The organism is Bacillus cereus group sp. RP43 (assembly GCF_040459645.1).
Lineage (GTDB): Bacteria > Bacillota > Bacilli > Bacillales > Bacillaceae_G > Bacillus_A > Bacillus_A mycoides_C.
On record NZ_JARVHQ010000001.1, the window covers coordinates 2,997,571 to 3,920,316 of the forward strand.

A 922,746-nucleotide genomic window follows, 5' to 3' on the forward strand; every position below is an offset into this window, starting at 1 on the left:
ATCATTTATTTGAAAATGTACTCTTTAAACAAATAACAGATTTTTTACAAGTTAGCCCTGGTACAGCAGATATTGAAGTTTCACTTGCTGATACAAAAAAAGTACTATTAACCATTCCGAAATTCAACGTTGAACCAAATACAATTTACACGATTTCAATAGTAGGTTATTCAACTAAGGATCCAAAATTAGAGGCCGTTATACTTACAAATTAAAACAGTCTACACCATTTGTATGGTGTAGACTGTTTATTTTTGAAACGCAATTTGAAATTCTGTCCAATCGTTATTCGAACGACACAATATGGATCCGTTATGTTTTTCTACAATTTGTTTACATACAAATAATCCAATACCAGTTCCTAGCTTTTTAGTAGTTACAAATGGCTCAAAAATGGTCTCTACATTGTCTGCTGGAATCATGGGGCCATTATTTTTTATAACAATGCGAACAGTCTGATCCTCTTCAAATACATCAATGATAATTTTCCGCTCTTCTTTCACCGATTCAAGAGCATCAATCGAATTCATTAAAATATTTAAAACTACTTGCCTCACTTCACTCCGGTAACCAACGAGTGGAATAGGATACGGCAAATTCTTTTCAATCAAAACATTTGCATTAACTAAACTTGGATACAAGAATTGTATAATATCTTGAAATAAGTCATTTAACCAAAAACGTTCAGATTCATTCCACATTTCTTTTTTCGATACAAGTAAAAATTGCGAAATCCTAAAATTTAATTGATCTAATTCATGTGAAATAATATCTAAATACGATAGATTAGGATGGTCTGTCTTCAATAACTTTACAAATCCCATAATCGAAGTTAGCGGATTACGAAATTCATGCACAAAACTAGCCGACATTTGCCCTAGAATCGTAAGCCTTTCTTTATGTGTTTCATTTATATATTGCTGTTTTTCTTCTAAATTTCTCGATATAATTTCTGAGTATTTTAAAACGGTATAATAAATTAATTTGTCAAAACAAGTATGTATTTGGGCCATAATCGGTTTCAGTTCACGAGCACTTACATCCAATTCGCACATTGCTTCAAAAAGTTCATTTCTTCCCACATTTGTATTGTAGACAAAATCTCCAATATTCGCATCTGCCCCTGCACGCTCAATGGCAATTTTCTCACATAATGGCTGAAGATAATCAATGTCTTTATCTTCCATAATAAGTTCGATAATTAACTCTAATAAATTTTCTCCATTTTGAACTACCTCTTGTTTAAATGGATCTTTTTCGGAAATTATCATTTTGTTTTTCCAGTTCTCTACGAATTGGTGCCTGTTGTTTTTCAAGTGCGAACAAAATACTTCTTTAATATCCTTATCGATTGGAAAAACCTCCATTCCTCCATTTCCATACGACGAATACCCTTTATATTTTGAATATTAACACAAAAAATACATTTCGTTAATAGATTATTGTCACATTTTGTTAATTTCTGTTGATAAAATTTATTTTTCCTTTCTTATTTAAATAAGTTGTACTCATATATCCCTTTTCCCTTCTCATTTTTTAAATTATTTTCCTGTTCAAAACTACTTTTTTTGCATCCTTTTTAATTCTTGCGTACAATAAGAAGTGAAAGGTGTGAAAAATATGGTAAATAAAAATGTGGAAGACTATCTCCAAGAAGGCATATATGGCCAAAAGCAAAACAAACCAGAAGAACGTAATATGTACTTAACTACATTACGTGAGCGTGTAGAAATCGCTTTAACAATCGGTCAAGTAATGCAAAGTAATGTGTATACAGAAGTAACAGGTAACATACGTTCTTCTCAATCATTACAACTATTCCTAAATGGAAGCATTGCTTACCCACATTTATCAAAATACATTAAATTAGCAACTGAAAAAAATATTCCTTTTACAATTGTTCAAAATAAAGGTACTGAAACACCAATCGGTTTAGTACTCTCTCATAGCACTGCTGTAGATAAAGAACACATTTATGTCGAAGATGATATTTTCAAACAAGAAATGAAGTAAAATAAAAGGTACACTTGATTAAAAAAGTGTACCTTTTATTTTTTAATACATATTAATTTCATTTCTGTCATTTCTTCTATTGCATATTTAATCCCTTCACGGCCTGTGCCACTCTCTTTCACACCACCATAAGGCATATGATCTACCCTAAACGTTGGAATATCATTAATCATGACACCACCGACTTCTAATTCATCAATTGCACGCATGGCTTTACATAGATTGTTTGTAAATACACCTGCTTGTAATCCATAACGTGAATTATTTACTTGTTCTAAAGCCTCATCAAATTCTTTAAATGTATTTACAGTCATAAGTGGACCGAATACTTCTTGGCACTGAACAGATACATACTCTGGAACATTTGTTAATACAGTCGGTTCAAAAATCCTTGCATCACGTTTGTTACCACCGTATACAACATTTGCTCCTTCCTTAACTGCCTCTTCCACCCATGCATTTATACGTTCTACATCGTTTTTTGAAATAAGTGCCGATACATCTGTTTCTTCATGAAGCGGGTCTCCTACTACAACGTTTTCCATTGCTTTCGTTAATTTTGTAATAAACTCATCCATTTTGTGTTCATGCACAAAAACACGTTGTACTGAAATACAAACTTGTCCATTATTCACAAACGCGCCCCATTTTACACGTTCAATTATTTCGTCTGTCAATTCAACATCTTCATCAATAATTACAGCAGCGTTCGACCCTAATTCTAATGTCACTCGTTTCAATCCAGCTTTTTCCTTAATTCCAATCCCTACTTTCAGACTTCCTGTAAAAGTAATACAAGCAACGTTCTCATCTTTTACTAATGCCTCACCTACAACAGATCCAGGTCCAGAAATTATATTGAAAGCTCCCTTTGGTAAACCAGCTTCTTCAAATAATTCTACCAATGCATACGACGAAAGTGGCGTTTGGTCGGCTGGCTTTAGCACAATAGTATTTCCAGCCGCAATTGCTGGGCCTACTTTATGTGCTACTAAATTAAGTGGAAAATTAAACGGTGTAATAGCACCAATAACCCCGATTGGTTGTCGAATTGTATACGCTATACGGCCCTCTGCTCCTGGCGCAGCATCTAATGGTAACGTCTCACCATATATTCGCTTCGCTTCTTCAGCTGCAAACTTATACGTTTGAACAGTGCGATCTACTTCTCCCCTTGCAGCACGAATTGGTTTTGCAGCTTCTTTTGCGATAATCTCTGCAAACTCTTCTCTTCTCTCATCCATTTTTTGTGCAACCTTTTCTAAAATAGTTGCGCGATCGTATGCAGATAATTTTTTCATTTCTTTCATTGCATTTTTAGCCGAAACTACTGCTTCCTTAACGTCATCTTCTGTACCTTGCGCAATTTCCGCTAATGTTTCTTCAGAATATGGTGCATACAATGGTTTATATGTCCATACTGATTTCCATACTCCATTTATATATAAATGCTTTTTCATAGTGGTTCTCCTTCCAAATATATGTATACAATAATACATTACACTTATTTCACCTGGTGAAAGGTCTGACTTATGTAATTGTATCATAGCCCTAATACACCAAAAAACATTTTGCTCAAAAAAAACTCTGCTACAAAGCAGAGTTTACGAACTAATTTGTTCTTGGAGCGAAATCTTTTTTTCATCTCCTACAATAACAATCGATTCTGAAGGTTTCGTTACTTCTAACCTCTTAATATAGTGTCCATCTAATTCTTTCACACAAAACTTATAATTTTCAATTTCAATGGTATCACCTTCGGAAATCTCAATATTTTTTGTTAGGATCCAACCGCCGATCGTATCGACATCATCGTCGTCAATAGTCAAACCCAATAATGCGTTTACTTCACTAACAAGTACTTTTCCTTCTAAAATTGTTTTCGTCTCACTAACTTGTTGGATTTCCGGTTGTTCATCAGTATCAAACTCATCTTGAATATCCCCTACAATTTCTTCTAAAATATCTTCAACAGTTACAAGACCTGATGTACCACCATATTCATCAATTAATATAGCGATATGTGTCCTTTCTCTTTGCATTTTTAAAAATAGATCATGAATTGGGATAGATTCAATAACTAAAATAATTGGCCTCATATATTGCTCCACTGTCTTTTCACTAACAACTCGATGCTTCACAAAATCTGTAAATATATCTTTAAAATTAACAAAGCCTATTACATGGTCCTTATCACCATCAACAACCGGATACCTTGTATATTTTTCATGAGACATTTTTTGTAAAGCCTCTTCAGCAGGCATTTCTTTATTTAAAATATTCATCTCTGTTCGTGGTACCATTATTTCTTTCGCAATACGATCATCAAATTCAAATATTTTATTCACATACTTATATTCAGATTGATTAATCTCACCCTTTTTATAACTTTCTGAAACTAACAACCGCAATTCTTCTTCTGAATGCACTTCATCATGCCCTTTTGGTGGTTTCAATCCAAAAAACTTTGTAATTAACCGAGCTGATCCATTTAAAATCCAAATGAATGGGAATGCAATACGATAAAACAAAATGAGTGGCTTAGCAACAAAGAAACTCACTTGTTCTGCTTTTTGAATCGCGAATGTTTTTGGAGCTAATTCTCCTACTACCACATGGAAAAATGTGATAAACAAAAACACTAAAATTATAGCGAAAATGTCTGCGAGTTGAGTAGGGACGTTCCAATTTGCAAACAACACATCAAACATGTGCTTTAGCGCAGGTTTACCAGACCACCCAATCCCAAGAGCTGTAACAGTTATTCCTAATTGACAAGCTGATAAATATTCGTCTAAGTTTGTAATGACTGTTTTGACAGATATTGCACGATTATTTCCTTCTGCAATTAAATAGTCAATTCGTGAACTCCTCACTTTAACAATTGCAAATTCTGCTGCAACGAAAAATGCCGTTAAGGCAATTAAAACAATCACTATACTTATACTATATATGTCCAAATACTTTTCCTTACTTACAGTGTAAGCAAGGAAGCCACCTCCTACTTAAATTTATTCAAGTGAAGTAAGCATTCTTATACTCTAATAAAATTCTACATTAGTAACCACCTTTTTATATATTATATGCATACATAAAAAAGATATTTATAATTATGATAATCTAATTAGCTTATTATCGTCAAACTATAATAAGTTTAATTTTCTGACAACTAAAAATGATTTATATAATTCATATGTGCTAAACAGCTAAACTTCGTGAAAAAACACTTTCTTTGCCGATTCCACACTTCTTTTGTCACACCTGAAGGGAACTTGCTACATAACTAGAAATCATTCAACAGGATATATATAGGAGGGATTATTTTGGAATATAAAACACCATTTATCGCAAAGAAGTTAGGTGTTAGCCCAAAGGCTGTTGTCCGGATTGCACAACAATTAAATCTTACGATAAAAAAAAATAAATATGGCCATTTTATTTTCACACAAGGTGATTTAGATCAAATGTTAGAATACCATCGTTCCCAAATGGACCAGCCTCAAAACTCTCAAACTACTCAAAAAACATCTTCAAATGATGTAGAAAAATTAAAAACTCAAGTAAACGCAATTGTTCAAAATACATCATCGAATGATTTTGAGCAATTAACAGCTCAACTAACCACAATTACGAGAAGACTAGATCGAATGGAAGAACAAATGCTAGATAAAGCAAATGATGTCGTTACATACCAACTTTTACAACATCGCCGTGAAATGGAGGAAATGTTAGAGCGAATTCAAAAACTAGAAGCTGCCTTAAAAAAAGAAGAACCAATATATATTACTCCTGATTCAAAACCAACATATGAAAGAGAAAAGAAACCTAAGCGCCGCAAAATGATTTTTAGTATATTTGGACTATAAACTTGTAGACCCTTATTACAAAAATAAGGGTCTACTTTTTGTATGAAGAAAGAAGGCTGTAACATGACACCCTTCTTCATATTATACATATTCATATATTTTTATTTTGTTAACATAATATTTTTACTGTATTCTGCAATAAGTGCCTGTGCATGAGCATTCCCTTGAATAATATCACGGAATTCTTTCAAAGAATACAAATGTGTAGCGCCTTTTCGAGCATGAATCCGTACTGGTACACCTTGTAAAGTATCATGAAACTGGAATGGACTATCTATCGGCTCAATTGGAAAACCGAGTGTAAGTAAATACATATACATTCTTTTTGTAACTGCTGCAATATACCATTCAGCTTTCGTCTCTAACGCATGCATAAATAAAATCGCTGCCAGCCTTTTGAAATGTCCTCTCCCCCGAGACGTTTTCGCAATGCTTAACTTTCCTATTTCATATACATTTTTCAAATCTTTCACTAAATCATTTTTAGAAAACGGATAGAAAAACTCCGAATTTGATTGTTCAGGTACTGTATACTTAATACATTCTACTGTACCGATATGATGTTCATCTTCTATTAATAAAAATCGTGATGGATTTAAATTACGTTCTACAAACATTAAGTTTCTTTCTTCACAAAAATCTCCCCACAGTTGCTCGAACCAAAAATGTTCTTCCTTTGTTTGAACACGCTGGAACATATTTACCCGCCTTTCCCATCGCCGCTCTGTTTTTGATAACGCTTTCACTTACTATCATATAAGAACAAACCTTCGTATGCAACTAAAAATATTTACGTTTTATTATATTCTGCAATTTGAATTAAATTCCTATTTCACACTCTGTTCCCCCGCATGTACCATTTCTTACTTTCTTATACAATCGTACATACAAAGAAAGTTAATTTCTCTAATGAAATCAAATCCGACCCATGTTATGCTTCTTTCCTTATGGCATATAATTCTTCTTAACCGAAAGAAATCCTTTATAAAAAAGGATTTCTTTTACATTTTATTGCTTTTTAACCATTTTTCAAAAATTTGAATCATCCCGTGCTTTCCCGCCAACTTCTCTTCTCCTTGTTTCGTCTTATACGGATATAATTGTAAAAACACACCACAACCAGATTCTATTTTTTTACTATGCATATGACTCCCTGGATATACACAAATCACTTCATAAATTGCCCTACGATGAAAAACTCGTTTTCCACTTTGTTCTTCTACATATTTAATAGACCAGTATTTATACATTTGCTCCGTCGCTTTCGTATTACCAATAGGTTGAAAAATATTGTACATAGGGCTGTATTTCACTTCGATAATAATAGAAGATTTATATACATACTTCTCTTCTTCCTTTACATAACAATCTAAACGAATATCCGGCTTCTTTGTGTCCTCTCCGTTATAAAAATTACTTCCTTTGCTTAGTGCAATAAGAGGGTGTGTTTCAATTAAATCATTAAACGCGACGTGCACTTTTATATCATCTCGATGTAAAATCACTGTCGTTCCATCTTGTAATCCGTCTAAATAAAAATGTTCTTGTATTTGTTCACGAATCGGATTCTTATCTTCAAATCCGATTTGTTCTAATATAGAAATAACGATAAAAAAAGCGTAATACTCATAGACTAAAAACGTTGGTTTATATACGAATAATAAAGATGGGGGTTGCTCCGTATGTTGCGGTAACAATTCTAAATGGTGGATTAATTGTTGATGCGGTATAGATAAAGTGTTCGAATTAATGGTAGCTGTTTCAGAAACTTCCCTCCAAAATGGAGAATACAATAAATTTCGAAAGTATTGCACACTTTCATATACGATATGAGCTAATATTTTATATTCTTGTATTTTCACAGAACTTTTCCGTAAATCTGCTTCTTTCAGCAAATGTAGATTTCTATATTTTTGTTTTTCCCTATCCGTCACGGATCCATTTCGTTCAATCGTTTTCATAATTGTTTTAACAGCCTGAAATTCATCTGACTTTTTCTTCTTTTCTCCTTCTAGTATTTCAATCGTTTTACGTACAAAACTTTCTGCTTCAAGTAAATAATAATAGAATTGCATCGTTTTAAATTTAAGAAATGCATTTTCAATACTATTTTTTTGCTCCTTAAATTTACGGTTGTAATATTTCGCATAAAGCTTTCTTTCTGTCATAATGGCAGTTTTTCTCGTTGCCTTCCGCGCTTTCGTTTCCCATTCATATTCGTGTACAAATTCCGCATTCGATTCTACTTTCTTAAAAATTTGTTTTATTCTTTTCATTTTTTGTGGCAACTTTCTTAACAATACCAAATAAGAAGAATCTTCAATATCGCTAAGTGCTGAGAAAGTTTTCTTGTAATAACCTCTATCTAAAATTAGCTCGTTTAAAATTGACTTCACATAATCTTGAATCATTTCAAATTGGTCATCAAAAAAGTTTTTAGGAACAACTTGAAACGCACCATAATAAGTTTTATCTTCTATACGCACTTCAAAATGATATAAGCCACAGCGCCACGGATAAAAAAATTCAGTTTTTCCATGTTCATAAACTAATACTCTTTGTTTTTTTTCATTTAATTCATATTGTGACTCTTTTATATTCTTTTGTCCCTCATATACTTTATTCCATATGAATGTAATATCCATTGGATTTTGATAATGGAAATGCAATTTCAGTGGTTTTAACTCCTGTACTTTATAAATACATTGAACTAATGCTGTAGTAGACGTACAAAGCCGGTTTAAAAGGATAAAATCGCCTTTCCCCTCAGTACCAATAATTAGCTTCAATACAAACGGGAGCGTTTCTTTCGTATCGACGATTGCTGTTTCATAACGCTCCTCATTTTGCATAGCCATACAGCTCCAGTTCTCTACGCTTTTGTCTTATATAAGCTAAAGAATGTTCAAATGTAGATACACGATTTGCAAGCTGAGACTGTAAAAGTGGTATCAATGTCGCTCCCCTTTTTGCTTCTTCAGAAAGTAGAGAGCCCACTGTCATTTCTGTCCCCCTTAATTTCGTTAATACGCGTTGCTTTATTTGCAAGTCAAAACCTTCTTCCCTGCTAATCATATAGGACTGATTATTTTGGAACGGTATATTTTGCAAATACGTAGCGATTGCGCTTGCACATCGGAAAGAAATTCCTTTTGATATATCGTGTGATGATAATACATCATGTAACTTATCCAATAACTCTAATTCCTCTTCAGTAAACACTTCGATCATCTCTTTATTCCTCAACCAATTGAGTCGAAATTCTCCCGTTGTTACTTTCAGCGGGGGTTGCTGAACAACTTTCTCTTGTTCTATACTCATCTCGCAAAACGGAATTTTTTGTAATGTAATCAAATTTGTTCGATCTAATAATCGATCGGAAAGCTCTTTCGTCGTTTCATCAAAATTTACAGTGCCTACGAAAATAACATTCTCACCAATTTCCACTGAAGGTGGAATTGAATTTTCTATTTCTTGTACTTTCTCATACAAATTTAAAATACGATTTTTCTTTTCAAGTTGAAGAACGGATAGAAACGGAGTAAACCAATGCTCAATATGTGACATGTTCATTTCATCGAACACAATTATATACAATTGATTTGGGTTTTCTTTAGCCTTCAATAATGTCCGAACTAACTTCGTTTCACTTTCAATAAAATTACCATTCGGATGAAGGTAACCGAGAATATCATGTGGTTCTTGATACGATGGTGAAATCGGAATCCAAATCAATTCTTCACCATAACGTAATCCAAGTGATTCTGCATAAGCTTGCACAAAGCGTGATTTCCCAATACCTGGTATACCACCAACAATTGTTAACGTATTGGTTTTGACGCTAATGTGAAAATTATATATATCTGTATCATCCAAATATAGTCCTTTATTACGAACCATACTTTGTACATACTGCAAAAAAGAGGATTCACGCTCATCCCATTCCCAGTCCTCCTTTTGTATTTTAATATCTTCTACTTCAACTAACTTACCTTCTTCAACAATTCGTTTATTTAGTTGGTCATACACATTTTCACTTACAAAATATAAATGATCATCTACTGCTATTTCTACATGTTTCATCCAATCGTTTATTTCAATATATTTGCATTCTTTTCTTTGCTCAAAATATGAAATTGAACTTATTGATGATTTTAACGATAAATTTCCATATAGCCTTCCTTCATGCCACAATAATTTTGGAGGCTCAAAGTCTTTTGGTAATTTAGGCATAAGAAATGATAAGTAACCGTTGCTTAACTTCCGTTCCAACGACGCTCTCTTTTTATAATTTGAGACCTTTGGTGAAGGAATCAATTTATATGAAGATGCCATTTCCTGAGGCTCTTCTGTGCATATTAATTCCAGAAATATATTTCCACGATCATAATAAAGACGAAACATAACCAGTTGCTTTTCTAATTTACGCTTCTTTAAATCGGTAAAAATTTTTTCATTCTTTTTATTACTGCATAATCCTTCAAACAAATATTTTCCAGTCGGAAATAACTCTTGTAAAGTTAAAGGTATTGGAGAAAGACATTGTACAAAGAAATTTTCTCCGTTCTTCTCTCCCTCAGCTTTTGCAAACGTTCCAATAAACCTCATATAATACATTCGTTTTATAAAACTTGGATGAAGAGCTTTATGTAATTTCAACGTCGTCACCTTCTTTTTTCATACTATTCTTAGTGTATGAACTACAATCTAAAACTAGAAATAAAAAACCTGACGTCATCCGTCAGGTTCAAAAATAAAACGTATATTAATGAGAAGGAAATGCTTTTTTCTCTTGTAAAATGGCATTATGAGCAATTTTCATTTTAGCAAGCACGTACCGCAATCTATCTTCGGCATTTTCATCTTTATTTTGCTGCAACTCCGCCAAATTCTCTACAGAACTCGCTAAATTTTCAATCACTCCTCGTAGTTCAGGATGATGATTAAAAAAAGATTCTTGCACCAGTACTTTCCTTAAATCACTAGCTAAATCCATAATTCTAGACAACTGTTCTTTTTCTCCCATTTTCATCCCTCCTGAATATCTTATGTATTAAATATTCTCTAACCAAAGAAAAAAGCCCTTTAAAAGAAAAGGACTTTTACATTTTTATATTTCCTGTCACAAGCATATAAAGTGATGTAATAGCGGCAATAACAATCGCCCACATCACATATCGCTCTTTGCCTGCAAAACAACGATTCCCTTTTTCTTTTCTTGCAAACATGTACACGATAATCCCGATTCCATATACAATTGAAACAAGTAATAAATTCTTTAAACCAGCTGCATAAATAAGCCATACAGAATATACAGAAGCAATTAAAGCGAGCAAGCCATTTTTTACTCTTGCAGCTTTCAGCTCTTTCGTAATGACTAATTTCAATTGAAATAGCGCTGATAATAAATACGGTAATAAAATTGATGTTGACGCAATGAAATACATAATTTGATATGTCGATTGTGAAAACAGAACGATTATAAATATAGTTTGGGCAACAATATTTGAAATCCATAATGCCATATGCGGCGTTTGTTTCTTATTTGTTTTCGTAAAGACTTTCGGAAACACTCCGTCTTTTCCTGCTACGTGAGAAATTTCAGAAACAAGTAAAAACCAGCCAATTAATGTACCTACAAGTGACGCAACTAATCCAATATTAATTGCCATTGCACCCCATGGCCCAACAACATGTTCTAATACATGTCCCATTGAAGGAGTCTCTAATACTGAAAGTTCTTTTCTTGTCATGGCTCCCATTGACAGAACAGAAATTAAAATATAAATAGACATTACTAAAATAAGTCCAAGTACTGTCGCTTTTCCAACGTCTCTGCTATTTTTAGCTCTTCCTGATAATACAACTGCTCCTTCAACCCCAATGAACACCCAAAGGGTTACAAGCATTGTATTTTTCACTTGACCTAGTACAGAGGAAACTGAGATAGTTCCTTCGCCCCAAAAGTCATGTGTAAATGTATCCCAGCGAAACGCAGTTACCATCACGACAATAAATAATAAGATCGGAACTAATTTCCCAATCGTTGCGATAACATTCATAATGGATGCTTCACGAATTCCAAATAAGATAAGAAAATGAAGTGTCCATAATAAAAGAGAGGCACCAATGATAGACGCAACATTATTTCCTCCTTTAAAAATTGGGAAGAAATAACCTAATGTGCTAAACAGCAACATAATTGTTGCGACATTTCCTAAAATTCCTGCCAGCCAGTACCCCCATGCACTGTTAAAGCCAATATATTCACCGAATCCAGCTCGTGCATAACTATAAATTCCGCCCTCAAGCTCCGGTTTTTGTCTTGCTAACGTTTGATATACGAGCGCAAGTGGAATCATTCCCATCGCTGTAATACACCAACCAATTATCGTTGCACCACTATTTGCTCCTACTGCTAAATCATGCGGTAAACTAAAAACGCCGCCTCCAACCATCGTTCCAACTACTAATGCGATTAACGGAAAAAATCCTAACTTCTTTTCTATTTGTACCACCCCATCTGTCATTCTAGGTGTTATGTTCGTTCAACTATTAAAGTCACCTTTTTCTCTAATAGACGTTTCTCTTATATTTTTTCAGGAAAACATTACTTATTCTAAAAGAAAATGAAGAAAAATGGAATACTTTTTTGAAAAAATGTATAAGTATGCACAAAAAAACCGTTCATTTTGTAATGAACGGTCATTTCATACATATAAAATTGTATATTTATTGTAAAATTAACGAAGTAACTTCTCTTTTTGTAAAAATTGTTTTGCGACTTCTTCGCTACTTTTACCATTTACGTTTACTTCATAATTCATTTTTCTCATTTCTTCATCTGTAATCTTTCCAGATAATTTATTTAATACTTTTTCGAGTTCAGGATATTTCTGTAACGTCTCTTTTCTTAATAATGGTGCTCCTTGATAAGGCGGGAATAGTCCTTTATCATCTTTTAGCACTTTAAGCCCATATTGCTCAAGTTCACTATCTGTTGAATATGCATCGATTACGTTAACATCCCCCGATTGTATTGCACTATAGCGCAGTTTCGGTTCCATCGTTTTAACATTTGAAAACTTATAGTTATATAATTTTTGCATTCCTTTATAACCATCTTCACGATCAGCAAATTCTAATGTAAATCCTACTTTAGCTTCCTGTGCAATTTTTCCTAAATCAGAAATTGTATTTATGTTATTTTGATCTGCTATTTTTTTCGGCATGGCTAGTGCGTATGTATTGTTATACTCCATTGGCTTTAACATAACCATATTATATTTCTTTTCCATTCCCGTGCGGGCTTGTTCATATACTTCATCACGATTTGTACTTTTCGGTTCTTCTTTCACGAAAGTAGATAAAGCTGTACCTGAAAATTCTGGGTATATATCTACTTCACCTGATTTTAACGCTTCAAATACAAATGCTGTTTTTCCAAGGCCCGGCTTTAATTCCACTTGTAAATCTGTATCCTGCTCAATAAGTTGCTTGTACATTTGAATTAAAATTTCTGGTTCAGATCCAAGTTTGCCGGCAATAACTATGTCGTTCTTCTGTGTATTCCAAAGAAATGGCGAAGCAATCATTACGACAACAATACATATTGTCAATATAACGCGCTTAGAAGAGCGTCTTGGGCTCTCGAGTGTGCGAAGTACTATATCAAAGAATAAAGCGAGTAACGCGGCTGGTACGGCCCCTAAAATGATAAGCGCATGGTCATTTCGATCGATACCAAGTAATATAAGTTTACCAAGCCCACCTGCGCCTATTAAAGCAGCTAATGTAGCCGTTCCAACAATTAATACCATCGCTGTACGAATACCCGCCATAATAATTGGCAATGCGAGAGGAAGCTCCACCTTCCATAACCTTCTCCAGCTATTCATTCCCATAGCTTTCGCCGCTTCTATAAGTGATTCATCTAATTCCCGTATTCCTGTATATGTATTTCGTAAAATAGGTAATAGTGCATACACAACTAATGCGATAATGGCTGGAAGTTTTCCGATTCCTACTAATGGAATTAAAAGTCCAAGTAATGCAAGTGATGGCACAGTCTGCATAACAGCAGAAGTCCCTATTATAAATTCAGCCATCCGTTCTTTTCTTGTTAATAAAATGCCAAGAGGCACCGCAATAATTACTGCAAAAAATAGTGAAATAAGCGATATTTGTAAATGCTCACTTAATGCACTTAGCAATTCTACTTTTCGTTCTTGGAACGTTTGAATAAAATCAGTCACTGTTTAGCCTCTTTCCTTCATTTGTTCAACAATGTAATTGACAATATGACGACTTGTTAACGCTCCAACATATTGACCATGCTCTTCAACCGGCACTGACTCTTCAGTTTGTAAGCGGACTATTGCTTCTTGTAATGACGAATGTAAAGATAAAGCATTCCCTTCAACTCGTATACCATCGTCTAGCGGCAATACCTCTTCTATACTCTTCCCCTCATACCAAGGTCGTCCACGATTTCCAATGAACTCCTCTACAAACTCATTTTTCGGGTTATGTATAATTCCTTCTGGTGTATCTAATTGAACAACCTTTCCTTCTTTCATTACACAAATACGATCACCAAGTGATAAAGCCTCTTGCATATCGTGCGTTACGAACACGATTGTTTTTTGAATCTTTTTTTGCAGTTGTACGATATCCTTCTGGAGCTGCTCCCTACTTAACGGATCTAACGCACTAAATGGTTCGTCCATAAGTACAATTTTCGGGTTTGCGGCTAATGCCCGTACGACACCAACACGTTGTTTCTGCCCTCCCGACAATTCATCTGGCATGCGATCACGATATACATCTGGATCGAGCCCAACCATCTGTAGCAAGTCATCGACACGTGCTTTTATTTCCTTTTTGGTCCATTTTCTCATTTCAGGAACAACTGCAATATTTTCAGCAATTGTCATATGTGGAAACAGCGCAATCTGCTGCAACACGTACCCTATATTCCAACGTAGTTCGTTTATGTTATATTGTTGAATATCTTTTCCATCGATTAAAATTGATCCTTCTGTCGTTTCAATTAAACGGTTAATCATCTTCATTGTCGTTGTTTTCCCGCAACCACTCGGACCAATGAGAACAAAAAATTCTCCTTTTTTAATTTCTAAATGCAATGAATCCACTGCTTTTGTGCCATCTTCATACGCTTTTGACACATGATTAAATTGAATCACAGACACAACTCCTTTCATGTTGTTTCCTTTATTTTGATGGAATATAGCATTCATTTCAAATGATACGCTTTATTATACAAAAAAAGAGCTCTCATTTGAGCTCTAACGGTCGAACAATAATGTTTTCATAATTGCAGCATATTCACGCACATACGCTTTTTTCTTAGAGCGCCTCGGTGTTTCAGCAGCCAAAGCTTCCATCTTTATACCTAAACGCTTTGCAATTATTTTCGTTCGATATAAATGATACGTATTACTTACAACTACCGCATGCTTTACATCATATAAATCCATACTAAACTTTAAATTTTCATACGTATTTGTAGAGCGGTCTTCAATTAAAATACGATTCTCATCTATACCATTTACCATTAAATAGTTTCTCATACTGTGAGCTTCCGGTATATCTTCATCTTCCCCTTGACCACCTGAAACAATTACTTTCACCTCAGGGTGAGAATATAAATATTCCAACGCTGCATCCAAGCGGTTTTGAAGAGATAAAGACGGTCTATCTCCAAATAACTTTGCACCTAATATAAGAACGTACGGAGAGTGGTTACTCAATTTTTCACGAGCAACTTTATTCATTCGAAACGTCATATAAATGATGTATAGCGGAGGTAGTAATAAGATTATAAGAAAGATCCATTTGTTCATAAATAAGTTAGCACTCCCTTTCTTTTTATTATATAGAAAACGAAAGGGAGTAAGAAGTGTTTTTTAAACGATGGATTTATTAGACACATTCGCTTCCATTTTACGTTTTGAAATTACATAATAAAAAGCAATCCCTAATGATAGGATCAATATAAAGCTTAGTACGTAAAACGGGATCATCACCCCTGCTTTAGATACGCCTGCCGTAAACAACATTAATAATACAATTCGAATTCCTGTACCAATTAATCGAAATAAGCTGTCCACACGTCCCATTACTTCATTTGGGATTTCTTCCATCATCAATACATTTCTCGCCACTCTCGTTCCAGCATTTCCAATCGCATGAAAAATCGCAAGTCCATATAATAACATAATGGAAGGCTCAATAATCATTACGGTAATTGAAATTACATAAATGAACATCGTCATAACGATTGAAATTTCTGTTTTGACATATTTCATCATGATTGGAATACTTATTCCTGCAAGAACCGCTCCAACACCGTACATCATACCTTCAATTGCGTATACAGAGGCACTAGCTTTGAGTATATCTGAAATATATACTGGGATTAAATAATTTGCCATCATGACACCGATAAACGGCATATAAGTCGCTAGTAAAAACAAAAATAACTTAGGGCGCTTTTTCATAAAGTGAATTCCTTCGAACAATTGCTTCTTAAATGTTACTTTCCCTTTTACTTCTTTTTTCTTTACATATGGTATACATAAGAACAGGAAAAATGCTCCTGCAAAAGTTAACATATCCACTAACAAGATCCATTTCAAAGAAATAATCTCAATTAAAAAGCTAGCAGCTGCACCTGAAATAACTTGCGTTAATTGTCCTTGTATTTCCATTGTGCCACTTAAACTTTTATAATGCTCTGATTGAAATATTTCTTGGTTAAATGCAAATATCGTGGGATAGAATAATAGATAATAGAAAGAACCTGCTATATAAATAATAATGTAATGAATAGAATTGTATGATTGCCCAGCAAATCCCCAAATAGCCATCATTCCTATAATAGCTATCCCGATACCTTCGTTACATAACAATAAAGATTTTCTTGAAAAACGATCTATGCTTTGCCCAATGAATGGTGTTAGTAAAAACATGATGAGAGTTGCAACGATAGAAATATACCCAAACGTTGTCTCTCCCCCACTTTCCTTAATCAATAGCCACGGAATCGTTATCATAACAATCCCAGAGCCAATAGCAGATAAACTATTGGCTCCTAGAATGTAATACAAGCGAGAATCATGATAAAGAGAGGACATTTCACTCAACTCCTAATTGTTTTTTCACCTCTTTATATACGCTCATATATGCTTTTAATTCTTTAACTAAATCATGAATTAATGGTTTTGCATCTTCTCCAAGTTCACCATCTTGCACATGTAATCCATCAAGCACGACTTGTTTTGGAATTGCGTTTGCGTAAACGCCTCTAGCAACAATACGCATACTATTTAATGCGTTAATTCCCCCTTTACCTCCTCCAGCAACCGCTAATAATGCGACAGGCTTATGGATGAATTCACTGCTACTTAAGTAATCTAACGAATTTTTCAGCGCTCCGCTCATCGCATTATGATATTCTGGTGTACATAGTACTACTCCATCCGCAGCTTTCACTAAAGCTTTTAATTTTTTCACTGCCTCTAATTCACGTTGTGATTCTTCTCCATTATATAAAGGCAATTCCGCTACTGCTAAATCGTATAACTCCCCTTCAAATTGCTCTGCAATATATTTTGCCACAACGCGAGTTCTTCCAAACTTTCTTGGTGTACCATTAATTACGACTAGTTTCATAATCATTTCTCCCCTTTGTTTTCAAATTCTACCTTTATATTATCAGAAATTTCTATACAAAATACAGTAAAAAGAGGTAAAAGCTTTCATAAAATAGTATGAGAAATAAAAAAGAACTCATACTTTCGTATGAGTTTCACAAAACTAATTTTTCACAACCTCATGTCCACCGAATTGATTACGAAGAGCTGAAACAACTTTCCCATGGAATGTATCATCTTCTTGTGAACGGTAGCGCATAAATAATGACATAGCGATAACTGGTGCCGCTGCTTGTAATTCAAGCGCAGTTTCAACAGTCCATTTCCCTTCTCCTGAAGAATTCATTACACCTTTAATGCCATCAAGTTTTGGATCATCTGCAAATGCTTTTTCAGTTAAGTCCATTAACCAACCACGGATAACCGATCCGTTCGCCCATACTTTTGCAACATCTTCATAATTGAAATCAAAATCACTTTTATCTAGTACTTCAAATCCTTCAGCGATTGCTTGCATCATTCCGTATTCAATACCGTTATGAACCATTTTTAAGAAATGTCCACTACCAACGCGGCCTGCATAAGAATAACCGTTTTCTACTGCTAAGTCTTTAAATAAAGGTTCTAATTGATCATAGATTTCTTTTTCTCCACCAACCATTAAGCACGCACCGTATCTAGCTCCTTCTACACCGCCTGATGTACCGATATCTACGTAATGTAAGCCAAAGCTTTTCGCTTCTTCAGCACGGCGCAACGTATCTTTATAGAATGAATTTCCACCTTCAATAACGATATCGCCTTCCTCTAATAATGGATATACATCTTTTAGTACTGACTCAACAACTTCTCCTGCAGGTACCATTACCCAAATTGTACGAGGTGCTTCTAGTTCAACGATCATTTCTTTTAATGTATGACGTGCAGTAATCCCTAGTTTTCCTGCCTTTTCAACAAGCTCATTATTTACATCGTATACAACTACTTCATGCTTGTCTTCATATAAGTGTTCAGCTAATGGGAATCCCATTTTTCCTAATCCAATTAAACCTAGTTTCATATTAATCAATCTCCCATTCTATACAAATATATTTAATAACGAAATTAGTCCAAGTGCTACAACAGATAGTATTGTCTCCATTGCAGTCCATGTTAATAATGTTTCTTTTACAGTCATTCCGAAATACTCTTTAATCATCCAAAATCCAGAATCGTTCACATGTGATAATATTAATGACCCTGCACCTGTTGAAAGTGCCAATAACTCTACATTCACTCCCGGTGTACTTGCCGCAATCGGTGCTACTATTCCTGCTGCTGTCATCATGGAAACAGTAGCAGAGCCAGTCGCGATTCGAATAAGTGCAGCAATTCCCCACCCTAATAATATTGGTGAAATATGTGATTCTTTCGCCATCTCCGCAATTGTAGTTCCAATCCCAGAATCTAATAACACTTTATTAAAGGCACCACCTGCACCGATAACTAACAGTATGTTTGCAATTGGACCTAAACAATCATTTGTAAATTGTAATACTTTGTCTTTAGAAAATCCTTTTGCATAGCCAAGACTAAAGAAAGAATATATCGTTGCAATTAATAATGCGACTATTGGATCTCCAATAAAGTGCAATACTTGTGCAAATTGGCTTGTTTTATTTAATGCTACTTCCGCTATCGATGCACCTAGCATAAGAAATACTGGAAGTAAAATAGTAAACAATGTATTTCCGAAGCTAGGAAGTTCCTTCTTCTTATCTCTTTCAATAAATTGCTCCGCTATATCTAATGGTACTTCTTTATGTATACGAGCACCGATCCATTTCCCGTAAAGCGGACCTGAAATTATTGCAGTTGGAAGTCCGACAATTAATGCATATAAAATTGTCTTCCCTACATCTGCTTTAAATATACCTACCGCTGCCATAGCTGCTGGATGCGGTGGAACGAGTCCGTGTACAACAGATAGTCCTGCTACTAGCGGAATACCGATTGTAATAAGTGATACCCCTGTTTCTAACGCAATTGTAAATACTAACGGAATTAATAGTACAAATCCAACTTGGAAAAATACCGGAATCCCTACGATAAATGCAACGAACATCATTGCCCAGTGAACACGCTTTTTCCCAAAACGTCCAATTAATGTGTTAGCAATTCGTTCAGCACCGCCAGATTCAGCCATCATTTTTCCAAGCATTGTTCCTAAAGCTAAAACAATCGCTAAAAACCCTAACGTATTACCAAGACCTAATTTAATAGAATCGATAATCCCCGGATGTTGTGGTGAGGTTCCAATTAAGGGCATCCCCATTGCTAGCCCAACTCCGATTGCTGTTAAAATTAACGCGACAAATGGATGCCATTTTACTACCGTAATTAGTAAAAGTAATATGACAACAGCCGCTAGTACAATCCCAACTACCATTTCTCCCAATCCCCCTATTGTTTACGCTGGAAAGCAGCTATACAATCAAATTCTTCTTTCAATCGATTGTAAAGTCGTTCATACATATAAAACATTTCTAAATAAATAGCCGTATTTTCTTTATTTGGTACATGGTGATGGACAATATCAATCCAATCCTTCACCTCGTCAAGAGAATCAATTTTCCCTACCGCATATAAAGCAAGTGCCGCTGCCCCAAGCGCAGATGCTTCATGACTTTCAGGAACAAGCAATTCTTTTCCCATCATATCGGAGAGCATTTGTCTCCAAAATGCAGACTTCGCAAATCCTCCTGAAACACGTATTTCAGTAAGTGGCCCTGTACAATCACGAATTGCAAGTGCAACTGAATATACACTCATACAGACACCTTCCATAACTGCTCGTATAAAATGTTCTCGTTTATGCTGAAGGTTTATCCCGAAGAATGTACCTCGAGCATTTGCATTCCAGTAGGGTGCACGTTCTCCAGATAGAAACGGTAAAAATAGTAATCCATCTGATCCAGCTGGTACACTTTCCGCATACTTAATTAATAAATCATAAGGATCAATCCCAAGCTTCCTCGCTACCTCTTGTTCCGGGCTACCAAATTCATCACGTAACCACCTAAGTAATATTCCACCGTTATTCGTTGGTCCACCGATAACCCAGTGCTCATCTGTTAATGCGTAACAAAAAGTTCTTCCTTTTTCATCTGTATTAACACTTGATGAAATTGTTCGAACTGCACCACTTGTTCCAATCGTAATTGCAGCTGAGCCAGGTGATATTGCACCGACACCTACATTCGCTAAAACACCATCGCTCGCACCAATAACAACTGGGATATCTTCACGAATTCCCATCTTTTGTGCTAATTCCGGCTTCATTCCCGATAAAATATATGTAGTTGGTACAGGTGCTGATAATTGTTCTGGTGACATATTTAACATAGTTAAAACATCTTCATCCCAGTTTAATGTTTCTAAATTAAATAACCCTGTAGCAGATGCGATAGAATAATCAACTACATAGCGTGAGAACAATTGATAAATGACATACTCTTTAATGGAAATAAATTTATGAGCAGTTCTGAATAAATCCGATTCTTCTTCTTTCATCCACAGCAACTTAGAAAGTGGTGACATCGGATGAATTGGTGTACCAGTTCTTCTATAAATGTCATGACCATTCATTTGTTGTAAGAGTTTTTCTGATTGTTTTGTGCTTCGATTATCTGCCCAAATGATAGAGCGCGTTAACGGCGCACCGTTTTCATCTACTGCAATTAAGGCATGCATTGCTGTACTAATCCCGATAGAAGAAATATCTTCCGGTAACACATTACCCTTCATGATGGCAACGCTTACAGTTTTGTATACAGCAGCACATATTACATCAGGATCTTGCTCCGCCCATCCGACGTTCGGTTGAATGATTGGATAATCAATTGCATGTGAAGCAACGACTTTTCCCTTTTCAGTGAATACAACCGTCTTCGTACTAGTGGTACCGATGTCAATCCCGATTACTCTCCCCCTTGTTTCCATGCGAATCTTCCCTTCGTTTCTAGCAAAATGCGATCTAGTAAACCGTTTACATGAATTAGTATATAAAATATTTTTTCATAAATCAACAATAAAAAAGAAAATTTTTTTCATAATTAAATGTAAATCTCTCATTTCACTTATCCATACACATAAAGCGACTAAATCTCTTGTTTAGACTGGTTCATTGCACGAAACCAACATCTCTCATAAGATATTTGGAAATAAAAAGCTTTGAATCTCTCAAGCAAATAATTGTAATTCATTGGATACAGAAATATACATACAAAAACGCCATCCTTTCCTATGATTCTCCAGAAAGAATAGCGTATTTTTGTAACCCCTCCACCTAAAGATACTAATTTTCGTTTTCTTAGCTTGATGAACATAGGGCGTGAATCCCTACTATCACTTTTTTACCTTGTAAATATAAATACTATAAAATCTAATAGTATTTATATTTTTCCGAAAAATCAAAATAAAATACGAACTTTATTGTATAATGTTGTAAAAAGATGTCGGAGGGATTTAATGTTAAATAAAATATCTCAATTCACAATAAAACTTTCATCAATTCTTTTATCACTCTTACTATTACTAAATTTACCTTATTTATTTATCACTCAACAGGGATTCACTTTTCAACCAATTCATTTTTTTAATCAGATCGTTACTATGTTAAAACAGGTTTTCTCACCTGAATCATTAGTGGTTATAGGATCAGACCCGAAATTTGGTCATTTCAAAAAGACACCATTATTTCCAACTGTTTTAGAACCTTACCTATATTCATTTACTGTATTATTTATAGCCTTTTTTCTTGCGCTCTTTCTATCATCTAGTATGGCATTTTTTTATTTTTTAGCAAAAGATTATATAAAAAAATGGATAAACCGAATTGTATTCATATTAGAAGCTATCCCTGATATGATGATGATGATTTGTTTGCAAATATTTTTCATATGGGTACTTCAGAAATTCGGAGAATCTCCTGTCACCATTATTTCTTTTAATGAAAATCGAGCTTATTTACTCCCTATTTTATCTTTAGCAGTCTTACCTACATTACAAATGTTTCGGATGATGGTGTTATACATAAAAGAAGAACATGGAAAACATTACGTAGAAGTTGCGTATGGAAAAGGACTTTCATCAAGTTATATACTGTGCATTCATTTATTCAAAAATATATCTATCCACTTCTTTCACCATTTAAAAACGATTTTTGTTTTCTTACTTTCTAACTTATTCATTTTAGAATTTGTTTTTAATATGGAAGGCATTATTCAATTTTTATTTAAGAAGGCGTTTATTTCACCTCCAGCTGCATTTATCATACTTGTTATGATTATTTTACCGTTTTATGCCATTTTTCAAATAATCTCATTCATGATGAATAGATGGCAAAAGCAATTGAAAGGAGCAGCATTATGAAATCTATTTGGAAATCAAAACGCTTTTTAATCGGCTTTACTTATTTATTCATACTTGTTTCAGCTAGTTTTATTTATAGTTGGTTCTTTAAAGATACCATTCCAAAACCTCCTCAGTTACTTTACAATGACAATAACGAATTACTTGGAAAGGCCCCCTTTCCACCATCTTTAATACCGCCTTTTGGATCTGATCGTTTTGGAGAGTCTGTTTTCTTACAAATTATAGAAGGAGCAAAATTCACCATTTTATTAGCCGTGGCAATTAGCTTCTTTCGAATTTTATGCGGAACATGTATAGGAATCCTCTTAAGTTTATACGCTCCAAAATTCAAGAGATTTTTCCAGACATGCTCAGAAGTTTTTTATTATATCCCAACTCTATTTATCGCATTCATACTCATCACGCCCGTTAATATTGTAATTACATCAAATGCTGATAGATTAGATCCAAATATTTCATTTACGTTTTATCAAGTTCTCGTACTTATTTTCGTCGCTCTGCCTACACTTTCTTTATATATATCCTCAGAGGTTGATGAATTTATGAAACGAGATTACATTTTAAGTTCACAATTACTGGGTGCTAGCCGTTTTCATATTATCAAAAAACACTTACGAGTCTTATTACTTGATCGCGTATTTGTGTTATTTATGGAACATATCGTCCAAACACTCATACTCGTTATCCATTTAGCGTTGCTTAACATTGTAATTGGCGGGATACAAATGCGAGAACTGAATGATGGAGAGTTCAAACCTGTTTCTCTTTCTAATGATTGGGCAGGCCTTATTGGATTAAATCGTTATGAAATGAATCTGTCATGGTGGATTATTTTTTATACTCTCGTTTCATTCTTTATTACGATTCTATTTATTAAGCTTATGACAATCGGGATTCAAGATGCACTGAAAGCAAGAGATTCGCAAGCTGTAGCAATTCAAACCGTTCCAGATCATAAAAAATTTGTTAAAAATAAAGATTCTTTTTCGTTTGCAAATAAAGTGAACTTTTAATCATGTCTCATCAATCAAGTATTAATTGGCATTGATATTAGTAGAATATAAAGAAGATGATCCCTATTGAATACAGGGATCATCTTTTTTATGCCGTCTAACTTTTTTAAATGTCCTTTGCTAGACTCATGCTTTTTATACTTAAAATGAATTATTTACAATCACAATTATTCTGTTTAAAATCGATTACCATACGGCCCTGAATCCTACCTTGTTCCATTTCTTCGAATACATCTTGTACTTCATCTAGTGGACAAGTTTGAACAACCGGCACTACTTTACCTTCTGCACCGAACATAAATGCCTCCTCTAGATCCTTACGAGTACCTACTAGAGAACCAACTACTTCAATTCCGTCTAATACAAGTCGTGGAATGTTTAAATCCATCGTTTCGACTGGTAAACCTACCGCAACTACTTTACCACAAGCACGTACTGCATCAACCGCTGAGTTGAATGCTACTTTAGAAACGGCTGTTACTACAGCAGCATAAGCGCCACCAAATGTTTCTTGAACAACTTTATCAGCAGGACCTTGAGAAATTGGATTGATAGTCATATCAGCACCAACCTCTTTTGCCAATGCTAATTTGTCGTCATTAATATCTACTGCAATTACCTTTGCACCAAATACATTTTTAGCATATTGGATAGCTAAGTTACCCAATCCACCACAACCATAGATTACGATAGGTTGACCAGGTTTAATGTCTGATACTTTAATAGCTTTATATGTAGTTACGCCTGCACATGTGATTGATGATGCTTGAGCAGGATCTAATCCTTCTGGTACTTTCACTGCATAATCAGCTGTAACGATACATTGTTCAGCCATACCACCATCTACTGAATAACCAGCATTTTTAACTTCACGACAGAATGTTTCTCTACCAGTTACGCAATATTCACAACGTCCACAAGATTGGAACATCCATGCAATACTTACACGGTCACCAACCTTAAGTGAAGTTACATCATCAGCAATTTTAGTAACAATACCTACACCTTCATGACCAAGGATGCGGCCATCCGTGTTACCAAAATCATGATTCGCAACGTGTAAATCAGTGTGGCAAACTCCACAATACTCTACATCTACTAATGCTTCGCCTGAATGTAACGGACGTAATTCTTTTTCGATAACTTCGATGTTCGCTTTGCTGTTTTTATTAACCACTACTGCTTTCATATGTGATCTCCCCTTTAGTGTTTTAGAGTTTTAATGAGTTCATCTCACAAATTCTGTCCTCACTGTTTTGGCTAATTATTGTACCAAATTTAAGTGTTCAATCATCATTACAAGTTCATCATAACATGACATTTCATAAGTGAATTGTGAAATTATGAACAATGTTTGAATTATTGCATAAATCGATTTTTTTAACTGAATGTTTTTAAAGATGAGTGTTTATGAATATAAATAAATCGCATATTTCTACAGGAAAATAAATCAACTACGTTTAGAGATTATACAATCAAACTATCCACCAATATAAAAAAGCTCTTCATTTGAAGAGCTTTTTTATATTCGCTTCATCGAAATTGTTTCACGTATGCTTTGTAAATTTTGCAGTGTTTCCTCCTGTCGTTGCAACGACAAACCCACATACAAAGTATCTAATAAACTAAGCTGCGCTAATCGTGATGAACTTGCTTCTGTACGAAATTCAGTCTCACGCGTCGAAGTATATAACGTTATATGAGCAAGTTGGCTTAATGCCGATTTTTGATAGCTCGTAATCGCAATGATTTTGGCTCCTCTTGCTTTCGCTACTTCTAACGCTTCAAGTAAACCTTTATTACTGCCCGAATGAGAAATTGCAATGACCACCGCTTCTTTTGTCAACAAGCCAGCTCCCATAATTTGAAAATGAGAATCCGTATGAGCAATACAAGAAATACCCGTTCTCATAAACTTATGATAAGCATCCATCGCAATAATACCCGAACCACCATTTCCATAAAACTCAATTCGTTTCGCTTCATTCAGCGCACTTACTGCCTGTTCCAACGCGTTATCGTTTAACAAATGTAATGTATCTTGCAGTCCTGTAATATGTGAATGAAAAACTTTTTTAGCAACAGTGACCATATTATCTTCTACCGATACTTCCTCATGAATATTTTGCATCGGGGTATGTACAATCTCACGAGCTAATGTAATTTTCAAGTCTTGAAACCCTTGAAAACCTAGGTGTTTGCATAAGCGGAATATCGTTGCTTCGGAACTATTCGTAACTTCCGCTAATTCCGTAATCGATTTATGTACAACATCTTGTGGATGTTTCAAAATATGTTCGGCAATACTTCGTAATTTCGGTGATAAACCATTTAACGAAGCCTGAATCTTTCCAATCCCACTTTTTGTACCAGGCATAGCGTATCTTCCCCTTCCATAGTAGCTTTATTGTACCTAATTATTGAAAGAAGAAAAACCTCTATTTGGCGCATCACTATACATTTTATTTGCTCCTATGTATTCTACCGTAACATATGACACAATTATTCATACTTATTTCTAGTTTTCCCCATGCTTTACTGCGTATAATGCAGCTTGTGTACGATCATCTACTTCCAATTTAGCCAATACGTTAGAAACGTGTGTTTTCACAGTTTGTTCTGTAATATGAAGCTCTGCTGCAATCTCCTTATTACTTCTTCCTTTCGCAATTTCACGAAGTACTTCTTGCTCCCTTTTCGTTAACATGGAAAAAGGATCCTCTTTTTCTTTCTTGACTGCTGACCGCCCTAATAGCGCAGGTGTTACCTTTGGATGAAAATTTGCATTCCCTTGATATACCGCAACAATTGACGCAACGAGTTGATCTGGCTGTACCTCTTTTAATTGATAACCATCTGCTCCAGATTCTATTGCCGGTAAAACATAATCTTGTTCTGAAAAACTGCTTAACATAAGTATCTTTATCGTCTCATCGTATTGTTTTATACGTTTTGTCGCTTCAATACCATCCATTTTCGGCATTGATACATCCATTAATACTACATCTGGCCTTTCTGTTTTGACGAATGTTAATGCTTCTTCACCATTTTCTGCTTCCCCAATAATTTCAAATTCTTCTCTCGTCTTCAAAAAGAATACGAGTCCCCTTCGAACGATATGATGATCTTCTACAAGTAATAATTTAATTTTCATTGACGTTCTCCCTCTCAAACTGGTAATTGAATTTCTATCTTCGTTCCCTTTTCCGGTTCTGCTTTTATTCGAAAAATCCCCCTCATTAATTCAATTCGTTCTTTCATACTTTTCAAACCAAGTGCTGACTCTCTTACTTGATCCTGTATAAATCCTATTCCGTTATCTTCTATGTAAAAGTGCAGCTTATTATCTTCAATCCTTAAATGAACACATACTTTTTCACACGAAGCATGCTTTTTACAATTATGTAATGCCTCTTGACTTATACGCCATAAAACTTCTTCTATTTCATCTTCAATTAAAATCATTCCATCAATTCGAACTTCCACTTGAATTCCTAACAGTTTTCCGTAATTTTGAATCGCTTCTGCTAAACCTTTCTCTAATCCTTCAGGCCTTAATTGCCAAATCAAAAGTGTCATCTCTTGTAATGCTTCCTGTGATAATTCTCCAATATAACTTAACATCTCTTGCAGGTCTCTATCCTTCGTCATATTTAGAGTCCCTTTCGCTGTTAGCATAATTGAAAATAACAATTGTTTAACGGAATCATGTAGATCACGTGCCAATCGATTTCTTTCAGCTACAACTACATATTTTCGTTCTCTCTCAACTAATTGAATACGTTGTATTGTCGTTCCAATTTGAAATGCAATCGCTTCTAATAACGCTAATTCCTCCTCTGAAAAATGTGTTTTATGAGGCGAGGCTACATTTAATAAACCGAATTTCTCTGATCCAGATCTTAGCGGGATTGTCGCATGATGTGTAACATCTTCTGTCTCGCCCCAATTATATTCAATCGCATCCTCTATTCGTTTACATTCAATAATATTTGTCGCTTTTTCCAATCTTCCATTCACAAAACGTTCTACGCACCAACAATCTCCTTCACACATCGGCTTCTTTTCCTGCCACGTAAGAGCTGGGGGTAAGTTTTGGTCTACAAGCATACGATGCTTTCCACTTTCATCAATAAAGAATATCCACCCTGTTTGTAAATTCATAACTTGTAATAATGTATGTAACACTTTTCCTAACATTTCCTGTAAGTTTGTTGCTTCATTTAGTAACTCAGCAATTTCTTTTAATGCTTCTAAACGATGCATCTCTTTTTCATCTATGTTCATTCTCATCACCAACTATCATTATAACATTAAGAAATTTCTAAATTCTACAAACAAAAAAAGAACCGAATTCCTTCAGCTCTTTTTTAGGAGATATCCCATACAGTTCATTCAAATCTAAATTCTAAACCAAAACAGAAATTAGCTAATTTTCATTAACTGTCTGATAAAGATTGTCCCACATGGATATTCTGTAAACTTTCAGTGTTAACGAACATATTCGCTGCTGGCATTTGCACTTGATTTTTATGGAACATAGACATTAATTCAAATCTTACTTGTCTAGAAGTTTCAAAATAATCTTCTGGCTTAATCAAACCTGTAATACAAAATTCATATCCAACATATTTAAGGTTAGGATTTAAGTCTGTAACTCCAACATATTTAAATGGTTCAACAGCTTCATCATCTACTCTATAAAGACTTTGATCCAATTTTTCATTACAAATAACACATACTTCTTCTAACAATTCCTTAACTCTTGTAGGATCTTCCTGATAACTTACCGTGATGCGTTCAATAACTCGCATCCATCCTTTATTAAAATTTTGTATCGTTCTAATCTCTCCGTGTGGTATGGTAAGGAGTTTCCCTGACCATTCACGAATTTGCATAAAACGAATACTAATTTCCTCAATAGTTCCTGAATTTGTTCCGTTAAAAGTAACAAAATCGCCAACACGAAACTCTTTGTCCGCTAATCTTGCAAAGCCCAATATGACATCTTTTAACATTTGTTGTGCAGCAAAACCGATGACAACTCCCGCTATCCCTGCACCTGCAATAATGCTTTTTATATCTACAAATTGACTAATTAAATATATAATCAGACTGATGATAATGATATATCTAAAAATAGATCGAATTACACTTTGAATCGTCTGCTCTACCTCTTCATCAAAAAAACTAGACTTTCTAAAAAACCAATCAATAATGCGATTGATAACAAAAGAAATAATGATAAGAACTAAAGCAAATAGTAAAAACCTTAACAGTAAAAACTCTCTTACATAATTAAAAAATTCTTCAGTATACGTTAATAAACTCATCTATCCACTTCCTTACTAATGAAAATTTCATGCAAAGCTGATCTATTGTAAATACTTATTGATTATCTCAAAAATTGCTTTCGGAACCTCTTTTACCCTGACCTTTCATTTTACTTTCTTAACTATGTATTTGTATTCCTAGTTCATCTTCAACAATATAACCCTTTCATTAATCTTTCAACTTCTGATACCCTTTTCTATTTACTATAAATATACCCTTTTTAATAATCTAAAAGGAGATTACAATAGAAATTTTTATAAACAACTTTGTAATACTCACCTCGTTCAAAGGAATACATTCACATAACACCGAATAGTTCATTTGATACTTTTTTCACGGAGGTTACAATTAATGGGATATATCGAAGAACTAAGAGAAATTGTTGGATCAAGACCACTCAATTTAGCAGGAGTTGCTGTAGCTGTTTTAAATGACCAAGGACAAATATTACTACAACAAAGACGAAATGGCATTTGGGGTGTTCCTGGAGGTTTTGTGGAGCTTGGTGAATCCACAGAAGCAGCTGGAAGACGGGAAGTTCTTGAAGAAACAGGCATTGAAATTGGTACACTTCAGTTAGTAAGTGTATTTTCAGGTAAAGAGTTTTTTGTGAAATTAGCGAACGGAGATGAATTTTATCCTATAACAATCGCTTACCTTTGCAAAGACATTAAAGGTGGCTTGCTAAAAGCTGATGGAGTTGAATCATTACATGTACAATTTTTTGATTTAAATGGGCTACCAGAAAACATTAGCCCGTTCATAAAAAAACTAATTGAACAAAATGTCGTCTCAATTTAAACGTAAAAAGAGGCCTTTTTGAAGGCCTCTTTTTCACTTCACTTCTGCATGTAAACAAGATTTAAAATGTCCAAGTGCATATTCATGTCCTTGCGCATTAAAAGATGCAACTGCCTTTTCATATACAACAATTTTAAATCCTTTATTATAAGCATCTACTGCTGTATGAAGAACACAAATATCAGTGCAAACCCCTACAAGATGAACTTCTTCTATTCCTCTTTCTCTTAACTTCATCTCTAGATCTGTTCCAGCAAATGCACTGTATCGTGTTTTGTCCATATAATATACATTCGCAGCATTTCTATATTTTTCGTATACATCTTGTAATTCACCGAATAAGTCTCTTCCATTTGTACCTGCTATATTATGAGGAGGGAATAACTTTGCTTCTGGATGATATTCATCATTTTCTTCATGTTTATCGATTGCAAACACTACGTAATCTCCATTTTCAATATATTGCTTCGTTATATGTACAAGTTCCTTCTCAATTTCTTGACCTGGTTTCCCGCAAGTTAAAGCACCTTTTTCAGCTACAAAATCATATGTATAATCGATATTAATAAGAGCTCGTTTCATAACTACTATCTCTCCTTCTCCTGTTTCACAATAAACAATAGAAAATTTGTTATTACGACATCGTATGTACTATTCGACATTTCAAATGAAATACCTACATTTCCAACTCAATACTTACCTTAATCCGAGTTTATCATAAAATCGGTACACAATGACAAAACATACAGTTCCAATTAATAAATCATGAATTTGATAATTGAGCGTTACTTCAATTGCCTCTTGTAAGGTAAACCAAATTATCGACATCATTATCACAAGTAAGAAAATACGAATACATCGCTTCAAATTTTCAATCCCTTTCTCTTACATAGCAAAGAATAACTTCTTCCTATTCATTCGTATTAGAAAGCGAAACAGATTATTCTCTATTACATCATTCAATCCATACAAAAAAGCACACTACTTTTTTGAGTAATGTACTTTTTATTCCGCTTAAGACGCAGGCTTCGTTTCAAACGTCGCTTGATTCAAGCTAATGACTTTTCCTTTTGGATCATTGTTTTCAAACTGAGCTGCGGTAATCGTATGGCTACCTGTCTCGAGCGTCTTTTCTTTTAATTGTACTGTTGTCTGTGTTGTACTAGTTACTTGATGTTTATCTGCAAATATTTGATCTACAAATACAAATGTTTCTTTATCATTTTGAAAATTGGAAAGTTCTAATTCGACTTGCTGAATTAAAGTATCCTTTTTTATGAATACAGTTGGTATATTGCCATTTTCAGAAGTACCATCTGGAGTAGTTACTTTTACTTTCCCTTCTCCGATTGGCACTGCTCCTTCAGGAAATACGACCATATTCTCATCACTTGCATTTACAACTTGTTCTTCCTGGTTTGACTGTGCATCTTCTTTTCCCTTTGGAGCACCACAGCCTACTAATAACAATACAGACAATCCAGTGATTATGAATTTCTTCAAAATTCATCCCCCCTGTTATTTCATTATAATTTATTATACAAAAATAACTTCTTAATTTTAAAACTATTTTTTAACACTTTCATGAACAAATATTAGCTTGCTCACGATTACTGTACCATACTTTCATTTTAAGAACATTAATTTTTTTAAAGAAATAAATAGTAATTCCACTCTATTCATCATTTTAGCCCAATTTACTAAAAAAATATCCATTCAAAATAAAAAGACATTGTCATTTCAATGTCTTTTCTACATAACATTTAGAAAATAAATGTTGTAATCTCATCAACTTCTTTTCGCGAAAGTTTCTTCGGCTTATCTTTCGGAAACCCGAGTGAAATTACCATATTAATTTGTTTTTGAGGCTCAATTTGTAAATATTGTCGCAGTTCATCTTGAGCTAATAATACAGGTCCTGTCATTGGACAAGTACCCAGTCCTCTCGCATGTGCAGCCAACATTAAGTTTTGTGCTGCTAAACAGCTACTCTTAATTCCTTCCTCTTCCCATACTGAATCAGGAACGAAGGCAATTGGATCAAATATCTTTTCACGAAACTTTGATTCATATGGTGTTGCCAAACATACGATTAATACTGGCGCCTCAGAGAAAGCTGTCGCATATGGACCGAAAGAACGTGTAAGTAATTTCCCTGCTTTCTCTTCTCCATTTTCTGCTGCTTTTGCCGCAAGTTTATGTAATGCATCCCATGTCATTTGTTCAATTTCTTTAATTTTCTCTCTGTTCATAATGACCAAGAACTCCCACGTTTGTGAGTTCGTATCACTCGGTGCATAACGAGCACAATCAATAATTTCTTTTATATCACTAGTGGATACTTCTTGTTCTGTAAACTTTCTAACACTTCGTCTACCGTGAATTACTTCTTTAAAATCTTCATAATTCATATATTAAATCCCCTTTTTACAGCGTTTTCAAAACTTGTCCTATGGTTGAATTATATCATGAAAAAAAGCTGGGGGAATACCAGCTTTTTCCCTCATTATTAATTTGTCACTTTAAACAAACTAATACTTTCTTCATATGCAGCTTGTAGTTTTTTCGTAATTGGTCCTCTTTCGCCGCTTCCAAACTTCTCATCACCAATTTGAACAACAGGGAATATTTCAAGTGGTGTCGCTGTAAAGAAACATTCGTCAGCCTCGTATACTTCTTGCAATGAGAATTCACGCTCTTCTACTTCAATATGTAAAGCTTTCGCTAATGTAATAACGTAGTGACGAGTAATACCGTGTAGAATGAAATTATCGGCTGGATGTGTAATTAATTTATTATTTTTCACCATAAAGAAATTCGAATGACACCCTTCTGTTACAACTCCATCTCGTACTAATATCGCTTCTTGATACCCTTGGTCGTTTATTTTATTTTTAATCATGATATTAGGTAGAAGGTTCAAAGATTTTATATGGCAAAACTTCCAGCGTATATCCTCTTCTACAGTAACCTTTATTCCTTGTTCCATAGTAGCGATAGGTCTTAGAAACGAAACAATATTCGCAAAATATGTTGGCTGTAAATCTTTTTCATACACATGATTTCGAGCTTGAGCTCCACGTGATATTTGAAGATACACATTCCCATCTTCTTGAAATTGATTTCTTTCAATCATTTGATAAAGTTCTTCAACTAACTCTTCCTTTGTAAACGGAGGAACAATATTTATTTCCCTCATAGATTTAAAAAAGCGTTCCAAATGTAAGTCTAATAAATGAGGCTTCCCATCGTATAGCCTAAATACTTCATATATGCCTTCACCAAATTGGAGTCCTCGCTCTTCTAACGCAACCATCGGCTGTTCTTCTTTCGTATTTACAATTCTTCCGTTAAACAAAATCCAATCTTTATGAGTAGCTTTCATTCCTTCCCACTCCTTTATTCCATGATTGGTTTTATTGTACAACTTATCCACACTTAAAAGAAGGAATTTTCTGTATTTAACTAAACAAAAAAAGTACATCACCTACTTAAAGTGATGCACTCAACCATTCATTTATTTCAAAAAATATTTTTCAATATCATCTAGCATTAAGTTTGCAGCTTTAATACCGCCTGCTGTGTTCCAAATTACTTCATCCACTTGGAATACTTTATTGTCTTTAGAAGCTTGTAGCTGCTTAAAGAGTGGGTCTTCTGTCCATTCTTTTGCTAACGTGGTTCCTTCGTTATTCTTATCTGCATCTTTATCAGATGTGAAGTAGAATATGTAGTCCCCATCCATATTCGGAATTTGCTCTTTTGTAATTCCTTTTATCGCAAACTCATCTTTATCCTGTAGTGGTGGTCGCTTAAATCCAATATCATTTAAAACAGCACCTGAGAATGAGTTTTTCTGATAAATACGAACGTCACCTGGTACGAAGCGAATAATAGAAACTTTAGAATTCAATTTATCTCCTAACTTCTCTTTCATTCCTTCAATACGTTTTTTATAATCTTCAAGAGCCTTTTGCCCTTCTTTTTCTTTATTTACAGCTTTTGTATAGAGTGTAAAGTTTTCTTTCCAATCCCCGCGCAATGTTTCAGCGTATACAGTTGGCGCTATTTCGTTCAATTGCTCATATATTTTTTCATGACGCATTTTATTCCCGATAATTAAATCTGGCTTAAGCTTCATAACTGCCTCTAAATTAATATCACGCTCAGTACCTACAACTTTCGTATCTTTTAAATCTTTCGCTAAATGAGGATACCATTCATCACCAGCACGTGGTTTTGTAGTTCCAACTGGCGTTACTCCAACAGCTAAAAGTGCCTCCGCACCCTCATTTGTTAAAACAACTACTTTTTTAGGTGTACCATTTACTGTTGTTTCACCCATTGCATGCTTTACGGTATACGAATCTTTTGCTTTAGCTGATGTATCATTTTCTTTTTTCTCTTCTTTGCTACACCCTGCGATTATTACCATAAGTATCATAATGCAGAACATAAATATTTTTTTACTATGTACCATATGTCCTCCCTAGATGAAATCGATTATCATTAACAATTAAAGGTTAATGTATATTACATACATTGTCAATGTATATCAGAAAACTTTTTTAATATATACAATTTAAATTCTATCCGCTATTCAAATGTTTATTTTTAAAATAAACTGTATAAGTATGAAAATAATAAACGTTCTTAAAATGCGTATCTACGTTATACATAAATACGCATTCATATTACATTATAAATTCATTTTCTAATATTGATTATATTTAATATATGATGGATCATTGTACACCCACTGATTTCCACCAAGGTTCAACCAACCGTTTTGATTAATATATACTAAATAAGATTCCGGGTTATTTAATTTACGAATAACTGAAGAAGATGTTGATGGACCACTTCTTAAATTTACATTTGTTCCTTGTATATATGCGACACCAATTGCGCTTCCATCGCTATTGCTCTTCTTTACAAAATTAATGTACGAAGGATCATTATACACCCATTGTCCATTTCCTAAGTCTAACCATCCGTTACTTTCCTGATATACGACATACGATTCTGGGGAGTTTAGTTGACGAATAACCGAAGAAGATGTTGATGGACCACTTCTTAAATTCACATTTTTCCCAAGGATATAAGCAATCCCCTTCGTTTGTGGTATTGGCTGAGGATTTGGAGGTTGTGGATTTGGAGGATTTGGATTTGGAGCTACTCCAAAAATAGCTGCTATTCCGTTTGCATATGCTTGACTTAAATCTTCAATAAATTGTGGGTTTTTCAATAAATTAGCATCAAATGTTGTATCAATAAAAGCAGTCTCAGTTAAAATTGCATCCATTGCAGTCTCCCTTAGTACCGCATAATTTGCTTTTTTTGCCCCTCGATCACGAAGACCATATTTTGTTAATACAGGATTGACTGCTGCATGCATTTTTTGTTGCTTTTCATATGCGGAACTACTATTAGATAGCGCATTGTAAATATAACTTTCAAATCCAGTTCCACCGCCACTATTAATGTGAAATGAGATAAAATAATCTGCACCAAATGAATTAGCAATATTAGCACGTTCTGATAAAGAGATAAATACATCACTATCACGTGTCATTTTAATATTGATTGGGTAATTTGCAGATAAAATATCTCGCACACGTCTAGCAATTTGAAGTGTTAACTCTTTTTCCACTAACCCATTACCCACAGCACCAGAATCATATCCACCATGCCCTGCGTCTATAACAAGTTTCATATATCTTTTTCATTCCTTTCTTTATTGTAATAAGCTTTCATTTCTACTCGTCCTATTTTATGTTAATTGTACAAGTTCCGTTACAAGTACAAATAAAAAAAACCCCTTATGTAAGGGGGGGTCTATCACTTTTTTTTAACCAATTTAAAATGAATATGTATGATTGATAGTGGATGTAGCGTACGCAAAATAAAAGAAATAAAAGAAACATTCCAACTCCGCTATATAGCAAACCAAACTTCAAAAAGATGTTCAAAAGAGGCGGGAAATGAGATGCGTTTTGTAATACAAATAACATGCAAAACAAAATTACAAACACAGGTATATATTGTAATTCATATGGTCTTCTCTTCTTATACATTCTTTTTCGAATGAAAATTTGGCATAATTCTGCTACAATAAAGCAACTTCCAACTAAAGCAAGACCAGCAGTCATTGTCATACGTTCACCTACCCCATATTCATTTCATCAAGCAATCAATATTCACTATATTTTCTTTACATATATTCCATTTTCCTCAATAAAACCAGATCCCTTTATGAAAGATTTAGCTTGTTCCGTAAATACCTCATGCAATACTTTTATTTCTTTCACATTTCTCTGTTTCATCATTTCTTCAAATGTAAAATACGTATTTGTCCCGTATCCATAACCTTGATAATCAAAATGAATAATTAACTGTGACAAAATAGCACTCTCTTCTTGAACGCTATAATCTATTACACCAATATATGTATCATCAACTTTTACACAATACTGAACCTTTTTCACATCTAAGCTGTGTGAATGGAACATTTCTTTTACAGCGCTTTCATTTTCTATATTTACTTTCTCAAACGTAATCATATGTTGTCCATCCTTTTACTATTATTGTATCAATAATAAATGCAATTTATGAAAAAAACCTTAAGATCGAATGCGACCTTAAGGTTTTTTATTAAACTAAGCTATACGCACGCTTTGTTTCTTCGTGGAACTTATTCGTATCGTATTTATGCTCAACATAAATTTGATGCCATACCATAAACGCAAGTACAGTCCAAATTTTACGGCTATAATCGCCTTTATCTGCACAATGTGCTTCCAGTAAGTTTAATACATACTGTTTTTCGATTAAATGCTCAGTTTTGCTTTCTTTAATAATATTTACAGCCCAATCGTGCATTTCATCTTTTAGCCAATGACGAATTGGTACTGGGAATCCAAGCTTTTTACGATCTAACACGTGATCCGGAACAATTCCACGAGCAGCTTCACGTAATATAGCTTTTGTTGTTCCGTTTGCAATTTTAAATTCTGTCGGAATTTTAGATGCAACGTCAAATACTTCTTTATCTAAGAACGGTACACGAAGTTCTAATGAATTTGCCATCGTCATTTTATCAGCTTTTAATAAAATATCGCCGCGTAACCATGTGAACATATCAATGTACTGCATTTTACTTACATCATCATAATCTTTAATTTCGTTATACAATGGTTTCGTGATATCCATATAGTTAACACTTTCATCGTAATACTTCATTAATTCAGCTTTCTCTTCTTCACGGAAGATTTTCGCATTTCCATAGTAACGCTCTTCGATTGGCGTACATCCACGCTCTAAGAAGCTTTTCCCTTTAAACCCTTCTTTAAGAGCACCACTTAATGCCTTTAGAACACTCTTTCCTGGGCTAGGAATGTAAGAGAACATTTTTAAAGAGTTTGGCTCACGATAAATGTTATATCCACCAAATAGCTCGTCTGCACCTTCACCAGAAAGAACAACCGTTACATGTTTACGCGCTTCTTTCGCAACGAAATACAATGGTACAGCTGCCGGATCCGCTAAAGGATCATCCATATGCCAAATAATTTTTGGGAACTCATCCATAAATTCTTGCGCTGTAATGAATACGTTATGGTTTTTAACTCCTAATTTCTCAGCAGTTTCTTTCGCAACATCAACTTCACTGAAACCACGTTGTTCGAAACCAATAGAGAATGTTAATAGATTTGGATTCATTTCTCTTGCGATAGAAGCAATAATAGATGAATCGATACCACCAGAAAGGAATGAACCTACTGGTACATCACTACGCATATGTACTTTTACAGAATCGTATAATACATCACGAATTGCTTGGATATGCTCCTCTTTCGTTGCGCTTGAAGCGTTGAAATAAGGATTCCAGTAGCGATGGATTTCCATCTCTTTACCGATTTCTTTTACGAAGTAATGACCAGGCTCAATTTTGTTAACATCAATTGTTAATGTTTCTGGCTCTGGACCATATTGGTACGTAAAGTAGTGTTGTAGTGACTTTGGATTTACCCCTTTGTCTTCCATTACATGCATAATACTTTTCTTCTCAGATGCGAAGAATGTAGTATCACCTTGTTGTGCGATGTATAAAGGCTTAATACCGAAGTGGTCACGTGCACCGAAAAGTTTCTTTTCTTCACGATCCCAAATCATAAATGCAAACATACCACGAAGGTAGTCTACACATTTTTCTTTCATATGTGCATACAATGCAATAATAACTTCTGTATCAGATTGCGTTGCAAAAGTTGCACCTTTTTCAAGTAACATTTCACGTAATTCTACATAGTTGTAAATCTCACCATTAAAAATAATTACATATCGATCATTTTCATAAGTTAGCGGCTGATGTCCTGCCTCTAAGTCAATGATACTTAAACGGCGGAAGCCAAATTGTACATGTTCATCACGAAAATATCCTTCGTCATCTGGACCGCGGTGGAAAATCATCGTGTTCATATTTTCAAATTGATGTTTTTCTGTTTCTGAAAACTCTCTAGGGTTTTCACATAAACATCCTACAAAACCACACATACTTCTTACCCTCTTTCAGTTTTCATTCTGTCTCTATACTACTATATCAACCCTATTTATACTAGCATAATCAACTGAATATGGCGACCAAAAACTATAAAAAACTCACTCCATTTCACATTTTTAACAATTTTTTATGAAAACATGAAAACTAGGCACTCACCTTTCTCCGCTTTTGTCATATGATATTGCAAATTGATTTCTAGGAGGTAATACCATGAGTGAAGAAAAAAAAGATTCTTCTCGCCCACCGGTTCGTAATTATTTAAAGCAAATTGATGATTTTTTCGAACAAACTCCTCTTCGTGGCGTAATTGCTGATTTAAATCATTTTTTCCAAAAAGGAAACCGTTTATTAACATTCCCAGTAGATTTATACGAAGTTGGTGACGAACTCGTCGTTACAGCCGAACTACCAGGTATACAAAAAGAACAAATTCAAATTGAAATACAAAGCGAATACTTAAAAGTCTCTGTAAAAGAAGATATACTTGAAGAGACAGAAGAAGAATCTTCTCACAATTATTATCGCCGAGAACGTTCCATTTCAGAAGCGTCAAGAATTATTAAGTTACCATATTTAATTAATAAAAAAACAGCGAAAGCTTCTTATCAAAACGGTGTGTTAGAAATTCGCGCACCGAAACTGCCACAACAGCATGACATATTATCCATAGACTAAAAGACAAAAAAGAAGGGTGCTAAGCACCCTTCTTTTTAATCCACTAATCGCTTCATATCACGTATAATATCTTCGTATGGCGTATTACTAATACCACTATATTTTTTCATTACTTTTCCATTTTGATCGACTAAGAAAAATGATGTTCCGTGAATAACTTGCCCATTCTCTGGTTTATCCACAAGCGATTGGAAATTATCTTTTGAAAACTTTGTAATATCCTCTAGTGAATAACCTGTTAACAAGTTCCAGTTACTTGTATCTTCTGTAAACTTTTGAATGAAAGCTTTCAAATTTTCTGGTTTATCAAGGTCAGGATCTACACTAAACGAAACAAACTGAACATCCAACTTCTCTTCCTTAGCCATTTTTTGTAATTTAGCCATATTAGCAGTCATTGGCGGACAAACCGTTTGACAGCTTGTAAACATGAAATCAGCTACCCAGACTTTCCCTTTTAAATCTTTTGTACCAAACGGCTTTCCTTCTTGATTTGTAAATTGGAAAGTTTCTAAATCCCAGTTTAACGGTTTACGTAATTTTGACCCTGAACTGCTACAACCTGCAAGTACAAAGAGACAAAATACAACCATAAGACCAATTAGCTTTTGATAACGCTTCATTATTAAACCTCTTTTCTCTATCCTTAATTTATGTAAGTTATGTATATCATAACAAAAGTAAACACTATGAGAAAATTGTTTACATCATTTGTTCACGAAATCGTACGAATTTACGTATGTTACTTCTTTATTTCAAGCGAATTACTAGACAAAATATATTTTGCTACTATTATTTCTCTAACCACTATTGGCGAAACAAAGTTCATTGTTAAATTTGTAAATCAATCCCCCCTATTTTTTTACAATTACTTAAACGTTAATCCATGTTAAACACTGTATTCCTTAACAACATTTCGGTACAATACAACTACAACGATTTTAAATGAGGTGATGTTCATGGCTAAGCGCTATGAAAATATGGATAATGTAAGTACAAAAAAATCAATTCGCTCCTTCTTACGCTGGCGTAAAGAGAGAAAGCAAAACAAAAAAGACTTTTCTTTTCTAGTAGAACAATCACCTGTTAAACAAAGTAAATTTCTACTAAATAACTTTGAAAAAACGACTGTCACATGGATTGGTCATTCAACTTTTCTCATTCAAACGAACGGCTTAAATATTTTAACAGATCCAGTATGGGCTAATAAATTAAAGTTAGTTCCACGACTTACTGAGCCAGGGCTTACTATAAAAGAACTACCTAAAATCGATATCGTTCTTATTTCACACGGTCATTACGATCATTTAGACTTTTCATCTCTTCGCCAACTAAACAATGATATTTTATACCTTGTTCCTAGTGGGCTAAAAAAATTATTTACTCGTAAAAAATTCACCAATGTAGAAGAATACAACTGGTGGGAAAGTACAACAATTGATGAAGTCTCTTTTCACTTCGTACCTGCCCAGCACTGGACGAGAAGATCACTATTTGATATGAATACCTCTCACTGGGGAGGATGGATTATTGATAATAAAACTACTACAGAAACCATTTATTATTGTGGTGACAGTGGTTATTTCCAAGGTTTTAAAGAAATCGGCAAACGGTTTTCAATCGATATTGCCCTCATGCCAATTGGTGCCTACGAACCAGAATGGTTTATGAAAGTATCCCATGTTTCACCGGAAGAAGCTGTGCAAGCCTATCTAGATATAAACGCTACACACTTTATTCCAATGCACTACGGTACTTTTGCGCTAGCAGATGAAACGCCGAGGGAAGCTGTAACACGGCTTCGTAATAACTGGAATTTACGAATGCTACCGTGGGAACAACTTCATGTTCTCTTTTTGGGCCAAACTTTCACTTATAGTCCTACTGTTCCAGATAAAGAACTAGAAAAAATCACAGAAATCTCTCATGTATAACAGAACTACTTTTTTGAATAATTTATCATATACTATAGAAAATCGAAAAGGGTGTTTTCCATGAACGATTATTTACAGACTCGCTATATCATTAGCGGAAGCGCCTGTATTGCCCTTCTCATTTCTTACTTCATATACACATAAAAAAGCTACTTGAAAATTCATTTCAAGTAGCTTTTTTATTACTCTGCTAAATACATAAAACCAATTGCTCCTGGTCCTGTATGAGTACTGATAACTGGTGTTGTATAGAAAATCTCTGATTCAGTGAATCCATTCACTTTTTCAACAGCAACTTTTACACTTTCTGCTAAAGGAATTGCTTTAGCATGTGGAATCGCAACAGCTTTCACCACTTTTCCAGCAGTATCTTCCTCGAATATTTTAGCCAATGTTTTTACAATCTGCCCTTGGCTACGTACTTTCGTTACCGGATTATATACGCCGCCTTCTAAACTTGCGATTGGTTTAATATTAAGTAAAGAACCAATAAGTGCTTTACCTTTACCAATGCGTCCACCTTTTACTAAGTTTTCTAATGTATCTACGACAACATATAAACGAGTATTCTTTCTTACTTCATCAATACGTTTTAAAATATCTTCTAGTGAGCATTCTTCTTTTGCCATTTTTGCAGCTTCAATTACTTGATATGCTAAAGCATGTGTAATAAATTGAGAATCAACAACTGTTACTTTTGTATCTGTCATTGATGCAGCGCTATTCGCTGTTGCGACAGTACCGCTCATTCCACCTGTCATATGAATGGAAAGTACTTCACTTCCATCTTCGCCTAGCTTGTCATACATTTCTACAAATGTACCCATAGCCGGTTGTGATGTTTTTGGTAATTCTTCTGATTTAATCATTTCTTCAATAAATTCATCCGGTTGCAAATCTACACGATCTAAGTATGTTTGCCCATTTACAGAAATAGATAATGGTAGAACATGAACATCATACTTCTCAATCACTTCTTGAGATAAATCTGCCGTTGAATCTGTTACAATTTTAATTTTTTGCATATTATATTCTTCCCTTTCCAATACGCTCTCCCTGTTATTATACTAGTATTCCCGATGCTTTCAACAATTTCGAATAAATTTCACCAAATTAATTATATTTTTATACCTAAAATGAAAAAGACAGAGCCTACCTAACTCTGTCCCTGCTGTGTATTATGCATTTTTTTCAAGAGTATTTGTTTTATATACATTTGAATAATCATTCCACTTCAAACAACTTTGTAAATATTCACGGAAAGAGTACGAGACTCTTGGGTTTTTATGTTTTTGAATCTTTGCAATAAACAATTGAAGACGAGACTGAATTAGAAACGCTAATGGATGCTGTGTTTGTAGGACAGGGATTTCAAATATTTTAATACAATTCCCTGTTGCATGAGTGAAATAAAAACTTTTCGTAATCACAATATCAATCCTCTTTTTCGTTGGATTTTTGAACTTCCTCCACTTTATTCTTTAACACGTTTTTTAGTGTAGGTTTCCTATGAATACTAAAATATCCTTAAGCTGCCCCGTTTAGAAGTTAATACTTCATTTATATCCACCTAATTCGAACCCTGTCCTATATATCCTTTGAGACGGGAGTCTTATTACCCATATATAGCTTGATAACTTCAGTATAAACTTATAAAAATGAAAAGTTTGTCTAAATTTTGGAGATTCTATAATTTTTTTCTTCTATATATTGTATACAATTATAGCTAGAGTATAACAAATAAATTAAAAAGTGCCTTTATAACGAGGCACTTTTCGACTGTGTATCTTCTTCTCTTTTCTGTTTTCGTTTACTAACTATCTTTGATAAAGCAATACTAATTTCATAAATACAAATAAGCGGTACCGCTACTAAACTATGTGATAAAAAATCTGGCGGCGATATACATGATGCAATTATAATCAACACGACATAAGCATATCTTCTTATTTTCTGAAGAAATTCTGCCGTCAGAAGACCTATACTCGTTAAAAACATAACAACTACAGGTAATTCAAATATAACAGCAAACGGAACTGTTAAATTTAATACGAAATGAAAATATTTTTCCGTTGTAAACATTGTATTAAACATCTCATTACCAATTGTAGTTAGGAAATGAAATAAAAATGGCATGACGATAAAATAACCGAAAGATAAGCCTGCTATAAATAATATAGACAATACCGGTATATACATTAATGTCATTTTTTGTTCATTGGGATGTAAACCTGGTTTTACAAATAACCAAATTTGTATCGCAGCAAAAGGAATTGTACAAACGATAGCAAATACTGTAGCAATCGAGAAAAAAATCCACAACACATCACTTGGACCGAGAACAGTTAATTTCATTGGTAAATCTTTTACAAGCCAAAAATAAATATCCTTCGTAAAAGTAAATCCAATAATTAAAAATAATACAAAGGATAATACTGTATATATTACTCGTTTGCGAAGCTCAACAATATGTTCCACTACGCTCATTTCCCGATCTTCCATCTCGTTCACCACACTTTATTTATCCATTCCGAGAAAAAATTCACCAGATTCTTTTATTTATTTTTTTCCTTCTCTTGAAATGCCTCATCAGTCAATTCTTTTGTTGATTTTTTAAATTCTTTTAACGTTTCCCCTAAAGCTTTCCCAATTTCCGGTAACTTTTTTGGGCCGAATAAAATTAACACTGCTACTAAAATTAAAATTAACCCTGGAAAGCCAATATTTGAAAACATTTCCCCATCCCCTTCATAAGTAGATTCCTTGTCCTACTATTCCATAAGTTCATTTTGTCAAAAAATTTTGTAAACGTCAATGTATCCGTTGTCTTTTGTCAAAAAAATTCAAAAATAAAATCAATTATACAAATATCATTTTCTATTCCTTTTGTATATGATATGGTTAAGGAAAATATAACTTATCTCAATACAGTGAAAGGGATTAACATTATGACGCAAAAAATTACAAGAATGACCCAATTTGTAAAAGAAGAAATTGCGAATGCAATTACCCATGGTATCGGTGCCATTTTAAGCATCCCTGCCTTAATCATATTAATTATTCATGCTTCCAAACATGGTACAGCATCTGCTGTTGTTGGCTTTACTGTTTATGGCGTAAGCATGTTCTTGCTATACTTATTTTCTACACTGTTACATAGTATCCATCATCCAAAAGTAGAAAAGTTATTTACCATTTTAGATCACTCCGCCATATATTTATTAATTGCCGGCACGTATACACCATTTCTACTCATTACACTGCGTGGCCCGCTCGGTTGGACTTTACTCGCAATTATTTGGACCCTTGCGATTGGTGGAATTATTTTCAAAATCTTTTTTGTTCGTCGCTTTATTAAAACATCAACATTATGTTATATCATTATGGGTTGGCTCATCATCGTTGCCATTAAACCCCTTTATGAAAATTTAACCGGTCACGGCTTCTCACTACTATTAATAGGCGGCATTTTGTATTCTGTCGGAGCTATATTCTTCCTTTGGGAAAAACTTCCGTTCAATCATGCCATTTGGCATCTCTTCGTACTAGGCGGTAGTACAATGATGTTTTTCTGCGTACTGTTTTATGTCTTACCCGCAGCATAAAAAAAGTTTCAGCTTGTTTAAGCTGAAACTTTTTTTATTACTTATGTAATTGAGATGCAATAATATCTTTTGTATGCTGTGTTAACTCTTTAGCATCCATACTTGCATACTCTTCAGGTGTAATCGGCTTAGAAATCGTTACTGTTGCATGAGCTGGTTTCATACGATTTCCATTCGCTTCAAACATTTTATATGTACCATCTAACGTTACAGGTAAGATTGCTACACCAGATTTTACTGCTAGGTGAAAACTACCCGCTTTAAACTCTCCAATTTCGCCACCCTTACTTCTCGTTCCTTCAGGGAAAATTACGATAGAATGTCCATTCTTTAATAGTTCAATTCCATCTTTAATTGCCTTAAGAGATTGACGGCGATCGCTGCGGTCCATGAACACACAATTCATTAGTTCCATCCATGTTGGTACAACCGGAAACTTTTTAATTTCCGCTTTTGAAACGAATCCAATTGGCTTATTTAAGTAACCTAGTAAAACAGGAATATCCATATTACTTTGATGATTACTTACAACTAGCACCGGCTTGTCTTTCGGAACATTTTCAAGTCCCTTTACTTCTACAGTCGATCCAGTTACACGCACCATTTTCTTACCAAACCAGTTTGTTGTTTTATACACAACACTATCTTTTTCTTGCGGTGACATCGCATTTGCTTTTCTTTTTATACGCCACAACCTTGGTGTAATCGCAATTACGATTAAAATTAAATAAAAGATTTTAAAAAACGTTTGAATCATACAGAACCCCCACCTATTATCATTCCGACCTTCATTATACTAGACAAACGAAGGAAAAAGAAGAAAAAATGTCCAAACAACAAGTGTTTGGACATTTTGAAGTTTTCTATATTAGAAACGTTTTGCTAATTCGCGTGCATTTACAATTGCTGCTTCTTTAATGTCTTGTGCTTTTTCAGGATTTGCATTCATTCCTTCAACTGCAATATATTCAGTGTCTGATACACCCATGAATCCTAATACTGCATTTAAGTGATTGCGACCGAAGTCCATAGATGCGTATGCTCCTTCAGAGTAAACGCCGCCTGTAGCTTGAATATGAAGTGCTTTTTTGCCTTCTAGTAAGCCAACTGGACCATTTTCAGTATATTTGAATGTTTTACCTGCGATTGATAAGTTATCTAAGTATGCTTTCACTACTGCTGGGTAGCTGAAGTTCCACATTGGAGTCACGAACACATAACGATCTGCATGCATAAATGTTTCTAAGTTATTGTTCATTGCTGCAACTTTTTGTTGCTGATTTTCACTTAAAGTTTCGAATCCTTCGCCTGTTGCAAATTTACCCCAAGCAGCGAATACATCTGCATCGATTGCTGGTACAGTTGTATTGAATAAATCAATTGTTACAACTTCGTCTTGTGGATGTTCGTTTTTATATGCTTCGATGAAAGCTTCTCCTACTGCCATACCGAAAGAACCTTCTGCTGAATTTGGATTTGCTGTAATAAATAGTACTTTTGTCATTGTATTCTCTCCCTTTTTGCATTTTATCTTTAATTTGTGATTTATGTTTTTTAAGTAAATAACTTACCTTATGTAAGTATAATACAAAAAGTTATACTTGCTGTCAATAAAAAATAGCTACTTTTTTTTCGTAAGTTAATAAGTTATGTAGTTTCATTTTACTTTTGTATATAAACATTAAGATTTTAACCAAATAAAAAACTACCTCCCTATTTCATGGAGGTAGTTTCTATCAATTTCTATTTTTGAAAAATATGTTTCACTTTTTCAGCTGGAATGTTACTTCCGCCTCTACCTTTTACATCTTCAATCATCATTGTAATGACCATATCAGGTGAATTTAAATCAAACGCAGCGAACCAACCTAGTTCTTTTCCTTCTGCCTCTTTGGATACTTTTAATTCCGCTGTACCTGTTTTGCCAGCAAGAGTCATACCATCAATTTTAGCAATTTTTCCCGTACCATCTGGATCGTTAATTACTTTCGTTAAAGCCGTTTTTAATATATCTTGATTTTCTTTAGAAATCACGTTCTCTTTCCAAACTTTTGGTTGTTTATCTGTTTTAATAAGATACGGTGATGGAATCTTTCCATCATTTACAATCGGTGCATACGTTAAAGCTAAATGAAGAGGAGTCATTAAGACTTGGCCTTGTCCATATCCTGTATCTGCCATTTGAATATCATTTTTAATGCCATCATTTGCAATTTTAGAAGCAGGGAATCCGTATTCAATTGGTAATTTCTCATCAAATCCGAATTTTTTCGCCTCAGCCATAAATTTATCTTTTCCAATTTTCAAAGCTTCTTGTGCGAAATAAATATTATCCGAGTATTTCATCGCCTTATCAAAATCAATCGGATTTGCATCTTTTACACGTGTTACGTAATAATTGCCCCAAGAAGAATCTTTCGTCCATTTCATTCCTTCAATTTTCAATTCTTCTTTTGGATCGATTGTTTTCGTTTCAAGACCAATTGCACCTGTAATTGGCTTAAATACAGAACCTGGTACCGATAATTGTGTAAATCGATTCGTCATCGGTTTTTTCGGATCATTATTCCAAGCCTCGCGTTGTGCTTTTGATGTTCCTCGTGCAATTAAATTAGGATTATAAGCTGGGCTACTTACAAGAGCAATTGTTTCTCCACTTTTCGGATTAATTGCCGCACTTGAACCAGCTTCTCCCTTCATTTCATTATACGTTTTTTCTTGAACAACACTATCGATAGTTAAAGTTACATTTTCTCCATCAACAGCATCTGTTTTCGCTAAATTTTTAATTTCTTTTCCTTGTGCATCTTCCATGAAGACACGGCCACCTTTTTTCCCGCGTAGCTGTTCTTCCAATACTTGCTCTAATCCAGCCTTACCAACTGGTTCATCGGCTTGATAGCCTTTCTTTTGAAGCGTTTTTAAATCTTCTGCATTTACTTTTCCGATATAACCAGTAAGATGCGCTGCTGCTTCCCCTAACGGATATGTACGAACATTTACAGGTTTTGCTGCAACACCAGGTAAATCAATATACGTATTTTGCGTTGTCCCTTCAGGTAAAATTCCAATTGGTACAAGATACCCTGGTTTTACCCATTTAGCAGCTAGTTTTTGATCAATTTCTTCTACAGACATATTTAACAACTTCGCTACTGCTTCTTTCGTTTGCGGAGCAGTTTCATCTAATTTTTCTGGAACAATTCCAATCTCAGAAGCTTTCCCATTCGTCGCAAGACCTTTTCCATTACGATCGTATATTTCACCACGTTTTGGTTGTGTTGTTTGCATACGCACTTTACTATCTTTTGTCATGCCAGGGAAAATGAAATCAGGTGTCCAATCTATTTTCCAAGATTCTTTATCTCCATCTTTTTCTTTCACCATTTTTGCTTCATGACCAAAAGTGATTTTACCACCAACTGTATCCATGCTTACTTTAAAAGGAACAGGGCCTTCATCTTTTTTATCTTCTTTTACTTCCCCTGTTTCTACCTTTAAGTCTTTCACTTCAATACCAGAATAAATTTTTTCATATTTCTCAGTAAACTCTTTCTTTGAAATATCTTTTTTTGCATTTTCTGATAATTGATCGTACATATCTGCAAATTTTTGTTTATTCCATGCTTTTACATATGTATCAAACGCTTCTTGTGGTTTTTCTTCTTTACCGCATCCAACTAACATGAACGTTAAGCAAAGAAAAAGAATCCCCCATATCTTTCTCAATCGATTCTCCTCCTCTTTCTATATGAATACTTTTGAAAATTTTAGCATTTTTACATGCTAACTTTCATTATAGCACTATTGAATATCATCTATAAACTTATATTGATGAATACAAATAAAAAGATTGATGCGAATGTTCACATCAATCTTTAATATTATTGTTGCTTCTCATATACATGGTAATAGTACGTATACGGATTTTTTTCGTCCGTTAAACCTTTTTCTACAAAAATCTCTTTCCAATTTGTCATATCTATTTTTGGGAAGAATGTATCACCTTCAAATGCATAGTGGATTTTTGTTATATATAACTTGTCTACATAAGGTAAAAAGAGATCATAAATTTGTGCTCCGCCGAAAATAAAGATTTCTTCTTCATTTTTGCATAGTTCAAACACTTCTTCTACAGAATTTGCCACTTCACAGCCTTCAACATGATACCCTTCATTACGAGTTACAATAATATTACGTCTTCCAGGCAGTGGTCTACCAATCGCTTCGTAGTTCTTTCTTCCCATAATAAGTGGGTGACCCATCGTTGTTTTCTTTACATACTGTAATTCACTTGGTAAACGCCAAGGTAAATTATTATCTTTACCAATTACTCTATTCTCGTCCATTGCGACCATAAATGAAACAATCATCTTTTCATCTCCTCTACAATTACACTGCAACCGGTGCTTTAATCGCTGGGTGTGGATCATATCCTTCAATCGTTAAATCTTCCATCTCAAAATCAAACACAGATTTCACATCTAGATTTAATGTAAGTTTCGGGAACGGACGTGGTTCACGTGCCAATTGTTTTTCTACTTGTTCAAAATGATTCGTATAAATATGTGCATCTCCAATTGTATGAACAAACTCTCCTACTTCAAGACCACATTCATGTGCTATTAAATGTGTTAGAAGTGAATAGCTTGCAATGTTAAATGGAATTCCAAGGAATATATCTCCACTTCTTTGATATAGCTGACAAGAAAGTTTGCCATCCGCTACATAAAATTGGAATAACGTATGACAAGGCGGTAATGCCATACTTGGTACATCTTCAGGATTCCAAGCAGAAACAATTAGGCGACGTGAGTCTGGCGTTTTTTTAATCATTTCAATTACATCTTTTAATTGATCAAGTGTCTCACCAGCTGTCGTTTTCCAAGCACGCCATTGCTTGCCATATACGTCTCCTAAGTAGCCATATTTATTCGAAAAATCATCATCTTCTAAAACATTCTTTTTAAATAGGTCCATTTGCTCATCATATTGCACTTTAAATTCCTCATCTTGTTGTGAGCGAAGACCAAAATCTGTCATATCAGGCCCAGTATACTCGTCACTTTCTACCCAGCTCTTAAATGCCCATTCATTCCAAATATTATTATTATGCTGCAATAAATAGCGGATATTTGTATCGCCTTTCATAAACCAAAGTAGTTCACTTGCTACAAGGCGGAATGGGACTCTCTTTGTCGTTAATAAAGGAAATCCTTTACTAAGATCAAAACGCATTTGATATCCAAATACAGATACAGTACCAGTTCCCGTACGATCTTCTTTCTTCGTACCGTGCTCCATTACATGACGGCATAAATTTAAGTATTCATATTCAGCATGTTTCATATGTAGTAAAACCTTCTTTCAATCTTATATGAAATTTATCATACCATGAAAAACAGTAAATTTAATAATCTTGATTAACAAAATTTATTTCAGTAATTCTTACAAAATTATTAACTTTCTATAATTAAAAAGGTTTTCATTTTCTATTACCGAAAGTATAGTGCGGTAGAACAAAATTTATATTTGGAGGTTAGAAGTATGTCTAAAATTGAAACTCCTGTTATGACTTCTTTACAAACAACGGTTGAAAAAATGATGAAGGATTTAAACGTTCCGGGAGCTGCTGTGGCTGTTATAAAAGACGGTGAAGTTATTATTTCAGAAGGATTTGGCTATAGAAATATAGAGACAAAAGACGCTGTTACACCGAGTACTCGATTCGCAATCGGTTCCTCAACGAAAGCTTTTGGCACACTTTCATTAAGCTTATTAGCACAGCAAAAAAAGTTTAATTGGGATACTCCTGTCCAGTCTTATATACCTAACTTTTCTTTATCTGAACTACTTGCTAGCTCACAAGTTACAGGGCGAGATTTAGCTTCTCATCGAACTGGTGTAAGCCGTCATGAGGCTCTTTGGTATAGCTCTTCCTTATCCCGAAAAGATCTCGTTGAAAAAATAAAACATTTACCACTTGATGCACCGTTCCGGACTTCATTTCTATATAACAACTTAATGTATGCAACAATTAGCTACATTGTTGAAAACATTACAAATCAAAAATGGGAGCAATACGCTACAGAATATATTTTAGAACCTTTAAATATGAGACATACAAACTTCTCTGTTACAGATTCACAAACTACAAATGATTATGCTTTACCTTACATTGAAAATGAAGGTGAAATAAAAGAAGTTCCATTCCGTAACATCGATACAGTCGGCGCTGCTGGATGTATTAATTCTACAATTGAAGATATGGCAAATTGGGTACTTCTTCACTTAAACGAAGGAAAGTTTGGAGATCATGAATTAATCTCCTCTGAATTATTACAACAACTGTATACACCACATAATTCCATTCCAGATCAACCAGTTTTATCACTTCCTGAATCTCCATTAAATAGTTACGGCCTTGGTTGGTTTATTAGCGCTTATCGTGGTAATAAAATGGTTCATCATGGCGGTAATATCGATGGATTTTCAGCGTTTGTTTCATTTATGCCAAATGAAAATATAGGCCTTGTTATATTAACGAATGCTGGAGGTACATTACTTCCTATTTATTTAGCAAACCAAATTTTCGACGAGCTACTCGGATTAGAATCCATCGACTGGCATAAACGTGCTGTAGAAGATACTGAAAAAATGAAGGAAATGATGAAAGAAGCAACTGAATCCATTCCTGAACAAATTAAAGAGACTACACCTTCTCACAATTTAGAGGATTATACTGGTAATTTTGAACACCCTGCATATGGAACATTACAAGTATATAAACGAGATGATTCATTATATGTACAATTTATGGAGATGGATATTCAATTGCACCATCATCATTACGACATCTTCTCTGCAAAAGTTGATTTATTCCAAATGAAAATGAGTTTATTATTCGCTTATGAAATGAATGTGAGTGGTGAATTCCCATCCCTTCAGTTACATGTGCCCGCTATGTTAAGTACTCAGCCACTTGCATTTAAGAAAATTAAATAAATTTTTAATAGAGGGATGATAACACTTCCCTCTATTTTTCATTACAATCTCCATCCAAGTAAAGGATAATACGTAAAAGATACAAAATTCTATTATTTAACTAATTAAATTATCAGGAGGAAAAGCCGTGTACGCAGAAATTTTTAAAGAAGTTGTTTCGATTACTCATCACGATTATTCAGGCTGTATAGATAAAGAAGGATGGGACGATCCTACTACTTATTTACAGACAATTGAGAAACTAGAGAAGCAAGGAGAATTAACACCAGTACAATTTACAGAAATTGTACGTGATTACTTACTAGACTTTAAAGATAATCATATGTTTTTCAAAATGTGCTCTAACAATCAACCTCTTAACACTGTTGGCTTCCAAGTGAAAAGATACGAAGACCGCCTATATATTACATCCACTTCACAAGAAATAAGAGTGAAAAAAGGACAGTCTATTCTAGCATTAGATAATATGAAAGTTCCTGAGCTATTAATAAAATATAAGAAGTATCTAAATGAAGCTACATATGAACGTGAAAAATGGGATTATGTTTTATTAAAATCATCAAATTGTACCCTTATAGATGAAGATGGAGTAACCGAAACTATTACATTACAAAAGTATAAACAAAGCGAATACACGCCTATTTATTCATTTAAACAGTATGATAAAGATACACTCTTAATTACTTTGACGGATTTCGCAAATACTGAAGCTATTAATAAATTATTAGACTCACACAAAAATGAGCTTAATTCTTTTCCCAACTTAATTATAGATTTGCGATTGAATCGTGGCGGAAGTGATGATGCATTTTTCAACCTACTTCCTTACTTATTTGAAGACAAAGAGATTTCTCTTTTCGATTCTTCAGATACAATGCAATTAAACCATACAGAACGAAACTTTCATTTACGTATGAAAGACATCGAAATGGAAGATTATGATTCTTTAGACGAACTTTCCAAATTATTCACTGATATGTTTATTCAAGATTTAAAAAGGAATTATAAAAAAGGATTCATTACATTTGATACTTCTGGGTTACCAAAAGAACTACAATCATTAAAAATACACGGCCGAAAATCACCTAATAGAGTAGTCATATTAACAGATGTTACATGCGGAAGTTCTGGTGATTCTTTTGTAGAAGTTGCAAAAAAATCATTGAAAGTAAAAGTAATAGGTCGTCCTACTGCTGGTTTAAATGATTATTCAAATTTAGCAGTAATGGAATGGGCTGATACATTCGCTCTTTACTACCCTACTTCACGACTTTCTATTATAGATAAAGGCGAAGGAATGTCCGGAATTGGTATACAACCGCATATACATATCCCGTGGACTCCGGAACATATACAAGAAGATGTTGATTTAAAGTTAGCATTACAACTGCTTCAAAACGAAGAATGGTAAAAAATAAAGGTAGATGTGAATCACACCTACCTTTTCTATTTCATATCAATCTTTTCTGGTTGAAACCAAATCGGCTTCGATAATTCAAAGTTTTTATGATCCTCTAAAACAATAGTAAGGCGTTCTAACGTATCATCTAACATATGCGGTGCTGCTCGTAATGACCAAACAACTGAAGAGAAAACCGTCATCCCAACGTATACCGCATATAATCTCCAAAACTCATCCGGTATTTTCCCGTTATAATATCCCGTAATTTGTCCTATGGAATACGGAATACTAATGTCCCTTGCAAATAGTGCAATTTTTACGAAATCATGAAGTGGATCGCCCCAATCATAACCATTAAAATCAATAACACCTACATATTTCCCATCCCGCACAATTATATTTTCTAAATGAAAATCATCGTGTTGAAATCGATTTGGACGATCCTTTACATACATTTCATTTTCATCTATAAACTTAATAATTTTATCATCATTTTTAATTTTAATTCCGCATGTTTTATACGCTTCTAAATATTTGCTATGTTTTTTCATTACTCTTTCATACCATGGAAGTATACCCTTAGGAGCTTCATATGTATGCATTTTTGCTAAATCTTTTCCTGCCTCTATACCTATATCATATTGTTCTTTTGGCGTATATGTCGGCAACAACTTCTTCGCATCTTCTCCTTCTATATACGAAAAAACACCGTAGCATAAACCTTCTTCTTCCAACAAACCCATTTCAATTGGCTTTTGTGCTTGCACACTACGTTTTTGCATTTCATTTAAAATTTGAAACTCTATTTTCTTTCTTTCAAACTCTTTTATATCGCCTGTCCGTAACAAATACTTTTCATCTTCAATAGTCGTAATAATATATTTTTTATCAGGAGAGAAACCTTTAGAGATTTCTTCAATATTTGCTGCATCTTTTACTATTTGTATATTGTTTTGCCGTGCTGTAATTGTCTTCATGTTTATTCCCCTTACATTTCTACATTTGGTGTATACGCTACTTCTATAATAAATCCATTCGGATCATAAAAATCAATAGTATAGTATCCGTCCGAATAATGACTCATTTCTATCGGACCACGTATTACCTTCACTTTTGTACTAGCAAGAAAATCTGCTACTTCATCAACTACTTCTCTACGAATAGCTTGGTAACAAATATGTCTAGGCCCTAAAGTCCTTACAATTTCCCCGTCCACCTCTTTAAAATATATTTCACTTTCTCCCGTACTATATGCTACTTCATTTAACTTTCTCCATCCAATTATCAAAAACAATTTATCATAAAAAGAAATAGACTCCTCTAAATTCGCGACCCAAAATTCAATATGATGAATACCTGCTCGAAGTGTATTCATATTAAGAATGTGCCCCCTGTACGACTTGTACAATTTCCATAGGCGTATGAACCATATAATCTGGTGCATCTTTTTCTACTGTTTCAATGACATCATATCCCCAAGATACCCAAATTACGTTCACACCAGCCTTTTTACACGCTGCTACGTCTCGCTGTTCATCACCGACATATAACATATCTTGCTCTGTTATTTTTTTTGATTTTAAAAATCTTTTTATCATTTTGTCTTTACCAAATAAATTTTTAGAACAATACACTTCTTGAATATTTTCGATACCATTATTGTGTAAAAACGCCCGAATATGCTCTTCTGAGTTCGATGATATGACGGCAATCCCGTAGCCTTTTTTATGTAATTCATCTAATACATCCTTCATCCCATGGAACAAAACGAGATCTTTTATAGCTGGTTGATATAATTTATAAAACTCTAGCGCCAATATCGGTAGTTTATACAGTGGTACATCGAGTTGTTTACATCTCTCTGGCATCGTTAATTTACGTAAATGCTCAATTTCTTCTTCCCTTACTGTTTTATAACCATGCTTTTCAGCTATTTGATTATAGATCGGTACAAATATATTTTGTGAATCTACTAATGTTCCATCAAAGTCAAAAACAATATATTTTTCCATTCTCATACTCCCTTTTCTTCTTTTTCTTAAACATATGTTATTCAACAACATAGTTGTCTTACCCTTTTGTCAACATAAAAAAGAACAAGATTTTCTCTTGTTCTTTTTAAGAAAGCCATTTTGGCGGTACATTCGTATTCCAATAAATATTTCCTAATTCATGATGTCCTGAGTATCCATCATCAAAACGATGATAGTGGAAATTGAAATAATAACCATCTTGCGGTGGATGATCTCTTCTTACATGAAATCGTAGCAAGTCATTTCCAGATTTCGTATCGTAAACGTGAAAAATCTTTTCATTATTTCCACCAGCTGGTTTCTGAGAAATCGATAATGATTGTAACGACTCCTCTGGAACATCATTGGCAAGCTCAGCAATTGCCTCTTCAATTTTCGGTAATATTACATCTTTAAACTCATCTTCAATTACTGGACCAATTTTAGTTCCAAACTTTTGCATCGACTGCTTCTCTGCTTCTTGCATTGCATAAGTAATAAAAGTATCGGTGGTTAACCTGTCATTCACTTCTTCATATGTATAGGACGTACTCTCCAAATTTTGTTGCCCAGCTGTGCTCGTAGGCTTGTCCGCAGCTTTGGCATTATCAAGCAATATGGAAGGAGGCGTCACTAAACCAAATGTAAATACGGTAATTAATGCGACTAAGGTTTTTCTAAACCAATTTGGCATTTATGTTCCCTCCCCTTTCACTCATTATATTTTATATAACGGTTGTTTCTTCTATTATACAAAATGATTGTAATTTTTGCACTTTACAATTTTGTTAACGTTCACATATTTTTCACTTGAATATGAAATTGTAAGATTTCATACAATAATAATACAACAACAATGAGGAGGCAATCAGATGACTTTAGATGTCATGTATTCCGCCGTAAGCATACTCGTTTTAATATATTTTATTTATCAATGTGTGACAGATTAGAAAAAGAGCCATTTTCCGGCTCTTTTTCTATGGTAAAAATACAATCCAACCAATCCATACTATAAAAATAATCCCGGCAATTACAGCTGGTAATAAATAAAAATGAGAAAGTATAACTATTCCATACAAAAGTATTACTGGAAGTAATAAATAGCGATCTGCCTTCCATCTTAACAATAGTAATTTGCCTTCATCACAATATAAATGAAGAAACATTTTTTTCGTAAATTCATTCCAATAATCGCGTGCATAACGAGAAATTGCAACTAAAGCAAATACAAGAATAATAGCTGCAATCCACCTCGGACTCATCATAATACTTACCGTGCTTATACATACAATTTGAATATAAAATATTCGTGCACTACTTGTACGGAAAAATTCTTTCAAAAAAGATTCAACGATACGCGAATCAGCTTTTTTCCCTAAAAGTCTTTTAGAATGTGGAAACATCCACGGTTTTTTACTCGAACTACTCGGTTTAGCCGCATGACCACCAACTTGCATAATCCCACTCGTCCAGCGCATACTTTCTTCTTTCTCTTTCTCAACTTCTTTAAAAAAGCAATTTTTATAATTTAGTTTTTCTTTTATCAATACGATAATTAGAAAAACTGCTAGACCGATACATAGTATAGAATAAAATGGATTTTTATAAATAAGAAACAGACTCAATCCAAAAAAGGATAGACTTATAGAAAATATTACATTTTTTATAATCCATAGTAGCCATCGTTTCCCCACACGTATATGAATAAATCTCGTCAACAACGACAACATAAATCGAAATACAGTAAAGAATGTCCAAAATAATACGATTTGTATCTTTGTCGCTCCGATACTTTTCATTAACACTGGTAACATAACAACTACTACCATTACATTCGTTATCGCTATTCGAATAAATGTATATATCATGCCATACTGAATTAATTTTCGCATATGAGTTGGATACGAAATTAAAAATAAGCTATCTGCTTGTTCAAAAAACGAGCGTACACCTCTCGAATATGTTACAAGATAAAATGCGAGTAAACCTAATCCGAAATACACAGTCTCTTCCATCGATAATGTTTCCGTCCATAGTGATCGATAATAGATTCCCATAAATATAAGTGCTGGAATAATTATATATAACGCAACTGTCCAATCTGTTACCGAACGTATGGACTTCCATTTCCGCTCAAGTTCATGGCGTAATCTTTTATAAAATTGTTTTTTAATCATGCTGTTCACGCCTTACGATTACATCAAAACAGTCTAATAATGAACTCCCTGGCATTTCTGCTAACGTTTGAATAGACTCTAAATGTCCATCTGCAACTAATGTACCTTGTGAAATGAGCAAAAATCTTTCGCAAATTCTTTCAGCAGTATCCAATACGTGCGTACAAAGTAAAATTCCTGCCCCGCGCTCTTTTTCTTTATATAAATAACTTAAAAACTCTTTCGTAGCTACTGGATCTAATCCGATAAAAGGTTCGTCAATTATATAAAAATCTGGCTTAGTTAAAAACGCCAATATAAGCATCGATTTTTGTTTCATCCCTTTTGAAAACTTTGATAAATACTCATGCTTATGCTTATCCATTCGAAACATATGTAATAATTCTTCAGCTTCCCTTTCCCAGCTTCCTACTTCATTCTCACGAGCAGCCATTAATAATTCAATATGTTCCCAGAGCGTCAAATACTCATAATATGTTGGATGTTCTGGCACATATGCATACGGATTTTTCTTTTCACCAAATGATATTTCACCATTCATATTTACAAGTAAGCCTAGCATCGTTTTAATCGTCGTACTTTTCCCGGCACCATTTGCGCCAATAAGAGCAACTAATTCACCTTTTTCAATTGAAAAAGCAATATCATGAATTGTTTTTTCACCTATTTCATATCCAGCTGAGCGGATATTCACCTTCAACATACATTCCCCTTCTTTCCATTCCCAATACAATCAAGGAAAATAATAACACTATCTATATATCATTATAAAATATTTATTTTCATAGCAGGAAAAAACATTTTTTAACAGAATATTAAATGTTTGATTACATTTTATTGGAGTGAATAATATGTCTTTTCAAATTCGTGAAGCGACGATAGATGATATAGATGCACTTTGTTCTTTAACGAAAGAATTAAAAGGTTCCTCTATTTCCTATGAAGATATGAACAACCGATTGCAATTCGTACAAATGAGTCCTTTTGATTTTTTATATGTTTATGAGGAAGAAGAAACTATATTTGGATTACTTGGGTTTCGTATACGCGAAAATTTAGAAGATGTAACTCGTTATGGAGAAATTTCAATTATTAGCGTCGATTCTACAATACGGCGGAAAGGCATTGGACAAGTGTTAATGGATTATGCAGAACAATTAGCAAAGAAGCATCATTGCATTGGAACATGGCTAGTTAGCGGAACAAAAAGAGTGGAAGCACATCCTTTTTACAAAAAATTAGGTTATGAAGTAAATGGATATCGATTTGTAAAACATTTTTAAACTACTTTTTAATTGAAGGGACTATAACTATGACAAGCATTAAAGCAATTTTCATTGATCGTGACGGTACAATTGGCGGCGACACTACAATACATTACCCTGGATCTTTTACATTATTCCCCTTTACAAAAGCAGCTCTGCAAAAACTAAAAGCTCAAAATATAAAAATTTTCTCTTTCACAAATCAACCAGGTATCGCGGATGGAATAGCGACTGTAGCTGATTTTGTACAAGAATTAAAAGATTTCGGTTTTGATGATATTTACGTTTGTCCACATAAACATGGTGATGGTTGTGAATGCCGTAAACCAAGTACAGGCATGCTTCTTAAAGCAGCGGAAAAACATGGGCTTGATTTAACAGAATGTGCTGTAGTTGGTGATCGCTGGACTGATATTGTGGCAGGAGCAAAAGTGAATGCGACAACAATATTAGTTCGAACAGGCGCTGGATACGATGCTTTACATACGTACCGAGACAACTGGGCACATATTGAGCCAAACTACATTGCAGAAAACTTTGAAGATGCAACAAACTGGGTTTTAAATCAACTATAATACAATTTAAAAGAGACGTTTTCATTTTGAAAACGTCTCTTTTAATCTTACATTTTTTAAAATGTTAATTCATAATGGAAATAACGATTATCTCTCAAATAACCATTTTCAGCATATAATCGCTGTGCTGATAAATTATCAATCTCTGTTTGTAATTTTACACCTTTTGCGCCATTTTCTAATGCGAATTTTTTAGTAGCTTCTAATAACTTTTTACCTGTTCCAGATCCGCGCTTCGCCGCTTGTACAAACAGATCATTTAAAATCCATAATTCTTTCATTGAAACGGAAGAAAATGATGGATATAGTTGCGTGAATCCAATATATTCACCGTCTTCCACTGCTACGAAAATAACGGATTCTTTTCTCTCGATACGATTTCGTAAAAATACTTTTGCACCTTCTAAATCGGAATCTTGTCGGTAAAACATACGATAGTTATTAAAAACTGATGCTAGTCCATCTAAATCTGCAATTGTTGCCTCATATATTCTCATTTTACTCCATTCCCCTTCCAATACTTTCTCATTATATCCGTTGCCCATTTAGGCTGTAGAATTTCTTCTTTCGGCATAAACTCTTTCATTATCGGCTTTATATCCAATATAGGGGTGCCATCAATAGCATCTAACCCCTCAACAATAATTGATTTACCTTCTCTTTTAATTACCTTTACAATTGTGGCTCCTATGCGATTTGGACGATTTTTCCCACGCTGTGCAAAAATGCCTACTTTAGGATAATCATTATTATTTCTAGGATGTCTAGCAACATATTGAATTTGTTCATCAGTTACTTTATGAAAATAAAAAACAACTTCAATATGAGAAAAATCTTCAATCCCTTGTATACTTTCCTCTGTATACATTTCCGTTAAAGTAATATAGGATCTTACATCTCCCCACTCATCATCTTTTATTTCCTTTCTTTCATTATGTACAAATGCGATTGGTTGAACTGAAAACATACGCATTCCCCCTTAAATGTAACCACTTACATTATAAAATATTTTCTGAATGTTTTCCAGACACACGAACTAAGTTTACATAATATAATTATAATCTATTTTCTAAAGCCACATTTACTGCTTCAATTGCATGTATAAAAGTTGTATCGAATATCGGAACTGATACGTCTTCCTGCTTTATTAATAATCCTATTTCTGTACACCCTAAAATTATTCCCTGTGCTCCTTTTTGCACTAGCTCTTCTATGACTGTTTTATAATACTCTCTAGATTGCGATGTTATTTTTCCTAAACATAATTCTGTATAAATTATTTCATTTATTTTTTCTCTATTATTTTCTAATGGCACTATTACTTTTATATTATTCTTTTCTATACGTGACTTATAGAAATCTTGCTCCATTGTATATTTTGTTCCAAGTAGACCAATCGTTTGAATACCTTTTCTTTTAATTTCTTTTGCAGTAGTATCAGCAATATGTAATACAGGGATGTTAATATTCTCTTTTATTTTCTCCACTACTTTATGCATTGTATTTGTGCAAATGATTATAAAATCAGCTCCTCCATTCTGCAATGAATACGCCGCATTCCCTAATACTTCTCCTGCTCCATCCCAATCACCGTTAGACTGAAATCGTTCAATCTCTTCAAAATCCACACTATTAATCAAACATTTTGCTGAGTGTAATCCTCCTAATCTACTTTTTATCTCTTCATTTAAAATTCGATAATATTCCGAAGTCGATTCCCAACTCATACCACCTATAAGCCCTATCGTTTTCATATAACACACCTACCTAAACTTTTTTCTAAACTAATAACAATGTTTTATTATGTATATTATACACAATAAAACAAGACTTTAAGTTTATAATATAAAGTCTTGTTTTAACTATTTCCAAGGAAATTTTATAAGAATATTCTGAAATTAATTATCTAATGTTTTTATAGAATCTTCATATTGATAATTAAAACAGTCTCGATACAACTGTTTAATTTCATAATAAGAAGGAACTCGTGGATTATTTCCTGGGCTACCACTTTCAATTGCATCCGAGGCCATTTTAGAAATAGCATTTTCAAACTCAATTTCATCAATTCCATATTCTTTTAAATTTGGAATGCAAAGATCAAAACAAAGTTTCTTTATTTCAGCAAGCGTGTAATTCGCTACTTCTTCCTCAGAATATGAGTAAAGATCTTTGTTTAAATTGCGTCCAATCTCGGCTAACCTTTTCACTGCACTTGTTTTTGTGAACTCTAAAACTGTAGGTAATAGTATGGCGTTCGATATACCATGTGGTACATGAAATAGTGCACCTACTGGTCTTGACATACCATGGACTAACGTAACTGATGCATTTGAGAATGCAATTCCAGCTTGTAATGAAGCGATCATCATTGCTTCCCTTGCTTCCATATTATCTCCATCTTCATATGCAATACGTAAATATTTCATAATACTTTCAATAGCCGAAAGAGCAAGTACATCTGTAAGTGGTTGTGAAAATTTAGAAATATATGCTTCAATTGCATGGCATAATGCATCTATACCTGTCGCTGCAGTAATATGAGGTGGTACCGAACTTGTTAATATCGGGTCAATAATCGCTACTTGCGGGGTAAAACTCGGATGCTTCATCATCATTTTTACATCTGTTTTTTTATTCGTAATTACTGCTACACTTGTTACTTCTGATCCAGTACCTGAAGTTGTTGGAATTGCAATGAGTGGTAGTGGATCATTTTCTATTTCAACATCTTTTTGGACGTAATATTCAATTGCTCCACCATTAGTATGTAACACCGCTACTGCTTTTGCAGCATCAATACAACTTCCACCACCAATACCGATAATAAAATCACACTTTCCTTCTTTACAAATCGTTAACGCTTCTAATACGTGTAAATTTGTAGGCTCAGCATTCACTTTATTATATGTAATAACAGTAATACCTTTCTTATTTAGCTGTTTTATGCACCTTTCAACATACCCTAATTTCTCCATAATTGTATCAGTAACGATAAAAGCTCTTTTCCCAAATTTCTTTGATTGTTCCCCCAGTTTTTCAAGCGAATTTCTTCCATATAATACAGACTTCGGCATACGAAACTCAGCAACTTCTTGCAAGTACTCCACCCCTTCTTACCCTTATTAATGCTTTATTTTATAAAATATTAACTAAATAAACCTTTACAATTCATATCGTATCTATTTTTAATAAATTCCTGTAATAGTATAGAATGCGATAACTAAAAACACAGCAACCGTTTTCAAAACTGTAATAGCAAATATATCTTTATATGACTGTTTATGTGTTAAACCTGTTACTGTAAGAATAGTAATAATAGCCCCGTTATGTGGTAATGTATCCATTCCTCCTGATGCCATTGATACGATACGGTGCATAACTTCTAATGGAATATCAAATTGATTGGCTGCTGCAATAAATTTATCCCCCATTGCACTTAAAACAATCCCCATTCCTCCTGATGCAGAACCTGTAATACCGGCTAAAATATTCGTTGTTACCGCTCCATTTACTAAAGGGTTCGTGAATGTTGCAGAGATACCATCTCTCATTATCGCAAAGCCAGGAAGTGCTGCAATAACACCACCGAATCCAAACTCTGCTCCAGTGTTCATTGTTGCAAGTAGCGCACCACCAATACTTGTATTCAATCCAGCTTGAAATCCTGTTACTACCCGTTTCCAATATAATAAAAGAGTTGTTAAAATTCCTATTATAAGTGCCAATTCTACAGACCATATTCCAACTACCGCACTCAATTCTACTTTTCCAAATGCTTTCATACCAATTGCTGAAAAGTCAAAACCGTTCGGATACCACTTCGGTATCATAATAGTAAACACTTTATTCATTACACCTACTAAAATAAGTGGTATAAAAGCAATAAGTTGTTGTGCCCTCGTAATTTCTAAACGATTTAACAGTGGTATTTCTTTCTGCTCTAATTCCAAAGATGCTGCCATTTCAGTATTCCCATCGTTAAAACCAAAATACCCTTCACCTGCTGCTTTTGCCTTCTTACGCCTACTCTCTAAATATAATAAACCTAACGTGAGAACAAAAATTGCTCCTACAATACCAAGTATCGGTGCAGCATAAATGTCCGTTTTAAAAAATGTTGTAGGTATTACATTTTGAATTTGTGGTGATCCAGGAAGCGCATCCATTGTAAATGTTACTGCTCCAAGGACAATCGTTCCAGGTATTAAGCGCTTTGGAATATTAGCTTGTCGAAAAAGCTTAGCTGCAAACGGAAATATAGCAAACACCACTACATATACACTCACACCACTATACGTTAAAATAGCACCCATTAAAACAATCGCTAAAATCGTACGTTTTTCTCCAACCAACTCTACAATCGTCTTTGCAATAGAATCAGCAATTCCTGACATTTCTACTACTTTCCCAAAAATTGCTCCAAGTAAAAACACCGGGAAATATAGTTTAATAAACCCTACCATTTTCTCCATAAAAATATTAGAAAAGAAAGGTAATACAAAACTAGGCTCTGTCAAAAACACCGCAAATAATGCAAAAATCGGTGCAAATAAAATAACAGAAAACCCTCTATAGGCTACAAACATAAGTAAGCTAAGTGCTAATAATATAATAACTAGCTCCAATTATACCCCTCCTTTTAACTGAAAATTCAATCTTTTGTTGATAAATTTCTACTAATCTTTCATTTCTGACATCCCTCCTCTAATTCATACAAATTTTTCATACTAAAATGTCTAATTATACATATTCGATTACATATGAAAAATCCCTTTAAACAAAAACGATTTCATCGTCATACGTTATAAAGGGATTTTTAGTCTCTATTTTTATTTTTTTATTAAACTATTTTCTATACAAAAATGGTGTAGTTCTTCTATATCCTTCGCTATATGAGTCGCATTAACTTCAATCAACTCATTTTCACTACCATAGCCATATAAAACACCAATTGAAGCAATTCCATTATGATTTGCACCTATTATATCGTGCTTTCTATCTCCAATCATAACAACTTCCTCTTTATAAAGTCCTTCATTCTGTTGTAAAATATGAGCAATTATTTCTTCTTTTTTTATTCTTGTTCCATTTAAATTACTTCCAATGATATCTTCAAAATAATTCGTTAGTTGAAAATGCTCTATTACTTGTCTAGCAAAAATAGTAGGCTTTGAAGTAGCTATAAATAAACGATTTCCGGTATCTTTTAATTGTTTTAGGAGATTTGGAATACCCTCGTATACACTATTCTCCAACAACCCACGTTGCTTTAAATACTCCCTGAAATAAAAAACAGCTCTTTCAACTTCTCCTTCATTCATATTATATCTCTCTACGAATGATTGCTGAATAGGAGGACCAATAAATGAATCTAACTCACTTACATGCAATTCTTCAATTCCAACCTTTTCTAAGGCGTACAAAACTGAATTTACAATCCCCTTTTTAGGATCCGTTACTGTTCCATCTAAATCAAATAAAAATGTTGTATACATATTTAATCCCCCACTCATCCTACTTTACATGTAATACTGAAGGTTTTTTACTATACTATCATTATTTATTTTTTCGAAAAATTAACTTTTCTATGTTGCATAGTTTCAGTTACAAAATACGGATAGATATGATAAAGTAAAAAAGTTACAATTAATTCAATAGAAACTGGTGAAACAAATGTCAATTACATTAATTTTTATAATGGCTTTCACAATTGTCATCCACGCAGTCGAAACTAGTTCTTATAGTATTCGATTAGCTGGTGTTCGTTTAAAAAAGATTGTCGTTGCCTTATCTGTCGTAGGAATGGTATTACTTATTTCAAGAACGTCAAATTTACTACAAGCCTTTTTAATTGGCGGGATTGTCGATGACGCAAAACGAGATGCTTCTATTAATTTAGAGCTTACTATACGACTTGTACTATTATCCGCTTCCATCGGTACATTACTTGCGATTATTCTTTATCCAACTTTGACAAAACTATTTGGATATGTCATTCAAAACTTTGAAACAGATGGTTCTTTCATTCGAATGATGAAAACAAATAACATTCAAAAATTAAAGTACACAAAAAAATATGTGCGCTTTCCAAGATTTGAAATGATTCATAGATTGCGTATCGGTGGTATCCCAAAGCGTATTATGCTTATTAACATGTTTGCTACTGCAATTTATACAGCAGGTGTTCTTTCTGCCCTTTATGCTTCTTTTCTAAATCCAGATTACGCAACAAATGCAAGTACAGCTTCTGGCCTTGTGAATGGTTTTGCTACAATTTTATTAACAGTGTTACTCGATCCACGTATAGCACTTTTGACAGAACGTGCTTTACAATCAGAAAATGGCGCTGAATCTATGAGTAAAATGTATGGTTGGCTAATGATATCTAGACTTCTCGGTACTTTACTCGCACAACTGTTGTTCGTACCAGGTGCTTACTGGATTTTATGGATTATTGAACTGATGCATTAATTTACTAGAAAGGTGAATTTATCAATGAAGATACAAACAGAGCAAGATATCATTCGCTTAATAGAAAAAGACAAATGGATGATGAACGTATTACACATAGCAAAATCACTAGAGCTACCTGATTGGTGGATTTGCGCCGGGTTTGTTCGTTCAAAACTTTGGGATACTTTGCATAACTATGAAGTAAGAACTGCTACACCGGACGTTGATGTCATCTATTTTGATCCATTACATAAAGACGAGACATATGAACAATCTGTAGAGAAAACATTGACAAATATGGATACTTCTATACCTTGGTCGGTTAAAAATCAAGCTCGTATGCATGTGGTGAACAGCATGCCACCATATTCTTCTTCTGCTGATGCTATTTCTAAATTCCCTGAAACAGCAACTGCTTTAGGCGTTACGCTTGACGAACAAAACAAAGTTATATTAACGTCTCCATGCGGAATAGAAGATGCACTTTCATTACAAGTGAAACCGACAGCTCATTTCCTTGAAACAGAAGAACGAATACATATGTACAAAAATAGAGTTAATAAAAAGAATTGGCAAGATAAATGGCCTAATATTACAATCACTTATCCAGAAATTTGAAATAGGGCGCTTCGCATTATACGAAGCACCCTTTCTTTTTTAGTTTAAAAAATGAATGACTGTTTCAGCAAATCGATCAGCTTCCTCATAATGTGGTGTATGGCCACTCTCTTCGAATATGATACACTTCCCATTTTGAGCATCTTTATTAAATGTTTCAATTTGTTTTTCACACGTTACTACATCATGTTTTCCTACAATTAATAACATTGGATTTTGTATATCTTTTATTTCACATAATAATGACGTATGACATGCTCCCTCTGATTTTAATCTATCAAAATGAATTTTGGAGCGATTTGAAAATACCTCCCACTCTTCATCACTATATAAACTATCGTCTGTCTCATCTTCTTTATAATTGTAAATCTCCATTCTTTTTTCTTCTAATTCAGCGCTTAAGCTTATATAAGCTTCTAACAACTCTTCTGAACTAGCATTATTAGATGAATAAGCAAAGCAGTCTTCTGCCGCTAATTCTTTTCCATACTTTTTTAATAAAGTTCCCGTCTTTTGTAGTAAGGCCCTACTTGTTAATGCAAAATCGAAAGTCGGACCTTCAAATATTAATTTCTCTATTGAATTTGGATACGTCGTTGCATATAGCAATGCTACATATCCACCGAAAGAGTGCCCGATTACAGACCATTTCTCAATTTGTAGTAGTTTTCTTATTTCCTCACAGTCTTCAACTAAATCATTTAATCCAAAAGGTTCTTCCTCAGTAATTCCTTCTGATCGACAAACGCCTCTTTGATCTATCATAATTACATATAAGGAATCTTTTAATCGTACTGCTTGATGAAATGAAAAATCATAACAGCTCTCTCCTGGACCGCCGTGCAAATATAATACAGGCTTGCTTTTAGGGTTTCCATATGCTTCAACATATAACTTCTTCCCTCTAATGTCCATGTATTTCCCTGCTTCTATCAAATTCGCCTTTATAATCATCACCTTCTCTTTTTACTGAATATTATAACATTTAATATTAAATAATCCCTATTACATTTAAAAAGACAATAATTATTGCAAGTGGTGCTACAAACCGAAGTAAAAATGCCCAGCAAGTAAATACTTTCTTTCCGTAATTTCCACCTACAAAAAATTCTGCTTCTAGTACTTTCTTTTCCATTTTGAATGACACGAAAATACTAATAAATAGCGCTCCAAGTGGCATTAATATATTACTAGATAAGAAATCTACTGCATCAAAAATATTCTTTCCAAAAATCGTAATATCACTCCATACTCCAAATGATAACGCAGATGGTATACCTACTAAGAAAATGCAAAAACCAATGATCCATGATAGTTTCGTTCTTCTTTCTTGTTCACCATTTGCTAATGCTGAAACAACCGTCTCTAGTAGAGAAAATGCCGATGTTAATGTGGCAAATGTAAATAGCGCAAGAAATACTGTTAAGAACAATCCGCCAAATGGAATTTGACTAAATACAGATGGTAATACGATAAATAGTAATCCAGGCCCTTCCGTCGGCTCCATTCCTAATGAAAATACTGCTGGGAAAATGGCAAGACCTGCAAATAAAGAGACGAATAAATTTAATCCAACAATTGTTATTGCTGATTTTGGTAAACCTTCTTTTTTATTTAAATAGGAACTATACGTAACCATAATTGATATTCCGATACTAATCGCAAAGAATGATTGGCCCATTGCGAACAAAATACTTTCTGAAGTAATCTTTGAGAAATCTGGTTGTAAGAAAAACTTCACACCTTGCATTGCATTATCCAATGTTAATGAACGAATAATAAGGGCGACAAATAAAACGAACAATGCTGGTAACATATATTTACTTGCTTTTTCAATTCCGTTTTGTACACCTTTTGATACAACCCATATCGTAATGAACATAAAAGCGAAATGTCCAGTAATAGCCCAAACCGGATTTCCAATTGTTTCAGTAAATAACAAACCGTAATTTTGTCCCGGAGTAATAAGTTGTCCAGTTACTCCTCTGAATAAATAAATTAGTACCCATCCACCTACAACACTATAAAATGAAAGTAGTATAAAACAAGTTCCAACACCAAGGCGTCCTATCCAGTGCCAGCCTGTATTTGGTGCGATACTTTTAAATGCTCCAACTGCTTGTTTCTGCGTACTGCGTCCAATCATAAATTCAGCTATTAATAGCGGGAGACCAATTAATACAGTAAATAATATAAAAATTAAAAAGAAAGCTCCTCCCCCGCTCTTTCCAGCAATATAAGGAAACTTCCATATTGCGCCTAGTCCAATTGCTGATCCTGCTGCTGCCATTATAAAACCTAATTTCGAAGTCCATTGCTCCGTCTGTTTCATTTTATTTTCCTCCTAATTAAATCTTTTTATATAAATAAATAAATTTTATAAACCTATCCAAATAAACCCTCCATTTCTTTTTCTATAAAATAAAAAATGGCCCAGCATCTCTTTATATAAAGAGACGCTAAGCCATTTACTTAACGCGGTACCACCCTTATTGATTCCATTATGAATCCACCTTAGTAGTAATCGTTTGATTACAAACCTAATATCGAAGGTTAACCGTTAAGATTTACTAAGAATGTAATTCCGTTCTACCTTACTGCTCCTAGGCGAGTTCAGGATGTCATTTGACTATGTCGCACCAACCCATAGCTCTCTGCACAAATACATGACCTTACTACTCCTATTCAACACATTTTAATATTTAGAATATATTTTCTTTTGAAATTAATATGAAGTATATCGGTTATATTTGTTACTGTCAAGGTATATATGAATTTTTTGTTGAAAAAGGATTTTTATAAAACCACATAGAAAATATTTACAAATAAAAACATAAGGAGAAAATACGTTATGTCACTTTTAAAGAATGGATGTTTTTTTATTATCCGCTCACTGTTCATTATCCTTGGTATTATTGGGATTTGTTCTTTACCACAATTGTTTTTTGGTACACCTCCAAGTTCATCCGCATCGCTAGCTATACAACCAACACCTACTTTACAATTTAATTTTAGTAACTATTTCGATTCGATATCAAATGTTATTTCTTCTTTATTTCACCCTACAAGTATTACTTATAAAATTAGCAATGCTGGCACTCAGTCGCCAGACCGTGATCTTTTTCCATATTTACTAGAATCATATACGCATACATTAACTATTATGATTTGTGCCTTCCTTATCGCCGTACTTCTTTCTACTACTTTTACTATACTTACATTTTACTTTCCTAAACGTATTCAATCTCTTATTCTTAAAACTTTACATATACTAGAATCATTGCCAGACTTATTTTTTGTCGTCTGTGTACAGTTATTTGTCATTTGGATTTATAAAAATACAAATATACTCGTTACGGTTCCTTTTTCTACTATGCAAGAAAAAACATATTTGTTACCGATATTAACACTGAGTATTTTACCGATTATTTACTTATACAAAATTTGTTTGTTAAATTATAACGATGAGCTGCAAAAGGATTATATAAACGTTGCGGTCGCAAAAGGATTAAAACCGTTTTACATTTTATATAAACACGTGCTTATCAATGCCTTACTCTCCATCTTTTATAATGCAAAATCTATTTTTTTATTTATGATTTCCAATATGATCGTACTGGAGTATTTATTTAATTCCTACGGCTTATTTAAATTTTTAATTATGCATCAAACACCTGAAATTATTACGGTAAGTATATTAATTTTAACAATTCCATTCTATCTCTCCTTTGAACTATTAAAACGCATTTTACCAGGAAGAAGGGATTTACATGCTTAAAAAGGTAGTTTTTAATATACGATTTTTAATCGGTCTTTTTATTTTAGTAACTATTATTATTTCAAGTTTTATTACGAAAGAGAAAGTAGACGCAGGAAAAATCAAACCTGTTCCTGCTTATCGATATATCAACGATAAAATAACTAGTACTGCCCCAGCACCGCCCTCTTTTTCTCACCCTCTCGGTGTTGATAAAGAAGGAAATGATGTTTTAATTTGGACTCTATATGATGCAAAAACACCAATTTTTTATGCTGTACTTATTAGCTTTTTCCGTATCGTCTTTTCACTTATACTCGGTATTCTTCATGCATACTTTTATCGATACGTACGCTTTTTAGATGTTCTATTTGAAACATTCCAATACGTCCCTACTACCTTATTAGCAATTTTTTTATTATCACCAGTATTGTTTGTATCTCCAGAGGATGAACACCTTTGGCTTACTTACACGCTTTCGGTTTTAATTTTTATTAGTGTACCTAATTTAGTACAACTTTTCAGCAATGAAATTCGTTTATTACTACAAAATGAATTTGTGACAAGTTCTAAAACATTAGGTGGTGGTTTTTTTCACATTTGCAAATTACATTTAAAACCCTTTCTTACGCCAAAAATTTTCATTTGGATAAATCAACAAATGCTGCAAGCTTTAGTTTTATTACTGCATTTAGCACTATTTCAAACCATTTCATTTAACATTGCTGGTACACTTGTTTTACTTGGTCACCATCATCAGTTTTTAAATGTTTTACCTTGGATAGCATTCGGCCCCGTTTTATTTTTCACTATCGTTATATTAGCTGTGTATATGATGTTATCTGGAATGCAAAATGCACTAAAAAATGAATTGGTCCATATCGATAACTCTCTTTTATTAAGTGTATTAGCAAAAGAAAAGAGAGAAAAAAGAAATCTTCTTTTTTCGTTCAAACAGAGATTTATGACAAAACATTAACAGCAATGCCCAATTGTATATTAATCATCTAAATCGTCTTTATCTTCTTTTTGTTACGCCGCTTCTTTTTGCTGAATAGCTTTTATCTATCGATGTAGTAGACATGATTACAATCCCTATAACATCTACCCATTAAAACATAATTTAAGATGACTTCAAAAAATAATACAACCCTTTATTTCCCCCTCAACTATCGTCGTATACTGTACATAGCCATTACAATCTATAAAACAACAATAAAAATTTAACACTTAATGCACTTATAAAATTATATTGCTCTGTTAAATTTCTACGCTTAAACGCAAAAAAGCACTTGTTGCCTTTAATTGACGATCAAGCGCTTTAAGTTCATATGTTTTTAAGTAGCGTAAATTTGTAAGTTTTGTAGTAACAGTATGACACCTTTTGTACATCATGACACATACTATATTAAAACTTACGAGTTTGTACGAGTTCGTTAGTTTAATATACATTCCATGTGTTTATATTTATCGCCCGGTAAAATGTCATCTCGCCTAAGCTCGTACTTTGTTTTCTATTCTATCATTGCACATTGTACTCCATGATGGTACTACCTTCATGGGCTCTGAATTTCAGCATATCATCATTCATGTTGTCCAAAGCATAAATATCTCATAAAAAGCACCTGATGCCCTAAAAGGAAATCAAGTGCTTTTTAGTTAATTACATCATCAATTCATAATTTAAAAATATTCTTGTTCAATTTCGCAAATAACTACTCGGAATAAGGGTTATAATCTATCTCAACCTTACTAAGACCATCTAATACTTTCTCTATCCTATTAGTCAAGTCTGCTATTTCTTCATGTGTCAGTTCGTTTGTAACATCTAAATCTTTAAACATACTTAATCTCTTTGTTATCCCTTCAACATACCCAATAAAGACCTTATTTTTGGATAACAATATTTCACCTACAGCAGTATCAACAATAAAGTCTTCTACCTTTCCAAGATTTATATATTCATTAACAGTTCTTGCTATTGCATATTCATGTCCCCTATTTAATTTTAAATAATCATTATAGTCTTCGTTAATCGCCTCAAATATTTCATTATATTCCCAGTCTTCCATGATATAACTCCTCTTTTATGGTTTAAGTCTTTCACCGTTATTGTGAATAACTTCCAATTCAATATTCTTATATTTATTAGCAAATTCAGCTATTACTTTGCTACAACTATCACACGTATCTAGTTCTGTGAATAACTTAATTTTACCAGTAGCATTTACATCATCACCCAGTTTTAAAGCAATTTCATTCGAAATCTTATACTCAGTGTCAGAATCTCGCATATAAGGTTTTCCATCTTTACCAGGTGCTAGAGATGCCTCAAAAATTGGCTCATTTGGTTTTAATGAAATTTCAGGAACTTTTTCTTCTAAATTCCCTTTAAATTCATCTATTTTACTTGAAGCATAAAACTCCTTTTTGTTTAAACTATTAACATCCACTTCTGCAAGGGCAAAATTACCAGCTTTTTTATATTTACTTGATAAATTCCCTCTTAGCTCTTTCACTCTATCAATTATATGTGCTTCCGCTACTAAATCTATTTGTCTCGTTGGATACACTTTTCCCGTACCCTTATAGTTGTTATCTCACGCTAATTTTTAATTAGCGATTTTTTCAATACACTCAACAAAAGAGACCTCAAATATGAGGTCTCTTTTGTTGAGTCTTCTTCATCTATAACTTCCTCTTTACTTATTCAATATCAGACAATCTTCCTTATTGAAATATAATAAAATCCTAATAAAAACGCGTTCTTCAAAAAGTTCTTTTTCTGCCCTTCGAATCTAGTAAAACGGCTATAAGATATTACAAATTTAAGCTACGCTTAACTTGTACTAATAAATCCATTAATCCATTTCTTTCTGGATTTTTTTTCACTTCTTTTTTTACATGTTCTTCCAAATAATTATAAAAAGTTTCAAAGTCCAAATACACTTGTTGTTCAGACTCCACAGCTGGAGAATCTAATTCAACTAACACATGCTTATCATCTAAAGGTGTAGGTAGCTGTGACATATCAAATTCATCTAAATCAGACTGAAAATGAACAAATACTATTTCTTGTCCAAACCCCTCTTTTTTTACAAAAAAACTCAAAGCTCTTTCCAAGTACTTACCGTTTATAAAGTTAAAATATATTGACATCAATTCATCGTTTTTCTCTTTATCTTCAATAAATTCAAAATTACTATTCATTTTATCCTCCTATAAATATTGTATCTTATAATATCAGTCTAGAATTGGGAAAAAGTTAGTTATCTCCCCAGTATCATTTAAATAACCTCTGAACTTCATGTGATTTGAATCATAAGCCCGCCACAAATTGAACCATAACATTGCCAGAAAGCATTATTTTTAGAGAACATTCTTGTAATTTTTGAAGCATAACATTGCCATAAATCTTTTTTTAACTCATAAACTTGCCTCAAAAAATAGTAGTAGTCCATCTCCAACATTTAAAATCAAATATTTTTTCATTGGAAATCCCTTATACAATTGAAAGTTATTTATCTTTTTCTTAGACAGAGAATCATTCTATTTGTTATTTCATTTATCATTTGTTTATCATAGTGTGCTAAATCAAAATATTCTATTTCACCATATCGAGCTTTATAAAATGCTACTTTTTTTATCTCCAAATCTTTATTAGTATCTGGCCAATCACTACTATTTAAAGTTACTGAAATTTCATTTAAAAAATAATACCCAATCAATTGTGCTACTTCTTTCCAAGAGTATCCTAATGCTTTTCCGCTTTTGAAGTCATACAAAACTCCATCAATAATTATATCGCCATCTGCTCCCCCCACCATTAAAGAAGCAATACCAAAGGTTGGGTTATATATTACTTTGCTTTTTTGCGAGATAATTTTAGTAATAAGAAACTTTTCTTGAAACACTCTGCACATATATTCTAATTCTTTTTTAATTTCTTCTGCTGGATCTGAAAAGTGACTTTTTTTAGCATCTATTGGTGGCAATCCACTCCGAAAAATTTGTTCCAATTTAGCTAAATAGCATGCTGCAGTAACTAATGAGCCAATCTCGTTCTTTCCTTTAACAAATGATTTAAATTGCTTAATGGATTTCTTATATTTATAATTCAACCTAAATGAGTTATAAACAGACTTTTTAAAGAAACCTTTCATTATGTTTAAACCATTTTCTGCATTTATTTTTTTAAAGAAATCTTCTGAATTACTAATAACTATTTGGGCAATCATTGCTCTAGCTAAGTAATCAAATGCAGTTCCTACCAATGAAGCTTGATATGGATTGGTCAAAGTATATGGAACTACCATCTCATATTCTTTAGTAAAAGCAGATTTACCAGACAACGTGTAAAACTCGTTCTTCTTAGGAATTATTTCTCTCAATATAGATTGAAATTCTTTATCACGTTCTTTAGAACTTTTAAGAATGCTTGTTAACGACATTAAATCACCTTTTTCATTATTATTACGATATATAATTATAGATAAATTTATTTTTGTTATTTAACCTCTTTCCCCTTATTTATCAAGTTATTAATCGTCCATATTAGTACAACACAATAGATTTAGCTTTAGTTCGAAATTAAGTTTGATTGCAACTCACTTAAAATTCTTTATTTAAAAGAGGATAAATATGAGAATTCTCTTACAAATATTGTGACTTTATTCTAAATTAATATATACAACAAATTACATTTTTTCAATTAATATCTCTATACATTGAGTAATAATAAAGTCGTTTTGTAAAAGTATTTTTTAAATAGAAAACATAAGTTTATCTGAAGTACAAATATATTAGTACTCCAACAAATCTTTAAAACAAAAAAATCAAATTCTGATAAAGAATTTGATTTTTTCATCTAATTAACCAAGATTACCAAATTTTATTTAGGTCGTATATATCCTAGTTCTTTTAAAATTTTTTTATGAAATAACTTTGGCCCCTCCTTTAAAAAAAGGTATTCATCGTTCATAGCTTTAGCAATTTTAGTAGTAGATGGGTACTGATTTTCATTATGTAATTGAACAGCTAATTCTTTTATTTTAAAAAAAGTCTGTTGCACCCTTTTTCTCCTTTGTTCCTTTCGAAATTCTGTATGACGCTTAGCTATTTTTTTACACAATTCTGAGCACCTTTTATATAGACGTGTATAAGTATATCCATACTTATCTGCTATTTCCTTTAAACTTAGTTCTACATGTAATTTTTCATCTATTATTTTAGTCAGCGTTGTTCTTATTTCCTCTTGTCTATTTACTATTTTTTGTTCTCGGCTATGAATTTTCATTTTAACTAAATCAGGGAAATTATTATGTAAATATTTAGATTGACTACTCTTTCCCTCACAGATTTGATAAAAAGTTTTTCCTTCCTCCATTAGTTGTTTCGCATATATTTCTTTTCTTTTACCTATAACATATTGAGTTAATTTTATATGTTCTTGAAAAATTTCAGGAAAATATTTTTTTATTGTTTTTCTATTAATTCTATATTTCTTTTGTATCTGCATTAAATTCAAAGGAGTTTCTTGATTAAGGTTATATACTAGCATTTCCTTTAATACCTCTAAATTTACCGCTTTTTTCGAACCTGTAATTCTTATATTAAATACTTTTTCTTCAGTACTCTTTATTTCGTCTACTTTATCCAATGAACTCTTAAAATCATATATAGAAGAGTAATCTTGTTTAATAAAGATTTTGTAAATTGAGGAATTTGTTTTACAAGCAAATTCAAGGTATTTATCAATCTTAGGATGTCCTTTTCCATTAAGCCAGCCCCCAAAAATTTTAGGGTTAACATTAAACAATTTAGCCATTTCAATATTATTAAAATTTAATGTATCTTTAATCTGATTAAGAATAAAAATTCCCTTTTCTCGATTAAAAATAGTTTCATCCTCATGCATCTTTTCTAATAACTCAAAATAATTATCTACGACAACTCTAGAACTATCATCAATACTAACAATCTCCCTATTTTCATTCCCTAACCAACTCCAACAATGTGAACAAAAACCATTTTGCATTCTACTATTAAAAACCTGTAATTTCTTTTTGCACTTAAAACATTCATCTTGTAATATACACTGATGAGACGGACAATATGTTATAGAGTCTATTTTCCATAATAATGGCTCATAGATTATTTCATCTCGACTTTTCCACTCATTCAAGCAGCATGGACACCATTTCCTCCTCCCTCCAATAACATTCCGGCCATTAAATAGATTTTTTAAAGGGTTTAATGTTAAAAAAATCATATCACTTCTCATCGTTATTTTTTCTAAGGCTTGTACAATATCCATGCTTATGCTATTAATCCCACAAAACTTCGCTGTATGACAAGAAATAAAACCTTGTTGATATTTTTCTTTCAGATAGTCTTTTTGCAACATTTCGGCAAGTATATGTTTAATAATCATCCCAGGTAATATTGAATGTTCGTAGGCAAGTCTAGCTATGTAACTTATTATGCTTTCTACATATGGCGTACCTATACCTATAGGTTCTATTGAATAGAGAGAGCTAATATTTACTTGGTATTCATTTTGCATCTCTTGAACTATACCTTGAATCCCCATTAATTCACTTCCCTATCGCATCACGTTTCGCATTTCTAACACCTACATTTTTCTTTAATTTACCTCGCGAATTATTTACTGAGTCCACTTTAAATTTATCTAGTCCCATTTTCACTCGCAATTCACTGATTTTATCTTTATCTTCATTAAATTTATCTTCACCTATTTTAATTTCTTCCATCATTACTTCTATTTTACTGATAGATAAAGCGCATTTTTTCAAAGACTGTAAGCTGATTGTAACCTCACCATTATTTAAAGTGCTAATTAAGCACCTACTGAGCCAATCCTTCAAAATGCCTACACACCCCAGTGTACGCTCATATATGAAATCATAATGATTTATTAGATCTGGTTCCTTTTCTAAAGGAAGTTGTTTTTGTAAATTTGCTATAACATTTACAAAATGTTTCAATTCATCAATATTAGTAGCATTATATCTTGCAAAGTGAATGTCCGTAACCCTTCTACTTAATTGTCCACTTAAATTAATAAAGTCTGCTAACTCATAATGACCAACAAGAATGTGTAATACACCTGATATATTCGCTAAAGATTTTATTACATCTAACTGTAAGTGCAATGTCTTCCCATTTGCAATATTAGAAAAATGTTGTGCTTCATCGATTAGAAAAGCTAGTGGCCTTCTATAATAAAATGCTTTTTCTAAAGAGCGCCTTAATTCTGGAGATGTTCTTTTATCATAAGGGCTGATTCTTGTCCTATTATCATCCTTTTTCAAGCTATCATAATCTACTTTAAAATCAATTAAGGGTTCATTCAAAGCTTCTAATGCCCTTTTATAATAAGCTTTCCAATTAAATCTTCCTAATTCTGGAGATGGCAACTCCAATCCTGTAATAGGTATCCTATTATTCATGTCTTTTTGTTCAAGAGCCCATTGATAAATTTTACGTACAACTAGCTCCTGTACTGTAGTTTTTCCCACCCTCGTTGGACCAACTACCATAATCAAATTACTTCCTGCTGGATTTTTAATACGCTCCACTAAATCTTCCACTATGTTTTCCATAATAGGATGTTCCACTTTTGCATATTGTTCAAACCATGCTGCCCTTTTTTCAACTGACTCTAATAAAATCTCTTTTGGAAAATTTATCTCTAAAGACATTATCTTCCTCCTTCATCAAAGCGTTTTAATGGTTTAAATTCAAAGTTCAATACATTAATCTTCTCTCGATTAAGAAACGATTCTTGGTTTTCTTGTTGCTCCATACTAAATAAACTTTTATCAGTTTTGTCTCTAGCAATTAATTTCATTTCTCGATCTTTAATTGCTTGTTCAAACACTCTTTCACTTTTTTCGTTTTTATCAATAAAATCGGCTATCATTTTTGCAGAAATATTAAACGATTTATTATGATCCCTAAACTTTTTTTTGAGCTCAGCCGTAATATGCTTTAATTCTCTCTCTGTACGATTCCTAAAAATTGAATAATACTCGGATATACATCTAACCCATTTATTATTTACATATGCATAAGCAATGCCGATATCATAAGGGTCATATCTAATAGCCACATTCGTATTTTCAATCTTCGGGTTACTAAATTCACTACACCAGTAATATTTATATTCAATCTTTACACCACGGCCTATATGTACCTTTCCCACTCCCTTGGATGTTGAAGGAAGTGTGAGAATTTTAAACTCATCGTCATAGCGAATTAATTTAGATTTCCTCAGTCCACTAATCATAAGGCTCTGTTCGAAACACTCTAAAGGAGTTTGCCCTAACGCTGGATGAGGAAGTTTATGATATACTTCTTCAAACCAATCATTTAAACCATCATTTAAATCTTTAATAGTCCAAATCGCGTGTTGCTTTGGATTTACACTTTTCGTAACAAGTCGAACCTCTTTCATAATTAACGTATTCCCCTTTAAATTATGAACAAACATTGTATTGGTTGTCCCAAACATTCTTTCAATTACAGAACCGAATCTAGATTTAGCAGGTGGTCTAGATTTCTTAGTTATTCCAAAATACGCCAATAAGGTTTCAAAATATACACTACCAAATTCTTTCCCATTATCCACAACAACTGTTTGAGGTAATCTAGAATGTTTTCTAACACATTCTCTCATCACCATCATTACAGAACGATAGCTAGGCGGATCAAACGTTAAGAAAAAAGATAAGATTTTTCTTGAATAAGCATCTGTCATAAGAGTAAGCCATGGTCTTCCTAACGATTTTTTTGTTTTCGAATCAATAAGTTCAATATCTAATTCAGTATGATCAATATGACATATATGAAAAGCTCTCTCTCCATGTCTAGGCGATTTCATATCCAATTCCCAATGAAATTGGGTATGATTGTATGTCGCTCGATTGCCTTTCCTTTTCTCTACTTTGATAGCTTGTGGTCGGAATTTAATATATTTCGTGAATGTTTTATAGCTTGGAGCAATAATCCCTTTTTCTTCACAAGCATTTATTAATGATCCAAAAACAACTCTCATTGATTTTTGTTTGTTGGTTTCATAATCTCTTTCAATGTATTCATTCATAAGGTCAATAGATTCCTGTGGCAATCTATTTCCTCGATTGCCCTTCTTTCTATTTTTGGGAATTAACCCCAAAAAACCATTTCCATATAAAATTTGTGCTTCTTTAAATTTTTTAGTCCATTCTCTAATCGTTCTTGCAGGTACATTGTTACTTTCATTTAATTCTCCATTTAGTTTTCTCTTTACTATCTCATATCTTCTATTTGCAATTTCATAATCAGCCTGTTGCGCCTGTATAAGTATTTCATTTTGTGTTTTTTCCTGTTCACAATTCACCTTACTATTTCCTTTAACGCTTCCCTCTTTAAATAAATTTACAAACACATTTTGTGGAATTTTAACAACTTGTTCTTCTGGGGACAGTAAAGTTATCTGATCGTTACCATTATTAATAATTAAATACAGATTACCATCCCACATTATATTAGTGCCTATATCAGCTGTAACAATTTTAGAATGATACTCTTCCTCTCGTCGATCATTAACAAAACTATTTACGAAAGAGCGATACTGTTCAATGCTTATATACACAGGATTTCTATCCGGTTCACTGAGTAAATAATTATCTAAATCAACATAAATTTCATTACATATTATTAAGTTGTATATATGATCAGCTGAATATAAATTTGAATATTCGATTAGTTTTTGAAGGGATATTCCTGGAGAATTTTTAATTACACTGAAAATAACATTTTTAATATCATTTGATACCTTTTGTCGCTCAGCTCTCAAATAATCATCTAAAAACTGAAAGTTGCGAGACAATACCCAATTAATTTCACTATCCGATCTAACTCTAAAATTCAAGCCACAATCTGTTGCCCACTTTTCAGCCGGTGGTGAACACCATTGACCCGCTTCATTTCTCTTATATCTAACTGGTTCTCTTTCAAATAATTTTATAATTTCTTTTTCAGTTTTCCATTCTTCAAAATATATTGCATCTTTTGTAATAACTAAGAAGTCTGGGGTATAAATAGGAGCCACCTTTTTGCCATTTGACTTTTGATACTGGAGTTTAATTTTAGTTGGTTGATCATAATACTCTATTACATTCGGATTATTTTCCATCATAAAAATAGCCGGCAACTCAACCTTAGAAGATTCATATTGAATTGTACAACCCATTTTTTTGCTAGGATATGTTCCACAAACATTATGCCGACCACCTCCAACGCGACGTATAGGGTTAGAAACACGTATATTATTTATGAGTTCTTGGGTTTTCTTAGGTATACGTAACTTTAAACATAGCTGTTCAAATTCAAAATTACTTAACATAACTACACTCCTCTCATTTTTTTAACTATGCTTCACATATTTTTCATGTAGACGATCTAGCTTAACTAAACTGTTTAACTTCTTCTACGACTAGAATGCACTTCAGTTTTATAGAACTAATTGAATCCTTCCTCCATGATTCTAATTATTTCAAAACATCTATTACCTTATTGCTGAATTCAATATTTTCAATGTTACTTTACAATAAATCTACATATGTCTCGGACGTTAAATATTAAGACTTTACTATCATCCCCTAGTATTTTTATGACGTTTGATAGGGACAGGTCTAACCTTTTTAAAAGAAAACCTTTCAATTCCATATGTGTTCTATAGACAAACTCATAATATAAGTTGTTTAACTCTCACACATATTTGTTTCGATACCTTTGAAAGAAACAGGATAAAATGGACTAAGATTACTTTGAAAAAACTTCATATTCTTTCACAGCCTTTTTTCGTTAAAAGAAATTAGCCCTACTATTCTAGACTGTTTTTTATAAAATAAAACTATTCTTTTGTTATTTTTCAGAATTTTATAACCTCCTGAGCTATCACCTCAATATACTCTGTCCGTTCTTCTTTGATATTCTTCACTGAAATTTCTTCTAGTAGCTTCCCGCTTTGAATGATACCAATAGTATCTGAGATTTGTTCCAATTCCGCTAAAATATGGCTGGAAATTAATAAAGTAATGCCATATTCTTTACAAAGCATTTTAAATAAATTTTTTAACACTTTAACGCCAGTAGAATCTAACCCATTGAAAGGTTCATCTAAAAACAACAGTTCTGGCTTTGTCGTAATTGCTCTGGCAATTCCTAACCTCTTTTTCATTCCAAGGGAAAAATCTTTAACTTTTTTATTCTCGATATTATTTAATTTCACAAGGTCTAACGCATGATTAATGCTATTTTTATCGTAATAGCCCATGTACTCGTAATGTAAGTAGAGATTCTCTTGAGCTGTTAGTTCTTCATAGAAAATAGGATATTCATTAATCATTCTCATACGTTTTAGCAATTTAAATGATCTATTCGTTAATTTCTCACCAAAAATTTCAATCTCACCACTTTTCGGTTTGATTAAATTCATGATCATTCTCATAATCGTTGTTTTACCAGCACCGTTTGGTCCTAATAATCCGTAGATTCCCCCTTTTTTCACATGTATATTAACCCTAGAAACAACCTCACTGTCTTCAAACGATTTTGTAAGTTGATATGTTTTTAATATATATGACATTTCACCCTCCTTATTAACTTAATATCCGGATTTTAAGAATCGGAATTCATCTTTATCTTACTTAATAAAAAAATTATAAAATGGTGGATTTTTTTATTAAGTAAGATAAAGATAAAAAAACAAGCGCTACATTATTAAATGAGCACTTGTAAAATACCTATGACTACTACCTTTACTTGTTATTAGAGATGTAATTGTTTTACGGGATAAAAATAGACAATTGTTTTAAAAGTTAAAAATGAAATTTCCTTTTCAATATTTCTTTCCATTTGTTTGGAAAACCATAGGAAAGAATTAGACATACGGCACCAATAGATAAAAAGACTTTCATATCCTCAAGAAACCTTGAAAAGGTATAGGGACGGTTAGTATATTGTCCTAATATAAAACTGATCCATGCTGTCAAAACAAATACAGATATTGTAATTACTCCCGCAAAAGCAAGCCATCTTTTTTTGTTCTTTTTATAAAACATTCTGTTCAGCCAGATTAAAGTAACACACATTAAAAATATAGGAATTGCTATAGTAACAGACCAATTTATTTGTTTATCAGCTATATCTAATGCAAGTAATAAACATATAGTTGTAATATTTAATATAAGAGCTTTCCTTTTAACTTTCTTAGAAAAAACATAAATTACAATCCAAAAAGAAATGACTGAACTGCTACTATATAGAGACCATGTTAAAGTTTTAGCTAATATAAAATTAATTAATGTAGGAATGAAAAGAGCTAAAAGAGCCACTACGCTAAAGATACGAAAGATTAGTTTTAGTACATTATCTCTTACATTTTCATACATACTGTAATAGTGTGGAAAACCATTTTCTTTAAGAAGCTGTTCATCGCTTGAGACCTTAGGAATATAGGTAAAGCATAATGGGCAAGGTATTTGGTCCCTCTCTACCTGAATACCGCACTTTGGACAATATGCCACTAATATCCTCTCCTATTAGATTCTATTTTCACATTAATACCATCTTTTTTTAGTTTTCTAAAGAACTCCCGTTCTACAATTTGAATATCAGATATATTTCCGAAAGTAATATACATGTAAGAACCATAACTAATAACTCCCACTTTAATTTTATTACCTACACTTGGCGGTGGATAGAATTCAAATCGTTCAATAAAAGGTTCTATTTCCTCATTCAGAGATACTACCCCTAAATTAGAAATAGAGCTTGTATACAAACTTTCCCCAAATTTCGAGTGTATAATAGGTGCCAATTGGTCCTTAATAGTAAGTGGCAGAAGTCGTAGCAAGACATTTCTTTCTCCACGAATATTTCGAGCAATAAGTGGTTTCAGCTGTTTGTTGTTCAAATATCGTTTAAATTCTATTTGAACCCTCTGTACAATCTCATGAAATGTGTATTCTCCTAGACGAGGATCAATTGTTATGGGTATACTAACAAAGAAATTACGAAGTGTTTGACTTTCAAAAAAGTTCCGCAAGTTAACAGGTACATTTATGGTGATAGGTTTAGGATTAGCTGCTAGCTCAGCTTGAATTTCGATTAATACCTCTATGTATTTAGATATTAAATACGTAGTAATGCTTATACCTTGAGATTTAGATAACTGTTTAATTTCTCTTATATTGATTTCTCCTGTAGTAATATGATATATTCCCTTTTTATCAAACTTAAATGGGAGTTTGTATGCATAATCAAGACCTTCTTGCCAGCTTGGTACATTTTCTTCATAATATGTAGCAAAAGAATCTTCAAACTCTAAGTTAATTCTACTTTTCGTTTCCATTTGCAAATTAAGAAATTCTTTCTTTGTAACATAATAAGTCACCAAGAGTTTCAAAAATTCTAGAGCTCCCGTACCGTCTGTCAGCATATGCGAAACTTCAAAAGATATCCTTCTGTTATAATACAGAATGCGATAAGGGAATGTATTATGACTGGTAAAAAACAGATTAGAACAAGGATAGTAATGCTCTATTGAAGCAATAGGAATTTCATTCGTTTTTTTAAAATAATTCCAGAAAATCCCCTTCTTTACGATTACTTTAAATAGAGGGAGTTGTTCTAATGTTTGTTCAATAGCCCATTGTAAAACTTCAGGATTAACCATGCTTTTAAGGTTAACTGAGAGTCTAAAAACCGTAGAAACTCTCGATGTAACAGTTGAAGCATATAGCTTTCCGGCATTATCTAGTTTGTACCACTCTACGTTCATCGTTAACTCCTTTGCATAAAGAAAGAATCTAACAGTTTTTATTCAATGAATATACACTATAAGTAATGATGGTACAAAAATACATACAGTAAGTACATTCATCTAGATTCTTCCTAGTTTTATATTTTCACAAACAAGGTCTCTTTATTCTTCTCCACTAAGATGAATGTAGAAATCTTGTAGACCCAACGGTCAAATAATTACCGTGTCTGTACCCTATATCCTCAATTTGCTTGTCAAAAACGTACTGCGATACAAATCCACCCATTTTAAAAAGGATGATCAAAATGGGTGAAGGGTTTTGGGGTTTTGAAAATTTAAATTAAACAACATTATTTTCTTTGTGCATATTTATCCTAAGATACTTAGAAATTTATTTATTAATTTTAAGATTAACGAACAAATTTAAGGTTTATGTCTCCATTATTAACATTGACATCTAATTTTTTATCACCACCACTTTTATTTTCTGGCAGATTGTTTTTACCTTTAGAAGCTTGGCTCGAAATACTAAATACATCATACGATCCTACTATAGTTCCATTTATACCACCATTTTTCGATTTTAATTTTAATGTATCTTCAATTGCAACTTTTTCTATATCTAGGTTACCATTTGAAGCTGTTGCATCAACGGAACCTTTCACCTTAACATTGGATAGATTTATATCGTCATTTTTGGTTTCCAATTTGAATCTTTTCTCAATTTCTACATTAGAAGCTTTTATTTTTCCATTTGAAGTTATTGCATCGATAGTACCAGATATATTTACTTCTGAAAGATTAATATCCCCATTAGATGTTTTTATTTCAATACCACTTTCAATTCCGCGCGGAACTGATATCTTTATATTTCTATGTGTTTTATCGAAATTAAAGCCCACATAGTCTTTCAATTCTTTTTCGGTTTTGGCTTGCATAATTAAACTCTTTTCATCTGAAACATTTATCGCATAGAATTCTTTAGCATTTTCAAAATACGTAATATGAATCTCGTTATCGTTTGATTTTACCACATCTACACTTCGATCCATTGCAGCTAGAGATATTTGGGAAATCTTATCTGCTTCTATTGAATAGCTCTTTTCCTCATATTTTGTTGAACTATTTTTCTTATCAGAACTAGCATCATTTGTACATGCAGAAGTAAAAATTAGTACTGAGCTAACAACTACAGTGACAGGTAAGACATTTTTAAAAACTTTTTTCATGATTTGTAACACCACTTTCTAAATAAATACATAATTTAATCTTCATTTTTACGATTTCAAGATTTAATGAATAAATCTTTACCTTAGAAATTCGGCCAAAATATTTATATTTTGACCGAATCCATACTTTTCTTTGCAAGAGAATAATATTTCGCTCTCATTTTAACTTAATTAATGTTGAGCGTTAATCCACCCTGAGACATCCTTTATTACTTGAGAATCTACATGAGCTGGTTTGTTGTAAATACTACCATCAAATTTATCTGCGGAACCACCTGGCATAAACAAATGACTCAGTCCTGGATACACCTTGAAACTAACATTGTCTTTACCCTCAAGTGTTTCCTGCCACAGTTTATAATCTACTTTTTCTAAGACATGAAAATCAGTTGTACCTTGTATAATGAACATTGGAATATTAAGGTTTTTAGCGATACTCGCTCCATTAACTTTATTCAAACTACTCCAGTAACTAGCTGGATAACCAAGTATAACTTCTGTTTTGTCAGAGGTATTGAGTTTTTTTATTTTTTGTACTGCCTCTTTCGTATTTTCCATTTCCTCTTTTTTACGCTCGCCCGATAGTTTTGTATCTTGTTCTACTCGCATTGTAGTCTGTGTCAACACTACATCCTCTAAACGACGTAGGGTACCAGCCATTGAGACAAACCCTTTTATTTCTGGATTATCCTGTGCAATCTTTGGCCCCATTAAACCACCCTGGCTATGCCCAATTAGATAGATCTTATTACTATCTACTCTTTTATCTTCTTTAACAAGTCCAACTGCCTCTTTAGCATCTTTCAAATATTCTGTTTCCACATCGAAAACATCATTTGGATAGGCATAAGAACGTTTGTCATAACGGATAGAAGCAATTCCCTTTTCTGCAAGACCGTGTGCAATATCTGCGAAAGGACGATTAAGACCCGTACCAATGATAGAGTCCATATTATTGGGACCAGACCCCTGAAGCAAAATTGCAACCGGTGGTTTTTCTATTCCTTTCGGGAGAGTTAACAACCCATTCAATTTTTTTTCATTGTACCCAACTTTAATCGAAGATTCTTCCCATTTTTCACCTTTCTCTGGTTTCACTATAAGTGGCTGCATTTCAGTTTGAACGTCTGCTACCTTGCCATCCTTTGTATAAACAAAAGTGGTTTGCAAATTATTTTTACGATGTACTGTGGTAATAGACACTTTTCCATTTTTATCTTTCGAATTAAATACTTCCGATTCTGTATCTAGAGCAGGCCCTAATTGAGATATTAAAGCTTTCCATTTAGAAGCAAACTCTTCCTTAGGTAATTTACTTGTCATTTCCTGAGTTACATTTTTATAAAGTTGATCGAAATCATTTTTCTGAAATTGCTCCAAGTAGGCTGCACTTTTCATTTTTAAATCTTTCTCATCAAAACTTTTTGTACCTTGCGTAACATTTTGTTTTTGTGAACTCTTATCCGGATTTTCAGGCGTTGTACCACAAGCTGCAAGTGAAATCACTATCGCACTTGCTATAATAGGTTTAGTAAATTTAAACATAATAATCCCTCCACTAATCTTTAGTTAATACTTTCAACGTGTATGAATTGACCTATAATGGTGAAGATGGGCATTTTTATATTCTATACGAGTCTCAGTATGCAATCCTGCCCTATTTACTTACACTCAGCAAAACAATGAATGCTCATTTCACCTTTATGATCCCAATCTTTTAGTAACTGATAACGTATTAATTGTGATTTAAATCTTCTTACGACTTACGACCAAGGCACATAAAACATAGACAATAGCAGATACCCCAAGACAACTTATAATTTGAATAACTGCGTTTGGAGTAAAAATTAGGGTGTCAAATATCAAACCTAATACTTTTCGAAGAGAAGCAATAGGTGTAAATATACAAATAACAGCTACAATGATAATATCCGTAAGCCAACCGTACCAAGATCCCTGGATTGTAGTTAATGTATGAACAATCAAAGCAACCATCAGCATAAATACAAATTGACGAATGAAGGCAATACTAACTCCATTTTTATCCCAACCAAAAACACCAAATGGATTGGCTACAAATCCATTATTACCTACAGGTAATAGTTTATCTAAACAAAGATAGCAAAGCGCTGTAAATAGCGAAATAACAAGGGCAAAACCAATATAATTTATAAGGATCCCTCTCATATAATCCAGCTTTTTTACATTAAGATTCATAATTTTCCGGAAATTCTTAGCAGGAATGAGCACCGCACTCATTAAAATTATGATATAAGCGTAAAAACTAAAACTTAAATAAAATTGTCCTTTATTTGTTGTTCCTAATAAATCATTGATTACGTAACTAATTATTTGTAAGACAATCGCTGCGATAAAAATAACGTACGATAATTTTACTTTCTTAAAATTTAGCTTTGCTACAGCAAGTGCATTCATCTTAAGTCCTCCTAATTTTATATTTTCACAATCAAATTCTTTTATTCTTCTTCAACAAGACTGATGAAGAAATCTTGTAAGCCCAAAGGTGATATCATTACTGTATCTGTATCCTCAATTGGTTTGTCAAAAATGTATTGTGATACAAATCCACCCACGTTCTTTTTACCAATAATATTTAGACCTTTCGTTACCTGTTCGACGATATCAACTGGACCTGTTACAGAATAAGCCATCTCATCAATATCAGTGGTATCTGCATATAATTTCAGTTCTCCTTTATCAATGATAAGAAGCTTTTCTGCAACTTTAGAAATTTCATCAATTAAGTGTGTGGACACAATAATAATTTTGGGTTTCTGTTCGTTGCATACTTGTAATAAATCGTAAAAACTATTACGTGTAATAGCATCAAACCCTAAAACTGGTTCATCTAGAATAATTACAGCCTTGTTACTAGCCATTCCAAGGATTGTGTTGACCATAACCTTCATTCCAAATGATGTTTGTTCATACTTTTTGTTTAAATCCAGTTTGAATTTTTCCGCAATTTCAATTGCGAAATTGAGATCAAATTGACTGTGCAATTCTTTTGCAGTCTTGAATAAGTCCCTGATACGCATATTGAAATGTTCTGCATCACTAGGAATAAAATATACTTGCTCTGGCATACGCATCATATTTACGAGGTTCCCCTCAACTCTGACTTCACCAGCACTAGCATTATGGTGACCCGCAATTAATTTGAGAAAGGTAGTTTTTCCTGCCCCATTTTTACCTAGCAAACAGTAAATACCAGGTGAATCCAAGGTTACGGAGAAATTCCGCAACCCTTCATTTTTTCCATAATCTTTAGTTACATTGAATAAATTAATCATCGTTTTCCTCCATTACTAATTTAATTATTTCCTCTCGTGATATACCAATTTTCATCGATTGTCGTATCGTATCTAACAGCTCTTTTTTTCGCTCGTCCAATATGATTTTCTTTGCCTCATTGGTTACTGCCATTCCAATTCCTCGTTTTTTATAGAGCACCCCTTTATCTGCGAGAATCTTAACAGCCTTTACCGATGTAGTTGGGTTTACTGAGAGAAGCTTAGAAATCTGAGTGGTTGAAATAATTAAGTCATCCGGGTTATATGTACCAGATAAAATATCATTTTCAATCATCTCTGCAACCTGAGCAAATACGGGTTTCTCAGTTCTCATGAGCACTTCCTTCCCCCATTGTTATATGGTTAATGATTTGAGTCACTAACCAAATCTACAATAACCCCATCAACTTGTCAAGATGCTCATTGGATTTAGGTGCTCTACAAGTAGTTTGAAGTTTTAATTGCTTATATTGTTTAGATCAATAAGAGTTTATATTCTAAATGAAATGATATTTGATTTAACTCTATTACCTGTACAAATACAGAGAATATATACCTTTATTACCACTTCCTACCTTTGTTATATGGTTAATGATTTAAGTCACTAACCAAATCTACTATACCCCCATTAACTTGTCAAGATACGAATTTAAAATAGGTGCTCTGCAAATAGTTTAAAGTCTCGATTACTTGTACTGTACAGGTCAATAAAAGTATATGTTCCATCTGAAATGACATTTTAGATAACTCTATAACATGTACAAATGCAGAACTCCAGATCTACTGTAACTATTTCCCTCTAACGTTATATAGTTAATGGTTTAAGTCATTAACTTAATCTACAATACACTTACTGACATGTCAAGGTTCATATTTATGTTGAGCATGCTTTAGATGTCCCTCTTCCTTACCTATAGTTATACATTGCTTACCAATTTATTATTAAAAGAATAAGACGATACGACTTTATTTCAAAGCTATATTAAGTCTACATTTAAAGGATCCTGCATTAGTAGTTGTATTAATTTCTTTTACAGGCATTGGCATATCCTTTTTCTATTGCACATTTGATTTTTCAGCTGTGCTGGCTAAATCATTAGATTTGCATGCTGTCATCCCCATAAATAAAGTGTACATGTTAGATCTGCTAATAGTTTCTTATTCAAATGTAATATTTATCAATTATAGAAAGTTTAGTTTCCTATTTTGGCATTTTAAAAATTCTAAAACTTCTTTCTATATTTCCTAAAAATATTTCAGAAAACAAATTAATGTTGTTCATAGAATTATTAAAAAAAGGAGCAACTTGTTATTGTTGCCCCCTTTCACATACCAACCTCATGATTTTATTGAAATAATAACCCCAAAAATCACCATGTTTATTAATTTTCTATTAGTCTAATTAATTTTTACCTCCACACATCTTATCTCTCCTTTAATAAGTGAATAATGCCATCTTCTTCGTTCACGTTAAACTTTTAAGGTAGGGAATTTCACTAAAAAAACACAAAAAACCCCCGTCCCTATAAAAGGGACGAGAGTTAACCCGCGTTGCCACCCTAGTTGAAAGCATAGAAAATATAAGCTTTCCACTTAAAAAATTAACGGTTTTTAACCGGAAACGATTACTAACTTCACATTGAAGTGTTCCACATTTCGCTCAAGGACAGATTCACAAGTTCTTTCTATCGGTTTGCACCACCCACCGACTCTCTAAAAGAAAAAATACCTGTTACTACTTCCTTTCATCACTTTCAAATAATATATAATTTAATTATCATTACTTTACAATAATTCTATTTATCAAGGAATTATTGTAGCTTTAAAATAAAGTATAGTCAGAACTCTTTAATTAAAAGGCAAAAACATTGTAACTTTTTTATAAAAATCGTGACTTTTTAAAAGCGACATTAAGAATATTCTTCAGATCCTGGAAGCATAAGTTTGCCGCAAACAAAAAGAACCATAACCTTGCCGGAACGGCAAAGTTATGGTTCAAATCACACTTCAATCCATTTGAAGCAGTACCTTCAACAAGCCTACCATTTATTGTTCCCTTTTGCATTGCTTCTTTTCCCCACTGATATATCTTATCATCACTAATCATTGCTGGATCGTATATTGTTTTAGGCTCCTTAATATTTTTATACGAAACAGGTTCTGCAATATTTCCAGCCATATCTTTTCTAGGTATTTTGTATTCTATCTCATAAATCCCTTCAATTGAAGAATGTGATTTTTTAGATATAATTAAGTCTTCTACATCAACACCCTGATTTTTCAAAGCATTGTAAAATTCATCCATGTTATGTCCACCACTAACCCCTTTCTTAGTGCTTATATTCTCAACATTTTTTAAATGATTTTTAGCATTATCTCCAAATTTAAAGTTATTAGCTCCAACCGTACCCTTAACAACTTTACTCTCCATATACTGATAAGCCTCTTTCAGAGAATACTGTCCTCCTCCTGAGACCCTTCCTACTCCAGCCATGGCGAAGCCTTTTCCCTCACCTGGGATCCATTTGTACTCCAGCAATGTTTTTACTGCGTGCTGGATCTTTTCATTCCCCTGTAAGAAAGTTGTTTTTACGGTTGTGGCACCTTTGTTCCATAGGCTTCCGATTTTGTCGGCAAACCCTTTTGCTGTCGAGGCTACAAAGTTTACACCTTCTGTTACTTTGTGGCTGGCTGTTTTTATGCCATCGACAGCTGCTTTTCCAGCTTTTCCGGCTACCATTGTTACGCCTTTTCCTGCTTTTACAATCGTCTTCCCAAAGCTAGAAGCGACATACTTTATTCCTTTTCCAGCAAGACTTGCCACTTTTCCAACAGGAACAAAGTTTAGGAGTGTCCATCCTGCGGCGATGAGTCTTTCTTTTGATGATAATTCTTTTCCTGTAATAGGGTCTTTACCGGTAACTGCACGAATTGCATCATTTACTCCAATGAATTCAGCTGCTCCTTCTACTCCCTTTTCCCACCATGATTTTTCATGGTTCTTTTCTTTTTTATGGGTTTCTTTCAATTTTTCATTTTGTTTCTTTTGATATTCTTCATCTGCTTGACGAAACTTTTGAGCGATACGCCGTAATTCTTTTTCTGTAACTTGTAAGTTACGTATGTAAGATTCCATGAGTCTCATTGATCTCATATATTCCCCGTAAAAATGCTGACTCGTCGCTCCTTGCCATTGCATTTGAATACTAAACATAGATTGATTGAGATTTTGTTGTATGTTCTGGCTGTGTGTTTGCATCTCTGATATGTTTTTGGCAATTTGTTCGAGTTGTTCAGGTTTGACCTTAATCTCCAAACCTTCTCCCACCTTCCTCTATTTTATACCAAAAAGAAATAGAACTACATCAATTTTTACTTATTCTCTTTAGAGAAAACATCAAAAATACTGTTATCACAAATCGCTTCAATTTCTTCCTTTACAAATAATTTTTGAAATTTTGTTCCTGGGTTCAATATGACATTTGCCTCTAAATCTATCGTTTTCAATAATTCAACTGCATTCATAGAGACATATGGACATTCTTCTGGAATAACCATTTCTAAATGCTTTAAATCAGAATACAGTGGTAACATTAATCCTTCTTCCATTTCAAAATAATGAATTTGCAATTGTGTATTATCAGTTGAAATTAAATCCCCTTCTTCATCTACAGTTGTATCTCCCTCTACGGAAGCAACAACGTATAAATTTGATTTCTGTAACATCTCATAAAAATGAACTCTTTTTTCTTCATTCTGTAAAGCTTCCACTAACGCCTCATCTAATGGGCAAATTTCTAGTAAACTCATTAAACTTCACTCCTTATTTGGAATAATTCCGCCATCTTACTCAAAGTAAGATGGCGAATTTTAAATCCGATTATTTTTGAATATTGATAACTGGTACTTCTTTTGTATTATTAGTTCTATCCACTAGATTTAAGTAGAAATGCGATACTGTAGTAGTATAATATGGAGAAATCCAAAGGTATGGAAGATTTAGTGTAAATATTCCCACCAATGAACCTAAAATAAACCAACCAATGAAACTTAACCAAGTGATAAATAAATCTAACTTATGTCCTTTCATCATCACTTTACTTTTTTTAATTGCTTCGCTTGCTGTACATTCTGGATCTTCTAACATAATGTAGTAAGCCATAGAATAAGAGAAAAATTTAATAATACCTGGAACAATGAACAAAAGACTCCATAAGCTAATAAATATTGTTTGTAAGATACCTAGTTTCATAGCTCTAAATATATTATTTGACTTAAATCCAGCAAATAAATCACCAATTGTAGTAGATTCATTTTTCGCTAAACCTAATGTGATTGTATAATAGCCGTAACTCATAACACTTTGTACAACAATATAAAGAATAAAAATAAAAGCCCATATAATAATTTGAGATAAAATAACTCCAAAATTAATTTGAGGTTCGCCATATGAATAATATATAAAGTTCTCAGGTCCTATAACGTCTATAAACAAACCAAAAATTAGAAATACTACTATACCAATGAAATACATACTTGCTGCGGGAATGAGATAATTAAGAAACGTTGAACCTACCCCTAATCCCCACCGGCCTTTCAATGAGGATAATGCTTCCCTTTTTAAATTGCTAATCATCTTTTTTCCACCCTTCAAATTAATTATTCATTAAAGAGTGACTTTAATGAATAATTAATGAGTTTAGTAGAATTCAAATTTCTACTAAGCTCATTAATATTTACTCCTTATGCGGAATAATTTCGCCATCTTACTCAAAGTAAGATGGCAAATTTTAATCTAATTATTTTTGAACGTTCATTGCTTTAATTTTTTCTACATTCTCTTTTGCTTGTTTAGTTATTTCTCCATTAATAGCATTTGCATATTTATCACGAGTTAAAAATTCAAAACATTTATATGCATTATTCGTATCATTTGACGACATGTATCCAGCACCTTTATTAAACATTTTTACAGCTACCATATTCATCCATTCTTTTGCATCTGCTTCTGGATATCCTAGTTCCATAGAATGATAAGTTAATTCAATTGCTGAAGCTAAATCTTCAATCGTATCTTTATTCCCGCTTACCTTTGCAGCTTCAAATGTACTCAAATACTCAATTGCCGCTTTTATCCCATCTTTAATTCCCAATTCTTCAATTCCTGGTGTTTTATATAAAATTTGATAGTTGTTTAAAGCTGATTTATATTGCGTTTTTTCTAACTGTTTTGCTTCTGTAATTACAAGACCAGCAACCTTAGAAAATCCTGTTTTTTCAACAACACCACGTGAAGATGCTTGACCATAATAATGTAAAGCATTATAAAGGCTCGTTTGTCCTTCTTTATTTGCTTCATCACCTGCTAATTGTACAAGTTGAATTCCCTCCATTTTTCTTGATGCATTATCAATCATATTCATACCACTAATTTGGCCAATCGTTTTATCAATATCTTTTAACTGTGCAAGTAATGTATATGATGGTAATAAGGTTTTACCTACTTCACTTTGCCATCCTGTCGTTCCATTCATTTTATTCCATTCATTTTCTGTATCTGTCCATAATTTATTCGCATAATTAACCATTTCTTCTCTTGAACGTTCCAATGGGTGCTTTGTACGAATTGCATTTGCAATATTTAATACCGCTGTATAATATTCTCCATTATTTGCAGCATCGTTTGCTTTTCTTTCAAACATTAGCGGCATTAATAACTTATGAGATTCCTCTTGAACAGATTTTTCTACTCTTGCCGTATTTGCTAATAAATTCGCTTTATTTATAGCATCTTCCACTGTAAACTTAGGATCTTTTATTTGTCCACGAAGTCCCTCTACAGCCGCACTAAATTGCTTTTCTAATTTTTCTTTTTGTTCTCCTGTTGCACCGTCAATATACTGATTTGCTAATAGTAAAGCATTTTCATATTGTGGATTCGCTGGATTTAAATATGTTTCTATTTGATCGATCTCTTGACTAAATGGTTCAGATTTTACTTGTGATTTTTGAGTACTTGAATCTATATTATTTGTTTTATCGTTATTTTTGGCACCTTCAGTCTTTGAATCTTTTAGGCTTTTCTCAGTTGCTGTACTTGTTGCCTCATTTTCTTCTGTAACTGCTTTTCCTTCATTACTACTAGTATTTTCTTTTACTGGGCTTGCTTTTTCTTTTGTCTCAGTTGTAGACATCACTACTGATGTTTGGATATTAAGGTTCTTTAATTCTTCTTGTAATAGCTCGTTGAAAATATCTTCTACATGTTGATTTGCTTTTTCTACTAATGTAGGATCTACACTTTCAAATACCGATGTAACTAAATAAAATTTACTTAATGCTTGTTCTAAAGATACTACATCCCCTGTATTTGACCACTCTCTTTTTTCTTCTGTTGCTGTTTGATAAACTTTTTCTGCCACAGATTTAATGTAATCTTTTTTATTTTCACTTAAATACTTTTGTAACTCTTCTTGTGTGGTAACCGATTCATTTAGCACATTGATTTGATTACGTAAATAGAATAATGCTCTCTCATTTGAATATTCACCACTTGAGAGTATTTGTTCTAAATTATCTAATGCTAACTTATGTTCAGCTATCGATTTCGATTTTGATGGTGTGTTCAATTGGCTAACAAGCGACCAATCTTCCTTTTTGCTATAGTAATTTGTTAAATTATTTAATGCATTTTGATCCAGTTCTTTTTGACTCGTATAAAAATCATTAAAGAAAACAGATGAGTAGTATTTTCCATTTCCAGCGTACCACTCAACTAAAATATCACCCGTTTTTGGTGATACTGTAATTGTTGGTTGTGTTGGATCTGGTTTTGGTTTTGGCTCTGGTTTTGGCTCTGGTTTCGGCTCTGGTTTTGGCTCTGGTTTCGGCTCCGGATTTGGCTCTGGCTTCGGCTCCGGATTTGGCTCTGGTTTCGGCTCCGGATTTGGCTCTGGTTTCGGCTCCGGATTTGGATTTGGGTTTGGATCTGGCTTTAAATCTGCATTCGGATTTGGTTTTTGCCCATCTCCTTCTTGCCCATTAGGTTGCTGTTTATTATCATTCACCTTTCCCGGCTCTGGTAAATTCCCCACTGGTTCTACTACGGGCCCTCCCATATTAGTTGGCAGCTCTGGCTTTTGCGGAGTTGGTGCATCTGATAATTTGATTTGTGGATCTTTCTTTTCCACCGACACTTCATCTGGTTTATACGTTACTGGCGTAATTGGTGATTTATTATTTCCAATTAAGTCTGCTAAATTAATAGTTGGTTTTTCGCCAGGTTTTTCATCTTTTTTTGCAGCATCAGCAACTAAATTTGGGAACATAGACTGTAAATTGCCCCCTGTAATACGGTCATCTTTTTTCTCTTCTGTATTACTTGCTAATTTTACTGGTTCTTTTCCTACTGTATTAAAGCCTTTATCGTAGACAAGATATCCTGACGTTCCAAATAAAGCCACTGACATTACAGATATAGCAACTTTTTTTCCTAGATTATTATTGTTTTCTTCCATGTTCTTTTCCCCTTTTCCCATCTTTATTGAATCCAGCCGTTTGTTTTCATTTCTGTTAGCTTTTCTTGTGCCGCTCTTACTTCAGATTCATTTTCATTTGCTTGTACCGTTTTTCTTAAGAAGCGGCTCGCCTCTTCATATTTTTTCTGTTTGATTTTAAACATTCCAAATGCAAAATTCACATGCGCATTTTCATCATTTTGTGAATATGCCTCTGTGAAGAATTTCTCTGCTTCATTTCCTTGTCCCACTTTATCGTATAAAATCCCTATATTCACAAGCGTATTTATGTCGCGAGTCCCACTGTTGACAACTCTATTGTAAGCGTCCAATGCTTGTTGATACGCAGCATTACTCTTTGCACCATCTCGCGTTTCGTAAAATTGACCCGCTTCATAATACACAATTCCTAGCTGATTTAATAACTCTATATTTTTCATATCTTTTTGAATCGCTGCTTGTAATATTTGAGATGCTTGTTGATAATTCATTTCTTTTTTCGCACTATCAATTAGGTTTGTTTTATTCCAAAGCACGTATAAATTTGAAAGTTCAATTGTATATATAGCATTCTTTGAATCCTGTTTAATAGATTCTTTAAAGAAAGACTCTGCTTTGTCTAACTGCACAGTTGCAGTTGATAGTTGACCTTTTAAATACGAAACAATTGCCTTATCCTCATTTGTTTTCGTACTCATTTTGACAATAACATCTTCTGCCTTTTCAAATTCTTTCATTTTCATATGACTTACAGCTAAATCTCGCATCGCATCTTTTTTGTACGCTTCAATTCCTTTTGCATTATTCGCTAATGCTTGTTCAAAATTCTGCACTGCTTCTTGATATTTCCCTATACGGAAATTCGCTGAAGCTAATAGATATGCAGCTTCATTATTTTCTTTATCTATTTCTCTATCTTTTATTAATTTTGTAATATAGTCGATTGCAATTTTATTTTTCCCTTCAGCAACGTAAATCGTTGCTAATTGGAGATGTGCCTCGTCTTTGCCTTTCACTGCAATTGCATGCCCAACAGCTTCTTCTGCTTTTGTATATTTTTTATCATCATAAGCTTGTCGTGCTTGTTCCATATATTTTTGATATTTAGCGTTTGTTGTATAGAAATAAAATAACGTTGAACCACCTATAACAACTACTACAGTTGAACCAATAATCAAAATTCGCTTTTTATTCTTTTTCCACCATTTAGAAAGAGCAGACGGTTCACTTTGTTCATGCGTTACTGTAAGTGGTTGATTCGATGCTTTTGCATTTAAAATCTCATCATCTATATCATATTCCACTTGTTTTTTCGTTTGTTTCCGGCTCTGTAGAATGCTATTAGGAACTGTAATTGTGGCTGCTATTTCTTGCTGCGGCTGTGTTCCTTGTTCTTCTTTTATCTCTTCAATAATGCTTTCAATTTCCTTTTTTAACGCATGATCAATGTTTGGAAATTGTACGATTCGTGAATAGACGAAACAAGCAAATTCTGCATTGTTTTCTCGTTCCAATTCAGTAGCTAGTTCCAAATAACTTTGTAGTACCTTTTTTTGATTTATTTCAGGCTCTTGACTCTCCATAGTTTGAATGATAAATGCGAGTTCTTGTTTTAGAGCTGTTGATGGATTAAGTGAATTGAAAATTATTTTATATTCATATAATGCCGCTTGTTTAAGTCCTCTCTCTTCTAATAATCTTGCAATTTCCAAACATTTCGATACAAAAAGAGAATGTTCTTGTGCTGACTGCCTTTCCGCATCAATTTTTATTATTTCTCTTGCACCCTTAAATACATCGTACCACTCTGCAAAGCTTGGACATTCTGCGAAAGAGTTACTACTCCATGCCCGCTGAAATAGTTTTGCAATTTCCCCGTTCCATTGATTATGTAATACTTGTTGAAGTAAAGCATATCTTTCACATTCTGTCTGCATTTCTTCCGTTTTAAAGTAACTTGCATCCGTCCATTTTTCATTTCGAACTTCTTCACTACACCAACTTAATATTTCTCCTAATAATATAGCACCAGCAAATCGATCGGCTTCTTTTTGCCATACCCCGCTTTTTAAATACATTGGTGCATAGCCCGCTGAACCTGCTGGCAATAGCATAGGCCTTTTACTTTTTGGCCCATACATTTGCTCAACATCAACAAGTTCAATATAGTGTTGGCCTTCAATTGGATTTTCACTTAAGAAAGGTATGAGTACATTGCTAGACGATAAATCATTATGGGCAACTTCATTTTCCTCCATCATTTTAAGTGTTGTAAGAAATGCTTCTGCAATAAAGAAACATTGTTCTTTTGATAACACTCGTTGTTCTTGCAAAATGTCAGCCCAAGTTGGACCTTCAATCCAAGGCATTACAATACTATTAGCAAGATCTTCTGATTTTTCGATAACAGATGTATGTTCTTCTTTAGTAACGACATAGCGTGAACATACTTTAAGACCCGCTAAGGAAGAAAGTGGTTTCAAAAATGCTAGTTGATGTTTTTCCTCACGATAGCGTTCCTTAAAAACTTTTAATGCAATTCGGTCCACACCATTTTCCTGTTGTAATTGATAAACTGTTCCTTGTCTTCCCTCTTGACCATAGGGCATTTCAATACCAATTACAGCTGGGTGTTTCTCAAAACGATAAACATCTTTATTAAGACTAATTTTTTCTCCTACTTCTGGTCGGAATCCCATTTTATCCCCTTACTCTCGTATAACAATTTTTCAAAAAAAGACCAGGAACAATAGCTCCTGGTCTTTTGCAATTGTTCTATTCTTAGTATGCGTTATCTGTGTTACGGAATTTATCAGCAATACGTTTTAAATCTGTTGAAATACCCTCTAAAATTGGAATATATTGTTGCATTGCTTGTTTAGATTGGATAAATTCTCCACGGAACTTCGCTTGTGTTGCCCCAGCCCATTGACCTTCTAAACTATTAATGTCGCCTTCAAGTCTATTAATTTGGCTTTGAGCTTCTCCTGCTGCATTTTTAAAGTTTCCTGAGATTCTTTCAAGTTCTTCTGGTGTGATTTTAATTTCTGCCATCGTAATAATTTCCCCTTTCAAATCATAAATGATACAACAATTAGATTATAAACTATATTCATACAATTTTTAAAGGGTTAAATTACAAAAAAATTCTATTTTCTTGTAATTTAACCCTATTTTAATATTATTTCACTTTTAATTGAGACCATTTCACACTAATTTTGTCTGTCATCGTGCGAAGTAAATGTAATGGTGTATATGCACATTTTATTTTTATTGGTTTTCTACGTATGCAATATCCATCCCCACTTAATAATTCTTGATCCATTTCAGTATGTGGCAGTTTCATATTAAAGAAATACACATCGTTATTTTGTGTCGTTCCCAATAAATAACCAATACTTCTCTTTCTAATTTCTGCAAACCATTTTTCATGAGAATAGCTATTTAGACTAGACGTTGTAGCCGCTGTCATAAAATGAATCCCTTTATTTTTACAGTTTTGGACTATTAGTTCCATTTTATTTTTCGCCTCATAATCAGTAGCTAATATAGTTAACATTTGATCAATATCATCAATCGCAATGATTATTCTCTTATATGGAAATTCCACTGTTGCGTTTGGATCTATAGAAGGCATTACTGGTTCTCTATTATTTATTAGCTCTAACAATTCATCTAATATTTCTTTTAATTGCATACCATCTGTAACCTTCTTCTTCACATGAGGTAAATCTCCAAGAGCTAATATGCCTGTTGGTCTTTCACCAAGGTCTACTAAGTATAACTCAACCTTTTCTGGAGAGTATTGGTATGTAGTAGTGAACAGAAGCGTTTGTAATAGCGATGTTTTTCCACCTTCTATTCTTCCCCCAACAAATATATGACTCATTTCATCTAAAGAAAAACTTTGTAAACGAATATCCTCTGTTTCTATACCTGCTGAAATTTGGGCCGTTTCTAATTTTTCAACCATATGCTCTACAAATATTTCTTTAGGTACCATTGGAATATTTTTTGCTTTTTCACCATTCCATTCCCTATTCATTTTTTGAATAATTGTTTTTAATTGTTGGGAGTACTCAAGTTCACTTTCACCAATAAACGGCAATGCTGCTTGGAATAATTCCGGCGGTTGCCCTTTCATTAATCCACGGCCAACAGGAACTTCAATTAATGGGAATTTAGGTCTGCCAACTAAGTTATGATATTCTGTTCCATCTTGCAATTCGAATGTAAGTGCCATCGGTATATTATTACGAACACGATCGAACATATCAATTGTTTGATTCAGAGAGAAATAGAAATATACTCCGTATGTACTTGATTCACGCAATAATAATTCTAATACTTCATTTTCTTTCTCGAATTCATTTTTGAATCTTATATAACCATCTACCATTACTACTATAGCTGGTATTTTCTTCTCTACCATTCGGTTATACATAGAGAATGACTTTGCACCGATATTAGAAAAACTCTCTTTTCTATCCGTGATTTCCTTCTTCAAAAATCCGAATAGACGTTTCATTTTTTCATTTTCGCCTTCTTGTACAATCCCGCCTATATGAGGTAAATCTCTAAAATCTAAGAACATACGACCAAAATCAATAACATAAAAATTCACTTCTTCTGGTGTATGAGATACAGCTAAGGACATAATAATGGTTTGCAGCATCGTCGTTTTTCCTGTACCTGGCATACCATATATATTTAAATGCCCTTCTTGTAAATCTAACTTCAGAGGGAATTGTGCTTGATTTGCAACATCATCAATTAATCCTACCGTTACTTGTAAATATTCTTTCGGTTTATTCCACTCACCAATTGTCCAATCTTCCATAGCATAAAATTCTTTTAACAATAATTTTTCCGGTAATGGATCCAGCCAAGGTCCTGGTAATGCTTTAATATTTTCTTTTTCTGATACGCTCTGTACATATTGAATAAAAGCTTGGAGTTGTTTCGGACTATTTGTCATTGGTTTTGGACGCTTTTTCACTTTTATTCTTTCACCCGAAAGCTTAACTTCTGTAAAGTCAACAATATCAAGAACTTTCTCTTCATCTGGATTATAAGGTGCTCCGCTCCATGCAGATTGAAACAATTCTAACACTTCATTACTGCCGACTTGTAGGTATCCCCGTCCTGGTACATTGATTTTAGATGCGTCTGGAATCTTTAACATTTCACGACTATCCGCGTCATCTTGTACACGTAAACAAATTCGAAAACGCGAGTTACTCCAAATCTTGTCATTTACAACCCCCGAAGGTTTTTGAGTTGCTAATAATAAGTGAACTCCTAATGTCCTTCCTATTGCAGCGACACTAATTAGCTCGTCCATAAATTCCGGTTGTTCCTTTTTCATTTGAGCAAACTCATCAATAACAATAAATAAATGTGGTAAAGGTTCTTTTTCACGCCAGCTTGTTTCATAATATTCATCTAGATGCTGGACATTTCCAGCCTGAATGAATAACTTTTGTCTACGCTCTAATTCTGCCTTTAATGAAATTCTGGCACGCTCAATTAAGTTTGGATCTTCTAAGTTCGTAATAGATGCAATAATATGCGGTAATCCCGCAAATGTGTTTGACATTCCACCACCTTTATAATCGATAAGCATAAATGCCATCTCATGAGGATGATAGGTTGCTGCTAACGCTGCTATTATAGACTGAATAACTTCACTTTTTCCTGATCCAGTTGTACCAGCCATTAGACCGTGCGGACCATGCCCTTTTTTCTCTATTTTATCGTGAATATTTAGAAAAACAGGTTTACTTCCCTCTCTTACACCAATTGGAACCGGTAATGAAGTCGGATATCGATTTTCTTTCCATCTCTCGAGCACTTGTAACTCTTCCATGTTTTTAGCTTGAAACAAGTCTAAAAATGTTAATACTTTCGGAATGTTGGCTGCTGTAGAACTTTTCATTCGAATTGGAGCAATGCTTCGCGCTCCTAGTTCACATCGTTCGAATGAAAGTCGATCTACTTTAAAACTGGCACGCGTTGTCCCACTGTTTTCAGCTGAACTTGAAAAAGTTTCTACTAACTCACCATTTTCTCCATTTAAACTTATAATAAGATCACATTCCATCGGTAACCGTTCCCTTTGTTCCGCAAAAATAAATGTAGAAGCTCCTACACTTTCACCTTCTCTAAGTAACATTGGAGTTAAAGGATCATCCTCTAAAAATTCTCTCGCCGATAAGAAAAAGACATACATTGGAATTAAAGGAACTTTTGCATCCGCTTGCGCAGAAGAATTATAAATTCTGCGCATGTTAAGTGGGGTAAAGAGTACTTCAGCTAGCTTCTGCGCATCTTGTTGATTTTCAGATAAAAAACGCATACTCCTCTGTTCATCCCATACGTGAGGAAGCCACCTCATCCAATCCCACTGTTTTTTCTCCTTCTCATGATAAAAGGCTGCTATTTTCACTTCATTTGGTGCATGATGTGTCATAATTTGCGTCGTTACAATTCGAATAAAGTTTAGTCTATCTTCTTTATTTCCAACTACACCAATTACATCGTTTTTTTTCAAAGAAATTGAAATGTGTCCATTAGGTATCGTATTGAAATCCCTTTTCACATTTTGTGCTTCTGTAACTAATGGATTTTCTTCATAACCTTGCTGCTCAGGTACCTTCAATTCTACAAGAAATGGGCTTTCTCCTGTTCCAATACGAATATCTAAAAAGTCCGGACTTTCAGGTGTACGCTCCCATAAATTACTTTCTCGGTTTTCAATTCTTTGTACACTTTTTAATGGGCTTGGATTTTGTGTAATTAAATATTTTGCTTGTTCAACCTTTAACGTATCTAATTCCACTCGATGCTTTTGAATTTGCTCTAAGTATCTTGTTTGTAATTGTTCAACCATTTGACGATGTTCTTTCTTTTTACGGAAATGCCCCATCGTTGTAATTACATATGATCCCAACATCGGAATACTTGAAACCATCATTAATGGCATATAACTTGAATTCATCTTCATAAATTTCATCATTACAAAATATAATATCAATGTTAAAATCGTCATCATTGCTGGCAGTAACATTGTTTCAATTGAAAACTTCGGCTCCTCCGGTATATTCGGCGGATCATGAATAATAACATCCCCTGTTGGTATATCTACTTTCACACGCGGAGAGCGTTGAAAATACGGTGATTTTTGCACAAAACATTTCTCCTTCCCCATTCAAAAACTATTACTCAATGATTTTCCATACATAATCTTCTCTACTTGAAGATATATCTGGTTTAACAGGTTCATTATAAACTTCTTCTGCCGGTTGCATTTCAAAAGAAGGGATAATTGCCCCTTTTTTATATAGCATTACATATTGTCCATCCCAAACATCATTATCGCGCAACGTTTCATCATTTCGTATAGAATGCCATTCTTCTTTATCTTTTGCCACTCTAATTTCATAGATACCGCCCAATGCTTCGTCTATTTTTTCATGATGTAAAATTGCTTCAATAATTTGTACTGCTTTTACATCATTAGGAATTGCAATATCAATTTCTTCATTTGATTGCTTTATGTATGTCACAATAATCTCTTCCACATTTATTCACCTTTTTCCATCGTGTTGTTACCAAGAAATATCTATAAATGAAATATCATCACTTGTCGGTGAGCACTGCGCCCTCTCGATTTCTGTTAAGACTTCCTCAAAGTTATACTGCTTAAGCGATACAAGTCCGTCTGAATGAATAACTATCCGGTTTACTTCTTCTCTGGATAATGTCTTTGAAAACACCTCCAATGCACCTCCAATAATGCCACGCTGTGTAGACCATCTTTTCTCTATATTTCTCTCAAACTTCATTACATTCGAACAATTCTTCTTATCTTGAAACAATTGTACAAATGAATCACCATGTGTAACTATCGTTACTTGTACTTTGTCTTGATTTGGAATGAGTTCTATTTTTCCACCAATAAACATAGCTTCACTACCTTGTTTTCTCTTTTCTTCCAATACATCGCGAAGTAACCACGGTGTTTCTTCTGGCAATTGAAATGCCCTTATTTCCTCTGACGCTTCTTCTTTCCACTTTTCCAACTCTTCATTTAATAGAATAGAAATATCCTGTTCCGTTTCTGGAAATGTTTCAAATAAGTTTAATAATTTCATACCAAGAAATTTCGCAGCGATTTCACCATGAAAAGACATCCCTACACCATCACATAACACAAATGTGAATTTAGTTCCATTATCTTGAAATACTAAAAAATCTTGTCCACTCTCATTTAAATCCTGTGTTTCTTTAGCTCTTACATAGCTATATTGATAAGTAAAATGTTTGCTTTTCTTTTCTTGCAATACCGTTTCTTTCTCTTGCGACAGGATATATTTCACTATACTTCTCCCTCCTATCGAACCGGCGTCGCAGCGGACATTTGAAATCCAAGTGACACTAAATCGGCATTTGTACCAGGAAACATCATCACCGCACCATCTGCAATATGAAAACCATGTTCCGTCATCATCTCACGATAGCTTTGAGGGATAGGCGATGAAAGTCTTTGCAACTTTGCACCATACTCATCCGTAATTTCTGTATTTGGCATAATCCCTTGCCACTTCTTTATATTAGTAATTTCGTCTTGCATAATTTCATCTGAAATAAAAATATTTTCAATTAGCACATTTCCATCAGGTACAGACATATCCATAATTCTTCGCACAATTAATTCTGGATCTTCACCAGTTGAAGCACCGTCTGTCATATGACAGACCACAGGAGCTGGTCCATCTTGTAAATTTGGTAATTCCTTTTGCAATAACTTCTCCACTACAGAGAAAGCTTTTGCTGTATCAGTTAAGCGATGCGTTTGGATTTTTTCTAGTGGGCGCAGTCTTGCTACTTCGTCTATTGTTTTCACCCCACCCAATAGATCAAAAACATGATCGCTATAGGCTAAAATAGATAACTTATACCTTGGAAGCAAGCGACTACCTTTTGTTGAACGAAATACCATTTGGCGAATCGCTAAAGATAGAGCATCCGTTACAATATCAATTCTTCTTTTTTCTTCTCCGCCTGCATCCATCATTTGATTCATTGATGCGCTTACATCCAGAAGATAAATTATATAAGCTGGTGTTTGTTGTGTTGCTTGAGTTTGATATAACATGTTTCATACCCTTCCATACATTATTATATGAACTATTTTTATATTCATATTTTATTATAACTTATGAATTTTCTATTTCTCAATTCATTATAAAATTTTCTTGATATAATTTACATATTTTCACACGAAAAAACCATTATTATCTCCTTTAACTTATGTTGAAATGCATAAAACCCTTCTATATTATAGAAGGGTTTTAATGTTATGGTATAAGACGTGTACAATCCCTCGGAAAAGCACTCGCTTCTCTTACATTCGATAATTCTAATAGCTTATACACAACTCGTTCTAATCCAATTCCAAAACCACCATGTGGCGGACAACCGTATCGGAATGTATTTACATAAGATTGAAATTTCTCTGGATGTAATCCTTTTTCTTTAAAAGAGGCAAGTAACATGTCATAGTTATGAATTCGCTGTGCACCTGACGTAATCTCTAGCCCTTTATACAATAAGTCAAAAGAATCAGTAATAGCTGAGTTCTCTTTATTTTGCATCGTATACATCGGTCGCGCTTCTTTCGGATAATGTGTAATAAAGACAAATTCACTATTATATGTTTCTTTCACATATTTCCCTAGTAACTTTTCACTTTCTGTATCTAAATCCCCTACAGGAGATTCTTTTCGATACTTACTTTTCAAAACTACTTGTGCTTCTGATAATGTGATTTTAGGAATTTCTCCAATGACAGGTACTGTTATTTGTAATAATTGCAATTCCTTTTCACATTTTTCTCCTACTTGTTGAAACATATATCGTAAAACATCTGTTTCTAATTGCATCACTTCATAAAAATCATTTATAAACCCAAGTTCTACGTCTAACGATATATATTCATTTAAATGTCGTGAAGAGTTATGATGTTCAGCCCGGTACACAGGAGCAATTTCAAAAACACGTTCGAGTCCTCCCGCTACCATCATTTGTTTATAAAACTGTGGTGATTGAGCTAAATAAGCTTCTTTTTGGAAATATGGAAGCTTAAAAACATTCGCTCCTCCTTCTGCCCCTTGCGAGACAATTTTCGGAGTAAATACACGTGTGAAATCGTTCTCTATTAGGAACTCACTAAAGCTTTGAACGAGTGTCGATTTCACTTTAAAAATCGCCGCGGTTCGCTCATGTCTTAAAGATAACACCCGCTCATTCAATAATTGATCTAAGCCAACTTGTAACTTCTTTTTATTTATTTCAAACGGGAGTGGTTCTGCACCATTTAATACTTTCACTTCATGAGCGAGTAGTTCAACACCTAATTCTGTTTTCGTTGTCTCTACTATTTCACCAATTACTTGGACGACACTTTCAACATCAACTTTGTATCCAGCTAATTCATTTTCTAATACGCATTGAATAACTCCTGTTCGGTCCCTTAATAATAAAAAACTAACATTTCCAAGATGACGAATCTTTTTTATCCACCCTTGTAGTAATACAACCCTCCCGCTATGCTCCGTACATTCTCGTGTGAGTGAACGCTTCATTATTTGATCCATTATATTTCCCTCCATTAATTTTATTTTTATTTACGTTATTGTTATTGTTGTCGTCATCATCATCCACGGTCACTCACCTCCTTTCAAAGAATACAAAAATCCGCCCCTATAATAGGGACGGATTTTTCCGCGGTACCACCCAAATTGTCATAATGACCATCTTAGCCCTGATAACGGTAGGTACCGTTTGCTTTTACTAATTATCACGTTCAAAGCAACACTCACAGGTGTCTTTCCATCATGCGGTATCGCAATCTTCCCAGCAACCGATTGCTCTCTGTAGACCCTTGCATCATGTACTTTTCCTAATCATCACTTTTTATATTTACAGAGTATTCTATCTCTTTGTTTTATAAAACGCAAGCCTTTTTAAATATTTTTTGATTTTTCACATCCAATTTCGTACAATCTCCTCTAAAGCCATTCCACGTGAGGCTTTCAATAATACGATATCCTTTTTCGTTATAACTTTTAATACTTCCTCTGCTATCTTGGCTTTATTATTAAATGACTGTACTTTTCCTGTATCATATTTCTTTCTTACTTCTTCCGCTACAATTTCAGCTAACTCTCCGTAAGTAAACACATATTGAATACTCTCTTGATTTAACATTTTACCAATTTCTCTATGATATGTTTCAGCTTTTTTCCCTAACTCCAACATATCCCCAATTACTATAATTTTTTTCTTATAGGCATTTAATTTCTGTAACGTTTCAATTGCAGCCTTCATTGAAGAGGGACTGGCATTCCATGCATCGTTAATAATCGTAAAACCTGTTTTAGCAGTTAAAAATTGAAAGCGCATATGAGTAATATTAACTTGCCGCAATGCTTCCTGTATTTTTTCTGTAGGGATATTATAAAATTGACCTACAGCGATTCCGACAATCGTATTAAAAATATTATGTTTTCCATGTAAGGGAACATCGTACTGTATTTTTGAATCATTTAATTTAAAATGAACACCATATTCATCTAATTGCACGTTTGTTGGAAACAAATCATTTGTATACTTTTCACCAAATGCCTTACAATTTATACTCGATAGATTCTTATTTTGCAAAAGCAACGCTTCATCACCATTATATAAAAACAAACCATTTCCTTTTAACCCGTCAATAATTTCTAATTTAGCCTTCGCAATCTCTTCTCTTGATCCAAGCGTTTCTAAGTGAGACTGGCCAATCATTGTAATTACCGCTAAATCTGGCTGTGCTATTTTTGATAAGTTTCGAATTTGTCCTTTTTCACTCATCCCCATTTCAAGTATTAAAAACTCTGTATCTCGTTTCATTTCTAAAATTGTTAACGGCAAACCGATTTGACTATTAAAATTGCCCTTTGTTTTATGCACACGATGAGTTGTACTTAAAATCGTGCTTATTATATCTTTTACCGTTGTCTTGCCATTACTACCAGTAATTCCGATTACTTTTACATTTAGCTCTTTTCGATAAAATTGTGCCAATTGTTGCAAAGCAAACAAAGTGTCATCTACAAATATAATTGGTATCCCTTTTGGCGGAGTACCGTAAGACTTTTTCCATAAGGAAGCGACAGCTCCATTATCCATTGCTTCTTTCACATAATCATGTCCATCCTTCACCCTAATGATTGGAACGAATAAATTTCCTTCTTTAATGTTTTTGGAATCTATGCAGACACCATGTATTTCTATATGATGAAACGATTCTTGTAATCCTTCTCCATCTACTACCTCTTCAAGTTTTTTCAAATTCATTTGAATCAAAGTATCACCTTTTTCCATTTTATTACATAAACTCTATTTCATTTACGCATATTAATAAAGTGAAACTTTAATCAGTGGGGATTTTATTCATCCCCACTGATTATTAGTTGAACCAATCGGGCTTTTATGGGCAGTTGATCCCCCACCTAACTTCTTTGCTTTCCCTGAATTTTGAGGTGGGGGTCTTACTGCCCGTTAATGCGGGATAAAAATTTTGTAGCGAGGTGTTTATATGAAAAAAGCGATTAGTTTCTTTCTCCTTTTGTTATGCCTAATTGTAGTAAACGAAACATACGCCTATTCACCAAAATCTTTACCAATCTCTCAAAACTCTGATCAATGGCAAGTGAATATTGATGAACCGAAAAAAACAAGTAAAAATATGCTTCAAGCTAAAAAAGATAAATTTCAAACATATCAATTTTCAGTAAAGAATGTTGGAGAAAACGAAGTATATAACGTACAAGTTGAAGTCTTCCGCAATGAACCAAATATGAAAACAAAATACGAACTCTTTTCCCTAAAAGAAGGTCGTCTAGCAAGTGGAAAAACTGGATTTAGACATGCTAACTTCCCTGTTTCTACAAAATCAGATGAGGTTGACGTTATAATCACTTGGCAAGAACACCCTTTCCGCTCGATGCGAAACGGTCAAAAAGTTGAGTCTAGAAAATTTAAAGAGCATTTTGTTTTTAAAGACGCAAAAAAATAAATGGAATGCGTATAAATTCACACTATCATTGATATAGCTTAATTTACTAGTACCAGTTCTTAAGCAAATTAAAAAGTCGTGGCTTATAAATGCCACGACTTTTTATATTAATTCGTACTAATTCCTCTCGCTACCCAAATACGATCGATATCAGCAGCATGTTGTCCGCCATATAAAAGAGCATCCGCTTGCTTAATCGCTTTTGCTCCATCACTGAATTTAGAGTTTGGTGTTAATGACCAGTGCGATTGTAAAATGATTTTTGTCGCTACATCACGGCCAAAAGCTTGCGCCATCTCGTATTGACCTTGAGCCCAAATTTCACCATCATCATGTACTTCATTCGTTATATCTCTTGGATAAACTTTATTCGTATCTAATCTGCGTAAGCATGTTGGATCTGAACTAGAATAAGCTGTTGCATCCCATTCTCCAACACATGCTTTTCCGTACCCTGTAGTCGACACTGCGTCTTCATAAGTAGAGCCTAAGAAATCTCCAAACCCTTCTCCCATCGCTCCGCCTTCTGCTGAACTTCCGAATCCAGGTACTTGATTATCTTGAATAGAATGTCCATATTCATGTGCAATAATGCCAGCATCTTCTGCATCATCCACTCCACCAGTACCGAAAGTTAAAGCTTTTGTTGACGGAGAATAGAATGAGTTATCATCAGTTGTACCATTAACATTCACTTTTATCGAGCGGTTATTAATATTTTTAAAACCTAACCCTTGAATGTAACGCTGTAATGTATCGATATGATAATACGACATAACATCTTCAAAGCTATCATTTGCGCGTGTATAGTTAAATTGTAGGTTTGTAGATTTCGTTTTCGCTTTTGAAGAAATCGTTACATACTCCCCAATTAAAAACCCTGTTCCATCTAAACCTTTTAACGTAACAGTTTTCAATTGATTCGTTAGTGCTGTTGAATCTGCATCATTATTATCTTTTAATCCTGTTTTACTACCACTAGATACGACAGGGTTAGGTAAAAACACTTTTCCTGTTCCTTCTACTTTTCGGTTTATATCAACTTTTTTAATTAACTTTCCATTTTCTGCATCAATAAATGTTTCCCATGCACCAAATGGATTATTAGAATGGACTACCACTTTATATACTGGACGAGCAATTCCCTCTTCAACAATATATCCGAATTCTTTCTCTGTAGGAGCCCATAAGTTTTGCTCACTTGCTTCTCCAACATACGCCATTGATTTTTGTATTGCATCTTTTTCACTAATTTTTGTCGTTACTTCCTTCACACCTTTGACAGATTGATAATCAGAAACTGCAAGTACTCCCTTTCCCTCTCCGTTAAGAGTAACTGTAATTTGTTTTGAAAATACAGGTGCACCATTAACAACTTGTTGGAACCTAACATATGAAGCTACTGACGTTTCTGTTGTAGAAATATATTGCAAGTCTGAGAGGTCTGTTTTCAATCCATACTGCGCAGCATTTTCTTTTAAATATTCAGTTGCTTTTTTCTGTGGCGAATAAGCTTCTAGCTTTACTTGTTGTTGTTTTTCCAACGCCGAAACCGTAGAAATCGTCCCCATTACTAACGGCACAGTCATTGCCATTGCCACCATTTTTTTATTAAACATAGAACCACTCCCCCTAATAAATTGAAACCTTTATCCTGTCCCATCAGACTATTACTGTCCACAAGTAGCGGGATAAAAATTGAATCTACGAGTAATTCTATACAAACAATTCCATTACCTTTACATTTTAGGTAAGTGAAATTTTCTCAATATTTATGTGTAAAACGAAAACAATACTTTAGAAATATATTTCTTTTGTAAATTCCTTTACCTTATACTTTTTAAATAAATGTGAAAAAAAATAGGTTATTTTTTACCTAACGGTAGGTTGAAAATATTGTTAATGAATGATACGATTTATGTAACCTTTTTTAGGAGGATTTATTATGAGAAAAAGTGAAGAAACACTCTCTTCCATAGTGGAAGCAAGCTATCGACTGTTTGCTATGCACGGTATTGCCAAAACGACCTATTCAATGATTGCTGAGGAAGTTGGTATCGCCAAGCCATCTATTTATTATTACTTTAAATCTAAAGATGCATTAATCGAAAGTATTTTTAATGAATTATGCGAAGCGATGCAGTTCTCCTCTTTCTTCCATACAGAAGAGTTTACGAAAGAGAATTTCATTGAGAAATGTATTGAAATTGGCTTTAAAATGATAGACGAACAACAGAAAGATCCTTATTTTAATCGTGTATTACAAGAATATGTATTACTATCTTCAAGAAACGATATGTACAAAGATCGATTACTAACTGTACAAACAGAATATTTAAACGGATTTGAATCACTCCTAACAAAAGCAAATGAACTTCAACTCCTTCAAAATAAAAATCTAGTTTCAAAAGCTCATATGTTGGCATTAGTACTTGATAATATCGGAAACTTCATGATGTTTGATGTAAATATGAATTATAAACAAATATGGATTGAAGCTGTCCACAGCATATTCGAAAGAAGTGATTCATATGAAAACTAAAAAACGAATTATCGGCTTAGATTTTGCTAGAGCTTTGGCGATGTTTGGAATGTTACTAGTTAATTTCATGGTGATAACAGGGGCGGAAGGAAATGGGCCTCCTCTGTTAAAAACCTTTATGTCACTTTTTGAAGGTAGAGCTTCTGCCTTGTTTGTTATACTTGCTGGGATTGGCATAACTTTAATGACTAAATCGTCTGTTGCTAGCCAAGAGAAAATAAAAATCAATACCAGCCGAATATTGATTTGGAAACGATCACTATTCTTATTTATTTTAGGATTATTATTGTATGTAATGGAATGGACGGGAGATATTTTACACTACTACGGCGTTTACCTTTTCATCGCTGCATTACTAATTACTGTACGAAGAACTATACTAATATGGCTTTCTATCATTATTTTACTTGCTGCACAATATCTCCAACTTACTTTCAACGCCTTCGAAGGATGGGGAGGCACAATCCCATTTATAAACTATATAGACTTTTGGACCTTAAAAGGTTTTCTTCGCAACTTATTTTTTAATGGCTATCACCCTATTTTCCCATGGTTTTCTTTCTTCTTAATCGGTATGATAATTGGCAGATTAGATCTTCATAATAGAAAAATTAGACATAGATTGCTCTTACTCGGTATCACAGTAACGATAATTATAGAGCTGTTGTCCAAAGCATTAACTCACCTTTTTATCCCATACATTGGTGAGGAAGCATCTACATTTTTGTTTAATACAGGCCCTATTTTACCAAATATATTGTACGTCGCATCTGCTGCAGGATCCGCTATTGCTATATTAATAATTTGCCTCTACATTGCTGAAAAACATGAAAAGAATTGGTTTATTACATCCATTGTACAAACAGGCCAATTAACATTAACTCATTATGTAAGTCATGTATTTATCGGTATTGGGATATTGATTCTATTAAATAGGATGGAACATCAAACACTATTATTCGTTTTACTATTTGCTACTGGATTTTTCATTTTCAGTGTTTTATTTAGCGTGTTATGGAGAAAGAAATTTTCTAGAGGCCCCATCGAATGGATTATGAGAAAATTAGCCGGATAATCTCCTAGCATGCAAAAAGGAAGTTGGAATGATTCCAACTTCCTTTTTGCTTTAATTAGCCGCGTTTAATTTAATTCGGACTTTTGTCTCACCTAAAGAAAGTTCATCATCCTCATTCGTTAAGTGACCAAATTTAAATTGCTTGACGAGTAAGTTTTCTTCCAATAAATCTTTATGATTCATTAACGTTTGCTGTAGTTCTTCTTCTGTATCAAGAATTACATCCACTCGTAAATTAACCGGTAAATTCAACTGCTTACGATATTCTTGAACGGCGCGAATAAATTCACGTGCTACTCCTTCTTGTAACAATTCCTCAGTTACATTCGTATCTAACATAACCGTATATTGTCCGTTAGTCGTATTTGAGAATCCTGATTTCGCAACTTTCTCTACTAATACATCTTCAGCCGTGACAATTACTTCTTCCCCTGCTTTTGCTTCATATACTGCTTTTTCTGTTGATACAAAATTTTGTACTTCTTCTTGTGATAATTGTTTTAGCCACCCGTTTACTGCATTCACATTTTTACCAAACTTCGGTCCTGCTGTTTTAAAATTCAGCTTTAATTGATATGATGTGTATTTCGATTCATCCAGTTCAACATGGAATGCTTTCACATTTAGCTCATCCATTACGATATCACGATAAGATTCCCAATCGATATCATTTTCATTATGCTCAAGTAATACAAGCTCTGCTAACGGCTGTTTTACTTTTAATGAATGTTGATTACGATTACTTCTTCCAAGTTCAACAACTTGTAAAACAGCATCCATTTTCGCTTCTAACTTTGGCTGGATAAGTGATTCGTTTACAACCGGATAATCTGCTAAATGAACGCTGCTTCCTTCTAAATTCAGATGAATATCCTCAGCTACAAACGGTGTAAATGGTGCGATTAATTTACTAATTGTTACAAGCACTTCATGAAGTGTTTTATACGCAGCTGCTTTTTCAGGATTCATACCTGATTCCCAAAAACGATTGCGTGAACGTCTTACATACCAGTTACTTACTTCATCTACAAGAGCAGCAATTTCACGAGCTGCATTTGTGAATTGATAATCATCAAGTGCAGTTCTTACCTTTCTCGTTGTGCTATGCAATCTTGATAACACCCATTCATCTAATTTTGTCCGCTTAACTTCATACTTTTCTTTCGGATTATATTCATCTAAACTTGCATATAAAACATAGAAGCTATACACATTGACTAACGTATCTATAAATTTAGATTTCGCTTCTTGTACTGTTCTTTCAGAAAATCGTTTCGCATTCCACGGCGCACTATCAACGAGTAGAGCCCACCTTAGAGCGTCGGCACCAAACTTCTCTACTAAATCAACAGGATCTAGTGCATTCCCTTTACTTTTAGACATTTTCTGTCCTTCTTCATCTAGAACATGCCCTAGTGATAACACTCGTTTATACGGTACTTTCCCTGTATATAGTGCTGATACGGCTAATAAACTATAGAACCAGCCGCGTGTTTGATCAATTCCCTCCGCAATTACATCTGCTGGAAACTGTTCTTCAAATAACTCTTTATTTTCAAACGGGTAATGATATTGCGCAAAAGGCATGGAGCCACTATCAAACCAAACATCAATTACTTCTGGTGTACGGTTCATTGTACTCCCGCATTTTTCACAGGACACTTGTACTTCATCTACATATGGCTTATGCAATTCTAAATCTTCAGGCGTTTCTTTTGTACTGTGCTTTCTTAATTCGGCAATGCTTTTCGGTGCGAATTGATGATCGCAGCTTTCACATTCCCACACGTTTAACGGTGTTCCCCAATATCTATTCCGGCTAATATTCCAATCCACCATGTTTTCTAAAAACTTACCAAAGCGCCCGTGCTTCATATGGTCTGGATACCACGTAACAGAATCATTATTCTGTAAAAATGTTTCTTTAATCTCAGTTGTTCGGATTAACCAGCTTTCTCCTGCATAATAAAGTAATGGTGAATCACAGCGCCAACAATGTGGATAGCTATGCTCATATTTTTCTTTATGATATAGCAAACCTTCCTTCGCTAAATAACGAACAATATCAACGTCACAATCTTTTACGAACTTACCTTCAAGAAATGGTACCGCTTCTGTATACTCACCTTTCTCATCTACAACATGTAAGAACGATAACCCTTCACTTTGAACGACTTTATAATCGTCCTCCCCATATGCTGGAGCGATATGAACGAGTCCTGTACCACTATCTGCAGTTACAAAATCTGCCTCAATAACACGGTATCCATTTGTAACTTCCTTCATCGGAAACGGTGCTGTGTACGATGTATTTAATAATTCTTCACCTTTATGAACAGATAGTACTTCATAGTTTTCTTTTAATACTTCTTGTACACGTTCTTTCGCAACAATGTATACATATCCTTCTTGTTTCGCTTTAACGTATTCCATATTCGGATGTACGGCAAGTGCAACATTCGCTGGAAGTGTCCACGGTGTTGTCGTCCATCCAAGGAAATATTCATTTTCACTATCTTTCACTTTAAACTTAACTGTGGCGCTTAAATCTTTCACTGTTTTATATCCTTGTGCAACTTCATGTGAACTAAGAGATGTTTGACAGCTTGGGCAGTACGGTGAAACTCTATGCCCTTTATATAACAAGCCTTTTTCATGAATCGTCCCTAAAATATTCCATACACTTTCAATGTATGGATTCTCTAGAGTAACGTACGGATCATCCATATCCACCCAATATCCAATACTTTCCGTAAATTCACGCCACTGCTTCTCATATGTGAATACACTTTCTTTACACTTTTGAATAAATGGTTCAATTCCGTACTCTTCGATTTCATGTTTACCTGAAATACCAAGTTGTTTTTCAACACCTAATTCTACAGGTAATCCATGTGTATCCCATCCGGCTTTTCTTAACACTTTATATCCAGCCATCGTTTTATATCTCGCTACTAAATCTTTAATCGCCCGCCCAAGTGCATGGCCGACGTGTGGTAATCCGTTCGCTGTCGGTGGTCCTTCATAAAACACAAAAGATTGTGCGCCTTCTCGATTCTGAATTGATTGCTCGAAAATACTTTGTTCGTTCCACTGCTTACGAATACGTGTTTCTCTCCCTACAGCTGACTCTTTTACATCTACTTTTTTCATGTACAATCACTCCTTTGAATTTTTTAAAAAGCACACAAAAAACCCGTCCCTATGAAGTAGGGACGGGTTTACCCGCGTTACCACCCTAATTCTATTAGCTTTTCACTAATAGCACTTAGCAACGTACTAACATACGCGTTCTTTGTAACGGTAGACATCCGTCCGAGCTTACTTTGTTCAGCCACGGCTCCTCGGAGATGATTTTCAAATAACGTCTGCACACCGGATTTCAGCAATACACCGGCTCTCTGGGGAACAGCTCACTATTTTACTCTTTCTCGTCTTCAGATTTGTATACTTTATTAAAAGTTATTTTATGCCATTGGGCAATTAATTGTCAACCAATTCAAAACATATTTTTATTTATACCCTTTTTCTCTATTCTTATACAATTACTTTTCAAACTCTCGCAATCCTGCTAAATCTTCATCTTCCTCTGCAAGTTCAGCGAAAAATCCTGTTTCATCTTCACGAAGCACAATTTCAAGTTCATCTCTTGCCTCTTCATTTCTGTTTAATAATGTTAAATAACAAGCATGATCGTATCTTGCTAACAAGTCAGTAGCCTCAATTGCTAATATTTCACTTGTTATTTCTTCTGCCTTGGCCGTTTGCCCAGCTCTATGATACGAAGATGCTAAAGCAAGAAGAATTGCCGTTTCATTTGGATGATGTACAGAAGCACCTTCTAATAAATGAATCGCATCCTCATACCTCTCTTGACTTTGATATAATTCTGCTAAAGCAAGGAATCCTCTACTTACAAATGGTGTTTTCTCAATTAATTGTAAGCAAATTTTCTCCGCTTTTCTTTCTTCTCCGGTTTTACATAATACACTCGCTTGTAAAAGAAGAGTATCATAATCATCCGGTAGCTCTCGAACCATTTGTTTCGTTAATTCCAAAGCATCTCGTAACATAGCTTCTTCCTCACACTCAATGAAAAGATTTACAAGTTGCTTCGCTACATCATAATCCCACTTATGTTCTAACGATGTTTGTAATACCTCTATCGCTTCTTTATTCATCGCTGCATTCTCGTAAAATTGTGCAAAACGCTGCGCTGCCGTACTATTTTTCGGATTTAACTTTAAGGAAATCTCAAATAAATCAATAATAACTGTAATCATTGAAATTTCCTTCGCACGATTTTTCATGCGATAAAATGCTCTTGTAAATAAAGATTTTTTCGGTTGCTCATTTTGCTGCCTTTCTACTAACCTTTCAGCAACCGCAGTAGCTGCATACATAAACGCTGTACTTCTTTCTGCTTTTTTCACCTTTAGCGTATGAAGTACATCTCGTATTTGGGATAATTTTTTATGTTGTTCCATTGCTTTTACGTACACACCAAATATACGTTCGTTTCCCGAATCTTTATGCATTACTTTCAGCGCAACTTCGATTGCTTCTGCACTCTGTTTTTTAACAAGTACTTTCGCATAATGATATAGTACTTCCACATGCTCTTCATCTATTTTCATTGCGCATTCAATATATTCTTTTTCTTTATCTATGTCATTCATCGCGCCAAACACGTATGCAATCGCATCTAAACGCCATGTTTCAGGAACTTCTTCCGCCAATTTTTCTAATTCAACTAGCAATTCTTCATGAAGATTCAAATCTACTGAAAGCTGTGCCAAATATTCCATATTAATATGCAAAGGCTCTTCTTTCATTGCCTGGATCATATGACTTTGTTCTTTAGAACGATTTTCTTCTTTTTCGTATATTTCAGCAAGCTGTAAATGTACACCTGCGAAGTTTTCATCAAGATCTAAACATGTTTCATACGCTTTTTTTGCTTCTGTCAATTGTCCTAATGCCATGTATGTTTCGCCAATTCGATAATATGGCAATGCAGTTCTCTTTTGTTCTATTGCCTTGTTGTATCTCTTCATTGCCTGATCATACTGTCCAATAGATTCATATAAAACACCAGCGTAACAACCGTATTCAATTACATCCTCTTTTTCTTTTTCTAACGTTCTTAAAAACGCTATACCTCGTTGCACAAAAGCTGTGTCTTTTATTCGATTTACATACTCATCCAACACGCTCGCTATATTAGCGTATACGCTTCGTATACCGTTCTCTAATTTAGAAAGTGCAAGTTTTAACTCTTTTTCATCCCCACCTAATGCCATTTCAGCATCCCATAGCACCATGCCAGCATTCATAAGAAAATCTTGATTGTCTTCAAATTGCTTATTAATACTAACAATATAGCTTTTTGCATCCTCATATTGTTCCTCTGCCATATAAACTTGAGTTAAACCGAAATGGGCATATACATCTTCATTATTTTCTTCTAAAGAACGCTTATATATAGTTTCCGCTTCTTCAAGTTCATCATTTTGAAAATGCACATCTCCTAAACGAACATATAAAGATGCCTGATCTTCACAATTTTGAATTCCTTGTAATAAAATTTCCTTCGCATTATTCCTATCATCCAAATCTGATTCATAGATTTCTGAAAGCTTCGTATATAAATACGCTGCCGTTTTATCTAATTGAATTGCTACTTTAAGTCCTTTTATCGCCAAATACACTTTTCCTAAATGCTGCGCACATCTTGCACGTTCATACCATATGTGCGCTTCATACTTATATTCTTTTAATAAATCATTAAAGAATCCATATGCTTCTTCATATCGTTCTAAATCTATTAAAATTAAACCGTGATTTACAAGTGTAAACCTTTCAGGGCTACGTTCTATAGCTGTTAGAGAATACTCTAGCCCCTTTTCGGATTGATCCATATACATGTATGATAATGCTAAGAAACTCCATGCAACTGGTTGATCTGCATCCAATTGTAATGATGAACGAAAACTAGCAATCGCTTCTGCATAATTATCTTGCTCAAAAGAATAACGTCCATTTATAAGATGATACAACGCTTGACTATTTTTCTTCTCCACACTTTGAAGCATATGTCCTGCTTTTTCCATATCTTGCAGACGAATAAAGCACTGTGCACTATGCAGTTTCACAAAGTCAGAGCTCGGAAACTTTTCCATTAATTTTTCTATACAAAACTGAATAAAATCTTTATCTACTTCAGCATCTAAATGTTTAATCGTATATAGCCAAGTATTTGGATTTTCACTTGTTTCTTTTAAAAATAGTACTAACTTTTCAATTCCCTCTTTATCTTGCTCAGCTAAATGATCTGTAAGAGAAAAGATTGTTTTATAATAAGTGTGTTCTTCCTCATTTAAAAATGAAAGTTGTTCCATTCTATCTTTTGGTGTAAACGTAATAGCTAAACAATCTGTATAACGATATCTTTCTTGCAACTTATCATATTCCACAAGAATCGGTTCTAAGAAATTCGGATCTTGAATATAAAAAGCTTGCAGCACGTCGTCATAACCAGAAAGTACTTGTACATGGGAAGCGTGCTCAATATCTATACTTAATAAAACGGGAATACCTTGATCAAGTAATCTCTTATAATTTTCCACATTCCCTTGAAAATAACGATATTCGTAACCTTGCTCCTCTATATATGTAACTGTATCTGAAAACTTAGAACCTGTTACATCAAAAATATGTTGTGCTATTTCATCTTGCGTACGTTTTTCTCCCCATACCCCTAACATCATTTCTAAACTTGTCGGAACGCAATAGTTATCCTTTTGTACAACCGGAATTATTGGTAAACGAACTTTTTTTCCATCAGGATTTTTTTCTATATGATGATATAGAGAATTTTTCAAACTCTTTTCGCTTTTCAATAGTGCTTGCAAATCGTGAATATTATTTATTTTATAAAATGCTTCTGCACGTAAATGTATAAAATAAGTTGTATATGCATGATGCGGGAGCATGTGATTAATTTTATCTACTACCGCTAACATTTCTTCATAACGCTCTAAATCTAATAAATATTTTACTTTTTCAAAATAGAAATATGGTACTTGAGGGAACTTTGCAATCGCATCATTAATGAGTTGTAATGCTCGCTGCTGTTCACCTTTATATGCATATAATTGCGCCAATAAGTACGTAGCTAACTCTTCACAATCTTTATGCTGCTGACCGGATAAAAGTTGTTCCTCTGCCTTCTCCCACTCACCAGTCTGTATATATAAGTAACCCCATTTATCAAAAACTGCACGTGTACTATACTTTTCCGCCTTTTGCATATAGGCATAGGCCTCTTCATTTCGCTTCATATCTAACAAACATCTAACTAACGTAAAATATGCTTTCGTTAAAACATCCGCATCAGTTTCTTCTTCATTTACCTCTTCCAAAGAATCTTTTAATAATTGTTCAGCATCAAGGATTTTACGCTCATCAATTAACTCATCACAATATAAAGAGAGCGTTCTCATATTTGGGAATTTTTTATAAGTATAACGAATTAAAAAGGAGCTATATTGATGCATCAAACCTTCATCAGCAAGGCGAATTAATGTATCAAACTCCTTAGGTGACGAGACGTTAGAAAGCCAGTTCTTCACGTATGATAACTTATTCATTTCTTTTATATGTGCAATTTCATTATTTATCTCATGTAATCCATCTACAAATCTCTTTTCTTTCAAACAAATTTCTAATTGTTTAAAATCTAGCATGTATTCACCTCAAATAATTATTTATACTGCCATTTGCAAGCAGTATTCTAACCTACTTGCTTAGATTTTACACATCATATAGTATGCATTCAACTAAAACCTCATATAATGAACGATATTATTTAATATTATTCAAGTTTTTAACTAAATATCTTAAAAACGATACTTTTTCTCGTTATTTTGTTTAATTTGATGAAATAACATGTATTATTCGAAGATGAGTTTTATCTTCTTTTTTGAGGCTTCATTCAGTGAATGAAATTATATTAACGATTTCCTGAATATATATATCGTAACTTACAATAGATCAACGATTTGATAAGATATATCGATTTACCGACAAATCTTGATAATAATGGTAACCTATCCATATTAAAAATATAGCAATTCTCCTTCTCCCTTACTTTTCTAATATGATATTTACTTCTTTATTTCACCAAATGTAATTTTCATATTCGGAGCATACACTAAAGATGCATGTATATGAAACACTTCAAAAAATCGTAGTTCTGCTTCATATTGAGCGAGCGCTTCAGCAAATGTTAAGCCCCGACTCATTAAACGGTCTATAAATTGTTGTTTTTCACCTGGATTACTAGCAATCCCCTCTTCTTTTAGAGAATTATATAATCCTTGCTTATCATTTTGATTTAAATTAGAATCTAAAAAATTCACTTTATCACTTACTCTACATTCAATATTTTTAACACCTAATTCACTTAAATACATTGGTATTTTCATACCAATATTGCCATCTCTACCGTTTCTCTGTGTATCCCTTTCAAATAATTTCTGTAAAACACCTAGCTGGATGATTTCCGATTGATTCTCTCCCTCTAATACGTATGAAGACATATTTGACATCCAATGTGGCTCAAAACAGATTATTCTACCTCCTTCTTTAATCGAATGTATCATTTTTTCTAGCATCGTTTTTGGAGTACTCATATGTAATAAGAAGGCATGACAGATTGCTATATCGTATTTATTTTCCAAGTCAATTTCTGTAGCATCCCCCTCAATAAATTCTGCTTCATATGGGAGTGCACGAAACAACTCTCTCGCTTCAGCTATTAATGCTTTCCCGCTATCAATGCCTGTATATTTTGATCCATTTGGAAGCAAAGGCAACAAAACTAAGCCTAAATAACCATATCCACAGCCGTAATCAACAATATGTACCGGTTCAGAAATCTTCCAAACTGTATTTACTAAAAAACTTAAATAATCATCATTGTAATATAAATCTCTCGTATTTTTTAAATATGTTAGTTTACTGTTCCAATCATACTCTTCCAAAAACCACGCCTCCTTTTATATACAAAACTAAAGTTCTCTATAGATTAGCCATATCCCTACACTATTGTTGAAATTTCAGGCTAGTTAAGTATAAATAGCAAAATTCCAAAGTAAAAAAACTAGTGCATTGTTAACGATACACTAGCCTTTTTTATTTTACATCTCCTCAGGCGCCTCCACCCCAAGTAAACGTAATCCCTCTTTTAATACAACCGTCACAGCATAAGCTAATGCGATTCTACTCTCTTTTTCTTCGTTCTCTTCTAAAATACGAACATTTCCATAATATTTATTGAACGCTTGTGCTACATCTAATACGTATTTTGAAATAATAGATGGCTCATTTTTATTGAAGGCTGCTTCAGTTACTTCTGGGAATCTGTTGAGTAATTTTACTACACTCCAGCTGTAATCGTCTTTTAATTCAAAAGTACACGTTTCAAATTCTACACTTTCTTTTCTTAAAATTGAACAAGCACGCGCATGTGTGTATTGTACATACGGTCCTGTTTCCCCTTCAAATTTCAACATATTTTCTAATGAGAATTCAATATTATGCATACGCTCATTTTTTAAATCGTGGAAGATAACTGCTCCAACACCTACTTGCTTTGCCACTTCTTCTTTTTGTTTTAAATTCGGATTTTTCTCTTCAATATTTTGTTCCGCAAGTGCAACAGCTTCTTCTAGCACTTCTTCTAATAAAATAATTCTACCCTTACGTGTCGACATTTTCTTACCATCTTTTAATATGAACCCGAACGGTACATGTTCCATCCCATCAACCCAAGTGTAGCCAAGCTTTTTTAATACAGTGAAAAATTGATTAAAATGCAAGCTTTGTTCGGGTCCTACTACATATAAAGCCTTATCAAATTCGTATGTGTTTTGACGATACAATGCGGCTGTTAAATCACGTGTTGCGTAAATGGTAGCACCATCTGATTTTCTAATTAAACATGGCGGCATACCTTCTTCTTCTAAATTAACGACTAATGCCCCTTCTGATTCTTCCAGTAAGTCGTGCTCTTCTAAAATCCCAATAAAGTCTTCCATTTTATCATTATAGAAAGCTTCTCCTTGAAAGTTTGTAAATTCCACACCGAGAAGTTCATAAATACGAGAAAATTCTTTTAAAGACTCATGACGGAACCAATTCCAAAGTTCGACTGCTTCTTCATTTCCTTCTTCTAGTTTTTTAAACCATGAGCGTCCTTCTTCTTCTAGTTCTTTGTTCTCTTTTGCTTCTTCATGAAACTGAACATATAACTTAAATAACTCACGAATTGGATCCTCTTTAACAACTTCTTCATTTCCCCATTTTTTATATGCGGTAATTAACTTTCCGAACTGTGTTCCCCAATCCCCAATATAATTAATTCCGACAACTTCATATCCACATTTTTCGGCGATATGTTTCAGCGAATTGCCGATCATTGTAGAACGTAAATGCCCCATTGAAAAAGGTTTCGCGATATTAGGAGAGGAATAATCGATAACTACCGTTTTTTCACATCCAAAGTGATTTTGACCGTACTCTTCTTTCTCCGCTAAAATTGTTTTTAATACTTCATCACTTACTGTTTGACGATTAAAAAAGACGTTTACATACGGGCCAACAGCCTCTATTTTCGTAAAAAATGGGTCATTTAATTTCTCCGCAACTTCCTTTGCGATAGTAGCTGGTGATTTTTTATATTGCTTCGCTAGTGAAAAACATGGGAACGCTGCATCACCGAATTCATCTTGTTTTGGGGTTTCGATTAAATCTAAAATTTGATTTTGCGTTAATTCGTCCGTAATAATATTTGATAAGCTCTTCGCAAACTGCGTTTTATACTCCATACTGTAACCTCCTTATTTTTTAAAACACAAAAAACTCGTCTCTAAAAAAGAGACGAGTTTTAACCCGTGGTACCACCCTTGTTGTTCATTACGAACCACTTTCCCGTTTATAACGAGGACAGGGGGCCTCGGCTTACTCTACTATTCGTTCAAGAAGCATCTCCGAAGTGCGCTTCATCTTTTCTTCCGCACTAGGCTCACACCATCCCTAGCTCGCTTTCCTTCTGAAAAAGACTACTCTCTTCATCACAGACAGTATATTTAATTAATTATTGCTTATTATACATCTTTTCAAACAATTAGCAAAGGTCAATTACCCCAAAATGAAACTTTGCACTTTTTCTTTTGTATACGTGAAAATTGTGTTTTTCAAATCTAGTACTACGGAAATGGTCTTTCAGAACGACACGTTTTCTCGCCACACGCTTCGCTTCCGCAATTGTTTCATCAGTAATATCATGATACAAAGCGAAGTGTTTTAACCCTTTAATTCCATCTGATTCTATGACAGTTTCTTCAAACATCGGATCAAGGTAAACAACGTCATAACTATTATCTTCACATTGCGTTAAAAAAGCGAAATGCTCTGTTTGCTTTACATGGATTCTTTGCATTGCCTTATCGATTTCAGAAACTGATGAAGACCATGCTTGCAAACCTTTTTCCATTATGTAAGCCATATATTCGTTACCTTCAAGTCCTGTTACTGTTCCGTTCTCACCAACGATATAACTAGCTACAATACTATCTGATGCCATACCGAGCGTACAATCTAACACTGTCATTCCGCTCTCTAACTTTGCAGCTTGTACAAATGGATCGTGCTCTCCGCGCATTAACCTTTTCACACGAAACATCGCCGAATTTGGATGAAAGAAAAACGACTCTTCCGTACCCTTTGGATAAATAGCTAATCGGTTTTTCCCTACGACAAGTACATCCTGTTTATACTGCTCATGCAGTTTGTGTACAGGTATATCATTACGTAAAACGAAAGAACAATTTAATTCTTCCGCTACCTTATTTGCATAAGCTATCATTTCTTTATTTGTTCTTCCTGCTGTTGTTACTATCATTTTTTCACCTCTATATAAAGAAAAGAGGGAGATTCACTCTCCCCCTACTTTAGCAATTCTTTTCGAAAGCTTGTTCTAAGTTTGTAATAATTTCGTCCATTGTTGCGCCTTCAATTTCATGACGGTGAATGAAGTGAACAACTTCTTTTCCTTTTAGTAATGCCATAGATGGTGAAGATGGAGGGATTTCTCCGAAGTATTCACGCATTTTCGCAGTAGCGTCTTTATCTTGACCTGCAAATACAGTTACAAGATGATCAGGTTGTTTTTCAGCACGTACAACCGCTTGACCAGCTGATGGGCGTGCTAAGCCAGCTGCACAACCACAAACAGAGTTTACAACTACTAAAGTTGTACCTGTTGCATTCTCAATAAATTCTGTTACAGCTTCTTCTGTAGTTAACTCTTCAAATCCAGAACGCACTAACTCTTGGCGCATTGGAATTACCATTTGACGCATGTATTCTTCATATGCATTTGACATCTTGTAATCTCTCCTTCAACTTTCATTCCAACTTCATCATATCACGCGCTATTAATAGGTGCAAAAGAAAGATAACGATGATTTCATTTTTTTGTAGGGATTTCACAAACCCCTTCACGGCAGTGTCCAACTGGGACAAGTTTTCTATTGTTAGCGATATAATCATATACTTTGCTTCCAAATCCAAGTACGATAGATAGCTTTATAAAAGGAACTGCAAACCAATAAGATGGAACGGCCTTTGCTAATACGTTAATGCTATGAATTCCGTCATACCACTTATTATTTTTTAAAATATACAGTCTTTGTTCCATCTTACTTTGTAATTCTTGAGAAAGTTCATATTTCTCAACTACATCTTCATCTCGAAATGAAACAAATTTCATCTTACCCTTTTTATCTAATTTTTTCGTACGTTCTGCAACTGCTGTACACATCGGACACCAACTATCATAGAAAACAATCATATATTATTCCCCTTTACGAGACTCCGTCATTTGCTTCCATACAGAACCTTTTGCTTCTTCGCCGCCTTCAATACGTTCTAAAGCTAAACGTGCTTGCATTGCTACTTCAAACTCTGGATCATCTTCTGCTGCTTTTAATGCCGGAATTGCACTTTCATCACCAAGTTCAAATAAGAACATTGCTGCACGCCAGCGTACTAATTTACTTGAATCTTTCAGAGATTTAATCATAACGAACATCGCTGCTGGGTCACCTACATCCGATAAGCAATCTCCCGCTGTACGGCGAACACTTACAGAACGATCTAATAACGCCTTATATAATAACGGCAATACGCCTTCACCTTTTACCATACCTAAATAAGCTGTTGCTAAGCGGCGAATAGATACTTTCTCATCATCTAGCGCCATTTTCAATACCGTCATATCCTCTTCCGTTGGATCCATTTGTTCTAGAGCTGCAAAACGGTTTTTCCAGTCAGAATCTTTCATCATCTCTTCTGTTACTTTATATGGCTCACGCTTTTGAATCGTTACTTCAACAGCACCTGCTTGATCTAATAATTCTTTAACCGTTTGATTTACACGTTCTTCTGAATAAGCAGCAACAATTTCTTCTACTACTTCTTTCCCGATTTCTTCAAAATTACCGTAACGTGTACTTTGCTCTACCCATTTGCGCTCTTTCACAACGTTAGGTGCAGACATTTGCACTTTCATAATGGATTCTTTAAAACGATCAGGTAAGCCTACACGCTCTTCTGTCGTTCCATCTGTTAACTTCACTTGCATCGGAATAGTAAAGAACATTTGAACAAACACTTTCACTTCTCCAAAATGAGAAAGTTGTTGTTCTTCGCTTTCTTCCACTATTTCTTCACCAAAAACGGCACGAACTTGTTGTAATAAAACTTTCCAGTCATACTTCGCATTTCGCTCCACTGCTAAAAAGTCTGCTACATGATACACACCTTTAATGCCTTCAATCTTCAAAATTTCTTGCACTTGTACTGGTGCTTGTTCTTTATTTTCATTTGTATAATTATTACGCGCTCCTGATGGTAATACTTCATTCAAAATAACTTTCATTGTATTCGGACTTGGCGTCGGTTCAATTGCTTTAATTTTCACTTAAAAATACTCTCCTTTATTGCGTGTTCTTAGCTGTATTGTAACATGTTACCCCTTTATACTCCTACTCGGATGCTTAATTTTGCTGATTTCTTCCCATCATCATACTTTTTCATGCTTTCTCTTTCCACCTAATTATTCCGAAACTATAGTTAAGAGTCTAATATTATTGCGATGCCCCCTCCCGCCTTCTCTCTAAAAATGTAATACTTTCAATCACCACTTCAGTTCTATATATTCTCTTTCCTTGTTCATCATCGTAATTACTCGTATGAATACGCCCGGTAATTCCAACAAGTGAACCCTTCGTACAATATTCTGTTACATTTTCAGCCGATTTTCGCCAAACAACACAATTTATAAAATCTACTTGTTGTTCACCTAAACTATTTCGAAAACCTCTATTCACCGCAACACATATCCGTGCATATGCGACTCCTTGTTTTGTGTAGTATAATTCTGGCTCCTTTGTCAATCTACCGATTAATACAACTCGATTCATCATAATTTATACCACCTCACATATTTTTCTTCATTGTAAAGAAAAATGTTGGAAGGGTAAAAAGTACAAAACGGCATGTTTGTAAATAAAAAGTATTACTTTATATCTTACAAAACTAAAAAAGAAACCCTACATAGTTTAAACATGTAAGGTTTCCAAAAATATTATACTTCACTGCAAGATATGTAATATCCTCCGCGAGCCATCTTTATTTCAACGCGGTACAACACACTTTCTAAATAAAAAGTAATCGGTTTAACTTTACTCTCAAATTTTATATGTTCATGACATTCAACCGCATACCCTTCGATAGCTGAAGTAATAACTTGTGATGAAGGATACGTTAAAGCGTCATCTAGTTCTATGAAAAAACTTTTAGAAAATAGTTTTTTCATAATCCCTTTTTTCTCTTTCATCATATTCCATCCCCCTCAATTCAAGTCGCCAACATCCACATTTTCAATTTATCTTTGAAAATAAAAAAATCCTGCACATTTCATGCAGGATTTTTTTATTAGTCATTTTTCGTAAAGTAAGAAACAAAACGAAGAATTTCTAAGTATAACCATACTAGAGTCATCATTAGACCCATTGCACCGTACCACTCCATATATTTTGGAGCTTGGCTACGTGCGCCGCTTTCGATTAAATCGAAGTCTAGTAATAAATTTAATGCAGCAACTACAATAACAACCGCACTAATGATAATACCGATAGTTCCACCTTGGTGAATATATGGAACAGTAACACCGAACATGTTTAATAAGAATACGATTAAATACATAACCATAATTCCCATTGTCGCTGCTATTACACCCGTACGGAATTTATCAGTTACTTTTACTACGCGCGTTGCATATAAAACTAACATCGCAAATAGAATTGAGATTGTTAGTAATACAGCGTTTAAAACAATAGTATCGCCAAATTTCATTGTATAAACCGCTGAAATACTTCCTAACACTACCCCTTCTACCGCTGCATAGATTGGTGCACCAATAGGTGATATGCGCGGGAAGAATATAGACGCAAACGCAACGATTGCCGCAATAACTAAAGCACCAATTAATACTGGCATCTTCATCGTACCTTGCGTCATCTGTATGTATGAATAGACAGACGTTGCAAGCAGCAAGATAAGCATGATAAACGTTTTGCCTACTGTTCCGCCAATAGTCATCGCAGAAGCATTTGCTCCCTCTTTACGGAATGCCTCTTTTTTCAACATTGGATTAGATGTTCTCATTTTTTCCCTCCTAAAATAGGTTCTACCAATAGTGTAAAGTTTTTCTCTTTACTTTTCAATATATGCAGCTTGTTTTTATTTTAAACCTTCAACGATGTCTGATAGTTCACTCCATCTTTCCATCGTTTGTTCTAGCTCTTCTTCTGTTTTCTGCTGTGCTTCAGATAATTCTTGTGCCTTTGTGAAGTCAGATCCAACTTTCGCAAGTTCTTCTCCAATTGACTCAATTTTCTCTTCTAGTTCGGCAATTGTATCTTCAATTGTTTCCCATTCACGCTGCTCATTGTATGAAAGTTTACGTTTACGTTGTTGTTTTGGAGCTTCTTCTACTACTTTTTTCTCTTTTTGAACTTCCGCTTTCTCAATAAGTTCTTTCGTTTTTTCCATTTCTAAATAATCTGTATAACTACCTAGGAATTCACGCACTTCGCCCTCGCCACTAAAGATGAACAATTCATCTACTACTTTATCTAAGAAGTAACGGTCATGCGATACAGTTAAAACGACACCTGGGAAATCTTCTAAATAATCTTCCAGTACTGTTAATGTTTGTGTATCTAGATCATTCGTAGGTTCATCAAGTAGTAGTACGTTTGGTTCTCCCATTAAAATACGTAATAAATATAAACGTCTTCTTTCGCCACCAGATAGTTTACCAAGCGGTGTACCATGTGAATGCGTCGGGAATAAGAAACGTTCTAACATTTGAGATGCACCAATTACTTTTCCATCTGTTGTATGAATAACTTCTGCAATCTCTTTAATGTATTCAATCATACGCTGATTTAAATTCATCTCTTCATTTTCTTGCGTATAATAAGCAACTTTTACAGTTTGTCCTACTTCAACTTCACCACTATCAGGAGATAGTTTTCCTGCAAGCATATTTAATAGAGAAGATTTCCCGCTTCCATTCGCCCCAATAATTCCGATACGATCGCCTGGTTTCACAATATGATTAAAATTATGTAATACCGTCTTATCGCCAAATTTTTTCGTTACATCTTTTAACTCAAGTACTTTCTTTCCTAGACGACTTCCACTTAGTGCAATATCAACTGACTGTTTTGCAGCTGGTCCTTCTTGTCCCTTTAGCTCATCAAAACGCTGAATACGCGCCTTTTGTTTCGTCGAACGGGCTTTTGCACCACGGCGAATCCAAGCAAGTTCACGACGATATAAATTTTGGCGTTTGGATTCTTGTGCCGATTCTTGCTCTTCACGAAGTGCTTTCGCTTCCAAAAATGTACTATAGTTTCCTTCGTAGCTATATAGTTTACCATTATCTAATTCAAAAATACGGTTTGTCACACGATCTAAGAAATAACGATCATGGGTTACAAGTAATACCGCCCCTGTATATCTTGCTAAATATTCTTCTAACCATTCAACTGTCTCATGGTCAAGATGGTTCGTAGGCTCGTCTAAAATTAATAGATCCGGTGTTTCAATAAAACATTGTGCCATCGCAATACGTTTTTTCTGTCCACCAGATAAATTCCCAACAGTTGCAGTAAAATCTGTAATTCCTAATTTCGTTAAAAGAGATTTCGCATTTGCATTTGCTTCCCATGCACTCATTGCATCCATACGTTGCTGCACTGCAAATAATTGTTCCTGTACTTTTTCATTACTCGGATCTTTTTCGATATTTAATAACGATTGTTCATAATCACGAAGAAGACGGATTAAAGGTGTATCACCATGGAACACTTGCTCTAATACTGTTAGTTTTTCATCAAACTCTGGTTGCTGTGATAAATAACTAATGGTGTAACCACGTGAATGCGTCATATCACCTGTATCAGGAGTTTCTAATCCTGCAATAATTTTTAATAATGTCGATTTACCAGTACCGTTTACACCAATAATTCCGACACGTTGTCCTTCTGTAATACTACATGATAATCCATCAAATAACGGTTTTTCTCCATATGATTTCGATAAGTTCTCCACAGTTAACATTTTCATATTTGTGCATTCCACTCTTTCATAAATTGTTCAATAAACTGTTCCATATATCGATGACGAATTTCAGCCTCTTGTTTTGCTGCATTCGTGTTCATCAACTCTTTTAGCTTCAAAAGTTTTTCATAAAAATGATTTAAAGATGGATCATTATTTTTTCTATATTCATCTTTCGTCATCACTTCTCGAGGCGGAATAGTTGGATCATACATTAATCTCCCTTTCGCCCCTCCGTATGCAAATGTACGAGCTATTCCAATTGCACCAAGAGCATCTAAACGATCCGCATCTTGAACAATTCTCCCTTCAAGTGACTCAACTGTGCCACCATGACCGCCCTTGTAAGACATATTGGCGATGATATGAAGAATATGTTTACTTTCCACTTCTTCAACATGTAACTCCTCTAACCAATCAGAAACTTTTTTCATTCCTGCTTCTTCACTCTCATTTAGCTTCTCATCTGCTACATCGTGAAGTAATGCTGCCATTTCAATTATAAAACGATTTCCCCCTTCTTGCTCGGATAAAGAAATCGCCAATTTATGTACGCGTTCAATATGATACCAATCATGCCCACTCGCATCTTTTTCTAAAATATGCTTTACGAAAGTTATTGTTTTTTGTATTTTTTCTTGTTTTATCATTTTATCTTCACCCAGTTACTTATTGTAACACGCCCGCATTTTTTCATCACATATTTTCTTGTCCGCCCATACACTAGGTGGTAGGCATCATTATTAAGGAGGAATCAACATGTTCTATAATAATCAACCGCCTTACCCACAACAACCTTTTCACCCTCAACATCAGGAACAAAGATATGCTGAACAATATGGGGAGCAAGAAACAAAGCATCAAGAGCCTCAATACGAACAAAATCCATACGCAACACCGCAAACTCAAGAAACTGAATATCAACAAAATCCATACGCAACACCGCAAACTCAAGAAACTGAATATCAACAAAATCCATACGCAACACCGCAAACTCAAGAAACTGAATATCAACAAAATCCATATGACACACGTCCAAATTATGAATATCCTCAAAATCCATATGCAGCACCACCAACTCAAGAACAACAATATCAGCAAAATCCATACCCAACTCAGTACATTCAAGAACAACAAAATCCATATGTACCGCAGCGAACCCAAGAACAACAATATCAGCAAAATCCATATACAACTCAGCCACAACAGCCGATGTATCAACCAAACTCCGACCAACGTGTCTCACCACCTGCACCACCAACTATCGATCCGACACAACCACAAATTTTACCGCCTGGTCCAACATTCGATATTACACAGCCACAAATTTTACCACCAGGACCTATTACAGAACCAACACAACAACAAATCCAACAAGTTGTCGGTACACAGTTTTTACCTTTAAAGAAACCTGTACTTGATTTCGTAAAACCTTGGGTAGATTACGGTTTAAATGAAGCGAAACATACATCACACCAACATGCTTTAACAGAAGTTGCTGCGATTATGTTCTTAGTTGGTAAAGGATTCAACCCAACGATTGCTCATTATATTGTGGAATCTTGGGAGAAGAATGAACAGTTTTAGGGTTGTTTATTTTATGTTCAGAAAAACTATAAAAGCGTCGCAAATGCCTGTTATACAAGCATTTGCGACGCTTTTTATTTGTTATATTATATTCTACTTCAAAAGGGTATTTCATATTTTTTCACATGTTTTTATATTATTTGTGAGCAAAATGTGAGCAAATAATAACCTTTTAATTAAACTGTATTAGATCCCCTTGATAAATAGACATTCCCCTTCCCTTTGTTGAACTTGTGTGCGGAATATATCCTCTGGATTCATCAAGTTTTAAATCGCGTCAAAAACGTTGATTTATCAAGGTTTTATAAAAGTGATGTTTCATAGTGATTCATCACTTTTTCTATTTTTGTGGGTGAATTGTGGGTGGTTTCGTGGGTGCCCCCACAAACTGAAACAAACCTAAATAGCTAAGGCTTGTTTCAGTTTTTCATCTGTTCTTTCCTATTTAAAATATCCTCTAAAAAATTCGTTACAGTTCAATGATTTTTCACAATTGAACAAAGCAAGATGTTGTCATCATCTTGCTTTGTTTATATTATCTATTTTACTGCTTAGTAATTATTTATTTCTTTAATAACTGATGGGGGTAATTTTCTTATTTATTAGATTCCTGTACCATGTTCTGAATATGAAATAATATTTTCTTGTTTCAGTGTAGGTGCTGCACTTTTTTCAATACTAGGACTATTTAAACCAAACGATAATACTGCAATACCGATTAGACCCATTAATGTAATTTTAATCTTTTTCATTTTAAACGCCCCTTTTCTTTTAATAAAGTTCTCGCTTCATGACCTAAATGATAATACTCACACGCCTTTTCCTTTGCACCCACATTATACCATTTACCTGCTAGTAGTTCGGTATAAATTTGAACGTCTTTCCACAATTCTTGTTCTTTAAAGTACGAAAGCGCTTTATTTATAATTCCTTCCAATTCCGCTATAGATTCATTATTATTTATACACTCCATAATATTTAGGTGATAAATATATTCTTGATTACAATCCTTCAAGCCCTCTTTAATATAAAAAGCTGCATCATTATGCTGTTTTAATTTAATATGTTCTCGAGCTAATAGGAATATTACCCTTCTTTGATAATGCAATTTTGTATGTTGACACGCTTTATATACTTCTTCTAAATGACGTATAGCTGAATCTGATAAATTTTGTTCGGCATACAGTACTCCTAAATTACTACGAACTTTTAAAACTAGCGATTGTTCATCAAGTGTTTGAAACATATTTAGAGCAGAAATTAGATATTCCTCTGCTAATTCAAATTGTTCTAAAGTAATACAAGCCATACCTAATGTATTTTCACACGCTCCCTTTTTAGTCTCATAGCCTTCATGGCTTGAAAAATAATCGAGAGCTTTTGTGGCATAATTAATAGCTAAAGTAGGTTGTGAAATATAATATTTATATAGCGCAACACGATAATTGTACTCTGCTTTTTCTTTTTCATCGGACATCATATCTAATAAATCACTTGCAGATTCAAGATGTTTTTCTGCACTATTGTAGTTTCCAACTTCTGTTGCATAAATAAATTTAAAGAAATGATAGTAATATTTTAGTAAACCATCTGGCATACCTTTTATGTATTCTAACCCTTCTAGCCCTTTTTCAAAATTCCCCTTTAACATTTGATACCTAAATCTTAACAGGGAGTAATAAATAAAAGAATCTGTATCTTCTTTAACCTTATTAAATATATTATCTGCTTCAATTTTTAAAATACTTGCCTTCTCTATATGCTGAGCAAGCATTTCATGATACCATTCTTCTAATAGCTCATACCCCTTGCTAGTAGTAGAAATTTTTGTCTCCATGTAAATCCCCCTTTTCTAAGATTATTATCTAAATATTATAACAAATCTCCCTATCAAAGCGCATATCATAACAATTACTATTTATTGATAAAAAATTATCAGATTATTCAGTCTTAATCTAGTTATAACACCACCATTCACTTTGAAAATACAATGTTTACATCCTTGGTATGAAGTTGATATGGTTTATTTAGTTTAGGTGGACGATAATATGAAGGTTATAAAATCTATATTTAACGAATTTCGTTTATTAAGTAAAATCATAAATCCTATATTAAAAGCATTGTCTAAAAGTAAATTCTAAACATCTTAACAATAAAAAAAGCCGGCTTAAATAAAGAGCCGGTTTCTTTTGTTATTTCACATATACATAGGCTACATTTATCTCTACATTAGAATTAGATATTTACATTGTTTTCTTTTTATCTCATAATTTTAATTGGGAAAAGTGAGGAAAGAAATGGTTCAAATCAAAGTGACACCTGAAATGCTAGAAGAAGTTGCTAATCGTGCAAGTAATACCAGAATCGCATTAGAATCTATACATAATAATTTATGTAATGAAATTGATCATTTGTGTTTTCAATGGATTGGTGCCTCTAATCAACAATTCATTCAAATGTTCAATGATGCGAGACCAAAAGCTTTTACATCTATCAATTCACTTATACAAGTGGAAGAAGATTTGAAACGAATTGCCGAAAAATTCCGCAATACAGATAATCAAGATGTTACAATGGAAAAAGGTGCAATGTGTGGACCACTATCATCAGAAAAAGAGGGTTTTGATGGTAAAAAACTAGCTAGGGATATAGCGGGTGAAATAAGTGGTGAGTATGATGTTCGTCGTGTTTGGGATGGTATTGATCCATCTACTGGCGAAAAACTTTCGGGATGGGAACGTGCTGGGGCAGGTGTCATGGCTGTAGCCGGCCTTACACCCTTTGGAAAGATAGCTAAAGTAGGAAAAGGAGTTAAAATGACTGCTAAAGCTACTGAGGCTGCAAATACAGCTAAAAAAGTACCTGTTGGGAAAGCCAGCGGGACTAAGTCAATTATTTCATCCGAAATGGAAGAGAAAATTCTTTTGGGACAGAGAAAAAATCCTAATAAAAATGAAATTATTGGAGGACATTCATCAAATATTAAAAATAGTCATCCTAATTATGCTACAGAGACGCTTAAGGTCAATCCAAATGGTACGAAAGATATCAAATATACGACTCAATTCCCTGATGGGAAATTGGCTAAAATAAAAAATAGTACAATATTTCCAGATAGTTGGAGTGATACAAAGATTTTAGATAGTATAACTGATATAGGTAACTCTTCCCCGTTAGGTATTAGAGGGAGAGATGGAGCAACTTTTCATAGGGAAATTATTGACGGCGTAGAAATTGATGTAATAAAAATAGGTGACAATGTGGTTAGTGGATATCCAACAGGTCAAATTAATGCACCATTACCAGGTGGATTTACCAAATAGAGGAGGAACATAAATGTATGAAAAAGTAGATGCAGTATTATCTGAAAATAGCTCAGATAACTACTTCTATGATGATGAATTTATGTATGTACAAGAGTTGATAAGTGAATTTACTGAAAATGATTGGGATAAATTGCTTCAAAATCTAAAGGACAGAGATGATAAATATAAAATTAGATTAGTATATTGTATAGATGAAGATACTGGGATGAATGGATTCAATTTATTACTAGATTTACTCAATGCGAATGATGAATTAGCTGAATATGTAATAGACTCTTTGCGTTCTTTTAACAATGAAGAATATAAAAAAATAATCGCTTCCAACAAGCAAATAATGGATAAAGCAGAGAGTCTACTGAAAAAATCGAGTCTGCCAGTTAAAAGAATTTTAGAAGCATTTTTACAACAAAATACACAGTCTTAGTATTTATATCTTTAGAAACAGAATTGTTTAAACTAAATAAAAACGAACTCTATTATTCGATTGGCGTCAAATAATAGAGGATTGACTAGTAAGTGTATCACCTGAGATTCCCAGAAACGTATGGCGTGAAGCTGAAGCGTCTGAAATAGAGCCTTCACATGAATTGGTTTACTTCTTATGTAATAATGCTTTAGAAGTATTTAATTCTCGTTCTATAGAAAGTGCGAAGTGTGAATGTGGTGAATGTATGGATGTATATAAAATGGTTGATACAATGCCGTTTGATAAGTTTGAAGAGTTAGTTGAGGACAGTATTGTTGTTATTGAATTATATTTATGTCCTTCTTGTAAAAAGTGGAAGCTTAATTTTATTGGTAGAAAAATTCTATATGGGTGAAATCATGTTAAAAAAGCTGAATTAGGAAATTACCTAGTTCAGTTTTTTATTTTAAAGAAAAGTATTATCTATATCTTTCAGCAAACTGTTCTGAATACAAATCAACTAATTTTGTTCTTCCAGAGTCTGAATACATCTTTATATCATATTTCACATACACATAGTCTTCATTTTTGTATTTTATATTTACAATCTCTTCCCTTTCCTACATAATTTCAAAACAGGAATACTTTGAATCTCGATTTGAAAGAATTTTTAAAACAGATTATGTAACAGCACATCGTAAGACAGTTGATTCAGGACGCCCATGGGATTCACCTGAAACTGAGCCAATGATACCTTTTGATGAGCATTTAAAAGTTCCTCTTGATAAAGTTTTTGATTAAGGAGTGTTGAGAACAATGGGAAGATATCCACTAATAGCAATAATAAAAGAAAATGAGGATAAAGAAAATGTGATTTACAGTTTCGGTCCAGATACTGAATCTTGTATGTTAAATCCAGAGCTTTATAGTAGATGGAATTTTAAAGTTGCAAAGAATGCAACTAACCGTGTAGAAGCATTTATTTTACTAGATAATATGCCTGAGAAACATATTTCCTTATTATATAAATGCATTCACAAAATATATGCTCACATAGAAGAAAATGGCGGCATAGAGAATATGAATAACATTGATTTCCCGGAGTATTTCGAGTTTATCGTATAATATGTATCAGTATTAAACGTTTGACATAATAATTGTAAGAAACCCTGTATTAATTCCCATCACAAATAAAATATAATTACGCTCATTGTTTTCCCTTAGGTATTCTTTAATATGTTGTATTTGCTCTGGATCACGAATAGGTTGAACAAAGTTCATAGATCCTCCCTCCCATTCTGCTCTTTTATCTCATATACTTCTAATCTAAGAGCGAAAGCTAGTTTATAAAAAGCATTAGATTTATTTCTTCTATATGTACGTTCACTCATACCAATATCGTTATAAACCATATAATCAAAGACTTCCTCATCTTCCAAATATCGTTTTACAATGATGTCTCGTTGATTTTTGCTAAACCGACTTAATGCTTTATCAATTTGAAAAGATAAACGTTGTAATTTCAATTCTCTTTCACTCATTGCAACATTTGCTAAAGCAACATCTTCAGCTGGATTTCCTAAAATGTTTATTGGACCGTGATATCTTACCTCACAAGAAGTTGTGACCTTCATCTCGTTTCTAATCATCCCAAATTGTCTATAAATACGAACATTTTCTAAAATCTCTTCTAAACGAACCTGTGTTGCTTTGCGGTCAATTTTAGGTAAGAAAGTTAATTGCGTCATATATAAAAACACCCCTTGTCTATTTTATTAATAAAAAACAAAAAAGCGGACACCCAACCACAGAGCAATATTATTACTACTCTTTATGGTTTGATGTCCGCTGCTTCTTCCAGTAGGACTAAATATTTAATTTCATTTATTATACCATTTTCTTTAACGCAATTAACCTATCATTCTATTCAAAGGATTTTTTTATTCAATTCTCTTGTAAATTGTTTTCTTCTATCTCCTGGCTTTCTTCTCTTATTTGACCGATTAATGAAACTACAGAACCAACTGCTTGGATCCAACTCCCCATAATCACTATAAGCTACCCATCATCATCATCATTGTCATTGTCCGTATTTTCCCCCACCTTATCTCGACTAGCTTTCGATTCTTCTATTCCACCTATTGCCTGTAATGAATTACCAGTCGCTTGTAACACATTCCCGACAATGTTATACGATTCATCTATATTGGAACTATCCTCTATTTCCCCACCTATTGATGTAACACCACCTAATGCTTGTATCCAATTTCCTGCAATCACTAATTTTTTTTGTGTTTCATCTTCAAATTCTATAATGAGTCCTGTTGGAACCGTTACATTACCAATTGATTGGATTTCGTTCCCAATCAATTCAAGGGATATTTCTCCTTGTCCATCAGCTTCCAGACCATTCCCGGTTGCCTGTAATACATTCCCCCATACGTTCAAGTCTTTTCTTAATTCGCTGTTCAATCTTTTTAAAGGTGTACTCCCAATCGCAGCAATAATTGTCCCTACTGCAACAAACCAAGCGCCAACTATCTCCTTAATCGGATCATCCATTCTCAATCTACCCCGTCATTAATTTAGTACTTACAGGATATGAATTGACACATCTTCATGTTAATGGCCTACTTCTCTCCCTCCTCGAATAAAATAAATAATTCGGCATAAATATCTATACATCTAGATTATTACCTCTGTATCGAGCAGTTAGACTGGGCTAACTGCTCTTTTATTTGCGACAAAATTAAATTTTTGCATGTAAGATACTTTTTTAATCACTTAGAACAAACCAACCTATATTTTATAAATACATAAGAATTATACTTTTTTACTAGTGTACAAGCCGTATCTTTTAAAGGAAGCACAACATAGAATACAATACAGGACAAGACTTTCAAAAACTTGTCTGAGTTAATTCTCAAAAAGGGGTGAACATAAATGCCTATCGTTAAGCCTTTTATAGCTGGAAGAAGATTTGTAAGTACAGCAGCAACAGGAACTGCCGCTGGAGCGGATTTAACTTTTGCTAACACAGACTTCACTGATGACACTGGTGCTGTAACAACATTCCCTGCTTCTTATGCTTTTTTTACGCTTTATATTAATGGCATTATTCAAACAGGTGACACTATTACTGGTGTGACTACTACAGCTGCTACTATTGTAGGAGGAGCCGTCCTAGATGGAGGTACTCCTATTGCAATTGAATTTACTATAACGTAACTTTAGTTTTCTTTTTAGAGGTTTCATTAAAAGAAACCTCTAATTTAAAAAACTGACATTAACTTTAGTAGCAACTACATAATACAGTGCATATACTAGTATAGAATGATAGGAATTTATACTCCCTCTCCAAAAGGGCACTTATATATAGTGCTCTTTTTTAGCTTCCTCTTTTCTACAAAATGAAATTTTTGTCACCCTCCAATAACCCACAATATATTAACAATTATTTTTTTAGACATTTAAGAAATGATGATAAAATGGCTATTTTCCAATGGATAGAATCCTGGTTATCTAGTGATATTCTTCATTTTAATTTATTTGTAGGTATGACACCCCTTCTCTCTCTAGCATCTGTTATCTTATTCTCTATAATATTTAAGAAAATAGGTACCAACGATATAGAAAGACTTAGAATCAAGCTCCAAATATCTTATACAATGTACACTTCACTACTTGTCTTATTAGCCATATTTATTCTATGGATGCCTACAAATACTATCTATTTAAGACAGTATCTCATCATGATAATTTCCATTTCACTTCTTTTCGGATCGATATCAGGTCTGTACCATATGCTCTGGTCTAGTTACCTTGAATTTCCTGCACACCTTGTGGGAATAACCCGTTTTAAATAGCGGGTTATTTTATTTTCAATCATAAAATAACTATTTTTTTAAATATCTATCACTTTTATTGGTAATATTAGGTAATCTCTATATTCCTTTTAATTACTCATTGAATATATTAATAATGAATCAAATAATAGGAGGTGAAATTTATGAGCCAATTTAATAATAACCCACATTTACCATTTACATGCGCTTTCCCTTTACCTGAAGTACCAAATGGATTACGACAGTTTAAAGTGGGTGTTAATACTGCTTTACTTCCTGATTTAACAAGTTCAACATTTGTTCCTCTTTCAACAGTAAGTATCACTATTAATAATCCTAACGATATCATCAGATTCATGGCAACAATATATTCGCAGACTGTTTTCTCAACCGTAAGTTCCAATCCTCCAAATGCAACTGTTGTTGGATTTCGAATTAGACGCATAGCACCAGCTGCAACTATCCAATCTGTTCAAAATACAGATTTTGATGAATTAACTACTACTTTTACAGCTTTTGATAAGCCTGGAGTAGGAACTTTTATATATATATTAGAAGGTAACTTGGTACGAAGAACCACTCCTCCTAATACGAATATTGAGGATATATTATCTGTTATCCTCACTGCCGAAGAAATAGCATCATAATTAGCAACCGATAACTCTGATTTTCCAAACATAAAGTCCCTTTTGATTTTTCAAAGGGACTTTATTAAAAATGTCTACATACACTTGATCCCAATCAGTAGGGTTATGTTAATCTTTTTAATGGTTCATATATAAAGATGCTACATTTGTTCTTGAAATTAATGCTCTCATAGGTGCAACAGTTATTTTATTTGATGAGTTATTTCAATTAAATCGAACTCCATCCACAACGCTAGTAAGTACCAGTCAGAGTGGAAACTATATGAGAGCAACGGCTACTAATGCGATTTATAATTGGGATAAAAACTTTACATTTGTTGATATACCTGGTCCAGCAGGCACTTATACCTATCAAGTGACAGTTACTGAAAATTTCCGTGCAAATATTGTTTCAATATTCGTTCACATTATTGGACTTACGGCAACTGTTTATCCTCCTGCATAACGTTTGGACCAATTGAACAGTTAACTTATTGCGTTAACTGTTCAATTGTGTAAGATAACTCATTTGGCGCTGTTGTTGGTTTTAATTCATCAGTAGCTCTTACATGCTTTGGTACTTGAACAACTACATCCGTAAAGCGAACTTTAGAATTTAATCGATGAATGTGTGCTTTCTCAGTATCGAATGCTACTACAGGCTCAACATCAAATATTGTTAACTGCTTTGGCATTACAATCCTCCTAAGCCTCTTTTTTATATTTAGATAATACTTGCTCTAAACGTTTCCGTTCAGCTTCTAATTCGATTTCACTATGCTCTACTGACTGAGGATGTGTTTCCGTACCTTGAGTATGTAACCAATCAGGAACAATTTCTTTTCGAGCATTACTTCCCCCACCACGAGACTGGTATTTCTTACGGAATTGAGTTTGTGCAGCTTCAACATCAGTAATACTCTTATACCCCTTGGCATGCCAATCTCTTAAAATACCTTGTACATAAGACATATTGGGTACATTCTTTTCTAAAGCTATTTTCATTGCTTTGATAACAAGCTGTGCATTCAAATCTTCAATCCACGCATTAATCCCTTCAGCCACAAATGGTTTAAGAACTCCAAAGTTTTGCTCATAAAATGCTATTGGATTTTCTTCTGTAACTTTTTTATCTCTTGAGCAGCTTGCTACTTCTTCTTTTGTTTTTGTTTCTTCTTTTTCTTTTGTTTCTGTTCTTGTTTCTTCTTTTTCCTTCATAGGGTCTTCGAAGCCCCTTATAAGCCACTCAAAACGAGCTTGGAAGTATTCACTGGGGTATACACTTGAATGCGAAGGCATTTATTTTCACCGGCAATACGATACATTCGCCCTTACATATAGATGCTCCTCATCGCTTCTTGAATGATCACTATAAAAAAGCTGGTGTTCCTCGGATTCGTATACACGACTTACGACATACTCACGCTACACTCATGCTTCAGGCCGGGGAACAACCTAAAATCGTACAAAATCGTTTAGGGCATTCATCTATTCAAATGACTTTAGACAAGTATAGTCACCTCACACAGAATATGCTGCAACAAGCAGCATAAAACTTCGAGAGATAATAAAATCTAATGAAAACACCTGATAAAAAATGAACAGATTTAATGTGAGCAAAATGTAAGCATCGAGGTAAATCACAACTTACAAACCTTGATATAATAAGGTTTCTCATACTATATCGTTGAATCTTGGGAGAAGAATGCGCAGTTTTAGGGTTGTTTATTTTAAAAAACATAAAAACTTCAAAAATGCCAAATCCCTTATGTCACAAAGGATTTGGCATTTTTAAGTTTCTAGAAAAATCCGCTAAACATAAGGGAGAATTAATAGTCATGAATCCGGTACAATACTGTATCCACGCCCAAGGAACTGTCAAATGAAATAGCGTGACTAACTTTTTGGAGTCTATTGACCTTTTTAAATCCCCTTATATTAATGTTCGCTACTAAGATCTTTTCCTTCTAGGACCTACAATTAATTTGATTGCTGTTCTTTCTTGATTATCGATAGTAACCTCTTGAAACGCTGGAACGAGAACCAAATCAATTCCACTTGGAGCGACAAAACCTCTTGCAATCGCAATCGCTTTAATCGCTTGATTTAAAGAACCAGCTCCAATTACTTGGATTTCTACATTGCCACTTGCTCTTAGTACGCCCGCTATTGCACCTGCCACTGAATTCGGACTTGATTTTGAGGATACCTTTAATATATTTTCCATGTAAGTTGCTCCCTCTATTATTTAATCTCTCTTTTCTTACTGTTTGAACTATAACTAACGTATCTTTAACTACTATTCATACCAAATGCAAACAATTCTGTATAATTACATTCATTCGATATTTTTTGTCTTCTTCCTGCTCAATTGTATAAATAAAAAGCGATGACTAAGTTTCCAACTTAGTCATCGCTTTTTCCATTTCTCTGTTTAACTAAAATGCTGTCCTTTAAATACTTCCCTTCTTTACTTTGGCGATATACTATCTTAAAGTTTACATATTTCAACATTTTAAAACCTGGGATAGAGTTATCTGCTAAATTTTCAGCCTTTTTCGTCTTCAAAAGTCATAACATATGATATTCTAATTCTATTCTTTTGAAAACTATATCTCCTCATTAGAGCACTTTATATGATGCTATCTTTTTATCCCAAATCTATCACCTTATATATGGACAAGTATACACGCCAATTACTTTTCAATTGCATAGACTACTATGTGTTATACATTTATTAATAATAGGACGTAATATATTGGGTTCATACTATCATTCTTCAAGCTCATATAAAAGGTGTTCATGCCACTCTTCTTCTAGTTTATATAAAAAATGTTCGTGCCATCAATCTTCCAGTTCGTATAAAAAATGTTCATGCGACCATTCACATAAATCATCTAAGCCAGCTTACGGCACTTTTTTTATTAAAACAGATTCATTCTTTCCTACTTCTCCACATAAACCGATTTAACTATCGTACGATTATAAGGTTGTCCTTCCTTATTCATCCCTTTCATATCAATTGTAACGTTATATACACCTGGCTGTTCTATATTTTTCAAAGCACCTGTAAATGTAGTTGTATTAATATTTTGCGATTCATTTGATTCAGAAACTAATTTTCCATCTTTATTAATTACTCTTACTGTTACTGAAAGATCGCCTTTCATTTCTGGAGCTGCAGGTGATTTTTTGAGTTTATACTCTGCTTTATTTACTTTAACCTTTGCCGGCATTTGAAGGACGAACGGAGCATCTTTTTTGTAATCGGTCACGATTAAATATGCATCTTTCGGCTGCTTCGCCATCATTTTAACTTGCCACTCTCCTGCTTCCATTTTATCAAATTTAAATGTTCTTATAGTCGCTCCTTTAAAGAGAGATTCACCTTCACCAGTAGATACAGCACTATCTTTATTTGTATAAACCTTTCCTTTTGGAGATATTAGTTGTATTTCTACATCCGAAGAAGCTGTTAAAATAGAAACTACCCCTTCTGCTTTTTTATCAACTGCGACAGTTTGTCCTACCCACTCATTTTGTGACAACTCTCCTCCTAAAATAGCTTGATTAGAAGTTGTGTTTAATTGTTCTACCTTTTCCTCTGAACTATTACTCGGGGCTAATAAAGCTGGTGCTGGTACTGGTACATTTGCTGTCCGTAAATATGGTTCAATTCGTGCAAAAACGGCTGAACCTTTTCGTATATTATCATGATCAAATCGTGAATCTGTAAATAAATGTGTTCCATATGGTAACTTAGCACTCCATTCGTTCACTAATCCATCATTAGAACCGTATGATGACAAATACAACCCGCCCGTAGATAATGCTGAAAAAACAGGTCCCCAGCTTGTCCCAGTAGCCGTATAGTAACGGTTTAATTTAGCTGCAGGATCATTATCTATTGTAGAACGAAACTTTGCCATTTCACCTATTTGCAATGAGTATGTCCCATCATCTTTTTGACCTAATATAGAGGCAAGCCATCCTGCCCACCAACTATATGATAAATCTGCTAAATTTGATCCGTAATGCGGAGTGGCAAGCGTAATAACATTTCCAACAAATCGATTCGCTCCATATCCAACTAAAGCAGCTTGTGTATCAATACCACCTTTACTATGAGCTACAACATTCACTTTTTTACCAAAATGATTATAAATTTCTTCAAGCTTTTGCGCTAACAATTTTCCATTGTCCCATTGGCTAGCTGATCCTTTCCCAGCAGCATCGTATAATTGAATAAATACAGTTTGATAGCCTGCTTTCAAAGCGTAGTCGTACATATCATTCATATCATGATATACTGTCTTTCCATACCAACTATCCGCATTACCATTTCTTCCTTGCACAAAGAGAATTGGTGGTTTATTCTCATCATAATTAGCAGGTTTCTGACCTAAAAACCATTCTCCAGGAGTAAATACTTCTTGATCTGGAAAGCCAGTCTTAAGCTCTGTTACAACCTCTGCGTGTATATTTGTACTAACAACCATTGGACTCATAAAACAAAGTACAATAAATAATGCGATACTCCTTTTCATAATTCCCATTAACATCCCCCTTTTTTCTCCCGAAAGAAAACGCTACCATTTTGTTGAACACCAATTGTTTTAAATTCCATTCAATCAATTACTTTTACGATACAATATAATAAGAAATTAATAGCCGCATTCCTTTCTTATCAAACGTTATTCTCTCAACATTCCTTCATTCCTTTTTACAATAAGCGTTTTGAATATTTCTCAATAAAGCATTCTCTTTACAAAAAAGCTGCGTATAAAAGGTCTCTTTAATAACCTTTTATACGCAGCTTCTTTGTTTAAAACTCGATGATGTACTCATCATCATATTTATCGTATTGCAACCCAGCTCCTATTCTCAATTCTGTAACTTGATCTCTTAGAAATGGTGCATCTTCTATTTTACTAGTTGCAATTTCAATCCCATATTTTTTTGTTAAATGCGCTAACTCTATTAAAAACCATTCTCTTCGCAACACGACTGGAATATCATACGTTCGTCTTTTCATATATACTAGCACCTCTTCTATTTTCATTATTGAAAAGAGTATCACTTCTACTCTCGATACACTTTTTAAAACTATCGTTCATCATCAAAGGCCAATGAAACATTATAGTATATGCATGTCCGTTTTAAACGTGCTATGGCAAAAATAATATTAAAAAACTGAAAAAACCTCATTTAGTTTACATAAAAAATTATGTAATAGTAAAAGGATAAGGCTTGTCCCTCATCCTTTTACTATCAAAATCTAAATTAAGAACATCTCGGTACACCTAAAGCTAAAAATAAGCCTGCTACTCCTGCTGTAATTGGCACTTTCAACGTAATAACATCATCTACTTTCGTTACTAAAAAGTAAGCATTGCCTTCATGTAACACGCAAGTTACTAACAATTGGAATTCCATTCAAATCCCCTCCTTTCAAACGGGATACTATAATCTATGAAAATTTTTTCAAAAGGTAATAGGAATTAAATCTATTTTTCCTTATATACAGAATAAATGTTTATTTATCTATTAAAAATATTAATTTTCTAAATTTATATAAAACGTGTAATATCCAATAAATTCCTATATAATCAATAGAGAAAATCTTACAAATGGAGGTATAAAAATGGCTATTTTGAGTAATATTGGTGTAGCTTTATTTTTGATTGCTATCATTCTTTTAATCTTATGTATCATTTCATTCTTTAAGAAAAATGGGAAAGCAAAACAATATGGGCGTTCTACCGTTATTCTGTTTATGATTTCAATTATCTTAATAGTGACTGGCACAACAAAATCGGAACACCCCGTCGTCGAGTTTTTTGCTATTTTAAGTTTCATTCTATTTATATTCTTCCTTGTTCTTGCAATATTATCTGTTATTAAGAGAACAGGTGTAGCAAAAAAACAATTTATTATTACAGCTATTTTATTTGTCATTTTTGTTGCGCTATTAGGTATTTCAGGTCCTTCTTCTGAAAAAACGACAGCAACTAATAAACAAGTCGCTTCTAATAGTGAAGAGAAAAAAGATGACGAAAAGAAAAAGGAATTAGAAAAGAAAGAAGCGGACGAAAAAACTCGTAAACAAGAAGAGGAAAAGCACCAAGCTGAGGAACTAACTCGTAAGCAAGAAGATGAGAAACGTCAAACTGAGGAACTAGCTCGCAAGCAAGAAGATGAGAAACGCCAAGCTGAAGAACTAGCTCGTAAACAACAAGAAGAACAACAGCGTCAAGCTGAAGAACAGGCTCGTAAACAACAAGAAGAACAACAGCGTCAAGCTGAAGAACAGGCCCGTAAACAACAAGAAGAGCAACAACGCCAAGCTGCTGAGCAAACTCGTAAACAACAAGAAGAACAGCAACGTCAAGCCGCTGAACTAGCTCGCAAACAACAAGAAGAGCAGCAAAAAGCACAGCAAGCTCAAACAAAACCAGCTACAAGTAACAATAGTAATGTAATTTACAAAAATTGTACTGAAGTTAAGAATGCTGGAAAAGCTCCCTTATATAGAGATCAACCAGGTTATAGCTCTAAACTTGATCGTGATGGCGATGGAGTTGCATGTGAAAAATAGTAATAAAAAAAGAAGCTTCTAGTAAGCTTCTTTTTTTATTATCAGAAACTATTGCGACCAATTACCCTCCCTCTCCCTTTTATAAAACTCATTTTAGAATTCTCAAAACTGACACATTATAAGTGATTTCAATCACCACATTATTTTTCATTTATCGCTATTCTTGATTTAGATATTACATTTAAACTTTATGGAGGCATTCATATGAAACATACATTTACTGAAACTTCAATTATCAGTGAGATTGTAACACAATTTCCGAAAGCTAGTGATCTTTTTAAATCATATAGAATAGATTTTTGTTGTGGTGGTAATAGATCACTTATTGATGCAATTAATGAAAGAAATTTATCAGCAACAGAAGTAATTACAGAGTTAAATACGCTTTATCATAAAACGAAACTATTAAACGAATCTGAAATTGATTGGAAAAATGCTTCTTATCGCGAGTTAATAGATTATGTTATAAATAAGCATCATCGTTATTTAAATGAAGAGTTGCCACAGTTAAGTCCATATGTGACGAAAGTATTACGCGTTCATGGGGCAAATCAGCCTCATTTAGCTCAAATTCATAAACTATTTCATGAACTTAAAATGGAATTAGAACAACATTTAATTAAAGAAGAAACGGAAGATTTCCCGTTAATTTTAGAATTCGAACAAAATCCAACTGATGAAAACTATGCAAAGTTACGTGAAGTAGTAGATGAGTTGGAGAATGAACATAACCACGCTGGCAATATTATTAAAGAACTTCGTAAGGTGACAAATGACTTTACTCCACCAGAAGGGGCTTGCGGCACTTATTGCCTTGTTTACCAGCGCCTTGAAGCCATTGAATCTGATTTATTTGAGCATATTCATTTAGAAAATAATATTTTATTTCCGCGTGCAATTACAAAAGCATAAATAAAGTGCAGGACATGAGTATAAATGCTCATGTCCTGCTTTTTCATTGTGTGAAAAATATTTATACTTCCCCTCGCCCTCTACCCATATCACCAAATTCTCTTTCGCTTCTCCCTTCACATAAATCCGAATTTTAACAATTTGTGAATCATTATAAAAATGTGATAAATATCACATCTTCCCCTTTTTTGATTTTCTATAATAGAAATATAATTCTTTGTTCAACATTTCACATAAAAGGGGAAATGAATATGAAAAAACGTTTAGTTATGATTGGAAATGGTATGGCTGGAATACGCTGTATGGAAGAAATATTAAAACATGATAGTGATTTATATAATATTACTATTTTTGGAGATGAACCGCATCCAAACTACAACCGCATTATGCTATCTCATGTTCTACAAGGCAAAACAAATATACAAGATATCATTATGAATGAATATAGTTGGTACGAAGAAAATGAAATAACTTTATATACAAACGAAAAAGTTCAAAGTATTGACCGAGAAAAAAAAGTCATTGTCACAGAAAAAAACCGTACTCTTACATACGACAAACTCATTATCGCAACAGGTTCTAGTGCTTTTATATTGCCTGTTGAAGGTTCCACCCTTCCTGGTGTGACAGGATTTCGAACAATTGAAGATACACAATTTATGATTAATACTGCTAAAGATAAGAAAAAGGCCGTTGTCATTGGTGGTGGATTACTTGGTTTAGAAGCCGCAAGAGGTCTTATTGACTTAGGAATGGACGTACATGTTGTTCATTTAATGCCGAGCTTAATGGAGCAACAATTAGATGCCAAAGCAGCTTCCCTTCTGCGTGAAGATTTAGAAGCGCAAGGCATGAAATTTCTCATGGAAAAGAAAACTGTAAAGATTCTTGGTACAGATCATGTTGAGGGTATTCAATTTGAAGATGGTGAAATTGTAGATTGTGATTTAATCGTAATGGCTGTCGGAATACGTCCGAATACTCAAATAGCAAAAGATGCTGGTTTAATTGTAAATCGCGGCATTGTAGTCAACGACCATATGCAAACAAATGATGAGTCCATTTATGCGGTTGGAGAATGTTCGGAACATGATGGTATCGCATATGGCCTTGTTGCACCTCTTTATGAACAAGGTGCAATATTAGCAAAACATATAACGAATTTACAAACGGATGGATATGCAGGCAGTATTGTCGGTACACAATTGAAAGTTGCAGGTTGTGACTTATTCTCTGCTGGCCAAATTTATGAAGATGATCAAACGAAAGCAATATCAATCTTTAATGAATGTAAACGTTCCTATAAAAAAGTATTAATTCGTGACAATAAAGTCGTCGGTATCGTTTTATATGGTGACACAGCTGATGGTACACGCCTCTTTAGCATGTTAAAGAAAGAAGAAGATATACAAGAATATACAGCTGCTTCTCTTCTTCACAAAGCTGGTGTAGAAAGTGAACTTGACGTTGCTACAATGAGTGCAGATGACACGATTTGTGGATGTAATGGTGTTACGAAAGGCACAATCGTACATGCCATTTTAGAACAAGAGTTAACTACTTTTGAAGAAGTAAAAGGATGCACAAAAGCCGCAGGGTCTTGTGGTAAATGTCGCCCGCTTGTGGAACAAGTTTTATCTCATACACTTGGAGATGCTTTTGATGCCTCAGTGCAATCTGCCGGTATATGTGGATGTACACCTTTATCCCGTGATGAAGTCGTAGCGGCCATTCACGAGAAAGGTTTAAAATCTCCAAAAGAAGTACGAAATGTTCTTGGTTTTATACATGAAGACGGCTGTCCGAAATGTCGTCCTGCTTTAAATTACTATTTACGTATGGCGATTCCAGTAGAATATGCAGACGATAAATCATCTCGTTTCGTTAATGAAAGAATGAACGGGAACATTCAGCATGATGGTACATTTTCTGTTATTCCACGTATGTACGGAGGCGTTACAACAGCAGATGATTTAATGAAAATTGCTGAAGTTGCGAAAAAGTACGATGTTCCTCTTGTGAAAATTACAGGTGCGAGCCGAATCGGCTTATATGGTGTTAAGAAACAAGATTTACCTAACGTATGGGCTGACTTAAATATGACTTCGGGATATGCGTATTCAAAATCGCTTCGTAATGTAAAATCATGTGTTGGTTCTCGCTTCTGCCGTTTCGGTACGAAAGATTCATTAGGACTTGGTATGTTACTTGAACAATCATTAGAAATGGTAGATACACCTCATAAAATGAAGATGGGTGTAACGGGCTGTCCACGTAACTGTGCGGAAGTACTGACGAAAGATTTTGGCGTTGTTTGTGTCGAAAATGGATACCAACTTTATATTGGCGGAAATGGTGGTACAGAGGTACGCGAAGCTGATTTTGTAATGATTGTCCCTACTGAAGATGATGTCCTTCGCATCGCTACAGCTTACATGCAATATTATCGTGAAACTGCTATTTACGGAGAGCGTACTGCCTACTGGACAGAACGTTTAGGCTTCGATCACATAAAAGAAATACTACAAGATGCAAGTATGGTTACTACGCTAAATGAACGCTTCCAAACAGCTCGTAGCACTTATACGGAAGCATGGGGACAAGCATTAGAAACGAAGTCATTAAAAGCGATGTATGAAGTAGAAACTGTGAAATAAGGAGCTGTGATCTAAATGATACAAACGAAAGAAAAAATAAAAGTTATGCGTGCAGAAGACCTTCCTATACAAATCGGTAAAGAGGTGCAAATGAAAGGTATGTCTATCGCTCTATTCCGTCTTTCAAATGGCGATATTCGAGCTGTAGAAAATCGTTGTCCTCATAAAAATGGACCGTTAGCAGAAGGAATTGTATCTGGAGAATTCGTCTTTTGTCCGCTGCATGATTGGAAAATCTCATTACTAACAGGTGAAGTTCAAAAGCCTGATGACGGCTGTATTCAAACATACGAAGTAGAAGTTATTGATGGTTACATTTATATATACATGTAATTTACAAAAGGAAGCCTCCTCTGGCTTCCTTTTAAATAAAAATAGATGAGGTGCGATTATGAACGGATATGTATATTTAGTTGGTGCAGGACCAGGTGATGAAGGGCTTATTACAAAGAAAGCGATAGATTGTTTAAAGCGTGCAGATATCGTTTTATATGACCGTTTATTAAACCCTTTCTTTCTTAGTTATACAAAAGAAACATGTGAACTTATTTATTGCGGAAAAATGCCAAAGAATCATATTATGCGACAAGAAATGATTAACGCCCACCTTCTTCAATTTGCGAAAGAAGGAAAAATCGTTGTTCGATTAAAGGGCGGAGATCCATCTATTTTTGGCCGTGTTGGTGAAGAAGCAGAAACTTTAGCAACAGCGAACATTCCATATGAAATTGTACCAGGCATTACATCTAGCATCGCCGCTAGTAGCTATGCAGGTATCCCCCTCACCCACCGTAACTACAGTAATAGCGTCACTTTATTAACTGGGCATGCAAAAGGTCCTTTAGCCGATCATGGAAAATATAATTCATCCCACAATAGCGACACAATCGCCTACTACATGGGTATAAAAAACTTACCTACAATTTGCGAAAACTTACTACAAGCAGGAAAGAAAGAAGATACGCCAGTAGCAGTCATTGAATGGGGTACAACTGGTAAACAGCGCGTTGTCACAGGAACACTTTCAACCATTGTTCCTATCGTCAAAAAAGAAAATATTTCTAATCCATCAATGACAATTGTTGGTGATGTTGTTTCCTTACGTAATCAAATCGCTTGGAAAGAATATAAACCATTACATGGCAAGAAGGTTTTAGTTGCATCTGCAACAAATAAAAAAAGCGCAATAAAGCAAATGTTACAAGAGTCCGGTGCAGAAATTTATCAAATTCCAACTTTCAAAAAGAAAGAATACACATTAACCCCTGAACAAATCCATGAAATTTTTAACGTTGATCGCCTTGTTTTTTGTTCATCTGAAAGTGTAGAAATCTTGATGCAATCATGTAGTAAACACCAGAAAGATATTCGTACCTTACAGGCGAAACTGCAGTATATGAACGTTACCACTCAAGAAAAACTTATGCAATATGGGCTACTAAGTAAACAAGCAGAGTTCTCTTCCGATACAACTGTTTACTTAGGCAGAAATATTAATCGAATTGCTTTTATTCAAGAGAAAATTGGTGCCGGATCTTATATGATGACTCATGAGTATACAATTGACCGTCGTTTCGATGAAGTCCATTCTCGTATGCTTTCTGAATTCTCATGGGATAGCATTGTATTTGATGGCCGTGCTTCAATTGATACGTTTCTATCAGAAGTAAAACGCCTTGGCTTTATCGATATCCTTGCTCTTCCCTTCTCGTATACCGACGCTCCAACTTTACACTATGCGAATAAAGTCGGATTTCATAATGTAGATGAGCAATTACAAGACATTATTATGAAGAAAGATTTGGTGGTACGATGAAAGGAATTGTATATGTTGGACACGGGAGCCGGCTTCAAGAAGGGAACAAACAATTCATTCACTTTATTCAATCTGTTATGAAAGAACGTAAAGAAGGAATTCAAAAAATAGCTTTTCTAGAGCTAACAACACCTACCATTGAAGATGCAGTTACAGAAGCGATACTGGAGGGAACAACTGAAATAATGATTGTACCTGTTTTATTATTTGAAGCAGCTCATTATAAACGTGATATTCCTTTTGAAATAGAGCAACTACAAAAGAAATATCCACAAATAACATTTTCAGTTGTACCACCTTTTAGTACGCATCCACATATGGTGGCACTTGTAGTGAAAAGAATACGTGAAGCCATTCCAATGCAAGGTAGTAGTATTTTACTCGTAGGGCGAGGTAGTAGTGATCCACAGCCAATACATGAGTTACAACAAATCGGAGCAGCTGTCGAACAAAAACTCGGTATGCCTGTATCGTGCTCCTTTTTAACGAAAGGAACGCCCTCTTTTACTGCTGAGCTCAAGACTATAACATCGGCCGCGTCCCACGTATATGTCATGCCGTACCTTCTCTTTACCGGATTGTTGCTCCAGAAAATTAAATTGCATACAAAAAAATATGATCACGTTACAACTTGTAATTGTCTTCAGTTTGATGCATATATGAAGTTGGCATTATTAGAGCGAATGGAGGAATGTGTGTATGTATAGCATGTATCCTCTTATGTTTAATCTAGATAAAAAAGTGGTTGTTATAGTTGGTGGTGGTAAAATTGCATATCGAAAAGCGTCTGGATTAAAGGATACAGGCGCTTTTGTCACGGTTGTCAGCCCGGAAATTTGCGAGAAAATGAAAGAGCTTCCTTATATTACATGGAGGCAAAAAACTTTTACTAATGATGATATTAAAGATGCCCATCTTATTTATGCGGCAACAAATCAACATACTGTAAATATGATGGTCAAACAGGCCGCCTATGATTTTCAATGGGTTAACGTTGTAAGTGACGGTACAGCATCATCATTTCACACACCTGGTGTCATACGAAATGATGAATATGTTGTCACTATTTCAACTTCAGGTAAAGATCCATCGTTTACGAAGCGTTTGAAGCAGGAACTAACATCTATATTTCCTAAACTTATAAAAAAGCTTTCTCGTACTCACAAATAATAATCTATTTCTTAGCTAAAATAGTAATTACCTTTGGACAAACGTTTTTTAGAAGCGTTTGTTCTTTTTGTTTTGGTTCCTTTTTTTGAAATTCCACAGGCAATCTGCGAAGAAAATGAATGGTGTTGGCAACTTGTAAACAAGTAAATTTTATGACAAGTACAACATTACGAGCAACTCGTTCAATTCAGTTTTTATATTGGGTATTCATTCAACCAAATTAGCGCTTGTTCATAATCATCAAAAAATTTCACGGATTCTTTTGTATTGGATTGTTGCAAATAATTCAGTATCTCCCCTTCTTCAAGAAGAAATGCAATTGCCTTACTATGATTCAAAATGGTTTCATTGAAGAACTTCTCTTTCCATACTTTTTGAACAGAAAAATGATTTGGCGTGTATCCTTTTCTATCCACCAACAATTTGTATTTCCGCCCTTCGGAAATGAATTGCTGACAAACCTGCTCGAAACCATTAAACCATTCATACACATCATCTGTTTTTATATTGCCAACTAGATGGGTAACAATTATATCTCCTGAAACTGTTGTGCTGATATTCTGTTTACTCAACTTGGAATCATCCCCCTTAGTTACAATTATGCGGAAAAATCTCATTAAATCAATAAGTATAAAATTCTTACGTAACAAAACAATTCATTCTCTTTTATTCAAAAAAGGATGTCTCTACTAGACATCCTTTTTCCTTATTAATGATTCTTTAACATCACTAACAATTTCTCTTGGCTATACATCCACACTGTAATGATTAAACAAGCAAGCGCTACTTCTGATAACGCCATAAATCCAATTGCATAATGACCTGTCAGTTGGAATAGTAATGTTAAAATTAATGGCGGGAAAAACCCTCCTAGTCCACCTAAAGCTGACACAACTCCATTTACAATCCCTGCTTGCTCAGAGAAGTACATTGGCACAAGCTTGAAAATTGTACCATTTCCAATACCTGCACAAAATGCGACTAGTAAGCAACCAAATGTGTATACGTTCATGCTTGGCATAAATGATAAAATAATACCTGAAAGTGTTAAACCGATAAATACGAAGATTAATATTTTAAATGGATTAAATTTATCGCCGAGCCAACCACCAATCGGGCGCATAATTGTTGCTAATACGATGAATCCAGCTGTCCGCATACCTGCATCTACTTTCTCTAATCCGAAGTGAGATACTAAAAAGTTTGGTAAGTATACTGTAAATGCAACAAATGATCCGAATGTTAAAAAGTAAAAGATACATAAAAACCACAGTTTTTCATTTTTATATACACCTTTTATTTGTTCCATTAATGGTGTATTCACCTTTTTTTCTTTACGATCGCCTAATAAAAAGTTCATAAGTGCAAATGCTGCAAGTAAAATTAAATAACACTGTACTGTCGTTCTCCAGCCAACTGAAGTTGCAATAACAGGTGCTAAAAATGAAGTAATTGCTGTTCCAGCGTTACCCACACCGTAAATACCATTTACAAAACCGTGACTCTCTTTCGGGAAGTATTTTGGTAGAGACGTTACGCCTACAGAGAATACAGCACCACCGATCCCTACAAATAAGCCACCAATAATTAAATCCATCATAGAATTGGCAACACTAATGTAAAAGACGGGGAATAATAAAAGAATAAAACTAATAAAGAATAATTTTCTTGCTCCGTAACGATTCGTCCAATAACCAATTGGAATGCGAAGAATAGAACCTAAAATAACCGGTACTGCTGTTACCATAGAAATTTGTCCTGCAGTTAATGGAATATCCGCTTTAATATAAGGCATTAATGATGATAAAATGACCCATACCATAAAACCGATAACTAGATTAGCAGTTTGTAAACTTAATTGAAAATTAGGACTTTTCATCCTGTTCCCTCCTATGTATGCATAGTTATATTCATTCTCTCCAGCCTAATCACGTCCTAACATGATTAGGCTGAAAAGAATCAACCACCACTTACTGGCGGAATCATTGCTACGACATCGCCAGTTTGAATGATGTCATCCTCATTTGCATATTCTTCATTTACGGCGACCATTATCTCACTTGAAATCGCTACATTGTATTTCTTAATGAGAACTTCCTTTAGTTCAGCAACCGTAATATTTTCACAATCTATTTGCATGGACGGCTTACTTGCTTCTTCTTGCAAATGTGCAAATAATAGTACTTCAATCATATTCTCATCTCCTTTCCAGGCTCGCCATTACCATATGCTGTTTTCTCTAACTGATCGCCTATCCACGACTCACCATCTTCCCAAAACTCTTTTTTCCAAATCGGAACAATTTGTTTTATACGTTCCATAATATATTCATTCGCCTCATAGGCCGCTTTCCGATGTGGAGTAGCAACAGCGACGACAACAGCCAAATCAGAAATTTGTAATGTACCAATGCGATGTGTAATTGCCACATATGTCCCAGGCCACTTTGCTTCTACTTCAGCACCAATTTTCTCAAGCTGTTTTTCTGCCATTGTCTTATAAGCTACATACTCTAAATAAAGCGTACGACGCCCTTTCGTCAATTCTCTGACAGTGCCAATAAAAGTAGTAACCGCACCGCACTCACGGCGAATTACTTTACTTGTAACATCTTCAATTGAAATAGGTGTATCAATTACTTCATAATACGTATGTGTCATCTTGCACCTCTTATCTTTGTATAAATTAGCAATCTATTTTTCTGTTACTTATATGATCGAAGTGGCTCTTCCCACGGCCACTCACTTCCGACGTTTAATTCTAATAACAGTACCGAAACGGTTATTCCTGCTTCAAAACCTCTCGTTCCTCCCGGCAGGACGATACATGCATTCGCTTCTGCAAGTGAAGAAATTGCACTAGATTTATCTAAACCAACTGGTGTAACTTGCAATTGGCCATCTACAATTTCCACGCTCCCTCTTACAAAACGAGTAAATGGGTTTGCTTTCGGAAAGTCTTTCTGTAAAATTGCTTCTGCTCGATATAAGTGCGGATCTTTCCTGTGCAAGTATGTTCCAATGACTGGTCGAACATATAATTCACATCCGACATAACAAGCAGAAGGATTACCAGATAGACCAAATAATAATTTTCCTTCTAGCTCAGCGACAGTAGTCACGCTTCCTGGTCGCATCGCTATTTTATTGAAAAGTACATTTGCTTGTAATTTCTCATAAATAGCAGGTAAATAGTCATAGTCTCCTACTGAAACGCCACCAGTTGTAATTAATATATCAACTTCTTTTATCGCTTTTTTTACAGTGTTATAACACGTCTCAAAATCGTCAGCGAATTGTCCATAATACTGTACAACTCCGCCCGCTCGTTCAATTTGAGCAGCAATCATATAAGAATTACTATTTCGAATCTTCCCTGGCTTTAATTGTTCATGTACCTCAAGCAGTTCACTTCCTGTCGTCACAATTCCAATAACCGGCTGTTTTATAACATCTACTGAACTATAACCAAACGTAGCAAGAAGCGCCGCTACTCCAGGGTTAATAGAAGTCCCTTTTTTCACAAGTATGGCATTTTGTTTTACATCTTCTCCTTGAAAAGAAATGTTATCACCAGCAGCGAAAGAGCGTTTTAATGTCATATAAGTCTTTTCGTTTTCTTCAAACCCTTCCGTTAGCTCTAACATAACAACAGCATTACCCCCCGCTGGAATTGCGGCTCCTGTCATAATACGTACAGCTTGAAATGCTTTTACTTCCTCTTTAAAAACAAAACCTGCTCCAATTTCACCTACCACTTCAAACTGAATTGGGTTACTGCTACTTGCTTCTTTTGTATCTTCTGCTCGAATCGCAAACCCGTCGTACGGAGAGCGATCGAAATGCGGGACATCATGATCTGCAATAACATCTTCTCCAAGCGTTCTACCGTAGCTGTCTATAAGAGAAACCTTTTCTATTTCACCTTGATGAGCATACTCCATTACGCGTGCAACTGCTTCTGCTACTGGAATTGGTCTACGTTTTTCTAACATTCTTTTTCACCTCGTTTTGATAAGAAGAAACTCTCTTTCTGGTCATCCTATATATTTTGCGTATAACCGTTTTGCCATTTTCATATCATTAGTCCCATGAATAAACGCTCTGCCGTCTGTAAATAAAACAAAACGATATTCCTCTACTAGAAACGATAGTACATATGGAGTTTTTTTGACATTCACACTTTTTTGTAAGCGCTTTTGAATTTCTTCTAAATTAAGAATTCTCTTTATTCCTGGACGGATTTGAACTGTATTCCGTCCGCATAGCACTTCCGTTTTCATCTGTGCTTCAAATGTTAAACTTGGGTACGTGCGTACATTCCCACAAGATGGACATGTACTTTTTTTCTGCCTATTTACTTTTAATGAGAGATATTGATTGTTCCAAATATCAAATGATAACATTGCTCCTCTTAACGCCTCAAAATCATTCACCAATATTTTCATCGCTTCTGTTACTTGGTGAGCAACAACCATTTGTACCGCTGGCTGAATGATTCCGGCTGTATCGCATGTTGCACCGCCCATAGGATGATCCATCAAGCAGCGAAAACATGGTGTTTCTCCAGGAAGAATCGTATACGTTACACCGTAACTTCCAATGCATCCACCGTATATCCAAGGTATATTTTCTTTTTGTGAAATGTCATTTATAAGTAGGCGCGTATCGAAATTATCAGTCGCATCTAATATGAGATCTACTTCTTTTGTTAACTCTTCCATTTCTTGCATTGTAACATCCGTTACAACAGGTACAATTTCTACTTCAGAATTAATTTTTCTTAAATGCTCTGCCGCTGCAATTGCTTTTGGATTACACTGCTGTGCATCTTCTTCTGTATATAACTGTTGTCTTTGTAAATTACTCCATTCAACGTAGTCACGGTCAGCAATTGTCAATTTCCCAATTCCCATCCTAACGAGCGCTTCTGCATTCGCAGCTCCTAGTGCACCCGCACCGATTAGGAGCACATGCTTTTCTCTGATTTTTCTTTGTCCCATTTCACCAATTCTAGAAAACAATACTTGCCTTGAATAACGCTCTTGCATAGGGAACCCTCCTTTCGTTATCCACCAATGTAAGACATTTCTACTTTTGGACGTTTATTTGCACTTTCAGCTTTTCTTTCATCTGAATACCGATCTTTTCTAAACTCCCATGTATGTTGTAAAATTTTTAATAGTGATGCATCAGAAATATTTTCTCGAAGAAGCGTTCGCAAATCCGTTCCTTTCGTTCCAAATAGGCATGTAAAAAACTTTCCGTCTGCCGAAATACGAGCTCTCGTACAAGAAGAACAAAATGACTCAGAAACAGAAGTAATAAAGCCAACTTCTGCATTGCTCCCTACATATCGATACACTTTAGCTACTTCTCCAAAGTAACGAGGCTGGGCGGGCTCAATCGGATATACACGATTAATTTTCTCTATTAATTGTTCCTTCTTAATGACTTGTTCAAAGTTCCAACCGTTCGTACTGCCCACATCCATAAACTCGATAAAACGGAGCTGAATTTCTTGTTCTTTAAAATAACGGGCCATAAGTAGAATTTGACTATCATTCATCCCTTTTTTTACGACCATATTTACTTTTACTTCTAATCCAGCTGCCTTTGCTGCTTCAATTCCTTTCAATACAGGTTTTGTACTTACATTTCGTCCATTAATTTTTTGGAAGACGTGATCCTCTATCGCATCTAAACTAATATTTACACGTTTTAATCCCGCTTCTTTTAACGCCTTTGCTTGTTTTGCTAAATGAATACCATTTGTTGTGAGTCCAATATCCGTTAAACCTTCTAGCTTTGCAAGCCTTGCAATTAACTTCGATAAATCTTTACGCAATAAAGGTTCACCGCCAGTAAGTCTAATTTTATTGACTCCCATACTTATAAATAATCTAGCTAATCGTTCTATTTCATCGAATGTTAATAAAAACTCTTCCTGTAAAAAAGCATAATCAGGTCCGAACACTTCAGCTGGCATACAGTATGTGCACCTAAAATTACAACGATCAATAACTGAAATACGTAAATCTTGAAGTGGCCGCTCTAACGAATCCCTCATCTTCTCGTGCATCTATATCCCTTCTTTTCTACTGCAATCCTTAGTATGTTTCATATTTTTTATTTGCCTTTATTATAAAAAAGAAGCTACATATTCAATGTGACTTTTCTCACATTACTTTCCCCATTCAAAAATTCTTCACAAATCCGTTCGAATTTTGTTCACATCTTTAGTCTCTTCTACTTTACGTATTAAATCTTTCAAACTAAAAACTTAAAATCGCCTCCCCTTACGGTCATTGAAATTTCATTTTTTTTTAAAATAGCTCTTGCATTTTCATCATACTTACACTCAAAATAGGAAATGTATTGCTTATAAGAAGAAAGGTGATTGCTGTGGCAAACAGTATGACATTATCTCAAGATTTAAAGGAATTACTTGCATCTGTTGAATATAAAATGCAGATAAAAAAAGGAAGTTTTATTTTTCAAGAAGGTATGGAAGCAACAGAACTCTATATCATCCACTCAGGAAAAGTACAAATTAGTAAACTAAGTGCTGACGGGCAAGAATTAACACTCCGTATTTGTTCGGCATACGACATTATTGGAGAATTAACATTATTCACGGACAATGCGAAGTATTTATTAAATTCAAAATGCCTTGAAGATGTTGAAGTAGGAGTAATAAAGCGTGAAACCTTAGAAAAAGCATTACTCCAAAAACCCGCACTTGTATTTGAATTTATGAAATGGATTAGTGAACATTTAAGAAGAATGCAAACGAAGTTCCGAGATTTAGTATTACACGGCAAAAAAGGTGCCCTGTATTCTACTCTCATACGAATGACAAATAGTTATGGTGTGTTAAAGGAAAATGGTATTCTCATCGATTTACCATTAACGAATCAAGAACTTGCGAACTTCTGTGCAACTTCCCGTGAAAGCGTAAATCGAATGTTAAATGATTTGAAAAAAAAGGGTACGATTTCTATAACTAAAGGAAAGATTACAATTCATGATTTACAATTTTTAAAATGTGAAATTGCTTGTGAAGATTGTTCTACCTCTGTTTGTAGCATTGATTAGCATCTTATTTAGATGCTAATCTTTTTTCATATTACGTTACTTTTTCATTATAAAGTACACGGTTATTCCCCTATATTAATAAAAACGAGGCCTTCCATATTAGACCCCGTTTCGTTTTAGCTGCTATTTGTTCAAAGCGTTATTATTTTTTTAATTCATTAGGAATACGTCTTCTGTAAATTACATAACTACGGCTTAAGTATTTAATTGGAGCACTAAATACATGTACAAGTCTAGTGAACGGCCATACTGCGAATAGACCCATCGCTGCAATAATATGAATTTTAAACCATACAGGCACTTCCATCATATATTCAACTTTCGGTTGGAAAATAAAGAGACTTCGGAACCAAGGACCGATCGTTGTACGATAATCAAATCCTTTTGAGTCGATATTTAAAAATGTTGAGGAAAGTCCTGCCAGCATTACGATAAGTAATAAAATAAGCGCAATATAATCTCCCGTTGTACTCGTTGCAATGATGCGTTTTACGGTTATACGGCGATACGTTAATATAATTAAACCGATGATAGAAGCAACACCTGCCGGAAGTCCGAAACTAATTGCTACTACATGATACATATGTTCAGAAATACCTATTGAACGGTATACGGACTCTGGAATTAAAATCCCCATAACATGACCGCCAATTACGAACATGATCCCAAAGTGGAATAATAGACTTCCGACCCGGAGCATTTTCTTCTCTAATAGTTCACTAGATTTTGATGTCCATCCAAATTGATCATAGTTGTATCTGAAAATATGTCCACCGATAAAGATTGCAAAAATGATATAGGGAAACAACACCCATAGAAATTGATCCATCATTTTGACAACTCTCCTTTCTAATTTGTCTGTACACCCCATGTATCGATGGCGAGGAGTATAGCTGCAAGAATTGGTTCATACATACTATCAGCTTCTTTTAATTGAACGTGCAATGCTTGTATATTTTCCTTGTATTTACTCATAATTGGCTCACTATCTTGCTCATTTGCATTTGCAAAAAACTCAAGCAAAAGCGGTAAATAATCCGGTAGTTCTTTATCTGTTACTTCAAAACCAGATTTTTTATAATGCTGTTTTAACTCTAATAATTCAATACCTCTTTCTCTTTGTTCACCTGTGTTCATATAAGTTAAATACATATTTGTCTTTTTACCAAAATCGAATGTATATACGTAAGTATCAATTAATTGAGCATTCGTTTTACCCTGTGCTTGTTTTATAAATGCTGTAAGTGCTGCTTTAACGTCTTCCTGTTCAATCGCTTCAATCTCTTCTTGTAATTCAATTAAAGCTTCTCCCCACCCAGGTTCTGGGTAGGAGAGAAGAAAAGAAGAACAAGAAAAAGCAGTTTGTAAACTTTGTTTCATCATTTTCTGCCCCCTTTATTTAAGAAATTGTCATACAAGAGCCTGGACCACCTGTGAAGGAAAGACCACAGCTTCCTTGTTCGCTATATAAATCTGCAACTTGTTCACGGTGAGTGCCCGGAATGACGAAGCGATCTTTATATTTTGCGATAGCAAGAAGACGATACATATCTTCTACATCCTGTTTCGTTAATCCAAGTTCTTTTAATACAGCTTCATTTGGTTCTTTATTAATTTGCAATGCTCTCATATGCATTCGCATGACAGCCATTTTTTTCAATGTAAGACGAATGTGTGATTCATCTCCTGCAGTGAGTAAATTCGCTAAATATTGAATTGGAATACGCATATTATCGATAGCAGGGAAAATCTCTTCTGCTTGCCAGTTACTACCTTTCCCTTCCACCATATTCATAATTGGGCTAAGGGGCGGGATATACCAAACCATTGGCATTGTACGGTACTCTGGGTGAAGAGGCAGAGCAATTTTCCAATCGATAATCATTTTATAGATTGGTGACTCTTGTGCTGCTTTAATCCACTCTTCAGGAATACCTTGTTTTTTCGCTTCAGCTGCTACTTCTGGATCATTTGGATCTAGGAAAACAGTAAGCTGAGATTCATATAAATCTTTTTCATCTTCAACAGAAGCCGATTCTTTTACTTTGTCAGCGTCATATAGCATTACCCCAATGTACCTGATACGTCCTACACATGTTTCTGAACAAATTGTTGGCATACCAGCTTCAATACGCGGGAAACACATTGTACATTTTTCAGCTTTATTCGTTTGCCAGTTAAAGTACACTTTTTTATATGGACAAGATGATACGCAGAATCTCCAAGCACGACATGCATTTTGATCCACAAGAACAATCCCATCTTCTTCACGTTTATACATCGCACCAGATGGACAAGAAGATACGCAAGATGGATTCATACAATGTTCGCATATGCGTGGTAAATACATCATAAAGACATTCTCAAAATCCGTTTTAATTTCTTCTTCCATTTTCTTTACGTTCGGATCTTGTAATCCTGTTATATGTCCGCCTGCTAAATCATCTTCCCAGTTTGGACCCCATTCAATTTTGTCGATAAATTCGCCTGTAATTGCTGATTTCGGACGAGCAACTGGTTGATGCTTACGCTGCGGGCTATTTGTTAATGTTTCATAATCATAGTTCCAAGGTTCAAAGTAATCATCAATTGTTGGTTGATCTGGATTGTGGAAAATATTCATAAGACGTTTCATTTTCGAACCGGATTTCAGCTGAATTTCACCATTTTTCAATTCCCAGCCGCCTTTGTATTTCTCCTGATCTTCCCATTGTTTCGGATAACCAATTCCAGGTTTCGTTTCTACGTTATTGAAGTACATATATTCAGCACCTGGACGATTTGTCCAGGTGTTTTTGCACGTTACGCTACAAGTATGGCAGCCGATGCATTTATCTAGGTTCATTACCATTCCGACTTGCGCTTTAATCTTCAAGCCAATCTACCTCCTTCAGTTTGCGAATTACAACGTTTAAGTCACGCTGGTTCCCAGTTGGACCATAATAGTTAAATCCATAGCTTAATTGACCATATCCACCAATCATATGCGTTGGTTTAACGTGAATTCGAGTTGGACTATTATGCGTTCCCCCGCGGTTACTTGTTAATTTCGTACCAGGCACGTTAATGTGGCGATCTTGCGCATGGTGCATAAATGCCATTCCTCTCGGTATACGGTGCGTTACGACAGCACGTGCTACAACAACACCGTTACGGTTAAAGCACTCGATCCAATCATTATCAGCAACACCAGCTTCATTCGCGTCATCTTTGTTCATCCAAACAGTTGGACCGCCTCTAAACAGCGTTAACATCGGTAATGAATCGAAGTACATACTATGAATCGACCACTTATTATGCGGTGTTAAATAGTTTAGTGTAATTTCTTTCCCTTCTACTTCAGGTCGTGATTTACGAAACGGTTTATGTTGCAGAATTGGTTTAAATGTTGCCATCGTTTCACCAAACTCTTTCATCATGTCGTGATCTAAGTAGAAAGATTGTCGACCCGTTATCGTTCTCCAAGGAATAAGACGTTCCACATTTGTTGTAAATGGAGAGTAACGGCGTCCACCTTTTTCAGAACCTGTAAAGGCTGGAGAAGTAATTACTGTTTTCGGTTGTGCTGTAATTTGTTCGAATGTGAAGCATTCTTCTTCACGTTCTTCTGCTAAATCACGTAGTTTTAAATCCGTTTGTTTTTCAAGTGCTTCCCATGCTTTTACAGCCATATGACCGTTTGTTGTAGAAGAAAGTGTTAATACCGCCTCAGCAGCATGAATTGCTTCTTTTATATCAGGGCACCCTTTCGCAATAGAATCCGTTCGAACCACTCCTAATCGGCTCTTTAATTGCTCATACTCTTTTTCTGCTGACCAAGAAATGCCTTTCGTACCAATCGGTTGTTTTCCGGTATTTGGCCCAAGCGCTGTCATTTTGTCATAAATCTTTTTATAATCTCGTTCGACAACATGAATTTGCGGCATTGTTTTACCTGGGATCGGTTCACACTCACCTTTACTCCAATCTTTAACCTTACCTAGTGGTTGTGCTAATTCTTGCGGTGTATCGTGAAGAAGTGGTGTTGCAACGACTTCTTTCATTGGTTCAAGATCGATTTTCTTCGCTAAATCTGACACAGCTTTAGAAAGAGCGGTGAAAATATCCCAATCAGAGCGTGCTTCCCACGGCGAACCGATTGCTGGATTAAATGGATGTACAAATGGATGCATATCCGTACTGCTTAAATCATGCTTTTCATACCAAGTTGAAGCAGGTAAGACGATGTCAGAATAGAGCGCTGTTCCAGCCATACGGAAATCTAAATTAATGAGTAGATCAAGCTTCCCTTCTGGCGCTTCTTCATGCCACTTAATTTCTTCTGGTCGTATTGAATCACTATCGTCATTCATTAATCCATTTGTTGTGCCTAATAAATGTTTTAAGAAATATTCGTGGCCTTTACCAGAACTTGAAATTAAGTTGGCACGCCATACGAATAAGTTGCGCGGGAAATTGTTTTTATTATCTGGATCTTCAATCGCAAATTTCAGTTCTTTTTCTTTTAGTTTTTGTGCAACGTATTTTCCGATTTCTTCTTGCGTTGTTACACCAGCAGCAACAGCTTCTTTATATAATTCAATTCCATTTTTCTCGAATGTTGGATAGGAAGGTAACCAGCCAAGTCGTGCCGCTAATACATTGTAATCACCGTGATGTTGATAACGAGAGTTACCCTCAATTGGTGATGCTAAATGTCCAACCGGTGTATCTTCATAACGCCATTGATCTGTTACGAAATAAAAGAAAGATGTACCATTTTGTAATTTCGGTGGCCCTTGCCAATCTTTTGCCATCGCGATCGTTTGCCATCCTTCTGCTGGTCGTAATTTTTCTTGACCAACATAATGCGCCCAACCACCGCCGTTTACACCTTGTGCCCCAACGAGAAGAACAAGATTTAAAACAGCGCGGTAAATCGTATCAGAATTAAACCAATGGTTAATACCAGCTCCCATAATAATCATCGAGCGGCCATTCGTATCAACAGCATTTTGTGCAAACTCACGAGCGATTTGAATAATAAGCTCTCGTTTCACTCCTGTCATTTTCTCTTGCCATGCAGGTGTAAATGGTACATCGTCATTGAAATCTTTCGGCTCTTGTCCGCCGAGCCCTCGGTTCACGCCGTAATTTGCTAACGTTAAGTCGTATACAGTTGTAACGAACACTTCGCCTTCTTCTGTCATAATTTTTTTCACTGGAATTGTACGTTCCAATACTTTATTTCCATCATCTGAGAAGTACGGAATTTGTACCGTTCCTACAGCGTCTTCCATTCCAAGTAAAGAAAGACGTGGATCAATCTTTTCACCTGTTTGTTCATCTTCTAAACGCAAGTTCCATTTCTTTTCATTATCCCAACGTGACCCCATTGTGCCGTGAGGTGTTGCAAAATCTTTCGTGTTCTCGTTCCAAAGAACAGGCTTCCATTCTCCCAACTTTGTTTCTCGTCTAATATCAGTAGCATTTAAGAAACGATCAGCGACGAATTGATCTCCTTTTTGTTTCAATGTGACAAAGAAAGGAAAATCAGTATATTGCTTCGCATACTTTGTGAAGTATTCCACTTGATTATCTACGTAAAATTCTTGTAAGATCACATGCCCCATTGCCATCGCAAGTGCACCGTCTGTACCTTGTTTCACACTAATCCAATCATCCGCAAACTTTGTAGACTCGGCGAAGTCAGGACTTACAGAAACGACTTTCGTTCCTTTATATCGAACTTCGGCTAAAAAGTGTGCATCTGGCGTTCTCGTCATCGGTACATTTGAACCCCATGTCATAATGTAACCAGAGTTATACCAGTCACTACTTTCTGGTACATCTGTTTGATCCCCCCAAATTTGCGGAGAAGCTGGTGGTAAATCCGCGTACCAATCATAGAAACTAAGCATCGGCCCACCCATAAGTTGCATAAAGCGGCTACCCGCAGCGTGACTTAACATCGACATAGCTGGAATTGGTGAAAAACCAACATTTCGGTCTGGACCGTATTTAATTACTGTATAAAGTAAAGAAGCTGAAACAAGTTGTAATACTTCATCCCAATTCGCTCGGATGAATCCGCCTTTACCACGCGCCTGCTTATACTTGCGTGCCTTTTCAGGGTTTTCCACAATGCTTTTCCAAGCATCTAATGGTGACTCGTTATTTTGTAGTTCTTCTTGCCACATTTCCCAAAGCACACCACGTACATATGGATATTTCACACGAAGTGGGCTATAAATGTACCAAGAAAAACTTGCCCCACGCGGACATCCTCGTGGTTCAAAATCAGGCATATCAGGACCTGTTGTTGGATAGTTAAGCTCTTGTCCTTCCCATGTTACAATTCCATCTTTCACATAAATGTTCCAGCTACAAGAACCAGTACAGTTCACACCGTGTGTAGAGCGAATAACTTTATCGTGCTGCCAGCGTTTTCTGTACACATTTTCCCATTCACGATCTTCATATGTTTCTTGTGTATGATTATCGTTATAACGATCTATTGGTAAAAAATATTTTAAACGTCTCATTAGTGCTGAAGGTTTCTTCTTCATCATGTTCACTCCTTTAATACGTCTCTCTTACATACCCTTACTATAAGAGAGGTTGTAAAATACAGATGTGACATTTCGCACAGTTCAAGAGATTGTCAAAAATTCAGTGGAAAATATGAAAAAATGAAAATCTAATCATTGTGAGGTTCACATCCTTCACTGACTGTTAAATTACTTCCTCCCTTCTAGCAAAGTTTAAGATGAAGTACAGATAATAATGAGCATGCAAAATATTTCTTATATAATAGAGGTATTAATTTAGGAGTAGTTGAATTTGCTATACCTAAATCGTTAGATAATTTTATAAATAAAAATGCAATGCTTTAAATCAAATTCGCTAAACCAAGGGCAAATGTCCTGAAAATAGTTGACCCAACAACGTCAGGAAATTCTTATGAATTGCCAGCACCTTGGATTGAATGTAGAGAAGAATACGCCAAGAATGGCGGGATTATAAGGTATAAATAAAAGGAGGATGTTATGATATTAGAACCACTTTATGCAGAAAACATTGTAGTAGCCGTCATATATAATAATGAATTTAGATGGTATGTAACAGATAAAGAACTATGGTTTTTAGATTATAGTAAATTAGATAATGCATATAAAAATTTAGGTGTAAGCATTGAAAATAATTACGAAATGGAAGAAAGAAATGGAATAAAAGTATTAGATAATGAAAATGTAGAGGTATTTTTACTAAGGATTAATAAATATAACGTAACTAAAGAGGAATTAAATTATTTATTACTTGAAAATATTAAAAGTAAAAATGAAGGAGAAGATCTATTAGATTTCAGTCCCGTGTTATTCATTAACTTTGATGATAAAATACTATATTCGATGTTTCCAGAACCAGCATCATATGAAGAATATGTACCAAAAGATTGGATAGGTAAATATGAAAGTTTCACTGAATTCATACCTGAATCAGAGAAATATTGGATAGATAAGTTTCATAATAATCTACTTTTACAATAATTTAACTAGGAGAAGAGTGATGCTAGTATAAAGGAGTTGAATAGTAATAAAATACCCATATAGTTTTGAAGTACTTAACAATAGAGATTTAGTTATGAGACTTCCTCAAGAAATTAAACTTGTTGAAACTTTTTTAGGAGTTGAAGTTTCTACTTTTGGAGATTGGATTTTAGAAGAAATACATAGTGTTTTAAACGCAGAAAAAAATTACAGAGTAGTAAATGGCAACATTTGCGGTTTAGAAATTCGGAACGACACAACTACTGTGCTAGACAATTTAGCCGAAGATGGTAAAGATGAATATTGTGAGATAGAAACAATATAATTGGTAGAAGTAATTCATATTTGGTTAGATAAACAAAAAGAATTAAAAAAAGAGAAAAATAAAGAATTGTAATAATTTAAGCGGCTAGCCTCTACATGAAGTCGGCTTTATTTATTATTTTTTATCATAAAACGTATGATATATGTTTCCAACCTTTACGCGTAGGAATTCCTACGCTATTTATTTTGGTCACCGAGATCACTCTTTCCTTCCCCTCCCCTATTTTTACTGACAATACTATTTTATATAAAACTACAAATCATTATTTACTGTATTGCTCTTATTTACGGAAACAATTATACTAAATGTAATGTGTATATAATCTGAATATTCATAAAATTACAAGTGGGATTCCCTTTAAAAACATAGACATTATAAATGTATATGTCCGCTAATTTTCAACTTATAAGTTTCTTCCTACTAATATGAGTTCTCAATATGAACTTATATAACCATTACTAATTACCTCTTAGATTACTATCATACTGCAATAAAATGAAGGAACCCATTCTCTTTAACATGAATTTTTTTCCAATAAATGAATTAGAAAACGATAATAAAATTAGGAGGATTACGATGCCCCAGCTTGATTCATTACATCCCATTGTAGAAAAAATAATCAACAATATTGAAAAATTAATGGTCGGAAAACGAAAAGAAACGATTTTAGCCTTGACAGCTCTCTTAGCTGAAGGTCATGTACTATTAGAAGATGTTCCCGGTGTCGGGAAAACAATGCTAGTACGTGCTCTTTCTAAATCAATTGATGCTGATTACAAGCGAATTCAATTCACACCTGATTTACTGCCGTCAGATGTAACAGGTGTTTCTATTTACAATCCAAAAGAGCTCCAATTTGAATTCAAGCCTGGACCAATTATGGGGAATTTTGTACTTGCTGATGAAATTAATCGTACATCTCCAAAGACACAATCTTCCTTACTTGAAAGTATGGAAGAAGGCACTATCACAATAGATGGCATTACAAGACCGTTACCAAAACCTTTCTTTGTAATGGCTACACAAAATCCGGTCGAATATGAGGGAACATACCCTTTACCAGAAGCTCAGCTCGATCGTTTTTTGTTGAAGTTAAGAATGGGATATCCTACACCAGAAGAAGAATTTGAAATTTTAAACCGGATGGAAAAAACAAATCCACTCTCCCATTTACAAGCTATTACTACAATAGAAGAATTACTTTATTTACAACAAAGCGTACGGGAAGTAAGTATGGACAAAGCAATCAAGCATTACATTGTAAAGCTTGTTAATCAGACTCGTTCTTATAGTTCTATACAGCTAGGTGCAAGTCCACGTGGCTCAATTGCTTTAATGAAAGCTTCACAAGCTTATGCATTCATCCATGGCAGAAATTATGTTATTCCAGACGATGTTAAATTTTTAGCTCCTTACGTTTTAGCTCACAGACTCATTCTAAAAATGGAAGCAAGATTTGAAGGAATAACAGGAGAACAAGTTATCGCCAAAATCGTTGCACGAACTACAGTGCCGACTCAAAGGACGAAGAACCTTTGATGAAGCAACTACTACGAGCACTATATCACGTTACGAAGTTATCGCTAATCCCTTTATGCGTAGTCTTAACATTTGTGTATGCTATGCTTCAAGGAGGATTTGTAAGTTGGTTTTTGTTTTACAGTACGATTCCTATTGGCCTTTATTCACTACTACTCCCCTTCTACGCTTTACGGGACGCTGAAGTAAAACGAATAACAAACCAAAACAAATATGCAGCAGGAGAACAATTTGTAAGCACGATTACAATAAAAAGAAAATTTCCTTTTCCCTTACTTTATTTAGTTATAGAAGATGAACTACCACCACCATTTACAAGTTGTAGACAAGCAAAGATGAATAAGGTCATACTCTTTCCAGGATTGAAACGAAATATTTCGTTTCAATATGTTATTGATACAATCCCTAGAGGAGAGCACACTTTTTCAAGCGTACGTGTCAAAACTGGCGATCTATTCGGTATGATAGAGAAAGAAGTAACTTTTTCAGTTTCAGATACATTTTTAGTCTATCCCCAGTATGTAGATATAGCGTATCGACAATTGGAAAATCATTTCGAACAAGGGGCGCTTTCAGCAAATATAAATTCAGCAAAAGACTCTACAGTCTCTGTCGGCGTCAGAGACTATAAACCTGGTGACCGCTTTTCATGGATTGATTGGAAAGCAACTGCACGAACAAACAATATTATGACGAAAGAGTTTGAACAACAGCGTAGCCATAATATCATGATATTCATGGACAGAACTGAGTCCCCTCTATTCGAATCAGTCGTAACATTTACTGCCTCTATTGTAAGGGCTGTCTTGAAGCAAAATTCACCAGCGTCATTCGTTTCTGTCGGAAAAGAACGAACTATTTTCCCATTAGACAATGGAGATACTCAGTTGCAACAAATCTTTTGTCATTTAGCGAAAGTACAAGCAGACAGTGTATTCCCGCTCTCCCAGAGTGTAGAAATAGAATTAAGAAAAATGTATCAGCCCGTAACGATTATACTCGTGACAAGCGATATTTCTCCTGATATTCAAAAGGCGGCTGACTGTGCTGCTATAAAAAATAGAAAATTAATGGTGTTTGTCGTGAAAGAAAAAGCGAATCAACTCTCACATCGAGAACTAAGTATACTAGAAACTCTACAAAAACGAAAAATATTTGTAAACGCGGTTTATGAAAACCGGTATGCAAACGTGTTTTTTGAGGTGAGCAAATGATAACATTACAAAAAAAAAAACAATTGGATATGAACAGTTTTTTCATACATGCATGCGCATTTCTACTTTTACTAGAATGGCTAAGACCCCTTATAGGTATTACAAACGTAGGTAGATTAGATATTTTTGTAATATTTATAGGAATTTGCTTCACTTTCTCTTTTTTTCAAACAAGATGGCAGATTCCTATAAAAATCGTCACAATCTTATTCATCATTCATTTCCTGTATTATAAAAATGCTTTTATAAATCCATCTTGGCTAACGCAATTTTTTTCTGATATTTCTCGAAATTCCTCCCTGTTTTTCCAAGGGAATTTGCTAGATATTTCTCCAGTTTTTCCAACACTTTTATTTTTTTTATCATTTTGGTTTTTGAGTTCTTTCATCTCTTTTTGGATGATTCATAAAAAACGTGGGTTGTTATTTCTTGTATTGACTATTATTTATATCACAACTTTTCATAACTTACATTTATACAATGCAAACTACGCTATTATTCGTACTGTTGTCATCGGCTTTTTTATACTTAGTCTTCTTCGAATAGAACGAATAAAAGAGATGGAACACTTACAAAATTATGCTAGAGAAATCTCAAAATTACTTAGACCTCTTACAATATTTATTGTATTGTCAACAACCATCGCATACTTTGCTCCAAAATTTGGCCCTCAATGGCCAAACCCAATGGATTTTTTAAAATTCAACACATCTGAAGCAAGTAAAGAACAAGAAGTTTCTAAAATTGGATATGGTCTAGATGACTCGCAATTAGGCGGTCCTTTTAAGCCGGATAATACAATTGTTTTTACAGCACAAACGCAAAACAAACAATATTGGAGAGTAGAAACAAAAGATTTTTATACAGGAAAAGGTTGGGATGTTTCTGAAGATCGAAAAAAAGTTTCTTTTAAAAATAAAAACGACGTCGTGAGCTGGTACGAACAAAATACAAAAACGGAGATAACTGAGGCAACAATCACCATGCAAAAAAGTTATCCTCACCTTACCTATCCAGCAGGATTAGTATCAGTTGAGGCTTCTTCTGATGTATCATACAGCGTTGACCCATTTTCAGAAAAAATCTATACGATGCGCGGAGACTCTTCTACTACTTTAAATTCGTATAAAGTAACCTATGAGATTCCGGAGTTTTCCATAGAAAATTTGAAATCTGTAAAAACGAGTGAAGGTCATGAAACAAGTCCTTATTTCATGACAAAGTACACACAACTTCCCGAATCATTACCGCAGCGAGTAAAAGACTTGGCTGTTAATCTTACAAATGATAAAGGCAACCGATATGATAAAGTATTAGCTATTGAAAATTACTTCACAGACAACTCTTTTGTATACGAAACAATGAATGTCTTATTTCCTGCCAAAAACCAAGATTATGTAGATCAATTCCTTTTCGATACAAAAAGCGGATACTGTAATAATTTTTCGACTTCTATGATCGTGTTACTTCGTTCTGCCGGGATTCCTGCTCGCTGGGTAAAAGGCTTTACAGAAGGAACTCTGGAGAATACACTTGCTAGTACAGAAGGTGAGAATGTTTATAAAATCGCGAACAATAACGCACACTCTTGGGTCGAAGTATATTTCCCAGGATACGGATGGATTCCATTCGAACCAACAAAAGGATTTACCAATCCCTATAATTTTACAAATAATACTCCTGCTTCTACTTCACAAAATAGTGAAGAAAATAATTCTAATATCGGGCAAATACACCAACGGAACAATGAAGCAAAGCTCAAAAGTTTAATAGAAAATACAGAAGAAGCCTCTACTAAAAAGATTACAAATTCTAAAAATGGGGTTTCTTGGTGGTACGTATTCCTCTCTACGATACCGATTAGTATCATAGGATACATTCTCTTCACCACTAGAATGAAATGGATTACATTTTTTATTATTCTTTTCTATAAATACCGAAAAGATGATGCTGTTTATCAAAAGGCTTACGGTGCACTTTTAAAACAATTTGCGAGGATCGGCATACCACGGGGGGAAAGTCAAACATTCCGAGAATACGCTCTCCATATCGATACACTTTATAACTCGGCCGATATGCAACAACTTACTTTCAGTTATGAGAACGCTATGTATCAAAAGGGACAGACCGCAGCCGAATGGAAGAAATCCGTACACTTATGGGAAGTGCTTATGAAAAAAGCAGCTTCTCTGCCTAAATCAAATGACTTCGATGGAGTGATTTAATCTTGATAATGTGAGTTTAAAGAAAACACCTCAAAGAACTGCATTGTTCTTTGAGGCGTTTTTAATAAAGTGAAACTCCTAGTTATTCTCCAAGTACCTTCTCAATCTCAACCTCTAAATCCACTGGCTTCGTTTGCGGTGCAAAACGCCCTACTACTTTCCCATCTCTTCCAATTAGAAATTTAGTAAAGTTCCATTTCACTGCTTTCACACCGAGTAAACCTGGAGCTTGTTCTGTCATGTATGTATACAGAGGATGAGCCTTGTCACCTTTCACATCAATCTTTGCAAACATCTGGAAGTTTACACCGTAATTCAATTCACAAAAACTTGTAATGTCCGCTTCTATTCCTGGTTCTTGTCCCCCGAATTGATTACAAGGGAAACCGAGTATTTCTAGTCCTTGATCTTTATATTTATCATATACTTCTTGTAATCCTTTATATTGCGGTGTAAACCCGCATTTACTAGCTACATTTACAATAAGAATTGCTTTTCCTTCGTAATCTTTTAACGATTTTTCTTCACCTGTAATTGTTTTAGCTGAAAAATCATAAATTGTCATTGTTCCTTCCCCTCTCTACACTATCATTCTATGTTTATACTATACTACATTCGTGAATATACGGCTCTTATTACGTATTTACACGCTGAAATAATAGCGCTTTATTTATGTTTAAAAATTCGACACAATCTACTAGACTTTTATGATGGAAAGTTTTACAATTAAATTGTGAACAAAATGTGACAGTTTATATTCCATTATAAAAGAAAAGGATGGTGTTCATTATGAAAACTGCACAACGTGAAACGATTTCAAATCGCGAGTTTTATTTCGTACTATATATGATGTTATTGTATGTTACTGGTTGGATAATCGATGTGAATGGTTTGTTTTTAAGCTCCTACTTTAATTTAGCAGGAGAGATTATGCTTCCAATCGTTGGTGGTATTGTCGGATTGTTCGTTATGTCTATCAATAAAGAACAAACGAAATAACAACATTACAAAAAGGCAGAAGACGAGCTTTCGTTTTCTGCCTTTTTTCTTTTTTAGCGTATAATAGAAACATGCAGTATATAAGGAGTGGTAAATATGAAAAAAGTAGAGCAATTATCTTCTCACCTATATCTTATTGATGATTTCGATTTACAACATAATGAACGAACAGGTACATATGTTTTATTAGGTGATGATATTACTTTAATTGAAACTTGTGCAGCCCCTTCTCTTCCGTATATTTTAGACGGCTTACAACAATTACATATTGACTTAAACGATGTAAAAAACATTATCGTTACACATGTCCATTTAGATCATGCTGGGGCAGCTGGTTTAATGATGGCAAAGTGCCCAAATGCTACTTTATATGTGCATTCTCGTGGTGCTCGTCATATGATTGATCCAACAAAACTCATTGTAGGCGCAAAAGCTGTGTACAAAGAAGATTTCGATAAACTTTTTGATCCAATTCTTCCTATAGAAGCAGAACGTGTTCATATTGTCCAAAACGGTGATACGTTAAAAATTGCAGAAGATCGCACCCTTACATTTTATGATACACCGGGGCATGCGAAGCACCATATTAGCATTCACGATTCATTAACAAACGGCATTTTTACTGGCGATACAATTGGAATTTATTATAGAGAACTTGCAGATCTTGTTGTAGAGTTATATCTACCGTCAACGTCTCCTTCACAATTTCAGCCAGATGCAATGATTGCTTCTAAAAATCACATTCAAAGTATGAATGTAGACACTATTTATTTCGGCCATTACGGCGCTTCATCCAATGTTACAGAAGTATATAACCAGCTGGAACATTGGTTACCTATTTTCGTTCATACTGGTAAAGAGGTCTTTGAACAGTATAATGACTTCGATGAAGCGACTAAGGCTTTACAAACTGTATTAATGGATAACATCTCTTCTCACCTTACAAAATTAAACGTCCCATCCGATCATTCCGTTTATAACATTTTACATCTAGATATAGAAATTAGCGCAATGGGCATTATTGATTATTTCACGAAGCAAGAGAAATCCAGATCCACTATCAACTAACAGTAAAAGAAGAGATATATAACAGTAGTTATTGTATATCTCTTTTTTTTTTGAATATATTTTTAGTAAAGGATGGTGGAATGGAATGCAAAAAGTGATGCTATACCTCTGCTTTACATTATTTATCGTCTTATTATTATTTGTCGGAGTGAAAATTCAATTTTATTTAGATACAGACGCGCAGGTGAACTTTAACATTTATCCAAGGCTATTCTACTATACATTCTTTCCTCTTGTAGTCGGCATTTTATTACGATTCCTTCAATCTATTAATCGCGAAACGAGTAAACAAAATTGGGGCTTTCAGCCGGATAAATTTATTGCTATTACAGTTCCTACAATATTAATTTCCTTTTCCCCGGCACTACTCTTCTCACCTCTTGGCGAATACCTACCTTATTTAGCTAATATTATTCTCGTGAACACAACTTTCGTTACTATAATTAGCCTAGTTGCGGGTTATTCACTATTAGATTGTTTTATTCAAAAGGACAATGCGAAAATGAAAAAATATAATTGATGACCTAATTTTAAGCGTCGTTGGTTACGGCGGTTTATTTATATGTGCGCTATTACTTGTAAAGGGCGCTATACATGCCGTAAGGAAATTTAAATATTAGCAAAACGAGTATAAAATCATGTAGATTTTATACTCGTTTTTCATTGTTCATATATTCAATATAAAATAAGGAATTTATGTTAAACTAAAGAGAATCGTGCACTAGACCAAAATATATTTCAACCAAGGGAGAATTATTATGTATAAACTTTTGGGGTTCTCGTTTCTAATGTTTATCGCAAGTGTATGTTCTTTCTTTATTTTAAGAGGACCTAATGCGAATTTAACGTTAATTATTGTGATTCTAAGTATCTTTTCATTACTTGGCATTATTTTTGCGATAGCATCAAAGAATTGGTTATTCGGAATAGTTGGTACTGCACTAAATGGAGTAATATTGGTAGTTGTATATTTCCTTTTGATAGCAAAAGGAATAGGTGGTTAATACATTTACGTTTCAATAAAGAAAGCTCAAAGCTATAGCTATGAGCTTTTCTACTTATCGTACCTTTTCATCTACATACTCCATAAACTGCTCCGCTTTAATAAATCTTTCTTTGTATGCCTCAGGTACTTCTTCTACTTTCATTCCACCAGTTGATTTTGTTTTTACTTGTACTATTTCATATGTCATTAAAGCTTCCACATAGCGATCAAACTCTTCTTGTGTTAATACTTCTTTACTAGATTTATGACCATTTAACTTATCAAAGTATGGTTGAAGGCCCATACTTACCTTTTTCATTTCTTCTCTTTTTGCTGGTGTTAATTGATCATAATCAATATTACCGTTTGAATCTCCATACTCAAGCTTTGCATTTGTTAATTTCTTTAGTTCTTTTGTAAACTCTTCATATTCCTTTGCACCCATTTCATCTTTCGCTTCTGATAACTTTGCACTAAAACGCATGTACGCCTCTAATGTCATCGTTCCAGCATGTTTTTTTAAATTCTCAAAAGATCCGTATATACCATCTGCCATAATAGATTGATAAGCAAAACCGGTCGTAGGGATTAAAAATGCTGCTGCAAGCACTCCTGCGATAAGGCGTCTCTTCCTTTTACTTCCCCCGCGCTTCATTTTTATTTGAACGATTACTTTTTCTTTTAACTCCGGCGGGGCTACAATCCCCTTCGCTTCCTCTTGTATAGATTCTCTAACTCTACAATCTAAACTCATTTCACATTCCCTACCTCTCCTAAAAAGATTTCCTCTACTTGCTCTTTTTGACGTAGTTTCTTTAATGCCGAATGAATTCTAGATTTCACAGTACCGATTGGAATATGTAATATTTGTGCTACTTCTTCTTGTGAGTAATCGTGTAAGTATCTTAAAATAATAACTTGTTTCAATTTATACGGTAATTTATGAATAAGTTCGATTAGTTTTTGATTTGATATTTTACTTACAACATCGTTAGAAAAATCAATTTGCACTAGTTTTCTTTGCTCTTCTGCTTTTTTTACAATTCGTAGTCGCATCCACCTCTTTCTTCTATAAGAATGAATTTGTTTAATCGCAAGTCCGATTAGCCAAGGACGAAATGGCTTCTCGCTATCGTATTTACGAAGTGATTCATATAGCTGTATATATATTTCCTGAACGACATCATCTACGTCTGTTTTATCCTCTATTAAAAAATGTGCTGTCTTATATACTTCTTGAATCGTTTTATCATACAATTCGCTATACGCTTCTTTATTGCCCGATAAATTTGATTGAATTAAATCTATATACACTGTTTCATCCTTCATGTATCATCCCTCCTTTGTTCTACACTATATATTGGCAAGTAAATGATATTTCGTTCGATTTTTTCAAAAAAATTTTTATATAAATTAATATAATGATGCAATAAGTTCATAAGCTTCACTTATAACCTTGCATAACAATTATATAATTTTCCAATTCCTAATGAAGATTTAAAATGATATATATAGTCAAATTTAGGAGGGTGTATATGAAAGCTATCGTTGTAACTTCATTTGGTGGTCCTGAAGTGTTGAAATATACGGACATGGATATTCCTACAATTTCAGATCACCAAGTTTTAATTCGTGTTGTTGCTACTAGTGTTAATTTCGCCGATATTAAATCACGTTATGGCAAAAAAGGAAACAAAGCCTTACCTTTTATTCCAGGGATAGATGCAGCTGGTATTGTAGAACACGTAGGTTCTCATGTAAAAAACATTTATCCTGGCCAGCGTGTTATTGCTTTTCCTCTAAATGGCTCTTACGCAGAACACGTTGTCGCAAACGAAAACCTTACTTTCATATTACCTAATGAAGTTGATTTCCAAACTGCAGCCGCTTGCCCTATCGTATCTTTTACAAGCTATAATTTACTTGCAAATGTTGCAAGGCTTCAACAAGGTGAATCTGTTCTAATTCATGCAGCTGCTGGAGGAATTGGTACTACAGCGATTCAACTTGCTAAACTATTAAGAGCTGGAAAAATTATCGGTACTGTTGGAAGTGAAGCGAAAAGAAAAATCGCTTTTGATGCAGGAGCTGATTATGTTATTTGTCATGAAGATGAAGATTTCGTAGAGAAAATCAATGAGCTAACAAACGGAGAAGGAGTTGATGTAATTTTAGACTCTATTTCTGGAACTGTCTCTGAAAGAAGTTTAAAATGCCTTGCTTATTACGGTCGCCTCGTTCATTTCGGTAATGCAAGCGGTGAAACTGGTAACTTTCAAACAAAAGAATTACACGCAAGTTGCCGTTCTATACTCGGATTCAGCTTCGCCACTACACGAAAAAAACGTCCTGAATCACTCCAAGAAACTGCAAATGAAGTTTTCCGTTATTTGCGTGATGGAAGTTTACAAATTAAAGCTACGAAATCTTTTCCTCTGCAAGATGCAGGGAAAGCACATGAATGGGTCGAAAGTAGACAAAGTACAGGGAAAGTCATACTAAACGTTCAGTCAGCTCCCTAAAATGAATACTTAAAAAAGGGGGCTATATATGGGATCGCGAATTATGCATGTTATTATCGCTAACGGGATTGCTGAGAAATTATCCATTCAAGATAAAACTTCTTTCTTACTTGGAGGTGTAGCTCCTGATGCTGTTCATTCAAAAGAAGAAAAAGGAACTTCACATTTTTACGCTGGTACAACGAAGAACTATACGAGAAGAATAGATTATGATTCATTTATTCATAAATATGAAGATCATATGGATTCCTCTTATATTTTAGGTTATTATACCCACCTCATTGCCGATGATAACTGGTTAAGTGGATTTTTTCTACCTTGGCTAAAAAACAGAATTGAGAACGACGAAACTATCGCACCTATGTACTATAACGATTTTAAATTATTGAACGCACAATTGTTGCATCATTACGATAAAGAACAACAGCTCTTCGCCCTACTTAATCAAGAGGCTAACATTGTGAATATCGAGGAAATTTCTAGAGAGAATGTTTTAGCTTTTCGGCAATATATTTTTGAAGATATGCTATATCCTGAGCAACACTTGCACGAAAACTTACAAGTGTTTTCATTTGATCAAATCGTTGGTTATATTGAGACTGCTATTGAAAAAGGAACATTTTATATAGAACAACTCTCTAATAAAAAATTCACTTCAAATATTTAATCCCCCTCATTATATACAAGGGGGATTTTTACATAACTATATAATTATTTTTTCTTTTCCATAACCGCAAAGTAATTCCCTTCACTATCAGCAAAGTTAAACACTTTACCAGTAGGCATAGTTACCATTTCACCAACTGTAACATTTTTATTTGTTAAATCTGTATATAATTGATCAAGATTTTCTGAGAAGAACATTAAAGATGGTGTAGCAAGATTCAATTCTGGGCTCATTTTGGAGATAACCTCTTTATTATGTAATATGATCCTCGTCTCAGCATCATTAGTTGGAGCAATTTCAATCCATCTCATTCCTTGATTGTTATCTTCCTCTGCGATTACATGAAACCCTACTTTTTCGGTCCAAAAATTTACTGCCTCATCTTGATTATTTACATACAACATAATTTGTCCAACTTTATGAATCATTTATTTTCCCCCTAATGGTTTTTATATTCTAAGTAGCTTTCTACAGGTGCTATTATTATTCCTTTTTAATTTATATGTATTTCTTTACGAAATTGATTGACTGGCTCATTCCGTCAAGTTGGTCAAAATAATCATTTCTTTCAATCATGTTATACCCGTCGAATCCAATTTCGTCTAATGCCTTGAAGAATGTATCAAAATCCACTTCACCATTTCCTGCTGCGACTTCTATATACTTACTTGAACCATTTCTTTTTACTTCTTTACAATCTTTAATGTGTGTTTGTACTATATACTCTTTTAAGAGAAATAGACTCTCTATCAGATTTTCATTTACATCACTTATTATATTTGCTGGGTCAAAGTTAACAGCTAATCCTTTTGCGTTTATATTTTCTAAAAATCTTTTTAACACTATCGCTTTTTCAGATCCCGTCTCAATTGCGAAGACTCCCCCAAATTTAAATGCTAAATTTCCTATCTCATCACAAACCCGTTCCATTTTATTATAGTACTCACTTTTTTCATCATCTGGAATTTTCCCAATATGAGCTGTTATTATCCTTGCTCCGAGTTCTAACCCCTTGTCAGTAGTATATTTAAACTGATCTATTGCACTGTCAATTTCCGTTCCTACAATTCCATTTTCTCCAAAATTAATTGCTAATGATGGAACTTTCATTCCATTAAGAGATAAACTTTCCTTTAAAGTAATCCATTCTACCTTTGAAATATTAGCTAAGTTGAAGTTCTTATTCATAGCATATAATTGAATATATTTTAAATCCCATTCCCTCGCCTTTTGTATCCCTTCGTTTACTTCAATATGTTTCGTATTTAAAAACATTCCTAATTTCCTATCCATACATGTACCTTCTTTTTATTATTTCATATCAGTTTTATATTCGGCTTTTTTATATTATTTCCTTGTACAGACTAAATGAGAAATACTTCACCTTTATCGATATTTCTTATAGTAGCGTTAATAAAACTCCCTTTATTATTCAATTACAAACAAAAAAGACGTAACTACGTATAGTTACGTCTTTCCATTTATTTATCTAGGCTTTTTCTTCCCAGTAAATGCTGGTTTCTTTTTCTTTGGTGCTTTCGGTTTCGTTTCTACAAATGATCCGTTGAACATTTCTTGTTTCGTAAACACAATACCTAATTTTTTTGCAAATTGAAGTAATTTACGCTCTTCTTGTTCTGTTACAAGAGAAACAACTGTTCCTTCTTTACCCATACGTCCAGTACGGCCTGAGCGGTGAATATATTGGTCTACTGTATCTGGTAACTCTAAGTGGATTACGTGTGTTAAATCATCGATATCTAATCCACGTGCTGCAATATCAGTAGCAAGTAAAATTTCTAATTTCCCGCTGCGGAATGCACGCATCGTTGCTTCACGTTCTTGTTTGTTCGCTTCTGCGTGAAGAGCTGCTGCTTTCATTTTACGGAATTGCAATTTCCGAGTAATTTCATCTAAACGGAATGGGTCATTTAAGAAGGCAACTGCTTTTACATTTCCCATATGCATAATTCTTCTTATATAATCATTTTTTTCACGACGCTCACAAACGATATACGTGTGTTCAACTAGGCTCTGTGTCTCTGAACGTGTTACACGTACTAATTGTGGTTCAACTGTCAAATCACGTGCCGCGTCTTCTGCCGCTTTCGTTATTGTCGCCGAGAAAAATACTAATTGACGATCGCGCATCGTTGATTTAATTACATCAAGTACAGCACCCATCATCTTTTGTTTTACAATTTGATCAAACTCATCAAATACAATCGTTTTCACTTCATGCATCTTTAACTTTTTCATACGAATCAATTCTAAAATACGTCCTGGTGAACCAACAATTACTCTCGGGTGTTTCTTTAATTTTTCTACTTGGCGCTTAATGTCTGCACCACCAATTAAAGACGCACCAGAAATATCAGTTCCCGCTGTAAACTTTTGAACTTCTTCATGAATTTGCATTACAAGTTCACGAGTTGGAGCTAAAATTACAACTTGAGGCTGTTTAACTTCAGGATTAATTTTATGTAAAAGGGGTAATAAGTACGCTAATGTTTTTCCTGTTCCAGTTGGAGATTCAGCTATAACGTCTTGTCCTTCTAAAATAGTTGGAATCGCTTGTTTTTGAATTTCAGTAAACTCTTTAAAACCAGCCTTTTCCCAAGCTTGTTGTAAAAATGGTTGCATATCTTTTATCATTTGTTTTTCTCCTTTATCTCTATTTTTGAAGAAAATGTTGTATTGTTCGCACCGTTTCTATCATGTGTGAAATAACAGCTATTAAATCATCAACATGGTCTTCTGTAATCGCTTTTTGAAATAGAACCTCTACCTTATTATGATATGAAATCGCTTGCTTATTATATTCGTATGAAATTTTCTGTGTAATCATTCGCTCTTTTCCCCAAATAGATTGCAATAAAGCTTCAATTTCTTGGCATCCTATCTCTGGCTGTTCCATTTCGAACGAGAACGCTAACTTCATTTCACAACCTGGTATAAACTGAGGTACTTCCAATATTTCACCTGATAAATTCTTCGCATCAACAGATAGTGAAAATATCGCTTCTACCATTGTTTTAAATGTTTCTGTTAGTTGAAATGAGATACTATACATACGGCTTAATGAAGCAAGATCCATCACATCTTTTCGATCTGTCACAAGAATATCACCGTGTAAATCGAAATCATAGACAGCTCCTTCTACGATTACTTTTAAATTTTCAAAAGCAGTTGGATCAAACATAATTTCCTCCAAAAAACAGGCGCCTTTCTATGGAAAGGCGCCACTTGATGTATATATAGTTTACAGATAAACGAGATGAATTACAACCTTTTAGAATAAACCTACTGCTTTTCCATCTTCATTTACATCCATTTGAAGCGCAGCTGGCTGTTTAGGAAGACCAGGCATTGTTAACATTGTTCCTGTTAATGCAACGATAAACCCTGCGCCGATAGATGGTTTCAATTCACGAATTGTAACAATAAAGTCAGATGGGCGACCTAATTTTGTTGCATCGTCAGAAAGAGAATACTGTGTTTTCGCCATACATATTGGTAGGTTACTCCATCCTTCTCCTTCAAATTGAGCTAATTGTTTACGTGCTTTCGGTGCAAACTCAATATCTTTTGCGCCATACACTTTTTGAGCAATTGTACGAATTTTTTCTTCTAATGGTAATTCTAATTCATAAAGTGGTGCGTAGTTGTTTTCACCTTTTTCAATTTCTTTTAACACTTTCTCAGCAAGGTCTACACCACCTTGGCCACCTTTCTCCCAAACCTCTGTTAAGGATACTGCATAGCCACGCTCATTGCACCATTCTTGTAAGTATGTAACTTCTGCATCTGTATCTGTAATGAATTTATTAATTGCAATTACGAAAGGCACACCGAAGCTTTGAATTGTTTCCACATGTTTCTGTAAGTTTTCCATACCTTTTGCTAATGCATCTACATTTTCTTCTTTTAATTGATCTTTTGCTACGCCGCCATGCATTTTAAGCGCACGAATAGTCGCAACAATAACAACTGCTTCTGGTTTAATGCCAGCTGCACGAGCTTTAATATCTAAAAACTTCTCTGCGCCTAAATCTGCACCAAATCCAGCTTCTGTAATAACATAATCACCTAATTTTGCTGCCATTGTTGTAGCGATAACACTGTTACAGCCGTGAGCGATGTTCGCAAATGGTCCGCCATGAATGATAGCTGGTGTATTTTCTAACGTTTGTACTAAGTTCGGTTTTAATGCGTCTTTTAATAATAATGTTAACGCACCTTCTACACCTAAATCTTTAACCGTTACAGGTTGATTTGCAAAGTTATAAGCAACTACGATGCGAGATAAACGTGCTTTTAAATCTTGAATATCTGTTGCAAGGCAGAATACGGCCATAATTTCAGATGCTACAGTAATATCAAAACCATCTTCACGTGGTACACCTTGAACTGGTCCACCAAGGCCAATTACTACGTTACGAAGGGCACGATCATTTAAGTCAACACAGCGTTTCCAAACGATTTTACGCGTATCAATTCCAAGTACGTTTCCTTGTTGGATATGATTATCAATAAACGCCGCTAATGCGTTGTTGGCAGTTGTAATCGCATGAATATCTCCAGTAAAGTGAAGGTTAATGTCTTCCATTGGTACGACTTGTGAAAAACCGCCACCTGCTGCTCCGCCTTTTAGTCCCATCGTTGGTCCAAGAGATGGTTCGCGAAGTGCAATTACTGTTTTCTTACCAATTTTATTAAAAGCTTGACCTAAACCAACTGTTACTGTTGATTTACCTTCTCCAGCTGGAGTTGGGTTAATTGCTGTTACTAAAACAACTTTACCGTCTTTCTCATCTTGTAAACGCTTAAAAATATCAAGAGATAACTTACCTTTATAATGCCCGTATGGCTCTAATTCATCTTCTAAAATATTTAAATCAGCTGCAATTTCTTGAATTTTTTTCATACTTGCTTCTTGTGCGATTTCAATATCAGATTTAACTGTTGTAGTAGTTGTCATATACCCTAGTCCCCCTTTAATTGGTTCTGATGATATTGTATCAGTTTTTTGTATTTTCTGCACTTATTTACCTCCTAAAAATTCTTTGATTTCGTTATACGTTTTTTAACATAAATACCCATAAAAATGTTAATGCTTGTTGTAACTCTGTAGGTAGTTGACCTAACATCTTCTCATTTACTCCGCGCTTATATACACCGGTTCCATCTACAACTTCAAAACCTTGTTCTTTCGCTAACTGTTCAAATTCCCAAGGCATCATCGTATTGCAAACAACATCTTTGCCGTATAGGCGAGGATAACTGTTCTCTCTCGGTTTTGCTGTCGGTCCTAAAATTGCAATACACGCGTATCCATCTTTCTTTAAAACACGCTTTATTTCATTTAATGCTCGCAATGGCTCCTCGGTCCATTCTAAAGAATTAATTGCCATAATTGCTTCAAATTGCTCATTTTCAAATGGCAATGAAGAAAGATCACCTTTTATAAAAGATAAGTTTAGGCCTTCTCCGCGTTCCTTACCCTTTTGAATCATAACTTCCGATAAGTCCACCCCAACCGCTTTGTACCCAGTAAGACTTAATTTATATGTACCATACCCATCACCACAGCCAACATCTAACACTTGTACTTCCTTTTCCACGTACTGTTCAAAAAATGGAATGATTGTACTCCTGCTCCCGCTATCCCACATTTCTTGACTATTTTGATTCCAAAACTCTGCATTGTTATCCCATTTTTTCTCTGCCGATTCATGCCAATTAAACTTCGCCATACATTCCCCTACCTTCAGTTATTATCATTCATTTCATTCTACATCATTTTCCAAAATTCCTGTTTATCCCGCATTAACGGGCAGTAGAATTCGGCGAATGCGAGGAAGTTAGGTGGGAGATAACTGCCCGTTAAAGCCCGATTGGTGAGGGCTAATAATCAGTGGGGGATGGACAAAACCCCCACTGATTAAAGTTTCACTTTATCTTCATAAGGAGATGCACAGGGTAACAACGGCATCTATTTTCTCCAATTTTTGCTTTACTTGGGTTTAACTCATACTCATGTTCTTTTTCTTATGAAAGATACTATAGATACACCCAATTGAAAGAGAGGGATGTACATGCGAAGAAAGAGAAATCATCATTTTAAAAGTGGTGAAAAAAATGAAGAGTATGCAGCTGAAATATCTCCAGCTGGCATTCCAATTAGACATGAGCGCAAAGAAATTGCAAATGAAATAGAAGGTACAAATACCGGGGCAATGATAGGCTATGTCGCATTATTTCTTTCGTTATTCTCAATTGCTTTTTATCCAGTTACACTTGGTTCTCTTGCGATTTTAGTTGGTTTATTAGCTGTTAATTTCGGAGCAAGAACACTTGGATATACAGCAATTGGTTTTGGTAGTTTTTCTGTTTTATTTACTTTACTTTATCCGCTTGCTTTGTCAGCGTTTTAAAAAAACACACCAAGTTATACTTGGTGTGTTCATTCATGATACAACATAATATGACCGCATCCACAACAATGCTTTGCTATAATTTCTTGAAAGACCGGATAATTCTCTTCATCCCTATGTTCAATAAACACTTTTTCAAATCGATACATGTTTGGCGCATATGCCCAATCTTGTTTCGTACGAGCGTACAACGTTGAGGAAAAAAACTCCTCACCACCGCAAACGATGCATGTATTCTTCATCACTATCCCTCCTATGCTTGTCTTACTTCATCTATATGAACATAAGCATAAAAAAAAGACCTTCTATTACTAGAAAGTCTTTTCTGAAACAAAAAGAAATGTACCAAACATCCCTACTCCGCTATATTCTTTCGTAACACCAGCTTCTGTTTTAAACGTTTGCTTTACAGTCATAAAGAATACACCATTTCGTGCATCTGTACTTTCAAACTGTAATTTCTCTTTTTTTTCATCTACATTTTGTGTGCATTCAAAGCTACTCTCGTCACATTTCAATGCATACTTATCCTCTAAATACAATTTAAAATCTGATTCTTTCGGACAAGTTATAAGTAATATCGCCACGAGAATAATACTTACAATACCCACAATTGTATAATATTTCTTCATTTGTTCTCCTTTCAAAAGACAAGAAAACTTGACTTTATGCGCCAAGTTTTCTTAGTCTACAACCCATTGCCACTCTTGTTCTTTCTTATCAAAAATGAGCCAACCCGTTTCTGTTGCTTCCGCTTTCAATTCATCGATATTATCTAGTACCTCATCCGTACTTTCGAATGACCCTACTACATATACCGGAATTTCAAGACCTCTTCTTGACTCAATTTTCCCCGCTAAATCAATGTATAACCCATCTTCCATTAAAGGAATAAGCCCAAGGATAACTTCCTTTGAAATTGCTGGGAAAATTTTTGATTTTTGGAAGAAAGTAAAACGTTTCTTTCCAAACGAACCGAGTTTATATGGAATTACTTTACTTAGCATTCCTACAAAATCACCGATTCTACGGTAATACACTTTGTTGTACCAACCGTCATCATGTGAAAAATAAACGAATCTATTCTTCAACAACGGGAAGAACGTTCTTCCAAGTGGTTCTTTTTTGTGAGCCAAATATAATAATTCTGCAATTTCTTTTGGCTCTAACTCATCTAAATCGCTTGCATCATCGAAATCTACCCAACAAAATTCATCAAATTCATCAATCTCTGCTTGAATGAGTTTATGTATGTTTTCTTCCTCAACATATTCAAATAAAGTATGATAATGAAAATCTGTCCACTCAAAATTATGCTTTAAAAGCAATACTTGATGAAGCGGTGAAGGGATGTTACTTGCAAACTCTTTAAACGTAATTCCAGATGTAATAAAACAATGACCCCGACGATTACCATTAATATATATCATATTGTTTACTTGGTCAGATCCTCCAGACAAAGCACCTAGCCACCTTCGTTTTGTATGTTTCAATTCTATAGCATATTTTAACATGAAAAATTTTAGAAACATAGAAAAAACTTCAAAAACTATTTACAATTTCATGTGTTTTATTACATACTGATTACAAGAAAAAACGCCTGCTTATGAGCAGGCATTTTTAAAGGATTTCATCTGGGTTTTGAGGGTGATGATTTCCCTCTTTCTTTTCATCTGTTTGGAACATCGATTGAATTTTATCAATTGTTTGTGGAGCTAATTCAATTATTTTTTCTGCTAAATGTGTCGCATTTTGTAAATGAAGAATATTTACCCCGTCTTTATTCACGACTAGAAATGCTACTGGTGTAATTGACACACCACCCGCACTACCGCCACCAAATGCAGGGTTACCGTTCGTTCTTTGTCCATCATTCGTCTGGAAATCAGAACCTCCTGCTCCAAAACCGAACGCTACTTTAGAAACTGTTAACACTACACCACCGTCAGCCGTTTGAACAGGCTCCCCAACAATCGTATTTACATCGACCATTTCCTTCAAATTTTCCATTGCTGCTTTCATTAATCCTTGAATTGGATGATCCACCGTTCATAACCTCCTTTGTCATATCTTTCCTAGTTTTTCCGAAACTTTGTGAACTAAACATAAAATTTCATATTGATTTCAAAAATAAAAAGTTATAATATTTAGAAAAAATAAAAAGAGGTCGGTTTACTATGCTCAAAAAATTAACTCAAAATAATCATGAACAAGTACTTTCTTTTCTAAAAGAAGAAGCAGCAATGAATTTATTTATTATTGGAGATATTGAAGCTTTCGGTTATGATACAGCTTTTCAAGAATTATGGGGAACATTCAATGAGAACGGAACATTAAAATCAATTTTACTCCGCTTCCATGATGCATTTATACCGTACAGTAAAGAAGATTTTGTTACCTCTGACTATGAGGCACTTCTTTCCGTATATAAGCCGCTTAAACTCTCTGGCAAGTCAACTATTGTAGAAAGATTCGAAACTGCTCCAAGTATACAACTAGGTACCAGAAATGAAATGTATTTTTGCGAATGTCTTGATGACAATAACTTACCTAGCACACCAATTCATGAAACAATTAAACTTGCCTCGCTAGATGATATAGAGCGAATTATGCATTTACGAAGTAACATCGCTGAATTCCCAACCGCTAATGAATCAGAAAAAATTTTAAGGCAAGCTATCGAAACAAATACAGGACGTACATACTATATTGAAAAAGACGGTGCAATCATTGCTTCCGCTTCTACCTCTGCTGAAAATTCATTATCAGCTATGGTTGTTGGAGTCTGTACACACCCGAATCATCGCGGGAATGGCTATGCTTCGCTCATATTACAGAAAATGATTCAAGACTTCACAAATGAAGGCAGAACGCTTTGCTTATTTTATAACAACCCAGCTGCTGGACGAATTTATAAACGATTAGGTTTTAAAGATATTGGCATGTGGACGATGTATCGATAATAATGCATAACACAAGCAGAAGAGGCTGCCTATTATAAGTAGCCTCTTCTGCGTATACTAATATCTATTCACATGTACTCCGCTTGCCCTTACTATATGATATACTACGAATTTACTTGTTAACGCCTGTTAGTTTCTATAACATAATAGATCAATTTAAATCTTTTATCTTTTACAATTGAACCAATTAGGAACGCTTTATCACTATTCTCTGTTCTTATTTAGATATATTTTTTGACTTGCTACTGAAATTTTCTAATAAATGGGAAATTCCAATACCTACTCCACCAATAATTAGAGCAACAATAGCTGTTAAAACCCTTTTTCTCATTGGCTGCGGAAAGAAGAAGGAAGAAAAAAATAACACTGCGGTAAAAATACACATTAAAATACGCCCTTGTTTAAACATGCGTGATTGCTCATTTTTTCTTTGTCAAATAAAAAATGAATCCTCTATAACCATGGGGATAACGTTAAAAGAGGCACCCAATAGGCCACCTCCCAAGTAAAACTATTAGTAATACATGTTACATACTTTCAACAGATTTTCCATACAATTTATTTCTATTTTGCCCTATTCTTTTTTCGATTTCTAAATATAATCTCTAACGCTACCACTGCTATGAATCCAACAGTTAGTTGTAAGCCTGTGAACAGCAACTTATCATTTAGTAGAATATCAGATGCACTCCAGAGCAGCACTGAAGGAACAAGTATGCCAATGATTACAATGGTTCTCATTATCTTTCCCATTTTGTTTCCCCTATCGTGTTTTTAAAATCTATATGTATTTTTAAACTAATCTACAATTCGACTAATTTCTCACGTAGAACTAATTCACTCTCAGTCATATACCCTCTATGCATTTCCTCTACAATCTTATCATGATTAAAACACAGTACTTTTTCATCACCTAGATAGCCCACTGGGTAAGGAACGCCCACATAATCAAAATCACGTTTATCTGCTGATACAACCATTCTTCCAATGATCATAATAATCGGTTCTACCTCTTCTAGTTTTACTACTGTTCCGATTGGTAAAAGTTTCATATATGTTCTCCTTTTTATTGTTATAAAAACCACTCAAATATTATTAAAATCTACAAGTTAAAGTACCCTCAAAATCACAAATAATTCCTCTGTATTTGTGACCATAGGTATCCCCTATCATAATACACAGAGCATACTTACAATAATTGAATTCTTCCTTGTTTAAGTAAACTACTTATCTCTATTTTTTTTAAATTTATTAGTTATGTATTCTAATAAGTTCGTTGTACCAAAAGACAAAAGAGCTAGCAATATTATAAAAGCAATTAACGCTAATTTTTTTCCCCACCCATAAGGAGCAAATAAACTAAATATAAGTAAAGCTGAAAACCCAAAAATTTTTATAACTCTTGCTTGTTTAAACATAATTACTCTTGTCCTTCCTTAACAAATTTACCAAACAAACCACCACCAACTTTTCCTCCACCAACATACGCACCAGTTTCTTGGCCAACATGAAGCTTATAACCAAATGTTCCTAATCCTAATTCTCCACGTACTTCAAAATCATATTCACCTATTATTGGGATAAAGTCTGGGATATCAATTTTTGTTGATAATTCATATTTTTGAACCGTTAACTCTGCATCATCTTTTAAGGTGTAATCCTCAATTCCAAAAGCTACAGAACCATCTAGGAATTTTTGCGTTGCCTTCATCTCCTGATCGAATATAGCACTAGTTGTAATGGTATTCTCTAGACCTGTAACACCTGCTTTTCCTCCAATAATGTTGCCTGTAAACAAGTCTTCCTTTATGGTATCAAAGGAATAAGGAGCATTTACATCAATCTCACCATGTCCTGCCTTAAACATGAATTTAGTGTTTTCCGAAATATCAAACTTCCCTGTTACTAAATCCCCCTCTGCTTTCCCACCAAGGCGGCCATCTTCTTTCCATTCAGCTGAACCTATAAAAAACTCAGTTTGACCGTTTACGCGGTCTTGTAGATACAATGAACCCACAAAACTAGCAACCTCCATATTATCAGTTTCTTCAAATTTTTTTGCGGTTGCAAGTAGAAACTTCTCAAGCGGCTCTAATATGGTTATAAATTGTGCCATTTTAAATGATGAATCACGGAAATCCGTATTAAATTTCATATAGGTTGAGCCCAACCAATTACTAGAAATCATATCAATATCTCGCTTTAGTCGCTCCTGTGTTGCAGTTGCATTCGTGATAGTTGATCTAATAGTCCCTGCCACTTTTCTCAACTGTTCAGGAGTAACTTTTATATCCCCCATAGCCATTCCCCTTTAAATATTTATATAGAATATTTTACCACAGAAAATTAATTTTACAGAATAATATTTTTTATACTCTTAAAAATCCGAAAACTCCCCCTCCTCAAGAGAATCAATTTTAATCAATACTATTAAATGCACAGATAGCTGATAACGAGACGGAAGCAATTCCTAGTACTCTTTTCCTAGATTATTTGTACACAAAAAAGAGCAACCTGTGCAGGCTACTCTTCCTGAAATCGCTCTTCATGGGAAAAATTATTGTGATAATCCCCACCTATTTTATTAGTCTTATTTATTATTAATTTTACTATACATCCGTTCGTAAAGTTTATTAGTACCAAGTGCACATGCTCCTAAAATAAGAACACCTATAATAAATCCAATCTTTTTAGGTAATTCATAAGGAGACATAATAGCGACTACAAGAAATATAGCAATTGCGACATATGTAATATATTTTCCAGCCTTAAATGGTTGCACATTAATATGCCCCTCTCTTAATCCTCAAATTTAATGGTACCACCTATTCCATAACCATCTCTAACGTATAATCCCGTTTCTTATCCTAATTATTATTGGATTATCCCCACCCTTTTTCAAACTTTATTTTTGTTTAAATTTGTTATATATTCGTCCTACCACTTTATTCACTCCCAAGGAAATGGCTCCTAAAATTAAAACAAAAATAATAAGAGCAATCTTTTTAGATAGGCTATATGGCAATAACATAGAAAATATAAGAAGTATCGCGACTGCAACATATGTAATATATTTCCCCATTTTAATTGGATCCATCTCAACTCCTTTGTTTTTTCAACTTTAATAAATCCTTCAAGTCCAAATGCTTCTCCAAAGTAACCGTCTGTCTCAGCATCTAATTGCATCCTAGAGCCAGATGAACCTAGTTCAACTTCTCCTATTGCTATCAGATCATGATCTCCTATAACTAGAGTGAAATCTAATATAAGAAAAGATTTCATTCAACTTCATACTTATTAACCGGAACTTCTATTGCTAGCTTGGCTGTCTACATAATCAAAATTACATTTTTCTGCCGATTCAAGCATTCTACCAATAATTATAAAGATTGTTTTATTTCGTTTAGTTTCAATACTGCTCCAATCGGAAAAAGTTTCATTTATTCCACTTTTTATGTATCTTTTGATAAACTCTTTCAAATAGAACTGAAGACCCCACAGCTATTACACCAAATAAAAATACTACAAGTACATTTATTAATCTTGTTTTATTGTCTGCAGGCACCATAAAACTCGCGATGAGTGTTACTAATGTGCCAATAATAATTATAATTCTTCCTTTCTTTAACATTCAGTTACTCCTTTTTCTTTATCCAATCTACCTTTATAGCCATATTAACTGAATTTGTATTCATCTATATTTAGAATAATGTCAGAAATATCTATTTTTCTTCATTTCAATTTATAGAAAAGAAATACTCATCAATCCAAGTTTCATTTATTTATCCTCCTGCTAATATAATCCATTAAAGTAATAGCTCCGATCCCCATAGCTCCCCAGAAAACCATACTAAATATATATATTACCTTTTCCTTAATTGAATATGGACCCATTAGTCCAACAATGATTGAAATTACAACTCCTATAATCATTACAATTTTCGCGATTTTTTTCATCCTACTGTCCCTTATCTATCTGTTTATTAAATTTTTGATTCACCATAATTAATTTATTAGCAGGATATACCTATAATAAATTAGATCCTTCCTTTCTTAAACAAACTAATTATTTCTATTTCTCTCTCTCTAAATTTATTAGTTATATATTCTACTAAGCTTGTAATCCCAAGAGACATTACACCCAATACAAGTATAAAAGTGAAAGTAATAATTTTCCCTTTTAAATCGAAAGGAAAAAACAAGCTAGCAATAGCCATTGCTATAAACCCAATAATTTTAATGATTTTAACATTTTCTTATTCCCCTTGTTTTTTAACTTTACAAATAGACCACCAATTACTTTTCCAATTGGTTAAATTTTCTTTTATTCCTCTTTTCTTTGTTTTTTAATAATGTTATCTAATAAAGTAATTCCACCTAGCCCAATTGCACCATAAACAAACATACCTAATGTATGTACGATCTTTTCTTTTAACGAAAATGGAGCTATTAGTCCTGCAATGATTACTATTACAATTGCTATTATCATTACGATTCTTGCAATTTTTATCATCCTATTACTCCTTATCCGTCTTCTCAAATTTTACAAATCTACAATTTTGGACTTTACTACTGTTCCCACTTGTAAAAGCTTCATTTTCATTCCTTTTTATCTTTTGTTTTTCCAAAAAATTTCATTATGTACGTAAATCCAATTGCTAATCCGCCAAAAACAAGTACAAAAAAGAAAGTAAGAATACGATCCCCTAATGGCTGCGGAAAAAATAATGAAAGTAATGCAATAATAGGTACTGTTATTAAATATATAGTTCTCATTCGTTTGAAAGGTAGCATTTATTTACTCCTTTTTCCATTGAATTTCTCCATAAGATTTATAACAAATGAGTTCCATACTAGAGAAAAACCAGTAAATATAAGAATAGCTAGTGAAATAACAATTTTATCTTTCCACGTTTCTCCATTTATCATAGCGAGTGTAATGAATAATACTGCAGCAATACATATTACTATTCGTGTTACTCTACGCATTTTAATCCCATCCTCACTCTTCTTTCTTTAATTTAAATAAGAATTCTCCACCGTATTCATTAGGTGCTGTTGCGGAAAAGCCTGATGCTTCACCTGCACGGATTTTATAACCATACCCACCCAGTATGATTTCACCTGTAACATTTATATCATGAAATACTGATATAAGGATAAAATCAGGGATCTTAATCTTCGTATACTTGCAAAGCTATCATGTTTTTTTCTTCATATTTATTTATAGTAATTTTTGCTACTTCCCCTCAATTTTCACCCCTATTATATCTTTTTCAAAAAATCTTATTTAACTGCATTCCAACTATTAGATAAATTAAATGCAACAAGAGCACTTCCCACCGGAAATATTTCTCTCACTTCAAAGTCATAATTACCTGTCTTTCAACAAACCCAAAATCTTCGTACATCTCTTTTGCAAAATTCCCAGCAAATACATTCAAACGAATTTCGGAATACTTCTCCTTCAATTCCTTAATGCCAGCCTCCATCAATTCTCGCGATAATCCTCTCCCACGATATTCCGGGAAAACGTATAACTCATATATAAACCCAAGTTTTTCATGAGAAAAATAGTCAGTATTTTCTCCTATTAATATCCAACCCATTACTTTATTTGCTTCTTTAACGACTAAATAATATGCTCCCTTTTCTATAATTGGCTCTGTAATTTCAATCGCTTTCTCCGTACTTAACTGACAATTCCCTCTCGTCCCTTCAAAAAGCGCTTGAGCTGCATATTTTAATATTTCATTTGTATCTTCTTGATTTGCCTTTATTATCATTTTTCACAACTCCCCTTGAATAATAGGCATTATTATCGCTTGTTCAAGATTCTCCGCTTCCATAACAATTGCCATTAATCCCTTTTCTGTACTTGTTTCATGAAACTCACCCTTCCCCCAAAACACAGCTTGTCCAGCTTCTACTGTCACTTTTTCTTTATCTGCCCCGCACACATATCCTTCGCCGTCCACAATAAGAAGCAGTTGAGATACAACTGCTTCATGATATCCGATGATTCCATTCTCTTGTAAATGCATAGCACCGATATGTATATTCCCTTGATGGTTTAATATTTTCGACATTATGAAATTAGATTGAAATACTGCTATTTGCTTTCCCACTTTTTCACTAAAATCAAAAATTTTCACTTCTAGTCCTCCTTATATGTATAAAACCATCCTTACTGTCTGCATCAAATGTCCTTCAAAATCCTCTTCAAATTGCTCTAATTCCGCAAAACCTTTCGCTTCATAAAAGCGCTTTCCTTTTTCATTTGCTGCTTCTACATGTATGTACAGTTTTCGGATCCCTTTTAATGCCTTAACCCCTCTTTGTAATAAAGCACTTCCTATCCCTTTTCCTTGCTGATCTGGTAACAAATAAATCGCACCTAATTCTGCTTCGTTTTGCAGTCTAACAGGTGAAAAATTCGCAAATCCAATTACTTCTCCCTCTTCTTCTTCTGCAACGAATAAATGTGTATTTTTAAGACGATATTTCATTTTTTCATCAGAATATGCTTCCTCTAAAAAACTATCTTGAACCTCTCTCGGAATAATTCCTTCGTAAGTATCATGCCAAGCTATTTTTGCTACGTTTTGTACAGCAGGAATATCTTCTTGCTTCATTTCTCTAATTACATATGTCATCTCGCTGTCTCCATTCTCTTTAAATTATATTCTGCTAATATACTAGAAGAAATGGCAGAACCATTTTCATAATTTACCTTAATTAATTTTAACTTCTCAATCGAAGCTATTGTAACATCAAATTTTTCATATATATATTCCATTACACTTAAAAACTGATTTGAATTTAATCCATTAGCAATCGTGCAATGCGGAACCCATTTTCCTGGCACGTAATAGGACTGTGGATTATCATGAAAAGTTTTGAAATAATCATGATAAGAATGATGAAATCTTAATAATTCATCGGTAATGGTCGGTGCTAGAAAGATCGTTCCGTTAGTAGGAAAAGTTCCCACAGAAGGAAAAGTTACAGCGGCGATGTTCTCTTGAAAAGCTACAAACTCCTCTAATTTCTCCGTATATAAATTAACATCTAACTCATTATAATCAGCCAATGTTATATGGGGTTCTACTCCAGCTAGTTGATTTATCCCTATTATATTTGTTAATTCATTTTGCAATTCTCTAATTTTATTAGTGAACACACAATCAAATGTAGCAATAATAGCGTACATGCTTCCTCACCCCTTCGTTACACATAGCGCTTCCCATTCTTCACGAATCATTCCCATTCGAATAGAATCATAGTATGTCCCGTTATAATATCGGCATTTTCGCATTCTACCTTCTAAGCTCATTCCTATTTTCTCCGCTACTTTCATCATTCGTTCATTACCAGACCAAGTCGTGAGCCCTACTCTACCAATTTCCATATTTTCAAATAGTAAATCTCGATATAACGTTAATGCTTCTGTACCGTAGCCACCATTCCAGTATGTTGGATCATAAATAACAATTCCCATCTCCAACCAACGCGTCGGTTTATGCTCCCAATAAAATCCGACTGTCCCTATAATTTGACCGCTATTTTCTATTATTAAATTTGATAGTGGTTCTTCTTGTAAACGAGTTTGCATCTTCTCTTTATAGGACGAGTATTCTTGCATTGCAAACGGAAAATACGGTGCATCCCATTTCTTCCATTCTGGATTTTCTTCTTTATATATGAAGCTCCATAATGTTTTTATATCTGATTCTTCAATTGTGCGAATTGTAACTTTGTTCCCCTTTAATATAACGTTTTGCATAATTTCCTCCTACATTCCTCTTTATTTCATATATAATTATAATATTTTTTCTGAAAAATCAAAACAAATATCATTTTTTATATTGTATAATTTTATTATAAGATACGAATTATTTATGTAAGTTCGCTAATTTTTTCGAGTTTAATTTAGAAACGGAACTTCGGAAAAAATTAGATGAAGTACGAACTCGTAACATAGTTAATAAAAAATAGGAGGTTATATCCCTCCCATTTTAGCTAAATATTTTATTTTCCTTCTTTTCTATCTTAAGTAGAATCCCTTTCTCTATCCAGCCCTCTACTCCATCTTTTTTAATTAAATCATATCCCATGCATCTACCATCAATTAAAGAAACTGTATCCCCTTTTCTAATATTGATTTGCGCGCAAGAAATTTCGGTTTTTACCGTGTGTTCACCTGATTCAAGTTGCTTTATATACTCGTTTTTCACATGAAGTAGTTCATTTGTTCCTTTTTGTTTACATACGGTAAAATCTTTCATTCTCTCCACAGGCTCTATGTAATAATGCGGATATGTAACCCCGCCCTGCATTTCTGAGTTCGCATTAAAATCGGCCAATACTTCATACTGCGGAAAATGATCTACATATGTATAGGAAAATGGATCATTTAAAACATCTTGATGAATAATAAATGCATTTAATTGCCCTGCTTCTTTAATTGCATTACCACCATCAATCGCAATAATTTTTTTCTCCTTATCAATAACTGGATTGTTAGACGGCGCCTCCTCAGAATAGTTCACAACAGGCCAATGTCCAACAATTACGTACTTATCCGCCCTGTGTGACTTATTGAAAAACTCTGGCATTGCAATTGCATTTTTCCTATCTGTTTGTTTCCAATCCTCTCTATCTTCAAGGCCAGCATGTACAAAGATATAATCCTCAGTTTCAATAGCAGTTGGCAATTCTGTTAGCCACTTTATTTCTTCTGAAAAATGGTTCATTAATATGTTTTTCAGTTCACGAATATCACTTTCTTCATGAACGATAACGTTTAATCGCTTTAGCCATTCATTAAAAATTGTATTTTTTCGCGTACATAAATAATTAATTAGCGCAGGATTTTCATTTACAAGCGCTTCAACTACAACTTCACAATTCCCTTCAGTTACATAAACATTTGGCTTGCTAACTACTAAATCCATCACATAGTTTACGACGCCAATGCTATCGTTCCCCTTCTCACAAAGGTCTCCATTTATAATTAAATAATCATCATCTTTAAAATTAACTTTATGTAATAATTCCTTTAAAAGATTTAATTCGCCATGAATATCAGATATTACGATAACTCTTACACCTTTTGGGATTAATAGTTTCTGAATTTTTTCCAAGTATAAACTCCCCTAACCTTCTTCTAATTCAATATTATCGTCTCAATTATAAAGAGACTATTCGACAAAATAAGTAATTAACCCTCCTCATTCTTCAATTCTAAATTAAAAGGGGGTCCATATGTTCTCACACATAGAACCCCCTTAATATTATAATTCTTTATAAAAAGAATAGCTTACCTTATCATAGCCTTCTCTTTCATAAAAACGATGTGCATCAATCCTTGGAAACGCTGATGTAAGAACGATAGAACTGCACCCTTTTTCTTCCCCCCATTTTTCTACATATGACAGCAGAACCTTACCATATCCTTTTGATCTGTGAGCTTCTGCAGTTACAAGATCATATACAAAAACATGTTTCTCATTATAGAAATTCGTACAAATTGCTACACCAGCTAGACTAACAACTTCGTCATCTTCATTCTGTAACGAGAGTAGTTTATAATTTTCGTCTTTCATTTTTTGAAATAAAGAACTTGCGTCTTCTCTTGAAAGTTTCGTTCGTAATTGCTGTAATACAGGGAATACATCATGTAAATCAGCTTCTGTTACTACTTCTCTAATATTCATTATGATTCTCTCCTTACTATTTCAAAAGTTTTCTAAATGTTATATCATCATTATAAAAAGTAACTGCCCCTAACTTAAGTGACAGTTCGATTATTTTTTATATGGCCAGTTTTTAAAGGAGAATTCATAAAATGGATCTTACTATCCCATTGCAATTAGAAAGTAAAACACCAATTTACTTACAAATTTACGAATATATGAAACGAGAAATCTCTCAGGGATCACTGCCTGCCGGTACACGCCTTCCTTCTCACAGAAATTTAGCGGTACAACTTAATGTTAGCCGTATTACTGTTGAATCTGCTTATCAACAATTACTAGCTGAGGGTTATGTAGAAAGTAAACCGAAACGTGGGATTTTTGTTGCAGAAGTTGATATCGATGTCATTCAAAATAAACAAAAAATTGTGTCAAACAGCGCTAACAATATAAAAAAAGAACAATATGACTATGATTGTAGCCAAGGGCTTATTGATCAAAAAGCTTTTCCAATTACAAACTGGAAAAGAGCATTACACGAAACTTTATTCCAATATGAAAATGAATTATTTGCTAAAGAAGATCCTCAAGGTGAATTCGTTCTACGAGAACATATTTCAAAGTATTTATATCATGCTCGCGGGGTACATTCTACACCTGATCAAATTATTATCGGAGCAGGTACGCAGCCTCTTCTTTGGCTACTACTTCAACTGCTTGGTCCAAAAAAAGAATACGGAATCGAAAATCCTGGATTTCACCGTATAACTGCTATGATTCAAAGTGCTGACCTTCCTATTCACCCTATTCCTTTAGATGATAAAGGCATTCATATTTCAGCTTTACGTGAATCAAGTGCTAATGTAGCATACGTCACTCCATCTCACCAATTTCCACTTGGAATAATTATGCCTTTATCTAGAAGACTCGAACTATTAAAATGGGCGAATGATCGCGGGGGATATATCATTGAAGATGATTACGACGGGGAATTCCGCTATGTAGGAAAACCTATTCCTTCTTTACAAGGACTAGATTCAAATGAACACGTTATTTATATGGGAACTTTCTCGAAATCCTTTTTACCTTCTTTACGAATGGGATATATCGTCTTACCATCTCATCTTTTAAAAATCTATAAAGAGCTTGGAGGCATGTTTAAACAAACTGTTTCTACAATGCAGCAACTCGCTTTTGCCACCTTTATTCAAAATGGTGATTGGGAGCGTCATTTAAACCGTAGTCGTACGTTATATAAAAGAAAGCATACATTACTAGTTAAATCTATCAAAAATGAAATGGAATCTCGTGTTCAAATACTTGGCGAACAGTCCGGACTGCATATCGTACTTCATGTTCATAATGGTATGAACGAACAAGGACTTATTCATGCTGCTACAAAACAACGAATCAAATTGTACCCACTCTCTACATATGATTCTGTACATAATTTAAGAGAGGCGTCATATGTATTACTCGGTTTCGGCAGTATTCCAGAAGATTGTATCGAAACTGTTGTCAAATTACTGAAAAAAGTCTGGTTCCCTAACTAAAAATAACTCCACGTAAGTTATACTTACGTGGAGTTATTTTCATTCACTATTTTTCTGATACTTGCCCTGATCTCGCTGTCCTTCCCGGACGCTTAACACCAGTTGTTTCAGTTGAATAGGAAGCTTCAATTATAGCAGTTGGATCTACAGAGAGAACGAGATCTTTCATTTTCGGATAAATGAATCGGTTTGTAATGCAATAAATGATTCTCTTGTGCTCTCCTAAAAAACCACCTTCTCCATGTAGATACGTAACGGATAATTGCAATTCTTTCATAAGTAGATCGCCTATTTCTTTATTTTTCCCAGAAATAATCATGACGCTCTTTCCTTGATTAATACCATCTAATATGAAATCAATCATCTTCGTAACAATATAGAAAATTGCTAATGAAAACATCGCCTGTTCGATTGAAAATAAAATGGCAACAAAGATGAAAATCACCGCATTTACGGCAAGTAAAAATGTACTAATGGGTACTTTAAAATGCTTGTTCATCCAAACCGCTAACATTTCAGATCCATCTATTGCTCCGCCCATTTTTACAACAATCCCAACACCAACACCAAATAGAACTCCTCCATAAAGTACAATTAATAATTCCGAAGTCGTAATTGCTGGAAATGGTTTTAAATAAATCAATCCGAGTGTTGTAACAACATTTGCATAGGATGTACGGATGAAAAACTTCTTCCCCATTACTTTTGCAGTAAATAGTAAAATTGGGATATTAAGTCCTAAAAACACTCCATAAAGCGGTAATCCAGCAACTTTATTTGCCATAATAGCAATCGCGGTTACCCCACCGTCTACTAAGCCATTAGGCGCTAAAATAAGCTCTAGTGAACCCGCTACAATAATGGAGCCAATTGTTAATAATACGTATTCAAATACTTTTTTCATTCATTACCCCCAAAACATATATATTTTCTTAGTATTATTTTAACGTAATTTTACTACTAATTCAAAGATATCAGTTTATATACACAAAAGTTTCACCTTTACGGTGATTCTCATGTAATTTATTTAAAGCCTAATACAAGAAACACACTTACAGATTAAAAGTAAGTGTGCTTTTAACATCTACTTAAGCTTTAAATACGGCTTCATTTTTAATTTAAATATTTCCTCAACCGCTCTTTGATACCCACCAGCATTTCGAAGTGACTCTCCAACTTTACGACTATTTTCCTTAAACGTTACATCATACATTACTTTCTTTACAGTCTCACGTAACAATTCAGAAGTTAATTCTTTACGATTAAGCCTTATTCCAGCTCCTACTTCGGTCACTCGTTTCGCAACTAAAGGCTGATCTCCTGTTACCGGAATTACAACTAACGGGACACCGTAATATAGTGCTTCACTCGAACTATTCATACCACCGTGTGTCACGAATACATCAGCGTACTGTAATACTTCTAATTGCGGCACATAATTATACAACTTAAAGTTATTCGGAATGTTTTCAAATTGACTTATATTTATCTTCTTACCAACAACTAATACGACTGTCGCTTCTACATCTTTAAACGCTTCAAAACATTTTTCATATAGCTCCGGTTGTTCATTAAAAACTGTTCCCATAGAAATGAAAATCACTTTTTCATCTTTTAAATCTTCAATAGGAAAGCTGCCTACTTCTTTTCGAGTAGCAATTGATGGACCGACAAACTTATACGATTCATCGAATACATCCGAATGCGGCTGATATTCTTTGGAAGTATATACAATAGTAATATCGCCAGGATGATTCATAATATCATACAGACTATTACATTTCATTCCATACTGCCCTTTCCATCTTTCCATTCCCGCTAAACAAGATTGGTATAGTGGATTAGTTTCATCTATTTGTCTCGATTCTTGCTCATCATTAAAAGTAACGTACTGATTAAAAGCAAAAGTCGTACAAGAAGAAACACTTGGTAATTGTAAGATATTCGCTATAATACGTCCTACTGGAAAATGATTATCATATATCAAATAATCGTACTTTTCTCCTTTTGTTTCTTCTACAATTTGAGTAACAATACGCTCTGATGCTTCAATCATATGAGATAGCATCGTCAAAGGACTCCCACCTTCATTTACTCGTTCCATAATATTAATTTGCGAAAGAAAATTTTCAAATGCTCGAAATTCAGCACCTGTTGCTTGAACCTTTTTTCTGTAATCTTCAATACAATATGACACGACTGTTTCCCCACGTCGAATTAGCTCACTAACAACTGCTAGCGTCGGATTAATATGACCTTCTCCAGGAAAATTTATTACGAGTACATTCGCCATAACACTCTCTCCTTTCCAGTTAATATAACAAAATTAATAATTAATTTCATTAATTAATTTAAATCTATTATATAGGAATCTATTCTACTTCTTCATATTTTTCTCTCCATTTTATTATTGAGAAATATTTTTATAACCCACACTATTATGATTACACAATCTTATAAATGAATGCTTAATTCCCTTTTACTCTTCATATCCTGTAAGTTACGAGATTTGCATTCGAGCATTTTTACACGTTTATCATTCAAAAATATTATTTTGATAATTCATACAAAACTAGAAAAATATAATTTCCACGCTGATTTCTCACTATAAATTTATTTATGTTCTGTATTGTCCCCTATCATTATCCACTGGGTACATATTCTGTTATATAATAAATTTATAGAATTTACAGAAAAAGGAGCCCTTTCATGTTACAACAACTATTCACCTCACCTATTCTATCCGTTCAAGCCTTACACCCAGGCTATGAAGATCATGCAAGCGACGTTTTTCTCGTCCAAACAGAAGATAAAGAAGTTATCGTTCGTTCTTCTAAAATGAATGAAGAGCCAAATAATGATTTTTGGTGGGGATGCAAAAATCTATTTGGCATCGACCCAAGGAACGTGCATCATTTGGAAACGATACATACATTGCTGCAAAATCATACAAATATTCCCATCCCAACTATTTTAGAAAAACATATTTTAAATGGTCGAGAGTTCGTTGTTGTCGAAAAGTTAGTAGGCAAAACAGTTCAATCCTTTATCGGGCAACCAGATTCTATATTGTTCAATCTCGGACAAGGACTAGCAAAAATTCATATGTTTAAAGCAAATTTCATAGGAAATCCGTCAAGTACGTTCCAAGTTCCACTAGATGAATTCCAGCCACACATTTTAAAAGTGAGTAACGAGCTTGTGAATATGTTTTATTCCGATAACGAGAGCATACAAAATGCATTTCATAATTTTGAATTACAACTCTCTTCCTTATCTGTACCAATGGAATCTACACTCGTCTTACTTGATATGGACCCTACTCAATTTTTATCAGATGGTACATCTATAACTGGTTTAGTAGATACAGAAGCTTACGCAGTTGCTCCACGAGAATTCGATTTTATCGGATTAGAATATGTACTTACAGAAAAAGAGGCGTGTGCTTTTAAAACAGGTTATGAGACCATTATGCCCATTCCTAGTCTTAAAGAATGTAGACAACCCTATCGATATTTATATCGCTTATTATCTGTTCAGGGTAATGTGGAGTTAGAAAAGTGGTTACGTCATCCATCATATTTTTAATAACGATTGCGAGGGATTATGAAATGAATATTGAAAAAAAGAAATCTTTAACAACAAACGAAATTCAGCAAATGAAAGATTTAGCTCATATTTGCGGGCAACAAGATAAAATTGATTACTCGTCAGAGTTACATGTCAACTTTTTAACTGCTCGTAATAAAGATGTGATAAATGATTTTCTATTTTATGATAATACACAATTAATTGGTGCATTAAGTATGTATGACTTCGAAAGACCAACTAAACTAGAGTTAATAGGGTTTGTTCATCCGGACTATAGGAAACAACATATAGGCACTACTCTTTTACAAGCCGCAATGAAAGAAATACAAAAAAGAGAAGCAGATGAAGCCCTTCTTATAAATAATGGTGACTCTATTTCAGGGAAATCATTTGCAAATCAAATGAACCTGCCTTATTTATACAGTGAGTACGGTATGGAGTTCAAAACAAACGAAGCACAAAAAACAATGAAAAATAATATTAACCTTACCGTTGCATCTTCTGAATTACTTCCTGAACTTATAGAAATCGCTAGTAAAGCTTTTGGAGATTCAGCAGCAAATACGTCCACATGGCTACAAAAAATGATGAAGTCACCTTCTCATCAAGTTTACATTGCTCTTATTAATGAAAAAGCAATTGGAACGATTACCGTTACTGAGCAAGAGCAATCTACTACACTATCAGGATTCGCAGTTCATCCTTCTTATCAAGGTAAAGGGTATGGTAAAGATATTCTTAGTTATATGGTACATACACTTATTACAGAAGGAGTTTCAACAATTGAATTAGACGTCGAAACGAAAAATAACAATGCTTTAAAACTATATACACAATGTGGTTTTGAAATTAAAAAGAAGCATGACTATTATAATTTAATGAATCTTGAGCAGAATACATATGTCTAAAAAACTAATTTATTCTGATTATGATATTTTTGCAGACATCTATAATAAGCATTGGGGACATTTTGCAGAACACTCCTATCCAGCCTATCATAAATTCGTTTTACAAGATGCCGCTTCTCACTCCCGTATATTAGACCTTTGCTGCGGAGCTGGTCATCTTACTAGGAAACTAATTGATAATAATTTTATAGTAACTGGTATAGATGGTTCTGCTCAAATGATCGAACACGCACGTCAAAATGCGCCAGATGCAACCTTCATCGTCGATGATGCTCGCTATTTCAATATAAATGAGCAATTCCACTACGTCATCTCAGCCGGTGATAGCTTAAATCACATTATGAAGTTACACGAGCTAAAAGACGCTTTTCATCATGTTTATTCGGCATTATATGATGGAGGTACATTCGCATTTGATATGAATACAGAAAAAGGATTTCTTGAAAACTGGAGTGCTTCGTTTCATATTTCAGAATGAGAATATGTTTGTACCATTGATTCCACGTATGATAGTGAAAGTAACAGAGCGGAAATGAACTTCATACTATTTAAACATGACATAGATGATAGTTGGAAAAGAAGTGACTTTTCTTTTGAGGAAGCTTGTTATTCCAATGAAGAAATAATTTCTTCATTGGAATCTGTAGGATTTAAAAACATTCAACTACATGGTGCAAATAGAATATTTTTCATTTGCCAAAAATAAAAAAACTGAATCATATCGATTCAGTTTTTTCTTATTTTTTTCTTAATATATTTACAATCGCAGTCGTTTCATCATTTTCTTTATAGACACGTGGAATTCTTCTGTCCAACATACATGTAACTTCATAGTTAATTGTACCTAGCATATCTGCTATTTCTTCTACCGCAATTTCTTCTTCACCTTGTTTGCCGTAGAATACAACTTCGTCTCCTACTTGTACTGGCATTGCATTTGTAACATCTAGCATAAGCTGATCCATACAAACACGACCAATAACAGGTACTCGTACTCCGTTTATTAGTGCATGCCCTTTATTAGATAACTGACGATTATAACCATCAGCATAACCAATTGGTACAGTTGCAATCCATTCTTCACCCGTTGTTACATACGTATTTCCATAGCTAACACCACGATTTTTCTTCGCATGTTTAACATGAGCTACTTTTGATTTTAAAGACAACGCTGGCTGTAAGGAAACAACTGTATGATCCACTTCTCTTGAAGGATACATACCGTAAATTCCAATACCGACACGAACCATATTTTGAAATGTGTTACTAAGTTCCATTGATCCTGCACTGTTTGAACTATGAATATATGGAAAATGAATTCCTAATTCTTCCGCTGTATTTACAGCTTTCTCAAACAAACTTGTTTGCATATTTGTATAAGTTTTATCTATTTCATCAGCGGTAGAGTAATGTGTGAACATCCCTACTACTTCTACATACCGCATATGTTTTAACTCTTCAAAAAACGGTTTAACTTCTTCTTCCTGTAAACCAATACGGCTCATTCCTGTATCAATTTTCACATGAATTCGCACTTTCTTTTGAAGATGGTTTGCAACTTCATCTATACCATGTAAATCTTCTACTCTATAAACAGTCATCATAACGTCATATTGAATTACGTCTTCTACAGCTGCTACTGGTGTATATCCTAAAATTAAAATAGGTACAGTGATTCCAGCTTCTCTTAATTCAATTGCTTCGTCTACAAATGCAACTGCAAGTTGGTTTATTCCTGCTTCAATAGCCGATTTCGCAACTTCAACTGCCCCATGACCATACCCATTCGCTTTTACAGCAGCCATCATTGCAATATTTTCATCATTCACACGTTTTTTAAATTCTTTTACATTATGTTTTACAGCATTTAAGTCAACTTCAACAATTGTATCTCTTCCATATTTCAAGCTCATTGGTCTAACTCCTAACTCAATAATTACATTCCATTCTATTTCACGTTTCATATGACCTTTTACAATATAATACTTTTCACTATGCTAGTCAAACTACTAGAATTTTCGGAATTTTGAGTATGATATAATACCCTTAAGAAACTATTATATATGGAGGCGAGAATAATTACAATCTTTGTTCCATCTGCATTGAATCAAGTTAAAATTGCTATCGATACTTCCATTCAAATACTGAACCAATATACTGAAAGTGATTTGAAAATAAAGCCGATTGAATCAAAACGGTCATTATTTGAAATGTGTACACATCTTTCCCTTATTTGCCACGCTGATTTACTCATATTAAATGGTATTACTGAAAAAGAGTTACATACCTTTTATATAGAACGTACGCCTGAATCGATTGCTCACATGCAACAAACGATGATACAAGGGTACGATTTACTTTCTAAAACTTTTTTATCCTATTCCAATGAAGAATTAGCGGAAATTATGACTGCTTATTGGGATATTGCTTATTCTCGATTCGAATGGTTACTTGAAATCGTCGCTCACTTTTATCATCATCGCGGTCAAATTCACATTTTACTAGTCGAGCATGTTAAAGATCCTTGCATTCCTTTATTTGAATAAAAAGAGTGGAAACAAAGCCAATAAAGAGTATGACTCCTAATAAAATAAACGTCTGAGCATAGTCCCCTATTTTCATAAGATAAATAGAAATAATAGGTCCTATACTAGTTCCTAAAAATAAAACGAAAGTATAAATAGAAACTGCTATTCCCCTTGCTCTCCCTCCTAATTGGCCGACAAGAGAAACTAAAGATGGAACCGATATAGCAATACCTATTACGAAGCAGACGCTCATCATTACAAGTAACGGCAGTGTCGAAATAAATCCCATTGAACTTAGACTAAAAATAGCAACTAACAATCCTCCCTGAAGAACTTTCTTTACTTCGAACCTCTTTGTTAAACGACCTGCAAGTGGTGATAGTAACATACCAAATAACCCTGCTAAGCGAAAATAAAGAATTTGTTCTGCTGTTAAATTGTAAGTAGAAGAGCTCAAATAATTCCCTAAAACAGTATACATATTAACAAAAGCCATTAATAAAACAAACGCAACCATATAGCTCCATACTAAGCTTTTATGTGTAAAAACTTTCCCCATCTGTTTCATTGGCCCCAAAATATCTGTATAAGCTTGAGACGTTTCCCCTTTCGGAAGAGAATAATGAACCCATACAGCAGTAATGATATAGACAAAGCTAAGAAGAAAGAACACCATATGCCATCCAAAATGCTGACTAACAGCAGTACTTATTACTTGCCCTGCAATTCCAGCCACTAAAAAACCGGTACTAACAAACCCTATCGTTGTAACTTTTTTCTCTACTGGAAACATTTCTACAACGTAAGCTAACGCCACTGGAGAAAATGTAGCTGCTGCTATTCCCTGTAACCCTCGAAGAATAATAAGCCAAAATAAGCTATCCACAAACCCTAAGAAAAAAGAAACAATCGACAGTGCAAGCAATCCAATAAAAATCACTTTTTTTCGCCCATATTTATCAGAGATTGCCCCAAATAACAAACAACCTATAGCAAAACCTACCGAAAATATACTGCCTGTAGCCGCAGATTGAGCTAATGAAACCTTAAAAATGTCTGAAAATAGAGCGATTAAAGGAATCGTCACATATAGGCTGGACATAACTACCATACCTGCCCAACATAACACCGCTGTCATTACTGTATAATTCCTCCCACTATTTACTTCTTTTGATATTTCCATCATAAAATCTCCCCCTTACATTGATTTTCCTCATCGATTGAAAACTTCTAAAGTAAATGACTCAAAATAAAATCCCTTCAACACTCACTTAATTCGTTTACATTAAAAAATACATTATCGCCCCTTTAAATTAGCCAAACATACAATAAGGTAACCTAATTATATGTTTAAATAAAAAAGTTGACTTTCACAATCAACTTATTTACCTACCTTCCCCTAATTTCATCTGCATAGTTACTTGCATTTTATTTAATAGCTTCTCTAACACTTGACGCTCTTCTTGATTAAAGTCATCAACTAACGAAGCGCAAGATAACCAAAAAGTTGGTAAAGAATGCGTAACTAGTTCTTTTCCTTTCGGAGTAATTTTCACCTTTAATCTTCTTCGATCTTCAGAATGATGGAACCTTACGATTAACTCTCGTTTCTCCATCCAATCTAATAAGCCAGTGACAGAAGCACGTGTAATCCCTAATCGACTCGCTATATCCGAAGGACTCATGTTCACTTCTTCTCCATTCGATTCCATTTCACGCAAAATAAATAACAGTAAAAAATCTAATTTGCTTTCCGTTATACCAAGCGGGGCTAAATCTACGTCAACAGCATCAAGAACATTATCAGACGTCCATAACATTAACAAACCAAGTTTTGCTGCGATTGGATCCGTATCCGCTGATGCTGTCTTTTTTATTAACTCTACATAAGGCTCAATCCCTAAAGGAAGAGAATCTTTTCTTGAATCCATTCATCTTCACTCTCCTTTCCCCTCAATTAATTAGCTTACCTAACTACTTTTCATTATACTCACATTCTTCCTTTTATTGCAAGAATATTATTAGATAAAAAAATCCTGTTATTAAACAGGATCTCTCTACACTGACTAACTATTATTTTTAAATAATACGAAACTCTTTTAAAGCAAAAGCAATACCACCTTCACTTGATTTCTTTGTAACAAAATCAGCTTTTGTTTTTAACTCTTCTCCACCATTCCCCATCGCAATTCCTAAACCTACATACTGTAACATCTCAATATCATTTCTACCGTCACCAAAAGCAATTGCTTCTGATTTACAAATGTTTAGATGTTCCAATACCTTTTGAATTGCAATTAGCTTCGATACTTTACTATCTTCCAACACATTCATAACGTAACCATGAAAACGTTCAAACGTAAGGGCTGGATATCTTTCAAAGAATTTTTGAGCTTCTGTTTCATCAGCATACAGACATAAACAATAGATTTCTTCTGACAAATCCCTGCTTTTTTCAGGATACCTTCCTAAATTTAATGTCTCGTTAAGCGCTTGAATTACACGTTCATTATCCGAGGCTATTCCGTTCATTGCAAATTCCTCTGTAAAATAAGAAACACTATGACCATGTAATTCAGCGAAATTTGAAATATCATGAACAATTTCACTTGAAAGTACCGATTTATGTATAACTTCTTCCCTACATTTTATATGTGCACCATTTGCAGAAATAAACGTGTTTATGCCCAGCTCTTTAAATTGTGAACATAAGCTATATGGTCTCCCAGTTGTAACAACTACGTGAATCCCTTTATCTATTAACCTTTGTATCGCTTCTCTTGTACTTTCGTGCATACTTCTATCAATCTCACTTAAAAGGGTACCGTCAACATCAAAAAATACAACTTTGTACACAGATCCTTACATCCCGTCCAAATGATTCGTATCATTTATGAAATGTACCGTTTTTTGTGTACCCTCAATTTCAATCAAACTAATTCCCGTATCTCCCATTTTAAAATAATAGTCCATGCTAATTGGCATTTGGAAAAACGCTCGTAAAACACTATTTATTACACCACCGTGTGCAACAATTGCAATCCGGTCATATGTATTCTCTGTCACGATTTTAGAAAAGATTCCTTCTATTCTCATTCGAAATTCAATAAATGATTCTCCATTTTCAAAACGGTCATGAAGAAACTTTGGCTCTGGATATTTTTTCGCTTCTTCAAATGATAAACCTGCTTGCACTCCATTATTGAACTCCATTAATTCCTCTTCTAATTGAATTGGACAACCAATTGCTTCAGCTAATGTTTCACCAGTTTCACGCGCACGTTTTAATGTACTTGCCCATATGAAATCTGGTGGAAAATCTTTTTTCACTTTCTCTACGAGCCTTTGTACTTGCTGTCTTCCCTTTTCAGTCAATTCAAAGTCAGCTCGCCCTTCATGTACATGTAAAATATCAGCTTCTGATTCTCCGTGACGTATTAGTAGTATTTGCATTTGTTTCCCACTCCCTTGTTAAATATCCACAAAATCCCATTATATCATACTCTTAACTTTCTATAACAAAAAAGGAACGGCTTCCCGTCCCTCAACCATTCACTTTCTCCGCATCATTCCAGTAATACTTACTAAACGCTTCCGTTAACACATCAATCGTGTTATATAATTCATCTAACGTATTATCAACACCACCAACTTCAATTAACATCGCATTTTTAGATAAATCTTGGTTATAAACCCCATTTCCATCTTTTTTATACTTCGGAAAAATCCCTCTACTTAATCCATAATAGTTTTCATCTAGATAACTATTGATTGATCTTGCAATTTTTTCATTTTCAGCACGTCCTTCATTTTCCATCCCAATTATAAAATATAATCTTGCATACGATTTCCCGTTGATTACTTTTGTTGTTACCTTTTTTCGCTGATCATCACGGTGTATATCAATCGGAAACGCAATTTTATTATTTTGTGCTAATGTTTCTTTTACATATTCATGAGACGCTTTATATGATTGCGGCCATTTCCATTTTTTACTCGCTAATAAATCTCCCATATTCGTTTTATCATGAATTACCGGAATTCCTTGTCCTTCAAGTTGTTCTTTCATACGTTTCCCTAGTAAGGACACATTTACATCTGGACTGGATGGATCGGTAGCCCCTGGTAATAACGGAAAGAAGGATTCCCAGCTATGTGTATGATAAATATATACTGCACTTTCACCTTTTTTCGCTCCGTTCTTTTTCTGAACCGGATTATTCTTTTCAGCTTCTGTAACTTTATCTTTTGCTACTTCTCGCTCTTTCGTTACTTCTTCAATCGGTACACTAGATTCATTTGGGATATTCGTAAAGTTTGTCCCTTCCCCAGCTACGATAATATTAGAGTAATACTTTGACATACCAGGCACTTCTTTACCGACAAACGTTCTTAAATCTTTAATTTTCAAATCCGTCGCGATAGAGAATAGTAAATTTCCAACTGACTCCCTTTTATTCTGCTTAAAATAATCAAATCCGTAATAACGATTCTCACTTTCTATCATTTGAACAAAACCTTGCATAGACACTTTTCCAAACCATTGATTCGCATAATTCGATTTCATTGTATGTAAAAGCGACGTCAAAATCGACGCAATAATAATTATGACTAGTGCATATAGAAAGAGTAACGAGATTAGTTTCTTCCCATGTATACGGGTTGCATACTTTTTCAATGTATCACCTTCTTTATACATGGATATGTACAAGCTTTTCGTAATATACGCAAAAAAAGAGAAATGGCATCCCATTTCTCTTTCTCACTCTTATTGTTCTTTTTCTGTATCATTTGGAGGTAATTTCTTCGCTTGTTTTTCTTTAAAGATTTCCCCAATTGCACCAAGAGTACCAAGTGTTTCAATTGCATTAGACGGAATAAAGACTTTATTTGCTGGTCCTTTTGCAACCTCAATTAATGATTCAAACGATTTATAAGCAAGTACGCGTTCATCTAAATCTGCTGCGCGAAGTAATTCAATTCGATTTTGTTCTGCTTTTGCGATTTCCTCAATCGCTCTTGCTTCCCCTTGCGCTTCTAATTCTTTTGCTTCTTTTAAACCTTCAGCTTCTCGAATACGCGCTTCTTTATCCCCTTCAGCCATTAAAATTTTACTTTGTTTTTCCCCTTCAGCACGAAGGACTTTATCTTGTTTTGCTGCTTCAGCTTCTAAAATGATCGCACGTTTGTTACGTTCTGCTTTCATTTGTTTTTCCATTGATGCTTGCACATCTTTTGGTGGGTTAATATCGACTATTTCGACACGCTCAATACGAACGCCCCATTTTTCTGTCGCTTCATCAAGTGCTAAACGAATTTCTGTTGAAATTTTTTCACGGCCTGATAATGTTTCATCAAGCTCCATTTTACCAATAATTTGGCGCATTGTTGCAGATGTAATATTACGAACACCATATTCATAGTTTGAAATACCGTATGTCGCAAGTTCTGGTTCAACAATTTGATAGAAAATAATTGTATCAATTTCTACTTGTACATTATCTTTCGTTATTACCTTTTGTGGTGGTACATTCGTTTGTTGAATGCGTAAATCGTGATATACACGAACGCGGTCTACAATTGGGATTAAAATATTTAATCCTGGGTGCATAATCCGTTGAAATTTACCAAACCTTTCAACGACCCCAACTTTTTGCTGAGAAATAATTTTAATTGTCAATGCAACAAATACAACGATAATCAATGCGAAAATAATCGTTAACGTTAATGCTACCATATTTATTCACTCTCCTTTTTCACTTGTAAAATAGTACTATGCCTCTGTATAACAACGACTTTTTCTCCAGCATCAATAGGAGTATCCGAAATAGCTGTCCAAGTATCTCCATCCACTTTCACAATACCGTTCACTTCACTTGTAATCGCTTGCATAACGATTCCCTTTTTACCAACAAGTTTATCTACAGTATCAGTAAAACCTTTTGCTTCTCGAAAGTTTTTTGAAATTCTTTTCGTAAAGAAAGTCAATGTTAAACTTACAATCGCACCAACGACAACTTGTAAAAATAGTGCATCAGGAGCAAATAAGGCAATAAGACCTCCGACAACAGCTCCAATTCCAAGCCAAAGCATGTAAAACGTAATCGATAACATTTCTGCAATAAATAAAATACCCGCTATTATAAACCAAATCACCCATCCAGCCATATGCAACCCTCACTTTCTTTCTCATTTTCTATATGTATATGAAGAAAAGAATGGTTTATCCGCCCTATTCACACAGAGGGCGTTTGCTACAAGCTATTATATGTATTCGCTGTTACAACAAGCATTAATAAAATACTATATTAATATATTCTTCATTATACATGAAAATTCCTTTCAAAAAACGACAAAAAATTAAATTCTTTCGAAAATTTGATTTTCAAACTATAATAATTCTAACTTCAAAAGTATTATTTTTTAAGAAAGTGGTGTTCTTATTGCGAAATCGCTCAATAGCTTACTATTTAAATTCCAAAATATGCATTACTCTCGCTGACATCGTTTACATTATGATTATTACAACTCATATCTATATATCAACTAAATCAGCTACTATTACTGCCCTTTTCCCATTATTGCAAGTTATCACAAATCTAATTGCTAACATATCTGCACCACTTATAATGAATCGTTTTCCATCTTATAAGTTGCTATATACTTTGCAATGGCTGAAAGCAGCTCTTTTCCTATTATTAATGATTTTATTCCCGGTCTTATCCACAAACATTTTAGCCCTATTAACTTTTATTTTTTTCATTTCATTATGTAATGGGTGGAGTGCTCCATTACTATACGGCATTCTTCCGCGCCTTACACCAAAAGAAAACTTAGTAAAAGTAAATAGTATCTTTTCCTTTTTAACACAAATTGTACAAGCGGCAGCTTATTCATTTACAAGTATTATCGTTCTTCTCATTGGCGCTAGCTCTACACTCATGATTAATAACATTTTGATGATTCTTGGATGTGTTGCATTACACTTTTCATTACGTTCCATACATACTGAACGCGTAACAGAGCCTTCCTCTTCAAACAGTGCTGCTTTATTAGAAGGATGGAGACTCTTATTTCAAAATCCTTCTCTCCGTACCGTTACAATTATGGACTTAATTGAAACTTTCGCAGGGACGATATGGATCGGTGCTATTACGATGGCATATGTAACGACTGCTTTACATAAAGGCGAAGATTGGTGGGGATATATTAATACAAGTTATTACGTCGGCACATTAATTGGCGGGATATTAGCGTGGAAAATGAGTACATATATTCAAAAAAATTTAATACGCTCCATGGCGATAGGCTCTCTTATGTTTAGTATTCTTACCTTTTTATATGGTATGACAAGTAGCGGATTTATTGCTCTATTTCTTTGTGTTCTAATGGGGCCATGTTATCAAATTAGAGATATTTCTCAAACGACGGTTTTACAATCAAGCGTCACTCCTTCTTTATTATCGAAGATGTATACAGCTCATGGTGCACTTCTCTCGACAGCTTCTGGTCTTTCTATGCTTAGCGTTGGAATTATTACTGATATGTTCGGCGTTCGTACTATTTATATTATCGCCGCTTTTCTTATTTTATGTTCTGCTTGTTTATCCTTTAACTTATTAAAATATCATAAGACGGAGCAGAAAGATATTTCACTTTAATCAATAAAACAAAAAGGACAGGAATTCCTGTCCTCTTTGTTTATTCTATTCATGACAAGTTGGGAATCTTCCTATGTTTTGTCGCTTGTTCAAAAGCGTATGCTAGTTTAATTAATATTCCTTCACTAAAAGCAGTACTTGCAATCGTAATTCCAAAAGGTCTCCCGCTTTCCATATATCCCGCAGGTATTGCTATAGACGGATAACCTGCTTTCGCACATATAGTAGAGCCTATATAGGAAGGGAACAGTATCGCATCAAGATTATATGTTTCCAATGCAAAATCAATACCTTGTTTTTGCGAAAAATATATATCTTCTAATCTTGCGTTTAAATATTCTGGATTTCTTAACGTATTAGGAAAATCTTTTCTTCTTTCTAACTTAGTTTGTCCATATTTCAAAGCTCTTTCTGCTATGTTTTTATTAAACTCCATTAACTCCGAAATAGAATGTACTGGAATAGTAGAAGGTAATTTAGAAAGATAGTTATCCAAGCTGTGCTTCAGCTCATAAAGTGGAACTCCCCAACTCCATTCCCTATGAAAAGACGGAATATCAATATCTTCTACTACTGTCGCTCCCTCACTACGTAATACTTGGATCGTTTCCTCAAACAATTTTTCATCGTACTCACCATTTTCGTAATAATCTTTTGGAGCATTGCTATAAACACCGATCTTCGCTCCCTTTAAACCATTTACATCAAGATAAGTTGTATAATCTTGCTCTGTCCTTCCTTCACCTTTATAAGTAGCTGCATCCATCTCATCTATTCCTGTTAAGTTCCCTAATAGAATAGCAGCGTCTGTTACCGTTCTAGCAAACGGACCGGCTGTATCTTGAGAATATGTGAACGGAATAATTCCTCTACGGCTAATTAAACCAACTGTCGGTTTAATACCTACTACAGAGTTTTGAACAGCTGGACTTAAAATAGAAGCATCTGTCTCTGTTCCAACGGATAATACAGTAAAGTTAGCAGCAACTGCAACGGCAGATCCTGTACTCGATCCACCAACAAACATATCATCCTTTCCTGTACCGTAAGGATTAATCGTTTGACCGCCTCTAGCACTATATCCAGCCCACATTTCAAAAGACATTCCGTTTGCTAACTCTGTCATATTTACTTTCCCTAGTATAATCGCACCTGCTTCTCGGAGCTTTTTAACAAGAAATGCATCTTCACTACTTATATTTTGTTCCAGGGCAATCGTACCTGCACTTGTATGCATTGAGTCATTCGTTTCAATATTGTCTTTAAGTAAAACAGGGATACCGTGCAATGGACCCCTTAGACCTTTTGTCTTTCTTTCATGATCTAACCCTTCTGCAATAAAGATAGCGTCCGGATTGATTTCTAAAATAGCATTGAGTTTCGGACCATCTTGGTCATATTTTGTGATTCTATGAAGATAATACATGACTAATTCTTTTGAAGTTAGTTTCCCATCCTCCATCGCAGTTTGTATATCATGAATTGTTAATTCTTTTTGCAATAGTGTATTGAACTGAATTTCCATTTTCATTCTCCTTTTATTGGCCCTTATATATATGACGTGTATCTATTACTTTTTCATTTTCTCCGCTCCTGGCATAAACAACTACAATCCCTTTAAAGGACTTCAACTTACTAGTTCAAAAACCTTTAATTTCCAGAGAAATAAAAAGAGTCTGAAACGAATTCAATATCGCCTCAGACTCTTTTTATCATTTTACATATACCTCTTCTAGCAAATGTAAAAACTCGCCTTGTTTACCTGCTAATTCAGGGCATTTGTTAATATCAACCCACTCATAACAAAATACTAAACCTTTGTCTTCCTCACCAGCACTTACTATATGTTCCCACGTATCTTTCACATGTGTTAATAATGAAATGTGGAAAAAATGACGTTTTTGATATTCCTTTTTTTCTTTCATATAAATAATGTAATCAGAAAGGAAGCGCTCGATACAAAAATGGCGTAGTCCTGACTCTTCTTGCACTTCACGTAAAATTGCTGCCTCTAACGTTTCGCCTTCATCTACTGTCCCACCTGGCACTTGGATACCAGCCTCTCGTATATCACGATGTTTAAAAACGAGTAGTTGCATAACCCCTTCTTTTTCTCTCGTAATATATGCATGTACCTTTTTCTTATATAACATCGTCATCTTAGCCCTCTCCCCTCAATTCATTACTGCGTTACTTCTTCAATCGTCAGTTGGTTTTCATATAAATATGTAGCTTGCGGATTCCCAACATACCGTACATGCCACGGTTCATAACGATAACCGGTAATCCCTTCTTTCTCTTTCGTATATCGAATAACAAAACCAAACTTATGGGCATTTTCAGAAAGCCACTTTCCTTCTTTCGTCTGCCCAAAAACAGTTTCTAGCTGAAATTTAGCAGATTGAGATGTAATATCCATAGCTAGTCCTGTTTGATGTTCACTCGTACCGGGGACTGCACTAGACATCGCTGTCTTTGCTTCTCCATCTTGTCTTTTATACATTGTATTTAATGCTTTTTGTCGATCAAAAGATCTAAATCCAGAGACTGCAAAAAGGAAAATCCGCTCATTATTGGCTTGCTGAAACATTTCCTCAAGTGCCACCGCTGCCTCTTTCCTCATCTTTTTCTTCTCTTGATCACCTTCACTAGAGTAACGTACTTTCGGAATAACTAAATCTGGCGGTCTATACCCATCTGGTAAACGCCTATTTTTATTCACAAGTACAAGCATCGAATTTGGATTACTAATGACTGCGATATCCCCATCCATATTAGCAATCGTTTCTTTTGCTTTTGGAAATATATTGTTTACATTTACTTCCCGTGCCTCTTTCTCCTTGTACATCTTATAATTTATTCCTGCTACTCCAACAATCAGTATCATTGCTACGGTACCAAGTAGTGCCCATCTTTTTTTCATATAACGACCTCTTATTTTAATAATTTGGCCATTTCATACTCATCGATATCTTTTCCATCGATGATAAGAGCAGATTTTTTGACACCTTCTTGTGCAAATCCAATTTTACTATATAGTGCCTGAGCTCTTGTATTGTGGGCCATTACCGTTAATTCTAAACGCCATACATCATGTAATCTTGCCCACTTCTCTACTTCTTTAAACAAACTCGTTCCAATACCTCGGCCACTATACTCTTGCAAAATACCAATTACAATTGCCGCAACATGTCTCTTTCTTTGAATATTATTTCCATTAACTAAAATAAACCCTACTATTCTCTCTTCTTCAACTGCTACAAATATTGTCGCATATTCATTTTCTATAAAACGGTGGACCATATTTTCTTGTTGCTCTACTGTAGTTTTTCTTTCTCCTGGTTCGTATAACATAAATTTCGTTTCTTCGTCTAATTGCTTACTTAATTGTAAAAATGATGCTGCATCTTCTACTCTAATCTCTCGTATCACCTTGATCCCCTACCCATTCTGTTAGTTAAAAATTTTCCTTGTAAAAAGATTTTCTCCACTATTCCGAAAATTCCTTTCTGAATTTCTTACTATAAATAGACAAATTTCGATATCCATATAATAATAGGGAATTTTGTCTATAATGTGTCATGTCTTTCTACCTATAGATTATGAATAGAAACACGTAAGCTTCTCGCTTACGTGTTTCTAGTATTAACGGGTATCCTGATTGATGAGGGCTAATTAAATTCCCAATTTATCCATTCACTTTTTCCGCTTGCCAAAAATACCCTCCAAATGCTTTAGCAAGAACATCAATCGATCTATTTAATTCTTCCTCTGTATTATCTACCCCGCCAACTTCAATTAAAATCGCCTGTCCTGATAAGTCTTGATTATAGACTCCATTTCCTGTTTGGAACCCTTTTTGAATTACACCACGGCTCACTCCTGGATATTTCTTATTAATTTCCTCATGAAGAGCTGTTGCTAATTGTAAGTTCTTTTCATAATTTTTATTTCCTTTCCCAATTACAAAAGCAAGCTTTGCATATGATTTATCTCCAATTGTTTTTGTCGTGACATTTTTCCGTGCACTATCACGGTGCAAATCGAAAAAATATTGGAGTTCTTTATTACCAGCCATCGCTTCTTGTACAATTTCTCGTGATAATTTATAAGAACTATTACTGTTTAATCCTTTACTTATTAATTTTTGACCAACATCAGTTTTATCGTTAGTAGCACCGATTCCTTCACTTTCTAACTGTTCACGCAATCGATCGCCAACTATTGAAATATTCGTTACAGAACTCGTTGCTTTATTTGGATTTGGATCATTCGTTAAGTTGAGTAACGGCAAATAAGATTCCCAGCTATGTGAATGATAAATCAATGCAACTTGTCTTTTTCCCGTCGTTTGAGATGGTTGTTTCTTCTCTTTATTCGGATCAGGCTTAGGAACTTGTCCAGCTTCTCCAGTCCGTTCCTTCACTACTTCTTCAAGAGGAACACTCGATTCTATCGGTAAGTTGGAGTAATTTGTTCCTTCACCTGCTATAACGATTTCTGTATCATACTTTCCAAATCCCGGAAGCTCCTTTCCGACAAAACTACGTACATCATCAAAACGAATATTCGTAGCCATCGAAAAGAGGAATGAAGAAATAGAAAAGTCTTGATTCAAATTCCGGTACTCCTGTGTAAAATAATGATTCTCTTTCCCAATAACGTACATGTAACCATTCATTGATAACTCATTTAACCAATTATATAAATACGTTGACTTCGTCTCTTTCATGGAAGTTACCATTACACTAATAAGAAAAAAAGTCGCTAATACCGTAGTAATAACAAATAAAATTAACTTACGTACACTTGTTAATTTCACATAAAAAAAGCCTCGATTCATACTATCACCCTCTCTATTTCAAGTTATGTACAAGCTCTAGAGAATAGACCGCTTAAATTTCGGCTATATTGTTAATGAGGTGAAATGAATTGAAGCTACTAATAGGAGCATTACCAATCGCTTTATCAATTACTTTTTATTTACTTGCTTTACATCCTAAAATTCGTATTGTGCTACATATTTCCGCATACTTAGCACTATATGTACTTGGGACAATTATTTCTATTAATATATATGATGTTTTAATACAAAATTTAGTTTTCATGACAAGCATTCATGGAATTTTACTAAATCCACTTTTTCTACTTGCAGGAGCGTATATTGGGATATACACTTTGTATTTAATTTTGTCTCAAATTATTATGAAACTAATGAATTCCAAAAATGGAGTGTAACGAAATGCAGCCACCATTCATCTGTCATAAATGTAAAAAAAGAATAGCGAGAAAGAAAGATCTTATTACCTCTACATGGCATTTCCGCTTTTATTTATTTCACAACACTTGTTTCAAAAATCAGCAATTATTTGTCTCACGTTTTATTCCTATAAATACACTCTTTGGTTTCTTTCTTATTATATATGGGCTTATTGCGGGTAGCATTCTAATGTTCACGGAGCCATCTATCGTTTGGCTTATTTTTTTACTTCCTATTTTATATCGGTTTCTTTCATATTATTACGTTGAACGTTTTTTCTGTAAATAACTAGTAGACTGACCTCTAGGAATGCTTAAACACTCCCATTCATTTTCTTTTAACATTTTACCAATGTAAATGATTTGTCCAATATGTAAAGCATAATGAGAAATCTGCCTTTCGATCGCTTGCATTACAGTGTGTTCTTCTCCGCGAATGTATACTTTCTGCGAAACCTTCTCTGGCGTTAAATTATCCAAAGTTTCAAAAACATAATCCCACCCTTCTCGCCACGCAGTAAGAGCTTCTTGTTTTGAATTGTAGCCGCCTTCAAATTCACCATCTCGATTACGATTTGCTTTTTCACCATCAGACGTTAAAAAATCCGTCCATCTTGAACGCATATTACCATGTAAATGCTTAATAATAATCGCAATACTATTCGTCTCCTCATGAGAAGACCACATTATCTGTTCATAAGATAATTGAGAAAGTACTCGTTCTCCTTGGTTTTGTGTTGCTTTGAAATTCGAAATCGCACATTTTAAATATTCTCGTCTGATATCCAAATTAACACCTACCTTCACACTAACTAATTTTCGTTCCATTCGGTAGTTCCATATTTGGCTGGAGTAAAACAACATCGTCAGCTTCAGGAACTCCACCAAGTACAAGCACTTCCGATTTAAATCCTGCCACACGCTTTGGTGGGAAATTCACAACAGCAACCACTTGTTGACCGATTAAATCTTCTGGGTTGTATCTTTTCGTAATCTGAGCGCTTGATTGCTTAACCCCTAATTCTCCAAAATCAATTTCTAACTTAATTGCAGGAACCCTCGCTTCTTTAAATTCCTCCGCCTTTCTTATCGTCCCAATACGCAAATCCAAAGTTAAAAAATCTTCAAAACTAGCCATTTTATCAATCCTCCCAATTACTACTTAGACAAAACATAAAAATCCCCTTCAAAAAAAGAAAGGCGCCTAGGCACCTTTCTTTTGTAACTCACTTGATTCATTTGATTTATAGAAGAAGAAACCGAGAACCCCGCCAATACATGCTGGGATTAACCATCCTATTCCTTCTTTATATAATGGTAACATTTGTAGTACATTTGAAATTGCGTCAATTTTTATGTTCGCACTTTCTAAGCCATTAAATAAACTAATCGACAACGCACCTAATATTGCACCAATATAAATTGTATTACGCTTTCCAATCCATTTATGGAAATACGAAAGTACAATTAATACAATTGCAACTGGATAAATAATCATTAACACTGGTAAAGTTACTGCGATTAATTGTGTCAATCCTAAGTTAGATACAATTAAACTAAATACACATACTATTGTTACAATCGTTTTATGTGAAAATTTCGGGAATAAGTTTGAAAAGAACCCTGCACAGGCAGATGCTAATCCAACCGAAGTCGTTAAACAAGCAAGTGTAATAACAAGTCCTAATAAAATTTTCCCACTCGTTCCATACAACTCATTTACAACATTCGTTAAAATAAGACCACCGTTCTCTGAAACACCAAGTGATGTACTTGTTGAACCTAGATAAGCAAGTGATAAATATATTAACGTTAAACCTATTACAGCAATTACTCCTGATACGACTGTTATTTTTGCGATTTGTCCGCTCTCTTTTATTCCTTTTGAGCGAATAACTTGTACAACAACAATTCCAAACACAAGAGCACTAATTGCATCCATCGTTAAATACCCTTGAATAAACCCACCAAAGAAAGCATTTTCTTTATAAGCAGCGAGTGGTGCAGCCGGTGTGCCAATCGGATCAATAATTGCCTTTCCGACAATAACAGCAACAATTAATACTAACAATGGTGTGAGAAACTTTCCAAACCAATCAACTAATTTAGATGGATTTAATGATAAATACCACGTTATTCCGAAGAAAACTACAGTGTAAAGGAATAGCATGTACCATTCTGAAACCATTGCTTCTGATAAAAATGGCTTCATTCCCATTTCAAACGAAACAGCTCCAGTACGCGGAATCGCAAAGAATGGTCCAATTGCTAAATAACTAACCAGTGGAAAAACAAACGCAAATATAGGGTGAACTCTAGAAGATAGCGCTTTCAAGTCCCCCTCTACAAACGCGACAGCTGTGACAGCTAATAGGGGTAATCCGACTCCCGTTACTAGGAATCCAATTGTAGCAATCCAAACATTTTCTCCTGCTTGTTGACCTAAAACTGGCGGGAAAATTAAATTTCCTGCTCCTAAAAATAATGCAAATAACATTAAACCGATTGCTAGCGTATCACCTGGCCTTAATCGTCCCTTCATCTCTTTCATTTGCATAGCACTTTTTCATTGTTTTTCTCTATTCTCACAATATGCTATGCATCCTCCTCTCTGTTCATAATCATAAAATATGCCCCTTACAAAGCGATGTCTTTCTCCATAATTTCTCCATTCCCCTTTTAATTACTCTAAATGATGAATTTTGATTTTTTTGAATATTTAAGTCATTAGAGTGTTATAACGTGGAGTTTAGTTGTCAGACCTCTTTGTTTTTATCACACATATAGTACCATATTTGGTTGAAAAATAAAAACATATTTTTAAATAGAATTTTTTGAAAATCAAAATTATCCACACATACCTCCTTTATTTATTCTATTACACAAATATTTTTAGAAATATATATTTTTTATGCTTTATTATATTTGAATATCTTTATGCAAAAGCAAGTAAAAGCCATCCCAAAAATAAGATGGCTTTTACTTGTTAATCTATCGTTTCAACTTCACGTGGATTCTTCATCTCTTCAACATACACAACTCTAAATCCATGATCTTCTAAATCTTTTAGCAATGTTTCTAATTCACTATCTTCAAACTCTTCTCCCAATGTAAACATAATTCTACGTACTAATAAAGCATCATTATCAAAAGTCATTAAGCTTTGAATACCAGTGTATTTCTTTAGCACTGTCGATAATTTTTGAATGGCCCCATTATAATCTTGTGTTCCAATCATGACAGAATATTTACTAGAATGGACTCCCCATGCATCTTCTAATAGTTCAAAAACTTTTTTATGAGTTAAAATACCAAGGAAGACCCCTTTTTCATCAACTACTGATAAATACGGTAATTTTTTAATTGTAAAAAATACTTTAAAGAAGGAAGAGTCTTCTCTCACGTACCCATTTTTATCGTTCAATAATTGTAATACATTATCTTCAAGTGAACCTTTATATTCTAAAATATCTACTTTGTATACATTCCCTAAAAAATTCTCTTTTTTTTCATCTAAAACTGGTACACAACGATACCCCGTTTTATTTAAATGCTCCAGCGCTTCCCCTATCGTAATTGAACTTGAGCAGAACAAAACTTCCCTCTTTGGCACATAATTCCCTTTAATCCTCATAAAAAGCCTCCTTATGCTAAAATACTTTCTGTGCCATAACTATATTATATTTTCAGAAAAAAATAAATATATTATTTTATTTTTCTGAAAATTATTCATTTTTTCGTCATAATTTATTCATTAATCATACACTTATTTAAAGTGAAACTTTAATAAGTGGGGATTTTTTCACCCCACTTATTATTAGCCTTCATCAATCGGGCTTTTACGGGCAGTTGATCTCCCCACCTAACTTCTACGTATTCGCCGCATTTTGAGGTGGAGTCTTACTGCCCGTTAAAGCGGGATAATCTCAGTATAGTATATTCTCCCTAACTTACTTCGAGAAAAATATATTGTAACTTTCCCTGAAAAAAGCTAAAATAAGAATAAGAATTTTCTGAATATTCTAAGAGTAGGTGATTGTATGTCCTTATTGCGCTCACATATATGTAAATTTATAGTTGGTGTTTTTATTATTTTTGTCATAAGTCCTCTTCCAGCATTATTCATTACACATAATTACTCTTACACAACTGGATTTATTAGCATTTTTCATAACTTTGCACAACTTTTTTCTATTTCAATTCCAAGAATCGATTGGATGCATGAACCTATCCTTTTCTCAGCAAATCAGATTATAAATACACAAAATATGATACATACTTCTAGCCATTCGTCACCACTATTCCCCTACATATGGGAAATATATTTTTTATCAATCGTTCGTTTCACATTCACTCTTGTAATCGGTTTCTTTATTAGTTTAGGGATCGGTCATCTATTTTTAAAAGCACCGAGATCAGTAAGAAAGTGCACTTCCTTATTACGCTGGATACCATATTCTTTTGGTACTGTGATATTACAATGTTCAGTACTATTACTACTACTCTACATCGCGAAATTCATAAAGGTTCCTTTCTTCTCCTCTTTTATCATCGTATGTAGTACTTCCATGATAATCGTTCTGCAAGCAATAAAAAAATGGCTTCCTTTCTTAAATAATACAAATGAATACGAAATAAAAAATTCAGCCTTCCTTGTTGATACGTTATTTATTGCGCTTACTTCCAATCATAAATCTATTTTGAGTTCCATTATTCTTTCATTCGTTTTTATGGAATGTATTTTTCATACAAACGGACTATTACAATTTATCGTCCAATTTGGCGGAAATGCACCTATAGTTGTCACAATTGGTTTGTTACTACTTTATATTCCATATAGCATCTTATCGTTTCTCCAAGCTTTATGGACAACAAACCACTCTAAACAGAACATGTATACTTTAGCTAGAAGTATTTCGAAATCATAACATAGAATAACCGTCTACTTAAATTAAAAGTAGACGGTTATTCCTTTTATATAGCGGACAAAATAACAGCAAATTAAAAAACTATTATTAAAACCCACCATTATTTACCCATTTTCTTTGACTAATCTTTTCATTTGGATTTATTATAAAAGTATAACATAATTGCAGGAGGTGACATCTTTATTCCAACTTAGGAGTAAAGAACACACTTGGACATATTAAATATTTTTCTCATCTTTATACTTATCCTTATTTCTGGTTTTTTCGTTGCTTCAGAATTCGCTGTTGTAAAAGTACGAAAAAGTCGAATTGACCAGCTTGCTAATGAAGGTAATAAACAAGCATTAGCTGCAAGAAGCGTCTTATCTAATTTAGATGTTTATTTATCTGCTTGTCAGCTGGGTATTACTATCACTTCTTTAGGGCTTGGTTGGCTTGGTGAACCAACTGTAGAGCATTTATTACGACCACTATTTGAAAAAATCAATATTACTGGAACAATGGCTAACACCCTATCCTTTATTATTGCTTTTAGTGTAATTACTTTTTTCCATGTTGTATTAGGAGAGTTAGTTCCGAAATCTTTCGCAATCCAAAAAGCAGAGGCAATCACATTAAAATTTGCAAAACCACTTATTTTATTTGATAAAATTATGTATCCGTTCATTTGGCTTCTCAATAGTGCAGCTATATTTTTCACAAAATTATTCGGTTTAGAGCCTGCGAAAGAAAATGAACTTGCTCATTCTGAAGAAGAATTACGACTCATTTTAGGTGAAAGCTATAAAAGCGGCGAAATTAATCAAACCGAATATAAATATGTAAATAATATTTTTGAATTTGATGATCGTGTTGCTAAAGAAATTATGGTACCTAGAACTGAAATGGTTTGTTTATCTACTGAAAATACGTTAGAAGAAAATATGAAAATCGTTGCAACTGAAAAGTATACACGTTATCCTATTATTGAAAAGGATAAAGATGATATTATCGGAATGATAAATACGAAAGAGATTTTTCATAATCAAACAAAAGGCATTTACAAACCACTTGATGCCTACATACATCCTGTTTTAACTGTATTTGAAACAGTTCCCATTCGTAAAACGTTAATACACCTCCAAAAGAACCGCGTACAAATGGCGATTGTTATGGATGAATACGGTGGAACTGCTGGCCTTTTAACGATGGAGGATATTCTTGAAGAAATTATCGGCGAAATTCAAGATGAATTTGACGCAGACGAATCACCGATGATTGAAAAGCGTACTCCTAAGCTTACTGTTTTAGATGGGAAAGTACTCATTTCTGAAGTAAATGATATGTTTGGCCTACATATCGATGAAAGTGACTTAGATACAATTGGTGGTTGGCTTCTCTCTCAAGCAATTGATTTAAATATTGAAGCTGGCTATTCAGTTGAATATGATGGTTTTCAATTTAAAGCATTAGAACTTGATGGGCATCAAATTAAAAAGATTGCTGTACATAAATTAGATACTACAAAGGAGTTATAAAGTGACTGTTTTACTAACAATTTGTATCATTGCTTGTTTCATTGTTTCATTTCTTGCCTTTATATACCCCATTATCCCTGGCATCCTTGCCGTATGGGCTGGCTATTTCATTTATCATTTTGGAATAAATGGCGGAGAGTTAACGACATCGTTTTGGATTATTCAAGTCATTTTTACACTCTTCATTTTCGTTGCTGACTTTATTGCAAATGGATACTTCCTAAAAAAATACGGTAGTACAAAATCGGGCGAACGTGTTGGTATGGTTTCTATCATTGTCGGATCGTTCTTCTTCCCACCATTCGGGCTTATTATCATACCGTTCTTATCTGTATTTATTACGGAACTAATGCATAAAAAGGCGCCAAAAGACGCCCTTTTAGTCGGAATTGCAACTGTAGTCGGTTTTTTAAGTAGTACAGTAGCCAAAGCCATTCTCCAAATCATTATGATTATCATCTTTGTATGCTATATCATTTTTTAGCCATCCCTATTTTGGGATGGTTTTTTAATATGAAATACCTACTCGACTTTTCCCGTATAAGCTTTTATTACGTAAACTCCATGTAAAATGAGCTGTATCACCAACTGTGATTTTCGATCCATCTGTTGGCAACATATCTTTTTCAGTTCGATATACACCAGTTACATCACCGTCTATTAAATGCGTCGGACAAACAACAGTCCAACATAGTTTACTATTTTTCAGCGCTTCATAAGCAGCTAAGTGATCTTCCGCAGCTGTTGTCATTTTTCTTTTCGATTCTTTTGATTGGAAACGATATATACTGGGATTTGTTCGCGCTTGTAAAATACCAGCAGTTCCTATTGTAACAATTTTCTTTATGCCCTCTTCTTCCATTTTCTTTATAATAATCGGTAAACTCTTCTCTAACGTCCCATTCCGATCAGTTCCAAGAGCACTAATTACAATATCACATCCTTTAATTGCTTCCTTTATATCATCTCCGCTTAATACATTTCCCTTAATAACATGCAACCTTTCATGCTCTGTTTCCACTCTACTCAAATCACGAACTAATACCGTTACTTCATATGAATCTTGTAATGCCAATTTCATAATGTGTGATCCTACTCTACCTGTCGCTCCTAATATGCATACTTTCATATATTATCCCCTCTTCAGTTCTTTCTCTCTATTTTTCCCTAATACATACAAATATACAACAAAAAAGCTTCCTCGTTTATGTGAGGAAGCTCTATTATCCATTTATTTCTTTTCTTTCGAATCAGAAGACTTATCTGTTCCGCTTGTTTCTTTATCTTTCTTTTCATCTTGCTGCGAAGTTGTGTCATCCTCTTTCTTTTTATCCTCATCTTTACTACAACCTACCATTAATAAAGAACTTGCAAGTGCCATAGCAGTTAATGACTTAACCCATTTGTTCATTTGCGTTTCCTCCCTTTGATAGAATATGTACAATCCCATATTACTCTTTATTTTTAAAGGAAAGATTTAAAAATAGTAAAGATACAGTAAACTTTTGTAAATTTTAGGATAACATAGCCAATCTTTAATCCTCCCACTCTAATTAGACATAAAAAAAACTAAGGCGCCTTTCATTCCACCTTAGCTTTTCACGCGAATTTTTCATTTTCATATACATGTTTAATCTTATATTCCTTCTTCACAACATATTGCCAAACATTATATGCGTAACGATTCATTTTCACAAAACAATTTTCCAGAAAAGAACGAAACTCCGGGTTCGCAACTTCTACTGCCACTTGAGCAAACTTTAATGCTAATCGCTTCAAATGTGTAATATAACAAATAGCAATCCCAATATCCCCTGTATATTCATTATCTGTTTCCCTATCCATTTCTGTAAATTCCGGCCACATTTGTTTACAAGTTATATGCTGTACATTTTCTCCTTCTTGAAAATTTACTTGTTCATTATATGCTTGCAACATATACGGTAAATGATGCTGTAAAATATCCTTTAATTCTTCATCTCGAACCTTGCCCGTGTACTCTCCAACTTTATATATAAGTGTGTAACTATATGTCATCAATTCTTTCATACAATCCATTAAAGCGCCTCCCTTCCTATTTTTCATCTATATACTATAAATATGATGCGATAACATTCGCTATTCTTGCTAGAAACCAATCCCAGCCACTAATTTTCTCAAAATCTTCTTCTGAAAATCGTTTTGACTTATGAAAGTCTTCTTTTAGCCGATTCCAGACGTCAGCAACGACTGTCTTATCATATATGACACAGTTTGATTCGTTATTTAAATAAAAGCTTCTATTATCAAAATTCGCTGTACCAATATCGACGATTTCCTCATCAATGATTGTCACTTTCCCATGAAAAAATCCGTTTCGATATTGATAAATCTCCGCCCCAGCATCTAACATATCTTTCAAATGAGGATAGGCAGCTTGTTTTAACAATACGGCATCACTTTTAAAGGGAACGAGAATTTTCACACGGACACCACGATTTAATGCATCTTTCAGTCCTTTTACCATCTCTTTACTCGGTACAAAATATGGTGTAGCAATAATTAAGGAGTGATTTGCCTTCTTTAATAGTGCCCCGTACTTCTGCCATAAGCCTTTTCCATTCGAAAATATATATTGATATTTTACATTTCCTTGTACCGGTAACTCTTGATGTATAAGGAATTTCTCTCCCGTATCTTCTTGCCAGTCTTCCGCAAACTTCCGTTCCGTATCAGTAGCTCCATTCCCTTCGATGCGTACATGATAATCACGCCACGGACCAAATTTAGGATCCTGTCCAAGATATTCCTTTCCGATATTGAAGCCACCAATGTACGAAACTTTCCCATCTATAGTAACAATGCGTCTATGATTACGTTGATGCAAAGAATAAAATAAGTTTTTTAATTTAAGTTTTTTACTAAATGTAAACTTCACGCCTTTTTCTTTTAATTGATTAATTATCTTTTTCTTAAGCTTATATCCGCCAATGCGGTCTACTGACAATTTCACATCTACTCCGCTAGATGCTTTTTTCTCTAATAAGTGTAAGAATTCTTTGCTTACTTCATCTTTACCTACAATATAAAAATGAATATATACATTCTTTTCTGCACGATTTATATCCTCAAATAAACTTCTATATAACTCATCACCGTTCGTATATAATTGAAAATCCCCTAATCGAATTTTTTCTAATTCATATCCACTAGCCATTTTCTTCCCCATTTCCACATCAACGTTCATCCATATGAATACACCTATAAAACAAATTATTACAATTAAAAAGTGCTTCATGGATAAGTCCCTTTCTCTAACTACTGTTATTCCTATATCTTTCCTTTTTTTAAACATTATCATACAAAAAATATGTCATTCCATGATATACGTCCATATCAAACAGGAGCTCATCTGCATATTGTATTTTGTATCTTAAAATAAAAGGAGGAAATAGCAATGGGCTTCGCACATGGTAATGGATTTGCGCTACTAGTCGTATTATTTATCCTCTTAATTATCGTCGGTGCTGCTTGCTTCTGCTAAGCAGTTATTGTAGTACGATATGCGGATGAAAAAACTATAAAAGCGGACACCTAATTTTCAGGTGTCCGCTTTTCATTTCAAAAGTCCCCTAGCCTATTACAAAAATAGTACCACTGGTAAAGTATTTTACATCAAAAGGTTAGCAGTGTAGCTACCTTCTTACTCTCCGCCTTACGAATATGACGCTGTTCTGCACGTAACACAGCAATTCGATGCAATTCTTTCTCCTCTTCTGTCTCAGGGATAACACGCGGTACAGGGACTGGATTATTCTCCTTGCTAAGCGCAACAAAAGTAACGAATGAAGTTGCTGCTACACGTTTTTTACCTGAAATTAAATCTTCTGCTACTACTTTCACAAATATCTCCATAGAAGTTCTTCCCGTCCAAATTACGAAAGATTCATAACTAACACAATCTGAAGAACGTACTGGATGTAAGAAATCTACCCAATCCATAGACGCTGTGACACATTCCATTCTCGAGTGTCTCGTTGCTGAAATTGAAGCAACCATATCCATCTCCGCCAATATCTTTCCACCAAATAGCGTGTTATGATCATTTAAATCCGTTGGAAATACTCGACTCGTTTTAAACACTCTTGATTCATTAGCTGTTTTACCTTTTACTTCAGTCATTGTTATCACCCCTTTAATTATTTATCCCTAATATCCCAATATACACTACACCTCATGAACTACACGTTTAATATTAACAATTTTTAGAACTTTTAGTCCATAAAAAAGAACCGATTTTATCAATCGGCTCCTCTAAATACATATTGTTCTTTCGGCTGTTCAACTTTATTCCATTTCGTTACTTCTAACACTGGAATATTCGCATGAAACGGCTGATAAAATTCAGTTGAAATTTCTCCCTCTACCTGAATCCAATCATCATTTTTCCACTCTACACCTTCTGGTTTTTTAACTAACATACCATATACACCCGAATCTGCAACACAATGTATAATGCCGAAACGGAATAAGAAATATTGTTCCTTTTTAGAAGAATCATCTCGGAAAACAAATCCTTTATAAGACAGAGTTTTACCAGTAAATTCACCAGGATAATTATAAATTGTCTCCATACCCTTTAAGAAATCTTCATCTTTTAAAGTGATGTTGTCTTTCGTAACAAACTCTTTCTTCCCTTTTTCCATTACACCACGATATCCTTCTTTCCCGTAATAAATACTCGTATCCGGTCTTAAGAATTGTCTTGTCATAAATGGATCTTTACTTTCCGCTTGTGCAACAGGAAAGTGAAACCCCTTCGCCTTAACAATGTCCGAATCTAATGTTGCAATTGGGAAAAATAATCCTGAAATAATCGGAAAACAGAACAGAGTATAAGAAAACGTTCGTTTCCACCATGTATTTTCATCTTTCGAATGATCATGCCCGCAATGACTATGATCACAACTACAATCATGCTTCTCTTTTTCTTTTTGATGTTCTTTTTGGAAAACGATAATAATTTGTACAATCGTTAAGAAACCTAAAATAATAGCTGCAGTTTTTGATAAATAGGCGTACTTCATATTTATATACTTCGTAATGTTACCGGATATATGAAGCTGTCCAATTAAAATTGTAAAACCTAATAATATATATGCTCGAAACATAACCTACCACCCCATCGCATAAATGAGTAGTGAGCTTGCATAAACAACAAGTGTAACTGTAACCGTCACAACAATTACAAATTTTGTTTTAAATGTCGCAAGCATCATAAACATATTTTTAATATCCACCATCGGTCCATATACGAGGAACGCGACAAGTGATGCTGTTGAAAATGTACTTTGGAATGACGAAGCAATAAATGCATCGGCTTCTGAACAAAGTGATAAAATGTAAGCAAGTCCCATCATAACAGCTGGTGAAGAAAATGGCCCTTGTCCTATAGCAAGAAGTGTTGAAGTTTGTACGAACGTTTGAACTGCAGCTGCAATTAATGCACCTAATACTAAATATTTTCCCATCGAGAAAAATTCCTCAACAGCATGCGTACATACATCCCACATTTTTTTACGTAATGGACGCTTATGATTCACTTCTGGGAAGTGATCATCTCTTAATTGATGTTCTTTAAACATAAATGATAATATAATTCCAACGATAATTGCTACGATAATCGCTACAATAGAACGATACCATACCATGTGCATACTACTTCCAAAGGCAACGTATGTTGCAAATAATACGACCGGATTAATAATTGGCCCCGTTAACATAAATGCAATCCCGGCATATGGCGGAACCCCTTTTCCGATTAATCGCCTTACAATCGGAACAATTCCACATTCACAACCTGGAAACATCATACCTAAAAAAGTAGCCATTAAAACAGACAGAAAACGGTTTTTCGGCATCCATTTTGCTACCATATCCTCTGTCACAAACATTTGAATGAATCCTGAAATAAATACACCTATTAGCACAAAAGGAAGTGCTTCGATCAATATGGAGATAAAGATTGTATTCATTTGCAGGAATGCTTTCGGTAATTGAAACAATTCCATGATGTATTTCCTCCAACTTTTCATTAACAATATGTAATTTTAACCCCATTTTATTAATTGGACAAGACTTATACGGAATTCACTCCCTTCATATACATTACATTTTATAAGTTATATTCTATTCAAAACTTTGGATTTCATAGCAAAAAAGCTGCTCTAGCGCAGTTATACAACTATGCTAGAGCAGCTTTTTTATCGTTAAAAGTAACGTTTCTTCCAAAATACAAATGCTAAAGCGCAAGATAATGTTAAACATATTATAAGTACAATTACAAAACCTTGAGCCTCACCTTCAAACGGAACCTTTACATTCATTCCAAAGAAACTAGAGACCATTGTTGGTAATGATAAAATGATTGTAATAGACGTTAACAGTTTCATAACACTGTTTAAATTATTCGATATAACAGAGCTAAAAGTATTCATCATTCCACTTAAAATGTGACTATATATTTCCGCCATTTCAATAGCCTGTTTATTTTCGATTAATACATCTTCTAATAAATCTTGATCGTCTTCATACATTTTTAAAAATGTACTGTTACGCATTAATTTTTGAATTACAATTTTATTCGCCTTTAATGATGTTGTAAAGTAAACTAAACTTTTTTCAAGGCCTAGCAATGTGAAAATTTCTTTATTTTTCATCGACTTATTTAATTGGTGCTCTAAATCGATTGTTTTTCGATTAATTTGCTTTAAATATCTTAAATAATAAGTAGAAATTGTATATAAGAGCTGAAGTGCGAAGCGTGTCTTTTTAAACGTATAAAATTCTTTAATACGTTGATTAATAAAACGTTCAAAAATTGGGTTTTCTTCTAAACAAATTGTCACAAAGCAATCTGGCATGACAATCATACCTATTGGAATCGTGTCATAAATCGAATTTCCTTCTTCATCATGTCTAACTGTTGGAATATCCACGATTATTAAAGTATTATTGTCTTCCTTTTCAATACGAGAGCGTTCTTCATCATCTAAAGGGTCTTTAATGAAATCTAAGTCTACATTTAAAGTTTGTACTAGATATTGAATTTCTTCTTCCGTTGGATGAAGTACATTAATCCAGCAACCCTTTTGCATTTCCTCAACCTCTTGTAGTTTTCCGTTTCGGTCTGTTAAATAAATATTTAACATACTATCACCCCGATTCTTTTTACATGTAGGAATCTACCTCTCTTAAACAACAGTTTTTGAACCGCCATTCTCAGCATATGAAACATACGTTTAAATTTCAATAGAAAAATTATTTTGAAAACGTTTTTATAAGAAAAATATTATAAACAAAGAAAAAGACAGAGTGCTCTCTGCCTTAAAAAGCTTATGTTGCCTTTATAACATATTTAGAAAGCATCCACAAGTTAAAGCCAACTGAAATCGTATAACCAGCGTATGTTGAAATGATAAAACTTACATAATCGAAATACGGGAGCAATACAATATTTAAAACTATCTTCACAATAATGCCAATTACTAATCCTAACACTGTTTTCTGTTGTTGATTAATCCCTTGTAACATCGCAGCCGTTACTGTAAAAAGCGAAAATAGTATACAGGCAGGAGCATAATACTGTAAAATGACTCTCCCCATCTCTGGATCATTTCCGGCACCAAATAAAAGAGTATATACTGGTTTTGCTAACAACATCATTCCAATTGCCGCTGGTACCGTAATTGCTACTACTAATACATTCGTCCTCGTAAAATGTTTGTACAGTAACTTCACATTTCCTGCTGTATAGGCTTTTGTCATCTCTGGTACGAGAGACATACTAAAAGCAGTCGCAACGGAAACTGGGATAAGTACAACCATTTGAACAAGACCAATTATTGCATTAATCTTCTCCGCTTCTCCTTGCACATACCCTATTTGTATAAGTAGTTTATTTATTGTAAATGTATCAATTGTCTGATACAACGGAATTGCTAAACCAACTACAACAAACGGGATTGAATATGTAAAAAGCTCCTTATATAACGAGAAAAAAGATTTCGTAGTTTGCGGTATACTTGCCATTTCTTTTTTCTTTAAGTGCTTTCTCCTTTTTATGTAATACGCACTTAAAACAGTTAATCCACCTATCGCTCCCATAAAGGCACCAAACGTTGAAATACCAACAGCCAGCGAGACAGAAGCTTTTAAAATATATAAAACGACAAAGCTTCCTATTAAAATGGTTAAGACCCGAAAAAATTGCTCCACAACTACACTTAGTGCAGAAGGTCCCATCGATTGGAATCCTTGAAAGAAGCCCCTTAATAAACTCATTACTGGTACAAGTATTAACGCAAAACTTACAATTTGAATATTATTAGTGACCGCCGTTACACTATTTCCGGTTTGATCATTGCCATCGGTTACTAGTTTAGCTAAATGTGGCGCTAGTATATATAACATAAAACACGAAATAACTCCCATTATTAACATAAAAACGATACCACTCTTTAGTACTCTCTTAACCGTATGGTAATCATTTAGTTGATCATATTTTGATACCATCTTTGAAACGGCGAGTGGTAATCCCATCGTAGCTATGCTGAGCATGATGGTATAAGGACGATATGCATACGTGTATAGGACGTACCCACTCGTACCAACCATTGCTGTAAATGGTATAACATATATAAACCCTAACATTTTAGATATCATTGTTGCCATCGTTAAAAATATCGTTCCACGTAAAAACGGTGATCCTTTCATCACATTCCCCCGCTACGCTTTATTATTACACATTATGGACAACTTCTTTTTTTTAGAACCGGAACAAATAAAAAAGCCAATGAAAAATCATTGACTTTAACGAGCTGTTTTTTTCTTTTTCAAATACTTTAATCCGAAGTAAAGAGCAATAAATAGGACTGCGCCTATAATTATGTAATGTGTGTAATCAGATGCATACTCTTTAATATGTCGCCAATTTCCACCAAGCTTTTCACCTAAGTATATAAATAGTATTGACCATGGAATAATCGCTACTACTGTATACAGTGTGAAAAGTTTTAATGGCATCTTAGCTAGTCCTGCTGGAATAGAGATGGCATGACGTACAATTGGGATAAAACGTGCCGAAAATATTACTCCCGCTCCGTAACGCTTAAACCAATTTTCTGCTATGTCTAAATGATGTTTATTAATAAGCAGATATTTCCCGTATTTTTCTACAACCGGACGCCCTCCGTAGTATCCAAGCCAATATAAAAAGATTTGGGCTAAAGTACCACCGATTGTTCCCGCAATAACTGCACCGGCAAAGCTAATTTTACCATCTGCTACTAAAAAACCAGCATAAGAAAGTACAATTTCACTTGGGATAACTTCAATCATTAAAGCTAGAGCTACTCCGAAGTATCCTAGACTTGCAAAAAATTGCAATAACTGATCTATTATATTCGCTAACATATTCTTTTCTATCTCCTTTTTTCTTCACATACCATCCCATTATTACATAAAGGTTGCAATCTGCCAATATCTTCATTTCTTGCATATGTACAATTCTTTATACATATGCAAGAACAAACAGCGTGCCCCATTACTAATCTATTATTTTTTCCTTCTGTGGGTCTTTCATGTAGGCAAACATCTCTTTAATCTGCTCTTCTGTATTTCTAGCAATTGATAAATTAGGTAATTCATTTTCACCAAAAAACTCCACATCTTCTGTTTCAATGCTAGTTTCCTTTTCTCCACCAACAATCTCACATCCAATAAAAATCTTATATACATGCGTTGCCGATGGAGATGGATAATGCTTTTCTTTATCAAAAATTGCAAGTAACTTAAAATGGTCGACTTCATAACCAGTCTCTTCCATAACCTCTTTCGCTGCGACTTCTGTTGGCGTATAACCAATATCAGCCCATCCACCTGGCAATGCCCATTTCCCATCACTTTTTTCTTTCACAAATAATAATTTTTCATTCTGAAAAATAACTGCCCGTATATCAACTTTAGGTGTTTGATAGCCTGTCTCACTTGCAAATAAATTCTCTACTACTTCCCAATCTGTTTTTGTGTAATGTGACATCATCGCAATTGAAATGTCTCGTAATTGTTGGAAACGCTCTAGATCATACACATCTTTGGAGTACGTTAAACCTGCTTGTGCTATTGATTGTATTTGTTTTACCCAATCAATCCACTTAACCGTCATATTTACACAACTCCATTCTACTAAATTTTATTTCTCCATCTTTAGTATACAAAAAAAGAGATTGATAATGTTTCAATCTCCTTCAAAATCATCCCAATTCATGAAGATGTTCTTGTATATAGTTTCTTCTTTTATTTATATATTGAAAAATCATCTCAGCCTCTTGATTAAAAACTTCTATTTTCTCTTTCATATATGGATCCTGAAGTAAATATGGACGAATGGATTCGCACATATCTTCTACTTTTGGTTTTATAAAGGATTCTGTAAATTGTAATTCTAAAATTTCTTCTAATATATTTCGATATTGCTTTCTAAAAGCAGGTATATCTAACAATCTTGCACTTAACGTATTATATCCTTTAATGCGAATATACTCATGATTAAGCGGTCTCCCTTGTACATCCCGCCCCCAAGTTGCATCGTAATCCCACGGTATCACTTCAAATAAATTTGTTTCATCGTTATGATACAGTGCATAGTTATGAACAAAACCATCAAAGTTTTGAGTCAAAATAACTCCAGCTAACCAACGTAAATATTTATCAACATGAAGGTATTTTCCAATCTCTTTTTCATAATCATCCCTCGATAGTGTATTTGCTTGAAAAACGAATTCACTCAGTTGCTCTTCACTATTTTTATTCGAACATTTAAATTCATATCCTGCAAAAAGCTCAGTTTTAACATCTTTATCTCTCTCACTCATTAAAGAAAAATTCGCGTCATCATCTATCGCATAATAAATAGAACCACTCGGCAACCCTCTACTTTTTAAAAAGTTTTCATCAACCGATTCTAACTGTAAATATACGCCTTGGATTTGACCATTTATTTTTATAAATACGTGCTGTGACTTCGGTGAAAGTACCCCAATATCATTAAAAAAGTCTAGTGATAATTTGTTACGAATAAGAGATGGATCCATAAATTCAGAGTTTAAATGAAATTCCTTCACCCCTAAAAATTTTTTCGGTTTATAAAACTGAACATGATAAGACTTTTTCTCAAACTCACGAATATGAGCACCCCGATAAACGATATCAATATCATACTTCTTTTTTCCATATGTTAACTTTGCTGGCACTGGACTATCTGACCAAATATCTTTTTTCAATTCCACTAAGTACATTGGATGAATAAAAAATTCATATGAAGGTAGCATATATTCTCATCCCTTCTCTGTTCTCTTCATTCAATGTATGCGCCTTGTCTTGTCCATACATCCGCTATCATCTATTTATATAAAATTACACTCTTGTCCTGTTCAGAAAGAAACCGAATCTCATATCATGTTAAGGAAAAAGAATACCTGTTTACTTTAATGTATGATAAGGAGGATTTCTATGAAACGTGATATTAGAAAAGCTGTTGAAGAAATCAAAAGTGCTGGGATGGAGGATTTCTTACACCAAGATCCAAGTACTTTTGAGTGTGATGACGATTGCACATCCAAAATAGAGTGTAGCGATGATTGCAAATGTCCAAGAACAAGATGTACTCGCGTGAAACATTGTACTTTCGTTACAAAATGTACTCATGTAAAAAAATGGACATTCGTTACAAAATGTACTCGTGTCCGCGTTCAAAAATGGACATTCGTTACAAAATTTACTCGTAGAAAAGAATGCGTTTTAGTTACAAAACGTACTCGCGTGAAACATTGTACTTTTGTTACAAAATGTGTACGCTTTGAAAAGAAATTTTACTGGACAAAACGATGTTACTGTAAAAAATGTGTATTTTTCCCTCATAGCCATCATGGTTCTTGTGATGATTCGCGGGATCATGGTAAGGACTGTCATGATGATGGGCACAAATGGGATCATGGTAAAGACTGTCACGATGACGGGCACAAATGGGATCATGGTAAAGACTGTCACGATGACGGGCACAAATGGAATGATTGCAAAGATAGCAGACACAAGTCTTCTTCTTGCAAGAATAAAAAATTCGATCACTTCTGGTATAAAAAACGTAATTGCTAGTTTTTTATACCCACCAAAAAAGGCCGCATTGCGGCCTTTTTTACGTTTACTGAAAATGGCTTATATCTGCAAATTGTTTTACTTTACCAAGATCTTCATCAAATTCAATCACACTAAGACTCGCGCTATGCATAAATGGCTCTCCCCATACATGTTCAATTTCAACACCTGCAAAATGCCCTACAAGTAATTTCGCTGCTGCAGCATGAGAGACAATTAAAATATTTTCCCCTTTATGCTTTTCTAAAAGAAATTGTATCCCTTCAATTACTCTTTTATGAACAGCCGTAAAGTTTTCCCCTGATGTTGATTGAAAAAGATGTGGTTCATTCCAAAATAAATGTACTTCTTCTGGATATTGCATTTCTATCTCATCGATTGTTTGTCCTTCCCATATACCCATGTTAATTTCATAAAAATGCTCATCCGCTATTATCGGTATATCACGTTCGCCCTTTATTAACTTTGCAGTATGAAGTGTTCTTTCACTCGGACTACTATAGATCGCATCGATAGCTAAATCTTTCATTCGGTCACCTAATTGTTTCGCTTGTAACATACCATTTTCAGTTAAAGCTGAATTTTTCCGTCCTTGCATTCGCTTCGCTACATTCCATTCTGTTTCACCGTGCCTTGTTACATATACAGTTGTTTTCATTTCTCATTCCCCCGTATCAATTTGGTCGTAATTCCCATGGTTCTATTTGCCCTACAATCCATTCATTGCAATTACTTTCAATCCCCTTAATTACTCCATCTGATATTTCTTTATGAGTAAGCCATCTTCCGTATGTATCTTCTAAAATAAAACCTAATATAATTCTATGATATCGACAAAGCGTACCACCTATTTTCTTTGCAGTCATACGCGATGCTTTACTGCCTAAAACATGAAATAAACTGTATGTTTCAGACGAAAATTCTATCTCCTTACAAATGAGTGATAACGCATACTTTGCACTTGAATGTATCCATGCAACAACTAATGTTATGGGACCATTTCTCTCAATTGTACCTTTAATAGCTAACTTTACATCGTCACTATTATGATAATCTAACGGAAGGCATGTGATTTTTTCTGGTGCAGAACTTGCTCGCTTCACATTTTCTAATTTCACTTCATCTCGTCCAATAATAGAAACATGGACCCCTTGCTCACAAAGCCATATAGAAACTTTCTTTAACATCCCTGTTCCACCGATTACAAGTGCATGCAAATACTCTTCCTCCCTAGTAAAATGTCATATGTGGTTTTTCTTCCCTATAATAATTTAGACGGTCTTGCAGTGTCCCTGAATGAAACTCGAACTTGTGACCGTCAGGATCAACAAAATATATAGACTCACAATCTCTCACATTACGTTCTCTTCCTAGTAAAATATGAACATTATTTTCTTCTAACCGATGTAACAGGCGTTCAAAATCTTTTTGTTCAACAGAAAATGCGAGGTGCGTGTAAGATTGATGAATCTCCTTTCTCGGAATATGTGCCTCTTCATTCAGTGCTACCCATACTCCACATATATTGAAATATGCAAGTTTTCTCCCTTTAACTAATAGTTCTCCTTCTAGCACTCTTTCATAAAACAGAATAGCGTTTTCTAAATTTGATACTGAAAAACAAAGATGATTGATTCCTTTCAACACTCCACGTTCCTCCTTAAACAAATAAAAGATGAGTGAAAATTCACTCATCTTTTATTATACTATTTCTTTGTAATATATGCCCATTTATAACTGAAGTCGCCACCGAACGTATGGTTAGCAATACCATTTACATACGTCTTCTCTAAGTAAGCTGTACTTTGTTGGTACGTAGGAGAGATTGCAGCGTCTTGACCAATTAAGATTTTTTCAGCTTCCGCAAGTGCTTTCCAGCGTGCTGCGTCATCTTTTAGTAGTTCTCCTTTTGATTTTGCTACTAAATCATCATACTTCGGATTTGAATAATCCATTTCATTAAATGAGCTTCCAGTAACGAACATATCGATATATGTCATTGGGTCTGGATAATCTGGACTCCATGCAGATAATGAGAATTCATATTCAAATTTCTTTTCTAAATCTAACTTCTGCTTATATGGTTGTTGCTTCAAATTCACTTTAATACCAGGTAAGTTTTTCTCTAATTCTTCTTTAATAAAGTCGCCCACTTTTTTACGACTACCGTTATCATCATTTAGTAATTCTACTGTAATTGTATCTTGACCAAGTTCTTTCTTCGCTTCTTCCCACAGTTTTTTTGCTTTCGCAGCATTATCTTTACTGTCACGGAAATTTTTATTTACAGTGCGGAAGTCTTTTCCATCTGGTCCTGTCGTAAACTTTTCAGGTACTAAGAAATACGCTGGCAATGATCCATCATTCAAAATAACATCCGCAATTCCTTTTTTATCGTACGCTAAATCAATCGCCTCACGAACCTTTTGATTTTTAAACGTTGCATTTTTCTGATTAAAACGTAGGAAATACATGCGTGGGTCTAGCTTCGTTTTAAATTCATCTGGTTTATTCTTTTTATATTTGTCTACAAACTCAGAACTTAAAATGACACGGTCTGCTTGATCACTATCATATAAATTTACCCCAGTACTTGTCTCTTTTACTATACCCACATTAATTTCTTGTAATTTCACAGCATCTTTATCCCAATAATTTGGGTTTTTCTTTAACTGGTAACTTTGTTCATGTTTCCATTCACTCATTGTAAATGGTCCATTGTACAATAATTTATCTGCTTCTAATCCGTATTTATCCCCTTGTCCTTTTACATACTTTTCATTTAATGGGAAGAATGTAGGGAACGAAGTAAGCTCAAGGAAATAAGGTGCTGGTTGCTCTAATTCTACTACCAACGTTTTATCATCCTTCGCTTTAACACCTAATTGATCCGACGGTACTTCTCCTTTATTTACTTTCTGTGCATTTTTCACATCAAATAAAATAAATGCATATTCTGCTGCTATTGCTTTATCTAATGTACGTTGCCACGCATATACAAAATCTTGTGCTCGAACTGGATCACCATTTGACCATTTTGCATCACGTAATTCAAATGTATATGTCTTTTTATCTTCACTAATCTTCACGTCTTTGGCCATACCTGGCGTTGGTTTATTATCTTTATCTAGACGATATAATCCTTCCATTGCATTTACAAATACACGGAAAGATACAGAATCTGTTGATTTAGATGTATCCATTGAAGGAATTTCAGCTGTTTCTAGCAAATTTAAAACTTGTTTATCTGCCATTCCCTTACTTGATTCCTTCTTCGTTGTCGAAGCCTTCTCACCATTCCCACATCCCGCAACCAGTACACTAGTCGTTAACGCAAGTGCAGCAATTGTTGTTGTCTTTCTCTTCATTCTTCCTTCCCCCAATCTATATGTATAAGTTAAAACTTGTATAATATATTTTATTATACAAAAGATTCTGATTATTTTAAATATTTATTTTCATAAAAGAAAAAAAGCGGTCAGAAATTGCTTTCCCTCCGCTTTGTTGAATAGCATTTACTTGCAATCCATCCTCTATTTCAAACGGATTTTGAACCTTGAATATTTCTTCCATCATCTTCAAAAACTCTTCTTCATTTTTAGATTCACCATTAATCGTAAGGGAGTATGGCTCAATTTCACTCAATTTATAATCAACAATAAATTGAATTGTAACTTTTTGTCTTGGCATCCCTGGGCTGTATCCTTGAAATTCTACTAATTCCATACCTTCCGAACCACGATAATATATCCACCCTGAATTTTGAAAATAGCTTTCAAACGATTCACCAATCGAAAAGAACGGATATTCATAAAGCGAACTTGTACGTACTTTTTGTATAATATCTCGATCAGTCGGAAAAAAGAAATGACTGAAAAAAATACTAGCAACTGCTAAAATAGTAACGATTGTTGCTCCCATTTTACTCGTTCCACCACTATCACGGATCAGATAATTTTCAACCGATTCATCTTTAATTCCCCGTGCTTTTATTCGATATATACGCCTTTCTGCAAATTGATAATATAATCCATTTGCAAAAATCCCCATTCCAAATAGAATGAAAATGAGTAATAAAAACGTAAGAGGCACCATATTAATGATTGGCAACGCTACGTTGAACCCCATATAATAAGAAAATGCATCACATGCTACTAATAACAGTATAAATAAAGCAGCAGGTAAATAATACTTACGATATCCAAGCCAACCTACATTGAAAATAGCAGCCAAACCATTCCAGCTCCACCTAGCAATTCGCTTATTCTCAAGCTCCCATTTTCTTTTGTAATATGGATATTGTCTCCCTACATATACTTCTAATTCTTTGTCTATTAGCGAGCGTTCTTCACCTTGTTCATTATGCAAGTTTCGTTGACAATTTGCACAATTCAACTGATCATTAATACAAGGTCGCCCACAATTTATACATTTCAAAACAATCCCTCTTTCCATCCATACTTCATTTTAATATGCCTTCATGCTTCAATAACCACTCTTTCCTCCATAAACCACCCGCATACCCAACAAGTTTTCCACTCTTTCCTATTACACGATGACATGGAACGATAATTGAAATTGGATTCCGGCTATTTGCCCCTCCTATCGCTCGTACAGCTTTCGTATTCCCAACCTTATCTGCAATATCTAAATATGAAGCACTTACGCCATATGGTACGGTGTAAAGTGCATCCCATACATTCTTTTGGAATGGCGTTCCTTCAGCAGACAGTGGTACAGTAAACTCTTTTCTTTTTCCTTTAAAGTATTCATCTAATTCATTTATACATTGTTCAACAAGTTCATTTTTATGTTCTTCTTTTCTTTCTTCAACAAATATAACAGACGTAATCCCTTTCGTATTCGCTGTAATTTCCAGCAAACCTAATTCACTTTCATAATAAGCCTGATACATATGTCATCCTCCAATTCAATTCATATTAGCCATTGTAACACGAATAGACAAAATTTTTCGTATAAGCGTTTTATTAGGGAAACAAAAAAGAGGATGATACAATGTAAGAAAATTCAATCAAGGGGGATATTTGATGGAGCTTCAACTTTTTTCACCTTATACAATTAGGGACGTTACGCTAAAAAACCGTATCGTTATGTCGCCTATGTGCATGTATTCATCAGAGAATGAGGATGGCCGAGTAACCAATTTTCATCTCATTCATTATGGAACCAGGGCTGCTGGCCAAGTAGGCTTAGTTATGATTGAAGCAACAGCTGTGTTACCTGAAGGACGTATTTCTAACAAAGACTTAGGCATTTGGGATGATAATCTAATTGAAGGCTTACATAAGACGACAGCATTTATACATGATAACGGTGCAAAAGCTGCCATTCAACTCGCTCATGCTGGAAGAAAGGCTGAATTAGAAACGGACGCTTTAGCTCCTTCAGCAATTCCGTTTAACGATGGAATGAAAATACCCGTGGAAATGAGTAAGCAACAAATTAAAGACACCGTATTAGCTTTTCAAAAAGCTGCGTTACGTTCAAAACAAGCGGGATTTGACGTTATTGAATTACATGGTGCGCACGGTTATCTTATTAATGAATTTCTTTCTCCGCTTTCAAATAAGCGGACTGATGAATACGGGGGTTCACCTGAAAATCGCTATCGTTTCTTACGCGAAATCATTGACTCTGTAAATGAAGTTTGGCACGGACCATTATTTGTTCGTATTTCAGCAAATGATTATCATCCTGACGGGTTAACGGTTCAAGATTATGTGCAGTATACAGGATGGATGAAAGAACAAGGGGTAGATTTAATCGATTGTAGTTCTGGTGCTGTTGTACCAGCACATATTGATGTGTATCCTGGTTACCAAGTACAATATGCTAAACATATTAAGGGGCATGTTAACATCGCAACTGGTGCGGTAGGATTAATTACAACCGGATCACAAGCAGAGCAAATTTTAAATAATAACGAAGCAGATTTAATTTTTATTGGACGCGAGTTACTTCGTAATCCATACTTCCCAAGAATAGCCGCCAATGAACTTGGCTTTGAATTAAAAGAACCCTATCAGTACCGACGAGCACCTGGAAAAATTAAAACTAATAAATAAAACCGAGAAGTTATTCCTCTCGGTTTTACTTATTTTATCTCTATAATATCGTTTGAACTGTAAATATGAATACCAGATTCTTCACGCAGCGCGGTTATATACATTCCTTTCGCCACATCTTTAGCTGAAATTGGTTTATACTTTTTAAAAGCCCCTTTAAATATAAACGGAAGAATACGAGATAATTTCTCAGCCATTCTTTCCCCAAAACGATATTCTTGTCGATTTCCAACTAATAATGACGGCCTGAAAATATGTATGCCACCAATAACTAGCTTTTTCAGCTCCTCTTCCATTTTCCCCTTCACTTGCGAGTAAAAGAAAAATGATTTAGGTTTTGCTCCCATTGATGAAATAACAAGAAAATTTTGCACGCCTTGTTTTTCAGCTAAGCAGGCAGCTCTCAATGTATATTCATAATCTACTTTTTTAAAATTCGCCTTCGACTTCGCTTTTTTTATCGTTGTTCCTAAACAACTAAAAACATCATCTACTGCAAAAAATTCTTTATATTCCTCTAATACTGAAAAATCTACCTGTTTCTGCTGCAATTTCTCATGCTGTAATTGTAATGGTTCTCTTACAAAAATAGTAACCGAATCGTAGTAATCTGAGTCAAGTAATAGTCGCGTTATTTCTTGTCCAACTAGCCCACTTGCGCCAAGTACTAACGCTGTTCGCTTATTCATATATGTGTATACCTCTTTATTTACTATTCTCTCCTATAGCTAATCGTCGCTGACAGGAGTTTCCGTTCTCCCATTTTACCATAAGTAAAGCACTATGCGTACGCATAGTGCTTTACTTACTCTTTTTTCTTTTCTTTTTCCTCCATTGGTAATTTCGTTATTGTTGTAGCATCTCCTAAATTACTTATTAATCTCCTTAAAAAAATTAAAACAAAAGATAATGGCAATACTACCGCAAGTATTAATAAGATAGCCTCCATGAAGTAACCCAAGCACTCATCCCCTTTTTTTCTGCTCCCTCCCAATATATGAAAGTAACATTGTCACATATGCACCAATCATAAAAATTAATACCTTTCTTTTTGACAAATTTATAACAAAAACAAATCGTAATGATTATTATTTATTGCAACTTTCATAAAGATGTATTATACTAGGTTCGCAACGTAAAACGTAATTATTCCGTTTTGTATTAAAATGATATTTTCTTCTTATATTTGGAGAAAATATAATTGTAAAAAAGAAAAGAGGAGAATTATATGCCTAAAAAATTAGCTCTATTTTCATTTATACTTATTTTCACACTCATCTTTGCTGGATGTTCTAACAACAAAGAAGGTGCAGCGAAAAAAGATGGGAAACTTTCTGTTTATACAACCATTTTCCCACTCGCTGACTTTGCAAAAAAAATCGGTGGTGATTATGTAAATGTAGAAACAATTTACCCACCTGGTGCGGATTCTCATACATTTGAACCAAGTCAAAAGCAGACTGTACAAGTGGCGAAAGCCGATTTATTTGTTTATAACGGAGCAGAATTAGAACCATTTGCCGAAAAAATGGAAAAATCATTGAAAAAAGAAAACGTAAAAATTGTAAATGCATCTAAAGATATCGAACTTCGTGCTTCATCTGAAGAAGAGCAGCACGATCATGGAGACGGTCATAAAAAAGATGAACATCATCACGATAAAGACCCACACGTTTGGATAGATCCTACTCTTGCGATGAAACAAGCAGAAAAAATTAAAAATGCACTTGTAGAATTACAGCCTGAACATAAAAAAGAGTTCGAAAAAAACTTCGCGGCACTACAAACAAAATTTACTGATTTAGATGATCAATTTAAAGCAGTTGTTGCAAATGCAAAAACGAAAGAAATATTAGTTTCACATGCAGCTTATGGCTACTGGGAACAACGATACGGCTTGAAACAAATCCCAATCGCTGGAATTTCAGCATCTGATGAACCATCTCAAAAACAGCTTGCTGACATTACAAAAACAGTAAAAGAGCACGGTCTAAAATATATTTTATTTGAAACATTCTCTACTCCAAAAGTAGCATCAGTTATCCAAAAAGAAACAGGCACAAAAGTTTTACGCTTAAATCACCTTGCTACTATTTCTGAAGATGATGCAAAGAACAATAAAGATTACTTCACTTTAATGGAAGAAAACGTAAATACATTGAAAGAAGCTACTAACTAATCAACTTTTTTGTCTGTTTCCGCTTGACTTGACTAAAATAACAAGTAAAATTATCCACATTAGCTTTTAAGCTATATTAATTTAGAAGGTGAGTTGGAATTATGGCTCTTCACATTTGTGAAGTAACAGCAAAAAATTGGCGTTCAGTAGCTGCTTTAAACGTCGCAAAAGACCAGCAGCAATTTATTGAAAGTAATGCGTTTTCCTTAGCGGAATCATTATTTGAAGGAAACGGGACGTCAGTAGGTTTATATGATGGAGAAACACTTGTTGGCTATGCAATGTATGGATGGTATTGGAAAGAGCGTAAAAGCGTATGGCTAGATCGCTTTATGATTGACGAGCAATATCAAGGAAAAGGATACGCAAAACGTTTCCTTCGCTTACTCATTCAATTCTTACAAGAAAAATTTGAATGTAAAATAATTTATTTAAGTTTACATCCTGACAACAAACACGCAATGGGACTATATGAGTCATTTGGCTTCCGTTTAAATGGGGATATTGATGACGAGGGCCCAGTTGTAGGTGTTGTAATGGAATTACTTATTGATGAAAATACAAGCCTGTGAAAACAGGCTTTTTATTATACATTTATCAATGTTATGTTTTCTATTTTTAGTTTCTTTCCCTTATATACTTCATTTTTGTAATCTAGTATTATCTCATTAAAATGCTCATAAAAAAATAAGCCTGCGATTTACGCAGACTTATTTCACACATTCTTCAAAATGTGCTTGGAACCATTCTTTATTAATATCTTTTCCGATGAACACTACTTCGCTTACTCGCTCTTCGCCCTCTTGCCACTCTCTATCGTACGAAGCAGCAAACAGTGTATGTACACCTTGGAAAACGATACGTTTGTCTACTCCATCAATAGATAAAATTCCTTTGTAGCGATATAAATATTCCCCTAATTCTTGAACGACAGCTGACATCCACTCATTCAGTTTTTGTAAATCTAACGGACGTTCTTCACGTAGTACAAACGATTTAACACCTTCTAGATGATTATGTTCTGTATGAGGATAAATTTGTAACGTATCTTTCGTTTTAAACGTTTGAATTTGCAGTAACGATGGTATATCTACTTCACAGTTAGTCGCCTCGATTAACTTTGCAGTAGGGTTAATTCCTTGAAGTTCATGCAAGAGATTTTCTTTCTCACTTTCTTCAATTAAATCTAATTTATTAACTAACACAACATCAGCAAAGGCAATTTGTTCTTTTGCTTCTAGTCCTTTTTCAAAATGTTTATGTATATGATAGCTATCTACAACTGTTACAACACCGTTTATTTGGTACGCTGATTGAATAATTGGATCTAAAAAGAAAGTTTGAATAATCGGACCTGGATTTGCAAGACCCGTTGTTTCAATTACTAAACCATCAAAGTCCATTTTCCCTTCTGCCTTTACGTCCAGTAATTGTTTTAAAGCAACGAGTAAATCTTCACGCACAGTACAGCATAAACAACCGTTTGTCATTTCCATAATTTCTTCTTCAACGTTCATAATTAATTGATTATCGATACCAATTTGCCCTATTTCATTTACAATCACTGCTAATTTCTGCCCGTGATCCTCTGATAAAATTCGATTTAATAATGTTGTTTTCCCTGATCCAAGAAAACCCGTTAATATTGTTACTGGAATCATTTCTTACCTCTCCTTATAGCTCTATGTTTCTACATTATAGCATATAGAAAAAATCGTTTTTGTAGCAAAACATATTTATTGTTTGTACAACCGGGTAACTATATAATAATATGTAGCAAGAAAGCCTTTTCAAAAATATTATCATTTATCAAGGGGGTACTTATAATGGAACGAGTTCAAATGGCCGAAACACTAGAATTTTCTCGTATTATTCAAGGTTTTTGGCGTTTAGCAGACTGGAATATGACGAAACAAGAATTACTTTCTTTTATTGAATCTTGTATGGATATGGGGATTACTACTTTTGATCACGCTGACATTTATGGCGGATATACGTGTGAAAGATTGTTTGGAGAAGCGTTACAACTGAAGCCTTCCTTACGCGAAAACATGCAAATTGTCACAAAATGTGGAATCGCTCCCCCATCACCGAAATTTCCAGAACGATATGTCGCCCACTACAATACGAGTGCTGAACATATAATAAAAAGCGCGGAGGCTTCATTACAAAACTTACATACAGATTATATTGATGTATTGCTCATTCATCGTCCTGATCCATTCACGGACCCAAATGAAGTGGCAGAAGCGTTCTCACGCTTAAAGCAAGAAGGAAAAGTTCGTCACTTCGGTGTATCTAACTTTTTACCTTCACAGTTTAATATGTTAAGTTCATATTTAGATTTCCCGCTCATTACAAATCAAATTGAAGTATCTGCGATGCAAATGGAGCATTTTGAAAAAGGTACGATTGATTTATGCCAAGAAAAACGAATCAATCCAATGATTTGGTCACCTCTTGCTGGTGGAGAAATCTTTACTGGCCAATCAGAACGTGCCGTACGTGTACGTGAAACTTTACAAAAAATAGCTACTGAGCTAAGCGTTGATAGCATCGATACTATTATGTATGCATGGTTACTTGCTCATCCAGCTAAAATGATGCCAATTGTTGGCTCTGGCAAATTAGATCGCGTAAAAACGGCTGCAATGGCAACAAAAATTAATTTAGACCGCCAACAATGGTTTACAATTTTCGAAAGCTCTAACGGTCATCCTGTACCATAATATAAAAAAGAAGAGCTATTTTCTTACAGCTCTTCTTTTTCATATGTATTTCTCGTCATTGCAAATACACACATATCCCTTAATCCATTTCCATCCACCGCAACACTCGCGCTTTCTAAAGTACCCTCTAATTTAAAACCTAATTTCTCAGGTATCGCTCTACTCTTCTTATTTAGAGAATCACAACGAATTTCTACACGGTTTGCTTTCAGTTCAGTGAAAGCGTAATCCGTTATACCTTTTGCAGCCTCTACCATATAGCCCTTTCCACTAAACCTTGAATCAATCCAATACCCGATTTCAAATTGAGGTATATCCCAATTAATACGATGTAATCCGGCAGATGCAATAAATTCACCTGTTTCGTTCGAAAAAACTAGTAATCTCAAATCCTCACGCTGCAAAAATTGAATATGCGATTTTCTAATACTCTCTTCTATTTCTTCCTCTGTTTGCTCTTTCTGTGCAAAGACCATCCAAGGTTTTAATTCTTGTATTGAAGCTTGAATTGCGTCATATACAACTTTACCATCACCTGGTTTTGGCATTCGAATAAAAAGCCTATCAGTATAAAATTCAGAAGGAAAATCGAATAATAACGGATTCACTGTAAACACTCCCTATAATTCTTTTATATATAATAATATCCATCTCAAGTTATATAGTAAAGAAATTTCTGAATTTTACACATTTTGATTATTTACCTCTACCGCCACACGAACTCCGGATTCAATCGCACCTTGAATCCATCCGTGATACAGCGTTGTATGATCTCCGGCAAAGTATATTCTCCCCTCAGGTTTCACAATGACTGGCTGTAATTCAGATTCTTGACCAGCTTGAAAAAGAGCAAATCCTCCAAGTGCATATGGATCTAATGTCCAACTTTTTGATATTCCAGACATGAACTCATCATATACTTGACCACCTAATATTGTTGCTAAATTTTGTAGTGTGTAATAGATACGATCCCCCTTTGATAACCCATCCCATAACAACGCATCATAAGACCATGTATAGCTTCCTAACATCATAGCAGGTCCCTTCTCTCCGATTCCATGGCTTGGATAATACGCATAACGTATAGGAAGATCTGTTATAATTCTCCCACCTAATTGCCCTTGTTCCTCCCAAAAACGACTTTTAAATTGAATTCCTATTTTTGTAGCTGGCATATAATGCAATTCGCGAATTGTTTTCCACTTCGCATGAGATATCGAATCAAATGGATCTACTTCTACAAATCGCATTGTTGAAAAAGGAATTGTAACAATAACTAAATCCCCTGTAATACTACTATATTCAAAAGTTTCCTCGTTCCGGTAATAGGCTGTTACACTATTGGCTTGTTGATGAAGCTTCATTAATTTTTGATTATATATAATATTTTCTTCTAGTTGTGGTAAAAAAGACTTTGGTAATCTATCATTCCCACCTATTATTTCGCAAAATCCGCTCTCCTCTTGCATAATATATAAAAAACGTAACGTCTCAACGAATGACCTTTCTAAAAAACCTTCTAAATCTAATAAAACACCTATCATCTCAATCGTTACTGGCGAAAAGTACGTATTATATTGATAAGGATGGTACTTTAAAAATTGTCCTGTAGAGTATCTCCCAAAATCCTTTACTACTACATCCCAATTTTTCTCGGGGTTCTTTTTTATAAAATTTATAATGGGCTGTACCGCTAACATTAATAGTTCCTCAGACGTTTTCCCGACTTCATTCATTTCCACAGGATATCTTAAAATACTTGGATCTTTTTCGTATTGTTTTAATGTCGTTTTCCGACCATTTACGTAGATGATATCTGTTTCATTCCTATTAATAAAAGGGCTCACTTGTAGCCCAAACTTCCTTATATATGCCATCGTTAATGTATGCGAATACGGAATTCTCATCGCTCCAACATCTAAATATAATTCGGGATCTTCCATTCTAACTGTCTCTATACGGCCACCTACCCGGTTGTTTGCTTCAAAAATCTTCACTTCATGTCCTGCAGCCTTTAATAAAGATGCCGAAACTAATCCAGCCATGCCAGCCCCTACTACAATAATTTGTTTCGGACTTGTCGTCTTCTCTAATCCCTTATTTATAACTTGTAACGTTGCATCCATCTCAGTGTTATACATAATATCTTTCTGCACAATTCCACCCCTTACTTCATAAAATGTGCATTAGTGGTTTAGTGCATTTTATTCATAAATCCCCTCAAACATAACACCATAGCAAGTCGAATATTCACTAAAAGTACATAAGAGATAGCTCTCACATCTCTTCACACTCCGTATAATATAGCAACTGTAAAGAAGGAGTGGTTAAAAATGAAACATACTTATGATTACCACGCTACAAAAAAGTATTTAGAATTAAAGAAACAACAACTATGTAAAAAACTTAGTAGTATGAAATTATCAGAAAACGAACGTGATCAAATAAAACTTGAGATTGATAACTACGACTATATTTTAACCTTAGTCGAAATGAATCATTATGAACGAGGATTTTCTCGTTAAAAGCGGATATAAGATTATCCGCTTTTCATTTTGAGCATTTTATTACGCATTTTTTGTAAGTAAATATATAATAGGATGTACATTAAGATTGAGAGGTATTTTCTATGATCAAATTAAGTGTATTAGACCAATCACCTATTTCAGATGGTAGCACAGCAGCCCAAGCTTTTTCACATACAGTTACGCTTGCGCAAGAAGTTGAAAAACTCGGATTCACACGTTTTTGGGTATCCGAGCACCATAATTCAGTAAGCCTTGCTGGTTCAAGTCCTGAAATACTTATTTCTCATATTGCAGCAAAAACAAATCGTATGAGAGTGGGTTCAGGTGGTGTTATGTTGCCGCACTATAGTCCATATAAAGTTGCCGAGAATTTCCGCGTTTTAGAAGCACTTTATCCAAACCGCATCGACCTTGGTGTCGGGAGAGCACCTGGTGGTATGCCAATTGCAACTCGCGCACTTCAAGAAGGTAAAATGGTCTCACTTGATCAATATCCAGAACAAATTGCAGATGTTGCTATGTACTTACATGATCAAGTACCAGAAAACCATCATTATGCAAATTTAAAAGCTACTCCAGTTATCCCAACATCTCCTGAAATGTGGATGCTCGGTTCTAGCGGAGAAAGTGCAATGATTGCTGCAAAGCAAGGCGCTTCTTTTTCATTTGCACAATTCATTAACGGATACGGTGGTCCTGAAGTAATGAGGGCTTATCAAGAACAATTCCAACCTTCCTATTTAGGTGATAAACCAAAATCAATCGTATCTATTTTTGTTATTTGCGGAGAAACAAACGAAGAGGCAGAGAAGATAGCATCAAGCCTTGATTTATCGATTTTACTATTAGAACAAGGAAAACGGACTACTGGTACTCCTTCTATCGAAACTGCTCAAAATTATTCGTATAGTGCTTATGATCTATTCCGCATAAAAGAAAATCGTCAACGTATGATCGTCGGTGATCCGTCTTCTGTGAAAGAAAAAATATTAAACTTAAGCAAAGCGTATAATACTGACGAATTTATGATTGTCACGATTACTCATCAATTTGAAGATAAATTAAACTCTTATCGCCTATTGGCAGACGCTTTTAATTTATAATAACGAAAGGGAGATGCATCACATATGATGCATCTCCCTTTCTTACTACCAATCAATTGTTTTTGCTTCCTATATATTCAATAGCTTCTTTTAATAATTCATCAAAATTATGAGGATAATCATGATTTAAGTTAGGCACAACTTTATACTTATGTTCTATATTTTTATCCTTTAATAACTTTACAAATTGCTGTGTACATTCGAAACAATCTTCATCTTGATCCCCACATATTATATATCCTTTTATGCTTTTATCATGTAATATTCCAATCATTTCTTCCCATTCTTCCATTTCCGGGAGCCACGGTGCCACAAAAATAAAACCGTTCACTTCTATTTCACCTTGTAACATGGAATGTAACGCTACTCTTGCCCCAGCAGAAAAGCCACCAATAATAATATTTCCAAATGTTTTATTCACTTTAATCTTATTGTAATGTTCTTTTAACTCTTCTCTTCCTCTTTCGATACTATCCCAAACATATCCATCTGAAAATTGAATTTGGGAAGATTGAGGCAATGCCAGCATAAAACCTTGTTCCATTACAGAGTTCCAATATGGTTCTATTATTTGTATATTTTCTTGATCCCCATGCAGTGTTATTAGTAGATTTTCATTTTGTTTGCTGTATTTATATTTCAGGTCTGCTTGTTCCGATTTCTTTGCTAATTCTTCTCTTTCTTTACATAATTGAACCATTCTATGAAACTCTTCAAATTTATGTAGTGGTTTTAAATCATCATCGGAAATTAAATACTCACTTCCGTACCAGAATCCATTTTCTATAATTGCTTTCTTCATTAAATGCAACGCTTCTTCTTCAAGTCCTGCTGCACTTGCTAATGCATATTTAAAATTATATATTTGTGCTTCATTACCCATTACATCTTTAGCGTTATTCGTTATATAAGAATACGCTTCAAAACTTCCTTTATTTGCATAACAATGTAACGTTTCATTTAATAACTTAATATAAGTCATATTATTTTCCATATAGGAATTCCCCCGTAACCTTTTATAATAATTGCTTCTCCAATCTTCCTATCATTCTAGGGTCACGGTATAAGTAGTTAAATTCTACAACTCAACTTAACAATACCTGATCCTCAGAATGATATTTAATAATTAATGTATGTATACGCATAATACACCACTCCTTCCTATCCACTGGTTGTATTATAAAGTTAAATAGACTGAAAAATCAATATTTTAACAAAAAAAAGACAACAATAATATTATTGTTGTTCTCATAACATCTGCCCACTATTCTTTTTTTTCTTATCTGGTTTACTTGAAACTAAATAATGCTTTTCTGAAATATATAAGTTTCTTTTTAATATACGATTTAAATATGGTCCTAGCTTCACTCCGCATATGAGGCGATCTTCGCTATCTTCAACAATTGGGAACATTTCTTTTTCTGTTACATACTGATCTACGGCCTTTTGTACGATATCAATTTCTTTAACTAGGTTTAAATTTTCTTCTGTATGTTCAAATACCTCAAGCGTTTCCTTCGTTATCAGAAAAAAATTTGTTGGAAATGCAGGTAAATATGGCTTTAACAAATCATAATTTACTGTGTAATCATCGTTTACTAAAACTGTATAAACGATATTAGCGTTCGTTTCTAGAAACTTAGCCATCGCTTGCTCTAATTCGTCTTTCGTAATTTCCCTATCTTCTTTTCCAGTTCTGAAAAAGCGAAACATCGTATCGCCTCCTTTTTACTATATTATAGCATAAAAGAAAACTGAAAAATTGTAAAAAACTCTATTGAAAGAATTTTTCGATAGAGTTTTTCTTTAATCAATTTATGTTTATTTTAGGAATGCACTTAACATCCATACATGTTGTTCTAATGTCGTATGAATCGCTAATAACATATCAGCTGACGTTTCATCACCAGCTTCATCAGCTACTTCCATACCTTCTTTTAGTTCTTGAATAAGTGCAGAAAAATCGTTTACTAAAGTTTGTACCATTTCTTCTGCAGACTCTTTGCTTGTCCCTTCGATTACAGTTGCAGTTGCTAAATACTCTTTCATTGTCGCTAACGGTTTTCCTTCTAACGCTAAAATACGTTCTGCTAACTCATCAATGTACGTTCCTGCTTCATTATAAAACTCTTCAAATTTCTCGTGTAATGTAAAGAAGTGCGGTCCTGTCACATACCAATGATAATTATGCAGTTTGACATATAATACATTCCAGTTTGCTACCTGCTTGTTTAATACTTCAACAACATTTGTTTTCGTACTCATACAATCCACTCCTCTTATCATGTTACTATCTTTTAATAACCTCACTTCATTTTACCATACATTACCTATTCTTCCGAATGAACAGCTTATATGTAACAAGGTTTTAACAACCTTAATATTTCCCTAATATCATATAATTCATGTATTCTTTCAACTACTTCATATGTCTAATTGTCCAAGCTCACACATATGCATAATAGTAAGTCAAGCTCATCATAGAAGAAAGAGGGATAACATGGACAATCAACAATGGCAAGTAGCAAAGAAAGTCGCTGCTACTTATATCGGAACTGTCGTTGGAGCTGGATTTGCTACTGGGCGAGAAATTGTTGAATTTTTTACAGTTAACGGATTGTACGGGACCATTGGCATATGTATAAGTGGATTTTTTTTTATTTGGCTCGGTACAAAGATGATGTTACTATCATCACAAATCGGGGCATTTTCAGCTCAAGAATTTAACAAATATTTATTTGGGGATGTATTTGGAAATGTCGTAAATACTTTATTATTACTCGTATTATTTGGCGTAACTAGCGTTATGTTATCAGGAGCCGGGGCGGTATTTGAAGAACAGCTCCGTCTCCCGAGACAACTTGGTATTTTCATCACAGTCATCGCCTGCCTCATTATTGGGAGCCGGGGGTTACAAGGTGTTTTTGAAGTGAATACACTTGTCGTACCTATTATGATGATTTTTATTATCGGACTTGCTATTACAACCTTTATTCATGGTACAACTCCTATTATTGAAACTGTGCCTACAGAAAGTTGGAATATGAAATGGATTACTAGCCCTATTACATATGTCGCATTAAATCTTTCTCTCGCCCAAAGTGTTCTCGTCCCATTGGCCAGTGAAGTAAAAGATCGAAAAGCTATTTTATGGGGTGGCATTTTAGGAGGCGCGGGACTTTGCTTTATTTTATTATGTAGCCATTTAGCAATATTATCAGTTGATCAATTTTATCAATATAACATCCCAATGGCTGAAGTTGTAAGAAGGTTTAATGCAACTTTCCATTTTTTCTTTGTTCTTATCATTTTTGGTGAAGTATTCACAACATTAGTTGGGAATATATTCGGAATGACAAAACAAATGCAATCCATTACTGGATGGAAAAGTAATAACATTATTTACTTCATATTACTAATTAGTTATTGCTTTAGTTTCATCGGATATAGTGAATTACTTCATATTCTATACCCTATTATCGGTTGGGTGAGTATCATTTTACTACCGATTATTGCCTTTAAGCAACTTCAAAAAACATGAAAAAACATCCGTGTATACGGATGTTTTTTCATCTTCATTCACAGTCTTCACATACTTCCCAGTACGGTCCCATTTCTACTGCAAGGTATGGCTTTAATTGCAAACGAATCATTCGACTTGGCATGCGTTCTAATACGAATTGAATGCCTTCTTCCTCTTCATCTAACTCAACTTTTGAAATAGCAATTCTTTGCATAGTAGTAATAGGGCTTCCATCTTTATATAAAGTGATTTTCACCTCATCATACTCATTAAAATACAATTCAACATTCATTTTCTTTTTTAACATTTCATCAACAATTTCATAATTACCATTTTGTTCCTGGATTATATATTTCCAGCCGCCTCTATCCAATTCTATCGGCGCAGCTTGGAATAATGTCATCAAATCCTCGTATAGCATAAGATAACCCCTCTCTTACTAAAAAACGATGAGTATTTTATATACCCTTTATCTCTATCACTATCCATGTTTATTGTACCATATATCACGAATCTTACCGCATTCATTTGCTTTATAAACACATACAAAACATACAGTATTTTCAGTTCATTCTCTATTCACTAGTACGTCCCCCTTACTGATAACTTATCACTTCCCTTATTTCTTTTACACTACTTAAAAAATCCCACAAAAAAGAAGAGTAATTTATATCACTCTCCTCATAAGCCTTTTCCTGTAGCTGCTAATGCTAATACTATAATTAAACTTGCAAATAATAGTGATACAATTAAACTAAAAATCGGTAATATTTTCTTTTCATTCTTCTTAGATAATAACCTTAAACTAAGAATGATATTTAATGGGACAAATATCAAATAAAAATATTTAACGATTTGTAATGAACTATTTGAAAGTGTTTTAAATACAAACACTTCAATTACAAAAACAGCAAAGAATAAAACACTTAACCAAAACGAGACATAACTAAGCCAAGAATGCCTTTTCGTTCCCCAATACACTCCCATATTGATCTCCTTTAAACGTAGTCTATAATGTATTAATTATACACCCACTTAACAAATTCCTCTATTTTTCGACAAACATTAAATACATTGAACCTCTAATCCGTTTATCAGCTAAAAAGGCTGTCTCTAATAGCACTAATGCTATTTTGAGACAGCCTCCTCTTTTTAAACTTTAAATCTTTCAATTAATCCTTGCAATTCTTCAGCCATTTGAGATAATGTACCAGCTGCGGAACCAATTTCCTCCATCGAAGCTAATTGTTCTTCAGCAGACGCTGCGACACTTTGTGTACTCGTCGCATTATTCTGTGCTGTCATTGCAATTTGCCCTACTGAAATAGATACTTCATTGGCACCTTTTGACATCCCATTAGCCGTTTCAACCATCGTTTTAATTTGATTAGCAATTTCATTTGTAGATTGTAAAATCTCAGCAAAGTTTTGCTTCGTTTCATTTGCAATAACAAGTCCAGATTGAACTTCTTCATTTACATGACCCATAGATTTTACTGTCTTACTCATATCATCTTGTATTTCACAAATTAATTTACTAATTTCACTGGAAGATACGCTAGATTGCTCTGCCAATTTACGTACTTCATCTGCAACGATCGCAAATCCTCTTCCGTGCTCACCAGCTCTTGCAGCTTCAATTGCAGCATTTAAAGCAAGAAGATTTGTTTGATCTGCAATATTTTGGATTACTTCTAATATGTCACCAATTTGCTTTGATTTATTATTTAATAACTGTATAACTGCATCAGATTGTGAAACAGATTCTGCAATAGACTGCATTTGATTTACTGTTTTCCCTACTAGCTTCCCACCATCTTCTGCTTTTTCACGAGTATGAGTAGAAGCTGTATTAATAGATGATGAACTATTTGCTACATGCTGAATTCCTTCTGTTACATCAAACAGTAACATCGCACCATTTTCTACACTTGTTGTTTGCGTCGTTGCCCCACTTGATATTTCATCCATTGCCATTGTAATTTGTTCCGTTGCTTCACTCGCTTGTCTTACACTCGCAGTTAGCTCTTCCGATGCCGCTGCTACATGCCCGGCCGAATCATTAATTCTTCCAATTAACGTTCTTAGTGAATCTGTCATTTCATTAAAACCTTTTGCAAGTTGACCGATTTCATCGTTTGAATGAATTTCAATTGTTTGCGTTAAATCTCCTTCACTTATTTCTTTAGAAGTGGCAACTAATCTCTTTAAAGGTTTTGTAATAGAAAGAGTTACGAAATAAATAAGTGCCCCTCCTACAACTAATGAAATAAGCATAACAATTAACATATTATAAAATACAGGCTGAGCTGCTTCAATTACTTCATTTGAGTACATCGTTCCACCGATTTTCCAACCTGTTTTTAAGTTTGTAGCAAATACCATTTTCTTTTCACTACCATCATACGTGTATGAAAAAGCGCCTTGATTATCTTCGTAAATTCTCTTTGCCCAAGAATCAGCTGCTTTATCTCCTGGTTTTTCTTGAGGATGCGCAATTATTTTTTGTTTTCCATCTAAAATGAAAGTATATCCTTTTTTACCAATATTGATTAACTTTGTTGTTTTCAATAAATTCTCTAAACTTAAATCTACCGCAACAACACCATTTTTATCTTCTGTTTGTTTCGCAATCGTTACGACAATATGTCCATTTCCTTTCGCCTTATACGGTTCAGTGACCACGATTCCACCTTGTTTACTCACTGCATCTTTATACCAAGAACGAGTTGTTGGATCATAATCTGCTGCCATTTGTATATTGGGTTCTTGCACAAACTTCTTATCATTGCCGGCAACATATACTTGTTCAATATCTTTATTTAAATTAATATATTGAGATAATATCTTTCTTAATTCATCTTGATTATCTCCTTGATACATATCACTATGAATCACTCGTGCAAAGTTATTTACTTCGTTAAATTTCGCCTCAATCATTTGATTGATTAAATTATCTAATATTTTTATATTATCGTGAGCACTACTCGTAATTTGTGATTCAAAATTCTTTTTAGCCGTTTGATAAGACATTCCTCCAATAATAGAGACAGCTGCAATTAAAATTATCAAAAATGAAATTAATAGCTTTTTTGCTACTTTTATATCTCGAAACCACCTTAACAGTTTACTCATTATAAACCTCCTGTATTTAAATATTAAGTTTTAAAGATAAAAAAGTTAATTATGAATATATCCCATTCCTTAATTTCTATTTTTATAACTTGTTTTGATGAACACTTTGTAAAGTTTAAACAAATAAATCCCTTTTGTCTATATATTTGAATAATATTATTATAAAATTTACAAATACAAAAACCCAAAGGAACAAGCCCTTTGGGTTTTTACATTTTTTTATGTTGTTTAGAAATCTTTTTCCATCTATCTCGTTCTGCTCTTGCCAGAGTAATGTTTTGTTTTCTCATAACATATGCCAATTCTCTTTGCAGCTTTTTATAGCTTAGCAAGCGCTCTACGGGTATAATTCCGTTATCTATAGCACTTCGCACTGCACATCCTGGTTCACCGTTATGTTTACAATCTCGAAAGCGGCAAGTATTTGCAAGATCTTCAATATCAGAAAATGTAGTTTGAATTGCCGAGCTTCCTTCCCAAAGCTGAAGTTCCCTCATACCAGGAGTATCAATTACTAAACCGCCACTCGGTAATTGGAACAATTCACGGTGAGTTGTCGTATGTCTTCCTTTACTATCTTCTTCACGTATATCTCCGGTTTTTGCTACATCTGTTCCTATTAATGCATTTAACAAAGTAGATTTCCCTGCACCTGAAGATCCAACTAAAGCAACTGTTTTTCCTGGTGAAACAAATTGTTGCAATGATTCTATTCCGACGTACACTAAGCTATCAACAACAAATATCGGGACACCGATTGCTACTGCTTCAGTTTCTGCAATTTTCTGTTCCACATCTTCACATAAACTACTCTTCGTTAAAACAATAACAGGCATTGCACCACTCTCATAAGCCAATAGCAAATAACGTTCCATCCTTCTTACGTTGAAATCATGGTTAAGAGCATTCACTAAAAATAGATAATCTACATTTGCCGCAATAATTTGTTCTTCAGTTCTGTTACCAGCTTCTTGTCTTGAAAAAGAACTTCTTCTCGGGAAAATACGGTGAATAATTGCCTTTTTCTCATTTTCTATTTTCTTTATATACACCCAATCACCAACTGCCGGATAATCCCCCTTCGTTAACGCTTCATGACGAAACTTTCCAGACAGTTCCGCTACATATTCACCATCATTACAAATAATCCGATATATATGCTTATGCTCAAGTAAAATACGTCCTACTTCATAGTTCTCTACAGCTTGTTCCTCAAAAAAAGAATCCCATCCGAACGATTCTAAAATATTTTGATTCAAATTGATATCCTCCCTAGTTTGAACTTAGTGGAAGGATTGTGCGCTCACTTATAGAGTATCGCCCTTTCCGTCCACCTTTGTATTTGGTTTATTATTCATATAAGTCAATTTCGCCATAACACATCACCCCGTTCTAATTTTAATTACTCTCATTATATGGAATATCCTTTTAAAAAGCTACCTAATTTAACGTAATTTTCAAATAATTTATTTTTTAGCATTCTAATTTGTCCACGATGACTAATTTCATCTTCTAGCACATGAAACCAAAGGTAGTGCTGATTATACACTACGCCATTTGGCCACTTTCTTTCTGACATTAGCCATTCATCACCCTGTTCTCTCAAGCACTCTAATGTATTTTTTCGAACTTTATGTAAAAGTTGTACATAATACTGTATTTCATTGCCACGAATACATCTCCCTGCTTCCCCTAAATACAGTGCATCTCTCCATATTTCTAATTCTTCTTTTGTGAAATCACGGTTTTGAAAAGAAATAATTTGATGGACTTTCTCTATAGCCGCTATATGCTTTAGTAAAGCACCAATTGAATTCTCACCACTCGGCATTATTAAATCCAATTGCTCCACTTCTAAATCATCTATTTCCTGTAATGTTACTGCCCGCGTATGCTCCATCATACTTACTAGTTCCCCTATATTTTTTGTATAACCATCTACATTTCTTATTCGATAATCTATATACATTTCACGCACCCCTTTCTGAATTCATATTAGTGAAAAAATGCTTCATATAATAGACCATAATATATCAGATTTTTCTGTTATAATTAAATTGAACAAGCAAATAGCCAGAACAAATTTTCTCAATATGCTGATATAAAATTTAAAAAGGAATATATATTTAATAAACGAATCTTATTCACTAAAAGGAGTGGATTCGATGGAAATGTATCAATGGCTAACTGCTGTTCTAGTTGGTGGCGTTACTGGCTTCGTTTCCCATCTGATCAATAACCAAGGTAAGTTATTGCTTCCACGCCGTTTAAAAACGTTTTTCCACTTTGGTTTTTTAACCGATATATTTACCGGTAGCCTAGCTGCACTACTTGGACTCGTTTTATTCGATGTCACCTTAATTAAAGAAATAATAAAAGTATCTATTGTAACCGCTATTTCAGGCCAAACATTTTTACTTCATCAAGCTTTAGGTGGTGAACAGGCTAAAAATACGCAAATTGGGAAAGCTGATGAGAAAATTCAAGAAATTGACAAATTATTACGACGTTAATCTATACTTTCTTTAAAAATTATTGTTATAATGAAAAATAAATATTTTCTATTGCGTCGTTTGTCAGAAGAAAGGGTGTTTCGTATGACAAAAAAGAAAATAGAAGATTTCTTAACAAACTCCGAAAAAGAGGAACTGCTAGAAAACTATAAATGTTTACGAGAAGCCCGCACAAAAAGCGAAGCTAATTATTTTGGTGAAGCAGTAGACCATCTATTAAATAAAGTAAAAAAGCGAATTATTGAAGAAGCAGGAATACACGATGAAAATGCGGCAACCGTTCAATCTAAGCGAAAAGCACTGTTTTAGTACATAACTAAAACAGTGCTTTTTCTTTATAACGCTTCTACGATGCAAGTCCTTTTTTATTTTCTTCAGCAAGCTTTTCACTTTTTCTAAAGAAGAATAACGCAATAATATACAGTAACGCTGTAAAACATCCTACTAAAACAAAACTATGAGACGTAGCAAATAACACTCCAGCTACTGCCGCTCCAATCATTTGGCCAATATACATAGAAGCATTAGCAAGAGCAGCCCCTGTTCCTCTTGCTATGCTAGATATGTTTTGTAAGTGTCCTATCATCAATACAAACAAAATTCCTGTTACAAAAAATAAAATAAAGAAAAATAACTCGACAAATATAATGTTCTTTATATGGGGAAGTATTACATATAACACTGCTATTAATATAATTCCACCATAAAAAGAAATATTATAACCGATTTTGTTTACGATCTTAGAACCAAAGATATTACCGGTTAGATTTCCTAATCCCAATATAAGCATAGCTGTGCCTACTTCACTAACCTGTAAACCAAATTGAACTGAAAGCCATACGCCAAAGAATGAGAATGCTGCGAAATTACCAGTCTGAAAAATAAAATATGCAAAATAAGAGAGTGAAACCTTTGAATCTCTAAGTAATTGTTTATAGCGCTGTAAGATTGATTGTTTATTATCCTCTGTTTGAACAGGCTTTATTTCTGGTATAAAAACACCAATAGAAATAACAAGTAATGCTGACAATATGCCAATGACAAAAAATGGTGTTGTATAATGTATTGTTGCTAAATAAGCTCCGATTGGTAGCCCAAGAATTTGAGCGACTGATAAACCCGCTGTTGCAATCCCAATTGCTTTCACAATTTGCTTCTTCTCTATAAGGAGCGGAATAGATGCCCACACTTGCGGGGATACAAACGCTGCACTTACCCCTGCTAAAAACCGAAAAATCAGCATCCATAAAAAACTGGGTGCAATTCCGCACAAAAACGTACTAATTGCGAAAAAGATCATGCCTAGTACCATTACTTTTTTTCTGTTTAATCCATCTGATATAGGACCAGCGATAAGCGCAAATCCAGCATAACCTAAAGCATATGAACTTACCATCCATCCTGACAATTCAGTTGAAACATGATACACCTGTTGTAATGTCGGCAAAAGTGGTGAAATTAAGAAAGTATCTGTACCAATCATAAACATTATCGTAAAGAATACAGCTAGTACTCTTTTCATTTAAACCTTCTCCTTTTATATAAAAAGAGGGCACTATCCCTCTTTTTAACTAATCTTCTAATATAGATTGGATTTCTTTCATATCCTTCTCATTCAATGAAACGTCGACCGCTCTTACACTTTCTCTTATTTGCGCTGCTCGCTTCCCGCCAGGAATCACAGTATCAATTCCCTTTTTATTTAATAACCACGCTAACGCTAAATGAGACACTGCAATATTATTTTCTTCAGCTAAACCCTTTAACTTTTCAACTTTCTTAAAGTTACTCTTATATGTATTTTCTTCAAATAGATTTACACTTTGGCGCCAATCGTCTTCGCTCAATTTGAAATCTTCTGTATATTTACCACCTAATATTCCAAAGGCAAGAGGTCCATACGGTATAAATGAAATCCCAGCTTCTATACAATACGGTAATAGTTCTTCCTCGGCAGTACGATCTAACATATTGTAAGGCGATTGTACAACATCTATATGACCATGTTGATTTGCTTCTTTTAATTGCTCTATGTTTACGTTGGATATTCCGATTGAACGGATTTTCCCTTCTTCTTTTAGGCGCGTAAGCTCTCCAATTGAATCTATGTAACTTGTTTCAGGATTTGTAAAGTGTAAATAATATAAATCAATATAATCAGTCTGTAATCTTCTTAAACTATTTTCCACAGCATTTCTTAAATAGCTTGGTTCATTATTAATATAAACCTCTCCATTTAATAACGGCTGTATTCCACCTTTTGTAGCAAGTACAAATTCGTGGCGTTTCTCCTTTAATACTTCTCCTACCAATTCCTCTGATCTACCGAAACCGTATGAATCCGCTGTATCAAAAAATGTAATTCCTTGCTGAATAGCTTCTTCTATTAATCGTTTCCCTTCTTCCTCATTCACATCAGCGTATAAATTATGTCCCCCTACAGCATTTGTTCCTAACCCCAACTTTGAAATATTTAGTCCTGCCTTTTGCAATTTTGTATACTTCATTTTTTATCCCCCTTATATTTCTATTGTTCGAACATAATAGAACAATAGAAATATACCACTTTGTATGTTATAGTGCAAATATCTTAACTTATACGAGCAGGTGGAAAAATGCGTACACTCTATCATCCGAACCGAGAGGAAATTCAATTCTCTTCAGTCTTATATGCACTTAGCGATCAAATCCGTTTACAAATTGTAAATATGTTACTTGAGAAAAATGAGCAATCTTGTGGATCATTAAACATCCCTATCGCGAAATCAACTTTATCTCATCATTTCAAAGTTTTACGTGAATCAGGTGTTATGTATACACGCCTTGAAGGAACACAACGTTTCATTTCAATTCGTGCAGAAGATTTAAATGCTCGATTCCCTGGTTTATTAGATGTTGTAATACATGCGACAGAACCATACTAAAAAACATCTCATATGAATATGAGATGTTTTTTAGTAATTACTATTCTTTTAATAAATCTATTAATCCATTTCCTTCAGATGTACGCTCATATCCTAAAGGTACGGTTCTTTTAATTAGTTGCGCATATATTTCCGGTTCTGATAGCTTTCTACCATACTCTCTCTCACACTGCTTAATAAGAAGTGCTAATGCTCCAGCTACATGCGGCGTCGCCATTGAAGTACCACTTAATACCGCATATTTCCCTCCTGGATACGTAGATAGTATTTCATCACCTGGCGCTACTAAATCAATTTCTTGATTTGAATTACTAAAACATGCAATTTTCCGCTCTAAATTGACAGCACCAACTTCAATTACTTCAGCATAAGCACCTGGGAAATCTAGTTCCTCCGTATTATCATTACAATCTCCATCATTTCCTGCAGCACATACAACGAGAACATCTTGATTTACTGCATTTTGAATAGCTTCATGTAATTCCGGAATGTCTTGCGGACCACCAAGTGACATCGAAATAACTCTGACTTCTTCTTTATTAGGTCCTCTCCAATTTACAGCGTAATGAATCGCCTCAATAATTTGCTCATAGCTTCCAGAACCATCTCCCGCTAATACTTTTAAAACTAGCATTTTAGCAAGTGGTGCTACACCTAATACACCCACTCCATTTTCAGTGGCCGCGATTGTCCCCGCTACATGAGTACCATGCCCATTATTATCAAGATAAATTTTCGGATCCCCTTCATAATCTTTCGTAAAATTTCTCCCACCAATAATACGATCTTTTAAATCTACATGACTTACATCACAACCTGTATCTAAAACGGCAACGACAATATCTTTCCCTTTCGCACTCTTTTCCCATACTTCTGGAGCATGAATCAATTGTACACCTGGTGGAATTTCGTTTACTTGTTCGACCACTTTATTTACAGTGAACGGAATTAATTTAATGCCTTTTTGTTTATTCGCTGTACTACTATTCATCGTAATCCCTCCTGAAAATGTATTATTTTCATTTCAGACCACTATTGAATACGTTTAGTTTTAACATTCGTTTTATTCGTTCCATTTCCCTTCCTCTCAAATGTTTCTCAACAAACAAAATAAAAGGACCCATTAAATGGTCCTTTTATTTTTCAGTTTTTCAAAAGAATAATATAAAGTGAAACTATAATCAGTGGGGGTGTTCATCCCCCACTGATTATTAGCCCTCACCAATCAGGCGTTTACGGGCAGCAGGGCTTCCACCTAACTTCTTTGCTTCAGCCGAGTTTTGAGGTGGAAGTTTTACTGCCCACAAGTAGCGGGATAAATTAAGACTAAATCTCACTCTTTTTCAAAAACTGCTCAATTTCTTTTATTACATGTTTTGCGCCTTCTATACTAACAGTAATGTTTCCATTTGCTAATGAAATATTTTGGTCTGAAACATCACCTGTTATTTGACAAGCATTGTAAGGTTGATATTTTTGTAAAATGACTTTGTCTTCTTCTACAAAAATTTCAAGTGGTGATTTGATCTGTATTCCTAATACATCTCGTAATTCTTTAGGAATAACTATCCGTCCCAATTCATCTACTTTTCGAATAATTCCTGTCGCTTTCATGTTACTCCCCCCTTACTCTCTATTATTTTTTTCACCTCGCTATGTTCATTTTATCACTATATATTTGGTAATGGCTTACTCTTTTTAGAAAATATAGTACAAAAGTTAAAAAAACACATTTAACGAATATTCAATCTTTCTTTCAATTGTTTTAAATAACGAGCTCGTATAGTGACGAAATACAAAACTTGAATACTTACAAAAATACTTAATACAATCGTATTCTCTTTAAACAGTGAGTACTCAAACATCTGTCCTAACGCAGTTAACGCTACTGCCCCATGTAATGTTGCAACACCTATCGGAACGAAGAATAAAAGTGCCAATCGGATTGTAACTGCTTTCGATAATTCCCCACTCGTTAAGCCAACTTTTCGAATCATTTCAAATAAACGAGTATCATCCTCCAAATCTGAAAATAAACGGAAGTAAAGGAAGCTTCCTGCACATACGAAAAATACAATACCAATAAAGAAACCTACAAATAAAATTGGTCCTGCGATTTGTAAACTTTGGTGTTGTTCGTACTCTTCTGCACTAAACGTTGCATGTTCTTGATAAGGCTTCATCTGATGAGTTAGTTCTTTACCCACCTCAATTTCATCTTTCGTTCCGTCTGTTTTGTACACATAATCTTTTTCCTCTTTAAATCCATCTTGTAATGCATCATATTGATTATTAGAGATTACATAAACGTTACCTCTTAGTATTTTACTTAATGAAGAGGTATTTACTTTTTTCACATGTAAAGGTTCATTCATGTTTGGTAAAGTAATTTCTTTTCTTTCTTTCATCGGTGGTCCTGGTATTTCGACTGACAAAAATAAAGCCTTTTTATTTGATACGGCGTTAAATGCTTCTCCTGTTAACGTTGCATATTCCTTATAATCTGATTCTTTTATAAAAATGGCGTTTCTTAATGACTGCTCCTCCGTTTTCTTAGATGAAATATTAGTTTTTGAAGCTACTATATTATGTTTTTTTAGTCCCTCATCAATTATCTTCAGATGCTGTGATTCATTACTATTCCCTTGGTTAGAGTGGTAATGAAACGCAATTGGTCTCTCCATAATCCCTTTCGTCATTGATGTAAAGCCAACTAATGTACCTATTGCCGAAAATGCTACAGTTGAAATTATCGTTACAATAAAGAACATTCTTGCGTTATCTCTCATACGGTACGCTAAATCTGACAACGTAATAATATTTGTCTGTGTCCAATAGAAACGTTTACTTTTTTTACATAGCCGAATAATAAAGACACTCAACTGCTTGTACAGCAAATACGTACCGATAATGACTACCGTTGTAACTGGAATCATCATCACAAATACCATAGCACCATGTGACATAAGAGCGCCTGTATAACCAGCACTAAGCAATACTACTGCTAATATAGAAGAAATAATTGATGCTTTCGGTTCTGGCTTCGCCTCTGCTGATCCTCTAAACAATTTCATAATATTATTTTTACGAACCATTCCAGCACTAAATAATGAAATGATCATAAATAATATAAAAAACATAATACTCGTTACAACAACTGCTTTCATTGGTATGTAATAGGATAAGGAAATATCTAGTTTTAATATCATTGGAGCTACAAAAATTAATACTCCTGAAAACAACATACCTGAAAGAATCCCGAAAATAATTGCCCCTATTCCAATCATAATATTTTCAAAGAAGATAAGACGCTTTAATTGATATTTCGTCATACCAAGCATCATTAAAATTCCTAGTTCACGCTTTCTCGTTTTTAAAAACATTCCCATTGAATATAAAATAAAAAAGAATGTAAATACGTAAATAATAGACTGTGCAAACGACATACTTACAAATACATACTTTCCTAATTCTCCTGCACTTAATGCCGGATGAAACGCAAAAAATGAATATACAAAAAAAGCCATAATAGCAAATGCACTACTCAAAAAATATGCTGAATATGTCCGTCTATTTCGCGTTACATTCCGATATGCGAGTTCTCTAATGTTCATATTACTTCTCCGCCCTTCTACTAACTATGCTTTTATAGTAATAAAGTAGGGAAATACCTTCCATCGATTCAAATGACAAAAACCTTACATTTTTGAAAGGTAAAAAAATTGCTTAAACGAAGCGGTTTCATTATAATGACTACATTCATATTCATACACACATCCTATTGTATATTCGTTAGTTTTGCGAAATAATAAAGGATAGAAGTATGTACCAATATATATATACATAAAATTTTTTTATTTACCGCTTTAATATGAATAGGAGGAAAACATAATGACATTACAAGAACAGATTATGAAAGCATTACATGTTCAGCCTGTAATTGATCCGAAAGTAGAAATTCGTAAACGAGTTGATTTCTTAAAAGATTATGTGAAAAAAACAGGTGCGAAAGGATTTGTACTTGGAATTAGCGGCGGCCAAGACTCTACATTAGCAGGACGCTTAGCACAGCTTGCAGTTGAAGAAATTCGTAACGAAGGTGGTAACGCAACGTTTATCGCTGTACGTCTTCCTTACAAAGTGCAAAAGGATGAAGATGACGCACAATTAGCATTACAATTTATTCAAGCTGATCAATCAACTGCATTTGATATCGCTTCAACCGTTGATGCTTTTTCAAATCAATACGAGAACTTATTAGGTGAATCATTAACTGATTTCAATAAAGGTAACGTGAAAGCTCGTATCCGTATGGTTACACAATATGCAATTGGTGGACAAAAAGGTCTACTTGTTATCGGAACAGATCATGCCGCAGAAGCTGTAACAGGATTCTTTACAAAATTCGGAGATGGTGGTGCAGATTTATTACCATTAACAGGATTAACGAAGCGCCAAGGACGTGCTTTATTACAAGAGTTAGGTGCAGATGAGCGACTTTACTTAAAAATGCCAACAGCTGATTTATTAGATGAAAAGCCAGGTCAAGCTGATGAAACAGAATTAGGCATTACTTACGATCAATTAGATGATTATTTAGAAGGTAAATCAGTTCCAGCTGACGTTGCAGAAAAAATCGAAAAGCGTTACACAGTGAGTGAACATAAAAGACAAGTACCAGCGTCAATGTTTGATGATTGGTGGAAATAGAACATAAAAAAGAAGCTAATTTTTTAGCTTCTTTTTTATATGTTAGCGATATACCCCTACTCTTTTCTCCAATAAATCTTGCAAGCAATCTTCATGTTGTTTACAAAATAACGGAGGCATTTTGTCTAATGGGAAAAATTTCAAATCTAACGTTTCATCACCGTCTATTTTTTTATTCCCTCCAATTATTGAGCATGAAAAGCACATCACAATTGTCTGTGCTTTATCTCCATTTGGATATGTTTGAAAATATTTTGTATACACTCCAATAAGCTCATGTATTTCTACATCATACCCAGTTTCTTCTTTAATTTCTCGAATCGCAGTTTCTGCCGCAGATTCCCCGATTTCCATTGCACCGCCCGGAAATCCCCAAGTATTAAAGTCTCCTCTTTTTTGCAGAAGCACTTCACCAAGTTCATTAAATAAACAACCACCTGCAAAATTTAAAATAACATAATCATGCCCTATTTTTTCACGTAATTCCTTTATATAATTCGCCATTTCCTTCTCCTTTTTATACATCTTCCATCATTCTTTTTTATCTTTTTCAAGCAATTCAATAATCCGATCTAACTTCTGATTCATATTGATCACATGTTGTTTTTTCATAGTGTTGTTTTGCAATAATCTTTTAATGAACAGAGTAAATGATACAAAAAACAAAACGATAAGTCCGATTACTAAACAAGTATATATCAATGTAAATATATTATTTTCGAACAAATTCATTCAGCTTTCACATCCTCTATTTTCAATTATTTTATCACACAATTCAAAACAGTCAATACAATGATTATAAAACGCAAAAAGAGCACCTTTTAAAGATGCTCTTTTTCATTAATACGTAAATGTAATTGTCGCTAACGAATAACCTGTCATTGCACTATATGGCGCAACTTGATAAGATACACGCTTTGCACCTTTTGGCCAAGTTATTTCATTTAATACTTTCTTTATATCTTGCATTGTTCCATCCATTGACTGCTTATATCGTACTTCTACTTTTTCTGGCTTGGAAGCAAATTGTTGCTGTAATTTTTTCTTAAACTCATTGTAATTTTCCGCTCCGTATTGTGCAGACAAGTACTTTAAATTTGTTTCTTTTAACATTTGTTCATATGCAGCAGTTTTTGAACTACCAGCTTTTATTTTGTTTGTTAATTCACCAAAGTAACTTGTAGTTGCTGCTGGATATTTGCTACGATCCCATTCGTGATCTTTACTTAACTGCTCGTCTGACATATTAAAATATGAATATGTCACACGCCCAGCTTTATCCGGAACTGGATCATCGAATGTAGTATCGAGATGGTACCACTTGTTATCAATGTTCACTAAATTCCATGCGTGAGCTTGTCCATTCCCTGTACCTGTTACAATATGATTTTGAATACCTGCTTCTTTTAGTAACTCATATGTTAATAATGTATATCCTTGGCAAACTGCAGAACGATTCGCTAATGCTTCATATGCTGTATACGCTTGATAAGACGTATCATAAGATACATGTTTTACAACGTAATCATGAATAGCTTTTACTTTCTCATGTTCATCCATTCCTGGTTGTACAATTGAACCGATAATTGCTTTCGCCTGAGACTTTACATACTGTGTTTGCTCTTTTGATTCACGGTATTTCACTTGCAGTGTAAACGTATAGTTCCCCGGCAGCCCTTTAATAGAGTATTTAGTAGAAGCTACATTATATTTTACATACTCATCTGCATCTACAATTTTATTAAACTCGCCATACAATTGATCCATAATATTTCTAGCATTTCTATCTTTTGTTTTATATGTGATTGTAATATTTTCTTCTCGATTATCAATCTGTTTTTTTAATTCTTTGCTGAAATCATTTAACAACTTTGCATCTGATTGTGTTGTCACTGTAGTCGGATTCGTAGCTGCATAAGTTACAGATGACGCGTGTAAACCTCCCATTACTATAGTTGAACAAAGTGCGGCAGCTGTCACATACTTACTTGTCTTTCCCATCTCGTCACTCCTTACATTCTATAACTATACGAAAAAGTATCGTATAGTTTCAGAGTATACAATACTTTTCAAAATAGGTCATATGAGATTATGCATATTTAACATTTTTAAAAGGGTTGTTCTTTTAGAAAAAGAACAACCCTTTTTTTTAGCAAGTTTGTAACACACAGCATGTATTTTCAAAATGGCGATTTTTCAAGTCTTCATTTCCAATACAGAAATAAAGCATCCCTAAATCTCCCCACATCATATTACAATTTTTAGTATCTGAATCAATTTGGAATAAGAGCATCATTTGCTGCGGATCTATTCCTATATATTCTCCTGTCTCGTATAATACTTCCTCTTGTACAGAGAATGGCTCACCAAACATTTGATGATTATCATAGTTGTCTGGAATTAGTTCTTCAAGTAATTGCAAGAAACGATCTGAATCAGCCTCATCTTCAATAAAAAGCTCTGGTAATTTATACGTTAGTTCAAAAGTAATTGCACACTGGTTATATTTCGCTTGTATTTCATCTGCTCTTCGCAAATGCTCTGCAGGGATATCATAATAAAGTACACGCCCAACCTCGTTTGGATTTACATCTTCTCCAAAGTAATTTTCAACGCTAAAGAAATATAACATCCCTGTCTTAGGAAGATTGTGATCCATACCAACGTTTTGTAAATCACTTAAATTAAATTGTGCGATAAAATGTAACGGATTTCCTTTATACATTGGATATTCAAATGTATCCGGTAAATCAGGAACTCCCCCCATTTTCGAACTACCTATCGCAACCGTTTCTTGCTGCTCGGGCACAACTTTTACACAAGGAAATACAGTATTAATAAGTTCCTCTTTTAAATGTGTCAGTCCATATTTATCAATTAACATTTCAATTTGCTGTCTCATAAATTCTCCTTACATTTACATACTTATTTGTATCATAGCACAAAGATTATACTCCATTCATTGTAAAATCAACAAGCCTTCCAAAAAACGGGCTTATCCCTCGTACGCGAACAAGTTTAAAAAAGCATAGTATACATTGTTCCTACAAACACGATAGTTCTTTATTTCTTCCAGTACATTTTCCCCTCGTTCATTTTTATTTTTAATTTAAGGAGGAATTCCACATGGGTTACGGATATAGTTGCGGCGGTTACGGCGGTGGTTACGGTTACGGCGGTAGTTGTGGTGGATGTGGTTATGGAGGTTTCGCTTTATTAATCGTTTTATTTATCCTTCTAATCATCATCGGCGCTAGCTGTTGGGGCGGCTTTGTAGGCTGCTAGTAAACTTAAAAACTATTGTAAAAAAGCACGTACAATACGTGCTTTTTTTCCATTTTCATTTTTTAGAAAGGAAGTATGTTCAATGAAAATTGATGGTGTTTTTGAAGGAGGCGGTGTACGCGGAATTGCGCATGTGGGGGCAATTTGCGCGTTAGCCGAAAAAGGATATGAATGGGAGCGCGTAGCTGGAACATCAGCTGGTTCAATTATCGCAGCGCTTTTAGCAGCTGGATATTCTTGTTCCGAATTAAAAACAATAATAACCGACATTGATTATAATAAATTTATGAAGAAAACTTTTCTTGATAGAATCCCGTTTATCGGTAAAGGAATAAGTGCATGGTCTACTCTAGGTATTTATTCCAATGTATTTATAGAAGAATGGCTTGAAGAATTACTGCGAAAAAAGGGCGTTCACTTATTTACAGATTTACCTGATTTAAACAAACTCAAAATTATCGCTTCTGATATAAGCAACGGTAAAATGGTTGTCTTCCCCGATGACTTACCAAGCTACGGATTTTTAAATTATCGCTTCTCAATCGCTAAAGCAGTAAGAATGAGTAGTACAATCCCTTTCTTCTTTGAGCCAGTAAAATGGAGAACACCAAAATGGAAGCAGCCTTGTTATATGGTTGATGGCGGGATTTTAAGCAATTATCCCATTTGGATTTTCGACTCCCCTACCTCTCCTCGCTGGCCGACTTTTGGATTTCATTTTGTAAAAGATGAAATCCAAGCTGATCCTGCCCATTATAAAGAACCTATTTCCATGTTCAAAGGACTATTTAAAACAATGATGCAAGCTCATGATTTACGGCATTTAGATAAAGAATCAAAAGCAAGAACAATTACTATTCCTACAGGGACGATTACAAGTACAAATTTTGAGTTAACGAAAGAAGAAAAAGAATGGCTGTACAATTCTGGTTATAACTCCGCAAATAAGTTTTTACAATCTTGGAACTTCAGACAATATGTTGATGAATATAGAAATGGAAATCAAGATCGCAAAACCAATCGATTTTTCCGTCAACTTGACTCATAATACTTTTATTTTCATACGAGAAGACTTGACGCTTTAATAGTAAATAAGCCTAGTAATTTCATATATTACTAGGCTTATTTATCTCCTACGTACCACACACATTGCTTAAGGATAAGTTAACCCTTCAGCTTCTTCCGCGGTAATTACTATGTAACGGTTTCCCGTTCTTAATCCTAACAGTTCTGCTTTTTCAATTGCATCCTGTTTTGTTTCCGCATAAGCAGCTAAATATTTATCTCCATCAATCATTTGGCAAATCACATATTGTTTCATGTTTTTCTCCTTTTACCCTTTAATTAATTGCGCGATTTTTTTTATTCCAACTTCAATTTCTTCTACAGTTGCATAGGAATAAGAAAGACGTAAAAATTGGTTAGCACTTCTATCATACAAAGTGCCTGGGTTTAACAACACCTTTTCTTGTAAAGCTTTGTCAAATAAACTACGATTCGAAATTGGTAGATTTATATGTAGCCAAATATAAAAGCTTCCTACTGGCTCATGCCAAGTTGCAATGCCACTACAATACTTTTCTAACATACTTATCATAAAATCTCTACGTTTTTTCAATTCACTTCTTACAAACTGTAAATGTTCATCATACAATCCATTTTCAAACCACTCCGCTGCAATCTGCTGGGATATAGAACTTGAACCATAATCAGTTTGCATTTTTATATCTGCTAATCTTTGAATAACTGATTCTGATCCAACAACCCATCCAATTCTTAAACCAGGACTAATGACTTTGGACATACTTCCAATATGTAGCACGATCCCATTTTTATCATATGCCTTTAAAGGCTTTGAAACTGGTGCATCGAACCATAAATCTTGATATACCGCGTCCTCAATAATAGGTAATCCAATTTCATTACATATCTCCATCACTTCTTCCCTCTTCTTAGCGTTCATACTAAAATTGGTCGGATTATGAAAAGATGGGATTGTATATAAGATAGATGCGTTAAATTGTTTCTTATATTTTGTGATATAGGAAGTATTTATACCATTCTCATTCATTGGTATTCCAATCAAGCGCATTCCTGCTGATTGAAATACATTGAGCGAATATAAATATGATGGTTTTTCTAATAAAATTGACGCTCCTTTCGGAAGAAGCCCCATAGAAATAAGTTGCAGTGCTTGGATTGCTCCCGAAACAATTAAAATAGAGTCAGGAGATACATATACCCCGTGCCCTTTTAAATATTCCGCAATTTTTTCTCTTAAATGGAGATTTCCTTTCGGTTCCTCATACCCAAGTGTAACACTTGATTGTAAAATTTTACTAATAACAACCTTCATCTTTTTCTCAGGCAAGAGACTCGGTGAAAGTTCACCTGTTCCTAATCGAATTACATTGGGAGCAAATTCTGCTTGATTAATCTCTTGTACAGCAGGAAGATTCGGATAATGAAGTCCCGTTTCTACATAAGACTGCCAGTTTGGAGGCGGGGCATATGTAGAAGTACTCTCACTATTATTTATAACAATTGTTCCCTTCCGGCCATTCCCCTCAATATACCCTTTTGCTACTAATTCATCGAAAGCCATTACAATTGTACTTCGATTCACTTCAAACGTATGCGCCAAATCTCTTTGTGAAGGTAATTTAGTTCCAACTGTCCATTCCCCATTAATAATTCTTTCTTTTATATAAGATTCTATTTGTTTATATAAAGGAATAGACGAAGACATATTAGGTTTCCAAACGAGCCTTTCCATTATCTCACCTCACATATTTTATGGTTGGTAACCTATCCAACCATATGGATGGATACAAATTTTCATTTCTTCTATACAATATAGACTATCATAATTAATCAAATTAAGTAGGAGGTAATCTGATGAGTGAAGCAATTATTCACGGTATCATCCTTGCATTTGGTCTTATCATTCCATTAGGTGTCCAAAATGTTTTCGTCTTTAACCAAGGCGCTAGTCAACCAAATATTTGGCGAGCTACTCCTGTAGTCTTGACTGCATCTATATGTGATACATTATTAATATTAATTGCTGTACAAGGTGTCTCCCTTGTCCTTTTGACTTTCTCTTGGTTAACAACCACCTTGTATATGATTGGATTTTTCTTTCTTATGTATATGGGTTGGGTTATTTGGAGAAGCGATCCTTCAAATGATGTAAAACAAGAAAAAAGCATGCCTTTAAAAAATCAAATTATTTTCGCCGCATCAGTTTCATTACTAAATCCACACGCAATTTTAGACACAATTGGTGTAATCGGAACAAACTCTATACAGTACATAGGAAGTGAGAAATGGGCTTTCACTTTTGCAACAATTATAGTTTCTTGGATTTGGTTTATTAGTTTAGCTTTTGCTGGAAAATTTCTAAAAGGATTTGACTCGACAGGAAAAACGATTATAGTATTAAATAAATTTTCAGGGCTAATCATATGGGGAGTCGCACTTTATATGTTAAAACAAGTTATTTTTCCTAACTAATTAAAGAGAATTGCATGTTATGTAATTAGCATGCAATTCTCTTTCGCATTATGAAGTTGGTTCCGGTTTCTGTTTTAACATCATTTTATCTTTTGCTGGTTTAATCCAAATAATTGCTATGACAGCACCAATAGCAGCGAAGATGCTTGTTAAATAAAACACTTCATGGTCTGCCCCTTTCATAAAAAAAGAATACAGGGGTGGTCCAGCTGCTACACCGATAAATCGCATTGAACTATAAAATGACGTAACTGTCCCCCTCTGCTCTTTTTCAACCCCTTGTGTAATAAGAGCATCTAAACACGGTAACGCAATACCAATTCCTATCCCCATAATAACGAGGCAAAGAAGTAGCAAATAGATTCCTTTTAGGAATAAAGGTAAGAAGACAGATGCAGCAGCCAGTAAAAATCCAATATAAATACACTTTTTCATAATATCTTGTTTATCTCCAATTTTTTTACCAGCCATATATGAGCTAAGTGATAGTACAAGCAAAGGAATAGCAAGTACACACCCTTTCCATATACCATGAATGTCGTACTTCGACTCCAGTATAGTTGACAGATAAAAAAGTATTCCGAATAAAATAAGCATAATAATTGCACCTAGTATAAAAATGGCAATTAACCATCTTCCCTTTTCTCGAAACGTAGAGATAATAGATTGAATAAATTCTTTAAGTGGTGGGACTTCTTCTTCTTGTTTCTTCGCCTTTACTAGTACCAGTAGTAAAACAATCGATATTGCACATAAAACTGGAATCGCCCAAAAAGGTAAGAACCATACAATAGCTGCAAGAGCTGATCCTAATATGGGACTCAATACTTTTCCAAATGTATTTGACGTCTCAATAATTCCTAAACCTGCACTAACCTGTTTTTCATCTTTGTATAAATCACCGACACATGGTATGACAACTGGCATAGCACCAGCAGCACCTATCCCTTGAATTGCTCTTCCGATAAGAATCCAAACATAAGGGTTATCAACTTTCCATGATACCCAGCCCGTTATCGCTCCTCCAATAGCTGCAATTAATAAACTTGGAACCATTACCATCTTTCGTCCCCATCTATCTGATAAATAACCAGCAATCGGTATAAGTATAATTGCAATGATAGAATAAATTGTAATTATCATGGATACTTGGAAAGATGAAATATGTAATTTCTTTTCAATCGTTGGCAGGATTGGAATAAGCATTGAATTACCTAGCGTCATAACAAGTGGAACTGATGCAAGTGCAATTAAACAACAGTTTTCTTTTTTTAACATGTTGATTTCGGAACCTTTCATCATATATTTCTTACCATATAATAGCCCTGCTGGAAATTATGTTTACATTCCACCAGGGCTATTGCATCTTTACTACATTCCATTTACAACAAAAGAAATTGGATAAAATATAGCATTACTTCTATTCTTTGAATCCTGTTCACAATATATCCATACCAATTAATTGAAAATAAAAAAGAAAGGAAGAATCCTTCCTTTCTCCTATAACCTTCTACATTTAGCGAGTATATCCGCCACCAAGCTGTTGTTCTGCCATCGCTACAAGGCGTTTTGTAATTTCACCGCCTACAGAACCGTTTGCACGTGAAGAAGTATCAGCTCCAAGCTGTACACCAAACTCTTGTGCAATTTCATATTTCATTTGATCTAGAGCTGCTTGTGCTCCATGTGATGCTAATTGATTAGCGTTACGATTTCTAGCCATTACCGATCACCTCCTTATATATATTAAATTGTATCAAATCCGAAATTAAATACATGGTAATTTTTGGTTATTACTAAAATAAAAAAAAGAGTCTTCTAAATGAGACTCTTTCATCATTTCACCTTATAAAGTTACTACTTCTAATTTTCTATTTGTTAATGCTCTCATTTCTTCTTTCAATATATCTTTCGCATTATGCCCAAACCATTCAAGCGAAGCAAAATGATCAGTATTGCTCACTTCCCGGATGATTTCATCATAGTTTACAATACCTTCAAATAATGGAACCATTCCTATACGACTTCCAGCAGCCGCATATACATTATTTGGTTCAAACACGTGTAAATACTCCGCTGATGATATATTTTTAAAATGGTAATGTTGTATCCACGGCTTTAGTCGCTGAAAACTATCTACAGGGTCTGCACCAGACTCCCATATATGAAGAAAATCAAGATTTATTTTTAAATATGGATGATTTACTTCTTCTAACAATTTCAAAGTAGACGGCAAAGTATCCGTTAACGTATTTGGATGCGTTTCTAATAGTATATACATATTGTACTGAGCAAATAGATCACAAATCATGCGAATTCGCTTCACATACTCTTTTCTCTCTTGTTCCGAGAAATCCTCACTACCTTTTTGCCCGGCAAATGTACGAATTTTATTTGTATTAAACCAATTAGCTAGTGTTACCAGCTGTTCACATTTTTCCATCGTTTTTTGAAAATCTGCTGATAATGATATGTCCAAGTAATCACTTATCATCGTGACCTCTAAATTTTTATCCTTTAAATAATCTATTTCTCGTTCTGTCGTTTCACGCTCTTGCATATATAAATTTTGTGCATGAGTCCCCCACAACTCAATTCCTTCAAAACCGTTTTCATATGCAAATTGAACAATATCAGTAAATGAAATTAGTTGATGGCGAAATGAAATTGTACATAGCGAATATTTCATAGGTTTGAACTCCCTTATCTTAAATTCAATGAACTTGTATTAGTTAAGACAGACTGATTTATCTCCATATCTTTCCATAACAGAAACTGTTTCTCTAGTTCATCCTTAATCTGCAGTTCAATTGTATTCATTTCATCAAGTTTTTCAACAATTGGTAATAACATATCTTTATTATTTGTCATTGCCATCTTAATAGCACGGTACTGTACATTTGTAAATCCTTGTACAATGTCTTCCACTCGATCACACCAATAATCAAATTCTTGCTCCGAATATTGTAAAGTTTCACGGAAGTATGCAAAGGCATGTTCATAGCTATATTTACGTATTGCCAATACGGGTATTTGCTTTACTGCCGTTACGAGCCTGGAAAGTGAATACCCATTCTCTTCATTTACCATTTTTATTATTAATTCTTTTAATTCCATTGTTAGTTCATTATCATCTTTTTTGAATGTTTCCATGAAATAACTTTCTACCATCTCTTTTGTTGGCTCCTGAATTCCTTCTATATCAATGAAATAACCTCCACCAAATGGGTTGTCTTTAACAGAATGGAGCACTTTTTCTCTTTCCATATTCCCTTCCCAGCGAAAATCAGGATCAAGCATGAACCATTCCTCTTCTTTCTCTGTCTTCGATATCATTAAGTAATGCGGAAACGGTTTTTGATGAAACTTATTTTCTCTCTCAGGCAATAAAGACATGTCAACCATTACAATTACGTAACGATTTTCAGGCTTATTTTCTACTAATTCTAAAAATGTTTCTACATTGCTACTTTTATCTTTTGAATGATCGTACCATTCGTTCACTTTAATACCATACAATTTTTCATACCAGAGTAAGTAGTTATCATGGTTAATGTTTTCGGAATGATAAGAAATAATCCCGCCTTCTGTTATATCAAAATCTCCATCCCATAATCCGAAATAAAATGGACGGAAATCTATATCGCTACGCCTTTTTATAATTTCACAAAAACAACTCACTAAACAGTGAACTTTAATTGAAGTCATACTCTCATCCACTTTCCTAAAAGGTTAGTTATTCACATTTACTTCGTGTAACGGCTGCAACTCTTCCATAAAGTCAAGCAAAGATCCTACAGTAAGAAACGCCTTTGGATCTATCTCATCCTCTGGAACGCATAGCTTTAAATCCATTTCTATGTATACTATGAGCTGTAACATCATTACCGAATCTATATATAAATCTTGATTTAAACGCATCGTTTCTTCTAAATGCGTTACATTTTTCAGTTCCATTTTTTCTCTCATAATGCTTAATACTGCTTCTTTTAACATTTCACGACTCATGTTGTTGTCTCTCCCATCTCTAATAACTTCCGACTTACTTTCCCTGTTTTATTTTTCGGAATCTCTGCTACATTTTCAATTTCATGTGGCACTTTATAAGACGGTAAATGCTGTATGCACCATTCTCTTATTTGTACTGGTTCAATACGAGAGACTACTTTCGCTTTTACTATCTCTCCCATCACAGGATGCTTGCCCCGGTATACAATCGCCTCCTGAATACCTTCGAGTCGAAGCATCGTTTCTTCCACTTCTATAGGAAAGACCTTTAGACCGGACACATTAATAACATCATCTATTCGCCCCATAAAATGAAGACCTTGCTCAGATTTATACCCTAAATCTTTTGTATAAATCTCCTTTTCAGCAATTTTCACTACGATTTCTTCAGGGTCATCTTCATTTGAACCTATATTAATACTTACATGAGGAAGTGGTTTTCCTAAATCCAAATGTGTTTCCATAGCATGACATATACTAATGCAACCAGCTTCAGAACAGCCGTACTGCTGCATCATGTATTTCGTCATACCCTTTAACTTATAGAATAGCGTTTCTGGCAAAGGTGATCCTGATGTCATAATTTTATGAAACTGAAACGTCCCTTGTGGGAAACTCCCCATAATATGTAACATAAGTGGTACTGCGTATATGATATGTTTTTCGGTATTACGAATTATATTTAATGCGAATTTAGGGTTTTTATTTGTGATGATTATAGGCTTGCTACCTCTCGTAATTGCTGATAACGTGCCACAAATTAATCCGTATGAATGTGAAACTGGAGCCATTACAATTGGCACTTCATCTTCTTCACATTTTAAAGCTTCATTGTAAGCAGCAATTTCCGTTTCAATTTCCGTCCATGCTCTACGAATTAGTTTTGGCTCTCCTGTTGTACCTGAACTATATTGTAATAAAGACGGTTCTTCTTGTAATAGATTTGAAACTTCTAATTTTGTAAAGTCGTTACTTTCTCCGTATAAAAGTGCAGTACACTTTGCGCGCTTTGCCATTTCAATAGCTGTATCCTTTGGCGTATCTTCATGAATAAGTAATACAGATGCTCTTTTTTCTTTTAGGAAAAACACAAGCGTAATAATGTCGAATGGGTCTTTCAGACAAAGTGCAAATCTATTTCCTTCTGCTTCTTGAAATTGTTCCACTCCCTCGTAACCTTGTAATCTCAATTCAAAATCATATTTGCTAAATTCTTGTTTATTAACGATTAGCATGATTTCCCCCTGTAACAACTGATTTTTGTATTGTAAGTTGCCTTGCTCTATACAATGGATTTGGAACTTCATGAACAAGCGATTCCACATCCATATATAAACGACGCTTCGTTAATTGCTCTGCATGAAATGTAGGTGCATATAATTGTAATGCTTCAAAACGTTCTTTCAAATGTGAGAATCTTTCAAAATGATCTTCTACTTCTTCAACAAGAATGATCCAAAATTGTTCCTCTTTCAACTGATACTCATCTGCCAGCACGAAAGCCAATTCACCTAGATTGAACAGGAACAGCGCATCTAAAACCATTTCTTGCAAACATTCAATACGGTCCATTTCAAAGAAATCATTTATTTGACCATTCGCATATGTTTTATGCATTTTAGTAAAGTCAGGACATTTTCCGAGTTCTTTCAAAAATGGACGATAAAACTCCAGTCCTTCATGAAAATCTTTTAGTGCAATACGGACTGGTATTCCTTCTTCATGAACTAAAATCATGTTTTGTCCATGTGATTCTAATGCGATTCCATGCTCTACAACGAGGTGTACAACTGGGATAATTGCTTTTTGAATAAGCAATCTTAACCAGCTTTCTACTCCATATCTCTTTAACCACAAATCAATAATTGGTGTCCCATCTTTTCCCCTGGCATATAAACCGTTAAATGGGATTGCCTCTTCTTTCTTATCTAAATATTTGTGAACGCTTTCACGCCAAATACATCCTAATGAGCCATATGTAGCTTTTTTATTCACATCGTACGTAGCACTCGAAAATTCATGTAACAAAATTAAACGCGATTCATCCCTTAAATACGGATCATGATCTACTATATCTTTTAACCAATTCGATATAGCAGGTGCACTCACAACCGAATGTGGTTTTAATGTACGGATGGTTGAAGTATTAAGTAAATTCATTGATAACTTTACATATGGTTTCGCTCGGTTCGTAACATTTCTTAATGTCCGCATCGACTGCTGCGCGCAATAATCATCTTCTGATTTCCCTAAATAAATAATATATTTATCCTGTATATGGTCAGTATAATTCGGAATAATAAAGTTCTCCCACTGCCAAGGATGAACAGGTATAAACATATACTTCTTCGAATCGCAGTCCATTTTTCGAATACGATCCATATACTCTTCGATTTTCTTTTCACCAATTTCTTCTTTAAAGGTACAGTTATAACTCTCTTCACTTTCATAGCCTACAGTCGTATATTTCTCATGAACTGCAATCCATATAATTTTCATTGGCTGCATAAATTCAAATCCATATTGAAAATTATCACGATATTGAAATCCGATGCGTGCTTTATAGCTAGGATGATACGGGTGTCCATCTATTAAATGACTTTCAAGCTCATCATAAGACTTCACAATATAGTCTTCTTCACAACTTCTCTCATATTGTGCAATCGTATCTTTAAAGATTGTTTGTTCTAATTCTTGAATAAAAGAATTCAATTTCATTCGATCCACTTGAACAATTTGAAAAATCTCCTGTAAAAATTGTGAAACTGATTGTATTTCTTCTTCCTCATCTTGAACTCTCATTATTAATGAGTCATGTAAACAAATACGCCCAAATGTCATACGTTCTTCTCCATAGCACTGGTATGTTACATTTTGATTCTTTTCATCAAGGCCTTGTATAATAAAACGTATTTGCTCTCCCTTTTGTATACGAATCGGCGTAATGATTTCTTCATAAATTAACGATTCTACTAACTGTCGGAATACTCTTCTTCTTACTGAGAGGTACTCTTTTGATTGGAGTGCCTTCAATATTTTTGTGTGATAAACTTCTTCTTTCATAAATCCCTCCGCTATAGTACGGAATATCAAATTCCATTATCTGTATTACGTGAAATTTTAACACTACTTATGAACGAACAGCCACTTCTCTAACGAGTGGATTATCTACTTTTACATAAATTGCTTGCTCTAAAGGATTTGTCAGTTCATCAACATCGAAAAATCTCGTTAGCAAATTTGCTTTACATGCCAATTTATTTTCTTCCAACAATTCACTTAAAAATGTAGAAGGTTCGCGGTTATATGGAAGGAACGATTCAAGTACAGACCTTAATTCCGAAAGAAGAATTTCCTCCTTTATTAATCCTGCTGTACCAAAACCATTAATTAGTCCGAACATATGATTGAAAATTAAATAGTAACGAAATCTTTCATCTACAATGTAATCATCATATAAATTCCCAGTACGTTCGCCAATACCGGCTAGTTCATTATCTAGCACTGATTTCATTGAATTGCAGAAATAAAAACCTTGATTATCACGGAAATAAAACTTAACTGGATAACCATCTTTCAATTGAACAACACTATTTTGTTGATGCGCTTCTAATGCAACGCCATAACGTAAATACATCCATACCATTGGCTTTAAAGAGATATTCATATATCGTCTAAACCACTCTAAACTTACTTCTTCACAGCTTCTACCTTCTAAATCCGCTAAACGATGGATTATATTTGCTAAACGAGTTCTTTCACCCGGAATTGCATCTTGTACTAATCCAGCGATAAGCGTTGCATCATTTTCATTTTCACTATAAAATGTGTTTTCTCGAATAATCACTTCAAATCCAGACTCTTGTGCCCCGTATTTTAAAGTAATAAAGGCCGGATCACATATAAAGTCAAATCCTGGAAACTTTTCTAACACCTCTCCAATTTTAGTATTCAATATTGCCTTACCTTCAAGTCCACTCTCAAGTTCCTTCAATTTATTAATACGCATTGAATTCGTCACCTTTACAGGGAATGAAAATTTAAGCATGTACTTGGAATTAGGATGATATAACGTCCTAAGCGATGATGTCGCCATATAACACTTACCTACTGGACCGATATATTCAAGTACACCTTGATTCATCCAATTTTGCACATAAGATTGATGTAATAGCCATTCTGCTTGTAGCGGATGGATTGGAATTAATGAATATTCATCTTCTTGACAGTACTTTTCAATAAATTCTTGATTAACCTTTTCATCGTACTTTAATTCCTTTTTTATCATCGCCGTTGTGGAATCTTGTAACAATGACTTTTCACTTACTATACTTTTATGTGCCCTAAAATAGTGAAGTTGGCACTCCCCTTTTAATTCAGGAGAATACATTGAACTTTTCCAATCCAATATACCTTGTCTACTCTTTGGTGTAGGATGAGTTAAATGTCCAAATAATAAAGATTGCTCCGCCTCTATAAAAGTTGTATGGAAACCATATAATTCAGCCGTATCCTGCTCCCTTCCTTGAATAAACTTCTCAATATTTTGACAACTACGAATAACTCGAAGCATAAGTTCATCAGGATTCGTACCTTCTCCATAGTTAATAGACATTTCCTTTATTAAAAACATAATAACCGTAATATAATCTGCTTTAATAACATTTTTATTTTCGCCAATTTGGTAATAAAATTGTTCTCCAAATAGATGACGATCCGTTGACGATTTATATATCACTTCCCCATACAAAGTAACGTTTTGTGTCGATAACCGACAGCATAAATAAGTGGGGATAGCGTCTCTTTGAAATGAATGGCAGAAAATATTTTCTATCCTTTTATCCTCCGTAATCCATTCTCCACTTCCTGTTTCTCTTAAATAACAATTTAAAAAGCTTTGTATTGTTGCATGTTCCGCGATTTGTTTCGCATGCTGCATACTGCTCCTCCTCTTTTAGACGAACACTATCATTTTTTTGTAAAACTTCTGACAGTTGAATTTTATTATCATCTATGATTCTAGTTGATAATGATAATCATTTCAAGATATATTTCAGAATTTTTTTATCTAGCTAAACTTTTCACCTTTTCAAAACATTTAATCCACCAAAAAAAATACATCAATATAATAATTGATGTATTTTTTCATTCTTATAGATTAAGTTTACATAATAATATTATCGAATTCTATATTGATAGTGATTTGTATAAACAATCCATATCTCGCCAAGCATATGCTATTTCTTCTACATTTAGTCTTTCTAAAAGTTTCGTGTCAATTTTTTCCGGACTATATTTTTCATAAAACTTTTTAGAAGGATTATTAGCAACCACCCAAACTAACAGAGATTGCATATTATCTTTTTTACAATCAGATAGTAAAGCATGAAATAATCTTTGTCCTATCTTCATTCCTTGATATTCTTGTAAAATGTATATTGCATATAATTCCCCATCACAATTATATGTACCTGTTCTTTCAACTCCCCCATCGATAAATCCAATTATTTTACCATTTAACGTTTCTGCTACAAACCTATATTGATGCCCGTCTTCTTTTTGAAATATACTTTCCCATAGCTTTTCTCGTTGTTCATACGTTATATTGTCTAAAATTTCATTAGAGAATATCCCTTTATACGTTGTTTTCCAACTATCCACATGCACTTTTGCAATTGCCGAAATATCATCTTTTATTGCCCTTCTAATATGTATCTCCACCATACTCATCCCCTTAGACAATAATTATAGCAAAATGTTTTGTATGCATTAAAAAAAGAGTGAATTTTCATCACTCTTTTTTATCTACTTTCAACTTCAACTGAAACAACACGATCAATCTCTTTTAGTGAACTATATAACTCAGTTGTATATAAATCTTCTGGGGCTAAAATGACCATCTCCAATTGCTGAAATGTCCCATTATCAATATCTTTAATTTTCACTCGCTTCACTTGCATATTTAAATTTTTAATTTGCTTAAATATACCATCTAACTCTTGATGCTCTTTTACAGTAATTTTTATAGATAAATCCTTTTGTCGTAATGAATACGGACCTGCAATTTTCACAATTTGAGGAAGTACGTTAATCGCTAAAATAATTAAAATCATAGCAACCGTCGCTTGTATATAAAATCCAGCTCCAATTGCAATACCTAATGCTGAAGCCGCCCATACCATAGAGGCTGTCGTTAATCCCGAAATAACATCATTACTTCTTCGTAAAATTACCCCTGCTCCAAGAAAACCGATACCACTTACAATCTGGGCAGCAAGACGCATTGGATCCATATTTGTATGACCCGGTACAGAATAAACATTCACTGATTCAATTGAAACCATTGTAATTAAACAACTCGCTACGGAAATAACCATACTTGTTTTCACACCAAGCGGTTTATTCTTTAGCTGCCTATCTATTCCGATGAATAATCCTAAAAAGAGTGCTAAACCTAATTTGAATAAAAATTCATATGACATAATTCATTCTCCTTACTTTACAATGTTTCCCTTCGAATAATACACTATAACTCTTTTATGATATCAATTCCAGTCTTTTCTATTCATTTAACGACAAAAGCCGAAAAAACATTTTTTATTATAATGTTTTTTCGGCTTTTCTATAGATTTTTTATCGTAATTAAGATACTTCTTTATTTTTGTTCTTTAATCTTAATTTGTGCATCTTTATAAAATGCTAATTTATTATCATTATACTCTTTTGTATGTTTATTAAATTGTTCTTTCGCCTTTTGCGCTTCCACATTTAACTCATTAACAGTTTTAACTTTTTCACCAATTTCTTTTAATTTCGTTTCTTTTACTTTTAATTTTTCATACAGTTCTTTTTCAGTCGCTAACGCCTTCGTGTAATTCTCATTCATCTTTTGGAAGGCATCATAACGATTTTTATACGATTCTTCTACTGTTTTTGCTTGTTTTTGTAATTTCTTATCTTCGAGTTTTTCAATATTACTTTGAACAGATGTCGTTTCTTTCTGCGCTTTTTCTAACTGTTCCTTCTCGTTTTTCAATACTTTTTCACGCTCGTCTACATTTGCAGTAGCTTGCTCTATTTTCTTTGAAACTGCTTCATTATGCTCTTTACCTTCTTGCAAAATTTGAGAATAGAGTTCTTGTCCTTGCTGTTCTAACTTCTCTAATTTTTTTGTGTCATCTGCCAAAGATTTTTCTTGTGTAGCTGCTGCTTCAAAAGCCGTAAATAAATTTTCTTCTGGCTTTTCACCAAAACAACCTGATAATAATCCTACTGATAATGCTCCAACTACTGCTACTTTTCCATATTTCAACTTCAATTCCTCCATTACATACGGTTATCATGCCAGAAGTTCACTGGGAAGTGATTCTCTTCATGATATGCTTCAAACTCATAACCCTTTTCTTTTAGACCCTTTAATATTGCTGGCACAGCTGCAACTGATTGCGGATGAATATCATGCATTAAAATGACTTCTTGAGGATTTGTTGCACCAGCTAATACATTTTGAGCGATTTGTGCTGCCGCTGCATCGACTGGTACTTTATTGTATTTCCAGTCTAAAGAATCAATTGTCCAGTCCCATACTTTAAGACCACCCTCTACTACTTTGTTTCGAAGGCCTTCATTTAAACCAGGCATCGACCCGTATGGTGGACGTGTTAATTGAGGTGATTTTCCAATAATATTTGCGATTAAGCTTTGATCTTCTTTCATTTCATTAACATATTCGCCATTTTTATATAACTTCGCAAAATTGTGTGTCATACTATGCATTCCAACATAATGACCCTCTGCATTTTCACGTTTTACTAAATCAGGAAACGCTTTTACATTCGCTCCGATTAAAAAGAATGTCGCCTTCGCATCATGCTGTTTTAACATATTTAATAATTCAGCCGTATATTTTCCTGGCCCATCATCAAATGTAAGATAAGCAACTTTTCTTTCCTTTCCGTTAAAACGACTTGGTGCCGTTTTATTCATTTCAACTTTCGATTGTTCACTTGCAAGCTGCACTACATTTTCTTGTTTCGCAACAGCTTTTGCTGGTGAAGTAATAGACTGAAACATGAAATACCCAATAGCTACTATTGCAATCGCTATTAAAACAACTGCAACTCGTTTAATTTTAAAAGCCTTTTCCATTCTATCGAATTCCTCTCCCTATTAATCTTATATATAAATCACCCAATATAATTATACATCTATTTATTTTTATTACACTATATAAACTTTATATAAATTATAGTGGGAGTTTTATCAAAATTGTTGTTCCTACACTTTCTCTACTTGTAATACTAAGCGTACCACCATGAAGCTCCACCATTTTTTTTACAATAGCCAATCCAATGCCTGCGCCTTCAATATGGTTATTAATCTGATAAAATGACTGCTCTATAAATGGTAGATGCTCTTTAGCAATTCCAATACCTTGATCTGTCACCTTAATCACGGCTTGTCCCTCACTTTTGGTCGCTTCAATGTAAACTGTACTTTTTTCATTTGAATATTTAATAGCATTATGAATAATATTTAGGAAAACTTGTTTTAGTCTATTTCGATCTCCTACTAGTTCTACTCGTTCTAAATTAGCAACTAGATGAATCTGTTTCTCTTCTGATTTAGGAGTTAATTGCCAAATCGTCTCTTCTAGTATATCGTACAATTGCACTTTTTGTTTATATAAATTAAAATGATTTGACTGCAATCTTGAAAAATCTAGTAACTCTTCTACTAAATGAATCAATCGGTCTGTTTCACCTGAAATAATTCCCATACCTTGCTTTATTTCTTCATCGGTTAAATGATCTACTGTTTTTAATGTCTCACTCCACCCTTTAATTCCTGTTAAAGGTGTTCGTATTTCATGAGAAATAGAGGCAATAAATTCATTTTTCATTTGCTCAGCCTTTTCTATTTTATCGGCCATATAATTTAAACTATGTGCTAACTTACCTAATTCACCAGGATAATCCTCTTTAATTTGCTCCTTTAATGTACCTTCCGCAATTTGCGAAGAAGCATGAATAATAGATTCGATAGGTTTCACAAACGAATTCGCCAATCGTCTACTGATTAAGAATACGATACCTGAAATGACAATTCCAACTGAAATAGTAAACATAATAATTTCAATAATCTTTGCATTTACATGTGTTAAAACAGTCGTATATTTTAAAACACCGATAGTTTGCCCTTGATGTACGAGTGGACTTAATACTTCTAATTGTTTTTCATTATCTTTCGTAGTAATAACTTGGTGATACATTTCCCCCTCTAGTAAAGAATAAGGAATACTCACTTTACCTTCAACCTTTTGCCCACTTGACGATTGTATAATTGTACCGTGCCGATCAATCAATTGTAATTCAGTTCCTTCTAATTGGAAACTCTCAATTATTTCTCCACTATATTCTTGCAAACGAATAAAATATAGTGAATTGTATTCCGAGAAAAAACGTGTACTTGTCTTTGCATGAGATTCAACATACTGCACAATGCCGTTATAATAATATCGATAAATAGAAACTGAAAATGCTACTTCAAATAATACAAGCATTAGTGTAATGACCGTCATAAAATATAAAGTCACTTTCCGTCTCATCTTATAGTTTCCTTCCACACATATCCTTTTCCCCACACAGTATGGATAAACTCTGGTTCTGACGGATTACATTCTATCTTTTGACGTAACCGTCTCATATTTACATCGACGACTTTCGTCTCGCCTACGTAATTGGTTCCCCAAATCATATTTAAAATTTCATCACGCGAAACCGGCTTCGAAGCCTGATTCATTAAATACTGTAATATCATGTACTCTGTGGGGGTTAAATCAACTAATTGTCCACCTTTATATAATCTTTCTTCTATGATATTTAACGCAAACGGACCAGACGTGATTGTATTCGTTTTTTCTTCATGTACTTCTATTCTTCTTAGTAAAGATTGTATTCGTGCAGTTAATTCTACTGGACTAAACGGCTTTGCGATATAATCATCTGCACCAATTCCTAGCCCTTGTACTTTATCTTCATCTTGTACACGTGCGGTTAACATAATAATACCCATTTTTTTATTTTCTTCCCGGATAGCTTTACAAACTTGAAAACCATCGATCCCCGGTAACATAACATCAAGTAACGCTACATCAACAGTATGTTCACTTAAAATCTGTAACGCTTCTTCTCCAGTACTAGCTTCTAATACATAAAATCCAGCACGTTTCAAATTTAAGACAATAAAGCTACGGATTGGTATTTCATCTTCTAAAACTAAAATTGTTGACATAATTCCCACCTCCCTACTCTTGTTGATAATCCGCTAGCGGTTTTATATATGCTTTCATTTTTTCAAATTTTGATTGCTTCGGTACTGCATATACATGAGAAGCCGTTTTAATTGCTGCCTCGTATCCTTTTATTTTGAACCATTCTTTACGCTTAAAAATATGGACTTCAAGCCATATTTCATTTGTAGTTGCATCTATAAATTTTTGAACATCCGGTGCTTCGTGCTGAACTGGGACAGTTATTTTTCCAATTAGCGCTTGAGGGATTTTGACAAAATAACCTTTCTCTATATTGATATATCTTTCTTCTATCGGCTTAATTCCCTCTTCACTCCACTGTATATAACGTTCAAACATCGTGCTCTCTCCATACGATACCTCTTCCCAACCTTTCGGACGCACAGTACGAACAAATTCAATAATGCCGTCTTCATTAACGTCTTTACTTTCCACAACATAATCATTGAATAAATCTTCTTTCCCATCTATAGGTAGTCCCTCATAATGATCCTTATCAAATTTTGCTACATATGTTATACCTGAATGAGCTCCAACTCCTGCATCAATTACAACTGCCTTTGACATGTTAGAAATACGCCCCATTTGTATTCGTTGAATACTATTTATATATGGATCAAATGTAACTTCAGACATAGTCTTAAACTGTTCAATGAACTCAACTTTCAATTGCTCATCTTTTTTATAAGTAACAAGGCTTATATCATTAAGACCATTTTCATTTAAATCCTCTATAAATAACTTCGTATATTGCCGATTATAAATCTCCTTCATATCATCATTTTCTTCCGAAAATACATACATTACATGTTCTAAAGATTCACGACTTACCGAGATTCCAATTAATAACTCTCGCTTCCCGTTCCCTGTAAAATCACCGACTTTAACGATATCTATATTCTCACCATCAAATGTATGAGTGGACTTTAGTTTCCAGCCATTGCTGCTTTCTGCATAAATAGCTAAATATATACTCCGATCTTCATTCGGTACTTTATAAAATACAATCGCTTCCTTCTTATTATCTTGTTTAAAATCCATTGACCAAATCATCTGTTTATCTTTATTAGACATTGGAGTAAGCAACCGATAATTAACAGGCAAATCTTTATCTATTTGCTCTTTTAATTCATTAATCCATTTTTCATTTGCAGGAGCTCCCATTAAACTTGTTGGAGCTTCAGACATTTTACATCCAGTCAATATAAAAATGATTCCCAAAATGCTTATCCATTTCTGCATATGATATCTTTCCTTACTACAAATTTTAAGTATTTTTCTATACTTTTTGCTTCTCCACTATTCTCATACATATGAGTATAATTTTTCTAATATAAAAAATCGTTACAGAAAAGTTACAAATATATTCCCATAAAAAAAGATTGGCGAAGGCCAATCTTTTTTACTATTCGTTTCGAGCTGATTTTGGTGTTATACCCAAATGATCATTTAATTTTTTTGAAATATCTTTTACATTTTTTTCGTTTGGAATGTAATAATAAATACCACCAATACGTTTATCAGTACCTTCAATTTGCATTTTTTCCATTTGCAGGTCAGATCCAGCCATATTTTTCGTAATAGCAAGCATATCATCAAACGTTAAGTTTGTTTTCATGTTGTTATCCACTGCATCAAGTAAAGAGCCCATTTTGCTAATTGATTGAACAGACATAGCTTTTTTCGCAATTGCTTCAATTACAAGTTGTTGTCTTTGACCACGCATTGCGTCACTGTCAATTTTACGCGTTCTCGCAAGTGCAAGGGCTTGTTCACCATTTAAATGTTGGTAACCTTTTTCTAAATGGATCATACCTGCTTGGTCTTTACTATCTTGTTCAGTGAAAGCAACCGGTACATCAATATCAATACCACCAATTGAATCTACAATTTGTACAAATGACTCAAAGTTAAACTTCACATAATAATCAACTGGAACATTTAAAAATCTTTCCACTGTATCTCTTGTACTTTCAACACCACCAAATACGTGTGCGTGTGTAATTTTATCTAATTTCTTTCTAGATGGAATATAAACGCGTGAATCACGAGGAATACTTACTAATTTAACGGATTTATCATCTTTATTAATTGTCGCTAATAAAAGTGCATCTGTTCGAACCGCTTCGCCATATTGGCTTTTTCTCATTTCACTTCCATCTACACCCATAATTAATATTGAAATGTTATCCTTTAACGGTTCAACTTCTTTATCACGCTTTGATGACTTATCAATTTTTGCATACGCATCACTTACAACAGCTTTTGCTTTGTTATATATAAACGATCCATATCCTACTCCTCCAAAAATAAGTAGGAAAAATGGAATTAAAATGAACCATTTTAATGACTTTCTTTTAGAACGTTTTTGATTACTTCTCGTGTTTTGTTCTAATTCAGAGCTCATACCCATTCGCCTCTCTTTCTCTTTCCCTAGTATAATGTAAGTCTATTAATCTTCATATTGAATTTCCTTTCAATTACCTTACAATTTTGTAAGGTTACTTCATGAATCCAACATGTATTCCATTTCACATTATACTCTTGTGCTTATTTTTGGCAAGTCACTATTTATCAACTTCAATAATTTAACACTTCGAAACATTTAAAATTACAGATTTATCATTCTTTTATTGCAGGTAGTAAGATTTTCACCTCACAATTTAGCAGGAATAAAGAGTCAAGTTTGTGCCGTAAAATCTTGATTGGTAAGGACTAATAATCAGTGAGGGATAAATCCCCCCACTGATTAAAGTTTCACTTTATTATTTTTCATTTGGTGTGTATATCATTTGCTTCCCATTATTATTAATTAAAGCTGATTTTGCTTTTATTTTCGTCTTTTCTATTACCACATCTTCATTTGAAAAATTCACAATGATTTTAATATCTTTTCCATATGAAGTAGATTGTACTAGCTTATCTTCTGACAGATATGCAAAGTTCGTCATTTCTTCTTTTACTGCCTTTTCATGAACTTCATTCCAAACTTTCAGATGCTCTGTAATTTCTTTTTTATGCTTATTCCACTCTACTTCATCTAAATGGTACAAAGGAGGAACATTATACAATAACTCATACAACATACGATTTCCTACCTCATCTTTTACTTTCAAACTTCCCCATTCCCAGTGATGCGTTGTAATAACGGAATCATTGTATACTAATTTATATAATGGAACCGAATATACTGGATTTAAATATACTTGTTTATATTCTTCTTTCAACGGTACTTGTTTTGCATACTTTTCTGGAACATTTTGATTTGGTGAATAATATCCACCGACATAATACGGACTTGTTTTGTTTTTCCTCATATCTTCATCATCCCATTTAATAACTGGAGTTTCAATTCCATGAGCAAATGCAATCGTACTACTTGCAAAATCATTTCCACCTTCAGAACCTACTACCATCCCTTTTTCTTGCGCGATATAATCCATTCGTTGTAATCGTGCTTTTAAATCTTGTTCTTGTGTCGTTACATGTTTTGATGAATAGTCATCGTAAATTTCACCCGTTGCATCACAATCAATAAACCAGGAATTATATTTAGGGCCATTTTGCAATATATCGTTCATTCGTTCTTTTACACTAGGAAGTGATAATGTTGGATTTAGTTTTCGCCCTCTACCTAAAAACCCTTGCACCTTTTCACCATTTTTCTTCGTTACAGTTGCCTCTTCATATAACGATGGATCATTAAAGGAAGCTGTGTTCCAATTTTTATCACCTTTCTCATGAATGGAATGATAAGAATCATACGGACCAACTAAATATCCCATTTTCTTAGCTTCTGTAACAAAATTAGGCTGCATATATCCTTGTTCCCAGTTCGGGAGACCAATCCACGCTTTGTCTATTCCTGCTTCTTTCATTTCCTTTATAATATCCGTTCCATCAGCGTTACCCCATTTACTTACTTCTTCAACCGCATCACCAAGTATCGACTTTAATAAATGCTTATTTAAGTTATATAATTCCATCTTCGATAAGTGATCTACACCTTTTTTTAATAACTCACTAGACTCCTGATCAACTTTCGGGAAAATATCCTCTTTATACAATTCCTTCATTGATAATACTTCGTTTACATAACGCAAAATAACATTTTTTTGATACTTATCAATGAAATCTTGTTTACTTACTTGCTCAAATACATTCAATTCCCCAGGTTCTGAACTATTTTTTTGAACAAGCTCTTTTATATGGCTAAACACTGGGCTATTTATTTGCTCCCTTAGCTTTGGCCAATTTACGTTACTTTCTGATAAACCATTTTGATTCCAAAAATAAAAATGACCTGCACCGTAAAGTTTTTCAATTTCTTTGTTTTTTCTAGCCTTTTCTTGTAATGTTTTAAATTCACCCTTTTCAATAATATTGTCCTTGTATAGTTTTGCGATACTTACTGCATCATTATTTGTCACATATAACTGAAATCCATATGTTTTATTTTTATTTATACTCGGGAATTCATGTGTAAAATCAAACCCTATTTTCGGATCCGAATGAAATTTTAATTCATTATTAAACATATTGTTCGCAATATATACAATCGAATATTTCGACCCATTTAATGCGAAAAACTTCATGGCAAATGATTCAGCAAATGAATATGCATCATCCTTCAAAAACTTCTTCCAATGCTCATCATTACTTGGAATTTGCTTACCTTCCCATAACGGAAGTGTATAATTTTCAGCTTGTACTTTCGGCCATGTAAAACTTTCTGCACCAGTCGATTCCACTTCAATATTTAAGTGATCTTTTTCCTTTTCTAAGTTTACTTTTACTTTTTGATCTGGATATTCCCACGATGTGCGATCCTTGTCTTTTTTTAAATTCGACACCTTCATTTTCGGTAACGGTTGCGATGCCTGTTCCTTTACACCACCATGTTCTACAGTTAACGTAAAAGTCTCTGGATTTACATCGTAAGTAAAATCTTTATACGTCGCTTTCTTTATTTTAGACTCTTGTAAAGCATTATTACCTTTTACATCACACCCGACTAAAGTCGAAAATGACAATGTTGTAAGAAGACATACCGCTATCATTTTTTTCATCTTCTGCACCTCCACCACTGAATATACAGCGGCTTTGTTACAGGAATGTGGCAAAAAATAATAGGACCTGTCCCAAAAGCCGAACTTTGAAATGGAGTCATGTTCTTATTGAGTAAATTTGCAACAGTACATGAAATTATATCGAACACAACTCTACTTATATCGACTTAGCTACAAAATATGACAATAATATCCTACCTATTAACAAGAGAGGGCCGTCCAATTTTTTTGGACGACCCTTCTTCAAAATATAAAAATAAGTTCATTTTTACTAATTGTGAGTTCAAACAAATCAAAATTTCAACAATATCCCCTCAACTGAAAAAGTAACTGTATATAATATATCCTAAAACTAACACTAAAATTAATATCCCTGTACCTTTCCAATTCATACCACCTGTCATATCAACGGGGCTACCTGATTCTGCTCTATTGAGTCCATCATTCAAAGAACCGGTAGGTTTATTTTTCAATTCACTTTGTCTCATACGTTCTCTTTTTTCTTCGGGTGACTCTTTTGAACTCATATAATCACCTCCAAAATTAATATTCATTTAATATTCTCTTTCTAAAATATTATTACTCCCGAAAAATCCCCGTTAAAAATAGATTATCTATAACTTAAAGAAAGCTAGCGATGCTAGCTTTCTTTATAATCCAATATGTTCTTCCTTATTTACAGTAATCCCTTTATGATCAATTTCAAGCTCACATACTTTCATAGCTGCAAATACTCTCGCTAATTGATCAGCAATTTCTTGACGCTTCTCATACGGAGTTAAAATAAAAATGGATGGTCCCGCACCACTAAGCGCTGTGCCATATGCTCCGAATTCTTTTGCGCATTTACGAATCGATGGTAATAACGGTACAAGTTCTAAACGATATGGCTCGTGGAAATGATCTCGTTCCATCATTTCACCTACAACTTCCCACTTCTTTTGACATAACGCAGCTACTAATACGTTACTTATCGCACTAGCCTTAACCGCTTCATGAAACGGAAACGTCTCTGGTAATACAGAGCGACTCTCATCCGTATTTAGCTCTTCATTCGGAATAAGAGAAATTACGCCTAATTCCTTACTTTCAATCCTTACAACCGAAACATTCTTTCCATCAAGTGCTCCGATTACAGTTCCACCTAAAATAGAAGCAGCAACATTATCTGGATGTCCTTCAAAATTTGTAGCAATTTGAACCTTTTGATCAGTTGTTAAATGTAAATTTCCAAGTTGATTCGCAAGCTCTATTCCTGCTACAATCGCTGATGCGCTACTTCCTAACCCTCTCGTCAGCGGAATATTACTAGTAACTTCTATTATATGGGGTGATAAAGAAGGACATACTTTACATGCCGTGCTAACAATTAAATTTTTATCGTCTGTTGGAATTGAATCTTCAAAGGAATGGATTACTTGCCATTTATCCGCTTCCGCCTTTACCACCACATCTAAATATAATGACAATGCTATTCCTACTGAATCAAATCCAGGTCCAACATTTGCTGTACTAGCAGGGACACGAACTCTTACTGGTATCACGACATAATCACCCCTTTAATATGATCTTTAATTTGTTCTATATTATTTGAAACACTTGCAATGTCTAATTTATTAGAAGAGATAGCGATATCAGGATCTTTCAAACCATTTCCAGTTAATACCGCAACAACTGTTTCGCCTTTTTTGATTTTTCCAGATTGAACATGTTTAATTACGCCGGCTAATGAAGCATTTGATCCTGGTTCAGCAAAAACACCTTCCGATTTTGCTAATAATCTATAAGCATGTAAAATTTCTTCATCTGATACCATATCTATTTCACCGTGAGACTGTTCAGCAGCCTCTACGGCATATGACCAACTTGCTGGGTTACCGATGCGAATCGCTGTTGCAATTGTTTCAGGTTCTTCAATGACATGTCCTTTTACAATAGCAGCTGCTCCTTCCGCTTCAAATCCGTGAATTCTTGGCTTCTTATAGCCTTTTTCTTTCTCATATTCACAGAAACCTTTCCAGTACGCTGTAATATTTCCGGCATTCCCAACAGGAATCGCTAAAACATCTGGTGCACTTTGCAACTGGTCACAAATTTCAAACGCTGCTGTTTTTTGCCCTTCAATTCGATAAGGATTCACTGAGTTTACTAATGTAATCGGCTCTTCCGCAGCAATGTTTCTTACAGCCTTAAGTGCATCATCAAAATTTCCTTCTATTGAAATGATTTCAGCTCCATAAGCGACTGCTTGCGCTAATTTTCCATGCGCAATCTTTCCTTCCGGGATTACGATAATACATTTCATTCCGAGGCGTGCCGCATATGCTGCAGCCGCTGCCGATGTATTACCTGTTGATGCACAAATGATTGCCTCAGAACCTTCTTCTTTCGCTTTAGCAACTGCCATTACCATACCACGATCTTTAAAAGAACCTGTTGGATTCGCTCCTTCATACTTCCCATATAAGTGAATCCCTAATTGTTTTGATATATTTAATAATGGAATTAGAGGTGTATTCCCTTCCATTAAACTGACATCAGGTGTGTTTTCATTCACTGGTAAATAAGCAGCATACTGTTTTAATAGTCCTTTATACATATTGTTTTTCCTCCTCAATAATGTAATAACTGTTTATTTCACTTGCGACAGCTTCTATCGCTCCTAAAACTTTTTCGAATTGATACTTTGAAGTTTGATGTGTCACCACAACGACTTCTGCAAATTCCCTATTTAAAGGTAATTGGATAACCTCTTTTAAACTTACAGAATAATTAACGAAACATTCTGTTACTTTTCGCAACATCCCTGGCTCATCTCGTAATGAAATACGTAAGAAATATTTCGAAACGACTTCTTCATCCCCTTGTAATTCGTAAGGAACTGGTTCTTTTAACACACTTTTATTTTTCGGAACTTGATTCATATTTTTAACGATTGAAATAATATCACTTACTACAGCAGAGCCAGTCGGTAACTTCCCAGCTCCAGGTCCGTAAAACATCACTTCCCCTACTGCTTGACCGTGAACATACACTGCATTAAATTCATTATTTACATTCGATAACGGATGCTGCCTTGGTAATAAAGTCGGCTCTACACTTAAATGAATAGCTGATCCTTGTTTCTCCGCTTTACCAATTAGTTTCATAGTAAATCCTAACTTTTCAGCCATTTGTAAATCTTCTTTTTCAACCTTTCGAATCCCTCTCACTTGCACATCATCTAATGAAACATTCATCGAAAATCCTAAATTCGCAAGGATTGCTACCTTTCTCGCCGCATCTAGCCCATCTACATCTGCTGTCGGATCTGATTCTGCGAATCCTAATTTTTGTGCTTCCTGTAAAGCCTCTTCATACGACCATCCATTTTGACTCATCTTTGTTAACATGTAATTTGTTGTTCCATTTACAATTCCCATTATTTTTTCAATTTGATCTGAAGCTAATCCGTCTGTTAATCCTCTTAACACCGGAATACCACCTGCTACACTTGCCTCATAACATAGATCACAATCATTTTCGTTCGCTATTTGGAGAAGTTCCGCACCGTATACAGCCATTAAATCTTTATTTGCTGTTACGACATGCTTCTTATTTCGTAAAGCCTTAACAATATGCTGTTTTGCTTCTTCAATTCCGCCCATTACCTCTACTACAATATCAATATTTGAATCATTTAGAACTTCATCAACATGACTTGTTACTACGATTCCATCAATGCAAACATCACGTTCTTTTCCTAAATCACGTACAACGACTGTCTTTACCTTTACTTCATATCCTGTATCAAGAGCAATTTTTTTATAATGTTCTTTCAAAATATGAACAACACCACTTCCGACAGTACCTAACCCTAATACCCCAACATTAATAACTTTATTCATTTTCTAATCTCCTCCTAAATAGTTTAATTGTTACACCTATGAATCACCTTACTCTGCTTTTTAATCATGCAGGTGGTGGTTATTTCCGTACGTACTAATCGTTTCATGTTACAGCACCTCCTTTCAAAGTAATAAAAAAACACACTCATCCCTAGGAAAGGGACGAATGTGTTTTCGTGGTTCCACCCTTGTTCCAATCCAGACTTATTCCCTTCTAGATTGCTCAAGTTCAGATAACGGCTGATACCGTCAATAATTACTAGATTACTCGTTCACTATTGAAGTTCAAAGGTGGTAAGATCATTTCTCGTGTTAGGAAGCTCACACCCTTGGCTTCCCTCTCTGTAAACCGTAAAAATCATCTCTTGTCCTTATCGTTACTTTTTCGTTCATATATATTTGTTAACTCATTATACTCACATAAAAAACAAAATCAATACATTTTTTAATTATTTTAAATTTTCAATCTCTAAATCTATAAAAAAACACATTCATCCCTAGGAAAGGGACGAATGTGCTTTCGTGGTTCCACCCTTGTTCCAACCTAGACTTATTTTCTTCTAGATTGCTCAAGTTCAGATAACGGCTGATACCGTCAATAATTACTAGATTACTCGTTCACTATTGAAGTTCAAAGGTGGTAAAACCATTTCTCGTGTTAGGAAGCTCACACCCTTGGCTTCCCTCTCTGTAAACCGTAAAAATGATTTCATGTCCTTGTCATTACTTTTTCGTTCATGTCTATTTGTTAACTTATTATAGTTATCAAATTTTTAAAAAGCAAGCCTATTTTTACTAACTATTTTCAAAATAATTTTTTATTATATTTCACAATAACATTTCATAAAGACTTCTCTTATTACGTATCTTACAACTTTGCAACTTATAAACCAGCAGTTCACATATGAAAATCTCATTCTAAAACGAGAAGATCTCGCTCTCACTGAAATTATATTAATAAAGAAATTTTCAATACAATCTTTTCGTGTAACTTTCTTCTAAAGAACGCGCAACATCCTCTTCTGAAGCATTCACTTTCGCATGCTCCATTAACATTTTCGCTGCTGAAGGTAGATCTGTTTTATTTAACCATGACTCTGGATCCCACATTTTTGAACGAATAAAAGCTTTTGCACAATGAATATAGCATTCTTCTATTTCAACAACAATTCCAAGTAACGGATTACGTCCATTCGCATGCATTTCTTTCAAAATTTCTTCATCGTTTGTAATATATGCTTTACCGTTTATTCGGAGTGTTTCCCCAAGACCAGGAATAAAAAAGATTAACCCTACGTGCGGATTTGAAATAATATTTAAAATTGAATCTATACGACGATTGCCCGGCCTTTCTGGAATGATAATTTTATTTTTATTTAATACATATACAAATCCAGGTGCATCTCCTCTCGGCGAAGCATCACACTCTCCGAATTTATTTGCAGTAGATAATACTAGAAAAGGAGATTTAGACAGAAAATCTACGCAATGGTGGTCTAGTGATGAAATAACTTTTTTCAAGGCCCGCTCACTTGGTTGCCCCAATATTTGTCGTAATTCTTCCTCAGTTGAAATTATTGATTTTATTTCCTTACTCTCTATCTTCACTAATAACCACTCCTTTTTCTTTATTTTCCCAAAATTCAATACAAATATTGTATAATAAAATTTGCAGAAAGGGGAATTAAAATGACAGAGTGGTTAACAATATTTGATCCTGAAAGAAATACACTTGGGAAAAAATTACGCGATGAAGTGCATCGTGACGGTGATTGGCACGAAACATTTCATTGCTGGTTTGTAGAAAAAGATGATAAAGATATGTTCTTATATTTCCAATTACGCTCTAAAAATAAAAAAGAAGCTCCGGGTATATGGGATATTACATCCGCTGGACATATTATGCATGATGAAGATGTACAAATTGGTGGCCTACGTGAAATTGAGGAAGAATTGGGGCTTTCCTTTCAAACTAATGATTTAGCATACAAAGGAATCTATAAAATAGATTATGAAATTTCAAACCTTACTGATCGTGAGTTTTGTCATATGTATTTTTACAATGTAATAAAACCCCTTCCATTTGCACCGGGTGAAGAAGTAGACGACGTGATGAAAGTACATGCAACTTCTTTTCTACAACTATTAAAAAGAGATATTTCATCTTTAACGACTATTTCTGTTTTAACTAGTAAACCGATAACGATAACATTTGAAGATATTTATCCGTATGATCTTGAATACTATGAATTTGTTGTGGAACAAGGAAAAGAATTGCTAAAAAATAATAGTTTATAAATAAATATGACTCCCAGCTAATATTACTTGGGAGTCATATTTTTTCATTATTGCTCAAGTATCTTTAACCTTTTCTCTACTCGCATAAATAAGCGAATGATTAACAACAGCATAACCACCATAATCGCTATTATTGTATGTGGATATCTAAACAGTATACTAATAACACTTCCAATTAACATCATGATGAATCCGTTTTTCTTCATCACTTCTGCACTATACTTGTTACCTGCATCCCATAACTCTTTATTTTTCATAGACCGTTTCGTCCGATAACCATATGCTGCGTTAATATCTGTCGGTGGATTCTTTTGAAGGATACGTGCGGCAAGTATAAATATAATACCAATCAATATGCTTATTCCTATGTTTACTAGTGCATACAACAATTATATCCCCCCCTAATTTACACCTTCATTATACTATACAACCATCTAAATTCTAATTATTAACATTTTTTATTTTCTCTCTTTAGATGTCTGGAACATACTTGGAAGTGTTACAAAACGCGCTCCTTTCGTTTTTAACTGTGGAATAATTTTGTCTAACGCATCGACAGATCCTTGCAAATGTCCACCTGGAGTCGAATGTTGAAGTATGACACTACCTGGAAATGAATTCCCTAGCACATTATTTGTAATCGTATCAGCACTTCCCCCTTTCCAATCAACTGTATCAACACTCCACTGTACAATCATAAAATTTTGCTCTGTTGCCCACTTCAATTGATTTTCAAGTATTTCACCGTACGGCGGACGTATAAACTTCGGTGCATAACCAGCTAAACGATTTAATATTTCTTCCGTTTTTATAATTTGATTATGGTACTCAGCCTCATTTACTTTCGCTAAATTTGGATGACTATACGTATGATTACCAATTACATGCCCTTCATTTGCAATACGCTTTACTACATTCGGAAACTTTTCTGCATTTTCACCGAGTAAGAAAAAAGTAGCTTTCACATTATGTTGTTTTAACTTATCTAAAATTTTTGGCGTAAATACTAAATCTGGTCCATCATCAAATGTAAGAGCTACTTCCGCTTTATTGTATGGTCCTGAAAATGCATACGCATATTTTTCGACCCATGAAAATGGTGTCCATGACCCACGATCCTCTTCTTTCATTTGGGCTTCAGAATTTTGAGGAACATGTAATGCGTATGGTATCGCATTTACATAGTCTCCATAATAAAATGAATGATATGGCATATAAGCGTACGAAATATTGCGTTCTAGCCCCATGCCCATCAACTTAAGAACAGAAACAAAATGAACTTTCGTTCATATGAATGAAAAAACTCTTAAAACACTTTGTACCCTTAAAAATGAACATGCCAAATAAACCTCAATCGGCCAAATTTCAAAAATTATGCAGATTTCTTTTGTCTTCTTAATCCATTATACTCATAGACAACACCCAAAATATCAAAGACTGTTTTCTTCTCATATCGGTGAGACTTTCGTCCATTCTTCTGTAGAAGGTGGAACAGACGGATAAGAGTCTTTGTTACTTCTTGGGTGTTTTGTTGTATGGCTTGATACAAAATGTATAAATGATCTTGAATCATTCCAATTGCTTTATATTCGCTTAATTCCTTTTGTTTCTTTTCCAAAATCAATTGTCGCATCTTAAACATAGTAGAAGAACATAGAAAAATGGCAATGAGCTTTCCATAAACATGGCATTCTAATCGCTCTTGTTTGATATTTTGCCAATGATGAATTTGAAATAAGGATTTCCAAGTTTTAAAAATGATTTCAATTTGCCAGCGGAGAGAGTAAAAATCATGTATTTGTTCCATCGGAACCCATTCCAAAGGTGTATTAGTAACATAAATGTTCATACCAGTTAATCGTTTGCTTTTCTCTGAATACGTAATACCCTTTTTACTTTCCGTATACACTTGTTTTTTCTTACGTTCTCGAAGTTGCTTTTCAGTTAATCGATATATAATAACTCGTGTAAATAGTTTTTTATCCTTTCCAATATAAGCTTCTGTTATTTCATGGACCTGTCCTGGTTTTAACGTATTCATAATGTGTTCTAAATCAACTTTGATGTACTGAGATTGTTTTTTTACTGTCCCATTTCGAAAGTATTCAGGAAACTCATTTTTGATATACACCATATTATTTAGTTTAAGCCGCGATATATAATACACGCCACGTTGGTCCATTTGATCTAAATCATCCAGTGAATAATAGCCTAAATCCCGAATACATAGATCGCCAGGTCGTAATGTCGCTAAACATTCTGTTCCAAAGGTCTTATCATTGTTCTTCCCCGGTTCAACTTGAAAATTTAAAAACTGTCCGCTATGTAAATCATATTCTAATTGAATCTTTATACCCGCTGTTTGTGCACAACCACCTGACCCAGGATACACATTAGCTAAATGTTTTGGTACTTGAAAAATCGTTGCATCTAAAATACGAATCTGTTGAAAATAGGTGGTTGAAGAGCTTGGAATCAATGATGTTTCACAAATTTTATTTTTTAATAATGTGGAAAAAATATGCTTTAAAAAGCAAACTGCCTTCTTATTGAAACGTTTATTGAGTCCTTCTGGACTCATAAGAGTTCCTGTAACAGCATGCAGTTGACTACACAGTCGAACTAATGAATCACTCGCAACACGTTGACTAACCCAGACACAGATAATAGCTAAATCATGACCTGAAAATTTACGCTTTCGTTTTACAAAATTTAGTTCCCTAGCAAGATTCTCTAAAAATGAAGGAGTAAGATGTTGATGCAACTCTTCAGCAAATAATTGTAATTCATCAGAAATTGATAGATACATACAAAGACGCCATCCTCTCTTTTTGAATTTATACTGAAAGAATAGCGTTTTTTTTCACTTTTAAATAGTCTATTAAGAGATACAGCCGAGATATAATAAGGATTATGAAGCATTGTACTTAAAGTAACCTTAGTTCGGGTATTCGCTGAGCTAAGGTTTTTTTATTTAAAGTTTCTTGCAACCATTTTAAGGCATATACAGTCTAATAGTTATATAAAACATAAATGGTAGATTTCTAAGGGGGAATTTAAAATGGAGCTGCTCATAAAGCGAGCTCAAAAAGGTGATGAGGAAGCCTTTATTGAAGCAATTGATATATTAATGCCACAAATGTATAAGGTGGCAAAAGCACGCTTGAAAAATGAAGAAGATATAGGTGATGCAATACAGGAAACGATTTTGTCTGCTTTTACAAATTTAAAAAAGGTAAAAGAACCAGGGTATTTTAAAACATGGATTACAAAAATATTAATGAATAAATGTAATGATATAGTACGAAAAAATAAGGTTTTATATGTGGACGATTATGGGAAAGTGCAGGGAGAACAAATCGTAAAAGAAAATATCGAACAAAAGCTTGAATTTGATAATATGCTTAGTTATTTAAGTGTGGAGTATCGTTTAGTAATCGTACTCTATTATGTAAATAAATTTAAAACAAAAGAAATTGCAGAGATTTTAAATGAAAAAGAAGGAACGATTAAATCAAGACTACATAGAGCAAGGCAACAGTTAAAAGAACAATATTTAAAAGAAGACTGGGAGAATGTAAATAATGGGGGGAATTTAAAATGAATGAACAATTCGAGCATAAATTAGAAGAAGCATTAAATGATACTGTAACAATTCCTACTAGTGTTTTGAAGAAAAAAGAACTTGCTTTTGAAGAAATTAGAAAAAGTAAGAAACAAAAACAAACATCTTCTCATAAAAAAATAATTGCAGCGATGATAGCAGGGTTAACGATTGTTGGAGCAAGTGTTGGAGTTGGCGTGTATGGTGATTCAGCATTAGCTGTAGTAAAGAAATTCTTCTTTGCGAAAGATCAGGGAGTTCAAAAGGCGGCAGATAATGGATATATGCAAAAAGTAGATGAAAATAATGTGATGAAAGATAATGGTGTTACAATCCAAATTAAAAATATACTCTATGATAAATCTAAAATAGCAGTTTCTTTAAAATTAAAATTTGAAGATAAAAGTCTAATAAGTAAAGTGACAGATATAAGAATGAAGTATGATTTAACGGATGATAAAGGACGATATATAGAGAAGGCGGAATACACAGAAGGATTAACAAGTGAAAATAATAAGATTTTAGCAGGTAGCGAATGGAGTATTCAAGCAGGTGAAGAAGAGGGAGAAATAACTTATAATTTAATATTCCATCCTATGAATTCAATTGATAACATTGATAGTCTAAACTTTAATATTAGTTCTATATCTTTGTTTGCGCCATTAGAAAATAAAGATATTTCTTACAGGACAGAAGCAGAATCTCAATCAAATACTGTAAAAGAAGATATAGAAGTTTTGCATAAGAATGGTATGCAACTTAATAAGGAAATTCAAGGGAAGTGGCAAGGGGGAATAAAATTAGACTCGAAGTTTAAAGGAAATCAAGAGATTCATTTTGTGCCTAAACAACAACCTGAGTCTGTAAAAATAGTGTCTGCTGAAGTACTACCAACAGGGACGAATATCACATTTGAACGTGATTCTTCTGGTGATGATGAAGAAATAAAACGTCAGATAAAAACAATTGATAGTGTAATTCTTATGGATGAAAAAGGGAAAACATATAAGTCAACGTTGAAGGGGTACTCAAGTGCTGGGGATAATGGGAAAACAATTAAAGTAAAAACGTTTGATGTTACTACTTTTGATAATGTGAATCATTTTAAAATATTATTAAAAGATGTTGATGGAAAAGATATTGTAATCGATTTAGCTCGTGAAGAGAAAAAATAAAGTATATGTTAAAAAACGCAAACTTCTAATCAAAAGAGGCTTGCGTTTTTTTAACTAACATTTTTCCACTTTTCCTCATTAACCAATAGAAAGAAAACCGTTTTTTCGTTTTGGGGTGTTATAAAATGCTTAAGTTGATGGGCATGCGTTCTAGCCCCAAAGGAAATGGAACGAACATTTCTGGTGAATAAAAATAATACATGATAAAAACCTCCCTAAAATTTCATATGTGATTCATCTGTACTTTGTTAGAGAAATTCTTATTCCTGAACAAAAATAAGACTGTCCGTAATTAGGACAGTCTTACTGATTTATATACTTAATAAATTACTTTACTATCTTTCGGTAATTTTCTTACATGCTTTAAATAACTCGTCACTTTGTTATCATCATCTTGCGGATATTGATATTCATAAGTGTTAGCAATTTCGTTCGCAACTTCTCTAAATAGATCTCCCATTACAAAAAATGACTCCCAAATATTTTCATATTCTGCATTAGAAAATGTCCTTTTAAATTGCTCCCACGTATCTTTTTCAAGATATTGTTCGAAATACTTCCCAAACTTCCCAGCATTAACTGTAAACTCTGTTTTCATACCAATATACCACTCTAGCATTACAACCAACATATCTCGCATTGGGCCTTCAAGCATTCCTTTCGCATAAGAAAGTTCCTCTCTCCATAAGCCTTTCCCTACATTTGTACTGCACCACCAAAATTCATTACAGCAATCCAAAAACTCTTTTTCTGTAGGCTTTTTTATTAAGTAATCTTTATCGCTTGCTGGCGGAAATTCTCCAATACAATTGTCTTTATCCAGTAGTAATTTACTTAAACTATCCTGTCCAATAAATTTATTTATTAAATCCACTGGAACTAGCATTAAATCAATCCGGTTTCCATCCATAAACTGCATTAAATACGGAAATTTCCCGTCTTCATCTGCTGGAACTAACGACATTTCTTCCGGCATTTGCACAATCATTATTTCTCCAAATCTATGAATCCAACTATGATTACACGTAAAAGATTGTATATCTTTTACAACATAAATAATATCATAGTCTTGGAAACAATCTTTTTTCACATTTGGATTCACACGTGACCCATTCATAATGACAGCTCGAATTCTTTCATCTTCTTTTGCTGTATTTATAATTAAGTCTAGCATTTCTTTTTCAGTTCTCATCTATTCCTAACCTCCAATTTTTTATATAAACTTATATTGTTATGTATGTTGGAGGTCCTCGGGCTAACTTTGTTACACACGATACATGTTATAATTTTTGAAACATCTTTTTCATTTTCTCTCCTCCTATTTTTTTATATCTATTCTTCTGAATCGTTCACATACAAGCAATATATCATCAGAAAATTCATGCCCCACTTCATTCAATTTGCTTCTGAAATATCTTTCATGAATCTCCTTCCAATTTTTATAGCTTTCGTCCCCTTCAGCAATTGCAAACTCTTCTGTAATTTCATTCATAGGTACTATTGTTACTTCAATCGTTTTTACAATTGCTACTGGATTTTCATCGTGATCCAAAATAACAGAGTAGTCCTCTGTAGTGGGTAACGGTATATTCTTTAATTCATAGAAGAGATATGCAGAACAAGTTGCCGTTTTCGTTCCGTCAACTACTTGCTTAGCAAGACGATCTGGGGTATCGCCAAATTTCCATGCACTCACCGATTTTGGTATCTCAGCATCTTTCCAATACTCCGCCCAATATTGTTGCGCTGCTTCATTCATTATCTCTCACTCCCCTAAACTCTACTATAAGTGTACTAGACTTTCGAACCGTATCACTCTTTTACGACTGCCATTACAAACCCATCGTACCCTTTACTTCCTACAGTTTGAAGCGCAGTAGCACTTACACGTGGCTCTGCAGCTATTAATTCATAGAATCGGCGTATCCCTTGTACACGAGGATCTTTACTCGTATTGTCAATAACTTCTCCTTCACGTACTACGTTATCCCCAATAATTACAGTACCAGGGCGTGATAGTTTCAGTGCCCATTCAAAATAAGCCGGGTTATTTTGTTTATCAGCGTCTATGAAAATAAAATCAAATGGTTCATAATTCTCATTTTCGATTTGCCGTAAAGAATCTAAAGCTAATCCTACTCGTACTTCAATTTTATCATTCAAATTGGCACGCTCAATATTGTTACGTGCAATTTCTGCATGTTTTTCATTTGCTTCCAATGTAACAACTCGGCCCCAAGATGGCAACCCCCTCGCAAGCCATATCGTGCTATATCCGCCTAGAGTACCAATTTCTAAAATGTTATGCGCTCCTTGAATTTGTACTAATAGTTTTAAAAACTTACCTTGCGTTGGCGATACATCATGTGCCGGCAAATTAGCTGCAGCATTTGCTTGAAGAACTTCTTCTAATGTAGAATCTCTCGGTATTAATACATCACTCACATACTGATCAACAGCCGTCCATTTCTCAATCGTACTCATGTAAATACCATCCCCTTCAATTTCTCAATGCTTTTCTACCATTCACTTTCGATTATATCGAAAATTCCGTTTTATATACAAAAAAGAAAGAAGGGACATCCACTCCATTACAGAATAGATATCCCTTCTTTGTTTATAAATTTATCCCTTACGGATTAGTAGACCAAAGTCCAGCAGATTTAATAAATGTACGTTTATTTAATTTTAGCTGCGCTACGATAAACTCTGCAATATCTTCCGCTTGCATTACTTTATCAGGGTTTCCATCAGTTAATCCTAAGTCTACAGCCATGTCAGTTGCTACTGTACTTGGAGTTAAAGCTGTTACACGAATGTTATGTTTACGAACTTCCATCGCTAACGATTCTGTTAAGCCAAGAACACCAAATTTAGAAGCACTATATGCACTTGTTACAGGCGCGCCTTTTTGTCCTGCTGTAGATGAAATATTAATAATATCACCAGATTGTTGTTCAATCATGCTTGGTAAAGCGGCACGAGTTGCATAGTATACACCCATTAAGTTTACTTGAATGATTTTTTCCCAATCAGCAACTTCTAGTTCTAAAAACTTACCGAACTTAGAAATGCCAGCGTTATTAATTAAAATATCGATAGATCCTAAACCATTTTTTAACGTTTCAATTGCAGTAGTCACCTCTTCATATGAAGATACATCAGCAGTCGCAATAACAGCTTTTACGCCTTCTGCTTCTACTTCTTTCGCAACTGCTTTTAAGTTTTCTTCTGAACGTGCTAAAAGACCTACATTTACGCCTTCTTTCGCTAATGCGATCGCTACAGCACGACCAATACCTCTACCTGCTCCTGTAATTAAAGCATTTTTACCTTGTAATAATTCTGCCAAGTATAACACTCCTTAATCTTCTCAGTTGTTTATTATATTAAAAGTGTATCTATGTTTATGTAAAAAGGCAATGATGCACTTTCATGTGCGTAGGTTACTTATAAGTAACTATAGTAATGGTAAATGCAGTTTTAAAGAAAAATAGTGTTAGAAGGTTCTCCTCCTAACACTATTTTTCTTCATAATTAGGAATACGCACAATAAATTTTGTACCATTTCCTTCCTCACTTTCGGCCTTTATTTCTCCTTGATGAAGATCGAGTACTTTTTTTACAATCGCTAAACCTAAGCCACTTCCTCCATAAGCACGGTTCCGTGAAGAATCCGCTTTATAAAAACGCTCAAAAATATGTTGTTTCTGTTCTTCTGACATACCAATTCCCGTATCATGAATACATACTTCTACGAATCCCTCGTGTTCTTTCAACTGAATTGTAATCGTACCACTACTTGGAGTAAATTTAATACTATTATGAATTAAATTTATCCATACTTGACTCATACTTTCTTGGTCGGCAATAATGTGCACTTTTTCTAAATCAAGGTCTAACTCAATTTCTTTTTCATCCCAAAGTGGTTCACTATTTAATACAACTTGCTTTAACTGCTGATCTAATCGATAAGTCACTCTTTCTGGTACATACTCTTCCGACTCTAAAAGAGTTAGCTTCAGTAAATTTTGACTCAGTTTAGATAATCTCGTTGTTTCAGTTTCAATAATGGTAAGGTAATGCTTTCTTTTTTCTTCAGAAAGGTTATTATCTTGTAGCGCTCTAGCAAATCCTTTTATAGACGTTAATGGTGACTGTATTTCATGAGAGACATTCGATACAAACTCCTGGCGCAGTTTCTCCATCGCATTCAGTTCATCTGTCATATCATTTATACTCTTTACGAGCACCCCAATTTCTCCATCATACTTTTCTTCATTTCGTATTTTTACGGAGAAATCTCCTTTTGTAATTTTTTGTATCGGTTCAATAATACTCCAAATCATCGCCTCTCGCTTCGGTCTCATTAAAATTCCGATTAATGTCCAAATAAGAACAATAAAAACAAAGCCCACCATATCACTAATTAGAAACGTAACAAAAGGAGATACGTTTATTTCAAAAGCTTTCATTATACTGGACGATACAAAAAATGCTATAGACCAAATTATTGTTAGAAAAGAAAAGAGCGCTATTATCGCCCCTATTACTTTTAACATCTTCACCTTACTCATTCTTTTTCTTTGTCTCATTTACTTACCTCTAAGCGATACCCTAAGCCCCTTATCGTCCTTATACTAAACTTCGATAGCTCTTCTTGAAACTTTTCACGCAACCGATTAATATGAACGTCTAGCGTGCGTTCATTCCCTTCAAAATCATATCCCCATACGTCTTCAATTAATTGCTCTCTTGAACAAGTTCTTCCCGCTTTAGATCCTAATGTAAAGAGCAACTCAAATTCTTTTAGCGGCAGCGTCACCGTTTGTTCTCCCGCGTTAACTTCAAATGTTTTACGATTTAACAGTACATTCCCAACTTGAATAGATTGCGATACTGTAATTTGGTAACGTTTCAATAAAGCCTTTACTCTCACAACTAATTCTAAAGGATCAAATGGTTTCACAAGATAATCATCTGTTCCAAGGTGAAATCCTTTTATCTTTTGAGATGTTTCACCTTTAGCAGTCAGCATAAGAATTGGGATATCATAATATTTTCTTAATTCATAACACAAATCAAATCCATCCATATTCGGCATCATAATATCAAGAATCGCCATATCGACTTTCACTTCTTCTATTTTTCGAAGAGCATCTAATCCATCAACGGCCTCATATGTTTGAAAACCTTCTCGTTCCAAAAATACAGAAACAAGTTCTCTAATGTGCGGATCATCATCTACAATTAAAATTTTAGGTATCAAGGAATCATATCCTTTCTGCTTAACATACTTTTTAGCACTCTAAAATCAACAATCAGTGAAGTTTCCCCTCACTGATTGTTTTCATTCTATAATGCTCCTTCTTTAATTTTCAATTGTTGCATTGCAAATTCACGGTACATGTCATGTGTCCGTAATAACTCATCATGTGAGCCACTTCCTGTAAGATTCCCTTTTTCAATAAAGATAATTTTATCTGCATCTACAACAGTAGAAAGTCTATGTGCGATAACTAAAGTCGTTCTACCTTTCATTAAGTTATTTAATGCTTTCTGAACAACCGATTCCGATTTACTATCAAGACTTGAAGTCGCTTCATCTAACATAAGGATTTGCGGATTTCGTAGTAATGCTCGAGCAATCGCAATTCGTTGTCTTTGCCCTCCAGAAAGCTTCACACCACGCTCTCCAACTTCTGTTTCGTACCCACTTGGTAAATCATGAATAAACGCATCAACATACGCCATCGCCGCTACTTTTTCAATTTCTTCATCCGTCACTTCACCCTCAACACCGTAGCAAATATTATCGCGAATCGTTCCATCAATTAACGGACTATCTTGTGAAACGTAACCAATTTGACGTCGCCATGACTGTAATGAATATGCTGTAATTGGTTCTTTCCCTAATTTTATGAAACCACTAGTTGGCTCATAAAAACGTTCTAACAGCGAGAATAAAGTTGTTTTCCCGCTACCACTTGGTCCTACAATCGCTGTTACTTTTCCAGATTCAATCGTGAAGTCGATATTTTTCAACACTTTCTCTTTTTCGTTATACTCAAAATTCACATTTTCAATAACGATCGGCTGCTTCGCATTTGTAACATTCATACCTGTTTCATGATCTTCTACTTCATATTCTAAAATCGTATTAATTCTTTCGGTTGCACCAATTGCTTTTTGGAACTGAGTAAAGAACATAGATAACTGACTCATTGGCATAATAATTTGAACCAAATACAAAATAAATGCTACAAGTTCACCTGTTGTTAATGCACCGCTAGAAACTCGCATTCCACCATACCCTACGATAATAACAAGTAATGCCATTAAAACAAACGACATAACTGGTGAAATTAATGCTTGCACTTTTCCTTCTTTCAAACCAAATCGCAATAATTTTTGGATACCTGTATTCCCTGTTTCATATTCTCTTTTTTCCGTATTTGAAGATTTCACTAAACGAATTTCTGACAATACTTGTGTTAACACACTTGTAAACGAAGCTGTTTCATCTTGAAGTGCTTTTGAAATCTTATACATTTTCCGTCCAAGTGGAACTAAAATTAGTACCGATAATGGAATAACCGTTAAAAGTAAAATTGTCATTTTCCAGTCTAAAACAAATAATACAATTAATGACCCAATAATTGAGATACCGCCTGTTAATAAGTTTGACAAATGCTCAGAAATTAATGTTTTAACAACACCTGTATCATTCGTCATACGACTAATTGTATCTCCCGTTCTGTTTTGATCATAATAAGACACTGGTAAAATAAGTACCTTTTTCCACAATCGTTCCCTAAGTCCAGCCACAATTTTTTGTCCAATATAATTCAGTAAATAAATAGACAATCCCGCAGCAATTGTTTGAATAATAAAGAATGCAATTAATCCAACAATTTGTCCCGTACTAATTGAAGAAAGTGAAAAATTATCAACTAAACCTTTTGTCAGCATTGGAATAAACAAACTCGCTCCAGTAGAAAGTAAGCTCATTAATAATGCAAAAATAAGAATGCCTTTCGGTGGATTTGTATCTTGAATAAGACGTAAAAACTGCCTCCAATTCCCTTTTTTCTTTTCTGTATTCCTAACTTCCATTGTCGTTCATCTCCTCGTTATAAACAAAACTATTATCTCTAAAACTAGAATACGCTATAAATGTAAACTGAATGTAAACACACTTTTTCTATTTTTACAAAATATACATATAAACTCATCTTTACAACAAGTGTAAATATCTGATATTATTACCTGGTACTTATTATTCTATGTGAATTATAGACTACACATAGAATAATAATAACTGATTTTATCAATTAGCTAATTTAAAATACTATATTAATCTCCAGTTATTGAAAGGAGTATCCTTTTTGCAAACAAATAAACATTCCGAAAAGGAAACAATCATTTTTATTCATGGATTAGTTGGAAATCGTCGCGCCTTCAAAAAAGAGCATAAACGATTTTCTGCATCCTACAACATTATAACTTATGACTTATTAGGTCACGGCGACGATAAAGGAGAAGCTATCGACTTTTCAATACAGCGCCTCGTAGATCAATTATTGAACTTGTATGAAAAAGAGGGAATTAAAAAGGCTCATATTTGTGCTCTAAGCTATGGCTGTTATATCTCTACGACATTTGCACAAATGCACCCAGAAAAAGTATTGAGCATTTGTCATATTGGTGGACATTATAATAACCCTTCTCGTTTATATAATGTTTTTCAGAATTTTTGGGAAAAACGCGGTGATGAATATTCATCTTGGCTTTCTCAGTATGCTAGTACTATTTTTCCAAGTGGAATACTAAGGGCAAATCCGTTCGCTGTTATTTCACGAAATATTTATTACCGTTTCGGATTACAATTACACTCGTCCATTATTGCTGAGTCATTACGACACCGCTTAGAATTCGACTTGAAATCTAAATTAAAAGCACTTCCCCATCCTATATTATGGGTGATGGGAGAACATGATCATCTCTATAAATCTTGTCTCTTTGATTTGAAGTCCATTCTTCCGAACGTTTTATATAAAGAAATTCCATTAGCAGGTCATGCAGCAAACTTATTCCGTCCAAACTATTTTCATGATTTATATGCTAAGTTTTTGCATGGACAATTGACATAAAGTGAAACTTTAATCAGCGGGGGTTTATCCATCCCCCGCTGATCATTACCCCGCAAATAGCGGGATACATACTACTATACTGACATTTTATCCAACTATGAAAAAGGCTTCCCAAGTTTCCCTGGAAAGCCTTTTCTCTATACGAATAGTATATAAAATACTTCTTCTTAGTATGCTTTTGTGTAACCTAAAATGTGCTTACTCCAGTAAGAGTTGCTTACAGAGCTAATGCGTACACCAGTTGCGTCAGTTTCTGCACTGATGAACTGTCCATTACCTAAATAAACGCCCATGTGAGAAGGACCTGATTTATAAGTATTTTGGAAGTATACTAAATCACCTGGTTGTGGATTGCTAGTTTTTGTTTTAGAGCTCCAGTATCCAGCAACTGTTTGACGAGCGCCTGAATGACCAGTTTGATTTAATACGTAGTGAATGAATCCACTGCAGTCAAAACCAGCAGGTGTTGTACCAGCAGTTCTGTATGGTGAACCATTTAATGATCTAGCGAATCCAGCGATTGAAGATGTATCTCCACCTGTTGGTGCTGTTGGTTTTTGTACTTGATTAGTACCTTCGTTACCACCAGTAACTACATTGTTCACTCCGCCTTTTACAAACTTCACAAAGTCTGCACTTACGTAACCTGTACGGCCGTTATGGTTAATTTTATACCAACCATTTTCAGCGCCAGTAACGTTTAATACTGTACCGTTTGTTACCCCACCAATTACAGGGTTATATGTAGCTGGACCTGTACGTACTTTTAAAGCTCCTGTATTAACAACATATGAACCACCAGTTTGAACTGTAGTAGTATTGTTGTTGTTTGTAGTTGGTTGCTGTGTTTCGTTAGATACAGCTGAACCACCTTTTGTTACGAAGTCTTTACTTACGTATCCAGTTCCACCATTGAAGTTAATTTTAAACCAATCTTGAACTTCACCTACAACTTGAACTGTTTTCCCTTTATTTACAGAACCTAAAACAGTATGAGATGCACTTGGGCCTGTACGTACGTTTAGTGAAGAAACGTTTACTGTGTAAGTACCTGTTCCTTGTTGAACAGTAGTTCCTTTATTGCCACCAGTTGTTACGAAGTCCCCACTTACATAACCTGTTTGACCATTTACACTAACTTTGAACCAACCGTTTTCTTGTCCAATTACTTGAAGTACTTGACCTGCTTTTACTTTAGAAATAACGTCATGTCCTGTACCAGCACCTGAACGTACATTTAATACATCAGCTGTCACCGTGTATTTTAATTCAGAAGTTGTTTCTACCTTTTTTGTTTCAGTTACAGTCGTTTGAGTTTGAGTTTGTGTTTGTCCATTAATTTCTTTTAGCGCATCATTTGAAACTTGTGCATGGGCAGAATCCATTCCTGGAACTGCTACGCCTACTACAGATGCTGCTGCTAAACCTGCGATTACTTTTTTCATAAGTTGTCTTTACTTCCTTTCCCTACTATCCTCTTGAGAAAAACTATAAACTTAGTACTTTACAATATTATCAAAGTAAAATATTCATCCAGTTCCATTTTTTAGCAAGAGTTTTATTTTTCACACGTCGTTTATTTTAAACGATTGAAGTGACTTTCGTGTGAACTTCATGTGAACTTTACCATTAAACTGTGTGTTTTTGCAACGATTTTCTCAAATTTCTTATGTATTACATCAAAATTTAAAATTCCCTAAGTTATTTCAATATAGATTTTACATTTTTTATCTAATATAGAAATTCCATTAATCTAATACATAAACACAATATATTTTTCTAGAAAGTTCTTTTTCATGAGACACACTCTTATCATGACAAAAAACACTTTATTTATCAATAGTATAATATTTTAAGCAAATGAATTCTCTATACTATGTATGATTTTAAACAAGGTGATGATTTGTAAGATTTCACGCACAAAAATCCCATCCCACTCGTGAGCACTCCCATTCCAAAAACACAATTGACTATTTTGTTTCCCTACTAAACATGGAATTATTAGGGTTTTATTGATAGAATATGTATAATCACATAAAAAGAGGAGTTGCATTTGTGGAAAAAATAATAGACGATCACATAAATAATAATATCGAACTTTACTATGCTCTTACTCACTTATTATCGTTTACAACACTTAAAAAGGTAACAATCATTGAAACAAAGAAAAACGAACTAAAAGAGCAAATGAAAACAATTCAGCATACAAACTCATACCATGTATAAAAAGGTGAACAGATTATATCTCTGTTCACCTTGTATTTTTTATTTTATTTGTAAATTTTCACACGAGCTTCTAATGGCTGATATTCTTTATCTCCTGCAGAAACTACTGGTTTACCAAATGGCATTTGCGCAGTTAACTTCCAGTTTCCAGGTACATCCCATTCTTTCCTTACTTCTTCATCAATCAACGGATTATAATGCTGTAGTGTAGCACCAAAACCTTCAATCTCTAATGCTGTCCAAATCGCAAATTGCAACATTCCAGAAGATTGCTGAGACCATGTAGGAAAATTATCTTTGTATAGTGCAAAGTTCTCTTGCAAACTTTCTACTACTTTACTATCTTCGAAATACAAAACTGTTCCATAGCCACTTTTAAATGCATTCATTTTTTCTTCAGTAGGTGCAAAATTATTTTCAGGTACAATTTTTCGTAACGTTTCTTTCGTAACATTCCATAATTTGTCGTGTTGTTCACCTAGTAATACAACAACTCTTGCACTTTGAGAATTAAAAGCCGAAGGTGTATGTTTCACAGCATGATAAATCACTTCTTGAATTCTTTCATCAGAAACTACTTGCTCTTTACTAATCGCGTAAATAGATCTTCTGTCTTCAATTGCTGAGTAAAAATCTTTTGCCATTACAATTCCCTCCAATTTTCATTTGAGGCAGTATCATATGTACGAAGCATATAACGCCTCTCAAACTTATTATTAATAAGTTCTTAACTTAATAATATCAACAAACAAAAACAAACTCAAATGATATCACTTGAGTTTTCACTTCCTATACATCAAAAAATAAAAAAACAGTTTATTGTCACCAAAATCAAGGTTCAATAAACTGTCTGTCTTATTTTTATAACAATCTCATTTACTTTTTTCTTCACCTAATTAAGCAATTGAAATGCATAGAACATTAATTTATTTGTTTCTGTAAAACGTTTTGTTTTACTTTTTGTCCCCATAACAACTGTAATAATGCGATTATCGCCTTGTTTTGCAGTACCTGTAAAACAATACCCTGCGCTATCTGTAAATCCTGTTTTTAATCCGTCTATTCCTTCTATATATAAAGCTTTATTATTTTTGTTTAACATCTCATTTGTGCTTGTAACATTAACATTATTAAATGCTAACTGACTTTGACGTAAGTGAGTCACTTCTAATATCTCTGGGTAGTCTTTTATAAGATGATACGCTAATTTTGCTACGTCAGCTGCTGTCATTTTTGTTTCACTTCCGTCGGGCTCCTGTAATCCGGAAGCATTCGCGAATTTAGCTTTATCTGACATTTCTAACCGCTGGGCTTTTTCATTCATAAGTTGAACAAAGTTTTTTTCCGTCTTAGCTATATGTTCTGCTAAAGCGACAGCCGAATTATTAGCCGATTCAATCATTAACGCTTGATATAAGTCCTTAACAGTTAATGTATCATCTACTTGCATTGGGATTTTTGCACCCTCTGTTTGTGCCGATTTCGCACTTATTTTCACTGGATCTTCCCAGCGGACTTTCCCATTATGTATACTCTCTAAAACGAGATATGCTGTCATCATTTTTGACATACTAGCAGGGGCAACAGCTTCATTTTCATTATTTTGATAAATAACTTCTCCATTACTCGCATCGATAATAATAGCTGCTTTTGCATCAATTTCTGGTGGTATATATTTTGGTGGAACTACTTTTTCAGATAGCCCTGTTTTAGGTAGCTCTGCCACTTGTAAAGGCTGAGTATCTACATTTGTTTCACTCTTTTGAACTCCTTGGAAAAAGAACCAACATATACCCAGAATTACTACTAATAGGATTGTTAATCTTCCCCATTTTAACCGCTTCATTCTAAAACTCCTTTAGCAAACCTTTTATACACTCATGTTTAACCATAACAACAATTACTTTATATCGTCAAGGTAAAAAGCATATTTATTCATCTACAGCAATTATAATTTCAACCTCTTTCTCTTTTCATATGTGTTACACTAAAAATAACGAAATATAAGAATATTCAATAACATCTAAGCGCAAAAACACTATATAATAGAAAGGGTTTATACAAATGATACTTCCAAAAGCATTAAAATATGGCGATACAATTGGTATCTACTCTCCTTCTTCACCAGTAACCTTTACTTCTCCAAAGCGATTTGAGCGAGCAAAATTATACTTACAAAAGAAAGGATTTCATATATTAGAAGGTTCACTAACAGGTCAATATGATTATTATCGTTCAGGGAGCATTAAAGATCGCGCTGAGGAACTAAATGAATTGATTAGAAACCCTAACGTTTCTTGTATCATGTCGACAATTGGGGGAATGAATTCAAATTCATTATTACCTTATATTGATTATGCTTCTTTTCAAAAAAACTCTAAAATAATGATTGGCTATTCAGATGCAACAGCGTTATTATTAGGAATTTATGCAAAAACAGGAATCCCTACATTTTATGGTCCAGCACTCGTTCCTTCTTTTGGTGAATTTGAGCCTTTCGTAGATTGCACATACAAATATTTTGCGGATACTTTATTAACTGATCAACACCTTCCTTACAACATAAACCAGCCGTTATTTTGGTCAGATGAATTTATTAATTGGGAAGAAAAAACGAAAGAAAAAGATCTTCGACCGAACAATTGGATTTCAGTAATTGGCGGAAAAGCTACTGGACGTATTATTGGTGGAAATTTAAACACTTTACAAGGTATTTGGGGCAGCCCCTATATGCCACGTATTCAAGAAGGTGACATTCTCTTTATTGAAGATAGCTCAAAAGATGCAGCTACTATCGAAAGAAGTTTTTCATTACTTAAAATTAACGGCGTTTTTGATAAAGTTTCAGGTATCATCCTTGGAAAACATGAGCAATTTGATGATTGTGGTACAAATAGAAAACCTTACGAAATATTATTAGAAGTATTACAAAATCAAAAACTTCCTTTTCTAGCCGATTTTGATTGTTGTCATACTCATCCAATGATTACTTTGCCAATAGGTATTCAAGTAGAGATGGATGCAACAAATAAAACGATACAAATTATAGAACAGTGGAAAATCTAACTCTACTACCTCTATTATTTTCATCTCTAAAGCTACGTATTGCATTCTATTGTTTTACATTAGAAGACATGATACTATATATTTTGGAATGTGAAGGAATAAACAAAAATCATTTCAATATGCCTTATATATAATAAGAAGCTATTGATTATATACATCGAGTTTACATACGTGTATATAAAGTAAAAGAGAGTGAATATATGAAACCAACTATTAAAAACTATGTATTTTTACATGTGGCCTTCTTGATATATTCTATCATTATGGTTTACATGAAATGGGCAGCTCAATTCCCTATTGCATCAATTTCATTTTTTATTGCTTACTTTGGACTTGTTGTACTTTTATTCGGATATGCAATTCTATGGCAACAAGTCATTAAGAATTTTGAAATTTCTAGAGCATATTCACACCGTGGGATTATAATACTATGGTCAATGCTTTGGTCAGTATTCCTTTTTGGAGATACGATACAGTGGAATCACATACTTGGCGCAGCTATTATTATCGTCGGAATTGTGGTGGTGACAAAAGATGAATAGTTATATGCTATTGTTGATTTTTGGAATCGTTTTAGCCAATTACTCACAAATTTTATTAAAAAAAGCTACTTTACAGCAATATGATTCTAGATTAAAAGAATATGTAAATCCGTATGTTATTATCGGTTACTCTTTATTTGTACTTAACGCAGGGCTCAATATTATTGCCTTAAAGGGCCTATCAATAAATCAAGTCTCTGCATTAGAGTCATTAAGTTATATCATCATATTAATTTTCGGTTGGTATTTCTTAGGAGAGAGAATAACAAAAAGAAAAGTCCTTGGGAATATTATCATCTTAATAGGCGTTGTTGTATATTTTATAAAATAATCGTTTATATAAAAAAGACCCGTTTATGATAAACAGGTCTTTTTTATTTTATTATTGCCCTAAATTTTGAACCTTATCTTTTAAATCCTGAACTTGTTCTATCGTCTGCATAAGCTCAGAGTTTTTAAACTGCTCTACATTCATTTTTCCTTCCTCTATCTTTTGCATAGATGTATCAATTAATGTATTTAACTTTTCATTATACCCGACGATTTGCTGGTGAAGATCCTTCGCTACATCCGGTGGTGTTAATTCATTAAAAGCTGGTATATCTTGTTTAATTTCAGTAAGTTTCGTTTCTAATTCTTTTCGAGCTTCTCCATCATTAACAGCTTTTTCAGCCAATGCTGGTGCTTCGTTTGCAAATGCACTTATTTCATTTACATAGTCTGTCGCTTTTTGAGCGTAATCTATGGAGTTCTTCCCTTCCTCTACTAGCGAACATCCCATCAAACCAATTGAAACTACAATTGAAAGTAACATTGTTTTTGTAAACTTCATTTTTACCTCCTAAATAATTGTCATACTTTTATTCATTTATAAACACTTTGTTTTCTTCTTATACACCTTATCACATCATATCTTATTTTTTAATCTCCCTCTTATACATTCTAGAAAAATCATTATTATCCTGTTCAACATGTACCTCGAAACTATCTTCATTTAAATATAAAAACAGACATACTTATTTTAAGTACGTCTGTTTTCAAGGTCAGTATGATTCCCACTAATTAAAGTTTCACTTTATCCTCTTACGTGCCCTATTACCGTTACAATATCTATGTCTATATGTACACTAATAATATCTTCTATAATGTCCGTATATCCTTGCCCTAAAGCTGTTCCGTAATGTAATACAATCTCTTTTTTTTCATAAACTGACTTCGGTATTGTAAAAATAAATTTCCTCATATCCCGTTCATCAGCAGGCTCCAGAATTAAAACAATGCCATCCTCTTCAAACATATAATCACGCCTTCCAACAATCCTTTCACTATGGCTCAGTATTGCCTTGAAAGACTATTTTTTAAACACCCTTTCTAACAATATATAACCATTTCATGATCAACTAGCTTATACGACCTATATGATTTCACCACAAATACAAAAAACACAAACCTTGAACTATCAAAAATTTGTGTTTTTTGTATTCATTCTTATATACCTTTATCAAGCTCGTATAACCTACGATATTTCTCATTTTCTTTCAGTAACTGTTCGTGACTACCTTGCATCGTAATTTTACCACCATCAAGGAAAATAACTTCATCTACATGTTCAATTCCTACAAGATGATGTGTAATCCAAATAACAGTCTTTTCTTCTGTTGCAGAAAACATTGTTTCTATTAAGGCTAATTCCGTTTTAGGATCTAAACCGATAGTCGGTTCATCAAGGACAATGATCGATGCTTCTTGCATAAGAGTTCTTGCAAATGCTACCCTTTGTCTTTCTCCGCCAGAAAACCTCTTTCCCATTTCATGCATTTTTGTTTGTAACCCATCCGGAAGAGAAGCAATATGCGGTGCTAGCTGTGCTTTCTCTAAAGCTTTCCATATCTCTTCATCATTAGCCTCTGGTTTACCAATCCGCACATTATTTCCAATTGTCGTATCGAATAAATGTGGTTTTTGGTTTAATACAGAAATATATTTTGACAAAAAATCCGTATGAGCTTGTTCACCATTCAATATGACTTGGCCATTCACCGGACGTAGTGCCCCAGTTAACAATTTTAGTAAAGTAGATTTCCCTGTTCCACTTCTACCTAAAATAGCAATTTTCTTTCCAGCCTTTATTTGCAATGATACATCTTTTAATACGGATTCATTACTATTCGGGTAATTATACGACACATTACTCAGTTCAATATCTACATGTTTTGGTACAACGTATTCTTTATCTCCAGGTAACTCCTTATCATCATCCAAAACACTATCACTTTCTACGCCATTAAGCCGATTAACAGATTCTACATAAGATGGAATTCGATCGATAGCATCTGATATAGGGATAAGCGCATTTGTCACTGATAACGTCATTAATACGAAGGCTGCGATAACAGTAGGTGCAATTTGTTCACTTGCTGATTGATTTCCAGTCCACATAATCATTGAAATAACTACAAGGCCGACTATTAAATGAATGATACTGTCTCGAATGTGGTACCAGCGTTTCACTCTCTTTTCTGTCTTTAACAACTGGACATTTTGCTCTACATACGCATTAATAAATTCATCTTTTCTACCACTTGCCTGCCAATCAGATAACCCAAATACAGCATCTGTCAATTGTTGATACAAACGATTTCTTCCTCGCTTCAGAGCAACATGATGTCGTTTCATCAAAAGTAGTGATACGAATGGAAGAAGAAAAACAATAACAGCTAACATACAAGCTGCGATAAGTGCAAATACTAAGTCAAATGCACCGATAACAAGTACGAAAATGCTATATACAACTAATGCTAATATACTAGGGAATATTGTACGTAAATATAGATTCTGTAAATGTTCTATATCATCAGACAATACACCTAATACATCACCAGTTTGAAATCGAGAGCGTAAAAATAACGCCTGTGGTTCTACAATTCTATATAGTTTCGTCCTCATTTTTTCTAAAATTCGTAGAACGACGTCATGCCCTACTAAACGCTCTAAATAATGAAAGACAGCTTGCCCTATACTAAACGCACGCGTTGCAACAATAGGAACATATACAGCCATTACATTTTCTGGTCTGAGAGCAGATTTAGAAATTAAATAACCTGAAATGAAAAGTAACATCGCACCTGAACTAACTCCAAGAAGCCCAAGGAAAATAGTCAACGTCATTCTACCTTTATTTTGCTGTATATGAGGTTTAATCCAGTTACTCATCGCTCTCCCCTCTCTTCCCTATGAAAATGTAATGTCTCATTCTTTAAAAGTTCTTCATATGTTCCACTTTCTTTAATTTCCCCTTTATTTAAAATAAGAATATGATCCATTTGCTCCATCCAATGCAGACGATGCGTTGCAAGAAATACTAACTTACCTTCAAACAGACGTAACATCGATTGCTTTATTTCAAATTCAGTTTCAATATCAAGATGTGCTGTAGGTTCATCTAATAAAATGATTGGCTTTTTACTTAAAAGTGCACGTGCCATAGCGACACGTTGTTCTTGTCCGCCACTAAGCATACGTCCACCTTCTCCAATCCTTTCGTACATCCCTTGTGGTAATGATGCAACGAGCGAACGAAGGCCCACTTCATTTATAACTCTCTCAACTTCTTCATCAAGTGTATTCGTTTCATAGAAACAAATATTATCTTTTAACGAAAGTGGAAAAATATAAGGTTGTTGCGGAATATAAGCAATATTTTTTTGCCAATCTTCTCGAGTAGATTCATCAACTTCCACACCATTTACTAACATCTTCCCACCCGAAGGAGGGAGAAATCCTGCTAACACATCGATTAACGTTGATTTCCCTGCCCCACTTTCACCAATAATGCCTATAGCACCGTTACCTTGCCAAGTAAAATCAATTCCCTCTAATATAGCCTTTTCAGATTCATCATTATTTACTTTTACATCTTGTAATTTCAAGCTACTAGAAGAATTCCATACTATATCTACATTTGAATCTTTCTTTTCTATTTCTTTTTGTTTCTGTAAAATTTCTTCTATTTGCTCCATTGCAAGTTGTCCATCTAATGTAGCATGATAATTCGCTCCAACTTGTTTTATTGGCAGAAAATATTCCGGAGCTAAAATTAAAATCGTAAGAGCTGGTAACAGTATTATCGTTCCATCTATTAACCGTATCCCTAATCCGACTGCTACAAATGCAATTGATAAACTCGTAAAGAAATCTAATGCAAAAGAAGAAAGAAAAGCAACTCGCAAAGTACGCATCGTTGCTTTTCTATATCGTTTACTTACTTTTTCAATCTTTCCTTCGTGCTTTTTACTTTTCCCTAAATACTTTAATGTTTCTAATCCTTTTAACGTATCTACAAAATGATTAGAAAGTACACGATATGTCTCGTATTGGCTATCCGCCATTTTCTGCGCTGCTAACCCTAGAAGAATCATAAATATGATCACAATCGGAATCGTTACAACTAAAATGATTCCAGACTTAATGTCTAGTGTAAAAACATATAGAACAATTAGTCCTGGTACGATACTACTTCTAATCATTTTAGGAATTGTCAATTCAATGTATGTTTTAAATTTCTCAATACCTTCTATCGATAAAGTAACCAGATGGCCAGTCCCATTCGTTTGGACAAATCTCGGCCCTAATGTAAAATATGCTTCTATTAACTGTTTACGTAATGCCAATCCTGTTTTTTCAGCAAAACGCTCAACCAATATTTGCGATGCTCGCACCAACATTTGACGTGTTGCAAACATGATTCCAAAATAAACAGTTTCATTTAGCACAGCTTGCACTGTTTCTCCTTGAAATAAAAATGTGATTGCTCGTGCTAAAAACACTGTCTGCGCAATGATACTACACGCCTCTAAAATGCTAATAAGACTTAAAGTTACATATAAAACTCGGCTACCAGGATACGACGGAAGTCCTCTTTTTCTTTTCATTAGTACTCCAAATCTTTGTCTGACTTAACAGGTTGTCTAAATACATAGAAACTCCATATTTGACTACCGATAACAAACGGTAAAATAGCAAGAGAGAAATAGCTCATCAGTTTTAATGCATAAGGTCCTGATGCTGCATTATAAATTGTCAAATCATTTACCGCTCCTAATGAGCTAATCATGACACGTGGGAACATACCGATGAACACACTTGCACTTAGCAAAATGATTGTTAAACTTGTCATAAAGAAGGCCCAACCATCTCTTCTTCTTTTATTTAATAAAGTAGAAACAAATAGCGCTACAAAAGCTCCGATCGGAACCATTAGCCACTCTGAACCATGTGCGGTGAAAATATCTGTTTTCCATAACCCTACACCTGCAAAAACAAGCAGTGTTATTAATGCAAAAGGTGCAATCTTTGTTGCGGCAATACGTGCGCGTTCTCGTAATTTTCCTGTTGTACGTATAGTAAGAAATTGCAAACCATGAACAATACATAGAAGAAGAAACATAACTCCTCCAAGTAACGCAAATGGGTGAAGTAATTTCATAAATCCGCCTACCATATTTTTACTTTCATCAATTGGTACACCTGTCATAAAGTTTGCGATTGCAACTCCCCAAAGTATAGGAGGTAACATACTTCCAATAAACATGCCCCAATCCCAGAAACTTTTCCACTTATGGTTTTCTATTTTCGCACGGAATTTAAAGGAAACGCCTCTTATAATTAAAGCAAGAAGCATAAACACAAATGGAATGTAGAACCCACTAAATAAAGTTGCATACCAGTGCGGAAATGCCGCAAACATAGCGCCACCAGCGCAAACAAGCCATACTTCATTTGCGTGCCAAAACGGTCCAATTGTATTTAAATATATACGCTTTTCCAAATCATTCTTTCCTAAAAACCTTGAAACGATTCCTACACCAAAATCGAAACCTTCAAGTACAAAGAATCCAACGAATAAGGTTGAAATAATTAGAAACCATAACTCATTAAGAGATAACATACTCTTCCTCCTTATCAAATGGATCATGGCTTTGATAATCCTTTTTCACTTTCTTATTCGAATGCCCTTTAATGATACGAACGAATAAGTAAACAGTAATGCCTCCAATAATTACATATAGTGATGTGAATGAAACAAGAGAGAATAATACTTCTCCAAATGTTACATTTGGAGATACTGCATCTTCTGTTTTCATAACACCGAAGACAACCCAAGGCTGACGTCCCATTTCAGTCATAATCCAACCTACTGTATTTCCGATAAACGGAAGTGCAATTGCATATACCATTAATTTTAAATACCAAGTTTTTTCAGCTAAACGATCTTTTCTTGATAAGAACCAGCCGTATACTCCTAGAAGAAGCATGAATGTTCCACTCATTACCATCGCTCTAAAACTCCAGAACATAGTATGTACTGGCGGAATATAATCTCCAGGTCCATATTTTTCTTCATATTGTTTTTGAATTTGATTCATCCCTTCAACTTGACCACTAAATTTATCGTATGACAATAGACTTAGCATATAAGGGATTTGAATTTCAAACGAATTTTCTTTCTTCTCTGTATCAATTTTCGCAAATACTGTAAATGGCGCTGGATCCTCACTCGTATTCCATAATGCTTCAGCTGCTGCCATTTTCATCGGATGTGTCTTAATTAAATTTTGCGCTTGTGCATGACCGAAAAATAATACCAATGCTGTTGAAATTGTTCCAACAACGATAGAAACTCTGAAAGACTTCTTAAACACCTCAGTCTCCTGTTGTTTTGCAATTTTCCATGCACTAACACCAGCAATAAAGAATGCGCCTGTTGCAAGTGCCGCTGTAATTGTATGCGGGAATTGCACCCATAGTTGTGGATTTTGAATAATCGCCAAGAAATCATTCATCTGCGCACGTCCATCTGCAGCCATTTCATATCCTACCGGGGACTGCATAAATGCACTTGCAGTTAAAATCCAAAATGCTGATAACATTGTTCCTATTGAAAGGAGCCAAATACATAAAAGGTGAACTCGCTTCGGAAGTTTATCCTCACCGAATACCCATAAACCTAGGAATGTAGACTCAATGAAAAATGCTAATAAACCTTCAATTGCCAGTGATGGTCCGAAAACATCACCTACAAAACGTGAATATGTTGACCAGTTCATACCAAACTGGAATTCTTGTAAAATACCTGTTACAACACCTACTGCAAAGTTAACAAGGAATATTTGTGTCCAAAACTTTGTCATTTTCTTATAAACTTCTTGCCCCTTTACCACATACAACGTTTGCATTAACGCAATGATAAAAGCTAAACCAATAGATAGCGGAACGAAAAAGTAATGAAAAATCGTTGTAGATGCAAATTGTATTCGTGCCAATTCGAGCGTTTCCATGCTAAAGTCACTTCCTTCATAATTTTTTATATCGTAATATCGATTGAATTGTATGAATTCACTTCATAACGAACAATTCAATCCTTTGGAAATACAAAAAGATAAATTCGTTTATGTACTTTCTGAAAATATAGATTGTCAGTTTTTTAGATAATTACAAAAGAACTTTCTTCATACGATTTACCTTTTCACTATTTCAGTAGTGTTTTATTCGTTAATCGAATTGTATAATATACTTACATAATAAATTCAGGTGATTTTTGACGTATTATTGACAGGATTTTGTCGGAAATATGTCTTTTGTAATTTTTTTGAATTAGATTTCTCACATTTTAAAAACGTATTTTTCAAACATACAACATACTCTTATATCAATTATTATTACGTTTTTCTCTTCATACGCTTGACTTTCCTCTCAGAAAATGTCCTCGAATTAAATCCGGAAATACGCTAAATTTTTGTCAAGAGAAAAATTTATTCCCAAAATTCAAATCAATAATATTGTTATTCACAAATAGAAAAATCCTTTCCTTTTTTTAGACTAAAAATTCATTTTTTCGTCATTTTTTCAAACTGACTAAATAAAAAAGTACCGAGAATAGATTATATTCCCGGTACTTTTATCATTATTTCGTTGTATATTTTCTAACAACTGGCATAATTTCAGTAGCAATTAATTCAATGTTTTTCTCAATCTTATCAAATGGTACACCGCCAAAATCAATCTGTGCCATAAAACGTTGCTGTCCAAATAATTCATATTGATAAAGCATTTTTTCAATAATTTGTTGCGGGCTACCAATCATTAACGCGTCACGTTGATCTACTGCATTAGTAAATTGTTGTTTTGGATACCCACCACCGCGTAGTGCAAGCATACCAGCATTAATATGAGGATAATATTCACTAAGTGCATCTTGTGAATTTTCTGCTGTATAAAATAAACTTGTTGTCGCAATTGGTAATGTTGCTGGATCAATACCACTTTGCTGAGCAGCTTCACGATATGCATCAACCGAAACTTTAAAATTAACAGCTGGGCCACCAAGTGTCGTAAGCATCATTGGTACACCTGCGCGTCCTGCCTTAATCGCACTAGCAGGCGGTCCTCCGACAGCACGCCAAATTGGCATATTGTTATTTTTAGCTCTCGGTATAATTGCCGCATGTTCAAGTGGTGTTCTAAACTGCCCTTTCCATGTTACACTTTCTTCTTTATTTATTTTTAATAAAAGATCCATCTTCTCTTCAAATAGTTCTTCATAATAATTTACATCGTAACCAAGTAAACTATATCCTCCAATACGAGATCCACGACCAGCAACGATTTCAGCACGACCATTAGAAATCAAATCGATTGTGGCAAAGTCCTCATATACACGAACCGGATCTGACGTACTTAATACTGTTGCAGAACTCGCGATTTTAATATTTTTCGTAGCTTGTGCAATGGCTCCTAAAATAACTGTATGAGCTTGCGTTGTAAAATGCGCTTGATGACTTTCACCGACAGCAAACACATCAATTCCGGCTTTATCTGCTAACTTAGCTGTTTCAATTAGTTCATGAATTCTTTTTTCTGCACTTATTTTCGAACCATTATGTGGATTTAAAATATGATCTCCAATTGAATATAATCCAAATTCAATTCCTTTACTTGTATCAATACGGTATTTTTCCATAGTTGCTCTCTCCCTTTTAATCAAGTGGTATTAATTTCTCTTCAATCTCTTTTCTTCTCTCTTCTAAAAATGGTGGTAAATCCAGCTCTTTTCCTAATTTTTCAATTGCTGAATCCACTGTAAATCCTGGTCCATCCGTCGCAATCTCAAATAAAATGCCATTTGATTCACGGAAATATAAACTTTTAAAATAAAAGCGATCGATAATGCCTGTTGATTGGAACCCTTTATCTTTCACCGCTTCATTCCAATAACTCAGTTCTTCATCATTTTTCACACGAATAGCTAAATGATGAATACTTCCTTTTCCAGGTCGTTCACTCTCTCCTTCTTGCTGTTTTACCAAAATTTCTCCAAATGATTGACCAGCAATAGATTGATAAATCCCCTCATCATCTGAACGAGATACTTCTTTATAACTAAACAGGCCTGTTAATGTTTTTGATAATTTATTTAAACTGCGCACTGTCATTTCAACTGTTCCCATGCCTAAAATCCGATGATTCTGCTCTATAGAAGATTCATCCCATGCAGTCCAATATTCAGGCACCTCTTCACCGTTATTATTTAGTAGCACTAACCGCAGGCCATCTGGATCTTCAAAGTGCAGTGCTTCTCTTCCGGCGTAAGTTGTAATTTCCCCATGCGCCACCTGGAGCGACTCAAAATGTCTCTTCCAAAATGTAAGACTTTCTATTGAAGGTACGAGTAAGCCTATTTGTGTTAATGCATTTGTACCACGGATTGTTCTTCCTACATTCGGCATTTCAAAAAATGATAATTCAGTTCCGGCACTCCCTGTTAAATCGCCATAAAACAAATGATACATAAATGGATTATCTTGATTGACTGTCTTTTTCACTCGGCGTAATCCCAATACCTTTTGATAAAAATCATTATTTGTTTTTGCATTCTTTGTCACCATAGAAATGTGGTGATGTCCTGGAATTGTATACATAATATTTCCCCCTCTAACCGTCACTTGATTAGTCAATTGATAGTGTAAAAAAAATTACTCAGCTGGTAATTCTTTTTTTTCACTATGCTTATGAACTTTTGTCATTAACGCGTATAGTATTTTCTGTTCTTCCTCATTTAATACATCATCAAAAAAAGATGATTGAAATGCAAGTTGCTCTGGTAATGCTCTTTCTAATACTGTTTCACCCTTCTCAGTAAGGCTAATCATTTTCGTTTTCCAATCTTGTTTTCGTATAATATATCCTTCTTTTTCAAGGCGTGTTAGCATTCTAGAAATACCACCTTGCGTCACAGTAACTTTTTCTGCTAACTCCATTTGTGTAAGTGGCTGATAAATCCGTATTTGCATAAGTACATCAAATTGAGCTGTCGTCAAATCAAAACGCTTCAAAAACTCATTCGACATCTGATTACTTTGATTCGTAAATCGTATTAAACGTAACCAGATTAACGATCCTATCGTGTTTTCACGCATATATTGTCACTTCCTATCGTGAATCTTACTATCACTTTACCACTCAAGTGATAGTAATGCAAGAAAAAAAGTTAAAAAAATTGCCTCATCAGAGTATAGCCTAAACTTAACTTTCAATCTCATTCATTGTTATATTTAAAGCTGCCACAGCTTTTGGCCAGCCAACGTAAAAAGCCATATGTGTTATTAATGCAACCAGTTCATTTTCCATAATCCCATTTTGTTTAGCTAACTTCAAATGAAATGGTAATTGTTCTGTATTGCCGAGACTAATTAGTGCCGCCACTGTACATAAACTTCTTTCTCTTAATGTTAAAGTGGCATCCCGCCACACTTCCTCAAACAATATCTCTTCACTATAATGAGCAAATGCAGGTGCTATTTCTCTCATTTTCTTTTGAATATAAAATTCAATTGGTTCATTCATCATTTTGCTCCCCCTCCACTTTTACCAATTGTGCCACCCCTTGACCAAATGACCAATTTTCAGCAGCTGTCTCATGTAGTGTAATAAAAATGTCAGTAACTTTCACGTTGGAACATGCTGAAATTTCAAAGGATATAGATTGATACAAACCTTTTTTCTGTTGCACTGTTCTTCCAGGTCCACATGTAATAGAAACATGAATCATATTCTCAGTTCTCATTTCTCCTCTTTCCAACAAATAATATGGATTATACAAAAATTGATTTCGTTGATAAGGTAAAAACATTTGAAAATAATCATTTTCAGGGATGTTAAAATGTTCAATTAATGAAAAGTGGATACATTCACCTATCTGTTTCAACTCTTCTTTATTTAATATATCTTCATGATAATAAACGTTCACAAAAGGCATACATTTCATTCCTTTTTCTTATTTTAACATTTAACAAAACTTCATTATGAAATGTGTAAAATCTCATATATAGTAGCATTATCCATTATATCTATTTCAGGCTTTTCATTATAAAAACTGAATTGACTATATCCCCATTTATCCGGATTATACACTATTACATTCCCTATACAATTTTCCGTATTGTGGACATTCTGATTCGAAATATTAAATTGGGCCCCAATCAAAGATTTACTTTGAGAAATACTTCCTGCATATTCAACAGCATATCTACTTTTTTTAAAATCATCGCTTAGATTAACAACTAAAGGAACGCCTATATTTATTTGTTGCCATCCAAACGATTGTAAAATATTATCGTAATAGCCTTCAAAGATAAATTTGTTCATCCCTTCATGACCATTCCAAATATATAAAGGTGCATAACAATTATAGAAATTCCCATCCTTACTTGCCTCAGAAATTAAATAGGCTTTAAATTTCAACTCTTGAAGACCATCTGTTTTATACCCATTATCCTTTACCCTATTCCTAATAATCTCCATATCATAATCCTTTGGCAAAATGACCTTATATTGCATTCCAATCATGTTTATCACTCACTTTCGATCTTATATACATAATGATAAACTGATGACTGACTAACGTAAAATAGGTATAAATTATGCTTGGTATCATTTATAATGATATCGTATAAGGGGCTGAGATAAATGGAATTTAATGATCTTATTATATTCAAAACTGTAGCTAGTGTTGGTTCTATTAGTAAAGCTGCTAAAGAGCTAGGTTATGTGCAACCAAATGTAACTGAGCGAATCAAAAAATTAGAAGAAGAGTTAGAAACTCCTTTACTACATAGAGATAACAAAGGTGTTTCCCTGTTACCTTCTGGTGACATTTTATTAAACTACACGAATAAAATATTAACTCTATTAGAAGAAGCGAAAAATGAAATTAAAATGAGTGGTACTTCTTATGTAATAGCGACTTCACAATCTATTTTGACAAATTATTTAAGTATGCGTATTAAAGAAAATTTCAGGAATTATCAAATATATATAGAAAGTAGTAGCCATTTACAAAAACTACTACAACAACAAAAAGTTGATATGGTCATCACTTATGATGATTATCCCGACGCAGCGTTTAAAAAAGTATTTACTACTTCAATTTCTATAGGCTTATTAAAAGCAAAAGAAAAGTGTACCATTGACTATTCAAAGGAATTTTTTTTCGTTAGCAATGACAAGAAGTGCCCTTTTAGAAATAAGACAATACAATTTCTAAAAGAAAACAACCTATCTCAGCGTCAACTTCAACAGTTAGATTCATATTCGCTTATTGAAGAGTTTATTAATGATGGAAATGGAATAGCTTTTTTACCAATTAGAAATAATAAACTAGTTCCAATTGAAGATGTTCCAATAGAGAAATTAGCTGTTCATTTTTTTACAAATCGAGAGTTAGATAAAAAGATTCCAATTGAACTATTCAACTAGAACAATATTTTTTTACAAAATAACACTTTCACGAATTGTATATGTTATAACTTTTCTAGAAAATAAAAATCCCTCCTTTTACTTAAAGGAGGGATTTTTATTTTCTTACTCCACTTACATTCTCTTCTATCAATTTTTCACACGTTTTGCTCCACTCCTGTACTTTTCTCCTTCTTACTCTTTTTTAAATTCTTCAAATTCTTAACCGTTCCAACTAACCCTTTCGGGAAAACTAGTAACACGATAATATACAATAGACCAAGAATAATCGTCCATCTTTCAAAAATCGGATATTCTGTCGCTAGTTCTGATAAATAATATTTAAGTGATTCAATTATGCCAGCTCCAGCAATGGCTCCAATTAATGTTCCAACGCCACCAATCATTGTCATCAGTAATGCATTTAATGTCATTTCAATTGAAAATACAGTCGTATTTACAAAGCGTAATGTGATGACAAATAAACCACCGCTAATCGCTGCAACTACTCCTGCAACAACACTAGCAATAATTTTATAATGAAGCACTTTATAGCCAAGTGCTTCAACTCGTTGTTCATTTTGTGAAATTGCCTTTAATACTTTCCCAATTGAAGATTTTGTGAAAAGACGTAACAAAATGAAAATACTGATTAAACATATAAGTGTTACATAATAAAATGTAAAACGATCACGGAATATATCTGGTACACCAAAGGTAAATCCATCCCCTCCGTGAGTCAGTGAACGCCATTTTTCAGCAAGTACAAAAAACAACTGTGAAATAGCGAGCGTTAACATTGCATAAAAATGACTTTTCAAACGTAATGAAAGCATACCAATTATATAACTAACGATGGCTGATACAATAATTGCGGCTACTACTCCTATGAAGAAGTTCATTATAGATACTCCTTGCCGATCAAACAAGAGTGCCACCCCATACGCCCCTATACCAAAGAACATACAATGACCGAATGAAACAATACCCGTATATCCAAGGAGAACATCAAAACTCATAGCGAAAATAGCAAAGATGAAGATTTGAGTGAACAAAATTAACAAGCTCCGTGAATCATTTACGAATGGAAATACACCTAAACAAATGAGCATAAAAACTCCGAAGTATACTTTAATTCGACCCGATATGCTGTTCACCATGTCACCCCTTTTCACCAACAAGTCCCGTTGGCTTCACTATTAAGAAAAATAGTAACATTAACATATTGATTGCAAGTGATAAATCTGGTATAAAATAAGCTGTAAATGCACCGGCTAATCCGACAATTAAAGATGCTAGTGCTGAACCTTGTACGCTACCTAATCCGCCAATAATAACTACTATAAAAGCTAAAATTGCGTACTGCATACCCATCTCAGCGAAAATAACTCCAGAATATGGTGCAAGTAGGAAACCACCTAACGCTGCCATCCCTGCTCCTAATAAAAAGACAAACGAGAATATCGCTTTTACGTTAATTCCGAGAGCTTGAACCATCTCTTTATCCATTACACCAGCGCGAATCATTAGTCCGATCTTTGTTTTTTTCAGCAGTAATAGTAAAGCGATATAAATTAGTATCCCAACTAAAATAACGAATAGGCGATATTTTATTAAGATAACTCCTCCAAATGTAAAACTACCTTGTAGCCATAACGGTAACTTTGCAACAATTGGGTTAGGTCCCCAAAATATTTTGATGCACTCACTAAGAACGAGCATTCCTCCAAGCGTAACGAGAAGCTGCCGAACATGGTTTCCATACACTGGCCGAATAAGAAATCTTTCTAGAATGAAACCGAGAAACATGCCCATAGCGACTGCTCCAATTAGCGCTAATAAATAACTACCTGTCATATTGAATAACCAAACGCCTGTAAATGCTCCCCATGCAAATAAACCGCCATGCGCAAAATTTAGTACGCTCATTAAACCGAAAATAAGTGATAGACCAGACGCTAATAAAAAAATAAGCATCCCTGTCGAAACGCCATTTACAAATAAGTTAATTAGCACATCCACGTTCTATCCCCCCGTATCAATGTTAAGAAATACCTAAATATTTATGACATGTTTCCTTATCCTCTCGCAGTTCCTCCATGAAACCGTTATGCACAATGCGCCCATTATCCATAATGTAAAAATAATCACCGATTTGACTAGCCATCATAAAATTTTGTTCAACAAGTAAAACGGTCGTTTTTTCCTTCATTTTCAAAATAGCTACCATTAATTTTTCTATCATAATTGGAGACAGCCCTTTACTCGGCTCATCAATAAGCAATAGTCCATCACTATTAATAAATGCTCTTGAAATAGCCAACATTTGCTTTTGTCCCCCGCTTAAGAGCCCACTTTTCTTATTCCAAAATTGCTTTAAATCTGGAAATAGTTCGAGCATCCAATCTATTTTCTCTTCAGATTCTTCCCCATTTTTTCCCCTAGCAAGTGCGAATGTCTCTTCTACTGTTAAATCATGAAAAATACCTTGATTTTCTGGTACATAACCTATACCTTTTCTTGAAATTAAATGTGTAGATAATCCATTTACTTTTGTGTTATCATAATACACTTCTCCATTTGCTATCCGGTGAAATCCCATAACTGAGCGCAATGTTGTTGTTTTTCCAGCACCATTTCTTCCAAACAATACTGTAATCGTTCCCTTCTCAACAGAAAGGGACACTCCTTGTAAAATATGAAACTGATCTAAATACGTCTCTATATTATTCACTTGTAGTAGTGCCACTATATAATCCCCCTAAATAAGCACTTTGTACTCGCTCGTCTTTCATCATTTCTTCCGGCAATCCTTCAGCCAATAACTCGCCATGAAATAAAACGATAAGATGATCTGATAAATCTAGCACCATATCCATTTTGTGTTCAATAAGTACAATCGTGCTCTCTGGATTTTTTTTAATATTTTCGATTACTTGTAATATAGCCGGAACTTCCTCAACTGAAATACCTGCTGTTGGTTCATCAAGTAGTAATACATCTGTCTTTAATGCTAACAACATAGCAAGCTCTAACTTTCTTTTTTCTCCGTGAGCTAAGTCTTTAGCTAATACGTCCCCTTTCTCGTGAAGGAGTACTGTCTTCAAAAGACGTCTCGCTTCTCCAGTTTGCTGCTTTAACTTGGCTGCATTCGGAAAGAAACTATAATAATCTTGAACGAATGATTGAACACTTAGACGCACATTTTCAAGTACTGTTAACTCTGGAAAAATATTTGTCAACTGAAAAGAACGACCAATTCCTAAGCGCGTTCGATCTGAAATTGATAATTTTGTAATATCCTGTCCTTTAAAATAAACTTCACCTTTCGTCGGAGAAATTTGCCCACTTAGTAAATTGAATAGTGTTGTCTTTCCAGCACCATTCGGTCCAATAATTGAAATGAGCTTTCCTTTTTGTACCGTTAAATTAACATCCTTAATAACGTGATGATCCCCAAAAGATACACAAAGATTTTTCGTCTCTAACAAATGTGTCATGAAATCCCTCCCACTGAAAGCCATGTTATGAAAGAAATAAGTATAAAGAGGGTATCCCCTCTTATACAAAAACAACAGAAGATTCAGTCTATTTATTTTGAACAGACGGTTCTGTTTCTTTCATTGTTAATTCTCGTTCTAACACTGGTACTGGATAATCAACACCCTCTTGCTTTTTCAGCGTTATAGAATAAAGAGTTTGTAATGCTTGATGATCCTTCTCTCTGAATTTCATCTTTCCTTTCGGTGTCTCAAATTCCATTCCTTCCATTTTCTTAATAAGTGTATCTACATCTGTATCGCCCTTCGTTTTCTTTAAAGCTTCGACGATAGAAATTGCTGCTGACATTCCTCCTGCTGTAAACAGATCTGGAACAGCACCATTAAAACGTTTTTTATGTTCTTCTACTAACCAATCATTCACTTTATTTTTAGGAAGTGAGTGATAATAAACAGAAAACCCTTGCATCCCTATTAGCGCATCCATCGTTTTTAATGCTGGTATATCCGGTGCACCAGTAGAAATTTTAATACCTTGCGCTTCCACATTCATATCTTTCAACTGTTTCCACGGTGAATTCGCACCTGCCCAAACGATAAATAAATAATCTGGTTTTGAGCTGATAATATTTTGAATATTCGCAGTGAAATCAGTTGAATTCGTATCCGCGTATTGCTCGTTTACAATATTCGCACCTAATTTCTTCGCTCCCGCTTTAAATGCTGCAATTCCTTCACGACCGAAAGCATTATCTGGAGCAAACGTCGCAATCTTTACATCTTTTTTAGCAATTGAAGCAGCTCCAGCAATCGCATCTTGCGAAGAGTTTCTTCCTGTTCTAAAAATATATTTATTCCAGTTCTTCCCTGTAATACTATCAGCAACTGCCGGTTCTACAACCATAATTTTTTCATATTCTTCAGCTAGTGGTAATACTGCTAATGTATCACTTGAACTTGACGATCCGACTAAAAAATCAACTTTCTCTTCTTCTAATAACTTCGTAGCTTTTTTAACTGCTACATCTGCTTTCGTCTCCGTATCTTCTACAACAAACTTAATCTTCTTCCCTTCCACTTTCCCAGTTCCACCAGTTGCATAATCTAACCCTAATTCAAACCCGTTCACTGTTTGTTTTCCATACGATTCTAATGGACCTGTTAATGAAGCAAGAACCCCTACCTTAATCGTTTTTTCATCTTCTGTACTTGTCTTCTTTCCCGAACAAGCTGCTGTTACTAATAATGACCCTAAAACACAACCTGTAACCACCGTTCTTAGCCATTTACGTTTTTTCATCGACATTGTGATCCTCCCCATACTTTACTTTCTGATAGAATCAAACACGCCAAATTCCCCTGTCCGTAATCATGACTTTAAAATTGGTAATGGCAAACTCTTGTAGTAACCTCTACATTCGGCACAAATCTATAATCACCTTCCTATTAAATGGAAACGGACATACAATCAATATATATTCCGTTGTTCAAATGAAATTACTGTTTCATTACAGTATTCGTCACGCAAAAAGCTGCAAATAATTGACTTAATTCATTAAGTCAATTATTTGCAGCTTACCTAAAAAAACGATTAGAAAAACTGATTAATTATTTTCGACTTTCTCTAACTCTTCAACCAATTGCTTCTTATCTAACCCTTCCCCTATTACTACCAAGTTTGTCGGGAAACCGAAGTCTTGTTCCAATAAAGTCGGTACCCCAAACGAATATTGGAATAGATGAGGGTATTTATCTCCATGAAATTTCACAAAACCTTTCACACGATAAATACTATCTGGTAAATTCGAAAGCCATTCATATAATTTGTCTTGATCAATCGATTTCGTAAATTGATACGTCATTGTTTGTATATGTAAATGCTGTTTAACATGAAGTGTCTCGTGTTCTCCATCACTCGCAAATTCAGCTTCTTCTATATCATCTAAAGATATATTACAATACTTTGTTTCAAACAATTTCGCATGATTATTTATTACTTTTACTTCTTCAAGTACTTTGTTCTTATCCGAATCTGTTAGTAAATCTGATTTATTAATAAGAATGTGACTACCAAATTTCATTTGCTCATGCAGTAACTGCTGCACATTTGCACTTAATATACTTCGATTCAACCATCTTACTGCATCTAATACGACTACTATGGATTTCACTTCAAGGAAAGGAGCTAAAATTGGTGATACACATGCATCTAACACTTCAATTGGATGTGCGACGCCTGTTGTTTCTATATAAATTACATCTGGTCTTTCCTGTTGATATAAAGAGTGTAATTGTATTTCAAGCTCTTCTTTCAACGTACAACAAATACATCCCTTCAGAAGTTCCCTTAACACATTCTCTTTTCCAATAATATCTGTATCTACCGAGTATTCACCGATTTCATTCATTAACACGGCAACTTTTCGATTTTTCTTCTTTTCTGCTAATAATAAATTTTGCAGCAATGTTGATTTTCCGCTACCTAAAAAACCACCTAATATATGAATTTCTACTTTACTCATTCGACCGACCATCCATTTCTCTACTTCAAATTTCTTCAAAGCGTAATTATTACGATTTATACTTATCATTTTATTAAAAGAATACCTATTTGTAAACAAAACTGCTAGATTATCGTTTCATTTTCATTCACTTCATGAGCAACTCTAATTCCAGACTCAATCGCTCCTTGCATCCATCCATGTGTTAATGTCGTATGTTCTCCTGCAAAGTGCACCCTTCCAGCTGGCGGCGTAATATATGGAAACAATTCAAGCTCTTGCCCTGGTTCAAAAGCTGTAAATGCTCCGCAAGAATACGGATTTTGACTCCAACTAAAAGATTCTCCCGCAACATACTCACTATAAACCACATTCCCATAAATTTGCGCTAAATTTTTCAATGCATAACGAATACGATCTCTATGCGAGAGACTATCCCACGTTAACGCTTCATCTGCCCACGTATAGCTTGCTATAACGATAGCTGCCCCTGGTGACTGAATGCCATAGCTCGGATAATATGTAAAGCGGATAGGTAAATCTGTAATTGACTTACCACCATATTGTCCTGCTCTTTCCCAAAATCTACTTTTAAACTCTATCGCAATTTTAGTTGAAGCAATATAATTTAATTCACGAATTGCCCGCCTTTTATAATAAGAAAATAAATGATATGGCTCAACTTCTACAAATCGCAAAGCTGAAAATGGAATTGTGACAATAGCGATGTCACCAGTTACTATAAATGAATTTAACGTTTGTTCATGTGTTACTTGCATCATTACTTTATTATCTTCCTGTATAATTTTTTCTACTTTATACGACATAAAAATATTATCCTTTAGCTCTGGTAAAAATGAATTTGGTAATTTATCCATCCCGCCCGTTATCTCATAATATTTCGTCGTTGAAGTGAAAAAGATCATTTCGCGTAATACTTCAATTAAAGACATTCCCATGTATGCTTCCATATCAAGAAGTACTCCGATCATATCTATTGCCCCATCTGAATAATACTCGGTTAAAAATGAACCGAGCGAATATGTTTTATACTTTTTTTCAACAATAATCCAGTTTTTATTAGGATCTTTCTTAATATAATTAAGTATCGGTTCCAATACCTCTAACATTAATCCTTCTGCCGTTTTCCCCTTTCCTTTATCTAAAACTGGATATCCAAGTACACTTGGGTCCGTTTCAAACACATCCAATCTCGTTTTTTTGTTATTCGTATAAATTATATCTGAAGAAGTTTTATTAATAAAAAGGTTTAACGGTAGTTTAAATTTACGAATGTAGGCTAAAGTTAAATCATGAGTATCCGGAATACGCATAGGGCCTGCGTTAAAATATAACCCTGCGCTAAATGGTTCACGAATCGTATACACCCTGCCACCTATTCTGTTATTCGCTTCTATAATCGTTACCTCGTGTCCAGCCTCTTTTAATAAAGATGCTGCAACTAAACCAGATATCCCCGCACCGGCAACTGTAATCCGCTTGGGGGTATTCGTTTTGGCAAGCCCTTCATGAATAATTTGAAGCATTTTTTCCATCGATAATGGATTCCTCATGCCAATTCCCCTTTTACGAAGGATTTTACTGAATTATATTCGTTTAACAGAATTCCTATGTTTCATTCAAGTAATTGAGTGGATACATTTTCAATCACTTGAATATCTTTTATAAAATGTAATAAAATAGATATGAAACTATAGAAGTAAGACGTATTATCTTACATAATAAAATTTATGAAATAGCGAGGAATTTTGAAATGAAAAAAGGTATTAACCGTGTTGTATTAGTAGGAACAGGAGCAGTTGGATGTAGTTATGCTTACTGTATGATTAACCAAGCTGTAGCTGAAGAATTTGTTTTAGTTGATGTAAATGAAGCAAAAGCTGAAGGAGAAGCAATGGACTTAAGCCATGCCGTTCCTTTCGCACCAGCTCCAACAAAGGTTTGGAAAGGTAGTTATGAAGATTGTAAAGACGCAGATCTTGTTGTAATTACAGCTGGATTACCACAAAAGCCAGGTGAAACACGCTTAGATTTAGTTGAGAAAAACGCTAAAATTTTCAAGCAAATTGTTCGTAGCATTATGGATAGCGGCTTTGACGGTATCTTCTTAATCGCAACAAACCCTGTAGATATTTTAACTTACGTAACTTGGAAAGAATCTGGATTACCGAAAGAACGCGTAATCGGTTCTGGTACAACTCTTGATTCTGCTCGTTTCCGCTATATGTTAGGTGAGTACTTCGATATTGGACCTCATAACATTCACGCTTACATTATCGGAGAGCACGGTGATACAGAACTTCCTGTTTGGAGTCACGTATCAATTGGCATTCAAAAACTAGAAACACTTCTTGAAAAAGACAACACATATAACCAAAAAGATTTAGATGATATTTTCATAAACGTGCGTGATGCAGCTTACCATATTATTGAACGAAAAGGTGCTACATACTACGGTATCGGCATGTCACTTTTACGTGTCACGAAAGCAATCTTAAACAACGAAAACAGCGTATTAACTGTATCAGCATACCTTGAAGGTCAATACGGCCAACAAGATGTTTATATTGGCGTACCTGCTGTCTTAAACCGCGGAGGCGTTCGTGAAATTTTAGAAGTGGAATTAAGTGAAGAAGAAGAATTAAAATTCGATCACTCTGTTCAAGTATTGAAAGAAACAATGGCTCCTGTTCTTTAATCGTATATTTAAACAAAAAAGCAATCCGATTTATATTGGATTGCTTTTTTATATTTTTATAGTTCCCCCTCAATTTAAATGGTAATATTATCTATACAAAGGAGTGATTTCATGAACGATTCTTGGACGATTGTCATCCTCTTACTAGCTGTAGCAGCTTTAATACTTTTCCTCTTTTTAATCATCAGAACGCTATTTCCAACTAAAAAATATGATAAGAATCTCGGATTGATTCTTATTATTTTAAGCTTATTAACAATACCGATAAGTATCTTCCTTATAGGAGGATGGGCAGGTATGGGGGTTGGCGTAATCGCAGTGTTTCTTTTCGCCGCCGTTATTATAGCTTTAATTGCAAATAAATTTATAAAACTACCTCCTCCAAAGAAAAAATAAGAAATAACCGATGTTTCCCCAAAAGACAACATCGGTTATTTCTATCACTTATTACTTTTAATCGATTTATCATTATTTACGTCAAGTACATCTAATAAAAAGATAAAGATCGGTATCCCAATAATAAGCCCCCATATTCCGAGGAAATGCTCTGAAAAGATGAGAATCATAAATGTATAAAAGACAGGCAAATTCGTTTTTGCAGACATAAATTTTGGATTTAAAAAATAACTTTCAAGAGCATGGATTATTGTAATGAATACTAGTATGTATACAACATACATAACCCCGCCGACGTTATAGGCAATGATACAAAGTGGAAACAAGGAAATAATAACACCAGCAACTGGAATCAAACCGAGTAGAAAGACCATGACAGCCAATACAAGAAGCTGTGGAAATCCTAAAATGACAAGTGCAATTACAGTGAGCACACAATTTACAACCGCAATTAAAAACTGTGCTTCAATCACTTTTCCGAACGATCTTGCAAATCTTTCACCGAAATATGCAATCTCCTCATAAAATATTTTCAGCTTACTATCTTTAAATTTCGAAGTAAATGCTATAATACGTTCTTTTTCTAATAAGAAAAATAAGCTTAAAATAAGAGAAAGTAGTATTTGTAAACTGACTTTTCCTATGTTTGCTATCGATTGATAAATGACATCTACACCTTGTTCGATATATTTCGATACTTCCATTCCATTAATTGTCGAAAGTGCATATTTAATTATCTCGTTATCAGGTGGGTTTTGAAAAAACAATTTAAATTGATAAATTAATTGTGAAATTTGTATCGTTAGTACAGGCAAATATTTATATAGTGTAGTTACAATAAACGTCACTAATACAATATATAAACAAGCAATAACCACTTTCCTATTTACTTTCAATTTTTTTGAAATAAACTTTTGAAATCGATCCATCAAAAACGTGAGAATAAACGTAATTAATATTAAATTAATCATACTTTTTAATCCATATAATACAAGCACTAATATTATTAAAACGAGAAACCGTTGAAACCCTCTACTTCGAAAGAAATTTTTCACTTCATTCATTAAAAATTAACCTCCCCCTTCAATGGATGGAAATTGAATATATTACATTTTATGAACTTCTATAGACAATCTTTCTTACTAATTGGGAAGAATCCTTTTTTTCTTTTTAAATGTCGGATTTTTCATCTAATACTTTTCTAAAAACTATTTTTCAACTCTATATTTTAGGAGAACGCCTATTTTCAGATTGTTGCTCCTTAGTAGATTTTTCATATTGAAAAAAGAGAGTTATCTATTACTTAACTCTCTCTAGAAAATTGCTAAATGAAAAGCTTAATTATTTCTTTTTTGCATTTGCTTCGCTAACAATTCCTTCACTTGGTTATACGTTAAACCTGAATTTTTGTTTAAACGCTTTACTTCCTCGACATCAGTACCTACCACTGTATATTTTTTCTCATCACTCATGTTTCCACTTCCTTTTTCACCAGATCATTTCTTATATTTCTTCCCTAAACTCTTACAAATTAACACAAATAAGCTGTACTAAATTAAATAGACTATGTTCAATAGCTAACGGAAGTTTAGTTGCATAAGAGGAATAGATAAAAAAATGTCGAATTTATTTATTTGTTGAAATTGAGGACTTGGAGGATACATTTTGAAGAAATATGAGTTTAAAAATAACATTCCAACATTGGAAGAGTACAAATATTTGTGCGAGTCTGTTGGATGGACTAATTATATGAATTTTGAAGTAGTGGAAACATCACTGAAGAATTCTATCCACTGCATCACAGTCAAGGATAATGAACAAATTGTGGGCATGGGGAGAATTGTTGGTGATGGGGCTATCTATTTCTATATTCAAGATATAGTGGTTCATCCAGATTATCAGAAAAATGGTATTGGGAAAAAAATAATGCATATCTTGGTTGAATACTTAAATCAGAATGCACCTGATAAGGCGTTTGTCGGTTTGTTTGCATCACAAGGTAAAGAATCTTTCTATGAAAAATATGATTTTAAAGATTACTCACCGAACATGACGGGGATGTTTACTGTCCTTTCAAAAAAATAAACATAATAGATTTTTAATTATACGTCATCAATATTAAAGAAATTGTTCTCACAGTAACCCTTTTATTATTAAGCTAAAAGGATGCTTATCTTAAATAAGATCTTCCACGATTGGGTGTGAATATTAAATAAGAAAGGACAGTACATAGTATATATACTGTCCTTTCATTTATCTAACTTTTTTTAATTTTGATTTTGAATTGTATTTTTTAATAAAATTTCACTACATCTTCAGTAGGTAAGAATGTTCTTTCCCCTGGTTGTTCATTTGGCTCACCAAATGGCATTTGTCCTACTAAGCTCCACTCTGCTGGAATGTTCCAAGTTGCTTTCACTTCAGCATCTACGATTGGATTGTAATGTTGTAATGACGCTCCAATTCCTTCAGCCGATAATAGCATCCATACAGTATGTTGTAGCATTGCATTTCCTTGATGAGACCAGAATGGGAACTGATCTTTATACAATGGTGCATTTTCTTGCATTTTTTCTACTGTTGCTTGATCTTCAAAGAATAGAACTGTTCCTACACCTGCATGGAAGCCTTTTAGTCTTTCTACAGTTGCTTCAAAGCTTTCTGCTGGCACGCGTGATCTAAGCGTTTCTTTTACGATGTCCCAAAACTTTTCATGCTCTCCATCCATTAATACAACCATACGGCCACTTTGCATATTGAAAGAAGTCGGTGCATGTAAAGCTGTTTTTAAAACTTCTTCAATTCTTTCTTTCGTAATTGCATCGCTCTTTGTTACTTTACGAATTGAACGACGGTTCACAATTGCTTCTTTTAAGTTTGTTGTAGTTGCTGACATTTTAATTCCTCCAAATATATGTTTTATTATTTTTATTTAAACAAATCAATATGATTCTTTAGTGTAAGACGAATTAACAATATCCATCCGTATTACATTTCATTCCCTCAAATGAATTTGTTTTATCTTTTTCAATTTCTTTATCAATTACTCTTTGTAACGTTTCTTTACTAGCAAGCCCTTGAATGACTTCATCACCAATCATGACAGTTGGTACCGCCATAATATTCGCTTCATCATATGCATGCTGAATTGCTTCTTGATGCTTTTCTTTATATTTACGAGTTACTAAAGCATCTTTAAATTCAGCTTCAGGAAGCCCTACTTCTACCGCCAATTTTGTTAAAACATCAATATCCTCAATGTTTTGTTCTTCTTGGAAAAACGCTGTAAATACTCTATGATGATACTCATTTCCAAGTCCCAGTTCTTTCGCAAATTGACATCCTTCGAAAGCTAAATGTGTGTATGGATGCGGCGAAACACGTGGTAAGCGCATTTCAATTCCTAATTTCTTTGCAGTAGGAAGAATGAAAGCATCCCATGAACCTAACTTATCCGGTTCGTTCCAAGGATCTATTTTAGAATATGGACTTGGACGTAATTCAAATGGCATCCATTCAATCTCTACATCTTTCTCTTTCGCTACTTCATCTAACGGACCTTTTGCTAAAAAACAAAACGGACATATAAAATCTGAGTATACTTTCATTTTTACAGTCATACTTTTACACCTTACCTTTATAGTTGTAATCGAAATAGTTACATTATTAACAAAAAAATATAGATATTATTTTACACATTCATTTTCTCTTGCAAAGATTCAAATAACTGCCCCATCGAAATATTTCTCAAAACTTCTTCCATCGCAGATTGAGCTTGAATTAAAATAACTTCTAACACAGCTTGAATATTTGCTCCAATTGGACAATCTGGATTTGGTTGTTCATGAATGTGAAATAGTTTGTCTTCTTCTACTACATTCACTGCATGATACACATCTAACAATGTGATTTCATGTAAATCCTTTAATAATCCCGCACCACCTGGTCCACGATTTACGTAAACAAATCCAGCTTGTTTCAAGTAAGACATTATTTTACGAATTACTACCGGATTTGTATTTACACTTTCGGCCATATAGTCTGAAGTGCAAAGTGAAGATGGATTGTTTTTCAAAATCGATAACATATGAACAGCTATAGAAAAGCGGCTACTAATTTTCATCGTGATCACCACCTTGATGTAATCATTATAGTTACAACAAAAAAATAAGTCAATCCTTTTCATTGATTTTTTATAAGCAAATTAAAAAAGTGTCCCATTATGATATATGAGACACCTCTTTTTATTCTGCAAATAACTCTTGGAATTCCTCAATAAATAGCTGTACGGCGAGTGAAGAATCCTTTAATGAAGGAACAGCTAAAGCGATTTCTCTCCATACTTGTGGTTCCAATTCTCTCGTTTGTATATTCTTCGGTAAACTCGTCAAAGATAACTCAGCCAAAATTGCGAGCCCTAATCCTTCTTGAATCATATTTAAAGCTGTAGTAACTGTCGAAATTATATACTCAGCCCGAAGTGGTACATTCGCTTGTTTAAACATATCGAAAATGGGTGGTTCGTATCCGCCCTTACATAATATGATCGGTTCATTCTCTAAATCACTAATTGTAATAGAGTCCTTCTTACAAAGAGGATGATCCTCTCTTAAAATAACAACCATTTTCCCCTTCGTTAGTGGGACAATCTCCATATCTTTATTAGGCAAAATAACAATTCCTATATCAACAACCCTCGATACTAACCAATCTTCAACTTCTTTAATCGTTCCTTCACAAAGAACGACTTCTAAGTTCGGATACTTTTCCTTAAAAAGATTTATCATTTTGGGTAAGAAATGTGCAGAAGCACTCGGAAAACTCCCAATTCGAATCGTCCCAACTTCGTGCCCTTTCTCCATTGCTACTTCTTGCTCAATTTTCTCAATTCCATTCAATATTTCTCTAATATGAACAAGAATTCTCTCTCCTACGTCAGTAACAATTAAGCCTTCTCTCTTATCACGTATAAGAATCGTAATATCTAATTCTGACTCAATACTTGAAATGGCATGACTGACAGCAGGCTGTGTCATATTAAGTGCTTTTGCTGCTTTCGTAAAACTACCTAATTCAACCGTTTTAATCAAAACTTGTAGTTGTGTAATGGTCATAACTAATCACTTATACCCCTTATAAAAAAGATTCATTTTATTTATCATAGTCGATATCATATCATAGTGAAATGATATACAACAAGGAGGTCTTACAGTGACACAGCTTTCTCGAACAAAAACAGCCATAATCCTTACCTTTCTTGTTATTATGTGGGGGATTAATTGGCCTTTATCTAAGTTTGCCTTGCATTATACACCACCTGTTTTATTTGCAGGCGTTAGAACTTTAATTGGAGGATTCATCCTACTTATTTTCGCATTACCGAAATACAAACAGTTAAATTTAAAGGAAACTTGGCATCTATACTTTATTTCATCTTTACTTAATATTATTTTATTTTACGGATTACAAACTGTTGGACTTCAATACATGCCCGCCGGACTATTCTCCGCAATCGTATTTCTCCAACCTGTCTTACTCGGCATTTTCTCATGGATTTGGCTTGAAGAGGCAATGTATGGCTTGAAAATTTTCGGACTTATTCTTGGATTTATTGGTGTAGGGGTTATTAGTTCTAGTAGTTTAACTGGACATATTTCTATTATCGGTGTTCTACTTGCTTTAGGATGTGCTATCGGCTGGGCACTCGGCACAGTATTTATTAAGAAAACTGGACACCGCGTTAATGCCATTTGGATGGTAACACTTCAGCTTATTATTGGCGGATTTTGCTTAATCGGATTTGGTTCAGAATTTGAAAGCTGGTCTAACATCGCTTGGAGTATACCATTTGTAAGTGTACTACTATTCATCTCAGTCTTTGTTATTGCAATGGGATGGCTCGCTTACTTTACACTTGTAGGAGCTGGTGAGGCAAGTAAAGTTGGGGCTTATACGTTCCTTATCCCTCTTATCGCTATTATTGTAAGCTCTATTTTCTTACATGAGGCCATTACAATTAGCTTATTCATCGGACTTTTATTTATTATCGTAAGCATTTGTTTTGTAAATATAAAGCCGAAAACACTTGCTGTAGGGCAGCAAGTTGAAGTGAAATAAATAGACATAAGAAAGAGCCTACTTTTTGTAGGCTCTTTCTTATGTCTATTTTGTGCACCATCACTTTAAGTACCAACAAAAAGGGAAATCTCTCTTTTTGTTATAACTATCCATATCAATAATCTTTCAGCTCTATCCCGTTAGCAGCTTTCGCTATCATTTTCGAAATCATCTTAAATTGTACAACCATAATGGTTGGTATACGCAACATTAAGTTGCGAAGAAAGATTTTGAAGTTTGATTTTTCAACCATACTCCCGGCAGCTATTAATCCTATCTTTTGATTTTTCTCAACAAACTTTCTCATTTTTTGTTCATAGGCAATAAATGCACGGGCGAAGTCGCCATCTGCAGCTTTGAGTTCACCAGCTAATACAAAAGCCCCGACAATCGCCAGGCTAGAACCTTGACCCGATAAAGGTGATGGGCCATACGCTGCATCGCCTACCAATGTTACCCGCCCCTTTGACCATGTCGGCATGTGAATCTGGCATATCTCGTCAAAATAAAAGTCTGTCGCATCTCTCATGGTCTTGAGTAGCTGCGAGGTTTCCCAACCTGTCTGGCCTAAGAAGGCATTTTCTACAAGTTTCTTTTGAGATTCTATATCATAGCGGTCATACTTCAATGCCTCTGATTGGAACAAGAACATCCCCCTTGCTTCGGTATTGTCACGAGCACTATACATACCTACTGTTTTGCCTGGTATCGTATAAAGCAGCTGGTGGTGGTCGAGGTTGAGGTAATTCTCGAGGTTAAAAATTGAGATATAACAGCCAAGCGTACGTTTAAACTGTGCTTCGTCGCCAAAAGTTAAGGTGCGCACATTAGAATGGAGCCCGTCCGCACCGATGACCAGGTCAAATTTCTGTGGCTTGCCATGAATAAATTGAACTTCTACACCAGCTTCAGTCTCATGTATAGCGGTAATCGAATCGCCCCAAATGTATTCAACCGTATCCTTGGTTAAATCGTACAAAATGTTACTAAGATCGTCACGCATGATTTCTATGTCCAGACCCTGCTGGTTCCCCATACTCGCTTCGCTTATTTGACCTTCGAACTTGCCCTTGCTGTTCACGAAATAAACACCAGTCATGTTCGTGTCAGCTGCACGAACTTGATCAAGTATGTTCATCCCCTTAAGCACCGTAATAGCTGCACCACGGATATCCACCCCGTAACCACCCGTGCGCAATGCTGGTGCACGTTCTATTACAGTCACGTCGAATCCGTGGCGTTGAAGCCAGTAAGCGAGTGCCGGGCCGGCAATGCTCGCACCAGAAATAAGGACGCTCATCGTTTGTATCATAATTGCTTATTCACTCCTATCCTAATTAAAGCCTTAACATCTCCACAGTATATTCACGACCTATTCTACTTATTTACCACAACAAAATAATAGGAATTTAATTTTCCAACAAAATGGTCCATTTCAAAAAGATACGTCTTTTTATATGCACCCCTCGATTTTGATTAAAGATTAATTTCAGTGGCTTTCAAAAATATTTAATATAAAAATTGTGTCTCAACTTTCCGCTCAGCTGAGCAAATATTCTCGTGGTTTCATTCTTCTCATGACCAAGTAAGCTTTTTATTACTTCAAGTGGCGCACCGTTGTTAATCATATATGTAGCATAGCTGTGACGTTTTACAAAGTTAAGGAAATTTATTAAAGAGCCCAATTCCTCGGCAATAAAATTGAGAATTGGGCTTTCTTCGTTATAAAGTGCTAATACATAGATTATGAATAATACGAATGTCAATTTTTTATTTCCCAATATTTCTCCTCCAATTTCTTGTCATGCCACCCTGAAACAATGCTGGTTCGCTTATGGGCATCTCTAAAAAGTAAAGAACAGAAGATACAAGAAATTATTTAATTTTAACACTTCAAACACGCATCCCCCCTCGAGGCTGCTTAATCTCTAATATTAATTAACAAAGGTCTCATTACTTTCAATGAGACCTTTCAATGTTGCCTATTTTTTACGACGTACTACAAAAATACAAGTACCCACTGACGATACAATCGCCAAAGTAGATAAGACAATTGCTATTGTTTGCATATTAATTGTACCTGCATTCTCTTTCACATTAGATACTTCACCATGTTCTCCTGTTAATGATGTACCTTTTGCAATCGTAGTAAGTGAATGCGGCTTCTCAGCTTTCTCATCGCCTGTCCATTCAACAATTTCTCCATCTTTATATTGTTGATATGCATTCCAAGCTATTTGTTGCTCTTTATCTGGATTTTTAGCAACGAAAGTAAATCGTTGGAACTGACCAGGTAAAATCCCTTCTCCTGTTGCTTCCCATATTACAGTTTTAACTTTTCCAGCTGCATCTTTTTGTTCTTCCACTTTCCACCCTGGCACTGGCTCGTACTGTTGAAACTCGACTCCAGACGGTATTTTCAGTGTGACTTTTGTTGTAGCCATATTCTTTTCAACAGGTACCTTTATTGTGTAAGTCTCCCAAGAGCTAACGTCAGAAGTTGCTGGTTTTACAGTTACGTGAGCACTAACAGGTAACGAAAAAATTCCCATTGCAATTATTGTTGCTATCATTGTTGTTCCTAATTTTTTTATACGTTTCATTCTCTTATAACTCCTTTTCCTCTGTAACTTCTCTTTATCCCGCTATTTGTGGGCAGTAATACTCCCATCTTAAAATTCGGCTGGAACAACGAAGTTAGGTGGAAGCCCTGCTGCCCGTAAAAGCCCGATTGGTGAAGGCTAATAATCAGTGGGGGATGAACAATCCCCCACTGATTAAAGTTTCACTTTATCTGCCCCCTACAATAAATTTATAATCTATATCGAAACTATCAAGGGATTTTGTTAACCCATGAACATGTATATTCCAGTTTCCTGTCATGTTAATATACATTCCTTCAGCTTCATATTCTCCCGGTGACACTGCCGAAACTTTAAATGAACCTTTGCCCATATTCATATCTAAAGATTGAGTCGTCAATACAATTTGTTCCATATCAGTAACAGGCTGTCCATTCTCATCCTTCAATGTAATATGGAATGTATTCTGTCCTACCTTATTAGGGCTTACATGTAAAGTAAGTTCATATCCATTATCTAATTGTTTACTCTCTGTAAAAGGGCCAGTAGGAGGCATTGGCGGTGTTTGTATGTTTGTCATAAAAGCTACGATTATGAAAACGATAATTCCAATGATAAACTCTATTTTCACCGTAGCTCCTAATCCTTGCTGGGCTCGCATTTTCCCTTTCACATAATGAATAATTCCCAATATTCCCATGAAAACGAATAAAAGTATCTTTGCTAATAAGGCTAATCCATACTTCGTATCAAATAAGGAATGAATCGTGGGAATAAAAAATGTACTGTTAAAAAGACCCGTTAATAAAATTACTATGACAGCACCTGTTGCCCATGGTGAAAAACGCTTAATTGCATCCCAATACTTAGTCCACTTGTCATCCTCTTTACGTAAAAGAAGAATAATCGATGATAGACCGCCAACCCATAACGAAGCTGCGAATAAATGTAGAAAGTCCATAACGACAGCAATGTCTTTAAACTTCAAGCCAAATGCGTGACTATTAAAGGCTTTCATAACGAGTAACCCAATAAACAGTAATATTGGAATGCTCCATACTTTAAACGACGAAAGTTTCTCACGCTTCACCGCAAAGTAAGTAACAATCATAAGCAGACTAATAAGAGCCATTTGAGTGATCCATACGTAACCAAAAACAGATAGTTGCAATGTTTCTTTTAATAATAGTGGATCAAATGCTTCTAACCACGAAACATCAGCATTTATTTTCGCTTGCAATGGTAGATTGAATAGTAAGCTAATGAATATACCAATTAATGATATCCATATTATTCTCTTACTCCTTGAGTGAACTTCTATTGCATTCCCTTTATATATAATAAGATTAAAGAATAGGACTCCTAAAAATAGTGAGAAACTTGTATATAGAACCCCGCGTTCCATAATCATATCGATTTGCGGGACATACCCCATCTCTTCTACTTGTACATCGTCTGCTCCCGCTTCGACTAACCCAACACGAAACGGAATAACTCCTTGAATTGGATGTCCATCAGCTGAAATAGCTTTCCATTGAATAGAATAGAGACCGTCTTTAAGATTCTCTTTTAACCCTGCCTCTAATAATTTTTTATTTCTTTTATCAATATGAGCATCTTTTAAATCTACTCTTTTACCTGAAGTATCTCTTACTAACAATGTATTAAAATGTGAAACTTGTATATCCTCATCAAATTCAATTTTCACGACAGTTGGTGCTTTCTTCAACGTTTCATTTTCAGCAGGATTTGATTTCACAACATACGCATGAGCAGACGCGCTTTTTGGTATCAATATAATAAGCACACATGCTATTAATAGCCATGCCCCTAACCTTCTCATTACTTTCACACTCATTTCACTTCTTTCTTCTTCATCGCTACACTTTCATTACTTAATACTTCCTAGTTTGATTTCCTAGCGAAATATTAACCTGATTAAGTATAAATCCCCATACAATATGATGCTTTATTTCTCCCCACCTTTAAACTTTCAATATAATAGTAACTACTCTAATTGAAATAACTTATATTTTTAAAGTCGATTGTAATTATATCATAAAATATATTTATGTAAGTGCCCTAAGAAGAAAAGTTCTCGTGAATCATTTGTGAAGAAAATGTGAAATACATAAAGTGAAACTTTAATCAGCCCTCACCAATGGAGCTTTTACGGGCAGTAAGACTCCCAAAAATAGCGGGATAAATTAAAAGGTGTTACGTAAAAACGTAACACCTTTTAAAAAATATCCTTCTTCTATTTCTCTTCCGGATAATCACAATACTCAATAATTGTCCCTTCTGTATCCGCTGGGTTAAGGTAAATTAATCGTCTACCATGCTTATTGATGCGAAGCGTATGTTCTAACGTTCGAATACCTTGTTCCTTTAATTCTTCTAAAGCTACATCTAAATCATCTACACGATACGCAACATGATGAACACCTTTACCTTTTTGCTTTATAAATCGTGCTATTGGCGAAGTTGTATTATTCGTTGGCGCAAGTAATTCGATTCTATCACCATCAACTTCAAGAATAGCTACTTCACTTTCAACACCAGGTGCTTCACTTACGTATCGATCTATTAAAGTTCCTGATAAAACCTTTTCATAAAACTGTATCGTACTATCTATATCACGAACTGCGATGCCGATATGATCAATTGTTTTTTTCATTTTATTTCCCCTACTACTTTATTTTTTCTCATTATTAATAGTAACAAAAAAAGTTATAGAATCAAATTCTATAACTTTTTAAATTCAACCTATTTTCTTATTTGCTCTAGCTGCTGGTTGAACTTGATTTTTCATTTTTAAAACGCTAATGCCATATCCGATAAATCCACCGATAATCGCTGGGAAGATCCAGCCTAATCCTACTTCCTGCATCGGAAGGAATTTAGTGAACACTTGGCTTACTACTTCAATGTTAACTCCAGCTGCACTCAATCCATCGAATAAGCTGATGATAAATGTTACGATTAAACTCACTTGATAAACTTCAGCTCTTCCTTTAAATAGTGAATGGAAGAATGTTAAGAAAATCAATACAATTGCTAGTGGATAAATTGCTGTTAATACTGGAACAGAAACTGCGATTAATTGTGTTAATCCTACGTTTGCAACAATTGCACTAAATACACATAGCGTGATTGCAATGGCTTTGTAAGGAATATTTGGGAATAACTTATGGAAGAATGAAGAACATGCTGATACAAGTCCCACACTAGTTGTTAAACAAGCAACTGTAATCATTAACCCTAATAATACTCCGCCATATGATCCGAAATAGTAATTAGAAACTTTCGCTAATACTTCTCCGCCGTTCTCTAAATGTCCAAGCTTCGCAACACTTGAAGCTCCCATATAAGAAAGTGCTGTATAAATAATTGCTAAAATAGATGCCGCAATGATTGTCGCTTTTGCACAAACGACCATAATCTGTGTTTTCGTTTTCGCACCTTTTTCTTTAATTGCATTAATGATGATGATTCCGAATACGAATGATGCAAGCGTGTCCATCGTTAAGTATCCTTCTTGGAATCCTTTAAAGAATGCATGTGATGTATATCCTTCCACTGGTGCTTGCATATCTCCAATCGGATGAATAAAAGCAACGATTACTAAAATACCGATGAATGTCAATTTAATTGGCGTTAATATTTTCCCAACAATATCGACAATTTTCGCAGGATTTAGCGAAAAAAAACAAGTGATGCTAAAGAATATAATTGTAAAAAGAATTAACGGTGTAGAACCTAATCCCTCTGGCATAAACGGCTTAAGACCAATTTCATAAGAAACATTTCCCGTTCTTGGTATTGCAAATAACGGACCAATCGCTAAGTATAAAACTGTTGTAAACACAATCCCGAATACTGGGTGAGCACGACTTGCTAATGACTGTAAATCATCTTTACCCGAAAAACCAAATGCTAGTACACCTAGTAATGGTAATCCAACACCTGTTACTAAAAATCCAGCGTTAGCAATCCAAACATTTTCACCTGCTGATTGACCAAGCATTGCTGGGAAAATTAAATTCCCTGCTCCAAAAAATAGTGCAAATAACATTAATCCGATAACTACTATGAACGAAAACGGTACTTTATTCGCCATAATATAACCCCCATTCAAAATTCCTTATCTCATTTCCAAATTTAACTAATTGAATTTTCTGAATATTTAATTTAAGTATCAACTATTCTTGAACTCATTATAGTTTGATATATAATATTTTGCAATACTATTTTCAAACTTTTCATTTATTTTATTAATATACATTTTTTTACATAGGTAATAGACTAAAAAACCAACATGGTCATCCATGTTGGTTTTTACATTTACTATCATTAATTAAAATTTCGACGCTACTTTCTTAACGTTATCTAGACCGTCTTCAACAATTTGCTGTGAGCGATCTGGATATTGATTGTGTCCTTCAATTACAACTGTCTCTGGATTTGTAATTCCCCAGAACCCAAGTACGTTTGTAACGTAATTAACAGCCATTTCCATAGGAGCCATTTGTTCAGAAGAGTAATCTGAACCACGAGCACCTAAAACAACTACTTTCTTATCACCAGCTAAACCTTCTGGACCATTCGCTGTATATTTAAACGTTTTTCCAGCTTGAGAAAGATATGAAATATACGTAATTAATGGTGCTGGTACTGTAAAGTTCCATAATGGGAACGCAAATACAACCTTTTCAGCCTCTAAAAATTGATTTAAATATTTATCTACTGTAGCAACTGCCTTCTCTTCTTCAGCTGTTATCTCCATTCCTTGACTACGTTTATATCCACCTGAAATAGCGATATTTCCGTAATACGGAAGATCTAATGCGAATAAATCTAACTCCGTAATTTCTGTATTCGGATTTGCTTCCTTATAAGCACTTACAAATGTTTCATACATTTTCGAACTAATTGCTTGCTCCGCTGGACGATCGTTCGCTTTTACAAATAATACTTTTGACATAGTTTTATTCTCCTCTACTTTTGTATTTTCTTCTTTTTTACCAAATAATGAGCTAAATAATCCCATTCTCTTCACCTAAACTTTCTTATCATATTCATTATTCATCAGCATTAAAAATCTTATTCCAAGAAAAGGTTTCATCATATACTGTTGAAACTATCTCATTTAAATACATTTAAATACATTTAAATACATTATCTAAACCGAAGATTTAACTTTTTTTTATTTATTTAATTACCTTATGTAAGTGAGTATAGTATACCTACTTACTTTAGTCAAGTAACTTTTCGAAAAGAAAAAAATCTCGAATTAAAAATATTAAGTAAAGATATTTCCTCAGTCAAAATGATAAATTTGAAAACACATAAGGGAAATACCTTGTATAATACAACTAGAGAGGGAAATTCATCTATAGAGAGGATTTATTAATGAGTACTTTAGAAAAGATTCAAACCTTTATCATTCTTGCAGCTGTTATATTCGGGGTTATATTAGGACAATTTAATATGATACATATGTATTCAGAAAAATTTATTGTCCCCTTCTTATTTTTAATGCTTTATGGATTATTCCTCAGCATCCCATTAAATGATATAAAAAATGGTTTCCGTAACTTAAAATTCGCTGGAACAAGCCTAGGTATTAACTTTATATGGACACCTTTTCTCGCTTGGGGATTAGGCGCATTATTTCTTTCAGATCACCCAGCACTTTGGGTTGGCTTTATTATGTTAATGGTTACTCCGTGTACAGATTGGTATTTAATTTTCACAGAGATCGCAAAAGGTAACGTCGCATTATCTACATCAATTCTACCGGTAAATTTAATTTTACAAGTATTATTGCTCCCAGTTTATTTATTTTTATTTGCAGGTGTAATGAAAACGGTAGAAATTTCTGTTTTAGTAGAAAGTATCGTTATCGTACTTGTTTTACCATTTTTACTTGCGCACGCTACAAAATTCATTATGCATAAAATGAAAAAAGCTGAAACACTTGAGAATAAACTCATTCCGTTTTTCAGCTCTGCTCAAATTGTATTTTTAAGTTTAGCAATATTAGCGATGTTTGCCTCACAAGGTAAGTACTTATTACAAAATATGAATATTGTTTTATTATTACTTATACCAGTATTACTGTTCTTCATGATTAACTTTATACTAGGACAGTTTGTAGGACGTATGATGCATTTATCCTATGAAGACACTGTAAGCCTAAGCTTAACAACATTAGCGAGAAACTCGCCTGTTGCACTCGCAATTGCTGTGACTGCTTTTCCAGACGAACCTCTTATTGCACTTGCCTTGGTCATTGGGCCGTTAATTGAATTGCCTGTGCTTGCTAGCATTTCACAAGTGTTGCTGCTTATTAAGAAAAAACAGCAATACACATAATAAAAAACGTCCCACTGCGGGACGTTTTTTATTTTCGAGAAATTATAGAATTAACGATACTTATCGTCTCTTACTCATTAATAAAAATGATATAATAAAAGATTAACTTTCGTTACATTAAAAGAGCTTTTCTAATTAAACATTATAGGAAAAGTAAATATAACGAAAGCTGCCCAAAGTCCGTATACCGGCAAATACTTAGTAACTGCATCTTGGATAGTTGAAGGTCCGGATTTGTTTTGTAGAAAACGCATATAGGAGAGCATAATCCAAATTAGATTTGCCCAGATAAGTATGTTTACTCCTAAAGCAGCAAGTCTATTAGGCGTAATCCCATAAGAAGAAAGTCTGAACACGATTGCTGACAAAGCCACACTGTCAATGATAAGTGCAAGAACAATTAAGGCAAAATTTATATAATCTGAAATGTTCTTTTTCTCGTCTGAGTCGCTCTCGATAATGGAAAATATGGTAACGGCCAATACACCAAGGAGTATTCCGTTGAAGACTATCAGGAAATTGCGGTCCAAGAATGGATTTTTTCCGACCCATATAACCGTTATTAGATAGAGCAACAACGTGATCAGGACAAGAGGACTAAAAATTTTAGCTATATATGGTGTAATATTCTTAGCAAGTTTCAGATTCATTGATACCAGGTATGCAGCCACAATAGCAAGAGCGGCAGCACCAAATAAAACAACATTACTAAAATAGAAGTCTTCTATATTCAAGTCAACAAACCTAAATAACTGCATGGTTAATGCTGCTAGTACCATTCCGCTAACTGCCATGCTGGCGTAGAGAATACAATACTCCAAATTAAATTTAATATAGGCTAATCTTGTACTGCCTTTTGAATATTCATTCCCTGTAAATGCAAGCCCTACCAATACCCATAAGAATATGGGAAAGTGTAAATAAGCAAGGATAATACTGTCTTTATAATTTAATGGCAGCATATTAAGATAAAACCCGGAAATTAGGAACAACGCTGCAAGAGAATAAATAACACTTTTTTTCGGAGTATTATTGTAAACAAAATAGGCAGCAATAAAGGGAATTATACCAAAAGCCAGGTTAATTGGAGCAATTGCTTCCTGTTCGACAAAATGGAAAATGATTCTAGTGCTTATCCCGGCCAGAATAGCTAAAATGCCCATGAATAAGAAACCTTTTTGAAATACGGAAGTTTTTTCTGTATTTACTGTCTCCTTGAAATGCAATCTTTCATGCCAAACACCAAGAACCTTAGAATCTGGATTTTGTTCCCATGCGTGTGAGAATGACTTTTTAAAAGCTTTCGGGTCTTTTCTATACATTCTCTCCAGCTCATGAGGGTTATCAATATTTTCAATAATCAAATTGTTAATGTCCATAGTTATACCTCCTCTAATTTTAAAAACAACGTTGTTGCCTTTTCCATAAAAAGCACCTCACTTATTTATTATGATTTTGATTTTAATATATTTTTTATCGTTTTACAATAAATTTTTATTATTTAAGGTAATGTTTTTGTTGTATATTTTTTCAGACGTCGGTGTAAGCTACTTTCAGTTGTCCTCTTAGTTGCTTGTTTTTCTTTTGTATAAAAGAACTGATGAAGATGATATAAACGTCCTATTTAATACTATCTTTTCAAATATTTTTTATTGTTAGTACACAAAATCATGTAATTCAAAAATAAAAAAGCATGACATAAAATTGTCATGCTTTTTCTTTTCTATCAATATTTTTTCAAACCTAACCTGTTATAGCACCTTTCACTTGAACATGAGCTGTTTTATTTATTGAAACCACTTAATTCTCAAACACAAAATTAATCTTATTATCTTTCCACTCTAACTTCGCATCAAATGTTTTCTCGCCTTTTTTAAAGCCTTTAATTAAATCGGTCTTCTCGCCTTTTAATAGTTTCGTCATGTTTTTTTGCGAAATAGCTTTGCTTAATATCTTCTTCGAAATGGTAAAGTCACACTGTGTTGTGTTGTAGTTGGAACACCCGTAAAATGTGGACTTATCAATAACATCGCCATCGCATTTTTTACAGTTACCCACCTTTTTACCTGTTGTAAATTTCGATCCTTTTCGCTCAATCGATTCAACATGTAATCCAGTGAAATCCCATTTCTCAGACATTTCAACCGCGTCTTCAATAATTTTAGCTGATAGTTTTTTCGTTTGTTCCATAAATGTAGCTGGTGAAGCTGTCCCTTCACCAATTTCTGCAAGACGCTGTTCCCATTTTGCAGTCATTTCCGGTGAAGCTAATATTTTGTCGCCGATTGCTGTAATTAATACTTTTCCCTTATCGGTCGCATACACTTGGTTTTTCTGCACATCAATATATTTACGGTCTTTCAGCATCGTAATAATTCCAGCGCGAGTCGCTTCCGTACCTAAACCTTCTGTTTTCTTCAATACTTTCTCGAGCTCTTCATTATCTAAATACTTACCGGCTGTTTTCATTAACGTAATAAGTTGTCCTTCTGTATAACGCTTCGGTGGCTGTGTTTTTCCTTCTTTCACTTTCACCTTTACAACTTTCCCTTGTTCACCTTCAGCTACAATTGGGAGAATTGTTTCATCATCTTTGTCATCTTGGAAAATTACTTTACGCCATCCTTCTTGAATTTGCTGTTTTCCTTTCGAAATGAATTCAGCACGTTCGTCTACAAGCGTTGTAATCGTTGTGTAGTCAAAGATTGCTACTTCATAATGCGCCGCAATAAGTCTTCTTACGATCATATCGTAAATTTTCTTTTCATCACCTGATAGTTTGCTTGGATTTGTAACTTGCTCTGTCGGTATAATTGCATAGTGATCTGTAACTTTTTTTTCATTCACATAGCGCTTGTTGTTCATAATCGATTCAATTGGTGCTGGCAATAAACCTTTATATTCATCAAACTGACTTAACTTCTGTAAAATATCAGGGAATGTTGCTGCCTCTCCTTGTGTAACATAGTTAGAATCCGAACGCGGATAAGAGACAATCCCTTTTTGATATAGTGCTTGTGTTATATCAAGCGTCTTTTTCGGTGAAAATTTAAAAGCTTTATTCGCAGTTGCTTGCAGTGCTGATAAATTAAATAAAAACGGCGGCTGAAACTCTTTACGCTCCGTTTTCATTTCTTTCACTACAGCCGGCTTATTCTGACAAAACGCTGCAATTTTATTTGCCAAATCAGGATCATTTAAGCGGGACTCATTATCTTTCTCCCATTTCCCCTCATACTTCTTTCCCTCTATATTAAAGGTTGCGAACACTTCCCAAAACGGCTCTGACTTAAAGTTCTCTATTTCTTTCTCCCGCTTTACGATTAACGCGAGTGTTGGTGTTTGTACACGACCAGCGGAAAACACATCGTTCATTCCCTTTTTCTTTAGCAAAATACTAAAGACACGCGATGCATTCATACCAACGACCCAATCAGCGCAAGATCTTGTATATGCTTCATAATACGTATTAATCGTATCTGCTTCATCTAGTAAGTTTTTAAATCCTTGATAAATAGCTTGCTTCGTTAAAGAGGAAATCCAAAGACGCTTCATCGGTTTTTGCACGCTGCAAAGATTAATAATATTTCGTACAATCAGTTCCCCTTCACGCCCAGCATCGCCCGCGTGAATAATTTCTGTTACCTGAGGATTATGTAACAGCTGTTTCACAACGTTAAATTGCTTATACTTCGACTTTGTTACTTCAAATTGAAAACGCTCTGGAATCATAGGTAACGTATTAAGTGACCATTTTTTCCACTCTGCGTGATAATGTTCTGGATTACATAACTGCGTCAAATGACCAATTGCCCATGTACAGTACGCTCCATTTGGAAATAACTCATTTGCTTCTACTTCTAAATATCCATCTTTCCGGCGATATTTAAACTGTGAAACAAGAGCCAAACCTTGATCTGGTTTCTCGGCAATAATTAATTTCATTTTATAACTCCCTATCTGTATTCCAGTGTTACTTTCATTGTCTATATGTTTAGAAGCGATGATAATACAACAATCTTATTTATCATTCGCGGGTTACTCCAATAATGGGATAACTATAATATTATACGCTTATTCTTTATGGCTTCACAATAGAAACTCATTATATAACAATTTCTTTCACATACTCATAGACAAAAAAGACGCTCAAAAATCGAGCGTCTTTTCCATTCACTACTATTTGCTTTCCTATATTCTATAAAATTTAAAATACAACAATCCCTATGAAGCATCGTCTACTAAGATAACCTTCATTATTTGAAAATTATATTGAACTTACCTTTTTTAAATTGTGCAGATAATTTGCAGATATATATTAGCATAAGTACTCTCCATTTGAACATATGATGAAGTGAATGATAGGACAGGGAGGTATCATAATGTTAGCTTATACGTTAACTACCTTAACACTTTGTTGTATCTCGATTATTATCGCATCATATATTTCTAAACGTAAGGGTACCCTAATGGAGTATATGGTATTTATTATGTCTTTTAGTATGAGTATCGGTTTAAGTATAGGTTTTTATTTAGGTATTCTCTTTAAAGGAGAATTACTATATTCTACTTTGCTTGCTATTTTGATTAGTGGTTTTATCGGTTTTTTAGTCGGTCTACGTTTTCACCTGTATACTGCCTTAGAAGGAATGTTCTCTGGATTAATGGCAAGTATGATGGGAGCTATGATTACAGAGATGTTAAACGCTCAACAAGCCCATAGTATACTGTTTATTAGTCTCTTACTTACTATAACGATAACTATGTCATGTATGATTCAGCTTTTATCAGAAACCTTTCCTACTTATATCCATCGTCGGTTTCTATTATTACTCTCAATTGGCGTAGTAATTGTTCTCACTGTATTCGTAACATTCCCAGATCATACGCCTCCACCTGCATCCGAGCATGATCAACATATGTATAACGCTAAAGACTAAAATATATAAAGCAGTTATCCTATGGATAACTGCTTTATATTATTCTGGCTTATTAGGAATGCTAGGGTTTGGAACATAATCAGATTTATAATCTGTATATTTCACTTCTGTTACCATCCCCGCTGAAGCATGGTGTAAATCATGACAGTGGAACATCCATTCACCCGGATTGTCTGCTACAAAGGCTACTTCATATTCTTCTCCCGGTTTTAAGTTTAATGTATCTTTAACAATTGGCGAACCTTCTATCGGTTTTCCATCTTTACTCAATACCTGGAAGAAATGACCATGCAAATGCATCGGGTGATCGTCCGCTTTAGAGCGATTTACTAACTTTACTTTTACTAAGTCACCCTTTTTCACTGGAATTGGGTCAATATCTGGGAATACCTTTCCGTTAATTGTATATACCATTTCATTTCCATTCATTTGCGTATTCAAGTTCATATTATATGTGGTAGTATACTGCTGGTCTAACGTGAAACTACCTAATTTTTTAGTACCATATTTCGCCATGTCTAATTTTGATAACTTCTCTTTTTCGTTTGCTTTGTCTTTCATCTCTTTACTACCTTCATATTCAATAACAGCTTTCATTCCTTTTGTACCTTTATTTTCTGAATGGTCTTCAACGTACCATTTCCCAGGATTGTTAGCAGTAAATTCAATATCATAACGTTCACCCGGTGCTATTGAAATTACTTTATCCTTAATAACTTTTGGATCATTTATTGGTTGGCCATCTGTCGCAATTACTTTTATATCATGACCATGAACGTGTATATCATGTGATAAGTAACCAGCATTAACAAGTCGAAGACGAACTTTATCTCCCTTATTCACTTTTAATGACTCTACTAACTTCCCGCTTTTACCATTGATTGTGAATAAGTCATACATACTCATATCATGACCTTCCATCTTCATATTTCCATGGTTCATTCCTGCCATATTGCCAGAGTCTTTTTTATCACTGCCCATGTCCATACCAGAATGATCCATACCTTTCATATCATCATTCTTTTTCGTATTTTCATTATCCTTACTAGATTTATTACCGTCTGCTTTTTCTGTTTGTCCTTTTGTCATTTCTTTTAACTGCTTATTAATTCCTTCTTTATCTGTTACCCATTCATCTAACATTAATGTGTAATCTTTATCATACTTTTCATTTGTATCCTCTACAATAAGAGCACCATACAAGCCTCTATCTAGTTGATTTACAGAATCTTGATGTGAATGATACCAATAAGTTCCTGGTACGCTCGCTTCAAATTCATAGGTGAAACTTTTTCCTGATTCAACCGCATCTTGTGTCACGCCTGGAATTCCATCCATGTTATTTGGGACAGGATACCCATGCCAATGAATAGATACTGGTGCAGGTAATTCATTTTTTAATGTCACTTTAACCTTTTTACCTTTTTTCACCCTGATTTCTGGACCCGGGGATGAACCATTAAATGTCCAGACTGGAACAATAACACCGTTACTTAGCTTTTGTTTTTCTTCTTTCGCTACTAAAGTAACTTCTGGCCCTTTTACAACTTTCAATGGCTTTGTAGCCGTCTCAGTCTGTGTTGTTTTTTTATCGTTCATATTTTTATGATCATTTGTTGTATTTGTAGTCGCAGAACATGCAGCAATTAAAGTTATTACGGAGACTGTAACTGCTGTTAATACAAATCTCTTCATGGAAAATCCCTCCTTTTTCTTTTTCAAGATTATTATAGAAGACAATTTTCAAGAAAATATGGAGATATAAAATGAACAAAATAAAAAGACGCCCAAAATTGAGCGCCTCTTCTAATTATTATTTCGTAACAACTTCATCTTCTTTTACATTTACATTATTTTCTCTCATAAACTCTTCAACCTCTTCAACTTCTCTAATGATATCTTTTGACAAGTTTTCATACCCGTCCTTTGTGATAAGAATATCATCTTCAATACGAATCCCAATTGATTCTTCTTCAATATATAGACCTGGTTCAATCGTAATGACCATACCTTCTTCTAATACTCTATCTTTGTATGTTCCTACATCATGAGTATCTAAACCTAAGAAATGACTCACGCCGTGATAATAATATTTAGATAGTTCCTCATCTTCTTGAATTAAACCAATAGCTTTACACTCTTCTGCTAGTACTTTTTTTGTATGCTCATTTAATGCAGCAAATTTTAATCCTGGCTTAATAAGCTCAGTTGTTTCTTTCAATGCTTTTAACACGATATTATATATTTGTTTTTGGCGACTAGAGAATGTTCCACTAGCTGGGAATGTGTAACTAATATCAGCGTTGTAGTAATCTTTCTGAGCACCTAAATCGAGCAGTACTAAATCACCATTTTGAATTTGTGCATCATTATCTTCATAATGAAGGACTGTAGCATTTTTACCACTCGCCAAAATTGTATTAAACGCATGATGTTTAATTCCAGATGATTTAAGCGTAAAATCAAAATGAGCTTCTAATTCATATTCCATCACATCTGCTTTTGCATGCTTCAGCACGTTATAAATACCCTCCTTAGTTACAGCAATCGCTTCTTTAATGATTTCAATTTCTTCTTCTGTTTTAAACACTCGTAATTCACAAATGTTTGGGTATACATTTCCAATTGTTATGTGCGGATACTGTTCTCTTACATGTTTAGCAAACGCTAATGTTTTCGTCTCAGTACCGTTCCACTCACGAAGTTCCAAGTCTAAATTCACATGTTTCACATTTTCCACGAAAAGTGTATTCGTCATTGTCTTTTCAAAGCTATCTAAATACACAACTTTCTTTATACCTGATAATTTCTCTGCTTCTTCTTTAGAAACTGTTTTTCCAACCCACTTTTCAAGCACTGGATCTGATTTTTCAATGAAAAGAGTCTCTTCTACACTATTCCCAAACTTTTTTAACATGAAAATAACATTCGGCTCATCGATTCCCGTTAAGTAGTAAAAATTACGATTCGGTACAAATTTATAATGTGCATCAGCTGACATATGAGGTGCTTGTCCAGCAAATAAAATAGTAATTGATTCATCTGGTAACGTGTTTACTAATCGTTCTCTATTTCGAGCAAAAAATGTTGACTTCATAATAATCCCCCTAGCGTTCTCTGTATGCTTGTAAAACTAATTATCCAATACAATTCATTCTATTATTGTTACAATTTTTCGTCAATTAATAGGGTTCATATAGAAAGTAAACCTTTCATTACTAGGCCTATATGCGGTATAACGTCTCCACAACTATTCCTTTCACTCGCAATTATGCATATCACTCCATAATTTCTTGACATTTATTCCATATACTTAAAATCTCATATGCAGGAAAGGGGTCTACAAATTTGAAACATTATGTAGCAACAGGGTTAGCAATTACTTCTTTATTAATAATTACAGGATGTTCTAACAATGCTGAAACAGCACCAGCGAAAAAAGAAACGGTGCAATCTCAGCCAAAAAATAAAGAAACAACAAATACAATTCCGCAAAACTTCTATAAAGAAATTACATCTGGAAAAATCGAACACATTCATGGGATTGGTTATGCAGGAAATATGCCTGGGGCTTCTATCGCAACTCACAGTGGTATAAAAGTTTATCAAAATGGAAAATGGTTTGAAACTACTACACAGTTACACGATTATATGGGATTTCAATCAACAAAAAACGGCTTCTTTGCCAGTGGACATCCTGAACAAGGTGCAAATTTTAAAAATCCTTTAGGGTTAATGAAAAGTTCTGATGGCGGAAATACCCTTGAAAAGCTAGCCTTTTATGGAGAATCTGATTTTCATAACCTTGCTGTCGGATATAATACGGAAGCAATTTATTTATATAACGAGCGTCCAAATTCTAAATTACAACAAGGTTTTTATTTCAGTACGAACAGCGGACAAGAATGGAAAAATAGTAAGTTACAAGGGCTTTCAAGTACAATCCACTCCTTTTCAGTACATCCGGATCAATCTAGTGTTGTCGCAGTAAGTGCTAAAGACGGCGTGTATTTATCTACAGATTACGGGAATACTTTTAAATTATTCTCTAAATCTCTTGAATCGACCGCAGTTACATTTAGCGATGAAGATGTCATTTATGCCTCTATTAATAAGGAAAACAAACAAATGATAACGAAGCAATCTATCGCTACAAATGAAGAGACAAACATACAAGCTCCATCTTTAGATCCTAAAGATACAATTATGTATATTTCACAAAACCCTCAAAATTCATCTGAAATGGTATTTGCTACAATGAAAGCAAATGTGTTTCTTTCTACGGATGACGGTAAAACGTGGAAGCAGATTACTAAAAATGGAACATTACAATATAACTAGTTAGAAAGGTGCATATAACGTGTTTTCAACAATTAGTGAATGGAGTTATCAGCTCATGTCTCCTTTAATGGATGTCGCGAATGCTACGAAATCAATTCCTCTTTTATTTGCGTTTTTATTAGGCATAGTAGGTACCCTTGCTCCTTGCCAATTAACAGGAAACATTAGCGCTATTACACTTTATCCCGCATTAACGGGCAGTAAAACTCCCACCTCAAAATTCGGATAGGACAAAGAAGTTAGGCGGGAGATCAACTGCCCGTAAATGCCCGATTGGTTCAACTAATAATCAGTGGGGGATGAACAAAACCCCCACTGATTAAAGTTTCACTTTATAGCAATCAATCTTTACAAAAGGGACATGCCTGGAAACATATACTGTTATTCATTTTAGGAAAAGTAATAGCTTTTACGATGCTGGGACTATTAGTATGGGCGTTAGGAAAAGAAATTCAACAAATATTAACTCTGTATTTCCCATGGTTACGTAAACTGATCGGACCTTTATTAATAATAATGGGGTTAATATTATCAGGTATTATAAAAGGAAGAAGTTTCTTCTCTATCAAATTTATACGAAAACAAAATGAAGTCAGCTCATTTTTACTTGGGTTCTTCTTTTCTTTAGCTTTCTGTCCGACTATGTTTGTGCTATTTTTCGGAACGTTAATCCCTTTATCTTTATCATATAATTATGGGTACTTATTTCCGACATTCTTTTCAATAGGAACCGCTCTACCTATCGTTGTACTTATGTTCATCATCTCCTACCTTGGATTAAATGAAGCACTACTTAAAAAGAGCCGAAAAACAGGAAAAAACATTCAGTGTATAGCAGGTGTACTACTCATTTTAATCGGACTTTATGACATATCCTTATATTGGGTATAAATAAAAAAGGTAAGTTCAAGTGAATCGAACTTACCTTTTTTTAAATCATTTTATTATTTTTTCTTTTTTTGTAACTGTGCTAATAAATTCGTAACAAACGCCAGAAACAATCGGTCATTTTCTTTTTTAGGTGACCATTGCATTATTAGTTGCCGTGGAATTTTAATTTCTATCGGTTGCACGATGAAGTCATGAATAATTTGTTTATGAAGTCCTGATAACGGAACGATTGTTATACCGTTAACTTGTAAAGCCAGTGCTAACGCCGAACTAATTGTCTCTGATTCCATCACTTTATTAACTACTATTTCATTTTTTATCAAATATGGTTCAAGTACTTCTTTACAACCAGAGAGCGGCATTATAAAAGGATAATTTTTCAACTCTTTCATTGTAAGATCAGATGGAACTGACTTAGAAGAAACCATAACATACGGATCTTCACCAATTACATCATAATGAAATCCTGGTATTAAATTTTCTTTTATAGAAATAGAAAAATCTGCACTTCCAGAAGACAGCCAATCTAACACTTCTTGATAGCTTCCTTCTCGAACTGCAAGCACATACTGACTTTGATCAAAATTACCTAGTTCGATACACTCCGCCAAACAATATACAGTAACTGAAGGATATGTAGCTAATACAATCTTATACAAGTTATTATTTTTTAATTGTAAAGCTGTTTCTTCAAGGTTTTCATACTCCAGTAGAAGTCGATCTACACAAACTAAAAATTCCTTTCCATTTTCAGTTAACATCGTTCCTTGTCTAGAACGATCAAATAAAGTTAAAGCATATCGTTTCTCTAATTTGTTTATGATATGAGTTATAGCCGGCTGTGTCATATGTAATTCTTTCGCTGCTAAACTAATGCTGTTCAAGCGAGCCACATTTTTAAAAACTTTAAAATCAAAAACGTTCATTCTGTTCTCCTTATATAAAAGATATTTATATCATCTATAAATAACCTTCATTATATTTATCAAACCACTTCCTATACACTAAGTATACATCATCAATATCACGAAAGAATAAATCTTATAATCATTAGAGGAGTGTTGGTTAAATGAGTACTTACGTTTTAGTACATGGAGCATGGCAAGGCGAATGGGCATGGGAATTTGTAAGACCTCAACTAGAGGCTTTCGGACATACAGTTGTTACACTAGACTTACCTGGAAGTGGAAAAGATATGACTCCATCACAAAATATAACGTTAGATTCTTATGTTAATGCAGTAACAGCTACTATAGATCAACAAAATGAAAAAGTTATTCTTATTGGACATAGTATGGGTGGAATTGTGATCACTCAAACAGCTGAACTTATACCAAATAAAATCGATAAATTAGTATATCTTTGTGCATTCTTACCACAAAACGGAGAAAGTCTTGGTAGTAAATTAGATGGTGAAGCTGGTCCACAATTCTCAATTAATGAGAATGACATGACTGCAGAACTTATACCAGAGTTGACTGAACAAACATTTTTAAACGCTACAGAAGATGCAGCTATTAAAGAATCTTCTTTCAAACAAATGCGTCCTCAACCACTAGGACCATTCCAGCAAGAGATAAAAATATCTGAAGAAAACTTTGGAACTATAGATCGTATTTATATCGAAACGACTCTAGATAGAGCAATTCCGATTGATTTTCAGCGCCGAATGAATACAGAAACTCCTTGTATGAAAATCATTACTTTGGAAGCTGATCATTCTCCATTCTTTTCTAAAACAACAGAACTTGTTAGTCACTTACATGAATTAAGCTAAGCTTTATATTTTCCTTGTAGACACCCACTTACTGTAATACGGGTGTCTACTTTTCTTTTACCCTTCTTGACATATTCATATAAAAAAGTTAAAATAACTATAAATTAGTAAGTAACTAATTTATTTTAAAATAAGAGGTGAACAAAATGCAAAACATTTTATTCCGTATTAACGAATTATCAAAAAAAGAAAGAACATCTGGATTAACAGTTGATGAAAAACAAGAACAACAAATGTTGCGTCAAAACTATACAAAAACATTTCGTGGAAGCTTAGATTCCATTTTATTAAACACAAAAATCGTTGATCAAAATGGTCTTAACGTTACACCAGTTGCATTACAAGATGCTCAAATACGTTTAAAATTAAGCAAATGAAATCAAAGCTAAAAAAACAATCGTATAAAACATAAAAAGAGCTGGATTTCCTATATAGAAATTCCAGCTCTTTTTATTGTCTTTTCTAATTTAGTATACGAGCGATACATCGCAATTCTCCACGATACGATCATCGCAAAAGCAAGTAAGAAAAACATCCCGCTCAATTGCGCCAAATCAATTGATTGACTTAAATATGATTTCAATGCTACCCGAACAGCTAATAAACCAACTAAAATAAATATGAACGCTTTTGACGGTTTCATATATATATCTTCGCCTCTTATTTCAAACTTAGTTGTTTTAATAAGAAATATAGAGAAAATAAGCCCTATGCTAATTGCCTCTACTATTTCTAACGATGTTAACCGAAACTCTGGTAAGAAGTACATCGATGCGCCAGTACTCATAAAGATTGGCGGTAATATAATTTTCTTTTTCACTATCGGTTTTTTCGCTGACTTAAAGCGAAGAAACATTACACCAACAGCCATACATACCGCTACGATACTTGATAAAAGTGCTAAACTCATACTCTCCACCCCTATCTATTTAAATGACTTTTTGAGCAAAATCATAAACCAAACGAGCCCGACACTTATAATAACATGAGCTAATCCAGTCATATGGCTTAAACCGTTAAAGTCTGTTCCATTTACTTGTAAAATACCTCTAAATACCATTGTAGCGATTGTAAAAATTAATCCTGCATTATAAACAATAAACCACGCGCGAAAGCTTTTTGTTTCTTGTACTTGAAACACTTTAAATAAAGCTAATGCAACCAAAAAGAATATGAATCCTAATACTAATACATGTGTATGCACTAGCTGTAGCATAGTGGATCCTTTAATTCCTTGCGCTTTCGTATACTCTCTTGCAAATACTCCTGATAATAAACCAATTATTAAGTAAATGAATGCTGCATTATATAATTTCTTCATCATATTCCTCCTGCTGTAAACTTTCCATATTCGATGCAATCATTTTACGCAAAGTTTATGAACGGAATATGAACGGAATATTACATTCTATTTTTGAAAATAAAAAAGCCATTCCACAACTATTCATTGCGGAATGGCCTTTTAACTTATTTTAAATCTTCAATTGAGAAAGCACCTGGCAGTAACTGTTCCACAGTCACTTCTTTTTCATCACCTTTTACATTCGTTAATAATACAGGCATTTTCGGATCACAAAATTCAGCAATAACTTGTCTACAAGCACCACATGGTGAAATCGGTCCCTCAGTTTCTCCTGTAATGACTAAGTAACTAAAGTCGCGCTCACCTTCTGATACTGCTTTAAAGATTGCTGTTCTTTCTGCACAGTTACATAAACCGTAAGAAGCATTTTCTATATTACAACCAGTATAGATTTTACCTTCTTTCGTAACTAATGCTGCGCCAACAGGAAATTTAGAATACGGAATATACGCTTTCGATAACATCTTATTTGCTTCTTCAATATATTTTTTCTTATCCATATTATTTCCCCCTCAAAGTAAATGTAATGATGATTAGTCAGTAATAACTGTATGAACTAATTTAGGAGCCACTGCTGTTTCAGCGATAGAAATGTTCTCATAAATTTTAGCTTTTACATCTTCTACATTTTCGCGATTTGCATAAATCGTTACGAACGGCTCGCCTTCTTTTACTGCATCGCCAACTTTTTTACGTAACATTAATCCTACCGCTAAATCAATTTCATCTTCTTTTGTCGCACGACCTGCACCTAATAACATAGCTGCAATACCGATTTCATCTGCAACAATGTTTGAAATCACACCTGAAGTTTTAGCAGGTACATCAATTACATACTTCGCCTGTGGCATTTTTTCTGGATTATCTACAATTGAGCTGTCTCCGCCTTGGTTGCTTAAGAACTCTTTAAACTTCTCAGTTGCTTTTCCATTTTTCATAACTTCAATTAACATTTCACGAGCTTCTTCTAACGTATTTGCTTTTTTCGCAAGTACGACCATTTGGCTTCCTAATACAAGTACTAATTCTGTTAAATCTTCTGGCCCTTCACCTTTTAACGTATCAATTGCTTCTTTCACTTCTAGGGCGTTACCAATTGCAAAACCAAGTGGTTGTGACATATCTGAAATAACAGCCATCGTTTGACGTCCTACATTATTTCCGATACGTACCATTGCATGTGCTAATTCTTTTGCATCTTCTTCTGTTTTCATAAATGCGCCAGCACCTGTTTTTACATCAAGTACGATTGCGTCAGCACCAGCTGCAATTTTCTTACTCATAATTGAACTTGCGATTAAAGGAATTGAATTTACTGTTCCTGTTACATCACGTAATGCATAGATTTTTTTATCAGCAGGTGTTAAGTTTCCTGTTTGTCCGATTACAGCTACTTTGTCACGATTTACAATATCAATGAACTGCTCTTTCGTAATTTCAACGTGGAATCCTTCTACCGCTTCTAATTTGTCAATTGTTCCGCCCGTATGTCCTAAACCACGACCTGACATTTTTGCTACTGGTACATCTAAAGCAGCAACTAATGGTCCTAATACTAATGTTGTTGTATCACCAACACCGCCAGTTGAATGCTTATCTACTTTAATGCCCTCAATTGCTGATAAGTCTATTGTTTCTCCAGACTCAACCATTGCCATTGTTAAATCTGCACGTTCACGATCTGTCATATCTTTAAAGAAAATTGCCATTGCAAGTGCACTCACTTGATAATCAGGAATACTTCCGTCTGTATATCCGTTAATAAAGAAATTAATTTCTTCAGTCGTTAATTCTTTTCCATCACGTTTTTTCGCAATAATATCTACCATTCTCATTACAATCACCATTCCTTTTTATATTATATGAATCTGTTAAAATAACAAGCCAACGATTGTTGCTGATAAGAAACTTACTAACGTTGCACCGAAAAGTAATTTCAAACCAAATCTTGCGACTACATTCCCTTGTTTTTCATTTAAGCTCTTAACTGCCCCAGCAATAATTCCAATTGAAGAGAAGTTTGCAAATGATACTAAGAATACAGATATAATCGCTGTCGTTCTATCTGAGAAATTAAAGTTTCCTTGTGCTAAATCTGTCATAGCGACAAATTCATTCGATACTAATTTTGTTGCCATAATATTTCCGGCGTTAACTGCTTCATGCCAAGGAACACCCATAATAAATGCAAATGGTGCAAATACATAGCCAAGAATTTCTTGGAATGAGATACCGATTACACCTTTAAATACTGCATTAATGAATGCGATAAGAGCAACGAAACCAATTAACATAGCTGCTACCGTAATCGCAACTTTAAATCCATCTATAATGTATTCTCCTAATACTTCAAAGAAGGTCTTTTTCTCTTCTTCTTGTACTTCTAACATGTCCTCTTCTTCAGTAACTTCGTACGGGTTAATGATAGAAGCAATAATGAAACCACCGAATAAGTTAAGCACTAAAGCGGTTACAACATATTGCGGTTTTAATAACACCATATATGATCCAACGATAGACATAGAAACTGTAGACATTGCAGATGCACATAATGTATACATTCTTTTTTCTGGCAATAATCCTAATTGTTTCTTAACTGAAATAAACACTTCAGATTGTCCTAAAATCGCAGAAGCTACCGCGTTATATGATTCTAGTTTCCCCATTCCATTTACTTTACTTAATGCTATACCGATAGATTTCACAATAATGGGTAACACTTTAATATGTTGCAAAATACCTATTAAAGCTGATATAAATACGATTGGCATTAATACACTTAAAAAGAATGAAAACTCTTTTTGATTTACTAATCCACCAAATACGAAATTCACACCATCAGCGGCATATTTTAATAATTCTCCAAAACCATCTGCTATTCCGCTAATTAATACATTCCCTACACTTGTATTTAATAATAAAAATCCCAAAATGAATTGTAATATAACCATCGTTATGATTGGGCGATATTTGACTTTCTTTCTATCATTACTAGCAAGCCAAGCGATACCTAAAATCAATACGAGGCCAAAAACACCGATTAAGTATTTCATAAGCCGTCTCCTCCCATTCGTATCCGCTTACATTTTTTTCAATTGTTAAAGCAATAGATACACTATACGTTGTGTATCTATTGCTCTTTACTTCATTAGTGATTAGTAGTTATCTGTAGCACCTTTTGCATCGTTTAAAACGATTGCAACACTAGCACTTGCTCCAACGCGAGAGGCTCCAGCCTCTACCATTTTGTCTGCATCTTCACGTGTACGAACGCCACCAGATGCTTTTACACCAACGTTTGGCCCAACTGTTTTGCGCATTAATGCGATATCTTCAGCAGTTGCTCCGCCAGTTGAGAATCCAGTTGAAGTTTTTACGAAATCAGCACCAGCTTTTACTGATAATTCACAAGCACGAACTTTTTCTTCGTCTGTTAGAAGGCAAGTTTCAATGATTACTTTTACAAGAGCTTTTCCTTTTGCTGCTTGTACTACTTCATAAATATCTTTTTCAACGAACTCATTGTCGCCATCTTTTAAAGCACCTACGTTGATTACCATATCAACTTCAGTTGCACCTTTTGCGATAGCATCTTTTGTTTCGAATGCTTTTGTTTCAGTAGTGCTTGCTCCTAATGGGAAACCGATTACAGTACAAACGTCTACATCATGTCCAGCTAATTCTTCAGCAGCTAGCTTTACCCATGTAGGATTAATACAAACTGAAGCAAATTTGTATTGCTTTGCCTCTTCGATTACTTTCATAACATCTTCTTTAGTAGAATTTGGTTTTAAAATTGTATGGTCAATTAACTTTGCAATGTTCATTATCTTCACTCCTCATATCTTTTAACAACTTCATTCTAACTCTTAGTTGAACAAATGTAAATACACTTTTGAAATTTTGTTCACTCTTTTCCGAAAGGAATTTTCTTATAATAACTGAAACGCATTCTACTGAGAAACAATTCATATACATCACAAGTTGAAATCAAAATTTTTATGTTAACACTGGTAGTATGTATCTCAATATCCATAATTATTTTTAAAAAGGAAATTTGTGTTCCAAGAAGGACTCTTATAATTTATACATAACAAAATAAAAGGCTTTCTCAAAATATTAATTTTGAGAAAGCCTTTTATTTCTAATCTTTTTGATAATGTAACAATTCTTTCGCCGTATGCTGATCTATAATTAATACATTTGCATACCCGCCACGTAACGCACCATCAATTGCTTTTATTTTTCTCTTACCACCTGCAACTAAAATAGAACGTTTCTTTAACTTCAATTCTTCTAGCTCAATTCCAATTGTGCGCTTATTAATTTCTTCGCTACTAATATTACCGTCTCCATCAAAGAAACGTGAACAAATATCACCGACCGATTGTTTTTTCAGTAAGCTCGTTTCATCTTTATCTAAATATCCTAATCGGAATAATAACGCTTCATCACGCACTGTTCCGACAGTGAAAATTGCAATATTTGCTTGTTTTCCCATTTCGATAATGTGATGAATATGTCTATCTTGCTCCACTAATTCTTTTGTCACCGCATTATCAAATATAACTGGAAGGGGTAGATTTCTTGGCGTCGTTTGAAAAGCATCTGCAAATAAAGCAATCGTCTCATTCGCATATGTATTTACACTTGAGTGACTAATGCCACCTTTTAATTGGACAACCTCTACGCCTTTTACATGTTGCGGTACGATTTTCCTAGCGATTTCATACATCGTCATTCCCCAGCTTACACCAACGATATCACCAGTTTTCACTGTCTTTTCCATATACTCAGCAGCATACTTACTAATATACTCCGTAATCGTTGCATATTCTGGAACTGGAGAAAACACAACATGTGCCTCTAACAAGTTGTACTTTTCTTTAAGTAAATTCCCAACGTTATCTAAATCAGCAAACGGATCGGCTATGCTAATTTGAACAAATCCTTTTTCTTTTGCGTACTTTAATAATCTAGAGATCGTCGGTCTTGAAATATTTAATTTGTTAGCAATTTCTTGCTGACTATAATCTGATTGATAATATAATCTTGCAACTTCAACGCTTAACTGTTGTTTATCTTTTTCCATAGTAACTTATTACAAACCCTTTCCTGTATTTCCCTTTCGTTACAAGCATTATACAGCTTTATGCAAGAAATTTCGACTACCGAATTTTATCCACCTAAACTTCTATTCCACTTAGTATATACAATGAAACTTTATTGTGTAACTTCATAAACTCAATACAGATGATCTTGAAGCAGATAAAGTGAAACTTTAATCAGTGGGGTTTTGTCCATCCCCCACTGATTATTAGCCCTCACCAATCGGGCTTTTACGGGCAGCCCGACTCCCACCTAAATCCCCCGCATTCGCCAAATTTTGAGGGGGAGTCTTACTGCCCGCAAATAGCGGGATAAATCGATTCATATTCAATTCATTCTTTTTGTTCTTTCTGTAGTAACGATAACAAAACCCTTCAATAACAAACATTAAATATTGTTTATGGAACTTCCTTAACGTACGGTAAAACCAAGTTTTTTAACATAGAAATTCCTTAGCGTACGAAATTCACGTTTTGATGGCGAGACCCCATAGCCATCAAGCTAAAGTTTTAATGTACCCCCAAAATAAAAATTTTCTTTCACTACAGTTAATTACTTTGAGAAGTCAGCGGATTTTTTCATTTTAGGGGGATTTTGTTTTATTAGCTTGATAGTGATGGGATACAGCCAACATTTTGGAAGTTTTATATGCTAAGCGAATTTTAACCTAAAAAAGTCGAATTCCTGTACGTTAAGTGAAGTGGCATTTCATTCACATAATCCCTATTATCTGAAGTTAATAAAGTCTGTTACACTCTCTTCTTTAAAAACGTTTCCATAATATCCTTCTTGAATCTTTTATAATCAAGCTGAAAAGCTACATTATGCGTTTTATAGCCTGGATTAGTAGCAAAACGAAAGTCTGCAATACTTTGACCAAATCCTTCTCCTTGATCAGGAATTACTTTAATGGGTACTCTTGAAAGGCCAACAGCCTCTTGATTCAGCAAATACCACACTGTTACAAAATCATGCATAGGGCTTCCACTTATACCAGGATTAGACTTAGAGTAGAATTTATAATAATAGTCTAACATAGGTTTGATGATGAGTCCTGCAAGATCCTGTGTATTCCGATGAAATGCATCGATTTGCTGGACCATTTCGGGTGTAACAATCGCATGTTGAGTCACATTTAAAGGAATAATTGTCAAGTTCTTTGCATGCTGCAGAATTAAGTTTGCTGCATAAGGGTCTGAGTAAAAGTTAGCTTCAGCCACAGCAGTTACGTTACCTGGATAGAAAAAAGCTCCCCCCATGCAAATGCATTCTCTTACGTTTCGCATTGTTTCTAAATTCAACACAAAAGTCGTAGCTAGCGAAGAAAGTCTTCCTAAATTGATAATTGTAAGATCTTCTAAATTTGATTCTATAATTTGATAAATATCATTTAAAGGATACACTGGATATGAAATTTCAGGGGGAATGATAGGTCCTAATCCTACTTTTCCATGTACCTCAGGGAAATACTGAATCAATATACCTGTCAGCGGTACAGAAGCCCCAAGGAATACAGGTATCTCTTCTCTTCCCGCAATGTACTTCAAATAGTTAATATTTCTTATTACATTTTCTCTGGATACATTTCCATAATCGGCTACAATTCCTACAAGTTGAATGTCTTTACGAAAAAAGGTGTACAGTATAGCAAACGCATCATCAATCCCCAAATCTGTAAACAGGAGAACCTTTTTTTTCATATCTCTTCCTCCAAAATCTATAGAATCCTACTTTCACTAATGATGTAGTGATCAGACTAAGCTTGTATGTATATATTTTATGTATTCTTAAAGAGTGGATTCTATTCACTTGAAATAGCTTTGCTCATCTAAATTTGATATTATGTTCAAGCGTAAGTTTCTGTTCTTAAGTTCATAGGCATGTTGTGCTATCCCATGCCCATCAACTTAAGAATTTTTTAACATCCCAAAACGAAAAAACAAGTTAAATTCTCATAGATAACTATCTTATAATTAATTATATAATTCATTTTGCAATATAATAATATAAAGATGTTACACTTAAAAGGTGGGATTCAAATTGGTTAAAAATTTACCTTTACTAATAGTTATTTTAATACTAGATGTAAGTTCTTCTACATTAAGTACGAACGGATATTTTTCTCCAGTTATAGTAACATAAATACCCAACAAAAAATCATCTCACCTCTAGAAATCTATAATGGTAGTTTTAGAATAAGTGAATAAGAGAAATAACCACCCTTGATTATTTCTCTTTTCATATACATATTTATTTTTGGAAAAATAACCTAACTCCAAATACTAATAATACTGTGCCAGTAATACCCTCTATTGTACGGTTCACTTTTTCTTTTCTTAAAAAAGTTCTTAATTGACGTATTAGTGAGATATAAAGTAAATACCATATTGCTGTCAAAGTCGTAAATGTGAGTCCTAACAAAAGAAATTGGAAGAGATGACTTTGATTGCTCACAATAAATTGGGGTAGAAAACTTAGGAAAAATACAGCAGTTTTTGGGTTTAAGATTGCCGTGGTAAATCCTTGTCTAAAACTTTTAATCGTTCCAATATCCTTAGAGTTCATTTCCACTGAACCTGACATATCTTCTTTTTTAGACAAGGCACTTTTAATTGACTTTACAGCTAAGTAAATTAAGTAAAAAGCCCCAGCATATTTTATTAATGTAAATAGCATAGCAAATTTCATTAGGATAGCAGAGAGTCCTAGTGTAGCCATTATTGTATGAATCATCATTCCAGATACCGTTCCTAAGATGGTCTTTATCCCACCATTTCTACCATGCGAGATAGTGTTTTTTGTAACTAAGGCAAAACCGGGACCAGGCATTATTATGATTAGGATTGCTGTAAGGATAAATAATAAATAATTTTCCATGTTCTAGTATTTCCTTTCCAATTTTTAGTTTTGCTTATAGTATAGCTTTTTCCCTTAAAAGATTAAATATAAAAAGCGTGATCAGGAGTTTATCGAGGTTATTAGTATCAATTTGACCAAACATTATCCCAAAGTTACATTTATAAAACACACGGCAAATTTATGGGCAAAATTACAAGCTCGGCTCTCACAAAAAACGGGATAAAAAAATAAACAGTGGAACTATTCCACTGTTTATTTCGCCACGCCTTCATGTAATTTTTCTGTATAATCCTTTACATCTTTCCAGCTATCTTTCGCTGTATTTAAATCTTCTTTTATAAACGTAAATTCTTCTGGACTGATTCCTTTTACGTTTTGTAGTAAATTATTATATTTTGCACCTACTGTATACCATTGATTTGATATATTTTGCAAGGCTGTAATTGCTGCATCAATTGTTTCTGTCATGTTTGTTGTTTTATTTTTCACATCCGTCAAAATTGCGACCTCTGCTTGCGCTCCTGAAATTCTATCTTTTAAATTGGCTATTTCTCTTTCTGCATTTGCGATATCTTTTTTCGCAATCGCAATCATCGGTCCGCCAGCAAGACATGTTATTAGCGCTACGCAAAGTACACCACCAGCGATAACCATATCATTACTCTTTTTAATCGAATCGTTATATGTATTTATTTGTTGCTCTAATGCTGGAATACCAGCATTCGTACTCGCCAAAATCGAGGTTAATTGATTCGTATCCTCTTTAAAACTATTTGTGTCTTTCGCCATTCTATCGCGAAAAGCTTTCAAATTCCCTAATAGTACATCTACCTCATTTTGATTCTTTAAAATATCCGCATACAACTTTTCTAAATCCGCTTTTAATTTACCGCTATCCTTTTGATCAATCGCTGCTAACATGTCATTATAATACGCTTGAAAAGTATTATTGTAATTAATAATGTTTTGATCCGTTTTCATAATTTGAGGCTTCATATTATTTAACCAATACGCCGCATTAATTTTTGCATCTCTTTGGTGCTGAATCATATTTCCTTTAAACTCACTATTAATTGAACTTATTTTACTCAAATCAGTCTCTTGCTGATTTTGAATTAATTTTGCATATGAATCCATTGCGAATATGCTCGATGTCGTTTGCGCCATTACATCTTGGAATCCTGCTGGACCGAGAGAATAATTTTTTGCATTTTCTTGTAATGTTTTTACGTTTTGTTCCGCTGCAAAAGGATGTAAAGGAAGTGCATTACTCGTTGCCACCCCAGCAATCATGATCGTTAAAAGACATTTTTTATAAAATCTTTTCTGCATACTTTTCACCCATTCTCTTTATAAGGATATAAAAAAGCTCCTGCTCACAACTGAACAGGAGCTTCAACTCATTCATCAATACTTAACGCTCTAACGATTCGTATTCGATTATGCTTTTTTCGTATCTACTACTTTAATATCTTCAGCATAGATTTTTTCTGCATAGTCTTTAATGTTCTTCCAGCTATCTTTCGCAATGTTTAAATCTTCTTTAATGAAAACAAGGTCATTTGGACTAATTGAATCTACATTTTGAAGTAAAGAATTGTATTTTGATCCCATTGTGTACCATTGATTTGAAATGTTTTGCAGTGCTGTAATTGCAGTATCGATCGTATTTGTTAAATACTCAGTTTGTGTTTTAATGTTTGTTAATCCTGCTACTTCTAGTTGAGCAGTTGTAACTTGTCCAGTTATTTTTTGAATTTCAGATTGTGCATTATCAAGCTCTTTCTTCGCTAATACGATTCCAGCTGTACCACCACCTACAGCTGCTGCACCACCTGCAATTAATGCGATTCCTAGCGGAGTTCCTGCACCAGTTGCAATAACTACTGCACCACCGATAATTGCAATTGGACCTAACGCTGTAGCAACTGATGAACCGATAATAATTGCATTATATTTACTAATTGCTTCATTGTACGTTGTAATTTGATTTTGCAATAGCGGAATTCCAGCATCTTGACTAGCTAAGATAGATGTAATTTGATTTGCATCTCCCTTGAAGTTTTGCGTATCCGACGTCATTTTATTTCGGAATTTCTTCAAGTCTTCTACTAACTGATCTACTTGTGCTTTATTTTCATTAATACTACTTGATAATCTAGTTAAGCCTTTCGTAAGAGTCGCTTTATCTTTTGCATCTACCGCAGCAACTAAAGTATCATAATAGTTTTGGAACTTCGTATTATAATTAATGATATTTTGATTCGTTGAAATAAGCTGTGGCTTTAATACATCTAACCATTGCTTCGCATTTCCTCTAGCTGTATCTTGGTGCTGAATCACTTTTCCTTTTAAAGCTGCATCAACTGACGATACATTACCAAAGTTAACATTACCTTGTTTAATAATTGTTAAAGCGTACAGATCCATTACTAAAGCATTTGAACCTGTTCTTTCCATTGCATCTTTTAGGCCTTCTGGTCCTAATGAATATTCTTCATAGTCATTATAAGCTTTTGCTACCGCATGAACTGGAGCTTGTTTCACTGTACTTTCAGCTGCATAAGTATGAGCCGGCATAATGTTCCCTGCTGCAAATACTGCCATAAGTGCTGATAGAGCCATTACTTTATAAGGTTTTTTCGTCATTTCTCTTCTCTCCCTATATCGTTAATTATTTTTCTGTTTAATGTACTTCAACGTTTGTAACGTAATCTTCAAATTGATTCGTTTGCTTATTCATTTCATCACTTACTTTTTTGAGTTGATTGAAATGTTTTTGAAGTAAACTACTGTCTGTATACGTGCCTTCTTCAATATTTGTTTGAATTTGGATCATATTATTATTTAAAACTTTCCAATCCGTTAATAACGTTTCTAAAGTTGTAATTTGGCGATCAATTAGTTCTGTAAAGCTACTTACTTGATCTTCAACGAATGTAATTTGAGTCGCCTCTGATTCAGTTTGTGATAACTTTTGAATAAGTGGTAATAGCTCTTTTTGCTTTTGTTGAATACGAAGAGCTGCTTCCCTCGTTTGACTATCTGCAGCATTTACAATTTCATTACTTAAAGTACCGATAGAAACAAAGTCGATCGTTTTCGTTTGTGCAGTTTGATTTGTAATTGTAAATACTTGTTTACCGATATTAATAGAACCTTTAATGATTTCTTGCGGTCTATTCAAAATAGTAGTTAGTTCAGCTTGAATTTCCCCTTGAATTCTTTTAATATCTTCTCTTAATTTCACAATATCCCCATTTGATCCTTGCAATGTTTTTATTGCTTCATCAGCTTTAATGGATAAGTTGTTACTATCTTTATCTAGTACTGTTTTAAATCGATTTAACTCTAATAAATCTTGCTCCATACTCTCTTGGATGCTTTGTACTTGCAATTGTAATTTTCCGTATGCGCTTGTAAAATCTGCTTTTGCCTGTTCATCTTCATTTACTTTTCCTGCTAGTTCATAGAGCTTACTATAATAGCTATTAAATCTAGTACCATATCTCATCATCTCTTGATTTAAGTCGATTAGCTTCGGATTATATTCATCAATCCACTCTCTTACATTCGCTTTTGCAAATTTTTGATGATTCGTCAAACTACTCATAGCGTTTACCTTAATGTCTGGCTGTTGTAAAATAACTAATCCGTATGCTTGTATAAGCGGTGACTGTGATCCTAACATTCTAATTGAATTAGATAATGTATTTGGAGCAATTACATTTTGCGCATATACTGTTTTCACTTCTGTTTGCCCCTCCTTAGCGTAAGCGCTTACAGGAACGAAGCAACTCGTAGATACTGCTGTAACCAATAACCCTGTAATTAAAGTCTTTTTCACTTTAACTCCTCCTATGTATTAGCAACTATTACTATCGCATTTTATTATTCTATTTTCTTGCAATTGATTTGAGATGGTTAAAATAGAGAACATTCTCACCGTGATTCATGTACGAACCATCTCTCCTAACTTTTTTCTACAGTACTTACTTATTGTTATAAAACATTTCACACCTTTTCATATGTGCTTAGTATGAATAAAGTTGTATAAATTTTCTATTTCATTGCAATTTCCACATTCATACAGTGAATATATTACATAAAAATATTATTCATTTTAAACTAATTCACGTATAAAAGTATGAAATTTCGTTTTGTTTTCAAGTAAGTTTTGTACTGTAAGGTCATTTAAACACAGCTATTTATATAACGTAAAGAAGTATTTTCATTCCCTTTATTTTCAAGCTCTCATGTCCTTATTCCAAAATAAAATTCGTTTCACTTCCCCGATTAAAATATCCATACATCCCAACAGAAAACACTACTTACTCACAACAAACAAAATTATATTAATATAATTTTCAGTTGAATATGCAATAATGCATAGCGTATACACAAAAAGGATAGCTTCACTTTCGTGAAACTATCCTTAAAAAATCTTCTTACTTTTTCAAATGATATGGAACTGTCGTAATAACAACATTTCTCTTATAGAGTAAATACGCACGTATTAATAAACTTGATTGATTATGAAGAATGTTATGCCAGCCTTTTTTCGGAATAAACTGTGGTATAACGACCGTAACTCGATAATTTGATTCACTCGCTTTATATTGCACTGTATCAATGAACTTAGTGAGCGGCTGAATAATACTTCTATAATGAGAATGCAATGTAACAAGCCTTACTTCAGGTTGCCACTTCTTCCATTTCTCTTCAAATTTCTTTTCCTCTTCTCTGTCAAAAGCAACGTATACAGCGATAACTTGATCTGCAGAAAGAGCCTTCGCATAGTTCAATGAATTTTCTACTACATGAGTCATACCAGCTACAGGAACGACAATTACATTCCCCTCAATCGGAATAAGAGGCTCACAAGTTTTTAAACTTAATTGATCACCCACTGCATCATAATGCTTCTTAATTCGATGGAACAAGAAGATAATAGCAGGTAAGAAAATAAGGATCGACCAAACTTGTGCGAATTTAGTTAAAAAGAACATGCTCATAACGATAAAACTAATGACTGCACCAATTAAATTAACCGTTAATCTTAAAGCCCATCCTTCAGGTTTTTCACGAAGCCATTTTAATACCATACCCGTTTGAGAAAGTGTAAATGGAATAAACACACCTACTGCATATAGCGGAATTAAATGTTCTGTTTGACCTTGGAAAGCTACAATTAAAATAATCGAAGCGATTCCAAGTATAATAATACCGTTTGAGTAACCAAGACGGTCTCCTCTAATCGTAAACATTCTCGGTATGAATTTATCTTTTGCAAGGTTAACTGCTAATAATGGAAATGCAGAATACCCTGTGTTAGCAGCAAGAATTAATATTAAAGCTGTTGTGCCTTGTATGAAATAGTACATGAAATTACGTCCAAATGTTTGTTCAGCAATTTGCGAAACAACAGTTACTTCTTTACTCGGTGTAATTCCGTAATAATAAGCTAAAAATACAATTCCTGAAAATAACACAGCAAGTAATGCGCCCATTGCAAGCAAAGTTTTCGCTGCATTGTTTGGTGCAGGATCTTTAAAGTTTGGAATTGCGTTTGAAATCGCTTCAACACCTGTTAAAGCCGAACTACCTGATGCAAATGCTCTTAACAGTAAAAACAAACTAATTCCCGCAACCGGCGTTCCAATCGGCGTGTGTAAAGTCGGTGAAACGTGACCAGTTAAAATATTGTATATCCCTACACCAATTAATATAAATAGTGCTAAAACAAATAAATAAACAGGATATGCTAAAACGGAAGCTGATTCTGTTACACCTCGTAAATTTAATATGGTTATAAATATAACAAATATAATCGCAATGATTACATTATGTGCATGTAAGCTAGGAAAAGCAGATGTTAACGCATCTGTACCTGCTGATACACTTACTGCAACAGTTAAAATATAGTCAACTAATAAAGACCCTCCAGCTATTAAGCCTGGATTCATCCCTAAGTTTTCTTTTGATACAACATATGCGCCCCCACCATGAGGGTAAGCAAAAATAATTTGACGGTAAGATAAAATAAGAGCTGTCAATAATACTAATACCCCAACAGCTATCGGAATTGAATACCAATACGCAATTGCTCCAAGACCTGCTAAAGCAATTAAAATTTGCTCTGGACCGTAAGCAACCGATGATAAAGCGTCAGAAGACAAAATTGCTAACGCCTTTGTTTTATTAAGCTTTTGTTCGCCTAACTCAGTTGATTTTAACGGTCTTCCAATTAAAAATCTTTTAATAGATGAAACCACTGCTGTCCACTCTCCAATAATTTTGTACGAACTTTTCTGCTTGTTACAGCCAATAAACTATTTCTTCAGAAAACAAAAAACGTCTACAAGCCATCAAGAAATAGACTTGTAGACATTAATTTTTTTGTCGCACAAGCTCCACCTTCCTTCTCAATATAACGCTTACGAGGTTAGCTGTCGGATTCGGGCCTATGAGTAGCCCTACCTTCTTCAAGGATTCACCCCATTGGATTATGTACCAATCCATAAGAACGGGTCCCCCGTACCGTGCGGTTTCAGCGATTTAGAAAATTGAAACTGTGGATTATAATACTCCTTTATTTTCAAAATGTAAACAAAAATTTTTAAAAAGAAAAAATTTAAAATCATTGCGCATAATCCGCCGATAAATATACATAATGAATACTAAAAAACCCTTAAAGGAGACCCGTATGTCTAAAAAGAAGAAACCGCTTTTTTCCGACTCATATTTAGATGCAGTAGCAAATGAAATTAATCAGTTATATGGTAAACGTGAACAGGAAATAAATTTGACAGAAAGAATTAAAAGAAATAAATAATTTGTCATACGCAAATAAAAAAGATAGCAATACACTTATATATTGCTATCTTTTTTATTATTTCATACATCTAATTCTATTACGGATTTGTTAAATGTCATTTCTTCATACACCTTCAAATTTTGATATACCGCTCCTAGTAATGGTGCTTCTAAAGAAAATTGCTCTGCTAAATCCAGTAAGTAACCTTGCAAATGCTCCCCCTCAATAAACGAACCTTTTTCCATATCACGCTGCATCGAGGACTTCATATCATAAGAAATTTTATCAATTGTTTTCATATGTTCCTGGGCAATATCTTCTTTAACTGGAGCTCCTAATGCCCTCATAATTTGTACAGATTCCTCAAATAAATTTCGGATAAATTCACGTCCACCTTCACTTTCACGAATTGGTCCTATCGGTGCACGCATTAATGTTGTAACGCCTGACATGACAGTAATAAATAAATATTTATGCCACATATCTTGCGTAATATTTTCACTTAAAACAAAGCTAGCTTTCGTACCTATAAATGCTTGAATAATACGCTTTATTCTCTCTGAATCTCGAGGCTTAATTTCTCCAAATACAAGTCTGTTGGCAGCACTAGTTTGTACAATTTCTCCTTGGTCGTTTAACGTCGTCTCAATAAAGCATAAACCGCCCATTACTTTTTCCCCGCCGAATTCCTTTTGTAATAGTGTTAAATGAGCGATACCATTTAACAGCGGGATTATTACAGTATTTTCTCCTACGAAAGGCTTCAAATCTACGATCGCCTCATTTAAATGATACGCCTTTGTTGAAAATAAAATCACATCAAATGGAGAATTTCTATCTTCTTTCGTTATCAATTTCGGTTGAAATGAAAAATCTCCATTAACACTACGAATAACAAGTCCTTTTTCCTCTAATTGCTGTTTTCTTTTGCTACGAACGAGAAATGTAACATCTTCTCCCTTTTCTACTAATCGGCCACCAAAAAATCCACCGACGCCACCAGCTCCTAATACTAAAATGCGCATACAACATCCCCTTTTCCTAACACAATTATACTAGTTTTAGTATACATAACATTATACATGTCCCTTGTTAAATTAGCTGAATTTTCATTCTTAATCTATTGCAAAAACAAGGTTATTTTCAAAAAAAATTGGGCATGTTGTTTCTATAGCTTATACGGAAAGGAAACAATGTAAATGGAGGCAATACAAACAATCGAAGAAAAAGATGTAACAACAGCTATATTTCAATTTATATTCCCGTTTTCGTTTAAAACTGGATATGAACAAAATATGTTCCCTTTCTTACAAAGAAATAATTTCCGTCCTTTTCGACTTGATCATCTTGAAGATGAAAATACATATTACGGGAAGTTTCAAGTTTCACATCAAAATATGGAAGCATACTATCTTTCATTTACGAATAAAATTCTTTTTCCTCATTCAGAACATCAAAAGGGACTACAGCGCTATTCTAAAGACCTTAATTTAAATGGATATTTAACAACAAATCTTATTTCCGTTCCATTCAAGATACATTCTATTGATGTAACACTTTGCCCTTATGAGCTTGGCTTCTTAACAATTCGAACAGAAGTCAAAACCGCTCCAAACATGACATTATCAGAAGCCATCGAATTCGCTTCTCGCTTCCGTGTACTTGAAACCAGAAATAATACAACTGAGACCATTTGTATTGAATGTGATGGGAAAAAATATTCACAAGTAGAAAAACTTATATTCGGCGATTTATTTCATGGCTTAACAGACTTCTTTGAGAATAAGAGGTTGCGGAGTTCATACTTTCAAACATTCCCCTTCTTTGAAGACCAACGAATGTATGTACAAACTTTATTATCTATAAACAAAGAGTCAGACCTTCATGTAGTTGATGTATATCGAGCTTCCAGTCTTTCCGGATTAACAGACGATGGTAAGCCGTATATTAGCGCAAATAATGTTCCTTATATTCACGATTATTTAACAAAGCATTCTTATCAAAGATGGGCTCCTAACCGTTATTTTATTATGGAAGAACATATTTTCACATGTATAACAAATGAAGGTGAACGAGAAGTCACTAAACTTGCTAGTCAAATGTACGGGGAATTTTATTACGCTTTATTATTAAATCTATTTCATAAAGTTGTTTTATTAAAGATGGCGAACGCTTATGCTGAGCTAAATATTGAACAAGATACAAATGAAATAGAAAAATTAATTTATTCAATTAATTCGTTTACAGCGAATTATTTTTCTTTAGAATTAGTATCTCAATCACAAAGTGAAGATATTTTCTTCCGCTTAAGAAAACTTTTTAACATTGAAATTTTATACTCGAACGCGAAACAAAATCTTGATAGTTTGTTTAAATATCAAGAAAATGTCGCCTCTAAAAAAGATAGCCTTTTATTATTAATTTTAACTCTCTACTCTGTAGTAGGCCAAATGTTAGGGTTTACTATGATTGACCTTTTAAAAAACACCGATTCAAATCATGTATCTTCACCTCTTGAATATTTTGCTCTTTTAATAGCTAGTAGTGGCATAGTCATTTCACTTATTTTAGGTGTACAAGGTTTATACCAATGGGCTATACAACATAAAAATCGAAAAGCATGGGTAAAACAAACTGTATTATCTGCTGTGAAAGAGAAGGATGGTACAAAGTAAATAAAAAAACAGATGGCAGCACGATGCTACCATCTGTTTTCTATTATGCTTACTTCCCTGCTTCGATTTTTTCTAATGTAGCAGCTACTTGCTCTTCTGTTAATTCGTGTTGCACGATATAACGATTACGTGGGTGTACACGACATTCATGAGAACATGCACGTAAATGTTTTGCTTCACTTTCTTCAGAACATAAAATTTTCTTGTTACATTCAGGGTTTGCACAGTTTACATAGCGCTCACAAGGTTCACCTGTAAAGTGATCTTTACCAACGATAACATGTTCTTTTTGGTTTACTGGTACAGCGATACGCTCATCAAATACGTAACATTGACCATCCCAAAGTTCACCTTGTACTTCTGGATCTTTTCCGTACGTTACAATTCCGCCATGAAGCTGGCTTACATCTTCATAACCTTCACGAACTAACCAACCTGAGAATTTCTCACAACGAATTCCGCCTGTACAGTACGTTAAAATCTTTTTGCCTTCAAGTGTTTCTTTATTTTCTCTAATCCAATCTGGTAATTCACGGAATGATTCAATATCTGGTTTAATCGCACCTTTGAAGTGTCCTAAATCAAATTCATAATCATTTCGTGCATCAATGATAACTGTATCTTCTTGTTTCATTGCCTCATAAAAATCTTTTGGTTCTAAATACTTCCCAGTAATTTCTTTCGGGTTAATGTCGTCTTCTAGACGAAGTGTAACTAACTCTGAACGAGGACGTACGTGCATTTTCTTAAATGCATGTTCATCTGCCTCATCAATTTTAAATACGATTCCAGCAAAACGTGGGTCATTGTTCATCGCTTCCACGTACTTTTCTGTTTGTTCAACAGTTCCAGAACAAGTTCCGTTAATTCCTTCTGTTGCTACAAGAATTCTACCTTTTAATTCAAGTGAATTACAAAACTCTAAATGCTCTGCAGCAAATTCTTCTGGGTTTTCAATTGTTGTGTACATGTAATATAGTAATACTCTATATGGTTTTGTAGTTGCCAATGTATTTCTACCACCTATCTAAATTTTAAAATCATGTATAAGTTAACGTTCATATCAAAACATATATAATAAGAAAATATATACAAAATTGTACTTAGCCTATTTTCTTCTATTTACAATTTTTTCTATAAGTTAACAGAAATAAAAACAAGATTACAGAACAAAACACTACGGTTAGGTTGTAATCCCAATATATTATATATCATACAATTTCATTTCCATCAATTAATATGCTGTAATATAGGCTGTATGTTCACATAAATTTCAAAAACAACCCTATAATTTATTATCTTCTCCCTTATTCAACAACCATAAACTCCCAAAATATTTTTGCATCGTCACACCATTCATTGCACACAGTCATATAATTTGCATTAAGGAAACTTTTATGTTCAAATGAAATTACCACATAATATATCTAAATGTATTGAAATAATGAATAAGAATAAATACAATAATTTCATCAAGTTAAGATTTCAAAGGGGAATACTACTATGAATAAAGATATAACAAAAGATGAACAAGTCCCTTCTCAAAGTACAACAGTTCAATCAGCCCATTTAGCGTTAAGCGGACAAACAAAAGGCTTTAAAAGACTGTTACCATTCTTAGGACCTGCTTTTATCGCATCAGTTGCTTATATTGATCCCGGGAACTTCGCTACAAATATCGCGGCCGGGTCACAATATGGGTATTTATTACTTTGGGTAATACTCGCTTCTAATTTAATGGCTGTATTAATTCAAACTTTATCAGCTAAATTAGGAATCGCTACTGGGAGAAACCTTCCTGAAGTAGCTCGCGAAAACTTCCCAAAACCAGTTTCCATCGGTTTATGGATACAAGGTGAGCTTGTTATTATGGCTACCGATTTAGCTGAATTTATCGGAGCAGCACTCGGATTGTACTTATTATTTGGAATTCCAATGTTACCAGCTGCTTTAATTACAGCGGTTGGATCATTTATTATTCTTGAATTTCAACGCAGAGGCTTCCGTCCATTAGAAGCTATTATTACAGGAATGATTTTTATCGTTGTTATCGCTTTTGGTGTCCAAGTCTTTTATGCAAAACCGGAATTAGGCCCTCTTCTTTCAGGACTATTTACTCCAAAATTCCAAGGTGTGGATAGCATTCTTTTAGCAGCTGGAATTTTAGGTGCGACAGTAATGCCGCACGCGATATATTTACATTCGGCCTTAACGCAGCGCCGCGTAGTCGGAACAAATGATGAACAAAAGAAAAAGATTTTCCGCTTCGAATTCATCGATATTATTATTGCAATGGTTATCGCTGGAGCTATTAACGCAAGTATGCTAATTGTTGCTGCTGCACTATTCTTTAAAAACGGCTTGCACGTTGAAGATCTTGATGTTGCTTTTAACCAATTTAGCAACTTAGTCGGTCCTGCATCCGCTGCTTTATTCGGAATCGGACTCTTATCAGCCGGATTATCTAGCTCTTCTGTCGGTACAATGTCGGGTGATATTATTATGCAAGGATTCATTCGAATGCATATTCCGTTATATTTACGCCGATTTATTACAATGATTCCACCACTGGTTATTATTGCTTTAGGTGTAAATCCAACTTATGCTCTCGTAATGAGCCAAGTCGTCTTATCATTCGGTATTGCTTTTGCATTAGTACCACTCATCATGTTCACAAGTAATAAAAAGATTATGGGCGCACTCGTTAACCATCGTATTACAACATTCATCGCATGGTTAATCGCTGCTCTCGTTATTGTTTTAAATATTTTCTTACTGTATCAAACATTTGTAGGTTAATGAAAAGGGTATTCCGATAAAAATGGAATACCCTTTTTTCATTATGCAATCCATATTAATTCTACAAAGTAGTTTCAACAAACTTCTTGAACGGTTCCTCTTCCTCGATATACGGATAATGGTTACTATACTCAAACGTTGTCAATATTGCATTTGGCATAAGTTCCGCCACTTCAATTGCACATTCATGTGGACACTGTGCATCATAAATTCCAGCGTAAATATGAGCTCCCATATTTACACTCTCTAATTGTGGACGTAAATCAAATGTAGGTAACTCCTTGTAAGAAAAGTAATCAAGACGTTTTGATACTGTTTTACCGCTATTTGGTCTAGTTATCATTTCATCATATGCTGATTCATTATACAAAGACATAATTGGTAAACTATGTTTCTCTCTAATCCTTCTACACAGTTCTATACCATCCATTTGAGGCATCATAATATCAAGAATAGCAAGTTGAATACTGTTATTATTTATTATCTCTAATGCCTCTTTTCCGTTGTCAGCAGTGAAAACAGTAAAACCTTCTCGTATTAAATTCACATTAATAAATTGAATAATATCTTGATCATCATCTACAATTAAAATTGAGTTTTTCTCCATATCTAAACCTCTTTTTGAAATATATTCCACAATCAATTTTAACATAAATTAAAATCATCACTACACCTTGAATAATCTTTATTTTCAGATTAAATTATATAATAACAAATACATTCTAGTTTCATATAAAAAAGGAGCGAAGGCATGTTTCCTATATTAAAAACCGATCGACTCATTTTGCGAGAACTTATTGAAGAAGATGCGCCGGTTATACTACAATGCTTTTCTAACACTGATGTACTGCGCTATTATGGTCAAAAACCATTACAGAATGTTGATCAAGTAAAGCAAATTATTAATAATTTCAAGTTGAGTTACAATGCAAGAAACGGCATAAAATGGGGAATCGAATTAAAAAACAAGAAAGGGCTCATTGGAACAATTGGTTTTCACGATTGGTCTTCTGAACATAAACGAGCCAATATAAGTTATGCCTTTCTCCCTGAACACTGGGGAAAAGGATATGCTACTGAGGCGGTATCTGAAGTTATATCATACGGCTTCCATACAATTCATTTAAAACGAATTGGGGCAATTGTCTTTCTTGAAAATGAAGCTTCAAATAAAGTGCTATCAAAATTAGGATTTGAAAAAGAAGGGTTACTAAAAAATTATATGTATCAAGATGATATTCCATATGACACGAATATTTATTCTTTATTAAAATCGGTTTAATAGAATTTATGTGTAAAAAACCCTTACTTTTAAAAGTAAGGGTTTTTTACAGACTGTGGAGAAAATCTTCTCCACAGCCTATTTTTGTGTCTGAACCTCTTTTCATGTGTCAACAGTGATAAAAAAGAGGAAAAGATCGCGCTCGTTTGTTGAAGATCTTAATTAGTAAATGATAATCTAAAATTTAAATGGGAACTTCGATTAAAGCCCCTCTATGTCCGGCTGTTTAGACATTTCCTAGATAGCTTCGCGTAATGTTTTGGAGAACAATTTTTCCATTCTTACTGTGTTTTTCGAATAACTCTGACAGGAGAAAAACAAAACTTTTATACTCTTCGTCATTTTTTTCCGGAGCATAGGATGCTGATAAATTCCTCCCAAAAAATCCGTCATAATCAAAAAGTAAATCATTTTGATATTTTTTAAACTCATACTTTCCATCCTTAAAAAAGCTGTTAAATACTTCTGGAGTTTCCTCCATTCCCCCGCTAATATACCGTAATTTTTTTGATAACTGACCAGTTTCTCAGTATTTAAATTAAGAAATTGGGCTTTGTTCGTTACTCTAAAAACACGTCCTTTAGCTGAAGATTATTAAATTAAGGATTTTCTTTACAGCGCCAAACTCAAAGTAGTTGTTCGTATAACTTGTTCCCATACCGATCACACACTTTTGTAGAGTAGTAGTAGCAATATGTCCAAGGTTGATAGATTTTTTGCACCAGAACCATTTTTCTTATATTGTTTTAATAATCCTATTAAGCTTTTTGTAAAATTCCCCTTTTGTTTTTACATGATTAAACTGATTCGGATTAATATTAGCTTTTTGTGAGAGTGCTACAATCTCTTCTTTTGTAATTGAATCTTTAGTATTTATAGATGCTATATTTGTATATTTTCCATCTTCTGTTTTTGGAATTTCTAAAATCCCTTTATTTACAAGATCAACTACAGCCTTATGCTCTGAAGAATGTGTATCTACACCAGTAATTTTCCAATTATGCATAACTTTTGGCGTGTATACACCGTTCTTTACCTCTTTTAAATATGTAATAGCAAGGTTACGAATGGTTCCACCTGTTTCTCCGAATGCATTCTCTTGTTTAGATGACCAAGTTTGTTCAAATTTACGTCCCTCTAAAGCTCCCCCTTTTGCCTGAAGAGCCTCCATTCTATACGCATTCATTCCCAGCGTCATAACATCGCTCATTTTGATTGGTTTATTTGTACGAATAGAGCGTAAATTTGTAATTCTACTACCATACGGTTTTGTTAAGTCAATTTCATATTTTACGCCTCCAAAGAAATCGTTCGTACTGTATTTAGACGCACGACGGTTTTTATCAAAGCTAACTGTTACATCTCCGGCACGAGATGAGTTAAAATATCCTGCTGCCCATTCCATATAGTCTTTTAAATCTTTTCCAGTTATCTTATATACTGTAATTTCTCCCAAGGCATATTGGTAATTGTACGCAATATCTTTTTTCTTAATAGGACCTATATCCAAACGGGCATAATCATTATCAATTTGATGGGCTACTACATCTGCTTTGCTGTAGTAAAGCATGACTTCATGAAAGAAATCTGATAAAGGTGTCTCTTGAATCTGCACACTTGGAATACCCTTTATTTCATTTTCAGGAACAAGGTTCCTACCCTTTAATTGAGCGACTACAACATTTGCATCTCCTCTCGCATACTCGTGAAAAGGTGTTAGTGTTTCTTCAAGTGTAGGGTCAGATAATACTGTTGTTCCATCAGCATTTTTTACAGGTATAGCGGTAGCAGTTTTATCTTTTAAAACCAGCTTTCCATCTTGCTTTGTAAAAGTAAGGTCAATACGTGAGATATGTGTTCCATATTTATCTGGTTCTGTAATAATTACGCCATTTACAACTTCTTTTTTTACAAGTTTATGCATATGAGCTGCAAAAATAGCGCTAAGTTCTGGGCAAGCATTCGCAATATCTTGAACCCCAGTACCAGGGATGCCATTCTCATTTTCGAGGCCCATATGCATAACTCCTACCATTACATCTACTTTACCTTCTAATTCTTTAATTGCCTTTTTTGTCTCTTCTACTGGATTTTTCACCACTAAACCATCCAAATGATCTGTCCCTTTTTCAAAATCACTAATCATTGGTGTATTCATGCCAATAATCCCGACTTTAATTCCATCTTTTTCAACAATCGTATATGCAGGAAGAAAACGCTCTCCATTTTCCTTGTAAATATTTCCTGCTAACGTCTTTCCCTTATATTGCTCACTAACTTTTTTCAATGTATCTAATCCAAAGTTGAATTCATGATTTCCAAATGCCCAAGCATCATATCCCATTGCATTCATCGCTACCATCATTGGCGATTGTGGCTTATCATTGAATAATTCTACTGAGTTTCCTTGAATTGTGTCCCCAGCATCTACTAATATGGTATTTGGATTTTCTTGACGTACCTTCTTTATAACCGTATAAAGCTGCGTTAAACTTCCACTCATATTTGCACCATCAAGCGCATAATCCCAAGGCATAAATCTACCATGAATATCTGCAGTACCCAACAATGTAATATTAACATCAGATTCCTCAGCTTTAGAGATAGCTGGTTTGACTGTTACTGCTGTTACAAGAAGCATAAGAATTACAAAATAACATACATAGTTCTTCCATTTCATTTTTTGCATAATAACAATATTTCTCCCCTTTTTGTAATGTCATAAAGTTGCTTGAACTTTTAAAATGTAACTTATTATTTGGAAAACTTCAACTACAAAAAATTATCACTATCCGACTGGAATTATGCCTTCCAACTCAGTAATTTCCTCACTAATTAACTGCTCTATTTTTTTTATAAAATCATCAATTTGATTAAGTTCCGTAAGAATAAACAGATTTGAACGCATCCAATAAGGTTTTGATTGCTTATTGTCAGCTACTACCTCAATACCTACAATTCCTCTTTTGTCATGTAAGAAGAATCTCATAGATAAGAAATGAGTTACATTGTCTATATCCTCACCTGAAACCCATTTAAACTCATGTAGTTTAAAAGTGGAAAGCTTGATTATTCCCTCTTTTAAAACTTCAAGTTCTTCATTGGTGGTATATATATTAATGTTCGCAGTGCCATAAAATCCAGTAAAATCAAAATTCAATTCAAAAAAATCGGTATCTTCCCATATTCTTTTTATTTTCATATTCGGTTCAGGCATTGTGGTCTATCCTCCCATAAATTGCACCTTCCAATTGAGAATATTATAACAAGTTCCCCTTAACAAAACGGTTCCGTTAGATAAGTAAAAAATAATGTATATTCTATATATACGAGGTTTACATAACTCCACTTATCGGTAGCAAGGAAAAAGCAGATTCCTACTCTCATAAAGAATCTACCTCCTTCTCTTTCTATCAATCCATGCAATTTTTTATACATTCCTATCATAGTGTGGGTTCTCGTTTGTTACTGGATTAGCCGAAAAACTCTATAAAATCCTGCATGCTTTTAGCATGGGTTTTTCCAAAATACTGGTGATGGCACACCGCAATATTGCACGTCAGCAATACCAAAAATGGACTTCGCCTTCGGTAGTAAGAATCCCACTGACGTTAGTCAGCTTGCCTTTTTTGGGGTGGGAATGTCAATATATATTCCACCATAATACAAATTCAAAACAATTTAATTAAAAATGAAAAAACTATTTTTCTTTTTTCCATGATATTTGAAATTACCCACCATGTTCTTCCGTTTTAATTTTAACCTTATATGTATCATCCTTAGGTACTTTAATATTATTTTCGCCTTTTCCACTATTAAACTCTAATATTGTATTATCATTTGAATCTACAACATAAGCAGTTATAGTTCCTTGTTTCGTTTTATCGTCAAAAGAAAATATCCAATTCTCACCTTTTTTAACTTTCATATCTTGAGTCGCAGAGCCGGTAATTTTTTTATACTTCCCAGATATACTATCTGAAGCACCATGGACTTTACCACCAACGATAGTTCCCTCTCTTGTAAAACAACCACTAAGAACTACTAAACATAAAACAAATAAAACTGTATTTTTAAAAACTTTCAACATCATTACCTCTTTTCTAAAACCATAAAGAACGTACTATCCGGTAGCGCAACTGCATTCCCAGACTCATCTTTAAACTCAATTTTCTCGTTTAGATGATTTGTATATCCATCCTGCAAATAGTTCATAACTTGAATGATGTTTAATTTATCTCCAAAGATCCCCTTTACAAAATCCTTATAGTCGTTTGGTGTAAAGATTCCAAACTGCTCCTGCACCTCATGAACGAAGGAATCCTCACCCCAGGTATACGTATATAAGAACTCCATCGCATCGTTAACAGGCATTTTGATTGTATTGTCTGCAAGTACCTCATACTGGATTATACGCCCCTTAAATTCATGGACATACTGCTCTAAGAACTTCATTCCGCCCGCATCTTTAAAACGAATCACACGCATTAACCTTTTATCTTCTGTCATGATGCCATCACGAATGATAATACGGCCTCCTGGTTTTAACACCTCGTAGGCACTCTGCAGACCCTTTTTAATTACTTCATGATTGAATTTCTTACCTTCATACTCGATATAAGAGAACAGCTCATGAAGGATAGAAGAATATACAATCGTATCAACCGATTCTTTATCAAAAGAGCTGCTTAAGTTGATTGCATCCCCTTTAATGACGTCCCAAGAACGACCCTCGTTCTGCTTCTTCTTTTTCAACGTATCAATCACGTTTTCGGAAATATCGATACCGTAGATTCGTTTATCCTCGGTCTCTTCTTCAATCATGTCTAGCATGACACCACCACCAGCTCCGACATCTACAACCGTATCTCCCTTTATATAATCAAGAATAATTCGTTTATCATCAGCCGAACTATTCATATGCTCCAGATACACTTCTTCGTTATGGAATCTATCATACGCATCCTTACGTAACCCGAAGAAATCAAACAGCAGCACATTTGCCCGAGCATGCATCATATCTATCTTTTCTGCCTCTACACAGAAGGTAATTAACGCCTCACCTACAGCAGAAAACTGAAACGACACATACGCAGTCTTCATATCTTCATCGACTTTAGCCTCAAAAGAAACATGCGTTGTATCCGGCTTCTCGTTCTCACGGTACTCCCGTAGATACTTCTCAATAACCCGCTTACGATACACGTTGTCCTTCTTCTCGCCTTTGAAATCATAGTGCAACTGCTGCATCAATTTCTCGAAATGGATATGCTGAACCTTTCTAGTGCCTATCTCGTTCTTTAACATAACAAAAACTGTCCAGATATCCTCGAAGCTAAGGGCATGCATAGACGGTTCTACATACCACAAATCCTTATCAGATAAGAAGGTTTGAACACCACTCTTCTCGCTCCCCATAATTATATCTTTTTCAAATGCTGACTCCTTATGTTTTGGCGTGAGTCTATGTATGCGAGAGGTAAATGGCTCCACATAGCCATCAAACAGACCATCAATTGTAATCTTCACATCGTTCTTTACTTCACTCCACAAGGATTTTGATACGCCCTCAATAATACATTGGTTAAGATAGTATAGAATCTCCTTTAACCTAACATCTCCGTACTCTTCTTTATACTTGTTAATCAAATTAACATGAGAGTCCAAACGAGCCTCCCCGCGGATATACTGCCCGATTAATCCATGTGTTCTAATTAAATCTCGAACAAACAAATACTTAGTAGAGTTTAAGTGTGTCTCTATACGTTCGATAAACTGAATATCACTAAAGATATCAGCAGAACCCTCGTTATGTACCAATAGGTTAATCCCGTTTTTCTTCCATTGCTCCCGCTGTTTTAAAGAGCCTACCTTTGCAAGCTCACTATACGTTAGTACCTTTTCAATAATGTGATACGCTTCTTCATCTAAAGACAACCCATCTAACACTTGCAGCGTACGGTGTACATAGTACAACACCGCATCTGTCTTTAATGCACCAAGTACCTGTACATTCTCATAGTTTTGATGTATCTCCTCTGCCTCGATTAGATGCTTTAACCACGTAGGGAGAACATTAGAAAACCCTTCAATGTATCTATTTAGAACTTCAATGTTTTTCAACTTATTTACCCCCATATATAATCAATATCTGTAGTAAGGTCTGGGACACCTTCTTCAAAAAGATCATCACCTTATGTCCCCCTAAGTGCTACTACTTGCTTTTTACCATCTACATCTCTTTCAAATACAAATGCATCAAGCCCAGTCTTTTTATCATGTAAAAGAGCGTTATCAATTTCGTTACTAACATGCCAAGTTTGTAACACATGCTTTTGTTCATCTCTTATTTTAACTTCATCAGGAATTTCGGCGGAATAAACATCAGGACTCAGCGGATCACTTCTTAAATTGATAAACATATGTTGTGACAGAATCAACTGAAAATGGAAACGGCAAGCGGGTGCACTCCACTTGCCGTTTTTTCATAGCTTAGTATGTATTTGAATTTCTTTTGCTTTCTCTTTTTCACCCTTCACGCGTACAATTAAATCATATGATCCAGATTTTGGCGCTTCAAAGGAAAGCAAACCTTCTTTTTGAGAAGTGACTTCTTCTTCATAAATAACCTTATCATCTTTTGTAACTTGCAATAAAATCGTACCTTCTTCAACGGCTGCTTCATAAGGAATTTCCACATTTCCTTTTTCAGCTTTAAGTGTTTGCACATCGTAATACCCTTGCAGGGAAGCAATTTTTAAAGTCGTTTCGCCATTTTTTTGAACCTTTGTGACTTGTGTTGCTGTATTGCATGCGCTTAACAATACAACAAGAGTGAGAATCATAAATAAACGTAGTAATTTCATAGAAATTCCCCTTTTTTTATGTATATGAATTAAGATTCATTCTTTAACTATTTCAAAAACACCAACAGCTTAAAAGAATCACTGCTTTTCTTCAATTTCTTTTTTAAATAATTTTTGAAACTCTAATTCTGTTTCATTAATTTTTAATTCTAATCATTAAAAACCCTACTTTTTCTTACTTTAATTGTTTCTAAAATGTAGAAAAGAACCCCTAAACCAAATATCTTTTCAGCATTAGAAATATTATTACCTAATTTAATAATAGGTACATTTAATCCGAATCTTTCGCTCCATTCCAAAGGCATATATCCTCTTTTACAGTTTATTAATATCCGGTTATCCATTGTACGAAAAGAAGTTTCGAAAAAATCAAATTCAACTTCTACTTCAGAAATTTTCATCTCTTTTTCATTCATTAAAGAACCACGTACCATTCCAAATCCTTGTATCATATTTTCTTTAAACATCCCTACACAATTATAATTTGAGTCATAAATAGCCCAATCATAGTTTTCAACTTCACTATGAAAATATGCAAGAATTTCCCCATCCTTTGCTTCCAATCCAACAACTTGCTTGTTTTTTAAAAAAGGTAATTTTGAAGAAATTATATCAGTTGAAACCATAGTTGTTCCTACTATATAGGCCCCATCGGGAGTATATAAACCGTAATGTTTATTATTTTGAGGTAATTCTAGTAAAACATAAGTATCAATATCCCAAAACTTCAAATCATTCTTAGCTATATTCTCTTTTAATAAATTCCCTTTTCTTAATTGCCAAAATCCCATTCCCCCAAAAACAAACGAAGCTATAACCATAAATATTATTTCTCCCCAATTAACATCACCCCAACTATTATACAGACAATATAATCCAAAGAGAAAAATCCCTGTCCCAATTAAACACTTAAACCGTCCCCTTTTTTTATAATACTCAAATAATTCCACACAAACACCTCTATCAATGCATCTTAATACCCCAAATTATCTTTTAAGTATACCAAGGACAAAATATATAATCTAATATTTTTTTCATATAATTAAAAATAAACGTAGTTACAGAAAGAGAATGCTTGTATGCTGATCTGTACTGCATTCCTTTATTCCATGTATGCTATATTTCTATTCTTCTTTTTCCGATATTACACCCCTACAAAGAATAGAAACTACATTCAATTTTTAAACAAATCGAAAAAACTTTCCGTTTTTATTTTTGATTTTTTGCAACTTCTTATGAATACGTAACTACAATTTTGCATTTATCTTCTTTATATGCTGGGAATACCACCAAAGGATTTCCCTGCCCTCTGTAAAAAAACCTTACTTTTAAAAAGTAAGGTTTTTTGTACTTATTCATTAGCGATATAAGCATTCTTATAAGTATAAACACCACCAAATTGATGCTTTTCAATTCCCTTTACGTAATCCTTTTGTACATATGCTGAACCAATATGATACAGCGGCGCTACAGCTGCATCTTCTAATAATACCTGCTCAGCTTCTAGCAATGCTCCCCATCGTTTCTCTGGTTCTAGTACAAAATCAGTTTCCGCTTTCTTTATTAATTCATCGTAACGAGAATTAGAGTAATTCATTTTATTATTTGGATTACCCGTCGTAAATAGCTCTAAATAACTAATTGGGTCTTTATAGTCAGGTCCCCAATTTGCCATAGTTATATCGTAATCACCTGTTTGTTCTAACTGTAATTTTTGCTTAAATGGCTGTTGTTTAATTTGTATCGTGAGTCCTTGCAAATTCTTTTCTAAGTCACCTTTTATATATTCTGCCATACGTTTTGCGTTATCTTGTTCAAACGTTAAAAACTCGAGGCTTACTTGCTCTACTCCAAGCTCTTTTTTCGCATCTTCCCAAATCTTTTTCGCATTTTGCAAATCATATGAAGAAAGATCTCCGTTTTCTTTTCTAAAATCTTTACCAGTCTCTTCGTTTACATGACCAACTGGTACAAGTCCGCTTGCAGATTTTGCCCCGTTATTAATAAAGTGAGTAACAAAGTCCTCTTTATTTAACGCTAATGAAATAGATTGACGTACCTTTTTATTTGCTAATGCATTATTTTTTTCATTAAAACGTAGCATAGCAATTCCAGGATCACTCGACATATGTAATTCCTTATTCCCTTTATACTTGTCTACAAATTGAGAATTAATAGGCGCCCGGTCCAAATCACCAACTTCATATAAATTAATAGCCGTCATTGTATCCTTTACAATTTGAAAGTTTATTTCATCTAATTTCACTTTCTTTTGATCCCAATATGTAGCATTCTTCTTTAATTGAAACACTTGTTCATGCTTCCATTTCTCTAATACAAATGGACCGTTATATATGAGATTACTAGGTTCCAATGCATAATTCTTCCCTTGCTCTTTCAAAAATGATTCATGCTGTGGTAAGTATATAGGTAGTGCTAACAACTGTAAAAAATAAGGAATTGGCTGTTCTAGTTCAACCTCTAACTTATAATCATTTATAACCGTAACCCCAAGTTCATCAAGAGGCATCGTTCCCTTATTAATCTCTTTCGCATTTTTCACATAAAAGAGCATGGACGCATATTGAGACGCTGTTTCAGGGGTAATTGCACGTTTCCACGCAAACATAAAATCATTTGCTGTTACATTGTCCCCATTTGACCATTTTGCATCTTTACGCAAATCAAATGTATATTTTTTACCATCTTCACTTCTTTTAAACGATTTTGCTACTGCTGGAATAGGCTGATCTTGATCATCTAATACATACAACCCTTCAAATATGTTTTGCATAACGTGCGCTGATGTACCATCCATCGTTTTCGCAGTATCAAGAGAAGGAATTTCTTCTGATACTGTTACATTTAATACTTGTTTTTTTGCCTCTGTTTCACTTTTATCCGCTTTATTATTACAAGCTGTTAATAATAAAGTTGTAACAAGTGCCATTACCATTAAATGGCTCTTCTTTCGCTTCATGAGTTGTTCTCCTTAAAAATATAATATTGTAAAACGTTATATATTATAGCAGAAATACTAACAGAAAGATGCGACATTCTTTTGAATATTTATTCGTTCAAGAAAAAAAAGCTATCCTTTTAAAAAAGGATAGCTTTTTCAATTATCTATCTTTGTAAACCTCGTTTATAACGACCTGCTTCAAATATAATACGCTCTTCATCTAATGTTTTACATTCACCATTCCAAACAACACGTTTTCCGTTAATAATTACATCGCTTATATCTTTTCCACTAGCAGCATATACAAGATGTGATAACACTTCATCCGCTGGTTGTAAATGCGGCTTATTAGATGGATCAATCGTAATAAAATCAGCGCACTTTCCAACCTCAAGTGATCCCGTTTGTTTCATGCCAATTACTTCCGCAGCTCCTTTTGTCGCAAGTGAAAGAGCTGTTTCAACTGGTAATGCTGTTGCATCTAGGTGAATACCTTTTTGTAATAAAGCTGCAATGCGCATTTCTTCAAACATATCTAAATTGTTGTTAGATGCAACACTATCTGTTGCAATCCCTACTTTCATTCCTGCTTCTAGCATCGCTTTTACATTTGCTATACCAGAACCTAGTTTTAAATTACTATTCGGATTATGAGCTACCCGAACATCATGCTCTGCCAAGAAAGTACGCTCATTTTCATTTAATACTACACCGTGCGCAATAACTGTTGGGCGTTTAAACAATCCGCAACTTGCCGCATATTCTACTGGACGTTTTCCGTACTGCGCTTCAATATCACGTACTTCACGATCTGTTTCAGAAAGATGAATATGAACCATAGTTTGATTTTCTACTGCAATACGTGCGCACTCTTCTAATAATTCTGTGGAACATGTATATGGACTATGCGGTGCAACCATCGTAGTTAACATACCACTTTCGTTATAATAACGCTTCACATATTTCTCGGCTTCTTCAATCGCTTTCTTTTCATCTTCTTTTGTTCCGAAGCTAAATAAAGTTCTTGAAACAGCAGCTCGCATTCCACTCCTTGATACCGTTTCCATAATCGCATCTTGATCTACTCCAATTGGATTAAACATATCAGAGAATGATGTTGTACCACTTTTCACCATTTCAAGCAACCCTAATTCAGTACTAGCAACTGCTAGATCTGGAGTAAATTGACTTTCAAGTGGCCAAATTCTCGTCTCAAGCCATGGCTGTAATAACATATCATCGCCAATACCTCTCAAAAGACTCATAACAACATGTGTATGTGTATTTACAAGCCCAGGTAAAAGCCACTTGCCTTTCATGTCAATTACTTCATCCACTTCAAAATCGTTAGCGAATTCTCCGCTATTTACATCTATAATTTGATCATTTTCTACAATGATATATCCATTTTCTATCACTTCATTTTGTTCATTCATCGTTACAATTGTAGCGTTTACATAAGTTGTTTTCAAAAGTATTTCCCCTTTCAACTCTATGAAGTTCCCTTTAATAAGTTACCACCATTATAGTAACTTATTAAAGATTAAGAGTCAAAAGATAATTTTAATTCTTTCATTATCTTTTCCTTCAAAATGTCATATTGTTTGTCATTTGTATCTGCAAATGCTTCTTCACGGCTCGACTTCACGTCCATATAGTTTAATTTTTCATGAAATTGAGTCCAAGTACAATCATGCCTTTTCCCATCTACTGTATTGTAAAAATGCCACACTTCTCCTACTTTCGTCTTTTTTATCTCTCCCCCGCATAATTCTTGAACAATAAGGGCCGTTACACCACATTGTCCCTTTGCTGGGCTTTCGCTCGTCCACTTAGAACTTGTTTCTATTGACCAAGATTTTATTAACGCTTCATATATTGGTTTTATCTTTTTATTATCCATTCTCAGCTTCCCCTGCCATTGGTAGTTTTACACATCATATTGTAAAAGAGGTAAAAGGCGATTTTTAAAAACCGTTGATGGTGTCTCACCGATTAGTTTTGCCCCCATTTTCACGTAAAATCCTTTCGCATTTGGATCACTATCAAACGTAAAACTTTTCAATCCTAGTTCATTTACTTGCTCTACTACAAACCTCCAAAGTATTTTCCCGTATCCTTTTCCTTTATAACCAGGATAAATGTATAGGAAATCGAGAGCATTTTCATTATGTAAAAATGAGAAAAATCCAATCTTCGCATCATCATTTTCTAAAACATATACAAAATTATTTTTTATGTAATCCTCTGAGATCGTTAATTCTTCCTTACAGGCTAAAATAAATTCTTCACTATAACCCCAAGTAGCTTTTGAATGTAGTGCCAGTTGACTTAGTTCATTCGCTTCACTTACTACTGCTTCTCTTACCTTCATGATTCTTTCTCCTTACCTTCGATATGTAAACTACTAAAGTGATTCGGAAAGTAATTCAAAAAACCTTTAATTTTCATAGATTAGAAATCCACTTGCTTCTTTTATAACTTGCATTATAATATAGAAAAGTATTCCAAAAAACATTTCATTTAGGGGGAATTGCTTATGCCGTTGGATTACATTTCAGGTAACTAATATTCCAAAATTTGAAGGAGTGCCTGAAATTTGCTAAACTCATATATCAATTCATTATTATATAAAAATACCGAAAAATTCAATGGTATAATTTTAGTAGCCCATAAAGAACAAACTCTTTATAAACAGTCATTTGGAAAAGCTAATTACGATTGGGACATACCTAATACAGCTACAACAAAGTTTCGTATCGGATCAATAACTAAAATCTTCACTGCAGTTGCTATTTTAATGCTTGTGGAAGAGAAAAAATTACAGCTACATGATACATTGGATCAATTCATTCCAACTTTCCCAAAAGGAAATCAAATTATGATTGAGCATCTATTAAGTCATACTGCTGGTGTTGGGAATATTACTGCTCAACACAACTTTTTAATACAATCTTACCAGCCTCGAACACCGGATGAATTAATACAATGGATTATTACATGTCCCTTTGAATCTAGCCCTGGTGAAAAATTCAATTATTCGAATTCAAGTTATATTATATTAGGACACATCATTGAAGTTATAAGTGGGATTTCTTATGAAGAATTTCTTAAAAAGAAGATTTTATATCCACTCTCTATGATGAACACAGACGTTGATCTGAATCACACCATTCAAAAACATAAAGCAACTGGGTATGAGTTACATCCAATTCATGATTTACAGAACACATCATTTATTCATATGTCAAACTCGTATTCAGCTGGTGGATTATTTTCTACAGCCGAAGATTTATATATATTTGATCAAGCGATAAAAGAAAATCGTTTGCTTTCAAATAGTATGACGTCTCGCATGTTTACTGCAGGATCTTATGGATATGGTTACGGCTGGAACATCGCTATGGCAGGCGAAAATAGTAAACTTGTATTCCATCACGGCGGCATTAACGGCTTTACATCCTCTTATTTACGGTTAATTGACAAAGAGGCTACAATCATCATTTTAAGTAATGTATCTACACTATTAACATCGACTCTTGCTAATGACATAGCTTCTTATATAGAGAATAACTATTAAAATTATTAATAGTTGTAACACGGTTCAATATATTGAACCGTGTCACAACTGATTTAATTCACCTTCGCACCATAACACCTCGCAACTGCAACCGCCTGCGCTATATCTAATTTTACGTTTTTTAAATCAAAAGCTTTAAAATCAACTCTATCAACTACAGCTCCTCTTAAATCTGCGCCGCTAAGTTTTACCTTGCCTAATTGTGCACCTGTTAAATCCGCTTCACGTAAATCTGCTTTTTCTAAATTACATTCACATAGGTCAGCTTCAATTAAACGAATACCCTTTAACATTTGTTTACTTAAGTTCGCAAACCTTAAATTCGTATATGACCAATCGCCTGATATAATTGTTATTCCGTCTAAATTCGCCTCTTCGAAATCAGAACCAGTCATTTTACATTCTTCAAACTTAGATACAAATAAATTCGCACCAAAAAACCTACAATTAGCAAACGTAGTTCCTTGATGGATAGAAGCATTAAAAAGAGTACCCGTAAAATCACATTCTATGAAATTACAATTTTGAGTAAAAACTTCTGATGCATCTATTCCTCTAAAACGGCATTTTATGAAGGTGCAATTTTTCAATTCCTCTTCTTTTATCCAAACATCCTGAAAATCTATTTCTACATATTCTTCATTTACAAATTCACTCATAATCAATCCTCCAATTTTTCAAAAAACCTCACTTCAGCATGAAGTGAGGTTTTTTCTTATACAATATGCTCATCTAACCATGACATCACATCTTGAAATACATCTTCTCTATTCACTTCATGGAACATTTCATGTCTACCATTTTTATATAAACGCAGTGTTACATCTTTTACACCACATTTTTTATAGTTTTCATATACTTCATTTACACCTTTCCCCATATCCCCAACAGGATCACGATCGCCAGAGAATATATGTATTGGAAGATTTTTTGGTGTCTTCTTATATTCTTCTATTTTATTTACTTCTAGAACTCCATGAAACAATTCTCGGTAAAAACTAGTCGTACAAATAAATCCACATAACGGGTCCGCAATATACTTATCAACTTGATGAATATCTGAAGATAACCAATCAAATTTCGTACGATTTGGCTTAAAGTGTGAGTTGAAGTTTCCGAAAGATAAAAAGTTCAGCATCGGACTTTTCGTTTTGGGCCCGCGTAGTTTCATCTCAATTGTCGCTACTTTATGACCAATACTTCCTAAAAGCCCTGGATTTCCACCAGTTCCTGAAATAAGAAATCCATCATATAATTCGCCTCTAAGTTGTACAGCTCGTCTAGATAAAAAAGAGCCCATACTATGTCCAAGTAAAAACAATGGACCTGTCTGCTCTTCTTTTATCATTTCCGAAACAAAGATAACATCAGACACAGCCTGATTCCAACCTACATTTGGTTCAAAATGACCATAGTCTTCTTCTCTTTTCACTGTTTTCCCATGCCCTTTATGATCATGAGCATAAACACCATATCCTGCTTCTAATAAAGCATCAATAAATTCTGTATAAACACCTGCATGTTCTGTCATACCATGTGCAATTTGAACAATTCCCCGCGGATTTCCTTCTGGTAACCATTTACGCAAATAAATTTCCGATTTATCTAATGCCGTAACGAAATTTTCCTGTATGCTCATTCCGACAGCCCCCAAATCTATTATGTATCTCTAAAATAATGAATATGCATTCATTATTCTTATTATGTATTATATGCAATAGCTTTCATTATGACAAATACCGCACTTTTTCGATTAGCTCTCAAACTATTATGTTGACGAATAATAAATAAAATTATATAGTTACTTACATAAAGTAATCATTATGTTTTTAGGAGGTTTCTATTATGATGCCATCATTATTTTTAGCACATGGTTCACCCATGCTTGCTATTCAAGATACAGATTATACACGTTTTTTAAAAACACTTGGAGAAACATATAAACCGAAAGCAATTGTTATTTTTACCGCTCACTGGGAAAGTGAAGTATTAACGATTTCCTCATCAGATGAAGAATATGAAACAATTTATGACTTTGGAGGTTTTCCTCCTGATTTATACGAGATCAAATATCGTGCGAAAGGCTCTTCTAGCATTGCGTCTATGCTAGAAACAAAATTTAAAAACAAAGGCATTCCAGTCCATACAAATACAACGAGAGGCTTAGATCATGGTTCATGGACACTCCTGCACCGTATGTACCCAGAAGCAAATATTCCTGTCGTACAAATATCAGTAAATCCATTCCTTCCTGCAAAAGAACAATTTGAAATTGGAGAGGCACTAAAAGGACTTGGACAAGAAGATATTTTAGTAATCGGTAGCGGAGTTACTGTTCATAACTTACGAGCTTTGAAATGGAATCAAACTACACCTGAAAAATGGGCAATTGAATTTGATGATTGGATTATTAAACATATGCAGACCAATGATAAAGATGCATTGTTTAATTGGGAGAAAAATGCGCCTCATGCACAATTAGCAGTACCACGAGCAGAGCATTTTGTTCCTTTATTTATCGCAATGGGTAGTGGTGAACAGACAGGGAAAGTCATTCACCGTAGCTACGAGCTTGGTACGCTAAGTTATCTTTGCCTTCAATTTTAATAAAAAAGGATGAAGCAAATATTGCTTCATCCTTTTTACTATTCATTCACCTAATTAACTAACTTCCAAATGTTGTTTCTCTGATACCTCTGCGTTCTTACTATGAAAATAGACCCAAATACATGCAATAAATAATAATGATGATGTAGAGAAGAAAACATATTGGAATCCCGCATGAGCTGCAATTTGTCCACCAAGTACTGGCCCAATCATATTTCCTAAAAACTGAAACGATTGATTATATCCAAATATTCGTCCCGTTACATGGGTTGGCGTATGTTGTTTTAGTAGAGTTTGTACGGAAGGTAATAGTCCTGCTTGTGCAATACCTAATAAAAAGCGAAGAATTAATAGTTGCCAAGCTGAGGTTACAAATGCTTGCGGGATAAAAATAATTCCTGCAGCAAACAACGCTACAACTAACGTTTTTTGAGGTCCAATATGATCTGATAATCTTCCTAGCTTAGGAGCTGCTAAAATAACTGCTAATCCTGTCGCAGACATGACTGCACCTGCAATCATTTCAATATGATCTGTTCCTGGTCCTGCCAAATGTTTTACGTACAACGTAATAATAGGTTGAATTGACATATTTGCAAGCTGAATGATAAACGTTGCTACAAATAAACTTATTATTAAATGTTTTGCCGGGACCATCGTCCATACTTTTTTCGGCTGTGCCTTTTTTGCTTTAGCAGAATGATTCTCCTCATGTAAGAAGAAAAAGACGATAAGAAAAGAAAGGAATAAGAAAGCTCCTGTAACTAGAAAAACATGGCGCATTCCGATTAACTCTGACAAATAACCTCCGAGTATTGGCCCAAGTAACGAACCGCTCACGCCTCCAGTTGAGATTGTAGAAATTGCCCAACCTGAATGTTCTTGCGGAGTTTCTGCAGCAATAAATGTCATCGCTGTAGAAAGGAAACCAGATACCGCTCCCATTAAAAACCGAAGTGCGACTAGTTGATACACGTCTGTCACAAACCCCATAAGCGTCATAATTATCGCCATACCAAGGCTAGCACGTATAAGCATCAATTTCCGTCCATGTATATCACCAAGCTTGCCCCATATTGGTGATACGATCGCACCCATTAAAAATGTTACACCAAATGCAAGTCCCGACCACTGTGCAATACTAGAAGTGCCGGTCACCCCTAATTCCTCAATATAAAAAGATAAAAAAGGAATTACTAAACTCATACCGGCTGCAGTGGTAAAACAACCTAGCCAACAAATCATTAAATTTCGTTTCCAGCTGGCCATTTTCACACCTTCTTTCATTCGATACCCATTCTACACCGTTTTCTAGAAAAAGTTTAGTAATTTGCTTTATACATAATAAAACCCTATCCCTTTGCATTCTTAGCAAAGGGATAGGGTTAATTATCTCCTATAGGTATTAATCGTGCATTACAACAACTCTCATAAAACTCAATCGGACCTGCTTGTCCTATAATTGCATACTCATATTCGCTTTTCTTCATGTTATATAAACAATAATTCAATAACGTCTTCCCAACACCGTTCACACGATTATGTTTCGCTGTACCCATCGGGCCAAACAACCCTTTCTTTCCTCTCACAACATCGTAACAAGCGAAACCAATAATTTCTCCTCCTTCCTCAGCAATAAAAATAGGTAACTTTTCTTTATATGTCCGAAATCCATAATCTAAAGATTTTAACCAACGCTCACCAAATTCATCCTTAACAAAACGTGCTAACTTTTCAAAATCAGAAAAGATCGCTCTTCTAATATTACAGCTTAAATTATTATAAATAGGATTAAATCTTTTTAAAGCAACGGTTAAGTCTCTTGGCTCAGATGTAATTTGCAATACATCTTTTTGCACACTTTTACTTAAAACCTTTTCAATAACTGTATCCCCTTGAAAAATCGCATATAAAACATGTCCTTCATTTATTAATACTTGCTGAAAACGTTCCATCCGTTTTTTCGCTACTTTTAAAACTTCTATCGTCTTATTTGAAACTTTAAACTCCCCAACATTTATGTATTCTATTTCATTTGCATAATATTGTTGGAGTAACGATATTTTTGCTAAAAAATCCATACCCACCGTGTGAAATAAATACATATGTAACTCCGCGCAAACTCCAGTACCTTCCTTACAAGCTCCTATAAATAGATGACCTGGATGAATAATTCCTTTATTACACTCAGCCTCTCGCGTTGCAATCTCCAATATTTTATATGCACGTTTTGTAAATTGGAACTCCTCCATCTATATCCCTTCCCCCTAAAAACTAAATATCAAACCGTAACCATATATAATAGAAACAATTATTCCAACTACCAATATTCCTGGAAGTAAATTTGCTACTTTAATTTTAATGAATCCAAGTAAGTTTAATCCAATTGCAAAAATCATAATACCACCAGTTGCTGTCATTTCAACTATAAATTCATTCATTAATTTCTCTGGTACAAAACTATTGATTTGTGTTGCAAAAATTGCAATGGCACCTTCATATAAAATAACTGGAATCGCTGAAAATACCACTCCAATTCCAAGAGTTGTCGTTAATATAATAGAAATGAATCCATCAATAATCGCTTTTGTGAATAAAACATCGTGATTCCCTCTAATACCACTGTCTAATGCGCCAAGTATCCCCATCGCTCCAATTGCAAAAATTAGAGTAGCCGTTACAAAACCTTCTGATATACTTCCTTTACCTTTCGATCCAACTTTATTTTCTAGCCATTCTCCTAAATGTTTTAATCTTTCTTCTAATTGTAGCCATTCTCCAATTACCGCACCAATAACTAAACTTAAAATCACAACGAGAAAATTTTCACTCTTCAATGCCATTTGAAGTCCAAGTACAGCAACCGTTAAACCAATTGCATGCATAATCGTCCCTTTCATACTTTCTGGAATATTACTAAATAATTTACCAAGTAGAGTACCAACTATAATACAAACCCCATTTACAACTGCTCCTAATATAACCATTTACATTCTCCACCCTCTGAGTTCTTTATTACTACATTCTGGATTACACATTGATTTAAAGGTTATCTATATGTTAACTTAATATTATGAATATTAACAAATGATTTTCACTATTAATAACCCGCTTTTTTTGTATCAATGAATCTAGCTATAACTTATTTTTACTATATTCATTGTTAGCATCATTGTGGAAGTTCACGATTGCGGGATAAAACCAAAAGGGACGGTAGCTATGAAAACTTTATTAAAACGACTTATTTTAATAGCCTTTTTCATTACACCAATTGTGTTATTAATCAATTACACTTACATTTCAAAAGCAAAAAATAAACCAGATGTACAAAACACATCAAACAAAGCAAATTCAACGACCGAAAAGAAAATCGAAGACCCTGAAATTACACTCACCTTCTCTGGTGATACGATGTTTGATTGGCAATTACGTCCCGTAATCGAAAAGAATGGGGCTGATTATCCATTCCAACATGTAAAAGAAGAAATAACAAAAGCTGATATTTCTTTTGTTAATTTAGAATCAGCATTTACAACGAGAGAAAAAAAAGTACCTGGGCAACAATTTTGGATTAAAAGTGATCCATCCACACTACAAGCAATAAAAAATACTGGATACGATATTGTCAATATTGGCAATAACCATACGCTTGATTATGGACAAGATGGACTACTAGACACCATTTCTCACGTCGAAAAATTAAAACTACCTTACACTGGAGCCGGAAAAAATGCTGAAGATGCCTATACCGCTCGTGAACTAACTGTAAAAGGAAAAAAGTTTAAATTTCTTTCCTTTGTACGCTTTATGCCTAACTTTAATTGGGTAGCTGGTGACAATAAACCTGGCGTTGCAAACGGATATGATCTAGATCTTGTAACAAAAACAATTCAAGAGCAAAAGAAAGATGCTGATTATGTAATCGTCTATATGCATTGGGGCGTCGAAAAATCAAATCGCCCAATAGAATACCAGAAACAATATGTTCCGAAAATGGTAGAAGCGGGTGCTGATGCAATCGTTGGAAGTCACCCCCATTGGTTACAAGGATTTGAGTATTACAATAAAGTTCCTATCGCATACTCGTTAGGAAACTTTTTATTCCCGAATTATGTAAATGGAAAGAGTGCCGAAACAGGCGTATTGACCTTAACCTTTAAAGGAAAGGATGTCCAAATGTCATTCAATCCTTACATCATTCGCAACAACCAAGTTTCTCCTGTAAATGAAGAAGAAAAGAAAAAAGCACTACAATATTTACAAACGGTTTCAACTGATGTAGAAATTGATGATACTGGGAAAATAATTAACAAACGCAACTAAACAGTGCAAGATTTATTTCTCTGTAACATACATTACGGAATAGGTGATGTATATGCTGAAAAGCTTATTAGAAAATATAAGTCTGTTAGAAAACGTGTATGAAATATCTATAGCAGTTCTGCTTTTATGTTCCGTTTTTTCTGTTAGGCTTCTAAGAAAAATAAAGCGAGAGAGAAAACTTACTCCCTTTGAATTTACAATGTACATAATCATTCGTATTGCAATACTTTTTTGGTTAACTAGCTTTATCCTTCTTAAATATGGAATGTATTTCGTTTAACTTTCAAAGAATAAAAAAGATAGAACAAGCAGGATTCCCCTCCACTTGTATCTATCTTTTTTTATTTCAAGTAGAATTGTATGTTCACTCTTTTCTTTTATTAAATAAGTAAATCAAACAACACAGGGTTTTTATTAAGCTCCACAAATTGAATGTTATTTTCTTGAAAACGAGTAATCAAAGCTTCATAGTCTTCCCTATGTTTTAATTCTACCCCTACTAAAGCTGGACCATTTTCTTTATTATGTTTCTTAATATACTCAAAGCGAGTAATATCATCTTCCGGTCCTAATCCTTTATCAAGAAACTCTCGCAGTGCCCCTGAACGTTGCGGAAATTCAATGATGAAGTAATGCTTTAACCCTTCATAAATAAGAGATCGTTCTTTCATTTCTTGCATTCTATCAATATCATTATTCCCACCACTTAACGTACATACAACTGTTTTTCCCCTTATTTCATCTCTGTATAGATCAAGTGCCGCAATCGAAAGCGCTCCAGCTGGTTCAGCTACAATCGCATTTTTCTTATACAATTCTAAAATGGTTGTACAAACCTTTCCCTCCGGTACTAAAACAATGTCATCAATTACATCTTTACATGTTTCAAATGTTAACTTTCCTACCTTCTTAACTGCTGCACCATCAACAAAACTATCAATTTTATCTAATGCAACATTTTCATTTTGAAGAAAGGCTTCTTTCATAGATGCAGCTCCCATCGGTTCTACACCGATTACCTTTGTAGTAGGACTAACCCCCTTTACATATGTACCAATACCAGATGCTAATCCACCACCGCCAATTGCTGTAAATATATAATCAACTGGTTTCTCCATATCATGCATAATTTCAACAGCGACTGTTCCTTGACCAGCAACGACATACGGATCATCAAATGGATGTACAAATGTCATCCTATTTTCCACACAATAGCGCTGCGCCTCTTGGAAAGAACTATCAAATGTATCACCAACTAATACAATGTCTGCGAAATCACCACCGAAAAATTCAACTTGTGATACTTTTTGCTTAGGTGTCGTTGTCGGCATGAAAATTTTTGACGGAATCTTCAATAAATTACACGTATAAGCAACTCCTTGCGCATGATTACCAGCACTTGCACAAACAACACCATTTTGTAACTTTTCTTTCGGTAAACTTTGAATTAAATTATACGCACCACGAATTTTGAAAGAACGAATAACTTGTAAATCTTCTCGCTTAACATATACGTCACATTCATATTTCTCAGATAAAACTGAATCTCGTTGTAACGGTGTTTTAATAACGATATCTTTCATGCAATTATGGGCCATTAAGATATCTTCAATTTTCACTCTCTCCTTTACATTTTGCACCATTTTATATCATCCTTATCTCTTTTTATATTGGCTCAATCAAAATTCGGGATTTTCAGAACTGCACCTGTATTCGCCGATGTTACCATTTGTGCATAACGTCCAAGCCACCCCGTTTTTACTTTTGGTTCTGGTCGTTTCCATCCTTTTTTACGTTTATCTAATTCCTCATCGCTAACTCTCACTTCTAACAAGCGTTCCTCAACATCAATACATACAATATCTCCTTGTTCAAGAAGTGCAATCGTTCCGCCAGCAGCTGCTTCTGGTGAAATGTGCCCTACTGAAATACCACGTGAAGCACCAGAGAAGCGACCATCAGTTAAAAGCGCAACATCTGCTCCTAATCCCATACCAGCAATTGCTGATGTTGGTGCTAACATTTCCGGCATACCAGGTCCGCCTCTTGGCCCCTCATAGCGAATGACAACTACGTCTCCTTTCTTAACTTTCCCAAGCATAATGCCGGCAAGCGCCTCATCTTGTGAATTAAAAATAACGCAAGGTCCTTCAAATCGTTTTACTTCGGTTGCTCCGCTTTTAATAACCGCTCCGTCTTTCGCAAGGTTTCCTTTTAATATACGTAATCCCCCTTCTTCACTATGAGGATTTTCGAGAGAATGAATCACTTCCTTATCTTGAATCTCTGCATGAGCGATATTTTCTCGTAACGTTTGCCCAGTAGCAGTTATACGATCAAGGTGAAGTACCCCTTCTTTTCGGCTCATCTCTTTCAAAATTGCACTAATCCCGCCTGCTCGATCGATATCTTCCATATGCCAATTAGAAGCGGGACTTACTTTACATAAATGCGGTACACGCCTTGAAACTGCATCAATGCGGTTCATATCGTAATCTAATCCCGCCTCTTGTGCGAGTGCTAACGTGTGTAGTACTGTATTCGTTGATCCACCCATCGCCATATCAAGTGCAAACGCATCATCAATTGCTTCTTCTGTTACAATGTCGCGTGGTTTAATATCTCTTTCAATTAAAATTTTTAATTTTTCTGCTGCTTGTTTAATTAACTCCTCACGTCTCGGATCAATCGCTAAAATACTCCCGTTACCAGGAAGAGCCAAACCTAACACTTCACATAAACAGTTCATAGAGTTCGCTGTAAACATACCGGAACAAGAACCACAAGATGGACAGCCATGATCTTCAATATCCTTTAATTCTTCTTCTGAAATTTTCCCAGATTGGTAGGCTCCTACCCCTTCAAAAACAGAACTTAAATCGACAACTTCCCCTTTAGATGTTTTCCCAGCTGCCATCGGTCCACCTGAAACAAAAACAGTTGGGATGTTTATGCGAAGTGCAGCCATCATCATACCTGGTGTAATTTTGTCACAGTTTGGAATACAAATCATTCCGTCAAACCAGTGTGCATTTACAACCGTTTCTACTGAATCTGCAATAATTTCACGACTCGGAAGCGAATAACGCATACCGATATGGCCCATCGCAATACCATCATCTACTCCAATTGTATTGAATTCGAATGGCACCATACCTGCTGCACGAACGGCTTCTTTTACAAGTTTCCCAAACTCGTTCAAGTGCTTATGCCCTGGAATAATTTCAATAAAAGAATTACAAATCGCAATAAACGGTTTATCAAAATCCTCATCTTTCAAACCAGTTGCTTTTAATAAACTACGGTGCGGAGCTTTATCAAAACCTTTTTTAATCATGTCACTTCTCATCTTGTCAAATCCCTTCTTACACATTTTTTCTCTTACTTAATCTATTTTTTAAAATAAAAACTCTCACCTCAGCAATCAACTACTACTTAATAGTAGCTTTGATTGCTGAGGCGAGAGTTTCGCGTTACCACTCAGCTTCCTTACACTTCTCACGAAGTATAAGCTCTGTAGGTCCAACCAGACCCCCGTCCTTTTACCGGAGACGATGCCGCCGCCCTCTACTCAGTTTCCCTTTCGCAAGCGATGCTCCGAGGTGATATTCAATGATTCGATGGTTACTACTCTCGCAGCCTTGGAGTAGCTCTCTGAAACGATCATAATCATCTACTTTCCTCTTCTTTGCATATACAAAATATAAAGTCAGAAAATTCTCAATTAACTTTTATTTATTAAACGTATTATAGGACTTTCTTCTTTTCATTGTCAATATATTTTTTGAAAAGTTATTTATTTTTTCTCAAAACAAAATTGGAATGAACTTCTTACACGTACTCATATATTACTTAAGTATGTGTGCTTTTCTACATAAAGAAAAACAACTTAAAACATATAAAAATTTCATGAGGAGATGAGGGAACTATGTTAAAAGGTAAAATAGCATTAGTTACTGGAGCAAGCCGAGGAATTGGACGTGCTATCGCAAAACGTTTAGCAAACGACGGTGCATTAGTTGCTGTTCATTATGGTAACCGAAAAGAAGATGCTGAAGAAACTGTTCATGAAATTCAATCAAATGGCGGATCAGCTTTTTCTATCGGTGCAAATCTTGAATCTTTACACGGTGTAGAAAACCTATATAATTCTTTAGATACTGAATTGCAAAAGCGAACTGGTGGAACGGAATTTGATATTTTAATAAACAACGCTGGAATTGGACCTGGTGCTTTTATTGAAGAAACGACTGAACAATTTTTTGATAGAATCGTTTCAGTAAATGCAAAAGCACCATTCTTTATCATCCAACAAGCTCTACCACGTTTACGTGACAATAGCCGAATTATTAATATTTCATCAGCTGCCACCCGCATTTCTTTACCTGATTTCGTTGCCTATAGTATGACGAAAGGAGCTATTAATACAATGACTTTCACGCTTGCAAAACAACTCGGAGCACGAGGAATAACAGTAAATGCAATACTTCCAGGCTTTATTAAAACAGATATGAACGCAGAACTCTTGAGCGACCCAATGATGAAACAGTACGCTACTACTATTTCCGCCTTCAATCGCTTAGGTGAAGTAGAAGATATTGCCGATACTGCTGCTTTTCTTGCTTCTCCAGACAGCCGCTGGGTTACTGGACAATTAATTGATGTTAGCGGAGGATCTTGTTTATAAAAAACATATATTTTCAAATCTTTTTTATTGCGCAATAAAACAATTTATATAATACTATATAAAATATATACATTTAGGAGGATTACAGCAATGTCCGAAAAAACATACGAACTCGCAACCTTCGCAGGTGGTTGCTTTTGGTGCATGGTAAAACCATTTGATGAACTTCCTGGTGTTCATAAAGTACTTTCTGGCTATGCAGGTGGTCATATAGAAAATCCAATATATGAACAAGTAAAAGCTGGAACATCTGGCCATTTAGAAGTCGTTCAAATTACATTCGATCCTTCTATTTTCCCGTATCAAAAATTACTAGATTTATATTGGCCACAAATCGATCCGACTGATGATGGCGGACAATTTTTTGACCGTGGTCCCTCTTACCGCACGGCAATTTTTTATCATAATGAAACACAAAAAGAGCTTGCAGAAAAATCGAAGCAAACTCTAGCAGAAAGCGGTATATTTAAAGATCCTATTGTGACTGAAATTCGCTCAGCTGCACCTTTTTATGAAGCAGAGGAATATCACCAACATTTCTATAAAAAGAATCCAGAAAAATATGCTACCGAGCAAAAAGAATCTGGCCGTGAAGATTTCATAAAAGAAAATTGGCAAAAAAAATAATAAAAACGCATCGTGCTTTTTTTTCAAAGCGCGATGCGTTTTTATCTTTGAGAAAAGTACCATACAATTAAAAGAACAATCGCTGTTAATGTCCAAAGTAGTATCTCGTTTTTCACGCTATTCTTTTTCTTCGTCATTTCATTCCCTCCTTATAACTATTAAACATATTCAAGATTTCCTTTGTTTGATTGTCCACTTGATAAATGTGAATAAATCCGTACATATTCTTATAGCAAGACCACCAATTATTCCGATTGCAATCGCGATTAATAACATCTGTTCAAAAATGCCATGTACATTCTCATTTTATGGAAAAGAATAAGAACCCCTTTTGTAAAAGGTTTCTTATTCAGTAGATTTAAGTTTAATTATTTTCTACATACCTTATTCCATAATTACTCCTGAAATAAAATAATATTACCAGCGATTTATTAGAAATTAAACATTCTTATTCCCCATCAACAAATATTTAGATTGACAAAATGTTTGGATCGGGCAGTCGGATACCATGCCAGCTGTCTACATCGCATTGGCCATATTCGTTATCCCCCACTGCTACCACCGTGCCGTCTGATTTAAGACCGACTGTATGGGCACAACCCGCCGCTATCCCTACAATATCGCGCCAATCACTTACATCACATTGACCATGTTTATTATTACCCACAGCCGTCACCATGCCGTCTGATTTAAGACCGATTGTATGATTACTACCCACCGCTATCGCTACAATACCACGCCAGCCACTGACATCACATTGGCCATGTTTATTATTACCCACAGCCATCACCATGCCGTTTGATTTAAGACCAACTGTATAAAGATAGCCTGCCGCTATCGCCACAATATCCCTCCAACCACTGACATTGCATTGGTCATACCGATTATTACCCACAGTCGTCACCGTTCCGTCCAATTTAAGACCGACTGTATGCCAGTCACCTGCTGCGACCGCCACAATATCACGCCAGCTACTTATATTGCATTCTCCTTCTTTATTTCGTCCCACTGCTATCACCGTGCCATCCGGTTTCAGGCCAATGGTACGACGCCAGCCCGCCGCAACCGATACAATATTATGCCAGTCGTTTACATCACATTGATCATGCTTATTCCACCCCACTGCAACCGCAGTATTATCACATTTAAGAGCGATTGTATGAGCATTACCCGTATTCGTCGCCATATGAACATTGCCCGCTGCGACTGCTTCAATATTACACCAGCCGCTTACATTGCATTCACCTTCTTTATTTCGTCCCACTGCTACCACCGTGCCATCTGATTTAAGAGCAACGGTATGACCACGCCCCGCCGCTATCGTATCTTTAGGCCACCGTTTCACTTTTAACACCTCTTCTTTCGGTGAAATGTAATTCATGTTTTACCTCCTTGCATATAAGCAACTGTATCCAAATAGATGTTTTTATCAAATTTCATTATAAATGACCTGACTTTTTTTATAAATCTACAGCTACAAAAGAAGCCTATTATTACTTCTTCAAAAAATAAAAACCTCCAGTTTAAATACTAGAGGTTTCTTCTTTATTTCTTCAATCGTTCAATAAAATCGTTCAATTTATCAAGCGATTTCATATTATGATTACAAGCTACACCATCTTTGCAAATATAGTTTCCCTTTCTAACGAAAGTTCCTGGTACATCACCTTTAATTTCAACTAAAAACATTCCTACTTCTTCATGCCCATGACATAATGAACAAATGCTTTTTTTATTTAAACTTTGAAATGTTCCTTGCAGACCAACAAACTTATTTTTATCATTTTTCGCTATAATAAATTTCCTGCTTGATCCCTTGTCAATCCAGCTTAAATAAGATAATTCTTTCATATCCAGTTCTTCCATATCAGGAAGTTTTAATTTTTTCGCCTTAGGAAATAATTTTTTTAACGTTTGTGCTGTAACTTCCTGAAACGGTATTACATACGGATTTATTTTCAGTAAAAACGATTCTGCATCTTCTCTATTTTCAACTGTTAATACCGTATCAATTAACTCTTTCTGTTCATCCGTTAAATTCTCAAATACATGTATTATCTTTTCAATTGCAAGTGATTTTAACGCTTGAATTACTCCTCTATCATTTGCCGTCGCATGTCCATTTGCTAAAATATAAGCTTGTGATTTTATAAAATTATATTGATCGCTTCTAATAAAAACTTCCATCTTTATCACTCCATACAAATTGTTGATCTAGTTTTATTGTATACAATGATTCAGTTTTTTGATATGTAAAAGATAATTTAGAAATGAAAATTACATAACTACATCGGTTATTTTCTACCGATTCATCTCCTGACAAAAGAATCCATCATCTGTTTTCCATTCCGCATATAGTACGTCCTCAAATTTAGTAATCCCTTTTTGCTTTATTTGTTTATAAAGCCATCCTTCATCAAAACCTGCTTCCCTCAAATTATCCTTAACTACTTTTCCATCACTAATTAACGAAATGGGTAAGTATACGGGCTTATGTTTTAAACTTAAATCGTTTATAGTGGGAGATTCATATTTACTTTTCTTCAATACACTTATGTTTCCATTAGGTTCTAATATCATATACTCAACTTCTCGGATTGAAAATATATCTTTTTGTTGCCTTAACATTTGTTGTAATTGGTTAATATCCAAATGGTTTATACTTAATTGCTCTCGATCAATATACCCATTGCGAATAATAATAGAAGGGTATCCTTCAAAAAACCTTCTTGTTCCTCTTATTTTTTGGGTTATCACTTCTATTGTGTAAATTAAAACCACCCAAACAAATACTGAATATAAAATAGACCACACTTTAATTTTAGGATCGTATATTGAATTTCCAACAAGCTCACCAAGGACGATAGCAGAAATAAAATCAAAGGGCGTTAGCTGAGATATTTGTGTTTTCCCTAATATTTTTGTAGCAATTAATAGAACAAAAAAACCAACTAAAAGCTCTATCGTTATTTGTCCAATATGATTCATATATGTTCACCTTTCTGCTTTTCACTCAAATACGCTGTATCCTACTCAGTAAAAAAACGGCACATTTTTGCTATTATCATGCCCCTTCACACCCAATATATCCAATATGTACAAAGCAAAAAGAGCCCGATTCAAAATAATATTTGAACCGGACTCTTTTATTCTCATTTAGAATACACAATCTTTTTAATCGTTTCTCCAGAAAGAAAATATTCTTCTGCAAGTTGATGAATAGCAATTCCGCTTTTAAACGCTTCTTTAATTGCTCTATTTCTTTCATCCAGTTGCTTTCTTCCTCCAGATCGTGTACCCCACTTATAATGTTTCGTTTCTTGTTTTGGAATGTAAATTGTTTCACCTTGTATATACTTTTGAATTTCAGTAATTAAACTCTCTGGTAAAACGGCCTTAGCCTTTACGTATTTCATTTCTGCTCGCCCCTTATTTTTTATGGTTCATTTCAATAAGGTGCAAAGCCAAATATAAAAAATGATACGAGCTCATTTAGGCGATTGTATATTACTTGTCTACCTCACGCAAAGTATCGCCATTTCCATACTTGGCTTTGCATGAGACGCTGCAGTGTCTGGCAATTGAATTGTAATCGCCATATAAACACCTCCTAATATACCTTTTGCATTTTATTATATGATAAATTTCCTCTCCTTGCATCTTCATCCTTTTTCAAAGCACCAAGTTACTTAGTTTGATATAATACTTTTTAATCGAATCAAAAATAAATGTGAGGTTGTATTATGAAGAAAAAAATAATCATTACATTAGTTACACTACTTATTATTGTTATATCATTATTCGGCACGTACAAATTAATGAACGCAAGAAGCTTTCAATTATTTGGAGATTTAACAAATCGCGTAGAAACAAATGAAAAATTGATTGCTTTAACTTTTGATGATGGTCCTACTAACAATGTAAAACAAATACTACCACTACTAGATAAGTACAATGCTAAAGCTACTTTCTTTGTTATCGGAAACGAATTAGAAAATAATTTACCATTAGGAAAATCAATTATTCAATCTGGACACCAACTTGGAAACCATACATATTCTCATAATAGAATGGTTTTCAAAACACCTTCTTTTATTAAAGAAGAAATAGAAAAAACGAATTCATTAATTCGCCAAACAGGATATACAGGTGAAATTGATTTTAGACCCCCTAACGGCAAGAAATTAATTGGACTACCATATTATTTAAATAACAACAATATCAAAACGATTACATGGGATCTTGAACCTGATACTTTTTATAAATCTGCAACTGACAAAATTGACTACGTCAATAAGAATATAAAACCTGGTTCTATCATTTTATTGCACTCTATGTACGATGAATCTAATGAAAATCTACAAACTATTGAAGGTATTTTAGACTCTTTATCTAAAAAGGGCTATCAATTCGTGACAGTAACTGAACTGCAAAAAAGAGCAAAATAAAAAGGTAGCGTATCATACCACGATACGCTACCTTTCTTTTATATAATTCCAAGCACATTTAGGAATACGATAATAATCGCAATTGGTGCAATATAGCGAAGTAAGAATAACCATAATACGAATAGTTTATAGCCTTTATTTTTACTTACACCAAGCTCTTTCATTAATACATCTTTCTTCATTTTCAACGGAACAAAGATGGAAACTAATAAAACACCAAGCGGCATTAGTATGTTACTAACCGCATAATCTGCTAAATCAAAAATTGTTTTCCCAAATGGTTTCACATCGCTTAACAAACCGAATGATAATGCTGATGGTACCCCAACAACGAAGATTAATAATCCTACGATTAAGGCCATTTTTTCACGTTTCCCTTTACCTTTTGCAGTTAAAGATGCAACGCTAATTTCTAACATCGAAATTGCTGATGTAATAGTAGCAAAGAAGAATAGTAATAAGAAAACGATGAAGAATAATTTTCCGAACGCCATTTTGCTGAAAATAGCTGGCAATACGATAAATAATAGTCCTGGTCCTTGAGATGGTTCCATTCCAAATGCGAACACAACTGGGAAAATTGCCAGTCCTGCAAGTAATGTAATGACAAGTGTTAAAGCTACGATAGAAAATGCTGAACGCGGTAAACTTTCTTCTTTCGGTAAGTATGAGCTATACGTTACCATAACGGCTACACCGACAGATAGCGAGAAGAATGATTGCCCCATTGCATATAAAATGATTTCTGATGTTACGTTTGAGAAATCAGGTTGTAAGAAGAAACGAACCCCTTCTCCAGCACCGTCTAACGTAAGTGCACGAACGATTAATACAAAGAATAAAACGAATAGTGCTGGCATGAAATATTTATTTACTTTTTCAACACCATTTTGTACACCTTTACTTACGATAAAAATAGTAATAAGGATGAATAATAGCTGTGATCCAACTGCTAAATACGGATTGGAAATGATTTCACCAAACGTAGCTTCGTATGCTCCATTTCCTTCCCATAGTCTACCTGTAATTGCATTCCATAAGTATAATAAAATCCATCCTCCTACAACACTGTAGAAAGAAAGTAGTATGAAACAAGTTACAATCCCCAATTTCCCTAACCATGGCCATAGTGTTTTTGGTGCGATTTCTCTATACGCATCAACGGCCTCTTTTTGTGTACTTCTTCCGATAACAAATTCAGCTAATAATAGCGGTAAACCAATTAATAATGTGAAACCGATGAAAATAAGGAAGAACGCGCCGCCTCCTCCGATTCCGGCCATATACGGGAATTTCCAAATTGCCCCAAGACCAATTGCTGAACCTGCTGCAGCTAATACGAAACCTAATTTCGATGTCCATTGCTGTGAATTCATCTGTTAATCTCCTCTCTTTATCTTTTTCAGTTTACAATTTAGTATTTATATAATTCTATCTACACCCTTTTCTAATACGCTCACTTCCTCCCTAATAAAAAACGCCCCTACGCAAATACGTAGGGACGACAAAAAATATCGCGGTACCACCCTAGTTATGAAGATACAACAAAAGTAAGACCTAAATAAAAAACGTCCCTACGTAAATACGTAGGGACGATAAAATATCGCGGTACCACCCTAGTTATGAAGCCACACCAAAGTTAGGACCTAAATAAAAAACGTCCCTACGTAAAATACGTAGGGACGATATATATCGCGGTACCACCCTAGTTGTGAAAAAATCTTCACCACTTTATTTGATAACGGTATGAACTACCGTCTTTCATTTCCTCACAATGTGAAATTTATGAAAGATGCTCCAGGACGAACTTCATGAATAATCTATATACTGATTCACACCAACCATCAGCTCTCTGAAATAGGGAGATTTTCACTACTATACCCTTTCATTGCTCAAATATTATTTTCCGAATTGATTACTATCATTTTTATCATACATTAAAAATAGTGTCAACTTATATTTTGAAATTTTATGCATTACATTCTATTTAAAAATTCAAAATATGACTTTTAAATGAATAGTATTAGAACATTTATGGTTTATACTGTATTAACTTCTCTAACAGGTTTATAGTAGTATACGATAAAGTGAAACTTTAATCAGTGAGGGTTTTGTTCCTCCCCCACTGATTATTAGCCCACACCAATCGGGCGTTTACGGGCAGCACGAGCAGGAGGAAAGAATTTTGTCTACTTCAAAAGTTTTAAAAGGTACCGCTTTATTAAGTGGTGCAACAATGATTTCACGAATTTTAGGTTTTATATACTTTTTCCCCTTTCAATTATTAGTTGGAACGCAAGGGGTCGCTTTATATGGATACGCATACTCTTGGTACGGTATTTTATTAAGCTTTTCAACAGCTGGTATTCCTATTGCCGTCTCAAAATTTGTTGCAAAACATAATGCGCTTGGTGATTATAGTACAAGTAAAAAATTGTATAACTCGAGCGTAAAATTAATGCTGTTTATGGGCTTTTTAGGATTTTTAACTTTATTTATTGGAGCACCGTACATATCACAATTTATTATTCGCTCGAAAACGCCAGATCCACAATTTATCGCCGACGTAACACTTACAATGCGAGCATTAAGTTTCGCGCTTATTATCGTACCAGCTATGAGTGTTACACGTGGTTATTTCCAAGGTTTTCAGCACATGAAACCAAGTGCTGTTTCTCAAGTTGTGGAACAAATCGCACGCGTCGTTTTCATTTTAGTTGGTAGTTTTATCGTCTCAAAACTATTAGGAGGTTCAGTAGCTTCTTCTGTTGCAGTTGCTACGTTTGGCGCTGTTATCGGGGCACTTGCCAGCGTCTCTATTTTAATGCTGTACTGGAAAAAGTATAACGGATTAAAGCCTCCTGAAGGTGAATTAAAGTCAAGGGCATCCGATATTCCATTAAGAAATATTTATATGGAATTACTTCGATATGCAATCCCAATTGTATTTGTTGGTATTGCAATTCCACTCTATACGTTAGTAGATCAATATACCGTAGCTGATGTCCTTAGAGCGATGGGAGAGCCTTTAGAAACCGCGAATGCAGTTTTCGCTTATATAACGAACTATGCACAAAAGTTAATTATGATTCCGGCTTCACTTGCAACTGGATTCTCATTAACAATTATTCCGGCTATAACGAAATCATTTACAAGCGGAAAACTAGAAGAATTACAAGAACAAATTTCAAAGATATTCCAAGTATTGTTATTCTTCACTATCCCAGCCGCATTCGGTCTAGCAAGTATCGCTTACGATGCCTTCCGCATGGTTTATGTAAATCCTGAAATTGCACTTGGTGGATCACAATATTTAATTTCATTTGCACCGTCTGCTATATTAAGTGCGATTTTCACAGTTTCAGCAGCCATATTACAAGGCATTGATTATCAAAGAAAAACAATGATTGCATTCTCAGTCGGTATTCTCGTTAAAATTGTGGTGAACACACCACTTTTACACTTATTCGGTGGACATGGCGCTGTACTTGGAACAATTCTTGGATATCTCGTTTCAAATATTATTATGTTGTACTGCATCGTTAAGTTTGCGAAATTTAAAATTGGCGAAACAGCAAAAACAGTATTTCTTATTACGATTTACTCCGCGGCAATGTCTGCTGTTGTAATTGCATTAAGAGCATTTATAAGCTGGATTATTCCTGGTCAATCTTATATAGAATCACTGGTTATTGTGTTTATATGCGCATCAGCAGGAGGACTTGTTTATCTTTTATTCGTATTAACGAGCGGACTTGCTTCGCATATTCTCGGTAATCGTATTCAACGTTTGCCTATATTAGGAAAGCTAGTAAAATAAAAAAACAAGAGATGTAACTCGTTGTTACATCTCTTGTTTTTTACTTCGCATATTGAATACGCTTTTGTTGTTCAGCGATATTTAACCCCGGAGCATATTGTTCTACTAAATGTAATACCTCTTCAATTAGCACTTCTAACTCCTGTACACTATACTCTGGTTTCCCTATCAACGTATTCGCCATACGCTCATATAAATTTTCAGGTTTAATACTCATTCGTTCCACATTATATGGCATCCATTTAAACGCAGGATGATGCACGTACATTCGGTTCAGACCAAATAAGACCCCAAATATATTTCTTTGCACTTCACAAATGACATCATATAGCATAAGCCAATCTTTCCGTTTTAAAAGCGCCTCTCGATTATGCCAACGATTACTAAACCAAAGATTTTCTGAGATCATTCTTTTCTCCAGTTCTTCTGGATATGCTTCAACCCTATCTTTTAGACCCTGTACTTTCACCTCTCCATACAAACTCACACCATCATGAACTGATGACACAATACATTGTTTCTCATAATTTATATCATACTGCTCTACAACTTCTAAAATAACCTTTTCCACTGTCACTGTTAAAAAATTACTAATCTCTAGTTTAATTCCTTCTTTCGTCAAATACGTTTCCGACCATTCTTCTTCCTCGTATGGATGATATGACAAAATAGTGCCACCTATAGTTTCGATTGGCTTTTGACGGTCTTTATCCTCAGGTGATGCTGACCATAAAATATGTAATTCGATATCCGAATGTTCATCTTCTAATTTTCTCGCTACAGAGCCTGCTAAAATAATAGCCTCGACTTTCGGATTTTCCCTATAAATCTCCGATATTTCTATCGCTTTCTCTTTTAATCCCATTTCATTCCCCCCCTAAAACTGCAGTACTTCCCTTACTTTTCATTTATCTATTTCGATATTTCATATTATATTACCTTTTCAAATTCACACTTAATCAAATTTCTACCCAATAACGCTGAACAATTTCACCAGTATGAGAAGAAACTACTTCATTTTCTAACACACCGCCAACCTTTTGGATCGTTTTAGCAGAGCTGATATTTGATTTATCGCAAGTTATTAATACTTTCTGCAACCCTAATTTTTGAGCCCAAGCTAAAGAAAGTTGAAGTTGTTTCGTAGCGTAACCTTGGCGACGTTTATTTGGATGGATACTATAACCAATATGACCACTTTCCAGCAATAATTCTGGATTTAATCGGTGTCTAATATTCACAAAACCGATAAGTTCTCCTTTTTCAAAACTTAAAAATTGACTAGATGGTACTCGATTCGCTTGTAAGTTTTCTCCTACTTCTTGTATACTCACTTTTTCAAACCATTCATCTAGAGAATCAAAATTTTGTAAAGAACTACTGCCGTGTGGTTGTTCTCCTGCATGTAAAAATGCCTTCCGATACTCTATAATTTGTTCGCTATATTCGTATGTTGGTTTCAATAGCTTCATTGTCATTCTCCCCACTCACCCATTCTCTATTTTTCTAAAAGAAACACCTTAATAGCGGATTTTCATCCTTACTATTAAGGTGCTTCTATCACTTTTATTCAAATAGCCCCATACTTAAATAACGTTCCCCTGTATCAGGCGCAATACATAAAACTTTTTTACCAGCACCTAGACGCTTCGCTATCATAATTGCGGCGTAAACAGAAGCTCCTGAAGATGGCCCTACTAGTAATCCTTCTTGTCTTGCTAAGTTCCTCATTGTAGTTAATGCCTCTTCATCTGCAATTTGAATAATTTCGTTATACACTTCTGTATTTAAGTTTTTTGGAATAAAACCAGGACTTGTTCCGACTAGTTTATGAGGGCCTGGAACACCACCAGATAACACTGGTGACCCTTTCGGTTCGACTACTGCAATATATAAGTTTGGTAGTTTCTCTTTTAACGTTTCACCGGTCCCTGTAATTGTTCCACCTGTTCCTGCGGTTGCTACAAATGCATCAAGCTCTCCATCCATTTGTTCATAAATTTCAAGTGCAGTTGTATAACGGTGAATATTCGGATTTGCTGGGTTTTCAAATTGCTGCGGAATAAAACTATTTGGAATTTCTTTTTGTAACTCTATCGCCTTCGCAATTGCTCCTGGCATTCTTTGTTCCGCTGGTGTTAAAACTACTTCTGCTCCGTATGCTTTCAATAAATTAATACGCTCTTTGGACATATTGTCTGGCATAATTAAAATAGCTTTATATCCTTTAGCTGCTGCATTCATCGCTAAACCAATTCCTGTATTGCCACTCGTCGGTTCAATAATTGTATCCCCCGGCTTAATGAGGCCGTGTTCCTCGGCAATATGAATTAAATTATAAGCAGCACGATCTTTCACACTGCGTGACGGATTAAACATTTCCAGTTTTACATACACATCCGCTGCGCCTTCTGGAATAAATTTAGATAATCGAACGACAGGTGTATCTCCTATTAATTCTGTAACATTTTCACATAATTTCATAGCACATCTCCTATTCTATCGTTTTCTTATCATTTGGCAGTAACAATGAAGTCAGTCCAATTAATGGTAAACAACTACATAATAGCATAATAAACTGAAGACTATACATATCAGCTAATTTCCCAAGGACTACAGCACCTAATGCTCCAAGGCCAAACGCAAGGCCGACAATTAATCCTGACACCATTCCAACTTTCCCTGGAACAAGTTCTTGTGCATATACAACGATTACACTAAAACTACTAGAGCTAATAAATCCAATGCATAAAAATAACGGTACAACCCACACGAGCGAAACGTGAGGTAGTAAAAGTGCAAGCGGCGCTGAACCGAGCATTGAAAATACAATTATCTTTTTCTTACCGAATTTATCTGCTAACGGACCACCAAAGAAAGTACCTAATACACCAGCAATCATAAAAGCAAAGACGAAATACTGTGCATTTTTTATAGATAAACCGTAATGCTCTATTAAATAGAATTGATAGAAATTTCCGATACCAGCACCGTACCAAGAACGTACAAATGTTAGAAAAACAAGAAGTATAATAACAAATTTAATGTGCGTACTTACAATCGCATTTTCAGCCTCAAGTGCAGCCCTCTTTTTCCTTCTTACAGCACCAGTGGCTAATTCATTTTTATACCAATTTGATACGAAAATTAGTAATACAATTCCTACTGCTGCAAAGGCTGTAAAGCCTAAAGAACCAATTTGACCAAGCGGGACGAAAATTAATGCTGTAAATATAGGAGCTAGAGAATTCCCTGTGTTTCCTCCTACTTGATATATCGCTTGTGCTAAACCACGTTTTGCACCGGCTGCCATGTAAGCAACACGAGCGCCTTCTGGATGAAAGACCGCGGAACCTAATCCAATAAATAAAACAGAAATAATAACAACTATAAAGTTCGGTGCAAACGCAAGTCCGATCATCCCAAGCATACTCGAAAACATACCGAGTGGTAATAAAAATGGTGACGGCTTCTTATCTGAATACATCCCAAAAACTGGTTGCATAATCGATGACGTCATATTTAACGCAAATGCAATCCACCCTACTTGCATATAAGATAAATTCATCGTTTTTTCCAAAATAGGAAACAACGCTGGCACAACTGCTTGCATCGAATCATTCAAAAAATGTCCGAAACTAATCGCAAATAATATTCGATATATCGTCGGTGTTTCTACTGCACTTTTTTGTGAAACTGCCTGCATATACGAATCGCTCCTTCCTGTACAAAATATATTTTTATTACATTAAGTGTAATAAATTCTGAGTTTTGAAACATTTCTATTCTATACTGGTTTCGTTTCTTTTTCCAGAAATTCAACTTCTAAAAAAATATATTTTTTCTATATGCTTTGTCGGATTTATTTATATGAACTCTCTGTGTTTTCTTTTATACTGGAACAGGACGAAAGGAATGCTTGCAACTATGAAGAAAAAGACGACCCTAAAACATATTAGGATCGCCTTTTCTATTAAATCGCAAAACGCTTATACTTCTCATAATCACTCGTCTTACATTCTAGCGCCATTTTCGTACCTTCATTTTCATAACTCGTAGATAAAACGTGTGCATGATTGTTGAAATACGAAACTACCTGTCCTTGATCATATGGAATTAACATTTCACACTTCGTATACTCTTTATAAATGTGTGAGCGAACCATTTCTACAAGCTCTTCAATTCCAACATGTTTCTTCGCAGATAGATAAACACGATCTTCTTGCACTTTCGGAATTTCAACATCTACCATATCTGATTTGTTGTATGCATAAATCGTCGGGATATTTTCCACGCCAATTTTCTTTAACGTTTCATTTGTAATATCAATTAATTGCTCATAATTAGGATTTGAGTAATCTACGACGTGAATGAGTAAATCTGCTTCCGCCACTTCCTCTAGCGTTGAACGGAATGCTTTCACAAGATGATGCGGTAATTTACTTACAAATCCAACAGTATCCGTTAATAAAAATGATTTATTATCTGGCAAATCAATATTTCGTACAGATGTCTCTAACGTCGCAAATAACATATCTTTTTCAAATACTTGTTTCTCTGCAGTACCATTAAAAATTTCAAGCATCGTATTCATTATCGTTGATTTACCTGCATTCGTATATCCTACTAATGACACAACTGGAATTTCATTTTTCTTACGTTGTTTACGCTGCGTTTGGCGCTGTGCAACAAGTGCTTCTAATTCTTTATTTAGAGCTGCAATTTGTTCTTCAATTTTACGACGGTCTAATTCCAACTTCTTCTCACCGACACCTTTATTTTTCGTGCCAACTCCCCCGCTTTGTCTTCCTAAAGATTCACGAAGACCGATTAAACGAGGCATCATGTACTGAAGATGTGCCACTTCTACTTGCAACTGCGCTTCTTTCGTTTTCGCACGCTGCGCAAAAATATCTAAAATTAAAATCGTACGATCAATTACTTTACAATCTAAATCCTCTTCTAAATTTCGAATTTGTGAAGGAGATAATTCATCATTAAAGATGACCATATTCGCATCTGCTTCTTTCACATACGCTGCTACTTCTTCAATCTTCCCTTTTCCAATATAATGCGACGGATTTACTCGCTGTAAATTTTGCGTCACTTGACCGATTACTTCCACATCACAAGCTTCCGTAAGATTTGCTAACTCTTCCATCGAATATGCAAAATCAGCTTCATTACCTAAATTTACTCCAACTAATATTGCTCTTTGTAATAATTCTTCCATATATTTATTCCTCCATTTCGATTACGTAAATAAAAAGCACAGGTCACTGCCTGTGCTTTCGTAAACGGATAAGGGTTCACCAAAGAAATAGAAGAAAGCGGTGCTTTCATCCTATCTCATAGTCAATAAGTCTCAAGATCATATACGTATCCACAACAAGTGTTCACCTATACGATCTCATTCTATTTTTAAAGGCAAAACAAAAAGAGGGCGTATTCGTCCCTCCCTCTTTTTCACATATAAGCTTAATAAAGGGTTCCTTTAAAATAGGCAGACCAATCCCGTTCACTCTGTACACAGACAGAGCCTTTGAGCGCTATTCAATTATCGGCACAAAGTATTGAGACGTAATCTGATTAAGATCAAAGGAAGCCCCTCCGTTCATTTTAAGTTACATAAAGTGTAGCATAAGTAATTCGCTTTCACAAGATTAAACCACCTATAGAAACAGAAAGAAATTCTTTATAATTTTACTTTAATCGTCATTTTTTCCGAGTTCTTCTCACAATAAAAATAACAAAAGTAATTATCAATAACAGACCGATGGAAATGATAGCAACTTGCCACCAACTTAAGCCACTCACCGTCTCCCCTTTTAAATCTACTTTCTTCGTTGGAACAGACTCTTTTGCAAATTGACTTAAAGCCACTTTGTCCGACCCTGCCTCATCCAATCTCTTCGTTCTACTACAACTATGTGTGTGTAATTGTTTTTCTGATCCTCTTTGAGAAGAAAAAACTAAATACTCTCCTCCATCTATAAAGTGAAAGGCACAATCACCGCCATTTGTATATACGATAATTTGTGAAGAGCTTGTCCCTTTCCAAATGTTCTTCACTTCAAATAACACTTCAGTTCCAACTCCCTCTTTCCTTCCAATTTCAATTACTTTCCCCTCAAACACCACATCATTTTTTTGAAATGCATCCTCTGGAGATTTTTTAATACAGTCACAAGCATAAGATTTATCTGGAAAAACAATAAGAATAAAGCTACAAATAATGACAACAGGCAACATGTGCAAAATTCTTTTCAAGGAGCCCCACTCCCTTCATTATCAATTTCAAAAGCTTCCCGTATATTATTTTTACGCTACTCGCCAAATTCCTCCAGAGTAAATTAAACATTATCGTTTCCATACCATAAAAGTCTTTATTGACATTTTTATTACTTGATATTAGTATCAGGTTATAAAAATGAGTTAGGAGATGTCCCTATGAATTCTAAATCTCGTATTACCGCAATTGGTACTTATGTTCCAGATCAAGTATTGTCTAATAACGATTTAGAAAAGATGGTCCATACGAATGATGAATGGATTGTACAAAGAACAGGCATGAAAGAAAGAAGAATTGCTAACGAAGACGAATACTCCTCACACTTAGCCATTAAAGCAATCGAAAATTTGTGTACAACATATAAGAAAAACTTAGAAGATATTGATTGTATCATCGTTGCTACAACTACTGCTGACTATGTTTTCCCTAGTGTTGCTTGCCAAATACAGCAATACTTCAACATACCTCATACGCTAGCTTTTGATTTAAATGCGACTTGCGCTGGTTTCACATACGGACTGCATGTCGGTAATAGCTTAATCACTTCTGGATCACATCAAAAAGTACTCGTCATAGCGACAGAGACATTATCTAAAGTTACTGATTACACCGATAGAACGACCTGTATTTTGTTCGGTGATGGCGCTGGAGCTATTTTATTAGAAAGAGATGAAAACAAACCAAGCTTTATCGCTGCTCACATGGGAACAAACGGTGACGGCGGCATTCATCTATACAGAACAAATTTATCTACTACTATGAATGGCACACCACTGCAAACAAATGAAAAAATCGTTCAAAACGGAAGAGAAGTATATAAATGGGCTGTACGAACAGTACCATACGGCATAAAAGAACTATTACATACTACAAATTTACAAATAGATGATATAGACTGGTTCATACCACATAGTGCTAACTTACGAATGATTGAATCTATTTGCGAAAAATCAAAAATATCTATTCAAAAAACATTAACGAGTGTGGAAGATATGGGGAATACATCTTCCGTCTCTATTCCACTCGCTTTAGATTTAGCTAGAAAAAAAGGAAGATTAAATAACGGAGACACACTTTTGCTATACGGATTTGGCGGTGGACTTACGCATTTAGGGCTTATTGTGGAGTGGGATTTAAGTTAAACGAATTAAAAAGAGGTTCTAGGAAATAACTAGAACCTCTTTTTAATTTCATGAATTTTTTTTACCTAACCGAGACCACATCACAACAGGAATTAGCAATAATGCTAACAAGCCTCCCGCTAATGATAATGCCGCATAACTGGAATTAGCTACTACCATTCCTGACATCGCTCCACCTGAAGCTCCGGCTAACGCAATAAAAACATCTATTTTCCCTTGTGTTTTAGCACGTGTAGAAGGAGTTGTGGAGTCAACGATTTGCGCTGTACCACTAATCAATCCGAGATTCCATCCTAATCCAAGTAAAGAAAGAGCAACAATTAATAATATTAAAGAATCACTCGGTGCTATCGCAGCTATGACACCCGCTGCAAGTAAAATCACCCCACCAGCTATACTCATCTTAGTACGGCCAATTTTATCAATTAACATTCCTGTAACAAGTGATGGAAGGTACATTGCACCTACATGAAAACCAATCACGAGACCTACTGCACTTAATCCATGACCGTGGTGTCCCATGTGAACTGGAGTCATCGTCATAATCGCAACCATCACTATTTGAGTAAGTATCATTACGATTGCTCCAACAGTAACACCACGTTTATTTTCTATCATTTCTTCTGTTACTGGTTGCCCTTTATATGTATGTTCTTGTTTATATGTTTCTATTATGTTAGCGATAATTAATGGATCTGGACGAAGCATAACAAAAAGGACAAGACCCGCAAGTATAAATGCCGCTGCTGATAATATGAACGGACCCGCAAGGTTAGGAATTCCAATTGAATCAGCAAAATTCCCCATTACACCTACTAAATTCGGTCCTGCAACCGCACCAAAAGTCGTCATTACCATAGTAATACTAATAGCAGTTGCTCGCTGCTTCTTATCCGCTAAATCGGTACCAGCATAACGAGCTTGTAAATTTGTAGCTGTACCTGAACCATATATGAGTAAAGAGACTAGTAATAGAATAATATTATTTGTTAAAGCAGCCAATACAACTCCAATAGCCCCTAGTCCCCCTACTATAAACCCTGTTGCAAGTCCTATTCGGCGACCATACTTTTGCGATAATTTCCCAACAAAGAAAGCCGCTACCGCAGATCCCATTGTAAACATAGCAGCCGGTAATCCTGCATATGCATCTGTCCCAAGCATTTGCTGTGCAAGTAGTGCACCTACTGTAATTCCAGCGGCTAACCCTGCTCCGCCGAACATTTGTGAAATACTAACTATTATTAACGTTCGTTTATATAATTTTTGTTGCTCTTCTTCTGTATACATATGATTACTTATTGAAGCATCTGCTGTATCTATCATTTCCTCACCCTCTCTATAAAACTAATACCTCTTGTTAATGTACTATAGAACAACAAAATCCCCAAATTTAAAATATTGCAATTTATTTATCCATATAAAGAACCCCACGGTTTATGTTTCACCCATTACCGAGGAGTTCCCAAAATAACTATACTAATTTTTTTGACAGCCAACGTTCCATCTTTAGAACACAATTCATAATTAGCCTATTTCCCTTACAATTCCCCTACTACTCTACTCTTTTCTCCTCTCTTTTGACTGAAAGCCTTCCCTTCCAAAAACAACAAACTCACTAAAGCACAAATTAAAATAAATGGAACACTCGCTTTATATAAATCTGTAAAACTCGTAGCCATTTGATTTTGAGCATAATGATTCACGTCATTTGAAAATACGTGTATTTCTTTCTTTATTTTCTCTTCTTGTTTTTCAACCTCTTTTGTTACTTGACTCGTAACTTCTTCTCTTTTTATTTCTCTATATTCTACTGGAACTCCACTTAATGCTTCATCTACCTTTTGGTGAATTAATTCATCTTTTTTCTCTTTATTTAGCCCTACAAATGTTCCATTTTGTTTCTTTTCTGCATTTGTTTCTATACTTTGCTTCTCTATCTTTTCTTTTGTTACTTGTAATATTTCAGTTTGCTGAGCACTATCCACATGAATATTACGCACTTTTTCTTCTGCATAACGATATACATTCTCTTTATTTACAGATAAGTTGTGTGTTAAGTTAGATACAAATATCGCTACTGCTAATACAATACCTACTTGACGTAACATCGATACGACAGTTTGAGAAGCAGTTAATAATTCTCCTTCAAACGAAGATGCACTTAAAACTGTAATTGGCCCCACTACTAAACCATATCCAACACCTAATATCATACATGGAATAATAATTTCTATATTTGTTGAATTAACGTCAATCATTTGCAACCAATAGTAGGATAGGCCCATAACAAGAAACCCTGACAAAATAATAGTTACTTTTCCAAGCTTTTTAATTAAAGTTGCTGCAACAGGTGAGATAAAAAATATCATCGCTGAAATTGGTGTCACTAGAAAAGCAGCTTCAATTTCCGTTCGGTGCTGTATTTTTGTCAAAAAAGTTGGAAGCAATACAGTAACGCCAATTAAGAATAAATTACTTAATATAACAACGATAGACGCTCCGACAAACATTCGATCTTTAAATAAATTTAAATTCACCATTGGATTATGAATCTTTCGTTCCACTAAAACAAATAGAATAAGAGAAATAGTGCTAATTACATAACAAGACAAAGCAATATTACTTTGCCATCCCCATGTATTACCTTTTACTAGTATGAGAGTAAACGAGAAAATCGCTGAACTACTTAATATGAGCCCAATCCAATCAATTTTTGAGATAATACGTTCTTCATTTTTTATTTGTAGCATGATACTGCATAAAATGATCCCAATAATACAAATTGGAACATTGACGAAGAACACCCATTTCCATCCTAAATTTTGCGTAATAATCCCGCCTATTACTGGACCAAGTGCAGCTGACAACCCCTGTGTTACTCCTAAAATGCCAAGTGCAACATGCCTCTTTGCTAAAGGCATAGCTGATACACCTATTACCATACTCGTTGGAAATAAAATTGCAGCACCAATACTTTGTATAAAACGAGAAAAAATAAGGAAATCGCCTGTATTAGCAAAAGCACAAAGCACTGATCCACCACCAAAAATAATTAAACCGAGAATATACACCTTTGCTTTCCCAAAAATATCAGCTATCCGTCCTAGCGGGATTGCGAGTACTGCAATCGTCATTGTATAAACATTTAATACCCAAGACATCTTCTCTAATGAAGTATTTACACTCGATTGTATTGCTGGTAAAGCTATATTCATAATCGTTGTATCAATCATACAAAGAAAAATACCTAAGCACATTAAAAAGACAATCTTAATACCCTTTGACTGCTCCATGTTAATCTACCCCTTTATTTATTGTGAACGTGTTTTTCATTCTTCCGTTTTATTGTTTTCTTTTGCTTCTAATTGCTGTAACTTCCTCTTCAACATCTCTACTTGTGCACTATATGATGCAATACCTACATCGAGTGAAATTTCTTCAACGAAAGTAATACCTTCTCTCCATTTTTCATATTTCAAACGAAGATCCGCAATGTACGCTTCTTTCCTTTCAATTTCGTCTTCAATCCATTTTTTTATCGCCCTATCATCACTATAATTACCAAAATACATCCTCATTAAAAAATCTGAACGTAAAACGTCTTTCTCTACATCCGTTTGCATGTATTTATAAAACTCTTCACGCCCTTCATCTGTAATAAAGTACATTTTCTTATTCGGTTTCCCTTCTTGCATGACAATTTCTTTTTTAATTTTCCCCTCCTTTTCCAATTGTCGTAACGTTGGATAAATCATTCCAAAGCTTCCATCAAAAAAGTAAGTAAATACATCCTCAAACACAATTTTAATGTCATAACCAGACAATTCTTTTTCCATTAATAAACCTAAAACAACATCTCTTCCCTTCAAAATAAGACCCCCACACAGCATATAATCAATAATCATATTAACAATGTTAATATGATTATTGATTATATACCTTATTCTGTAAATTGTAAAATGTTTCTAAATAAAAAAACCATCCTGTAATTCGGTTTCCCAAAGTTACAGGATGGTTCTTCTTTATATTTCATATGTAAACTTTGTACTATTTTCTAACTACATCTTGATTAGTTTCAACGTCCTCTGTCTTACCTTCTTTTATTTCATAATAATAAGAAGGTAATTCTATACCATGCTCTAAGAAGTAATCCTCAATTAATGAAATAATCACTTTCAATGTTTTCAAACGAGCGTATAATTTATCATTACTCGCAATAATATTCCATTTAGCATTCGGCTTATTTGTTTCTTCAAACATATCTTCCATTGCTTCGACATACTCATCCCATTTTTCACGATTACGCCAGTCTTCATCTGTAATTTTCCATCTTTTAAGAGGATTATTCTCTCTTTCTTTAAATCGTTTCAACTGTTCTTCTTTACTAATGTGATAGAAAAACTTTCCTATTATGTAATGATCATCTGTTAATAGCTTCTCGAAATCATTAATTTCACCATACGCCCTCGTCCACTCTTCTTTTGTGGCGAACCCTTCAACACGTTCAACTAATACACGCCCATACCATGAACGGTCGAATATAGTAATTTGCCCGTACTGAGGAAGTTTCCGCCAAAAACGTTGCAAATAATGATACCGTTTTTCATGAGGAGCAGGTGCGCCAATTGGATTTACTTGGAATCCACGCGGATCAAGATGTTCAGTCACCCGCTTAATCGCTCCGCCTTTACCTGCTGCATCCCAACCTTCCATAACAAGCATAACAGCTATTTTTTCTTCTTTTAAAATTTGCTGTAGTGCCAATAAGCGCATTTGATATTTTTCGAGTTTCTTATTGTACTTAGATTTTGATTCAATTCTTTTCGTTAAATCTACTTTAGCAAGATGCTCTTTTTCCATCAAACGAATCCCACTTGTTATATGACAATGTTATTTTAACATATTTATTGGGAATTTTTTCATATTAATACACCTTTTGATTCATACTTCAAATGAAGAACAGAAGTGATAAATCACATCTGCAAATATTTTATAGCAACATCATCAAAGAACATATATTCCTATTAACTATTCAAATAAAAACAACCAATCATCTTCTACATGAACAAAATGATGGTTGTTTCAATTGAATAAAACGCCTTACATGTTAATTCTTTTCGATAATTACCTTCTAAATTATATATTCATTGACTTTACCTCACATCGATTCAACGCTACATAACACGCTCCATATACACCGGCATCATTATGTAATGATGCTAAAGTGATGTTCGTCTTATTTTGATAAATGTTCATTACTTTGTCGTGGAACCTTTCCTGAATTTCTCTCAAAAATAGTTCACCTTGTTCTGTAATACCTCCCCCTATAATAATTAATTCGGGGTTGAACATGTGGGTAATATTCACTAAACCAGTAACAACATACTGCAAAAACTGCTCATATACATTTTTCGCCAACTGCTCTCCTATATATATACGTTCTATAATTTCTTCACCTGTAATTGTACCTATCTCTATTCCTTGTATTTTGGATGCTTCTTTATATTGACGAATCAGCGCAGAAGTCGATGCATACCTCTCGTAACACCCTGCTCCACCACAACCACATTTTTCTCCATTATGAACAATTATCATATGGCCAAGCTCTCCGGCTAGCCCTTTTGCTCCCTGAAGCATTTGGCCATTTGTAATAATCCCACTACCAATCCCGGTTCCAAGTGTTATTAAAACAATATGTTCTTTACCTCTCCCCGCTCCTTTCCACATTTCACCGAGACAAGCTGAACGAACATCATTTTCAACAGTTGCCACGTACCCTGTCTCACTATAAATGTAATCTGATATTTTTGTACCAGTATATCCCGGAATATTAGCAGAAAACATAACTTCTCCTTTTATATTATCGATAATCCCACATGATGATATACCAACAGAATGAATTGTATAACTCTTTTCAAACTCATGTATTACTTCACAAATGCGATGCAAAATTTCTTTCTTTTGATTTTGTACTGGTGTGTTTATTTTTCCTTGTTCATATACTATTCCTTGTTCATCAATCATTGCATATTTTATAAAAGTTCCTCCAATATCAAAACAAGCAATGCGCTTCCCCATATTTCTCCCCTCCCTACTTTTACACAATTGTAATTTCATTATAGAATTTCTCTACAGTTTTAGGCTGTATATAACCTGTTGCTTGCTCAGCTGCATTCGCCATTCCACACGCCACTGATAATCGAAGTGCATCCTTTACCTCATACCCCTTTGCGAGTGCAAATGTTATTCCTGCTACCATTGCATCTCCTGAGCCAACAGCATTGATAGAGTTTATTTCTGAAATAATTGCCCTAATGCTTTCAACTTTCGTGATAAGTATCGCTCCTTCTCTTCCAAGTGACAGAAGAACATACTGCACGCCTCCCTCGCACATTTTAGTTGCTTCCGCAATCATTTCTTCCTGTGATACATGCTTCTTTTGAAGCAACTGGCAAATTTCTTGCCTGTTTGGCTTAATTAAGAATGGCTTTCCTTGTATGCCATGAAATAATGGCTCTCCACTTGTATCTAATATAAATTTCTTACCATTTTCAGCAGCTTTTTGTGCCAACTGTTTATAAAATGATTTTGGGATACCCTTAGGTAAACTTCCCGATGCAACAATAAACTCAAAATCTTTTACTATTCTTTCATATTTTTTTATAAAAAGAGCTATTTCATCCTCCGAAATAGCTGGGCCCACTTCTAATATTTCAGTAGCCGAAGCAGAATTTTTTGTTACTAACGCTAAACAATTGCGAGTTTCTTCTTTAATGGAAACAAACTCATCTATAATTGATAGCTCTTTCAATTCTCCTCTTATGAACTCACCATTTCTACCACCAAGTAAACCAATACCTGTTACCTCTTCTCCTAGCAAACGAAGTACTCTCGATACATTAATTCCTTTTCCACCCGCAGTTTTTTCATAGTCCTTCGTGCGATGCACTTTGTGTGGTTTTAATTCTCCTAATTCATATCGCATATCAACAGATGGATTCAATGTAATTGTCGCAATCATAAAAATATCCCCTTACACACGATTCAAACTTTTGCACATCTTTATTTTATCCGCAACAACCTGTTTCATCGCCAGAATTGCATCTGAAAAATATTTACGCGGGTCATTTTCTTCTGGATGAGTATGTAAATAATGACGTAATGCTGTTACAAATGCAATTTTTAATTCTGTTGCGATATTCACTTTACAAATTCCTAAGCGAATTGTTTCTTGGACTAGTCTGTCCGATAATCCAGATGCTCCATGTAGTACAAGCGGAATATCAACTTGCTTCCGAATATTTGTTAATCTTTGTAAATCTAATTTTGGTTCCCCTTTATATAGCCCATGTGCCGTCCCAATTGCAACTGCCAGTGAATCAATGTTGGTACGTTCTACAAATTCTTTCGCTTGATAAGGATCTGTATAAATTGAGTTTTCTACTATTATATCTTCTTCTATTCCTGATAATTGTCCTAACTCAGCTTCTACTGTTGCTCCATATTGTTTTGCATACACTACAACTTCCTGAACAATCTGAATATTCACCTCAAACGGATGATGTGATGCATCGATCATAATAGAACGAACTCCTAAATCGATACAATTTTTAATATCTTTTATATCTTCATGATGATCCAAATGTAGGCTGATTGGTATATCATATCGCTTCCTTGCTGCTTCAATCATATACAAAAGATATTCTTTTCCCATATATTTTATCGTACCTGGTGTAGCAGCAATAATAACAGGTGACCTAAGTTCTACTGCGGTTTCAATTACCGCTTTTAAAGTTTCTAAATTATGAATATTAAAAGCAGGAACCGCATAGCCATGTTCTTGTGCATTTCTCAGTATAAATTGAGTTGAAACAAGCATATTCTCAAATCCTTTCTTTTTTCTTTTTATATTTCATTTCTCCCCCGACAACTGTCCCTATAAGGTTTAAATCCTCTGTTAATACAAGAAAATCAGCTCTTTTCCCTGGTGCAATACTTCCAATTTCATTGTCAACTCCAATACTTTTAGCCGGAATTAGCGAACCCATATGGACACTTTCCCATAACGATGCATTTGTCCATTTCTCCATATTCTTCACACCATCAATAAATCGAAGCGTGCTTCCAGCTAAAGATCCCGCCTCTGTTCGGGCAATTCCTTCTTTTACATGGACAACAAATTCCCCTAAATTATATGTGCCATCCCCTAATAAGCCTGCTCGCATACAGTCACTAACTAAACAAGTTTTATCATACCCTTTACATTTATATAAAATATTCACTACACTTGGATGGACATGATGTCCATCTGGAATGATTTCACCATACACGCCCTCAGTAGAAAGTACTGCTCCAACAACGCCAGGTTCACGATGATGTAACCCCTTCATTCCATTAAACGTGTGCACAAAGATTGTCGCTCCTGCTCGAATTGCTTCCTGGCATACTTCATAGTTCGCATCTGTATGACCAATTGCCACGCGAATATTATTTTTTACCGCTTGCTGTATAAAGGCGATGGCACCTTCTCTTTCTGGTGCCATTGCAATTTTTCTAACTGTTCCTTCTGATTCAGCAATCCACTCTTCTAGCAACTCAATCGTTGGGTTAATAAAATATTTTGGATTTTGCGCACCTTTATAGGCTTCAGTAAAACAAGGCCCTTCCAGAAAAGCTCCAATAATAGTTGCTCCTGCAACTCCCTTTCTTTTTGCATGAGCTATATTTTGTAAAGCCTTTGTCGTATTTTCTAAAGAATCAGTTATTGTTGTAGGCAAAAAACTCGTAATACCATTTTCCAATAACTGAATAGAAATATTGTTTAACGATTCATATGTACAATCCATTACATCGTGTCCCGCTAAACCATGAATATGTGTATCAACAAATCCCGGAGCAATAATACTCCCTTCAAAATCCATTACCATTGCTCCGTCTACTATTTCTTCAACATGTTTTAGAAAGTAGCCATTTACAATATGTAAATATCCACTTTCACGTACCCCCTCTTCGAGTAAATACATTGATGCTTTGACGTAATAATTCATACATTTCTATTCCTTTCCTTTATAAGGATGTACGGTTACACCTTGAACGACACGATTTACACTTCCGCTCGGGCAAGGATTATCTGGAGTAATGCCTAATGCAATAGATTTATATAATGCTAAAATTTGACCATATAATATATAAATAAACGTTATATATACATCATCCTTCAAATCGTTTCCGTCATTGCATAAAAATGTATTGCAATACTGCCTTGCTTCCTGGCTATCTTGATGCGCAATGACAATAATATCGTTTCTATCTTTCTCCTGATAAATTTCTCGTAATAAATCAATATCATACTTTTTTGTATACTCATCATTAGATAAAAACAATACAACAGCTGTATCTTCATCTAAAATTGATTTTGGGCCATGTCTAAACCCAAGCGGCGTGTCAAACATAACGGGAATGCGGCCAGCCGTTAACTCTAAAAATTTTAGTGCAGCCTCCCTAGAAAGGCCTTCGAATACGCCTGATCCTAAAAATACAATTTTATGAAATTCTTTTTCTGCAATTTGCTTCATTTCCCGTTCTTGCTTTTCGATTACCTTCTTTCCTAGCTGAACAATATCCGTAATGCTAGATTGTAAAAGAGGGATTTCATTATAGTTACATAATAAAAGTGCTGTTAACATCATAGAGGTAAAACTGCCTGTCATCGCAAACCCTCGATCATTTGCCTCCTTTGGCATATACATTACGAAAGCATTCTCTTTATGTTGAAATTGTTTCGCTAAATTCCCTTCTTCATTACAAGTTAAAATAATATGGTAAACGGAATGAATCATTTGTTCTGCTAGCTCCACTGCCGCTACACTTTCTGGACTATTACCAGAGCGAGCAAACGATACTAAAATTGTTGGGATATTTGGTTGTAAATAATAATAAGGACTTGAAACGATATTTGTTGTTGGAATGCTTTCAATCTGCATTTTCTTTACATCTACTATTCTTTTTATATATGGAACGAGTGTATCTCCAACAAAAGCTGATGTTCCAGCCCCAGTAAAAATAATTCGTACTTGCTCATGCCTTCTTGAAATATGGGAAAAAAACGCTGTAATTTCATGATGATTACTTTGAACATTCGAATATACTTGTTCCCAAAGATCTGGCTGCTGTGCAATCTCTTTCGCTGTAAAACATGCTCCATATGTTTCTCTTACTTCATCATTTGCATGTAATAACATTTGAGACCCCCCTTAATATTAGTTCACATCTTATCACGTCATCATTACCAGTTGAATTACAATAAGTATAATTATACTTATTGTAATTCAACTGTGTAAGTAAATTTATCTCCTCTTGCAATTGTCTGTGTGTATTCGATTATATTTTCTTTCGCATATGCAATCCGTTCTAGTGATAAAGATGGTTCATTCTTTTCAACTTGTAGCCATGTTGCATGCTCTTTTTCTGCTGCAATCGCTTTGAAACTTTCCACCGCGCGCGTGATATGGACTTGATATTTTGTACGGAAAATCTCGTACATTGGTGTTTCTTCTAACTCTTTCTTCGTTAAATATGGAAAGAACTTTACAGGAATATAAGATGTCTCAAATAGCATTGGTTCTTTATCAGCTAACCTTAGTCTAGTAATTTGATACACCTCTTCTTCAAAATCAAGATTCATAATTTTCGCTATTTTTTTATCGCAATGAATAATGGAAAATGATACAACGGTTGATGACGGAACTTTTCCAAACTTTTTCATTTCTTCTGTGAAACTATAAAAGCGAACAAGACTTTGATTAAATACACGAGGTGAGACAAAACTACCTTTACCATGTTTTTTATAAATATATCCTTCTTTTTCTAATTCCTGCATCGTCTGTCTCACTGTTGTTCTACTTACATCATGAATCTCACATAACTCCCGTTCTGATGGAAGCTTATCATGTTCTTGTAAATTCCCAGTTTCAATTTGCTCTACAATAATATCCATTAATTGATAATATAATGGTGTTCGATTATCTTTTACAATCATGTTTTACTCCCTCATCTATAAAGTTGTTATAACCAGTTTATGGCTATTATATCGAATGAAAATAGGAATTACCATCACTTTCTCACATAGGAAGATAAGCTTATTCCATCGGTTAAAATTCATTTCAATTGTATGTTTAATTTGTCCCTTTATATGCACTCTTCTCACTTCGCTGGATTCATCACTTCTTTTAACCCTGTCACATATTGCTTAAGAGATACCGTTTCACCCGTTATTCTTGATCTTTCAGCGGCAAAAGCAATCAAATGACTATTTGCCGAAGTCATTGCTGACGTTAAACTTTCAGTTTTATTGCTTTTTACTTTTTCGATAAAATCAGTCATAATTGCATTATCTGCTCCCATATGTCCACCTTCAATTGTATCTGGATAAACCGTTTCAACCTCACCAGAAAAATATTTGACCTTCAATTCATTTAGTACATCATGACCATGAATTTCACCATGTGTGCCCATAATTTTAAACGTACGGCAACACTCTTTCGTAAATGCAGACATTGTAAAAGCAACTGTTACATCATTATCAAACAGCAAATTTACAACTTGATGATCCACAACATCATTGTCACAATGGTACACGCAACGCCCATAAGGTCCTTTTTTTAGTGCCTCCAGTCTATTTTCAATGCTTGTATCAATAGAAACTACATTCGCTGGCCATTCATCTCTCTCATGTAAATACCACTTTAAAGCAGAATATTGGCAACTTCCCTCAACTTCACAACCATCTGTACAACGTAACGTCGAACCCTTAGGTGCATGTTCGGATTTAAAATGAGTCAAACTTCCAAAAGATGAAACCTTTTCACATTCTGCACCAATAAGCCATTGTAGCACATCCATATCATGACAACATTTTTGTAAAATCATCGAACTAGATTCAGACTTATTACGCCAATTCCCTCTTACAAAGCTATGTGCTTGATGCCAATGACCGACATTTTCATTCCATTGAATCGAAACAATCTCCCCTATCTTCTTTTGATCAACAATTTCTTTTAAAGTCCGATAGAATGGTGCATACCTTAATACGTGACATACTGTTAATAACACATTATATCTCGTTGCAGCCTCCGCAATTTCCAAAGCCTCTACAGGACTTGGTGACATTGGTTTTTCTAATAAAATTTTGTATCCCTTCTCAATTGCTTGCATAACAGGTTTATAATGAAACCGATCGGGCGAACAAATAAGCAATACATCACAAAGCTTTTCTTTCGCTAATAACTCTTCCCATGTTTCAAATTGCATATTTTCCGAAACGCTATGCATTTCAGAGAATTTTCGTCTTTTTGCATTATCTAATTCTGCAACTGCAACAAAAGTTATCTCTGTTGGATGTTCTAACGCGTAAGAAGCATAAGCGTACATCCCACGACTTCCTGCCCCAATTAAGGCCGCTGTAATCATAAATATCCTCTCCTATTCTAATATTCTTATTTTCCACCTGTAATTGTGATTCCTTCAATAAATTGTTTTTGTAAAAATATAAACAATAACAACATTGGTAAAATCGCTAAAAATGATCCTGCCATTAGCACCGGATAGTTTGTTGCATATTGTCCTTGTAGTGAAGATAAACCAACTGACAATGTCATCATATCTGGTGAATTATTTACAATCATCGGCCACATTAATTCATTCCAAGACCAAAGTGTTGTAAATATACCAAGCGCAATTAAACCTGGTTTTGCAAGAGGCAGCATAACATGCCAATATATTTGGAAATGATTGCAGCCATCTAGTCTTGCTGCTTCTTCTAGTTCCTTTGGAATCCCCATAAAAAACTGACGTAATAAAAAGGTGCCGAATGCACTAAATAACCCAGGTACAATTACTGCTTGTAATGTATTCAACCAATCCAGTTTTACCATAATTAAATATTGCGGGAGTAAAAATACTTGAGCTGGAACCATTAGGACAGAAAGAGTTAGTAAAAACAATATATTTCTACCTGGAAATTGTATTCTAGCAAAAGCATAAGCTGCTAATGAGCATAAAAATAACTGACCGACCGTTCTAGCTATTGTAACGATTAAAGTGTTCATCATAAATTTTAAAAATGGTAATAAGTTGAATATTTCCGTATAGTTACTCCACATAAATTGAGACGGGATAATTACTGGTGGAACTTGAACGGATTCTGCATATGTCTTTAGAGACGTTAATATCATCCAAATAAAAGGACCAATGGTTAATAAAGCACCTATGATAAGCATTGCATGAATCATAATCGTATTTTTATTGACTCCACCTACTCTTTTATTCATCATAATGCACCCACTTTTTCTGTAATATCATTTGAATCGCTGTAATGATTAATATAATAATTAATAATACAACTGCTATGGCTGCAGAATATCCTTTTTCATTTAAAATAAAGGCATTTTGATAAAATAAATAAACAATAGATTGTGTATTTTCAATTACATTACTTGTTCTACCAATCATCATAAAGATGAGATCGAATACTTGAAATGCTCCAATTAAAGACATAATCGTTACAAAGAAAATAACTGGTGTTAAAAGTGGCAATGTAATCTTAAAGAAAATTGTAAGCGGCCGGGCGCCATCCATAATTGCTGCTTCGTAGTATGTTTTAGGGATGTTTTGGAGACCTGATAGAAAAATAACCATGTTATATCCTATTCCACCCCAAATCGCAACTATAATAATTGAATATAAGGCAATGCTAGGATTGGTAAGCCAATTGGGACCATCAATTCCAAACCATGATAATATGTAATTGAGTAACCCATAGTCAGAATTATAGAGCCATTTCCACACCATCGCGATCGCAGCTGGCATTGTAATAACAGGTAAAAAATATAATGTTCTATAAAGGGATTTCCCTTTAATGTTTTGGTTTAATAGTACCGCTAATATGATGGATAAAAATATACTAATTGGAACAGTAAGTACGATATAAATAAATGTATTTTGAAATGCCTTTCCTAAATCTTCATCAGTAAACATCTTTTTATAGTTTTCTAATCCAATCCATTCATAGCTACCAAACGCATCCCACGCTGTAAAACTAAAATAAATATTTTGCAAAATTGGCCACATATAAAAAATGAATAACCCTAACATAGTTGGGGCAATCATGATATATGCCCATATATAATCTAATTTCTTTTTCTTTTTATATTTTTTTTGTATATGTGTGTGTTTTTGATCCACTACCTTTATTGATAGATCCTCCATCTCTTCACTCCTCCCATAATTTTTGATTTAAAGCAAGGAGAGGATCCCTCTCCTTATTTTTTAGAAAGAATTTCATTTGCTTTCTCTGTTAATTCTTTTGTTGCTTCTTCAACATTCACCTCTCCTCCCCATACTCTTTTTAATATTTTGGTTTCCTGCTCCCATAAAGCCCCTGTATTTTTCACACTTGGTAATGGGTAAGAATAGTCGACTCCAGTGATATATGCTTGTAAATTCAAGTTTGGAACGGATTTAACCCATGCTTCTTGTGTTCCATTAAAAGCTGGAATGACTGTTCCAGTTTCTGCAAACACATCTGCGGCCTCTTTAGAACCTAAATATTTCACAAATTCCCAAGCTGCATCTGGATATTTTGTTTTAGCTGAGATAACATTTGCTAGACCATGAATCATAACAGCTCTTTCTTTCCCTTTTGGCATAACAGCAATATTTAAATCAGGATTTTTCTTATATTCTGGTACCATCCATGGCCCATCAAAAATCATCGCTACTTTACCTGATAAAAACAAATCAGATGCTGTTGTCTCTGTCATTTGAGCAAATGTTGGTGATAATCCTTCTTTAATAAAACTAATATTATAATTAAGTGCGTCAATTGCTTCTGATTTATTAAATCCAGCTGTTTTTTTATCTTTAGTAAGAACATACCCTTTGTTTTGGTAAATAAGATCATAATAGCCACCTTGATTCCCCATTGCTGCTGCAAATCCCCAAACACCTTTCTCCTTTTTCGTCAATTTCTTTGCTGCTTCTTTCATTTTCTCCCAATCCCATGAATCATCTGGATAAGCTATTCCAGCTTCATCAAATAATTTTTTGTTGTACCAAAGTGCCGTTGTATCAAAATCTTTTGGAATACCATATGTTTTATCCTCCACTGTATATAAATCAACTAAAGATTTCGGATAATTATCTAGTTTATACTTATCCTTTTTCGCTTTATCATCCAAAGGCATCAATACTTTTCCTGAAGCATATTTCACGACATTTGGTCCATTCATCCAAAATACATCTGGCAATGCATTTCCTGTTGCTGCTGTTTCAAGCTTCTGAAAATACTGCCCATACGCTGTTAATTCTATTTTCACTTTAATATTCGGATGTTTTTCATTAAACTGTTGAACCACTTTCTCCACTGCTGGTAGTTGTTTCTTATCCCAAAGTGCATACCGTAATTCTACTTTTTCCTCTTTAGATGACGTGTTAACTTTTTCGCCACTATTAGAACATCCTACTACTGCCAATAGCAATGCTGACAAAAAGAAAACAAACCACTTTTTCATCCCATTCCCTCCTCTATAAACACTCATCTATATAACAAAAAACAAAATCTTTACTTACGTTTCTTGTAACTCACTGATGATAAATTAAACTAATAAAAGCAACTTTACAAAAAATCTGGAGAACCTTGTTAATAAAACGTTTACAAACGTAATTTTATTCATCTATAAAGACAATGCTCTTCTCTCCCTTCTCTATCAATTTAAGTAGACTTATGTCATTACCAGTTGAAGGAATAAACTATCATTGATATATTATTTATACATATACCAATTCGATCACGACATGATGTTGTCATTACCAGTTGTTATGAAGTATAACACCATCACTTTTTCCTCTGCAATATATTTTCTGAATTTTTTAAATTTATTATTAATTATATTCTATTTAATTTTATATGCCGCTAACATAAGTAGAAATATTTTTCTAATCCATTACCTCTATAAAATTTGTTATTAATAAATAATATAAAAATAAGGAGTGTTTATATGATTCAACAATTAAAAAGATATTACGATAAAGATATAAAAATTAATGAAGCAATACTTTCTGAAGATTATAGTTGGTTTTTAATTGACGGGAATAGAGTGGGAATTCGTAAATCTCGCTTACACCAAAGGGAGTGTCAACTACTTTCCTCCCTCTTAACTCCCCTCTATACTGACACATGTTTTGAAACAGAAAAAGAAAAGTATTGGCACGAAGCGTTATATCAAAGTAAAGATATTCAAGTAACATCCGTGCGCTTTTTACACTTCTTCACAACGCATCCTATAGTGGAACGCGAAGAATTTCATAATGCTTTACAGTCGATACTTGATTTTGATACTCCTACAATATGGGAAACTTCACAAACTGGGGTCCTCATCTTAGCAGAGAATATATCTGAATATAGATTGCAAACAGCCCTTGATACGCTAGAAACAGATTTTTTTATATCCTTATCCTTTTTTGTCGGCAGACACTACACCCAAACAAATCAAATTTCTCACCTGTATCAATGGGAGCGAAATTTATTTTCTTTTCTTTCTCCCTATTTATCAAAGAAAATTACATACATTGAACAACTCCTTCCTTACCAATTAATGATCTCATTACCAAAAGAAAAAAGGGAAAAATATACACACCATTTATTAGCACAGGTTTCCAGTGATAAAGAACTAATAGAGAGTGTTAAAGTATTCTTCCAATGTAATTTAAATGTATCACTTGCTGCCAAACAATTATATTTGCATCGAAATACCTTACAGTATCGAATTGATAAATTTATTGAAAAAACAGGATTGAATATAAAAACATTTGAAGGTGCTGTGGCTGTTTATATGGCCTTTCTTTCTTTGAACATCTCGTAATTTTGCATAAAAAAAATAGTATTTTTTGTGCAACTTGCCAATTCATCTTGCAAATAAAAAGACTTATAATTCAATCAATTATAAAAATAGGGGTGATTCATAATGGCCGAACTCGTATTAGATCATATTTTCAAATTGTATGACAATAAAACAACTGCTGTTTCTGATTTCAATTTACATATTCAAGATAAAGAGTTTATTGTATTTGTTGGTCCTTCTGGTTGTGGAAAATCAACTACCTTACGTATGATTGCAGGTTTAGAAGACATTTCTGATGGCTCATTTTATATTGATGGAAAACTTATGAATGATATCGCTCCAAAAGATCGTGACATTGCTATGGTATTTCAAAATTACGCACTATATCCACATATGTCTGTTTATGATAATATGGCGTTTGGTTTAAAACTGCGAAAACTACCAAAAGATGAAATCAATCGTCGTGTAACAGAGGCGGCAAAGATATTAGGACTGGAAGATTATTTAAAACGAAAACCAAAGGCATTGTCAGGTGGGCAGCGGCAGCGTGTTGCATTAGGAAGAGCTATCGTTCGTGACGCAAAAGTGTTTTTAATGGACGAGCCTCTATCCAATTTAGATGCTAAATTACGTGTAAGTATGCGTTCAGAAATTTCTAAACTTCACCGCCGTTTAAACACAACTACTATATATGTAACACATGACCAAACAGAAGCAATGACAATGGCATCACGCCTTGTTGTTATGAAAGATGGTATCATTCAACAAGTTGGTACCCCAAAAGAAGTATATGATACTCCTGAAAATGTTTTTGTTGGCGGATTCATTGGTTCTCCAGCCATGAATTTTTTTATCGGAACATTGAAAGATAACTATTTTCATATAGAAAACATTCGTTTTAAGGTACCTGAAGGACAATTAAAAAAATTACAGAACAAGGGATATAGTGAGAAAACACTTATACTTGGTATTCGCCCAGAAGACATTCACGATGAACCAATTGTCCTTCAATCTTTTCCTGACTCGACTTTCGAAATTACAGTTGAAGTAGCTGAGTTATTAGGTGCTGAGACTATGCTACATGGAAAACTTGCAAATCAAAGTTTTGTTGCACGAATCAACGCTCGATCAGAACTGAAAGCTGGCGATAAGCTTTCAGTAGCCTTTAGTCTAACAAAAGCACATTTTTTTGATATTGATACAGAACAACGTATACGTAACAACTAAATATGTCTAATTGGCCGTTCCCAGCTTAGTTGGGCATGCGAAAAAGCTGTGCAGAAAAATCTCTACACAGCTTCTTTCTCTAATTCCCCTTTATATAAATACTATTTATCATCACTTTAATAGTATTTATCCATTGACACATCCTCTTTACTTTTTAACATTCTGTTGTTGAGTTGAAACGTTTCTAATAATTTTTTCCCCTTCCTCTGTTGAATGCAAAATAAAAATACATAGTATTGCAACAAAATAGCACATACATGGAGAGGCAAGTATGATACAGCTTCAAACATTCATCATTGCCTCGTTCTTGGCGTGTGGGTCATGCTTGTAGAGGCTCCATGTCAAACTAATATTGCTCTGTACTTTTATTTTGCAAAAAAACACACTCTCTACTTATCATCTATTTATTGCCTTCTACTTTTAAAAAAAGTTCATTTTCCTTTTGAAATATTGTTTTTCAACAAAAAAGCTAATCTTTCAAATAAATTAAGAAAGATTAGCTTTATCCCCCCCACTTTTCATGTACAATCCGTAAGCTGACATACATGACTCCAATCATTAAAATATAAGGTATATTATCTTAAAAAGTCCAAATAATAACAAATAAATCCATTAAAGAATGGGAGCTCTCAAAAAATGAAACGCAAAATAATAACTCTCTTTACGCTTATATGCTTAGCACTACCAATGCAAGCTAGTGCATACACATTTCAATCACTACCAATTGCGTCAAAGTCTAAACAGTGGTATATCGAAATTGACAAATCTCATAACTCAAACAAGCAAGCAGTGCAGCCAAAACAAGGTGTATATGATACGTATAGTTTACTCTTAAAAAATATTGGTAATGATGTATCAAATGTATCCGTAGAAATACTTGATAACACACCTACATCTAAAACAACTTTTAGTCCTACTACATTAAATAACAACGTTTCAAAAAGTCATACAAGCTTTGATTACATGGTGTTCCCATTAGACTTTAATAGCCATAATTTTAAAGTCGTCATTACTTGGGAAGAAAAGAATTTCTCTTACAACGGCCATCCAGTAAATGAGGGTAAAAAAATGAAGCAAACATTTGTGTTTAATGAAGAGTAAGCCCTAATTTGATTAGGGCTTACTCTTCATTTACAAAACCAGATTGAATTGCTTCTGTCACTTCTTTTGCAATATCTATTTTTGTAGCGGCTACACAGATTTTTTTGTCCCAAATATGTACGGAAGGCTCTTCATTAGACAAATGCTTAATTAAGATGAATCGATTATATGTCATTTTATTTTCTATAGGAGTAGCAATATACACCGTGAAATTCCTTGCTTCAAATACCTTTTCTCCCAAAACGTATTTACATCCCAACTCATGTACTAGTAAATCATGTAGGTTTTCTATATTCATATACCACATCCCCCTTTTAGCCTACATAATCAATCGAACCGCCGAATACTTGGTACAGACAATGCCATTCCAATTGTTATGATTACTAAAATAGCTAGCATTATAATTGTTATCTTTCCACCTATTACAGTAGCTAACCAGCCTACAACCACATACCCTAATGGCAATAAAGCAAATGAACCTAACATATCAAGACTTGCCACTCTCCCAAATGCTTCTTCTGGTACAAGCTCTTGTAAACTTGTTTCCCAAATGAGCCCAAATATCATAATACCGAATCCTTCAATTGCCATTAATCCAATTAAGGCAGGTGCCCAAGAAACGAAAGGCATAATTAATAGCGCCATTCCACTTATTAAAACACCACCATACGCAAGTAATCCTCTCTTTTGCCACTGCTGCCTCCCACCAAAAATTAGTGCTGCGATTACAGCTCCAGCACCAGAAGAAGCCATCCCCAATCCATATACGTAAGCTTCAAAATGATGATGAACATTAAACAACCATGGAATCAATACAACGATTACGCCAGCATAACAAATATTAACGAAAGAAAAGACTAGAATGGTAATCCACAGCCATGGATGACTTTTTAGAACAAGAATCCCTTCCATAAAATCTTTTTTGTAATCGACTTTATTTCTTTCAAACTTCTGTACTTTATTAAACTTTATTTCTCTTAAAAATAATAAACATAAAAATGATAGCAAATACGTTACTGCATCCAGTCCAAACCCTATTCCAGCAGATGCAACTGAAACGATCAATCCTCCAAGAGCCGGTCCAATTAGTCGTATACCTTGATTACTCATTTGCGTTAATGCATTAGCTGCATTTCGAATTTCCGGTACAAATACTTTTGCTCTTACAGCTGAATACGCCGGCTGAAATATCCCTTCCATAAGTCCATATAATGCCACGAGTACATATAATAGCGTAATCGTTAACAAATCCATAAATATAAGTGTTGCAAGTAATAGCATTAATATGCAGCGGATTATATCTGTAAATAACATCAATTTCACCCGGTCAATTCGATCCACGACTAATCCAGCAAACGGTAACGCTAGAATATTAGGAAGCATGTACATTGCCATAGTCATTCCCATTACAACTGTTGAACCAGTTAATGAATACACAACGACTGGCAGAATAACCATCGTTATCGAACTACCTAAAGTCGAAAGTAATTGCCCAATCCATAAAAACTTAAAGTGTGGTGACACTTTAACTGGCAATAATAATTTACCGACATAACCTAAATTTTTCTCTGTTGGTATTTCTCCTTGCATATCTCTCTCCTCTTTTCAAATTAAGTTAATACCTAAGGTTAAACACAGAAAATTCAATCTTTATTACCTTTAATTATATATGAAACTGTTAAATTATTGGTAAAAATATAAGAAAGAACATCATAATGAATCTACAAATATTACATGTTGAATATAAATAAAAAAGGTGTTTTCATATATGAAAACACCTTTCCACTTTATAATTTTAAGTTCTTCTTCAATGTCCAATATTTTTCTTGAGCATTTTCAAGTGAGAATTCTACCCAGCCATTTGGATCTTCACGATATACATTTACTTTTGTACCATTTTCTAATTTTCCAACTTCATTTTGTGTAACGTTTGGTACACTCTTAATTGGATTGTTAAACGGGAATGGAACTTGATAGTAAGATCCTACAGTTTGAACAGTAGCTTTCGCATCTTTTGCATAATCTTTATATGGAATTGTTTCGCCTAATGCCTCTACATTTAATGTATTAGGGTTTTTCGGTAATCGTTTTACATTTTGATAATCTTTGTTATTGAAAGGCTTAATACGCTCCATAATATTAGCAATTTTGCCAGCCCATTCTTTATCAGTTGAATACATTACATTCATCGCAGGTAATGTGTAACCTTTGAAATACTTAGCACCTTGTTCTAAGTAATTCTTTCTCACATAATCAGCATTGTATGAAATACTTAATCCATAAGATGGTAAATATTTTGCATGTGCGAATGGGTCCCAATCATACGCTCGTAGTCCAAATAAATTATGTTTGCGATATGCAATTTCTGATTTCCCGTATCCAGACTCTAAGATTGCATGTGCTGCTAAATATAAAGAGTTCACGCCATACTCGTTTTGCGCTTTAATAAAGTCTTGTCCAACTCCAACAAGCGGACTATCGGGATGATATCTTTTAATATAATTATCAATCTCTTGAGCTGTTACATTAGAAGGTAATGTTACATCTAAATCGATATATGATGCCATGGCATTAAATAAAAATTGTGCATATTCTTCACGTGTTAAAACACTATTTGGATTAAATGCACCTGCTCCATTACCTGCAGCAACGCCGTTAGACTCTAATGCACTAATCGCATCATTTGCCCAATGCTTTTTCGGAACATCATTAAATGTATGATCAGCTATTACTTTTAGTTTAAAGGCTTTCTGTAAAATTACAGCCATTTCAGCACGAGTTAAAGATTCTTTCGGTCTAAATGTTCCTTTACCATCACCTACGAAAATCCCCATATCTGTTAAAGCTAAAATTTCTTTTTGGAACATTGTTGTCCCTTCGCTAAGATCAGAGTATGGATTTTTATATTCGCTTTTTGCTTCTGGTTTTAATGCACGATATATTAATGCGGCTACTTGCTCACGATTTACAACATCCCCGAATCCAAACTTACCATTATCATATCCTGCAATAATTTCTTTTGACGTTAAATTAGTAATTGCTTTATACGACCAATGATCTTTCGGAACGTCTGGGAATTCCTTTTCAGCTGCAAATGAAGTTGCCGGAGCCATCACTACTTGAAGTGCGACTGTCACTGCTAACACATTAGAAATAACTTTTTTCATATTTTTTTAACACGTTATGTATATGCTTGTCCCGTGTTAACTTGCCTCCCTTTTCAATAAAATTTTCCCTATTAAACTAACAAACTCTTAATTCAATTAATTAGTCAACAGTAAAAGTATACGTGATAAAAATAAACTAATCTACCATTATTTTATTTATAATCAGCATAATACGATATATCTTTTTATTTCGATACAAAATTATATAAGCTCATATAAAAAGCCCATCTCTATATAAACGATGGGCTTAGCAAACGATGTTTTTTTATTTAGCTAAACGATACTTTGAAACATTGAAACCCTTCCACTCATAATAATCTAAAATACCAGCATAAACTGCCTCTGCAGCAATTTGTCTTCCTGATTCCGAAGCCAGCTTCTCATAATCTGCACTATTATCTAAAAATGCTAGTTCAGTTAATACCGCAGGCATTTCATTTTCTCTTATTACATAAAAGTCTTCTGGTTTCACACCACGATCTCTTGTATCTAGAGCTTTAACTAGTCGTTTTTGTATTTTCTCTGCTAACATACGACTATCTTTTTCACGTTCAGTTAATTCTTTCGTTTCAGATCCTTTATAATAAAAAGTCTCCGTTCCATATCCATCATGATTTTTAGAAGCATTCGCATGAATACTTACAAAAACATCGGCATTATGTTCTTTCGCGAACTCTACACGTTTTTTAAGGTCCTCAGTTTGCTTGTCACTAAAACTACTATCTGTTTCACGTGTTAACAACACATGGAATGGAGTATTTTTCTCTAGTAAACTTTGTAATCTTTTAGATGTATCTAATACAATATCACTTTCATGTAATCCTTGTGTTGCCTTCCCAGGATCTGTTCCTCCGTGACCAGGATCAATAATAATCACTTTTCCTTCTAACGCATCTGGAATTTTAAGAGAATCTGATTTTGCAATAAATTGCGCTGCTTCTGCTTTCGTTACAGTTTTATTAGGCAGCCAAGCTGTACTAGTTACACCTTGTGAAATATCCAATTCTACTAAAATGTTCGCTTTATCTTTTCCCCAACTAGGATTTAAATCTGCAAATTTTGTTGGTAATGGCTGTTTTACTTTCGCATCTAATTTATATGCTTCAACAAGCATCGATGCCATTGAAACTCGGTCAATTTTCCCATTTGGATCAAATACGCCTGGGCCTTTCCCTTTAACAACACCAGCTTTTTCTACAGCTGCGATGTATGGGGTATACCATCCGTTTTGAGAGTCACCGAAAGATGGTTTAGCATCTTTATCGAATGGTAAGTTTAAGATTTTAGCCATCATTGTAGCCGCTTCTGCACGAGTGATCTCTTTTCCAGGCTCGAACATTCCTTTCTCGTTACCTGTAACTGCGCCTTTTTCTGCTAAGTAGTTAATAGAATCTTCTGCCCAGTTCCCTGCTGGGACATCTGGAAACGTTTTTGTTTGTGCGAAACTACTAGATGAATAAGATAATATACTAGCTGCTATTACTCCTGCTGCGATTATTCTATTTTTCATAGAATATATTCCCCTCTCAAATACAAATAATTTTATATAACAGAATAATTATAGTTCTGAAAATTAGTAATAGTCAATCGTAATTTGTATATTTTTGTATTATTATTGTATTTTTTGGAACAAAAAACTATAGTTAAATTATTAAATACTTATTTTATAAGAGGGAGATTCGTATGTGTACGAATTGGAAAAGTATCGAACACCGCATTTATACAATGTGTATGATTCAGCGTAATAACGAAGTATTACTAATACAACGGCCCGATCATCTAGGTTTCCCTGGTTACATCGCTCCTGGCGGCAAAGTAGATTTTCCAGAAAGTATCGTTCAAGCTGCTATACGAGAAGTAAAAGAAGAAACTGGATTACTTGTTTCAAATTTAACTTTTAAGGGATTAGATGAATACGTAAATCCGAAAGAAAATGTTCGATATATGGTATTTAACTATTGGACAGATTCATTTGAAGGTGAACTCCTTTTGAATCCTCCTGAAGGCGAATTATTATGGGTGCCAATTGATACAGCACTCAATCTTCCTATGCAAGATTGGTTTAAAGAGAGATTCCCATTATTTTTTGAAAAAGGTACGTTTGAAATTCAACGTGTTTGGGACCGAGACTTGGATAAACAAGTTGCTATGACAATTACCCATACGTAAAAAAGCTTGGAATCTCTCCAAGCTTTTCTTACTTTCCCTCTATTTTCTTAATCTCATAATCAATTTCTAAAAACTTGACTCCAAATATCCACATTCTATGATTAGCTTCTAATATTTGATCCTTGCTCTCTTTAATAATAAAAGTCTCTGCTAATGGTAAACGTATTGTAAAGAAACGAGTATGTAAATAAATCCCCTCATCTCCCTTACTATTTCTTCTCAGCTTACTAGTAATGATTAAATCATTACTCTTATTACATAATTTCAAAATTCCCGTCATATTCGAATATGGTAAAGGTAATCCGATATTCATATATGTCTCATTCTTATGTGTATGTTTTGCGTAAAGAGCTACAAAAATAGATTCTCCTGCTTCATTTTTTCTTAGCCAAGCCCTTACATTCTCTCTTCCATCCTTCTCATCTATTATCCCAATGATAGAGCTATGCATCGTTTCCCACTTGCCGCCCATTCCTAAATGTATTTGTTCTACACGCTTACTCATTTTCTCATAACAAAATGCAACCGGGCGGAACCAACGAGTCCATTTAATATTTGATTGTAACTGATACTCTTTTGTATTTTCATAAAAACGAATAATACTTAAAGGAATCTTCGCCATGTCAAATGCCTCACTATGAAAATCATTCATTTTATCAACTAAACCTTTGTATTCCTTGCTATCTATTAAATTTCTGTTATGTAAAAATGCTTCACCAACTGTCGCAGTTCCTCTTAACCTGCTCATTGGTTTCCCGTAATATTTATAATTCGGAGTACTCTTTTCAATCATCCAGCCAACAAATGCTGGTAACGCTACTCCAATTCCATTTACAACACCGTGAATCCAAACCATTTGTGCAATTGTAATCGTCATTACTTGTTTGAAATTTCCGTATGAATATATGAGTGAAAACATTATTGTTACCATAAGTGTGCTAGAAGAAAGAACTAAAAGTACCTTCGCACTTATAGTATTGAATTTCGTTCTCCACACGTAAACTCCATATCCATAAATCGCACATAAATATATGAACACTGCAAAAAATTCAAATATCCTTGAGTATGTAATTCCTATCGCAACTGTCATAGGTGAAATGACTATGATAAACATAATAGCATCATATACTTTACTTCTCTTTTCTCTTTTCCTCCCTATTAAACCCGCTGACAATGGTAATAAAAACGCCGAATAATGAAAGTGTGCCGCTGTAAGTAAAACAATGTCAGAACTAAAGTGCATAATCGAAACCTTTGCTACTGAAGCAAAAAACCAAAAACCACCTAAAAACAAATAAATAAACGCACTATCGATAGCCGTCTCTTCTATCGGTTTCCATCCTCTTTCTAACAATCTACTTACACCAAATAACGCAACGATTCCTGTATATGCAAACCAAAGTAGCGCAAAGAAATAGTGATTTGTTACGAAAGCTAGCATTGCACTGATTGCTGCGATTGGATATAAAAACGATACAAATTTATAAAATAATACATACGATCCATTTCTTTTTTTCTTGTCAATAATACAAAAAGACATCGGTATAAATAACAAAATAGATAATAAAATAATTGCTTCAACTGGGTTTACATTCGACCACTCACATATTAGAAAAATAATATAGCAAGCAAGTCCAAATATTATATTTTTCATCTCGTTTATTCCCTTTCCACAAATGTTCCCTTATATGAAAATAATGAACCAATTAACGGATTTCGTACTTGTACATGAATTCGAAAACATTGTAGTGCTTCATCATAACTCTCTACAATTTTTGCCTCTCCGTATAAAAATCTAGGTAACGGTATTTTTCTTCCAAACATAAAAAACCATTGTTTCTTTGAAGAAATATGCATCCCGCCTTTTTCATCAATATAAAAACTCAATGTAGAAACGAGTAAATGTGGCTCACCAAAATAATCTACAATTTCATTATTCTCTTCATCCAACTGCATAACAGCGTTAAAATATCTTTTCTTATTATGAAAATAAAAAGTACGATTCCACCGTACAAATTCTTTCCCCTGTTCATCTCGCTCAGCGGTATTATGTATCGTAAATGGCACTTTCTTTCCTCGCTCAGAGAAAAACATTCGAAACTTCGATGCAATTTTCAAAATCAATTTAACTAAAAAAGAGCCACCGTAAATTTCATCCATTTCCCCTTCTCCTGTAAAACTATTCTCTTCTGTAATCGCATATCGCTTCTGCAATTTTGGATGAAGCCTTTTATAAGAATCCCCTAATAATCTTTCATAAATATTAACCATATACTTATCCCTTTCTCGTCCTCTTGCAATTTTTTGCGCTTGGCAAATTAGTGCTATTTATATAACCGACAATCGATAACCCTATTAGAAGAAAATTTAATGTAATCGGATTAAACGGTTGCGTAAAACTAGCGATATTCGTCGATCCTGCCGCTAATGTTAAAACTATCAACAATATAATATGCAATATAAATAGTTTTCGCTTTTGAAGTGGCAATAGCCACATAACACCCCATATTATTTCTAAAAATCCAACTATTTTAAGTATAAAAATACTACTTTCATTCGATCCGATTAGTGCAGAAAGCATCTTTACTTCTTCTGAATGAGTAAACATCAATTTCGGTACAATCCCTTGATATAACCATACGAAGGCAAATAAAAAGCAAACAAGCCAATAAGTCATCGTTCTTCTAATTAGCAACTTAGGATGAAGCCCCTTTTCTAACCATAATTTTAAAGCATCAAAACTCCATGCAGTCGCAGAGCCTAATAAAGGCCGAAAAACATATGAATCTATCACATTCCCTATGCGACCAAACCTTGTATCATAATCATATTGCGTTTCAAAATGAATATGTTCTCCATTCAGTGTATATTTCCAATAACCTCGTCCTATTTGTATAAGTGATAACTTATTGTCTGTCCAAAATTTCAATGAGGAAATGCGTTCCCCAGTTTCTTTTCTTATTTCACCTATCGATTCCCCTTCTCCGGCTATTTCAAGCCCAAATCCGATCTTTGTTTTATATAAAAACTTCTGCGGTTCTCCCTCTTTCTTCTCTAAATAAGAAATTTCAGTAAAACGAGCATCCCACTCTGTATGTAGGTCTGGTTCTTGCGTATATTCCCATAATTTCTCCATTGTTGTTTTCATTTCTGTCGCAACATAAATAGGCCTCTTCATGCTTCCACCTCCTATACTCTATATTTTCAATGTACATGCAATACATTTATTTTGCTACATTTTTCACAAACTTTTTTTCGAAAAAGAAAGAATTTTGAAAATATATATAAAACACTTGATTCCCTGAAAAATTTAAATTATTATAAAACAAATGTTACCAACAACTTCATAAATCATACACTCTCGCCTAAAACGTGAGATAGAGGTTGCAACGCTTATAAGTATTCTAAAGGAGACACAGAGATGTCTATGAATTTAGAGGAAAGGAAGTGTTGCCGAAATTGATAAATTTCTCTGCATTTATCAATTGGGGCTGTTTTCGAATAGAAACAGAACTGTCATATGTACAGACGTGTACGTATGAAGAGCTATCTACAAAAAAGAGATATCATTTTCATGATATTCCTTTTTTGGCGGTTTTTTTATTAGCTCCGTTTTCTGTTTCCCTTTTCCTGTAACAGCACCATCCTCACTTATTTGAGATGGTGTTTTTTGTTTTTCTCTCTGGTAACTACAGGAATATTGGGATTTGTATATGTCCTAACCTATTCTTAAAAATGGACGAAAGAAGGAATTCGTAATGGAAACGATTGTACAAAAATTTGGCGGTACTTCTGTCGGAAGCGTCGAACGCATTCAACATGTAGCAAATTTAATTATTGAAGAATATGAACGAGGACATAGTATTGTCTCTGTCGTTTCAGCAATGGGAAAAAGTACGGATAAACTTGTAGCACTTGCTAACGCTATTACTGAAAATCCAAGTAAACGTGAAATGGATATGCTCCTATCTACAGGAGAACAAGTAACTATTTCATTATTAACAATGGCACTACAAACAAAAGGTTATAACGCAATTTCATTAACAGGATGGCAAGCTGGTATTACGACAGAATCTGTACATAGTAGTGCACGGATTACTGACATTAACACCACTCGTATTCAGTCTCACCTTACTGAAGGCACGATTGTTATAGTAGCTGGTTTCCAAGGAGTAAGTGAAGAAAATGAAATTACCACACTTGGCCGCGGTGGTTCTGATACGACTGCTGTTGCATTAGCTGCGGCACTAAAAGCGAAAAAATGTGATATTTATACGGATGTGACCGGCGTATATACGACTGATCCACGAGTTGTACAAGATGCTTATAAATTAGATGAAATTTCTTATGACGAAATGTTAGAGCTTGCCAACCTCGGTGCTGGCGTATTACACCCACGCGCTGTTGAGTTTGCTAAAAATCATAATGTAGTTTTAGAAGTACGATCAAGCATGGAACAAGAAAACGGAACAATTGTAAGGGGAGAATGTAACATGGAACAACAAGCAATCGTTAAAGGTATTGCATTTGAGGATAATATTACACGCGTCACAATTAAAGGATTAGAACAAGGTGCACTTTCAACAGTTTTCTCTACATTAGCAGCAGCACATATTAATGTAGATATTATTATTCAAAGTATTACAAATGAAGAAACTGTTCACCTCTCCTTCTCGATCCATTCTAATGATTTAAGAGAAGCATTAGAAGTATTGGAACAAAATCAAGAAGCACTTCACTATGAATCTGTAGAACATGAAAATCATTTAGCAAAAGTATCAATTGTAGGATCAGGTATGGTATCTAACCCTGGTGTCGCTGCGAATATGTTCACTACTTTAAAAGAAGGTGGTATTCATATTAAAATGGTAAGTACATCTGAAATTAAAGTATCAGTTGTAATTGACCGTATTCATTTAGTAGATGGTGTTGAAGCACTCCATCAATCATTTATGGCAAAAATTGAGCCTTTAGTGCAGATGAGTTAATTTCCACCAGTAAAACTTAAAACAAATTATATGAATCTATTTCCTTCCTATATAAATAGAAAGCTGTTTGTATTGTATAGATTGACAAGAAAGTTATTTTATCGAATAGCAACTACATTATCAAATTCTTGAAATGATAGCATTCACGAAATAAAGTTCGCGCATATTTCAATAGTAGAGGGTTTACGAAGTGTTGTTCGTTAACAAGATGTTATATACTATACCCGAAAACACCTTGTCACATTTCCCTACACTGTGACAAGGTGTTTTTTGTTTAGAAGAGATTTTAGTATAATTATGAGGATAATTAGATAATAAATTTATACATATAAGGAGATAAAGACTATGACAAAAAACAGATTACTACGAATGGACAATGTCAGCATCGTTGTAGAATCCCTTGATAACGCAATCTCTTTCTTCGAGGAGATTGGCTTGAATCTCGAAGGACGAGCTACTGTTGAAGGTGAATGGGCTGGTCGCGTAACTGGACTCGGTTCTCAGTGCGTAGAGATTGCTATGATGGTTACGCCAGATGGTCACAGCCGAATTGAACTTTCGCGATTTCTCACCCCACCTACTATAGCAGATCACCGGACAGCTCCTGTAAACGCCCTCGGTTATCTGCGCGTCATGTTCACCGTCGAAGACATTGACGAAATGGTATCCAGACTTACTAAGCATGGTGCTCAGCTCGTTGGCGAAGTAGTTCAGTATGAGAACTCATATCGACTCTGCTACATTCGTGGAACCGAAGGAATTTTAATCGGTTTGGCGGAAGAACTCGGTAACAAATAAGTAAGTGATGTTTTATAAAAAGCCTTTACTGAAATATACATTACTGAATTAAAAATATTTGAAGCACATTCTTACTCCATAAAACTTAAATTTTCAACCCCGTCCTAACTTTAGAACGGGGTTATGCTTATTGAACTTTTAAAATCAAATAACTTTATTATCATTTTACAAATACATTCCGAGACTTTATACAAACAACTTTTCAATACATTATCAACATCTAAAAATTTCTATAAAATAATTCAATTATTCTTAATACTCTTTCCTAGGAAATATAACGGACTCTTCTCACTTCTTATCATATATATCTTTCCCTTTAAAAAACGAGCGAAATTCATTCAAAATAACTTTCTTCACGTCAGAATAAAAAACCATCATGAATAGTGCAATTCCTAATAAGATTTCTTGCATTCCTTCATAATCAATGAAAGCATTCAAAATTAGCAAACCACATCCAATATAAAAACCAAACTCATTCTCTTTCTCAAAATCCGATTCTTCTTCATCAATATGTATCTTCTCTTTACAACTTTGATTCCCTTTTATTAACTCGTCTAGCGTAACATTATACATTTCGCTAAGCAAAATTAAATTATCAATATCCGGACAGCTTTTATCATGTTCCCATTTATCCCAATCTTTTTAGCAACATCTTCCTGTGAAAAAACCTTTGCTTCTCGAAGCTTTTTTAGTTGTATTCCTAAATTCATAACGCCCCCCTTTTAACAAATTATTATATAAAAGGATATAGAAATGAAAGAAACTATTAGTAAAAATCACTGTAAACCATTCGTTTACATAATAAAAACAGGGAGAGCTGCTCTATTTTTAAGCAACTCTCCCTCATATTTCTATTAAAACAGATGAATGTTTTCTTTCTTGCAAGCTTCACGTAAATCGTCAGGCCATACAGAAGATTGAACTTCACCGATATGCGCTTTACGTAAGAAGTACATACACATTCTTGATTGGCCGATACCACCACCAATTGTTAATGGTAGTACGTCTTCTAAAATACCTTTATGGAAATCATACTCACGTTTGAAGTCTTCACCAGTTTTCGTTAATTGCTCATCAAGTGCTTTACTATCAACACGAATTCCCATTGATGATAATTCGAATGAAGCTTGTAGTACTGGGTGCCAGAATAAAATGTCACCGTTTAATTTCCAATCATCATAATCGGATGCGCGTCCATCGTGCTTTTCACCTGAACGGAGTGCATCACCAATTCCAATAATAAAGACTGCACCGTGTTCTTTCGCAATTGCATGTTCACGATCTTTCGGTGTTAATTCTGGATATTTATCTTCCAGTTCTTGAGAAGTAATGAAAACAATTTCTTCTGGTAAATACTTTCCAAGGAACGGATACTTTTCAAATAAGTGATCTTCCAATTCTTTGAATATTCCATAAATTGTTTGTACTGTTTTTTGTAAGTAATCGACAGTACGCCATTCTTTTTGAACGATTTTTTCCCAATCCCATTGGTCAACATAAATGGAATGCGTTGCATCAAGTTCTTCATCACGACGAATCGCGTTCATGTTTGTATATAAACCTTCACCAGCTTCATATCCGTATTCATGTAATGCGAATCTTTTCCACTTCGCTAGTGAATGTACAATTTCTAATTCTTCTCCTGAATGTAACATATCAAACTCAATTGGACGTTCTACACCGTTTAAGTGATCGTTTAATCCTGATTTTTTCGTTACGAATAATGGTGCAGATACGCGGAATAGTTCAAGACGTTTTGCTAATTGATCCTCGAAAAATGTTTTAACTTCCTTAATTGCGATTTGAGTCTCTCTTACTGTCATTAATGATTGATACATGGTGGTTTCCTCCTAAAATGTTTGGATGTTGTGAAAAGAAGCCAACAAAAAAAGCCCTTCTTTCCCAAAAAACTGGGACGAAAGACTTTGGTTCCGCGGTACCACCCAAATTAGCAACAGAGGTTGCTCACTTATACAGTACGGAGATTAAAAAATCTCGATACTGTTCTTCTTGTAACGGCGAAGTTCCCGGCTAAGTCTACTTTCCTATAAAGGATTTCGGTTAGCGACTCCAGGAGGTTCTTCATAATAGGCTTCGTATCAGGCTCACACCGCCCCTGACTCGCTTAAACTACATCCTACTACTACTCGTCCTTTCATAGTCGTTTTATTGTCACATCTCTGAAACATTTTATTAATGATTATTCTATACAAAAAATAAAGAAAGTCAACAAAAAGTTTTAAAATATTTTTCAATTCTATATTTTACGGCTTTATTGATTGTTGTTAATTTAACATCTTTACTTCTTCTGCCTCGTCAATCCAAAAAATGTTTCACTAACCGAAACTAACGTATACACAACAATTAGTGTAAACGTTCGAAATATAGAATCCGCAGTATTTCTTATTATTTTCATTTTCTTTGTAATTCCTTTCAGTTTACTTGCAATTTCATGATATACTATAGCATTCAAGCAGTTTGTTTTTACTTAAAGCAAGCATAGTCATTTATCGATAGTATTTTTCTAAAACATTGGCTATTATCAAACAAGATTTTTATATAACGGAGTGATCATATGAGTAAAACGAAAGCAAAACCGAAAAAAGGTGTAGGACAAGGTACAGGAAGTAAGGGATGGAACCGTTGGCAATCAAGTGCGAAAAAGAAAGCTGCAAAACCATACAAGAGTAAAGGTACAAAGAAATAAAATAAATAGTGGGAGATGAACAACTCTCACTGATTAAAGTTTCACTTTATCTCTTTACTTTGTACAAAACAAAATATAATTATTACAACAAAAAAGCTATGCTTTCATCTCTGTGAAAGCATAGCTTTTTCCATATTAAATCATAAGAATATCACGGATTTCTTCCTCCGTAATAGAAGATAACTTCTCTTCTCCTGGCTTGATAATTTCAGCGATTAAATTTTTCTTACTCTCTTGTAACTCGTGCATTTTTTCTTCAATTGTTCCATGTGCTACTAACTTAATCACTTGCACTGTATTTTTTTGTCCCATTCGATACGCTCTATCCGCTGCTTGTTGTTCAACAGCTGGATTCCACCATAAATCATACAATATTACCGTATCTGCACCTGTTAAATTCAAACCGGTACCACCAGCTTTTAACGAGATAAGAAATAAATCCCCTTCTCCTTCGTTAAAACGATTGCATAGTTCTACGCGTTCTTGCGCTGGTGTACTCCCGTCTAAATAAAAGTACGGAATGGCTTGACGGTTTAATTCTCGTCCGATTATTGAAAGCATCTTCGTAAATTGAGAAAAGATAAGTATTCTCTTTCCTGTACTTCTACATTCCTCCAAAATTTCTAGAAGTTGTTCAAATTTAGCTGAACTACCTTTATAGTCATCAACAAATAAAGCAGGATGACAACAAATTTGCCGAAGCCTCGTTAAACCAGCTAAAACCCGAATTTTATTTTTACGTAACGTATCTTTATCCAAATGTTTTAACGTTTCTTCTCTTAACTTTGCTAAATAAGCGGCATAGAGCCTTTTTTGGTCCGGTAATAGTTCTGATGATTGTAAGTGCTCAATTTTTTCTGGTAGCTCCTGTAATACATCTTCCTTTAACCTTCTTAACACGAAAGGTTTTACCCGCTTCGCAATATCTTCACGTCTTAAATCGCCGAACTCTTTTCTTCCTGGTAATAATTCTGGGAAGATGACGTGGAAGATAGACCATAGCTCTTCTAATGAATTTTCTACCGGTGTTCCTGTTAATCCAAAACGGTACTCCGCCTGAACTGTTTTTACCGCTCTTGCAGTTTGCGTCGTATGATTTTTAAATGCTTGTGCTTCATCAAGAAATAGCGTATGAAATGGCTGCGCATATAACCTTACATCTCTTCTCAGTAAAGGATATGACGTAATTACTACATCAAATTTCGTTACATCTTTTAAAATTTTTCGGCGCTCTTCTTGATTTCCATCTGCAATAACAGCTCTAATATGCGGAGTGAATTTTTTCAACTCGCTAAGCCAGTTGTAAACAAGGGAAGACGGAGAAACAACTAATATAGGCAGTTTCTTCTCTCGAATTTCCGGCAAAACAGAATCTATAAAAGCAATACTTTGCAACGTTTTCCCAAGTCCCATATCATCAGCTAAAATGCCACCAAAACGATAATAGGCAAGTGTTTTCAGCCACTGGAATCCGTATGTTTGATACTCTCTCATTATTGCATCTAAGCCACTTGGCACCGCAAACTTAAGCTTTTTAGGGTTTTGAATGTTCTCTACCAATTCTTGAACGGATTCATCTAAACTTAAAACATTGCCTTCTTGCAGTGAATTCATCCATTTCACACTACGAATAAGAGGGACATCTATTTCTTCACCCTGTAAAAATTCTTTTCGAATGCTAGATTCTTTTATAAACTGATTAATGTCATTAAACTCTTTACTCTCAAGTGATAGTAGAGTACCACTTGCTAAACGATAATATTTCCGCTTCTCCTCAAGAGCAACTAATACCCCTTTAATTTCTGCCTCTGGAATACCTTTTATATCAAAGCGAAATGATAACCAATCAATTCTCTCTTTCCTTCTAACTCTTATAAGAGGAGCTGTGTCTCCTTTATGAATTCGTAATTTGATTGCTGTCGTCGCATAAATATCAACTAAACCTTTTAACGTTGGAACAACATGATATAAAAAGTTATACTCAGCTTCTTCATTATGCATAAAATAACCGCCTTCCGTTTTCGCAAAGGCACTTTCACGCATAATGTCTAAAATCTCTTTTTCCTTTTTCTCATCACGATTAAAAACAGACGGCTGTCCATCCTCTTCTAACGGATTAATTATGACGTTTCCATAGTGAAATTCAAGACCTGCTAATAAGCGATTTTTCACTCGATCTAAATATAATTTCGCTTTTAATGCGGGTGTTTCAACGCGATCTGATACTACCTCATCTATTCGCACAGTTCCTAGCCTCATTAACCCTGGTACAACTTTTGCTACAAAGTGCTCCATCTTATCTGCTGGAATATACAATTGGTTACTACTAGAACGATTCATCATTTTTTGTAATTCGATAAGCCGATTGCAATCCTCAGCGTTCAACTGATACAGTTTCCCTCCAAATAGAGCATAACTATACGTATCCATTACTTCTACTTGTTGTAAGCCGTCAATATAAAGTGTAAACCCACCGTTACTCCCCTTATTAAACTCAAAATGCAAAGGAAGTAATCCTTTTGAAATATGTACACCATGGAAAGATTGTCCATCTTGATTAAGTCTCACACACTCAACTTTAGAAAGTAAAGAAAGCATATCCATCCACGAAGCTGGCGGTATTAAAATCATACTATCATCTTGTTTTGCCTGTAATTCCAGTGTATCCTCATACATTTTTTCGTTATGATACATTTTAATAAGTTGCTGAATAATCGCATCCGTTTCTTGCCTGAAGCTATGTACATCTGGTGTGTATGTAAATTCATTGGAACAATTAAAAGACTCTCTTTTCTCCACTTTAGAAAGAAATTCTCTAATATGATTTACGAAATACGTTTTGGCAAGCTTCAACCGAACCCCAAGAAGTGCCCCACCATTTTTCGTAACTACTGGTGTACAATTAAACTCAATATCAAGTATTTCACGTGTATCAAAACGGTGTTGTTTACTTTTTGGCCTCAGTGGTTGTTCTGCAAACAACTGAAACATCCCGCTTGTTAATTGTTCATTTCCGCTCATGTTTCCGCTACTAATAGGCACCATTCCACCGGTTTGCTGATTATAATTTATTTGTATCAATACTGCCGCAACATGTTGACAGTATGTTTGAAAAGACGCTAACGAAGGACAACTACATTTTGCAACAACATCACCTTTTTTAGCTTTTTCTACTGTAACATGAAAATCTTCATTCCCTTTTACCGTTGCCTCGCAAATTTCTTTATTTTCATCATAATGATTTATTATTACTTTATTTGATTTATAATAAGCTTCACCTCTTTTATATGAGGTCTCTCCGCATACTTCTTTAATAATCGATTTATTTAATGTAAAACTCATTTTTTGACACTTCCTTAATTTAAAACCAGTTTCTCTTACTTAACATTTTACATGCTTCACGAGAAAATATAAAATGTTGGTTTAACAAAAAAGATACTTATTTATAAACACCTCAAACTGTAAGCAAATAGAGTTTCAGTACTTGTTAAAACTGCCTATTATGCAGGCGATTCTGAAAGCTTCCAGCGTAGTATTTAAATATCTTCTACATTATTCATGTAAAAGTTTTACCGGCCATCGCATCAATAATTTAAAAGATATGATTTTATGAAGAAGAGTAATAAAAGTTTTTCACACACACCATTGAGATGGATGTGCAAATTTTGATACAAGGGGCTTACTGTCTATAAAAGGAGGATAAAGTAGGTAATTTACATATTTTCATGCGTGCCCTTATATAAGACTGTTATTGCGGCTACTATAAGGATAATCCCCATACAAGCAGGTGCGGCATGCCCAAGTGAAACATAAATTTGCCCTCCAATGATCGGCCCAATCATTCTTGCTAAAGCTTGAATAGATTGACTACTTCCTTGAATCCTTCCTTGTTCACTAGAATCGACAGACTTCGAGAGCATCCCATTGAATGAAGGTCCAAAGATGGAATCACCAAAACCAAATATAAACATTCCAGCGATAAGAAACGGATAAAATGAGAACAAAGCTGATGCTGCAATAAGACTATAACCTATAATCTCCGAAACCATTCCGAGAATTGCTATCTGTTTATCAGTAAGTTTTGTCAAAAGTTTTGGCATTATGAAACTTTGTGAAATGATATCTTGGAATCCCATAATTGAAAACATAAGTCCGATTAACGCAGGCTTCCAACTAAAAGTATCCATTGTAAATTGTGAAAAAATTGCCTGTAAAGATCCATTTGGTATCCAAAGTAAAAATGCTGAGACAAGTAGCCATTTTAAATTTTTCATGGAAAGTATATTTGCAAGCTGTGTAAATGGATTCAATCTTACAAAGGTAATCTCTTTCAATCTATTATTTTTGTCAAGGCTCTCAGGCATATATAAGATTCCATAAACAACATTTAATAAAGTTATTATTGCTCCAAAATACATAGGTACAGAATAACCAAACTTGGCAAGATATCCACCTATAGTTGGTCCAATGACAGTGCCTACTCCTACAACCGCACTTACCCATCCGAAGTATTTCGTTCTTTGTTCTGGAGGAATAATATCTGCAAAATATGCGAAGATAGTGCTTATGCTCCCTCCTGTTATACCTTCTATTATGCGCCCAGCAAATAGTATCCATAGAGCTCCTCCTATGCCAAAAACTAAGTACCCGATTGCGGAACCGAAAAGGCATACTAAAAGTAATGGACGACGACCATATTTATCACTCAAAGCTCCAAGTGCGGGAGCCGCAAAAAATACGCAGACTGCATAAACAGAAGTTAATAGCGTAACGACGACCGCTTGTTCTGCCGAATTACTTGTATATGGCTGCACTAAAAATGGAACGACCGGTATTATAATGCAGAATCCTATTCCGCAAAGAAACACAGAGATGAGACCGAATAGTAAGGCGTGTTTATCTATGACTCGTTCCGTATTATGTTCATTATGTGATCTGAATTTGGACATTTACATTCTCTCCCCAACAGTTATTTTTGTTTCCTTATCAACAAAACAATAACTCCATTTTGTTTCCCTGTCAACAAAATTACAACAATAAAAAAGGCGGTCCATTCTTGGACTGCCTTTCGTTTCATTTTTATTTTTTGAATAGATTACGACTTAATATGTACACCTTGTTTCTTTATTTCTGTATCCAAATGTCTACTATACTTTTCCACGAAGCTAAGTATACTATCAAATTCTTCCTCGGTTACTTGATCAAACACAACTTTATCCCGTTCTTCAAACTCTTTGTGCAGATCCTCATGTATTTTATAAATTACTTTCCCTTGTTCAGTAAGCCTAAAATAGATTTCTTTCTTATTATCCGACTTCTGATAACTTTCGATAAGGCCTTTTTTTATAAGTTTTTTAGTTATTCTACTTATGGCACCGCGAGTCATATAAAAGGACTCCGCAAGTTTTGTCACGTTAGAATCTACATTTTTTTCAATGTATTCGATACAATGTACTTCAGAAGAATTATAACCCTTAAGACTGTCTTCCATCTTATCCTTATTAAGCCAAACAATCTTATTATATAAGTCCCTGAAACCCACTATGACCTTTTCTTCTTTATTCATGTCCTGTCCTCCTCCCCGTTGGTGCATTAACAATATTATATTTATTTTTTGTTTCTATTCCAACTCTAATTAAAAAAGAGAGTCAAAAGCATGTTAAGCACCAAGAAACTCAATGTCACTTGAACAAGACTTTGTCTACAATCTGAAACACTTATCTCTTTTCATTCTATCTCCATCAACCGTTTTGCCTCAAAATACAACACTTGAATAAACTTCTTCGTATTAATACGTATATGACCAGAAGTCGCTACTTCATCTTTTGTCATTTCTGTCATCCGTTTTCTAACTATAGTAAAATCAAAAAATTTCGGAGCATAGCTTTCAAATTTCGGATTTGAAAAGTCTGTTAACCCAAGGGAAGCTAAGTGATTTAACGATTGATAAATCGCCCTTCTTACCCTTTGCTCAGATGCTTTTTTCTCTTTATCAATATCCGTATCTAAAGCTATATCCCCTAATTTCTTTATTGTAATATGATGGAAAATATCTTTTAATGCAGGAAATCCAAATTCAAATGTTTGTGCTTTTTCTTGTCCATATAAATATTCCAGCATACTAAGTAAATCTTTACTTCCATTCTCTCCTGCAATACCGAGTTCTGATAATAAATAGCGCCCTGAATCCGCTATTCTTTTTCCTTCTTGCATTGGCTCATTTCGAACTTGCGGCTGTTCCCACTTAAAAACGTTATTCAATGATTTTTGAATATCATGTATAGAGCGCTCTAAACGAATACGTTCCATTACTTTACGTACAACAGACACAACTTCAATTTTATTTAATGGTTTTGTAATATAATATTCAACGCCAAGTGTATACGCCTCACCAATAAGCTGTTTCGATTCAACTTGAGAAATCATAATGATTTTCCCTGTAAAAGAGGATGCAATATGGCGAACTGTTTCAATCCCATCTCGCATTGGCATTAATAAATCAATAAATAAAATATCTACTTTTTTAAAATTTAGTTGATCTGCTTCAATAAAAGCTCCATCTTCCGACTCTCCAATTACTTCTCCAAGATCGCCATCTTCAATAATTTGTGAAAGCATGGAGCGGAAAACTTCATCATCATCTACGATATAATAAAACAACTTTATTCTCCTTCCCGCTTTAAACTGCACTCCGGTAAACAAACGATAAACTTACACCCTCCGCCAGTTTCTCGGTCTTCTAATCTCACTTCTCCACCTAGCTCTGTTACCATTTCGTTTATGTAAGAAAGTCCAATACCTGTTGAAGGTGTTCCCGTTTGATCATACTTTGAAGTAAACCCTGGCTTAAATACTAATTTCTTATACTTCTGTGCAATACCAGGACCATCGTCAATTACTTCAAAGAATATATGTTTATCTCGTTTATATAGCTTAATAATAATAAGACCTCTACCCTCAATTGCTTCAACTGCATTTGCAACTAAGTTATTAAAAATCGATAAGACCGTGTACACATGATATTCTGCATGCTCACCTTCTATATGTTCCGAAAAACGTATATCTTTTTCTAACATTTCAGCGTACTTCTCATTAATTCTTACAATCATTTCCGCTAATTCATGTCCTTCTACATACTCAGCCACATTCTTATCTAATAACAGTTTAGATAGTCCTGCAAAAATTCTTTGATTATCCTTTTTGATTTCGTGCACTTCTCCTGCTATTTTTAATGCTGTTTTGCTATTTAAATCATCGTTCGCTTGTAAGTTTCGATATAGTTGATATGCTTCTTGTGTAATTAACTCAGCATTTTGTAACGTTTTTTTCAAATGGACAGATTCCACATATAAATTAGAGAGATACATTAAAATATTTTCATTTTCTTTTCGAACTTGTGATTCTTTTAACTTCGTTTCATATAAATTCATCATATTTAAAAAACCAAGCGCAAAGAAACTACGGAAAATAGCAATAATAATTAGTTTATTCACTTCAGAAACTGTTATCGTTGTACCAAGTACTAACATATGATAAAACGCAAGTTCAGACATACTTGCGATAATTTCAATTGTAATTCCAAGACATCCTATCACAATTGGCTTCTGATGAAACTTATTCACCCTACAAAGCGAAAAAAGACTTCCATAAATAAAATAATAAAAGAACACAGGATAACGCAAATAAAATGATTCTGTCATATGGAATGAACCTTGCAATACCCAGTCAAGACATACACGAAATAAGACTACAGATATACCTACAAGAATACCTGCAGCTGCTGCTGGCACTCTTCTTAAAAATAGTAATAAAAAGAAGAAAAGCGGTGTCCCGAAACTAACACGAAACATATCATTAAAAGGATGAAAATTCAGCTCTCCAGCAATCGGAACAACAACCATTAATATAATTAAAAGATACATATCTTTCTTCCATAATTGATTCCAATTCAAAGGTGCCACTTCCTATGCTTTTTTTCAATTGTAAAAGTGAAAGCCCGCTTATAATTATAAACGGGCTTTATTTCTATATTCTAACCTTTTCTACCGCTTTTATTTGGCGATACTCCGGTTCCCATATTGCTTCTTTTACTGCAATCTTAATATCGTCATCACTTAAGTTCTCTCTAGCAACACCTTCTGCAACTGCAACTTTCGCTACTTCAATCGCAACCAGTTCAGAGATATTACGTAACTCTTCAACTTCTGGCAAAATAGGCGCTCCTGGCTGACTTGTATCTACCATACTTGCAACTGCTTCTGCTGCTGCTGCGAACATTCCATCCGTCATGACGCTTGCACGAACAACAATTGTACCAAGACCTAGTCCTGGGAAAATAAGTGCGTTATTTGACTGTCCAATCACATACGTTACACCGTTATATGTAACCGGTTCAAACGGACTTCCTGTTGCAACTAATGCTTTTCCTTCTGTCCACTCGATTAAATCCGCTGGTTTCGCTTCAGCAAGTGGCGTTGGATTCGACATTGGTAAAATGATTGGTCTTTCTACGTGAGAAGCCATTTCTTTAATAATTTCCTCTTTAAATGCGCCCGCAACAGTAGATGTACCAATTAAAATTGTCGGTTTTACATGTTTCACAACCTCAGCAAGTCCGATCACATCATTTTGTTTCCAATCACTTACTTCAGCTTCTTTTCTTGCATATGGAATTTGGAAATCAAGAAGATTTTCCATATTATCTGTAACCAACCCATTACGGTCAATACACCAGAAACGATTATGTGATTCTTCGTCTGATAAGCCGACGCGAACCATTGCATCTCTTACTTGATCTGCGATACCGATTCCAGCCGTACCAGCACCAAACACAACTACACGGTGTTCACTTAACGGTACACCAGAAGCTTTTACTGCCGATAATACAGCAGCAAGTGAAACTGCCCCTGTACCTTGAATATCATCATTAAATGTACAAACGTCATGACGATATTTATCTAAAATTTTTCGTGCATTTCGAGAACTGAAGTCTTCCCAATGTAGAAGCGCTTTCGGGAATTGTTTATTTACCGCTTGAACAAACGTATCAATAAATTCATCGTAAGCTTCACCTGTTATACGAGGGTGACGATTTCCAATATAAAATGGATTGTTTAATAATTCCTCACGATTTGTACCTACATCTAAAATTACCGGTAATACACGGCTAGGATCGATTCCAACTGCGGCCGTATATACAGCTAATTTCCCGATTGCGATGTTAATTCCACCAACACCCCAATCACCAATTCCTAATATACCTTCTCCATCCGTTACAACGACTAAATCAATATTTTCAGCTGTTGCACCGATATTTGCAAATGCATCTTCAATACCTGATGGATCGTTAATTGATAAATAAATGCCACGTGGTTTACGGTATTCATGACTATATCTTTGAATTGCTACACCTACAGTTGGTGTATATACAATCGGTAACATTTCACGTAAATGCTCTGTTAAAATACGATAAAATAACACTTCATTTCGATCATGTAACGCTGTTAAGTATACATTCTTTAATAAATCATCCGGCTGAGAACTAAATTGTTCATATGCTCGGCGTGCTTGTTCTTCTAACGTTAAAACCGCTGGCGGTAATAACCCTTTTAAACCTAACTCTTCTCTTTCCTCTTGTGTGAAAGCTACCCCTTTATTTAAAAGTGGTGTTGATAATACTTCTGCTCCTCTTAATGTTGTTTCTAATGCGCCATTAGAAGCCACTGTAAACTTACTCATAACATCCCTACCTCTATTCATATATAGCATTTCTATATTGTAAACAAAAAAGAGGGGATTGTCCCCCTCTTCTTTTAATTTTTCTTTAAAAGAGTTGCTCCTGCAATCCCTGGGTGTGTCATTTCGAATGGATCTAGAATTAACTCTAATTCTTCTTGTGACAATACACCATTTTTCACACATAGTTCTCGAACGGATTGCCCTGTCGCAATTGCTTCTTTCGCAACGCGAGCTGCTGCTTCATAGCCGATATGAGGGTTCACGGCTGTAATAATTCCTACACTCTTCTCAACGTACTCTTTTAAGCGATCTTCATTCGCTTCAATTCCTTTTAAGCAATTATCTGTAAAGGCACGGAAACCGTTATTCATAATGCTAATAGATTGAAGTAAGTTGAAAACAAGTACTGGTTCCATAACATTTAATTCTAATTGTCCTGCTTCTGAAGCAAGGCAAATTGTATGGTCGTTACCAATTACTTGGAACGCAATTTGATTAATTACTTCTGGCATAACAGGGTTTACTTTCCCTGGCATAATAGATGAACCTGGTTGACGAGCTGGTAGCATAATTTCCGCTAATCCAACGCGTGGACCTGATGCCATTAGACGAAGGTCGTTCGCAATTTTAGACATGTTCATCATACATACTTTAAGTGCTGCAGATACTTCAGTGTACGCATCCGTATTTTGAGTTGCATCTACTAAATCTTCTGCACCAACAAGTGGTAGTTCACTAATTGTAGCTAAATGTTTTACAACTGCTTCAATATATTCTGGATCCGCATTTAAGCCTGTACCAACTGCAGTTGCTCCCATATTTACTTCATATAGATGTTGACGTGATTGCTTGATACGTTTCATATCACGTTCAAGTACGCGAGAATACGCTTTAAATTCTTGTCCAAGACGAATTGGCACAGCATCTTGTAAATGTGTACGACCCATTTTAATAACATGATCGAACTGTTCTGCTTTTAATTCAAATACATCATGCATATAACCCATCGTTTGTAATAAGCCTTCTAATGCATTTAATGTTGCAATATGAATTGCTGTTGGGAATGCATCGTTTGTTGATTGCGCCATATTTACATGACTGTTCGGACTAATATAATCATAGTCTCCCTTTTTCATTCCTAATAATTCAAGGGCACGATTGGCAATGACTTCATTTGCGTTCATATTCATTGAAGTACCTGCACCGCCCTGAATTGGATCAACGATGAAATGATCATGCCATTTCCCCTCAAGGATTTCTTGTGATGCTTCTGCGATAGCACCACCCTTTTTCAATTCCAATCTTCCTACATCTGCATTAGCAAGTGCTGCCGCTTTTTTAACAATTGCTAACGCTTTAATTAAACCTTCATGGACTTTGTATCCTGTAATTGGGAAATTCTCTACTGCACGCATTGTTTGTACACCGTAGTACGCATAATTTGGCACTTCTTTTTCACCTAAAAAATCTTTTTCAATTCGCACTCCATTTTTAACTTCAGTTAATGTTGCCATGACTTTTCACTCCTTAACGATTTCTTATGCTGCTTCTGTTTGTTTGACTGTTTCTACATATTGTTTTGCTTTCTCATCATCGAATTCGCCTTCCCACTTCGACATAACAATGGCAGCTAATGCATTTCCTAATACATTGACAGCTGAGCGAATCATATCTAAAATACGGTCAATTCCCGCAATTAATGCGATACCTTCTAGCGGTAAGCCCATTGATCCTAACGTTGCTAATACAACAACGAATGATGCCCCCGGAACTCCCGCCATACCTTTGGATGTTAACATGAGAACGAATAATAGCGTTATTTGCTCCGTCAGTGACATGTGTATACCGTACATTTGTGCAACAAACAATGCCGCTAACGCTTGATAAATAGCTGATCCAGTCAAGTTAAATGTATAACCTGTCGGAATTACGAAAGAGGCAACTGCCTTTGGACAACCGAACTCTTCCATCTTTCTCATTATATTAGGTAAAACAGCTTCTGAACTTGCTGTCGTAAATGAAAGAATAAGTTCTTCTTTTAAAATTTTCATTAATGTAAAAATGTTTACGCCAACCATTCGTGCATTAATACCTAATACAATCACAACGAATAGTATAACAGTTACGTATACAGCTAGCACTAGTTTTCCTAACGGAAGTAGTGTTGCTACACCAAATTTTGCAACCGTAACAGCAATTAATGCGAATACACCGAATGGTGCAAACTTCATAACTTGATTTGTAACCCAAAACATCGCTTCGAGTACACCTTCAAAAAAGTTAAATACAGGCTTTCCTTTATCACCAATTGCCGCAACTCCTAAACCAAATAACACGGAGAAGAATATAATCGGTAATAAGTCACCTTGTGAAATAGATTCAAATACGTTTTTCGGTACGATATGAACAATCGTTTCAGCAAACCCTTTCTTCTCTGTTGCATCTGCAGTTTGTTTATAAGAAGAAATATCACTTTGCTGTAAATTACTCATATCAACGCCAGTACCTGGTTGGAATATATTCGCTGCAAGTAATCCCATTAAAATAGCAATTGTCGTAATAATTTCGAAATAAAGAATTGTCTTACCGCCTAGTTTCCCAAGCTTTTTCATATCACCTACACCAGCTACCGCAACAATTAATGCTGAAATAACAATTGGTACTACAATCATCTTAATTAAATGAATAAATATATCCCCAACTGGTGTGATATAAGAAATCGCCGTTTTATTGCCATAAAAGATTGCCCCTACTACAATCCCTAAAACAAGTGCGACAAAAATTTGTGTTGCCAATCCGAATTTTTTCATTTATGTTCATCCCCTTTATGCGAACGCTTTCAATTTGAATTTATAAAAGCTACTCACACATCATATAAGCGAACCTACAAAATCATACAAAAACCTACAAGTTTGTCACAAAAAATTCAAATATTTTTCTTCTATTTTTCATTGACACCATTTTGTTAAAAAACGATAAAATAAACTTGATAAGTAATCAGATTGTTTCGTATAATCAAAAAGATATATACTTAAAACAAATCGAAATGAAAAGGAGTGGATAGTATGAAAAACTACACAAAGCAATTCGTCCTATCTTCTTCTTTTCTTTTTCATTTTCTTAAAAAGGAACAAAGGCATTCGCCTTTGTTCCTTTTTTATTGCGATCTATATAGGGGGAATTGTTATGAGGCCATATAAAAGAGTCTTAATAAAACTAAGCGGCGGCGCTCTTGCCGATCAAACTGGAAATAGCTTTAACTCCAAACGATTAGAACATATCGCAAACGAAATTTTATCCATTGTTGATTTAGGTATCGAAGTATCCATCGTTATCGGTGGCGGTAACATTTTCAGAGGTCATCTAGCTGAAGAATGGGGAATTGATCGTGTAGAAGCTGATAATATCGGTACGTTAGGTACGATCATTAATAGCTTAATGCTCCGCGGTGTTTTAACTAGTAAAACAAATAAAGAAGTACGCGTTATGACTTCCATCCCTTTTAACGCAGTAGCTGAACCATATATTCGCTTGCGTGCAGTCCATCATTTAGATAACGGTTATGTCGTTATTTTTGGAGGCGGTAACGGGCAACCTTTCGTTACGACAGATTATCCAAGTGTACAGAGAGCAATCGAAATGAATAGTGACGCCATATTAGTCGCAAAACAAGGAGTAGACGGTGTCTTTACAAGTGATCCAAAACATAACAAGTCCGCGAAAATGTATCGAAAGCTGAACTATAACGATGTTGTTAGGCAAAACATACAAGTCATGGACCAAGCCGCTTTATTGCTTGCTCGGGACTACAATTTACCAGCACACGTCTTTAACTTTGATGAGCCCGGGGTGATGAAGAAAATATGTTTAGGGGAACATGTGGGGACGTTGATTAATGATGATGTTTCGATGTTGGTGCATGAATAATAGTTATTTTTCATTAACAAAAGGGTGTCTTTTATAGACACCCTTTCTCCGTTAATCATCACAAATAAAAATCAATTAATCCAACTACTTTCTCCTTACAACGCTCCCAGAAAGATAAGTTGTCAAAAAATGCTTCTGTCATCTCTTTCGAATCATCAATGTCTTGCGTTAACGCCTCATTCACTTGCGCTATAATAGGCCCACCGTGAATATACAAATTCATCTCATCATTTATATAAAAGCTACGTGCAGTGATGTTCGTTGTACCGATAACAGTTAGTTCATTATCAATCAGCATTAACTTTCCATGAAACATCCCTTTTTTATAACCATACACAGTAATCCCGTTTTTAACAGCTTGACGGATGTAAGGATATGCCGCCTCTTTAATAAGAGGTATATCCGGTTTATATGACCAAAGTATTTTTACTGTAACACCACGCTTTTGCGCTCCAATCAAAGCATTCATTAATTCTTTATTTTTCGCTATAAAATAAGGTGTTGTAATTACAATCGAATGCTTCGCTTGTTTTATTAACTTTATATATTTTTCAGCGACATGATGTCCATTGTAACTAACCATAGTATGTAACGTATTTCCTTTCACAGCCTTATTCGTACTTCTTTTTATCTCTTCTTTTGTATCTCGTTTCCAATCTAAAGCAAACTGCTCTTCTAAATCTTTCGCTCCTTCTCCTCTCAGTCGTACATGATAATCACGCCAGTATCCAAATCTCTTATCTTTCCCTAAATATTCATCTCCTATATTAAAGCCACCCGTATAGCCAATTTCCCCATCAATCGTCGTAATGCGGCGATGATTACGATGGTGAATTGAATAAAATCCGAATGGCAATTCTTGTTTTCTACTGTATGTAAAATGAACACCACTTTCCCGTAATTCTTTTTTCATCTTTCTTTCAAATGATAAATCATTAATTAAATCAACCGATAAATATACGTTTACTCCTTCTTTCGCTTTCTCTTTTAATAAGTTTAAAAAAGTATGGCTACTTTTATCATCCGACAAAATGAAAAAATAAGTGTAAATGGAACTTTTCGCTTCCCTTATATCAGTAAACAACTGTTTATAAAACGACTTCCCTTCTACATATAATTGAAAGTCACTATAATGAGGTGCATACTCTGTCGGCATATTTTTCCCAGCTTCCATTTTCCTACCGAGAGTAACATCGATATGCATCCAAATTAAAATAAAAACGAAAATAGCAATAATAATAGAAGTAACTCGCAATATTTTTTTAATCATTTTGATTTCCTTCCGCTCATATTACTTACTATTTCGTAGTGTTTCATTAAATTATTTTTTCATACGAAATGTCTTTCTTACTTTTATTTGCGAATACAAAAAGGCGTGGCATTACGCCACACCTTTTTCATTAAACAAAATTCCTTGCATCATTATTTCTTCCAAATTTATAAATAGCAATTAAGAAGAATGCTATCGCAAAAGCAAATAAGATTAAAATGTTTAAATACAACTCAGAAAATGGAATGCCTTGCTGTAGTTTTGATATCGTGTCTAGTAACCAGCGCTGCGGAAGGAAATCCGCTACTTTTTGTACTGCTTTCGGCATAATGTCGTACGGAAAATAACATCCAGCAAGCAAACATGTTGGTACTATCACTATATTTTGCATTGCATTTGAAGCAGTTGAACTTTTTGAAAAAGACACAATGACTAATGATAAACCAATTGCGATTAAAGCAAATATCATAAGTACACCAATCATCACTAGGAAAGGCATATTGATATTTGTGTGAAAAACATTCGTCATAAATAAGACTGCAATGACAATTTGTATTGTTAATATCATCATATTTACTGCAACATTAGATAATATAAATTTCTTCCCATCTATCGGCGTTGATAATAATCTAAAGTACGTTCTATTCTCTTTTTCTTTTAAGATAAATCCTGATAAGTTCGCTGCTGAAAATAGCATAAACATGATAAGATAACCCATCGTTTGATTTGTCATATCTTTATTTTTTGAAGTATCTTCAAGTGTCTCTACTTTTACTTTAAATGCACTTTTTTGATAACCAGCGTACATACTATTAAACGTACTTTGATCAGTCCCTGCCACTTTACTTATCGCAGCGATATTATCAATATAGTTATATAAATATGATTTTATAAATCCTGTTACTTGATCGCCTTTAATCGATGAAATTTCAATGTGACTCGGTTTTCCTGCTCGAACACTTTCAGAAAAACCAGACTCTAATGTAATAACACCATCAAGTTTTTTGGAAGTAAGTTTATCTTCTACTTCAGATTCCTTCACTTTACTTACATTGACATGATTTAACTCTTCTAAAAATTTCACTGTATCATTTGCTATTGGCTGATTTTCTTTATTTATAACCCCTATATTTAACGTTCCTTGCCCTACATTTCCGTATATTGAAAAGGAGATGAGCGTTCCTATTATCGGCAAGCTAATAATAATTAATAAACCTTTTTTATTTTTCAGAAGTACAGATAAAGTTTTTTGTATGAGCCATAAAATATCTTTCATACTATAGCCCCTCCCGTCTACGTAATGCAATAATCGCAATTAATAAAAAGAGTGCTGAAATTCCAAGGTTTAAAGAGATTACTGGCAGTGCTGCTCCAATATCATTTGCATAAATAATTTTCATAATGGCTGTATTCACCCACGTTAATGGCGATAAATTCGTAATGACATTTTCTTCCACCACGAAATATGCACCACCAAAAATAGAAGCTAATTGCACAACAACCATAATAATTGCTCTAGATGATTCACCTGTTTTTGTAATATATCCAATCCCTAAACCGAAGCTAATTGCTAGAAAGACTTCTGTTAGTAAAATAATAAATATGATTCCAAGATGGTCACCCCAATTTGCTTGAAAAACAAATTTACTAAATAAAACGACTAGTAATAGACAAAGTGCATTTGCTACAAGACTTCCGAGCACTTTCCCAATGAAAATTTCAGCTTTACTTATAGGTGCCGCAATGAGACGATCTCCTGTTTTACGTAATCGTTCTCCTCGAATTAAAAAACTCGCCCCCATCGCAGCATACAGTGCTATCATCGTTGTCATTACAACCGCATAGTAATCCATAGAACCTGGCTTTTTCGCTGCTTGTAAAGATGTTTCTTTAATATAATCATTATGATTTCCGTTTGAAATAACTGCGCTAACCTTACTAGGATCTACTTTTGCAACTTCGGCCGCTACATTGTACTTATCAACAAATGTCGTAAGCATTCCTTCCACAATACTTCCTTCAATACTACTTCTGTCGCTTCCGTAAAATTTCGCACCATCTTTATTTACTTCTACATAGGCAGCATATTTATTTTGCTTCACTTCCTCTTTCCCATCTATACCTTCGGAAGCTTTCTTAAAATGAATACCGGCTTTATCGACTTCTTTCGTAAATGCTTCAAACGATTGAGAAAACGCGCTACTCGCTTCATCTTTGTATAGCACTTGAATATCTTTAATTGACTGACTATCGCTACTAAATGCGTTACTTAACGCTGTTCCTAATACAAGCATAAGCACAATCGGAAATGCTAACATAAAAACTAAAGTTCTTACGTCCCTGAAATCTCTTTTAATATGCATAACTGCAATATTGAAGATGTTCAATTGATGAACCTCCCTTTACCTTTTCTTCATTTACCTTTTATTTATCTCGTAAGTTTCTTCCAGTCAACGTAAGGAATACAGTTTCTAAGTTCGGAGCCTGCTCCTCTAACGAGCGAATTTCAACGTCATGATTAATAAAGTGTTGAATAATTTTATTTAAATTATTCAATCCTGCATCAGAGTTCACTTTAATTACGTTCTCTTCGATTTGAACAGCTTTCACACCGTTTATCTCTTTTAATTTTTCTACATCTAAATTTTCTATTGACTTCACTTCAACCCAAATGTCTTTCGTATCTGTAATAATCGCTTTTAACTGTTCTTTCGTTCCTTCTGCAATCACTTTACCGTGATCTACAATTGCTATTTTCGTACAAATCTCTTCTACTTCTTCCATGTAGTGACTCGTATAAATAATGGTGCTTCCCATTTCATTTAGTTTTCGGACAGACTGGAGAATATAGTTTCTTGACTGCGGATCAATTCCAACTGTCGGCTCATCCATAATAATTAACTTCGGTCTATGTGCGATTGCACAAGCGATATTCAGTCTTCGTTTCATCCCGCCAGAAAAATTTTTCGGATAACTTTTATGCTTATCACTAAGACCTACAAATTGAAGTGCTTCCTCTACTCTCGCTTTTAGTTCAGTGCCTCTTAATCCGTACAATCCCGCAAAGAATTTCACATTTTCATAGGCAGTTAGCTCTTCATAAATCGCAATATCTTGCGGAACAATACCGATATTCATCTTCGCAAATCGATTATGTTTCTTTATATTTTTTCCTAGTATGCTGATTTCACCTTCATTACTTCTTAACAACCCAGCAATCATATTTATCGTCGTGCTCTTACCAGCACCATTCGACCCTAAAAAGCCAAATATTTCTCCTTCTTTAATAGATAAAGACATATTATCTACCGCGATAAAATCACCAAATTTTTTCGTTAAATTTTTAATTTCCAATGTATTCATCATTTCACCCCTATTTCGGTTTCTCTGCTTTTACCCCGCTATTTGCGGTCAGTAAGACTCCCACCTCAAAATTCAGCTAAAGCGAAGAAGTTAGGTGGGAGATCAAACTGCCCGTAAATGCCCGATTGGTTCAACTAATAATCAGCGGGGATAACCCCTCCCACTGATTAAAGTTTCACTTTATTATAAACAAAAAGAATGAACCTGCTCAGTGCAGAAGTTCATTCTTTTCACATGAGAATATTCACTTTTTTCATATGAGATGATTCATCCTCATCATGCCTTACTATATTGGCAACAACATTGTTACTGAAAAACCACTTGTACTATCTACAATAATTTTCCCGTTTACAGACGCTGTTCGCTCCTCCATCCCCATAATGCCCAGGCCTTTTTTAACAAGAGCTGCACCTTTTCCGTTGTCCTTCACTTGTACTTTAACCATCTTGTTAAGCACATGAATATCTATAGAAATAACTGTCGCATCAGCGTATTTCATTGCATTTGTTAGTGCTTCTGTAACATTCTCACCGATAATTTTCCACTGAATGGGAGAAATCATATCTAAGTTCCCTTTGTACACGAAAGGAATATTCACATCATGCTTACCGGCAAATTCCTCTATGAATAATTTCATACGATGAATGCCAATTTGCTCGGTTGGTGGCTTCATATTTTTTAATGTAATCCGAATGCTTTCAATTCCATCTTTTGAAATATGAATTGCATTTTGTAATAACTCTGCAGACTTTTCTTTATCTATTTCCATTAATCTCTTCGCTGCTTCCATTTGAATTAGTGCACCCGTCATCGAGTGGCCAATTTTATCATGAATTTCTTGTGATAACCGATTTCTCTCTTCTAACTTAAATGTGTATTCAGATTGCCTTATGTACTCTTTATTTTCATTTAGACTTTTCGTCAGTCGTTGCATATCTTTTCGCATCTTATCATTTTGCGATTCAAGCTTTAATACACGCGATATATATATATCTGCCATAGTTAAAGCAAGAAAAGAAAATGCAACAATTAATCCATACGTCATTCGAATGCTTTCATCTGTAATAGTAATGGGGAGCATCATAATGACAAAGAGTGGCCACTTCTTCTCTATATAATGAGATGTAATTTCGTATAAGTTCAAAGGTAAAAATAAAATAAAAAACGGATGAACCCTCCATGTAAATAACATAACTACGCCAATTGACATACAGATTAATATTTTTTTATACGTATCTTTTTTAAATATAGAAATCATTACGTTTACAGAGAGGTAAATAAGTAAAGTAAATATAACCCATGGTAAATTTGCTACATTTGCGTAAATATAACTAAACACAATATATAAAAAGACAATTAATTTACTTACAGTTAACCAAAATTCCATAACATTAATCTACTTTCCCTGTTAAGTAATAAATCGCAATTTGCGTGCGATGTTCTAGTCCAGTTTTCCCTAAAACTGATGTAATATAATTTGCAATCGTTCCTTCAGATATGAAAAGCTGCTTCGAAATTTCTTTATTCGAGAAACCTTTCGCAATTAATGCGATAATACTAAGCTCTCTTTCTGTAAAAAGACTCTTATCAATTTTAGATTCTTCCTCTTTACTTTCCATTAAATTAGACTTAATTTTATCAAGCACTACATCTTGCATAACAGTTTGGCCGTTATATACGCCTTTTATTGCATCACGAATACGCTCTGGATCATTATTTTTTAATAAATAACCTTTCGCTCCGTTTTTTACTGCGTCCAAAATATATTCATCATCATCAAATGTCGTTAAAATGAGAGGCTTCGTTTTTGTCTCTTCACAAATTAACTTCGTCGCCTCTACCCCGTTCATGTTTGGCATACGAACATCTAAAAGGGCAATATCAACTTCATACTTTTTACAATAGTCTACAGCTTCTTTTCCATCATTTACAGTTTCTAATACTTCGAACTCTTCGTATGTATTTAAAATAATTTTCATGCCTTCTCTAATAAAAGAATTATCGTCCGCTATTAATATTTTAATTTTCATGTTTGTTAGTATGGCCCTTCCCCTACTAACATTCACATCCTTTCTCTGTGTAACATTTCCTTCTTGCTCATTATATACTTCTCTTTACCATTTTTTCACACCTTTTTCATATAGCCCTCCTGCTAAAAATATATTATTCTTTTTTTACAACATGTGTAGGGTGACTTATCGTTTCTTACGTCTATATAATAGAATGCGTCAAAAAGGAGGGAGAAAGCGATTGAGGAAAAACAATTAATTGAAAAAGCACAGCAAGGAAGCGAGCATGCTTTTCGTATCCTTGTACAAACATATCGTCATTATATTTTTCAAGTTATCTTTTCTATTTTAAGACATGAAGAAGATGCTAAAGATGTTACACAAGAAGTATTCGTAAAAATTCACAGCTCTCTCCCTAATTATCAATTTCGCGGATTAAAAACGTGGATGGCACGCATTGCCACTAATCACGCTATTGATTATAAAAGGAAGAAAGCTAGAGAACACGAAGAACTCTCCTTATGTAAAGAAACTGAGGAAAATATAAAATCCTCTCATAACATTGAAGCTTTACTATTGACGAAAGAACAAAAATTATTGATTGCTCAAAAACTAAGAGAACTTCCGGAAAATTACCGTGATGTCGTTCTCGCGCATTATTTAGAGGAAAAAAGTTATCAAGAAATTGCTTTTCAGGAAAATATCGAAGTGAAAACAGTCGAAATGAAACTGTATCGGGCAAGAAAATGGATTAAAAAACATTGGAAGGAGGAAGAGTTTCTATGATGCATTATTCAAAAGAAGATTGGCGCAATTATACATTAGATTTTATAGAAAGCAATGAACGTGAATCTATGGAAGAACATCTTTATGAATGTGATCATTGTTTAGCACTTTATATGGAAAGTATTGATGAACAACATGAAAACCTTCCAATGATAAATGATGATTCATTTACGAACGAAGTTATGACGCAAATTAATTTTGAAACACTACAGTCTAATGAAAATATAAAAACAAACTCACTAAAACGCACAATTATTCACTACATAATTGCGACTGCGGCTACAATTATTTTTATGGTAAGTGGTTTATTCCAATATATTTTTACAGCGACATCAAATTTCGAGAAATCTTCAAAACATAACGAGTCTTCTATCTCACAACAAATTGTAAACAAATCGGTAGACACATCAAAAAAGGACGGAGGTTCAAAGCATGAATAAAAACCCTTTTTTAGCACTTGTATTAGGACTAATTCCTGGGCTTGGACATTTATATTTAAAGAAGTTTGGACGGTTTATTTTATATAGCGGAGGGGCTGTATTTCTATTTATCTTTGCAGCATTTTGCACAATAGCATTAGGAGAGCGTGATATTGCTTTTCTTTCTCTATTTTTACTAGTCGTGTTATGGGCGATCAATTTATTAGATTTAGTTATCACTATTATTAATCAATCGAAAAAACAAGCTGCCGGAGAATTTACAGAGTCCTCTAAAGAGAGCGAACGATTTTATATCATTCTTCTATCAATTATCCCTGGACTTGGTCATTTTCAAATAGGACTTATGCAACGTGGCCTTACATTTTTAGTAGCTTGTACAGGAATCGGAAGTATGATCATTTTCGTTGCCCTTTTAACATCTCAAGAAAGTTTCCTTATCTTTCTCGTGACGTTACCTGTTTTATGGATTTATAATTTCTTCGATGTTGTTCAACAACTACAGAAAAAAGAACGCGGAGAGCAACTAGATGACCGTACTATTTTCGAAGAGTTTGAAGAGCACCGAGAACAAGGAAAGAAAAATAAAACATTCGCTTCCATTTTAGCAATGTTTCCTGGAGCAGGACATATGTATTTAGGCTTACAGCGCCGTGGTCTTCAGCTTATGGCAGCCTTTTTACTATCCATTTATTTGCTCGACTTATTAAGACTTTCTGCGTTTTTATTTTTAGTACCAATCATTTGGTTCTATAGCTTTTTTGATGCGTTACAGCAAACAGCAAAATACGGAAAAGAACGAGTACAAGACGAACCCATTATCGATTATTTTATAAATCATCAAAGATGGATCGGTATTGGATTAATTGCATTAGGTGTTTATTATTTATTAAATCAAACAGTCCTTCCTATTTTGAATGATTATTTTGTAACTATATTTAATATTCATCTTAGTGAACTATACTATCGCTATTTCCAGACATCTATCGTTGCGCTCCTTTTAATTGGCGGCGGCTTTAAATTGTTACTTGGAAATAAAGAAAACAAAGGTGGGACAAGCGAATGAGGACTTGGCGTGTTGGAACATTCTCAATGGGGCTTTCTATTATATCATTAGGATGCTTTTTACTATTTTCAGTCGTAAAAGGAATTCAAGTATTAGATACACTAACTGCATGGTGGCCAGTTTTACTTATCATACTTGGAGCTGAAGTTTTACTATATCTTCTATTTTCTAAGAAGGAACAATCATTTATTAAATATGATATTTTTAGTATTTTCTTTATCGGCGTTTTAGGAAGCGTCGGAATTGCTTTTTACTGTTTATTATCAACTGGATTACTAGAAGAAGTTCGTCACTCTATTAACACAACGAGGCAAACGAGTAATATTCCAGACGGACAATTTGATATACCTGAATCTATCAAAAAAATCGTAGTAGATGCAGGGCATCAGCCTCTAACGATAGAGGGAAATAATACAAATCAAATTCACCTTTTGGGAACGTATGAAATGACGACGAAAGCAAATGAAAAACTCAATTTAAAACAAGATGATTTCCTTTCAGTTCAAATGGCTGGAGAAACGCTGTATATCACTTTAAAATCATTACCTGTTCAGCATACGTTATTTAATTCAGCACCACAGGTGAAACCAACGCTTGTTCTTCCGCAAAATAAAAATGTGGAAATCCGTGCTTCAAATAACGAACTATCTCTTTATCCAGGTCAATTACAAAATAATTGGTTTGTACAGGAAAGCTCAAGAGTGTCTGTCCATCTTGCAAAAGAGAGTGATGTATCTTTAACAGCAGTAACAAATCAAAAAGAAACACATGGAAGCACACCTTGGGAACAAGTCGAAGATTTAACGAAAAAAGAAAATACTTCTTCAGAAGAACATCCAGAATTAAACAACCAAGAACATTGGTATAAAAATTCGATTAAAACTGGAAATGGCACGTACAAGTTAAATATTGAGAAAGCTTATAATTTGAATATGAGTGTTATTGAAAAATAAAAAACCGTCCGCAATTGCGGACGGTTTTTCTCATATAATCGCTTTAATTCCTTCTAACACTAATCCAATCATAAATCCGCAAACCGCCCCGTTCACTCGGATCCACTGCAAATCTTTACCGACATTATTTTCAATCATTTCGATTAATGTTTTATCATCTAACTTATCAAGGTTTTCTTGCACAAGCTTTCCAATTTTCGAATGATTTTTTTCAACAATAGTAACAACTTGTTTTTGTAACCAATCTTCTATTTTTTGAACAGTCAGTTCGTCTTCTTTTATTTTATTCATTTGTGTTTGTAAGAATGGAACAACATATTTATCGGCAAATTCTTCATTTTTCACAAAGGTAACTGCCCTACTCTGTACTTGCTCTAGCATCTCTTTTATTTTGTCAGTAGCATCCCAATTGGCAATCCATTTTTCTTTCCAATTCTCTAATTCCTGTAATAAAGATTCATTTTCTTTTACATTTATAATTTCTTGACGAATCTTCGCTAATATAAGTTGTCTTGTGCTATTATCAGCATCTTGCAAGCTGTTAATATTGCTAATGATAAACTTCTGCAAAATGCCGCCAATTTTATCTTCATCAACAATATTCATAAACGATTTCAAAGTAAACTGCAGGAATCCATCTACTTTTATGTTTTCCATCGCCTTCATACCTAAGCTTCCTAGCTGATAACGTGCTTCATCTTGCGCTGTCCAATCTTTCACTTTTACTAATATGTAATCAAGTGTCTTTTCATCATATTCTTGCACAACTAATTGATCAACAAGCACTTGTAATATGTTACTTGTGTTAATTGTATGCAAATACGTTTTTAATTCTTTTTCAATAATAACAGCTAATTTTTCTGTATCTATTTGAAGAATCGCTTTCTCAGCAATTGTTACAATCCCTTTTTTCACAGCATCAGACTGTAACTCTTTCTCAGCAATTTGCAGTACCATTTGCGCTAACTGCATTTCTTTTACTTTACTTGTAATACTTTCTTTCGTCAGCCATTCATTTTCTAACGTAGAAACGAGTCCCTTTGTTACCCGCTTCCGATTTTTAGGTAATAATGCTGTATGCGGAATTGGGATTCCTAACGGATGACGGAATAAAGCTGTAACCGCAAACCAATCCGCAAGTCCACCAACTAACCCTGCTTCAAATCCCCCTTGAATAATCTCCCCAGCTACCGTTCCTTGAAAAGGGATTGAAGCCGCAAAACCTACGCCCATAACCCCAAGCGAAATACCCGCTATATATTTTGTCTGTAATGACATCGTATACACACATCCTCTTAATTATGTAAAATAAAGCTTTTTTGTTATATTTATTCGATATTAGCAATCCTTTATATCTATACTATAAAGAACTAGTGCGAAAATAACAAAGAATTTTATGTACATGAAAAAAATGAGGCTGTAAATAGCCTCATTTTTATTTTAACGTTAATTCCATACCTGTTTTATAATACCCATTCATCACGTCTTCTGGAACCATACTCCCACCAGTTCCCCACACAATATGAGTACCTTTCTTTACCTTCTCTGTTAACCTATATTTTTGTAAATACTCATTTTCAGCTTTACATACATTCAACGGCCCTACCATACCCGCTAACGCAGAAGGCTCTAAATAAATATTTTCAGTATCAGCCAGTTCTTTTAATAATCTATATAACTCTTCATCACTCACTGTGTAATTTCCACTTAAAAATGGTTCCATCGTTTTACCGACAAATCCAGAGGGTCTTCCTACCGCAAGTCCATCCGCATCAGTTACATTATCAATCCCGATATCTTGAACGGCAATTTTATCGTGAAGCCCCGTCATTAAACCGAGTAACATACATGGAGAGTGCGTAGGCTCAGCAAAGAAACAATGCACATTGTCTTTATACAATAACTTTAAGCCGAATGCTACTCCGCCAGGTCCCCCGCCGACTCCGCACGGAAGATAAACGAATAAAGGATGTTCTTCATCTACCGCAATCTCTAACTCTTCTAATTGTTTTTGTAAACGCGACGCTGCTACTGCGTATCCTAAAAATAAATCATGTGAGTTTTCATCATCAACAAAATAGCAGCTAGGATCTGCATCTGCTTGCAGTCTTCCTTCTTCTACTGCTTTACTATAATCCGCTTCATATTCAATAACATTTACACCTTTACTTCTTAATAAATCTTTTTTCCATTGTTTCGCATCTGCTGACATATGAACAGTTACATTAAATCCTAGTTTCGCACTCATAATCCCAATGCTCAGTCCTAAGTTTCCTGTCGAACCTACTGCAATTGAATACTTCGCAAAAAAAGCTCTAAATCTATCACTATCTAAAATTGAATAATCATCTTTCTCTGTTAACATTCCATGCTGAAGTGCCAGTTTCTCTGCATGTTTCAACACTTCATAAATGCCGCCTCTTGCCTTTATTGATCCTGATATTGGAAGATGACTATCACACTTTAATAATAATTCTCCCCATATAGGTTGCTCGTAATTTTTCTCTAAAGATTGTTTCATAGAAGGTATTTTCACTAAAGGAGATTCTATAATTCCGCTCGTTTCTTTCGTTTCAGGAAATACTTTCGCAATATATGGTGCAAAACGCTTTAATCTCTCTTCCGCGTCTTTTACATGTTCTTCATTAAGTGGCGAATTTTTTATTGCTGTTTCATACTTTTCCATATTCGGGTTTATCCAAAATACTTCTTCTGTTGCGATTAAGTTATTTACTAGTGGGTATTGCTCTTTCAATGCCTCTATCTCCTTCATTTCTCTTCCTCCTCATATCCTTGTAGCTAGCCATATAATAAATTATAATTAAATTAATTTTAATATAGTTTAACATAAATAATTCATTTTAGTTAATTTTAATTTAATTTATTTAAATATAATTTAATAATCATTAAGGAGCATTTATTATGGAGAATATAGATATCGGTAAAAAAATCGAAAAACAAAGAAAAGAAAAAGGATTAACTAGTAAAGAATTAGCAAAGATGGCTGAAATCACACCATCAATGCTTAGTCAAATTGAACGTGGTTCTGCTAACCCTTCCATTCAAACATTAAAGGTACTCGCAAAAGCTCTTGATGTTCCAACATTTAGTTTTTTACTTGAAGAAAATAATACAGACGATCTAATAGTGCGTTCTAATAAAAGAAAAAAAATGATTATCGATAATTTATCATATGAATTGTTATCACCTGATTTCACAGGAAATTTAGCAACAGCAATTATGACTATCCCACCGAATACTGCTTCATCAGAAAATGTGCTAGAACATAAAGGAGAAGAATTAGCATTTGTATTAGACGGAAAAATCACATTGCACTTAAATGAAGAAGAATACACATTAGAAACTGGTGATAGCGTAAAAATACCAGCTTATTTAAAACATAAATGGGTAAATCAATTCGAGAAAAATGCGATTGTTTTATTCTCTGTTACTCCGCCGATTTTTTAATTCATGTGATGATAAAAAAATAACCATGCATGGATGCTCTCCGTACATGGTTATTTTTATTTTTTTGGTACTAACAAAATCCCTAAACTAATAACACAAAAACTGAGTATTTGCTGTATTGAAAGACCAAATAGAACTGAATTTTGTTCACTAATAAGCGAAATAATGATATGAGCAATTCCTTCGCAAATTAGAAAAACACTTATATTCTTTCCATTTCCTAATCTTTCATTTTTAATCCATAACGAGCCAATTATACAGAGTGCGAGTATAATCTCATACACGAAAATAGGATGATATGAAAATTTAGATTCATATATTTTCATCCCCCATGGCAATGCCGTTTGTATACCTACTTCTTGATGGAATAGAAAATAAAAGATAATACTCATACATAGTCCAAAAGGCCATGCATCAAGTAAAATACGAAGCGAAAATTGCTCCTTTTTACTTTTCCAAACAATGTATATACTAGCCATAATAAAACCTACTATAATATGCTGAATACTTCCTACAGCTAATAATGCTTGCATTGGCGCCCCAATGGCCCATACCGGATTTAAAATTGCCGGTGCGAATTTCCATACTAATACAATGATGAGAAAACCATTCGTTACTGCATCCATCATTTTTTCATATTGAATATTTTGTTGTTTCATCCTTAGTTTCATCAGAGTAAATCCAAATAGACTTCCTATTATCAGAGAAACTGGTTGTAACCTAACCATCCACTCCATCACTATGAAATCCCCTCTTAATTCTCAATTATTTTCTTAAACTTCTCTTCTAATTGATCTGGAGGTAATACCCCTCGTGCATGATCTACAATAATTCCATCTTTATTAACAAAAAATGTCGTTGGTAAAGAAAATACTTTATAATCTATTCCAGCTACTCCGTCCATATCTAATAAAACAGGAAATTTAAATCCATGGCGATCTGCAAATGCGCTCGCTTCTTGTACTGGATCCCCGATTGTTGCATTTACCGCAAAGATTTCAACATCCTTTTTATATTTATCATACAAACGAACTAAATCAGGAGCCTCCATTTCACATGGACCACACCACGATGCCCAAAAATTAATAACATATGGTTTTCCCTTTGCATCATTTAACGAATACAGCTTACCGTCCAATCCTTTTAATGTTATGTTTGGTGCTTTAAATCCCACTTGTGGCAATACTTCTTTCTCTTGTAACTCCGCTTGTTTCGCTTTTCTTTCTTTTTCTTCTTTCTTTGTATTATAAAAGTTAACCCCGGCCCAAATTAGTGCCCCGGCCAGTATAATAGCAATTAGTTTCTTCACTTTTCTTCCTCCTAAACACACTACAAAACGTAGTGTTAACTATTAAAAAAAGAGGCTATATGCATTCTCCAACAATAAGTACAATCGACATACAAAATAGCCCTAACGTTACATATACTGAATTCGTATGTAATGGTATATTCAGCTTAACAACTTTCTCATTCAAGACTTGCTCAATCCGTAAATTAATTGCAGTTTTCGCAAAGGAAGCTGTAATACATTGATTTTCCATCGTCTTTATTTTAATTAACTTTAATAATGCACTACCTAGCTCAAATGAAGATTTCATTTTTTGCATCGCATATTTATCAGCTGATAGCTCCTGATACACATGATAACGCTGCAGCATTCCTTTTAATATAGGAATGTACATCATTCCTTCAGCTAACAATGTAAAGAAAAATAACTTTAATGGATCTCGATTTTTTTGATGATATTCCTCATGTAATACAATCGCATCAATTTCTTCCTCTGAAAACGCCTGAAACATCCCTTCTGAAATAACAATTTTCGGTCGAAATAATCCAATTGTAAATGCCGTAATCTGTAACGTTGATAATACGTACACTTGCTTTCCTTTTCTAGTAATAGACACGATATTTCTTTTCAATTTTTTACTATAAAAAAACTGCTTCCAAATTCTTTTACTTATAATGATTACAGTAAATAACAGTAATCCGGCTATCATAATGCGGAGTATTGACAGTTCTCTCATATGTTGTTGCAATTCAAATAAACAAAATTGTGAAAGAAAAAATGCTTTATTTTGAAAAAGAAATGGGTATGTGACGTAGTATACTAACATACTTAAAAAAAGAACACTAATAGTCACTGCTAACAAAATGATTTTACGCATTTGCCACTTCATTTTATCGGTCCTCTTTTTTTAGCTGACTTAATTTCTCTTCTAATTTTTTTATTAAAGATGGATCAGCTTGTTCTAACTCATCTATCATATGGTTCACAACAAGATCTCCAAATTCCCCCATTAATTCCTGTGTCATTTTCTTCGTTTGATTAGATAAAAATTCTTCTTTCGTTTGTGTAGTACGATACATACCACTTCTTTTCACGATATGCTTTTCTAAATGTGCTTTCTCTACTAATCTGTTCATAACTGTCATTACAGTATTAAAATTCACCGGGGATTCTTCACTTAATTTCTGTTGCACATCTTTAATGGTAATACCCTCAGTAGCCCAAACAATTTCCATTATTTTCGCTTCAAGCGGTCCGAAAAAGTGATTTAACCCTTGCTCATTTAACTTGTAGTTTTGAGTAAACATCGTATGGCCCCTTTCACACTACAGATTGTAGTATAAAATATATAGAAGGTCAAACATGAATGATATTAACTGATACTTAAATGGATCCTAATCTCCACTAATTAGTTATCTGTACCGCGTTCGATTCATTGTAAGCCTAACTTCTCTCCAAATGTATCATAAAGATAATATTCTAATATTTGCACACTAAATTTCTCATTACGCCCGAGTGCAAATAATTCCCGATTTTTTGCTACGATAGTATCTAATGGAATTACCACATTATCCACTATTTTTGTAATTTCAATTATATTACTTTCTACGTTTACTTCTGTTTTAAATTCGATATTTTCTAATACTATATGTGAACGTCTTCCTGATGCAAAAAAAGTAAAGTTAGGATTTTTAAAAATGCCAATTTCACTCTCTAACGGATATAAATATTTAAAAATTATATCTCTGTGTCCATCTTTTATTATTTTTTCATCTTTTTCATCATCTAAATATTCTTTCACCTTCGCTGCAAACTCAAATCGAAAATCCACTCTTTCACGCTCCCTCTTTTCATTCTACACTAATAAATATATTGATATAATTTTACCATATTATAAAATAACTTCCAATAAAAAGTAAAAACCACTTTTGTAAAACCTCTGGTATTCCCCGCACTTTTTAAATATAAATACTCTTTCAATCTTAATTAGTACGTCGTTATATTCATTTAAACATATTGTTTCCATACTTTGAAACAATATCATCCAGTATTATATATGAATAAACTGCTTCTAATTCCTTTCTATCTACAGCTATCAATACCTCATGCTATTTCAATATATTGTTTACTTTATTTCCCCTTATTCATTAAATCACAGAAGGAATGTAACTCCCCGCTATCGAATTTTTACATAACAAATATTATTAGGTGGTGCTTTACTATGAAATTAGCTGTCATTGGTGGCGGTGATTTACAAGATCCAAATCACTTGCATATTAATGAACGACTTATAGAATTAACAAATAAACAATACCCAAAAGTATTATTCATTCCAACAGCTAGTCGTGATGATGAAGGATATATAAAGTTATTTTTAGAAACATTTGAAAAGCAATTACATTGTGAGGTTCAAATTTTACGCATTTCAACCGAAACACCTACTAAATATGAAATAGATGAGATGATTCATTCTGCCGATTTAATTTATCTTGGCGGTGGAAATTACGTTCACATGCTTGAACAATGGAAAGAACATAAACTAGATGAGAAGTTACTATTTGCTTTAAAACGCGGAACACTTATTGCAGGATATAGTGCCGGTGCGATGTGTTGGTTCACATCTAGCATTCGTTCAGATTATGAAGGTTCTGGTTATATAGAAAGTAGTGGCTGGAGTATTGTTAACAAAAGATTTTGCCCTCATTACAATCAATTAAATAGAATGAATGCCTTCCATACGTTTTTACAAACTCACCAAGGTAATATAGAGGGCATTGCATTAGAAGATAATTGCGCTTTATATATTACAGAAGGTTCATTTGAAATTATCGGTGAGCCAGATACAGCTTGGGAGTTTTATATGAATAATGGAAAACTCATTAGACAACATTTTGACATAACTTTAAAAAGTTATTTATAAGCATTCATCAAAAAAATGTCCCTAAGTCTATAGACTTAGGGACATTTTCATCTTTTAACTCACTAATCTTGTAATTCGTTTCTTCTGCCATGAAAGCTTATAATATGCATACTGTAATATTAAGCTGACGATAAATGCCGCTGGATATCCAATCCAAATTCCTTCTATACCAAGATTCGTATGGTAAGAAAGATAATACGCTACAGGTACTTCAACAAGCCAAATTGATACCACACCAATCACAGTTGGCCAAAGTACTGTACCACTCGCTCGCATTGTCGCACTAATAATTTGTGCATGACCGAAAATTAAGTAACTCCATAATGTAATCATAACTAAACTATGAGCAATTTCAATTGTAGTTTGACTTGTCAAAAATAGTGCTAAAATATCTCTTGAGAATAAGTAAATAAGCGATATTAATACACCACCAATGATATAATTCATGATAATTCCAGCCTTAACAACTTTCTGTAATCGATCAAATTGGTTTGCACCAATTGATTGCGCTGCAAAAATTGATACGGTAATGCCGAGGCTAACTGCTGGCATTTGTACATAACTTGCAACTTGGTTCACAACACCATACGCGGCTGTTGCATCTGATCCATAGCGATTCACAAATGCGATTACTGCAATTTCTGATAATGAAACTAATATCATATTAATACTCGCTGGAATACCAAGTCGTAATAATAACTTTAATAACTCCCAGTCCATACGAAGATATTTTCTTACTGTAGCGTCTAATTGCAGTGGATGATTTTTCTTCTTTAAATACACTAGCATGACAATAAACGTAATAACTGTAGATATAACTGAAGCATATGCTGCTCCGTAAACATCTAATTTCGGAGCTCCTAACCAACCAAAAATAAGAATTGGTAATAAGATCATATTTAGCGCTGTACTTACGATTAAAAAGTAAAATGGCGTTTTAGAATCTCCTGTACCTCTCATAAATGTTGTGTATGCAAAATATAAAAATAATACTGGCATAGATATAAATAAAATTCTTGCGTAATGCACACTTATTTCAATAATGTTTTCTGGCGTTCCCATAAGGCGCATAATATCCATCGCAAAAATACTACCTATTATCGCCAACACGACTCCGATAATAAAAGTAAACGTAAGCGTCGTACCAACGATAGCTTTTAAGCGCTCTTCATTTTTAGCACCAAATGCCTGACCAATTAAAATCGAACTACCAGAACCAATTCCAATTACAAATGAAACGAGTAGGAAAAATAACGGGAAGAAAGCCGATATAGCTGCTAGATCATTTACGCCAAGCCATCTTCCTACTACTACCATTCCAAATAACTGTCCCACCGATTGTAAGACATTACTTAAAAGTAACGGCACTAAAAACATGGACATTGATTTCCATATCGGCTTATGTTCCGTTTCTGACTTCTGTGACTCTACACCTTCTTTATTATTATCTGTAGGTGGTTTCAAATTTCATTTCTCCTTTTATTAAAAATCTGCACGGTTAAATCCGCGCTCAAATAGTTGTAATTGCGCCAACCATTTCTATACTGTTTGCTCGTTAAAGTAAATGCTTATTCCACTCACTATTTTCAAATTCATCATAGAACTTTGACATATTTTTCGTATCCGTAATTCTTTATCTCTTTGTATAGTTGTTTTTATTATGTGCATCTATTCATTTTCTTTGCTTCATTCTTATAACTTCACCCAATATTGACTTCCATCAGCTGTTCTATCTAAAAAACCATATTCGATTAAATATCTTCTCAAAGTTACAAAATCCGGATATACATTTTCTAAAACTGTATTTACTTCTTTTTCAGTATACTTTTTATTGCTATCGAATTTCTTCACTAAATGACGTAATATAATTAATTTACGCTTTTGCTTTTTCGGAAATTTAGAAAGCTGTCCATCCAAACCTTCTGTAAAATGTACTTTTAAGACTTCATCATTTTCTTCCTCTGTAATATTGTATCGATCATCCACCATCGTAGCTGTTCTATGAATCGGTACAAATTTAGTTTGAACTTTTGATTTTTCTTCTGACAATTCCATTAACGCTAAAAATACTTTCGCTTGCTTCATTTTCTCGCGCAATGTAAATCGATGATTGCGAATTGTCGACGTACTCCCGCCATCCATTTCTTTTACAATCTCTTTATCGTTAAGTCCCATATGGAAAAACTGCACCATTTTCTTTTGCAACTCAGTTAAACCCGTAAACTTCTTATCAAGATTTAATAAATATTCAAACATAGATGTATGCTCATTTTGAATATGCAACTGTACAAACTTCTCTGCTTCATACAAAACTTGATTTTCTTGATAAATAACCCCTTTAATAAACGTTTCTCCACAAGCTAAACAAATATACTCCTCTGCTGCCTCGTCAAATACATACCCTTTCTTCAATTCCTCTACCGACGCATCCCAAAACTTCTCTGAAATATCACTCATACTAAACACTCCTTCAAAATGTTTATTTAAAAACAAACAAATTACAATAACGTTTATTATCACTTCATCATCTTAACACATCAAAATTAAACATTTCAATGTTTTGTTTACCTATTTTATAAACCTTTATAAAAATGTTTATCTAACTATAATAAATAAGACTTATCACACCGAAAAGCGAATGTATTTTAACAAACTAATTATTATGGGATGTGAAACAAAACATGACTACTATTCAAGATCCTTCCAGCATTCAATTTTAACTACAAAAAAGGTGTTTCCATATACGGAAACACCTTTTTACCTTTTATATATTTTATAAACAACTTCCACTAAAACTTTACTCGCTTGTACAAATACATGTTTTCGCTTTCCATCCTCAACGAATCTATTTGAGCAGCCACTCATAATCATCATACAACTAATTATAACTAGCACTACACTTCTATTCTTGTTAGTCACTTTATGCCACTCCACTACTAAAAACTTCATTTAAATTTATCCTATCAAAAAATTTTACACGAATAATAAACCGAAAGAATATGCAATTCTGCATATTCTTTCGGTTTATTAAGATGTTGTGATTTAATTTAGTTAAAGAACACGTATAACGAGGTGACTAACTTGAAGTTTAAAGCGAAAAAAAATCCATTTCACGTCATTTTTATTACATTATTTATAATTATTTTTTTCATTTCGCTATTCTTCCAAAATGAAAATTCTATTTTTTTCACTCTTATGATGCTCTTAAATATCGTGAATCTCTCTTCTTTCTATTTTTCTCATTACAAAATAACGGAATCTGCCCTTGTTGTTAAACATGGTTTCATACTCCGTACTGAAATTCCATTTGAAGATATACGTCATATTAAATACTCTGGTAAAAAGCTTCGTTCAGAAAATTGGACAAGACAGCAAATAGAAATTCATTATAATTTATTCGACTCAGTAACATCTTTCGTACCACAAGAAGAGGAGAAATTCATTTCACTCTTAAAAGAAAACTGGCCAAATGTGAAAATAATCAATAGCACCTCAAATGAATAATTTTCTTTGAGGTGCTATTAGGATAACTATATAAGAATTGAATATCCTCCCAAAGCAAAACCGCCGTTTACCTATTTATTCTCCTCTCAGACTAATTACCCAATAGTTAGTCTATTTTTTTATTACATAAAGATACTCCCCCTCCATCACAAACGATACGAACATACACTATTTCTAAAAAACAAACTACTACACAAAATGAACGAAAGGTGCTTATTATGTATGAGTTAAGTTATGAAGGATTAACAGGTGGATTTATTACAAGATATGATCGTGAGTACGAAGAAGCTAGACAAGAATGGCATCGGGCTATTCAAAAGTTTCCCTTAGCTATCATTTATTGTTTTACGAAATGGGATGTTAGTAATGCGATTATTTGGACGATAAAAAAGCCAAGATTCTAAATTAAGAATCTTGGCCTCTTCTATTATTCTTTCGGAGCGATCATTTTTTTCGGGTCTACAATTTCATCAAATTGCTCTTCTGTTAGTAATCCCGATTGCATTGCTGCTTCTTTTAAAGTTAACCCATCTTTATGAGCATGCTTTGCAATTTTCGCGGCATTTTCATACCCGATATGTGGGTTTAGTGCGGTTACAAGCATTAATGAACGATTTACATTTTCATTAATTACTTCTACATCTGCTTCAATACCGACTGCACATTTATCATTAAATGAAACAGTTGCATCAGCTAATAGGTGAGCTGATTGCAGGAAGTTGTATGCAATAACTGGTTTGAATACATTTAGCTCAAAATTACCTTGGCTTGCAGCAAATCCGATTGTTGTGTCATTCCCCATGACTTGTGCTACAACCATTGTTAGCGCTTCGCTTTGCGTTGGATTTACTTTCCCTGGCATAATAGAGCTTCCTGGTTCATTTGCAGGAATAATAATTTCCCCAAGACCACTTCGTGGACCACTTGCAAGCCAGCGCACATCATTAGCTATCTTCATTAAATCAGCAGCTAATGCTTTTAATGCTCCGTGTGCAAATACAACTTCATCATGACTCGTTAACGCATGGAATTTATTTGGTGCAGAAACAAATTGTTTACCTGTGAACAGACTAATTTCTTCTGCTACCATCTCACCAAATTTAGGGTGTGCATTAATTCCAGTTCCAACTGCAGTACCACCAATTGCTAATTCTTTCATATATGTATTGCTATCTGCAATCATACGCTCTGTTTTTTCAAGCATACGGTGCCATCCACTAATTTCTTGTCCTAACGTTAAAGGTGTTGCATCTTGTAAATGCGTACGACCGATTTTAATAATATGTTCAAATGCAGTTACTTTTTCTGCTAATGTTTCTTTTAATTTCGTAATAGCTGGCAATACATGATTTTCTACCGCAATTACACACGCTACATGAAGTGCTGTTGGGAACGTATCATTTGAACTTTGAGACATGTTCACGTCATCATTCGGATGAATATGTACGTCAGATCCCTTTTCTTTCAAAATTTGATTACCGCGGTTTGCAATTACTTCATTTACATTCATATTCGATTGTGTACCACTACCGGTTTGCCATACGACAAGTGGAAAATGTTCATTCCATTTTTCTGCGATAACTTCATCAGCAGCTTCCACAATTGCTTGTGTTTTTTCTTCTGATAACTTCCCTAATTTTTGATTGCTAATCGCTGCACTCTTCTTTAAAATCGCAAATGCTTTTACAATTTCAAGTGGCATATGCTCTGTTCCAATCGGAAAATTTTCCTTACTACGCTGCGTTTGTGCTGCCCATAATTTATCAGCTGGAACTTTCATTTCTCCTAATGTATCTCTTTCAATTCTATACTCCATTTTTTCATCCCCTTGAAAATAAAATACCTACATTTCTCATTTTAACAGACTTTCTTTCAAATGATAAGAATTCTCACTCGTATGTATAAAAAAATACCTTCCGCCATTGCAGAAGGTATTTTTTTATGATGCTTGCTTTCCTTTTTCAGCGTCATCTACATACCAAATGAATTTTCCTGTATATCCGTAAATAACTGCCAAAATTAATGAAACAAAGCTTAACCACATAAACGGAACGTATGAGAACGTTGCTACACCTAAAATACCAGCCATAAAAATACCATTATCCGACCACGGAACCATACCAGAAGTTAACGTTCCACCTACTTCTGAGTTACGCGCTAATACACGGCGGTCTATTTTTAATTTATCATAGCTATCTTCCATAATTTTCGGTGTTAAAATAAGTGATACGTACATCGCACAACCAAATATATTAGCTAAGAATGCCACGATTAACGTAGACAACGTTACATTACCTGCAGAATTTAATTTCTTCTCAAATTTTGATACGATTACTTTTAAAACACCTAGCTTTTCAAGTAGTCCACCAAAACCTAAGCCGAAAATAATAACGGCTACTGAACCAAGCATACCGTTAATTCCACCACGGTTTAATAACTTATCGACAAACTCGACACCAGATTGAATTGAGAATCCGTTATATGCTGTTCCAATTGCCTCTCCAAAGTGCATCCCTTGGAAAATAGTTGCCCAAATTGCACCAATTAAAGCTCCCATAGCAATTGTTGGCATAGAAGGTTTCTTCAGCGCCAATAGCGCAATAACAATTACAGCTGGAACAAGCATCCATATTTTAATATCAAAGTGCTTTAATAAAGCTTCTTTTAAAAACTCTACTCTATTTAAATCTACATTATCCCCGCCATACATCCATCCAGCAACAGTAAACATAATGCTGGTAATAATAAAAGCTGGAACGTCTAATACTAGCATAGCTCGAACGTGAGCAATAACATCTACTTTCGCCATGGAAGCTGCAAGAACTGTGCTATCAGAAAGTGGTGATAATTTGTCTCCGAAATAAGCTCCTGAAAGAACTGCACCCGCAACAAGCGGCAGTGGTAATCCAAGCCCTTCACCAATTGCCATCATAGCAATACCAGCTGTTCCAACTGTTCCCCATGATGTTCCTGTCGCAATAGAAGTTATTGAACAAATAATTAAAGTTGCCAATAAGAAGATGCTAGGGTGAATGAATTCTAATCCATAATAAATTAATGTAGGTACAACCCCACCAGCAATCCATGTTCCAATTAAAGCTCCAACTGCAACTAAAATAAGAATTGCTTCTAATCCATTAGAAATTCCTTTCGTAATTGCATCTTGCAATTCTTGATAACGAAATCCTAATCTTAATCCAAGCGCAATAACTAAAAACCATGAAATAAATAGCGCTAATTGAATTGGGAGATCAAAAATCGTTTGGAAGGAAAAGACGACAGCAAGAAATAGGCATAAAAGAATAATAATTTCTAGCATCGATGGTAATCTTACACTTTTCATTTTTTTCTCTCCTTACAAGTCGATAACATGATGTATGTCGTCTTACGTGTATGTAGTATACAATTAGCGAAGACAAAACAAAATTTTCATATTATTTCGATTTATTTTTTCAGTATAATATATTCACAACCCTTTCTATTGTAAAAGTAGATTGCGCTTTTCGCAATGAAAAATATAAAAAATGTTGTATTTTTATTTATTTAGATAAAAACACCTAATGAAATAAAACGTTAATCAATGAGGGTTTTATCCATCCCCACTAATTATTAACCCATAATAACCTTTTTAATATTTGCCTCAACAAAACTTTTTAATAACGCTTTCACCTCATATGTAATAATATATTTCCACATAAAAAAAGAGCACACATCATTTAATCGATGCATGCCCCTCTTTTATTTATACATATTTTGTATCTCTTCTTTATTTTTAAGTATTTCCGAAAACTTATCGCTACAACCTTTCGGAAATAAAACTCCGAGTCCATATGAATGCCCAAACTGAAAATGAGGGTGTTTCACCTTGACCTCATCCCAAAACTTATACACACCGAAATCACCGTTTTTAACTTCAATATCATGAAATAATACAATACCGTTTTTCGCAACTTTAGGTAACCATGTTTTATAATCATGAGAAACAGCTTCATACGTATGATAGCCATCAATATGCAAAAGATTTATCGTTTCATCTTGAAACTGATCCAGAGCCTCATCAAAAGTGGATCGAATTAGATTTCCTATATTCAGGTAGTTATCGCTCACCACTTTTTCTACCATTTGAAAAACCCCTTCTCCATATGGACCTGTATGCCCATCTCCAGCCCAAGTATCTACAGCAAAACATTTTGTGGCTAACCCACCATCTTTTACCCCCTGGCAAAAACTAAAAAAGGAAGCACCTAAATGCGTACCTAACTCAACTAAAGTTTCTGGTTCTTCAAATCTTACTAAATCATATGCGAAATCTAAATGCCCACTCCACGCAGATTGTGACCGAATAATAGGACTAAAATTTTCAAATTCAAACGATGGTTTATGAGTAACCCAGTTCATCGCGTATCTCCTTATACACATATTTTTAACAAACCAAATTACTCTTATCTTTATTTTTTTGGCGTCGCGATTATGATTATATTTCATAAAAAGATGAAGAATTACCCCATTCTTATTGGGGTAAAGCATCATATACATATGGATCTGCTGGCTTATTGATCTTCTCCACTTTACTTATTTTCACAAGCGGAAATAGCGTTCTTTTATATGTCGTTTCATCTAATAATCCTGTTATTTTCACCCATGTTTCTTCTGGGAATTTTTCAACGGTTTGTCCCGTAACAATCATCCCCCAGACTGATGCATCCGCAATACAACAGGTTATGCCATAGCGAGCCACTACTACTTTATTCCCCGTCACATCTTTATCATTATATATAAACCCTGAGAATGTAATTTCTTTCCCTTTAAACCCGTTAATATCCTGGCCAATTATATTCATTGTTTGAACATAATTCTTATCCTCTACTTGTATTTTGCGCTGCCCTAACATACTTTTTGCTACTTGCTCTTCCGTTTGATAAGTCGCTTTTAAATTCGAGGGTTCATCTTGATCAACTAATACTTCTCGCCAATCAGAACTTACCTGCCTTCCCTCTTTTTCGTTCTTTTCCATACTTATCGCCTGTGCACTTTGATTCATGCCCCTTTTTACTGCTAAACTTCCGTCAATTGTTACACTTCCATATAGAAAAGCACTAATAATTGGAACAACAAATAAAACGTATACAAAGAAACTTTTTGTCCTTGATTTCCTATGATGCGTACAACAATTACAATCATCTTCTTCCTCTTTCCCATTTCCCCAAACTTGTATGGAACCAAGAAGTAAAATTACTACAAAAGCTATATACGAAAATTTAATCATTTTTGGAGCGATAAAATTATAAATATTTCCTGTTACAAGTAGTTTAAATAAGAGCATTGCTAAACCAATTAAAATAATGCCACGAATATAGCCATGATATGCCTGTTGCTCCTCTTTCTCCAATTTTCTCCCCTCCTATAACATTGTGATTTGCAAGATGGTATACACGGATAAAATAACAATTCCAATCAAAAAGAATACAAATCTCTTTTGAAAATATGCAAATAGCATTAACGTATTTTTCATATCAAGCATAGGCCCAAACACAAGAAATGCGAGAAGCGCCTTTACTGAGAAAACATGTCCAAAAGATGCCGCTATAAACGCATCCGCTGCTGAACAAATTGATAAAACATAACCAAACCCCATCATAACAATTGGGGCAATCACTTCGTTTTGTGCTACTGTATCAAGTACATTCCGGTCAAAAAATGTTTGAACTACGCTCGCTAAAAAAGCTCCAATTAATAAATACTTACCAGTATCAAAAAACTCATCTACAGTGTGATTCATAACATCTTTCCAACTCTTTTTTTGTTTTTTCTGAACCGGAACCTCTACGTCTTTTAAAACATTTCTCCCGCGATAGCAATAATACACAATTAGACCTATGAATAGAGCAACAAGAATTGTTATCCCAAAGCGTGCATATACAACGGCATCATTTTTTTGAAACGCATATACAGTAGATACAAGAACAACTGGATTCATAATAGGTGCACTCAGTAAAATGACAATTCCCACATGAAGAGGGAGCCCTTTTTGAATAAGTCTTCTTACAATTGGTATAATGACACATTCACACATTGGAAAAAGGATTCCGACAAATATAGCTGGAATCATTGCAACAATCGGAGACCTTGGCATTACTTTTTGAATCATATCTTCTGTCACAAACACTTGGATGAGAGAAGACACAATTACCCCTAATAAAATAAAGGGTATTGCTTCAAAAATAATACTTAAAAACACCGTATTCACATTCAGCCATTCTTGCGGCATACTTTTATGCAAATTTGCTAGACTTGTAAAATCCACAAAAAATAATAAAAAGAGAAAAATAGCAATAAGAGCTATTCCTATTAATTCTTTTGAAACTCTATTAAAGACCAACACTATCGCCCCACTTTATTCATATTAAATCATATGCTTGCCCAAATATTCCATACAACTACAACACAAATTTTATAGTCTATTCCTATTCTCAAATCGTAATCATTATGATTTATTATTGATTTTTTCTTTTTTGTCATTTAATATAAAACGTAACGATTACGATTTAAAGAGGAGAGATTATTTTATGAAAAAAGTACCTATCACTGTATTAAGCGGCTTTCTAGGAGCTGGAAAAACCACCTTACTACATCACATTTTGACTAATAAGAACGACTTAAAAGTAGCTGTTATCGTTAATGATATGAGCGAATTAAACATTGATGCGTCCCTTATAAAAAAGGGGGGTTTTTCACGTACGGAAGAGAGATTAGTAGAAATTCAAAACGGTTGTATTTGTTGTACACTACGAGAAGATTTAATAATAGAGGTGAATCGTCTTGTTGAGAACGGTGATATTGACTATATTGTTATTGAATCTTCTGGTATAAGCGAGCCTATTCCAGTTGCTCAAACATTTACTTACACTGACGAAGTCCTTAACATTGATTTAACGAAAAATTGTCGTCTCGATACGATGGTTACAGTTGTAGATGCAAATAGATTTTGGGATGATTTTGCAGATGGAGATAGTTTATTAGACCGGAAGCAGGCAATCAATGAAAATGATACTCGGGAAGTTATTGATTTATTAATAGATCAAATTGAGTTTGCCAATGTCATTATTCTTAATAAGGTAGATTTACTAGAAAAAGAAGATATGATAGAACTCCATCATTTGCTCCAGAAATTAAATCCAGATGCAAAAATTATTGAGTCTTCATTTAGCCAAGTACCATTACAAAAAGTTTTAAATACGAATTTATTTAATTATGAAGAAGCTAGTCAGTCAGCTGGATGGATGCAAGAATTAAATAGCGAACATCATACACCGGAAACGGAAGAATACGGTATCAACTCCTTTGTGTACCGTCGTAAACACCCATTTCACCCTGAGCGACTTATGCATTGGTTAGAAAAATGGCCTCTAGATGTTGTAAGAGCAAAGGGGTTTTTCTGGCTCGCCTCTCGCAATAATATGATAGGGCTTCTATCTCAAGCAGGTTCCTCTATTACAATTCAAGGTGCTGGTGAATGGATAGCGGCATTACCTAAGGCTGAAAAAAATCAAATCATTACAGAAGAACCAGAAGTATTGAAAAACTGGGATGAACGATATGGAGATCGAATAACTGAACTTGTATTTATCGGCATCGATATGAATCGTTCTATTATCGAACACTCATTAGATGATTGTCTATTAACAGAAAAAGAAATGAAACAAGATTGGAATACATTTTTTGATTCTATTCCCGCTTTTACTTTCACTTCATAACAAAAAATAAAAAGGCTTCCGTAGAATGAAGCCTTTTTTCACTTTATAGTACTCTTATTTAACAGACTTGCTTTAATAAGAAACACAATTGTACCTAAAACAACCAATATAGCATATACGATCCCAACTAAATCACCTATTTTTTCTAAGCCAAACGGTAATATTATTGTGGCAACTCCGACTATATAGGAAAACACCCCTGAAAGCTTCGCTAATTTATTTTTATCTCCAACAAACGTTTCTTCTTGGTATCCTGCCAACAAAAACAATCTCTTTTTCACATATATTTGATACCCTAAAAAAATGATAAGTAATCCAACAAATAAACAAACCAAAAATCCTGCTAGCATTTTAATACCACCCTCTCTACAATATTTTACCACGTACAAAAAAATTTTCGTCTTCATCATAAATAATTTTTCATCTAATTAGAAGTTTCAGTTTATTGCTGTTCCTTTTTGTGATATATTGCATATTGTATCCGATATATATTTTGGAAAGGAGGACTATATGTCTTATGGATCCAAATCGATTAAAAGGAATTATAATGGTCATAATCGGTGCTTGTTTATGGGGCTTATCCGGAACAGCTGCGCAACAACTATTTCAATATGAAAATGTTTCTACTGAATGGCTAGTTACAATCCGTTTACTTATATCCGGTGCTATTTTGCTCATTATGTCATCATTTGGAACGAACAAAAAAGAAATATTCGGCATCTGGAAACAAAAGTCTTATGCAAATAAGATGATTTTATTCGGTCTTTTAGGCATGCTTGCTGTACAGTACACGTACTTCGCTTCTATTAAAGAAGGCAACGCTGCTGTTGCAACTTTGTTACAATATTTAGCCCCTATATTTATCACTATATACTTACTGTTCAAATGGAACGTCCGTCCATCAAAAATTGATTTTATTTCAATTGCACTCTCATTATTAGGGACTTTCCTCTTACTAACAAACGGGTCTGTTCAAAACTTAGCTGTTTCCACACCAGCTATCGTTTGGGGCATTTTATCTGGATTATCACTCGCATTTTATAGTTTGTATTCAAAAGAATTGTTAGAAAGATGGTCTTCATCTGTTATCGTTGGATGGGGAATGATTATTGGGGGTATTGGTGTAACGATTTTACACTTTATTTCCACAAACGAATTCATTTTATTATCAACTATGAAATATGTAAAACCAAGTAGCCTCCCGCTCATTGCATTTGTCGTCATTTTCGGGACACTCATCGCATTTTATTTATACTTAGATAGCATAAGATACCTTACACCGAAAGAAACAACGTTATTTGGTTGTACAGAGCCGCTCGCAGCTATTATTTCTTCGGTACTTATTTTGCACGTACCGTTTCAATCTTTTCAGTTATTAGGTGCTTTTTGTGTCATTGTAATGGTGCTCATATTAAGCCAAAAGCCGGATGAAGGAAAACCGAAGCTAAAACTTATGAGTAGAAAAAAACAAAATATACAATGAAAGGATTGAATTATTTATGCCTGTCCCTCAAAATTATAAAAAACCTGGCAGAGTTTCCGCAAAGTCACTCGTTTTAACCCAACTACAAGATTGGATTATAGAAGGTGTATTACAACCAGATGAAAAAATTAATGATGGGGAATTGGCGGAAGCACTAGGTGTAAGCAGAACACCAGTTAGAGAAGCTTTACAAATTTTAGAGCTTTCTGGGCTAGTAGAAATGATTCCCGGTCAAAAAACGAAAATTGCTCCTATTAAATTAGAAGACGTATCTATCATTTATGAGACGCTGGCCGGTCTTCACTCAATTATAGGAAAACAAGCACTTCAAAAAGTTACAGATGCTGATATTAAACTACTTTCCGAGATAAATGATACTTTTCAACAATCTATACATGAAAAAGATTCAAAAAAAGCTTTAAAACTAGATATACAATTTCACAATACAATTACTTCTATTGCTAAAAACCGATATATTGAACCTTTTCTAGAAAATATGCAGCTTCACGTTTTACGACTTGAATATTTGTTTTTCCAAAACTTTGTGCCTGCAAGTCAATCTATTAAAGAACATCACTCTATCATTCAAGCACTTCAAAAGCAGGACGAAAAACGAATGGAACAAATGATGGCTCAAAATTGGCTCCGTCCCATGAAAGAAATACAAAAAATGATTTCTATGAAAGAATAATAAAGCTGGTTACACAAAAGTGTAACCAGCTCCTTCTTTTAATAATCTATATGCTATGCCTGAATATTTGCGTAATCTTCAATATCTTCGTACTCTTTTTCCAATTCCTCTAAAGATAGCTCGTATAATTGTCGGTCGCGAATCTTAAACACCCCTGCTCCAATTAACTCATCAATTAAATGCCTCTTACGATTTTCAACAGCAAAACGGAGTTGACTACTCATCTTTTAAAAAACTCCTTCCTACGATCATCAAAAATGATAATCTTTATCAATTACCACTTTTGATTATAAAAGATGATTCTTAATAAGTAATCTTATGAAATATTTACCTTACAAAGTATTTGTGGCCACATTATATATATGTATGCCCTGCGAAAAATGTTATGACACTTTTTCTGATCCTTTTTCTTTCATACTTTGCAAGTTGTCTCGCTATGATAAAACTCACCTTCCATTTCTACTTGGATGGTGACATGTTCTACATGAAACTTCTCCTTTAATACATCCGTAGCCTCTTTTAATACACTTTGCGTTTCATTACCTTTTATAATCAGGTGGCAAGTTAATACTTGAAAATCCGATGTGACAGACCATATGTGCAAATCATGAACTTCTTTTACAATCGCAATCGTTAATAATGTATTTTTCACCTCATCCATATCTATGTGCTGCGGTGCACCTTCCATTAATATATGGACTGTATCACGTGTTACACGCCACCCACTAATAATGACTAAAATAGACACAAGAATACTAGCAATTGCGTCTGCAGCAGTCCATCCGAAAAATTTAATAAATAGCGCTGCAATAATCGCTCCGACTGATCCTAATAGATCGCCTAATACGTGTAAGAAAGCACTTCTTAAATTCAAATTACCTTTCACATCTCCGCCTCTCATTAATATCCAAGCTGATAAAATATTAATAAGCAAACCAAGTACAGCAATAATGAGCATCCCATTACTAGCAATCTCAACTGGTTCTTTAAAACGACGAATTGCTTCAATAAAAATGTATATAGAAATGACGATAAGAACGACACCGTTACATAATGCCGCTAACATTTCGACGCGCTTATACCCGTATGTTTTTGCAGCCGTCGCTGCTTTTTCTCCAAGCTTAAACGCAAGTAAACTTAAAGCCAAGGATACTGCATCACTTAACATATGCCCCGCGTCAGATAATAGTGCTAAACTATTTGTTACAAATCCGCCAATAACTTCAGCAACCATAAAGCTTGTTGTTAATAGGAAGGCAATTAATAACGCCTTTTTATTTTTTGAATGACCGTGATCATGTGAATGTCCCATACTTATACTCCTTTAAGTGCAATATCTGTATGTTAGTATGAAACAAACTCCCCATCTTTATCCCGAATTGACTGCCCGTAAACCCCGCTTCCTCTGTATACACACTTCGCTACTTTTGAAACAATTCCTGTTTCTCAAATAAAAACAAGACTACTTCTTTTTTATTTTCATATTGTTTACTATTGAAAGAAATTTTAAGGAGGTTACGAAAATGAAACGTTTATTTCTCTGTATGGAGCGTGAACTTGTTGTAGTAAAAGAACAATATGGTAACTACGAAACGACTTATCACTTACAAAATATGCAACCTACCTGTATTGCCGTTGATCCGTTCCAACAAAAACGTGTATATTGCGGAACATTTGGACGAGGTTTATGGTTAAGCGACGATGGCGGAGATTCGTGGAGACCAATTGGGGATTCCTATCGCTACTTTGATTTCCCTAAAGAAGATGGTATTTTACACTCCTCTATCACTTCTATAACGATAAGCTCAAATGAACAAGTTAACGGATATGGCGTCGTTTATGTCGGCACAGAACCGAGCGCTTTATTCCGTTCTGAAAATGGTGGTGAAACGTGGACGGAACTTAAAAATATGAAATCATTATTATCTTCTTATACGTGGGCTTTTCCTCCTAGACCTTTTACCCATCACGTACGCTGGATTACAGTTGATCCAAACAATTCAAATACACTCCACGTTTCAATCGAAGCTGGTGCTGTTATTCAAAGTAACGATAAAGGGCATACATGGCTTGATAAAAAATTCGGTGCTCCTATCGACGCTCATCAATTACTCATGCACCCTGAAGCCCCAAATCGCCTTTATGCATCATGTGGTGACGGATTTATGGGCGGACCCGATCGTGCCTATCTTGAAAGTTATAACAGTGGAAACAGCTGGATCTCATGTAGTGAAGGACTTGAGCATCATTATTTATACAGCATGGCTATCGATCCAGCTGACTGCGATACTGTTCTCGTTTCTGCTGCACCGAGTGCCGATCTTGCTCATCATCGTATTCCTTATGAATCTTATATATATCGAAAAACGAAAGATACTCCTTTCGAGCAAGTACAGCAAGGACTGCCGTCTGCAATCGGTACAGTCATTTCGATGTTTGCTACAAATCCAGCCGAACCACATACATTTTACACTTTAAATAACAATGGCATCTTTCAATCCACTGATAGCGGTGAAACGTGGGAACAACTAAACATTACATGGAAAGATGAGTATAAAACACAGCATCCACATGCTTTATTTGTTACTAGTTTTTAACGAAAAGAGACTGCCTAATCATTGGCAGTCTCTTTTCGTTATTTCTTTAAATCAATCACGATATCATCTAACACAATATCTTTACTCTTCGCTTCTTTTTTCGGCACTTCTATTTTCTTCTCTTTTCCATTCACATACTCTACTCCACCATGATTTTCAGGTGTATGAACTCGCAAGTGCACGTGAGGTGTAACGATAAGCTTTGTTGCATTTTCGTTTAGTTTTTGGAATGTGGCACTCCATCGAATATTGTAAGGATCGTTGCCACTTCCCCCATTTCCTTCACCCGAATAATCATTCCCTAAATCATCCTTAACCGTCAATTCAACATCTACACTATCCCATTCTTTCCTCGCACCCTTAGAAACTTCTTGATTGTAATAAAGAATAAATGAAACCGGCGACATTGCGACCTTTTCCATATTTGCCTTTATACCTTCTTTTTCCGAACTTCCACCAATTGTTCTCTCTTTACTATCCACTGATTTTACAGTTAACGCGAAATTCCAATTACCTTGTATTGATTTTTTCTTATCTGGCATCTCTATTCTCTCTATATTCCATCTAAAGTTTACTTTGTCCTTTTTATTACTATCATGGTGCGTCGTTGTTACCATACCTACATACTTTTTTTCAGTAACTTTAGTCATTTTTCCACTTCCTGAACTACCATGAGCGTCCATTATATCCAATCCGCCTAATATGATAGGATCATCCCCTAAGTCTTGCTCACTTTCCAGTGAATACGTTATAGATACTGTTCTGCCATCAGAAATTACATCATTAATTGTAACCTTAACCCCATTACTCTCTTTCGTCATATTCAATTCAGTTGAAAACTCTTTATAATTTTCATATACCCCTGTTCTACCATTATCTAAAAATCGGAATATGTCACCTACGATTGGCAATCCTCCAGCGTAAGTTGGAAATCCGATACCCAGTGTTGCAACTGATAACCCTACTAAAATAGATGCAGCAGCGACACCTTTTTTCCAAGTTTTCATCTTTTTCTTCGTACGTATCGATTGTTTTAAATTACGTTTCACTTTTTCTTTTTCAATTTCAGAAGTCTCAATTTCCTCAAGTTCTTTTTCATCTATATCAATATCATTTAATAGTTCATAAATGTCTTTCATATTACACTACCTCCAAAACTAATATTCGTAGCATTTTGTTGTAGTTTCTTTTTCCCGCGATACACACGATTATCTATCGCTGCTCGAGTTAATCCTAACTTGTCACCTATTTCTTCTGTCTTCATACCGAGGAGATATTTCATAATGAATACTTTTTGATCTAACGGTTCCAATTGATTAATGAGCTTCAATAATTCTTCCCGATCTTCCATAACGATTAATTCGTCTTCTGCCGATTTTTCTGTACTGATATGAAACTCATCTGAAATGATTTCTACTTTTTTATTCGCTTTTCGGTAATAATCAATTGCTTTAAACTTTGCAATCGCCGCAATCCAGTTTTTAAAATCACTCGGCTCTCCATGAAATTTATTTGCGTTATTCCAAATAGATAGGAAAATATCATTTATACATTCCTCTATCAATCCATCATTTTGAACTGGAAGAAGAACTTTATGCGTTATCCCCTTTATGAGTGGTAAGTATGTATCGACAACAAATTCTAGCGCATCTTCTTTTTGCCGCTGTAATCTTTTGATAAAATTTTTCTCATTTGATTTCATGTAGCGATTCCCCTTATTTTTTTTGTAAAAGCTTTTACACCCTATATAACGTTTTGGAAATTTTTTTCTCTCATTTTTTATTTTTTGTATGTAATGGGATACTTTTCCTTGTCTATTGTCTCATATAACTTTGAATTTGAAGAAAATTTTCTCAAGTCTACAGTTTAATTAATGTAGTACACTATTTATGTGGTTATCTTTAAACTTGATGTACATTTTATTTAATTAATTTATTTCTATTTTACAATTTTAATGTAGGAGATGAGATGTATATGTGTGGAATCACAGGTTGGGTAGATTGGAAGGAAGACCTTTCAAATGAACATGTTATTTTAGAAAAGATGGCGAATAGTATTCGGCATCGTGGACCGGATGCTGAAGGATTTTGGTTTTCACCTCGTGCGGCCTTTGCACACCGGCGTTTAATTGTAATTGATCCAGAAGGCGGGACACAACCAAAAACATTTCGTGCTGGTGATTATACGTATGCTCTTACTTATAATGGAGAAATTTATAATTTCCGTGAGCTGAGAGAGCAACTTCAAAAATGTGGGCATGCATTTGAAACTCATTCGGATACAGAAGTGTTACTACATGCTTATTTAGAATGGAAAGAAGACTGCGTACAACATTTAAATGGAATTTTCGCTTTTGCTATATGGGATGATCAGAAGCAACAATTGTTTTTAGCACGCGATCATCTAGGTGTAAAACCACTCTTTTATACGGAAAGAAATGACAGTATTATTTTCGGATCTGAAATAAAGGCACTACTAGCTCATCCATCTGTTCCTGCTGAAATTGATGCGGATGGCATAAATGAAATATTTGGATTAGGCTTATTTCGAACTCCTGGATGTGGTGTCTTTAAACATATTCAGGAAGTGCGTGCTGGACATTCTATAACATTTACACGTGATAAAAAAGTCGTTAAGAAGTATTGGAATTTAGAAAGTAAGATCCATACAGACTCTATAGAAGACACATCTTCTCATATTTTATCTATCTTACAAGATACAGTAAAAAGACAATTAATTGCCGATGTTCCCCTCGTATGTATGTTATCAGGCGGATTAGATTCTAGTGGTATCACTGCTCTGGCAGGTAAAGAATTTGCAGAGGAACACAAAACACTTCACACGTATTCAATCGACTTTTTAAATAGCGCAAAAGATTTCGAACTGACATTTGCTCGAACTGGTCTAGATGCTCCTTGGGTAAAACGCGTTTCTGAACATGTAGGGACATCGCATCATGACATTATTGTGAATGCTGAAGAATTAGCAAATCACTTATTCGTTCCCCTTCATGCGAAAGATTTACCAAGTGCAGGCGAAATGGAAACTTCACTATATTTACTATTTTGCGAAATGAAAAAAGATGCAACCGTAGCTTTATCTGGCGAATCTGCTGATGAAGTATTCGGGGGATATCCTTGGTTTCATCAAAAAGAACTATTATATGTAGATAAGTTTCCATGGTTAACAAACTGGAAAAACACATCTTCTCTATTATTAAATGACGTAACGACTCAATGTAATCCTGAGCATTATATTAATAAACGATTCCATGAGGCTGCTCTTGAAGTACCTACTCTTGAAGGTGAAAGTAAAAAATCCGCGAAACAACGTCAAATGTTTTATTTATTTTTAACACGATTCCTTCCGTTCTTACTCGACCGTAAAGACCGTATGAGTATGGCTGTAGGATTTGAAGTTCGTGTACCGTTTTGCGATTATAGATTAGTTGAATATTTATGGAACGTTCCTTTCAACATAAAAAGTATTGATAATATTGAAAAAGGAATTTTACGTAGGGCACTGAAACCTGCTTTACCTGATGATGTGCGAAATAGAAGAAAAAGCGCTTATCCTACTTCACAAGATCCACACTATTTACAAACAATCCGTAATTTAACACTTGATATGTGCAGCAATAAAAACAATCCTGTTTTCTCACTCATTAACCATTCCATATTACTTGCAATTGCTGATCAAAGTAACAAAGAGATTACCAATTTTGAAGCAAGAAGCGCTATGGAGTATATGCTACAAGTAAATGAATGGTTAAAAACGTATCATATTCATATTGCTTAACAAAAAAGAGTTCAAGGACAAAAACCCTTGAACTCTCTTTCATTTATTAATTGGCACATTGTCTATTTTCAGTATCGATGGACCATCCAATAATAGTGGCACAATCTCTACCTTTCCACTGAAGTACATTTGTTAATACAGGCTCAATCTGTAAAGAAGTTCCGTCGTGTAATATTTCTACTAAAGATTGATCATCATCAAACTTTCGTTTATCACATTCTAAAATACCATCTGTTGCCATTACAATGTGATTTTGACCTTTTTCTAATCCCCTTATCCCTGATGTAAAGCAAGGGGTATTCGCTGCAAAAACATTTTTTCTTCCTATATATTCATAGTTCTTACGCTTATTTAGCCTACCTTTTCCATTTTTCGCTTGCTCTGAATGGAATAAATACGCGAAGCAATCACCAACTGATAGCCAATATAAGAACTCACCTTTTCGTAAACAAATTAAACATGCAAGTTCCTCATCATCTTGGTCACATTTCTCGATAAATAGCTCATCTGTAAATAACGCTAATAAGTACATATGTGTATGATGAAAAGCTAAATGGATTGGGTATGAAAATAACTCTTTTAGTTTTTCTTCTCTTTCTGAAATCGCTTCTATTATATAATGTATATTTTTCGTTTTATGATGTGTATCAAAAATCATAACAAATTCAAATTCTAATTTCAGATCCCACCAAGCTAGCACTGCATCTCCTCTTTCATATGCATCACTCTCTTGATTTCCTCCATATACGCCGACTGAAAGAGGACCACATTTTTCAACATGTATTTGATCTACATACATCTTTTCATGACTAATCCATTTAAATGTATTCACAGCTATCATCCTCTCTCTTGCTAAATGTATACCTTTACACATAGATTACCTTATATTTCAATAAAAATAAACTTTTTCAACATTTATTATGAAAATAACAGGATTTTAATTCTTATGAAGCGAATATATCTTATAACACGATATAAAAATTAGGGGGAATTATCATATGAAAGACATTAATCCACATTGGGAGACAATATACTATCACTTACGCTATGAATATGAAGACAATCTTTCTCATCAAGCAATTCGTATTTTACAAATCACTTCTCGAGAGAAAGATATAACAATTGGAAAAATTGCTTCTGAACTTGGTTTATCTCATAACACAGCGTCCGAACATGTAAAACGCCTTATTCAAAAAGGATTTATCATTAAAGAAAGAAATAAACAAGATGAAAGAGTTGTGAATCTTACATTAATGACAGAAGGAATTGAAGCATTAGAAAAGCATACTTTGCTAGATAAAAAAAAGTTACAAATATTAGAATCACAATTATCAAAAGAAGAGCAACAACTAATAGAAAAAGCCTTTTCGTTATTAGCTAAGGAGGCAAAATATGCATTTCCTCGTTAAGGTCATCGTCTCCGCCCTCATTATTGGGGGTGTAACCGAATTTGCCAAATATTTTAGTACGCTTGGTGGCTTTATCGCAGCCCTTCCTCTTATTAGTTTACTTAGTTTATTTTGGATTTCTTTCGAAGGTGGGAGTAAACAAGAATTAAGTCAATTCGCTTTAGGCGTATTATATGGATTTCCTGCATCTGCACTACTATTATTTATTGTTTATATCGGTTTAAAGAACTCCTTTTCACTTAGTACATCTATACTCTTCGGCATATGTGCCTGGTGTATCGTCTTTACTTGCCAAAAAGTATTTCAAGCTTAGGGGGAATTACTATTAATAGATCAGTAGAGATATTTGGACAAACTGTAGAAGTATATATGAGAGGTAGCAGTAAACAAACTGTAGTCATTCAAACAGGAATGGGATGCTCATTTTATGATTGGCTTCCTATTATAGAAAAGCTTTCACAAAAATTTACAGTCATTTCATATCATCGCCCAGGTTACGGAGAAAGTGAGCTAGGAACTAATCGACGTACAACAATGCAAGTTGTAAAAGAACTACATATGTTACTACATGAACTAGATATTTACGAGCCAATCATTTTAATCGGTCATTCCTATGGAGGTTTATGCGCACAACATTTTGCAATGTTACATGAAGATAGGCTGCAAGCACTTCTTTTAGTTGATTCTACTTCCATGAACTTACACCGATTAGATGAACTGCATTTACCGGTTTCTGATCAAACTGATTCTGATGATATGTGGCTACAAAAATATCATACTTACTCCAACATGGATGCAGAAGCACTTTATAATGAACTAAAATCTATGCTCGTAAATCAACCAAAACATCACACAGAATTTTCCACATCCCCTTCATTATATAAAGCGACAGCTGCTGAACTGTCCGAGTGGAAAAATTGTGCTCTCTCAATAAAAAAACAACATAAAACATTAGAAATACCATTAATCGTTATCGGTAGAGATCCTCAATATTCTATTGCCCAATTGATTGAGGGCGGTATGCCAAAAGAAGAAGCTACACAACTTGAAGATATGTGGCAAGAACTTATTTGTGAACAATTAAATCTCTCAATAAACAGCCAGTACATTTTGGCTGAACATGCTGGTCACGGTATAGAAAATGATCGACCAGATATTATCATTCAAGTCATTCAATCTTTACACACAAAAAAAGGAAGCAACTAAAGCTGCTTCCTTACTTATCTATTCATAATCTTCTTCGTCATCATCAACTTCTTCATAATACGAACTCCCATTGCTTACATATATAGGACCATTCGCAACATCAATACGTAGTACCCATGCCCATGGCACAGCTAAACGTTTATGTATTGCTCTCCAAAAATTCATTGATTTTCTTTCGTACTCCTGGAACTCCTGAAGTAACTCTTTATAGGAGGAACCGTCTAACTGAATATTTGCTTCTAATAAACGAGAATGGGCATAGTACTGTAACTCTAGTTCAGCAGCAATCTCCATTTCTTCTTCCGTTGCCATACCTATAATTGCTCCATCTGCTGGTGCGATTTCATATACGTTGTGAACTTCAATAAGCCCTTCTTTCTCTTTCTCAAACATGTAAACAGCCTCCTTTAACCAATATTTTTTATGTTACAAAGTCATACTTCTACAATACCTTCTCTCTTTCCTCTTTTTTTGATAAACTTTTACAAAATGTTTATCTGATGACCGGTTTTCTCTATTCTTTCAGCAGAAGTGAAACGATTATTATCAAAAGTTAATTTATACACATCAGGCATATGAAGTGTTTTCCAAAACTGAAAATCATATTTCGAATCAAAATAATTCATTAGTAATACCATAATATTCCCATGAGTGCCTATTACAATATTCTTCCCTTTATATTTCCCCAATATATTTTGCATACATAATACAGCACGCCTTTGCGCTACATCATTTGATTCCCCGCCTTCGTATGCAAAAGTCCAGTCTTCCCACACTCTATGAATAGCTTCATTAAAATCTGCTACTGGCTCTGAACTTAATAACCTTTCTCGTAACTCTTCTTCTATTTGTATTGATAAATTATATGTATTCGCAATTCCTTGTACAGTTTGAATCGCTCTTTTGTACGGGCTTGAAATTACAACATCAATATGTTCATCGTTTAATAAATGTGTTACATTCTCTGCATCAAAGTGCCCCCTATCAGATAAAGGACGTTCCCGTTCTTCTTTTGTATATGTAGAGTGGGCATGGCGAACGAAATACATTGTAGTCATTATTCAACTTCCTTTCTTAATTTTAAATCTATATTCAATAATAAAATTAGAAAATCCTGTATTAGAAAAAGGCACTTTTTCATAAGCACCTTTTTGTTTACATAATAAAATTATTCTATTATAATTTTTTTCTAAATTCTTCGCTTATGACGATATCTCGAATAAAGTAATCCATATTATTTAAAAGTTTTTCAAACGCTTTCTCACTTAAATTATTCATCATAAAGACAATCTCAATCTTATTCCCTTTTTTATCAGTACCATAAAAACTATTTGCTAATACAAATGCCGTAGAACCACCTTTCTGTCCGGCATATTCGAACATTCCATCCCCTACTGTTCTTTTAAATATGTTTTCAATCTCACTTTGCATTTGTTGTGTAAAATAGTTTCTATTATTTATCTTTCCCATTAAACTCATGTAATCTTTCGCATTTGCACCTACTAACCGATCTGACCAAATACGTTGGGCGTCCATATCGGCTTTTAACGATATCTCCCGTTTTGCCCATTCTTTCTCGTCTTTCATCCATTCATGTATTTGCCATACATGCTTAACATATTCATCATTAGACATATTACGTAGCTTGTCCAATGCTTTATTTTTGGGAATATGCATTTCTTTTTCAACATATCCCCTCATATATAATGCTGCTGTATACGCCGGATAAAATTCATCGTGACTATTTAAGCCTAACTCTTTCAAACTTTCATTCACCCGTGCTGTTCCAAGCTTGTCCAATAAATATGATGCGTTCGCATTCGAACTATAATGAATCATTCCTTTAACTACTTCTTCTAAAGAGATTTGCCCATCCTTCACTAACGCTCTAGCTTTCACATCATCTAGCCATGCAGGGTGTGCACCACCATCAGTGTTTTTCACATAGTATTTTTCTAATTCTTTCAATGAAATTTGCTCGTCTTTTCTTATCTTTCCTTCATCTATTTGCTTAGCATATTCAATTGCTATAACGATTTTCGACATACTTGCTAGTGGTAATTTTTCATTTTCATTTAGTGATGTTAATGTCTCACCATTTCTTTTAACGATTAAAGAAGCTGTTTTATCATCCGTATGTTCTTTTATATAATTTAGCACATAATTAGGATCTTCTTTTGAATTGACATATTCCTTCACTGAAAAGAAAGCTATATAGCCTACTATAGTAATTCCAGCTATAATTCCAACAACTTTTAACCCTCTCATAATACTCCCCCTAAAATAAACATATTATATATTATACTAAATAAATTTCCCTTTTTAAGTAAGAATTAGAGTATTTATACACAAACGTTTCTTTTCTTAAACAACAAAAAAACATGCTTTCATAAAGAGAGCATGTTTTGTGATATTCTTCACATTGTTTGGTTAAAAAATAAACTTTTTACTTACCATGATGTAACATTAAATCACTAAGTTCTTCTTCAATGTGATTTAATTTCGCAACGCCTTCTTTCCATTTATGAATATAACGTGAAACCCCGACAATAAATAAAACAATAATTGTAGAAAGAATAATACCATATACGATTGTTACAGTACTCATAGTTACACTTCCTTGTAATTAGTTATATTTTTATTATAAACCTTTTTTTTATAAAATGCTTTGATTTCAATTTTTTGTAACAAAATTAATTTTTCTAACAATACTTAATAACATAATAACGCTAGAAGAAACCTCTTTCAGATTCCTTCTAGCGTTATTATTTATTAAAAAAGTTATACAACTAAAGCTCTCATTAATAATCTTTTTACTTTACACCGACTGAAACAGTTTCTGGTAATGTGCTACCGCCATCAATGACAATATGTGTACCTGTTATGTAGCTTGATTCGTCAGACGCTAAAAATCCTGCTAATTGACCTACTTCCTCGATTTTCCCTAAACGTCCTAAAGGAACACCTGAAGCAATTCCATCGATGACATTACTCGGCTTATTTGGAGCGGACTCATTCGCTATTTGCTCTGCCATTGGCGTCATAATATAGCCTGGACAAATTGCATTTACAGTAATTCGATGCTTCGCAACTTCACGAGCTAATGCCTTCGTAAATCCCCAAATTGCTGCCTTTGTCGTTGCATATGCCGTTTCACCTTCGTCAGCAACTATTGTTCCTGTTACAGAAGACATATTAACAATCTTCCCGTAATTTTTCTCAATCATATATGGCAATACTGCTTTAGAGAAATTCCATACTCCATTAATATTTACTTGAAATTGAAAATCACGCATTTCATCTGACATATCTAGAAAATTCGCAAGACGGATCACTCCTGCGTTATTAACTAATATATCAATCTTCCCATACTTCTCATATGCTACTTTCGTTACTTCTTTTACAGCATTAAAATCAGCCACATCGACTACGTAACTCGCAGCATCTAATCCTTTACTAACAATATTTTTTGCAGTATCATGAACTGTCTCTGAAATATCAACAAGTAACACTTTCGCCCCTAACTCTGCAAACACATGAGCAATTCCAGCTCCGTTCCCCATCGCAGCTCCTGTAATAAAAGCGACCTTACCATCTAATTTTCCCATTTCATAACCCCCTTATGATAAATCGAAAGCCTTTACACTTTTATCATACCAAATATTCCCTTGTATTCTTTACACATCTCTATTTGTTGAAAAACGTTCAAAAAAAGGAAAAAATTTCACAAATTATACAAAACTTCACCATATGTACTATTGTCATATGAGTTATATTATTTAATAGAATAAAGGGGATGATATACTATGACGACTTGGTTTATTGTACTGTTAGTTGTATTTGGGGCATTTAAAATTATCGTTTCTAGCCTTCCTAACTCTGTTATTGAATCCATTATTAGCAGGTACGAAACACATCCACAACTTGAAGAAGAGAATGTAACTGTTACAATCAATGGAAATAATTTAGAAGGCGAAAAGAAATCTCAAATTATTCATGATTTTAATGACGGTTTATTTTTAGATCGCTATTATGCACCGCCATATAATGAGGGAACTCCTTTAATTATCAATGCAAAGCGTGGCAAAAAGGATTTTACATTTTATATTTATAATCATGAAGAGCATGTTGATGTTGTAAAACAACATAAAAAGAAAGTAGTTGCTTATAGTTTACGCTCAAAAAACCTTCAAAATAGTGATATGTTCGTGTCAGCTGATTTAGCTTAATGCTCATACATTAGAAAAAGGAATCCACGGCATATGGATTCCTTTTTCCTACTTACTGAAAAATCAGCTCTGTCTTCAAACTATCTTTCGGTAACAACCATCCTTTTTTCTCTACACTCGCCATCAATAATTCTCTTTGTTTTGTTGCAATACTTTCCTCATTTGTTTTAAACGACACTTCTATTACGAAATCATCTTCTATTTTCCCAGTATTACTTAATGGCCAAACTTCAATATTCGTTTTTATATTTTCAAACTCCCCTGTATACCGTTTCATTAATACAGGACCGTAAATATGAGAATCCCTTAACATCTCTTCTCCCCAATTCGTATACAACCATTTGTTCATTTTCCCTGGTAACTTTTCTATTAACATATTTTGAGCAGCTCGTTCATTTGGTAGATCAAGTACCCCATATCCTTTAGCACTGTAACTTTTCTTATTTGAAATACTTAACGTTTTCTTCCCAAATCCCCAATCTATTTCCGCCTCATAATTATCCGTATTACTATCAAATCCATCTTTTTTAGCTACTTCTAGTACATCTTGAATTGCACCATTTTGAATAGGATATCTCTTTTTATATGTTAGCTCAAAATCTTTACTAAATTCTTTCTTTCGAATTCTCGCAAACCAACCTTCGTCACTTAAATTTTTATTCACCGTATCTAAAAATTGCACCTGTATTCTTTCATAATTTGTACCAGCCTTGAAATGTTCTAATACCTCTTGCTTCACCTCTTTGTTATAACCTAATACTTGTTCTGGCTTTAATAATAACTTCACTTCAAAACTAGGTTTCATTGGACTAGCAGCAAACCCTTCCTTAACGTTATAAAGGAAACAACAAAAGAAAATGCTTACGAATACAAATACCTTTTTCATATACCTATCCCCTTTACATTTTAAATGACTTCTATAAGTTCCGTAGCAAGTGAATATATATTTTCATATCCCGATGAGCTTAGCTTTTGTTGTAATCGATCCGTATCCTCTTTAAAAGCATGCACTAACACCGTATGTTCTGGTAATAATATATTTAACATCGCCTTAACGTCACTTATACTTTGATGAACCTTATACTGAACTCTCTCCACTCTACATTCTCTACTAACACGTTCTTTTATCACCTTTTCAGCAAAACTCCCTTTAGCAATATGTCCAGTAAAGATAATGGAATTTCGTTCTTCATGCCGAAGTTGTTCATAATACAACTGTGCTCGTTTCGTTTGCATATTCGCATCACTCATTACAACTATTCCGTAACTATTTTGCATACATATATCATTATCCATAACTATTATGTTTCTTTTTAAACTATCCAGAACCCGCTCAAGTTCTTCATTATTTTTTATCCACTCTTTATATACAAACATCTCTTCAAATCCAGCCAAAATTTCTTTGTCTACTATAATTGGGAGCTCTTTATATTTTTCATATAAATAAAATACTATATCTTGCGCCCTACCAAGTGGAGGCAGCGGTAGTAATGCTATTCCTTTATTTTGAGCAACTCGTTCAATTTCCGCATATAGTTCGTTTATTCGTTCGTTTTGCGAAATATCATCAGTGTGATATGCGGCATCTACAATTGCAATTTTTATATCGCCACGCAATTTCTCAGGTAAATTAGCTCGGAGTATATTAGACTCTGCTGAATAATCACCTGAATAAAATACGTATGTATTACACATATCCACTAAAAACCAAACTGCTCCTAATACATGCCCACTATATCCCCATTGAAACCGCAATGTAGGAGTAATTTGTATCCATTCATTCGGATTACTAATCTCATCAATACACACATAATTTAAATCTTTAATATTTTGGTCGTTATAAGGTAAATTCCACCCTTTTGAAAGATTGTAGTTTCTCCATTTTTCAAAATAAGTTGGCAGTTGCTCCTTCGTATAACGAGTCGTCCAAATTTTTTTCTTATATCCATACTTCGTCAATAAAGGTAAACCCATCGTATGATCTTCATGAATATGTGATAAAAATACTGCATCCAAAAACGGAACAACTTCTCTTTCTATTTTGGGATAACTATCCTCATATGATCGATTAATACCACAATCAAATAGTATTTTCGTCTCTTTATTTTTTACAAAATAGCAGGAACGACCGTATTCTCCTGCTCCTCCCCATACTTCTACCCTCATCATGCTACCCCTTTTCGTTTTTGCTCCATATGTTGCAGAAGTAATAAGCACATTGTTGTAAGTCCAACAGAAACAACGGCCATCGCCATTCCTATAGATACTTCCCCCTGTTCAAATTGAGCAAAAATAAACGTTGCTGACGTTTCTACTGATGGAGGTAGTACGAGAAGCGACGCTACTAACTCTCTTATCGAAATCGTAAATGTCATCGCCCATCCAGCAAGAATTCCTGGAATAATAAGAGGCAATATTATTTTTCTAAAAATATAAATATAATTCCCAGAAAAAACGCTTCCCGCCTGTATAAGAGAATCATCAATTTGTCCGAGCGAAGCTTTTACATACTGTACCGTATACGGTAGAAAAAGAACAACATACGTTACGATAACCATGACAGGTGTATTGTAAATTGACATAGGCATATATGGTGAATTCCAAAATAAAATAAGCCCTACAACCATCACTATTCCTGGTACCATATTCGGTAACATGCCGCACATATCAAGCCATTTTTCAGATGACTTTTTCCCCTTTCGAATCATAAGTGCCAAAAATACGCCAATAATTACAGCAACAATCGCTGTTACGAGTGAAAAAAGAAAACTGTTCCATAAAGCTTCTAATCCCGGAGAACCAATTGTAAATAATGCTTCATAATGGCTTATTGTAAAGTTATTTAAATGTAAGCCACCGCCTCTTAATTTCGACAAAGAAGCTATCAGTATAGAAAAGTATGGAATGCCAATTGCGACTATTAGTAAACCAATTACATAAATCCATGCTATAAAACGTGTAACTATAGACAAAGTATACCTTTTAGATTTCACACCTTTTCCACTAACCATGGCATATGAATACTTTCGATTCAATACATTTTGCATATACCAAATAAGCATACACGCACTTAGTAATAAAGAAGATAATGCTGTTGCACTACTAAAATCAATTGGCCAACTCGAAATAAATTTATGGATTTCTGATGTTAGCACATGAAATCCTATTCTACGTCCGAATGTAGCTGGTGTTCCAAATTCTGCAATCGTCTTTACGAAAATGAGTAAAGCTCCCATTACATAACTTGATACCAATAACGGCAATATTATTTTTCTTAAACGGTAGAGGAAGCTTCCGCCATGAACTGCTGCAGCTTCTTCTTTACTACTTCCAATTTGAAGTAACGTGTTTTTCAACATGAAATAAAGAAATGGAAATAAATGCAGACTCATAATTAAAACCATACCGCCTAAACTAAAAAACGATGATGAAATCGACTTTAAAGCCGGAAAGAATTGTTCAAAATAGCCGTTAGGTTGCATGAACAAAATCCATCCCATCGATCCGATATAGGGCGGGGTCATAAATGGTATCATAAAAACAATATCTAACTTACTATACTTTCCTACATCTGTTTTGCTCATAATGAACGCCAATGGAAATGCAAATATTGTAGCTCCTATTACAACGAGTACACCTAGAAGCATCGAATTTAGAAAAATCCCTGCAAATCCACCACTCTGCATGACTTCAAAAGGCTTTAAAAAATTCCAACTGCTATTTTCATATACACTAGAAAATAAAATGAGAAAAAGCGGAATGACGATTAACATCGCCACAAGTAACAACGCTACTGTCATTCCAACTTGTCTTACTGATACGAATCGATTTACCATGTAATCACCATCTTATTGAAATACTTTCTTAAATTGTTTTGCTATTTCATCTTGTTCTTTCTCAACTGTTTTCCAATCAATATTTAATACTGGAATCTCTTCTACATTCGGTCTATTTTCAGCTTTTATATCTTTTCTACCTGGCAACAAATACGCTTTAGAAACTTGTTTTTGCACATCATCTGATAATAAATAATCAATAAACTCTTTTGCACCTTCTACATTTTTACTATCCTTCATAATGCCTGCTGCACGTGGACTAATGACTGTTCCGCTTTTTGGATATACGATATCAACCGGTTCACCCTTTGCTTTTGCACTGTACGTCATATAGTCAACACCCGCAATTACCATATCTTTCGCACCTGTTACAACTGGGTCTAATGCTTCTTGGTTTGCCCCAGCTACTGTAACTTCATTTTTCTTAAGCTGTTCAAATAAATTCCATCCATCTTGTCCATTTTTTTTCACATATCCTGTTACAAAGTCTAAAGCTGAACCTGAAAGTGCTGGATCGGGAAGATTCACTTTCCCTTTCCATTCTTCTTTCGTTATATCGCTCCAATCTTCAGGTGCTGTCTTCACATTTTTTGTGTTATACACAATTCCTAATGCTGAAGCACTATATCCAAAATAATGTCCTTTATCATCCGACCATTCAGAACGAAGCTTATCAGCTTGTTTTGCTTCTTTATAAGCTAACGTTTTCCCATCTTTTTTTAATCCTTCCATCGCTGGTAAAGAAGCGAGTACGACAACGTCAACGACTGGATTTTTCTTTTCAGCCTCCATTCTTGCTAAAATCTTACCTGTTGTTCCTTGAAACATTTCTACTTTTATCCCTGTTTTCTTTTCAAAGTCCTTTTGAATTTTTTCTGCTAATCCTTTTGGTCCTGCACTATATACAACAATTTTCTTTTCATTAGCGTTTTTATTTTTTGCATCTGCACTGCCTGTCTTTGAGCTACAACCTGTTACTACAGCAGAAAATAGTAAAGTACATACAAATAAAGACTTAAGCGAACTGAATTTCTTCATACGATTCTCCCCCTATATGATGAATACATTTTTTTGGTACATATAACGATACTGGTTTCCCGATGCTTAGCTTACTATTGTGATAAGCTGTCCATACACCGAGTGTCCCCATGTTTACTTTCACTTCATAACGTTCTCCTACATATGTAACGTGCTGAACTTCACCGGTATACATTTCGCACAAGTCATTTTTTGTCCAGCTCACATGCTCTGGACGAATCATTTTTTTCCCCTCTACAAGCCAATTTGCCTTACCAACAAATTTGGCAACAAATTCATGAGACGGTTTCACATAAATATCTTCTGGTGTTCCTTTTTGTAATACTTCTCCTTGTTTCATGACAATAATTTGGTCTGACATTGACATGGCTTCTGTTTGATCGTGCGTTACATACAATGCCGTTAAACCAATGGAATGAACGATGTCCATAAGCTCTATTCGCATTTCTTCTCTCAAAATTGCATCGAGTGCACTTAGCGGTTCATCGAACAAAATAAAATGAGGTTTCGTTACAATTGCTCTAGCAAATGCGACACGTTGCTGCTGTCCACCTGAGAGTTCATGCGGATATCTTTTCTCCATACCTTGCAAACGAACTCGCTTTATCGCATCTTCTACCTTTTCTCTTAATTGATTTGTTTGCTTTGTAGCCCTTAACCCAAATGCAACATTTTCAAAAACAGTCATATGCGGCCATAAAGCAAAATCTTGAAATACCATACCGATATTCCGTTCATGAGGAGATGTTTTTATCTTTTTAGCAGAAGAATACATGCACTTATCTCCAAAATATATTTCACCTTTATCCGGTTCTTCAAGCCCTGCAATCATTCTAAGTAAAGTCGTTTTCCCGCATCCTGAAGGTCCTAAAAGTGTGGTGAATTCCCCTTTTTTCATTACAATCTGTAACGGCTTTAACGCCTGCGTTTTTCCAAATGCCTTTTCTAATCCATGAATTTTAATATCCATCGTTTCACCTCTCTCCCCTCATTATTAACCTGCTTTCATTCTATCTGGAAGATTTATACTGAATGTTAATGTACTGTAAAGATTAAATTAAAAAATCTCTAATAAACTATTTATTTCTATAGATTTTTTCTATAGTTAGAAGAAAAAGGGGCCAACTTATAATGAATCTCTTAAAATTAGAAATTGTAGTGCTTATTAAGAAATACAAAAAGCTTACTATCGTTGCAGAAAAACTTGGCGTTAAACAACCTACTATTACGTTTCATATAAAAAGCTTAGAAGAGGAACTTGGTGTGCCTTTATTTGAATTACGTTCTGGAAGGTATTTCTTAACAGAAGCTGGTGAGGCGTTGCATCATTATGCTTGTAAAATAGATGCACTTATGAAAGAAGCTAGGCGGGTCACACAAGAGTTTAAAGATTTTAATAAAGGCGCTATAACAATTGGTGCTAGTTATGTACCAGCGACTTATCTTTTACCAGAAGTTGTTCACCAATTTCAATGCGAATTTCCAAATATAAAAATAACACTCATAGTAAAAACAGCTCCTGAAATTCGAACGATGCTACAAAATCATGAAATTGATCTCGGGGTAATTTCTGCGGCACCGTTTGACGAACCACTTCTAAAACAAATGAATGTAATGCCTGATACACTTGTTCTTGCCTTTTCCAAAGAACATCATCTTTCTAAAAGAACAAATGTATCATTACAAGATATCGAAAAAGAACGTATATTATTGCATCGTAACCCATCTACAACGAGAGATTTACTTACACAATGGACGTTAGCACATAACATCTTCTTTCAATCAGAAATTGAACTAGATTCATTAGAAACGATGAAACAAATTTTAAAATATGGTAATGGCGTCGCTTTTATTTCTAAACTTGCTATTGAACAAGAAATACAGCGAAATGAGCTATGCTATATACCGATCCCCGATTTTGAATTTCAGCGTAATATTTACACCATTCATCATGAGGACAGATGGAATTCTAAAATCATTTCTTTTTTACTACATAGCATTACTTCTTTTGCAGCAAAAAATTAAAAGGCTGTCGTTATACACGACAGCCTTTTACACTATAACTCTATTTATTTTTCTTTTCCTCAATTTTTGCTTGTGCCTCTTCAGCCTTATCTAATGCTTCTGAAACTTTTTTCTCTTTTTCTTTCACTTCATCTATACTATCGACAGCTTTAATAAGTTTATCGATTCCTTCTTCTTCTACCTTTCTACGCTTTGCCACTCTTTCATTTACTTTCTCTTCCACATCTTTTGCTTTTTGAAGCATATTCTCTGCATTTGATGTCACAGCTTTTTCAAGTGCATCGTCTTTTTTCTTTTGTAACACTTCATTTGCAATATCTTTCGTTTCTGCATACTTGCCGTCTTTTAATGCTGTCGCACCTTGATCTAGTAACTGAGCGACTTCTTTATATGCCTTCGCTTCATTTCCTGATTTTTCTTTTTCCGCTTTTTCAAACCACATAATCGCATCACTATATTTTTCATTTTTCAATGATTGCATACCTGTTTCAATATATGTGTCGTAATTACTACATCCAGTCATTACGACTAACAGAAAAAGCATAACAAAACTTAATTTTTTCATGATGTTTTCTCCTTTTCTTTGCCTGCTCACTTTACTGTAACATACATGAAAAAGAGTTTCAAAAACTAAAATACTAATTCGGTCATTTTTATTCCGTTAAAATTTTCCTTTAAGCTGAAACATTCACTTTTCTTTTCGCCATATGCTGCTTTACTCCAACTAATACAACTAACAATAATCCTCCGCCTATTGTCATCATAACAATGCTAGTAGGTAACATATCTAATAATAATCCATATACAATCATACCGAGCGGTGCGATTGCAGTAGCAATTGTTTCAAGTAGGCCGAACACACGCCCTAAATAGCTCGGATCTGTCGTCTTTTGCATATGTACTTGCATCGGAATATTTACAATCATAATTGATATACCAGTTAACATCATAAAAGCAATATAGTAAATAAAACTTGCTACTTTCGGAATGGTAACTAACAACGGGAAGACTGTACATAAACTCAAACCCGCAAATAAAAACAGTCCACTATAAATAGAACGAAACAGATTATTCACTTCTTTACGCACTGATAAAGCAATCGCACCCATTAACATCCCGACTGCTAACATTCCCTCTACAGTACCGAGTTGCTTTGAAGATAAATGCAATGTTTGGACGATAATGTATGGAAGTGCAACGGTTAGCCCACACGCAAAAAAGTTTACCCACAGTGCTATTTTCATTAAACCATATATTTCATGCTGTCGTTTTACATATGAAAAACCTTCTTTTATACTCGTCAAGAAATGCTCTTTACTCTCAGCCACTTCTTTTTTATATAAATCAAATACGATAAATAATTGCAAAATAACTGCTAAAAAGAACGTAATGCTATTTAACAGAAAGAACGACTGAATTGAAAAGAAACCAAATACAACTCCGCCAATAATCGGTCCTAAAATATTTGATAAAGAAGATGCCGTTTGATTTAAAGCACTCGCTTTTTGAATACGCCCTTCATCTACTAAATTAGGAATAGACGAAGTTAATGCTACAGAATAAAAACTTGCACAAATTGATAATAATGCCGCTGAAACATAAATAAACAGAAGTGATGGCCCAAATATAGTAGCAAGAATAAACATAATAAGCATCGTTAAGCTACTTAATAAATCCGTGCCAATGACAAGCCATTTTCGATTAACACGGTCTGCTACAGCACCTGCAATTGGGCCACAAATCATCCTTGGAAGTGATCCACAAACGAGCGTAGTTGCAAACCCCATCCCTGACCCTGTTGTCTTTAATACGTATAACCCCATTGCGAACGTATAAATACCCGCTCCTAGCAAAGACGTCATCTTTCCAATCATCATTAAAATAATATTTCTCGTTGCAATCTTCATTTTTGAATCATTTGGAACTATACTTACATCCCCCATTATGACACTCTCCCCTTAAAAGTTAAATTGTGTTAAACTTATTATATAATCAACTTTCCAATTTTTACAACAAAAAAAGTTTAATTGTATTTAACTTTTTATTATAAAGGAGCAATTATATGGCTACTCTCGGCGAAAAAATTAAAACATTACGAAAAGAAAAAAAGCTTACGCAAACCGAACTAGCAGGTTCGGAACTGACAAAAAGTATGCTTAGTCAAATTGAAAATGGAAAAGCTACACCTTCTATGAAAACATTACAATATATCGCTAATAAACTTGGATGTGAAACGAGTTTTTTACTAGAAGAAGATGATGCAGAAATCGTAGAACTTATTCAAAAAATGGAGCAACTTATAAAAGCTAATAAATGTGATAAGGTGTATGAAACTTTACTTCCTATCGTTCAAAAGGAACTCCCTCTCACTTTAAATACTGCCCGATTATATAAACAATTTATTACTGGAGCAGCTATAATGAAAGATTGCAACATTGAATCTTTCGTTGAAAAAGCAACTTCTATTTTTGAAAAATATACTTTATACAGAGACAGTACTGAAACAAAATTAACATTCTCTTATACGTTATTCTCACGTAAAAAGTATGAGGAATGTTTGCAACTTATTGCTCGTATTCGAGATGATTATGAAGCGAACCATTTAGAAATGGATCTTATTATACATATCAGATTGTGCTTAAAAGAAGCCATTATTTTACTCGCATGTGGCAACTATGAGGAATGTGAAAAAATCATATTAGAAGCATTAGCATTTTCAAAAAAACATCAAGTGTATTATAAAACAGATGAATTTTATCGCATATTATCTTATCAAAAAGTCATGACGGCTGATAAAGAACAGTATTTACATTACATTAAGAAATCTGAGCAATTCGCCATTTTTACTGAAGACACTTTATCCGTTGCGATCGTAGATATATTAAAAGCGTATTACTACAACACGATTACTAAAGAATATACAATTGCATTAGAACATGTAGAACAATTTCGAGAAAAACTAAAAGACGAACCGATTTTCCAAGAGGATGGATTGTATTACCTCGAAACCGGAAAAGCTTTGTACGGATTAAAAAAATACGAGGAAGCTCTGAAAGCTTTTCAACATGCTAAAATACCAGATTATATGATGCATCCACTTGATCAAGCATGGCTTACAACGGCAGGTGCATATCGTGCCCTTTGTTATGTAAAACTTAACGATAAGCAAAGAGCTCTTGAAGAAGCAACAAAAGCAGCTCAAAAGATACAACCTTATCCTGATTCCATCTTCTCTTCATTTATTAAAGAAACATTACAAATAATACAAAAACTTTAAGAATGTCTCGAAATGGTATATTATTCCTCTTTTTTAGCAAAGATAATAATGATGGGAGGAATATAAATGAATATACAACGTGCAAAAGAGCTTTCTGTGTCATCAGAACTTGCTAATGTCAGTTTTCAGGGCATGCCTGTTACGATTCAACACGTCGACGAAAGCAACGAAACCGCCCGCATATATGAAGTGAAAAATCCAGGACGCGAATTAACAGTTCCAGTTAATAGCTTAGAGGAAATATAAAAAATGCCACTTCTTTTTTTGGGAAGTGGCATTTTCTTTTATTATATATTTCATCACTAGTTTTTCCTTTTTAGTAAACCGTACAGCCCAATACAAATTACAATTAGACCTACTATGCCAAAAGCCAGTTTCTCAAATAAATCTCTTGTTTCATGACTCCTAACTTCTACTATACTTTTGTTTTGTCGTTCAATTTCATTTTGGTCTGTTTCTACTCGCTCTCCATATACTAACAATCGATATTTACTAGATGTATATGGTTCACATGTAAGTAATGTAACTCTATCTTCTCCTTTTATTACACTCAATTTATCAACTTGATTTGGATCAATTATCTCACGCCCAATTACTTTATAAACAAGTTGCTTCCCTAGTACACTGACATAGAATGTGTCGCCATCAGCTAATCGATCCAGGTGGCGAAACATCGTTGCGCCGTGATATCCACGATGTCCTGCTAATACAGCGTGCGTATCTTGTCCACCGATTGGTAAAGAAGTCCCTGCAATTTGTCCGATCCCTTTACTCAAGTTATCTTGACTTTCTCCTACGTATAATGGTAATTCTTCATCTATTTTCGGAATTGTAATTGTACCAAATACTTCATCTTTATTTATAAAATCTAACTGTTCGTTATTTACTTTTATATCATGAACAAATGGATCATTCATTTTAAAAGTAGTTCTACCTAATAAGCTATTATATGCTTCCATCCTACGAAATTTCTCATTAACATCTTCTACTTTTAAATTATCAACCATTTTTTCATAACGTATTACTCTTGTTTTATATACATAATTGTTTATATAATTAGCAACCGTTGGGTATATAAATAATGAAAACCCTACGAGGAACAATAATAAACTTATAAATCCCCTTCTCACACACTCACCACTCAATACATACTATTTTCGTTTTTTTAAATAAATCATTAGAAGGACGATACAAATAATAACAATAGGAAAAACGATCATCCAATCTTCTAAAATGAAAGGTTTTGAAATCATTTCTTTTTCTCCAGCATCATATGGAACCCGGTGTCCTCTCACTAATAACCTATGTGTATTCACTCCATAAGGGGTGCATGTAATTAACGTTGCATAATCTTGACCTTGTACGACTAATAAATCTTCTGTTTCATTTGGTAATACAACTTTTATTTGATCCACCTTATAGGTAAGTATTTTATCTAATGAATGAATATAAAATATATCGTTCTTTTCGACTTTATCTAAATGAGTAAACATTATTGATGAAGGTAAACCACGATGTCCCGTTAAAACTGTATGTGTATTTTCTCCGCCTACTGGTAATGAGGATTCATTTAATTGTCCAATTCCACGGCTTAGCACTTCTTCCGTCGTCCCTTGATAGATTGGAAGGTTCACATCTATTTTTGGAATCTCTATATATCCCATAACATTTCCGATATTTAACATATCTACAGTAGAACCTTTATGTTGATCCTCCTTTTCACGAAAAGGATCTGAAAATGTTTGCGTCGTATTTTGAACCTTCTTATTATACTCTCGCGCTTCTGTTTCTTTACGATCAATCTCTTCCTGCTCCAACTTCTTTACCGCTTCATCGTACGTGCTTACTTCTGAATAGTGTGTTCTCGTTGCAAACCAATTACTTACAGTAGGATATAGAAATATACTTAATCCTAGTAAAAAAATACTTCCAAAAATAATATTTCGTTTCATGACATCCTCTTTCACTACGGATAAAATGTGGAAAAGAGGAAAGCGTATGCCTTTCCTCTTCTCAAAACTCAATTATTATAAACATATAAATTAAGAATTCTTTACAGGTTTTTTTCTAAAGAAAATAAATGTTGCTACCGCCATTAGTATAAGGCCCACTACCGTGAAGAGAATTGTACCCATACCACCTGTTGCTGGAATAATCCAACCGCTCTTATTATTCTCAACTTGTAGCTCTATTTTTTGATGTTTTTCATCAATTGTAATATCAATCGGATCTCTTAATTTTTGATATTGTTCTACTGCACCGTCTTTATCTTTATACTTTGGTGCTTCCGTTTCAACAACTTGATATTCACCGTACGGGATTTCATTCCATGTAATAATACCATTTGCATCCGTTACATCGTTCATTTCTTTCCCATTAATTTTTATAACATTACCTTTTTTATCTTGTAATTGGAACTTCGCACCTTCTAATTTAAGCGTCTTATCCTTACCATCAACTTTTTCAATTTTAATATTTCCCGTTGTCGGTGTGACCACCACTTCATTAGATGGATTTCCATCTTTTTCTGATGAAACATCATCTTTGTTTACAAAATCAAGTACTGCTTTGTTCGGAATTTTCATTCCAGATTGAACATCGCTTTTAATTTTCGCAGTAATTTGTAAATGAAGCTCTTTTCCATTTATTTTTGAAAAATCTTCAATCGTAGCGGTTACTTTTTGGCCTTCTACAACTACTTTTACACTATCATCTTCAACTTTCTTTCCGTCAACCATAACAATTGGTAGGCCTTTTATTTCCAAACGATCATCTAAAATATCTTTTACAACATATTTTTTATATGATTTAATATCTTCCGGAAGTAGTGTTTTAATATCATACGTATAATCTGTCTCTTTATTAATTCCAGCTACTTTTGAACCGTTATTTATACTTTTAGTAATGGTAGGTTCTTTATAGTTCTTTATATCATCCAGCTTAACTACTTCACCAGATTCCTTAATAGAGAAAGGACGCTCCTCTTTACTAGTTAAATAACCTGTTGGAGCCTTATGCTCAATAAAATAATAATAATCCCCATATTCTAGCGAATCAACACGAACTTTACCATCTTCTCCTGTTACTAATGAACTCGGTGTCTTAACTTGTGTACTTGTTCCATCCTTATTCTTTTTAAATAAATGGAACTCTGCATCTTTTAATACTTTACCGGCTTCACCTTTTTTTACGAATTCTACTGAACCACGTTTTGTTTCATTTTTAGGGTAAATATGAACATCGTAATTTAAATCTTTACAGTCTGCACTTGTCATTGGAATATCGACAATAAAAGTAGTCTTATCCAACGCAATATGTTTTGGACCTTCAATTGCTTTTACTTCATAACGTCCTAGCGGAAGATTTGTAAAAACAGCTTCCCCTTTTGCATTTGTTACCTTTGTTATTGCAGCGTCTTTTACTGGTTTTGCATCTTCTTTTATAACAGTTCCATCATTTGAAATTTTTTCAAATGACTCAATTCGTTTAATTTCAAAAGTTACACCTTCTAAAGGTTTTGCATCTTCTGGAACAGTTTGTCCTTCTTTCCCATTACCTTCTGTAGTTGTTTTAGAACCTTTACTTTGTTCAAACTTGTGAATCGTTAAAGTACCTGTACTTTTTGATTCAGCACTAACCGTCATATTCATTAATGCCGAAAAAGCTAATACACATATTAATAATAAGCTAAAAATCCTTTTCATTATTCGTCACTCCCCTATTGTGTCTACCTTTGTTGCAAACTACTAATCTATTTCATAATCTTTCTTTTTCTGAAGAAGAAGAAAGATGTAATGAACATCAATATTCCACCAATTACATAAAAGACAATTGCTCCTATGCCACCTGTTTCAGGGATAATCCACTCATTTTTATGATTTACTATTTTTATTTTTTGGGTAGATACATCGCTAGTCACATGAATTTCAATTGGCTCTTTCATAAGCATATATCCTACTGGTGCTTGTACTTCTTTTAACATATATTTTCCAACTAGCAATGGATTAGAAATAGCTACACCATTTTTATCCGTTGTTAATTCAGATACTACTTTTCCATCTTTATCAATCACTTGAAATACTGCGCCTTCTAATTTGAGATTTTCATCGTTCGCATCTACTTTTTCAATCTCAAATTCCCCTAATGTTGGTGGTACTATAAATACTTCATTTGATACGGATTTCTTCTGATCAAACAGTAACTCCGCTTTATTTGGAATACCATCATTCGCATTGTATTTCGTTAGTATATCTGCATTTACATTAGCGTTTAGTCCTGACTTAATATGCATTGTATACGATTGATTCGCAAGATAAGTATAATTTCCGTCCTGCTTCGGTAACTCAATACTTACTTTCTTTAATTGTTCATCAATTTGCGGTATAACTTCTATTTCTTCTCCATCGCTGTTTACAAGTTTTACTTGTAAGATAGTTAAAATATCCTCTAAGTCATCCTGCAATACTACTTTTTCAAGGTTGATAACATCATTACCAAAATTATAGTTTACATGCCATGTAAACTCTTCATCTATACTTTGTAATGTCGCTTTTTCCACTTCTTTTTCATCTGCATCCGAAACCATCTTTCTTACTTTAGGTTCCTTTGCTTCCACATTCGTTTTTACATTCGGTTTTTGTGGTGGTAAATCTTCATTATCTGGTGTTTTCCCCTCAACAACCGCTATGTTCTCAATTTCTTTCGTTTTTAATGCGTCTTGCGTAACTTTCACTTTAAAAGTTACCATTCTTTCTTCCGTATCAAGCACGTCACCAAAATTTACTTTAATCGTATTATCCTCATACGACCCTGCATCTTCGTCAACTGCGTCTGTCAGTAAATTCCCATCCACTTTCATACTACCAGCTACATACTCTACACCTTCAGGAAGTTTATCCATTAGACGCATATCTTTAATAAGTCCATTTTCTACCTTATTTCGAACTTTAATTTGATACTCAAATTCATCATTGACATGAACTTTTTCTTGCCTCATATCAATAATCTCTTTCTTCGATTCTAGTTGTCCAGACAACGGGTCGACTGGTGTTTCAACTTCTGGCTTCTCCTTATCTGCCGAACTATCCGTCTCAACTATTGCTATATTCTTTACTTTCTTATTTGCCATTTCCGGTTTTACAACAATTTCAAACGTGATTGCTTTCTCTTCCTCGCCTTTAAGGTCGCCGAAATGAGCATAAATTGTTCCATCTTTTATATGTGCATGATCTTCATCTTCAACATCCGTTTGTTCCTTCCCGTTTATCTTTAACGTGTTTGGAACATATTCTACTCCTTCAGGAAGTTTATCCGTAATTTTAACTGATTTTAAGAGAGAATCTGGCACACTATTTTTAGTATGAATTGTATATTCTAGTTTGTCGCCAACTTTCAGCGTACCACCGTTTATATCTTTAGCTAGTTTAGTAGCTACTAACTTACCGTGTTTCTCTTCTCGTTCAGGTAATACTTTAACTACTACTTTATTAGAATCGTTAGCTTCAACCAGACTTCCTGTTAACTCATCAATCCCTTGAACAACAGCGATATTAGGAATTTCTGTTTCTACCTTTTCTCCCCTTAATTTCGCTTTAAATTCAACGGTTGTCTCAGGTGTTTTATCCGTATAGATTCCACCTTTCGTAGCATTTGCTCCTTCACCAATTCTTATCGTTAACTTTCTTGTCTTTGCATTATAATCAACCTGTTCTGTTTGATCTCCCGCATTCGGACCAGAAATAATTTTCACCGAATCTGGTACAAATTCTAGACGCGAATCTAAAACATCTTCAATTTTTGTATCAACAGAACTCGAATTCGGTTCAATGTTTTTCACCCGTAAACGATATGTAACTTCATCACCGGGATCGTACTTTTCTTTTGTATCTATTACTTCCTTATCGATTACAAGCTCTGGCGCTGTTGCATTTACTGCAAAGGCTAATGTATTTAATACGTAATCATCACCAGATGTCGCAGCTTTTAAACGTATTTCCTTTTGATTTTGTTTAATATATCCTGCCGGTAGCTTTATTAAATCTGCATCAATCCCTAAATTATTTTTATAATCTGGGTTAAATGTACCTGGATACTTATCTCGCATATGTTCCTCATATTCAGAAATAGTGGAATTAAATATATTACCTGTCGGATTCAGCTTATCAGTAACTTCCTTCCAGGTGTTATCTGTATGAACAAAGAGTTTATCACCTTGCCAATATCTATCTCCTTGAACAGCGAAAACAGAAACTTTCGGATCTAAATCTCCAGTTTTTGAAGCAATAAAGTTTTTCATCGTGAATTCTTTTTCACCAGATCCAGTAGCTCTTTTCAATCCACCATCATACACAGTAAATGCTTTTCTTGTTTTTGACTTATCTTTCGTGATTACTAACATGTACCAACCAGCAAAAGAATAATACCCAGAATTATATGCAAGTTTTGTATTTGGATAAGGAATATTTGCTACAGTATAGCTTCCTCCCTTTGCATTAGAAGAGTTTAAAAGCCCTGTAACATCTGCATAGTTAGAATAATAAGTACCATCAATACCGAAACCATAAAGCAAGCCACTTCCGTAATACGTATTACTTGGTGATACTTGAAAGCTCTTCCCGGCCGGTGTAGTAAACTTAACTGGTGCCACATATTGCTGTTGCGTTAATTCGTAACGTGTTGAACTCCAATATAACCCAGCCCATTCGATTTCAGCATCCTCTGGAACAGGAATATATGCTTTAGATGAATTTGTAGTTGTTGGGTCGTCATCCACATCAATTAATTCACGTGTATAACCATTCGGTGTTGTCCCGTAAGTATACGTTATATCCGAATACAATGCCGTTTGTTTCTGAGCTTCAGTAGCTTTAATACCTAAATTCACATTCCCAGTAGAATACATATCACCTTTATGAATAGATTGATAGGTTGGTGTATCAAAACCTTCTTCATCTGTAGCTTCTGCCCTTACTCTATCCATTGGTTTAAAAAACTGTAACTGCGATAATAGTAAAAATAAACTCATAACAACTACAAATACATTTAATATTTTTTTATTTTCTTTTATCTTATTGTGCAAAGAGGTCACCTCCTTAATTAAAATTCGTTAATATATTATACGAATATACTTTATACGTATTATTCTAATATAAAATATAAGATTTGTTAACAAAATATGTGATAAATTACTAATTTATACATTTTTATATAAAGATTTTTAGATTCATTATAAGTATTTAATAATAATTAAATTTCGAATGTAAAATAAAAACTTCATACTTTTTCTCCTATTTATGATATTCTACACAACACGAATTACTTAATAATTATAAGGTAATATAAAAAGATTTTATCGCTGGTTACTTACAATTAATACAAATAACATTGGAAGAGAAAAATATTCAAAAGAAACCAGCACAAGTATGCTGGATTAAAATTTGCGGCCTAAAAAAAGAAAAGAAGCCTCGTTCTTCTTTTCTTTTTATTACATGCTAAAATACAAACTATGAACTACTATTCAAGGGGGAAATTGTATGGAAAAGAATCCACAAAAAATTAATCCTTATTATGCAGTTATATTCACTTCTAATCTATCGAATGATACAACAGACTATAATGCCGTTGCTGAAAAAATGGAGGACCTTGCGAAACAGCAGCCTGGATTTTTAAGTGTAGAAAGTGCACGAGGTAATTCAGGACTCGGAATTACAATTTCTTATTGGGAATCACTCGAAGCAATTGAAAATTGGAAAAAGAACGCCTTACATAAAGAAGCGAAAAAAAGAGGCCGTGAGCAATGGTATGAAAACTTCCACCTGCGTATCTGCCTTGTTGAGAAAGAATATAAGTTTCATAGAGATACATTGTAACTATGAAGAAAAAATTAGCTCTCGTTTCTGTTCATGAAATATACGGTGTGAACGATCATATGCATCATGTTATTGACCACTTCACTACATCTCATATAGATGTATTCTGTCCTAATCTTCTACAATTACAACAAGCATTTCATTATAGTGATGAAGAAAAAGCATATCAGCATTTTATGAATCACATTGGATTTGATGATGGAAAAGAGCAAATTGAAGAACTCATTACTAGCCTTTCCAATAGTTACACACATATAGGACTTCTCGGTTTTAGCGTTGGGGCAACAATCGCTTGGCTCTGTAGTAACAATTCAAAAATAGATTTTATCATTGGGTGTTACGGTTCTCGTATACGCGACTATGCTCACGTGAAACCTTCGTGTGCTACATTACTTATTTTCCCTGAAAAAGAAACTAATTTTTCAGTATGCTCCTTAATGCAAACATTACAGCAACAAGATAATCCTTTATTAGAAATAAAACAACTACAAGGTGAACATGGATTTTTAAATCCATACACTGAAAAATATAACAAGGAATCTACAAAGCAAGCATACAAAATAATAGATTCGTTTCTTATGAAGACAATCTTATAAAGGAGCTTCATATGTCACTAACATTACTATTACTCATTTTCATAATAATTCCCTTTCTTTCAGCTTAGCTCTCATTTTTATAAACGTTAAAAAAGGGACATTCTTAAAACGTCCCTACTTACAATCATTCATCGTATGCACTTTGTTTTTTGCTAATTGGATATTATATTTAACAAATTTTTATTCATTACTACCTGAGAAAGTGAGTCAATTCATATTCCTGCCCATTTGGTTTTTCCTCTGTATTTTAGGATGTATCGTTTTCTGGCGCGAATGGAGAAATAATCGTGTGTTCTCGATATGTATCGGTTTTCTCTCATTTATTAGTTTTATTTTTGGCTTATTATTGTTAGTTCTTTCGGGAATGTAAAAACAGAAGAAAGAAAAGCCCAACATCAACTTTTCTTCCTTCTATTTTTACATTTAGATTTCACTGTCACTGATTCACAAGGTGTGTAATAAATTTGAGGTGTCGCCCTATCCACAAACATCATAAACGTAATGAAGCCGATAATAAAGAAAATAAATAACGTTAATAAAATTGCTCCTATCGTTAAAAGTATCATAACACCACCCCTATATATTTCATGTTATTACACCTTTCGCTATTACGTGAGCGTAATCCTTTTTAGAAAAAGAAACGTAACAAAATAATCACAATGACGCCTGTTAATACTGTTCCTACTAAACTACGAGTATATATTGCAACAAGAAATGTTGGAATTGCTGCGATAAGGTAATCCCACTGCACTGTCTCGTGCATAAATAATACTTGCGCTAAAAGTGCTGCTAATATCGCAATTGGTATGTAATTTAACCATTTTAAGCCCCAATCTGGAATTTGCAATTTGCTAAATACGAGAAGAGGTAATATACGTGGCACGAGTGTAACTGCTCCTGCTGCTAGTAAAAGTAATAATACGTCTAATCTCATTTCCATTTTTCAATCACCACTCCAATCGTCGCAGCTAATAAGGTTGCAATGATAACTGCTATACTCTCTGGCATAAATAAGTGTGAAACATATGCAATAATAATAGCTACAATTGCAACAGTAAGATGAATTGCTAGTTTCGGTTTGCTACTTATAAGCTGAAGAACAAATAGTCCGATAAACATTGCTGGTAACGCATAATCCATCCCGTACGTATGCGGATCTGGTATCCATTCACCAAAAAGTCCACCGATAATCGTAGCGATAATCCAATTTAAATATGCTGTTACATTAAGCCCCATCATCCACTTTTCACCTAAATAACCTTTTTGCGCTGCGTGCTGCACTGCAACACCGAAAGTTTCATCTGTAATTTGCGAACCGATGATTAAGTTTTTAAATAGAGGAATTTTCGTGAAATAGGGTGCAAGCGCAGCGCTCATTAAAAGGTGCCGTAGATTAACAAAAAATACGGTAAAAATGATTGCCGAAGCAGGAGCACCAGCAGCATACATACCTGCTAATATAAATTGAGCAGAACCCGCGTAAATTAAAGTGGACATAAAAGCAATTTCAATGATGGAGAAACCAGCTGTTTTCGCAATTACACCAGCCGCTATACCAATGCTCAAATATCCAAATACAGTTGGTAAACAATCCTTTACACCTTGTTGAAATGTATCATCACTCTGCAATGTCATATGTGCCTGAGCCTTATTCACCTTTCTCTCCCTCCATTTCTTCCATACTCCGTTTTCCTGTTACGACATGAACTAAATCTATATTTTCTCGCCATAACGTATCTAACTTATCAGCTCCAAATTCCTTTGTAATCTCTTCCACCATAATGTCGTGCCGCACATACTCCGTAGCAACGAGAACTAAAGCTGGATCGTAGGTTGTAACGGCCCATGAAGTGCTATCATTTGAGAAGTTAGCAATTAACACTTCTTCCCCATCACGTGCGATAACAGTTAAATGACCACCCATTCTCTTTTCAACAACGTGAGGCGTCATATAATTATGATGAAATGTCGCTCCTATTTTTGTTTCTGCGGCACCAAATAAGATTGAAAATATATGTACTCCTTCCGCTTCCTTTGTATGAATAAGCGGTTCAATCTCATGCACTTGATCTTCCCATACAGAAATCCATAACTCTTCCTTTGCTCTACTAATTATATTGCATATTTCTTTCAAAACACGATCATTTGAGCGAATATGCGAAATTACATCAATTTGTCGCTCCTGCTCTAAACAATTTAATTTTTGGTCTAAAAATTCAAAGGATTTTTCAAAGTCTTTTCGCATTCGATCCATTAATTCAGTAGCTGGTACTGGTACATATTTCACTGGTTCAGAAGGGACTAAATGTACTGCACCTTTATCCATCAACTTGCCAAGTACTTCATAAATCATTGAACGGGGTACTCCTGTTTGCTTACTAACTTCATAACCTGTTACTGGGGAATGTTTTAATAAACCAATATACGCTTTACATTCATATTGAGAAAAACCTAACTTTTGTAATTCTTTTATAATTTCATCCATCGGTAATCCCTCACAATCTAAATAACTCTCATTTCAAAACGATGCATTTTATATTAGTAGTTATTACTATACCTACCAATATAAAAAAGAAGACCTATAAAGTCAATTGATAATTCTGAAATTTTAAAACGAAATAAAAAGCCTTCTTGTGAAAGGCTTTTTGTACATACTATTCCACTTATTTTAACTGCAAAGTATTTGATATGTTCCCCTCCAAATGCTCACGCAAGGTTGAACCTGTATACTCTTCCCTAAACACACCTGCTCTTACGAATAAAGGAATGACTTCACTAAAGAATAAATCCAATGATTTTGGAGGTCCGCCTGGAATTGCAATAAATCCATCTAATGCTCCGGCTTCAAACCTATCCATAATTTGCTTACAAACGTCTTGTGGTGTGCCTATAGCGACCCAATGAGCAGAACCAACAACTTCTGGTCGTTCTAGTATTTTCTCAACAGTTGGTTCATTTTTAATGATAAAATTCCGTAATAATTCGGCATGTGTCTTACTGCGTACAGTTTGATTCCTACTCGGTAGCATATGTTCAGTAACCTTACTTTCTAATGGTATCCCTCTAACGTCTAACCCGAGAACCATTTCAAGTAAAGCGTACCTCTTCTCTTTTGTAAGGTGTTGATGAGCTTGCCTGTGCATTTCTAGTGCTTCTTCATATGAATCACCAATAAAGAAATATAAACCAGGCAATACACGTATATCATCTTGCTTTCGGCCATGCTTTTCTGCTCTTCTTCTTAAATCTTGACGAAGTTCGATTCCTGACTCTACATCTGGCATCGCGGCGAAAATTGCATCCGCAACAGAAGCAGCGAAATTCCGACCAGACTCTGAAGCACCAGCTTGAAATAAAGGCATTTCCCCAGAAATATGTTGCGGAACATTAAGTGGACCTTTCACCTCAAAATGTTCACCACGATGCTCAATTGGCTGTACCATTTCTCTAATTACATCTGCGTTGTCTTCTTTTAAAACTTCATAAGGATGGCTCCTCCAAAGTTTTCTTACTAAATCTGTACATTCTGCCGCTTTCGCGTATCGCTCTTCAGATGGTGGCATCCCTGTCTCACCAAAGTTTTCAGCACCGTCAATGGATGTGACAATGTTCCATCCTACTCGTCCGTTACTAATCCAATTTAAAGATTGTAGTTGCCTCGCTAGTATATATGGTGGATAAAATGATGTTGAAGCGGTCGTAACGACTCCAATTTTTTCTGTCGCATAAGCAATAGCGGTAAAAAGTAATGTCGGATCTAAAATTACATTCCCCTTATTACGTGCAATTAAATCTGGATGTGCCACTAAATAATCCGCTTTAAAAACAAAATCTAACTTAGCCTTCTCCGCCAGTCTTGCTAACTCTACTTGTTCATCGATTCCTGAATCAAACTTATTCTCTTGCTCTTTATTTCTAGAAATCAAACATAACCCAATGCAAAGCTGTTTTTTTGTAGACATATGTACACACCTTCCCCTTAGTTTTTAATTCACCTAGTTAAGCAAAGACTGATACAATCACAACGTCCATTCTTTTTAAAGAATAATGATATTGATAATGATATTGATAATCATTATCATTTTATGATGTTACTGAAATAAAAGCAACAAAAAAAGACTCCCACTAATGGGAAGTCCTTTACCTCAATATTTCATTTGCTTCTTTTTCATAAATTTTATCAAACGAAGTCATGATGCGCTGCGATGCTTGAATCATTTTTTGACTCGACATAAGATCTGCCATCTCTTTCGTCATATCTACATTTGAATTTTCTAGCATATGATTTTTCACAATCCCTGTTCCATTCGGTAAATCAGCGAGGTTACCTTCTGCTAGTGTAAAACTTTTATTTTCTCGTTGCACAAGGCGAGCATTCGTTTCTGCATCTACTGTTTTCGTTTGCAAGCGGCCAATATTATTTTGTGTTACTTCATCGTATAATGTACCGTCTGCTTGTACAGCTACCTTTGCTCCTTCTGGAATACGAATACGTTCATTATTCTCACCCATTACGAAAGCACCAGATGCTGTTTGTAAATAACGATCACTATTTAATGTAAAACTACCATCTCTCGTTAAAAATGTTTCATCATTTTTAGAAGTAACGAAAAATGATGATGTACCAGCCGCACCGTCATCTAAAAAGAAATCTGTAGGGCTATTTGTAATTTGTAAATTTCCTTGCGCTAAATTCACATGTGTCGCAGCTGGTACGACAGCGTAATCGGTCGAACCGATATTTGTCGCCGATCCGTCTCCGCGGCGATATGTGTCTTGCACATCAAATACTTTAGAAGTCATATTTTCTGCTTTAAATCCTGTCGTTTGGGCATTTGCAACGTTATTTGAATGAACATTAATATGCTGCATGTAATTCATCATACCCATAGAACCTATATAAAGACCGTTCATACTCGTTTGAATAAGGCAAGCGCCTTATTCTTCACCTCTTTTCTTACGATGTTTGTAACATTTGTTTTGCTAAATGTTCAGCTGTAGCGATATGTATATGTTGCTTCACGTCTTGTCCGTCTGTCATTAATACAATTGGTGCTGATGATACTGCTGGAATTTTTAACAATTCACCACTACTCGCTGTTTCATCAAATTTCGTAAATACGATTCCATCAATGTGAATATCTTTAAAATTCGTAATGATTTCAATCATATCTTTACTTTTCATAGAAGCAGATAACGTTAAACAAATATAATCTGGCTCTACTTGCCCCATCGTCTCAATCATTTCTTCAACCGTATCTGACGTACGATAATTCTTTCCAGCCGTGTCTATTAAAATATAATCAACGCGAGCTTCTTCTTTAAAATAAGTAAGTGCCCTTGCCATTGCGGGTTCATCACGCACAGCGATTACTTCTGATCCAATTGTTTTCACGTAATCTTGTAATTGCTGTACTGTCCCGATGCGAGAATGGTCTGTTGTAATAAAACCAACTGTTTTTTTCTTCCCATGAAACTGCCATGCCATTTTCGCAAGTGTCGTCGTTTTTCCAACGCCAGTTGGACCGATTAATGCAATTGTTTGTACCTCTTTCTCAAATACGTTTTCAGTATTGAAATGAGATCTCATATCTTCCAATATGTATCCGATGACTTCTTCTTCTGTAATCATCGTTGCATTCTCAAACTTCACTTTTAATTTTTCAGCATATGCATGAATGAAATATTGTTCCACATCGTTTTGTTCTAACATCCGAATTACTTTTTGAATAATAAATGGTACAGATTCCTGTTTTTCTTGTTTTATAACTACTTCTTCTTTCTTTACAGGAATAGCTTGTTTCACAACAGGCTGTTTTTTCGTTACTTTCGTCTCCTCCGTACGTTTCACAACGACGATTCCTTTTTCAAACAGTTGTAATAGTTTCTCTTTTTTTCTTGCCCATTCTTCACTATTCCCTGTTTGCATCGCTGCGTACGACATAGAAGTCGTTACGTTTTCTAAATTGTGCAAGACCGATTGAATTCCATTCGCCTTCACGATTTCTTCTGAAGGTTCACCTACAACATCCATTAATTGCTCATGAAATTGAGTTGTTCCTTCGCTATTTTCATCCTGTTTATCTTCAGGAAAAGCGACTAACATTTCATAATTCTTCTTCCAAAAAAACGGGATGTTTCGTTTTACACTTTCATCGACAACGTAGTAATAATCTGTACCATATTGGTCAAATAACTTTCGATACAATTCATTTTTCGAAGCTGCTTTTATTCGCATTAACGCTTCTTTTTTTTCTGTACTTTCCATTACTTCACCCCCTACTATTCAATATAAGCAATTTGATCTACAACAATTTCTGGTGCTAATTCACTAATACATAATACTTTAGCTTCTATTTGATAACGTTCAAGAAGTCTCACAATCGCAAACCTGAAATCTTTTCTGCGTGTTAATAATACTGGCTCTCTTCCCATTAAACGAGCTTGTTTGAAAACGCGCTGTACTTGTTCTACTACACGCGTTTCTAAATCTAAATCCCAGTTTAATAAATAACCTTGGTATGAATTATTAACAACATCTGCATCTAACTCAAGCGAATCAGCGAAAAGCGCTGCATAAATTTTCCCGTCAGGATTTTTCGCACTCTCACAAATAACTTTTGAAATACATTCACGAACAAATGCAGTGACACCATCAACATGGTTTTGATAAATTTCTTTCCCGTCAATAATACCTTCAATAATTGTCGGTAAATCACGGATTGAAATTCCTTCTTTCAGCAGTTGTTTAATAACATTTTGAACGAGTGATAAATCAATTTCTTTCTTCTTAATCTCTTCTAATAAAACGCCATTATCAGTTTCAAGCGAGTTAATCAAGTCTTTCACATGTTGACGCTGAATTAACTCGTGAAGGTTACGTCTAACGACAACATCTAAATGCGTAATTAATATGCTGAGTGGCTCTAACACTTGATAGCCTTTCATTTGTGCATCTTGTACCATATGCTCCAAAATCCAATATCCATCTTCGCCGAAAATTGGATCTTTCGCTGGCTCTGCATCTAAATCAGCCATTACGTTCGGTGTTTTCAGTGCTAATAAATAACCTGATTTTAAAACACCTTCAGCCGCCTTCGCACCTTTAATACGAATAATGTAACGTCCGCGCGGTCTAAAACTCGTATTATCTTTAAAGTTAATTCCAGGAACGTTAATACCAAGGTCGGTAATAATCGACTTCCTCATTAGAACAACTTTATCACGAGCTGTTTCCCCGTTAATCTTCTGCTTTACAAGTGCCGCTAAATCTAAACCGAGTTCTACAATAATTGGATATTTATCTGTAAAGACTCCGAATGAATCTTCCACTTGCTGTAATTGCTCATCCTCGCCTTGAATCATTTCTAATTCTTTTTGAAGCTCGTCTTCTTTTTCTTTCTTTATTCGCTTTTTATTGCGAATTCCTAAGAAGATAATTGTTCCACCAACGAGAGCAAATGGTAGAAATGGTAACGGTGTAAAAACACCCATTGCGATAAATAAACCACCAAGCGCATATACAACAACTTCATGCGCTAATAACTCTTTAAAGATTCCTTCAGTTACTGTATCAGGTGAACCGTCAAATACTCGCGTTACGATAATACCTGTTGAAATCGCAAGCATTAACGAACCGATTTGGTTTACAATTCCGTCACCAACAGTTAACTGTGTATAGTGAATAGCCGCATCTGCAAAGCTCATTCCTTGCTGCATCATACCAACAATTAAACCGAAAATAATATTTACGAATAAAATGACAATCCCGAAAATAACATCCCCTTTAATGAACTTTCCGGCACCATCCATCGCTCCGTAAAACTCTGTTTCCATATTTAATTTTTTTCGTTTCGCCTGTGCATCTTTTTCTGTAATAAGACGCTGATTCAAGTCAGCATCGATAGACATTTGTTTCCCTGGTAAAGAATCAAGTGTAAAACGAGCTGCTACTTCAGCTGTACGAGACGCACCGTTTGCAACGATAAACTGGAATATGATTAATACTATAAAAATAACGATACCAATTAATAAGTTCCCGCCAATTACGAACTGGCCGAACTCTTCAATAACATGACCCGCATTTCCGTCTGTTAAAATCGCTCGCGTCGTCGAAACGTTAATCGATACGCGGAAAATCCCGATTAATAACAACATCGTCGGAAATGACTTTAATTCATCCCACTCGTTAATACTTGTAGCTCGCATATAAATAAGCACTGACATACTTAGTAGAAAAACGATAACGATATCAAGTATAAATGGTGGAAGTGGAATTAAGAGCGCCACAACGAATGACGCTGCTAAAAAGATAGAAAAATAGGTTCTTGCAGAATCCATCTTAAACAAAGAGATCCCCTCCAAACGCGCTATTATACTTCAAGTTCTTTCGTTTGAATTAAATAGCGCATAACTTCAATTACAGCTACATATAAATCTTCTGGAATCGTCTCATCTTCCTCGACTTGATAATATAAAGAACGAGCGAGCGGACGGTTTTCCACCATTGGTATTTCTTGTTCACGGGCAAGTGTTCGTATATATAATGCGAGCTCATCTTCCCCTTTTGCAACGACAATAGGCGCCGCATCAACTTGTTTATTGTAACGAAGCACCACTGAAATATGCGTCGGGTTGTTCACAATAAACGTTGCACCATCCATCTTCTTCGCGATTGTCCCTTGCAAGATGGCATGCATAAAGTTTTTTCGTTTCCCCTTTACTTGCGGGTCCCCTTCATTATCTTTATGCTCTTGTTTCACTTCTTCTTTTTTCATCTTAATATCTTGTTCGTACTCCCATTTTTGATAAATGAAATCAATAATAGAAAGAATGATTAAAATAATTAAAATGGCTAAAAAGATAAATTTAATTTGGCTAATAATTTCAGTAAGTGACGCTGTCCAGTTAAATCCAATCATACTAACAATCTTCTCTAAATTCTTTTTAAAGAGAACGTACGAAACGTAACCGATTAATCCCATATAAAACAGTGATTTCAAAATATCTACTAAACTTTTACGACTAAACAATCTCGTAAAATAGTTTTTCGGATTAATACGTGATGCTTTCGGCTTAAGTACTTTAGAAGAAAATAAGAAACCGACTTGAATCATATAATTGAATAAATGAAAAGCGTATACGAGTATTAATATAGGAGCTGATACTTTCAGAAGTAATATGCCCATTAAATAAAAATACTCGGTCGAATCTGTATTTTTTCCAATTTGATCAAACAGCACCGCTACGGAATTCGCAATCTCAAAACCGAGCCAATCTCCGAAAAAGTAAACGACAACTGCTAATACAAGAATGGAAAATAAATTATTTAAATCTTTACTCCGGGCGATATTCCCTTCTTCACGCGATTTTTTACGCTTCTGCGGGGTGGCCTTTTCTGTTTTATTATCCTTTGCCATGCGCGTCCCCCTACTTCGTTAAGAAAAAGTTAAATAGTTTCGTATACTCTTCCAGTAATACGTCTGTCATATTTTTAAACACATAACCGAGCATCGGTACACTCATCGCAATAAACAAAATACCACACGTTATTTTAATTACGTACGCATTCATAAAAACGTTTAATTGCGGTGCATTTTTTGCGATTAAAATAAGGACGAAATTAATAATGAATAGACTGCCCATAAGTGGCAAAGCAATTTCAACCGCTGATGTAATTGCAAATAATAACGTTGCGAGTAGACTATCTAAAAAACTAGTCGTCAACAATTTTGAAATCGCCTCTGTATATTGAAACGACTTTAAAATCGTGGCAACGAAATAGTTAATGCCGCCCAGTGAAATAAAAATAATAAGAAAAAATATATCAAAAATTGTTGATAGTAAAGTAGACTGTGATCCTGCATTCACATCAAATAAACTCGCCTGCGATAAACCGATATCAAAGTCTAAAATATGCCCTGCCATTTTTGGAATGTTCCACAGCATCTCTACAATTTTTGAAAGTGATAACCCAATTACAATTTGCGTTCCTGCATAAGCTGCTACATCCCAAACTGTCTTTATGTGAGAGACATCCACTTGATCGGCCACTGTAATCGAAAGAGCGAGTCCAAATGTAACCTTTGCCATCGCCGGAATTGATCGACCTGAGAAAAACGGTAGAAAATATAAAAATGAAGTAATGCGACAAAACGCAAAAAACGTCGCCGCCCATAATTCCATATTCATTTCAGTTCACCTATCTTAGTACGAACGCAATAGCGATGGGATTTTATCAAATAAATCTAAAATAAGCATCGTTAACTCTTGAAACATCCACGGACCTAAAATGATAATAACGAGCACAATACTCGCCATTTTCGGTAAAAACGTCAACGTTTGCTCTTGAATTTGCATCATCGCCATAATAACCGCGATAATAATAACGACAATCATACTTACAACGGCAATCGGCATTAAAATCATAACCCCTTTATAAAAAAAGGTTTGGAAAATATCTATAATTGGTGACGTATTCATTTATATGACTCCTATCACATAGCATCAAACGCTTCAGGCGACCGTCTTAAACATAATATCGACGATTTTTGTATATCCACCTAAATATACGAAAACGAGTATTTTAAACGGTAAACTTAAAATCATCGGCGGTACCATCATCATCCCGAGGTACATTAAAAGTGTACTAATAATCAAATCTATAAATACAAACGCTAAATAAATGAACATCCCCGTTAATAATCCTTTTTGAATTTGCGTTAACGTGAAGGATGGTACAAGCGTAAACAATGAAAGATCCTTTAAATCTTTCGGCAACTCTTCTCCACGCACTTTAAGCATCATTTTCAAATCATGCTTATACGTATGCTTCGACATATAATCTTTCATAATCGGAGCTGTCGTCTCCGCAGCTTGACTTACTGTTATTTTTTCTTTCGTCATCGGGTCCCACACATCACTCTTTAATTGACCAAGCACTGGCTGCATTGTAAACAGCGATAAAAATAATGCGAGTCCAACAAGCACTTGGTTCGGTGGTAAATTCATAACCCCAAGCCCTTGACGAGTAATCCCAAGAACAATCATAAAATAAGTAAAATGCGTAAATAAAAGAACGATAGAAGAAGATAATGATAGAAGGGTAACGAGCGCGAATAGTTGTACACTTGAATTACTCGTAAACTCTTTTCCATTTTCGAAATTAATAAAGCCGTTCGGGGCTGCATACGCTGGATTTACAAAAACAAATGAAAAAATAATAGAAAATGCGAAAATAACGGCAAATAACGATAACTGTTTCTTTATTCTCATGATGGATCCTCTACTTTTTTCGTTTCACTCTTCACCGCGTCTTCTAACGCTTGTTGAAACTGATTTCCTGTTCCTGTTAATTGTACTGATTGCACACCGTTATTACTAATAACAGTAAACACTTGCTTCCCGTCCACTTCAAATAAAAAGGCGCTCGTTTGATGATTTAAATAAACACCGTCTTTCACTTGAATGTGTCCATTTTCACCTTGCTTAAAAAACTGCTGTTTGCGCGTCTTTTTCGTCATATAATACGCACCATAGCCGAGCGCACCAAACAGTAAAACGACTTGAAATAAGGTCGTCATATACGACATATGACTCCTCCTCTACTCTTTATCCTGCATTTGATTTTGCTTTTGTGCCTTCATAAGCGCCGCGTGTTTCTTGTCAGCTTCAATTTCAGAAATAATAATGCCAAACTTCTCGTCCATTACTATTGCCTCACCAATACCGACTTTCATATCACTTAAATATACATCTACTTTATGTCCTAAATTTTTCTCTACTTCAAGAACATCGCCAACCTTTAACTGCTTCACATCACCAAGCGTAATAGATGACTTCCCAAGCTTTACTCCAAGTTCAATCGAAATATCTGAAACGGTATCAATATGTGCCTTCCCCGCTTCATTTCGTTTCCCTGCAAATTCTTCTAATCCCATTAATGACACAGGAGATACTTCATGCTTCATATGGATCCTCCTACTCTATAAAACTTTTAAATAGGAGCGCCTTACGCGTTCCATCTTTCCCGATAAAACAATTAAATTTATGCTTTCCATCTACATAACCACGTAGTTGGTCTGAAACCTTTGTATGAAGCGGAATAATATCGCCTTCTTCAATTTGCTCAATCTCGCCCATTGTCATCTTCTGCTCACCAATCGCAACGTGGACAGGTTTATACACTTGATTTACTTTCACTTCTACTTCAGACGTATACTTTTTACGCTTATCCGAAGAATGTTCTACAATATTTTCAGACGTTAACTTATCCATAATTTCTTCAACAGATAAGAACGGAATACCGATACGAACTGTCGTATTCCAAAACTCTGTTTTCATATTTACATTCAGTAATGAAATAATATCGCTTGCCGTCGTAATCTTAAGCGCATTCGGATCTGTCTCCGTCGTTACAAACTTCGGTTCAATCGCAACAACGCTTTCAAATGATTGCTCTAAATTTTTACAAAGTAGCAAGAATATATTATCAAGCGTTAAAAACTCAAACGCGGTCAGCGGTCTGCGCATCATAAAGTTACGCTTACTATCTCCACCAAGCCAGCATTCATGAATATAAATAACAAATGCTAAATCAATCTCAATAACAATTTCTCCAAGCTCTGGTAAACCGAGATCAATCACGCAATATAAATAATAATCTTTCGGCATTTTCTCCACATACTCACTCGTAAATGGAACTTGCTCAACCGTTGAAGGCTCTAGTTCAATTGGAATACGCATACGAGCTGACAACGTCTGTGACGTCTGCTTTCCAAATGTAGACGCAATCGCCTGCAAACTACGTAAATGTTCAACACCAAACTTCTCTGGTCTATTAAAATCATACTCTTGAAATTTATCTTGCTTCCCTGCTTCTTGTGCGAAAGCTGGCATTTCCTCGCCTTCATTCACCGCCTTCAGCAGGGCATCAATTTGCTCTTGGCTTAATTTTTCGCCACTCATGACAATCCCCTTCCCTACCTTTTCAATTCAACGATTTCAACGTACATTTTCCCATTCTTCGTCAAAATCTTTCCGGTTCCAATCTCTTCATTCTCAAGCATAAGACGCACCGTATTTTTCGTTGAATTTTCAAGACGATACAATGTACCTTTCGTAATATGAAGCAGATCTTCAATTTTCTTTTTCGTATTTCCGATTTCAAAATAAATTGTTAACGGAATATCATCTTGTAATTTCAAATCTAGCCAACTCCCATATCATGTTCACAAAAATTTCATGTTCTCTATTTATATAATGAAATTTTCTATTTCGAAACGTCGATATTTAATATTTTTTTAATATATCCTTGCGTTTCTTTAAATGGTGGTACGCCTCCGTACTTTCTCACATTACCAGGACCAGCATTATAAGAAGCAAGCGCCAATACGAGATCACCGTTATTTTTCTTTAAATAACCACTTAACTCTTTCACGCCGCCTTCAATACTTTCAGCTGGTGAAAATGGATTTTTTATACCCATCTCTTTCACATTCGCTGGCATAAGTTGCATAAGCCCCATCGCCCCTGCATGTGACACCGTTTTCGGATTAAAATTAGACTCTACTTCAATCATTTTTTGAATTAACGTTTTCGGAATTCCATATGTATTACTTACGCGATCAATAATATCCTCATACTTACCTTTATTTGAAGAACGTATTTTCTGAATATTATATTTATTCGTTAATCCCCACGTATCAGTAGGCTCATTTTTCGTTTCTGAGAAACGTCGCTCAAACTCTTTTTGTGCAACTTGCACTTCATCTACTTTCTTCGTTTCAGATTTCTCCCCAGGCTTAGCCGCTTCCTCTACTTTATTAATAGGTTCTTCCGGTTTATTAACAACCGTTTCTATTTTCGTAGATTGTACCGGCTGACTCATATCTTCTATTTTTACCGGCTCTTTAGCAACTTTCGTCTCCTTCGCAGGTTCACTCTGCAATTGATCTTGAAAACGACTACTAACGAACGCCTGCGGACTACTTAACTTTTGCTGAATTTGTCCTTTTTTATATGCAAGAACTTCTTTTACTATATTTCCAACTACCATAATATCACCTTTTCGGTAAACAAAGATAATCTAATATTAGAGTTTTTTAAAAAAGTTTGCAATAATCCTTTTAATAATATTTTAATAAAAAAATGAATATATTGTTAAACTGTTATTTTTTTATATTTATTAATTCGAATTTTTAGTTGACACCCATTATAGCAAGGCTTACAATAAATCTCGAAATCGATTTTTTCGCATATTACCGTTTTTCGATTTGCCGAAAAGTCAATATAAAAAAATGGGGGTTCTTAACATGAGAATTAATACAAACATTAATAGCATGCGTACTCAAGAGTACATGCGCCAAAACCAAGCAAAAATGAGTAACGCTATGGACCGTTTATCAAGCGGTAAACGTATCAACAACGCTTCTGACGATGCAGCAGGTCTTGCAATTGCAACTCGTATGCGTTCACGTGAAAGCGGTCTAAACGTAGCTGCTAACAACACACAAGACGGTATTTCTTTAATCCGTACAGCTGATTCAGCGTTAGGTTCTGTATCTAACATCTTACTTCGTATGCGTGACCTTGCTAACCAATCTGCAAACGGTACAAATACATCTGATAACCAAGCTGCAATGCAAAAAGAATTTGCAGAACTACAAAAGCAAATTACTTACATTTCAGAGAACACACAATTTAATGATAAAAACTTATTACAGTCTAATTCATCTATTAAAATTCAAACATTAGACTCTTCAGATGGTAACCAACAAATTGGTATTGATTTAAAATCTGCCTCTTTAAAATCTCTTGGAATCGAAGAATTAGCAATTGGTGCTTCTGCTAATCCACTTGCTAAAGCTACTGTTGAAGCAAGCGAAGCTTATGACAAAGCTAAAGCTGATACTGCTGCTTTTAAAACATCAATCGACACATTAGCTAATGGCGCTCCAGGTGCTGAGAAAGATGCGGCACTTTTAGTTAAAGCTTATATTGAAGCTGCACCTGCTGATAAAGCTAATAAAAAAGTTGATATGGATGCTGTTGATGCTGCTAAAAAATTAGGTGCACAATTTGACACTCTAGAAGCGGCTGAAAATGGTAAAAAAGCTGAACTTACTATGGCTACAGCTAAATCAGCAGCTGATACTACAGCTACAGGATTAGTTAACGCGTATGATGATGCTAAAAGATTAGCTATGGCTAACACTAAAGCTGAAGCATACCTTGAAGCTAAAATGGCTTATGAAAAAGACACAAGTAATGTAGCTAATAAACAAAAATTAGATACTACTAAAGAAGCAATGGAAAAAGATCCAGCTTCTAAAGACTTAGTTGTAAAATTAGATGCCGCTAAAGCCGCTGCTACAAATGGTACTCCATTAGATGCGGTAAGTAAAATTGATGCTGCATTAAAAACAGTTGCTGACAACCGTGCAACTCTAGGTGCTACATTAAACCGTCTTGACTTTAACGTAAACAACCTTAAGAGCCAATCTGCTAGCATGGCTTCAGCTGCTTCTCAAATCGAAGACGCTGACATGGCGAAAGAAATGTCTGAAATGACTAAGTTCAAAATCTTGAACGAAGCTGGTATCAGCATGCTTTCTCAAGCAAACCAAACTCCACAAATGGTTTCTAAATTATTACAATAAGCCATTTGAGTTAGTTTCAAAAATAAACCTCTCTGCTTGCGGAGAGGTTTATTTTTTCTATATAGATGAATTATTTGTAAAACCTTTCTTTTTTTAGGTGGAAGAGAGCATCAGCGATGCGTGGAAACGGTCAGTGCCTATTTCTATCCCCTCCCATGTTAAAACACAAACATGAAATGAGCATAGGTCCCTTTTCTTTTCATAACCGTTTTTGGGCATTAAGACCATATATAAATAAGGAGTGTCTATTATGCGTATTGGCACGAATGTTTTGAGCTTGAATGCTAGGCAGTCGTTGTATGAGAATGAGAAACGTATGAATGTTGCAATGGAGCGTTTAGCAACTGGTAAGAAGCTAAATAATGCTTCTGGTAATCCCGCTAATATTGCGATTGTGACTCGTATGCATGCGAGAGCGAGTGGTATGCGCGTTGCGATTCGTAATAATGAGGATGCGATATCAATGCTTCGTACAGCGGAAGCTGCTCTTCAAACGGTTACGAATATTTTGCAGCGTATGCGTGATTTAGCCGTTCAATCTGCGAATGGTACAAATTCTAATAAAAACCGTGATGCGCTGAATAAAGAGTTTCAATCTTTAACAGAACAAATTGGCTATATCGGTGAGACAACTGAGTTTAATGATTTATCTGTATTTGACGGACAAAACCGTCCTATTACATTAGATGATATCGGTCATACAGTAGATATCACGAAATATATTCCCCCTTCCCCTACACAACATGACATCAAGATTTCAGCAGAACAAGAAGCAAGAGTGGCGATTCGTAAAATTGAAGAGGCTTTACAAAATGTATCACTTCACCGTGCTGATCTGGGTGCAATGATAAATCGTCTGCAATTTAATATGGAAAATTTAAATAGTCAAAGTACAGCGTTAACAGATGCTGCTTCTCGAATTGAAGATGCGGATATGGCGCAGGAGATGAGTGATTTTTTAAAGTTTAAATTATTAACCGAAGTTGCGCTTAGTATGGTTTCGCAGGCTAATCAAATTCCACAAATGGTCTCTAAGTTATTACAATCTTAAATATAACCTTTAAAACCATTGAAATAACTCTACATAAAATAAAAAGCGGGATACATACGTGCTATGTATCCCACTTTTCTATCAATCTATCCTTTATAAATAAGATCCTCCGCTAAAGAAGTAAACATCTCCCCAACAAACGAATCTTCGTCATATACACATGAACCATTATTTTCTTCCCGCTTCGCAAACGGTATTTGAGCGATTACTTCTGTTTGCAGTTGTTCTGCTAACATTTCGCCGCCACCTTTTCCAAAAAGATAGTTTCTTGAGCCATCTTGTTCTTCGTAATATGCCATGTTTTCAATGATACCTAAAATGTCGTGTTTCGTATGTTTTGCCATTACGCCTACTCTAGAAGCGACAAATGATGCTACGTTATGAGGCGTTGTAACGATAATTTCCTTCGCTTGCGGAATCATTGCAGCGACATCTATCGCAACGTCTCCTGTTCCAGGTGGTAAATCTAGAAGAAGATAGTCTAATTCTCCCCAGTGCGTGTTCGCAAGGAAGTTTTGAATCCATTTGTTTAACATCGGTCCGCGCCACATTACTGGGTTATTCCCATCTGTAAAGAATCCCATCGACATAATTTTAACACCATGACTAACGACTGGAATTGCGGTTTGATCGATCATTGTTGGCTTTTCATTCGTTTCCATCATAGCTGGAATACTGAACCCATATATATCTGCATCTAAAATCCCAACCTTTTTCCCCATACGTGCTAAAGCAGTAGCAAGGTTAATTGTCACAGTTGATTTTCCGACCCCTCCCTTTCCGCTCGTTACAGTAATAAAACGTACACCAGAATCATGTCGAAGCATACTAGGCATTCCTGTTTCTGTTCTAGCTTCTTTCTTTAAAGACTCCGTTAATGCCGCTCGTTCTTCTGGTGTCATCGAACCGAATGTTAAAGAAACTTTTGATGCTCCAATGTTTCGAAGAGAGTCTTCAATATCTTGTTGAATTTTCGCCTTTAACGGACAACCTTGAATTGTTAAAACTACTTCTAGCCCAACCTCTGTACCATCAATTTGTATATTTCTTACCATATTTAATTCCACAATACTTTTGTGTAACTCTGGATCTTCTACATGGCTTAAAGCGTTCATAATCTGTTCGTGAGTAATCATCATACACATTCCTTCCATTGTAATTATTTTACCTTGTGAAAAAAATCTCCGCTTTTCCCACCCGTTTTTTGTACTAAATATGTTTCTTTCATAACCATCGTTTTATCAACAGCTTTACACATATCGTAAAAAGTAAGGGCGGCGATTGATACAGCAGTTAATGCTTCCATTTCCACGCCTGTTTTCCCACTGCATTTTACTGTCGCTCGTATGATTAATTCATAGCCATCAGTTTTCTTTTCATAATGAAACGTAAAGTCTGTTCCTTGGATTAATATCGGGTGGCACATCGGGATTATATCCGCTGTTTTTTTAGCACCTATTATGCCAGCAACTTGTGCTACTTGGAGCGGATCACCTTTTTTCAACCCACCACTTTGAATTGCTTCAAATAGTTCATTTGATAAAGAAATTGTACTTTGCGCAACAGCTGTGCGTGTTGAAATATCCTTTTGAGAAATATCAACCATTTTAGCTCTTCCTTCTTCGTTCCAGTGCGAAAATTCACTCATAATGATCCTCCTTAATGTATAAAAGATGCGGTATTCAAATAAGAAGAATTACCCCCCACTTACGGGCGGGATAAATGCAACAGTATCTCCAGCTTTTACAATATCTTCGTCCGTTACAAATTCTTCATTAATCGCAACCATCACTTTATCTAGCGTCTGTAATTGATACTTATCTTCCAGCCATTTTTTTAATTGTTGAACATTCATCTCTCGTTTTTCTATTATCACTAACTTCTCTGAACCGACTTCTTCTCGTAAGTTTGCGAACAGTAAAATTGTAATCATTTTCTCAGTCTTCTTTCTTTGGTTTTCCTTCTGGATAGGGCGTATTTTCAAGTTGATCTCCAATCCACTCCGTTCCATCTTCCCAAAATTCTTTTTTCCAAATTGGGACGATTCTCTTTATACGTTCAATTGCGTATTCATTCGCATCGTACGCTACTTTACGATGCGGCGAAGATACTGCAATGACAACGGCAATATCCATTATTTCTAGTCGGCCTACTCGGTGCGTGATTGCTATTTTTGCATCCGGCCATTTTTTCTTAATTTCTTCTCCGATTTCAGTAAGCTTTTTTACTGCCATCGGTTTATAAGCTTCATACTCAAGATGTAACGTTCGTTTTCCTTTCGTTAATTCTCTTACCGTTCCAATAAAAGTTGTAATGGCCCCTGCTTCTCGTCTTGCTACTTTATTCGTTACTTCTTCCACTACAATCGAAGTATCGACAATTTCAAATCGAGCTTGTCCCATCAAAATCCCTCCCTACTTTACGGAATGCCCACGGCCACTTACTACCTTCGTTATCTTCTAATAAGAGAATGTCTACAAACATCCCTTTCTTATATCCTCTCGTACCGCCTAGTAGTACGATAAAAATGTTTGATTCTGCTAAAGAAGAAACGGAACTAGATTTATCAAACCCTGATGGATAAGCGACTAGTTGTCCTTCGTTATACTTCAGCTTCGCTCGTACAAATCTTGTAAATGGATTCGGTTTTAGAAAATCTTCTCCGAGTATTGCTTTTTCTCGCTTTACATGTGGTGTTTCACTAAACATATACGCACGAATGCTAGGTTTTACGAATAATTCAAAGCCTACGTAACAAGCAGATGGATTACCTGATAATCCGAATAATAATTTTCCGTTTAATTGCGCTACAGTCGTGACGCTTCCCGGCCGCATGGCTACTTTATTAAAAAGAACTGATGCGCCTAATTTTCCGTATATCGCTGGCAAATAATCGTAATCTCCTACCGAAACGCCACCAGTTGTAATTAACATATCAACTTCGCTTAACGCTCTTTTCACTGCTTCGTAGCACATATGAAAATCGTCACTAAACTTCCCGAAGTATTTTACTCTTCCACCTGCTCTTCGAATTTGAGACGATATCATATACGTATTACTATTTCGAATTTTCCCAGGTTGTAGTTCTTCATTTACATCGAGAAGCTCACTCCCAGTCGCTAATAGTCCAATGATAGGCTTTTTCGCTACTGGCACTTCGCTATAACCGAATGTAGCAAGCAGAGCTGAAATACCTGGATTAATGTAACAACCTCTTTTTGCGAGAACAGTTCCTTTACGCGCATCTTCACCTTGAAAGGAAATATTGTCCCCTTCTTTAAATGAGCGCCTCACTTCCATATAGCTTTTTCCGATATTCTCATATTGACGATGACGAGTCAGTTCTAGCATGACGACCGCGTTACATCCTTTCGGAATTTGTGCCCCTGTCATAATTCGAACTGCTTGAAACGCTCCTACTTCTTTAGGAAATACGGAACCTGCTCCAATTTCACCGATTACTTCAAATACGATTGGATTTTCACGACTTGCTCGCAAAGTATCTTTTGCCCTAATAGCAAATCCATCATATGGTGAGCGATCGAAGGAAGGAACATCGTGATCAGCTACTAAATCGGCTGCTAATGTACGTCCGTACGCTAATTCAAGTGGTACTAGTTCTTTTACACCACAATTAGCAAATTCCATCACTTTACGAACAGCCTCTTCAACTGTAATTGGCACTCTTCTTTCCATCATTACCAATCCCTTTCTATTACCCTAATAACCGATAGTAAAGTTGTTTTGCTTTTTGAATTTCATTCGTTCCGTGAATAAATACACGCCCATCTTGAAAAATGACGATGCGATAATCTTCTAATTGGCAAGAGAGCAAATACGGATTCCGATCAACTTTTCCGTGGTTCTTTAATACTTTTTCTAACTCGTCAAAATTGTAATGATTATTATGCGCCGGTCTAATTTGAACTGTATTTCTTCCGCATAAAACAGCTGTCTTCGTTTGATTTTCGTATGATAAATAAGGATAAGTTCTATTTGTTCCGCATGAAGGACAGTCTTCTGTTTTGATTTTTCCTAGTTTGATAGAATGATGTTGATTACTCCATATATCAAACATTAAAAATGTTTTTCTAATTGCTTCGTAATCTTCTACTAAAATTTTGAATGCTTCTGCCACTTGGTACGCTGCGACGATTTGAACAGCTGGACTAATAATTCCAACTGTGTCACACGTAGCCCCTGTAACAGGAACACTTTTCAACACGCAATGTAAGCACGGTGTTTTCTTCGGAATAATTGTATAGCTCATGCCATAACTTCCGACACAAGAACCGTAAATCCAAGGGATATTGTGTTTTTGTGATATATCATTGATCACGAACCGAATATCGAAATTATCTGTTGCATCAATAATGACATCGACACCACCTAATAAAGCCTCCATATTATCTACTCTTGCATCCATTACTAGCGCTTGAATTTGTACTTCTGAATTAATTTGTTTGAGACGATTCTGTGCCGCTATTACTTTTGGTAACTTTTCTATCGCATCTTGTTCAGCATAAAGCTGTTGCCGCTGTAAATTACTCCATTCTACGTAATCACGATCAATAATCGTTAATTTCCCGATACCTGCACGTACAAATGACTCTGCACTTGCACTTCCTAATGCACCTGCCCCGACTATTAACACATGCTTATTTCTAATCTTCTCTTGACCTTTACTTCCAATAGGAGTGAACAACTGTTGTCGTGAATACCGCTCTATCATGAAATAGCCTTCCTTTCATCTGAAAATCAACTTCATATACTATTATTTTTTCAACACATCTTTCTCGATAACACTTTGTTTCTGGTAACAAGAAAAATAAGCGAACCCAACAAATCCCGCTCCGCCAATTACATTTCCGATAAAGACAGGCACAAAGTTTTTCGCAAGATCCATCCACGTAAGGTGACCCGCAAAAATCACGGCTGAAATGACAAACATATTTGCTACTACTTGCTGAAATCCAATGACGACAAATGCCATAATCGGAATCCATATTCCAACAATCTTCCCAATTAAATCATTCGTTCCATATGCTAACCAAATTGCAAGGCAAACGAGCCAGTTACAACCAATTGCTAAAATTAACGTTCTCCCGAAAGATTCATGTAACTTATCTTGAGCTATCGCTATCGTCTTATTTAAATACGCACCCTCAGTTAGCCCGCCAAGATGACCGAAACAATACGCTACGAAAAGTGCACCTACAAAGTTAGTTAAAGTAATCCAAGCCCAATTGTTTAACACATGTTTCAATGAAATTTTACGTGCATAAAGTGCCATGGACATTGACATCATATTTCCCGTAATTAATTCTCCTCCTGCTAAAACAACTAGCATAAGTCCAATAGGAAAAACCGCTCCTCCTATAAAATTGACTAAACTTCCCCATTGCTCTGGTACATTACCTAGAACCCGAATATTAAGTAAAAATCCTAACGAAATGAATGCTCCTCCTAAAAAACCAAGAATAAGCATTGCGGATAGCGGTTGCCTTACCTTTTGAACACCGGATTCAATCACAAGCGCCGCGATTTGTTCCGGTTTATGAAATGCCATAACCAATTCCTCCATTTTTCTCAATTAAAAAAAGCAGCTTCAAAAAACCTTAAAAAATTAAGGATTTTTGAATGCTGCTTAATTTCTCTGCATGTCTCTTACAGAAATATCAATCATCATTTTTACTATACGCATAGAAAGTGTACAAAACTTGCACATTTCCCACTATTTACTTTAACAAAGAGAATCTACATTCGTAGTAGTTTCTCAGCCACCGATATGCGACATTTCAATTTTCGGCATTGTTTTTTTATTCGTATTGCTTAACCGTTCATCTGAATAGCGATCTGAACGATTATTCCAAATGTCACGAATAATATCAGTAATTTCCTCATCCGTATATCCAGAGCGAAGTAATTCTTTAAGATCGTTTCCTTTAGAAGCAAACAAACATGTATACAATTTTCCTTCTGCTGAAATACGCGCTCTTGTACATGATGAACAGAACGAATCTGTTACAGATGAAATAATTCCTATTTCTTCCTCACTACCCATATAGCGATAACGGGTCGCAACTTCACCAGGATAGTTCGCTTCAATACGTTCAAGCGGCATAACTTCATTAATCATCTTTAGTATTTCTTGCTTAGAAACTACTTCGCCTAATTCCCAGCCGTTAAAATTTCCGACATCCATATATTCAATGAACCGAAGGATATGCTTATTCTCTTTAAAGTACTCTGCCATCTGAACGATGTCTTGTTCATTTTTCCCTTTTTGAACAACCATGTTCATTTTAATTTTCATTCCAGCTTCCGCTGCAGCCTGTATTCCTGCAAGAACCGTTTTTACTTTACTTCTATTCCCATTTAAATAAGAGAAACGTTCTTCATTTAACGAGTCTAAACTAACTGTCACACGAGATAAACCCGCCTTATATAAATCCGGAGCAAATTTTTTAAGTAATGATCCATTTGTCGTTAAACCGATATCCTCTACTCCGTCAATTTCGTTTAACCGCTGTATGAGTTCAGGTAAATCTTTTCGAAGTAAAGGCTCTCCCCCAGTAATGCGTAACTTTCTTACACCTAAAGAAACGAAAATACGTGTAATCCTTTCAATTTCATCAAAAGATAAAATTTTATCATTAGACAAAAAAGAATAATCACGACCAAATATTTCCTCCGGCATACAATATCGACAGCGAAAATTACAACGATCGGTAACAGAAATACGTAAATCCTTTAAAGGACGATCCAATTTGTCTAATGTAACAGATTTCATATTTATTGCCTCGTTTCTACTTATTTATATTTACAATCCGCTCTGGATGCGTATATACATTTAAAGATTTATTGCGAATGAAGCCTATTGTAGTAATCCCTAACTGCTCTGCTAGCTCTAATGCTAACTCAGTTGGAGCTGATTTTGACAATATTACTTCACAGCCAATTTTCGCAACTTTTAATAGAATTTCAGAAGAGATACGTCCACTAAAAACAATAATTTTATCACCAATCGAAATGTTATTTTTTAAGCAATAGCCGTAAATTTTATCTAAAGCGTTATGTCTTCCTATATCCATGCGGCTTAAAACAATTCCACTCACATCACATAAAGCTGCATTATGAACGCCGCCTGTATGTTGAAACGTAGACGCAGATTGCTGCATATCATTCATTAACCGAAAACAATCCTCGGCAGAGATTTTCACGCGAATATCATTCATTTCTTTCGCAGTCAGCGCATCGTTTGCGAAAACAAACCCTTGCCTACTCATTCCACAGCACGAAGTAATATAACGTTTGTTTTGCATGTCACGATAATAAGGATTGATTTTCGTCGTTTTTACATGGACATAGCCTTCTTTTTCTTGCACCCATATTTCATCAATATCTTCATACTTTCGGATAATGCCTTCAGAGGCTAAAAAGCCAATTACCATGTCTTCAATATACTCTGGAGTACTAACCATTGTAACAAATTCCTGGCCGTTAATTTTAACCGTAACAGGAAACTCTGTTACAATGCTGTCCTCTATATGTTTAAATTCCCCTTGCTCATATTTGAAGATTTCCCGTTCCACCTGAATCGATTTCACGATGAGTATCCTTCTCTCACGTTATATTTTTATCAAAGACAAACACCGAAACTGCAATATCTTCATCTACTTTCATATCAGAAAACAGATGAACTAATTTCGCCCCAACAAGTTCTTCTAAATGTTCACGAGAATTAGCAGCATACACTTCTTGAATCATTTTCGTTCGAGCCATATGAACCATTTCCGCGCCCTCCATAGTTCCCGAAATGAATTTCTCTGTAGGTGTCAAATTCCCATAAAGTGTAGCAATCGCCATATTTTCAGCAAATACAGTATGAATTCGTTCCGGCCCTTTTCCGAATAAATCCTTTCGAAGCTTTCGTATCATATCATTAAATTCATGTACCATTTTTGACATACTCTCATTCCTTCCCAGCTAATCAATATTTACTTTTCAAATATTATTCCATCATAACCATTTTATCAAAATGACCATTTCGTCCAACTATTTAATAATGAGACGAAATGGATCATCTTTTTCAATTATCTCAAGTGCGCAAACAACATATGAAATACTATTATCGTTGCTTATTTATTCTTCTTTTAACCCTTTACCCATGCCTTTTAAGAAATGAAGACCAAATCCGATAGCACGATTAATATCTGGATCCTTCAGTACTTTCATAAGGTCTAATATTCCTACTTTTTTATTACTTTGCAAATGCTGATTTCCTTCATCCATACCTGTTAATACACTACCTATAAGCTTTTTCGTAAGTTCCGGATCAAGTTCTGTTAAAGCTCCTGCAGCGCCCATCATATTGTTAATTAAATTTGTAACTGGTTCACGAGTGACTTGGCCTAGAACAATTTTTGCGATTGGTTCTTTCGCTTTCAGCATAGAATTTGCAGCTTCTAGCATCCCGATGTCATTTAGTTCACCTACTATATTAAACATTTGATTTAAAGCATCTTCATTATTCGCTAAAAGTTCTTTTAAATCTTCGAGTTTTTGTTGTTTGAGTTCTTCCTCAGTTAGCTCCTGCTTCTGGATCGCTTGAATAGGTGCTGCCATACTCTTTTCTCCTCCCTATTTATCCCGCTTTAACGGGCAGTAAGACCCCTACCTCAAAATTCAGCGAAAGCAAAGAAGTTAGGTGGGGGATCAACTGCCCGTAAAAGCCCGATTGGTTCAACTAATAATCAGTGGGGGATGAACACCCCCCCACTGATTAAAGTTTCACTTTATCCGTTAAATGTACGTATCCTGGACGAGCCCACTTGCGATTTACCTCAATGCCGTTTTGAGGGTGACGCTTTTTATTACGCGGGTTCGTTTTTGGCATCGGATTCTCTCCTTCTACTTCTAACACTTCCATACGCACTTTCGTTTGTTTATATGCAGGCGTATTCGTACGTTGATCAACCGCAGGACCTGTTAAGAAATTAATTGCCGTTTCATTATCTGTCGAGTTCATCGGTAAATACAGCTCATTCGCTTTTACACGATCCGTTACAAGTGCACGTAATTTAAGTGCTCCGAATGGAGAAACAAGGCGTACTAACGAACCAGTTTTCACCCCGCGTTCCCTTGCTAACTCTGGAGAAACTTCAACGAAAACACCTGGTACTTTCGATTGAATACCAGTTGATTTATTTGTCATGTTCCCTTCATGGAAATGCTCAAGCATACGACCGTTATTAATGTGAAGATCGTATTCTGCTGGAAATTCAGCAGGACGTACCCAATCAGCTATCGCAAAACGAGCCTTTTTGTCCGGGAAATTAAATCCATCTTTGAATAGAAGCGGCGTATTCGTTCCATCAAAACTTCCCCAGTGGAAACTGTTCCACCCTTCAAGCACTTCATAGTTTGCGTGTGCGAATAGTGGTGATAAACTCGCCATTTCAGCAAAGATTTCACTTGGATGATTATAGTTCCAGTTCGCACCTAACTTATTGGCAATTGCTTGCACGATCCACCAGTCTGGTTTCGCATCTCCTAATGTTGGAAGTACTTGATATAACCTTTGTACACGACGCTCTGTATTTGTAAAAGTACCTTCTTTTTCAAGAGATGGCGCTGCTGGTAATACGACATCAGCGTATTGAGCTGTTTTAGAAAGGAACACATCTTGAACGACAAAGAATTCAAGACTTGATAACACTTCATGTACGTGATTTGCGTTAGAGTCTACAAGAGCCATATCCTCTCCAACAAGGTACATAGCTTTCATTTTCCCTTTATCAATTGCGTGAAGCATTTCAATGTTATTAAGACCTGGTTTGTTATCAATTTTTACTCCGTAAGCTATTTCAAATTTCGCACGTTCTACATCGTCAGTAACGTGCTGATATCCTGGAAGCCAGCCTGGAAGTGTTCCCATATCACAAGCACCTTGTACGTTATTATGACCTCGAAGCGGATATGCACCAGCACCTGGACGGCGATAGTTTCCTGTTGCAAGTAGTAAGTTTGAAATTGCAGCGGAAGTATCTGAACCACCGGTATTTTGCGTTACCCCCATTCCCCAAAGAATACACGTACCATCTGCATCACGAATCATTTCTGCCATTGTAACGAGCGTTTCTTTTGAAATGCCTGTAATCTCTTCTGCGTATTCAAGCGTATATTCCGCGAGACTACCTTTGAAATCATCAAAGAAGTTTACATTTTCATCGATGAACTGCTGATCGTGCCAACCTTGATCAATCATATATTTCGTAACAGCCATTAACCATACTTGGTCCGTTCCTTGCTTTGGACTAACAAAGATATCTGAACGCTCTGCCATTTCAGTTTTACGAAGATCTGCAACAATTAGTTTTTGACCGTGAAGTTTATGCGCACGTTTCACACGAGTCGCTAATACCGGGTGACCTTCTGTTGGATTACAACCGACGATAATAACAAGACCCGATTGCGCGATATCTTTAATCGTCCCTGCATCTCCGCCCATACCAATTGTACGGAACAATCCATCTGTCGCTGGTGATTGACAATAACGTGAGCAGTTATCAACGTTATTCGTTTCGAACACTTGACGCGCTAATTTTTGAATAACATAATTATCTTCATTCGTAATTTTAGAAGAAGAAATAAAGCCGATAGAGCCTTTACCGTACTCTTCTTTAATAGAGCTCAATTTATTTGCCACTACATTAAGCGCTTCTTCCCAAGTTGATTCAACGAACACTCCATTTTTACGAATTAAAGGTTTCGTAAGTCGTTTTTCAGAATTAACGAAATCCCAACCGAATTTTCCTTTTACACAAGTAGAAATTGCATTAACTGGTGCCTCAGAGGTTGGTTGTACCTTTAAAATTTTGCGCCCTTTCGTCCATACTTCAAATGAACAACCTACACCACAAAACGTACAAACTGTTTTCGTCTTCTTCGTACGAGTATCGCGCATCGCAGCTTCTACTTCTGACACAGCGAAAATACCGCTATATCCAGGTTCGACCTCTTTAATAAGATCAACCATAGGTTCCAGAATATCCGGTTTTAACCCTGTCATAAATCCAGCCTCACCGAGCATCGATTTCTCCATTAATGCATTACAAGGACAAATTGTTACACATTGACCGCAGCTTACACATGAAGAATCGTTAATATCTACTCCTTCATCCCAAATAACACGAGGACGCTCTGCCTCCCAATCAATAGATAACGTTTCATTTACTTGTAAGTTTTGACACACTTCTACACATTGACCACACGCGATACATTGATTCGGGTCATAGCGATAAAATGGATGAGACATATCAACTTCGCTTGCATCAACTTTTGGCTCGTAAGGATATTTTTGATGCTCAATTTCCATTAATTCTGCCGTATTATGCAATTTACAATTCCCGTTATTGTTGTCACATACCGTACAGTAAAGTAAATGATTTTCTAGTAAACGGTCCATCGCCTCATGTTGTGCTGCCTTCGCACTAATAGAGGACAACTCGATACTCATACCGTCCGTCACTACTGTAGAACACGATCGCACTAGCTTTCCATTCACTTCTACAATACAAGTATCACACGTTTGAATAGGATCCACTTCCGGCACGTAACAAATTTGTGGATGTTCAATTTCGTTCTCATTAATAATGCCCAGTATAGTTGAACCAGGCTCAGCATTATACTCTTTGCCGTCAATTGTAATATGAACCATGCTGTCATTCATGGTTACTCCCCCTTTTTGAGAATAAAAAAAACTCCACCACGAAAATATACGCACCACATTTTTGGCACGTTATCATCATGGTGGAGTAGTTTATTAGCACATCTTGCTAAAATACCAGTCCATTTATTCATAAATAAAATGATAGATTCATAACAGGTCATATCACGATTCCATCTTTAACACTGTAATTATAGCGTTAAATCCAAAAATACACAATATCAAAATGATAAAAAGGTCACAGCACATAATGCTCTGACCTTTTTACTACCTTTCAGGATTATTCTGAGATGACTTACTTCCCGGTGCAAACCAACCAATTAGTGCAATAGCAACTAATACTCCGTAGAAGATTAAAGTCCAAGTTGTACTGTGCGGGAAATCATGGTCTAAAATACCAATATCCTCGTGGGCAAGTGTAATTACAGCAAGTTTGACGCCGACCCAAGCAACAATTGCATATGCTGTTGTTTCCAGTGCCGGACGTTTCTCAAGTAATTGTACAAACCAAGTTGCTGCAAATTTAATTAAAATAAGTCCGGCGATCCCTCCAAGAAGTACAACTATGAACTGTCCTCCATCCATACCACCGAAATCTTCTAGCGGTGAATCTGGAAGACCGAGGGCAAGAGCGACCGCAGCTAATATTGAATCAATTGCGAAAGCAAGGTCAGCTAATGCAATCTTTCCTACTGTGAACCAGTAGCTTTTACCTGCCGCTTCCTTTTCATTTTCCTCGCGAATATTTTGATTGTTTTTTCCAAATTGTGCCTGAATGACATGCTTTAATCCTAAGTAAAGAAGATAAGCTGCTCCTATCGCCTGTATTTGCCAAACATTTGCAATAAATGAAATGGCAAATAGGGCTGCGAATCGAAAAACAAAGGCCATAATGATTCCGTAATTTATAGCTCTTTTTTTCTCTTCTTCAGGTAAATGCTTGGCTATAACTGCTAGTACAAGGGCATTATCAGCCGATAACAATCCTTCTAATCCGATTAAAATTAGTAATGCCCAGGCATATTCTAGCCATATTGAATCCATCCGCTTCTCTCCTTTCTAAAACTAAAATCAGATAAGGTCTTTGCTCAATAGAATTTCCTATTAAGCGAAATTAAATGCTAAAACTTATGGATAAAACATTTGAACGGTTACTTTGCTGTCCTCTATTTGTTATAATTTCAACAAAAAACAAATCTAGATTGTGGTTTTCTTAGAAAAGGTGACGCGACATTGTGCTTAAAAACTTGATGAATTCATCTTCACTTACAGGTTTACTGTAGTAATAGCCCTGAATTAGATAACATGCATTACGTTGTAACACTGTTAATTGTTCCTTCGTTTCCACCCCTTCTGCGATCACTTTCATGTTTAAAGTATGCGCTAGTGAAATAATGGTATGAATAATTTCATTTCCATCAGTAGAATTTCCGATCCTATTAACAAATTCTCTTGGAATTTTTAAGGTATCAATTGGATACAAAGGGAGATATGCTAATGAAGAATACCCTGTGCCAAAATCGTCAATTGATAAATGTACACCATATGATTTTAATGCTTTTAACTTCGATAAGGTTTCTTTTTCATCTACCATTGCTATTCTCTCTGTTAATTCTAAATCAATCGAACTAGCAGGTACCCCTACTTCTTCTATAGTAGATATGATTGCTTGAACAAAATCTTTCTGTTCAAACTCTATAGCTGATAAATTTATCCCCATTTTTAGATTTGCATAGCCTGCAGAATGCCACTTTTTCAGTTGTCGACACGCTTCCTGTAACGTCCATTTCCCAATTGGAATAATTTGCGACGTTTCTTCCGCGATAGGTATAAAGTCAAAAGGAGAAATAAGTCCCAGTTCTGGATGTTGCCAACGAATTAAAGCCTCTGCACCAATAACCATACCAGTCTTACTGTCAACTTGTGGTTGATATAATAAAAACAACTCATTATTTTCTAATGCCTTCGGTAAATCCTGTTCTAATCGTAATCGTCTTGTTATTTTTTTTGATAATGTCTCGTCATACATGCAAACAGCATTATTACCTTTTTCCTTTGCACTATACATAGCAATATCAGCATGTTGTAAAAGTGTAGTAGTATTTATTCCTCCAAACGGATACACCGCTATTCCTATACTAAGAGATAAATAAAAACTATGTTGATTAACTACAAATGCTTCTTCAGTTATACGAAATAGAGTTTCACACAAATCCAATAGCTGTTGCTCTGTATGGTTATGGACTATGATTGCAAACTCATCTCCCCCTATTCTCGCTAGAGGAATAGCCGGTAACAGACATGTCCTAAAACGCTTAGCAACTTCTTTTAAAACACTGTCACCAATTGAATGTCCCAGTGTATCATTAATAGTCTTAAAACGATTTAAATCTATATACAAGAGTCCAAATTCATCCTGCGTTTTTCGTGCACGCTCAATGGATTTTTCTAATTCTTGTTGGAAGAATATTCGATTTCCAATCTCCGTCACTGTATCATGGAATGCTAGATAGTTTATCTCATCTTGTTGTCTCTTCATTCTCGTAATGTCTTTTACCATTACATAACTCCCAAAAGTTTGTCCTTCTATCATAATAGGAACAATGGTGACGTACCAAAAATGAATGTCCTTCTCATTATTATTTTGCACACGTAATTGTAACGAAGCCGAACTGCATCGTTTCCCTTCCTGTAGAGCTGCTTCCAATTCAAATCTATCTTCGTCTAAAAAAATCGAGAAGCACTCTTTACCTATTAATTCATCACTGTTTTTTCCTAATAACATACTTCCAGCCTGGTTTATATTTAACACAGTACCATTTGAATTAATCGTTAAAATAGGATCTGGATGATACTCATATAATGACTTAAATCTCTCTTGATTTTTGACCAAGTCATTGGATTTTTTTATTAAATCTTCTGTTCTTTGAGATACTTTTTGTTCTAATTGATTATTAAACACTTTTAACATCTCAGTTAAATCTCTGTTTTGCATTCGTACGATAGTATGACGAATCAGCACAAATACAAATGCAATACAATTTCCAGTAATAAGTGTAGCCGAGGAAGTTTGCTCTTTAAGAGTAAAACCAATTAAGACTGCAACTGCAAGATAAGGAAATATGACAAGAAGTTTCTTTCCGAATGTCGGATCAATAATAAAATAATTTCTTCTAGAAGAAGCATTCTTCGGTATAGCAGCAGCAATAGCAATTAATAATAGGAAAACTCTATACAAACACCTTAATAATATAAGTGAACGATCTGACAAATCATCTTGTAAGTAAAAATACAAGTAGTCCGTAATAGCCAATCCAGTTAATACGAGAATAAAAATAAATAATTTACTTTTCGCATTAAAAATAGCTGGTCGAAAGATCAGGCTAATTCCTAGTAAAAGAAGCAATAAATCTATAATCGGAAAAATAAATGAAAGAAAAACATCTCCAATTGATAAGAATAAGATATTTGCAGAAGGTTTATTAAATAGGTACCACTCTAATGTAAAAATAGCAGTAACAACAATACATAAATCACAAAGTAAATACGCCTTTTCCCACTTGTTACATTCCATAATGATTTTATAAAAGAATGCAAAGAGAAAGAAGAATAAGAAAAACAACAAAAACACATCAGAGATATTAAAATTTTGTATTGGTAATTCTACATTAAGTACTTGAAAAGCGGATATGAAATTCCCTATCAAGAAACACCCTATTGCAATAGTAATGCAAACCCAGAATACTCCTAACTTAACTTTTCTGGATAATATAGAATAAAGTAATGAGATAAATACAGTAGTTTCAACAACTAAGGATGATAGTCGGATATTAAAATCTGATACGAAATAATGATTCGGAAAAACAAATAAAAATATATAGCAAAAGCTTATATAGAATATTAGAGCTATTGTTAATAAGATAAATTGCAAATGTGAATGTTTAAGCAATATATTCACCTTCTTAAGTCTTTCATCATTTTTAAAAAATTTGTTTCTAATTATTATTCATATTATGACCATTTCAAAAGATTTCTTTCAAAATAAAGCACCCTTATATTACACCTGCAGATATTTAAAAATTTCATAACAGGAATTACAAAAAATATCTGCAGCTATGTCCTTAACAATATCAATTATTGTTATACGAACTATTTATGTAACAAGTAGATTTAATAGCTAATTAGTTCAAAGAATGTTTTCTTTGAACTAATTATATACTGCCCATCTGAATCATAAAGCTTAACGATCTTCAAGTTAAAATTTCACGTAAACATAATGAATGTAGATGTATGTCTCTATCTATTTTTTGTGATGTTAAACAAAGAAAAAAATCCTAAACTATTTAGACATGAAAGTACCTACAACATTTCTAATAGTAACTATTTATCGTTTTTTGTTCATAACTTTCTATAGTATTCATTAAGGATGCTAATTAAAACACCGACTTATTTATAATCATTAATAAGTCGGCACCAGTATACACTATAAAACTAAAACACATTACAAATAACAAAACTATACTTTAGCAATTTATAAATTTCATATTCCTAGAATTACTAAACTTTCTTTTACCTATTACAATCTATATTCAGATACATTATTTCCTTTCCATTCATAATAATCTAAAATCCCTTCATAAATGGCTTCTGCTGCAATCTGTCTGCCATTTGCCGTAGATAGTTTACTGTAATCGATACCATTATCTATAAAAGCCAGTTCCGTTAACACAGCTGGCATGTCGTTTTCTCTTATAACATGAAGATCTCCATGTTTAACGCCTCTATCACGTGTTTGAAGAGCCTCTACTAAACGTGTTTGAATTTTTTCCGCTAACACACGACTTTCTTCCACATGAGGATTTGTTTTTTCGGATTCAGAAGATTTATAGTAGTACGTTTCTGTCCCTTTTGCATTACCATTAAAAGCATTTGCATGAATGCTTATAAAGATATCCCCCTCATTTTGCTTAGCAAATTTAACACGTTCCTGTAAAGAGCTTTTTTGGTCATGTCCAGGTCTAGTATCAGATTCACGAGTTAGTAAAACTGTAAATGGTGTATGTTTTTCAAGCAATTGTTGTAGGCGTAAGGAAGTGTCTAATACGATTTTACTTTCAGGCAATCCTTTTGTGGGCTTTCCGGGATCTGCACCACCATGTCCAGGATCAATAATGATTGTTTTACTTTCTAAAGGGTTTTTCGGACTGTATTGAAGGGTATCTGTTTTGGCAGTAAGTTGTGCGGCCTCTGCACGTGTTATGAATTTATTTGGTTGCCAACCATTATCAGTACCAACAGAAATCTTTAAATCAATTAAAATATTGGCAAATTTTCCACCCCAATGTCCTTTTAAATCATCAAAGTTACTTTGCCCATTACTATTTGTTCTATCTTGTAACTTATATGCATTTACTAACATTGTTGCCATTGCAGCACGAGTAACTTTTCCAGAAGGATTAAATATTCCATTTCCTTCACCTTTAATTATTCCTGCTTTTTCAGCAGCAGCAATATAAGGGGTTGCCCAATGATTTTGAGAATCTGTAAAAGAAGGTTTTGCATTTGTATCAACTTGTATACCTAGAACTTTTGTCATAATGGTTGCTGCAGAAGCCCTATCTAATGTATCACTTGAACCAAAAGTTCCATCTGGATAACCACTCAATACTTTTTTATCAACTAAATAATTAACTGATTTGTCAGCCCATGCAGGAACATCTGGGAATTTATGAGTATTTGCAAATGCACTAGATGAATAGGATAGTAGACTTCCAGCAAGAATTCCTGTAGCAATTAATTTGTATTTCAAAATGTAACACCTCTAAAAAATTATTACAACTTGGTAAATATATCATTTATAGTTAATCTTTAAATAATACGACTTAGAATAAAGAATAGATCAAATCCGCATTATCCCTATATTAAATATAATAAATACAAATCGAACTATTATTCCGAAAAGAATCCTGAGACATACACTTATAGATAGAGACTATTAAATATATTAACCAACGTCGTGTAACCAGTATAGTTACTTATATGTACGAGTGTCAATTAAAAAAACCTTACATTTTTGTAAGATAACCATGTTAATTATGTAGTAAGTAATTATTATATAATGTGAATAATTACTCAGTATAATAAAATAGTAATCTTATATTTTAAACAAATATTGATTATTTTGGTAGGCAAATAACTTATAACAGCCACCTTTTTGGCTATGCTTTGGAATCCTACTTTACTCTTCAATTCTCCGTATTAAAATGAAATGTAATAACAACTGTACGATTATACAACTTATTCACCTCAATTAAATCAGTTAAATATTGAGGAAGAGTCGGTTTATCTTTAAAATCATTATGTATTAAGCCCTTTCACAGTGACAATACGCATATTCCCAGTATTTTTCGGACCACAATACTATAAAGTAAGACCTAACTCCTTCCTTTTGTACAAATTTTTGATTTACTAAAATTAATTATAACTTTTCCTCTGCCCGAAATGATTCCATACAAAACAAAAGGGAAATACATATACACTATGTATCTCCCTTTTGTTTTGTACCCAATTTTTTTATTGTGTTACGGTCATAACTTGTCCACTACGGTCAACCATAATTTTCATTTTTCCGTCTTGAGCGTTATATAACCCTAGCTTATGTAGATCTTGTTTGCATTCTTTTACAAAGTAAGGTAATGTACGAATTTGATCGATATCAGAACTCGTAATGAAATGAATTAAATGATGCGTCATTTCTTTAATATCATGGACGAGTTCTGCCTTCTCTCGTTTTAATCTTTCATTTTCAGCTCGTAATGAATGTAATTCACCTTCAAGACCACGTGCATTCTTTTCATCTTTTGAACGCTCTGCTGCCATACTGGAAAGCTTATAGATTCCCTCCATGAACTGATGCAATTCGTGTTCTTTCTTGTCACTACATTGACTAATTGTTTCAAAGTTATCCACGATACCGGATATAACTGTTACGAGGCTTTTTTCATTCTCTTCATTTCGAACGTCTTCTTTTACTACCTGCTTGCTTTCTTGTTTTATCTCAGCAGTTGTCTCTGTTTCAGGTATATATTTACGTTTTCGTCCCGGTTTTTGTTTCTCAATATTTTCAAACGGGATTTCTTGTTTTTTTAATTTATAATACGTATTTTGTAATTGGCTTTCCGTTTTCGGAAAAAGATTCAATTCATTTTTACTAACATATTTTGAAATATTTGCGATGTTTAAACCGTGACGTTGGCAAAATTGATATACTTCATACAATAGTTCTAGTTCAGACTTCAACCATGTAATCGTTGATTTTTCATATACTCGCATACCGCCATTTTTTTCTATATCTATTTGAAATAATACCATTCTATTATATAAATCAATTAGCTCTTCATACTTTATTCGGAATTGTTTCTCTATTTTTTTGAATTCCGCGTCTAATTTCCTATCGTTCGTTTTATTATTTGACATGTTTTGTAAAAGATTTAATACATTGATTGCTGTGTGGTGATACATAATCTGTGCCACTCCCCTCATCCTTTCACAATTCTCATCGGACTCCCATGTCTTTTAAGAAAATAGAAATTTCCACATATCCATATTATAACATTTCGAAATTATCTGTCAAATAATTAACATACAAAAGGGTATGAAAAGTCTATAAATAATAGAAAAATTTTTTGAGAAAATATTAAAAAATGCAATACAACATAATATTATATCGATAAAATATGTTTAATTATATTATATGGTATTTCCAATTTAATTTCACCGAAAAAGTTTGCGCTATCACGAAATCTTACTCTACAATCCAGTGACATTATCTCTTATATTTTCAAGTAGTAAAGATGAGAAAAAACAATTAAATCTATCTATATTTCCAAATATAAAAACAACTAAAAAGACGAAAAAAACTATGAATATACACAGCCGCAACTACATTAGAAACGTTCAATTTTTCTGCCTTTATAGAACATGGGATACTAAAAAGGAACTAACCAGTACTACTACAATGGCTAGTTCCTCAATTTTAGCTAATAAGAAAAGAATGTAAGCCTGTTCATCAACAACTCGGCCTCCCTCTTCTTTAACTTACCTAAAACCCACTTCATATCTCTGTTCTTACTACGCACAGGGCACTTTTAAGTACTAACCGCTTCCTCTCTTGGCTGGAGCCTCTCTCCCAACTAAAAAAGAGCTTTTCAAAACTTTTTTACAACACTAACTTATCAACTAAACCAATTAACTCTTGAATATCAGGCTTACTCACTTGAGCATTCGCTCCAACTGCCTCACCTTTATGGAACAACTCATTCGTAATTAATGAAGAGAAAATAATAACTGGTAATTGCTTCATTACTTCACTATCTTTAATTACTTTTGTTAAATGATGTCCATCCATTTTCGGCATTTCAATATCTGTAATAAGCAGATGAATATGTTCAAACATTTTTTCATCTTGCTCTTTTGCTAGTTTTTCAATTTGCGCTAACGCTTCTGCACCATTGCTGAAGAAGTTCATTTTCGTATATCCAGCTGATGATAATGTTTCTTCTAATATTTGGCGAAGCATCGCTGAATCTTCCGCAATATAAATCACCTTTTCAGCTCGATCTGTTTTTTGCTCTAATCCTGAAAGTGATTTATTGTCATAACCAGTACCACTAATTTCACAGACAATTTTTTCATAATCTAATAATAAAATGATTTTCCCATCTAGTTTTACAATACCAGATGTCGTTTCTTCTAATCCCATAGATAATGAAGCTGGTTCATCAATTTGTTCCCACGAAATACGCTGAATACGATGTACTTCATCAACACGGAAAATAACTTTCATTTGGTTTAATTCTGAAATGATAAATTTCGTTTGATCAAGTGGTTTTGTCGATCTTAAATTAAGAGCCGTTGCTAAGTTAATAACAGGTAAAATTTCACCACGTACTTGAACAACACCTTCAACTGCATGATGAGATTCTGGCACAGTTGTAACAGGGAATGGATTAATAATTTCACGCACTTTCATTACATTGATACTAAATAAATTTTCACCAACAGTATAAGTTACGATTTCTAATTCGTTTGTTCCACTTTCTAATAAAATACTTTGTGCTTGTGACATAAAGGTGTCGCTCCCCTTTCGTTAATTCCGTATATCTAATTATTAAGCTTTAATAAATCCCAAAAGTCAACTATCTATATGAAAAATATAGATAGTTGACTTAGCCTTATAGTTTTAAAATAATAAAAACAGTGGTAAGACTTAATCTTGTATAAACGAAGCTAGTGCTTCTAGTAACACTTCTTGTGCTCCTACAATTTCTGTCGGCATTGCTTCCCATTTTTTTGAAAGCTCTGTTTCCACTCTCACTCTAAGCTCTGAATTCATTTCTTCTAGCACATATTCCTTCGTCGCTATATCAACATCAAGGAGTGCAAGTGCATATAATTCCGGATCGTTTATTTTTTTAAATACTTGTTTCAATACCGCCGGTGCTATATGTTTTAACTTTTCAATGTGAATTTCCTTATCCGAAAATAGTAACTCATATTGAATAAACGTAACATTTTCTTTAATCACTTTAAAATAGCAATTATTCTTTTTATCATTTACAAAATAACCGTTCGGATCTGTAATAATACTCTCTACTTGACGTATTAAATTAGGCAAACTACTCGCCGTCATTACAGTACGTTGCTCAACCTCACTTGGCGAAATGAATGTAACGCGATACTTATTCTGCGCCATCCTCCTCATCTCTCCTTTTATATAAACTTAGTCTAATTGTACAATATAGCACAACTATCTTAAATTAATCTATATCTATTTAAAATCACTGCTTATAGACCCTATCTTCAAAGAGAGAAGAGGCGCACCACCACAATTGACTTTCGGCCTCCTCAACTAAAAACCTAGAACCCATCAATCTCATTCATGGCTCCTCACCTCTTCAGCTACCTTAAAACCACTTGATATCTCTAGTATTACAACATCATGCGAGCCACTTATAAGCACTAACCGCTACTACTCATCGCTGGGCCCTCTCTCAAAACCTAAAAAGAAAGCTTTTAAGCCCCTTTCAGCAACTCAATGTTATTGAACCAAAAAGCAAGCTGCTGATCCGTAATATCCGGCAACATAACGAAAAACTCCCGGCACTTCATCTCATCTTTAAACAGTTGATACTTCCAAACACCATTACTACCAATACTTACGAAATAAAACTCGTGTATACGGCCAATGACTGCTTGTTTTTCACCAAACGAATATGGAGGCACTTGTTTGATTTCGAATTGATCTGGTAAATATACATGCTCTTCTCGTTCTATTTTTAACACTTGCTCAGCAAGCTCACGTTTATTTTTGAAAAAAGGCAATTGTAAAATTCGCTCTTGTCTTGTCATACGAATATAAAACCCTTTCTACTACGTTACAATTTTTCTTTACGATTTATTATCGAATTAAGTTCACAACTTCATTTAATACTTCATCTGAAATTTTGATTACTTTCGCATTTCCTTGGAATCCGCGTTGGTATAACATTAAATCAACGAATTCTACAGATAAATCTACGTTTGCACCTTCTTGTGCACTACCGCGTACTTTTCCTGCACCATTTTGGCCAGATACGCCCATTGCTAAAATACCAGTTGTATTTGTCGCTGTATAGTTACCATTACCAGTTTTCATTAAGCCGCCTTCGTTCGGGAACATTGCAACAGCTAATTGACCCGCAGCTTTCATACTTCCATCAGAATATTTCACCATCACATATCCACCGTCAGCAATAAAGCAATCTTTAACAGTCGCTGCTGCTCTACCATCTACGTTTGTTACTGCTAATGTTTTCTCTGTCGGATGGTTTGTTAATTTACTAAAATCTAAATTTACTGTTCCGCCATTAAATGGAATAGCTGCTCCAGGGTTTGTCTGGTTTGGATTTCCTACTGCATCAAACGTCATTTGACCATTTGCATTTGGAACATCTTCAAACGTTGTTGCTTTTTTCGAATCGTTACGCATCTGTACTTTATATGTATAATTATGTTCACTAGTTTGTGTAAACTCTACACGCATTGTCCATGTATTACCGGCATCATCGTATACAGGCAATTCTTGCGTAATCTGTTTTGCATCGGCTGGAATATTCCCTCCAACGACTCCTTTTGACGTTCGAATACCACCGATTGCTGATCCCATTGGAATTTGCAACGGTCCTGGGATACCAGATAAGTCAACATTACCAGTTGCTGGATCCGCTGGATAAGCGAATACATATTGCCCTTCTGTATTCGTAATATAGTAATCTGAAGATATTCCAAATGTACCTTTACGCGTAAATTCCGTGTTGCCGCCTTTTGAATCGCCAACCACGAAGAAACCATTACCTTCCATTGCTGCTTGTGTTTTACCACCAGTTAGCGTAATTGTACCATCGCTATAATCCGTAACTGTTCCGCTCATTTTCACACCGTTACCGATACTTTTTGGGTTCGTCCCTGCGTATCTCTCGTCGCCTTTTGCACCAATTGAATTGTTGTACAGTAAATCATCAAACATTGCTTTTTGTTTTTTATAACCAACTGTTTGTGCATTGGCAATATTATTTGAAGTTACACTTAATGCATTTTGTGTTGCATTCATCCCTGTAATACTTGTATATAACGCTTTAATCATAACGTATGTACACTCCTTATGAATTTGTAGTTTTTACTTCTTCAGTTACTTTTTGATCGTCTTTCTTTGCATCTTCTGGATTCGTTTCTCCAATCGGTTTATCAGACACTCTTTCAACGAAACGAAGGGATACAACTTTATTATCAATAACGAGCTGTACTTCGTTATTTTCTGCAAGGCGAACTGTCTCTACTTGACCAGTTACTTTTTTACCGTCACCGTCAACACCTCTTACATACTTCCCTAAAAACTTCATTCCACCATCAAGCGCTGTCGAATACATCGTCGTTCTTAAAGAGTCAACTGCTTTTGTCATATTCTGCACTTGTTCCATAAGAGATAACTGCGCTGTCTGATTCATCATTTGATTCATATCCATCGCATTGAATGGATCTTGGTGCTGGAAACTCGATAAAAACAATTTTAGGAAATCATCTTTCCCCATTACCCCAGGAGTCTTTTGCCCTCCTGCTGAAACTCCATTTGTTTGTTGAACTGGCGATTGCACACCGTTAACAGGTGCATTACTTTTTTGCGCTCCTGCCTGCAATGGAATATGATTTGTACTCGTTGTGTTTAATCCAACTGTTGGCACGCTTTATTCCTCCAATAATCCTGCAAATTCTTTCGATTCTTGTTTCTCTTGCTTCGTACTTGCTAATTTTTGTTTTTGCCTTTGCTCTTGTTCTCGCTGTTCTTTACGTTGTTCATCTTTTTCTGAATAACTTATTTGAATATTAATTTCTTTTTCTTTTAATTTCAGCTTCAATTCGTCAAAAATTATTTCAACACGCTTTTTCGCATCGTGTTTTTCCATTTCTACATGGACTTCAATTTGATCTCCATGCTTTTTCATAAATACAGTTAATGAACCAAGTTTCTCTGGATTTAGCTGGAATAAAACACGTTCTTGTTTCACTACAAACTTTTGCAGAGCCTCTACTTGTGCTTCCATTTTCTTGCCTAAGTCAGGTAATGTAACCTTCTCAGCTCCACTATTTTGTTTTCCTATTTGATCAGTCCCAGTTGCCTTATTTAATAATTCTGCTCCCGTCGAACTTGAATCGTTTAATTGATCGACTTCTGGTAACTCTAACTTCACATCATCGCTTTCAGCTTTCTGGAGTTCTACTTCCTTGGACTCCTCTTGTTTCTTTGCGATATTACAAGTTTCTGTTTCTACGATTTTTAATACTTGCAACGTTTGCTCTGGCATCGTCACCTTGTCTAGCGCCATTTGCATTGTATCTTCTAAACATATGGCATTTTTAATATTCATGTTAGAAAAAAGCTCTTGTAATTGCTGTAATTCAGCTGCGGGCAATTCGTTCAGTTTAATATTTCCGTATTCTTTATATAACGCCTGTATTTTTTGTATGTATTGATATAACAATTCTGGCTGCACACGCAATTGCTCAATTGCAACCATCTGCTCAGATACAGCTAACAATAACTGTTCTGTCTCTTTCTTTTCTTCTTTCTTTACACTCGGTTCTTCTTTCGTTACCGTTTTTTTTGCGAGAAGATATTCTTTCTTCTCTTCTTCTGGTGCTTCTTCTCGTTTCGGTTTCTCCGTTTTCGGCTGTTTTTTATTTTCAATTCTCATTGTATTATCAAATGAAGAATTTTCATTTTTCGATTGTACTTCTAGCCCTTTGTCTTTTTGCGGAGGTAAACTTTGCTGCACCGGTAATACAAATTGTATCACTACATCCACCTCATCCGTTCATACACATTTTTAAATCAAGAAGCATTTTTTCTTCTAATTTTTCTTTTACTTTCGCAAGCTTCTTACAATCTTCTTGATACATTTCATCAATGATACGTTCTTTTTCTTTTATTTGTTCTAAAAGGCTTTCATTTTTTTGAATAAAACCTTCCGTTTTTTTAATTTTCCGATTCCATTCTTCTATTCTTTCAGGTGAAAATGTATGTGAAGACAGCATACCAGCCATAATACGTTGCCCAGTTTGTACGACTTTACTACGTGATTTTACAACATACAGATCATATTCTTTTTTTTGTTCTATTTTTCTTTTTTCAGCTGTTAGTTCGTACACTTCTTTCAAGATTTGTTCTTTCTCTTGATTAATCTGCAATTTTATCGTGTCGTACTGCTGCTTATCCACCCGTTTTCATAGCCCCTTCCTATTATAACGTTCCCTTTTTCTATTATATAGTTTTTTTACAAAAAAATCTGTGAAATATTAAAAACAAAAAAATAAGACCTCAAAGGGCGAGATCTTATACAATATGGTGCATCGCTTGGACAACATCTTCAAAATAAAAACTATCCGTTCGACCTTGTTTTAAAAACATATTTATAGCTTCTACTTTATTTTTACATTCAAAAATATAAGCATTTTCTTCATTTTCTTGAATTGTTCCTAATTTAAAATACAATTCATTTTCTTTATAAATAGATAAAATTTTTCTCATTTCATTTGCAAGTTGCCAATGATTCGGCGATACGATTTCTTCCATGATCCTACTTACCGAATCTAGTACAGAAATGGCAGGGTAATGACTAAGAGTTGCGAGTTCACGTTTTAATACAATATGTCCATCTAAAATACCACGCGCTAAATCTGGTACAGGACCATTTAAATCGTCACCATCAACTAACACTGTATAAATACCTGTTATTGACCCTTTTTGTGTTTTTCCGGATCGCTCTAATAACTTTTTCATATAACTTTCCATTAACAGTGTTTTACCACCGATCGGTAATTCCTTGACTGCAATGTCAACACTTCGGCGAGCGTCAGCAAAACGAGTAACAGAATCCATCATAAGTAGTACATTATTACCTTGATCACGGAAAAATTCGGCAATAGATGTAGCAAGCTTTGCCGCACGAAGCTGCATAAGGTGACTTTCATCTGACGTCGCTACAACAACAACGCTTTTTTTCATACCTTCTTCGCCTAATTCTTTTCTTATAAAGTCTTTTACTTCCCGGCCACGTTCACCTACTAAACTAATAACATTAATATCAGCTTTTGCGTTTTTCGCAATCATTCCAAGTAAAGTAGATTTACCAACACCCGATCCAGCAAAAATACCAATCTTTTGCCCAATGCCAATCGTTAACATAGAATCAATCGATTTAATTCCCGTTTCAAATACATCTGTAATTTCCTCACGCTCAAATGCATGAATCGGTGGTGCATCTAATTTTATTTTTTGCACTGGAATATTTTCAGCCTCTTCGTTTAATACTTTGCCATTTGCATTTAACACTTTGCCAAGCAAATGATTACCACGGGGCACAGCGACATCTTCTGTAATTAATGTAACTGAATCCCCGTAACACACTTTTTCTGTCTGTTCAAATGGAAGTAACATATTGTTTTCTTTTTCAATTGCAATAACTTCACATAAGACGCTATGCTCTCCAACGAGACAAACATCGCCAATCTTCGCTTTTGGACCTTTCGCTACAAAAAACTGCTCTTGTACACTATGAACTTTGCCAACTTTCGTATAAAACGGTGTTTCAATAAATGTATTCCATTTATTATGCTCATTCATTAGCTCGTTGTTCATACGTTTTGCTCCTCAAACAACTTCTCTTCTTCCCATTTATGACGAAGCTTCGCAAATATCGGTGCAAATTTAAATTCAAAAAACTCTTTCTCTTCTTCCAGAACAAATTCGCCAAACTGTAAAGAAAAATCATACTTCCATTCTACTAATTGTAGTAGCCAATACTCTTTCGTATTTTCTTTCTCTTCTTGTATACGTTCAAATGTTTCTGGATGAACCGTTATAATTAATTTTTCAAATGAAGTAGGCAATGTTTGCACGATACCTGTTAAAATCGGCAAAACGTCTAATAAGCGCGAATCTACCGCTTGATTCACTACTTTTTCTGCTAACTGAAAAGATTGATTCCATAATAACTCTGTCCATTCGTATGCTGTTTCTTGTTGTTCTTTTTGAAACTGTATACGCGCTGCTTCCATCTGTTCCATTTGTTCATGAATATGCATTTGAAACTGTTCTTTATCTTGCAACAACTGCTGACGCTCTCGTTCTAGCATTTGCTGCTGCTGCCTTAGCTGATTCATTTCAATATGTAATGCATCTTGCTGTGCAAGAAGTTCTGCATGATCCACTTGTATCTCTTCTTCAATGTGAACTGATACTGGTTTCGGAAATTGTAATTCATACGTTTCTTCAGAAAAAGAAACAGAATTCTTCGGAATTCTGTTTTTAAATAAGGACATCATCTTCACCTCTTTGAACGATAATTCTTCCTTCTTTTTCTAACTTTTTCACCGTACCTGTAATCGTTTGTTGTGCTTTTTCAGCATCCGTCATCTTAAGCGGTCCTAAGCCATCTAACTCTTCAAGAATCATCTCTCTACGGTTTGAAGACATACATGTAAATAGTTTCTCTTTAATTTCTTCTTTTGCAATTTTAAGTGCTTTCGCGATAACACCGTTATCTGTAATTTCCTCTAATACACGGCGAAGCGCAAGATCCTCAAGACCAAGTAAGTCTTCAAAGACAAACATATTTTCTTTAATTTTCTCAGATAACGCATAATCGACTTCATCCAGCTTTTGAAAGACTGTTTTTTCAACACCTCGTGAAACATTATTTAAAATGTTCACTATTGTTTTCAATCCATCTGTTTTATTAATAGCACTAAATGCCATATTATTTAATTTTGCTTTTAATAACTCACCAATTTGATTGATTAATTCACCATCTACTTGTTCAAGTTTTGCAATACCCATTACCGTTTCTACACGTTTATGATCTGGTAATCTCTCAATTAATTGAGAAGCAAGTTGCGGCTTAATATAAGAAGCAATAATCGCTATCGTTTGTGGCGATTCATCATTAAGCACTGTAAGCAGTGGCTCTAAATCTGTAAGTGAATTTAAGAATTCAAATGGATTATCTTTGTTGTACCAAAGGTCTTCCAATAATTTTTCCAGCTCGTCTTCTGGCATATTTTTAAATATACGACGAATGTATTCTTTATCTGGAGTCACTAAGTTCAATTCTTTTACATTTAGTTCATACAAAAACTCCCCTAATACATTTTCTAACGTTTCTGGTTTATATACACGAAACTTCGCGATTTCACGAAGTAATACTTCTTTTTCCTCAGCCGTCATATATTCAATGACTTTTGCTGCCACCTCTTCGTTTAATGTACGAATGAGGATGGCAGCTTTCTCTTTGGAGGAGATTTCATCTAACATTGTTTTTCCTCCCTTACTGTCCGTTTAACCATTTTTTAATTACTTTTGCAGTACCTTCTACATGCTCTTTCGTAGCTTCCTGCACTTGATCATCCAATGTAGGCTCTGATGGTTCTACTGGCTCTAGTTTTGGTTCGGGTACTATTTTTTCTTCAGGAATTTCAAAAATGCTTTCACTACTAGCAGCAACTTCCTCTTCTGCTAAGTATTCATCATATTCCTCTTCTTCTTTCTTTTTCTTACGTCTTGCTAAGAAGAACCATAATAGGCCACCAAGCGCTAACAATCCGCCTGTAATTCCACCGAATAACCACCAATTCATTCCACTTTCTTCTGGCTCTTTCGCTTTCTCTACTTTCGGCTGGTCAAACTGAACGGTTACAACGTTAACTTGACCATTTGTAAAGTTTCCATTCGGATCAACTTGCAGTCCAGCTGCCGTACCAATTGCTTCTTTAAATGTTGTCATATCAATTCTTCGCTTTACTAACGTATCGTTATCTACCCATACAACAACATTTGTTTTTGTTAATTCCGGATGTTTCTTAATTGTTTCAACTGTTTTATCTATTTCATAGTTTTCAATTTTGTTACCGTTATTATTATCATAGACGATTTTGCCATTTTGATTATTGTTCGTACCGTAGTTTGGTACTTCACCGTTCGCTGTAATACCAGCGCCTTGCTTCGTATCTGCTCCTTCTTGTGCAGTAGAACGTTCTTCTTGCTCTTGTTTACTGCGAAGCACACCTTTATCGCCATATTTTTCTGACTGACGTGTAACTTCATCATAATTTACAGACACTTTCGTATTCACTTTATATTCATTCGGCTTAAACATCGTCATTAACGTCGCATCAATATCTTGCTTTAATTTACCTTCAATTTGTTGTTGCATCTCAACTTCTTTTTCATAAGAAGAGGAACTAGTAGAATGTGCTTCATCTGCTCCTTTTGAGATAACACCTTTTTTGCTATCAATAACACTTACTTCTTCTGCTTTCACCCCAGGAACTGCAGCACTAATCATTTGCTGTATACCCGCAACTTGATCAGCTGTTAATAGTTGTCCACGTTTCACACCAATAGTAATTGCTGCTGTTCCCTTTGCCTTTTCTTCATCAAAAATGGTTTCCTTTTCAGGTAATGTAATTTGCACATTTGCCGTTTCAATTGTCGCAAAGTTTCGTACAATATCTTGCTCCAATTGCTTTTTCGTGCCGACAATCTGCTTCATTTTCTTATCTTGTTCACTTGAACCGAGTGAGCTTTCTAATAGAATTTCCTCACCGCTTTTTGAATTAAACGGCAAGCCCATTCCATTCATTTCTTTTCGAACCCATGGAGCATCGTTCTTTTGCACTCGAATCGAACCATCGGCTGCTAATTGGTAATCAACACCTAGCTTCGATAATTCTGCTGTAATCTCTTGCTTATCTGTATCGTTTAAATTTTGATATACAACAACATATTTATCTGGCAAGGTGAAGTATAAAAGTGCTCCTGTTGCAATCGCTAAAAGCGCAGCACCAATCACTAACTTATGCCACGTTTTCAACGATTGGAAAACATTTTTTATCTTTTCCATTTAAATACACCCGTCCATTTTCCTAAATTTGCATATTAATTAGTGACTTATAATTTTCAATAAGATTATCGCGTACGAGAGCAGCTGTTTTCATTTGTGATTCAGCTTTCTTCTGCTGAATTAAAACGTCATGCGTTTCTCCTACCCCTTTTGTCAGTAAATCATATACTGCTGTTTGGGCATTATTTTGCGTTTGATTCATATCTTCCAATAAATCAATAAACTTTTTGCCTTCAACTACAGATGTCTCTGAAGTTTTCTGTGTGCCAATCGGCTGAATCGCTCCAAATGGCTGTGTATTTAACATTGGTTGAATTTTCATATTTCCCCTCTTCCCTCTTATCCTCGGCCGATTTCTAAATCTTTATCTAGCATTTTTTTGTTCGCATTTAATACGCTTGTATTTGCTTCATACATTTTTTGAGCAACCATTACATTCGTCATCTCAGCTGTCACATCAATGTTCGGATAACGTACATATCCTTCTTCATTTGCATGCGGATGCGTCGGATCATACACAAGATTTTCATTTCGATCCGTTTCAATACTTTTTATTTTCACTCCGTTAGTAGGAGCTCCATCTAGCATACTTGCAAAATTATTATTTGATTCTAACACCACACTTCGGCGGTGATACGGCTCTGCACCCGGTGCTCCCGTCGTATTTGCATTTACGATATTGTTAGAAGTAACTTCCATCCATTTTCTCGCTGTAGTTAGCCCTGAACCACTTGCATTAATTGCCTGAAACATCTTTGTCTCTCCTTTTACTATTAACGTCCACGTGCTGCTTGGTTAATAGCGTATTGCGTATTAATTGCATTAATTGAAACACCGTATAATTGGTTTGTTTTCATTAAATCTAACATTTCTGTCGTTACATCCACACTATTTCCATCTTTATTCGTTTGCATTGATTTCGTTTGAATCTTTGCGTATGTATTTTTCGTATTTGCTGTCGGTAAGTGCATTACATTCGTTTGATATAAGTCTGAATTACTCTTTAAATCCGCAGCATTTTTTTTGAATAGTGGATTATTCATATTCATTTGTTCAGCAAATGTTACATCTTGTGCTTTAAACCCCGGTGTATTCGCATTTGCAATATTACTAGAAACAGTATTTCGCTTCGTTACTAAATAATTCATATAATGACTTACATCACTAACTAAATCTGGCATATTCCACACCCTTCCTTTTCCATCATGCTCGTTTAACGCATGATCATCCACTGATGGAAGTTTCACTTTATTATTCATTTTCCTATATGTATTTATTTATTAAAATATTATCTATTTTGTACCCTTACATATTTTATTCCATTTTTCCATTGTTGTCTTTAGAAAAATACAAAAATATAAAAAAGAATATAAAAAACTGTATACGCGTAGTAATCCATGTAACATTTTGATATATAAACAATAAAAAAAGAGCTTCCATACACTTCTCTCCATAAAATAAAGACCTCTTATTTTTCATTGTTTGGATTATTACCATTCTTTTTATTACAGTCATAAAGTGAAACCTCAATCAGCGGAACGCCTTATTCAAACAATGGAATGGATCCCCTTTTAAAAGGGGTATCCATTTCCATACTTTCCTATTAAAATTTACCGTAAAACGAATTCGCTTTCATTCGTCCATCATTTGTCATAATCATTTCTTCCAAGATCTTTTGCTTATCTCGAATATGCTGTGCTGCCTTAATTATTAATGGACTCACTTCCGCTGCAACATCTGCGCGCGTCTCTTCATCCAATGTCATCATCCAGCGATTTAACATTGCACTCTTCTCAGTAAATTCCCCATCTGATACTTGCAATTCTCCGATTTCATTAAAACAGCCGACAAACGCTCGATAAATATCATTGTTCATTTTCAAGTGCTCCGCGGTAACCGTCTATTAAATCTTGTAACACTTGCACAATCGCATCCATATCGTTCGCTTCACGAGTTACTTTCATCGTTTGAATTTGAATGCTAATCCAATCATATAAACCAAATAGACTATCATATAAATCTTTCGTAATCTCAGGATTTAATTGAAGCTTTAATTCTTCAAAAATACGTTCTAGCTTTTCAAGAAGCGCATCTCCTTCTTGGAGTTTAAAAGTATTTAAAAGTTCTTCTAAATTACGAAACTCTACAATACATCTTTCATAAATAAAAATTGTATTTTTAATCGGATTACTCGTCATAATATCATTTTGCATATAACGTTGCCATGCTTGCATACAATCACTTCCTTAACTTTCATTAATCATCACTTTTTTGTTTTGTCATTGCTTTAATAGTTTTCAATTGGCTATCAAGCTCCGCTAGTGTACTTTCTAGTTTTTGATACTTCTTCACAATTTCATCTTGTTTTTGCAGATTTTGTGTTTCAATATCTTTAATTTTTTTATCTAAATCACTTACACGTGAATCGATGTTTTTTACACGCTCTCCGACTACACCTTTATCACCAAATAGTTTATCAAGTGGTTCTTCCATCATCTTCCCTAAACCGTTAGAACCAAAGAAAAATTGCTTCGCTGCATCCGGCTTGTCTTTTAACGCTTGTGTTAATTTTTCATCATTAACTTCCATCGTCCCGTCTTGCTTTAATTGAATTCCAAATGAAAACAAATAATTACCATCTTGAGAAAATGTTACGACATTATTCATCGCTTGACGTACACTTTGCATAATAGCTTGACCTTGGAAAGCTCCACCTTTTCCCGCAAAAATATCTATTGTAGAAACAGCTTTATTATAATCCGCTACCATCTTTTTAATAACATTCGATGCATCTGTTACGTTTGAGTCACTCACTGTAAACTTCAGATCTATACCTTTTGCTTTTGGATCTGTTGTTGTACCTGCATCTGTTTTTTCATCTACTTTTGACTCCGTAACTTTTAGTAATTCAATTTTCACACCAGGAAGAGCTTCAATTGTATTGGTAGAACTTTTACCTGGGATACCGTTTATACTATATATGGCATTTTGCGCTTCATTAATTGTATTGACTGCTGTACCATCCGCCTTAGCTAAACCAATATCTTGAAACAGTGTAGAAGTGTTCCCCGAAAAATCAATTTTCCCATCTGTTCCTTCTTTTTTCGAGGACATAAAAATTTTATCTCCAAGTGTATAAGCCGATACGCCATAATCTCCATCATTAATTTTATTTATTAAATCTTTATATGTCATATCAGTTGTTACTTTTAGATCTTTACCGCCTAGTTTTAATGTTTCATCTTTAGGAAGTTTTGCATTTATATCAGTAATAGGATTAGAAGCTATTTGATGACGCTGTGCAAGCTGTGTAATCGTCATATTAAAAGTTCCTGCAATCGCGCCACCATCAGCTTTTACATTAATATAACCGTCTTGTGTTGTTGTAACTTTTTTCTCATTCCCTTTAAAAGCCGCTAAGTTTTTAAAAGTTTGTGTGAAAGAACTAAATTCTGATTTTAAGCTTGTATATAATAGTTTATCTTGTGAAAGTTGGTTCTTTTCATTAGTATATGGTGTTTTCCTCATATCTAACGCTTGCATTTCTAATTCTACAAAGTTAGAAGTATCGATCATATTATTTCCGAGGTTCCAAATCTGTTGTCTACCACCAATACCTGTTAACGTCCCTGCCATATTTCTCACTCCTTATTGTTTACATATAATCTAAAATACTCGTTTTACTCATCGTGCTAACTGCTTTAAGCGTCGCTTCATACGTCGCGTTAATATACGCTAAGTCAGAAATTGCTACCGCTAAATCAACATCTTCAATTTCTTTACGATTTTCTTGGAGCGCTAAATTTTGCTCGCTTAAAATTGTTTTAAACGTCTCCATCGTGTTCATAGTTGAACCAACTTCAGTTGTACGGTTAATGACGCTATCTAAGTTTTTCTTATTTTCTCCTAATAACGGTTGTAACTCTTTTTGGTCACCGTTTTTCATCGCTTCACTCATCTGTTTTAATGTTTTTATAACTGGGGATAATAATGCTTCTCCGTTACGAAATGCTTTTAATTCATAACCGTCATTTAGTTGCCAGTTCACATCATTTTTTCCGCCTTGATACGTACCATCTTCTGTAAATGGGGCTTGTTCAGCGCTATCACCACCGAAAATATAACGGCCTTGTTCTTTCGTATTCGCTAAATATACAACTTGTTTTAAAATTTGATCAATCTCTGCACCGATTGCCTTCAATTCTTTTTCGCTATTCGTCCCATTTAACGCTTGCACTGTTAATTGATCTGCTCTTGTTAAAGATTTAAAAACACCTTGTAAAGTATTTTCAGTTTGTGTTAGTACATTTTTCGAATCCGCTAAATCTTTTTGCATTTGTTCAATATTTGCTAACGAATGTTGAATCGCAAATGATTTACTTGCCGCAAGTGGGTCTTCGCTCATAAGAAGATTTTTCTTCCCAGAAGTTACTTGATTTCGATGATATTGCTGTTGCACATTCAAATCCATCATCTGATTCTTTGCCCAATTTGCATTTTGAAACGTAGATACTCTCATCTCTATCTTCTCCTTTATCTATATTTGACTTGGCGCGAGGAAGCAACCACAATTGTACGGCTATTTTCTTCCCTACCATCCAATCATTTCATATCTCTGGTCTTACACGGCTTGGTCCACTAAAAGGCTCTATCCGCTTCCACACTATGCCAGATCCTCTCTTCCAGCATAAAAAAAGCTTTTTCTTTTTTATTACGTTTTATCTAATAATCGAAAACAAACTATCAAACACTTCATTCATCGTCGTAATAGCTTTAGAGTTTGCGACAAAATATTTTTGGAAAGCCATTAAATTAACCATTTCCTCTTCCATATTAACGCCTTCTATACTCATCTTTTCTTCCTGAATACCTTCTAATAAATCTTTATGAATGTTTTGATAAGCATTCACTGCACTTTTATCAGAAGCTACACCAACTATAAATTGGTCTAATGCTTGTTTATAAGAAAGACCTTCTTTATAATCTCCATCTGTAATTCCTGCTAGTTTATTTGCTGTTTCAGCAGAGATTTTCATTTTCGAAACATCTTTTGCGAATTCAGGGTTTAACTGAATATCTTTCGCATGATCTCCAACGAAGAAATCTTTTCCCATCACTGTATTCACTTGACCTTTTACAGAACTCATTAGTTCTTCAAGGTTTTTCTTATAACTAGCAATCTTCGCTTTCGTATCTATCGCTGATTGAATTGCTCCACCATTTAAAGGAATATCCGATCCATAAATCGCAACAGACATTGGTTCTTTTTCTTTATTTAATTGAAGTGGATATGTATCTTGTCCATTTACTGTTAAAACACCATTCATTCTAACACTCGCGATATTAGGATTCATAGATTCATAAGATACTTCAATATTGGCATACTTAGACATCTCTGTAACGATGCGATCACGTTCGTCTAATAGTTGATTAGGTACTTGTGTCCCTGCTTGTCCAATTTTTTTATTCGCCTCTGCTAAACTAGCACCAAGACGATTAAATTCATTCACATGTGCTTCAATATCTTCTGTCGTCTGTGCTTCTGCTGTATCTAAGTTTTTCGCAAGACGATTTATCTGACTTGTGAACTTCCCAGTTTCAGAAACTAATGTATCGTAGTAGTTTGGTTGTTCTGGATTTTTTGCAACTTCACGAAAAGCATTGAAGAATCCATCCATTAAACTAGATAATGAATTCTTTCCTGTAGTTCCTACCATAGACTCTACTCGTGATAAAGTAGAATTCATATATGCGTAGTAAGAGAACTGTGACAACTGATCATTAAATTGCTTCGTTTTCACTTCATCTGTAATACGGTCAACTCCTAATGTTTGTACACCATAACCGATTCTCTGTTCAGGCGTATGACCGTTACTTGCTCCAACAGATCCGTAATTTACCATTTGACGAACATAACCCGGCGTATGAATGTTAGATAAGTTTTGTTTTGTCGTTTGTAATCCCATTTGGGCCGCTAGCATACCAGATAACGGCGTATTATAATCAGATAATCTCATAATGCTTCACTTCTCCTTTACAATAGTTCATTCATAAAGATTTGCGAATTATTGTTTTTCTCCAAATTGTATTCAGAAACGGAATCCACAATACTTTCTGTAGTTTTTAATAGTACGTTTAAGTAATATTGATTTTTCAAAAGAATCATTTTTACATTTCCTTCTAATCCACTTAAGTTTTTTTGTAATTCTTCCATTTTTTCAATTTCTTCCTGAGAAAAATACAAAAATAGTGAACGCATACGCAAAGGTTCGATTTTCTTTTCCTTACAAAGCTGAACAACCATTTCCTCAAAAGAGCGAGATAATCCTTTTACACCTTCTATGTATTGCAATTGCTCTACTTGTAGCTTTTGAACTGCATTTACATTTTTATGTTTTAAATTCTCATATATTTGTTCGCCAAGCGTTTGAATATTTTCATATGCCTTTTGAATAATAACGAGCTTTTCATATAATTGTATGTACATATAGCTTCCTTCCTTTTACAAGACTAAATTTACAATCAAACCATGAATTTCTCCAATTTGATTTAACATTTCTAAATGCCCTGTTTTCGTATTAATTAAATTCATAACATCTTCTAACTCAGTTAATCCCATTTCAGCTTGTTTTACAATCGTCATTTTCTGCGAATATCCGTAACGCGGATGACGAGACATAACATCTTTATACTGCAATACATTATCAACGTAAAAATTCAAAAATGATTTCACAGTATTTTTATATTCCATAACATTATCGAGCGTTAACTCTAATTCGATTTTCTCTTTAATTTCTCCAATGTTATCAACAAGTGCTTCCATTTGTTCTAACAATTTATCTTTTTTCGGATCTGCATGCAAATTATCCGAAAAAGCAAGTCCTGTCCTGACATTTGCTTCTTTCGGCATTTGAGTAGCAGGCGGTATATGCGATAAAATTGGATTGTGCGAGATAGAACGCAGCATATATATCACCTATTTATTTTTTTATTTCCTTCCAAACTTAATCGTAAAATCCAGTTATTTATAATTATACTCTGTACAATGATATTTTGCAGTTATTTTTTATAGAAGATATGTTACAATTTAGCATGAGGTGGCACAAATCTATGAATATTTTTCTTTGTGGTTCAAATCAATTAACAGCATTAGATCAGGAAGAAATAAAAAAATTTTTAATTGACTATGCTCACAAACATAAAATTTACATATTATGTTATAAATCTATTGAAAATGAAGTTCTTCGTTTTTTCATTGAAAATGAAAGGCTCGCTCAAAATTTATGCCTTTACACACTGCAACCGTTACATGTATTAACAGACGAATTTCAAGAAGTCGTTGATTATTTAAAAAAACACGGAGCAGAGTATATTGCTTTTGATCATCCTTCCGACTCCATTTATCGATCAGATTATATGTTTTTTGTAAAGCAAATTATCGAAGATACCGATTTAGTTCTCTGTTTTTATAACGGAGATAAACATACGTCTGTCATTCCCGTTGACATTGCAAAAGAAGCAGGAATTGATGCTGTTATTTATGATTTACCAGGCTTACATGAAAAGCAGATGAAAAAAAGCTTTGAACAAAAAATTCGTATGATGTAAAGGGGGAGGCACAATATCGTTATTGTGCCTATTGTAAATATGATAACTGAACAAGATTATAATCAATTTGTCGTAAGTTTTAAACAGCACTTTAATATGGATATCGCTTCCTATAAGCAAGATAGAATGCGCCGAAGAATCGACGCTTTCATTTCGAGAAAAGGTTTTGAAAATTACACAAATTTTTTAAATAATTTACGCACCGATCAAACGTTATTTTTAAGTTTTATTGACTATATTACAATTAACGTATCAGAGTTTTTCAGAAATAAAGAGCGCTGGCAAACGTTAGAGACGAAAGCTCTACCAAAGCTACTTGAACAAAATAACGGTAAATTAAAAATTTGGAGTGCTGCTTGCGCTGCCGGTGAAGAACCATATACACTTTCTTTAATATTATCGAAGCATCTAGTTCCGTTTCGTTATGACATTCAAGCAACGGATCTTGATTTTCATGTTTTAGAAACTGCAAAACGTGGTCAATATACAGAACGCTCTTTGAAAGAATTACCTAATGATTTAAAACAACGTCATTTCACAAAAGAAGATGATACATATATATTGCATCAAAATATTAAACAGCAAGTTACATTTAAACAACATGATTTATTAATGCAGACATTTGATACGAACTACGATTTAATCATTTGTCGAAATGTAATGATTTACTTTACAGAAGAAGCAAGAATAAAGCTCTATGAAAAGTTTAGTCGTTCTTTACGAAAAGGCGGCGTACTATTCGTTGGTAGCACAGAACAAATTTTAACACCCGAACGCTACAACCTTCAGCGTTTTGATACATTCTTCTACGAAAAAATATAGAAAAAGGTCGTCATAATTGAAATGACGACCTTTTTTCATTATATAATACGAATCAATATGATACCTATAACCCATATAAAGAGAAATAGAGCTGTAACAGACCATTTATGCTCTTGAATCGTATGTTTCAACGCATGCGATAATTGCGTCATATTCATTTCTGCAAGTGCTCTCCACACACTCACATCACGTTCTTTAGAAATACGATCCGTACCGCTAATTAAAATTGTTTCGTTAGACAATTTTGTCATGTAAGCTGTAATAACTGTTATCATTAAATTCGTATTTCCTTCTGATGTATCTTGTTCCACTCTAGAAATGAGCGCACTTACATCAAGTAACGGAATATGCACTTTTCTCCCAAACGAAAGCTGCACTTCAGCGAAATCATACGTTCCGTCTAATAACGGAACTCCCTTTATATGCGCTTGTTTAATAAGCCCCTGCAAACTTCTAACAATTTGTTCATATATTTTTCCCGATTGCTTTTCTTCCTCAGACAACATATGTAGCTTTGAAAACAACTGCAACACGGTATCCATTTCCTTAGAAAGCATTTCTTTTACAATCTTTCCATCACCTAAACTCGCAAGTAGAATCCCTATTTCATTATTTTTCGAGATGATTTGGGACTGCCCGGTAAACACAAGGTTACTCCGTTTTCGTTCTTTTTGAATTTCATGTTCTGAAATAGCTGCAGGCTGTTTTAATGGGTGTAGCGTCTTATTTTCAATTGTAGTACGTTTAATTTCCATTTAAGCGCCTCCACTACTATCAAATTATTAGCCCCACTCTTTATTACTCTTTAAAACTAAAAACAGTACAAATAATCCTGACATAATAGCAAACACATTAGAGGCTTGTACTCCCTGTTCACTTTCTTCTTCTTTTTTCTCTTGTTCTTCTTTTTTCTCTTTCTTTTTAGAAACGACTTGATTGTCATTTTTGCTTTTTTTCTCTTTATGAGCCTTCACATTATTTACTTCCTTATTGTCTGTCGCTGGCTCTTTTATAACGTAGTTGATTTCCTCTTTCTCTTTCAACGGCTCTTTTATAAAATAGTTTACTTTCTCTTCTTGCTTTGGAATTTGAACAACTGGAAGTTTTTCTTCTGGAAGCGGAATCTCTATTTTCGGATCTTCCTGCTTCTCAATTTTTTTCTTATCTTCTACTTCATTTTGATTCTCTTGCTCTTCTATCTTTTCATCATCTTTCACTTTTTGTTCGATAATAGAAACGATATATTCACTCTCTGTCACAAGTTTGTTACCTGCCCCATCTGTTACTTCCACAATAAGTTGATGTGGCCCAACAGGTAAAGATTCTGTTATTTCAAATATTTTCTGCCAATCCATGTCGTGTTTATTATAGTCTAATAAAAAAGTAATATCGTTACCTTCTTCTTTTCCTTTTAATATAACGCGCACTTCTTTAACAACCGATTCTATATCTACCGTTTGTACTCGTATATGAACGGATTCTCCCTTTTTCCGTTCAATCAAGTTCCCTTTTGCCTCATCAATAGTAACCTTCTCTAACTTCGGCAATTCTTTATCTATAGTTGGTGCTTCATTGTTTATACGAATGAGCGGGACATTTAATTCATTCTCTATTACTTCTTCCTTCTCATCTTCTTTATAGCTTTCAACGAGCCTAAGGTTCCACTCACCTTGTAAATCATATATTCCGGCCTTATAATTAGCGATCCATCGCTTCGTTTCTTCTTCATACTCAAAAGATATTATTCTCTCTTGTCTGTACTGCTCACCATTTTTTTGTAATTGTAATATGCCTTTTACACTTTGAATGTTTTTCTCATTTGGTTCTACAGCAATCCACACTTCTTCGCCAATCTTTAGCTCCTGCTTATTAACTGTAATAACCCCTCGGTCTGTTTCTATCGTTCTTTCTTCTTTTTGTTCTTTCCCTTGCTCATTTTCTACTGCTTTTTTTTCATCTTCAATTGAGGGCATTTCCACTTGTTCCGGCTGTTCCTGAACTTCTTTATTTTTTCCCTCTTGGTCATTTACTTCGCTTATATTTTGATCTTGCACACTTTTTTCTTCTGCCTGACCTTCCAGTGGGAAAAATATACATATATGTAAGAATAGCCAACTAACTAGAAAAAACTTTACGTTTTTCATCTATTTGTTCAAACTCCTATTTTGACGTCTTATAGCGATTTCGTCACTTTTACTCCGAAAAATCCATCTACATTTACAAGTTCTCCATACGCCACTAATACATCGTTCACATAAATTTGAATCGGTTCATCAATATCTTCATCAAGTACGACCGCTTCATTTTCTTGTAGACTTAAAATATCTTGAATTGTTCTCACTGTACTTCCAAATACAAATTTAACATTCATTTCTACATTTTTTAGAATAGATGCATCCATATATACTGGCTCAACTTGCTTGACTTCTTTATATTCAATTGGCTGTACGACTGGTGCAGGAATTTCTTCCTCTTCAACAACTTCCTCAACTATTTCTTCTTGCTCTTCCACCATCGGATATAGAAGTCGTCTAACCATTTCTTTCGCTTCTGATATCGGTAGTATTTGATACATCTTTGATTGAAGGAGATCACCAATTTCAAGATTAAAAGTAATTTGAACGAGTTCGTCAACTGCCATCGACTCTCCCAAATATTCCATTTCTTCTTTTAAAGAAACAAATTTAACGTCTGGTGGTGTCATATCCATTTTTTCTTTAAACATTTCTGACATTGCTGTTGCAGCATGCCCCATCATTTGGTTCATAATTTCTTTAATGCCACTTAACTCTAATTCACTTAGCTCTTTCTCCGGATCAATTTCACCCGTTCCCATCATCATTAAATCTACCATTGTTAAAGCAACATCTTTCGTAAATACGAATACATTCTCATTCTTTAGTCCTTCAACAAAATCGACATTTAAAATAACAAACGGAACCGGTACTCCTTCATAATGACGAACATTAATCGCCTCTACATTTGGTGTACTAATAGTGACAGGCTGATTTAAAAGCGTCGATAGTACTGTTGAAGCCGAACCAATTGAAATATTCGCAATTTCACCAAGTACATCTTTCTCTTCTTGTGTTAACTGTTCTTTTTCCACATGCTCTTCTACAAGCTCAGTTTCCTGCACTTCCGCCTGCTCATCTATTCCTTCTTCCACATCACCAGATAATTGTAACAATTTATTTATCATTCGCTTCGCATGTTCAACTGAAACAACCTGTACAAGCTGAGAATTCACAAGATTATCTATTTTTAATTCAAACGATACTTTAACAACCATATTATTCCCATTAATACCAGAAATCTTCTCCATCTCTTCTGTAAGTTGCACAACTTTAATTGTTGGCGGAGACATGTCTACCGTATCTTGGAAGAATTCTGACATAGATGTTGCTGCGAATCCCATCATTTGATTCATAGCTTCTTGTACTGCACTTAGCTCTAATTCACCAAGCTCTTTTCCCTCTTCAACTTCACCTGTTCCCATCATCATTAAATCAGCAATAGATAAAGCAACATCTTGCTTTAAAACAAGAAGATTTTCCATATCTAATCCTTTTGTGAAATGGATATTTAATATAACATGTGGAATTTCAACATCACTTGTATCATATAAATCTACCAATTCTACTTGAGGAGCAGTAATACTTACTTGCCTATTTAAAATTGTTGATAATACAGTCGAAGCTGAACCAAATGATATATTAGCAATCTCACCAAGAATATCGCATTCTTGAGGCGTTAAATGTTCATTTTCATTTTCTTTTTCTAGCACAATTGTGCCAGTATCCCCTTTTGTGTGTTGCTCAGGCATTTTTCCTGCCTCCTCATTTTTGTTTTTCTATCAAATGATTTAAACTCTTTATTACACTCGTTATATTTTACCAAACTTATCATCCAAATTGTGAACATGTATTTATTTCCACAATATGTGTAAACGACGGTTTTCATATACTTATATTATTAGTTCTACCCAAAAAGCTCCCCAATTGTATACAAGTGGGGAGCTTCCTTCATTCCTATTATAAACCTTCTGGGTTTAAAATGAGGACCACTCGTCCATCACCGAGAATTGTCGCACCAGAGAAATAGTTAGAGCTCTCTGCAAAGAAATCACCTAATGACTTTAAGACTATTTCTCTTTGACCGATAATTGTGTTTACGATAAGTCCATAGCTACGATGTGTATTACGAACAATTAACACAGGAACCATTTGACTATCATATGATGCGAACGCCTCATCTACTGTTTTTTCACCAAATACAGTACTTAAATGTTTCACTTCAATAATTTGATTGCGATAGTTTAAAACGTCTTTTCCTTGTAACGATTGTATGTCTTCTTTCTTAATTCGAATGGCTTCAACAATATTGCCAAGAGGCAACGCATAACGCTTATCACTTGTTTGAACAAGCATTGATTGAATAATAGACAATGTTAAAGGAAGTTCAATTCTGAATGTACTTCCTTTTCCTTCTTCAGAATCAATAATTAAATGCCCACCTAAACTATGAATCGTATGTTTAACAACATCTAATCCAACTCCACGTCCAGAAAGGTCAGATACAACTTCCGCTGTACTAAATCCTGGTTGGAAAATAAGATCAAACACTTCACGATCCGTTAATTTATTTGCCTCTGATTCCGTTACAACACCATTTTTTATCGCTTTTTCTAATACTTTTCCTTTATGAATACCATTTCCATCATCAGTAATTTGAATTACGACATGATTTCCACTATGAAACGCCTCTAATTTAATAGTACCTGTCTCATTTTTCCCGGCATCACGTCGGTTTTCGACAGTTTCAATACCATGATCAATTGCATTACGAATTAAATGAACGAGTGGATCACCAATTTCATCAATAACAATTTTATCAACTTCAGTATCTTCACCTTTAATTTGTAAATCGATTTTTTTACCTAAATCTTTCGCTAACATACGTACCATACGTGGAAAACGATTGAAGACCGTTTCAATCGGTACCATACGCATATTTAACAATACATTTTGGATATCTTTTGAAATATCCCCTAATCGATTTAAATGCTCGATTAACTCTTTATTTTGAATCGTTTCTGCTAATTCATCAATTCGTCCACGCTCAATTACACTTTCTTCAAACATATTCATTAATCTTTCGATTTTTTCTAACTGAACACGAATAGAACGATTCTCTACTTTAGCATTTTTCGTTTTTGTAGTACTTTTAGCCGGTATAGTACTAGCTGTTGTAGTTCGTGCCTCTAGAGATGGATCCAGCTGAGTTGCTGCAATAGATTGTACGATTCCTTCCTCAGCTATATTTCCTTGCTTCACTTCTACTTTCTCAATTTCAGAAACGTGAAGCACCACCTGTTTCAATTCTTCAACACTACGATCGGTCTCCATATATACTGTAAACTCAAATCCAAAAGCATCCGCTTCGATTTCTTCAATGCTTGGAACCGTTTTTTGTATATCCCCTACATTTTGTAATGCTTCAATACACATAATGGCACGTACTGCTTTTAAAATGGCTTGTTGTTCAACGGTTATATATACTTCATGTGAAACTGTATCATCATTGTTTATACTACTTTGCTCTACTTGTTCCATAGAAGCTTCTACATTCCCGTTTAATAACGCTTCTAATTTATGCTTTGTAGATACAACATCAATATTACCCATTCCGCCCTGCTGCACATCTGCAACCATCTTTTCTAAATTATCAATGCACTCAAAAATAACATCAATAATATTAGCATTCACCATCATATTTCCATGACGGATTTCGTCTAAAACATTTTCCATCTTATGCGTTAAATCCGCCATTTCTGTAAATTCCATACTCGCAGACATACCTTTAAACGTATGAGCTGAGCGGAATATTTCCCCTACAACACCCATATCGGCAGGATTCTGTTCTAAATTTAGCACATTTTCATTTAGCGACTGTAAATGTTCTTCTGCTTCTTCAAAAAATATATTTAATAGATCTGTTTGCATTTTAATCCCCTACCTGTCTAACAAACATTTCATTTATGTATAACAATTTAGTGTTTTATAACGAGAAAAAAGGGGGCCACATATCTATCTACTATCATTGATTTGATTCTTTGTGGCACCCCTTCTATATTAGCTATTTGCTACTTTTGTTAAAGCCTCGATAACACGATCGGCTTGGAATGGCTTTACAATAAAGTCTTTTGCCCCGCCTTTAATTGCATCTAACACCATACCTTGTTGTCCCATTGCAGAACAAATAACAACCTTTGCACTCGAATCAATTTTCATAATTTCTTTTAATGCTTCAAGTCCGTCCATTTCTGGCATAGTAATATCTAGTGTTACAATATCAGGTTGAAGTTCTTTATACTTTTGAATCGCTTCTACCCCATTCTCTGCTTCACCGATAACTTCAAATTCTGAATTACTTTTTAATAAGTTTTTAATCATTGTTCGCATAAACATCGCATCGTCTACAACTAAAATTTTATGTGCCATTCTTTTTGGTTCTCTCCCTCTATGTATAAATATATCTTAATATTTCACCTTATCATTCTCACTCATTATACAAAATAAAACGAGAAAATTTAATATTTTTTTAAAAGAATTTCTTTATTTTTATTATTTTATTAATAAAATAGAAATATATTATTCTTTAATATATATTACAACGCGCCGGTTTTTCTCCCAATTTTGCGGTGAATCATTTGATGCTACTGGTTTTGTGTCCGCATATCCTACCGCTGCTAACCTTTTATCATCTACATTATACACTTCAATTAAGTGGTGAATCATATTAGCTGCTCGTGCTGAAGATAATTCCCAGTTGGAAGGAAATTTTTCATTATGAATCGGTCTACTATCTGTATGTCCTTCTACAACAATTGGGTTTGGTACCGATTGAAAGAACCCTACTAATTGACTAATTACTTCTTTTGCTTCCGGTTTAACATTCGCATCACCTGTATCGAATATTAAGTTATCCACTATAACGATGCTCACACCTGTATCTTCACGATATACATTCACTTGACTAACACCATTATTATCTACATATGCTTTTAACTTTTTATACAATTCATCCATTCGTTTTTTTGAAACTGCTTTTTCATCATTTTTTTCATGTGAAATATCTGGTATTGTACCTTCCATTACTTTCGCATCTACTTGCTCTGCATCACTAAACTTTTCAAGCATCTTCGATAATTTTACTGTATCTTGTTTTGAAGTCGCAACTAGTAATACAAAGAAAGTTAGCAATAACATCGTTAAATCAGTAAAAGTCGTCATCCAACGAGGCGATCCTTTTTGCGGTCGTTTTATCATCACCATACCACTCCTTGAAATATTAGGCTGCTCGTTTTTCTTTTTTTATCTTCGTTTCATATACGTATGTATCAAGCTTTAACTTTAACTTAGAAGGAATTTGTCCTCGGTAAAGCTCTGTGATTGCTTCTATTATAAACTTCTTCTCTGTATACAAATCTTCAATGCCACGATACACTTTTTCAGATAACGGTATTGCAATCATGTTTGCAATAACAGATCCATACAATGTCGTCAACATAGCAACTGCCATCCCTGTACCAATTTGCGATGTATCTTGCAAGTTTTGAAGCATAATAATAAGACCAATTAAAGTTCCTATCATACCCCACGCTGGAGCGAAATCACCAATCTTATCTAATAATGTTGCTCCTTTTCTTAACTCATATACTTCTGTTTCAACATCTCTCATTAATACTTCTTTTAATTCTGCTTCATCATATCCACTTAACATTAAACGAATCCCCTTTTGAATAAAAGGATTGTCCACTTGCTCTCCATCAACTTCTAACGAGAGTAAACCATGTTTTTTAGACTTCTTTGAAAAATCAACGAACAAATCCGTTAACTGTTCTAGATTTTCCTCTCTTCTATGTAAAACAGTAAAAATACTTTTCGTATATTTTTTTATTTCTCCAAATCTATATGCCACAATAATTGTCGCTGTTGTTCCCCCTATAACGATCAAAATAGATGAAACATCTAAGAAATTTTTAAAAGCTTTTATTCCACCACCGCCAAGCATAATCGCTGCAATTAAAATAACGAAACCTACTACAATGCCAAAGGGGCTAGAAATATCAAACTTCCTTTTTTTCCTTTGCGGTCTAGCTAATCCTTGATTTTCGTCTCCCATATTCCTGCCCTTCCTTTTTCGTTTTCGTAAAACATTTTTTTATTTTAATAATACGTTTTCACATATAACAATCATTATACGCGTATCATCTATTTATCGCAATATACTCATTAAATTGACACATTTCATTTCCATATTAGAATTATAGTATGGAAATATGAGGAGGATCACGATGGAACATAACATTTTACAAGTCATTGCATTAGCAGAAAAACTAAAATATGAAATGCGACATAGTTGGCTTTCTAACGGACGTCAAGAAAGTGTTGCTGAACATACGTGGCGTATGTCCCTAATGGCTATCTTAGTTGAGCCTTATTTGGATCAAAAAGTAAATATAGAAAAATTACTTAAAATGGTTATTATTCATGACCTTGTCGAAGCAGAAGCTGGTGATATTCCTGCCTTTGATACGATGAATAGCCGTGAATTACAATTACAAAAACAAAAAAATGAGCAAAAGGCTATTTTGAATATTAAACGTACACTAGAAGGTTCTCTTGGTGAAGAATTATACGATTTATGGATGGAGTTCGAAGCGAAAGAAACGTATGAAGCAAAAGTTGCTAACGCACTTGATAAACTTGAAGTGAAAATTCAACATAACGAAGCTGATATTGATACTTGGTTACCAATTGAGCATAAAATGACTTTCCAAGTTGGTAAACATACAGATTTTGACTCTTTCTTATCTAAATTACAAAAAATCATTGAACAAGACGGAGAAAAAAAATTACTCGCTGCCGGCATTGACGTTGAAGCATGCAAAAAGTAACCATTTAATTATGAAATAAGACACTCATTTTGAGTGTCTTATTTCATAATTGTTGATATTGCCTGCTTATAAATAAGTTGTTGTTTTCCATCTACTAATATTAATACTGTAAATCTATCTACTCCAACTACTTCCCCTACTATTCTTACTCCGCTCTTTAAAAATATAGTAACTACACCTTTTTCTTCTTTTATTTGCTTATACAACTCTTCTTGTAAGTGTTCCATAACTGTTTTCCCCTTTACAAATAAATAATCCTAATATAAAAAAATAAAGATTAGTCACTTATATACTTTGTCTTTTATATTCATAAACTTATTAATTAGTATATCTAAATCTCGACTAAATAACAAAACTTTATTATGATCTAATCCATGCCTAGCAACAAGTTGAATTAACTCTTTCTTTTTGTGTTCTATTTTATTGTGTAATTGTCCCATCTCCATCTCTATACTAAAACTCCCTTTTCCCATAATATTACTTGTAAAATTATAGTACATTTTCAATCATAAAAAAATAAAAAAATGGTTTTTTTTACAAATTTTATATTTATGAAAAGAAATTTTAATGTAATTGTAAGTTACATACCCCTTTCATTTATAATACATTCACCTAGTATACACTTCCATATTGTTTTACCATTTTCAAAAAAGCGCTATGAAAATAAGTAAATATCATATCTAAATCAGCTCACAGGCTCTTGTCTAATTAGAAGTAAGACTTGCTCCTTTTCCAAATAAAAACATATCTTATAAAGTAATCCATTGGTTATATAGATTAATTTCCTAAAAAGGAGGAAAAAACATGAGCTTTGGTGGTAGTTGCGCTGGTTTCGGCGGTGGATTTGCTTTACTCATCGTACTATTCATCCTTCTAATCATTATCGGATGTAGCTGTTGGGGTGGCGGCGGAGGGTTTTAAATATAATACGTATCCTTTTCGCTAAACTCTAAATGAATAAAATATGTTAACTAAAAACTATACGAAAACAGCTCATATTTGAGCTGTTTTTTCATACTTTCGTATGAATTTATGTCCCTCTTATTTGCGATTTCAATAAACAAAACATCGTTTAATATAAAATAAGAAACATTCTTACTAAGGAGGATTATAATGATTAAAGGTCTTTATGAAGCACATTTACCTGTCTGTAATTTAGAAATTTCGATACCTTTTTATGAATCACTGGGGTTAAAATTATATAAACGAGACAAAGATATCGCCTTCTTTTGGATTGTAGAAAATGAAAGTTGGATTGGTCTTTGGGAAGGAAAAGAATACAAAGTCAATTATCATCCATCCTTACGACATATCGCTTTCCAAGTAAGCTTACACGATTTAGAAAACGCAATACACTGGCTCAAACAGAAAGGAATTCCAGTGCGAAAAGACTTTGGAATGGAGCCAATTGAGCCAATCGTTTTTCCAGAATTAGCACACGCCTCCGTATATTTTAACGATCCTGATGGAAATAGTTTAGAATTCATTGCACAATTACCTGTTGGACTACCTAAAGCGGAGAAAATGTATTTAAGTGAATGGAAAAAGCATGTACAAACATCGCCAATAGATAGGAATTAATTTTTATGTCAGTGCAATCAGTTTCTTATTCCACACTTCTTAGAACAAATACACACTTCAAAAAACTATTTTATGGTCAAACGTTAAGCGTACTTGGAGATTGGTTTCATACTGTAGCTTTATTGACATTCATCTATAGCGTAACAGAATCTCCATTTATGATAGCACTCACCTTTATGAGCAAAGGATTACCTCAACTCCTTCTCAGCCCATTCATAGGCGGAATTGTAGACCGTTTTTCGAAAAAGAAAATTATGATTTTTACCGATATTTTACGAGGAATTATCGTCCTCACTTATTTATTAGCATTCTATAAGATTGAAATTATTTTCATTTCTAATATATGTTTATCGGTACTCTCTTGCTTATTCGAGCCTGCTAAGCAATCAACTCTAAAAAATATCGTACATCAAAAGCATTTAGTAACCGCTAACTCTCTTTCTAGTACAATCAATGGTTTTATGTCTATTATGGGAGCCTCTTTAGGTGGGCTCATTGCACAATCTTTAAGTATCGAGATTGCCTTTTTTATTAATAGCCTATCATACTTTATTTCAGCCTATATTATTTATAAAATAAAGATTCCTTCTCGTGACACTTTTAGCACGAAAAAAGCATTTTTTACTGATATAAAAGATGGTTATACATACATATTACAAAGAAAAATTATTTTAACATTAATTCTTGTCGGAATTTCATGGGGAATTATTGGAGGTGCTTATCAGCTACTCTTAACAATCTATGCCGAAAGAATTTTCCACACTAACATTGGAATTTTATATACGGTTCAAGGGGCTGGACTTATGATTGGTAGCCTTCTCGTTAACCTATATATATCTAAAAATGAAGACAAGATGAAAAGAGCATTTGGTTGGGCCTATTTACTACAAGGAATTTTCTTTCTCGGATTCATTCTATCCGATCAACTTATTATCGGTATCATTACATTACTCTGTATGCGTATAGCAGGAGGAATCATCGTTCCACTAGATACAACACTGCTCCAAACTTATACGCACGAGAATATGCTTGGTAAAGTTTTCTCTTTTCATTACTCTATTTATGGTTCACTTATACAGTTATCTATGTTCATTACAGGATGGCTTTTAGAAACCCTTTCTCCGCAAGTCATTGGTAGCGTGTTAGCTATATGTTGTATTTTTGTTAGTTTTATATGGCTTTTCTTGTTTTATCGCGGTGAGCTTAGTGAAGAATCTACTATCACTTAATAGCATGTTTATGTACATGCTATTTTTACTTTTGTCGAAATTTACAGGAAAAAGGCGATTTATTTCTCTTACGTTCTAATTTTTTAGAATGTACAATAAATTCAGATTATAAGAAAGGAGTTAACATAATGTTTGACGATCGACTTACCATTTCAGCTGAACAACAAAAGCTAATTTCCAACGCAACTCGTATTCAAATTCTTCACCTTTTAAAGGATGATTCACTCACTGCAAAACAAGTAGCTACTAAACTAAATAAATCGGCTGGTAGCGTTCACTATCACATTCAAATTTTATATGACGGAGGCTTACTTGAATTAGTAGAGACAAAGGAAAAACGGGGAATTATAGAAAAATATTACAAAGCAAAGTCTGCTCATTTCTATATTGAAGAAGCGGGCACGGAAGGAACAAATACAGGGAGCCATATTGTCTCTCATTTATTTTTAACTCCAGAGGAATTACAACAACTCACTTGGGAAATTTCACAAGTATTATTACGCTGGGAAAGCAAAACCGCTCGTCAATCAGCCTCAGAAGAAGAATACGCTATTTCCTGCCGTATAAAAAAACAATGAAAGAAAGGTCCATATGCCCATGAAAAATAAACTATTATTATTGTCGGGGACAGGCATTTCTCGTTTAGGGGATTTTATGTACCTCATAGCTCTAAACTTAATGGTGTTAAATAGCACAAACTCTCCCGCTGCTGTAGCAGGATTATGGATTGTGGGTCCAATTGCCACCGTTGTTACAAAAATATGGTCTGGTAGTATAGTAGATCGATTAAACAAACGGTCAATTATGCTCATCACAGATATTATTCGAGCCGCTCTCATTGGCTGTATTCCACTATTTGATTCTATTTGGGCAATTTATATTTTTATCTTTTTGACTCGCATTGCTACATCATTTTTCGATCCAGCTTCATTCACTTATAAAACAATGCTCATACCAGCTGAAGAGCGTACCCAATTTAATGCCTGGAATAGCCTATGTACAAATGGGGCTTTTATTATCGGTCCAGCTCTTGCTGGAATACTTCTCACTACATACTCGGCAGCCTTTGTTATTTACTGCAACTCAATTTCATTTCTACTTTCTACCATTCTCATTTACTTCTTGCCAAATATCACATTACAAACTAAGCAAAACGAAGAGGTTGCAAATACTTTCGTACAAACGTTACGAAGTGATTGGAAACAAGTCTTTTCATTCGCACGAACTGAAACTTATATTATTCTCGTATTCGTTTTATTTCAAGCTACGATGCTTGTCTCTATGGCACTTGATTCACAAGAAGTTGTATTTACAAGACAAGTACTGTTTTTATCAGATGTAGAATATAGCATGCTTGTTAGTATAACCGGAGCAGCTTACGTTTGCGGTTCATTTCTTGTCTCTCTCTTTGCAAAACGATTACCGATTCAACATTGTATCGGCTTAGGTATGGTTTTTACAGCAATAGGCTATGTGATTTTCGCCTTTTCAAATTCATTTATAGTCGCAGCAAGTGGCTTCATTTTACTTGGAATTTCTTCATCATTTGCTGGTACTGGCTTTATAACATTTTATCAAAATAACATCCCTGTACATATGATAGGACGTATCGATAGCGTGTTTGATTCAATAAAAAATTTCATCCAAATCTTTTTCATTTTAGCAATTGGAGCATCCGCACAATTTCTTTCCGTTCAAATTACTGTAATCAGTAGTTCATTACTCATTCTTTTCCTTTCCTGTTTATTAGCAATCCGGGTAATGACGCCTTCACGAGAAAAATATTTTAACGTATTATCCGAAAGAAGTCTCCTTCCTCAAGCGTGTGAAAAACGATAGTCTAGCGATAGGTGGGAGGCGGACTGCATAAAACCCCCACTGATTAAAATTTCACTTTATGTTAAAATATTTATTGGATCTGATTATGTAGGGGGGCTATTTTGGAGATTATATTCATTTTCATATGTATTATATTAGTAGCTTCTATTTTACAAACAAGTACCGGTTTTGGCTTTTCTATTATGGCAACACCTTTTTTACTCATGTTATTTCTACCACAAGAAGCTATACAAATAAATATCATTTTATCATTAATTATTTCCATATCACTCATTTGGAAAATAAGAATGGACATTGATTTTATTCTACTGAAAAGATTAATTTTCGGAAGTATAGTTGGTGTTCCTTTTGGTATTTTAATTTTCATTTCCATTAACATCAACACATTTAAATTAGCAATTAGCATCCTGCTCTTACTATTAACGTTGATGCTAATATGCAACTTTAAGATTAAATCAACAAAATCTAGAGATTTCTTAGTGGGTGGATTATCTGGTCTTTTAACGACAAGTATCGGTATGCCAGGTCCTCCCCTGTTACTTTATTTTACAGGAACTGATACAAAAAAAGAGAAGTTAAGAGCAACTACTTTAGCTTTTTATCTGTTTATATATTTCATTAGTCTGATGACTCAAATACTCTTTACTGGCACTAACAAAACAATTTGGGAATCAAGTTTTTATGCAATGCCAATTGTATTTTTAGGTTTGTTTATAGGACAAATTATTTTCAAATGGCTTAATCAACGGATTTTTAAAATATTTACGTACATCCTTTTAAGTTGTACGGGGGGTTATCTTCTTATTGAAAGTTTGAATTCGTTATAGAAAATGCTTTAGATTGCGCAATAACAGCTTGGTTTAAATGAAATTATTGTTGTATTTTTAAGTACGGTGCAGTATTTCACTCCAAAAATAAAATAACTTTATTTTCAGTTTACAAGTACTAATCCACTAGTAATTCTTTCATAAGTAGATCATTTGAAAACTACAAGATCCTTTTAATACTAATTAAACGATAAAAAGCGGCTATTATGCCGCTTTTTATTTTTATATTAAATATGGTAAAGCTAGAAGGCTACCCATCGCTATTACAAATACACTAAAGAAAATCATCCAAGATTTTAAGTTTCCCTTTTCTATATCAAATTGGTCGATATTAAACCAGATGACAGTAAATACATCGTTATAACAATCATCCACATATTGTTTCTCAATAGGGGTACTTAATGATTTATGAATAATGTATAAAACTAATTTTCCATATTGATCAATCACTTCTTTCAAAGCATCTTGATCGCGTTTTTTCATAGCTATAATTAAATCCTCTTCAGAATTGAAAATCATAAACATCATCCTTCCTCAGTTCCCCTTTAGCAGCTGCTTTTACTTACTATTGGCATTTCATTCTCATTTTCTATCACTTTTGTAAAAATTTATTAATTTTTATTTCTAAGTATATGATAACAAACAAAACACATTTCCCCTTCCAAAAAAAGACAAACCTACATCTCAGGTTTGTCTTTTTACTTATTTTTTATTTAATCCTTTCTCACTTAAAAACTCTTTCATATGCATTCTCTTCTCTTTTGACATAAATGTGCTCATTGATTCCGTCCATGTTACGTTTTTTTGATTTGACGATCTTTCTTTGTAATACGCATTCATCGTTTCATCATATTCGTTTAATAATTCATCATATTTCTTTTCATCGTATCCATTTTCATGAAGAATGGCCGCTACCGGTAAACGTGGCTTAACTCCATGATCTTCATCTGGTACGCCAACTGTCATTCCGAATACCGGATATACTTTATCCGGTAAATGAAGCAATTCACTCACTTCTTTCGGGTTATTACGAATTCCGCCAATATAACAAATGCCGTATCCTAATGATTCAGCTGCAAGTGCTAAGTTTTGTGCAAATAATGAGGCATCTACTGTTGCTACAATAAAGTCCTCTACTCCCTCATGTTTAATCTCTGTTCCATGTTTTTCACATGCCATTTCAAGTCGCTTTAAGTCTGCACAACAAACAAAGAATGCTGCGCAGTCTTTCACGTGACGATTCCCGGATAATTCTGCTAGTTTAGCCTTTAGGTCCTGATCTGTTACATATATAACAGAATAAGCCTGTACAAAATGTGAGGAAGCCGCATGCTGTGCAGCTTGCACCATTCTTTCTACTATCTCTTTTGAAATTGGTTCTTCTTTATATTTACGAACTGAAACGTGTTGCTCCATTTTATGTATCATCTCATTCATGAAAATCACTCCTTTTTTCTCTTCATAATGAAAAATTACCATATCTTTTTCATTATTCACAACTTATAAGCACAAAAAGAGCAATTCTTTTCGAATTGCTCTTTTTTAATGTTTATTAATACGGTATATGAAATTATATCGACGTTTTGGCAAATAACGACGAATTTATATGCTGTTATGCAATGCTTGTTAAGCTGCTTTCAACACCTTAATACCTTTAACGATATTCCAAATGAAGTAGTAAATCCCTACAAGGATAAACACTGCATACGTTATAACCATCCCAATTCCAACGCTCTCAGACTGATTGAAACTTAAACCGTATACTCCTGATAGTGCTAATCCTCCAAATAAAATTGCATATGGGAAGATATGTGACCAAAATGCTTTTTTTGCATGATATTTCACTTCATCTTCCGCAACGAAGTACACGATAATTGGCAGTAAAAATGGTGCAAAAAAGATACTAAAGTAACAAAGTGAAGATAATATATTATTCCCTTTCATACGATTCACCTCTAATGTTTTTTGTTACCTTCATTATGTCAGGAAACCATTCCAGAAACTATCGCTTTACCTTTCATAAACATGACATATTTGTAAGATTTCCCTCAAAATAAATCCGGCCTGGAATTTCAGGCCGGATCACTTTCACTATATTCGATTCATAAACCAATATTGCGTAATCGCTAAATATTCTCGAACGTTCGATTGAACAATAATTGGCTTCGGTGTTTTCGCCGGAAGACCTTCTAATGTCAATCCTTGTTTTTCTGCAATCTTTTTTGCTCGGAACATATGAAAATCGTTCGTTACAATCATCCCTTTTTTCATATGTTCAGGGATAAGAGATTTTGAAAATTTAATATTTTCATCTGTGCTCGTCGAACGATTTTCCATTATAATGCGGTCTTCTGCAATATTTTGTTTCATTAATCCTTGTTTCATCGCTAATGCTTCTGTAATATCTTCACCTTTTCCTTGGCCTCCAGATACGATAGCGATTGTTTTCTCATGTGATTTTAAATACTCAGCTGCTTTATCAATACGATATTGCAATGAATAAGAAGGTTTTGTTCCATTTACTTTCGATCCTAGTACAATTATATAATCCGCATCGTAGGTGGCATTCATATGCCCATGCTTATAGATGTTATATTGTAAAAACCCCGCATACACGGCGAAGATCATTATAACAACTAAAATGTACTTAATTATTTTCTTCTTTCTCATATCCATATACTCCTATTCCCTTTACTTCCTTCATCATAATATCCATTTATTTGTTTGTATACAGCCAAATTCCAATTCACCCTAATTCATCCTATAAAAGGTAATATTTATATTACTTTCGGGAATAGTAAGTACAACTTCACACGAAGGAGTGTCCCTCTTGCTTCTCTTTTTATTTAATGTATCGTTCTTTTTTATCTTATTTTTACTATCACTTAAGCTACTTGGTAAATCTGCATTAGCACAACTAACCCCTCATGATTTTGGGGCTATTATTTTTTTATCTTATTTAGCTTTTCAAGCGATACCAGTCGCTGGTGCTTTACAAGCATTTTTCGGCATGGTTACCATTACATGCTTACATCTACTTCTTACAAAACTAAGTTTATTCAATAAATTAAATCGCTTCATTCTCGGGCACCCCATTATTTTAATAAAACATGGAGATATTATTTTTGAGAACTTACAAAAAAGTAGATATCCGATCCCTGAATTGCTTTCTAATCTTCGCGTCGCCGGATATCCAAGTGTTCATGAAATTGAATATGCAATTTTAGAATCAAATGGATCTATAAGTATTTTGCCAAAGCGAGAACTTGTACCATTGACTCCAAAAGATATGAATATAGATGTTAAGTATGCTGGATTACCAATCGCCCTTATTGTCGATTCACAAATTCAATACGATAACTTAAAGTTGATCCATAAAGACGAAAAGTGGTTATATAAAGAGTTAAAAGAAAAAGGCATCACAAACATTAAAAATGTGGCTTTCGCTTCTGTGCAGGAGACAGATGGATCTTTTGCGATTAGTTTAAAAGAATAAAAAAATCCCCTTAACTTGTTCAAGGGGATTTTCTTCACTATATTGCTTCTTTCTCTCTCGCCATGTTTAACGGAACAGGATGTTTCATACGATTCATCGTAAATACGATAATTGCTGTCAATACTTCAGCTACTGGCATAACGAGCCAAATTCCGTTTATCCCAAATAACTTTGGCATAATCCATAACAACGGAATAATAAATAGTAATCCTCGGCTCATTATAATAAGTACGGATTTCTTCGTTTGTCGCACTGATTGGAAGTACTCTCCATACACAATGTTATAGCCTAAAAATACGTATTGGATAAAGAACAAGCTAATACCTGTTAACGTTAACTCCAATAGTTCTGGCGATTGGACATCAAATAGACCAATGATATATTTCCCGAAGAATAATCCGACAATTATCGCAACGCCCCCGAGTACAACCGCAATTTTTACAGCAAACTGCAATCCTTCACGCAATCTTTCTGATAAGTTTGCACCGTAATGGAAACTAGCAATTGGTTGTAATGCTGCACCAACACCGAAGAATAATAGTAATGTCATTGCATGAATACTATTCACCATCGCATAAGAAGCTACACCTAGTTCTCCTGCATATTGAACGAACGCAATGTTAAAACCAATTGTTACAATTGCAACTGTACTTTCTGCTGTAAAGCTTGGGAAACCAATCACCATAATCTGTTTAACCGTATCCCATTCAAAATGGAATTTCGTCCATTTTAAAATACTACTTTTTCTAAAGAAGTGAGATAATAATACAAGGAAACCAATCGCTGCTGAAAGAATAGTCGCTGAGGCAGCACCTGTTACGCCCCATCCAAAGATGAAAATAAAGATATAGTCAAACACTATGTTCAATACAGCCGTTACGACAAGGCCTGCCATTGCTAAATTAGGATTTCCGTCGTTACGTATAAATGTACTTAAAATATTTTCTAAAACGTATATCATTCCAAATGTTAATAACACTTGTAAATAGTCTAACGCATATGGCAAAATCACTTCATTTGCGCCGAATAGATATGCTAAATCTTCTATTCTCCATAAGCAAATAGCCGCTAAAATGCCTACGATAATAACTGCCACTGTCATAGATTGAGTAAAGATAGACCTTGCTCTTTCCAGTTTATTTTCCCCTAATGCAATGGAATATAACGTTGCTCCGCCCATTCCAATCCATAATGAAATAGAAAAGAAAATTGAAAACGCTGGAATAGCTACGTTCACTCCAGCCAAACCGTTTGCGCCCACTCCTCTACTAATCATGACTGCATCAATCACAATATTAACTGACATTAATACCATCCCAAGAACAGCTGGTATTAAATAAGTAATAAATAAGCTTTTAATAGGTTTTTCTCTTAATTTCTCTGTTGTTTCCATCATATAAATGCTCCTTTTTCAATGCTCTGTTCACAGTTTAAACCTTCAAGTTACTTGAAGGTCAATAGAGAATCGAAAAATATATAGCCTATTTTTCATTTATTTTTTAACAACAGGTATTTGAATTTCCGTTACTTGCTCCTTCGGATTTTCTGTTACAGACCAATCAATTAACGCAAGCTCAAGCGCATCTCCGCACACTTCGTATCCTTCGTTATCAATGTGCTTTAATAATTTCGTATACGTTGCGTCTGTTTCTTCATACGGTCCATGGTGATAAGAACAAGCAAATATCCCTTCTTTTATTTCATCTGAAGTATGCAATTGAAAAGGCATGTAGTCCAATAAAATAAACACACTGTTATATGCTTGAAACTCATTTTGAAGTAATGCTTTTTGGGAAACCGTTACACCGATATCTCCTGAAAATAAACTATTATCAATTTGCTTCATATTTTTTTGTAGCGAATGGATATAATATTCAAACATATCATCCGTTGTATTTGGTGCAACTGCAATTGCTGTTATTTTTCGCTTCGGTATCTTTTTATAAATAATTTGATTCGCTTCTGATTCCGTCGCTTTCTTCATTAAATGGATTTTATGTTCCATTTTTGCCAAAGCATACTCGATTTCTCTTTGCTTTTTCAGCATCATTTCTTGTTGTTTTTCAAGTAAATTCAGCGCATAAGACGGATTTCGTTCATCAATATATTTCTTTATTTCCTTTAACGGGATATTCAATTGGCGTAAAAATTTAATCGTGTCTAATAGTGAAAACTGATCAATTGTGTAATAGCGATAATTCGTTTGCGAATCAACAATTGACGGATGAAAAATTCCTTTCTCGTCATAATAACGTAATGTAGATTCCGCTATATTATGCATTTTTGCCATTTCTCCAATTGTAAAACGTTTATTTAATAACATATGCCCTTCTCCAATTCATTAAAAATGTATCCTTATTTCTTCTTATTATATAGTGATTCCCTCCATACCTAAATCGAATCCTATCATGAAAATCTGTTATTTTTTCATTGATTTTTAGTAAATTTTATTATATATTAATTACAGGTTCAAATTACAAGTTCAAAAGAACTTGTAATCAGACCCTTTGTTTAATGGGTTTTACATATTTTCATTAGGCAAATTCCGAGAAATCGTATGATAAAACTAAAAATGATGAGGAGAGGATCAGATGGAATTCGAATTTTTCTTTCAAATTGCACTTATTTTATTAAGTACAAAGCTTGCTGGTGATCTTAGTGTCCGATTAGGTCAACCTTCTGTACTAGGTAAATTAATTGTCGGTATCGTTATCGGTCCAGCAGTATTAGGTTGGATTGAGAATTCAGAACTTCTAACGCAATTAAGTAACGTCGGGGTTATTCTTTTAATGTTTATGGCTGGACTTGAAACAGACTTAGAAGAATTAAACGCAAATCGTAATTCTTCTTTAGCAGTTGCACTCGGAGGTATCGTTCTTCCATTCGTAGGTGGTTATGTTTCTGGTCTTGTTATGGGCATGGAACAAGGGAACGCGGTTTTTTTAGGATTACTTCTATGTGCGACAAGTGTTAGTATTTCCGTACAAACACTTCGCGATTTAGGTAAAATGAAAACACGTGAAAGTACAACAATGCTTGGAGCAGCTGTATTTGATGACATTCTTGTTGTTATTTTATTAGCATTCGCAATGAGCTTCTTAGGTACAGACGATGTAAACTTAACAATGGTTATCTTGAAGAAAGTCGTATTCTTCGCTTCTATTATTTTAATCGGATGGAAAGGTGTTCCAGCGATTATGCGTTGGTTATCACCACTACGCGTATCTGAGTCTATCGTGAGCGCGGCTCTTATCATCTGTTTCTCGTTCGCATATTTCGGCGAACTATTAGGAATTGCTGGTATTATTGGTGCTTTCGCAGCTGGTATCGCTATTTCTCAAACGAACTACAAACACGAAGTAGAAAAGAAAGTAGAACCAATCGCTTACGCTATGTTCGTACCAGTATTCTTCGTAAGTATCGGTATGAATATTACATTTGACGGTATTGGTGATCAAATTTGGTTCATTTTAGCATTAACAGTAATCGCTGTATTCACAAAACTAATCGGTTGTGGATTCGGTGCACGAATGACTGGATTTGATGCAAAGTCTTCTGCAATTATCGGTGCTGGTATGGTTTCTCGTGGTGAAGTTGCTCTTATCATCGCAGGTACAGGACTTTCTTCTGGACTATTAGCACAAGATTACTTTACAGCTATCGTTATTGTCGTTATTTTAACAACGATGATTACACCACCAATGTTAAAATATACTTTTGGTGCAAAAGATAAAGCAATGAAAGCAAGTAAATAAGTTTAATATATTAAAAGGAGATTACTATCTTATAAGATAGTAATCTCCTTTTTTGTTTCACCTTTAAACAATCCTATTCGTTTTTAACCATTTTTCAAAAATGTATCGTGCTTCTTCATCATCAATATCATCATTAAATGAATATACTTTTATGCCATAGTCATCTATATATTCACCTAGCTTCATTTTCTCCACTTTTTTGTAAAAATCATCTGCCTCATAGTGTGGAATATAGGCATCCCAAATTGGTTCATTTATTCTTTTGTACGCTGTCACTTCTAAATCATATCCATCTTCATAATATCCGATGTGATAATGTTTACTAGGATCATATTTCTCCATTAATATCCCCTTCCTTTAAAAAACTATCATATTTCACGTAATAAACAAAAGCGAGCCTTATATTACAGCTCGCTTTTTGTTCTTTTATTTTATTAAATACGCTCCATTGCTGTCTTCAACGTTCCAACAACAAAAGCAATTTCTTCACTTGAAATAACAAGCGGCGGTGCTAATGTTAATACGTTATTATAACCTGCTGTTGTCATACCGTTACGCCCAATAATAAGCCCTTTTTCTTTACAAGCATTTACAACACTTGCAATTTTGTCGTTATCAATTGGCTCTTTCGTTTCTTTATCATTTACTAGTTCGATTCCAACTAATAGCCCTTTCCCTCGAATATTTCCAACAAGCGGATGTTCCCCAATTTCTTCTTTTAATTGATTTAATAAAAGCGAACCCATTTGTGCAGAGCGCTCAATTAAATTTTCATTTTCCATAATCTCTAAGTTTTTAAGCGCTAATGCACAAGCCGCTGGATTTCCACCAAATGTATTAATATGGCGGAAGAATTCATATTCTCCTGTTCCTTTAAACGCCTCATAAATTTCTTTTTTCACAGCTGTTGCTGATAATGGTAAGTATGCGCTCGTAATACCTTTTGCCATCGTAACGATATCAGGCTTAACGTCATAGTTCATAAACCCAAATGCTTTTCCTGTACGCCCGAAACCACAAATAACTTCATCACTTATAAGTAGTGCTCCGTGTTTTTGACACGTTTCATGAACAGCTTTCATATAGTCTTGTGGCGGCATTAAAATACCACCGCCTGTAATAATTGGCTCCATAATAAATGCTGCTATCGTTTCACTTAATTCCCATGTCATAACACGATCTACTTCTTTTACGCATTCTACATCATAAATATTTTGTGATTCCATTTCTGGCATGCGGTAACAATCTGGAGGCGTTACATGTAAAAAACCTGAAGCAAATGGCTCATATTGGTATCTACGCTGCGCTTGACCAGTCGCTGCCATCGTCGCCATTGTGTTTCCGTGATAACCACGATAACGTGACATAAATTTGTAACGATGTGGTTCACCTTTTTGAGCATAATATTGTCTTGCTATTTTAAAAGCTGTTTCATTCGCTTCTGATCCACTATTAGAGAAGAAAATAACATACTCTCCACCAAGCCACTCGTTTAACTTTTCAGCGAGCTTAATTGCTGGTTCATGTGATTGTGACATCGGAAAGTATGATAATGTTTGCAATTGCTTATAAGCCGCCTCTGCGAGCTCTTTTCTTCCGTATCCACTATTCACACACCAAAGACCACTCATACCGTCTAAATATCTTTTTCCTTGTATATCTTCAACCCAGCACCCTTCTGCTTTTGCCCCTACCATTGTACTACTTGGACTAAAGGGACGCATTCCGTGCCAAACATATTGCTCATCTTTTGCTAATAATTCATCGGTTTGTTTTGTCTTCATCATTTCTTCCACCTTCCATAACAACTTATTTTTCACAAAGCTGCGCTGGTGCCATGATGAGTTAAATTTCTCCCTGCCTATTTTCATTCCACAAACACAAGACAAATCCTACCAAAATTAAAGTAATATTTATCCCGCTATTTGCGAGCAGTAAAACTCCCACCCCAAAATTCAGCTGGAGCAAAGAAGTTAGGTGGGAGATTAACTGCCCATAAACGCCCGATTGGTGAAGGCTAATAATAAGTGTGGGGGGATGAACAATCCCCCACACTTATTAAAGTTTCACTTTATAAGAAAATGTCAAAAGAAAGAGGAGCTTTTCTTATATTTCGAAAAGCTCCTCTTTTTTTAATGTGAAGAAGCATCACTAATACCATGACCAGTATTAGATTTCACAAGAATTTCATCAAACTTCGCTGCATCTTCTTTCTTACTAGAGAAAACAGTTCCTAAATATGCTGCAAGGAATCCAAGCGGAATAGAAACAATTCCAGGTGTCGTATATGGGAATATCGCCTCTCCAACAAATATAGCTTTCCCTACCACAGGATTCCAAACGTTTGGACTTAACGCAACAAGAACAATGGCTGATACAAGACCAACGATCATTCCACAAATTGCCCCCGTTGTATTAAAACGTTTCCAATATATTGTAAATAATATAACTGGCAAATTTGCACTCGCTGCAACTGCAAATGCTAGTGATACTAAAAATGCTACGTTTAATGTTTGAGCAAATAAAGCAAGTATAATAGATACTATCGCTACTCCAATAGACGCATAACGAGCCATTGACACTTGCTCTTTTTCCGTTGATTTTCCTTTTCGAATAATCTCGTTATAAAAATCATGAGCAAATGCGGAAGCCGCTGTTAATACAAGGCCTGCTACTACAGCTAAAATTGTTGCAAAAGCAATCGCAGATACGAATGCGAATAAGAAATCTCCACCTAATGCTTTAGCTAATAAAGGTGCAGCCATATTGCCGGCTGGATTTGCTTTAATAATTGCCTCATTCCCTACAAACGCCGCCGCACCAAATCCTAAGAAAATCGTCATAATATAAAATGCTCCAATTAACCACGTAGCGTACACAACTGATTGACGTGCAGTTTTTGCATCACGTACTGTGAAAAAGCGGACAAGAATATGTGGTAATCCAGCGGTACCAAGAACTAGTCCTAAATTTAAAGAAAGTGTATCAAGACCATCTTTATACTTTACTCCTGGATTTAAAAACGACTCTTTCAATGGAGTAGCTGTTTTCATTTGAGCGAACATTTCTGTCACACTAAAATTAAATTTTGCGAAAACGATAACAGAAATAATAAATGTACCAGCCATAAGTAGTACAGCCTTTACAATTTGTACCCAACTTGTAGCTGTCATACCACCAAAAATAACGTACACAGTCATAAGTGTACCAACGATTAAAACCGATGTCGTATATTCAATTCCTAATAATAATTTAATAAGTGCACCCGCACCAACTAATTGTGCAATCATATAAAAAATCGAAATCGTCATCGTATTAAGCGCTGCAATACCGCGAACCTTTTTCGCATCAAAACGCGCCGCAATCATGTCAGCTAACGTATACTTCCCTAAATTTCTAAGCGGTTCTGCAACTAGGTATAATACAACTAAGTAAGCAACTAAGAAACCGATACTATAAAAGAACCCATCAAATCCAGTTAACGCTATCGCTCCAGCGATACCAAGAAATGACGCAGCAGACATATAATCCCCAGCAATGGCCAGACCATTTTGCCAACCAGTTAGTCCCCCGCCAGCCGTATAAAACTCACTCGCATTTTTCGTTTTTTTCGATGCGAAATACGTTATAACAAGTGTACCAAGGACGATAATTAAAAATAGTGCAAAAGCGGTTGTATTCAAAGTCATCCCCTCCCTTGTTGCATATCTTGCAGAATTTTTTGCGAGATTTCATCAAAGGATTCTGCTTTTTTGCTATAAATCATACACAATGCCCATGTCATTATAAATTGTGCAAAAGCAAATACCCACGCCCATGTAACATCACCAAATACCGGTGTATTAAGCACCTTTGAATACGATGTTAAAACAGGTAATGTAATAAAAAAACTTAAAAAGAAAATACTCATCGGAATGATAAACTTCTTTTTCGTATTTAATAACAATTGAAACTCTTCAGACTGAACAACTTCTGTATAATTCACCTCATTTTGTAACTTACGTGCTGACGTATCATCTCGTTTCATTCTCTGGTCCCCTCTCTTACTTGAAATGCACTTCCCCCTTGTATACCCAAAGACTAAATTTTATAAATATTCAGAAACTTATTTTCATTTTAGACAATCCGTACATTCCTGCAAAGATTTTTCGATAGACATTTTTCGGCATTTTCCCCTAAGTTTTTAATATACTTTTTCACCATAAAATTCGAGTACTTCAATCCACACCAATCGGGATAAAAAAAGTAGTGCTTATCGCACCACTTCTGTCTTTTTCTCTTTTTCTAAATTACGAGCTGTTTGGCTTAATTCAACTTCTTTTCCATCTTTAAGCGTTCCAAATATAAAATCGAATACTGGATTTGAAACACCAAACCAAAACTTTTCATTTTTATAATGGTGTAATATGTGCTGTTTTTTTAGCCATCTTCCAATCTTAGTGAAGGGACGAATCGGCTTATGTGCAATATAATGTTTCCATTCATAAACGAGGAGCATTATAATCATTCCGACTCCAAATGAAAGTGTAACAGTAACACTTTTTGTAATACCATATGATATAAGTAAATATATAGTGAAACTAGGTATACTAAACCATACAGGCAAAAATAAAAGTTTCAAATCATCCGGATATACGTGATGATCATAATGTAATCTTCTTAACATTTTTAATAAAAATGCATTTTTAGGCGGCTTTAAATGGAATAAAAAACGATGTGTCATATACTCGTTAAACGTATAAAAAACAATACCAAACAGACACGCTAACATACCGATCCATGTGAAAAATTGCATTTTTAAAATAATGATAAAAATTAATAGAACACTATACATAATAACAATATCATGTTGCAAAAAGAACTCCTTTACCACTCTCTTCATCTTTCTTCCCCCTTTTCAAAAAAAACAGCCGTAACATATCGTTACGACTATTTCTTTTCTATTTTATTCTTATTCTATTCACTTTACAAATTTGCCTGCTGTTCTATTGTAGAGAAAAAAGTGTTCGGACCAAATATATTTTGCTTCGGGATAATGTGTTCTACTGCAAACACTGTTACTTCACCCCTTTGTACTTCTCCAATAATAAGCCCAAATATTTCATGATTTACCGCAAACGTTGGTTGTTTCGTTTGCAGCAACCTTGCTGCATTTTTAAATACCGCTTCATATAATGGGTTCCTGTCAGTAATTTCTTTTCGGATTTTTGGTGCTAATGTGATGATAATTTCTTTTCCGTCAATAGTGGTTCGATACATAAAAATCTCCCCTTCAATCTTATGTGAACAACTGTAAAGCTTTGTATGCAAAATGGATAGAATATCCTACTAAAATAATACCTGCTCCGGCTGTAATATAGCCAAGTGCTTTTGGTTTTAATAAAGTTCTTCCAAAATGTACAGAAAAAGCAATATTTAAGTTCCACAAAATAATACCAATAATAATGCAAAGACTGTACAAAAAAGCTTCTTGTTTCGTTACCTTTGTAAGCAATGAGCTAAGTGTACTTCCGTATATGCCAAACCAAAAAACGAGATTTAATGGGTTGGATATCGCAATTAAAAATCCCGCCATAAAGGATTGTTTAAGTCCACCTACCTCTTCTTTGTTATATTCCATATTCGAGTGGGAGATTCCTTGTTTTACACTTTGAAATCCTAAATAAAATAACAGGAAAAACCCAGTGCAGTACATAAAAGCTTGTACATATGTATACATAAACACAGAAGATAAACCAAAATAAATAAGAAGCATAAACAAAATATCAGCAGTCATTCCTCCGATTCCAACAATCCACGCATGCCAAAATCCACGTTCAATTCCACGTTTTAACATTTCAATATTAATTGGACCTACAGGCGCAGCTAATGAAATACCTAATACTATTTGTTGTATAATTGCTCCAAACATCGCTCTATCCTTTCTACTTCTTTTACTATTAAGTAATGATGCAAATATAGAAAATAGACTAGCTTTCATAAAAATTATTCACTAATACAATACCCTTTTTTATCCAAAATATGCAAAAGAGCCATCCAGTTGATGGCTCTTATTTCTCTACTCTATGATGAAAAGGACATTTAGCTTTAATCGGCTCAATATCATCCCCTATGAAATATTGTTTCCATTCACGATGATTAGGATCGCCATAGTGACTAATGTTAGGGTGCTTCGGCAACTGATCCCACTTTTCAACTCGTTCACGGACCATTTGTCTTGAATACGACCCTTTAGGACGATCTCCTTCTAACCCATCGAAAATAGTTCGTGGCTGGAATCCAATAACGAGAGAATTTCCTAAATGCCTAGTCTTTCGCTGTTTATAAGCCGGTGCATTTCCAAACGCAAATATCGGTTCACCACCAAATGAAAATTCCCATAAATAATGATCTGGATCTGTTGGAATTTGTTGCGGCCATGTTTGATCATCGTTTTCATGTAAATATTGTAGTACTTTCCAAAAATAATCTCGATAATATTCGATTGATTTTTCTTCACATTCCGGTTCCACAAAAAGAAAAAATCCTCTTCTTACAACCGGCCGCTCTCTCATTAACTCTAAAAAAGATAACATTGTATTGGGTAAATGCCCCCAATCATTATGAGAGAGAAATGAATAACGAAGTTCATTCTTTTTCAAAGCTGTTAAACCGAAATAACACGGAAAAGTTGGTTCTAACACGACACTCGAAAAATTTTGAAATTCTTTTGCAACCCAATTCGGTATGTCGGCTCTATTTTTCATCCCTTCATTATCTAATAAATAAGACTCATCCATTCTTTCACCTCATCATGTACAGCATTCACTTAAGAATATTACATACTCGGCTTGTCCTATACCTTTTTAAAAATTCGAGGAAAAATTATTTAAAAATACAAAATTTTAAAAGCGCTTACTTGACTAAATTCTACCAATTCGTGTATATTTAAATTAATCATTTGGCAGAATATTCGAGAATATAGCATTTTTTATTTATATTATTTTAATGAATTTCACTAAATGAAAAAAGGAATCGTTTTTAGGAGGAATTGTGACATGCAAGGAAAAGTAAAATGGTTTAACAATGAAAAAGGTTTTGGATTTATCGAAATGGAAGGCTCTGAAGATGTATTCGTACATTTCTCTGCTATTCAAGGCGACGGCTACAAAGCTTTAGAGGAAGGCCAAGAAGTATCTTTCGACATTACTGAAGGAAACCGTGGACCTCAAGCTGCTAACGTAGCAAAACTTTAATCCCACATATGACAGGAGGTTACCTTACTTGGTAACCTCCTTTGTTATTCCTTTGTATATTTCCGTTTTACAGAGCAAAAACTATGTGAAATGCGCAAAATACAAAGGAGGCAATAACAATGGGGTCACATGTAAATGATTTTGAAGAAGTAAAATTCCGTGTAGAAACTGCACAAAAAATGGTAGGTTCTGCAACAATTTCAATGGATCCAGATACATTAGAGCATGCCACTACTGCAGTAGAAGCGGCTCGTTCTCAGCTAGAAATCATGAAATCCGTTGCGACGGATTTAGATGAGCCATTTCTAATGAATGAAGAAAAAAAATTAAGCAAATGCGAGCATCAATTACACGAAGCGAAGCATTAAAAAACATCCAGAGAAAATTCTCTGGATGTTTTTTCATGACAATTGCTCCCCATACTTTTTCAATTTCTCTCCAACCGTACATTGCCGTATACAAAAAGAATGGGCATAGTATTTACTATGATTTTTCCGATTATGTTCCTGCAGGAAACACCCTTCGCAATACGTCTCTAATAAGTCATTTACCTCTGTAATGAGTTGCTTTTTATTCACCTTTGCACCTCTCTATTCGGTTATTTCTTTATGACTGTCAATTACCGTCCCCTCTAATGCTTGCGTTGCTAATTGATGCGCCTCTTTATTTTGTTTTCTAGATATCGGTTCACAAACAAGCTTTAATTTCATTTGCTTCGCTTTTTGTTCAATTTGATCTAAGTAATGATTTAAATGTTCATCATAGCAAGGCCATTCACCAGCTAATTGCTGCAGTACAACTTGAGAATCCCCCCGAAGTGTAACCGGTTCATATTTAATTCCTAATTCCTCGAGTGTATTCATCCCGTATAATAATGCTGCATACTCCGCTTCGTTATTATCATATATGCCTTCTATGTATGCATTGCGACGAATTCGGTAATTTGTATTTCCTTTTTTATAGTATACACATATACCAACCCCAGCTTCTTTCGTCTGTACATCATAACCACCATCAAAATAAACTTGAATTTCTTGAGGATCTTCCTCCACTTGCTTACTCAGTTTTTTCATTTCTTTTAATGACCATTCCGCGTCCATTTCATCGAAAAATAAAAGTTCTTTCACCCTACCTGTTTTCTCAAAATCCTCCGCAAATTGAAGCACTTCTTCTATGTTCATATAATCTGTTGTTAATTCAGTTTGTAAACCACGCTTCGTTTTATACAACCAATGTATTTTATATTTCATACTAGATTCCCCTTTTATAAGACTTCTTATATTTATTTTATTATATTTTATCAAGAGTCCCAGTATTATATACAATTTAATCACAGACAAAAAGAGCCATCCTAAGTAAGGAACGGCTCTTTCAACTATTACATAAATCTTTCAAATTGTACTCGCTTATTAATCCAGTACATTACAGGCATACCAATCGCCATTACAACAAATTCACCGACTGCACATGTTAACCAAGTCAACATAAATGGTAAATCAAATGCAAGATGAAGTTCAATTGCTATCATAAACATTGTAATTGTAAAGATAACTGTATTAAAAATCATACGAGCCCAAACACCTTTAATAAAGCGCATAGAAATAATAGTTGCAAGTAGTGCAAGAATTGATTGCCCTACTCCAAATACTAAATCATAAGCGATCATAGGTGAGAAAAAGAGATTCGTTAAAAATACACCTAGTACAATCCCGTAAATTGCTTTCTTATTGAAGACAACGAGATGATTAAACATCTCTGAAATACGAAACTGTATATTCGTAAAGCCAAATGGCTGAATAAGCATAGAAACAGCAATATATAATGCCGCTAAAATACCATTACCGACTAATGTTCTTATATTCATGACAAAATCTCCTTAGTTTTTTTACGTGGGATGGTTTCGAACCACGTTATTCGTTTTTAAGCAACAAGATTATATTTTACGCAATAGATACCCTTTCGTCAATAGATTCCTATCATTTACTACCTTTTTTCTTTTGGACAACGTATAATAAAACATATGAAAGATTTAGGAGGTTTCACTTCATGACAGCAACAATTCAAAATGAAAAAGTAATCGTTTCCATCTCTGACAAAGGTGCAGAATTACAAAGCGTTCGCTTAAAAGAAGACAACACAGAATATTTATGGCAAGGTGATTCTACTTATTGGGGACGTCGTGCACCAATCTTGTTTCCAATCGTCGGTCGATTAGTAGAAAATACATACTACGTAGACGGTAAACCTTATTCATTAACACAGCATGGTTTTGCCCGTGATCTTTCGTTCTCTGTTAAAGAACAAAGTGAAACAAAAATCACTTATATCGTTACTAGTAATGAAGAGACGTTACAAAAATATCCATATGCATTTGAATTACTCGTTTCTTATGAAGTAGACGAACAAAATATACATGTTACATATGAAGTAAACAATCCTTCTTCAAAAGAGATGTTCTTTTCAATCGGAGCACACCCTGGATTCAACTGTCCTTTATTAGAAGGTGAATCATTTGCAGATTATCATCTATCATTTAACGGGGCTGAACGTTTAGAAACTAGCATATTAGAAGGTCCTTTTCTTTCAAATGAAAAACAACTAATCGCTGAAAATATGAAAGAATTGCCACTTACATATGATTTGTTCAAAAATGACGCGCTTATTTTTGAACATATGAATACGAATGAAATTTCTATTCGTTCACATAAACATAATAAATTTGTAAAAGTAGCATTTGACGGATTCCCATTTGTCGGCGTATGGACACCAGGGGATAACGCACCTTTCTTATGTATTGAACCTTGGTACGGAATCGCTGATGAAATAAATCCAGCAAAAGATTTCAAGGAAAAAAAAGGAATTCGATCTTTACAAGCGAATGAAACATTTACATGTCGTTATAGCATTACAATTGGATAAGTACTCTATCCCCTACTTCTAAAAAAAAATTTTCAAGTAGGGGATAACCTTATAACTGGAGGTTTCTCATTTTGATTGAAGTATATATCGATGGTGCATCAAAAGGAAATCCTGGACCTTCTGGTGCCGGGGTTTTTATTAAAGGGGTACAGCCACCTGTACAATTGTCATTACCACTTGGGACAATGTCCAACCATGAAGCTGAATACCACGCTTTACTAGCAGCATTAAAATATTGCACGGAGCATAATTATAGCATTGTATCTTTTCGTACAGATTCCCAACTTGTTGAGCGGGCTGTTGAAAAAGAATACGCAAAAAATAAAATGTTTGCACCACTTCTAGAAGAAGCACTGCAGTACATAAAAAGTTTCGATCTCTTTTTTATTAAGTGGATTCCAAGTAGTCAAAATAAAGTAGCGGATGAATTAGCTAGAAAAGCTATCTTACAAAATTAACGGGGGTATGAGTGTGAAAAAAGAGTGGATTGCTCCTCTCGCTTTATTGTTTGTCTCTTTTATTTGGGGAGCTACGTTTGTTGTTGTTCAAAATGCTATGTCTTTTGTCGGGCCATTTACGTTTAATGGCATTCGTTTTTTATTCGCCGGAATTATTTTATTATTCGTTCAAATGATTTTCTCACAAAAAACTTCAAAACAGAATATAAAACAGAGTAGTCTCGCTGGATTGATTGTTGGATTCTTTTTATGTGTTGGCTATGTATTACAAACATTCGGTTTACTTTATACAACCTCTTCAAAAGCTGGTTTCTTAACAGGACTTAGTATCGTTATGGTACCCATTTTGTCTTTTATCTTTTTAAAACAAAAAGCTACCATTTTTATCGTAATGGGCATTGCTGTGGCAACAGCAGGTTTATACTTATTAACGGCTGGTGATTCTTTTCAATTAAACATTGGAGATATACTCGTTCTCGGTTGCGCTGTCGCTTTCGCTGCCCATATTCTTGTTAACGGTTTCTTTTCTAAGAAAATATCACCTTTATTACTAAGCACCTCTCAAGTATTAGCTGTCGGTATATTTTCTTCTATTTGCGCTTTTTTGTTTGAAGATTGGGAAAAATTATTTTCAGTGTCACTATGGACGAATCAGTCCTTTTTATTCGCTCTCTTTCTAACTTCCCTGTTTGCGACATCAATTGCTTTTTTCATTCAAACATCTGCACAAAAACACACTTCTCCAACAAGAGTAGCAATTATTTTCGCAATGGAGCCCGTTTTTGCTGCATTAACAGGCGTTCTAGTTGCAAACGAACAACTTTCTATTTCTGCCATTATCGGGTGTCTATGTATATTCCTAGGCATGGTTTTTGTTGAACTGCCTTCAAAGACAAAAAAAGAAGCGCGGGCTGCGTGAAGTTACGCTTGTAACTTCCGCATAAAAGCCTTAGCGCTTTTTTTATCTTTAATATCTTCTTCTTTCAATCGCTCTAACAAAGCAACAAAATAACTACCATCAAACTGTAATTGATGTTTAATCGTCGCTTCTATTGCTGCGTTCACAATTCCATCAGATGCGCCAGTATATCCTTGTCCGAACATGATAAACCCTTGCGCTTCCTCTGATAACTTAAATCCTTTCGTATGTAAGAATGAAAGATAATCTTCTACTGTCTGCATGATATTCCCACCTACTCAAAAATTCTCCACTTCCTATCATACATGTTTTTACACCCTAAGAGAATGAAATTTCTTTGACAACTTTGTAAATCCATTGTCTACTCCGCTAAAAATAAAGGATTTCCTTATAATATGAAGAAACTTGTAAAGTGGAAATAATTTTGTATTAAAGGGGAGTCATAATGAAACAAGCTCTATTAATTATTGATGCTCAACAAGAACTAATTGATGGAAATGAACAAGAAAATGAAGTGTTCCGTAAAACCGAGCTATTAGCTACACTAAATACAGCTGTACAGAAAGCAATTGATTCAAATGCCCTTATTGTTTTCGTAAGAGATACTGATGTTGCTTCTGGTAGCGGCGTGGGCTTTGAAGTACATAATCAAATTCAAGTACCTCAGTCTGCAATCCTTATTAATAAAGCAGCAACAAATTCATTCTATGGCACTTCTTTACTTGAACTTTTAAAAGAAGAGAAGATTAATCATCTCGTTATAGGTGGATGTAAAACAGAACATTGTATTGACACCGCTGTTAGAACAGCAACGGTACAAGGGTTTGATGTTACGTTAATTAAAAATGGTCATTCAACAACTGACTCTAACGTATTGGCCGCAGAGCAAATTATCGAACACCATAATAAAACTTTACACGGTCATTATAATGTTGATCATTTTTCTATGGTGAGAGATATCGAGGAAGATCTCTTTCAACCAACTCATGACCAATATCGTGATTAGGTTTAATCATAAAAAAAGAATCCTTTACTTTATAAGGATTCTTTTTTTATCCAAAAATTTGTGCTGCAATGCTATATAGTTCACTATTCCTTTTTAATAATTGACCACTATTTTTCACCATTATTGGTGGTGTATTCACCTTCTGAAAACCACCAATCTCTAATTCTTTCATAAAGGCTTCCTTTCCTTCTGGCACATCAATTCTTAATTTACCATTATGCTCTCTTGCTAAATGATGAACAATTCGCATTGCCATTTCATCATTTTTAGCAACGACTGGTCCTATTATTTTATTTTGTGACGTTTGTATACTTATACCGTATCCTAATACATTTTGTTGTGCATCCTTTATAACAATACATTGTTCACTTTGTATCATTCGATACTTTAAAAACTCTTCTCTATTTGTTCCAAATGCATCTTTATCTATTTGTATTATTTCTTCTAAATCACGTTCTTCATAATTTACAATATACTCTTCATTTCCTACACAATGATAATTCGCATTATATGAGTTACATATGTATTTAGAAACATAACTAACGGCCCTGAATCCTAGTTTTTCATATAAAACTTTTCCCTCATCCGTAGCAATAAGCATAATGGGGCGGTGAGTTGATACGCTTTTAACGCATGAATCCGTTATTATCTTTCCAATCCCTTTCCCCTTATAATCCGGATGTACAATTACCATTCCAATAGATGCTAACGCCTCTCCGTATAATATAATTGCCGCACTAGCAATAAGCTCCTTTCTCTCATTCCACACACCGTATACAATACCTGAGTCGAAAATCGTCTCAATTTCTTCTGTATTATAATCCCATCCAATATAAGAAGATAACGCAACAATATCCCCTATTTTTTCTTTTCTAAGACGCTCCACTCTAATTTCCAATTCACTCATTCTCCATCTCCTTATCTAGACATTTAAATCATTCTTACCAAATCAACTTTTACATGTTTCCCTTTCTATGTCACACACATATCCTATTTTGACCAAGACTATATTGTAAATGAGGTGACAACATGCCCATTACGAATCGATTTTCTACCACCACTAACGGCGCACTCGCTATTACAGGAAACACACTCGGTTTAAGTAAAATTAGTAATCAAAACCGTGCTGGTACAATCGGGGCAATTGGTGCATTCGTAACTACTAATACCACTTTACAAGTAACTACTTTTCCTGCTGGTACAACATTAAACTATACACAAAATAGTTCTACCGCTATTTTAAATATCCCTGCTGGTAGTACTATTCTTTACGCAGAACTCGTTTGGGGCGGAAACTATTTATCTCGTGATCAAAACATTACGAGTGTATTAGGAAACCCAGTTTCTTTTACAACACCTGTGTCAACATACTCAATTACCCCTTCAGCTGTTACAGCTTCTAATCAAACATTCGTTTCTGGCTCTGTCACATTTGGATTCTATACACGGTCCGCAGATGTAACATCCCTCGTTCAAGCTGGAGGATCCGGCTCTTATACAACTGGCTCTGTCCCTGGACTTGTTGATCCTTTAGATGCTTCTAATGGGGCTATCAATTCTTCTGGATGGACGCTCATTGTCGCTTATCAAAACGGTTCCTTACCCGCAAGAAATTTAACAATTTACGTAGCTGGTAACCGTGTTTCTGTAGAAACTGGTAGTGCAGATGTATCTGTCTCAGGATTTTTAACACCTGCTGGGGGACCTGTAAGCGGGAGATTGTTTATAAGTTCTACTGAAGGGGATGCCGATTTAACTGGGGATCAAGCTTTATTCGGACCAAATTTCAGTTCATTAAATGCTTTATCTGGGCCAAATAATGCTGTAAATAATTTCTTCGGTTCTCAAGTTAATAATGCTGCCGGAAATTTAGATACAACTGGGACATTTGGAACACGAAATCAAAGTGCTTCTACAAGCACAAATATCTCCGCCGGCCGGCAAGGTTGGGACATTACTTCTATTGATATTTCTCCTTATTTAACAAACTCCCAAGTTTCCGCCGCAATCCGTTTAACAACTAACGGCGATGCATATATGTTAAATACAGTCGGATTACAAATTAATATAAACTCACCTAACATACAAGCAACGAAAAGCGTGAATAGAAGCGTCGCTGCAATTGGAGATATTCTCACTTATACCGTTACGATTCCTAACACCGGTCTTCTGCCCGCTAATAACGTTACTTTTACAGACATACTCCCTAACGGCACGTCCTTTATACCTGGCACTGTAACGATAGATAACGTACCACAAACAAATGCAAATCCTGCCGCTGGTATATCTCTCGGAACAATTAATAATAACTCTTCTCGTACAGTAACTTTCCAAGCAACTGTTGTTTCTCTTCCAAGTCAAAACCCTATCTCTAACACTGCTAATATTACATTTCAATATACACCAATTGCCGGAGGAACGACATTTAACGGTATTGCAACAAGCAACTCTGCTGGTACTCAAATTAACCTCGCAGATATTAATGGCACAAAATCAGTTAATAAAATCTTTACCGATATTGGCGAAACGTTAACTTACAATATTGCCTTAGCTAATATAGGGAATATTGCGGCAACTAGTGTTGTATATACAGATCCGATTCCTAGCGGGACTACTTTCATTCCAGGGAGTGTAACTGTTAACGGAGTTACTCAAGCTGGAGCAAATCCCGCTAATGGTATATTAATTGGCTCTATTGCTGCAAATTCTACTACTACTATTTCCTTTCAAGTATTCGTTCCCTCTATCCCCCAAACAAATCCAATATTAAATAGTGGTACAACAACATATCAATACATTCCTGTGCCAAATCAACCCGCAGTAAGCGGGACTGATACGACGAATATTGTCTCTACTCAAGTGAATAATGCTACTGTAACAATGACGAAAGCAGTAGATAAAAACTATGCAGATATTGGCGATACACTGACTTACACTGTTGCCTTTACAGGTACAGGTAATACGAATGCGAACAATGTTATTTTTACAGATGTCATTCCTACAGGAACAACTTTTGTCCTAAACAGTTTAACAATAGATGGCTCGACACAAGTTGGCGCAAATCCTGCTAATGGTGTGAACATAGGATCCATCCCAACTGGCACAACCAAAAGTGTTTCATTTCAAGTAGTAGTAAGCACAATACCCGCGTCAAATGTCGTATCTAATGGATCAAGCGCTTCTTATCAGTACACCGTCAATCCTAGCCAATCACCCGTTACGAAAAACATTTCTTCTAATCTCGCTTCCACTCAAATTAACAATGCGAATTTAACATTAACAAAATCTACAAATAAACAATTTGCCACAATTGGCGAGACTATAAGTTATACAATCCTTATTACAAACAGTGGAAATACGGCCGCTAATAACGTTCAACTAACAGATCCACTTCCAAATGGAACGATCTTAACATTAGGTTCTGTGACGCTCAACGGCGTTTTGCAAAATGTAGATTCTCTCGTTGCCTTACCTATCGGCACAATTCCTGGTGGAGCTACTTTTACCTTATCCTTCCAAGTAACAGTCATCAATATTACTGCACAAAACCCTATCATTAATAACGCTTTTTCCTCTTATATTTACACTGTAAATCCAAGCCTGCCACCAACTTCAAAAACAGCAAATTCTAATTCTGTTACATCAACAATTAGACTAGCAAATCTTCATGCTAGTAAATCTGTAAATCAAACGTTTGCGGAAGTTGGAGATGTATTAACTTACACCTTTGCTCTTACAAACGATGGAAATGTTGCGGCGAACAATGTATTACTATCCGATTCCATTGCGAATGGTACTTCCTTTGTGCCAAACAGTGTTATAGTTAACGGTGTTACTCAGTCGGGCGCAACACCAGCTAGCATCAATATTGGTAGCATCAATGCTAATACTACAATTACAGCTTCATTCCAAATATTAATAACTAGTATTCCAAACCCTAACCCTATTTTGAATAGCGCTTCCGTTTCCTATAACTTTATCGTTGATCCAAACGCTTCTCCTGTAAGTACAAACACAACTACAAACACTACATTTATCCAAGTTAATGATGCAAATGTAATTTCGGCAAAAACAGTGGATCGAGCGTTCGCTACTGTTGGAGATATATTAACTTATACCGTTTCTTTAACTAATACAGGAAGCGTTTCTGCTGATAGTCCAATTTTCGTAGATACAAATCCAGATGGCACTACCTTTATTCCAAACACTTTCCTTATTAACGGTGTACTCCAAAATAACGCAGATCCAAATATAGGTGTTCCGTTACCTTCCATTCCTGCTAACGGCTCACTTACCGTCTCTTATCAAGTAACTGTCACTTCTTTACCAGTGCAAAACCCAACAATAAATTCTTCAAGTACACAGTATAGTTTTATTCTAAATCCGGGCGATCCACCAACTATAGAAACATCTTTAAGCAACACTGTAAGTACACAAATTAATTTAGCAAATGTAGTTATTGTCAAAGAGGCAGATTTAACTATCGCCGATGTTGGGCAACCAATCACATATACAATTTCCTTAGCTAACCTTGGCAATACTACAGCAAACAATGTTGTTGTTACCGATATAATCCCTCCTGGTACGACTCTCGTACCAAATAGTATTTTTATAGGTGGCGCTTTACAGCTAGGTGCAGACCCAAGTACCGACCTTCAAGTCGGCTCCATTCCTGCTGGTGGTTTTACAACGATTGTTTTTCAAATAAGTGCAAATGGGCTACCTTTACCAAATCCAGTTCAAAATAGCGCTTCACTTCAATATAGCTTTATCGCCGATCCGAGTTTACCTGCTGTTGTTAGAAACGCTGCTAGCAATATAGTAACTACACAAATTAATACTGCTAATATTCTTGCTACAAAACTAACAAGCACAAATTTCGCTGATGTTGGTGATGTCATATTATATGCGACTATTTTAACAAATAACGGGAATATCCCTGCTTCTAATGTAACGTTTACAGATATCATTCCAGCGGGTACCCTCTTCATTCCTAATACTGTAACGATTAACAATGTCCCTATAGCAAATGCAAATCCTGCTAACGGTATTTTGATCGGTACGATAGGAGCAAATTCATCCCGTACCATTGCATTTCAAGTTTTTGTACCAAATATTCCTGCGGTAAATCCGATTACGAATCAATCGAGCACTTCATTCCAATATACGTATGACCCATCCAAACCAGCTGTAATGCAAATGGCGGCTTCTAACACTGTACAAACAACAATTAATAACGCTACGATTACCGCTACAAAATCTGCAGATAAACAGTTTGCTAACGTAAATGATATTATTACGTACACGACTACTTTAACGAATAGTGGGAACACACTTGCATCAAATGTAATATTTACAGATATAATTCCAAACGGGACATCGTTTATTCCTAATAGTGTAACAGTAAATGGGAATACACTCCCTAATGTAAATCCAGCAAACGGAATTGCAATTGATCCAATCAATCCGAATGCAAATACGATAATTTCGTTCCAAGTTCAAGTAAATTCTATCCCGAATCCGAATCCAATCCCGAATCAAAGTAATACAGCATACCAATATGTCGTAAATCCTAATTTACCTCCAGCATCCGCCAGTGCGCTAAGTAATCTAATAACAACTCAAATTAATAACGCTACGATTGTTGCTACTAAGTCAGTGAACACACCGACAGCTGCAATTGGAGACATCGTTACCTATACGATTGCAGTAACAAATACAGGAAACATCCCTGCTAGTGCAACTGTTTTAACGGATGGACTTGGACCAGGTGCATCCTTCGTCCCAAATTCCGTTACGATAAATAACGTTTCACAACCCGGATTAGACCCTTCATTAGGAATTCAATTAAGCGATATTTCACCACTTGGAACTACATTCATTACATTCCAAGTGAAAATTCTCGAAATTCCTCCTAGTGGTACTTTAACGAATAACGCCCTTGTAAATTATGAATATACAGTGAATCCAAACCAATCACCTGCTGTTGGAAGCACTGTAACAAACACGACCGCTACCCCAATTGTTGACGCTACTTTAGTTTTAAATAAAAATGCGAGTACAACTTTCGCTACGATTGGTGATACGATTACATTCACTTCATCTGTTACAAACACAGGAAATACTACTGCGAACAACATTATTTTTACAGATACAATTCCAAATGGTACTGCCTTTGTCCCAAATAGCTTTAAGATAAACGGTGTAACTATCCCGAATGCAAATCCACAAAACGGTATCAATATTGGTAACATGAATTCAAATGCATCGGTTACACTTAGTTTTCAAGTAACCATTACAACTCTTCCTAACCCTAATCCAATTCCGAACAAATCATCGCTTCAATATAGCTTTATTGTAGATATAAATGAACCACCTGTTTCACGAACAGTTAAATCTAATAAAACCTTTACACAAGTAAATACGGCTTCCGTTATCTCAACAAAAACTGCAAGCAGTGCATTTGCTGCTGTTGGCGATACCATTACGTATACAACTACTCTCACTAATAGCGGCAATACTACTGCAAACACACCTGTTTTTATCGATATATTACCACCTGAAGTTTCATTCGTTCCTGATAGCGTACAAATTAATACCATCCCACAACTTGGATTTAGACCAGATAACGGGATTCCTTTAGACTCAATTCCAGTTGGAGGAATAACAACAATTAGCTTTCAAGCTATCGTTGGCTCAATACCAGCTACAAATCCAACGTTGAACCAATCTAGCACAACATACTCTATCATTGTTGATCCTACCCAGCCACCGGTGACAGAAACAGCTACAAGTAATCCAACTTTAGTTCAAATTAACGAAGCAATTATTCAAGCAACGAAAAGTGTGGATCGACTATTTTCTGACGTCGCACCTGGAAATTCATTTTTAACGTATACAGTTTTATTGAAAAATATAGGGAACACAACTGCTACTAATATCATTTTTACAGATTCGATTCCAAATAATACAGTATTTATAGAAGATAGTGTTCGAGTAGGTGGGGTTTTATTACCTGGGGTAAATCCAGCAAACGGGATACCAATTGGGGATATTATCGCAGAGGACTTTATAAACGTCACCTTCCGTGTTCAAGTAGTTAGTATTCCAAATCCAATTTTCACAATTGGACCAGGTGGACCAAACTCACCGGTTGTAAACGACGCTTCTATTAATTATCAATTTATGACAGGACCTAATTTGCCACTTGTTTCAAGAAATACGACATCCAATCCTGTTTCGACACAAATAAATTCCGGGGAAATTGTGGCCGTTAAATCTGTAGATAAAACTTTCGCAACGATTGGAGATACACTTTCTTATACAATTTCATTAATTAATCCAGGAAATGTAGCATCACAAAATGTGCTATTTACTGATATTTTACCTGAAGGAACAACATTTATATCCGGAACTTTTACAAACGAATTAGGTACTCAGCAAATTGGAAATCCAGGAAACGGGATTCAGATTGGAAATATAAATCCCGGTAGTACAGCTACCATTACAATAAACGCACTTGTAACAAACATTCCAAGTATAAATCCTATCTCTAATTCTAGTTCTATACAATTTCAACATATTGTCGATCCAAGTCAACCAGCTATAACACAAACCGCTTCATCTAATACCATTACTACGACAATAAATAGCGCAATATTAACTACAACAAAAAGTGCTGATAAATCTATAGTTTCTGTTGGAGATACAATTACGTATACAACTACTATTACAAATACAGGAAATACACCAGCAACGAATATAACATTCACAAGCGCTATTCCAGCCAGCACTACATTCATACCAAATTCAGTCACAATAAATGGCGTTCAGCAGCCCGGTACGCAGCCGGCACTTGGAGTAAATATACCCACTATCGCCCCTGGCGAAACAGTAACTGTTACTTTCCAAGTAAATGTTATTTCTGTTCCCCCTTCAAGTTCAATTATGGGTAATGACACAATTTTATACTCTTATACTATTGATCCAAACGGAACTCCTGCGACAACTTCTACTTCAACGAATATTGTTACAAACCCTGTACTAGATGCTATGATAACGATGGTAAAATCGGTCGATCAAACGCTCGTAACGCTAGGTGATACCATAACCTATACGACAATTTTAACGAATAACGGTAATACAAATGCGACAAATATCACCTTTACTGATCTCATACCAGATGGCACAACGTTTATTACTGATAGCGTTACAATAAATGGCACCACACAAATTGGTCTTAATCCTAATACAGGTATAACGATTGGATCAATTGCTCCTAACAGCTCAATATCTATAGCATTTCAAGTTACCGCTACTTCTACACCAGTTCAAAATCCTATTGCTAATTCCGCTACTGCTGCTTACACATTTATCGCTGATCCAAATGCACCGATTGTTTCAAGAACTGTTACTTCAAACACAACGTTTACTACAATTAATACAGCTACCATTCTTTCATCGAAACAAGTTGATAAAGCTTTTAGCCACATCGGCGATACACTCACTTATACTGTCGCTCTAACAAACAATGGAAATTCATCTGCACAAAATGTTATTTTCACAGATACAGTGCCAAGCGGAACAGCATTTATTGCAAACACATTTTCTATTAATGGAATCCCTCAAAGTGGCGCGGATCCAACGAACGGTGTAAATATTGGGCCTATAACAGCCGGGACTACAGTAAATGTTTCATTCCAAGTGACCGTGACGTCATTACCAATCGAAAACCCAATTGTAAATTTCTCATCGACATCGTATCAATTGGTCTCACCACCTGAGGCAGAAACTTCGATTAGTAACCCTGTTTCAACGCTAATTAGAGAAGCCATATTATCCATGACGAAAAACGAAAGTGTATCCTATGCAGATATCGGGCAAACTGCTTTTTACACTACTTCTATTGCGAATATAGGAAATACGGATGCAGCTAACATTGTATTCACAGATGTATTACCAAGTGGAATCACGTTTGTTCCTAACACATTAACTGTCGATGGCATTTTACAACCTGATGCGAATCCGAATACAGGTGTGTTACTTGCAGCACTTCCGCCAAATGAAATATATAGTATCGTCTTTCAAGTTACGGTTAACAGCATCCCACCTTTTAATCCAGCACCGAATACAGCATCAACGACGTATGAGTTTACTGTTGATCCAAATAATCCTCCTGTTTCAAATACAGCTAATTCTAACACTACGCTGCTTCAAATAAACAACGCAACTATTATAAGTACAAAAACAGAAAATCTTACTTTTGCGGATATTGGTAATATAATAACATTTACACTTAACCTTCCTAATACCGGGAATGTGGCTGCTACTGATGTAACTATTATCGATATTCTTGATAGCAATTTAAGTTTCGTTCCAAACAGTTTCACAGTTAATGGGCAAACCATTCCAAACGCTGATTTATCTACTGGTGTAAATATTGGTTCAATTAGTGGTGGTAATACGGCAATCGTTACATTCCAAGCAACTGTTACTACACTTCCGACACTTAATCCAATTTCTAATTCTGCTTCTACCACATATCATTATGTCGTTGATCCTAGCCAACCACCTATTACAACTTCCAATCAATCTAATACAACGACAACACAAATTAATAGTGCTATCCTTACTGCACAAAAAGATTCAAATGTGTCTACGGTAGATATTGGGCAGGATATCGTCTACACCGTTACAATTACAAATAGCGGAAATGTTAGTGCGACGAATGTTATTTTTACCGATCTTATTCCAGACGGAACTTCCTTTGAACCGAATAGTTTTACACTTAACGGAACTAGCATCCCAAATGCAAACATAATTACAGGCGTTCCAATTGGTGATATCGCGCCAAACGAATCTGTCATCGTAGCATTTCATATTAATGCCAATGAAATTCCGCCTATAAATCCAATTACCAATCAAGCTAGCGTTAGTTTTCAACATATCGTTAATCCAGCTAATCCTCCAGTTTCAAAAAACATTACTTCTAATAGCGTTTCAACACAAATTGAAAGTGCTATTTTAAACACTATTAAAATAGGAGATAAAGCATTTGCAACTATTGGTGATACAATTACGTATACAATGACTATTACGAATACAGGAAATATCCCCGCTAACAATGTTGTTTTCTCAGACCCTATACCATCATGGACACAATTTGTTGCAGGATCAGTTGTTGTTGATGGAACTCCATTACCATCCGCTTCTATCATTGACGGTGTTGGCATAAATACAATAACTCCAAATCAAATCGTAACAATTGTATTCCAAGTTCAAATTGTAAGCAACCCAACAACGTTCACACCTGAACTCCAAAACTTAGGATTTGTTAACTTCCAATATAACGTAGGCAATTCATTACAGGCTCAGCCTGGCAATGTGGAAACGAACGTCTTCGTTACTTCTATTAATTCAGCAATACTTTCGGCCGTAAAAACTGCTAATACAGCCTTTGCAAACATCGGAGATACAATCACTTATACTGTGCTTATACAAAATAACGGCAATACAAACGCTACAAATTTAAATTTCTCAGACATTATTCCAGCTGGAACGACTTTTGTTGAAAATAGTTTTTCTGTAAATGGAAGTACCATTCCAGGGGCAAATCCAAATAATGGAGTTAATATCGGAACCGTTAACGCAGACAGTTCATTAACTGTTACGTTCCAAGTCATAGTTACATCTACTCCGCCTTCAAACCCAATTACAAACGTTGCATCTATTCAATACTCATTCATTGTTGATCCGGCAGCTCCTCCTGTTACAAGCACAATAAATTCTAATAGCGCTTCAACACAAATTAATAACGCTACTGTTACAACTGTTTTAGAAGCAAATCGTTCAATTGTATCTATCGGAGATGTAATTACGTACACTGCAACATTAACGAATACCGGAAACTTCCCTGCAAATTCTGTATTACTCATTAACGGAGTTCCTGAAGGGGCATTATTTGTTCCAAATAGTGTTACGCTAAACGGGATTTCACTTCCAGATGCCAGTCCAACTCTCGGTATTCTAGTTGGTATTATCGCACCAGGTGATTCTGCTACTATTACGTTCCAATTTCTTGCAAGTTCTATTCCACCGCAAGGCGCGATTATAAATCAAGCCATTACAAGTTACACGTATATTGTCGATCCAAGTCAACCTCCAGTTACAGCAACATCCTCATCTAATACCGTTAATACAGCTGTCGTTGATGCATCGTTATCCGCAATTAAAAATACAGATTCTCTCGTACAATCTACTGACGGTACAATCACTTATACAGTAGTCGTTCAAAATAACGGCAATACAACTGCAAATACAGTTACTTTAACAGATTTGGTCCCAGAAGGAACTGCATTTATTCCGAATAGCGTGACCATTAATGGCGTTTCAGTTCCAGGTGCCGATCCAAACGTAGGAATACCATTAAACTCCGTTGCACCGTCAGAAATTGTCACCGTCACATTCCAAGTTATCGTTCAATCCATTCCAAGCGTGAATCCAATTTCTAATATAGCCCGTATTGACTATACTTTTATCGCCGATCCAACTGCTCCTATCATCTCTCGAACAATTACGTCTAATCCAGCTTTCACACAAATTTCGGATGCGAATGTTCTTTCTTTAAAAGCAGTCAATGCACAACAAGCAACAACAGGTGATATTTTGACTTATACGATAACACTAGAAAATACCGGAAATATTCCAGCTACTAATCTCAAATTTTCAGATACTATCCCCCAAGGGACTACATTCGTAGAAAATAGTTTTACACTTAACGGAACAGCTATAATTGGTGCAAATCCAAATGTAGGTGTTACTTTGCCTAACCTAGCAGTAAACACTACTCACCTTATTTCGTTCCAAATTCTTATTAACGATCCATTCTCGCAAGAATCGATTACAAATCAATCCAATACAACATATACAATTCAACCAGATCCAAGCCAGCCGCCTATTACTGAAACATCTACAAGTAATATCGTCATTACAAATTTCGTGCAAGCACAATTGACGATTACAAAAACATCCAATCCAATAACTGTAGATATTGGTGGAACTATACTTTATATTTCTGAAGTGAAAAATATCGGCAATGTTGACGCAATAAATATTATTTTCACAGATTCTATTCCAGCTGGGACTACATTCGTTCCCGATAGTGTCACAATTAACGGTGTCCTTCAGCCAGGTGTAAACCCAGAAAACGGCATACCAATTGGAACGATTGCAGCAAACAGTTCCAAAACGATACTATTTCAAGTGCAAACAAATAATCCACCTAATGAAACCGAAATTGTAAATCAATCATCTGCAAATTACCAATATGTAAGTATCCCTACAGCTCCACCAGTGAATCGCTCTGCAAATTCTAACATTGTTACAACATCACTTCAAAATGCAAATATTATTTCTGTTAAAAGCGCGGATGTAACTTTCGTATCAATTGGGCAAATTATTACCTACACAAATACACTACAAAATATAGGAACCGTTCCAGCTAACAATACTGTGTTCATTGATAACATTCCAGAAGGTACTATATTCATTGAAGATAGCTTATCAATAAATAATGTGATTCAGCCTGGCGCGAATCCAGAAAACGGAGTAACTCTCGGCACGATACAGCCAAATGAAACAGTCACTATTTCATTTCAAGTACAACTTACAAGTATACCGTCCGGCAATACAGTCATTAATATTTCAGACACTTCGTACGAATACCAAATTGACCCTAGCTCTCCGATTATTCAGCGTAGATCGTTATCAAATGCAGTAAACACTGAAGTAAGAACAGCCAATGTTAGTGCAATTAAATCCGCTAATAGATCTATTACACGCATCGGCCAAATCATCACATATACAGTTGCAGTTACAAACGCTGGTACAGTACCTATTACAAATACTCTCCTAATTGACGCAATTGCAGCCGGGACCACATTCGTTCCAAATAGCATTCTTGTAGATGGCATACCAAGACCTAACGAAAATCCAATTACCGGAATCGCCCTTGGTATTATCCTTCCTAATAATACGATTATTGTTACGTTCCAAGTAAATGTAGTCTCTATACCTTCACAAAATAATATTAATAATATCGCTATCATTCACTATGAATATCAACCAGCGCCAAGCGCACCACCAATTTCAGAAACGACCTCTTCCAATAGTACAAATATACAATTTATTGATGCTATTCTTATCGCTACAAAATCCGCTAATAAAGTATTAGCCAATATTGATGAAACCATTGAATATACAGTATTTATTCAAAATAACGGATCCACTACAACTAATTCCATCTTTTTTACAGATACTATAGCGGATGGAACAGTATTTATTCCAGGAAGTGTAATAGTTAACAATACTGTTCTTCCTGCAGCAGATCCTAATATCGGCTTTTCCATCCCTAATATCGCGTCAGGTCAATCGACTACAATAACATTCCAAGTTTCCGTTACGAATTTACCAGCTGTAAATCCAACACCTAATACTGCAAACATCGTCTACGACTTTATTTTCAACCCTGACTTTGCACCAGTTCAAAAATCTACTACTTCCAATACTACTTTCGTTCAAATTAACGATGCTGATATCGTTTCACTTAAAACTGTTGATTTCACCTCTGTAACAATTGGTGACATTTTAACTTATACAACAACTTTAACGAATACAGGAAATACGGATGCTACTGCTGTTGTATTTACAGACAATATTCCTGATGGAACAACCTTTATAGACGGTAGTGTTTTAGTAAATAATATTCCTCAGCTTAACGCCAATCCAAGTGCCGGTATACTTGTAGGAACGATTGCTCCTGACATTTCTATCCCAGTCACATTTTTTGTTACCGTCGTAGCTCTTCCAGCTAGCGGCCATGTTCAAAATCAATCAACTTCTCGTTATACAATAAATGGGGAAGAACAAATATCAACTAGTAATATTACTTTCACTGAAGTTATTTCTGCTAATGTAATTGCCACAAAAACAACGCCAATCCAATATGCTGACCTACAAGCTATTATCCCTTACACAATCTCCATCATAAATAATGGGAATATACAAGTGGAAAACATTATTGTTACAGATATCATTCCAGCAAATACGAGTTTTATAGAGAATAGTGTTATTGTGAATGGCAACGCTCGTCCAAATGACAATCCACTTAGCGGTATACCAATTGATAACATTCCGCCTAATACGACAGCAACTATTCTATTCCAAGTCCGGGTTACTTCCATTCCGCAAACAAATCCAATCTCTAACACGAGTACAATTGAATATGAATACACGGTACCAGATAGGCCACCTATTACCGAAACTATTATTTCATCAGCTGCCGTAACAGAAATTCATCACGCGAATTTGAATAGCAATAAAACTGTAGACCTTGCATTTGCAACAGTCGGTGATACGTTAACGTATACGATTACACTAAATCAAAGTGGTAATGTTTCAGCAAATGATGTAATCATTCAAGATATTATCCCTCAGGGCACTACGTTCATAGAAAATAGCGTCATTGTAAACGGAGATGCTCTTCCGGGAGTTAATCCGGCAAGCGGCATACCAATTGGTACTATAATTGTTGGTGGAGATGCTATCGCTTTATTCCAAGTACGTGTGACTTCTATTCCAACACCAAATGAACTCAATAACAAAGCGATTACTACTTTTAACTATATAGTCAATCCAAATAACTTACCTGTTACAAGTACGACTACAACAAATACCGCCACAACAACTGTCCAAAATGATAATGTCATTGCTATAAAGTCTGTTGATGTCGCAAATGCATTACCTGGTCAAACTTTAACGTATACAATTACTATTACTAATAGTGGCAATGTGACTATTGACGATATTCTTATTGTAGACACTGTACCAGTAGATACAACCTTCGTTACTGGTAGTGTTACGATTAACGGAATCAATCAACCTAATGCGAATCCCGAAAACGGTATTACATTAGGAAACCTTGCTCCTAATGAATCTGTTGTCATTACGTTCCAAATAACAATATCTTCTTTGACTCTTCAATCTGCTATCAATAACGATGCTACTATCTCCTATACGTTTATCGTCGATCCGACCGAACCACCTATTACAATTACAAAGCAAACAAATACCGTTACAACAACGATCGTTGATCCAATGGTGCGCATTGAGAAAAACGCTGACAAATCTTCTGTCGTTATAGGAGATATTATTACATTCACATTAGAGATATTTAACCATTCCCCAATTCCTACAGTAAGTACTTCCGTTTTAGATATGATTCCAGCTGGTACAACATTTATAGAAAACAGTGTAACAATTAACGGTACTCCGGTTCCAAATATTCGACCAGACACTGGTATTAATATTGGTTCCTTGGCTGCAGATGGAATAGCAACTATAACATTTAAAGTTCTCGTAACTTCTATTCCTTCAAACAGTACAATTATTAATTCTGCAACAGTTACAGCCGCTTTCCAATTGACACCACAGGATCCGATTATTACTTTCATTGTTAATTCGAATATTGTTCGTATACCAGTTCAATTTATAACGGCAGCAGTAATGAAAACTGCTTCCGTCAGCTCAGCTTATTTAAAGCAATATTTTGACTATACGGTGCGTATTACGAATACTTCCGATATTTCACTTTCAAATGTTTCTTTACAAGATACCATCCCAGCAGGTTTACAATTTATGAACGGTACGGTCTTCATTAATGGGGAACGCTCTCCACTAGCAAATCCGAATATCGGTTTCCTTATTGCTACTAATTTAGAACCGAGCGAAACAATTATCGTGTTATTCACAGTACAAGTGATAAGTCCACCTATTAATAATGAATTTAAAAACACGGCAAACATTTCTTTACAACTTCAAGTCTCTCCTACCGATCCACCAATCACAGTAACCATTACAAGTAACGAAAACATCGTCACCTTTATTCCAGAAAATCCGGATGAAACACTTCCAAATTTAAATTGCTTCTTTGACGGTGAACGCTTTGTACGCATTACTCCTCGAAATATACGAAATTACTTTTGGACTTGGATTTGGTGGCGTTAATCCAAAAAAGAAAAAGCTTGTAGTTCGGATAATATCCAAACTACAAGCTTTTTTCATAAACAAAATTATCAATTGCTAGCAGCACTATATGCTACATGTCGTTTCTCAATCCGTTCTTCAATTTCTTTCATATTCTCTTTATTCGTTAATAGTGATTGTTTATTTTCTATTAATAATTGTTTAAAGGATTTTCTCACTTTTTTTCGCATGTTTATTTTCCTCCTTGGGGGATGGTATATTTAAAAGATAAGGAATTATCTGTGTAGACTTATAATAATTGATTGTTGTGAAATCCATTTGAACTTCATATGAAAACTAAGCTTATATTCTGACAACTTTGTGAACAAAAAAAGAAAGGTAGATCAAAATTATATTTGATCTACCTTTCCATACCCTTTAAAGCATATTAATCAATATTTCAGGTCTTCCCCAATTCATTTCGTCGCAAACGAATCGTAGTTTTTCTTCGTTCATTGTGTGTAATCCTTCTTCTAACGAACATGAAATCGGAACTTCACAATGAATTTGCGCTAATTGTAAAGAGATATTTAAATTCTCTAAATCACTTTCAATTTTTGTGCGCTGCGCTTTCGTTAATGATACTATATTTTCTAGCACTGCCGATACTGTCCCGTATTCTTGAATAAGCTTATACGCTGTTTTTTCACCAATACCTTTTACACCCGGATAATTATCACTTGTATCTCCCATGAAAGCTTTCGCATGAACAATTTGCCAAGGTTCTACACCTTTCTCTTCCATGATTTTTTCCGGTGTGTAATACTCGTAATTTCCAATTCCTTTACGAAGAAGCATAACTGTAACATTCGTATCAACAAGTTGAAGTAAATCTGTATCACCTGTCAAAATATAAACTTCCGCTTCATTGCAATATTGTTTTGCAAGCGTACCGATACAATCATCCGCTTCATAACCTTTCATACCGATTACAGGCATAGATAATTTCGCAGTCATTTCTTGCACTAAATCAAATTGCGGAATTAATTCTTCCGGCGGTGCTGCACGATTTGCTTTATAATTCGAGAAAGATTCCGTTCTAAATGTCGTACTTCCCATATCCCAGCACGTTACAATGTGCGTTGGTTCGATTGCTTGTGTTGCTGTTAATAAATGCTTCATATAACCATGAATCCCATTCGTCGGGGTACCATCTTGTCGTTTCATAAATTGTCCATATACACTTGTTGCGTAAAAAGCACGAAATAATAGTGCCATACCATCAACTAATAATACTTTTTTCATAATTCCTCTCCTACTAACAAAAAATAATAACCTCACGTTATCACGTAAGGTTATATATAGATTACCATTCTACGTTTTTGTTCAACTTTGTCTATTATACATTGTTTTTGTATATTTAGCATCATTAACACATTAAGACATTCTACCGCAACAAGTATGAAGTATTCCTGAATACGTATTTTTACCTGTCGAAACAACTACAGCCTTTGCATTTCCGTCAACAATATACGTACCTTTGAAACATACATTTTCAAGTTCAAGTGGATTATAGTCTTTCATCCGTTTTAATGGAATAAATCGTTTACGTTCAAGATGATAGCAACTTTCAAATTTCTCAATACTAGCATCATTTCCTGTCAGCATAGATTCATTTACTAATAAATCATTTGCATAAATAATACGTACATCTGCCGGCACTGTATCGCCCTCTGAAAGAAAAATCATATCTCCAGGTACAAGCTCTTGTACTGGTAATTTCATCATTTTTAGTTCACTGTTTAGCCCTGTTACGCTACAGCCAGCTACTCTAGAAACAGTAACTGTTTCACATTGTAATTCATCATGCACATTTTGTTTTGAAAGACCTGGGATCATTCCACTTAGCTTCATCATTACTTCCGCAATACGCGCTCTTTTTGAAGTTAATTCATTTCGACCGTATACTTGAATACGTTTTTGTGCCTCTTTCATAGATAGTCCGTCTCTTGTTGTTTTAAAATACGCAAATACAGATTTTACATCTCTTGTTGCGATTTCAATTAATAGATCTTTATTTTTTTGAAGCATTGTTTGTTCTTTCATTGCTTTTTTACTTAATTTATAAGCAGTGTTACCCACACTTTTATTTACATATAACATATTATCGTCTCCTCCTTTACAACATAGGAAGAAACGCTTTGTTTCTCAATTTATCCACTTTACCGTGAAAGTGTCTAGCGCTTAAATACTCGAATAAACGCTACATTATGATAAATATAGAGGGAGGAACAAGTCGTTTCCTGCCTACATCATATATTTTTGATTTGAAGTATATGGGTAACGGAACCGAGTCAGAATTTGACATGCTCCTCACCTCCTCTTTAATTTTTTAGTTATAATCTATACTATGAAATTACTCATAGCTTGCTAACAAAAAAGACCCTTACTCATAAGAGAGCAAAGGTCATTGCATACACAAATAAGCGATTCCTAATATAATTAGAAATCTACGGACCTCTCCCTCGCCGAGTTTTAGCACTGTATAGCATAGGTTCATTACCAGCTACGTTAAGAAAAACCTTAATTCGATCATTCCTGTTGACCCATTGGCGTCTCTCGACATTTTTGGGCAGTAGCATTTCTCTATACAGGAGCCTCACCTAACAGAGACTTATTTTAATTACATAGAAAATGTTACTCTTATTTAAAATAGATGTCAACACTTTGTATGGAAACTTTTCCTTATTACAACAACTACCTCGAGTTTAGTACACTAATACGCATTCGGCTACATAAAGTGAAGGGCTTTTACGGGCAGTTAATCTCTATCTAACTTCTTTACTCCCGCTGAATTTTGAGATGGGAGTTTTACTGCCCACAAATAGCGGGATAAATTACTTGAGCACATATTGCAAAAAATTAGCACATGAAAAATAAAACCCTTACGTTAAAATGTAAGGGTTTAATATGTTACACAACCAGCAATTACAATTCCGATGGAAAGTGATAAAAACATAAGGAAAAGACCAACTGCTTGATTATCTTCTTCAAGGCTTTTATTAATATTAAAACGTGGTGTAAGCCATTCCGCTAAATAAAAGACAATAATTTGAGCTAATATCCCAACAGCTCCCCATGAAACCATATCAAGAATTGAAATAGAATTAGCAGCCGTTGAATATAAAACGATAGCAAGACCAAGTAGTCTTCCTCCAAGTACATAGCTTACCGCTTTATTCCCTTGAGCCATTAACTTAAATTCCTTAACTTTCGTTGTCACTTCCATAAGAAAAAGACCGATACATAAAAGTCCAAGTGATACTGCTAAATATAGTAAAAAATTAATCATTTATTTTCCTCCTTCTTAATACCTACCGGTAAATAATACGATTCATTTCCCGTAATTTTTTCTCCGGCACGTATACCGATGCTGCTCGCTTTTCCAGCAATTAAAAACGCCCCAAACACATACGACAGCTTCTCAATTCCTTTTTCAGTTTCCAAAAATACAACTGGAAGCTCTGTATATTTCTGAAATATAGGAAGTGACGATTTATACGTTTCATGTGCATTTCGAATCATAATGTTTGTATCCTTATCACGAATCGTAATCGTGTCACCTTCTCTACCGAACGAAGGTTTTTGAACGAAAGGACTTTTCCCAAAAAATAAATCTGGCTCTAAATATGTAGGAAGCATATATTCTTTAATCCACTTTTGTTCCTCACTTGTGTAAAAAACACCTTCTTCTGCTAATCCCCAAATAAGACATTGAATTGATTTTGGCTGAAGTAAAAAGGCCGACAAAGGATTTATAATAAACAGCTTTCCTTCTTTTACAAATTGCAAAAGTTCTACTCCCACCAAATCCCCCGTTTCGGGATCTTGATCTTCAATCAAGTCTTCAATTGGATATGTTTGGCGATACAAAACATCAATTGGTACACCATCTCTATCTACTAAAGTATCGTCTGCAATTCGAAGTTCTGTCATTGGCATCACTTTATTGTCAACATGGCATAGCCCACTCAAATACATAGTCGTATTCCAATCTTCTATATGTTCATGATGAGCTGTGAAAACAACATTTGGATCTTCCATTCCTTTTGTAGCCTCCATTACGGCTTTTGTAATACCGGAAGAAAGTAAGCGCTCTTGATTTGCATTTGGATCATCATAGCCTAATTCTTCACAAACTTTTCCATTCATTTGAAAGCATTCCACAATAAAAGTTGGAGTGTCACTATTAAACTCAAGCATTTTAATACGATTATCCTCTGTTAAAGCAAAATCAAATCGTGAAATAACAGATTCAGGATACATTCCTTTCAGTCTAATAAAAGGCAAGCTTGCAGTTGGAAAACCGAGTTCAAGAAGCTGTTCATTAGATAAATTCCGAAGGATTCTAGCAGTCTTAAAAAATATCTTCCCCATTCGTTCAGTTGCTAATTGCAATTGTTTCATCGTTTGCTCTGTTATTGGAAAAACATGAAACAAACTATACTCACATTCATATAAATCCGACCAGAAATGAGGAGAATTCGAATAAAATTCTTTTCGTTTCTTTATGTATTGCGACATATTTTAACCTCCAAATCCACCTTTTGAACCGCTTCCAATTCCACCTTTAAATTCGGCCGAAGATTGATAAGTTTTAAACTCTGATGAATTTTTGAAGGTAGATTTATTTTGATAGTATTTACCCCCATAAAAGTAATGTCCCCGATAACCTGAACTACTATCATCACACTGCCAAACACCAAGCTCATCATCCCAATCCCAATCAGAACAACTATTATCATTCGGTTCGGGGGGAATATCTTGCGCGCAGCCAAATAAAGTGCCCGTCATTAAAGATGTCAGGACACCACCTACTAGCCATTTCGTTTTTGTCACCTTTGCACTCCCCTTTTTAAATTATATTTCTATTATATAAGATGTCATGATAAAGTAGAAGAAAAAGGAAGAAGAGGGATAAAATGCGATTGGAATATCGGCTCAATGATGAAACTAACGGGTATCCAGCTTTATGGAACTACGCAAATATTTCTAATTCTGAAATTGTCGCGCGCATGACTTGTGAGTATTTCACAAAAGATGGAAATACATATATCGTTACTGCAACTTCAGTAGATCCAGACGGGACAGCAGTATTATATATACAAAAAGAAGTTTTTTTCAACGATCCTTCAGATCCTACATACTCGCACATAGGTTTTGAAATTAGAGAACTAAAGGAAGCAAGCTCAATTATGATAGAAAGTAAAGATGTTTGGAATTACGAGGACATCTTACCCTCTCTCCATTCAGATATTATATATATTCAACGGGATGGAATACATTTGGAATTCACCCTAGATTCAAGAGAAATTGATGAAGACCGCAAATGCTATATTTATTATGGGAACTTTACAGGTAAATCTAGATAACATGAGCATATTTATTCAACAAAAAAACCTTACGTATAAAACGTAAGGTTTTTTATATAGTCCCACATATGCCGTTATCTATAGATGTCCATAAACCTGCTCTCACAGGTGGATGTTCTCACAAATGTTTGTAACTTCCTTCTTAAAAAGATGGCCTGCTATCTACATTTAAATATTGAACTTTCATATTATACTTATTGGTTTAAGACATACACAAGCTACGTACACCGTAGGAATTTTATATACTGTTAGTTGAAATAAGACCCCCGCAAGTGCCGTCTCTCGTAAATGTCCAAAAACCCGCTACTCGCAGGTGGATGCCCTCACAGTTACCGTATATCTTCCTCCACAAGGAAGGCTTGATAATGGTCACTAAATATTGAGCTTCCGTAAAACTAACATCGGTTTTAGACATAAATAAGTTACGCACACCGCAGGATGTATTATTTACTTGTCGTTATATTATCACATTGTTTCCAATGTGTAAAATATAATATTTTTGAAGCAATCTCTTGCTTGTGACCTTATTTTAATACAAATTATTTTTGCATGCAAGTGATTAATCTTCTTCTTTTGCAATTTGATTTTCTGGATAAGAAATCCAATCACTCCAGCTACCTGTATACAATTTAACATTTCGAAAACCAGCTAATGTTAATGCAACTATGTTCGGACACGCTGTAACACCAGAACCACAATATACGATTGTTTCCTTCTCTTTATCAAGATTTTGGAAACGCCCTTGCTGTTCCTCTTCGTTTTTAAAGTGTCCCGATTCTAAAATCCCATCTTTCCAAAAATAGTTTACTGCCGTCGGAATATGCCCTGCCTTCGAATCAACGAGTTCTTCAGCACCAGTATAACGTTTTGGCTCTCTAGAATCAATTAACGTAATATCTGTACCTGCATGAATATTCTCTTTGACCGTGTCCATCGTTACAATCATATTATCTTGTATGTTTGCTTGAAATGTTTTTCGGGCAACAACAGGAATTTCTGCCGTTATACGTAATCCATTCTCTTTCCAAGCTGGTATTCCGCCATCTAATATATACACTTTCTCATGTCCTACATAGTTTAATAACCACCATAAACGAGAGGCGTTTGCACCAGCTTGACTGTCATACGCAATTACTGTCGTATGTTCATCAATACCAGCTTGTGAAAGCTTGTCTGCAAACTCCTCAATATTTGGCAACGGATGGCGGCCACCATGTTCTGCTACAGGACTTGATAAATCTAAATTCAAATCAAAATATAACGCATGAGGAATATGTTCTTCCTCATACTTTTCTTTACCCCAATTAGGATTCGCTAAATCAAAACGACAATCGATTATACGGACATTCTCATCTTCTATATGCTCACGTAACCATTCGACTGTAACTATCATCTTTAACGACCTTCTTTCTCTTGCAAACGACCTACATACTCCATAACCATATCTTTTGTAACAAGTTTACGCTGCAGTGCAACGCCATTTTTTGCAAGATCATTAATTTGCTTTGTTACAACATTAATAACATCAACCGAAAATTCTTTCCCATTTGATGCAAGTGATACCGCCGATTCAATAGCTGCTTCACGCTGCGCATCTAATTGTAAAAATGCTTTTACAATTTCGTTTTGTTTACGAGAATGTGCTGTAATTGCTTTATGTACTTCCATCTTCTCTTCCCCCTAAATAATTTATACTTATGTGTTTAATTTCATTGCAAGCCGAATCATATCACGACATACAATTCCATTTTCAATAATCTCTTCTTCATAATGCTTCGAAAAGTAATCAAAATCAATAGAAAAAATACGAAATCCACATTTTTGATATAACGCAAGTTGTGAAATGCTAGAATTACCTGTACCAACTTCAAGCTTATACATATTATATTCTTTAGCTTTTTCTATTGCATGCAACAATAACTCCTTACCAATACCTTTTCCTTGCATATGTTCTACAACCGCAATATTCATAATTTCCATTGTCCTTGGTCTTGTTTCCAAAAGCACATATACACCGATAATTCTTTCTTCTTGTTTAGCTATATACGTAAACCCTCTCTGTACATATGCATCAATTTGGCTTTCACTTGGATCAGCAAGGAGCAATAAAGATTTCGGTATAGCTTCTTTCGAAATACGCTCAATTACAACAGACATAAAAATTCCCCCTTCCCTATTGTTCTAAACCCCCCTTGTCTACCATAGATAATAGAAAGGAGGGATTCACCATGGACAACAATGAGAAAAAATGCAACGTCATCTCTATTGATGGAAAGAAAAAGAAGAGCGACACATATTCCTATCCAAAATTAGTAGTAGAAAACAAAACGTATGAATTTTCTTCATTCGTCTTATGCGGTGAAACACCAGACGGCAGACGCTTAGTTCTTACCCATATGATTTCTACTGATGAGTTTGCAGGGTTTGTAAAATCTTTAGATACTGTACTACAAAAGAAAATTGAACGAATCTTTTTTTCATAACGGCTATTTAATATAAATTTCTTTTTCAATTTCTACTAACTGCTTTTGTAGCTCTTCTTTACTTTGTTCATATAGTGATACATCAATTGTTTCAGCTAACGCGAATAATATACTTTCATAATAATTCTCAACATCTTGCTGCATCACTTTTTGGAATAGGTTCCATTTTGCATCCCACTCTTGCTTATAATGATGAACGAATAAATCTTCTTCATCAGCTACATAGTTTGATACGAAAGGTTCTAACACTCCTTTAGCGTCTTCTTGCATAAAAGCTTTATCATTTTTTTCAAAAAAGCTTTTTTCATTTTTAAAATGTGCTAGTGCCTTTTTAAAATCTTTTATTTCTATTGAAGGAAACGGCTCTTTATGTGTAATAACTTTATATTCATAATCCACTGTTCCACCCATAGAAATCGATTCATTTTCCACTTTGCAATTCACAACAATTTCATCCTTTGCACGCTTCATCGCTTCATCTATCCATTTTTCAAGACGTAATGATGTCGCACGCATTTCTTGTAATAAATCATGTTGAATAAATGAAACTAATTCCATTACACATTGTTGCAACTGCATCTTCACATTCCCATCTGTTCGTAACGACGCCGGATTAATAAATTCAGTAAACACATCGTTATAGCGTAAAAATAGACGTTGGTGTACATAGTAAAGCAATTCTTTTACTTCATTTTGCATTGCTTGCTCTTCAGCAAGTACACTATATGATGAAATAATATGAAGTAGCTGATTACGCTCTGCTTCATATTTTTTTGTTTGCTTCTCTTTCTCATCATTTCCCTGCTTTGCGCCATTTATCATATTTACAAGAAGCTGATTCGCCCCTTGCAATGCACCATATAAAGCATGCACAGATACAAGCATTAAATCCCGCATCATAAAGGACGTAAATGATTCTTCAAACTTAGTAATCCCAGAGTTTTGTAAAATACCATACTTTTCTTTATCAATACTTTTCCCTTGCTTTTCTTCAAGCGCACATAAACTTGAAATTGCAAATAAACGTGGATTTCTAATACCGTATTGCAGGAGCTGATCCGCAATATAACCTTTTACCATTTCAAGTTCTTCTTCAGATTGTGCTAAATCGGCAGCATTTATTAAGAAGAACATTTTATCAAGTGCAAATGTATCCTTTACACGACCGAGCTGAATTAAAAACTCACGATCTGCACGAGAGAAAACATGATTATAGTATGTTACGAATAAAATAGCATCTGCGTTTTTAATATACTGGAATGCAACATCCGTATGGCGAGCGTTAATAGAATCCGCCCCTGGTGTATCTACAAGAGCTACTCCTTGCCTTGTTAAAGCACAATCATAATAAAGCTCCATATACTCAACAAAGCATGATTTTTCTTCATTAGCTACATAATCAGAGAACTCCTCTAACGTAACTTGTACTTGTTCCCCTAAATGATTAGCAACTACCTCATATCCTTTTTGTACCGCTCGCAAAAAGCTAAATGTTGTTTTTTGCTTCCCGCTTGGTGAAGGGTATTTCATAATTTGATCAATTTTCGTTAACGCTTCTTCCAATGTAGCAATTTCATAGTGAAACATTTTATAAACAGCTTTCATATCTTCTAACAGCGCTTGCTCTGATTTAAACTGGACAATTACCGTTCCATGTTGTTTATCTTCTGTAACTGGCAAAATCTGATTTATTGTTGCTGTCGTTGGGTTTGGCGATACAGGAAGTACCTTTTCACCAAGCAATGCGTTAGCAAATGATGATTTCCCAGCACTAAAAGCTCCAAATAACGCTACTGTAAATTGCTTCGTTTCTACACGCTGTCTTTTTCCAACTACTTCTTGCTGTAGATGTTTCAGTGTAGGCAATGGATCTAATATCGTTTCAGCTTTCTTCACTTTTTCTAATATACGCTGAATATTTAAAGCTTTCGTTCCTTTAATCTCTTCTTCACTAGCCGCTACGTTATCATTTACAATTTCTTGCTCTTGTAGTGTAAACTTCTCACTAACAACTTGTTTTTTACTTTGTAATATTTCGTCTATTTGCAATCCATCTGGTATAGAAACATGTTCATTCCAAATATCTCCTAAATAGCTCTCATATTCCTCATACGTCTTAATATATTGTAATTTCGTTTCTTTTGCTGTTTGTAACATCGTGTATTTTTCAAGTTCTTCTTCAATACGAGCAGTCTCTATCTTCACTTTCTTCTGCAATATATCCGTACTTTTCCCAAAGATTTGCTGAGATTTCATAAAGTATCTTTTCTTTAACTCATTTGCAATGTCAGCAGTATAAAGAAGTAAGTAATCACCGGTAAATCCAGCCCCTTGTTTAATTGTTTCAGCCAACACTTCCGGTCCGAAAGCAATCTCTAACGCATATATGTCTTTCCCTATTTCCTCTGTAAATAACCCTTCTTCTTTTAAGAAGGCTACAATAAATTCTTTCACATGAAAATCAAGTTGCGTTTCAACAGTTTTTTGAAGAGCAGAATAAAAAGCATCTACACGTCTCTGTTTTTCTTGCTCCGTCTTTCCTTTCGCAAATAACAAACCAACTTTAAACTTCGTTAATTTCGTCTCTAAATATTCATTTGCCAATTCTCTCATTTCAAATGGCATTAAATACGCGTTATCTAATATGGCTTGTAAACCTTTTATAAATTCATTTCTCACATCAGATTCTTTACTAGCCGCGCGATTTTTATTTTCAGCTAACTCTTCCTTTTTTTCAACTATCTCTGAAAGTGACAGTGGTGATGTTAATTCTTCTTCATATTTCATGAGATGTTTTTCATTTTCAGAAAGAATAAACGAACAATGTTCTTGCAGTAAATATTCTGTTTCTCGCTCCATTCCCTTTCTTACATACTGCTCTTTTTCTTTCATGATAGAAAAGATTAATGCTTCTAAACTTTGAATTTCATTGTATGGATGATTCATCATTCGCAATGATGTATAAAAAATACCATCTACTTCAATATCCCAGTTAGAAAAAGACTGTTTTACACTATCTCTATACTCTTCAAACGATAACTCATTTGCTTTATGTTTATCTATTTGGTTTACAACGAGGTAAACCGTTTTATTACGTTGTTTCAATTCTTTAACAAATTGTAAGTTAACCTCTGATTGGACATGGTTATAATCCATCATATAGAAAATAACATCTGCAAGATGGAGTGTTGATTCTGTCGCTAATTGGTGAGCATCGTCTGTAGAATCAATTCCTGGCGTATCAACCAGCATAACTCCGTCAGGAATTGGTGCATCATTTCGATAAATATGAACACCAATTACTTCATCACCGTCTTTACATATTTGTTTTAATTCTTCTGCTGAATATGCGCCGTCATATTCATACTGTTCTCCAGACTTAATCGTTACAACAACGCGATCAGATCCTCTTTCAATTTTAACGACGTTAGCACTCGTTGGAATCGGACTTGTCGGTAATAATTGCGCTTTATATAGGTGATTCATCATTGTCGATTTCCCCGCAGAAAAATGACCACAAAAAGCTAGCATAAGCTGCTCTTGTTTATATTTTTGAATCACTTCAAACAACTTTAAACTATTCTCTGCATCGCCGTTTTTTTGCCACTCTTCATAAAAACAAACAAGTTTTTTCATACCGTTTGTCTGTACTATGTTTGTCATCCCCTTGTTCCCCTTTATCCAAGATGTATATACTTTATCCCGCTATTTGTGGCAGTAAAAGCCTGTTTCGCGCGGGCTAATAATCAGTGAGAGATAGACCTCCCCGCTGATTAAAGTTTCACTTTATTATCATACTAAATTTTCAGCATATTCACATCAAAAATAAAAAATCCCTTTCATTCTTTTTACAAATGAAAGGGATTTTATGTAATATTATTCATTTTGTTGTTCCTACTCCATTTAATACATACTTTGTAACACCAATATATATAGCAATTGTTCCTGCAACAAGTGCATACACCATATTAACACACCAACCTTTTTGATAATGATTATCACTTTTGAATACATTTTATCATTAAAGAGAATCATTATCAACATTTTTCTAAAAAAGAAAGCTCCTTCGGGAAAAGGAGCTTTACTGCCTGTTTTAAAGAAGTTTAAAACTTGCTGTGCAACCTTATTATATCTCATATTGCACATCTTAACAGTTTTAAAAATTGGAAATACCCTCTATCCCCTTCCTCTTACATTTTGTATAATAAAAGGGATTTACTTAATAAGGAGGGAAATAATGACACAAAATCTCACACAAGGCGAGAGGATACACTCAATTGATATCATTAGAGGAATAGCTGTACTCGGTATTTTTCTTGTTAACTGGCCAGTTATTGCCGGAGTTGACTCAAGTGAAATTTCAGGGATTTACGAAGGAGTAGACAGCTACATCCGCCTATTTTACGATATGTTTATTCAAACGAAATTTTATACTATTTTTTCGTTTTTATTCGGATTAGGTTTTTATATCTTTATGAATCGTGCTGAGGCGAAAACAGATCGTCCAAAAACTTTGTTTGTTCGCCGTCTTCTCATTTTATTATTGTTTGGTTTCTTGCATTACGTTCTTTTATGGGATGGAGACATTTTACATAGTTATGCAATCGCTGGATTTTTCTTATTGTTATTTTATAAGAGAGAACCTCGTACTATTTTGATTTGGGCATTAGTTTTACTAAGCATTTTTCAATTTTTAATGCTAATTACTAGCATTGGAATTGCCTTAATGCCAAGAGATGAGCTAGGACTCTCTTTACCAATCATGCCATTAGAGGACTGGATGTTACAAATACAAAATCGTTTCCATGCGTTTTATTCTGAAGCAATTGGGCTAAGTGCATTCATGCTTCCAGAAACAGTTGGATTATTTTTGCTTGGTTTATATGCTGGCAAAAAAGATATTTTCCGCCGCTCAAAAGAATTAGATCCAAAACTAAAAAAATGGCAAATTATTATGTTCGTTTTAACATTACCAATGTGGTTCTTTATGGTTCGTTATTTCTTGTCAAAACAACCTTATGATCCGATTTACATGAGTGCCTTTACAATGTTTAGCGGAAAAACATTGTTCATCTTCTACATTTTCACACTCATGCGCTTATTACAAAAAGAAAGATGGCAAAAATTATTACGTCCATTCCAATATGTCGGACGAATGGCGTTAACAAATTACATCACGCATACAATTGTTACGTTACTTGTATTCGGTCTATTTTGCAAAAATTATTATCCCGCTCCATTATGGGTCGGACCACTATTTTGCATCGGTTTCTACACGCTACAAATCTTCATTAGCCGCTGGTGGCTTTCTCGTTATCAATACGGGCCACTTGAATACATTTGGCGCCTTGGTACGTACGGTAAGATGATGCCACTTAAAAAGAAAAGCAAGGTCTCTTAATGAGACCTTGCTTTTTTACGCTTCTCTTACTGCACTTTGCATGGGAACTGGCTCTTCTTTTACTTTCACTTTACGCTGCGGCACCATATTAAATACAATATTTAAAAGTACTGCTGATGCACTTCCAAGTACAATTCCGTTATCAGTTAAAATACGAATGTTTTCCGGAAGCTGTGAGAATAACGTTGGAACGACTGTAACACCAAGTCCGATTCCGACAGAACATGCAACGATTAATAAATTCTCTTGTTTTCCAAAATCAACACTGCTTAACATTTTAATGCCATACGCCATTACCATCCCAAACATTGCTAACATCGCACCGCCAAGTACTGATTTCGGAATAATTGTTGTAATGGCTGCGATTTTAGGAATAAACCCAAGAGCAATTAACATACCACCACAAGTATAGATAATAACGCGATTTCTTACTCCAGTTAATTGAACAAGGCCTACGTTTTGAGAATATGTTGTGTATGGAAATGCGTTAAAAATACCACCTAGAACCATTGCTAATCCTTCTGCGCGATAACCTTTTGTTAATTCTTTTTCACCGATCTTTTTATTGCAAATATCAGATAATGCAAAATATACACCTGTTGCTTCCACAATTCCTACGCAAGCAACGAGAATCATCGTAATAATTGGCGTTAATTCAAATGTTGGTGTACCGAAGTAAAACGGCTGAATACCGTGGAACCAATCTGCCTCTCCAACCGCTTGCAAGCTTACTTTCCCCATAAATGCTGCAACGATTGTACCGAACAAAAGACCAAGTAATATAGAGATTGAACGGATAAATCCGTCAAAGAAACGATACATAATAATGATAAATAATAAAACACCAAATGCTAAAGCTAAATTTTCTAAACTTCCAAAATCTTTGCTTCCAACTCCTCCAGCCATATCATTAATAGCTGCCGGAACAAGTGTAACCCCAATGACTGTAACGACAGATCCTGTTACAACAGGAGGAAACAGTTTTACAAGTTTCCCAAATAATTTCGCGAAAATAACAACAAATAATCCCGCTGCAATAATTGCTCCATATATAGAGGACACGCCGTATTGTTTACCAATTGCAATCATCGGTCCAACCGCTGTAAATGTACAACCAAGTACAACCGGAAGCCCAATACCGAAAAAGCGATTTGATAATGCTTGTAAAATCGTTGCTACGCCGCACATTAATAAGTCAATCGATACTAAATACGTTAATTCTTGTTGATTTAAACCAAGTCCCCCACCAACAATAAGCGGAACAATAATTGCGCCAGCATACATAGCAAGCATGTGCTGAATGCCCAGCGATGCAATTTTAAATGGATGCTGCTTCATCGTTAGTTCACCTCCGCAGTTTCTTGCTGTACAAATGTAACTGTGCCGTTATCAAGTGATGCAATTTCTGCTAGTGATTCAACACGAACTCCCTGTTCACGCAGTTTCTTTCCTCCATCTTGAAATGCTTTTTCAATAACAATGCCAATTCCCGCAATACTTGCCTCGGCTTGCTCTACTAAACTCATTAAACCTAAAGCAGCCTGACCATTTGCTAAAAAGTCATCAATAATTAATACATGATCATTTTCATCAATATGATTTCGAGATAATGAAATCTCGTTCGTTTCTTGTTTTGTAAATGAGTATACTTTCGCAACATACATATTATCTTGTAACGTTAACGATTTACGCTTTCTTGCAAAAACTACTTTTACACCAAGCTCTAGAGCAGCCATAACCGCTGGCGCAATGCCTGAAGATTCAATCGTCACGATTTTTGTAATGTTCTCTTCTTTAAAACGCTTAGCAAATTCTTTTCCGATTTCTTGCATAAGTACTGGATCAATTTGATGATTTAAAAATGCATCTACCTTTAATACATCACCAGATAAAACCTTTCCTTCGTTCAAAATCTTTTCTTGTAATACTTTCATGTTAGTTCCTCCTCTTATGCAAATAAAAAACTCCAAAAGCCGCCACCACTCGTTACAAGTGAGAGACGTGCTTTTGGAGTTTCGCAAAAAAGAATGCTAAACAAGCAAATATATTCGTCCTCACTCATAGTCAAAGTATTTACGGTACTTCGGTAGAAACTTGCAGGCCATATCCCCGCGATTATATGAGTGTAGCTAACTTATTTATTTATAGAAGGATTATAACGCACTTTTTTCACTTTGAAAAGCATTTATCGAAAAAACACGTACGAATTTTATGAAAACACCGTTTTTGTTCGAGTTTTTCAAACTTTCACATTTCATATTACAACGTCGTTAATATGATAGGACCATCCTTCGTAATCGCAATTGTATGCTCATATTGTGCAGATAATTTCCCATCCATCGTCCGTGCAGTCCATCCGTTTAAATCTACTTTAGAATATCGCATACCGGCATTTACAATAGGTTCAATTGTAATTACCATTCCTTCTTGTAATTCTGGTCCTTGCCTTGGCTTACCAAAATGAAAAATTGCTGGTTCCTCATGAATTTCTTTACCAATTCCGTGTCCCGTAAAGTCTCTTGCAACAGAAAACCCTTCAGAGGCTACATAACTTTCAATTGCGTGTCCAATATCTCCAACATGGTTACCACTTATTGCTTGCTCAATCCCTTTATATAAAGCTCTCTCTGCTACTAACAATAACCTTTTTGCTTCATCAGAAATATCTCCAACTATATACGTCCATGCAGAATCCGAAAGCGCACCATTTAAGTTTACTACCATGTCAATTGTCACAATATCTCCTTCACTTAAAGGAACATCTGTTGGAAACCCATGACACATTTCATTGTTCACAGATGCACATATTGCGTATGGATAATCGTTATACCCTTTCTGTTCGGATCTGGCACCATGCTCTTCTAAATATGCTTCAACAAACGTATCAATTTCTTGTGTAGTGATACCTGGTTTCATCATTTTTGCAATTTCTCTATGGCAGGAAGCTAGTAACTTCCCAGATTCATGCATCAAATCTATTTCATTTTTCGTTTTAATTGTAATCATACTACCTCTCCTTACTAAACTTGCTATTTGCTACTAAACTTCAATCATACACATCCTCTTCCAAAATTTCAAAACTTCTAATTACAACAAGTACAAAAACAAACATCATTTATTTCTACATCAAAATAAAAAAACAGAAGCCCCCTTCTGTTTCTTAATCATTTTTACATATATAGTTCATTTTCAAAAACTCAAAGCAACTGCCATTCGTTTTTTGAATAAAAGTCCCAACTGCTTCGAACCCTACTTTTTTATATACTTTGATTGCCCTTTCATTAAATGCGGCTACCGATAATGTTATATAGTCACAGTTATATTTTTCTTTACTAAAGTCTAATCCAGCTTTTACGAACTGTAAACCTAATCCATTGCCTGTTATATCCGGTCTCATTCCAAGTCCTATATCAATCGTTTGATTATTTATTTTACAAAAACTAAAGAAGCCAATTATACTATCGTTTTCTTTCACGACAAATGTAGTATTTCCTCTCATATGAGCATTTAAAAACTCCACTAAATCTTCTTGATCTGCCTCTATATCATAAAAAGAATACTCCCCTTCATAATGCCAGTTGTATGCAATTTCTTCTGCTTCCGCTTGCGACATTACTGTAAACATATAGCCCATTTCTCTCACTCCCTCATAAAAAAAAGCTGCAATTAAGCAGCTCCTGTTTTATAACTCATAAATCTCTTTATATTTAGCTTCTAAATAATCAGCTAAGTAGTTTGCATTTAAACCTTCACCTGTCACATCTTTTAAAATTTCAAGTGGTTTTTTCGTTTTGCCATATTGGTGAATATTCTCTGTTAACCATTCACGAATTGGTGTCACGTTTCCTTCTTCTAATAATGCATCAAAGTTTGGAATATCCTTTAGCATCCTATGTTTAAATTGCGCTGCATACATATAACCAAGCGCATAAGATGGGAAATATCCAAATGAACCACCAGCCCAGTGAACGTCTTGTAATACACCTTGTGCATCATTCTCTGGACGAATACCTAAATAAGTTTCCATCTTATCATTCCATGCCGCTGGTAAGTCCTTTACTTGCAATGTGCCATCAAATAATTCTTTCTCCAGCTCATAGCGAACCATAACATGAAGCGGATATGTAAGTTCATCTGCTTCTATACGGATAAAGGATGGTTTTGACTCATTAATCGCATCGTAAAACTCGTCTACTGATACGCCGTCAAATTGATCGTCACTATATCGCTTTAACAAATCATAGTTTTTCTTCCAGAACGACTTATTACGGCCAATGAAGTTTTCAAAGAATAACGATTGTGACTCGTGAATTCCCATTGATGTTCCACTGCAAAGCGGTGTTCCTTCTAGTTCCTCTGCAACATTTTGCTCATATACAGCATGACCACATTCATGAATCGTGCCGAAAACAGCCATACGGAAGTCTTTCTCATCGTAACGAGTCGTAATACGAACATCCCCTCTATTTAATGTAATTTCAAAAGGATGTACCGTTTCATCAAGACGACCCGCTTCAAAGTTATAGTTCAATTGTTTTAATAACTCTAAAGTAAAATTCTTTTGTTTTTCTTTTGAAAAATGTTCGGATAAAGCATTTGTTTTTAATTCTTTTTTAGACTCAGAAATTTCTTTCACAAGCGGAACGATACGTTCACGTAGTTGACCAAATACATGATCTAACACTTCTACTGTGATTCCCGGCTCATACATGTCTAATAGCGTGTTATATTTATACGTTTCGTAACCCCAATATGTAATAAACTTCTTTTTAAATTCAACAATTTTTTCTAAATACGGACGGAACATTTCGAAATCAGATTTTTCGCGAGCTTCTTCCCATACACTTTCCGCTTTCGCTTCTAATTTCACATACGCTTCATATTCCGCTTGTGGAATTTTCTTATTTCTATCATATTCTTTACGACACTCTTCAACCATTTTCTTTGTCGTTTCAGAAAGTTTATTTTCAACAATTAAAGATTCTAGTTCAGTTAAATAGTTCCCCATCTCATCTGAAGTCGACATCGCAAACACTTCGGATGAAAGCATTCCAATTACTTCTGAACGCTGGTCTACTCCTTGCTTTGGTGCACCTGTTCTTAAATCCCAAAACATTAAGCTTAATGCTTCTCCGTAATTCTCTATCTTCTTCACATATGTTAAAAATTGTTTTTCCACTTCATATGTAGCAACTGTCATAGTATAAAAAACCTCCTTTTTCTACCTCAAACTTATTTCGACACTGAAACATAAATTCCTTTTCTAATAGAAAAAAAGCTTGGCAACTGCCAAACTTTTCCCTACAACATTTTTCACTTAAAGTACTTTTCCTTCTACCGGAAGTACTTTCTTCACTGCTTCTATCACTTTTTCATCTTCATTATCTGATAAGAATAATGATATAGCACCTTTATCTTCACTTGTACGAATTAAACGTCCAATCCCTTGGCGAAGACGTAAAATCATATAAGGCACATCTACGTCCCAGAATGGATCATTCACATGTTTACGCTTCGCCTCAAACACAGGATCGTTTGGAGGGAATGGTAATGACCAAATAATAACATGTGATAATGATGAACCTGGAATGTCTAAACCTTCCCATAAATGAACGGCACAAAGTACAGTCTCTTCTTCATTTTGGAAACGAGAAACGAGCTGACTAATTTCTTGATCTCCTTCATATAGGAACGGAACTGACATTTGCTCTTTACTTACATATTCTTTAAACGCTGCAAGTTCTTGCGTTGTACGGAATAATACGAGTGTACGTCCATTTGTTTTTTGTATATTTTCAAGTGTATATTGACACTTTCTTTCCCATTCATTTTCTTTCGTATACGGAAGTAAGTTTACTGTCATTTGCTCTTCATAATCAAACGGCGAAGCAACTGAGAATGATAAGTAATCTTTTACCCCTAGACTATTCGCAGTAAATGCGAACGAATCATTGTCAGATAATGTCGCAGAAGAGAAAATATACGGAATCTTCTTCGAGAATACTTTTTCTTGTAACACTTCTTCAACTGCACGCGGCATAATAACTAACGTGAAGGTACCATCACCTTCTTCACCCCACGTAATTACATTTTTCTCGTGCATGAAAAGACGAAGTGAATGCTCTAACACATCTAAATGCTCATCAACGATATTTAAATCGTATGTGTTTACTGTATGCATTTCGCTTTCAAATACTAATGCGTCACCAACTTCACCGATTTTTGCGTAAAGTCTATTCGCTTCAGCAGTTACCTTTTCTGTTACAGTAATTTCTAAACGATCAGAACCTTCAATTTCCTTTTTATTCTCTTGTAGTACCTCAAAGAATCGTTCAGTTTGCCAAATTGTTTCTTCTACTAAATGTGCAAACTCTTCACGAATATCGTTTTGTAACAATCTCGTTAAAAGTTGTTCCATCATCGTTTGCTTTAAACGATATGTTAAAGCCTTTTGCGCTGCATACTCTACAAGATGCCCTTCATCAAATACAACACAGCTACTTTCAGGTAACAATGGAATTTGCCCTTCACGTTTACGTGCATCATATGTCCAAATATGATCCATATAGAAGTCTTGAGAACAAATAATTAAATCTGCAGCTTTACGATAATGTTCACGAGAAAGTGTTTGACCACAACGATGACGAGAATCACAAGTGAAGCAATCTTGGAAGTAATCCCAATTTACCTTTGACCATTCCTCGTCATTTAACAGTGGAAATTCTTTTCGATCACCATAGTGAGTAAAGTTCTGCATCGTACCATGATCGAATACGAACTGAGGTAATTCGTAATATACATCTTCAATTACTTCTGGAGCTCGTCCACTCATAACATCTTCAAGTTTACGTAAACATAAATAATTATCCATTGATTTCGCAAGTCTAACATCAACAGATAGCCCTAAAGCTTCAGATAACTTAGCAATGTCTCCTTCTTCTTTCACAAGCTGCTCAATTAACGTTTCATCTGCACAAGCGATAATAGCTGGCTTCCCTGTATAACGTGCATAACAAATTGCATATAGAAGATATACAATTGTTTTCCCTGTTCCTACACCTGCTTCTGCAAACATAACTTTCTTCTCTTGGAAAGCGCGCTCTAACTGAAACGCCATAAAAATCTGTTCATCACGCTCTTCAAAGCCTTTTTCCGGAAGGATGTCGTAAAACACATCTCCAATCCACTCATTCAACTTATCATAAAAATTATCTTGTTTTCCTACTTCAAATGGTAACCTATTCTCAGTAAACATCCTTAGCCTCCAACCAAACAGTTTTTCTATAAAAAGATATAGCAACTGCTACTCACATGTATGCAGTTGCTTTCCCCTGTTGCCATACATAGAAATACACGAAAAAAAATTTTCCTTTCGAAAAAGGAAAATTTTTTTCTATATTAATGACTTTAAATAACGTTTATCAATCGCTGTTTCATGTGAAAGAGCTGACAAATATTCTTCCTGCGCTTTTTGTATTTCATCTACAATCGCACCTTGACTATCCACTTCTTTTCCGAGCTCATCATACGTACGGTGAATAGCTTTTTGAATCATTGATAATTGGAAACTATCCATATCACTTCCTCCTTTACGCATTACATAATAGCCAGTATATGCGCGCTGGAGGAGTTTTATACTACGAATTACGCGGTGGACGTTTTCCGAAGTATTGATAGTAATCTGTACGGATAAATCCGTTAAAGAGTTTACGCTTTTTCGATGCATCTTTTCCGTAACACTTCTCAAATGCTTCATAACTTGTTAATAAATACATTGACCACGTATCTAATGGGCGGAATACCTCTCCCATTTCTTTATATAATTTTTCAACAAGCGCTCTTTCACTTAAACGTTCTCCGTATGGAGGATTCGTTACAACATAGCCATATTCCTCTTTTGTCGTGAAATCTTTTACTTGCATTTGTTTAAATGATATAAGATCCCCTAATCCAACTTCTTCTGCGTTATCTTGGGCAACTCTTATCATACGGTGATCGATATCTGATCCAATGATTTGCAATGGTTGATTATAATTTGCTAAATCTTCAGCTTCTTGACGAGCTTCACGCCAATTTTGTTTACCAACCCAGCCCCATTCATCCGATGCAAAGCCTCGGTTAAATCCTGGTGCGATATTTTGTCCAATTAATGCAGCTTCAATTGGAATCGTACCAGATCCACAGAAAGGATCAACGAAAGGACGATCCGGCTTCCAGTTTGTTAACTTAATTAAAGACGCAGCTAATGTTTCTTTTAAAGGCGCTTCACCTTGCTCAAGACGGTATCCACGTTTATGGAGACCTACACCACTCGCATCGATTGTTAACGTTGCAATATCCTTGAGCATTGCAATTTCAATACGGAATAACGGACCATCTTCTTCAAACCAAGTTGTGCGTCTATACGTTGTTTTTAATTTCTCAACAACAGCCTTTTTAACAATACGTTGGCAGTCTGAAACGCTAAATAATGTTGATTTCAAAGATTTCCCAATAACAGGGAATTCACCGTTCTCTGGAATATAATCTCCCCAGTTTAACGCTTTTGTTTTTTCAAATAACTCATCGAATGTTGTTGCTTTAAATTCGCCGACTTTAATTTTCACACGGTCTGCAGTACGTAACCATAAATTCGTACGACAGATCGCTTTTTCATCCGCTTCAAACGTTACCTTTCCGTTTTCCACTTCACATTCATAACCAAGATCGCGAACTTCTCGGGCAACTAACGCTTCAATACCCATTGCCGCTGTTGCAATTAAAGTAACTTTTCCCATTTGCATTCACCTCTTATGTATAATCAAACAATAATTAATAACATGTTGTCCTATTAATTATCACATATTATGAAGAATATTCTCACTTACCATTTTAACTCACAACTTATAACTTCATACAAATAAAAAGCCCTCCTCTAACAAAGGAGAGCTGAGTTATTTCATAGTTGGTTCATAACGTTCTGTAAGCCATGTTCTGTTCCTTTGTACTGCAAACGGCCCACGCCTCGTACTCCGGTGGTAATCATCTATCTACAGGTTACGAAAACCTGTCCTTTTCCGTCGTTCATTTCCTTGGAAAAGATTCCCCTACCATTATTTGGGTTTCTCGCTCGTGGGGTTTACCTCGTTCCACTCCTATCATTTCTTCAAGGACTTCGTCACTGTGGCACTTTAAAGGTAGTCAAACCATATCCGAAAGGACTTAGGTTTTTTCCCTGCCGTTAAACCAGCTTTGCAGCCAGAATACCCTAGCTTATGACTTGGCTAGGCACGAACACTACAGCCATCTCAGGCCGTGCGAGCATGGACTTTCCTCTACAACGTTGGCGTTGCAGCGATTACCCAAACGTTATGACAAACATTAGTATAGTGGAAACAAAAAGATTTTGCAATGTTTTTTTCTATGTAAAATACTTTAACCTTTTTGTTACCTTAATTTATTCGTATAACTTACTTCCAAATACAGCTTTTTCTAAATTAGATAGACGTTTTAAAATATCTGTATTCGTATTGTTATACACTGGTTGTGCAACTGGTGTTTGTACCGGTTGTTGCGGAACTTGTGTTGCCGCTACTTTCTGCTCTTCTAATTCACGTTTCAAACGAACGTTTTGTTGTTTTAATTGATCAAATTCCTTATGAAAAGCTTCATAATCTTTAATAATCATATCAAGAAACTTATCTACTTCTTCTTGTTGATAACCTCTCATACCTGTTTTAAATTCTTTTTCTAAAATATCTTTCGCTGTTAATTTAATTTTATCCGAAATCATTTTCTTCACCTCAAATTTTTGCCAAAGCTTTCATTAACTAAATTTTTTCAGAAACAATGCCTTTTGTCAATCAAATATACGAGTACTATATTACATATTACTCTGCATTATTCCACTGTTCCTCTTCCATTATATCTTGTAAATCAGAAAAAAGAATGAAATAACTGTGATAATTTTCTATTTCTCCTTTTTTCTTAGCTGCTTCTACAATATATTTAGGGCTCCCAGGCTTTTCTTCATCATATACAGCTAAAAGTGCATCGCTTTTTTCAATAAAAAATTGATTCTTTAATTTAAATTGCTCTGGGCTTTCGTACTTCCGTTTCGTAATACTATCAATGTGATCTGCTTGCGAAAGAATAAATTCGTAATATTCACGATTATCTTCCTTCCAATTTTCTTCTTGTTCTAAAAAAGGAGTAAATACTGCTAATTTTAAATCTGGATATTCTACTTGAATCTCAAAAACAACTTCAGCAGCCCATAACTCGACTCCTAATTGACCACTTATAATAACCCATTCCAAACCTTCTTCTACAAAAGCAGTTAATTTGCGATGCAACGCCTTTTTTATAAAATCTACTCCTGGATGATCATTTTTAAATATTCCAAGTTCAAATGGCTTATATCCTGTTACAGCAACAACTTTCATATCAACACTCCAATTACAAAAAAAGAACTAGCATTTTGCTAGTTCTAACATATCATTTACTTTTTAAACATTCCACCAACGTTTGGTCCGATATTTGGTCCAAATGGTGATACATTCGGTCCTGGTCCAAATGGTGACACGTTCGGTCCTGGTCCAAATGGTGACACGTTCGGTCCTGGTCCAAATGGTGATATTTGATGCCCATGGTGATGATGGCCATGACCACATGGTCCACATCCGCCGCCAAATCCACCACCAAATCCACCAACAGATCCTGGATCACCAGGGTCTACAACATTTACGTTCGAGTTTGTTTGTGGGAAGAAGTTTTGATTTTTAATTTGTTGATGATGAACATGCGTTGTATGAGTTGGAAAAATGTGTGGTACCACCGTTGTTGAAAAAGAATGTGTTACGCATTGTTTCGTTGGATGAATGACAGGAGCTGTCGTACAAATAGGTCCTACAGGCTTATGCCCTCCAAAGCAAGGATGACAATGATGCATAGTTTTTTCTCTCCTCTCTCATTAAAAAAATCTGACTACACTTTACAATATGAGCGAGGGGGTAAAGCCGCTTGTTATATATACCCATTTATTTCATGGAAATTTGTCTAGTATCCAATTTCATACGTAATACCTATTATAGACAACCCCCTACTATTATTTACCAAAAAAGCCCCCGACTTGCTTAACAATCCCTGTTACTTGATTCATCGCGTTCATCATTTGTCCAGCTGTGTTCATCATTTTATTTACATCGTAGTTACCATCTGATGATTTAAATTGTGAAACAAAACTAGAAAACTGACTTGGTTGCTGTTGCTGTTGCTTTTGTTTATTCATCGTTGGATATGGTTGTTTTGGTGGATAAAACATAGCTTGTTGATTTACATATTGAGCTGGTGACATGTAGTTTTGTGAATTCATATACGCTTGCTGTGGTTGATTCGTATACATTTGCTGCGGCTGACTCATATGCGGTTGTTGTGGTTGATTCATATGTGGTTGTTGCGACTGATCCATGTGCGGTTGCTGTGGTTGATTCGTATACATTTGTTGCGACTGATTCGTATACGCTTGTTGCGGTTGATTCCCAAACGACACTTCAAATGGTTGATAATAATTTTGGTTTCCATAATGAGGCTCGAAAGGATACATATTATATCGTAAATATGTATCCTCATTATATTGGTACATATTTTGCTGTGCATATGGATTTGCTTGCTGATATACATTAGGTTGTTGAAACATGCATTCTCTCCTCCTTCGCATAAGTTTCTACATATAGAATATGTACCTATAAAATAAAATGTGTGACGGAGTACCTGTCTTTTTTTGTCGGAAGTTTAAATTTTTAAAAAAATTAGAAAGTAAACCCTTCCATGCTATGATAATAAGGAAGAAGATTCTCATGGGGGAGGAATCAACATGGTATTAGGGGATTTAAAACAAGCGTTTTCTCAAAAAAAGGGGTATTACACAGAAAATTTGAATGAACTGTTAGACTTTGCGAGACATTGTTATCTCGAAGGAAAAATATGCATATCAGATTACCGAACATTAATACGTGAATTAGAAATAAACGGTGCAACAAAACCTACAACAGTGACAGAAGCATAAAAAAAACAAGAGGGTTTTCCCTCTTGTTACTTACATTGATCTACGATATTTTGCAAAGTATACGAAATAGCTTGATAAGTTTCAAAGAAACGTTTACCTTTTCCCTTATTAACAAAACATTGTAGCACATTAGTTTGTAAATTATCATACACTTGATCAATTTGTTGTACATGTATATACTTAGGTCGTTCTTCCTTTATCCACCTATAAGCTAATTCTTTCCACACCTCTAACTCCGCATCTACAATATCAACAAATGGCTTCATATCCTTATAAAAATCATATTCAGCCATTTCTCTTTTTTTCACATTCGCTTCATCATTATACTGCATTAACTTCTCCGAGGACTGGATTAATGCTTCATATCCCATTTTGTTCCCACCTTATTATGCACTCACTACGACGTTTTGAAATGTCTTTACCCAGCTCCCTTTTTCTTCGTGATGCACTAATTTATTTTCCATATGCTCTATATGCATTTCTGTTATTTCTATCTTATTGCATATTTTTTCACCTTTATCCTTCAATGCATGATTCATTCTAATCCCAATATTCATTTCCAGCAAATCGAGAGAACTTAACATTTGATCCATTTTTTTCATAACATCTTCCTTCTGAACCATCGCCATATTTAAAACGCCCCCTTCTTTGCCTTTCCTTTGTCATGTAATTTCGCCGATTGATTGATTACTCCTTCTCACATGACAAAACTAGTTGATATTCGTCAAAGAAATCATTTAGTATGCCATTTTTAGAAATGGTAACAATACAAAAAGGAGGTGTATTACGATGTCAAAAAATAAAAACGAAAAAAAGAAAAAGCAAAACAAACAACAAAACAAACCTGAGACTGGTAATCCAAAGCTTGACGGTCCAAATTTCCCCGCTACATAAAGTGAAACTTTAATCAGTGAGGGTTTTGTTCATCCCCACTGATTATTAGCCTTCACCAATCGGGCGTTTACGGGCAGCAGGGCTTCCACCTACCTTCTTTGCTCCAGCCGAATTTTGAGGTGGGAGTTTTACCACCCTGAAATAGCAGGATAAAATGACCCTTTAACCAAAGCTGCTTTTACAAATAGCTAATTTCCAGTCTAACCTTCCCTATTTGCTTTCGATAAGTGCTGAGGTTAAAGTCGTACTGCCGGCAAATAGCGAAGTAAAAAGTAATTTGTTGAAGAACATATTACTTTTAATCAAGAAGCCCCGCCTTCATGTAGGAAGGCGGGACTTTTTGATTATATCATGAACTCATCTATTCTTTTAACAAAACTACTTAATATAGAAAGAGTATGTATTTGCTCCCTCTTCTTTCTATACCATTCTGTGATATTAATTTCCCCCTTAGGTTTTTTAAGTAAAAATAATGAATCTATTTCCACCCCTTCACTAAACCAATCTTTTTCCATTAATTTTTCATGAGTGACAATAGAATACACATCCCGAAGAGCCGGCGTACATGATTTTCTAATTCCCCTTATATTACATTCATAATCCATCCTTGATCCTGTATGTCTAGTTTGCACTGCAAATTTATAAAAAGAAGCCTTATACTTTGAATGAAATAATAACCAAGCTAATTGCTTCCCAAGTTCTATACGTTTTTGCAACGTTTCAAATTGATAAACTGAAAATCCATACATTCCCCCTTCCACCATTGGAAAAATAACTGCACTAACGTGAAATATTTCTTGAAATTTGAATAGTGCAGTATCAAATACATGTTTTTGAAAGTATGCATTCTCGATTACTGGTTTTTGAATTTTATTTTGTTCATTAATAATAAGCGCCGTCATAAGCCTATTTATATCTTTTTTCTCCCAAAACGCGACCCATTCTTTTTCCATAAAAATTGATATGTTGAAAAATTGTAACAAATGGAAGAGCGGCGCACATCTCTTTTTACTTTCCTCATACAATAATAGTTGAGGAAATGCATCTAAGAAAATGAGCCAATTGGCTTTCTCATACAAAAGAAATAATCGTCTCTTAACTGTTTGAGATAAAAGATTAGAATAATATTCTCCTTCTAAATCAGTCATGTTCCATCCCCCATTCCTCGAAACCATACTTGCTAAAAAAGACCATCTAATTTCTCTATTTCTCAAAAAATATTCTTGGTAAGATTGTGTACGTGAAATATTATCTACGTTAGCTACATCCGTTCTCTCTTTAATATGAAGAACTATAGCTTTTTCCTCTTCTGTACAAAAAATATCATTACGGTTCTGTTTAATTTTTTCGTAATCATTCCATCGAAACATGAGTAAGTCACCATACCTTTCTTGAAAAAGGTCACATCTTTTTTCATTTTTTGATATAATCACCTTTGTAAGTAATTCTTATCAAGTTGGGAGTGGACAAAATATGACCATTCGTTACCCAAATGGGAAAAGGTTCGATCAAGCTTCACAACCTCATAAAACACCAATAAAAAAACATACTTACAGTAATAGAGGTATGTCCCTTGAAGAGGAATTGAATGAAACCAATCAATATTACTTAACCCATAATATTGCATGCGTACATAAAAAACCTACACCTCTTCAAATTGTAAAAGTAGATTACCCCGCTCGAAGTGCTGCAGTGGTAAAAGAAGCGTATTTCAAACAACCTTCTACAACAGATTACAACGGTGTATACAAAGGGAAATACATCGATTTTGAAGCGAAAGAAACTAAAAATAAAACCAGTTTTCCACTTCAAAACTTCCACCTTCATCAAATTGAACATATGAAGCAAGTAGTCGCTCATAATGGAATTGCATTCGTTATTATTAAATTTACACTTTTTGATGAATTTTATTTATTAGATGCCAAACATATTATTGCATTTTGGAATCGTCAAAATACTGGTGGACGTAAATCGATTACAAAACAAGAAATAGAAGAGCATGGGTCTTTATTATCATGCGGTTATCACCCTCGAATTGATTATATACGCGTACTAGACACGGTTTATTTTTCGTGATAGAGTCATCACTAAGGCTCTTTTTTCGACTTTTGGGGGAGAGAATGAAAGGTAGGAGAAAGTATAATGTCAGATAATTATCGTTCTCGTACAGAACGAAATCATGTAAAAAATCAAACGAAAGAAACTCATAAAGAAGAAAAGCCAAAGAAAAAAGGTTCCTTTTTCAAGAAATTCCTTATAGGTTGTCTACTTCTTGGTATTGTCGGCCTCGTAGCTGGCGTTTCGGCTTTCTTTGTTATGGTAAAGGACGCTCCAAAATTAGACAAATCAAAACTTGTCAATCCTTTATCAACAAAGTTTCTTGATAAAAACGGAAATTTCTTCTATGAATATGGTGCTGAAAAACGAACCCATGTTACATACGATCAAATTCCAAAAGTAGTGGAAAGTGCATTCCTTGCGACTGAGGATGCTCGCTTCTACGATCATAATGGAATTGATTTTATACGTACTGGAAAAGCAGTTATGGAAAATGTCACTGGTGGTTTCGGATCACAAGGTGGTAGTACGATTACACAGCAAGTAGTTAAAAACTATTTTCTAACAATGGACAAAACCGCAAAGAGAAAAGTGCAAGAGTGGTACTTATCTTATAAATTAGAGCAACAGTACTCTAAACATGAAATTTTAGAAATGTACTTAAATAAAATTAATCTAGGTAATCGCTCTTACGGTATTGCAACAGCAGCAACAAAATATTACGGCAAAGATTTAAAAGACATACAATTACATGAAGCTGCAATGCTCGCTGCTTTACCCCAAGGTCCTAACATTTATGATCCAACTAAACCAGAAAATGTCGAGCGGGCAACAAAGCGTCGCAATCTTGTACTAGGATTTATGGAGCGCCATGATTTTATTACAAAACAACAAATGGATGAAGCAATAAAAATCCCTGTAATACAAGGACTTCTTCCATCTTCAGAAGTGACTGAAATGAAGTATCAAGCATTTATAGATGCTGCTGTAAAGGAAGTTGAAAAAGAATACCCTGATGTAAATATCGGTTCAGATGGTTTAACGATTCATACAACACTTGATCAAGATGCTCAAGATTACGCTGAGAAAATTATGGATGGCAATCTCATTAAATATCCAAACGATCAGTTCCAAGGATCATTTGTATTTATGGATACACAGTCTGGAGAAGTTCGAGCAATTGGTGCTGGGCGTAAAGAAAGTAAGTCTACTTTCAAAGGTCATAATATGGCAGTTGATTTAAAACGCCAAGTTGGTTCAACAATGAAACCAATTTTCGACTATGGTCCAGCAATTGAGAATCTTCAATGGTCTACTTATCATCAATTAAATGACTCTGAATATACTTACTCTGATGGCACAAAGATTAAAAATGCTACAGGTAATTTTAAAGGTGACGTTTCACTTCGTGAAGCATTGAAGAAGTCATTAAACATCCCGGCTTTAAAAACAGCTCAAGCAGTCGGTATTCCTAAGGCACAAGAGTTTGCTGAAGGTTTAGGAATGACGTTTAAAGATGGGAAAGCATATGAATCTACTGCAATCGGTAGTAATGAAGGCTCTCCGTTAGATGTCGCTGGAGCTTATGCAACATTTGGAAATGACGGTGTATACAATAAACCTCATTTCGTTAAAGAAGTTATTTTCCCAGATGGAAAAAAGAAAAGCTTTAAACCGAAAGAACAGCGTGCAATGCACGACTATACAGCTTACATGGTTACTGACGTTCTTCGTGACGTAGTAAAACCTGGTTCTGGCGGTACAGGGTCAACAGCATATGTTTCTGGATTCGACGTTGCTGGTAAAACAGGAACACAAAACTTTGATAAATCTGTTATTAAAAAATACGGTATTCCAGCAGATGCCAACAGAGATAGTTGGTTCGCAGGATATACACCACAATATACAATGGCTGTATGGACTGGTTATGAAAAAGATAGCCCAGAAAATTACATTAGCGATCGTTCTACTAGAATTGCTCAGCAAATGTTCCAAGCAATGATGAGCAAATTTGCTACGGATAAATCTCGTTTCGAGCGCCCTTCTTCTGTACAAGAATTAAATGGAGAACTGTACATTAAAGGTGCGAAAAAAGATGCAGTTAAAGAAATTAAAGTAGATCCACCTAGTGGCCTTAATGTCGCTTTCGATGGCGCTAGCACAGTGACACTGAACTGGTCTGGACCATCATCAAATGTTGATGCATACGCAGCAAGCTATAAAGCTACTGACGGTTCTAGTGGTAGCTTATCAGTAAGCGGTACGACAGCTACTCTTGGTGGTATTAAACCAGGTGTTACTTACAGCTTCTCTGTAGTAGCGAAAAAAGGTACTGGAACAAGTCCTGCAATTGGTGCATCATTCACTGCGCCTGGCGGAACTCCAGATGCGAAAAAAGCTGAGGAAGAGGCTAAGAAGAAGGCTGAAGAAGAAGCTAAGAAAAAGACTGACGAAGAGGCCCAGAAAAAGGCCAATGAAGATAAACTAAAACAAGAAGAAGCTACAAAAAAAGCTGAAGAAGAGCAGCGTAAACAACAACAACAGCAACAACAGCAACAAGAACAACAACGTAAACAGCAAGAAGAAGCTCAAAAGAAAGCTGCTGAAGAAGAGGCTAAGAAGAAGGCTGAAGAAGAAGCTAAGAAAAAAGCTGAAGAAGAAGCTAAGAGAAAAGCTGAAGAAGAAGCTAGAAAAAAAGCTGAAGAAGAGCAGCACCAACAGAATACCGGAGGAGATACACCTCACGCAGACGGAGATGTTGTTACATCAGAGTCTTAATAACAAAAAAGAAGTCCTTACTCTTAACGAGAAAAGGACTTCTTTTTTGTTATCATTTTCTTAACATGTAGCTTTTCTATTTCAATATACAACTGTGCTAATTGAATATACGAATGATAATTACTCGGTTTCTTTATAATAAATGAGTATCGTTCTATAAAATTAACAGGTTGTGCTTCCAATTCATTCGTATTTACTTGCATTTCATGCAAACTATGAACAGGCTTCTCATTTAGCCAATATACAACCGATAGCAAGTGTGCTGCAAAAAGAATCATCGGACCCTCAGCTTCTTGTTTTTTTCGGTTTCGAAATAGTGTAGCAATTTCTTCATGCCTGCTTTTCCATACATTTAATACCGCTGGAATACTTGTTTCAATTTCATTCCACGGCTCATATTGTCTTTCGATATCAAATATAAAGTAAGTATTTTGTATTATTTCTTCAAAAGATTGGTCTGTATGATACGTAATCGAATTTGCATTCTCTTTAAAAAATGGTACGCACCGAAACTCTTTCGGTATTTCTATAACTCGCTCCATCCTTTATTTCCCCTTCATTCGTTTCTTTCCTTCGCGACATATTTCTAGTAATCGACACTCTTCACATTGTGGTCGCTGCGCCTTACAGTAATAACGTCCGAAGAAAATCATACGGTGGTGTGTAATCCCCCACTCATCCATTGGAATTTTCTTCATCAATGTCTTTTCCACTTCTAACACAGAATCTTTCCATCTACAAATTGCTAACCGTTTACTCACTCTCTCTACATGCGTATCAACAGCAATCGCTGGAATCCCAAACGCTACCGAAACAACTACATTCGCTGTCTTTCTCCCTACTCCTGGTAATTTCGTCAACTCGTCACGGTCTTCTGGAACTTTCCCATTGTAATCATCTAGCAACATCTGGCACAATTTTTGAATATTTTTCGCCTTATTTCTAAACAGTCCAATGGAACGTATATCTTGTTGTAATTCTTCTAAAGACACACTTAAATAATCTTCTGGTGTTTTATATTTTTGGAATAAGTTTTTCGTCACTTTATTCACAAGTGCATCTGTACATTGTGCAGATAATGCCACCGCGATTACAAGTTCAAATGGATTATCATGAATTAATTCACAATGCGCTTCTGGATACATATCCGCCATTGTATCTAAACAATAGCGAATTTGCGTTTTATTCAACATGTCTTTCCTCCTACATTACTGCTCCAACCAATTGTAAAAAGGCACTTTCCCAGTAAATTTTGTTTCTTGTTTTGTTGTTTGTTGTGTACGTTGTTGATTCGCTCTAAATTTTTGGCCTTGATTTTGCGCTTGCTCTACCGTTTTAATTCCGTTCTTTTTCCACTCAAATAAAATACGATCAATATACCGGAAATTAAGTTTACCACTCATAACAGCTTCTCTGAGAGCCGCTTGAATTAAATTTGGATGATGTTGATCTTGATCTTCCCACATTCCTAATGTTTCACATTCAAACGGTGAGAGCGGTCTTCCAAATTCTTTTTCAAATACTGTATATAAATTTACTTGAAGTTTCTTTTTTTCTTTCTGTTCTTCCTCTATTGATTCATCCATTAAAAAATGCAATATTTTTTCCCAAAGTGGTTGTAAAGAATAACTTTCACACATCATCGCTTCTGATCTTTGTCCGCCTTCTAGCGCTAAAAACCCTTTTTGGATTAATGTCTGAATCACTTCCATACATTTCATTTCTGTTATCGTCATCCGCTCTGAAATCTCTGAAGGAGTCGGGAACGAATTACCTGATTCTAAAAATGTGTGTACATGAAGTACCACCATAAATTCCGTTTCATTTAGGCCTAGCTTTTTATAATGCATCATAAGCAATTTAGGAATCGCTATGCTTCCCTGTTCAAACCATTGTAACATCATTTTTTTTTTCATCACCAAACACCTCGTTCTCTAGTATAACACACCTTCAGTCATTTCTTTTTGCCACAATTCGTCAAAAAAACCTCCCTATATATAGGGAGGTTCCTTGCCATTTACTACAAAAAACAGAAGATTAAGCCTGTACTTTGCTTTTCATGAACGTATGAATTCGTTCTAATGCTTTCTCTACTTGCTCAAGAGATGTCGCATACGATAATCGAACGTTATTTGGCGCACCAAATCCTGTACCTGGAACAAGAGCTACTTTTTCCTCTTCTAATAATGCTTTTGCCCACTCATCAACTGTATCATACCCAGCTAACGCTACGGCTGCTTTTACATTTGGGAATAAGTAAAAAGCACCTTGTGGTTTGATACAAGTGAAACCAGGAATTTGAATTAATTTATCATAAATAATGTTCAATCTTTCTTCAAACGCTTGACGCATTGTTTCTACAGGTTCTTGTGAGCCTGCATACGCAGCAATTGCACCGTATTGAGCAATTGAAGTAGGGTTTGACGTACTATGACTCGCTAAGTTCGTCATCGCTTTAATAAGCTGCTTATTTCCTGCTGCATATCCAATGCGCCACCCTGTCATAGAATGTGATTTAGATACACCATTAATAATAAGTGTTTGTTCTTTTAATGCATTAGAAAGCTGGGCAATTGAAGTATATTCTACATCACCATAAATTAATTTTTCATAAATTTCATCTGAAACAATTAAGATATTATGTTCTAAACATACTTCTCCAAGCTGTTGTAATTCCTCTTTGCTATAAATCATTCCTGTTGGATTGCTCGGTGAATTAATAATAACTGCTTTCGTTTTCTCTGTAATTGCCTCACGCAGCTGCTTCGCTGTAATTTTGTACTCATTGTCTTCCAGGCCTTCTACGTAAACTGGCTTACCTCCAGCAAGCTTTACTTGCTCAGGATAACTTACCCAATAAGGAGTTGGGATGATAACTTCATCTCCTTCATCAAGCAACACTTGGAATAATGTATATAATGCATGCTTTGCACCGTTACATACAATAATTTCAGATGGATCATACGCAATTCCTTGATCACGTGTAAACTTCTTCACAATTTCTTGTTTTAACGTTTGTAATCCACCTGTTGGTGTATACTTCGTATGTCCTTCTAACATCGCTTTATGTGCAGCATCCATAATATGTTCTGGCGTATTAAAGTCAGGTTCTCCTGCCCCTAATCCAATTACATCATGACCTTCTGCTTTTAATGCTTGTGCCTTTGCTGTAATTTCTAAAGTTGCAGATGGTGTTAAAGCAGCTACTCGCTTTGCTAATTTCATTTGTAGTTCCCCCTACATCTATTTTTCAATGCTATATCGTTTTAAAAACTGACCATCTTGAAATGCAAGATTGTAGTAACTATAACGATTGTCATCATCAATATATGTAACTTCCCATAGTGGTATATTGTTTTCAACGCCTAATTTTACTTTTAAAATTTCTTTAGGCTTACTCTTGGGCTCTTTACTGTCATCTCCGACTTGTTCAATCGTTCTTTGTAAAGCATCTTTTTCAGAAATACCTTCGCTCTTTTTCCTTACTATAGTTTCCCCTTTTTTCTCAGGCACCCAAACGATAAGTTGTTCTCCTTTTTCATCTGTACCTTGTACGACTGTATATGAAGATTCTCCATTATAATAATCTACAGATTTTACTTTTGTAAGCTTTGCCTTTTCTTTTGCAATTTCTACAGATTTTTCCTCTTTAGGGATTTTCTTTTCCATTGCTTTATTATAAACATACGCCCCATATATTCCGCTAGCAACGATTACGATAACGATTGCAAAGATCCACTTTTTCATTGTATCACTACGTTCTGTAAATCGTAAATACAGCTGTTTCTTTATCTTTTTCGTCTAATGCTAATCCGAACATGAGGTCCTGCTCTTTTAACGTACGATTCAAACTATCAACGATTTTATACAAGTCAGACGAATATTTAATACGCGTCGTTGATAGGACTTCGATTTTCTTATCCATGAAAAAACTCCTCCGTTACACAAAAATTTCTAATTATAGAAGAACGCAATACGGTTACAATAAGAGTACATTCTTTACAACCCCTGCTTCATCACCCATCTATTATAGCAGGACATGTACTGCAAAAAAAGGTTTCAAGTCGAAAACCAATACATTTTGTATACAAGAAGTAAGAAAAATAAAATTCCTCCTACCCACATTTTTTACGCCTGAAGCTTAAATGTACTTCAGGCGTATTTTTCTTACAATTTTATTTATTTGGCCATGCCTTTAATTGTTCTAATAATTCTTCTAGAGGGCCTTCATAAAGCGGGACAGTTGGGATTGATTGTAAAAAACGTTTTCCATAAGAAGCGCTTATCAAACGACGGTCTAATACAAATACTGTTCCGGTATCTGTACTTGTTCTAATCAGACGACCAAATCCTTGTTTGAAACGCAAAATTGCTTGCGGGAGTGCTAACTTAGCGAATACATCCTCTCCTTGATTTTTTAACCACTCTCCTTTTGCTTCCATCATCGGTTGATGAGGAGGCGTAAAGGGCAGCCGGACAATAACAAGACAACTAAGGGCATCTCCAGGTATATCTATCCCTTCCCAAAAACTACTTGTTCCTAACAAAATCGATTTGTCGAACTCTTGAAATTTACGAATGAGACGACTTCGGCTCTTATTATTCACACTTTGCGTTAATAATAAATACCCCTCTAATTCCTCATCATTTTTCAAATTCGTATACGCTTCTTTCAACATTTCATACGAAGTGAATAAAACAAGCATTCTACCTTTTGTAGCTTTCGCTATTTTTGCAATATGTGCCGACACAGATTCAATATATTCTTCATTACTTGCTTGCTTAATAAAAGGCACATCTGTTGAAACCATTAATTTCATCTGTTCTTCAAAACGGAACGGTGACGGAACCTGTAATGTATTAGGAGCAAAATCATGTAAACCTAGCTCCTCTTTTATATAGTCAAATGAATCGTTTACTGTTAACGTTGCTGATGTGAAAATAACACTCTTTTTCTGTGTTAAAAATTCATCAGCAAGCCTTTCACCAATATGAACAGGCTGTGCATATAAAACGGTTGAATGAATTGTTCCCTTCGTTTCAGTCTCCATCCATGTCACGTATGAATTTTTTTCTAAAATGAGTAATTGTAAAGATTGTTCCATCTTTCTCAACAACTCAATTAAATGCATAAATTCACCTGTAACAACATGCATCTCCCATTCTAATTTACTTTGCAATATATCAACTTGCTTCTCAAGTGTAGTCAATAATTTTCTTACATCGTATACAAAACGATTTGTTAACTCGGTAATGCTATCCCATAACTTACCTTTCTCTACTTCCGTGTTATATCGATAAATGAGTGGCATATTGCTTATCCCTTGTTCCTGCTTGGTTTGTTTAAAGATGAAAGCACGTAACATTTGGAATAGCTCATCCGCATCAAATTTCAATTCCTTCAAACTATGACTCACCATACGGAAAGTCGAACGAGAGGCTTGCTCTGATTTTTTCATCATTTTATATACTTTAGAAAGTACATCATCTGTTTCTAGCGTACCAAGACGAGATAAAGCTAATTGAAAATACATGCATGAGAACTGTTCACCTAATGTTCTACTCGCCGCTTCCTCGATATGATGAGCTTCATCAAAAATAATATGTTCACATGAAGCAAACAGTGGTTCTTCACTTGAAAAATCTTGAAATAATAACGCATGATTTGTAATAACGATATCTGCAAATAATGCTTTATTCTTTGCTCTTTGATAAAAACAACGACTATACCAGTTGCTTTGCATCCCGCCTGGACTATGTACATCACTACAAATACGGTTCCAAAGTAACTTGCCGCCCTCAGGAATATTTAATTCATCACGATCGCCAGTTTCCGTTTGCAATAACCACACTAAAATTTTTGCCTTTGTGAGCGCCATATCATAATTTTTCTCTTCCTCTTGCAAAGCATATTCAAATTTATGTAGACAAAGATAATGCTTTCTTCCTTTCAGAAGAGCTACTTCAAATGAAAATGGCATTATTTTCTTTAATAAAGGAATTTCTTTTTCTAGTATTTGTTGTTGCAATTGTACAGTTTGTGTACTTATAATGACAGGTTCTTCTTTTTTCTTTGCAAAATAAATACTTGGAAGTAAATATGCAAGCGTCTTCCCCGTACCTGTTCCTGCTTCAATCAGTGAAAACCTAGAATCTCTTAGCGCTGTATATATTTCCTTCATCATAATCTGTTGGCTTTCTCTTTTTTCAAACTTTGGCATATTCAATTCAAGTTTATCCATTGTCTTATGTAAGAAAGCATCAAATTTAGATGAGCATGTTTCACTGAGGCTTAAAGAATAATTCCGCTTTCGAAGCGCAATATTTCGATACACTTCATACTCCTCTGCCTCTTCTTTACCATGCATCATTTTCTTTAAAATATTTTCAGAAAGTACATCAGCTATATCACTTTGGAAAACATCACTTAATTCATAAAGCGCTTGTAATGTGACCAGTGGTAACTTTTCAATTTCACTTAAAAATTGTAAAAACAACTCCGCTGTTGCAAGAGCATCACTATCCGCACGATGTGGTTGATCATGCTCTAGTTCATGTTGCTTAGCTAAATCACGTAATTTATAACTATCAGCTGTCGGCAAAAGAATTTGCGCCAATTCAACTGTATCGATTTTAGGGCAATGTACTTCTGTATATCCAGCCTGTCTTAATTCTTCATTTAAAAAATTCCAATCAAAGTGAACGTTATGTGCAACAAAAGCCGCACCTTGTAATAGCTCAACAATCATCGGGGCTACATCTCGAAATAACGGGGCTTGTTTTACAAGATCTTCATCAATCCCAGTTAATTCTGTAATAAATAGGGGAATCTCTCTCTTCGGATTAATAAAAGATGAAAAAATCTCTAATATCTCTCCATCTTCCACTACAACAGCTGCAATTTGGGTAATTTTATCCTTCCCATCCTTCCAGGAGTTCCCTGTCGTCTCTAAATCAACAACGACATAACGCTTACTCATATATGTAACACCTCAATTTCTTACCTATCAAACACAAAAATTATATAATGTTACTATACCACGTTTTACCTCATCTTAATGAAAAGATGCACAAAAAAGCTACCTCCTTAATTAGAGATAGCCTTCCTACTTATAATATCGTGCCAGCTTTTTCAGCACCTAGCATTTCAATAATTTGATTATCATCATCTAATACTGCAATTTTCGGCTCTTGTTTATGAATATTTTCTTCTGCCACTAAACCATAGCAAATAATAATAACTTTATCACCTGGTTGTACAAGCCTTGCAGCTGCACCATTTAAACAAACAATACCGCTACCGCGCTCTCCTTTAATAACATATGTCTCTAAGCGAGCTCCGTTGTTGTTATTTACAATTTGTACTTTTTCATTTTCTACAATATTTACCGCATCCATTAAATTTTCATCAATTGTAATACTACCTACATAATTTAAATTTGCTTCTGTTACAGTTGCGCGATGTAACTTCGCTCTCATCATTGTGCGAAACATAGATGCTCCCCCTTATTTCCCCATTAATGTTATATTGTCAATTAATCGTACATTTTCAAACTTAACTGCAATCGCTAAAATGATTCTTCCTTCAATTTCATCCATTACTTTTAATGAAGGATATGCATATAAATCAGCATAATCTACAGTGCCTTTCGTATACTTCTCAATATGCTCTTTCACAAGATTCATAATGATTTCTGGATTACGTTCGCCTGCCTCAATTCGTTCTTTCGCTATACATAGACTGCGGTATAAATGAGGAGCCTCTTCACGTTCTTCTTGTAATAAATACACATTACGAGAACTTTTCGCTAATCCATCTTCTTCCCTTACAATATCAACTGGTACGATCGTAACTGGAATATTAAAATCCGTTACGAATCCTTCAATTACAGCTACTTGCTGTGCATCTTTCATGCCGAAATAAGCACGCGTTGGCAATGTAATATTAAATAGTTTCATTAGTACAGTAGCAACACCAGCGAAATGACCAGGTCTTTGTTTGCCACATAATACGTCGGTACGCTTCACAACTTCTACTGTTGTCGTTTGTTCTGCTGGATACATCTCTTCTACACTCGGATAAAATAAATAATCAACACCATTTTCTTTTGCTACATTTTCATCTCTATCAATATCACGTGGGTATCGATCTAAATCTTCATTTGGCCCAAATTGTAGTGGATTTACAAATACACTTAAAACTACAATTTCATTTTCTTCCCTTGCCTTACGTAGTAACGTAGCATGCCCTTCGTGTAAATACCCCATCGTTGGAACAAAACCGATACTTTTTCCACTTGTACGAAGTTCGTTTGTAATTTGCTGCATCTCTTGCACTGTAGTTATGATTTTCATTATTGTTTTCCTCCGTATAACGCTAAGCATTCTTCCTCTTTCATTGTGAATGAATGTTTTTCTTCAGGAAATTGCCCTGTCTTTACTTCAGTAACGTATTGCGAAATCCCTCGCACAATCTCCTCTTGAACAGACGTATATTGCTTCACAAATTTCGGAACACGATTTACGCCGTACGAGATAAGATCATGGTATACAAGAACTTGCCCATCTACTTTTTTTCCTGCTCCAATTCCGATTGTAGGAATTGTTAACTGCTCTGAAATAAGTTCTGCTAATTGCATTGGCACACACTCTAACACAAGTGCTATTGCACCAGCTTCCTCACATTTCTTTGCATCTTCTATTAATTTTTTTGCACTTTCAGCATCTTTCCCTTGTACTTTATACCCACCTAGCACTCCTACAGATTGAGGAGTTAAACCTAAATGCGCCACAACGGGAACTCCCGCATTCGTTAAGTAATGAATAGTTGATATAACTTCTCCAGCACCTTCTACCTTTAATGCATGTGCCCCGCTCTCTTGAACAATGCGACGTGCATTAACCATCGTATCTTGCAATGAGACATGATAAGACATAAATGGCATATCAGTTACAATAAACGTCTCTTTCGCTCCGCGGCGTACAGCTTTCGTATGATGAATCATATCCTCTACTGTTACTGGAACTGTTGAATCATACCCAAGTACAACCATTCCTAGAGAATCACCCACTAAAATCATATCGACTTTAGCTTCTTCTGCTAATTTAGCAGATGGATAATCATACGCCGTTAGCATTGTAATCGGCTCACCTTGCTCTTTCATTTTCAAAAAATCTGTTTTTGTTTTCAAAAACTACTCCTCCTTTATGCAGGAGAGAGGAGATGGCCGAAATCATATAAAAAACCCCTCTGGCCATAAAAGGGCAGAAGGGTTGTGTGTTAGTCGGCATTATTCATCCCTCTGTCCCAGTCCGTTATTGGATCAAGGCAGAATCCAAATTATTATTTTTTCATACTGCGTAAAATAATGGTGCAGTTCGCTTTGATACTGCCCATATTCGAACTAATTATAGCAAACTCTGAAAAGGAATTGCTACATTTTTTTGAAAAAATAATTTTCTATTCCTATTACGGTATGTGAAATTTATCAGTATATAAATGACAAAAAGAAGCTCCAAAATAGGAACTTCTTTTACTTAATTTCTATATCGGCAGAATGAATGTGGTGCACTTGTCCTTGATGATCCTCAAGTAACAATACACCATCCTCCGTAATCCCTTTTGCTAGCCCATTAATAGTTTCCTTCATCGTTCGAGCTGTAATTTCTTTTCCGATACTTACTGCGTAACTTTCCCACAGAATTTTAATAACAGAGAAGCCATTTTTTAAATACTCTTCATACAATTTCTCTAATTGCAAGAAAATTTGTTGCATAAGTTCCGCACGAACAATCGGCTTATCCGATTCAATTGCTAATGAAGTTGCAATTTGCTGAATTTCCTCATCAAAATGTTCTTGTTTCTGATTTGCATTAATGCCAATTCCCATAATAACAGCATTAATTTTATCTGGATCCGCTTGCATCTCCGTTAATATACCGACAGCTTTTTTACCTTGAATTAAAATATCATTTGGCCATTTAATCCCTACGTTTACACCGGTACATTTTTCAATTGCTTGCGCTACGCTAACAGCTGCTAATAAAGTAAGCTGCGGGGCATGGTGAACTGGAATAGATGGACGCAAAATAATACTCATCCAAATTCCTGTTCCTTTTGGAGAATACCATTTTCTACTTAAACGTCCTCTACCTGCTGTTTGTTCTTCAGCAACAACAATTGTTCCCTCTTCTGCGCCTTCATGAGCAAGTCTTGCTGCAATATGCTGAGTAGATTCAACCGATTCTTCAAAATAAACCGTTCTACCGATACGCTCTGTTTGTAATCCTAATTGAATCTCATTAGCAGTTACTTTATCTGGTTTACTAGCAATTCGGTACCCTAAGCGGCGTACAGCTTCTAGTTCATACCCTTCATTACGAAGATCCTCCATATGCTTCCATACAGCGGTTCTCGAACAGCCAAGTTTGTCACTAAGTGTTTGACCAGATACAAATGCACCATCTGCTTCAGAAAAAACTTGTAATAGCTGCTTTCTTATAGTAGATTGCATCTTTGTAGCCACTCCCTTATATTCTCTTTCTTATTAACTAAATCTCCTTGTACGATTGCTTCTTCAATATTTTGAAGCATTTCGGCAACCCACGGACCTGGCTTTTTATCTGCCCAGCTTAATAAATCGTTACCAGTCACATTCATTTCTTGACGATTTTTTATCGGCAATGTATGAAATAATGATTGTACTTGCTTAACAGACGCACTATTATAACTTTCTATTATCGCTTCATATACTCTTTCCGCCATCTCAGCTATGTGAATTCCAGTTTTATAAAGAAGGATTGTATCCCACTCCTTCTCCTTTCTAGAACGAATTGCTAATAAAACCGCTACGATATCTTTAATCTTTTTATTCGAGAACTTCCATTGACGTAAAAAGACAGATGGATGCTCTTCTCCGATACAATATAAGAAAAATGCCCACGCCTCAACGTCTGTTTCGAAAGAATCCCATTTATACTGCGTAGCTTTCAAGAGTCTTTCTTCTGACATTTGTAAATATGGCAGATGAGCAAATAGCTTCGTTTCTACTAACTCTTGAAGACCATTCACACAATATGTACCGGTCAACAATTTTTCAAATTCAACTGTAATTCTTTCAATCGCTATATGTTCGAGTAAATGCCCATACGTTTCAATTGCTTGTTTCGTCTTTATTTCCAAAGAGAAACCTAACGTACTTACGAACCGAATACCACGCATCATTCGCAGTGCATCTTCTTGAAAACGGTCTGCAGCATCTCCAACCGTTGTAATTTCCTTCAGACGAATCGCTTCTTGTCCGGCAAATAAATCAACCATTTCGCCTTCCTCTGTCATCGCAATTGCATTCATCGTGAAATCACGTCGTTTTAGATCCTCTTCTAATGAACGGACAAATTGAACACTACTAGGTCTCCGAAAATCTTCATATTCGCTTTCTGTCCGAAAAGTAGTTACCTCATACGGTTCACCATTTTCTACAACAATTACAGTTCCATGCTCAAGACCAACCGGAACATGTCTTGGGAAAATAGCCATCACTTCTTCTGGTAAAGCAGATGTTGCGATATCGATATCTCCAATCGGTCTATCGATGATAAGATCGCGTACACTTCCACCAACGAAGTAAGCCTCATGTCCGTGCTGTTTTAATATCTCAATAATTGAACTAGCTTTTTTAAATCTTTCCATTCTTGTCATCCCTTAGTATGTCATAATAAATCGCCTCATACTGTGAAACGATTTTTTCCGAACGAAACTGCTCATATACAGATTTCATCGCCCGCTCTCCCATATTACGGTGAAGTTCTTCATTTTCTAGTAGTTGAATTGCTTGCTTAGCTATTCCGTCTGTATCTCCAACTTCACATATATATCCTGTTTCACTATGTTGAATGACCTCTGGAATGCCCCCAACCCTCGTTCCGATACTAGGCACACCACACGCCATCGCTTCTAATATAACGAGACCAAAACTTTCCTTTTCTGATAAAAGTAGCATTAAATCACTCATTGCAAGAAGCTCTGCAACATTATCTTGCTTTCCTAGGAATAAGACACGTTCCTCAATATGTAAACTTTTCACCAATTGTAAAATAGTACAGAACTCTGGTCCATCACCAACAAGAAGCAATTTCGCATCTACTTCCTTTACAATTTTGGCAAATGACTGCACAACATCCTGTACACGCTTAACCTTTCGGAAATTTGAAATATGAATCAACACTTTTTCATTTTCTCGTATACCATATTCTTTTTTTAATTGAGACATATCACGTTTGAAATAAACACGTTCGTCTACAAAATTGTATACCGTCTCAATTTCTTTATCTGGTTTTACAAGTTCATTCGTTTCTTCAATTAACGAATGTGACACAGCCGTAACAACATCAGATTGTTCAATACCAAAGCGAATTAAATTATTTAACGAAGGGTCGGAACCTAACACAGTAATATCCGTTCCATGTAAGGTTGTAACAATTTTAATACGCTCCCCAATCATTTGTTTTGCTAAATATGCACAAATAGCATGAGGGATTGCATAATGCACATGTAAAATATCAAGGTTTTCTCTTTGAGCAACCTCTGCCATTTTACTCGCTAATGCTAAATCGTAAGGTGGATATTGAAAAACAGAATATTGATTTACTGTTACTTCGTGAAAATAAATGTTCGGGTACACTTTATTCAATCGAAATGGTACACCCGATGTAATAAAATGAATTTCATGTCCGCGTTCCGCCAATTGCTTTCCTAACTCTGTCCCAACTACCCCAGAACCACCTACAGAAGGATAACATGTAATACCTATTTTCAATTTCATTTACATCCCCCTATTAAATCAGCATGTAATAAAACCGGTTTCTTACTCATAAATCCTTCGGCATACAACACTCCAACTTCTTTCCCAAACATCTTCTCCCGAGCAATTACAGTTTCAACGTATCCTTCGGTTAATGGCGTCTTAACACCATCACTCCCTGTTGAAAACTGACTTTCATACGCTTCTAAGGCTTCCACCTTTTTAGAAAGGTATTCACTAATATCTATACAAAAATTCGGTTTATGAAAACCATTAATCATATAATTATAAAAAGACTCTACTCGGTGCGGCGGAAGTTCAGGCATATATTTACGAATTCCCGCTGAAAAGATAGCTTCTTCCACAAGTTTCGCGCAATTAGCATGGTCTGGATGACGATCTTCGTAATATGGTGCGAAAATTAGTGTTGGTTTATATGTACGAATAATCTTTACAATTTCACGTATATACTCTTCTTTCATATACAAACCACGGTCTGGCATTGCTAAATTAATTCTCGTTTTTACTCCCATAATACGAGCTGCAGCCTTTGCTTCTTCTTTTCTTAGTTCTACCGTTCCATTTGAAGAAAGATCAGCTTCTGTTAAATCGCAAATACCTACTTCATATCCTTGCTTCGTATACTTTGCAATGGTACCTGCCATGCCGATTTCAACATCATCGGCATGAGCACCAAACGCTAATATATGTAATCCACTCATAATTGTTCCCCTCATTTTCTTAACTTTCGGTAATCTAAATCTCCCCGCTCTAATGCATGCATTAGCATTTCAGCACTTGCCATATTCGTTGCTAGTGGGATGGCGTATACATCACATAAACGAAGTAACGCATTGACATCAGGTTCATGTGGCTGCGCTGTTAGTGGATCCCGGAAAAAAATTACCATATCCATCTCATTTTTTGCAATCATTGCACCAATTTCTTGATCGCCACCAAGAGGACCAGATTGATATCTTGTTACAACTAAACCAGTTGCCTCCATAATACGAAGTCCTGTCGTTCCTGTTGCAAAAAGTTCATGTTTTTCAAAAATTGGTTTATATGCGTATGCGAACGAAACCATATCATCTTTCTTTTTGTCATGTGCGATTAAGGCAATTTTCATCCGTTGTCTCCCCTTTAGTCAATAATGTTTTCTAAACCGTACACAAGATGATCAAGGTTCATTACTGTTTCAATTGATAGTTTTACACCTGACATAAATGATGCACGGTTGAATGAATCATGACGAACTGTTAACATTTGTCCATCTCCGCCGAACATTACTTCTTGGTGTGCAATAAGCCCTGGTAGACGTACGCTATGAATGTGAATACCGTCTACATTTGCACCACGTGCTCCTTCTAATTGTTCCGTTTCATTAGGGTGTCCTTGCTCTTTTGGTACACGATTTTGACGGATTAATTCCACTGTTTTTACAGCTGTGCCAGATGGTGCATCTAATTTTTGATCATGGTGTAATTCAATTACTTCAACATCTTGGAAGTACTTCGCTGCCATTTGTGAAAATTTCATCATAAGAACTGCACCAATTGCAAAGTTTGGAGCGATAATTGTTCCTACTTCTTTTTCTTTTGCATTTTCTGTTAATTGCTTTAGTTCTTCTTCAGTAAATCCAGTTGTACCAATAACAGATCGAAGTCCACGTTCAACTGCAAGTGTCACATGTTTCTTTCCAATTTCTGGAGTTGTTAAATCTAACAATACATCCGCTTCTACTTCATCTAAACAAGTATGTAAATCCGCGTAAATAGGTGCATCTAGCGCTGGCATTCCTGGTAAATCAGAAATTTTTTCTCCGCCATGCTTATAATCAATTGCTGCTACTAAATTGAAATGTTCTGTTCTTTCCATAAGAAGGACTGCTTCATGCCCCATACGTCCTCTTGGTCCAGCGATAATTACTTTAATTTCTTTCATTATTCTTTCTCTCCCTCATCAATACGTGTCCAGCGATCTTTATCACGTGTATTAAATTTATTCATTACAATGTTATGCGCTGTTTCTAAATCAATATTTAAACTATTTGCCATACAAATCATAACAAATAATACATCTCCAAGCTCTTCTTCAATACTTCGCTCTTTTTCAGTTGTTTTCTTCGGCTTCTCACCATAATAATGGTTAACCTCTCTTGCAAGCTCTCCCATTTCTTCCGTTAAACGAGCCATCATTGCAAGTGGACTGAAATAACCTTCTTTAAACTGACCGATATATGCATCTACTTCTTTCTGCATATCTTTCATCGTTTTTGCTTCCATACTAGTCACCTCTATTCCTTCCTCTTTCATGTTAGCCAATTCATCGCGATTTGACAAATATTATTCCCTCATATCCCCTATTTGCGACCCTTTTTTGGATAGACTATAATAAAGTGAAACTTTCTTTTGCGTTTTTTTGCAAAAAGATTAGCCTGAACCAATCAGGTCCCTACGGCTGGTTCGCCCTTTTCTTCTTCGCTTTTCCCTCTACCAGCCGTTGGGACGGGGTAAAGTGAAACTTTCTTTTGTGTGATTTTTGCAAAAAATCAGCCTGAACCAATCGGGCTCTTACGGCTTGTTTGCTCTTTCTTCTCTGCTTATCCCCCACCAGCCGTTGGGGCGGGGTAAAGTGAAACTTTCTTTTGCAGTTTTTTCGTAAAAGATCAACCTGAACTAATTAAGCTCTTATACCATTCTCTATTTTTACTAGCAACTAGAAATAACTTATTATTATGTTTTATCGTTTAAGGGGAGCAATGCAATCATTACATAATTAGGGGGATTTCTAAATGACATCAAATTTGAAGATTCGAAATATCATTTTTATTTTAATCGGTTCCGCTATTTTTTCTTTCGGTATTGTGAATATCAATATTGAAAACCATCTTGCAGAGGGTGGATTTACCGGCATTACGCTATTATTATATTTTAAATTTTCACTTGATCCTTCCTATACAAACTTAATTTTAAACGTCCCTCTATTTTTCATTGGCTGGAAATTACTCGGCCGAACAACATTTTTATACACATTAATCGGTACATTTAGCGTCTCTTTATTCCTTTGGGTGTTTCAGCGCTACGAGATTCTCAACTTACATTTAAACTTGCAAAATGATATGACACTGGCTGCTTTATTCGCTGGGGCATTTATCGGTATTGGACTTGGAATTATATTCAAATACGGCGGGACTACTGGCGGTGTTGATATTATCGCAAGACTGGCTCACAAATATGTTGGCTGGAGTATGGGAAAAACGATGTTTATGTTTGATGCCGTCGTTATCATTATCTCTATTCTTACATATTTATCATATCGAGAAGGTATGTATACGTTAGTTGCTGTATTTATCGGTGCTAAGGTTATTGATTTTATGCAAGAAGGAGCTTATGCAGCAAAAGGAGCAACTATCATTTCTGATAAAAACGATGAAATTGCTTCAAAAATTTTATCAGAAATGGAGCGCGGAGCAACCTTTTTAAAAGCAGTTGGATCCTATACGAAAGTTGAACGAAATGTACTATATTGTGTTGTTGCAAAAAACGAAATCGTGAAATTAAAAAATATCATTATTTCAGTAGATCCTCACGCCTTTGTTGCTGTAAGTGATGTACATGATGTCGTCGGCGAAGGATTTACACTAGATGAAAATAAAAATCCGTTACATAATTAGATTCAACTAGAAAAGCTCTTTAGCTTTTCTAGTTTTTTATTACATATCTTTTAAGTTTCTCCAAATCCTCATAAATGAGCTCCAATAAACTCCGATTATAAAAAATTGAAGCTGGATGAAAAGTAGGAAATATATTATATTCTTTTTCAGTCCATATAAATTCTGTACCGCTACTATCTTTTAATTGCTGCACGGGTTGTTTTAACAATTCGCCATGAACATCCGTAATTTTATTATTTTTACCAACTAAACGCTGTAATGCAATATTACCAAGTGTAACAATAACAGGCGGCTGTATAAGTTCCAACTCATAATCTAACAAAGGTGCATGGGCAAGTATTTCTCCTTGATTTGGCGTTCTATTATACCTTTTCTGTAGTATTTCGCCATTTCGTTCCCTTTTCTCTCTCCATTTATAAGGTCTACTTCGAACCGCACTCGTAATATATACTTCTTCCCTTGTAACGTGAATACGTTCTAAAAACTCCATTAAATGCTTTCCTGCTCTCCCGCTAAACGGAATACCATTATGAATTTCTGTTTCACCAGGCGCTTCTCCAACGAGCATCAATTTCGGATTTCTAGGGCCCTTCCCACTTAAAAAACCTTCTAATTGGTATGTAGCACTTCGCTCCCTCACTTGTTTAATTAAATGATTTGGATATTCTATGTCTGTCACCTTCTTTCATCATTCCATACTTATCTTTTTTAAACTAGTTCTACACCCCATATTATCTCTATTATTTCCATTTATAACATATTATAAGATTCAATCCACAAAACAAAAAAGACTATCATAATTGATAGTCTTTAATCGTCGCTACGCTGCATACCAGTATAAATTAATACGAGACGTAATAATTCAAATACTGCTACAGCTGCTGCTGCTACATATGTTAATGCTGCCGCATTTAATACTTTACGAGCCTGACCGTACTCATCTGTTGATACGATACCAAGTGCTTCAATTTGTTGCATTGCACGTTTTGATGCATCAAACTCAACTGGTAATGTAACAAGTTGGAAAATAACACCTGCTGCCATTAAAATAATTCCTAATAACAACAAACCAGACATTTGTGCAAATACACCAATTAGGACAAAAACCCATGACATGTTTGAACCAAAATTAGCAACTGGCACTAACGAATGGCGTACACGCATGAAGTTATAATCTTTCGCATCTTGAATTGCGTGTCCTACTTCATGTGCTGCTACAGCTGTACCAGCAACTGAATGTCCATAATAGTTATCTGTTGATAATCGTACTGTTTTTGCTGTTGGATCGTAATGATCCGATAAATGACCTGGCGTTTCTTCTACAGCTACATTGTACAATCCATTTTCATCCAAAATTTTCCGAGCCACTTCCGCTCCTGTCATACCTGATGTTGAATAAACTTGTGAATACTTGCTATAGGCACTACGTACTTTTGACTGTGCATACAACGGTATGATCAAAATGATCGCGAAGTAAATTAAATAAAACATCATAAACCTCCATTGAAGTTTTAATTATAGTACTTCTCATTCTATTTTTTTCTTACACCATTGTCAATAAATAAACCTTACAATCCGTATCTTTGTTTATACGCATTATCTATCTTTAGAATGCAAGTTACTTCTCCGCTTTTCTCTCTCCCCTTTATACTTTCTCCAGCCAACATACGTTAAAGTGAACAAAATAAGTCCTCCAGTAATGGTCATAAACCAAATGAGAGAGGGAGCAATCTCATCTTTTTTTACTGTATGAAATATTTTTTGCAAATCACCTTTAATAATCCCTAGTTGCATTTGTCCACCTTTCGTTTTTAACATAACGTTACGAAATTCATCCAAATAAGATAAATGTGCATTTACACGCTGCGCTTCGTTTTCTGGCAAGGCAATCATTAAACTAGGATAAATAATATTAAATTCATTTAAAAATGTATTTAGCGTCTGTTGGAACTGTCCATCATCGTCTTTTTCCATCGCCTTTTCTACTTGAGAAAAAGCATTCATTATCTTGCTTTCTCTTTCCATCCAAAGTGGCTGATATTTAGATACTTGTGCATCAACAGCAAGTTGTAACGCTAACATATTATCCACTTTAACTTGCCTATCTAAATCTTCCGCGAGAGATTGTTTCGCCTTATCGTATGCTAAAGAAACGACTCTAATTTGTCCCGGAGTTACTTTTGAATTATTTTCATTTTCATTTGATAGAAATTGCTCTGAGAAATGGTGCAGTACTTGTATTGCCTTTTCATCTTCTTTTTTCTTCACTAACTGCAAAGAGTCATCTAGCAATCCAGTTAGTTCACTCCATTCTTCAGCATATATACGTACTGGAAACATTATAATTAGAAATGCTATCAGTCCAATTAATGTTCTCTTCATCCCGGTCCCCCCTATAACTACTAGTACAAAATATGTGGAATTGGACAAGAATAGAACAGAACAAAACCAAAAAATATATTATCTCTATGAAAATAAAAAAATTCTCTTTAAACAGAGAATTTTTTCTTTGAAACCCTTTTCTTTTTCACTAAATATTTATACACACCGTAACAAAGTATGCTACCACCTAAAATCAATAACAAAATAACACATGCAGCATGCATAAAGAATTCTTCCGGTAACATTAAAATAACCGGATCTGTTTCAATATCAAACATCCAATAATCATTGCTAAATAAAAGCTTATGAAATAATACGAAACTCTTTTCAAAATTAATCGCAATTGGTAATGTAAGAGCTATTGGAAAAATAATTGTAAGAATCGCTCCGTGAAGTAAAAACTTTTCTTTTTTCTTTTTTAATAAATACGCTCCTCCTAATACAGCAATTACAATCGTTCCATACATTACATATTGAATCTTTACTAAAACATTTTTAACATCCACAAAATGAATGCGTCCATTTGTGGACATATCTAATGTCGGCAATTGTAATACACCTTCATAGAACGGCGATAAATATGTAATAAGCACATCGTAGTTTCTCTTAATTTCATCTTTCGTCATATCCGCTAAATCTGGAATATTTAAAAAATCAATTTCAAAATAATACAACCATTTTCCATATACAACTACCGTTGTCGCGAGAGCGAAAATAGAAAATGCTATGCTATATGAAACAACTAAAGTGATCAATCGATCCAATATGTTTATACCACTCTTATTTTTCTTCATTTTCTCCCCCTAAATATCATCACCATCATAAAGAAAACTGTTTTCGGTTCTCACGTAAGCAATAATAATATGTGATACACAATACAGCAATACTTAGCCAAAACGTAAAATAACCAATTTTCTCTACAAACAAATGCATAATTCCGTATCTCGGCATTTGCCAAAATAAATAATCAATTGCATCATTATGTAACGTCCATATGCCAGCTACAATGAAATGCCATTTTTTTATCCGGTAAAACGGAGCATATAACACTCCCTGCACCGCCATTGCAAAATGAGATAACATTAACATATATCCCATAAGACCAATAGGACCTTTTACATAAATCAAAACCCCATTTACAACAACAGCCCAAATACCATATTTTATTAAAGTAACTATCGCTAACGCCTCTATTAATCCCCAGTTCTTCTTTATCAAAAAAGCAATTAGAACAAAGACAAAAAAGAGACTCGCCATAGGACTATCTGGTACAAACGGCCAAAATATAGGTGAGGTTTCTTTTAATTGATTTCCATACCATATGAATCCGTAAATTGTACCTAATATGTTAACAACCAATAAAAATAATAGTACCGAACGTTGCCTTAACATTGCATACAAGTAAACCAAGCTGTATGTCCAACACCTTTCAAACAAAGTAATTCTTTCATCGAACTCTACTCTATTATATAGCAAACTTTCCTTCATCAAAATAAAAAGCTGACTACAGATTTTGTAGTCAGCTTTTCGATTATTTTTTATTATACTTTGCAACGAATTCCGAAAGCTTTTTCAGTTCTTCATCTGTACCTTTAAATACCCCTTTAGGCATTGAACCTTTTCCATCTTTCGCAATTTTAGCGATTTCTTCTGGTTTTAAAGTTAAGTTTTGCAAAGCCGGTGCTGCCGCCCCGCCCTGTAAATTGTCACCATGACATGTTAAACAAGTATTCTTTTGCATTAACTTGTAGCCGTCATCATTTTTATCAACTGGTGCTGTTTTTACAATTGCTCCTTGTTTTTTTGCAGCTTCCCAGTCGTGATGTGCTACAGATTCCCAAGTTAAGAAGATAATCGATGCAATTGCTAAAAGCATAAACCCCGTTGCTACAGGACGCTTCAATGGCGCTCTTTCTGGGCCTCGATCTAGAAACGGAGCTAATAGTAACGCTCCAAACGCAATCCCCGGCATAATAAACGCACCAATTACAGTAAATGAGCCTGAAGCATACGAATACTTTAATAACTGATACAAGAATAAGAAATACCAATCTGGAAGTGGTATATACCCTGCATCTGTAGGATCCGCCATTCTCTCAAGCGGTGACGGATGCGCCACTGTTAAACATAAATAACCGATTAAAAAAACTGCACCAACCATCCATTCTTTTAACAAGAAATTCGGCCAAAACGCTTCTGTTTTCCCTGGATATTCAGAATAATCTTTTGGAATATTTGGTTTCCGAGCTACTGGTACCCGAGAATCTCCTACAAACTTCATCCCTTTGCCGCGATGCATAATCTCCCTCCTTTTGTTCTTTCCCCTTTAATTTAGCAATCTCTTATAACGGACCGGAAATACCTTGTTTGCGAATCATGATGAAGTGGAAGGCCATTAAACCTAGAAGTGCTGCTGGTAAGAAGAAGACGTGAATAGCAAAGAAGCGAGTTAATGTTTGAGCGCCAACAATTTCGGAATGACCAGCGAGTAATGTTTTAATATAAGGACCAATGAGCGGCGTTTGCTCTGCGATTTGAATCCCTACTTTCGTAGCAAATAACGCTTTCATATCCCATGGTAATAAATATCCGGTAAAACCAAGACCTAACATAACAAAGAAAATAAGAACACCAACAATCCAGTTTAACTCACGAGGCTTTTTATACGCACCTTGGAAGAAAACTCTGAGTGTATGTAAAAACATCATTACAATTACGAGACTAGCGCCCCAGTGGTGCATACCACGAACAATTTGCCCGTATGCAACTTCATTTTGTAAATAGTAAACCGATTCCCAAGCATTTTTAATATCAGGCACATAATACATCGTTAAAAACATTCCAGACAAAATTTGAATTACGGTAACGAAAAAGGTAAGTCCTCCAAAGCAATAGACGAATGCAGAAAAGTGATGCGCCGGGTTAACATGCTCAGGTACTTCATGATCAGCGATATCACGCCATATCGGTGTAATATCTAAACGTTCGTCCACCCAATCATAAATTTTATTTAACATCTACTTTGCACCCCCTTTTGGCTTCGCTTTTCCTAAATAAAGTGTTCCATCTTTTACTTTGGATTCGTATACGTCAAGCGGAGCAAGAGGCGGTGTGCCTTTAATGTTCATCCCATCTTTTGTGTAACGTCCCCCGTGACATGGGCAAAAGAATTGATTAGGATGTGCTTTGTCCGAATTCCAGTTCACTGTACAACCTAAATGTTTACACACTGGAGAAAATGCAACGATGTCTCCGCTTTCATCTTTATGCACCCAAGCAGATTTTGGCTCTTCAGACTTGTACCATCCGTCAACCTGCTTCACCTTAAAATCGAAGCGCTTCGGTTCTGTTGTAATATCCTTTACTTGTGCAACAGCTACCATATCTGTTCCCGCTTCTTTTCTTAACACCGGATCAAGCGCAAACCGCGTCATCGGCATTAAAATACCCGCTGCCATAAAGCCTCCTACCCCTGTAAGTGTGTAATTTAAAAATTGTCTTCTTGACACACGATGTTCTTTCTCGCTCACGAAAATTTCCCCCCTCTATCAGAAATTGTCCCCTCGTGAAAAAATTATATAAAAAATAAAAACTAGGACACTATCATGATATAATACCCTCTTGTATAGGTCAATATCATACTACTCATAATAATAAGAACTTTCTGTTTATTATTCTTTTACCCATCTTTCTTCCAACATTACCATAATATTTTTTATATGGGCACGAATAACCTCTCTTTTCGCCTGGTCACTAAATTGCTCTAATGATAACGATGGGAACCAAAATAAATCTCCCTGTAACTCTTGCATATCTTCTTTCCATGAAAAATCACTTGTAACATAAGCAATATGCTTAAAGCCTTGACTTTGTAAATGATCTGTCCATTCTTGCAAACGGTCTTTTTCATTCTTTTGGCTCTCTACCAAATACGTAAATGCGGGCAGTAAAAGCACTCTTCCTTTATACTCCCTTTCCAACTCCATACTCAAAGCCTCAATAAACTCACCTTGCTCTACGACCATTTTCATTTCTTTTGCTGCCGAAATAGACAGAAGGGGTATAATCCCTGTATCTACATACTCCCTTGCTTGCTCAAACTGTTCCACATCTTTTACAATCCATTTCACCTTTTCTCCCCTCCTCCACTTCAAATGACAGAACTTTCACTTTATATATATTAAACCATACTAAAAGAGGTAAAAAAAGAAAAACTACCCAAGATAGGTAGTTTTTCTTAAAAAAGTCCGAAATTTGTAAAAATTTAATAATCCAAATAAATTCTATAAAGTCTTTAACTCCGCCGTTAACCTATGAAACGCTTCCTTATCTTGCTTATCCAACGCTTCATCAATTTGTTTCAAAAGACGTTCTCTTCTAAATGAAAATACACTCTCTTCTAAAAATCTCTCTGCAAGTAAACGATCTTTTTCATTTACTTCAATATGCTTTGGTAAATATGGATTGTCTTCTAATACAGCTACATAGTTTGCATTTTGGAACGATGATTTAAAGTTGAGTTGAATATAAATATCCTCATCTCGATTTAAACGAATATCATGAAACGATTTTTCAGCATCTGTTGTCATAACATTTTGTTTAAAAAAGTGAAACGGTGTGTCTTTTACGCAATTTGCTGACATCACTAAGCCACGCGGACAATATTTTGCATGCTCTACGAAGTGGACTTTATGCATTAATTGGTCGTGACTCATTAAATAATTCAAAATCCATACACATTCACGCTGTTTCAGTTGGTAATTATTCAAAAACCATTTCACAAAATCCTTCTTCTCGTTTACAGAAACAGGGGTATTCATAGCAATTAAGTCCCTCCTCTGTCTTTCTCTTTTCTTTTTAGATTCAAGAAGCGGCATTCAGTTTCCTTCCAACTTATGAAAAATCCTCTAAATTATATAACAACTCTTCAATATGAATTTGTGTCGGGTCTAGTTGTAATAACTGAGTAAACACTTCTTTCGCCTCTTTTCGCATTCCTTCTTCCAATAAGAAATAACCGTACTCTTCCAAGAAGTCTGGATGATTCTTAAAAGAAGTATATGCACTTTCATAGTGCTTTAATGCATCCGAATACATTTCTAATTGCTTTTTTGCAAACGCAAGATCCCAAAGTAGTTGTGTATCTGGCTCTCCGCTATCAATAGCACGCTCTACAACTGTGATTAACTCTTCATACTTTTCTTGTCCTTTTAAAATATACGCATATTTTAATATTGCACCTAAATGTCCTGGATCTAACTCAAGCGCTTTTTGAAGCACTTCCTCTGCCTCTGCTACTTTTCCTAATTTAGCTGCAATGTTCGCTAATTCTACATAAAACGGAACAGCAAGCTCATCTACTTTAATTCCTTCTTGAAGTGTTTCATAGCTTTCTTGAAGCATTCCTTCTTTTTCATAGCTTTTCGCTAAATACATGTATAGTGATGCGTACTCAGGATCTAATTCTTTTAGTTCTTGCCAAGCACCAATTGCTCTTTGATATTCTTCTCCTTGATATAATGTGAAAGCATATCCAAATAAGGAGTGAATATCTTTTTGCTCTTCTAAGCCTGCTTCATAGTAAGAGATCGCTTCTTCCCAGTTTCCAATTGCACTTAACGTTTCTGCGAGACGAAGTGCAATGACAACACCACCCATAACTTTATGTTCTGCTAGTAACGATTCATAATAAGTGATCGCCTTTTGCTCTTCACCTTTACTACTATATAATTCTGCTAACCCAAACGTAATAACAGGTTCGTCTGGCATCATTTCTTTCGCCTTTAATAGTTTTTGTTCTGCTACATCATCAAAACCTTGCATTTGGAATAAATCCGCTACAAGTAATAACGATTGAACATATAAATCATCGTTTTCTGGAATATCATGAAGCACTTCAATCGCTTCATCTTCTTTGTCTAGATCAATATATAATTCTGCTAAAAATACCGTAAATTCACTTTCTTCCGGATATAGCAAGCGTAAGTCTTCAGTAATTGTTAACGCCTCATCCATAAACCCAAGTGTATGATAGTAACGAGCGATATCATACTTCTCTTCATCATTAGCAACTCGTAGTTGTTCTTTTAATAATTGTAATCCTTTTTCTGCTTCACCGTTTTCAATATAAGAAACAGCTTGTTCAAACTTTTGCATAAACGTCTCCTTTAATTCAAAAAATATTCTCTTCTGTTCATTTATCATAAGCAACTAGGTGTAAGAACGCAACCTTTTGAGTGAACTGCCTCTTCCTGTACTTTCTCTTATAGCGCAGCTAATTGTTCAAAAAATTCCGGATACGATACAGCGACCGCATCACTATTCTCTATTTTCACTTCTCCATCTATAATACACGATGCGATTGCAAGCATCATCCCAATACGATGATCGCCGTGACTATTCACAGTATTTCCTTTTAAACTTTGTTTACCATATATAATCATACCATCGGGTGTAGCTTCAATCTTCGCACCTAATTTGCCTAATTCATCTACAACAGTATCGATACGATTTGTTTCTTTTACTTTTAATTCCTCAGCGTCTTTAATAACAGTAATTCCTTCTGCCTGTGTTGCCAATAAAGCAATTACAGGGATTTCATCAATTAATCTTGGAATAAGAGTTCCACCAATTTCTATTCCTTTTAGTTTAGATGTTTCAATCGTAATATCCCCGCACGGTTCAAACTCTTCATTTCTAATATGATCGATAGAAATAAGTGCACCCATCTTTGTTAATACATCTAAAATCCCTGTTCTCGTCGGATTCAAACCAACATTTTCCAATACAAGCTTGCTATTTTGGACAATTGCACCAGCTGCTAAGAAAAATGCAGCCGAAGAAATATCTCCTGGAACTTCTATGTCTGCACCTTTAAGTTGTTGTCCGCCTTGTAATGAAACGGTCCGTCCATTAACATCTACGGTACAACCGAATGCACGTAACATTCTTTCCGTATGATCACGAGATTGCATAGGCTCTGTTACTGTAGTTACGCCTTCCCCTTGCAAACCCGCAAGTAAAACTGCTGACTTCACTTGTGCACTTGCTACTGGTGAATGGTAATGCATACCTTTTACCTTACCACCACGAATAGATAAAGGTGTGTATTGTCCGTTTTCTCTACCATCAATTTGAGCCTTCATCTTACTAAGCGGGTCTGTAACACGTTTCATAGGACGTTTTCCAATTGATGCATCACCAATTATCGTACTATGGAACGGCGTATTTGCTAAAATCCCAAGCATAAGACGAATAGTCGTCCCTGAATTCCCCACATCTAATACTTCTTTCGGTTCTTGCAAATTCGCTAATCCTTTACCGTGAATCGTGACATCGTTACCACTCTGTTCAATCTGGACACCTAGTTTTTGAAAACATGCAATTGTACTTAAACAATCTTCTCCTAATAAAAAATTTGATACTTTCGTCGTCCCTTCCGCTATCGCTCCAAACATAACAGAGCGATGCGAAATAGATTTATCCCCTGGAACAAGAATTTTCCCATTCAAACTTTTTTTTCGTCCTACTAGTTTCAAACTGTATCCTCCTCACATTTTAAATAAGTTATATGTACAATAGTTCTTCTTATACGTCTACTTCTATTGTAACGTTTTCTTTCTTGAACGTGCAAACAACTCCCCTTATTGCAATTCAAATGAAAAAGGCTCCTGTAACAGGAGCCTTCACTATTTCTTAAGAATACGTTTCTTCTTTCTTCACTTGTTCTTTTACAAGTTCAGTAAGTAATTCAATAATCTCATCATTTTCTTCTTTTAATCCAACAGTAATACGAATACCATCATGCATACCAAATGCTGCACCAGAACGAACGATATATCCTTTTTTCATTAATCGTTCGAAAGCTTCATTACCAGGTATACCGAGTTTCAAGAAAATGAAATTCGTTTGAGATGGATAGTAGAATACGTTATATTCCTTACAAAATGCATAATATTGATTTAATCCTTCGGCATTTTTCTTCACACACTCTTGTAAAAACTGCTGATCCTCTATTGCCGCTAATGCTACCGCTTGGGCGATAGTTGATGTGTTAAATGGTAGTCTCGCTACTTCTAGCTGCCCAATAAGCTTTGCATCCCCAATCGCATATCCAATACGAAAAGCAGCTAATCCATATGCTTTTGAGAATGTGCGTAGCACCATAAGATTTTCGTACTTTTCAAGAAGAGGTAATGTTTGCGGATAATCTTCTGCCCCAGCATATTCATAATATGCTTCGTCCATAATAACGAGCGCTGACTTTGGAACTGATTCTAAAAATGAAAGTAATTTTTGTTTTTCTACATATGTACCTGTCGGATTATTCGGATTACAAATCCATACAACCTTCGTTTTCTCATCTACTTGCTGTAACATTGCATCTAAATTGTGAATACCATTTTCAAGTGGTACTTCCCGAACTTCCGCTCCTTCAATAACAGCATGGTGATAATATTGTGAGAACGTAGGATTCGCCATTACAACATTTGTTCCGTTACGTAGCAAGGCGCGGCTAATCATTTGAATGACTTCATCTAACCCACTACCAAATAAAAGTTGTTCCGCTTTTACACCTAAATGCTCTGCTACTTTCTCACGAAGCTCAAAAGCCGCCCCGTCCGGGTAGAGTGCATATTGATTGGCTAACGAAGTTAATGCTTCTGTCACACGCGCAGAGCAGCCAAACGGATTTTCATTCGATGCTAACTTCACAATTTTTGACAATCCATATTCTCTTTTTACTTCCTCAATATTTTTCCCAGGTACATATGCTCTCAAAGTTAACAATTGCTCTTTTACTCTCACTTTTCTTCCCCCAGTCATTGATATGATTTACAATTCCTTACTGTCATCTTTAATCATAACCGTCACCATTACGAGAATACCTTTAAATATGCATTTCATACCTGTTCTACAACTTTTTTAGACCATATCCTTTTGAAATGCTTCTAACGCAATATGAACAGTCTCATCTGAAATAGATACGACATTCACTCCCCCATATTCCTGCATAAGCACCATATGAATTGTTCCGGCATTTGCTTTTTTATCTTGTTTCATCAACTGAACGAGACGTTCTACATTCAAGTCGCTTGGCATTTTTGGATAACCGTATTTCAAGAACCACTGCTTCATTTCTTTATAAGAAAGATCAATTTTGTACACTTGCTCACTTAAAAACATGGCAAATAGCATGCCAACCGCTACTCCATCACCGTGAGTAATATTTCCATATCCTAACTCTTTTTCAAGAGCATGTCCTAATGTATGCCCAAAATTCAAATGGGCACGTACACCTTTTTCTGTTTCGTCTTGCGAAACAATGTTCGCTTTCACAGGAATCGCCTTCTTTAATATATGAATTAACTTTTCATCACGAAGATCCGTTAATGTTTGCACTTCTTCCTTTAACCAATGATATAGCTCTACATCACCAATAAGTGCATGCTTTATCACTTCTGCATAACCTGATCGCCACTCTTTTTCAGGAAGTGAATGTAAAAATGGCGTATGATACACAACAGCTTCTGGCTGATGGAACGCCCCAATCATATTTTTTCCTAGTGGATGGTTAATTGCTACTTTTCCGCCTACTGCGCTATCGTGAGCTAACAAAGTTGTTGGAACTTGGACAAAGCGAATACCACGCATAAACGACGCGGCAACAAATCCAGCCAAATCTCCAATCATTCCGCCTCCAAGTGCGATGATTATAGAATTTCTATCTAATTTATTTTCAAGAGCCGAAGTGTGAGCCTCATAGAAATTTTCAAAAGACTTCTCTTTTTCGCCACTCGGTACAACAAACGAAAATACTTTTTGCTCTACTTGCAATGCATCAACAACTGTCTGTAAATGCAATGATGCAACAGCTTCATCAGAAATGATCATTATGTTAGATACTGCAGGATTCATTTTTTGAATAAGCGTTGTTAAATGTGACAACGCCTCCCTTCCAACATGTACATCATATTCTTTTGATTTCGTTTGAATATGTATGTTCTCCATTAAAATCCCCTCGCATATTCATTATGTTTCTCAATATTTTCACGTATAAGATCGATACGATCTAATCCAAATTGTTCAATTAAAGCTGTCGCGAGCTCCCAAGCCACAACAGCTTCAGCCACAACGCTAGCTGCTGGCACTGCACAACTATCTGAACGTTCAATACTCGCTGTAAAAGGTTCTTTCGTATCAATATCAACACTTTGAAGCGGTTTATATAATGTCGGTATCGGTTTCATAACACCGCGCACAACAACCGGCATACCAGTTGTCATGCCACCTTCTAATCCACCTGCATTGTTCGTTTTTCTTCTGTACCCTTGCACTTCATCCCAAAGGATTTCATCATGCACTTCACTTCCTGGTCTATGTGCTGCTTCAAAACCAATTCCAATTTCAACACCTTTAAAAGCGTTAATACTCATAATTGCCGCTGCTAATTTTGCATCTAATTTTCTATCATAATGTACATAGCTACCTACTCCAATTGGCATTCCTTCTACAACTACTTCAACAATACCACCGATAGAATCACCATTTGCCTTCGCATCATCAATCGCTTGCATCATCTTTTTACCGACTTTTTCATCTAAACAACGTACAGGAGATGCTTCTGTAGTACTTTGTAATTCCGCAATAGAGTTATATTTAATATTTTCTGCCTGTACACCACCGATCTCGACAACATGTCCCGCTACTTGTATACCTAATTCCGCTAATATTTTTTTTGCAACTGCACCAGCTGCAACACGAACTGTCGTTTCACGTGCTGAAGAACGCTCTAATACATTCCTCATATCTCTATGACCATATTTAATCGCACCATTTAAATCTGCGTGTCCAGGTCTAGGTTTCGTAACTTGCCTTTTCATTTCTTTCTCTTCCTGCTCAGTTAACGGCTCTGTACCCATAACCTTTGTCCAATGTGTAAAATCACGATTTTCAACAACAAGTGCAATCGGAGACCCCATCGTCTTCCCATGCCTAACACCACTTACAATTTGCACTTGGTCTTTCTCAATTTGCATGCGTCTACCGCGTCCATATCCTTTTTGTCTTCTAGCTAATTCTTCGTTTATATCATTCGCTACTAAAGATAATCCTGCCGGAATACCTTCTAAAATTGTCGTAAGTTGCGGACCGTGGGATTCACCAGCTGTAATATATCGCATACGTTATTCCTCTTTTCGCATATGTATTTATCCTGCTACATAAAGTAGCTATATTATCTTCCATTACTCTTTAAAATACAAAGAAATTATATAGTAAATCGAGTGTTTGCTTTCCCTACTTGTAATTGTTCTATTATTTTCATAATAGTAGACCTTTTACTTTACATACCAATATATCATAACAGTCCTAACTTCGTAACTGATCGAAATAAAAAAAGTGCAAGAAGAATACCCCTATTCTTCTTGCACTTTTTACTATTATCACAGTTATTAAAGCGTTTACAAATTATTTCAAAATAATTAGTAAATCCATTGATTCATTAATTTTGAGTAGTCTACTAATTCTTCTTCCTTAAAGAAAATAGCAATCTCGCGCTCTGCACTTTCTAAAGAATCCGAACCGTGGATTATGTTTTTCGCAACAGTTACACCGAAATCTCCGCGAATTGTTCCCATATCAGCTTCATGTGGTCGTGTTTTACCCATCATATTACGAGCTGTATCTACTACATTTTCACCTTGCCATACCATTGCGAATACAGGGCCAGATGTAATAAAGTCTACTAATTCACCAAAGAAAGGTCTTTCTTTATGCTCACCGTAGTGTTGTTCAGCAATTTCCGGAGTAACTTGCATTAATTTTGCACCAACTAATTGAAAGCCCTTTTTCTCAAAACGAGCTACGATTTCCCCAATGAAGGCACGTTGTACACCGTCTGGTTTTACCATTAGAAATGTTTTTTCCATAAAAAATCTCTCCACTTCTGAATTATGTATGTAATTGTATATCCCCACACACATATTAACACCCTTATCACAATTGTGCAATAGTTTTGAAATAGAGAGATTATTTTATTTTTTAGAAAAATCACTAAAATTTTCGTTTTCCAATATACTTTGCAACATTTTGCAACGCGTACTTCGCCTGTCCACGAGGGAGTGGTTTTATTATTTCTAATGCTTTATGTAAATAACGTTCACTAAACGAAAATGCTTTATCAATAGCTTCGCTCGCTTTAATATTATCGATAATTTCTTTCATTTCACTTGCTGTTGTATTTTCATGCACAGATGTAATTTTCTGGCGAAGAACTGGATCTTCCATGGCATACAAAACAGGCAATGTAATGTTACCTTGTAATAAATCACCACCAGCAGGCTTTCCAAGCTTCTCTTCTGTCGATACGAAATCTAAAATATCATCAATAATTTGATAAGACATACCAACAAAATATCCATACCAAAATAGACGATTTACAGTATCACGATTAGCACCAGCAGCAATCGCTCCCAACTGACAACTCGCGGCGATTAACAATGCTGTTTTTCGTTTTATCCTTCTTAAATACGTTCTTAAATTTTGATCATAGTTATACTTATCTTTAATTTGTTCGATTTCACCTTTACAAACTTCTAAAATTGTATGAGACAACGCTTGATGTGCATCTGGAATTTCTATATTTGTTATACATTCAAGAGACTTCGCAAACAAGTAATCTCCTGTATACATTGCAATACGATCTCCCCATTTCGCATTCACTGTTGCGCTACCGCGTCGTACAAACGCAGCATCAATGACATCATCGTGAACAAGCGAAGCCATATGAATAAGTTCTAATGCAACCGCAACATGCTTAATTGCATCTAACTTATAATCCCCAAATTTCCCTGCAAGCAAAACAAAAACAGGGCGAATCCGCTTCCCACCTGCTTCAATAAGCTGTAATGCCGCTTCTTCTACTAACGGCTGCTCAGAAGCAACTGTCTTCTTCAATTCTTTTTCTATAACATTAATATCCGATCGTAAAAAAGAGTACATAAGTTGTAACTTCATATTGTTCACCTTAACCTAAAACGTCTTTTTTCTTTTTTCTTTTTTCTTTTTTCTTTTTTCTTTTTTCTTTTTTCTATTTTGATTCTGGTTTAATACCTAAATGCATAGCTGCTACACCAAAAGTAAATGGTTTCACTTGCACATTCTTAAGCCCAGCTTCTTCAAACATATTTGCTAACTCTTTCATCCCTGGGAATGTACTAGCAGATTCCTGAAGCCATGAATATTCTTTATAACTTTTCGCAAACATCTTTCCAAATAACGGCATGATATATTTAAAGTATAAGACATATCCTTGACGAAAACCTATCATCGTTGGTTGGGATGTTTCCAGGCAAATTACTTTTCCACCAGGCTTTACTACACGCGTCATTTCTTTTAATACTTGCATGTAATCCGGAACGTTACGTAACCCAAAACCAATCGTTACATAATCAAACGTATTATCTTCATAAGGAAGTTCCATTGCATTTCCATGCATAAGTTCTACTTGCTTTAATTCTAAAGCTTCTACCTTTTGTTTACCGACAGCTAGCATATTTTCGCTAAAGTCTAAACCGTAAACCTTCCCATCTTCACCTACAGCTCCCGCTAGTGCAATTGTCCAATCTGCCGTCCCGCAGCATACATCAAGTGCCTTACTACCAGGTTTCACATCCATAATTCGCATCGTTTCTTTGCGCCATGCCTTATGCCTTTGAAAACTAATTACAGAATTCATCACATCGTATTTATCAGAAATTTTCTCAAATACGTCATGTACTCTTTCTTCTTTTGATTGTTGCATGCTCGTACCTTCTTCCAATGTAAAGTTGCTTATGTCCTTGATTTATCTCTTAACATAGAAATTATCTCATTAACTTCTGTATGATTCTCTAAAAAATTTTCTTCCTGCTTTCTCATTTCCATAAGCCATTCATTAATAACTGTTTCTAAATTTTTATCGTCACCCAATGAGATTTGTTGGACCGCTTGAAAAACAGGTGAATTTTGTTTATCAGCATACAATTGACACTCTTTTTGAAGACGATTTTTCCCTAACACATAAGTTATATATGGTTTCCAATTAGATAAATGAAAATGATCACATGTTTTTTGTAAAAGCGCAGATTCAATTATTACTACACTTTCCATTATGTCTTGAATCGCCACATGTGCTTTTTGATATAGCATAATTTTATGTTCATTAATCTCCTTAATTCCTTCAGCAAGTGCACGAATTAAGATAATATCACAATTCATTGACAATAAGTAATAGTATAGACCACTATAATAATCCCCTGCAAGAACTGTCAATTGACGACGCTTATGGAATCCACTCGTCTCTTCGTTTGCTTTATTCGATACTTTTTCATGTGTATCAAGAGCAATTTGTACAAGCATAATCGTTACTACATAATGTTCAATTTGTTCTTTATGTATATTTGCACTTTTTAATGCACCATATAACAGCGCTATTTTCTCTTCATCAATAAATGGTTCTTCAATATAGTTTATAAAATAAGGATGGCGTAATTTCTCCATCAATTTCTCTTTAATACCCGCATACCCTCCGTAGATGTCACACACAAAAAATCACCCTTGTTTTCTAATTCATAAAATTTATTATAACACATACATTCTATTTTCTATAATCAAAACTTGGCTACTTCTGCCAAACTGCCACCGAATAAAGCCTCAACTTTCATTCATACGAGTTATCTTCGTCTCTAACAACTACAAACATTCATTTCCACAAAAGGCAGAAGTAATTTTCAACCTTTATATTCTTGCTCTTTAACACTAAAACTATATCATTTTTTTGTATATAAAAAAAAGAAAAGCAGTTTCCCGCTTTTCTTTACTTCGTCTTAATAAACGATAAAATTTCACTACGTGCTGCTGCATCATTTTCTAGCACGCCGCGCACCGCAGTCGTTACTGTTTTCGCACCAGGCTTTTTCACACCACGCATCGTCATACACATATGCTCTGCTTCTACTACTACCATTACACCATGCGGCTCTAGTACTTCCATAATAGAGTTAGCTACTGTTGATGTAATTCGTTCCTGTAGTTGTGGACGACGCGCAATTGTGTCTACAGTACGAGCTAATTTACTTAGCCCTGTTACTTTTCCACCTTGCGGAATATATGCAACATGAGCAACTCCATAAAACGGAACAAGATGATGCTCACACATCGAATAGAATGGTATATCTTTTACTAGTACAAGCTCTTCGTGGTCTTCTCCGAATACTTTGTGTAAATGCTCTTTCGGATCCTCATGCATCCCTGAGAATACTTCTGCGTACATTTTCGCAACACGTTTCGGTGTATCAAGTACTCCCTCGCGATTTGGGTCATCTCCAATCGCCTCTAAAATAAGACGTACTGCATGTTCAATTTGTTCTAAATTAACTTTTGCCATCCGCTAGCCCTCCCGAAAAACCTAAAAGTGATACGAACACATTCTAGCATATTTATGTTTTTAAAAGCAAAAAGAAGAGTTTCCAAAAAGGAAACTCTTCTTCCCTGTTAATATGTAAGGATTATTTAACCGCATCTTTTAACGCTTTACCAGGTTTGAATGCAGGTACTTTACTTGCAGCGATTTCAATCTCCTCACCTGTTTGTGGGTTACGACCTTTACGAGCCGCACGCTCACGAACTTCGAAGTTACCGAATCCGATTAGTTGTACTTTATCACCTTGTTTTAAAGCTTCTAAGATAGAATCAAAAACAGCGTCCACTGCTTTTGTTGCGTCCTTTTTAGAAAGGGAACTTGCTTCTGCAACAGCATTGATTAAATCTGTCTTGTTCATGCCATTCACCTCCTCCCAAAGATAAGACTGTATAATGATCATAAAATGAGTCTTACTTTCATTTGTAGGCAATTTTTACAAATTCTATACTACAAAGATGTAGATAAATCATTATCAACGCCTATATTATACGATTCTCCTTTATAATTCAATATTTTTAAGGAAATTGTTACTCTTAAAATGTGAATTTCTGATGAAACTTGACAATTTACAACAAAATATTAGATAATGGCTGTTTATTTTTCTATTACGAACTCAAAAAGAAAAAAATCCCTCTGCAATTAGAGGGATTTTTTTCTTATAATATAATCGCAATTAATCCGCCAGATCCTTCATTAATAATTCTTTCTAGCGTTTCTTTTAATTTATAACGAGCGTTTTCTGGCATTAGAGATAACTTCGCTTGAATTCCTTCTCTAACAATAGAGCTAAGAGAGCGTCCAAATATATCAGAATTCCAAATTGATAGCGGGTCATCTTCAAAATCTTGCATCAAATAACGAACTAGTTCTTCACTTTGTTTTTCAGTACCGATAATCGGTTCAAATGTTGATTCTACATCCACTTTAATCATATGAATAGACGGCGCAACCGCTTTTAATTTAACACCGAACCTTGAACCGTGACGAATAATTTCCGGTTCATCTAAGCTCATATCAGCTAACGCAGGCGCTGCTACTCCATATCCGGTTTGTTTTACCATCCGCAGGGCATCCGCCACTTGGTCATACTCTGTTTTCGCATGAGATAAATCGAGCATAAGCTTCAATAAATGATCTTTCCCTCGAATCTCTACTCCTACTACTTCTTTTAAAATTTGATCATATAATTCATCTGGCGCATATAAATCAATCTCGGCCACACCTTGCCCCATATCAATGCCAGCTAGACTTGCTCGATCAATAAATTCATATTGACTAAACTGCCAAACGACACGGTCCACATCACGAAGACGTTTTATATCCTTTACAGTCTCTTGAACCGCTTCCTGATAACTTTGGCGTAACCAATGTCCTTCATTTAGCACCATTACCCAGCTCGGAAGGTTTACATTCACTTCTAAAACCGGGAACTCGAATAACGCTTCTCGAAGTACGTTATACACATCTGTTTCTCTTAAACTCTCTACACTCATCGCAATTACTGGGATATCATATTCTTCTGATAAACTTTGACGTAACTGCTCCGTATCTGGATGATATGGCTGTACAGTATTGATAATCATAATGAAAGGCTTTCCTACTTCTTTCAACTCATTTACAACGCGTTCTTCTGCCTCTATATAATCTCTTCTTGGAATTTCACCAATTGTTCCATCTGTTGTAATAACGACACCTATTGTTGAATGCTCTTGAATTACTTTACGTGTTCCGATTTCTGCAGCTTCATGGAATGGAATAGGCTCTTCATACCAAGGAGTATTAATCATGCGCGGACCATTCTCATCTTCATAGCCTTTTGCTCCTGGAACCGTATATCCAACACAATCTACTAATCGAATATTCACTTCAAGACCTTCATCTACTTCGATAGAAACCGCTTGGTTTGGAACAAACTTCGGTTCCGTCGTCATTATTGTACGACCAGCAGCACTTTGAGGCAGTTCATCCTGCGCTCTTTGACGGTCTGACTCATTTTCAATATTGGGAATAACAACAAGTTCCATAAATTTTTTAATAAATGTTGATTTCCCTGTTCGAACAGCTCCTACAACTCCAAAATAAATATCACCGCCTGTGCGTTCCGCAATATCTTTAAAAATATCTACCTTTTCCAAGTGATTCCCTCCCTCAATATTTTTGGGAATAATTCCACGTCTATAGTCAACTAATACCTTCTCTAACGTTGTCTATAATATCTGATATAATATAATGGTATTCTAGAAGTTCGGACAATATATCATATAATTTTGTCCAATTTCATATGACTATTTAAAAATACCTTTTGTTTGCATCGCAAGTTGTATAACATAAAAAACCTTTCTTCTAGAACTTATTCACTAAAAGAAAGGTTCATGACTTATGATTTTAAAAAAATTGGTTCTCCATTTTTTACTGTGTATGGCAAAGAATATGCAGGAACAAACGGTGAATCCTTCGATAGTATACTCCGAATATCTTCACCTTCTTTAAATTGTCCTTCATTTTTTTTCAACGATTCATATAAGTCGATTCTATAATCAACAAACAATTCTCCTTTTTCATTGATTACAAGAGGGAGACCTTTTCCTGAGTACGGACTTGTCACTTGTGGTACATCTTTATATCCTAGTTTTTTGAAGTCTAATTCATAAACACCATCTGCAATCACTTTTTTAAAAGGTGGATATTGATATTCATCACGATACATCCTTAGCTTCAATGCCACTTCTTGAATTTGTTCCGCCATTCTCACATCAATTAACTTTACTGTCGGATTTTTTTCAACATCTATTAATACATATTGATATACCCCACCACTTTCATACGCATTCCCTGGCGCCTCTTGTATGTACCTTGGGGCAATTTTTTGAAAATCAATTGGATACTTCTGATAAATCGGCGTACTCATATCACGCGTCTTAATTGGTAATAAACCATCTGTTTGCTCCTTATATGTATTAATGGCTTTTTGTACAACTTGCAACTGGTCTTCATAAGGAATAGCACTTTGTTTCATATTTTCTCTTGGATACATACACCCTGTTAAAATGCTCATGCAACAAAATATTAAAATAATATGGATTTTTTTCACTGACAATCACCTTTTCATGCTAGTATGGACTGTTCCTTTTTGTAACATTTACCGACTACACATCCTTTATTGCTCAATAGGGCCACTAAATACAACAAGGAAAATAACAATTCCCGATACAATCATGAGGGTGTACGCTACTAAAGCTGTAATCCCTTTCAAAAATTTATTCTTCATTTTATGCCTACTTAATAAAATAAAACTTACTGCAAGAAACATAAATCCAATTGCTCCTAAAGCAAACCACATTTTTATAAGCCCTTCCGACATATATACACCCCTTTACTTTTAATCTATTTTTATACTATTTTAACAAATTAAAATCTTTAAACAAATAAAAATCATCATTTTGCCGTGAATTGATGATTTTTATTTAAAATAATAAAACCGAAGCGCGTAATAATGCGCTTCGGTTGACCAAATATGCCCTTAACAGCTCTATTCCCATTCTTTCATGACTATCATATGCATTCTCTAAACTCTTTGTTTCTCATAAATTATTTTTTAAACATTTTACTTAACGAACCAAAATCCGCCGGCATATTATTGTTAATAATCGCTTTTACAATTTGATCCTCTTGCTCTTTTGGCACTTCGCGTCCTGCCATTAGAGCAACTTGATGAATCAATTGACGCAGCACTTTCTCATCACGTAAATTCGCATTTTGTACAGATGATGCTAATTTAAAAATATCTTCTTTATTCACTTTTGCTTCCTTTTCAATGTTACTAAAAATGTTGTTATCCATTCTTTTCACCCTCTCCTCAAGTTACTCTTCATCCTATGCAAAAGTGAAAAATTGGTGAAAAGACCCATAAAAAATAAAAAAGCGGTAGAAGTACGAAATGTACTTCTACCGCTTTTTTTATAACAAATCAGGTATCGCTTCAACTTCATGTTTTCGAACACGTCCCATCAATGAGCCTACTGTATCTTTTACATTTTTCTCATTGAACAATACGTCATATAAAGCCGCTGTAATCGGCATTTCAACTTCCATTTTCTCTGCCAACTCATGAGCAGCTTTCGTTGTTCGTACACCTTCAACAACCATACCCATACTTTCTAACACTTCTTCTAAAGAGTGTCCTTTTCCAAGCATATTTCCTGCACGCCAATTTCGACTATGCACACTTGTACAAGTTACAATTAAGTCCCCCATACCAGTTAGACCAGCAAATGTCAGTGGATTTCCGCCCATCTTTCTTCCTAAACGAGCAATTTCCGTTAAACCACGTGTCATTAATGCGGCTTTCGCATTATCACCTAATCCAAGTCCGTCAGTTATTCCCGCAGCTAGTGCAATAATATTTTTTAAAGCACCACCTAGTTCAACTCCAACGATATCTGGGTTTGTATATACACGGAAATAGCTATTCATAAACAGATCCTGTACTTCCTCAGCCGCTTCCATACGTTTAGCTGCAGACGTAACAGTCGTCGCTTGGCGCAAACCTACTTCTTCAGCATGACTCGGTCCAGACAGTACAACAACATCTTTAATTAGGTTCTCTGGAATTTCTTCCTCAATCACTTCCGAAATACGTTTTGACGTACCTGGTTCGATTCCTTTACTTGCATGAATCCAAGTAACTGGTTCTGTAACAATTTCTTTCATCTCTTGTAATACATCTCGGTACGCTTTCGTCGGTACTACTAGCAGTACTGTATTTACATCTACTAATGCTTCTTCTAAAGAAGAGTAGGCTACGATTGTGCTTGGCAATGTAATTCCTGGAAGATATCGACTATTCTCATGTTTCGTATTAATCTCATCCATAAGTTCAGAACGATTTCCCCAAATACGTACATCATGCCCATTGTCAGCTAATACCATCGCTAACGCTGTTCCCCAGCTACCTGCTCCTATTACTGTGATTTTTGTCATAAAATCACATCCTCTCCATTAGTCTCTTGCTCTAGCGATAATGTGAATCGGCGTTCCTACAAAACCGAACGCTTCACGTAAACGGTTCTTTAAGAAGCGCTCATATGAAAAGTGCATTAATTCTGTATCGTTTACAAATATAACAAATGTTGGTGGTTTTACCGCAACCTGTGTCGCATAGAAGATTTTCAGACGGCTACCATTATGAGTCGGCGTTGGATTCATCGCGACCGCATCCATAATTACATCATTTAATACGTTCGTTTGTACGCGGATGCTATGGCTTTCATTTACTTCATTAATAACTGGTAATAATGTTTGTGTACGTTTTTTCGTTTTCGCAGATAAGAATACAATCGGCGCATACTCTAAAAATTGGAAATGAGCGCGAATGTTTTCTTCAAATGCTTTCATTGTTTTTTCATCTTTTTTCACTGCATCCCATTTGTTTACGACGATAATAACAGCACGTCCTGAATCATGAGCATATCCAGCGATTTTTTTATCCTGTTCAATAATTCCTTCTTCTCCGTCTAAAACGACTAAAACAACGTCAGAACGTTCAATCGCTCTAAGTGCACGAAGTACACTATATTTTTCTGTGCTTTCGTATACTTTCCCTTTTTTACGCATACCAGCTGTATCGATGATTACATAATCTTGATCATCTTTACTATATGGTGTATCGACAGCATCACGCGTCGTTCCCGCTATATTACTTACAATTACACGTTCTTGACCAAGAAGTGCATTTACAAGTGATGATTTCCCTACGTTTGGACGTCCAATTAAAGAGAAACGGATTGTTTCATCGTCATACGCTTCTTCTTCAATCTTTGGAAAATGATTTGCAGCTTCATCTAACAAATCACCAAGTCCTAAACCGTGTGTACCTGAAATCGGGAATGGCTCGCCAAATCCTAATGCATAAAAATCATAAATATCACTACGCATTTCTGGATTATCAACCTTATTTACCGCAAGTACAATTGGTTTTTTAGAACGGTATAAAATTTTAGCAACTTCTTCATCTGCTGCAGTTACACCATCGCGACCATTCGTCATAAAAATGATAACATCTGCTTCATCAATCGCTACTTCCGCTTGTTGACGAATTTGTGTCAAAAATGGCTCGTCTCCAATATCAATTCCACCTGTATCAATAATGTTAAATTCATGGTTTAACCATTCTCCCGCACTATAAATACGGTCTCGCGTTATACCTGGTATATCTTCTACGATTGAAACTCTTTCTCCAACAATTCTATTGAAAATAGTAGATTTCCCTACGTTCGGGCGGCCTACTATCGCTATTACTGGTTTCGGCATATACTTTCATCCTTTCAACTTGCTTCTGTTTATTATGTAAAAAACCCTTCTTTGTGCAAGAAGGGATTTGCATTCCAGAATATTTCTCAACGTATCAAAACACCTCACATTATACCACACGTTACTAATGTTTCACAATAATATATACATTATCTTGTAAGCGATGTGCAATACCATCTAAAATAGCCTCTAAATTATTTGCAACAAATTCTAGTTCCTCTGTCGACTCGCAAAGAAATAAAGGGGCACCACCTGCAAATTTCTCTGGCGTTGTTGTAATGACTGCGAGAATAACACTTTCTAACATCATCTCTTATCTCCCCTTCCTTTCGGAGCTTCTGATGACATATGAACAGCACTCTCTAATGTTGGTACATTCCCGATTACCCCTATCGCTTTTTCTGCATCTTGATCTTGCGGCAGAACAAAAACCCCAACTCTCCCATCCTCTAAATCACGCTTCGCTAACGGTACAAGTGCCGGCGTTCCAGAATCTCTATATATTCCTAAAGCAACCGAAACATCATGTAAAATAGCTTGACGTTGTCCTAAGTTTGAGATTGTAACCATCGCATCTATCGATTTCGGTTTCAAAATAAATCCCATTCCATATTTCATAATTTCTTCTTGCCTTGCTGGCAATCCAATATTCATAATGTAAATATTATCAATATAAAGTCCGGCTCCTTCAAAACGAAGTGGAACGTGCTCAATTTCTACAAGGTCATGAAGTCTTTTACCTGACATTAATTTTTTCGCAATGGAAAAACTTACTATACCAGTAATTACCCCAGCAATCCATGAATGGAATCCTATATACGCAAACGTTGTTACAAACGACGTTAACATCGCCAAGTAGTTACGACTTTCAAATACTAATGCAATCCCTTCAATGTATGTATTACCACGTGGTACGAGCTCATAACCATCTAATTGTTGAAGTGTATTTCTTTCCATATTGCGCACATCACGAAATTGCGTCGCTGCTAACGTAAGAAATGTAATTGCAGAGAAATCTTTTTTCAAAACAGACGGAATCGCAATTGCTCCTAAGGCAGCCGCAATTAATCCCATCGCGATATGAATAATTTTCCCGTGAAGCCTCGTCGGATATTGCCTCGTATCGGTACGAAGCATTAACACCCTAGTTATTGTACCTGCAATTACGCCACATAAAATAGCTGGTGTATATTCAGTCATGTATTACCCTCGCCTTTCTTTTACGTGTTTTCCTCTTAAATTGTTCCATGTATACTGATGCCTTTGTAATCCAAAGTAAAATCGCCATAAATAAAGTGGAAACAGCAGCAACATCTAAAAAAGCTAAACTGCCATATTCATAAGGAAAATGTAATTTACGAAAAATAAGCGTCACCAACAATTCCCCTTGTAACATCCCTATATATAAAGAGCATAATCGTAATATGCGATCCCCGTGCAATAAAACCGATGCATACACAAGCGCACCACTTAACAGCAACAACCTATCAACCACAATCCAAATTGGATCATATACTTCTAACAAATGAAAGCTTGTATATAACATTGCAATGATAAGTGCCGAAAGTAAGGTATATAATTTTTTCCAAATAGAATATAACGTGATGCATACAAAAGAAATAATACAAAGAAAAAGGGCATTTACCGATATCGTGAAAGAAGCAATCGTCACATTTAACGGAGAACAAATAATAAAAATTAATATACAAGCACTTATCTTCCAACGAATAGATTCCTTTTTCATAAAAAAGGTCACGACAATCCAGCCTATCCAAGCAACAAAATAAAAAGTACTCCCATCCATCACTTCACCTCCTATGTTTTCCATTATGGGAACTTTTTATGAAAGTTAATCCTCCTTTTCTTTGTGCATAGTTTTTCCCATAACAGCAAAACTTTTAATAAGGAGGTGTAACTCACAATGGGTAAAGATCGCCAAGAACGAAAGCTAAGAGAATCACGCCGCGTTGAATCTGATCGCGACCAATCACTTCAATATCCCGGTGCAACAAGTCTTGATACACCGGAGCAAGCTCGAAAGCAGAATCAGCATTAAATAAAGTAAAACTTCAGTGAAGGGGATCCATCCCCACTGATTATTAGCCCACACCAATCGGGCTTTTATGGGCAATACAAAAAGACGGTTTCGATATTGTACGAAACCGTCTTTTTACACAATTATTTTATTTCTACTCGTAATATAATTCTTTTGTTTTCACATTATAAACCCTATCACTTGATGAGGCATCAATCGTAACTATACCTGTTGTTTTTTTAGAACATGTAATAACATAATACGTATGAAGAGAAGGATTTTTAACGCTTTACCTCTATACGTACATAATCCGTCTCTCTATTTCATTTAACTTTCGCTCAACCTCTTTTTTCACGCCTACAATATCTTCTTTTTCTTCTGTAATTTCCCTACTCACAATGGTATTTCCTTGATCAGAAAGTAATACTACTTCAGCATTACTTAAGTTCACTTCATTTGATATATTAAAATAATAATTTACATATGAATCTTCCGATGGATTTTTATCTTCTCCTAATTCCCTTGGCAAAATTAGTGCTTCCATTCCACTTCCTGCATTCACCATTGGATTCCTATACAATTTATTCCCGACTGCGATCGTAATATTCGCCGTTTTAATTGTTGATTGTACTGTTGTTGAACTAGAATCCCCTTCTCTTACATTTGAAGTTAATGAAGTTTCAACCTTTTTATTATATCCAGAAACCACTGTATCTTCTCTTATATTTCGTGCATGAATATTAACATCTTCACTATTATATGTAATGGGTCCTATCGTATTTTTATTATTTGAGGATACATTATCTCCTTTTTTATTAACATCCTCATCCCCTAAATTATCGTAAATTTTTTCTTGTTTCTTTTGACTCTTAAATAACAATCTCTTATCTTGTTTTATCGCTAACCAGCTATATCGAAAAGTTTGCACACGTTCTGCTTACGAAAATAAAACGCAAAGAAATCAACCGGACGGTTGATTTTTTTATCGCCTACTATAATGTGCAGTGTCAATCCCTCGCTGTGCTAACCAATGATACGTTTCGCCTTTTACAATAAGAGGTACAGATTGTAACTCTTCTATCGTCTTCACGCCAAGAGCTGTCATAATAAATTTTAAATCTGTATGTAAAAGATCGATTTCATCCACTAACTTCTCAACACCATCTTGCATTAAAATACGTAAAAAGTATCCAGCAAACGCAGTTGTATTCGCCCCTAATGCGATTGCCTTCGCCACGTCAAGTGCTGTTTGTATACCCCCAGATGCAATAAAAGAGAGGTTATTATTTGTAGAGGTTGCTTCAATAATCGAGGTAGCTGTTTGTATGCCCCAGTTATTAAAATAAGAAAGCATTCGCTGTCTTCTTTCATTTTCAACAGCAGCAAAATTTGTACCACCTTGTCCGCCAATATCAATTGCTGTTATACCTATACTCGCTAACTGTTGTACTGTTTCCTTACTCATTCCAAATCCCACTTCTTTTACAATGACTGGAACTTTACTGTTTAAAACAATTTGTTCAATTCGCCGAAGTACACCAGTAAAATCACGGTCTCCTTCTGGCATCGTTAACTCCTGTATGACATTTAAATGAATTTGCAGTGCATTCGCTTCAATCATATCAACGGCACGCTCTGCCTGTTCGACAGTTGCCTCACTCCCCAAATTAGCAAAGAAAATACCATTTGGATTTACCTTTCTGACGATCTTATAAGAAGCCGCCTCGCTTTCATTTTTTAAAGCTGCCATTTGGGATCCTACAGCCATAGCAAGGTTATGATGTTTCGCTACATATGCTAATTGCTCATTAATATGTAATGTTTGCTCTCCTCCACCACCAGTCATCGCATTGATAAAAATCGGCGAACTTAGTGAAAGTTCGCCGATTTTTGTTTCACATGTTACAGTGTCATAACTTGAATTTGGCAAGCTTTGATGCACAAAATCAATATCATAAAAGCCATGCGTACGAGACTGACCAGTAGAAAGAGCATATTCAATATGATCTAATTTACGTTTTGCCCTTACCACTTGTACCCCTCTTTATTTCTTTAATTTTTTCAGTTGTTCACCAATAATATCACTTAACTGGAAAGTAGCAGAATCAGCATTTGGCTCATATTGGCTATAATCTTCTGTTACATTATTTTCTTCAAGCGTTTCTTTTATGCTTAAAGAAATACGTTTTTCTGCTACATGTACTTCAAGTACTTTCACTTTTACTTCTTGTCCCATTTCCAGTACTTCATTTGGATTTTTCACGTGACGATTTGCAATTTGAGATACATGCACAAGCCCTTCAACACCAGGTAAAATTTCAACAAATGCACCGAATGTAACAAGGCGTTTTACTACTCCCTCACGAATATCTCCAGCCTTTATTTCGCCAGCAACATTTTCCCAAGGTCCCGGCTGAGCTGCTTTAATTGATAAAGAAATACGTTGCGTATCAGCATCAACAGATAACACTTTTACCTTTACCTTTTGACCTTGCTCTAATACTTCAGAAGGTTGCTCTACACGTTCGTATGAAATTTGTGAAATGTGAACTAAACCGTCCACACCACCAACGTTAACGAAAGCACCAAAATCCGTTAATCGTTGTACTGTTCCTGCAACAATATCCCCTTCTTTTAACGAAGAGATTGCTTCTTTTTTCTTAGAATCTAGTTCTAGTTCTACTACCGCTTTATGTGAAAGAATAACACGATTTTTTTCACGGTCTAATTCAACAATTTTCACCGCTAATGTTTTTCCTTTATAGTCAGCAAAGTCTTCTACATAATGTACCTCTACAAGTGAAGCTGGGATAAAACCACGAACACCAAGGTCCACAACTAACCCACCATTCACGATATCTTTTACAGTAACATCAAATACATGACCAGAATTAAATTTTTCTTGTAATTCTACCCACGCTTTTTCTGCGTCAACAGCTCTCTTAGATAAAACAAGATCGTCATCTTCTAATTTAATAATTTTCAATTCAAGTGTTTGATCTAATTCTACAACATCGCTTGCTTTTTCAATATGAACGTTAGCTAATTCACTAATCGGAATTACGCCATCTGTTTTGTATCCAACATTTACAAGCACTTGTTTCTCTTCAACTTTCGTTACAGAACCTGTAACAACGTCACCAACTTGTAATTCTTTTGAATTCATAACTTCTTCATTCATTTTCTCTACCATGGAAATACCTCCCTACAGAATTGACAAAGCATTTTTATGTATATACGAAATGAAAACAAATGTTTTCATTTGCATGTTTAAGAATTTATCCTCACATATTCTGTTTCAATACAGTTCACAAGAAACAATATTAAACCTATATAAATAGTATACAGCAAAATCATCTTGAAGAAAGTATGATTTGAAATATAATAGCGAATATATTCTGACAGTTTTTTTCCTCTGTAACTAACTTCTTATAAATTAGCCCATTTGTCAAGAAAAGAGACTTATAATTCACTTATCCTTTACATTTCAAAAAAAAAAAAAAAGAGGATAGTCCTCTTTCTTTATTTCGCAAATACTCCTGAAACAATACCCATAATTTTTTGGACAACTTCTTCAATTGATAAAGAAGTTGTATCTAATTCCAATGCATCATCAGCTTTTTTCAAAGGAGAAACTTCGCGTTCTGAATCTAATTTATCACGTCTAGCAATTTCTTCTTTTAACTGCTCTAAATTAGAATCGAAACCTTTATTCATATTTTCTAAATGTCTTCTTTCCGCTCTTTCTTCTACAGAAGCAAGCATAAAGATTTTCACTTCAGCATCTGGTAGTACATGTGTACCAATATCACGACCATCCATTACTACGCCGCCTTTTTTAGCTAATCCTTGTTGACGACGTACCATTTCTTCACGAACAAGACGATGCTTTGCTACAATAGATACGCGATTCGTCACATCTGGCGTACGAATCACTTCAGAAACATCTTGTCCATTTAAAAATACAAGTTGTGTATTTTCCCCTTGCTGAAATTCAATATTCACATTTTTTACAACTTCCATTAACTTTTCTTCATTTTCAATATCCACTTTTTGTTCAAGGGCTGCATATGTAATAGTACGGTACATTGCGCCTGTATCAATGTAAACATATGAAAGTTTTTTTGCAACAACTTTTGCAACTGTACTTTTCCCAGCAGCCGCTGGACCATCTATAGCAATCGAAATTCGTTTATCCATTGTAACACCTCATTTTTCACTTATAAAACAAAACGAAAAGCAGGTATTCTCCCCCTGCTTCTTCTCATTTGCTTCACGTCATTAAATCCTCAATAATTGTAGCATAATCCACCCTAGAAGAAAATGAAAACTACTTATTCACCTGTAAGATTTCCACCTTATTTTTCGTGACGACACCTTCGTAATAAACAATTTTCGATAAATATTTCACTGAAGATTTATGTATAAAAAGCAGTTGAATGACAGAAAGACAAACAAATTGAATCAGCAATATACGAATTATAATTTTCTCCACTTTTTTCAAAAAACTCACTCCTTCCCTCTCTATACTGACAGATACACTCCTATAAATTCCCATGAACAAAACCTAATCTAATAACCACTTACCGAAGCACACTTAAACTAATTAATTTTATTGTCATTTTCTAAGCATACTTTTATACATTTTCATTGTCGAATTTACTCAAAACATGTTATGTTCTAAATGTGTTTTTCAACTTGAAAGGGGTATAAGCATTGAAAAGAATCCTAGTTTTACACACAGGTGGAACAATTGCAATGGAGGAAGATAAAGAAACTGGGGTCGTACAACCAGGTGAAAAGAATCCTCTTTTAAAATTTATTCCTGATTTAGAAGGCGATGTTGATTTAATTGTCGAAGATGTGTTCCATCTTCCATCTCCTCACATGACTCCTAGCGAAATGCTACAATTACAAGTCATCATTGACGAAAGAGTAAAACAAGACGATATTCACGGCGTAGTCATTACGCATGGTACCGATACATTAGAAGAGACAGCCTATTTTCTTGATTTAACAGTTCAAGCAACTATCCCAATCGTTGTGACAGGGGCAATGCGCTCTAGTAATGAATTAGGTGCCGATGGTCTATATAATTTCTTATCAGCTGTAAAAGTTGCTAGTAGTAATGAAGCTGCTGAAAAAGGTGTTCTAGTCGTATTAAACGACGAAATACATTGTGCTACAAATGTAACAAAAACGCACACAAGTAATGTCGCGACATTCCAAAGTCCACAGTACGGACCCATCGGTATGGTAACAAAACGTGGTGTTGTTTTCCATCATGCTTTAGTGCATCACGAAACATACACAGTACGACAAATTTCTAAAAACGTTGTCGTTCTAAAAGCATACGCAGGTATGGATGATACATTATTATCAGCAATCGAAACACTACCAGTAGACGGAATTGTTATTGAAGCACTTGGACAAGGTAATTTACCTCCAAGAACACTTCCAAGTCTAGAACGATTAATAGGCAAAGGAATTCCTGTCGTATTAGTGTCTCGCTGTTTCAACGGTATCGTTCAAGATGTATATTCGTATGAAGGTGGCGGCAAGCAATTAAAAGATATGGGTGTTATATTCACATACGGTTTAAATGCTCAAAAGGCACGTATTAAATTATTAGTCGCATTAGAGAATACAAATTCTCACGAAACAATCCAAAATATGTATATGCACGATTAAAAAAGAAGCTGTCGAATTTCGACAGCTTCTTTTTATTTTTCTCTTAATGTAATGGTTTGCGCAATCGCATCTCCATGGAATCTACCGTTCTCGATAAATATTTCATTTGCGTTATTCCCAGCGGCAATTACACCTGCAATAAAAATATTTTCAGCGTTTGTTTCCATACTACCCTCTGTATAAATCGGGCGCCCTGTTTCTTCATCAATCCGAACTCCCATTTTTGTTAAGAAGCTGTGATCTGGATGGTAACCCGTCATAGCAAATACAAAATCATTTTGAATTGTATACGCTTCACCCTCTACTGTATACGTTAACGTATGCTCAGTAATTTCTTTTACATGCGCATGGAAATGCATTTGAATTGTTCCATTTCGTACTAATGCCTCAAATTCTGGCAAAATCCAAGGTTTAATACTTGGCGAGTATTCCCCGCCACGGTATAGAACTGTTACACGTGCACCCGATTTAACAAGCTCTAACGCTGCATCTACACTTGAATTTTTACCACCTATTACAACAACATCTCGATCAAAATAAGGATGTCCTTCTTTGAAATAATGAGCTACTTTGTCGAGTTTCTCACCAGGTACATCCATATAATTGGGATTATCATAATATCCAGTTGCAACGACAATGTACTTCGCCACATATATTTCTTTGTTTCCGTCACTCTTCGTCGTTTCAACTTTAAAAACATCACCATCTTTTTGAACTTGTTCCACTCGTTCAAATGCATTTACACGTACAGATTTACGCTTTACTACTTCACGATAATACGCGAGCGCTTGATTACGAAATGGCTTACGATTTTCTGTAATAAAAGCAACTTCACCAATTTCTAATTTTTCACTAGAGGAGAAAAATGTTTGATGAGTTGGATAATTATAAATTGCATTTACAATGTTTCCTTTTTCGATTACTAACGGATTTAACCCCACTTTTTGCAACGAAATCGCCGCTGCTAATCCGCATGGACCGCCTCCGATAATAATAACTGTTTCTTTTTGCATACTCTGTTCACTCCTAGTCTTCTACCTCTGCTCTATTTATCTAAACAAGAAAAAACCTACTTACAGCAGTAGGCACCTATCTTTATTGTATTCATTTTTCATATATTTGTCATCTAAACGAAACGTACATCCGATAGACATCTGCTAAAAACTGCTGAAATTTAATTCCTTGTTGCCCTAATACATTTTCAGGATCAATTTTTCTAGCTGGATCAAGTGTTTTATGCGACACAATATCTTTTTTCGGATTCAAGCCGAAATTTTGACATAAATACGCATGATACCAAGTAAAACGAGTATACGCCTCCCAAAAGTTTACGTCGCCTCCATAACAAAGTTCCACCCCAATAGCAGCCTTATTCGCATCATAACCGAATAAATCATTATCCGTCGGCACACTGTATCGAACATGGTACGCAACTTCATTTATAGGGACAATTTCTAATATTGTTTTATCATCTATAAATGTATGCGCCGAAGCTTTCGGTTGTATTTCATTAAAGTAATCTCGATTTCCTATTGCATTGCTACCAGGATTCCCCGTATCATGACTTACAATGAATCTTACTTTAGAAAGAGGAATTCCCGGTCGTGAACTTCCATATCCAATATAGTTACGCTCTATAGGAAACATCGCCATCACTACCAACTCCCGCTCTAGAAAATTACCTTACTTCCTTATATATGTATTCGGCAGCAATGTCCTTATAGCATATTTCTTACGCGAAGATAAAATCGAAAATATTTGATGTGAATACCATAAATAATACAATACTTACAGCCACTCCATAAAAACCGTAAAACCAAACACAATCTTCTTTCGTATCTAAGCCGAAAAATTTATTTACCGATTGTAATAATGTGCCACGCTTACTTTGTTTGTTTCGTAATACTTCCACTCGTTCTACAACATCTGCTGGCATCATAAATCTTTGGTCTACTGTCATTTTCATCATTTATCTCTCCTTAAAATCATTTCCGTTTTGCTTATCTAAGGAAAGTATAGCACGTTTGTTCGTATAGAACAAGCGTTCTTTTTGTTTTTATTCTATTTTTCACCAAGCCACATAATAATTCCAAATAATACAGCGATAATCAGCCCTTACAACAACCACTCCAAAAACCAGATACAATAAACCCTCTCCTAACATCCTAATAACACTTGTTTTCTGAACACTTTTAGTTCTTACTAGCTCACTCTCTAACTGTTTTACCCTTTCATCTAATTGATTTACTCGATTCATCATTTCCAACACTTCTAACTAGTAACTTCAACAAAAAAACGCGATTCCCTCAAAAGGAAATCACGTTTTCTCAAAACATTATATATTATACCCAACCTCTGAAGCGACTAGCCTCAGCCATTTTACGAACACCAACCATGTACGCAGCTAAGCGCATGTTCACTTTACGAACTTGTGATGTTTCATAAATTGAATCGAATGATCTTACCATTACTTTTTCTAAACGTTGTTCTACTTCTTCCTCAGTCCAGTAGTAACCTTGGTTATTTTGTACCCACTCAAAGTAAGATACCGTAACGCCACCAGCACTTGCTAATACGTCTGGAACAAGTAAGATACCACGATCTGTTAAGATTTTTGTTGCTTCTAATGTAGTTGGACCATTTGCAGCTTCAACTACAATTTTTGCTTTAATCTTATCAGCATTTTCTTCTGTAATTTGGTTCTCAATTGCAGCTGGAACTAAAATGTCGCAATCAAGTTCTAACAGTTCTTTGTTTGAAATTGTATTATTAAATAGTTTTGTTACAGTACCGAAGCTATCGCGACGATCTAGTAAGTAGTCAATATCTAATCCATTCGGATCATGTAGTGCACCGTAAGCATCTGAAATTGCAATTACTTTCGCACCTGCATCATGCATAAATTTAGCTAAGAAGCTACCCGCATTACCAAATCCTTGAACAACAACGCGTGCACCTTTAATATCAATGTCACGTTTTTTCGCAGCTTCACGAATACAAATTGTTACACCTTTTGCAGTCGCTGTTTCACGTCCGTGTGATCCACCTAATACAAGTGGTTTACCTGTAATAAATCCTGGTGAATTAAATTCATCGATACGGCTATACTCATCCATCATCCATGCCATAATTTGTGAGTTTGTAAATACATCTGGAGCCGGAATATCTTTTGTCGGACCAACAATTTGGCTAATTGCTCGTACATAACCGCGGCTCAATCTTTCTAATTCACGGAAAGACATCTCACGTGGGTCACAAATGATTCCACCTTTACCTCCACCATATGGTAAATCAACAATACCACATTTTAAACTCATCCAAATAGAAAGTGCTTTCACTTCATTTTCTGTTACGTTTGGATGGAAGCGAATTCCACCTTTCGTTGGACCAACAGCATCATTATGTTGTGCACGATATCCTGTAAATATTTTAACAGTCCCGTCGTCCATACGAACTGGAATTTTCACTGTCATCATACGAATTGGTTCTTTCAATAATTCATATACTTCGTTTGGATAACCCAATTTTTCTAATGCTTCATTAATTACAATTTGTGTTGAATTTAACAATTCAAAATGTTGTTCCCCTTGTTGTTGTGTTTTCGTTTGAGTTCCCTTTTCGGCTACCATAGTAAGTAAACCCCCTGTAATTTCACTTGTTTAGTAAACCTTCATTGCCTAGTATACACCGTTAAATTTGGAATGCAATAGAAAACGCTAACAAATATATACAAACTATTTTGTATTGCAAGCGTTTTCACTATTATTATAGTCCTTTTATTGCTTTTAGAAAAGTAAAATACTTAAATATTTAAATATTTTTTATTTTCATCAAAATACATTCGATAAAACAATTATTTCATCAAAAAATACTGATTACATTTTAACATACAGATCGGCTAGTCTTGTTACCTACACTTCACTTTATAGATTTTAGATTTTCCAATCTTCAGCTGAATAAAAATAAAACCTCAAGCTACGTTACATTAGCTGAGGTTTTGTTTTTTCACAAAGTAATTGTATATTTGTTCAATCGCTTGAGAATCCATTAATTCTTTACCATATTCCATTACGCGGTAAATTGTTGCTGTTGACGGATTACCGTATTCCGCTAAAATAGCTATAAAATCCGCCTTCAATAATTGAAATTGCTCTTCTTCTTCTATCCAAAGATAAAAACGATCATCCCACGTATACAACTTCCCATCAGTTACACCAAGGTTATATAAGCGATTTGACAAATTGATTACATCATCTAATGTAGCAAACTCGTAAAGTATATGTTCACTTTCATCAAGAGTCACTTGCATTTCAATAAACTCGTCACGGAACTCATCTTCTGTGTCCACTTCGTGGTTTTCTTTTGTTACAATTACAACCATACCTTGAGCTTGTAGAGAAAATACTTCCACAGCAATCGGTCCATCCGCTTCAAACCCTAATTCTTTATTTGCTTCTTGCATCATATCACGGAATAGTTGCTGTACTTTCGGTGCATTTCTCCACAAATCTTCTTTTGTTAATCCTCGTTCAGATAAATCATCAAATGTTAGGAAAATTTTAATCTTATTATAATTTAAACGTTCCAGTCTCATCTCATACCCTCCCTACGTAACCATTGCATCTAATTTTTATTATATGAAATATAAAATAGATGGTTCTTTTCGAACGACTATTCCGACATCTTTAACCATCCATCCCATTCTTCTTTCGTGTTACCAATTAGGATATTTTGAAGTTTTAATTGATCTCCAATGCCTTTTCTTCCTATAAAACCACCAGAGAGGTTTTTATTTTTTTCTTGCAACAAGTCAATAAATCCTACTGCCTCTTCAAGTTCTCGTTCATCATCAAAAGATATAAATAAATATTTAGGTTGTAATTGTTCAATAGCTAGTAAAATACCTTCTTCATCTAAACTTGTCCCCATATACATTGCTTGATATCCTTTCAGTCGTAAATACGTCGCGAAAATAAATCCTTTTAATATATTATTTTCTAAAACGAAAACTTTGTTAACGGAAGAATATACTGACGCATTATGATAGATCATTCCTAAACGTGTTTGTAAGAATGATACAACATATTTGAATTGTGACATTGTAATCTCATTATTACTTTTTAAAGTTAACAACTTGTTTGCCACTTGAAGAATGATGCTTGCAACAACCTTTTCCGTTGAATATATACTAAAAACCTCGTTTAATAATGCAGAAATTGTAATTTCATCAAATTCTAACAAAGCTTGTAGTATATCGTCCACTAAAACAACTTCTGTATCAGTAATTTTTTCTTTTTGAACGTTGTTCTGCAACCGATTCCCTTCTAATAACTGAACTGCTTGTCCAATCATCATCCCCTCAGAAACTTTGTTCATTAACCATTTCAAAATATGAATATGCTCTTCTGTATATAAACGATGCCCCGCACGATTTCTCTTTGGGGCAATAATATGATAGCGTCTTTCCCATGCGCGAAGTGTACTCGGTTGAATTCCGAGTATATTTGAAACAGCTTTTATATTATATTTCCCATTTGAATTCGGCATTATTTCCCTCCGCATAACGTAATGATATGTGTTTGGGAAGGTGCCCGAAAACGAAGAGGGAACAATGTTGTTCCATACCCATTACTAACAAAGAGAGTCGTATTAGAATGCTGATACACGCCACCCTTTAAATACTTTTCAGATGAAAACAACCGAATCTGGCCTCCATGTGTATGTCCACTTAATACGAGCGAAATTTGTTCTTTATCAGACATTTTCTTTATTATATCTGGGTTGTGACTAATTAAAATGCGAAAACCTTCTTCTTTACAATCAGCCAATGCTAAATCTAAACGATCTCGTTCTAATCCAACATCATCGATACCGAGTAAGCAAATTTTCTCTCCTAATTCAGATTCAAATACAACTCTTGTATTATCTAATACCTTCACATTATTTTCTATTAATAAAGCATCTAATTCGTGATATTCAATTTCATAATCATTATTTCCCCATACAAAATATACAGGGGCTATTTCTCTTAATTTTTGAATATTTAAAGAGATTTGGGATAAAGGTACTCCTTTTTCAGCTAAATCTCCGCCAATAATTACGATATCTGCGTTTCCTTTCACTCGTTCAATTAACGAGTTAGAAATGATCCTTCTATGAATATCCGAAATAAAAAAGACATTAACTTTTTGAAAACTTTCCGGAAATTCTTCAAATACTAAAGTATGTTCCAACACTGTATTACGCATCGCTTCTTTATACATTCCAAGAAGACATACAAAACCAATGCATATGAGAGTACATAATAATATAATCCATGACATATATTTTTTACTCTCCCTCCTCGTAAAGTATAGTCCTTAATTTTATGTGCAGCTATATATCACTCATTTAGCTAGCTCTCATACTTCGTGGACTTATCTTTTATAGGAATTTTCAATTCTTGTCCTACCTTCACTTCGTCTTCTTGTAAATCATTATACTTTTTTATTATTTCTATCCCATCTTCATCTGAGAAATATTGCTTCGCTATACTTTCTAAAGTTTCTCCATCTTTCACAACATGAGTTGCTACTTTCTCAGACTGCTTCTTTGATTCAGTCTTAGCGGAATCAAAGAAAATTACTTCAAACGCACTTTTCTCAGCATTATTACTATCACTTTTTACCTGTATATACTTATCCGTATACCATAGGATACTAATAGGTAACAATATGAATAAAAATGTTAACACCCGGACAAAAATGTGATTCATTTTAAACTTTGGTTTTTTCTCTTTATTTCTATGAATTTCACTACGCGGCGGTAAACCTTCATCTTCTTCCACTCGCTCAACTTCTAACTCCTCTTCAAAATCAGGAATTCGTTTTCTCATGTTGTTCACCACCACCTTCGATTTATTTTCTTAATTGGAGCCCCATTATAAAATCAACAAGAAAGTGTGCAAAGATTGTTATAAACAAATTTCCTGTCCACTCGAATACATAACCAAAAACAAAACTAATAAAGCAGACGAAACAAAACAAAAAAGGCTTCGTTATATACCGAATATGTAACACAGCAAAAATTAAACTCGCTATTACAATTCCGAAATGAGTCTGCACTACACCTCTAAATAAAAACTCTTCCGCAAATCCAATAATAAACGTGATAACGAGTAAATGCATGACAGAAATCCCTTGAAACATTCTATCGTTAATACCACCATCATCAAACCAAGATTCTGGAAACACTCGCATTGCAACATAATCTAATAACACAATACAAATCGCTAATAAGCCACCTATTACAAGTATAGAAACCGGTTCCCAGTTCCACAAACTATAAACTTCTCTTTTATCTTGAAATAATATATATGCTAGTAAACAACCGATACCAATAATGATTAGTTGTGTTATGTAGAGATTCAGTCTTATTTCCCTCGGACTCATATCTTCAACATTATGCCTTTGAATGTTCATCATTCCTCCATCTTCCCTAGGCCGAAAAGCTTTTGTAACTCTGTTTCCCAATTATAGTCGAAAACTGACTGTTGCGCTCGTCTTTTTTTATACTCTGTTTTTGTAATACCACAGTAATCACAACAGTTTTCTATCTCTTTTTCCTTTCTATAACCGAACTGTTGTAACAAATATTCACGTCTACATCCTTGAACTTGTATCCATGACTTCATATTTTCTAGCTCACTATATTTATTACGCAGTCTCACTTCCACTTCCGCTATTAATCTGTACATTATTTCATCTGACAAGCTCTCTAGCATAAGATTTCGCTGTTGTATGATTCCAAGATGTTCGAGATGATAACGGATAAAACGCCAATATTGTTCATTAAATCTTGCTGCATTATAACAAATTTCTTCTACATCTTCTAATGGTAATACTTTCGTTTGAAACATTCTTTCTTGTAGTAACGAAAATAAAAATTGTATTTGCGATTTACTTGGTAATTCATCTTCAATGATTGAAATTGGCAAATCGTGATCCAATGGACTACATAATAAAATAGCTATACTCAATTCTCCATCTCTTCCCGCTCTTCCAATTTCTTGTAAATAGGAAGCTACATTTGTCGGATATTGAAAATGAATAATATATCTTGTATTTGCCTTATTTACCCCCATCCCAAAAGCACTTGTACATATTACAATTTGCAACTGGTCATTCATAAACTGTTGTTGGATTAACATACGCTCTTCATGTTCCATACCACCATGGTAAAAAGCTACACCTGTAATTCCTTTTCCTCTTAAATACTCGGTTAAACGCTCTGTCCAGGCCCTACTTGAACAATAAACAATACCAGGCCCTTGCAAATACATTACATGCTCAAAAAGCGCCTCTTTTTTTTCTTCTATCGTTTCCACAAATTGCACTTCCATCGCAATATTTGGACGATCAATTGAGTACACATGCTCAGCGATATTTTTTAGATTTAAACTTTCCGCTATATCTCGCAGTACATCCTTTGTCGCAGTTGCCGTTAATGCTAGTACTGTCGGAGATCCGATACTCTCAATTACTTTATCTAACTTTTTATAATCTGGCCGAAAATCATAGCCCCATTGTGAAATACAATGTGCTTCATCTACGACAAATAATGAAATATGTATTTTTTTCAATTCTCTTATTAGAAGTTCCGACTGCAACATCTCTGGTGATACGAAAACAAATTTATAAAAAGATAGCTTTTTCATTGCTTCTCTTTTTTCACTTAACGTCCGAAAACTATTAAATGCAATAACTCGATTTTTCACAACATACTTTAATTGCGTAACTTGGTCTTCCATTAAAGATAATAATGGTGATACAACAAGCACCGTCCCCTCTTGCAGAAGCCCTGGAAGTTGATAACACATTGACTTTCCCCTTCCAGTCGGAAGCATTGCTACAACATCTTTTCCTTCCAATAAGTCCGTAATAACTCCTTTTTGCCCCGGACGAAATTCAGAATATCCAAACCACTTATATAAATATTCCTCAAGCTTCATTTATACCCTCCATCCGTGCCAATACAAGACGGACTTCAAAATAAGAGATTTCCTCTCCAACCGCTTGCTTCAACACACGCAATTTACGTGTTTGTAATGCTTCAATTACTTTTGTTACTTTTTCTATTTTTTCTTTTTCCATAAACATCTCTATAGAAAATTCTTTTTCTCGTAAAGCAATTTCTACAAAATGGTCTTCTATCGTGGCAACCTTCAAATTCCGAATTGTTGCTATTTCTTCTAAAGAACGTCCTTGTCTCCAAAGATTATATGTTTTTTTCGTTGATAAGCTAAATAAATCAGCTTTCTCATTTGGATAAGATATAATTTCAGCTAATAATGGAAACTCATTTTCTTTATTGTGAACCTCTTGAATAATGAAGTGAATTGTACCCCAAAATAAAAAATACACCCGAAATATATCTTGTTTCGTAATTTCCGCTAATTGTTGTAAAGTACACCCGATACGTTCGTACCCAGTTAACCGATATGTTACGATTGTCGCCTCTACTGGATTATTTTTGTGTAAAAGAGTATGCATTTCCATCCATAACCTTTTAGCCAATTCACTTCTCATATATGGTATTCCAGTGAGAAAACGTTTCACCCACATCATTATTTCTGTATCCTGTTGAATTGGAATAAATTTCGTATTCGCCTGTTGTAAATTCGAAATGGTTTGAACGATCAATGATAATCTCTTCCAAAACGTTTCACCTATTTCACCATAGTGTAAACCATGTAAATACGTCGGAAAGGCAAAGTCACCTTCCCATTTATTTAATTGCATGTTACCAGCAGTCGTTAACACATATGTATTATCATGTATACCTTGAACTAAATCCGTTTTTAATAACTTTGCAACTTCTTGATCATAATCAGCTCTATTTAATGATTTATAAATCCCAAACAAAAAAGAAATTTGAAATATATTCCCATCTTGTAATGTTTGCGACGATCTCTTTCCTTTTAATAAATAATAAATCGAAGAAACGGTTCTTTCACCATTCAATTGTTTTAAACAATATAATAAAGTATATTGTAGCTGCATTACCGCTTCCACCTCTCAGTCTAACTTCATTCCTTTTTCAATACGATTCATTTAATTTATCATATTCACACTACATGCTTGTATATATTCTATTGTATCAAACGAAATAACATTTAAGTATTTTGAAAATCTTATGAAATAATTCAAAAATAAGTTGACACTCTAATTGATAAGCATTATCATTATAATTTTATGTTGAAAAGTTTTAAAAACCGTTTTACAATAAGATTATAATTTTTTGGCGAACTTTTCACATACATATTATCAGGAGGGAAAAAATATGGCAAAATATACAATCGTTGACAAAGATACTTGTATTGCATGCGGTGCTTGTGGTGCTGCTGCACCAGACATTTATGACTATGATGATGAGGGTATTGCATTTGTAACATTAGACGATAACCAAGGTATCGTTGAAATTCCAGATGTATTAATTGAAGATATGATGGATGCATTCGAAGGTTGTCCAACTGACTCAATTAAAGTTGCTGACGAATCATTTGATGGCGACTCTTTAAAATTCGAATAGTCTTTTATTAACTTCAAAAAATCTCTCTCATAAGTATGAGGGGGATTTTTTGCTCTCTTTTTCATTCTCACTAAAAAAACCATTAGCAGTTAAGCTGCCAATGGTTTAATATTTTTAAGCATTTTTCATTTTTGCAAATACCCATACTTTCAAGCGTGAAAATAATGCTACAAATACAATTGTTACAACAATTCCTTTAATTACATTAAACGGTAATATCGCCGTTACAATAGTTTGTCGCATAATATCACTAGACATAGCTGGTGAATTTAAAAACCAAGTGTACGCTGGTAAAATGATAAAGTAGTTTAACACACTCATAATAACTGTCATAGTAATTGTTCCTAGCATTAATCCTGTCGTTAAACTTTTTACTGTGCGATACTTTCGGAATAAGAATGCTGCTGGACCAATAAATAAACATCCCGCTATAAAGTTTGCTACTTCTCCTACTGGTACTCCCGTTAAGCTCCCTTGAATTCCGTAATGCAAAATATTTTTTATCGCTTCTACAATTACACCTGCAATTGGACTGAAAATTATCGCTGCAATTAAAGCTGGCACATCACTAAAATCAATTTTTAAAAATGGCGGAAGCCCTGGGAATGGAAAATCTAACATCATTAGTAAATACGCAATACTGCTTAGCATCGCTACACTCACCATCTGCACTACACTGTTTTTTTGTTTCATCTTTCTCTCTCCTTTTCCATCGATCTTCTCATGGAAAGTGGAAAGGTTCTGCTATGCCTATTTTTTCGTAGAACGAAAAAACCCTTTGTGATTTACACAAAGGGAGAATTTTAAGGCACATCAAACAGACGTTCAAATACTTATCTTTTTTGAACGCTTGAACCTCCATCTTCTCCCATCCAGACTGTACTGTCGGCTTTGGAATCACACCAAATCCTGCCTTAACGGCTCGCGGGCTTAGAACGAAATTATTAACTGTTCATCACCGCCGGTCGGGATTTTCACCCTGCCCCGAAGATAGACCGATATTCTATTTTCCACTTCATTATACAACAACATGATCGTATTGTGAACAAAAAAAGTGTAACTTATTAAAAATAAGTTGTTTATTTTATATTATTAAAGAAGCAATCACTATATTTTACAATACAACCCATATTTTTTATAATTCGGTATTTCTCTTATGAATCCCCCTAGTCATATATCGTTAAAAGTGATAAGATGTTGAATTGTTAAGATAAGAACATTTTCTGAGTTATGGAGGAAATGTCATGAAGAAAGATAAAAGACACTCTATTCGAGAAGCAATGAAAAAGAACTTAAGAAAAGAATACTTTTATTTGAAAAAAGAATTACTTTTCTACTGTCCAATTGATCTAGGCACATTCTCAAGAGAGACATACTACGCTACTTTTGACCAAGATGGCATAAGTATTTATCAGTATGATAAAAAAACAGAAAGTAAATTAAAATTGTGTGAGCGTCATCCATGGAAGAGTTGGAATAAGGTAAAAGTTGATCATTATTTAACAACTTCTCAATTTATTTTCCAAGGTGAGCGAAACTGGATTTTATCCCTTTTCCAAAAAGGAAAAGAAGCTCAAAAAATAATTGAAGAACATACATCTTTACAAACAGAAGTTGTTTCCCGTCCTTTTTCCAAGAAACTTCCTGGTTTCCGTTCTAATACACCATTGAATAAATACATCGGTAGCATTTGTTACACTGCACTTATTGCATTTTTATTAAAATGGATGATTCCATTTCAAGCACCACAAATCGCCCTGTATTCTATTTCAATTGGCTTTATGCTTCTTGGTTTACTTTGTCTTACAATTGGTCTAATCGAACCAACTATCGTACTATTTCGGACAAAAGAAAAAACAAGAACAAAAGTCTTTTACTTATATAGCTACTTAGCTATTTCTGGATTTATATGTGTCTTTATTTTTTGGTAAAAGAAGCCGTCCCAAAAGATCTTTTGGGACGGTTTTTTGTTAGGAATGGGTTGCTCTTATTGTCGCATTTTGCTGTTAAGTCCATATTCCTTGTCGAAACGTCGATATAATAAGAGCTGCGTTCGATATATTTCAATTTGCGCCGATATAAATTCATTTACCATCTTGACACCCCCACCCCTAAAGGGGCCAGCTGACTAACGTCAATGGGATTCTTGCTACCAAAGGCGACGTCCATTTCTGGTATCGCTGACGTGCAAGATTGTGGTGTGCCATCACCACTCCCACAACAGACCATATAGGTTCATGGGCTACGGTACTGTGACCATACCGTACAGATTGTTCGTTCTCAAATGTTTTTACGTCTTTTGCATGACTATGAATAAAATATACCATGTTTTGCTATGCAAAAATGACGCTTTCATCCCACGTCTAAAGACGGACTAAAGTCCTGCATGGGCTTTCCCTTATCGTAAATTCTGTAATCTTAACTAAGAAGAAAATAAATCTATTCAAAAGTTATGCTTTTGGGACATTTCCTTTACTTAACGTATAGTTGTTGGTTCGGATAGATTTGCTCTTGTCGCAATCCATTCCTCACTTTAATTTCCTCAACTGTCACACTAAATTTCCGAGCAATGCCAACTAAAGTATCACCTTTTTGTACAGCATATAGTGATGAAGACACGACTTGATTTTTTTGTTCATTTAAAACAAGCAACGGATTCATCGCATTCCTTTTCTCCATCGTCCATCTCCCTTGATGCACTTCTAAATGTAAATGTGCCCCTCGCGATTCTCCTGTATTCCCTACCTCTCCAATTAGCTCTCCTTTTGAAATGTTATCCCCTTGAACTACATATCTCTTATTTAAATGCGCATAAACAGCCTCATATTCTCCATGTTTAATAAACACAACATTTCCATAACTACTTGAAAAATAAGACTTTGTCACCTTACCATTTTGAATAGCTGCAACTGGCGTTCCAATAGGTGCAGCTATATCAATACCATAGTGTTTCCCATGTCTTGTCCCAAAATAATCACTTATCTGCCCATCAACAGGCCATATCCACTGATTCCCTTCAGCGTAAACATGTAATTGAGATAAAAATAATATACTCAATATCACCACGCCACATTTTAACGCTTTCATATACATCCTCCGTTTTCTAATAACCGTCATACCTTCTCTATTGTGGGATATTACAGAAAAAAGTATACAAAAAAAGAAAGTGGATTACTCCACTTCCTTCTCTTCTTCATTACGAAAAACAGGTGCACTGCGGTTATATTCCACATCTTTCACTTGTAAACGTGCATTTATTACTCTAGCAAGCGCAAATAAATAATCAGATAACCTATTTACATACTTTAGAACAATTTCATTGGTTTCTCCTTCTTTTTGCAAGGATACTATACAACGTTCTGCTCTTCTTATAACTGTACGTGCAATGTGTAGTGCAGCCGATACCTCGCTACCGCCTGGTAAAATAAAACGCTCTAACGGCGGCGCTTCTTCTGTATACGAATCAATCCGTCTCTCTAAATACTCGACCATCTCTATCGTTACTTTATAGGGAATTTTCTTCTCTACTATTGCTAAATCCCCTCCACAATCAAATAGTTCATGTTGAATGTTTTCAAGTTCGTTATAAATGTTACGAAAACATTCCTCTTGCAATTTAGACATGGCATATCCGATATGAGAATTCGCCTCATCAATTGTGCCATAAGCTTCTACACGTATATGATCTTTATCCACTCGGCCACCTATGACACTCGTTTCCCCTTTATCACCTGTTTTTGTATAAAGTTTCATTTCATCACGACACCTCTCTTTTTATTTTCATTCTGATTATTAAATAAAAAACTCTACCATTCTTTATTTAATTGCACTTACAAAAAAATAAAAAATAGTAGAGCTTTTATTCGTAATCACCTTTAAAAAACATACATATCTAAATTATACGATTTGGTAAATATACAGAGAATATAGTTCCTTCTCCAACGACACTTGATACAGAAATCTTCCCGTCATGACCTTGAACAATATTTTTAGCAATCGCAAGCCCCAGTCCAGTTCCAACTTTTTTCCCGCGCGTTCTCGCTTTATCAGCTTTATAGAATCGATCGAACAAGAACGGAATATCTTCTTCTGGAATACCAGCACCTGAATCTTGCACTTCGAAAGTAAGGCCACTATTTTTCGTATTAATTACAAGTGTAACATGTCCACCTGCATTTGTATGACGGATTGCATTATCAATTAAATTCGTCAGTACCTGTTCCATACGGTCTGCATCAAACGAATATTGTTCAATTGGACTTTGGAAATCCACTGTTAATTGGACTTCTTTATCCTTTGCAATCCCCTGGAATTTACGGCCAATTTTTTCGACAAATGGATGAATATCTACTTCACCTATATGTAACTCTACATGTCCACTTTCCATACGAGCTAAATCTAATAGCTCATTTACAAGTTTACCTAAACGAACAGATTCATCATAAATAATTTGAACAAACTCATTAATTTCTTCTTTCGTTTGCACAATATCATCTAAAATTGCTTCACTATATCCTTGAAGCATTACCATCGGTGTACGAAGTTCATGTGATACATTCGCAATAAAGTCTTGACGCATTTTCTCAAGACGACGCTCCTCCGTCATATCTCGCAATACTGCTACAGCTCCACGAATTTTTGTTTGATTGTAAAGCGGTGTCATAAGAACTACATAGTTACCTTTTTGCAAATTAATTTCAACAACTTGTTGTTGCTCACTTTCTACAACGAGATGGAATAGTTCAACAAGTTCAGAAGGCAGTTTTTTACTTAACTCTACTTCTTTTTCTTCTTGCCAAACTTGTAAGAAGTGTTCTGCCGGTGGGTTGATAACAACGACTTCACCTTCTTGATTTAACGTAATAACACCATCTGCCATACTACTCAAAATACTAGCTAACTGCTCTTTTTCTTGCTGCAGGGCATTCATATTAAACTTCAACTGTTTCCCCATTTGATTTAAAGCAGTTGCAAGTTCACCAATTTCGTCCTGCGACACCATAGGGGCTTTCGTATCAAATTTACCGCGGGCTACCTCAAATGCAACCTCACGCATTTTACGGAGCGGTGCCGTAATTCGAGTAGATAAGAAAAATGCAAAGAAAGTTGTTAAAATAATCGCAATCCCGGCTGATAAGAAAATAAAATCAGTCGTTCTCTCCATACCTTGTATTGGAACTTGCAATGATTCATATACAAACACTGCACTTTGATTTTTTGACTGTACTGGTTTCCCGACGATCATAATATCATTTTCAGTGTTTTTATTTTTCCTACTATTAGAAGCTTTTCTAATATTATTCTTAATATCCTTTTTATCTGTAAAAACAGCTGCTAATTCTTTATCACTTTTCAAATCATCTATTGTAAGAGTAACTAATCCTTCTTGTTTCGGCGAAGAAGAAATTTCCTTACCATCTTCTACAATGATAATCCTTGAAAGTGGATCAGAAAATTTGTAAGCAATATCCTCAATCGTTTTTACATCGGCACCTTCTTCAATTAATTCCGTGACACTTGTTGCAACTTTCTGAAGCCTAGCTTCACTCATATCAACATAATACGTTCTAAAAAACTGTGAAAGTAAAATAGCAACAAATCCAAGAACAAACGAAACGAGAAGTAATATGGTCATCCATAACTTCCCTACTACACTTCTCCAAAGCATCAGTCGTTCACAACCTCAAACTTGTAACCAACGCCCCAAACGGTAACAATCATCTTCGCTGCATCTGGTGATTGTTTATTTAACTTTTCACGTAAACGCTTTACATGCGTATCAACTGTACGTAAATCTCCGAAGAACTCATATTGCCATACTTCTTTTAACAATTGCTCACGGTCAAAAACTTTATCCGGAGCTTTCGCTAAGAATAATAGTAATTCATATTCTTTCGGTGTTAAGTTTACTTCATTGCCATCCGCTGTAACACGGTGCGCATCATTATCAATTGTTAAATGAGGGAACACAGTAACATCTTTCGTCGTTGTATCTTGTGTAAAGAATGTCGTTGGTACAGCGCGGCGTAATACCGCTTTCACACGAAGTACTACTTCACGCGGGCTAAACGGCTTTACGATATAATCATCAGTTCCAACTTCAAACCCTTGCACCCTATTTACTTCCTCACCTTTTGCTGTCAGCATAATAATTGGCGTCGCTTTCTTTTCACGAATCCCTTTACACACTTCGATACCATCTTTACCAGGCATCATAATATCCAATAGGATTAAATCATAATCATTTTGTAACGCCATTTCTAAAGCTGTATCACCATTATCCGCTTCTTCAATTGTGTATTGCTCTCTTTCTAAATACATCTTTAATAAACGACGAATACGATCCTCATCGTCTACAATTAAAATTCTTGATTCATTTTCCATTTCTACCCGCCGCGTATTTTTACCACAACGGTTTACACCTACCCTTCTACAATATAATGTTGCACCTATCCTCGTTTAATTAAGCATTTTTTAACGTTCTACTTCCCATATTATGCTTCACAAGAATAATAAAGTTTGTTCATTTTTTTTCCAAAACTATGTATTTTTTTTGAACAGTATATTTGGTCCTCGACATCATTTTACAGAATCAACCACTACTTTGTCATGTTTTTCTCAAAAAAGAAGAAAAGTTGACAAAAATAAAATAGGAAAGTGACATACACTCTCCTATTTTATTTCTCTATGCATATGAATGTAAACCCGCGATAATTAAGTTTACTACAATAAAGTTAAACATAATGATTGCAAAACCAATTACTGCAAGCCAGGCGGATTTTTCTCCATGCCATCCTTTAGATAAACGTAAATGCAATACTGCAGCATAAAAGAGCCAAGTAATAAGCGCCCAAACTTCTTTTGGATCCCACCCCCAAAAGCGCGTCCAAGCAATTTGAGCCCAGATCATTGCAAAGATTAACGCTCCTAATGTAAACACTGGGAATCCTATCGCAATAGAACGGTATCCGATTTCATCTAATAAATCACTATTCGTATTCTTTACTAACGGCTGAAGTGCCGCTGACACTCGCTTACGTAAAATAAGTCTTAATACAATATAAAGTAGTGTTCCGACTAATACTGACCAAATAACAGTATTTAATTTTTTCGCATTTACAATCGCTGGGACTTCAACCGCCGGTTCTAATTTATTTTCTGTCATTAACTTCCCTTCATGCGGTCCAACTAAAGCAGGGAGATTATACTTCATCTCAACTTGTTGTTCATTTTTATCAATCCATTGAAACTTCGCTTCGTATTTCATACTAGAAAATACCGTTGTTACTCCAATAAATCCAACTGTACAAACAAGTGTGAAAACTACTGTCTCTAACCAAAATGTACGCTTACTTCTTGTTGATTGATCTACATTTTTCAGTAAATACATTACGCCTGTAATAAAACTAATTGCTAATATTGCTTGCCCCGCTGCCGCTGTCGTTACATGAATATGTAGCCAATTACTCTTTAAAGATGGGATAAGCGGCGAAATTTCTCTCGGGAACATACTTGCATAAGCGATTAATAAAAGAGCTACCGGTAAAGCAAATAAACCAATAATACTTACACGATATACAAAGTACATAATGATAAAAGCTCCCACAAGCATCATGCCGAAAAATGTACCAAATTCAAAAAAGTTACTAACTGGTGCATGTCCTGATGCGATCCATCTTGTAACAAAATATACTATTTGCGCAATAAATCCTAAAATTGCTATAGTTATACCTATATTTGCCCACTTATGACCTTTTTCTTTAATTGCTCCTCCAAAAAATAAAGTTGCAATTAAATATAAGATGAACGCGGCGAACAAAAAATTACTGCTTATTTGTACCATATCGTTTCCCCACCTTAACTAATTTTTTTATCATTCATTTTATCGTGTGGTTGTGGAATCGCTGTTCCTTCTAGTACTCTTTCAATATCTTTCTTTAAGCCGAACCAATTTTTATTCGTATGGCCTGCAACCCACCATTCATCATTAACACGTTGTATCCAAATACGGCGATGGTTCCAATACATACCTTGAATCACACCAACCATAAATATAAATCCTCCAATACCGAGAATCCAAAGCGTCAAATCTTTTCTTACTGTAAGAGCTGTTGCATTTTGCATTTCCACACCTGCAAATGACATTTTATATTTATTATTCCCGTCAGGCTCTATGTTTTGCTGAATACCGACGAAACTAACTTCGCCATCTGGCGTTTCCGGGGTAAACATTTTAAAGACGAATGCAGGATTATTCGGTAATTTCGTTTTCGTATTTGGTCTGCCATTTTCGTCAAAATAAAAATCAGGGAAATAGCTTAATAGTTCTAGAGAATACCCATTTCCTAAATCATATTTTTCTGTAGGATTTGCTAAATCTACTTTAATCGGTCCCCACTTTTGATTATTTTCTTTGTTTTGCAAATGGAAAGACATGCTTTTAAATTCACTTTCTTTGTAATCCACTTGATAAACAGCAAATTGATCAAATTTCAGTGGCTCATTCACTCGAATTGCAGCTTCTTTTACCTTTTCTAATTTTGGTTTTTGACCTGCTATATTTTCTCCTACAGCTTTATATAATACAGCATTTGTTTGGAAGTTTTTCGCAATCATTTTATCACCAACACGATCAATTGCTTCATCAAAAACTTCTTTATCCTTACTCTTATCATAAACTTCCTTGATAAACTTTTCGTTTTTTAAATAGTATTGCCCATCTGTTCCTGGTATTTCTTTCGTTTCACCGTCACGTAACCAAAGTGCTTCATCTACATACATACTCGGTAAAAAACGTAGCATTGCACCGAATAGAAAGATAATAAGACCAATATGGTTTACATATGGACCCCAACGAGAAAAACGTCCCTTTTCCGCTAAAACGTTCCCGTCTTCCACTTTCACATTATAATTACGTTTCTTTAAATTAATTTGAACTCGTCCTAAGTCACCTTCATGCGGCGTACCAGTCCCGTACACTCTCTGTCTTTTTAAAAAACTTGGGTGTCTTTTCACCCCTTGTTTTTTTAAAGCTTTATAAAGAGGAATGACACGGTCTAAACTACATATAACAAGTGAAATACCAATGGAAGCAATTAAAATCATGTACCACCATGAGCCATATAAATTATTAAATCCTAATTGATAGTATAATTGTCCTAAAAATCCATACTCGGTCTTATAATATTCAGCTGGTGCAATCCCTGGAGTTATGTACATTTCTTGCGGAAAAATAGTTCCTATCGCTGATGCAGCTAAAGTTAGTACAATTAGCCATACACCTACTTTTACAGAAGAGAAAAAGCTCCAAATTTTATCGACTATCGTTTTTGTGTGCGTGAGAGATCTCCGGGCACTCCCCTCATAGCGCATATCCAATAGTTTTACATTTTCATTGCTTTCAAATGGTTTCCCACAAGCTTCACAAAAAACGGTTCCTATCGGATTAACATGTCCACATTCACACTTAATTTCTTTCAACACTCTCACCGTCCCTGTATCTATATGTACTATTGTATATTCTAGCCTCAAGTTACCGCAATACTCAGAATTCTCGAACCAGAGGTGCTATACGTAAGCACCTCTTATGTAAAGGCTTTCTTAATCATGGAGTAATTTTCTTTAAGTACTCTTCCAATTGTTCCTTCGTTTGCTCACCTATAATTTGCTCAACTACTTTACCTTCTTTATCAATTAAAAAGGTTGTTGGTAACGGTCCTACTCCATATGTCCCTATGATTTTTTGCCCTTTATCAATTGCAACTGGGAATTTCAATCCATATTGGTCCACAAAGTTTTTCACCGCGATATCCGTTTCATCTGCATCTAATGCGATGATTTCAACACCTTTTTCTTTATACTTTGGATATAATTCATTCATATAAGGCATTTCTTTTTCACAAGGTTTACACCAAGTTCCCCAAAAGTTTAAAAATACCCCTTTTCCCTTTAGGTCTTTTAGTTCAATTTTCTTTCCTTCCAAATCCGTCACAACAAAATTAGGTGCTTCTTTTCCAATTTGCATTTTCTCTTTATCAGCGAAAAACCCTTGATAGAGTGTAAATCCTACAGCACCGCTTAAAATGAGCAGAATGATAACACGAAATAATAAGCGATTTTTTTTCATATTGTCTCTCCTCTTCCCGGTAAATGGTATGTATTCTCTTCTGTAAATGTTGTATTGAATAAATCACCAGCAGAGCGCTCCACTGGTGAAATTGTAACTCTATAGCTTATCTTGGCTTTGTAGAAGCAAGCGCACGTAATTGTTTCACCTCATGTGGTGTCAATTCTCTTGCATCACCAGGTCGCAGGCTCCCTACTTCTAAGAAAGCATAACGTTCACGTTTTAATTTCACAACTTTACAGTCTAACGCTTCAAACATACGACGTACTTGACGGTTACGGCCTTCGTGAATTGTTAATTGTACAATCGCCATCTCTTTACGCTTGTCCCAAGAAATAATTTTTACATTTGCCGGTGCTGTTTTCCCATCTTCTAATGTAACACCTCGTTCTAACATGCGAATTTTCTCACCTGTTAATGGCCCTTTAATTTTTGCAACATATGTTTTTTCAACTTTATATCTCGGATGCATTAATACGTTTGCAAATTCCCCATCATTTGTCATCAATAATACGCCAGACGTATCATAATCTAAGCGTCCGATTGGGAATAAACGTTGTCTAATTTCAGGGAAAAAGTCTGTTACAACATTTCTTCCTTTATCATCTGATACACTTGAAATTACACCAGTTGGTTTATATAGTAAAAAATAAACAGGTTCTTCTTTTTCAAGAGGGATGTTATTTACTTCTACTTTATCTTGAGGAGTTACTTTTGTTCCTAACTCCTTCACTATTTTCCCATTAACTTTCACTTTCCCTTGCTGAATTAATTCCTCAGCCTTTCTTCTCGATGCAATACCTGCTTGCGCAATCACTTTTTGTAATCGTTCCATTTCTTTTTTTCACCTCAAATTTATCTTACCTTACATTAGAAAGACTTGGCAACCGCCTAAGCTTTATGCCATTTACTTCGCCTATCTTTAACAACATAGCAATGATAATAAACGTATAAAGGCTATATCACGTTTTCATCCTTTATTATTATTTACACTTTTTCGTGCTGTCCACGATAAAAGTTCACCATTTTGTCAAAAATACCGCATAAAAAAACCACTATTAAACTACACGTTAATAGTGGTCGTATACGTATTATAAGCTAAATACCTTAAAAAATGAATAGCATTACCGAAACAATAGGGAAACAAATACAATTGAACAAATAATTCCGATTAAATCTGCAAAAAGTCCTACCTTTAATGCATCTCCCATTTTTCTAATACCAACAGCCCCAAAGTATACTGTTAATATATAAAAGGTCGTATCTGTGCTACCTTGCATCGTTGAAGCTAACCTACCAATAAACGAGTCTGGCCCATATGTAGCGATTAAGTCGGTCGTAATACTTAAACCAGCAGATCCCGAAATCGGACGTATAAGTGCAAGTGGAACGATTTCGGCTGGTACATGAATAAAGTCTAACATCGGCTTCATTACCGATATCATCGCATCTAGAGCACCTGATGCCCGGAAAATAGAAATAGATACAAGCATCCCAACCATAAACGGCAAAATGGAAACCGCAATTTGAATCCCTTCTTTTCCGCCCTCAACGAACGATTCATACGTTGGAACTTTCTTTATCGTGCCATATAAAAGGATAAAACCAATTACACAAGGAATTACCCATAATGAAATTGTATTTACAATACTCATTTTTTCCGCCCCTTTCTACTCCTTCTCCGGTAAAAATAGCGGTCAATCCAAATCGCTCCAATCATCGATAACACTTGTGCTATAAATGTTACGCCAACGATTTCAGTAGGGTTTGCTGATTCATAAGTCATTCGAATCGAAATGACAGTAGTCGGAATTAATGTAATTGCTGATGTATTTAAGGCTAGAAACGTCACCATAGAACGACTTGCCGAATCCTTTCCACCATTTAACTCTTTCAGTTGTTCCATTGCTTTAATACCTAAAGGTGTTGCTGCATTACCTAATCCAAAAAAGTTCGCCATCATATTTGATAAAATGAATCCCATTGACGGGTGATCCTTCGGTATTTCTGGAAATAATTTTTTTACTATCGGCATAAAAAGTGATACTAACTTCTTTAACAATCCAGCTTCCTCAGCAATTTTCATTAAACCGAGCCAAAATACTAAAACACTAATAAGTCCAATACAAATCGTTACAGCATCTTTTGACCCTTCAAACACTGCTTTGGTCACTTCTTCCATCGTTCCATTTATCATGGCATACACAATCCCGATAACTGCCATCGCTGCCCATACGAGATTAACCATCTATCCCAACACCTATCATGTAAGAGAAGATTTCTTTTACATTATTCCAATACATTCCCGTTGTAGCTACTAACTTTCGTTTACTGTAAAACAAATTTCGTTCTCCAACTTTCTCGTTCCCTACATAAATTTCTGTCTTCCCAATCTTTACCCCATCCGTAAGTTTTGCACTTTTATCGAGCTCAACTTTCAATAACACGCTCTTTCTTTCCTCTTCAGTTAAAGGGACAGAAAAACTATTTTTCGTATAAACATGATTGGCATATTTCTTTTCATTTATTTCAGCGAGTGCTCCTTGTCCTAAAACTTTCGCTTGCTTATAGCGTTCAAAGCCTTTATCAAACAAATTCATATGATCATCCCAGTCACTAGAAGCACTCAAAGTTACGACAATTAAATCTAGTCCATCTTTTGAAGCTGTTGTGACAAGCGTCCGTCCTGCTTTCTTCGTAAAACCTGTTTTTCCTCCTGTTGCAAATTCATAATAAGATGTCACAAGCTTATGTTTATTTTTCCACGGATAATCCCAAGAATCTGATTTATACGTTTTTGTTCCAAAAATTTTCTTAAAAGTCTCGTTCCCCATTGCATATTTCGTTAATAATGCCATATCATAAGCCGACGAATAATGTGACCCATCCCCATCCAAGCCATGCGGGTTTGAGAAGTGCGTATCTTTCATTCCGATTTCTTTCGCCTTTTCATTCATTAAATATACGAACCCTTCTATACTCCCTCCCACATTTTCAGCAATTACTTGTGCTGCATCATTACCAGATCTAAGCATTAATCCGTAAACTAAATCTTCTAACTTCACTTTTTGTCCAGGTTTTAAATAAATTGCCGATCCTTCTACTCGTACGGCTTCATTACTAACCGATACTAACTCTTTCATTTTTCCTGATTCAGCAGCTAACAATGCTGTCATAATTTTTGTTATACTAGCAATTTTTTGTGGCTCATGTTCTAATTTTCCATATAGCACACGACCGGATTGTTGTTCCATTAAGACTGCATTACGAGCACTGACACCACCGTTCATTTTTGCATATGCAGGAATTGGCATAACGCTTGCGTACATTATAATTAGCGTAATTATTATACAAATTCGTCTCATATTTCCCCCCCACGTCCTTTTGGCACTTTTTGTACAAGTGTATGCTTGGCCTTTTAAAATATGAACGAAATCTTCCTTCCACCTCCACTAAAAAAGACGCATGGGATATGCGTCTAATACGGTGTCCATTCAATTTGCTTCGCACTTTCAAATCTCTTTTCTACATCTGGCCAATTTACAACATTCCACCAATTTTTAATATATTCATCTTTTCGATTTTGATATTGTAAATAATACGCATGTTCCCATACATCCAGTACAAGGAGTGGTATCGTATCCCACTGTGTAAACAATTGATGAAGCGTGCTTTGCAAAATTTCTAACCTTCCTGAACGGGGTACCCATACAAGAATCGCCCATCCTGAACCTTCCACTTTAGAAGCTGCTTCTGTGAAATGCTTTTGAAAACGTAAAAAACTTCCGAAATCTTGCTCAATTTGTTGTGAAAAAGCCCCTCTCGGACTTCCACCACCATCTTTTTTCATGTTATTCCAAAATATCGTGTGTAAGTAATGACCTGATCCATGAAAAGCCGCTTCTCTTTCCCAATGCTTAATTAAATCGAATTGATTTGTTTTTCTCGCTTCTTCCATCATCTTCTCTGCCTTATTTAATCCTTCCACGTAACTACGATGATGTTTATCATGGTGTAACATCATAATTTCTCGTGAAATGTACGGTTCTAGCGCATTATACGGATAAGGTAATGGCGGGAGTGTATGCCCCCCAATCGGAACAGCTCGTTCGCTATCCCCTCTTTCACATAGTTCATATTCCTCTCCTTCTTGCATAAATACTTCCTGTAAATGGTGTTGAATATGTTCTACATCCTCACTTATTTCGTACATAAACTCGGCATCTGTGTCGTATTCATGCTCTTTCATACGCTCTAATAACGTTTGAATTTTATAAGCAAGCATATGGACATCATACACTTCCATTGCACGGCTATCTAATACTTGAAGAACACTTTCACACCAGCTTTCTACTTCATGAAAGTAATCTGTAAATACACCTTGCTGACTCATGTCACACCTCCTTGATGCTATCCACTTTAACTATATTCAATTAAAATCCCTTATATAACTGGACAAAAGGAAAAGAAGCTAAGTTTCCTTAGCTTCTTTTCCTTAATTAATATTTGTGCAACATTTTTGTTTGATAATCTGTCTCATAATATTCTAGTTCTTCACGCATCAATTGAAATTTCCCTTCTAAATCCTTCATTATTCGTTCTATAGAACCAGGAGGGATTTGTTGAAACACAATAGAATTTTTCCCTGTATAAGCAGAACGACTATTTTCATACCAATGATCATTCTTTGGCGAAAAAAACTCTGCAATTACTTGATGGTAAATCTTATATAAAACTGTTTCAGCTGCGGTCTTTCTAAATGGTTGGCTATTCAGCAAAACAAAGCATGCATCAAGTCCTTCTTCACAAAAAACAAGAAGTCTTCTTATTGACGCTAATATCCCTTTATAATATTGCTCGTTTCCTGTTGGTGTCTCCTCCAATAAAGAAGGTAACGTATGATAATTTACATAATTAGTTATCAAGGAAATTACATCTTCTAAAAATATAGAAACTTGTTCTGTTTGATTTTCAACCATCAAATTAGACATGGCTTCTCTCTCCTTTGCCGTTTTACGCTATTTCTACTCTTTTATTTTTATGTAATTCAGCTAATATTTCTTGTACTTTCACCACTGTTCCCTCGTCAAAGTATCGTTGAAAGTCTGTTACTTCATTGAGATACAAGCGCTTCTGCGCGCGTAGCTCTTTATTGTTCACTAAACAAGCGATTGCTACAATATCTCGTAAATATACGTCTTGTTCTTCTACTTTATAAACTGGATTTCCTTCAAAAGGGGTAATTTCTTGTAAAATTTCTTCAAAATATCGAACATATAAGACAGAAAAGGTTTTCTCTTGATTATTTAATATATATGTTACTTCAGATCTATTAAAAAAATCTTCTGATGTATTCGGTTTTTCTTTTTCTAACTCATATCCTGCATAACCTATTATAATCATCTACTTCCCCTCTCTTCCTTCTTTCATCTTATCTTAACTCAACTTTCTGATAAACGGAATATTCTTTTAAATATAACCTATATAAAAAATAGCTTCCCTATACAGGAATTTACCTTTTTATTTTTCTTGAAGTTTGTCATAATAATATTATTGTCTCAGTTTTCTTACACAAGGAGAGTTGTATTTATGTCGTTTTCATGGAAACGTTTCTTACAAATCGGGAAAATAATCTTCCCATTTGTTGTCTTAACAATTGTTTTCTTTCAAGCTAAAAAAGAATTAGCAGGCATTTCTTTTTTAGAAGCAATTGAAACAATTAAAAACATTCCAACTGGTGGGGTATTTTTAGCGATTACACTCGGTGCATTTGCCGTTTCAACAATGTTCTTTTATGACTTTGTTATGCTTCGTTACTTAAAAGCAGATATACCTGTACAAAAGATTTTCCGCATCTCATGGATTGCCAACACTTTAAATGGATTTATCGGTTTTGGTGGTCTTGTTGGTGCCGGTGTACGTACAATGCTATATCGTCCGCATATAAAAGAGAATGGAAAACTTATTAAAAGCATTGCTTGGATGACAACCGCTTTTATTAACGGATTAGCCATTCTGTCATTCCTCGGCCTTATTGGGATATTAGACACTAGTTTTATTCTGCACGAAAAACCGTGGTTATGGCCTGTTCTTATTTTCTTTGCTCTTTTCGTTCCTATATATATTGGGTTTTCTAAAATTAAAAATAGAAAAACAAAACAGTTAGACGGACAAGATGAAGAAGAAGAAGAAGAGAAAAATCCAACTGTTTTATATTCATTAGTTTCATTAGTCGAGTGGGTATCTGCTGGTATCGTTATGTACGTCATTTTAATATTGTTTGGGATTGATATCGAATTTCAAAAGTTTTTAGGTGTTTACGTAATTGCTGCTTTAGCTGGTGTCGTAAGTCTTGTTCCTGGTGGCCTTGGTTCATTTGATCTTGTTTTCTTAACTGGACTAGGACAATACGGCGTTGATACAGGCGTATTACTACCTGCGATGTTATTATACCGACTTGTCTATTACATCTTACCATTCTGCCTTGGTCTCATTTTTGCAGCCTTTGAAATGACAGGAGCGGCCATAAAAAAAATTGAAGATAAACCATTTATTGCACCTGCATTAGAAACAACTGGTGTAATTTGGACTTTACAACGTGATTTTTTAGGGAAATTAGGTTCATGGGCATCCGCCGCTTTAACAGTATTCGCTGGCTTAATGGTTATTCTATCAACAATTTTACCGACTAGTATAAATCGAGCTCACGCCTTACATATTTTAGCTCCAAAGCACCTTATTCAATTTTCTTTTAGCTTATCATTAACATTCGGTATTCTCCTCCTGATTCTTTCGCGAGGCATATATTATGGAACAAAGCGTTCTTACTATATGACGATTGTTTCTTTAATTGGAGCAGCAATCTTTAATACCCTAAAAGGAATTGATATTGAAGAAACCTTTATTTTATTAATCGTACTTGCTGTGTTGTATATGCTTCGTAAAAGATTTGTACGCGAGAAAATGGAAGTCTCACTTTCTGATATCGTAAAAGTGTTTATCTTCTTATTACTTACGCTATATTTATATAAAAACTTAGGTATTTTATTTGCGGGTGCAAAAGAAGCGTTCCAACCTGATTTTGTCGTTCGAAATATTACACAAGTTAAACGAAGTGCATTAGCAGCAGCCTTTTTCGTTCCTACTTTTTTACTTATCGGTTCACTAATTGCCAATCGTTACCGTAGTCAATTTCCCGGGCAACCAGCTAATGATAAAAGGTTAGAAAACTTCTTAGATGAACATGGTGGGAACGTACTTAGTCATTTAGGTTTTTTAGGAGATAAACAGTTCTTCTTCAGTAGTGACGGAAAAGCACTTCTTCTCTTTTCAATTACTGGAAAACGTCTTGTTGTACTAGGTGATCCAATTGGTGATCCATCCTCCTACCGCACTGTGTTGCAAGAATTTTTAACTGAAGCTGATCGATTTGGGTATATTTGCGTATTCTATCAAATTGAAAGCAAATGGATGAGCTTATACCACGATTTTGGCTACAACTTCTTTAAACTGGGTGAAGAGGCTGTCGTTGATTTAAATGCGTTTACAATAACAGGAAAAAAACGTGCTGGTATGCGAGCTACTTTCAACCGTTTTGAACGAGAGGGTTATACATTCTCTATTCATGAGCCACCATTCTCAGACGAATTATACGAGGAATTAAAGAAAGTGTCTGATGCTTGGCTCGGCGGAAAAAAAGAGAAAGGATTTTCACTTGGGTACTTCGATCGTGAGTATATTAGTCGTGCCCCTATCGCTACATTATCTGATGCAGAAGGAAAAATTATTGCATTCACAACCTTTATGCCAGTATATCAAAGTGGCATATTATCTGTTGATTTAATGCGTTATTATCCAGATGCCCCTAGCGGAATTATGGATGCAATTTTTATCCACTTATTCCACTGGGCAAAAGAAAATGAATACCATTCCTTTAATATTGGTATGGCACCACTCTCAAATGTCGGTTTATCAACGCAATCGTTCTGGTCTGAACGAGTTGCTGCTGCAATATTTAATAACGTTCGTTACACATATAGCTTCAGCGGATTACGACATTTTAAAGAAAAATACAAACCTGCATGGAGTGGAAAATATTTAGCTTTTCGAAAGAATCATTCTTTACCAATTACAATGCTCTCTGTAACAAAATTAATAGGAAAACGAAAAAACAGCTAAGTACTTAGCTGTTTTTTCGTTTTTGCACTTGTATACTAAACTCCTTTTCATACTTCTTACCATTTATATAGAAATTCCCCCATATTTTATATGTTCCTTCTTCTGGAAATGTAATACGATATTGTAATTGCTCATCTGTATCAACAGGAATGGCGTATAAAAAATGTTCCCTCGTTTCATCAACGATATAAAGAGCGTTGACTTCACCTCTTCCTGAATTTAATTTCAGCTTTTCTCCCTTTTTCGCTTGAAACTGAAATGTTAATGTCGCTGCCTCATTCGGATTTAATGCACCAAATAAAAGAGACACTTGATGCTCTCCTATATTTTTTGTAAGTACAGTATCAACAGGTAGTTTCTTTTTATTCTTGTCCTTGTTTTTCTCCTTTTTTTCTTCACCAAAATCTTTCTTAGAAAATGATTCCACGGACTTGTTTTCATCTTCATACAAAAATATCGTGTACTCTTCACCTTTCGCTACATCTGAAGATAGCTTATACGATCCATTTCCAGCAAATATAGGCTTCGTTTGTTGTATGTTTTTCAAATTCCCATCCACTATCACTGCTCGAATTTGATCGTTCACACCACGAACTTCATTATTCATTTTATTTAGCAATTGAAACGAAATATCGACTTTTTCATTTCCCTTTTTATTTTTCACATCCCATTTCACTTCTTGAACATCTCCGGTTGTTTCTACAGTTTCTTGATATTTTTTTATGTAAAATCCTCCTGCCACAATAAGTACTAGTGCAATAAGCCCAATGACAAGATTTTTCAAAATATCACCTACCATTTTTATTGTCTCTATCCATGCAAAACTTCTTAAATATATATTCTAGGTGATGATTCATGAAATCCTCCTATTTTGTACACATTACAAATATTAAAAAGGTTTTGATTGACAGGATTCGTAGTGTATAATGCAAATGATATTGATTTCTATCAATACATAATAAGGAGGACTTTTCATGAGTGTACATATCGAAGCAAAACAAGGCGAAATCGCTGAATCTATTCTATTACCTGGTGATCCATTACGTGCAAAATATATTGCTGAAACATTTTTAGAGGACGTTACTTGCTATAACAACGTACGTGGCATGTTAGGTTTCACTGGAACTTATAAAGGAAAGCGTGTATCTGTTCAAGGTACAGGTATGGGTGTTCCTTCTATTTCTATTTATGTAAACGAATTAATTCAAAGCTACGGAGTGAAAAATTTAATTCGTGTTGGAACATGTGGTGCAATTCAAAAAGATGTTAAGGTACGTGACGTTATTATTGCGATGACGGCTTGTACAGACTCTAATATGAACCGCTTAACATTCCCAGGTTTTGATTTTGCTCCTGCTGCAAACTTTGATCTTTTAAAGAAAGCTTATGATGCTGGAACAGAAAAAGGATTACACGTTCGTGTTGGTAACGTATTAACAGCAGATGTATTTTATCGTGAGAGCATGGACATGGTTAAAAAACTTGGAGATTACGGTGTATTAGCAGTAGAGATGGAGACGACTGCTCTTTACACATTAGCAGCTAAATATGGTGTAAATGCATTATCTGTATTAACAGTAAGCGACCATATCTTCACTGGTGAAGAAACAACATCTGAAGAGCGTCAAACTACATTTAACGAAATGATTGAAATCGCTTTAGATGCAGCAATTCAGCAATAGCACACTAAAGAACTTGTCATACGTCTGGCGAGTTCTTTTTTATGCTAAAATACTTCGACAGTCACTGCCCCTTCTCTTTATGTGACTTTCTATAAAAAACTACTTTAGAGAGAGACAGATTTCTCCCCTCTACTTTTTTGTAACCTTTGTTATAATTAAGGAATCATTTATATTACAGTATTTTTCATACGAGGTGAAACAGTGAAGAACAGAAGCATCGTCTTTAAACTATTTTTATTAACATCAACTTTATTTACAATCATATTTCTCCTTTTTTTCCTTGGACAATCTCTATTTTTAGAGAAGTTTTACATTAATAAAAAAGTAAAAACCGTTCAAACGGCTTTTGAAAAATTCGTAGATAATTACGAAAAAAGCGACCAAGGCTTTGAGGAAACTAGAAAATTAAAACAAGAATTTCATGATAAAACAAATGCCGAAATCCAATTTTTAGATTCTAAAGGAATTATTCAAAGTGACAACAATTACTACATTGATGTAATTAATCCTAAAAATAATGAAACATATTCCATTCCGCTCAATAATCTTTTAACGCCCGAAGAATATAAGAAATTCGAAAACTTAGGATTGAAAAAAGATGGCATGATAAACGTCGTCGGTTTGGTACAAGGGAACACAATAACGCCACTAGAATTGACAACAAATTATAATCGATGGCAAAACGAACATATCAATTCAGATTTTCAATCCATTAATGGCAATCCTTCTAAAAATAGACTTACAAACCGATACAAAACTGCGACTCAAATTGAGTTTACTGGTATTGTATCTAAGTTACAGCTTCCATCAAAAGCCGAGGTTCGTCTTGCAAATGATTTTGAAACATTACAAGCCGTTCAATATTTTGCAGAGATTATTAGAAATGGCACTGCTAACTCGCAGCAATTAAACACTTATATACTAGATGGCGGAGAGAATATAAAAAATAGTATCTTTGTAAAACCTATTATGGAAAACGGAAAAATTACACAATACGCTTTTGCGATAGCATCTTTGCAACCTGTTAATGAAGCGATGCTCGTTTTAAAGGATTATTATGTCTATGCCTTAATTATCGTGTTTCTCGTTATTATTTTGTTATCCTTCTACTACTCAAAAATCATTGTTAAACCATTAATTAAGATAAATCGCGTTACAAAAAAAATGGCCAACTTTGATTTTAGCGAGAAGTTACCTGTTGCAGCAGATGATGAAATTGGTGGATTATCAAGTAGTATTAATACACTCTCTGTAAATTTAAAAGATCGAATCGACCGATTAAATGTTGCCAATACAAAATTACAACAAGATATCGAACGCGAACGTCAATTGGAAAAAACGAGAAAAGAATTCATTTCTGGTGTATCTCATGAATTAAAAACACCACTTAGTGTTATTCGTAGCTTCGCTGAAGGTATTCAAGATGGCGTAAGTAAAGATACGACATATTATACAAATGTTATTTTAGAAGAAACAGAAAATATGAACAGGCTTATTGTTGAAATGTTAGAATTAGCAAAACTTGAATCTGGTACGTACAAACTAGAAATGTCGACATTCTCAATCGGTGAATTAATTCAACAAGTCTATACAAAATTATTATTTAGCATGGAAGAAAAACATTTACAAGTGGACATCCAGGCCGACGCTTCTCTATTTGTTAAAGCGAATCGTAGTCGTATTGAGCAAGTAGTTGTGAACTTACTTAGTAATGCAATTCGATACACTCCAGATGGAGAAAGAATACACGTCTCTGTTGTAGAAACGGAAGATATAGTGAAAATCGAAATTGAAAACACAGGCAATCCTATTCCAGAAGAAAGCCTTGAAAAAATTTGGGATCGCTTCTACCGTTTAGACGCTTCTCGTAGCCGTCATACTGGAGGTACCGGCCTTGGGCTATCTATTGTAAAAAACATTTTAGACTTACATCGCGCTGAATACGGCGTGTATAATACAACTAATAGTGTTGTATTTTATTTTAATTTACAAAAAGTGAAAGAAGTCAAATAATTTGTCTTAATTTCACTAGGAGTTCACATGAAATTCACACTCTCCCTTTATAGTAAGAAACAAGTTAATCCTTTCCTTTACACATATAAAAGAGGAGAGTGCGTAAAATGAAACAAGCAGGACAACCTATTCAAAACGAAAAACAATTAGAAACTATCAAAAATATACTTTTACAATCTTCGAAACGTGATGGCTTATTATTCGTATTAGCTGTAAATTCTGGCTTAAAAGTAAGTGAAATCTTACAATTAAAAGTTAGTGATGTAATCGATGAAGACGAAAATGTTCGCCATTCCATTTTATTTTACAATGAAAAAGTAAAGAAACATAAATGGTTTGCTGTAAATGAAGACTTACAGCACGCAATCGAAGACTACATGAAAGAACGTAAAACTTGGAAACGTAATGAACCATTATTAAAGTCTCAAAAAGGAACAAAGTCTATTACGAGACAACATGCATGGTACATTTTAAACAAAGCTGCAAAAGAAGTTGGATTAGAAGGGATTAGCTCACATACACTTCGAAAAACTTGGGGCTATTGTGCATACAAATCAGGTGTTGATATCGCATTTTTACAACACTTCTTTGACCACAGTACTCCATCAAAAACTTTAAAGTATATCGGTATTGCTTAATAACTCTTATACATAAAAAAGGTTACCATTTGTAAATTTGGTAACCTTTTTTATGTTTCATATTCTCTTTTCTTGTCTCTCCTATACTGTAGTGGTACTCTAATAGTAAGGGGGAGAAATTATGAACACACTAACAATTGAATTACCGAAAGAAACGGCTGAAAAACTTGATTTATTAAAGAAATCTTATGAAAAGAAAACAGGTGCTACCATTTCTGAAAGCACTCTTGTTCAAACACTTATCTCAAAGGAATTTATCCAAGCGATAACTCCTTTTGATTTACAACAATTCGTCAATGGAAAAGAACAGCAGTAATCGCTGTTCTTTTTTTTATTTATTTTCAAAAATATCAAAAGTTTTTTATTTATTTTTCGAAAAACTATTGACTATGATAATGATAACCATTATCATTTATTATGAAGCCAACAATTGATGAATCAACCAAACGCTCAGTAACATTGTTACCCCTCTTTTTCATATAGAAAAGCATTGTACATTCCCCCTGTTTGTACAGTGCTTTTCTTGTTTGTATTTATTCAAATAAATTTAACTGCTCTGGTTTCGGCTCACCATATGTAATATTTGCCATTTCCATCAACTGTTTCGCATTGTCTGCCGCATCCCCACCCGAATTATTGTTAAACAAAACGTATATGTCCTTAGTCTTTTTTTTCAATTGCTCTAATCGTTTTACCCATTCTTTCAACTCATTATTATTGTAGCGATATAAACAACGAACCGCTCTCCAATTTTCTCCTTTGTCAAGCCATCCATGAACATTCCGGCCATGAAAACGTATTAACGCCATGTCTGAGTTTGTTGCCTCTAATACAAGCGGTACTGATCCTATTCCTGCCTGAGGCTCATCGCAAATTGTATGAATCCATTTTTCTTGTTCTAAAAATTGTAACGTCTTATCTCTCATTTCTGGATAAAACCATGTTTGATTTCGAAATTCTATTGCACATGGGAAACCTTCCATTTTTTCTTTCGTGTATCGAAGTAAATCTACATTTTTCACTTTACAATCGAACCATGGTGGATATTGAAATAAAATCATTTTTAATTTATTCGCTTCTATTAAAGGAAGAATGGATTGTTTATACATATCAAACATCTCATCGAACGTAGAAAAAGGGATTTCCCCTTTCATATGTCCTGTCATTCCTTGATAAGCTTTTACTATAAAAGAAAAATCTTTCGGCGTTTCCATCGCCCATTTTGTATAATTCCGCGCAGGTTGTATCGCATAAAATGAACTATCTACTTCCACAATGGGAAATTGTTCACTATAAGTTCGCAATTTATTTCTATTTTCATAGGGATTACTATATAAAGAATCATGATCTCCCCATCCCGTCACTCCAATAAAAAGCAAACGAATTCCTCCCTTCCCAACTTTAGCTTACATTCATTCTATATTACTTCACAAAAATACCATCCGACCAATTTCATAAAGTAGCTCTCTCTTTAAGAGTATCCGTATAAAAATATGATATACTAAATGGAAGAATTTTTAAATTGAGGGGTTATTTATTTATGCTTCAAGACGATATTATTTTATCTCATGAAAATCGAATAAAAGAGTTGGAAAATAAAGTACGGTTATATGAAGAGCTTGTAAATCAATTACCACATCATTTTACATATAAAAATCCATATATTGGTTTACAAATAAAAAAAATGAGATCATCTCATTCTATTCAACACATACAACAAAAAGATAAAGAGCCTACCTTTCAGCTTACTTGCGATTCACTATTTTTATTTGAACAACTCGAAAAACATTTTGTTCATATTTTCGATGCATTTTCGCATCACGTCACTTTTATTGATAATAAAGGTAACATTACATTATGTAATCAAGCTGCAGCAGATGATTTTGTTGTAATACGAAATTCTATAATTGGGAAACCAATTCAACAATTATTAAACTTACCCGAAGAACAAATTAAAGCTATTGAAACGTTAAAAACGGGAACCGAAATATATAATGAAGAAGTGTTAGACAAAAACTATGGCATCGTAAACAACCGCATTATTCGTGATTATAATGGAGAGATTTTCCGGGTCATTAGTGTATTCCATTATTTAAATACAGAACGTGATGCCGAAAAGTTTTCCCTAGCTGGGCGAATTGCAGCTGGGATTGCACATGAAGTACGAAATCCTCTTACAACGGTACGTGGGTACTTGCAATTTCTACAAGATAGCGTTTCTCCATCCAGTAAAGAATTGTTTAAAAGTCTACTCATCCCTGAATTAGATCGTGCAAATAGTATTATTACAAAATTTTTAGCTATTTCAAAAACGCGTGAATTTACTAGAGAACATTTTCCAATCAATACATTTTTACGCGAGTATATTCAACAACTACTCGCTAGTGAAGTTTTTTTACACAACATTTCTATTGACTATGACTTTTCTACCGAATTAGATGGTGTACTCGTTAATATTGATCGTCATGAACTCGTGCAAGTTTTTTTAAATTTATTTCAAAATGCTGTCGATGCTCAAGGTGAAGAACCTCTTTCTATTCAAATTACTAGTTATCGCTTAGATAATTTTGTTCGTATTACTTTTAAAGATAATGGAACCGGCATTCCTCCAGCTATTCAAGAATATATATTTGATCCGTTTTTCTCTACAAAAGACTCAGGAACGGGACTGGGATTATCAGTAACGAAGAAAATTATTCAAAATCATAATGGCACATTAAAAGTTTCTAGTGATCACAGTGGGACAACTTTTACAATATCTATCCCATTGTTGCCCAAAAGAGAGAATTGAAGTGTCGATAAACAAAAACAGTGGGGGCAATTAAAAACTGCTCCCACTGTTTTTGTTTAACTCATCATTTTCCTAAAAAACTATATAAAATGAAACTTTAATCAGCATTTTTTACATCTCCTACTGCTTATTAACCCTAACTAATCAGCATTTTGCTAGATAGAAATCCTTCAAGCTCTTTAATTCCCCTTACTAAGTAGGTAAAACCCTTATTTTTTTTGAAATAGTAGTTTGTCCATCACGAATTTAGTTTTATTTTCATTTTATTATATTGAGACTATTTATTCTATAAAAGAAAGGAATGAAAAGATGAACAATAATAATAAAGGGAAAGTATTCTTCGGTAACGATTGTTGCGAAGTCCGGGCTTGTAGTTTTATTAACATCTCTAAATCTGAACTTAAAGAATTTATTAAAATCCTTCAAGCTCTTGGGCAAAATATTAAAGATATATTCCAAAATCCTTCTCAAAGTAATATTGATAAACTTATATCTACCCTAGATAATCTACAAAAATTCCTCAAATGTTTAGACTTATCACCTGCACAAGAAAAAATCGGAACTTCTATTATTACTAACCTACTAACTATTCTAAAAACAAAACCTTTCTCGTGCGGAGCATTATACGTTGAACTGCAAAGCCTGCTTAATTTTTTACTGTATATCGCTAAGTTATTTAAAGTTAATTGCTGTACTATCGACAAACTTGTTAAGCTGATTATAGAAATCCAAACCATTTTAGTTAAATATGGCTCTGGTTGCCTTGGTGGAGGTGCTACTGGTGCTACTGGTGCTACCGGCGCTACTGGACCTCAAGGACTTCGTGGTGCTACTGGTGCTACCGGCGCTACTGGACCTCAAGGACTTCGTGGTGCTACTGGTGCTACCGGCGCTACTGGACCTCAAGGACTTCGTGGTGCTACCGGCGCTACTGGGCCTCAAGGACTTCGTGGTGCTACTGGTGCTACCGGTGCTACTGGACCTCAAGGACTTCGTGGCGTTACTGGTGCTACCGGTGCTACTGGACCTCAAGGACTTCGTGGCGTTACTGGTGCTACCGGCGCTACTGGACCTCAAGGACTTCGTGGTGCTACTGGTGCTACCGGCGCTACTGGACCTCAAGGACTTCGTGGCGTTACTGGTGCTACCGGCGCTACTGGACCTCAAGGACTTCGTGGCGTTACTGGTGCTACCGGCGCTACTGGACCTCAAGGACTTCGTGGTGCTACTGGTGCTACCGGCGCTACTGGATCTCAAGGACTTCGTGGTGCTACTGGTGCTACCGGCGCTACTGGACCTCAAGGACTTCGTGGTGCTACCGGCGCTACTGGGCCTCAAGGACTTCGTGGCGTTACTGGTGCTACTGGTGCTACCGGTGCTACTGGACCTCAAGGACTTCGTGGCGTTACTGGTGCTACCGGCGCTACTGGACCTCAAGGACTTCGTGGTGCTACTGGTGCTACTGGACCATCGGGCACACCACTCCCTGTAACTATAGCAGCAATAGGCAACTCAAATCCTCAAACTATATCACCTGGAATAAATATCCAATTCAATCAAGTTTTTGAATTAAATAATATCACTTTTAATGACACTTCAGATACTTTAACTGTTTTAGAAACAGGAGTATACGATATTAGTTTCTCAGCATCTACAACCTTCCCGGGTTCTTCACCGTTTGGATTTGGTATTTCATTCAACAGTCAACCACCTACTCGTAATTTTTCAACTAACGTTATCGGTAGTGCGGTTTCTTTCTCCACAATTGTTACTTTAACAGCTGGTACAACAATCTCTGTACAACCTACAGCAAATACTATTTCCATCCCTAACACTGGTGACACAACGGCTACACTATCAGTCTTCCGAATTTACTAACTTTTAGTTTTCACCTTATTTTTGAACGACCAAGAATATTTGATTTATAGTAATTTGTATTATTTTGATTGTAAGTTAAATCTCTCTTTTAATAAAAAGGAGCACTTATTTTGGAGGATAAGTGCTCCTTCTTTACGTTTCTTTACTTCAAATTTACTCTAGCTTAATCCTCTTTTTGTATGATGAATAGTGAAGACAAAGACATGAAAGAGGGATGATAATGCGAATTATATCACTGACACGTTTTTGGTTTGTTCTTATGGTCTGCATAATTTTATGTATAGGATTTCTTTTAACTCTAAAATATTCAAATGTTTCAAAAGCAGAAAGAAAAACAGTTCCATACGAACTTCTGTATACAAAACAAAATAAAGTCCCGTATTCCTCTTCCACACAAAACGAAAAAAAAGTTATAAAAGGAATGCTTATTACAGAAGCTTCTAGTTATGAAAACCTACTTCAAATCGCTGAAACGATTAAAGATCAATATAAAAATAAAGACGTTGATGAAATAACACTCTCTATCCATAATAAAAATACTGGAAGTTACGAAGAGGAATTACCATATGAACCTATTAGTAAAGGAATAATAACCGTCACGTATGATTCTCAATCCTTCGGCAGTACCAATGTTACGCTAAATAAATAAACTGAAGCTTTTCCCACCCCACTGATTATTAAGTTAAACCAATCAAATTTTTATAGGCACCTCGATTCTCACCTAACTTCTTTTCTGTTGCCACATTTTGAATCGAGATAAAATCACTCATTTCTCATAAAAAAGAGGCGAACTCGTTATTCGCCTCTTTTGTTACCAAAATGGAATCCACTCTTTTACTTTATCTATCCATTCACTTTGCTGTTCTTTTCTTTGTTGTTCCTCTTCTTTTCGTTTTTTCTCTTCTTCTTTCCTTCGTTTTTCTTCCTCAATCGTTTTTAATTGTTTTGTATAATCCGCCTCAGGTATTAGTGATAACTGAAATGCCTTTTGAGTTGGATTTCCATTCGCTTTCTTCATAATGTCCCGGAACATTGTCGTTGTAATTTGACTGCCTCCTGGCACATAATGCTCACTATCCGTTTTATCATACCCTACCCAAATCGCACCTACTAAATCCGGTGTGTATCCAACAAACCACGAATCCTTCGCACCAGCGCTTGGTCCATTTACAAGCTGGGTAGTCCCTGTCTTACCTGCGGTATCGATATTATTAACTTTCGCTTTTTCACCTGTTCCCCTTTCAATAACACCTTTTAATAAGTATGTCATCTTTTGGGCAACTTTCTCGTTCGTCACACGAGTTTCTTTCTTATACCATTTTCCAATTGTTTCCCCTTCAGCATTTTGGATTTCTCTAATGGCATGAGCTTCTACTTGGACACCATCATTTGCAAATGTACTATACGCTTGAGCCATTACAAATGGAGAAGTCCCTACATGCATACCTCCTAAAGCAATCGGATACGTACGGTCTTCAGGCTCTAATGGAATACCAAACCGCTCTAAAGATTTCAATCCTTTATCTAATCCAATTTGCTCTAATAGCCAAACTGCTGAAACATTATATGACTTTGCCACTGCTTCATACATCGTCACATTACCATGGAACGTATGATCACTATTTTGTGGTGCATATTCTTTAATATTAAACGGTTCATCTTTTAAGACATCGTATACTTCATATCCTTGCTCTAACGCTGGTACATACACTGCAAGAGGCTTTAACGTTGAACCTGGCTGTCTTTTTAATTGTGTTGCATGATTAAACTGTAAAAATTGATAAGGACCTCTACCTCCAACTAAAGCCGGAACACCGCCAGTTTTTGGATTCATAAGGACCACTCCAGTTTGCATAAGCTGATCTGAACCACTATCTTTAAAATAACTATCATTATTCACAACATCTTCAACCGCTTGTTGTTTTTTCGGGTCAAGTTCCGTATAAATACGATAACCGCCTGCTAAAATTTCATTTTGTGTTAATTCATACTTGTCCATCGCTTCTCTAACAATATAATCTACGTATTGAGAATATTTCCCCTTATATTTATCGTCAACACCACGTCGTAATACAAGACCTGATTCTTTTTCCTGATTATATTGTTCTTCAGAAATATATCCTTGTTCCTTCATTAAACTTAATACAACATTACGTCTTTCAATTGACTTATTAAAGTTTTTATACGGCGAGTACGCAGATGGCGCTTTAATTAATCCTGCAATCGTTGCAGCTTCTGAAATTGTTAAGTCTTTTACCTCTTTATCAAAATAAGATTTAGCTGCTCTTTTTATCCCCCAAGCACCTTCACCAAAATAAATTTGATTCATATACATTTCAATAATTTCATCTTTCGTATAGGTACGTTCTATTTTTTTCGTTAGAAAGTATTCCTTTATTTTCCGTGAGAATGTACGGTCTTGCGTTAAAAATACATTTTTCGCAAGTTGCTGTGTAATTGTACTACCACCAGCCACAACTTCACCGGCTGTAATGTTCTTAAATACAGCACTTATGATTCCACTATAGTAAATACCATGATGACTAAAAAATTCCTTATCTTCTACTGCAACAATTGCTTGAACCATAACATCAGGAATATCTTTCCTTTTGACCCCTTCTGTTTTAGAAGAAGCTAATTTAGTCGCAACTTCATTATTTGCATCATAAATTAAAGTCGGTTGTGGCACAGCTTGTTTTAATTCAGATATATCTTGAATGGAAATTATTATATTTACAGCAATAAATAGAGTAACAAGCAAACTTCCCAATACAATTAATGAATTGCGTAGTTTCTTCCTCTGATTGAACCACTCAAGCGTTTTTTTAAAGTGAGTGTTCTTCAATTTCATTCGTTCACTTCCTTCGTTTGTTTACACGCTTCTTTTTAAAAGGAAGAATATACCTCCTTTTAAATTTATTATAATAACGTAGTCGTTCCTATAGTGTAAAGCTTTTCTTTCACATTCATACTTTTTACAAGAAAAGGACATTCTACAAGTAAGATATTTACCATTAATATTAATATTATTAATGCAACAATGTGAGTTATGTTAAGTTTTTGTAAACTTTTCGATAAAATGTTTTAAAAAACGACAGTTTTTTGTTAGAATTGACTAGCCAATATATTTTACATATATTACTTTTGTGGGGGTAACAATAATGGTCTTTAAATCAAAAAAAGATAAATTTTCTGAAATGCTAATGAACGTTTCCGAAAATTTAAAAGAAGGCGCGCAGTTTTTCGTGGAGTATAAAATTAAAAATGCTAGCGATTTAAAAGAATTTTCTATGCGCATGAAAGAATACGAGTCAAAAGGTGACTCATTTATTCACGAAATCATTATGGAGCTAAACAAAGCATTTATTACTCCTATTGAACGTGAAGACATCCTACAGCTTGCAATGAGTATGGATGATGTATTAGACGGATTAGATCACAGTGCTGGTCTGTTCGAAATGTATTCTATTACAGAAGCTGATGAATACATGATTAAATTCGTAGAAGCAATTAATCAATGTGCAATTGAAATTGCAAACTCTGTTGAACTACTGTCTAAAAAGAAGTTAGTCGACATTCGTACGAACGCGATTAAGATTAAGGATTACGAGTCACAATGTGATGATATTCGCCGTCATGCGATTAAGCACCTATTCTCTCGTGAGAAAGATCCGATTAAGATTATTCAATTTAAAGAGATTTACGAAGAGCTTGAAGAAGTAGCTGATAGCTGTCAAAGCGTTGCAAACGTATTAGAAACAATCATTATGAAGAACGCGTAAGGAGTTTGATCATGGATACACTCTTGATACTGACCGTTTTAGTAGTCATTTGCGCTTTAGCTTTTGACTTTATCAATGGATTTCACGATACAGCAAACGCTATTGCAACGGCTGTTTCAACGAAAGCTCTAAAGCCTAGACATGCAATTATTATGGCAGCTATTATGAACTTTTTAGGTGCGATGACATTTACAGGTGTAGCAAAAACTATTACAAAAGATATCGTTGACCCGTTTGCCTTGCCAAATGGTTCTCTTGTAATTTTAGCTGCTTTACTTGCGGCAATAGCTTGGAATTTGATTACTTGGTACTATGGTATTCCAAGTAGTTCTTCTCATGCAATTATTGGCGCAATCGCAGGTGCAGCAATTGCTGCTGCTGGTATTAGCTCACTAAACTATAAAGGGTTTATAAAAATTCTCGAAGCTTTAATCATTTCACCGATTATCGCTTTTGTTATTGGTTACATCGTATATAGTATTTTTAAAGTGGTCTTTAAAAACTTTAACTTAACGAAAACGAACAAGAACTTCCGTATATTCCAGATTTTCACCGCTGCATTACAAGCTTATACGCACGGTACGAATGATGCACAAAAAGCAATGGGAATCATTACGATGGCTCTTATGGCCAATAACTATCATACTTCTGACGACATCCCGTTCTGGGTACAATTATGTTGTGCAATCGCAATGGGTCTTGGTACTTCTGTCGGTGGATGGAAAATTATTAAAACTGTCGGTGGACAAATTATGAAAATTCGTCCTGTAAATGGTGTAGCTGCTGATTTATCATCATCACTTGTTATTTTCGGCGCAACATTCATTCACTTACCGGTTAGTACAACGCACGTTATCTCTTCTTCTATTTTAGGGGTTGGTGCTTCACATCGTGTGAAAGGTGTAAAATGGGGAACTGCAAAACGCATGTTAATTACATGGGTTATTACACTTCCTATTTCAGCTTCTTTAGCTGCATTATTTTACTACTTATTACACTTAATCTTTTAATCAAAAGTCGTCTTCCTTATTTTTCTAGGAAGACGACTTTTTTGTGAACAAGCCTATTTCTTATTAAAAAGCGTGTATAATGATTGATGGATAAGTTATATAGAGGAGTTGGCAATTTTGGAATACATCATGTTACTTTTCATCGGATTAATCGCCGGGACAGTCGGGAGCCTAGTCGGACTTGGAGGCGGAATTATTATCGTTCCGTTATTAATTGGATTACACAGTTTATCACCACAACTCGCAGTAGGAACTTCTATGGTAACAGTCGTTTTTACAGGGCTGGCTTCTACCCTTACTTATATGAAACATAAACGGGTAGATTATAAAAGTGGACTTATTTTATTTATCGGGAGTGGCCCTGGTGGTATTATCGGATCATGGGCAAACAAATTTTTAAACCAAGATACATTTTCTTTATACTTTGGGATTTTTCTTATATTCGTCTCCATTCTTCTTATACTACGAGACAAATTGAAACCTCTTTCCCTATCAAATATGACTGTAATTAAGCGATCTTTTACAGATAACGAAGGAAATACTGTAGACTATCAATTTCCACCATTTCTCGCTATCTTTATTGCCTTTATAGTTGGATTTATATCCGGATTATTTGGAATCGGTGGTGGTGCCTTACTTGTGCCAGCGATGATGCTCCTTTTTGCGTTCCCAGCACACATTGCTGTAGCAACTTCAATGTTTATCGTATTTCTCTCAGCAATTGTAAGTTCTTTAACTCACATCTCTCTAGGAAATGTCAGCTGGGCTTATGCACTAATTCTTATTCCTGGTGCATGGATTGGCGGAAAAATCGGGGCTTATATTAACACAAAATTAAGCGGTAATGCAGTAATTAATTTATTACGTATCACATTAATTATTCTTGGAACTAGATTAATCATTACTTCATTTTTATAACGCGTTCTTTCTAGAATGCGTTTTTTCTTATACACATGAATATAAAAAGGCTCCTAGGAGAACAAATAAAACTAAACAAACACTTAATAACATAAAATTTGAAATATGTAATTTCTTCAAGTTGATCACTCCTATAGCTATGACTGTTATCTTTATGATAGCGAAAAAACAGTTATCTTACAGTTACAAAGTGCTAACAATGCAAAATCATTTATTACAAATTTTATCCTTATATTTCATTTCTTTGTATAATCTATCGATTCAATAAAAAAAGATGTCATATTGACACCTTTTTAGTGAAGAAGTGACCATCCCATAAAGTCTTCATGTACTTGGCACGCCCTCTTATCGTTTCGATCATATAATTCAGCATAACTATCTGTTTCTTCATCATAAGCCATCGTATAAATAATTTGGCCGTCTATTTCAACGGATAAAACGACTCCACCTTTCATCTCTTCTACATGAATGATAGCATTCGCCGGAATTCTCATATCCGTCATCTTCATCGCATCTAACAATATACTAAACCCCCTACAGCGTATTCATTGCTAGTACTATTACACACTAAATAGTATACTACTGTAATAGCATACATTTCGTCAATGAAATTGCTGTTTAAAAAGCATATTGTCTTTATACATATACGCTAAAATATAAGAAATAGAAATGTTTTAATGGGGGGCTAACATTGATTCTACATAAGGGAGATGTATTATTCCGTCAAGGTGAGGACGGTCCATTATATTTTATAAAAACAGGTTTATTAAAAGTTATTAGGTTAGAAGAAGACGGAACACCATTTTTATTTAATATTATCGTTCCTGGTGAAACGATACCTCACCATTCTTTAATTTCACCGAAGGAATATCACGGTACAGCTATCGCTTTAATGAAAACAGAAGTGGAGCCTATAATTAGCAATGAATGGTACGACAAACTTCAGGCAAATCCTGCATCATATGAAAATATCGCTATACAATTACAATCGAAGTTAAGAATGATGCAGCAGCGTATCGATCAATTGACAACTGTCTCTCCTAAAGAGCGCCTTCATCGTTTACAAGAATGGTTCACCTTATATTTAGGTGACATCCCTATTTATGAAATATTAACACAAACTGAAATTGGCCAGCTCATAGGTGTACGCCGCGAAACAGTTAATCGCTTATTAAGAGAACAAGCAAAAAACGAGGTAAAATAATACCTCGTTTTTGCTTGGCAACACTAATCTATTATAAGCTTGCTGCGGGACCAAAAAATTCATAATGAATGTTCTCTTGTTCAACACCCAAATCAATTAATGCAGCATTTATATGCTTCATAAATGGTACTGGACCGCAGAAATAAAATTCTGCTTCAGTTGTTGGAATAATAGTTTGTAACCATTCACGTTCAATGAATCCTTCTTTATCAAAATTCTTCATTTCCACATCTTGCTCTGTCGGTGAAGAATAGCAAGTATATGCTTTAACTTGTTCATACTCTTTTTCTACGGTCTCAACATGCTCTTTCATCGCATGTGTATTACTATTTATCGCCGCATGAACAAAGCATACATTACGCTTTGATTCTTGTTCAATTAGCGTATTTAACATGCTCATCATCGGTGTAATCCCTACCCCACCACTAATTAGTACAACAGGTAATGTTGAATCCATATTTAATACGAAATCTCCCGCTGGTGCACTTACTGGTAAGACATCTCCTTCCCCTACATGATCATGTAAGTAATTAGATACTTTACCATCTGGTGTATCTACACCTTTTTCTTTCTTTACACTAATACGATAATATTCTTTTCCTGGAGCATCAGACAAGCTATATTGACGATTATGTGTATATGTTTCACCTTTAATATTTATTTGAATCGTTACATATTGTCCTGGGATGAATGAAGAAACTTTCCCGCCATCTTCAGGTTTTAAATAAAATGATGTAATAACGTCGCTTTCCTTCACTTTTTTAACAATCACAAAGTTGCGGAAATCTTTCCATCCACCTTCTTTATGTGCAGCTTCTTCATACATACCCGCTTCAATGCTAATGAATGCATCAGCAATGACGCCATACGCTTCTCCCCATGCATTTAAAACTTCATCAGGTGCGCCTGCGACCTCTTTAATCGCTCGTAGTAAGCATGTACCTACTATTGGATAATGCTCTGCTTTAATACCTAAACTTCTATGCTTATGACCGATTTGTTTTACAACTGGAATAATAGCTTCTAAATTATCAATGTACGTTGCAGCTGCATAAACAGCGTTTGCTAACGCTTGTTGTTGTCTTCCTTTTTTCTGGTTCGTATGGTTGAAAATATTCAATAACTCCGGATGTTCCGAAAATAAAATTTGATAAAATCTCGTTGTAATCTCAACGCCTTTTTCTTGTAATAACGGTACTGTTGACTTTACGATTTCAATTGTTTTTGCACTTAACATTGTATCCCACTCCTCTATTTCCTTAACTGTTTTTAGTTTAACTGAATTGTATAATACATATTGTGATTTTAATCACTATTAACATGGTGTTTTTGTGAAAAATATATGAACAATGCACATATTAAGTTAATTTTAATTAGCCCTCATTAATTATGCTCAAAAAAAGCTAACTAGAATTCTAGTTAGCCTACTACTTTGTTTGTATCGCTTGTTCAATTACTCTTATATTCTGCCCATCTCCAAACTCTGTATACCCCCATATATTCGTTTCACCTTTATGCTTATTCACAAGTATATCCAGGTCATGATATACGCGATGAGCATAGATTACATACTCAATATTCTGAAGCTCCACACCTTTTTTTACAATTTCATAACTTCTATTCACATCGCGTTTTATTTTTTCATTTTTTATTTCTTTATGTATATTTTTTAAAGAGGCTTCTTGCCCTTGAAACCATTGTTTAAAATGTTTCCAGTCCCCATCTGTATATTTCTCTGCCTTACCATAATTCAAGAAATTATTATAACTTTCATGTGTCGTACGAACAAAATCGAGTGTCTTCTTTTTCTCTTGCACCTCTTCTATTTGTGCCGCTGTATTTACTCCAGCAGACTTATTCGCATAATATAATAGTACTTTCATAAGACTATAGCTCGCTATTGCCATCACAGTAATAGTTACCAATATACTTAACAATTTCTTCATATACAGAACCCCTTTTCTACTATGAATATTACAATGTACTGTTACACTTGTAACATTCTCTCGTAGAAATGTAATTCCTGTTTAAATCCTTCTTGTCATTTCGACACTATTCTTCTACAAACTTCTCTTTGGTAAATGCTCTTGTAAAACAACATAACCTTCATAAGCTGTATAACCAAGTATAGCCATTAATCCGATATAACAAGCAAATACTGTCCATTTCGTTTTCGTATCGACTTTATAATAATTTTCTTGTTGTTCCTTTTCTCTTTCCCATTCATTTAATTTTCTTTCTGACATTTCAAATGCTTCTCTTATATGAATTGTATGCATTTCTTTTTCATCTTCGTATGGGACATAATCAAGTGGCTCAAACTTTGGTAAAAGGTACTCTAGCACTTCAATCTTTTGAAGTTCTCCTGTTTTTAATTCTTTTTCACGTTCTCTTTGTCTTAATACATTCATCTCATGGTGAATCATATAAATCGTTCGATGCACCGCACCAGTTTCTTTTAATTCCTCTTCAAGCCTAGCAACATATTCTTTCATTCCATCGATTTTATATCCTAATTCCTTAATCGGCTCATCTCTCTTTATTACTCTATATAGTTCCATGCAGCCGATAATAAAAATAAACCCTCCTAAAATACTCTTATAGTAAATAGAATAGCCTAGTAGTAAAACTAGCCCTGCTCCCCAAATTTTCGTACTTACAACTGAAATTATTCGTCCTCCATCTAACGGGGAAACTGGAATTAAGTTAAAGAAATTAATCATACTTCCAAGTAAAATAATAAGCGCCCAAAACGGCTCTTTCGTTATTATATACAGTGGGATCGCGGGTAAAAATGAAAGCAATCCGAAAAGAGGTCCCATATACGCAATGTATGCTTCATCTTTTGCATTTTTCGGCATCTCTTTCATCCCAATAAGAGCCCCCATAAAAGGTATGAAGATTGCTGGCGATGTTGGTATACCTTTCTTTCTCGCTGCCCATAAATGCCCCATCTCATGTACAAACAACAAATAAACAAGTGCTACCCCAAACTTCCAACCATATATGACTGCGTATGCACCAAGCGATAAAAACATACTAAATACTGTTGAAAATTTTGCTAACTTAAAAATGGCAAATACCCATTTTAACTTAGATAGTAAAAATAACCCTATTGCAACAATAATTCCCCATAATCCTTTTTTATTATTTTTCATATTCCTCTCCTTTACCTCTCTTTACTGAGCCATATACACTCATCAAAACTTATTCTTTTCTCTATTATGACATATTTTTTTCTATTGTTAGAAATAATGTTTATTTCATCCATTTTTAGCCAAAAATAAAAATAAAAGGAGGTCAATACAAATGAAATTACAATCTCTTATGATAGGCGCTCTATCGTTCTTAGCTTCAACTCTTATTTTTTATACCGTCAGCTACGTATTATTATTAGATTGGTTGCCAAATCACTTATTTATAGCCCTTATTATTCTTTCTGCTCTTATGATTTCTTTTCTAATCACACGAAAATCAATGAATGAGCCATCTGCAAAAGCAAAATAATAGAGGGGGCCTTCCCCCTCTATTATCATTTCCTAGGAAAGGCCATATAGACTTTACGATTCATATTTATCTTTGTAAATTCATTTTTTCACCATACTCTTTAGCAATTTGAATAATGTTTTGAAATGCTCCTACTTTTTCTTTCTTACTACTTAATATTTGTAAATCGTAATTATCATAATAGGTTTCTAGTGATTTTAATTGTGATTCTGAAGCATCTTTTATCGGAACAGCAACATTCAATTCATACTGTTTATACCCTTCCTTTACTTTTTCAGCTGAAATCATTTCACTCTCTTTTGCGCCAATTAATTTTTGAACCTTTTCCGGGAAAATCAATTGCAAATAATATTCTTGTTCCTTTGCTAACTTATTATATAGTGATTGTGAAATCGTATAACGTACCGTATAATTCATTTTTTGATCACCTGCTTTAATATGAAATGCAGTAATCTGCAAATCTTTTTTCGTTACTTCCGTTAAAGGCGCTACCTGCATCTCATCTTCTTTTTTTTCTGGAATCTTTGGAAAGATAGCCAAAAGTTTTTCCGTATCTTTTTCGTTAAGCATATACATATCTTGCTTATACTGCACCCATCCTCGGCGGTCTTCTCCTCTTAACCATGCATAATATGTTTCTTTTTTCCCATCTCTACTAATTTGTATTTCATATTCCGGTTCACCAAAACTACCCGTTACTTCTTGTTTTTCCGCTTTGTTTATAATATCCACCACCAACTCCGCATCCATTTCCTTTAATTTTTTTTCTTCTTTACCTTTTGGCATAACAGTTACTTGTAATGGTTCTTTCACTTCATTCACTGTCTCCTCTACTTGTTTCGATTCTTTCTTTTGCTCGGCTTGACCACACGACGCGAGTAAAATAACACATAAAAACATTAAATATTTCCCTTTCAAATCGATTCTCCTTTTCCAATAAGAAATTCTTATAATCCTCATACATAAAACAAAAACGTTACATTATATAGAATGAGCTATACTATACACTGAAGGGAGGATTTTACAATGTCCATTAATTTTCATGATGCAAATAATAAGTATACGTATGCAAATCGTAACGCACATATTTCATGGCAGGAAACAATAAACAATATTGTAGATGTGCAAAATAAACAAGTAATTGATATAGGTTGTGGTGGCGGTATTTATACGAAAGAACTGGCTCTTATGGGAGCCAAAAGTGTTGTTGGGCTTGATTTTTCAAAAGAAATATTACAAGCTGCAAAAGAAAATTGTAATGCCTTCCCAAACATTTCATTCATTCACGGTGATGCACATCATATTTCATACCCTAACGAAACATTCGACCTTATCATTTCGCGTGCAGTCATTCATCACTTACAAGATATTCCTATATTTATACGAGAGGCTTCTCGCATATTAAAAAAAGACGGTACACTTATTTTACAAGACCGAACTATTGAAGATTGTACAATTCCAGGAAGTCCTGAACACATTCGTGGATATTTTTTCTCTGTATTTCCCAAACTCATTGAAATAGAATCAAAAAGAAGACCAAAAACCACTACCATACAGCAAGAGTTACAAAAATATTCTCTTCAAGTGTTCCCCATACAAACACAATGGGAAGTACGAAAAATACATGATTCTGTAGAAGCATTGCTGCAAGATTTATCTCCTCGAACCGGACGATCCATTCTATATGAATTAACAGATAATGAACTTTCTCAACTTCTACATCATATCCAAACAGCATTACAAAACGTCTCTCCTATCATCGAAAGAGATCGTTGGACAATTTGGAGCGCTAAGAAATTGTAAGGAAGGAAGCCTCACAAAATAATGTGAGGCTTCCTTCTTTCACAATCTAATTTTGCAACACTCTTGATATCCTCCACTCCTGGCCTGTGCACTTCCACACTTCGGACATACTAAATACCTAGACTGATTTGTCAACAAACTACCTTTTTGAAAGAGTAAAACTTCTGCTTGTTTAAACGAACGCGAATAATATAACCACATAAAACCAATTATAGCAATAATGCCAAATAATACTCCCATCGCAAGCATTTCAGTCACCTCTTTTGGTTTGTTCTTTCCAGCAAGTGGATTGTTGTATTATTCTCTGTAAATTCAAACATTTCCTCCCTTACTCCTATAAATATCGATTTTCTCCATAAACTTTACAATTCCCTATAATGTTTTACAGCATTTTTACAAACAGCATTAACCCTTATATTCTCAGCTATATTTCTACAGGAAAATGTATTCCCCAAAAAATATATTGACTTTCTAAAAAAAACGTGTGAAAATACTGTCAGAATACTTGAATAAAAATTCATTGACGAGAACGAGTACGTTATAGGACTGTTCCCCAGAGAGTTGGCGATTTGCTGAAAGCCAACGTTCAGTGCGTAACCGAAAATCATCTCCGAGAAGTAGAACCGAATGTCACAGTAAGTTCTTACCGGCTGTCCCCCGTTACAAGGAACACGTATCATGTTGTACGTTGCAAAGCCGTATACATATAGATTAATTTCTACATGTATAAATTAGGGTGGTATCGCGGGTAAATATAACTCGTCCCTTTCTTTAGGGACGAGTTTTTTGTGTTCTTACAAGTGAACTTACAAAAGGAGGAAAAACAATGAACACTGTATCAAAAAAACATGTTTTTTTCACAGGTCTTATGCTATTTTCTTTATTTTTTGGGGCAGGAAATTTAATTTTCCCTCCAATGCTTGGACAAAATGCTGGCGAAAACTTTTGGCCAGCGATGATTGGCTTTTTACTAACAGGGGTCGGTTTACCGTTACTTACTGTTATCGCTATTTCTTTATCAGGAAATGGAATGCAACAACTTGCAAGTCATGTTCACCCATTATTCGGAATTTTCTTTACAGTAGTTGTATACATTGCAATCGGTCCATCTATGGGCATTCCGCGTGTCGCTAACGTCGCTTATGAAATGGGAGTTAGTTCTTTCTTACCAGAAACCCTTCGTTCTAGCAGCCTAGCACTATTTTTATACACGGTCATCTTCTTTGCTATCGTATTTTTGCTTAGTTTAAATCCTTCTAAGCTCGTCGATCGTATCGGAAGTGTATTAACACCTATTTTATTACTCTCTATTTTCTTATTATTCTTTAAGAGTATATTTTCACCACTTGGGCAATCAGGACCAGCAATGCAAGAGTATCAAACTTCTCCAATTTTCAAAGGTTTTATGGAAGGATACTTAACAATGGATACTATTTCAGCGCTTGCATTTGGAATTATCGTTGTAAATGCAATTCGCTCAAAAGGTGTGAATGATCGTAAATCAATTGCCATCGCAACGGCAAAAGCAGGACTTATTGCCGCTACTGGTCTTGTACTTGTATACGGTGCACTTGGTTGGCTCGGTGCAACAAGTGTCTCTCTCGGATATGCTAAAAACGGAGGACAGCTACTTACCGTTATCGTACAACAATTATTCGGTCCATATGGTCTAATCCTACTATCTCTTATCGTTACACTCGCTTGCTTAACAACATGTGTTGGACTTGTATCTGCATGTAGTCAATATTTCTCAACTTTATTGACAAAATTTTCATACAAAATGTTAGCAAGTATCATTTGCGCGTTAGGATTATTAGTTGCCAACTTAGGTTTAACAAAAATTATCGCCATCTCTGTTCCTATTTTACTTGTTGTATATCCAATTGCGATTGTACTCGTGTTATTATCATTACTTCATAAATATTTCGGTGGATATCGTTCTGTTTATGTAGGTGCGTTAATTGGATCTGCAGTTGTGAGCGTATTTGATGGATTAAAACAAGGGAATATTCCTGTTTCATTTATCACATCTTATTTCGAGTTTATTCCATTATATAATGAGGGAATTGGCTGGTTAGTGCCAGCATTAGTTGGGGCTATTATCGGTTTTGCTATCGCAAAATTAAGTGGTGCAAAAACAGTACCATTAACGGATCATTCACCTGAATCGAAAGCATCATAAAAAAACTCCCATTTCGGGAGTTTTTTACATTTGATAAGAGGTATGATTAAAGCTACTTACTTTATAAGCTTTCGTATAGTAATCAATATTCGTATCCACCGTTTCTACTTTTACAACATCATAGCAATCTTCTTGCTTCACTAGAAATAAATAATATTCTTCTGTTGCCTCAATAATTGCAATACGATCTGTTTCAATATCATATTGTTCACAAAGTGCTTGCAACGCATTCACATAGTTACCTAATTTTTTCGTTTCATCCATTCCAAATATCGTTTGAACTAACATACACTCTCTCCCCTTTGTATGTACTGTTAACACCTTAATGATAACGCTTACAAAATTAACCGTCAACAAAAAAGCTTTGACCATATATAGTCAAAGCTTCTTTTTTATTTCGTCAATTGGTGTCTAAACGCATAAATAACCGCCTGTGTCCGGTCACTTACATTTAGCTTATTTAATATATTACTCACATGTGTCTTTACTGTTTTAAGGGCAATAAACAACTCATCTGCAATCTCTTGATTACTTTTCCCCTCTGCAATTAATAACAAAATTTCAGACTCTCTTTCTGTTAACTCCTCATGCAAAGGTTGTTCTTTCTTCTGACGCATACGAGACATCATTTTGCCAGTAACTTTCGGCTCTAATACCGTTTCCCCATCATAAGTAGCTCGTACAGCGTCTGCAATATCACTCGCTCTTGATGTTTTTAATAAATAACTTGTCGCTCCCGCCTCAATAACAGGATATAACTTTTCATCATCTAAAAAGCTCGTTACAACTACAATTTTCGCCTCTGGCCATTCTTGAATAATAGCGCGTGTTGCTTCAACCCCGTCCATCTCATCCATAACAAGGTCCATTAAAATAATATCCGGTCTTAATTGCAACGCTAACTCTGAACCTTTTCTTCCATTTTCAGCTTCTCCAACCACTTCAATATCTGGCTGTGTTGATAAATATGCTGATACACCCATTCGAACCATTTCATGATCATCAACTAGTAATACTTTTATCATGATTCTCCCCCTCTCTCAATCATAATCGGTACTTTCACTTCTATTTGCGTACCTTTATTCGGAAAACTAAGAACTTTTAATGTACCACCAATTTCATGAACTCGCTCTTGCATTGACCTTAAACCGTATGAACCGGCCTTATTAACCCCAACTTTAAACCCAACACCGTCATCAATAATTTTCAAAATCGCATATTGATCAATTTTCCGAAGGCGTACTTCGGTTTTCTTTGCCTTCGCATGCCGTAAAGTATTAGACAATGCCTCTTGTACAATACGGAATAAATGATCCTCTACACCTTTTTTTAATTGAATCGGTTCAATTAACCATTCAATTTTCATATGTTGCTTTCTAGATAGTTCTGTTAATAATTCTTCTATACCCTCTGTTAGTTTCTTACCTTCTAACTGCACTGGGCGTAAATGAAGGAGCAATGCTCTCATTTCTGATTGTGCATTTACAACCATATTCTCAACAAGCTGCAACTGTTTTTTCGTCGTGTCTGGAATTTTAGCTACTTGTTCATTAATGGCTGACATCATCATCGACATTGCAAAAAGCTGCTGACTTACAGAATCATGCAGCTCTCTCGCTAATCGATGCCTTTCTTGAGAAATCGCTTCTTGTCTCATCTCTTCATTCCAATGGGCTCGTTCATTCGTTACTTTTTGAAATAGCCCAGCTTGCTCCTCTAAGCGACGAGCAAGACCAATTACTTTCCGTTCCACTTCATGAAATTCATCGTCCGCAGTAAATGAAACATCACTCGGAAAATTCCCTCGCTCTACTTCAAATAGAAAAGTATTTAATCCTTGTATACGCTGCTCTATATAATAACCGATTGCATATCCTACAATTCCTCCGATAAGAAGACTCGTACTCATAATAAACAAGCCAATTGGAACAGAAGCAATGGATTCTTTCCATAGTAAATCATAAACTTGTTGCTCGCTTTTCCATACATATACAATTGTACAAATAAGTGCGATACTCACAGAGGACAACATAGAATAACGAATATACATCCAAGAAATATTCCTTTGTTTTTTCATTATACTTTCCTCACTTCCGTATCGCCTACGACAAGCGAAGAAATAATTTTAATACGACGAGGGGCTTCTTTATACTGTTCTGTTCTAAACGTAACATTACGGTTAAATCCAGTTTCTTCGTGTCCTGGCAGGAGCACTCGCCCAACAATAACAGAATGATTTAAAGACAATTCAATATCATATGGTACATATAAACGAATATTACCAATGGCGCCCCGAATAACAATAACCGTTTCCCCCTCTGGAATCATAGCGGTTGTTAAATCAATCTCGACATCACAAGCACCATATTGGACGTTAATATCCTCTAATTCATAAATATGATCCATCATTCGTACATTACCTACAAACATATTTTTTATATACGGTTCTGTACGATATATTTGTTTTTCTTCATCTATATATCCCTTTTCTTTAATTTCAACTTTCATTGCTTTTTGCTGATGTCCTTGTTGAATAAGTTGATAACCAATTAAAGCTAAACAAGCAAACACAACAAGTACGAATGCTGCTGATGAAAATAAGAAGAATAAGAATACAATACCACCGACAAATAAAAATACATTCCCTCTTACATAACGGTTCTTCTTTCGATAATGTCTTCCAAACATAATCATAATAAATGCAAATATTAGACCACCTGGTTCAAAATGTCCAAGTATCATATCAAGAAAAAGACCGAATCCAAATATGATGAGGAGCATCCCCATAAATTGTGTTTTTGAAAAGTGCTTCTTCATTTCAGCTCCCCCCCTCTTTGTCACATATACATAGAAGAAAAGGCATTGCTTTCCAACACCTTTTCTCCTATCACTATATCATAAGCCTGTTTTATTATATACTACAATTATTTTGTTACTTCTTTCGTTAACGATACTTCATTTTTCTCTTTCATTTCACTCTCTAGTTTTGCAATTTTCATATCAAATGTATCACGCTCATGCTCTTCATTTATACGAAGCTCTATGTCACGAATGTGATCTTCAATTTCTTCGAATCGTAAGAACGGATTATTTTCATCCATTTTATGCATAGCAGTATTCATACGGCGGTTTGCATGCGCCATATTTTCACGTGCCATTAATTCCATACGCTTTGCGTTCATTTCTTTTAATTTATTTTTCATTTCTGAAAGACGACGCTCTAACTCATCAATTTGCTCTACAACACCAGCATACATTTCTTCTAAGCGAGTTACTTGCCCTTCATAATACGCTACTTCTTCTAATGCACGTTCGTGCAATTGCAATTCGCCTGCTTCTTGTGCGATGATAGCTTGCTTTGATCTTTTATTAACGAAATAACGTGCTTGCTCAAGCTCACGAGCGAAGTTAGATTTTAATGTTTTATGACGCTGAATTAACTTCTCAATTTTTGTTATTTCACGCTCACTGTCGCGTAAATATTGGTTTAACATTGCTATTGGATTTTTTCTTTCTTTCTCATCTAACACATTATGAAAATCAGCTAAAATTGCATCGCGTACACGTCCGAATAAAGATTGTTTCATTATAATCTTCCTCTCTTCTACTTTATAATTTGATTTGATTTATTTTATATTAGTTTTTCATTAACTTGTTCCACTCATCTTCAAAGTTGCTATATGGTTTAGAACTTTCTGGAGCAGAATCAACAACTACATTTTTTTCTTTTTTCCACTCACGGTATCCGTAGTATAAAACTACTAATGCTGCGATCCCGATTAATGCTGGGGAATGAGAAAGTGCAATGGACAAACCGATTAAACCAACAATACCCCAAGCTAACTTTCCAAAAAATGATTTAGCTCGCACAAATGATTTATAGCTCCAGTACACAACTCCTGCTCCGATTGCGAATCCTACAATACCAGCAAGACTACCAAGAGCAATTAAAGCCAAAATACCGGCCGCGATAAACGCTAGAAATTGTTTCATCTTGTGCTTGCCTCCCTTCGATTTGATACTCTTATCTTAACTATTTTTTCATTTTTTCATAACGAGCTTAAGAACCGTTTTTAACTCAGACTTAAGACTGAGTTCCATTCAGCCTTTTGTAAAAATATAAGGAAAGATAGGATAACTCACTCTTTTATTGCATAGAAAAAGCCGTACAGAGAATATTCTCTGTACGGCTTCTGTTGCTACTAATAAAATTCATATTTAATTATGCTGTTTTATGATACTCTTTCTTTTCCGCCACTTTAGAAAACCTTGGGAAACCAATTAATATAGAAATAATTCCACATACTCCAACTAAAATTGGATAAAATGCATATGGTAACAATTCGATCGGAGATAACGCAGCAAATCCTGCCGCTGTTAACATTTGAGCACCATATGGAATTAACCCTTGTATACAGCATGAGAAAAGATCCAGTACACTCGCTGATTTACGCGGATCAATTTCATACTGATCCGCAATGTTTTTCGCAAGCGGACCTGTAAAAATGATAGAGATTGTATTATTTGCTGTACACATATTCGTCATACTCACTAAGCCAGCAATACCAAACTCTGCTCCTTTTTTCGAACGAATATTACGTGTTAAAAGATTCATTAAATATTGAATGCCACCATTATACTGGATAAGTTCAACCATACCACCGATTAAAATGGCAAGTAACACTAACTCCATCATACTGCCCATTCCAGTCGTTACACTTTTAAAGAAACTCTCTAACGTATAACTTCCATCTATAAGACCGATAACACCAGATAGTACCGTTCCACCAGTTAATACAATGAGTACATTCCAGCCAAGTAGTGCTGTAACAAGTACACCTGCGTATGGTAAAATCTTCACCCAATCAAATGTATGAGCTTTAATTTCTGTATCATTACCTAAAGTAATCATTACTAATAGTACAATTGTAATGACTGCAGCTGGCAATACAATTAAAAAATTCGTTTTAAACTTATCTTTCATTTCTGTTCCTTGCGAACGAACAGCAGCAATTGTCGTATCAGAAATAAATGATAAATTATCGCCAAACATCGCTCCGCCCACAACAGTAGCCATCGTAAGCGCAATTGAGATATCAGTTTGCCCACTAATACCTACAGCAATCGGTGCTAATGCAGCAATTGTTCCCATTGAAGTTCCCATCGCTAATGAAATAAATGCCCCTATAACAAAAATTCCAGCAACGATAAATCCTTGGGGTAAAATAGATAACGCTAAGTTAACAGTGGAATCAACTCCACCCATTCCTTTTGCCGTTTCAGAAAACGCCCCTGCAAGTACAAAAATCAGAACCATGATCATAATATCAGGGTTTCCTGCACCTTTAGCAAATCGTTCTACTTTCACATTAAAGCTTTCCTTACGATTCATCACTAAAGCAATTCCTACAGCAATTGAAATCGCTACAAGTATCGGCAATTTATAGAAATCACCTGTAATAATCCCAGAACCAATAAATAGCGCCAAAAATATTCCAAGTGGTAATAAAGCTAAACCATTTCCTCTCGTTTCTTTCAAAGTATCATCTCTCCCTAGTTTTCAACCTTTTCTAATGAATAACAAAAGACCTCTTCCAATGAGAAGAGGTCTTATACATCTATAAGAAACACTCTTCTCATCTTTCAAGCACATGCTTGCTGGATTTGGCACAGCACTCTGAAATCGAGTCCGCTGCCGAGGCATCGTAGGGCCAGTCCCTCCGCCTCTCTTTATAAGAAGGTTTCATATTTATTTTTTAATAATAATTTCTTTTCTAACTTTACTCGCTTACAAAACAAAAGTCAATTATTTTTTGTATAGATTTTTTTGGTAATTATACAAAAAGGTGAATAAACCAATCATTTTAACTTTTCGATTTCTTTATCCAATATTGAGATCCAATAAAATTCTCTATTTTTTATCGTCGCGATAATCCATTTTGTTGTATTCCATGCTAACTCATATTCTTCTTTTGTAACATCACCAGTTTTATAAGCATCCTCTAACTCGTCTTCATCCAGTACATAGATCTCACCGTTCGGTAACAATACCACATCTAAATATAAATCATCAAAATAAGGTAAACCACGATCGTCTATTTTAAATTCTTTTGTCACATCGATATAATATTGCACTAATTGTTTTTGATTGTCTAACATAGCTGTAATCGCAAAGTTATTTCCGTTTGTAAAATATTGCATCCATGTATACCCATCACCTGCAATGCAAAGCTCTTTACTATTGTATTCTTTATAACTAGGCTCTCTCACCTTTTTTATATCCAATATTCCTAACATACCTGCTTCAACTTGTTTTACTGTGTATGTCTTCTCTATTAATCGCTTCCACGTAGAACCATCACCGTACTTACGTTTCATAACTTTCTCTCCTCTTCTACATACAGAAAAGCTCTCACATAATATGTGAGAGCTTTTCAAATCATAATTAAGCCGCTTGACCCTTTTCAGATATCTCTTTTAAATAGGCTTGTCCTTTTTCAGCGTCATATTGACCTTCCCACTTAGACATAACTACAGCCGCTAAAGAGTTACCTACAACGTTAACTGCTGTACGAGCCATATCTAGAATACGGTCAATACCTGCAATAAACGCTAAACCTTCAGCTGGAATACCTACTGTACCAAGTGTTGCTAATAATACAACGAATGATACGCCCGGTACACCCGCGATACCTTTTGATGTAACCATTAATACAAGTAATAACGTAATTTGTTGTGTAATGGATAATTCAATACCGTACATTTGCGCTAAGAAAATTGCCGCAATTGCTTGATATAAAGTTGATCCATCTAAGTTAAATGAATAACCCGTTGGAATAACGAAAGATGTAATTGCTTTCGGACAACCGAATTTTTCCATTTTCTCCATAATTTTCGGTAAAACCGTTTCTGAACTTGCTGTAGAGTACGCTAAGATCAGCTCGTCTTTTAAAATTTTAAAGAATTGGAAAATGTTAATACCGAATATTTTCGCTGTAAGCCCTAATACAACTACAACGAAGAAGATCATTGCTCCGTATACTACAATGAGTAATTTCCCTAATGGAATTAATGAAGCTAATCCGAATGTAGAAACTGTAACACCAATTAATGCGAATACACCAAATGGTGCAAACTTCATAACTTGGTTCGTTACATAAAACATTGCATCTGCTACACCTTGGAAAAATTGTAGAACTGGTTTGCCACGCTCACCAATTGCTGCTACACCTAAACCAAATAATACTGAGAAGAAGATAATAGCAAGCATATCACCTTCAGCTAATGATTTCATAATGTTCGTCGGAACAATATTTACAAATGTATCCGCAAACGAATGACTTTGTACTTGCTCTGTCGTAGCTGTATATTTAGAAATATCTGTTTTTGTTAACTTATCCATATCAACGCCTTTTCCAGGTTGGAAAATGTTCGCTATTAATAGACCAACAACAATTGCAAGTGTTGTAATAATTTCAAAGTAAATAATTGTTTTTCCGCCTAGTCGACCTAACTTCTTAACATCGCCAACACCAGCAACTCCAACAACAATACTCGCTACAACAATCGGTACAACAATCATCTTAATTAATCGGATGAAAATATCACCAATTGGTTGTAAGTACTTCACCACTTCCGGATTGCCAAAGAAAATAGCTCCAACTGCAATACCGAGCGCAAGTCCTATTAAAATTTGCCATGCAAGTCCTATTCTTTTCATACTTGTGGTAACCCCCTCTTCGATGTGTCACTCTATCTCTCATTCTATCTCTATAAAACATGAAATTAAGAGTATTACATATTATTCGACAATTCACTACATTTTGTCCCTGTTAAAAATCATAAATCAAAAATTAAAATCTGACAACAAAATAAGTTTGCCCGAACGCAAATAATTTTCTTGACAAAAATAAACCTCATGTCAGAAAACCTCACATGAAATCGATTCCTCACTAGTGATTGATAGATTTTTAAAGTACTGTTTCATCATGGAAAACCCCATCATTTTCCATGATTTTTAAAAAAAAATATAGAAATTGATAACTTTTTCTATACATTCAAGAATTTTAACTTTATGACAAACGCTACGAAAAGATACTAAATTCCGACAAAACTTAGCAAATTTATAAAGTTTTCTTTACATTATGATTACAACGATAGACACTCTTCTTCTTATGATATATAACATTCATAGGGAAAGGAGCAAGACAACAATGAAAAAGAAATTTGCAACGTTTAGTGTTTTAGCAGCTGGAACGATTTTCGTTTCCCCGTTACTTTCACCCGTATACGCTGAAACGAATGAAAATAAATTATCTAATATTCAATCCGAATTAGAAGGCAAACAAAATGACTTACAAAATAAATCAGCTGAGAAAGAACAAATAGAAAAAGAAATCCAGGAATTGCAAAAGAAAATCGACGAATTAACTACTTCTATTAATAAAAACGAAGCTGAATTAAACGATACAAAAAAAGAAATTAGCAACACACAGCAAGTTATTACTGAAAAAAAGAAACATATAGAGCAATTACAAACAAACATAGATACACGGCAGGAAGTTATTAAACAACGACTACAATCTATGCAAGAAAAGCCTCGTACGAGTATCATTACAGAAGTAATAACAAGCTCTGCAAATATTGCCGATCTTGTTGATAATATGTACTCTGTAAGTTTAATTTTAAATAACGATACCGATATTGTGAAAAAACAAACAAGTGATCAGAATGCTGTGACGACAGAAAAAGAGGCTGTTGAGAAAAAAGAGCAACAACTGAAAGAATCTGAACAAAAATTAGAACAAAAACAACAAGAGTTACAAAGTAATCAACAACAGCAACAAACTCTTATTAAAGATCTACATACGAAAGTATCAAAAGTAGATTCCGAGATTGAAGGATTAGAAGAGTCACAAGGTATTTTAGAAAACCAGCGTCAAGCTGTTCAAAAAGCAATTGAAGAAGAAAAACGTGCAGAAGAGGCTCGGAAAGCTGAAGAGGCACGCAAGGCTGAGGAAGCAAAAAAACAAGCCGCCGCCTCTGCTAAAGAAAGCACACAATCCGCACCAACACCGCAAGATACGAACAAAGGTGGATTTATTAAGCCAGCCGCTGGATCAAAAACTTCTGGATTCGGCGCACGTTCTTTAGATAACCATAAAGGAATCGATATCGCAGCTTCGGGAACAGTTCCAATTATTGCCGCTGCAGATGGCGTTGTTATCCGTTCAGAATTATCCTCTAGTTACGGAAACGTTGTTTACTTATCTCACCGTGTTAACGGAAAAACATATACGACAGTGTATGCACATATGAATAGCCGCTCTGTATCAAATGGACAAACTGTAAAACAAGGCGATCAACTTGGCTTTATGGGAAATACCGGTCAATCTTACGGACAACATTTACACTTCGAACTTCATATCGGGGAATGGAATGTTGGTAAGACAAACGCAGTTGATCCGTCTCCTTATATCGGATTATAAAAAATCTCGGTGCATACCGAGATTTTTTGTTTACACTTCACACAATATAGGCATTCCACATAGATTACAACTAAATGCCTATATTTTGCGGGGGGATAAATATGAACACACAATTACAAGAAGAAATAGAAGAAGCTAGAGAAACATACATCGGCCGGTTATTTACATTCGGCGGCTCAGCGTTATTTTTAATTGGATCATTTATCGCAGTTGTCACAGCTTATAAAGCATATAATCGCTTATTAAATACTTCTACAACATAATAAAAAGACGGAGATTTCTCCGTCTTTTTATTATGCAAACATTTTAAATACGCCTATCGCATTTAAAAATACGATAATTACAGTTACCGGAATAACATAACGAAGTAAGAAGAACCAAATGTTAAATAATGTTTTCCCTTTCGTTTCCGTAACTTCTAATTCTTTCATTAATAACTCTTTACTCATTTTATTTGGTACGAATAGCGAAATGGCTAGTACTCCGAGTGGCAGCAATACATTACTTACCGAGAAGTCGACGAAATCAAAGAATGTTTTCCCAAATATTTTCACATCACTCATAATCCCAAACGATAATGCTGACGGAATTCCAACTGCAAAAATAAGAATACCAATTAATAACGAAGCTGACGGACGCTTCTTCTCATTATCTTTCGCAACAGATGCTACTACAATTTCAAGCATTGAAATCGCAGATGTTAAAGTCGCAAAGAAGAATAAAATTAAAAACATAATGAAGAAAAATTGTCCAAATGGAATTTTTGCAAAGACAGCAGGAAGAACAATAAACAGTAGTCCTGGTCCTTCTGTCGGTTTAACTCCTAATGCGAAAATCGCTGGAAAAATCGCTAATCCTGCAAGTACTGTAACGAAAACAGTTAAACTTACAATAGATGTTGCTGATTTAGCTAAATGCTCTTCTTTCTTTAAATACGAACTATACGTTACCATTACCGAGGCACCTACCGTTAGTGAGAAGAAAGATTGTCCCATCGCATATAAAATTGTATCTGCTGTAAGCTTTGAAAAATCTGGTTTTAAGAAGAACTCTACCCCAGCCATAGCACCATCAAGTGTTAACGCACGAATAATTATAGCAATAAACAAAATAAATAATAGCGGCATCATGTACTTACTTGCTTTTTCTATGCCTTTTTCCACACCCTTACTAACAACAAAAATGGTACAAAGCATAAAGATGAATTGCGCCCCAATCGCACTTACTGGATTTGAAATTGTTTCAGCAAACAATTGTCCATAATCGACTACTCCGTTCCAGAAACTACCTGTGACACTATAGTATAAATAAAGTAAAATCCATCCTCCTACAACACTATAAAAAGATAGTACGCTAAAACAAGTAACAACCCCCATACGACCAATCCAAGGATATAACTTGCTATTCGGTACTAATACTTTATAAGCTGTAACTGCCTCTTTTTGAGTACTACGCCCAATAACAAATTCAGCTAAAAGAAGAGGCATACCAATAAATAAAGTTAATAGTAAGAATACAAGGAAGAACGCGCCTCCCCCTCCATTACCTGCAACATATGGAAACTTCCATATTGCACCAAGACCTACTGCGGCTCCGGCTGCTGCGAGTACAAAGCCAATTTTCGACGTCCATTGCTGTGTTTCTTTCATCATAAATTCTCCTTTTCTGAATATTATAACTTTTATAGATTATACACTTTCATTTCATACTCGCACACCTCCTTTAGAAAATAAAAAAGTCCCCTACACGCAAATATGCATGTAGAGGACGATATATGTAATAGAATACCGTGGTACCACCTCAATTGGATCAATAAATCCCACTTGTTCAGGTACAGGAAAATTCCGATACCCTATCCTTTTAACGGCGGAACCCGGGTTGCCTACTGCAATGTTCAGCATACCTCTCGCAAGCCCATTCTGTATATTTTATCGTACCGGGCTCACACCTTACCCCAGCTCTCTGAACGCATCAAATATACGTACTCTTCTTGCTCATCGATTTCATCTTTTGAAGTTACTTGTGATTATAAATTATATTTTTATATTTGTAAAGCACAATTCACTCACTATCCTATATAAATTCCCCTCTCTAATTCTTGTAAAAAAAGCTCTCTTTTTTGTTCACTTTGAACATATATCGACTTTAATACTTCTTGCAACAATATATTTTTTTGCCTTTTCTCTACTTGTAATTCTTTCACTTTTATTCTAACTTCATATAAAAAATCAAGATACGATTCATACTTCTCATCATATTTATTTGCGATATCATCACGAATTTTTTTTGCAAGTTTCGGACTTGCCCCTCCAGTAGAAACAGCTACATTAAGTAGTCCACGATGAATTGCCGCCGGAAAATGAACATTTCCACTTTCCGGATTCGTAATAACATTTACCAGTTGATTTACCGAGGCATCTTCAGCAATTTGTTCATTTAGTACCGAATCGCTAGTCGCTGCAACTACTAAAAAAGCATCTTTAATATCACTTTTCTCATACTCTCTTTGATACCAACGAATTTGCTTTTCTTCTACAAGTTTCACTAAATTCGCATCTAATTCTGTACTTATCACAACTATATCCGCACCTTGTTTTAGTAAAGGAATAATTTTAAACCCTGCTACTTTCCCTCCACCAATGACAACAACACGTTTCTCATCAACTCGCACTGTAAGTGGATACATATTGATCTCCCTTCAATATTTCCTCTGTTTTCTGAATTAACATCTCTCGAAACGCTACATTCTTTCCTAAATATGGACTTATTTTTATCTCTTCCGATTCATATTGACGCACTTCTTTCTCAACATGTTTCATGAGTAAGCCTGTAAATAATAAGTAAGGTAACACAACAATGTTCCGTTCTTTTTGTTCTACAATTTCTTTCAACTTCTCATCAAACTTCGGCTCCGCGGCTGCTAAATAACAAACTTCCACCTCTTTAATGTTCTCTTCTTTTTGAAATAAAGAAGAAATCCACTTTATGTCTTGTAAAGTTTCCGGATCACTACTCCCTCTTGCAACGAGCAAAAGTGTTACTTTTTCTTCATAGTCTTTAATACCACTTCCGTTATATACCGCTTTTACAAGCACTTCTGATACACCAAATGGATTACCATACACTATTTTGATATCCGGATATTCCTCGTTTAACTTTCGTAATTCAAGCGGAATATCTTTCTTTACATGTCCTGCCGCTAATAAAAAAACAGGAATAGCGATAATCTCTGTAGCACCACGCTCCACACATTTACGAAATCCTTCTTCAATAGAAGGATTCGCTAGTTCTAAAAAACAAATTTCTTGAATATTTGCCTCTACATAGTTCATACATGACGTAATAAACGCAACCGCTTCTTCTTTTGCTGCTTTCAAACGGCTTCCATGACATATATATATAACAGCCTTCATTTTACAATACTCCGCTTACTTGATATGCAGTTTCCGTTTGTTTCTCAAACCAATGTATCTTTTCTCTAAAACGGACAACTTCTCCAATAACAATCATACTCGGATTTTTAATTTGTTCTTTTTTGGCTACATCTACAATTGTTCCTAACGTTGCTGTAACAGTACGCTGCATAGATGTCGTTCCCCACTCAATGATAGCAGCAGGTGTACTTTGATCTTTTCCATGTTTTATTAGTTGTTCACATATGTAAGGTAAATTACTAACCCCCATATAGACAGCTAATGTATCTACACCTTTCGCTAAACTTTCCCACTTCACTTCCTCTTCAGCCCCTTCTTTCCGGTGCCCTGTCACAACAGCAAAACTTGCACTGGCATCGCGGTGCGTTACCGGAATTCCAGCGTAAGCAGGAGCAGCTATCCCAGCTGAAATACCAGGAATAATTTCAAATGGGATATTTTGCTTCGCTAACGCTTCAGCTTCTTCCCCACCTCTTCCAAATACAAATGGATCTCCGCCCTTAAGCCTCGTTACAACTTTTCCTTTTTTCGCATATTTAATAAGAAATGTGTTAATTGTCTCTTGCTTCATCGTGTGATAATTCGGGAGTTTCCCGCAATAAATTAAATCAGCTTCAGGCTTTGCATAAGAAAGTAACTCTTTATTCACAAGGCGGTCATACAAAATAACGTCCGCCTTCTCGATACATTTCAACCCTTTAACAGTAATTAAATCTGGATCACCAGGCCCCGCCCCAACGATATAAACCTTCCCCATCATCTCTCCTCATTTCTACTATAAAATGAAACTTCCACTCTTCATCACGAATGGAAGTTACTATTATTTCGTATTACACTGCCCCTTACTCATGAATAACGAATGCCGCGCCTTTTCGAATCTTCTTTTTTTCATATAATGAGATTTCTTTCACTTCTGGTAGCGGTAAAAAGTATTTTTCAAGTTCTATCTCCGCAAGCTTAAATGCTTGCTCTTCACTTTGAGCAACAACGACTATTGGAACAACACTATTCACTAATACAGCTTCAAATCGATATAAATCCATATTGTCCCTCCTAAGACGCTATTACTTCTTCTACTACTTGGTTTAGTACAATTTGTAATTCTTCCACTCCAACACGTCCGACGAAATCATAAAACGTTTCGGCTAGTAATTTATTCTTTTGGAAATAACTTAAAAAGGACACGAGAACATCCGGCAAATCTTCTCCATCTATTTTCCCTTTTAATTTTTCGTTATATGCTCCTCCGTCTAATAGCGTTCCGCCCACATATATTTCAAACGCCTCAACGATTCCCTTTTCCTTCGTTTTCAGTTTTATCCCTTGCAAACCAATATCAGCAATTTGACGTTGACCACAGGAGTTCGGGCATCCTACCATATGAATTCGAATCGGAACATCAAGTGCAATTTGTGTATCTAAGTACTCTGCGATTTTGTGTAATCTTTCTTTCGTTTCTACTAACGCAAGATTGCAATACTCAATACCAGTACATGAAACCGCATGACCAATAAATGATTTCGGATTTGCAGAAATTACTTCAAACAACGGTTCACTTAATAATCCTGCAACATTTTCTGGCGGAACATTCGGAATAATGAAGTTTTGTGAGTTACAAGTACGGATTTGTCCGTTTCCATATTTCTTTGCAATTCTTGCAATCTCAAACATTTCCTCTGCATGTAAACGTCCTACCGGCACATTAAAACCGACATATTTTAACCCCTCTTGTTTTTGATCCTGGGCGCCATAAAAGTATCCTGCATTCCAGCCTTTGAGAGCACTCTCCCCTTTACTTTGCAATGGTCCTGTATACTCTATTAGTTTCTCTTTAAATTTCTCCGCGCCCCAGTCAGCAACAAGAAATTTCAAACGTGCTAAATGACGCTTTTCACGATATCCAAAATCACGGAATATAGTAGCAATTGCAATCGATACTGCTTTCACTTCTTCTGGTAAAACGAATACATCTAATTCTTCCGCTAAGTACGGACGAGCTGATAAGCCTCCGCCTACTTTTATATGAAAACCAACTTTTTTCTCACCATCTATTTCTTTCGTAGCAGGTGTAAATGCCACACAGTTAATCTCTGCATTTGCTGAATTATAAATGTTAGAACTAATAGACATTTTAAATTTACGTGGTAGATTAGAAAACTCTTCATTATGTTGGAAGTAATCGTATATTTCTTTAACAATCGATGTTGTATCAAATAGTTCATTCGCATCAATTCCAGCAAGTGGATTACCTGTAATATTACGTGTAATATCACCGCATGCCCCTGCTGAAGATAAACCAACTCTCGCTAATCTTTTAAAAATATCCGGAATTTGCCCAATTTCTAACCAATGAAACTGAATCGCCTGTCTTGTCGTAATATCTAACACATCACGCCCATAATCTTCAGCGATAGAAGCTAGCACCTCTGCCTGCGCATTTGTAATAATCCCAGAAGGAATATTGACACGCATCATAAAATAGCCCGCTTCTTTCGGTCGTTGCAAATACAATCCTGCCCATTTAAATGCGTCCCACTCTTCTTTCGGAATAGATTCGAATCCATTTTCTGCGTAGTATGGAATATCATTAAAGATTTCCAATCCATCTTTTTCTAATTTGTTTTTCTCAGTCTGATTTAATTTTTCATTATTAGCCCATACTTTTTCATAACTCATTTTTAATCCCCCTATATAAAACTACGCTCTTGTAAGTATTTCACGATTTGTTCTGCACATTCTTCAATAGAATACTTGTGCGTTTCTACAATTAATTCCGCTTGTTCTGGTTCCTCATACGGTGAATCAATTCCCGTAAACTCTTTAATATCACCTTTTCTCGCCTTTTTATAAAGTCCTTTCGGATCACGTTTCTCACACTCTTCAATCGGACACTTCACAAAGACTTCAATAAACTCATCTGCCGCTAATAGATCTCTAACTTGTTTTCTGTCTACTCGAAATGGTGAAATAAACGCTGTAAGGACAACAGTTCCTTGATCTACAAATAGCTTCGCCACTTCACCAATACGTCTTATATTTTCCATACGATCACTTTCAGAAAAACCTAAATCTTTATTTAAACCGTGGCGAATATTATCCCCATCTAGCACATAATTTCCGATATTCTTTTCAAACAGTTTACGAGCAACCGCATTCGCTACTGTAGATTTACCCGAAGCTGATAAACCAGTAAACCAAACTACAAAACTGTGATGCCCATTTTTCACTCTTCTCTCATCTTTTGAAACAGAAGCTGTATGCCAAGTAATATTCGTATCCATCTCGTTCTCTCCCTATTCTGTTACTACTTCTTTTTTCAAACCTTTTATCAGCACTTCCACTACTTCTTTACGACTAAATGTACTCGGCGGAATCTCACCATTTCTTAACATTTCTCGTACTTTCGTACCTGATAAGATGACACGGTCTTCTTTTCCATGCGGACACGTTTTCGTTGAAGCCATTGCTTCACATTTAGTGCAGTAGAAACTATGTTCAAAAAATAACGGCGTAATCCCTAACTCTTCTACTGTAAAATTCGTAAAGATTTCCTGCGCTTCATATGTTCCGTAATAGTCTCCTACCCCGGCATGATCACGCCCTACAATAAAGTGGGTGCAACCAAAGTTCTTTCTTACTAGTGCATGAAATATCGCTTCCCTTGGTCCTGCGTAACGCATTGCTGCAGGAAATACGCCTAAAAAGACACGGTTTTTCGGATAATAGTTTTGAAGTAGTACTTCATAGCTTTCCATCCTTACATCAGCAGGAATATCATCTGACTTTGTTTCCCCAACAAGTGGATTTAAAAAGAGACCGTCTACAATTTCAAGAGCAGACTTTTGAATATATTCATGAGCACGATGTACCGGGTTTCTCGTTTGAAATCCGACTACTGTTTTCCAGCCACGTTTTTTAAATTCTTCTCTCGTTTCAATCGGATCTAAATGATAAGAAGGAAATTGCTTATTTTCAAAGCGTTTTGTAAGAATAATAGCTCCTCCAACGTAAACATTTGGTCGTTCATATAATTTCTTTACTCCTGGATGAGCTTCATTCGTCGTTTTATATACAAGTAACGCTTCTTTTTCTTTATCAGGTACAAAAATATCTTCTATTTGAATAACACCATATACATTTCCGGCGTTGACAAGTTTTACTTCCTCTCCAGCCTGCAGTTTCTCTGCTACTTCTTCTGTTACCGGTAGTGTAATCGGTATACTCCATACGCTTCCATTTGCTAAACGAAGCGTTTCTACTACTGAATCATAATCTCTCTTCCCTAAAAATCCTGTAAGAGGGCTATATCCTCCTGTCGCCAAAAGTTCTAAATCACTAAGTGCAATTTTGTCTATCTCGATTTCCTTTACAATGTTCGATATGTCATATGTTTCATCAATGCGGTTTACTAATTCATTTGTTGTACTCATCTTCTTATATCCCTTCTTAGCTTTATTTCAAAATCTATCTCATTGAAAGTGAAGGCCACATTCCGTCTTCATTTTCCCAGCCCATCTTCCATCTCTTGAGTCGCCACCATCACCTACAGGTAATGTACATTTCTCACACCCAATACTCGGATAGCCAACATCATGCAATGGGTTATACGGCAAACTATGTTTATATACATATCGCCAAACTTCTTTCCAAGTCCAATGAATGAGCGGACAAACTTTAATAGATTGAAAACGACGATCTTGATTTATAAACTGTGTATGCTTACGCGTTTCTGATTGTTCCCTTCTTAAGCCCGATATCCACGCTTTTTCCGCTGCTAATGATTTTTCTAACGGTAAAATTTTTCTAATACTACAGCAAAGATTCGGATTACTTTCCCATAACTTCTCTCCATGAAGCTTCGCTTGTTCATCAAGTGTAAGTTCTGGCAGTTTTTCTATAATATTTAATGAAGGAAATCTCTCGCGTACCTTTTTAATTAATTCGTACGTTTCTTGAAAATGAACATTTGTATCTAAAAATACAACTTTAGCAGATGGATTTACTTGGTTTATAAGATGCAATAAAACCATTCCCTCCACCCCAAAGCTACATGCATATACAATTTCATCTTTATACTCTCTATAAGCCCAACTTAATACTGATAGCGCGCCTTTCGTTTCATCTTCTTCAGAAAATGAAACACTATTTTCTTTCCACGTTTCGTACGTCAACATGTTTTTTCCCCCTGTAAAAGCAAAAAGACGGCTTTAACCTATTAAAAATAGATTAAAACCGCCTCTAGTTTTTCTAGTCAGCGCTTTTCACTTTAAACGGACCTTTTCACTTTTCTCTAATTGAATCACTTTTCCATCTTGCACAACAATTGTAATTGAACCATATTTCATATCAGCAAGCATCGTTTGAATTTTTTCGGACACTTCATCAAAATGTTCCCGTACGCTCACGCAAACAGCCCCCTTTTTATTCATAAAAAAAATCTTTCCCATTTCGAAAAGACTGTTCGGTAATATATTTTACCTTATCTTTCAAAATGGATTCCATTTTGCTGGATTTAGCACCTTGCTTTCTATAAGCAGGTTGCCGAGCTTCGTAGGGCCAGTTCCCTCAGCTTCTCTTGATAAGCTTTGTATTTGTATTTTATCACAATTCTGATTTTTTTCAATCCTAGTTTTCCGATATATTTAATTATTTTTCTTTTTTTAAAAGGAGTTGCCTTTACTAGACAACTCCTTCTTTCTCATTCACACCAGCTCTTTAATACGTATGCGATCGTTCCCAATGATATTTTCATATGTTTCACGTTCTACGACAATTTGTGACGTCCCGCCTTTTGCAAAGACGACAGCTGGTCTACGAATACGATTATAATTATTAGCCATCGAGTACCCATATGCCCCCGTACAAGAAATTGCTAGTAAATCAGAAGAAGCAACTTGCGGTAAGTTAATATCCCAAATCAGCATATCTCCACTTTCACAGCATTTCCCAGCAATCGAAACGAGCTCCTCATTCTTATCATTCCCTCGATTCGCCAACATCGCCTCATAACGGGCTCCGTATAGAGCTGGTCTTAAATTATCTGTCATTCCACCATCGACTGAAACATATTTCCGAATGCCAGGAATCTCTTTCACCGCTCCGACTGTATAAAGTGTTGTTCCAGCATCACCTACGATACTACGACCTGGTTCAATCCATATTTCTGGAAGCGGATATTCACATAATGTAAATTGTTCTCTTATCGTACTTGTTACAGCGTGCACATACGTTTCAAGTGTTAATGGTGCATCTGACTCCGTATAACGTATACCGAAACCTCCGCCCACATTTAATACTTTCATCACATAATGTGTTCGCTCTCTCACTTCTTCTAAAAATTGGCGGAGTACTTCAATTGCTCGAACAAATCCAGCCGTTTCAAATATTTGTGATCCGATGTGCGAGTGAATTCCTAGCACATTATAATTTGATTTTTGCAAGGCAAGCTCAATTGCTTGCATCGCTTGACCATTTGAAACACCAAACCCAAATTTCGAATCCTCTTGACCTGTTGTTATATATTCGTGTGTATGTGCCTCTACTCCAGGCGTTACACGGATTAATATGTTCACAAATTTCCCATGTTGCATTGCTAAATCATGTAAGATTTCTAATTCTAAGAAATTATCTACTACAAAACAACCGATATTCGCCTGAAGAGCCATAATCATTTCTTCTTCTGTTTTATTATTTCCGTGAAAATGAATACGCGATGCCGGAAAACCAGCTTGGAGCGCAGTATATAATTCTCCTCCAGAAACAACGTCTAAAGACATATTCTCTTCACGAGCTACTCGGCACATCTCCATGCACAAGAACGCCTTGCTTGCATATGCTACTTGATAAGAGAAACCACTTTCTTTAAAAGCACGATGAAACGCGCGGCACTTTCCTCGAATAGACTCTTCATCGTATACATAAAGTGGTGTTCCGTATTGTTTTGCTAGCTGCGTCGTATCGCACCCACCAATTTCTAAGTGTCCTTGCCCATTGATTCGGCTTGTGCCGTGTAAATACATTTGAATTCCTCCCTTATTTCCTCTAAAACTCATAACCCCAATCTTCTATTCATTGCAGCACGCTTTTAGATAGACAAAAAACGCGCGGAACAATGTTCACACGCGTTTCTTATTAGGAAAAATATATATTGAAAAAATAAACGAGTTGTTATCTTCTCAAAATAAGAAACCGCATCAACATCTCCAAATAGCTCTCCATAAAATAAATATTATGACAGTACTACATTTATTCAATGCAGTCCCAATATATGAATAAGATGGTTATTCTTATATTTCGGCAATAGTCCCTTTCAACCTATGATCACAGATTCCATTAAATCTCCCATAGCTTACTCTTTCCTATCGCGGCCTCTACCTTTGAGAGTAGATGAGGTAAGTCTATTTAATTTTCAAACATCTAATTGTTGCTATTAACAATACCAAAGGACCATTTTATTTGTCAAACAATTTTTTATATTGTTTTTTTACAGTTTAACTTCGTATCATTTGGTAAGCGCTTTACTACTATATTTGTCACTTCCCATTCGCCTTCTTCGTTATTAAAAGTAATTGTTACTTTTTCGAATGGTGGAACAATTTTCCCACCAACCTGTTCATACTTCGTCACTTCAATAACCGCTTGAAATAAATATGTGCCACTATACACTTTTTTTAAACGGATGATTTTAGGACATTGATAAGGTTTCAAATTTCCATATTGTTTTTCAATTGCCTTATTTATTTTTGGAAATAAAACAGAATAAAGTGCATCCTCCACAAGGGGTGCATCATATTGCGCTACTGACATACTCGGTGAGGAAAAAAGTATAACACTACTGCATACTATAAAATATAATAATTTTCGCATTATAACCTCCGTTTTATTACTCGATTCTTTCTGCGCACGATAATTATCATACATAGAAACTCCGTTTTATTGTCTCCCACTGCCCTTTTTCTACTCAATTATTATAAAAAAGCCCACAACTCTCTTTTATTTTCGTATAATGATACTCATAGTATAATAAACATAATAACAAAGGACTGTTCGTATATATAAAATGAGGCGCTAATCAAACCGGCTCACAAGAACTGTCATGCTTTTAGGAGAGGAGTATATTATGCTACAAAATCTGTTTCCAAAACTGCGATTTGCACTAGTTGCAGTCGTTTTATTATGGATAAAAACATATATTGTGTACAAGCTAGCATTTGATATTAGAATTGATAACTTCTTTGAAGAATTTATGCTTTTTATTAATCCACTAGCTTCGTTACTTTTATTTTTTGGTTTCGCTTTACTTGCATCTAAGTACCGAAACCGAATTATTATTGTAATTAGTTTTATACTGTCATTTATTTTATTTGGAAATGCAATGTTTTACGGGTTCTATAACGATTTTGTTACTTTCCCTGTTTTATTCCAAACAAATAATATGGCTGACTTAGGGACGAGTATAAAAGAACTCTTTACGTATAAAACATTACTTTTATTTGCAGACGCAATTATTTTAATGTTTATTTCGCGTAAATTCCCATCATTTGGTGATAAAACACCACTTTCTCGCTCTGAGAAGCGAACTTTCTTTAGCGGTGTAACAGCATTATTAGCACTACAAATTGTTGTTTCAGTTATATATAAACCACAAATGTTCTCACGCTCATTTGATCGTCAAACTGTCGTGAAAAATTTAGGGTTATACACATATCATCTATTTGATATTACACTTCAATCTAAGTCTTCAGCTGAGCGTGTATTTGCAAGTGGAGACGGGTTCTCTGAAATTAAAAACTATACAGACTCAAAAGATAAACAAGTTGATAAAAACTTATTTGGAGCTGCAAAGGGTAAAAATGTAATTTTAATTTCAATGGAATCTACACAAAGTTTTGTTATTAATAAAAAAATAAATGGAAAAGAGATTACTCCATTTTTAAATGAGTTTATTAAAGATAGTTTTTATTTCGATAACTTCTATCATCAAACGGGACAAGGTAAAACTTCTGATGCTGAATTTATCGTTGAAAATTCCCTTTATCCGTTAGACCGTGGTTCTGTATTCTTTACTCATGCAACAAATGAATACACTGCCACACCAGAACAATTAAAGAAATACGGATATTCTTCTGCTGTCTTCCATTCAAACGATAAAACGTTTTGGAATCGTGATGTAATGTATCCTGCGCTTGGATATGATCGTTACTTTAATTTAAATGATTACGTAGGAACGGAACAAATGTCTGTCGGTTGGGGATTAAAAGATAAAGAGTTCTTTGAACAATCTATTCCAAAGTTAAAATCTTTACCACAACCGTTCTATACAAAATTTATTACGTTAACAAACCATTTTCCATTTCTTCTAAATCCAGAAGATCAATATGTTGATGAATTTAATTCCGAAAGTGGTGTTTTAAATCGTTACTTCCCAACCGTTCGTTACACGGATGAAGCTCTTAAATTATTTATTAAACAATTGAAAGACGAAGGACTGTATGATAATTCCGTTATTGTCATTTATGGTGATCATTACGGCATTTCTGAAAACCATAATGCAGCTATGGCTCAGTTCCTTGGGAAAGACGCTATTACACCGTTTGATTCTATGCAATTACAACGCGTCCCTCTCATTATTCATGTGCCTGGCCAAGAAGGAAAAGTCATCTCTAAAGTATCTGGTCAAATTGATATTAAACCAACGTTACTTCATTTACTTGGTATTAAAACAAATCAATCCGTAGAATTTGGAACAGACTTATTTACGAAAGAAAAAGACCCTCTTATGGTAATGCGGGACGGTAGTTTTGTTTCGGAAGGTTATGTTTATACAAAAAATATGTGCTATAAAAGAAGCACAGGTGAAGAAGCTGATTTAACACTATGTCAGCCTTATATTGAAAAAGCAAAAACAGAATTAAAATTATCCGACAAACTCATTTATGGAGATTTATTACGATTTGATCCTAACAATCGATATAAAACCGGAACGATGAAAACGAAATTTGAATAGTGTAGGAAGCAACTTTACAAAAGTTGCTTCCTTTTTTTTTTACTTATTTTTCAAATTTCTCTTCTATACAATCTTTCACAAATTGGGAATTTCTTTCGTATGAGGAAGAAATTTATGGTATGATAAAATAAGTAAACTTTCATACACTAATTAAGAATTTATTACAGAAAGCAAGGGATCAGATTTTGTATAGAGCAGCTATTCCAAACTTATTTACGCTCGGAAATTTATATAGCGGATTTTTGTCAATCGGCTATGCATCTTTAGGATATTATAAATCAGCTGCTATTTTAGTACTTATCGGGATGATGTTAGATAGTCTTGACGGTCGTGTTGCTCGTTTATTACGCGTTGATTCACAAATGGGAAAAGAGCTTGATTCACTCGCAGATGTTGTAACGTTTGGCGCGGCACCTGCCGTGTTAATGTATTACACATCTTTCTCCAACTACGGAATCATTGGACTATACATAGCGGGATTATTCCCACTGTTCGGAGCATATCGCTTAGCACGATTTAATGTAACACCATCATCTACTTCTATGAAATATTTCACTGGAGTTCCGATTACTGCAGCAGGAGGGCTTGTCGCTTTCCTAACATTATTTTCACATACCATTCCAAAAATCGTTCTTATTACAGTATTTGTAACGTTCGCATTTTTAATGGTGAGTCGTATTCGTATCCCAAGTTTAAAAGATGTACCAATTCCACGATATAGCATAATTATTACATTATTTTTAATTGGGATCATTATCACAATGTACCAAACAGGGTTCGGTAATTTTTCTGTTTTCTTATTCATTGCTATTCCATTATATATTTTGTATATGCTATCTCAATTCATTAGACAAAGACCGTCTAAAAAAGCGAATAAAGAAAAATAAAAAGAAACCTTCCGAATACGGAAGGTTTCTTTTTATTTTGTAACTAATAATTTTTGATTTACAGGTGTTACAGGTTCTTCATTGTTTAATACAGCTAAAATATTTCTCACTGCCATTTCAGCCATCGCATCACGAGTTTCGAATGTTGCATTTCCTACGTGAGGAGCAAGTACTACATTCTTTAATCCTTTTAGCTCTTCTGTAATTTTCGGTTCAAATTCAAATACGTCAAGAGCTGCACCTTCAATTTCATTCGTTTTTAGTGCATGAGCAAGTGCTGATTCATGCATAATTGGTCCACGTGAAGCATTTATAATATATGCTGTTTTCTTCATCATTTTAAACTGTTCTTCATCAATCATATGATGTAATTTCGGATTATAAGCACAGTTAATTGTAATAAAGTCCGATGTTTGTAATAATTCTTCCAATGTTACATATGTTGCTCCCAGTTCACTTTCAGCTTCGGGCTTACGATTTGGCCCTGTATATAAAATATCCATTCCAAATGCTTTCGCACGCTTTGCAACTGCCTTCCCGATTTCTCCAAGGCCAATAATTCCAATTGTCTTACCGTGTACTTCGCGGCCTAAGAAAAATAATGGTGCCCAGCCGTTAAATCCAGTTGTACGACATAAACTATCCCCTTCAGGAATTCTGCGTGCCGCTGCTAAAAGCAGTGCAAATGTTAATTCTGCTGTCGCTTCAGTTGATACTTTCGGTGTATTCGATACTACAATTCCTTTTTCTCCTGCATACGTGAAATCAATATTATCGTAACCAGCACCGTAGTTTGCAACAATCTTTAAATGAGGTGCCGCATCAATAACTTCTTTCGTCACCTTTGTAGAAAGTAAGCTTAACAATGCATCTTTATCTTTTACACGCTCTGTTAATTCATCTAAAGAAATTAACTCTTCTTTATCGTACATTTCTACATCATGATCCTTTAATAATTCTAATCCGATTTCTGGAATTTTCCCTGCAACTAATATTTTCGCCACTACTAACACCTCTTCTATACAAAATAAGATATCTCTTATATTTCATTGTAAGAAATCCACATATAAAAACCAAGGAATTTGATTATAGTTTTGAAAATCGACACTTTTTCCCATAAGAAAAGAGGAGATTCATCTCTCCTCTCTTCTTACGCTTTCTCTTGTGATTCTTGCCCAAGCTTTGCATCGATTGTTCCTTCTGCAACTGTATCGCTAATTTGTTCTTCGATAACTGAGTTAGCTGTATTATTCGTTTCAGAAGTATAAGCCTGATTTGCCGCTTGTACGTTTTGTTTATTTTGTTGTTTCGCCATTTTCCACCCTCCTTTTCATTCTTTCTTATTTTGAACAAAAAGGGTGGTTTTCATCAACAAATCGTGTTTTATTTTGAAATTGTTACTTCTTCTTCAAGCAATCTCATCGTTCTTACTCGTTTCGTAAATGTAGCTACGTGAGAAATATCATGATTGCGTAATGTCTTTATATTTTCTTCCACATATTTCCCTAAATCATGCGGATAATGGGCATCTGAGGAGAGAGTAATCGGAACTCCATGCTTAGCTAACACTTGTAAATAAAGCGGACTTGGACACATTTCGCGCACAGGATAGCGATAGTACAATCCCGCATTTATTTCTGTTGCGGTATTCGTTTCTACTAACGCACGCGCAATTTCCTTATAATAAGAAAGCTGTTCATTCTCATCTAACCGGTAATTAAATACTTTTATGTTATCGAGGTGAGCTATAATATCAAAGAGCTCAGAACGAACAGCACTTTCAACTGTAGCGAAAAACGTATGATATAAAGTATGTAACTCATGCGTATCAAAATACCCTTGCGTATCTGGATTATCAAATCCCCATCCATCTATAAAATGGACCGAACCGATTACATAATCAAAGTCTCCTAAAGCTAGTAAGCCTTTTAACTCTTGTTCACCGCCGATAAAATAATCCGCTTCAATTCCAAGTTTAAGTGTTATCCCCCTTTTACTCCATCGTTCTTTCGCCTCTTCAATTGCCTTTGTAAAATCATATATTGAAGTTACTCTTACTTGGTCTAGCCATTCCTTCTGTAAACGACCGAGTTTTGAATCACTAATATCTACATATTTTTCATAATACCCTTTCGCCTCGTGAAAACGATATAAATGATCGACAATGCCAACTTCTTTTATTCCTTTTCGTAAAGCTTCTTCTAAATATAAATCAATCCATTTCGCTGTAAATGGGCCTTCCTTCACACGTTTTTGCAGGCGTTCTTGTGTTTTCATAAGCCAGCCTATTGAATGTTTATCTTCTTTAAGCGGTTCATAATATTGTAGTGCATCATTTATTTTAGCAAGCCAGCCTATTGAATAAGGCCCTTCTTCTAAATGAAGGTGATAGTCCACTTTCATCCACATTCCCTCCTTATAATGTATCTATTTCTTTTCGATCTCCTACTCTTGAAAGCTTTCCATTTCTTTCTTTCACTTCTTGCATGACATCTTCTAATGAAATATTTTTTTCAGCTAATAGAACAAAACAGTGATAGAACACATCAACCATTTCTTTTACTAGTTCTTCTTTATCATTATTTTTAGACGCGATAATTACTTCGGTGCACTCCTCACCAATTTTCTTTAAAATTTTATCTTCACCTTTTGAAAATAAATAATTCGTATATGATTCAGAGAGTGGATTTTTCTTTCGTTCTTCAATTGTTTCAAATAATAACTTAAGGATATCTTCCATATGTACCCCCCTATATAATTTTATAGTGAAAACACGTTTTTTCTCCCGTATGGCAAGCAGGCCCTATTTGCTTTACGACAACAACGATTGAATCTTGATCACAGTCTAAATAAAGTGACTGAACATATTGGACATTACCTGATGTTTCTCCTTTATTCCATAACGATTGTCTCGAGCGGGAATAAAACCATGTTTTTTTCGTTTCCAACGTCTTTTCATACGCTTCTTTATTCATATAAGCTAGCATTAAAACTTCTTTCGTATCTTCCTCGATAACAACAGCTGGTATCAATCCTTTTGAAAAGTTAGGTTTCATAACCGCACCTCAACGTTTGCTTCTCTTAATTTCCTCTTCACACCCTGTACAGTTGCCTCGCCATAATGAAAGATTGATGCTGCTAATGCTGCATCAACTGTTGTCTTTTGAAATACTTCTATAATGTGATCCGCATGACCACATCCTCCAGATGCGATTACCGGGACAGAAACGCTGTTTGAAATTGCTTCTGTTAGCCGAAGATCATATCCATTTTTTGTTCCATCTGCATCCATACTCGTCAGTAAAATTTCTCCTGCCCCTAGCTGGGCAACGCGCTTCGCCCATTCGATTGCATCCATCCCTGTATCGACTCTTCCGCCGTTCACGTATACATTCCATTTATCTTCCTCTACTTTTCTAGCATCAATTGCTACAACAATACATTGTGAGCCAAAATGTTCTGCACCTTCCTGGATTAACTTCGGACTTCTCACTGCCGCTGAGTTTATTGAAACTTTATCCGCTCCAGCTCTTAGTAAATTGTACATATCTCTCACATTTGAAATCCCCCCGCCAACTGTAAGCGGAATAAATACTTTTGAAGCTGTTTTTTCTACAACATCTATAATCGTTTTTCGCCCTTCATGCGTCGCAGTAATGTCTAAAAATACAATTTCATCTGCTCCAGCATCATTATATAAAGCGGCTATTTCAACAGGATCACCGACGTCTTGTAACCCTATAAAATTCACACCCTTTACTACCCGCCCTTCTTTCACATCTAGACATGGAATAATTCGTTTCGCTAACATAGCTTTGTCACCTGTAACACTTCTTCTAAATCAATCGTTTTCTCGTAAAGTGCCTTTCCAATTATGACGCCATATATATTCATATCATTTAATTTTTTCACATCTTGAATAGATGCTACTCCTCCAGAAGCAATGAGACGAACGCCTACGCTTTTTTGTAATAACTCTAATTGCTCAAAATTTGGCCCTGCCAGCGTCCCGTCTTTCGAAATGTCTGTAAACACAATCGTTTGAACACCTAAATTCTCCATTTGCTTTGCTAAATCAATGTAAGAAATTTCAGACATGTCAAGCCAGCCTCTCGTTGCTACAAAACCATTTTTCGCGTCAATTCCAACTATGATTTTCTCTTTGTATAGACGAACTGCTTCCTCTAAAAATGCCTTATCATAAAGAGCAGCTGTTCCTAAAATTACTTTTTCTACACCGACTAACAATAACTTCTCTACTGCCGCAAGTGATCGAACTCCTCCTCCAACTTGCACAGGAATACGTACCGTCCTGCATATCCTTTCAATTACGGACAAATTTACTGACTCCCCAGCAATTGCACCATCTAAATCAACAATGTGTAGTATTTTCGCTCCAAACTTTTCAAATATGAGCGCTTGCGCAACCGGGTCTTCATTCATTACTGTTTCCTTACTAAATTCCCCTTGATAAAGTCTAACGCATCGACCTTCTTTTAAATCGATAGCTGGGAAGATTTCCATGCTTCTACCACCCCTTTGAAATTTTTCAACATTTGCATTCCAATGTCACCACTTTTTTCAGGATGAAACTGTGCGCCGTATATATTTCCTTTTGCTACAAAACCAGGTACTTGCACTCCATACTCACTTGACCCATACACAATTTCATTTGGACAATCTGCATAATAAGAGTGGACATAGTATACGAAAGAACCGTCCTCTACTCCATTCCAAAGCGATATTTCTCCATCTTTCTTTAATTCATTCCACCCCATATGTGGAATTTTATAAGGAACTTTTAACTTTCTAATGACACCTGGCAATAAATTTAATCCGTTACAGTCTTGTAGTTCCTCACTTTTTTCAAATAAAAGCTGCATTCCTAAGCAAATGCCCAGAAGCGGCTTCCCTGAACTCCCAACTTCTTTTAGCACACATACTAAATCTTTTTCTTCTAAAATGTCCATCGCCTTCGGAAATGCGCCTACTCCCGGTAAAATAACGCCATCACTTCTCAATATTTCTTCTTTGTCATCCGTTACGATGTACTCTGCTCCAATATATTTTAATGCTTGTTCCACACTGCGAATATTCCCCATTCCATAATCTATAATAGTAATCAATTACAACATCCCTTTCGTTGAATTTACACCAGTAATGTTGGCGTTTTTATCGACTGCCTCTCTAAGCGCTCGACCAAATGCTTTAAATAGAGCTTCAATTTTGTGATGTGTATTGCTTCCGTATAAAATGCGAGCATGTAACGTAATATTTGCAGCATGGGCAACTGCTCTAAAAAATTCTTCCGTTAGTTCTGTGTCAAAATCTCCGAGCTTCGGATTTGTTAATTCACCTTGAAATACAATATATGAGCGCCCGCTTATATCAATCGCGACAAATCCTAAAGATTCATCCATCGGTACATACGCTGAGCCGTAACGGTTAATCCCCTCTTTATTTTGCAATGCTTCTTTCAAGCAAGTTCCGAGTACAATTCCAACATCTTCAACCGTATGATGCGCATCAACGAATACATCACCTTCAGCTTCAACTTGCAAACCGAATCTTCCATGCCTAGCAAATAAAGTTAGCATATGATCAAAAAAACCAACTCCCGTTTGCACAGAAACACTCGTACTTTCATCGAGCTGCAAACTTAATTTAATCTTTGTTTCAGTCGTCTCACGTGCTTGACTCGATTGGCGCATTATTCTTCCTCCTTAAACCTAATTTGGATCGCTCTTGCGTGTGCATGTAAACCTTCTTTATTTGCAAGTTCTACAATATGATGCTGTACACTTCTTAACGCTTCTTCCGTATAAGAAACGAAGCTTGATTTTTTCACGAAATCATCGACGGATAACGGAGAAAAAAATCTTGCCGTTCCACTTGTCGGTAATACGTGATTCGGCCCCGCCAAATAATCTCCGAGCGGTTCAGGTGCATATGGACCAAGGAAAATTGATCCAGCATGCTTTACATAAGCTAGAGCATTCATTGGCTCTTTTATGTGTAACTCTAAATGTTCTGGAGCAATTTCATTTGATAATTGAAATGCCTCTCCTAAAGAAGGAACAATAAAAATCGCTCCATTTCTTTTTATTGACTCACGAGCTATTTCACTTCTTGGTAACGTCTCTAGCTGTCTTTCTATTTCTCTTTCTACTTCTTTAGCAAGGTGTACATTCGTTGTAATACAAATAGCAGTCGCTCTTTCATCATGCTCTGCTTGTGATAATAAATCAGCAGCAATATATTCGGCATTTCCTGTTTCATCTGCGATAACTACAATTTCTGATGGTCCAGCAATCATATCGATATTGACTACCCCATATACTTCTCGCTTCGCTAGAGCAACATACAAATTTCCAGGTCCAACTATTTTATCTACTTTAGGAATCGATTCCGTTCCATATGCTAGAGCAGCAATTGCTTGAGCACCACCGGCCATATAAATTTCATCTACACCTGCAAGACTTGCAGCAGCTAAAATATGCGAATCAATTCCTCCTTGCCTCGGCGGTGTTACCATTACAATTTTTTTCACTCCTGCGAGTTTTGCTGGCAATACATTCATTAATACTGATGAAGGATACGAAGCAGTCCCGCCTGGCACATATACACCTACATTTTCTAACGGCTGAATGAGCTGTCCTCTAATTACCCCTTCACTCACGCAATCGAACATCGATTGTCTTTTTTGCTTTTCGTGATACGAGACAATGTTTTTCTTTGCCTCTTCTAACGCTTCTAAAAAAGCTTGTTCTACAAACCTACTTGCTTGTTTTATTTCTTCTGCACTTACACGAAAATTTTTGATTTCTACACCATCAAACTTTTTTGTATAGAACGATAACGCCTCATCTTTACTCTCCCTTACGTTTTGAACAATTTCGCTTACACTTCTTTGAACAGTTTCTTCTATTATATGTGCGCTTTCTCGTAGCAATTTTATTTTCGATAAAGCCTCTTGGAAATCTTCAAAAACTATCTCCATTTAAAGTCCCCCTATTTCCCTGACAAAATTTCTTGTTCCATCATATTTATAATACTGAATATTTCGTCTTTTTTAGTTTTTAAAGCTGCTTTATTTACAATCATCCTCGCTGATATAGAGCACATTTCCTCAAATACAATTAATCCATTCTCCTGTAATGTTTTCCCAGTTTCAACAATATCCACAATCGCATCTGCCAATCCTAGAAGCGGCGCAATCTCTACGGATCCTTCTATTTTTATAATTTCTACATCCTCTCCTTTATCATGAAAATAAGTAGAAGTGATGTGCGGGTATTTCGTAGCAATTCGTTTCTTCCGGTAACTCTTCGGATTGTACGTAGGAATAGAAGCAACACAAAACTTACATACACCTACTCCTAAATCCACCATCTCATATATATCTTTCTCACATTCCATTAAAATATCTTTTCCAACGACCCCAATATCAGCTACACCATGTTCTACATACGTAGCAACATCTACCGCTTTCACTAAAATAAATGAAATATTTGTGTTTTTACTTTTAAACACAAGTTTTCTTCCTTTATCTTTAAGCTCTGAACAATCAATTCCAATTTTCTCAAACAGTGGAATCACATGCTTTTCTAATCTTCCTTTCGTTAACGCAATTTGAACGTTACGCATGAAGCCTCCCCTTCTTTCTGGATGATCCATTTCTCTCTCCATACATATTCCACTAGTGAATCACTCTTCGTCTCAACGACTGTCATTATTTTATTCTTTTTTGCGAATTGAAAAGTATCGTTTAAATTAGAGAACAAAGATAGCTCTACTTTTTTCCCGTCCTTTTGAAGTAAATTTCGTAATCTTTCCGCTTCTGCTAATCTATTTAACTCATAATGAATCATAATATCTATTCTCTTTCGTTTATATGGTTCTTGTTGCTCTTGAAGTGCCTTAACAATTTGATTTACTTGCACCGCGAGTCCGACCGCTGGCATCATTTCCCCAAAATTCCCAATTAACTCATCATATCTTCCGCCACTAATAATTTCTTCTCCAATTTCATATATATACCCTTTGAAAATAACTCCTGTATAATAATCCAAATGTTGAACCATACCTAAATCAATTGATATGTAAGAGCCATATCCTAACTGTTCAATTGTTTCATATATTTCTTTCACTCTTGCAATAGCCATCTTCATTTCATTACTTGAGGCGAGTTTTTCTGCTTCCTCAATAACATCTAAACTCCCGAATAACCTTGGCAATCTCTCAAGTAATCTTACTGTTTCATCACTTCGATCTAACTTTTTTTCTTCGATAAAATTTGAGAGACCGGCATAATTTTTACTCTCAATATATGCCCTAAGCACACTCTCTTCTTCATCATGAATGGAGAGTTTTTTTACAATACATTTATATAACTGTACTTGCCCAATCTCAATTGTAAAAGATTGTACCTTCAATTTTTGAAGTGCTTGCATTACACTTATGACACACTCAATTTCCGCTCTCACATTATCAATCCCGATAATTTCAATCCCACTTTGTACCATTTCATTATATTTTCCAGAAAGAGACTCATTCGCCCTAAATACATTTCCGCTATACGTCACTTTAAGAGGAGTGTCCCATCTCTGCGTTCCAATTACTCTTGCTAAAGGAATTGTCATATCTGGGCGTAAAACGATAATCCGCCCTTTTTCATCGAAAAATTTATATATCTTCTCTTCATCTATCGGTCTGTTTTGAAATGCAAAAACATCGTAAAATTCAATTGTAGGTGTCCTTATTTCTTCATAACCTCTATCTAAAAAAGTCCGTCTTAATTTTTGTTCCACTTCTTCAATTAACGTACATTCTTCAAATAAGTAATCCCTCGTTCCATTCGGATTTGCACGCTTCCACTTTGTCATTTCACTTCACACACCCTTCCCTCTCTAATGTATGCCTATTTCATTCACCTAAACCGAAAATAAAAAGAGCCTTGTAGAAAAAATACCTACAAGGCTCTTTAGTAGAGTGTAGGTACAACGGGAATAACCCTTGTGCCTACACGTTTTCACGTTAGGTTCAAGGGTTTCATGTATGATGTAATTGTGTAAGCATTTTTATAGATTGCACGATATTCATAATACTTACTCCCTTTCTCCTCTGATTTTCAAATAGTATATAACAGTTAATTCTGAATGTAAACACTTTTTAAATATTCCGTTATTTCTTAATATACAGCTACTTTTCTTTCATACTCTTCAATTTCTTGTCCATATTGCATTGTAATGCTGATTTCATCTAGGCCATTTACTAATTTTTCTTTCCACATTTTCTCGATTGTAAAATGGAATCTGTGTGTGTTCGTAGTAATTACTTCATTCTCTAAATCAACTTCTATTTGATCTCTCGCGTCCGTCTTAGTAAGTTGTTCACGCATCTCTTTATCCATTACAATCGGTAACATGCCATTCTTCATACAATTCATATAAAAAATATCAGCAAATCCACCAGCGATAATAACACGGAAACCGTAATCAGCAAGCGCCCACGGAGCATGTTCTCTTGAAGAACCACACCCAAAATTATCACCCGTAATTAATATACTCGCACCTTTTCTTTCTGGTGCATTAAGCGGAAAATTAGGTTTTTCATGCCGCTCATTATCATAACGCCACTCATCAAATAAATATTTTCCAAATCCCGTCCTTTCAATTCTCTTTAAGTATTGCTTCGGAATAATTTGATCTGTATCAATGTTATCATTCATAAGTACTACGGTAGTACCTTTATGAATACGAAATGGCTCCATCATAACTCTCCTTTCTAATATCAACAAAATGACCATATAACGCAGCCGCTGCCGCCATTGCTGGGCTAACTAAATGCGTTCGTGCGCCTTTACCTTGTCTTCCTTCAAAATTTCGATTTGAAGTAGATGCACAATGTTCTCCTTCAGGCACTTGATCCGGATTCATTCCAAGACACATTGAACATCCGGGCTCTCTCCATTCAAATCCAGCTTCTTCAAATATGTGATGCAATCCTTTTTGCATCGCGGCTTCTCTTACTCTTTTAGACCCAGGCACAACAAGTGCCCGCACACCGTCTTTTACCTTTCTCCCTTTCACAACAGATGCGGCAATTTCTAAATCGGATAATCGAGAATTTGTGCAAGATCCAATAAAGACATGCTTAACTGGAATTTCATACGTACTTTGTCCAGGGCTTAATCCCATATACGAAAATGCTCTTTCATCATTTGCATCATGCTTTTCTGGCAACTTTTCATCAATTCGAACACCCATACTCGGATTTGTTCCCCAAGTAACGTACGGTGCTAAATCCGTAACATTTACCGAAATATGTAAATCATAAACTGCATCTGAATCTGTATAAAGTTCCGACCATTTTTTCTTAATAGATTCATAGTCTTTCGGTGCATATTTACGCCCTTTTACATAAGAAAATGTTTTTTCATCTGGTGCAATAATACCAGCCTTTGCCCCTCCTTCAATTGCCATATTACAAAGTGTCATTCGTTCTTCCATCTCCATTGCATGAATCGTCTCTCCATAAAATTCCATTACGTATCCTGTTCCAACTGCTACGCCGTACTTTGAAAGGAGATGTAAAATAATATCTTTTGCATAAACACCTTGCGGTAACTTTCCTTTTAACTCAATACCCATCGCTTTCGGTTTTCGTTGCCACAACGTTTGAGTTGCCAATACATGCTCTACTTCACTCGTACCAATACCAAATGCTAGCGCGCCGAAAGCACCATGAGTAGCAGTATGACTATCACCACAAACAATTGTTTTTCCTGGCTGCGTGAGTCCTAGTTCTGGCCCGATAACATGAACTATCCCTTGCTCTTCATCACCGATATCCGCTAACGGCACCTGAAATTCTTTACAGTTTTCACGAAGTGTATCCAATTGCTGCTTCGCAATGCGATCGGTAATATTCCAAACATCTTTCGTTGGAATATTATGATCCATCGTTGCAAATGTTAAATCTGGTCTGCGGACAGTTCGATTTGCAAGCCGCAAGCCTTCAAAGGCTTGCGGTGACGTTACTTCATGAACAAGATGAAGATCGATATATAATAAATCCAATCCATTTTCATTCGTTGCAACTACATGTCTTTCCCAAAGCTTATCTAGTAATCTTTTGCCCATTATCGTCCTCTCCCTACTAGCGCTTGCTCTTCCATTTCTTGAATAACCGCTTTCGTAAATGAAGTCGTCGTCGCATCTCCCCCAATATCAGCTGTACCTTTTCCAGATTTAAGAACTGCAGAAATTGCGGATTCAATTGCATACCCTTCTCTCGTTAATCCAAATGATTGTCCGAGCATCATCGCAATTGAACGCATCATCGCAATTGGATTCGCTTTATTTTTCCCTGCAATATCTGGTGCTGATCCGTGAATAGGCTCATATAAAGACGGCCCGTTTTCCGCATGACTCGCTGATGGAAGCATTCCTAATGACCCCGCTAATACAGAAGCCTCGTCACTTAAAATGTCCCCGAATAAATTTTCGGTTACAATTACATCAAAACGTCCTGGATTCCGAATTAACTCCATAGCAGCTGCATCTACTAAAATGTGCTCTAATTCAACATCAGGATAACGAAGAGCTACTTCTTCCGTAACAGCTCTCCACAATTTACTAGATTCTAAAACATTCGCTTTATCAATAGAGGTTACTTTTTTCTCTCTCTTACTCGCTAATTGAAAAGCATACGACACGATACGTTCAATTTCATGACGATGATACGTAAGTGTATCAGTTGCCGATTCTTTCGTTCTTTCTTTTGGATAAGAGAAATAAATACCACCTGTTAGTTCACGAACGACAACGAAGTCAATTTCAGCTGCGTTTTTTAATGGCGATAAATGTGCAGTTGCGCTTTCTACTGTTACAGGGCGAACATTCGCAAATACACCAAGTCCTTTTCTTAAAGCTAATAATCCTTTCTCTGGCCTTTCTTTCGCATCATCCCACCGTGGTCCACCAACCGCTCCAAGTAAAACCGCATCACTCGCTAAACAAGCGGCAAGTGTTCGCTGTGGTAATGGTTGCCCAGTTAAATCGATAGCCGCTCCACCAAAGTACTCATCTTGTAAATGAAAATGATGTCCATATAACCTCTCTACCATATGCAATACTTCCTTCGCGCTTTCCATAATTTCCGGACCAACACCATCACCCGCTAAACAAACGATACGTTTTTCCAATTAAAACACCCCTTTTTTATCTGAATTTTCAGAAATATATTCTGATAAGTAAGGGACGATCCCCTCACTTATCAAACAGTTACTTCACAAGAGTAATGAAAGATTTTAATTTTCCCGCCGCATGAACATACGCTCTCGCCGATGCTTCTAATACGTCTTGCGCAACACCAAAACCTGATACTTGATGAGTTCCTTCTTTTAATTCAACATGAACATGTGCAAGTGCATCTTGACCTTGCGTTATAGATTGTATGCGATAATCCGCTAAGTCACATTCTAATCCTAAAATTCTTTGAATTGCATTATAGATCGCTTCAATACTTCCAGAACCAGTTGCTGCATCTTCGTACATATTTCCTTCCTCATCTTTTAGTACAACCGTTGCACACTGTGTACTATTTGATACGAAGTGTACTTGCAATTGCGTAATGCTATATTGTTGTGCCGAAAATGCTGCTTCACCAAGCATAAGTGCACGTAAATCTTCTTCTGTAATTTCCTTTTTTCGATCAGCTAATTTTTTAAATGCTTCAAACACCGCATCTCGTTCTTCGTTTGTAAATTCGTAGCCTAATTCTTTCATTTTTTCTGTAAATGCGTGACGTCCAGAATGTTTTCCAAGTACAAATAGATTTTGAGATTCACCTATAAGCGCCGGTTCAATAATTTCATATGTCGTTACTTCTTTTAAAACACCATCTTGATGAATACCTGATTCATGAGCGAATGCATTTGCTCCCACAATTGCTTTATTTTTTGGTACAATCATACCTGTTAAACGACTTACTAATGTACTTGTCGCTTTAATTTCTTTTAACGTCATAGAGGATTCTGCTTCATAGAAATCTTTTCTAATATGGAGAGCAACTGCGACTTCTTCTAAGGCTGCATTTCCTGCTCTTTCTCCAATTCCGTTAATCGTTCCTTCTACTTGTAACGCTCCACCTTCAACTGCAGCTAACGAGTTCGCTACTGCCATCCCAAGATCATCGTGACAGTGACAAGAGAAAATTGCTTTTTCATACGAAGGAACGGATTCTTGTAAGTATTTAAAAAGAGAATAATATTCTTCTGGATTCGTATATCCAACTGTATCAGGAATATTGATTACATTCGCTCCTGCACGAATTGCTACTTCTACTGCTTCAGCTAAAAACGCTCTCGATGTTCTTGTCGCATCTTCTGCTGAAAATTGCACTGTTGGAAATAATGATTTTCCAAGCGTAACCGAGCGATGAATACTATCTAATACATCTTCTTTCGACATACAAAGCTTATATTTCATATGAATGTCACTCGTAGCTAAAAATACGTGTAATCGAGGAGAGACAGCACCTTTCACTGCGTCATATGCTCTTCGAATATCGCTTTCCTTTGCTCTAGCTAAACTCATGACCGTAGCATTTTGAATGGTATTTGCGATACTTTTTACCGATTGAAAATCACCTTCAGAAGCCGCTGCGAATCCAGCTTCCATTACATTAATACCAAGTCTCTCTAGTTGCCTCGCAATCTGTAATTTCTCTTGTTCATTTAAATTAACTCCTGGTGATTGTTCGCCATCACGAAGCGTCGTATCCATGAACAAAATTTGCTTCATATTATTTAATCCCTACCTTTACTCGGGGCTGTACAAAAGGCATCATTTCACGTAATTTACGTCCAACTACTTCGATTTCATGTTCATTTTCTTTCTCATTTGTCGCCTGGAAATTTGGTCTTCCTGCTTTATGCTCTGCAATCCAACCTCTTGCAAATGTACCATCTTGAATTTCTGCTAGTACTGCACCCATCGCTTTCTTCGTATCTTCAGTAACAACGCGTGGCCCTGATACGAAGTCCCCCCACTGCGCTGTATCTGAAACTGAATATCTCATATTTTCAAGTCCTCCTTCATACATAAGGTCAACAATTAGTTTCAGTTCATGTAAACATTCAAAATATGCAAGTTCAGGTTGATAACCAGCTTCAACTAACGTTTCAAATCCCGCTTTTACAAGTGCAGTCACTCCTCCGCAAAGTACAGCTTGCTCTCCAAATAAATCGGTTTCTGTTTCTTCTTTAAACGTTGTTTCTAATACACCTGCTCTCGTCGCCCCAATTCCATCTGCATATGAAAGTGCCTTTTCAGTCGCAACTCCTGTTGCATCTTGATATACTGCAAATAATGCAGGAACAGCTCCTCCTTCCGCAAATGTACGACGTACTAGATGTCCTGGACCTTTCGGTGCTACTAGAAATACATCTACATTAGCTGGCGGTTTTACTTGATCAAAGTGAACATTAAAGCCATGTGCGAACACAAGAGAATTCCCGCCTTGTAAGTTTGGTGCAATTTCAGCTTCATATACTTCCGGCTGCAGTTCATCAGGTAGTAGAATCATTACTACATCTGCTTTTTCTGCTGCTTCCGCTACTGTATATACAGAAAATCCATCTTCTTTCGCCTTATCCCATGACTTCCCTTTCCTCAGTCCAACTACTACATCAAATCCGTTATCACGTAAGTTTTGCGCATGCGCATGTCCTTGCGATCCATATCCGATGATTGCTACTTTCTTCTCCTTTAATACATTTACCGTTACGTCTTTTTCGTAATAAACTTTTGCCATTTTCATTTCCCCCTATTTTTTAAATAATTATTGAATTAACATAACTTGTTTATCTTGTTTTTTCATACTACGCGTAAATGCTGTTACACCTGTTCTAGCAATTTCTTTCAAACCGTATGGACGAAGTAATTCAATTAACGCTTCTACTTTTTCCTGGGTACCTGTTACTTGCACCACTATGGAATCCTTCCCAACATCTATTACAGCGGCTCGGAACGGTTCAATTAAACTATATAATTCTGCTCTTGCTACAGACGTTGCTACTTTAATAAGTGCAAGTTCTCTAGCGATCATCGCTTCTTCTGTAATATCTGATACTTTCAGTACATCGATTTGCTTATGAAGTTGTTTAATTAACTGCTCAACTTGCTGTTCATTTTCAACGTGTACAACAATCGTCATTCTTGAAATATCCGACGATTCCGTATGACCTACTGAAATACTTTCAATATTAAAATGTCTACGTGTCATAACACCTGTAATTCGATTTAACACACCGCTTTGATTTCGAACTGTCGCTGTTACAATTCTCTTCACCTTTTTTCCACTCCCTCCATTTGGTGAACCCCTTTCCCTGGGGCAACCATCGGCATAACCTTTTCAGATTGAAGTACACGGCAATCAATTACAACAGGCTCTCTTAATTCAATTGCATACTGTAATTGTTGCTTTGCAAGCAGTGGGTCTTCAATACGAATACCTTTTATGCCATATGCATTGGCGAGCGCGACAAAATCTGGTTGGCATGAAAGTAAGGAGTGCGAATATCGCCTATTATAAAATTCCTCTTGCCATTGTCTTACCATCCCTAAAGCTTCATTATTTAAAATAAAAACTTTAACTGGTAAAGAATGCTCTTTTAACACACTAAGTTCTTGCAAGGTCATTTGAAATCCAGCATCACCCACAATTGCAATAACTAGTTCTTCAGGCTTTGCGATTTGTGCACCTATTGCTGCTGGAAACCCGAAGCCCATTGTTCCCAATCCCCCAGAGGTTACCCATCTATCTGGGTTTTTCAGCGGATAATATTGAGCTGCCCACATTTGATGTTGCCCAACATCTGTTGTTACAATCGCTTCTCCTTTCGTAATTTCGTATAGCATATCAATTGCATATTGAGGTTTAATACGTTCTGCATGTTCTTTGTAAGAAAGAGGGTATTTTTCTTTTCTACTATTCAATAACGAAAGCCAATCATCGTGATTTACTTCCCCTTCTTTAAAAGTGAGTAGAGCTTCTAATGCTTGCTTTGCACTCGCAACAATAGGGATTTCAGTCGACACATTTTTTCCAATTTCCGCTGGATCAATATCTATATGTGCGACAATCGCCTCTTTAGCAAAATAAGCTAAATTCCCAGTAAGACGATCATCAAATCTTGCACCTATATTAATAAGTAAGTCACATTCATATAACGCCATATTTGCGGTGTATGAACCGTGCATTCCTCCCATCCCTAGAAATAGTTCATCATCTGGCGGAAACCCACCAAGACCAAGTAATGTATGAACAACTGGAATATGATATTTACGAGCAAAACTTGTTAATTCTTTTGATGCTTTCGCATGCAATACACCTGCTCCAGCTAAAATTAATGGCTTTTTTGAGACCTCAATCGCTTGTAATAATTTGTTTATTTGTAATAGATTCGGTTCGTAATTAGGCTGGTATCCTGGTAAATCCATTTGTACGTCGCTACATCGCTCGCCTTGCTCTACTACCATATCTTTCGGAAGGTCAATTACGACTGGGCCCGGTCTTCCTGTTCTAGCGATATGAAATGCTTCTTTAATAATTCGGGGTAAATCCGATGCTTTTCGCACTTGATAATTATGTTTTGTCACCGGCATCGTAAGTCCCATAATATCTGCTTCTTGAAAAGCATCACTTCCGATTAATGTTGTTGCTACTTGCCCCGTAAATACAACAAGTGGCAATGAATCAATCATCGCGTCAGCTAGACCAGTAATAACATTTGTAGCACCCGGTCCACTTGTTGCAATTACCACTCCTGGATTTCCTGTAATTCTTGCATATCCTTCAGCAGCATGAATTGCACCTTGCTCATGCCTCGTTAAAATATGCGGAATTTCACAATCATAAAGCGCATCATATAGAGGTAAAACCGCACCACCTGGATAACCAAAAATCACCTCTACTTCTTCCTTTTCTAGCGCTTCTAACAATAGCTGTGCACCAGTTGCCAGTTTCTCTTCCGTTTTTGAAGACATTTTTCTTATAAGCCCCCTTTTTTAAAACATTTATAAAATAAAAAAATCCTACGTCCACACTCCAGCTATGTGCTGAAGGGACGAAAGATTTCGCGGTACCACCCTTCTTTGCAAGATTACTCTTGCCTCAGTGACTCGGGATACGAGTCTAGCTAATAACGGAGCTACCGTCTAAGCCTAAACAAACGCTTCAGCTTAGCACTCAAGGGTGATGTTCGTCGACGTGAACCATCGGTTTCCAGCAACCACCGACTCTCTGTGAGGCTTCACAGTCAACTACTCCTCCCTATCAACGCTTTATCATGTCATAAAGAGCTATTATCCAACTTTATTTTCTTCGTAAATTTTCTCTCCATCTTCTACAACTAATTTACGGAATTCTTCTAATAAACGATTCGTATGTGGCCCTGTTCGACCTAAACCAATCGTTCTTCCATCTACTGTCGTAACAGCAATTACTTCAGCAGCTGTTCCTGTTAAAAACACTTCATCAGCTACATATACATCGTGCCTTGTAAATAATTCTTCTCTTACGTCATATCCAAGTTTTTCACCGATTTCTAAAATCGCGTTTCGCGTAATACCTTCTAACGCTCCAGCAGAACTTGGTGGTGTAATTAATTTATTTCCCTTCACAATAAATACGTTATCTCCAGAGCCTTCAGCTACGTATCCTTGGTCATTTAACATAAGTGCCTCTTGTACTCCAGCTAGTTTCGCCTCAATACGAACTAAAATATTATTTAAGTAATTTAAAGATTTTACTTGAGGCGACAAAACATCTGGGCGATTGCGACGCGTTGCAACCGTTATAATCGGAATCCCTATTTCATAATATTCTTGTGGGAATAAAGATAATTGCTCTGCAATTACTACTACATTGGGTTTCGTACAAGAATCGGGATCTAATCCCAAATTCCCAGGTCCTCTTGATACAACGAGGCGGATATATCCATTAGATAGTTTGTTTTGTCGAATCGTTTCAACAACGATTTTCGTTGCTTCTTCTAACGTATATGGAATTTCTAACATGATGGATTTCGCTGATTCATATAACCGGACAAGATGTTCTCTCAAACGGAAAACATTACCGCTATACACCCTAATCCCTTCGAACACTCCATCGCCATATAAGTAGCCATGATCATATACTGAAACTTTTGCTTCATCTTTTGGAACAAATTCTCCATTTAAGAAAATCCATTGCTCGTTCACTGGAAAGCGCCCCCTATGTTCTATGAGTTTTTTATTGTTTCCTAGTTTACTCTCCTTTCTAAATAAATCAAGTAAATTTTTAGAAAATTTTTAATTTTTAATCGTACGTACATCTTTATTTATACTGATTTAACAACATTGTTAACGTTTACAAAAAGTCAAAAAATTTTTTTCGCCAATTTCCACTAAAAAAAATATTTGTTTAAAAGAAGGATTTTTGTCAATTGATACGAATCTATTGTATTCAATAAACGGACGTCCGTTTTTATAAATTCGGGAATATACAACGACTTTTGCTGAAAAAGGGGGAAAATAATAAAAATAACGCTGTCTAAAAATAACATTCATATTTTTCATTTCGTAATCATAATCCTATTTTTAAAAAACAATTTGTCAAAATGAAGGAGGAAATCAATATGGCGTGTGTACAAATTAAAGGAACGAGACAAGAGGTAGTAGAAATGCTTCAACTATTTGATTTAATGGATACGAAAGGTTTTTGTAAATTCGATAATTACGTTGAAGTAGAACCACATAGCAAGAAACATAACAACTATACAGCTTCAATCGACATTCATTCAAATGCTTCTTCCGCCCAAGATACTTTAAACGATCAATTCGTAAGTCAAATGCTTACTGGTGTATATAACGACTAAACAAATATTCTCTTCCTACCATCTTTTCATAAATATATGCTATGAACTTGAGCATACTAGCAACTAGATGGTAGGAGGTGAAAATTATGGCTAGAATTGGTGTTGAGAATTCTTTAACTGATGTTCAACAAGCTCTTCAGCAACAAGGGCATGAAGTCGTTTCACTTAACTCTGAAAGTGATGCACAAGGTTGTGATTGTTGTGTTGTAACTGGGCAAGATTCTAATATAATGGGCATTGCAGATACATCGATAAAAGGTTCTGTAATTACAGCACATGGTTTAACAACAGATGAAATTTGTCAACAAGTTGAAAACCGCGCTTAATCATTTTTATCACATTATTTGTGAGCTAACATTTAAAGGGAATGGTCCCACTAATTATAGTTTCAATTTATCTATAGAAAGAGGGCTCCTTTTGAAAAGGAGCCCTCTTTTTTATATTCACCTAACGGGAAAGTAACATATACTGGATGAAAGCCCTACCTCTCTCTCATCATTACGGTTCCACTGACCGCTCCTTGATTCACTAGTATACATATAAAGCTTACATATACAATTTATAGGGTTTGTTCACAAAAGTTGTTGGTAAGACTACCCGATCTTTCGCAAACTTTTCGTATTATATTCATAAGATTTATTTACTTTACACTAGCTTTAACCGAGACACGAATTAAAATTTTAACACCAATACAATAACTTGTCAACATTTTTTACAAATTAAAAACAGACATTAACGGTTTGTCTGTTTTAGAATGGAGCTTTTTCTTTTATTACATATACAACAAAACCGCTTACTAACATAAATAAGCCAACTACTAAGTTTTTGATATTAATCATAAATTCCTCTCCCTTATTCCACACATCATATATATTTACAGTTCAATTATTTCGATCATCCTAAAGCGCACTTTTTCTAATATATCATAATTCCTAAAAAATGCAAGTTCACTTGTGGCGACCATTTACAAATCTATCTACAGTGCTTGGTACAGTATTTAAAGCTTTTTCAATTAAATGTGTACTACTATTGAGATGCAATACTTGCACACCGTTAGAACCAACTACTAAAAAAGCCACTGGGCTAATGGAAACCCCAGCCCCACTTCCGCCTCCAAATGGATGCCCTTGCTTGTTCTCTTTATGCTGCCCTTGTCCGCCATTATGTTTTTCAGAAATAAAATCCCCTTTAAAGTCACTTCCACCAGCTCCAAAACCAAAAGCCACTTGAGACACTGTTAATACTACATTTCCATCAGCTGTTGAAACCGGACTTCCAACAATCGTATTTACATCTACCATCTCTTTTAAATTTGTCATTGCTGTTTTCATTAAATTTTCAATTGGATGTTCCATTATGTACTACACCCTTTCCTCATTATTCTTTTTTATACTTTCCAAAATAGAGGAAGTCATACTAAGTTTTCCTATTTTGAAAAAACATTTTTCATTTTCCAATTGGATATTACTCCCTGTACACGTTCGGATAAAAACAGTAAAGAGAAACATACTACTATTGAACCTTGTTATGAAAGGAGTCCTTACTTTGACTGAGAAATTTGATGAATATAAAAAAAGAGATCGAATAGATAGTGATTATAGTGACTATAAAGAAGAATACGCAGCTGAAGTTGCACCACAGCGTATTGATTATGATGATAAAGATAACGATGATGTAAGATCATCTGCAGCTGGATCGACTGCTGGTTTTATCGCTCTTGCCTTATCTATATTATCACTCTTCACATTCCCAACACTATTTGGTCTTGTGTCTGTTTTACTCGGTATTTACGCTTATAATCGCGGGGCTACTGTAACTGGTGGTATCGCTGCCATTGTGGGTGGTATCGCTGCACTCATTGCGATTTTATTCCGGGTGGCGCTTATTGGCTTATTGTTCTCTCTTTTTTAAAAAGAAAAAGGTATCTCGCTTTATGCGGGATACCTTATCCTGTAAATACATCTTCTGATGGATATTTAATTTTTTGTTTCGCTGGTCGTGCCAAAGAGAACACAAGTGTTAACGGTCCGATTAATCCACAAAACATAACAAACATAATAATACATTTTCCAAACGCCGATAGCTTCGCAGTAATCCCCATTGTTAACCCTACTGTGCCAAACGCTGAAATTGTCTCAAATAATAACTGAATAAAACTGAAATCTTCTGTAAGCATTAATACAAATACCGCTGTAAAAATAAGTATTTGACTAGCAACGACAATTGCTAACGCTCTCGTTACTGTCGACATTTTAATCGTACGCTGAAATAAAACAAAGTCCTCTTTCTTTCTAAAGAAAGAAAGAACTGATGTAATTAAAATAACAAATGTCGTTAACTTAATTCCACCGCCTGTCGATACACTTCCCGCACCAATAAACATTAATACCATCGTAAATAGTATCGATGACTCTTCCATCCCCCCATAATCTACCGTGTTAAAACCGGCTGTACGAGGTGTAATTCCTTGGAAGAACGAAGCCCATAACTTTTCATTTAAAGATAAGTTTCCCAAAGTCTTCACATTATTATATTCCAATACAAAAATCACAATCATCGCAATAATGTTAAGTACTATCGTTCCAATAATCATGATTTTGGAGTGAAGCGATAATTTTCGGAAACTACGGCTATACCATATATCAATTAATACCGTAAACCCTAACCCTCCTATTACAATTAAAGAACAAATCCCAATATTAATAATAGGATCTCCTACATATCTTGTTAAATTATCTGGCCAAAGCGCAAAGCCAGCATTATTATATGACGCAATAACGTGAAAAATACTATAGTATAAACCTTTTCCAAAACCAAACTCTGGAATAAAGCGAATCGATAAAAAGATAACTCCAATTAGCTCAATACAAATAGAAAAAATAAAAACACGTTTTACTAATTTCACAAGACCACCAATATTTGTTTGATTAAATGCTTCTCCAATTAATAATCGATGCCGTAAACCAATTTTTTTCCCTAATACCCAAACAATTAAAATGGCTATCGTCATAAGGCCGAGACCACCTGTTTGAATTAAAAACATAATAACAATTTCACCAAACATCGTAAACGTACTCGCAGTATCTACAACGCCTAAACCCGTTACAGTCGCTGCCGACGTAGCTGTAAAGAAAGCATCTACCCAACTAATATGTACTTTCGTTGCAAATGGTAACTTTAATAACAATCCTCCGACCACAATTAAACAAAAAAAGCCTAATGCTAAAATTTGTGGTGGATTTAATCGTATAAAGCGATTATACAACCCTTGTTTTTTTGCTACTTCCATATCACTAACTCCCTTTATCAAGTGAAGCTTTTATCCCCTCATAAATAAAGACTCTTTAAGAGCCTACAAGTAGCGGGATAAATCTTATATTCTTATAATATAGTTGAGCATAATCTTTTTTTTCATAGATTTCAACTTTTATTTATATTCAGACTCCTATCGTTTTACGAAAGAATATTCTCTATTATATCTCCACTTATACTATAACTCTTACAACAACTATTTTATCCCTTTTCAAATTCCCATATCTTTCACTCCAAGTTCACACGAGGGTCACATCTATCTTTTATAGTATACGTATCGGAGCTGTTCCTCCCTAATTTATAAGACATTCCCCAGTGTCTTGAACAGCTTTCCATCCCTAATTAAATTGACATAAATTGTCCCCTTCCCTTGACCATCTTTTATATGATGGTCTTATTTTTTGGTTTACTCTATCTTTTATTTGAAACTCCCTCTCTCTTTCACTCCATGTTCACATCTAGGTCACATTCACCTTTTATAGTATACGTATCGGAGCTGTTCCTCCCTAATTTATAAGACATTCCCCAGTGTCTTGAACAGCTTTCCATCCCTAATTAAATTGACATAAATTGTCCCCTTCCCTTGACCATCTTTTATATGATGGTCTTATTTTTTGGTTTACTCTATCTTTTATTTGAAACTCCCTCTCTCTTTCACTCCATGTTCACATCTAGGTCACATCCACCTTTTATAGTATACGTATCGGAGCTATTCCTCCCTAATTTATAAGACATTCCCCAGTGTCTTGAATAGCTTCCATCCCTAATTAAATTGACATAAATTGTCCCCTTCCTTGACCATCCTACATGTGATGGTCTTATTTTTTATTCTTTCTATCTTTTATTTAAAACTCCCTCTCTCTTTCACTCTATGTTCACATCTAGGTCACATCTATCTTTTATAGTATATGTATCGGAGCTGTTCCTCCCTAATTTATAAGACATTCCCCAGTGTCTTTGAACAGCTTTCCATCCCTAATTAAATTGACATAAATTGTCCCCTTCCCTAGGCCATCATGTGATGGTCTATTTTATTTTCCAAATACATAATTTAACTCTCTTCGCTTATTTCAGCAATTAGCTATGGCCGTATTAACTGCTGTACTAGCTAGTATCGGTACTGCTGGTGTACCAGGTGTTGGACTTGTAATGCTTACGATGGTTTTAAATCAAGTAAATCTACCAGTAGAAGGTATTGCTTTAATTATCGGTATTGACCGCATTCTAGATATGTCTAGAATGCGGTCAATATTTCCGGCGATGCAATTTGCGCAATGATTGTTTCAAAACAGAAGAAAAATATAATACGGATCAATCTGCGGCATCCTAAATCAAAAAGGAGTGAAATGATTCACTCCTTTTTTGACTTGCTTCCTTTTTTCGAACGATATTCTTTTCCTTTGTTATCATTACCTGTTTCAAATTCAGCACTAAACTCCTGCTGGAATTGCCCTGATTTTGGTGAACCTTGATTTCCACTTCCTTGACTACCATTACGATTCGTCATATTTCTCCCTCCTTCCTTTATTAGTAGTATGGCGCTCCATCTTTTTTCATACACATTTTATTTTTTATCATCTATTACACACAGAAGAAGACCTTCCGTATATAGGGAAGGTCTTCTTCGTTATCAAGTAAGCGTTTTCTTATTTATAACTACTTAAATAAGTTTTTTAGAAATAGATATCATTACATTCATTTCGTCTTCTGAAAGTGCGGAGAATCTTTCTTGTAAATATTTCTTTTTCTCACCTTCCATTTTCGCAACTAAATCTTTCCCTTGTTCTGTAATCTCTAAATATACAACTCGGCGATCTGATGTAGAACGTGAACGAGTTACAAAGCCTTTATTAATTAATTTTTCTGTAACAGCTGTAATATGACTATTCGACACATTTAACTCATTAGCTACACGTGATACCATTTCTTTATTCGTACGATTCAATATTCTAAGGACGATGAACTCATTCCACGGTATGTAACCACCAAATATTTTTCCAATATCATTACGCAACGTGCGAAACATAGCAAAAACATTTGTTGATAGTTCTTCCATTAATTGCTCTCGATTTTGAGACAACTTTGACAGCCCCTTTTATTTCATTTAGTTAAATAAAAACCTTATTAATAATTTTACATGAAATCTTACTTTTTGTCACCTTATTTTCCCATAATTCGTAGTTTTTTAATATATATTTCATGATACAATGAAATTGATTTTCCAAAAAAAGGAGGTTGTATAGTGGGCGAGGAAGACAAGTTCTCTAATTTCAGTCTAAAAGATAAGACCATTATCATTAGTATTATTGTTTTTTCTCTCATCCTCTTTTTTGCATTTATATTTTTTGTATATGTAGGAATCTTTCACATTACAGGTATTGAATATAGTTCCCGTACTGCTTTACTTCTCTTTTTTTTATTAATCACTTTCTTAGACGGTATTACATTCTTTATCTTCAGTTTCTTCAAGGCGTTGCTACCTCCAATGACGACAAACATGCCAAATTGGCTCTCAATTGCTCTTCTCTCCATTATTGAAATTACACTAGATTGGTTCGTCATTCATACTGCCGACGACTGGATAGAGAGCATACAAATGTCAAATACAGCTGAATTATGTGTCGCACTATTCCTTTTCACACTAAATAAATTATTAAGTGATAAGAAAGAGTAAGAATACAAGCTTTTCTATATAAAAATTGGTACAATGAAAGCAAATCATACTAAAGAGGTGTTACTTATGAACTTACAGCAATGGGCTGATAAAGGCATGTCCTTTGATACATATGTGAATGAAATGAAAGTAAACCAATACGAGCTACTACACATTTACAATAACTTTTTAATTCCAAATGAATTACTTCCCGTTTTAGAAGAACGTCAAAATGATGGCTGGCGTGTTATCGTATTAACAGCTGATTGGTGCGGCGACGCTCTTTTATGTGTACCTGTTATGAAACGAATTTCTGAAGTTGCAAATATCGATATGCGATTATTAATTCGTGATGAAAATTTAGAATTAATGGATCAATACTTAACAAACGGAACAGCACGTGCGATTCCAATCTTTATTTTCATTGATAAAGATGGAAATGAACAAGCAGTCTTTGGACCACGTGCTCCAAAAGTACAAGAATTAGTAACCTCCATGCGCGCTACATTGCCTGAAAAAGAAGATCCAACATTCGAGGAAAAACAAAAAGAAATGTATGCTAATTTCCGTTCTACATTAGCTGATGATACTTCTCTTTGGGAACATGTAATGGAAAGCATGATTGAAAAAGTAGTAAAATAAAAACCTGCCGATTTCGGCAGGTTTTTTATTACAACAAAATTATAATCCTTTTTCCTGAGAATATGCAGCATCTACGCACTCTGCTAAACGTTCCATTTCACCCATATATACTGTACGCATCATCCATCCAGTCAACTTATACATAACCTTATATAAAAAATTCTTCGGTTCAAATTCTAAGATTAAGGTAAGCGATGTACCTTCTTCATCTTCTTCTAACATATAAGTTGCGGCTGTATAACCTTGCTTCATGTCACATCCAATTGACACGATATAAGGTGCTTCACATTCTAAAATTTCCGCCTCAAATTCATATATTTTCTTCCCCATCTTTTGCACGGATATATATTTATCACCTTCACGAGGATTTTTTACATCTACGTTTGGAGGATACCTATTTTCTACCATAAAGGTACTCCATTCCATTATTTTCTCGTCATTATTTACATAATCAAACACAACATCAATTGGTGCCGGAATTACTATTTCTATTGCAAAACTCACTAAACTGCCCCTCTCAAATACCCTATCGATTTTCTTAAAGTTATTATAACGAAATCATTATGGCATATTTCACATAGTGAAATACAAGTAATTGAAGGTAAAAGTTTTATTTTTCTCTCGCTATAAAAAAATCCCCTATAGAATAGGGGATTGCTGACAATTTTTTCTTACATAATGAAGAAATAGAATACCGCAGCTAAAATGAAACGGTAATAAGCGAACGGTGTTAGTTTTACACGACCTAATAATTTTAAGAATGAAACAATTGCAAGCATCGCAACAACGAATGCTGTAATAAATCCAGTTGCAAATAACGGTATATCAGCTGCACTTAATATATCCCAGCTCTTGATTAAATCTAAGCCACTTGCAGCTACCATCATTGGAACTGCTAAAATAAACGTATATTCAGCTGCCGCTGTATGCGAAACGCGAGCTAATAAACCACCACTTATTGTAGACCCAGAACGAGAAAATCCTGGCCAAAGTGCTAAACATTGGAACATTCCGATTGTAAATGCTTGCTTATATGTGATTTCATCTAAAGTTCTTGCTGTACTTGGTTTTGAAAACTTCTCAGCAACAATCATTAAAATACCACCAGCTACTAAGCTAATAACAACCGGTCCTGGACCGAATAAAACTTCTTTAATTGCGCTATGGAATAGTACGCCGAGTATGCCGGCAGGAATCATCCCGATAATAATATGTAATAAATTTAAAGATGGTCCATCAGTTACTTTCCCTATTCCAACTAATGACCATAAACGTTTCCAAAATATAACAACAACTGCTAAAATCGATCCCAACTGAATAACAACTTCGAAAACTTTCGCTCTCTCATCGTCGAATCCAAGTAAATGACCTGTTAAAATCATATGTCCTGTTGATGAAACTGGTAGAAACTCTGTTAACCCTTCAACAGCACCCATGATTAATCCAATTAACCAATCAGCCACAAGTAGTGCCTCCTTAATAACGAATATGTAATTTTTCACACCTTATCATAATACCTTATCCCTTTTCAAAGTGCATCCTTTTTTTATTGATTTCATTTATTGTATACGCGTATTTCTTTTCTATTTTTTGATTAAATTGTATGATAGTAAGAGTTTGTTTTTTACATTGAAAGGGGATTTTATGAACGAAACTACTTCATTCTCACAAAAATTAAAGCAATTTGTCTTACTCTTTTTCCCGATTTTTGTAACGCAAATGTCATTATTTGCGATGAGCTTTTTTGATACGACAATGTCAGGACATGCTAGCCCAATTGATTTAGCTGGTGTTGCTATCGGAACGAGTATATGGATTCCAGTTAGTACGGGATTAACAGGAATTTTAATGGCTACTACACCAATTGTTGCACAACTCATTGGATCCAAGAAAAAAGAGGATGTTCCCCAAGTTGTCATACAAGCAGTATATTTAGCAATTTGTGCTAGTTTCGTTGTTATCCTTATCGGATTCTTCGCTGTTTCGCCTATTTTAAATGGCATGCAATTAGAAGAACCTGTGGAACGTATTGCAGCACAATTTTTAAGTATTATCGCGATTGGAATTATCCCTTTATTTACTTACACCGTTTTACGTGGATTTATTGATGCATTAGGAAAAACTCGAACAACGATGATTATTACATTACTATCATTACCAATTAACGTAGTATTAAATTACTTATTAATTTTTGGTCACTTTGGCTTTCCAAAACTCGGTGGTGTTGGTGCGGCAATCGCTTCTGCAGCAACATATTGGTGTATTTTAATTATTACCGTCATTATTATTCGTACGAAAGAGCCTTTCGCTTCTTTCAATATCTTTAAACAGTTATACCGCCCTTCCTTTACGAGCTGGAAGGAATTCCTGAAACTTGGCGTCCCTATCGGATTTGCTATCTTTTTTGAGACGAGTATTTTCGCTGCAGTAACACTTATGATGAGTAATTTTAGTACGACAACAATAGCAGCACATCAAGCAGCTATGAACTTTGCTTCCTTGTTATATATGACTCCTTTAAGTTTAGCAATGGCAATGACGATAGCCGTTGGATTTGAAGTTGGAGCGAAACGATACAATAATGCGAAACAATATGGATTTATCGGAATCGGATTAGCCCTTGCTTTCGCTCTTTTATATTCAATCCTTCTCTATTTCTTTGATGATGAAATTGCTTCTATTTATACGACAAATGCAAATGTCCATCATTTAGCAAAAGAATTTCTTGTATTCGCGATTTTATTTCAAATTTCAGATGCGATTGCAACTCCAGTACAAGGAGCACTTCGTGGTTATAAAGACGTAAATGTTGCCTTAATTATGACATTAATCGCTTATTGGGTAATAGGTCTACCTCTTGGCTACATATTAGCAACTTATACTGACTGGGCAGCAAAAGGGTATTGGATTGGTCTTATTATCGGTCTAGCATTTGGAGCAATCTTCCTGCTTATCCGTCTCTTTCAAGTACAAAGAAAATATACAACGCAAAGCAGCCGCTAATGATATAGCGGCTGTTTTCTTTATGCATATTTTTTCTTGTAACGTGTAACATAATGAAAAAGAAAGGTGGATACATATGGACGAAAAACAAAAGAAACAATCATTCGATGAAGAATTCGCCCCTGAAATTTCACCTGGATATCGGCAAGATGTACATAAGCCACCTAAATATAAAAACACTTCTTTTTTAATGGGCATTACCATTTTCGCAGCCGTATTACTCGTACTCATCATTTTCGTTTATTTTTAATGGAAGGCGGTATATTATATGAAGAAACAAGAATCTAATCGTTCAAAAAGAACTGTTAAAACAGAAAAAGGATATGCAGGAGATTCTGTTCATACACTTAAACAAGTTGAGCAAGGAAACTTATACATTGCTCAAAAAGAACTTGGGCAACAAAATGAAAATCTTTAAAATCCCTCTTCTCCTTGAGGGATTTTTCATTGTACGTACTGCTTTTGTTCTAACACCATAAATATATTATTATCCTTTACAATTTTTATGTCATAATTTAATTTCATTTCACTTTTCTTACCATTTTCAATACCAGTAACGTACGCTACAGCATGATAGCGAAAACTCTCACCTGTCTCTTCACGTATCTCCTCGTTTGTAAATTTATACTCTAAATCCCGAAAACGATTTGGATAATAATTTTTCATTAATTGTTCATGCCCTCTATTTACAAATAGCTCTTCGCTTTTTATCTTCACATCTTCTTTATTATCAAACTCAAACACTGATAGTTGCGCTGTCACAAAGTGTTCTCCTATCATTTTCATTTCTTTATCAGTTAAAATTTCTATACCCTTGTTCTTTATTTCCTGATTTAACTCGTACTGATCTATCGGTTTAAAGGTAGCAAAAACCGTCTCTTTATATGACCAAAACAAACCAAAAGCGATACATATAGAAATGATTAATATTCTTTTCTTCGTAATACACACCAACCTTCCTTCAAATTATAATTATAGATTACCACAAAGAAAGAAGATTCTGATATTATAAAGTGGAATAATTTAACTTTCAATTAGAAATGAGGAGTGACTATGAACTATTACAAGCAATATATAAAACAAGCCCTGCCTGACCTTTCTATACATTCATATAAGCAAAATGAAGAAGGCTGGGATAATATAGCGGTTATTATAAATGACGATCTACTCTTTCGTTTCCCGCGAAAACAGGAATATGCAAAGCGAATTCCGTTAGAAAAAGAATTATGCACTCTTCTCTCTCATTCGCTACTAGAAATCGAGGTTCCAAATTATCACCTATTATATAAAAATGATGTTGATGCTATTCCGCATTGTAGTTACTATACTCTCATTCATGGTGAACCGTTAAAAACAGAAATAGTTACTACGCTAGGGAAAAAAGAACTAAAAGCACTTATTACACAATTAGCGCATTTCCTTGCGGCTTTACATAGTATTCCTTTAAAACGTATTGAAACGATAGGATTCCCTATCGAAAAAACACTCACCTACTGGAAAGAACTACAAACAAAATTAAATCAATATCTTACTAACAATCTTACTTCATTACAGAAATCAGCCTTAAATCGTTTATTCGAAAATTTCTTTACCTGTATAGCTAAATCTACCTTTCAAAATACAATCATTCATGCTGACTTTACACATCATCACATTTTATTTAACAACCTGAACAAAACCATTTCAGGTGTTATCGATTTTGGAGATGCCCAGATTGGCGATCCCGCTTTTGATTTTGCTGGGCTATATTATGATTTCGGTCATGAGTTTACTACATCTGTATATGAACAATACAGTGCACTTATTTCTCACCGCGATCCATTACTCATTCACCGCATCACTACCTTTTATCAATACAGCCCTTTACTACATAACCTTATTTATAACATTGAAACAAACAACGAAATAATATTAAAGAAGAATGAAGAACAGCTTAAAGCAATACTGCAGGGACGAGATTAAATTCTCTCCCTATACTCTCTCTCCTCATACATCATTAACTTTTTATCCATTTCAACAATAACTTTATACAATTGAAATGCCTGTAAAATTTGCAGTTGAATTCCAAAAGGAGCATTCTGTTCTTTTAACCATTGAAATACTGCCGTTTCATCTTTCATTGATTATTCCTCCTCTTATTAAAATCTGCTACTCATATACCGTAAATGATGAAAAGCTTTTCATGTCAATAATAAAAAGGATGCAAAATTGCATCCTTTAATGTACGATATTTTTCTTCTGCAACGTTTCCTCTTTTGCCTCTTCCACTTGGCACTCACCACGAAAAGCACAACTCATGCACTCAGAACGAAAATGACGCTCTGTGTAGTGTTCAGGTTGCTGCAACATTTCTTTCATTCTAAATAAATCATCCATTCCAGTTATAATATCTTCCTGTTTCGGAATGTACTCATACTTAGTTCCTTCTATTAAATTAATAACTTCAATTTTCCCTGGAAGAATACCGAAAGCTTTATAACTGAATACTGTCATTAGCTTCTGACAAAGAGCAAGCATTTCCTCATCCGCATCGACAACATACTTTTTAATTACAAACGACTCAGTACTCCACTCACCCACTTCAAATGTCAATGACATGTGGACACCTAACTCTTCCATATATGTTTGAAACTTCTCATATAAAAATAACGGCGGCGCCTGACTATCATCCCTTTCAACAAACTGTAATAAATGATCAGTTAGCTTCGCTAAAACAATATAGTACTCCGTCTTCGAAGCAAACATATTAATCCTTACTTTTTTCCAGTACTTTTCTATTAATATTAAAAGTACAATTTTCGTTTGTTGGCCCGCAGGTAGCGTGTAATATTCATTAATAATTTGATTCACAATCATTTGTGCTATTTGTTGCCATTCAAATGAAGAAGGTTCTCTTCTTTTTATATGACGGAAATAAAATTTGTGTGGACAACGCATAAAATCATACAAATGGTAATCTGTCATCGTTTTGATTGAGATTTTTTCATGCAATTGCTCTTCATCTCCCTTCTGCCATTAAGAAAGGTGTTTTACGAATTCAGCTCCAAACTGTAAACATTTTTCTACATCTTCATCTTCTGGCGTTAATTCTACTTTCAATCCTTCTAACACAACTGCTGCCCCACGCTCCTGCAGCTTTTCTATTAAAATATCAACCGCTACCCCGTATTTCGGATAAGCCGAATCACAAGAACCGAATGCTGCTGCTTTTTTACCAGTTAAGTTAATAGAATCCATTGCATCATAAAAATCTAAAAAATCATCAGGAAGATCACCATCTCCCCAAGTATACGCACCTAAAATAATACCGTCATATTGCTCTAATATAGAAGCTTCTGGTGTATCCATAATATCAATTACTTCAATCTCATTTTTCGTTTCACGAATCGCACCCGCAATATGATCAGCCATTTCCTCTGTATTCCCACTCATACTCGCATAAATCATTACTAACTTACTCAATTGAATCTCTCCCTTTACTATGTATCGCTTTTTCTATTTGAATTATTTTCTTCTCATCTACATATTCAGAACGAATTACATTTCGTTGCCATTCAATATGCTTATCAACATCTTTATTTTTTAATCCCCTTCGTAAAAGGTGAAATGTTTTTCTCATTAAGGTTCCTCATTTATTTAATTGATAACAATTATCAATTTCAATTATACCATTAGATTAATTGAAATTGATTATCAAAGTCAATAACTATTTTTAAAAAAATAGTTATAATGTACAAGCTTGTCCGTTAGCTATTCATATACTATAAATGAGCATAGTTCTTTCTCAGCCCTCTCTGACGGAAGAAATAGAAGCAACTGCGATAGAGCGCAGTTGCCTTTTTTTATGTTTTATCAGTTTCTAGTAGTCTTATAATTGTCTCTAAAAATAGTTCCACTCCATTAATTAAAGCCGATTCATCCACATCAAATTTCGGATGATGATGTGGATAACAAGTATCAATATTTTTATTCCCTGTTCCTAATTTAATGAAACAACCAGGTGCTTTTCTTAAATACGCTGAAAAATCTTCTCCTCCCATAGAAGGTTCCAGCTTCACAACACGCTCATTCCCAAACAAATGTAGTGCACTTTCTTCTACTACTTTCGTAATATATTCATCATTAATAACTGGATCATATCCGTACCGATACGTATATGTATAATCCCCTCCATGCGCTTCTGTAATTCCTTTCACGACTTGCTCAATTCTCTCTTCTGCTTCTTTCCTTAATGTTTGATTAAAAGAACGAACCGTTCCCATTAAAGCTGCTGTATTTGGAATGATATTATCGGCAATCCCCCCATGAAATTGTGTGACTGACACTACTCTATGCATAAAAGCACTTGTATTTCTTGATACGATATGTTGTAAATTTGTAATAATTTGTGCTCCGATAGCAATAGGATCTATCGTTTCTTCTGGTCGTGCCGCATGACCCCCCTTTCCTAAAATTTCAATTGTAAATACATCTGGTGCTGCCATCATCGCCCCGTACACAATCCCAATCTTCCCGCTTTCCAATCCAGACATAACATGTAAACCTATTACATAATCAACACCATCCATAACACCTGCCTCAACCATTTCTTGTCCGCCGCCAGGATATACTTCTTCTGCATGCTGAAAAAATAGACGAATTTCGCCTACAAACTCTTCCTTTGTATTTGCTATCGTCTCTGCAACACTTAACAAAATAGCAGCATGTGCATCATGCCCACATGCGTGCATCATTCCTTTATTCACAGACGTATAAGATTTCCTTGTCTCCTCTTGAATTGGTAAAGCATCTATATCAGCTCGAATCGCAACTACTTTCCCTTGTTCCGTTCCTCTTTTAATTGCTAGTACACTATACTCCGTTGGCCTCGTTACTTCAAAATAAGAAAATGAACATAATGTATCATATATAAATTGCGAAGTTTCTTTTTCATGAAACGATAATTCCGGATACTTATGGAAATGCCGTCTCCATTTCATGATATTTTCTTCTGAAATAAAACTCCTCCACTCTCTTTTCATAATAATTACCTCCTTTTAAAAGGCTCTATACCTTGAAAATGTACTAAGTACCCAGTGATTATTAGCCCACTCCAATTCAGGAATAGTAAAACAAATATTATATTTTCACGCCTTCTCACAATCCACTTTTATGTATTTACACAATCCACTTCTTATTTACATGTCAAACCCATTACAAATTCATGCTGAATGTAATATAATTGCTAAGTTAGGGATTTTCTTTTTTAGTATTTAGTGCTAATATCAGAAAAGAGCCTTTTGACTTATTTTTACCTAAAATGTGGCATTTTGTTTTTTTCACAATAATGTAGGACATGATACCTACAAAGAGCTATTATTTCATTAAGAGAGGGAAAGACATGGACAGATTAAAAGAGATATGGTCTCAACCACTCACACAATGGGTTGCAAAGACGGTTTATTACCTTGCAATTTTATTTGCATTACTTTGGTTGTATGGATTCCATGATACAAACACAAGTACATTTATTTACAACGAATTTTAGGGTGGGAACGTTATGAAGTTATTAGAACAAATTGAAAAGTGGGCTGCAGAAACGCCTGATCAAACCGCTTTTGTTTGGCGAGATGCGAAAATTACGTACAAACAATTAAAGGAAGATTCTGATGCGTTAGCACATTGGATTTCTTCTGAGTATCCAGATGATCGTTCACCAATTATGGTATATGGCCATATGCAACCTGAAATGATCATTAACTTTTTAGGGTGTGTGAAAGCTGGACATGCTTACATTCCTGTAGATTTATCTATCCCAGCTGATCGTGTACAACGTATCGCTGAAAATTCTGGTGCGAAATTACTTTTATCAGGAACAGAAGTAACTGTAACTGATTTACCCGTTCGCACTGTAAGTGAAGACAACTTAAAAGATATTTTCTTTACTCATAAAGGGAACACTCCAAATCCTGAACATGCGGTAAAAGGTGATGAGAACTTCTACATTATTTACACATCAGGAAGCACAGGTAATCCGAAAGGGGTTCAGATTACTTATAACTGTCTTGTTAGCTTTACAAAATGGGCTGTAGAAGATTTCAACTTACAAACAGGGCAAGTATTCTTAAACCAAGCACCTTTCTCATTCGATTTATCTGTAATGGATATTTACCCATCATTAGTAACAGGTGGTACACTTTGGGCAATCGATAAAGATATGATTGCACGTCCAAAAGACTTGTTTGCTTCTTTAGAGCAATCGGATATTCAAGTATGGACTTCAACACCATCTTTCGCTGAAATGTGTTTAATGGAAGCATCTTTCTCTGAGAGTATGCTACCAAACATGAAAACATTCTTATTCTGCGGTGAAGTGTTACCAAATGAAGTGGCTAGAAAATTAATTGAGCGTTTCCCGAAAGCTACAATTATGAATACGTACGGTCCAACAGAAGCTACTGTTGCTGTAACAGGTATTCACGTTACAGAAGAAGTGCTTGATCAATACAAATCACTTCCAGTTGGCTACTGTAAATCAGACTGTCGCCTTCTTATTATGAAAGAAGATGGTACAATTGCACCCGATGGTGAAAAAGGTGAAATCGTAATTGTCGGTCCAAGCGTAAGCGTTGGATATTTAGGAAGCCCTGAATTAACAGAAAAAGCATTTACTATGATTGACGGTGAGCGCGCCTATAAAACAGGCGATGCTGGCTATGTAGAAAATGGTCTTCTATTCTATAATGGTCGTCTTGATTTCCAAATTAAGCTTCATGGTTATCGAATGGAATTAGAAGAAATTGAGCATCATCTTCGTGCATGTTCTTACGTAGAAGGAGCAGTTATTGTTCCAATTAAAAAAGGTGAGAAATACGATTATTTATTAGCGGTTGTTGTTCCTGGAGAGCATTCGTTTGAAAAAGAATTCAAATTAACATCTGCAATAAAAAAAGAACTCAATGAGCGATTACCAAACTACATGATTCCACGTAAATTCATGTATCAATCTTCTATTCCAATGACCCCAAATGGAAAGGTAGATCGCAAAAAATTATTGAGTGAGGTTACAGCATGACCGCATATGGATCATTTTATTTTTTCGCTATAGTGGGCATTTTATTAATACCTACTATCATAGCTGGATTAAAAGGTAAAATGTTGCGTAAATATAATGCCGTTCTAACATTAGTAATGCTCGTTATTATCTTCTCTGATAAACCAAAGCAAGCAATGATGTTAGCAGCATTTATTATTTGGCAATATGCCCTTATTAAAGGCTATTTAATGTTAAGAAAACAAAATAATAGTACATTCACATTTTGTATGGCTGTTATTTTATCGATTTTACCTCTTATTTTGGCAAAAATCGCACCGTTTGTACCTGAATTGCATTTTATTGTTTTCGCAGGTATGTCTTACGTAACATTTAGAGCTGTACAAATGGTATTTGAAGTTCGCGATAACTTAATTAAAGAACTTTCCTTCTTTAATTTCTGGGAATTCGTTTTATTCTTCCCTGCGATTTCAAGTGGACCTATCGATCGTTACCGAAGATTCCAAAAAGATATCCAAAAGCCACCTAGTGCTGAGGAGTATCAAAAATTATTATATACAGGGCTTAACCGTATTTTCCAAGGTTTTCTGTATAAATTTATAATCGCGCATTTGATAACAACATATCTTGTAAAAGCAGTATTCGCCAATCAAGATACACTTTTATCTAATGTGATTTTTATGTACGCTACTAGCATGCAATTATTCTTTGACTTTGCAGGTTATAGTGCGTTCGTAATTGGTATCAGTTACATGATGGGAATTAAAACTCCAGAAAACTTTAATAAGCCATTCCTTAGTCGTAATATTAAAGACTTCTGGAACCGCTGGCACATGAGTTTATCATTCTGGTTCCGTGATTTCATCTACATGCGTTTCGTCTTTTTTGCAACGAAGAAAAAGTTAATTAAGAACCGTTACACAATTTCGTATATCGGTGCATTTTTAAACTTCTTCATTATGGGAATTTGGCACATCCAAGGAAGTGCTGTTGCGCAGTATGTTATTTATGGGCTATATCATGCCGCCTTGTTTATTTTATTCGATATTTTCGAACGAAAAAACAAGAAGCATAAGTTTTGGCCAAACAATAAATTTACACACGTCCTTGCGATTGTAATTACGTTCCACGTTGTATGTTTCGGTTTCCTAATTTTCTCTGGACACCTTAACAGATACTTTTAATGCACCCTTCTTATACTATTAAGAAGTTGCACATATAATATATTTCGGATATAAAGGAGATTTTAAAAATGGCAGAATTCAAAGAGCAAGTATTAGATATTTTAGAAGAAGTATGTGAAAACGATATTGTGAAAGAAAACTTAGATGTTCAATTATTTGAAGAGGGTATTCTTGATTCTTTCGCTGTAGTATCTTTATTAGTTGAATTCCAAGAGCGTTTAGATATTGAAGTTTCTATTTCTGATTTTGACCGTGATGAGTGGGCTACACCAAATATGGTTATTAAAAAGTTGGAAGAAATCCGATGAACAAAGCAAAATTTGGTCCGATGCTTTTAGCATTGGCCCTTTTTGCTGTATTCTTACTTATTCCAACGCGCTTCCTACTTCCACTTTTAAGTGATGAGAAAGTAGAACAAGCTGCGACTTCTTTAAAAGAAGAAAAGATTCAAAGTATGATTTTACAGCAAAAGATGTTAGCAGATCCGAAATATCTTCCGATGTACGGTTCATCGGAATTCGCACGTATGGATGCTTTTCATCCATCGAATTATTTCAAAGTAAAGCCTGAAGGATTCACACCATTCCTACTTGGACGCGGCGGAACACAAGACCTTGTACATGTATTAAACTTCGCATCTACAATGGATCAATTGAAAGATAAGAAAATGATATTTGTTCTTTCTCCGCAATGGTTTGTACCACAAGGTATTGATGAGACACACTTTGCACCTAACTTTTCAAAACAACAAGGTTACCACTTCATTTTCAACGATGATTTAAAACCTGAAATGAAAAAACAAATTGCGAAGCGTTTATTAAACTTTGAGATTGTAAAAAAAGAAACTTTATTAAAAATTTCGCTTGAAGGTATCGCCTACGATGATACAAAGTATAAAGTAAAAGCACTTGCTGCTAAACCTTTCGCTTATATTTATCGTAACATTCTAGATCGTAAAGATTTATTTACAGCTATGTTTAATATTAAGCCGCATAAAGAAAAGCTTGACCCATCATTGAAACAAATGAACTGGGAAGAAGCTCGTAAACATGCTGATCAAACAGGTGCAGTAGAATCAGGCTCTAACGAATACGGTATCGAAGATGATTACTTCAATAGCAAAATTAAGAAGAAATTAAAGCAACGTGAAGGCTACTTAAAAAATGATGCTTATGACCAATCACCAGAGTATGAAGATTTACAAATTGTACTTGATTTATTAAAACAATCTGGTGCAAAACCACTCTTCATTTCTGTTCCTGTAAAAGGTCCTTGGTATGATTACGCTGGCTTCCCGAAAGAAAAACGCGAATTATACTACAATAAGGTTCATGAGCAAATTAAGAAAGCTGGCTATCCAATTGCTGACTTCTCAAATCATGAGTATGATAAGTACTTCTTAAAAGATCATATGCACTTAGGTTGGAAAGGCTGGGTTTACATCGACGAAGCTATCCAACAATTTTATAAAGCAAACTAACGAAAAGACCACTTGAATTATTCAAGTGGTCTTTTTGTATATACATTTTGTAATTGTTCAATTACATTCTCCGCTTCTTTCATGACACGTTTCACTACGTGCTGAGCTGATTCCGTTCGTGCTAATGATGATGCTTGTCCCGCCCAAAGCGACATATACTCTTCCTTATTTTGCTTCGCTGCTTCTTGACGTATTTTTGAAGTTAATACGTTTTGCACTGGATACATCGGTAAATTCTCTTCTCTTCCTTCATGTTTCTCTATAAATTCATTGCGAATACCCCGTGCATATTTCCCAGAAAACGCTCGGGTTACCGTTGTACTCGTATCCGTACTATGTAAAATCGCTTTTTTATACACGTCATGCGTAATACTTTCTTCACTCGTTAAAAAGGCTGATCCCATTTGAACAGCTTCTGCCCCTAACGCAAATGCCGCAACAAGCCCTTGTCCATTCATTACACCACCTGCTGCGACAATCGGGATATGAGGTACTTCCGCTACTAATTGCGGGATTAATGCAAATGTACCAATCATCGCATCTTGTTCTTTCCCAATAAACGTTCCTCTATGCCCTCCTGCCTCGCTACCTTGCCCGGCGATAATATCTACCCCTAACTCGGCAAGTGCTTTCGCTTCCGCTACATGGGTAGCTGTTCCGATAATTTTTATCCCTTCCCTTTTCAAAGCATCTATTTCTTCTTTTTCTAACGTTTGAAATGCAAAACTAACGACTGGTACCTTTTCCTCTAATAATACTTGTAATTGTCCTTTATAGCTTTTTGGAAGTTTTAAAGTCTTTTCTTCCTCTATACCTAATTCTCTATTCACTCCACTAAGTAATACTTTCGCCTCGTTTACCTTCTCTTCTTCTATCTGTATCTCTTTCGTTAAAAGTAAATTAACACCGAAAGGCTTATTTGTTAGTTCCCTTATTTTATAAATCGCTTCACGGATTTGTTCTGGGCTCATATATCCTGCTCCAAGCGTACCTAATCCTCCGCTATTACTCACAGCTGCAACAAGTTCTGGCGTTGTAATCGCTCCTGCCATACCTGCTTGAATGATGGGATACTTAATTTGTAATATATCTATTACTCGACTTGTAAACATCATTTTCCCTCCTACTTTCCCTATACCTTCTTTATATGACATGCTTTCCCCTTCTTTTACAAGGATTGAACTTTCGCTCAAGCGAATATATTGAAAGAGAAGGAGGCTGAGAACAATGATTTATCCAAATGCGTTAAAAAAAGGTGATACAGTAATGATTGTTGCACCGTCTGGCCCACCAACACTTGATAATGTATTAAAAGGCGTGAACGTATTAAAAGAGATGGGATTATCCGTAATAATTGGAAAGAGTGTTTATGAAAAGTATGGATATTTAGCTGGAAATGATCAAGTCCGTCTTGATGATATACATGAAGCCTTTACCAACAATGAAGTGAAAGCAATTTTCTGTGCACGAGGTGGTTACGGAAGTGCTCGTCTCCTCCCTTACATTCAATATGAAATCATTCAACGGAATCCAAAGATTTTTTGGGGATATAGCGATATTACGGCTTTACATACTGCCTTTTCACGTTATGCAGAGCTTGTAACTTTTCATGGTCCAATGATTGAAGAATTAGGAAAAGGTATAGATTCTCTCTCTTTATCTTCTTTCAATCAACTATTCCATCCGTATTCATCTATCTTATATGCATCAGAATGTATCGTACCTACCTCTTGTACAGTTACAGGCACATTAGTTGGAGGGAATTTAACTGTGTTAACAAGTATAATCGGCTCGCCCTATGAGATAAATACGGCAAATAAACTTTTATTGCTTGAAGATATTGGTGAAGAACCGTACCGCATTGACCGGATGTTAAATCAACTACTTTTATCTGGACAGTTTAATGAATGCAGTGGCGTTATTTTTACAAGTTGTCACGACTGCAACCCTTCTAAACCGTCCCAATCATTGCAAACAATATTATATGAATATTTCACGCCATATAATATACCTGTGTTATTCGGTTTACCGATTGGACATATAAGTCCAAATATCGGTATTCCCCTCGGAGCTACAGCAACAATAAATAACAAAACTGTTTCTATTTCTTCTGGTATAGCCACTCCCTGCTCAAATTAAAAAGGAAAAGCTGATAAGCTTTTCCTTTTACTTATAATAATTAAAGATTCGTCCAGATGCGATATCTGCAATTTCTTCTGGAATAAATGTTTTACTCATATCTGTTCCAACATTTAATACAGCTGTCGCATCTTTCTCGATACTACCAAATAATTCTTTTCCACGTATCGTAATAAGGGGTGTCCCTTCTGGCAACACATCTTTTACAAATTCCAATTGCGTAAAGAATGGAACGATCCATCTATCCTCTCCTTGGAAATGACGTAAACGAAGTGTGCCTTCTGTTGCTCCGTCCTCTGCTTCTAATGAACCAGCAACATAAAAATCAGTTGTTAAGAGCAATTCATAAAATTCCTTTTGCTTTTGTTTATCCTCTCCTGCTAAAACGAGTACCTCTTCTATTTTTTTTACTGGAATTTGCTTCATATGATGACACCCCTATTTTCAAAATGATTATACTTAGATTATACGAAATATTCTTATTTTTTTCTACATAATTCCGCAATTATTTTCTTAAAATAATTTTAAAGCATCTTCAGTCGTAACGATTTTAGCAAATTCATCATGCAAGTTTACAAGTGTCATATTGTGAATATCCTCTGCACTATACTCTGTTTCATCTGGACCGATGCGGTTAAAAGTAGCCGTCGCGTCACTCACTACATACGTTGTAAATCCTAAATTACCTGCCATCCGTGTTGTCGTCTCTACACAATGATTTGTCGTTAATCCAACAATCACTACAGTATTACATTTCTGCTCTCTTAATTGTTCCTCTAAATTCGTCCCAATGAATGCACTGTTAACAACCTTTTGAATAATAATCTCACCTGGTAATGGCCTCACTTCTTTTTTAAAACGTACTGTTTCTGCATCTAGATGAAACATTGACTCCACATTTTCTTTATTCACATGCTGAATATGAATAACTAGTAATTCTCTTTTTCTCCATTCTTCTAACAAACTTTTCATATTTTCTTCCGCAAAAAGGTTATTCCTCACGCCCCAGTACGGTAAGTTGAATGCTTCCTGTACATCAATGATTATAAGTGCTGCTTGTTTAAGCATATTATCCTCCTAGTTAATTGGGCTGTAATTGAAACAGAAAACCAAGTTGCTGTGAAGCAGTAATAAAACAAATATAAGCACAAAGCTCTACAATTTCTTTTTCAGTCCAATATTGTTTTAATACATGAAACATATTATCATCTATCGCCTTTTGGTCATGAACAAATGCATGTGCAAAAGTAACGGCTACGCTAATTTCTTCTATCTTTTGTATATCATCCGGCTTTCCCTTTGCCATACAGTACGGACATTCATTCCCAAACGCTAATGTTCTTCTTACTTGCTCCTTTAACTCTGTGGAAAGGGTCCCTGTACTATACAATGTATTCTCTAACGTACTCCACGAATTTAATATATCTGGATTATGGCCTAATAATTTTTGAAACTTTGTATCCCCTATATTTGATAATGTAATTCTCTCCATCATTTTCCCTCCTATTTCCTTCTTTTTTATTGTAAAATAAATAAAGTTCACTTTACATTTCATATGAATCTTAATTTACAATTTTTCTTTACAAAAATCATCATTTTACTGGAGGTATATTTACAAATGCAATTAGATCGTGTTGATCGAAAAATTTTAAATGAATTATATAATGATAGTCGCCTTTCGATGCGTGAATTAGCAAAACGAGTAAACTTATCGGCTCCGTCTACTACAGAACGTGTTCGTAAACTTGAAAGTGAAGGAATTATTCAAAAATACACAATCGATATCGATTATAAAAAAGCAGGACTTGTTTTAGATTGTATTTTAGAAATCACTTTAAAAAATGGTGATACAACACGTATGCAACAGTTTATTCAGTCTTATCCATCTGCAAGTTTTTGTTACCGAGTAACAGGAAGCTTATGCTACATTGTAAAAATCTCTGTTCCTTCACTTGTTGAACTTGAAGAATTTATCAATGATGTTTCTTCATATGCAACGACAGTTTCTCATATCGTATTATCAGAAGTAGCTCTTACTCCGGATATTGAACATATCTTCCCAGAAGATTAATTCATCTTTATTCACAAAAAGAGTAAAAACCCCTTACATTAAGAATAAAAATGATATATTATGTATTAAAATACATAAAGTTCGAGAAAGGGGCTTTACATTGAAAATCTGGTTTTATGAAAAAACGGCACAATTAGATGACTTGCTTGGTATTTGGGACAATGTTCCGACCATCCCTCGAATTGGTGAAAAAGTTGAACTTCTAAAAACAGTTCGGATCGTTACAGATATTAAATATGTAAAGAACGGTAATAATTTTCGTGTAGAGATTATTACAAATTAAAAGGTAGCTCTTTAGGAGCTACTTTTTAATTATCTATTATGCGCTTTCTTTATAACAATTTTATCTTCTTCTACAGAAACTGTTACATAATCATTTTCTTCTAACCGAAGCTTATTTACAGCTTCATCAGGTAGTTCTACAGCCATCAATTTATCTGTTACTATCACTTGGCTATATATTTCATTTTCTTCTGATGTATTCGCTACTTTTTCTTCATTTATGAAACGAACCGGTGGCACACTAACTTCTTTTACTGTACGCCATTGTTTCCAAATGTAAGGGATTAACCAAAGTAACCCGACGATCGCAAGCCCAATGCCGATCCATAAATTACTTTGTGCTTGTAATTCCGTAATCGAGATTGCGCCACTTCCCTCTCCACCTACAAATTGCATACTCGTTGCAATCAAATTATTTAGAGCATGCACAGCAATATTCGTCCATATATTTTTTGTCTTTATGTATAGAAGGCACATAATAACACCGAATATGAAAGCACCGATAACATCAAAATGTCCTAGTCCAAAAATAAGAGAGGATATAATAACCGCTCGTTTAATCCCCCATTTGTAAGCCATTCGTTGTAAGAAAAACCCTCTAAAAATAACCTCTTCCATTATTGGGGCTAATACACATGCTGAAATGAAAGAAAATATCGTCATGTATATGTTACTCGTATTAATTACATTTCCATCTTCTAACATGGTAACTAAGAAATTAGGTACAGTATGTGCTAAAATATAAAATTGAATTTGGGATATACCGACTGAAAAAATCATTCCCATTATCGTTGCTAATACAATTAACCCCCAATGTAAACGTCCAGGTTTATCAAAAAAACTTTTAAAAACAACATTATTTTTACTTGTTTTTAAATATAGCCACAATAGTGGAAATGCGAAAAAGATTGATATTTGTGACAGGAACTCTATCGTATTGTCAGAAGCACCTGATAAACTTAATGGAATCATCGTCAGGAACATCCCTATAATCATCCATCCAAAAAAACTACGTAGCCTTATACGTGAAAATGCATATTGCATATTGAACACCTCCAAAGATAGTAAAAATAAATGGTCGGATAACTAAATTATAATATGAATATAGTTGAAAATCTTCCTATTTTTCTCAAATGATTTCAAACAACATATCTCTTAAAATATATAGTACATTTTATTTAAAATACCGTATTACTGTTCTTCCAGTTAAAATCTAGGAGAGCGTTATGTAATAAAAATCCCCGTTAACACGGGGATTTTCTCTATTATAATACGTCACGTTTTTGGAATAATACACTTGATGCTACAAGTAATACAGCAAAGTGTGCAACTACAAGTAATAATGAAGTTGTAAACGTAAATTCTGTAAATGGTGGTTCCATTCCACCACTAACTAATTTATTGCTATCGTAAACACTTAAATTTAAATGGAAGAACACAACAAATTTCGCTACACCTTTTGCAAACATCATTAGTACCATATTAATTGCTCCTTGTAAGAAAAATAGGAACATCGTAATAATTAATGGTAATACAGAATTTCTAAATACGTTCGCTAAGAAAAATGCAAGCGTTGCAAAGAAAAATGGTGATAAAAGTTGATATACAATTGTTTTTAATACAATTCCTAATGTTAATTCAGTTTTACTACCATCCATTACAATTCCGCCAATAATCATTGCGATTAACGTGCTAGCAAATATGATAAATAATATAGTAAGTAACACTGTAATATATTTAGAGAACAAAACTGTAATTCGTTTTCTCGGACGGATTAATAACTGCTTAATTGTACCTTTTTGAAACTCATCAGTAATTGTACGAGAAGCAATCGTGATTCCAAAAATTGTTGCAAATAAGATAATTAAACCAATCTCTGAACTTACAAAATCGAAATATGATCCTTTAAACTCATTTCCTCCTCCCCATTTCAGCATCCCTAAAACTCCCAAAATCTCCAACGCTGCAATTACACCTATTAAAATGTACATACCTTTTTTCGCATGTAACTTCAAAAATTCATTTTGAATTAATTTAAACATTACGCTTTCACTCCCCCTGTAATCGCTAAGAACTCATCCTCTAACGTTTTATTTTGAACTGTCACACCGTACACAAGTACATCAGCATGCACTAACTGTTTTACAATTTGCGGAATCTCTTCTTTCATTATGGATGTCACAATTACATTTCCTTGTACTTTCCCTTTAATAATTTCGTTCGCTTTCTGAACTTGACCTACTTCAAATACAACTACAACTGTTTCATCATGCTTCGCTTGTTCATGTAAGTTATACTCTTGTACAAACTCACCTTGCTTTATAATAACAACGCGATCACACATTAATTCAATTTCACTTAATAAATGACTTGATACAATGACCGCAATATTTTCTTCTTTCGCTAATCGTTGTAAATAATCACGAATTTGGCGAATACCAGCTGGATCTAATCCATTTGTCGGTTCATCTAAAATTAATATTTTCGGCTGATGAAGTAACGCCTGTGCAATTCCTAAACGCTGTTTCATACCAAGTGAGTATGTTTTTACCTTTTTATGAATTGCATGCTCTAATTCAACAAGCTTTATAATTTCAGCGATGCGCTCTTTACTAATTGGAGTAATTGCCATGTTTGCAAACTGCTTTAAGTTTTGCATACCAGTCATATAATCATATAGTTCAGGGTTTTCTACAATTGCACCAATTTGCTCTAGCGCCTTTTCACGCTCTGTACGAATGCTATGACCACAAATTGTAATATCGCCCTCTGTCATTGATATAAGACCTGTCATCATACGAATCGTCGTCGTCTTACCACTACCGTTTGGTCCAAGGAACCCGTATACTTCTCCTTCTCGAACCTCAAATGATAAGCCACGAATAATTTCTGCCTTACCAATCTTTTTTCGAACATTTTCTAATTTCACTACTACGTTTCCCAATGCTGACTCCTCCTTTAGACTTCTAGTTTTTTATCGATTATGCGACCTGTTATATAAACAAGTAAAACAAATATACCGATTGAAAAAGCAATACTATATAAATTCATAAGACTTTCTGGATATAGTATAAGATTTATATCCATCGATTCATCTATATAAACTAACTTCCTAATAAAAGTAGATGTAGGTGCAAGTCGGCCTAGCATTTCATATATCATATTGATTACTTTCGTTACTAATAAAAATAAGAAGAAAATAATTACATACTCCATTTTTTTCTTTTTCAAAGAAAATACTTTAACGCTAGATACTGTAAAAAGTAAAACTAACAATATACTTGATAAATTAAATACATATAACACACTACTAAATAATTGTTTTACTATATCTAGCTCAATTGTACTTTCCGTAAATAACATTCCATAGAGTTCTGTACCTTTTATTACTTTCATCGAAATACTATAGACAAACATAGTACCTATCACTTCAAAACACATTAAACTAATTACCGCATATGACAATATTGCTAAAACAATTTTTTTACCAGATAGCGGTGTTAATCGAAATAATGTACTCTCGGTCATTTTCCCAAACGCAGATATAGCCTGTAGAAATACTAATACTGCAAAAATCATATAAACTAAGAATACTAAAGCAATTATAATCATTTGCCTTACTTCTCCTGATTCTTGTTTAATATAATTCCCCATACTTACAAAAGCGACAGCTACAATGAATATGAATGACAATAACGAAATGAAAATTTGTTTTTTATTCGCATTGTACATATATATTAAACTGGCCTTCATCTACTAAACACCTCCTTAAACAAATCCGTAACAGCTTTTCCTCGTTGGAAACGTAACTCCTCTACATTTTCGTGAAGTACACTTTCACCATCTTTTAAAAAGATTACTTCGTCAAAAATATTTTCAACTTCTCCGATTAAATGCGTTGCAATTAAAATGGTACAATCTTCGCGATAAAACTGTAAAATAAGTTCTAATACGTGCTCTCTAGAAACAAGATCAATCCCGCCAAGTGGTTCATCCAGTACGTATAACTTCGCTTTTCGAGAAAACGTTAAAATAATTTGTAGCTTTTCAACCATACCTTTTGATAAAGCTGTAATTCTTTCTTCTAACGGTATTTTAAATTCCGCAATTGTATCTACTGCTCTTTGAATATCAAAGTCTTTATAAAAATCTCGATAGAAAAATAGGGCATCTTTTACAGTCATCCAATCATCAAAGACTGGCTTATCAGACATAAATGAAACGATTTCTTTCGTCTCTAACCCTACTTTTTTACCGTTAATTACTATGCTGCCTTCAGAAGGATGTTGTAGGCCTGCAATCATTTTTAATAACGTCGTTTTCCCGCTTCCGTTATCTCCAACAAGCCCAACGATTTTTCCTTCTGTAATCTCTATGTTTAACTCACGGATCACTGCTTTTAATCCGTACCGCTTCCATAGATTTTCTATTTTTAATAACTCTGTCATTCGCTCTCCTCCCTTTTCTCATGTAATGAAGAACGAAGGATTGTAAGAATTTCTTCTTCTGAAAAACCTAAATTGTCCATTCCATCTATAAAAGAATGAAGTAATTCTTTCGCCATATCTTTTCGCAGCTCCATAATTTTCTCCCCTTCATTCGTTACATATCGCCCCATTCCTCTACGTGTTACAACAACTCCATCTCGCTCTAATTCTTGAAATGTACGCTGAATCGTATTTGGATTTATTTGCAATTCACTCGCTAATTCACGTACAGAGGGAATTTTATCACCAGACAATAAATGTCCTGTTACAATTTCCTTTTTTATGTATTCCATTACTTGAATGTAAATTGGTGTATTTGGAGAAAATTCGATTTTCATTTCTCCCCTCCTGTCTTAGTGTGTTAGTTAAATAGTACACTAAGACAAGTGTCATGTAAATACTTCCAATTAAAAATGTAATAAAAAGGCAGTGTAACTTTTCGTTACACTGCCTTTTTGTAATAACATATAAATATATTACTCATTTGAATTTAAATTCATTTTACTTGATTTAGCACAGATTTAAACGTATTAATCACTGTATCTACTTCTTCATAACTAATTGTAAGGGATGGTTCAATACGAATTGTTTTTGAGTTAATTAATGTACCCGCAACAAGAATACCTTGATCAAACATCGCCTTTGATACTTCATAACCAATCTCATCTTTATGAAATTCAATCCCAATCATTAAACCTTGACCACGGATTTCAAAGATTTTATCTTCGTGTCCTTCTGCTGCTTGTTTCAATCCTTTTAAAAAATACTCTCCAACTTCCATCGCTCGTTCCGGTAATTTCTCTTCCAATAATACATGGATTGTTGCAATTGCAGCAGCACATGCAAGAGGATTCCCTCCAAATGTTGTTGTATGCATAAATGGATTTTCAAACCAACTTTGGAATACTTTTTCTTTCGCAACAATAGCTCCCGCTGGCATTACACCTCCACCAAACGCTTTCGCAAGACAAATAATATCCGGCACAACATCATATAAATCTGCTGCAAACATTTTTCCTGTACGGCCCATTCCAGTTTGCACTTCATCAAAAATAAGGAGCGAATCAAACTCATCACAAAGCTCTCGCACTTGTTTCAAATAATTTTCTGGAGGTAAAATAATGCCGCCCTCCCCTTGAATTGGCTCCAAAATAACTGCTGCAACATCTTCTCCCACTAATGCACATGTCTCAAATGTTTTTCTCATCATATCGATATCGCCAAATGGAACATGACGGAAACCCGGAATTAATGGTAAAAATGGCTTACGGAACATTCCTTTTGCCGTCCCAGATAAAGCACCAAGGCTCTTACCATGGAAAGCACGAGTTGTAGAAATGAAAGTTGTTCGTTCACTATACATTTTTGCTAGTTTTAATGCTGCCTCTACACTTTCTGTTCCACTATTTGTGAAGAAGGCATATTTCAAATCACCAGGTGTAATATCCGCTAAAATCTTTGCAAGAATTGCTCGAAGTGGATCTAGTAAATCCTGACTGTGCAATGCTTGACGCTTTAATTGATCCGTTACAGCTTTTACTACTTTCGGATTACGGTGACCAACATTATAAATTCCAAATCCACCTAAACAATCAATATACTTTTTACCATTAATATCCATGAAGCAAGACCCTTCATCTGACCATTCTACTGCTGCAAATTGTCCATCTTTTGTTACTGTTTTTCTATAAGCAAGAAAACCAGGATTCACATGCTCTCTAAATCCGTCTACTGTTTCTTTTTGAATCCAGTTTGCCTCTTCTTCAGTAACCTTTTCTTTTTCAATTAACTGTAGTACTTTCGTAATATACTCATTTACATTTGAACCTTTTACATCTTGCTCATTCAATTTATTTTCCACGTTCGTTCCCATCTATTTCACTCCTATATTCTTTTTATTTGCAAACCAACCTATTGGTTCTACTTCTAAATTTATATTAATCTGCTTAATTTCTTGAAATTCTTCTAAACCAAACGTTCCTAGGCTACGTCCAATACCGCTTTGCTTATATCCGCCCCAAGGCGCCTCATTGTATGTTGGATGATAACTATTAATCCACGTAATTCCTGCGCGAAGCTTGCGAATTACACGCATTGCTTTTGCACCATCAACCGTAAATACCCCTCCAGCTAAGCCATAATCCGTACCGTTTGCTAACTCAATTGCTTCCTGTTCAGTTTTAAACTTTTGAATTACTACAACAGGACCGAAGATTTCTTCCTGGACAATGCGCATATCAGGCTTTACATTAACAAAGACCGTTGGTTCAATAAAGAAACCATCTCCTTTTCCATCCGTCAGTATCCGCTTTCCTCCACAAGCAATGTCCGCGCCTTCGTCTTTCCCGATTTCAATGTAGCGCAATACTTTTTCCATATGTTCTTGACTTACAAGCGGTCCCATTTCTGATTCAGGTTTATCACCAGGTCCAACGTTAATTTGCTGCGCTCTCTCTACAAAACTATTAACAAATCTATCATAAACGCTTTCCTCTACAAGGATTCTCGATCCTGCTGAACACACTTGTCCGCTACCTGCATAAATACCGAATAGAGCATAATCAATAGCAGTCTCAAAATCTGCATCTGCAAAAATAATATTTGGAGATTTCCCTCCAAGCTCTAACGAAATTTTTTTCATATTATCTGCCGCTGTTCTCATAATGTGCTTCCCTGTCTTTGTTCCACCTGTAAAGGAAATCATATCCACTTTATGACTCGCTGCAATTTCATTCCCTACTATTGGACCGGCCCCCATTACCATATTGGCAACACCTTTTGGTAACCCTACTTTTTCAAGGATTTCGAATAGCTTTGTTACAGTTATTGGTGTCACTTCAGAAGGTTTAAACACAATTGTATTTCCAGCTGCTAAAGCAGGTGCTATTTTCCATACACTCATCAATAGCGGATAATTCCATGGAACAATTAATCCACAAACACCAACTGGCTCTCTTACAACCATCGCTTGCATCGGATCGGCTACATGATACGTTTGACCATCTGGCTTTGTAATCAATCCGGCATAATAGCGAAAACAAGCTGCTGCATCTCCAATATCTCCTTCTGCCTCACGGTATGTTTTTCCATTATCCATTGTTTCAAGGTACACTAATTCTTCCATATTTTTATCAATTTCATCTGCTATTTTAAATAAATATGATGCCCTTTCAGCAGTGGATGTTTCTGACCAAATTCCGCTATCGAAGGCCGCTCTTGCCACTTCTATCGCGTATTTTGCATCCTCAATCGTTCCCTCAGGTGCATATGCTATACCCTTGCCATTCGCAGGGTTAATAATCGTTCTTTTCTCTTGATTACTAGAATCTATCCATTCACCGTTTACATACATTTTTAAATCTAGCACTATATTGAAGCCCCCTTTATCGATCGTTTATATATTTATAAGCAAATTTCATGCCAATATTTAAAACCCAAAGGAATCATACATAAACTGACTATTTTCTTAAAAACAACAAATAATTTATGCATTTTCGCATACACTATTCCATTTTGCATAAAGCGAAACTTTAATCAGTGGGGCTTTGTTCATCTCCCACTGATTATTAGCCCTCACCACTCGGGACTTGAATCCTAAAGAATATGCACATGCTGAGCACACACAAAAAGGAGAAGTCTATGTGACCTTCTCCTTTTTTAGGAATAAGAGATGATATCAGCCGCTATCCCTTTTTCACTAACAATTTTTTGATATTTACGACTCACTGAAGATTGGCTGATTCCAAGAGCTTTTGCAGCCTTAGTCGTTGTTTTGTACTGCTTCATTGCAAGTAAAATCAATTGTTCTTCTACAGAATGTAGTGCTTCTTGTAATGGTAATACTCTTGTAATAACTGGTTTTGATTTTTTAAAGTCATAACGAGGTGTTAAAAATTTACTAACAAACTCCGCTTCAATTACTGGATCGTCTGCTGATACTACTAAACGTTCAATCATATTTTGTAATTCACGTACATTTCCTGGCCATGAGTAAAACTCTAGTAAGCTAAGTGCATCTGGAGTTAAATGATAATTTCTATTATATTTTTCATTTAACTGTTGCAAGAAATGAAAGGCAAGTACCGGAACATCTTCCATTCGCTCTCGTAGAGGAGGAACCCGCAACGGAATTACATTTAAGCGATAAAATAAATCTTCACGGAATGTTCCAGATTCCACCATCTTTTCAAGACTCTTATTTGTAGCGGCAATAATTTGTACATTTATTTTCGTAGGTATTGTACTTCCAATAGGAATTACTTCTTGTTCCTGCAGGACTCTAAGCAATTTCACTTGCAAATGTAAAGGCATTTCTCCAATTTCATCTAAAAATAAAATACCTTGATCAGCCTGCTTAAAATATCCTTCTTTCCCATTTTTATCGGCTCCTGTAAAAGCACCTTTCGTATAACCAAATAATTCACTTTCTAACAAAGTCTCTGGAATTGCACCACAATTTAATTTTAAAAATGGCTTTGAAGATCGGTTTCCAAGTTGATGAATTGCCTGAGCAATTACTTCTTTTCCCACGCCAGATTCTCCAGAAATAAGAACATTGGAAGAAAAATCTGCTATTTTTTTAGCTTGGTTAATAATTTGCTCCATTTTCGGACTACAGTAAATAAGCTTCTTAAGAAAACGATCTTTATTTTTAAAATCATCTAACTCCTTCTTATATTGCTCTGATATCTTCTTTATTTCATGTAATTCCGTCTTCAACCTTGTTGCTTCGGTAATATCCCTTGAGGCAATAATAATACGATGAAGCTCTCCATTTTCATTAAATACAGGGTTTCCAACTGCTAATATTTTTCTTCCGCTCTTTGTTTCTTGTACAACTGATACCTTTTTTTGTTTTTCCAACACTAATCGCGTAACAGATGGACTAAATAATCCTTTCTTTTCTAGGTCTAAAAGATTTTTTCCTAACAGGTCTTTCAAATTACTCCCCCAAAAATCATTGATAACCGTTTCACTATAACGAATTAATTCCCCTTTATGATTAACAACTAATATTTCATCATAAATACTAGACAAGATTGCATGTAAATCTTTATTTAAATCCTTTATATATTCAATTTCCATCGCCATGTCCTCGACCATCGGCAAATCTTGTACAATTATAACCATTCCTTCAATACTTTGATCAAAGTTTGGAATCGGACTATAGTCAACTAATACACCCATCTCATTTGTGATTTGTAATTGATTCAAGATCGTTTTTCCCGTTGTAAATACGTTATTAATGTGCTCTTCATTAAAAATCAGTTCTGCTGGTACATTCATAACTTTTTCAGGAGTCGATTTAATCATCTTCAAACCAGACTCATTGCAATTTACAATTTTCTTTTCACGATTTACTACAAAAATCCCCATTGGAATAGACGTTAAAATAATTTTCAATATATCAACACTCTGATTTTCTTGTTTAAATAGTTCTGCAAAAACATCCTCTCTTCTTATATATCCTGTTAGCTCATCCATTTCATTTTTTACTATCGCAATCGGCGCTCCAATAATTTGAAAAAGAGCTGTTAAAGAAATATCTTTACTAAGATGACATATTGTATCTAATGAAACAGCATTTGAAAGCAGTACCTTAGAAGTTAATCCCTTACTATTTGATAGCAGATCCTTCACATGAACGTATGCAAATAATTTCTCCTCTCTTTTTAAAAATAGAAAAGATTCTTTTATATTTTTAACATCTATATTCCATTCCTTTTCAGATTGATCGATAGGTAGAGAAACAATGGGTCTAATTTTTTTATGAGCAATGGAAAACATGCTGCTATTCCTCCTTTGAACTATTTAATTTGTATTGTAACATTAAAAACAGATTTTTTTAATTAATCTGAAAATAAAACGTTTTTTCCTTTACTTAATAAAAAAAAGGAAGATGAACGCCTCCATCTTCCTCATTGTTCTATCTTTAATCACTACCACTAACGAAAAGATCTTCTTGAATATAAGCTAATACCATACCTGGAATTACTTTATCTCCTGCCTCTACTTCTAAAGATTGAACTTCTCCACTACATCCCATCTTAATTACTTCCAGTTTACCATTCATATCTTTAATAGAGAATAATGGCTCCCATTCATAAATTCGTGAATCCTTATTAATAGACACTTTTTCAATTATTCCATAACACGGACTCGTAATAATATCATAATACACAATCAATCATCCCTTTCTCTTATTCTATTAATATTGTTCTTCTAACCTTTGTGACTGAAGAATCATATAGAAAAAGCTTTGAAGCTCTTCTATATCTTCTACCTCAATTCCTAGCCTTGGTGCCCAATATTGTTCCTCTCCAATATCTTCTTGACTTAATAAAACCATTCTCCCATTTTGAATTGAGGTAACCATTGCTTTTCCAAGAAACTGTTGCGAATACGTAACAGCTATATCGTAACGATGACTATTCGATAAAATGCAATAATAGCCGATTTGTTGTCTCTCCACTTCTTCTAATAAAATATCCAGTTTCATTTAAGCCCTCCTTTAGGTTAAAAATGCAACTAGCATATTAGACGTGCTATTCCTACAACTTTGCAACCACCTTCAATGAAATGATTTTCAAGTTCAACTGTATTATGTTTTCTGCTTGGATTACGACAATAACACCCCGCTTTTATATTTTTACTAATTGTACAAAGCAATAATTGTGCCAAATGAAAATACCATATTGACCATCATTTATCAGCCATCCTCTCTAGACTTGCCCCTCTTTCTTATGAATCGTTGAATGAATTATGCAATACTGCATTGGTTACATGATCTTCAAAGCAAAAGACATCGGATCCATTCCCGATGTCTTTTGCTCTTTTATATTTCCTGTACTTCTTCAAAATGCATTTGCGGAGGAGCTGAACGAAACATGTTCGTAATATATAGGAGGTACCCAATTCCGATAGCAGCCCAGCCAAGTCCCAAAATAAGTGAATGGATATTGAGGTTAAACCATAGTACCGCTACAGTAGCAGCACCCAAAATAGGCATAACTAGATAATTTAAGAAATCTTTTATCGTTTTATATTTTTTTTGTTTGATTATATAGTAAGAAATTACAGACAAATTAACAAATGTAAATGCAATCAGTGCTCCAAAGTTAATAAGAGATGCTGCTGTTTCTAAATCAATGAATATAGCGAAGAGCGAAATAATTCCTACAAAAATAATATTATATACTGGAGTTCGCCAGCGAGGATGAATGTACCCGAATATTTTTTTCGGAATTACATTATCTCGCCCCATTACGTATAATAACCTGGATACACTTGTATGAGAAGCTAAACCAGACGCAAGTGTCCCCATAAGGGTTCCTACTAAAAAGAAAGCTTGAAATAATTTCCCACCAACATATAGCGCAATTTCTGGAGATGCTGATTCTTGATTTTTAAATACAGATGTATCTGGAAAAATAGATTGTGTAAAATACGTTGTAGTAATGAATAAAACTCCGCCGATTAAAGCAGTAAGAAAAATAGCTCGAGGAATTGTTTTCTTGGCGTTTGGTGTCTCTTCTGAAAATGTAGTTACTGCATCAAAACCTAAAAATGAGAAACAAAGAATTGTTGCACCTGCAACTAACGGTGATATTTGTATATCTGATTGAAAAAACGGCTGAATGGAAAAAACTTCTCCTGTTCCCTCTCCCGCTAATAAGCCTTTTATAACTAGAAAAACAAATACGGCCATTACTAACACTTGAAATATTACTAAGAACGTATTGAAATTAGCAGTAACATTTACGCTAATCATATTTATTAATGTAACAAGGAGAACAAAGCCAATGACCCATACCCAACTAGGAACACTTGGGAAAAATGCTGACATATAAATTCTCGTTAATAGTGCGTTCACCATTGGTAGAAACAAATAATCCAATAACGCGGACCATCCAACAAGAAACCCAAGCCTTGCACTAATTGTCTTCTGTGTATACGTATAAGCAGATCCTGCGGTAGGAAAAGCCTTTACCATTTTGCCGTAGCTTGCAGCGGTAAACAACATCCCCGCTAATGCAATAAGATAAGCTCCTGGAACATGACCACCCGTTTTTTCAGAAACGATTCCAAATGTATCAAACCCAACCATCGGTGTCATATACCCGACCCCTAGCATAACAATTGACCAAAGCCCTAATGAACGTTTTAAACCAACTACTTTCCCCACCTATCATTCCTCCTACTTTCTCTATCTAATTTCCATTTAAAAATCGACAGTTAAAAGGAAGCGTTTTCAAACAACTGTATATCACACCGAGTATTACCTCCCTTTTCGCTACTTTTTAAATATTCATGCAATTTTTAAGCCAAAATTTCTAGAGTTTAAAAATTCAGTATTAAAAAGAACGTATAGGTGAAATTGGGCCTCATTTCTTCTCATTTTTTATTCATTTTGACATAAGTTATTCAATCTCTCATACGACTAAATATGAAAATAAAACCTTAATCCGTGTTTTTTCTTGATTACCACTTCCTTACAAATTGGGCTTTTACAAGATTAAAATATTTCCATGAAATAATAACATTATGTAAACCATTCATAGCAAAAAAGCTGTCTTTTCTATAAAGACAGCTTTTTCTATAACACTATATTAAAAATTGAATACGAAGTCATCGTCTGCTAACTTTTCAACATTCGTTGCTTTTACGTAACCATTCCCTTTTACAGAGAAGAAGTCATGGTTTTTCGTATCTGTACGTAAACCATTTAAAACGATTGGGTTAATTTCTTCTTCCTCAAACTTCGGCTCAAGTCCTAAGTTCATAAGTCCTTTATTCGCATTGTAACGGACGAAACGATTTACATCCTCTACAAGACCGATAGAAGTGTAAATTTCTTCTGTATATGCCAATTCAATTTCATACAGTTCCATTAATAACTCTTGCGTTTCCGCTTGTACTTCTTGTTGCTCTTCTGCAGACAGTTCTGTGAAGATTTGTTGTGCTAAAATACCAACGAATACGCCGTGAATTGACTCGTCACGAATTATTAAGTTAATAATCTCACCACTTGCCGTCAATTTGCCTTGACCTGCTAAGTAAAGTGGATAGAAGAACCCACTATAGAATAAGTAACTTTCTAAGAACACACTTGCTACCATTGCCATGTATAACTCTTTTTTCGTTACTTCAGGCTTTAATAAACGACGATAGTAACTAGTAACAATACCAGCTTTTTTCTCAAGTAATGGATGGTTATCTACCCATTCAAAAATATCATCAATTTCTTCTTCAGTAGCTAATGTTGTGAAAATATGACTGTAACTCTTCGCATGTACTTCTTCCATAGCGCCCATGAAAGCTAATACACTTTTCGCTTGTAAATTTTCAAGATGAACAAGTACAAGTGGCATCCCTTCGCCGCCTTGTTTCGTATCTAAAAGTGTTAAACCACCTAATACACGCTTATAAGCAATTTGCTCTTCTTTTGATAATTGTGCCCAAGTATTTTTGTCAGAAGACACTGCGATTTCTTCTTCTGTCCAAAACTGAGCGATGTTTTGCTTCCAAAACATTAAACTAAAATCATCTTCTTTTTTGTTCCAGTTTACCGCACGCATTAAATCGCCCCTTCTCTAAATAAACATAAAAAATTGATAACTAAGCATGAGCAGGGTTCAGAAAAACCCTGCTCATAATGTCTCACTTTTTATATTAAACGGTACAAGCCACGCACTCTTCCACGCTTAATTTACGTGTTCTCGTATAATAAAGACTCTTCAAGCCTTTTTTATGTGCATAAATGTAGTAACGTGCTAACTCACGTGTTGAAATATCACTATTAACATAAAGAATTGTACTAATTCCTTGGTCAATATGTTCTTGAACTTCTGCGATTAAATCAATTAATTTAAACTGATTCATATCATAAGAAGATTTATAGTACCAGAACGTATCTTTTGATAGATACGGCATTGGATAATATGTTGTCGCATTCGCATACGTTCTTGATTCAATTTGACTTACGATCGGCATTACGCTTGAAGTTGCATTTTGAACGTAACTGATCGATTGTGTCGGAGCGATTGCAAGACGATATGAGTTGTATAAACCATTCTTCTGTACTTGCTCTTTTAAACTTGTCCAATCTTCTTTTGTTGGAATATGAATTCCTTCAAATAATTGCTGAACTTTTTCAGTTACTGGGCTGTAATCTGTCGTTTCATACTTTTCAAAGTATGTGCCGTTTGCATAATCAGACTTATCGAAGTCTTTAAATGTCTCGCCTTTTTCTTTAGCGATTTCCATACTTTTCTCAATCGAGTAGTAATTTAACATCATAAAGAATGTACGAGCGAATTCTTTCGCTTCTGCACTTTCATAACCGATTTTATTTTTTGCTAAATATCCGTGTAAGTTCATTGCTCCAAGTCCAACTGAATGAAGCTCATCATTTGCTTTTTTAACAGTTGGGGCATTCGGAATGATCGTCATATCAGAAACAGCTGTTAAAGCTTCCATTCCCGCATGAACTGCTTCACGAATTTCTTTATTTTCCATTACGTTTACGATATTTAACGATCCTAAGTTACAGTTAATATCACGACGGATAATGTCTTCTGTACCGTAATCATTTATTTCAGAAGTTTCTTGAAGCTGGAAGATTTCTGTCTCGAATGTTCAACCGAGTTCGCTACTCCTCAGTCCGTTGCTCATGCAACTGCTGTATGTCACCATACAGGACAGACTATATCATCACCTACAGCATTACCTGGTTAGGTGCTCCGCTTTTCGAACGCCAATCGCTTGCGCTCTACTCCCATAAGGGATAGTCGTTAGGCTTTTACTTATCTTAATCTTTCAGAAAGTCTCTTATTACTTTATGTTGTCCGATAACTCTGCTATACAAAATAATAAGATACATTCTGAACTTTTCTATTTTCATTCTAAGATAAGATTTAGCACGGTAGGTTACCTCAAACTTGAGGCTTTCCCCGTTTAACGGAGTTTTCGACTAGCATTTCTACTAGAAGGTGCTACATATTTAACACAAGTTCGACATCTTCACAGTTCCAATATCCTTCAGTGGATGCTGGTTATTTGCATTTGATTTAAACATTAAGTATGGGTAACCAGACTCAAGCTGAATCATTGCAATTTTAATAAGCATATCACGTGCACTAATATCTAGCGGCTTCTTCTTCACTTTCGGATTGCTCATTAATTCATCGTACATTTCGTCAATGTCAATATCATCTAAATGCTTGCCATATTCTTTAAACACCGTATAAGGCGCGAAAACATGGAAAGGTTCGTTTTTCTCAGCAAGCTCAAAGAACTTACTTGGAACGATAATTCCGATTGATAGAGACTGAATACGGCTCTTCTCGTCGGCATTTATTTTTTTTGTATCAAGGAATTCAATAATATCCCAATGGAAGATGTTTAAGTATACTGCGCCGGCACCTTTTCGTTGGCCAAGTTGATTCGCATATGAAAACGAATCTTCAAGCAATTTCATAACAGGTACTACACCACTTGCAGCGTTATCAATACCTTTAATTTGCTCACCACGTGCGCGTAGCTTAGATAAGTTTAAAGCTACTCCCCCGCCAATTTTTGATAATTGCATTGCAGTATTAATGTTAAAGCCGATTGAATTTAAGCTATCGTCCATCTCTAACAAGAAACAAGACACCATTTCTCCTCTTCTGCTTCTTCCCGCATTTAAAAAGGTTGGTGTCGCCGGTTGGTAGTTTTGTTTTACAATCATGCTTGCGAATTGTTTTGCCTTCGCAACATCACCGCGTCCTAAGTATAATGACACAATTGCTACACGATCTTCATAGCTTTCTAAGTATTGTTTTTGATCATTCGTTTTTAACGCATAATCTTTGTAGAACTTAGACGCTGCCATATAAGATTGGAATTCGAAGTTTTCACCATAAGCGATGTTATATACTTCTTCTACTTCCTCCAAGCTATACTCGTCCAGAACATTGTAATAGTAATCATGTTCTTTCATATACTCCATTCGCTCTGCCACGCTATTAAAAGGAACGGTATTCTCTCTAGCTTCTTCCATAAAGACTTCTAATGCCTCTTTATCTTTATGAAGCTGATAAAAACCGTCCTGCATTTGCGTGATTTCATTATTCAGTTCAATGTGTCGCAATCTCCCGCACCCTTTCTTTAAAATATTCTACATCATTATTTGTTCCAGATAACTCAAATTTTGATACAATAGGCACTTCATATTTAGTAGAAATTTTGTCAGCACTTGCACCAAACATGTCTCCCCAATTACGATTGCCACTTGCAGATACGCCTTTTAATTTTTCATTATTGCGTTCTAAAAAGTCTAAAACACGTTCCGGTACATTGCCAAAACCTGTTGTATACGTAATAAGAATAAAGTCTTCATCTAATACTAGAGCTTCATCAATTTGAACGGCCGGCATATTTAATTTGTGAATGAAACGCTTCACGTTTCCTGTCATAGAATCATATGCAACTAACATTTCCGACCCTCCCTCTCCAATCTATATTCTCTGTATGTCGTTTCTTGATTTCTCTATATATTGTATTACGTTTCAAAATAAGACACAAGATATATGTATAAATTCTTTCTTTTTTTAACTTTTACTTTTCGACATGACCGTCGATTTTTTTCAATACAAAGACTATGAAACAACATTCTAAAACTCATGTCAATAAAGTGCTTTTCAAAAAAGTTGTCAACGAATTTAACCTTATTTTAAAAAAAGTTAACAATATTTTTTGTCATAAAACAGTAAATGCTGGAGTAATATATTTCTCCAGCATCACGCAAAAAAGAACAGATATTAAACGATAATCTGTTCTAACAAACGATTACATTTATCAATTTTACTTTATTAAATATTATACATATTCTTTCGTTCCTCGTTACATACTAAAAGATAACTATTATAGAAAAAGATTATTATTATGGAACTTCAATTTATTTATGAAAAAAATTATTCAGGGTGCTCAATACGCAAAATATCTTTTACAAATATATGATGTGGATTCTCATCTTTATCGAGCATTGTACATACAGGAGCTTCTTCATCAAAGTATACGATCATTCCTTCTACGTACTGATATGTATGTTGAACTTGTACCGTTACTTTAATTTCTACTGCTTGTTCATACGCCCCTTTTATTTTCTGAAGCATTTTTGCTGAACATTTTCGTTTCTCTGGATACATAACCATTCCCATAAACCTATTCCCAGCTCTATCTTTCCACATATAATCCCAATGTGGCAATATGCCTTGTTTAAAATCTCCCATAATTCTCCTCTCCTTTATCTTCGATTTATGAACGTGGTGTTTCTGAATATGTATAAATTACCTGTCCACCGCGCTGTGCGTTCCCGATAATATGTTTAAAATCTTCTCGATTTACAACAACTTCTCTGAACGTATAAAATACATCTTTTGTCGCAACATACTCCTTTATTTCATCATTTTTCAGCTGATCCAAAATTGTATTTGCTAATTGTTTATCCATGTATTTCACCTCTCTGCAATAGTTTATTTTATCGCATCTTCTATAGGTCGACAACGGTAAAATTATCCCTTTATTATTATGTAATTCACTTTCATTATTTTTATATCTATATCACTTTATTATATTCGCACTAAATATCATATACTAACATAGCTACTTCTCTATATCAAACTTTTTGACACTCTGTATACGCCACTGTTTGTTATTTTATTTTATGCTACAATATACACATAGAACTAGGAGGGATACTATGATTCGGAAAGCAAAAAAGACAGATGCGGTAGGAGTAGCACCTTTACTGTATGACGCTCTGCACGAAATTGCTGAAAAAATCACAGGTAGCACAATTGAAGCAAAAGTAATACTAGGACTTGAAACATGGTTCACAAAAGAAAATAATCGATTGAGCTATGAAAACTGTTTAGTGGCTGAACAAGATGGAAAAGTAGTTGGGGTTATTGTCGTTTATCACGGTAGTGACACTGAACAACTTGATGCACCAATCATACACTACTTAAGAGAACTACATGAAGACGAATCCATTACGTTAGAAAAAGAAGCTGAACTTGATGAGTATTATATTGACACGTTGTCAGTTTCAAATATGTACAGTGGACGTGGCATTGGCTCTAAATTAATCGATGCAGCTGAACTTCATGCAACTGAAAAAGGGCATGAAAAAATCGCCTTACTTGTTAATTTAGAAAACAAACGCGCTTTTTCACTATATGAAAAACTTGGTTACAAAGAAGATAAAACCGTTATGCTCGTCGGTGAACCGTATGCCCATCTAATAAAAACATTACGGTCATTGGTTTCTATATCTTAAAAGGACAATTCTTTTTTACTTGTTATGTAGAGAAAGAGGCTGCCAAAGGGACAGCCTCTTTTAAATTAATTTTGTATTTAATACATTTCCATCCATCGCCTCATGAAATGTATACGTTGTACACCCCCATGGCTTCCTATGGAAAATAGGCGAACCAGACCACCCCATTGCCCTCAGTTCAGTCCCAAGCATCGCATTAAAATAACTATGACCTACAAGGGCAATATGTCCATGTACGAGCGCATAGCGGTGCAACATATTAGTGGCTTGCCTTGCTCTTTCTCGTACTTCCTTATAAGACTCAACCTCTTTACTATAACCAACTATCCATCGTGTACGTCCAATAAACATCCATACATTCGGTTTACATTTCAACCATTTTGGAGCATAAAAACTTGTTGGAACTTCAGCTTCCCTAAAAAGAGGATTTTGCACAAAAGATAGGGAATCCAATAACTCAGCCGCTGACTGTACAGCGCACCTTTGATCACTCGTTACAACCAGTTTCGCTGATTCAATCGCCTCAATTGTTTCAATTGGTATAGGAGTTTCTTTTACTGTAGTCCCTAAATCATATTGCTTCATCCAGTCACGAAATGAAATAATTGTCATTGGCTCTATAGTACTGTCCAAACGACCATGACGAATAAAAGAAATTCGCATTCTTTCCACTCCCCATTCATCACTTACGAACTATATTACGTACTATTTCTTATTGCCATCATACCATGCATAAAAAGAAAGTTATATATCCCCACCACTATCATGTGTTATCGATGTGTGCACACCATCCAGTCCATCAAAATATGTAGTTGTTTCATGATGACGCACTTTCTTCAACTGTATATAAGAAAATAAAAATAATAAAATCGCTATAAAGCTCCCCACAACTTCAAACATCATTTTACCGCCCCTAATTTATCCCACTTTAGTAGGTTATTGTGTCTTTCATTATACCCCTATATAAAGATGTATGCACTTTCATCATTCCTCTCCTAAACAATATTTTTTTACATATTTTCTTACAAAAAGTTAATTTTTTTCGGTTTTTTGCTTTGGAAACATTTACAAAGTAATAAATATAGTTCAAAATAGGAGGAAATAAAAAAATCCCAAATTATTCTTTTTTGGTGAAAACTGTAACAAGGAGAGTTGCTTATGCAGATCGCAGAAACTGGAGATATCATCGAATTTAAAGGTGGCATGCAAGGCCGTGTTCAAAAAGTGAATCAAAACTCTGTTATTGTTGATATAACAATTATGGAGAATTTTAGAGAACTAGATATGGAACCTCTTACAGTTGTAAGTCATAAAAACTATACTGTCATCAATCAAAATGCATAATATAATAGAGAGAAAGGATCTGTATGTTATACAGATCCTTTCTCTCTATTATATATTAACGATTATCAATTGTTTCTGGATATAGATCATGGTTCATCATGCGGTAGTCTGCCATTTGTTCATACTTCGTTCCTGGGCGACCATAATTGCAGTACGGATCGATTGAAATACCACCACGTGGTGTAAATTTCCCCCATACTTCAATGTAACGTGGATCCATTAATTTAATTAAATCATTCATAATAACGTTCATGCAATCTTCGTGGAAGTCACCATGATTTCGGAAGCTGAATAAATATAGCTTTAAAGATTTACTCTCTACCATTCTTTGTTCTGGAATGTAGCTAATATAAATTGTTGCAAAATCTGGTTGTCCTGTTTTTGGACATAAACTTGTAAATTCAGGACAATTGAATTTTACAAAGTAATCACGGTTTGGATGGTTATTATCAAATACCTCTAAAATTTCCGGGCTATATTCAAATAAATATTTTGTATTTTGATTTCCTAATAACGTTACATCTTTTAAATCTTCATCTAATCTTCCTGCCATTTTAAACATCCCTTCTCATTATACCCCTCGTTTATTTCCCCATACTAACGCATGAAGCTGAGGCAGTACTTTCGCATCATTCATTTCTTTACAATTCACAGCTTTTTCAATAAGCCACTCATATTTTTCTAATAGTTTTTTTATAAGCACCGCATCATCCACTGTTTTCGTATCATCATTCCCTACTTGTAAGAAAAATGGTACATTCGGATAACGCTCGTGCATCTTAACTGCATATTCAAAATCTTGATCATCGAATACAACTACTTTTAAACTAAAATCTTTCCCTGCTAGTTTATGAATAACAGAATCTAACATCTGAAAATCTGTTTTCATTGCCGAACTTGGTGGTTTTGGAGAAATCGTTACCTCATCAATTTGAAGCAACCAATCTTGCCATTTACTTCCTTGCGTTTCTACCGCTGTTCGCATTCCATTCTCCTTTAATATAGAAAGAAGAAATTGCATATTTTTCAGCAAAACAGGATTTCCACCTGAAATCGTAACATGAGAAAATTTTTCTCCACCAATTTCTACAAGCTCATTCCAAATGTCTTCCGGCGTCATTTGTTTAATTTGATCTTTGGCCGATCCATCCCATGTAAAAGCAGAATCACACCAAGCACAGCTATAATCACAGCCCGCTGTACGGATAAACATTGTCTTTTGTCCTACAACCATCCCTTCTCCTTGAATGGTCGGACCAAATATTTCTAAGACCGGGATTTTACTCATCGAGCATCCACTCCCGTCTTACTTCCGCATAACTAGTCGGCGTCTCAAAAAGACGAACAAATTCAACACGAGCTCCCTTGTATTCGTTCGCACGATTATCTTTCGTTAATGCTTCTGCCATCTTTTCATAAATCCAAACGACCATATTCTCAGCAGTCGTATTCATTTCTGGCAATGTTTCGTTTAAATAACGATGATCTAAATAAATTTCTATTTCATTTTTCCAAATCTGTTTTATATCTCCAAAGTCAATTGCAAGGCCTATTTCATTTACATATCCACTAATTCCAAATACGACTTTATATGTGTGTCCATGTAAATTTTTACATTTCCCTTCATAGCAGTGTAAATGGTGCGCTGCATCAAATGTAAATTCCTTGCTGACCATTACTCTTTTATTATGATATTTGAGTTGTTCACGCTGAATATCCTTGTCCATTTTTTGCAAATTTTCTACGATGCGAAATCCAAAAAAGTTATCCATTAGTTGCTCGCTCCTTCGCGTTCTTGTAGATACGTATCTAATCCTGCTTTACGAAGTTGACATGCTGGACATTCACCGCAACCATCACCAATGATTCCGTTATAACATGTTAATGTTTTTTCTCTAACAAACTCAAATGCTCCAAGTTCATCAGATAATTTCCATGTCTCTGCTTTATCAATCCACATAAGTGGTGTATGAATAACAAACGGATAATCCATAGATAAATTTAATGTAACGTTTAATGATTTCACAAACACGTCACGACAATCTGGATAACCACTGAAATCAGTTTCACATACACCTGTTACAATATGACGTGCTCCAACTTGTTTTGCTAATACAGCCGCAAATGATAAAAATAGTAAATTTCGTCCATCTACAAATGTTGATGGCAATTCACCTTCTTCATGTGTAATCTCCATATCCGTTCTCGTTAACGCATTTGGAGCAAGTTGATTTAATAAACTCATATCTAGTACCGTATGTTTAATTCCTAACTCTTTCGCGATTTCCACTGCACAATCAATTTCTAACTTATGACGTTGATTGTAATTAAACGTTACCGCTTCCACTTCTGCAAACTGTTGTATTGCCCAAAATAAACATGTTGTACTATCTTGTCCACCACTAAAAACAACAACTGCTTTTTCTTTTTTCATTTCACTCATTCTCCTTCTCTACTACGAATAAGAAGAAAGAACGTTCTTGAACTGTCACAATAAAAAAACAAAACAATACCTAAGGATATTGTTGTTTCCATAGTTTTTTATAGAGGGAGTTCGCGAACCTCTCCCATGCAGTGCACGGAATTTCTTCTTTCATTGACAAAGATTATTGTAACATATTGTATACTATCAGAAAAAATTTCTGATTTTTTCCTCTATTTAATATTTCATTTCTTTCATTTTATAGTATGATTGATTTAATGTGAGAAGAGAGGAGGCACCCCACTGAAACTCTTTATTATTTATCTCTTTTTAAATATATTATCCATCCTTGTTACAATGCTTGTATATCATTTATTTTGGAATCAAAAAGGGAAACGCTCTCCTAAATTAAATTCAGCTATATTTATTATATTATGTTGCCTCGCTACCATACTATGTATCACTTTCGCAGCAAAAACAAATTATGGATTTCAATTTGATATGCGTCATATCGTATTAATTGTCGGTACATTAACAGGAGGTCCTATTGCCGGTGCTTCCATCTTAGCTGTATTAAACATATACCGCTTCTTATTAGGAGGAATAGGTGTTTTCCCATCCTTTATCGCTTCGGTTCTACTATTCATTGTTCTACTATTAACATACAAGCTGTTTAACCGAAGTTCTAATCGTATAAAAATAGCACTCGCTATCTTTTACAGTCTCATATTCGGATTTGGCTGGATACCATTTTTCCTTTCAGAGGTGACAAATACAGCAGATTATATACCACATATTATCGTGTACGAACTATGTACGATGCTTGGTACAATCCTTATTTTATATTTGCTACACATATTGCAAACGCAAGTTCGTCTCCAAAATGAACTTATGAATGCTGAAAAATTTCATTTAATCGGTGAAATGGCAGCTTCTATCTCTCATGAAATTCGCAACCCTTTAACTTCAACGAAAGGATTTTTGCAACTTTTACAGTCAGATACATGTTCTGAGAAGGAACGAAAACTATATACGGAAATAGCCATCAATGGTATTGAACAGGCAAATCATGTACTTACAGATTATTTAACGTTTGCAAAACCAAGTATTGAGAAAGAACAACAGTTGCAAGTAGAAAATGAGTTACTCCATGCCGTATCTCTTATTACACCACTTGCAAATTTAACAAATGTTCGCATACATTATATAAAACAAAGTACAGCTTTCTTTATTGCTGGTGAAAAACAAAAGTTTAACCAATGCTTATTAAACATTTTAAAGAATTGTATTGAAGCTATGCCAAAAGGCGGCGATCTCATTCTCACATTAGTGCCAGATCATAAATTTATACAATTATATATAAAGGATACTGGTGTAGGGATGGATTCCGAACAAGTGAAACGTCTCGGTTCTCCTTTCTACTCAACAAAAGAAAAAGGTACCGGACTCGGAATGATGGTCGTCTTCAGTGTCATTCAAGCAATGGATGGAAAGATTGATATTATAAGCGAAAAAGGTACCGGTACAACTTTCTTATTAACTTTCCCACTCATACAAAAAACGTGATGAAGTTCATCACGTTTTTTCTGTTCCTTCAACTAATTCTGCAAAAGCTTTCACTTTCCCATGTGGCTTTTGATTTTCTTTCCGAGCTTTCCAGGCGCGCTCTTCTTCTCTCTTTTTCTTTGACATACTTTTCAACTCCTTTTTCTCTTCTTCATGTAGTATTCCTAAATAAGAAATAAAACTATGCATGAGTAAAAAAGGAAAAGAAGCGGTTCGCCGCTTCTTTTCCTTTTATCCCGCTATTTGAGGGCAGCCTGATTGGTGCGTACTAATAATCAGTGATATGCCCCTTACTTTATCGCTGTAAAATTGCATGTTTCGCTTCTTTTAGCTGTGTAAGATGTCTTTGTTCATGTAAATCCAGAAATTGAACCCATTGATATAAATTCAAATCATTAAAAATAGGATGTTTTAATCCATTTTCAAATAATTCTTTTTCATCTATCACACTATGCAGTGCATGTAATAATTCTTGTCGTGAATGTTCTAGTAATTGAATTCCTTGCAACTTTTTCATTAATGTTTCTGTTGGTTTCATTTGTTGAGGAGCTTCCCGTTTATGTGTGCGATCAAGCGTAAGTTGGAGGTCTTTAAATGGAGCAAGTTTTCTTTCTTTTTTCTGTAAAGCATATACAAGGGCCGACGTGACAGACTGTTCAACTAAATGCAAATGATGCAAAATTTGAATAATACTCCATTTATCACGGCGTGGCTTTACATTCACCTCCGTATCATTTAACATTTCAATTTCTGATAACAGCGTGCTTCGTGTAGACTGTAATGAGTGGACTAAAGTTTCTAAACTAACATCCATATTAGATTGAAGCATAGTGCTTTCCCCCCTTTTGTTGGTGAAAAGGGGTGCTCCCCATTAGAAACACCCCTAAAATAATTCTGAATTTTCTTTTATTATCTCATCATTTTTCCATTATGTCGATGTTAAACATGTGAAAAAAGTGCATGTTTTTTACAATTTTGTGTCGTCAACAGCACGTAACCACGCTTCAATTTCTGTAATCACACTTTTTACACACCCTTCAGCGAATGGTGATGTTAAATTTGCAACTTCTACTAATTCTAAGAATGATTTACTTCCACCTTGTTGACAAAGATTCACATAATCTTCCCAAGCCTCTTGTCTATTATCTCTTGCACGTTTCCAAAATTGCAGTGCACAAATTTGAGCTAACGTGTAGTCAATATAATAGAACGGTGAGCTATAAATATGGCCTTGACGTTGCCAGAAACCACCACGCTCTAAATAATCATTATCTTCATAATCACGATGTGGTAAATATTTCTTCTCTATGTTACGCCATGCTGACTTACGTTCTGCTGGCGATGCTTCTGGATTCTCATATACATAATGTTGATATTCGTCTACAGATACACCGTACGGTAAAAATAGAAGTGCTGAACTTAAGTGTGAGAAATAATATTTTTCCGCATCTTCTTCAAAGAATAACTTCATCCATGGCCATGTAAAGAATTCCATACTCATTGAATGGATTTCACACGCTTCATATGTTGGCCAATTGTATTCTGGAATTTCATACTTACGACTTTCATATACTTGGAAAGCATGACCAGCTTCATGTGTTAGTACATCAATGTCACCAGACGTTCCATTAAAGTTTGAGAAAATGAATGGCGCTTTATAATTCTCAATATATGTACAATATCCACCACCAGCTTTTCCTTTTTTCGCAACTAAATCTAATAAATCATTATCTAGCATGAAATTAAAAAATTCATCTGTTTCAGCTGATAATTCTTTATACATCGTTTTCCCGTGATTAATAATCCAATCGGCATCACCTTTTGGAGTTGGGTTACCTGTAGCAAACTCAAAGTTTTCATCATAATAAGCGAGCTTTTCTACACCAATGCGTGCTTTTTGTCTATTTCTTAACTCTGTTGCAACCGGAACGATATAATCTAATACTTGCTGGCGATAGTTCGCAACCATTTCAGCATTATAATCTGTACGATACATTCTCGCATATCCTAATTCAACAAAGTTTTTAAAACCAAGTGTTTTTGCAATTTTCGTTCTGACTTTAACAAGCTCATCATAAATACGGTCTAACTCTTCCTCATTCTCAGCTAAAAATCCGTAGTATGCTTCACTTGCTGCTTTACGTTCGCCTCTTTCTTTTCCTTGCATAAACGGAATAAGTTGCGATAATGTTCTTTCTTCTCCTGCAAAGTCAATTTTTGCAGATGCTAATAACTGTGTATATTGTGAAGACAATTTATTCTCTAATTGTAAATCTTTCACTACTTCATCTGAATACGTTTTTAAATCACATTCAGCTAGAGCAAATAATTGCTTTCCATAATACGCTTCTAATTCTTCACGGAATGGAGAATTAATTAACGCCTTATAATATTTCGTTCCATAGCCTTGTACAACTGGAGAATATTCATCAAAGAAATCTTGCTCTTCCTTATAAAAAGCATCTGTCGTATCAACAGAATGGCGAATGTAACAAAGGTTCCCCATTGTACCAAAATCATTACGAATTTCATTAATTGAATTAATTACTTGTTTTTGTTCTTCAACCGTTTTTGCCTTATCGAACTTTTCTAAAGCAACAGTAAACTTCTCTTTTAATTCTTCAATATTTGGCCGTTTATATTCATAGTCTTTAAATGACATGAACGAGCCCCCTCTCCATTATATGCATCATTACTATAATTCAATGCTTACTTACAAATCTCCTCTTATTCTTCAGCAAAATACGGTAGATGATGTCACGAATACATGCACACAAAAAAGCCTTGGATTTCTTTATCCAAAGCTCCTTTGGAACATATCATCATTTTTCATACTTTCCAATTTTTTTCAATAGATCAAGTAATTCATCCTTCTCATCCTTCGTTAACATTTCAAAAGACTGATGTATAACTTGCTCATGACCTGGAAAAATAGAAGCAATAAAGCTCTCACCAGACTCCGTTAATTGTGCATAAATAACACGTCTGTCATTTGGACATGGAATTCGCTTTACAAGCCCTTTTTTTTCTAGCTTATCTACAACATATGTAATGCTGCCACTAGCTATTAAAATACGCTCACCAATTTGCTGAAGTGGTTGGCCTCCTTTATGATATAGTAGTTCTAATACAGCAAATTCAGTTGGATTTAACCCGTTACTTTGTATAGATTTATTTGTAGTATCCATAACAGAACGGTGTACACGAGATAATGCAATAAATACTTTTAAAGATTGAGAAATATCTTCTCGTTCATTATTTGATGTCATACAACTTTCAACCCTTCACTTAAATTCTCAGCAATAAAAAGAAAAAACAATGTAGTACTTCGTATAATTTCCGAATGAGTATTCACTCACTCATTTCCTTTCCCCTAACATATGTACGAATGATTCTTAAATAAAAACATGACAATTTTAACATAGTTTATATATAATGATAATAAAAAAAGAAGGAGTACCACATGTGAAAGTCAAATTACAAAGCATAGTTTTTTATATATTGCTGGTTATCCTACCAACGATAGGGATTGGTGCTACATTTTATTCCTATCATACGTATAAAATGAAGCAGGAAAACAAACTATCTGCTCATACGGTTCTCTTTTTATATAGAGACTATTTAGATCATCACCTTGGTGAAGCAATTTCTGCCTTAGAAATGCTCGCAAAAGTCGTAGGTACCGAGACTGGTAACATAAATGAGATTAAACAAATTGTGCATGATACAGATGGAAACGATGCGCGCTTTTCTGGTCTATATTACGCTACACCAGAAGGGATCATTACCATCGCATCAGAAAGCGAATCAAGTCCTGTAGACGTCTCAGACCGCAAGTATATTCAAGACGCATTACAAACTAAGAAAACAACTGTATCATCCGTCATTACAGATCGCGTCCTTGGACATCAAGCTATTATGATCGCTTCTCCAATATTTAATAAACAGAAGGAGCTCTCAGGCTTATTGTTAGCAAGTTTACGCTTTGACTACATTTCATCTTCTTTAAATGCTATTAAACCACAATACCATTTCGAAGTAACTGATAAACATGATGTAGTTTTTCTAACCGATGACAATAATGAAACAAGCGATGATCATTCTAACATGCTTACTACCCCACTCCAAAGATTAAATTGGAAGGTCTCTGTTTCTCCATTGCCTATCCACAAGCAAACTTTATACCAGTGGGTCGCAATAGAGTGCATAGCTACTTTATTTTTAATGTCTATTTTATATTTACTCGCTCAATATATGTTATTAAAACGGCAAACAAAACTGGAAAGACAACAAAATGAACTGCAAAAAATTGAATTGGTTGGAACTTTTGCAGCGAGTACAGCCCATGAAATCCGCAATCCTCTTACGGGAATTAAAGGACTCGTTGCGCTATTAAAAGAGAAGTATAAAGATGAACAGGATCAGTTCTACTTTTCCATCATCGAACAAGAAATAGAGAGAATTAATGAAATTGTAAGTGAATTCCTTATTCTTGGAAAGCCAACTGCTATTATTGAACAAACGTATGATGTGAGAACTATTCTAAATGAGGTAGCATTGATTATTCAATCTGAGGCGAATCTACATAACATTGTATTTCATTTACATTTGCCAGACCACCCTGTTCATATACGTTGCTCAAAAGACCATATGAAACAAGTGGTTTTAAACATTACAAAAAATGCAATTGAAGCTATGGCTTCTGGTGATACATTAACCATTGTAGTAACAAACAACGAAAAACACGCACAATTGCAAATTATTGATACTGGAAAAGGGATTCCAAAACATATTCAAAAACACCTCTTTCATCCGTTCTTTACTAATAAAGATACTGGAACAGGTCTTGGGCTTGTTATATGTAAACGAATTGTAGAGATGTACAACGGGCATATATTTATTGATAGTAAAGAAAACACAGGAACGACAGTTCATATAGAGATTCCATTACACATAGTATAATTATCCTAAAAGGGTAATTATACTTATTTCATAAAACCAGCTACAAACATTCTCCAAAAATTGTTCGATTTCCCTTCATACCCAATTTGAAAAATAGGAACCTTTATAATTGAAAACCATTTCGGTGTTTGTTTTTCTTTGTAACGCTGATACTGTACGATAAGCTTGTCCAATTCTTGGCTAACTTGAATTGTCTCCATACTATTTAACCCACTTGTTAATCCTAAATGAATCATTTCTTCACGTTTCATATGAATATCATGCGAAAGCTTTTCTAATGTGTACTTCCTTTTTACAGTAAACATCCATATCCCCCTTATTTTTCTTCCATACTCTCAACGCCTCTTCTACTTTAGCCCTTTAAACACTTAACCCTATTTGAATTTGAAGAATCAGAAAATTTAACATTTTCCCCCTGTAATTTACAAATCTTTACCCTCACTTTGAGAATTATTACAAATTATTCTATCTTTGTAAATACATTCGCAATAATAGACATTTTTTTCATCTTCTTTTTTGTAAATACTCAGTAAACAGTGGGTTCTCTATTTTCAATGTACTTTTCTTCGACATTTTTTGTTTAATTTATGTAAAAACGCAAAACATAATGATGATTGATAAAGTGAACTTTAATCAGTGGGGGTTTTGTCCATCCCCCACTAATTATTTGCCTTCACCAATCGGGCGTTTACGGGCAGTGGATCTTCCACCTAACTTTTTTACTCCAGCCAAATTTTGAGGTGGGAGTCTTACTGCCCGCAAATAGCGGGATAAAATAGAAAGGAAATATTTATATGCGCAAATATACTATTACATTTCTCATCTTCACCCTGTTCATACCCTTCTTCCTCTTTCCTATTCAAGCAAACGCTCATACGAATAAAGTTGCTATTGTCATCGATGATTTCGGCAATAATATGAAAGGCACAGATAAGATGTTATCACTTCCTATTCCACTCACTGTTGCTGTTATGCCATTTCTTCCTTCTACTAAACAAGATGCAATAGCTGCCCATAAAAAAGGGCATGAAGTTATTATACATATGCCAATGGAACCAATTAGAGGAAAAAAAGAGTGGCTTGGACCAAAAGCGATTACAACAGATTTAAGCGATGAAGAAATAAACAACCGACTCGAACAAGCAATTCAAGAAATACCTCATGCAATAGGAATGAACAATCATATGGGATCAAAAGTAACCGCTGATGAAAGGATTGTACGTCTTATACTTTCTGCCTGTAAAAAACACGGTTTATTTTATTTAGATAGTAAAACAAACCCTAATAGTGTTGTCCCAAAAATCGGTAAAGAGTTAGGCGTGCCTATTATTGAAAACCAATTATTTTTTGATGATGTATATACGGTAAATCACATTTCAAAACAAGCACAATTACTCATTAAAAAAATCCAAGACAACCCCATTATGGTAGCTATCGGACATGTTGGGGCTCCAGGTGAAATTACATCACGTGTTATAGAAACTTCTATTCCTAAAATTCGTGAGCATGCAGACTTTATTTTTTTATCTGATTTAGCATTGTCTCCACCTTCTGTTTCAAAATAAGATTCATTTCTCGCACTAAAAAAGGTACCTATCTACATATGGCAGATAGGTACCTTTCCTTTTCAACTTAAATATAATCTACATGACTCACCCTGAATCCCTTTTTCTCTATCTTTTCAATTAATTGCTTTAATTTTTTTTCATTTAACTCATCCGATATATTTACGATAACACGGCGAATATATTGATCACCGTTATCAAGCGTAAACAGTCCACCGATATTATATGCTTTTAATAATGTCCCAAGCTCTTTAATCGTTCCCTTACAATCTTGTGTTGCAATTGTTAATATATAACCACCCGTCCGCATACCGAACGAATCCTCAATAACATCAAATACATTAGAATGTGTTAAAATGCCGACAAATTCATTATACTCATTTAAAACCGCTAAAAATGGGAGACGACGAATAACGTAAAAAGCTCTAAAAAAAGAATCCTTTTCAAAAATAAACGAATTTGGATTTTCCAGTACATCTTCTGTACTTACATCCTCTAATCTGCTATTACACTTCTTTTCTAAAAGATCTACTTTATAAATAATCCCCGTGAATTCCTTCTCATTCTCTGCTAATACAGGGATTGCGCGAAATCCCGTTTCATTCATAATTTGTAACGCCTTTTCACCAGAATCATTCGTTTTGCAAAATGTCACCTGCTGTTTTGGCAGAAAATGATATTTAACTCGCAAAATATGTTCCTCCTTACATGTCAACATGTAATCTATATATAATAAGGAGACCTATATTTTATGAGTGAAATTTTCTTTTAAAACGCTTTCATTTTTATGGAATGGTAATCTCTGTGAATACATCTTTATATAACAGAACTTTTTGCCCCTTTTATCATTAAAAGCTTTACGTGATAGTTCATTAAATACTCTATACCTTCCAACCATTTTTTCGCTTCTTCTGGGGTTTTCCCCCACACGATCATTCCGTAATTATGAACAAGGACTACTCCTCCACCTTCAATAAAATTTGGAACATTATTTTCTAATAAATTAGCGAATTTTTTTTCATCTTCTACAATTGGAATTGTCATTTCTGTAATACCATCTTTTCCAAAAACACGTTCCACACTACGTTTTTCGAATGTTACTTCTCCTTCTTTCCCATATAGCTCTGACATTAAATGACTATCTACAGTCTGTACTTGTAAAATGCATTCTGCACTACTTTTTTTATAAATATCCGCATGCATAAATGACTCTGTAGCTGGTTTTTCTTCGTTTTCAAATACTGGCTCACACATGCAATTTACGACAATAAAATCTTCTTCAGAAAATACCCCTTTATCTCTTCCCTCTACATTCACTAAAAATGTTAATGGCTCTTTTGACGTACACATCGATAAACTAATTTTTGTACCATAAAACCAATCGCGAAGTGCCAATTCTGCTTTCACATCTTTTAATTCGTTCCATTTCTTCAGAAAAAATAACATTTCGTCACCCCCGGCGTAATATTAATATAATGTTCAAATCCCTTCTATGTAAAAGGAATATTTTTTGATTATTCTAAAAATTTAATTGAATTATCACACGAGAATGCCTTTTTGTCAATATGGTTTCAGCACCTATCGGAAAAATAGGCCTATCACATGTAAGCACTCCTGTCGATTTAGTACTTGATTTTGTACATATAAAAAATACGTTATTCTTCTTATTAAAGAATAACGTATTTTTCTCATTTGTTATTTTTTTATTGCTTTATACAGAAATTGCGCATATTGCTCACGCGTTACGAAAGCATCCCCTGAAAAGTTCCCATTCCCGTCACCTTTTGATATATTATTATCCACTAAAGCTTTCACATATCCTTCTGCCCAATGACCTGTTGGTACGTCTGTAAAGTTCCCCACATTATTTTTATTTTCCTTTAACTGAAATACTTTTTGTAATACTACTGACATCTCGTACCTAGTTAATACTCCTTCAGGGCGAAACTTCCCTGTACCGTCTCCTTGCATAATTCCAGCTTGTGCAACTGTAGCAATATCTTGCTCAAACATATGCCCTTTCGTATCAGTAAACATCTCTTTCTGCTCTACTTTACTTTCTAATTTCAAGTACCTTTGTACTAAAGACGCAACTTGTCCACGAGTAATATTATCCCCAAATCCAAATTGTCCATTTCCATATCCTTTAAAAATATTTTCATTCGCTAAATAATTAATTGCTGCTTCTGACCAATGTCCTTTCGGCACATCTTTAAATTCTATTACTGCTTCTATTTCCTCGTCTTCTTTAGAAGTATTATCCTCTTTACTTTCTACCACATTTTGAATAACAGATCCTGTGAAGAAGATTCCTGTATCCGCAAATGGATCTTTCACTCCAAATTCATATACTTTTTCACCTGGTATACTCCACTTAACTGCATCGTTACTATACGTACCACCTTCGCTCTTCAAACGAATTTTTGTAGAGATTTTACCGTCTTTTTCATATACAGGTACTTTCACTTCTTTATTTACTTCTGTTTCCTCTAAAAATACTTTTTGATTTTGAACATTGATGTAAGCTGTTTTACTTAGTTCTATAACTGGTCGAACATCACGGATTTCATTTGCAACAAAACTTAGGTATACTAATTTTTTCAAATTACTAACTGGTGATAAGTCTGAAATATAGTTTGCTTCTAAATCAAGTTTTTGTAAGTTTACTAGATTTGATAATGGAGTAATATCCTTTAACTCATTATTAGGTAAATCTAATTCTGTAAGTTGGGTCATTTTAGCAAGTGGTGTCACATCTTCAATTTGATTTTTCCCGATAAATAACTTACTTAATTGATTCATTTGATCAATGCCCGATAAATCTTTAACTTTATTACGTGTTAATACTAAGTCTGTTAAAGGTAATGAATACAACGGTTTAATATCTTCAATTTGATTACCTGCTAAAGTTAAGTATGTTACATTTTTCAACGCGCTTAATGGAGCAACGTTTGTAATTTTATTATTTGCTAAATTCAAGTAATCTAGTTGTTCCATTTTCGCTAATGCTGTTACATCTTCTATTTGGTTGCCTGATAGATATAAACTTTTTACATTTTTCATTTCAATTAGTGGTGCAACGTTTGTAATTTTATTATTACTTAAATCAAGAGATTCTAAATTATCCATCTTAACAAGTGGGGTTACATCTACAAATTCATTACCACGCAAAGCTAAATGGTTTAATTGCTTTAGGTTCGCAAAGAACGACGGATCTTTTATCTTCGCATTCGCAACTGTTAAAGATTTTAAATTTGGCATATATTTTAATGCACTATAATCAAGAATCTCATTCGTATTTAAAAACAAGTCATTTACTTGTAATAACTCTTCTTTCGTAATTGGGGTATTTAAATCTTGTCTATTAAATACTTTTTTGTTAACCAGTTCTCTTAGTTTCTTATCTGTTATCATGTTTTGACTATCAACCGGAGTATCCGTTTCTGTATTGCCTGAATTAGAGTTATCATCTGGTTTCTCTGTTTCGCCTAAAGTTGGATCTTTAATTTCAAATTGAACTTGATATTTGTGATCATATCCAATAGCTGGAATAAGTATATGCATTTGCATATTATGCTTCTTCTCAAATTCACCAATTTCAAATTGAACTACTTTCGTTCCATTTTTCCTCTTATCTTCTGACAAAACTTTCACGTCATGAAATACACCAGGTTGGTTTTTATCCTCTATTCTAAGATATTGAAAATAATCGCTATCTTGTACGGTTACAGTAACAATTTTTTTCCCGTCTTCAATTGCTACTTTAGGATTTTTTATGTACTGAGAAACCATAGATGGCTCATCTTTTTGATCCTTATATATTTTAATCTCAGTATCATACGTGCGATTACTGGCTGCTGCTACCGACTGGTTTGCTTCAATTTTTATTGCAGCTAACGCTGGAGTAGAATACGCAGCAAATGGAATAGCTAATGTTGTTGCTACTACTAGAGCTTTAATATAACTTTTTTTCAAAATAATATCCCCTTGTCTTATATATATTTTAATTGATAATTCCTATCAATTAATAACATAATAAATGATAATGAATCTCATTATCATTGTCAATGGGAATATTACATTAAGTTTATATTTCCATAGCTAAAAAATAAAAAACCCTTTACTCAAAGGGCTTTTTTGCCTATCGTATGAAGGATTTCACTTTTTTCTTTTTCATTAATAACACCAATTTTTTGCAAAATGTTTGCATACAATACAAGTTTATTATATATCCGTTCCGACATACTTCCCCTTCTTTCCTTCGACCAACTTTTTTTGTATTGGTAAATTATATGAACAAGATGAGAAAATGTGTCCACTTTTTGCATAAATACAAATCTTTTATTTTGTTACTTGCTGATAGTAAAATTCCCACCTAAAAATTAGGTGGGAGTCTAAATGTATTCAATTCATTTAGCAAACTGTCCATTGAATATTATTCTTTTTAACTTCTTCTTCAAAACTATATGGCATTTTTTTATCACAAATAACATGTTGAATACGAGAAAATCCTGCTATTCGGTAGTTCCCTTTTACGCCTACCTTTGTATGATCACATAAAATATACGTTTTCTCCGATAATTTAATCATCGCTTCTGACAGTTTCGCTTTTTCTAATTCAAAGCTGGAAACCCCAAAGCTAGGTAACAATCCATCAATCGAAACGAACGCTTTATGAAAATGAAATTGATGAATTACTTGCTGAGAAATAGATCCTGATACGCGCGAATGCTTCGGGGATATTTTCCCGCCAATAAATAAAACTTCACCGTGAAACATCTTTTTATTAATGGAAGAGATTAATTGTGTCGCGACTGGAAAAGAGCTTGTAACAATCGTCAAATTTTTACGATGAACAAGATATGGAACCATTTGAAGTGGTGTACTCCCATCATCAATCGCAATGACGTCACCATCTTCTACAAATGTCGCTGCTTTATAACCAATTCTTTTCTTCTCTTCTATATGCAGCATCTCTCTTTCTAACATCGGTGCCTCTACCCCAGCGCCTGGAAGTTGAACTGCTCCACCATACACTTTCTTCAACTTCTTTTCACGATCTAATTCTTCTAAATATCGACGAATTGTTTCTGTTGATACAGCGAATTCTCTCGCTAATTCTGAAACTTTTACTTTCCCTTTAAACTCTACCTTCTCAAGAATTGTCCTCTTTCTTTCTTCACCTACTACAGACATAGCCTCACCCCATTTATATCTAACTCATAAACTGCCTTACTTATACAAAGGTATAATTTTCTTTGTAAGTAGAAATCTCTTCATGAATATAAATACCGCGCTTTTCTAGTTCATCAAAAATAATTTGTGGATTTTCGAAAGCTTCTTCAGGAGTAATAACACCGACTTTACTAACTACTCCTTTTGCAATTAACTCTGTAGCGATTCCAAATGGGATACCAACATTTCTTGTATAGGCTCTTAATTTCTCCCAACCTACTACAGAACCATCAGATAGCGGATGTGTATGGTATAATACATGTCGCTGTTTTTGATTATTTTTCATACCTACTACTTCTACATAAAGTGCATAACCATAAAGTTCTGTTGCTTGCCCTTCTTTCGATTTTAATAGATACTTCGAAATACAATCCATAATACCAATTTCTTTACCGTTTATTTCAATTTGATCATTACGCAATATACCATAATCATATAAAGCACGAACGAGCTGCATATTTTGCTCTGGCCAAGTTCCTCTTGTTTCAATAAGCTGTACACCTTTATCCTCCAGTGCCTTCGCTAACGTAATCGTTTCTGAATGCGGGATTATATACTGCATTGTTTTTCCGTAAGGCGCTGGTAATTCAATTTCTCTCGGGCGCGCAAACGGAGGTACTTGCTTAAATTCACCTTCCTCATATACTGTACGCGTCGGTAAATGTGGATCATATTCATATGTCGTTGTCTCTGTAATTGATGCAGAAAAAGCAATTGGACGATACGAGCCATGACTTACTCGAACTGACTCTACAGTATCTAGCTGATTTGCTGCATGCATGGCCATCATTTGCGTTACACCTGGTGTCATACCAAACCCAGGTAAACATGTTGTTCCATGTTGAACAAATTTAGAGTGGGATTCATTTTCTTCACCGAATCCATTTAAGTTCACACCGTGACAGCCGGCATCTGCGATACAGCGAGTAGACAATCCATTTAACTTTATCGTCGTACCATCCATTACAATGTCATAGCCTTTCATTTTTGCGACCGTATCCTCATGATTTGTCACATCGACTTTCACAAAATCAACACGAGGATCATTTAACCACTCTACTACTTTACGGCCCTCTTCTTCGTTAAAATCGGCTACCGTAATCGTCTCAAAAGATGAAAATTGAACTAAATCTAAAATTGCTTCACGACAAATTTTACCTGCTCCACCTAAACAAAATACTTTCATCCTATAACAACTCCTTTAGCAATACTATCCACTAAACGTTTTATATCTTCTTCATGTACATCACCGATATTCCCAATGCGGAACGTATCTACTTTCGAAATTTTGCCTGGATAAATAACAAATCCGTACCGCTTTAATTCGTTATATAACTGCTGAAATTCAAATCTTTCTTCTGGATAAATGAAAGATGTAATAATAGGAGATTGATATTTTTCATCTACTAGTGGCTTAAAGCCTATTTCTTTCATTTTGTTCACTAATAATTTTTGATTATTATAATATCTATTATAACGGGCTCTTACTCCGCCTTCTTCTTCTAATTCAAGCAATGCCTGATAAAAAGCGTGTACAACATGTGTAGGTGAAGTAAAGCGCCATTTCCCATTTTGCTCTTCCATCGTTTCCCACTGATCATATAAATCTAATGATAAAGAACGAGCTTGCCCTTTACATTTCAATAGTTCATCACGATTTGCGATGACAAAACCGAATCCAGGAACACCTTGAATACATTTATTCGCACTACTAATTAGAAAGTCAATTTGCAACTCAGCGATATCTATTTCAATACCACCGAAACTACTCATCGCGTCAACCAGTGTAACTTTTCCGTATTGTTTTCCCAATTTACATACGTCTACAATTGGATTAATAATACCTGTAGTTGTTTCACAATGAACAACTACAATATGTGTGATCTCTTTATCTTGTTGCAATAACTGTTCTACTTCTGCAATATTAGTAGGCTCCCACTCTTCTGTTTGACTGACCACCACATCTATATGTAACATCTCTGCCATTTGTACAATCCGCTTACCGTACGCACCATTTGTACAAACTAGCAGCTTTCCGTTTGTAGGAATAACAGAACCGATTACTGCTTCAACCGAAAACGTACCGCTTCCCTGCATTAAAACTGTTGTGTACTTTTCTTCTTCCTTTGTTGCTAACGATACAAGCCTATTTCTTACATCTTGCACCATCGTGTTATATTCAACATCCCACGTACACCAATCATATAACATAACTTTTTTTACAGTTTTTGTTGTCGTTAATGGTCCTGGCGTTAATAATAAGTAGTGATTTTCATTCATGATCCTATGCCCCTTTTATGAAATAATAAGTTCTTGTTTCTCGATATGTTCCATTACGTTTTCGAGTTCCTGCATCGTTTCAATCGTAAAATGTGCCCCATTTTCAATGAAACGATTACGAACTATCTCCATTTTTTCACGAAGCTCTAATAGATCCATATTCTCAACTTCCTCTTCCGTTAAACCGAGCTCACTACTGCCAAGAATTACACCTACTGTCCACATACCAGCATTTCTTCCCTCTTTCATATCTGATACCGTGTCTCCAATTTTTATCATATGATTCATTGGATATACACCAAGCTCCATCGCATTTTTATAGCACATCCACGGATACGGACGACCTGCTGGAACATCATCTGGTGTTACAAGAAAATCAGGTTTATATCCTTGTATTTCTGCTTCTTTTGCAACAATGTCCATCATTTCTCTCGTATAGCCAGTTGTTGACCCAACTTTAATACCTCTTTCACGTAATGAAGCAACCACTTCTTTTATCCCCTCAATTGGCGTGGCATATCTTGGCAAAATAGCAAAGAGAATTTCTTCAAATTCTTCATACATCTCATGAATGTCTGCTTCTGTTGGTAATTGTCCGAAGACACGCTTCCACTCATTCGCAATACGAGGCATTTCTGTTAGTGCCCTTACATGATCTATTTTTAATAATCCCATTGGCTTACGTGCTTCTTCTACTGTAATTTCAACACCGCGTTTATGAAAAATCTTCATGAATACTTCTAATGGTGCAAAACATCCGTAATCAACTGTCGTACCTGCCCAATCAAAAATAACTGCTTCAATTTTCATTCTATCCATCACCCTTCTTACTTATCTTTTTTGCCATTGTGAAGTTCGGTTACGAAGTGCTTTCGTTCCCCATTCGTATAAAACTCTTACTACAATATTGGTAACAACAATAAGTACACTCATCGCAGCTGCTGGTGCCACATTTCCTGCATCATCCATATTTACAATTGATACAGCAGCTAGTTTAAAATCAGCCGCATATAAGAACACTACTGCCGATACAGTTACCATTGAATTTACGAAATAGTACATTACCATTTCTAAAATGGCTGGTAAACACATCGGTACTGTTACTCGAAAGAAAGTTTTATAAAACGGTACGCTCATCGACTGTGAAACAAGTTCAAACTCTCGGTCTAGTTTCTTTAAAGCAGTCGTTGCGGTAACAAACGTTACAGAGTAAAAATGAATGACATTTACTAATACTAAAACAGCAATTGTGCCATATAAGGAATGAAACGGATTTGTTACTGAAAGTCCTAAAATTTGAATTGTTGGTTGACTGAAGAAAAAGACATATCCTAATCCAAGTACTAACCCAGGAATCGCTAACGGTACAATAGAGAAAAAGTAACCTGCTTTTCTGAAAAACTGTAACTGTTCTATTTTTTCAATCGCATAAGCGAACACAAATGTTAAAATCGCCCCGATAACTGCCGTAATAGCTGAGACAATTACACTATTTTTAAATGCTTCAAGTCCGTCTCCTGTCAAACTTGAAAAATTAAAATGCTCAAGTGTAAAACTCATATTATATGGCCATACTTTCACACTTGCAGCAATACCAACTGCCACAAATAAAAGAATGATCATAAGCGTTACTACGCTACAATATACGAATGAAATAACATCTCTTTTCTTATTATTTATTATTCTGTAAGGCACTGCTTTTGAAGATAAGAGATTCGCCTGTTTTCTTTGCGTAATACGATCAACTGCAAATGCGAAAATAGCTGGGATTAATAAAATCATTCCGACAGTTGCGCCCATCGGCATATTTTGCTGTCCAATTACTTGCTTATATACGTCAGTAGCAAGCACATTATACTGTCCCCCAACAATTTTCGGCGCCCCAAAGTCAGTGAAGCTAAGTGTAAACACAACGAACATCGCACTAATTAATCCATATTTCACACTAGGTAAAGTAACCGTAAGAAACTGTTTCGCTTTACTTGCACCTAACATATTAGAAGCTTCATATAAACGATAATCAGAACCTTGGAAAGCAATTAATAAAATAAGGAATGCTTGTGGAAATGTATACATAACTTCAGCTATTACAATTCCTACTGGTCCATATAAAGGGATTTGTATACCTTCAAATAAACCAAACATCCCTTTCGTTACTAACCCTTGATTACCAAATAAATACGTAAGTGCAATACCGTGCATCATCGTTGGAGCAAATAATGGTAATAACGCTACGTACTGAAACACACGCTTTCCAAAAACATTCGTACGAGCAATCGCATATGCGTAAACGAATGCAATTGCAACTGAAAGAATTGTTGTCGCACCTGAAATCCATATCGTATTTTGTAATGACTGAACTAAAGTTGGTGTTGTGAAATATTTACTGAAATTCGCTACACCAACAAAAGCTCCATCTTTATCATAAAAAGCTTGTGCAAATAGTTGTAATAGCGGTAATACAAGTATGATAAGAAAGGAAAGAATCATTCCGATAATTACTAGCCTTTGAATCCATTCCTCTTTTCCTATACTTCTCTTAATCTTTTTTTTCCTACTTTCTACCTTATAGTTTTCTAGCATCTCCATCTATACAATGACCTTCTTTCCATATGACAACATATGATTTTCCAAGAAAGAGATTTGAATTGGATTTCCTTTTCTAATAGCAGTCGCCTCTACTTCTGAGGCCAATATATCCAATACAATTTTTTCATTATAAAGATGTGTTTTCTCTTCTATGACACGTACTTCCGTCCGGTATACAGACCCTCTAAATTCCATACTTTCTACAACTGTTTTAATACCATTATTTTGTACAACTGTTACATGTTCAGGGCGAATGGCTTGTTCTTCATTATTTTTCGAAAAGAAATTAATAGAACCAATAAAATCTGCTACAAACGGATTCGCTGGTCTTTGATAAATCTCCTCTGGTGTTCCAATCTGCATAATTTCCGCATGATTCATTACAACAATTTTATCAGCCATCGTTAATGCCTCTTCTTGATCATGCGTTACCATAATTGTTGTTACTCCTACTTTTTCTTGTAAATCACGCATTTCTCTACGCAACTTTTCACGCACTTTTGCATCTAAAGCTGATAAAGGCTCATCGAGTAACAAAATATCTGGAGACAGAGCGAGCGCACGTGCAAGTGCCACTCGCTGCTGCTGTCCACCAGACATTTGAGCAGGATATTTATCTTTTACATTCAGCAAATCAACAAGTTCTAACGCCAATAGCGCTTTCTCTTTTACTTCTGCTTTTCCATATTTTTTTGTCTTTAAGCCATATGCAATATTTTCAAGTGCAGTTAAATTCGGAAATAATGCATATGATTGAAAAACCATTCCGAAGTTCCTCTTTCCAGGTGGTAAAGCTGTAATATCATTTCCATTCACAGCAATACTACCTGTTGTCGCTTCTTCTAACCCTGCTAAAATGCGAAGCAACGTCGTTTTCCCACAACCACTCGGGCCTAATAAACAAACAAACTCATTTTTTTTCACTGTAAAAGAAATATCTTTTAACGCTGTAAACGCATCAAACTGTTTTTGAATGTGTTGAATTGATAAATATTCGCTCATTTTTCTCTCTCCCACTTACTTACTTTTTCGGTTCTGCTTTTTGGCCAAACTCTTTTTCCCAACGCTCTAAAATTTTGTCACGATTTTCTGCTGCCCATTTAAAGTCATTCTTTTTGTATAACTTTTCTGTCACATCTTTTGGGAATCCATCTGGAAGTTTATAATCGTTTTTAATTGTCGCAAATCCATTTTTCTCGAAGTATAACTTCATTACATCATCTGTAATTGCCCAGTCTAAAAATGCTTGTGCTAATTTATCATTTTTCGCATTATCTTTCTTAATAAGTGCATTCGCTTCTACTTCCCAGCCTAGTCCTTCTTTCGGTAGTACCACTTCAACTGGCGCACCTTTTTGTTTCTCTTTTAAAGCGCTATAAACCATTGATACACCGACTGGATATTCACCTGCGCCTGCTAATTTCGCTGGTTTTGAACCGGAATGAGTATAAGATGCCATATTATCATGAAGTTTTTTCATGTAATCCCAGCCTTTTTCCTCACCCATAATTTGTAACCATGCAGAAACTGTTAAAAATCCCGTTCCAGAAGAAGCTGGATGTGGCATAACAAGCGTTCCTTTATACTCTGGTTTCGTTAAATCTTCATATGATTCTGGCATCGGTAAATTTTTCTTCTTTAATTCTTCTTTATTTACAGCAATCCCTGTCATAAACGCAGTATTACCTACCCATTTTTCAGGTTTCTTATCATCTTTAAATTGAGGAAGGACACGATCCGCTCCTTTTGGAGAGTATTCTTTTAACATATCTTTTTTCTCTAAAGCTAATAGACTAGACGCCGCAGTTCCCCATACAACATCTGCTTGTGTATTTTTCCCTTCAGCTAGCAATTTCGCTGTAATAACGCCTGTTGAATCACGAACAATGTTCAACTTCACGTCTGGGTACTTCTGTTTAAAAGAATCAAGATAAATCGGTACAAGCTCTTCTTCAATCGCTGTGTAAACAGTTAATGATCCAGATAATTTATCATCTTTTACTTTTGCTCCAGCACTTTCTTCTTTCTTTGCACCACACCCCATTAATAACGAAAATACCATTCCAGTTGCTACAGCTTTAAAGATTGTTTTTTTCACTGTTTCTCTCTCCTTTTACAAATCTTATGTACAACTCTAATATAAACAACTAGTGTAAAAGCAGTATTAAACCAACATTAATCTTTTGTTTGTTGTTTGTTTTTGTGTAATACGTTGCTACTTCTATGTTTTTTCGCATTTTTCTGCTAATATCAAACGTGAAATTTACAAATAATTAAAAAAACCTTTATAATCCCACAAAAAAATGAGGCGTTTGTAAAAAACGCCTCATTTTTGTTTACCTTTTTTTGAATTACGATTTGCGTACTTCGCACTATTTTCTCCTTCATACTCTAATGCGAATTCTGCATCTGGTAAGCTTTCTTTCGGAGTTTTATTATTATTAATTGCTGCATTTTGTTTTACTTTTCTTTTTACCAACATACTCACCTGCTCTCACTAAATAACTTTCTATTCTAGTTTGAAACAACTTACAGTAATTATTACTGGGAAGTGTTAACAAGTACATAAGAGCTTATATATGGAAATACTACATACGAACAAGCCATTACAAAAAGGAGCGATGACTTTGAAGGAGAAAGAAACGATTCAATCGCCAATTTTAGACGAGACGCTCCCTCATCAAATGAATTTTCCCTCTTTTAAAGGAACAGGAAAACAAATGCAACAACCTTTTATTAATCAATACGATGTTGTAATTGGAGACAGTAAATACAATTCCACTAACAGTCCTCTTAATAATTGGAGTGATGAGGTAGACCCTGCCATTATGGCTGGGGAAGAATGGATCCATCCTACAAATGATATTGGGTGGATTTCAGAAGAAAATCAAGAACTACTAAAAAACGAAGTTGATAACAAAAACGATGCTTTTATGCACCCTCAATTTGGAATTAACGATTAAAAAAACCATTCTACCTAACGTAGGTAGAATGGTTTCATACTATCCAATAATAATTCTCTCTTTCGGATATTTATAACGAGGTGGTTGTTCTCTTCCACCACTAGCTAATATAAATGTTAAAATACCGACGCGTCCGATAAACATAAGTACAATGAGTACAAGTTTACCAACAGTTGTTAACTCTGGAGTAATACCTGTTGATAGTCCTGTCGTCCCGAAAGCAGAACAAACTTCAACTATTAAACTCATAAGTGGCACATTTTCCGTAATGGATAAAATAAATAGCGCTGAGGCACATAATAAAATCCCCATTGTCATAACAACAGATGCTTTCAACACGTCCTCTTCATGTAGCTGACGTTTGAAAACACGGACTGTTCTCCCGCCTCTTGCAAATGTATATAACGATAATATACTAACTGCAAATGTTGTTGTACGTATTCCGCCCCCAACTGAACTTGGAGATGCTCCAATGAACATTAATATACTCATAAATAAAAGCGTTGGTTGTGATAATTCACGTATGTCCATTGTAGCAAGTCCACCACTTCGCGTCGTCACAGATTGGAATAATGTATAAAATACAGTTTCATGCCATGACTTCCCCACTAAAAAATGATTTCGTTCTAATAGAAAAATCATAATTGTTCCAACAGTAACGAGTGCAAAAAATGTCGTTGTCGTCAATTTTGTAAATAATGAAAAGCGAAATAGTTGTTGTCGCCTTTTACTAAGGAATTGTTTTACTTCCATTAACACTGGGAAACCGATAGCTCCTAAAATAATAAGCAACATATGAATCATTTGAACAATATAATCTTTTTTGTACGGAATAAGTGATTGTCCTGTTAAATCAAATCCTCCGTTCGTTGTTGCGCTCACAGCGGCAAAGAAACCGTGAAAATAAGCTTCTTGCCAAGTCGAGAAATATAGTAAAAATCTTGTACCTAACAGTATTGCTCCGATGAGTTCTATCGAAATAATTACAATTAAAATAGAACGCATCAATTCTACAAGGCCCGATAAATTTCCTTGGTTATGGTCTGCCATAATTAACCTTCTTCGCTGCAAACCAATCTTTTTACCCGTTATAATCCAAACGAATGTACCAAGTGCCATAATTCCTAATCCGCCTAATTGTAAAATCAGGGCTAAAACAATAATTCCTGCTGTTGTAAACGTATCTGAAATCGTAACAACAGACAGCCCTGTAACACTTACCGCACTAACTGATGTAAATAGCGCATCTATAAATGTCCATTTCACGCCAGGCTTCGTAACAAATGGTAAACTAAGTAAAATTACCGATACAACTACCGCTAGTAAATAAAATACAACGATAAGTTGCACGGGACGTAACTTTTGTAAAAACTTTTTTATATCTCTCATTCCATCACTTCGCTACCTTTTTTCTATCGATTAAATAAAGAAAAATCATCACTTTCTTCATTTGTAAATAACTGCTGAAATAGTTTCGCAAATACCATTCCGTATACAGTTCCATTTCCCCCATACGGCAGTGCGTAATATAAATTATGTATTTTTTTATCTTCTTTTAAAATAGGAAGACCGTCATGACTGCCACCAAATGCTGCTGCCCAATAGTACTCTGCCTGTATATTTTTATACTGCGGGAACATTTCTTTTACAATGTTAATAAGGAGATCACGCTTATGCAATAATTTTGTATCGCCGATTTTTTGAATTTTCAGCGCCTCATCTAATCCGCCTACAATAATGCGGTTTTGATACGTTCGACTATACAAATACGGACGTGCTGTTTCCCAAATTAATGATTGCTCATGCCAGCCTTCAAAATGATCTATCTTATTGGTCACAACGGCATAAGACGTTTCTACTGTTGTATTTTTTTCTTTCTTTCCAAAAATTGCTTCATAGCCTGTCGCCATAATAATATTCTTTGCTACGATTTTATTTCCTGTATTCGTGTAACATATTAAATCATTTTGGATTTGTTTGATATGTAATGCCTCTGTATGTTCATATATAGTAGCGCCCATTTGCTTCGCTTTATGCAAAAGACTATGTGCTAATAAATACGGGTTCACTTCTGCATCACCGCTTGTATATAACGCTGCTTGTTTTGCAAATGAATAACGTTTCTTAATATCAGACTCTGTAAAATATTCAACCGGAAATCCATAATGGCGTAACGTATTATATTCTTCTTGTAAAAATGAAATATCCTCATCTCTACTTGCATAATACAAACTATTTCGCGGAATAAAATGGGGATCAATATCGAGAGTCGGTACAACCTTCTCCATTGTTTGCAGCGCTTCATAACAAAGTCTATATGCTCGTACCCCTTTCTCTTCACCAAATGTATGAATAAGAGAGGTTAACGATTTATCATTAACAAATTGTAATAATCCTGTATTTGCAGCTGTGCTACCACATGCAATTGCTCTTTTTTCAATGAGCATAACACGCATTCCAATTTTAGCTAACGAATACGCTATATGAGCACCTGCTTCTCCACTTCCAATTACTAGTACATCACATATCATATCATTTTCTAACGTTGGATAACAAGGTACAGAAACTCCAGCACTCCAAAACAACTTACCAGTCATAAGTTTCATAATTATACTCCTACAATGTATTTTTCTCCTTCCTATGTTTCGTCATTTTCCATAAAAAAATCCAACTAACATAAGCTAGTTGGATTTCTTCTCTTTAATTAGAACGCTCTTCAAGCCAATTTCCAACCGTCGGATATGTTTGCTTTACAGCCGTTCCACCATACACAATAGACATATGTCCTGTCGGTAAACATACATACTGTTTATCCGTGCTAGAAATATGATCAAGTAAAGCCTCTACTTGACATGGCAAAGCAATATGATCACGTTTCGCGGAAATATTTAAGACATTCGCCTTAATATTTGCAAGGTCTACCTTTTGTCCGCGAATAACGAGTTCACCCTTCACTAATTTATTATTTTGATAAAAATCACGAATCCATTGTCTATAAGATTCACCCGGGAACGGAATACCATCGCCTACCCACTTTTGAACTAATTTCCAACTTTCGACGAAGCGCTCATTTTCTGAACGATCGACTAAAGCAACATATGGACCGACAAAGTTTGTAATTGGTTTTAACATCTTATTTCCGAAATCAATCATTTCTGGCGGAATATTTCCGAATGTATCAACCGCTTTATCTAAATTGAAATATTTCTCATCTAATAAAGGACCGTATAACCCTGTTTCAGAGAAATCAAAAGGACTTGTCATAAAAATCAAGTTTCGAATTGGCATGTCCGGATGAAGCGCTGCATAAATAGATGTTAACGTTCCACCCATGCAATAACCAAGTAAAGAAATTTCGTCCGATTTTGCAGTTCTCATTACTTTTTTCACTGCTTTTGCAATATAATCGAACACGAAATCATCAAACTTCAAATGACTATCTTCTAAACCAAATGTACCCCAATCAAGCATATACACATCGAAACCACGATCTACTAAATATTCCACTAAACTATTTCCTGGAGTTAAATCCATAATATACGGTTTATTAATAAGAGCGTATATTAATAAGATTGGAACTCTCTGTGTTTTTTCTTGTTTTGGAATGTAACGATAAAGCTTCGTTTTATTCTTCGTCCAAATAACCTCTTTCGGTGTTAAACCAACTTGTGGTTCTGGTTCGCGTAATAAAATTTCGCTCGCTCTTTTCACACGTCGATATGCTTTACGATATTCTTCTGGGTACAACTCCAATTGCTTTTCCCATTCCGTTACGAATGTAGTCATTTTTTCTATCTCCTTTTTGGTCAATTTCTTTCTAAAAAAAGAAGTGCATTCCTGCTATGGATATGCACTTTTTTCTTACTTCATTACATGTATAATCCGCCGTTAATGTTTAATTGCTGACCTGTGATATACGCACCGTCACGGCATAGATATACTACACCTTTTGCAATTTCATCAGCTTGACCAAAACGTTTTTTCGGGATTTTCGCAACGATTTTTTGACGCACTTCTTCTGGTACTTCTGCTACCATTTCAGTATCAATAAATCCTGGGCAAATTGCGTTTACAGTTACATTTGTTCTTGCAAGTTCTAACGCTAATGATTTTGTAAATCCTAGCATACCTGCTTTTGCTGCTGAGTAGTTTGTTTGTCCAAATCCACCAGCTTGGCCAATAATAGAAGAAATACTAATGATTCTTCCTTCTTCTGCTTCCGATATGTATGGAAGTACCGCGCTTGTCGTATTAAATACACTGCTTAAGTTCACGTCAATTACGCGCTCCCAATCTTCACGATTTAATTTTTTGAATGTACGATCTCTTGTAATACCAGCATTATTAACAAGAATATCAACTTTACCAAAATGATTCACAGCTTCTTCTACAAGTCTATTTGCATCTTCTACTTTAGAAACATCCGCTTGAACTGCATAAACGTCATGTCCTTCTTTGCCTAATTCATTTACTAAGTTTTCAGCTGCCTCTTTACTGCTGTTATAGTTAATAACAACTTTTGCTCCCTCTTGTGCTAATGCTACTGTAATTGCTTTTCCAATTCCTTTTGCCCCACCTGTTACGATTGCTACTTTGCCATTTAATTGAACCATTTCTTTTCCCCCTTAAATGAATTTGTGAACGATTGTTATGAATCATTTTGGTACTCATACTAATTGAGTCCATATATTAATTATGTTTCGTTGTTTATACATGAAAAGGGATTCTCCCTCTCTCTTTTACACGTTATAAACAAACGCGATTATCATTTTTTATTTTCTTGCTTATTTACAGGCTTTACTTCTTCTTTTACAGGTACTTGTAGTTTAGCTAGTACTGCATTTTGCTTTTCTAGCAATTCTAAAATTTGATCAACTTTCGTTTCTAACGTGCGCATATCTTGTTTTACTTTCGTAACATCACGCTTTAATGTAGGAGCTTGTCCTAATGAATCCACTTTCTCTTCTAGAATTTCCTCGATGTTATCAACTTTATTTTCTAAGTTAATAACAAGCGTAGCTACTCTAGCGATATCCTCTCTCGTCGGCACATTCACCTGTTCTAAATAATTTTTTGTCGTATCATTTAATGCTTTTTGATAAAACAAATTCAAATCTAGAACGCTGCCCATCCAAGCAGAATATTCTTCTGTTTTAATTGTTTCATTGAGCGCTTTCCCCCAAAATGTTTCGGTTTGTTCATAAGCATTTTTCCATGCTTGCAATGGATCGAATTTTTGATCAATCACTTCGCCTACACTCCCTTTTTCGTTTTTGAAACAATTCAACCTATTCACTATTTTCTAATATTCCGAATAAAACTTCAAGTAAATATTTTATTTTTCTTTATTTTCCAACAAATACATTGACATTAAAAACAGATAGGTGTAAATTGCACTTATAAGCAAAAAATTCTATCTAACTGATTCATGAGGTGATGCACAATCATGCTACATAATGAACCAGAACACCCAGAAAGTTTGGAAAAAAACCAAGCGAAACAACCAAACTCCATGCCAAAAAACTTCTTAGTTCCTTTCTTACTTCTCTGTCTAAAAGACTGGAGTCTTCATGGTTACAAACTTATTCAAATGCTAATGGACATCGGCTTTTCTTCTGTTGACCAAGGTAATGTGTATAGGACACTACGCAAATTAGAAAAAGAAAATCTTATTTCTTCTACTTGGGATACAAGCGAAGGCGGGCCAGCGAAACGAATTTATTCTTTAACAGAATATGGAGAGCAATATTTAACAACATGTGCGACTTCTTTTGAACATTATCAAAATATGTTGCGGACATTTTTTACGTTATACACCAATGCATTCTTTCCATTTTCTACTTCTCCAGAAAAGGATGAAAAGGATTCTTCATCTTCACCTGGTGGTACAGCAGAGTAATCTGCGTTCACAATATGCAAAAAAACATTTGGAGGTCAAACAATGGAAACTAAGCCATACGAATTAGTCGATGCATTTTGGAAAAACTGGTCTCAATCTCTTTCCCTTTTCTCTTCAGCTGGGAAACAATTAGAACAACTTACTTTAGAAACATTAAAACAACAACAAGACGCTTTGCATAAATTAACATCAGGAGTAGATGAACTAGAAAAAGAACTACACCAATTCACTGCTCAGTTCAATAACCAATATACAGACTATGTGAAGCAATTAACTGGAAACTCCTTAAATGATCAAATTAACGAGTGGCAAGAAAAGTGGAATGAGCTTTCTAATCAAATGCACCAACTTACTGTTTCGCCTACGAAAACATCTTTGTCTATTCTTACTCAAACTAGCGGCCAATTTGAAGAAACAACAAAACACTTTATCGAACAACAACAGTCGCAACGTGAAGAGGTTCAAAAACAGTTAAACGTTTTTTTGGGAGAGTTCAAGTCCAAACAACTCGAACTCGCAAAGCAGTTCGAGGAAAACTCAAAAAATCTATTTACTTCCATCAAGTAAGAAAAATGTGGCAACTAACTGCAGCACAAACAAAACTCTTTCTTCCTCCTACTACATCAAGATGGCTTACATTTTTCGATATGGAAAAGAAGGAGGACAAAATGAATCCATTTCAAGAAGCACAAACTGTTCCGGAGCTTCGTTACGATGAGATTCAAGTCGGTGATCAAGCATCACTTACAAAAAAAATTACGGATGATGACGTTATCAATTTTGCAAAATTGACTGGAGATGTAAATCCTATTCACATTCTAGACTCTTTTGCAAAAACGACAATGTTCAAAGAACGTATTGCCCATGGCATGCTCGTTTCAAGTTTTATTTCTACCATTCTTGGAACGAAACTCCCTGGCAAAAATACGATTTATTTATCACAAAATGTTTCATTCCGTGCTCCTGTCAAAATCGGTGATACACTTCGCGTTGTGGCAGAAGTTATTAAAAAACGGGACGATAAAAAAATCATTACATTGCAAACAAACATATATAATCAATCTGATGATATTGTCGTAGAAGGTACAGCGACAATACTGAAAAAAGAGTAGCAAATTTGCTACTCTTTTTTCTATCCAAGAACTTCTAATCACACCGTTTACTTCCGTGTATGAGTACGTCATTTACACATAAAATAACGTTACCAGATAGCACTTAGCTAAACTGGATTACTCTTTAAGGATGTGTATCAACATGGTGAAAACAAACAAATTACTAGTTCCGGGTGCAGAGCAAGCACTTGAACAATTCAAATATGAAATCGCACAAGAATTCGGTGTAAGCTTAGGATCTAATACAGCATCTCGTTCTAACGGATCAGTTGGCGGTGAAGTAACGAAACGTCTTGTTGCTTTAGCTCAACAACAATTACGCGGATAACTATATAACCTATGGCTTAGAGGCAGATATTCTCTGCCTCTTTCTTTTTTAACATACATAATAGTGCTTCTTCACATACTAGTAAGAGCAAATCGAAAGGAACGATATGTGAAATGAAACGGATTAACATTAGCATGAGTCCTCCCCGTGTTCTTACTTTGTCTTTTATTATGCTATCAATTATCGGTACATGCCTATTGAAATTGCCAATTGCTACAACAACATCTATTTCATGGCTCGATGCCTTATTTACAACGGTTTCTGCTTGTACGGTTACAGGGCTTGGTGTTGTGGATACTGGTAAAGTATTTACCTTATTTGGCCAATGTGTCATTTTAACACTTATACAAGTTGGCGGGCTTGGCATTATGAGCTTTGCTGTTTTAATCGCAATTATGCTCGGTAGAAAAATCGGCCTTCAAAACCGGATTTTATTACAACAAGCATTAAACCAAACAAATGTCGGCGGAATCATTCGTCTTGCAAAAGCATTATTTTTATTTTCTTTTACTGTAGAATGTATCGCTACTTTATTTCTCTCCTTTGAATGGGTACCAAAATACGGGATTGCCAAAGGGATATATTACAGCTTTTTTCATTCTATCTCAGCCTTTAACAATGCTGGGTTTTCTGTGTGGAGCGATAACTTAATGTCGCACTCCCATAGCATTCTCGTCAATCTCGTTATTTCTTCCCTCATTATTTTAGGTGGGATTGGTTTTACAGTTATCGTAGATATAAAAAGAAAGAAAAACTTTAAAAACCTTACTTTGCACTCAAAGCTTATGCTCTCTTCTACTCTTATCGTCAATATTATTGCTACAGTTTTCATTTTCATATTCGAGTTTCATAATTCAATTTCCATGAGAGGTTTTACACCATTTGAAGAAGGTATGGCTGCTTATTTTCAAGCGGTTTCAACACGTACTGCCGGGTTTAATACTGTTGATATCTCTGCATTATCAAAACCTTCACTTTTATTAATGATGCTTCTTATGTTTATTGGTGCTGGCAGTGCTTCAACTGGTGGCGGGATTAAGTTAACAACTTTTTTAATTATGTTTTTAGGCGTATTTAAATTTTTGCAAGAACAAGATGATATAGTAGTGTTTAAAAAATCCATTAAAGATACGCTCATTGTCAAATCATTAACGATTACTATTATTTCAATTTCTTTTATTTTTCTTTCCATTTTAATTTTAAGCATCACTGAGAAAGTTCCTTTATTAATGAGTGCTTTTGAAGTATTTTCAGCATTTGGAACTGTCGGCCTTAGCATGAATTTGACGCCACACTTAACAATCATCGGCAAAACAATTATTATCTTTATGATGTTTTTTGGAAAGATGGGGCCTTTAACATTAGCCTTTTCATTTGCACGTAAAAAACAAAGAAAAATAAAATATCCAAACGAAGATATTTTAACAGGTTGACAACCGTATAAATTATCCATATAATGAGAATACAATAGCATATCTCCAAAGGGGAGTAGCGTCCAAGAACTATTTCTTGGAAACAAAGTCGTCATTACGTAGAACTTAGTTCTTCCGGCTTTGTTGGCATTTTCATTACATATGTCTAGCAAGACCTTTGCCTATCAACGGCAGAGGTCTTTTTTGTTTTCAAATTCCTTCCACCGTTGATACGCAGGAGTATGGGGAAACTAAACATTGGGGAACTTCTTCACTTGTTTAGTCTTTATAGAAATGAGAGGAGAATGTACATGGATGTATCATTATTATTGGAGTATGGTTGGGTATTACTCATCCTAATTGCACTAGAGGGGATTTTAGCGGCTGATAACGCTCTCGTTCTCGCAATCATGGTAAAACATTTACCAGAAGAAAAACGAAAGAAAGCACTATTTTATGGATTAGCAGGAGCGTTCGTTTTCCGCTTCGGATCACTATTCATGATTTCTTTCCTAGTCGATGTATGGCAAGTGCAAGCAATTGGTGCGATTTATCTTATGTTTATCGCGGGGAATCACTTATTTAAAACGTATGTTAAAAAGAATACACATGAAGAAACAGAAGAAAAAGAAGCAAAGAAAAAACAAGAGAACTTTTGGTGGACTGTATTTAAAGTCGAAGTTGCTGATATCGCCTTCGCTGTTGATTCAATTTTAGCTGCTGTTGCATTAGCAGTGACTTTACCGAAAACAGGATTAGGTACGATTGGTAGTCTTGATACAGGTCAATTTATCGTTATCTTTACAGGTGGACTTATCGGATTAGTTATAATGCGATTTGCAGCAACTGCTTTCGTACAAATATTAAAACGTAAACCAGGACTTGAAACTGCAGCATTTTTAATTGTAGGTTGGGTTGGTGTGAAATTAACAGTTTATACGCTAGCACACCCTGCTTTAAATGTCCTTCCGCATTCATTCCCAGAATCTACTCCGTGGAAGCTTACATTCTGGATTGTATTAGTCGGAATCGCAATTGGCGGTTGGTTCTTCTCGAAAGAAGTAGAAGTAAAAGTAGAAAAGAATTTAGACGAAAAAGCGCTGTAATTACAGCGCTTTTTCTTTTCCACTCGTTTCAATCCCCTCTCTATTTTTAGAAAAAATTCCATTATACTACCTTTTGTAAACGCTTTCCTTCAAGATGTATGTCCTTTTTGTGAAATATTGCACAAACTTATTGAAACTATGAACAAATCCATGTACTTTATTCATATAAGGAGTATTTATAGACGATGTACTAAAGGAGCGTATTACTCATGCTAGAACAAGGATTAGATTACGTTGTAAAACTGGCTAAGAGCAAAAAGCAAATGCTAGATACAAATCCAATGCAATATTTCATTCGTGCTGCACTTGCTGGCATTTATATCGGTTTTATTATTGTACTATGTTTTAAATTAGGTAACTTTTTTCATATTGTTGATTCACCAGCAACATATTTAGCTTCCTCCATGTTTTTCGGGATTGCTCTGGTACTTATTATATATGGTGGCGCTGAATTATTTACTGGCAATACAATGTACTTCACAGTGGCAACTTTAAGAAAAGAAACAACTATTTCTGATACACTTCGCAACTGGGTTGCTTGTTATGCAGGTAACTTAGCTGGCGCTTTATTCTTTGCCTTACTATTTTACGCAACTGGAATTTTCGAAGCAATTGATCACGGTCATTTAATGAATAAAGTTGTTGAAGGAAAGATGAATACACCTACAATGCAATTATTCTTTAAAGCGATTTTATGTAACTGGCTCGTATGTCTTGCCTGCTTCTTACCTTCTCAAGTAAAAGGTGATACAGCAAAAATATTGATGATGATGATGCTCGTTTTCACATTCTTCTTATCTGGCTATGAGCATAGCATTGCAAACTTATCATTGTTTGCCTTATCTTTAGTTTCACCACATCCTGATACAATTTCTTTTGCCGGCGCTATTCATAACTTAATTCCAGTTACAATTGGTAACATTATTGGCGGATCCGTATTTGTCGGTATGGTATATCAGTACTTAACAAAGAAAGCACCTGATGTTAAACAAGAGGAAACTGAATTAGTTGCAGCTCAAACTGAGGAAATCATTCCTTTACAAGCTCATATGAAGCATTAAAAACTCCAAAGTTTCACTTTGGAGTTTTTAGCTCCCTACATATTTCAAGGCAATATGAGGATCAATTTCTCCTTTCTCTTTCCCCTTCTCAATTCTCTGTTTCATCTGATGCATACCGATGACATCATTTGTATGAAGGTGAATTTCATTAACATATAGACCTTCTGTACAAAAGGCTTCTACAAAATCTAATCCATTCCTTTTCCTCCATCCCATGTTAAAATCAAGAGAGAGGATGTTTACCTTATTACTCCGAACAAATTGTAATGCAGATTCTACTGTAGTTGCCAAAACATATCCGTACGGGCAACTTCTTTGATCATCCATATATACATTCATTTTCTATCTCCTCTCTATTTTGCATATGTGACCAACACATAACATATTGCTCCAAGGCTAATAAAAGGTCCAAACGGAATTGTGGTTCTTATTTTTATACGTTTTAACGCTATACCTATTCCGAAAAAACAAAGACTAAAGCAAGATGCTAAAAATAAAGTTATAAAAACCCCTTTCACTCCCACTATAAATCCAAGTAACGAAAGTAATTTTACATCACCTCCGCCAAGACCATCCGGATAAATCCTTTGCATGCAATATAACAAAATGAATATAGTTCCACTACCAGCTAAACTATCTATCCAAGTAACTAACGGTACAAAAATACATTCTAAAATAAGCAAAAGTGCAAACCAAATTAAAATACGATTAGGTATTAGCATATATACTAAATCTGTAACTGAAATAATAATAAGTAAAGAAAAGAGCGATAAAATAATGATGAGCTCTCGTTCTATTCCAATTACATATACAGTAAGAAAAAATAAACTCCCTGTAACAAATTCAAACACTATGTACAAACTTGAGATTTTTCTCTTGCAATTCGTACAACGCCCTTTTTGCATACAAAATGAAATGATTGGAATCAGTTCTTTCGGCTTTAACGTATACTTGCAGTAATGACAGTACGAACGCGGTGTAATAATAGATTCCCCTACTGGAACTCTCATCGCAATCACCATAAAAAAAGAACCAAACACCATACCCACTAACAATGCATATAAATAAGTGAACATCCCTTCCTCTCCTTTCCAAAAGAACATAACAAAAAAAGGAGAGAACTTCTACTTCATATTATCTTTATTCTATTAAAAAAGCAGGCCGTTTTCCGGCCTGCTTTCCCCTATTTTATACGATGAAATATACTGCTTTTAATGGTCCATGTACTCCGACAACAAGATTCATTTCAATATCCGCAGAGTTACTTGGTCCTGTAATAAAGTTAATACAAGATGCGACTGCTTCACCTTTTTCCACACGTGAGTTCATATGTTGAACTGCTTGTGTAATACGAGGTACAAGTGTTTCACGTGGAATAATAGCAAAGTATACAGTCGGTAAAAAGTGTAAAGAACGCCCCTGTCCTTTATGACTTTGTACAACAATCGTACCAGATTCGGCTAAAGTGTAATCACTAAATGCGATTCCAATATTCGCTTTTTCCGCTATACGCATATTCTCTTCTTTTTTCTCTGGATCCCATACATTTACTTCAACATCTCGCTTTGGAAGTTCTTCTTTAAATAAAGATGTTAAACCATATGCATCAAAACGTTCATCTGCTGATAATATAATAGGTCCCCCGCCGTTTTCCATGATGACTTTTTGAATATCTTCACGTAAACGGTCGTTTGTCGTTTCCACAACAGTTGTATGAATGTTTGTACATTGATTTTTAAATACTTCTAACAATTCTTCTTGTGAATAATCTTTTAACGTTTCCACATTCACATTACTTTTCCATGCTGGACGTTCTACGCCTTCTGTTTTACGCGCGCGCCCAAGTTCTTTTGCGATATTATCTAGAAAGGACTCACGGTTTTGAATTAATCCTGTCATTATTTGTCCCCGCCTTTCTTATGATCTTTATACCAATCACGGAATCGTTCTTTACTTGGAGCCGGGAATTCACGAATATCCGTCCAGTTTTTAAGTGGTCCAACACCTTTTGATACACGGTTACCAGATGTAAATGGACTCATTGCTGCCGGTGCCATTTTTGATCCCATTTTATATAAAGCTGCTGAAGAAGCACCCATGCTAAACATTTTCATTGCTAATTTTTCTGCAAGTGGGGCACGTCCTTCTTGCTCAACGATAACTTGACGATGTTTTAATAATAAATCATGTAACGGAATCTTTACTGGACAAGCTTCCGTACAGGCTCCGCATAAACTAGATGCATAAGGAAGTTCTTTATAATCATCATATCCACCTAGAAGTGGTGTCAATACCGCACCGATTGGTCCTGAATAAATAGATCCATACGAATGTCCACCAACATGACGATATACAGGACATACGTTAACACAAGCAGCACAACGAATACATTGTAATACTGAACGGAATTCCGATCCAAGAATTTGAGAGCGGCCATTATCAACAACGACTAAATGAAACTCTTCTGGTCCATCTACCTCTTCCTCTTGAATTGGTCCTGCTACTGTTACATAACTTGTTAATTTTTGACCTACTGCACTACGACATAGTAAACCAACTAAAACATCTAATTCTTCCATTGTCGGAACCATACGTTCCATACCCATTACTGCAATTTGAGTTTTCGGAATCGACATAACAAGATCGGCATTACCTTCGTTCGTTACTAAACAAAGAGAGCCAGTATTTGCAACAGCGAAGTTACAACCTGTCACACCAATTTCTGCATCCATAAATTTCTCACGAAGTTGTTTACGAACAAACTTTGTCATTTCGTATGGATCATCAGAATTTTCATATCCAAGTTTTTCTTTAAATACATCACGAATTTGCGTTCTGTTTTTATGAAGTGCAGGCGCAATAATATGTGATGGTGGATCGTTATCTACTTGCAAGATATACTCTCCTAAGTCACTCTCTAACACTTCACAACCAATCTCTTCAAGGGCATGATTCATACTAATTTCTTCAGTTACCATTGATTTTGATTTTACAACTTTCTTCGCCTGTTTCTTTTTTGCAACGTCTTGAATATACTTTGCTGCATCCTCTTTCGTTTTCGCAAAGTAAACGTGACCGCCTCTTTTTGATACATTTTCACTTAACTGCATTAAATAATAATCAAGATTTTCTAACGTATGTTGACGAATTTGTTCACCTAGTTCACGCCATTCTTCCCAGTTTCCCAACTCGTCAGCTGCTTTTAATCGATTTGTATATAAACGCGTTTGTGCAGAAGATACTGCTCCGCGCATAAACGAATCTTGAATTCCATCGCCAACGCGATCATTAAATTTTTTCTCACTGATTTTCATAGACATAGCTTATGTTCCCCCTTCATGAGCGACTATTCAAGACCTCAGCAATATGCATTACTTTTACTTCTTTTCCTAAACGCTCAATACGTCCGCCAATGTTTAACAAACACCCACAATCTGCACCGATTAAATAATCAGCACCTGTTTCCATTACACTATCTACTTTTTCATCTACCATTTGCTCAGAAATTGGAGTCATCTTAACTGAAAACGTTCCCCCAAACCCACAACAATTTTGCACGTTTGGCAGTTCTCTCACAGTTAATCCTTTTACGTTTGATAATAAAATTCCTGGCGCCTCTTTTACTCCAAGCAGGCGTGTCATATGACACGATTTATGAATAGTAGCTATCCCTGGTAAACTTGCACCAACATCTGTAACTTTTAAAACATCTACAATAAATTGTGTAAACTCATATGTTTTATCAGCAACCTTTTGTGCACGTTTAGACCACTTTGGATCATCTTTAAAAACATGCGGATACTCATGAAACATTGTCGCACAAGAGCCAGATGGCGTAACGATATATTCTGCATCTTCGAAAGTTTCAATCATATGTTTCATCGCTTCTTTTGCTGCTTCTACATGGCCGCTATTATAAGCAGGCTGACCACAACAAACTTGTGCTTCTGGAAATTCAATTTCACAACCTAAACGCTCCAATACTTCAACTGTTGCTTTACCGACGTTTGTTTCAAACATATCGACTAAACAAGTAACAAATAAAGTAACTTTCATAACTATAATTCCCCCTCATTACAACTTCGCCAACAATCATATGGTCATCAGATGACTAAGACTAGAAGAAGTAGGCTCAACCATGGCCTATCCTCTCCCTCTCCTAAGGAAAACGCTTACTTAATCTCTCACTATTTTATCAGAAAATTAGATTTTTAAAAGATTAAATTACGAATTTATATCGCTTTTACCTGTGACAATATGTTCTACATTTGTTAAATGATCTAGCATCGCTTGCTGCGCTAATTCCACATCTTGCTTTAACACCGCATCATATATAGATTGATGCTCTTCTAAAAGTCGTTCTGATGTTGTTTGTTCACCATATAAAATAATGCGTCTTGATTCACCAATCGTTTCAGCAATCATCTCTGAAACATGATTCATGAGCTCAAGTAAGATGTTATTATGCGAAGATTGTGCAATTCCCATATGGAACTGAAAGTCTGCTTTTTCACCAGCCTTTTCATCTCCAATGCTTTTTGCCATTTCATCTAACCAATGTTTCATATTTTGCAAATTATCATCCGTACGTTTTGCCGCAGCTGCTCGAACTGCCCCCACTTCAAGCACCTTCCGTACTTCTAATAAATTCAAAATATCCTCTTTCTTCATTAATAACTTGTTATTTAATGATTTCGTTAATGAAGAAGAATCGAAATTCTTTACATATGTACCTTCTCCCTGTTTCATTTCAATTAAGCCCATTGCTCTGAGCGCACTTAACGCTTCACGAACTGCAGATCTGCCAACTTGAAACTGCTCTGCTAATTGATGAACAGGAAGTAGCTTGTCACCAGGTTTTAACGTACCATTTTTAATCATTGTTAAAATAGCTTCAGATACTTCTTCGTAAATTTTTTTCGGTTTAATAGATTTGTACTCCAGTTAAATCACCTCAGTATCTTCCAAACAACAATTGTAACGTTTTATAAGAACTTAGCATCCATAACTATTTTAGAACGAATTAGTAAGAAGTACAAATGTTTTGTTCATAAAATAGTCAAATTTTTGATATTTATTGGATATTAATTAATACATTTACGCGTAACTATTTACCTTCAATATAAAGTGCAACTTTAATCAGTGGGGCTTTTGTCCATCCCCCGCTGATTATTAGCCCACAAATAGCGGGATAAAGAGCATATTCCAAAAGTTAGAATATGCTCTCCTCATCTTGTGCTTTTAATTTAATAATAACTGTCGTTCCCTTACCTTTTTCACTTTCTATTCTCCACTCACCATCATGTATATGAACAATTTGCCTTACAATTGCAAGGCCTAAACCTGTTCCACCGTGTTGACGACTTCTCGCTTTATCTACTCGGTAAAAGCGTTCCCCAAGATTTTCTAAATGCTCTCTATCAATACCTATTCCTGTATCTTTTATGCTCAATTCACAGTAATCATCGATTTGCTTTAATGTTATTATGATATCCCCGTTTTGATTTGTATAACGTATCGCATTATCTAACACATTATGAAGTACTTGTTGCATACGATCCTCATCAATCATTACGATAATTTCAGGATTTAAATCCGTTGAAATACGAAGTTTTTTTTCTATAAACTGTAACTCGTACGTATCTAGTACATCTTCAATAAGCTGTGAAAAAACGATAGGTTGTTTCTTTAGAGGAAAGTGTTCACCTTCTAGCTGCGCTAAATCTAATAAATCATGAACGAGGCGCTGCATGCGACCTGCTTCTTTATGGATGAGTTGCGTTACTTTTTCCTGCTGCGGCCCCTTCGCTACACCGTCTAAAATAGCTTCACTATATCCTTTAATATAACTAAGCGGTGTTCTAAGTTCATGTGAAACATTAGCTAAAAATTCCTTACGCTTTACATCTTCTGTTTCTAAAGAATTTGCCATTTTATTAAAAGCTTTTCCCAATCGTCCAATTTCATCTTCTGAAGAAATTGTAATCCGCTCTGAGAAATCTCCAGTGGCCAAATGATTTGCAACTCGTTCCATTTGCGAAAGCGGTCTCGTAATAGCAATAATAATTTTTCTACCAATCCATATTGTAATTAAAATCATTGCAAGTGCTAACGGCGCTAAAATAAGACCCATATCAAATATTAAGTCTTTTATACTTTTTAAAGGAATATAAGAGTATACAATACCAACTAATTTTTTATTATCTAAAACAGGGATGACAACGCCCATAATATTACGATCAAAATGTTCTTCATACCCTATCTTTGTCACCGTTTTCCCATCTAATAGCGCCTGTCTATCCCCTTCACTTATAAGAGAATGATGGTGAACATCAAAAGGCAAACATGCGCTTAAATCACGCGGATTGTATACGAAAAGGACATCTGAACTAGATATTTGATCATATGCCCTTACTTTCTCTTCAAAAGTGGATACTCCTTCACGTTTATCATATTGCGTGGCAAGACGTTTCCCTTCCATTACTAATGAATCTTTTAAATTATCAACGTATAACTTTTCATATGAGTATAAAGATACAAAATAAAGAAAGGAAACTGTTACACATACTGCACATACTACTGTAAGCCAAAGCTTTTGTACCATCGTAAACATACGTTACACCTCAAATTTATAACCTACACCCCAAACAGTTTGAATGTAGTTTCCACTTTCTCCTAGCTTTAGACGCATCGTTTTCACATGCGTATCTACCGTTCTTGTACTTCCTGCATAATCATACCCCCACACCTTTTCAAGCAATTGTTCCCGGCTAAATACTTGTCCATTATGTTGGCAAAGAAAATATAGTAAATCGAACTCTTTTACCGTAAGAGGAATCGTCTCACCATTCGTCTCGATCCTCCTGCTTTTTTCATTAATAAGAATCGGTCCAAATTGAATCTCTTCTTGCTGTTCTTGCTTTGTATATCGTCTTAAAACAGCTTCCATGCGAGCAATTAGTTCCCCAGGACTAAATGGCTTTACAATATAATCATCTGCTCCCATACGTAAGCCGTTCACCCTATTCCACTCTTCACCTTTTGCTGTTAAAAATATAATAGGTACATCCGACGTTTTTCGAATCTCTTTACAAACTGAAAGCCCATCCATCTCAGGCATCATAATATCTAGTACAACGAAATCATAATGATCCGTCTCTAATTTTCGAAGTGCCTCTTTTCCATTTTCAGCTTCTCCCCACTCGTATCCGAAGTTATCTAAGTACATTCCAACAAGTTGCCTCATATCACTTTCGTCATCTACGACTAGCACGTTATATTTACTCATTGTCCTTCTCCTTCTCTCTCTATGAGTTGAAACGGTCCTTTTCCGACTTTAATTGTTTGTTTTATTTTCATATTCTTCATATCCATTACGCATACTTCATCGCTATCATAACTAGCTACGTATCCTTCTGCTCCGCTTTTTAAAAATGCAAATGGGTTCGACCCTACTTCTACAGAAGCCACCTCTTTATACGTGCTAACATCAAATTTTCTAAGCGTATTCGAACCGTGACTTAGCGCATATACATACTTATCATCCTTTGTTATATTCACAGGCATAAACGGAGCATGTAAAGAACGCATCATCTCTCCGCTCTGTAAAGAATACACTAATACTTTCTCATTCACTTGACTTCCATCACCATGTCCACCAATCCATATTTCTTTCCCATCAGCGCTAACCGTCGCTCCTGTCGATGCTGGCGGAATCATAAAGGACTGTATCACTTCTTTTTTCTTTGTATCAATGGTCGTTAGTTTCGTATCATAAAAGTTTAGTACAGATAACTGGTTATGATGCTCTACCATCGTTATCGGCCCTTTTCCTGTTGAAACACTCCCTGTCTCTTTTCCCTTTATCGTAAAGAACCTTACCTTTTGTTCATTTTGATCGGCAGCAAATAATTGTTTTCCATCATCTGATGCGATAACATTAGCAATTCCTTTTCCAGTCTTATATTTGTCCACTCGTCTACCTTCTGCTAGTGAATATACATACATATATTCTAATTGCTTACCATAAACGAGTATTTCCTCGCCATTTGGAAGTAGCGTAACCCCCGCAATCGGCTCATTTAATTCCCATGTTGTTAATAGCTTCTTTGTTTTTTTATTAATAAAACTAATACTACCTTCCTTTATATTCGTTGTTATAATAACACTTTTATCTTTAGTAATCGGTGTATACGAACTTCCTTGACACCCTACTAATAGAAATAAAAAGCAGAGAAGAAAAACATACTTTCTCAAAAGATTCCCTCCATCTTCGGATGATTTCGTTATAATTGTAAAGTAACAAATAAATGTGTGGAAAATGTGAAATCTTCCTTTATTAACAAACTTACATATATAATGTACAACAAATAGAATTTGAGGTGTGCAAATTATGCTTTTTCCTGATTTAGCGAATAAAATTGTACGTGAAGTACGCAGATTAATTACTGAAAACATTATTATTATTAATATACACGGCGTTATTATCGCAAGTACAGATGCGGAAAGAATCGGTCAATTTCATGAAGGTGCACTCCGCTGTGCGAAACAAAAGAAAACTGTCATTATTACAAAAGATGATGAACGACGACTGCAAGGTGTAAAAGCTGGGATGAATCTTCCTTTACTATTCCATGACGAAGTAATCGGCGTGATTGGAATTACAGGAGAACCTGAAAATATTTCACAATACGGAGAAATATTACGTAAGATGACCGAATTATTAATTCATGAAAACTACTTTTTAGAACAACTAGAACTTGAACACCGTTCTTATGAAGCATTTGTCTTTGATTGGCTTCAAAATACAGACTGGTCTCCAAGTTTTCTCGATCGTGCAAAAACGCTTGGTATTGATTTATATAAGAAGAAACAACTTATTTTATTATCCATCGCCCAAGATAATACGATGCTCCAGCGTAAAATTTGGCAACATATGCGCAACATTTTAGCAAAAGAAAATTTATTTGTTCGTTGGGGAAATGATCGGTTTATTTTGTTTACAACAATCCAATCCAAAGAGCAAACCTTTCAATTTTTAAAACGGTTAAAACAAGACTGTGAAACTTTATTTTCTATTACTTTATATATCGGGATTGGACAAATAGTTACGCCAAGCAATATGAACTTATCGTACGAACAAGCATTACGCGCCCTTTCAGTATCACTTGAAACGAAAAAAATTGTATTTAATGAAGATTTACGTTTAGAAATGTGCTTACAAGATATTTCTACCGAAACTCGGGAACAGTTTCTAGAGCGCACCATTGAAAACTTAGTATCATCTCCTGAGCTTATGCACACTTTACGTTTATTTATCGATTATAACCAATCTTATAAGCAGACAGCTGAGCAATTACATATTCACATTAATACATTGCATTATAGGCTAAAAAAGATTGAAGAACATACAGGAATTGACCCGAAACAATTCAAAGATTTAAACATTTTATACTTCGCACTCCTCTTATTAGATAATCATACAAAAAAATAACGATAAAACAGATTAATCTTTAGATGATTATACATAGAAAGAATCCTCTGACTTTTTTATCATTATAATGAAAGCACTGTTACAACGTTTTTTATTATGACGAAATACGTTAACAGTTTGAGGGGGATTTCCAATGTTAGAAAAGCAAATTATTGATTCATTCGTATCTATTGTTGGCGAAGATAATATAGATACATCCAATATGGGGCGTTTAACTTATAGTTATGATGCCACTCCAAACTTCCAAGCGATGCCTGATGCAGTCATTGCTCCTCGTAATACAAATGAAATAGCAAACGTGTTAAAAGTGTGTAACACTCATAAAATTCCTGTATATGTTCGCGGGTCTGGAACAAATCTTTGTGCTGGAACGTGTCCACTTGAAGGTGGTATCGTCCTTATTTTCCGCCATATGAACAATATTTTAGAAATTGACGAAGAGAATTTAACAATTACTGTACAAGCTGGTGTTATTACACTTGATATTATTAAAGCAGTAGAAGAAAAAGGTTTATTTTATCCACCAGATCCAAGCTCTATGAAAATTTCTACAATCGGCGGTAACATTAATGAAAACTCCGGCGGATTACGTGGTTTAAAATATGGCGTAACACGTGATTATGTAATGGGGCTTGAAATTGTCTTACCGAACGGCGACATCATTCGCACTGGCGGTAAATTAGCAAAAGATGTAGCTGGTTATGATTTAACTCGTTTATTTATTGGTTCTGAAGGAACACTTGGTGTTGTTACGGAAGCTATATTAAAACTTGTCCCTATGCCTGAAACGAAGAAAACGATGCTTGCGCTATATGAAGATATTAACGAAGCTGCTCGAGCTGTTTCTGCTATTATTACAAATAAAATTATTCCGGCGACACTTGAGTTTTTAGATCAACCAACAATTGAAGTTGTAGAAGAGTTTGCACAAATCGGTTTACCAACTGACGTCAAAGCGATTTTATTAATTGAACAAGATGGCCCGCCTGAGGTTGTCAATCGAGATATCGAAAAAATGGCTAACGTTTGCCGTGCTATGAATGCGGTCGATGTTCGCGTTGCAAAAGATGAAGCCGAAGCAGATGCGCTTCGTACAGCACGCCGTAGTGCACTATCAGCACTTGCAAGACTAAAACCGACAACAATATTAGAAGATGCAACTGTACCACGTTCACAAATCGCTCCAATGGTTGAAGCAATTAATGCAATTGCAAAGAAATATAATATTCCTATTTGTACTTTTGGGCATGCTGGTGATGGCAATTTGCACCCAACTTGTATGACAGATGCCCGTAATGAAGAAGAAATGCATCGTGCTGAACAAGCTTTTGCTGAAATATTTGCGAAAGCGATTGAGCTTGGTGGTACGATTACTGGTGAACATGGTGTCGGCGCGATGAAAGCTCCGTATTTAGAAATGAAATTAGGTAAAGAAGGTATTGCTGCTATGCAAGGGATTAAACAAGCCTTCGATCCAAACAACATTATGAATCCTGGAAAGATGTTCGCGAAAGACTCTCGTAAAAGAGTGGTGGTTGAGCGATGACCACATTAAATAAAGAAAACATTCAAAAGGAATTTAAAGAACGATTAAGTGAAGATGAACTATTAAATTGTATGCGATGCGGTTTTTGTTTACCGACTTGCCCTACTTACATTCAATCTGGGTATAAAGAATCACATTCACCACGAGGACGTATCGCCTTAATGAAAGCCGTCGTTGATGGTTTAATTGAGCCGGATGAAGATGTTGAAGATACATTAAATGTTTGCCTTGGCTGCCGTGCTTGTGAACCTGTTTGTCCGTCTGGTGTGAATTATGGACATTTATTAGAAGAAGCTCGTGATATTATTAATCAAAATAAAAAATTCTCAGTGCCCGTGAGAGCTGTTCGTAAAGTGGTTTTTCAAGGACTATTCCCGCATCAAAACCGAATGAGAACATTAACAGGGCTAATCGGATTTTACCAGCGTTCTGGTTTACAAACACTAACACATAAAACTGGTATTATGAAGTTATTCCCTGAAACACTTGCAACGATGGATCTTGTTTTGCCAAAAGTCCCTAAAATGAAAGCAATGAAAGATCGTCCTGAATTTTTACCTGCTGAGGCGGTAAAGAAGAAACAAGTTGCATTCTTCACAGGTTGTTTAATGGATACGATGTTTTTAGAAACAAATAACGCAACGATGAAACTTCTTCAGTTAGCTGGTTGTGATATCATTATTCCGAAAACACAAAGTTGCTGCGGGGCATTACATGGGCATGCTGGTGAAAAGAGTGGAGCGAAAGAATTAGCAAAACGAAATATAAAAGCATTCGAAGATTTAAACATCGACTATATTATTACGAATGCAGGTGGTTGCGGAGCTTATCTCGTAGATTATGATTATTTATTAAAAGATGATCCTAAGTGGGCAAAGCGAGCAAAGCAGTTTGTTTCTAAAATTAAAGATATTACTGCTATACTAGTAGAATTAGATTTCCATAAACGTACTGACTTACGACTCACGCCGCAAATTATTACGTATCAAGATTCTTGTCATTTACGTAATGTTATGCGAACATCTTCTGAACCTCGTATGTTACTAGAGGCCATCCAAGGCGCAACATATTGCGAAATGAAAGATGCGGACCGTTGCTGTGGTTCTGCTGGTATTTATAATATTGTCCATTCGGAGTTATCAATGGAATTTCTAGATTATAAAATGGAACGTGTGCATGAAACAGATGCGACGACAATTGTTACTGCAAATCCTGGATGTCTATTACAAATGAAACTAGGTATTGAACGTGAAAGTCTTTCTCATAAAATGAGAGGAATTCACATCGTTGATCTATTATTAGAAGCAATTGAAACCAACTCGTAATAACTCGTAACATACGTAATAATAAGAAAACGGCTATCTCCTTCGTCTATGTAAAGAGATAGCCGCTTTTTTGTCCGCTACAACATTAAAACTATGTTACTTTATTATAAAAAAGAACAACAGAAACATTACAGTTTTGTAAAAATCAATCCATTATATTCCTCAAAAAAATGCTCAAACCATTGATACAATAGGATTCTTCATTTTCAATTTAGGTAACTTTATCCAAAATACCCCTCTTAAAACCAAGCATAAAAATGCTAAAAATTCCTTTTATACTCTACGTTTCTCTTATTTCTTCCCTTTTCTCCTCTTAGGATAAATTAGGTAATTTTTAAATCTATGAATTTTTTTCCATCTTATTTCTCGCAAATTGTATGCTACGATGGATTTGTCAGTCAGACAGGCTGTCAAAAACAAATCGTGTGAAAACAAATTAAAACTTTATATAGGGGGACACACATCATGAAAAAGCGTGTTTTATTATCTGTAGCTGCTGCAACAGCTCTTACTTTAGGAGTATCATCTTTAGATGCACAAGCTGCAACAGTACAACCATCTAACGTAAAGGTTCAAAATATTCAGCATTCAAAAGTAATGATGAAACAAATGAGCCAACAAGAATTACAAGCATTCTTACAATCTATGGGAGTTGAGTCATTAGCACAATGGAATCAAGGTCAGTTCCAACAAGATTGCTTCATTCCTGGTCAACAGCCTACTGAAAATGTTGTAACTGAACAACCAACAGCTAAGCCAGAAGCTCAAAAGCCTGCTGAGGAAACTCAAAAACCAGCTGAACAAAAGCCTGCTGAAGAAGTTGCTAAACCAGAAGCTCAAAAACCAGCTGAAAACAACAATACTCAAAACGAAACACAAAAACCTGCTGAGCAAAAGCCTGCTGAAGAAGCAAAATCTTTAAGCGAATTCGAACAACGCGTTGTTGAATTAACAAACGCAGAGCGTACAAAACAAGGCTTATCAGCATTACAAATCGATACTGAATTAAGTAAAGTAGCACGCATTAAGTCTGAAGATATGCAAAAAAACAACTACTTTGATCATAACAGCCCTACATACGGGTCTCCGTTTGACATGATGAAGAAATTTGGTATTTCTTATAAATCTGCAGGTGAAAACATCGCTCAAGGACAACGTACTCCAGAAGAAGTTGTACAAGCTTGGATGAACAGTGCTGGACACCGTGCCAACATCTTAAATAGTGGCTTCACTCATATCGGTGTTGGCTATGTAGAAAGCGGCAACTACTGGACACAACAATTTATTACGAAGTAAATAGAAAAAAGAGTCTTCTCCTAGAAGACTCTTTTTTTATGTTTCATAGCTTTCTAATATGTATGCGTATAAAATGTAGAACATAAACAAAATAGACCCGCAGCTTATTACACTAATTAACAAGTAAAATCCCCACTTCAGGCTCAAAAGCAACGAAAATAATATGCTGCATGCCATCACTTGAAAGATTCGCCTACTAACTAAACGGATTTTTTGTAATTTAATCGGTTCTTTCTCTCGATCCTTCACCTTTTTAAACACTTTACTAAACATAAAAAGAAACATACTAATTCCAATCGTTAGTCCTGTCTGAAAGGATATAATACTTCCCAAATTAATAAAGAGAATTAGTACATGGACAAACATCATAAATAAAGTAATACTCTTTATAAATCCACTTATAATGAAATGCTCTCCTTCATTAAACTTATATATATTATGTGAAATAACATATACTAATCCATGTAAAATAATAATAAGGACAGGGATAAATAATACGACACCTTGTTTACTCATAAACTCGTTCGCTCCACCATTCTCGTTCCAATGTACTGCCATACGAGTTGGTAAATATGGATAAATACATAGAGTAAGTAAAAGACAAGCGAAAAATATCCCTAGCATATATTTATATTTGACCAAGTAATTCTCACCTCTCTTTTCTCTTAACGGCTTCGCCTCTTTTAGAGAAATCCCTGCAAAAATCTATCTTTTTCAACTTTAAACTTACACTTTATCTATTTTCTCTTTCAAATTTTTTCATTGTATCGTTTAAATTTGTAGGAAAAGGTACGTCAACCACGATCTCTTCTTTCGTAATCGGATGCAAAAAATTAATCTTCATCGCATGTAACGCTTGCCCGGACATATATGTTGTTTGCCCACCATATAATACATCTCCAACTAATGGATTTCCATTATAGCTCATATGAACGCGAATTTGATGCGTTCTACCGGTTTCTAACTGTAACGTTACGAGCGTCGCATTTTGTTTTTTAAAATATTTCTCTACTTTATAATACGTTATAGCTTGGTCTCCCTTTGGAGAAACACGGCGCCTTGTAGCATGATGTCGATCTCTTCCAATAGCTGCATCAATTGTCCCCTGCTTCTTTTTTACTTTTCCTTCAACAAGTGCCATATACGTTCTTTTAATTTTCCGTTCCATTAATAAACGATCCATAATTGCACCCGCAATTCTATGTTTTGCGAATACAACACCACCTGTCGTATCTTTATCTAACCTATGGATATGCCGAACCTTCGTCTCTAAACCTTGCATTTGAAAATGAAAAGCAACAAGATTGGCAAGTGTTCCCGTCCCATTTTTTTCAGAAGGATGTGTATCCATTTGCCCCTGCTTATTTACAATGAGTACGTGATCGTCTTCAAACACTACATTTAATTCACCATATTCCGGCTCTACGCCGTACTCCTCCTCCATAAACATATGAACTTGTAACTTATCTCCTTCTTTTAAAAGTTCATTCCATCTCCTCTGTTCTCCGTTAACGGTAACACCTTTTTCCATACGAAGCTGATGTAATAACTTTTTTGGTACTTCCCATTCTACTTTTAACAACGACTCAATACTTATACCATTCCACGTCGCTGGAACCGTAATTTCGCACCATTCGCCCTTTTTCTTTGTTTCCATACTATAATCACCTTATTCCTATTGATTCTCTCATTGTAACGGAAAACATACTTTGATGCACCGTCAAAAATAGAGGACAGCCTTATAATCGACTGTCCCCCTCACGCTCTAAGCCTTTTCATTTCCTGCAACACTTCTTCAGCTTTTTGTTCATACAATAAATCTTTAAAGAAATCCGCCAATCGTTTATAGTCGTTGTACGTATCTAATAAGTCGTCTATTTTCTCTCCTTTCATAACTTGCTGCTTTTGCTTCATTTTTACTGGATAGCGATACCCCGATACTTCTTGTATTTTGTAATACTCATCCTCTACTTGAATGACTTTTACAAGTTCCTCTTCTTCCGCATCCATCGTATACCCGTCAAAATCTCTAAGCAGTTCATAAATAATATGAGTCCATTCATCTTTTGGGTAAAACCCTTTTTCCAACCGATAACCGACAATGCGATACATATGCCCATCGTTTTCAGCAAACTGTACTGTATCATTTAGCTTAAACTTAAAATAACGAAACATTGCCTTCACCTACTTGTATGTAATGTTCTTATCACATACTATGCGCAAAATATGGGCCCTGCTATTCATAAAAAATACTCATCTTATAGATGAGTATTTTTTATGATGATTTTTCTCTTTTCTTTCGAAATGGTAGCCACCAGTTCCAATCCCCAAACAATTTCATTAAACTTGGTACGAGCATAAGACGGATAATTGTTGCATCAAGAAATATTGCTAATGCAACCCCAAGCCCCATCTGCTTTACTGGTAAAATATCAGTAAAGGCGAATGCACCGGTAACAACAATCATAATTAAAGCGGCGGACGTAATAATTCTACTTGTCGAAACAAGCCCTTCTAACGTTGCTTGATCGTTATCCCCTGTTTCTTCATAGAGCTCATGAATACGTGAAATAAGAAATACTTCATAATCCATGCTAAGCCCAAATACGAGGCCGAAAATAAAGATTGGTAATACAAATAAAACTGAACTCTCTTCTAATCCGAAATGACCACCTTCAAATAACCAAATAACAATTCCAATTGTTGCACTTAAACTAAGTACGTTCATAATAATAGCTTTAATTGGAATGAGTATAGAGCGGAATGCGAATAATAAAATGACAAAGGTTGATCCAAATATAACAGACATACCAATTGCAACTTTATCTTTAATTTCATCTTCTAACTCTTGCTGGAACGTCGTCATACCGCCCAAATAATAAGTAACATCATTTTCTTTATAATTCTTTTTGAAATCACGAACCCATTGTTTTGCGGTTTCTGTACTTGGCTTCGTATCCAAAAAGACTTCCATTGTTGTTTTATTCCCTTTCGTATACGCTTCAAATACAGGAGCTATTTTCGCAGCTTCTGGCGACTGTAACATTCCAGCAACTTGATCTGCTTTCATTCCATTTAGCCCGTCATATACACTTTTCACCTTATATACTTGCTTATCGTCTTTTAATTTTTGAACAACAGCTTCTATCTTTTGTAAACTTTCTTTTTCTGTTATATCTTTCTTCGTCTCTACTACTAATGTAACATCAGCGTGTGTTTGGACAGTTTTATTAAAGGCTTCTTCATACTTCTCAAATGCAACTCTCGTATCACTCTTTTCAGGTAACGCTTCAACACCAGGAAACTGCAAGTTAGCTGTACGTAGCGGTAATAAACAAATAACAATAAATGTTGTAACAACAATAATCATGACGATTGGATGTTTCATTACAAACTGTGCAAATTTACGCCATACATTTGATGGCGTAGGCGCCGCCTGATTCTTTTTTAATATCCTTTTACCAATTAAAGATAATAGCGCCGGAAGAAGTGTTAGCGAAAACAAAATGCTCATAATAACGACAATCATCCCGCTAATAGCAACAGACTGAATATAATCTATCTTAAAGAAAAATAAGCCTGATAAACCGACGAATACACATAACCCTGAAAATACGATAGCACGCCCTGCCGTTTGATAAGTAATCGCTATCGCTTCTTTCACTGTTCTCTTCGCAACTTCCTCTCGAAAACGATTTACAAATAACAGTGCGAAATCAATTGATAATGCGAGCCCAATCATCGGCGCAACATTTAACACGAAAATAGATAGCTCTTTATCACTACCTATAAAATATAAAATCCCCATCGTACTAATGACACTAAGCGCGCCATTTACAATCGGTAAAATAGACGCAATCAGACTACCAAATGAGAATAATAGTACAAGAAAAGCAATAGGTAATCCAATCATCTCTGCTACTTTTAAATCATTTTGCGTTCTTTCATTAATCTCTTGATTAATTTTCGGATATCCTGTCGGTGTTACTTTTAATACGCTATTACTTTCCTTCTCGATTTTGCCGGCAAATTGTAATGTCTTTTCCATCCGTTCTTTATTTGTTTTCCCGGAAAATAAAATCGTCGCATAACCGATATCATCTTGTAACATCTCTTTATTTTGCATTGGATGATGGAAAGATTCGTATGTTTCCTTCTCTTCAATTTGATTTATTATCCCCTCTATACGCTTTTGGAAATCCTCATGCGAAGTATCCTTTTCCTTCTCAAAAACGAGTAAAAGTGTATCTTGAGACTGCTTAAAATCTTTATCTAAAATTTCTTTCGTCTTTTGATAATCCCCTTCTGTTTGGAAACCATCACCGCCCAATACTCCTGGAAGTTTTGGAGCAAAAATTCCGAGCACTATCGCAAGTAGTAGTAATACTACAATTACTGTATAACGAAATTGATACAAAAAAGTTCCTAACTTCCCCCACTTATCAATTTTATGTACATTTGTCTTCACACATTTTCACCTACTTTATATAATTCACTTGTCATTTATACTGTATCACATCTCCCCATAAACAAAAAACGTCTAGGAAAACTATCATACTAGTTTTTCTAGACGTTTTTCTATCTCTCGTTATTAAGTCCCAATCTCTCGGTAAGTAAACGATGACAATAAATTGCTATGATTAACAAAATGCCACCTGCACAGTAACCAGCTAAAATATCAGTCGGGTAATGAACATTTAAAATAACTCTACTTAATCCAATCAATATAATTAATATGCCCATCGCAATCGTAATACTACATTTTCCAGCTATACTTTTCAAATTCGCAGCAATGATATAGGCAAGAAAACCAAATGTTATGATAGATAGCATTGCATGTCCACTTGGGAAGCTATACCCCAGTGCGTCAAGTGCCTCATTTAATGATGGGCGGTCTCTTTTTGCAATTTCTTTTATTCCCTTATTAACAAGGTGTGTCGTTAATATAGCCATTGGGTACACAATCATAGCAGCATAATAACGCTTTTGCCAAAAAACGAGCAAACTTATAATTAGTGTCGTTATAACTCCAATTGCAGATCCTAGCTTTGTAAAGTAGGAGAAGAATGTAAGAGAGCTTTCTGTTTGTAATCCTTTTACCATATCACGTACGTATGTATCCATCATTGTAACACCACCTACATGTACCCTCCAAGCGATGATGCTAAATAGAACAAACAACAAAATGATACACATTAATTCATACTGATGTAACTTTTTCTTCAATCGATTTCCTCCTACTATGAAAAAATGCGATTTCTACTTTAGAAACCGCATTTTCTTACTTATTTACCTTTTGTTTTCAGCTCTGTCCAGTAGCGATCGTAGTCTTTTAACTTATCGTCTACATCAACAAGCCACTCTGTACGATCTAATTCTTCTTTTGTTAAGAAGATCATGTGATTATCACGATATTCTTTACTATGAAGAGGATGAGCTTTTTCATTTGGATTACTGTAACCAATTGACTCGTAGTTTTTCACACTTACTTTTTCATCTAATAAGTAGTTCATAAACTTCTCTGCAAGTTCTTTATTTTTCGCACCTTTTGGAATTGCTAACGTATCAGCCCAAATTGTGCCGCCTTCTTTTGGTACAACGTATCCTACATCTTTATTGTCTTTCGCAATAAATGCTGCGTCTCCAGACCAAACTGTCCCGATCCAAGCATCTTCTGTAATGAATTTTTGTTTAATATTATCTGTATCGAATGCTAATAAGTTTGGAAGTAGCTTCTGTAAATCATTTGACGCTGTCTTTAACTGTGCATCCTCTTTCGTGCTATTAGAGAAACCGTTTTTCTTAAGTCCCATTCCTAATACTTCACGAGAATCGTTTAATAAAGTAACATGCCCTTTATATTTATCGTTCCATAAATCATTCCAGCTTGTAGGTGTTTCTTTCACATACTTTTTATTGTATGCAATTCCTGTTACACCCCAAGTATATACTAGAGAATACTTATTCTCTGGATCAAACGCAGGTGTTTTAAAGTTAGAAACAAGGTTCTCGATGTTCGGGATATTCTTCTTATCTAAAGGCGCTAATAAGTCCATCTTCGCCATCGTTTTCACCATGTAATCAGATGGCTGAATTAAATCATATGTCGCGCCACCAGCTTGTAATTTCGCAAGCATTTCTTCATTACTTGCATATTTATCATAGTTAATTTTCACGTTATATTTCTTTTCAAAATCTTTTAAAACTTGCTCATCAAAATTGTCAGCCCAGCTATAAATGTTTAATTCTTCTTTTTTCTCACCACAACCAGCAAGTACACC

The 922,746-nt window shown here is 34.8% G+C and carries 927 protein-coding genes, 3 other RNA genes, 23 pseudogenes, 11 riboswitches and 13 other annotated features (2 of these 977 cut by a window edge); of the genes and pseudogenes, 227 read left to right on the plus strand and 726 right to left on the minus strand.

Annotation, left to right across the window (positions count from 1 at the left end; all coding sequences use genetic code 11):
* Positions 1–215 carry the end of a DUF4397 domain-containing protein gene (locus QCI75_RS15695; RefSeq protein WP_144506343.1) on the plus strand. It extends 535 nt beyond the left edge of the window, so only the last 215 of its 750 coding nucleotides appear in the window; the start codon falls outside the window, past its left edge; the stop codon is at positions 213–215.
* Positions 216–248: 33 nt separating this feature from the next.
* Here the strand turns inward: QCI75_RS15695 and QCI75_RS15700 are convergent, their stop codons facing one another.
* Positions 249–1,367, minus strand: coding sequence for a BA2291 family sporulation histidine kinase (locus tag QCI75_RS15700; RefSeq protein ID WP_144506344.1), 1,119 nt, complete (start codon positions 1,365–1,367; stop codon positions 249–251).
* A 253-nt stretch (positions 1,368–1,620) separates the two neighbouring features.
* On the opposite strand from QCI75_RS15700, the gene QCI75_RS15705 reads away from it, so the two are divergent.
* A complete protein-coding gene (locus tag QCI75_RS15705) occupies positions 1,621–2,013 on the plus strand; it encodes a YueI family protein (protein WP_002085811.1) in 393 nt (130 codons plus the stop codon).
* Between the two features lie 35 nt (positions 2,014–2,048).
* Here the strand turns inward: QCI75_RS15705 and QCI75_RS15710 are convergent, their stop codons facing one another.
* Together QCI75_RS15710 and QCI75_RS15715 are read right to left on the minus strand one after the other, a co-directional pair.
* Positions 2,049–3,473, minus strand: coding sequence for an aldehyde dehydrogenase family protein (locus QCI75_RS15710; protein WP_353760809.1), 1,425 nt, complete (start codon positions 3,471–3,473; stop codon positions 2,049–2,051).
* 144 nt (positions 3,474–3,617) lie between these two features.
* Positions 3,618–4,973: a hemolysin family protein gene (locus QCI75_RS15715; protein WP_098776381.1), complete on the minus strand. Its 1,356-nt coding sequence runs from the start codon at positions 4,971–4,973 to the stop codon at positions 3,618–3,620.
* Between the two features lie 363 nt (positions 4,974–5,336).
* On the opposite strand from QCI75_RS15715, the gene racA reads away from it, so the two are divergent.
* Entirely contained in the window at positions 5,337–5,879 is a 543-nt protein-coding gene (gene racA / locus QCI75_RS15720) for a chromosome-anchoring protein RacA (RefSeq protein WP_144506346.1), read from the plus strand.
* A 101-nt stretch (positions 5,880–5,980) separates the two neighbouring features.
* Here racA and QCI75_RS15725 read toward each other — a convergent pair whose 3' ends face one another.
* The 13 genes from QCI75_RS15725 to gntK all read right to left on the minus strand — a co-directional run bounded on the left by QCI75_RS15725 (position 5,981) and on the right by gntK (position 21,538).
* A complete protein-coding gene (locus QCI75_RS15725; RefSeq protein ID WP_071745832.1) occupies positions 5,981–6,577 on the minus strand; it encodes a hypothetical protein in 597 nt (198 codons plus the stop codon).
* A gap of 303 nt (positions 6,578–6,880) precedes the next feature.
* Positions 6,881–8,731, minus strand: a complete 1,851-nt coding sequence (locus QCI75_RS15730; protein WP_144506348.1) for a hypothetical protein — start codon at positions 8,729–8,731, stop codon at positions 6,881–6,883.
* Positions 8,721–10,538 carry an AAA family ATPase gene (locus QCI75_RS15735; RefSeq protein WP_144506349.1) on the minus strand — a complete coding sequence of 606 codons (1,818 nt, stop codon included), beginning with the start codon at positions 10,536–10,538 and terminating at the stop codon, positions 8,721–8,723. The genes QCI75_RS15730 and QCI75_RS15735 overlap by 11 nt, the downstream gene beginning before the upstream one ends.
* 106 nt (positions 10,539–10,644) lie before the next feature.
* Positions 10,645–10,905, minus strand: a complete 261-nt coding sequence (locus QCI75_RS15740; RefSeq protein ID WP_000504035.1) for a hypothetical protein — start codon at positions 10,903–10,905, stop codon at positions 10,645–10,647.
* Between the two features lie 76 nt (positions 10,906–10,981).
* Positions 10,982–12,409, minus strand: a complete 1,428-nt coding sequence (locus QCI75_RS15745) for a basic amino acid/polyamine antiporter (protein WP_144506350.1) — start codon at positions 12,407–12,409, stop codon at positions 10,982–10,984.
* 213 nt (positions 12,410–12,622) lie between these two features.
* On the minus strand, positions 12,623–14,134 hold the full coding sequence (locus QCI75_RS15750) for an ABC transporter permease/substrate-binding protein (protein ID WP_144506351.1): 1,512 nt from the start codon (positions 14,132–14,134) through the stop codon (positions 12,623–12,625).
* A gap of 3 nt (positions 14,135–14,137) precedes the next feature.
* Complete coding sequence (locus tag QCI75_RS15755) at positions 14,138–15,085, minus strand: ABC transporter ATP-binding protein (RefSeq protein WP_144506352.1); 948 nt, start codon at positions 15,083–15,085, stop codon at positions 14,138–14,140.
* Between the two features lie 102 nt (positions 15,086–15,187).
* Positions 15,188–15,745: a YdcF family protein gene (locus tag QCI75_RS15760; RefSeq protein WP_144506353.1), complete on the minus strand. Its 558-nt coding sequence runs from the start codon at positions 15,743–15,745 to the stop codon at positions 15,188–15,190.
* A 63-nt stretch (positions 15,746–15,808) separates the two neighbouring features.
* Positions 15,809–17,038: an MFS transporter gene (locus tag QCI75_RS15765; protein WP_144506354.1), complete on the minus strand. Its 1,230-nt coding sequence runs from the start codon at positions 17,036–17,038 to the stop codon at positions 15,809–15,811.
* Position 17,039: 1 nt separating this feature from the next.
* A complete protein-coding gene (locus tag QCI75_RS15770; protein ID WP_000780366.1) occupies positions 17,040–17,576 on the minus strand; it encodes an NADPH-dependent FMN reductase in 537 nt (178 codons plus the stop codon).
* Positions 17,577–17,720: 144 nt separating this feature from the next.
* A complete protein-coding gene (gnd, locus tag QCI75_RS15775) occupies positions 17,721–18,617 on the minus strand; it encodes a phosphogluconate dehydrogenase (NAD(+)-dependent, decarboxylating) (RefSeq protein ID WP_144506355.1) in 897 nt (298 codons plus the stop codon).
* Positions 18,618–18,635: 18 nt separating this feature from the next.
* Complete coding sequence (locus QCI75_RS15780; RefSeq protein ID WP_144506356.1) at positions 18,636–19,985, minus strand: GntP family permease; 1,350 nt, start codon at positions 19,983–19,985, stop codon at positions 18,636–18,638.
* A 14-nt stretch (positions 19,986–19,999) separates the two neighbouring features.
* A complete protein-coding gene (gene gntK / locus QCI75_RS15785) occupies positions 20,000–21,538 on the minus strand; it encodes a gluconokinase (protein ID WP_144506357.1) in 1,539 nt (512 codons plus the stop codon).
* Positions 21,539–22,066: 528 nt separating this feature from the next.
* On the opposite strand from gntK, the gene QCI75_RS15790 reads away from it, so the two are divergent.
* Entirely contained in the window at positions 22,067–22,969 is a 903-nt protein-coding gene (locus QCI75_RS15790) for an ABC transporter permease subunit (protein ID WP_098306850.1), read from the plus strand.
* Positions 22,966–23,985 (plus strand): ABC transporter permease, encoded by a 1,020-nt coding sequence (locus QCI75_RS15795; protein ID WP_144506358.1) that lies wholly within the window; start codon positions 22,966–22,968, stop codon positions 23,983–23,985. Before QCI75_RS15790 ends, QCI75_RS15795 begins: the two co-directional genes overlap by 4 nt.
* Before the next feature lie 151 nt (positions 23,986–24,136).
* On the opposite strand, the gene adhP is transcribed toward QCI75_RS15795, so the two are convergent.
* The 5 genes from adhP to QCI75_RS15820 form a co-directional block, all read right to left on the minus strand.
* Positions 24,137–25,174, minus strand: coding sequence for an alcohol dehydrogenase AdhP (gene adhP, locus QCI75_RS15800; protein WP_144506359.1), 1,038 nt, complete (start codon positions 25,172–25,174; stop codon positions 24,137–24,139).
* A 333-nt stretch (positions 25,175–25,507) separates the two neighbouring features.
* Positions 25,508–26,362 carry a MurR/RpiR family transcriptional regulator gene (locus tag QCI75_RS15805; RefSeq protein WP_002136112.1) on the minus strand — a complete coding sequence of 285 codons (855 nt, stop codon included), beginning with the start codon at positions 26,360–26,362 and terminating at the stop codon, positions 25,508–25,510.
* Between the two features lie 141 nt (positions 26,363–26,503).
* Positions 26,504–27,139 carry a response regulator gene (locus QCI75_RS15810; protein WP_088032858.1) on the minus strand — a complete coding sequence of 212 codons (636 nt, stop codon included), beginning with the start codon at positions 27,137–27,139 and terminating at the stop codon, positions 26,504–26,506.
* 14 nt (positions 27,140–27,153) lie between these two features.
* A complete protein-coding gene (locus tag QCI75_RS15815; RefSeq protein WP_483299466.1) occupies positions 27,154–28,272 on the minus strand; it encodes a GAF domain-containing sensor histidine kinase in 1,119 nt (372 codons plus the stop codon).
* Between the two features lie 152 nt (positions 28,273–28,424).
* Entirely contained in the window at positions 28,425–29,318 is an 894-nt protein-coding gene (locus QCI75_RS15820) for a mechanosensitive ion channel family protein (RefSeq protein WP_144506178.1), read from the minus strand.
* A 352-nt stretch (positions 29,319–29,670) separates the two neighbouring features.
* Here QCI75_RS15820 and QCI75_RS15825 point away from each other — a divergent pair, with 352 nt between their 5' ends.
* A complete protein-coding gene (locus QCI75_RS15825) occupies positions 29,671–30,120 on the plus strand; it encodes an NUDIX hydrolase (protein WP_353760810.1) in 450 nt (149 codons plus the stop codon).
* Positions 30,121–30,153: 33 nt separating this feature from the next.
* Here the strand turns inward: QCI75_RS15825 and QCI75_RS15830 are convergent, their stop codons facing one another.
* From QCI75_RS15830 to asnB (QCI75_RS15875), 10 genes are all read right to left on the minus strand, one after another.
* Complete coding sequence (locus QCI75_RS15830; RefSeq protein WP_264540727.1) at positions 30,154–30,702, minus strand: cysteine hydrolase family protein; 549 nt, start codon at positions 30,700–30,702, stop codon at positions 30,154–30,156.
* 114 nt (positions 30,703–30,816) lie between these two features.
* The gene (locus QCI75_RS15835; protein ID WP_337692284.1) at positions 30,817–30,996 is read right to left on the minus strand and encodes a hypothetical protein; all 180 of its coding nucleotides are present in this window, start codon (positions 30,994–30,996) and stop codon (positions 30,817–30,819) included.
* 138 nt (positions 30,997–31,134) lie between these two features.
* On the minus strand, positions 31,135–31,623 hold the full coding sequence (locus tag QCI75_RS15840) for a putative periplasmic lipoprotein (protein ID WP_144506181.1): 489 nt from the start codon (positions 31,621–31,623) through the stop codon (positions 31,135–31,137).
* A gap of 260 nt (positions 31,624–31,883) precedes the next feature.
* Complete coding sequence (locus tag QCI75_RS15845; protein WP_002012699.1) at positions 31,884–32,531, minus strand: nitroreductase family protein; 648 nt, start codon at positions 32,529–32,531, stop codon at positions 31,884–31,886.
* Positions 32,532–32,629: 98 nt separating this feature from the next.
* Entirely contained in the window at positions 32,630–33,505 is an 876-nt protein-coding gene (gene dat / locus QCI75_RS15850) for a D-amino-acid transaminase (protein ID WP_144506182.1), read from the minus strand.
* Between the two features lie 132 nt (positions 33,506–33,637).
* Positions 33,638–34,600 carry an ABC transporter substrate-binding protein gene (locus tag QCI75_RS15855; RefSeq protein ID WP_002127211.1) on the minus strand — a complete coding sequence of 321 codons (963 nt, stop codon included), beginning with the start codon at positions 34,598–34,600 and terminating at the stop codon, positions 33,638–33,640.
* 234 nt (positions 34,601–34,834) lie between these two features.
* On the minus strand, positions 34,835–35,836 hold the full coding sequence (locus QCI75_RS15860; RefSeq protein WP_353760811.1) for an N-acetylmuramoyl-L-alanine amidase: 1,002 nt from the start codon (positions 35,834–35,836) through the stop codon (positions 34,835–34,837).
* 106 nt (positions 35,837–35,942) lie between these two features.
* Entirely contained in the window at positions 35,943–36,278 is a 336-nt protein-coding gene (locus QCI75_RS15865; protein WP_353760812.1) for a hypothetical protein, read from the minus strand.
* Positions 36,279–36,323: 45 nt separating this feature from the next.
* Positions 36,324–36,683, minus strand: coding sequence for a GNAT family N-acetyltransferase (locus tag QCI75_RS15870; protein ID WP_144506185.1), 360 nt, complete (start codon positions 36,681–36,683; stop codon positions 36,324–36,326).
* A 91-nt stretch (positions 36,684–36,774) separates the two neighbouring features.
* Positions 36,775–38,676 carry an asparagine synthase (glutamine-hydrolyzing) gene (asnB, locus tag QCI75_RS15875; protein ID WP_002158005.1) on the minus strand — a complete coding sequence of 634 codons (1,902 nt, stop codon included), beginning with the start codon at positions 38,674–38,676 and terminating at the stop codon, positions 36,775–36,777.
* A gap of 217 nt (positions 38,677–38,893) precedes the next feature.
* On the opposite strand from asnB (QCI75_RS15875), the gene QCI75_RS15880 reads away from it, so the two are divergent.
* The gene (locus tag QCI75_RS15880; protein ID WP_144506186.1) at positions 38,894–39,358 is read left to right on the plus strand and encodes an Hsp20/alpha crystallin family protein; all 465 of its coding nucleotides are present in this window, start codon (positions 38,894–38,896) and stop codon (positions 39,356–39,358) included.
* 35 nt (positions 39,359–39,393) lie between these two features.
* Here QCI75_RS15880 and QCI75_RS15885 read toward each other — a convergent pair whose 3' ends face one another.
* Complete coding sequence (locus tag QCI75_RS15885) at positions 39,394–39,981, minus strand: SCO family protein (RefSeq protein ID WP_144506187.1); 588 nt, start codon at positions 39,979–39,981, stop codon at positions 39,394–39,396.
* Positions 39,982–40,317: 336 nt separating this feature from the next.
* Between QCI75_RS15885 and QCI75_RS15890 the strand changes: the two genes are divergently transcribed.
* Positions 40,318–41,292 carry an MBL fold metallo-hydrolase gene (locus QCI75_RS15890; RefSeq protein WP_353760813.1) on the plus strand — a complete coding sequence of 325 codons (975 nt, stop codon included), beginning with the start codon at positions 40,318–40,320 and terminating at the stop codon, positions 41,290–41,292.
* A 182-nt stretch (positions 41,293–41,474) separates the two neighbouring features.
* Here QCI75_RS15890 and QCI75_RS15895 read toward each other — a convergent pair whose 3' ends face one another.
* The 4 genes from QCI75_RS15895 to QCI75_RS15910 all read right to left on the minus strand — a co-directional run bounded on the left by QCI75_RS15895 (position 41,475) and on the right by QCI75_RS15910 (position 44,027).
* Entirely contained in the window at positions 41,475–42,317 is an 843-nt protein-coding gene (locus QCI75_RS15895) for a DegV family protein (protein WP_144506189.1), read from the minus strand.
* A 153-nt stretch (positions 42,318–42,470) separates the two neighbouring features.
* Positions 42,471–42,722, minus strand: coding sequence for a DUF2535 family protein (locus tag QCI75_RS15900; protein WP_002158010.1), 252 nt, complete (start codon positions 42,720–42,722; stop codon positions 42,471–42,473).
* Between the two features lie 328 nt (positions 42,723–43,050).
* Positions 43,051–43,794: a twin-arginine translocase subunit TatC gene (tatC, locus tag QCI75_RS15905; RefSeq protein WP_144506190.1), complete on the minus strand. Its 744-nt coding sequence runs from the start codon at positions 43,792–43,794 to the stop codon at positions 43,051–43,053.
* A gap of 53 nt (positions 43,795–43,847) precedes the next feature.
* On the minus strand, positions 43,848–44,027 hold the full coding sequence (locus tag QCI75_RS15910) for a twin-arginine translocase TatA/TatE family subunit (protein WP_002012719.1): 180 nt from the start codon (positions 44,025–44,027) through the stop codon (positions 43,848–43,850).
* A 213-nt stretch (positions 44,028–44,240) separates the two neighbouring features.
* Between QCI75_RS15910 and trhA the strand changes: the two genes are divergently transcribed.
* Positions 44,241–44,897 carry a PAQR family membrane homeostasis protein TrhA gene (trhA, locus tag QCI75_RS15915; RefSeq protein WP_002118985.1) on the plus strand — a complete coding sequence of 219 codons (657 nt, stop codon included), beginning with the start codon at positions 44,241–44,243 and terminating at the stop codon, positions 44,895–44,897.
* Between the two features lie 37 nt (positions 44,898–44,934).
* Here the strand turns inward: trhA and QCI75_RS15920 are convergent, their stop codons facing one another.
* The 5 genes from QCI75_RS15920 to QCI75_RS15940 form a co-directional block, all read right to left on the minus strand.
* Positions 44,935–45,654, minus strand: coding sequence for a lysophospholipid acyltransferase family protein (locus tag QCI75_RS15920; protein ID WP_002185951.1), 720 nt, complete (start codon positions 45,652–45,654; stop codon positions 44,935–44,937).
* A 111-nt stretch (positions 45,655–45,765) separates the two neighbouring features.
* Entirely contained in the window at positions 45,766–46,401 is a 636-nt protein-coding gene (locus QCI75_RS15925) for an FMN-dependent NADH-azoreductase (RefSeq protein WP_353760815.1), read from the minus strand.
* 239 nt (positions 46,402–46,640) lie between these two features.
* Positions 46,641–48,626 (minus strand): penicillin-binding protein 3, encoded by a 1,986-nt coding sequence (gene pbpC, locus QCI75_RS15930; RefSeq protein ID WP_144506191.1) that lies wholly within the window; start codon positions 48,624–48,626, stop codon positions 46,641–46,643.
* A gap of 155 nt (positions 48,627–48,781) precedes the next feature.
* Positions 48,782–49,270 (minus strand): dihydrofolate reductase, encoded by a 489-nt coding sequence (locus QCI75_RS15935; protein ID WP_144506192.1) that lies wholly within the window; start codon positions 49,268–49,270, stop codon positions 48,782–48,784.
* Positions 49,271–49,289: 19 nt separating this feature from the next.
* Complete coding sequence (locus tag QCI75_RS15940) at positions 49,290–50,246, minus strand: thymidylate synthase (RefSeq protein WP_353760816.1); 957 nt, start codon at positions 50,244–50,246, stop codon at positions 49,290–49,292.
* 198 nt (positions 50,247–50,444) lie between these two features.
* Here QCI75_RS15940 and QCI75_RS15945 point away from each other — a divergent pair, with 198 nt between their 5' ends.
* Positions 50,445–51,902, plus strand: a complete 1,458-nt coding sequence (locus QCI75_RS15945; RefSeq protein ID WP_144506193.1) for a serine hydrolase — start codon at positions 50,445–50,447, stop codon at positions 51,900–51,902.
* A gap of 127 nt (positions 51,903–52,029) precedes the next feature.
* Entirely contained in the window at positions 52,030–53,313 is a 1,284-nt protein-coding gene (locus tag QCI75_RS15950; protein WP_144506194.1) for a S41 family peptidase, read from the plus strand.
* Positions 53,314–53,348: 35 nt separating this feature from the next.
* Here QCI75_RS15950 and QCI75_RS15955 read toward each other — a convergent pair whose 3' ends face one another.
* From QCI75_RS15955 to QCI75_RS15980, 6 genes are all read right to left on the minus strand, one after another.
* A complete protein-coding gene (locus QCI75_RS15955) occupies positions 53,349–54,281 on the minus strand; it encodes an aminoglycoside phosphotransferase family protein (RefSeq protein WP_144506195.1) in 933 nt (310 codons plus the stop codon).
* A gap of 11 nt (positions 54,282–54,292) precedes the next feature.
* Complete coding sequence (locus QCI75_RS15960; RefSeq protein WP_001094650.1) at positions 54,293–54,679, minus strand: VOC family protein; 387 nt, start codon at positions 54,677–54,679, stop codon at positions 54,293–54,295.
* A gap of 1 nt (position 54,680) precedes the next feature.
* Positions 54,681–55,316 (minus strand): HAD family hydrolase, encoded by a 636-nt coding sequence (locus QCI75_RS15965; RefSeq protein WP_186320885.1) that lies wholly within the window; start codon positions 55,314–55,316, stop codon positions 54,681–54,683.
* A gap of 106 nt (positions 55,317–55,422) precedes the next feature.
* The gene (locus tag QCI75_RS15970; RefSeq protein WP_144506197.1) at positions 55,423–56,010 is read right to left on the minus strand and encodes a YpjP family protein; all 588 of its coding nucleotides are present in this window, start codon (positions 56,008–56,010) and stop codon (positions 55,423–55,425) included.
* Between the two features lie 283 nt (positions 56,011–56,293).
* A complete protein-coding gene (locus QCI75_RS15975; protein WP_144506198.1) occupies positions 56,294–57,493 on the minus strand; it encodes an ABC transporter permease in 1,200 nt (399 codons plus the stop codon).
* On the minus strand, positions 57,486–58,196 hold the full coding sequence (locus tag QCI75_RS15980) for an ABC transporter ATP-binding protein (RefSeq protein WP_002168480.1): 711 nt from the start codon (positions 58,194–58,196) through the stop codon (positions 57,486–57,488). Before QCI75_RS15980 ends, QCI75_RS15975 begins: the two co-directional genes overlap by 8 nt.
* A 148-nt stretch (positions 58,197–58,344) precedes the next feature.
* Here QCI75_RS15980 and QCI75_RS15985 point away from each other — a divergent pair, with 148 nt between their 5' ends.
* On the plus strand, positions 58,345–58,776 hold the full coding sequence (locus tag QCI75_RS15985) for a GNAT family N-acetyltransferase (RefSeq protein ID WP_000009780.1): 432 nt from the start codon (positions 58,345–58,347) through the stop codon (positions 58,774–58,776).
* Between the two features lie 29 nt (positions 58,777–58,805).
* A complete protein-coding gene (locus tag QCI75_RS15990; protein ID WP_144506200.1) occupies positions 58,806–59,333 on the plus strand; it encodes an HAD-IIIA family hydrolase in 528 nt (175 codons plus the stop codon).
* Between the two features lie 56 nt (positions 59,334–59,389).
* Here the strand turns inward: QCI75_RS15990 and QCI75_RS15995 are convergent, their stop codons facing one another.
* The 6 genes from QCI75_RS15995 to QCI75_RS16020 form a co-directional block, all read right to left on the minus strand.
* The gene (locus QCI75_RS15995) at positions 59,390–59,830 is read right to left on the minus strand and encodes a GNAT family N-acetyltransferase (RefSeq protein WP_144506201.1); all 441 of its coding nucleotides are present in this window, start codon (positions 59,828–59,830) and stop codon (positions 59,390–59,392) included.
* Positions 59,827–60,300: an SAM-dependent methyltransferase gene (locus tag QCI75_RS16000; protein ID WP_144506202.1), complete on the minus strand. Its 474-nt coding sequence runs from the start codon at positions 60,298–60,300 to the stop codon at positions 59,827–59,829. The genes QCI75_RS15995 and QCI75_RS16000 overlap by 4 nt, the downstream gene beginning before the upstream one ends.
* Before the next feature lie 88 nt (positions 60,301–60,388).
* Positions 60,389–61,087, minus strand: a complete 699-nt coding sequence (locus QCI75_RS16005; RefSeq protein ID WP_144506203.1) for an aspartate/glutamate racemase family protein — start codon at positions 61,085–61,087, stop codon at positions 60,389–60,391.
* 144 nt (positions 61,088–61,231) lie between these two features.
* The gene (locus QCI75_RS16010) at positions 61,232–62,434 is read right to left on the minus strand and encodes an iron-containing alcohol dehydrogenase (protein WP_144506204.1); all 1,203 of its coding nucleotides are present in this window, start codon (positions 62,432–62,434) and stop codon (positions 61,232–61,234) included.
* Positions 62,435–62,521: 87 nt separating this feature from the next.
* Entirely contained in the window at positions 62,522–63,961 is a 1,440-nt protein-coding gene (locus QCI75_RS16015; protein WP_144506205.1) for a GntP family permease, read from the minus strand.
* A gap of 204 nt (positions 63,962–64,165) precedes the next feature.
* Positions 64,166–64,831: an HAD family hydrolase gene (locus tag QCI75_RS16020; RefSeq protein ID WP_144506206.1), complete on the minus strand. Its 666-nt coding sequence runs from the start codon at positions 64,829–64,831 to the stop codon at positions 64,166–64,168.
* Positions 64,832–65,009: 178 nt separating this feature from the next.
* Here QCI75_RS16020 and QCI75_RS16025 point away from each other — a divergent pair, with 178 nt between their 5' ends.
* On the plus strand, positions 65,010–65,807 hold the full coding sequence (locus tag QCI75_RS16025; RefSeq protein ID WP_353760817.1) for a lipid II flippase family protein: 798 nt from the start codon (positions 65,010–65,012) through the stop codon (positions 65,805–65,807).
* Positions 65,808–65,831: 24 nt separating this feature from the next.
* Positions 65,832–66,407, plus strand: coding sequence for a nucleotidyltransferase family protein (locus QCI75_RS16030; protein WP_144508701.1), 576 nt, complete (start codon positions 65,832–65,834; stop codon positions 66,405–66,407).
* Positions 66,408–66,446: 39 nt separating this feature from the next.
* On the opposite strand, the gene QCI75_RS16035 is transcribed toward QCI75_RS16030, so the two are convergent.
* Positions 66,447–67,361 (minus strand): alpha/beta fold hydrolase, encoded by a 915-nt coding sequence (locus QCI75_RS16035; RefSeq protein ID WP_144508702.1) that lies wholly within the window; start codon positions 67,359–67,361, stop codon positions 66,447–66,449.
* 37 nt (positions 67,362–67,398) lie between these two features.
* Positions 67,399–68,739: a sodium-dependent transporter gene (locus tag QCI75_RS16040; RefSeq protein WP_353760818.1), complete on the minus strand. Its 1,341-nt coding sequence runs from the start codon at positions 68,737–68,739 to the stop codon at positions 67,399–67,401.
* Between the two features lie 117 nt (positions 68,740–68,856).
* Positions 68,857–69,105: a binding site (T-box leader), on the minus strand.
* Between the two features lie 153 nt (positions 69,106–69,258).
* Here QCI75_RS16040 and QCI75_RS16045 point away from each other — a divergent pair.
* Both QCI75_RS16045 and QCI75_RS16050 read left to right on the plus strand, forming a co-directional pair.
* On the plus strand, positions 69,259–70,185 hold the full coding sequence (locus QCI75_RS16045) for an ABC transporter permease subunit (protein ID WP_353760819.1): 927 nt from the start codon (positions 69,259–69,261) through the stop codon (positions 70,183–70,185).
* Positions 70,178–71,143, plus strand: coding sequence for a peptide ABC transporter permease (locus QCI75_RS16050; RefSeq protein ID WP_144508705.1), 966 nt, complete (start codon positions 70,178–70,180; stop codon positions 71,141–71,143). The genes QCI75_RS16045 and QCI75_RS16050 overlap by 8 nt, the downstream gene beginning before the upstream one ends.
* 736 nt (positions 71,144–71,879) lie before the next feature.
* Here the strand turns inward: QCI75_RS16050 and QCI75_RS16055 are convergent.
* The 28 genes and pseudogenes from QCI75_RS16055 to QCI75_RS16185 all read right to left on the minus strand — a co-directional run bounded on the left by QCI75_RS16055 (position 71,880) and on the right by QCI75_RS16185 (position 108,490).
* Entirely contained in the window at positions 71,880–72,236 is a 357-nt protein-coding gene (locus QCI75_RS16055; RefSeq protein ID WP_098347470.1) for an Imm3 family immunity protein, read from the minus strand.
* 15 nt (positions 72,237–72,251) lie between these two features.
* On the minus strand, positions 72,252–72,737 hold the full coding sequence (locus tag QCI75_RS16060; protein ID WP_353760820.1) for a deaminase domain-containing protein: 486 nt from the start codon (positions 72,735–72,737) through the stop codon (positions 72,252–72,254).
* Positions 72,738–72,984: 247 nt separating this feature from the next.
* Complete coding sequence (locus tag QCI75_RS16065) at positions 72,985–73,374, minus strand: hypothetical protein (RefSeq protein WP_144508948.1); 390 nt, start codon at positions 73,372–73,374, stop codon at positions 72,985–72,987.
* A gap of 33 nt (positions 73,375–73,407) precedes the next feature.
* Positions 73,408–73,485: pseudogene (locus QCI75_RS30570) on the minus strand (CdiA family toxin C-terminal domain-containing protein); the annotation flags it as partial.
* Between the two features lie 200 nt (positions 73,486–73,685).
* On the minus strand, positions 73,686–74,615 hold the full coding sequence (locus QCI75_RS16070) for a hypothetical protein (RefSeq protein ID WP_353760821.1): 930 nt from the start codon (positions 74,613–74,615) through the stop codon (positions 73,686–73,688).
* A gap of 440 nt (positions 74,616–75,055) precedes the next feature.
* The gene (locus QCI75_RS16075; protein ID WP_224413458.1) at positions 75,056–76,756 is read right to left on the minus strand and encodes a TniQ family protein; all 1,701 of its coding nucleotides are present in this window, start codon (positions 76,754–76,756) and stop codon (positions 75,056–75,058) included.
* Positions 76,757–76,760: 4 nt separating this feature from the next.
* Complete coding sequence (locus QCI75_RS16080; protein WP_353760822.1) at positions 76,761–77,888, minus strand: AAA family ATPase; 1,128 nt, start codon at positions 77,886–77,888, stop codon at positions 76,761–76,763.
* Entirely contained in the window at positions 77,888–80,575 is a 2,688-nt protein-coding gene (locus QCI75_RS16085) for a TnsA endonuclease N-terminal domain-containing protein (protein WP_353760823.1), read from the minus strand. The genes QCI75_RS16080 and QCI75_RS16085 overlap by 1 nt, the downstream gene beginning before the upstream one ends.
* 534 nt (positions 80,576–81,109) lie before the next feature.
* A pseudogene (locus QCI75_RS16090) lies at positions 81,110–81,820 on the minus strand (ATP-binding cassette domain-containing protein); the annotation flags it as partial.
* Positions 81,821–82,052: 232 nt separating this feature from the next.
* Positions 82,053–82,760: a DUF6320 domain-containing protein gene (locus QCI75_RS16095; RefSeq protein ID WP_224413461.1), complete on the minus strand. Its 708-nt coding sequence runs from the start codon at positions 82,758–82,760 to the stop codon at positions 82,053–82,055.
* Entirely contained in the window at positions 82,760–84,016 is a 1,257-nt protein-coding gene (locus tag QCI75_RS16100; protein WP_224413462.1) for an alcohol acetyltransferase, read from the minus strand. Before QCI75_RS16100 ends, QCI75_RS16095 begins: the two co-directional genes overlap by 1 nt.
* Positions 84,017–84,408: 392 nt before the next feature.
* Entirely contained in the window at positions 84,409–85,227 is an 819-nt protein-coding gene (locus QCI75_RS16105; protein WP_224413463.1) for a DUF4097 family beta strand repeat-containing protein, read from the minus strand.
* A gap of 171 nt (positions 85,228–85,398) precedes the next feature.
* Positions 85,399–86,772, minus strand: a complete 1,374-nt coding sequence (locus QCI75_RS16110; RefSeq protein WP_224413464.1) for an alpha/beta hydrolase — start codon at positions 86,770–86,772, stop codon at positions 85,399–85,401.
* Positions 86,773–86,973: 201 nt separating this feature from the next.
* On the minus strand, positions 86,974–87,663 hold the full coding sequence (locus QCI75_RS16115; protein ID WP_224413465.1) for a permease: 690 nt from the start codon (positions 87,661–87,663) through the stop codon (positions 86,974–86,976).
* Positions 87,664–87,704: 41 nt separating this feature from the next.
* Positions 87,705–88,541, minus strand: coding sequence for an ATP-binding cassette domain-containing protein (locus tag QCI75_RS16120; protein WP_224413466.1), 837 nt, complete (start codon positions 88,539–88,541; stop codon positions 87,705–87,707).
* Positions 88,534–88,875: a GntR family transcriptional regulator gene (locus QCI75_RS16125; RefSeq protein ID WP_002160770.1), complete on the minus strand. Its 342-nt coding sequence runs from the start codon at positions 88,873–88,875 to the stop codon at positions 88,534–88,536. Before QCI75_RS16125 ends, QCI75_RS16120 begins: the two co-directional genes overlap by 8 nt.
* Before the next feature lie 1,193 nt (positions 88,876–90,068).
* Positions 90,069–90,299, minus strand: a binding site (T-box leader).
* A gap of 121 nt (positions 90,300–90,420) precedes the next feature.
* On the minus strand, positions 90,421–91,857 hold the full coding sequence (locus QCI75_RS16130; protein WP_353760824.1) for a WXG100 family type VII secretion target: 1,437 nt from the start codon (positions 91,855–91,857) through the stop codon (positions 90,421–90,423).
* Between the two features lie 56 nt (positions 91,858–91,913).
* Positions 91,914–92,351 (minus strand): SseB family protein, encoded by a 438-nt coding sequence (locus QCI75_RS16135; RefSeq protein ID WP_144508946.1) that lies wholly within the window; start codon positions 92,349–92,351, stop codon positions 91,914–91,916.
* Between the two features lie 70 nt (positions 92,352–92,421).
* Positions 92,422–93,177: a DUF975 family protein gene (locus QCI75_RS16140; protein WP_144508945.1), complete on the minus strand. Its 756-nt coding sequence runs from the start codon at positions 93,175–93,177 to the stop codon at positions 92,422–92,424.
* A 163-nt stretch (positions 93,178–93,340) separates the two neighbouring features.
* Positions 93,341–96,058, minus strand: coding sequence for a hypothetical protein (locus tag QCI75_RS16145; RefSeq protein ID WP_353760825.1), 2,718 nt, complete (start codon positions 96,056–96,058; stop codon positions 93,341–93,343).
* 23 nt (positions 96,059–96,081) lie between these two features.
* Positions 96,082–98,757 (minus strand): tetratricopeptide repeat protein, encoded by a 2,676-nt coding sequence (locus tag QCI75_RS16150; protein ID WP_353760826.1) that lies wholly within the window; start codon positions 98,755–98,757, stop codon positions 96,082–96,084.
* Positions 98,758–98,839: 82 nt separating this feature from the next.
* The gene (locus QCI75_RS16155) at positions 98,840–99,112 is read right to left on the minus strand and encodes a WXG100 family type VII secretion target (protein ID WP_002141592.1); all 273 of its coding nucleotides are present in this window, start codon (positions 99,110–99,112) and stop codon (positions 98,840–98,842) included.
* A 127-nt stretch (positions 99,113–99,239) separates the two neighbouring features.
* Positions 99,240–103,247, minus strand: a complete 4,008-nt coding sequence (essC, locus tag QCI75_RS16160) for a type VII secretion protein EssC (RefSeq protein WP_144506829.1) — start codon at positions 103,245–103,247, stop codon at positions 99,240–99,242.
* A gap of 31 nt (positions 103,248–103,278) precedes the next feature.
* Positions 103,279–103,641, minus strand: coding sequence for a ubiquitin family protein (locus tag QCI75_RS16165; protein ID WP_002031623.1), 363 nt, complete (start codon positions 103,639–103,641; stop codon positions 103,279–103,281).
* A 27-nt stretch (positions 103,642–103,668) separates the two neighbouring features.
* On the minus strand, positions 103,669–104,442 hold the full coding sequence (locus QCI75_RS16170; RefSeq protein ID WP_144506828.1) for a PP2C family serine/threonine-protein phosphatase: 774 nt from the start codon (positions 104,440–104,442) through the stop codon (positions 103,669–103,671).
* Between the two features lie 11 nt (positions 104,443–104,453).
* Positions 104,454–105,218 (minus strand): vWA domain-containing protein, encoded by a 765-nt coding sequence (locus QCI75_RS16175; RefSeq protein ID WP_088058533.1) that lies wholly within the window; start codon positions 105,216–105,218, stop codon positions 104,454–104,456.
* A gap of 202 nt (positions 105,219–105,420) precedes the next feature.
* Complete coding sequence (gene aspS, locus QCI75_RS16180) at positions 105,421–106,719, minus strand: aspartate--tRNA(Asn) ligase (RefSeq protein ID WP_353760827.1); 1,299 nt, start codon at positions 106,717–106,719, stop codon at positions 105,421–105,423.
* Positions 106,720–106,829: 110 nt separating this feature from the next.
* Positions 106,830–107,041: a binding site (T-box leader), on the minus strand.
* A 66-nt stretch (positions 107,042–107,107) separates the two neighbouring features.
* The gene (locus QCI75_RS16185) at positions 107,108–108,490 is read right to left on the minus strand and encodes a UDP-N-acetylmuramoyl-tripeptide--D-alanyl-D-alanine ligase (RefSeq protein WP_144506826.1); all 1,383 of its coding nucleotides are present in this window, start codon (positions 108,488–108,490) and stop codon (positions 107,108–107,110) included.
* Positions 108,491–108,704: 214 nt separating this feature from the next.
* Between QCI75_RS16185 and QCI75_RS16190 the strand changes: the two genes are divergently transcribed.
* The gene (locus QCI75_RS16190) at positions 108,705–109,184 is read left to right on the plus strand and encodes a hypothetical protein (RefSeq protein ID WP_144506825.1); all 480 of its coding nucleotides are present in this window, start codon (positions 108,705–108,707) and stop codon (positions 109,182–109,184) included.
* Positions 109,185–109,291: 107 nt separating this feature from the next.
* On the opposite strand, the gene QCI75_RS16195 is transcribed toward QCI75_RS16190, so the two are convergent.
* Positions 109,292–110,803, minus strand: a complete 1,512-nt coding sequence (locus QCI75_RS16195) for a M36 family metallopeptidase (RefSeq protein ID WP_144506824.1) — start codon at positions 110,801–110,803, stop codon at positions 109,292–109,294.
* Positions 110,804–111,129: 326 nt separating this feature from the next.
* Between QCI75_RS16195 and QCI75_RS16200 the strand changes: the two genes are divergently transcribed.
* Both QCI75_RS16200 and QCI75_RS16205 read left to right on the plus strand, forming a co-directional pair.
* Positions 111,130–111,726 carry a TetR/AcrR family transcriptional regulator gene (locus QCI75_RS16200; RefSeq protein ID WP_353760828.1) on the plus strand — a complete coding sequence of 199 codons (597 nt, stop codon included), beginning with the start codon at positions 111,130–111,132 and terminating at the stop codon, positions 111,724–111,726.
* Complete coding sequence (locus tag QCI75_RS16205) at positions 111,716–112,801, plus strand: DUF418 domain-containing protein (RefSeq protein ID WP_353760829.1); 1,086 nt, start codon at positions 111,716–111,718, stop codon at positions 112,799–112,801. Before QCI75_RS16200 ends, QCI75_RS16205 begins: the two co-directional genes overlap by 11 nt.
* A 51-nt stretch (positions 112,802–112,852) precedes the next feature.
* Here QCI75_RS16205 and ileS read toward each other — a convergent pair whose 3' ends face one another.
* The 13 genes from ileS to QCI75_RS16270 form a co-directional block, all read right to left on the minus strand.
* Positions 112,853–115,954, minus strand: a complete 3,102-nt coding sequence (gene ileS, locus QCI75_RS16210; RefSeq protein WP_353760830.1) for an isoleucine--tRNA ligase — start codon at positions 115,952–115,954, stop codon at positions 112,853–112,855.
* Between the two features lie 55 nt (positions 115,955–116,009).
* Positions 116,010–116,248, minus strand: a binding site (T-box leader).
* Between the two features lie 98 nt (positions 116,249–116,346).
* A complete protein-coding gene (locus tag QCI75_RS16215) occupies positions 116,347–120,549 on the minus strand; it encodes a tetratricopeptide repeat protein (protein WP_353760831.1) in 4,203 nt (1,400 codons plus the stop codon).
* A 420-nt stretch (positions 120,550–120,969) separates the two neighbouring features.
* Complete coding sequence (locus QCI75_RS16220; protein ID WP_144507995.1) at positions 120,970–121,848, minus strand: class I SAM-dependent methyltransferase; 879 nt, start codon at positions 121,846–121,848, stop codon at positions 120,970–120,972.
* A gap of 156 nt (positions 121,849–122,004) precedes the next feature.
* On the minus strand, positions 122,005–123,693 hold the full coding sequence (gene argS, locus QCI75_RS16225) for an arginine--tRNA ligase (RefSeq protein ID WP_144507993.1): 1,689 nt from the start codon (positions 123,691–123,693) through the stop codon (positions 122,005–122,007).
* A gap of 45 nt (positions 123,694–123,738) precedes the next feature.
* Positions 123,739–123,952, minus strand: a binding site (T-box leader).
* 40 nt (positions 123,953–123,992) lie between these two features.
* A complete protein-coding gene (locus tag QCI75_RS16230; RefSeq protein WP_144507991.1) occupies positions 123,993–124,769 on the minus strand; it encodes a class I SAM-dependent methyltransferase in 777 nt (258 codons plus the stop codon).
* Positions 124,770–124,818: 49 nt separating this feature from the next.
* Positions 124,819–125,253: a BrxA/BrxB family bacilliredoxin gene (locus tag QCI75_RS16235; RefSeq protein ID WP_002065140.1), complete on the minus strand. Its 435-nt coding sequence runs from the start codon at positions 125,251–125,253 to the stop codon at positions 124,819–124,821.
* A gap of 83 nt (positions 125,254–125,336) precedes the next feature.
* Positions 125,337–125,720: a thiol-disulfide oxidoreductase DCC family protein gene (locus QCI75_RS16240; protein WP_144507989.1), complete on the minus strand. Its 384-nt coding sequence runs from the start codon at positions 125,718–125,720 to the stop codon at positions 125,337–125,339.
* 3 nt (positions 125,721–125,723) lie between these two features.
* Positions 125,724–126,851: a conserved virulence factor C family protein gene (locus QCI75_RS16245; protein WP_144507987.1), complete on the minus strand. Its 1,128-nt coding sequence runs from the start codon at positions 126,849–126,851 to the stop codon at positions 125,724–125,726.
* A gap of 166 nt (positions 126,852–127,017) precedes the next feature.
* Complete coding sequence (locus tag QCI75_RS16250; RefSeq protein WP_002171706.1) at positions 127,018–127,356, minus strand: single-stranded DNA-binding protein; 339 nt, start codon at positions 127,354–127,356, stop codon at positions 127,018–127,020.
* 161 nt (positions 127,357–127,517) lie between these two features.
* Positions 127,518–127,772, minus strand: coding sequence for a DUF4318 domain-containing protein (locus tag QCI75_RS16255; RefSeq protein WP_144507985.1), 255 nt, complete (start codon positions 127,770–127,772; stop codon positions 127,518–127,520).
* A 95-nt stretch (positions 127,773–127,867) separates the two neighbouring features.
* A complete protein-coding gene (locus tag QCI75_RS16260) occupies positions 127,868–128,599 on the minus strand; it encodes a Bax inhibitor-1/YccA family protein (RefSeq protein ID WP_144507983.1) in 732 nt (243 codons plus the stop codon).
* Positions 128,600–128,674: 75 nt separating this feature from the next.
* Positions 128,675–130,570 (minus strand): ABC-F family ATP-binding cassette domain-containing protein, encoded by a 1,896-nt coding sequence (locus tag QCI75_RS16265; protein WP_144507981.1) that lies wholly within the window; start codon positions 130,568–130,570, stop codon positions 128,675–128,677.
* Positions 130,567–131,214 carry an HD domain-containing protein gene (locus QCI75_RS16270; protein WP_144507979.1) on the minus strand — a complete coding sequence of 216 codons (648 nt, stop codon included), beginning with the start codon at positions 131,212–131,214 and terminating at the stop codon, positions 130,567–130,569. The genes QCI75_RS16265 and QCI75_RS16270 overlap by 4 nt, the downstream gene beginning before the upstream one ends.
* 109 nt (positions 131,215–131,323) lie before the next feature.
* On the opposite strand from QCI75_RS16270, the gene QCI75_RS16275 reads away from it, so the two are divergent.
* Positions 131,324–132,151: a hypothetical protein gene (locus QCI75_RS16275; protein WP_353760833.1), complete on the plus strand. Its 828-nt coding sequence runs from the start codon at positions 131,324–131,326 to the stop codon at positions 132,149–132,151.
* A gap of 602 nt (positions 132,152–132,753) precedes the next feature.
* Here QCI75_RS16275 and QCI75_RS16280 read toward each other — a convergent pair.
* On the minus strand, positions 132,754–132,903 hold the full coding sequence (locus QCI75_RS16280; protein ID WP_000721300.1) for a Phr family secreted Rap phosphatase inhibitor: 150 nt from the start codon (positions 132,901–132,903) through the stop codon (positions 132,754–132,756).
* Positions 132,900–133,988 (minus strand): response regulator aspartate phosphatase, encoded by a 1,089-nt coding sequence (locus QCI75_RS16285; RefSeq protein WP_144507975.1) that lies wholly within the window; start codon positions 133,986–133,988, stop codon positions 132,900–132,902. Before QCI75_RS16285 ends, QCI75_RS16280 begins: the two co-directional genes overlap by 4 nt.
* Before the next feature lie 460 nt (positions 133,989–134,448).
* Between QCI75_RS16285 and QCI75_RS16290 the strand changes: the two genes are divergently transcribed.
* The 4 genes from QCI75_RS16290 (at position 134,449) to QCI75_RS16305 (ending at position 137,008) form a co-directional block, all read left to right on the plus strand.
* Entirely contained in the window at positions 134,449–135,474 is a 1,026-nt protein-coding gene (locus QCI75_RS16290) for a WXG100 family type VII secretion target (protein WP_353760835.1), read from the plus strand.
* 13 nt (positions 135,475–135,487) lie between these two features.
* A complete protein-coding gene (locus tag QCI75_RS16295; RefSeq protein WP_000273070.1) occupies positions 135,488–135,901 on the plus strand; it encodes a hypothetical protein in 414 nt (137 codons plus the stop codon).
* Between the two features lie 247 nt (positions 135,902–136,148).
* Positions 136,149–136,298: a hypothetical protein gene (locus tag QCI75_RS16300; RefSeq protein ID WP_186320993.1), complete on the plus strand. Its 150-nt coding sequence runs from the start codon at positions 136,149–136,151 to the stop codon at positions 136,296–136,298.
* 401 nt (positions 136,299–136,699) lie between these two features.
* Positions 136,700–137,008: a hypothetical protein gene (locus QCI75_RS16305; protein WP_144508687.1), complete on the plus strand. Its 309-nt coding sequence runs from the start codon at positions 136,700–136,702 to the stop codon at positions 137,006–137,008.
* A 42-nt stretch (positions 137,009–137,050) separates the two neighbouring features.
* Here the strand turns inward: QCI75_RS16305 and QCI75_RS16310 are convergent.
* The 3 genes and pseudogenes from QCI75_RS16310 to QCI75_RS16320 all read right to left on the minus strand — a co-directional run.
* Positions 137,051–137,164, minus strand: a pseudogene (locus QCI75_RS16310) (site-specific integrase); the annotation flags it as partial.
* Complete coding sequence (locus tag QCI75_RS16315; RefSeq protein ID WP_144508688.1) at positions 137,161–137,631, minus strand: ArpU family phage packaging/lysis transcriptional regulator; 471 nt, start codon at positions 137,629–137,631, stop codon at positions 137,161–137,163. The pseudogene QCI75_RS16310 and the gene QCI75_RS16315, both read right to left, overlap by 4 nt.
* A 196-nt stretch (positions 137,632–137,827) precedes the next feature.
* Positions 137,828–138,445 (minus strand): annotated as a pseudogene (locus tag QCI75_RS16320) (DUF6944 family repetitive protein).
* A 381-nt stretch (positions 138,446–138,826) separates the two neighbouring features.
* On the opposite strand from QCI75_RS16320, the gene QCI75_RS16325 reads away from it, so the two are divergent.
* The 3 genes from QCI75_RS16325 to QCI75_RS16335 all read left to right on the plus strand — a co-directional run bounded on the left by QCI75_RS16325 (position 138,827) and on the right by QCI75_RS16335 (position 140,820).
* Positions 138,827–139,111, plus strand: a complete 285-nt coding sequence (locus QCI75_RS16325) for a DUF4183 domain-containing protein (protein WP_137058269.1) — start codon at positions 138,827–138,829, stop codon at positions 139,109–139,111.
* A 781-nt stretch (positions 139,112–139,892) separates the two neighbouring features.
* Positions 139,893–140,375 carry a hypothetical protein gene (locus tag QCI75_RS16330; RefSeq protein WP_144508689.1) on the plus strand — a complete coding sequence of 161 codons (483 nt, stop codon included), beginning with the start codon at positions 139,893–139,895 and terminating at the stop codon, positions 140,373–140,375.
* A gap of 262 nt (positions 140,376–140,637) precedes the next feature.
* Positions 140,638–140,820, plus strand: coding sequence for a hypothetical protein (locus QCI75_RS16335; protein ID WP_144508690.1), 183 nt, complete (start codon positions 140,638–140,640; stop codon positions 140,818–140,820).
* A 31-nt stretch (positions 140,821–140,851) separates the two neighbouring features.
* Here QCI75_RS16335 and QCI75_RS16340 read toward each other — a convergent pair.
* Together QCI75_RS16340 and QCI75_RS16345 are read right to left on the minus strand one after the other, a co-directional pair.
* Positions 140,852–141,049: pseudogene (locus QCI75_RS16340) on the minus strand (cell division protein SepF); the annotation flags it as partial.
* Between the two features lie 10 nt (positions 141,050–141,059).
* Positions 141,060–141,623, minus strand: a pseudogene (locus tag QCI75_RS16345) (DnaD domain-containing protein); the annotation flags it as partial.
* A 2-nt stretch (positions 141,624–141,625) separates the two neighbouring features.
* On the opposite strand from QCI75_RS16345, the pseudogene QCI75_RS16350 reads away from it, so the two are divergent.
* Positions 141,626–141,945: pseudogene (locus QCI75_RS16350) on the plus strand (tyrosine-type recombinase/integrase); the annotation flags it as partial.
* 360 nt (positions 141,946–142,305) lie between these two features.
* On the opposite strand, the gene QCI75_RS16355 reads toward QCI75_RS16350, so the two are convergent.
* Entirely contained in the window at positions 142,306–142,581 is a 276-nt protein-coding gene (locus QCI75_RS16355) for a stage V sporulation protein S (RefSeq protein WP_000427797.1), read from the minus strand.
* 179 nt (positions 142,582–142,760) lie between these two features.
* A complete protein-coding gene (locus QCI75_RS16360; protein WP_353760836.1) occupies positions 142,761–142,922 on the minus strand; it encodes a hypothetical protein in 162 nt (53 codons plus the stop codon).
* Positions 142,923–143,112: 190 nt separating this feature from the next.
* On the opposite strand from QCI75_RS16360, the pseudogene QCI75_RS16365 reads away from it, so the two are divergent.
* A pseudogene (locus tag QCI75_RS16365) lies at positions 143,113–143,277 on the plus strand (preprotein translocase); the annotation flags it as partial.
* 22 nt (positions 143,278–143,299) lie between these two features.
* Here QCI75_RS16365 and QCI75_RS16370 read toward each other — a convergent pair.
* From QCI75_RS16370 to exsG, 3 genes are all read right to left on the minus strand, one after another.
* A complete protein-coding gene (locus QCI75_RS16370) occupies positions 143,300–144,916 on the minus strand; it encodes a lipase family alpha/beta hydrolase (protein ID WP_144507505.1) in 1,617 nt (538 codons plus the stop codon).
* Between the two features lie 263 nt (positions 144,917–145,179).
* Positions 145,180–145,389, minus strand: a complete 210-nt coding sequence (locus QCI75_RS16375) for a hypothetical protein (protein ID WP_144507507.1) — start codon at positions 145,387–145,389, stop codon at positions 145,180–145,182.
* Positions 145,390–145,637: 248 nt separating this feature from the next.
* Positions 145,638–145,790, minus strand: a complete 153-nt coding sequence (exsG, locus tag QCI75_RS16380; RefSeq protein ID WP_144507509.1) for an exosporium protein ExsG — start codon at positions 145,788–145,790, stop codon at positions 145,638–145,640.
* 208 nt (positions 145,791–145,998) lie between these two features.
* On the opposite strand from exsG, the gene QCI75_RS16385 reads away from it, so the two are divergent.
* The 7 genes from QCI75_RS16385 to QCI75_RS16415 all read left to right on the plus strand — a co-directional run bounded on the left by QCI75_RS16385 (position 145,999) and on the right by QCI75_RS16415 (position 153,507).
* A complete protein-coding gene (locus QCI75_RS16385) occupies positions 145,999–146,952 on the plus strand; it encodes an excalibur calcium-binding domain-containing protein (RefSeq protein WP_353760837.1) in 954 nt (317 codons plus the stop codon).
* A gap of 204 nt (positions 146,953–147,156) precedes the next feature.
* A complete protein-coding gene (gene ric / locus QCI75_RS16390) occupies positions 147,157–147,864 on the plus strand; it encodes an iron-sulfur cluster repair di-iron protein (RefSeq protein WP_353760838.1) in 708 nt (235 codons plus the stop codon).
* A gap of 251 nt (positions 147,865–148,115) precedes the next feature.
* Positions 148,116–150,521 carry an NADPH-nitrite reductase large subunit gene (gene nirB / locus QCI75_RS16395; protein WP_144507515.1) on the plus strand — a complete coding sequence of 802 codons (2,406 nt, stop codon included), beginning with the start codon at positions 148,116–148,118 and terminating at the stop codon, positions 150,519–150,521.
* Between the two features lie 15 nt (positions 150,522–150,536).
* Positions 150,537–150,854, plus strand: a complete 318-nt coding sequence (gene nirD / locus QCI75_RS16400; RefSeq protein ID WP_353760839.1) for a nitrite reductase small subunit NirD — start codon at positions 150,537–150,539, stop codon at positions 150,852–150,854.
* A gap of 58 nt (positions 150,855–150,912) precedes the next feature.
* Positions 150,913–152,337: a uroporphyrin-III C-methyltransferase gene (locus QCI75_RS16405; protein WP_353760840.1), complete on the plus strand. Its 1,425-nt coding sequence runs from the start codon at positions 150,913–150,915 to the stop codon at positions 152,335–152,337.
* Complete coding sequence (locus QCI75_RS16410; protein ID WP_144507521.1) at positions 152,334–153,044, plus strand: sirohydrochlorin chelatase; 711 nt, start codon at positions 152,334–152,336, stop codon at positions 153,042–153,044. The genes QCI75_RS16405 and QCI75_RS16410 overlap by 4 nt, the downstream gene beginning before the upstream one ends.
* Positions 153,037–153,507 carry a precorrin-2 dehydrogenase gene (locus QCI75_RS16415; protein ID WP_144507523.1) on the plus strand — a complete coding sequence of 157 codons (471 nt, stop codon included), beginning with the start codon at positions 153,037–153,039 and terminating at the stop codon, positions 153,505–153,507. The genes QCI75_RS16410 and QCI75_RS16415 overlap by 8 nt, the downstream gene beginning before the upstream one ends.
* Before the next feature lie 194 nt (positions 153,508–153,701).
* On the opposite strand, the gene QCI75_RS16420 is transcribed toward QCI75_RS16415, so the two are convergent.
* From QCI75_RS16420 to moaA (QCI75_RS16450), 7 genes are all read right to left on the minus strand, one after another.
* Positions 153,702–154,124: an STAS/SEC14 domain-containing protein gene (locus tag QCI75_RS16420; RefSeq protein ID WP_235676392.1), complete on the minus strand. Its 423-nt coding sequence runs from the start codon at positions 154,122–154,124 to the stop codon at positions 153,702–153,704.
* A 92-nt stretch (positions 154,125–154,216) separates the two neighbouring features.
* The gene (gene narK, locus QCI75_RS16425; RefSeq protein WP_144507527.1) at positions 154,217–155,386 is read right to left on the minus strand and encodes a nitrate transporter NarK; all 1,170 of its coding nucleotides are present in this window, start codon (positions 155,384–155,386) and stop codon (positions 154,217–154,219) included.
* 80 nt (positions 155,387–155,466) lie between these two features.
* Entirely contained in the window at positions 155,467–155,700 is a 234-nt protein-coding gene (gene moaD, locus QCI75_RS16430) for a molybdopterin converting factor subunit 1 (protein WP_144507529.1), read from the minus strand.
* On the minus strand, positions 155,697–156,167 hold the full coding sequence (locus tag QCI75_RS16435; RefSeq protein WP_144507531.1) for a molybdenum cofactor biosynthesis protein MoaE: 471 nt from the start codon (positions 156,165–156,167) through the stop codon (positions 155,697–155,699). The genes moaD (QCI75_RS16430) and QCI75_RS16435 overlap by 4 nt, the downstream gene beginning before the upstream one ends.
* A gap of 44 nt (positions 156,168–156,211) precedes the next feature.
* Complete coding sequence (locus QCI75_RS16440; protein ID WP_144507533.1) at positions 156,212–157,501, minus strand: molybdopterin molybdotransferase MoeA; 1,290 nt, start codon at positions 157,499–157,501, stop codon at positions 156,212–156,214.
* 42 nt (positions 157,502–157,543) lie between these two features.
* Complete coding sequence (locus tag QCI75_RS16445) at positions 157,544–158,557, minus strand: molybdopterin-synthase adenylyltransferase MoeB (protein WP_144507535.1); 1,014 nt, start codon at positions 158,555–158,557, stop codon at positions 157,544–157,546.
* A 17-nt stretch (positions 158,558–158,574) separates the two neighbouring features.
* Complete coding sequence (gene moaA, locus QCI75_RS16450; RefSeq protein ID WP_353760841.1) at positions 158,575–159,588, minus strand: GTP 3',8-cyclase MoaA; 1,014 nt, start codon at positions 159,586–159,588, stop codon at positions 158,575–158,577.
* Positions 159,589–159,911: 323 nt separating this feature from the next.
* Between moaA (QCI75_RS16450) and QCI75_RS16455 the strand changes: the two genes are divergently transcribed.
* Positions 159,912–160,604, plus strand: a complete 693-nt coding sequence (locus QCI75_RS16455; protein WP_000013862.1) for a Crp/Fnr family transcriptional regulator — start codon at positions 159,912–159,914, stop codon at positions 160,602–160,604.
* A gap of 142 nt (positions 160,605–160,746) precedes the next feature.
* Here the strand turns inward: QCI75_RS16455 and narI are convergent, their stop codons facing one another.
* From narI to QCI75_RS16475, 4 genes are read right to left on the minus strand one after another with little or no spacing between them, the layout of a single operon-like run.
* Positions 160,747–161,436 (minus strand): respiratory nitrate reductase subunit gamma, encoded by a 690-nt coding sequence (narI, locus tag QCI75_RS16460; protein ID WP_353760842.1) that lies wholly within the window; start codon positions 161,434–161,436, stop codon positions 160,747–160,749.
* Positions 161,437–161,453: 17 nt separating this feature from the next.
* Entirely contained in the window at positions 161,454–161,984 is a 531-nt protein-coding gene (narJ, locus tag QCI75_RS16465; RefSeq protein ID WP_144504316.1) for a nitrate reductase molybdenum cofactor assembly chaperone, read from the minus strand.
* A gap of 19 nt (positions 161,985–162,003) precedes the next feature.
* Complete coding sequence (gene narH / locus QCI75_RS16470) at positions 162,004–163,479, minus strand: nitrate reductase subunit beta (RefSeq protein ID WP_353760843.1); 1,476 nt, start codon at positions 163,477–163,479, stop codon at positions 162,004–162,006.
* Entirely contained in the window at positions 163,469–167,155 is a 3,687-nt protein-coding gene (locus QCI75_RS16475; protein ID WP_353760844.1) for a nitrate reductase subunit alpha, read from the minus strand. Before QCI75_RS16475 ends, narH begins: the two co-directional genes overlap by 11 nt.
* Before the next feature lie 477 nt (positions 167,156–167,632).
* On the opposite strand from QCI75_RS16475, the gene QCI75_RS16480 reads away from it, so the two are divergent.
* From QCI75_RS16480 to QCI75_RS16500, 5 genes and pseudogenes are all read left to right on the plus strand, one after another.
* Positions 167,633–168,133, plus strand: coding sequence for a hypothetical protein (locus tag QCI75_RS16480; RefSeq protein WP_353760845.1), 501 nt, complete (start codon positions 167,633–167,635; stop codon positions 168,131–168,133).
* 46 nt (positions 168,134–168,179) lie between these two features.
* Positions 168,180–168,455: pseudogene (locus QCI75_RS16485) on the plus strand (hypothetical protein); the annotation flags it as partial.
* A 579-nt stretch (positions 168,456–169,034) separates the two neighbouring features.
* Positions 169,035–169,997, plus strand: coding sequence for an AAA family ATPase (locus tag QCI75_RS16490; RefSeq protein ID WP_144504201.1), 963 nt, complete (start codon positions 169,035–169,037; stop codon positions 169,995–169,997).
* Positions 169,997–171,211, plus strand: coding sequence for a DUF58 domain-containing protein (locus QCI75_RS16495; RefSeq protein ID WP_353761551.1), 1,215 nt, complete (start codon positions 169,997–169,999; stop codon positions 171,209–171,211). Before QCI75_RS16490 ends, QCI75_RS16495 begins: the two co-directional genes overlap by 1 nt.
* Positions 171,208–173,436 carry a transglutaminase TgpA family protein gene (locus tag QCI75_RS16500; protein WP_144504203.1) on the plus strand — a complete coding sequence of 743 codons (2,229 nt, stop codon included), beginning with the start codon at positions 171,208–171,210 and terminating at the stop codon, positions 173,434–173,436. The genes QCI75_RS16495 and QCI75_RS16500 overlap by 4 nt, the downstream gene beginning before the upstream one ends.
* Positions 173,437–173,518: 82 nt before the next feature.
* On the opposite strand, the gene bsaA is transcribed toward QCI75_RS16500, so the two are convergent.
* On the minus strand, positions 173,519–174,001 hold the full coding sequence (gene bsaA, locus QCI75_RS16505; protein WP_353760846.1) for a glutathione peroxidase: 483 nt from the start codon (positions 173,999–174,001) through the stop codon (positions 173,519–173,521).
* 224 nt (positions 174,002–174,225) lie between these two features.
* Here bsaA and QCI75_RS16510 point away from each other — a divergent pair, with 224 nt between their 5' ends.
* The 4 genes from QCI75_RS16510 to QCI75_RS16525 all read left to right on the plus strand — a co-directional run bounded on the left by QCI75_RS16510 (position 174,226) and on the right by QCI75_RS16525 (position 176,507).
* The gene (locus QCI75_RS16510) at positions 174,226–174,435 is read left to right on the plus strand and encodes a DUF3925 domain-containing protein (RefSeq protein WP_144504207.1); all 210 of its coding nucleotides are present in this window, start codon (positions 174,226–174,228) and stop codon (positions 174,433–174,435) included.
* Positions 174,436–174,531: 96 nt separating this feature from the next.
* Positions 174,532–175,503: an MBL fold metallo-hydrolase gene (locus QCI75_RS16515; RefSeq protein ID WP_353760847.1), complete on the plus strand. Its 972-nt coding sequence runs from the start codon at positions 174,532–174,534 to the stop codon at positions 175,501–175,503.
* 85 nt (positions 175,504–175,588) lie between these two features.
* Positions 175,589–176,023, plus strand: coding sequence for a hypothetical protein (locus QCI75_RS16520; RefSeq protein ID WP_144504211.1), 435 nt, complete (start codon positions 175,589–175,591; stop codon positions 176,021–176,023).
* A gap of 238 nt (positions 176,024–176,261) precedes the next feature.
* A complete protein-coding gene (locus QCI75_RS16525; RefSeq protein WP_113770888.1) occupies positions 176,262–176,507 on the plus strand; it encodes a hypothetical protein in 246 nt (81 codons plus the stop codon).
* A gap of 54 nt (positions 176,508–176,561) precedes the next feature.
* On the opposite strand, the gene QCI75_RS16530 is transcribed toward QCI75_RS16525, so the two are convergent.
* Positions 176,562–177,242 carry a DUF3600 domain-containing protein gene (locus tag QCI75_RS16530; RefSeq protein ID WP_353760848.1) on the minus strand — a complete coding sequence of 227 codons (681 nt, stop codon included), beginning with the start codon at positions 177,240–177,242 and terminating at the stop codon, positions 176,562–176,564.
* A complete protein-coding gene (locus tag QCI75_RS16535; protein WP_144504216.1) occupies positions 177,239–177,817 on the minus strand; it encodes a sigma-70 family RNA polymerase sigma factor in 579 nt (192 codons plus the stop codon). Before QCI75_RS16535 ends, QCI75_RS16530 begins: the two co-directional genes overlap by 4 nt.
* A gap of 206 nt (positions 177,818–178,023) precedes the next feature.
* Between QCI75_RS16535 and QCI75_RS16540 the strand changes: the two genes are divergently transcribed.
* On the plus strand, positions 178,024–179,010 hold the full coding sequence (locus QCI75_RS16540; RefSeq protein ID WP_353760849.1) for a quinone oxidoreductase family protein: 987 nt from the start codon (positions 178,024–178,026) through the stop codon (positions 179,008–179,010).
* Between the two features lie 28 nt (positions 179,011–179,038).
* Positions 179,039–179,677, plus strand: coding sequence for a zinc dependent phospholipase C family protein (locus QCI75_RS16545; protein ID WP_353760850.1), 639 nt, complete (start codon positions 179,039–179,041; stop codon positions 179,675–179,677).
* A 44-nt stretch (positions 179,678–179,721) separates the two neighbouring features.
* On the opposite strand, the gene QCI75_RS16550 is transcribed toward QCI75_RS16545, so the two are convergent.
* The 6 genes from QCI75_RS16550 to QCI75_RS16575 all read right to left on the minus strand — a co-directional run bounded on the left by QCI75_RS16550 (position 179,722) and on the right by QCI75_RS16575 (position 185,433).
* Positions 179,722–180,105, minus strand: coding sequence for a VOC family protein (locus tag QCI75_RS16550; protein WP_353760851.1), 384 nt, complete (start codon positions 180,103–180,105; stop codon positions 179,722–179,724).
* 70 nt (positions 180,106–180,175) lie between these two features.
* Positions 180,176–180,970: a sugar phosphate isomerase/epimerase family protein gene (locus QCI75_RS16555; protein ID WP_144504224.1), complete on the minus strand. Its 795-nt coding sequence runs from the start codon at positions 180,968–180,970 to the stop codon at positions 180,176–180,178.
* A 192-nt stretch (positions 180,971–181,162) separates the two neighbouring features.
* Positions 181,163–182,332 carry a DEAD/DEAH box helicase gene (locus QCI75_RS16560; protein WP_144504226.1) on the minus strand — a complete coding sequence of 390 codons (1,170 nt, stop codon included), beginning with the start codon at positions 182,330–182,332 and terminating at the stop codon, positions 181,163–181,165.
* Between the two features lie 19 nt (positions 182,333–182,351).
* Positions 182,352–182,879 (minus strand): hypothetical protein, encoded by a 528-nt coding sequence (locus QCI75_RS16565; RefSeq protein WP_144504228.1) that lies wholly within the window; start codon positions 182,877–182,879, stop codon positions 182,352–182,354.
* 90 nt (positions 182,880–182,969) lie between these two features.
* On the minus strand, positions 182,970–184,658 hold the full coding sequence (locus tag QCI75_RS16570; RefSeq protein WP_033712195.1) for a formate--tetrahydrofolate ligase: 1,689 nt from the start codon (positions 184,656–184,658) through the stop codon (positions 182,970–182,972).
* Between the two features lie 94 nt (positions 184,659–184,752).
* Entirely contained in the window at positions 184,753–185,433 is a 681-nt protein-coding gene (locus QCI75_RS16575; protein WP_144504230.1) for a class I SAM-dependent methyltransferase, read from the minus strand.
* A 342-nt stretch (positions 185,434–185,775) separates the two neighbouring features.
* Between QCI75_RS16575 and QCI75_RS16580 the strand changes: the two genes are divergently transcribed.
* Positions 185,776–186,114, plus strand: coding sequence for a hypothetical protein (locus QCI75_RS16580; RefSeq protein WP_001253195.1), 339 nt, complete (start codon positions 185,776–185,778; stop codon positions 186,112–186,114).
* Between the two features lie 29 nt (positions 186,115–186,143).
* Here QCI75_RS16580 and QCI75_RS16585 read toward each other — a convergent pair whose 3' ends face one another.
* The 4 genes from QCI75_RS16585 to ytfJ (QCI75_RS16600) all read right to left on the minus strand — a co-directional run bounded on the left by QCI75_RS16585 (position 186,144) and on the right by ytfJ (QCI75_RS16600) (position 188,160).
* On the minus strand, positions 186,144–186,356 hold the full coding sequence (locus QCI75_RS16585) for a hypothetical protein (protein ID WP_144504232.1): 213 nt from the start codon (positions 186,354–186,356) through the stop codon (positions 186,144–186,146).
* A gap of 69 nt (positions 186,357–186,425) precedes the next feature.
* Complete coding sequence (locus QCI75_RS16590) at positions 186,426–186,746, minus strand: hypothetical protein (protein ID WP_144504234.1); 321 nt, start codon at positions 186,744–186,746, stop codon at positions 186,426–186,428.
* 51 nt (positions 186,747–186,797) lie between these two features.
* Positions 186,798–187,574, minus strand: a complete 777-nt coding sequence (locus QCI75_RS16595) for a hypothetical protein (RefSeq protein ID WP_002118738.1) — start codon at positions 187,572–187,574, stop codon at positions 186,798–186,800.
* Positions 187,575–187,734: 160 nt separating this feature from the next.
* Positions 187,735–188,160 (minus strand): GerW family sporulation protein, encoded by a 426-nt coding sequence (gene ytfJ / locus QCI75_RS16600; protein ID WP_098775927.1) that lies wholly within the window; start codon positions 188,158–188,160, stop codon positions 187,735–187,737.
* 131 nt (positions 188,161–188,291) lie between these two features.
* On the opposite strand from ytfJ (QCI75_RS16600), the gene QCI75_RS16605 reads away from it, so the two are divergent.
* Positions 188,292–189,077, plus strand: a complete 786-nt coding sequence (locus tag QCI75_RS16605) for a GNAT family N-acetyltransferase (RefSeq protein WP_144504236.1) — start codon at positions 188,292–188,294, stop codon at positions 189,075–189,077.
* A gap of 217 nt (positions 189,078–189,294) precedes the next feature.
* Here the strand turns inward: QCI75_RS16605 and QCI75_RS16610 are convergent, their stop codons facing one another.
* From QCI75_RS16610 to QCI75_RS16705, 20 genes are all read right to left on the minus strand, one after another.
* Positions 189,295–189,486 (minus strand): hypothetical protein, encoded by a 192-nt coding sequence (locus tag QCI75_RS16610; RefSeq protein ID WP_353760852.1) that lies wholly within the window; start codon positions 189,484–189,486, stop codon positions 189,295–189,297.
* Positions 189,487–189,641: 155 nt separating this feature from the next.
* On the minus strand, positions 189,642–189,830 hold the full coding sequence (locus QCI75_RS16615) for a hypothetical protein (RefSeq protein ID WP_353760853.1): 189 nt from the start codon (positions 189,828–189,830) through the stop codon (positions 189,642–189,644).
* Positions 189,831–189,880: 50 nt separating this feature from the next.
* The gene (locus QCI75_RS16620) at positions 189,881–190,129 is read right to left on the minus strand and encodes a DUF4176 domain-containing protein (protein WP_078184777.1); all 249 of its coding nucleotides are present in this window, start codon (positions 190,127–190,129) and stop codon (positions 189,881–189,883) included.
* A gap of 171 nt (positions 190,130–190,300) precedes the next feature.
* A complete protein-coding gene (locus QCI75_RS16625; protein WP_077316981.1) occupies positions 190,301–190,495 on the minus strand; it encodes a hypothetical protein in 195 nt (64 codons plus the stop codon).
* A 2-nt stretch (positions 190,496–190,497) separates the two neighbouring features.
* Positions 190,498–191,376, minus strand: a complete 879-nt coding sequence (locus QCI75_RS16630) for a WXG100 family type VII secretion target (RefSeq protein WP_078184776.1) — start codon at positions 191,374–191,376, stop codon at positions 190,498–190,500.
* 291 nt (positions 191,377–191,667) lie between these two features.
* Positions 191,668–191,859, minus strand: coding sequence for a hypothetical protein (locus tag QCI75_RS16635; protein WP_063217707.1), 192 nt, complete (start codon positions 191,857–191,859; stop codon positions 191,668–191,670).
* Between the two features lie 123 nt (positions 191,860–191,982).
* Positions 191,983–192,174 carry a hypothetical protein gene (locus tag QCI75_RS16640; RefSeq protein WP_063217708.1) on the minus strand — a complete coding sequence of 64 codons (192 nt, stop codon included), beginning with the start codon at positions 192,172–192,174 and terminating at the stop codon, positions 191,983–191,985.
* Positions 192,175–192,513: 339 nt separating this feature from the next.
* Complete coding sequence (locus tag QCI75_RS16645; protein ID WP_063217709.1) at positions 192,514–192,708, minus strand: hypothetical protein; 195 nt, start codon at positions 192,706–192,708, stop codon at positions 192,514–192,516.
* Positions 192,709–192,851: 143 nt separating this feature from the next.
* Complete coding sequence (locus QCI75_RS16650; RefSeq protein WP_353760854.1) at positions 192,852–193,034, minus strand: hypothetical protein; 183 nt, start codon at positions 193,032–193,034, stop codon at positions 192,852–192,854.
* A gap of 80 nt (positions 193,035–193,114) precedes the next feature.
* Positions 193,115–193,294 carry a hypothetical protein gene (locus QCI75_RS16655; RefSeq protein ID WP_353760855.1) on the minus strand — a complete coding sequence of 60 codons (180 nt, stop codon included), beginning with the start codon at positions 193,292–193,294 and terminating at the stop codon, positions 193,115–193,117.
* A 107-nt stretch (positions 193,295–193,401) separates the two neighbouring features.
* The gene (locus QCI75_RS16660; protein WP_078184774.1) at positions 193,402–193,590 is read right to left on the minus strand and encodes a hypothetical protein; all 189 of its coding nucleotides are present in this window, start codon (positions 193,588–193,590) and stop codon (positions 193,402–193,404) included.
* Positions 193,591–193,676: 86 nt separating this feature from the next.
* Positions 193,677–193,871, minus strand: coding sequence for a hypothetical protein (locus tag QCI75_RS16665; protein ID WP_078184773.1), 195 nt, complete (start codon positions 193,869–193,871; stop codon positions 193,677–193,679).
* Positions 193,872–194,066: a hypothetical protein gene (locus tag QCI75_RS16670; RefSeq protein WP_063217713.1), complete on the minus strand. Its 195-nt coding sequence runs from the start codon at positions 194,064–194,066 to the stop codon at positions 193,872–193,874. It abuts the gene before it with no gap.
* 368 nt (positions 194,067–194,434) lie between these two features.
* Positions 194,435–194,863 (minus strand): GNAT family N-acetyltransferase, encoded by a 429-nt coding sequence (locus QCI75_RS16675; RefSeq protein WP_063217714.1) that lies wholly within the window; start codon positions 194,861–194,863, stop codon positions 194,435–194,437.
* 3 nt (positions 194,864–194,866) lie between these two features.
* Positions 194,867–195,232, minus strand: coding sequence for a cupin domain-containing protein (locus QCI75_RS16680; protein WP_353760856.1), 366 nt, complete (start codon positions 195,230–195,232; stop codon positions 194,867–194,869).
* A 12-nt stretch (positions 195,233–195,244) separates the two neighbouring features.
* Positions 195,245–195,733, minus strand: a complete 489-nt coding sequence (locus QCI75_RS16685) for a GNAT family N-acetyltransferase (protein ID WP_144504246.1) — start codon at positions 195,731–195,733, stop codon at positions 195,245–195,247.
* Positions 195,730–196,290, minus strand: a complete 561-nt coding sequence (locus QCI75_RS16690; protein ID WP_144504248.1) for a 2'-5' RNA ligase family protein — start codon at positions 196,288–196,290, stop codon at positions 195,730–195,732. Before QCI75_RS16690 ends, QCI75_RS16685 begins: the two co-directional genes overlap by 4 nt.
* Positions 196,291–196,296: 6 nt before the next feature.
* The gene (locus tag QCI75_RS16695; RefSeq protein ID WP_144504250.1) at positions 196,297–196,863 is read right to left on the minus strand and encodes a GNAT family N-acetyltransferase; all 567 of its coding nucleotides are present in this window, start codon (positions 196,861–196,863) and stop codon (positions 196,297–196,299) included.
* 232 nt (positions 196,864–197,095) lie between these two features.
* Positions 197,096–198,223, minus strand: coding sequence for a metallophosphoesterase (locus tag QCI75_RS16700; RefSeq protein ID WP_353760857.1), 1,128 nt, complete (start codon positions 198,221–198,223; stop codon positions 197,096–197,098).
* A gap of 150 nt (positions 198,224–198,373) precedes the next feature.
* Entirely contained in the window at positions 198,374–198,796 is a 423-nt protein-coding gene (locus QCI75_RS16705; RefSeq protein WP_144504254.1) for a GNAT family N-acetyltransferase, read from the minus strand.
* Between the two features lie 131 nt (positions 198,797–198,927).
* Here QCI75_RS16705 and pdxR point away from each other — a divergent pair, with 131 nt between their 5' ends.
* Positions 198,928–200,328 carry a MocR-like pyridoxine biosynthesis transcription factor PdxR gene (pdxR, locus tag QCI75_RS16710; RefSeq protein WP_144504256.1) on the plus strand — a complete coding sequence of 467 codons (1,401 nt, stop codon included), beginning with the start codon at positions 198,928–198,930 and terminating at the stop codon, positions 200,326–200,328.
* Between the two features lie 46 nt (positions 200,329–200,374).
* Here pdxR and QCI75_RS16715 read toward each other — a convergent pair whose 3' ends face one another.
* Positions 200,375–201,232, minus strand: a complete 858-nt coding sequence (locus tag QCI75_RS16715; protein ID WP_353760858.1) for a YitT family protein — start codon at positions 201,230–201,232, stop codon at positions 200,375–200,377.
* A gap of 180 nt (positions 201,233–201,412) precedes the next feature.
* Positions 201,413–202,621 carry a macrolide family glycosyltransferase gene (locus tag QCI75_RS16720; RefSeq protein WP_144504260.1) on the minus strand — a complete coding sequence of 403 codons (1,209 nt, stop codon included), beginning with the start codon at positions 202,619–202,621 and terminating at the stop codon, positions 201,413–201,415.
* A 416-nt stretch (positions 202,622–203,037) separates the two neighbouring features.
* Between QCI75_RS16720 and QCI75_RS16725 the strand changes: the two genes are divergently transcribed.
* The 3 genes and pseudogenes from QCI75_RS16725 to QCI75_RS16735 all read left to right on the plus strand — a co-directional run bounded on the left by QCI75_RS16725 (position 203,038) and on the right by QCI75_RS16735 (position 205,533).
* Positions 203,038–203,916 (plus strand): aminoglycoside phosphotransferase family protein, encoded by an 879-nt coding sequence (locus tag QCI75_RS16725; protein WP_144504262.1) that lies wholly within the window; start codon positions 203,038–203,040, stop codon positions 203,914–203,916.
* Positions 203,917–203,939: 23 nt separating this feature from the next.
* A complete protein-coding gene (locus QCI75_RS16730) occupies positions 203,940–204,827 on the plus strand; it encodes a GNAT family N-acetyltransferase (protein WP_353760859.1) in 888 nt (295 codons plus the stop codon).
* Positions 204,820–205,533, plus strand: a pseudogene (locus QCI75_RS16735) (class I SAM-dependent methyltransferase). The gene QCI75_RS16730 and the pseudogene QCI75_RS16735 overlap by 8 nt, the downstream one beginning before the upstream one ends.
* A 31-nt stretch (positions 205,534–205,564) precedes the next feature.
* Here QCI75_RS16735 and alr read toward each other — a convergent pair.
* A complete protein-coding gene (gene alr, locus QCI75_RS16740) occupies positions 205,565–206,740 on the minus strand; it encodes an alanine racemase (protein ID WP_353761553.1) in 1,176 nt (391 codons plus the stop codon).
* Positions 206,741–206,911: 171 nt separating this feature from the next.
* Here alr and QCI75_RS16745 point away from each other — a divergent pair, with 171 nt between their 5' ends.
* The gene (locus tag QCI75_RS16745) at positions 206,912–207,373 is read left to right on the plus strand and encodes a DinB family protein (protein ID WP_144504326.1); all 462 of its coding nucleotides are present in this window, start codon (positions 206,912–206,914) and stop codon (positions 207,371–207,373) included.
* Here the strand turns inward: QCI75_RS16745 and QCI75_RS16750 are convergent.
* The 7 genes from QCI75_RS16750 to QCI75_RS16780 form a co-directional block, all read right to left on the minus strand.
* Complete coding sequence (locus QCI75_RS16750; RefSeq protein WP_199633823.1) at positions 207,342–208,538, minus strand: MFS transporter; 1,197 nt, start codon at positions 208,536–208,538, stop codon at positions 207,342–207,344. The two genes, QCI75_RS16745 and QCI75_RS16750, sit on opposite strands and share 32 nt — an antisense overlap.
* Before the next feature lie 202 nt (positions 208,539–208,740).
* Complete coding sequence (locus QCI75_RS16755) at positions 208,741–209,286, minus strand: MarR family winged helix-turn-helix transcriptional regulator (protein ID WP_144504268.1); 546 nt, start codon at positions 209,284–209,286, stop codon at positions 208,741–208,743.
* 148 nt (positions 209,287–209,434) lie between these two features.
* Complete coding sequence (locus QCI75_RS16760; protein ID WP_353760860.1) at positions 209,435–210,211, minus strand: Cof-type HAD-IIB family hydrolase; 777 nt, start codon at positions 210,209–210,211, stop codon at positions 209,435–209,437.
* Positions 210,212–210,217: 6 nt separating this feature from the next.
* A complete protein-coding gene (locus tag QCI75_RS16765) occupies positions 210,218–210,808 on the minus strand; it encodes a histidine phosphatase family protein (RefSeq protein WP_144504272.1) in 591 nt (196 codons plus the stop codon).
* A gap of 91 nt (positions 210,809–210,899) precedes the next feature.
* On the minus strand, positions 210,900–212,108 hold the full coding sequence (gene spoIIP, locus QCI75_RS16770) for a stage II sporulation protein P (RefSeq protein ID WP_337692275.1): 1,209 nt from the start codon (positions 212,106–212,108) through the stop codon (positions 210,900–210,902).
* A gap of 15 nt (positions 212,109–212,123) precedes the next feature.
* Positions 212,124–213,092 carry an SPFH domain-containing protein gene (locus QCI75_RS16775; RefSeq protein WP_144504276.1) on the minus strand — a complete coding sequence of 323 codons (969 nt, stop codon included), beginning with the start codon at positions 213,090–213,092 and terminating at the stop codon, positions 212,124–212,126.
* A 2-nt stretch (positions 213,093–213,094) separates the two neighbouring features.
* Positions 213,095–213,523 (minus strand): NfeD family protein, encoded by a 429-nt coding sequence (locus tag QCI75_RS16780; protein WP_012260786.1) that lies wholly within the window; start codon positions 213,521–213,523, stop codon positions 213,095–213,097.
* Between the two features lie 275 nt (positions 213,524–213,798).
* Here QCI75_RS16780 and QCI75_RS16785 point away from each other — a divergent pair, with 275 nt between their 5' ends.
* Positions 213,799–215,016, plus strand: a complete 1,218-nt coding sequence (locus QCI75_RS16785; protein ID WP_144504280.1) for an MFS transporter — start codon at positions 213,799–213,801, stop codon at positions 215,014–215,016.
* A gap of 49 nt (positions 215,017–215,065) precedes the next feature.
* Here QCI75_RS16785 and QCI75_RS16790 read toward each other — a convergent pair whose 3' ends face one another.
* The 5 genes from QCI75_RS16790 to spoIIP (QCI75_RS16810) form a co-directional block, all read right to left on the minus strand.
* Positions 215,066–216,541, minus strand: coding sequence for an amidase family protein (locus QCI75_RS16790; protein ID WP_353760861.1), 1,476 nt, complete (start codon positions 216,539–216,541; stop codon positions 215,066–215,068).
* Positions 216,542–216,728: 187 nt separating this feature from the next.
* Positions 216,729–217,175, minus strand: coding sequence for an NUDIX hydrolase (locus tag QCI75_RS16795; RefSeq protein WP_144504282.1), 447 nt, complete (start codon positions 217,173–217,175; stop codon positions 216,729–216,731).
* A 23-nt stretch (positions 217,176–217,198) separates the two neighbouring features.
* Entirely contained in the window at positions 217,199–217,939 is a 741-nt protein-coding gene (locus tag QCI75_RS16800; RefSeq protein WP_144504284.1) for a M15 family metallopeptidase, read from the minus strand.
* Positions 217,940–217,950: 11 nt separating this feature from the next.
* The gene (locus tag QCI75_RS16805) at positions 217,951–218,448 is read right to left on the minus strand and encodes a GNAT family N-acetyltransferase (protein ID WP_353760862.1); all 498 of its coding nucleotides are present in this window, start codon (positions 218,446–218,448) and stop codon (positions 217,951–217,953) included.
* A 256-nt stretch (positions 218,449–218,704) separates the two neighbouring features.
* Positions 218,705–219,859, minus strand: coding sequence for a stage II sporulation protein SpoIIP (gene spoIIP, locus QCI75_RS16810; protein WP_070142067.1), 1,155 nt, complete (start codon positions 219,857–219,859; stop codon positions 218,705–218,707).
* 89 nt (positions 219,860–219,948) lie between these two features.
* Here spoIIP (QCI75_RS16810) and QCI75_RS16815 point away from each other — a divergent pair, with 89 nt between their 5' ends.
* Together QCI75_RS16815 and QCI75_RS16820 are read left to right on the plus strand one after the other, a co-directional pair.
* A complete protein-coding gene (locus QCI75_RS16815) occupies positions 219,949–220,254 on the plus strand; it encodes a hypothetical protein (RefSeq protein WP_098775958.1) in 306 nt (101 codons plus the stop codon).
* Between the two features lie 4 nt (positions 220,255–220,258).
* Complete coding sequence (locus QCI75_RS16820) at positions 220,259–220,564, plus strand: hypothetical protein (protein ID WP_002200756.1); 306 nt, start codon at positions 220,259–220,261, stop codon at positions 220,562–220,564.
* Here the strand turns inward: QCI75_RS16820 and QCI75_RS16825 are convergent.
* From QCI75_RS16825 to cbpA (QCI75_RS16840), 4 genes are all read right to left on the minus strand, one after another.
* Entirely contained in the window at positions 220,537–221,103 is a 567-nt protein-coding gene (locus QCI75_RS16825) for a DUF1572 domain-containing protein (protein WP_144504288.1), read from the minus strand. The genes QCI75_RS16820 and QCI75_RS16825 overlap by 28 nt on opposite strands.
* Entirely contained in the window at positions 221,084–221,413 is a 330-nt protein-coding gene (csaA, locus tag QCI75_RS16830; protein WP_098775960.1) for a chaperone CsaA, read from the minus strand. The genes QCI75_RS16825 and csaA overlap by 20 nt, the downstream gene beginning before the upstream one ends.
* Before the next feature lie 66 nt (positions 221,414–221,479).
* Positions 221,480–222,817 carry a branched-chain amino acid transport system II carrier protein BrnQ4 gene (gene brnQ4 / locus QCI75_RS16835; RefSeq protein WP_425290542.1) on the minus strand — a complete coding sequence of 446 codons (1,338 nt, stop codon included), beginning with the start codon at positions 222,815–222,817 and terminating at the stop codon, positions 221,480–221,482.
* A 444-nt stretch (positions 222,818–223,261) separates the two neighbouring features.
* Positions 223,262–223,909 (minus strand): cyclic di-AMP binding protein CbpA, encoded by a 648-nt coding sequence (gene cbpA / locus QCI75_RS16840; protein WP_144504293.1) that lies wholly within the window; start codon positions 223,907–223,909, stop codon positions 223,262–223,264.
* A 406-nt stretch (positions 223,910–224,315) separates the two neighbouring features.
* On the opposite strand from cbpA (QCI75_RS16840), the gene QCI75_RS16845 reads away from it, so the two are divergent.
* From QCI75_RS16845 to QCI75_RS16855, 3 genes are all read left to right on the plus strand, one after another.
* Entirely contained in the window at positions 224,316–225,203 is an 888-nt protein-coding gene (locus tag QCI75_RS16845; RefSeq protein WP_353760863.1) for a hypothetical protein, read from the plus strand.
* Positions 225,204–225,412: 209 nt separating this feature from the next.
* Positions 225,413–226,720, plus strand: coding sequence for a hemolysin family protein (locus QCI75_RS16850; protein WP_353760864.1), 1,308 nt, complete (start codon positions 225,413–225,415; stop codon positions 226,718–226,720).
* A 1-nt stretch (position 226,721) separates the two neighbouring features.
* Entirely contained in the window at positions 226,722–227,204 is a 483-nt protein-coding gene (locus QCI75_RS16855; protein ID WP_000217328.1) for a DUF456 domain-containing protein, read from the plus strand.
* Positions 227,205–227,228: 24 nt separating this feature from the next.
* Here the strand turns inward: QCI75_RS16855 and QCI75_RS16860 are convergent, their stop codons facing one another.
* The 4 genes from QCI75_RS16860 to cls (QCI75_RS16875) all read right to left on the minus strand — a co-directional run bounded on the left by QCI75_RS16860 (position 227,229) and on the right by cls (QCI75_RS16875) (position 229,997).
* On the minus strand, positions 227,229–227,849 hold the full coding sequence (locus tag QCI75_RS16860) for an NAD(P)-dependent oxidoreductase (protein ID WP_353760865.1): 621 nt from the start codon (positions 227,847–227,849) through the stop codon (positions 227,229–227,231).
* A 102-nt stretch (positions 227,850–227,951) separates the two neighbouring features.
* A complete protein-coding gene (locus tag QCI75_RS16865; protein WP_002118595.1) occupies positions 227,952–228,131 on the minus strand; it encodes a hypothetical protein in 180 nt (59 codons plus the stop codon).
* Between the two features lie 188 nt (positions 228,132–228,319).
* Positions 228,320–228,778 carry a spore coat protein gene (locus QCI75_RS16870; RefSeq protein ID WP_002118593.1) on the minus strand — a complete coding sequence of 153 codons (459 nt, stop codon included), beginning with the start codon at positions 228,776–228,778 and terminating at the stop codon, positions 228,320–228,322.
* Between the two features lie 34 nt (positions 228,779–228,812).
* Positions 228,813–229,997, minus strand: a complete 1,185-nt coding sequence (cls, locus tag QCI75_RS16875) for a cardiolipin synthase (protein ID WP_144504302.1) — start codon at positions 229,995–229,997, stop codon at positions 228,813–228,815.
* Positions 229,998–230,156: 159 nt separating this feature from the next.
* On the opposite strand from cls (QCI75_RS16875), the gene QCI75_RS16880 reads away from it, so the two are divergent.
* Entirely contained in the window at positions 230,157–230,243 is an 87-nt protein-coding gene (locus QCI75_RS16880) for a YjcZ family sporulation protein (RefSeq protein ID WP_000505094.1), read from the plus strand.
* A 131-nt stretch (positions 230,244–230,374) separates the two neighbouring features.
* Here the strand turns inward: QCI75_RS16880 and QCI75_RS16885 are convergent, their stop codons facing one another.
* The 8 genes from QCI75_RS16885 to cotH form a co-directional block, all read right to left on the minus strand.
* Positions 230,375–230,881: an acyl-CoA thioesterase gene (locus QCI75_RS16885; RefSeq protein ID WP_002012448.1), complete on the minus strand. Its 507-nt coding sequence runs from the start codon at positions 230,879–230,881 to the stop codon at positions 230,375–230,377.
* 119 nt (positions 230,882–231,000) lie between these two features.
* A complete protein-coding gene (locus QCI75_RS16890) occupies positions 231,001–231,870 on the minus strand; it encodes a TIGR03943 family putative permease subunit (protein ID WP_002118589.1) in 870 nt (289 codons plus the stop codon).
* 3 nt (positions 231,871–231,873) lie between these two features.
* Positions 231,874–232,770, minus strand: coding sequence for a permease (locus QCI75_RS16895; protein ID WP_000418724.1), 897 nt, complete (start codon positions 232,768–232,770; stop codon positions 231,874–231,876).
* Between the two features lie 198 nt (positions 232,771–232,968).
* Complete coding sequence (locus QCI75_RS16900; protein ID WP_060630554.1) at positions 232,969–233,910, minus strand: magnesium transporter CorA family protein; 942 nt, start codon at positions 233,908–233,910, stop codon at positions 232,969–232,971.
* A gap of 184 nt (positions 233,911–234,094) precedes the next feature.
* Positions 234,095–235,474 (minus strand): putative polysaccharide biosynthesis protein, encoded by a 1,380-nt coding sequence (locus tag QCI75_RS16905; RefSeq protein ID WP_144504306.1) that lies wholly within the window; start codon positions 235,472–235,474, stop codon positions 234,095–234,097.
* 96 nt (positions 235,475–235,570) lie between these two features.
* Complete coding sequence (gene uptA / locus QCI75_RS16910; RefSeq protein ID WP_144504308.1) at positions 235,571–236,173, minus strand: undecaprenyl phosphate transporter UptA; 603 nt, start codon at positions 236,171–236,173, stop codon at positions 235,571–235,573.
* A gap of 133 nt (positions 236,174–236,306) precedes the next feature.
* Complete coding sequence (locus tag QCI75_RS16915; protein ID WP_144504310.1) at positions 236,307–236,924, minus strand: NUDIX hydrolase N-terminal domain-containing protein; 618 nt, start codon at positions 236,922–236,924, stop codon at positions 236,307–236,309.
* Between the two features lie 88 nt (positions 236,925–237,012).
* Positions 237,013–238,089 carry a spore coat protein CotH gene (gene cotH / locus QCI75_RS16920; protein ID WP_144504312.1) on the minus strand — a complete coding sequence of 359 codons (1,077 nt, stop codon included), beginning with the start codon at positions 238,087–238,089 and terminating at the stop codon, positions 237,013–237,015.
* A 181-nt stretch (positions 238,090–238,270) separates the two neighbouring features.
* Here cotH and QCI75_RS16925 point away from each other — a divergent pair, with 181 nt between their 5' ends.
* Positions 238,271–238,912 carry a CotG/ExsB N-terminal domain-containing protein gene (locus QCI75_RS16925; protein ID WP_144504314.1) on the plus strand — a complete coding sequence of 214 codons (642 nt, stop codon included), beginning with the start codon at positions 238,271–238,273 and terminating at the stop codon, positions 238,910–238,912.
* 46 nt (positions 238,913–238,958) lie between these two features.
* On the opposite strand, the gene QCI75_RS16930 is transcribed toward QCI75_RS16925, so the two are convergent.
* The 6 genes and pseudogenes from QCI75_RS16930 to QCI75_RS16955 form a co-directional block, all read right to left on the minus strand.
* Entirely contained in the window at positions 238,959–239,570 is a 612-nt protein-coding gene (locus QCI75_RS16930) for a phosphoserine phosphatase 1 (protein WP_353760866.1), read from the minus strand.
* 16 nt (positions 239,571–239,586) lie between these two features.
* Positions 239,587–240,129: a short-chain dehydrogenase gene (locus QCI75_RS16935; protein WP_144506546.1), complete on the minus strand. Its 543-nt coding sequence runs from the start codon at positions 240,127–240,129 to the stop codon at positions 239,587–239,589.
* A gap of 13 nt (positions 240,130–240,142) precedes the next feature.
* A complete protein-coding gene (fosB, locus tag QCI75_RS16940; protein WP_144506547.1) occupies positions 240,143–240,559 on the minus strand; it encodes a FosBx1 family fosfomycin resistance bacillithiol transferase in 417 nt (138 codons plus the stop codon).
* A 59-nt stretch (positions 240,560–240,618) separates the two neighbouring features.
* Positions 240,619–242,280 (minus strand): peptide ABC transporter substrate-binding protein, encoded by a 1,662-nt coding sequence (locus tag QCI75_RS16945; RefSeq protein ID WP_144506548.1) that lies wholly within the window; start codon positions 242,278–242,280, stop codon positions 240,619–240,621.
* Positions 242,281–242,351: 71 nt separating this feature from the next.
* Positions 242,352–243,349: pseudogene (locus QCI75_RS16950) on the minus strand (DUF2628 domain-containing protein).
* A gap of 25 nt (positions 243,350–243,374) precedes the next feature.
* Positions 243,375–243,827: a methylated-DNA--[protein]-cysteine S-methyltransferase gene (locus QCI75_RS16955; RefSeq protein ID WP_144506550.1), complete on the minus strand. Its 453-nt coding sequence runs from the start codon at positions 243,825–243,827 to the stop codon at positions 243,375–243,377.
* 133 nt (positions 243,828–243,960) lie between these two features.
* On the opposite strand from QCI75_RS16955, the gene namA reads away from it, so the two are divergent.
* Entirely contained in the window at positions 243,961–244,998 is a 1,038-nt protein-coding gene (gene namA, locus QCI75_RS16960) for an NADPH dehydrogenase NamA (protein WP_353760867.1), read from the plus strand.
* Between the two features lie 29 nt (positions 244,999–245,027).
* Here the strand turns inward: namA and QCI75_RS16965 are convergent, their stop codons facing one another.
* Together QCI75_RS16965 and QCI75_RS16970 are read right to left on the minus strand one after the other, a co-directional pair.
* The gene (locus tag QCI75_RS16965; protein WP_144506552.1) at positions 245,028–245,687 is read right to left on the minus strand and encodes an oxidoreductase; all 660 of its coding nucleotides are present in this window, start codon (positions 245,685–245,687) and stop codon (positions 245,028–245,030) included.
* Between the two features lie 116 nt (positions 245,688–245,803).
* Positions 245,804–245,947 carry a hypothetical protein gene (locus QCI75_RS16970; RefSeq protein WP_002075573.1) on the minus strand — a complete coding sequence of 48 codons (144 nt, stop codon included), beginning with the start codon at positions 245,945–245,947 and terminating at the stop codon, positions 245,804–245,806.
* A gap of 279 nt (positions 245,948–246,226) precedes the next feature.
* Between QCI75_RS16970 and QCI75_RS16975 the strand changes: the two genes are divergently transcribed.
* Entirely contained in the window at positions 246,227–247,177 is a 951-nt protein-coding gene (locus QCI75_RS16975) for a metal ABC transporter substrate-binding protein (RefSeq protein WP_353760868.1), read from the plus strand.
* A 101-nt stretch (positions 247,178–247,278) separates the two neighbouring features.
* Positions 247,279–247,749, plus strand: a complete 471-nt coding sequence (locus tag QCI75_RS16980) for a GNAT family N-acetyltransferase (protein WP_144506554.1) — start codon at positions 247,279–247,281, stop codon at positions 247,747–247,749.
* A 138-nt stretch (positions 247,750–247,887) separates the two neighbouring features.
* On the opposite strand, the gene QCI75_RS16985 is transcribed toward QCI75_RS16980, so the two are convergent.
* A complete protein-coding gene (locus QCI75_RS16985) occupies positions 247,888–248,838 on the minus strand; it encodes a CobW family GTP-binding protein (RefSeq protein WP_144506555.1) in 951 nt (316 codons plus the stop codon).
* Positions 248,839–249,003: 165 nt separating this feature from the next.
* Here QCI75_RS16985 and QCI75_RS16990 point away from each other — a divergent pair, with 165 nt between their 5' ends.
* The gene (locus QCI75_RS16990; protein WP_353760869.1) at positions 249,004–249,906 is read left to right on the plus strand and encodes an aldo/keto reductase; all 903 of its coding nucleotides are present in this window, start codon (positions 249,004–249,006) and stop codon (positions 249,904–249,906) included.
* A gap of 23 nt (positions 249,907–249,929) precedes the next feature.
* Here the strand turns inward: QCI75_RS16990 and QCI75_RS16995 are convergent, their stop codons facing one another.
* Together QCI75_RS16995 and QCI75_RS17000 are read right to left on the minus strand one after the other, a co-directional pair.
* Positions 249,930–250,514 carry a GNAT family N-acetyltransferase gene (locus QCI75_RS16995; RefSeq protein ID WP_002126982.1) on the minus strand — a complete coding sequence of 195 codons (585 nt, stop codon included), beginning with the start codon at positions 250,512–250,514 and terminating at the stop codon, positions 249,930–249,932.
* 75 nt (positions 250,515–250,589) lie between these two features.
* Entirely contained in the window at positions 250,590–252,062 is a 1,473-nt protein-coding gene (locus QCI75_RS17000) for a flavin monoamine oxidase family protein (RefSeq protein WP_353760870.1), read from the minus strand.
* A gap of 177 nt (positions 252,063–252,239) precedes the next feature.
* Between QCI75_RS17000 and QCI75_RS17005 the strand changes: the two genes are divergently transcribed.
* Together QCI75_RS17005 and QCI75_RS17010 are read left to right on the plus strand one after the other, a co-directional pair.
* On the plus strand, positions 252,240–252,431 hold the full coding sequence (locus QCI75_RS17005) for a DUF3896 family protein (protein ID WP_353760871.1): 192 nt from the start codon (positions 252,240–252,242) through the stop codon (positions 252,429–252,431).
* Between the two features lie 104 nt (positions 252,432–252,535).
* Positions 252,536–253,537: an LLM class flavin-dependent oxidoreductase gene (locus tag QCI75_RS17010; RefSeq protein ID WP_144506559.1), complete on the plus strand. Its 1,002-nt coding sequence runs from the start codon at positions 252,536–252,538 to the stop codon at positions 253,535–253,537.
* A gap of 52 nt (positions 253,538–253,589) precedes the next feature.
* On the opposite strand, the gene QCI75_RS17015 is transcribed toward QCI75_RS17010, so the two are convergent.
* The 3 genes from QCI75_RS17015 to QCI75_RS17025 form a co-directional block, all read right to left on the minus strand.
* Entirely contained in the window at positions 253,590–254,531 is a 942-nt protein-coding gene (locus QCI75_RS17015; protein ID WP_144506560.1) for an alpha/beta hydrolase, read from the minus strand.
* A gap of 254 nt (positions 254,532–254,785) precedes the next feature.
* Positions 254,786–255,250 (minus strand): DUF3939 domain-containing protein, encoded by a 465-nt coding sequence (locus QCI75_RS17020; protein WP_000488199.1) that lies wholly within the window; start codon positions 255,248–255,250, stop codon positions 254,786–254,788.
* A gap of 108 nt (positions 255,251–255,358) precedes the next feature.
* Positions 255,359–255,802, minus strand: a complete 444-nt coding sequence (locus QCI75_RS17025; RefSeq protein ID WP_098775986.1) for a Dps family protein — start codon at positions 255,800–255,802, stop codon at positions 255,359–255,361.
* 235 nt (positions 255,803–256,037) lie between these two features.
* On the opposite strand from QCI75_RS17025, the gene QCI75_RS17030 reads away from it, so the two are divergent.
* A complete protein-coding gene (locus QCI75_RS17030) occupies positions 256,038–257,078 on the plus strand; it encodes a YkvI family membrane protein (RefSeq protein ID WP_002158216.1) in 1,041 nt (346 codons plus the stop codon).
* 34 nt (positions 257,079–257,112) lie between these two features.
* On the opposite strand, the gene QCI75_RS17035 is transcribed toward QCI75_RS17030, so the two are convergent.
* The 5 genes from QCI75_RS17035 to QCI75_RS17055 all read right to left on the minus strand — a co-directional run bounded on the left by QCI75_RS17035 (position 257,113) and on the right by QCI75_RS17055 (position 262,164).
* On the minus strand, positions 257,113–257,481 hold the full coding sequence (locus tag QCI75_RS17035; protein WP_144506563.1) for a DUF3979 family protein: 369 nt from the start codon (positions 257,479–257,481) through the stop codon (positions 257,113–257,115).
* Between the two features lie 260 nt (positions 257,482–257,741).
* Positions 257,742–258,047 (minus strand): hypothetical protein, encoded by a 306-nt coding sequence (locus QCI75_RS17040; protein WP_144506564.1) that lies wholly within the window; start codon positions 258,045–258,047, stop codon positions 257,742–257,744.
* A 165-nt stretch (positions 258,048–258,212) separates the two neighbouring features.
* Positions 258,213–260,195 carry a methyl-accepting chemotaxis protein gene (locus QCI75_RS17045; protein ID WP_353760872.1) on the minus strand — a complete coding sequence of 661 codons (1,983 nt, stop codon included), beginning with the start codon at positions 260,193–260,195 and terminating at the stop codon, positions 258,213–258,215.
* Between the two features lie 209 nt (positions 260,196–260,404).
* Positions 260,405–261,454 (minus strand): ribosome small subunit-dependent GTPase A, encoded by a 1,050-nt coding sequence (gene rsgA, locus QCI75_RS17050; RefSeq protein WP_353760873.1) that lies wholly within the window; start codon positions 261,452–261,454, stop codon positions 260,405–260,407.
* A gap of 152 nt (positions 261,455–261,606) precedes the next feature.
* On the minus strand, positions 261,607–262,164 hold the full coding sequence (locus tag QCI75_RS17055) for a DinB family protein (protein ID WP_144506567.1): 558 nt from the start codon (positions 262,162–262,164) through the stop codon (positions 261,607–261,609).
* Positions 262,165–262,360: 196 nt separating this feature from the next.
* On the opposite strand from QCI75_RS17055, the gene QCI75_RS17060 reads away from it, so the two are divergent.
* Together QCI75_RS17060 and QCI75_RS17065 are read left to right on the plus strand one after the other, a co-directional pair.
* Entirely contained in the window at positions 262,361–262,708 is a 348-nt protein-coding gene (locus tag QCI75_RS17060; RefSeq protein WP_002202297.1) for a DUF4257 domain-containing protein, read from the plus strand.
* A gap of 84 nt (positions 262,709–262,792) precedes the next feature.
* Positions 262,793–263,017 carry a hypothetical protein gene (locus QCI75_RS17065; protein ID WP_002171494.1) on the plus strand — a complete coding sequence of 75 codons (225 nt, stop codon included), beginning with the start codon at positions 262,793–262,795 and terminating at the stop codon, positions 263,015–263,017.
* Between the two features lie 37 nt (positions 263,018–263,054).
* Here QCI75_RS17065 and QCI75_RS17070 read toward each other — a convergent pair whose 3' ends face one another.
* Together QCI75_RS17070 and QCI75_RS17075 are read right to left on the minus strand one after the other, a co-directional pair.
* On the minus strand, positions 263,055–264,230 hold the full coding sequence (locus QCI75_RS17070; protein WP_353760875.1) for an MFS transporter: 1,176 nt from the start codon (positions 264,228–264,230) through the stop codon (positions 263,055–263,057).
* Between the two features lie 49 nt (positions 264,231–264,279).
* The gene (locus QCI75_RS17075; RefSeq protein WP_353760876.1) at positions 264,280–265,215 is read right to left on the minus strand and encodes an aldo/keto reductase; all 936 of its coding nucleotides are present in this window, start codon (positions 265,213–265,215) and stop codon (positions 264,280–264,282) included.
* 108 nt (positions 265,216–265,323) lie between these two features.
* On the opposite strand from QCI75_RS17075, the gene QCI75_RS17080 reads away from it, so the two are divergent.
* Positions 265,324–265,632 carry an ArsR/SmtB family transcription factor gene (locus tag QCI75_RS17080; protein ID WP_353760877.1) on the plus strand — a complete coding sequence of 103 codons (309 nt, stop codon included), beginning with the start codon at positions 265,324–265,326 and terminating at the stop codon, positions 265,630–265,632.
* Between the two features lie 40 nt (positions 265,633–265,672).
* Here QCI75_RS17080 and QCI75_RS17085 read toward each other — a convergent pair whose 3' ends face one another.
* The 3 genes from QCI75_RS17085 to QCI75_RS17095 all read right to left on the minus strand — a co-directional run bounded on the left by QCI75_RS17085 (position 265,673) and on the right by QCI75_RS17095 (position 269,246).
* Positions 265,673–266,623, minus strand: coding sequence for a serine protease (locus tag QCI75_RS17085; protein WP_353760878.1), 951 nt, complete (start codon positions 266,621–266,623; stop codon positions 265,673–265,675).
* A 335-nt stretch (positions 266,624–266,958) separates the two neighbouring features.
* Positions 266,959–267,246, minus strand: a complete 288-nt coding sequence (locus QCI75_RS17090; RefSeq protein ID WP_000648281.1) for an AbrB/MazE/SpoVT family DNA-binding domain-containing protein — start codon at positions 267,244–267,246, stop codon at positions 266,959–266,961.
* 119 nt (positions 267,247–267,365) lie between these two features.
* Entirely contained in the window at positions 267,366–269,246 is a 1,881-nt protein-coding gene (locus QCI75_RS17095) for an FtsX-like permease family protein (RefSeq protein WP_353760879.1), read from the minus strand.
* Positions 269,247–269,523: 277 nt separating this feature from the next.
* Between QCI75_RS17095 and nadE the strand changes: the two genes are divergently transcribed.
* Entirely contained in the window at positions 269,524–270,342 is an 819-nt protein-coding gene (gene nadE / locus QCI75_RS17100) for an ammonia-dependent NAD(+) synthetase (RefSeq protein ID WP_000174898.1), read from the plus strand.
* Positions 270,343–270,384: 42 nt separating this feature from the next.
* On the opposite strand, the gene QCI75_RS17105 is transcribed toward nadE, so the two are convergent.
* From QCI75_RS17105 to QCI75_RS17120, 4 genes are all read right to left on the minus strand, one after another.
* Positions 270,385–270,846 (minus strand): NUDIX hydrolase, encoded by a 462-nt coding sequence (locus QCI75_RS17105; RefSeq protein WP_353760880.1) that lies wholly within the window; start codon positions 270,844–270,846, stop codon positions 270,385–270,387.
* 27 nt (positions 270,847–270,873) lie between these two features.
* Positions 270,874–271,074, minus strand: coding sequence for a DUF4083 domain-containing protein (locus QCI75_RS17110; protein WP_002200812.1), 201 nt, complete (start codon positions 271,072–271,074; stop codon positions 270,874–270,876).
* A 108-nt stretch (positions 271,075–271,182) separates the two neighbouring features.
* On the minus strand, positions 271,183–272,343 hold the full coding sequence (locus QCI75_RS17115; RefSeq protein WP_144508547.1) for a transglutaminase domain-containing protein: 1,161 nt from the start codon (positions 272,341–272,343) through the stop codon (positions 271,183–271,185).
* 148 nt (positions 272,344–272,491) lie between these two features.
* Positions 272,492–273,244 carry a YwqG family protein gene (locus tag QCI75_RS17120; protein ID WP_353760882.1) on the minus strand — a complete coding sequence of 251 codons (753 nt, stop codon included), beginning with the start codon at positions 273,242–273,244 and terminating at the stop codon, positions 272,492–272,494.
* 224 nt (positions 273,245–273,468) lie between these two features.
* Here QCI75_RS17120 and QCI75_RS17125 point away from each other — a divergent pair, with 224 nt between their 5' ends.
* Entirely contained in the window at positions 273,469–273,627 is a 159-nt protein-coding gene (locus QCI75_RS17125; protein WP_000540422.1) for a YjcZ family sporulation protein, read from the plus strand.
* A gap of 82 nt (positions 273,628–273,709) precedes the next feature.
* Positions 273,710–274,675 carry a patatin-like phospholipase family protein gene (locus tag QCI75_RS17130; protein WP_353760883.1) on the plus strand — a complete coding sequence of 322 codons (966 nt, stop codon included), beginning with the start codon at positions 273,710–273,712 and terminating at the stop codon, positions 274,673–274,675.
* Between the two features lie 105 nt (positions 274,676–274,780).
* Here QCI75_RS17130 and QCI75_RS17135 read toward each other — a convergent pair whose 3' ends face one another.
* Both QCI75_RS17135 and QCI75_RS17140 read right to left on the minus strand, forming a co-directional pair.
* A complete protein-coding gene (locus QCI75_RS17135; RefSeq protein ID WP_000816387.1) occupies positions 274,781–274,948 on the minus strand; it encodes a DUF3933 family protein in 168 nt (55 codons plus the stop codon).
* A gap of 12 nt (positions 274,949–274,960) precedes the next feature.
* Positions 274,961–276,403 (minus strand): aminotransferase-like domain-containing protein, encoded by a 1,443-nt coding sequence (locus QCI75_RS17140; protein ID WP_144508938.1) that lies wholly within the window; start codon positions 276,401–276,403, stop codon positions 274,961–274,963.
* A gap of 122 nt (positions 276,404–276,525) precedes the next feature.
* On the opposite strand from QCI75_RS17140, the gene QCI75_RS17145 reads away from it, so the two are divergent.
* Positions 276,526–277,143 carry a LysE/ArgO family amino acid transporter gene (locus QCI75_RS17145; protein WP_353760884.1) on the plus strand — a complete coding sequence of 206 codons (618 nt, stop codon included), beginning with the start codon at positions 276,526–276,528 and terminating at the stop codon, positions 277,141–277,143.
* Between the two features lie 48 nt (positions 277,144–277,191).
* Here the strand turns inward: QCI75_RS17145 and bcbE are convergent, their stop codons facing one another.
* The 22 genes from bcbE to QCI75_RS17255 all read right to left on the minus strand — a co-directional run bounded on the left by bcbE (position 277,192) and on the right by QCI75_RS17255 (position 302,027).
* Positions 277,192–278,445, minus strand: a complete 1,254-nt coding sequence (gene bcbE / locus QCI75_RS17150; protein WP_144505963.1) for a bacillibactin exporter BcbE — start codon at positions 278,443–278,445, stop codon at positions 277,192–277,194.
* A 214-nt stretch (positions 278,446–278,659) separates the two neighbouring features.
* Positions 278,660–278,866 (minus strand): alpha/beta-type small acid-soluble spore protein, encoded by a 207-nt coding sequence (locus tag QCI75_RS17155; protein WP_000113539.1) that lies wholly within the window; start codon positions 278,864–278,866, stop codon positions 278,660–278,662.
* A 123-nt stretch (positions 278,867–278,989) separates the two neighbouring features.
* Positions 278,990–279,832, minus strand: a complete 843-nt coding sequence (locus QCI75_RS17160; protein ID WP_144505964.1) for a sugar phosphate isomerase/epimerase family protein — start codon at positions 279,830–279,832, stop codon at positions 278,990–278,992.
* Positions 279,833–279,846: 14 nt separating this feature from the next.
* Positions 279,847–280,851: a DUF6005 family protein gene (locus tag QCI75_RS17165; RefSeq protein WP_353760885.1), complete on the minus strand. Its 1,005-nt coding sequence runs from the start codon at positions 280,849–280,851 to the stop codon at positions 279,847–279,849.
* Between the two features lie 24 nt (positions 280,852–280,875).
* Positions 280,876–281,151, minus strand: coding sequence for a petrobactin biosynthesis protein AsbD (gene asbD / locus QCI75_RS17170; protein ID WP_002158241.1), 276 nt, complete (start codon positions 281,149–281,151; stop codon positions 280,876–280,878).
* On the minus strand, positions 281,148–282,386 hold the full coding sequence (locus QCI75_RS17175; RefSeq protein WP_144505966.1) for an AMP-binding protein: 1,239 nt from the start codon (positions 282,384–282,386) through the stop codon (positions 281,148–281,150). Before QCI75_RS17175 ends, asbD begins: the two co-directional genes overlap by 4 nt.
* The gene (locus QCI75_RS17180) at positions 282,373–284,214 is read right to left on the minus strand and encodes an IucA/IucC family protein (RefSeq protein ID WP_144505967.1); all 1,842 of its coding nucleotides are present in this window, start codon (positions 284,212–284,214) and stop codon (positions 282,373–282,375) included. The genes QCI75_RS17175 and QCI75_RS17180 overlap by 14 nt, the downstream gene beginning before the upstream one ends.
* A gap of 67 nt (positions 284,215–284,281) precedes the next feature.
* The gene (locus QCI75_RS17185) at positions 284,282–286,090 is read right to left on the minus strand and encodes an IucA/IucC family protein (protein WP_144505968.1); all 1,809 of its coding nucleotides are present in this window, start codon (positions 286,088–286,090) and stop codon (positions 284,282–284,284) included.
* Between the two features lie 248 nt (positions 286,091–286,338).
* Positions 286,339–286,875 carry a GNAT family N-acetyltransferase gene (locus QCI75_RS17190; protein WP_353760886.1) on the minus strand — a complete coding sequence of 179 codons (537 nt, stop codon included), beginning with the start codon at positions 286,873–286,875 and terminating at the stop codon, positions 286,339–286,341.
* A gap of 77 nt (positions 286,876–286,952) precedes the next feature.
* Positions 286,953–287,633 carry an MgtC/SapB family protein gene (locus QCI75_RS17195; RefSeq protein ID WP_070141915.1) on the minus strand — a complete coding sequence of 227 codons (681 nt, stop codon included), beginning with the start codon at positions 287,631–287,633 and terminating at the stop codon, positions 286,953–286,955.
* Positions 287,634–287,806: 173 nt separating this feature from the next.
* Positions 287,807–288,463 carry a YkyA family protein gene (locus QCI75_RS17200; protein WP_144505970.1) on the minus strand — a complete coding sequence of 219 codons (657 nt, stop codon included), beginning with the start codon at positions 288,461–288,463 and terminating at the stop codon, positions 287,807–287,809.
* 14 nt (positions 288,464–288,477) lie between these two features.
* The gene (locus QCI75_RS17205) at positions 288,478–289,299 is read right to left on the minus strand and encodes a peptidoglycan-N-acetylglucosamine deacetylase (RefSeq protein WP_070141911.1); all 822 of its coding nucleotides are present in this window, start codon (positions 289,297–289,299) and stop codon (positions 288,478–288,480) included.
* A 97-nt stretch (positions 289,300–289,396) separates the two neighbouring features.
* Positions 289,397–290,758, minus strand: coding sequence for a sensor histidine kinase (locus QCI75_RS17210; RefSeq protein WP_353761556.1), 1,362 nt, complete (start codon positions 290,756–290,758; stop codon positions 289,397–289,399).
* The gene (locus QCI75_RS17215) at positions 290,755–291,444 is read right to left on the minus strand and encodes a response regulator transcription factor (protein WP_353760887.1); all 690 of its coding nucleotides are present in this window, start codon (positions 291,442–291,444) and stop codon (positions 290,755–290,757) included. The genes QCI75_RS17210 and QCI75_RS17215 overlap by 4 nt, the downstream gene beginning before the upstream one ends.
* 13 nt (positions 291,445–291,457) lie before the next feature.
* Positions 291,458–292,705 (minus strand): hypothetical protein, encoded by a 1,248-nt coding sequence (locus tag QCI75_RS17220; protein WP_144505973.1) that lies wholly within the window; start codon positions 292,703–292,705, stop codon positions 291,458–291,460.
* A 163-nt stretch (positions 292,706–292,868) separates the two neighbouring features.
* Positions 292,869–293,870 (minus strand): LCP family protein, encoded by a 1,002-nt coding sequence (locus QCI75_RS17225; RefSeq protein ID WP_144505974.1) that lies wholly within the window; start codon positions 293,868–293,870, stop codon positions 292,869–292,871.
* Positions 293,871–294,228: 358 nt separating this feature from the next.
* Positions 294,229–296,532 carry a glycoside hydrolase gene (locus tag QCI75_RS17230; protein WP_144505975.1) on the minus strand — a complete coding sequence of 768 codons (2,304 nt, stop codon included), beginning with the start codon at positions 296,530–296,532 and terminating at the stop codon, positions 294,229–294,231.
* Positions 296,533–296,846: 314 nt separating this feature from the next.
* On the minus strand, positions 296,847–297,059 hold the full coding sequence (locus tag QCI75_RS17235) for a DUF6366 family protein (RefSeq protein WP_144505976.1): 213 nt from the start codon (positions 297,057–297,059) through the stop codon (positions 296,847–296,849).
* Between the two features lie 123 nt (positions 297,060–297,182).
* The gene (gene thrB / locus QCI75_RS17240) at positions 297,183–298,076 is read right to left on the minus strand and encodes a homoserine kinase (RefSeq protein WP_144505977.1); all 894 of its coding nucleotides are present in this window, start codon (positions 298,074–298,076) and stop codon (positions 297,183–297,185) included.
* Complete coding sequence (gene thrC / locus QCI75_RS17245) at positions 298,073–299,131, minus strand: threonine synthase (protein WP_144505978.1); 1,059 nt, start codon at positions 299,129–299,131, stop codon at positions 298,073–298,075. The genes thrB and thrC overlap by 4 nt, the downstream gene beginning before the upstream one ends.
* Positions 299,124–300,419: a homoserine dehydrogenase gene (locus QCI75_RS17250; RefSeq protein WP_353760888.1), complete on the minus strand. Its 1,296-nt coding sequence runs from the start codon at positions 300,417–300,419 to the stop codon at positions 299,124–299,126. Before QCI75_RS17250 ends, thrC begins: the two co-directional genes overlap by 8 nt.
* Before the next feature lie 155 nt (positions 300,420–300,574).
* Positions 300,575–300,806: a binding site (T-box leader), on the minus strand.
* Between the two features lie 114 nt (positions 300,807–300,920).
* Positions 300,921–301,152 (minus strand) — a binding site (T-box leader).
* A gap of 236 nt (positions 301,153–301,388) precedes the next feature.
* A complete protein-coding gene (locus tag QCI75_RS17255) occupies positions 301,389–302,027 on the minus strand; it encodes a pyridoxamine 5'-phosphate oxidase family protein (protein WP_144505980.1) in 639 nt (212 codons plus the stop codon).
* Between the two features lie 81 nt (positions 302,028–302,108).
* Between QCI75_RS17255 and QCI75_RS17260 the strand changes: the two genes are divergently transcribed.
* A complete protein-coding gene (locus QCI75_RS17260; RefSeq protein WP_353760889.1) occupies positions 302,109–302,717 on the plus strand; it encodes an NUDIX hydrolase in 609 nt (202 codons plus the stop codon).
* 47 nt (positions 302,718–302,764) lie between these two features.
* Here QCI75_RS17260 and QCI75_RS17265 read toward each other — a convergent pair whose 3' ends face one another.
* From QCI75_RS17265 to QCI75_RS17275, 3 genes are all read right to left on the minus strand, one after another.
* The gene (locus tag QCI75_RS17265; RefSeq protein ID WP_186320877.1) at positions 302,765–303,106 is read right to left on the minus strand and encodes an SdpI family protein; all 342 of its coding nucleotides are present in this window, start codon (positions 303,104–303,106) and stop codon (positions 302,765–302,767) included.
* Between the two features lie 69 nt (positions 303,107–303,175).
* Positions 303,176–303,964: a peptidoglycan-N-acetylglucosamine deacetylase gene (locus QCI75_RS17270; protein ID WP_353760890.1), complete on the minus strand. Its 789-nt coding sequence runs from the start codon at positions 303,962–303,964 to the stop codon at positions 303,176–303,178.
* A 125-nt stretch (positions 303,965–304,089) separates the two neighbouring features.
* Positions 304,090–305,526 (minus strand): IS4 family transposase, encoded by a 1,437-nt coding sequence (locus QCI75_RS17275; protein WP_353760891.1) that lies wholly within the window; start codon positions 305,524–305,526, stop codon positions 304,090–304,092.
* 252 nt (positions 305,527–305,778) lie between these two features.
* Here QCI75_RS17275 and QCI75_RS17280 point away from each other — a divergent pair, with 252 nt between their 5' ends.
* Both QCI75_RS17280 and QCI75_RS17285 read left to right on the plus strand, forming a co-directional pair.
* A complete protein-coding gene (locus QCI75_RS17280) occupies positions 305,779–306,321 on the plus strand; it encodes an RNA polymerase sigma factor (protein WP_000421570.1) in 543 nt (180 codons plus the stop codon).
* Entirely contained in the window at positions 306,318–307,496 is a 1,179-nt protein-coding gene (locus QCI75_RS17285) for a DUF4179 domain-containing protein (protein WP_353760892.1), read from the plus strand. The genes QCI75_RS17280 and QCI75_RS17285 overlap by 4 nt, the downstream gene beginning before the upstream one ends.
* 319 nt (positions 307,497–307,815) lie before the next feature.
* Here the strand turns inward: QCI75_RS17285 and QCI75_RS17290 are convergent, their stop codons facing one another.
* The 7 genes from QCI75_RS17290 to QCI75_RS17320 form a co-directional block, all read right to left on the minus strand.
* Complete coding sequence (locus tag QCI75_RS17290) at positions 307,816–308,688, minus strand: aminoglycoside 6-adenylyltransferase (protein ID WP_353760893.1); 873 nt, start codon at positions 308,686–308,688, stop codon at positions 307,816–307,818.
* A gap of 126 nt (positions 308,689–308,814) precedes the next feature.
* Positions 308,815–309,255, minus strand: coding sequence for an ASCH domain-containing protein (locus tag QCI75_RS17295; protein WP_144505984.1), 441 nt, complete (start codon positions 309,253–309,255; stop codon positions 308,815–308,817).
* 53 nt (positions 309,256–309,308) lie between these two features.
* Positions 309,309–309,980, minus strand: a complete 672-nt coding sequence (locus QCI75_RS17300; protein WP_353760894.1) for an O-methyltransferase — start codon at positions 309,978–309,980, stop codon at positions 309,309–309,311.
* A 148-nt stretch (positions 309,981–310,128) separates the two neighbouring features.
* A complete protein-coding gene (locus QCI75_RS17305) occupies positions 310,129–310,848 on the minus strand; it encodes a 3-ketoacyl-ACP reductase (RefSeq protein ID WP_002012353.1) in 720 nt (239 codons plus the stop codon).
* 169 nt (positions 310,849–311,017) lie between these two features.
* Positions 311,018–312,091 carry an envelope stress sensor histidine kinase HitS gene (gene hitS, locus QCI75_RS17310; protein WP_144505986.1) on the minus strand — a complete coding sequence of 358 codons (1,074 nt, stop codon included), beginning with the start codon at positions 312,089–312,091 and terminating at the stop codon, positions 311,018–311,020.
* Positions 312,088–312,765, minus strand: a complete 678-nt coding sequence (gene hitR / locus QCI75_RS17315; RefSeq protein WP_144505987.1) for an envelope stress response regulator transcription factor HitR — start codon at positions 312,763–312,765, stop codon at positions 312,088–312,090. Before hitR ends, hitS begins: the two co-directional genes overlap by 4 nt.
* 86 nt (positions 312,766–312,851) lie before the next feature.
* A complete protein-coding gene (locus QCI75_RS17320; RefSeq protein ID WP_144505988.1) occupies positions 312,852–314,612 on the minus strand; it encodes an ABC transporter ATP-binding protein in 1,761 nt (586 codons plus the stop codon).
* A 272-nt stretch (positions 314,613–314,884) separates the two neighbouring features.
* On the opposite strand from QCI75_RS17320, the gene QCI75_RS17325 reads away from it, so the two are divergent.
* A complete protein-coding gene (locus QCI75_RS17325) occupies positions 314,885–315,649 on the plus strand; it encodes an alpha/beta fold hydrolase (RefSeq protein WP_144505989.1) in 765 nt (254 codons plus the stop codon).
* Positions 315,650–315,816: 167 nt separating this feature from the next.
* Here the strand turns inward: QCI75_RS17325 and entFM are convergent, their stop codons facing one another.
* Positions 315,817–317,094 carry an enterotoxin EntFM gene (gene entFM / locus QCI75_RS17330; protein ID WP_353760895.1) on the minus strand — a complete coding sequence of 426 codons (1,278 nt, stop codon included), beginning with the start codon at positions 317,092–317,094 and terminating at the stop codon, positions 315,817–315,819.
* Positions 317,095–317,704: 610 nt separating this feature from the next.
* On the opposite strand from entFM, the gene QCI75_RS17335 reads away from it, so the two are divergent.
* Positions 317,705–317,875 carry a hypothetical protein gene (locus tag QCI75_RS17335; protein ID WP_186320878.1) on the plus strand — a complete coding sequence of 57 codons (171 nt, stop codon included), beginning with the start codon at positions 317,705–317,707 and terminating at the stop codon, positions 317,873–317,875.
* 44 nt (positions 317,876–317,919) lie between these two features.
* On the opposite strand, the gene QCI75_RS17340 is transcribed toward QCI75_RS17335, so the two are convergent.
* Entirely contained in the window at positions 317,920–318,519 is a 600-nt protein-coding gene (locus QCI75_RS17340; protein ID WP_144505991.1) for a nitroreductase family protein, read from the minus strand.
* 248 nt (positions 318,520–318,767) lie between these two features.
* Positions 318,768–319,721: a D-alanyl-D-alanine carboxypeptidase family protein gene (locus QCI75_RS17345; RefSeq protein WP_353760896.1), complete on the minus strand. Its 954-nt coding sequence runs from the start codon at positions 319,719–319,721 to the stop codon at positions 318,768–318,770.
* A gap of 218 nt (positions 319,722–319,939) precedes the next feature.
* On the opposite strand from QCI75_RS17345, the gene QCI75_RS17350 reads away from it, so the two are divergent.
* From QCI75_RS17350 to QCI75_RS17360, 3 genes are all read left to right on the plus strand, one after another.
* Positions 319,940–320,941 carry a S66 family peptidase gene (locus QCI75_RS17350; protein WP_353760897.1) on the plus strand — a complete coding sequence of 334 codons (1,002 nt, stop codon included), beginning with the start codon at positions 319,940–319,942 and terminating at the stop codon, positions 320,939–320,941.
* A gap of 200 nt (positions 320,942–321,141) precedes the next feature.
* Complete coding sequence (locus QCI75_RS17355) at positions 321,142–321,483, plus strand: EamA family transporter (RefSeq protein ID WP_070141862.1); 342 nt, start codon at positions 321,142–321,144, stop codon at positions 321,481–321,483.
* Complete coding sequence (locus tag QCI75_RS17360; RefSeq protein ID WP_144507913.1) at positions 321,476–321,814, plus strand: EamA family transporter; 339 nt, start codon at positions 321,476–321,478, stop codon at positions 321,812–321,814. Before QCI75_RS17355 ends, QCI75_RS17360 begins: the two co-directional genes overlap by 8 nt.
* Positions 321,815–321,865: 51 nt before the next feature.
* Here QCI75_RS17360 and QCI75_RS17365 read toward each other — a convergent pair whose 3' ends face one another.
* From QCI75_RS17365 to QCI75_RS17420, 12 genes are all read right to left on the minus strand, one after another.
* Positions 321,866–322,315 carry a DUF6376 family protein gene (locus tag QCI75_RS17365; protein ID WP_070141860.1) on the minus strand — a complete coding sequence of 150 codons (450 nt, stop codon included), beginning with the start codon at positions 322,313–322,315 and terminating at the stop codon, positions 321,866–321,868.
* A 243-nt stretch (positions 322,316–322,558) separates the two neighbouring features.
* Positions 322,559–322,780, minus strand: coding sequence for a hypothetical protein (locus tag QCI75_RS17370; RefSeq protein WP_070139152.1), 222 nt, complete (start codon positions 322,778–322,780; stop codon positions 322,559–322,561).
* Positions 322,781–322,971: 191 nt separating this feature from the next.
* Positions 322,972–324,696, minus strand: a complete 1,725-nt coding sequence (cydC, locus tag QCI75_RS17375) for a thiol reductant ABC exporter subunit CydC (RefSeq protein WP_144507910.1) — start codon at positions 324,694–324,696, stop codon at positions 322,972–322,974.
* A complete protein-coding gene (cydD, locus tag QCI75_RS17380; protein ID WP_144507909.1) occupies positions 324,693–326,414 on the minus strand; it encodes a thiol reductant ABC exporter subunit CydD in 1,722 nt (573 codons plus the stop codon). The genes cydC and cydD overlap by 4 nt, the downstream gene beginning before the upstream one ends.
* A complete protein-coding gene (cydB, locus tag QCI75_RS17385; RefSeq protein WP_002158275.1) occupies positions 326,414–327,430 on the minus strand; it encodes a cytochrome d ubiquinol oxidase subunit II in 1,017 nt (338 codons plus the stop codon). Before cydB ends, cydD begins: the two co-directional genes overlap by 1 nt.
* The gene (cydA, locus tag QCI75_RS17390; protein WP_144507907.1) at positions 327,417–328,820 is read right to left on the minus strand and encodes a cytochrome ubiquinol oxidase subunit I; all 1,404 of its coding nucleotides are present in this window, start codon (positions 328,818–328,820) and stop codon (positions 327,417–327,419) included. Before cydA ends, cydB begins: the two co-directional genes overlap by 14 nt.
* 626 nt (positions 328,821–329,446) lie before the next feature.
* Positions 329,447–330,502 carry an LLM class flavin-dependent oxidoreductase gene (locus QCI75_RS17395; RefSeq protein WP_353760898.1) on the minus strand — a complete coding sequence of 352 codons (1,056 nt, stop codon included), beginning with the start codon at positions 330,500–330,502 and terminating at the stop codon, positions 329,447–329,449.
* A 16-nt stretch (positions 330,503–330,518) separates the two neighbouring features.
* Positions 330,519–331,460 (minus strand): ring-cleaving dioxygenase, encoded by a 942-nt coding sequence (locus QCI75_RS17400; protein ID WP_353760899.1) that lies wholly within the window; start codon positions 331,458–331,460, stop codon positions 330,519–330,521.
* A 54-nt stretch (positions 331,461–331,514) separates the two neighbouring features.
* Positions 331,515–331,958, minus strand: coding sequence for a MarR family winged helix-turn-helix transcriptional regulator (locus QCI75_RS17405; protein WP_144507901.1), 444 nt, complete (start codon positions 331,956–331,958; stop codon positions 331,515–331,517).
* A 106-nt stretch (positions 331,959–332,064) separates the two neighbouring features.
* Positions 332,065–332,388, minus strand: coding sequence for a carboxymuconolactone decarboxylase family protein (locus QCI75_RS17410; protein ID WP_070170025.1), 324 nt, complete (start codon positions 332,386–332,388; stop codon positions 332,065–332,067).
* Positions 332,378–332,797: a tautomerase family protein gene (locus tag QCI75_RS17415; RefSeq protein WP_070170024.1), complete on the minus strand. Its 420-nt coding sequence runs from the start codon at positions 332,795–332,797 to the stop codon at positions 332,378–332,380. The genes QCI75_RS17410 and QCI75_RS17415 overlap by 11 nt, the downstream gene beginning before the upstream one ends.
* Before the next feature lie 44 nt (positions 332,798–332,841).
* Positions 332,842–333,387 (minus strand): DUF4865 family protein, encoded by a 546-nt coding sequence (locus tag QCI75_RS17420; protein ID WP_353760900.1) that lies wholly within the window; start codon positions 333,385–333,387, stop codon positions 332,842–332,844.
* 120 nt (positions 333,388–333,507) lie between these two features.
* Between QCI75_RS17420 and QCI75_RS17425 the strand changes: the two genes are divergently transcribed.
* Positions 333,508–334,296 (plus strand): LysR family transcriptional regulator, encoded by a 789-nt coding sequence (locus QCI75_RS17425; RefSeq protein ID WP_353760901.1) that lies wholly within the window; start codon positions 333,508–333,510, stop codon positions 334,294–334,296.
* A gap of 137 nt (positions 334,297–334,433) precedes the next feature.
* Here QCI75_RS17425 and QCI75_RS17430 read toward each other — a convergent pair whose 3' ends face one another.
* The 7 genes from QCI75_RS17430 to QCI75_RS17460 form a co-directional block, all read right to left on the minus strand.
* Positions 334,434–335,387: a branched-chain amino acid ABC transporter permease gene (locus QCI75_RS17430; protein WP_144507915.1), complete on the minus strand. Its 954-nt coding sequence runs from the start codon at positions 335,385–335,387 to the stop codon at positions 334,434–334,436.
* Between the two features lie 49 nt (positions 335,388–335,436).
* Positions 335,437–336,297, minus strand: coding sequence for a branched-chain amino acid ABC transporter permease (locus tag QCI75_RS17435; protein ID WP_199671698.1), 861 nt, complete (start codon positions 336,295–336,297; stop codon positions 335,437–335,439).
* Positions 336,298–336,319: 22 nt separating this feature from the next.
* The gene (locus QCI75_RS17440; protein WP_353760902.1) at positions 336,320–337,024 is read right to left on the minus strand and encodes a branched-chain amino acid ABC transporter ATP-binding protein; all 705 of its coding nucleotides are present in this window, start codon (positions 337,022–337,024) and stop codon (positions 336,320–336,322) included.
* The gene (locus tag QCI75_RS17445) at positions 337,002–337,775 is read right to left on the minus strand and encodes an ABC transporter ATP-binding protein (RefSeq protein WP_002135736.1); all 774 of its coding nucleotides are present in this window, start codon (positions 337,773–337,775) and stop codon (positions 337,002–337,004) included. The genes QCI75_RS17440 and QCI75_RS17445 overlap by 23 nt, the downstream gene beginning before the upstream one ends.
* An 88-nt stretch (positions 337,776–337,863) precedes the next feature.
* Entirely contained in the window at positions 337,864–339,081 is a 1,218-nt protein-coding gene (locus QCI75_RS17450; RefSeq protein ID WP_353760903.1) for a substrate-binding domain-containing protein, read from the minus strand.
* A gap of 298 nt (positions 339,082–339,379) precedes the next feature.
* Positions 339,380–340,297: a CobW family GTP-binding protein gene (locus tag QCI75_RS17455; RefSeq protein ID WP_186320879.1), complete on the minus strand. Its 918-nt coding sequence runs from the start codon at positions 340,295–340,297 to the stop codon at positions 339,380–339,382.
* 104 nt (positions 340,298–340,401) lie between these two features.
* Positions 340,402–341,850 carry a flavin monoamine oxidase family protein gene (locus QCI75_RS17460; protein WP_353760904.1) on the minus strand — a complete coding sequence of 483 codons (1,449 nt, stop codon included), beginning with the start codon at positions 341,848–341,850 and terminating at the stop codon, positions 340,402–340,404.
* Positions 341,851–342,050: 200 nt separating this feature from the next.
* Between QCI75_RS17460 and QCI75_RS17465 the strand changes: the two genes are divergently transcribed.
* The gene (locus QCI75_RS17465) at positions 342,051–342,995 is read left to right on the plus strand and encodes an L-lactate dehydrogenase (protein WP_000715316.1); all 945 of its coding nucleotides are present in this window, start codon (positions 342,051–342,053) and stop codon (positions 342,993–342,995) included.
* 111 nt (positions 342,996–343,106) lie between these two features.
* Positions 343,107–343,391 carry a YesK family protein gene (locus QCI75_RS17470; RefSeq protein WP_144505998.1) on the plus strand — a complete coding sequence of 95 codons (285 nt, stop codon included), beginning with the start codon at positions 343,107–343,109 and terminating at the stop codon, positions 343,389–343,391.
* 44 nt (positions 343,392–343,435) lie between these two features.
* On the opposite strand, the gene QCI75_RS17475 is transcribed toward QCI75_RS17470, so the two are convergent.
* Positions 343,436–344,455, minus strand: a complete 1,020-nt coding sequence (locus tag QCI75_RS17475; RefSeq protein WP_144505999.1) for an AI-2E family transporter — start codon at positions 344,453–344,455, stop codon at positions 343,436–343,438.
* A gap of 273 nt (positions 344,456–344,728) precedes the next feature.
* The gene (locus QCI75_RS17480; RefSeq protein WP_002086208.1) at positions 344,729–344,863 is read right to left on the minus strand and encodes a hypothetical protein; all 135 of its coding nucleotides are present in this window, start codon (positions 344,861–344,863) and stop codon (positions 344,729–344,731) included.
* A 193-nt stretch (positions 344,864–345,056) separates the two neighbouring features.
* Here QCI75_RS17480 and QCI75_RS17485 point away from each other — a divergent pair, with 193 nt between their 5' ends.
* Positions 345,057–345,476 (plus strand): GNAT family N-acetyltransferase, encoded by a 420-nt coding sequence (locus tag QCI75_RS17485; protein ID WP_144506000.1) that lies wholly within the window; start codon positions 345,057–345,059, stop codon positions 345,474–345,476.
* 208 nt (positions 345,477–345,684) lie between these two features.
* Here QCI75_RS17485 and QCI75_RS17490 read toward each other — a convergent pair whose 3' ends face one another.
* From QCI75_RS17490 to QCI75_RS17505, 4 genes are all read right to left on the minus strand, one after another.
* Positions 345,685–346,287 carry a nitroreductase family protein gene (locus QCI75_RS17490; RefSeq protein WP_353760905.1) on the minus strand — a complete coding sequence of 201 codons (603 nt, stop codon included), beginning with the start codon at positions 346,285–346,287 and terminating at the stop codon, positions 345,685–345,687.
* Positions 346,288–346,360: 73 nt separating this feature from the next.
* Positions 346,361–347,011, minus strand: a complete 651-nt coding sequence (locus QCI75_RS17495; RefSeq protein WP_144506002.1) for a DsbA family oxidoreductase — start codon at positions 347,009–347,011, stop codon at positions 346,361–346,363.
* Between the two features lie 71 nt (positions 347,012–347,082).
* Positions 347,083–347,514 carry an Rrf2 family transcriptional regulator gene (locus QCI75_RS17500; protein ID WP_098778828.1) on the minus strand — a complete coding sequence of 144 codons (432 nt, stop codon included), beginning with the start codon at positions 347,512–347,514 and terminating at the stop codon, positions 347,083–347,085.
* A 121-nt stretch (positions 347,515–347,635) separates the two neighbouring features.
* Positions 347,636–348,505: a LysR family transcriptional regulator gene (locus QCI75_RS17505; RefSeq protein ID WP_144506003.1), complete on the minus strand. Its 870-nt coding sequence runs from the start codon at positions 348,503–348,505 to the stop codon at positions 347,636–347,638.
* A gap of 97 nt (positions 348,506–348,602) precedes the next feature.
* On the opposite strand from QCI75_RS17505, the gene QCI75_RS17510 reads away from it, so the two are divergent.
* Positions 348,603–349,508, plus strand: a complete 906-nt coding sequence (locus QCI75_RS17510) for a DMT family transporter (RefSeq protein ID WP_144506004.1) — start codon at positions 348,603–348,605, stop codon at positions 349,506–349,508.
* Between the two features lie 115 nt (positions 349,509–349,623).
* Here the strand turns inward: QCI75_RS17510 and QCI75_RS17515 are convergent, their stop codons facing one another.
* The 7 genes from QCI75_RS17515 to QCI75_RS17545 form a co-directional block, all read right to left on the minus strand.
* Complete coding sequence (locus tag QCI75_RS17515) at positions 349,624–350,820, minus strand: FAD-dependent monooxygenase (protein WP_353760906.1); 1,197 nt, start codon at positions 350,818–350,820, stop codon at positions 349,624–349,626.
* 187 nt (positions 350,821–351,007) lie between these two features.
* Positions 351,008–351,289, minus strand: a complete 282-nt coding sequence (locus QCI75_RS17520) for a tyrosine-type recombinase/integrase (protein WP_235676345.1) — start codon at positions 351,287–351,289, stop codon at positions 351,008–351,010.
* Between the two features lie 201 nt (positions 351,290–351,490).
* Complete coding sequence (locus tag QCI75_RS17525; RefSeq protein WP_353760907.1) at positions 351,491–352,111, minus strand: YcnI family copper-binding membrane protein; 621 nt, start codon at positions 352,109–352,111, stop codon at positions 351,491–351,493.
* A 187-nt stretch (positions 352,112–352,298) separates the two neighbouring features.
* A complete protein-coding gene (locus QCI75_RS17530; protein WP_353760908.1) occupies positions 352,299–353,948 on the minus strand; it encodes a copper resistance CopC/CopD family protein in 1,650 nt (549 codons plus the stop codon).
* 399 nt (positions 353,949–354,347) lie between these two features.
* Entirely contained in the window at positions 354,348–354,767 is a 420-nt protein-coding gene (locus tag QCI75_RS17535; protein ID WP_002126861.1) for a VOC family protein, read from the minus strand.
* Between the two features lie 84 nt (positions 354,768–354,851).
* Positions 354,852–356,210: a branched-chain amino acid transport system II carrier protein gene (gene brnQ, locus QCI75_RS17540; RefSeq protein WP_144506008.1), complete on the minus strand. Its 1,359-nt coding sequence runs from the start codon at positions 356,208–356,210 to the stop codon at positions 354,852–354,854.
* Between the two features lie 237 nt (positions 356,211–356,447).
* Entirely contained in the window at positions 356,448–357,140 is a 693-nt protein-coding gene (locus QCI75_RS17545) for an FMN-dependent NADH-azoreductase (RefSeq protein ID WP_144506009.1), read from the minus strand.
* A 362-nt stretch (positions 357,141–357,502) separates the two neighbouring features.
* Between QCI75_RS17545 and QCI75_RS17550 the strand changes: the two genes are divergently transcribed.
* Complete coding sequence (locus QCI75_RS17550) at positions 357,503–358,468, plus strand: arsenic resistance protein (RefSeq protein WP_144506010.1); 966 nt, start codon at positions 357,503–357,505, stop codon at positions 358,466–358,468.
* A 131-nt stretch (positions 358,469–358,599) separates the two neighbouring features.
* Here QCI75_RS17550 and QCI75_RS17555 read toward each other — a convergent pair whose 3' ends face one another.
* Both QCI75_RS17555 and topB read right to left on the minus strand, forming a co-directional pair.
* Positions 358,600–359,847, minus strand: coding sequence for a DUF4153 domain-containing protein (locus QCI75_RS17555; protein ID WP_144506011.1), 1,248 nt, complete (start codon positions 359,845–359,847; stop codon positions 358,600–358,602).
* Between the two features lie 421 nt (positions 359,848–360,268).
* On the minus strand, positions 360,269–362,413 hold the full coding sequence (gene topB / locus QCI75_RS17560; protein WP_144506012.1) for a DNA topoisomerase III: 2,145 nt from the start codon (positions 362,411–362,413) through the stop codon (positions 360,269–360,271).
* A gap of 437 nt (positions 362,414–362,850) precedes the next feature.
* Between topB and QCI75_RS17565 the strand changes: the two genes are divergently transcribed.
* Entirely contained in the window at positions 362,851–363,408 is a 558-nt protein-coding gene (locus QCI75_RS17565; protein WP_144506013.1) for a hypothetical protein, read from the plus strand.
* 39 nt (positions 363,409–363,447) lie between these two features.
* Here QCI75_RS17565 and QCI75_RS17570 read toward each other — a convergent pair whose 3' ends face one another.
* Complete coding sequence (locus QCI75_RS17570; RefSeq protein ID WP_353760910.1) at positions 363,448–365,103, minus strand: multicopper oxidase family protein; 1,656 nt, start codon at positions 365,101–365,103, stop codon at positions 363,448–363,450.
* 118 nt (positions 365,104–365,221) lie between these two features.
* Complete coding sequence (locus QCI75_RS17575; RefSeq protein WP_144506015.1) at positions 365,222–366,505, minus strand: aminopeptidase P family protein; 1,284 nt, start codon at positions 366,503–366,505, stop codon at positions 365,222–365,224.
* Positions 366,506–366,756: 251 nt separating this feature from the next.
* Here QCI75_RS17575 and QCI75_RS17580 point away from each other — a divergent pair, with 251 nt between their 5' ends.
* Both QCI75_RS17580 and QCI75_RS17590 read left to right on the plus strand, forming a co-directional pair.
* Complete coding sequence (locus QCI75_RS17580) at positions 366,757–367,749, plus strand: F510_1955 family glycosylhydrolase (protein WP_353760911.1); 993 nt, start codon at positions 366,757–366,759, stop codon at positions 367,747–367,749.
* Between the two features lie 19 nt (positions 367,750–367,768).
* Positions 367,769–368,640 (plus strand): annotated as a pseudogene (locus tag QCI75_RS17590) (urease accessory protein UreH domain-containing protein).
* Positions 368,641–368,693: 53 nt separating this feature from the next.
* Here QCI75_RS17590 and QCI75_RS17595 read toward each other — a convergent pair.
* Positions 368,694–369,566 carry a LysR family transcriptional regulator gene (locus tag QCI75_RS17595; protein WP_144506018.1) on the minus strand — a complete coding sequence of 291 codons (873 nt, stop codon included), beginning with the start codon at positions 369,564–369,566 and terminating at the stop codon, positions 368,694–368,696.
* Between the two features lie 143 nt (positions 369,567–369,709).
* Here QCI75_RS17595 and QCI75_RS17600 point away from each other — a divergent pair, with 143 nt between their 5' ends.
* Both QCI75_RS17600 and QCI75_RS17605 read left to right on the plus strand, forming a co-directional pair.
* Entirely contained in the window at positions 369,710–370,417 is a 708-nt protein-coding gene (locus QCI75_RS17600; RefSeq protein ID WP_353760912.1) for an alpha/beta fold hydrolase, read from the plus strand.
* Positions 370,418–370,563: 146 nt separating this feature from the next.
* Positions 370,564–370,794 (plus strand): DUF896 domain-containing protein, encoded by a 231-nt coding sequence (locus tag QCI75_RS17605; protein ID WP_002168639.1) that lies wholly within the window; start codon positions 370,564–370,566, stop codon positions 370,792–370,794.
* A gap of 50 nt (positions 370,795–370,844) precedes the next feature.
* Here QCI75_RS17605 and QCI75_RS17610 read toward each other — a convergent pair whose 3' ends face one another.
* The 14 genes from QCI75_RS17610 to QCI75_RS17675 all read right to left on the minus strand — a co-directional run bounded on the left by QCI75_RS17610 (position 370,845) and on the right by QCI75_RS17675 (position 386,023).
* Positions 370,845–371,327, minus strand: coding sequence for a CcdC family protein (locus QCI75_RS17610; RefSeq protein WP_144506019.1), 483 nt, complete (start codon positions 371,325–371,327; stop codon positions 370,845–370,847).
* Positions 371,328–371,342: 15 nt separating this feature from the next.
* Positions 371,343–371,738 carry a DUF2871 domain-containing protein gene (locus tag QCI75_RS17615; RefSeq protein ID WP_144506020.1) on the minus strand — a complete coding sequence of 132 codons (396 nt, stop codon included), beginning with the start codon at positions 371,736–371,738 and terminating at the stop codon, positions 371,343–371,345.
* Positions 371,739–371,884: 146 nt separating this feature from the next.
* A complete protein-coding gene (locus QCI75_RS17620) occupies positions 371,885–372,280 on the minus strand; it encodes a cytidine deaminase (RefSeq protein ID WP_063217816.1) in 396 nt (131 codons plus the stop codon).
* Between the two features lie 33 nt (positions 372,281–372,313).
* A complete protein-coding gene (locus QCI75_RS17625; protein WP_061654544.1) occupies positions 372,314–373,615 on the minus strand; it encodes a pyrimidine-nucleoside phosphorylase in 1,302 nt (433 codons plus the stop codon).
* A 36-nt stretch (positions 373,616–373,651) separates the two neighbouring features.
* On the minus strand, positions 373,652–374,833 hold the full coding sequence (locus QCI75_RS17630) for a NupC/NupG family nucleoside CNT transporter (RefSeq protein ID WP_144506021.1): 1,182 nt from the start codon (positions 374,831–374,833) through the stop codon (positions 373,652–373,654).
* A 102-nt stretch (positions 374,834–374,935) separates the two neighbouring features.
* Positions 374,936–375,607: a deoxyribose-phosphate aldolase gene (gene deoC, locus QCI75_RS17635; protein ID WP_002012110.1), complete on the minus strand. Its 672-nt coding sequence runs from the start codon at positions 375,605–375,607 to the stop codon at positions 374,936–374,938.
* Positions 375,608–375,924: 317 nt separating this feature from the next.
* The gene (locus tag QCI75_RS17640; RefSeq protein WP_144506022.1) at positions 375,925–376,872 is read right to left on the minus strand and encodes a DNA-binding transcriptional repressor DeoR; all 948 of its coding nucleotides are present in this window, start codon (positions 376,870–376,872) and stop codon (positions 375,925–375,927) included.
* Between the two features lie 225 nt (positions 376,873–377,097).
* Positions 377,098–377,277 carry a hypothetical protein gene (locus QCI75_RS17645; RefSeq protein ID WP_144506023.1) on the minus strand — a complete coding sequence of 60 codons (180 nt, stop codon included), beginning with the start codon at positions 377,275–377,277 and terminating at the stop codon, positions 377,098–377,100.
* Positions 377,278–377,638: 361 nt separating this feature from the next.
* The gene (locus QCI75_RS17650) at positions 377,639–378,589 is read right to left on the minus strand and encodes a nucleoside hydrolase (RefSeq protein ID WP_098775600.1); all 951 of its coding nucleotides are present in this window, start codon (positions 378,587–378,589) and stop codon (positions 377,639–377,641) included.
* Positions 378,590–379,139: 550 nt separating this feature from the next.
* Entirely contained in the window at positions 379,140–379,766 is a 627-nt protein-coding gene (locus QCI75_RS17655; RefSeq protein WP_144506255.1) for a LysE family translocator, read from the minus strand.
* A 234-nt stretch (positions 379,767–380,000) separates the two neighbouring features.
* Positions 380,001–381,080 carry a non-hemolytic enterotoxin NHE subunit C gene (gene nheC, locus QCI75_RS17660; RefSeq protein ID WP_144506254.1) on the minus strand — a complete coding sequence of 360 codons (1,080 nt, stop codon included), beginning with the start codon at positions 381,078–381,080 and terminating at the stop codon, positions 380,001–380,003.
* A 108-nt stretch (positions 381,081–381,188) separates the two neighbouring features.
* Complete coding sequence (nheB, locus tag QCI75_RS17665; protein WP_144506253.1) at positions 381,189–382,397, minus strand: non-hemolytic enterotoxin NHE subunit B; 1,209 nt, start codon at positions 382,395–382,397, stop codon at positions 381,189–381,191.
* Positions 382,398–382,434: 37 nt separating this feature from the next.
* Positions 382,435–383,595 (minus strand): non-hemolytic enterotoxin NHE subunit A, encoded by a 1,161-nt coding sequence (gene nheA, locus QCI75_RS17670; RefSeq protein WP_353760913.1) that lies wholly within the window; start codon positions 383,593–383,595, stop codon positions 382,435–382,437.
* Positions 383,596–384,196: 601 nt separating this feature from the next.
* Positions 384,197–386,023, minus strand: coding sequence for an APC family permease (locus QCI75_RS17675; RefSeq protein ID WP_000254866.1), 1,827 nt, complete (start codon positions 386,021–386,023; stop codon positions 384,197–384,199).
* 144 nt (positions 386,024–386,167) lie between these two features.
* A riboswitch (cyclic di-AMP (ydaO/yuaA leader) is annotated at positions 386,168–386,314 on the minus strand.
* Between the two features lie 140 nt (positions 386,315–386,454).
* Here QCI75_RS17675 and QCI75_RS17680 point away from each other — a divergent pair.
* Positions 386,455–386,583 (plus strand): hypothetical protein, encoded by a 129-nt coding sequence (locus QCI75_RS17680; protein ID WP_000038255.1) that lies wholly within the window; start codon positions 386,455–386,457, stop codon positions 386,581–386,583.
* Positions 386,584–386,645: 62 nt separating this feature from the next.
* On the opposite strand, the gene panE is transcribed toward QCI75_RS17680, so the two are convergent.
* Positions 386,646–387,590 carry a 2-dehydropantoate 2-reductase gene (panE, locus tag QCI75_RS17685; protein ID WP_353760914.1) on the minus strand — a complete coding sequence of 315 codons (945 nt, stop codon included), beginning with the start codon at positions 387,588–387,590 and terminating at the stop codon, positions 386,646–386,648.
* Positions 387,591–387,764: 174 nt separating this feature from the next.
* Here panE and QCI75_RS17690 point away from each other — a divergent pair, with 174 nt between their 5' ends.
* Positions 387,765–389,240, plus strand: a complete 1,476-nt coding sequence (locus tag QCI75_RS17690) for a hypothetical protein (protein WP_353760915.1) — start codon at positions 387,765–387,767, stop codon at positions 389,238–389,240.
* A 49-nt stretch (positions 389,241–389,289) separates the two neighbouring features.
* Here the strand turns inward: QCI75_RS17690 and trhO are convergent, their stop codons facing one another.
* Positions 389,290–390,249 (minus strand): oxygen-dependent tRNA uridine(34) hydroxylase TrhO, encoded by a 960-nt coding sequence (gene trhO / locus QCI75_RS17695; RefSeq protein WP_199671737.1) that lies wholly within the window; start codon positions 390,247–390,249, stop codon positions 389,290–389,292.
* A 494-nt stretch (positions 390,250–390,743) separates the two neighbouring features.
* Between trhO and QCI75_RS17700 the strand changes: the two genes are divergently transcribed.
* The gene (locus tag QCI75_RS17700; protein WP_144506248.1) at positions 390,744–392,039 is read left to right on the plus strand and encodes an Nramp family divalent metal transporter; all 1,296 of its coding nucleotides are present in this window, start codon (positions 390,744–390,746) and stop codon (positions 392,037–392,039) included.
* Positions 392,040–392,100: 61 nt separating this feature from the next.
* Here QCI75_RS17700 and QCI75_RS17705 read toward each other — a convergent pair whose 3' ends face one another.
* A complete protein-coding gene (locus QCI75_RS17705) occupies positions 392,101–392,646 on the minus strand; it encodes a response regulator (protein ID WP_353760916.1) in 546 nt (181 codons plus the stop codon).
* 144 nt (positions 392,647–392,790) lie between these two features.
* Between QCI75_RS17705 and QCI75_RS17710 the strand changes: the two genes are divergently transcribed.
* Positions 392,791–393,321 (plus strand): GNAT family N-acetyltransferase, encoded by a 531-nt coding sequence (locus QCI75_RS17710; protein WP_353760917.1) that lies wholly within the window; start codon positions 392,791–392,793, stop codon positions 393,319–393,321.
* Positions 393,322–393,547: 226 nt separating this feature from the next.
* On the opposite strand, the pseudogene QCI75_RS17715 reads toward QCI75_RS17710, so the two are convergent.
* The 12 genes and pseudogenes from QCI75_RS17715 to QCI75_RS17770 form a co-directional block, all read right to left on the minus strand.
* Positions 393,548–393,811: pseudogene (locus tag QCI75_RS17715) on the minus strand (class I SAM-dependent methyltransferase); the annotation flags it as partial.
* A 246-nt stretch (positions 393,812–394,057) separates the two neighbouring features.
* A complete protein-coding gene (locus QCI75_RS17720) occupies positions 394,058–396,010 on the minus strand; it encodes a bifunctional metallophosphatase/5'-nucleotidase (protein ID WP_353760918.1) in 1,953 nt (650 codons plus the stop codon).
* 99 nt (positions 396,011–396,109) lie between these two features.
* Positions 396,110–396,538: a hypothetical protein gene (locus QCI75_RS17725; protein WP_353760919.1), complete on the minus strand. Its 429-nt coding sequence runs from the start codon at positions 396,536–396,538 to the stop codon at positions 396,110–396,112.
* 513 nt (positions 396,539–397,051) lie between these two features.
* Positions 397,052–397,411 (minus strand): hypothetical protein, encoded by a 360-nt coding sequence (locus tag QCI75_RS17730; protein ID WP_353760920.1) that lies wholly within the window; start codon positions 397,409–397,411, stop codon positions 397,052–397,054.
* Positions 397,412–397,413: 2 nt separating this feature from the next.
* Positions 397,414–399,459 (minus strand): class I SAM-dependent methyltransferase, encoded by a 2,046-nt coding sequence (locus tag QCI75_RS17735; RefSeq protein ID WP_353760921.1) that lies wholly within the window; start codon positions 399,457–399,459, stop codon positions 397,414–397,416.
* 56 nt (positions 399,460–399,515) lie between these two features.
* Positions 399,516–399,650, minus strand: a complete 135-nt coding sequence (locus QCI75_RS17740; RefSeq protein ID WP_272950271.1) for a hypothetical protein — start codon at positions 399,648–399,650, stop codon at positions 399,516–399,518.
* Between the two features lie 156 nt (positions 399,651–399,806).
* Positions 399,807–400,187, minus strand: coding sequence for a BA_1872 family lipoprotein (locus QCI75_RS17745; RefSeq protein WP_353760922.1), 381 nt, complete (start codon positions 400,185–400,187; stop codon positions 399,807–399,809).
* Between the two features lie 149 nt (positions 400,188–400,336).
* A complete protein-coding gene (locus QCI75_RS17750) occupies positions 400,337–401,137 on the minus strand; it encodes an ABC transporter ATP-binding protein (protein WP_353760923.1) in 801 nt (266 codons plus the stop codon).
* A gap of 401 nt (positions 401,138–401,538) precedes the next feature.
* Positions 401,539–403,167, minus strand: coding sequence for a peptide ABC transporter substrate-binding protein (locus QCI75_RS17755; RefSeq protein ID WP_353760924.1), 1,629 nt, complete (start codon positions 403,165–403,167; stop codon positions 401,539–401,541).
* Positions 403,168–403,313: 146 nt separating this feature from the next.
* Positions 403,314–404,639 carry a bifunctional S-methyl-5'-thioadenosine deaminase/S-adenosylhomocysteine deaminase gene (locus QCI75_RS17760; RefSeq protein WP_353760925.1) on the minus strand — a complete coding sequence of 442 codons (1,326 nt, stop codon included), beginning with the start codon at positions 404,637–404,639 and terminating at the stop codon, positions 403,314–403,316.
* A 53-nt stretch (positions 404,640–404,692) separates the two neighbouring features.
* Positions 404,693–405,052 carry a YunG family protein gene (locus tag QCI75_RS17765; protein WP_144506240.1) on the minus strand — a complete coding sequence of 120 codons (360 nt, stop codon included), beginning with the start codon at positions 405,050–405,052 and terminating at the stop codon, positions 404,693–404,695.
* A 27-nt stretch (positions 405,053–405,079) separates the two neighbouring features.
* Positions 405,080–405,523, minus strand: coding sequence for a GNAT family N-acetyltransferase (locus tag QCI75_RS17770; RefSeq protein ID WP_353760926.1), 444 nt, complete (start codon positions 405,521–405,523; stop codon positions 405,080–405,082).
* Between the two features lie 225 nt (positions 405,524–405,748).
* Between QCI75_RS17770 and QCI75_RS17775 the strand changes: the two genes are divergently transcribed.
* Entirely contained in the window at positions 405,749–406,729 is a 981-nt protein-coding gene (locus QCI75_RS17775; protein WP_144506238.1) for a serine hydrolase domain-containing protein, read from the plus strand.
* A gap of 53 nt (positions 406,730–406,782) precedes the next feature.
* Here QCI75_RS17775 and QCI75_RS17780 read toward each other — a convergent pair whose 3' ends face one another.
* Together QCI75_RS17780 and QCI75_RS17785 are read right to left on the minus strand one after the other, a co-directional pair.
* Complete coding sequence (locus tag QCI75_RS17780; RefSeq protein ID WP_353760927.1) at positions 406,783–407,388, minus strand: pentapeptide repeat-containing protein; 606 nt, start codon at positions 407,386–407,388, stop codon at positions 406,783–406,785.
* 56 nt (positions 407,389–407,444) lie between these two features.
* A complete protein-coding gene (locus QCI75_RS17785; RefSeq protein WP_144506236.1) occupies positions 407,445–408,368 on the minus strand; it encodes an alpha/beta fold hydrolase in 924 nt (307 codons plus the stop codon).
* Between the two features lie 206 nt (positions 408,369–408,574).
* On the opposite strand from QCI75_RS17785, the gene QCI75_RS17790 reads away from it, so the two are divergent.
* On the plus strand, positions 408,575–409,336 hold the full coding sequence (locus QCI75_RS17790) for a DODA-type extradiol aromatic ring-opening family dioxygenase (RefSeq protein WP_144506235.1): 762 nt from the start codon (positions 408,575–408,577) through the stop codon (positions 409,334–409,336).
* 54 nt (positions 409,337–409,390) lie between these two features.
* On the opposite strand, the gene QCI75_RS17795 is transcribed toward QCI75_RS17790, so the two are convergent.
* From QCI75_RS17795 to QCI75_RS17805, 3 genes are all read right to left on the minus strand, one after another.
* On the minus strand, positions 409,391–410,605 hold the full coding sequence (locus tag QCI75_RS17795) for a multidrug efflux MFS transporter (RefSeq protein ID WP_097831516.1): 1,215 nt from the start codon (positions 410,603–410,605) through the stop codon (positions 409,391–409,393).
* Positions 410,606–410,721: 116 nt separating this feature from the next.
* On the minus strand, positions 410,722–411,588 hold the full coding sequence (locus QCI75_RS17800) for a GNAT family N-acetyltransferase (RefSeq protein WP_144506234.1): 867 nt from the start codon (positions 411,586–411,588) through the stop codon (positions 410,722–410,724).
* Between the two features lie 15 nt (positions 411,589–411,603).
* Entirely contained in the window at positions 411,604–412,323 is a 720-nt protein-coding gene (locus QCI75_RS17805; RefSeq protein WP_144506233.1) for a DUF554 domain-containing protein, read from the minus strand.
* 232 nt (positions 412,324–412,555) lie between these two features.
* Here QCI75_RS17805 and QCI75_RS17810 point away from each other — a divergent pair, with 232 nt between their 5' ends.
* On the plus strand, positions 412,556–413,659 hold the full coding sequence (locus tag QCI75_RS17810) for a CapA family protein (protein ID WP_353760928.1): 1,104 nt from the start codon (positions 412,556–412,558) through the stop codon (positions 413,657–413,659).
* Between the two features lie 52 nt (positions 413,660–413,711).
* Entirely contained in the window at positions 413,712–413,939 is a 228-nt protein-coding gene (locus QCI75_RS17815) for a hypothetical protein (protein WP_353760929.1), read from the plus strand.
* Between the two features lie 100 nt (positions 413,940–414,039).
* Here QCI75_RS17815 and ilvA read toward each other — a convergent pair whose 3' ends face one another.
* On the minus strand, positions 414,040–415,302 hold the full coding sequence (gene ilvA, locus QCI75_RS17820; RefSeq protein ID WP_144508579.1) for a threonine ammonia-lyase IlvA: 1,263 nt from the start codon (positions 415,300–415,302) through the stop codon (positions 414,040–414,042).
* A 32-nt stretch (positions 415,303–415,334) separates the two neighbouring features.
* Entirely contained in the window at positions 415,335–417,008 is a 1,674-nt protein-coding gene (gene ilvD / locus QCI75_RS17825) for a dihydroxy-acid dehydratase (protein WP_144508578.1), read from the minus strand.
* 103 nt (positions 417,009–417,111) lie between these two features.
* Positions 417,112–417,357 (minus strand) — a binding site (T-box leader).
* A 230-nt stretch (positions 417,358–417,587) separates the two neighbouring features.
* Here ilvD and QCI75_RS17830 point away from each other — a divergent pair.
* Positions 417,588–418,346 carry an SDR family oxidoreductase gene (locus QCI75_RS17830; RefSeq protein ID WP_144508577.1) on the plus strand — a complete coding sequence of 253 codons (759 nt, stop codon included), beginning with the start codon at positions 417,588–417,590 and terminating at the stop codon, positions 418,344–418,346.
* Positions 418,347–418,436: 90 nt separating this feature from the next.
* Positions 418,437–418,973 carry a peptide-methionine (S)-S-oxide reductase MsrA gene (msrA, locus tag QCI75_RS17835; RefSeq protein ID WP_353760930.1) on the plus strand — a complete coding sequence of 179 codons (537 nt, stop codon included), beginning with the start codon at positions 418,437–418,439 and terminating at the stop codon, positions 418,971–418,973.
* 469 nt (positions 418,974–419,442) lie between these two features.
* Here msrA and QCI75_RS17840 read toward each other — a convergent pair whose 3' ends face one another.
* The 4 genes from QCI75_RS17840 to QCI75_RS17855 all read right to left on the minus strand — a co-directional run bounded on the left by QCI75_RS17840 (position 419,443) and on the right by QCI75_RS17855 (position 422,389).
* Positions 419,443–420,354, minus strand: a complete 912-nt coding sequence (locus QCI75_RS17840) for an RCC1 domain-containing protein (RefSeq protein WP_353760931.1) — start codon at positions 420,352–420,354, stop codon at positions 419,443–419,445.
* Between the two features lie 164 nt (positions 420,355–420,518).
* The gene (locus QCI75_RS17845; protein ID WP_353760932.1) at positions 420,519–421,160 is read right to left on the minus strand and encodes a FusB/FusC family EF-G-binding protein; all 642 of its coding nucleotides are present in this window, start codon (positions 421,158–421,160) and stop codon (positions 420,519–420,521) included.
* Between the two features lie 114 nt (positions 421,161–421,274).
* Positions 421,275–421,961: a DUF421 domain-containing protein gene (locus tag QCI75_RS17850; RefSeq protein ID WP_144508573.1), complete on the minus strand. Its 687-nt coding sequence runs from the start codon at positions 421,959–421,961 to the stop codon at positions 421,275–421,277.
* 164 nt (positions 421,962–422,125) lie between these two features.
* A complete protein-coding gene (locus QCI75_RS17855) occupies positions 422,126–422,389 on the minus strand; it encodes a CD3324 family protein (protein WP_144508572.1) in 264 nt (87 codons plus the stop codon).
* 327 nt (positions 422,390–422,716) lie between these two features.
* Between QCI75_RS17855 and QCI75_RS17860 the strand changes: the two genes are divergently transcribed.
* Positions 422,717–423,421 carry a polysaccharide deacetylase family protein gene (locus tag QCI75_RS17860; RefSeq protein WP_353760933.1) on the plus strand — a complete coding sequence of 235 codons (705 nt, stop codon included), beginning with the start codon at positions 422,717–422,719 and terminating at the stop codon, positions 423,419–423,421.
* Between the two features lie 38 nt (positions 423,422–423,459).
* On the opposite strand, the gene QCI75_RS17865 is transcribed toward QCI75_RS17860, so the two are convergent.
* The gene (locus QCI75_RS17865) at positions 423,460–424,797 is read right to left on the minus strand and encodes a sodium-dependent transporter (RefSeq protein ID WP_144508651.1); all 1,338 of its coding nucleotides are present in this window, start codon (positions 424,795–424,797) and stop codon (positions 423,460–423,462) included.
* 299 nt (positions 424,798–425,096) lie between these two features.
* Positions 425,097–425,319, minus strand: a binding site (T-box leader).
* A 287-nt stretch (positions 425,320–425,606) separates the two neighbouring features.
* On the opposite strand from QCI75_RS17865, the gene QCI75_RS17870 reads away from it, so the two are divergent.
* Positions 425,607–427,241, plus strand: a complete 1,635-nt coding sequence (locus QCI75_RS17870; protein WP_144508652.1) for a putative polysaccharide biosynthesis protein — start codon at positions 425,607–425,609, stop codon at positions 427,239–427,241.
* 40 nt (positions 427,242–427,281) lie between these two features.
* Here the strand turns inward: QCI75_RS17870 and QCI75_RS17875 are convergent, their stop codons facing one another.
* The 6 genes from QCI75_RS17875 to QCI75_RS17900 all read right to left on the minus strand — a co-directional run bounded on the left by QCI75_RS17875 (position 427,282) and on the right by QCI75_RS17900 (position 433,511).
* On the minus strand, positions 427,282–428,106 hold the full coding sequence (locus QCI75_RS17875; protein ID WP_353760935.1) for a DUF4037 domain-containing protein: 825 nt from the start codon (positions 428,104–428,106) through the stop codon (positions 427,282–427,284).
* Between the two features lie 94 nt (positions 428,107–428,200).
* Positions 428,201–428,713, minus strand: a complete 513-nt coding sequence (locus tag QCI75_RS17880) for a GNAT family N-acetyltransferase (RefSeq protein WP_144508654.1) — start codon at positions 428,711–428,713, stop codon at positions 428,201–428,203.
* Positions 428,714–428,807: 94 nt separating this feature from the next.
* On the minus strand, positions 428,808–429,725 hold the full coding sequence (cysK, locus tag QCI75_RS17885) for a cysteine synthase A (RefSeq protein WP_144508655.1): 918 nt from the start codon (positions 429,723–429,725) through the stop codon (positions 428,808–428,810).
* Between the two features lie 10 nt (positions 429,726–429,735).
* On the minus strand, positions 429,736–430,947 hold the full coding sequence (locus tag QCI75_RS17890) for an MFS transporter (RefSeq protein WP_353760936.1): 1,212 nt from the start codon (positions 430,945–430,947) through the stop codon (positions 429,736–429,738).
* 267 nt (positions 430,948–431,214) lie between these two features.
* Positions 431,215–432,474 carry a GTPase HflX gene (gene hflX, locus QCI75_RS17895; protein WP_353760937.1) on the minus strand — a complete coding sequence of 420 codons (1,260 nt, stop codon included), beginning with the start codon at positions 432,472–432,474 and terminating at the stop codon, positions 431,215–431,217.
* 482 nt (positions 432,475–432,956) lie between these two features.
* Positions 432,957–433,511 carry a cobalamin biosynthesis protein CbiN gene (locus QCI75_RS17900; protein ID WP_353760938.1) on the minus strand — a complete coding sequence of 185 codons (555 nt, stop codon included), beginning with the start codon at positions 433,509–433,511 and terminating at the stop codon, positions 432,957–432,959.
* Between the two features lie 180 nt (positions 433,512–433,691).
* On the opposite strand from QCI75_RS17900, the gene QCI75_RS17905 reads away from it, so the two are divergent.
* Positions 433,692–434,675: a ketoacyl-ACP synthase III gene (locus tag QCI75_RS17905; RefSeq protein ID WP_353760939.1), complete on the plus strand. Its 984-nt coding sequence runs from the start codon at positions 433,692–433,694 to the stop codon at positions 434,673–434,675.
* Positions 434,676–434,723: 48 nt separating this feature from the next.
* Here QCI75_RS17905 and QCI75_RS17910 read toward each other — a convergent pair whose 3' ends face one another.
* The 14 genes from QCI75_RS17910 to QCI75_RS17975 form a co-directional block, all read right to left on the minus strand.
* Complete coding sequence (locus tag QCI75_RS17910) at positions 434,724–436,001, minus strand: MFS transporter (RefSeq protein WP_353760940.1); 1,278 nt, start codon at positions 435,999–436,001, stop codon at positions 434,724–434,726.
* 215 nt (positions 436,002–436,216) lie between these two features.
* Complete coding sequence (locus QCI75_RS17915) at positions 436,217–437,971, minus strand: MFS transporter (RefSeq protein ID WP_002012178.1); 1,755 nt, start codon at positions 437,969–437,971, stop codon at positions 436,217–436,219.
* A gap of 36 nt (positions 437,972–438,007) precedes the next feature.
* Positions 438,008–438,547 (minus strand): PadR family transcriptional regulator, encoded by a 540-nt coding sequence (locus QCI75_RS17920; RefSeq protein ID WP_002086322.1) that lies wholly within the window; start codon positions 438,545–438,547, stop codon positions 438,008–438,010.
* Between the two features lie 178 nt (positions 438,548–438,725).
* Complete coding sequence (locus QCI75_RS17925) at positions 438,726–439,538, minus strand: polyphosphate kinase 2 family protein (RefSeq protein WP_002012180.1); 813 nt, start codon at positions 439,536–439,538, stop codon at positions 438,726–438,728.
* 276 nt (positions 439,539–439,814) lie between these two features.
* Positions 439,815–440,756, minus strand: coding sequence for an ROK family protein (locus QCI75_RS17930; protein WP_002012181.1), 942 nt, complete (start codon positions 440,754–440,756; stop codon positions 439,815–439,817).
* 19 nt (positions 440,757–440,775) lie between these two features.
* Positions 440,776–441,699: a 1-phosphofructokinase gene (gene pfkB, locus QCI75_RS17935; RefSeq protein ID WP_144505887.1), complete on the minus strand. Its 924-nt coding sequence runs from the start codon at positions 441,697–441,699 to the stop codon at positions 440,776–440,778.
* 12 nt (positions 441,700–441,711) lie between these two features.
* Complete coding sequence (locus QCI75_RS17940) at positions 441,712–442,557, minus strand: tagatose-bisphosphate aldolase subunit GatY (protein WP_353760941.1); 846 nt, start codon at positions 442,555–442,557, stop codon at positions 441,712–441,714.
* 4 nt (positions 442,558–442,561) lie between these two features.
* Positions 442,562–443,725, minus strand: coding sequence for an N-acetylglucosamine-6-phosphate deacetylase (nagA, locus tag QCI75_RS17945; RefSeq protein WP_353760942.1), 1,164 nt, complete (start codon positions 443,723–443,725; stop codon positions 442,562–442,564).
* Between the two features lie 6 nt (positions 443,726–443,731).
* Complete coding sequence (locus QCI75_RS17950) at positions 443,732–444,919, minus strand: SIS domain-containing protein (RefSeq protein ID WP_353760943.1); 1,188 nt, start codon at positions 444,917–444,919, stop codon at positions 443,732–443,734.
* 77 nt (positions 444,920–444,996) lie between these two features.
* A complete protein-coding gene (locus QCI75_RS17955) occupies positions 444,997–445,716 on the minus strand; it encodes a GntR family transcriptional regulator (protein WP_002012191.1) in 720 nt (239 codons plus the stop codon).
* A 164-nt stretch (positions 445,717–445,880) separates the two neighbouring features.
* The gene (locus QCI75_RS17960; RefSeq protein ID WP_002012193.1) at positions 445,881–447,146 is read right to left on the minus strand and encodes a Gfo/Idh/MocA family protein; all 1,266 of its coding nucleotides are present in this window, start codon (positions 447,144–447,146) and stop codon (positions 445,881–445,883) included.
* Between the two features lie 26 nt (positions 447,147–447,172).
* Positions 447,173–448,006, minus strand: a complete 834-nt coding sequence (locus QCI75_RS17965) for a carbohydrate ABC transporter permease (RefSeq protein WP_144505892.1) — start codon at positions 448,004–448,006, stop codon at positions 447,173–447,175.
* Positions 447,999–448,943 (minus strand): carbohydrate ABC transporter permease, encoded by a 945-nt coding sequence (locus QCI75_RS17970; RefSeq protein ID WP_144505884.1) that lies wholly within the window; start codon positions 448,941–448,943, stop codon positions 447,999–448,001. Before QCI75_RS17970 ends, QCI75_RS17965 begins: the two co-directional genes overlap by 8 nt.
* A 53-nt stretch (positions 448,944–448,996) precedes the next feature.
* Positions 448,997–450,247 (minus strand): ABC transporter substrate-binding protein, encoded by a 1,251-nt coding sequence (locus QCI75_RS17975; protein WP_353760944.1) that lies wholly within the window; start codon positions 450,245–450,247, stop codon positions 448,997–448,999.
* 486 nt (positions 450,248–450,733) lie between these two features.
* Between QCI75_RS17975 and QCI75_RS17980 the strand changes: the two genes are divergently transcribed.
* The 3 genes from QCI75_RS17980 (at position 450,734) to QCI75_RS17990 (ending at position 453,904) form a co-directional block, all read left to right on the plus strand.
* Positions 450,734–451,597 (plus strand): PucR family transcriptional regulator, encoded by an 864-nt coding sequence (locus QCI75_RS17980; RefSeq protein WP_002012198.1) that lies wholly within the window; start codon positions 450,734–450,736, stop codon positions 451,595–451,597.
* 102 nt (positions 451,598–451,699) lie between these two features.
* The gene (locus QCI75_RS17985) at positions 451,700–452,803 is read left to right on the plus strand and encodes an ABC transporter ATP-binding protein (RefSeq protein WP_353760945.1); all 1,104 of its coding nucleotides are present in this window, start codon (positions 451,700–451,702) and stop codon (positions 452,801–452,803) included.
* Between the two features lie 636 nt (positions 452,804–453,439).
* Positions 453,440–453,904, plus strand: coding sequence for a hypothetical protein (locus QCI75_RS17990; protein ID WP_144505881.1), 465 nt, complete (start codon positions 453,440–453,442; stop codon positions 453,902–453,904).
* 19 nt (positions 453,905–453,923) lie between these two features.
* Here the strand turns inward: QCI75_RS17990 and QCI75_RS17995 are convergent, their stop codons facing one another.
* The 4 genes from QCI75_RS17995 to QCI75_RS18010 form a co-directional block, all read right to left on the minus strand.
* Positions 453,924–454,202, minus strand: a complete 279-nt coding sequence (locus tag QCI75_RS17995; RefSeq protein WP_144505880.1) for a hypothetical protein — start codon at positions 454,200–454,202, stop codon at positions 453,924–453,926.
* Positions 454,203–454,231: 29 nt separating this feature from the next.
* Positions 454,232–455,494, minus strand: a complete 1,263-nt coding sequence (locus tag QCI75_RS18000; RefSeq protein ID WP_144505879.1) for an MFS transporter — start codon at positions 455,492–455,494, stop codon at positions 454,232–454,234.
* A 197-nt stretch (positions 455,495–455,691) separates the two neighbouring features.
* Entirely contained in the window at positions 455,692–457,071 is a 1,380-nt protein-coding gene (locus tag QCI75_RS18005; RefSeq protein ID WP_353760946.1) for an S-layer homology domain-containing protein, read from the minus strand.
* Positions 457,072–457,336: 265 nt separating this feature from the next.
* Complete coding sequence (locus QCI75_RS18010) at positions 457,337–458,581, minus strand: N-acetylmuramoyl-L-alanine amidase (protein WP_353760947.1); 1,245 nt, start codon at positions 458,579–458,581, stop codon at positions 457,337–457,339.
* A 173-nt stretch (positions 458,582–458,754) separates the two neighbouring features.
* On the opposite strand from QCI75_RS18010, the gene QCI75_RS18015 reads away from it, so the two are divergent.
* The gene (locus QCI75_RS18015; protein WP_144505876.1) at positions 458,755–459,240 is read left to right on the plus strand and encodes an 8-oxo-dGTP diphosphatase; all 486 of its coding nucleotides are present in this window, start codon (positions 458,755–458,757) and stop codon (positions 459,238–459,240) included.
* 28 nt (positions 459,241–459,268) lie between these two features.
* Here the strand turns inward: QCI75_RS18015 and QCI75_RS18020 are convergent, their stop codons facing one another.
* Genes QCI75_RS18020 through QCI75_RS18030 form a run of 3 tightly spaced genes read right to left on the minus strand, consistent with a single transcriptional unit; the run spans position 459,269 to position 462,418 of the window.
* A complete protein-coding gene (locus tag QCI75_RS18020; RefSeq protein WP_353760948.1) occupies positions 459,269–460,894 on the minus strand; it encodes a YndJ family protein in 1,626 nt (541 codons plus the stop codon).
* A 5-nt stretch (positions 460,895–460,899) separates the two neighbouring features.
* The gene (locus QCI75_RS18025; protein WP_144505874.1) at positions 460,900–461,511 is read right to left on the minus strand and encodes a DUF4166 domain-containing protein; all 612 of its coding nucleotides are present in this window, start codon (positions 461,509–461,511) and stop codon (positions 460,900–460,902) included.
* 4 nt (positions 461,512–461,515) lie between these two features.
* Positions 461,516–462,418: a DoxX-like family protein gene (locus tag QCI75_RS18030; RefSeq protein WP_144505873.1), complete on the minus strand. Its 903-nt coding sequence runs from the start codon at positions 462,416–462,418 to the stop codon at positions 461,516–461,518.
* A gap of 192 nt (positions 462,419–462,610) precedes the next feature.
* Positions 462,611–462,797: riboswitch (Lysine riboswitch) on the plus strand.
* A gap of 201 nt (positions 462,798–462,998) precedes the next feature.
* On the opposite strand from QCI75_RS18030, the gene QCI75_RS18035 reads away from it, so the two are divergent.
* Both QCI75_RS18035 and QCI75_RS18040 read left to right on the plus strand, forming a co-directional pair.
* Positions 462,999–464,228 carry an aspartate kinase gene (locus QCI75_RS18035; RefSeq protein WP_353760949.1) on the plus strand — a complete coding sequence of 410 codons (1,230 nt, stop codon included), beginning with the start codon at positions 462,999–463,001 and terminating at the stop codon, positions 464,226–464,228.
* 345 nt (positions 464,229–464,573) lie between these two features.
* Positions 464,574–465,026, plus strand: coding sequence for a VOC family protein (locus QCI75_RS18040; RefSeq protein ID WP_144505871.1), 453 nt, complete (start codon positions 464,574–464,576; stop codon positions 465,024–465,026).
* Positions 465,027–465,314: 288 nt separating this feature from the next.
* Here QCI75_RS18040 and QCI75_RS18045 read toward each other — a convergent pair.
* From QCI75_RS18045 to QCI75_RS18055, 3 genes and pseudogenes are all read right to left on the minus strand, one after another.
* Positions 465,315–465,736, minus strand: a pseudogene (locus tag QCI75_RS18045) (helix-turn-helix domain-containing protein).
* A 144-nt stretch (positions 465,737–465,880) separates the two neighbouring features.
* Positions 465,881–466,864, minus strand: a complete 984-nt coding sequence (gene asnA, locus QCI75_RS18050; RefSeq protein ID WP_016104478.1) for an aspartate--ammonia ligase — start codon at positions 466,862–466,864, stop codon at positions 465,881–465,883.
* Between the two features lie 70 nt (positions 466,865–466,934).
* Positions 466,935–467,194 (minus strand) — a binding site (T-box leader).
* 131 nt (positions 467,195–467,325) lie between these two features.
* Positions 467,326–467,499, minus strand: coding sequence for a hypothetical protein (locus QCI75_RS18055; protein WP_353760950.1), 174 nt, complete (start codon positions 467,497–467,499; stop codon positions 467,326–467,328).
* Positions 467,500–467,601: 102 nt separating this feature from the next.
* Here QCI75_RS18055 and QCI75_RS18060 point away from each other — a divergent pair, with 102 nt between their 5' ends.
* On the plus strand, positions 467,602–467,733 hold the full coding sequence (locus tag QCI75_RS18060; protein WP_000047589.1) for a DUF3934 family protein: 132 nt from the start codon (positions 467,602–467,604) through the stop codon (positions 467,731–467,733).
* Positions 467,734–467,868: 135 nt separating this feature from the next.
* Here the strand turns inward: QCI75_RS18060 and QCI75_RS18065 are convergent, their stop codons facing one another.
* From QCI75_RS18065 to QCI75_RS18100, 8 genes are all read right to left on the minus strand, one after another.
* Positions 467,869–471,075 (minus strand): DEAD/DEAH box helicase, encoded by a 3,207-nt coding sequence (locus QCI75_RS18065; RefSeq protein ID WP_353760951.1) that lies wholly within the window; start codon positions 471,073–471,075, stop codon positions 467,869–467,871.
* Between the two features lie 371 nt (positions 471,076–471,446).
* Positions 471,447–472,682 carry an MFS transporter gene (locus QCI75_RS18070; RefSeq protein ID WP_353760952.1) on the minus strand — a complete coding sequence of 412 codons (1,236 nt, stop codon included), beginning with the start codon at positions 472,680–472,682 and terminating at the stop codon, positions 471,447–471,449.
* Positions 472,683–472,828: 146 nt separating this feature from the next.
* Positions 472,829–473,299, minus strand: a complete 471-nt coding sequence (locus tag QCI75_RS18075; protein ID WP_001030885.1) for a MarR family transcriptional regulator — start codon at positions 473,297–473,299, stop codon at positions 472,829–472,831.
* Positions 473,300–473,460: 161 nt separating this feature from the next.
* Positions 473,461–474,393: a response regulator gene (locus QCI75_RS18080; protein WP_144505868.1), complete on the minus strand. Its 933-nt coding sequence runs from the start codon at positions 474,391–474,393 to the stop codon at positions 473,461–473,463.
* Between the two features lie 2 nt (positions 474,394–474,395).
* The gene (locus QCI75_RS18085) at positions 474,396–475,694 is read right to left on the minus strand and encodes a sensor histidine kinase (RefSeq protein ID WP_353760953.1); all 1,299 of its coding nucleotides are present in this window, start codon (positions 475,692–475,694) and stop codon (positions 474,396–474,398) included.
* A 64-nt stretch (positions 475,695–475,758) separates the two neighbouring features.
* The gene (gene malS / locus QCI75_RS18090) at positions 475,759–477,471 is read right to left on the minus strand and encodes an oxaloacetate-decarboxylating malate dehydrogenase (RefSeq protein WP_353760954.1); all 1,713 of its coding nucleotides are present in this window, start codon (positions 477,469–477,471) and stop codon (positions 475,759–475,761) included.
* A gap of 74 nt (positions 477,472–477,545) precedes the next feature.
* On the minus strand, positions 477,546–478,985 hold the full coding sequence (gene aspA, locus QCI75_RS18095; RefSeq protein ID WP_144508856.1) for an aspartate ammonia-lyase: 1,440 nt from the start codon (positions 478,983–478,985) through the stop codon (positions 477,546–477,548).
* 24 nt (positions 478,986–479,009) lie between these two features.
* A complete protein-coding gene (locus QCI75_RS18100; protein WP_098776963.1) occupies positions 479,010–480,281 on the minus strand; it encodes a cation:dicarboxylate symporter family transporter in 1,272 nt (423 codons plus the stop codon).
* 376 nt (positions 480,282–480,657) lie between these two features.
* On the opposite strand from QCI75_RS18100, the gene pyrH reads away from it, so the two are divergent.
* Positions 480,658–481,398 (plus strand): UMP kinase, encoded by a 741-nt coding sequence (gene pyrH, locus QCI75_RS18105; protein ID WP_001248057.1) that lies wholly within the window; start codon positions 480,658–480,660, stop codon positions 481,396–481,398.
* 58 nt (positions 481,399–481,456) lie between these two features.
* Here pyrH and cls (QCI75_RS18110) read toward each other — a convergent pair whose 3' ends face one another.
* From cls (QCI75_RS18110) to QCI75_RS18135, 6 genes are all read right to left on the minus strand, one after another.
* Entirely contained in the window at positions 481,457–482,668 is a 1,212-nt protein-coding gene (cls, locus tag QCI75_RS18110) for a cardiolipin synthase (protein ID WP_144508855.1), read from the minus strand.
* A gap of 130 nt (positions 482,669–482,798) precedes the next feature.
* Positions 482,799–483,944 carry an ABC transporter permease gene (locus tag QCI75_RS18115; protein WP_144508854.1) on the minus strand — a complete coding sequence of 382 codons (1,146 nt, stop codon included), beginning with the start codon at positions 483,942–483,944 and terminating at the stop codon, positions 482,799–482,801.
* 1 nt (position 483,945) lies between these two features.
* A complete protein-coding gene (locus tag QCI75_RS18120; protein ID WP_144508853.1) occupies positions 483,946–485,055 on the minus strand; it encodes an ABC transporter permease in 1,110 nt (369 codons plus the stop codon).
* 37 nt (positions 485,056–485,092) lie between these two features.
* Positions 485,093–486,031 (minus strand): ABC transporter ATP-binding protein, encoded by a 939-nt coding sequence (locus tag QCI75_RS18125; protein ID WP_353760955.1) that lies wholly within the window; start codon positions 486,029–486,031, stop codon positions 485,093–485,095.
* Between the two features lie 286 nt (positions 486,032–486,317).
* Positions 486,318–487,418, minus strand: a complete 1,101-nt coding sequence (locus tag QCI75_RS18130; RefSeq protein WP_144509051.1) for a sensor histidine kinase — start codon at positions 487,416–487,418, stop codon at positions 486,318–486,320.
* Positions 487,419–487,422: 4 nt separating this feature from the next.
* Positions 487,423–488,061, minus strand: a complete 639-nt coding sequence (locus QCI75_RS18135) for a response regulator transcription factor (protein ID WP_144509050.1) — start codon at positions 488,059–488,061, stop codon at positions 487,423–487,425.
* Between the two features lie 276 nt (positions 488,062–488,337).
* Here QCI75_RS18135 and QCI75_RS18140 point away from each other — a divergent pair, with 276 nt between their 5' ends.
* Genes QCI75_RS18140 through exsE form a run of 4 tightly spaced genes read left to right on the plus strand, consistent with a single transcriptional unit; the run spans position 488,338 to position 491,282 of the window.
* A complete protein-coding gene (locus QCI75_RS18140) occupies positions 488,338–488,826 on the plus strand; it encodes an RNA polymerase sigma factor (protein ID WP_071733781.1) in 489 nt (162 codons plus the stop codon).
* A complete protein-coding gene (locus QCI75_RS18145; protein WP_064473365.1) occupies positions 488,823–489,266 on the plus strand; it encodes a hypothetical protein in 444 nt (147 codons plus the stop codon). Before QCI75_RS18140 ends, QCI75_RS18145 begins: the two co-directional genes overlap by 4 nt.
* Positions 489,259–490,329, plus strand: coding sequence for a hypothetical protein (locus QCI75_RS18150; RefSeq protein ID WP_144506767.1), 1,071 nt, complete (start codon positions 489,259–489,261; stop codon positions 490,327–490,329). The genes QCI75_RS18145 and QCI75_RS18150 overlap by 8 nt, the downstream gene beginning before the upstream one ends.
* Positions 490,326–491,282 carry an exosporium protein ExsE gene (gene exsE / locus QCI75_RS18155; protein ID WP_353760956.1) on the plus strand — a complete coding sequence of 319 codons (957 nt, stop codon included), beginning with the start codon at positions 490,326–490,328 and terminating at the stop codon, positions 491,280–491,282. The genes QCI75_RS18150 and exsE overlap by 4 nt, the downstream gene beginning before the upstream one ends.
* A gap of 30 nt (positions 491,283–491,312) precedes the next feature.
* Here the strand turns inward: exsE and QCI75_RS18160 are convergent, their stop codons facing one another.
* Both QCI75_RS18160 and QCI75_RS18165 read right to left on the minus strand, forming a co-directional pair.
* Positions 491,313–492,560, minus strand: coding sequence for a DUF445 domain-containing protein (locus tag QCI75_RS18160; RefSeq protein WP_144506769.1), 1,248 nt, complete (start codon positions 492,558–492,560; stop codon positions 491,313–491,315).
* Positions 492,561–492,717: 157 nt separating this feature from the next.
* Entirely contained in the window at positions 492,718–494,055 is a 1,338-nt protein-coding gene (locus tag QCI75_RS18165) for a D-serine ammonia-lyase (RefSeq protein ID WP_353760957.1), read from the minus strand.
* A 149-nt stretch (positions 494,056–494,204) separates the two neighbouring features.
* On the opposite strand from QCI75_RS18165, the gene QCI75_RS18170 reads away from it, so the two are divergent.
* Entirely contained in the window at positions 494,205–494,750 is a 546-nt protein-coding gene (locus QCI75_RS18170) for a helix-turn-helix domain-containing protein (RefSeq protein WP_088078268.1), read from the plus strand.
* Between the two features lie 56 nt (positions 494,751–494,806).
* Here QCI75_RS18170 and QCI75_RS18175 read toward each other — a convergent pair whose 3' ends face one another.
* The 5 genes from QCI75_RS18175 to QCI75_RS18195 form a co-directional block, all read right to left on the minus strand.
* A complete protein-coding gene (locus QCI75_RS18175) occupies positions 494,807–495,490 on the minus strand; it encodes a prolipoprotein diacylglyceryl transferase family protein (RefSeq protein ID WP_144506771.1) in 684 nt (227 codons plus the stop codon).
* 14 nt (positions 495,491–495,504) lie between these two features.
* Entirely contained in the window at positions 495,505–496,059 is a 555-nt protein-coding gene (locus QCI75_RS18180) for a TlpA family protein disulfide reductase (RefSeq protein ID WP_098776949.1), read from the minus strand.
* Positions 496,060–496,114: 55 nt separating this feature from the next.
* A complete protein-coding gene (locus QCI75_RS18185) occupies positions 496,115–496,927 on the minus strand; it encodes a M56 family metallopeptidase (RefSeq protein WP_144506772.1) in 813 nt (270 codons plus the stop codon).
* A gap of 1 nt (position 496,928) precedes the next feature.
* Positions 496,929–497,345 (minus strand): BlaI/MecI/CopY family transcriptional regulator, encoded by a 417-nt coding sequence (locus QCI75_RS18190; RefSeq protein ID WP_078175715.1) that lies wholly within the window; start codon positions 497,343–497,345, stop codon positions 496,929–496,931.
* A gap of 125 nt (positions 497,346–497,470) precedes the next feature.
* Positions 497,471–497,869 carry a DUF3942 family protein gene (locus QCI75_RS18195; RefSeq protein ID WP_142395710.1) on the minus strand — a complete coding sequence of 133 codons (399 nt, stop codon included), beginning with the start codon at positions 497,867–497,869 and terminating at the stop codon, positions 497,471–497,473.
* 390 nt (positions 497,870–498,259) lie between these two features.
* On the opposite strand from QCI75_RS18195, the gene QCI75_RS18200 reads away from it, so the two are divergent.
* Complete coding sequence (locus tag QCI75_RS18200) at positions 498,260–498,958, plus strand: peptidase E (RefSeq protein ID WP_071745048.1); 699 nt, start codon at positions 498,260–498,262, stop codon at positions 498,956–498,958.
* A 54-nt stretch (positions 498,959–499,012) separates the two neighbouring features.
* Here QCI75_RS18200 and QCI75_RS18205 read toward each other — a convergent pair whose 3' ends face one another.
* The 3 genes from QCI75_RS18205 to QCI75_RS18215 all read right to left on the minus strand — a co-directional run bounded on the left by QCI75_RS18205 (position 499,013) and on the right by QCI75_RS18215 (position 501,907).
* Entirely contained in the window at positions 499,013–500,422 is a 1,410-nt protein-coding gene (locus QCI75_RS18205; protein WP_353760958.1) for an MATE family efflux transporter, read from the minus strand.
* A gap of 228 nt (positions 500,423–500,650) precedes the next feature.
* Positions 500,651–501,415, minus strand: coding sequence for a DUF2087 domain-containing protein (locus QCI75_RS18210; RefSeq protein WP_144506773.1), 765 nt, complete (start codon positions 501,413–501,415; stop codon positions 500,651–500,653).
* Between the two features lie 300 nt (positions 501,416–501,715).
* A complete protein-coding gene (locus QCI75_RS18215; RefSeq protein ID WP_144506774.1) occupies positions 501,716–501,907 on the minus strand; it encodes a hypothetical protein in 192 nt (63 codons plus the stop codon).
* Positions 501,908–502,039: 132 nt separating this feature from the next.
* On the opposite strand from QCI75_RS18215, the gene QCI75_RS18220 reads away from it, so the two are divergent.
* Positions 502,040–502,462 carry a PH domain-containing protein gene (locus QCI75_RS18220; RefSeq protein ID WP_353760959.1) on the plus strand — a complete coding sequence of 141 codons (423 nt, stop codon included), beginning with the start codon at positions 502,040–502,042 and terminating at the stop codon, positions 502,460–502,462.
* Positions 502,463–502,680: 218 nt separating this feature from the next.
* A pseudogene (locus QCI75_RS18225) lies at positions 502,681–502,851 on the plus strand (FAD-linked oxidase); the annotation flags it as partial.
* A gap of 38 nt (positions 502,852–502,889) precedes the next feature.
* On the opposite strand, the gene fumC reads toward QCI75_RS18225, so the two are convergent.
* The 5 genes from fumC to QCI75_RS18250 all read right to left on the minus strand — a co-directional run bounded on the left by fumC (position 502,890) and on the right by QCI75_RS18250 (position 508,841).
* Complete coding sequence (gene fumC / locus QCI75_RS18230; RefSeq protein ID WP_144506776.1) at positions 502,890–504,278, minus strand: class II fumarate hydratase; 1,389 nt, start codon at positions 504,276–504,278, stop codon at positions 502,890–502,892.
* A gap of 123 nt (positions 504,279–504,401) precedes the next feature.
* Entirely contained in the window at positions 504,402–505,805 is a 1,404-nt protein-coding gene (nhaC, locus tag QCI75_RS18235) for a Na+/H+ antiporter NhaC (RefSeq protein WP_098776938.1), read from the minus strand.
* A 395-nt stretch (positions 505,806–506,200) separates the two neighbouring features.
* Complete coding sequence (locus tag QCI75_RS18240) at positions 506,201–506,860, minus strand: class I SAM-dependent methyltransferase (protein WP_353760960.1); 660 nt, start codon at positions 506,858–506,860, stop codon at positions 506,201–506,203.
* A 112-nt stretch (positions 506,861–506,972) separates the two neighbouring features.
* On the minus strand, positions 506,973–507,851 hold the full coding sequence (locus QCI75_RS18245) for a TIGR03943 family putative permease subunit (RefSeq protein WP_353760961.1): 879 nt from the start codon (positions 507,849–507,851) through the stop codon (positions 506,973–506,975).
* A gap of 12 nt (positions 507,852–507,863) precedes the next feature.
* Positions 507,864–508,841, minus strand: coding sequence for a permease (locus QCI75_RS18250; RefSeq protein ID WP_144506779.1), 978 nt, complete (start codon positions 508,839–508,841; stop codon positions 507,864–507,866).
* A 187-nt stretch (positions 508,842–509,028) separates the two neighbouring features.
* On the opposite strand from QCI75_RS18250, the gene QCI75_RS18255 reads away from it, so the two are divergent.
* Positions 509,029–510,216: a GTP-binding protein gene (locus QCI75_RS18255; RefSeq protein WP_353760962.1), complete on the plus strand. Its 1,188-nt coding sequence runs from the start codon at positions 509,029–509,031 to the stop codon at positions 510,214–510,216.
* A gap of 38 nt (positions 510,217–510,254) precedes the next feature.
* On the opposite strand, the gene QCI75_RS18260 is transcribed toward QCI75_RS18255, so the two are convergent.
* Positions 510,255–510,566, minus strand: coding sequence for a DUF3784 domain-containing protein (locus QCI75_RS18260; protein ID WP_353760963.1), 312 nt, complete (start codon positions 510,564–510,566; stop codon positions 510,255–510,257).
* A gap of 167 nt (positions 510,567–510,733) precedes the next feature.
* Here QCI75_RS18260 and QCI75_RS18265 point away from each other — a divergent pair, with 167 nt between their 5' ends.
* Both QCI75_RS18265 and QCI75_RS18270 read left to right on the plus strand, forming a co-directional pair.
* Entirely contained in the window at positions 510,734–511,699 is a 966-nt protein-coding gene (locus tag QCI75_RS18265) for a DMT family transporter (RefSeq protein ID WP_144506782.1), read from the plus strand.
* A 16-nt stretch (positions 511,700–511,715) separates the two neighbouring features.
* Entirely contained in the window at positions 511,716–512,390 is a 675-nt protein-coding gene (locus tag QCI75_RS18270) for a GntR family transcriptional regulator (RefSeq protein ID WP_144506783.1), read from the plus strand.
* Positions 512,391–512,443: 53 nt separating this feature from the next.
* Here the strand turns inward: QCI75_RS18270 and fbpA are convergent, their stop codons facing one another.
* Together fbpA and QCI75_RS18280 are read right to left on the minus strand one after the other, a co-directional pair.
* Positions 512,444–512,614, minus strand: coding sequence for a Fur-regulated basic protein FbpA (gene fbpA, locus QCI75_RS18275; RefSeq protein WP_000098300.1), 171 nt, complete (start codon positions 512,612–512,614; stop codon positions 512,444–512,446).
* Between the two features lie 188 nt (positions 512,615–512,802).
* A complete protein-coding gene (locus tag QCI75_RS18280; protein WP_144506784.1) occupies positions 512,803–513,702 on the minus strand; it encodes a cation diffusion facilitator family transporter in 900 nt (299 codons plus the stop codon).
* A gap of 211 nt (positions 513,703–513,913) precedes the next feature.
* Between QCI75_RS18280 and QCI75_RS18285 the strand changes: the two genes are divergently transcribed.
* Positions 513,914–514,987: a beta propeller repeat protein gene (locus QCI75_RS18285; RefSeq protein WP_144506785.1), complete on the plus strand. Its 1,074-nt coding sequence runs from the start codon at positions 513,914–513,916 to the stop codon at positions 514,985–514,987.
* A 38-nt stretch (positions 514,988–515,025) separates the two neighbouring features.
* Here QCI75_RS18285 and QCI75_RS18290 read toward each other — a convergent pair whose 3' ends face one another.
* Both QCI75_RS18290 and QCI75_RS18295 read right to left on the minus strand, forming a co-directional pair.
* The gene (locus QCI75_RS18290) at positions 515,026–516,126 is read right to left on the minus strand and encodes a DUF4179 domain-containing protein (RefSeq protein ID WP_353760964.1); all 1,101 of its coding nucleotides are present in this window, start codon (positions 516,124–516,126) and stop codon (positions 515,026–515,028) included.
* Positions 516,123–516,689, minus strand: coding sequence for a sigma-70 family RNA polymerase sigma factor (locus tag QCI75_RS18295; protein WP_353760965.1), 567 nt, complete (start codon positions 516,687–516,689; stop codon positions 516,123–516,125). The genes QCI75_RS18290 and QCI75_RS18295 overlap by 4 nt, the downstream gene beginning before the upstream one ends.
* A gap of 272 nt (positions 516,690–516,961) precedes the next feature.
* Here QCI75_RS18295 and asnB (QCI75_RS18300) point away from each other — a divergent pair, with 272 nt between their 5' ends.
* Entirely contained in the window at positions 516,962–518,785 is a 1,824-nt protein-coding gene (gene asnB / locus QCI75_RS18300) for an asparagine synthase (glutamine-hydrolyzing) (protein ID WP_353760966.1), read from the plus strand.
* A 46-nt stretch (positions 518,786–518,831) separates the two neighbouring features.
* Here the strand turns inward: asnB (QCI75_RS18300) and QCI75_RS18305 are convergent, their stop codons facing one another.
* Positions 518,832–519,659: a PP2C family serine/threonine-protein phosphatase gene (locus tag QCI75_RS18305; RefSeq protein ID WP_353760967.1), complete on the minus strand. Its 828-nt coding sequence runs from the start codon at positions 519,657–519,659 to the stop codon at positions 518,832–518,834.
* Positions 519,660–519,783: 124 nt separating this feature from the next.
* On the opposite strand from QCI75_RS18305, the gene QCI75_RS18310 reads away from it, so the two are divergent.
* From QCI75_RS18310 to QCI75_RS18320, 3 genes are read left to right on the plus strand one after another with little or no spacing between them, the layout of a single operon-like run.
* Positions 519,784–520,194 (plus strand): MarR family winged helix-turn-helix transcriptional regulator, encoded by a 411-nt coding sequence (locus QCI75_RS18310; protein WP_144506915.1) that lies wholly within the window; start codon positions 519,784–519,786, stop codon positions 520,192–520,194.
* Positions 520,178–520,507, plus strand: a complete 330-nt coding sequence (locus QCI75_RS18315) for a DUF3147 family protein (RefSeq protein WP_088292887.1) — start codon at positions 520,178–520,180, stop codon at positions 520,505–520,507. The genes QCI75_RS18310 and QCI75_RS18315 overlap by 17 nt, the downstream gene beginning before the upstream one ends.
* On the plus strand, positions 520,459–521,400 hold the full coding sequence (locus tag QCI75_RS18320) for an alpha/beta fold hydrolase (RefSeq protein ID WP_144506914.1): 942 nt from the start codon (positions 520,459–520,461) through the stop codon (positions 521,398–521,400). Before QCI75_RS18315 ends, QCI75_RS18320 begins: the two co-directional genes overlap by 49 nt.
* A gap of 18 nt (positions 521,401–521,418) precedes the next feature.
* Here the strand turns inward: QCI75_RS18320 and QCI75_RS18325 are convergent, their stop codons facing one another.
* From QCI75_RS18325 to ucpA, 5 genes are all read right to left on the minus strand, one after another.
* Complete coding sequence (locus QCI75_RS18325) at positions 521,419–521,793, minus strand: hypothetical protein (protein WP_000461761.1); 375 nt, start codon at positions 521,791–521,793, stop codon at positions 521,419–521,421.
* A gap of 89 nt (positions 521,794–521,882) precedes the next feature.
* A complete protein-coding gene (locus QCI75_RS18330) occupies positions 521,883–522,458 on the minus strand; it encodes a histidine phosphatase family protein (RefSeq protein WP_353760969.1) in 576 nt (191 codons plus the stop codon).
* Between the two features lie 118 nt (positions 522,459–522,576).
* Positions 522,577–523,668 carry a serine hydrolase gene (locus QCI75_RS18335; protein ID WP_353760970.1) on the minus strand — a complete coding sequence of 364 codons (1,092 nt, stop codon included), beginning with the start codon at positions 523,666–523,668 and terminating at the stop codon, positions 522,577–522,579.
* Between the two features lie 178 nt (positions 523,669–523,846).
* Positions 523,847–524,008, minus strand: a complete 162-nt coding sequence (locus QCI75_RS18340; RefSeq protein WP_000109008.1) for a hypothetical protein — start codon at positions 524,006–524,008, stop codon at positions 523,847–523,849.
* A gap of 205 nt (positions 524,009–524,213) precedes the next feature.
* Positions 524,214–525,008 (minus strand): SDR family oxidoreductase UcpA, encoded by a 795-nt coding sequence (ucpA, locus tag QCI75_RS18345; RefSeq protein ID WP_144506911.1) that lies wholly within the window; start codon positions 525,006–525,008, stop codon positions 524,214–524,216.
* Positions 525,009–525,206: 198 nt separating this feature from the next.
* Here ucpA and QCI75_RS18350 point away from each other — a divergent pair, with 198 nt between their 5' ends.
* Positions 525,207–525,629, plus strand: a complete 423-nt coding sequence (locus QCI75_RS18350; RefSeq protein WP_353760971.1) for a YfmQ family protein — start codon at positions 525,207–525,209, stop codon at positions 525,627–525,629.
* A 52-nt stretch (positions 525,630–525,681) separates the two neighbouring features.
* On the opposite strand, the gene QCI75_RS18355 is transcribed toward QCI75_RS18350, so the two are convergent.
* From QCI75_RS18355 to QCI75_RS18375, 5 genes are read right to left on the minus strand one after another with little or no spacing between them, the layout of a single operon-like run.
* Entirely contained in the window at positions 525,682–526,515 is an 834-nt protein-coding gene (locus QCI75_RS18355; protein ID WP_144506909.1) for a hypothetical protein, read from the minus strand.
* A 20-nt stretch (positions 526,516–526,535) separates the two neighbouring features.
* Positions 526,536–527,798: an MBL fold metallo-hydrolase gene (locus QCI75_RS18360; RefSeq protein ID WP_144506908.1), complete on the minus strand. Its 1,263-nt coding sequence runs from the start codon at positions 527,796–527,798 to the stop codon at positions 526,536–526,538.
* Complete coding sequence (locus QCI75_RS18365) at positions 527,795–529,465, minus strand: ABC transporter permease (RefSeq protein WP_144506907.1); 1,671 nt, start codon at positions 529,463–529,465, stop codon at positions 527,795–527,797. The genes QCI75_RS18360 and QCI75_RS18365 overlap by 4 nt, the downstream gene beginning before the upstream one ends.
* A 12-nt stretch (positions 529,466–529,477) precedes the next feature.
* Positions 529,478–530,503, minus strand: coding sequence for an ABC transporter substrate-binding protein (locus QCI75_RS18370; protein WP_353760972.1), 1,026 nt, complete (start codon positions 530,501–530,503; stop codon positions 529,478–529,480).
* A complete protein-coding gene (locus QCI75_RS18375) occupies positions 530,481–531,473 on the minus strand; it encodes an ABC transporter ATP-binding protein (protein ID WP_353760973.1) in 993 nt (330 codons plus the stop codon). Before QCI75_RS18375 ends, QCI75_RS18370 begins: the two co-directional genes overlap by 23 nt.
* Positions 531,474–531,634: 161 nt before the next feature.
* Between QCI75_RS18375 and QCI75_RS18380 the strand changes: the two genes are divergently transcribed.
* Entirely contained in the window at positions 531,635–532,528 is an 894-nt protein-coding gene (locus QCI75_RS18380; protein WP_144506904.1) for a LysR family transcriptional regulator, read from the plus strand.
* Between the two features lie 40 nt (positions 532,529–532,568).
* Here QCI75_RS18380 and QCI75_RS18385 read toward each other — a convergent pair whose 3' ends face one another.
* A complete protein-coding gene (locus QCI75_RS18385; protein WP_144506903.1) occupies positions 532,569–533,093 on the minus strand; it encodes a COG3014 family protein in 525 nt (174 codons plus the stop codon).
* Between the two features lie 109 nt (positions 533,094–533,202).
* Entirely contained in the window at positions 533,203–534,471 is a 1,269-nt protein-coding gene (locus QCI75_RS18390; protein ID WP_353760974.1) for an MFS transporter, read from the minus strand.
* Between the two features lie 119 nt (positions 534,472–534,590).
* On the opposite strand from QCI75_RS18390, the gene QCI75_RS18395 reads away from it, so the two are divergent.
* The gene (locus tag QCI75_RS18395) at positions 534,591–535,805 is read left to right on the plus strand and encodes a helix-turn-helix domain-containing protein (RefSeq protein ID WP_353760975.1); all 1,215 of its coding nucleotides are present in this window, start codon (positions 534,591–534,593) and stop codon (positions 535,803–535,805) included.
* A 66-nt stretch (positions 535,806–535,871) separates the two neighbouring features.
* Positions 535,872–536,051: an H-type small acid-soluble spore protein gene (locus QCI75_RS18400; protein ID WP_144506900.1), complete on the plus strand. Its 180-nt coding sequence runs from the start codon at positions 535,872–535,874 to the stop codon at positions 536,049–536,051.
* Positions 536,052–536,107: 56 nt separating this feature from the next.
* Here QCI75_RS18400 and QCI75_RS18405 read toward each other — a convergent pair whose 3' ends face one another.
* The 4 genes from QCI75_RS18405 to QCI75_RS18420 all read right to left on the minus strand — a co-directional run bounded on the left by QCI75_RS18405 (position 536,108) and on the right by QCI75_RS18420 (position 542,892).
* The gene (locus tag QCI75_RS18405) at positions 536,108–536,935 is read right to left on the minus strand and encodes a class C sortase (RefSeq protein ID WP_353760976.1); all 828 of its coding nucleotides are present in this window, start codon (positions 536,933–536,935) and stop codon (positions 536,108–536,110) included.
* Between the two features lie 21 nt (positions 536,936–536,956).
* Positions 536,957–537,757: a class C sortase gene (locus QCI75_RS18410; RefSeq protein WP_353760977.1), complete on the minus strand. Its 801-nt coding sequence runs from the start codon at positions 537,755–537,757 to the stop codon at positions 536,957–536,959.
* 90 nt (positions 537,758–537,847) lie between these two features.
* A complete protein-coding gene (locus QCI75_RS18415) occupies positions 537,848–539,509 on the minus strand; it encodes a SpaH/EbpB family LPXTG-anchored major pilin (RefSeq protein WP_353760978.1) in 1,662 nt (553 codons plus the stop codon).
* A 47-nt stretch (positions 539,510–539,556) separates the two neighbouring features.
* Positions 539,557–542,892 carry an isopeptide-forming domain-containing fimbrial protein gene (locus QCI75_RS18420; protein WP_353760979.1) on the minus strand — a complete coding sequence of 1,112 codons (3,336 nt, stop codon included), beginning with the start codon at positions 542,890–542,892 and terminating at the stop codon, positions 539,557–539,559.
* Positions 542,893–543,337: 445 nt separating this feature from the next.
* On the opposite strand from QCI75_RS18420, the gene QCI75_RS18425 reads away from it, so the two are divergent.
* The 3 genes and pseudogenes from QCI75_RS18425 to QCI75_RS18435 all read left to right on the plus strand — a co-directional run bounded on the left by QCI75_RS18425 (position 543,338) and on the right by QCI75_RS18435 (position 544,639).
* A complete protein-coding gene (locus QCI75_RS18425) occupies positions 543,338–543,673 on the plus strand; it encodes an antibiotic biosynthesis monooxygenase family protein (RefSeq protein ID WP_144505719.1) in 336 nt (111 codons plus the stop codon).
* 2 nt (positions 543,674–543,675) lie between these two features.
* Positions 543,676–544,269, plus strand: coding sequence for a dienelactone hydrolase family protein (locus tag QCI75_RS18430; RefSeq protein WP_144505720.1), 594 nt, complete (start codon positions 543,676–543,678; stop codon positions 544,267–544,269).
* 11 nt (positions 544,270–544,280) lie between these two features.
* A pseudogene (locus QCI75_RS18435) lies at positions 544,281–544,639 on the plus strand (hypothetical protein).
* A gap of 25 nt (positions 544,640–544,664) precedes the next feature.
* Here the strand turns inward: QCI75_RS18435 and QCI75_RS18440 are convergent.
* The 17 genes from QCI75_RS18440 to QCI75_RS18520 form a co-directional block, all read right to left on the minus strand.
* Positions 544,665–544,835 (minus strand): DUF3951 domain-containing protein, encoded by a 171-nt coding sequence (locus tag QCI75_RS18440; protein WP_353760980.1) that lies wholly within the window; start codon positions 544,833–544,835, stop codon positions 544,665–544,667.
* 62 nt (positions 544,836–544,897) lie between these two features.
* Complete coding sequence (locus tag QCI75_RS18445) at positions 544,898–545,209, minus strand: AzlD domain-containing protein (protein WP_353760981.1); 312 nt, start codon at positions 545,207–545,209, stop codon at positions 544,898–544,900.
* A complete protein-coding gene (locus QCI75_RS18450) occupies positions 545,200–545,904 on the minus strand; it encodes an AzlC family ABC transporter permease (protein ID WP_483299475.1) in 705 nt (234 codons plus the stop codon). The genes QCI75_RS18445 and QCI75_RS18450 overlap by 10 nt, the downstream gene beginning before the upstream one ends.
* Before the next feature lie 13 nt (positions 545,905–545,917).
* Positions 545,918–546,754 (minus strand): TrmB family transcriptional regulator, encoded by an 837-nt coding sequence (locus tag QCI75_RS18455; RefSeq protein ID WP_353760983.1) that lies wholly within the window; start codon positions 546,752–546,754, stop codon positions 545,918–545,920.
* Positions 546,755–546,932: 178 nt separating this feature from the next.
* Entirely contained in the window at positions 546,933–548,231 is a 1,299-nt protein-coding gene (locus QCI75_RS18460; protein WP_353760984.1) for an NtaA/DmoA family FMN-dependent monooxygenase, read from the minus strand.
* A 178-nt stretch (positions 548,232–548,409) separates the two neighbouring features.
* The gene (locus QCI75_RS18465) at positions 548,410–549,183 is read right to left on the minus strand and encodes a flagellar basal-body rod protein FlgG (protein ID WP_353760985.1); all 774 of its coding nucleotides are present in this window, start codon (positions 549,181–549,183) and stop codon (positions 548,410–548,412) included.
* A 43-nt stretch (positions 549,184–549,226) separates the two neighbouring features.
* Positions 549,227–550,537 carry a flagellar biosynthesis GTPase FlhF gene (gene flhF, locus QCI75_RS18470; RefSeq protein WP_144505728.1) on the minus strand — a complete coding sequence of 437 codons (1,311 nt, stop codon included), beginning with the start codon at positions 550,535–550,537 and terminating at the stop codon, positions 549,227–549,229.
* Between the two features lie 14 nt (positions 550,538–550,551).
* Complete coding sequence (gene flhA, locus QCI75_RS18475; protein WP_353760986.1) at positions 550,552–552,618, minus strand: flagellar biosynthesis protein FlhA; 2,067 nt, start codon at positions 552,616–552,618, stop codon at positions 550,552–550,554.
* Positions 552,619–552,641: 23 nt separating this feature from the next.
* A complete protein-coding gene (flhB, locus tag QCI75_RS18480) occupies positions 552,642–553,688 on the minus strand; it encodes a flagellar type III secretion system protein FlhB (protein WP_002166036.1) in 1,047 nt (348 codons plus the stop codon).
* Positions 553,689–553,698: 10 nt separating this feature from the next.
* Positions 553,699–554,460 (minus strand): flagellar biosynthetic protein FliR, encoded by a 762-nt coding sequence (locus tag QCI75_RS18485; RefSeq protein WP_001055697.1) that lies wholly within the window; start codon positions 554,458–554,460, stop codon positions 553,699–553,701.
* A 15-nt stretch (positions 554,461–554,475) separates the two neighbouring features.
* Positions 554,476–554,751, minus strand: coding sequence for a flagellar biosynthetic protein FliQ (locus QCI75_RS18490; RefSeq protein WP_002011993.1), 276 nt, complete (start codon positions 554,749–554,751; stop codon positions 554,476–554,478).
* 33 nt (positions 554,752–554,784) lie between these two features.
* Positions 554,785–555,543 carry a flagellar type III secretion system pore protein FliP gene (locus QCI75_RS18495; protein WP_002126633.1) on the minus strand — a complete coding sequence of 253 codons (759 nt, stop codon included), beginning with the start codon at positions 555,541–555,543 and terminating at the stop codon, positions 554,785–554,787.
* Positions 555,540–555,860 (minus strand): hypothetical protein, encoded by a 321-nt coding sequence (locus QCI75_RS18500; protein WP_000121176.1) that lies wholly within the window; start codon positions 555,858–555,860, stop codon positions 555,540–555,542. The genes QCI75_RS18495 and QCI75_RS18500 overlap by 4 nt, the downstream gene beginning before the upstream one ends.
* 12 nt (positions 555,861–555,872) lie before the next feature.
* Positions 555,873–556,238, minus strand: coding sequence for a flagellar motor switch protein FliN (gene fliN / locus QCI75_RS18505; RefSeq protein WP_353760987.1), 366 nt, complete (start codon positions 556,236–556,238; stop codon positions 555,873–555,875).
* A 10-nt stretch (positions 556,239–556,248) separates the two neighbouring features.
* Positions 556,249–557,235: a flagellar motor switch protein FliM gene (fliM, locus tag QCI75_RS18510; RefSeq protein ID WP_353760988.1), complete on the minus strand. Its 987-nt coding sequence runs from the start codon at positions 557,233–557,235 to the stop codon at positions 556,249–556,251.
* A gap of 14 nt (positions 557,236–557,249) precedes the next feature.
* Positions 557,250–557,474 carry a flagellar motor switch protein FliN gene (locus QCI75_RS18515; RefSeq protein WP_000775712.1) on the minus strand — a complete coding sequence of 75 codons (225 nt, stop codon included), beginning with the start codon at positions 557,472–557,474 and terminating at the stop codon, positions 557,250–557,252.
* Between the two features lie 65 nt (positions 557,475–557,539).
* The gene (locus QCI75_RS18520; RefSeq protein ID WP_353760989.1) at positions 557,540–558,325 is read right to left on the minus strand and encodes a transglycosylase SLT domain-containing protein; all 786 of its coding nucleotides are present in this window, start codon (positions 558,323–558,325) and stop codon (positions 557,540–557,542) included.
* Between the two features lie 256 nt (positions 558,326–558,581).
* On the opposite strand from QCI75_RS18520, the gene QCI75_RS18525 reads away from it, so the two are divergent.
* Together QCI75_RS18525 and QCI75_RS18530 are read left to right on the plus strand one after the other, a co-directional pair.
* Positions 558,582–559,928, plus strand: a complete 1,347-nt coding sequence (locus QCI75_RS18525) for a flagellin N-terminal helical domain-containing protein (protein ID WP_353760990.1) — start codon at positions 558,582–558,584, stop codon at positions 559,926–559,928.
* A 250-nt stretch (positions 559,929–560,178) separates the two neighbouring features.
* Positions 560,179–560,979 carry a flagellin N-terminal helical domain-containing protein gene (locus tag QCI75_RS18530; RefSeq protein WP_353760991.1) on the plus strand — a complete coding sequence of 267 codons (801 nt, stop codon included), beginning with the start codon at positions 560,179–560,181 and terminating at the stop codon, positions 560,977–560,979.
* Positions 560,980–561,065: 86 nt separating this feature from the next.
* Here the strand turns inward: QCI75_RS18530 and QCI75_RS18535 are convergent, their stop codons facing one another.
* The 38 genes and pseudogenes from QCI75_RS18535 to QCI75_RS18720 all read right to left on the minus strand — a co-directional run bounded on the left by QCI75_RS18535 (position 561,066) and on the right by QCI75_RS18720 (position 598,171).
* Entirely contained in the window at positions 561,066–562,118 is a 1,053-nt protein-coding gene (locus QCI75_RS18535) for a P-loop NTPase (protein ID WP_353760992.1), read from the minus strand.
* A gap of 20 nt (positions 562,119–562,138) precedes the next feature.
* Positions 562,139–562,627, minus strand: a complete 489-nt coding sequence (gene moaC / locus QCI75_RS18540) for a cyclic pyranopterin monophosphate synthase MoaC (RefSeq protein WP_025150807.1) — start codon at positions 562,625–562,627, stop codon at positions 562,139–562,141.
* A gap of 48 nt (positions 562,628–562,675) precedes the next feature.
* Positions 562,676–562,912 (minus strand): molybdopterin converting factor subunit 1, encoded by a 237-nt coding sequence (moaD, locus tag QCI75_RS18545; RefSeq protein WP_063217897.1) that lies wholly within the window; start codon positions 562,910–562,912, stop codon positions 562,676–562,678.
* Positions 562,913–562,916: 4 nt separating this feature from the next.
* On the minus strand, positions 562,917–563,381 hold the full coding sequence (locus QCI75_RS18550) for a molybdenum cofactor biosynthesis protein MoaE (protein ID WP_353760993.1): 465 nt from the start codon (positions 563,379–563,381) through the stop codon (positions 562,917–562,919).
* The gene (locus tag QCI75_RS18555; RefSeq protein WP_353761558.1) at positions 563,362–564,675 is read right to left on the minus strand and encodes a molybdopterin molybdotransferase MoeA; all 1,314 of its coding nucleotides are present in this window, start codon (positions 564,673–564,675) and stop codon (positions 563,362–563,364) included. Before QCI75_RS18555 ends, QCI75_RS18550 begins: the two co-directional genes overlap by 20 nt.
* 19 nt (positions 564,676–564,694) lie before the next feature.
* Positions 564,695–565,711, minus strand: a complete 1,017-nt coding sequence (locus tag QCI75_RS18560; RefSeq protein ID WP_353760994.1) for a molybdopterin-synthase adenylyltransferase MoeB — start codon at positions 565,709–565,711, stop codon at positions 564,695–564,697.
* 42 nt (positions 565,712–565,753) lie between these two features.
* A complete protein-coding gene (locus tag QCI75_RS18565; RefSeq protein WP_063217900.1) occupies positions 565,754–566,548 on the minus strand; it encodes a formate channel in 795 nt (264 codons plus the stop codon).
* Positions 566,549–566,755: 207 nt separating this feature from the next.
* A complete protein-coding gene (gene moaA / locus QCI75_RS18570) occupies positions 566,756–567,772 on the minus strand; it encodes a GTP 3',8-cyclase MoaA (RefSeq protein ID WP_353760995.1) in 1,017 nt (338 codons plus the stop codon).
* Between the two features lie 16 nt (positions 567,773–567,788).
* The gene (gene fdhD / locus QCI75_RS18575) at positions 567,789–568,589 is read right to left on the minus strand and encodes a formate dehydrogenase accessory sulfurtransferase FdhD (RefSeq protein WP_353760996.1); all 801 of its coding nucleotides are present in this window, start codon (positions 568,587–568,589) and stop codon (positions 567,789–567,791) included.
* A 16-nt stretch (positions 568,590–568,605) separates the two neighbouring features.
* The gene (locus QCI75_RS18580) at positions 568,606–568,950 is read right to left on the minus strand and encodes a Na-translocating system protein MpsC family protein (RefSeq protein ID WP_002064644.1); all 345 of its coding nucleotides are present in this window, start codon (positions 568,948–568,950) and stop codon (positions 568,606–568,608) included.
* Between the two features lie 174 nt (positions 568,951–569,124).
* Positions 569,125–569,607 carry a helical membrane plugin domain-containing protein gene (locus QCI75_RS18585; RefSeq protein ID WP_144505739.1) on the minus strand — a complete coding sequence of 161 codons (483 nt, stop codon included), beginning with the start codon at positions 569,605–569,607 and terminating at the stop codon, positions 569,125–569,127.
* Between the two features lie 157 nt (positions 569,608–569,764).
* Entirely contained in the window at positions 569,765–572,713 is a 2,949-nt protein-coding gene (fdhF, locus tag QCI75_RS18590) for a formate dehydrogenase subunit alpha (protein WP_353760997.1), read from the minus strand.
* 264 nt (positions 572,714–572,977) lie between these two features.
* Entirely contained in the window at positions 572,978–573,754 is a 777-nt protein-coding gene (locus tag QCI75_RS18595; protein WP_144505741.1) for a TerC family protein, read from the minus strand.
* 169 nt (positions 573,755–573,923) lie between these two features.
* Positions 573,924–576,659, minus strand: coding sequence for a sensor domain-containing protein (locus tag QCI75_RS18600; protein WP_353760998.1), 2,736 nt, complete (start codon positions 576,657–576,659; stop codon positions 573,924–573,926).
* Positions 576,660–577,286: 627 nt separating this feature from the next.
* Positions 577,287–578,519 carry an N-acetylmuramoyl-L-alanine amidase gene (locus tag QCI75_RS18605; protein WP_353760999.1) on the minus strand — a complete coding sequence of 411 codons (1,233 nt, stop codon included), beginning with the start codon at positions 578,517–578,519 and terminating at the stop codon, positions 577,287–577,289.
* Between the two features lie 454 nt (positions 578,520–578,973).
* Positions 578,974–579,188, minus strand: a pseudogene (locus QCI75_RS18610) (Ger(x)C family spore germination protein); the annotation flags it as partial.
* Between the two features lie 95 nt (positions 579,189–579,283).
* Positions 579,284–580,231, minus strand: a complete 948-nt coding sequence (locus QCI75_RS18615; protein ID WP_353761559.1) for a DNA-binding domain-containing protein — start codon at positions 580,229–580,231, stop codon at positions 579,284–579,286.
* A 697-nt stretch (positions 580,232–580,928) separates the two neighbouring features.
* The gene (locus tag QCI75_RS18620; protein WP_353761000.1) at positions 580,929–581,837 is read right to left on the minus strand and encodes a chemotaxis protein; all 909 of its coding nucleotides are present in this window, start codon (positions 581,835–581,837) and stop codon (positions 580,929–580,931) included.
* 141 nt (positions 581,838–581,978) lie between these two features.
* Positions 581,979–582,464 (minus strand): LysR family transcriptional regulator, encoded by a 486-nt coding sequence (locus tag QCI75_RS18625; protein WP_353761001.1) that lies wholly within the window; start codon positions 582,462–582,464, stop codon positions 581,979–581,981.
* A gap of 320 nt (positions 582,465–582,784) precedes the next feature.
* Complete coding sequence (locus QCI75_RS18630) at positions 582,785–583,120, minus strand: DUF3964 family protein (RefSeq protein ID WP_353761002.1); 336 nt, start codon at positions 583,118–583,120, stop codon at positions 582,785–582,787.
* A 49-nt stretch (positions 583,121–583,169) separates the two neighbouring features.
* Entirely contained in the window at positions 583,170–584,393 is a 1,224-nt protein-coding gene (locus tag QCI75_RS18635; protein WP_353761003.1) for a flagellar hook protein FlgE, read from the minus strand.
* Between the two features lie 16 nt (positions 584,394–584,409).
* Positions 584,410–584,988 (minus strand): flagellar hook assembly protein FlgD, encoded by a 579-nt coding sequence (locus tag QCI75_RS18640; RefSeq protein WP_353761004.1) that lies wholly within the window; start codon positions 584,986–584,988, stop codon positions 584,410–584,412.
* A gap of 3 nt (positions 584,989–584,991) precedes the next feature.
* Positions 584,992–586,101 carry a flagellar hook-length control protein FliK gene (locus tag QCI75_RS18645; RefSeq protein WP_353761005.1) on the minus strand — a complete coding sequence of 370 codons (1,110 nt, stop codon included), beginning with the start codon at positions 586,099–586,101 and terminating at the stop codon, positions 584,992–584,994.
* A gap of 10 nt (positions 586,102–586,111) precedes the next feature.
* Positions 586,112–586,522, minus strand: a complete 411-nt coding sequence (locus tag QCI75_RS18650; protein ID WP_353761006.1) for a cytoplasmic protein — start codon at positions 586,520–586,522, stop codon at positions 586,112–586,114.
* 115 nt (positions 586,523–586,637) lie between these two features.
* Positions 586,638–587,942 carry a flagellar protein export ATPase FliI gene (gene fliI / locus QCI75_RS18655; protein ID WP_144505751.1) on the minus strand — a complete coding sequence of 435 codons (1,305 nt, stop codon included), beginning with the start codon at positions 587,940–587,942 and terminating at the stop codon, positions 586,638–586,640.
* Positions 587,939–588,625, minus strand: a complete 687-nt coding sequence (locus QCI75_RS18660; protein ID WP_033706611.1) for a FliH/SctL family protein — start codon at positions 588,623–588,625, stop codon at positions 587,939–587,941. Before QCI75_RS18660 ends, fliI begins: the two co-directional genes overlap by 4 nt.
* Entirely contained in the window at positions 588,612–589,616 is a 1,005-nt protein-coding gene (fliG, locus tag QCI75_RS18665) for a flagellar motor switch protein FliG (protein WP_002030936.1), read from the minus strand. Before fliG ends, QCI75_RS18660 begins: the two co-directional genes overlap by 14 nt.
* A gap of 13 nt (positions 589,617–589,629) precedes the next feature.
* Positions 589,630–591,204 (minus strand): flagellar basal-body MS-ring/collar protein FliF, encoded by a 1,575-nt coding sequence (fliF, locus tag QCI75_RS18670; RefSeq protein WP_353761007.1) that lies wholly within the window; start codon positions 591,202–591,204, stop codon positions 589,630–589,632.
* Positions 591,205–591,226: 22 nt separating this feature from the next.
* A complete protein-coding gene (fliE, locus tag QCI75_RS18675; RefSeq protein ID WP_002064631.1) occupies positions 591,227–591,526 on the minus strand; it encodes a flagellar hook-basal body complex protein FliE in 300 nt (99 codons plus the stop codon).
* 17 nt (positions 591,527–591,543) lie between these two features.
* Positions 591,544–591,957: a flagellar basal body rod protein FlgC gene (gene flgC / locus QCI75_RS18680; RefSeq protein WP_016094399.1), complete on the minus strand. Its 414-nt coding sequence runs from the start codon at positions 591,955–591,957 to the stop codon at positions 591,544–591,546.
* A gap of 20 nt (positions 591,958–591,977) precedes the next feature.
* Positions 591,978–592,463 carry a flagellar basal body rod protein FlgB gene (gene flgB / locus QCI75_RS18685; RefSeq protein ID WP_144508537.1) on the minus strand — a complete coding sequence of 162 codons (486 nt, stop codon included), beginning with the start codon at positions 592,461–592,463 and terminating at the stop codon, positions 591,978–591,980.
* Positions 592,464–592,807: 344 nt separating this feature from the next.
* Positions 592,808–593,080 carry a flagellar biosynthesis protein FlgG gene (locus tag QCI75_RS18690; protein ID WP_144508536.1) on the minus strand — a complete coding sequence of 91 codons (273 nt, stop codon included), beginning with the start codon at positions 593,078–593,080 and terminating at the stop codon, positions 592,808–592,810.
* Positions 593,070–593,438: a flagellar export chaperone FliS gene (locus tag QCI75_RS18695; protein ID WP_016094402.1), complete on the minus strand. Its 369-nt coding sequence runs from the start codon at positions 593,436–593,438 to the stop codon at positions 593,070–593,072. Before QCI75_RS18695 ends, QCI75_RS18690 begins: the two co-directional genes overlap by 11 nt.
* Positions 593,439–593,460: 22 nt before the next feature.
* Complete coding sequence (locus QCI75_RS18700) at positions 593,461–594,840, minus strand: flagellar hook-associated protein 2 (protein WP_144508535.1); 1,380 nt, start codon at positions 594,838–594,840, stop codon at positions 593,461–593,463.
* Between the two features lie 19 nt (positions 594,841–594,859).
* Positions 594,860–595,723, minus strand: a complete 864-nt coding sequence (locus tag QCI75_RS18705; protein WP_144508534.1) for a flagellar hook-associated protein 3 — start codon at positions 595,721–595,723, stop codon at positions 594,860–594,862.
* Between the two features lie 199 nt (positions 595,724–595,922).
* The gene (gene flgK / locus QCI75_RS18710; RefSeq protein WP_144508533.1) at positions 595,923–597,221 is read right to left on the minus strand and encodes a flagellar hook-associated protein FlgK; all 1,299 of its coding nucleotides are present in this window, start codon (positions 597,219–597,221) and stop codon (positions 595,923–595,925) included.
* Between the two features lie 17 nt (positions 597,222–597,238).
* Complete coding sequence (locus QCI75_RS18715) at positions 597,239–597,691, minus strand: hypothetical protein (protein ID WP_353761008.1); 453 nt, start codon at positions 597,689–597,691, stop codon at positions 597,239–597,241.
* Positions 597,692–597,706: 15 nt separating this feature from the next.
* Positions 597,707–598,171 carry a YaaR family protein gene (locus tag QCI75_RS18720; RefSeq protein WP_002086502.1) on the minus strand — a complete coding sequence of 155 codons (465 nt, stop codon included), beginning with the start codon at positions 598,169–598,171 and terminating at the stop codon, positions 597,707–597,709.
* Between the two features lie 143 nt (positions 598,172–598,314).
* Between QCI75_RS18720 and QCI75_RS18725 the strand changes: the two genes are divergently transcribed.
* Complete coding sequence (locus QCI75_RS18725; RefSeq protein WP_088292838.1) at positions 598,315–598,812, plus strand: flagellar motor switch protein FliG; 498 nt, start codon at positions 598,315–598,317, stop codon at positions 598,810–598,812.
* Positions 598,813–598,851: 39 nt separating this feature from the next.
* Entirely contained in the window at positions 598,852–599,634 is a 783-nt protein-coding gene (locus QCI75_RS18730; RefSeq protein ID WP_144508538.1) for a CheR family methyltransferase, read from the plus strand.
* A gap of 38 nt (positions 599,635–599,672) precedes the next feature.
* On the opposite strand, the gene QCI75_RS18735 is transcribed toward QCI75_RS18730, so the two are convergent.
* From QCI75_RS18735 to QCI75_RS18765, 7 genes are all read right to left on the minus strand, one after another.
* Positions 599,673–600,389: a hypothetical protein gene (locus QCI75_RS18735; RefSeq protein WP_353761009.1), complete on the minus strand. Its 717-nt coding sequence runs from the start codon at positions 600,387–600,389 to the stop codon at positions 599,673–599,675.
* A 27-nt stretch (positions 600,390–600,416) separates the two neighbouring features.
* A complete protein-coding gene (locus QCI75_RS18740; protein WP_353761010.1) occupies positions 600,417–601,778 on the minus strand; it encodes a transglycosylase in 1,362 nt (453 codons plus the stop codon).
* A 29-nt stretch (positions 601,779–601,807) separates the two neighbouring features.
* Positions 601,808–603,460 carry a flagellar motor switch protein gene (locus QCI75_RS18745; RefSeq protein WP_353761011.1) on the minus strand — a complete coding sequence of 551 codons (1,653 nt, stop codon included), beginning with the start codon at positions 603,458–603,460 and terminating at the stop codon, positions 601,808–601,810.
* Positions 603,461–603,668: 208 nt separating this feature from the next.
* Entirely contained in the window at positions 603,669–605,639 is a 1,971-nt protein-coding gene (locus QCI75_RS18750; RefSeq protein WP_353761012.1) for a chemotaxis protein CheW, read from the minus strand.
* Positions 605,640–605,768: 129 nt separating this feature from the next.
* A complete protein-coding gene (locus QCI75_RS18755; RefSeq protein WP_000940577.1) occupies positions 605,769–606,137 on the minus strand; it encodes a response regulator in 369 nt (122 codons plus the stop codon).
* Positions 606,138–606,287: 150 nt separating this feature from the next.
* Positions 606,288–606,965: an OmpA family protein gene (locus QCI75_RS18760; RefSeq protein WP_002012067.1), complete on the minus strand. Its 678-nt coding sequence runs from the start codon at positions 606,963–606,965 to the stop codon at positions 606,288–606,290.
* Positions 606,966–606,987: 22 nt separating this feature from the next.
* Positions 606,988–607,821 (minus strand): flagellar motor protein MotP, encoded by an 834-nt coding sequence (locus QCI75_RS18765; RefSeq protein WP_144509011.1) that lies wholly within the window; start codon positions 607,819–607,821, stop codon positions 606,988–606,990.
* A gap of 172 nt (positions 607,822–607,993) precedes the next feature.
* Between QCI75_RS18765 and QCI75_RS18770 the strand changes: the two genes are divergently transcribed.
* Complete coding sequence (locus QCI75_RS18770) at positions 607,994–608,596, plus strand: HD domain-containing protein (RefSeq protein WP_144509012.1); 603 nt, start codon at positions 607,994–607,996, stop codon at positions 608,594–608,596.
* Between the two features lie 38 nt (positions 608,597–608,634).
* On the opposite strand, the gene hfq is transcribed toward QCI75_RS18770, so the two are convergent.
* Positions 608,635–608,823: an RNA chaperone Hfq gene (hfq, locus tag QCI75_RS18775; RefSeq protein WP_144509013.1), complete on the minus strand. Its 189-nt coding sequence runs from the start codon at positions 608,821–608,823 to the stop codon at positions 608,635–608,637.
* 54 nt (positions 608,824–608,877) lie between these two features.
* Positions 608,878–609,096, minus strand: coding sequence for an aspartyl-phosphate phosphatase Spo0E family protein (locus tag QCI75_RS18780; protein WP_002086516.1), 219 nt, complete (start codon positions 609,094–609,096; stop codon positions 608,878–608,880).
* A gap of 304 nt (positions 609,097–609,400) precedes the next feature.
* Here QCI75_RS18780 and QCI75_RS18785 point away from each other — a divergent pair, with 304 nt between their 5' ends.
* The 6 genes from QCI75_RS18785 (at position 609,401) to QCI75_RS18810 (ending at position 614,072) form a co-directional block, all read left to right on the plus strand.
* A complete protein-coding gene (locus tag QCI75_RS18785; RefSeq protein WP_000007805.1) occupies positions 609,401–609,517 on the plus strand; it encodes a YjcZ family sporulation protein in 117 nt (38 codons plus the stop codon).
* Positions 609,518–609,709: 192 nt separating this feature from the next.
* Positions 609,710–610,177 carry a VOC family protein gene (locus QCI75_RS18790; protein WP_144507702.1) on the plus strand — a complete coding sequence of 156 codons (468 nt, stop codon included), beginning with the start codon at positions 609,710–609,712 and terminating at the stop codon, positions 610,175–610,177.
* Between the two features lie 5 nt (positions 610,178–610,182).
* The gene (locus tag QCI75_RS18795) at positions 610,183–611,406 is read left to right on the plus strand and encodes an MFS transporter (protein ID WP_353761013.1); all 1,224 of its coding nucleotides are present in this window, start codon (positions 610,183–610,185) and stop codon (positions 611,404–611,406) included.
* A 128-nt stretch (positions 611,407–611,534) separates the two neighbouring features.
* The gene (locus tag QCI75_RS18800; RefSeq protein ID WP_144507698.1) at positions 611,535–611,984 is read left to right on the plus strand and encodes an ArsR/SmtB family transcription factor; all 450 of its coding nucleotides are present in this window, start codon (positions 611,535–611,537) and stop codon (positions 611,982–611,984) included.
* Between the two features lie 19 nt (positions 611,985–612,003).
* Positions 612,004–613,245, plus strand: coding sequence for an MFS transporter (locus QCI75_RS18805; RefSeq protein WP_353761014.1), 1,242 nt, complete (start codon positions 612,004–612,006; stop codon positions 613,243–613,245).
* Positions 613,246–613,346: 101 nt separating this feature from the next.
* Positions 613,347–614,072 (plus strand): sulfite exporter TauE/SafE family protein, encoded by a 726-nt coding sequence (locus QCI75_RS18810; RefSeq protein WP_144507694.1) that lies wholly within the window; start codon positions 613,347–613,349, stop codon positions 614,070–614,072.
* Positions 614,073–614,354: 282 nt separating this feature from the next.
* Here QCI75_RS18810 and QCI75_RS18815 read toward each other — a convergent pair.
* The 4 genes and pseudogenes from QCI75_RS18815 to QCI75_RS18830 form a co-directional block, all read right to left on the minus strand.
* Positions 614,355–614,597: pseudogene (locus QCI75_RS18815) on the minus strand (RNA polymerase subunit sigma-70); the annotation flags it as partial.
* Between the two features lie 177 nt (positions 614,598–614,774).
* Positions 614,775–615,509, minus strand: a complete 735-nt coding sequence (gene nfsA / locus QCI75_RS18820) for an oxygen-insensitive NADPH nitroreductase (protein ID WP_144507692.1) — start codon at positions 615,507–615,509, stop codon at positions 614,775–614,777.
* Positions 615,510–615,698: 189 nt separating this feature from the next.
* Positions 615,699–616,016 carry a magnetosome magnetite crystal formation protein family gene (locus tag QCI75_RS18825; RefSeq protein WP_002158508.1) on the minus strand — a complete coding sequence of 106 codons (318 nt, stop codon included), beginning with the start codon at positions 616,014–616,016 and terminating at the stop codon, positions 615,699–615,701.
* A 147-nt stretch (positions 616,017–616,163) separates the two neighbouring features.
* Positions 616,164–616,742, minus strand: coding sequence for a YdcF family protein (locus tag QCI75_RS18830; RefSeq protein ID WP_144507690.1), 579 nt, complete (start codon positions 616,740–616,742; stop codon positions 616,164–616,166).
* 160 nt (positions 616,743–616,902) lie between these two features.
* Here QCI75_RS18830 and QCI75_RS18835 point away from each other — a divergent pair, with 160 nt between their 5' ends.
* Positions 616,903–617,568 (plus strand): DUF421 domain-containing protein, encoded by a 666-nt coding sequence (locus QCI75_RS18835; protein ID WP_144507689.1) that lies wholly within the window; start codon positions 616,903–616,905, stop codon positions 617,566–617,568.
* Positions 617,569–617,605: 37 nt separating this feature from the next.
* Here the strand turns inward: QCI75_RS18835 and QCI75_RS18840 are convergent, their stop codons facing one another.
* Together QCI75_RS18840 and QCI75_RS18845 are read right to left on the minus strand one after the other, a co-directional pair.
* Complete coding sequence (locus QCI75_RS18840; protein ID WP_144507704.1) at positions 617,606–618,961, minus strand: MATE family efflux transporter; 1,356 nt, start codon at positions 618,959–618,961, stop codon at positions 617,606–617,608.
* A 99-nt stretch (positions 618,962–619,060) separates the two neighbouring features.
* The gene (locus QCI75_RS18845; RefSeq protein ID WP_144507687.1) at positions 619,061–619,891 is read right to left on the minus strand and encodes a MerR family transcriptional regulator; all 831 of its coding nucleotides are present in this window, start codon (positions 619,889–619,891) and stop codon (positions 619,061–619,063) included.
* A gap of 268 nt (positions 619,892–620,159) precedes the next feature.
* On the opposite strand from QCI75_RS18845, the gene QCI75_RS18850 reads away from it, so the two are divergent.
* Positions 620,160–621,323, plus strand: coding sequence for a cation:proton antiporter (locus tag QCI75_RS18850; protein WP_128281576.1), 1,164 nt, complete (start codon positions 620,160–620,162; stop codon positions 621,321–621,323).
* A 63-nt stretch (positions 621,324–621,386) separates the two neighbouring features.
* On the opposite strand, the gene QCI75_RS18855 is transcribed toward QCI75_RS18850, so the two are convergent.
* The 8 genes from QCI75_RS18855 to QCI75_RS18890 all read right to left on the minus strand — a co-directional run bounded on the left by QCI75_RS18855 (position 621,387) and on the right by QCI75_RS18890 (position 628,102).
* Entirely contained in the window at positions 621,387–621,665 is a 279-nt protein-coding gene (locus QCI75_RS18855) for a DUF3986 family protein (RefSeq protein WP_002126534.1), read from the minus strand.
* A 92-nt stretch (positions 621,666–621,757) separates the two neighbouring features.
* Positions 621,758–623,107 carry an aspartate aminotransferase family protein gene (locus QCI75_RS18860; protein WP_353761015.1) on the minus strand — a complete coding sequence of 450 codons (1,350 nt, stop codon included), beginning with the start codon at positions 623,105–623,107 and terminating at the stop codon, positions 621,758–621,760.
* Positions 623,108–623,455: 348 nt separating this feature from the next.
* Positions 623,456–625,006, minus strand: a complete 1,551-nt coding sequence (locus QCI75_RS18865; protein WP_199675418.1) for a solute symporter family protein — start codon at positions 625,004–625,006, stop codon at positions 623,456–623,458.
* 2 nt (positions 625,007–625,008) lie between these two features.
* Complete coding sequence (locus tag QCI75_RS18870) at positions 625,009–625,350, minus strand: DUF485 domain-containing protein (RefSeq protein WP_144504749.1); 342 nt, start codon at positions 625,348–625,350, stop codon at positions 625,009–625,011.
* A gap of 225 nt (positions 625,351–625,575) precedes the next feature.
* Positions 625,576–626,205 (minus strand): sterol desaturase family protein, encoded by a 630-nt coding sequence (locus QCI75_RS18875; protein ID WP_353761016.1) that lies wholly within the window; start codon positions 626,203–626,205, stop codon positions 625,576–625,578.
* An 83-nt stretch (positions 626,206–626,288) separates the two neighbouring features.
* Complete coding sequence (locus QCI75_RS18880; RefSeq protein ID WP_000286371.1) at positions 626,289–626,582, minus strand: hypothetical protein; 294 nt, start codon at positions 626,580–626,582, stop codon at positions 626,289–626,291.
* A 19-nt stretch (positions 626,583–626,601) separates the two neighbouring features.
* Positions 626,602–627,234, minus strand: a complete 633-nt coding sequence (locus tag QCI75_RS18885) for a LysE family transporter (protein WP_000466555.1) — start codon at positions 627,232–627,234, stop codon at positions 626,602–626,604.
* A gap of 139 nt (positions 627,235–627,373) precedes the next feature.
* The gene (locus tag QCI75_RS18890) at positions 627,374–628,102 is read right to left on the minus strand and encodes a YqcI/YcgG family protein (RefSeq protein ID WP_144504751.1); all 729 of its coding nucleotides are present in this window, start codon (positions 628,100–628,102) and stop codon (positions 627,374–627,376) included.
* A 258-nt stretch (positions 628,103–628,360) separates the two neighbouring features.
* On the opposite strand from QCI75_RS18890, the gene cspB reads away from it, so the two are divergent.
* Positions 628,361–628,558, plus strand: coding sequence for a cold shock-like protein CspB (cspB, locus tag QCI75_RS18895; protein WP_070141579.1), 198 nt, complete (start codon positions 628,361–628,363; stop codon positions 628,556–628,558).
* A 119-nt stretch (positions 628,559–628,677) separates the two neighbouring features.
* The gene (locus QCI75_RS18900; RefSeq protein WP_002117839.1) at positions 628,678–628,926 is read left to right on the plus strand and encodes a DUF2564 family protein; all 249 of its coding nucleotides are present in this window, start codon (positions 628,678–628,680) and stop codon (positions 628,924–628,926) included.
* 33 nt (positions 628,927–628,959) lie between these two features.
* On the opposite strand, the gene QCI75_RS18905 is transcribed toward QCI75_RS18900, so the two are convergent.
* The 3 genes from QCI75_RS18905 to QCI75_RS18915 form a co-directional block, all read right to left on the minus strand.
* Positions 628,960–629,136 carry a zinc-finger domain-containing protein gene (locus QCI75_RS18905; protein ID WP_033718852.1) on the minus strand — a complete coding sequence of 59 codons (177 nt, stop codon included), beginning with the start codon at positions 629,134–629,136 and terminating at the stop codon, positions 628,960–628,962.
* 12 nt (positions 629,137–629,148) lie between these two features.
* Positions 629,149–629,808 carry a ribonuclease H family protein gene (locus QCI75_RS18910; RefSeq protein WP_000875540.1) on the minus strand — a complete coding sequence of 220 codons (660 nt, stop codon included), beginning with the start codon at positions 629,806–629,808 and terminating at the stop codon, positions 629,149–629,151.
* A 128-nt stretch (positions 629,809–629,936) separates the two neighbouring features.
* Positions 629,937–630,422, minus strand: a complete 486-nt coding sequence (locus QCI75_RS18915) for a QueT transporter family protein (RefSeq protein WP_144504755.1) — start codon at positions 630,420–630,422, stop codon at positions 629,937–629,939.
* A gap of 6 nt (positions 630,423–630,428) precedes the next feature.
* A riboswitch (PreQ1 riboswitch) is annotated at positions 630,429–630,473 on the minus strand.
* Positions 630,474–630,604: 131 nt separating this feature from the next.
* On the opposite strand from QCI75_RS18915, the gene QCI75_RS18920 reads away from it, so the two are divergent.
* The 3 genes from QCI75_RS18920 (at position 630,605) to QCI75_RS18930 (ending at position 632,854) form a co-directional block, all read left to right on the plus strand.
* On the plus strand, positions 630,605–631,477 hold the full coding sequence (locus tag QCI75_RS18920; protein WP_353761017.1) for an aldose 1-epimerase family protein: 873 nt from the start codon (positions 630,605–630,607) through the stop codon (positions 631,475–631,477).
* A 71-nt stretch (positions 631,478–631,548) separates the two neighbouring features.
* Positions 631,549–631,935, plus strand: coding sequence for a reverse transcriptase-like protein (locus QCI75_RS18925; RefSeq protein ID WP_353761018.1), 387 nt, complete (start codon positions 631,549–631,551; stop codon positions 631,933–631,935).
* A 13-nt stretch (positions 631,936–631,948) separates the two neighbouring features.
* Positions 631,949–632,854 carry a DMT family transporter gene (locus QCI75_RS18930; protein ID WP_144504761.1) on the plus strand — a complete coding sequence of 302 codons (906 nt, stop codon included), beginning with the start codon at positions 631,949–631,951 and terminating at the stop codon, positions 632,852–632,854.
* 2 nt (positions 632,855–632,856) lie between these two features.
* Here QCI75_RS18930 and QCI75_RS18935 read toward each other — a convergent pair whose 3' ends face one another.
* Positions 632,857–633,117, minus strand: coding sequence for a DUF6123 family protein (locus QCI75_RS18935; protein WP_002149252.1), 261 nt, complete (start codon positions 633,115–633,117; stop codon positions 632,857–632,859).
* A 182-nt stretch (positions 633,118–633,299) separates the two neighbouring features.
* Here QCI75_RS18935 and QCI75_RS18940 point away from each other — a divergent pair, with 182 nt between their 5' ends.
* Positions 633,300–633,860, plus strand: coding sequence for a cysteine hydrolase family protein (locus tag QCI75_RS18940; RefSeq protein WP_144504763.1), 561 nt, complete (start codon positions 633,300–633,302; stop codon positions 633,858–633,860).
* A 46-nt stretch (positions 633,861–633,906) separates the two neighbouring features.
* Here QCI75_RS18940 and QCI75_RS18945 read toward each other — a convergent pair whose 3' ends face one another.
* The gene (locus tag QCI75_RS18945) at positions 633,907–634,767 is read right to left on the minus strand and encodes a GNAT family N-acetyltransferase (protein WP_144504765.1); all 861 of its coding nucleotides are present in this window, start codon (positions 634,765–634,767) and stop codon (positions 633,907–633,909) included.
* A 122-nt stretch (positions 634,768–634,889) separates the two neighbouring features.
* On the opposite strand from QCI75_RS18945, the gene QCI75_RS18950 reads away from it, so the two are divergent.
* Complete coding sequence (locus QCI75_RS18950; protein WP_353761019.1) at positions 634,890–649,922, plus strand: DUF7507 domain-containing protein; 15,033 nt, start codon at positions 634,890–634,892, stop codon at positions 649,920–649,922.
* A gap of 68 nt (positions 649,923–649,990) precedes the next feature.
* On the opposite strand, the gene QCI75_RS18955 is transcribed toward QCI75_RS18950, so the two are convergent.
* The 6 genes from QCI75_RS18955 to QCI75_RS18980 form a co-directional block, all read right to left on the minus strand.
* Positions 649,991–650,131 (minus strand): FbpB family small basic protein, encoded by a 141-nt coding sequence (locus QCI75_RS18955; protein ID WP_001228051.1) that lies wholly within the window; start codon positions 650,129–650,131, stop codon positions 649,991–649,993.
* A gap of 187 nt (positions 650,132–650,318) precedes the next feature.
* On the minus strand, positions 650,319–651,185 hold the full coding sequence (locus QCI75_RS18960; protein WP_353761020.1) for a 5'-3' exonuclease: 867 nt from the start codon (positions 651,183–651,185) through the stop codon (positions 650,319–650,321).
* A 132-nt stretch (positions 651,186–651,317) separates the two neighbouring features.
* The gene (locus tag QCI75_RS18965) at positions 651,318–652,043 is read right to left on the minus strand and encodes a P-type ATPase actuator domain-containing protein (protein WP_144504769.1); all 726 of its coding nucleotides are present in this window, start codon (positions 652,041–652,043) and stop codon (positions 651,318–651,320) included.
* A 349-nt stretch (positions 652,044–652,392) separates the two neighbouring features.
* A riboswitch (M-box (ykoK) riboswitch) is annotated at positions 652,393–652,558 on the minus strand.
* 287 nt (positions 652,559–652,845) lie between these two features.
* The gene (locus tag QCI75_RS18970; RefSeq protein ID WP_098776818.1) at positions 652,846–653,232 is read right to left on the minus strand and encodes a DUF350 domain-containing protein; all 387 of its coding nucleotides are present in this window, start codon (positions 653,230–653,232) and stop codon (positions 652,846–652,848) included.
* The gene (locus QCI75_RS18975) at positions 653,229–654,464 is read right to left on the minus strand and encodes a glutathionylspermidine synthase family protein (RefSeq protein WP_353761021.1); all 1,236 of its coding nucleotides are present in this window, start codon (positions 654,462–654,464) and stop codon (positions 653,229–653,231) included. Before QCI75_RS18975 ends, QCI75_RS18970 begins: the two co-directional genes overlap by 4 nt.
* A gap of 3 nt (positions 654,465–654,467) precedes the next feature.
* The gene (locus QCI75_RS18980) at positions 654,468–654,779 is read right to left on the minus strand and encodes a hypothetical protein (RefSeq protein WP_070141568.1); all 312 of its coding nucleotides are present in this window, start codon (positions 654,777–654,779) and stop codon (positions 654,468–654,470) included.
* Positions 654,780–654,862: 83 nt separating this feature from the next.
* Here QCI75_RS18980 and QCI75_RS18985 point away from each other — a divergent pair, with 83 nt between their 5' ends.
* Complete coding sequence (locus QCI75_RS18985) at positions 654,863–655,312, plus strand: hypothetical protein (RefSeq protein WP_144504775.1); 450 nt, start codon at positions 654,863–654,865, stop codon at positions 655,310–655,312.
* A gap of 55 nt (positions 655,313–655,367) precedes the next feature.
* Here QCI75_RS18985 and ssrS (QCI75_RS18990) read toward each other — a convergent pair.
* From ssrS (QCI75_RS18990) to QCI75_RS19010, 5 genes are all read right to left on the minus strand, one after another.
* Positions 655,368–655,551, minus strand: a non-coding RNA gene (ssrS, locus tag QCI75_RS18990) — 6S RNA.
* Positions 655,552–655,572: 21 nt separating this feature from the next.
* A non-coding RNA gene (gene ssrS, locus QCI75_RS18995) (6S RNA) lies at positions 655,573–655,755 on the minus strand.
* A gap of 116 nt (positions 655,756–655,871) precedes the next feature.
* On the minus strand, positions 655,872–656,705 hold the full coding sequence (locus QCI75_RS19000; RefSeq protein ID WP_353761022.1) for a sulfurtransferase: 834 nt from the start codon (positions 656,703–656,705) through the stop codon (positions 655,872–655,874).
* Between the two features lie 2 nt (positions 656,706–656,707).
* On the minus strand, positions 656,708–656,980 hold the full coding sequence (locus QCI75_RS19005) for a YpbS family protein (RefSeq protein ID WP_070141565.1): 273 nt from the start codon (positions 656,978–656,980) through the stop codon (positions 656,708–656,710).
* Between the two features lie 27 nt (positions 656,981–657,007).
* The gene (locus QCI75_RS19010) at positions 657,008–657,469 is read right to left on the minus strand and encodes a GNAT family N-acetyltransferase (protein WP_353761023.1); all 462 of its coding nucleotides are present in this window, start codon (positions 657,467–657,469) and stop codon (positions 657,008–657,010) included.
* A 71-nt stretch (positions 657,470–657,540) separates the two neighbouring features.
* Between QCI75_RS19010 and QCI75_RS19015 the strand changes: the two genes are divergently transcribed.
* Positions 657,541–657,795 carry a DUF3931 domain-containing protein gene (locus tag QCI75_RS19015; RefSeq protein ID WP_000369740.1) on the plus strand — a complete coding sequence of 85 codons (255 nt, stop codon included), beginning with the start codon at positions 657,541–657,543 and terminating at the stop codon, positions 657,793–657,795.
* A gap of 3 nt (positions 657,796–657,798) precedes the next feature.
* Here QCI75_RS19015 and QCI75_RS19020 read toward each other — a convergent pair whose 3' ends face one another.
* Positions 657,799–661,458: a dynamin family protein gene (locus QCI75_RS19020; protein ID WP_353761024.1), complete on the minus strand. Its 3,660-nt coding sequence runs from the start codon at positions 661,456–661,458 to the stop codon at positions 657,799–657,801.
* Positions 661,459–662,032: 574 nt separating this feature from the next.
* On the opposite strand from QCI75_RS19020, the gene QCI75_RS19025 reads away from it, so the two are divergent.
* Positions 662,033–663,196, plus strand: coding sequence for a DUF418 domain-containing protein (locus QCI75_RS19025; RefSeq protein WP_144504783.1), 1,164 nt, complete (start codon positions 662,033–662,035; stop codon positions 663,194–663,196).
* A gap of 15 nt (positions 663,197–663,211) precedes the next feature.
* Here the strand turns inward: QCI75_RS19025 and pbuX are convergent, their stop codons facing one another.
* The 13 genes from pbuX to QCI75_RS19090 all read right to left on the minus strand — a co-directional run bounded on the left by pbuX (position 663,212) and on the right by QCI75_RS19090 (position 674,873).
* Entirely contained in the window at positions 663,212–664,534 is a 1,323-nt protein-coding gene (pbuX, locus tag QCI75_RS19030; RefSeq protein ID WP_002135328.1) for a xanthine permease PbuX, read from the minus strand.
* A 2-nt stretch (positions 664,535–664,536) separates the two neighbouring features.
* Positions 664,537–665,130 carry a xanthine phosphoribosyltransferase gene (locus QCI75_RS19035; RefSeq protein ID WP_070141561.1) on the minus strand — a complete coding sequence of 198 codons (594 nt, stop codon included), beginning with the start codon at positions 665,128–665,130 and terminating at the stop codon, positions 664,537–664,539.
* 107 nt (positions 665,131–665,237) lie between these two features.
* Positions 665,238–665,339: riboswitch (purine riboswitch) on the minus strand.
* Positions 665,340–665,455: 116 nt separating this feature from the next.
* Positions 665,456–666,202, minus strand: coding sequence for a type I methionyl aminopeptidase (locus QCI75_RS19040; protein WP_144504785.1), 747 nt, complete (start codon positions 666,200–666,202; stop codon positions 665,456–665,458).
* Between the two features lie 154 nt (positions 666,203–666,356).
* A complete protein-coding gene (locus QCI75_RS19045; RefSeq protein WP_144504787.1) occupies positions 666,357–666,830 on the minus strand; it encodes a GNAT family N-acetyltransferase in 474 nt (157 codons plus the stop codon).
* A gap of 48 nt (positions 666,831–666,878) precedes the next feature.
* Positions 666,879–668,396 carry a carboxypeptidase gene (gene ypwA, locus QCI75_RS19050; protein ID WP_144504789.1) on the minus strand — a complete coding sequence of 506 codons (1,518 nt, stop codon included), beginning with the start codon at positions 668,394–668,396 and terminating at the stop codon, positions 666,879–666,881.
* A gap of 117 nt (positions 668,397–668,513) precedes the next feature.
* The gene (locus QCI75_RS19055; protein WP_098776805.1) at positions 668,514–670,451 is read right to left on the minus strand and encodes an ATP-dependent DNA helicase; all 1,938 of its coding nucleotides are present in this window, start codon (positions 670,449–670,451) and stop codon (positions 668,514–668,516) included.
* A gap of 138 nt (positions 670,452–670,589) precedes the next feature.
* Positions 670,590–670,772, minus strand: a complete 183-nt coding sequence (locus QCI75_RS19060; protein ID WP_000376895.1) for a DUF3921 domain-containing protein — start codon at positions 670,770–670,772, stop codon at positions 670,590–670,592.
* 61 nt (positions 670,773–670,833) lie between these two features.
* The gene (locus QCI75_RS19065; protein WP_002117767.1) at positions 670,834–671,973 is read right to left on the minus strand and encodes a THUMP domain-containing class I SAM-dependent RNA methyltransferase; all 1,140 of its coding nucleotides are present in this window, start codon (positions 671,971–671,973) and stop codon (positions 670,834–670,836) included.
* Positions 671,974–672,153: 180 nt separating this feature from the next.
* An RNA gene (gene rnpB, locus QCI75_RS19070) (RNase P RNA component class B) lies at positions 672,154–672,545 on the minus strand.
* 87 nt (positions 672,546–672,632) lie between these two features.
* Positions 672,633–672,968: a cell division regulator GpsB gene (gene gpsB, locus QCI75_RS19075; protein ID WP_000622428.1), complete on the minus strand. Its 336-nt coding sequence runs from the start codon at positions 672,966–672,968 to the stop codon at positions 672,633–672,635.
* A 97-nt stretch (positions 672,969–673,065) separates the two neighbouring features.
* The gene (locus tag QCI75_RS19080) at positions 673,066–673,620 is read right to left on the minus strand and encodes an SLOG family protein (protein ID WP_144504791.1); all 555 of its coding nucleotides are present in this window, start codon (positions 673,618–673,620) and stop codon (positions 673,066–673,068) included.
* Positions 673,621–673,676: 56 nt separating this feature from the next.
* Positions 673,677–674,126 (minus strand): CotD family spore coat protein, encoded by a 450-nt coding sequence (locus QCI75_RS19085; protein WP_215552650.1) that lies wholly within the window; start codon positions 674,124–674,126, stop codon positions 673,677–673,679.
* Between the two features lie 156 nt (positions 674,127–674,282).
* On the minus strand, positions 674,283–674,873 hold the full coding sequence (locus tag QCI75_RS19090; protein ID WP_144504795.1) for a YppG family protein: 591 nt from the start codon (positions 674,871–674,873) through the stop codon (positions 674,283–674,285).
* Between the two features lie 177 nt (positions 674,874–675,050).
* On the opposite strand from QCI75_RS19090, the gene QCI75_RS19095 reads away from it, so the two are divergent.
* On the plus strand, positions 675,051–675,242 hold the full coding sequence (locus QCI75_RS19095) for a YppF family protein (RefSeq protein ID WP_105583985.1): 192 nt from the start codon (positions 675,051–675,053) through the stop codon (positions 675,240–675,242).
* 26 nt (positions 675,243–675,268) lie between these two features.
* Here the strand turns inward: QCI75_RS19095 and QCI75_RS19100 are convergent, their stop codons facing one another.
* Together QCI75_RS19100 and QCI75_RS19105 are read right to left on the minus strand one after the other, a co-directional pair.
* Complete coding sequence (locus tag QCI75_RS19100) at positions 675,269–675,613, minus strand: YppE family protein (protein ID WP_144504797.1); 345 nt, start codon at positions 675,611–675,613, stop codon at positions 675,269–675,271.
* Positions 675,614–675,628: 15 nt separating this feature from the next.
* Positions 675,629–675,871, minus strand: coding sequence for a hypothetical protein (locus tag QCI75_RS19105; protein ID WP_002117753.1), 243 nt, complete (start codon positions 675,869–675,871; stop codon positions 675,629–675,631).
* 118 nt (positions 675,872–675,989) lie between these two features.
* Between QCI75_RS19105 and QCI75_RS19110 the strand changes: the two genes are divergently transcribed.
* Positions 675,990–676,136 carry a phage portal protein gene (locus tag QCI75_RS19110; protein WP_337692276.1) on the plus strand — a complete coding sequence of 49 codons (147 nt, stop codon included), beginning with the start codon at positions 675,990–675,992 and terminating at the stop codon, positions 676,134–676,136.
* A 344-nt stretch (positions 676,137–676,480) separates the two neighbouring features.
* On the opposite strand, the gene QCI75_RS19115 is transcribed toward QCI75_RS19110, so the two are convergent.
* Positions 676,481–677,506 carry a DUF2515 domain-containing protein gene (locus QCI75_RS19115; protein ID WP_353761025.1) on the minus strand — a complete coding sequence of 342 codons (1,026 nt, stop codon included), beginning with the start codon at positions 677,504–677,506 and terminating at the stop codon, positions 676,481–676,483.
* A 103-nt stretch (positions 677,507–677,609) separates the two neighbouring features.
* Here QCI75_RS19115 and recU point away from each other — a divergent pair, with 103 nt between their 5' ends.
* Together recU and QCI75_RS19125 are read left to right on the plus strand one after the other, a co-directional pair.
* Complete coding sequence (gene recU / locus QCI75_RS19120) at positions 677,610–678,212, plus strand: Holliday junction resolvase RecU (protein ID WP_144504801.1); 603 nt, start codon at positions 677,610–677,612, stop codon at positions 678,210–678,212.
* A 66-nt stretch (positions 678,213–678,278) separates the two neighbouring features.
* Positions 678,279–680,972, plus strand: a complete 2,694-nt coding sequence (locus QCI75_RS19125) for a PBP1A family penicillin-binding protein (protein ID WP_353761026.1) — start codon at positions 678,279–678,281, stop codon at positions 680,970–680,972.
* 23 nt (positions 680,973–680,995) lie between these two features.
* Here the strand turns inward: QCI75_RS19125 and QCI75_RS19130 are convergent, their stop codons facing one another.
* The 17 genes from QCI75_RS19130 to QCI75_RS19210 all read right to left on the minus strand — a co-directional run bounded on the left by QCI75_RS19130 (position 680,996) and on the right by QCI75_RS19210 (position 696,060).
* Positions 680,996–681,514 carry a YpoC family protein gene (locus QCI75_RS19130; protein ID WP_144504804.1) on the minus strand — a complete coding sequence of 173 codons (519 nt, stop codon included), beginning with the start codon at positions 681,512–681,514 and terminating at the stop codon, positions 680,996–680,998.
* 3 nt (positions 681,515–681,517) lie between these two features.
* Positions 681,518–682,165 (minus strand): endonuclease III, encoded by a 648-nt coding sequence (nth, locus tag QCI75_RS19135; RefSeq protein ID WP_144504806.1) that lies wholly within the window; start codon positions 682,163–682,165, stop codon positions 681,518–681,520.
* Positions 682,166–682,180: 15 nt separating this feature from the next.
* Positions 682,181–682,888 carry a DNA replication protein DnaD gene (gene dnaD / locus QCI75_RS19140; RefSeq protein WP_144504808.1) on the minus strand — a complete coding sequence of 236 codons (708 nt, stop codon included), beginning with the start codon at positions 682,886–682,888 and terminating at the stop codon, positions 682,181–682,183.
* A 121-nt stretch (positions 682,889–683,009) separates the two neighbouring features.
* The gene (aspB, locus tag QCI75_RS19145; RefSeq protein ID WP_144504810.1) at positions 683,010–684,197 is read right to left on the minus strand and encodes an aspartate transaminase AspB; all 1,188 of its coding nucleotides are present in this window, start codon (positions 684,195–684,197) and stop codon (positions 683,010–683,012) included.
* Positions 684,198–684,215: 18 nt separating this feature from the next.
* A complete protein-coding gene (locus QCI75_RS19150) occupies positions 684,216–684,719 on the minus strand; it encodes a cell wall elongation regulator TseB-like domain-containing protein (protein WP_076536378.1) in 504 nt (167 codons plus the stop codon).
* 7 nt (positions 684,720–684,726) lie between these two features.
* Complete coding sequence (locus tag QCI75_RS19155) at positions 684,727–684,897, minus strand: YpmA family protein (protein ID WP_000358352.1); 171 nt, start codon at positions 684,895–684,897, stop codon at positions 684,727–684,729.
* Positions 684,898–685,147: 250 nt separating this feature from the next.
* On the minus strand, positions 685,148–687,952 hold the full coding sequence (gene dinG, locus QCI75_RS19160; protein WP_144509028.1) for an ATP-dependent DNA helicase DinG: 2,805 nt from the start codon (positions 687,950–687,952) through the stop codon (positions 685,148–685,150).
* Positions 687,953–688,082: 130 nt separating this feature from the next.
* The gene (gene panD / locus QCI75_RS19165; protein ID WP_078204384.1) at positions 688,083–688,466 is read right to left on the minus strand and encodes an aspartate 1-decarboxylase; all 384 of its coding nucleotides are present in this window, start codon (positions 688,464–688,466) and stop codon (positions 688,083–688,085) included.
* 12 nt (positions 688,467–688,478) lie between these two features.
* Positions 688,479–689,327 (minus strand): pantoate--beta-alanine ligase, encoded by an 849-nt coding sequence (gene panC, locus QCI75_RS19170; RefSeq protein WP_144505315.1) that lies wholly within the window; start codon positions 689,325–689,327, stop codon positions 688,479–688,481.
* Positions 689,327–690,163, minus strand: coding sequence for a 3-methyl-2-oxobutanoate hydroxymethyltransferase (panB, locus tag QCI75_RS19175; protein WP_078204382.1), 837 nt, complete (start codon positions 690,161–690,163; stop codon positions 689,327–689,329). Before panB ends, panC begins: the two co-directional genes overlap by 1 nt.
* A gap of 342 nt (positions 690,164–690,505) precedes the next feature.
* The gene (locus QCI75_RS19180) at positions 690,506–691,486 is read right to left on the minus strand and encodes a biotin--[acetyl-CoA-carboxylase] ligase (RefSeq protein WP_144505314.1); all 981 of its coding nucleotides are present in this window, start codon (positions 691,484–691,486) and stop codon (positions 690,506–690,508) included.
* The gene (locus QCI75_RS19185) at positions 691,471–692,664 is read right to left on the minus strand and encodes a CCA tRNA nucleotidyltransferase (protein ID WP_144505313.1); all 1,194 of its coding nucleotides are present in this window, start codon (positions 692,662–692,664) and stop codon (positions 691,471–691,473) included. Before QCI75_RS19185 ends, QCI75_RS19180 begins: the two co-directional genes overlap by 16 nt.
* The gene (gene bshA, locus QCI75_RS19190) at positions 692,651–693,796 is read right to left on the minus strand and encodes an N-acetyl-alpha-D-glucosaminyl L-malate synthase BshA (protein WP_144505312.1); all 1,146 of its coding nucleotides are present in this window, start codon (positions 693,794–693,796) and stop codon (positions 692,651–692,653) included. Before bshA ends, QCI75_RS19185 begins: the two co-directional genes overlap by 14 nt.
* Positions 693,793–694,497 (minus strand): bacillithiol biosynthesis deacetylase BshB1, encoded by a 705-nt coding sequence (bshB1, locus tag QCI75_RS19195; protein WP_002011848.1) that lies wholly within the window; start codon positions 694,495–694,497, stop codon positions 693,793–693,795. Before bshB1 ends, bshA begins: the two co-directional genes overlap by 4 nt.
* A gap of 11 nt (positions 694,498–694,508) precedes the next feature.
* Positions 694,509–694,904: a methylglyoxal synthase gene (gene mgsA / locus QCI75_RS19200; protein WP_000684753.1), complete on the minus strand. Its 396-nt coding sequence runs from the start codon at positions 694,902–694,904 to the stop codon at positions 694,509–694,511.
* A gap of 14 nt (positions 694,905–694,918) precedes the next feature.
* Entirely contained in the window at positions 694,919–695,719 is an 801-nt protein-coding gene (gene dapB, locus QCI75_RS19205; protein ID WP_070141540.1) for a dihydrodipicolinate reductase, read from the minus strand.
* Positions 695,719–696,060 carry a nucleotide pyrophosphohydrolase gene (locus QCI75_RS19210; RefSeq protein WP_002108639.1) on the minus strand — a complete coding sequence of 114 codons (342 nt, stop codon included), beginning with the start codon at positions 696,058–696,060 and terminating at the stop codon, positions 695,719–695,721. Before QCI75_RS19210 ends, dapB begins: the two co-directional genes overlap by 1 nt.
* Positions 696,061–696,569: 509 nt before the next feature.
* On the opposite strand from QCI75_RS19210, the gene QCI75_RS19215 reads away from it, so the two are divergent.
* Positions 696,570–697,451 carry a YitT family protein gene (locus QCI75_RS19215; RefSeq protein WP_002117707.1) on the plus strand — a complete coding sequence of 294 codons (882 nt, stop codon included), beginning with the start codon at positions 696,570–696,572 and terminating at the stop codon, positions 697,449–697,451.
* Between the two features lie 28 nt (positions 697,452–697,479).
* On the opposite strand, the gene QCI75_RS19220 is transcribed toward QCI75_RS19215, so the two are convergent.
* The 30 genes from QCI75_RS19220 to QCI75_RS19365 all read right to left on the minus strand — a co-directional run bounded on the left by QCI75_RS19220 (position 697,480) and on the right by QCI75_RS19365 (position 723,409).
* Positions 697,480–698,130: a uracil-DNA glycosylase gene (locus QCI75_RS19220; RefSeq protein WP_144505311.1), complete on the minus strand. Its 651-nt coding sequence runs from the start codon at positions 698,128–698,130 to the stop codon at positions 697,480–697,482.
* Between the two features lie 131 nt (positions 698,131–698,261).
* Positions 698,262–698,942, minus strand: a complete 681-nt coding sequence (locus QCI75_RS19225) for a zinc metallopeptidase (RefSeq protein WP_000499538.1) — start codon at positions 698,940–698,942, stop codon at positions 698,262–698,264.
* A gap of 105 nt (positions 698,943–699,047) precedes the next feature.
* Positions 699,048–699,833, minus strand: a complete 786-nt coding sequence (gene ypjB / locus QCI75_RS19230; protein WP_144505309.1) for a sporulation protein YpjB — start codon at positions 699,831–699,833, stop codon at positions 699,048–699,050.
* Between the two features lie 107 nt (positions 699,834–699,940).
* Entirely contained in the window at positions 699,941–700,627 is a 687-nt protein-coding gene (lit, locus tag QCI75_RS19235; protein WP_144505307.1) for a lipoprotein intramolecular transacylase Lit, read from the minus strand.
* Positions 700,628–700,652: 25 nt separating this feature from the next.
* Complete coding sequence (gene lhaT, locus QCI75_RS19240; RefSeq protein WP_144505305.1) at positions 700,653–701,243, minus strand: lipoprotein heptaprenylglyceryl N-acetyltransferase LhaT; 591 nt, start codon at positions 701,241–701,243, stop codon at positions 700,653–700,655.
* Between the two features lie 121 nt (positions 701,244–701,364).
* Positions 701,365–702,132 (minus strand): menaquinol-cytochrome c reductase cytochrome b/c subunit, encoded by a 768-nt coding sequence (gene qcrC / locus QCI75_RS19245; RefSeq protein ID WP_144505303.1) that lies wholly within the window; start codon positions 702,130–702,132, stop codon positions 701,365–701,367.
* Between the two features lie 43 nt (positions 702,133–702,175).
* Entirely contained in the window at positions 702,176–702,850 is a 675-nt protein-coding gene (gene qcrB / locus QCI75_RS19250; RefSeq protein ID WP_000932700.1) for a menaquinol-cytochrome c reductase cytochrome b subunit, read from the minus strand.
* A complete protein-coding gene (qcrA, locus tag QCI75_RS19255; protein ID WP_001290419.1) occupies positions 702,851–703,363 on the minus strand; it encodes a menaquinol-cytochrome c reductase iron-sulfur subunit in 513 nt (170 codons plus the stop codon). It abuts the gene before it with no gap.
* A 141-nt stretch (positions 703,364–703,504) separates the two neighbouring features.
* Positions 703,505–703,963: a YpiF family protein gene (locus QCI75_RS19260; RefSeq protein WP_144505301.1), complete on the minus strand. Its 459-nt coding sequence runs from the start codon at positions 703,961–703,963 to the stop codon at positions 703,505–703,507.
* A gap of 153 nt (positions 703,964–704,116) precedes the next feature.
* Positions 704,117–704,653 carry a ReoY family proteolytic degradation factor gene (locus QCI75_RS19265; protein WP_001095919.1) on the minus strand — a complete coding sequence of 179 codons (537 nt, stop codon included), beginning with the start codon at positions 704,651–704,653 and terminating at the stop codon, positions 704,117–704,119.
* Between the two features lie 73 nt (positions 704,654–704,726).
* Positions 704,727–705,989 (minus strand): tetratricopeptide repeat protein, encoded by a 1,263-nt coding sequence (locus QCI75_RS19270; protein WP_144505299.1) that lies wholly within the window; start codon positions 705,987–705,989, stop codon positions 704,727–704,729.
* A gap of 107 nt (positions 705,990–706,096) precedes the next feature.
* Positions 706,097–707,371: a 3-phosphoshikimate 1-carboxyvinyltransferase gene (aroA, locus tag QCI75_RS19275; RefSeq protein WP_353761027.1), complete on the minus strand. Its 1,275-nt coding sequence runs from the start codon at positions 707,369–707,371 to the stop codon at positions 706,097–706,099.
* Between the two features lie 157 nt (positions 707,372–707,528).
* Positions 707,529–708,641, minus strand: a complete 1,113-nt coding sequence (gene hisC, locus QCI75_RS19280) for a histidinol-phosphate transaminase (RefSeq protein WP_144505295.1) — start codon at positions 708,639–708,641, stop codon at positions 707,529–707,531.
* Positions 708,642–708,758: 117 nt separating this feature from the next.
* Positions 708,759–709,844 carry a 3-dehydroquinate synthase gene (aroB, locus tag QCI75_RS19285; RefSeq protein WP_353761028.1) on the minus strand — a complete coding sequence of 362 codons (1,086 nt, stop codon included), beginning with the start codon at positions 709,842–709,844 and terminating at the stop codon, positions 708,759–708,761.
* Positions 709,844–711,016, minus strand: coding sequence for a chorismate synthase (aroC, locus tag QCI75_RS19290; RefSeq protein ID WP_353761029.1), 1,173 nt, complete (start codon positions 711,014–711,016; stop codon positions 709,844–709,846). Before aroC ends, aroB begins: the two co-directional genes overlap by 1 nt.
* A 300-nt stretch (positions 711,017–711,316) precedes the next feature.
* Complete coding sequence (ndk, locus tag QCI75_RS19295) at positions 711,317–711,763, minus strand: nucleoside-diphosphate kinase (protein ID WP_002064527.1); 447 nt, start codon at positions 711,761–711,763, stop codon at positions 711,317–711,319.
* Between the two features lie 124 nt (positions 711,764–711,887).
* Complete coding sequence (hepT, locus tag QCI75_RS19300) at positions 711,888–712,850, minus strand: heptaprenyl diphosphate synthase component II (RefSeq protein ID WP_144505289.1); 963 nt, start codon at positions 712,848–712,850, stop codon at positions 711,888–711,890.
* A 73-nt stretch (positions 712,851–712,923) separates the two neighbouring features.
* Positions 712,924–713,637, minus strand: a complete 714-nt coding sequence (menG, locus tag QCI75_RS19305; RefSeq protein WP_002158591.1) for a 2-heptaprenyl-1,4-naphthoquinone methyltransferase — start codon at positions 713,635–713,637, stop codon at positions 712,924–712,926.
* Positions 713,638–713,666: 29 nt separating this feature from the next.
* Positions 713,667–714,419: a heptaprenyl diphosphate synthase component 1 gene (locus QCI75_RS19310; RefSeq protein ID WP_353761030.1), complete on the minus strand. Its 753-nt coding sequence runs from the start codon at positions 714,417–714,419 to the stop codon at positions 713,667–713,669.
* A 271-nt stretch (positions 714,420–714,690) separates the two neighbouring features.
* Positions 714,691–715,260, minus strand: a complete 570-nt coding sequence (folE, locus tag QCI75_RS19315) for a GTP cyclohydrolase I FolE (protein WP_001151482.1) — start codon at positions 715,258–715,260, stop codon at positions 714,691–714,693.
* 121 nt (positions 715,261–715,381) lie between these two features.
* Positions 715,382–715,654 (minus strand): HU family DNA-binding protein, encoded by a 273-nt coding sequence (locus tag QCI75_RS19320; protein WP_001043860.1) that lies wholly within the window; start codon positions 715,652–715,654, stop codon positions 715,382–715,384.
* A gap of 298 nt (positions 715,655–715,952) precedes the next feature.
* Complete coding sequence (gene spoIVA / locus QCI75_RS19325; RefSeq protein WP_000416521.1) at positions 715,953–717,431, minus strand: stage IV sporulation protein A; 1,479 nt, start codon at positions 717,429–717,431, stop codon at positions 715,953–715,955.
* 242 nt (positions 717,432–717,673) lie between these two features.
* Positions 717,674–718,387: a hypothetical protein gene (locus tag QCI75_RS19330; protein WP_353761031.1), complete on the minus strand. Its 714-nt coding sequence runs from the start codon at positions 718,385–718,387 to the stop codon at positions 717,674–717,676.
* 66 nt (positions 718,388–718,453) lie between these two features.
* Positions 718,454–718,657 (minus strand): DUF2768 domain-containing protein, encoded by a 204-nt coding sequence (locus QCI75_RS19335; protein ID WP_098776772.1) that lies wholly within the window; start codon positions 718,655–718,657, stop codon positions 718,454–718,456.
* A gap of 227 nt (positions 718,658–718,884) precedes the next feature.
* Positions 718,885–719,136, minus strand: coding sequence for a stage VI sporulation protein F (locus tag QCI75_RS19340; RefSeq protein WP_002158593.1), 252 nt, complete (start codon positions 719,134–719,136; stop codon positions 718,885–718,887).
* 117 nt (positions 719,137–719,253) lie between these two features.
* Positions 719,254–720,276, minus strand: coding sequence for an NAD(P)H-dependent glycerol-3-phosphate dehydrogenase (locus tag QCI75_RS19345; RefSeq protein WP_144505283.1), 1,023 nt, complete (start codon positions 720,274–720,276; stop codon positions 719,254–719,256).
* Between the two features lie 18 nt (positions 720,277–720,294).
* The gene (gene der / locus QCI75_RS19350) at positions 720,295–721,605 is read right to left on the minus strand and encodes a ribosome biogenesis GTPase Der (RefSeq protein ID WP_098776770.1); all 1,311 of its coding nucleotides are present in this window, start codon (positions 721,603–721,605) and stop codon (positions 720,295–720,297) included.
* 124 nt (positions 721,606–721,729) lie between these two features.
* The gene (locus QCI75_RS19355) at positions 721,730–721,915 is read right to left on the minus strand and encodes a capping complex subunit for YIEGIA (RefSeq protein ID WP_353761032.1); all 186 of its coding nucleotides are present in this window, start codon (positions 721,913–721,915) and stop codon (positions 721,730–721,732) included.
* Positions 721,912–722,805: a YIEGIA family protein gene (locus tag QCI75_RS19360; protein ID WP_144505281.1), complete on the minus strand. Its 894-nt coding sequence runs from the start codon at positions 722,803–722,805 to the stop codon at positions 721,912–721,914. The genes QCI75_RS19355 and QCI75_RS19360 overlap by 4 nt, the downstream gene beginning before the upstream one ends.
* Positions 722,798–723,409, minus strand: coding sequence for a YphA family membrane protein (locus QCI75_RS19365; protein ID WP_098776768.1), 612 nt, complete (start codon positions 723,407–723,409; stop codon positions 722,798–722,800). Before QCI75_RS19365 ends, QCI75_RS19360 begins: the two co-directional genes overlap by 8 nt.
* Positions 723,410–723,526: 117 nt before the next feature.
* On the opposite strand from QCI75_RS19365, the gene QCI75_RS19370 reads away from it, so the two are divergent.
* Positions 723,527–723,661, plus strand: coding sequence for a YpzI family protein (locus QCI75_RS19370; RefSeq protein ID WP_000513901.1), 135 nt, complete (start codon positions 723,527–723,529; stop codon positions 723,659–723,661).
* Positions 723,662–723,794: 133 nt separating this feature from the next.
* On the opposite strand, the pseudogene QCI75_RS19375 reads toward QCI75_RS19370, so the two are convergent.
* The 5 genes and pseudogenes from QCI75_RS19375 to QCI75_RS19395 form a co-directional block, all read right to left on the minus strand.
* Positions 723,795–724,520, minus strand: a pseudogene (locus QCI75_RS19375) (hypothetical protein).
* A gap of 102 nt (positions 724,521–724,622) precedes the next feature.
* The gene (gene fni, locus QCI75_RS19380; protein ID WP_353761033.1) at positions 724,623–725,672 is read right to left on the minus strand and encodes a type 2 isopentenyl-diphosphate Delta-isomerase; all 1,050 of its coding nucleotides are present in this window, start codon (positions 725,670–725,672) and stop codon (positions 724,623–724,625) included.
* Between the two features lie 12 nt (positions 725,673–725,684).
* Positions 725,685–726,833, minus strand: a complete 1,149-nt coding sequence (gene rpsA, locus QCI75_RS19385; RefSeq protein WP_144505277.1) for a 30S ribosomal protein S1 — start codon at positions 726,831–726,833, stop codon at positions 725,685–725,687.
* A 329-nt stretch (positions 726,834–727,162) separates the two neighbouring features.
* Positions 727,163–727,840: a (d)CMP kinase gene (cmk, locus tag QCI75_RS19390; protein WP_002086629.1), complete on the minus strand. Its 678-nt coding sequence runs from the start codon at positions 727,838–727,840 to the stop codon at positions 727,163–727,165.
* Positions 727,841–727,970: 130 nt separating this feature from the next.
* Complete coding sequence (locus tag QCI75_RS19395) at positions 727,971–728,144, minus strand: DUF5359 family protein (RefSeq protein WP_098776765.1); 174 nt, start codon at positions 728,142–728,144, stop codon at positions 727,971–727,973.
* Between the two features lie 212 nt (positions 728,145–728,356).
* Here QCI75_RS19395 and ansA point away from each other — a divergent pair, with 212 nt between their 5' ends.
* The gene (ansA, locus tag QCI75_RS19400; protein WP_353761034.1) at positions 728,357–729,331 is read left to right on the plus strand and encodes an asparaginase; all 975 of its coding nucleotides are present in this window, start codon (positions 728,357–728,359) and stop codon (positions 729,329–729,331) included.
* Between the two features lie 32 nt (positions 729,332–729,363).
* On the opposite strand, the gene QCI75_RS19405 is transcribed toward ansA, so the two are convergent.
* From QCI75_RS19405 to QCI75_RS19460, 12 genes and pseudogenes are all read right to left on the minus strand, one after another.
* A complete protein-coding gene (locus QCI75_RS19405) occupies positions 729,364–730,344 on the minus strand; it encodes a YpdA family putative bacillithiol disulfide reductase (RefSeq protein ID WP_353761035.1) in 981 nt (326 codons plus the stop codon).
* Between the two features lie 109 nt (positions 730,345–730,453).
* Positions 730,454–730,984: a peptidoglycan recognition protein family protein gene (locus tag QCI75_RS19410; protein WP_144505269.1), complete on the minus strand. Its 531-nt coding sequence runs from the start codon at positions 730,982–730,984 to the stop codon at positions 730,454–730,456.
* Between the two features lie 79 nt (positions 730,985–731,063).
* Complete coding sequence (locus QCI75_RS19415) at positions 731,064–731,300, minus strand: DUF3961 domain-containing protein (RefSeq protein ID WP_098776761.1); 237 nt, start codon at positions 731,298–731,300, stop codon at positions 731,064–731,066.
* A gap of 92 nt (positions 731,301–731,392) precedes the next feature.
* Positions 731,393–731,591 (minus strand): annotated as a pseudogene (locus tag QCI75_RS19420) (hypothetical protein).
* Between the two features lie 82 nt (positions 731,592–731,673).
* Positions 731,674–732,960 (minus strand): NAD-specific glutamate dehydrogenase, encoded by a 1,287-nt coding sequence (gudB, locus tag QCI75_RS19425; protein ID WP_071744887.1) that lies wholly within the window; start codon positions 732,958–732,960, stop codon positions 731,674–731,676.
* Positions 732,961–733,316: 356 nt separating this feature from the next.
* Positions 733,317–733,925 carry a genetic competence negative regulator gene (locus tag QCI75_RS19430; protein WP_098776759.1) on the minus strand — a complete coding sequence of 203 codons (609 nt, stop codon included), beginning with the start codon at positions 733,923–733,925 and terminating at the stop codon, positions 733,317–733,319.
* Positions 733,926–734,002: 77 nt separating this feature from the next.
* Complete coding sequence (locus QCI75_RS19435; protein WP_144505267.1) at positions 734,003–734,878, minus strand: MerR family transcriptional regulator; 876 nt, start codon at positions 734,876–734,878, stop codon at positions 734,003–734,005.
* Positions 734,878–735,654: a metallophosphoesterase gene (locus QCI75_RS19440; protein WP_353761036.1), complete on the minus strand. Its 777-nt coding sequence runs from the start codon at positions 735,652–735,654 to the stop codon at positions 734,878–734,880. The genes QCI75_RS19435 and QCI75_RS19440 overlap by 1 nt, the downstream gene beginning before the upstream one ends.
* A gap of 71 nt (positions 735,655–735,725) precedes the next feature.
* Positions 735,726–736,205, minus strand: a complete 480-nt coding sequence (locus tag QCI75_RS19445) for a LysM peptidoglycan-binding domain-containing protein (protein ID WP_070141507.1) — start codon at positions 736,203–736,205, stop codon at positions 735,726–735,728.
* A 22-nt stretch (positions 736,206–736,227) separates the two neighbouring features.
* Entirely contained in the window at positions 736,228–736,791 is a 564-nt protein-coding gene (locus QCI75_RS19450; RefSeq protein WP_098776755.1) for a CPBP family intramembrane glutamic endopeptidase, read from the minus strand.
* Complete coding sequence (locus QCI75_RS19455; RefSeq protein ID WP_144505263.1) at positions 736,791–738,320, minus strand: RecQ family ATP-dependent DNA helicase; 1,530 nt, start codon at positions 738,318–738,320, stop codon at positions 736,791–736,793. Before QCI75_RS19455 ends, QCI75_RS19450 begins: the two co-directional genes overlap by 1 nt.
* A complete protein-coding gene (locus QCI75_RS19460; protein WP_353761037.1) occupies positions 738,310–739,371 on the minus strand; it encodes a YpbB family protein in 1,062 nt (353 codons plus the stop codon). Before QCI75_RS19460 ends, QCI75_RS19455 begins: the two co-directional genes overlap by 11 nt.
* A 280-nt stretch (positions 739,372–739,651) precedes the next feature.
* On the opposite strand from QCI75_RS19460, the gene QCI75_RS19465 reads away from it, so the two are divergent.
* The gene (locus tag QCI75_RS19465) at positions 739,652–739,900 is read left to right on the plus strand and encodes a ferredoxin (protein WP_001151994.1); all 249 of its coding nucleotides are present in this window, start codon (positions 739,652–739,654) and stop codon (positions 739,898–739,900) included.
* Between the two features lie 114 nt (positions 739,901–740,014).
* On the opposite strand, the gene QCI75_RS19470 is transcribed toward QCI75_RS19465, so the two are convergent.
* A complete protein-coding gene (locus QCI75_RS19470; protein ID WP_002011769.1) occupies positions 740,015–740,593 on the minus strand; it encodes an ECF transporter S component in 579 nt (192 codons plus the stop codon).
* A 163-nt stretch (positions 740,594–740,756) separates the two neighbouring features.
* Positions 740,757–740,896: riboswitch (FMN riboswitch) on the minus strand.
* Positions 740,897–741,144: 248 nt separating this feature from the next.
* Between QCI75_RS19470 and QCI75_RS19475 the strand changes: the two genes are divergently transcribed.
* A complete protein-coding gene (locus tag QCI75_RS19475) occupies positions 741,145–741,831 on the plus strand; it encodes a hypothetical protein (RefSeq protein ID WP_128281646.1) in 687 nt (228 codons plus the stop codon).
* A 541-nt stretch (positions 741,832–742,372) separates the two neighbouring features.
* Here the strand turns inward: QCI75_RS19475 and QCI75_RS19480 are convergent.
* The 14 genes from QCI75_RS19480 to QCI75_RS19545 all read right to left on the minus strand — a co-directional run bounded on the left by QCI75_RS19480 (position 742,373) and on the right by QCI75_RS19545 (position 755,429).
* A complete protein-coding gene (locus tag QCI75_RS19480; protein ID WP_353761038.1) occupies positions 742,373–742,987 on the minus strand; it encodes a peptidoglycan DD-metalloendopeptidase family protein in 615 nt (204 codons plus the stop codon).
* Positions 742,988–743,071: 84 nt separating this feature from the next.
* Positions 743,072–743,653, minus strand: coding sequence for a cob(I)yrinic acid a,c-diamide adenosyltransferase (locus tag QCI75_RS19485; protein WP_353761039.1), 582 nt, complete (start codon positions 743,651–743,653; stop codon positions 743,072–743,074).
* A gap of 139 nt (positions 743,654–743,792) precedes the next feature.
* Entirely contained in the window at positions 743,793–745,568 is a 1,776-nt protein-coding gene (gene resE, locus QCI75_RS19490; RefSeq protein ID WP_144508228.1) for a sensor histidine kinase ResE, read from the minus strand.
* Positions 745,568–746,284: a DNA-binding response regulator ResD gene (gene resD, locus QCI75_RS19495; RefSeq protein WP_144508226.1), complete on the minus strand. Its 717-nt coding sequence runs from the start codon at positions 746,282–746,284 to the stop codon at positions 745,568–745,570. Before resD ends, resE begins: the two co-directional genes overlap by 1 nt.
* Before the next feature lie 301 nt (positions 746,285–746,585).
* The gene (gene resC, locus QCI75_RS19500; protein ID WP_098776749.1) at positions 746,586–747,743 is read right to left on the minus strand and encodes a cytochrome c biogenesis protein ResC; all 1,158 of its coding nucleotides are present in this window, start codon (positions 747,741–747,743) and stop codon (positions 746,586–746,588) included.
* A gap of 14 nt (positions 747,744–747,757) precedes the next feature.
* Entirely contained in the window at positions 747,758–749,383 is a 1,626-nt protein-coding gene (resB, locus tag QCI75_RS19505; RefSeq protein WP_144508224.1) for a cytochrome c biogenesis protein ResB, read from the minus strand.
* 121 nt (positions 749,384–749,504) lie between these two features.
* On the minus strand, positions 749,505–750,026 hold the full coding sequence (gene resA, locus QCI75_RS19510; protein WP_144508222.1) for a thiol-disulfide oxidoreductase ResA: 522 nt from the start codon (positions 750,024–750,026) through the stop codon (positions 749,505–749,507).
* Between the two features lie 106 nt (positions 750,027–750,132).
* The gene (gene rluB / locus QCI75_RS19515; RefSeq protein ID WP_144508220.1) at positions 750,133–750,861 is read right to left on the minus strand and encodes a 23S rRNA pseudouridine(2605) synthase RluB; all 729 of its coding nucleotides are present in this window, start codon (positions 750,859–750,861) and stop codon (positions 750,133–750,135) included.
* A gap of 289 nt (positions 750,862–751,150) precedes the next feature.
* Positions 751,151–751,681, minus strand: a complete 531-nt coding sequence (gene spmB / locus QCI75_RS19520; RefSeq protein ID WP_002086660.1) for a spore maturation protein SpmB — start codon at positions 751,679–751,681, stop codon at positions 751,151–751,153.
* Entirely contained in the window at positions 751,678–752,274 is a 597-nt protein-coding gene (gene spmA / locus QCI75_RS19525) for a spore maturation protein SpmA (protein ID WP_144508218.1), read from the minus strand. The genes spmB and spmA overlap by 4 nt, the downstream gene beginning before the upstream one ends.
* Positions 752,267–753,391: a D-alanyl-D-alanine carboxypeptidase family protein gene (locus QCI75_RS19530; RefSeq protein WP_002086664.1), complete on the minus strand. Its 1,125-nt coding sequence runs from the start codon at positions 753,389–753,391 to the stop codon at positions 752,267–752,269. The genes spmA and QCI75_RS19530 overlap by 8 nt, the downstream gene beginning before the upstream one ends.
* Positions 753,392–753,504: 113 nt before the next feature.
* Complete coding sequence (locus QCI75_RS19535; protein WP_016119903.1) at positions 753,505–754,419, minus strand: superoxide dismutase; 915 nt, start codon at positions 754,417–754,419, stop codon at positions 753,505–753,507.
* Between the two features lie 106 nt (positions 754,420–754,525).
* Positions 754,526–755,017: a YpuI family protein gene (locus QCI75_RS19540; protein WP_002166080.1), complete on the minus strand. Its 492-nt coding sequence runs from the start codon at positions 755,015–755,017 to the stop codon at positions 754,526–754,528.
* 22 nt (positions 755,018–755,039) lie between these two features.
* On the minus strand, positions 755,040–755,429 hold the full coding sequence (locus QCI75_RS19545) for a hypothetical protein (RefSeq protein ID WP_144508212.1): 390 nt from the start codon (positions 755,427–755,429) through the stop codon (positions 755,040–755,042).
* A 186-nt stretch (positions 755,430–755,615) separates the two neighbouring features.
* On the opposite strand from QCI75_RS19545, the gene mprF reads away from it, so the two are divergent.
* Positions 755,616–758,204 (plus strand): bifunctional lysylphosphatidylglycerol flippase/synthetase MprF, encoded by a 2,589-nt coding sequence (gene mprF / locus QCI75_RS19550; protein ID WP_353761040.1) that lies wholly within the window; start codon positions 755,616–755,618, stop codon positions 758,202–758,204.
* Positions 758,205–758,208: 4 nt separating this feature from the next.
* On the opposite strand, the gene QCI75_RS19555 is transcribed toward mprF, so the two are convergent.
* Positions 758,209–759,003, minus strand: coding sequence for a hypothetical protein (locus QCI75_RS19555; protein WP_353761041.1), 795 nt, complete (start codon positions 759,001–759,003; stop codon positions 758,209–758,211).
* Between the two features lie 175 nt (positions 759,004–759,178).
* Here QCI75_RS19555 and deoD point away from each other — a divergent pair, with 175 nt between their 5' ends.
* The 4 genes from deoD to QCI75_RS19575 all read left to right on the plus strand — a co-directional run bounded on the left by deoD (position 759,179) and on the right by QCI75_RS19575 (position 762,853).
* Entirely contained in the window at positions 759,179–759,886 is a 708-nt protein-coding gene (gene deoD, locus QCI75_RS19560) for a purine-nucleoside phosphorylase (RefSeq protein ID WP_000110707.1), read from the plus strand.
* Positions 759,887–760,087: 201 nt separating this feature from the next.
* Positions 760,088–761,899, plus strand: coding sequence for a sensor histidine kinase (locus QCI75_RS19565; protein ID WP_353761042.1), 1,812 nt, complete (start codon positions 760,088–760,090; stop codon positions 761,897–761,899).
* 107 nt (positions 761,900–762,006) lie between these two features.
* Entirely contained in the window at positions 762,007–762,537 is a 531-nt protein-coding gene (locus QCI75_RS19570) for a tyrosine-type recombinase/integrase (protein ID WP_000806230.1), read from the plus strand.
* Positions 762,538–762,658: 121 nt separating this feature from the next.
* Positions 762,659–762,853 carry a DUF3924 family protein gene (locus QCI75_RS19575; protein WP_002149425.1) on the plus strand — a complete coding sequence of 65 codons (195 nt, stop codon included), beginning with the start codon at positions 762,659–762,661 and terminating at the stop codon, positions 762,851–762,853.
* A 217-nt stretch (positions 762,854–763,070) separates the two neighbouring features.
* Here QCI75_RS19575 and QCI75_RS19580 read toward each other — a convergent pair whose 3' ends face one another.
* A complete protein-coding gene (locus QCI75_RS19580) occupies positions 763,071–763,916 on the minus strand; it encodes a DUF72 domain-containing protein (RefSeq protein ID WP_098776740.1) in 846 nt (281 codons plus the stop codon).
* Between the two features lie 161 nt (positions 763,917–764,077).
* Between QCI75_RS19580 and QCI75_RS19585 the strand changes: the two genes are divergently transcribed.
* The 3 genes from QCI75_RS19585 (at position 764,078) to QCI75_RS19595 (ending at position 767,855) form a co-directional block, all read left to right on the plus strand.
* Complete coding sequence (locus QCI75_RS19585; RefSeq protein ID WP_353761043.1) at positions 764,078–765,328, plus strand: ATP-binding protein; 1,251 nt, start codon at positions 764,078–764,080, stop codon at positions 765,326–765,328.
* A gap of 309 nt (positions 765,329–765,637) precedes the next feature.
* A complete protein-coding gene (locus tag QCI75_RS19590) occupies positions 765,638–767,206 on the plus strand; it encodes a Gly-Xaa-Xaa repeat protein (protein WP_353761044.1) in 1,569 nt (522 codons plus the stop codon).
* Positions 767,207–767,426: 220 nt separating this feature from the next.
* Positions 767,427–767,855: a hypothetical protein gene (locus tag QCI75_RS19595; RefSeq protein WP_144507001.1), complete on the plus strand. Its 429-nt coding sequence runs from the start codon at positions 767,427–767,429 to the stop codon at positions 767,853–767,855.
* 162 nt (positions 767,856–768,017) lie between these two features.
* Here QCI75_RS19595 and QCI75_RS19600 read toward each other — a convergent pair whose 3' ends face one another.
* Positions 768,018–770,057: a transglycosylase domain-containing protein gene (locus tag QCI75_RS19600; protein WP_353761045.1), complete on the minus strand. Its 2,040-nt coding sequence runs from the start codon at positions 770,055–770,057 to the stop codon at positions 768,018–768,020.
* Between the two features lie 310 nt (positions 770,058–770,367).
* On the opposite strand from QCI75_RS19600, the gene QCI75_RS19605 reads away from it, so the two are divergent.
* The 3 genes from QCI75_RS19605 (at position 770,368) to QCI75_RS19615 (ending at position 772,916) form a co-directional block, all read left to right on the plus strand.
* Complete coding sequence (locus tag QCI75_RS19605; protein WP_000231445.1) at positions 770,368–770,988, plus strand: DUF47 domain-containing protein; 621 nt, start codon at positions 770,368–770,370, stop codon at positions 770,986–770,988.
* Positions 770,989–770,999: 11 nt separating this feature from the next.
* Positions 771,000–771,998: an inorganic phosphate transporter gene (locus QCI75_RS19610; RefSeq protein WP_002201172.1), complete on the plus strand. Its 999-nt coding sequence runs from the start codon at positions 771,000–771,002 to the stop codon at positions 771,996–771,998.
* Positions 771,999–772,115: 117 nt separating this feature from the next.
* Complete coding sequence (locus tag QCI75_RS19615) at positions 772,116–772,916, plus strand: sulfite exporter TauE/SafE family protein (protein WP_002086690.1); 801 nt, start codon at positions 772,116–772,118, stop codon at positions 772,914–772,916.
* A 293-nt stretch (positions 772,917–773,209) separates the two neighbouring features.
* Here the strand turns inward: QCI75_RS19615 and QCI75_RS19620 are convergent, their stop codons facing one another.
* A complete protein-coding gene (locus tag QCI75_RS19620; RefSeq protein WP_000883004.1) occupies positions 773,210–773,437 on the minus strand; it encodes a hypothetical protein in 228 nt (75 codons plus the stop codon).
* 170 nt (positions 773,438–773,607) lie between these two features.
* Between QCI75_RS19620 and QCI75_RS19625 the strand changes: the two genes are divergently transcribed.
* Positions 773,608–774,120, plus strand: a complete 513-nt coding sequence (locus tag QCI75_RS19625; protein ID WP_002149445.1) for a Crp/Fnr family transcriptional regulator — start codon at positions 773,608–773,610, stop codon at positions 774,118–774,120.
* Between the two features lie 31 nt (positions 774,121–774,151).
* Here the strand turns inward: QCI75_RS19625 and hmpA are convergent, their stop codons facing one another.
* From hmpA to QCI75_RS19640, 3 genes are all read right to left on the minus strand, one after another.
* On the minus strand, positions 774,152–775,357 hold the full coding sequence (hmpA, locus tag QCI75_RS19630; RefSeq protein ID WP_144507003.1) for an NO-inducible flavohemoprotein: 1,206 nt from the start codon (positions 775,355–775,357) through the stop codon (positions 774,152–774,154).
* Positions 775,358–775,547: 190 nt separating this feature from the next.
* Positions 775,548–776,066 carry a hypothetical protein gene (locus QCI75_RS19635; protein WP_144507004.1) on the minus strand — a complete coding sequence of 173 codons (519 nt, stop codon included), beginning with the start codon at positions 776,064–776,066 and terminating at the stop codon, positions 775,548–775,550.
* A 114-nt stretch (positions 776,067–776,180) separates the two neighbouring features.
* Positions 776,181–777,278, minus strand: a complete 1,098-nt coding sequence (locus QCI75_RS19640; RefSeq protein WP_353761047.1) for a site-2 protease family protein — start codon at positions 777,276–777,278, stop codon at positions 776,181–776,183.
* A gap of 151 nt (positions 777,279–777,429) precedes the next feature.
* Between QCI75_RS19640 and QCI75_RS19645 the strand changes: the two genes are divergently transcribed.
* Entirely contained in the window at positions 777,430–777,627 is a 198-nt protein-coding gene (locus QCI75_RS19645; RefSeq protein ID WP_000776287.1) for a hypothetical protein, read from the plus strand.
* A 66-nt stretch (positions 777,628–777,693) separates the two neighbouring features.
* Here the strand turns inward: QCI75_RS19645 and QCI75_RS19650 are convergent, their stop codons facing one another.
* Positions 777,694–778,545 carry a YhfM domain-containing protein gene (locus QCI75_RS19650; RefSeq protein ID WP_353761048.1) on the minus strand — a complete coding sequence of 284 codons (852 nt, stop codon included), beginning with the start codon at positions 778,543–778,545 and terminating at the stop codon, positions 777,694–777,696.
* 108 nt (positions 778,546–778,653) lie between these two features.
* Here QCI75_RS19650 and QCI75_RS19655 point away from each other — a divergent pair, with 108 nt between their 5' ends.
* Positions 778,654–779,430 carry a class I SAM-dependent methyltransferase gene (locus QCI75_RS19655; protein WP_353761049.1) on the plus strand — a complete coding sequence of 259 codons (777 nt, stop codon included), beginning with the start codon at positions 778,654–778,656 and terminating at the stop codon, positions 779,428–779,430.
* A 39-nt stretch (positions 779,431–779,469) separates the two neighbouring features.
* On the opposite strand, the gene QCI75_RS19660 is transcribed toward QCI75_RS19655, so the two are convergent.
* Complete coding sequence (locus tag QCI75_RS19660; RefSeq protein WP_000880630.1) at positions 779,470–779,679, minus strand: hypothetical protein; 210 nt, start codon at positions 779,677–779,679, stop codon at positions 779,470–779,472.
* 262 nt (positions 779,680–779,941) lie between these two features.
* Positions 779,942–780,200, plus strand: a binding site (T-box leader).
* A gap of 56 nt (positions 780,201–780,256) precedes the next feature.
* Here QCI75_RS19660 and brnQ3 point away from each other — a divergent pair.
* The gene (brnQ3, locus tag QCI75_RS19665; RefSeq protein ID WP_353761050.1) at positions 780,257–781,612 is read left to right on the plus strand and encodes a branched-chain amino acid transport system II carrier protein BrnQ3; all 1,356 of its coding nucleotides are present in this window, start codon (positions 780,257–780,259) and stop codon (positions 781,610–781,612) included.
* 24 nt (positions 781,613–781,636) lie between these two features.
* On the opposite strand, the gene QCI75_RS19670 is transcribed toward brnQ3, so the two are convergent.
* From QCI75_RS19670 to gltP, 9 genes are all read right to left on the minus strand, one after another.
* Positions 781,637–781,984 (minus strand): DUF3992 domain-containing protein, encoded by a 348-nt coding sequence (locus tag QCI75_RS19670; protein WP_353761051.1) that lies wholly within the window; start codon positions 781,982–781,984, stop codon positions 781,637–781,639.
* 20 nt (positions 781,985–782,004) lie between these two features.
* Positions 782,005–782,637 (minus strand): response regulator, encoded by a 633-nt coding sequence (locus tag QCI75_RS19675; RefSeq protein WP_000598709.1) that lies wholly within the window; start codon positions 782,635–782,637, stop codon positions 782,005–782,007.
* Positions 782,634–783,689, minus strand: coding sequence for a sensor histidine kinase (locus QCI75_RS19680; protein ID WP_070141477.1), 1,056 nt, complete (start codon positions 783,687–783,689; stop codon positions 782,634–782,636). Before QCI75_RS19680 ends, QCI75_RS19675 begins: the two co-directional genes overlap by 4 nt.
* Complete coding sequence (gene liaF / locus QCI75_RS19685; RefSeq protein ID WP_144507009.1) at positions 783,689–784,429, minus strand: cell wall-active antibiotics response protein LiaF; 741 nt, start codon at positions 784,427–784,429, stop codon at positions 783,689–783,691. Before liaF ends, QCI75_RS19680 begins: the two co-directional genes overlap by 1 nt.
* A 107-nt stretch (positions 784,430–784,536) precedes the next feature.
* Positions 784,537–785,199: a PspA/IM30 family protein gene (locus QCI75_RS19690; RefSeq protein ID WP_002011675.1), complete on the minus strand. Its 663-nt coding sequence runs from the start codon at positions 785,197–785,199 to the stop codon at positions 784,537–784,539.
* 49 nt (positions 785,200–785,248) lie between these two features.
* Positions 785,249–785,605 carry a lmo0954 family membrane protein gene (locus QCI75_RS19695; protein ID WP_000808645.1) on the minus strand — a complete coding sequence of 119 codons (357 nt, stop codon included), beginning with the start codon at positions 785,603–785,605 and terminating at the stop codon, positions 785,249–785,251.
* Between the two features lie 229 nt (positions 785,606–785,834).
* Positions 785,835–787,151: a Na+/H+ antiporter NhaC family protein gene (locus QCI75_RS19700; RefSeq protein WP_144507010.1), complete on the minus strand. Its 1,317-nt coding sequence runs from the start codon at positions 787,149–787,151 to the stop codon at positions 785,835–785,837.
* A gap of 94 nt (positions 787,152–787,245) precedes the next feature.
* Positions 787,246–787,351, minus strand: a riboswitch (SAM riboswitch).
* A 120-nt stretch (positions 787,352–787,471) separates the two neighbouring features.
* A complete protein-coding gene (locus QCI75_RS19705) occupies positions 787,472–787,990 on the minus strand; it encodes a ribonuclease FAU-1 family protein (protein ID WP_353761052.1) in 519 nt (172 codons plus the stop codon).
* A gap of 67 nt (positions 787,991–788,057) precedes the next feature.
* Entirely contained in the window at positions 788,058–789,332 is a 1,275-nt protein-coding gene (gene gltP, locus QCI75_RS19710; RefSeq protein ID WP_144508253.1) for a glutamate/aspartate:proton symporter GltP, read from the minus strand.
* A gap of 493 nt (positions 789,333–789,825) precedes the next feature.
* On the opposite strand from gltP, the gene QCI75_RS19715 reads away from it, so the two are divergent.
* Together QCI75_RS19715 and QCI75_RS19720 are read left to right on the plus strand one after the other, a co-directional pair.
* Complete coding sequence (locus QCI75_RS19715) at positions 789,826–791,100, plus strand: murein hydrolase activator EnvC family protein (protein ID WP_144508255.1); 1,275 nt, start codon at positions 789,826–789,828, stop codon at positions 791,098–791,100.
* 101 nt (positions 791,101–791,201) lie between these two features.
* Positions 791,202–791,363 carry a hypothetical protein gene (locus QCI75_RS19720; protein WP_002158647.1) on the plus strand — a complete coding sequence of 54 codons (162 nt, stop codon included), beginning with the start codon at positions 791,202–791,204 and terminating at the stop codon, positions 791,361–791,363.
* A gap of 30 nt (positions 791,364–791,393) precedes the next feature.
* On the opposite strand, the gene QCI75_RS19725 is transcribed toward QCI75_RS19720, so the two are convergent.
* From QCI75_RS19725 to QCI75_RS19780, 12 genes are all read right to left on the minus strand, one after another.
* A complete protein-coding gene (locus QCI75_RS19725; RefSeq protein ID WP_144508257.1) occupies positions 791,394–792,749 on the minus strand; it encodes a sodium-dependent transporter in 1,356 nt (451 codons plus the stop codon).
* Between the two features lie 111 nt (positions 792,750–792,860).
* Positions 792,861–793,107: a binding site (T-box leader), on the minus strand.
* Between the two features lie 61 nt (positions 793,108–793,168).
* A complete protein-coding gene (locus QCI75_RS19730) occupies positions 793,169–793,786 on the minus strand; it encodes an NAD(P)-binding protein (RefSeq protein WP_353761053.1) in 618 nt (205 codons plus the stop codon).
* Entirely contained in the window at positions 793,761–794,513 is a 753-nt protein-coding gene (locus QCI75_RS19735; RefSeq protein ID WP_144508261.1) for a sirohydrochlorin chelatase, read from the minus strand. The genes QCI75_RS19730 and QCI75_RS19735 overlap by 26 nt, the downstream gene beginning before the upstream one ends.
* A 1-nt stretch (position 794,514) precedes the next feature.
* Positions 794,515–795,291, minus strand: coding sequence for a uroporphyrinogen-III C-methyltransferase (gene cobA, locus QCI75_RS19740; protein ID WP_353761054.1), 777 nt, complete (start codon positions 795,289–795,291; stop codon positions 794,515–794,517).
* Positions 795,292–795,376: 85 nt separating this feature from the next.
* Positions 795,377–795,577: a DUF3906 family protein gene (locus QCI75_RS19745; protein WP_002064460.1), complete on the minus strand. Its 201-nt coding sequence runs from the start codon at positions 795,575–795,577 to the stop codon at positions 795,377–795,379.
* A gap of 10 nt (positions 795,578–795,587) precedes the next feature.
* Positions 795,588–797,210: a nitrite/sulfite reductase gene (locus tag QCI75_RS19750; RefSeq protein ID WP_353761055.1), complete on the minus strand. Its 1,623-nt coding sequence runs from the start codon at positions 797,208–797,210 to the stop codon at positions 795,588–795,590.
* A gap of 11 nt (positions 797,211–797,221) precedes the next feature.
* Positions 797,222–797,815, minus strand: a complete 594-nt coding sequence (gene cysC / locus QCI75_RS19755) for an adenylyl-sulfate kinase (RefSeq protein WP_144508267.1) — start codon at positions 797,813–797,815, stop codon at positions 797,222–797,224.
* A gap of 12 nt (positions 797,816–797,827) precedes the next feature.
* Positions 797,828–798,964: a sulfate adenylyltransferase gene (gene sat, locus QCI75_RS19760; RefSeq protein ID WP_353761056.1), complete on the minus strand. Its 1,137-nt coding sequence runs from the start codon at positions 798,962–798,964 to the stop codon at positions 797,828–797,830.
* Positions 798,965–799,003: 39 nt separating this feature from the next.
* Positions 799,004–799,708: a phosphoadenylyl-sulfate reductase gene (locus QCI75_RS19765; protein ID WP_144508271.1), complete on the minus strand. Its 705-nt coding sequence runs from the start codon at positions 799,706–799,708 to the stop codon at positions 799,004–799,006.
* Between the two features lie 87 nt (positions 799,709–799,795).
* Entirely contained in the window at positions 799,796–799,939 is a 144-nt protein-coding gene (locus tag QCI75_RS19770; protein WP_002149491.1) for a YezD family protein, read from the minus strand.
* Positions 799,940–800,010: 71 nt separating this feature from the next.
* A riboswitch (SAM riboswitch) is annotated at positions 800,011–800,119 on the minus strand.
* 117 nt (positions 800,120–800,236) lie between these two features.
* The gene (gene lysA, locus QCI75_RS19775) at positions 800,237–801,553 is read right to left on the minus strand and encodes a diaminopimelate decarboxylase (protein WP_144508910.1); all 1,317 of its coding nucleotides are present in this window, start codon (positions 801,551–801,553) and stop codon (positions 800,237–800,239) included.
* Between the two features lie 180 nt (positions 801,554–801,733).
* Positions 801,734–801,915: riboswitch (Lysine riboswitch) on the minus strand.
* 89 nt (positions 801,916–802,004) lie between these two features.
* A complete protein-coding gene (locus tag QCI75_RS19780; RefSeq protein ID WP_353761057.1) occupies positions 802,005–802,400 on the minus strand; it encodes a DUF3888 domain-containing protein in 396 nt (131 codons plus the stop codon).
* 253 nt (positions 802,401–802,653) lie between these two features.
* Here QCI75_RS19780 and QCI75_RS19785 point away from each other — a divergent pair, with 253 nt between their 5' ends.
* Both QCI75_RS19785 and pssA read left to right on the plus strand, forming a co-directional pair.
* The gene (locus QCI75_RS19785; protein ID WP_353761058.1) at positions 802,654–804,540 is read left to right on the plus strand and encodes an LTA synthase family protein; all 1,887 of its coding nucleotides are present in this window, start codon (positions 802,654–802,656) and stop codon (positions 804,538–804,540) included.
* A 185-nt stretch (positions 804,541–804,725) separates the two neighbouring features.
* Positions 804,726–805,427: a CDP-diacylglycerol--serine O-phosphatidyltransferase gene (pssA, locus tag QCI75_RS19790; RefSeq protein ID WP_044739224.1), complete on the plus strand. Its 702-nt coding sequence runs from the start codon at positions 804,726–804,728 to the stop codon at positions 805,425–805,427.
* A gap of 32 nt (positions 805,428–805,459) precedes the next feature.
* Here the strand turns inward: pssA and QCI75_RS19795 are convergent, their stop codons facing one another.
* The 21 genes from QCI75_RS19795 to QCI75_RS19895 form a co-directional block, all read right to left on the minus strand.
* On the minus strand, positions 805,460–806,431 hold the full coding sequence (locus QCI75_RS19795) for a 2-hydroxyacid dehydrogenase family protein (protein ID WP_144507198.1): 972 nt from the start codon (positions 806,429–806,431) through the stop codon (positions 805,460–805,462).
* 146 nt (positions 806,432–806,577) lie between these two features.
* Entirely contained in the window at positions 806,578–806,742 is a 165-nt protein-coding gene (locus QCI75_RS19800) for a YozQ family protein (RefSeq protein ID WP_098776712.1), read from the minus strand.
* A gap of 68 nt (positions 806,743–806,810) precedes the next feature.
* Positions 806,811–807,830, minus strand: a complete 1,020-nt coding sequence (locus tag QCI75_RS19805) for a histidinol phosphate phosphatase domain-containing protein (RefSeq protein ID WP_144507197.1) — start codon at positions 807,828–807,830, stop codon at positions 806,811–806,813.
* Positions 807,831–807,843: 13 nt separating this feature from the next.
* Positions 807,844–808,167 carry a phosphoribosyl-ATP diphosphatase gene (hisE, locus tag QCI75_RS19810; protein WP_000389488.1) on the minus strand — a complete coding sequence of 108 codons (324 nt, stop codon included), beginning with the start codon at positions 808,165–808,167 and terminating at the stop codon, positions 807,844–807,846.
* 10 nt (positions 808,168–808,177) lie between these two features.
* Complete coding sequence (gene hisI / locus QCI75_RS19815) at positions 808,178–808,483, minus strand: phosphoribosyl-AMP cyclohydrolase (protein ID WP_144507196.1); 306 nt, start codon at positions 808,481–808,483, stop codon at positions 808,178–808,180.
* Entirely contained in the window at positions 808,480–809,238 is a 759-nt protein-coding gene (hisF, locus tag QCI75_RS19820) for an imidazole glycerol phosphate synthase subunit HisF (protein WP_144507195.1), read from the minus strand. Before hisF ends, hisI begins: the two co-directional genes overlap by 4 nt.
* A complete protein-coding gene (gene hisA / locus QCI75_RS19825) occupies positions 809,232–809,951 on the minus strand; it encodes a 1-(5-phosphoribosyl)-5-[(5-phosphoribosylamino)methylideneamino]imidazole-4-carboxamide isomerase (RefSeq protein ID WP_144507194.1) in 720 nt (239 codons plus the stop codon). The genes hisF and hisA overlap by 7 nt, the downstream gene beginning before the upstream one ends.
* Complete coding sequence (gene hisH / locus QCI75_RS19830; RefSeq protein ID WP_144507193.1) at positions 809,924–810,553, minus strand: imidazole glycerol phosphate synthase subunit HisH; 630 nt, start codon at positions 810,551–810,553, stop codon at positions 809,924–809,926. Before hisH ends, hisA begins: the two co-directional genes overlap by 28 nt.
* Positions 810,554–811,138, minus strand: a complete 585-nt coding sequence (hisB, locus tag QCI75_RS19835) for an imidazoleglycerol-phosphate dehydratase HisB (RefSeq protein WP_002117469.1) — start codon at positions 811,136–811,138, stop codon at positions 810,554–810,556.
* On the minus strand, positions 811,138–812,427 hold the full coding sequence (gene hisD / locus QCI75_RS19840; protein ID WP_144507192.1) for a histidinol dehydrogenase: 1,290 nt from the start codon (positions 812,425–812,427) through the stop codon (positions 811,138–811,140). Before hisD ends, hisB begins: the two co-directional genes overlap by 1 nt.
* An 11-nt stretch (positions 812,428–812,438) precedes the next feature.
* Positions 812,439–813,074, minus strand: coding sequence for an ATP phosphoribosyltransferase (gene hisG / locus QCI75_RS19845; RefSeq protein ID WP_097902396.1), 636 nt, complete (start codon positions 813,072–813,074; stop codon positions 812,439–812,441).
* Positions 813,050–814,312 carry an ATP phosphoribosyltransferase regulatory subunit gene (locus QCI75_RS19850; RefSeq protein ID WP_242214003.1) on the minus strand — a complete coding sequence of 421 codons (1,263 nt, stop codon included), beginning with the start codon at positions 814,310–814,312 and terminating at the stop codon, positions 813,050–813,052. Before QCI75_RS19850 ends, hisG begins: the two co-directional genes overlap by 25 nt.
* A gap of 305 nt (positions 814,313–814,617) precedes the next feature.
* Entirely contained in the window at positions 814,618–815,199 is a 582-nt protein-coding gene (gene leuD / locus QCI75_RS19855; protein ID WP_353761059.1) for a 3-isopropylmalate dehydratase small subunit, read from the minus strand.
* Positions 815,177–816,571, minus strand: a complete 1,395-nt coding sequence (leuC, locus tag QCI75_RS19860) for a 3-isopropylmalate dehydratase large subunit (protein WP_353761060.1) — start codon at positions 816,569–816,571, stop codon at positions 815,177–815,179. The genes leuD and leuC overlap by 23 nt, the downstream gene beginning before the upstream one ends.
* Entirely contained in the window at positions 816,571–817,635 is a 1,065-nt protein-coding gene (gene leuB, locus QCI75_RS19865; protein ID WP_144507187.1) for a 3-isopropylmalate dehydrogenase, read from the minus strand. The genes leuC and leuB overlap by 1 nt, the downstream gene beginning before the upstream one ends.
* A 79-nt stretch (positions 817,636–817,714) precedes the next feature.
* Positions 817,715–819,235: a 2-isopropylmalate synthase gene (gene leuA, locus QCI75_RS19870; RefSeq protein WP_070141450.1), complete on the minus strand. Its 1,521-nt coding sequence runs from the start codon at positions 819,233–819,235 to the stop codon at positions 817,715–817,717.
* 1 nt (position 819,236) lies between these two features.
* Positions 819,237–820,247 (minus strand): ketol-acid reductoisomerase, encoded by a 1,011-nt coding sequence (gene ilvC / locus QCI75_RS19875; protein WP_002126277.1) that lies wholly within the window; start codon positions 820,245–820,247, stop codon positions 819,237–819,239.
* A 27-nt stretch (positions 820,248–820,274) separates the two neighbouring features.
* Positions 820,275–820,784, minus strand: coding sequence for an acetolactate synthase small subunit (gene ilvN / locus QCI75_RS19880; RefSeq protein WP_000822948.1), 510 nt, complete (start codon positions 820,782–820,784; stop codon positions 820,275–820,277).
* Positions 820,781–822,481: an acetolactate synthase large subunit gene (gene ilvB / locus QCI75_RS19885; protein ID WP_144507185.1), complete on the minus strand. Its 1,701-nt coding sequence runs from the start codon at positions 822,479–822,481 to the stop codon at positions 820,781–820,783. The genes ilvN and ilvB overlap by 4 nt, the downstream gene beginning before the upstream one ends.
* A gap of 73 nt (positions 822,482–822,554) precedes the next feature.
* Positions 822,555–822,783, minus strand: a binding site (T-box leader).
* Positions 822,784–822,799: 16 nt separating this feature from the next.
* The gene (ilvE, locus tag QCI75_RS19890) at positions 822,800–823,696 is read right to left on the minus strand and encodes a branched-chain-amino-acid transaminase (protein WP_144507184.1); all 897 of its coding nucleotides are present in this window, start codon (positions 823,694–823,696) and stop codon (positions 822,800–822,802) included.
* A 141-nt stretch (positions 823,697–823,837) separates the two neighbouring features.
* A complete protein-coding gene (locus tag QCI75_RS19895) occupies positions 823,838–824,053 on the minus strand; it encodes a hypothetical protein (protein WP_044739212.1) in 216 nt (71 codons plus the stop codon).
* Between the two features lie 59 nt (positions 824,054–824,112).
* Between QCI75_RS19895 and QCI75_RS19900 the strand changes: the two genes are divergently transcribed.
* Positions 824,113–824,352 carry a DUF3911 family protein gene (locus QCI75_RS19900; RefSeq protein WP_144507183.1) on the plus strand — a complete coding sequence of 80 codons (240 nt, stop codon included), beginning with the start codon at positions 824,113–824,115 and terminating at the stop codon, positions 824,350–824,352.
* Between the two features lie 86 nt (positions 824,353–824,438).
* Positions 824,439–824,678 (plus strand): YkuS family protein, encoded by a 240-nt coding sequence (locus tag QCI75_RS19905; protein WP_000101008.1) that lies wholly within the window; start codon positions 824,439–824,441, stop codon positions 824,676–824,678.
* A 423-nt stretch (positions 824,679–825,101) separates the two neighbouring features.
* Here QCI75_RS19905 and QCI75_RS19910 read toward each other — a convergent pair whose 3' ends face one another.
* Together QCI75_RS19910 and ytfJ (QCI75_RS19915) are read right to left on the minus strand one after the other, a co-directional pair.
* Positions 825,102–825,191 carry a hypothetical protein gene (locus tag QCI75_RS19910; RefSeq protein ID WP_000608227.1) on the minus strand — a complete coding sequence of 30 codons (90 nt, stop codon included), beginning with the start codon at positions 825,189–825,191 and terminating at the stop codon, positions 825,102–825,104.
* A 108-nt stretch (positions 825,192–825,299) separates the two neighbouring features.
* Positions 825,300–825,707, minus strand: coding sequence for a GerW family sporulation protein (ytfJ, locus tag QCI75_RS19915; protein WP_144508046.1), 408 nt, complete (start codon positions 825,705–825,707; stop codon positions 825,300–825,302).
* 190 nt (positions 825,708–825,897) lie between these two features.
* Between ytfJ (QCI75_RS19915) and QCI75_RS19920 the strand changes: the two genes are divergently transcribed.
* A complete protein-coding gene (locus QCI75_RS19920) occupies positions 825,898–826,263 on the plus strand; it encodes an imidazole glycerol phosphate synthase (RefSeq protein WP_144508048.1) in 366 nt (121 codons plus the stop codon).
* Positions 826,264–826,297: 34 nt separating this feature from the next.
* Here QCI75_RS19920 and QCI75_RS19925 read toward each other — a convergent pair whose 3' ends face one another.
* Positions 826,298–827,641 carry a TrkH family potassium uptake protein gene (locus QCI75_RS19925; RefSeq protein ID WP_144508050.1) on the minus strand — a complete coding sequence of 448 codons (1,344 nt, stop codon included), beginning with the start codon at positions 827,639–827,641 and terminating at the stop codon, positions 826,298–826,300.
* Positions 827,642–828,738: 1,097 nt separating this feature from the next.
* Between QCI75_RS19925 and QCI75_RS19930 the strand changes: the two are divergent.
* Positions 828,739–828,994 (plus strand): annotated as a pseudogene (locus QCI75_RS19930) (dicarboxylate/amino acid:cation symporter); the annotation flags it as partial.
* Positions 828,995–829,015: 21 nt separating this feature from the next.
* Here the strand turns inward: QCI75_RS19930 and QCI75_RS19935 are convergent.
* Entirely contained in the window at positions 829,016–829,171 is a 156-nt protein-coding gene (locus QCI75_RS19935; RefSeq protein WP_002149538.1) for a hypothetical protein, read from the minus strand.
* Between the two features lie 153 nt (positions 829,172–829,324).
* Positions 829,325–829,744 carry a MarR family winged helix-turn-helix transcriptional regulator gene (locus tag QCI75_RS19940; protein WP_000081440.1) on the minus strand — a complete coding sequence of 140 codons (420 nt, stop codon included), beginning with the start codon at positions 829,742–829,744 and terminating at the stop codon, positions 829,325–829,327.
* Positions 829,745–829,906: 162 nt separating this feature from the next.
* On the opposite strand from QCI75_RS19940, the gene QCI75_RS19945 reads away from it, so the two are divergent.
* Both QCI75_RS19945 and QCI75_RS19950 read left to right on the plus strand, forming a co-directional pair.
* Complete coding sequence (locus QCI75_RS19945; protein WP_144508052.1) at positions 829,907–830,338, plus strand: regulatory YrvL family protein; 432 nt, start codon at positions 829,907–829,909, stop codon at positions 830,336–830,338.
* 33 nt (positions 830,339–830,371) lie between these two features.
* On the plus strand, positions 830,372–830,959 hold the full coding sequence (locus QCI75_RS19950) for a thioredoxin family protein (RefSeq protein WP_144508054.1): 588 nt from the start codon (positions 830,372–830,374) through the stop codon (positions 830,957–830,959).
* A gap of 39 nt (positions 830,960–830,998) precedes the next feature.
* Here the strand turns inward: QCI75_RS19950 and QCI75_RS19955 are convergent, their stop codons facing one another.
* On the minus strand, positions 830,999–831,463 hold the full coding sequence (locus QCI75_RS19955; RefSeq protein WP_144508056.1) for an SRPBCC family protein: 465 nt from the start codon (positions 831,461–831,463) through the stop codon (positions 830,999–831,001).
* Positions 831,464–831,630: 167 nt separating this feature from the next.
* The gene (uppP, locus tag QCI75_RS19960) at positions 831,631–832,422 is read right to left on the minus strand and encodes a bacitracin resistance undecaprenyl-diphosphatase (RefSeq protein ID WP_002201211.1); all 792 of its coding nucleotides are present in this window, start codon (positions 832,420–832,422) and stop codon (positions 831,631–831,633) included.
* A gap of 181 nt (positions 832,423–832,603) precedes the next feature.
* On the opposite strand from uppP, the gene QCI75_RS19965 reads away from it, so the two are divergent.
* The 3 genes from QCI75_RS19965 to QCI75_RS19975 all read left to right on the plus strand — a co-directional run bounded on the left by QCI75_RS19965 (position 832,604) and on the right by QCI75_RS19975 (position 834,380).
* The gene (locus QCI75_RS19965; protein ID WP_353761061.1) at positions 832,604–833,962 is read left to right on the plus strand and encodes an MATE family efflux transporter; all 1,359 of its coding nucleotides are present in this window, start codon (positions 832,604–832,606) and stop codon (positions 833,960–833,962) included.
* Positions 833,963–834,038: 76 nt separating this feature from the next.
* Complete coding sequence (locus QCI75_RS19970) at positions 834,039–834,212, plus strand: hypothetical protein (protein WP_000343684.1); 174 nt, start codon at positions 834,039–834,041, stop codon at positions 834,210–834,212.
* An 18-nt stretch (positions 834,213–834,230) separates the two neighbouring features.
* Positions 834,231–834,380, plus strand: coding sequence for a hypothetical protein (locus QCI75_RS19975; protein ID WP_002149552.1), 150 nt, complete (start codon positions 834,231–834,233; stop codon positions 834,378–834,380).
* A 26-nt stretch (positions 834,381–834,406) separates the two neighbouring features.
* On the opposite strand, the gene QCI75_RS19980 is transcribed toward QCI75_RS19975, so the two are convergent.
* The gene (locus QCI75_RS19980) at positions 834,407–834,916 is read right to left on the minus strand and encodes a biotin transporter BioY (protein ID WP_144508060.1); all 510 of its coding nucleotides are present in this window, start codon (positions 834,914–834,916) and stop codon (positions 834,407–834,409) included.
* Positions 834,917–835,015: 99 nt separating this feature from the next.
* Here QCI75_RS19980 and QCI75_RS19985 point away from each other — a divergent pair, with 99 nt between their 5' ends.
* Positions 835,016–835,924: an aminoglycoside phosphotransferase family protein gene (locus QCI75_RS19985; protein WP_144508062.1), complete on the plus strand. Its 909-nt coding sequence runs from the start codon at positions 835,016–835,018 to the stop codon at positions 835,922–835,924.
* Here QCI75_RS19985 and QCI75_RS19990 read toward each other — a convergent pair.
* The 5 genes from QCI75_RS19990 to QCI75_RS20010 form a co-directional block, all read right to left on the minus strand.
* On the minus strand, positions 835,921–836,082 hold the full coding sequence (locus QCI75_RS19990; protein WP_002126244.1) for a hypothetical protein: 162 nt from the start codon (positions 836,080–836,082) through the stop codon (positions 835,921–835,923). The genes QCI75_RS19985 and QCI75_RS19990 overlap by 4 nt on opposite strands.
* 97 nt (positions 836,083–836,179) lie before the next feature.
* Positions 836,180–836,953: a hypothetical protein gene (locus QCI75_RS19995; RefSeq protein WP_070141438.1), complete on the minus strand. Its 774-nt coding sequence runs from the start codon at positions 836,951–836,953 to the stop codon at positions 836,180–836,182.
* A 24-nt stretch (positions 836,954–836,977) separates the two neighbouring features.
* Positions 836,978–837,424, minus strand: coding sequence for a flavodoxin (locus QCI75_RS20000; RefSeq protein ID WP_144508066.1), 447 nt, complete (start codon positions 837,422–837,424; stop codon positions 836,978–836,980).
* Positions 837,417–837,581 (minus strand): hypothetical protein, encoded by a 165-nt coding sequence (locus QCI75_RS20005; RefSeq protein WP_186320967.1) that lies wholly within the window; start codon positions 837,579–837,581, stop codon positions 837,417–837,419. The genes QCI75_RS20000 and QCI75_RS20005 overlap by 8 nt, the downstream gene beginning before the upstream one ends.
* A 223-nt stretch (positions 837,582–837,804) precedes the next feature.
* Complete coding sequence (locus QCI75_RS20010) at positions 837,805–838,983, minus strand: amidohydrolase (RefSeq protein WP_144508068.1); 1,179 nt, start codon at positions 838,981–838,983, stop codon at positions 837,805–837,807.
* Between the two features lie 359 nt (positions 838,984–839,342).
* On the opposite strand from QCI75_RS20010, the gene QCI75_RS20015 reads away from it, so the two are divergent.
* The 5 genes from QCI75_RS20015 (at position 839,343) to dltD (ending at position 843,659) form a co-directional block, all read left to right on the plus strand.
* Complete coding sequence (locus QCI75_RS20015; RefSeq protein ID WP_144506207.1) at positions 839,343–839,489, plus strand: teichoic acid D-Ala incorporation-associated protein DltX; 147 nt, start codon at positions 839,343–839,345, stop codon at positions 839,487–839,489.
* Positions 839,490–839,501: 12 nt separating this feature from the next.
* The gene (dltA, locus tag QCI75_RS20020; protein WP_353761062.1) at positions 839,502–841,016 is read left to right on the plus strand and encodes a D-alanine--poly(phosphoribitol) ligase subunit DltA; all 1,515 of its coding nucleotides are present in this window, start codon (positions 839,502–839,504) and stop codon (positions 841,014–841,016) included.
* Complete coding sequence (gene dltB / locus QCI75_RS20025) at positions 841,013–842,179, plus strand: D-alanyl-lipoteichoic acid biosynthesis protein DltB (protein WP_144506209.1); 1,167 nt, start codon at positions 841,013–841,015, stop codon at positions 842,177–842,179. Before dltA ends, dltB begins: the two co-directional genes overlap by 4 nt.
* A 68-nt stretch (positions 842,180–842,247) precedes the next feature.
* A complete protein-coding gene (dltC, locus tag QCI75_RS20030; RefSeq protein WP_000807310.1) occupies positions 842,248–842,487 on the plus strand; it encodes a D-alanine--poly(phosphoribitol) ligase subunit DltC in 240 nt (79 codons plus the stop codon).
* Positions 842,484–843,659, plus strand: coding sequence for a D-alanyl-lipoteichoic acid biosynthesis protein DltD (gene dltD / locus QCI75_RS20035; protein ID WP_353761064.1), 1,176 nt, complete (start codon positions 842,484–842,486; stop codon positions 843,657–843,659). Before dltC ends, dltD begins: the two co-directional genes overlap by 4 nt.
* 17 nt (positions 843,660–843,676) lie before the next feature.
* Here the strand turns inward: dltD and QCI75_RS20040 are convergent, their stop codons facing one another.
* Positions 843,677–844,813 (minus strand): NAD(P)H-dependent flavin oxidoreductase, encoded by a 1,137-nt coding sequence (locus QCI75_RS20040; RefSeq protein ID WP_144506211.1) that lies wholly within the window; start codon positions 844,811–844,813, stop codon positions 843,677–843,679.
* Positions 844,814–844,886: 73 nt separating this feature from the next.
* On the opposite strand from QCI75_RS20040, the gene QCI75_RS20045 reads away from it, so the two are divergent.
* On the plus strand, positions 844,887–845,798 hold the full coding sequence (locus QCI75_RS20045) for a S66 peptidase family protein (protein WP_144506212.1): 912 nt from the start codon (positions 844,887–844,889) through the stop codon (positions 845,796–845,798).
* A 27-nt stretch (positions 845,799–845,825) separates the two neighbouring features.
* Here the strand turns inward: QCI75_RS20045 and QCI75_RS20050 are convergent, their stop codons facing one another.
* The 3 genes from QCI75_RS20050 to QCI75_RS20060 all read right to left on the minus strand — a co-directional run bounded on the left by QCI75_RS20050 (position 845,826) and on the right by QCI75_RS20060 (position 847,293).
* A complete protein-coding gene (locus QCI75_RS20050) occupies positions 845,826–846,224 on the minus strand; it encodes an SseB family protein (RefSeq protein WP_144506213.1) in 399 nt (132 codons plus the stop codon).
* A gap of 87 nt (positions 846,225–846,311) precedes the next feature.
* Positions 846,312–846,866, minus strand: coding sequence for a cysteine hydrolase family protein (locus QCI75_RS20055; RefSeq protein WP_144506214.1), 555 nt, complete (start codon positions 846,864–846,866; stop codon positions 846,312–846,314).
* A gap of 13 nt (positions 846,867–846,879) precedes the next feature.
* Positions 846,880–847,293, minus strand: coding sequence for a carboxymuconolactone decarboxylase family protein (locus QCI75_RS20060; RefSeq protein WP_186320887.1), 414 nt, complete (start codon positions 847,291–847,293; stop codon positions 846,880–846,882).
* 123 nt (positions 847,294–847,416) lie between these two features.
* On the opposite strand from QCI75_RS20060, the gene QCI75_RS20065 reads away from it, so the two are divergent.
* A complete protein-coding gene (locus tag QCI75_RS20065) occupies positions 847,417–847,869 on the plus strand; it encodes an Lrp/AsnC family transcriptional regulator (protein ID WP_002117396.1) in 453 nt (150 codons plus the stop codon).
* 100 nt (positions 847,870–847,969) lie between these two features.
* A complete protein-coding gene (locus tag QCI75_RS20070) occupies positions 847,970–848,152 on the plus strand; it encodes a DUF3913 family protein (RefSeq protein WP_000707108.1) in 183 nt (60 codons plus the stop codon).
* A gap of 29 nt (positions 848,153–848,181) precedes the next feature.
* On the opposite strand, the gene QCI75_RS20075 is transcribed toward QCI75_RS20070, so the two are convergent.
* The 18 genes and pseudogenes from QCI75_RS20075 to QCI75_RS20160 all read right to left on the minus strand — a co-directional run bounded on the left by QCI75_RS20075 (position 848,182) and on the right by QCI75_RS20160 (position 866,132).
* The gene (locus QCI75_RS20075) at positions 848,182–849,195 is read right to left on the minus strand and encodes a CPBP family glutamic-type intramembrane protease (RefSeq protein WP_353761065.1); all 1,014 of its coding nucleotides are present in this window, start codon (positions 849,193–849,195) and stop codon (positions 848,182–848,184) included.
* 221 nt (positions 849,196–849,416) lie between these two features.
* Positions 849,417–850,193: an ABC transporter permease gene (locus QCI75_RS20080; protein ID WP_144506217.1), complete on the minus strand. Its 777-nt coding sequence runs from the start codon at positions 850,191–850,193 to the stop codon at positions 849,417–849,419.
* Positions 850,193–851,095 carry an ABC transporter ATP-binding protein gene (locus QCI75_RS20085; protein WP_144506218.1) on the minus strand — a complete coding sequence of 301 codons (903 nt, stop codon included), beginning with the start codon at positions 851,093–851,095 and terminating at the stop codon, positions 850,193–850,195. Before QCI75_RS20085 ends, QCI75_RS20080 begins: the two co-directional genes overlap by 1 nt.
* Positions 851,096–851,109: 14 nt before the next feature.
* Positions 851,110–851,904, minus strand: a complete 795-nt coding sequence (locus tag QCI75_RS20090) for an ABC transporter permease (RefSeq protein WP_353761066.1) — start codon at positions 851,902–851,904, stop codon at positions 851,110–851,112.
* Positions 851,901–852,599, minus strand: a complete 699-nt coding sequence (locus QCI75_RS20095) for an ABC transporter ATP-binding protein (protein ID WP_002117387.1) — start codon at positions 852,597–852,599, stop codon at positions 851,901–851,903. The genes QCI75_RS20090 and QCI75_RS20095 overlap by 4 nt, the downstream gene beginning before the upstream one ends.
* On the minus strand, positions 852,596–852,976 hold the full coding sequence (locus tag QCI75_RS20100; protein ID WP_144506220.1) for a GntR family transcriptional regulator: 381 nt from the start codon (positions 852,974–852,976) through the stop codon (positions 852,596–852,598). The genes QCI75_RS20095 and QCI75_RS20100 overlap by 4 nt, the downstream gene beginning before the upstream one ends.
* 158 nt (positions 852,977–853,134) lie before the next feature.
* Entirely contained in the window at positions 853,135–854,511 is a 1,377-nt protein-coding gene (locus QCI75_RS20105; protein ID WP_144506221.1) for a putrescine aminotransferase, read from the minus strand.
* Positions 854,512–856,005 carry an aldehyde dehydrogenase family protein gene (locus tag QCI75_RS20110; protein ID WP_144506222.1) on the minus strand — a complete coding sequence of 498 codons (1,494 nt, stop codon included), beginning with the start codon at positions 856,003–856,005 and terminating at the stop codon, positions 854,512–854,514.
* Positions 856,006–856,295: 290 nt separating this feature from the next.
* Positions 856,296–858,425 (minus strand): sigma 54-interacting transcriptional regulator, encoded by a 2,130-nt coding sequence (locus tag QCI75_RS20115; protein ID WP_353761068.1) that lies wholly within the window; start codon positions 858,423–858,425, stop codon positions 856,296–856,298.
* 145 nt (positions 858,426–858,570) lie between these two features.
* Positions 858,571–858,819 carry a biotin/lipoyl attachment domain-containing protein gene (locus QCI75_RS20120; RefSeq protein WP_002149602.1) on the minus strand — a complete coding sequence of 83 codons (249 nt, stop codon included), beginning with the start codon at positions 858,817–858,819 and terminating at the stop codon, positions 858,571–858,573.
* 27 nt (positions 858,820–858,846) lie between these two features.
* Positions 858,847–859,137 carry an SAV0927 family protein gene (locus tag QCI75_RS20125; RefSeq protein ID WP_002149603.1) on the minus strand — a complete coding sequence of 97 codons (291 nt, stop codon included), beginning with the start codon at positions 859,135–859,137 and terminating at the stop codon, positions 858,847–858,849.
* A 336-nt stretch (positions 859,138–859,473) separates the two neighbouring features.
* Complete coding sequence (locus tag QCI75_RS20130; RefSeq protein ID WP_144506224.1) at positions 859,474–860,823, minus strand: APC family permease; 1,350 nt, start codon at positions 860,821–860,823, stop codon at positions 859,474–859,476.
* 424 nt (positions 860,824–861,247) lie between these two features.
* Positions 861,248–862,216, minus strand: a complete 969-nt coding sequence (gene nrdF / locus QCI75_RS20135; RefSeq protein WP_078175596.1) for a class 1b ribonucleoside-diphosphate reductase subunit beta — start codon at positions 862,214–862,216, stop codon at positions 861,248–861,250.
* 94 nt (positions 862,217–862,310) lie between these two features.
* Positions 862,311–863,261 (minus strand): ribonucleotide reductase large subunit, encoded by a 951-nt coding sequence (locus QCI75_RS20140; RefSeq protein ID WP_337692285.1) that lies wholly within the window; start codon positions 863,259–863,261, stop codon positions 862,311–862,313.
* Positions 863,262–863,643: 382 nt separating this feature from the next.
* Positions 863,644–864,771, minus strand: a pseudogene (locus QCI75_RS20145) (ribonucleotide reductase N-terminal alpha domain-containing protein); the annotation flags it as partial.
* Positions 864,758–865,117: a class Ib ribonucleoside-diphosphate reductase assembly flavoprotein NrdI gene (nrdI, locus tag QCI75_RS20150; RefSeq protein ID WP_000959445.1), complete on the minus strand. Its 360-nt coding sequence runs from the start codon at positions 865,115–865,117 to the stop codon at positions 864,758–864,760. The gene nrdI and the pseudogene QCI75_RS20145, both read right to left, overlap by 14 nt.
* Before the next feature lie 477 nt (positions 865,118–865,594).
* Entirely contained in the window at positions 865,595–865,912 is a 318-nt protein-coding gene (locus tag QCI75_RS20155) for a hypothetical protein (RefSeq protein WP_144506225.1), read from the minus strand.
* 25 nt (positions 865,913–865,937) lie between these two features.
* Positions 865,938–866,132 (minus strand): hypothetical protein, encoded by a 195-nt coding sequence (locus tag QCI75_RS20160; RefSeq protein WP_002011514.1) that lies wholly within the window; start codon positions 866,130–866,132, stop codon positions 865,938–865,940.
* A 250-nt stretch (positions 866,133–866,382) separates the two neighbouring features.
* Between QCI75_RS20160 and QCI75_RS20165 the strand changes: the two genes are divergently transcribed.
* Positions 866,383–866,961 carry a GNAT family N-acetyltransferase gene (locus QCI75_RS20165; RefSeq protein ID WP_144506226.1) on the plus strand — a complete coding sequence of 193 codons (579 nt, stop codon included), beginning with the start codon at positions 866,383–866,385 and terminating at the stop codon, positions 866,959–866,961.
* Between the two features lie 60 nt (positions 866,962–867,021).
* Here QCI75_RS20165 and QCI75_RS20170 read toward each other — a convergent pair whose 3' ends face one another.
* Complete coding sequence (locus tag QCI75_RS20170) at positions 867,022–867,624, minus strand: histidine phosphatase family protein (protein WP_144506227.1); 603 nt, start codon at positions 867,622–867,624, stop codon at positions 867,022–867,024.
* An 81-nt stretch (positions 867,625–867,705) separates the two neighbouring features.
* The gene (locus QCI75_RS20175; RefSeq protein ID WP_002201239.1) at positions 867,706–867,861 is read right to left on the minus strand and encodes a hypothetical protein; all 156 of its coding nucleotides are present in this window, start codon (positions 867,859–867,861) and stop codon (positions 867,706–867,708) included.
* 258 nt (positions 867,862–868,119) lie between these two features.
* Here QCI75_RS20175 and QCI75_RS20180 point away from each other — a divergent pair, with 258 nt between their 5' ends.
* On the plus strand, positions 868,120–868,305 hold the full coding sequence (locus QCI75_RS20180) for a YkvS family protein (RefSeq protein WP_001165081.1): 186 nt from the start codon (positions 868,120–868,122) through the stop codon (positions 868,303–868,305).
* A gap of 55 nt (positions 868,306–868,360) precedes the next feature.
* Here QCI75_RS20180 and queF read toward each other — a convergent pair whose 3' ends face one another.
* Genes queF through queC form a run of 4 tightly spaced genes read right to left on the minus strand, consistent with a single transcriptional unit; the run spans position 868,361 to position 870,739 of the window.
* Entirely contained in the window at positions 868,361–868,858 is a 498-nt protein-coding gene (queF, locus tag QCI75_RS20185; RefSeq protein ID WP_000918895.1) for a preQ(1) synthase, read from the minus strand.
* An 18-nt stretch (positions 868,859–868,876) separates the two neighbouring features.
* The gene (gene queE, locus QCI75_RS20190; RefSeq protein ID WP_144506228.1) at positions 868,877–869,593 is read right to left on the minus strand and encodes a 7-carboxy-7-deazaguanine synthase QueE; all 717 of its coding nucleotides are present in this window, start codon (positions 869,591–869,593) and stop codon (positions 868,877–868,879) included.
* On the minus strand, positions 869,586–870,077 hold the full coding sequence (gene queD, locus QCI75_RS20195) for a 6-carboxytetrahydropterin synthase QueD (protein WP_144506229.1): 492 nt from the start codon (positions 870,075–870,077) through the stop codon (positions 869,586–869,588). The genes queE and queD overlap by 8 nt, the downstream gene beginning before the upstream one ends.
* Positions 870,077–870,739, minus strand: coding sequence for a 7-cyano-7-deazaguanine synthase QueC (gene queC / locus QCI75_RS20200; protein ID WP_002158728.1), 663 nt, complete (start codon positions 870,737–870,739; stop codon positions 870,077–870,079). Before queC ends, queD begins: the two co-directional genes overlap by 1 nt.
* A 93-nt stretch (positions 870,740–870,832) precedes the next feature.
* A riboswitch (PreQ1 riboswitch) is annotated at positions 870,833–870,876 on the minus strand.
* Positions 870,877–871,084: 208 nt separating this feature from the next.
* Between queC and QCI75_RS20205 the strand changes: the two genes are divergently transcribed.
* A complete protein-coding gene (locus tag QCI75_RS20205) occupies positions 871,085–872,293 on the plus strand; it encodes an ATP-binding protein (RefSeq protein ID WP_353761069.1) in 1,209 nt (402 codons plus the stop codon).
* A gap of 9 nt (positions 872,294–872,302) precedes the next feature.
* On the opposite strand, the gene QCI75_RS20210 is transcribed toward QCI75_RS20205, so the two are convergent.
* The 4 genes from QCI75_RS20210 to QCI75_RS20225 all read right to left on the minus strand — a co-directional run bounded on the left by QCI75_RS20210 (position 872,303) and on the right by QCI75_RS20225 (position 875,562).
* Entirely contained in the window at positions 872,303–872,419 is a 117-nt protein-coding gene (locus QCI75_RS20210; protein ID WP_000038354.1) for a DUF6254 family protein, read from the minus strand.
* 169 nt (positions 872,420–872,588) lie between these two features.
* Positions 872,589–873,122 carry a DinB family protein gene (locus QCI75_RS20215; RefSeq protein WP_002030551.1) on the minus strand — a complete coding sequence of 178 codons (534 nt, stop codon included), beginning with the start codon at positions 873,120–873,122 and terminating at the stop codon, positions 872,589–872,591.
* Between the two features lie 138 nt (positions 873,123–873,260).
* Positions 873,261–874,955, minus strand: a complete 1,695-nt coding sequence (locus QCI75_RS20220) for a M3 family oligoendopeptidase (RefSeq protein ID WP_144506231.1) — start codon at positions 874,953–874,955, stop codon at positions 873,261–873,263.
* Positions 874,956–875,115: 160 nt separating this feature from the next.
* Positions 875,116–875,562 carry a MarR family winged helix-turn-helix transcriptional regulator gene (locus QCI75_RS20225; RefSeq protein WP_000203343.1) on the minus strand — a complete coding sequence of 149 codons (447 nt, stop codon included), beginning with the start codon at positions 875,560–875,562 and terminating at the stop codon, positions 875,116–875,118.
* A 196-nt stretch (positions 875,563–875,758) separates the two neighbouring features.
* Between QCI75_RS20225 and QCI75_RS20230 the strand changes: the two genes are divergently transcribed.
* Positions 875,759–877,255: a DUF3149 domain-containing protein gene (locus QCI75_RS20230; protein ID WP_144508181.1), complete on the plus strand. Its 1,497-nt coding sequence runs from the start codon at positions 875,759–875,761 to the stop codon at positions 877,253–877,255.
* 23 nt (positions 877,256–877,278) lie between these two features.
* Here the strand turns inward: QCI75_RS20230 and QCI75_RS20235 are convergent, their stop codons facing one another.
* The gene (locus QCI75_RS20235; protein ID WP_002011543.1) at positions 877,279–877,560 is read right to left on the minus strand and encodes an aspartyl-phosphate phosphatase Spo0E family protein; all 282 of its coding nucleotides are present in this window, start codon (positions 877,558–877,560) and stop codon (positions 877,279–877,281) included.
* Between the two features lie 489 nt (positions 877,561–878,049).
* Here QCI75_RS20235 and QCI75_RS20240 point away from each other — a divergent pair, with 489 nt between their 5' ends.
* The gene (locus tag QCI75_RS20240) at positions 878,050–878,820 is read left to right on the plus strand and encodes a divergent polysaccharide deacetylase family protein (RefSeq protein WP_144508179.1); all 771 of its coding nucleotides are present in this window, start codon (positions 878,050–878,052) and stop codon (positions 878,818–878,820) included.
* Positions 878,821–878,887: 67 nt separating this feature from the next.
* Here QCI75_RS20240 and cbpA (QCI75_RS20245) read toward each other — a convergent pair whose 3' ends face one another.
* The 11 genes from cbpA (QCI75_RS20245) to QCI75_RS20295 form a co-directional block, all read right to left on the minus strand.
* Positions 878,888–879,511, minus strand: a complete 624-nt coding sequence (cbpA, locus tag QCI75_RS20245) for a cyclic di-AMP binding protein CbpA (protein WP_002140932.1) — start codon at positions 879,509–879,511, stop codon at positions 878,888–878,890.
* A 125-nt stretch (positions 879,512–879,636) separates the two neighbouring features.
* A complete protein-coding gene (locus QCI75_RS20250) occupies positions 879,637–880,266 on the minus strand; it encodes a class II aldolase/adducin family protein (protein WP_098778423.1) in 630 nt (209 codons plus the stop codon).
* A 249-nt stretch (positions 880,267–880,515) separates the two neighbouring features.
* Complete coding sequence (locus tag QCI75_RS20255; RefSeq protein ID WP_144508177.1) at positions 880,516–882,795, minus strand: NEAT domain-containing leucine-rich repeat protein; 2,280 nt, start codon at positions 882,793–882,795, stop codon at positions 880,516–880,518.
* A gap of 438 nt (positions 882,796–883,233) precedes the next feature.
* Positions 883,234–884,016: a DeoR/GlpR family DNA-binding transcription regulator gene (locus tag QCI75_RS20260; RefSeq protein WP_144508175.1), complete on the minus strand. Its 783-nt coding sequence runs from the start codon at positions 884,014–884,016 to the stop codon at positions 883,234–883,236.
* 40 nt (positions 884,017–884,056) lie between these two features.
* Complete coding sequence (locus QCI75_RS20265) at positions 884,057–885,241, minus strand: saccharopine dehydrogenase family protein (protein WP_353761070.1); 1,185 nt, start codon at positions 885,239–885,241, stop codon at positions 884,057–884,059.
* On the minus strand, positions 885,238–886,335 hold the full coding sequence (gene phnW / locus QCI75_RS20270; RefSeq protein ID WP_353761071.1) for a 2-aminoethylphosphonate--pyruvate transaminase: 1,098 nt from the start codon (positions 886,333–886,335) through the stop codon (positions 885,238–885,240). The genes QCI75_RS20265 and phnW overlap by 4 nt, the downstream gene beginning before the upstream one ends.
* A gap of 15 nt (positions 886,336–886,350) precedes the next feature.
* On the minus strand, positions 886,351–887,145 hold the full coding sequence (phnX, locus tag QCI75_RS20275) for a phosphonoacetaldehyde hydrolase (RefSeq protein ID WP_144508169.1): 795 nt from the start codon (positions 887,143–887,145) through the stop codon (positions 886,351–886,353).
* Between the two features lie 21 nt (positions 887,146–887,166).
* On the minus strand, positions 887,167–888,924 hold the full coding sequence (locus tag QCI75_RS20280) for a putative 2-aminoethylphosphonate ABC transporter permease subunit (RefSeq protein ID WP_353761072.1): 1,758 nt from the start codon (positions 888,922–888,924) through the stop codon (positions 887,167–887,169).
* A complete protein-coding gene (locus QCI75_RS20285; protein WP_353761073.1) occupies positions 888,925–889,926 on the minus strand; it encodes a putative 2-aminoethylphosphonate ABC transporter ATP-binding protein in 1,002 nt (333 codons plus the stop codon).
* Between the two features lie 19 nt (positions 889,927–889,945).
* Complete coding sequence (locus QCI75_RS20290) at positions 889,946–891,022, minus strand: putative 2-aminoethylphosphonate ABC transporter substrate-binding protein (RefSeq protein ID WP_144508502.1); 1,077 nt, start codon at positions 891,020–891,022, stop codon at positions 889,946–889,948.
* Between the two features lie 228 nt (positions 891,023–891,250).
* Positions 891,251–891,406, minus strand: coding sequence for a hypothetical protein (locus tag QCI75_RS20295; protein ID WP_002011566.1), 156 nt, complete (start codon positions 891,404–891,406; stop codon positions 891,251–891,253).
* Between the two features lie 97 nt (positions 891,407–891,503).
* Here QCI75_RS20295 and QCI75_RS20300 point away from each other — a divergent pair, with 97 nt between their 5' ends.
* Positions 891,504–891,887: a DUF3905 domain-containing protein gene (locus tag QCI75_RS20300; RefSeq protein WP_144508503.1), complete on the plus strand. Its 384-nt coding sequence runs from the start codon at positions 891,504–891,506 to the stop codon at positions 891,885–891,887.
* 39 nt (positions 891,888–891,926) lie between these two features.
* Here the strand turns inward: QCI75_RS20300 and QCI75_RS20305 are convergent, their stop codons facing one another.
* The 5 genes from QCI75_RS20305 to phaR all read right to left on the minus strand — a co-directional run bounded on the left by QCI75_RS20305 (position 891,927) and on the right by phaR (position 897,135).
* On the minus strand, positions 891,927–893,276 hold the full coding sequence (locus tag QCI75_RS20305; protein ID WP_144508504.1) for a TrkH family potassium uptake protein: 1,350 nt from the start codon (positions 893,274–893,276) through the stop codon (positions 891,927–891,929).
* Positions 893,277–893,299: 23 nt separating this feature from the next.
* Positions 893,300–894,493 (minus strand): NAD(P)/FAD-dependent oxidoreductase, encoded by a 1,194-nt coding sequence (locus QCI75_RS20310; protein WP_353761074.1) that lies wholly within the window; start codon positions 894,491–894,493, stop codon positions 893,300–893,302.
* A gap of 94 nt (positions 894,494–894,587) precedes the next feature.
* Positions 894,588–895,673 carry a class III poly(R)-hydroxyalkanoic acid synthase subunit PhaC gene (gene phaC / locus QCI75_RS20315; protein ID WP_002170962.1) on the minus strand — a complete coding sequence of 362 codons (1,086 nt, stop codon included), beginning with the start codon at positions 895,671–895,673 and terminating at the stop codon, positions 894,588–894,590.
* Between the two features lie 83 nt (positions 895,674–895,756).
* A complete protein-coding gene (locus QCI75_RS20320) occupies positions 895,757–896,500 on the minus strand; it encodes an acetoacetyl-CoA reductase (protein ID WP_002117312.1) in 744 nt (247 codons plus the stop codon).
* Between the two features lie 152 nt (positions 896,501–896,652).
* A complete protein-coding gene (gene phaR, locus QCI75_RS20325) occupies positions 896,653–897,135 on the minus strand; it encodes a polyhydroxyalkanoic acid synthase subunit PhaR (protein ID WP_144508506.1) in 483 nt (160 codons plus the stop codon).
* Positions 897,136–897,333: 198 nt separating this feature from the next.
* On the opposite strand from phaR, the gene phaQ reads away from it, so the two are divergent.
* The 7 genes from phaQ to QCI75_RS20360 all read left to right on the plus strand — a co-directional run bounded on the left by phaQ (position 897,334) and on the right by QCI75_RS20360 (position 902,805).
* Positions 897,334–897,786, plus strand: a complete 453-nt coding sequence (gene phaQ, locus QCI75_RS20330; RefSeq protein ID WP_000903018.1) for a poly-beta-hydroxybutyrate-responsive repressor — start codon at positions 897,334–897,336, stop codon at positions 897,784–897,786.
* A 42-nt stretch (positions 897,787–897,828) separates the two neighbouring features.
* Positions 897,829–898,353 (plus strand): polyhydroxyalkanoic acid inclusion protein PhaP, encoded by a 525-nt coding sequence (gene phaP / locus QCI75_RS20335; RefSeq protein WP_144508507.1) that lies wholly within the window; start codon positions 897,829–897,831, stop codon positions 898,351–898,353.
* A gap of 101 nt (positions 898,354–898,454) precedes the next feature.
* The gene (locus QCI75_RS20340) at positions 898,455–898,898 is read left to right on the plus strand and encodes a MaoC family dehydratase (RefSeq protein WP_144508508.1); all 444 of its coding nucleotides are present in this window, start codon (positions 898,455–898,457) and stop codon (positions 898,896–898,898) included.
* A gap of 142 nt (positions 898,899–899,040) precedes the next feature.
* Positions 899,041–899,226: an alpha/beta-type small acid-soluble spore protein gene (locus QCI75_RS20345; protein WP_000241212.1), complete on the plus strand. Its 186-nt coding sequence runs from the start codon at positions 899,041–899,043 to the stop codon at positions 899,224–899,226.
* 113 nt (positions 899,227–899,339) lie between these two features.
* Positions 899,340–900,659: a TrkH family potassium uptake protein gene (locus QCI75_RS20350; RefSeq protein ID WP_144507069.1), complete on the plus strand. Its 1,320-nt coding sequence runs from the start codon at positions 899,340–899,342 to the stop codon at positions 900,657–900,659.
* A 38-nt stretch (positions 900,660–900,697) separates the two neighbouring features.
* Positions 900,698–900,870, plus strand: a riboswitch (yybP-ykoY riboswitch).
* Positions 900,871–900,949: 79 nt separating this feature from the next.
* Positions 900,950–901,744, plus strand: coding sequence for a TerC family protein (locus tag QCI75_RS20355; protein WP_199672473.1), 795 nt, complete (start codon positions 900,950–900,952; stop codon positions 901,742–901,744).
* Positions 901,745–901,953: 209 nt separating this feature from the next.
* Positions 901,954–902,805 (plus strand): formate/nitrite transporter family protein, encoded by an 852-nt coding sequence (locus QCI75_RS20360; RefSeq protein WP_353761075.1) that lies wholly within the window; start codon positions 901,954–901,956, stop codon positions 902,803–902,805.
* Positions 902,806–902,832: 27 nt separating this feature from the next.
* On the opposite strand, the gene QCI75_RS20365 is transcribed toward QCI75_RS20360, so the two are convergent.
* The 9 genes from QCI75_RS20365 to QCI75_RS20405 form a co-directional block, all read right to left on the minus strand.
* Positions 902,833–903,144: a cyclic-phosphate processing receiver domain-containing protein gene (locus QCI75_RS20365; protein WP_353761076.1), complete on the minus strand. Its 312-nt coding sequence runs from the start codon at positions 903,142–903,144 to the stop codon at positions 902,833–902,835.
* A gap of 14 nt (positions 903,145–903,158) precedes the next feature.
* Positions 903,159–903,881, minus strand: a complete 723-nt coding sequence (locus QCI75_RS20370; protein WP_353761077.1) for a prepilin peptidase — start codon at positions 903,879–903,881, stop codon at positions 903,159–903,161.
* Between the two features lie 112 nt (positions 903,882–903,993).
* Complete coding sequence (locus QCI75_RS20375) at positions 903,994–904,704, minus strand: LutC/YkgG family protein (protein WP_144507074.1); 711 nt, start codon at positions 904,702–904,704, stop codon at positions 903,994–903,996.
* The gene (locus QCI75_RS20380) at positions 904,704–906,125 is read right to left on the minus strand and encodes a LutB/LldF family L-lactate oxidation iron-sulfur protein (protein ID WP_000061921.1); all 1,422 of its coding nucleotides are present in this window, start codon (positions 906,123–906,125) and stop codon (positions 904,704–904,706) included. Before QCI75_RS20380 ends, QCI75_RS20375 begins: the two co-directional genes overlap by 1 nt.
* Positions 906,126–906,141: 16 nt before the next feature.
* Positions 906,142–906,861: a (Fe-S)-binding protein gene (locus tag QCI75_RS20385; RefSeq protein WP_098776281.1), complete on the minus strand. Its 720-nt coding sequence runs from the start codon at positions 906,859–906,861 to the stop codon at positions 906,142–906,144.
* A gap of 168 nt (positions 906,862–907,029) precedes the next feature.
* Positions 907,030–907,719, minus strand: a complete 690-nt coding sequence (locus tag QCI75_RS20390; RefSeq protein ID WP_272950294.1) for a FadR/GntR family transcriptional regulator — start codon at positions 907,717–907,719, stop codon at positions 907,030–907,032.
* 298 nt (positions 907,720–908,017) lie between these two features.
* Positions 908,018–909,418, minus strand: a complete 1,401-nt coding sequence (locus QCI75_RS20395; protein ID WP_144507077.1) for a sensor histidine kinase — start codon at positions 909,416–909,418, stop codon at positions 908,018–908,020.
* A 3-nt stretch (positions 909,419–909,421) separates the two neighbouring features.
* Positions 909,422–910,093: a response regulator transcription factor gene (locus QCI75_RS20400; RefSeq protein WP_070141381.1), complete on the minus strand. Its 672-nt coding sequence runs from the start codon at positions 910,091–910,093 to the stop codon at positions 909,422–909,424.
* Positions 910,090–911,061, minus strand: coding sequence for a YncE family protein (locus tag QCI75_RS20405; RefSeq protein WP_144507078.1), 972 nt, complete (start codon positions 911,059–911,061; stop codon positions 910,090–910,092). The genes QCI75_RS20400 and QCI75_RS20405 overlap by 4 nt, the downstream gene beginning before the upstream one ends.
* Before the next feature lie 136 nt (positions 911,062–911,197).
* Between QCI75_RS20405 and QCI75_RS20410 the strand changes: the two are divergent.
* The 4 genes and pseudogenes from QCI75_RS20410 to QCI75_RS20425 all read left to right on the plus strand — a co-directional run bounded on the left by QCI75_RS20410 (position 911,198) and on the right by QCI75_RS20425 (position 916,465).
* Positions 911,198–912,314: pseudogene (locus tag QCI75_RS20410) on the plus strand (CdaR family transcriptional regulator).
* 117 nt (positions 912,315–912,431) lie between these two features.
* Entirely contained in the window at positions 912,432–913,844 is a 1,413-nt protein-coding gene (glcD, locus tag QCI75_RS20415; protein ID WP_353761078.1) for a glycolate oxidase subunit GlcD, read from the plus strand.
* Positions 913,841–915,169 (plus strand): (Fe-S)-binding protein, encoded by a 1,329-nt coding sequence (locus tag QCI75_RS20420; protein ID WP_144507081.1) that lies wholly within the window; start codon positions 913,841–913,843, stop codon positions 915,167–915,169. Before glcD ends, QCI75_RS20420 begins: the two co-directional genes overlap by 4 nt.
* A gap of 465 nt (positions 915,170–915,634) precedes the next feature.
* On the plus strand, positions 915,635–916,465 hold the full coding sequence (locus QCI75_RS20425) for a CAP domain-containing protein (RefSeq protein WP_353761079.1): 831 nt from the start codon (positions 915,635–915,637) through the stop codon (positions 916,463–916,465).
* A 36-nt stretch (positions 916,466–916,501) separates the two neighbouring features.
* On the opposite strand, the gene QCI75_RS20430 is transcribed toward QCI75_RS20425, so the two are convergent.
* From QCI75_RS20430 to potD, 6 genes are all read right to left on the minus strand, one after another.
* The gene (locus tag QCI75_RS20430; RefSeq protein WP_144507083.1) at positions 916,502–917,107 is read right to left on the minus strand and encodes a DUF1648 domain-containing protein; all 606 of its coding nucleotides are present in this window, start codon (positions 917,105–917,107) and stop codon (positions 916,502–916,504) included.
* 91 nt (positions 917,108–917,198) lie between these two features.
* Positions 917,199–918,122, minus strand: a complete 924-nt coding sequence (locus QCI75_RS20435) for an RluA family pseudouridine synthase (protein WP_002126127.1) — start codon at positions 918,120–918,122, stop codon at positions 917,199–917,201.
* Between the two features lie 101 nt (positions 918,123–918,223).
* Positions 918,224–918,640: a hypothetical protein gene (locus QCI75_RS20440; protein ID WP_002126125.1), complete on the minus strand. Its 417-nt coding sequence runs from the start codon at positions 918,638–918,640 to the stop codon at positions 918,224–918,226.
* Positions 918,641–918,740: 100 nt separating this feature from the next.
* Positions 918,741–920,933: an MMPL family transporter gene (locus QCI75_RS20445; protein WP_144507084.1), complete on the minus strand. Its 2,193-nt coding sequence runs from the start codon at positions 920,931–920,933 to the stop codon at positions 918,741–918,743.
* Positions 920,934–921,043: 110 nt separating this feature from the next.
* Positions 921,044–921,691 (minus strand): phosphatase PAP2 family protein, encoded by a 648-nt coding sequence (locus tag QCI75_RS20450; protein ID WP_353761080.1) that lies wholly within the window; start codon positions 921,689–921,691, stop codon positions 921,044–921,046.
* 59 nt (positions 921,692–921,750) lie between these two features.
* Positions 921,751–922,746, minus strand: partial view of a spermidine/putrescine ABC transporter substrate-binding protein PotD gene (gene potD / locus QCI75_RS20455; RefSeq protein ID WP_144507635.1) — the 3' portion only. The gene runs 54 nt beyond the window's last position; 996 of the gene's 1,050 nt are visible here — the last part of the coding sequence; its start codon lies beyond the right edge, outside the window; it ends in the stop codon at positions 921,751–921,753.

Bases quoted from the DNA above. Each gene is read 5' to 3' on its own strand.
- QCI75_RS16975 (WP_353760868.1), top strand. From the start codon at position 246,227: ATGCCTAAAAAATTAGCTCTATTTTCATTTATACTTATTTTCACACTC.
- QCI75_RS18755 (WP_000940577.1), bottom strand. From the start codon at position 606,137: ATGGCACATAAAATTTTAGTTGTAGACGATGCGATGTTTATGCGAACA.
- fbpA (WP_000098300.1), bottom strand. From the start codon at position 512,614: ATGAGTAGTCAACTCCGTTTTGCTGTTGAAAATCGTAAGAGGCATTTA.
- QCI75_RS16615 (WP_353760853.1), bottom strand. From the start codon at position 189,830: ATGGGAAAGATAATGAGAACCATTGTAATCATTGGCATACTTGTTCCT.
- QCI75_RS16215 (WP_353760831.1), bottom strand. From the start codon at position 120,549: ATGCTAGATTTTAAACAATTAGAAATTTGTTTGAAAGAAAAGAGATTT.
- QCI75_RS20300 (WP_144508503.1), top strand. From the start codon at position 891,504: ATGGAAATACTACATACGAACAAGCCATTACAAAAAGGAGCGATGACT.
- thrC (WP_144505978.1), bottom strand. From the start codon at position 299,131: ATGTATAAAGGACTATTAAAACAGTATGCTGCTTATTTACCAGTGAAT.
- fliI (WP_144505751.1), bottom strand. From the start codon at position 587,942: ATGAACAACGAGCTAATGAATGAGCATAATAAATGGAATACATTTATT.
- QCI75_RS17415 (WP_070170024.1), bottom strand. From the start codon at position 332,797: ATGCCTTTTGTGAACGTTTATTATCATGAAGATATATTAAATAAAGAA.
- phaQ (WP_000903018.1), top strand. From the start codon at position 897,334: ATGCTACATAATGAACCAGAACACCCAGAAAGTTTGGAAAAAAACCAA.
- QCI75_RS16005 (WP_144506203.1), bottom strand. From the start codon at position 61,087: ATGAAAACGATAGGGCTTATAGGTGGTATGAGTTGGGAATCGACTTCG.
- QCI75_RS20165 (WP_144506226.1), top strand. From the start codon at position 866,383: ATGATTCGGAAAGCAAAAAAGACAGATGCGGTAGGAGTAGCACCTTTA.
- QCI75_RS17185 (WP_144505968.1), bottom strand. From the start codon at position 286,090: ATGCAGCATGCGAAACAAATCGCGGAACATGCAACAATACAAAGCTTT.
- QCI75_RS17780 (WP_353760927.1), bottom strand. From the start codon at position 407,388: ATGAGTGAATTTGTAAATGAAGAATATGTAGAAATAGATTTTCAGGAT.
- ilvB (WP_144507185.1), bottom strand. From the start codon at position 822,481: ATGTCTTCAAAAACGGAAGAGAAACTGGCAACTGGTGCACAGCTATTG.
- cysK (WP_144508655.1), bottom strand. From the start codon at position 429,725: ATGAAATTATGTGAAAATGTTACAGAATTAATAGGAGATACACCTGTC.
- QCI75_RS18100 (WP_098776963.1), bottom strand. From the start codon at position 480,281: ATGAAAAAATTCGGATTGGCAACACAAATTTTTGTCGCACTTGTTTTA.
- spoIIP (WP_070142067.1), bottom strand. From the start codon at position 219,859: ATGAATCGAGGCTTTTTTTATGTGAAATTAACAAGTGTACGTAAGTTA.
- QCI75_RS17995 (WP_144505880.1), bottom strand. From the start codon at position 454,202: ATGAATATAGAAAACCTACATGATTTACTAGTACATGAGTTGGGATGT.
- QCI75_RS19365 (WP_098776768.1), bottom strand. From the start codon at position 723,409: ATGGATGGGAGTACTTTTTATTTTGTTGCTTGGATAGGCTGGATTGTC.
- QCI75_RS17370 (WP_070139152.1), bottom strand. From the start codon at position 322,780: ATGTTTGAAGAGGATGGCATTGTTTTAATTCTGGAGCCTGCTGATGAA.
- QCI75_RS20240 (WP_144508179.1), top strand. From the start codon at position 878,050: ATGCGCAAATATACTATTACATTTCTCATCTTCACCCTGTTCATACCC.
- QCI75_RS19130 (WP_144504804.1), bottom strand. From the start codon at position 681,514: ATGGAGCGAGTTATAGAAATACCGAAAGAGTTTCGGTGCGTACCATTT.
- phaP (WP_144508507.1), top strand. From the start codon at position 897,829: ATGGAAACTAAGCCATACGAATTAGTCGATGCATTTTGGAAAAACTGG.
- QCI75_RS18945 (WP_144504765.1), bottom strand. From the start codon at position 634,767: ATGAGTGAATTGGAAATTAGAGTGGAGCGTCTTAGAAAAGAAAAAATA.
- QCI75_RS17830 (WP_144508577.1), top strand. From the start codon at position 417,588: ATGTTAAAAGGTAAAATAGCATTAGTTACTGGAGCAAGCCGAGGAATT.
- QCI75_RS17465 (WP_000715316.1), top strand. From the start codon at position 342,051: ATGAAAAAAGGTATTAACCGTGTTGTATTAGTAGGAACAGGAGCAGTT.
- nirD (WP_353760839.1), top strand. From the start codon at position 150,537: ATGATACAAACGAAAGAAAAAATAAAAGTTATGCGTGCAGAAGACCTT.
- fliM (WP_353760988.1), bottom strand. From the start codon at position 557,235: ATGAGTGGCGAAAAATTAAGCCAAGAGCAAATTGATGCCCTGCTGAAG.
- brnQ4 (WP_425290542.1), bottom strand. From the start codon at position 222,817: ATGAAGGGACGATTAAGGCCAGGTGATACGCTAGCAATCGGTTTAATG.
- QCI75_RS16525 (WP_113770888.1), top strand. From the start codon at position 176,262: ATGTATAAACTTTTGGGGTTCTCGTTTCTAATGTTTATCGCAAGTGTA.
- QCI75_RS18360 (WP_144506908.1), bottom strand. From the start codon at position 527,798: ATGATGAGGGTAGAAGTATGGGGAGGAGCAGGAGAATACGGTCGTTCC.
- QCI75_RS17735 (WP_353760921.1), bottom strand. From the start codon at position 399,459: ATGGGGGTAAATAAGTTGAAAAACATTGAAGTTCTAAATAGATACATT.
- QCI75_RS16375 (WP_144507507.1), bottom strand. From the start codon at position 145,389: ATGAAAAGACGAACGTATGATATTCCAGTCGTGTTGCGAAGAGAATGG.
- QCI75_RS16795 (WP_144504282.1), bottom strand. From the start codon at position 217,175: ATGACGATGTTATATAAGAAAAAGGTACATGCATATATTACGAGAGAA.
- QCI75_RS19345 (WP_144505283.1), bottom strand. From the start codon at position 720,276: ATGACAAAAATCACAGTAATAGGAGCAGGTAGCTGGGGAACAGCGTTA.
- QCI75_RS18870 (WP_144504749.1), bottom strand. From the start codon at position 625,350: ATGAAACGAGATGATACGTCAGCACGTAAGTTACAAAATGAGGTGAAT.
- QCI75_RS20080 (WP_144506217.1), bottom strand. From the start codon at position 850,193: ATGTTTAAATTAATTCAAAATGAATTTTTGAAGTTACATGCGAAAAAA.
- QCI75_RS20305 (WP_144508504.1), bottom strand. From the start codon at position 893,276: ATGAGAGATATAAAAAAGTTTTTACAAAAGTTACGTCCCGTGCAACTT.
- QCI75_RS16860 (WP_353760865.1), bottom strand. From the start codon at position 227,849: ATGAAAGTATGCATATTAGGAGCGACAGGTAGAGTAGGATCACACATT.
- QCI75_RS19155 (WP_000358352.1), bottom strand. From the start codon at position 684,897: ATGGATAAGAAAATCGAAGTCCTATCAACGACGCGTATTAAATATTCG.
- QCI75_RS17860 (WP_353760933.1), top strand. From the start codon at position 422,717: ATGAAGAAAAAAATAATCATTACATTAGTTACACTACTTATTATTGTT.
- brnQ (WP_144506008.1), bottom strand. From the start codon at position 356,210: ATGGCGAATAAAGTACCGTTTTCGTTCATAGTAGTTATCGGATTAATG.
- QCI75_RS16970 (WP_002075573.1), bottom strand. From the start codon at position 245,947: ATGGAGGCTATCTTATTAATACTTGCGGTAGTATTGCCATTATCTTTT.
- QCI75_RS17430 (WP_144507915.1), bottom strand. From the start codon at position 335,387: ATGCTCATTTGTTTAGGTGTATTTCCATTCGTAAATGATTCACGGAGC.
- QCI75_RS17445 (WP_002135736.1), bottom strand. From the start codon at position 337,775: ATGACACATTTGTTAGAGACGAAAAATCTTTGTGTATCTTTTGGGGAT.
- QCI75_RS17810 (WP_353760928.1), top strand. From the start codon at position 412,556: ATGAAAACTTTATTAAAACGACTTATTTTAATAGCCTTTTTCATTACA.
- QCI75_RS19265 (WP_001095919.1), bottom strand. From the start codon at position 704,653: ATGAATACCCCTGTTTCTGTAAACGAGAAGAAGGATTTTGTGAAATGG.
- QCI75_RS18845 (WP_144507687.1), bottom strand. From the start codon at position 619,891: ATGTTATTAAATAAACGTTTTACAATTGGAGAAATGGCAAAAATGCAT.
- QCI75_RS16330 (WP_144508689.1), top strand. From the start codon at position 139,893: ATGAGCCAATTTAATAATAACCCACATTTACCATTTACATGCGCTTTC.
- dnaD (WP_144504808.1), bottom strand. From the start codon at position 682,888: ATGAAAAAAAAAATGATGTTACAATGGTTTGAACAGGGAAGCATAGCG.
- nagA (WP_353760942.1), bottom strand. From the start codon at position 443,725: ATGAATTATTACGTCAAAGCATCAATGTATTTACTCGAAGAGGGGGTA.
- QCI75_RS18165 (WP_353760957.1), bottom strand. From the start codon at position 494,055: ATGAAGGAGATAGAGGCATTGAAAGAGCAATACCCACTAGTAAATAAC.
- QCI75_RS19460 (WP_353761037.1), bottom strand. From the start codon at position 739,371: ATGCAGCTACAATATACTTTATTATATTGTTTAAAACAATTGAATGGT.
- QCI75_RS17190 (WP_353760886.1), bottom strand. From the start codon at position 286,875: ATGGTGGAGATACATATTAGAAGGGCAATAAAAGATGATATTTCGGCA.
- hitS (WP_144505986.1), bottom strand. From the start codon at position 312,091: ATGAGACAAAGAAAAAGAATGAGTAAGGTGAAGATGTTAAAAGTAATA.
- QCI75_RS17280 (WP_000421570.1), top strand. From the start codon at position 305,779: ATGGAGCTGCTCATAAAGCGAGCTCAAAAAGGTGATGAGGAAGCCTTT.
- QCI75_RS17350 (WP_353760897.1), top strand. From the start codon at position 319,940: ATGATACTTCCAAAAGCATTAAAATATGGCGATACAATTGGTATCTAC.
- ucpA (WP_144506911.1), bottom strand. From the start codon at position 525,008: ATGGGAAAATTAGATGGTAAGGTCGCTTTTATTACAGGAGCTGCGATG.
- QCI75_RS19545 (WP_144508212.1), bottom strand. From the start codon at position 755,429: ATGATTATAATAGGTTATGCAGGATATGAGTTAGAAAAAGAAAAACCG.
- QCI75_RS16275 (WP_353760833.1), top strand. From the start codon at position 131,324: ATGTTCTATAATAATCAACCGCCTTACCCACAACAACCTTTTCACCCT.
- QCI75_RS16565 (WP_144504228.1), bottom strand. From the start codon at position 182,879: ATGTTTGATCCAACTGCTTTTGAAAATTTAAAAGTAATCGTAGAAGGA.
- QCI75_RS17925 (WP_002012180.1), bottom strand. From the start codon at position 439,538: ATGGAAAAAGAGCATCTTGCTAAAGTAGATTTAACGAAAAGAATTGAA.
- QCI75_RS17175 (WP_144505966.1), bottom strand. From the start codon at position 282,386: ATGCTAATCGTTAATAAACAAGAATTTAGCAAATATGATTTTGAATTG.
- QCI75_RS19640 (WP_353761047.1), bottom strand. From the start codon at position 777,278: ATGAAAAATAATAAAAAAGGATTATGGGGAATTATTGTTGCAATAGGG.
- QCI75_RS15725 (WP_071745832.1), bottom strand. From the start codon at position 6,577: ATGTTCCAGCGTGTTCAAACAAAGGAAGAACATTTTTGGTTCGAGCAA.
- QCI75_RS18525 (WP_353760990.1), top strand. From the start codon at position 558,582: ATGAGAATTAATACAAACATTAATAGCATGCGTACTCAAGAGTACATG.
- nrdI (WP_000959445.1), bottom strand. From the start codon at position 865,117: ATGTTAGTTGCATATGATTCTATGACAGGAAACGTGAAGCGTTTCATT.
- bsaA (WP_353760846.1), bottom strand. From the start codon at position 174,001: ATGACAATTTATGATTTTTCAGCTAAAACAATTACAGGTGAAGAAAAA.
- QCI75_RS16775 (WP_144504276.1), bottom strand. From the start codon at position 213,092: ATGGTAGCATTAACGTTAACGATTATTTTCGCATTGATTATCGTTGTA.
- QCI75_RS15790 (WP_098306850.1), top strand. From the start codon at position 22,067: ATGTTAAATAAAATATCTCAATTCACAATAAAACTTTCATCAATTCTT.
- QCI75_RS18825 (WP_002158508.1), bottom strand. From the start codon at position 616,016: ATGAAAGGGAATAATATATTATCTTCACTTTGTTACTTTAGTATCTTT.
- resD (WP_144508226.1), bottom strand. From the start codon at position 746,284: ATGGAAAATGAATCAAGAATTTTAATTGTAGACGATGAGGATCGTATT.
- QCI75_RS16605 (WP_144504236.1), top strand. From the start codon at position 188,292: ATGCTCAAAAAATTAACTCAAAATAATCATGAACAAGTACTTTCTTTT.
- QCI75_RS16295 (WP_000273070.1), top strand. From the start codon at position 135,488: ATGTATGAAAAAGTAGATGCAGTATTATCTGAAAATAGCTCAGATAAC.
- QCI75_RS16690 (WP_144504248.1), bottom strand. From the start codon at position 196,290: ATGTACGCTATTATTGCTACATTTGATTGTGTGTTCACTAATAAAATT.
- queE (WP_144506228.1), bottom strand. From the start codon at position 869,593: ATGAGTAAAATCCCGGTCTTAGAAATATTTGGTCCGACCATTCAAGGA.
- QCI75_RS16820 (WP_002200756.1), top strand. From the start codon at position 220,259: ATGCAGCCACCATTCATCTGTCATAAATGTAAAAAAAGAATAGCGAGA.
- QCI75_RS17030 (WP_002158216.1), top strand. From the start codon at position 256,038: ATGGACAATCAACAATGGCAAGTAGCAAAGAAAGTCGCTGCTACTTAT.
- QCI75_RS15860 (WP_353760811.1), bottom strand. From the start codon at position 35,836: ATGAAACTTGTTATAGACGCAGGGCATGGTGGATATGATTCTGGTGCT.
- QCI75_RS19635 (WP_144507004.1), bottom strand. From the start codon at position 776,066: ATGAAGAAATTGTTAAGTATATTGGTAACTATTACTGTGATGGCAATA.
- phnX (WP_144508169.1), bottom strand. From the start codon at position 887,145: ATGAAAATTGAAGCAGTTATTTTTGATTGGGCAGGTACGACAGTTGAT.
- mprF (WP_353761040.1), top strand. From the start codon at position 755,616: ATGTCGTTTTCATGGAAACGTTTCTTACAAATCGGGAAAATAATCTTC.
- QCI75_RS17500 (WP_098778828.1), bottom strand. From the start codon at position 347,514: ATGAAAATTAGTAGCCGCTTTTCTATAGCTGTTCATATGTTATCGATT.
- QCI75_RS18365 (WP_144506907.1), bottom strand. From the start codon at position 529,465: ATGGTAAATCGATTCGTATCAGTAAGACAAGTTGGAATGACAGTAGCG.
- QCI75_RS16355 (WP_000427797.1), bottom strand. From the start codon at position 142,581: ATGGAAAATATATTAAAGGTATCCTCAAAATCAAGTCCGAATTCAGTG.
- QCI75_RS17125 (WP_000540422.1), top strand. From the start codon at position 273,469: ATGGGTTACGGATATAGTTGCGGCGGTTACGGCGGTGGTTACGGTTAC.
- QCI75_RS16720 (WP_144504260.1), bottom strand. From the start codon at position 202,621: ATGGCGAATGTACTCGTAATAAATTTTCCTGGAGAAGGTCATATTAAT.
- argS (WP_144507993.1), bottom strand. From the start codon at position 123,693: ATGGAGTATAAAACGCAGTTTGCGAAGAGCTTATCAAATATTATTACG.
- QCI75_RS18970 (WP_098776818.1), bottom strand. From the start codon at position 653,232: ATGATTAATTTTTTACTATATTTAGCAGTATCACTTGGACTTTTATGT.
- QCI75_RS17705 (WP_353760916.1), bottom strand. From the start codon at position 392,646: ATGGAGAAAAACTCAATTTTAATTGTAGATGATGATCAAGATATTATT.
- QCI75_RS19105 (WP_002117753.1), bottom strand. From the start codon at position 675,871: ATGGCGATGGTTCAGAAGGAAGATGTTATGAAAAAAATGGATCAAATG.
- QCI75_RS16285 (WP_144507975.1), bottom strand. From the start codon at position 133,988: ATGGAGACAAAAATTTCTACTACTAGCAAGGGGTATGAGCTATTAGAA.
- QCI75_RS17910 (WP_353760940.1), bottom strand. From the start codon at position 436,001: ATGATAGATACAGCAGATGCTTCAATAAGTAATCATATGTATACAGAA.
- QCI75_RS17645 (WP_144506023.1), bottom strand. From the start codon at position 377,277: ATGTTTGTTATTGAAGGGTTTTGTTATCGTTACTACAGAAAGAACAAA.
- QCI75_RS16045 (WP_353760819.1), top strand. From the start codon at position 69,259: ATGTCACTTTTAAAGAATGGATGTTTTTTTATTATCCGCTCACTGTTC.
- cysC (WP_144508267.1), bottom strand. From the start codon at position 797,815: ATGGATACGAATATTACTTGGCATACAGCTTCTGTTTCAAAAGATGAG.
- QCI75_RS18735 (WP_353761009.1), bottom strand. From the start codon at position 600,389: ATGGAAATTAAACGTACTACAATTGAAAATAAGACGCTACACCCATTA.
- QCI75_RS17980 (WP_002012198.1), top strand. From the start codon at position 450,734: ATGATTCAACAATTAAAAAGATATTACGATAAAGATATAAAAATTAAT.
- hisI (WP_144507196.1), bottom strand. From the start codon at position 808,483: ATGAAACCTAACTTTTCAAAAGGATTGATACCAGCTGTTGTTATCGAG.
- nhaC (WP_098776938.1), bottom strand. From the start codon at position 505,805: ATGAAAAGTGTAAGATTACCATCGATGCTAGAAATTATTATTCTTTTA.
- QCI75_RS17845 (WP_353760932.1), bottom strand. From the start codon at position 421,160: ATGGAAGTTTTTATTAGAAGCGATCAATATAATTTTATAAAATCACAA.
- QCI75_RS16155 (WP_002141592.1), bottom strand. From the start codon at position 99,112: ATGGCAGAAATTAAAATCACACCAGAAGAACTTGAAAGAATCTCAGGA.
- cydA (WP_144507907.1), bottom strand. From the start codon at position 328,820: ATGGAAACGCTCGAATTGGCACGAATACAATTTGCATCTACAACGATT.
- QCI75_RS20210 (WP_000038354.1), bottom strand. From the start codon at position 872,419: ATGTCAAAGAAAAAGAGAGAAGAAGAGCGCGCCTGGAAAGCTCGGAAA.
- narK (WP_144507527.1), bottom strand. From the start codon at position 155,386: ATGAAAAGTCCTAATTTTCAATTAAGTTTACAAACTGCTAATCTAGTT.
- QCI75_RS19080 (WP_144504791.1), bottom strand. From the start codon at position 673,620: ATGAAAGTTGTTGCTGTAACAGGATATAAGCCATTTGAACTTGGAATA.
- phnW (WP_353761071.1), bottom strand. From the start codon at position 886,335: ATGAATGAAAATCACTACTTATTATTAACGCCAGGACCATTAACGACA.
- QCI75_RS17250 (WP_353760888.1), bottom strand. From the start codon at position 300,419: ATGAATAAAGTTATTAATGTTGGGGTATTAGGGTTAGGTACTGTCGGA.
- QCI75_RS19355 (WP_353761032.1), bottom strand. From the start codon at position 721,915: ATGATGTTAGAAAGTGTTATTCTCGCAGTCATTACAACAACGCCAGAG.
- QCI75_RS18935 (WP_002149252.1), bottom strand. From the start codon at position 633,117: ATGCAGACAGTAGAAGATTATCTTTCATTCTTACATACGAAAGGATTT.
- QCI75_RS15865 (WP_353760812.1), bottom strand. From the start codon at position 36,278: ATGACAATGACTGCTGGTCTTGCTTTAGTTGGAAGTTGCTTTATTGTA.
- QCI75_RS19575 (WP_002149425.1), top strand. From the start codon at position 762,659: ATGAACACACTAACAATTGAATTACCGAAAGAAACGGCTGAAAAACTT.
- QCI75_RS18065 (WP_353760951.1), bottom strand. From the start codon at position 471,075: ATGAGTTTTACATTAAATAAATCGATTATTAAAGAAGTATGCGGAGAG.
- QCI75_RS15910 (WP_002012719.1), bottom strand. From the start codon at position 44,027: ATGTTTTCAAATATTGGCTTTCCAGGGTTAATTTTAATTTTAGTAGCA.
- QCI75_RS20105 (WP_144506221.1), bottom strand. From the start codon at position 854,511: ATGGGAACGAACGTGGAAAATAAATTGAATGAGCAAGATGTAAAAGGT.
- QCI75_RS16650 (WP_353760854.1), bottom strand. From the start codon at position 193,034: ATGAAAAAAATCGCGAAAATTGTAATGATTATAGGAGTTGTAATTTCA.
- QCI75_RS20345 (WP_000241212.1), top strand. From the start codon at position 899,041: ATGGTGAAAACAAACAAATTACTAGTTCCGGGTGCAGAGCAAGCACTT.
- QCI75_RS17680 (WP_000038255.1), top strand. From the start codon at position 386,455: ATGTCTAAAAAGAAGAAACCGCTTTTTTCCGACTCATATTTAGATGCA.
- rluB (WP_144508220.1), bottom strand. From the start codon at position 750,861: ATGGAACGATTACAAAAAGTGATTGCGCAAGCAGGTATTGCATCGAGA.
- QCI75_RS16265 (WP_144507981.1), bottom strand. From the start codon at position 130,570: ATGAAAATGTTAACTGTGGAGAACTTATCGAAATCATATGGAGAAAAA.
- QCI75_RS17300 (WP_353760894.1), bottom strand. From the start codon at position 309,980: ATGAGTACGATTGAGAAATGGACGGCTGTTGATCAGTATGTGAGTGAT.
- hepT (WP_144505289.1), bottom strand. From the start codon at position 712,850: ATGAAGTTACAACTTATGTACTCTTTTTTACGATCGGATATTAATGTT.
- QCI75_RS16235 (WP_002065140.1), bottom strand. From the start codon at position 125,253: ATGTCAAATGCATATGAAGAATACATGCGTCAAATGGTAATTCCAATG.
- QCI75_RS19655 (WP_353761049.1), top strand. From the start codon at position 778,654: ATGTCCATTAATTTTCATGATGCAAATAATAAGTATACGTATGCAAAT.
- QCI75_RS16540 (WP_353760849.1), top strand. From the start codon at position 178,024: ATGAAAGCTATCGTTGTAACTTCATTTGGTGGTCCTGAAGTGTTGAAA.
- QCI75_RS15845 (WP_002012699.1), bottom strand. From the start codon at position 32,531: ATGAATTATGAAGATTTTAAAGAAGTAATTCACGGTAGACGAAGTGTT.
- trhA (WP_002118985.1), top strand. From the start codon at position 44,241: ATGACGCAAAAAATTACAAGAATGACCCAATTTGTAAAAGAAGAAATT.
- QCI75_RS16370 (WP_144507505.1), bottom strand. From the start codon at position 144,916: ATGTTAATGGGAATTATGAAAAGGAGTATCGCATTATTTATTGTACTT.
- QCI75_RS15975 (WP_144506198.1), bottom strand. From the start codon at position 57,493: ATGATTAAAAAACAATTTTATAAAAGATTACGCCATGAACTTGAGCGG.
- QCI75_RS17285 (WP_353760892.1), top strand. From the start codon at position 306,318: ATGAATGAACAATTCGAGCATAAATTAGAAGAAGCATTAAATGATACT.
- QCI75_RS19715 (WP_144508255.1), top strand. From the start codon at position 789,826: ATGAAAAAGAAATTTGCAACGTTTAGTGTTTTAGCAGCTGGAACGATT.
- QCI75_RS18560 (WP_353760994.1), bottom strand. From the start codon at position 565,711: ATGATAGAGCGGTATTCACGACAACAGTTGTTCACTCCTATTGGAAGT.
- QCI75_RS20155 (WP_144506225.1), bottom strand. From the start codon at position 865,912: ATGGGAGATTTTAAACAAGGCATATTGCCACATTGGGATTATATGTGG.
- QCI75_RS15760 (WP_144506353.1), bottom strand. From the start codon at position 15,745: ATGAACAAATGGATCTTTCTTATAATCTTATTACTACCTCCGCTATAC.
- QCI75_RS17610 (WP_144506019.1), bottom strand. From the start codon at position 371,327: ATGAGTTTAGCACTTTTATCAAGTATCGTAGCGGTATGTATGGCTGTT.
- QCI75_RS18850 (WP_128281576.1), top strand. From the start codon at position 620,160: ATGGAATTCGAATTTTTCTTTCAAATTGCACTTATTTTATTAAGTACA.
- QCI75_RS17815 (WP_353760929.1), top strand. From the start codon at position 413,712: ATGCTGAAAAGCTTATTAGAAAATATAAGTCTGTTAGAAAACGTGTAT.
- QCI75_RS16660 (WP_078184774.1), bottom strand. From the start codon at position 193,590: ATGATAAAAATTGCAAGAATCGTAATGATAATAGCAATTGTAATAGTA.
- queF (WP_000918895.1), bottom strand. From the start codon at position 868,858: ATGGCAGGAAGATTAGATGAAGATTTAAAAGATGTAACGTTATTAGGA.
- QCI75_RS16645 (WP_063217709.1), bottom strand. From the start codon at position 192,708: ATGTTAAAGAAAGGAAGAATTATAATTATTATTGGCACATTAGTAACA.
- QCI75_RS18355 (WP_144506909.1), bottom strand. From the start codon at position 526,515: ATGAAAAAGGTATTTGTATTCGTAAGCATTTTCTTTTGTTGTTTCCTT.
- QCI75_RS20125 (WP_002149603.1), bottom strand. From the start codon at position 859,137: ATGAAACTGGATATTTTATTAGAAGAAGTGGAGAGACAACAAATCGGC.
- QCI75_RS19690 (WP_002011675.1), bottom strand. From the start codon at position 785,199: ATGAAACAATCTTTATTCGGACGTGTACGCGATGCAATTTTAGCTGAT.
- QCI75_RS15830 (WP_264540727.1), bottom strand. From the start codon at position 30,702: ATGAAACGAGCTCTTATTAATATCGATTATACATATGATTTTGTAGCT.
- QCI75_RS17905 (WP_353760939.1), top strand. From the start codon at position 433,692: ATGAATTCTAAATCTCGTATTACCGCAATTGGTACTTATGTTCCAGAT.
- malS (WP_353760954.1), bottom strand. From the start codon at position 477,471: ATGAGTAAGTTTACAGTGGCTTCTAATGGCGCATTAGAAACAACATTA.
- QCI75_RS17840 (WP_353760931.1), bottom strand. From the start codon at position 420,354: ATGAATTACATTTCACCGAAAGAAGAGGTGTTAAAAGTGAAACGGTGG.
- QCI75_RS17045 (WP_353760872.1), bottom strand. From the start codon at position 260,195: ATGAGTAAACTGTTAAGGTGGTTTCGAGATATAAAAGTAGCAAAAAAG.
- QCI75_RS17490 (WP_353760905.1), bottom strand. From the start codon at position 346,287: ATGTCAGCAACTACAACAAACTTAAAAGAAGCAATTGTGAACCGTCGT.
- QCI75_RS15935 (WP_144506192.1), bottom strand. From the start codon at position 49,270: ATGATTGTTTCATTTATGGTCGCAATGGACGAGAATAGAGTAATTGGT.
- ytfJ (WP_144508046.1), bottom strand. From the start codon at position 825,707: ATGGAACATCCAATTGAAAATTTAATGAAAACAGCAATGACAAATTTA.
- QCI75_RS20160 (WP_002011514.1), bottom strand. From the start codon at position 866,132: ATGGATAAACAATTAGCAAATACAATTTTGGATCAGCTGAAAAATGAT.
- QCI75_RS17135 (WP_000816387.1), bottom strand. From the start codon at position 274,948: ATGAAACAATATGTGATTTGCCAAATGATTGATGGAGATAAATATTTA.
- gntK (WP_144506357.1), bottom strand. From the start codon at position 21,538: ATGGAAACAAGGGGGAGAGTAATCGGGATTGACATCGGTACCACTAGT.
- QCI75_RS18950 (WP_353761019.1), top strand. From the start codon at position 634,890: ATGCCCATTACGAATCGATTTTCTACCACCACTAACGGCGCACTCGCT.
- QCI75_RS15825 (WP_353760810.1), top strand. From the start codon at position 29,671: ATGGGATATATCGAAGAACTAAGAGAAATTGTTGGATCAAGACCACTC.
- QCI75_RS16500 (WP_144504203.1), top strand. From the start codon at position 171,208: ATGATAACATTACAAAAAAAAAAACAATTGGATATGAACAGTTTTTTC.
- QCI75_RS17730 (WP_353760920.1), bottom strand. From the start codon at position 397,411: ATGTTGAAAGTTTTTAAAAATACAGTTTTATTTGTTTTATGTTTAGTA.
- QCI75_RS19970 (WP_000343684.1), top strand. From the start codon at position 834,039: ATGGACGAAAAACAAAAGAAACAATCATTCGATGAAGAATTCGCCCCT.
- glcD (WP_353761078.1), top strand. From the start codon at position 912,432: ATGTTAGAAAAGCAAATTATTGATTCATTCGTATCTATTGTTGGCGAA.
- QCI75_RS16135 (WP_144508946.1), bottom strand. From the start codon at position 92,351: ATGAGTTTACTAGAAATTTGCCCATTAGATGAGGCGTTAGTGGAAGCT.
- QCI75_RS18000 (WP_144505879.1), bottom strand. From the start codon at position 455,494: ATGCAAGGAGAAATACCAACAGAGAAAAATTTAGGTTATGTCGGTAAA.
- QCI75_RS16915 (WP_144504310.1), bottom strand. From the start codon at position 236,924: ATGACGGTTAAGTGGATTGATTGGGTAAAACAAATACAATCAATAGCA.
- QCI75_RS20015 (WP_144506207.1), top strand. From the start codon at position 839,343: ATGGACAGATTAAAAGAGATATGGTCTCAACCACTCACACAATGGGTT.
- QCI75_RS17625 (WP_061654544.1), bottom strand. From the start codon at position 373,615: ATGAGAATGGTAGATATTATTGCGAAAAAACGTGATGGAAAAGAATTA.
- gudB (WP_071744887.1), bottom strand. From the start codon at position 732,960: ATGGTAGCCGAAAAGGGAACTCAAACGAAAACACAACAACAAGGGGAA.
- QCI75_RS17400 (WP_353760899.1), bottom strand. From the start codon at position 331,460: ATGTATACAATTCCAGGACATCACCACATTTCTATGGTGACAAAGAAT.
- QCI75_RS17425 (WP_353760901.1), top strand. From the start codon at position 333,508: ATGGAATTTAATGATCTTATTATATTCAAAACTGTAGCTAGTGTTGGT.
- QCI75_RS16325 (WP_137058269.1), top strand. From the start codon at position 138,827: ATGCCTATCGTTAAGCCTTTTATAGCTGGAAGAAGATTTGTAAGTACA.
- cotH (WP_144504312.1), bottom strand. From the start codon at position 238,089: ATGCTACCTTCATATGAATTTTTTATTCATCCAATGTACTTAGTGGAA.
- QCI75_RS16065 (WP_144508948.1), bottom strand. From the start codon at position 73,374: ATGAATAGTAATTTTGAATTTATTGAAGATAAAGAGAAAAACGATGAA.
- QCI75_RS16175 (WP_088058533.1), bottom strand. From the start codon at position 105,218: ATGTTATATCAAACTCAAGCAACACAACAAACACCAGCTTATATAATT.
- QCI75_RS18975 (WP_353761021.1), bottom strand. From the start codon at position 654,464: ATGTCGCAATACATAAAGAAACGAAAAGAATTTTATTCGAATTCTCCT.
- QCI75_RS19730 (WP_353761053.1), bottom strand. From the start codon at position 793,786: ATGTATCCACTTACAGTGCGAGTTGATGAGAAACGTGTTGTTGTCATT.
- ilvA (WP_144508579.1), bottom strand. From the start codon at position 415,302: ATGGTGCAAAATGTAAAGGAGAGAGTGAAAATTGAAGATATCTTAATG.
- QCI75_RS19045 (WP_144504787.1), bottom strand. From the start codon at position 666,830: ATGGGCTATATGTTTACAGTAATGTCGCAAGCGGAAGCAGAAGAAATT.
- QCI75_RS17410 (WP_070170025.1), bottom strand. From the start codon at position 332,388: ATGATGAATGAACCAATTGAATTTTATATTCAAAAGAAAATGAGAGAA.
- QCI75_RS20055 (WP_144506214.1), bottom strand. From the start codon at position 846,866: ATGCTTAAACAAGCAGCACTTATAATCATTGATGTACAGGAAGCATTC.
- hisA (WP_144507194.1), bottom strand. From the start codon at position 809,951: ATGGAAATCTTCCCAGCTATCGATTTAAAAGAAGGTCGATGCGTTAGA.
- QCI75_RS18075 (WP_001030885.1), bottom strand. From the start codon at position 473,299: ATGAATAAAGAAGAAAAGGTCATAGTGGGTTTCAGGGACTTATATAAT.
- QCI75_RS18840 (WP_144507704.1), bottom strand. From the start codon at position 618,961: ATGGAAACAACAGAGAAATTAAGAGAAAAACCTATTAAAAGCTTATTT.
- QCI75_RS19405 (WP_353761035.1), bottom strand. From the start codon at position 730,344: ATGCAAAAAGAAACAGTTATTATTATCGGAGGCGGTCCATGCGGATTA.
- QCI75_RS17505 (WP_144506003.1), bottom strand. From the start codon at position 348,505: ATGACCATTACACAACTACAAGTTTTGATTAAAACGGTTGAATTAGGT.
- QCI75_RS19680 (WP_070141477.1), bottom strand. From the start codon at position 783,689: ATGAAAAAACAAAGGAATATTTCTTGGATGTATATTCGTTATTCTATG.
- QCI75_RS17270 (WP_353760890.1), bottom strand. From the start codon at position 303,964: ATGGGGCTAGAACGCAATATTTCGTACGCTTATATGCCATATCATTCA.
- QCI75_RS18260 (WP_353760963.1), bottom strand. From the start codon at position 510,566: ATGCTAGCAGGATTTTTGGTTTGTTTATTTGTTGGATTACTTATCATT.
- QCI75_RS18920 (WP_353761017.1), top strand. From the start codon at position 630,605: ATGACAGCAACAATTCAAAATGAAAAAGTAATCGTTTCCATCTCTGAC.
- QCI75_RS18445 (WP_353760981.1), bottom strand. From the start codon at position 545,209: ATGGAAATGAGATTAGACGTATTATTACTTTTACTAGCAGCAGGAGCA.
- QCI75_RS19555 (WP_353761041.1), bottom strand. From the start codon at position 759,003: ATGGTAGGTGATATTTTGAAAAATCTTGTCATTGGGCTTATTGCACTA.
- QCI75_RS17880 (WP_144508654.1), bottom strand. From the start codon at position 428,713: ATGAAGCTATTGAAACCAACATACGAATATAGCGAACAAATTATAGAG.
- QCI75_RS18740 (WP_353761010.1), bottom strand. From the start codon at position 601,778: ATGAAAAACGTAAAGTTTTTTCTAGTTAGTTGGCTATTCTTACATATA.
- QCI75_RS17630 (WP_144506021.1), bottom strand. From the start codon at position 374,833: ATGAAATACTTAATCGGTGTTTTTGGCCTCGTATTGATTTTAGGTATC.
- QCI75_RS16040 (WP_353760818.1), bottom strand. From the start codon at position 68,739: ATGAAACAGACGGAGCAATGGACTTCGAAATTAGGTTTTATAATGGCA.
- QCI75_RS18630 (WP_353761002.1), bottom strand. From the start codon at position 583,120: ATGACAAGACAAGAGCGAATTTTACAATTGCCTTTTTTCAAAAATAAA.
- QCI75_RS19540 (WP_002166080.1), bottom strand. From the start codon at position 755,017: ATGTCTAATTTGATGGTTGAAAATCAAACAGAACAAGTTTCTATATTT.
- QCI75_RS15730 (WP_144506348.1), bottom strand. From the start codon at position 8,731: ATGCAAAATGAGGAGCGTTATGAAACAGCAATCGTCGATACGAAAGAA.
- nth (WP_144504806.1), bottom strand. From the start codon at position 682,165: ATGTTGAATAAAACGCAAATTCGCTATTGTTTAGATACAATGGCGGAT.
- QCI75_RS15940 (WP_353760816.1), bottom strand. From the start codon at position 50,246: ATGAAACATGCTGAATATGAATACTTAAATTTATGCCGTCATGTAATG.
- QCI75_RS20225 (WP_000203343.1), bottom strand. From the start codon at position 875,562: ATGACATCAAATAATGAACGAGAAGATATTTCTCAATCTTTAAAAGTA.
- QCI75_RS16420 (WP_235676392.1), bottom strand. From the start codon at position 154,124: ATGAGATTTTTCCGCATAATTGTAACTAAGGGGGATGATTCCAAGTTG.
- QCI75_RS18005 (WP_353760946.1), bottom strand. From the start codon at position 457,071: ATGAAAAAAGTTATTTCTAATGTGTTAGCAGTGACAGTCGCACTTCAA.
- QCI75_RS20065 (WP_002117396.1), top strand. From the start codon at position 847,417: ATGCAATTAGATCGTGTTGATCGAAAAATTTTAAATGAATTATATAAT.
- hisF (WP_144507195.1), bottom strand. From the start codon at position 809,238: ATGTTAGCGAAACGAATTATTCCATGTCTAGATGTGAAAGAAGGGCGG.
- QCI75_RS17405 (WP_144507901.1), bottom strand. From the start codon at position 331,958: ATGCGTGAAAACACGATAGGATCGTTAATCTGGTTACGTTTAATACGA.
- QCI75_RS18425 (WP_144505719.1), top strand. From the start codon at position 543,338: ATGGAAAAGAATCCACAAAAAATTAATCCTTATTATGCAGTTATATTC.
- QCI75_RS18750 (WP_353761012.1), bottom strand. From the start codon at position 605,639: ATGCAAACAGATCTATTAAATATATTTTTTGAAGAAGCAGAAGAACAT.
- QCI75_RS17025 (WP_098775986.1), bottom strand. From the start codon at position 255,802: ATGAGTACGAAAACAAATGTTGTTGAAGTATTAAACAAGCAGGTAGCA.
- flhB (WP_002166036.1), bottom strand. From the start codon at position 553,688: ATGGCAAAGGATAATAAAACAGAAAAGGCCACCCCGCAGAAGCGTAAA.
- QCI75_RS16665 (WP_078184773.1), bottom strand. From the start codon at position 193,871: ATGCTACCTTTCAAACGAATGAGAACTATATATTTAATAACAGTACCT.
- QCI75_RS19225 (WP_000499538.1), bottom strand. From the start codon at position 698,942: ATGTTTTATTTAATTTACTTCGCGATCATTTTGATCATACCGTTGTAT.
- QCI75_RS20365 (WP_353761076.1), bottom strand. From the start codon at position 903,144: ATGAATGTATATATGGATGATCAAAGAAGTTGCCCGTACGGATATGTT.
- asnB (WP_353760966.1), top strand. From the start codon at position 516,962: ATGTGTGGAATCACAGGTTGGGTAGATTGGAAGGAAGACCTTTCAAAT.
- msrA (WP_353760930.1), top strand. From the start codon at position 418,437: ATGTCCGAAAAAACATACGAACTCGCAACCTTCGCAGGTGGTTGCTTT.
- QCI75_RS18190 (WP_078175715.1), bottom strand. From the start codon at position 497,345: ATGTTTACTCAAAACTACAAGTTAAATGAGCAAGGGTTAAATCACTTT.
- QCI75_RS16000 (WP_144506202.1), bottom strand. From the start codon at position 60,300: ATGTTTTCAGTTCAACCAATCGCATTTGTACATAATGAAAGAAAGGAA.
- nfsA (WP_144507692.1), bottom strand. From the start codon at position 615,509: ATGAATGAGATGATACATAAAATGGAGCAACACGTTTCAGTTCGTAAA.
- QCI75_RS15870 (WP_144506185.1), bottom strand. From the start codon at position 36,683: ATGATTACGTTTGAGAAAGTAAATATAGAAAATGAAAGCGCTGTAAAA.
- cydB (WP_002158275.1), bottom strand. From the start codon at position 327,430: ATGTTATCTCTTAATGAGTTATGGTTTCTAATTATTTCAACCTTATTC.
- QCI75_RS16925 (WP_144504314.1), top strand. From the start codon at position 238,271: ATGAAACGTGATATTAGAAAAGCTGTTGAAGAAATCAAAAGTGCTGGG.
- QCI75_RS20045 (WP_144506212.1), top strand. From the start codon at position 844,887: ATGATTTATCCAAATGCGTTAAAAAAAGGTGATACAGTAATGATTGTT.
- QCI75_RS15810 (WP_088032858.1), bottom strand. From the start codon at position 27,139: ATGAAAATTAAATTATTACTTGTAGAAGATCATCATATCGTTCGAAGG.
- cbpA (WP_144504293.1), bottom strand. From the start codon at position 223,909: ATGAGGATTAAAGGGAATTATGTGCCAAAGAGGGAAGTTTTGTTCTGC.
- fumC (WP_144506776.1), bottom strand. From the start codon at position 504,278: ATGGAGTATAGAATTGAAAGAGATACATTAGGAGAAATGAAAGTTCCA.
- ric (WP_353760838.1), top strand. From the start codon at position 147,157: ATGAAACATACATTTACTGAAACTTCAATTATCAGTGAGATTGTAACA.
- QCI75_RS17230 (WP_144505975.1), bottom strand. From the start codon at position 296,532: ATGAAAAAAATGATAGCGGTATGTCTTCTTACAACATTGTCATTTTCG.
- QCI75_RS19745 (WP_002064460.1), bottom strand. From the start codon at position 795,577: ATGGATTTATATCGATTTGAAGCTGTATTAGTGAATAGTGTTGTTCCA.
- QCI75_RS16290 (WP_353760835.1), top strand. From the start codon at position 134,449: ATGGTTCAAATCAAAGTGACACCTGAAATGCTAGAAGAAGTTGCTAAT.
- QCI75_RS18430 (WP_144505720.1), top strand. From the start codon at position 543,676: ATGAAGAAAAAATTAGCTCTCGTTTCTGTTCATGAAATATACGGTGTG.
- QCI75_RS16955 (WP_144506550.1), bottom strand. From the start codon at position 243,827: ATGTATCAGGCTTATTATGAAAGTGAATTAGGTTTGCTGGAAATTACA.
- QCI75_RS17800 (WP_144506234.1), bottom strand. From the start codon at position 411,588: ATGGAGGAGTTCCAATTTACAAAACGTGCATATAAAATATTGGAGATT.
- QCI75_RS18270 (WP_144506783.1), top strand. From the start codon at position 511,716: ATGCCTGTCCCTCAAAATTATAAAAAACCTGGCAGAGTTTCCGCAAAG.
- QCI75_RS18910 (WP_000875540.1), bottom strand. From the start codon at position 629,808: ATGAAATATAAAATACATTGGTTGTATAAAACGAAGCGTGGTTTACAA.
- QCI75_RS18350 (WP_353760971.1), top strand. From the start codon at position 525,207: ATGACGACTTGGTTTATTGTACTGTTAGTTGTATTTGGGGCATTTAAA.
- dat (WP_144506182.1), bottom strand. From the start codon at position 33,505: ATGAAAGCTACTCATAAAGATTGGATTTTGTTTAACGGAAGAATTGTA.
- QCI75_RS20285 (WP_353761073.1), bottom strand. From the start codon at position 889,926: ATGAGCGAATATTTATCAATTCAACACATTCAAAAACAGTTTGATGCG.
- QCI75_RS20235 (WP_002011543.1), bottom strand. From the start codon at position 877,560: ATGTTTACTGTAAAAAGGAAGTACACATTAGAAAAGCTTTCGCATGAT.
- QCI75_RS18130 (WP_144509051.1), bottom strand. From the start codon at position 487,418: ATGGAATTTTGGTTAACTGTAAGTAAATTAATTGTCTTTTTATATATT.
- QCI75_RS15855 (WP_002127211.1), bottom strand. From the start codon at position 34,600: ATGGTACATAGTAAAAAAATATTTATGTTCTGCATTATGATACTTATG.
- QCI75_RS16890 (WP_002118589.1), bottom strand. From the start codon at position 231,870: ATGTTTCGAGCATATATATTATTAGGTTTTACAATTTTAATTGGACAG.
- QCI75_RS16030 (WP_144508701.1), top strand. From the start codon at position 65,832: ATGAAGATACAAACAGAGCAAGATATCATTCGCTTAATAGAAAAAGAC.
- QCI75_RS16825 (WP_144504288.1), bottom strand. From the start codon at position 221,103: ATGGAACGAAAATTAGTTAGTGTGAAGGTAGGTGTTAATTTGGATATC.
- hflX (WP_353760937.1), bottom strand. From the start codon at position 432,474: ATGGAAGAATTATTACAAAGAGCAATATTAGTTGGAGTAAATTTAGGT.
- QCI75_RS18125 (WP_353760955.1), bottom strand. From the start codon at position 486,031: ATGAATACATTGGAAATTAAAAATTTAACGAAAAAATTTGGTGATTTT.
- QCI75_RS18500 (WP_000121176.1), bottom strand. From the start codon at position 555,860: ATGTCGTATATGACGACCTTATTTCAAGTCGTTTTACTGTTTGGTGCG.
- hisD (WP_144507192.1), bottom strand. From the start codon at position 812,427: ATGGAGATAGTTTTTGAAGATTTCCAAGAGGCTTTATCGAAAATAAAA.
- QCI75_RS16300 (WP_186320993.1), top strand. From the start codon at position 136,149: ATGGATGTATATAAAATGGTTGATACAATGCCGTTTGATAAGTTTGAA.
- QCI75_RS18160 (WP_144506769.1), bottom strand. From the start codon at position 492,560: ATGTCATTACAGACAAAATATATAGCGGGTATTTCGCTTGGGGTTATG.
- QCI75_RS17525 (WP_353760907.1), bottom strand. From the start codon at position 352,111: ATGAAACGTATAAAAAAATTAGGAACAACAATGATAGCAACAATAATT.
- QCI75_RS17365 (WP_070141860.1), bottom strand. From the start codon at position 322,315: ATGAAGTTTACAAAAACAATGTTACTTTCAATTGTAGTTTCAATTGGT.
- QCI75_RS16545 (WP_353760850.1), top strand. From the start codon at position 179,039: ATGGGATCGCGAATTATGCATGTTATTATCGCTAACGGGATTGCTGAG.
- QCI75_RS16705 (WP_144504254.1), bottom strand. From the start codon at position 198,796: ATGAATATTAGAGAAGTAGTAACAGAAGCTGATTTACATGATGTATTC.
- QCI75_RS17550 (WP_144506010.1), top strand. From the start codon at position 357,503: ATGAGTACTTTAGAAAAGATTCAAACCTTTATCATTCTTGCAGCTGTT.
- QCI75_RS16475 (WP_353760844.1), bottom strand. From the start codon at position 167,155: ATGATGAAGAAGAAACCTTCAGCACTAATGAGACGTTTAAAATATTTT.
- lysA (WP_144508910.1), bottom strand. From the start codon at position 801,553: ATGTATTTACACGGCACAAGCCGAATCAATGGGCAAGGACACTTAGAA.
- QCI75_RS17130 (WP_353760883.1), top strand. From the start codon at position 273,710: ATGAAAATTGATGGTGTTTTTGAAGGAGGCGGTGTACGCGGAATTGCG.
- QCI75_RS17085 (WP_353760878.1), bottom strand. From the start codon at position 266,623: ATGAATAGTAGTACAGCGAATAAACAAAAAGGCATTAAATTAATTCCG.
- QCI75_RS17075 (WP_353760876.1), bottom strand. From the start codon at position 265,215: ATGAAGTATACAAAATTGCAAAAGGCAGGACTAAATATTTCAAAGTTG.
- QCI75_RS17095 (WP_353760879.1), bottom strand. From the start codon at position 269,246: ATGAACATTAGAGAACTCGCATATCGGAATGTAACGCGAAATAGACGG.
- dltB (WP_144506209.1), top strand. From the start codon at position 841,013: ATGACCGCATATGGATCATTTTATTTTTTCGCTATAGTGGGCATTTTA.
- QCI75_RS20280 (WP_353761072.1), bottom strand. From the start codon at position 888,924: ATGGAGATGCTAGAAAACTATAAGGTAGAAAGTAGGAAAAAAAAGATT.
- QCI75_RS16765 (WP_144504272.1), bottom strand. From the start codon at position 210,808: ATGCAAATACTACTAATACGTCACGGAGAATCAGAAGCTGATATTTTA.
- QCI75_RS20380 (WP_000061921.1), bottom strand. From the start codon at position 906,125: ATGTCTATGAAAATCAGTGAGAAAAAATTTAATGATCGCGTTGGCGAT.
- QCI75_RS20100 (WP_144506220.1), bottom strand. From the start codon at position 852,976: ATGAAAATCGAATTTTCTCCAAATACACCAATTTACATTCAAGTAATG.
- QCI75_RS16280 (WP_000721300.1), bottom strand. From the start codon at position 132,903: ATGAAAAAGATTAAAATTACATTAATGGGTCTAATCGGTATTGCAGTA.
- QCI75_RS19210 (WP_002108639.1), bottom strand. From the start codon at position 696,060: ATGGAAGCAAAAACGATGAAAGATATGCAGAAAGAAGTAGATGCATAT.
- QCI75_RS19850 (WP_242214003.1), bottom strand. From the start codon at position 814,312: ATGACAAAGTGGAAGCGTGCAAATCCGAATGGAACGAGGGATTACTTA.
- QCI75_RS17795 (WP_097831516.1), bottom strand. From the start codon at position 410,605: ATGGCCAGCTGGAAACGAAATTTAATGATTTGTTGGCTAGGTTGTTTT.
- QCI75_RS18150 (WP_144506767.1), top strand. From the start codon at position 489,259: ATGAATAAAAACCCTTTTTTAGCACTTGTATTAGGACTAATTCCTGGG.
- QCI75_RS15995 (WP_144506201.1), bottom strand. From the start codon at position 59,830: ATGAGAATATATGAGGCAACAATTGCAGATTTAGATGGACTAGCATCA.
- QCI75_RS17020 (WP_000488199.1), bottom strand. From the start codon at position 255,250: ATGTTTCGCTTTTTCAGAACTGGAAAAGAAGATAGGGAAATTACGAAA.
- QCI75_RS15745 (WP_144506350.1), bottom strand. From the start codon at position 12,409: ATGACAGATGGGGTGGTACAAATAGAAAAGAAGTTAGGATTTTTTCCG.
- fliN (WP_353760987.1), bottom strand. From the start codon at position 556,238: ATGAAGCATGAAGTATCTCCTGTGTCATTAATGGGATTAGAAGAATTT.
- QCI75_RS16870 (WP_002118593.1), bottom strand. From the start codon at position 228,778: ATGGATTGTATGAAAGAATTGATGACATATAGTTACACACTTATATAT.
- QCI75_RS19445 (WP_070141507.1), bottom strand. From the start codon at position 736,205: ATGAGAAAACGAATTCCTGATTTTGAAGAGGAGTTAGAAGTTGAGCGA.
- QCI75_RS16640 (WP_063217708.1), bottom strand. From the start codon at position 192,174: ATGGATCCAATTAAAATGGGGAAATATATTACATATGTTGCAGTCGCG.
- QCI75_RS20420 (WP_144507081.1), top strand. From the start codon at position 913,841: ATGACCACATTAAATAAAGAAAACATTCAAAAGGAATTTAAAGAACGA.
- QCI75_RS17140 (WP_144508938.1), bottom strand. From the start codon at position 276,403: ATGGAAAGGCTCGTTTGGAAACCTAATATGTCTTCGTCTATTCCTTTA.
- QCI75_RS17990 (WP_144505881.1), top strand. From the start codon at position 453,440: ATGAAACGCAAAATAATAACTCTCTTTACGCTTATATGCTTAGCACTA.
- QCI75_RS17790 (WP_144506235.1), top strand. From the start codon at position 408,575: ATGATGCCATCATTATTTTTAGCACATGGTTCACCCATGCTTGCTATT.
- QCI75_RS18440 (WP_353760980.1), bottom strand. From the start codon at position 544,835: ATGATACTTTTAACGATAGGAGCAATTTTATTAACGTTATTTATTTTC.
- fdhF (WP_353760997.1), bottom strand. From the start codon at position 572,713: ATGAATGACAGCATGGTTCATATTACAATTGACGGCAAAGAGTATAAT.
- QCI75_RS20375 (WP_144507074.1), bottom strand. From the start codon at position 904,704: ATGACAGGATTAATTCAAAACCGTGAGTCCTTTCTAGATAATATCGCA.
- QCI75_RS18725 (WP_088292838.1), top strand. From the start codon at position 598,315: ATGAATATTTTTCTTTGTGGTTCAAATCAATTAACAGCATTAGATCAG.
- QCI75_RS17755 (WP_353760924.1), bottom strand. From the start codon at position 403,167: ATGAAGCGAAAGAAGAGCCATTTAATGGTAATGGCACTTGTTACAACT.
- QCI75_RS19905 (WP_000101008.1), top strand. From the start codon at position 824,439: ATGGCTAGAATTGGTGTTGAGAATTCTTTAACTGATGTTCAACAAGCT.
- hisG (WP_097902396.1), bottom strand. From the start codon at position 813,074: ATGCGTAACGTTCAAATTGCGTTAACGAAAGGAAGATTAGAAAAGCAT.
- QCI75_RS16490 (WP_144504201.1), top strand. From the start codon at position 169,035: ATGCCCCAGCTTGATTCATTACATCCCATTGTAGAAAAAATAATCAAC.
- qcrC (WP_144505303.1), bottom strand. From the start codon at position 702,132: ATGCATCGCGGCAAAGGGATGAAGTTTGTAGGAGATTCTCGGGTACCA.
- QCI75_RS18265 (WP_144506782.1), top strand. From the start codon at position 510,734: ATGGATCCAAATCGATTAAAAGGAATTATAATGGTCATAATCGGTGCT.
- QCI75_RS16625 (WP_077316981.1), bottom strand. From the start codon at position 190,495: ATGTTTAAACAAGCAAGAGTTATAAAAATTTTTGGGTTTTCAGCTTTA.
- QCI75_RS17180 (WP_144505967.1), bottom strand. From the start codon at position 284,214: ATGAAAGAAGAAGTTTATCACACAAAAATATTGAAGGCACTCCAATCA.
- QCI75_RS15815 (WP_483299466.1), bottom strand. From the start codon at position 28,272: ATGAACATAGATGAAAAAGAGATGCATCGTTTAGAAGCATTAAAAGAA.
- QCI75_RS18855 (WP_002126534.1), bottom strand. From the start codon at position 621,665: ATGGAGAAATATGATCCTAGTAAACATTATCACATCGGATATTATGAA.
- moaA (WP_353760841.1), bottom strand. From the start codon at position 159,588: ATGCACGAGAAGATGAGGGATTCGTTAGAGCGGCCACTTCAAGATTTA.
- QCI75_RS16790 (WP_353760861.1), bottom strand. From the start codon at position 216,541: ATGGAAATTCAGTTCAATACACTATTGCAAAAAGAATTAACAATTCAT.
- QCI75_RS16080 (WP_353760822.1), bottom strand. From the start codon at position 77,888: ATGTCTTTAGAGATAAATTTTCCAAAAGAGATTTTATTAGAGTCAGTT.
- QCI75_RS20440 (WP_002126125.1), bottom strand. From the start codon at position 918,640: ATGTTTCGTTATTTTAAGTTTAAGCTAAATGATACAGTACAGTTTGCT.
- QCI75_RS19765 (WP_144508271.1), bottom strand. From the start codon at position 799,708: ATGTTGACGTACGAAACGTGGAAAGAAAATAGTGTTTCATTTTCTGAA.
- QCI75_RS16730 (WP_353760859.1), top strand. From the start codon at position 203,940: ATGAATATTGAAAAAAAGAAATCTTTAACAACAAACGAAATTCAGCAA.
- QCI75_RS16125 (WP_002160770.1), bottom strand. From the start codon at position 88,875: ATGAGAACTGAGAAACCCGTATTTGCTCAGGTTGCAGAGATGATTGAA.
- fliG (WP_002030936.1), bottom strand. From the start codon at position 589,616: ATGTTAGATGAAATCTCCTCCAAAGAGAAAGCTGCCATCCTCATTCGT.
- QCI75_RS15705 (WP_002085811.1), top strand. From the start codon at position 1,621: ATGGTAAATAAAAATGTGGAAGACTATCTCCAAGAAGGCATATATGGC.
- QCI75_RS18585 (WP_144505739.1), bottom strand. From the start codon at position 569,607: ATGGCAGCACCTATTCAAGCGATCCAGAAGCAGGAGCTAACTGAGGAA.
- QCI75_RS19645 (WP_000776287.1), top strand. From the start codon at position 777,430: ATGAAATTACAATCTCTTATGATAGGCGCTCTATCGTTCTTAGCTTCA.
- QCI75_RS16610 (WP_353760852.1), bottom strand. From the start codon at position 189,486: ATGTTTAAACAAGGGCGTATTTTAATGTGTATTTTTACCGCAGTGTTA.
- flgC (WP_016094399.1), bottom strand. From the start codon at position 591,957: ATGTTTCAGGCAATTAATGCAAGTGGTTCAGGGCTAACTACAGCGAGA.
- bshB1 (WP_002011848.1), bottom strand. From the start codon at position 694,497: ATGAGTGGATTACATATATTAGCGTTTGGTGCTCATGCCGATGATGTT.
- QCI75_RS16260 (WP_144507983.1), bottom strand. From the start codon at position 128,599: ATGAGAACATCTAATCCAATGTTGAAAAAAGAGGCATTCCGTAAAGAG.
- QCI75_RS16585 (WP_144504232.1), bottom strand. From the start codon at position 186,356: ATGAAGAATACATGCATCGTTTGCGGTGGTGAGGAGTTTTTTTCCTCA.
- tatC (WP_144506190.1), bottom strand. From the start codon at position 43,794: ATGGAAGATCGGGAAATGAGCGTAGTGGAACATATTGTTGAGCTTCGC.
- QCI75_RS20095 (WP_002117387.1), bottom strand. From the start codon at position 852,599: ATGACAGAGTTATTAAAAATAGAAAATCTATGGAAGCGGTACGGATTA.
- QCI75_RS18985 (WP_144504775.1), top strand. From the start codon at position 654,863: ATGCGATTGGAATATCGGCTCAATGATGAAACTAACGGGTATCCAGCT.
- QCI75_RS17460 (WP_353760904.1), bottom strand. From the start codon at position 341,850: ATGAGGAATCCATTATCGATGGAAAAAATGCTTCAAATTATTCATGAA.
- ilvD (WP_144508578.1), bottom strand. From the start codon at position 417,008: ATGAGAAGTGACATGATTAAAAAAGGTTTTGATAAAGCTCCGCACCGT.
- csaA (WP_098775960.1), bottom strand. From the start codon at position 221,413: ATGGCTAGTTTTGAAGATTTTTTAACTTTGGATTTGCGTATTGGGACG.
- QCI75_RS17155 (WP_000113539.1), bottom strand. From the start codon at position 278,866: ATGGCTAGAAATCGTAACGCTAATCAATTAGCATCACATGGAGCACAA.
- QCI75_RS16520 (WP_144504211.1), top strand. From the start codon at position 175,589: ATGCAAAAAGTGATGCTATACCTCTGCTTTACATTATTTATCGTCTTA.
- QCI75_RS19475 (WP_128281646.1), top strand. From the start codon at position 741,145: ATGAAGAAAGATAAAAGACACTCTATTCGAGAAGCAATGAAAAAGAAC.
- QCI75_RS16515 (WP_353760847.1), top strand. From the start codon at position 174,532: ATGAAAAAAGTAGAGCAATTATCTTCTCACCTATATCTTATTGATGAT.
- QCI75_RS18285 (WP_144506785.1), top strand. From the start codon at position 513,914: ATGAAACGTTTATTTCTCTGTATGGAGCGTGAACTTGTTGTAGTAAAA.
- asbD (WP_002158241.1), bottom strand. From the start codon at position 281,151: ATGAGTCGTGAAATGTTAAAAGAAGCAGTATTAAGCATTATGAGAGAA.
- QCI75_RS18900 (WP_002117839.1), top strand. From the start codon at position 628,678: ATGGGGTCACATGTAAATGATTTTGAAGAAGTAAAATTCCGTGTAGAA.
- deoC (WP_002012110.1), bottom strand. From the start codon at position 375,607: ATGAACATTGCAAAGTTAATTGACCATACAATTTTAAAACCAAATTCT.
- topB (WP_144506012.1), bottom strand. From the start codon at position 362,413: ATGAAATTAATTATTGCCGAGAAACCAGATCAAGGTTTGGCTCTTGTT.
- QCI75_RS17165 (WP_353760885.1), bottom strand. From the start codon at position 280,851: ATGACTTCAATTAAAGTTCACTGTTTAGTGAGTTGTTTTTGTGAAATT.
- QCI75_RS18070 (WP_353760952.1), bottom strand. From the start codon at position 472,682: ATGTCCAAATTCAGATCACATAATGAACATAATACGGAACGAGTCATA.
- QCI75_RS16715 (WP_353760858.1), bottom strand. From the start codon at position 201,232: ATGAAAAAAGTATTTGAATACGTATTATTAACAATTGGCTCCATTATT.
- QCI75_RS20370 (WP_353761077.1), bottom strand. From the start codon at position 903,881: ATGTTCACTTATTTATATGCATTGTTAGTGGGTATGGTGTTTGGTTCT.
- QCI75_RS18490 (WP_002011993.1), bottom strand. From the start codon at position 554,751: ATGAATACGTCACCAATTATAGATATTTTCCAAACCTTTTTTTATAAA.
- QCI75_RS17395 (WP_353760898.1), bottom strand. From the start codon at position 330,502: ATGGAAAAATACCGTATTGATACAAGTAAAGGAATTGAATTTGGATTA.
- QCI75_RS17970 (WP_144505884.1), bottom strand. From the start codon at position 448,943: ATGGAGGATCTATCAATAAAGGTAGTGGATCAAAAACACACACATATA.
- QCI75_RS19020 (WP_353761024.1), bottom strand. From the start codon at position 661,458: ATGACAAACATAGTACAGACAAACGGTATGAAAAAACTTGTTTGTTTT.
- QCI75_RS17640 (WP_144506022.1), bottom strand. From the start codon at position 376,872: ATGGAAAAAGATAAACAACAGTTAAGCGTTGAAGTTGCAAGATTATAT.
- QCI75_RS19370 (WP_000513901.1), top strand. From the start codon at position 723,527: ATGGGTAAAGATCGCCAAGAACGAAAGCTAAGAGAATCACGCCGCGTT.
- QCI75_RS19985 (WP_144508062.1), top strand. From the start codon at position 835,016: ATGAACTATTACAAGCAATATATAAAACAAGCCCTGCCTGACCTTTCT.
- QCI75_RS19805 (WP_144507197.1), bottom strand. From the start codon at position 807,830: ATGAAAGTGGACTATCACCTTCATTTAGAAGAAGGGCCTTATTCAATA.
- QCI75_RS15920 (WP_002185951.1), bottom strand. From the start codon at position 45,654: ATGATTCAAACGTTTTTTAAAATCTTTTATTTAATTTTAATCGTAATT.
- QCI75_RS18025 (WP_144505874.1), bottom strand. From the start codon at position 461,511: ATGGTTAATATTTATGAAAGATTATTAGGGGATTCTTATAAAAGGCTT.
- QCI75_RS15765 (WP_144506354.1), bottom strand. From the start codon at position 17,038: ATGTCCTCTCTTTATCATGATTCTCGCTTGTATTACATTCTAGGAGCC.
- QCI75_RS17855 (WP_144508572.1), bottom strand. From the start codon at position 422,389: ATGAAATACGTAAAGGCTAAGGCCGTTTTACCAGAGAGTTTAATTACT.
- QCI75_RS17535 (WP_002126861.1), bottom strand. From the start codon at position 354,767: ATGAAAAAAACAATTGATCATATCGGCATCGCAGTTCGTGATATAGAT.
- QCI75_RS17290 (WP_353760893.1), bottom strand. From the start codon at position 308,688: ATGAGAACTGAAAAAGAAATGCTAGACTTAATTATAAATACAGCAAAA.
- cmk (WP_002086629.1), bottom strand. From the start codon at position 727,840: ATGGATAAACGAATTTCGATTGCTATAGATGGTCCAGCGGCTGCTGGG.
- QCI75_RS18315 (WP_088292887.1), top strand. From the start codon at position 520,178: ATGCATTTCCTCGTTAAGGTCATCGTCTCCGCCCTCATTATTGGGGGT.
- QCI75_RS19585 (WP_353761043.1), top strand. From the start codon at position 764,078: ATGCTTCAAGACGATATTATTTTATCTCATGAAAATCGAATAAAAGAG.
- QCI75_RS17220 (WP_144505973.1), bottom strand. From the start codon at position 292,705: ATGCAGAAATGGATAAGCATTTTGGGAATCATTTTTATATTGACTGGA.
- QCI75_RS16255 (WP_144507985.1), bottom strand. From the start codon at position 127,772: ATGATGAAAGAGAAAAAAGGGATTATGAAAAAACTATTTTCTAAAAGT.
- QCI75_RS20090 (WP_353761066.1), bottom strand. From the start codon at position 851,904: ATGAAGGCCAGTTTAATATATATGTACAATGCGAATAAAAAACAAATT.
- QCI75_RS16110 (WP_224413464.1), bottom strand. From the start codon at position 86,772: ATGTTTAAATTTACTAAACCTATTATAGCAAGTGCGATAGTGATTTCA.
- spoIIP (WP_337692275.1), bottom strand. From the start codon at position 212,108: ATGGGATGCCATTTCTCTTTTTTTGCGTATATTACGAAAAGCTTGTAC.
- QCI75_RS17530 (WP_353760908.1), bottom strand. From the start codon at position 353,948: ATGAGTGTGAAAGTAATGAGAAGGTTAGGGGCATGGCTATTAATAGCA.
- QCI75_RS17110 (WP_002200812.1), bottom strand. From the start codon at position 271,074: ATGAATTTGTTCGAAAATAATATATTTACATTGATATATACTTGTTTA.
- QCI75_RS16020 (WP_144506206.1), bottom strand. From the start codon at position 64,831: ATGTATACAACATTTTTATTTGATTTAGATGGAACAGTAACGGATCCT.
- QCI75_RS15980 (WP_002168480.1), bottom strand. From the start codon at position 58,196: ATGTTGAAGGTGAATATCCGCTCAGCTGGATATGAAATAGGTGAAAAA.
- QCI75_RS18530 (WP_353760991.1), top strand. From the start codon at position 560,179: ATGCGTATTGGCACGAATGTTTTGAGCTTGAATGCTAGGCAGTCGTTG.
- ndk (WP_002064527.1), bottom strand. From the start codon at position 711,763: ATGGAAAAAACATTTCTAATGGTAAAACCAGACGGTGTACAACGTGCC.
- QCI75_RS16440 (WP_144507533.1), bottom strand. From the start codon at position 157,501: ATGTTAGAAAAACGTAGACCAATTCCAGTAGCAGAAGCAGTTGCACGC.
- QCI75_RS19480 (WP_353761038.1), bottom strand. From the start codon at position 742,987: ATGAAAGCGTTAAAATGTGGCGTGGTGATATTGAGTATATTATTTTTA.
- QCI75_RS18310 (WP_144506915.1), top strand. From the start codon at position 519,784: ATGAAAGACATTAATCCACATTGGGAGACAATATACTATCACTTACGC.
- QCI75_RS19595 (WP_144507001.1), top strand. From the start codon at position 767,427: ATGCGAATTATATCACTGACACGTTTTTGGTTTGTTCTTATGGTCTGC.
- nrdF (WP_078175596.1), bottom strand. From the start codon at position 862,216: ATGCGTGCGGTAAACTGGAACAAAAAAGAAGATGATTTTAGTTTAATG.
- QCI75_RS17235 (WP_144505976.1), bottom strand. From the start codon at position 297,059: ATGAGTTCAAAAGAGTCACCCGAAGAAAAAAGAGAACGTATGAGACAA.
- QCI75_RS16405 (WP_353760840.1), top strand. From the start codon at position 150,913: ATGAACGGATATGTATATTTAGTTGGTGCAGGACCAGGTGATGAAGGG.
- QCI75_RS17915 (WP_002012178.1), bottom strand. From the start codon at position 437,971: ATGGAGCAGTCAAAGGGTATTAAGATTGTCTTTTTAATGTGCTTAGGT.
- moaA (WP_353760995.1), bottom strand. From the start codon at position 567,772: ATGAAATCTGTTACATTAGACAAATTGGATCGTCCTTTAAAGGATTTA.
- QCI75_RS17090 (WP_000648281.1), bottom strand. From the start codon at position 267,246: ATGAAAGCGACAGGAATTATTCGAAAAGTAGATGAATTGGGACGGATA.
- QCI75_RS18580 (WP_002064644.1), bottom strand. From the start codon at position 568,950: ATGTCAAAAATGGTACATGAATTTAATGATATGATACGAAAGCTTCGA.
- QCI75_RS18145 (WP_064473365.1), top strand. From the start codon at position 488,823: ATGATGCATTATTCAAAAGAAGATTGGCGCAATTATACATTAGATTTT.
- QCI75_RS19035 (WP_070141561.1), bottom strand. From the start codon at position 665,130: ATGAAAGTATTACAAGAAAAGATTTTGAACGAAGGAAAGGTTTTATCT.
- QCI75_RS18875 (WP_353761016.1), bottom strand. From the start codon at position 626,205: ATGAAGAGAGTGGTAAAGGAGTTCTTTTTGCAACATGATATTGTTATT.
- QCI75_RS20350 (WP_144507069.1), top strand. From the start codon at position 899,340: ATGAAACGGATTAACATTAGCATGAGTCCTCCCCGTGTTCTTACTTTG.
- QCI75_RS16620 (WP_078184777.1), bottom strand. From the start codon at position 190,129: ATGAAACTTTTACCAATCGGAACAGTAGTAAAACTAGAAGAGGTAGAA.
- QCI75_RS15885 (WP_144506187.1), bottom strand. From the start codon at position 39,981: ATGAAGCGTTATCAAAAGCTAATTGGTCTTATGGTTGTATTTTGTCTC.
- QCI75_RS18915 (WP_144504755.1), bottom strand. From the start codon at position 630,422: ATGAATATAAGAACATTAGTCGGTAATGGTATTTTAGCGGCATTATAT.
- nadE (WP_000174898.1), top strand. From the start codon at position 269,524: ATGACATTACAAGAACAGATTATGAAAGCATTACATGTTCAGCCTGTA.
- QCI75_RS16495 (WP_353761551.1), top strand. From the start codon at position 169,997: ATGAAGCAACTACTACGAGCACTATATCACGTTACGAAGTTATCGCTA.
- QCI75_RS17875 (WP_353760935.1), bottom strand. From the start codon at position 428,106: ATGGGATTAAAAGAGAAAGCGATAGAAATATCGGAGATTTATAGGGAA.
- QCI75_RS17475 (WP_144505999.1), bottom strand. From the start codon at position 344,455: ATGAATGAAGTGAAAAATTTCTTTCGAAGTAGAGGGTTTCAACGGTTT.
- QCI75_RS17570 (WP_353760910.1), bottom strand. From the start codon at position 365,103: ATGAAGAGATTTGTATTAACAGCAGTTACAGTCTCCGTAATAACTTTA.
- QCI75_RS17785 (WP_144506236.1), bottom strand. From the start codon at position 408,368: ATGAGCATACAGGAAAATTTCGTTACGGCATTAGATAAATCGGAAATT.
- QCI75_RS18330 (WP_353760969.1), bottom strand. From the start codon at position 522,458: ATGACTACAATGTATTTCGTTCGCCATGCCCACTCTACATATACAAAA.
- QCI75_RS16980 (WP_144506554.1), top strand. From the start codon at position 247,279: ATGGCTCTTCACATTTGTGAAGTAACAGCAAAAAATTGGCGTTCAGTA.
- QCI75_RS16195 (WP_144506824.1), bottom strand. From the start codon at position 110,803: ATGTTTAATAAAAAAATGGTGGCAATGGCAATGACTGTGCCGTTAGTA.
- QCI75_RS16480 (WP_353760845.1), top strand. From the start codon at position 167,633: ATGATATTAGAACCACTTTATGCAGAAAACATTGTAGTAGCCGTCATA.
- QCI75_RS18185 (WP_144506772.1), bottom strand. From the start codon at position 496,927: ATGAAGTGGCAAATGCGTAAAATCATTTTGTTAGCAGTGACTATTAGT.
- entFM (WP_353760895.1), bottom strand. From the start codon at position 317,094: ATGAAAAAAGTAATCGCAGGTTTAGCAGCAGCATCTGTAGTAGGCGTA.
- ilvC (WP_002126277.1), bottom strand. From the start codon at position 820,247: ATGGCAAAAGTTTATTACGAAAAAGACGTAACGGTAAATGTATTAAAG.
- ypjB (WP_144505309.1), bottom strand. From the start codon at position 699,833: ATGAAGAGAACATTAATTGGACTGATAGCATTTCTAATTATAATGTTT.
- QCI75_RS18635 (WP_353761003.1), bottom strand. From the start codon at position 584,393: ATGATTAAAGCGTTATATACAAGTATTACAGGGATGAATGCAACACAA.
- cobA (WP_353761054.1), bottom strand. From the start codon at position 795,291: ATGGGGAAGGTTTATATCGTTGGGGCGGGGCCTGGTGATCCAGATTTA.
- QCI75_RS17620 (WP_063217816.1), bottom strand. From the start codon at position 372,280: ATGGATAAGAAAAAATATATTGAAGAAGCAAATAAGATGTTATCGAAA.
- fliF (WP_353761007.1), bottom strand. From the start codon at position 591,204: ATGGAAAAGATAAAAAATGTTTTCCAATCGTTGAAAACGTGGCATAAG.
- aspB (WP_144504810.1), bottom strand. From the start codon at position 684,197: ATGAAATTAGCAAAGCGAGTAGCTGCTTTAACACCATCTGCAACTTTA.
- flgB (WP_144508537.1), bottom strand. From the start codon at position 592,463: ATGAATAATAAAGTGAAACTTCCATCAGTGGATGATCATGCGTTAAAC.
- mgsA (WP_000684753.1), bottom strand. From the start codon at position 694,904: ATGAAAATTGCCTTAATCGCACATGACAAAAAGAAAGATGATATGGTT.
- QCI75_RS16530 (WP_353760848.1), bottom strand. From the start codon at position 177,242: ATGAGTTTAGATTGTAGAGTTAGAGAATCTATACAAGAGGAAGCGAAG.
- QCI75_RS18210 (WP_144506773.1), bottom strand. From the start codon at position 501,415: ATGAGTGATATTTCAGAGAAGTTTTGGGATGCGTCGGTAGAGGAATTG.
- QCI75_RS15895 (WP_144506189.1), bottom strand. From the start codon at position 42,317: ATGCAAAAAATTAAAATTGTAACAGATTCAACGGCAGATTTATCTCAA.
- QCI75_RS18790 (WP_144507702.1), top strand. From the start codon at position 609,710: ATGATTAAAGGTCTTTATGAAGCACATTTACCTGTCTGTAATTTAGAA.
- QCI75_RS17545 (WP_144506009.1), bottom strand. From the start codon at position 357,140: ATGGGATTATTTAGCTCATTATTTGGTAAAAAAGAAGAAAATACAAAA.
- QCI75_RS17605 (WP_002168639.1), top strand. From the start codon at position 370,564: ATGCAAAACATTTTATTCCGTATTAACGAATTATCAAAAAAAGAAAGA.
- QCI75_RS18660 (WP_033706611.1), bottom strand. From the start codon at position 588,625: ATGTCCTTATTTAAAAACAGAATTCCGAAGAATTCTGTTTCTTTTTCT.
- QCI75_RS17655 (WP_144506255.1), bottom strand. From the start codon at position 379,766: ATGGAAAATTATTTATTATTTATCCTTACAGCAATCCTAATCATAATA.
- QCI75_RS17710 (WP_353760917.1), top strand. From the start codon at position 392,791: ATGTTTCCTATATTAAAAACCGATCGACTCATTTTGCGAGAACTTATT.
- QCI75_RS19215 (WP_002117707.1), top strand. From the start codon at position 696,570: ATGACATCAAATTTGAAGATTCGAAATATCATTTTTATTTTAATCGGT.
- QCI75_RS19465 (WP_001151994.1), top strand. From the start codon at position 739,652: ATGGCAAAATATACAATCGTTGACAAAGATACTTGTATTGCATGCGGT.
- QCI75_RS19600 (WP_353761045.1), bottom strand. From the start codon at position 770,057: ATGAAATTGAAGAACACTCACTTTAAAAAAACGCTTGAGTGGTTCAAT.
- QCI75_RS18020 (WP_353760948.1), bottom strand. From the start codon at position 460,894: ATGAAAAATATAATATTTGGACTTGCTTGCTATATTATTTTTCTAATA.
- QCI75_RS18455 (WP_353760983.1), bottom strand. From the start codon at position 546,754: ATGGATGAAATTATAAAAGAATTACAAAAGTTAGGTTTTTCTCAATAT.
- QCI75_RS19090 (WP_144504795.1), bottom strand. From the start codon at position 674,873: ATGTTTCAACAACCTAATGTATATCAGCAAGCAAATCCATATGCACAG.
- QCI75_RS16025 (WP_353760817.1), top strand. From the start codon at position 65,010: ATGTCAATTACATTAATTTTTATAATGGCTTTCACAATTGTCATCCAC.
- QCI75_RS18030 (WP_144505873.1), bottom strand. From the start codon at position 462,418: ATGAAGAGGCCTATTTATGTTGCGACAGAAATGAAAACAACAATGGAG.
- QCI75_RS17080 (WP_353760877.1), top strand. From the start codon at position 265,324: ATGCGTACACTCTATCATCCGAACCGAGAGGAAATTCAATTCTCTTCA.
- QCI75_RS20260 (WP_144508175.1), bottom strand. From the start codon at position 884,016: ATGTCTGTAGTAGGTGAAGAAAGAAAGAGGACAATTCTTGAGAAGGTA.
- QCI75_RS15960 (WP_001094650.1), bottom strand. From the start codon at position 54,679: ATGAATACACTTCGAGCAGGTATTCATCATATTGAATTTTGGGTCGCG.
- QCI75_RS16315 (WP_144508688.1), bottom strand. From the start codon at position 137,631: ATGACGCAATTAACTTTCTTACCTAAAATTGACCGCAAAGCAACACAG.
- ileS (WP_353760830.1), bottom strand. From the start codon at position 115,954: ATGAAAAAAGTAGATGTAAAAGAGTCAGCTGTAGGGAGAGAAACACGT.
- QCI75_RS17035 (WP_144506563.1), bottom strand. From the start codon at position 257,481: ATGCTATACGAGGATTTGATGACATTATTCCAAGCTGCGCCGATAGAA.
- QCI75_RS18410 (WP_353760977.1), bottom strand. From the start codon at position 537,757: ATGAAACGAAATATTATTTTTGGAAGTATTTTTTTACTAGGATTAAGT.
- QCI75_RS19610 (WP_002201172.1), top strand. From the start codon at position 771,000: ATGGATACACTCTTGATACTGACCGTTTTAGTAGTCATTTGCGCTTTA.
- QCI75_RS16725 (WP_144504262.1), top strand. From the start codon at position 203,038: ATGTTACAACAACTATTCACCTCACCTATTCTATCCGTTCAAGCCTTA.
- QCI75_RS16190 (WP_144506825.1), top strand. From the start codon at position 108,705: ATGAAAAAAGCGATTAGTTTCTTTCTCCTTTTGTTATGCCTAATTGTA.
- aspS (WP_353760827.1), bottom strand. From the start codon at position 106,719: ATGGATCAAATAATGAAGCGTTCACTCACACGAGAATGTACGGAGCAT.
- QCI75_RS16590 (WP_144504234.1), bottom strand. From the start codon at position 186,746: ATGAAGAAATATTATACAATTGTGGGTATTGTAAGTATTATTCTCGTG.
- QCI75_RS16570 (WP_033712195.1), bottom strand. From the start codon at position 184,658: ATGACAACTACTACAACAGTTAAATCTGATATTGAAATCGCACAAGAA.
- QCI75_RS17575 (WP_144506015.1), bottom strand. From the start codon at position 366,505: ATGAAGTCAACATTTTTTGCTCGAAATAGAGAACGATTAGTAAACACG.
- QCI75_RS16685 (WP_144504246.1), bottom strand. From the start codon at position 195,733: ATGACATATGTAATTAGAGAAATGAAGCAAGAAGATATTCCTGCTGTA.
- QCI75_RS20220 (WP_144506231.1), bottom strand. From the start codon at position 874,955: ATGTCATTTAAAGACTATGAATATAAACGGCCAAATATTGAAGAATTA.
- QCI75_RS19570 (WP_000806230.1), top strand. From the start codon at position 762,007: ATGAAACAAGCAGGACAACCTATTCAAAACGAAAAACAATTAGAAACT.
- QCI75_RS17360 (WP_144507913.1), top strand. From the start codon at position 321,476: ATGAATAGTTATATGCTATTGTTGATTTTTGGAATCGTTTTAGCCAAT.
- QCI75_RS18295 (WP_353760965.1), bottom strand. From the start codon at position 516,689: ATGAAATCAAATGAGAAAAATTTTATCAAAAGATTACAGCGGCAAAAA.
- resC (WP_098776749.1), bottom strand. From the start codon at position 747,743: ATGGTACAAATAAGCAGTAATTTTTTGTTCGCCGCGTTCATCTTATAT.
- QCI75_RS16895 (WP_000418724.1), bottom strand. From the start codon at position 232,770: ATGGAATTGTTTCAATTACCGAAAGCATTCCTGCAAATGAATACAATC.
- QCI75_RS18460 (WP_353760984.1), bottom strand. From the start codon at position 548,231: ATGTCTACAAAAAAACAGCTTTGCATTGGGTTATGTTTGATTTCTAGA.
- QCI75_RS16885 (WP_002012448.1), bottom strand. From the start codon at position 230,881: ATGACTGAAGTAAAAGGTAAAACAGCTAATGAATCAAGAGTGTTTAAA.
- QCI75_RS17650 (WP_098775600.1), bottom strand. From the start codon at position 378,589: ATGAAAAAAAAGGTTCTCCTGTTTACAGATTTGGGGATTGATGATGCG.
- folE (WP_001151482.1), bottom strand. From the start codon at position 715,260: ATGGCAAAAGTTAATTTAGAACAAATTGAACATGCAGTACGTCTTATT.
- QCI75_RS16115 (WP_224413465.1), bottom strand. From the start codon at position 87,663: ATGAATGCACTTGCTGTAGCAAAGCTAAATTTTAAGAAAGTAAAATTA.
- QCI75_RS18135 (WP_144509050.1), bottom strand. From the start codon at position 488,061: ATGAAAATTAAAATATTAATAGCGGACGATAATTCTTTTATTAGAGAA.
- QCI75_RS18965 (WP_144504769.1), bottom strand. From the start codon at position 652,043: ATGTTATATGTAAATAAAAGTGTGGGTAACACTGCTTATAAATTAAGT.
- QCI75_RS16945 (WP_144506548.1), bottom strand. From the start codon at position 242,280: ATGAAGAGAAAGACAACAACAATTGCTGCACTTGCGTTAACGACTAGT.
- QCI75_RS20040 (WP_144506211.1), bottom strand. From the start codon at position 844,813: ATGTCATATAAAGAAGGTATAGGGAAAGTAGGAGGGAAAATGATGTTT.
- resA (WP_144508222.1), bottom strand. From the start codon at position 750,026: ATGAAAAAAAATCGCTTATTATTTCGTGTTATCATTCTGCTCATTTTA.
- QCI75_RS18860 (WP_353761015.1), bottom strand. From the start codon at position 623,107: ATGAAGACAAAACAAACCGATGAATTATTAGCAAAAGATGAGCAATAT.
- QCI75_RS19065 (WP_002117767.1), bottom strand. From the start codon at position 671,973: ATGGGAAAAGTTACTTTAATTGCAACAGCGGCAATGGGTATTGAAGCG.
- QCI75_RS18450 (WP_483299475.1), bottom strand. From the start codon at position 545,904: ATGACATTGCAGAGTGATGATACATTTCAACAAGGTGTAAAGGATTGT.
- QCI75_RS17450 (WP_353760903.1), bottom strand. From the start codon at position 339,081: ATGTCGATGAAAAAACGTAAATGGCTAAGAACGGTGGTTACAGGTTGT.
- panE (WP_353760914.1), bottom strand. From the start codon at position 387,590: ATGCGCATTTTAGTATTAGGAGCTGGTGGCGTCGGTGGATTTTTTGGT.
- asnA (WP_016104478.1), bottom strand. From the start codon at position 466,864: ATGTATCAATCATTAATGACAGTAAGAGAGACTCAAATCGCAATTAAG.
- moaD (WP_144507529.1), bottom strand. From the start codon at position 155,700: ATGATTGAAGTACTATTATTTGCACATTTGCAAGAAGAAGCAAGTAAG.
- QCI75_RS18040 (WP_144505871.1), top strand. From the start codon at position 464,574: ATGACAAAAAACAGATTACTACGAATGGACAATGTCAGCATCGTTGTA.
- QCI75_RS16550 (WP_353760851.1), bottom strand. From the start codon at position 180,105: ATGATTCATAAAGTTGGACAAATTATGTTGTATGTAAATAATCAAGAT.
- leuD (WP_353761059.1), bottom strand. From the start codon at position 815,199: ATGGAGCCATTTCGTATTCATAAAGGTACTACCGTAGTACTTATGAAT.
- exsG (WP_144507509.1), bottom strand. From the start codon at position 145,790: ATGGAATTCCAATTGTTAGTAACTTGCGTGTTACATGAAGGCAATGCT.
- QCI75_RS15985 (WP_000009780.1), top strand. From the start codon at position 58,345: ATGTCTTTTCAAATTCGTGAAGCGACGATAGATGATATAGATGCACTT.
- QCI75_RS19705 (WP_353761052.1), bottom strand. From the start codon at position 787,990: ATGAAACGTAAGTACGGTGATGGTTCTACGTGGAAGCGATTAATAGAG.
- QCI75_RS16535 (WP_144504216.1), bottom strand. From the start codon at position 177,817: ATGAAGGATGAAACAGTGTATATAGATTTAATTCAATCAAATTTATCG.
- QCI75_RS20075 (WP_353761065.1), bottom strand. From the start codon at position 849,195: ATGCAATATGCATTTTCACGTATAAGGCTACGTAGTTTTTTTGGATGG.
- QCI75_RS16985 (WP_144506555.1), bottom strand. From the start codon at position 248,838: ATGATTCCAGTAACAATATTAACGGGTTTTCTTGGATCAGGGAAAACA.
- uptA (WP_144504308.1), bottom strand. From the start codon at position 236,173: ATGTTAGCGAATATAATAGATCAGTTATTGCAATTTTTTGCAAGTCTA.
- QCI75_RS15990 (WP_144506200.1), top strand. From the start codon at position 58,806: ATGACAAGCATTAAAGCAATTTTCATTGATCGTGACGGTACAATTGGC.
- QCI75_RS15945 (WP_144506193.1), top strand. From the start codon at position 50,445: ATGTCTAAAATTGAAACTCCTGTTATGACTTCTTTACAAACAACGGTT.
- QCI75_RS17555 (WP_144506011.1), bottom strand. From the start codon at position 359,847: ATGGACATTAACAATTTGATTATTGAAAATATTGATAACCCTCATGAG.
- QCI75_RS18785 (WP_000007805.1), top strand. From the start codon at position 609,401: ATGAGCTTTGGTGGTAGTTGCGCTGGTTTCGGCGGTGGATTTGCTTTA.
- QCI75_RS18955 (WP_001228051.1), bottom strand. From the start codon at position 650,131: ATGCGAAAAAAAGTGAGAAAATCCTTTAAACAATTATTAATAGAAAAT.
- ypwA (WP_144504789.1), bottom strand. From the start codon at position 668,396: ATGACAGTTGCTACATATGAAGTGGAAAAACAATTTTTAACATATGTG.
- QCI75_RS16035 (WP_144508702.1), bottom strand. From the start codon at position 67,361: ATGATTATAAAGGCGAATTTGATAGAAGCAGGGAAATACATGGACATT.
- QCI75_RS19410 (WP_144505269.1), bottom strand. From the start codon at position 730,984: ATGGCGATGTTTCCTATAGAGCGTAACTATATTGGATATGGAAGTTCA.
- QCI75_RS18615 (WP_353761559.1), bottom strand. From the start codon at position 580,231: ATGTATCACCACACAGCAATCAATGTATTAAATCTTTTACAAAACATG.
- QCI75_RS19150 (WP_076536378.1), bottom strand. From the start codon at position 684,719: ATGAAAAAGTGGATCTTTGCAATCGTTATCGTAATCGTTGCTAGCGGA.
- QCI75_RS20010 (WP_144508068.1), bottom strand. From the start codon at position 838,983: ATGAAAAGAGAGTGGAGGAGTTTTATTTCAGAAGAAAATATCATGAAA.
- QCI75_RS18595 (WP_144505741.1), bottom strand. From the start codon at position 573,754: ATGGATTCAATATGGCTAGAATATGCCTGGGCATTACTAATTTTAATC.
- namA (WP_353760867.1), top strand. From the start codon at position 243,961: ATGGAGCTTCAACTTTTTTCACCTTATACAATTAGGGACGTTACGCTA.
- QCI75_RS17940 (WP_353760941.1), bottom strand. From the start codon at position 442,557: ATGCTTGTTTCAACTCAATTTATACTGAGAAATGCACAAGAACATGGC.
- QCI75_RS17005 (WP_353760871.1), top strand. From the start codon at position 252,240: ATGAAACATACTTATGATTACCACGCTACAAAAAAGTATTTAGAATTA.
- pbuX (WP_002135328.1), bottom strand. From the start codon at position 664,534: ATGAAGCAGCATCCATTTAAAATTGCATCGCTGGGCATTCAGCACATG.
- bshA (WP_144505312.1), bottom strand. From the start codon at position 693,796: ATGAAATTGAAAATAGGTATTACATGTTATCCTTCTGTAGGTGGTTCT.
- QCI75_RS18035 (WP_353760949.1), top strand. From the start codon at position 462,999: ATGGAAACGATTGTACAAAAATTTGGCGGTACTTCTGTCGGAAGCGTC.
- QCI75_RS18215 (WP_144506774.1), bottom strand. From the start codon at position 501,907: ATGAAGTTTTTAGTAGTGGAGTGGCATAAAGTGACTAACAAGAATAGA.
- QCI75_RS16445 (WP_144507535.1), bottom strand. From the start codon at position 158,557: ATGCAAGAGCGTTATTCAAGGCAAGTATTGTTTTCTAGAATTGGTGAA.
- nheB (WP_144506253.1), bottom strand. From the start codon at position 382,397: ATGACGAAAAAACCTTATAAAGTAATGGCTCTATCAGCACTTATGGCA.
- QCI75_RS19675 (WP_000598709.1), bottom strand. From the start codon at position 782,637: ATGATAAAAGTATTACTAGTTGATGATCATGAAATGGTTCGAATGGGT.
- QCI75_RS17515 (WP_353760906.1), bottom strand. From the start codon at position 350,820: ATGATACAAACGATGAGCGTCCTTATTTCTGGTGCGAGCATTGCCGGC.
- QCI75_RS20180 (WP_001165081.1), top strand. From the start codon at position 868,120: ATGCAGATCGCAGAAACTGGAGATATCATCGAATTTAAAGGTGGCATG.
- QCI75_RS16100 (WP_224413462.1), bottom strand. From the start codon at position 84,016: ATGAACGTAGAGTGGTACAAACTAGATAATGCCGGAAAGCTATATGCT.
- QCI75_RS18280 (WP_144506784.1), bottom strand. From the start codon at position 513,702: ATGGGACATTCACATGATCACGGTCATTCAAAAAATAAAAAGGCGTTA.
- QCI75_RS19000 (WP_353761022.1), bottom strand. From the start codon at position 656,705: ATGATAGTTACAGTCGAATGGTTACGTGAGCATATAGAAGATGAGAAT.
- QCI75_RS18960 (WP_353761020.1), bottom strand. From the start codon at position 651,185: ATGAAAAAAGTATTATTAGTTGATGGTATGGCACTATTATTTCGTGCT.
- QCI75_RS18800 (WP_144507698.1), top strand. From the start codon at position 611,535: ATGTTTGACGATCGACTTACCATTTCAGCTGAACAACAAAAGCTAATT.
- qcrB (WP_000932700.1), bottom strand. From the start codon at position 702,850: ATGTTAAATAAAATTTATGATTGGGTGGACGAACGTTTAGATATTACA.
- QCI75_RS19750 (WP_353761055.1), bottom strand. From the start codon at position 797,210: ATGAGTTATGAAAAAGTATGGGCTAATAATGAAAAATTAAATCAGACT.
- QCI75_RS16305 (WP_144508687.1), top strand. From the start codon at position 136,700: ATGGGAAGATATCCACTAATAGCAATAATAAAAGAAAATGAGGATAAA.
- QCI75_RS19095 (WP_105583985.1), top strand. From the start codon at position 675,051: ATGGTATTAGGGGATTTAAAACAAGCGTTTTCTCAAAAAAAGGGGTAT.
- QCI75_RS16055 (WP_098347470.1), bottom strand. From the start codon at position 72,236: ATGGAAGACTGGGAATATAATGAAATATTTGAGGCGATTAACGAAGAC.
- QCI75_RS19975 (WP_002149552.1), top strand. From the start codon at position 834,231: ATGAAGAAACAAGAATCTAATCGTTCAAAAAGAACTGTTAAAACAGAA.
- QCI75_RS17850 (WP_144508573.1), bottom strand. From the start codon at position 421,961: ATGAATCATATTGGACAAATAACGATAGAGCTTTTAGTTGGTTTTTTT.
- QCI75_RS18720 (WP_002086502.1), bottom strand. From the start codon at position 598,171: ATGCTGCGTTCTATCTCGCACAATCCAATTTTATCGCATATACCGCCT.
- QCI75_RS17420 (WP_353760900.1), bottom strand. From the start codon at position 333,387: ATGATTGGAATGCAATATAAGGTCATTTTGCCAAAGGATTATGATATG.
- QCI75_RS19910 (WP_000608227.1), bottom strand. From the start codon at position 825,191: ATGATTAATATCAAAAACTTAGTAGTTGGCTTATTTATGTTAGTAAGC.
- QCI75_RS17960 (WP_002012193.1), bottom strand. From the start codon at position 447,146: ATGATTACAGCGGCCTTAATTGGGGCAGGAAGTCGTGGGATGTACGCT.
- QCI75_RS18780 (WP_002086516.1), bottom strand. From the start codon at position 609,096: ATGTACTATAATTTTACAAGTAATATTATGGGAAAAGGGAGTTTTAGT.
- QCI75_RS18760 (WP_002012067.1), bottom strand. From the start codon at position 606,965: ATGATAAAACGACCGCAAAAAGGATCGCCTCGTTGGATGACGACTTTT.
- QCI75_RS18465 (WP_353760985.1), bottom strand. From the start codon at position 549,183: ATGAACGGTCTTTATATAGGTTCTATGGGTATGATGAATTACATGCAG.
- QCI75_RS16075 (WP_224413458.1), bottom strand. From the start codon at position 76,756: ATGGGGATTCAAGGTATAGTTCAAGAGATGCAAAATGAATACCAAGTA.
- QCI75_RS17495 (WP_144506002.1), bottom strand. From the start codon at position 347,011: ATGACTGTAAAAATGAAAGTATACTCAGATTTTATATGTCCGTTTTGT.
- QCI75_RS19430 (WP_098776759.1), bottom strand. From the start codon at position 733,925: ATGAGACTGGAACGTTTAAATTATAATAAGATTAAAATTTTCCTAACA.
- QCI75_RS17455 (WP_186320879.1), bottom strand. From the start codon at position 340,297: ATGAGTAAAGTAGAAATTCATATATTAGGTGGTTTTTTAGGTAGCGGA.
- QCI75_RS19025 (WP_144504783.1), top strand. From the start codon at position 662,033: ATGACACAAAATCTCACACAAGGCGAGAGGATACACTCAATTGATATC.
- QCI75_RS19925 (WP_144508050.1), bottom strand. From the start codon at position 827,641: ATGGAAGTAGCAAAAAAACAAGGGTTGTATAATCGCTTTATACGATTA.
- QCI75_RS18535 (WP_353760992.1), bottom strand. From the start codon at position 562,118: ATGATGATTACTCACGAACAGATTATGAACGCTTTAAGCCATGTAGAA.
- QCI75_RS16510 (WP_144504207.1), top strand. From the start codon at position 174,226: ATGAAAACTGCACAACGTGAAACGATTTCAAATCGCGAGTTTTATTTC.
- QCI75_RS17105 (WP_353760880.1), bottom strand. From the start codon at position 270,846: ATGGCGAATTATATAAAGGAATTACGTGAAAAAATAGGGCATGATTAT.
- nheC (WP_144506254.1), bottom strand. From the start codon at position 381,080: ATGCAGAAAAGATTTTATAAAAAATGTCTTTTAACGATCATGATTGCT.
- cydD (WP_144507909.1), bottom strand. From the start codon at position 326,414: ATGAAAAGAAAAAGAGGACTTCCGTCGTATCCTGGTAGCCGAGTTTTA.
- flgK (WP_144508533.1), bottom strand. From the start codon at position 597,221: ATGAGATTATCTGATTATAATACGCCGTTATCTGGTATGCTAGCGGCC.
- QCI75_RS16335 (WP_144508690.1), top strand. From the start codon at position 140,638: ATGAGAGCAACGGCTACTAATGCGATTTATAATTGGGATAAAAACTTT.
- QCI75_RS19125 (WP_353761026.1), top strand. From the start codon at position 678,279: ATGTCAGATAATTATCGTTCTCGTACAGAACGAAATCATGTAAAAAAT.
- QCI75_RS17295 (WP_144505984.1), bottom strand. From the start codon at position 309,255: ATGAATGAAGCAGCGCAACAATATTGGGCGGAGTATTGGAAAGATGCT.
- QCI75_RS18765 (WP_144509011.1), bottom strand. From the start codon at position 607,821: ATGGGAGACGAAAATCAAGGATTAGCTAGACCGCAAAGGAAAAAAAGG.
- bcbE (WP_144505963.1), bottom strand. From the start codon at position 278,445: ATGATGAAAGGTTCCGAAATCAACATGTTAAAAAAAGAAAACTGTTGT.
- QCI75_RS19735 (WP_144508261.1), bottom strand. From the start codon at position 794,513: ATGAAGGCTGTTATATATATATGTCATGGAAGCCGTTTGAAAGCAGCA.
- QCI75_RS19320 (WP_001043860.1), bottom strand. From the start codon at position 715,654: ATGAACAAGACAGATTTAATCAATGCTGTTGCAGAAGCAAGTTCCCTT.
- QCI75_RS15955 (WP_144506195.1), bottom strand. From the start codon at position 54,281: ATGAAGACAATTACAGCACGGCAAAACAATATACAAATAGTAAAAGAT.
- QCI75_RS19005 (WP_070141565.1), bottom strand. From the start codon at position 656,980: ATGGAAGTACATAAAGCAATTACAGCACATTCTCGTAAACAAAACGAA.
- QCI75_RS16845 (WP_353760863.1), top strand. From the start codon at position 224,316: ATGTCCTTATTGCGCTCACATATATGTAAATTTATAGTTGGTGTTTTT.
- QCI75_RS19440 (WP_353761036.1), bottom strand. From the start codon at position 735,654: ATGTCATGGATTATATTATTATGTACTCTCATATGCATTGGTTTTGTA.
- QCI75_RS19450 (WP_098776755.1), bottom strand. From the start codon at position 736,791: ATGAACATTCAAAGGCATAATGTTGAAGATATGAGTCCGAGGGAAATA.
- QCI75_RS19040 (WP_144504785.1), bottom strand. From the start codon at position 666,202: ATGATTACAATTAAAACGAAAAATGAAATAGATTTGATGCATGAATCT.
- QCI75_RS19435 (WP_144505267.1), bottom strand. From the start codon at position 734,878: ATGCCGAATTCAAATGGGAAATATAATATAAAAGCTGTTTCAAATATA.
- QCI75_RS19415 (WP_098776761.1), bottom strand. From the start codon at position 731,300: ATGATGAAAATGACAGTAGACCAAAGATTTATGATGCCAGCAGATGTT.
- QCI75_RS18340 (WP_000109008.1), bottom strand. From the start codon at position 524,008: ATGAGTACTGTAACAATCGTATATGGTATTATTCTTTCTACAATTATT.
- queD (WP_144506229.1), bottom strand. From the start codon at position 870,077: ATGGATAACTTTTTTGGATTTCGCATCGTAGAAAATTTGCAAAAAATG.
- spmA (WP_144508218.1), bottom strand. From the start codon at position 752,274: ATGGTTAATCTCGTATGGGCAGCGATGGCAGTTATCGGGATTGTGTAT.
- QCI75_RS16250 (WP_002171706.1), bottom strand. From the start codon at position 127,356: ATGATGAATCGAGTTGTATTAATCGGTAGATTGACAAAGGAGCCAGAA.
- narJ (WP_144504316.1), bottom strand. From the start codon at position 161,984: ATGAAACAAAGTTTACAAACTGCTTTTTCTTGTTCTTCTTTTCTTCTC.
- QCI75_RS19660 (WP_000880630.1), bottom strand. From the start codon at position 779,679: ATGCTTGCGATGGGAGTATTATTTGGCATTATTGCTATAATTGGTTTT.
- QCI75_RS17070 (WP_353760875.1), bottom strand. From the start codon at position 264,230: ATGAAAAGAGTACTAGCTGTATTCTTTACGATAATGTTTATGATTGGT.
- sat (WP_353761056.1), bottom strand. From the start codon at position 798,964: ATGAGTACAACAAATGAATTAGTAAACCGCATTGATGAAACATATGAC.
- QCI75_RS17470 (WP_144505998.1), top strand. From the start codon at position 343,107: ATGAACGATTCTTGGACGATTGTCATCCTCTTACTAGCTGTAGCAGCT.
- QCI75_RS20435 (WP_002126127.1), bottom strand. From the start codon at position 918,122: ATGGAAACAAAGAAAAAGGGCGAATGGTGCGAAATTACGGTTCCAGCG.
- pfkB (WP_144505887.1), bottom strand. From the start codon at position 441,699: ATGATTGCGACAATTACATTGAATCCATCTGTTGATATGCGATATGAA.
- QCI75_RS17890 (WP_353760936.1), bottom strand. From the start codon at position 430,947: ATGCAGGCAGTTTCACAAAAAAGTGCAGTAGAAACACCGACGATATAT.
- QCI75_RS19470 (WP_002011769.1), bottom strand. From the start codon at position 740,593: ATGAAACAAAAAAACAGTGTAGTGCAGATGGTGAGTGTAGCGATGCTA.
- phaC (WP_002170962.1), bottom strand. From the start codon at position 895,673: ATGACTACATTCGTAACGGAATGGGAAAAGCAATTGGAGTTGTACCCA.
- aspA (WP_144508856.1), bottom strand. From the start codon at position 478,985: ATGGCAACATTAACTGAAGTTAAAAATGGAGTGCGAATTGAAAAAGAT.
- QCI75_RS15880 (WP_144506186.1), top strand. From the start codon at position 38,894: ATGAGTGAAGAAAAAAAAGATTCTTCTCGCCCACCGGTTCGTAATTAT.
- QCI75_RS17015 (WP_144506560.1), bottom strand. From the start codon at position 254,531: ATGGAAAATAATATGACTTATATTAAGTTATTAAATGAAACGTTACAT.
- QCI75_RS19100 (WP_144504797.1), bottom strand. From the start codon at position 675,613: ATGGGATATGAAGCATTAATCCAGTCCTCGGAGAAGTTAATGCAGTAT.
- QCI75_RS19015 (WP_000369740.1), top strand. From the start codon at position 657,541: ATGGACAACAATGAGAAAAAATGCAACGTCATCTCTATTGATGGAAAG.
- QCI75_RS20425 (WP_353761079.1), top strand. From the start codon at position 915,635: ATGAAAAAGCGTGTTTTATTATCTGTAGCTGCTGCAACAGCTCTTACT.
- QCI75_RS16905 (WP_144504306.1), bottom strand. From the start codon at position 235,474: ATGAAAGGATCACCGTTTTTACGTGGAACGATATTTTTAACGATGGCA.
- QCI75_RS17865 (WP_144508651.1), bottom strand. From the start codon at position 424,797: ATGAATTCACAGCAATGGACATCGAAATTAGGTTTCGTATTAGCTGCA.
- brnQ3 (WP_353761050.1), top strand. From the start codon at position 780,257: ATGAACACTGTATCAAAAAAACATGTTTTTTTCACAGGTCTTATGCTA.
- QCI75_RS17195 (WP_070141915.1), bottom strand. From the start codon at position 287,633: ATGTCATATGAATTTTTATTCAAATTAGGTTTAGCACTCTTTTTAGGA.
- QCI75_RS19605 (WP_000231445.1), top strand. From the start codon at position 770,368: ATGGTCTTTAAATCAAAAAAAGATAAATTTTCTGAAATGCTAATGAAC.
- QCI75_RS16675 (WP_063217714.1), bottom strand. From the start codon at position 194,863: ATGATAATAAAGGCAAATCAAGAAGATACAAATGAAATATTAAAATAT.
- QCI75_RS17690 (WP_353760915.1), top strand. From the start codon at position 387,765: ATGGAGGCAATACAAACAATCGAAGAAAAAGATGTAACAACAGCTATA.
- QCI75_RS18060 (WP_000047589.1), top strand. From the start codon at position 467,602: ATGAGTAAAACGAAAGCAAAACCGAAAAAAGGTGTAGGACAAGGTACA.
- QCI75_RS16750 (WP_199633823.1), bottom strand. From the start codon at position 208,538: ATGGAAATATCAAAAGAAGTAAATAGTGGGAGGAATTATACAGTAATG.
- QCI75_RS17615 (WP_144506020.1), bottom strand. From the start codon at position 371,738: ATGAAGAAATTATATAATGCAGCATTCATTTACTTAATAATTGGTTTA.
- QCI75_RS19180 (WP_144505314.1), bottom strand. From the start codon at position 691,486: ATGCAATCTACTATAAGAAAGCAGCTATTACAAGTTTTTTCTGAAGCA.
- QCI75_RS16105 (WP_224413463.1), bottom strand. From the start codon at position 85,227: ATGAAAAAAGTTTTTAAAAATGTCTTACCTGTCACTGTAGTTGTTAGC.
- QCI75_RS17965 (WP_144505892.1), bottom strand. From the start codon at position 448,006: ATGAATAAAAGAGTAGGTGGAGTCAATAAAAATACGATTATGATTCAT.
- hfq (WP_144509013.1), bottom strand. From the start codon at position 608,823: ATGGAACACTTACAAGAAGAGTTGTATAAGCAAATAAAAGAAGAAAAA.
- QCI75_RS18240 (WP_353760960.1), bottom strand. From the start codon at position 506,860: ATGAACTGGGTTACTCATAAACCATCGTTTGAATTTGAAAATTTTAGT.
- QCI75_RS16140 (WP_144508945.1), bottom strand. From the start codon at position 93,177: ATGATTAGCAATTTAAAAAGGGAAGCATTATCCTCATTGAAAGGCCGG.
- QCI75_RS20060 (WP_186320887.1), bottom strand. From the start codon at position 847,293: ATGATGGAGAGAATTACATTATCAAATATAGGGGATACAAAGTTTCAA.
- QCI75_RS16240 (WP_144507989.1), bottom strand. From the start codon at position 125,720: ATGATTGTTTTCTATGATAGTTGGTGTCCGATGTGTACAGCAGTTGCA.
- liaF (WP_144507009.1), bottom strand. From the start codon at position 784,429: ATGAAGAAGCACTTTTCAAAAACACAATTTATGGGGATGCTCCTCATC.
- QCI75_RS18885 (WP_000466555.1), bottom strand. From the start codon at position 627,234: ATGTTTGGAGCAATTATACAACAAATAGTATTAGGTATTTCATTAGCT.
- QCI75_RS17260 (WP_353760889.1), top strand. From the start codon at position 302,109: ATGACAGAGTGGTTAACAATATTTGATCCTGAAAGAAATACACTTGGG.
- QCI75_RS17160 (WP_144505964.1), bottom strand. From the start codon at position 279,832: ATGAAATATTCGCTATGTACAATTTCATTTCGCCATCAACTAATTTCA.
- QCI75_RS17120 (WP_353760882.1), bottom strand. From the start codon at position 273,244: ATGAGACAGCAAATTGAAATGTTAATTGATAAATATGGACTGACACAT.
- QCI75_RS20175 (WP_002201239.1), bottom strand. From the start codon at position 867,861: ATGTTTGAAGTTGTGGGGAGCTTTATAGCGATTTTATTATTTTTATTT.
- QCI75_RS18115 (WP_144508854.1), bottom strand. From the start codon at position 483,944: ATGAAAGATATTTTATGGCTCATACAAAAAACTTTATCTGTACTTCTG.
- QCI75_RS18890 (WP_144504751.1), bottom strand. From the start codon at position 628,102: ATGGATGAGTCTTATTTATTAGATAATGAAGGGATGAAAAATAGAGCC.
- QCI75_RS18805 (WP_353761014.1), top strand. From the start codon at position 612,004: ATGAAAAATAAACTATTATTATTGTCGGGGACAGGCATTTCTCGTTTA.
- QCI75_RS15965 (WP_186320885.1), bottom strand. From the start codon at position 55,316: ATGGAAAAATATATTGTTTTTGACTTTGATGGAACATTAGTAGATTCA.
- QCI75_RS17065 (WP_002171494.1), top strand. From the start codon at position 262,793: ATGACAAAAAAGAAAATAGAAGATTTCTTAACAAACTCCGAAAAAGAG.
- QCI75_RS20215 (WP_002030551.1), bottom strand. From the start codon at position 873,122: ATGCTTCAATCTAATATGGATGTTAGTTTAGAAACTTTAGTCCACTCA.
- QCI75_RS18290 (WP_353760964.1), bottom strand. From the start codon at position 516,126: ATGAAAGACATTTATGAACTATTAAATGATATTGATATAGATGAAAAA.
- QCI75_RS20355 (WP_199672473.1), top strand. From the start codon at position 900,950: ATGGATGTATCATTATTATTGGAGTATGGTTGGGTATTACTCATCCTA.
- QCI75_RS20360 (WP_353761075.1), top strand. From the start codon at position 901,954: ATGCTAGAACAAGGATTAGATTACGTTGTAAAACTGGCTAAGAGCAAA.
- QCI75_RS18390 (WP_353760974.1), bottom strand. From the start codon at position 534,471: ATGGGGGATGTAAGTATAGTTCCAAATGATTCAAAAATGAAGATTGCA.
- panC (WP_144505315.1), bottom strand. From the start codon at position 689,327: ATGAAAATCATAACTACAGTGCAAGAGATGCAGCAAATTACAAACGAA.
- QCI75_RS20115 (WP_353761068.1), bottom strand. From the start codon at position 858,425: ATGTTTTCCATTGCTCATAAAAAAATTAGACCCATTGTTTCTCTACCT.
- QCI75_RS16580 (WP_001253195.1), top strand. From the start codon at position 185,776: ATGCGAAGAAAGAGAAATCATCATTTTAAAAGTGGTGAAAAAAATGAA.
- QCI75_RS16655 (WP_353760855.1), bottom strand. From the start codon at position 193,294: ATGGCTATTGCTAGCTTGTTTTTTCCTTTCGATTTAAAAGGGAAAATT.
- QCI75_RS18375 (WP_353760973.1), bottom strand. From the start codon at position 531,473: ATGGATATTAAAATTCATGGATTAGAAAAGGCATTTGGAAAAACGCAG.
- QCI75_RS15925 (WP_353760815.1), bottom strand. From the start codon at position 46,401: ATGACAAAAGTACTATTTATTACAGCAAATCCAAATTCAGCAGAAGGT.
- QCI75_RS18200 (WP_071745048.1), top strand. From the start codon at position 498,260: ATGAAATTAGCTGTCATTGGTGGCGGTGATTTACAAGATCCAAATCAC.
- QCI75_RS20170 (WP_144506227.1), bottom strand. From the start codon at position 867,624: ATGCGAATTTCTTTTATTCGTCATGGTCGTTTGGACAGTACTATAGAG.
- QCI75_RS19950 (WP_144508054.1), top strand. From the start codon at position 830,372: ATGAAAGCAAATCATACTAAAGAGGTGTTACTTATGAACTTACAGCAA.
- QCI75_RS16575 (WP_144504230.1), bottom strand. From the start codon at position 185,433: ATGGCGAAGTTTAATTGGCATGAATCGGCAGAGAAAAAATGGGATAAC.
- cspB (WP_070141579.1), top strand. From the start codon at position 628,361: ATGCAAGGAAAAGTAAAATGGTTTAACAATGAAAAAGGTTTTGGATTT.
- QCI75_RS20205 (WP_353761069.1), top strand. From the start codon at position 871,085: ATGCTTGTATATCATTTATTTTGGAATCAAAAAGGGAAACGCTCTCCT.
- QCI75_RS15700 (WP_144506344.1), bottom strand. From the start codon at position 1,367: ATGGAGGTTTTTCCAATCGATAAGGATATTAAAGAAGTATTTTGTTCG.
- QCI75_RS20395 (WP_144507077.1), bottom strand. From the start codon at position 909,418: ATGTTTACGATGGTACAAAAGCTTTGGCTTACAGTAGTATGTGCAGTA.
- QCI75_RS19530 (WP_002086664.1), bottom strand. From the start codon at position 753,391: ATGAGACGAATTTGTATAATAATTACGCTAATTATAATGTACGCAAGC.
- QCI75_RS16965 (WP_144506552.1), bottom strand. From the start codon at position 245,687: ATGAATAAGCGAACAGCGTTAGTACTTGGCGCAAGTGGGCTAGTTGGA.
- dltA (WP_353761062.1), top strand. From the start codon at position 839,502: ATGAAGTTATTAGAACAAATTGAAAAGTGGGCTGCAGAAACGCCTGAT.
- QCI75_RS16555 (WP_144504224.1), bottom strand. From the start codon at position 180,970: ATGGATAGGAAATTAGGAATGTTTTTAAATACGAAACATATTGAAGTA.
- QCI75_RS16120 (WP_224413466.1), bottom strand. From the start codon at position 88,541: ATGATTAATTTATTCAATGTAACTAAAGATTATGGAAAAAATGAAGGG.
- QCI75_RS17975 (WP_353760944.1), bottom strand. From the start codon at position 450,247: ATGAAAAAGTGGTTTGTTTTCTTTTTGTCAGCATTGCTATTGGCAGTA.
- QCI75_RS19360 (WP_144505281.1), bottom strand. From the start codon at position 722,805: ATGACTGAATATACACCAGCTATTTTATGTGGCGTAATTGCAGGTACA.
- QCI75_RS19785 (WP_353761058.1), top strand. From the start codon at position 802,654: ATGCTACAAAATCTGTTTCCAAAACTGCGATTTGCACTAGTTGCAGTC.
- aroB (WP_353761028.1), bottom strand. From the start codon at position 709,844: ATGGAGAACATACATATTCAAACGAAATCAAAAGAATATGATGTACAT.
- QCI75_RS17010 (WP_144506559.1), top strand. From the start codon at position 252,536: ATGATCAAATTAAGTGTATTAGACCAATCACCTATTTCAGATGGTAGC.
- QCI75_RS19695 (WP_000808645.1), bottom strand. From the start codon at position 785,605: ATGAAACAATTTCTAGCGTTTATCGCGGCCGGTATTTTGGCTTTAATT.
- QCI75_RS19965 (WP_353761061.1), top strand. From the start codon at position 832,604: ATGAACGAAACTACTTCATTCTCACAAAAATTAAAGCAATTTGTCTTA.
- QCI75_RS16230 (WP_144507991.1), bottom strand. From the start codon at position 124,769: ATGATAGTAACAACAGCAGGAAGAACAAATAAAGAAATGATAGCTTAT.
- dltC (WP_000807310.1), top strand. From the start codon at position 842,248: ATGGCAGAATTCAAAGAGCAAGTATTAGATATTTTAGAAGAAGTATGT.
- der (WP_098776770.1), bottom strand. From the start codon at position 721,605: ATGCCGAAACCAGTAATAGCGATAGTAGGCCGCCCGAACGTAGGGAAA.
- QCI75_RS18795 (WP_353761013.1), top strand. From the start codon at position 610,183: ATGTCAGTGCAATCAGTTTCTTATTCCACACTTCTTAGAACAAATACA.
- exsE (WP_353760956.1), top strand. From the start codon at position 490,326: ATGAGGACTTGGCGTGTTGGAACATTCTCAATGGGGCTTTCTATTATA.
- QCI75_RS16200 (WP_353760828.1), top strand. From the start codon at position 111,130: ATGAGAAAAAGTGAAGAAACACTCTCTTCCATAGTGGAAGCAAGCTAT.
- QCI75_RS17745 (WP_353760922.1), bottom strand. From the start codon at position 400,187: ATGAAATTACTACGTTTATTTATGATTCTCACTCTTGTTGTATTGTTA.
- QCI75_RS17355 (WP_070141862.1), top strand. From the start codon at position 321,142: ATGAAACCAACTATTAAAAACTATGTATTTTTACATGTGGCCTTCTTG.
- QCI75_RS19780 (WP_353761057.1), bottom strand. From the start codon at position 802,400: ATGCGAAAATTATTATATTTTATAGTATGCAGTAGTGTTATACTTTTT.
- QCI75_RS18305 (WP_353760967.1), bottom strand. From the start codon at position 519,659: ATGTGTAAAGGTATACATTTAGCAAGAGAGAGGATGATAGCTGTGAAT.
- adhP (WP_144506359.1), bottom strand. From the start codon at position 25,174: ATGAAAGCAGTAGTGGTTAATAAAAACAGCAAAGCGAACATCGAAGTT.
- QCI75_RS18620 (WP_353761000.1), bottom strand. From the start codon at position 581,837: ATGTCACAAGCACAAAGTATTTTATTAGAAAGTGGAACAAACGAATTA.
- resE (WP_144508228.1), bottom strand. From the start codon at position 745,568: ATGCTTTGGAGAAGTGTAGTAGGGAAGTTATGGATGACCATATTACTT.
- QCI75_RS20385 (WP_098776281.1), bottom strand. From the start codon at position 906,861: ATGAAAGTTACTTTATTTGTTACTTGTTTAGTCGATATGTTTGAAACA.
- QCI75_RS16865 (WP_002118595.1), bottom strand. From the start codon at position 228,131: ATGAACAAATGGGTTAAGTCATTAACTGCTATGGCACTTGCAAGTTCT.
- QCI75_RS15770 (WP_000780366.1), bottom strand. From the start codon at position 17,576: ATGAAACTAGTCGTAATTAATGGTACACCAAGAAAGTTTGGAAGAACT.
- cls (WP_144504302.1), bottom strand. From the start codon at position 229,997: ATGAAGCACTTTTTAATTGTAATAATTTGTTTTATAGGTGTATTCATA.
- QCI75_RS20340 (WP_144508508.1), top strand. From the start codon at position 898,455: ATGAATCCATTTCAAGAAGCACAAACTGTTCCGGAGCTTCGTTACGAT.
- QCI75_RS18940 (WP_144504763.1), top strand. From the start codon at position 633,300: ATGAAACAAGCTCTATTAATTATTGATGCTCAACAAGAACTAATTGAT.
- hisB (WP_002117469.1), bottom strand. From the start codon at position 811,138: ATGCGCCAATCGAGTCAAGCACGTGAGACGACTGAAACAAAGATTAAA.
- QCI75_RS18385 (WP_144506903.1), bottom strand. From the start codon at position 533,093: ATGAAAAAATTAAGTTTTGTTATGCTTTTTCTGTTAGTCGTAATGACT.
- QCI75_RS17725 (WP_353760919.1), bottom strand. From the start codon at position 396,538: ATGCCTGAACCGAATATGAAAATAAAAAGAATATGGGAAGATACCGAT.
- narI (WP_353760842.1), bottom strand. From the start codon at position 161,436: ATGATGGATCAATTTCTATGGGTGTTGTTTCCCTATATCATTTTTGCA.
- dinG (WP_144509028.1), bottom strand. From the start codon at position 687,952: ATGAGTAAGCGTTATGTCGTTGTTGATTTAGAGACGACAGGGAACTCC.
- QCI75_RS15820 (WP_144506178.1), bottom strand. From the start codon at position 29,318: ATGAGTTTATTAACGTATACTGAAGAATTTTTTAATTATGTAAGAGAG.
- QCI75_RS18170 (WP_088078268.1), top strand. From the start codon at position 494,205: ATGGAGAATATAGATATCGGTAAAAAAATCGAAAAACAAAGAAAAGAA.
- fliE (WP_002064631.1), bottom strand. From the start codon at position 591,526: ATGAAAATTCAACCAATGTTAAATACACAGCCATTTGGAGCGATTCAG.
- QCI75_RS18880 (WP_000286371.1), bottom strand. From the start codon at position 626,582: ATGTATCGAACCACTATTGACGGAAAAGAAATTATCATCACATTAGCA.
- QCI75_RS17205 (WP_070141911.1), bottom strand. From the start codon at position 289,299: ATGGAAAAGGCTTTTAAAATTAAACGAGTTGCAGTTGTTTTAATAGCG.
- lit (WP_144505307.1), bottom strand. From the start codon at position 700,627: ATGAAGAAAAATAAGAGTGGTATAAACATATTGGATCGATTGATCACT.
- gnd (WP_144506355.1), bottom strand. From the start codon at position 18,617: ATGAAACTAGGTTTAATTGGATTAGGAAAAATGGGATTCCCATTAGCT.
- QCI75_RS19055 (WP_098776805.1), bottom strand. From the start codon at position 670,451: ATGTTTACTGAGAATAGGTTACCATTTGAAGTAGGAAAACAAGATAAT.
- QCI75_RS16270 (WP_144507979.1), bottom strand. From the start codon at position 131,214: ATGATAAAACAAGAAAAAATACAAAAAACAATAACTTTCGTAAAGCAT.
- cls (WP_144508855.1), bottom strand. From the start codon at position 482,668: ATGATTAAAAAAATATTGCGAGTTACTTCTATTATTATTGCTATTTTC.
- QCI75_RS18730 (WP_144508538.1), top strand. From the start codon at position 598,852: ATGATAACTGAACAAGATTATAATCAATTTGTCGTAAGTTTTAAACAG.
- QCI75_RS17565 (WP_144506013.1), top strand. From the start codon at position 362,851: ATGTTAGCTTATACGTTAACTACCTTAACACTTTGTTGTATCTCGATT.
- pyrH (WP_001248057.1), top strand. From the start codon at position 480,658: ATGAGGCCATATAAAAGAGTCTTAATAAAACTAAGCGGCGGCGCTCTT.
- QCI75_RS17765 (WP_144506240.1), bottom strand. From the start codon at position 405,052: ATGGATAATAAAAAGATAAAACCAATATATGAAGCGTTAATAAAATCT.
- QCI75_RS17985 (WP_353760945.1), top strand. From the start codon at position 451,700: ATGGCCGAACTCGTATTAGATCATATTTTCAAATTGTATGACAATAAA.
- QCI75_RS17720 (WP_353760918.1), bottom strand. From the start codon at position 396,010: ATGCAAAAAATGAAATGGAAGAACTATGTATGTTATTTTGTAATTCTT.
- moaD (WP_063217897.1), bottom strand. From the start codon at position 562,912: ATGATTACAATTTTACTGTTCGCAAACTTACGAGAAGAAGTCGGTTCA.
- QCI75_RS18565 (WP_063217900.1), bottom strand. From the start codon at position 566,548: ATGGCATTTCATAAACCGGAACAAATCGCGGCGCTTGTGATTGAATCC.
- cydC (WP_144507910.1), bottom strand. From the start codon at position 324,696: ATGAGTAACTGGATTAAACCTCATATACAGCAAAATAAAGGTAGAATG.
- QCI75_RS20050 (WP_144506213.1), bottom strand. From the start codon at position 846,224: ATGAAGCAAATTCCAGTAAAAAAAATAGAAGAGGTACTCGTTTTAGCA.
- QCI75_RS16800 (WP_144504284.1), bottom strand. From the start codon at position 217,939: ATGAAAAAAAGATGGGCACTACTTGGTACCGTAGCAATGATACTGATT.
- QCI75_RS16900 (WP_060630554.1), bottom strand. From the start codon at position 233,910: ATGTTAAATATTTATTTAACAGACCGAAACGGAAAACTACAAGAGGTT.
- QCI75_RS16185 (WP_144506826.1), bottom strand. From the start codon at position 108,490: ATGGAAAAAGGTGATACTTTGATTCAAATGAATTTGAAAAAACTTGAA.
- QCI75_RS20005 (WP_186320967.1), bottom strand. From the start codon at position 837,581: ATGAGAAAAACATTTCACCTTTTACGAAGGGGATTAAAAAATAAAGAT.
- gltP (WP_144508253.1), bottom strand. From the start codon at position 789,332: ATGAAAAGAATAGGACTTGCATGGCAAATTTTAATAGGACTTGCGCTC.
- QCI75_RS17595 (WP_144506018.1), bottom strand. From the start codon at position 369,566: ATGAACGTTTTTGATTTTAAAGTTTTTAAAAATGTGGCTCGCTTGAAC.
- QCI75_RS16780 (WP_012260786.1), bottom strand. From the start codon at position 213,523: ATGGCTGGATGGGTGATTTGGTTTATAATAGCGGGTATTTTATTTATT.
- QCI75_RS19270 (WP_144505299.1), bottom strand. From the start codon at position 705,989: ATGCAAAAGTTTGAACAAGCTGTTTCTTATATTGAAAACGGTGAAGCA.
- QCI75_RS18770 (WP_144509012.1), top strand. From the start codon at position 607,994: ATGGAACATAACATTTTACAAGTCATTGCATTAGCAGAAAAACTAAAA.
- QCI75_RS16630 (WP_078184776.1), bottom strand. From the start codon at position 191,376: ATGGGGGATATAAAAGTTACTCCTGAACAGTTGAGAAAAGTGGCAGGG.
- QCI75_RS15890 (WP_353760813.1), top strand. From the start codon at position 40,318: ATGGCTAAGCGCTATGAAAATATGGATAATGTAAGTACAAAAAAATCA.
- QCI75_RS19725 (WP_144508257.1), bottom strand. From the start codon at position 792,749: ATGAAAGAAACACAGCAATGGACGTCGAAAATTGGCTTTGTACTCGCA.
- dltD (WP_353761064.1), top strand. From the start codon at position 842,484: ATGAACAAAGCAAAATTTGGTCCGATGCTTTTAGCATTGGCCCTTTTT.
- QCI75_RS19800 (WP_098776712.1), bottom strand. From the start codon at position 806,742: ATGGCGAAACAACAAAATAAACAAAACGTACAAGCGGCAAATCAGGCT.
- QCI75_RS18015 (WP_144505876.1), top strand. From the start codon at position 458,755: ATGTGTACGAATTGGAAAAGTATCGAACACCGCATTTATACAATGTGT.
- QCI75_RS15710 (WP_353760809.1), bottom strand. From the start codon at position 3,473: ATGAAAAAGCATTTATATATAAATGGAGTATGGAAATCAGTATGGACA.
- QCI75_RS16990 (WP_353760869.1), top strand. From the start codon at position 249,004: ATGGAACGAGTTCAAATGGCCGAAACACTAGAATTTTCTCGTATTATT.
- QCI75_RS18700 (WP_144508535.1), bottom strand. From the start codon at position 594,840: ATGGCAGGGACGTTAACAGGTATTGGTGGTAGACAACAGATTTGGAAC.
- deoD (WP_000110707.1), top strand. From the start codon at position 759,179: ATGAGTGTACATATCGAAGCAAAACAAGGCGAAATCGCTGAATCTATT.
- QCI75_RS17805 (WP_144506233.1), bottom strand. From the start codon at position 412,323: ATGGTTATATTAGGAGCAGTTGTAAATGGGGTTTGTATTATAGTTGGT.
- QCI75_RS16755 (WP_144504268.1), bottom strand. From the start codon at position 209,286: ATGGATTCAAGAAAAGATTCTCTTCCTTTAGGGATTGAGCCTTATGTA.
- QCI75_RS19455 (WP_144505263.1), bottom strand. From the start codon at position 738,320: ATGAAGCTTGAGGAATATTTATATAAGTGGTTTGGATATTCTGAATTT.
- QCI75_RS18415 (WP_353760978.1), bottom strand. From the start codon at position 539,509: ATGAAAAGGATTTTTAGCTTATTATTAATATGTGTATTAGCTTTTTCG.
- QCI75_RS18555 (WP_353761558.1), bottom strand. From the start codon at position 564,675: ATGGAAAGAAGAGTGCCAATTACAGTTGAAGAGGCTGTTCGTAAAGTG.
- QCI75_RS16435 (WP_144507531.1), bottom strand. From the start codon at position 156,167: ATGACACATACGTATTATGAAGTAATTGATACACCTATTTCAATTGAA.
- QCI75_RS19590 (WP_353761044.1), top strand. From the start codon at position 765,638: ATGAACAATAATAATAAAGGGAAAGTATTCTTCGGTAACGATTGTTGC.
- QCI75_RS18395 (WP_353760975.1), top strand. From the start codon at position 534,591: ATGGCTACTCTCGGCGAAAAAATTAAAACATTACGAAAAGAAAAAAAG.
- QCI75_RS18745 (WP_353761011.1), bottom strand. From the start codon at position 603,460: ATGCCTGAGCAACACACAAAAGGGGATACTGGCACAATTGTGCTAGAA.
- alr (WP_353761553.1), bottom strand. From the start codon at position 206,740: ATGAGCTTGAAATATGGAAGAGATACAATTGTTGAAGTTGACTTAAAT.
- QCI75_RS17320 (WP_144505988.1), bottom strand. From the start codon at position 314,612: ATGGAAGTTAGGAATACAGAAAAGAAAAAAGGGAATTGGAGGCAGTTT.
- QCI75_RS18400 (WP_144506900.1), top strand. From the start codon at position 535,872: ATGAATATACAACGTGCAAAAGAGCTTTCTGTGTCATCAGAACTTGCT.
- leuA (WP_070141450.1), bottom strand. From the start codon at position 819,235: ATGAAGCAAATTTTGTTCATGGATACGACGCTTCGTGATGGCGAACAA.
- QCI75_RS19010 (WP_353761023.1), bottom strand. From the start codon at position 657,469: ATGTCTGTTGTAATTGAGCGTATTTCGAAAGAAGCTATACCGAAATCT.
- QCI75_RS17950 (WP_353760943.1), bottom strand. From the start codon at position 444,919: ATGTTATTACATGCAAATGATGAAGTAAGAGAAACATATGGAGCATGT.
- aroC (WP_353761029.1), bottom strand. From the start codon at position 711,016: ATGCGATATATTACAGCTGGTGAATCCCACGGTCCGCAACTTACGACA.
- QCI75_RS17770 (WP_353760926.1), bottom strand. From the start codon at position 405,523: ATGAAGGTAAGAGAAGCAGTAGTAAGTGAAGCGAATGAACTAAGTCAA.
- asnB (WP_002158005.1), bottom strand. From the start codon at position 38,676: ATGTGTGGTTTTGTAGGATGTTTATGTGAAAACCCTAGAGAGTTTTCA.
- QCI75_RS18690 (WP_144508536.1), bottom strand. From the start codon at position 593,080: ATGAACAATGATATTTATCGAGCGTTTGTCGGCTGTTTTAATGAAATC.
- QCI75_RS20310 (WP_353761074.1), bottom strand. From the start codon at position 894,493: ATGAAACTTATGACTGGTAAGTTGTTTTGGAGTGCTGGAGTTTCTGTA.
- QCI75_RS20295 (WP_002011566.1), bottom strand. From the start codon at position 891,406: ATGTTGGTAAAAAGAAAAGTAAAACAAAATGCAGCAATTAATAATAAT.
- menG (WP_002158591.1), bottom strand. From the start codon at position 713,637: ATGCAACAATCAAAAGAAGAAAGAGTACATGACGTATTTGAGAAAATT.
- panD (WP_078204384.1), bottom strand. From the start codon at position 688,466: ATGTTTCGCACAATGATGAGAGCGAAGTTACATCGCGCAACTGTAACA.
- QCI75_RS17040 (WP_144506564.1), bottom strand. From the start codon at position 258,047: ATGGGAGTGTATTGGGGAACGAAAAGGCATTCTTGGCTTAGTTATGTC.
- QCI75_RS16930 (WP_353760866.1), bottom strand. From the start codon at position 239,570: ATGAAAACAACTGTATATGTAACAAGGCACGGTGAAACAGAATGGAAT.
- QCI75_RS17700 (WP_144506248.1), top strand. From the start codon at position 390,744: ATGAATAAAGATATAACAAAAGATGAACAAGTCCCTTCTCAAAGTACA.
- QCI75_RS17210 (WP_353761556.1), bottom strand. From the start codon at position 290,758: ATGAGACGGAAAGTGACTTTATATTTTATGACGGTCATTACACTAATG.
- QCI75_RS16410 (WP_144507521.1), top strand. From the start codon at position 152,334: ATGAAAGGAATTGTATATGTTGGACACGGGAGCCGGCTTCAAGAAGGG.
- hisE (WP_000389488.1), bottom strand. From the start codon at position 808,167: ATGGAAGATATCCTTAAGTTATTATTTGAAACAATTGAAGAACGAAAG.
- QCI75_RS15780 (WP_144506356.1), bottom strand. From the start codon at position 19,985: ATGGTAGTTGGGATTGTACTAGCGGCTGTTGTCATATTACTTTTACTA.
- QCI75_RS19990 (WP_002126244.1), bottom strand. From the start codon at position 836,082: ATGAAAGATGAAACGGCAGTATTTCAATGGTTAAAAGAACAGAATGCT.
- QCI75_RS17930 (WP_002012181.1), bottom strand. From the start codon at position 440,756: ATGGGGAAGCGCATTGCTTGTTTTGATATTGGAGGAACTTTTATAAAA.
- QCI75_RS18255 (WP_353760962.1), top strand. From the start codon at position 509,029: ATGAAAAAAGTACCTATCACTGTATTAAGCGGCTTTCTAGGAGCTGGA.
- QCI75_RS15805 (WP_002136112.1), bottom strand. From the start codon at position 26,362: ATGCCTGGTACAAAAAGTGGGATTGGAAAGATTCAGGCTTCGTTAAAT.
- QCI75_RS16560 (WP_144504226.1), bottom strand. From the start codon at position 182,332: ATGATAAAAGATATGCAACCATTTTTACAACAAGCTTGGGAAAAGGCT.
- QCI75_RS19335 (WP_098776772.1), bottom strand. From the start codon at position 718,657: ATGTCGGAAGGGCTTATAAAAATGTGGTTTGCTTTAGGAGCAATTGGA.
- QCI75_RS20250 (WP_098778423.1), bottom strand. From the start codon at position 880,266: ATGTTATTTTTTCTGAAGAAATGGAACGAATTAAAAGATGTGAAAGCA.
- QCI75_RS17340 (WP_144505991.1), bottom strand. From the start codon at position 318,519: ATGGCAAAAGATTTTTACTCAGCAATTGAAGACAGAAGATCTATTTAC.
- QCI75_RS17145 (WP_353760884.1), top strand. From the start codon at position 276,526: ATGAGTGAAGCAATTATTCACGGTATCATCCTTGCATTTGGTCTTATC.
- QCI75_RS16415 (WP_144507523.1), top strand. From the start codon at position 153,037: ATGTATAGCATGTATCCTCTTATGTTTAATCTAGATAAAAAAGTGGTT.
- QCI75_RS16085 (WP_353760823.1), bottom strand. From the start codon at position 80,575: ATGTTAAGTAATTTTGAATTTGAACAGCTATGTTTAAAGTTACGTATA.
- QCI75_RS16070 (WP_353760821.1), bottom strand. From the start codon at position 74,615: ATGTCGTTAACAAGCATTCTTAAAAGTTCTAAAGAACGTGATAAAGAA.
- QCI75_RS16670 (WP_063217713.1), bottom strand. From the start codon at position 194,066: ATGCGTAGAGTAACACGAATAGTAATATGTATTGCTGCAGTATTATTC.
- gpsB (WP_000622428.1), bottom strand. From the start codon at position 672,968: ATGATTTCGGATAAAATTAAATTAACAGCGAAAGATATTTTAGAAAAA.
- rpsA (WP_144505277.1), bottom strand. From the start codon at position 726,833: ATGGTAGAGAAAATGAATGAAGAAGTTATGAATTCAAAAGAATTACAA.
- QCI75_RS18320 (WP_144506914.1), top strand. From the start codon at position 520,459: ATGTGCCTGGTGTATCGTCTTTACTTGCCAAAAAGTATTTCAAGCTTA.
- QCI75_RS18010 (WP_353760947.1), bottom strand. From the start codon at position 458,581: ATGAAAAATAGAATAATCGCAGCAGGAGTAATAGCAGCTAGTATATTA.
- QCI75_RS16205 (WP_353760829.1), top strand. From the start codon at position 111,716: ATGAAAACTAAAAAACGAATTATCGGCTTAGATTTTGCTAGAGCTTTG.
- QCI75_RS18325 (WP_000461761.1), bottom strand. From the start codon at position 521,793: ATGTTTGAGAAAGAGAAAGAAGGGCTTATTGAAGTTCACAACGTATAT.
- QCI75_RS19485 (WP_353761039.1), bottom strand. From the start codon at position 743,653: ATGAAACTTTATACAAAAACAGGTGATAAAGGGGAAACGAGTGTCATA.
- QCI75_RS18550 (WP_353760993.1), bottom strand. From the start codon at position 563,381: ATGGGACAAGCTCGATTTGAAATTGTCGATACTTCGATTGTAGTGGAA.
- QCI75_RS17060 (WP_002202297.1), top strand. From the start codon at position 262,361: ATGGAAATGTATCAATGGCTAACTGCTGTTCTAGTTGGTGGCGTTACT.
- dapB (WP_070141540.1), bottom strand. From the start codon at position 695,719: ATGAAAGAAATTAAAGTAATTATCGCTGGACCAAGAGGACGTATGGGG.
- QCI75_RS18830 (WP_144507690.1), bottom strand. From the start codon at position 616,742: ATGAGAAAGAAGAAAATAATTAAGTACATTTTAGTTGTTATAATGATC.
- QCI75_RS19340 (WP_002158593.1), bottom strand. From the start codon at position 719,136: ATGGATAACAACATTTTTAGTAACATTGAAAAGGAAGCAAAAGTGAAT.
- QCI75_RS19535 (WP_016119903.1), bottom strand. From the start codon at position 754,419: ATGAGTCAGCAAGGTGTATTTACAGATTACTTTCATGAAGTAGAAAGC.
- QCI75_RS20320 (WP_002117312.1), bottom strand. From the start codon at position 896,500: ATGGTTCAATTAAATGGCAAAGTAGCAATCGTAACAGGTGGGGCAAAA.
- QCI75_RS17480 (WP_002086208.1), bottom strand. From the start codon at position 344,863: ATGAGTGATGAGAAAAAATATACAGTGGTAGGTACTGATGTCGAGGAA.
- moaC (WP_025150807.1), bottom strand. From the start codon at position 562,627: ATGAGTGAATTTTCGCACTGGAACGAAGAAGGAAGAGCTAAAATGGTT.
- QCI75_RS18520 (WP_353760989.1), bottom strand. From the start codon at position 558,325: ATGGTAGTTGGAAATATAGTAAAAGAAGTTCTTGCATATAAAAAAGGA.
- QCI75_RS18485 (WP_001055697.1), bottom strand. From the start codon at position 554,460: ATGAATATGGAATTATGGGCGGCGACGTTTTTTGCGTTTTGTCGCATT.
- pdxR (WP_144504256.1), top strand. From the start codon at position 198,928: ATGGATCTTACTATCCCATTGCAATTAGAAAGTAAAACACCAATTTAC.
- QCI75_RS19085 (WP_215552650.1), bottom strand. From the start codon at position 674,126: ATGCATCATTGTCATCCTTGCTTTGGAGGGCATAAGCCTGTAGGACCT.
- QCI75_RS16050 (WP_144508705.1), top strand. From the start codon at position 70,178: ATGCTTAAAAAGGTAGTTTTTAATATACGATTTTTAATCGGTCTTTTT.
- recU (WP_144504801.1), top strand. From the start codon at position 677,610: ATGACCATTCGTTACCCAAATGGGAAAAGGTTCGATCAAGCTTCACAA.
- QCI75_RS18715 (WP_353761008.1), bottom strand. From the start codon at position 597,691: ATGTACATACAATTATATGAAAAGCTCGTTATTATTCAAAAGGCATAT.
- queC (WP_002158728.1), bottom strand. From the start codon at position 870,739: ATGAAAAAAGAAAAAGCAGTTGTTGTTTTTAGTGGTGGACAAGATAGT.
- QCI75_RS19900 (WP_144507183.1), top strand. From the start codon at position 824,113: ATGGCGTGTGTACAAATTAAAGGAACGAGACAAGAGGTAGTAGAAATG.
- QCI75_RS17275 (WP_353760891.1), bottom strand. From the start codon at position 305,526: ATGTATCTATCAATTTCTGATGAATTACAATTATTTGCTGAAGAGTTG.
- flhF (WP_144505728.1), bottom strand. From the start codon at position 550,537: ATGGAAAGTACAGAAAAAAAAGAAGCGTTAATGCGAATAAAAGCAGCT.
- QCI75_RS16880 (WP_000505094.1), top strand. From the start codon at position 230,157: ATGGGCTTCGCACATGGTAATGGATTTGCGCTACTAGTCGTATTATTT.
- QCI75_RS17955 (WP_002012191.1), bottom strand. From the start codon at position 445,716: ATGATTGTAAAAGATAATCGAACACCATTATATTATCAATTAATGGAT.
- QCI75_RS18335 (WP_353760970.1), bottom strand. From the start codon at position 523,668: ATGAGAGGGTTAAAAGTTGTTGGAATTATAGCTGGAATTACTATAGTA.
- QCI75_RS15970 (WP_144506197.1), bottom strand. From the start codon at position 56,010: ATGCCAAATTGGTTTAGAAAAACCTTAGTCGCATTAATTACCGTATTT.
- QCI75_RS18625 (WP_353761001.1), bottom strand. From the start codon at position 582,464: ATGGCGCAGAATAAGTATCGCGTTACATTCATTTCGCCAAGTGAGGTT.
- QCI75_RS17115 (WP_144508547.1), bottom strand. From the start codon at position 272,343: ATGGGAAAGACAAGTAAGTATGTGACAGCTGCCGCACTTTGTTCAACT.
- QCI75_RS16695 (WP_144504250.1), bottom strand. From the start codon at position 196,863: ATGCAAAACGTTATATTAAAGGGGAACAAAGTTACAATTCGCACAATT.
- QCI75_RS19670 (WP_353761051.1), bottom strand. From the start codon at position 781,984: ATGGTCAAAGCTTTTTTGTTGACGGTTAATTTTGTAAGCGTTATCATT.
- QCI75_RS16150 (WP_353760826.1), bottom strand. From the start codon at position 98,757: ATGGGATTCCGACCAGAAGTAGGAGAAAAAATTAGTCTTAATAAAGAT.
- QCI75_RS15740 (WP_000504035.1), bottom strand. From the start codon at position 10,905: ATGGGAGAAAAAGAACAGTTGTCTAGAATTATGGATTTAGCTAGTGAT.
- QCI75_RS15795 (WP_144506358.1), top strand. From the start codon at position 22,966: ATGAAATCTATTTGGAAATCAAAACGCTTTTTAATCGGCTTTACTTAT.
- QCI75_RS20400 (WP_070141381.1), bottom strand. From the start codon at position 910,093: ATGAGTAAATATAACGTGCTAGTCGTAGATGACGAAAGTGATATGAGG.
- QCI75_RS19115 (WP_353761025.1), bottom strand. From the start codon at position 677,506: ATGTTTCGATGGAATGATTACGAAAAAATTAAACAGAACCGTAATGAT.
- leuC (WP_353761060.1), bottom strand. From the start codon at position 816,571: ATGGGCAAAAGATTACTAGATAAGCTTTGGGAAAGACATGTAGTTGCA.
- QCI75_RS18695 (WP_016094402.1), bottom strand. From the start codon at position 593,438: ATGCAAGCATGGCAACGTTATATGCAAAATGATATTATGACGAGTAAT.
- QCI75_RS19060 (WP_000376895.1), bottom strand. From the start codon at position 670,772: ATGGATAGTTTCCAATTATCAATGATTCAAAAAGCTATTCACCGTACG.
- QCI75_RS19935 (WP_002149538.1), bottom strand. From the start codon at position 829,171: ATGACGAATCGTAATGGTAGTCAAGGAAGTGGAAATCAAGGTTCACCA.
- QCI75_RS18380 (WP_144506904.1), top strand. From the start codon at position 531,635: ATGAATCTCTTAAAATTAGAAATTGTAGTGCTTATTAAGAAATACAAA.
- QCI75_RS18495 (WP_002126633.1), bottom strand. From the start codon at position 555,543: ATGAGAATAAAGAAACAGTTATCGTTATTTGCCGTTATTTTCGCATTT.
- QCI75_RS17215 (WP_353760887.1), bottom strand. From the start codon at position 291,444: ATGTCAACAATTTTAGTTTTAGAAGATGAAATACCAATCCGTAGCTTT.
- QCI75_RS16145 (WP_353760825.1), bottom strand. From the start codon at position 96,058: ATGGAAGAAAACAATAATAATCTAGGAAAAAAAGTTGCTATATCTGTA.
- QCI75_RS17345 (WP_353760896.1), bottom strand. From the start codon at position 319,721: ATGAAGCGGTTAAAATGGGGAAGATTAACAATCCTATTAGTAGTAATT.
- QCI75_RS19185 (WP_144505313.1), bottom strand. From the start codon at position 692,664: ATGGAAAGATTTAAAAAAGCTAGTTCAATTATTGAGATATTAAAACAG.
- QCI75_RS17600 (WP_353760912.1), top strand. From the start codon at position 369,710: ATGAGTACTTACGTTTTAGTACATGGAGCATGGCAAGGCGAATGGGCA.
- QCI75_RS20265 (WP_353761070.1), bottom strand. From the start codon at position 885,241: ATGAAAGTATTTTGTTTAGGTGGAGCAGGTAAAATTTGTCGTGAAGCA.
- spmB (WP_002086660.1), bottom strand. From the start codon at position 751,681: ATGAGTATTGTAAATACAATTTCATTATGGGTAATTCCTTGTGTAATT.
- QCI75_RS18705 (WP_144508534.1), bottom strand. From the start codon at position 595,723: ATGAGAGTATCTACGTTTCAAAATGCAAATTGGGCAAAGAATCAGATG.
- QCI75_RS17055 (WP_144506567.1), bottom strand. From the start codon at position 262,164: ATGTATATAGATTATCGAATAAGAAATGTAGATGGTTATACAAAAAAT.
- nirB (WP_144507515.1), top strand. From the start codon at position 148,116: ATGAAAAAACGTTTAGTTATGATTGGAAATGGTATGGCTGGAATACGC.
- QCI75_RS19895 (WP_044739212.1), bottom strand. From the start codon at position 824,053: ATGAAAAATATGAATGTTATTTTTAGACAGCGTTATTTTTATTATTTT.
- QCI75_RS18370 (WP_353760972.1), bottom strand. From the start codon at position 530,503: ATGAAGAAATTCAGTTCGCTTAAGTCTTTATTTGTATGTACTTTACTA.
- QCI75_RS17225 (WP_144505974.1), bottom strand. From the start codon at position 293,870: ATGAGCTCTGAATTAGAACAAAACACGAGAAGTAATCAAAAACGTTCT.
- QCI75_RS16385 (WP_353760837.1), top strand. From the start codon at position 145,999: ATGGCTATTTTGAGTAATATTGGTGTAGCTTTATTTTTGATTGCTATC.
- QCI75_RS19720 (WP_002158647.1), top strand. From the start codon at position 791,202: ATGAACACACAATTACAAGAAGAAATAGAAGAAGCTAGAGAAACATAC.
- hmpA (WP_144507003.1), bottom strand. From the start codon at position 775,357: ATGTTAAGTGCAAAAACAATTGAAATCGTAAAGTCAACAGTACCGTTA.